Below are 915383 nucleotides of genomic sequence, written 5' to 3' on the forward strand. Positions count from 1 at the left end.
TTTGTGGAAATTGGTTGTCGGCCGCGTCCGAAGATGCATCCGGTGTTTTTTCCGCCTGTCGCTCCCTTGTTCCCGCCATGTGGGCCTGGCTGCTTGCCCGCGCGGTCCGGACAGGTTTCACGCACTGTTTCACTGCTTGCCATGGGTAGGCATACCCAGTGTTTTTTTGCCGGTGGTGCCTCCGCGCTGTGCTGCCTGAATGGCGTTTTTTGCGGCTTATACTGGCGAACCAGGCCAGTGCCAGCGAGAGGCGCTTCCCTGCCAGGGGTGGCCATCGCATCCACACAGTGAACTTGCAGGGAGTTACAGGGACATGAACGCAGCCAGCAGTATCAGCCAGATTGCCAGCCTGATGGCCGACCCCAAGCGCAGTGCCATGCTGTGGGCACTGATCGACGGCACGCCGCGGCTGGCCAACGAGCTCGCGGTAATGACAGGCCTGACCTCGTCATCTGCCTGCGCACACCTTTCATTGTTGTCGTCGGCCGGTTTGCTCCGGCATGAAGCACGGGGCCGCAAGCGTTACTTCCGGCTGGCCACCCCACAAGTCGGGGCAGCGGTGGAGGCCCTGGCCAGTGTCCAGCTGGAGAACGCCAGGGGGGAGCGGGCCAAGGCGCCGGTATCAGCGCTGCCCATGTCGATACGCAGGGCGCGTCGCTGTGGCGATCACTTGGGCGGGGAACTGGCCGGTGAGCTGTATCACCGTCTGGTGGTGGCCGGCTGGTTGGAGGGTAGTGGTCGACAGCTGATGGTAAGCGAGGAGGGGCGGACGCAGTTGGCTTTGGTCGGGGTCTACATCGATGCTTTGGCGCCAAATCAGCAACGTGGCTGTGTAATCTGCCGCTGCACCGAGTGGAACGACCAGGGGCCGCACCTGGGTGGCGTGCTGGGGCAGGCCTTGTTCCGGCTGTTCCTGCAGTCTGGCTGGATGCGCGAAGCCGAGGACTCGCGGGCATTGCATATCTCTGCGCTGGGTATCCAGCAAATCAATCGCATTGCCCGCGTGCCGACGTTGCAGGTCGGTTGACCGCGACACCGTCATGCCGGCGTCAGGTCATTCAGGCCAGCCGGGCATCCAGGCTGTTCTGGGCCAGGCGACGGGCCTGGTCTTCGGTCATGCCCAGGTGCGTGTACAGGGCGTGGAAGTTTTCGGTGACATAGCCACCGAAGTAGGCCGGGTCGTCAGAGTTGACCGTTACCTTCACGCCGCGCTCGAGCATGTCGAGGATGTTGTGCTGGTTCATGTGGTCGAACACGCACAGCTTGGTGTTCGACAGCGGGCACACCGTGAGCGGGATCTGCTCGTCGATGATGCGCTGCATCAGGCGCTCGTCCTCGATGGCGCGCACACCGTGGTCGATACGCTTGACCTTCAGCAGGTCCAGGGCTTCCCAGATGTACTCGGGCGGGCCTTCCTCGCCAGCATGGGCAACGGCGACCAGGCCTTCACTGCGGGCACGGTCGAACACGCGCTGGAACTTGCTCGGCGGGTGGCCCATTTCCGAGCTGTCCAGGCCAACGGCGATGAACGCATCGCGGAACGGCAGGGCCTGGTCGAGGGTTTTCTGCGCCTCATCTTCGCTGAGGTGGCGCAGGAAGCTGAGGATCAGGCCGCTGCTGATGCCCAATTGTTCGCGACCGTCCCTGAGCGCCTGGTTGATACCGTTGAGCACCACTTCGAAGGGGATACCGCGGTCGGTATGGGTCTGTGGGTCGAAGAACGGTTCGGTGTGGATAACGTTCTGAGCCTTGCAGCGTTGCAGGTAGGCCCAGGTCAGGTCGTAGAAGTCCTGCTCGTTACGCAGCACGTCGGCGCCCTGGTAATATAAGTCCAGGAACTCCTGCAGGTTGTTGAAGGCATAGGCACCGCGCAAGGTCTCCACATCGGCCCAGGGCAGGGCGATCTTGTTGCGCTCGGCCAGGGCGAACAGCAGCTCGGGCTCCAGCGAGCCTTCCAGGTGCAGGTGCAGTTCGGCCTTGGGCAGGGCGTTCAACCAGTCATACATGGTGGGTCATCTCGATCAGGTACGGTTGCCGCCATTCTACAGAGCCTGGCCGGGTATTGCGCCCGGCCAGGCTGCGACCTGGTGAATCACCAGACCAAGGGTTCGCCCTTGTAGTTGATGAAGCGCAGGCCGCCGTTGCCGCTTTGCGCCTTGATCTGTTCAAGCATGCCGCGGGTGCTGGTCAGCACGTCGATCTCGGCGTTTTCACCGCCCATGTCGGTTTTCACCCAACCCGGGTGCATGGCCAGCACGCACAGGTCGGGGCGTTGTTGCTCTACGACGAAGCTGTTGATCATCGAGTTCAGGGCCGCCTTGCTGGCCTTGTACAGGCAGATTTCGCCGCCATCGGGGATGGTCACGCTGCCCAGGATCGAGCTCATGAAGGCCAGCACGCCGCTGCTTTCGCGTACTTGGCCGACCAGGCGGCGGGCCACGCGGATTGGCGCCACGGCATTGGTCATGAACAGGTCGCCGATGTCCTTGTTCTGTACCGCTTCCAAGTCCTGCGGCAGGGGGCCCATGACCCCGGCGTTGACGAATATCAAGTCGAACACCTGGCCTTGCAGGCGTTGCTTCAGGCCATCGAGCTGGGCCGTGTCGTTCATTTCCAGCTGTTCGATGCGCACGCCGGGCACATTCGCCAGGGCGCCGGGCTGCTGCGGGTTGCGCACGGTGGCGGTGATGTTCCAGCCGTCTTCGTGCAGGCGTTGCACCAGGCCCAGGCCCAGCCCGCGCGAGGCCCCGATGATAAGTGCGGTTTTTGCGTTAGCCATGTGGATGCGCTCCGTGATCGGTTCGAAGAAGGGTATTGAGGATAATGCACTGTGGTGCCGGGCGCCTTGTCGTAGGTTGTACGAAAAATCACCAGTTGCGTCAGGCCCTTGTACGGCGTGGCCTTCGGCTTGTTGCCGCACGGGTTATCCACCAGCTGGTCCACAGTTATTGTGTGCAAGCGCAGATGGCTGTGCAGGGCTAGGCAGGCTGTGGGCCTGGGGATAACGTCAGGAGCATCAACGGTTTGCGGCTGTCATCAAATGGTGATCAAAATATGATCAAGGCTCTGCAGCCCTTGAGTAATGCCGCCTGCAAGCGAGTGCCCCAAGCTTATCCACAGGCCGGCCCACAGTTGTTGTGGGCAATGTTCAGCGTGCTTCGAGCAGAATACGCCCGCGGCTCAGGTCGGCCAACTGCTGCTGCAGTGGCGCCAGGTGGGCGTCACCCAGGGCAATGAGCAGGTCCACGCCATTGGCGGTGAACTGCTCATCCAGGACCAGGCCGTCAACCTCGGCCAGACGCAACTTCACAAGCGCCAGTTCGCTGAAACTGCAACTGCAGGTGAATTCGCTGCGCTGCACCAGCAGCCGCTTGGGTGCCTGTTGCAGGCACTTGTTGGCACCGCCGCCATAGGCCCTGGCCAGGCCGCCGGTGCCCAGCTGGATGCCGCCGTACCAGCGGATCACCAGCACCACCACCTGGTCGCAGTCCTGCGCTTCGATGGCTGCGAGGATTGGCCGCCCCGCGGTACCACCAGGTTCGCCGTCATCGCTGCTGCGGTACTGGGCGCCAAGTTTCCAGGCCCAGCAGTTGTGAGTGGCGGCCAGGTCGCTGTGGCGTTCGATGAAACTCATCGCGTCGGCGGCGCTGCTGATCGGCCCGGCGAGGGTGATGAAGCGGCTTTTGCGGATTTCCTCGCGGTACTCGCAGAGGTCGAGCAGGGTAGAAGGCATAAATGACGATCAGGCAGCCGGCTTGATACCGCAGCCCTTCAGAATGATGTGGATAAGATTGTTGCTCGCGTCCTCCATGTCCTGCTTGGTCAGGCGGCTGCGGCCGGTGACCTGGCAGATCTGGGTGGCGAAGTCGGCATAGTGCTGGGTGCTGCCCCACAGCAGGAAGATCAGGTGCACCGGGTCGACCGGGTCCATCTTGCCGGCTTCGATCCAGGCCTGGAACACCGCGGCCCGGCCGCGGAACCATTCGCGGTAGTCGGCACTGAAGTATTCGCTCAGGCAGGTACCGCCGCTGATCACCTCCATGGCGAAGATCCGTGAAGCTTGCGGGTTGCGCCGAGAGAACTCCATCTTGGTGCGGATGTACTGGCTCAGGGCTTCGCCCGGGTCGTCGTCGACGCTCAAGGCGTTGAAGGTGCTGTCCCACAACTCGATGATGTTGCTGAGCACGGCAATGTACAAGCCCAGCTTGTTGGTGAAGTAGTAATGCAGGTTGGCCTTGGGCAACCCCGCCTTGAGGGCGATGGTGTTCATGCTGGTGCCCTTGAAACCATGGCGGGCGAACTCGTCTTCGGCGGCCTGGATAATGGCCTGTTCGTTCTTCTGGCGGATGCGGCCCGCGGGCTTGCCCGAGGCGGAGAGGCGATGCGCAGGGACTTCTAGGGTCATGGACGATTCCGTACGGGTCAGTGGCTGCGGCTGTCGGACAAGATTACCTGCCTGTGCCGAAGTGACAAGCGTTTGCGGCACAGACTGGCATCAGCGTGTCGCAGCCAGGCTTTCGAGGAAGCTTTCCAACACCAGGTTCGGCCGCCGGCCCTTGCGCGTTACCCAGCTGAGGCTCAGGTCATAGAAGCGTTGCTGGGGCTTCAGGGCACGCAAGCGGCCTTGCTGCACCCAGAACGTGGCGTAGTGGTCTGGCAGGTAGCCGATATAGCGCCCGGTAAGGATGAGAAACGCCATTCCTTCGCGGTCCGAAGCACTGGCCGTACAGTTCAGCGCCTGGTAATGCGCCTGGATTTCGGCCGGTAGGCGGAAGGTGGGGGTGATGGCCTCCTGGCTGTTGAGGCGGTCGTCGTCGATCTGCTGGTCATCGGCATAGAATAGTGGGTGGCCGACCGCGCAATACAGCAGCGAGCGCTCGCTGTACAACGGTTGGTACTCGAGGCCCGACAATGGACTGGTCTGTGGCACCACACCGACATGCAGGCTGCCATCGAGCACGCCATGCTCGACCTGGCTGGGCGCGATCATGCGGATCTGGATGCGCACATCGGGCCCGCGGTCCTTGAGTTCGGCCAATGCATGGGTAATGCGCATGTGCGGCAAGGTAACCAGGTTGTCGGTCAGGCCAATGTTCAGCTCGCCACGCAAGTGCTGGTGAAGGCCGTTGACCTCGGTGCGGAAGCTTTCCAGGGCGCTGAGCAGTTGCAGCGCCGAATGGTAGACCTCGCGGCCTTCCTCGGTCAGCGAGAAACCGGCGCGGCCGCGCTGGCACAGGCGCAGGCCGAGGCGTTGCTCCAGGTCGTTCATCTGCTGGCTGATGGCCGAACGGCCTATGCCCAGCACGTTTTCCGCGGCGGAGAAGCCGCCGCACTCGACGACACTGCGGTAGATCTTCAGCAGGCGGATGTCGAAATCGCTGACTTGGGCAAGTGGATCGGGGCGTCGGCTCATTAGTTTAGTGAGGGCCTGTCTGAAGATTAGAAATGTTGGCTTTTTCAGACTTTATCGCCGTGCCAATTTAGCTGCAACAACATCCATCGTTGCCTAATCGTCTTCCGAGGAACCGCCGATGAACATGCCCGAAACCGCTACCGCCGGTATCGCCAGCCAGCTCAAGCTGGATGCACACTGGATGCCCTACACCGCCAACCGCAACTTCCAGCGCGACCCACGCCTGATCGTGGCGGCCGAAGGCAACTACCTGGTCGACGACAAGGGGCGCAGGATCTTCGATGCCCTGTCCGGCTTGTGGACCTGCGGCGCCGGGCATACCCGCAAGGAAATCACCGAGGCAGTGGCTCGCCAGATCGGCACCCTGGACTATTCACCGGCCTTCCAGTTCGGCCACCCGCTGTCGTTCCAGCTGGCCGAGAAGATCACCGAGCTGACCCCGGGCGACCTAAACCATGTGTTCTATACCAACTCCGGTTCCGAGTGTGCCGACACCGCGCTGAAGATGGTGCGTGCGTACTGGCGCCTGAAAGGCCAGGCGACCAAGACCAAGATCATCGGCCGGGCCCGCGGCTACCACGGCGTGAACATCGCCGGTACCAGCCTCGGTGGCGTCAACGGTAACCGCAAGCTGTTCGGTCAATTGCTGGACGTCGACCATCTGCCTCACACCGTGCTGCCGGTGAACGCCTTCTCCAAAGGCATGCCGGAAGAGGGCGGTATTGCCCTGGCTGACGAGATGCTCAAGCTGATCGAGCTGCACGATGCCTCCAACATCGCTGCCGTGATCGTCGAGCCGCTGGCAGGTTCGGCTGGTGTGCTGCCGCCGCCGAAGGGTTACCTGAAGCGCCTGCGTGAAATCTGCACCCAGCACAACATCCTGCTGATCTTCGACGAAGTGATCACCGGCTTCGGCCGCATGGGCGCGATGACCGGTTCCGAAGCCTTCGGCGTGACCCCGGACCTGATGTGCATCGCCAAGCAGGTGACCAACGGTGCCATCCCGATGGGCGCGGTGATCGCCAGCAGCGAGATCTACCAGACCTTCATGAACCAGCCGACCCCGGAGTACGCCGTGGAATTCCCCCACGGCTATACCTACTCGGCCCACCCGGTAGCCTGCGCCGCCGGTATCGCCGCGCTGGACCTGCTGCAGAAGGAAAACCTGGTGCAGGCCGCCGCCGAGCTGGCGCCGCACTTCGAGAAGCTGCTGCATGGCGTGAAGGGCACCAAGAACATCGTCGATATCCGCAACTACGGCCTGGCCGGCGCGATCCAGATCGCTGCCCGCGACGGTGATGCCATCGTGCGTCCGTACGAAGCGGCGATGAAACTGTGGAAGGCAGGCTTCTATGTACGCTTCGGTGGCGACACCCTGCAGTTCGGCCCAACCTTCAACACCACGCCGCAGGAACTGGACCGCCTGTTCGACGCAGTGGGCGAAACCCTGAACCTGATCGACTGATCTTTCCGATTCTGATGACAGGTGCGTGAACACATCGCGTGCCTGCCTCAACCTTCTTTATCTGGAGTTTTGCATGAGCATTGTTCAGCACCTGATCCACGGCGAACTGGTTACCAAGGGTGAGCGCACCGCCGATGTCTTCAACCCGTCCACCGGCCAGGCCGTGCGCAAGGTCGAGCTGGCCAGCCGCGCGACCGTGCAGGAAGCGATCGACTCTGCCAAGGCGGCCTTCCCGGCCTGGCGCAACACCCCACCGGCCAAGCGCGCCCAGGTGATGTTCCGCTTCAAGCAACTGCTGGAGCAGAACGAAGCGCGCATCTCGCAGATGATCAGCGAAGAGCATGGCAAGACCCTGGAGGATGCTGCAGGCGAACTGAAGCGTGGTATCGAGAACGTCGAGTTCGCCTGTGCCGCGCCGGAAGTGCTGAAAGGCGAGTACAGCCGCAACGTCGGCCCCAACATCGATGCCTGGTCCGACTTCCAGCCGCTGGGCGTGGTTGCCGGTATCACACCGTTCAATTTCCCGGCCATGGTGCCGCTGTGGATGTACCCACTGGCTATTGCCTGCGGCAACGCCTTCATCCTCAAGCCTTCCGAGCGCGACCCGAGCTCGACCCTGTTCATCGCCCAGCTGCTGCTGGAAGCCGGCCTGCCGAAGGGCATCCTCAACGTGGTGCACGGCGACAAGGAAGCGGTGGATGCGCTGATCGAAGCGCCGGAAGTGAAGGCCCTGAGCTTCGTCGGTTCGACTCCGATCGCCGAGTACATCTACGCTGAAGGTACCAAGCGCGGCAAGCGTGTGCAGGCCCTGGGTGGTGCGAAGAACCACGCGGTGCTGATGCCGGATGCCGACCTGGACAATGCCGTGAGCGCTCTGATGGGGGCTGCCTACGGTTCGTGCGGCGAGCGTTGCATGGCCATTTCGGTGGCGGTGTGCGTGGGTGACCAGGTGGCTGACGCCCTGATTGCCAAGCTGGAACCGCAGATCAAGGCCCTGAAGATTGGTGCCGGCACCTCGTGCGGCCTGGACATGGGGCCGCTGGTGACGGCCGCTGCCCGTGACAAGGTGGTGGGCTACATTGATGATGGTCTTGCTGCTGGCGCCAAGCTGGTGGTAGATGGCCGTGGCTTCCGTGTTGCCGGTAATGAGGATGGCTACTTCGTCGGCGGCACCCTGTTCGACAACGTGACCCCGGAGATGCGCATCTATAAGGAAGAGATCTTCGGCCCGGTGCTGTGCGTAGTGCGTGTGAACAGCCTGGAGCAGGCCATGCAACTGATCAACGATCACGAGTATGGCAACGGTACCTGTATCTTCACCCGTGACGGTGAAGCGGCGCGCCTGTTCTGCGACGAGATCGAAGTGGGCATGGTCGGTGTGAACGTACCGCTGCCGGTGCCGGTGGCCTACCACAGTTTTGGTGGCTGGAAGCGCTCGCTGTTCGGGGACCTGCATGCCTATGGCCCGGACGGTGTGCGCTTCTATACCCGTCGCAAGGCGATCACCCAGCGCTGGCCGCAACGTGCCAGCCATGAGGCTTCGCAGTTTGCCTTCCCTAGTTTGTAAGGGATGAGCAGAAGCGGGGAGGCCGATTAGGCCTCCCCGCTTTGTTTTTCAGCGATATTGAAGTTTCTTGAAATTAAGGGTTGACGCACTCTCGAATCCCATTATAATGCGCCCCACTTCCAGCGACATCGGAACGACAAACTTCTTGAAATTCAATAAGTTAGGTTGTTCGAAAGAGCTGAAAGGGCTACGATCAAAAGATCGCCAGCGGTTGAGATGATGGTTGACAGCGCTTCTGAACGCTGTATGATTCGCCTCCCGCTACGAGAGATCGCAGCGAGTCAAGTGTTTGAAGCTAAACGAGTTTCTCGCGAAAAACTTCAAAATAAACGCTTGACAGCAAATGAGGAAAGCGTAGAATGCGCGCCTCGGTTGAGACGAAACGCTCTTAACCAAACGCTCTTTAACAAATCGAATCAAGCAATTCGTGTGGGTGCTTGTGAGTACGGACTGATAGTCACAAAGATTATCAGCATCACAAGTGGCCATGCGAGAAATCACATAGTCATTTGAGATTGCTGAGCCAAGTTTAGGGTTTCTTAAAAACCCAAGCAGTATTGAACTGAAGAGTTTGATCATGGCTCAGATTGAACGCTGGCGGCAGGCCTAACACATGCAAGTCGAGCGGATGACGGGAGCTTGCTCCTTGATTCAGCGGCGGACGGGTGAGTAATGCCTAGGAATCTGCCTGGTAGTGGGGGACAACGTTTCGAAAGGAACGCTAATACCGCATACGTCCTACGGGAGAAAGCAGGGGACCTTCGGGCCTTGCGCTATCAGATGAGCCTAGGTCGGATTAGCTAGTTGGTGGGGTAATGGCTCACCAAGGCGACGATCCGTAACTGGTCTGAGAGGATGATCAGTCACACTGGAACTGAGACACGGTCCAGACTCCTACGGGAGGCAGCAGTGGGGAATATTGGACAATGGGCGAAAGCCTGATCCAGCCATGCCGCGTGTGTGAAGAAGGTCTTCGGATTGTAAAGCACTTTAAGTTGGGAGGAAGGGCAGTAAGTTAATACCTTGCTGTTTTGACGTTACCGACAGAATAAGCACCGGCTAACTCTGTGCCAGCAGCCGCGGTAATACAGAGGGTGCAAGCGTTAATCGGAATTACTGGGCGTAAAGCGCGCGTAGGTGGTTCGTTAAGTTGGATGTGAAAGCCCCGGGCTCAACCTGGGAACTGCATCCAAAACTGGCGAGCTAGAGTACGGTAGAGGGTGGTGGAATTTCCTGTGTAGCGGTGAAATGCGTAGATATAGGAAGGAACACCAGTGGCGAAGGCGACCACCTGGACTGATACTGACACTGAGGTGCGAAAGCGTGGGGAGCAAACAGGATTAGATACCCTGGTAGTCCACGCCGTAAACGATGTCAACTAGCCGTTGGAATCCTTGAGATTTTAGTGGCGCAGCTAACGCATTAAGTTGACCGCCTGGGGAGTACGGCCGCAAGGTTAAAACTCAAATGAATTGACGGGGGCCCGCACAAGCGGTGGAGCATGTGGTTTAATTCGAAGCAACGCGAAGAACCTTACCAGGCCTTGACATGCAGAGAACTTTCCAGAGATGGATTGGTGCCTTCGGGAACTCTGACACAGGTGCTGCATGGCTGTCGTCAGCTCGTGTCGTGAGATGTTGGGTTAAGTCCCGTAACGAGCGCAACCCTTGTCCTTAGTTACCAGCACGTTATGGTGGGCACTCTAAGGAGACTGCCGGTGACAAACCGGAGGAAGGTGGGGATGACGTCAAGTCATCATGGCCCTTACGGCCTGGGCTACACACGTGCTACAATGGTCGGTACAGAGGGTTGCCAAGCCGCGAGGTGGAGCTAATCTCACAAAACCGATCGTAGTCCGGATCGCAGTCTGCAACTCGACTGCGTGAAGTCGGAATCGCTAGTAATCGCGAATCAGAATGTCGCGGTGAATACGTTCCCGGGCCTTGTACACACCGCCCGTCACACCATGGGAGTGGGTTGCACCAGAAGTAGCTAGTCTAACCTTCGGGAGGACGGTTACCACGGTGTGATTCATGACTGGGGTGAAGTCGTAACAAGGTAGCCGTAGGGGAACCTGCGGCTGGATCACCTCCTTAATCGACGACATCAGCCTGCTGATGAGCTCCCACACGAATTGCTTGATTCATGGTTGAAGACGACAAGGCCCTGCAAGGGTCGAGTGTTGTTCCTGGTCAGAACTCGGAAATGAGCATTCGCTTCGAATGTTGATTTCTGGCTTTTGTCAGATCGTTCTTTAAAAATTCGGATATGTGATATATATAGACTGATGACCAGTTTCACTGCTGGTTAATCAGGCTAAGGTAAAATTTGTGAGTTCTGCTCGAAAGAGCAACATGCGAATTTTCGGCGAATGTCGTCTTCACAGTATAACCAGATTGCTTGGGGTTATATGGTCAAGTGAAGAAGCGCATACGGTGGATGCCTTGGCAGTCAGAGGCGATGAAAGACGTGGTAGCCTGCGATAAGCTTTGGGGAGTCGGCAAACAGACTGTGATCCAGAGATCTCTGAATGGGGGAACCCACTCAGCACAAGCTGAGTATCTTGTACTGAATACATAGGTGCAAGAGGCGAACCAGGGGAACTGAAACATCTAAGTACCCTGAGGAAAAGAAATCAACCGAGATTCCCTTAGTAGTGGCGAGCGAACGGGGACCAGCCCTTAAGTTGATTTGAGATTAGTGGAACGCTCTGGAAAGTGCGGCCATAGTGGGTGATAGCCCCGTACACGAAAATCTCTTGTCAATGAAATCGAGTAGGACGGAGCACGAGAAACTTTGTCTGAATATGGGGGGACCATCCTCCAAGGCTAAATACTACTGACTGACCGATAGTGAACCAGTACCGTGAGGGAAAGGCGAAAAGAACCCCGGAGAGGGGAGTGAAATAGAACCTGAAACCGTATGCGTACAAGCAGTGGGAGCCTACTTTGTTAGGTGACTGCGTACCTTTTGTATAATGGGTCAGCGACTTATATTCAGTGGCGAGCTTAACCGAATAGGGGAGGCGTAGCGAAAGCGAGTCTTAATAGGGCGTTTAGTCGCTGGGTATAGACCCGAAACCGGGCGATCTATCCATGGGCAGGTTGAAGGTTAGGTAACACTGACTGGAGGACCGAACCGACTACCGTTGAAAAGTTAGCGGATGACCTGTGGATCGGAGTGAAAGGCTAATCAAGCTCGGAGATAGCTGGTTCTCCTCGAAAGCTATTTAGGTAGCGCCTCATGTATCACTCCAGGGGGTAGAGCACTGTTTCGGCTAGGGGGTCATCCCGACTTACCAAACCGATGCAAACTCCGAATACCTGGAAGTGCCGAGCATGGGAGACACACGGCGGGTGCTAACGTCCGTCGTGAAAAGGGAAACAACCCAGACCGTCAGCTAAGGTCCCAAAGTCATGGTTAAGTGGGAAACGATGTGGGAAGGCTTAGACAGCTAGGAGGTTGGCTTAGAAGCAGCCACCCTTTAAAGAAAGCGTAATAGCTCACTAGTCGAGTCGGCCTGCGCGGAAGATGTAACGGGGCTCAAACCATGCACCGAAGCTACGGGTGTCATCTTTGATGACGCGGTAGAGGAGCGTTCTGTAAGCCTGTGAAGGTGAGTTGAGAAGCTTGCTGGAGGTATCAGAAGTGCGAATGCTGACATGAGTAACGACAATGCGAGTGAAAAACTCGCACGCCGAAAGACCAAGGTTTCCTGCGCAACGTTAATCGACGCAGGGTTAGTCGGTCCCTAAGGCGAGGCTGAAAAGCGTAGTCGATGGAAAACAGGTTAATATTCCTGTACTTCCAGTTATTGCGATGGAGGGACGGAGAAGGTTAGGCCAGCCTGGCGTTGGTTGTCCAGGTTTAAGGTGGTAGGCTGAAATCTTAGGCAAATCCGGGATTTCAAGGCCGAGAGCTGATGACGAGTTGCCTTTAGGCGACGAAGTGGTTGATACCATGCTTCCAAGAAAAGCTCCTAAGCTTCAGATAACTGGGAACCGTACCCCAAACCGACACAGGTGGTTAGGTAGAGAATACCAAGGCGCTTGAGAGAACTCGGGTGAAGGAACTAGGCAAAATGGCACCGTAACTTCGGGAGAAGGTGCGCCGGCGAGGGTGAAGGACTTGCTCCGTAAGCCCATGCCGGTCGAAGATACCAGGCCGCTGCGACTGTTTATTAAAAACACAGCACTCTGCAAACACGAAAGTGGACGTATAGGGTGTGACGCCTGCCCGGTGCCGGAAGGTTAATTGATGGGGTTAGCGCAAGCGAAGCTCTTGATCGAAGCCCCGGTAAACGGCGGCCGTAACTATAACGGTCCTAAGGTAGCGAAATTCCTTGTCGGGTAAGTTCCGACCTGCACGAATGGCGTAACGATGGCGGCGCTGTCTCCACCCGAGACTCAGTGAAATTGAAATCGCTGTGAAGATGCAGTGTATCCGCGGCTAGACGGAAAGACCCCGTGAACCTTTACTATAGCTTTGCACTGGACTTTGAATTTGCTTGTGTAGGATAGGTGGGAGGCTTTGAAGTGGGGACGCCAGTTCTCATGGAGCCATCCTTGAAATACCACCCTGGCAACTTTGAGGTTCTAACTCAGGTCCGTTATCCGGATCGAGGACAGTGTATGGTGGGTAGTTTGACTGGGGCGGTCTCCTCCCAAAGAGTAACGGAGGAGTACGAAGGTGCGCTCAGACCGGTCGGAAATCGGTCGTAGAGTATAAAGGCAAAAGCGCGCTTGACTGCGAGACAAACACGTCGAGCAGGTACGAAAGTAGGTCTTAGTGATCCGGTGGTTCTGTATGGAAGGGCCATCGCTCAACGGATAAAAGGTACTCCGGGGATAACAGGCTGATACCGCCCAAGAGTTCATATCGACGGCGGTGTTTGGCACCTCGATGTCGGCTCATCACATCCTGGGGCTGAAGCCGGTCCCAAGGGTATGGCTGTTCGCCATTTAAAGTGGTACGCGAGCTGGGTTTAGAACGTCGTGAGACAGTTCGGTCCCTATCTGCCGTGGACGTTTGAGATTTGAGAGGGGCTGCTCCTAGTACGAGAGGACCGGAGTGGACGAACCTCTGGTGTTCCGGTTGTCACGCCAGTGGCATTGCCGGGTAGCTATGTTCGGAAGAGATAACCGCTGAAAGCATCTAAGCGGGAAACTTGCCTCAAGATGAGATCTCACTGGGATCTTGAATCCCCTGAAGGGCCGTCGAAGACTACGACGTTGATAGGTTGGGTGTGTAAGCGCTGTGAGGCGTTGAGCTAACCAATACTAATTGCCCGTGAGGCTTGACCATATAACACCCAAGCAATTTGCTAGCGCAGATTGCGGTGGTGAAGACGAAAGAACCGAAAATTCGCAACATCACAAATATCGCATATCCGAATTCGCTGGGCTGTCCATCTGGACATTCTGGCAACAGAATTTCTTGACGACCATAGAGCATTGGAACCACCTGATCCCATCCCGAACTCAGTAGTGAAACGATGCATCGCCGATGGTAGTGTGGGGTTTCCCCATGTGAGAGTAGGTCATCGTCAAGATTCATTTCGCAAAACCCCTATCTGCGTATGCAGGTAGGGGTTTTGTCTTTCTGGCCTACCAATCCCAGGCCTGCACACGCCCCTCTGTGGGAGCGGGTTCACCCGCGGACACCGGCAAAGCCGGTGCCATTCACCGCGTTGCCGGTTTCGCGGCGGTTCGATGCCTCGACTTGCCCGCTCCCATAACTCCCACAATTCGAGCCAGAACACTAGAATAGGCCCACGCACCTATTCAGAAGCGCTATATGCCCAATCCTGTCGAACCTGAAACCTTGGCCCAGTTGCCGCTGGACCAGCTTGTCGCCTGCCATGAATGCGACTTGCTGCTGCGCAAGCCTGTGCTCCAGCATGATGAGAAGGCCCAATGCCCGCGCTGCGGCTACGAGCTCTACGCCCATCGGCACAATGTGGTCAACCGCAGCCTGGCCCTGGTACTCACCGCCTTGCTGCTGTTTGTGCCTGCCAATTTCCTGCCGATCATGCAGCTGCACCTGCTTGGCCAGACATCGGACGATACCGTCTGGAGCGGCGTGCTGGGCCTGTACAACTCGGAAATGCGCGGCGTAGCTGTGGTGGTGTTCCTGTGCAGCATGGCCATCCCTCTGGCAAAACTGCTTTGTCAGCTGCTCGTGCTCCTGAGCATCCGCCTGAACGTGGGGCGTAGTTTCGGCCTGCTGTTCTACCGCATCTATCACCACTTGCGTGACTGGGGCATGCTCGAGGTCTATTTCATGGGCGTGCTGGTGGCCATCGTCAAGCTGGTGGACCTGGCCGAGCTGACTGTGGGCCTGGGGCTGTTCTGCTTCATCAGCCTGTTATTGATCCAGGTGTGGCTCGAGGTGGTGATGTCACCGCACCAGATCTGGAGTGCGCTATCGGGGGAGGACCTGCATGCGGGCGATTGATGCAGGCATTCTTGTCTGCAATGAGTGTCACGAGCTGAACAGGCAACAGCCAGGCAGCACTTCACAAACCTGTACACGCTGCGGTGCCATCGTGCATGCCCGTCGGCCGAACAGCATCGCGCGTACTTGGGCGCTGCTGATTGCCGCGTCGATCCTGTATATCCCGGCCAACATGCTGCCGATCATGACTGTGAGCACCCTGGGCCAAGGCAGCCCCGACACGATCATGTCCGGCGTCATCACCTTGCTCAAGCATGGCATGGTGCCCATTGCTGCGGTGGTGTTCATTGCCAGTATCCTGGTGCCTACGTTCAAGCTGGTGGGCATCGGCTTGCTATTGTACTCAGTTCAGCGCCGGCAGCCGCTTTCGGCGCGGCAACGGATATTGATGTACCGCTTCATCGAATTCATTGGGCGCTGGTCCATGCTCGATATCTTTGTCATCGCCATCCTGGTGGCGGTGGTGAATTTCGGCCGAATAGCCAGTGTCGAAGCCAACCTGGGCGCTGTCGCCTTTGCAACTGTGGTGATCCTGACAATGCTTGCCGCTTTAACTTTCGATCCCCGACTGATTTGGGATAACACGGAGTCGGATGACGACCATGAGTGACCTGCCAACGGCTAAAACCCGCCCAGCCTCGAACTGGTCGGCCATATGGATCCTGCCTTTGATCGCCTTGATGATCGGTGGCTGGCTTGCATGGCAGGCTTATCGTGATGCCGGTGTGGAAATTGAAGTCCGCTTCGAGTCAGGCGAGGGTATCGTCGCCAACAAGACCGAGGTGATCTACAAGGGCATGCCTGTTGGCAAGGTCAAAAGCCTGGTGCTCGACGCCAAGGGTGATAACCAGGGGGTGATCGCCACCATCGAGATGAACAAGGCTGCCGAGCCTCACCTGACCAAAGGTACGCGTTTCTGGCTGGTAAAGCCGAGCGTCAGCCTGGCCGGTATTTCCGGCCTTGAAACACTGGTGTCAGGCAACTACATCGCCGTCAGCCCGGGCGAGGGGGAACGTACCAAGCGTTTTACCGCGTTGAAGGTGGCGCCGCCGCTGTCGGATACTGAGCCGGGCCTGCACCTTACCCTCAAGGCCGAGCGGCTGGGGTCGCTCAACCGTGACAGCCCGGTGTTCTACAAGCAGATCCAGGTTGGCCGGGTGAAAAGCTACCGCCTGTCCGAGGACCAGAGCACTGTCGAAATCAAAGTCTTCATCGAGCCGGCATATGCCAGCCTGGTGCGCAAGCACACGCGTTTCTGGAATGCCAGCGGCGTCAGCATCGATGCCTCGCTCTCGGGCGTGAAAGTGCGTAGCGAATCGCTGTCGAGCATTGTTGCCGGTGGTATCGCCTTTGCCACGCCGGAACACCGCAAGGACAGCCCACCTACCGACTCGAACCTGCCGTTCCGTCTGTATGAGGACTTTGATGCGGCCCAGGCCGGTATCCGGGTAAAGGTGAAATTGAGCGATTACGAGGGCCTGCAGGCGGGCCGTACACCGGTCATGTACAAGGGCATCCAGGTGGGCTCGCTCAAAGCCCTGACAATGGCAGACAACCTGGCCAGCGCATCGGCCGAGCTTACGCTGGACCCGTTGGCCGAGGATTATCTGGTCGAGGGCACGCAGTTCTGGGTGGTCAAACCGTCGATTTCCCTGGCGGGTATCACCGGCCTGGAGGCGCTGGTCAAGGGTAACTACATCGCCATTCGCCCAGGTGACAAGGGGGCGCGGCCAGAGCGTGAGTTCGAAGCCCGCGCCAAGGCGCCGCCGCTCGACCTCAAGGCGCCAGGCCTGCACATGGTGCTGTTCGCCGACACCCTGGGTTCGCTGGAAGTCGGTAGCCCGGTCATGTACCGCCAAGTGAAGGTGGGTAGCGTGCAAAGCTACCAGTTTGCCCGCAACAGCAATCGCATCCTGATCGGTGTGCATATCGAGAAGGAATACGAAAAGCTGGTCAACGGTTCGTCGCGCTTCTGGAACGTCAGTGGTATCACCCTTACGGGCGGTCTGTCGGGTATCAAGATCAAGAGTGAATCACTGCAGACCTTGATGGCTGGTGGTATCGCGTTCGACACGCCACGGCCCGATGTTCCGCTCAAGCGCCACATCCCACGCTTCCGCCTGCATGACAGCCAGGACGCGGTCAACCGCGCAGGTACGTTGATCACCATTCGTGTGGACCGTGCCGACGGCCTCAAGCCAGGTACGGCAATTCGCTTCCGCGGCCTGGATGTGGGCAGCATCGAGAGCGTCGACCTGACCGATGACTTGCAGGCGGTGCTGCTGCGGGCGCGCATTACCGAAGCGGCGGATCGAATCGCCCGCGTCGGTACGCAGTTCTGGGTGGTCAAGCCCGCCTTCGGCCTGGTGCGCACGCAGAACCTCGACACCTTGGTGGGCGGGCAGTATCTGGAGGTGCAGCCGGCTGCCAAGGACCGTGGCCCGCAGCGCGATTTCATCGCCTTGGCCGACGCCCCGCAGGTGGCAGGGCCTGAAGTCGGCCTGCCGTTGACGCTGAGCGCCCCGCGCCGTGGCTCGATCAAGCCGGGCGTGCCGGTGACCTACCGTGAGGTTGCGGTGGGCAAGGTTACGGGCTTCGAGTTGGGCCAGAGCGCTGACCGCGTGTTGATCCATATCCTGATCGAACCGCGCTATGCGGCCCTGGTGCGCAGCGGTAGCCGCTTCTGGAACAGCAGCGGCTTCGGTTTCGACTGGGGGCTGTTCAAGGGGGCTACGGTGCGTACCGAGTCGGTGGAGACCATGATCGACGGCGGTATCGCCTTTGCCACGCCGGATGGTGAGCAGATGGGCAACCCGGCACGGCCGCAGCAGACGTTCGCCTTGTTCGACAAGGCCGAGGATGAATGGCTGCAGTGGGCGCCGAAGATTCAGATAGCCAAGTGATGTGGAGGCAGGGCTGCCAAATGCAGCCTTGCGCTTTTCCGTAGGAGCAGCCTTGTGCTGCGAATGGGCTGCGTAGCAGCCCCGACAATGTCCGCTGTCAGCTGAAGCCTGGGGCTACTATGCAGCTCATTCGCAGCACAAGGCTGCTCCTACAAAAAGCCGATCGTAATCAACTGGGCGGGATGCTTGCACAAATCGCAGGCAACAAAAAGCCGACCCTGGGGTCGGCTTTTCGACTAGCACGTCGCTTAGGCAGCTGCAGCTTCTTTCAGCGCCTTGATGTGGCCATTCAGACGGCCTTTGTGACGAGCAGCCTTGTTCTTGTGGATGATGCCCTTGTCGGCCATACGGTCGATTACAGGCACAGCCAGAACGTAAGCGGCTTGCGCTTTTTCGGCGTCTTTTGCGTCGATGGCTTTAACTACATTCTTGATGTAGGTGCGGACCATGGAACGCAGGCTGGCGTTGTGGCTGCGACGCTTCTCAGCCTGTTTTGCACGTTTCTTGGCGGAAGGTGTGTTGGCCACCGTCGAGCTCCTCGAAAGACTTTAGGTAAATAGCAAACAAAATAGGCCGCGAATCATGCCGATCAGTCGAACGGATGTCAAGGCCACCTGCAAGGTTCCGCCGAGCGGTGCGCCAACAAGAGGGAAATATTCCTTTCTGCTGCGCGACCTGTAAACTCGGGAATTTTTGGCTCCCCTGCGAAGGCGCGGGAGTATCGCACATTCGGACGCTGTCTGGCAGCGTCCTCTGCCCTTGGCGTGAATCTTTTCGATGAACCTGCTCAAATCCCTGGCTGCGGTAAGCTCGATCACCATGATTTCGCGGGTGCTGGGCTTTGTCCGCGACACCATCCTGGCGCGTGTTTTCGGTGCCGGCATCGCCACCGATGCCTTCTTCATCGCCTTCAAGCTGCCCAACCTGCTGCGGCGCATCTTCGCCGAGGGCGCGTTTTCCCAGGCCTTCGTGCCAATCCTGGCCGAATACAAGACCCAGCAAGGCGAGGAGGCGACCCGCACCTTCGTCGCCTATGTCAGCGGCCTGCTGACCCTGGTTCTGGCGCTGGTGACCGCCATCGGCATCCTGGCGGCGCCGTGGGTGGTGTGGGCGACCGCACCAGGTTTTGTCGACAGCGCCGAGAAATACGAGCTGACCACCGCCCTGTTGCGCGTGACTTTTCCTTATATATTGCTGATCTCGCTGTCGTCCCTGGCCGGAGCGATCCTCAATACCTGGAACCGTTTCTCGGTGCCGGCCTTTACCCCGACCCTGCTGAACGTGGCGATGATCGCCTTCGCCGTGCTGCTCACGCCGTATTTCGACCCGCCGATCATGGCCTTGGCGTGGGGCGTGCTGGCGGGCGGCCTTGCGCAGTTGCTGTACCAGCTGCCAGCGCTGAAGAAGATCGGCATGCTCGTCCTGCCACGCCTGAACTTGCGTGATGCCGGTGTGTGGCGGGTGCTCAAGCAGATGCTGCCGGCGATCCTCGGGGTGTCGGTGAGCCAGATCTCGCTGATCATCAACACCATCTTCGCCTCCTTCCTGGTGGCCGGTTCGGTGTCGTGGATGTACTACGCCGACCGCCTCATGGAGCTGCCTTCCGGCGTGCTGGGCGTGGCCCTGGGCACCATTCTGCTGCCTACCCTGGCCAAGACCTACGCCAACAAGGACCGCGAGGAGTACTCGCGTATCCTCGACTGGGGCCTGCGCCTGTGCTTCCTGCTGGTGCTGCCCTGCACCCTGGCCCTGGCCATCCTCGCCGAGCCACTGACGGTGGCGCTGTTCCAGTACGGCAAGTTCACTGCCGTCGACGCAGCCATGACCCAGAAAGCGCTGATTGCCTACTCCGTGGGCTTGCTGGCGATCATTCTGGTCAAGGTACTGGCACCCGGCTTCTATGCACAGCAGAATATCCGTACACCAGTGAAGATCGCGGTATTCACCCTGGTCTGCACCCAACTGTTCAACCTGGCCCTGATCGGCCCGCTTGCGCATGCCGGCCTGGCCTTGGCGATCAGCCTGGGGGCCTGCCTGAACGCCGGCCTGCTGTTCTGGAAGCTGCGCAGCCAGCAGCTGTTCCAGCCGCAGCCAGGCTGGGCGATGTTCCTGCTCAAGCTTGTGCTGGCGGTGGGGCTGATGTCGGCGGTGTTGCTGGCCGGCATGCATTACCTGCCGGCCTGGGAACAGGGCAACATGCTCGAGCGCCTGTTGCGCCTTGGGGTTCTGGTACTTGCGGGCGTCGTGACCTATTTCGGCTGCCTGTACCTGTGCGGCTTCCGGCCTCGGCATTTCGCCCGCAAGGCTTTGCACTAAGGCATCGGGCGGGTCAGGCGTCGGTTTTTCGCATTCCACGCCGCCCTTGGGCGCTGCTGCCTGTCACCGGCGCCCGGGTGTGGTTATAATCGGCCACTTTATGAGCAAGAAGCGCGTTATGCAGCTGGTTCGAGGTCTTCACAACCTGCGCCCCGAGCACCGGGGCTGTGTCGCCACCATTGGCAACTTCGACGGGGTTCACCGCGGCCACCAGGCGATCCTGGCGCGCCTGCGCGAGCGCGGCCAGGCCTTGGGCCTGCCGACCTGCGTGGTGATCTTCGAACCGCAACCACGCGAGTACTTCGCCCCCGATACCGCGCCGGCCCGCCTGGCGCGCCTGCGCGACAAGATCGAGCTGCTGGCGGCCGAGGGTATCGACCGGGTGCTGTGCCTGGCATTCAATCAGCGCCTGAGCAAGCTCAGTGCAGATGCCTTCGTCAAGGCCATCCTGGTCGACGGCCTGGGTGTGCGTCACCTCGAAGTGGGCGATGACTTCCGCTTCGGCTGCGACCGCGCCGGCGACTTCGCCTTTCTGGTCGAGGCCGGCGAGCAGTACGGCTTCACCGTCGAGGCTGCCAACACTGTGATCCAGGACGGCCTGCGGGTCAGCAGCACCGAAGTGCGCAATGCCCTGTCCGAAGGCAACTTCGAGCTGGCCGAGCACCTGTTGGGCCGCCCATACCGCATCACCGGCCGCGTGCTGCATGGCCAGAAGCTGGCCCGCCAGCTCGGCACACCTACCGCCAACATCCAACTCAAGCGCCGCCGCGTGCCGCTGTCCGGGGTCTACCTGGCCAGCATCGAAATCGACGGCAAGGCTTGGCCGGGTGTCGGCAACATCGGCGTGCGCCCCACCGTTGCCGGTGACGGGCGCCCGCACCTTGAGATTCATCTGCTGGACTATGCCGGCGATCTTTACGGCCGGCGCCTGACGGTGGAGTTCCACCACAAGCTGCGTGAAGAGCAGCGATTCGCCTCCCTGGAGGCGCTGAAGTCGGCGATCGATGCGGATATCGCCGCCGCACGTGCACATTGGCACGCTCAACCGCTAACGAAGAGCCTGAAATGACCGACTACAAAGCCACGCTTAACCTTCCGGACACCGCCTTCCCCATGAAGGCCGGCCTGCCTCAGCGCGAACCGCAGATCCTGCAGCGCTGGGACAGCATTGGCCTGTACCAGAAGCTGCGCGAAATTGGCAAGGATCGTCCAAAGTTCGTCCTGCACGACGGCCCGCCCTATGCCAACGGCAAGATTCACATCGGTCATGCGCTGAACAAGATCCTCAAGGACATGATCGTCCGTTCCAAGACCCTGGCCGGCTTCGATGCGCCGTATGTACCGGGCTGGGACTGCCATGGCCTGCCGATCGAGCACAAGGTCGAGGTCACTCACGGCAAGCACCTGTCCGCCGACCGTACACGCGAGCTGTGCCGCGAGTACGCCGCCGAGCAGATCGAAGGGCAGAAGACCGAGTTCATCCGCCTGGGCGTGCTGGGTGACTGGGACAACCCGTACAAGACCATGAACTTTGCCAACGAGGCCGGCGAAATCCGCGCCCTGGCCGAGATGGTCAAGCAAGGCTTCGTGTTCAAGGGCCTGAAACCGGTGAACTGGTGCTTCGATTGCGGCTCGGCCCTGGCCGAGGCGGAAGTCGAGTACGCCGACAAGAAATCGCAGACCATCGACGTTGCCTTCCCGGTAGCCGACGAGGCCAAGCTGGCTGCTGCCTTCGGCCTTGCGTCGCTGGCCAAGCCGGCCGCCATCGTGATCTGGACCACCACCCCGTGGACCATCCCGGCCAACCAGGCGCTGAACATCCATCCGGAGTTCAAGTACGCCCTGGTCGACACCGGCGAGCGCCTGCTGGTTCTGGCCGAAGAACTGGTCGAGTCGTGCCTCAAGCGCTACAGCCTGGAAGGCTCGGTCATCGCTACCGCCCAGGGTTCGGCACTGGAACTGATCAACTTCCGCCACCCGTTCTACGACCGCCTGTCGCCAGTCTACCTGGCTGACTATGTCGAACTGGGTGCCGGTACCGGCGTGGTGCACTCCTCGCCAGCCTACGGTGAAGACGACTTCGTTACCTGCAAGCGCTACGGCATGGTCAACGACGACATCCTTACCCCGGTGCAGAGCAACGGCGTGTACATCGACTCGCTGCCATTCTTCGGCGGCCAGTTCATCTGGAAGGCCAACCCGGCCATCGTCGAGAAACTGAGCGAAGTCGGTGCGCTTATGCACACCGAAACCATCAGCCACAGCTACATGCACTGCTGGCGCCACAAGACCCCACTGATCTACCGCGCCACCGCGCAGTGGTTCGTGGGTATGGACAAGCAGCCGACCACCGGCGAGCCGCTGCGTGAGCGAGCACTGAAAGCCATCGAGGACACCAAGTTCGTCCCGGCCTGGGGTCAGGCGCGCCTGCATTCGATGATCGCCAACCGCCCGGACTGGTGCATCTCGCGTCAGCGCAACTGGGGTGTACCGATCCCGTTCTTCCTGCACAAGCAGACCGGCGAGCTGCACCCGCGCACCGTCGAGCTGATGGAGGCGGTGGCCAAGCGTGTCGAACAGGAAGGCATCGAGGCTTGGTTCAAGCTGGACGCCGCCGAACTTCTGGGCGCTGAAGCCGAGCAGTACGACAAGATCACCGACACCCTGGACGTGTGGTTCGACTCGGGTACCACCCACTGGCACGTGCTGCGTGGTTCGCACGACATCGGCCACGCCACCGGCCCGCGTGCCGACCTGTACCTGGAAGGTTCCGACCAGCACCGCGGCTGGTTCCACTCGTCCTTGCTGACCGGTTGCGCCATCGACGGCCACGCGCCGTACCGCGAGCTGCTGACCCACGGCTTCACCGTCGACGAGAACGGCCGCAAGATGTCCAAGTCGCTGGGCAACACCATCGAGCCGGAGAAGGTCAACAACACCCTGGGTGCAGATATTCTGCGCCTGTGGGTTGCCGCTACCGACTATTCCGGTGAAATGGCCGTTTCCGAGCAGATCCTGCAGCGCAGCGCCGACGCCTACCGCCGTATCCGCAATACCGCACGCTTCCTGCTGTCCAACCTGTCCGGCTTCGACCCGGCCCGCGACCTGCTGGCCCCGGAAGACATGCTGGCGCTGGACCGCTGGGCCGTAGACCGCACCCTGCTGCTGCAACGCGAGCTGGAAGAGCACTACAGCGAGTACCGTTTCTGGAACGTCTACTCCAAGGTGCACAACTTCTGCGTACAGGAACTGGGCGGCTTCTACCTCGACATCATCAAGGACCGCCAGTACACCACCGGCGCCAACAGCGTCGCCCGCCGTTCGTGCCAGACCGCGCTGTACCACATCAGCGAGGCGCTGGTGCGCTGGATCGCGCCGATCCTGGCGTTCACCGCCGACGAAATCTGGCAGTACCTGCCAGGCGAGCGCAACGAGTCGGTAATGCTCAACGGCTGGTACCAAGGCCTGAGCGAGCTGCCGGAAGGCACCGAACTGGACCGCGCCTACTGGGACCGCGTGATGGCCGTCAAGGCATCGGTCAACAAGGAGCTGGAAAACCAGCGTACCGCCAAGGTCATCGGTGGCAACCTGCAGGCCGAAGTCACCCTGTACGCCGACGAAGGCCTGAGCGCCGACCTGGGCAAGCTGGGCGATGAACTGCGCTTCGTGCTGATCACCTCGGCCGCCAGCGTGGTGCCGTTCGCGCAGGCGCCGGCCGAAGCAGTGGCCACCGAAGTCGAAGGCCTCAAGCTGCAGGTCGTCAAGTCCGGCCACGCCAAGTGCGGCCGTTGCTGGCACTTCCGCGCAGACGTCGGCAGCCACCCGGAGCACCCGGAAATCTGCGGACGTTGCGTCGACAACCTGAGCGGCTCGGGCGAGGTGCGTCACTATGCCTAACCCTGCAGCGGGGCGCTTCGGGCGCCTTGCATGGCTTTGGCTGAGCCTGGTGGTACTGGTCCTCGACCAGGCCACCAAGCTGTATTTCAACAATGCCCTGACCATGTACCAGCAGGTTGTAGTCATCCCTGACTACTTCAGCTGGACCCTGGCCTACAACACCGGCGCGGCGTTCAGCTTCCTGGCGGAAAGCTCCGGCTGGCAGCGCTGGCTGTTCGCCCTGATCGCCGTGGTGGTCAGTGCCGTGCTGGTGGTGTGGCTCAAGCGCCTGGGGCGCAACGAGACCTGGCTGGCCGTGGCGCTGGCGCTGGTGCTGGGTGGCGCGATCGGCAACCTGTACGACCGCGTCGTGCTCGGCCATGTGGTCGACTTCATCCTGGTGCACTGGCAGAACCGCCATTACTTCCCGGCCTTCAACCTGGCCGACAGCGCCATCACCGTTGGTGCGGTGATGCTGGCGCTGGATATGTTCAAGAGCAAGAAGTCCGAGGATCCGGTCCATGACTGACACCCGTATCGGCCAGAACACCGAAGTCACCCTGCACTTCGCGCTGCACCTGGAAAACGGCGACACCGTCGACAGCACGTTCGACAAGGCCCCGGCCACCTTCAAGGTTGGCGATGGCAACCTGTTGCCAGGTTTCGAGAACGCCCTGTTCGGCTTCAAGGGCGGTGACAAGCGTACCGTGGTGGTGGCCCCGGAAAACGCCTTCGGCCAGCCCAACCCGCAGAACGTACAAGTCATGCCGCGGTCCCAGTTCGAGGGCATGGAGTTGTCCGAAGGGCTGTTGATCATCTTCAACGACGCCGCCAACACCGAGCTGCCGGGTGTGGTCAAAGCGTTCGATGAAGACCAGGTGACAATCGACTTCAATCACCCATTGGCTGGCAAGACCCTGACCTTCGAGGTGGAGATCCTCGAGGTGAAGGCCCTGTAAGCCTGGAGCCGAGCATGCAAATCAAACTCGCCAACCCTCGCGGCTTCTGCGCGGGGGTCGACCGGGCGATCGAGATCGTCAACCGCGCGCTGGAAGTCTTCGGCCCGCCGATCTATGTACGTCACGAAGTGGTGCACAACAAGTTCGTGGTGGAAGACCTGCGCAACCGCGGTGCCATCTTCGTCGAAGAGCTGGACCAGGTACCGGACGATGTCATCGTCATCTTCAGTGCCCACGGGGTTTCCCAGGCCGTGCGCCAGGAAGCTGCTGGCCGTGGCCTGAAAGTGTTCGATGCCACCTGCCCGCTGGTGACCAAGGTGCACATCGAAGTGGCCAAGTACAGCCGCGACGGCCGTGAGTGCATCCTCATCGGCCACGAAGGGCACCCGGAAGTCGAAGGTACCATGGGCCAGTACGACGCCAGCAACGGTGGCGCCATCTACCTCGTCGAAGACGAGGAGGATGTTGCCAACCTGCAGGTGAAGGACCCGGACCACCTGGCGTTCGTCACTCAGACCACGCTGTCGATGGACGACACCAGCCGCGTCATCGACGCCCTGCGTGCGCGCTTCCCGAACATTGGCGGCCCGCGCAAGGACGACATCTGCTACGCCACCCAGAACCGCCAGGACGCAGTCAAGCAACTGGCGGACGAGTGCGACGTGGTACTGGTGGTCGGCAGCCCGAACAGCTCCAACTCCAACCGCCTGCGCGAGCTGGCCGAGCGCATGGGCACCCCGGCCTACCTGATCGACGGTGCCGAGGACCTGCAGCGTGGCTGGTTCGACCAGACGGCGCGGGTCGGCATCACTGCCGGTGCGTCGGCCCCTGAGGTTCTGGTGCGTGGCGTGATCGAGCAGCTCAAGGCCTGGGGCGCTACCGGTGCTGAAGAGCTGGATGGGCGGGAAGAGAACATCACCTTCTCCATGCCCAAGGAGCTGCGGGTTCGGTCGCTGATCTGACCGCAGTTTGCGCGATCCCACTGTAGGAGCGGCCTTGTGTCGCGAGCAGGCTGCAAAGCAGCCCCAGGATTTCAGCGTTAGAGCTGATATTGCCGGGGCCGCTTTGCGGCCCGTTCGCGACACAAGGCCGCTCCTACGTTGACCGCGCTGATCTGCTAGTGGTGTCTTTGCATCGGGATTTTTTTGGCTCTCCCATCTGTACGTTGACCCTGCCAGTCGATGCCATCACCACTTGATACTGGCTAGTTGCGGTCAAGCGCTCGCAAATCTCCATCGTTGAAGCTAACCAATTACCGGTTGCCCCAAGCGGAACCCCCTGCGCACTGAATTTCAGTTGCTCGCCGCGGTTGCTCGTGATCTTCAGTGGCCGTGAAAGGCGCTGCTCACGCAGCACCTGCTGGTTATGCTCCAGCATCACCCGCCAACCATTTCCCCAATTACCGTCCAATGCCTGCACCAGCACCGGCTGGTTTTGCAACATGGCATGGCTGCGCGCACTGCGCAGCGCCTGCGCCAGGTCTCGTGCGGCTGCCGCCCTGTGTAGGTCGTCGCTCAATCTGGCGTAGGCCGGCATGCCAAGCTGTGTCAGCAATACGGCCACGCCCAGGGCCGACAACATTTGAATCAGTGTTACACCTCGTTGCTTCACCGTGCATTCCTCCCTGGAAGTGCTTGGCTGTAGCTTCACGGTCGTTGGACTGGCGGTCCAGTCGCCCGGGTTCAATGCAATTGCAGGAAAAGTCGCAGGAGGTGCAGGGATGCACGCAAGACAACGAGGCATGACGCTTCTGGAAGTGTTGTTGGCGGTGGGTGTGGTGGCCGTGGGCATGTTCGCAGCGGCAGGCCTGCAACTGCAGGCATTGCAGGCTGCGGAGGACGCGCGCCGCGATGGGCAGGCGGCAATGGCGGCGCACAGTGAGCATGAAAGGGCGCGACCATGAGCCGCGCCCAACGTGGTTTCGGCTTGCTTGAGCTGATGCTGGCGCTGACCATCGGGTTGCTGCTGTTGGCGGCGGCCAGCCAGCTATTTACCTCGGCCCACCATACCTGGCGGCTGCAAAGCACGGCAGTGCGCATGCAGGATGAGGCTCGCCTGGCATTGCTGCGAATGGCCCAGGATATCCGCATGACCGGGATGTTCGGCTGCTTGCGACTGCAGCCAAAGCACTTCGGCAGTTCGAGCGCAAAGCACGCATTCGCCCGGCCTATGGAGGTCGAAGCAACCACCCTCAGCCTGGTCGTTGCGGAGTTACCTGGGCAAGCCGGGGGGCCGCAGTGGTTCCTGCACACGGACTGTACTAGCAAAGTGTCTGTGGACGATGAGTTGAAGGAGGGCTACCCACAGGTTTACCCCATCAGCAGATATGTCTACCAACTCAAGGGCAATACGCTGAGATTCAAACGCAACGACAGCAATTTCCAGCCGCTGGTTGAAAATGTGCGGTCAATGCGTTTGCAGCGTGTGCAAATGGCACAAGGTGAGGGGGTGGATATTGCCCTGACGCTTTACGAACCCACGCTCGAACTCGAACAGCACCATGAACTGAGCGTCGCAATCCGCAACCCGGTGCCGGCCTCATGAGTCGTCAGCGTGGCATTGTCCTGTTGTTGGCCTTGGTCCTGAGCCTGCTGCTGGGGCTGCTTGCGGCATCCGCCCTGCGCGATGCGCTGGCGCAAACGCGGATGACCGGCTATCTGAGCGAAGGCCTGCTGGCGCTGGAGCAGGCCGAGGCCACGTTGCTGGCAGGGGCTGGGGAGCTCGAACGGGCTCCCCCCGACCCTTGTGAAGCGTGCCCACCACCAACTCGACCGCATGACCTGAAGGGGCAGTGGCAGCGCACACCAACCGGCTACTTCCATTTGCAGAATCTGGGTACCAGCGAATACGCCGCGCATATGCCGGAAGGGCAGCAGGTCACCCTGTATCGCGTCACCGCCGTAAGCCTGCAAACCCAGTCACGGCATGTGCTGGAAGCGGTCTATGCCATGGGCGAGGACACGACCCGGCGCATTGCCTGGCGCCAGAGATTGCGAGGAGACTGACATGCAGCAAGGCTTGAGCCTGATCGAGCTGTTGATTGTGCTGGCCGTGACCGGCATTCTGGCAGCCATTGCCTACCCCAGTTACAGCGACCAGCTACGGCGAGCCGCGCGCAGCGAAGTGGTTGGCCTGCTGCATGACGCCGCCCTGCGCCTGGAGCGCCACCGCGTACGCACTGGCCAATACGCCGAGGGCGACCCTGCCTTGCCTGGCGGTACCCGCTATTACAGCCTGCAGGCCCAGCGCGACAGCGACACCTTCACGCTGCGCGCCCGGCGGCTGCCGAGCGGGCTGATGGCGCAGGACCGCTGTGGCGATTTCCAGCTCGACCAGGCCGGCGTGCAGCGCAATCCGGGTGCCGTCGAAGACAGTGTGCACTGCTGGGGAAGCTGAAGATTGAATGATGCCCGGCGCATCGCGGATTTACTTCAGGTGTTGGATCGACAGATGAGCAAGCAAGTAGTGGTGGTCGGTGGCGGGGTGATTGGCCTGCTGACGGCATTCAACCTGGCGGCGAAGGTCGGGCAGGTGGTGGTGTGTGATCAGGGGGAAGTCGGCCGCGAGTCGTCCTGGGCCGGCGGTGGCATCGTCTCGCCGCTGTACCCGTGGCGCTACAGCCCGGCCGTGACCGCCTTGGCACACTGGTCGCAAGACTTTTATCCACAGCTGGGCGAGCGTTTGTTCGCCAGCACAGGCGTTGATCCCGAGGTGCACACCACCGGCTTGTACTGGCTCGACCTGGACGACGAAGCCGAAGCGCTGGCCTGGGCCGAGCGTGAGCAGCGGCCGCTGAGTGCCGTGGATATCTCGGCGGCCTATGACGCGGTGCCGGTGCTGGGCCCGGGCTTCAAGCGTGCCATCTACATGGCCGGCGTGGCCAACGTGCGCAACCCGCGCCTGGTGAAGTCGCTCAAGGCTGCGTTGCTGGCGTTGCCCAACGTGACCTTGCGAGAGCACTGCCAGATTACCGGTTTCGCCGAGCAAGGCGGCCGCGTGACCGGTGTGCAGACGGCAGACGGCGTGCTTGCGGCGGATGAGGTGGTGCTCAGTGCTGGCGCCTGGAGTGGCGACCTGCTGCGTACGCTCGGCCTGGAGCTGCCAGTGGAGCCGGTGAAGGGCCAGATGATTTTGTTCAAATGTGCCGAAGACTTCCTGCCGAGCATGGTGCTGGCCAAGGGGCGGTATGCGATCCCTCGGCGGGATGGGCATATTCTGGTAGGTAGCACGCTTGAGTATGCCGGGTATGACAAGACCCCGACCGAGGAGGCGTTGGAGAGCCTGAGGGCCTCGGCGGTGGAGTTGTTGCCTGAGCTCGAGGGGGCCACGGTGGTGGCGCACTGGGCCGGGCTGCGGCCGGGGTCGCCGGAAGGTATTCCGTATATCGGGCCGGTGCCGGGGCATGCGGGGTTGTGGTTGAACTGCGGGCATTACCGCAACGGGCTGGTGCTGGCGCCGGCTTCGTGTCAGCTGTTTACCGACCTGTTGACCGGGGCAGAGCCGATCATTGACCCGGCGCCGTATGCGCCAGCCGGGCGATTGAACTGAGGGCCTCTTCGCGGGTAAACCCGCTCCCACAGGTACATCACAGGTTTCGAAAACTGTGCGATCCCTGTGGGAGCGGGTTTACCCGCGAAAGGGCCGGAGAGGCAAGTAGACATTTCAGCCGGTAATCGGTGCCTGCAAGTGCCGGCTAGGGTAATGCTGCTCATAGACCTTGCACACCCGCAGCACCTGCTCATCGGCAAAGCGCCCGGCCACCACCTGCAGCCCCACCGGCAACCCCTCGCGGGTGAACCCGCACGGCACCGAAGCCGCCGGCTGCTGAGTCAGGTTGAAGGGATAGCTGAACGGCGTCCATTCCATCCACTGCGTCATCCTCGACCCAGGCGGCACATTGTGCCCGGCCTCGAATGCCACCAGCGGTAGCATCGGCGATACCAGTACGTCATGACGCTGGTGGAAGGCATTCATTTTTGCGATCAAATCTGCCCGTGCCTCCAGGGCCTGGGTGTATTCGCCAAGGCTGATTCGCGCTCCCTGTTCGGCAATCCGGCGCAGCCCTGGGTCAAGCAGCGCTCGCTGTTCATCGCTGAACGCACCGGCCAACCGCGCCGCCCCGGCAAACCACAGGGTATTGAACGTCTCCAGCGGGTCACCGAACCCTGGGTCGACTTCCTCAACCTGTGCGCCCAGCCGTGCCAGGCGCTGCACGGCCTGGGCCACCAGTGCCTGGACCTGCGGGTCGACCTGCACGTAACCGAAGTTGGCACTGTAGGCGATGCGCAGGCCGCTCAGGTCCTGTTCCTGGCCCAGCCACGGCGCCTGCCTGGGGGCGCCGGCCAACCCGTCACGCGCATCGGGGCGGGCTACACAGTCGAGCACCAGTACCGAATCGTCGACGGTGCGCGTCATCGGCCCCAGGTGCGACAGCACGGTCATGGCACTGGCCGGCCATTGCGGTACGTAGCCGAAGGTCGGCTTGATGCCGAAGGTGCCGGTAAAGGCGCAAGGGATTCGAATAGAGCCGCCGGCATCGCTGCCCTGGTGCAGCACGCCCAGGTTCAGCGCGGCTGCCGCCGCGGCGCCACCAGACGAGCCGCCGGCGGTCAGCCGGGTATCCCACGGGTTGCGGGTGATGCCGTACAGCGGGTTGTCGGTCACCCCCTTCCAACCGAACTCCGGCGTGGTGGTCTTGCCCACCAACACGGCGCCGGCTTCGCGCATGAAGGCCGTGAAGGGCGCATCGACTTCCCACGGGCCGGCGCCCGAGGTGGTGCGCGAGCCCTTGCGTGTGGGCATGCCACGGGTCAGGGTAAGGTCCTTGATCGAGGCGGGTACGCCATCCAGCCGGCCGCAGGGCTCGCCACGCTGCCAGCGCTGTTCGCTGGCGCGGGCGGCGACGCGGGCACCTTCGCCGTCGACATGGCAATAGGCGTTGACTGCCGGGTTGTGCAGGTCGATGCGCGCCAACACATCGTCGATCACCTCGACCGGTGACAGTTGGCGGCGCTGGTACAATTCGAGCAGTTCGACGGCGGTGAACTCGCCAATCGCGGTTTTCTGGGTCATCTCAATGGGCTCCCTGGGTGGCGGCCTGGAACATGGCGCGCAGCAGCACGTCGCAGCCATCGGCCAGGTCCTGTGGCGCGGCATTTTCGATTTCGTTGTGGCTGATGCCGCCCTCGCAGGGCACGAAGATCATCCCGGCCGGGCCCAGTTCGGCGAGGAAGATCGCGTCGTGGCCGGCGCCGCTGACGATATCCATGTGGCTCAGGCCCAGCTCCCGCGCGCCTTGGCGCACGGCGTCCACGCACTGCTCGGCGAAATACAGCGGCGGGAAGTCGGCGGTTGGCGTCAGCTCGTAACTCAACCCGTGCCTTGTCGTGCTGGTTTCAATGGCCGCGCGTACTTCGCTGACCATGGTGGCGAGGTGCTCGGGGTCGAGGTGGCGCAGGTCGATGGTCATCTGCACCCGGCCGGGGATGACATTGCGCGAGCCCGGGTGCAGGTTCAGACAGCCGACGGTGCCGCAGGCATGCGGCTGGTGGGCATGGGCCACGCGGTTGACCGCAGCCACCACCTCGGCGGCGCCGACGAGGGCATCCTTGCGCAGGTGCATCGGGGTGGGGCCGGCATGGGCCTCGACGCCGGTCAGTACCAGGTCGAACCATTTCTGTCCCAGGCAGCCTTGGACCACGCCAATGGTGGTGCGCTGGTCTTCCAGCACCGGACCTTGTTCGATATGCGCCTCGAAGTAGGCACCGACCGCATGCCCGGTGGGCACGCGTGGGCCTGCGTAACCGATGCGCTGGAGCTCCGCGCCTACCGACAGGCCTTGGTCGTCGACCTTGGCCAAGGTCTCCTGCAGGCCGAACTTACCGGCGAACACCCCCGAGCCCATCATGCACGGCGGGAAACGCGAGCCTTCCTCGTTGGTCCATACCACCACTTCCAGCGGGGCCTCGGTGGTCAGGTCCAGGTCGTTCAGGGTGCGCAGCACCTCGAGGCCGGCCATCACCCCGTAGCAACCGTCGAACTTGCCACCGGTGGGTTGGGTGTCGATGTGGCTGCCGGTCATGACTGGCGGCAGGGCCGGGTTGCGCCCCGGGCGGCGGGCGAAGATGTTGCCGATGGCGTCGATGCTGACCGTGCAGCCGGCGTCTTCGCACCAGCGCACGAACAGGTCGCGGGCCTGGCGGTCGAGGTCGGTCAGGGCCAGGCGGCATACTCCACCCTTGGCGGTGGCGCCGAGCTGTGCCAGGTCCATCAGCGATTGCCAGAGGCGTTCGCGGTTGACCAGCGGGCCCTGGCCGAGCAGGTGCTGCGAGGGAACGATGCGGGTGTTCATGGTTCATCTCTCCTGAAATGACTGGGTTGCTTGTACTGGCCTTTTCGCGGGCGAACCCGCTCCCACAGGGACATCACTGCCTTCAGGTGTGGGAGCGGGTTTACCCGCGAAGAGGCCAGTACAGGTAAACGAGGCCTGTATCAGGCACTCAGGGCCAGGTAACGGTTCTTGATGCTCGGGTCCTCGCGGAACTGCGCCGCACTGCCCTGGTAGGCGACGCGGCCCTGCTCCAGCACGTAGTGGCGGTCGGCGAGGGCATCGCAGACCATCAGGTTCTGCTCCACCAGCAGGATCGACAGGCCTTCGTCCTTGATCCGCCGCAGAATCCTCACCAGTTCGTCGACGATCACCGGGGCCAGGCCTTCGGTGGGCTCGTCGAGGATCAGCAGCTTGGGCCCGTTGAGCAGGGCGCGGGCGATGGCCAGCATCTGCTGCTCGCCGCCGGACAGGGCGAAACCGCCGTTGCGTCGCCGTTCCTTCAGCCGCGGGAACATGCTGTACACGTCTTCCAGCTGCCAGCGGCTGTCCTTGCGAACGGCAATCCTCAGGTTCTCCTCCACGCTGAGCTGGCGAAAGATGCCGCGGTGCTCCGGCACCAGGGCAATGCCAAGCCGGGCGATATCGAAGATTTCGCGGCCGACCAACTGCTGGCCGTCGAAGCTGATCTGCCCCTGCCGTGGGCGGACGATGCCGAGGATGCTGCGCAGGGTAGTGGTCTTGCCGGCGCCGTTGCGCCCCAGCAGGGTCACCAGTTCGCCAGCTTCCACTTTGAGCGAGACGCCTTCGAGCACATGGCTCTTGTCGTAGTAGGAATGGATCGAATCGACGTTGAGCATCAGGCGGCCTCTCCAAGGTAGGCGGTGCGGACACGCTCGTCGTTGCGCACCTGTTCAGGGGTACCCTCGACCAGGATCTGGCCGTGGCTCATCACCGTGATGCGCTGGCTGATCGACATGACGATGCTCATGTTGTGCTCGATCAGCAGCACGGTGTGGTCGCGGCCGAGGTCGCTGATCAAGTCGGTCATCACCGGGATGTCATCGATGCCCATGCCCGAAGTGGGTTCGTCGAGCATCAGCAGGGTGGGTTTGGCGCAGATCGACATGCCCACCTCCAGCACCCGTTGCTGGCCGTGCGACAGCTCGCCGGCCAGGGTCTCGGCGCGGGCGGTGAGCTTCAGGCGCTCCAGCACTTGGTCGGCGGTGTCCCAGTGGCTGCGCTTGTGCTCGACGCTGCGCCAGAAGTTCAGCGCACCCAGGCCATCGCGGCCCTGGGCGGCCAGGCGCAGGTTCTCGCGTACCGACAGGTTCTGGAACAGGCTGGTGAGCTGGAACGAACGGGCCATGCCCAGCGCCACGCGCCCGTGGGAAGGCTTGCGGATGATGTCCTGGCCGTTGAACAGTATCTTGCCCGCGGTGGCCTGGCGCTCGCCGGTCAGGCAGTGGAACAGGCTGGTCTTGCCGGCGCCGTTGGGGCCGATGATGGTGTGGATGGAGCCGGCGCGAACCTTTAGGTCGACGCCCGCAACTGCCTTGAAAGGCCCGTAGGCCAGTTCCAGCTGGCGGGTTTCCAGGAGGTAGTCGCTCATCACAGGGTCTCCTTGGTCTTGGCCTGGGGTTTGTCATTGGCATTGCGGTTAGCCAGCAGGCGCTTGCCCAGTTCGGCCAGGCCGCCCCACAGGCCGCCACGCATGAACACCACCACCAGGATCAGGATCACCCCCAGCAGCATCAGCCAGCGCGGCCACAGCTCCGACAGCACATCGCCCAGCAGCACGATGGCGCCGGCCCCCAGCAGCGAACCGAACAGCGAGCCCGTGCCGCCGACGATGGTCATGATCAGGATGTTCTCGCTCATCATCAGGTCGATGTTCGACAGCGGCGCAAAGTGCAGCAGCATGGCGTACAGCGCCCCGGCGATACCGGTAATGGCGCCCGACAGCATGAACACCAGTATCTTGAAGTGGCGGGTGTCGTAGCCGATTGCTGCAGCGCGGGTCTCGTTTTCGCGGATGGCCAGCAGGGTGCTGCCGAATGGCGAGCGGATCACCCGCAGGGCGCCGGCAAAGATCAGCAGGAACAGTACCGCGACGAACACATAGAAGTGCCGTGGGTCGGCCAGGTCGACCAGCACATGGCTGGCGATTTCGATGTTGGGCCGGGGCACATCGAGCAGGCCGTTGTCACCGCCGGTCCAGCCGCTGAGGGTGTAGGCCAGAAAATAGGCCATCTGGCTGAAGGCCAGGGTCAGCATGACGAAGTAGATACCCGTGCGGCGGATCGCCAGGGCGCCTACCAGCAGCGCCAGGAAGGCACCGAACACGGCTGCGCCAAGCAGCGCGGCGAACATGCCCCACTGCAGGTGGATCATCAGCAGCGCCGCGCCATAGGCGCCTACGCCAAAGAAGATGCCCTGGCCGAACGACAGCAGGCCGGTGTAGCCGAGCAGCAGGTTGCAGGCCAGCGCCGCCAGCGCAAAGATCAGGATCTCGGTGGCCAGGGTGGCCGATGGCAGCAGCAGCGGCAGTGCCACCAGGCTGGCGACCACCAGCAACAGCAGGGCCGGGGCGCGGCCCTTGGCGACCGGCAAAGGGTTTTTCTCGCTCATCTCAGGCTCTCCCGAACAGGCCATAGGGACGGACCAGGATCAATGCGGCCATGGCGCCGTAGATCATCAGGCTGGCGCCTTGCGGCCAGAGGCTGGTCATCATGCTTTGCACCACACCCACCAGCAGGCCGCCGATCAGGGCACCGCCGAACGAGCCCATGCCGCCGATCACCACCACCACGAAGGCGATGCCGAGGATTTCCGGGCCGACGAAGGGCTGGGCGCCACGCAGCGGTGCGAACAGCACGCCCGCCACGCCGGCCAGGCCCACGCCCAGGGCGAAGGTCAGGGAGAACAGGCGGAAGATGTTGGTGCCCAGCAGCGACACGGTTTCGGTGCTTTCGCTGCCGGCCCGCACCAGGGCGCCGAAGCGGGTGCGCTCCAGCAGCAGCCACAGGCCAAGGCCGATCAGCGCGGCGAAACCGATCAGGAACAGCCGGTAGTAGGGGTAGATGAAGTCACCGACGATCAGCACCCCGCGCAATTCCGGTGGCACGGCGATGTTCTTGCCCACCGGGCCCCAGATCAGTACCGAGGCTTCCTGGATGATCAGAGCGATACCGAGGGTGACGAGGATCTGGAAGGTGTGCGGCAGGTGGTAGATGCGCTTGATCAACAGGCGCTCGACCGCCCAGGCCAGCGCCGCCACCACCAGTGGTGCGATCAGCAGGGCCAGCCAGAAGTTGCCGGTAATGGCCACGGCGGTGTAGCACAGGTATGCGCCCAGCAAGAAGAACGCGCCGTGGGCGAAATTGACGAAGTTGAGCAGGCCGAAAATGATCGTCAGGCCCCCGGCGATGAGGAAGTAGATCATCCCCAGGCCCAGGCCGTTGAGCAGTTGGAACAGGTACAAATCGAGCATGAGCGTGCCCTCGACAGCGCGCGGTGCGGCTGCCTGTACGAGTGTTTGTGACTGACGCCGCGGCTTCAGGCCAGGGCGCAACCGGTGTGGTCGACTTCGACGAACGAGCGGCCCGAGCTGATGACTTCGGCCAGGTCGTCCTCGTCGCGCATCTGCCCCTGGGGCTTGCCGCGCAGCAGGTAGTAATCCTTGAGCACCTGGTGGTCGCCCGGGCGGATCAGTTCTTCGCCGGTAGGGCCCTGAAAGCGCATGCCCTGCAACGCCGCGGACACGGCGGCGCCATCCAGGCTGCCGGCCTTGATGATGGCTTCGAGCATGACCTTGGTGCCAATGTAGTCGGCTGCCAGCGGGTAGTTGGGGTTGATGCCATAGGCCTTGCGGGTGGCTGCGACCAGCTGCTTGTTCAGTGGTGTATCGACCTGGTGCCAATACTGCGCGCCCAGGTACACGCCTTCGAGCACGTCGCTGCCCAGCTCCTGGAACTGGTCGAGGCCGGCGGACCACACAATCAGCACTTTCATGCGCTCCTTGATGCCGAAGTTCACTGCCTGGCGCAGGGCGTTGGACGCCTGGCTGCCGAAGTTGAGCAGCACCAGCACGTCAGGCCTGGCGGCGATGGCGTTGGTCAGGTAGCCGGAAAACTCCTGCTCCTGCAGCGAGTGGTAGCTGTTGCCGATGTGTTCCACGCCGAGCTCGGCGAACACCTTGCGGGCGTTGTCCAGCAGGGCATCGCCGAACACGTATTGCGGGGTGATGGTGTACCAGCGCCTGGCCTGTGGCAGCTGTCGGATCATCGGCACCAGTGTTTCGCGGATGGCGCCGTAGGTGGGCACCGACCAGCGGAAGGTCGAGGCATTGCAGTCCTTGCCGGTGATTTCGTCGGCGCCGACCGGGGTCATGAACACGCCGCCGGCCTTGTGGATTTCCTTCGACACCGCCAGAGCCGAGGACGACAGCGTGCAGCCCTGGAAGAAGCGGGCGCCATCCTGGCCGATGGCTTCCTGCACCTTGCGCACTGCCTTGCCGGCGTTGCCTTCGGTGTCGATGACCTTGTACTTGAGCGGGTGGCCGAGCAGTTGCGGGTACTCGGCGATGGCCAGGCGCGAACCCATGTCGGCGTACTTGCCGTAGCTGGCGAAGGCCCCAGACATGGACTTGAGCCCATAGAAGGTCAATGGTTGGTCGGCGAATGCCCGGTGCGCCCCCAGGGGGAGGCTCCCTAAGGCACCCAGGGCAAGGCCTGCCTTGAGCAGGGTACGTCTTTGCATGAGTAACTCCTTGGTTGTGGTTATTAGGCAGGAGTGGCAATGACAAAGCGGGTACGGCCGGGCCTGTGTGCAGGCCTCTTTCCAGGCGGATCAGTGGTTGTGTTCGAACTCCAGCAGGAAGTTGCGGGCAACCTCGCCTTCCAGCGCGGTCATGTGGTGTTCGGCGTCGCACATGTGTTCGTGCATCAGCCGGCGTACGGCGGGCTCGTCGCTGGCGCGCAGGGCGATGAGCAATTGCTTGTGGTAGGCGATGTTGGCAGCGGCGAACTGCTGGCGTTTGGGCAGGTAGGCCTTTTTCAGCACCACCAGGTCGCGCAGCAGGTCGTTGAGGAACACCGCCATGAAACGCAGCAACGGGTTGGGGCAGCGGTCGGCCAGCAGGGTGTGGAATTCCAGCTCCGCCAGGCGCTGTTCGCGCTGGCCTTCCTCGCTGTCTTCCGGGGCGCTGCAGAAATCGATGTTGGCCTGCAGCGCGGTGTAGTCGGCTTCGCTCAGCTTGCCCATTACCGATACCGCCAGCTCAACTTCGATGACCTTGCGCAGCTGGTAGACCTGTTCGCCGTCCAGGTGCTGGAAATGCAGGTAGTTGCGCAGCGCGCGGCTGGCAGGTTCGGTCCCCACTTCATTCAGGTAGGCGCCGCCGCTCGGGCCGGTGCGGGTGCTGACCAGGCCTTCCACCTCCAAGGCCTTGAGCGCTTCGCGGGCGGTACCCTTGGAGCACTCGAAATGCTCCATCAGCTCACGCTCGGTGGGCAGGCGGTCGCCGGGGTGCAGCGCTTCGGTGACGATCGAGCGTTTTACCGATTCGACGATCACATCGGACAGCTTCTGGCGTTTGAGTTTGGGTTTGAGCATTTCGCTATTTTTCATATTTATGCGGATAAATAGGATTTAGCGAGTTTTGCCGGGGTGGGTCAATGCTGGCGGCGGGGGTGGGGTCGCAAATGGTGCGAAAGGGTCGGGGAGGGATAAGTGGTGTTGGATTCACTGGCCTCTTCGCGGGCACGCCCGCTCCCACAGGTACTGCAAAAGGCTCAAGGCCTGCAGGGTTCCTGTGGGAGCGGGCGTGCCCGCGAAGGGGTTCAGGTGATTCAGGTTCAGTTCTGGCGGCCTGGGCCTTGCTGCAGGTGCGCCTGGCTGCAATACCACTCGTTGCCCTGCTGCAGCGCCCGGTCATTGGGCAGGTGCACGCCGCAATGGGCGCAGCGCACCATCTTCAGCGGCGCGTCCAGCTTGGCCTCGGGGTGCGACTGTTGGCTGGCTTTGAACTTGCGCCACAGCCAGAACGCGGCGGCGATCAGGGCGATCCAGAAAAGTAGGCGAACCATGGTGTCCAGCTTGTCGGTTGAAGAAGCCGACAGTCTAGGACGCGGCCAATAAAAAAGGGAGGCCTTGGGCCTCCCTTTCATGTACCGCTGCGTATCAGTCGAACAGACCAAAGGTCATGTAGCTGAACCAGGAGCGGTCCTTCTCGGCTTCCTTCGGCCCTTCCGGCACGATCGGGTCGCCGTTCTCGTCAGTCGGCAGCAACTCACGTGGCATCTCGTCACGTGCGTCCTGGAACTGCTTGACCACGTCCTGGTTGGCGCGGGTTTCGCCCGGCGGCAGCGGGGTGTCGGTTTCGATCAGGCCCAGGGTCGCCTTGGACAGCCAGCCGCGGCCATCAGACTCGGTCTGCTTTGGCTGGAACTCGCCATCTACCAGGCTCGGGTGGTCCGGGTAGTTGAGCTTGAGGGTTTCCAGGCTGGTGGCGGCCAGTTCGTCCAGGTGCATCTTCTGGTACGCCTCGACCATCACTGCCAGGCCGTCGCCGACCGATGGGGTTTCCTGGAAGTTCTCCACCACGTAGCGGCCACGGTTGGCAGCGGCTACATAGGCCTGGCGGCTCAGGTAGTAGTCGGCCACATGGATTTCGTACGAGGCCAGCAGGTTGCGCAGATAGATCATGCGCTGCTTGGCGTCTGGCGCGTAGCGGCTGTTGGGGAAGCGGCTGGTCAGCTGGGCGAACTCGTTGTACGAGTCGCGGGCAGCGCCCGGGTCACGCTTGGTCATGTCCAGCGGCAGGAAGCGCGCCACCAGGCCACGGTCCTGGTCGAACGAGGTCAGGCCCTTGAGGTAGTAGGCGTAGTCGACGTTCGGGTGCTGCGGGTGCAGGCGGATGAAGCGCTCGGCAGCCGACTTGGCAGCCTCGGGCTCGGAGTTCTTGTAGTTGGCGTAGATCAGTTCGAGCTGCGCCTGGTCGGCATAGCGGCCGAACGGGTAGCGCGACTCCAGGGCCTTGAGCTTGTTCACGGCGCTGGTGTAGCTGGAGTTGTCCAGGTCAGCTTGTGCCTGCTGGTACAGCTCGGCCTCGCTGAGGTTCTCGTCAATCACTTCTTTATTGGAGGAACAGGCCGCGGTGAGCCCGAGGATGGCGATCAGCAGCAGGTGTTTCACTTGCATGGCGGCTTGCGTCCCTTTGACGGCCGCTGTCTTGGGCGGTGCCGTCCTGTTATGATGAGCGCCCCGGCCAACCCCGGGACAAAAGAAGTCGTATTTAACCACAAGCTCGCAGCCGAAACCAAAGGCTGTGCGCCCGCCGAATCGAGCATGTCCGAGATCATTCAACTTAGCGCAGAGGTGCCGTCCGAACTGGGCGGTCAACGCCTCGACCAGGTCGCCGCCCAATTGTTCGCCGAGTACTCGCGTTCCCGGCTGACTTCGTGGATCAAAGAAGGCCGCCTGACGGTCGATGGCGCCGTGGTGCGCCCTCGAGACCTCGTCCATGGTGGCTCGCAACTTGTCCTGGAGGCCGAGCAAGAGGCCCAGGGCGAGTGGGTCGCCGAAGATATCGAGCTGGATATCGTCTACGAAGACGACCATATCATGGTGATCAACAAGCCTGCCGGGCTGGTTGTGCACCCGGCCGCCGGGCATGCCAGCGGGACTTTGCTCAATGCACTGCTGCACCACGTGCCTGACATCGTCAACGTACCACGCGCCGGTATCGTCCACCGCCTGGACAAGGACACCACCGGCCTGATGGTGGTGGCCAAGACCTTGCAGGCGCAGACCCGGCTGGTCGAGCAGATGCAGGCGCGCAAGGTCAGCCGCATCTACGAGTGCATCGTGATTGGCGTGGTCACCGCCGGCGGCAAGATCGACGCCCCGATCGGGCGCCACGGCGGCATGCGCCAGCGCATGGCGGTCACCGACGGCGGAAAGCCGGCAGTCAGCCACTACCGTGTGCTCAAGCGCTTCCGCTCGCACACCCATGTGCGGGTCAAGCTGGAAACCGGCCGTACCCACCAGATTCGCGTGCACATGGCTCACGTTGGCTTCCCGCTGGTCGGCGACCAGACCTACGGCGGGCGCTTCCGCATTCCGCCGGCAGCCAGCCCGACCATGGTCGAGGCGGTGAAAACCTTCCCGCGCCAGGCACTGCATGCGCGCTTCCTGGCATTGGCCCACCCGATTACCGGTGAAGTCATGAAGTGGGAATCGCCGCTGCCGGATGACTTCGTCTGGTTGCTGTCGCTGCTGAACCAGGACCGCGAGAGCTTTGTCGGATGAGTGGCCTGACGCAGTCGCTGCTGCTCCCCGACTGGCCGGCCCCGGCCTCGGTGCGCGCCTGTGTCACCACCCGTCAGGGCGGCATCAGCCTGCCGCCCTATGAAACCTTCAACCTTGGCGACCATGTAGGGGACGACCCTGCCGCGGTGGCTGAGAATCGTCGGCGCCTGAGCGACGAATTCGCCATCCAGCCGGCCTGGCTCAAGCAGGTGCATGGGCTGGTAGTGGCGGATGCTGACCCGGCCGTGGTGGCCGAGGCCGACGCCAGCTGGACCGACCAGCCTGGTATTGCCTGCACCGTTATGACTGCCGATTGCCTGCCTGCGCTGTTCTGCGACCGGGCCGGTACCCGTGTGGCCGCGGCGCATGCTGGCTGGCGCGGGCTTGCCGGTGGTGTGCTGGAGGCCACCCTGGATCGCCTGGCACTGCCGCCCGAAGAGGTGCTGGTGTGGTTGGGGCCGGCCATTGGCCCGCAGGCGTTCGAAGTGGGGCTTGAGGTGCGCGATGCCTTCACGGCGGTGCACCCGGAAGCGGCCAGGGCCTTTGTCGATGGTGCCCGGCCGGGCAAGTTGATGGCCGACATCTATGAGCTGGCGCGTATCCGTTTGGCGGCGCGTGGGGTGACTGCTGTTTACGGCGGTGGCTTGTGCACAGTCAGCGATGAGCGGTTCTTCTCCTATCGCCGTACCCCGCAGGGTGGGCGTTTTGCTTCCCTGGTGTGGCTGGAGCCGCGCTAGCCTGCACTGGCCTCTTCGCGGGCACGCCCGCTCCCACAGGTACACCACAGGTTTAAAAGGTTGCGGATTCCCTGTGGGAGCGGGCATGCCCGCGAATGGCCCAGCACTAATCCAACAGGTTGACCCCGGTCAACCCCGCTACGCTTGAATCTTCCAGAATCAGCCTTATCTATAAGGTCATCTCAGGCAGGTTTCTTCACAAACAGGCGCTGTCCATCGCTCCGACCTGCCCTTTAAAGGAAGGTACCCCCATGCGAATAGACCGTTTGACCAGCAAGCTGCAGCTTGCAATATCCGATGCCCAATCCCTGGCCGTTGGCATGGATCACCCTGCCATCGAGCCCGTGCACCTGTTGCAGGCACTGCTCGAGCAGCAGGGCGGCTCGATCAAGCCGCTGCTGATGCAGGTAGGCTTCGACATCAACAGCCTGCGCCAGGCACTGGTGAAAGAACTCGACCAGTTGCCGAAAATCCAGAACCCCACCGGCGACGTGAACATGTCGCAGGACCTTGCGCGCCTGCTCAATCAGGCTGACCGCCTGGCACAGCAGAAGGGTGACCAGTTCATTTCGAGCGAGCTGGTGCTGCTGGCCGCCATGGACGAGAACAGCAAGCTCGGCAAGCTGTTGTTGAGCCAGGGCGTGACCAAGAAGGCCTTGGAAAATGCCATCAACAACCTGCGCGGCGGCGCGGCCGTCAACGACGCCAACGCCGAGGAATCGCGCCAGGCGCTGGACAAATACACCGTCGACCTGACCAAGCGTGCCGAAGAAGGCAAGCTGGACCCGGTGATCGGCCGTGACGACGAAATCCGCCGTACCGTGCAGGTACTGCAACGTCGTACCAAGAACAACCCGGTGCTGATCGGTGAGCCAGGCGTAGGTAAAACCGCCATCGCCGAAGGCCTGGCCCAGCGCATCATCAATGGTGAAGTGCCCGACGGCCTCAAGGGCAAGCGCCTGTTGGCGCTGGATATGGGCGCGCTGATTGCCGGTGCCAAGTACCGCGGCGAGTTCGAAGAGCGCCTCAAAGGCCTGCTGAACGAGCTGTCCAAGCAGGAAGGCCAGATCATCCTGTTCATCGACGAGCTGCACACCATGGTCGGCGCCGGCAAAGGCGAGGGCGCAATGGATGCCGGCAACATGCTCAAGCCGGCCTTGGCCCGTGGCGAGCTGCACTGCGTTGGCGCCACCACGCTGAACGAGTACCGCCAGTTCATCGAGAAGGACGCGGCCCTGGAGCGCCGCTTCCAGAAGGTGCTGGTCGAGGAGCCGAGCGAGGAAGACACCATCGCCATCCTGCGTGGCCTGAAGGAGCGCTATGAAGTGCACCACAAGGTGGCCATCACCGACGGCGCCATCATTGCCGCGGCCAAGCTCAGCCACCGCTACATCACCGACCGCCAGCTGCCGGACAAGGCCATCGACCTGATCGACGAAGCGGCCAGCCGTATCCGCATGGAGATCGACTCCAAGCCGGAAGTGCTGGACCGCCTCGACCGTCGCCTGATTCAGCTGAAGGTGGAATCGCAGGCGCTGAAGAAGGAAGAAGACGAAGCGGCGAAAAAACGCCTGGAGAAGCTGACCGAGGAAATCGACCGGTTGGAGCGTGAGTACGCCGACCTGGAAGAAATCTGGGCCTCCGAGAAGGCCGAGGTGCAGGGCTCGGCGCAGATCCAGCAAAAGATCGAGCAGGCCCGCCAGGAGCTGGAGACCGCCCGTCGCAAAGGCGACCTGAGCCGCATGGCCGAGCTGCAGTACGGGGTGATCCCGGACCTGGAGCGCAGCCTGCAGATGGTCGACCAGCACGGCAAGACCGAAAACCAGTTGCTGCGCAACAAGGTCACCGAGGAAGAAATTGCCGAAGTGGTGTCGAAGTGGACCGGTATCCCGGTAGCCAAGATGCTCGAAGGCGAGCGTGAAAAGCTGCTGAAGATGGAAGAGCTGCTGCACCAGCGCGTGATCGGCCAGGGCGAGGCGGTAACCGCGGTGGCCAACGCCGTGCGTCGTTCGCGTGCCGGGCTGTCCGACCCGAACCGGCCGAGTGGCTCGTTCATGTTCCTTGGCCCGACCGGCGTGGGCAAGACCGAGCTGTGCAAGGCGCTGGCCGAGTTCCTGTTCGACACCGAAGAGGCGATGGTGCGCATCGACATGTCCGAGTTCATGGAGAAGCATTCCGTGGCTCGCCTGATCGGCGCCCCGCCAGGCTATGTCGGGTATGAAGAGGGCGGTTACCTGACCGAGGCGGTACGGCGCAAGCCATACTCGGTGGTGCTGCTGGACGAGGTGGAGAAGGCCCACCCGGATGTGTTCAACGTGCTGCTGCAGGTGCTGGAAGACGGCCGCCTGACCGACAGCCACGGGCGCACCGTGGACTTCCGCAACACCGTGATCGTGATGACCTCCAACCTGGGCTCGGCGCAGATCCAGGAACTGGTGGGTGACCGCGAGGCACAGCGTGCGGCGGTGATGGATGCGGTGGGTTCGCACTTCCGTCCGGAGTTCATCAACCGTATCGACGAAGTGGTGGTGTTCGAGCCGCTGGGCCGCGAGCAGATTGCCGGCATTACCGAAATCCAGCTGGGCCGCCTGCGCAGCCGCCTGCTGGAGCGCGAACTGTCGCTGAGCCTGAGCCCGGAGGCGTTGGACAAGCTGATTGCCGTGGGTTACGACCCGGTGTACGGCGCTCGGCCGCTGAAGCGGGCCATCCAGCGCTGGATCGAAAACCCGTTGGCGCAGTTGATCCTGGCAGGCAAGTTCATGCCGGGGACGGCGATTACCGCCAAGGTGGAAGGCGACGAAATCGTCTTCGCTTGATCTGTTTCACCATGAGCCCCGCATCTGCGGGGCTTTTTTTACCTGTGCAATACCTGTGGGAGCGGGTTCACCCGCGAAGAGGCCCTCACAGCCCCAGCAAATCCGGGCCTTTCCGGCTTCCTGGATAACTTGCTGAAATTTTTGAAATTTTTTCTTGCATCTAAAAACGAGTGCCCCTAATATACGCCGCGTTGTCAGGCACTAAGCGAATCACCAGCAACATCGGTGACCGCAAAACACTTACAAATCAGTAAGTTGAATGAAAAAAAGTGGTTGACAAGCAAAACGAAGAATGTAGAATAGCCGGCCTCAGCAGCTGCAACGCGAAAGCGGATAGCCGAAGAGACCGAAGCTAACACAAGCTTCGAAGCTGTAAAGATGTGCCGAAGTTCAGTTCCGCGATAGCTCAGTCGGTAGAGCAAATGACTGTTAATCATTGGGTCCCTGGTTCGAGTCCAGGTCGCGGAGCCAATCTCGGGGTGTAGCGCAGTCCGGTAGCGCGCCTGCTTTGGGAGCAGGATGTCAGGAGTTCGAATCCCCTCACCCCGACCATTTTCCGGGTCGTTAGCTCAGTTGGTAGAGCAGTTGGCTTTTAACCAATTGGTCGTAGGTTCGAATCCTACACGACCCACCATGTAAAAAGGGCATCTCAAGCGAGATGCCCTTTTTCTTTAAGTATCACGGGGTGTAGCGCAGTCCGGTAGCGCGCCTGCTTTGGGAGCAGGATGTCAGGAGTTCGAATCCCCTCACCCCGACCATTTCCGGGTCGTTAGCTCAGTTGGTAGAGCAGTTGGCTTTTAACCAATTGGTCGTAGGTTCGAATCCTACACGACCCACCATGAAAAAAAGGGCATCTCGCATGAGATGCCCTTTTTTTGCGTTGAATTTATCCCACAAGAATGCGCTCTTGGGCCCACACAGTCCTGTGTGGGAGCGGGTTCACCCGCGAATGCGGCAGCAGGTTCACCATCGCATTCGCGGGTAAACCCGCTCCCACAGGGCATGCTGGTGTCGGTCAGTGCAGTTTCAGGCGCGGCTCGGTACCCCGGCCAATCTTGCTACCCAGCATCATCAACGCCGTACGGAAGAACCCGTACAACGCCATCTGGTGCATCCGGTACAGCGACACATAGAACATCCGCGCCAGCCACCCTTCAAGCTTCACGCTGCCCATCAGGTTACCCATCAGGTTGCCCACCGCCGAGAAGCGTGACAGCGACACAAGCGAACCGTAGTCCTTGTACTCATAGGTCGGCAGCGCCTTGTTCTCCAGCCGCGCCTTCAAACTCTGCGCCAGCATCGAAGCCTGCTGGTGCGCCGCCTGGGCACGTGGCGGAACGTTGCGGTCGCTACCCGGTTGCGGGCAGGCGGCACAGTCACCGAAGGCAAAGATGTTGTCGTCGCGGGTGGTCTGCAGGGTAGGGCGTACCACCAGCTGGTTGATGCGGTTGGTTTCCAGGCCATCGATGTCCTTGAGGAAACCCGGTGCACGGATACCGGCCGCCCACACCTTCAGGCTGGCCTGGATCACTTCACCGTCCTTGGTTTTCAGGCCATCCTCGGTCACTTCACTGACGGCGGCGTTGGTCATCACCTTCACCCCGAGCTTTTCCAGGGTCTTGTGCACCGGCACGCTGATGCGCTCTGGCAGCGCCGGCAAAACGCGCGGGCCCGCCTCGATAAGGGTGATGTGCATGTCCTTGGGCTGGATGCGGTCCAGGCCATAGGCCGCCAGTTCGTGCGCCGCGTGGTGCAGCTCGGCTGCCAGCTCCACACCGGTGGCACCGGCGCCGACGATGGCCACGCTGATTTTTTCGCTGGCCACATCACCGGCATGGGCACGCAGGTAGTGGTTGAGCAACTGCTGGTGGAAACGCTCGGCCTGCTTGCGGGTGTCGAGGAACAGGCAATGCTGCGCAGCGCCCAGGGTGCCGAAGTCGTTGGTGTTGGAACCCACGGCAATGACCAGGGTGTCATAGCCCAGGGTGCGCGCAGGCAGCAGCTCGCGCCCCTCTTCGTCGAGGGTGGCGGCCAGTTGAATCTGTTTGCCTTCACGGTCCAGGCCGCTCATGCGCCCCAGCTGGAAGTTGAAGTGGTTCCACTTGGCCTGGGCCACGTAGTTCAGTTCGTCTTCCGAGGAGTTCAGCGAGCCGGCGGCTACTTCGTGCAGCAGCGGTTTCCAGATGTGCGTGAGGTTGGCGTCGACCAGGGTGATTTCGGCCTGCTTGCGCTTGCCCAGGCTTTTACCCAGGCGGGTCGCCAGTTCCAGGCCGCCGGCGCCGCCGCCGACAATCACGATGCGATGAGTCATGGGGATATCTCATAAGGTTTACGGAATTCGTGGCCCCGGGGGCCGGCCGCAAACTGCACGAGGGGAGGGCGAGCGCAAAGCAGCTCATAGCACCAGTCCACTGAGCAGGCGGCTGATGAGACCCAACCCGATGGTCACGGCCACCACCAGCACAAGGAGCAGCCACGGCCGGAAGGGCCTGCGCTCTACTTGGTGCTGGGGGGCTCGCAGATACTCATCGACACGACGCTGATCTTCCGGATTCAGGCGGCTGGTCATGGTAGGGCCTCGTCAGGTAGACGTTTGTGACTGCGTAAACGCTACAGTGTTCACGCAAGCGCTTGAAACAAATGATAATGCTTTCTATATCTGGCGCCGAGTGTACGCCATCGCAAACATTCGCTGCACTGGATCAAAGACTGATGCCCACGTCGAAGACAATGCTGCGGCCCAGGTTGCCGCGCAGGAAGTCCGGCGCGTCGGGATGGGCAAACAGCACCCGGGCAAACGTCGGCCCGACCAGTGACAGTGAGCGCCAGCCCTGACGCAGGTATTCGGTAGGCGGCGGGAAGTGGGTGTTGAGGTCCAGCACTTCGCGCTTGAGGCTGGCGAAGGCAATGATGTCCAGTTCGTTCAGCTCCAGCCCGCGTTCCCGGTAGTTGTGCGCTTTCTTGCGCAAGGTCGGCGCCAGCCGCCCCAGCAGCTCGGTGGCACTGATGCGCCGTGGGCGCGCCTCGCGGCGTACAAGCTGCGCCAGGGAGAATGCACTGCGCCGGCGCTGCAGTTCTTCGCGCCATTCATCGTTCAGCCGGCGGCCCTCGTCGAGCACGAAAAACACCTCGAACGCCGCGTCGCGGAACAGTACGTCTGGCGGCTCCTGCCCGGCCGGGGTGAAGTCCTCGCTGCGGTAGGGGATGTTCAGCCCCTGCAACAGGCGTTGGCACACCCAACGCTCCCGCTCCCACTTGCGGGCGTTGGAGAGAAAGGCATTGGCTTGTTCCGCCTGGATGGTAAGCAGGCGCAGGTAGTCTGAGTCATCCATGCAGACAAGCTTAGCCGCTAATCGATGACGATAAGATGCTGTTTGTGCGCAGAAATCAGCCCGGTACCGGCGCACTGTTGCGCTAGCCCCGCCAGATGAAACGCAGAATGGGTGTAGACTCGGCGTTATCCACATGGCTGCAAGGGGCATTCGTCAGGTGATCAGCGCGCAGGTGTTGTCCGGCACCACCCTTACGCTTGGCTGGCTGGGATATGTGCCGTTGCTGATCTGGGCGGTCAGCCAGGTGCGCTGGGTTGAGCTGTTCACTGACCGACGCCGCCAGCATCTGCTGTTTGGTACGGTGTTCTGCCTGCTTGCCTTATGGTTGGTGCGGCGCGATTTCGATACCGGTGTGTCGTACCACTTCATAGGCATGACGGCGGTCACGCTGTTGCTGGACTGGCCGCTGGCGGTGCTGGGTGGGTTCATGGCCCAGCTCGGATTGCTGGCGCTGGGGCGTCAGGACCTGGCGGCGCTAGGGGTGAATGGCTTGTTGCTGGTTGGCCTGCCGGTACTGATAGCCGAGGCGTGCGCGATAGGCGTCGAGCGTGCCCAGCCGCGGAACCTGTTTGTGTATATCTTCTGTTCAGGGTTCTTCCCGGCGGCACTGACCGTGCTGGCCTGCCTGTCGACCGCGCTGGGGCTGTTGTGGCTTGACGAGCGCTTCGCCATGCCGGAGTGGCTCAGCGATTTTGTCGGCTACTTGTGGCTGATGATGTTCCCCGAAGCGTTCATCAATGGCACGGTAATCAGCGCGCTGGTGGTGTTTTGCCCGGAGTGGCTGGAAACCTTCAACCGCACGCGGTATCTGCAGGCACCGTGGAAGGAGGGTGAGCGGTGATTGTGTGGGAGATTACCCAGCCCTTCGGGCTGCGCTGTCGCACAGGGAACAATGTTCAAGAGCGTTCACTGTCCCTTGTGGGAGCGGGCGTGCCCGCGAACACCGGCGGAGCCGGTGCCATACACCGCGTTGGCCGTTTCGCGGGCATGCCCGCTCCCACAGAACCCTGCAAAATCAATGATTCATGTGTTGTTCTATGGGGGCGGGTATGCCCGCGAAGAGGCCCGCAAAGACACCTTGCTATCGGCTCAATGCCGCGGCTCCAGGTCCCCCGAATACAGTTCATCCTCGGAGTCTTCTGCCCCCGGAATCTTGTGCTCCTCCGCCGCCCAGGCCCCCAGGTCGATCAGCTTGCAACGGTCCGAACAGAACGGCCGGAACGGGCTTTTCTCGTTCCATTCCACAGGTGCGCCACAGGTCGGGCAATCGACGGTCAATGGCTGGCTCATGGCTGGCCTCCTCGTAAAGTCAGGTAAAAGTGGTGCAGGCGGTCAATCTGCTCATGCAGCGCGGCCAGGTCGCCGTTATTGACCACCACATCATCGGCATGGCGCAGGCGCTCCTCACGGGCCAGCTGGGCCTTGAGAATGGCCTGCACCTGCTCGGCGCTAGTGTTGTCACGCGCCAGGGTACGTGCCACCTGCAGTTCCTGCGGCGCATCGATCACCAGCACCCGCTGGGTCTTCTGGTACTGGCCAGACTCGATCAGCAGCGGTGACACATACACCGCATACGGCGATTCCGCCTTGGCCAGGTAGCTGAAAATCTCCTGCCCGATCAGCGGGTGCAGCAATTGCTCCAGCCATTTGCGCTGCGCCGTGTCGGCGAAGATCAGCTGGCGCAGGGCCGCACGATCGAGTTGACCGTCCGCCTGCAGCACACCGGCGCCAAAGCGCTCGACGATGCTGGCCAGGGCAGGGCGGCCAGGCTCGACAACCCAACGCGCCGCCTGGTCTGCATCGACCAGGTGCACGCCAAGCTCGACGAAGCGCTCGGCAGCGGCGCTCTTGCCGCTACCAATGCCGCCGGTCAGGCCGAGAATCCAGGGGGTAAAGGCCGCAGTGGTCATTAGAATCCAAGCAGTTGTGTGTATGAAACGTATATTTCATCACCCCAGAGCACAGCAATCCACCCCGCAATCGCCAGATAAGGGCCGAACGGGATCGCCGTGCCCATTGCATGCCGGCGCAGACGCAGCAGGCACAGCCCCGCCAGCGCCCCCACCACCGACGACAGCAGCAGGGTCAACGGCAACACCTGCCAGCCACCCCAGGCCCCGATCAGCGCCATCAGCTTGAAGTCGCCATAGCCCATGCCTTCCTTGCCAGTGACCAGCTTGAACAGCCAATACACCGTCCAAAGGCTGAGGTACCCAGCCACCGCACCCCACAGCGCGCTGGTCAGCGGGATGTAGAGGCCAAAGGCGTTGACGATCAGCCCCAGCCACAGCATCGGCAGCACCAGGGCATCCGGCAGCAACTGGTGCTCGGCATCGATCAGGCTCAGGGCCAGCAGGCACCAGGTCAGCGGCAGCGCCAGCAAGGCCTCGGGCGAAGCACCAAAGCGCCAGGCCACCACCAGCGACAGCAGCGCGCTGGCCACCTCCACCAACGGGTAGCGCGGGCTGATGCGGGTTTTGCAGGCTGAACAACGCCCGCGCAAGGCCAGGTAGCTGATGACCGGAATGTTCTCCCACGCGCGAATCCGATGCGCACAATGCGGGCAGCGCGAGGCAGGTAGCCACAGGTCGAAACGCTCGTGTGGCGTGATCGGCAATTCCAGCATTTCCTGCGCCTCACGCTGCCATTGCCGCTCCAGCATGATAGGCAGGCGGTACACCAGCACATTGAGAAAACTGCCCACTAGCAGGCCGAGCACCGTGGTCAGGGTGAGAAAGTACGCTGGCTGCTCAGCCAGCAAAGTCCATAAAGTCATGTTCAGATCAAGCTACCCAACTGGAAGATCGGCAGGTACATCGCCACCACCAGGCCGCCCACCAGCAGGCCCAGGACCAGCACGATGGCCGGCTCCAGCAGGCTGGTCAACTGGTCCAGCGCCTGGCTGACCTGTTCCTCGTAATGGCTGGCGGCTTTTTCCAGCATCTGGTCCAGCGTGCCACTGGACTCCCCGATGGCCGTCAGTTGCACCAGCAGCGGCGGAAACAGCGGCTCAGCGGCCATCGCCTGGTGCAGCCCCTGCCCATTGGCCATGCCCTGGCGCAGCCGCAACACCGCCTGTTCATGCAGGTCGCCGCCACTGACCCTGGCCACCGTGCCCAGCGCATCCAGCAACGGCACCCCGGCGGAGTAGGACGTTGCCAGGCTACGCGCAAACCGCGCCAGCGCCGCCTGCCCCAGCAGCGAGCCGAACACCGGCAAGCCCAGCACCCGGTGAGATATCCACAGGCGCGCTGGCGCGTGCTGCCGGTAGACCTTGCGCATGGCAAAGCCCAGGACCAAGCCCATCAGCAGCAACAACGGCGCAAACCGGCTCAGCCCTGTGGACAAGTCGATCACCCATTGGGTAAATGCCGGCAACGCCACGCCCATGCCTGAGAACATGCTCTCGAATTTCGGTATCACCTCCAGCAACAGGATCGCCGACACCCCCAGCCCCGTCAGCAACAGCAGCAACGGGTAGATCATCGCCTTGCGCACCTTCTTGTGCAGCACCCGACGCTGCTCCAGCATGCCTGCCAGCTGGTCCAGCTGCCTGTCGAGCGTGCCGGACTGCTCCCCCACCCGCACCAGGTTGCAGTACAACGCATCGAACCACCCCGGGTGGCGCTGCAACGCATCCGCCAGGCCCAGGCCCGAGGCCACATCCTGTTTCAACCTATCCAGCAATGCCGCCTGCGCCGCATCACAGCCACTGCGCCCCATCACCTCGAACGCCTGCAGCAGCGGCACCCCGGCCTTGAGCAAGGTCGCCAGCTGCCGGCTGAACCCCGCCGGGTCGGCCTTTGCCCGCCGTTTCGGCAAACTGAACGTCAGCCCACCGGCAGGCCGCAAACTGGCCACCTTGATGCCCTGGCGGATAAGCCCGGCACGCACATAGGCCGGGCTGCGCCCGGACGTTTGCCCGCTGACCGGCGCGCCGTTGGCGTCGGTGCCGTGCCAGGTGTAGAGGAGTGTGGATTGGGTCATGCAAAGGTCCTTTTTCTGCCCGTGCGACAAGCCTGGAAACAGCTTGCCGCGCCCATGCAAGGGCGTGCGTCCGAGATGCTCACTAGAGTAGTTCAGCGAAGACGACGCCCAAGCGGGCAGGGGTGACAAAAGGTGTCTGTTCAGGCCTACTGCGCCGCTGCCAGCCGGGGTCGAGCCTGACCTCAACGAGTACGCGTATCAAAAAGGAAAACGTTCATGAAAGGGCAACGCGGTATCACCCTGATCGAACTGATGATCGTCGTCGCGATCATCGGCATTCTGGCGACCATCGCCTTACCGATGTACACCAACCACCAGTCACGCTCCAAGGCCGCGGCCGGATTGCTGGAGATCAGCGCGCTGAAGACGGCGATGGACCTGCGGTTGAATGACGGGAAGGATGTGGCGGATGTGGCCGCGTTGGGTGGCCAGCCGGCGACGGCACACTGTGCGATCACGGCTAGCGGCAAGGCGGCGGATGGCAGCGGGAGCATCGTTTGCACGCTGGTGGATGCGCCGGCTACTGTGCTGGGCAAGGCACTGACCCTGACGCGTTCGGCTAGCGGGTGGGTGTGCACTACCGACATTGAAGAAGACCTGGCGCCGAAGGGGTGCAAGGCGCCTTGAGGGTGGGGCAATAAACTAGCGGAAACAGGGGTTTGCGTAACGGGTGCGAGCAGTGGTACGTTGCGCTACACGCCGGTGTAGCTCAGTCGGTAGAGCAGCGCACTCGTAACGCGAAGGTCGCAGGTTCGATTCCTGTCTCCGGCACCACATCCAGCTCCACTGCATTCCGCTGAATGCTTTGTAAGCCCTCTAAACCGGCCTTCTGGCCGGTTTTTCTTTTCCACGGCCCTCCGTCGGGAACCAACAAAATCCCCAATAGCCGGGGGTATTTTTGGGGTAAAGCGTCTTTCCTGAATGGAGAACGTACCCCTATGCCACGCCTAGCCACTCCGCTCAGCGACCTCAAATGGCGCACGGCCAAACCGCGTGATCGCGCCTACAAACTGTTCGATGGCGGGGGCATGTACCTGTACGTCAGCCCAGTGGCTCGAAGACTTGGCGGCTGCGGTATTTCAAACCCAACGGCAAGGAAGGCACGCTAATTATCGGCAAGTACCCCATCGTCTCGTTGGCCGTCGCAAGGACCAAGCGCGATGAGGCCAAGGCTCTGTTGCTAGACAATCTTGATCCGATGGAAGAAAAGCAGAAGGCCAAGATCGCAGCCCAGCGGGCGAGCCTTCTCTTTGAAAACGTTGTCCTGGAGTGGCACGTCGAAATGTCCCGGCGCTGGACCGAGGGCCACGCCAAGACGGTGCTGAGCAGGTTGCGCACCCATGTGTTTCCACTGATTGGCCAGCGGCCCATCGCCGAACTCGACACCCACGATCTGCTTGAGGTTACCCAGCGAATCAAGGATCGCGGCACCATGGATGTTGCGCTGCGTGTGCAGAACTACCTATCCACGATTATGCGGGGTGCGAAGCGGGCGCGGCAGATCACTCAAAACCCGGCGCTCGATCTGGTTGGCTCGATTCAAGCGCCGCGCACCGTGCACCGTCCTGCACTCTCGCTAAACCGCCTTCCTGAACTGTTGGATCGAATCGACAACTACACCGGTCGCGAACTGACCCGGCTCGCAGTGCTGCTGACGCTGCATGTATTCGTGCGGTCCAGCGAGCTGCGCTTTGCACGGTGGGATGAATTCGACCTGCAACGGGCGATGTGGGAGATCCCCGATACCCGTAAGCCGATTGAAGGCGCCCGCTATTCCACACGCGGGACCAAGATGAGTGGTGACATTCAGATAGTGCCGCTGTCGCCTCAAGTCATCGAAGATCCTTGAACGGCTGCGCAGCTTGAATCGCTTCTCTGAACTGGTTTTGCCCGGTGATCACAGGTACTGGAAGCCCTTGTCGGAGAACACGGTTAACCAAGTGCTGCGCAATATGGGGTACGACACCACCAAGGACGTCTGCGGGCATGGTTTCAGGACCATGGCTTGTAGCGCCTTGCTCGAATCAGGGCTGTGGACGGATGCGGCGATTGAGCGGCAGATGAGTCATCAGGAACGTAACCGCGTGCGCGCTGCGTACATCCATAAGGCACAATTTTTGGAGCAGCGCCGGTTGATCATGGCTTGGTGGAGTAACTACATCGATGCCAACAGATCGGGCCATGTCACCCCGCATGAGTTTGCCCACCCGGTAGGCGACAACGTCACCGCCTTGCCGAATGGCCATGGCGCATTCAATAGCGGGTGAGCCTGCAAGATTGGCGCTGGCTGCTCTTTCACGCGGGTCCATCCAAACAGGGCTGCAAAGCCGCCCTGTTTGGATGGACCTCACTTTGAAAAGCTAAAAGCCACGACGTTGTCCGGGGTTTACCACGGAATCCCACCGGTGGATAACCGCTTTTCCGATCCTCAACAGCCCGGAATTTCGACCCTTGACCGGGTTTATCCACAGGCGTAGAACTGGACGTGCAAGCGCTGTCGCAACCCAGGTGACCCGGACCTTGAAGGTCACGCCGCTCTCGCGGTGGTTCTCCCCCAAATGGCGATTCGCATCCGGCAGCTCGCCCGGTCACCTCCCGGTGATGGATGCCTACTTCAGATCATGGTCCTCGTGCGCCAGACAACACCTCCTACTTCGCTGCCCTGCAGCAACCTATTCGCTTGGCCGAATCTTGCGCCAACCTGCGCCCCTCTCTTTCTCCTGGAAAGAGACGGGCGCTCCTGACACTGCTGCAGCCCTGATCGCATATGGCTCAGCGGCACTTCCCTTCGTGACAATTGGCGTGACAAACGCCGATTTCACCAGCAACAGCCATGCAGATGATGGTGCCGCAGACCAGGGAGTGGACTGCACCTGACTGACAGTCAGGCATGCCCCGGTCATCGCAGTGCTGCTTCCACCCGGCTCAGGATCTCGCGGCGCTGGCCTCGTCCGCCAGTACAGCCTCCACTCGCCCACCGGTAACGGTGCTCAGGAGGTCAGATCATGAGATGCCCTTGCTCCCGGTCGTAAGGAGCCGCCAGTCCCGCGTAGAGGACATTCCCCACTGGTCGCAGGGGCCTTGATCCCTGATAACACTCAGCATTCTTGGCGGGATGACGTGGGGCGAGGATCGGAGAGCGAACGATGAGGAGACCAACATGGCATTGGTGGGCAGACGCGATGGCCGCAATTTCGGTTACGGCAGGCAACTGCGCTATGCAGGGCCGCAGGCGTTGAAAGACATGTTCGGCAGCGACCACTACGGCACGGTGAAGGCACACTGTGATCGGTGGCAGGCATTCGTAAAGTGGTGCCGCTCCGAACAGGGGCCTGGTATCAATGATGCGCGGCAGATTGATCGGAAGGTATTGGCGGACTATGCGGCGTATCTGCGCGAAGTGGTCGGGCGCGGTGATCTTGCCGTCAGCACCGCGCAAAATCGGCTTTCCAGCGTTAACAGAACCATGGCCGCACTTCGCGGCGATCAGTGCGTGAAATTACCAAGCCCGAGCAAGGCGCTGGGTATGCAGCGCAGCGGGGTTCGCCAGTCGGTGCCGCAGGGCCAAGACCGCGAACAGGTTAAGCAAATCGTTGATACGCTTTGCCGCCACCATCAGCTTCGAGCCGCCGCGATCGTTCTGCTGGTGAGAGCTACCGGTATGCGCCTGCGCGAGGCCATCTTGGCTGACTTGCCACGGCTCAGCCTCGAGGCGAAAGACTTCGGCAAGATCAACATCCAGGACGGCACCAAAGGCGGTCGTGGCGGTGCATCTGCCCCACGTTGGATTACGGTGGATGACCACATTCAGAGCGCGCTTGGATTTGCAGAGCAGGTATCGCCTGCGTGTGGCCGTAACCTGATTGCTCCTAACGAAAGCTACCGGAGCGTTTTGCAGGAAATCGTCCGCCCCGCGCGGGACATCCTACATGCAAACAACCTCAAAGGTTTCCATGAGCTGCGGGCGGCGTATGCATGTGAGCGCTACGAGCAAATCACCCAACACCGCGTACCTATCAACGGCGGCCAATGTTGCCAGATGGGTCGGTCCCTTGATCGTGAGGCCCGAAGGCAAATCAGCTATGAGCTTGGGCACGGTCGGATCGACGTGGTCGCGGCCTACATTGGAGGACGGACATGAGCAAGCCATTCGATATGGAGTTGTTTTTAGCGGCCGTGCTGACCGGCTCGCACGCGACTCGGCGACGCCATGTGCGGCAGGCAACGCTTATCCAAGCTGAAATTGCAGAGCGCTGGCAGCGAGAGACACTTTGGGCCTGGCAGAGAAAACATGTGATTTGGTTTCTTGAGCATCGCTTGGATCGACGTAGCGAGGTGACGCGATATTACTATCTTCTGACTGCGCGGCTGCTCGCTCGTCGTTTACAAAAAACATGGATGTTCAACTTCTGAGCGAGAATCTGATTTTGATAGGCACGACTGATAGCAATCGATCCCAAGCTGTCCTTGGCGGTGGGCAGCTAACGGCCAAAAGCAGAAAATGGACAGGCTGCTGATCTGTCAGTAAATCATTCAAATTCGTGTCGCACTTTTGGGTCGAAACTCAAGTCTAACAATACTAGGTGTATTGTCAAACTACTTTTATTGGACTTTGTGTTCTGATTTGAAGTGGTTGATTGTGGTAGTGATAAAAATTATAAGTGATAGTCCGTCAGAGTTCTGGTCAACGATTTTTCTTGGTATTAATTTTATATGCGGATTGTGTCTTTTTTTTCTTTTCAGGTGCGATATTTTAACGCTTTCGTAGGTTTTTGGTGAGAGGCCTGTTTTTGAGTTTTCTAGCATGTTAATTAGGGTGCTTCTAACTGCTTCGAGGTTTTCAATATCATCCGGTAGTATGTGTGATATGTATGCACTTAGAATGAGCGACTCAATTACCGCCTTCTCGCGAGCTAATTTCTGGTGCTTGCTTTGGGCAAAAGAAATGAATTTTTCAAAGTAACTAGATCTGAGGTTTTCTTGTGAAAAGTTAAAGGCTTTATTGATTTGAGTAGGTGCAGGCTCATAGGGGGGGAGTTGTTTGTCTCCCTTGTTTTTACCATTCTGCAATAGTTTTTTATTATTGGTGGGCTTGATAAACTCCTTGGCTGCATTGGAAAGTATTTGCAAGAGAAGATAATCTTTATTGCTTCTGCAGCCTCGGAATTCAGGTGAGTCTAAATGGCTGAACTCACTGGCGGACTTGTAGAAAAATGGATAGGAAATAAATTGCCTAGTGTTTTCCTTTAGATACTTATCCATATTGGTTTTGTTATGCTGGATTAGTTGGTTTTTATGATTTCGGATTGCATAGATTGCCTCGTCCCCGATCGTATACTCGGTGTTGCAAGAGGCTTGATAGACATCAATATCAATGTTTTCGATTTTTTCAAAATCACTGATCTGCTCTTGCTCATCAATGATCTGGAGATAGAGGGATTCGCCTTGCTTGAATACTGGGGTCGAGAAAGATGGCGAATTTTCTGTAGGCGTGGAGAAGCCAAGTAAAATAAAGATTTTGCTCACTGGATTACACCGTTGTTTAGGTAGAAATCTCTTACTTTAGCGATAACTAATGGTGTTAGTTGGCTGGGTGCAACCCTTGTGGTTGTGTAAGTGATAGCTTCTATTTCATTGTCGTACAAAAAAGATGCAAGTACTTCATCTGCAGCAATTGAGTCTGGTATGACAATTGCACGTAAGGATTTTCCATCTATTTGTGTTGAGGCGCTTGATTGGATTTCGATGGTGTAGCAGCGATCGTCGAATTGCTCGCCATTCGGAGTATTTATAAGGGAGTAAATGCTCTCAAGTTCGTAGGCGCAGGGCTGTATTTCATTTCGCTGAATTGTTGTTTTGCCATCAAAATAATTGCTATTTGAGTTGTAAAAAAACTTTACAAATTTCTGGATAAATTCGTAGTTTGTCTCGAATTGATAGTCTTCTTTTTTTGCTTTTTTATGTATATGTTTTTCATATAGTCCCGCTGCATACGCGCCGCTATCGAACGGAAAAATACGGGTAAGGACATTCACTTCAGTGGGGTCAATAATGAAGCATGCAGGATAAACGCTAGAAGTGTTAAATGCCAAGCCTTTGTCGCCAAGTCGATAAGATGGTCTGCCGTAGAAATAGTAAACAAGATTTTCGTTGAATACAGGGCAGAGACTTGGCTCTAAAAGTTTTGAATTGACTATGTTTCTAAGCGTGAAGCAATCACAGGTGTGAACCAATGGCATTACGGGGGGAGCTTCATCGACCGACGCGATCATCATTTTGAAGTACTTATCATTCACGTTGTTAGAGCTTTCTGACGCTGAAAGCTCGGTGTCGGTGTTAAGCATCGTTTCATCCTGATTCATACGCTTTATGTATTGCTCCGCATATCCTAGCCAAAAATGATGCTTCTTTGCCATTATTTTTGATGCGGGGGGCTAAGTTTTTCAACCGCCAGTTTATGGCTGGTTGTTTTTTAACCAAATATTCACGTGCCCTACGCCTTCAGCGCTGTTCATAAAGCATTGTTGACCCAGTTCTCTGTGCGTCCGCTCAGTCGGATGAGCTGCGGGGTGCTGTCAGCCCAGCCTGGTAGGAAAATTGTCCGCTACCACGGTGTCCCGCTCAAATCTCCCTCTTTTGCATAAGACTTTTCGCAATAACTATCTTGCCCTATTTTTAAAGGCTGGCGCGATCCCTGTAGGAGCGAGGCCGCCCGTAAGGCTATTTCAAGTCATATGCAGCAGGATAGATCTGCTTCTGCCTGAGCGAGCTGCTGAGCGGCATTTTTAACGATAGGCATATGGTGTCGAACTGCATTCTCTTGCCGCGTCGGGAACTGTTGAAGTTCCGTCAGGCCTTTACGCAGTTGCTCTTCGATCTCCCGGGTACGATTCTGAATATTTCGCCTAACATTGTTGATGTCGTTCTGAGTGACTGCCTCTGTGGGGTTGAACTTGAAGCCCCGTTCAAGCCCCTTTCTCCAATCTACTAGTGTGCGCGTAAGTACCTCGCCAAAACCTTTTATCCGACGAACACGGTTCCACTCTACGTCAGCCGCGGTTTCTATACCGAAGCTACTGAGGGCTGCCCGCTTGGCTGGGCCTATGCCGGATAGATTCGCCCGATCAATGAAAAAGGCCTCTAAGTAACGTTGCCGCTGCCGCCTCTCCATGTTCTGACTTAAAGCTCTGATGTCATTTTGCTCACGCGTTGGGAGAGAGTCGAACTCGGTTTTGAGTTTCGCTAGTGCGTCTCGTTTCTGGTGGAAGTAGTGAGGATCCGTCTCTCGCTTAATCGACTCGACTGCATTGTTCCACTGCTTCAGGGCAGTGTTACGAGCGTCTGAACGAGTCTTGCGTTCGTTTTTGAGCTCGGCTGCTCCGTAATTCCAAAGACCAAGAATGAGCAGTCCAGCGATGATGATGTATGGCAGCGGTGGTCCTTGGAGGGCTTTGAAGCTAATAAATGCCGTAGCGACGATGCCAAGTATTCCGAACTTGCGGAGCGGGCTGCTAATAATTCCTGCTGGAAGTGGTCTGCCTTTTACGCTCCCCTTGAACTGATTAGCGTTAGGTATGGCAACGTCCGCCGGTGATGAGATCTTGGATATGGCGAGCCAAATGTCTGCAACTTTGACCGGCGCATGGCCTGACGCTGAAGCGGTGAAAACTGATGCCGAAAGGAAATACACCACACCCGATGCCTCAAGTGCGCACCAAGGGCAAGCATTCAGATGGTTTGAAAAGACGTGCATACTGTTCGAGCATTTCCGCAGAGAATTGCGAAGCTTGTCAAGCTCGTCAAGCCATTGTCTTGCCGTCGGACGCCTCCCGCTCCTGCCTTCTTCGGTGAAGGCGGACTCAAACATGCTTGATAGGGCAGGGGGAACTAAAGACAACGGTAAGGAGTTTGGTGGTGCTGTCAGGTGTCGCTGACTTGCTGTCTTGGAGTAGGCAAAGCGCAGATGCTTGATGTTGTCCTCTAGTGAGTCCCCCACATTGTCCTTCTGCGGCACACCTGCATAGGGATGTCTTCCACCAAATAGTAGGTGAAAGATTAGGAGCGCGAGGCCGAAGGCGTCGTGGTTCGTGGTTCGAGTGAGACCATTGAACGACATTCCTTGTAGCTCAGGGGGGGTAAAGTGGGAGACTCCGACTTCACAAAGGTGCACGAGACTTCCCTGAGTTAGCTGGTATGAGTCGGTGTCGATCAGGGTTACAGCGGCGTTTTGGCCAACATACGCATTCCCGTGATTTACATCCCCCAAAATTGTTCCATGCTGATGTAACGTGGTGAAGGCAGCTGCTGTATTCCTGGCCACAAAAAGTAGGAAGTCCCAGGCACGTTGGGGATACTCCTGCTTGCGATGGGCAGGGCTATAGACGGTTTGAATTGGCGTCATACCGTCTACCTTAGCCATCACGAAGCCCACTACCGACCCGCCGACTTTGGCGTGAAGAGTGTCCTGTGGCCACGCGGTGTACTTGAGCAGTTGTTCATCCCGCTGATGGGCCATATGACGGAGCTTGGATTGCTTCGCACTGTCTTGCGGTTTGTGGTAGACCTTCGCTACCAGATGTTTCACACCCTCAATGGTATAGACGGACCCTTCGCCACCTTTACCTATCTCTTTCAAGAGCTTCAGCCGCTGTCCGGCCGCGTTGTAGAGCAACATGGACATCAGCGCCCCCTTAACCCCTGAGAACGGCTAGGGCGATAGACTTATCATCGTCGGTCCGTTCATTTACTTTTTCGCTTCCCAGAAAAGCGGCGAGTGCGCTAGACATTTGCTTTCGCGCATCTGGCTTCAATGTCCCAAGGACGTTAAAGAACGGCTGGAAGAAAGGCTCATGGGGACTTCCGGTAGGTAGGTCAATCGCCAGATGCTGAAGGCCGTCTGAAAATGCTGCTGCGCGCAGTACGATGCTTTGGAATTGCTTGGTGACCAGTGTATCCAGCGCATCCGGATCGGTGACAAAGTGCGTCATATTGGCGTATTCACCAGACATGGGCTGAAAAGCTAGTTCCAGTCCGCTGCCTACATCGAAGACGATACCACCGTCCCCGATCTGCAGAACTAGAGTGCCTAGTTCAGAAGACACCAGGCCGAGGAAGGTACAGGCATAATCACGGGCGGCGTGGCCCGAACCTTCGGCTCGGCTGTAGATGACCTCGCGGATCTGCTTCACAAGTTCGACAGCTAGCGAGTCGTCAAGTGCAAACTCGGGCTGCTGCATGAGGGTGCTTATAACCTCGTTAGCAGTATCAACTGCCAGCTGAGCACCGACATCGGCAAAACTCGCACTGCCTGCGCCATCGGCCACGAACATCGATAGCCACGGGCGAACGCCTTGAAGAGTAATGGCCGCGCTACATCGGTCCTCGCAGACACCGTTGCGCTCAAGGTGAGAGGTGCCGACGACAGCGGCGCTCGCATACTCCCAGGTTAAACCTCTGCCCATCCGGTGGGTGCCTCCAGCTTCACTGCTGTCCCTGGGGTAGACTGTGACACACTCTTCATCGATGCCGACAGCCACTGGAAAAGCTCGCGAAACTTCAGCCCTTGGAGTTTCAATGGCTCGCGAACGCTCAGTTGTGAGAGCACATCAAAGTTTGCACCTTCAACACCTACGGCGAAGAATGCGAACTTCTTGGCAGCCTCACCCTCTCTAATCGCGGCGGCAGCAGCTCGCCACTCATCTGTGGGACCACCATCAGTGATGAGGAAAATCCACGGTCTGAAAAGCGAAACCCCTGCGGCTCGTATTTGCGCTTTACGGCTCTCGAGCATGTCCAAGCCAATGGTAATGGCTTGACCCATTGGGGTGTCGCCTTGCTCCACTAGGTTCGGAGGGTAAAAACCATCGACAGTGGTGAATGGCGTCTCCACTTTTGCTGGTCCGAACGTGACAATGCCAACCTCCACGCGTTGCATTGCGAGCGAATCGGCAGCGAGTTCGTCCTTGAGTTGCTGTAGACCAGCGTTCAGTTCAGTGAGCGGACGGCCGCGCATGCTTACCGACACGTCCAGAAGGAGAAGGCAGGGGACCCTTGGCTCAGGGTTGTCGGCGAATGAAACGTCGTTGAACAGTATTTGGTCTGTCATGTGAGCTCTCTATTGAAGGGGGAACTCACGCATACGACCCGTGAAATCCCTTTCCGGCTAAGCAAGTGGGTTCTAGTCTTTCAGTAATAAGAGATAAGGGCAATATGCTAGCTCAGCAGCGGATGAGGTACTCGCCCCAGGCCATAGCCGGGGTCTGGCTCAAATCGAATGCGGGTGCTTACCAATCAGGATCAGAATAATTTTTGACCAGTCTTCGGTCATGGAAATTAGGGCACATTTCGAGAACATCATTCCGCCGAGTGGGGTAGCTCAGCGGTGACGTATTCGGCGGGGATGACCATGCAGGAGCGGAGCCGCAAAGCTGACTGATCTAGGGTGGCCACGGCTTATTTTGGTTGGATGATGGTGATTACGTGGTGTTTTTTGCCGTTCCCCACCTAGCATTTGAAGCGGGTGGTCGTAGGCCTCAATGGAGCCAAAAATTCCCAATTCGATTCCAGTGAAAGCCATAACTAGCTGATTTGTTTATAGATACCTTATGAGGCACATCAAAAAATCCACCAAATCCGGTCCCGCGAAAACCGGGCCCTCACGGCCAACAACCGTCCGTCTGTCTCCGCACCAGAGTTCGATGGTTTGATGCAGGTTTTCCTGCGTTCGGCCCCTCCCAAAATGCCTGCCTTGTGTGGGCATTTTTGTTTCTTCCGTTTTCTGCTTTTGGCCGATCAGGCCACCTTCCGCCCAGCTTCTCGGCCGAGTGAACAGTCAGCGGTTTTTCACTTCCAGTTGTACGGGTTTCAAGATAATGGGTGACCGACATTTAGCTTTCGCCCCGTGTTTTCGGGGTGTTTGGCGAGATTCTTTAAGATAGTGCTTTAATCGGTTATAGATAATTTCAGATGGCCGAGCTTTCCATCAGTACCTCCAGCGGCTGGTCCCGCCCGCTCATCACCCAACCCGCAGAGCAAACTGCTTTGTTTCCTCTGACACGACAAGAGAAACGCCATGACTGTTGAAAAACACGATGATCGCCCTGTTTACCAGGCAGCCTGCCATTGTGGAACGGTGCGTTTTTCACTTCGCTTGACCGATGGTGTGCGCACAGCGCGCCGGTGCAACTGCTCGCTCTGCCGTATGCGAGGAGCAGTGGTGGTATCAGTCAACCTGGGCGACATCACCATCATCCAAGGGCATGAGGCACTCACCCTTTATCAGTTCAACACACATGTTGCAAAGCACTACTTCTGCTCGAAATGCGGCATCTACACCTTCCACCAGCGCCGCTCCTCACCGGATCAATACGGGGTCAACGTTGCCTGTATCGAAGGCATGAGCCCATTTGATTTCCCGGAAGTCCCTGTCAGTGAAGGGCGGATTCATCCAAAAGACCGGGTAGGTGGAGGCTCAGTGACTGCTGGATGGCTGCGATACGAAAGCAACCATGATTGATTCCGATTCTACGTGGACATCGCGCCGAGAGCTGGGTGGATACCCTACATCCCAAGCCCTGTTTCCAACGTCGCCGTTAGCCATGGCATCAACGCTAACCTAACTCGCAAATGCATGAACGTCGGGCCAGACATCATCGTTGCGGCTGGCCCGCTGCTAAAGGCCCCTGATGGCCGTCTTCCTACGAAACGCATAGTCTTTTCCTACTCTTGGAAACTTGCGAAAACAGCCACTCGGGAATAAAGTCCTCCCGTCGCCGAAGCATCGGTGATGCGACCTTGGCCGGTCGGAATCGAAAGGCGCATCAGCGCCCAGTCTTAATCGCAGGCGCTTTTTTTGTGCCCGCGATGTCGTGTTATGGCGGTGGTGCGCGGGACACCTTCGGGTGTGCCGGGCTCCTTTCGTCCCGGTCGGCCAACCCGCGTACTGCTGCCACCTTAACTTGCTTGGCCGCGAGCGGTGGCAGTTCCATCACGAAAGGAACTCATGCATGACCACCGTAAATCCGCTAAAGATCCTCGTATCCGTTCTCCACCGTCGTACCTCGGCGGACCTCAACGATCTCACCTCCAGTCAATCTCGCTCTGTCTCTGCAACAAGGGAGGCACGCCATGACTGACCAAGAACGCCTATCCACCATCCAAAGCTACGCCTGGACCCTCGAACTGCTAGGCGAAGCCCTGGTCCAGCACGACGAAATGCTGGAGTGCGAACACAACCCACACCTGAGTTTTCGCAACACGGCCGGTATCCATCAGGCGATCCGGATCATCAGCCGTTTGGCCAGTGAGCAGTGTGGGAAGGTGATGGAGCGAAACGGCCAGGACCCTGTTAGTTAGGCAGGATCATTGATGAGTAGCGGGCCAGATATCACCCTTGCGGCTGGCCCTCTGCTCAAGGTCGGTTGGTGGTTTATTCCTGTCGGGGTAGGGTTATGGGGCTGCTGTGCAGCCCATCGCAGGCAAGCCAGCTCCTACACCGACCGCGCAGCTCCTGGGTGATGTGTCGAACTTGTGGCAGTGGGGTGGTAGGGCGCAATTACCGACAGCGCAACATCAATCGAGCGCTCTGAACGAGATCCGCCGCTTCATACATGAAGCAACCCCAGCGCCCCGATCAAGGCAGGCGGCATTACCAGCGCCCCCAGGCGCAGGAAGTCCAAGGCACCGACGTGTTCGCCTTCACGGCGAACGGCAACCAGCCAGAGCAAAGTGGCCAGGGAGCCGGTAATCGACAAGTTCGGCCCGAGGTCGACGCCAATCAGCAGCGCCGCAGTGGTTCTCGCGGGTAAATCGACAATATGGCCAACGGAGCCTGCGATCAGGCCGGTCGGCAGGTTGTTCATCAGGTTGCCGGCGATAGCCGCGACCACGCCGGCGCCCCAGCTCGCCTGGGTCTCGGAGCTGCGCGCCAGCGCGGCCAAGCCATGGGCCAGGTGCTCGATCACACCCGTCTGTGCCACCGCTTCCACCAGCACGAACAGGCCCGCCACCAACGGCAATACGCCCCATGCCACGCCTTTGAGCACCGGCATCGGGTTGCGCCGCTGGCGCAGGTGAATCAGCCCGGCCGTGGCGATGCCGGCGCAGAAGGTGGGTAAGCCAAGCTGCCGGTCCAGGGCGGAGGTCAGCAGCAACAGTACACCTGTCAGCACGATACCCAGTGCGCACAAGCGTGCACCGCTGGACAGCGGTTGCACGTCGATGGCCGTCGCCAGGGGCTGGCGGATCTGCCTGCCCTGGGCCAGCCGCAGCACCAGGTAGGTCAGGCCGATGGCGGCCAGCGATGGCAAGGTGAATTGCCGCAGCCACTCCAGCAACGGCGGCATCTGGCTGCCGAACACTACCAGGTTGGCCGGGTTGGAAATGGGCAGCACAAAACTGGCGGCGTTGGCGATGAAGGCACAGATGAACAGATAGGGCAGCGGCTCGGCCTTGGCCGCCCTGCAGGCGGCGTACACCGCTGGGGTCAGCACCACCGCCGTGGCATCGTTGGAGAGGAACACCGTTACCAGTACCCCCACCAGGAATACCAGGTCGAACAGGCGCTGGCCGGAGCCCCGGGCATGCTGCACCGCGTACATGGCCAGCCAGTCGAACAGCCCTTCCTGGCGTGCCAGTTCGGCCAGCACCATCATACCGATCAGAAACAAGTACACATCGCCACCCTCGGCGACAGCGGCGAGGGCTGTGTGCATTGGCACCAGGCCAAACACGGTCAGCAATACAGCGGCGCCGACTGCCCAGACATATTCCGGCACCCGCCAGGGGCGCAGGATTACCCCGCCGGTCGCCACGGCGGCGACGGTCCAGATGAGCGAGGATGGATCAAATACGGGCATGCAGTTTACTCAGGTGAATGAATGACTTGGCGCGGCATGGCCGTGCCGGCCTTTGGGGGGTGTGCAGCACGCTATATCTTGTCAAAGTGATTGGGCTGAGCTGACTGTTGCCGACTTGGATGTCCCTTGCGAAGGCCTGTCTGATAGGTGAGCAGTCCGAGTGCAGCCACGATACCCAGAACGACGAAGGCTGCGCCATAGCCGAAATGTTGCGCGATCCAGCCGGCGAGTGCGTGGCTCATCGCCGCGCCTATCCCCTGGATCGTCATCACTGCACCAAGCCCTGCATTGACGTGCCCGGTGCCGCGCAGGATGCAAGCGACAAGCCCAGGCAAGGCGACCCCCAGTAGACCCGCCCCGATGCCGTCAAGGGCCTGTACCGGAATCAGTGCCCACGGCGACGCCCAGAAACCAGCGATCAGCCCTCGCAAGGGCAAGGCCAGCAGGGCGGTAATGATCAGTGCCCGATAGCCGTACCGAGAGGCATACCACCCGGCCCCAAGTGCCACAGGAATCATCACCAGCTGCGCCACGATGACGGTCGATGCCGTGAAGACGCTGGGGTCGGCCAGGCCGCGCGTGACGACCGACTGCGCCAGCAAGGGCAGCATCGCGGCATTGCCCAGGTGGAACAGCAGCATGGTGACCGCGAGCAGGCACAGCTCGCGCGAGTCCGTCAAAACCCGCACCAGGGAGGGCGAGGGGCTGCTGCCTTGCGCAGGCAGGTTGCCGGTGAGGTCACCACCGCGGGCCCGCTCATGGTTGATGTCCTGTGGGTTGATCTTGCGCAAGCATGCAAGGGCTGCGCATGCCATCAGGGCCATCAGCACGAAGACGGCTGACAGCCCCCAGCGGTAGCCTGCCAGCCCGACCAATGCAGCCGCGACCACGTTGCCGGCATGGTTCCAGGCCTCGTTGATGCCGAGCTGCCGAGACAAGTCTCTCTGATCAACGATGCCCAAGGTGATGCCCATGATGCCGGCGCCCATCAACGCGCCCACAGCACCCGTTACCACCTGGGAGGCGACGACGACGCCGAACGATGGCGCCGTCCATAGCGCTGCCGTGGCGAGAATGAGTGCAAGGGTGCCGCTTGCCAGAACAAGTCGCTTGTGGCGCGAAGCGTCGATCCAGGCGCCCATCGGCGTGGTCGCCAGCATGCCTGCGATGCCGCCGGCGGCCATCACGTAGCCGATGTCATCGGCGCGCCAGCCCTGGTTGGCCAGAAACACGCCGAGGAAGGGGCCCAGGCCATCACGGACGTCGGCCAGGAAGAAGTTGAGGCCGGACAGCCAGCGCCGTGAGCTGGCATGCGCCGGGGGTATGGAAGGTGTTGCCGGGTGCATAGAGGCATTCCCTTATGGCGCGCGGTCGTAGAGCGGCTGCAGGGTGGATAACGTGGTGCCCATGCTGACCGCTTCCAAAGCGGTACCAAACGCATTGCGCGTGCCCAGCCCGGAGGCCGCGAACGGTGCCCCCGCCTGCACGGAAAGACGCAGGCTCTCTGGCGGGAAACGAACGATGCTGCCATCGCTCAGGATGACGCCGTTGGCCTCGCCACGGGGGCCAGTGAGCACGGTGTCCACATGGCCTTCCACCTGCTGGGGCTGCAGACGCTGGGCGCGCAGGTGTGGCGGCAGCACTCGGCCTTGGCCAACCGGCGGCGGTTGGTCGTACACGGTGCGCCCGCTGTCGGCATGGATGATGGCGTCGGCCTTGACCGTGCCTCGCGTTTCCGCCCGTCCGATGATGCGAACGGCGTCCCCCACCTTGACCGTGGCCGTGAGCGCATCGGCCATGTGCGGTGGAAACTTGGCAATGGTGCCGTCGCTCAGGCGCAGGCCGTCGACCTCACCGTAGGGATTGATGAGCATCCGTTGCACTTGGCCTTCCACCGTGTACTGGCCCGTCAGGCCGGGGGCGTCGACCCCTTGATGTGGTGTTGCCGGCAGAGGGTAGGGCGGATCGGCGGGCGCGGCCTGTGCGCTGAGGCTACACAGGCCGAATGCCAGCGCAACAGACGTGGCGATGAAATACCTGGACATTGGAGAAGCTCCTTGGTCGGGAAAAGCACCCAACCTGCAGGGCAAGCGCCATGCCAAATAATATTTTCATTAAAATCAAATAGTTATGAAATTTACAGGCGATGTGCCGTCCGATCTCGGGACGCCAGGGTGTCACGGAATCGGACACCGGTTTGCGTGCGAAGGGGTTAGTCCAGATTGAACTCGGCCAGCTTGCGATAGAGCTGCTGGCGAGACAGGCCGAGACGCCGCGCCGCCTCTGCGCGGTTGCCTGCCGTCGCAGCCAGGGCGCGAACGATCATTTCGCGCTCCAGGCGGGCAACGGCCTGTGCCATGGGGCCTTCCCAGTCGATGTCCAGGCCCGGGGGGAGCGCAGCCGCTGGCTGCAACCCGATGTGTTCGACATCGATGACTGGGCCGTGGCTGAGGATGGCCGCGCGCTCCATGGCATTGCGCAGTTCGCGCACGTTGCCAGGCCAGGGATGGGCCAGCAGTAAGCGGGCTGCTGCTGCGCTCAAGCGCTTCGGCGAGTCGCCGCCCAGCAGGCGTAGAAAGTGTTCGGCCAGCAGCAGCACGTCGCCCAGGCGCTCACGCAGCGGCGGCAGCCAAAGGGGCACTACCTGCAGGCGGTACCACAAGTCTTCGCGGAAGCGCCCCTCTTTGACCGCGCTGGGCAGGTCTCGGTGGGTGGCCACGATGATGCGCACGTTCACCGGCTGGACACGGTTGGCGCCCACGGGGGTGATCTCGCGTTCCTGCAGCACCCGCAGGATCTTCGCCTGGGTGGCCAGCGGCATATCGCCTATTTCGTCGAGGAACAGGGTGCCGCCATCGGCCTCACGAAAGCGCCCGGTGCGGTCATTGACGGCACCGGTGAACGCGCCTTTGACATGCCCGAACAGCTCGCTTTCCATCAGGTCGGCCGGGATCGCGGCGCAGTTCACTGCAACGAAGGGGCCGCTGGCTCTGCCGCTGTTGCGATGCAGGGCGCGCGCCACCAGTTCCTTGCCGGTGCCCGTCTCGCCGAGGATCAAGGCGGTGGCATCGGAGTTCGCGGCCAGCCCGATGCGCTTGAAGACCTGGCGCATGGCCTCGCTGCTGCTGACCAGTTCGGTTTCATCCACGGGTTCTCTTGCGGCAGCTGAGGCCCCGGCCGCCTGGGGCCTGTCCGGGGTGTGGGCTGCTCGCCGCAGGGCCCGTTCGAGCGTTTCGAGCAGGGCGGCCCTGGTCACGGGCTTGGTCAGATGGTCGAACGCGCCCAGGCTCATCGCCTCGATGGTGTTGCCGCCGCTCGCATAGGCGGTGAGCATGATGCAGGGCACCTGCGAGATGCGCGCCGCGCGGCGCAGGAACACCAGGCCATCCTCGCCCGGCAGGCGCAGATCGACGATGGCCGCATCCACGGCCTCGGTGCGCAGTCGGTGCAGGCCTGCATCGGTGGTTTCAGCCTGCAGCACCGCATGCCCCAGGTCTTGCAGCATTTCTGCAAGGCTGTCGCGGAACGCGGCGTCATCGTCGACGATCAGGATTCGGGCCACGGTAGCTCCATTTCTATACGCGTTCCCTTGGTCGACCTGGCGAGACCGACCCGCCCGCCGTGCCCCTGCACGATCTCGCGCACCAGCGCCAGTCCCAGGCCGGTACCTCCAGCGCGGGTGGTGGCGAACGGTTCGAACAGTGTATCGCGCAAGTCGGCCGGAATGCCGCAGCCGTCGTCCGCCACCCACAACAGCAATGCGCCACGGCGTGTGCGATGCGCACCGAGTTCGATTTCACCGTGTTCTCCCGTGTGCGCCAGCGCATTGAGCAGCAGGTTGTCAAAGACCCGCGCCATTTGTGCTGGGTCGAACAGCGCAACTTCCTTCGCGCTGGCGGTCAGCCCCGGTTCAACCGCCAGAGTGATTCGTACGCCTTTCTTTTGCGCTGCTTCGGCGTGTGCATTGCGCCGCTCCTCCAGCCATGCCAGCAGGTCAACCGCCTGGCGCTCGGCGTGGAACGGTTGCGTCAATGCCAACAGGCTCGACACCAGTGTCTCCAGGCGTGCCGTTTGCGACAGTACTGCCTCCAGGGCGCCAGCCACACGTGCTTCGCGCCGGTCGGCCGGGGCAGCTATCGCGTTTTCCACCTTCATGCGCATCGTGCCCAAAGGGTTGCGGATTTCGTGCGCGAGCCCGGCGGAAACACGCCCCAACGTGGCCAGGCGTTCGGACTGGGCCAGTTGCTTGCGCAGATGGGCGGACTGGCGTCGCCAACGCGAAATCATCCAGCCCAGCCATGCGCCGGAGACCACGACCAGCGCCAGCAGCAGGCTCACCGCGAGGATCAAGGTGTTGACTGTTTCCGTGGCCAAAAGCGGCACGCGCATCAGGGTCCAGGCGATCAGCTGCCGGTCTGCGCTCTCCACCGGGCATGCGGCGAAAGCCACGGCTTCGCGTAAACCCGGTCGCACGTCTGCCACGAGGCTTGCGGAATCCTGTGCGCGTTGGGCCGTGGAGGCAATGCGCTCCAACTCGGCACTCGGTGGATCACGCTTGATTCCCGTGCCGTCGTAGGTTGGGAACGCGTAGGCCACCACGCCCGCATCCGCTCGCCAGAAGCCGCCCTCCATGCCCGGCTGGTCGCGCAGTGCCAGATCAAGCACCGCCTGCGCTGCGGCTGGGGTCATGAGATAGGGTTGATCTGCCGCAGACGGGAGTTGCTCGCGAACGCGTGCTGCACCTGCCTGCAGCGCCTGGCAACTGGTCGAGGTGAGTTGGCGCGCCTGCGCAATCTGCGGGCCGGCGCCTTGGCGGCTGATGACCAGCAGCAGCCATCCCAGCACCAGCGCAACGGCGGCAATGGAAAGCCACAGAATCAGCAGATCGCGTCGTACGGAGGGTTGCAGCGACAGGTCCGGTTTCCTTTGATGTGGCGCACCGCTGGTCAATCGGTGGGCGTTCTGATGGCAACCTTGCCAGATGGGAAATCGCCGTGCAAGGACAGGGTCGGTTGAATTAGCGGGGACTCTGTGGAAGCGGCTTTAGCCGCGAACACCGGCGCAGCCGGTGCCAGGCAACGCGTTGCATTCTTCGCGACTAAAGCCGCTCCCACAGGGTACGCGTACCGCTTGCATTTGCCTTTGTGTGGTCTTTTCGCCTCAGCAGGCGATACTTCTCTGTATTGCAGGCGTGTTCCTGGTGGCGCGCGCCGCTGGGAGGTGTCACGTGAACAAACTGACAATCGTGGGTGCCGGCATGGTCGGCGAGGCGGCGGCGCAGATCATCGCCCGGGATGAGTTGTGCCGTGAGCTGGTGTTGATGGATGTGCAGGGCGAGATGGCACAAGGCAAGGCGCTGGACGTGTGGCAGGCGGCAGTCGAGTCGGGGTCCGATACCCGGGTTTACGGCGGGGCCAAGGCTGAAATGCTGCAGGGCTCCGAGCTGGTGGTCATCACCGCCGGCGTGCCGCGCAAGCCTGGGCAGTCGCGGCAGGATGTACTGAGTATCAACCTGCCCATCCTCGACGGCATCATGGCCGACATCAAGCAGCATGCACCCACCGCGACCGTGCTGGTGGTGTCCAACCCGGTCGACGTGCTCACCTATCGCGCCTGGAGCCTGAGCGGGCAGGGGCGCAACAAGGTTTTCGGCCAGGCGGGCGTGCTGGATACCGCACGCATGAAGTGCTTCATCGCCGAGCAGACCGGGTTTTCCGCCCGGGATATCACGGCGCTGGTACTGGGCGGGCATGGCGACAGCATGGTGCCGCTGATGCGCTACTGCCAGATCGGTTCGGTGCCGCTGTCACACTTCCTGTCCAGTGAGCAGATCGAGCAGATCGTGGAGCGCACGCGCAAGGGTGGTGGCGAGATATTGGGGCTGAAGAAACTGGGCAGCGCCTGCGATGCGCCGGGGGTGGCGATTGCGCAGATGGTCGATGCGATCGCCAACGGGCGAAACCGCATCTTGCCGGCGGTGGCGATTCTGCAGGGCGAATACGGGCGCACGGATATTGCCATGGGTGTGCCCTGCGTCCTGGCCGAGGAGGGGCTGGCGCGGGTGATCGAGTTGCCGCTGGATGCGCAGGAGCAGGCAATGTTCGACCAATCGGCTGATCAGGTGGCGCGGGATATTGCTGAAATGAAGGCGCTGTAACGCTGTGGGATTGGCTTTAGCCGCGAAGAGCTCAACGCGGTGCATGGCACCGGCTGCGCCGGTGTTCGCGGCTAAAGCCGCCCCCACAGTGTCCCAGCCAACCCAGCCTGGCCCCTAGCGCTGATAAGCCTTGCCAAAATGCCGCTCCAGCCGCGCCTGCACCAGCTCCAGCAAGATCGACAGTACCCAGTAGATCACCGCCGCCGTGGTCAGCATCTCCAGGTACCGATAGCTCGACCGCCCGTACGACTGCGCCAGGAACATCACCTCCCACACCCCCATCACCGATATCAGCGATGAGTCCTTCAGCATCGAGATGAACTGGTTGGCGGTAGGCGGAATGATCACCCGCATGGCCTGCGGCAGGACGATATGCCAGAAAATCTGCGGCGTGCGCATGCCCAGCGCCAGCGCTGCTTCACGCTGCCCGCGCGCGACGCCGAGAATGCCGGCCCGGAAGATTTCGCTCAGGTAGGCCCCATAGTTCAGCGACAAGGCGATGATACCGGCGCTGATGGCGCCCGGTACCAGGCCCAGCTGCGGCAGCCCCAGGTAGATCAGCAGAATCTGGATCAGCAGCGGCGTGCCGCGGAAGAACGAGGTGTAGAAGCTGGCGACACCCACCAGCACCGCGCTGTTCGACAACCGCGCCAGGGCGGCGGCAAAGCCGAACAGCACCGATACCAGCATCGAGCACAGGCACAGGAACAGGGTCAGCGCCGCGCCTTGCAGAAAGCCGTTGGGCCCCAGCTTGAAACCGGCGAGGTTGGGAAACTTCTCCAGAATGATCGAGAACTTCAGGTCGAAGCTGAGGAAAAACGCGACGAACAGGCCGAACAGCGCCAGCCAGGTCAGCAGCAGCCGGGTGCGAAAGCCGAACACGCCGGCGCCCGTGGGCTTGACCACGGGCTTGGGGGACGATGGGAAGGTGCTCATTTGCTGATATCGGCGCCAATCCATTTCTGCGACAGCTTGGCCAGGGTGCCATCGGCCTTCAACTCGGCAAACACCTGGCGCACCTTGGCATCCCACTCAGGGTCGCCTTTCTCGATGGCCACCGAGTTCGGCTCTTCATACAGCGGGGCGCCGGCCAGCTTGAAGCGTTTGTCCCGGTCCAGGCGCGGCTGCGCTGTCACCAGGTTGGTAAGGATGGCATCCAGGCGTACGCCGGCGCCCAGGCCCAGGTCCTGGAAGGCAACGTTGTCGGTGTCGTAAGGCGCGATCTGCACGAAGTCGAAGGGGTATTCGAGCTTCTTGTCTTCGTTGCCTTCGATCACCAGGTTCTTGTTCAGGTAGCTCTCGTAGCTCGAGGCACTGGTCAAACCCACCTTGCGGCCTTCCAGGTCCTTGGCGCCATGGATGCGTTCATCCTTGGCGTTGACCACGATCACCGCAGGCGATGCGTAGTACTCCACCGGGAAGTCGAACACTTCGGCGCGGGCCTTGCTCGGGGTCATCGAGCAGATGCAGATGTCGTAGCGGCCGCTCCAGCGGCCAGCGGCGATCACGTCCCACGAAGGGGTTTCCAGGCGCAGCTTGACGCCCAGCTTGTCCGCCACGGCCTTGGCCACATCCACGTCGAAACCGTCCAGCTGGTTCTGGTCATTGAGGAAGGAAAACGGCGGGTAGCTTTCCATCAGGACGTTGACCAGTTCCTTGCGCGATTCAACCCGCTCCAGCGTGGCACCGGCAAAGGCCTGGGAAGCAGTTGCGAGCAGCACAAGGCCCGCACCGAGCACAGTAGAAAATCGCATGGACATACCTGAAATGTTGGCCAATTATAGAAAGCTGTATTTAATAGTTATAAGTGTCACCCACATAATGAATTTTATTCATAAGTACCTTTAGAGTAGTTATATGAAACAGCGAGCGATGGTAATTCTCGACGGTGGCATGGGCCGTGAGCTGCAGCGCAGCGGGGCGCCGTTTCGTCAGCCCGAGTGGTCGGCGCTGGCGCTGAGCGAGGCGCCGGAAGCGGTGGTTGGCGTGCACGCAGCGTTTATCGCTGCCGGTGCCCAGGTCATTACCAGCAACAGCTATGCGGTAGTGCCGTTCCACATCGGCGAAGAGCGTTTTGCCAAGGAAGGGCGACAACTGGCCAATATCGCCGGCCAGCTGGCGCGGCATGCCGCCGATGCCGGTGCGCACCCGGTCAGGGTGGCAGGCTCGCTGCCGCCGCTGTTCGGCTCGTATCGTCCGGACCTGTTCCAGCCCGAGCGCGTCGAGGAGGTGCTGACCCCGTTGCTGCAGGGCCTGGCCCCGCATGTTGACCTGTGGCTGGCGGAAACCCAGAGCTCGGTTGCCGAGGTGCGGGCCATCCACGGCCACTTGCCGGCAGATGGCAGGCCGTTCTGGGTGTCGTTCACCTTGCAGGACGAAGAGGTCGACGAGGTGCCACGCCTGCGTTCCGGCGAGCCGGTGGCCGATGCCATCGAAGCCGTGGTGGGTCTGGGGGCGGCGGCCGTGCTGTTCAACTGCAGCCAGCCCGAGGTCATTGGCGCTGCACTGGAGGTAGCGCGCTCGGTCATCGAGCGACATAACGCCGACATCGCCATCGGCGCCTATGCCAACGCCTTCCCGCCGCAACCGAAGGAAGCCACCGCCAACGACGGCCTGGATGAGTTGCGCGAAGACCTGGACCCGCCGGGTTACCTGGCATGGGCCAACGACTGGCGCGCGCGGGGTGCCAGCATGATCGGCGGCTGCTGTGGCATCGGCCCGGAGCATATTGCCGAGCTGAAACGCAACCTGGCGTGAAGCCGGCAGGGTGCCGGGCGGCTTCCGCGCCCGCTCGGCATCCAGCCATTAAAAAAAACGTTACTCAGACCCGGATTCCATCGTTTTTCAGTCCCCCCGCCATGCCCCTATAGTCCGCTGAAAGCCGATGCCGAATCGGTGTACACAACTCAGCGGTGCGGGAACCGGATATGAACAACAACGAAAAAATCGAGGGCAATGCAGCGGCCGGTATCGGTACGCGAGTGGTGTGGAGCGGGGAACAGGTCCAGCACCCGTACAACGCTACCCAGACCCCGATCGTGGTCAGTGCCGCCTACGGCTACAACGACATCGATGCCTGGTACGACGTGGCGCAGGGCAAGTTGCCGGGCTACATCTACAGCCGCATGAGCAACCCGACAGTCGCCACGCTGGAAGCGAAGCTGTGCGAGCTGGAGCAGTCCGAGTCGGCGGTGGCATTCAGCAGCGGCATGGCTGCCATCAGTGCCGTGCTGCACACGTTCCTCTCAAGCGGCAAGCGAGTGGTATCGACCCGCGACAGTTACGGCGGCACCAACAAGATTTTCGAAGAGTTCCTGCCGCGCATGGGCGTGCAGGTCTGCCTGTGTGACACCCTCGACACCGAGGCGCTGGAGCGCGAGATCGCCGCAGGTTGCGACCTGCTGTATCTGGAAACCCCAACCAACCCCACCCTTAAGGTACTGGACATCCAGCGCCTGAGCGCTGCCGCCCGGCAGGCCGGCGCCGTGGTAGTGGCCGACAACACCTTCGCTACCCCGCTGAACCAGAACCCGCTGGCTCTGGGCGTGGACGTGGTAGTGCACAGCGCGACCAAGTTCCTGTCCGGGCACGGTGACGTGCTGGGCGGGGTGGTGTGCGGTGCCGAGCCGTTGATGGCGCAGGTACGCCACTACCGCGAGATCAACGGTGCGGCGCTGGACCCGTTTTCCGCCTACCTGATCATCCGCGGTATCAAGACCCTGGCCCTGCGTGTGCGTCAGCAGCAGGCCAGCGCCCAGGCGCTGGCGCATTACCTGACCACCGAACCGCTGGTCGAAGCGGTCAACTACCCCGGGTTGCCCCAGCACGCCGGCCATGCGATCGCCAAGGCGCAGATGCGTGGCTTCGGCGCCATCGTCAGCTTCGTGCTCAAGGGCGGCATGCCCACCGTGGCGCGGCTGTTGCCGCGCCTGAAGTACGCCCATCGGGCGGGCAACCTGGGCGCGGTAGAAACCATCTACGGCCCGGCGCGCACCACCAGCCATGTGGAAAACACCCTCGAAGAACGGCTGGCCCTTGGTATTTCCGAAGGGCTGGTGCGCATTTCGGTGGGCATCGAGGAAACCGAGGACCTGCTGGCAGACCTGGCACAGGCCTGTGCATCGGTGCGTCAGGAGATGGCCGCAGCAAAGGAACTGCACGGTGACGAAGACGCCTGCCTGGCCGAAGCACAGGCCTGAGGCCGGCGCGTAGCACCCGCTCCTTGCAGTGGGTGCCACTTCATGAAGTCGAACAAAAACAATATGCAAGGCAATTCGCTTCGCTCTGCCAAGACGAGGTCGTTGCAACGTCCTTGCCCGCCAACTTTCATGAGTAAACCACAATGTCCCTGCAGACAACGACAACGAGAAATGCTTCGGCGCACAGCTTCAAGCAGGATATGCAAACCCGCCATATCGTCATGCTGGCGCTGGGCGGTGTCATCGGTACCGGCCTGTTCCTGACGTCGGGCTATACCGTCAACCAGGCGGGCCCGCTGGGGGCGGTCATCGCCTATGTGCTCGGCGCCATCATGGTCTACCTGGTGATGATGTGCCTGGGCGAACTGGCGGTACACATGCCGGAAGTCGGCTCGTTCAGCAGTTACGCCACCCGGTACCTCGGGCCGGGTACAGGCTACATGGTGGCCTGGATGTACTGGTTGACCTGGACCGTGGCCATCGGCTCGGAATTCACCGCCGCCGGCATCCTGATGGTGCGCTGGTTCCCCGATACACCGGTGTGGATATGGAGTGCGCTGTTCGGGTTTGCGGTGTTCATCAGCAATATCATTTCGGTGCGGTCGTTTGCCGAAACCGAATTCTGGCTGTCACTGATCAAGGTGCTGGCGGTGATTGCCTTCCTGGTGGTGGGCGGCGGCGCGATCCTGGGCGTTTTCGAAATTACCCAGGCGCACAGTGTCGGGCTGGGCAACTTCACCCGCGAAGGGCTGTTCCCTACGGGCTTCTGGTCGATCGCCATGACCCTGCTGGCGGTGGCCTTCGCGTTCTCGGGCACCGAGTTGATCGGCATCGCCGCCGGCGAAACCCGTGACCCGGAAAAGAACGTACCCAAGGCCATCCGCACCACGGTCCTGCGCCTGGCGCTGTTCTTCGTCGGCACCATCTTTGTATTGGCTACCTTGTTGCCGCGTGAACAGGCCGGTGTGGTTGAAAGCCCGTTCGTGATGGTCTTTGCCATGATCGGTATCCCCTATGCAGCGGACATCATGAACTTCGTCATCATCACTGCGCTGCTGTCGGCGGCCAACTCCGGGCTTTATGCTGCGGCGCGCATGCTGTGGACCCTCAGCGACCAAGGCAACATGCCCCGCCGGTATGCGGCACTGTCGCGTCGTGGCACGCCGTTCAATGCCATCGTCCTGAGCATGGCGGGTGGCATGGCTTCGCTGCTCAGCAGTGTGTTTGCCCCCGACACCATCTACCTGGCGCTGGTGTCCATTTCCGGATTGGCGGTGGTGGTGGTGTGGATCAGCATCGCGGCCAGCCAGATGGCTTTTCGTCGCCATTACATCGCCAATGGCGGCAAGCTCGAAGAGCTGAAGTTCAGGGTGCGCGGCTACCCGTTCGTCCCGCTGGCCGCCATCTTCTGCTGCGTGCTGGCCTGCGTCGGCATTGCCTTCGACCCCGCCCAGCGCGTTGCCCTGTACTTCGGCTTGCCCTTCATTGCCTGGTGCTACCTGGCCGATTGGCTGACGTGCAAGTTCCGCCGCCGCCAAGCAGTCCCGCTGGAAGTCGTCGCGCCAGGTTCCGAGGCCGCCAGAGCAGGGTGATACTAGGCCTCCGGAACGTTGCCACGAGAAACCGCCGATGACCCAGAAAACCCTGCCCCCCTTGAACTGGCTCAGAGCCTTCGAAGTGTCGGCGCGTTACCTGAACTTCACCCATGCAGCCGAGGAACTGCACCTCACCCAGGGGGCCGTGAGCCAGCAGATCCGCCACCTGGAGAGCCAGTTGGGGGTGGCGCTGTTCAAGCGCCTGCCCCGGGGGCTGGGGTTGACTGAAGAGGGCCAGTCCTACCTGCCGGTGGTGCAGGATGCGATAAGCCGGCTGGCGGTAGGCACCAATGAAATTTTCGGGCAACGCCAGCGTCGGCCCCTGAAAGTGCGCGGCAGCCTGTCGTTCCTGCACTTCTGGCTGGCACCCCGACTGGCCGATTTTCGCCGTTCGCACCCGCAGGTGGACATCCGCTACATCAGCAACCTTTGGGTCAAGGAACTGGATGCCGAGGATGACCTGGAAATCCGCTGGGGCAGCGGCCAGTGGGCGGGAGTGGAAGCGCAGCGCCTGACCCGCGACGTGCTGGTGCCGGTCTGCTCGCCTGCGCTGATTGCCGGCTCCCCGCTACGCGAGCCGCGCGACCTGGCCCGCGTCCCGTTGCTGCATGTGCTGGGTTACGAGGAGGGGTGGGGTTATTGGCTGGAGCGGGTTGGCGCCGATCAGGTCGACTCCTCCAGCGGCCTGCAGTTCGACACCCTGGTGGCGACCTTGCGCATGGCGGAACTGGGGCTTGGGGTGGCGCTGGCGCGCTCGTCGCTGGTGGAGGACTTGCTGCAGGAGGGGCGGCTGGTGGCGCCTTTTGCCCAGCGCATCGAGGCGAGCGAGTCGTTTTACCTGGTACGTGGCCTGGGTGAGGCATTGTCCACGGATGCCCAGGCCTTCAGCCACTGGTTGGTGGCGATGGCCCACCGTTAATCAAATAGTTACCTGGAGCACCGATGCAGTACACATCCACGCGCGGAAACGAGATACGGGTTGATTTTCGCACGGCGCTGCTTTCCGGGCTGGCCGACGATGGCGGGCTATACGTGCCTGCCGCGGTGCCGACCTTCAGCCAGCAAGAGATTGCCAGCTGGTCGTGGTTGCCGTTCGACGAACTGGCCTGGCGGGTGATGGCACCGTTTGTCGGCGACACGCTCGACGAGCCGACCCTGAGGGCGCTGGTCAGCGACAGCTATCGCGGCTTCAAGCACCGTGGCATCGCGCCGTTGCAGCAGATTGGCCACAACGAATGGATCCTGCAGCTGTTTCACGGGCCCACCCGGTCCTCCAAGGATTTCGCCGCGCAGTTGCAGGCGCGGCTCATCCGCCATTTCCTGGGGGCCGATTGCGAACGGGTCATGCTGGTCGGTGCCAGCAACGGCGATACGGCGGTGGCCGCTATCGAAGCCTTGCGGCATTGCCCTACGGCACGCTTGCTGGCGCTGTACCCCAGTGCAGGGACACCGGCCGACCGGGCGGCGGTGATGCGCAGTGCCGCTTCCGACAGCGTCAGCTGCGTGGCCGTGGACGGCAGCTTCGATGACTGCCAGTCGCTGGTGTCGGCGTTGCTGCGTGCATGGCCATGCCCCGGGCTGATACCCGTGAGCTTCAACTCGACCAACTGGGTCGGCGTGCTGGCGCAGATCGTGTTCTATTTCCACGCGGCGCTTCAGCTGGGTGGGGGCAATCGGCCTGTGGGTTTCAGCATCCCCACGGCCAGTTTTGCCGAGATCTACGCAGGGTTCATTGCCCAGAAAATGGGCCTGCCGATCAACCAGATCATTGTCTCCACCAACCGCAACGATGCCTTGCACCGGTTCATTCACTGCAATCGCTACAGCCGCGGCTCGACCAGCCAGACCTTGTCGCCGGTCATGGACTTCTCGCTGTTCTCCAACCTGGAGCGCTTCGTCTGGGAGCTGTATGACCGCGATGGCGAAGCGACCCGGGCGCTGATGGAGCACTTCGAGGAGTGTGGCGAGTTGAGCATCGGCAACCGCCAGTGGTTGCATGCGCGCATGCTGTTCGACTCCTATGCCGTGGATGACGCGCTGATCCGCGAAGAAATCGTCACTTTGTTCCACGAAACCGGCAGCGCAGTAGACCCACACGCTGCCACCGGGGCATTCGCCGGGCGTCTGCACCGGCGCAACATTGGCGCGCCCATCGTCACGCTGGGGCAGTTTGCCCCGGAAAAGTCCGCCGGGTTGCTGGCGGAGCTGGGGGCATGGCATGGCGAAGTACCGGCCAGTGTCGTGGATGCTGCAGGCGGCGGGCCGCTGCTGGCACCCGACGACCTGGCGGGGGTTCATGAATTACTGGCCAGGTTGCAGGCAGGACGATGAAGCGCATCCTCGACCCCCTGGACGAGCGTATCCTCGCCGAGCTCACCGCCAATGCACGCATTGCCCATGCCGAGCTGGGGCTGAAGGTGAACCTGTCGCGTAATGCGGTACGCCAGCGCATCGAGCGCCTGGAGCGTGACGGGGCCATCCAGGGCTACACCTTGCGCATCGGTGAGGGGCGACGACCGACCTCGTTGATCAACGCGGTCATCTTCGTCTACCGCTATGACCGCATGCGCGGAGAAGCTGTGCTCGAGGCGTTGCGCCAGATCCCCGAGGTGATCCAGTGTGAAGTGCTCAGCGGCGAGTTCGACCTGCTGCTGCGCGTCGAGGCTTCCAGCCCGGAACGGGTGCACCATGTATGGAAGGAGATTGCCGCCATGCCAGGGGTCGAGAACACCGTGACATCGTTCGTGTTGGCCACGGTGATCTGAGCCGCGCACTCGCGTTTGGTAACCCTCGCTACAACAACGCCGCCCGGGCTTGCGCCCTGGCGGCGTTGTGCATTCTGGCGGCACTCGGGCGTGCATCGGGCACTGGTCAGATTGGCCAGTAAATACAGCGGATTGCCATATTCAACTGGCATTGCCCGGCTCTTAGGCTTGTCCTCATCGACCAATCGCCTGGAAAGGACAGCAAACCATGACCGAATACAAGATCGCACTCGTTGGCTTTGGCGGCGTGAACCGTGCCCTGGCCCAACTGATCGCCGAACGCAATGCGCGCTGGCAGAAAGAGCTGGGCTTTGGCCTGAAGATCGTTGGCGTCACCGACCTGTTCCTGGGTTCGGCAATCGACCGCAATGGCCTGGACGCGGCCACGCTGGCTGCTCTGCCCGCTCAGAAGGGCGCGCTGGCGCAGATCCCTCAGGGTTCGGCAGAGGCGTTCAACGAGTCGGTGATCAAGCAGTCCGGTGCCGACATCATCGCCGAGGCCACCTTCACCAACCCCAAGGACGGTGAACCGGCGGCAACCTTCTGCCGCTGGGCGCTGGAAGCGGGCAAGCATGTGGTCACTACCAACAAGGGGCCGATCGCCTTGCATGCCCAGGCGCTGAAGGCCTTGGCCAAGGCCAATGGCGTGTCGTTCGAATACGAAGGCGCTGTGATGAGCGGTACGCCGGTGCTGCGCATGGCGCGCCAGACGCTGGCCGGCGCAGGCCTGGTGGGTTTCGAGGGCATCCTCAACGGCACTTCGAACTATGTGCTGACGCGTATGGAAGAGGGGCTTGGCTTTGCCGATGCGGTGGCCCAGGCGCAAGCACTTGGCTACGCCGAGGCAGACCCGAGCGCCGATGTGGAGGGGTATGACGTGCGCCTGAAAGTGGTGATTCTCGCCAACGAGCTGCTCGGTGCTTGCTTGCAGGTGAACGATGTCACCTGCAGCGGTATCAGCAGCCTCGACAGCGCGGCTATCCAGCAAGCGCAGGCGGCGGGCCAGCGCTGGAAACTGATCGGCAGTGCCAGCCGTGAAACCGATGGCTCGGTGCGTGCCAGCGTCGAAGCGCGCCTGCTGCCCGGCAACCACCCCCTGGCGGGTATTTCCGGTGCCACCAATGCGGTCGCATTCAACACCGAATTGCTGGGCGCTGTGACCGTGTCCGGCCCGGGTGCGGGGCGTGTCGAAACGGCATTCGCCCTGCTGTCGGATATCGTCGCCATCCACAACGCTGGCCGCTCGGCCTGAGGAGCAACCTTCATGAGCCTGACTTCCGTGTCCCGGGTAGCCGCCCAGCAACCCACCTTGATCGATGTGTACAGCCCCTTCGACGGTAGCCTGGTCGGCAGCGTCGCCAACCTTGCTGCCGATGCCGTGCCAGGCCTGCTCGTCCGTGCCCGCCAGGGCGTGCGCGAAAGTGCCGCGCTGCCCCGGCACCGTCGCGCCAGCATTCTGGAGCAGGCCGCCCGGCTCATCGAACGTGACGCAGCAGACTTTGCCGGCCTGATTGTCGACGAAGCGGGCAAGACCCTGCGTCAGGCCGAGAAGGAGGTGAAACGCTGCATCAACACGCTCAAGCTGTCTGCCGAGGAAGCGCGGCGCAACGCCGGCGAGGTGGTGCCTTTCGATGCCTATGAAGGCTCCGAGTCACGCCAGGGCTGGTTCACCCGCGAGCCGTTGGGGCTGATCCTGGCCATTACCCCGTACAACGACCCGCTCAACCTGGTGGCGCACAAGCTGGGGCCAGCGATTGCCGGAGGCAATGCGGTCATTCTGAAGCCTTCGGAGCTGGCCCCGCTGTCTGCCTTGAAGCTGGTGCAGTACCTCGTTGATGCAGGGCTGCCGGAGGCTGTCGTCACCGTGGCCACTGGCGGTGCCGAACTGGGCAAGGCCCTGGTGGCCGTGCGTGAAGTGCGGATGATTTCCTTCACCGGCGGTTTCGCCACGGGTGAACAGATTGCCCGGGGGGCGGGCCTGAAGAAACTTGCCATGGACCTGGGCGGTAACGCCCCGGTGCTGGTACTGAAGGACTGCGACCTCGAGGCTACTGTCGAGTCTTGTGTGTCAGGCGCATTCTGGGCGGCCGGGCAGAACTGCATCGGCACCCAGCGCATCCTGGTGGACGCTTCGATCTATGAGGCGTTTCGCCAGCGCTTCGTTGCCTTGACCCAGGCGATGGTGGTGGGTGATCCAGGCCTGCGCGAAACCGACATGGGGCCGATGATTACCGAAGGCTCGGCCCGGCAGATTGAAGAGCGCGTGAGCCAGGCCCTTCAGGGCGGCGCTCGCCTGCTCTGCGGCCACAAGCGGCAAGGGGCTACCTATGTGCCGACGGTGCTGGAAGGCGTTGACCACGGCAGCCGGCTGTGGCGTGAAGAGGTATTCGCACCGGTGGTGATGCTGGCGCCTTTCGAAGATATCGAGCAGGCGATTGCGTTGGCCAACGCCCCGGAGTACAGCTTGCACGCCGGTGTGTTTACCCGCGATCTGTCCTTGGCGTTGAGCCTGGCGCGGCGTATCGAGGCGGGCGGCGTGATGATCAACGACTCGTCCGACTACCGCTTCGATGCCATGCCATTCGGTGGCTCCAAATATGGGAGCCTTGGGCGCGAGGGGGTGCGGTTCGCCTACGAGGACATGACCCAGCCCAAAGTCGTCTGCCTCAACCAGATGGGCTAAGAGGAGGAATCTTGATGATCGAACGGTATGGCCAAGGCGAACGGATGTCGCTGGCGGTGAGCTACAGGGGCCTGTTCGAAACGGCAGGCGTGGTCCCGGACGACCTGCGGCAGGGTGTGCAGGGGCAGTTGCGCCAGGCGTTGAGTACGATCGATGGGCTGATGGCTGAGGCCAACGTCGGCAAGGAACATTTGACCCGGGTTCAGTTATGGATTGCCGACTACAGCCACTTCGACCTGGTCAATGAAGTGTACGACGCCTGGTTGCAGGGTTGTCCGAAACCAGTACGGGCTTGCGTAGGCGCAGACCTGGGAGAGGGTTACCTGGTCGAGGTACAGGTGTTTGCCGTGTGCCCTGAGCGCTCCTGACCGTGAGTGACCGAGGCCCCGGGTCAGCGCACGACTCGGGGTACCGCCCTGATATAGACCAGTTCACCTGCCAGCTCCACCAATGTTTGTGTAATCACAGCTGCCGCCGCCAAACCGCGCATGTCCTCCGGTAACGCCAGCGCCAGCGGCAGTACGACCAGCGAGTTGCGCGTGGCGGCGCTGAAGGTTACCGAGCGTGCTTCGGTGGCCGGCAAGCGCAGCAGCCTCGCCGATAATAAGCCCAGCGCGGGCGCCAGCAGCATGAAGCCGATGTACACCGGAATCACCGGCAGCAAGCGGTCGAAATCACGCAGCACCACGCCGATCTGCGAGGCGATCACTACCACCAGCACCAAGGCCATGGCCGGTACCGGCATCCACGCCCAGGCGTCGTTCCAGGTCGAGACCGTGCGCAAGCGACGGGCGCCGGCGCTGGTGAGCACGGCAAGGACCATCGGCAGCACGATCAGCAGCACGAAGGCTTCCACGAACGGGGTGACGGAAATGGCCACGTTACTGCTGTCACCCAGCATCAGGGCCAGGTAAAGCGGCAGCAGCGCCAGTTGCACCAACAGCAGCACGGGGGTAGCGGCCAGGGTCTGGCGGGCGTCGCCTTTGCCGATGTGAGTGAACACCACCACATAGTCGATGCACGGCGTCAGCAGCACCAGCAGCGCACCCATGAGGATTGCCGGGTGTTCGACCAACCCGCGGGTGACGGCCCAGGCCAGTAGCGGCACGAGGACGAAGTTGGCCAGCAGCAGGGCAGCGATGAAGCGCCGGTTGCTCAGGCCTCGGCGCAGGCCGAGGAAAGGGATCTGCAGGAACATCGCGTACATCAGCACGGCGATGGCGGGGGTGACCAGGACTTCCAGATGGCGCGCAGTATCGCTGGTCAGCACGCCGAAGGCGACGGCGGCCAGCACGGCGGCAAAGTAGATCGGGATCTGCTGGGTTTCGAGCTGTTCTCTTGTCAAGGTAGGCCCTGTGTCCGTTGGTGGAAAGGGACACAGGTTAATACGCTTCGCCCCTTGAGGGCGCGCCTTCAATTACTTGCCCAGGCCTCTCAACCTGCGCTTAACCAGTCCACCTCCCGCTCCTGAATGATCAAGGTCACATCCCCTTGATGAGCGGCAGGATAAGAAGCCAGGAAGGCGCCGACGGGATAAAGGAAATGGGCCTCGACTGGGTGCCCTTCGGCGCTTGCCATCTGGACATCGAACTCAGAACCCTCGCACCGTGCAAGGTCGAATGGCCGACCACTTTGGATATCGATCAACTTCCACAGGCCAGGATCACGGTCTTTTATGGGCTGAGTCGTTATCAAGCCGTTGGCGTTGCTGAAAATGCCTTCACCAAAATGTTTGCCGCTGCGCACATATAGCCTGTAGCCGTTATCGAAATGGCGAAAATACAGTAGCAGCGGTAATGCGTCGGGGCCTTTGTCAAAAGTGATCAGCCCAGTCTCTTTGCCCAGTTCCCAGTCTTCATCCGTGCAATCAAGCATGCCCAGAGCGCGGCTACCATCGAGGCCGGGGCCAAGGCCATTGGTGGGGCTTGTGAGGATAATGGGACCTTTGCAGATACTGTCGAGTGTATTGAGTGGGCAGCCGGCTATCTGCAGGAATGCGGTGAATGACAGTGATTTATGATCGGTCATGGCGTATTTCCGAAGGGGGGACAAGAAGCGGCAAGTTATCCCTGTCGTGGTAATGCACCCATTCGGAACCGGTTCCGCGCAGCGGCGGTAAACGAAAAAGCCCGGCACTAGGCCGGGCTTTTTCCTGTCAGGCAATTGCCAATCAGTTGCCGTAAACCGGCAGCTTCTTGCAGATGGCCTTGACCTTCTCACGCACGGCATCGATCACCGCTTCGTTGTTCAGGTCAGCCAGGATGTCGCAGATCCAGCCAGCCAGCTCGCGGCACTCGGCTTCCTTGAAACCACGGGTGGTAACGGCCGGGGTGCCGAAACGCAGGCCCGAGGTGACGAACGGGGAGCGTGGGTCGTTCGGTACCGAGTTCTTGTTGACGGTGATGAAGGCTTTGCCCAGGGCGGCGTCAGCGTCTTTACCGGAGATTTCCTGCTTGATCAGCGACAGCAGGAACAGGTGGTTCTGGGTGCCACCGGAAACCACGTCGAAACCACGCTCGATGAACACGCTGGCCATGGCCTGGGCGTTCTTCACTACCTGCTGCTGGTAAGCCTTGAACTCAGGCTGCAGGGCTTCCTTGAAGCAGATGGCCTTGGCAGCGATGACGTGCTCCAGCGGGCCACCCTGGGCGCCAGGGAAGACGGCGGAGTTCAGCTTCTTCTCGATCTCTTCGTTCTTGCGAGCGAGGATCAGGCCGCCGCGCGGGCCGCGCAGGGTCTTGTGAGTGGTGGTGGTGACCACGTCGGCGAACGGAACAGGGTTCGGGTACACGCCAGCGGCAACCAGGCCGGCAACGTGGGCCATGTCGACGAACAGGTAGGCACCGACCTTGTCGGCGATGGCGCGGAAGCGGGCGAAGTCCAGCACCTGCGAGTAGGCCGAGAAGCCGGCAACGATCATCTTCGGCTTGTGCTCTACAGCCAGGCGCTCGACTTCGTCGTAGTCGATCAGGCCGTTGCTGTCGATGCCGTACTGGATGGCGTTGTACAGCTTGCCCGAGGAGCTTACCGAAGCACCGTGGGTCAGGTGGCCGCCGTGGGCCAGGCTCATGCCCAGGATGGTGTCACCGGCCGACAGCAGGGCCAGGTAGACGGCGGCGTTGGCCTGGGAGCCGGCGTGCGGCTGAACGTTGGCGTAGTCGGCGCCGAACAGTTCCTTGGCACGGTCGATGGCCAGCTGTTCGACGACGTCGACGTACTCGCAACCACCGTAGTAGCGCTTGCCCGGGTAGCCTTCGGCGTACTTGTTGGTCAGGACCGAGCCCTGGGCCTCCATGACTGCCGGGCTGGTGTAGTTTTCCGAAGCGATCAGCTCGATATGCTCTTCCTGGCGCAGAGCTTCTTGCTGCATGGCTTCGAAGAGCTCGGCGTCGTACTTGGCAATGGTCAAATCACGGCTGAACATGGCGGTCCTCAAGGATCGGGGTGAATTGGGGGGGCATTCTAACCGATTGATTCGCGGCTGGCATATGAAGTGGCATCAAGTCGCGGACCAATGGGCTTCATGTTGCATCCCGCGCCGTGTCTGGGCTGGGCGGGGGTTGGAGTTGACTCGCAGGTCCGTTTTTACAGGCGCGCTTCTCTGCCAGAGCGCGGTCCCTGTAGGAGCGGCCTTGTGTCGCGAAAGGGGCGCGCAGCGGCCCCACGATTGCAGCCTTGCCGCCGAAATCGTCGGGACCGCGTTGCGGTCCTTTCGCGACACAAGGCCGCTCCTACAATTGTCCGCGCGCGCCAGGAGGCGTCGGGGTCAATGGAACATGAACAGCTTCTCGTTGGCGAACTGCGCCTCGAACTGGTTCGCCGGCATCGGCCGCCCGAACAGGTAGCCCTGCACCTCGTCGCAACCATGCTCGCGCAGGAACTCCAGCTGTTCGTGGGTTTCCACCCCTTCGGCAATTACCGCCAGGTTGAGACTGTGGGCCATGGCGATGATCGCCCGGGCAATCTGCGCATCCTGCTCGCCTTCAGGCAGGCCGTCGACGAAGGTGCGGTCGATCTTCAACACGTCGATCGGGAACTGCTTGAGGTAGTTCAGCGACGAGTAGCCGGTGCCGAAGTCGTCCACCGCGATGCTCAGGCCGAGGTTTTTCAGGCTGGCGAGAATCTGCATGGCTTCGTTCACTTCGCGCATCAGGATGCTTTCGGTCAGCTCCAGCTCCAGGCACGCGGGTGGCAGGCCGGTTTCTTCCAGTATGGTTGCGATGCGCGTACCCAGCTGGCCGTCGGAGAACTGCCGCGCCGAGATGTTCACCGACACCTTGGGTACGCGCACCTTGGCCTTGTGCCAGGCCTTGAGCTGGCGGCTGGCCTCGCGCAGCACCCAGTCGCCCACGTCCACCACCAGGCCCAGCTCTTCGATCACCGGGATGAAATCGCCCGGCGGCACCAGGCCGCGGGTCGGGTGCCGCCAGCGCAGCAGGGCTTCGGCACCGGTCAGGCGCTTGCCGTCGCCGCTGAACTGCGGCTGGTAGTAGAGGATGAACTCGTTCTGCTCCATGGCATGGCGCAGGTCGCTCTCCAGCTCCAGGCGCTCCAGGGCACTGGCGTTCATCTCCGCCTGGTAGAACTGGAAGTTGTTCTTGCCACGCTCCTTGGCGTGGTACATGGCGGTGTCGGCGTTCTTCATCAGCTGGCTCAGCTCGCTGCCATCCTGCGGGCTGAGGGCGATGCCGATACTGGCGGTAACGAAGAACTCCCGGTTTTCCAGTACGAACGGCCGCACCAGGCTGCCGAGGATGTTCTCGGCCACGTGGATGGCGCGGTTGAGTGCCATCTCACGGGTAGCGCGCGGTTGCAGCAGCAGGGTGAACTCGTCGCCGCCCATGCGCGCCACGGTGTCGTCGTTGTCCACGCAGGCCAGCAGGCGCTGGGCCATGTCCTTTAGCATGCGGTCGCCGGCAGCATGGCCGAGGGAATCGTTGATCGGCTTGAAACGGTCCAGGTCCAGGAACATCAGCACCACCCAGGCCTTTTGCCGCTCGGCCTGCTGCAGGGCGTTGTACAGGCGGTCCTGGAACAACGTGCGGTTGGGCAGGTGGGTGAGGGCGTCGTAGTAGGCCAGGCGATGGATGCGCTGTTCGCTGGCCTTGCGTTCGCTGATGTCGGTGAAGAAGCACACGTAGCTGGCCAGGTCGCCTTCATCGTCCAGCACCGCGGTAATGCCGACCCAGGCCGGGTAGTGATCGCCGTCGCGGCGCTTGAGCCACACCTCGCCCTCCCAGCTGCCGCGCTGGTAAAGCTGCTTGACCACGTAGCGCAGGTGGCCCTCCTGCTGTTCGTCGACGGTAAGCATGCCCGGCAACTGGTCGAGCACCTCGCTGACGGCGTAGCCACTGACGCGGCTGAACGCTTCGTTGGCCTGGACGATATAGCCGGCCGGGTCGGTGATGAGGATGGCCGAGGTGGAGTGCTCGAATACCGTCGCGGCCATGCGCAGGTCTTTTTCGGCGCGGCGTTGCTGGCTGATGTCGCGGCCTACCCCGAGCACGCCTTCGAAGCGCTCTTCATCGTCCCATACCAGCACCAGGCGCAGTTCGATGGGGATCTTGCGGCCATCGGCGCGCAGGCAGTCGAACAGGAACAGCTGGGTGGGCAGCTGGCTGCGCAGCTGGGCCAGCTGGGCCGGGTCGCCCATGGCCTTGCTGACGCGCTCCATCAGGCTGTAGATACCGGTGAGCTGCGACGGGTTGGCGACGATCGACTGCCAGCCATTGGCAAAGATCCAGTCGGCCTGGTAGCCCAGCACGCCCTTCACCGAGGGGCTGACGTAGTTGAGCTGGAGCAGCCTGTCGGTAGAGAAGATCACGTCGCTTATGCTTTCGGCGAGCATGCGGTAGCGCTGTTCGCTGTCGCGCAGCGACTGGCTGGCCTCGATCTGCACCGTCACGTCCTTGCCCACGCCGATGATGCGCGTCACCAGGCCATCGGCGTCACGGGTCAGCACTTGCTCGCGGATGTCATAGCAGCGCCAGCCGCCATCTCGGTGGCGGAAGCGCAGCTGGCAGTGCAAGGGCTGGTCATGGCCGCTGTCGCGCTGTTGCTGGCGCAGTGCCTGGTAGTGCGCGGCGTCCTCGGGGTGCAGCAGCAGCTCCCAGAAGCGGTCGCCCATCTGCGCCAGCTCGGTACGGTCGTAGCCCAGCGTCTGGCCGAGGTGGCGGTTGCTGAAGATCATGCGCTGGCTGAGCACGTCCTGCACGTACAGCTGGTCGGGCACGGTGCGCACCACGTCCGACCAGAAGCTTTCGCGCTCCAGCAGCGACAGCTCCACCTGCTTGCGGCTGGTGATGTCGCTGATGCTGAGGATTACCGCCTGGTAGTCACGGCGCTGCTGCGGCAGGCGGGCCATCAGCCACAGGTGCAGCTCACCCCCCAGCGGCGCCGGCAGGCGCGCTTCCAGCTCCAGCAGCGGGCGCTGCTCGATCAGCGCGTCGATCAGTTGCATGCCGATGCTGTCGCGGCCATCGCCAGTGCCGTCGATCAGGCGCTGCCAGGCACCTTCGTGGCAGTCGATGTTCAACAACTGGCGGGCCACCTGGTTGATCTCGGTGATCTTCAGCTCCAGCAGCAGCGAGCGGCGCAGGTTGGGGTCCAGGGCCAGGCTTTGCTTTAGCGCGGCACGGTTGCGCAGGTGGTACCGGTCGAGTTGGCCGGGCAGGCTGGACAGGTCGAGCACGCACAAGGCCACGCCGGTGCCTTCGAAGATTTCCTGGTAGCGCCGGCGGTCCTCCTGCAGCGCCCGTTGGCGGCGACGCATGTTGATCAGGGCCAGCACTGGCAGCAGGGCGCAGAACAGCACCAGCAGGCATTTGACGAGCAGCGCCGGCAGCAGCTTCTGCTGGGCCAGCTTGGCGTCGAACAGGCCGCGCAACTGCCAGGTACTGTTGTCGATGAAGGCCAGCATTACGCTTTGCAGCGGCTCGTTGCTGGTATCGGCTGGGGCATGGCTTTGCAGTACCTCGCCGTTGCGGCTGTTTTCCAGCAACCAAAGCGGGTGGCCGGCACCATCCAGGTGGAAGGTGAGGGTGCGGTAGTAGTCTGGCGACAGGCGCAGCAGCCAGTAGCCGCGGCCTTGCTCGGTGGCCTGGCGTAGCAGCAGGTAGAGGGTGCTGTTGTCTGCCGAATTGGTGAAGAAGTACGGGCTGCCCTGGTTCAGCCTGAGCAGCTCGTCAAGCAAATGGCGGTCGGGGCTGCCGGCCAGGCTGTCGGCCTGCACCTGCCCGGTAGCGTCCAGCCAGGCCATGCTTTGCAGGGCCGGCAGGCGCTCGCGCAGGGTACCCAGCAGGCTGGGCAGGGCCGAGGGCGTCGGCGCCTTGACGTAGGGCTGCACCACATTCATGGCCTGCTGGGCCTTGAAGGCCATGTTCAGGCTCAGGTGGTCTGCCAGTTCGGCGGTGGCATCCAGGCTCTGTTTGCGCAGGTCGGCCTGGGTATGGTTGAACTGGGCGAACAGCTGCCACAGCAGCAGGCCCAGCAGTATCAGGGCCAGCAGCGCCAGCGCACCCTTTATCGACCCGCGCAGCGACGCGACGGGCGCCTGTGGCGCGGAACGCAATGACGACGGATGAGTAAGATTGGTCAAGCGTTGATCCTGCGATTGAGCTGGCGATGGCAGGTATGGATCATGCACGGTGTGTACCGGTGTCTGGTTGCCAGACCGCGGTGGCGCACTATAAGGCCGGACACCCCAAACGAGCTAGCATGCCTAGGATTATGGCAAAGTGCCAGCCAATATGACCGGTGGTGCCTGCCCGGTGGTTCGGCAAGCCCCTGCAACCTGTGCGAGAATAGCGCCCGCTTCAAATGACAACGCATCGGAGATGTTCGGTTTTGGTTACTCACTTTTCCTCCAATGGCCTCGATTCCGCCTGCGGGCGCAGCAGTCAGACCCTTGTCAGCACTGCCGTGACCGAGGACGTATCCTGCAAGTCCTGCCAGCGTTCGCTGAGCAAACCCGAGGCGGCAGCTGTCGCCAAGAGCAAGAGCCCATCGCTGGCTGAACTGCGCAAGACCGCCAAGGCGGCAGCAGAGCCGGCAGTTACCGTGGCCGAGGTCAAGCCGGCGGCCAAGGTCGTCAGCAGTGTGCCTGCGGCAGCCAAACCGGCCAAAGCTGCCGAGCAGCAGCCGGCTCGTAGCGGTGGCTTCAGCGTGAAGTCCGCCTGGGCCGCGCGCCTGGCCGAGCAGGGCGAGCGCTGCCGGTTGCCGCGCGGCAAGGCCAGGCAGCGTCACGTCTGAGCCATCTCAAGACCTGTGCGGTCCCTGTGTGGGGCTTCAGCCGCGAAAGAGGCCGGCACAGGTCATGAGTTTTCCAATCATTCAATCGATCCTGCCTCCACCTTCAACCCTTGCTTACCCTACCGTGCGTCGATGGCTTATTGATGCCATGGGAATGCCCGAATAAACTCGTCGGCTTTTCGCTCTACCGCTCTATTTCGAAGGATCGAACATGTTTTTCCCCTCCCTGGTTCAGCGCGGCATGGGCTGGCTTGCATGCGCGTTTCTTGCCACTTTGGCAAATGTTGCCTCCGCTGCGCCGATGGGTACGCCCGGCGACCAGGAGCTGATTCGTGACCGTCAGAACCGCCTGCTTGAAGAGCAGCAGCGGCGTCTGGAACAGTTGCAGGAGCTACCTGGCCGGGGCGCCGAGCCGGTCGCGCCGGTCGAACCCGATGACAGCCGCTGTTTTCCGATCAGCGATATCGTGCTGGAGGGTGCTGATGCGCTCTCCACGTCGGAACGCGAGCGCCTGCTCAAACCCTATCTTGGCCAGTGCCTGGGCGTCACGCAGCTGAACGCGCTGCTCAAGAGCGTTACCGATCTTTATATTCAGAAAGGCCTGGTCACCAGCCGTGCCTACCTGCCCCAGCAGGACCTGTCCAACGGCCGCCTGAAGGTCATCGTGGTGGAGGGCCGTCTCGAAGGCCTGAAGCCGGCAGAAGGCAGCAAGCTTTCCCCTCGTGAGCTGGCCATGAGCTTTCCGGGCGGCACCGGCGAGCTGCTGAACCTGCGCCAGATCGAACAGATGGTCGATCAGCTCAACCGCCTGCCATCGAACCAGGCACAAATGGAACTGACCCCGGGCAAGGCGGTGGGCGGCAGCGAAGTGGTGGTGCGCAACGCCCCACAAAAGCCATGGCGCGTGGGCCTGTCGCGAAGCAACGATGGCCAGCGCAGCACCGGCGAGCAGCAATGGGGCAGCAGCCTGGAATGGGACAGCCCGTTTGGCCTGGCCGACCAACTGGTTTTGCGTGGCAGCCACGATGCCATCAGCGACCACCAGAAGACCTCGCGCAGCGCCATGCTCTACTACAACCTGCCATTCGGCTGGTGGAACCTCAGCTACAGCTACAGCCAGAGCGAGTACCGTTCGCTGGGCGAGGCTTCAGGCTTCAATTTCAAGCAGGACGGTGACAGCCAGAACCACCAGCTGCGGCTGGAACGGGTGATACACCGCGATGCAATGAGCAAGACTTCGCTCAACACCGGCCTGAGCTACTTGCGCACCAACAACTTCATCGAAGACAGCAAGCTGGACACCAGCAGCAACCGCTTGAGTGAAGCGCAGTTCGGCATCAACCACGGGCGGCGGGTCGGCAATGCGTTCGTCAACATCGACCTGGGCATGCAGAACGGCATCGGTGCCTTCGATGCCCAGGGCGAAGACCAGCGCAGCAGCACCGGCAAGCGCCTGCCCAACGCTCGGTACCGCAAGTACACCGCTACGGTCAGCTACCTCCAGCCGTTCAAGCTGTGGGGTGAGTCGCTGGTGTTCAGCAGCCTGGTCACTGGCCAGCGCAGTGAAGACCTGCTGTTCAGCTCGCAACGCATGAGCCTGGGCAGCCAGTCCTCGATCCGTGGCTACAAGGACCAGAGCCTGAACGGAGACAGTGGCTATTACTGGCGCAACGATGTGCGCTGGAGCCGGCCGGTGGCCTGGGACTGGCTGCAACCCGTGCTGGCCGAATACGGCCTGGGGCTGGCCTACGACGTCGGCGCGATTCGCCATGATCGCTACAACAGCGGGCAAAGTGGCCGGCTGTCCAGCGATGCGGTCGAGCTGTTCGCTCGCGGCAAGCACCTGTCCGCCAGCGTGACCTTTGCCCACTCCCTCGAGCGGCCCGCCGCAATCGAAGCACGCGAGGCACCGGTTTATTTCCGCCTGGACATCTTCCTTTAACAGCGCTTTTCCCGAGTACCGACATGGACGTTCGTCAATTCGCCTTCCTGGCCCGTCAGCCTTCGGCTGCCCTGCAAACACGCCGCACCTTCTGGGGCCTGTCCAAGCGTGGGCTGGCTTTCATGCTGGCCAACATGATGTTCTGGCAGCCGCTGGTGGCCATGGCCGACGGCATCGTGGTCAACGGCAGTGGCACCAGCCTCGGCCAGGCAGGCAACGGCGTGCCCATCGTCAATATCGCTGCACCCAGCGGCGCCGGGCTGTCGCACAACAAGTTCAGTGACTACAACGTCGGCCAGCAAGGCGTAATCCTCAACAACGCCACTGGCCGCACCCAGGCCACCCAGCTGGGCGGCATCGTTCTCGGCAACAGCAACCTGGGCGGCCGTGCGGCCAGCACCATCCTCAACGAGGTCAATGGTGGTAATCCGAGCCAGCTCAAGGGTTACACCGAGGTGGCCGGGCAGTCGGCGCATGTCATCGTCGCCAACCCCTATGGCGTAACCTGCAACGGTTGCGGTTTCATCAATACGCCCAGGGCCACGCTGACGACCGGCAAGCCAGTAGTCGAAAATGGGCAACTGCAGCGCTATCAGGTGGAGCAAGGCACTGTCGCCATCGAAGGCGCCGGGCTCAATGCCAGCAACATCGACCAGTTCGAGATCATCACCCGCAGCGCCAAAATCAACGCCCAGATCCAGGCCCGCCAGTTGGCGGTGGTCGCCGGCAGCAACGACGTCGATGCGCAGAGCCTGGCCGCCACCGCACGTGCCGCCGACTCGGCCCAGGCGCCGCAGTTGGCCATCGATTCCTCGGCACTGGGCGGCATGTACGCCAACACCATCAAGCTGGTAGGTACCGAAGCCGGCGTGGGGGTGAAGCTCGACGGCAAGCTGATTGCCAGCGGCGGCGATATCCAACTCGACGCCAACGGCCAGCTGCGCATGGCCGAGGCCACCGCAGCCAAGGGCTCGGTGGCGATCACGGCCAGCCAGCTCGATGCCCAGGGCGGGGTATATGCCGGCAACGAACTGAAAGTGCGCACCCAGGGCGACCTGAACAATCGCCAGTCGCTCGCTGCCGGGCAACGCATCAGTCTGGACAGCGCTGGGCGGCTGAGCAACCAAGGCATCATCGAAGCGGGCGTCAACGCCGACAACAGCCGCAACACCACCGGCGACGCACGCCTGAACGCCAGGCACATCGATAACCATGGCAACACCGTGGTGGCCAGCCGCGATCTGAGCGTCACGGCGCAGCAAAGCCTGAACAACCAGGGCGGTACGCTCGGCGCCCGGTCTCGCCTCAGCGCAAGCGCCGATACCCTCGACAATCGCAACGCCGGCAGGCTGCTCAGCAGCGGCCAGGCGGACCTCACAGCCTCACGCCTGAACAATGCCCAAGGCGGGCTGATCGACGGCGCCAGCGTGAACGCCAAGGTTGGCCAGCTGGACAACGCCGCCGGTAGCGTGCGCGCGGGCCAGCACCTGGCTCTGACAGCCAGCGGCGCGGTGGATAACCGTGGTGGCCAGCTGACCAGTCTGCAGACCCTGAACCTCAACGCTGGCCAGGTAAACAATAGCGACAGCGGGCGCATTGCCAGCAACCAGGCACTAAGCGCCAGTGTCACGGGCCTCGACCAGCACAACGGCGGCAGCCTGACCAGCGTCAGCGAGCTGAGCCTGAACCTGAACAAAGGCCACCTGAACAATCAGGGTGGCCTGATCAATGCGCCACGCCTGACCCTGAACAACCTCTACACGGTGGATAACCACAAGGGCGAAATCTCCAGCGCCCAAGCGTTTGCGCTGGTGGCGCGCAGTCTCGACAACAGCCTTGGCAAGCTGCTCGGCAACCAGAACCTGAGCCTGCATCTGGACCAGGCACTGAACAACGACGGCGGGCTGGTTTCCGCTAACGGCATCAATGTGCGTGCCGCCAGCCTGGATAACCATGCGGGCACCCTGACCAGCCGTGCCGACCTGGCGCTGCAAGTGACCGGTAACAGCAACAACCAGTCAGGCGAGATTTCCAGCGTCGGTACCACCACCCTCAAAGGTGGCAGCCTCGACAACCGCGGTGGCCAGGTCACCGGCGATGCGGCCTTGCAGGTAGCGCTGGGCGACGCCCTGGACAATCGCCGAGGCCTGCTCGGATCGGCCGGGGGCGTCCACCTGCATGCCGCCAGCCTGGACAACCGCGAGGCCGGCAACCTGGTCAGCGACGCGGGCCTGAGCGCCGAGGTCACCCGCTTGCTGGACAACCAGCAAGGCGAGATCAGCGCCAAAGGCAACATCGACCTGCGCGCGGCCAAACTCGACAACCGTGGCGGCAAACTGCGCGCCGGCCAGCAGGCGAGCCTGAATGTCGAGCAACTGGACAACCGCCAGCAAGGGCTGCTGAACAGCCTGGCCGCACTCAGCTACAAGGGTTTGCAACTGGACAACCGTGGTGGCCTGCTAAGCGCCGCCGGGCCGGTGCGCCTGCAAGCCGGCAGCCTGGACAATAGCGGCGGTCGTATTTCCAGCCAGCGCACACTGCTGGCCCAGTTCGGGCAAATGATCAACCAAGGTGGCGAGCTGGTTGCCCAGGGCGACCTGTTGCTGGCCGGCAGCTACCTGGACAACCGCGCCAAAGGCTTGATCGGTGGCACCAGCGCGTTACGGCTGAATGTTGCCGAAATCGACAACCGGGGCGGGGAAATCTCCACCACCAAGGCGTTAGCCATGCAAGGCACCCGCCTGGACAACAGCGACAGCGGCAAGGTCCTGGCCGGCAGCGCCCTGCAACTGCAGATGACCGAGGTGCTCAACCGCAACCTGGGCCTGCTGTCGGCCACCGGGCCGCTGACCCTAAGCGGCCAGCAGCTGGACAACGGCCAAGGGCGTCTGGTCAGTGGTGGCGACCTTGACGTTGGCCTGGTTGGCGGGTTAACCAACCAGCAGGGACTGATCAGTGCCGAAGGGCGCCTGGGCGTTACCGTCGGCAAGCTGGACAACAGCAGCGGCAAGCTCTCCAGCGCTGCCGGCCTTTCGCTGACCAGCGCCGGCACGCTGCTCAACCGCAACGGCTCGATCACTACCGACGCCGGTCTGGCGCTGACCAGCCAAAGCCTCGACAACGGCCAGGCCGGCTTGCTCAGCAGCAAAGGCGCGGCCAAGGTCGCTACCGGCACCTTCGACAACGGCGAGGGCGCGCAACTGGTCAGTGGCGACCGCCTCGACCTTGAGGCCGGCCAGCTCAATAACGGCCAGGGCAGCCGCATCGCCAGTGAAAAGGCGCTGGTCGCCAGCGTCACCGGCCTCGCTCAGGACGGTGGCCAACTGTTCAGCAAAACTGCGCTGACCCTCGACCTGAACCACGGCCAGCTGCGCAACCGACAGGGGCTGATCAACGCGCCGCTGCTGGTGCTTAACAACCTTGCCAAGGTGGATAACCAGCAAGGCGAAATCTCCAGTGCCCAAGCATTCACCCTGGCAGCACGCAGCCTGGACAACAGCAACGGCCGGCTGATCGGCCAGCAAGGCCTGACCCTGCGCATCGACCAGGCACTTAACAACCTCAAGGGCCTGGTAGCGGCCAATGGCCTGGACCTGCGCAGCGCCAGCCTGGACAACAACCTGGGCCTGATCAGCAGCCGCGACGGCCTGGACCTGGCCGTCGACGGCGAACTGCGCAATCAGGGTGGTACGCTGATCGCAGATGATCGCCTGCACATGCAGGCCGGCAGCCTGCTGAACCAGCAGGGGCAGGTTTCCGCTGCGGGCGAGTTGCAAGCGCGAATTGGCACCCTCGATAACCAGGCCGGTGTGCTGGTTGCCTCTGGGTACCTGAAACTGTCCGGTGACCAGCTCGACAACCGCCAGGGTGGCCTGATCGGTTCGAGCCAGGGCCTGGACTTGCAGGTGGCGGCGGTAGACAACCGCGCCGGGGAGCTGTCGAGCAAGGCGGACGTCATCCTCGGCGGTACCCGCCTGGACAACAGTGACGGCGGCAAGGTGCTGGCCGACGGCAAGCTGCAAGTCGCCGTCGCCGAGGTGATCAACCGTAGCAAAGGCATGCTCTCGGGCAAGGCCGGCCTGGGCTTGACCGGTAACAGCCTGGACAACGTCGGCGGCCTGCTGCTCAGCCAGCACGCCATCGATGCCACGCTACAAGGCACACTCGACAACCGTCAGGGCCTGATCAGTGCCGAAGGTAGCTTGGGCCTGGCGAGCAACGCACTCGACAACCGCGGCGGCAGTGTTTCCAGCGCGGGGGCGATGACCCTCAAGCACACCGGCAACGTCCTCAACCAGGGCGGGGAATTGGTCACCGATGCAGCGCTGCAACTGAGCGCGGGCCAGGTCACCAACACCGACCAGGGAACCATCAGCGCCAAGGGACCGGCCAGCATCGACGCCGGCAGTCTCGACAACAGCCGCAAAGGCCGGATCGAAAGCGGCGCCAGCCTGGGCCTGATCACCGGCCAGCTGAGCAACCGCGATGGCGGCCGAATTGCCAGCGACGACGCCCTGTTGGTCAACGCCAGCGGCCTTGACCAGCAAGGTGGACAGCTGTTCAGCAACAGCGCATTGACCCTGGACCTCAACCATGGCCAGCTGGATAACCGCCACGGGCTGATCAACGCCCCGATGCTGGTACTGAAGAACCTCGATGGGGTGAACAACCAGGGCGGCGAGATCTCCTCGGCCCAGGCCTTCACCCTGGCTGCTCGCAGCCTGGACAACAGCAGCGGCAAGGTGCTGAGCAATCAGGCGCTGAACCTGCGCATCGCCCAGGCCTTGCACAACATCAAAGGCCTGGTCGCTGCCGAAACCCTGCATGCCCGTGCTGCAAGCCTGGACAATACCGGTGGCACGCTGACCAGCCGTGGTGGCCTCGACCTGCAGTTGGCCGACAGCCTGAACAACAGCCAGCAAGGCCTGATCAACGCCGCTGGCCTGCTGGACATTGCAGCCCGCGCTGTCGACAACCAGGCAGGCTCGCTGTTGGGCAACGCCATTCGCATCGATTTCGGCAGTGCCACTGGCGACCTGAACAACGATGGTGGCCTGATCACCACCGATGGCCCGCTGGCCCTCGACCGCCTGCGCGACCTGAGCAACCGCGGCGGTGAAATTTCCTCGCGGCAGGACCTTGCCCTGGCCGGCCGTGCCCTGGACAACAGCGCTGGCAAGCTGATCAGCAGCGGCCAGCTGAATGTCACCGCCCAGCGCCTGCTGAACCAGGGTGGACTGGTCTCGGGCTGGCGGGGCCTGGGCGTAAATCTGGGCAGCCTCGACAACCGCAACCAGGGCACCCTGTCCAGCCGCGATGGCGCGTTGGACGCCGCAGTCAGCGGCGACCTGCAGAACAGCGCTGGTGGTGCGCTGGTCAGCCAGCAAACCCTGAACGTGGCAGCGGCGAACCTCGACAACAGTGGTGCCGGCATCCTGTCCAGTGGCGGCGCGCAGCGCCTGACCATCAGCGGGCTGCTGAACAACGGCCAGGGTGGCCTGATCGACAGCGGCGCGGCGCTGGCCCTCAACGCCATGGCGCTGGGCAACGGCGCCGGCAGCATCAGCGCCCGTCAGGCACTCGATGTGAATGCCGGTAGCCTGGACAACAGCGCCGGCAGCCTGATTGGCAATGCGGTCGTCACCCTCAAGCTGCTCGGCACCCTTGCCAACAACAACGGCAAGCTTGCAAGCGCCGGCCCCCTGCGCATCGACAATGCCACGCAAATCGACAACCAGGGTGGCCAGATCGCCAGTCAGGGCCTGCTGAGCCTGTTCGCCAGCAGCCTGGACAACCGCAATCGCGGTACCGTGGCGGCTAGCCAGCAACTGACCCTGGCCGTTGACGGCCAGCTGCTCAACAGCGCCGACGGCCTGATCTACAGCCAGAACGGCGGCGCCGATGTGCGTGCCGCCAGCTTTGGCAACACCAAGGGCACTTTGCAGAGCCAGGGTGCCTTGCAACTGGTGACCGGTGATGTCGACAACCAGAGTGGCCGTATTCTGGCCGACGCTGGCAACCTCGACGTCACGGCCGGCAACCTGGACAACCGTGGCGGCGTGCTTTCCAGCCTGCAAGGCAAGTTGGTCGCCGACCTGCGCGGTGTGCTGAACAACGGTTATGACCTGAACAACAACCGCCAGGGTGGCGTCACGCAGGCCCAGGCCCTCGACCTCAAGGTACTGGGTGGCATCGACAACTATGGCGGGCGAATTGCTGCACAAGCTGGCGATGCCTTGGTCAGCACCGCCGATTTCGATAACCGCAACGGCGGCCTTTATGCCCAAGGGCTGGTCAAGGTCACAGGTGGCAACTTCGACAACAGCGGCGACAACGATGGCCAAATCGCCGGCCAACGCATCGACCTAGGCCTCAGCGGTGCGCTGAACAACCGCCTGGGCATCATTGAAAGCGACAGTACCCTGGCCATCAAGGCGGCCAGCCTCGACAACCAGACCGGCCAGTTGCGTGCCTTGGGCACAAGCGGCGCTACCCGCCTGCAGATCGGCGGCCCGTTCGACAACCGCAACGGCATTCTGGAAACCGCCAACAGCGACCTCAGCCTCGGCGTCGGCAGTTTCCTCAACGCTGGCGGCAGCCTGCTGCACGTGGGCAGCGGCAATTTCGACATCAGCACAGCCAATGTCACGGGCGCCGGCGGTAGTATCGTCACCCGGGGCGGCCTCACCCTCAACGCTGGCAGCTGGAGCAACAGCAACGTTATCCAGGCCGGGCGCCTGACGCTCAATGTCGGCAACTTCAGCCAGACCGCCAACGGCCAGTTGCTGGCCAGCGAAGCGCTGGTCGGCAGCGGCAGCGACTGGAGCAACGACGGCCTGATCGCCAGTGACGGCAGCCTCAGCCTCGATCTGGCTGGCACCTACGCCGGCAACGGCCGCCTCAGCAGCCGTGGCGACCTTGGCCTGAGCGCCGCACAGGTCAACCTGAGCAACACCGGCAGCATCGCCAGCGGTGGCACCACCAGCCTCTCGGTAGTCGGGCAGTTGAACAATGCCGGCCGCCTGACGTCTGCTACCGGCCTTTCCCTCGTGGCAGGCGGCGTCAACAACCAAGGCACGCTGGGTGCCGGCGAAGCGCTGAGCGTGACCACCAGCGCCCTGGTCAACAGCGACCAGGGCCTGATTTTCAGCGGCAGGGATATGGGCCTGCGGGTCGCCAGCCTGACCAACAGCTATGCCGACGTCTACAGCCTGGGCGCCCTGACCATCGACCGGGATGGCCTGGGCGGCTTGGCCAACAGCATCGTGAACCGTTCCGGCTCGCTGCAGAGCGACCTGTCGATGAGCCTGGCAGCGAGCACCATTCAGAACGTGCGGGCGGTGCTGCAGACCGACAACAAGGGCCTCTACACCGCCCGCGTTGGCGAGGTGGCCTGCATCGAGGGCTACAACGCCGGCGACTGCGGCGGCAAGCGCAACCACGTCTGGGAGATCGTCCAGCGTGACAAGTTCGAGGTGACCGACGCCAGTGCCGCCTCCAGCATCACCACCGGCGGCAACCTGACCATCCGGGGCGGCGACCTGCTCAACAGCAGCAGCACCATCGCCGCTGCCGGTAACCTGGTGGCCAGCGTTGACAACCTGACCAACAGCGGTGTGGAAACCGGCGAGACCGAAACCACCCGCATCTTCCGTTCCGAACGTACCCGCAACGCCGGGGCCTGGTACCAGCTGGCCAGCTCGATCACCAGCAAGTACTGGTACGAGAGCGCTGGTTACGACCCTGCCAACCTGGGTGGCTTGCAAGCTGACCTGGCCAGGTTCATCGGCATGACCGAAGCGGAGCTGGTGAGCCTTGGCAGCACCCGCAAACTGGCGGCAGGCGACCAAAGCTATGCCGCCATCATGCAGGCCAATGGCGCGGTGAACATCACCGCCGGCAACGGCATCGACAACAGCGTCGTGCGCCCGGGTTACGCCTACATCGGTAGCGGCGCGCGTACCGATACCACCGCACCCGGTACGGCGTTCTCCACCCGCATCACACTCAACCAGCAGCTGCCGCCGGACCTCGCCCAACAACAGGTCAACCCGCTGGCGCTGCCCGGCTTCAGCCTGCCCACTGGGCAGAACGGCTTGTTCCGCCTGAGCAGCGAGGCCGGCAGCACGACCGCCAGCGGCCCGCAAAGCTGGAGCATGGGCGGCGCCAGCCTGAGCGTCGCGCAGCGCCAGCAACCCTTGCCGCTGGCCCAGGGGCGCACGGTCAGCATCCGCGGTGCCGACCAAGCGGCAGGCAGCAGCACCACGCTGAATACGGCCGACCGCACCCAGGCGAACGTCGCCGGTAGTGCCAGCGCCGTCGACACCAGCCTGCCCGGGAACGCCGGTAGCCCCGCGCTGCCCGGCCGCTCGGCGGTGGACGACCGCATCAGCCAGGCCTCCACGCTCAACGGCCAAGGCCCGCTCACCATCGAGCGCGTGCAAGGCCTGCCCGACAGCAGCGTGCGCAGTAACCCGCACAAGTATCTGATCGAAACCAACCCGGTGCTCACCGACCTCAAGCAGTTCATGAGCTCCGACTACCTGCTGGCGAACCTTGGCTACGACCCGGATGAAAGTGCCAAGCGCCTGGGCGATGGCTTCTACGAGCAGAAGCTGATCCAGCAGGCCGTGGTCGCCCGCACCGGGCAACGCTTTATCGATGGCCAGAACAGTGACGAACAGCTGTTCAAGTACCTGATGGACAATGCCATCCAGAGCAAGCAACAGCTCAACCTGGCAGTGGGCGTGAGCCTCACCTCCGAACAGGTGGCGGCGCTGACCCATGACATCGTCTGGCTGGAAACCGCCGAGGTGAATGGCGAGCAGGTGCTGGTGCCAGTGCTTTATCTGGCGCACGGCAACAACCGTCTGGCCCCCAACGGCGCTCTGATCGCCGGCAACGACGTCAACCTGATCGCCGGCCAGAACCTTGACAACGTCGGCACCCTGCGCGCCAGCAACAACCTGTCGGCCAAGGCCGGCAACAACATGGTGAACAGCGGCCTGGTCGAGGCTGGCAACCGCCTCGACCTGCTGGCTGGCAACGATCTGGTGAACAAGGCCGGCGGCATCATCGCCGGGCGCGACGTCAGCCTCGCCGCCGTGCGTGACGTGATCAACGAACGCACTTTGACTTCGCACCAGAGCAGCAACGGCAGCTACGCCCAGCAGCGCGACTTTGTCGATAACGCCGCCCGGGTGGAAGCCGCGAACAACCTGGCGATCAACGCCGGGCGCGACCTGAGCAACAACGGCGGCGTGCTCAGCAGCGCTGCCGACACCAGCCTGAAGGCCGGCCGCGATGTGAAGCTGACCTCGGTCGAGCAAGTGGTGGTAAACGACCGCGGCGTGCGCCACACCGACAGCAGCGTGACCCAGAACGGCTCGAGCGTGCAGGCCGGGCGTGACCTGAGCGTCAGCGCCGGGCGCGATATCAGCGCGGTGGCCAGTGCGATCGAGGCCAAGCGGGATGTGGCCATGGCGGCGACGGGCGATCTGCAGCTGGCAGCGGCCGCCAACGAGCAGCACTCGGCGAGCAAGACCCGGAAAGTCACCAGCCAGGAGGACCATGTCCAGCAGGTGGGCAGCACCGTGGTGGCTGGCGGCAATGTGGCATTGAAGGCTGGCGACGACCTAGCCCTGAGCGCCAGCCGCGTGACGGCGGGCGATGAGGCCTACCTTTACGCCGGTGGCGATGTACAGCTGGTCGCTGAGGAGAACAGCGACTACAGCTACTACCGCAAGACCAAGACCAGCCACTCCGGGCTATCCAGCAGCCAGAAGACCCGGATCGACAGTTCGAAGGCCATCACTCAGCAGGGCTCGTCGGTCAGTGGTGACACGGTGGTCGTTCGCGCCGGGCAGGATATCGGCGTGTCGGGCAGCAGCATCGTGTCGACCAACGACACCAGCCTGCTGGCGGGCCGTAACGTGCAGATCGATAGCGCGACCGAAACGTTCGAGCAAAGCCACTCGAGCTCGAAGAAGAAATCGGGCCTGCTCAGCAGTGGAGGCATCGGCTTCACGTTGGGCTCGACCAGCCTGGAAAAAACCTCGACCAGCACCAGTGAGAACGCCAGGGCCAGCACCATTGGCAGCGTGCTGGGCAATGTCACCATCGAGGCGGGCAAGGACCTGGGTATCAAGGGGTCGGAGGTTGTCGCCGGCAAGGACATCACCCTGGTCGGGCAGAACGTCGAGATCGTTGCTGCTGAAAACCACAACACCAGCGAGCAGACGTCCAAGAGCAAGAGCAGCGGCTTGACCCTGGCGCTGTCCGGTACGGTTGGCAGTGCCATCGACACCGCTTACCAGACTACCAAGCAAGCGACCCGGGAAGAGGACAGCCGGCTTTCTGCACTCCAAGGTATCAAGGCCGGGCTGACCGGTGTTCAGGCCTGGCAGGCTGCCCAGCAGAGCGGTGGCATGACGGCGGATAATGCTGGCCAGTTCGTAGGTATCGCCTTATCGCTGGGCGGGCAGAAGTCGAGCTCGCGGCAGACCCAGGAACAAACCGTCAGCCAGGGCAGCAGCCTGACCAGTGGCAACGACCTGAGCATTGTGGCCACCGGCAACGGGGCCGGCAGCGGCGGGGATATCCGGGTACAAGGCAGTCAACTCAAGGCCGGCAATGACCTGCTGTTGTCCGCCGAACGCGACATCCAGCTTGAGGCTGCTGCCAATACGCAAAAGCTCGATGGCAAGAACAGCAGCAGTGGCGGCGCCATCGGCGCCAGCATTGGTGTAGGTTCCGAAGGTGCCGGTCTCAGCATCTTCGCCAATGCCAACAAGGGTGCCGGCAACGAGAAAGGCAACGGCACGACCTGGACCGAAACCACACTGGACGCCGGCAATGAGGCGACCCTGCTCAGCGGGCGGGACACGGCGCTCAAAGGGGCCCAGGTCAACGCCGCGAAAATCACCGCCGACGTAGGGCGCGACCTGACGCTGCAAAGCCTGCAGGACACCGACAACTACAAGTCCAAACAGGCAAATGTCAGCGGTGGGTTGAGCGTCACCATCATCGGCGCGGGCGGGGCAAGCGGCAGTCTCAGCGTCAGCAAGACCAAGCTCGACTCCAACTACCAGAGCGTGCAGGAGCAGACCGGTCTGTTCGCCGGCAAGGGCGGTTATCAGGTCGATGTGGGCAAGCACACCCAGCTTGACGGCAGCGTCATTGCCAGTTCTGCCGACGCCGACAAGAACCGCCTGAGCACCGGCACCCTGGGCTGGAGCGATATCGCCAACAAGGCCGAGTTCAAGAGCCAGTTGGCCAGCGCCAGCATCAGCGGTGGCAACGGTGGTGCTGACACCTTCACCAGCAACATGCCAAGCGGCACGTTGATCGCCTACAACCACAGCGGCAGCGCCAGCGGCACCACATCTTCGGCCATTTCCGAAGGCACGCTGGAAATCCGAGACCCGGGCCGGCAGCAGCAGGATGTGACCAGCCTCAGTCACGACGTCGAGCATGCCAACGACAGCATCAGCCCGATCTTCGACAAGGAGAAGGAACAGCGGCGCCTGCAGCAGGTTCAGCTTATTGGCGAAATCGGCACACAGGTATCGGACATCGTCCGCACCCAAGGGCAGCTGAAGGCTGACCAGGAGGCGCGTGCGGAACTTGAAGCACACGGCATCGTGGCGCCGGGTGAAGGGGCAAGCAAGGAGGCGGTGAAGGCTTACCAGGAACAACTGGTCGCCACCGAGGCTTACCAGCGAATCATGGGTAAGTACGGCACCAGTGGTGATTACCAGCGCGTGACCCAGGCCGTGACAGCGGCACTGCAAGGGTTGGCGGGTGGTGATATCGGTTCTGCGTTGGCAGGCGCATCGGCACCATACCTCGCGCAGGTAATCAAGAAATCCACTGGCGACAATGCTGCACTCAACGTCATGGCCCACGCAGTGTTGGGTGCCGTTGTCGCCCAAGCGCAGGGCAACTCGGCGGCAGCCGGGGCAGCGGGTGCGGCCGGCGGCGAACTGGTTGCCCGCCTGATCACTCAGCAGTTGTATGGCACCAGCGACAGCAACTCGCTCAGTGAAGAGCAGAAACAGACCGTTTCGGCGCTGTCGACGCTAGCGGCCGGGCTTTCGGGCGGTCTGGTGGAAGGTAATAGCGCTGGGGCTGTCGCGGGTGCCGGTGCGGGCCGTAACGCGGTTGAAAACAACCTGCTGGCGAACAAATACGGCGTTGAACGGCTGGATGCCGCCAGCCGTGCGTTGTATGAGAAGCTCAAGGCCGCCGGTATTGGCAGTATTGATGAGTTGCACGAGCGGTATAAAGCCTGTGGTGGAAATGGCGGCTGCGAGGTTGGTATTCGTGATGAGTACCGGCAGCAGGAGAAGCAGGCTGGGGAAAAGCTGGTTGAGCTGTACCAGAGCGGCAGGCTGAGCAAAGCGGAATATGACCTTCTGGTAACGGATTACGCCCTTGCGATGATGAGGGGGGTAGTGGACGCGCAGAAGAGCGACGCGGACGCGAGCTTCCTTGATGTCTACGCGCTGTCGGGCAGCGATTGGTCGCCAATGGGCGTTGTTGCGAATCCGTATGTGAACGCGATCAGAGCGAGTGAGCTGATTGCGGAATGGAGACGGCAAGGGTTAACTGAAGAGGCAATCAATGAACGGGCACGTCAGGACGGCTTGCTCGGCTCGACCTTGGCGCCGGTGGATGTGCCAGGGATTATTAGCCTTGTCGATAAAGGTGCTACGCGGGATGATGTAGTAAAATTAGCGGCGGTAGTGATACTAGGCAAAGCTACCAGCGGTGCAAAAGACCCCACCCGCTTTATTGATGGAGTGAAGGTCGTTGATCAAAAGACCGGAAATGTTTTACAAGGCACTGTTGATCTCGGCCCGACCATAGAGCGGATAAAATCAGGTGGTTCGTTCCCTCATCGAAACGATGGGTCTATATTTCAGAATCGTGGCGGGGATTTGCCGCAAAAACCTGCTGGCTACTATACAGAGTACGTACATCCTACCCCAGGTGTTTCAGGGCCAGGGCCTCAGCGGATAGTTGTTGGGAAGGGTGGTGAGATGTACTACACTGCAGATCATTACAAAACATTTATCCCAGTCAATAAATAAAACAAGGAGTGGAAATGCTGCCATTCAAGTACTCCGATCTCACGCCTTCATTCGACGCTGCGGAAGTCTTTTATGTCCGTATTGATCCGAAAATTTCTCTCTCGGAAGAGCTGCTGAGCGCGCTATATTACCAGCTATGGCTTCCAGGGTATTTTGGATTCAATTGGGATGCACTCTACGACTGTTTGAGAGATCTTGAATGGATTCCATGCCGCAAGGTGGTTCTTGTGCATGAAGTTACTCCAAACGTGCCAGTAGATGACCTGAAGGTTTATCTGGAGGTGTTGCGCGACGCGGCTCTTGACTGGGGGCGAGATGAGGCGCATCAATTGGAGGTTTTCTTCCGGTCGACTGACCGAAGTGCCGTGGAGGCACTTTTAATGAGCTAATTCAAGTGGTGCAAAAGGAATAGGGAACGCTACAGAGGCGGGCTCTGTTTTTACTCAGTAACGTAATTTTTGGTCAAAAGATCCTATTCAGTTTAGTGGGAATAAGTTCTATCAGCGGAATGATTTATTTGATCCTAGTTTGCAAACTGGTTGGCGTGAAGGTGGCAAAGTCATAACAGGTAGTAATGTTGAGGGTATGGCCTCTGGTCGAGCGCCCATAGGTGTAGATGGCAAGTCGGTGAACCTGCACCATATGACGCAAACACAGTCAGGGCCTATTGCAGAAAAGACGCAAAGTTTTCACCAAGCCAATAGCGCAACTATTCACATTAACCCTAATACAATTCCTTCTGGTATTGATAGGGCAGCTTTTGATAAGTGGGAGGTGCAATGCTGGAGGCAACGATCTGCAGACTTTAGGAATTGAGAATGAGCCAAGTTACGACGCATCAAATTGAGGATTTAGTATCACTGCATCCTGATATCGTGTGCTTTGGTAGCCAGGCCGATTGCGTGGGTGATGACTGGATTGAGAAGGCCGAGCAGCAGCTAGGGCTTGAACTGCCAGGGTCGTACAAGTGGTTTTTAAAGACGTATGCGGGTGGCGAGATTGGTACTGAAGAAATTTACAGTATCTATGGCGTGGACTTTGAGGGTATCAATGGAGGGGATATTGTCTATCAGCATATTGTGGGCATAAAAAATAATCTGGTAGATGGCAAAAAGCTTGTGATTAGCGAAACTGATATGGGGGAAGTCTTTTTCTTTGACTATTCAAAATTTAAAGATGGTGAGTGTCCCGTGAATCTTCGACTTCCGTCTGGTGAAGATGTTAATTACGCTTCAGATTTTTATGAGTTTTTATATAAACGAATTTCTGCTCATATTTGATAGGTGTCCTCATTCTGTACCGGCCATGCGCCGGTGTTGTTTTATCTGCTTACTGCAAAATCTCCTTTCCTTCGCTGCTTGCTTTGGTCGTGGCCTGAGCGATCAGGGCATCGAGCATCTGCGCAACGAATTTCTGTTGGCTTTTAGATAGCTGCTCGATGGCTTCCAGTTGCTGTTGCCATTTTGGAGCAGGCCCACGTTTACGCACAGTGGTTTCCTTCTGCTGACCAAACAGCTCTTCGAATGTGGTCGAAAGCAGCCTGGCCAGCTCCGGCAACGCCGCTACCTGGATACGCCGCTTGCCGGACTCATAGGCTTGGATGGTCTGCTGGGACACGCCCAGCCGTTCAGCCAGTTGGGTTTGGCTGCTGGCCGACGCCGTAAAACAGGCGATTACGCGCCTGCATCAGAATGCCCAGCGGCTGATCAAAACCGTGGCGTTCGCCGATCAATTGACCTTTCTTTCGGACAAAACCCGTACCCGGCGCGACCACATGAAATACCTGACGCTGATTCGCTGCATTGCCTTGCTGCATCAGCATCAACGCCCGGTCAAACACATTGAGCACCGAGGCAAGTCGTTGGCTTACATCGAGGTCACGAAGGGCGACATCGTGTTGGCCAATCGGCTGGCCCACGACATTCTTGGGCGCACCCTGGACGAACTGCCGCCGCAAACGCGGCGTTTGCTGGAGTTATTGCAGGGCTGGGTCGAAGCCCGAAGCCAGGCGCAGGGGCTTAAAAAGAATGAGTTTCGGTTTGGTCGCAAGGACGTGCGCGAGGCCACCGGTTGGGGGAATACCCAGTTAAAAATCCATTTGGGCCGACTGACCGAACTGGAATACCTGCTGCCGCACCGCAAGGGGTTAGCGCATGAATACACCCTCACGTATGACGGCAAAAGCGGTCATCAACCGCATTTGATGGGCCTGATCGATGCCGACCAACTCGACAACACATCCGCTCGGTCGGGGGATTCAGAAAAACGATCGGACTCAGGTCGGGCCATGGTCGGTACTCAGTCGGACACCCTCAACCATGCGCAAAGCCACGCCATTTCTGGCGTTGAGGCCGAAGCGGTCGGTCTGAACGAAAAACCACTGATCCAGCATCCACAAAACAACCACTCCGCGTTGTCCAGCGCCGTCTAAGTCGAGGTGGTTATGCCGAAAAAAAAGACGAGAGCAAAAAACAGCGTGTTTCGGAACAAATCATTGGCCCACTAGGCGATCCCGGCAGCCTGTATTTTCAGATGAAACAGTTTCTGCAATACCAGCGTGAGCGTGGTTATTCCGAGCGCACCGTGGGCAACCGCGAAAGCCTGTTGATTGCGTTTATCCATTGGTGTGACGAACGCGGTTTGACCCGGCCCCAGGAAATCACCCGACCCATTTTAGAGCGCTATCAGCGTCATCTTTTTTTGTATCGAAAAGCCGATGGCGAACCGCTGTCGACCCGCAGCCAAACGGTGCGCATCACGCCGATTCGGGTCTGGTTCAAGTGGCTGACCAAGACCAATCGCATCTTGTACAACCCGGCTTCACCTGAGATTGAATGAGCAAGGCTTGATTGATCTGCAAACCTGGATGATCGACTCAACCGCAGTACGTGCAACCCGAGCCTCATCTGGCGCTCGGAAAAAAGGGGGCCTGACGAACCTGCCGATCACGCTCTAGGCCGCAGTCGCGGTGGCCTGACAACTAAGATTCACATGCTCTGCGACGCCAACGGGACACCGTTGCGCTTCCTCCTCTCTGGCGGTCAAGCCAGTGACATCAGCTACGCACAACCACTGCTGGACGAAGTCAGCATTCCATCAAACCAACCTGGCCGCCCGCGCAAGCGCTGCAAATGGTTGCTCGCCGACAAGGGCTACGACGCCGAAACGCTGCGCCGATACTGCGACCAGTACCGTATGCAACCCGTCATCCCGATGCGCTCTATGAAGCGCAAACCCAAGCCTGGCTTACCCAGACTGTTTGATGGGCCCAAATACTGACAGCGCAACATCATTGAACGCATTTTTGGCTGGCTGAAAGAGAATCGCCGCATCGTCACACGCTTCGACAAGCTCGCGAAAAGCTATGCCGCCATGGTCTCACTGGCTTGTTCCATGCGGTGTTTGCGACATCTCTTTTCGTACGGAGCCTAGTATATTCAACGGACCTGGGGAGAGGTTGAACCTCCTTCCCATGAATGGGAGCTTGAATAAAGGTACTTGGAAATCTATGGGGGATACATGGGCGTCCGCACTCAAGGAGGGAAAGCAAGTTAACGTAAAGATTGAGACTATTTATTCTGGCAATAGTGTTCGGCCAGAAAGCTTTAATGTGCAGTATTCAATAGGTATTGCTCGTCCAAAAGAAATTGTATTTAAAAATTCACCGGGTGGAAATTGATGCGTAGTGATGATGATATCTACAATGACATTGGGGGTATTCTGTTTGAGATTGCTCCCGATGGAGCCTGTAAACTTATTATGCGTGCACAACTATCCCAGGAGCTAGATAGCTGTGAGTATGAGTATGACTACATTGATGTACAAGGTAACGTTGCCTGGTTTACGGCAGGCGGGCGAGTCAATACAGATATTTTAGATCTTTTAATAGAGTTGCGTCGTTGGTATGTTGAGAATAAACTGACAGGAGGACTGCCAGCGTGGAGTGGCTGTGAGGTGGCCTTGGACTTGATTAAATTTAAAATTTGCATCGACTTTATTTATCCTTGAGAATTAAGTGGCAAGTTTAGATGTAGAGGCTTAGGCTGAATGTGGTGTGCTTTTGGGAAGTGTCAGCCTTTTTGTGTGCGAGCCGGTAACGGCCTGCCGTCTGGCAGGCCCTGATTTTCACTGGGTCGGCCTGATGAACCGATCTCCGTACAAATCGCGAATTTGATTCATCGCACTTTTCCAATCCTGCGCCGCTGAGCCCCAGTTCGCCGTCATGTTTCGCAGGCCCAGCCAGATCAGCAGAGGCAATCAATGAACGGGCACGTCAGGACGGCTTGCTCGGCTCGACCTTGGCGCCGGTGGATGTGCCAGGAATCATTAATCTTGTCGATAAAGGTGCTACGCGGGATGATGTAGTCAAGTTAGCGGCGGTGGTGATACTAGGCAAAGCTACCAGCGGTGCAAAAGGTACTGCAACAGATCCGAAGGTCACCATCAAAGATCACTATGATAATCACTTGAATATGGTGGATGACATAAAGGATTAACTTTCGTCTCAAGGGTTCAGAGTCAGCGAAAAGGAAATGTCATTCGGTAGCTCCTGCGGAACTGGTCGTTGTAGGCCAGATATCGTGGCCGAAGCACCTGATGGGACCTTGAGAATTATTGAGGTTAAGACAGGTGGCGCGGACTTGAGTATTCGTCAGTTAGAATTTTTCCCTCAAATAAAAGATGGGGCTTCAATTCCAAGAGGGAAAGTTTCCGAAAGTTTTGGCCTCACGCCAGGCGTACCACTAAAGGATCAAGGTTATCCTAACGGTATCCCTATTGAGATAATGAATTTTCCTGGTGCTAAGTGATGAAGGAAAAAGATGTGGCTTCAATTTTGACGGAGCAGGGCTGGGTTTGTAGCAAGGATGAAGTCGGGGATTATTTTTGCGTGACAGATGTTGATGGGGTTAAAGTTCAAGTAATCCCGTCTGTGAAGAAGCGCTCGGATCATTTTCGGGTGTCACTTATGCCATCGGTTTCGACCAAAGAATTCTCGGAAACTGTTGCGTTTGTGTGGGGGGAGGGGAGCGGATATTCGCCGGTAATAGTTAGTAATGAGCCTCCGGAGAAGTTGCCTGAATTTTCTAGTGATGATGTTCTCAGGATGTCTGAGAAAGCCATGTCTTGGGCACGCTCTCAAAATATTGAGTCCGGCCTGATGGTTTATAGAAGTCTGCCGACTGACAGTAAAGGCGCGATGCCCCTTCGGCACTTGGCTGCATTGGCAATAGCTGGTGACGTTGAACGATTGAACGGTTACAAGAAGAGCTTTGAGATGGGAGACAGGCTTGGTTTTGTACCCTGCATTACTGATGGCATGATTGATCGGGCAGTCTTGAAAGCCAAACTTGCAAAATAGATTTTTTCTTGAGCGCTACACGCTGAAGCGTCGCGGCTAATCAATGAGGTAAATTTTATGTTTGCAGATCGTATTATTGAATTCGGGAAGAAATTCGACGGCCGATTGGAAGCTGGCCTGCTCCAAGGGGCTTTGGACTATGTCGCGTACAATGAGGAAGGCCTAGCCTTTGAGATACTATGCGATCACATTTGTGAATTTGATATTTCTATTGCGGACGACGAGTACCAGGAGGCAGTTAGACTTATCACAGATCTAGGGTTTGATTTAGATGAGGGACCGTTTAAGCACTTGGTGGGATTGAAGAAATAAAAACCTAGGGGTCGGTTGGTGCAAAAGACGCAGGTGAGGTTGCCTCTATTGGCGGAAAGACCTGTGTTTATAACTGCGTTGTTGATGGCGTGACGAGATTAATTTAATTGGTCATGAAATGAAGTTTGGCATTGAATTTGTATATAGTAATTAGATTAAGTTCATATTCATCCAGGCACCGGCCTCGACCAAAGCCAGCAGCGAAGGAAGGGAGGCCTGGCTTGAGCGATCAGGGCATCGAGCATCTGCGCAACAGAGTGTGGGTGATGCCGTGTTCTTTGCGCAGGCGGGCAATTCGCTCGCCCACGGCAATGAAAAATTCACGTTTTTCGCTGGTTATGCTCAGTCCACAGGCCAAGCCCCGTCTTGGTCTATACCAGAGGGTCGTACTCCGCTTTGCTCAGCCTCCCTTTATCCAATGATGAACATGACTACCTTTCTGCCACCCAGCAGGCGAACAGTTGAGCGTGTCGCACGTAGTTGAGATGATAGCCAGCTTGGCAGCGGCGACGACTGCCGCAGGCGCTACAGGAGCGAGCAGCGTGCCGGCTCTGAGCGTCATGGCGAGGTCGATTTTTGTAGCGAGAACATGAGGTAGGGCGGAAAAAGGCTGCTTCACTGCGTTGCACCACCCAGCGACGGCATCCAGACCCCCGGCCAATCCTCGCCAGCTGCGCAACGGATCATTTTCATGGCGAGAAGGCTGTTTACGCGTTTTTGCAGCCCAAATTAACAGCGCGACGCCAGACAACGAATTTTTTGGCAATGGCAGCCCGGTCAAATTCACGTGGGCTGCCCGGTATTTCTTAACCTTTAGACTGGGGTATCCAGAATGGCTCAATACGTCTACACCATGCATCGGCTGAGCAAGGTCGTGCCGCCGAAGCGGGAAATTCTCAAGAACATTTCCCTGTCGTTCTTCCCGGGCGCCAAGATCGGCGTGCTCGGCCTGAACGGCGCTGGTAAATCGACCTTGCTGCGGATCATGGCCGGCGTCGACAAGGAATTCGACGGCGAAGCCCGTCCGATGCCCGACATCAACGTTGGCTACCTGCCGCAGGAACCGCAACTGGACCCGAACAAGTCGGTGCGCGAAGTGGTCGAGGAAGCGGTCAGCGTGATCAAGGACGCCCAGGCGCGCCTGGACGAGGTCTATGCTGCCTACGCCGAACCGGATGCCGACTTCGACAAGCTGGCCGCCGAGCAGGCCAAGCTGGAAGCCATCCTGCAGGCCGCTGACGGCCACAACCTTGAGCGCCAGCTGGACGTTGCCGCCGACGCCCTGCGCCTGCCGGCCTGGGACGCACGCATCGAGCACCTGTCCGGTGGTGAGAAGCGCCGCGTGGCCCTGTGCCGCCTGCTGCTGTCGGCCCCCGACATGCTGCTGCTGGACGAACCGACCAACCACCTGGACGCCGACTCGGTGGCCTGGCTGGAGCGCTTCCTGCACGACTTCCCGGGCACCGTGGTAGCCATTACCCACGACCGTTACTTCCTCGACAACGTCGCTGGCTGGATCCTGGAACTGGACCGCGGCGCCGGCATCCCGTACGAAGGCAACTACTCGGGCTGGCTGGAAGCCAAGTCCGAGCGCCTGGCGCAGGAATCCAAGCAGCAGAGCGCCCACGAGAAGGCCATGAAAGAGGAACTGGAATGGGTGCGCAAAGGCGCCAAGGCCCGCCAGTCCAAGTCCAAGGCCCGTCTGCAGCGCTTTGAAGAAATGCAGTCGCAGGAGTTCCAGAAGCGCAGCGAAACCAACGAGATCTACATCCCGGCCGGCCCGCGCCTGGGCGACAAGGTCATCGAGTTCAAGAATGTCACCAAGGGCTACGGCGACCGCGTGCTGATCGACAACCTGTCGTTCTCCATGCCTAAAGGCGCCATCGTCGGTGTGATCGGTGGTAACGGTGCCGGTAAGTCGACCCTGTTCCGCATGCTGATGGGCAAGGAACAGCCGGACTCGGGCAGCATCGAGATCGGTGAAACCGTGCAGCTGGCCTGCGTCGACCAGAGCCGCGAGGACCTGGACGGCGGCAAGACCGTGTTCCAGCAGGTTTCCGACGGCTCCGACATGATCCGCATCGGCAACTACGAGATCCCGTCGCGTACTTATGTAGGCCGCTTCAACTTCAAGGGTGGCGACCAGCAGAAGTTCGTCAAGGACCTGTCCGGTGGTGAGCGTGGCCGCCTGCACCTGGCCCTGACCCTGAAGGAGGGCGGTAACGTCCTGCTGCTCGACGAACCGTCCAACGACCTCGACGTCGAAACCCTGCGTTCGCTGGAAGAAGCCCTGCTGGACTTCCCGGGCGCGGCGATCGTGATCTCCCACGACCGTTGGTTCCTGGACCGTGTGGCTACCCACATCCTGGCGTACGAAGACGACTCGAACGTGGTGTTCTTCGAGGGTAACTACACCGAGTACGAGGCAGACCGCAAGAAGCGCCTGGGTGATGCTGCTGCCCAGCCGCACCGTGTACGGCACAAGAAGCTGGCCCAGTAAGCCGGTGTTCTGATGCACAAGAATGGGGCCATTTGAGGCCCCATTTTTGTGCCTGGCTGGAAAGTGGTGCTGGCTTCATTCGCGGGCATGCCCGCTCCCACAGGAGCCCTTGGAACCCAGGCCTGTGATGAACCTGTGGGAGCGGGCGAGCCCGCGAATGAAGCCGCCGCCAACCCCGGTTTTGTATACACTTATAGAAAACGCACCAAATAATTTCAAAAAAACGACATCTCGCCCTATTCCGGTGCGATTGCTTCTTGGTACATTCGTGAAAAAAACCAATAAGTCCAATCCTCTTGGTGAGATGTCTACCATGATCGAATCTGTCGACAATTTCCTCGCGCGCCTGAAGCAACGCGATCCGGCCCAACCTGAATTCCACCAGGCTGTGGAAGAAGTGCTGCGCAGCCTGTGGCCATTCCTCGAGGCCAACCCGCATTACCTGCAGGCCGGCATTCTGGAGCGCATGGTCGAGCCCGAGCGCGCCGTGCTGTTCCGCGTGTCCTGGGTCGATGACCATGGCAAGGTGCAGGTCAACCGCGGCTACCGCATCCAGATGAGCAGCGCCATCGGCCCGTACAAGGGCGGCCTGCGCTTCCACCCGTCGGTCAACCTGGGCGTGCTCAAGTTCCTGGCCTTCGAGCAGGTGTTCAAGAACTCCCTCACTTCGCTGCCCATGGGCGGCGGCAAAGGCGGCTCGGACTTCGACCCCAAAGGCAAGAGCGACGCCGAAGTCATGCGCTTCTGCCAGGCGTTCATGAGCGAGCTGTACCGCCACATTGGCGCTGACCTGGACGTCCCGGCCGGTGACATCGGCGTGGGTGCCCGCGAAATCGGCTTCATGTTCGGCCAGTACAAGCGCCTGGCCAACCAGTTCACTTCGGTGCTGACCGGCAAGGGCATGACCTACGGCGGCAGCCTGATACGCCCAGAAGCCACCGGCTACGGCTGCGTGTACTTCGCCGAGGAAATGCTCAAGCGCCAGGACAAACGTATCGATGGCTGCCGCGTGGCGATTTCTGGTTCGGGTAACGTGGCCCAGTATGCTGCGCGCAAGGTCATGGACCTGGGCGGCAAGGTGATTTCGCTGTCCGACTCCGAAGGCACCCTGTACGCCGAAGCCGGCCTGACCGATGCCCAGTGGGATGCGGTGATGGAGCTGAAGAACGTCAAGCGCGGCCGCATCAGCGAACTGGCCGCGCAGTTCGGCCTGGAGTTCCGCAAGGGCCAGACCCCGTGGAGCCTGCCGTGCGACATCGCCCTGCCGTGTGCCACGCAGAACGAGCTGGACGCCGAAGACGCCCGCACCTTGCTGCGCAATGGCTGCATCTGCGTGGCCGAAGGCGCCAACATGCCGACCACCCTGGAGGCTGTGGATATCTTCCTGGAAGCGGGCATCCTGTACGCCCCGGGCAAGGCCTCCAACGCCGGCGGCGTGGCCGTGTCGGGCCTGGAGATGTCGCAGAACGCCATGCGCCTGCTGTGGACTGCCGGTGAGGTGGACAGCAAGCTGCACAACATCATGCAGTCGATTCACCATGCTTGCGTGCATTTCGGTGAAGAGGCGGATGGCAGCATCAACTACGTCAAAGGTGCGAACATCGCAGGCTTCGTGAAAGTGGCTGATGCGATGCTGGCGCAGGGCGTCGTTTGATCTGAGGCTGTTGGGGCCGCTTTGCGGCCCTTTCGCGACACAAGGCCGCTCCTACAGCTATCGCGCATGTTCAGAAATGGCGCGGCCCTTGTAGGAGCGGCCTTGTGTCGCGATGGGCTGCAAAGCAGCCCCAGGTCCCTCAACCTTCACCAAAAACCTCAACCACTTCGATCACCTGCTCCCCCACCGGCCGCCGCCAGACCACCTCATCTCCTGGCCCCGCCCCGAGCAAAGCCCGCCCCAGCGGCGACCCCCAGTTGATCAACCCCCGCCCGGCATCCGCCTCGTCCTCGCCCACCAGCCTTACCACTTGCTCCTGGTCCTGCGCATCGACAAACCGCACCCGGCTACCAATCTGCACCTTGCTCCGCGACGTCGCCGTCGGCACCACCTGGGCACTCTGCACCCGCGCGCTGAAGTAGCGCAGGTCCCGTTCGGTATCCGCCAGGCGCTGCTTGTCGCCACGGTCGCCCTGTGCCTGCAGTTCGCTGCGCAGGGCGTTCAGTTCGGCCACGCGCTCCTGCAGCTGGCGCAGGCCACTGGCGGTCACGTAGTTGGGTTGTTCGCTGACCCGTCGCTCGACTGGCTGATCAGCCTGGGCGGCGGCCTGGTCTTCGTTGACGAATGCTCGGCTCATGCGTGGCCTCCTTGTGCAGGAGACCATCATCGCAGGCCGCCGGTTTCAAGGGATGTCCGTTTGCGACTCAGTTGTGGCGATAGGCGCGTGCGGCGTCGCGGTCCTTTTCCTGCTCCCAGTCGTGCTCGCGCTGGTCCCAGAAGCGCTCGTGGTACTGGCGCTGTTCTTCGCTGTCCTGCATGGCGTGGCACTGGCGAAAGCCGTCGTCCCAGCCGCTTTCGTACTGGCGCTCGTGCAGGTAGCGCGGCACGTCCTTGCGAAAGCCGCCGACCATCAGCCCTGCCGCCTGGCGGCCGCTGCTGCAGCCGTCCTGGAAGCCATCGGCATAGGCGGGGGGATAGCCCTGGTTGACCATCTGCTCGTGGGTGGTTTCGCAACCAGACAGCATCAACGCCATGCACACGCCAAACCAGTACCGCGACATAACCCCAAAACCCTCCGGTTGATACTGGAAAGTCTAGGTGGCGGTTTGTCGGGGGGCCGTCAAAACAGTGTCAAAGACTCGGTTGGTTCACACTGCTCTGCTGACCTCACTGGCCCATTCGCGGGCACGCCCGCTCCCACAGGATCACCCCAGAATTCGAGGCCAGTGCAGTACCTGTGGGAGCGGGCATGCCCGCGAAAGGCCGCAAGGCGGCCTCAGTAGTGATACCACTTCAACTCCAGCATCACCTCGTTCTGCGCCGTGGCCAGGTGGCTGAACTCTCGCGAAGCACTCAACCGCAGGCCCAGGTTCTGGCTGATCTCCCACTGCTGGTTCAGGCTCACACTGCGCCGCACCTCGCCATTGGTGAAGTAGTCGCCCTTGGCCTCCAGCGTCATGTTGCCCATCCCGTTGCGCCACAGCAGCCCGCCATTGAAGCCCGCCGCCGGGGCGATGAACTGGGCAAAATCATTGTGGTGCTCGACCCGCACCGTGCCCAGGGCAAAGCCCAGCAACCCGTCGGCCAGTTGCCAGGTGCCGCCGGCCCCGCCATTCACATGGCTCACCAGCACTTCGTCATCATGCTTGCCCGGCACCCGCTCCAGCCCGCCGGCCACCTGCCACGACCAAGGCTTGAGCAGCTCGTTGCGCGGCGTCAGCGAGCGGATGGTGGCCAGGTCCAGGCGCTGCACCTGCCAGTCATTGCCTTCGTACTGGCGCAGCTTCAGCTGCAGGATCTCGATCTGCGCCCCCAGCGGGAAGCCATAGGCGTTGTCATTCAGGTCGTGGTAGGCCATGCGCAGGCCGTATTCGGCGTAGGCGCGGTCTTCGCGGGTGCCCACGCCCAACTGCCAGGTGCGCGAGTCGTGGCCGTCCTCGGGCAGGCCCGGGCGCTCGATCTGCTGGGGCGGTGGCGGGTTGCTGTTGATCGCCCGCAGCAGTTCGAAACTGCGCTTGGCCTGCCCAGGGTCGCGCTCCTGGCCATTGGCGCGGTAACGCTCCAGGCGGTACGCGGCATCCTGCACCAGCGCCTGGCGCTGGCGGGGCAGGGCCTTGAACTCGAGGCTCTGCAGGTGCGAGGTATCGGCGCTTGCAGCCAGCACCTGGCGCTTTTCGTCGTGATCGAGCGGCTCGGCCCGGGCCAGCAGTTCGCGTTCGCGAGAGGGGCGGTACGTCTCGCTGGCGACCAGGCCGGACTGCTTCACGGCCTTCACCGTGTCGGTCGGGATGGCGGTCAGCGGGAACTGCGAGGTCAGGTCCAGGCTTGGTCGGGCCACCTGCAGCAGTTCCAGCAGGCGGTACGAGCAGTTTTCGTCGAAGAAGAAGTAGTCGAACTGGATCTGCTTCAACTCCCACACATGCTCGACCATGCGCCCGGTTTCTTCCGGGGTCAGGTCCAACTGGTACTCCCAGAGGTCGCGGTTTTCCAGGCTGCGGTATTCGGACAGTTTTTCCTGGTAGGGCATCAGCGCGAACAGGCCAGGGTAGCCGCCCATCAGGCCCTTCCAGGCGTACAGGATACTGTTGTCGCTGCCTTCGATATAGGCGCCGAAGTTGATCGCGTAGCTCAGCAGCGTGGTGTCGTCGCTGCGGGTGTTGGACTGGTCGATGCGCAGCAAGGTGTGGCCGAACATCGATGACGGGCTGTTCAGGTAGGCCGCCGGGAAGATCAGCGCCGCACTGTGCGGGTCGATCGATTGGTACCAGGTGGTGAATTCCTGACAGTCCGGTTGCGGCAGGTTCTGAAGCTCGAGCTGTTCGCGCAGCCAGCGGGTGCGTGCCGGGAACACGCACTGGGCATGCTTGTCGCCGAGGCTGGCCGGGGCGTACAGCGCTTCGACCGTGGCTTGCAGCTCCTGGTCGGGGTGGTGCGCGCCATCCTCGGCAAGGAAGAACGCATCATCGTCCACATAGCTGCGCCAGCCACCCAGCTTGGCGGTTTCGTAATGGCCCAGGGCAATCCAGTAAGGGGTGTTGGCCAGTTGCTGGACACGGCCTTGGTCCAGCACGGGCGCGGCATGAACAGGGGCGCAGGCACACAGCGCCAGGGATACGAAGCGTTTGAGCATGTCGGGCAACTACTTCTTAACGATGCCGAAAAAAGGCGAAACCCGCCCCGGGGTCGGGGCGGGAGCAGCTGCACTCAGGCCTCGGTTGCGTATTTGGCCAGGCGTGGGTCGTTCTTCAGAACAGCCAGAGTGTTGCTGTGGACGGTTTCGGCAGTGACGTCGGCGCTGCTGAAGATCTGGTTGAAGTGCTGGTGAGTGACCGATGCGAAGTAGCCACGGTCTTCCGGAGCCACGCCCAGAACCACGGCATAGGTGGTCAGCGCTTCGCCCTGGCCCATGGCCATGTCTTCGGACAGTTCGTTCATCATGCCGTTCATGGCGAACCAGGACTTGCCGCCGTAGGTCAGCGACGCTTTGGTCGAGCAGCCGTTGGTGCCGGAGGTCATGCCGAAGGTGGCGTTACCGGAGGTGCCGTTGGTGGTAGAAGCCAGGAAGTGTGCCGGAGTGCCGCGCTGGCCTTCGAACAGCATGTTGCCCCAGCCGCAGTTCGGGCCGCCTGGCGCTTCGGCCATGGCATTGATCGAGACCACGGTGAACAGAGTACCCAGAAGAATCCGTTTCATAGCATTTGTTCTCTATTTGACTTAACCAAGGGTCAGGGTTTCTGGCAACTCGGTTGCCAGGTCGGGAAAGCTTTTCACCCACCCGCGCAGCTTGGAGTTTAGGCACGATCTAAGAGTTGCGTTGTTGATTGCGAAAAATTTGCTGTTACATGACCCGCATCGGCTGCGACATAAAGTCCCGTGGAGCCTTGCAAGGCGCGCGCGGGCAGCGCCAGAATGCTGCGTATCTGCCCCGCCGAAGTAAGGAAACCCAATGCCCGATCCTGTCGCTGCGCGCCTGCGTCTCGCGCCTGAAGCCCTGACCCGGCGTTTCTCCCCCGAGCAGTTTGCCTTTACCAATACCGACGATCTGGAGCCGTTTCGCGGAGTCCTGGGCCAGGAGCGTGCTGTCGAGGCCCTGCAGTTCGGCGTGGCCATGCCGCGCCCTGGTTACAATGTGTACGTGATGGGCGAGCCTGGTACCGGCCGCTTCTCGTTCGTCAAGCGCTACCTCAAGGCCGAGGGCAAGCGCCAGCAGACCCCGGCCGACTGGGTTTACGTCAACCACTTCGATGACACCCGTGAACCCCGCGCGCTGGAGTTGCCGTCCGGCAGCGCCGGGGCGTTCATCGCGGACATGAACGGGCTGATCGACAACCTGTTGTCGACCTTCCCGGCGGTGTTCGAGCACCCGTCGTACCAGCAGAAGAAGGGCGCCATCGACCGCGCCTTCAACCAGCGTTACGACCGCGCCCTGGATGTGATCGAGCGCGCCTCGCTGGAAAAGGACGTGGCCTTGTACCGTGACGCCAGCAACGTCGCCTTCACGCCGATGGCCGACGGCAAGGCGTTGGACGAAGCCGAATTCGCCCAGTTGCCAGAGGAGGTGCGCGAGCAGTTCCACGAGGATATCGCCCTGCTCGAGGAACGCCTGAACGAAGAGCTGGCCAGCCTGCCGCAATGGAAACGCGAGTCGAACAACCAACTGCGCCAGCTCAACGAAGAAACCATCACCCTGGCCCTGCAACCGTTGCTGGCGCCGCTGTCGGAGAAGTACGCCGAGAACGCCGCGGTTTGCGCCTACCTGCAGTCGGTGCAGTTGAACCTGCTGCGTACCGTGGTCGAGCAACTGGTCGATGACAGCAAGACCGACGCGGCCGCGCGCAAGCTGCTGGAAGAGCAGTACGCCCCAAGCCTGGTGGTCGGCCACCACGCCGACGGCGGTGCGCCGGTGGTGTTCGAGCCGCACCCGACTTACGACAACCTGTTTGGCCGTATCGAATACAGCACCGACCAGGGTGCGCTGTACACCTCGTACCGCCAGCTGCGCCCTGGTGCGCTGCACCGCGCCAACGGCGGCTTCCTGATTCTGGAAGCCGAGAAGATGCTGGGCGAGCCGTTCGTCTGGGACGCGCTCAAGCGTGCGCTGCAGTCGCGCAAGTTGAAGATGGAGTCGCCACTGGGCGAGCTGGGCCGGGTGGCCACCGTCAGCCTGACGCCGCAGATGATCCCGCTGAACATCAAGCTGGTCATCATCGGCTCGCGGCAGCTGTATTACGCGCTGCAGGACCACGACCCGGACTTCCAGGAGATGTTCCGGGTGCTGGTGGACTTCGACGAAGACATGCCCATGGTCGACGAGAACCTGGAGCAGTTTGCCCAGTTGTTGCGTACCCGCACCAACGAAGAAGGCATGGCGCCACTGACCAGTGACGCGGTGGCGCGTCTGGCTACCTACAGCGCCCGCCTGGCGGAAAACCAGTCGCGCCTGTCGGCGCGTATCGGCGACCTGTTCCAGTTGGTCAGCGAAGCCGATTTCATCCGCCAGCTGGCCAGTGACGAAATGACCGACGCCGGGCACATCGAGCGTGCGCTCAAGGCCAAGGCCACCCGCACCGGGCGTGTTTCGCAGCGGGTGCTGGACGACATGCTCGCCGGCATCATCCTGATCGACACCGAAGGCGCGGCCATCGGCAAGTGCAACGGCCTGACCGTGCTCGAAGTGGGCGATTCGGCGTTCGGCATGCCGGCGCGTATCTCCGCCACCGTGTACCCGGGTGGCAGCGGTATCGTCGACATCGAGCGTGAGGTCAACCTAGGCCAGCCGATCCACTCCAAGGGGGTGATGATCCTCACCGGCTACCTGGGCAGCCGCTATGCCCAGGAGTTCCCGCTGGCGATCTCGGCGAGCATCGCCCTGGAACAGTCCTACGGCTATGTGGACGGTGACAGCGCCTCGCTGGGTGAAGCCTGCACGCTGATTTCGGCATTGTCGCGCACGCCGCTCAAGCAGTGCTTCGCCATCACTGGCTCGATCAACCAGTTTGGTGAAGTGCAGGCAGTGGGTGGGGTCAACGAGAAGATCGAGGGCTTCTTCCGCCTGTGCGAGGCGCGTGGCCTGACCGGTGAGCAGGGGGTGATCATCCCGCGTGCCAACGTTGCCACGCTGATGCTCGACGAGCGCGTGCTTCAGGCGGTGGAGAATGGCATGTTCCACGTGTACGCGGTCAGCCAGGCCGACGAGGCGTTGAGCCTGCTGGTGGGCGAGGAGGCCGGTGTGCTGGATGACAAGGGTCAGTTCACCGAAGGCAGCGTCAACGCCCGGGTGGTGGAGCGCCTGCGCGAGATCGCCGAGATGATTGGCGAGGAAGAAATCGAGAAGGCGGAGAAAGAACGCCTGGAAGAGGTGATTGCCCAGGCCAAGCCTGCCTGAGTCAATAAACCGGCGCTGGCGGCGATGTGCTACCGTTCAGCGCCGGTTTTCCATCTTTCTTTACCGTTCTTCTATGCTGGAACTTAAGGACGGTATCAGCGTTCAGGATGGAGACAGCCTGAATTTCAGGCTGAACAAGGCTTATTGGAGGGGGCGCGGCCATGCGCAATCTCAGCCTCACTCGCCAGTGCCTGGGCCTGGTGACCCGCATCGAATGCAGCATCCGTCCGCTGGCCGGGGACAACGGCATGTGGACGCTGCTGTTTGCCGCCGGCATGGCCGGCGAACAACCGTCCGCGATCAAGGCACAAGGGCCGTTCCATGGGCCGCTGGTGGCCGAATCGGTGCTCAATGCCATTGTCGACAGCCTGACCTTGCATGGGTACCAGGTGGCCGAGGATCCGCAGATCTGGTGTTTGCATTTGCAGGCGCAGTTGCGGCGGATCAATGGTGAGCGGTGTCGGAACCTGGGGGATTACCAGTTTCATCCTGAGACCTGAGTAACTTTTACTGGCCTCATCGCCGGCAAGCCAGCTCCCACAGGTAAAGCAATGGCCACAGGTCGGTGATCAACCTGTGGGAGCTGGCTTGCCGGCGATTGGGCTGCAAAGCAGCCCCGATTCACCGGGCTTTTGCTGTAACAGGTGGCTGGCTATACTCGCCGTCGCTTTTTTAGTCACCTGATGAGTCCCGACACTCCATGGAACGTATCCTCGAAAACGCGATGTATGCCTCGCGCTGGCTGCTCGCCCCCATCTACTTCGGCCTGTCCCTCGGCCTGCTGGCCCTGGCGCTGAAATTCTTCCAGGAAGTGGTCCACGTCCTGCCCAACGTCTTCGCCCTCAGCGAAGCCGACCTGATCCTGGTGATCCTGTCGCTGATCGACATGTCGCTGGTGGGTGGCCTGCTGGTGATGGTGATGATCTCCGGCTACGAGAACTTCGTTTCGCAACTGGACATCGACGAGAGCAAGGAAAAGCTCAACTGGCTGGGCAAGATGGACTCTTCGTCGCTGAAGATGAAGGTTGCCGCGTCGATCGTGGCCATTTCGTCCATCCACCTGCTGCGGGTGTTCATGGACGCACAGAACATCTCCACCGATTACCTGATGTGGTACGTGATCATCCACATGACCTTCGTGGTCTCGGCATTCTGCATGGGCTACCTGGACAAGCTGACCAAGCACTGAGCCTTTCAGGCCTCTTCGCAATCCCTGTGGAAGCGGGCAAGCCCGCGAAGAGGTCGGCACGGTCCACCTGACGAGCGGCGTCGGTCATGCCTTGTGCATTCGCCCTTTCTGTACAAAAAATGAGCTCTCATGCGTGGTTCCCATCGCGAGGTGCTCTCATGAACCTGCATCAGCTCAACACCGAGGCCAGGGCTGGCCATGTCGACGAACTGAACCTGATCGCCATCGAAGGCGGGGACTACCTGCTAGAGGCCCGGATCAAAGGCCACCCCCACCCCCTGTCCGATGCCCGTGGTGAACGCTTGCGCGTGCATTCGGTGGAGGATGCGCGCAAGTTGCTGCAAACCATCCCCATGGTCTCGATGAACCTGGTGCACTGGTCGGTACAGGACGAAATGTGCGGCATGGGCACGCACCCGGAAGAAGACTTGAAGGTGCCGATTTCCCAGCGCTCGGCCTGGTAGCTGCTCGCAGCGCCCCAGTGTGCTAGGCTGCTCGCCCTTTTCATCAAGGGCGCGGCTTCACTGCGCCCTGCAGTGGAGCACGACAATGTCCGAACTCAACCTGTCCACCGACGAAACTCGCGTCAGCTACGGCATCGGCCGTCAGCTGGGCGGCCAACTGCGCGACAACCCGCCACCAGGCGTCAGCCTGGAAGCCATCCTGGCCGGCCTGACCGACGCCTTCAATGGCGCCGACAGCCGCGTCAGCGAAGCCGACCTGTCGGCCAGCTTCAAGGTCATCCGCGACGTGATGCAAGCCGAAGCAGCTGCCAAGGCTGAAGCCGCTGCTGCCGCTGGCAAGGCATTCCTGGTCGAGAACGCCAAGCGTGACGGCATCACCACCCTGGCTTCGGGCCTGCAGTTCGAAGTACTGACCGCAGGTGAAGGCGCCAAGCCGACCCGCGAAGACAACGTGCGCACCCACTACCACGGCACCCTGATCGACGGCACTGTGTTCGACAGCTCCTACGACCGTGGTCAGCCGGCTGAATTCCCGGTAGGTGGTGTGATCGCTGGCTGGACCGAAGCCCTGCAGCTGATGAACGCTGGCAGCAAATGGCGCCTTTACGTGCCGAGCGAGCTGGCCTACGGCGCCCAAGGCGTTGGCAGCATCCCGCCGCACAGCGTGCTGGTGTTCGACGTCGAGCTGCTCGACGTTCTGTAATGCCGCTGGGGCCGCTTTGCGGCCCATTCGCGACACAAGGCCGCTCCTACAGGGGAACGCATGCACCTGTAGGAGCGGCCTTGTGTCGCGATCGAGGGCGAAGCCCTCGCCAGGTCCGTTAGTTCCAGTCTGTCCCCCCGGGGCGCAACGCCCGCGCATAGCAGAACAGAAACAGATTCCGCACCAGCTCCTTGAGCACCCCCGGTTCACTCGAGTTAAGCCCGCTCATGTCCAGGTCTCCCTGGTCACGCAGCTCGTCGAGCGCTTCTTCTTCAAGCACCGCGCACACTTCGCCGGTTTCCCGATGAAGAATGCGCAGGTAGGGGTGAGGGCGGTCCAGCCAGGCGTCGATCAGATAAGTCATGGCTATTCTCCTTGGAAAGCAGTTCCAATGAGAATAATTCTTATTATCTTAATAGCAAGCGCCAATTGGCGGTTTTATGGAAAATCAGACCTTGCGCACGAACTCGGACTTCAGCTTCATGGCGCCGATGCCGTCGATCTTGCAGTCGATGTCGTGATCGCCGTCGCACAGGCGGATGTTCTTGACCTTGGTGCCGACCTTGACCACCAGGGACGAGCCCTTGACCTTGAGGTCCTTGATCACGGTGACGGTGTCGCCGTCCTGCAGGATGTTGCCGACCGAGTCCTTCTTCACCACCTCGTCGCTGGCCGCTTCGGCGTCGCCGCTGGCCGACCACTCGTGGGCACATTCAGGGCAGATCAGCTGAGTGCCATCCTCATAGGTGTATTCGGAGTTGCATTTCGGGCAGGGTGGCAGAGTGCTCACTTCGGTTCCTCAAACAAACAGACGGGCGGTTAAAAACCCGAATTGTATAAGGTATTTTTTCAGAAGTGATTATGTCCGGACAAAAGCATTAGCGGGCTTGCCCGCTCCCACAGGGTCTGCGCTACCTTTGAGGCTTGCGCGGTCCCTGTGGGAGCGGGCAAGCCCGCGAAGAATACGACTCGGTCTATCAGTGAGTACGCGCGACCGCAAACTCGCTCAGCTCGACCAGCGCATCACGATATTCGCTGGTCGGCAGCACTTCCAGGCACTGGATCGCACGCTTCACATAGTCACGCGCCAGCTCCGCCGTGTACTTCAGTGCACCCGACTCTTCTACCGCCACGCGAATCTGCTCCAGGTCTTCCAGGCCGCCCTTCTGGATCGCCTGGCGCACCAGCGCAGCCTGTTCGGCAGTGCCTTCGCGCATGGTGTAGATCAGCGGCAGGGTAGGCTTGCCTTCGGCCAGGTCGTCACCGACGTTCTTGCCCAGGGTCTGCGAATCGCCCTTGTAGTCCAGCAGGTCGTCGACCAGCTGGAACGCCACGCCCAGGTGGTCACCGAAGGTACGCAGGGCCTCGCGCTGTTCGTCGGTGGCTTCGGCCAGCGCGGCGGCGCTGTGGGTCGAAGCCTCGAACAGCATTGCGGTCTTGCCGCGGATGACCTCCATGTAGACTTCCTCGGTGGTGCTGGCGTCGCGTACCCGCGACAGTTGCAGCACTTCACCTTCTGCAATCACGCGGGTGGCCTTGGACAGAATCTGCATGACCGGCATCGAGCCCAGTTCGACCATCATCTCGAACGAACGCGAATAGAGGAAGTCGCCCACCAGCACGCTTGGTGCGTTGCCCCACAGGGCATTGGCGGTGGAGCGGCCACGGCGCATGCCAGACATGTCGACCACGTCGTCGTGCAGCAGGGTAGCGGTGTGCAGGAATTCGATGGTGGCAGCCAGCAGGCGCAGGTCGTCGCCTTCGCGGCCCAGGGCCTTGCCACACAGCAGCACCAGCAGGGGGCGCAGGCGCTTGCCACCGGCGGACGTGATATAGTCGCCGATCTTCGATACCAGCGGCACGCGCGAGGTCAGCTGCTTCTTGATGATCTCGTCGACGGCGCTGAAATCATCAGCCACCGCGCGGTAGAAGGATTGGGGTTGCATCGGCTGCTCCAGTGAGGTTGCGCGGCATGCTAGGTCGCGGGTCCCGGTGTGTCAAGGCGCGGTGCCAGCGCCCCGGGGGCGGTACTTGCAAGCAAAACCGCGGTTGCGTACAATCGCGCACCCTAACTTCCTGGGCAGCACCTGCCTTACGCAATTGCGCCGGGCCGTTCCAGCCCTGTGCAGCCATGCCAGCCAATACTCATCATATAAAGCGCTGGGTGAGCAGGATTATCGGAGAAATACCATGTCTTACGCAGTAATCGTTACCGGCGGCAAGCAGTACAAAGTCGCTGAAGGTGAATTCCTCAAGATCGAAAAACTGGAAGTCGCCACTGGCGAATCCGTGACCTTCGATCGCGTCCTGCTGGTCGCCAACGGGGAAGAAGTCACCATCGGTGCTCCAGTTGTTGCTGGCGCTAAAGTAGTGGCCGAAGTCGTTTCGCAAGGCCGCCACGACAAGGTTCGCATCATCAAGTTCCGTCGTCGTAAGCACCACATGAAGCGTATGGGCCACCGCCAGTGGTTCACCGAGATCAAAATCACCGGTATCCAGGCTTAATCCCCTAGATCCCCTGAATTTATTTGGAGAATTGAACCATGGCTCACAAGAAGGCTGGTGGTAGTACTCGTAACGGTCGCGACTCAGAATCGAAACGCCTTGGCGTGAAGATGTATGGCGGCCAGGCTATCAAGCCAGGCAACATCATCGTCCGTCAGCGCGGCACCGAATTCCACGCTGGCTACGGCGTTGGCATGGGCAAGGATCACACCTTGTTCGCCAAGATCGAAGGCGTGATCAAGTTCGAGAAGAAAGGCGAGTTCATGCGCCGTTACGTGAGCATCGTCGCCGCTTAATCGCGACGTCGCTCCAGAAGCCCCGTCATGCGACGGGGCTTTTTCGTTTGTGGTGAGCCTCTTGCAAAGCTGTTTGTATGGGCTGCCGGCGTGGGTTTCTACGGTCGTACGGGGCCGCCGCGCTCATTTTTGCAAGAGCCTCAGGTTTTTCAGGTATTCAACTCGCCAACAGGCGAGAGGCGGTTTTGAATGAAGTTTGTTGACGAAGTATCCATTCGGGTCAAGGCCGGTGACGGTGGCAACGGTTGCATGAGCTTCCGTCGCGAGAAGTTCATCGAAAACGGTGGCCCCAACGGTGGTGACGGTGGCGACGGTGGTTCGGTGTACATGATCGCCGACGAAAACCTCAACACCCTGGTCGACTATCGCTACACCCGTCATCACGAGGCCCAGCGTGGCGCCAACGGCGGCAGCACCGACTGCACCGGCAAGAAAGGCGACGACCTGTTCCTGCGTGTGCCGGTCGGTACCACCGTGATCGACGCCTCCACACAGGAAGTGATCGGTGACCTGGTCACCCCGGGCCAGAAGCTGATGGTCGCCCAAGGCGGCTGGCACGGCCTGGGCAACACCCGTTTCAAGTCCAGCACCAACCGTGCGCCGCGCCAGACCACCCCGGGCAAGCCGGGTGAGCAGCGCGACCTGAAGATGGAAATGAAAGTGCTGGCCGACGTCGGCCTGCTGGGCCTGCCGAATGCTGGCAAGAGCACCTTCATTCGTTCGGTTTCGGCCGCCAAGCCGAAAGTGGCCGACTACCCGTTCACCACCCTGGTGCCCAACCTGGGCGTGGTCAGCGTCGACCGCTGGAAGAGCTTCGTCATCGCCGACATTCCCGGCCTGATCGAAGGTGCTTCCGAAGGCGCCGGCCTGGGTATCCGCTTCCTCAAGCACCTGGCGCGTACCCGCGTGCTGCTGCATCTGGTGGACATGGCGCCGCTGGATGAAAGCAGCCCGGCCGATGCCGCCGAGGTCATCGTCAACGAGCTGACCCGCTTCAGCCCGTCGCTGGCCGAGCGTGAACGCTGGCTGGTGCTTAACAAGGCCGACATGGTCATGGACGACGAGCGCGACGAGCGGGTCAAGGAAGTGGTCGAGCGCCTGCAGTGGGAAGGCCCGGTCTACGTGATCTCGGCCATCTCCAAGCAGGGCACCGAAAAGCTCAGCCACGACCTGATGCGCTACCTCGAAGACCGCGCCGACCGCCTGGCCAACGACCCGGCCTACGCCGAAGAGTTGGCCGACCTCGACCAGCGCATCGAAGACGAAGCCCGTGCCCAGCTGCAGGCCCTGGACGATGCCCGTACCCTGCGCCGTACCGGCGTCAAGAGCGTGCACGACATCGGCGACGATGACGGTTGGGACGATGATTTCGAGGACGACGAAGACGGCCCGGAAATCATTTACGTGCGCGACTGACCGGTTGCAGTACACTAAACGCCGCTCTTTGGAGCGGCGTTTTTGTATCCACGGTATCTACAGATTCGACATAGGTTGGAAGAAGATGCGAAGCAAGGTGACGGGCGCCAAGCGCTGGGTCGTGAAGATTGGCAGTGCTCTGCTGACCGCCGATGGCAAAGGCCTCGACCGCGGTGCCATGGCCGTTTGGGTCGAGCAGATGGTCGCGCTGCGTGAGGCAGGCGTGGAGTTGGTACTGGTCTCCTCCGGGGCCGTGGCTGCCGGCATGAGCCAGCTGGGCTGGACGTCGCGACCGAGTGCGATGAACGAGCTGCAGGCGGCTGCCTCGATCGGCCAGATGCGCCTGGTGCAGGCCTGGGAGTCGAGCTTCGGCGAGCACGGCAAGCACACCGCGCAGATCCTGCTGACCCATGACGACCTGTCCGACCGCAAGCGCTACCTGAACGCCCGCAGCACCCTGCGCACGCTGGTCGACCTGGGCGTGGTGCCGGTGATCAACGAAAACGATACCGTGGTTACCGACGAGATCCGCTTCGGCGACAACGACACCCTGGCGGCGCTGGTGGCCAACCTGGTCGAGGCCGACCTGTTGGTGATCCTCACCGACCGCGATGGCATGTTCGACGCCGACCCACGCAACAACCCCGAAGCCCAGCTGATCTACGAGGCCCGCGCCGACGACCCGGCACTGGACGCGGTGGCCGGCGGTACCGGTGGCGCTCTGGGCCGTGGCGGCATGCAGACCAAGCTGCGCGCCGCGCGCCTGGCAGCCCGTTCCGGTGCCCATACCATCATCATCGGTGGCCGCATCGAGCGCGTGCTGGATCGCCTCAAGGCTGGCGAACGCCTGGGTACCTTGCTGTCGCCCGAGCGCGGCATGCTTGCGGCACGCAAGCAGTGGCTCGCCGGTCACCTGCAGACCCGTGGCACCCTGGTGCTGGATGCCGGTGCCGTGCAGGCGCTGCGCCAGGCCAACAAGAGCCTGCTGCCGGTTGGCGTGAAAACCGTGCAGGGCAGCTTCCGTCGTGGCGAGATGGTGGTGTGCGTGGGCCCGGACGGCCTGGAAGTGGCCCGCGGGCTGGCCAACTACAGCGCCCTGGAAGCGCAGAAGATCATCGGCCAGCCGTCGGATGCCATCGAAGGCCTGCTGGGCTACAGCGCAGAACCGGAGTTGGTGCACCGCGACAACCTGGTGCTGGTATGAGCCTGCTGAAGCGGGTAATCGGTGTGGCGGCATTGGTGCTGCCAATGCTGGCCGGGGCCGAGGAAATTGGCCAGGTATCCACCGTGTTCAAGTTCCTCGGGCCGAATGACCGCATTGTGGTCGAGGCGTTCGACGACCCCAAGGTCGAGGGCGTGACCTGCTACCTGTCACGGGCCAAGACTGGTGGCGTGAAGGGTGGGTTGGGCCTGGCGGAAGATCGGGCGGAGGCATCGATTGCCTGTCGTCAGGTCGGGCCGATCAGCTTCAAGGGTGAGCTGAAGGATGGCGAGGAAGTGTTTAAGGAACGCACCTCGCTGGTGTTCAAGACCATGCAGGTGGTGCGCTTCCTGGACAAGAAGCGCAATACGCTGGTGTACCTGGTGTATAGCGACCGGATAGTCGAAGGTAGCCCGCAGAATGCGGTGACAGCGATTCCGATTCTGCCTTGGGCGCATTGATAGCCTGACAGATCGCCGGGAGGCCTTTGGCCTCCATCGCCGGCAAGCCAGCTCCCACAGGTACAGTGCAGGCCTCGGGGCTTGTGCAATACCTGTGGGAGCTGGCTTGCCGGCGAAAGGGCCGCAAAGCGGCCCCAATTACCTCAGGCCAATTCCTCGGCCTGATGATCCTCACGCACAACCGCCTTCACCTCATCCCGACGGCTGATGAACTTCCAGTCCGCCTCGTCGATGTAGATGCCATTCGGCCCGCTGCCACCTTCCAGGTCGATCGCCACGCGCGCAGACACCTGCGGCTTCACGCTCGCCAGGATCGGGACGAAGCCCAGCTGCAGGCTGGTTTCCAGCAGCGCAGCCTGGTTGCGTTCGTCGATGTCCGCCGCTTCGTCCAGGTAGTACGGCAGGCGGATGCGCCCGGCCAGGTCGCGGTCCATCAGGTGCAGCAACAGGTACATGTTGGTCAGCGCCTTGATGGTCATGGTGGTGCCGTTGGATGCCGCGCCGTCAATGTCGGCGTGGATCACCGGCTGGCCGTTGACCTTGGTGATCTCGAACGCCAGCTCGAACAGGTCCTTCAGGCCCAGCTGGTTGTGGTTGGCCGCCACCAGCCGTGCCAGGTATTCCTTGGCCTCTTCGTTCTTGTTGTCCTGCTCGGCGCTCTGGGTCAGGTCGAATACCGACAGGGTTTCGCCTTCTTCGTATTGACCGGCGCTGTGGATGATCTGGTCGATGTGCTTGAGCGCTTCCTTGTTCGGCGCCAGCACCACGCGGAAGCTCTCCAGGTTGGATACCTGGCGCCTGTTGATCTCGCGGTTGAACAGGGCCAGCTGGTGCTCGAGGCTGTCGTAGTCGCTGCGGATGTTGCGCAAGGTCCGGGCGATGTCGGTGACCGCGGCGCGGCGGGCCTTGGCCAAGGTCAGGGCTTCGTCGGTGCGGTGCGCATAGGCGTTCACCAGCAGCTGCAGGCGGCGTTCCATGTCGTCTTCGCTGTCGAACTTGGCCACGCCTTTCAGGCGCACCTGGGCGTACAGCGCCTCGATCTGGTTGTCCACCCGCTGCAGGCTCTGCCAGCTGTCCTGGTAGTCGTTGAGCAGCGGCAGCAGGTTGTCCATCGAGTCGTCGATGGCTTCCATGTACGGCGTGCCATAGGGCAGGTCGGCCGGCAGCAGCTGGCGACGGCGCAGGGCGTCTTCCAAGGTGCGCTGCTTGGCCTCGAGGTCGCCGATCTGTCGGCCGACCAGTTGCAGCTTGGCCGACAGTTGCTGGACTCGTTCGGTGAAGGCGTCGCTGGAGCGCTTGAGTTCATCCTGGGCGGCTTCGAGCTGCGACAGCTGTTCCAGTTTCTCGGGTTCTTCGGCGGCCAGGGTTTCGCTGCGGCGGAAGTCTTCCAGCGCCTTCTGCGCGTCCAGTACTTCCTGGTACAGGGCTTCGGTCTGCGCCTTGGAGGCGGAGCGGTCGGCGGCTACGGCTTGCTGGGTCTTGAGCTGCTTCAGCTCTTTTTCCAGGCGCTCTTTCTGGTCACGCAGGGCGGCGCGGTCGGCCAGGGCCTGCAGTGCCGGTGGGTCGATGTGCGAAAGGTCGATGGACAGGCCCGGGGCTTCGAAGCGTTCGCCCTTGAAGCCATCGAGCACCGCTTCCAGCGATTTTACCCACAGGTCGCTGTCGTCCAGTTCGATACCGCGGTCACCCAGCGGCAGGCTGAACAGTGCGCCGTTGAACAGGCGCATCAGGCGGTCGACGTCCTGCTGCGAGAACTCTTCGCGCAGGCGGGCATAGCTGTTGTTGTCGGCGTGGTCGAGCTGTTGCTTGACCTGCTTAAGGCGCTTTTCCAGGTCGCGGACGCGTTCGTCCAGGTCTTCGGCGCTGAACTGCCGCGACTGGGCGAGGGCGCCAGCCAGTTCGTCGTGGGCGTCCTTGGCTGCCAGCAGTTGCTGCTCCAGCACCTTGACGTCATCGACCAGGGCGAAGCGGTGCTTGAGCACCGACAGCTCGCCCAGCCAGCGCTGGATGCCGGTGATTTCACGCTCCAGGCGCATCAGCTCCTGGGTGCCGCCGCGCTGGTCGTTCTGCAGGCGGTCCTGCTCGCCACGGTAGTGTTCGGCCTGGATCACCAGCTCTTCCTTGCGAGCCATGGCGTATTCCTGCCAAGTGCCCAGCAGGGTGTCGAGCACTGGCGAAATGCGGTGCAGCTTGCCGCGCAGGATGTCGCGCTGGGCCACACCACCGGCCAGGGCCTCGACCAGCGGGCCGGCGGCGACCAGGGCGTTGTAGTCCTGTTCCATGCGGCGCACGTCGCGGAAGGCTTCCTCACAGGCGGCGATGTAGTCGACGCTGCCGGAGCGCAGGCTGTGCTCGAAGGCGTCGAGGAACAGCTGCTTGAGCTTGGCGGCGGTGATTTCGCGCATGTGCAGCAGGTTGATGAACAACGCGCGGAAGGTTTTCAGGCTTTGTTCGCTGGTCGAGCGCAGCGGGATCATGGTCAGGTCCAGCGGCACCGAGGTGTGGCCACCAACCAGCAGACGACGCAGTTCGTCCGGCTTCAGCTCGTAGGCCTTGATACCCAGGCGCTCGAGGTTGGTGAACAGCTCTTTCTGGCGCAGGCAGGTGTCGTTCTTCTGATAGTGGGCCAGGTCCAGTTCGCCCTTGTAGGCAAAGAACTGGTGGCCGAAGCCGCCGCCCGGGCCGCGGCCGACAACGCCGATGACGTGCGGGCCGTGGGGCAGGCTCAGTTCGCAGAGAATGTACGAGGTGTCGCTGGCGAAGTAGAAGCGGCGCGACTGCTCGAGGCTGTACTTGCCGAAGCTCATGTCCGACATGCGCGCCAGGATCGGGAACTGCAGGGCGTTGATCGACGCCGATTTACCCAGGTTGTTGGCACCGTAGACCGACAGCGGCTGTTCCAGCGGGAAAAGGCCAAGGCTGTAGCCGGCGGTGTTGAGCAGTGCGAAGCGGCGGATGCCGTAGCGTTCCTGGCTCATGCGTCAATCTCCTGTTGCTCTTCGCGGATGGCCCGGGCCAGGGCTTCCTCTTCGCTTTCTTCGCCCTCGAACGGGCTGAGGTCGAGCGGGTCGTCGGTGCGGTTGAGTTCTTCGGGGCTTTCTTCCTCGACCAGTACCGGGGTCGGCAGCGGCAGGTCGCTGTGCAGGGTGGCTGCCAGGTCGCGGTCCTGCTGCACGGCCAGGCACACGTCGAGGAAGCGATGCATAGGCGGCAGGAAGCGGTAGATGCCGCCTTCCTCGAAGGCGAAGCCGAGCTGTGTCATGCGGCGCAGGATTTTTTCTTCCAGCTCGTCCACGGTTTGCACTTCGGCCTGCAAGAACAGGTCGCGGTACTTGTCCAGCAGCGATGGCAGTTCGTCACGGCCGATGCTGCCGCCATCGAGCACGGCCATCGGGTCGCGGCCCTGGTCGGCCAGGTGTTCGACCAGGATGAAGGTGAACAGCGACAGGCGCTGCGCGGTCTTGTTGACCTGCGCGGCGGTCATGTCCGGCACGAAGTAGTAGAAGCCACGGGTGTCGCACACCAGTTCGAAGCCCAGGGCCTTGAACAGGGTGCGGTACTGGTCCTGGAAGTTCGACAGCTGGGCGTACAGCTCGGGGTCGCGGCGGCTGACGTGGAAGCCTTTGAACAGCTCGCGGAAGATCGGCGCGAGCTGGGACAGTTCGGAAAGATCAAGATGCATGGGCTGGGCTCGCGTTGGATTCGGTAGGCGCGCTGGCGGCGTCTTCGCGGCTGGAAGTCAGGGCGAACGAGCGCAGGCTGACCAGGTGTTCCTGGGTGATGTACTCGCGGCGGTCGAGGCGTTCGCGCTTGAAGCGCTTTTCCCGCGACAGGCGCGAGAACCAGTACAGCAGCTCGTCGGTGGCGCCTTCGGGCTCCTGCTCCAGCAGCCAGACCATCAGGTCGGGCAGCGGCAGGGCCTGTTCGCAGCGTTCGGCCATTTCCTTGACCGTGCGCGGTGCACGGGGCAGGGCGCCGGACTGGGTCTTGTGGGCCTTGGGGAAGCGCGCCGGCTTGGGCTCGAAGCGGGCCAGGGCGTAGACATAGGCCTCGACCTGGCTGGCGCTGCCGAGGAAAGTGCTTTGCGGGCGGGTGAACATCGGCATGGCCGCTTGCGGTACGGCGTCGATGCCCTTGCGCCGGATCACCGACAGGGCCAGTGCGGCGCCACGGGTCACGGCGTTGTGCCGGCGGGCTTCCTCACGCAGAGGCAGCAGCAGTTCGCGGGCGTGGCGCAGGGTCAGCTGGGCGCTGGTCTGCATTTCCAGGATGCGCGCGTGGGTGCGCAACAGCATGTCGTCGTCGACCAGGTGGCCCAGGCGCGCCTGTTCGCCCAGCAGCTTCAGCAGCACGGTCTCGACCTTGCGCACGCCCTGTTCGAAGGCGCCATCGGCGTTGACCAGCTGGATCATCGGCTCGACGTACTCGTCCCAGGTCGCCAGTACTTCGGCATAGCGCTGGCGCAGCGGGATCTGGCGGTTGCTGGTCTTGGCCCGCTCGGCCACGGCTACCAGTGCCTGCTCGTCGTTGTCGAGCTTCTTCAGTACATCGCGCACGCGCATGTCGAGCAGGCGCAGCTGGCGCGCCAGGTCGTCGCTGTCGCGGTTGTCGAAGGCGTCCTGGATATGCCCGGCCAGGCGCTCCAGATGGCGCAGGTAGGCTTCGATCTCCAGACACAGGCCCAGCCGGTGTTCGCGGCGCAGGTAGGCGAGGAAATCGTGGATCTGCGCGTTGAGCTCGAAACGGTTCGGGCTCTTGGCCACCGGGACCAGGATATCCAGGCGGATCCACACGTCGAGCAGCTGGGTGATGTCCTGCGGGGTGCTCTCGACCTGCTGGCGTGCCACGTGCTGACGCAATTCGACCAGGCTCAGGGTGCCCTGGTCGAAACGCTCGCACAGCGGCTCGATCAGGGCCCAGTGTTCGGCTAGGGCGCGCAGGACGCGCTTGGGTTCGATCATTGGCTTCGACTCGTTGCCAAGAAAAAGGGGGCGATTGTACTGCATCCGAGGGGGAGGTTTTCACCCCTTGGTCTGTAATGGGGGATAACCTTATGGCGTAAGTGGGTTTGGTTTGATTTTTGTAGTGGCATTCAGACCGAGCGCCGCCCGCGCGGCGCTCGGTCTGATAGGCGCTGCAAAAAACACGGTGTACACGTTAGAATCCCCTATTGCCTTCACCCCTCGGAAACCCGCCCCTTGCTCACCGAACCCCGTCGCCGCGCCTACCTTTCCGCCATGCAAGTGGTGCACTGGCTGCCGCGCGCCGAACTGCCGTTCGCCGCACCGTCGCGGCCCGAGCTGCTGCTGCCGGTGGCGCCGGTCGAGGACCTCGATTTCGACGTAAGGCCGGCACCGGCTGCCAACGAGGCGCCGGCCACTCCCCAGGCCCGCTCTGGCGAGCGGCCCAAAATCGAGATTCCGCGCCCGGGCAGTGCGCCCAAGCCGGCCGCCAAGCCTGCCGAGGCCGAGGAGCAGGCCGCGCCACCGCGCCCGGCCCCGGTGCCACCCCCGCGCTTCTCGTTGCAGTTGCTGCGTGCCGGCAGCTGCCTGCTGCTGGTGGAGTTGGCTACCGGCCAGCCGTTCCAGAGCCGCGACCCGTCGTACCTGCTGCTCAAGGACATGCTGCGCGCCGCCGACCTGCCCGACGCTCCGCAGATCATCGGCGAGCCGGTGCGCTGGCCGCTGCTGGTGCGCGGCAACATGGACCAGGGCCCGGAGGCGGCGCGCGATTTCGTCCAGGGCTTTGTCCAGGCGCGCCTGGAGGACGCCCCGTGCACTTGCCTGTGGCTGGTCGGCCTGCCGGCGCTGCGCTTTGCCGCCAATGTCGACGGCGAAGCCTATTACCAACCCCTGAAGCTCGAGGGCCTGGGCGAAGCCTGGGCCTTGCCGGGCCTTGAACTGTTGATGGACGAGCCGCAGCGCAAGGCGGACGTCTGGAAAGCCATGCGCCAGCTGATGGCGCGCTGGAAGAGCGTTGAATGAGTGACTCGATCAGTTTCCGCCCTATGACCGAGGCGGATCTGGATGCCGTACTTAAGATCGAATATGCCGCGTTCAGTCATCCCTGGACGCGCGGGATTTTTCAGGATGCGCTCAAGTCGTACGAAGTCTGGCTGATGTTCGACGGCCAGCAGCAGGTGGGCCACGGCGTGATCAACGTGATCATCGACGAGGCGCACCTGCTCAACATCACCGTCAAGCCGGAAAATCAGGGCCGCGGCCTGGGCCTGCGCCTGCTCGAGCACCTGATGGCCCGGGCCTACCAGCTCAATGGCCGCGAGTGCTTCCTGGAAGTGCGCGCCAGCAACCAGTCGGCCTATCGTTTGTACGAGCGCTACGGGTTCAACGAAATCGGCCGCCGCCGCGACTATTACCCGGTTGCCGGCGGCCGTGAAGACGCGCTGGTGATGGCCTGCACCCTGCTCGAAGATTGAGCAGGGCGGGCTTCATTCACAGGTCCTGTGGCTGGGCCTCCATCGGCTTGGCCAGGTCGCGCAGGCTTCTGGTCACGCTGCCGGTATTGCATTTGGCTGCGGCCTGCTCTGGCGTGTACTTGCGCACGGTGCGGAAGAACAGTTCGCAGGTCTGTTTCTTCTGCGTCACCTGCCACTTGTTCGAGCAGGCATCCAGCGTCAGCTTGGCGTCGGCCCGCTGATTGCGCCCCATCCCCGCCTGCCAGCAGGCGGCCGTCAGGTCCTGCCCCATCATCTTCAAACCAGCAGCATCGGCTGCATCCTGGTCGCCACCATGGCTGTCCTTGTTAGAGGCATACCAGATGGCACTAGGGTGGTTGGCACCCAGCACCGGCACCTTGGCACCTGGCTGCGGGCTGATGCTGACCAGGCCCAGCACATCTACCTGTGGCCCGTACTGCTGCTGGATCCAGCTGCGTACCGGCGCGCCGAAGGCCACCATCGGCAGGGGCCTGGCGGGGTTTTGCAGAGTCATCTCGCTGACCATGCGCACCTGGTAGTCCTTGAAGTAGCTGTAGGTTTCCTTCAGCGTTTCACCCGCGCTGGCGGGGGCGGCGATGGGAGCGATATCGATGATGGTCTGGTAGGCCGGGGTCTGGCTGGCGTCGACGCCGTTGAATGTCAACAGCTCGGCCCAGCGGTCGGTGGTATTGGAGCGCAGGTAGTCCTGGGCCTGGGTCAGCGAGTAGTCCGGCGGGAAGTGCAGCAGTTCGATGCTGCGGCGATTCTGCAGGGCCATGCCCAGTGGCAGGAACAGATACCAGTCATAGGACCATTTGCCTTCCTCGTTCAGCCGAGTGGCTGCCTGATAGGCAAGATCACCGCTGTCGAGCAGCTTGCGCAGGGGTTTTGCATAGTTGGCGGGTACGCCACTGATGGTTGCGTGCAGGCGATCGTTGTCGCGGCTTACATGTACCTGGGCAGCGGCATGGCCGTCGCGGCGAACGCTTTGGGTCAGATAGTGTTCTACGGTTTGCTCCAGGGTCCAGTCGCGATAACAGATCACGTGGCAGTTGTTGGGGAAGGCGAAAAGGCGGGTGACGCGCTGGGCGTCGCCCAGGTCGATTCGCGCATCGGCGGCTGCAAGGCCGCTGAAGGCCAGGGCGGCAAGGCTCGGTATTGCCATCTTGTGCATGCTTAACTCCTTGTTGGGCGCAGCCGTATTCGGCAGCGTGGCACATACTGTGGCAAGGGGTGCAGGGATGAAAAGAGCTGGATGGCTGCCGCTGGTGCTGGCCATGTTGTGTGCGGTGGCGAAGGCTGATGAGCGTGATGTCTGGTTGTTCGCTCAATGGGCCGGCGACCATCAGACACGGCCATTTCGCGAGATGCTTGTGGATGCCCGCCTTTACGGCATGGTGCCTATCCATCAACTGCTGCGTTCGGCTTCGGACTGGAAGCTGTGCCACGCGTCCCCCTTCGCCGTGCCGCCCACCAGCAACTGGCCCGCGGTGCGATCGACGCTCTCGCTGATCAAGACGCTCCATGACCAGGGCATCCTGCGCCAGTTCGAGGTGGTTTCGGCCTATCGAGACCCACGCCTGAACGTCTGCGCCGGCGGGGCGGCCAACAGCGCCCATACCCGGGCGTTCGCCGTCGATATCCTGCTACCCGACTGGGCGGACCCCAACCCCCTGTGCCGTTTCTGGCAGCAGTATGGCCAGGCCTGGAACATGGGCCTGGGGCGCTATCCGTCCGGGCGTATTCATGTGGATACCGCGGGTTATCGCACCTGGGGTGGCGACGGCCGTGCAGGTTCGTCGTTCTGTATCAAGCCCAGATGAGCCAGGCAGCTCCTGCATTCGCCCGTCACCCACGTGGCGAAGCGCTGGCGCTTGCCATCGTCTTCTAGCGGCTTGGGGCTGAGCAGGTGGTATGCCGAGCCATCACGCACAAAGCCGAACGGCGCCTGTAATTGGCCGCTGTCTAGTTCGTCGCGCACCATGAGGGCTGAGGCCATGGCCAGGCCCAGGCCGGCGCTGGCGGCCTGAATCGACAGGTAGAAGTGCTCGTAGTCGCCGCGCTCGGTATGTCGGGCCTGCTGGCCGCTCAGGCGCAGCCAGTTGGGCCAGGCGCCGGGGCGGGTGGCGCTGTGCAGCAGGCGTTGGCCTCCAAGTTGGGTGGGGGCGGCGGGATGGCAGACCGGGCCGATCCATTCGTCGCAGATCTTCTGGTTGTGCAGCTGCTTGTCCCAGTGAAAATCATCGCGGCGAATTGCCAGGTCGACCCCGGTGCGGGCGAAGTCAAGTGGCCCGCCTGCGGCCACCAGGTGCAACTGCAGGTCGGGATTGGCGGCATGGAAGCGGGGCAGGCGCGGGATCAGCCAGCGCATGGCTATGGTCGGCTCGCACGACAACACCAGCACGTTGTCGCGGGCCTGTTGCTGCAAGCGCTGCACGGCGCCTTCGAGGTGCTCGAAGATCGCCTGGGTAGTGCCTTGCAAGGCACGGCCAGCAGGGGTAAGGAAAATGGCCCGGTTGCGGCGCTCGAACAACTCCACACCAAGGCTTTCTTCAAGCAGGCGCACCTGGCGGCTGACTGCACCATGGGTGACGTGCAGGTGCTCGGCGGCGCGCACGAAGCTCTCGGTTTCGGCGGCGATGTCGAAGTAGCGGAAGGCGTTGAGTGGCGGTAGTTTCATGGCATTTGTGTTGCCAGTACCGGTCTCTTCGCGGGCTTGCCCGCTCCCACAGGGTTTCACACCAACTGAGAGATGTGGGTTACCTGTGGGAGCGGGCGAGCCCGCGAATAGGCCGGCACCGGCACTACACCTCTGTGAAAAAAACTATCAGATTTGCTTCACTATAAATCGATTTTTCCTGGTCTATAAGCTCTCGATAATTACCTGGTCTGTGCATTTCCATCGCCTATCGAGAGCCACCAGCATGACCGAACTCATCGCCGTCGCACTGTTCACCCTGCTTGCCGTCATCAGCCCCGGTGCCGACTTTGCCATGGTCACCCGAAGCAGTTATGCACAGGGCCGCAAGGCCGGGCTGGCGGCTGCCGTGGGCATTGCCCTGGGAGTGCAGGTGCATGTCCTGTACACGGTACTGGGCATTGCGGTGATCATCAGCCAGAGCCCGACCCTGTTTATGGGCATGAAAGTGCTGGGCGCGGGTTACCTGGTCTACCTGGGCTACCAGTCGCTGACCAACACCCGGCGCCTAACCCTCGACGGGGCTGCCGCATTCGCCGCCAGCGTAATGCAGGCCCTGCGCACGGGCTTTCTGACCAACGCTCTCAACCCCAAGACCATGCTGTTCGTCATCAGTGCCTTCACTCAGGTGGTACAGCCTGGCAGCTCGCTGGCGCTGGATTTTGCCTACGGCGCTTTCATGTCCGTTGCCCACTGGCTGTGGTTCAGTCTGGTGGCGGTGTTCTTCTCCAGCGCGGCATTGCGCAAGGCGATGATCGAGCGACAGAGGCTGGTGGACAGGGTAATCGGCCTGGCGCTGATCGGGTTGGGCCTGGCTGTGGCGGTGACCGGCATGCGTTGAGGTGGCGATTGCATGTCCAGTAGGGGGCATTTTTTGCAGGCAAAGAAAAAGGGCTTACCTTGCGGTAAGCCCTTCGTCTTGTTTGGTGGCTACACAGGGACTTGAACCCCGGACCCCAGCATTATGAATGCTATGCTCTAACCAACTGAGCTATGTAGCCGATGGCGCGCATTATTCTCTTGAACGGCCCCTCTGTCAACACTCATTTCAAAAAAAATTTGCACGCTTTCAAAAACTTAGCGGCCAGGCCCGCGTTCTGCCGTGTCCAACGGCATGCCGCCGGCTTTCTACTGCCCGATGCGCCAGCCATCGGTGGCCTTGAGGTCGGCTTTCAGTACCGGGCCGATACTTGCGCCATCGAAGGTTACCCGCTCGCCCGCCGACACCATGCGCTGTTCGCCGCGCTGGATGACCATGGCTTTGCCGTTGAGCACCACCAGTTCGTCATGACCAGCATGGCGGGCGACCTGCAGGCGGGTACCAAACACCTGGACGCGCGCATCGCCCACAGTCACTTCCATGGCTCGGCCGTCGAGCATCACTTCAAGGTATACCCGGCCCTGCACCAGCTGCAGCTGGCGCGTGCGGCCGCGCAGGTCGGCGTTAATCGCGCTGGCGCTGCCCAGGTGCAGGGTGGTGCCGTCGGCCAGGCGGATGCTGCGGCGCTCACCTGCATCGGTGTGCAATTCGCTGCCCAGGCGCTGCATCAGCGGCCAGTACAGATAGGCTGCAGCGCCCAGCCCCAGCAGGAATAGCAGTGCCAGCCATCTGCCCAATGGGCTGTGGCGCGTGTTGATCTGCCGTGGGCGGGGGCGGGCAGGCTGCAACTGCTCGGCGGGCGTCGGGCTCATGGGTTCGATCTGCTCGCGTTAGGGGCCGTTTCGCCCAACGATGACGGGGGTATGGGCCAAGGATGCTAATTATATTGATAACCATTTTCAAGTGAGTCGCGACAGAGAGAGAAAAAAGGTAGCTATGTATCTATTTGTTTTCCGATAATCGGATCCCAAACTGCCGACGGAGATTCAGGCACATGGCTATCAGTAGCGCCTCCACGGCGCCCACCAGTGCGGCGGCAAGCCAAGCCACCCCGCTGGTGATGCGCATTATCGGTTTCTGCGCCCTGGCGCACCTGATCAATGACCTGATCCAGTCGGTGCTGCCGGCGATCTACCCGATGCTCAAGGCCAACTACGACCTGAGTTTCGCCCAGATCGGCATGATTACCCTGACGTTCCAGATCACCGCCTCGCTGCTGCAACCTTGGGTCGGCTTCTTCACCGATCGCCGACCGGCGCCGAACCTGCTGCCGCTGGGTACCCTGTGTACCTTGGTGGGTATCGTGATGCTGGCCTTCGTCGGCAGCTTCCCCATGATCCTGCTGGCCTCGGCACTGGTGGGGATCGGCTCGTCGACCTTCCACCCGGAAACCTCGCGTATTGCGCGCCTGGCCTCGGGCGGGCGCTTCGGCCTGGCCCAGTCGACCTTCCAGGTCGGCGGCAACACCGGCTCTGCGCTGGGCCCGCTGCTGGCAGCGGCCATTGTCATTCCGTTCGGCCAGAGCCACGTGGCCTGGTTCGGCCTGGCTGCGCTGTTCTTCCTCGGCGTCACCCTGATGCTGCGTGGCTGGTACAAGGAGCACCTCAACCAGGCCAAGGCGCGCAAGGCAGTGCAGGCGACCCACGGCATTTCCCGCGGGCGGGTGGTCACGGCGCTGATCGTGCTGGGCCTGCTGGTGTTCTCCAAGTACTTCTACATGGCCAGCTTCACCAGCTACTTCACCTTCTACCTGATCGAGAAGTTCGAGGTGTCGGTGGCCAGCTCGCAACTGCACCTGTTCCTGTTCCTCGGTGCGGTGGCGGCAGGAACCTTCTTTGGCGGGCCGATCGGTGACCGCATCGGGCGCAAGGCGGTGATCTGGTTCTCGATCCTCGGTGTGGCGCCGTTCACCCTGGTGCTGCCGTATGCCGACCTGTTCTGGACCACCGTGTTGAGCGTGATGATCGGCTTTATCCTGGCTTCGGCATTTTCCGCGATCGTGGTGTATGCGCAGGAGCTGGTGCCGGGCAGCGTAGGCATGATTGCGGGGATCTTCTTCGGGCTGATGTTCGGCTTTGGTGGCATCGGTGCGGCCTTGCTGGGGTATGTGGCGGACCTGCGTGGCATCGAGTATGTGTACGAGGTGTGTTCGTTCCTGCCGTTGTTCGGGTTGTTGGCGGTGTTCTTGCCAAGTACCGGCAAGCGCTGAAAGCATGCACAGAACCTGTAGGAGCAGCCTTGTGCTGCGAAGCGGCCATTACTGGCGAAGACAATTTGTTGTCTTGCCGGCCTCTTCGCAGCACAAGGCTGCTCCTGCAACGGCCCGCGCAGGTCTGGAGGCCATGCAAGGCGGTTGCTCCCCGAAATTTGACGACTTGACCACCCTTGACCTAGAGTCCGCCCTTTCTTCAACCACCTGCGTAGTAGTCAAAGCAATGTGCCGTCCCCAGTCCCTGCCAAACGCCCGCCAGCCTGCCTTCCAGGCCCTGCGTCGCGCGTGGCCGAGCGACACGGTGCTCAAGCGTCGCCGCAGCGTGCTGTTTGCCTTCACCTTCTCGCCACACCTCGCCTGAACTGATCTGCGCTTTCGCGTCGCTCGCCGCCCTGGCGTGCGCGCCTGTGTCTGCACGTCTTTTCGGTTTGCAAGGAGTGGTACATGAACATGCGTTTGCTGGCGGGCTTGTTGTTCGCCGTTTCGGTCGTGGGTTTCAGTTTGGGGGCCAGCCTGCCGCTGGTGTCGTTGCGCCTGCATGAAGCCGGTGCGAGCACTCTTGAAATCGGCATCATCTCGGCCATACCCGCTGCGGGCATGATGCTCTCGGCGTTCCTGGTCGACGCCTGCTGTCGCCACCTCACCCGGCGCACCATTTACCTGCTGTGCTTCAGCCTGTGCACGCTCAGCATTGCCTTGCTCGAGTCGGCATTCGGCTCGCTGTGGCTGCTGGCGCTGCTGCGCCTGGGCCTGGGGCTGGGCATGGGTATCGCCATCATCCTCGGCGAGTCGTGGGTCAACGAACTGTGTCCGGAGCACAACCGGGGCAAGATCATGGCCCTTTACGCTACCAGCTTCACCGGTTTCCAGGTGCTCGGCCCGGCCATGCTGGCGGTACTGGGCGCGGACAGCCCGTGGATCACCGGTGTGGTCACCGTCTGCTATGGCCTGGCGCTGCTGTGCATCGTGCTGACCGTGCCCCACGACCATGTGGAACATGAAGAGGGTGAAAAGAGCTTCGGTCTGGCCGGCTTCTTCCGCGTGGCGCCGGCGTTGTGCGTGGCGGTGCTGTTCTTCTCGTTCTTCGATGCCGTGGTGCTGTCGCTGCTGCCGGTGTATGCCACCAGCCATGGCTTCGCCGTTGGCGTGGCGGCGCTGATGGTGACAGTGGTGTTTGCCGGTGACATGTTGTTCCAGTTGCCGCTTGGCTGGTTGGCCGACCGGGTGGAGCGCACCGGGCTGCACCTGGTATGCGGGTTGCTGGCGATGGCGATCGGTATCGGCTTGCCCTGGTTGCTGAACCTGACCTGGCTGCTGTGGCCGCTGCTGGTGCTGCTGGGTGCCGTGGCAGGGGGCATCTATACCCTGGCGCTGGTACTGATCGGGCAGCGCTTCAAGGGGCAGGACCTGGTTACCGCCAACGCCAGCGTGGGCTTGCTCTGGGGTGTGGGTAGCCTGGTCGGGCCGCTGGTCAGCGGTGCGGCGATGGATGTGGCGCCGCATGGTCTGCCCATCGCGCTGGCGCTGATGGCCGGGTTGTTCGTGTGCTTTGCCCGGCAGTCGTACCGGCGCACGGGGCGCTTGCGGGCGGTGGCGGACTGAGGTCCTCCAGGGCTGCGCAATACCTGTGGGAGCGGCCTTGTGTCGCGAAAGGGCCGCAAAGCGGCCCCAGCAATCTGTCCGGCGCAGTTGAAACCCTGGGGCCGCTTCGCGGCCCTTTCGCGACACAAGGCCGCTCCCACAAGGCGACCGTGTTGCCCCGTCAGAAATTCCCGCGCAAGGTCACCGACACATTGCGCGGCTCCCCCCAGTAGTAACCCGTCGCCGTGGTACCGATCTGCCGGTAGTACTTCTTGTCGAAGATGTTGTTGGCGTTCAGTTGCACTGAGTAGTTGTCGTTGATGCGATAACCGAGCATGCCGTTGTACACCGTATACCCTGCCTGGGTCGCCTTGGCCGTGCCGCTTTCGGAATAGATGTCGCTCTGCGCCTGCACGCCGCCACCAATGGTCCAGGCATCCAGTGTGCCTGGCAGGCGGTAGCTGGTGAACAGCCGCAGCATGTGCTCCGGGTCGGTGGTGCGGATCGCGTTGCCATTGGTGGCTGCCGTGTTCTTCAGGTACTCGGTGGTGTTGTAGGTGTAGCCACCGGTGACCTGCCAGCCCGGCAGCACTTCGCCGGAAATCTCCAGGTCGATGCCCTCGCTGCGGCTCTTGCCCGAGGCGATCTTGCAGCGGCTGGTGGTGCCGTTGCAGCCGATTTCCGTGGACATGTCATCCACCGGCGTTCCCACCTGGTTGATACGGAAAAACGCCAGGCTGGTGTTCAACCGGCCATCATAGAACTCGCCCTTGATGCCCGTTTCGTAGGCTTCGCCGATGATCGGGTCGAGCACCGAGTTGTTCTTGTCCACCACTGTCTGCGGGCTGAATATCTCGGTGTAGCTGGCGTATACGCTGAAGTTGTCATTCAGGTCGTAGATCAGCGCCGCGTACGGCACGATCTTCTCGTCGACGCTGAACTTGCCGTTGGCTCCGGTGTTGTTTTCCTGCTCGTTGTCATACCAGTTGGCTCGCGCGCCGATGATCGCGGTCAGCGGTTCGGCCAGCGAAATGCGCCAGGTGGCATGTGCGGCTTGCTGGGTGGTACGGGTGCGCACCGGGTGTGCGGTGATGTCGATTTCCGGCTCGGGCAGGCTGGTTTTCGGGTCCCAGTAGCGGATGTCGTACAGCCCGGAAATTACCCGGTTGGTGGCCGACGCGTAGGAATCGTTGCGAATCCGTTCGACGCCGACCATCAGCTCGTGGGTGCGGCCAAACAGGTCGAACGGGCCGTTGAGGGTGGCGCTCAAGTTGTTCTGCAGGCTCTCGCCGCCGTCGCCTTCGGTAACCTGGTATCGCATCAGGTACGGGTTGCCGGTGGGGTTCAGGTTGGCCGGTGCGCGCTCCATGTAGGTTTGCTTGAAACCATGGTCGTCCAGCTCGAAGTGGGTACGCAGAGCCATCAGCTTCAGGGTCCAGTCGTTGTCGAAGCGGTGTTCCAGTTCGGCAAAGGTGTTCAGGTTGCTGCGGTCCCAGCGGTTCCAGTCGGCGCCCAGGTAGGTGCTGCGGCCGAAGGGCAGGGGGGCGCCGCTGGCGTCGGCGGGCAGGTTGCCCCAGGCGCCGGTGGCGTCGAGCTTGGTCCACTCGACACCGGTGGTCAGCGTGGTGCTGTCGTCCAGGTCGAAGGCCAGCGAGCCGCCGAACGCCTCTTTGCGTTCCATGCGCGAGTCCTGGAACAGGTCGCGGTCGTCATGCACGGCGATTACCCGCCCGCGTACGTTGCCGGTTTCGGTCAACGGGCCGGAGATATCGGCCACATAGCGTTGGGCATTCCACGAACCCAGGGTCACGCTGCCCGTAGCCTGGAAGTCATGGGTCGGGCGCTTGCGTACCAGGTTCACCGTGCCCGACGGGTTGCCGGCGCCACGCAGCATGCCGGTGGCTCCGCGCAGCACTTCGGCGCGGTCGATGAACGCCGAGTCGGTCTGGATGAATGAACCACCGCCGCTGCTTTGCACCACGGTGGCGCCGTCGTACTGAATGGCGTCGATGGCAAAGCCGCGCGAGTAATACTGCACCCGCTCGCTGTCGGTGTAGTTGACCACCACGCCGGGTGTCTGCTCCAACAGGTTGGTCAGGTTGGTAATGTTCTGGTCGTCGATGCGCTGGCGGGTTATCACGCTGACCGATTGCGGGGTATGGCGCAGGGTTTGCGGCATCTTGCCGATGGTCACTTCGCCGGTTGTGTAGGAGCCGGTGTGCTCGGTGGTTTCGCCCAGGCGGTCGCTGGAAATGCTGGTCGCGCCCAGCTCAAGGGCGTTTCCCACATCCAGTGCCGGGATCAGCAGGAAGCTGGTTGCGCTTTCCTGTTGGACCTGGACGTTGCTGCCCTGCAACAGGATCGATAGCGCCCGCGCACTGTCATGCCGGCCCTGCACACCGTGGGTGGTCTTGCCCTGCAGGCTGTTCGCGTCGAACGACAGGCTCAGGCCGCCCTGGCGTGCCAACTGGTCCAGCGCCGGGGCCAGTGGGCCGGCCGGGATGTTCCAGTTGGTCTGCTGGCTCTGGCTGGCAATTGCAGCCTGGGCCATGGCCGGGTAGGCACCGCCAGCAGCCAGGCCAAGGCCGAACACGGCCGCGCGTACAGCACGGCGCAGCCTGTCGTTGCGAGGGGAACACGGGGCAATCATGAAGCGCTCCTGAAGGTCGTGAAGACCACTTTTCGGGTTTTGTTCCTTCAGGCCGGACGAGAATGAGATTCCACCTCATTTATTTTCGGAAATTTTTCAGGCCGTACCGATGCTCACCCAATAACGCGTGCGGTAATCGACCCGCACCGGCAGGCTGCGGGTGAGCAGCTGCAGGATTTGCCCGGTGTCGGCCAGCTGGTAGGTACCGGACACCTTCAGGGCTGCCACTTCCGGGGCACAGCGCAGCAGGCCCGGGCGGTAGCGCGCCAGCTCGGCGATGAACTCGCCCAGCGGCATCTGCTGCACGCTGAGCACGCCGTCGGTCCAGCCCCAGGGGTCGCTGTGCAGCGTCACCGCCTGGAAGCTGCCGCTGGCCCACACCTGCAAGGTTTCGCCTGGTAGCACCCGACGTGGCGAGGCCGAGGTGGGGAACAGTGTGACGTCGCCCCGGCGTACGGCCAGCAACAGCCCCTGGTCGTTCTCGCGCAGCAGCAGTTGGCCGTCGAGGGTGGCTAGTTGGCCAACGCGGGTGTCGATGCGAAACGGGCGGTTGTCGTTGGGGTTGCTGTCCAGGCTCACCTCGCCACGCACCAGTTGCATCCGGCGCTGCTCGGCGCTGTAACGCAGGTCGATGGCACTGGCGGTATTGAGTTGTATGCGGCTGCCATCGCTGCCTTGCAGCTGGCGACGCTCGCCTGTGGCCGTGCTGCTGTCGGCCAGTAGCTGGGGTATGCCCAGCGGTTCGCGCGCAGCCCAGCCCAGGCTGCCGCCCACGGCCAGCACGGCCAGCAGCTTGAGGTGGTCGCGGCGGTTGATGCGATGGCGCTGGCTACCATCCAGCGTGCGCCGGCTCAGGCCCTTGGGTAGCCCTGCCAGTTCGTCACTGAGGTGGCTGACCCGCTGCCAGGCCAAGGGGTTGTGCGGATGGCTGGCCAGCCAGTGCTGGAACTGCTGCTCGGTATGCGGGCTTGGGCTGTCGAAGCGCAACTTCACCAACCAGTCGATGGCCTGGTCGACGTGCGCCTGTGTGGGCGCGCTATCAGGCGTCGGCATAGCGCAACCGGTAGCAAACGCCCAGAGCCTTGGCCAGGTCCCGCTCGACGGTGGCTCGCGACACACCCAGGCGCAGGGCAACCTGCACAATGCTCAAACCGTCGAGCTGAGCCAGCAGGAATGCCTGGCGGGCACGCGGTTTCAGCTGGTGCAGGGCACGATCGAGGCGCGCCAGGGTATCAAGGATGACCAGTCGATCTTCTTCGCTTGGCACTTCGGCTTCGGGCAGGTGAGCCAGGCTTTCCTGGTAGGCCCGTTCCAGCGCGCGGCGGCGGAACTGGTCGATCATCAGGCCACGGGCAATGCTGCTGAGGTAGGCACGTGGTTCCTTCAGCGGCGACAGCTGGCGAGCCCGCAACAGCCGCACGAAGGTATCCTGGGCCAGGTCGGCGGCGTGCTCGCTGCAACCTACCCGGCTGCGCAGCCAGCCGCTAAGCCAGCTGTGGTGGGCCTGGTAGAGCAGAGCAACCTCGGTCGGCTTGAGCGTTTCGTTGATCTGCATCTTGGCGAAGGCCCGGTCCTGTGAACACATGCGATTGTGAATGGTTCTCAATTCTATGCGGGGACGATAGCGCGGAGCAATGGCATGCCAGGAATTAGCCGCGCAAGAACCGGCGTTTGCCCGATGAACGGCTGCGCTAAGCTGGACCTGCAATCGACTTGATGGAGGTGCCATGATCCTGGCCGACCTTTCGCCTGACGCGTACCGCGAGGCCACCGAATACCTGGCGGCGCTCGACCCGGACTGGTCGCGGCATATCGCAGCGACCGGGCCATGCCTGCACCAGGCCACGCCGGGGCGGGAGCCTTATGAGGTGTTGGTGCGGGCGATTGCCTACCAGCAACTGCATGCCCGTGCTGCCGAGGCAATTCTTGGGCGCTTGCTGGCGCTGTTTCCAGAAGCTGCGTTCCCAACGCCGGAGCAGTTGTTGGCAGTTACACCGGAAATCATGCGCGCCTGCGGTTTTTCCGCGAGCAAGATGGCGACGATCCAGGGTATTGCCCAAGGCCGGCTGGATGGCCTGGTGCCGAGCCGGGAGGAGGCACTGGCCCTGGCTGACGAGGCGTTGATCGAACGACTGGTGGCATTGCGTGGGGTAGGGCGGTGGACGGTGGAGATGCTGCTGATCTACAGCCTGGCGCGTTCGGACGTTCTGCCGGTCGACGATTTTGGCGTGCGCGAGGGGTATCGGCGGATGAAGGGGCTGGACAAGGCGCCGACGCCTGCGCAAATGCGTTCGCTGGGCGGAGGCTGGCGACCGTACCGCACCGTGGCGGCCTGGTACCTGTGGCGTGCCTGAAGTTTTGCACTGCCTGTGCCGGCCTCTTCGCGGGTAAACCCGCTCCCACAGGGATTTCCACAGCCTGGAAGGTCTATGCAGTACCTGTGGGAGCGGGTTCACCCGCGAAAGGGCCGGCACAGGCGACAACCAATCTGGACATTTACTAATGAACCCCTACACCACCCCCGACCAACGCTGGCAAGCCGTAGAATCCCGCGAAACCGCCGCCAGCGGCCACTTCGTCTACGCCGTGCGCACCACCGGGATCTACTGCCAGCCCGGCTGCAAATCACGCCTTGCCAAGCGAACCAACGTCGAGTTCTACGACACCCCAGCCGCCGCCGAAGCCGCCGGCTACCGCGCCTGCAAACGTTGCACCGCCACCTGCAACGCCAGCGCCACTCGTCACAGCCAGCTGGTCACCCGCGCCTGCCGCCTGATCGAAGCCAGCGATCCCGCGCCCAGCCTAGATCAACTCAGCGCGCAACTGGCCGTCAGCCCTTTCCACCTGCATCGCCTGTTCAAGGCCGAAACCGGCCTCACCCCCAAGGCCTACGCCACCGCTTCCCGTGCCCGGCGCCTGCGCGAGCACCTGGAAGATGGCCAACGCTCTGTCACCGATGCCATCTATGACGCCGGCTACAACTCCAACAGCCGTTTCTACGAAAGCGCCGACCAGCGCCTGGGCATGCGCCCGCGGCAATACCGTGCCGGCGGCGCCGGGGCAACCATCCACTTCGCCCTCGGCCAGTGCTCCTTGGGCGCGATCCTGGTCGCCCAGAGCGAGAAGGGCATTTGCGCGATCCTGCTGGGCGATGACCCCGAAGCCCTGCTGCGCGACCTGCAGGACCAGTTCCCCAAGGCTCACCTGGTCGGCGGCGATAGTGCCTACGAACGGTTGGTCGCCGAGGTGGTGGGCTTCGTCGAAGCCCCGGCGTTGGGCCTGGCCTTGCCACTGGATGTGCAAGGCACTGCGTTCCAGGAGCGGGTGTGGCAGGCCCTGCGCGAGGTGCCGGCCGGCAGCCGGGTCAGCTACACCGACATCGCCGAGCGCATTGGTGCGCCCAAGGCAGTACGTGCCGTGGCCATGGCCTGCGCGGCCAACCACATAGCCGTAGCCATCCCTTGCCATCGGGTGGTCCGCCGCGACGGCGACATCAGCGGCTACCGCTGGGGCGTCGAGCGCAAACAGCAACTGCTCAAACGAGAAACGGCACTCTCCTGATCGCGTGAAGCCGCGTAGAATCCCCCGCCAAATCGAATTGTAAAGAGGAATATTCGATGAGGCGTGTCAGCCTTGCCCGTTATTGCCCAGGCCTGATGGTTTTCCTGGCCCTGATGCTGGCCATTGCCAGCCCGGCCTGGTCGGCCCCGGCCACGCCCTTGTCCAATCTGGCGGTTGCCGAAGCGAACGTGCTGGATGAAAACGCCAGCATCGAGCAGTTGAGTGATCGGCTGGACCAGATCCGCCAGGGTGTCACCAGCGAGGCCAACGATGATCTGCTTTCGCAATTGCGCCTGGGCGCCATGCAGGTCCAGCGCCAGGCCGATGCGTTAAGTGCTTTGCGCACCACGGATGTGGAAAAAGTCGACGACAAACTCAAGGTCATCGGCCCGGTCCAGCAGGACGAGGCCGCCACACTGACCCAGCAGCGCAAGGAGCTTGAGGCCGAGAAAAAGGCCTTGGTAGCTCAGCGGGACCAGGCGACCAAGCTGACCCAGTCGGCCCGCGACCTGTCCACGCAAATCGTCAACCTGCGCCGCAGCCAGTTCAACTCGCAGATCACCAGCCGCGCAGCCTCACCGCTGAGCCCGGCGTTCTGGCAGAGCATCATTCGCCCCACCCAGGACGATGTGGCACGCCTGCGTGACCTGCGTGGTGAGACGGCTGATGCCATCAGTAGTGCCTTCAGTGCTGAAAATCGCTGGTTGTTCATTACCAGCCTGGTGGCGGCAATCCTGGTCTGGACCTTGGTGCGCCGCGTGCTCGAGCGCCTTCTCGCCGGCGCCATGGTCAGCTGGCTGCCCGAAGGCCGCCTGCGCCGCAGTGCGCTGGCGCTGGGTGTCAGCCTGGCAACCTTGGGCACCATCGCCGGCTCGGTCTCGCTGCTGCGTTGGGGGCTGGAGAGCAGCGCCGAGTTGGGCGCCGATATCACCAGCCTGGCCAATCATGTGCTCGCGCTGGTGGTGTTCAGCGCCTTCATCACCGGCCTGGGCCGCGCCATGCTGATGCTGCAGCGCCCGTCCTGGCGCCTGCCGCCTATTCACGATGAAGTGGCCAGCGCCCTGGGCTGGTTCCCCAAGGTGCTGGCGTTGGCGCTGATGGTCATGATGACCATGGAGCGCATCAACAGCGTGATCGGTGCCAGCCTGGCGCTGACCGTGGCGGTCAACGGCCTGACCGCGCTGGTAGTGGCGTTCACCTTCGCCGGTGCGCTGCTGCGTTACCGCCGCACCCTGCGCAAGCATGACCTGGAGCGCCCCACAGGCCTGGCCGGGCTGATCCCGTTCGTGATGGTGATCTGGCTTACGTTGATCCTGCTGGCCTTGCTCGCCGGTTACCTGACACTCGCCTACTTCCTCACCGCCAAGCTGCTGTGGGTCAGCCTGGTGATTACCTGTGCCTACCTGCTGACCACGTTCTTTGGCGACCTCTGCGAAACCCTGCTGTCGCCCCGCCAGCCCGGCGGCCTGGCGCTGGCCTCGACCCTGGGCCTGGCGCCACGTCACCAGGCCCAGGCCAGCACCATCCTGGCCGGCATTGGCCGCACCGTGGTGCTGTTCCTGGCGCTGTTGCTGGCACTGATGCCATCGGGCACCAGCCCCAGCGAACTGCTGCTGAGCCTGGGTGATTGGGACGAGACCGGCGGCAAGCTGCTGGGCAACATGAACATTGTCCCCCAGGACATTCTGTTGGCAGTGGTGATGTTCCTCGGCGGCCTGTTCGCCATCCGCGTGGTCAAGCGCTGGCTGAGCGATCGCCTGCTGCCGGAAACCGACATGGACGCCGGCATGCGTGCCTCGCTGGTGACTCTGGTGGGTTACCTGGGCTTCATCTTCCTGGCCATGCTGGTGATGTCGACCCTGCGCATCAACCTCACCAGCCTGACCTGGGTGGTCAGTGCCCTGTCGGTGGGTATCGGTTTCGGTCTGCAGCAGATCGTGCAGAACTTCATCTCCGGTCTGATCCTGCTTACCGAGCGGCCGGTCAAGGTGGGCGACTGGGTCAGCCTGGCTGGCGTCGAGGGTGACATTCGCCGTATCAATGTGCGCGCCACCGAGATCCAGATGTCCGACCGCTCTACGGTCATCGTGCCCAACTCGCAGTTCATCTCGCAGAACGTGCGCAACGTGACCATGGGCAATGCCTTGGGTGTGGTCGGCATCACGCTCACGCTGCCGCTGGAGACCGACGCCAACCGTGTGCGCGAATTGCTGCTGGCAGCGTACCAGGAGCACGAGGCGATTCTGGATGCACCGGCCACTTCGGTGTCGTTCAAGGACCTGACCAGCAGCGGGATGGTGATTGGTGTGAGCGGTTACGTGGCGGGGCCGCGGCAGGTGTCCGGCACGCGCAGTGACCTGTTGTTCACCATCCTTGGGCGTCTGCGTGACGAGGGCATCGCCCTGTCGTCGCCGCAGAGCATGGTGTTGCTGCAGGAGGGTGCTCGCCCGGCTGAAGAGTCGGTGTAAAGCCGATCGCCGGCAAGCCAGCTCCCACAAGGACCGCGTCGACTTCAAGCCGTACGCAATACCTTTGGGATCTGGCTTGCCGGCGATTGGGCTGCAAAGCAGCCCCAGCCTCAATGTTGCTTGGCCCGCCTGATTCTCAGCAAGATCACCAGCAACACCAACAGCACAGGCGGCGCCATGGCCAACAGCCCATCCCGCGCCGTCAGCCCCAACCCCAGCACATTCAGCCCGCCATACAGCAGCTTGAACAAGTTCAGCAGGTAGTAGGTGATGGCAATGATCGACAGCCCCTCCACCGCCCGTTGAATCTTCACTTGGGCATCGGCCCGGGCATTGAGGCTGCGCAGGATCTCGGCGTTCTGTTCTTCCATCTCCACCTGTACCCGTGCCTGCAACAGGTCGCCCAGGTTGGCCACATTCTTTGCCAACTGCTCCAGGCGCTGTTCGGTGGCCGCGCAGTAGCGCACGGTCGGTTTGAACCGGCGTTCGATGAACACCCCCAGGCGCTGGCAGTCGCCCACATGGCTTTCCCGCAGCTCGCCCAGGCGCTCGAACACCAGTTGCGCATAGGCTTGCGTGGCGCCGAAGCGGTGGCGGGTTTTCACCGTGCGGCTGACCACCTGGCGTGACAGGTGGGCAATGGCCTCCAACAACCCTTTGGAATCATGGCCATCGACCCCGGCACTGCGCTCCGAGAGGCTGACCAGGGTCTTGTCGAAGGCATCCAGCTCCTGGCTCAGGTCCTTGGCGGTGGTCAGGGTCAGCGAGGCCATCATGCGGTAGGTCTCGATCTCCAGCAGACGGCGGATCATGCGGCCCTGACGGTAGGCATTGAGGCGACGGTTGATGAACAGGAAGCGGTTGGTGCCGTCCTCGGTCAGGCGAAAATCGCTCCACACCACCGCATCGCCACCGCCGACGCAGGAGCCGCACGGGTCCTTGAAACCGTAGTGGGGCAGGTCCAGTTCGTGTTCGTCACGGACCAGCACCTGCACCGCGTTGATCACCTGCGCCGCTTGCGGGGCGATAGCCTCGGCCAGCACCGGCGGCAGCGTTTGCCACTCGGTGTCGGCGGCCGTGCAAGGCACCACCAGGGTCAGGGTGAAGAACTCGGTGTGCCGTTCCCACTTGAACGGATGACCATCGAGGCGGGTGATGCCTTGGGCGGCTGCGGTGTCCAGGCCATCCGGGCAGCAGCGTTGCAGCAGTGCCGCACAGGCAGCATCGCCGCCGAGCAAGGCCAGGTGGAAGACATGCGCCGGGCCGTCGAAATACAGCGACGGGCGGGCGTGCAGTTCGTTGTGCAAGGCGGTGCGTTGAGGGTGCATGGGTGGTCCGGCCTGGTGTTGTGATTGTGGGGGGTACCAGGAAGTGGGACTTTGCGCGGGGAGGGGAAAGTCACGCGGGCGCAGAGTTTCGTGTCGCCTGTACCGGCCTCTTCGCGGGCAAGCCCGCTCCCACAGGTACGGTGCTGCCCTTCAGGCCTGCGCTATCCCTGTGGGAGCGGGTTTACCCGCGAAGAGGCCGGTAAGCCCGGCTCATACGCGGTTCTTGTAGGAGCGGCCTTGTGTCGCGAAAGGGCCGTAAAGCGGCCCCGGAAATCTCAACCCAGACAGCGCGTCACATGCTTGACCGATTGGTAGGCCGACAACCCCCAAGGCCCCAGCTCACGCCCGATCCCGCTACCCTTGGTGCCACCCCACGAGGTCTCGACGAACACTGCCTGCACCGAGTTGATCCACACATGGCCAACCTCCAGCGCATCGGCTACCCGCTCGGCACGGTCCAGATCGGCAGAGCACACCGTCGCCACCAGCCCGAAGCGGCTATCGTTGGTCTCGGCAATCGCCTGTTCCTCGGTCGCAAAGCGACGCGCGCACAGCACCGGGCCAAAGATTTCCTCGGTCCACAGGCGGCTGTCTTTCGGCACATCGGCATACAGCGTCGGGCTGACGAACCAGCCATCCCGGTCCAGCGCCTTGCCACCTACCAGGCACTGCAAGCCTTCTTCCCGCGCCGTGGCAAAGTAGCCGGCCACTTTCAGCCACTGCGCCTGGCTGGTCAGCGGCCCCATGTCGACCTCCTCGGTCAACGGATTACCGACCCGCAGGTTTTCCAGTGCCTCCTGCAAGCGCGGCAGCAGTGCCTCGGCAATGCCGTCCTGCACCAGCAGCCGCGAAGTGGCCGAGCACATCTGCCCGGCGTTCCAGGTGATGCCGGCGACGATCCATTCCACCGCCTGGCCCACATCGCAATCATCGAACACCACGATCGCCGACTTGCCACCCAGCTCCAGCGTAACCGGCCGGCACTGCGCCGAAGCGCTGCGCATTACCTGGCTGCCAACACTATTGCTGCCGGTGAACGACAGCTTGTCCAGGCCATTGTGATTGCTCAGTGCAGCGCCGGTTTCGGCCTTGCCGTTGATGATGTTCAACACCCCGGCCGGCAGCCCCAGGGCATCGGCGATCTGGCCGTAGGCCTGTTCGATCAGCGGGGTGACTTCCGACGGCTTGAGCACCACGGTGCAACCGGCGGCCAGGGCCGGGGCGAGCTTCCAGGCGCTGGTCACCAGCGGGAAGTTCCACGGCACGATCAGGCCGACCACGCCCACCGGTTCCAGGCGGGTGCGAGCGCTGAAGCCCGGTGCAGCCAACGGCACGTCACGGTTCTTCGATGGCAGTTGCTCGGCCAGTTCGGCGTAGTAGCCGAAGGTGGCGATGGCGTCGTTCAGGTCGATTTCCGCCTCGTGACGTGGCTTGCCATTGTTGCGCATCTGCAAGGTGATCAACGCTTCACGGCGCTGCCCGAGTTGTTCGGCAAAGCCGCGCAGGTAGGCGGCGCGTTCGCTGGCGCTGGTGCTTTTCCAGGCGTGCAGGGCGCCACGGGCAGCGGTCACGGCCTGGTCTACCTGGCCGACGCTGGCGGCCATCAGTTCGGCAAACGGTTGCCCAAGGGCCGGGTCATTGACGCTGATGCAGTCGCTGCCCTGGCCTTCGACCCAGCGGCCGGCAATGTAGTGGGAAGTGGTCATGGTCGGTTTCCAGTCAGGCCATTTCGGCGGTGGTTACCGGGGTGTGCGCGGTGCTTTTGCAACGCACCCAACGCGGGCCTTGGGGGCCATACACGCCGGCAGGTTCGGGGAAAAGGTTGAGCAGCAGCAGGTACAGCACACCTGCCAGCCCCAGGGTGACCGGCAGGCTCAGGTCGATGCCGCCGGCCAGGTCGCCCAGTGGGCCGACGAACTGCCCTGGCAGGTTGACGAAGCACAGGCCCACCGCCGCGCTGGGGATCCACGCCCCCATGCCGCGCCAGTTCCAGCCATGCAGGAACCAGTAGTGGCCGCCACGCTGGCCGCGGGTGAATACCTGCAGGTCGTCGGCATGGTAGAAGCCGCGGCGAGTGATCAGGCCAAGGATCATGATCACCATCCACGGGCTGGTGCAGGTGATGATCAGCACGGCGAAGGTCGAAACGCTCTGCACCAGGTTGAAAGTGAAGCGGCCGACGAAGATGAAGCCGATCGCCAGCACGCCGATCAGCAGCGTGGCGCCGGCACGGCTGAGCAGGCGTGGGAACACGCTGGACATGTCCAGGCCGGTGCCGTACAGCGCCGTTGTGCCGGTGGACATGCCGCCGATCACCGCAATCAGGCACACCGGCAGGAAGAACCAGCTTGGCGCCACCGCCAGCAGGCCACCGACGTAGTTGTTGGCAGCGATGTAGTCCGGCGCCTGGGTGGCCACCAGGGTGGCGGTGCACAGGCCGAACAGGAACGGGATCAGTGTCGCGCCCTGGGCCGCGATCACCGCCAGCATGATGCGCGCCTTGGGCGTTTCACGCGGGATGTAGCGCGACCAGTCGCCGAGGAACGCACCGAACGACACCGGGTTGCTCATGGCCAGGATTGCCGCACCGACGAATGCCGCCCAGAAGCCCGCCTGGCCGAGGTTGACGCTACCCGCGTAACCGGCATCGAACGGCCCGGCAAAGGCAACGATGCCCAGCAGGAACAGCAGGCTCGAGGCCCAGACGGCAATCTTGTTGACCCACAGCATGAAGCGGAAGCCGAAGATGCACACCACCAGCACCAGTACCGCGAACAGGCCGTAAGCCAGGCCCAGGGTCAGGTCGGTTTCCGGCAGGCCGGCCAGGCGCTTGGCGCCGCCGACCAGGGCATCGCCCGAGCTCCAGACCGACAGCGAAAAGAATGCCACTGCGGTGAGCAGCGACAGGAACGAACCGACGATGCGACCGTGCACGCCAAAGTGCGCACCCGACGACACCGCGTTGTTGGTGCCGTTGAGCGCGCCGAACAGGCCCATGGGCGCGAGGATCAGCGCACCCACGCCGACGCCGAGCAGGATCGCCCACACACCGGCCTGGAACGACAGCCCGAACAGCACCGGGAAGCTGCCCAGCACGGCTGTGGCGAAGGTATTGGCGCCGCCGAAGATCAGGCGGAACAGGTCCAGCGGGGAGGCGTCGCGTTGATCGTCGGGGATCTGTTCGACGCCGTTGGTCTCGATACCGGTCGAGTGGCTCATGGTGATGCTCCAGCGCGGTTGTTGTGGGCCGGCGCAGTACGCGGGCCTTATTGTGGGTGCGATGGCAGGGCGGCAGGGCCGCGTAAATGGATGATCAGGCCGGCGATACGACCGACAGGTGCTCGTGGCAGGCCAGCCACCGTTCGCCGTGGCGGCGGAAGACAATGGTTTCGCGCTCGCTCAACTGGTGTTCTTCGCCGGCGATGCGGATGTGCGTGGCCACATCATGCATGAAGATCGCCACGTCACCTTGCAGGCTCACCTGGGCATTGCCCGATTCGCAGGCGAGCACGGCAAACCCGTCGGCCTGCCACTGGGCCCAGAGTTGCTCGTAGGCATGGCGCGACAGCAGCGGTTGCGGCAGGGTGTGGAAAAGGAAGGTGGCGTCTTCGCTGAAGCAGGCGAAATAGCGAGCAGTGTCGTTGCTGGCGAACGCCGCAACGAGGTCGGCGGCGGCTTGCCGTACCTGGAGTGTCTGGTCCACGGGAGTGGCCTCACGGTTCTTGTGATTGTGGTGAAGCGATTCTGGTGGCGGTTTGCGAGGGGAAAAATCGCTGCGGGCAAATAATCAGTTCAGGAATTTGTGAAGTGATGGCTGCGCTTTCTCAGGTTTCGCGCCGCACACCCTGTGGGAGCGGGCGTGCCCGTTCTCATAAGGCTGCACATAACGCATTGAATTAGCAGGGCCCCCTGTGGGAGCGGCTTCAGCCGCGAACACCGGCGCAGCCGGTGCCACGCACCACGCTGGATTCTTCGCGGCTAAAGCCGCTCCCACAGGGTCTCTACGCGACAGCGCAGCCCAAAGGGCTTTCAGCTATCCAGCTGTCATCTGACTGCAACGAATATTCAGCAACCTTTCTGCCATCTCCCGTGCCTCATTGCGAGTTCGAATGGGCCATCCCGCGCTGCATCTGCCACAGGACCACGACCTGTTCGGCCTGCTCTACGCCTTCGCCTTCCGCCCTGGCCAGCCGGGGCGCGAAATTGATTCGGCGCAGTTGTTGCGCATGCTCGGCCAGCCGCTGGAACCTGGCGAGTTTCTGTGGGTGCACCTGAACCTGGCCCACGCTGCCTGCGAACGCTGGTTGCGCACCCACCTGCAGCTGCCCGAAGCCTTCTTCGAAACCCTGCGCGAAGGTTCGCGCTCGACCCGTCTCGAACACGCCGACGCGGCACTGCTGGCGGTGGTCAACGATGTGGTGTTCAACTTCGGCCTGGTGACCTCGGACATTTCCACGCTGTGGGCCTGCGCCAGCAGCCAGCTGCTGGTGAGCGCCCGGTTGCAGCCGTTGCATTCGGTGGACAAGTTGCGCTCGTCGGTCAAGCGTGGCGAGCGCTTTCATTCGTCCATCGAGTTGCTGGTCCATCTGCTGCGCGACCAGGGCGATGTGCTGACCCAGATCGTGCGTGAAACCACCACCAGCGTCGACCGCATCGAAGACCAGTTGCTGTCCCAGCGTCTGAGCGACAACCGCGCCGAACTGGGCAGCATGCGCCGGGTGCTGGTGCGCCTGCAGCGCCTGCTGGCGCTGGAGCCAGGGGCGCTGCTGCGGCTGCTGAACCGGCCGCCCGACTGGCTGCAGGAACAGGACATACGCCAGCTGCGCGCGGCCACAGAAGAGTTCACCCTGGTGATCAGCGACCTCACCGCCCTCGGTGAGCGGATCAAACTGCTGCAGGAAGAAATCGCCGCCAAGCTCAACGAACAGACCAACCGCACCCTGTTCACCCTGACTGTGGTGACTGTGCTGGCCCTGCCCATCAACATCATCGCCGGCTTCTTCGGCATGAACGTCGGGGGTGTGCCGCTGGCGGAAAACCCCCATGGTTTCTGGGTACTGGTGGCCCTGGTGGCGACCTTCACCGTGCTGGTGGGGCGCTGGGCTTTTCGCAAGCGGCGCGAGTACTGACGCGACGATCGCCGGTCAGTTCGCCTCCCGCACTGCACTCAGGAACGCCCGGGTCCGCTCCTGTTGCGGGTTTTCGTAGATCTGTGCCGGCGTCCCCTGTTCGTGGATCTGCCCCTTGTAGAAAAAGCACACCCGATCCGCGAACTCCCGGGCAAAGCCCATCTGATGCGTCACCATCAGCATGGTCAGGTTGTGCTCGCTGCCCAACCGGCGGATCACGTTCAGCACCTCGCCACACAGTTCCGGGTCCAGCGCCGAGGTCACTTCGTCGAACAGCATCACCTTGGGCCGCATCGCCAGCGCCCGGGCAATCGCCACGCGCTGTTGCTGGCCACCGGACAATTGCGATGGGTAGTGCTCGAACTTGTTGCCCAGGCCAACCATCTCCAGCAACTCGGCAGCCCGTTCACGCGCCTCGGCCGGCTTCACGCCCAACACCTGGACCGGGGCCTCGATCACGTTCTGCAAGGCACTCATGTGCGGGAACAGGTTGAAACTCTGGAACACCATGCCGATCTTCGCCCGCACTTTGCGTACATGTCGCTCGTTGGCGATGAGCTGCGTGCCGTTGCGCCCAGGCATGTGGGTGAGCGATTCGCCATCGACTTCGATCATGCCCTGGTCGATGCCCTCAAGTGTCATCAGTACCCGCAGCAATGTCGACTTGCCCGAGCCACTGGGGCCGATGATCGCCACCTTTTCGCCAGGGGCGACATCGAGGTTGAGGCCGTCGAGTACGGTGAAGCTGCCGTAGCGTTTGGTCACGTCCTTGAAACTGACGATCGGTTGGGCAATGGCCGGTGTGGGCATGTGGGTGTCCAGCGGCTGGGTGGCTGTGGCGGTGGCACTGGCGAAGTGGGTCACAGGGGCGATCATCAGCGGAGCTCCAGGCGCACTTCAAGGCGCCGAACGAGGTAGGCCAGAGCGACGCTCAAGGCCAGGAAGAACAGACCGACCAGGGTGATCGGCTCGAGGTAGCGGAAGCTTTCGGAGCCGACATTCTTGGCCTGCTGCATGATTTCCACCACGGTGATGGCCGACAGCACCGGGGTGTCCTTGAGCATGGCGATCAGGTAGTTGCCCAACGGCGGCAGGATCGGCCGAATCGCCTGGGGCAGGATGACTGCCCGGTAGGCGGTCCATGGCGCGAAGTTGAGGGCGACCACCGCTTCCCACTGGCTGCGCGCCACCGAGTCGAGGCCGCCGCGGTAAACCTCGGCCAGGTAACAGGCGTAGTGCACGCCGATACCGATGATGCCGGCCTGCATGGCGGTCATGTTGACCCCGTAGTTGGGCAGCACGTAATAGAGGAAATACACCTGGATCAGCAGCGGCGTACTGCGGATGAACTCGATCAGCAATGCCACCGGCCATGACAGCCAGGCCTGGCGGCTGCGTCGGGCGATGGCCAGGAACAGGCCCAGCACCACTGCAATCAGGAAGCCAACCACGGTGATGCCCAGGGTTTTCAGCGACGCCTGCAGCAAGTCGGGCAGGATTTGCGCGACGTAGTTCCAGTCCCAGAAATTCATGACAGGCTCCCCCGCAGGCGACCGCGGCTCAGGCGCCGTTCGACCCGACGCATGAGGAAGTTGATGACCTGCGCCAGGACGAAGTAGAGCAGCAGGGTGAGGCTGAAGATTTCCAGGGTCTGGAAAGTCGCCTGGTCCAGCTGACGGGCGCGGAAGCTAAGGTCCGACAGGGTGATCAGCGACACCAGCGATGTGTTTTTCAGCAGTTCGATCAGCAGGTTGGTGCCAGGTGCGATGGCCGCCAGCAATGCCTGCGGCAGGATGATCCGCCGGAAGCGGATGGTGGCGGGCATGTTCAGCGCGGTGCAGGCTTCGTACTGCCCTTTGGCCACCGAGCTGATCGCCCCGCGCATCACTTCGGCACCGTAGGCACCGATATGCAGCCCGAGGCCGACGATCGCCACGGTGTAGGCGCTGAGTTCGAGGTTGAACGGTGGCAGCGGCAATACGAAGAACAACCAGAACAACTGCACCAGCAACGAGGTGCCGCGGAACAGCTCGATGTAGGCCACGCAAAGCCAGCTCAATGGCCGCCATGACGAACGCCGGCCAAGGGCGGCGAGGATCGCGGCGACGATGGCCAGCAGCGAGCCGAAGAAGGTGACCTGGATGGTGACCCAGGCGCCTTGCAGTAACAACGGTATCAATTCACCCATGGTTCGACCTGAATAATCGGATTACACAGGGAATGGCACGGCAAGCGCCATGCCACCTCGATTCACTGCTGGGCACAGAGCTCGGCGGCGGTCTTGTCTGTCACGTTGCTGCGGTCGAAGCCGAACGGCGCGACGGTCTTGAGATGCTCCTCACTGCCCAGCCACTTTTTCATCTCGGCGTTGACCGCGTCGCGCAGGGCCTTGTCCTCGGGGCGGAAGGCCAGGGCACCGTAGCCGGTGTGGGCCGGGTCATCCGTGAAGTCGCTGATCGCCTCTACCTTGTCGCCACCCTTTTTCGCCAGGCCCTTCATGGTCAGCTGGGTGCCCACGGCAGCATCGGCGCGGCCGGCGCGCACGGCCTGCAACTGGGCGGTGGTGTCCGGCACCTGAAGGATCTGCGCATCCGTGATGCCGGATTCGCGGGCATAGGCGAGGTTGACCGTGCCCGCCATGATCGCCAGTTTCACGTCCGGGCTCCTGGCGATGTCGGCGTAGCTGTGCAGGTTCTTCGGATTGCCCTGTGCAACCAGCAGGGTGTCGGGCAGGGCGTACTGCGGGTCGGTGAAGATCACCTGCTTGCAGCGTGCCGGGGTGATGTACATGCCGGCGGCAATCACATCGAAGCGCCCGGCGCGCAAGCCCGGGATCAACGAACCCCACTCTGTGAGCACGCCATCGACCTGCTTGATGCCCATCTTCTCGAAGATGATCTTGGCGATTTCCGGTGACTCCCCGGTTACCCGGCCATCGGTCTCGGTAAAGGCGAACGGGGTTTCGTTGGCGTAGCCGATGCGGATGTGGCTGGTTTCCTTGATTTCGTCCAGGCTGGCAGCCTGGGCGCTGGCAAGCACACCGAAGGCGGCACAGGCCATCAGCAGGTGCTGGAAGGGGCGTGGAACGTTGAAAGGCTGGCTCATCAATGAAGCTCCTGTTTGTTATAAAAACCGTCATCGACGGCTCTGTGTTAGGAGGCAGTGGAGCAAAACAGCGAATGCAGGGTGGGTCGTTTGTTCGAGGCTGCCAGGCAGCGGGAGTTCGACCTTGGGCCGAGCATACAAAAGCTGAAACGGCGATGGCATTGCACTAGGACAATTGCCCGAAGCACCTGTACGGGGGATGCTGTGACCCTGGCCCCGGCAAGTGAAGCGAACATCATGATGCACAGTTGGAAGGCAGCCCTGGACACCGCCCGCATCGGCGAGTCCAAATACAAGATTCTGGTCCAGGCGGTCACCGGCGAAATCGAGCGCGGCGTATTGGTACATGACCAGCGCCTGCCACCGCAGCGGCAGGTAGCCGATGCCTTGGGCATCAGCGTGCAGACCGTGACCAATGCCTACAAGGAACTGGAGCGCCAAGGCCTGGTGCGTTGCGAGATTGGCCGAGGCAGTTTCGTCAGCCGGCGCATGAGCGACCGTGTGTCGGATGACATCATCGACCTGCCCGAGCGTACCCTGGTCGACTTCTCCATCACTCGCATTCTGCACACCCAGGTGCATGAGCGTATCTGGCGCGACACCTGCGCCGAGCTGGCCGTGGAAGAGGAGCAGCCGTGGATTCATGCCTACCGGCCCATCGCCGGCTTCGAGAGCCACCGCGAGGCCGCAGTGCGCTGGCTGGCCGGCCTGGGCATGCAGGTCGAGCGTGACGATGTGCTGGTCACCAATGGCGCCGCCCACGCCATCTTCCTGGCCCTGGCCTCGCTGGCCGGGCCGGATGATGTGGTGCTGTGCGAGGGGTTGACCGACCATGGCGTGATCGGCAATTCACAGGTGCTCGGTTTCACCCTCAAAGGCCTGGAGATGGACCGCGAGGGCATCAACCCGGAGCATTTCGAGGACATCTGCAGCAACGAGCGTGTGACCGCGCTGGTGTGCACACCCAACCTCAACAACCCTACCGTCAGCCTGATGCCCGACAGCCGGCGCCAGGAGATTGCCGAAATTGCCCGGCGCTTTGGCGTGCATATCATCGAAGATGACGTTTACGGGCCGCTGCTGGGTGGCAGCCATGCCAGGCCGCTCAGCTCCTATGCGCCGGAACTGTCGTTCTACTGCACCAGCATGACCAAGTCCGTGCTTACCGGCCTGCGCGTGGGCTACCTGGCCATGCCCAAGCGCCTGGCGCTGCGCACCGAGAGCATCTTGCGGGTCAACAGCTGGATGGCCACGCCCCTGGTGGCGGAGATTGCATCGCGCTGGATCAACGATGGGCGCGCGGCGCAGCTGGTGGCGCTGCAGCGCACCTTGCTGGGCGAGCGTCAGGCGTTGTTGCGTGAGTACCTGGGGGATTATGTGCGTGGTCAGCACGCCCATGCCTTAGGGGCGTGGCTGAACATTCCCGAGCGGTGGGAAGTGGACAGCCTGGTGCGTGCCCTGCGCCGCCGGCAGATTGCGGTAACGCCGCCGGAGCCGTTCCTGGTGCGCGGTACACCGCGGCCACGGGCCGTGCGCTTGTGCGTGGGCGCCGAGTGTTCCGAGGCGAAGCTGCGGCAGGCCTTTGGCGATATGCGGGAGTTGTTCGGGCAGTATCCGCAGATCCACGAGCTTTGAGCGGTCTGTACCGGGCTCTTCGCGGGTAAACCCGCTCCCACAGGTTCCGTGCGGGGTTACGGAAATACGCGATACCTGTGGGAGCGGGCGTGCCCGCGAAGAGGCCGCTGCAGGCAAAAACAAATTCCCCGGCAAATTGCCCTAGTACATTCATCACGACAATTTTCGCCTCATACACTCCGCCCAACATCAGCTCACTTGTTGGGTCCCGGTCATGTCAGCGCTCTCGCTTCACGATCTCTACCTCGCCCGCCAGCGTATCCACGGCCTGGTGCGCAGCACGCCGCTGGAACTTTCCCCCAGCCTGTCACGGCACCTGGGCACGCCGGTCTACCTGAAGCTCGAAGCCCTGCAGACCACCGGCAGCTTCAAGCTGCGTGGCGCCAGCAATGCCATCGCAGCACTGAACGCGGAACAACGCGCATGCGGCGTGGTTACGGCTTCCACCGGTAATCACGGCCGGGCGGTGGCCCACGCTGCTGCGCAACTGGGTGTGAAGGCAACCGTGTTTCTTTCGCAACTGGTGCCAGCCAACAAGGTCCAGGCCATCCGCGATCTGGGCGCCGAAGTGTGCATCGTCGGCCACTCCCAGGACGACGCCCAGCAGGCCGCGCACCAACATGCCGAGCAACAGGGCGCAACGCTGATTCCACCTTTCGATCACCCCCAGGTCATCGCTGGCCAGGGCACGCTGGGCCTGGAAATCATCGAGCAGTTGCCCGAGGTGGAGCAGGTGCTGATTCCGCTCTCCGGTGGTGGCCTGTTCGCGGGTGTGGCGTTGGCCATGAAAAGCATCAAGCCGGCGCTCACCACCCATGGCGTCAGCATGCAGCGTGGCGCGGCGATGTACGCCAGCCTGCAGGCCGGCTGCCCGGTCGAAGTCGAGGAGCTGCCAACCCTGGCCGACTCGCTTGGCGGCGGTATCGGCCTGGACAACCAGCACACCCTGAGCATGACCCAGCGTCTGCTCGACCAACTCCACCTGCTGCCGGAAGCGTCGATCGCCAACGGCATGCGCCACGCCTATCAGCACGAACGGCTGGTACTCGAAGGTGCCGGCGCAGTCGGCATCGCCGCGCTGCTCGACGGCCTGGTGACGGCCCGCGGCCCGGTCGTGGTGGTGGTCAGCGGGCGCAACGTCGACAGCGCACAGCATCAGCGCGTCATCAACGGCGGCGACGCCTGAAATTCAAGTTTCCTTCACTGGAGGTATTCGAATGCCGGCCATCACCTTGCTCAGCGAAGCCGACCTGCGTAGCTGCATCACCCTCGATCGCAACGCGATCGATGCCATCGAGCAGGCCTTTGCCCTGCTTGCCACGGCAAAGGTGGCGATGCCGCCGATCCTGCGCCTGGATGTGCCCGAGCACAACGGCGAGGTAGACGTGAAAACCGCCTACCTGCCAGGGCTGGAGCGTTTCGCGATCAAGGTCAGCCCTGGCTTTTTCGACAACCCCAAGCTTGGCCTGCCCAGCCTCAACGGCATGATGATGCTGCTGTCGGCCCGCACTGGCCTGCTCGATGCCTTGCTCCTCGACAATGGCTACCTCACCGCCGTGCGCACCGCTGCAGCCGGTGCGGTAGCTGCACGCTGGCTGTCGCGGCAGGACAGCCGCAGCGTGGCCTTGATCGGCAGTGGCGAACAGGCACGCCTGCAGCTGCAGGCACTGCGCCTGGTGCGGCCGATCGAACAGGTCAAGGTGTGGGGGCGCGATGCGCAGAGAACCGCAGCGTTATGCGATGACCTGGGGCGCGATGGGCAACTGCAGGTACAGGCTTGCGACACTGTCGACCAGGCCATGCAGTCGGTCGATATCGCCATCACCTGCACCCCCAGCCGCGAGCCGCTGATCCAGCCGCATCACCTGCAACCGGGGCTGCACATCACTGCCATGGGCTCGGATGCCGAGCACAAGAACGAGATCGCGCCCACGGCCCTGGCCCGGCTCGACCGCTATGTCGCCGACCGCCTGAGCCAGACCCGCGTGCTGGGCGAACTGCACCATGCCTTGCGCGCTGGCGCGGTCAGCGAGCAGGCCGTTCATTCCGAGCTGGGCCAGATCATCGCCGGGCTGTACCCGGGCCGGGTACAGGCCGATGAGGTCACCCTGTGCGACCTGACCGGCACCGGGGCCCAGGACACCGCAATCGCCAACCTTGCCTTCGAACGCGCAATCGCCGCCGACAAAGGCCTGGCGTTTCACAGCTGACAGCTTTCGCAACCCACTCACAAGAAGGGCATCCGCATGTCACAAACAGTGGTCAACCTGCCGTTCGGTCGGCAGGAGTACGCCCAGCGCCTGGCCAAGACCCGCGCTGCCATGCAGGCACAGGGCCTGGAGCTTTTACTGGTTACCGATCCCTCTAACATGGCCTGGCTCACCGGCTATGACGGCTGGTCGTTCTACGTGCACCAGTGCGTGCTGCTGGCGCTCGATGGCGAGCCGATCTGGTTTGGCCGCGGCCAGGACGCCAATGGTGCACGGCGTACGGTGTTCATGCAGCACGACAACATCGTCGGCTACCCGGACATCTATGTGCAGTCACGCGAGCGTCACCCGATGGACTACCTGTGCCAGGAGGTGATTCTGGCCAAGGGCTGGGGCGGCCTGAGCATCGGCGTGGAGATGGACAACTACTACTTCAGCGCGGCGGCCTACCAGGCGCTGTGCAAGCACCTGCCACAGGCGCGTTTCAGCGATGCCGCCGGGCTGGTCAACTGGCAGCGGGCCGTCAAGTCGCCGCAGGAAATCGAATACATGCGTATCGCCGCGCGCATCGTCGAGCAGATGCACGGCTGCATCCTCGAACGCATCGAGCCCGGCATGCGCAAGAACGAGCTGGTGGCCGAGATCTACCGCAGCGGCATCCTCGGTGTCGATGGCCATGGCGGCGACTACCCGGCCATCGTGCCGTTGTTGCCGACCGGCGCGGATGCCAGCGCGCCGCACCTGACCTGGGACGATTCACCGTTCACCCGCGGCGCCGGCACGTTCTTCGAGATTGCCGGCTGCTACAAGCGCTACCACTGCCCGCTGTCGCGCACCGTGTACCTGGGCAAGCCGCCGCAACACTTTCTCGATGGCGAAAAGGCGGTGGTCGAAGGTATCGCGGCCGGCCTTGATGCCGCGCGGCCGGGTAACACCACCGGTGACATCGCCAGGGCGTTCTTCCGCGTACTGGAGAAGTTCGGCATCCACAAGGACAGCCGTTGTGGTTACCCGATCGGTATCAGCTACCCACCAGATTGGGGTGAGCGCACCATGAGCCTGCGCCCGAGCGACACCAGCGTGCTGCAACCGGGCATGACCTTCCACTTCATGCCGGGGCTGTGGATGGACGACTGGGGCCTGGAGATCACCGAAAGCATCCTCATCACCGAGACCGGGGTAGAGACCCTGTGCAACGTGCCGCGCCAGCTGTTCGTGAAGGATTGACCCATGAATGCGATTGCACAGGCCGCCGCCACGGTGGCCAACCCCATCACCTGTACCTTGGATTTCGAGCAGGACGGCGTGCAGCACGGCTTCCTCAAGCTGCCGTACTCGCGTGACGACTCGGCCTGGGGTGCGGTGATGATTCCGCTGACGGTGGTCAGGAACGGCGATGGCCCGACAGCCTTGCTCACTGGTGGCAATCACGGTGACGAATACGAAGGCCCGGTAGCGCTGAGCAAGCTGGCCCAGCAGCTGCAGGCCGGGCAGATAAGCGGGCGGGTGATCATCGTGCCGTTCATGAACACACCGGCGTTCCAGGCGGGCACCCGCACCTCGCCGATCGACCGGGGCAACCTCAACCGCAGCTTCCCTGGCCGGCCCGATGGCAGCGTGACGGAAAAGATCGCCGACTATTTCCGCTGCACCCTGCTGCCGTTGGCCGATATCGTCCTGGACATCCACTCCGGTGGTCGCACCCTCGACTTCCTGCCGTTCGCTGCATGCCATGTGCTGCCCGACAAGGCCCAGCAGGCCCGTTGTGAAGCTGGCATGCAGGCCTTCGCCGCGCCCTACAGCATGCGCATGCTCGAGCTGGATGCGCAGGCGATGTACGACACCGCGGCAGAAGAGCAGGGCAAGGTGTTCATCACCACCGAACTGGGCGGTGGTGGCACCTCCACGGCGAAAAGCGTGGCCCTGGCGGAGCGCGGCGTGCGCAATGTGCTGATTCACGCCGGCATCCTCGCCGGCGAACTGGAGCAGGGCGAGACAACCCTGCTGGACATGCCCGATGGCGATTGCTTCATCGCCAGCGAGCACGACGGATTGCTGGAGATGTGCCGCGACCTGGGCGAAACGGTCAGCCAGGGTGAGGTGATCGCCCGTATCCATGACATCCGCCGCACCGGCAGCGCCCCGGTCGAGTACCGCGCCCGACGCAATGGCTTGCTCGCAGCCCGGCACTTTCCCGGCCTGGTGCAGTGCGGCGACACCCTGGCGGTAATCGCTGACGTATTGGCCTGAACCTGGCGCCACGACAACGAGGTATGGAGAACAGTCATGTCACACCACTACCCATTCAACAGCCTGTGCCACGTCGATGGCCAATGGCTGCACAGCCACAGCGGCAACAGCATCGCCGTGCATGACCCGGCCAACCGCCAGGTCATCGGCCATGTGCCTCTGCTCGACCATGAGCAGATCGTTGCCGCGGTGGATGCCGCCCAGCGGGCTTTCCCGGCCTGGCGCCAGCAGAGCCTGGACAGCCGCGCTGCGCTGTTGCGGCGTTGGGCCGAATTGATGCTCGAGCACCAGGAGGCTCTGGCGCGCATTCTCAGCGAGGAGCAGGGCAAGCCGCTGGCCGAAGCACGCGGTGAAATCGCCTATGCGGCAAGCTTCATCCCCTGGTTTGCCGAGGAGGCCCGGCGCCTCAACGGGCAGACCATCCCCAGCCATATTCCGGGTGCCCAGCTGAGTACGCTGAAGGAGCCCGTCGGGGTCTGCGCGCTGCTCACCCCATGGAACTTCCCCAGCGCCATGATCACCCGCAAGGCGGCTGCGGCATTGGCGGCCGGCTGCACGGTGGTGGTCAAGCCGGCCCACGAAACACCGTTCTCGGCGCTGGCCCTGGCCCAGCTGGCAGAGGACGCCGGCTTCCCGCCGGGGGTATTCAACGTGGTGATCGGCGAGCCGCAAATGGCCATGGAAACCCTGGTGCGCGACAGCCGCGTGCGGGCGGTCAGCTTCACCGGCTCGACCCGGGTGGGCAAGCTGGTGCTGCAAGCCGCGGCTCAGGAAGTGAAGAAAGTTGCGCTGGAGCTGGGCGGCAATGCGCCGTTCATCGTCTGCGCCGATGCCGACCTGGAGCTGGCCGTGCGGGTGGCCGTGGCAGCCAAGTTCCAGACGTCTGGCCAGGACTGCTGCGCGGCCAACCGGATCATGGTGCAGCGGCCGTTGTACGAAACATTCCTGGCGCGTTTTGCCGAAGCGGTGCGGGCGCTGAAGGTTGGCCCGGCGATGGTCGATGGCGAGGAGACAGCCACGGAGGTCGGCCCGCTGATGCACCAGGCCGCCTTCGATGCCACCCAGGCGCGGGTCGAGGACGCCCTGCAGCGTGGCGCCCGGCGCCTGGTCGGTGGCGAGGGCCATGCGCTGGGGGGCTGGTTCTTCCAGCCGACGGTGCTCGCCGATGTGACGCCGGCGATGCGCATCTACCAGGAAGAAAACTTCGCGCCGATTGCCGGGGTCATGCCATTCGACACGCTGGAGCAGGCCATCGCCATGGCCAACGACACTGAATACGGCCTGGCTGCCTACATCGTCGGCAACCGCCTCGATGTCGTGCACCCGCTGGTGCGCCGGCTCGACCACGCGATGGTGGCGATCAACGGCGTCAAGTTCACCGGCCACCCTATCCCGTTCGGCGGCATGAAGGCCTCGGGCCTGGGCCGCGAAGGCGGCAGCGAGGGCTTCGAACCCTTCGTCGAAACCAAATACGTTTGCTTGCACCACCACGGTCAGTTCTAAGGAGTGTTTGCCATGAGCCAAGAATTCAGCCAGCTGTTCGAACAGGACCGCGCCCACTTCATGCACCCCTCGACCCACGCCCATGACCACGCCAGCGGCGCGCTCAAGGGCCGGATCATCATCGGTGCCGAGGGCATCCGCCTGCGTGACCATGAAGGCCGCGAACTGATCGATGCCTTCGCCGGCCTTTACTGCGTGAACATCGGTTACGGGCGTACCGAGGTCGCTGACGCCATCCATCGCCAGGCCAAGGAGCTGGCGTATTACCACACCTACGTCGGCCACTCGACCGAGGCGATCATCGAGCTTTCCAGCCGCATCATCGACTGGGCGCCGGCCGGGATGAAAAAGGTCTATTACGGCCTGTCGGGTTCCGATGCCAACGAGACCCAGGTCAAGCTGGTGCGCTACTACAACAACATCCTCGGCCGCCCACTCAAGAAGAAGATCATCTCTCGCGACCGCGGCTATCACGGCTCGGGCATCATGACCGGCAGCCTTACCGGCCTGCCCAGCTTCCATCAGCATTTCGACCTGCCGGTGGAAGGCGTCAAGCATACGGTCTGCCCGCACTGGTACCGCAAGGCACCGGCCGGCATGGATGAGCAGGCCTTCGTGCGCTATTGCGCCGACGAACTGGAGCAACTGATCCTGGCCGAAGGGCCCGATACCGTCGCCGCGTTCATTGGCGAGCCGCTGATGGGCACCGGTGGCATCATCGTGCCGCCCAAGGGCTACTGGAAGGCTATCCAGGCCGTGCTCGAGCGCTACGACGTGCTGTTGATCGCCGACGAAGTGGTGTGCGCCTTCGGCCGCCTGGGCTCGAAGATGGGCAGCCAGCGCTACGACATTCGCCCGGACCTGATCACCACGGCCAAGGGCCTGACCAGCGCCTATGCGCCCCTGTCGGCCGTGATCGTTGGCGAGAAGGTGTGGAACGTGATCGAAGAAGGCTCGCAGAAGGCCGGCCCCATGGGCCACGGTTGGACCTACTCCGGGCACCCGATCTGCGCGGCGGCGGCGCTGGCCAACCTGGATATTCTCGAGCGCGAGAACCTGACCGAGAACGCCGAAGTGGTGGGGGCTTACCTGAACCGGCGCATGCGCGAAACCTTCGAAGGCCACCCGCTGGTGGGTGAAGTACGGGGTGACGGCATGCTTTGCGCAGTCGAGTTCATGGCCGATCGCGAGGCGCGCACGGCGTTCGACCCGGCGTTGAAAGTCGGGCCACAGGTGTCGGCAGCGTGCCTTGAGCGCGGGATGATCGCCCGGGCCATGCCGCATGGTGACATTCTCGGCTTTGCACCGCCGTTGGTGCTGAACCAGGAGGATGCCGAGAAGATCGTCGCCATCACCAAGGCGGCGGTCGATGAGGTGGCTGGCAAGGTGCTCGGCTGAGTATTGCAGGGGCCGCCATGCGGCCCCATCGCCGGCCTCGGCAGGCGAACCGACTGACGGTCCCATCCACCTTTCATCCTTGCCTACGCTGATATTCCCAACCCGCTGAAGCAAGGAGAACCGTCATGGCCTTTCAATACAAGCGTCTGGACAAGAACAACGCCGCCGTGCTGCTGGTCGATCACCAGACCGGCCTGCTCTCGCTGGTAAGGGACATAGACCCCGACCGCTTCAAGAACAACGTCCTGGCCCTGTCGGACCTGGCCAAGTACTTCAAGCTGCCGACCATTCTCACCACCAGTTTCGAGACGGGCCCCAACGGCCCGCTGGTGCCCGAACTGAAAGAGCAGTTCCCCGACGCCCCGTACATCGCCCGGCCTGGCAACATCAACGCCTGGGACAACGAGGACTTCGTCAAGGCCGTCAAGGCCACCGGCAAGAAGCAGTTGCTGATCGCCGGCGTGGTGACCGAAGTGTGCGTGGCCTTCCCGGCACTGTCGGCGCTGGAGGAGGGCTTCGAGGTATTCGTCGTCACCGATGCCTCCGGCACCTTCAACGAACTGACTCGTGACTCGGCCTGGCGGCGCATGGAGGCCGCCGGGGCGCAACTGATGACCTGGTTCGGCGTGGCCTGCGAGCTGCATCGTGACTGGCGCAACGATATCGAAGGGCTGGGAACCCTTTTCTCCAACCATATTCCGGACTACCGCAACCTGATGACCAGCTACAACAAACTGGCCAAGTAATCTGGCCACGAAGGCATCGCATACCCTGTGGGAGCGGGTTCACCCGCGAATGCGTCGGTAGCTTCAATGACGCATTCGCGGGTAAACCCGCTCCCACACCCTCCCCGGAACACCCATAAGCACCCGCAGAATCAATGAGATAGAAGCAAGCCAGCGAAATCCACAAGCGAAGCGGCAAACTGCCATGGATCGACCATACTGACTCTTCATTCGCCCTCAGGAGAGTGCCATGTCGAAGTCGTCCAGGAAGAAAGACCCCAAGGACCAGCCGGAGAAACTGGGCGGCAAGGCGTACGAGAAGGAACTCAAGCAGCTGCATGTGGAACTGGTGAAGCTGCAGGAGTGGGTGGTGGCCAAGGGCCTGAAGGTGTGCATTGTCTTCGAGGGCCGCGATGGCGCCGGCAAGGGCGGTACCATCAAGGCCATTACCGAGCGCGTCAGCCCGCGAGTATTCCGCGTGGTGGCGCTGCCGGCACCGACCGAGCGGGAAAAGACCCAGATGTATGTGCAACGCTACCTGGGCCACCTGCCTGCCGCAGGCGAGGTAGTGATCTTCGACCGCAGCTGGTACAACCGCGCCGGTGTCGAGCGGGTGATGGGCTTCTGCAGCGAAGAACAGAGCAGCAAGTTTCTCACCGTGGTGCCGCTGTTCGAAAAGATGATGGTCGAGTCGGGGATCATCCTCATCAAGTACTGGCTGGAGGTCAGCGCCGAAGAGCAGACCCGCCGCCTGCAGGACCGCATCAACGATGGCCGCAAGCTGTGGAAGCTGTCGCCGATGGACCTCAAGTCGTACACCCGCTGGGATGAATACACCCGGGCCCGCGACGACATGTTCGCCGCCTCCGATTCGTCCTGGGCGCCGTGGTTCATGGCCCATTCCAACGACAAGCGCCGTGCCCGGCTGAATATCATCAGCCATCTGCTGACGCGCATCCCCTACAAGGACATCACCAGCGACGGGCAGGTGAAATTGCCCAAGCGCGGCAAGATCGGCAAATACAAGGCGGTCAACTACCCATTCAAAGTCGTCGAAGAGCGTTTCTGATCTTTCCCCGCGGGGATCAGCGAGGGTGCGAGCCTATGCCACATGACGGCAGCCTGTTGCAGGCGACGGTGGTGTTCCTGCTGGCCGTGGTGCTTCTTGTACCGCTGGCGCAGCGTTTGAAAATGGGGGCGGTGCCCGGCTACCTGCTGGCGGGCATCCTGATAGGGCCATCGGTATTTGGCTTGCTGAACAACCCGGATAACGTGGCACGCCTGTCGGAGATGGGTGTGGTGATGCTGCTGTTCGTCATCGGCCTGGAGCTGTCGCCACGGCGTTTGTGGAGCATGCGCCGGGCGCTGTTTGGCGTCGGCTCGCTACAAGTGGGCCTGAGCGCTGCGGTGCTTGGCCTGCTGGCGTACTGGCTGTTCGGCCAGTCGAAGCCGGCTGCCATCGTGCTGGGCCTGGGCCTCGCGCTGTCGTCCACCGCGTTTGGCCTGCAGGTACTGGCCGAGCGCAAGGACCTGGGCAAGCCACACGGCCGCCTGGCCGTGGCGATCCTGCTGTTCCAGGACATTGCCGCGATCCCGTTGATTGCCGTGGTGCCGCTGCTCGGCGGTGATGTCAGCACCGCCGACGAAGGTGCCTGGCCGGTGCTGGCGGTGGTGGTTGGCATAGGTGTGCTGATCATCTTTGGCCGCTACCTGTTGACTCCTGTCTTCAAGTGGACAGTCGGTTCGGGCCTGCCCGAGCTGTCGACCGCTACCGCCTTGCTGGTGGTGCTGGGCACCGCCTGGGTGATGGAGCACGTGGGTGTGTCGATGGCGCTGGGGGCATTTCTGGCGGGTGTATTGATGGCCGAGTCGCCTTTCCGCCACGAACTGGAAACCCAGATCGAGCCCATCAAGGGTTTGCTGCTGGGGCTGTTCTTCGTTGGCGTGGGGATGAGCGCCGACCTGCGCCTGCTGTTTGGCATGCCGTTGGTGGTGCTGGGGCTGACCCTGCTGCTGGTGGTCATCAAGTTGCCGCTGCTATATGGCCTGGGCCGCATGGCGGGTGGGCTCAACCAGGCCCAGGCGTTGTGCCTGGGTGTGGTGCTGGCGTCTGGTGGCGAGTTTGCCTTCGTGGTGTTCAAGCTGGCGCTGGACCATCAGGTGCTGGCGCAGCAGGTGCATGACCTGCTGGTGCTGGCCATCACCTTGTCGATGGCGGTAGTGCCATTGGTAATGATGGCGCTGGCGCGGCAGTTGCGTGACGACAGCCCCTCGCAGGCAACCCCTGAAGCGGGCCACTGAATCGCGCCACATGGCGCACCTGGAGTTCGGAGGTGAAGCATGCAACCGGGTATCAAGCTGGACAGCCGCCTGTCGCGGGGCTTGCTCGATGTGCTCATCAAAGCCGGCCTGGTGGCTGCGCTGGTGGTTTTCGCCTTCCAGACGTTCCAGCCGTTTCTGGAGCTGATGCTGTGGTCGGTGATCCTGGCGGTGACCTTGTACCCGTTATATTGCCGCATCCAGCGCCGCACAGGGCTCAAGGACGGGCTTTCGGCGACGCTGGTCGTTCTGCTGGTACTGGTCGTGCTGCTGGTGCCGATCTACCTGGTTGTGATGTCCATCGGCGAGTCGGTAGACAGCCTGGTGACGCTGCTCAAGAGCGGGGCCTGGACCGTGCCCGCACCTCCCGATTCGGTGGCTGCCTGGCCGCTGATCGGGCCGAAGGTGCATGCCCTGTGGCTGGCAGCCTCGGAAAACATGGCCGGTGTGCTGAACCAGTGGATGCCCCAGCTCAAGGGTGCCGGGCGCACGGTGCTGGGGGCGGCGGCCAGCGCAGGCGGCGCGTTCCTGTTGTTCATTGCGGCGATCATCGTCTCGGGCATCATCATGGCGTTCGGTGACCGCGGCGAAATCGCGGCGCAGCGTATAGCCATGCGGGTGTCGGGCGAGGAGCGCGGCAAGCCACTGGCCAAACTGTGCACCGCCACCATTCGCGCGGTGGCTCAGGGTGTGATCGGCATCGCATTCATCCAGATGCTGCTGATCGGTGTCGGCTTCGTCATCAAAGGGGTGCCGGGGGCCGGGATGCTGGCCATCGTCATCCTCATGCTGGGGATTGCCCAGGCACCGGCCACGTTGATCACGGTGCCGGTGATAATCTACGTATTCAATGTCGAAGGTTTTACCGTGGCGACCATCATCTTCGCCATCTATACCTTCGTCGCCGGGCTTGCCGACAACGTGCTCAAGCCGCTGCTGCTGGGGCGCGGGGTGGACGTGCCGATGCCGGTGGTGCTGATCGGGGCGCTGGGCGGCATGGTGGTCAAAGGCATCATCGGCCTGTTCCTCGGCCCGGTTATCCTTGGCGTTACCTATGTACTGTTCTGGCAATGGGTGGCGCTGCAGGTGCCGGAAAACCCCGTCGAGCCGTCGGCGTGAGCCAGGGCCTGCCATGCCCGGACGCCTCTGTGGTTGTGCACTGAGCCTGGCTGCCACGTTGGTGGGCTGTACCCAGGTCGGTCCCGATTTCCAGCCGCCCCAAGACCCGTGGCTGAGCACCTGGAACACCCCGCTGCTGGAGCAGGCCGGGCAGCAGGCCGCGGCGCCCGACCTGCGCCAGTGGTGGGCCGTGTTCGCCGACTCGGCCCTGGACGCCTTGATCACCGAGGCCGATGCCAACAACAGCAACCTGCGCGTGGCCGGCTTGCGCATTGCCGAAGCCCGCGCCCAGTTGGCCATCGTGCAGACCGGGCGTTATCCACAGCTGCAGCAGCTGCGCGCCCAGAGCCTGTACCTGAAACAGGACCAGTCCGGCACTTCCACCGCCCGCGATTCGGTGTTCTGGCAATCCAGCGCGGGCTTCGACATCGGCTGGGAAATCGACTTCTGGGGGCGCTTCAGCCGCGCCATCGAAAGCGCCGACGCCGCCTACTTCGCCTCACAGGCCAATTACGCCGATGCCATGCTGCTGTTGCGTGCGCAGGTGGCTGACACCTACTTTGCCCTGCGCACCGCCGAGGCGCGGCTGGATATCGCCGAAGAAAACGCCCGCCGCCAGGCGCGTAGCCTGGAGATAACCGAGCGGCTGTTCCGTCATGGCGAAAACGACGAACTCGACTGGCAACAGGCGCGCACCCAGTACCTGGCTACTCAGGCCACCATCCCCGAGTTCCAGAACCAGCTCAATGCCCTGCGCAATGTGCTGTGCTCGCTATTGGGCCGGCCGCCCGGGCCGCTGCCACAGCTGGATGCCGGCCACGGCCAGTTGCCGTTGCCGGACCGTGCCGTGCTGCAGGGCGTGCCCGCCAGCCTGCTGCAGCGTCGCCCGGACATCCGCGCCGCCGAGCAGGCGGTGGCGGCGCAGTCGGCGCTGGTCGGGGTGGCCGAGGCCGACCTTTATCCACAGCTGAGCCTGCTGGGCAGCATCGGCTGGAGCTTCGTCACGGCCAATCACCTGCCCGACACCTTCGACATCGCCGCCGGGCCCAGCCTGATCTGGAACCCGTTCGACTACGGCCGGCGCAAGAACGCCGTGCGCGTGGAAGATGCCCGCTTGCAGCAGCTGATCGAGCTGTATCACCAGGGCGTGCGCGAAGCCGCCCGCGAGGCCGACGATGCCGCCAGCGGGCTGGTGCGTTCGTTGCAGAGCGCAAGCATCCGCGACCAGGCCTCGCAGGCCGCGCAGCGCTCGCTGAACCTGGCCAGCTCGCAGTACCGCGAAGGCTTTGCCGACTTCCAGCGCGTGCTCGACGCCCAGCAACTGCTGTTGCAGCAACAGGACGGCTACCTGGTCAGCCGGGGCAATGCCGTCAGCAGCCTGGTGACGTTGTACAAGGCGCTCGGCGGCGGCTGGGACGCCAGTCGCGCACCGATCGACCCGGCCACCCGCAAGCAGATGCAGCAACGCACCGACTGGGGCGAACTGCTCGACGAGCCACCCCCCAGCGCACATGCACAAGGTGAAACGAAATGAGCGACGCCATGCCGACGCCCCCCCCGCCAGCCGCCGATCGCGGCATGCGCTGGGTGCTGCTGCTGATTGCCGTGAGCCTGCTGTGGTACCTGCTGGCCGACCGTTTCACGCCTTATACCCAGCAGGCCCGCCTGCAGGCTTACGTGGTGCCGGTGAGTGCCGAGGTGGCCGGGCAGGTGAAGCGTGTGGCGGTAGGCAACAACCAGGAAGTACGCAAGGGCGATGTGCTGTTCGAACTGGACCAGGAACAGTACCGCATCGCCCTGGCCCGCGCCGAAGCCGACCTGGACGCGGTACGCCGGCAGATCGGCGCCCACACCGCTGGCATCGACTCGGCCCAGGCGGCGCTGGTGGCGGCCCAGGCCAACGAGCGCAAGGCGCGGCAGGACGCCGAGCGGCTCAAGCGCCTGATCGATGAGGACCCGGGCACGGTTTCGGTGCGCCGCCTTGAGGGCGCCCAGGCCAGCCGCGACCAGGCCATCAGCCAGGTGGCGGCAGCCCGTGCCGAAGTGGAGCGGGCCCGTGAGCAGCAGGGCGGGGCGCAGGACGACAACGCCCAACTGCGCAGTGCGGCGGCCAATGTGGAAAAAGCCCGGCTGGACCTGGCGCGCACCATTGTACGCGCCGATGCAAACGGGCTGATCACGGACCTGCGCACTGACGTTGGCCACTACGTCGGCGCCGGCAGCCCGATGATGACCCTGATCGCCATCCATGACGTGTGGATAAGTGCCGACATGACCGAGAACAACCTCGGTCGGCTGCGCCCTGAAACCCCGGTGCTGGTAGTGCTCGATGCGCTGCCCGGCACGGTGTTGAAGGGGCGCATTCGCAGCATCGGCTACGGCGTGAGTGTGGGCCAGAGTACCCCGCCGGGCACGTTGCCGACAGTGCAGAACAGCCGCGAGTGGCTGCGCTCTGCGCAGCGCTTCCCGGTGATCGTCGAACTGGAGCGTGACCAGTTGCAGGACAAGAGCGGATTGCGGGTCGGCGGCCAGGCCGAAGTCATGGCCCTGCCAAGCGAGGGCAACCCATTGAACCTGCTGGGCCGGCTGTTCATGTGGCTGATGAGCTGGCTGTCGTATGCCTATTGAGTTGCGCCGCCTGCGCGCCCTGCGCCTGGCCTGGGGCGTGGCGCTGTGCGTGGCGGTGAGTTTCGGCATCGGCCTGCCGGTGCCGATTCTGGCGCCGGTGTTCGCGGTGCTGTTGCTGGCCATGCGCAGCCAGCCTTTGCCCCTGCGTGCGGCACCGGCTCTGGCGGTGCTGGTGCTGCTTGCTTGCGGCAGCGGGCTGCTGCTGATTCCGCTGCTGCGCCATGCCCCGGTGAGTGGAGTGTTGCTGGTAGGGGTAGGGGTCTTCCTGACCTTGCGTTATGCGCTGAAAGGGGGCAACGGCCTGCTGGCCAATTTGCTGGTGATCGGCCTGACCATGATCGCTGCCGCCGGCACCAGCGACTTCAGCCTGGCACTGTCTGTGGTCGAAGCGCTGGCCAAAGGCATGCTGCTGGCGGTGCTGGGTACCGCGGCAGCGCATGTGCTGTTTCCAGAGCCGGCTGATGCGCCGGCGCAACCGGCACCGCCTCTGCTCGACAGTGATCAGGTGAGCTGGGTCGCCTTGCGTGCCACGCTGATCGTCATGCCGGCCTTCTTGCTGGCGCTGATTGCCCCGGACCAGTACATGCCGCTGATCATGAAGGCAGTGAGCCTGGGGCAGCAGGCCGGCGAGACCCGCGCGCGGCATGCCAGCCGCGAGCTGATCGGCTCGACCTTGCTGGCCGGGTTGCTGGCGATACTGACGTGGGGCGCGTTGAGCCTGTTCGTGCACCTGTGGATGTTTTTCCTGTGGGTGCTGCTTTTCGTCCTTTGGCAGGGGCGCAAGCTCTACCGTGCGGTTGATACCAGGCAAAGCCCGGCTTACTGGGTGAGTTGCCTGACGACCATGCTGATCTTGCTGGGGCAGTCGGTGCAGGACAGCGCGGGCGGGCAGGATGTGTACCGCGCCTTTGCCGTGCGCATGGCGCTGTTTCTGGCGGTGTCGGTGTACGCTAGCGCCATGCTCATATGGATTGATCGGCGGCGGGTTCGGACTGTTTAGCTCTTCTGTACTGGCCTCTTCGCGGGCACGCCCGCTCCCACAGGGATCGCACAAACTTCAAGGTTGTCGTTGTACCTGTGGGAGCGGGCGTGCCCGCGAAGAGGCCAGCAGGGAAAACCTAGGGCTTCCAGTCAACCCCACTCTCTTCCAGGTAGGCATCCACCGCTGCCCCAACAGTGGGATGAAACGCCGACTCTCCCATATGCTCGAACAACTCGAACTGCCGCATCTTGTCCTTTACCGGGTCCTTCATCTCGGCAAACTGCAACTCCACCCCCCGGGCCTCCAGTGCCCGGTCCAGTTCGGCGAGCATGTCCGCCGAGGTGATATCGATGCTGGTCACCGGCTCTGCCGCGATCACCAGCCGTTGTACCGGGGTAGGCGATGCATCTACCGCCGCCATCACCGTGCCCTGGAACTGCTCGGCATTGGCAAAGAACAGCGGCGCATCCCAACGCAGCAGCACCAGCCCCGGAATGCGTCGGGCCTGTGGATAACGCTGCACATCATGGTAACCGCGGGTGCCATCTACCCGCCCCAGCACTGCATGATGCGGCCGCCAGCCGTCCCACAGGAACTCGATCACCGATATCGCCACGGCAATGCAGATACCGGGAATGGCCCCGAATACCGCCACACCGACGAAGCAGGTGAACGACAGCCAGAACTCCCATTGCTGCATGCGGAAGATGCGCTTGAGGTCGGCGAACTCGAACAGGCCCAACGCTGCGGCAATCACCACTGCCGCCAGGGCGCTGTTGGGCAGGTGTTGCATCAGGTTGGGCGTCACCAGCAGCAACAGCGTCACCGCCAGCGCGCCGATGATGCCGGTGAGCTGGGTCTGCGAGCCGGCCGCTTCGGCCACGGGAGTGCGTGACGAGCTGCTGCTGATGGGGATGCCCTGGAACAGCCCCGAGGCCAGGTTGGCCACGCCCAGGCCGAACATTTCCTGATTGGGGTTGACCGGGGTCTTCATGCGCGCGGCGTAGGAACGTGACAGCACGCTGGTATCGGCGAACGACACCAGTGCCACCGCGATGCCGCCGAGCAGCACCTCCACCAGGTCGATATCGCTGACCCAGGGGAACACGAAGCTGGGCAGCCCCTGGGGCAGTTCGCCGAGTACTTTAACGCCTTGCTGGTCGAGCCCCAGCAGGCTCACCGCCAGCGTGGCCAGCACCACAGCAATGAGAATGCCCGGCAGGCGCTTGAACGGCTTGAGCAGCAGAATCAGCGCCAGGCTACCGCCGCCGACCACGAAGCTTGGCCAATGGCCCTGGCCGGCGAGCAAGGCCTGGATCAGGTTCCAGGTATCTCGCAGCGGGCCCTGGCTGTCGACCGACAGGCCGAACAGTTTGGGCAACTGGCTGATCAGCACCGTGAGGGCGATGCCGTTCATGTAGCCATAGCGGATCGGCTTGGACAGCAACTCTGTGATGAAGCCCAGGCGCAGCAAACCGGCGATCACGCAGAACGCCCCGGCCACCAGGGCCATCATGCTGGCGATGGCGATTGCCCGTTGCGGGTCGCTGGCGGCGTACTGCACCACCACCGCCAGGATCGGCGCGGCCAGCGCCGAATCCGGGCCTAGCACCAGGATGCGGCTGGGGCCGAACAGTGCATAGGCCAGCAGCGGGATGATGGTGGCGTACAGGCCGTAGATGCCGGGTACGCCAGACGCTTCGGCATAGGCGATGCCCACCGGCACCAGCATGGTGGTGAGCACCAGGCCTGCGGCGATGTCTTTGGGCAGCCAGGCGGGTTGGTAATGAAGCAGGGTGACCAGGCCGGGTAACCAGCGTTGCCAGTCGAGGCGAGGTTTTTCAGGCATGGGCGTGCGTCCAGGGGAGGGTGCTGAATCACAGCTTAGATGCTGAATTTCGGGGCCGCTTTGCGGCCCTATCGCGACACAAGGCCGCTCCTGCAGGTTTGATGCGATGTCCAGAAAATGCGCGGTACCTGTAGGAGCGGGCATGCCCGCGAACACCGGCGCAGCCGGTGCCATCCACTGCGTTGGATTCTTCGCGGCTAAAGCCGCCCCCACAGGGGGCGCGTGCCGCTTGCCAGATGCCAGAAAAAACAAAACCCCTTGAGGCGTTGGCCTCAAGGGGTTTGCGGGTACTGCAGTCTGGCGCTTAGACGTTGAAGCGGAAGTGCATCACGTCACCGTCCTTGACGATGTAGTCCTTGCCTTCCAAACGCCATTTACCGGCTTCCTTGGCACCGCTCTCACCCTTGAACTGGATGAAGTCGTCATAGGCCACCACTTCAGCGCGGATGAAGCCTTTTTCGAAGTCGGTGTGGATCACGCCAGCGGCTTGTGGTGCAGTGGCACCGACGCGCACGGTCCAGGCGCGTACTTCCTGCACGCCGGCAGTGAAGTAGGTCTGCAGGTTCAGCAGCTCGTAACCCGCGCGGATAACGCGGTTCAGGCCAGGCTCTTCCAGGCCCAGGGCCTCGAGGAACATGTCCTTCTCTTCGCCATCTTCCAGCTCGGCGATTTCCGCTTCGATCTTGTTGCACACCGGCACAACCACCGCGCCTTCTTCCTCGGCGATGGCCTTGACCACGTCCAGGTGCGGGTTGTTGTCGAAGCCGTCTTCGGCCACGTTGGCGATGTACATGACCGGCTTGCTGGTCAGCAGGTGGAAGCCGCGGATGACCGCCTTGTCTTCGGCGCTCATGTTCTTCATCAGGCTGCGCGCAGGCTTGCCTTCGGTGAAATGCGGGATCAATTGCTCGAGGATGGCCTTCTGCGCCAGGGCTTCCTTGTCGCCGCCCTTGGCGTTGCGGGCAACCTTCTGCAGCTGCTTCTCGCAGCTGTCGAGGTCAGCGAAGATCAGTTCGAGGTCGATGATCTCGATGTCACGCTTGGGGTCGACGCTGTTGGAAACGTGGATCACGTTCTCGTCTTCGAAGCAGCGCACCACGTGGGCAATGGCGTCGGTCTCGCGGATGTTGGCGAGGAACTTGTTGCCCAGGCCTTCGCCTTTCGAGGCACCAGCCACCAGGCCGGCGATGTCGACGAACTCCATGGTGGTCGGCAAGATGCGGTTTGGCTTGACGATCTCAGCCAGTGCATTCAAGCGCGCATCGGGCATCGGCACGATGCCGCTGTTAGGCTCGATGGTGCAGAAGGGGAAGTTCTCCGCCGCGATGCCAGACTTGGTCAGGGCGTTGAACAGGGTGGACTTGCCGACGTTGGGCAGGCCGACGATGCCGCAATTGAAACCCATGGGTATTCCCCTCTCTAAAGGAAATCAGGCCTTCTGGCTGTGCAGCTCGCGCATCGCCTTGGCGAAGTCGCCGGCAAGCACGTCCGGCAGCACGCCGAGGGCAAAATCGATGCTGGCGTCGAGCTTCTCCTGCTCGGCGCGCGGCGCGCGGCCCAGGACGAAGTTGGAGACCAGTTTGGCGTCGCCCGGGTGGCCGATGCCAAGCCGCAGGCGGTGGAAGTCGTTCTGGTTGCCGAGCTGCGCGATGATGTCGCGCAGGCCGTTGTGCCCACCATGGCCACCGCCGCGCTTGAGCTTGGCGACGCCTGGGGGCAGGTCGAGTTCGTCATGCGCCACCAGGATCGCTTCCGGCTTGATGCGGAAGAAATTGGCCAAGGCCGCCACGGACTGGCCGCTACGGTTCATGTAGGTGGTGGGGATGAGCAGACGAACGTCGTTGCCCTGATGGCTGAACTTAGCCGTCAGGCCGAAATACTTGCGGTCAGCGGTCAACGAGACGCGCTGGGCGCTGGCAATGCGTTCAACGAAAAGAGCCCCTGCGTTATGCCGGGTCTGTTCGTATTCGGGGCCGGGGTTACCCAGGCCGACGATCAACTGGATGGCGGTCACGTCAGGGGCTCTTCCTTGGAGTTGGTGGGTTACAGGGCGCGCGGCACTGTAACCCGATCAACGCCGGCGTGCGAGTGGATTACTCGGCAGCGCCTTCTGCTTCTGGAGCAACGCGTGGAGCGTGAACGTTGGCAACAGCTTTGTCATCACCGTGGGCCAGAGCTACGAACTCTACGCCTTTCGGAGCTTTCAGGTCCGACAGGTGGATGATGGTGCCGATTTCAGCGTTGGCCAGGTCGACTTCGATGAACTCAGGCAGGTCTTTGGCTTCGCAGGAAACTTCGATCTCGGCTTCTACGTGGGAGATCTCGCCGCCTTTCTTGACCGGGGCTTCTTCGTTGATGAAGTGAACCGGTACCTTGGCGGTCAGTTTCTGGCCAGCAACGACGCGAACGAAGTCGGCGTGCATGATGAAACCTTTTGCCGGGTGGCGCTGCAGAGCCTTGACCACGACGTTTTGCTTGGCGCCGTCGACGTTCAGTTCCAGAACGTGGCTGAAGGCAGCCTCGTTTTCGAACAGTTTGGTGATTTCCTTGGCCAGGATGGTCAGGGACTGGGCGTCCTGGTTACCACCGTAGACAACGGCTGGGATGTTCGCGGAGTGACGCAGGCGGCGGCTCGCACCTTTCCCCAGGTCAGTACGCGCTTGGGCGTTCAGAGTGAATTCGGTCATTTTGTTTCTCCAAAATAGCCCCCCGAGGGCGTTTGCGACCAGCGCCAACGGGGATGGCAAAAAAGCCCCGCCCCAACAACCAGTGTTGGGGCGGGGCGCTTTTCGTCAGCGTGTGTTCCGCTTAGCGGAACATCGCGCTGATCGATTCTTCGTTGCTGATGCGGCGGACCGCTTCAGCGACAACCGGTGCGATATCCAGCTGGCGGATACGGTCACAGGCTTGAGCAGCGGCGGACAGCGGAACGGTGTTGGTCACCACCAGCTCGTCCAGAACCGACTTCTCGATGTTCTCGATCGCGCGGCCCGACAGGACAGGGTGCGTGCAGTAGGCGTAAACCTTTGCAGCGCCGTGTTCTTTCAGGGCTTTGGCCGCGTGGCACAGGGTGCCGGCGGTGTCGACCATGTCGTCTACCAGGATGCAGGTGCGCCCTTCGACGTCGCCGATGATATGCATGACCTCGGAGTGGTTAGCCTTCTCGCGGCGCTTGTCGATGATACCCAGGTCGACGCCCAGGGACTTGGCGACGGCACGTGCGCGCACGACACCACCGATGTCCGGGGAGACGATCATCAGGTTCTCGAAACGCTGGTCCTCGATATCGTCGACCAGTACGGGCGAGCCGTAGATGTTGTCGACTGGGATATCGAAGAAACCCTGGATCTGGTCAGCGTGCAGGTCGACGGTGAGTACACGGTCGATACCTACGACAGTGAGCATGTCAGCGACGACTTTGGCGCTGATGGCTACACGTGCCGAACGCGGACGGCGGTCCTGGCGGGCGTATCCGAAGTAAGGAATCACGGCGGTGATTCGGGATGCTGAGGAGCGGCGGAAGGCGTCGGCCATCACTACCAGTTCCATCAGGTTATCGTTGGTCGGGGCGCAGGTCGGCTGAATAATGAAGACGTCTTTACCGCGGACATTCTCATTGATCTCAGTGCTGATCTCGCCGTCGGAGAATTTACCGACAGAGACGTCACCGAGAGGGATATGCAGCTGACGTACGACACGCCGAGCCAGATCGGGGTTGGCATTCCCCGTAAAGACCATCATCTTGGACACGCGCAGTACCTGAAGGCTGAGGGTAACCTGGATGAGTATAAGGAAAATGGCAGGGGCGGCTGGATTCGAACCAACGCATGGCAGGATCAAAACCTGCTGCCTTACCGCTTGGCGACGCCCCTGTATCTGTTGCTGCGAACGCTTATGCGCTCGACTTCTTGACCAGACTTTGCAGCTTGCGATGCAACATCGAAACGTTGCTTCCTTTCGCCACAAACCCTGTTTGGGTCGCTGAAAGAAGGGCCAGAACTTTATCAGCTTCGGCTTTGCTTGGGAAGGCCCCAAACACACAACTTCCAGTACCGGTCAGTCGAGCCTCAGTGAATTTACCCAGTGAATTCAACGCATTGCGAACTTCCGGGTAACTCTGCTCTACCACCGGTTGGCAGTCATTTCGACTGTTTCCCTCGGGAACGGGGCGCATCTTAAGGGGGAGTGAATCACGTGTCAACTGTGGATGTGAAAAAATTTCTACTGTGCTGACAGACACTTGCGGCACCAGCACGACATACCACGGCTCGTCCGGGTCGACCGGGGTCAGTTGTTCACCCACGCCCTGGGCGAACGCCGCGTGGCCGCGCACGAATACCGGTACGTCGGCGCCCAGGCTCAGGCCCAGTGTGGCCAGGCGGTCTTCGTCCCAGTCCAGTTGCCACAGGTGGGCGAGGGCCAACAGGGTAGTGGCGGCATCCGAGCTGCCACCGCCGATGCCGCCGCCCATGGGTAGCACCTTGCTCAGCCAGATGTCGGCGCCCATCGTCGTGCCGGATTGTTCCTGCAGTTTGCGCGCGGCACGCACGATCAGGTTGCTGTCGTGCGGCACCGCCTCGACCTCGGTATGCAGGCGGATCACACCGTCGTCACGCACGGCAAAGCTCAGTTCGTCGCCGTGATCGAGAAACTGGAACACGGTTTCCAGCTCGTGATAGCCGTCCGCGCGGCGGCCGATGATGTGCAGCCACAGGTTGAGCTTGGCCGGGGCGGGCAGGGTAAGGGTTTGCATGTATCAGTGCCCCAGCTGGCGCGGCTGCCAGTCCTTGACCACCAGGGTCACGTCGAGGTCCTTGCCGTGCAGCTTCAGCCGCTCGGGCAGCCAGTAGCCGTTCTGTTCGGTGTAGCTCAGGTACTGCACCTGCCAGCCATCCTGGTCGAGGCTGGCCAGGCGGCTATCGCCGTCCAGGGTCAGCTTGCTCTTGCTGTCGGGGGCGGGCAGGCCGCGTACCCACCAGACCAGGTGCGAGACCGGCAACTGCCAGCCCAGCTGTTCTTCCAGCAGTGCTTCGGGGCTGGGGGCCTCGTAGCGGCCCTGGTTGGCCACTTCCAGTACCACGCCGCCGGGGCGGCCGGTCAGGCGTGCGGCGCCACGGCCCAACGGGCCGGCCAGGCGAATGTCGTAGTAGTCCTGGCGTTGCAGCCAGAACAGTGTGCCGCTGCCGGAGTCGCGCGGGGCGCGGATACCGACCTTGCCGTTGATCTGCCAGCCATCGAGGCTGCTCAGCTGCTCTTTATGGGCGCGCCACTGCTGCGGGTCGCCGTGGCCTTGCAGGGCCTCGCGGCTACCGAAGCCGGCGCAGCCGGCCAGCAGGGCGATCAGTGTGAAGGTAATGCAATGGCGCAGGAACATGGCGTTAGAGAGTCTCGGATCCGGTCAGGCGCAGGATGGTCTTGCGCAGGATGGGGCTGTCGGCCTGGGCTTCGAAGCCCTTGGCCCAGACCTGGCGGGCTTCGCGGCGCTTGCCGTTGGCCCATAGCACTTCGCCCAGATGGGCGGCTACTTCGTGGTCGGGGAAGCTGGCAAAGGCCTTGCGCAGGTAGGTTTCAGCCTCGTCGAGCTTGCCCAGGCGGTAATTGACCCAGCCCATGCTGTCGAGCACCGCCGGGTCGTCCGGAGTCAGCTGATGGGCCTTTTCGATCAGCGCCCTGGCTTCGCTGTAACGGGTGGTGCGGTCGGCCAGGGTGTAGCCGAGCGCGTTCAGGGCCATGGCGTTTTCCGGTTCGCGGGCGATGATGGCACGCAGGTCTTTTTCCATCTGCGGCAGGTCATCACGCTTTTCGGCCAGCATGGCGCGGGTGTACAGCAAGTTGAGGTCGTCCGGGTAGCGCTGTATGGCTTGCTGCAGCACCTGGCTGGCCTGGGCGTCCTTGTTGTTGTTGCTGTAGCTTTCCGATTCGATCAGGAATAGCTGGATGGCGTAGTCCGGCTGGGCTTCGCGGGCATCGGCGAGCAGGCGTGAGGCTTCGGTACCACGGCCGTTGGCGATCAGGATGTCGGCCTGGCGCAGTTGCGCCGGCAGGTAGTCGGGGCCCGGGCCGACCAGGGCGTATTCACGCAGGGCGCCTGCGGGGTCGTGGCGCTCCTCGCGGATGCGGCCCAGGTTCAGGTGTGCGGCGTCGACGTTGCTGTCGCGTTCGATCAGCTCCTGCAGGTAGCCCTCGGCTTCATCCCAGTCCTTGTTTTCGAGGCACACCAAGGCCAGCGAATAGCGCAGTTCGTCGTCCTCGGGGTATTGCTGGACCAGGCTGAGGAACTCGCCCTTGGCATCGGCGATGCGGTCCTGTTCGACCAGGGTGCGGGCGTAGGTCAGACGCAGGCGCTTGTCGTCCGGGTTGTCGCGAATCGCCCCGCGCAGCAGTGGAAGGGCCTCCGGGCCACGGTTCAGGGCTTGCAGCAGGCGCGCGCGCAGCAGGATCGGGGCGACTTCGCCGTTTTGTGGCGGGTGCGACTCGAGCAGTTCCAAGGCTTCTTCGGCCTTGCCGTCCTGGTTCAGCAGCAGGGCCTTGCCGAACACCAGCTGGTTGTTGTCCGGGTACTTCACCAGCAGGCGTTCGAAGCTTTGGAGCAGGCCGTCGCGGGTGCTCTGGTCGGTTTCGGCGGCGGACAGGGCGAGGAAATCGAAATGGGTGTCGCCCTGGCCCTGCAGTACCTTTTCCATGTATGTCATGGAGTCGTCATAGCGGCCGGCACGGGCAAGCTGGATGGCGGCGGCGCGCTGGGCGTCGAGGTTCTGCGGGTCGTTGCGGGCCCAGACCAGGGCATTGTCCAGTGCCGGTTCGTCGGCACCGAGGTATTCGGCAATGCGGTAGGCGCGTTCGGAAACCCCCGGGTCCTGGGTTTTCGCAGCCTGGTCGGTGTAGTTGGCCAAGGCGATGTCGAAGCGGTTGCGCTGGCCGGCCAGCTCCGCCACCAGCAGGCTATAGAGCGTGTCCTGCTTGAACGAGCCATACACCACGGGCTTTTCCGCCTCGCTCTTGCCGGCCTCGGCGACGGGAGGCTCGGCCTTTTGCGGGGCCAGGCTCTGGCAGCCCTGGAGCAGGGCGAAGGCAAGCAGCAATGCGTATGGTTTGTTCATAGAAGGCTTTAAGAGGACTCACCGGCGGTCGGAGCATGATGACACAAGCGCGTGGGCAAACCCACCTGCGAAGGTATGAAGCTGCGCTTCGCTTATGCAGACCGCGCTGTGCCCGCGCGGTTCGCCGCAGAGCCTGCCACGGCGCCGATAACACAGAATTATTGCTCTTGCTCTTGCTCTTGCTCTTGCTCTTGCTTCTAAGCGCGCGAAGATCAAGATCAAAAGCCAGATCAAAAGCGGGAGTGTGAGCTGAAGTTGCCGCTGATGCTGGCCTGGAGCCGGCGATAGCCGCACGACTATCAGCGCAATAGCGAACGGTGGTTGTCCTGAAACCTGCGAAAGAGGACAATTATCGGCTTCCCGTCACAACCAGCGACCTTGCATGGCCTTTCTTGCACTTGGTATCAACCATAAGACTGCCTCGGTAGACGTACGCGAGCGCGTGGCGTTTACCCCAGAGCAGCTGGTAGACGCCCTGCAGCAGCTCTGCCGACTGACATCCAGCCGCGAAGCGGCGATTCTGTCGACCTGCAACCGTAGCGAGCTCTACATCGAGCAGGACCACCTGTCCGCCGATGTCGTGCTGCAATGGCTCGCCGACTACCACCGCCTCAGCCTGGACGAGCTGCGCGCGAGCGCCTACGTGCACGAAGAGCACGAGGCCGTGAAGCACATGATGCGGGTGGCCTCGGGCCTGGACTCGCTTGTGCTCGGCGAGCCGCAGATCCTCGGCCAGATGAAGTCCGCCTACGCTGTGGCGCGTGAGGCTGGCACCGTCGGCCCATTGCTCGGGCGCCTGTTCCAGGCCACTTTCAGCGCCGCCAAGCAGGTGCGCACCGACACGGCCATCGGTGAAAACCCGGTGTCGGTGGCGTTTGCCGCAGTCAGCCTGGCCAAGCAGATCTTCAGCGACCTGGGCCGCAGCCAGGCCCTGCTGATCGGTGCCGGCGAAACCATCACCCTGGTCGCGCGCCACCTGCATGAGCAGGGCGTGCGCCGCATCGTCGTGGCCAACCGTACCCTGGAGCGGGCCAGCATCCTGGCCGAGCAGTTCGGTGCGCACGCCGTTCTGCTGGCCGACATCCCTCAGGAACTGGCCAACAGCGACATCGTCATCAGCTCCACCGCCAGCCAGTTGCCTATCCTTGGCAAGGGGGCGGTCGAGAGTGCGCTGAAGCAGCGCCGGCACAAGCCGATTTTCATGGTCGACATTGCCGTACCGCGCGATATCGAAACCGAAGTCGGCGAACTGGACGATGTCTACCTGTACACTGTCGATGACCTGCACGACGTGGTGGCGGAAAACCTCAAAAGTCGCCAGGGCGCGGCCCAGGCCGCCGAAGAGCTGGTGTCGGTGGGGGCTGAAGACTTCATGCTGCGCCTGCGCGAACTGGCCGCGGTGGATGTGCTCAAGGCCTATCGCCAGCAAAGCGAGCGCCTGCGCGACGAAGAACTGCAAAAGGCTCAGCGACTGCTGGCCAACGGCGGCAACCCCGAAGACGTACTGGCCCAACTGGCCCGGGGGCTGACCAACAAACTCCTGCACGCGCCCAGCGTGCAATTGAAAAGGCTCTCGGCCGAGGGCCGCCTCGATGCGCTGGCCATGGCCCAGGAACTCTTTGCCCTCAACGAGGGCTCGACGGACAAATCCCCGCAATGAAAGCGTCGCTGCTGAACAAACTGGAAATCCTCCAGGACCGCTTCGAAGAACTCACCGCACTGCTCGGTGATGCCGAGGTCATTTCCGACCAGACGCGCTTTCGCGCCTATTCCCGTGAATACGCGGAAGTCGAGCCGGTCTACGCTGCTTATAAAGAGTGGCGCAAAGTCCAGGACGACCTCGAAGGTGCCCAGGCGCTGCTCAAGGATAGTGACCCGGACCTTCGTGAAATGGCCGTGGAAGAAGTGCGTGAAGCCAAGGAACAACTGCTGACGCTGGAGTCGCAACTGCAACGCATGCTGTTGCCCAAGGACCCCAACGACGGCCGCAACGTGTTCCTCGAAATCCGTGCCGGCACCGGTGGCGACGAGGCGGCAATCTTCTCCGGCGACCTGTTTCGCATGTATTCGCGCTACGCCGAAAAGCGTGGCTGGCGCCTGGAAATTCTATCCGAGAACGAAGGCGAGCACGGCGGCTACAAGGAAATCATCGCCCGCGTCGAAGGTGAGAGCGTGTACGGCAAGCTCAAGTTCGAGTCCGGCGCGCACCGCGTACAGCGCGTGCCCGAGACCGAATCCCAGGGCCGTATCCACACCTCCGCGTGCACCGTGGCAGTACTGCCCGAGCCGGACGAACAGGCGGCCATCGAGATCAACCCTGCCGACCTGCGCGTGGACACTTACCGCGCATCCGGTGCTGGCGGCCAGCACGTCAACAAGACCGATTCGGCGATCCGTATCACCCACTTGCCCACCGGTATCGTGGTCGAGTGCCAGGAAGAGCGCTCGCAGCACAAGAACCGTGCCCGCGCCATGTCCTGGCTGTCGGCCAAGCTCAACGACATGCAGACCAGCGCCGCGCAGAACGCCATCGCCACCGAGCGCAAGCTGCTGGTCGGCTCGGGTGACCGTTCCGAGCGTATCCGTACGTACAATTATCCACAGGGCCGGGTGACCGACCACCGCATCAACCTGACCCTGTACTCGCTGGACGACATCCTCGCCGGCGGCGTGGAGGCGGTGATCGAACCGCTGCTGGCCGAATACCAGGCCGATCAACTGGCCGCCCTGGGGGACTGATGACCATCATCGCCAGCCTGCTGCGCAACGCGCAGTTGCCAGAATCGCCCACCGAACGGCTGGATGCCGAGCTGCTGTTGGCTGCGGCCATCGGCAAGTCGCGCAGCTACCTGCACACCTGGCCCGAGCGAATCGTCAGCAGCGAAGATGCCGAGACCTATGCCGGCTACCTGCAGCGCCGCCGTGGCGGCGAACCGGTTGCCTACATTCTCGGGCTGCAGGGCTTCTGGAAGATCGACCTGGAGGTGGCGCCGCATACCCTGATCCCGCGGCCGGATACCGAGCTGCTGGTCGAAGCCGCGCTTGAACTGCAACCTGCCACACCGGCCAAGATCCTTGACCTGGGCACCGGCACCGGCGCGATTGCCCTGGCCCTGGCCAGCGATCGCCCGGCCTGGCAGGTAACCGCAGTGGACCGTGTGGAGGAGGCCGCCGCCCTGGCCGAGCGCAACCGCCAGCGCCTGGGCCTGGCGAACGCCCAGGTACGGCTCAGCCACTGGTTCGACAGCCTGGCCGGCGAGCGCTTCGACTTGATTGTCAGCAATCCGCCCTACATCGCCGCCGCAGACCCGCACCTGGTCGCCGGTGATGTACGTTTCGAACCCAGCAGCGCGCTGGTGGCCGGTGCCGATGGCCTGGACGACCTGCGGGTAATCGCTGCCCAGGCCCCGGAGCACCTGGTGCCGGGCGGCTGGTTACTGCTGGAACACGGCTACGATCAGGCAGCGGCGGTGCGTGCCTTGCTGGCTGAACAAGGCTTCATCGAGGTCGCCAGCCGCACGGACCTGGGCGGCCATGAACGCATTACCCTGGGGCGCCTGCCATGCTGAGTGATCAGGAACTGCTGCGGTACAGCCGGCAGGTATTGCTGGCCCAGATCGACATCGATGGCCAGTTGCGGCTCAAGCAGAGCAAGGCGCTCATCGTCGGGCTCGGTGGCCTTGGCTCGCCAGTCGCCTTGTACCTGGCCGCTGCCGGGGTGGGTGAGCTGCACCTGGCCGACTTCGACACCGTCGACCTGACCAACCTGCAACGCCAGGTGATCCACGACAGTTCCAGCGTCGGCATGAGCAAGGTCGATTCGGCCTTGCAGCGCTTGCAGGCGATCAACCCGGAAATCAGCCTGGTTGCACATCGCCAGGCTCTGGACGAGGACTCGCTGGCGGCCGCTGTGGCAGCGGTCGACCTGGTGCTGGACTGCTCTGACAATTTTGGTACCCGCGAGGCGGTCAATGCCGCCTGTGTCGCGGCTGGCAAGCCGCTGGTCAGCGGTGCGGCGATCCGCCTGGAAGGGCAGTTGTCAGTATTCGACCCGCGGCGTGATTACAGCCCTTGCTACCACTGCCTGTACGGCCATGGCAGCGAAGCCGAACTGACCTGCAGCGAAGCCGGCGTGATCGGCCCGCTGGTGGGCCTGGTGGGCAGCCTGCAGGCGCTGGAGGCGATGAAGCTGCTGGCCGGGTTCGGCGAGCCACTGGTTGGCCGCCTGCTGCTGATCGATGCTTTGGGCACTCGTATCCGCGAACTGCGGGTCAAGCGCGACCCGGCCTGTGCGGTCTGTGGCAAGCGCGATGGCTGAGCGTTCGGCGCCGGTCGGCGTGATGGACTCCGGGGTCGGCGGCTTGTCGGTACTCGCCGAGATTCAGCGCCTGCTGCCCAACGAGACGCTGCTTTACGTGGCCGATTGCGGCCACATACCTTACGGCGAAAAGTCGCCAGACTATATCCGTGAGCGTCTCCGACGCATTGCTGCGTTCTTCCATGAACAGGGCGCAAAGGCCATGGTACTGGCCTGCAATACCGCTACAGTGGCGGCGGTGGCCGACCTGCGCGAGTTGTACCCGACCTGGCCGCTGGTGGGCATGGAGCCGGCAGTAAAACCCGCTGCCGCCGCCACGCGCTCGGGCGTGGTCGGTGTGCTGGCCACCACCGGTACCCTGCAGAGCGCCAAGTTCGCCGCCTTGCTCGACCGCTTTGCCAATGACGTGCAGGTCATCACCCAACCTTGCCCGGGGCTGGTCGAGCTGATCGAGACCGGCGACCTTACCAGCCCGGCGCTGCGCCAGTTGCTGCAAGGTTATGTGCAGCCGTTGCTGGCCGCTGGCTGCGACACGCTGATCCTTGGATGCACCCATTACCCCTTCCTGCGCCCGTTACTGGCCGAAATGGTGCCAGCCGATGTTGCCATCATCGACACCGGTGCCGCAGTGGCGCGCCAACTGCAGCGGCTGCTGGGCGCGGATGACCTGCTGGCCGATGGGCCGGCCCGGGAGACCCGCTTCTGGACCAGTGCCGATCCGCAATCTCTTAGAAAGATCCTACCTTTGCTGTGGCATAAGTCGGACAGTGTGCATAGCTTTTCATTGTGAAAAAAACGTGAAAAGAAGCTGAACTATCGTACCACTGCCGTTTTCTATCGCTTTGCCTGACATGAGGCGGATACCAAAAACAGCAAAGAAGGATGTTGCTCATGAAGAAGCTGCTCGGCTTGGCGGCGGTTGCCGTCTTCACCCTGGGGCACTCACTGGCGGCGCAGGCTGCCGACGTTTCGTTTTCGGTGGGGCAGACCGGGGACTCGACCATGGTCTACCGGTTGGGGCTGCAATCGAATTGGGACGCGAGCTGGTGGCAAACCAGCGTCGGTCGCCTGACAGGGTACTGGGATGGGGCCTACACCTATTGGGATGGGGACGAGACTGCGAGCAACCATAGCCTGTCGTTCGCGCCGGTGTTCGTCTACGAGTTTGCCGGAGAATCGGTGAAACCATACATTGAGGCGGGGATTGGCGTGGCGGCGTTTTCCAGCACCGAGTTGGAAGACAACGAATTGGGTTCGGCATTCCAGTTCGAGGACCGTATCGGCTTTGGATTGCGCTTTGCCGGTGGCCACGAGATTGGCGTGCGGGCGATTCACTATTCCAACGCAGGTATCAAGCAGCCCAACGATGGGGTGGAGAGCTATACCCTGCATTATCGCATGGCGCTCTGAGCTCTCCTGTGCGGCCTCTTCGCGGGTGAATCCGCTCCCCCACAGGGGGGCTTACATAGCTTGAGATCTATGAGGTACCTGGGGGAGCAACTGTCTTGCTCCGTTACTCAGGCTACCTCGTCACCTTCTAGGAGCAGCCTTGTGCTGCGAAGAAGCCATTACTGCAGAAGAACACCGCTGCCTACTGTCCTCTTCGCAGCACAAGGCTGCTCCTACAGGTTATGCGCATGACTTCAAGCCGATGCGCTCGAGGTGGGAGCCGGCTTGCCGGCGATAGCGCCGGTACGGTCACCACATCAATTACTTGTGTGCCAAAGGCCACAGGCCATTGAGATCCAGAGCTTCCAGTACAAGCTCGGGCTCCCTCTGCGGCCACCGCCGCAGCAGCTCTTCTGCCGCACTCTGCGGCGTCCATGCCTCCGGTATCGCGTGCGCCGATGTTACAGGTGTTTTCAACGACTGCGGTCCCACCACGGTCAGCTCAACCCCTTGCGCCTTCAACGCCTGACGCTGCTCGCGCATCCATTGCGGCATGTTGTTCCAGCCTGCAGGCACCTGCGTCGGTGCATGCAATTGCAGCGCCGAATAACGGTTGAATACCGCCATCACCTGCGGCGAGTCACCCTTCGCCAGCAAAGGCAGCGCACTGGCCAGGCAATGCTCGCCTGCCAATTGGTTGTCAGTGACGATAGCCTCGAACAACTCGCTGTCCGCCACATCGTCCGCCAGGTAATCGCTGGTACCCGCATTGATGATCAAGCCGTCCAGTGCGCACCAGGCATGGCATATCTGCTGGCCGGCCTGGGCCGCCTGATGCTCTTCGTGCAGCTGCCACGGCACGCGCAGCAGCTGGCTGCCATAGCGCTCAGCCAAGGCATCCAGTGCCTCACCATGCTTGGCGCTTGCAGCTACCCGATGTCCTTGCTCGAGCAACTCTTCCACTAACGCCAGGCCTAGTCCATTGCCTGCTCCCGTCACCCAGATACTGCGTGCGTTGTTCAAGATGCTGCCCTCTGATACTGCCGGCGCGGGAGGTTCTTGAATGCCTCCAGTGCGCGCTGACGACTTCTGTCGAGATCGACAATTGGACTGTGGTAGGAATATCTAGCAAAAAGATCGGCCGACTTCATGGGGAAATGAATGGCTTTTTCATCCAGCCCCTGCAATTCCGGTAGCCAGTGCCGAATGAAACGCCCCTGCGGGTCGAAACGCTGCGACTGTGAAACCGGGTTGAAGATGCGGAAGTAGGGCACTGCGTCGGTGCCTGTGGATGCGCTCCACTGCCAGCCGCCGTTGTTGGCGGCCAGGTCGCCGTCTATCAGGTGGCGCATGAAATGCCGCTCGCCCTTGCGCCAGTCGATCAACAGGTTCTTGCTGAGGAACATGGCCACGATCATGCGCAGGCGGTTGTGCATCCACCCTGTATCCAGCATTTGGCGCATGGCGGCGTCGATGATCGGGAAGCCGGTTCGGCCCTGTTCCCAGGCTTCGAGGTCGTCCGGTGCGTCGCGCCAGGGCAGCGCTTCGGTCTGGGCGCGGAAGGCGCGGTGACGCGAGACCTGTGGATAACCAGTCAGTATATGTTTGTAGAATTCACGCCAGAGCAGTTCGTTGATCCAGGTTTGCACACCGCTGCTGCCGCTGTCGAACTCGCCGCGGTTGCTGGCCAGGGCACCGTGCAGGCACTGGCGCGGCGAGATCACGCCTGCGGCGAGGTAGGCCGAGAGCTGGCTGGTGCCTGGCTTGGCAGGCAAGTCACGCAGCTGTTGGTAGTCGTCGATGGTTTCGTCGAGAAAACTGGTCAGCCGCGCCTGCGCTTCGGCTTCGCCGGCCGGCCAGTGGTCGCGCAGTGCTTGCGCAGGTTTTTCGAAGCCGTCCACATGCTGAGGGATCGGGTCGCTGCTGACCTGCAACGGTGCCTGACGTTTCACCCGGTGAGCCAAGGCGGGGAGGCTGTGGTGCAGGTGCTCCAGGCAGTTCTTCCTGAACTGGCTGAACACCTGGAAATAGTCGCCGCTGCGGGTAAGGATGGTGCCAGGGCGGAACAACAGCTGGTCGAGGTGGCTGTGGGCCTGGATGGACGACTTTTCCAGCAGCATGCGGGTGGCGTCGTCGCGACGTTGCTCGTTGATGCCGTACTCTTCGTTCCAGTGCACGCTTTGCACCTGATGTTGGCGACAGACATCGAGTACGGCCTGTGGCGCCTGGTCCCAGGTGTCGATCTTGCGGATCAGCAGGGGGATGTTCAGTCGCTCCAGCGACTGGCGTAGGTCGCGCAGGTTTCGCAGCCAGAAGTCGACTTTGCAGGCGGCGTCGTCGTGGGCCAGCCATTGCCCGGGGCTCACCAGCCACAGGGCTAGGGTCGGGCCGCGTTCGCTGGCGGCGCTGAGCGCGGTGTTGTCATCGATGCGCAGGTCGCTGCGCAGCCAGGTCAGGTGCATGGTGCGATCATCTCTCCAGGCTGGCGGTCGTGGGCTTGCAGCAAACGCAATGCCGCCTGTGGGGTATCGAACAGGGCAAGGTTGGGTAGCCTGAGGGCACGCAGGCGGGCTTCATGCAGTGCCAGCGTCGGTCCGCCGACCAAGGTCGGCACGAGCAGGTTGGACAGGGTACGTTGCAGCGCCTTGTCATCGATGCGTGGCCCCAGGTGCAGCAGCACGGCTCGCGGCTTGAGCATGGTGACGGCGCGTTGCAGATGCGCGCCGGTGATGGTGTGTTCCAGCACTTCGACCGGCAGGCCGTTGCTGGTGAACAGCCAGGCGCACAACCACAAATCGGGGCTGAAGGTGTGTTCGCTGTCTTCGGCCAGCAAGATGGCAGGGCCTTGCAGCAACTGGTTGTCGTGGTAGACCCGGGCGCCCAGCTTGCTGCGCAGCCAGCTGTGGAAAAACACCTGCTCCAGCCGTGCATTGAAATAGTTGCGCCAGCGCAGGTCGAGGAGATCGAGCAGTGGCAACAGCAATTGTTCGCACAGGGTGACGGCCGGGTACAGGGCCATGGCCTGGTTGAGCTGCTGGTCGAGGGCGCGCTGCGACAGCGTTGCGATGGCTTCGATCAGCTGGAGCTGCCGGGCTTGCCAGTCGCCTTTCGGTGGCGAGCTGGCCGGCTTGTCGAGCAGCTCGCGTACCTGGCCGACGGAGGCGCCGCGTTGCAGCCAGGCCAGGATCGCCTCGACGCGTTCGACCTGCTCCAGCGGATACAGGCGATGGCCCTTGGCGGTACGCTGGGGCTTGAGCAGGCCGTAGCGGCGCTCCCAGGCGCGCAGGGTGACGGGATTGACGCCGGTGCGGCGAGCCAGTTCGCCGATGGGCAACAGGATTTCAGACGGCATTGCGCAAGCCCAGGCGCTCGGGATGCGGCTGCAGGTAGGCCTGCTGCTGCAGATACGGATCGGGGTGCTTGCGCAAATGGTGCTTGAGCAGGGTCAACGGCACTATCAGAGGCACAACGCCTTGCTGGTACTGGCCGATGATGGCTTGCAGCTCGGCTTTGTCCTGCTGTGTGAGGGTATCTTTGAAGTAGCCGCTCAGATGCTGCAGCACGTTGCAATGAGTGCCACGGCTGGCACAGCGACGCAGAGCTTGCATCAACTGGCTGAAATAGCGCGGGCCGAAGCTTTGCGGGTCATCGTCCTTGCTCATGCTGCCGAGCATGCGCCCGAGGCTGCGGTAGGCCTGCGGGTTGTTAGCCATCAGCAGGTACTTGTAGCGCGAATGGAACCGTACCAGGGCGCCACGGCTCAGGCCTTCGGCCAGCAGGCGCTGCCAGTCGGCGTAGGCGTATACGCGGCTGATGAAGTTCTCGCGCAGCACAGGGTCGTGCAGGCGGCCTTCTTCTTCCACCGGCAGGTCCGGGCGCCGTGCGCAGAACGCCTGGGCGTATACGCCCCGCCCACCGTGCAAGGCCGGGTGGCCATTTTCCTGGTACACCTTGACCCGTTCCAGGCCACAGGAAGGCGATTTCTGCATGAAGATGTAGCCGCAGATATCGTCGAGTTCGACTGCCATTTGCTCGCCGTAGCTGCGCAGAGGGCCGGTCAGGTCCATGCCGGGGTTGCGGGTACCTACCACTTCCGGCCGGTCGGGGTTGCCGACCAGGCGGATCGGGTCGCGCGGTACGCCCAGGCCGATGGCCACCTCCGGGCACACCGGTAACCAGTCGAAATGTTCCTCGAGTTGCATACGGCACAGGTCGGAGGCCTTGTGGCCGCCGTTATAGCGCACGCTGTGCCCGGTCAGGCAGGCGCTGATGGCGATGCGCGGCTTGCTGTGGGCGGATGGGTCGTGCATGGGCTGTCTCCAAGAAACCTGTACGAGACTAAAAATTTGTACAGGTTCATTCCAGCACAGCCCGGAAGTTATGCAAACCAGTTTTTTTGTATAACCCTACATCACTCGAGGTGTTCGAGCAGCCGACGCGCTGCTTCCTGGCCGCTGAGCCAGGCGCCTTCGACACGGCCGGACAGGCACCAGTCGCCGCACGCGTACAAGCCCTGGTCAGCATCGGCCAGCGCGCCCCATTCATGGTTGCTGCTCGGGCGGGCATACAGCCAGCGGTGGGCCAAGGCAAACGTAGGGGCCGGCACCACGCAGCCAACCAGTTCGGCGAACTCTCCCCACAGCTGTTCGATCACTTCTTCCTTGGGCAGGTCGATGTGTTGCCGGCTCCAGTCCGGGGTGGCGTGCAGTACCCAGGTGTCGAGGTGCTCGTCGCGCCCGGGCTTGCTGCGGTTGCGCGCCAGCCAGTCGAGCGGGTTGTCCTGCACGAAGCAGCCTTGCATCGGGGTGTCCAGCGGGGTCTGGAAGGCCAGGGCGACGGCCCAGGTGGGTTCCATCTGCACGCCGGCGGCAACCGCAGCGAGCTTCGGGGTAGAGGCCAGCAGCGGCGTGGCCTGCGGTGCCGGCACGGCGATCACCACGCGGCTGTAGGGGCCGTGGCTGCAGCCTTCGGTGTCCTGCAGGTGCCAGTACTGCTTGCCGCGGAACACTTCGGCGATGCGGCAGCCGAAGTTGACCGTCACGTCCTTGAGAAGGCCGCGGGTGATTGCACTCATGCGCGGCACCCCCACCCAGCGCGTCTGCTCGTCGGGGGAGGGGCTGAGTTCACCATCGCGGTAATTGTACAGCTGTGGCTTCCATTGCTCGGCCCAACCAGCGGCAACCCACTGCTGTACCTGCTCGACAAAGCGCCGGTCACGGGCGGTGAAATACTGGGCGCCGAGGTCCAGCGCGCCAGCTTCGCTGCGCTTGCTGGCCATGCGCCCGCCACTGCCGTGGCCTTTGTCGAACAAATGCACGGATTGCCCGGCCTTCTGCAAGGCCTGGGCGGCTGACAGACCGGCGATACCGGCCCCGATGATGGCAATAGGTACTGTCATGATGGCCTCTTCAAACCTTGCTGTAAGCAGACTACGCTGTCAGGCAAACCTGTACAATGCTCAAATGTTGTATAAGGTTATTCCGTGTTGCAGGCAGGTTGGCCTATGTTTATCCGAGAGCGTCGGGTCAAAAAAGTGCCTTGATGTTAAAAATAGACCACCGCCGCATTCTGCGAGGACACAGCCATGCATATATTGCTGACAGGCGGCACCGGGTTGATTGGCAAGCACCTGTGCCAGTACTGGCTCGGCCAGGGTCATCGCCTGACGGTATGGAGCCGGCGACCCGAGCAGGTACCGAAAATCTGTGGGGCCGGCGTGCGTGGCATTGCCCGCCTTGAGGAACTGGAGGCGGATGATCACCTGGACGCAGTGATCAACCTGGCCGGTGCGCCGATTGCCGATCGGCCTTGGACGGCGGCCCGGCGCAACCTGCTGTGGGCCAGCCGCGTCACCCTCACCGAGCAGCTGCTGGCCTGGCTGGGCAGCCGCGAACAGCGCCCGGAAGTGCTGATCTCCGGCTCTGCGGTGGGCTGGTACGGAGACGGTGGCGAACGCGAGCTGACCGAGGCTTCGCCGCCGGTGCGCGAAGATTTTGCCAGCCAGCTGTGCATCGCCTGGGAAGAGACGGCGCTGCGTTCCCAGGCCCAGGGCATTCGCGTGGTGCTGGTGCGTACCGGCTTGGTGCTGGCCAGTGACGGCGGCTTTTTGTCGCGCCTGCGGCTGCCCTTCAAACTGGGGCTGGGCGGGCCTTTGGGCGACGGGCGGCAGTGGATGCCTTGGGTCCATATAGAAGACCAGGTCGCCCTGATTGATTTTCTCTTGCAGCACAAGGATGCCAGCGGTCCTTATAATGCCTGCGCCCCGGAGCCGGTGCGCAACCGCGAGTTTGCCAGGCGCCTGGGCCGCACCTTGCACCGGCCGGCGTTGCTGCCAGTGCCGGCACTGCTGCTCAGGGCCGGGCTGGGTGAACTGTCGACCCTGCTGCTCGGCGGCCAGCGCGCCCGCCCGGTACGCTTGCTGGCGGCAGGCTTCAACTTCCGCTTCAACGATTTGCAATCGGCCCTGGACAACCTGTCCAGCCGCCTCTGACATAGGATGCTGCATGACCGATCACGCCCTGCTGCTGGTCAACCTGGGTTCCCCGGCCTCCACCTCGGTGGCTGATGTGCGCCACTACCTCAACCAGTTCCTCATGGACCCGTACGTGATCGACCTGCCTTGGCCGGTGCGGCGCCTGCTGGTGTCGCTGATCCTGATCAAGCGCCCTGAGCAATCGGCCCACGCCTATGGCTCGATCTGGTGGGAGGAGGGCTCGCCGCTTGTGGTGCTGACCCGTCGCCTGCAGGCGGCAATGGTCGAGCACTGGCCCCATGGCCCGGTGGAGATTGCCATGCGCTATGGCCAGCCGGCCTTGCCCGAGGTGCTGGAGCGTCTGGTCGCACAGGGGGTGCGCAAGGTGACCCTGGCACCGCTTTACCCACAGTTCGCCGACAGCACGGTGACCACTGTGGTGGAGCTGGCCAGGCAGACGGTCAGTGAACGCCAGTTGCCGTTGCAACTGCGCGTGCTGCAGCCGTTCTACGAGCACCCGGACTACATCGAGGCACTGGCGGCCAGCGCCAGGCCTTATCTGGAGCAGGATTATGACCACCTGTTGCTGAGCTTCCATGGTTTGCCGGAGCGGCACCTGAAGAAGCTCTACCCGGCCGGCAAGCATGACCTGCGCGCGGCGGATTGTTGCGAAGGTGCCAGTGCCGAGGTGCGTGCGGTGTGTTATCGCGGGCAGTGTCTGGCCACGGCCAAGGCTTTTGCGCAGAAGCTGGGCATACCGGACGGCAAGTGGTCGGTATCGTTCCAGTCGCGGCTCGGGCGCGACAAGTGGATCGAGCCCTACACCGAAACCCGGCTGGATGAACTGGCCAAGGCTGGGGTGAAGCGCTTGTTGGTGATGTGCCCCGCGTTCGTTGCCGATTGCATCGAGACGCTGGAGGAGATCGGCATGCGCGGCAGCGAGCAGTTCGTCGAGGCCGGTGGGCGGGAGCTGGTGCTGGTGCCGTGCCTGAATGAACACCCGGAGTGGGTGAAAGCGCTGGCGGGGTTGTGCGAAAAAGCCTGACTTCCAGGTTGCCTGTACCGGCCCTATCGCCGGCAAGCCAGCTCCCACAGGATGCTCACAGTTCTCCAAACCTGTGGGATACCTTTGGGAGCTGGCTTGCCGGCGATAGGGCCAGATCAGGCTAAAGCCGGATCAAGGCAACTGATCATCCAGCTTCTTGTGCTTCCACCCATCATTGCCCGGCAAGATCAGGTTCAGGGCGATAGCCACGATGGCGCACAGGGCGATGCCTTTCAGGCCCCAGTCATCCGGGCCGTCACCGCTGCCGATCAGCACGCCGCCGATACCGAACACCAGGGTCACCGACACGATCACCAGGTTGCGTGCTTCGGCCAGGTCGATCTTGTGGCGGATCATGGTATTCATGCCCACCGCCGCGATCGAGCCGAACAGCAGGCACAGGATGCCACCCATCACCGGTACCGGGATGCTTTGCAGCAGGGCGCCGAACTTACCGATGAAGGCCAGGGTGATGGCGAACACCGCCGCCCAGGTCATGATTTTCGGGTTGTAGTTCTTGGTCAGCATCACCGCGCCAGTCACTTCGGCATAGGTGGTGTTGGGCGGGCCGCCGAACAGGCCGGCTGCGGTGGTGGCCAGGCCGTCACCCAGCAGGGTGCGGTGCAGGCCGGGCTTCTTCAGGTAGTCGCGGCCGGTCACGCTGCCGACTGCGATCACCCCGCCGATGTGCTCGATCGCCGGTGCCAGGGCAACCGGGACGATGAACAGGATGGCCTGCCAGTTGAACGCTGGCGCGGTGAAGTTGGGCAGCTCCAGCCACGGTGCGGCGGCGATCCTGGCAGTGTCGACCACGCCAAAGGCGAACGACAGGGCAAAGCCTACCAGCACGCCGGCAATGATCGGCACCAGACGGAAGATGCCCTTGCCGAACACGGCGACGATCAGCGTTGTCAGCAGGGCCGGCATCGAGATCATCATGGCGGTCTTGTAGGGCAGCAGCACGCTGCCGTCACCGGCCTTGCCCATCGCCATGTTGGCGGCGATCGGCGCCATGGCCAGGCCGATGGAGATGATCACCGGGCCGATCACCACCGGTGGCAGCATGCGGTCGATGAAACCGGTGCCTTTGATTTTCACCATCAGGCCCATGAAGGTGTACACGAAGCCTGCGGCCATCACGCCGCCCATGGTCTCGGCCAGGCCGAACTGGCCCTTGGCGAGGATGATCGGGGTGATGAAGGCAAAGCTCGAGGCCAGGAACACGGGTACCTGGCGGCCGGTGACCAGCTGGAACAGCAGGGTGCCGATACCGGCGGTGAACAGCGCGACGTTCGGATCGAGGCCAGTGATCAGTGGCATCAGCACCAGCGCGCCGAATGCCACGAAGAGCATCTGCGCGCCTGAAACGACCTGGCGCCAGAGCGGGTCGTTGAAGCCGTCCTGCATGGTCAGGCGTCCTTTTGCTTGGTGCCGAAGATCTTGTCACCTGCATCGCCCAGGCCCGGCACGATGTAGCCGTGTTCGTTCAGGCGCTGGTCGATCGAGGCGGTGTAGATCTGCACATCCGGGTGGGCTTTTTCCACCACTTCGATGCCTTCAGGCGCGGCGACCAGGACCATGGCGCGGATCTCTTTGCAGCCGGCTTTCTTCAGCAGGTCGATGGTGGCGACCATCGAACCGCCGGTGGCCAGCATCGGGTCGATGATCAGGGCCAGGCGCTGGTTGATGTCGGGAGCGAGCTTTTCCAGGTAGGTGTGGGCTTCGAGGGTTTCCTCGTTGCGGGCAACGCCGACGGCGCTGACCTTGGCACCCGGGATCAGGCTGAGCACGCCGTCGAGCATGCCGATGCCGGCACGCAGGATCGGTACCACGGTAATCTTCTTGCCGGCGATTTTTTCAACTTGTACCTTACCGCACCAGCCATCGATCTCGTAGGTTTCGAGCGGCAGGTCCTGGGTGGCTTCGTAGGTCAGGAGCGCGCCGACTTCCTGGGCAAGTTCGCGAAAATTCTTGGTGCTGATATCGGCACGGCGCATCAGGCCGAGCTTGTGGCGGATCAGCGGATGGCGGATCTCACGAGTGGGCATAGGAGGGCTCCGAAAGGCGGGCAAAAAAACCGCGCTAGATTAATCTATTCAGCCTGTGCTGTCGTCTGGTCATTCTGGACGTTAGTCCATAAATGCTTGATCTGTGACGAGCGGATGCGTACCTTTGCCCGCTTTTCCAAAATGCACCCCCCGGAGAGCGCCATGTCCGCCGATCTCGAGCATATCCGTCAAGTCATGCGTGAAGCTGACTGCCTGTACACCGAAGCCGAAGTCGAAGCGGCCATCGCCAAAGTCGGCGAGCAGATCTGCAAGGACCTGCACGACAAGAACCCGGTGGTGTTCTGCGTGATGAACGGCGGCCTGATCTTCTCCGGCAAACTGCTGACCCACCTGCAGTTCCCGCTGGAAGCCAGCTACCTGCACGCCACCCGCTACCGCAACCAGACCAGCGGCGGCGAGCTGTTCTGGAAGGCCAAGCCCGAAGTGTCGTTCATCGACCGTGACGTATTGATCGTCGACGACATTCTCGATGAAGGCCACACTCTCAGCGCCATCATCGAGTTCTGCAAGCATGCCGGTGCGCGCTCGGTGCACACGGCGGTACTGATCGACAAGGACCATGACCGCAAGGCCAGCCCGGATCTCAAGGCCAACTACGTGGGCCTACCCTGTGTCGACCGCTACATTTTCGGTTACGGCATGGACTACAAAGGCTACTGGCGCAACGCCAACGGCATCTTCGCCGTCAAGGGGTTGTGATCATGCGCCAGCCTGCGTTCATCGACCAATCGCTGTTCGCCGGGCTGGCTGCACAGGCTGCCGCCAACCCGCGCGGGCGGCAGCATCACACCTTCCATGAGATGGAGGACCCCTGCCATCGCATGGCGGTCGGGCTGCAACCGAGCACCTATATCCCGCCGCATCGCCACCTGAGCGCCGACAAGGCTGAAACGCTGATTGCGCTCAAGGGGCGCTTCGGCCTGTTGCTCTTCGATGAGCAAGGGGCGGTGACCGACAAGCGAGTGCTGCAGGCGGGCGGCGACTGCCTGGGTGTGGATCTGGCTCCAGGTATTTACCATGGGCTGGTGGTGCTGGAGCCGGACAGCATCCTGTTCGAGTGCAAGGCCGGGCCGTATCGGCCAGTGGGTGAAGGCGAACATGCGCACTGGGCGCCGCGCGAAGGTGAAGAAGGCGTGGCCGAGTACCAGGCCTGGATGCGCGCGCAGTTCGATTGATGTTGCCTGCACCGGCTCCTACAGGGCGATAGGGTCATACGCCCCAGGCACTACATGCTAGAGTGCTCCTTCATTCAAGGAGCCTCACATGCGTGCGTTTCTTCCCCTCCTGCTGGCGGTCAGCCTGCCACTCGCCGCCGCACCGCTGCACAGCCAGTTCCTGCCACCTGACGACCAGTCCCTGCGCCAGGAAGCGCCGACCGGCCAGCAATTGCTGCAAGTGACCGACTACTCGGTGGTAGTGGGTACCCAGCGCCAGTCCGACCAGCAGCCGATCCCGATCACTTCGTCGTTGCAGGTGCGCCTCAAGGGCAAGCCGCTGAGCAAGGGCGCCACCATCGCCCAGGTGCTGCTGACCTTTGACGGTGAAGCGGCCAAGAGCCTGAAGAAACCCGTGTACGACGACAAGACCCGCACCCTGAGCCTGAATTACCCGCTCAGCGACTACCGCGTGATCATGGACCTGCTGCGCAACGAGACGCTGTATGTGCAGTTTCTAACGTATGGTAACGGACACGTCTGGGCCGACCTGCACACCGGTACCGTACGTACGCGTTGAGGCGCCCGGCCTGCGGGGGGTACACTGCCGGCCTTCGAAATTTCGTGATGGTCCAGTTGGAGTCGGCAATGCGTAAAGACAAGAAACAGGTAATCGGTGACGAGATCAGCGACGACTACATCAAGACGTTCCTTCAGTTCGAACCGGCCGATGGCGTGACTTCGCCGTCGCTGCACAAGCTGGTCAAGGCCTACCGCGGCCTGCGCATCGACGATTTCGAGCGTTTTGTCGGCTTCTTCGTCGACGCTGGGCTGGACCTGGATGGCAAGGACGAGCACGGCAAGACCTTTGTCGAGCAGATTGCCGACCAGCGCAATGCGTCGGATTACATCGAGATCATTGCCAAGGCCCGTGGCTGATTTTTAACCTGTGACGGCCCTTTCGCGGGCACGCCCGCTCCCACAGGGATGGTGCAGAGCCTGAGGGCGACGCCAAAACCTGTGGGAGCGGGCATGCCCGCGAAGAGGCCGGCACAGGTCAATGAGCAACCAGGCACAAAAAAACGCCCCGAGGGGCGTTTTTCGCTACCGGTCGAATCAGGCGTAATGCTTGGCCGCCGGGCTGCTTTCCACCAGGTCCAGCGCCACATCGTTGTCGGCACTGATCTTGTGGTACAGGGCAGCATCGGTCGCCAGAGTCTTCTCGCGAGCCGGGAAGATCTCCTTGAGCTTGGCAGCCCAGGCTCCCTTGGCCTGCTCGGGGAAGCAGCGCTCGATCAGTTCCAGCATGATCGACACGGTCACCGAGGCACCCGGCGATGCGCCGAGCAGTGCAGCCAGGCTGCCGTCCTGCGCCGAGACAAGCTCGGTACCGAACTGCAGCACACCGCCTTTCTTCGGGTCTTTCTTGATGATCTGCACGCGCTGACCAGCCACTTCCAGGCGCCAGTCTTCGGCCTTGGCCTGAGGATAGAAGCGACGCAGGGCTTCCAGGCGCTGTTCCATCGACTGCATCACTTCGCTGACCAGGTACTTGGTCAGGTCCATGTTGTCACGGGCCACTGCCAGCATCGGGCCGATGTTGCCCATGCGCACCGACAGCGGCAGGTCCATCAGCGAACCGTGCTTGAGGAACTTGGTGGTGAAGCCGGCATAGGGGCCGAACAGCAGCGATTTCTTGCCATCGACCACGCGGGTATCCAGGTGCGGTACCGACATCGGCGGGGCGCCGACTGCGGCCTGGCTGTAGACCTTGGCCTGGTGCTGCTTGACGATTTCCGGGTTGTCGCAACGCAGCCACTGGCCGCTGACCGGGAAGCCGCCGAAGCCTTTGCTTTCCGGAATGCCCGACAGCTGCAGCAACGGCAGGGCCGCGCCACCGGCGCCGAGGAAGACGAAGCGGGCGTCCACTTCACGGCTGCCGCCGCTGTTGACGTCCTTGATGCTCACGGTCCAGCCCTTGCCGTTACGGCGCAGGCCGACGACTTTCTTGCTGTACTTCACCTGCGCGTCCTGCGAGTCGCCGAGCAGCTTCAGCAGCTTGTTGGTCAGGGCGCCGAAGTTGACGTCGGTACCCTTGAGTACGCGGGTGGCGGCGATGTGCTGGTCGGCCGGGCGGCCTGGCATCATCAGCGGCATCCAGTCGTTCATCACGGCCTTGTCTTCGGTGTATTCCATTTCCGCGAAGGCATGGTGCTGCTTGAGCAACTCATAGCGCTTCTTGAGGAAGGAAACACCCTTGTCACCCTCGACGTAGCTCAGGTGCGGAACAGGGTTGATGAATGCACGCGCCGAGCCGAAGTTGCCCTTCTTGCTCAGGTAGGCCCAGAACTGGCGCGAAACCTCGAACTGGGTGTTGATGTGCACGGCCTTCTTGATGTCGATGCTGCCATCGGCGGCCTGGGGCGTGTAGTTAAGCTCGCACAGGCCGGCGTGGCCGGTGCCTGCGTTGTTCCAGGGGTTGGAGCTTTCCGCGGCTCCGGAGTCCATCGCCTCCACGACCTCAAGCTTCAGGGTCGGGTCGAGCTCCTTGAGCAGTACGGCCAGGGTGGCACTCATGATGCCCGCGCCTACCAGTACCACATCAACCGATTCGTTCTGCGCCATTTAACGCGTCTCCACAATCTACAGCTACCTAATTGACAGCACAGGACCTGGGTTTGCCAGGGTCGCCATGTCCGACTTTTCGCAGTTCTTGCAACTTCCGCGGACACCGCCAATCAGTCTTCGGGTTCGAGTATTGAACGCGGTTTGCCACGGGTGCGGCAATTCGACTTATGGTCAAGGTGTCGTGCGTGCGTTATGGAACGGCTCAGACACTCATACGGGATGAGCGCATTTGCCGCCTGTTCAGGGCTGTTCGGGACACATCTGCCGCTTTTGCACATGCCAGACTGTTCATTTGCTCGCCACACTCTTGTGAAGTTGTGAAAACCGTTTTTTCACGCTCTTTTGGAGACGTGAACCTCAAAAGGGGACTGCGCGATGGCAACCCGCAGGTTCATGCAGTGTGAAGGGCCGGAAAAGCAGGCACGACAGCCGATGCAAGACCTGAGTGGAAGGCTCTCTGTGGGCGAAGCGTTGAAGTTGCCGGGGTCAATCGGCGAGTGCGGGGCCCGATCAGGAGACGTCCTTATAATCGGGGGGAGATTATAGCGATGTCGCGGGCAGAAATGTCGCCATTCGTGGTTTTTATTGCAGCGTTTGTCAGGCCGCGAGGGTGCGCTGGCGCCAGCGGCGGCTTGCGCGGGCGCAAATCCGGGCGCCGGCGGGCAGCTCACGGCCCAGCCAGGCAAGCTGGATTTCGCCGACCTGGACCCAGCCGCTGTCGCTGGGCGCCTGGCTGCATTGCTTGAAGGCCAGGCATTTGCCGTTGGCGTCAAGGCGGGCATAGGCATTGTGGCGCGGGCGTTGGAAGAGCAGGGTCCAGAGCGAGGCCATGTCGACGAGTCCTTTGCGTTAGGGCTTGGCGCAAGGATAAGGGCGTGGTGATGAAACGATTGTGACAAGCGGGCCGGACCGATGACTGGCCGATGCGTGGCTGGGTATACTGTGGGCCTTCGCCGCTTTTTCTGGAGTAACGCGCATGTTGCAACGTCTGTTGTTCGGTTTGATCGCCGTGGCCAGCCTCAGCCTGGTCGGTTGTGCCCACAGCCCGCAACAACTCAACCCGCAACCCACGCTCAAGGCCCAGCTTGCCCCGGTCGGCCATGGCCAGCCGGTCGTGGTCCGGGTGGTTGACGGCCGGGCCTCGCAGTCCCTGGGCACTCGTGGTGGCATGTACCCCGAGACCAGCACCATCAGCGTCAGCGGTAACGACATCGTGCCCAAGCTGCAGGCCCAGGCCGAAGCCGCCGTGCGCCTGCTCGGCTTCACCCCGACGCCGAACGCCTACAACGCACCGCAGCTGACCGTGACCCTGGCCGAGCTGAAGTACCAGTCGCCGAAAGACAACCTGTACGTGACCGAGGCTACCATCGGCGCCACCTTCCGTGCCGACGTGTCCAATGGCGGCCGCCGCTACAGTGGTCGTTATGGCGCTTCGCTGGACCAGCGTTTCGGCATGGCGCCGAACCAGGAAACCAACACCCAGCTGGTGGGCGATGTGCTGAGCGATGCCCTGACCCGCATGTTCAAGGACCCGACCATCGGTCAGGTGCTGGGACAGTAAGCCTTCATCAGGTAAAACTAGACCCGCTGCCTGTGTTCCGGGCAGCGGGTTTTTTGTTGTCTGTGCCCGCGAAGAGGCCGGCCAATCCTCATGCCATGCCAGATGAAACTTGATGACACTTTGTCGCCTGGCCCGGGCGCCAGGGAACGACTTGGGTAAAATGTCGGCCTTTGCCGTCGCTCACACCGAGGTTGCGTGATGTCCTTGCAAGTACTCTGGGGGTTCCTGGCCACCCACCCGATCAAGCTGATCAATCTGCTGGCGCTGCTGCTGACTTGCCCGGGCGGGTTGCTGCTGCACAGTGCGCGGCGGCGCGAGGCCGAGACCCGCGAATACATGGCAATGGACGAGGGGGTAGTGGACGCGTTCGACCTTCGGGTGCCGCGCTATTTCTACATTCTCGGTTTTTCGTGCCTGGCGATGGCGTTGCTGTTGTCCTGGTTCAGTACCTGGATTTGAGATTTCAGGGCTGCAAAGCAGCCCTGGGATCGATCAGGCAACCGGTGCCTGCTGCCTGACCTGGTACTGGTTACGCACCGGCGTCGCATACTGCAGCACCAGGTACGGTCGCTGCTCCTCCGGGCAGGCATCCAGGCGGCGTTGCCATTCCTCTCTGGCCCGGGCCAGCTCATCAGCCGGGAACACCTTCTCGGCGCTGGGTACCTGCAGCGCCTCATCCTTGCCATCCCACATCGCATAGGCCAGGTAGTGCACCGGGAACAGACGGTAGCCACCGAGGATCTGCCGGTCGATTTCCGCTGCCAGCTGCTTGGTGTCCTCGTGGTACTCGGTCACCGGCGGGGCGAAGTTGATGTGCACCCGGCCCTTGTAGCCGGTAATGCCCTTGGCGATGCTGTTGTCGTCCTCGCCCGGCGCCTTCTTGTAGGTGCCGGTGGTGGCTCGGATGTACAGCTCGCGGGCCTTGGCCTGGTCGCACGGGTCGTATTCATAGCTGATCGACACCGGGGTCAGGTTCAGGCTCTGGATCACCGCGCCGAACGGCTCGTCCTTGCGGCTCATGTGGAACATCTTGAGGATTGCCGAATCGGTGCGGTCGTCACCGTCCTTGGCCCGGCCTTCGGCCTGGGCGATCCAGATCGACGTGGCGTCGTTGCGGATCGAGTGGTTGATGTAGGCCGAGAGCAACTGGTAGGCCGCCAGCTTCTCGCGGCGCCCACTGATCGAGCGGTGCACGATGAAGCTCTTGTTCAGGCGCATCATGTCGCTGACAAACGGCTTTTGCAGCAGGTTGTCACCAATGGCGATGCGTGGCGTGGGCAGGCCGGCGTGGTATACGGCGTAGTTGACGAAGGCCGGGTCCATGACGATGTCACGGTGGTTGGCCAGGAACAGGTAGGCGGTGCCGGCCTTGAGCTGCTCCACGCCCGAGTAGGTGACGCCGTCGGTGGCGCGGTCGATGGTCTGGTCGACGTAGTACTCGACTTTGTCCTGCAAGGTCGAGACACAGGTGACGCCGGCGAATTCCTTGCGCAGGCGGCGGGCGATCAGCGGTTTGAGCAACCAGCCGAGAGCACCGGCCGCACGCGGGAAGCGGAAGTGGGTGAGGATATCGAGGAATGCCGGGTCGCTGAGCAGGCGTGCCAGAACGGCAGGGACCTCAGCGTCGTCGTATGGTCGGATGGCATCGAATTCGCCCATCATGCTCTCTTGTTGGAAACGGCTAGGGTAATAAGGTAGGGACGGGATCCGAAAAACGGCTCGGACACACACAGGCCCTGTAAACAGACCGGCAATTATACGCATAAGTCACCCCGGAGGCCGCGATGCTGGAAACTGCTATCTACGATTGCCCTTATTGTGGCGAAGAAGTCGAAACCACGGTGGACCTGTCCGGTGGCGATCAGGAGTACATCGAGGACTGTCAGGTGTGCTGCAAGCCTATCCGCTTCGTGCTGCAAGTTCATGGCGAGGAGTGGATGCTGGATGTATTCGGTGAGAATGACTGATGCAGCGCATCTACGAACCGGAAAGCCTGCTCGAGGCTGAAATGCTGGCGGGGATGCTCGCCAGCGAAGGGATCGAGGCGCACCTGGTTGGCCGTGACCTGGTGGGTGCTGCCGGTGAACTGCCGATGCAGGGTTTGCTGGGGCTGGCCGTGGCAGATGAGCAGGCCGAGTACGCACGGCAGCTGATCGATGCGTACAATGGTGCCCAGCCATTGGTTGGCGACGAACCGGAGAGTTTCCCCGGTACCTTGATCTGCTAGGTTTTGAATTCGCCCATGTGTGGACGTTACGCCCTGTTTCGATGGCCCCAGGCTCTTGCCGGTCTGCCGGGCTTTCCCGTTGGCCAGCCAGCCCAATGGAACATTTCGCCCGGGGCTTCGGTGCTGATCCAGCGCCAGCTCGACGGCCAGCTGCAACTGGCCAGGGCGCGCTGGGGGTTGACTCCGGCCTGGCTCACCGACCTGTCCCGTACCCCCGCCCATGCACGCGCCGAAACCCTGGCCGAGCAGCCGATGTTTCGCGACGCGTTTCGCCAGCGCCGCTGCCTGATGCCAGCCAACGGCTTCTACGAATGGCGCGGTAGCGTGCGCAAGCGCCCCTACTGGCTGACCCCAGGGGAGGGCGCGTCTCTGTATTTCGCGGCTGTGTGGGAGGCTTACCCGGTGCAGGACCAGGTTTGGCTGAGTTGTGCGGTAGTGACCCAGGCGGCGATGAGTCAGCGTCGGCCACTGATAATGGACGATGCGGGGCAGGCGGCCTGGCTTGACCCGGGCACGCCGCTGGCCCGCCTGCATGAGTTGCTGGCCAGCCCGCCGGCGACCTTGCGCGAGCGGGCCCTGGCGCATTTTGTCAATGACCCGAAGCTGGATGCGCCGGAGTGCCTGACCCCGGCCTGATGTATGCCTGTGCCGGCCTCTTCGCCGGTGAAGCCACTCCTGCAACGATCGCATTGTCCCTGTAGGAACGGGTTCACCCGCGAAGGGGCCGGCACAGGCGACGAAAATCTTCCCTGCGGCTATAGCGGCCCCAAGCGACTCGGCCTACGATACGGCGCATGTAAAAAGGGAGTGTTTTCATGCGTAAGTCTTTTGTCGTCAGCCTGTTGAGTGCTGGCATCCTGCTAGCCGGCTGCCAGGCGGTGAATACCACCAGTGGCGGTGCTGTCGGCGTCGAGCGCCAGCAGTACATGTTCAGCATGCTCTCGACCGATGAGGTCAACCAGATGTACGCCCAGTCGTACCAGCAGACCCTGGGTGAAGCATCGAGCAAAGGCGTGCTCGACAAGTCCAGCGCTGTTGCCAAGCGTGTGCAGGTAATTGCCAACCGCCTGATCGCCCAGACCCCCAAGTTCCGCCCGGATGCCGCGCAATGGAACTGGGAAGTGAACGTGATCAAGAGCGACGAGCTCAACGCCAACTGCGGCCCGGGCGGCAAGATCATCGTCTACACCGGGCTGATCGATCAGCTCAAGCTCAACGATGCGGAAATTGCTGCGGTGGTGGGTCACGAGATCGCCCACGCTCTGCGTGAGCACAGCCGCGAGGCGATGTCCAAGGCGTACGGTGTGGAAATGGCGCGCCAGGGCGCCGGCGCCCTCTTTGGCCTCGGCCAGGGTAGCATGGCCATGGCCGATACCGTGGTGAACTATGCCATGACCCTGCCCAACAGCCGGGCCAACGAGAACGAAGCCGACCTGATCGGCCTGGAGCTCTCGGCGCGTGCCGGTTACGACCCGAATGCCGCGATCACCTTGTGGAACAAGATGAGCCAGGCTTCCGAAGGCGCCCCGCCTGAGTTCATGAGCACTCACCCGGCGTCCCAGAGCCGCATTGCTTCGTTGCAGGCGGCCATTCCGAAGGTGATGCCGCTGTATCAGGCGGCCAAGAAGTAAGCCTCGACTTCCAGATGCTTACCCCTTGTAGGAGCGGCCTTGTGCTGCGAAAGGGCCAGTAAGAGCACCACATTTCCTGGTGCCTGTACCGGCCTCTTCGCAGCGCGAGGCTGCCCCTACAGGTTCGGCGTCAGCCTGTCGCCTTTCGGGTTAGCCCACCCAGCCACTGGCTTTCATCGCCGTGTACACGGCCACGATCGCCAGCACGAAGAACGCCGTGGCCGCCAGGCGACGGATCAGCGTCAGCGGCAGTTTGTCCGCTGCGAAGTTACCCGCCAGTACCACCGGCACGTTGGCAATCAGCATGCCCAGGGTGGTACCGATAATGACCATGACCAGGTGCGGATACTGTGCTGCCAGCATCACCGTGGCGACCTGGGTCTTGTCACCGATTTCAGCCAGGAAGAACGCGATCAGCGTGGTCAGGAACGGCCCGAAGCGGCGCGCCGGGTTCTCGTCGTCATCCATCTTGTCCGGAACCAGGGTCCACAGGGCAGTAGCGGTGAAGCTTGCAGCCAGGATCCAGTGCAGTGCCGAGTCGCTGAAGAAGCTGCCGACCCACGCGCCCACGGCCCCAGCCGCGGCATGGTTTGCCAGAGTGGCGGCGATGATGCCGGCGATGATCGGCCAGGGCTTGCGGAAGCGGGCGGCGAGTATGAGCGCGAGCAGTTGCGTCTTGTCGCCGATTTCGGCGAGCGCAACGATGGCGGTGGGGACCAGCAGAGATTCCAGCATCAGGATTCCTACGGGGGCGGGTCGACACGGCTATGACACGTACAGCCTCCCCGCCCCGGGTAAGGTGTGCGTGTCATAGGTCTTGTCAAACCCTGGATCCGTCTATGCGGATCTCGCCATGCAGGCTGGCATGGTGGGTCGCACGCGCCATGGTCTGTGGACCAAGTATGTTGACGCGTACCGGGCGAGCTGGGCGCTCGCGGGAGACTACTCCCCTAGGACGGTGCGGATTCTGCCTAGGCAAAACGCTTTCGGCAAGCGCTGTTTTTATCCGTGTGTTGCCCGGTAGATGCGGAAACCGTCCGCCTCGTCGCGTATCTGGCAGTTGCCCAGTGCCCCTTCGATCAGTGGCTGGTAGCGCAGGAAGCTGTTGGCAACCAGGCGCATTTCGCCACCTTTTCGCAGATGAACGGCTGATTTTTTCAGCAAGTTTTCCGATGCCTGGTAGTTGGTGTGTACCCCGGTGTGGAACGGCGGGTTGCTCAGGATCAGGCTCAGCTCGGTCGGCGCCGCGTCGATGCCGTCGCCGCTGATCACCTCGCCTTCCAGACCATTGGCGGCCAAGGTCAGGCGGCTGGCGGCCACGGCGAAGGCATCCACGTCCAGCAGGGTTACACGGCTTTGTGGATAACGGCGTTTGACTGTGGCGCCCAGCACCCCGGCACCGCAGCCGAAGTCCAGCACATGCCCGCTCGGCAGGCCGTCGAGGTGCTTGAGCAGCAGGGCGGTACCGCGATCGAGGCGGCCATGGCTGAACACGCCGGGCAGGCTGACCACTTGCAGTGGGCCGTCTTCCAGGCTGAGTTCGAAGCGTTCGGCCAGGCTTTCCAGGGGCTTGGCTTCTGGCGCGCGCTCGATGGTCACCTGCCACAGCTGGCAATGGCGGGCGCTGTCGAGCTTGCGTGGCTTGCCAAAGGCCTGCAGCTGCTTGGCCGCGCCCTCGATGCCACCGCGTTTCTCGCCGACCAGGTACAGCTCGCGGCCAGCCAGGCGCGAGGCCAGGGCGTTGAGCAGGTAGGCAGCCAGTTCGCGGGACTTGGGCAGGAACAGCACGGCGTTGTCGAAAGCCACTTCCGGTGGCTCGACCCCATAGTGGCTGCGCCCGGCGAAGCTGCTTTCGAGCATGGCATGATCGCCCGCATGCCAGGTCCAGCCCCGGGCCTGGGGCAACTGGCCGAGCAGGCCGTCGGCGGGGGCGCCGGCGAGCAGCAGCGGGCCCTGGAACAGCTCTGCCTGGCGGAGCAACACTTCACTGCGCGGGTCCATGGACGACGCCTCCTGGAAAAAGTGGCGCAGTTTATCAGAGCTGGGCGCCGCGCTCAGCTGACCACGCGGCGTGGCTGACCGGCGAAGAAGGCCTGGGCATTCTCGCTGAGCTGGCCGACGATGCGCTGGCGCGATTCCACCGCGCCCCAGGCGCTGTGCGGGGTGATGATCAGGCGCGGGATGCCGGGTTCGAGCAGCGGGTTGCCATTGACCGGCGGCTCCACGCTCAGCACGTCGGTGGCAGCGCCACCCAGGTGGCCATTGCGCAGGGCGTCGGCCAGCGCTTGTTCGTCGATCAGGCCGCCACGGGCGGTGTTGACCACCAGCGCGTTGGGCTTGAGCAGGGCCAGTTCGCGGGCCCCGAGCATGTGTCGGGTGTGCTCGTTCAGCGGGCAGTGCAGGGTCAGGGCGTCGACTTGCGGCAGCAACTCGTCCAGTGGCAAGCGGTCGGCGCGTTCCGGACGACCGGGGATCTGCCCGCTGAGCACGCGCATGCCGAAGGCTTCGGCCAACCTCGCCACCGCACCGCCCAGTTCGCCGTGGCCGAGCAGGCCAAGGGTCTTGCCCTCCAGTTCGACGATGGGGAAGTCCAGCAGGCAGAACTGGCTGGCCTTCGCCCACTGGCCGTCGGCTACCGCCTGGTTGTAATCGCACAGGCGGGTGGCCAGGGCCAGCAGCAGGGCGAGGGTGTGCTGGGCGACGGACGGTGTGCCGTAGCCTTGGCAGTTGCACACGGTGATGCCTTGGGCGCGCGCGGCCGCCAGGTCGACATTGTTGGTGCCGGTGGCGGCCACCAGGATCAGCTTCAGTTGCGGGTTGGCTGCCAGGGTCGCGGCGTCGAGCATGACCTTGTTGCTGACTACCGCCACCGCGCCCTGCAGGCGTTCGGCGACCTGCTCCGGGCGGGTGGCGGCGAACAATTCGAACTCGTCGAACTGCTGCTTCAGGGGTGAGAGGTCGAGATCGCCCAGGTCCAGGGACTGGTGATCGAGAAACACGGCGCGACGCGGGCTGGGCATGAAGTTCTCCGAGGCTGGGCGGGATTTCGGTGTCGTGGCCATTTGCGGGTATTGCACCATTGAGAAGGCTGATGCAGTACCTGTGGGAGCGGGTTTACCCGCGAACAGGCCCTCAGCTTCACCACATGACCTGAAGCTGCCGCCGCAGTGTCTAGCTCAACCTTGCTGCCCGTCAACGCCCGCCACTCATACCCTCATCATGCAAATCATTCCTTCGGCTGATTTAGCCGTCACATTGGCGAACTACAGTAGTTCCCAGACTTGTCCGGCCCGCTTTTCAGAAAAGGGATACCCATGTTGCAGACCCGCATCATCAAGCCCGCCGAGGGCGCCTACGCCTACCCCCTGCTCATCAAGCGCCTGCTGATGTCTGGCAGCCGCTATGAAAAGACCCGCGAAATCGTCTACCGCGACCAGTTGCGGCTGACCTACCCACAACTGAACGAGCGCATCGCGCGCTTGGCCAACGTGCTGACCGAAGCCGGAGTAAAGGCCGGTGACACCGTGGCGGTGATGGATTGGGACAGCCACCGCTACCTGGAGTGCATGTTCGCCATCCCGATGATCGGCGCGGTGGTGCACACCATCAACGTACGCCTGTCGCCCGAGCAGATTCTGTACACCATGAACCACGCCGAAGACCGCGTGGTGCTGGTCAACAGCGACTTCGTCGGCCTGTACCAGGCCATCGCGGGGCAACTGACTACCGTCGACAAGACCCTTCTGCTGACTGACGGCCCAGACAAGACAGCCGAGCTGCCCAACCTGGTGGGTGAGTACGAGCAACTGCTGGCCGCTGCCAGCCCGCACTACGACTTCCCGGACTTCGACGAGAACTCGGTGGCCACTACCTTCTACACCACCGGCACCACCGGCAACCCCAAGGGGGTGTACTTCACCCACCGGCAGCTGGTGCTGCATACCCTGGCTGAAGCTTCGGTGACCGGTAGCATCGACAGCGTGCGCCTGCTGGGCAGCAACGATGTGTACATGCCCATCACGCCGATGTTCCACGTGCACGCCTGGGGCATTCCCTACGCAGCCACCATGCTCGGCATGAAACAGGTGTATCCGGGGCGCTATGAGCCGGACATGCTGATCAAGCTGTGGCGCGAAGAGAAAGTCACCTTCTCCCATTGCGTGCCGACCATCCTGCAGATGCTGCTCAACTGCCCAAACTCTCAAGGCCAGGACTTCGGCGGCTGGAAGATCATTATCGGCGGCAGCGCACTCAACCGCTCGTTGTACCAGGCCGCCCTGGCACGCGGCATACAGCTGACCGCCGCGTATGGCATGTCCGAGACCTGCCCGCTGATTTCCGCCGCCCACCTGAACGATGAGCTGCAGGCCGGCAGCGAGGATGAGCGCGTCACCTACCGCATCAAGGCCGGCGTGCCGGTGCCGCTGGTCGAGGCAGCCATCGTCGACGGCGACGGCAACTTCCTGCCCGCCGATGGTGAAACCCAGGGCGAGCTGGTGCTACGGGCGCCGTGGCTGACCATGGGCTACTTCAAGGAGGCGCAGAAGAGCGAGGAGCTGTGGCAGGGCGGCTGGTTGCACACCGGTGATGTCGCCACGCTTGATGGCATGGGCTACATCGACATCCGCGACCGCATCAAGGATGTGATCAAGACTGGTGGCGAGTGGATTTCCTCGCTCGACCTCGAAGACCTGATCAGCCGCCACCCGGCTGTGCGCGAAGTGGCAGTGGTGGGGGTGGCCGACCCGCAGTGGGGTGAACGCCCGTTTGCCCTGCTGGTGGTGCGCGAAGACCAGGTCATTGACGCCAAGGCGCTGAAGGAGCACCTCAAGCCCTTTGTCGAGCAAGGGCACATCAACAAGTGGGCGATTCCAAGCCAGATCGCCGTTGTTACTGAAATTCCCAAGACCAGTGTCGGCAAGCTCGACAAGAAACGCATCCGCCAGGACATCGTCCAGTGGCAGGCCAGCAACAGCGCGTTCCTCTCCACGCTGTAACCGCCATGCGGGTCGCGTATCGCAGCACGCGACCCGCATGCTAGAGGGGTGGAACCTTGCCAAACGGCAGAAATACGCCATCCTTTAGCACTGCCAGCACGCAGCCGGGACAACATGGCAGCGAGTTGGCCGCACGGAGCGCAAATCACACTTTAGAGGGATCAAGCGCCTGTGCCTTGCTGGCTATAGTCGGGGCCAGGGGATTTTCAGGAATGGGGGAGGCGACATGCGCAAGCCGTGTCGCCACAGGCGCAAGCCTGCAAACCGGTCGCTCGGGCCGTTCTTGAAAGGACTCACTGCCATAACAAAAAAAGTACATGGAGTAGCGTCGATGAAATCTGCAAACCTGTTCTGGCGCCGGGCCAAGTTGCCCCTGGCCGTCAGCCTTGCTTCCACGCTCGCAAGTCCTGCTTTCGCTGTCAGTTTCAACATTGGTGAAATCGAAGGCCAGTTCGACTCGTCGCTCTCCATCGGCGCCAGCTGGTCGACGGCCAACCCCAACAAGAACCTGATCGGGGTGAACAACGGCGGCAAGGGCCTGTCGCAGACATCCGACGATGGCCACCTGAACTTCAAGAAGGGCGAAACCTTCTCCAAGATCTTCAAGGGCATCCATGACCTGGAGCTCAAGTACGGCGACACCGGCGTGTTTGTCCGCGGCAAGTACTGGTACGACTTCGAACTGAAGGACGAAGGCCGCGAGTTCAAGGACATCAGCGACTCCAACCGCAAGGAAGGCGCCAAATCGTCCGGTGCCGAGCTGCTCGACGCTTTCGTCTACCACAACTACTCCATCGGCGATCAGCCAGGCTCGGTGCGCCTGGGCAAGCAGGTGGTGAGCTGGGGTGAAAGTACCTTCATCGGTGGCGGCATCAACTCGATCAACCCTATCGACGTGTCGGCGTTTCGCCGCCCGGGGGCCGAGATCAAGGAAGGCCTGATCCCGGTCAACATGTTCTACATCTCGCAAAGCCTGACCGACAACCTGTCGGCCGAGGCCTTCTATCAGATCGAATGGGACCAGACGGTCGTCGACAACTGCGGCACCTTCTTCTCCCAGCCGGACATCATTGCCGACGGCTGTACCGACAACCTGCGCGTGCTCAACAGCAGTCGCACAGTGCCGGGGGCGGCGCAGCAATTCCTTGCCACCCGTGGCGTGAACATCAACGAAGAAGGGGTGATGGTGCGCCGCGGCGCCGACCGCGATGCGCGTGACAGCGGCCAGTTTGGCGTGGCAATGCGCTACATGTTCGAGCCGCTGGACACCGAGTTTGGCGCCTACTTCATGAACTACCACAGCCGTGCGCCAATCTTCAGTGCCACCGGGGCCGCGCCTTCAGTGTTCGCCGGGCTGAGCGCCCTGCCTGCACAGCTGCGCGCATTGGCACCGCTGATCGTGGCAGGTAACTCCGAATACTTCGTCGAATACCCCGAGGACATCCGCCTCTATGGCTTGAGCTTCTCTACCACGTTGCCCACCGGGACCGCCTGGAGCGGCGAACTCAGCTACCGCCCCAACGCACCGGTGCAACTGAATACCACGGATATCCTGTTCGCCGGGGTCCGCCCCATTGGCGGCGCCTTGAGCAACGCTTCGCTACTGACCGGTACGCCGGGGCAGGACTTGCACGGGTATCGCCGCAAGGAGATCACTCAGTTCCAGACCACCCTCACGCATTTCTTCGACCAGGTAATGGGCGCCAGCCGCATGACCGTGGTGGGCGAGCTGGGTGTCACCCATGTGGGCGGCCTGGAGAGTGCCCACGATACTCGCTACGGTCGCGACCCGGTGTTCGGTCCAGGCCCGCTGCCATCCACCGGTGGGGCAAACACCTGTCAGGCCCTGAATGCCAGCACCATCGCAGGCGCTGGTGCTGGTGCCTCCACCGCCAACCTGAGCCGCAACTGCGAGAACGATGGCTTTACCACCAGCACGTCCTGGGGTTACCGCGCCCGAGTCATCTGGGACTACAACGACGTCTTTGCCGGGGTCAACCTGAAGCCAAGCGTGGCCTGGTCGCATGATGTTTCCGGCTATTCGCCTGGCCCTGGCGCCAACTTCGAGGAGGGCCGCAAGGCTGTCAGCCTGGGCCTGGACGCCGAGTACCAGAACACCTACACGGCAAGCCTGTCGTACACCAACTTCTTCGATGGCGAGTACACCACCGTGGATGACCGCGACTTCGTCGCGCTCAGCTTCGGCGTGAACTTCTAAGCATTCAGATCCAGGACGACACGACATGAACAAGACCAGAAGTCTGCTGCAAGCCGGTGTGCTGGGCCTGTCCCTGCTGGCGACCAGCGTCATGGCTGCAGTATCCGCCGACGAGGCGGCCAAGCTGGGCAGTACCCTGACCCCGATGGGCGCCGAAAAGGCTGGCAACGCCGATGGCTCCATCGGGCCGTGGGAACCGCTGTCCAAGAGCGCGGGCAGCGTCGACGGCAAGGGCTTCCTGTCCGACCCGTACGGCAGTGACAAGCCGCTGTTCACCATCACCGCGCAGAACGCCGACCAGTACAAGGACAAGCTCTCGCCGGGCCAGCTGGCCATGCTCAAGCGCTATCCGGATACCTTCAAGATCCCGGTATTCAAGACCCATCGCGGTTCCACGGTGCCGGCCGATGTGTTCGCTGCCATCAAGGAAAACGCTACCAAAACCACCCTGGTCGAAGGCGGCAACGGTCTGAACAACTTCCGCACGGCTGTACCGTTCCCGATCCCGAAAAGCGGCCTGGAGGTGATCTGGAACCACATCACCCGCTACCGGGGCGGTAGCGTCAGCCGTCTGGTGACCCAGGCAACGCCGCAGCAGAACGGCTCTTTCAACCCGGTGTACTTCTCCGACCAGTTCGTCTTCCGCGAAAGAATGAAGGATTACGATCCGAGCAACCCGGGCAACATCCTGTTCTACTTCAAGCAGGAAGTGACCGCGCCTGCGCGCCTGGCCGGTACCGTGCTGCTGGTACACGAAACCCTCGACCAGGTGAAGGAACCGCGCAAGGCGTGGATCTACAACGCCGGTCAGCGCCGCGTACGCCAGGCACCACAAGTGTCGTACGACGGCCCGGGTACCGCCGCCGACGGTTTGCGCACCTCCGACAACCTGGACATGTTCAACGGTGCGCCAGACCGCTATGACTGGAAGCTGGAAGGCAAGAAGGAGATGTACATCGCGTCCAACGCCTTCAAGCTCGACGACCCCAAGCTCAAGTACACCGACATCATCAAGGCCGGGCACATCAATCAGGACCTGGCCCGTTACGAGTTGCGCCGTGTATGGCACGTGGTCGCCACCCTCAAGCCGGGCCAGCGGCACATCTATGCCAAGCGTGACTTCTACATCGACGAGGACACCTGGCAGGCTGCGGTGATTGACCAGTACGACGGCCGTGGCCAACTGTGGCGCGTGTCCGAGGCACATGCCCAGCCGTACTACAACGTGGAAGTGCCGTGGTACACCCTGGAGGCCATCTATGACCTGCAGTCTGGCCGTTACCTGGCCCTGGGCATGAAGAACGAAGAGAAGCGCGCCTACGACTTCGGCTTCAGCGCCAGCAAGGCGGACTTCCAGCCTGCGGCACTGCGCCAGTCGGGTATTCGCTAAGTATCGCGCAACCTCGGAGCGCCCCGGCTTGCCCGGGGCGTTTCATTTTCCTGTACCGGCCCCTTCGCGGGTGAACCCGCTCCCACAGGTACTGCACTGCACTTGAAACGTGCAATCCCTGTGGGGCCGGGTTCACCCGCGAAGAGGCCGGTACAGGCAATAAACCTGCTGAATACCTCCCCAAACCCCCGCCCCAGCCCCTGTCCATCAGACGTGTTGCTTTTTGTCGCAGTCTTTTCCAGGGGAATTGAGCCCATCATCTTCAAATGGGCAGCGTTACCCGCTAGTCTCGCAAGCATCCATACCGCCGTAGTCTTCCAACCAGAACGAGCCGGCCATGACAGATCTGTCCCGTACGCATGGATTCACCAGCCAGGCCCTGGGCCTGCTGGACGGGCGTTTCTTCCGGCCGCCCTTGCCGGACGGCCATGTACCGCGCCTGCGCCTGTGTCAGCGGCTGCAAGCCGGCCTCGGCGGGCGGCTGTTGCTGGTCAATGCCCCGGCGGGTTTCGGCAAAAGCTCCCTGGCCATTGAATTTTGCGAAGCGCTGCCCGAGCACTGGCGTAGCCTGTGGCTGGGCCTGAGCCAACGGGATGCCGACCCTGGCCGCTTTCTCGAACGCTTGCTCGAAGGCCTGCAACAATATTGCCCGGCACTGGGTGGCCAGGCCATGGGCCTGCTGAAAATGCGCCAGCGCCACCAGCCGTTCGCCTTCGAGGAATGGCTCGACGGCCTGCTCGACGAGCTGGCGTTGTACCTGCAAGCCGATACTCCCTTGTTGCTGGTGCTGGACGACTATCATCTGGCCCAGGGGCCAGTGCTCGATCGTTGCCTGCAGTTCTTCCTCAACCACCTGCCCCCCGGCCTGGTACTGCTGGTCACCAGCCGCCAGCGCCCGGACTGGCACCTGGCGCGCCTGCGCCTGTCGCGGCAACTGGTCGAGCTCAACGAACAGGACTTGCGCCTGACCGCCGAAGAATCGCTGGCGGTGATCGGCCGTCAACCCACCGGCCTGCGCGGCCAGGCCCTGGACAACCTGATCCAGCGCAGCGACGGTTGGGTGGCCGGGTTGCGTTTCTGGCAACTGGCTGCCAGCGAGTCCGCTGACGACCAGGCCTTGCCCCAGGCCTTGCATGGTGGTGAGGGCCTGATCCGCGACTATCTGCTGGAAGAAGTCATCGACATGCTGCCCGCCGACGTGCAGGCCTTCCTGTACGAAACGGCCTGCCAGGAGCGTTTCTGCGCTCCGTTGTGCGATGCCGTGCGCGGCCGCCACGACAGTGCCTCGATCCTGCGCTTCCTGCAGGCGCACCAGGTGTTTCTGGTGCCGCTGGACGAGCATGGCCACTGGTTCCGCTATCACCACCTGTTCTCCGACCTGCTGCGCAGCCGCCAGGCCAGCGAGCCGCTGGCCAGCCTGCAGTTGCGTGCCTGCCGCTGGTTCGAAAGCCAGGGCCTGCTGGACGAAGCGGTGGAGCAGGCGCTGCGGGCCGGTCACCTCGATGTCGCGGCCGACCTGGTGCAGAGCCTGTCCGAGGAGCAACTGCTGGCCGAACAGAACGTCGGCATGCTGCTGCGCTGGAAGATGGACCTGCCCGACAGCCTGTTGATAAGCACGCCGCGGTTGATCGTGTTGTACAGCTGGGCGTTGGGCCTGGCGTGCCAGCTGGACGCGGCCGAGGAGCTGGCGGGGTATCTCAGCCGCTTCCTGCCCGCGCCTTCGGCGACCGCGCAAAAGTCCATGCTGGCCCAGTGGCTGGCGCTCAGTGGTGTGATCGCCCGTGGCCGTGGCGACCGCGAGCGCACCCTGGCCTATTGCGGCGAAGCGCTGCAGAGCCTGCCGAGCAAGCGTTATGGCCAACGCCTGGTGTGCCTGTCGACGCTGTCCAACCTGGCGATTGCCGATGGCGACTTCTGGCGGGCCCGTGGCTGGAACCGCGAGGCCCTGGAGCTGGCCCAGCGCGTTGGCAACCCATTGTTCGAGGCCCTGGCCCATTACGACCGGGCGCGGGTGCTGCATGCCCGTGGCGAGGTGTTGCGCGCGCTGGACGAAGTGCGCGAGGGGCTTCAGCGCCTGCAAGGGCTGTCGGCACAGCGGCTGTATGCCGTGCGCGCCCGCCTGACGCTTTACGAAGGGTACCTGCTGGTATCGCGTCTGCAGCCGTCCCAGGGCCGTGCCCGGTTGCGTGCGGGATTGGGCGAGGCGCGGGCCTGCCGCGATATCAGCGTGCTCATCGGCCACTGCGTGATCGCTACGCTCGATGGCCGCGAAGGGCACTTTGCCGAGGCTTTTGCCGAACTGGCCGAGGCCGAGCGGCTGATGCACATCTGGGATGTGCCGCCGGTCTACTACCTGGCCATGATCACGCTGGTCAAATGCGAATTGTGGCTGGCACAGGGGCGCATCGACCTGGCCGAGTCCTGGTTGCTGCGCCTGGGCCAGACCTACGGTGGCGAGCAACCGGCGGCGGCCCCGGAGTTCCACCCGTTGCTGCCGTTGCACATCGCCTTGCAGCAGGCATCGCTCGAGCGTATCCAGGCGCGTAGCGGCGACGCGGCGCAACGCCTGGCCAGCCTGGTCGAGCACGGCCAGGCCAGTGGCGGCATGATGCTCAGCGTCAGTGCCCTGTGCCAGTGGCTTGGCTTGTTGCTGGGCGAAGGCCGGGAAGGGCAGGCCGCCCAGTTGTTGCCACGGTTGCTGGAGGCAGCCCAGGGCGGCGTGCTGCAACCGTTCCAGCCTCTGCTGGAGCAGCACCCGCAGTGGCTTCTCGAACAGCTGCGGGCTGTTGCCGCTTGCCCGGTGCAGGCCGAGCTGCTCAAACGCCTGCCGCAGATGCCAAGCACCAGCACCGGCAGCGGCGAAGCCCTGAGTAGCCGCGAGCTGGCCGTGCTCGAGCTGATTGCCCAGGGTTGTTCCAACCAGCAGATCAGCGAGCGGCTGTTCATTTCCCTGCACACGGTGAAAACCCACGCCAGCCATATCAACAGCAAGCTGGGGGTGGAGCGGCGTACCCAGGCGGTGGCCAAGGCCAAGTCCCTGGGGCTGTTGGCGTGATCCTGGCCCTCCAGGGCCTTGCTCGCTAAAGTGGTGGCACAAGGCTTTGGTTCGTGGCCGCCAACGCTCTACCCTCATCTTTCCCGACCAACTGCCGATACAGCTATCGGTGGCATCGCCTCGCGCGATTTTTCAATTATTCCAAGGCAGGTCGTGTTGATGCTGCAGTACGGGCAAAAGAGCTTTCTGATCGTCGACGACTTTACCGACTTTCGCACGTCGACCCGTTCCATGCTGCGCGAGCTGGGCGTACGTGACGTGGACACCGCCGACAGCGGCGAGCAGGCGCTGCGCATGTGCGCGCAAAAGCGTTATGACGTCATCCTGCAGGACTTCCACCTGGGCGACGGCAAGAAGAACGGCCAGCAGGTGCTCGAAGACCTGATCCTCGACAAGCACATCAGCCATGAGTGCATATTCATCATGGTCACGGCCGAGAGCAGCCAGGCCATTGTCCTCAGCGCCATCGAGCACGAGCCTGATGCCTACCTGACCAAACCATTCAACCGGGTTGGCCTGGCCCAGCGCGTGGAGAAGCTTTACCAGCGCAAGACCCTGCTCAAGCCGATACTGCAGGCTTTGGACCGCAATCGCCCGGCCGAAGTGCTGGCGGCCTGTGCCGAGTTGTGCAAGCGCGACCCGCGCCTGGCCCCGCTGTGCCTGCGTTATCGGGCCGATGCCTTGCGCAACCTCAACCGTTTCGAGGAGCTGGAGAAGTTCCTCAAGGCCATCCTGGCCAGCCGCCCGCAGCCGTGGGTGTACTCGGCGTTGGGCAGCCTGATGCACAAACGTGGCCAGAACGCCCAGGCCCAGGGCGTGTACGAGCAGGCGCTAAAGGCCTTTCCGATCATGCCAGGCCTGTACGATGGCATGGCCGAGGTGCTGGTGGCCCAAGGCGAAACCAGGCGTGCGCAGAACATGCTTGAAGAGGCCGTGCGCCTGTCGCCGCTATCGGTGCGCCGGCAGTCGACGCTGGGCAAGCTGGCGTTGGAAAACGAAGATTTCGAAAGTGCCTCGAAGGCGTTCCGCCATGCGGTGAACCAGGGCCAGAGCTCACGCTACAAGGACCCTGAGAACAACCTGGGGCTGGTGCAGGCGCTGATGAGCAGGAATGCCGGCTTTGGCCTGGATGCGCGCACCCGGGTCGAGATCAACAGCACGCTGAGCGAAGTGGCCAAGGAAAACCCCGAGGACCAGGGCCTGCAGGTGCGTGCCCGCATGATGAAGGCCGCCAGCCTGCAGCAGGCCGGCGACCCTGAAACGGCTGCCAAGCTGACCGAACAGGCGATCCAGCGCCTGGACAAGATGAACCAGTTCTTCTCGGTCGATTCGGCCCTGACCGTTGCCGCGCAGTTGCAGGCCATGGGGCAGGAAGCCGCTGCCATCGGTGTACTGAGGAGCTGTGTGGAAAGTTATGGCGACGACCCCAAGGTCATGGAGAGGGTCGGCAAGCTGACGGACGATCCCAGCGTGCTCAACGCCATTACCGAAGCGGTCACCCTCAATCGCCAGGGTGTGCGCAGTTACCAGGGGGGGCAGCTCGGCGAGGCGTTGCAGCTGTTCCGCAAGGCGCTGGGTTTGCAGCCGAAGAACATCAGCATTGCCCTCAACACTGCCCAGGCGCTGCTGCGCATCGGCGGAGACAGCCCTCAGCCCGCCATCATGCAGGAGTGTCGCGACGCCCTGACCAGCGTGGCCGGCATACCTGCCAGCGACAACCGCTACGACCGCTACCGCAAACTGCACATCCGAGTGTTCGGCGCATGAATCAAGATAACCAGGGGCTTGATTTTTCCACGGTGATCGCCTCCACCGTGCACGACCTTAAGAATTCCCTGTCGGCGCTGATCCAGTCCCACAACCAGTGGATGCAGCGCTTGCCCGAGGAACTGCGCGGTGGTGCCGAGCAGGGGGCGATGGAGCATGAATTTCGCCACCTCAACGGCATGCTGGTGCAGTTGCTGGGTTTGTACAAACTGGGCGTGAACCAGTTGCCGGTGTGCCCGGACTACCATGAACTGGACGATTTCATCGAAGCCCAGCTGGCCGCGCACGAGGAAGTGCTCAAGCACAAGGACATCCTTGCGACCTGGCGTATCGACACCGACAACCCGCTGGGCTTCTTCGACCGCGAGCTTGTGGCCTCGGTGATCGCCAACGTGATCACCAACGCCACCCGCTTTGCCGCGCATGCCTTGCTGATCACCATCGAAGAGGCAGACAACCAGTTGGCCATCTGCGTCAACGATGACGGCCCGGGTTATCCACAGCGCATGCTAGAGCGCCAGGAAGAATTCATCCAGGGTATCGACTCGACCAGCGGCAGTACCGGCCTGGGTCTGTATTTTGCGGCGCGGATCGCGGCACTGCATGAAAGCGGCGGGGTGCGCGGGCGGATCGAGATCTCCAATGGCGGCGCGCTTGGGGGTGGGTTGTTCAGGTTGTTCTTGCCTTAGGATGTATGGCGCTCGATCTCACAGGCGCCACACATCTCAAGACATGAACCTCGTGCACCCACCCCAATTTCCTGTCAGGCTCTCAGCAGAACTCCAGCTTTGCCATCGAGAACACCATGACCCAAGCCCCGCCTGCGCTCATCCGCGAAACCTTCCCCGTAGGCCCCCTGCAATGCAATTGCACCCTGATCGGCGACCCGCTTACCAAAAAGGCCATCGTCGTCGACCCGGGCGGTGACCCGGACAAGATCCTGGCTCGCCTGCAGGCCCACGGCCTGACGCTGGTGAGCATCATCCACACCCACGCGCACTTCGATCACTTCCTTGCCTCGGGCAAGCTCAAGGAACTGACCGGCGCGACGCTGCACCTGCACAAGGATGACCAGGCGCTGTGGGACAACCTGGAAATGCAGTGCCAGATGTTCGGCGTGCCCTACACCCCTGTGCCTGCACCCGACCGCTGGCTGGGGGATGACGAGGAGCTGGCCTGCGGTTGTGGCGTGGCCTTGCATACGCCAGGCCACACGCCGGGCTCGATGAGCTTCTGGTTTGCCGATGCCAAGCTGCTGATTGCCGGCGATACTCTGTTCCGCCGTGGCATTGGCCGTACCGATTTGTGGGGTGGCGATCAGCGGGCCATCGTCCGTTCGATCAAGGAGCGCCTGTACCGGCTGGACGAGGAGGCAATCGTGGTGACCGGCCACGGGGCGGATACCCGCTTGGGTGACGAAATGCGTGAAAACCCCTTCGTGCGTGCCTGATGGCACATGAAGGCACTTTCATGGAATTTTTCGTTGCCGATGCAATCCAAGGCTGGCATAGATCCGTTTATGATCTGCCGCATTCATGAATTCAGTAGGAGCTTGTCCATGTTCACCATGCGTCGTCTGATTATCGTCGCAACCGCCGCTGCCTTGATGACCGGCTGTGCCGGCCAGAACCCTTATGACAGCCAGGGGCAGGCGCAGGGCTCCACAGGGATGAGCAAGACCGCCAAGTACGGCGGCCTGGGCGCGCTGGCCGGTGCTATCGCCGGTGCCGCCATCGACCACAACAACCGTGGCAAGGGTGCACTGATTGGTGCTGCTGCCGTGGGTGCCGCCGCAGCCGGTTATGGCTACTACGCTGACAAGCAGGAAGCCGAGCTGCGCGCGCAGATGGCCAATACCGGCGTTGAAGTGCAGCGCCAGGGTGACCAGATCAAGCTGATCATGCCGGGCAACATCACCTTCGCCACCGACTCGGCCAACATCGCGCCAAGCTTCTACTCGCCGCTGAACAACCTGGCCGGTTCGTTCAAGCAGTTCAACCAGAACACCATCGAAGTGGTCGGCTTCACCGACAGCACTGGCAGCCGCCAGCACAACATGGACCTGTCCCAGCGCCGTGCGCAGGCGGTCAGCACCTATCTGACCTCGCAGGGTGTGGATGCCTCGCGTATTTCCGTACGTGGCATGGGCCCGGACCAGCCGATCGCCAGCAACGCCGACGCCAATGGCCGCGCGCAGAACCGCCGGGTGGAAGTGAACCTGAAGCCGATTCCGGGTCAGCAGTATGACCAGGGGCAGGTTCAGCAGTAAGGCATCAATCCTGGGGCCGCTTTGCGGCCCATCGCCGGCAAGCCAGCTCCCACAGGTACTGCACAAGGCTCAAGGGCTATGCAAATCCTGTGGGAGCTGGCTTGCCGGCGATGGGCTGCAAAGCAGCCCCAGCTTTTAGCCCGCCACGCTGGCCTGAATCGCCGTCAGGGCAATGGTATGCACGATATCGTCAACCTGAGCCCCGCGCGGCAGGTCGTTCACCGGCTTGCGCAACCCTTGCAGCATCGGTCCCAGGCTGACCCCGTCGGTGCTGCGTTGCACCGCCTTGTGGGTCGTGTTGCCGGTGTTCAGGTCAGGGAACACGAACACCGTCGCCCGCCCGGCTACCGGGCTGCCCGGTGCCAGGTCCCGTGCGATCGCCGGGTTGGCCGCCGCGTCATACTGCAACGGCCCGTCGATCAGCAGGTCTTGCGCCGCGTCCTGTGCCAGGCGAGTCGCTTCGAGCACTTTCTCGACTTCCTCGTCGCTGGCCGAATCGCTTGAGTAACTGATCATCGCCACCCGTGGCGCGATGCCGAAGGCCTGCGCCGATTCGGCACTCTGCCGGGCGATCTCGGCCAGTTCGACAGCACTTGGGTGTGGGTTCATCACGCAGTCGCCGTACACCAGCACCTGCTCGGGGAACAGCATGAAGAAAACCGACGACACCAGGCTCGAGCCCGGTGCGGTCTTGATCAACTGCAGGGCCGGGCGGATGGTGTTGGCGGTAGAATGCACCAGGCCCGAGACAAGGCCATCCACTTCGTCCAGCGCCAGCATCATGGTACCGATCACCACCGGGTCTTCCAGTTGCTGCTCGGCCATTGGTGCATTGAGGTTCTTGCTCTTGCGCAGTTCGACCATCGGCTCCACGTAGCGCCGGCGAATCACCTCGGGGTCGAGGATTTCCAGGCCAGGAGGCAAGGTGATGCCCTGGGCGCGGGCCACGGCATCGACATCCTCGGGCTTGGCCAGAAGCACGCAGCGGGCAATCCCGCGGGCCTGGCAGATAGCTGCAGCCTGCACCAGCAGCGGCTCGGCGCCTTCCGGCAGGACGATGCGCTTGTTGGCCTGCTGCGCTCGCTGGATCAGCTGATAGCGGAACACTGCCGGCGACAGGCGCAGTTCGCGCGGGGTGCCGCAACGCTGGTGCAGCCAGGCGGCGTCGAGGTGGCTGGCGACGAAGTCAGTGATGAATTCGGCGCGCTCGCGGTCGTCCACCGGGATTTCTCGGTTCAGCGAGTTGAGCTGGTTGGCGGTGTCGTACGAGCCGGTACTGACCGACAGGATCGGCAGGCCAGCCTGCAGGGCGCCACGGCACAAGCCCAGGATGCGTGGGTCTGGCTTGCCGTCACTGGTCAGCAGCAGGCCGGCCAGTGGTACGCCGTTGATCGCTGCCAGGCTGACGGCGAGGATGATGTCGTCGCGGTCGCCCGGCGTCACCACCAGGGTACCCGAGGTAAGCAGCGGCACCGTGTTGGCCACGGTGCGCGCGCAGATGATGATCTTGCTCATGCGCCGCTGTTCATAGTCGCCGGCATTGAGCACCTGGGCACCGAGCAGGTCGGCCACGTCTCGGGTGCGCGGTGCGTTCAGTTCGGGCTGGTAGGGGATGCAGCCGAGCAGCCGGAAGTCGTTGCCGCGCAGTAGCGGCGAGTGTTCGCGCAGGCGGGTGGAAAAGTCCGCCATGCTTTCGTCGGTGCGCACCTTGTTGAGGATTACACCGAGCACTTTCGGGTCGCGCGGGCCGCCGAACAACTGTGCCTGCAGTTCGACCCGGCCGGACAACTCGCTGAGCACTTCGTTTTCCGGTGCAGATACCAGTATCACCTCGGCATCCAGGCTCTTGGCCAGGTGCAGGTTGACCCGCGCCGCATAGCTGGCGTGGCGCGTGGGCACCATGCCCTCGACCACCACCACGTCGTTGCCGATGCAGGCTTGCTGGTAGAGGCGGATGATTTCTTCGAGCAACTCGTCAAGCTGGCCATCGCCGAGCATGCGCTCGACGTGGGCCAGGCTCAGCGGCACAGGGGGCTTGATGCCGTGGGTGCGGGCGACCAGCTCGGTGGAGCGCTCGGGGCCGGTATCACCCGGGTGGGGCTGGGCGATCGGCTTGAAGAAGCCGACCTTCAGGCCGGCACGCTCCAGGGTGCGCACCAGGCCCAGACTGATAGAGGTCAGGCCGACACCGAAATCGGTCGGCGCAATGAAAAATGTCTGCATGCGTGCTTCTCGAAATAAGCGGTGCAAGAAATTAACGGCCAAGGGTAGCGCTATCGGCCCCTTGTGCGCACCAGCCGCAAGCGAAAGGCTGGCCGATGCTCTGTGCGCGCTGGGCCGGGTCGAGCACCCAGGGGCGCGCCTGCCACGGCGGCTGGTGGCGCAGGTGCTGGGTGTGGCCGCAGGACAGTTCGGCCACCCAGTGGCCCTCTTCGTCCTGGTGGAAGCCGGTGATCCGACTGATGGGCCGTTGCTCGTCCGCAGTGCGTTCGCAATCGGGCGATGGCTTGGTTACACTTGTTCGCTCTACATACTTTTGCAAAAGGTCTTGCCCCATGCTGATCGCCGCCAACAAGGCTGTCTCCATCGACTATACCCTGACCAACGACGCCGGGGAGACCATCGACAGCTCCGCTGGCGGTGCACCGCTGGTTTACCTGCACGGTGCCGGCAACATCATCCCGGGCCTGGAAAAAGCCCTGGAAGGCAAGCAGGCCGGTGACGAGCTGAACGTTTCCATCGAGCCGGAAGATGCTTACGGCGAATACCTGGCCGAGCTGGTCAGCACACTGAACCGCAGCCTGTTCGAAGGTGTCGACGAGCTGGAAGTGGGCATGCAGTTCCATGCTTCGGCACCGGATGGCCAGATGCAGATCGTCACCATCCGCGACATCGACGGCGACGACGTGACCGTCGACGGCAACCACCCGCTGGCCGGCCAGCGCCTGACCTTCCAGGTCAAGGTAGTCAACGTGCGTGATGCCAGCGACGAAGAAATCGCTCACCGCCACATCCACGGTGAAGGTGGCCATCACCACTGATTTTCTGCGCTAAGCTCAGATAGTCGCCAGGCGCTCGGGCAAGCCGATTTGCCTTCCTACGGGAGGTGGACGGCTTGGACGAGCGCCTTTTTAGTGGGCGGAATTCGTCTGCGCGGCAACCGGGAACCTGAGAGGGGATTCATCATGAGTGCATTTCACGACCTGAAACTGGACGCGTTGAACGGCGGGGAGCTGCCCCTCGCACCGTTCAAGGGCCAAGTGGTGCTGGTGGTCAACGTTGCCTCCAAGTGTGGTCTCACGCCGCAATACAAGGCCCTGGAGAACCTCTACCAGATTTTCAAGGAACGGGGCTTCAACGTGCTTGGCCTGCCATGCAACCAGTTTGCCGGCCAGGAGCCAGGCAGTGAAAAGGAAATCCAGGAGTTCTGCAGCCTCAACTACGGGGTGAGCTTCCCGCTGGGCGCCAAGCTGGAGGTCAACGGGCCGCAACGCCACTCTCTGTACCGCCTGCTGGCGGGTGAGGGGGCAGAGTTCCCGGGGGACATTACCTGGAACTTCGAGAAGTTTCTGGTGGGCAAGGACGGGCGGGTGCTGGCGCGTTTTTCGCCGCGCACGGCGCCGGATGATCCGGCTGTGGTACAGGCTATCGAGAAAGCCTTGGCCTGAAGCGCCTGACGCGGTCCCTCTGTAGGAGCGGCCTTGTGTCGCGATCGGGCCGCATAGCGGCCCCCGGATATCAGCATTGTCGCAACTATCGAGGGGCTGCTCTGCAGCCCGATCGCGACACAAGGCCGCTCCTACACAGATCGCGTAGCACCCAGCCTCGAAGCTGGCGAAGTCGCAGCCTGGTTCCGGGCTGCATGCAGATACCCCTCGAACTGCTCGACAATCCCTGGCCAGCCCTGGCGGCTGGCATGCCGCCGCGCATTCAGGCGCACCCGGCGCAACGTCTCCTCTTCTTCCAGCAGCCAGCAGGCAGAGTCGATGAACGCTGCCTGATCCCCCGGCATGGCCAGTGCACCGCTGTGGCCATGGCGAATATGCTGCGCAGCGGCCGCTTCGTCATACGCGACCACTGCCAACCCCGAGGCCATGGCTTCGAGCACTACATTGCCAAAGGTTTCGGTCAGGCTCGGAAACAGGAACAGGTCACCGCTGGCATAGTGTTCGGCCAGCACCTCGCCGCGCTGGGCACCGCAGAACACGGCATCCGGTACCTGCTGTTCCAGGGCGGCACGCTGAGGGCCGTCACCCACCATGATCAGGCGCAGGCGCTTGTGTGGATACGTTTTCTTCAGGGCCTCCAGGCATGGGCGCAACAAACCCAGGTTCTTTTCTGCCGCCAGCCGCCCGACATGCAGTACGGCGATGTCATCCGGGCCGAGCCCCCAGCTTTCCCGTAATGCCGGGCTGCGCCGGGCCGGGTTGAACAGGCAGGCATCGACCCCTCGGGCCAGTAGCTCCAGGCGTTCGAAACCGCGGCGTTCAAGCTCCAGGCGCTGGCTGAGGCTGGGTACCAGGGTGGTCGTCGTGCGCCGATGGAACCAGCGCAGGTAGTTGGTGAGCAGGCGCGTCAGCAGGCCCAACCCGTACTGGCCGGAATACTGCGGGAAATTGGTGTGGAAGCCGCTGACCACCGCTACTCCCAGGCGCCGGGCTGCGCGCAGTGCGCTGAGCCCAAGTGGCCCCTCGGTGGCGATGTACAGCACATCCGGCCGTTGCCGACGCCAGCGGCGCATCAGCTTGTGCATCGACACCTCGCCCCACTGCAAGCCCGGGTAGCCAGGCAGTGGCCAGCCACGGCACAGCATCAGGTTCGGGTCGTTCTGCAGCGGTGTTTCACCGGCCTGGCGCGGGCGCACCACTTCGATTTCATGGCCGCGTTGGCGCAACCCTTCGCTCAGGCGGCCAAGGGTATTGGCCACGCCGTTGATTTCGGGTGGGAAGGTTTCGCTGACCAAGGTAATGCGTAGGGCGGGTGTATTCATGACAAAAAGTGTCCGCCTGCTGGATTGCGCCAATGTGACTGTCGTGTGACGTACAGGTGACGCCTGATCGCCGACGCTTTTCGCCTTGTGAATTTTCCTTGCAAGGGTGCTCAAGAGGGAGCAACGGCAGCCGATGAAGATGCATTCGACGATGCGCTCCAGGAGAGCGGTGATGTTCAACAACAAGCTCAAGCAAGAAATCCGGCAGTTGCGCGAAGACCTGATGTCCATCGAACAGGTCAAGAGTAGCCTCGACAGCGAGATGCTGGTACTGCAACTCGACCCGCAGGGGCGGATCGAGATGGTCAACGGCAACTTCGAGAGCGAGATGCTCTACCGTGCCGAACAATTGCTTGGGCGCAACATCGAGGACATCGTCCCCGCCCATGTGAAGTCGCTGGATTTCTACCAGCGCATGAAAGGTGCGATCAGCCGCGGTGAACACCTGAACGGTGCATTCCGCCTGCTGCGCGGCAATGGCCAGGAGGCCTGGTTGCGGTCGATCCTGCAGCCGGTAAAGAACAGCGAGGGGCGCATCAAGTATTTCACGCTGCACTCCAGCGACCTTACCCGCACCATCGAAACCTCCCGCGAGCACGAAAGCCTGATCAAGGCCCTGATGCGCTCCACCGCCGTGATCGAATTCGCCCTCGATGGCACCGTGCTCACCGCCAACGAACGCTTCCTGGCCACCGTCGGTTACCGCCTGGAGCAGATCCGTGGCAAGCATCACCGCATGTTCTGCGAGCCGGAGGAGGCCAACTCGGCCGGCTACCAGGCGTTCTGGGACAAGCTGCGCCGTGGCGAGTATGTTGCCGACCGCTTCAAGCGTATCGATGCCCATGGCCGGGTGGTCTGGCTGGAGGCTTCATACAACCCCATCTTCGATGCCCATGACGTGCTGTACAAGGTGGTCAAGTTCGCCACCGTCATCACCGAGCAGGTCAACCAGGAGCAGGCGGTGGCCGATGCGGCGGATGTCGCCTACAACACCTCGCTGGGCACCGATGCCAGCGCCCGCAAGGCCACCGATGTGGTCACCCAGAGCGTCAGCGTGATGCGCGGGCTGGAAGCTTCGATGCAAGAGGCGGCAGAGGGCATCCAGGCGCTGGATACCCAGTCGCGGGTGATCGGTTCGATCATCAAGACCATCAGCGACATTGCCGGGCAGACCAACCTGCTGGCGCTGAATGCAGCCATCGAAGCGGCCCGCGCCGGCGAGCAGGGGCGCGGGTTTGCCGTGGTTGCAGATGAAGTGCGCCAGCTGGCCTCGCGCACCAGTACCGCCACCGAGGAAATCGCCCGGGTGGTGCAGCAGAACGAGCAACTGGCCCAGGCGGCAGTGGCGATCATCGACACCAGCAAGCGCCAGGCCGAGCAGGGGCTGGCGCTGGCGGACGAGACAGGGAGCGTGATTGTCGAGATCCAGGACGGGGCGAAGCGGGTGGTGGATGTGGTCGGGCAGTTTTCCAGCCGGTTGGGGCAGTAGGAGCAGGATCAGACGCGGTCTGCTTCTTGTGGGAGCGCAAGGTCCGAGAGGGATCAGTTGCGCTCCCGCACCCAGAACAAGGTGGCCCCGGCCACCGCCGCCGGCATCATCAGCACGTTGACCAGCGGAATCATCAGCGCCAGGTAGGTTATTCCGCCAAAGCCCAGCGACTGCCAGCGTTTGCTGCGTAGCCAGGCCAGCATGTCCTGCCAGCTCATCTTGTTGTTGTCCGCCGGGTAGTCGATGTACTGGATAGCCATCATCCACACCCCGAAGATCAGCCAAAGCGGCGCTGCCACCACGTTGACCACCGGGATCAGCGACAGGATGAACAGGCCGATGGCCCGCGGCAGGAAGTAGCCCAGCTTGCGCATTTCACGGCCAAAGGTACGTGGCACCATGGCCACCAGTTCGCCCCAGCTGAACGCCGGGAAGTTGTCCTGGCCACGCACCACCACCTCGACCTTTTCCGCCAGAAAGCCATTGAAAGGGGCGGCAATGATGTTGGCCACCAGGGTGAAGGTGAAGAACACCATCAACACCACCAGGGCGACGAACAGCGGCCAGAGGATGTAGGTAAGAAAGCTCAGCCAGCTTGGCAAGCTCGGCATCAGGGCGTCCACCCACAGGCTGAACTGGTGGCCGGCGAAGTAGATCAGGCCGCCGAACAGCAGCAGGTTGACGGCCAGTGGCAGCAGCACGAACAACCGCAGGTTGGGGCTCAGCACCAGTTTCAGGCCTTCGCGCAGGTACTGGGGGCCAGAGAGGACAGGGGCTTGCATCGAGATACTCCGCAGAGAAGGAAAACGCGCTGACCTTACCGAGTTTGCCGCGCCGACGGAAGGCGAGCAGCGGGCGGGAAACCGGCTGTAACAAAAGCGGCATGGCTTGGCTATCGATGAAATCGCTGAATAGACGATGCCTATGAGGTGGATTGTCGAAGGATATTTCCTTAATCTTTGCGACCTCGCTACAGTGCGCTCAACTTTCCGCTTTCAGGGCCTGCGCGTTGTAGCCTTCCCCAAGTGCTGCGTGGGTCCTTTTTAATTTTCCTGCTGGCGCAGCCGGCACACCGATGCCGGCCCAGCGGCCCGCTCGACAGGAGTTCGACATGTCTGAAGTACGTCATTCGCGCGTCATCATTCTCGGTTCCGGCCCTGCCGGTTACAGCGCCGCGGTGTATGCCGCCCGTGCCAACCTCAAGCCGCTGCTGATCACCGGCATGCAGGCCGGCGGCCAGCTGACCACCACCACCGAAGTCGACAACTGGCCGGGCGACCCCCACGGCCTGACCGGTCCTGCTCTGATGCAGCGCATGCAGGAGCACGCCGAGCGTTTCGAAACCGAAATCGTCTTCGACCACATCAACGCCGTCGACCTGGCCAACAAGCCCTTCACCCTGCAGGGTGACAGCGGCAAGTACACCTGCGACGCGCTGATCATCGCCACTGGCGCCAGCGCCCGTTACCTGGGCCTGCCGTCGGAAGAAACCTTCATGGGCAAGGGTGTGTCGGCCTGCGCCACCTGCGACGGCTTCTTCTACCGCAACAAGCCGGTTGCCGTGGTTGGTGGCGGCAACACTGCCGTGGAAGAGGCGTTGTACCTGGCCAACATCGCCAGCAAAGTGACCCTGGTACACCGTCGCGACACCTTCCGCGCCGAGAAGATCCTGGTCGACAAGCTGCACGCCCGTGTGGCCGAAGGCAAGATCGAGCTCAAACTCAACGCCACCCTGGACGAAGTGCTGGGTGACAACATGGGCGTGACCGGTGCGCGCTTGAAGAACAACGACGGCAGCAGCGACGAAATCAAGGTCGACGGCGTGTTCATTGCCATTGGCCATACCCCGAACACCTCGCTGTTCGAAGGCCAGCTGACCCTGAAGGACGGCTACCTGGTGGTCAACGGCGGCCGTGAAGGCAATGCCACCGCCACCAACGTCGAGGGCGTGTTCGCCGCCGGTGACGTGGCTGACCACGTTTACCGCCAGGCCATTACCTCGGCCGGTGCCGGCTGCATGGCGGCGCTGGATGTCGAGCGTTACCTGGATGGGCTGGCCAACGCTTCGTTCTGATCCGAGAGCGCCCCCCAAAAAAACCGGCTCAATGGCCGGTTTTTTCATGCCTGCAATCAGCTCACAGGCTCAACCGCATCGACAGGTCCACCGCCTTCACATCCTTGGTCATGGCGCCAATCGAGATGTAATCCACCCCAGTCTCGGCAATCACCCGCAAGGTCGTCTCGTTGACCCCGCCACTGGCTTCCAGTTTGGCCTTGCCCGCGGTAATGCGCACTGCTTCGCGCATCTCCTCCAGGTTCAGTTCGTCGAGCATGATGATGTCGGCACCTGCGGCCAGTGCCTGGCGCAGTTCATCGAGGCTTTCCACTTCGATTTCCACCGGCTTGCCCGGCGCAATGCGGTGCGCCGCAGCCACGGCCGCGGCCACTCCGCCACTGGCGGCGATGTGGTTTTCCTTGATGAGGAAGGCGTCGTACAGGCCGATGCGGTGGTTGTCGCAACCGCCGCAAGTCACGGCATACTTTTGCGCCAGGCGCAGGCCCGGCAGGGTCTTGCGTGTGTCCAGCAAGCGCACCTGGGTGCCTTCCACCAAGTCTGCCAGGAAGCGCGCACGGGTGGCGACACCCGACAGCATCTGGAGGAAGTTCAGTGCACTGCGCTCGCCACTGAGCAGCGAACGCGCGGGCCCTTCCAGATGGAACAGCGGCTGGTTGGCCGTGGCGCGCTCGCCATCGGCCACCTGCCAGTGCACCGCCACGCGTGGGTCGAGTTGGCGGAACACGGCGTCGACCCAGGCGGTGCCTGCGATCACGCAGTCTTCGCGGGTGATGATGGTCGCCTTGGCCAGGCGCTCCGCCGGGATCAGCTGTGCTGTGATATCGCCACTGCCGATGTCCTCCAACAGCGCGCGGCGCACGTTGGCTTCGATTTCAGCGGTCAGGTCGGCAAGGCGTAGGTTCGGCATGGTCGGCTCCACAAGCTAGATGCCGGCGATTATAGGGCAGGGGGCCGGTGTGTACAGTCGCCTCGGCGATGACCTTTGGTCGGCCGGTGTGAGCAAGCGGGGTAAATCAGGGTCATTAGCCAGCCAGTGAAACGGCGCTGGCAGCTGTGCGGGTTTTTACCGATAATGGTGACCAGTATTTGGCGTCATGACTTTGACGATCTTCAGCCCCTTTGGGCGAGACACCCTGCAAGGAGTACAGGATGCAAAAAGAAGGCAAGGTGGTGCCCTTGGCGGCAGCCATCGATCGAGGCGGGCGTGCGCCTCTCCCTTGCCTTCCGGTGTTGCTTCTGCAAGTGCGGGACAAGGCCGCCTTGCAGTTGCGTCAGGGCCTGCAGGACTTGTTCGACAACGCCGACGACACCCTCTTCGAGATGGCCGACAAGGCCTTCGACCGCAGTGACCAGAACCTGTACTTCGAGGCCATGCGTGACCTGCGCCTGAAGCGCAAGAGCATCGAGCGCGGTTTTCTCGACACCTTCTATGATGCCTTTGCCCGTATCGGCCAGGTCGACCTGCTGGCGCGCCTGGTCGAGCCGGGCAACCTGCGCAGCAAGGCCCAGGTGGAGAGGGCCGCCGCGATCGAAGGCATGGTCGCGCGGGTGCTGTCACGTGACGGCATTGCCTTGCAGCAACTGGGCCTGCGCTTGCAGCTACTGCTCGACCGCCCCCTGCACGAGCAGCACAACCCGCTGGGGCCCGCGGCGCTGTGCGGCTACTTCCTGGACGCAGGCCGTAACCTGGGGGTTGGCCTGCGGGTCAAGCTGGTCCTGCTCAAACTGTTCGAGCGCTATGTGTTGCGCGATGCCGATATGATCTATGGCGAAGCCAACCAATTGCTGGCCGCCGCCGGTGTGCTGCCCGAGTTGCCACCGGCACCGCGCCGGCGCGCCGAAGACCGGCGCATGAACGCACGGCGCGGGCCGGCGAACCTGAGGCACGAGGTGGGTGCGGACGCGGCAGGGCAGGCGTTCTTTGCCTCGTTGCAAACTCTGCTGGCCCCGGCGCGTGGGCAGTTCGCGCCTCGTTTGCAGGCGGTGGCCGCCGCCCAGCCAATCAGCACCGCCGACCTGCTGCGGCTGCTTTCGCATTTGCAGCACTATGTGCCCGCTACCCACGAGGACGATGATTTCGAGCTTGGCCAACAGCTTGAACAATTGCTGCTGCGGGTGAGCGTGCGCAGCGGCACACGGCGGCGCATCGACGTGGCCGACGAGGACATGATCAACCTGGTTGGCCTGCTGTTCGCCTTCATCCAGAGCGACGACAACCTGCCGGCCAGCCTGCGTGCGTTGATCGGGCGCTTGCATATTCCGCTGTTGAAAGTGGCCCTGCTGGACAAGGGGCTGTTCAGTCGGGCCAGCCACCCGGCCCGCCGCCTGCTCAACGAGATCGCTGGCGCGGCAATCGGTTGGGAATGCGGCAGCGACGGCATGCGCGACAGCCTGCACCTGCGGGTGGAGCGTATCGTCCAGCGCCTGCTCAATGATTTTGCCGAGGATGCCAGCCTGTTCGCCGAACTGCTCGAAGACTTCCTCGCTTTCAACCAGGACGAGCGGCGGCGCAACGAGCTGCTTGAACAGCGTACCCGCGACGCCGAAGAAGGGCGTGCCCGTGCGCTGCAGGCCAGGCAGCAGGTGCAGCATGCACTCAATCAGCGGCTGCGCGGCCGGTTATTACCGCAAGTGGTGGTACAGATGCTGGTGCAAGCCTGGAGCCAGGTACTGCTGCTGGCCTGGCTAAAGCAGGGTGAGGCATCCCAGGCCTGGCGAGACGCCTTGCAGACGATGGACACGCTGCTGGTCAGCATCACCCCGCCGCATGAACCGCATGCCTTGCTGCAGCAGGTGCCGGACCTGCTCAAGGCACTGCGCGATGGCCTGGCCAGCGTCGCCCTGGACTCGGCAAAGACCCGCGAGTTCTTCCTGCAACTGGAGCAGTTGCACCTGCGAGCCTGCGCGGGTACCGCGATGCAGCCCGGTGGAGAGGTCCAGCCGCTGAACGAGGTGCTGGTGGACGAGGACATCGTCCTGGCGATTGCCGAAGAACCCGCTTGTGCTCCGTTGCAGTTTGCCGACGGGCAGGCAGTGGCGCTGCGCCAGGTGCAGCGCCTGCGTATCGGTACCTGGGTCGAGGTGCTGGACGAGGACGAACCGTTGCGCTGCAAGCTGGTGGCTCGCATCGACAGCAGCGACCGGCTGGTGTTCGCCAACCGCACCGGCATGAAAGTGCGTGAATGGAACGGAGCCAGCCTGGCCCAGGCACTGCACCGAGGCGACGTGCGAGTGCTGGATGACGGGCTGCTGTTCGAGCGGGCGCTGGAAGCGGTGCTCGACAGCTTGCGCCGTTAGGAGCAACGGCCCTGCGCTAGGGCTGCAAGCATGCCAGCTCCCTCAGCATTACAATGATTCACATGCAAACGCCGTTGGCCACAGGGCATACTGTTGACCTGTTCACGGCGTTTTCAGGATCTGCCCCATGCAATTGGACCGTGCCACTGGCTGGTTCCACGGAATCGGAATCACCCACTGCCCCTCGCCGAACTTCAATCCCCGCCCCGAAGGCGAATCGATTTCCCTGCTGGTGATCCACAACATCAGCCTGCCGCCTGCCTGTTTCGGTACTGGCAAGGTCCAGCAATTCTTCCAGAACCGCCTGGACCCCGACGAACACCCTTACTTCGCCAGCATCAGCCACCTGACCGTGTCGGCGCACCTGTTCGTCGAGCGTGACGGTGCGGTGACCCAGTTCGTGTCGTTGCTCGACCGCGCCTGGCACGCCGGTGTGTCGTGCTTCGACGGGCGTGAAGGCTGTAACGATTTCTCCATCGGCATCGAACTGGAAGGCACCGACGACCTGCCTTATACCGATGCGCAGTACGCGGTGCTGGAGCAACTTACCCGGCACATCCGCGGTGCCTGGCCGGCCATCGACCTGGGCCGCATCCAGGGTCACAGCGACATTGCCCCGCAGCGCAAGACCGACCCCGGCCCGGCTTTCGACTGGCCGCGCTACCGACAGGCGCTGCTGCAAAACGAGGACAAGGCATGAGTTTTCTGGTGTTGTTGCTGGCGCTGTGGGTCGAGAAATTCTCGGCCCTGCGCCATCAGGTGCAGCGCGATGGGTTCTTCCTTGGCGAACTGGTGCGCCTGGAGCGCAGCGGCAAGGTGCACCCGTGGTGGACGCTGGCCATCCTGGTACTGGCACCGGTAGCGCTGCTGGTGTTGCTGCTGCATGTACTGGACCCGGTGGCGTACGGCTTGCTGGCATTGCCGGTGCACCTGCTGGTGCTGATCTACAGCTTGGGCCGCGGCGATGCCAAGGCATCGTTGGGGCCGTTCCGCGATGCCTGGCGGCGCGGTGACGACCAGGCCGCGTTACATGTGGCCGAGCGCGACCTTGGGCTGGCGGCCGACGAACCGCACAGCCTGTTGGTGCGGGTACAGGGCAACCTGCTGTGGCAGGTGTACCAGGGCTTTTTCGCGGTGATCTTCTGGTACTTCGTGCTGGGTCCGGGGGCCGCCCTGGCCTATCGCCTGCTGGCGCTGTGCGGCGAACACAGCAAGCAGCCAACGTTGAAGGCCCGTGCCGAGCAGCTGAGGCATATCATGGACTGGTTGCCGGTGCGGGTGCTGGCCTTGAGCTTTGCCCTGGTCGGCAACTTCCTCGCGGTTACCCGTGTGATGCTGCACGAGGTGCTCAACTGGCACATCAGCGCAGCGCACCTGGTGGCCCGGGTCGGGCGCATTGCCGATGACATTCCCGAGGAAGAAGACAGCCAGCGCGGGCTGGGGCGGCTGGACAGCCTGTGGGAGCTGCTGCTGCGCTGTGCGGTGCTTTGGTATGCCGGGTTTGCGCTGTGGACGGTGCTTGTCTGAACTGACACGCTGGCTTCTTCGCGGGCTTGCCCGCTCCCACAGGTACTGCGCCGGCCTACGATTTGCGCGGCCCCTGTGGGAGCGGGCAAGCCCGCGAAGAGGCCCACGCAGGTGCCAGCACTTCAGTTACCAGCCAAACAACTCGCAAGCATTGCGGGTGCTGGCTTCAGCCAGCTCCGCGACATCCACACCCATCACCTGCGCCAGCGCCCCGGCAATTTCCGGCAGGTGCTCCGGGCTGTTCCTCACCCCTGGGTACATGACCGGCGCCATGTCCGGCGCATCGGTCTCCAGCACCACGCTGTCTAGCGGCAACCGCGCCAGGGTCTTGCGCAGCCGTAGGGCCTGCGGCCAGGTACCCGCACCGCCAAGCCCAAGCCGGAACCCCAGCTTGATGTATTCGCGGGCCTCTTCGTAACTGCCGGCAAACGCATGTATCACCCCCGCCCGCGCCGGCTTGTAGCGCTTGAGCGTGGCGATCACCTGGGCATGGCTGCGGCGCACGTGGAGCAGGGCGGGCAGTTCGAAGTCGCAGGCCATCTGCAGTTGCGCTTCGAACAGCGCCTGCTGGCGGGCCTTGTCCAGGTCTTCGAGGTAATAGTCCAGGCCAAACTCGCCTACGGCACATAGCCGTGGGTCGCCGTGCAGGCGCTCCAGCCATTCGTGCAGCTGCACCAGGTGCTCCGGGCGATGCTGGTCCAGGTAGATGGGGTGCAGGCCGAGCGCGGCGAACAGTTGCTGGTCGGCACAAGCCAGGTCCCACACCCGCTGGAAATTCGCCTGGTACACCCCCAGCACCACCATCCGCTCAACCCCTCGCGACATCGCGTTGGCCAGCAAGCGCGGGCGGTCGGCGTCGAAGTCGGCGAAGTCCAGATGGGTGTGGGTGTCGATCAGGCGCATGTTCAGGCCGCTGTAATGCGTTGCTTGAACGTTCGACCGACGGCATGCACGCCAGGTTCGTAGCGTTTGTCCTCGATCGCGGCCAGTGCCAGTTCCAGGGCGGTGGCGGCAATCAGGCCATGTTGCTGGGCCATGGCATTGACTGGCAGCGGCAGGAAGTCGAGCAGCTGGTTGTCGCCAAAGGTACCCAGTTGCAGCTGGCGCGAGTCGGCAGGGCGCGCTTGCAGGGTGTCGAACACCCCTTGCAACAGCACGTAGGAGGTAGTCACCAGGGCGTCCGGCAGGCCGCCAAGGTCGTCGATCAACTGCTGCATCAGGCGCTGGCCGCACTCACGGCTGAACGCTTCGCCCTGATAGCGGCGAACTTCGCCGGCATAGCCTTGCAGTGCTTCGTCGAAGCCGCCGGCACGTGCCTGGCTGACCGACAGCTCGGGGCGTGCGCCGATCAGTGCGATGCTGCGCGGGGCGGCGTTGAGCAGGCTGGCGGCCAGCTGGCGGCTGGCATCGCGGTCGTCGCTGATCACCGAGCAGAAGTGCGCAGGGTCCAGGCGGCGGTCGATGGCGATCACCGGCAGGCCTTTGTCCTGCAGTTCGCGGTAGCTGTCGTCCTCTGGCGGCAGGCAGCTGGCGACAAACAGTGCATCGCAACGGCGGGCGCGGAACAGCTGCTGCAACTGGCGCTCGCTGTCGGGCTGGTCGTCGCTGCTGGCGATCAGCAACTGGTAGCCGCGGGCGCGGGCACCTTGTTCGAGTTGCTTGGCGATGCGGGCGTAGCTGGGGTTCTCCAGATCCGGGAGAATGAAGCCCAGGGTGCGGGTATGCCGGCTGCGCAGGCCAGCGGCCTGCGGGTTGGGGGTGAAGCCGTGGGCCTCGACCACCGCGCGTACCCGCTCGACAGTGCTGTTGCTGATGCGCTGCTGTTCGGCCTTGCCATTGATGACGTAGCTGGCAGTGGTCACGGACACACCGGCCAGACGGGCGATATCGCTGAGTTTCACCGAATTTTCCTTGTTATTACCGGGGCTGGCTGTGAGCCCTGACCGGGTATTTTGACCCGGCGAGGGCGCCACGCGCAGACGACCATTGTCGCAATTGTCCGACAGGATGGGGCTTTTTCCTCGGCAGATTATCGAGTAACGTGGCCGTCTGGTCAGATTAATCGTTTCAGCTGCCGAATTTTCTGCCTCGGCTGCCATACGTGCAAGGCTGTTGAACTGGCCGTTCATGTGAATTTCACAACAATACTCCAGTACCCGACCGGGAACTGCAAAAGGAGAAGGTCATGCTCGAGCTCGCCAAGGAGCAGATAGCCATGGGCCAGAAGGCCGCCGACAAGGCCGAGGCATTGCGCCTGCTGGCCGACCGGCTGGTCGCTGACGGCCTGGTCGCCGAGGGATACCTGCAAGGGCTGCAGGCCCGAGAGGCACAAGGCTCCACCTTCCTTGGGCAGGGCATCGCCATCCCCCATGGCACGCCACAAACCCGCGACCTGGTTTACGCCACCGGCGTGCGCCTGTTGCAGTTTCCCGAGGGCGTGGACTGGGGCGATGGCCAGATGGTCTACCTTGCCATCGGCATTGCTGCCCGTTCCGATGAGCACCTGCGCCTGCTGCAACTGCTGACCCGCGCCCTGGGCGAGACCGACTTGGCCGAAGCATTGCGCCGCGCCGGCTCCGCCGAGGCGTTGCTGAAACTGTTACAGGGCGCGCCGCAGGAACTGGCACTGGATGCACAACTGGTCGGCCTGAACCTGGCGGCCGAGGATTTCGATGAACTGGCCTGGCGCGGCGCCCGCCTGTTGCAGCGCGCCGACTGCGTCGACAGCGGTTTTGCCGCCGTGCTGCAGCAGGCCGAGCCGCTGCCGTTGGGCGAGGGCATGTGGTGGCTGCACAGCGAGCGCCAGGTGCGCCAGCCGGGCCTGGCATTCATCACCCCGCAGCAGCCCCTGCGTTACCGCGACCAGCCGCTCAACGGCTTGTTCTGCCTGGCCAGCCTCGGTGCTGCCCACCAGGCCTTGCTCGAACGCCTGTGCGAGGTGCTGATCGAAGGCCGCGGGCAGATGCTTTACCAGGCCACCAGCAGCCGCGCGGTGCTGGAGGTGCTGGGCGGTGAGGCACCGGTGGACTGGCCCAGCGCGCGCGTGGTGCTGGCCAACCCGCATGGTTTGCACGCCCGGCCGGCAAAGGTATTGGCGCAGCTGGCCAAAGGTTTCGAGGGGGAAATACGTGTACGCCTGGTCGACAGCGCGCAGCCAGCGGTGTCGGTGAAGAGCCTGAGCAAGCTGCTCAGTCTCGGTGCCCGGCGTGGCCAGGCGCTGGAACTGGTGGCTGAGCCAGGCATCGCCGCCGATGCGTTGCCGGTGCTGCTGGCTGCCATCGAGCAAGGCCTGGGCGAAGAGGTGGAGCCACTGCCACAGAGCGCGGCGACCGTAGCAGGCGCAGCCGCCGAAGTGCTGCAGGCGCCCGCAGCCGGTAGCCGCATCCACGGTGTGGGTGCGGCGCCCGGCATTGCCAGTGGCCCGGCGCATGTGTGCGTCGAGCGTGAGTTCGACTACCCCCTGCGCGGCGAGTCCTGCGTTCTGGAGCGGCAGAAGCTGCGTGAAGCCGTGGCGACTGTCAATGGCGAGTTGCAGGCCTTGGTCCAGCGCAGCGACAAGGCCATTGGCGAAATCTTCGTCACCCATCAGGAAATGCTCGCCGACCCGGCTCTGACCGATGATGTCGAGCAGCGCCTGGGCCAGGGCGAGAGCGCCGCAGCCGCCTGGATGGCGGTGATCGAGGCGGCGGCGCGCCAGCAGGAGTCGCTGCACGATGCCTTGCTCGCCGAACGTGCTGCTGACCTGCGTGACATCGGCCGCCGTGTGCTGGCGCAGTTGTGTGGTGTGCAGGCCCAGGCTGAACCCGAGCAACCCTACGTGCTGGTGATGACCGAAGTCGGCCCGTCCGATGTCGCCCGGCTGGACCCGAGCCGCGTAGCCGGTATCGTGACCGCCCAGGGTGGCGCCACCGCCCACAGCGCCATCGTCGCCCGTGCCCTGGGCATCCCGGCGGTAGTGGGCGCGGGCGCGTCGATACTGCTGTTGGACAGTGGCACGCCGTTGCTGCTCGATGGCCAGCGTGGCGTGGTCAGCGTGGCGCCGCCAGCGGATGAACTGCAACGGGCCCTGGCCGAGCGAGACCTGCGCGAGCAACGCTTGCAGGCCGCCTGGGCCAACCGCTTCGAGCCGGCGGTCACGCGTGATGGTCACGCGGTCGAGGTGTTTGCCAACATTGGCGAGAGCAACGGCATTGCCAAGGTAGTGGAGCAGGGCGCCGAAGGCGTGGGCCTGCTGCGCACCGAGCTGATTTTCATGGCTCACACCCAGGCCCCGGATGTGGCGACCCAGGAAGCCGAGTATCGCCGTGTGCTCGATGGCCTCGACGGGCGCCCGCTGGTGGTACGCACCCTTGATGTTGGCGGGGACAAGCCGCTGCCGTACTGGCCGATCGCCGCCGAGGAAAACCCGTTCCTCGGCGTGCGCGGCGTACGCCTGACCCTGCAGCGCCCGCAGGTGATGGAGGACCAGCTGCGCGCCTTGTTGCGCGCGGCCGACCAGCGCCCGTTGCGCATCATGTTCCCGATGGTCGGGCAGGTGCATGAATGGCGCGAGGCGCGCGCCATGGTCGAGCGGCTGCGTGCCGAGATCCCGGTAGCCGACCTGCAGCTGGGCATCATGGTCGAAGTGCCCTCGGCGGCGCTGCTGGCACCCCAACTGGCGCGCGAGGTGGACTTCTTCAGCATTGGCACCAACGACCTGACCCAGTACACCCTGGCCATCGACCGTGGCCACCCCAGCCTCTCGGCCCAGGCCGACGGCCTGCACCCGGCGGTGCTCAGCCTGATCGACATGACCGTGCGCGCCGCCCATGCCCATGGCAAGTGGGTGGGCGTGTGCGGCGAACTGGCGGCCGACCCGCAGGCAGTGGCCGTGCTGCTGGGCCTGGACGTGGACGAACTCAGCGTCGCCGCGCGCAGCATTGCCGAAGTCAAGGCCCTGGTCCGCCAGGCCGATCACCAGACGGCCCGCGCCTTGGCGCGCGAGGCCCTGCAACAGGACAGCGCCGCAGCGGTTCGCGCGCTGGTGGAGCGTTACTGAATGGCCAAGATCCTCACCCTCACCCTGAACCCGGCGCTGGATATCACCATCGGCCTGGATACCCTGCGCCCGGGGCTGGTCAACCGCAGCCATGAGCAGCACAGCCACGCCGCGGGCAAGGGGCTGAACGTTGCCCAGGTACTGGCCGACCTGGGGCACAGCGTCACCGTTGGCGGCTTCCTCGGGCGTGACAACCTGCAGCCCTTCGAGGCGCTGATCGACTGGCGCGGCTTCGTCGACTGCTTTGTCCGCGTGCCGGGCGAAACCCGCAGCAACATCAAGCTGGTCGAGGATGATGGCCGTGTCACCGACATCAACGGCCAAGGCCCGGAAGTCGACGAAGCGGCACGTAGTGCATTGCTGCGGCGCCTGACGCAGATTGCCCCAGGCCACGACGCGGTGGTGGTGGCTGGCAGCCTGCCGCGCGGGATCAGTGCCGAGTGGTTCCGCCAGTTGCTCGAACAGCTCAAGGCGCAAGGCCTCAAGGTGGCCCTGGACAGCAGCGGCGAAGCCCTGCGTGCCGGCCTGCAGAGCTCGCCCTGGCTGGTCAAGCCCAATACCGAAGAGCTGGGCGAGGTGCTTGGCCTGGCTGTGGATGACCCGGCGCAGCAGCGCGCTGCTGCCGAGCGCCTGCTGGCCAGTGGCGTCGAACACGTGGTGGTGTCGGCGGGTGAGCAGGGCGTCAGCTGGTTTACCAATCGCCATGTCGTACATGCTTGCCCGCCCAAGGTGCAGGTTGCCAGCACGGTGGGCGCAGGTGATTCGCTGGTGGCAGGCATGGTCCACGGCTTGCTGCAGGGCGAAGCTCCGGCAAAGACCTTGACCCGCGCCACCGCGATCGCTGCACAGGCTGTTACCCAGGTTGGTTTCGGTATCCGTGACCGCGAGCAACTGGCGCGTCTTGAAGCCGCCGTGCAACTGACAGAACAACAAGAGGGTTGCCGATGAACATTGCCATTGTCACTGCCTGCCCCAACGGCCAGGTGTCGAGCCTGCTGAGCGCGCGCTTGCTGTCCGCCGCTGCACAGCGGCGCGGCTGGAGCACCAGCGTCGAAGTGCAGGATGCCGGCCACCCCGAGCGGCAACTGAGCGCCGCGCAGATCGCCGAGGCCGACTGGGTGCTGGTAGTCAGCACAGGCCCGGTGGACCTGGAGCGTTTCGTCGGCAAGCGTGTGTACCAGAGCACGCCGTCCCAGGCTTTGGCCGACCGCGAAGGCTTCCTCGATGAGGCGGCTTCCAAAGCCTGTCTGCTGGCCACGGTGCCAGGCCTTCTGGCCGAAACTGGCAGCGCTGGCGCACGCATCGTTGCCGTCACGGCCTGCCCGACTGGCGTTGCGCATACATTTATGGCTGCGGAAGCCTTGCAGCAGGCCGCGCAGCAACTCGGCTACCAGCTCACCGTCGAGACTCAGGGCTCGGTCGGTGCGCGCAACCCCTTGTCCGCCGAAGCCATCGCCGCAGCCGATGTAGTGCTGCTGGCCGCCGACATCGAAGTGCCCACCGCGCGTTTCGCCGGCAAGCGCATCTACCGTTGTGGCACCGGTATCGCCCTAAAGCAGGCCCGTGCCACCTTGGACAAGGCCTTGGCCGAAGCCAAGGTGGAAAACAGCAGCGATGCTGCAGCGGCGAGCACGCCAGCGAAGGGCGAGAAGACCGGGGTATACAAGCACCTGCTCACCGGCGTGTCGTTCATGCTGCCGATGGTGGTGGCTGGCGGCCTGCTGATTGCCCTGTCGTTCGTGTTCGGTATCGAGGCCTATAAAGAACCGGGCACCTTGCCGGCGGCGTTGATGCAGATCGGCGGTGAGGCTGCGTTCAAGCTGATGGTGCCGCTGCTGGCAGGCTATATCGCCTGGTCCATTGCCGACCGCCCGGGGCTGGCGCCCGGCATGATCGGTGGCCTGCTGGCCAGCACCCTGGGTGCCGGTTTCATCGGTGGTATCGTCGCCGGCTTCCTCGCCGGCTACAGCGCCAAGGCCATTGCCCGCTGGGCACGCCTGCCCAGCAGCCTGGAGGCACTCAAGCCGATCCTGATCATTCCGCTGCTGGCCAGCCTGTTCACCGGCCTGGTGATGATCTATGTGGTCGGCCAGCCGGTGGCGGCGATGCTGGAAGGGCTTACGCATTTTCTCGACAGCATGGGTACCACCAATGCCATCCTGTTGGGCCTGTTGCTGGGTGGCATGATGTGCGTCGACCTGGGCGGACCGATCAACAAGGCGGCTTATGCCTTCTCGGTGGGGCTGCTGGCCTCGTCGAGCTATGCGCCGATGGCGGCGACCATGGCCGCCGGCATGGTGCCACCAATTGGCCTGGGTATCGCCAGCTTCCTGGCCCGACGCAAGTTCGCCCAGAGCGAGCGTGAAGCGGGCAAGGCTGCCCTGGCGCTGGGGCTGTGCTTCATCTCCGAAGGGGCTATCCCGTTTGCCGCCAAAGACCCGCTGCGGGTGATCCCGGCCAGCGTGGCCGGCGGGGCATTGACCGGGGCTTTGTCGATGTACTTCGGCTGCAAGCTGATGGCGCCGCATGGCGGCCTGTTCGTGCTGCTGATCCCCAATGCGATCAACCATGCGCTGCTGTACTTGTTGGCGATCGTGGCGGGTAGCCTGCTGACGGCGGTGGTGTATGCGGTGATCAAGAAGAGCGAGCGGGTGGAGTTGGCGGTAGCGCCGGTGAAGGGTTAGAGATTTCAGCGGGCCTTACTGGCCTCTTCGCGGGCACGCCCGCTCCCACAGGGTCACTGCAAGCTTCAGGATCATGCAGTACCTGTGGGAGCGGGCGTGCCCGCGAAGAGGCCGGAACAGGTCACCGCCGATGCTTCTGCCGCAACGGCACCAGCAGCTCACCCAGCCCGTTGTGATCGATCTCGTGCATCAACGCCAGCAACCCACCCAATTCCCCCGCCGGGAAACCCTTGCGCGCAAACCAGGCCAGGTAATCCCCCGGCAGGTCGGCAATGATTCGTCCCTGGTACTTGCCAAACGGCATGGTGCGGGTCACCAGCAGTTCGAGGGTTTCCGGCTTCATCATCGGCGGACCTGGCTGTCGAAAAGCGCCGACCATACTGCAATCTGCACGAAGGCCCAAGCGGCAATCATGCAGAACGCCGTGTTCAACCTTTACCGGTATATTTATATCTAGTTGATTTTAAAAGATTTTATAGATGGGGCTCGCTTGGCACGAAGGCTGCTCCCTTACAGATGACTATCACCTGCCAAGGAGTTTGTGCCATGAGCAATCCCAACAAAGACGTTATCGACGTGCTCAACGACCTGATCGAGTACAGCAAGGATGGCGAGAAAGGCTTCAAGGCCTCGGCCGATGATGTGAAGAACCCAGAACTGAAAGCGTTCTTCGTTCAACGTGCCGGTGAGTGTGCCAATGCGGCCGGCGAACTGCAGAGCGAGGTGCGTCGCCTGGGTGGTGACCCGGAAACCTCTACCAGCATCAGCGGTGACCTGCATCGGGGTTGGGTCAACCTCAAGGCGATGGTCACCGGCAAGGATGAGGAAGCGGTGCTGAACGAGGTGGAGCGGGGCGAAGACCATGCCCTGAAGGCCTATAAGGAAGCCCGCGAAAAACTGGTGAAGTTGGGCCGCACCGCCAGCGACCAGACCTACAACCTGGTGGAAAAACAGTTGCAAGGTGTGCAGCGCAACCATGACCAGGTCAGGGCTTTGCGCAACGCCGCACGCGCTCGTAGCTAGTCGGCAGGCCCCTCTACCCGGTTGCGGCCCTTGGCCTTGGCCCGGTAGAGCGCTTCGTCCGCAGCACCCAGCACTCTCGCCAGATCGTGCTGGGTGCCTGACAGGCCGATACCGATGCTCACCGTTACCGAGTGGGCATCATCGGCAAACGGCGCCAGCGCCTCGACACTGGTACGAATGCGCTCGGCCAGCAACTGCGCACCTGCCAGGTCAGTTTCCGGCAGCACCACTTGAAATTCCTCCCCACCGTAACGCGCAGCCAGATCGGCCGGGCGGCGTATGCACGCCTCGATGGTCTTTGCCACCTCGCGCAGGGCATGGTCGCCCCCGGCATGGCCATGGCGCTGGTTGAACGCCTTGAAATGGTCCACATCCACCATCAGCACCGCCAGCGGCTTGCGGTTGCGCTGGGCACGTGCCCATTCCTGGCGCAGTACCTGATCCAGGTGACGGCGGTTGGCCAGGCCGGTCAGGCTGTCGGTGGCGGCCAGGGTCGCCAGGCCCTGTTCGGCTTCGTGGCGGCGGCGTAGTTCGCGGCCCAGCAGCAGGGTCAGCCAGAGGATGCCCACACACAACACACCGGTGGCGACGCTGACCAGGGTTGCAGTGCGGCGCCAGGATTCGAACACGTCTTCGGCCGAATGCACGACCAGTACGATCAGCGGCAACTGCGCGACCCGGGCGAAGGTGTACATGCGCGGTTTGCCGTTGCGGCTGGAGCGGGCGGTGAAACTGCCGCTCTGCTCGCTGAGAATGCGTTTGAAATTGGGCCGCTCGGCATAGTTGCTGCCAATCCGCGGGTCTTGTGCGCGGCTGGGCTGGCGAGCCAGCAGTTGGCCGTCAGTGTTGAGCAGGTTGATGCTGCTGTCTTCTCCAATGTCCAGGCGCTGAAACAGCTCACTGAAGTACGACAGGCGCAGTGCACCCGCTGCCAGGCCGGTGAACTCGCCATTGGCGCCGGAGATACGCCGGCTGAAACTGATGCACCAGCCCAGGTCGCCGAGCCCGGCCTTGAACGGCGGGCCCACCAGCAGGCCGAGGTTGGCATTGTGCAGGTGCGCCTGGAATATCCCTGTGTCGCTGAAGTTGGCCTTGCGTGGCACGCTGCTGGTGGAATCGCCCACCACATTGCCTTGCTTGTCCAGCCACAGCACATCACCGCGCTTGCGGTCGACGAAGGCTTCATTGAACAGCAGGCGTTGGCGAACCGGGCCGGGGATTTCCGGCAATTCCTTGCGCCCGACCGCCCAGATCAGGCCCTGCAGCGACTGGTCGTAGAGTTCGACGTTGCGCAGGATGTCGCTTTCGATCAGCTGGACGATATTGTTGGACGAGCGAATTGCCGACAGCTCGACATTGTCGCGCTCGCGCGCCAGCAGATAACTGACGATGGCCACGATGGCGAGCACGGCAAGGCAACTGCCCAGGTTGAGGATCAGCTCGGGGTGCGACCTGTAGAGTGCGAAACGCGGTAATCGGGTGGTCATGCTCGCTACTGCGTGGGCAGGGCCATTCGCGGCGGCGACATTCTAGGGAAGCGGGGATTGTCGGACAAGATTTGTCCGACGGAATCACGCCGGGGCTGTTGCGCAGCCCATCGCCGGCAAGCCAGCTCCCACAAGTACCGCACAAGGCTTGAGGTCTATGCGGTCGATGTGGGAGCTGGCTTGCCGGCGAAACGAGGGCGAAGCCCTCGCATCCGGTCCTGGATCAGAACACGTTCAACGGGTAATCCACGATCACGCGAAGTTCATCGTTGTCGCTGTTGCTGTCGATCGATGCATAGCCCTGGCTGCCACGGTGGGTGGCATAGCGCACCAGCACCGACAGGTCCTTCAGATCACCCTCCTGGAACACATACTTCACGTCCAGGTCGCGCTCCCAGTGCATGGCATTCTTGCCATCGGCGCGATAGTAGTCGTAGTGGGTGGTGTCCTGGACGGCTTTGGTCAGGTCGGCCTCACCGCGCGAGTACGACAGCACCGTGGTCAGGCCAGGGATGCCCACGCCAGCGAAGTCATAGTTGTACTGCAGCTTCCATGAGCGCTCGTTCGGAGCGTTGAAGTCCGAGTACATGCGCGAGTTGTCCAGGTAGATGCTGTCGCCCAGGTTGATGTAATCGAACGGCGTGTTGCCATTGACCCGCTGGTAGGCGGCGGTGACGCTGTGGAACCCGGCGTTGACGGTGAAATGCACGCTGTAGGTGTTGTTGTCGATCTTGCCCAGCAAGGCCTGGCCGGTGTCCTGGGTGTGGTAGAAGTGCACGCCCGGGTTCAGGCTTACCAGGTCGTTGACCGCATAGGTGTAGTCGAAATCGGCGTAGTACTGGTTCCAGATGTCCTTCAGCTCGGCCGCATACAGGTTGGCGGTGATGTCAGGGGTACCGCTCCACGAAGCGCCGGCCCAGTTCAGGTGCTTGCTCTTGTCATGCTCGCCCAGCGAACCGTAATAGGTGTCGATGCGGCGGTGGCCACTCTGGTTGTACGGCTTGGTGAAGCTCACCTGGCCGCCTTCGAGCAGCAGGCCGTCGATGCTGGTGTTGGTCAGGCTTACACCACGGAAGGTCTGCGGCAGCATGCGGGTTTCGCCGCCAGCGATCACTGGGTTGGTGAGGAACAGGTCACCGGCTTTGAGCTCGGTGTCGAACGCCTTGAGCTTGACTGCGGCACCGGCGGTGGAGAACGAGTGCGGGGCAGCACCCAGTTCGTCTTCGTTCTTTTGGTGAGTAGGCAGGATGCTGGTGCCAGCATGGCCGCCGCCACCGTCGAGCTTCAGGCCCAGCATGGCGTGGGCGTCCAGGCCAAAGCCGACCACACCTGGGGTGTAGCCCGACTCGAAGCGTGCAACCGCGCCCTGGCCCCACTCGCGGGTGTCGCGCACGCCGGCGTTGTGGTTGTCGCGGTTGAAGTAGGCATTACGGAAATGCAGGTTGAAGGACGAGCCTTCGATGAAGCCATCAGCCTTGTCTTCATCTGCCTGGGCGGCGAAAGGGATCGTTGCAGTCAACGCAATGAACAGCGGGGTAAAACGAAACGCGGAAGGCACCGTTACTAGCTCCTTGGGTCTGGCGGTGGGGCAGTTTTTATTTTCGAATGTGCGTCTTTTTTTAAATGGACGTTACAGCTCGGCTGATAGTTGAAGCACATAAAAAAAGCCGCTGATCGGCAGCGGCTTTAAAAGGCTAACATATCGGCACCGGTGGTGCCCATGGCGTAGCCAAGGGAAAACGGGAGCAGCGAGAGCGCTTTATCAGCTGTCGGCATTGGCATCGACAGAGATCTTGGAAGCTGTCTGTTTTGCGTCTTTCGCGGTGTCTGCCTGTTGCGCGGCTACGGTTTCGCGGGCCTCTTGGTGGACCGCGGCGAACTCGGCATTACGGGTGACGAAAGCCTTGGATTCTTCAGCCATGGCCAGGGGCGACAACAACAGGGAAGACAGGATGAAAACGCTGGCAATACCCATACTGTTGGACATTTGAAACTACCTTCTTGCGGTGCAAGTGCTAATGAGGACGGGGGTAAAGTTAGTCCTTTCATAGCTCTTGAAACAGAGTGAAGCGCGATAAGCACTGTTGCGCAAAAGGTAATTATCTTCGAAAAAGCAATTGGACTTTCGCCGAAAACCAGCAGCCTAGAGCACTTCCGCAGCCCTTTGTAGGAGCGGCCTTGTGTCGCGATGGGGCGCGAAGCGGCCCCAGGTTTTGTGCCAAAGCAACAATTGCCGGGGGCTGCTACGCAGCCCGTTCGCGACACAAGGCCGCTCCTACAGAGACCGCCCAGGCCTCAGAACGGGCAACTGGATGCCGAATGTATTGAACCCAGCGGCACTACGCACGAACACTTCCCCACCATGCATCAGCGCAATCGCCTTGACGATCGCCAACCCCAACCCATGGTTACCCCCACCACTGTTGCTACGTGCCGCATCCACCCGGTAGAAGCGTTCGAACAGCAACGGTAGATGCTCATCGTCGATCGCCGGCCCCGGGTTGCTCACGGCGATGCTGACCTGCTCCGGCCCGGCATCGATCTGCACCTTGATCACCTGGTGCGGTGCGGTGTGTTGCACGGCGTTGTTCAGCAGGTTGATCAGCGCCCGGCGCAGTTGGGCCTTTTCGATGGGCGCCTGGGCATCGCCGCTCACGCTCACGCCGACCTGCGCGTCTTCGAGAATGTAGTCCAGGTAATCGAGGGTGGTCGCCACTTCCTCGGCCAGCGAGGCTTGGGTCAGGGCCGTGGCCTTGCTGCCTTGGTCGGCACTGGCCAGGAACAACATGTCGTTGATGATGCTGCGCAGGCGCTCCAGCTCCTCAAGGTTCGATTGCAGCACTTCGAAGTAGTGCTCGGCGCTGCGTCCGCGTGTCAGCGCCACCTGGGTCTGGCCGATCAGGTTGGTCAGCGGTGAGCGCAATTCGTGGGCGACGTCGGCGTTGAAGGCTTCGAGCCGTGTATAGGCCTGGCTGACTCGGTCCAGTGCGGCATTGAAGGCGCCGGCGAATTGGGCCAGCTCCGGTGCCAGGCTCTCAGTCTGCAGGCGCCCGTCCAGGCGCGGTGGCGCCAGCGCCTGGGCCTCAACGGACAACGCCAGCAGCGGGCGCAGGCCGATGCGCGCCACCCAGTAGCCCAGCAGCGAGGCCAGCAGCACGCCGAGCACCGCCAGCCCGACAATCGCTACCAGCAGGCTGTGCTGGGCCTGCCAGAAAGTTTCGGTGTCTATGCCGATCAGAAAGCGCAGCGGCGGCCGCTCGCCCAGGGCCGGCAATTCGCTGACCAGCACCTTGTAAGGGTAGGGCCGGTCGGGCAGGCGCAGGTCGCGCATGCCCTGCGCACCTTCGGCGAAGGCGCGGACCAGCTCGCTGGGGTGCCCGTATTCGTAGGCCGGGTTGCTGCTGACCACCCAGAAGCGAATACGCTTGTCCTCTTCACTGAGCAGGTTGAGCTTGTTGTTGATCTTGACCCAGTGCTCCGGTGTGCCGAAGCGGTTGAGGGTGGACTCGAGCACGCTGAAGCGCGCATCCAGCTCGGCCTGCGGCAACAGGTCGAGGCTGCGGTCGACCTGGCGGTACAGCGCCGAACCGATCAGCAGGAACACGCCCAGCGCAACCAGGATGAACAGCGCCGACAGGCGCAGTGCGATGGAATTACCCCGCACGGTTTTCCAGGACATAGCCCATGCCTCGGATGGTGTGCAGCAACTTGTTGTCGAAAGGCCCGTCGAGCTTGGCGCGCAGGCGCTTGATCGCCACTTCGACGACGTTGGCATCGCTGTCGAAATTGATGTCCCAGACCAGCTCGGCAATCGCCGTCTTCGACAGGATTTCACCTTGCCTGCGGGCCAGCACGCTGAGCAGCGAGAACTCCTTGGCCGTCAGCTCCAGGCGCTGGCCGGCGCGTGTGGCCTTGCGCGCCATCAGGTCTATCCACAGGTCACCTACCTGCACCTGCAGTGGTTCATGGTTGCTGCTACGGCGGGTCAGGGCTTGCAGGCGGGCGACCAGTTCGAGGAAGGAAAACGGCTTGCCCAGATAGTCGTCGGCACCCTCGCGCAGGCCATGGATACGGTCTTCGACCCGTTCACGGGCTGTCAGCATGATTACCGGTGTCTGCTTGCGCGCGCGCAGGGCGCGCAGCACGCCATAACCGTCCAGGCCTGGCAGCATCACATCCAGCACGATCACCGCGTAGTCACCTTCCAGGGCCAGGTGAAGGCCGTCGATGCCGTCCCGCGCAAGGTCGACGGTAAACCCCTGCTCGCTGAGGCCGCGATGCAGGTAGTCGGCGGTTTTTTCTTCGTCTTCGATGATCAGCACACGCATGGTCTTGTCCTAACTGGCACTGGGCGCCGCCGCACGGGCGGCCCGGCGGCGGTGGAACAGGCGCTCCAGGGCCAAGTATATGACCGGGGTGGTGAACAGCGTCAGCGCCTGGCTCACCAGCAGGCCGCCAACCACGGCGATGCCCAGTGGCTGGCGCAGTTCGGCGCCGGTGCCGAAGCCGAACATCAGCGGCACCGCGCCGAGCAAGGCGGCCAGGGTGGTCATGATGATCGGCCGGAAGCGCGTCAGGCAGGCCTGGTGGATCGCCTGCTCCGGGGTCAAGCCCTGGCGGCGTTGGGCTTCGAGGGCGAAGTCGATCAGCAGGATGCCGTTTTTCTTGACGATGCCGATCAGCAGCACCACGCCGATCAGCCCCATGATGCTGAAGTCCTGGCCCATGGCCCACAACAGGATCAGTGCGCCGAGGCCGGCCGAGGGCAGGGTGGAGATGATCGTCAGCGGGTGGACGAAGCTTTCGTACAGCACGCCGAGGATGATGTACACCGCCACCAGCGCTGCCAGGATCAGCCACGGCTGGCTCGACAGCGAGCTCTGGAAGGCCTGGGCCGCGCCCTGGAAGTTGCCGCTGATGGAGTCGGGCATGCCCAGCTCGCGCTGGGTGCGCTCGAGGATGGTCACGGCATCGCCCAAGGCCACGCCCGGGGCCAGGTTGAACGACAGGTTGGCCGCCGGGAACAGCCCGTCGTGGCTGATCGACAGCGGCCCGGTGCTGGGCGGTGCCACGTGGGCCACTGCCGACAGCGGCACCATCTCGTTGGTCAGCGGCGAGCGCAGGTAGAAGTAGTTGAGGCTTTCGGCCTTGCCGCGCTGGCGGGCATCCAGTTCGAGGATCACCTTGTACTGGTTGGTCTCGGTCTGGAATTCACTGATCTGCCGCTGGCCGAAGGCGTCGTACAACGCCTGGTCGACGTCGGTGGTGGTCAGGCCGAAACGTGCCGCGGCCTGGCGGTCGATATCGATGCGGGTGACGCTGGCACCCAATTGCAGGTCATTGGACAGGTCGCGAAACGCCGGGTTTTCCCGCAGGCGCTCGGTCAGGCGCTGGGTCCACAGGTTCAGTGCCATGCCGTCGTTGCTCTTGAGCACATACTGGTACTGGGTGCGCGACGGGCCGGAGCTTAGGTTGATGTCCTGGCCGGCACGCATGTACAGGACGATGCCCGGTACCTGGGCCAGCTTGGGCCGCAGCCGGTCGATCAGTTCGCTGGCCGATACATCGCGTTCGCCACGCGGCTTCAGGGCGATCCAGAAGCGGCCGTTGGCGATGGTCTGGTTGCTGCCGGTGACGCCCACCGAGTGGGAGAACGCGCGCACCGCCGGGTCGGCCTCGATGATTTTGGCCAGCGCCTGGTGCTTCTCGATCATCGACGGGTACGACACATCCGCCGCCGCCTCGCTGGTGCCGAGGATGAAGCCGGTGTCCTGCAGCGGGAAAAAGCCTTTTGGGATACCCACGTAACCGCCCACCGCCAGGGCCAGGGTCAGGCCGAACACGCCGAGGGTCAGGCGCTGGTGGGCGAGGGCGTGGTCCAGGCCCTTTTCGTACCACCCGACCAGCCGCTCCCCAAAGCCACCCTTGTGCTCTCCGGGCGGGCGACGCATGAACAGTGCGCACAGGGTTGGCGCCAGGGTCAGCGAAACCACCACCGAAATCAGGATGGTGGCGGTGGCGGTAAGGGCGAACTCCTTGAACAGCCGGCCGACCACGCCGCCCATGAATAGCAGGGGGATGAACGCGGCGATCAGCGAAAAACTGATCGACACCACGGTGAAGCCGATTTCCCCGGCGCCCTTGAGCGCCGCTGTGCGGCTGTCGTCGCCGGCCTCCAGGTGGCGGTGGATGTTCTCCACCACGACGATGGCATCGTCGACCACGAAGCCCACCGAGATGACGATGGCTACCAGCGTCAGGTTGTTCAGGCTGAAGCCGAAGATGTACATCAGCGCGCAACTGGCGATCAGCGATACGCCGAGCACGCTGGACACCACCAGGGTCGCAGACCACTGGCGCAGGAACAGCGCCATTACCCCGATCACCAGGGCCACGGCGATCATCAGGGTCAGCTCCACTTCATGCAGCGAGGCGCGGATGGTCTGGGTTCGGTCCTGCAGCACTGACACTTCGACCGAGGCCGGCAGCATCTCCTGCAGTTTGGGCAGGGCAGCCAGAACCCGGTCCACGGTATCGACGATGTTGGCGCCAGGCTGGCGGAAAATCACCAGGTTCAGCCCGGGTTGGTCGCCGGACCAGGCTTTGACGTAGGCGTTCTCGGCGCCATTGATCACCTTGGCCACGTCCTTCAGATGCACCGGTGCACCGTCACGGTAGGAGACGATCAGCTGGGCGTAGTCGTCGGGGTGGAACAACTGGTCGTTGGCGGCGATGGTCGACACGCTGTGTTCGCCGTACAGCGCGCCCTTGGCCAGGTTCAGGCTGGTCTGTTGGATGGCTTGGCGCAGGTCGGCCAGTGTCAGGCCGATGGCGGCCAGTTTCTCGGGTTGCGCCTGCACGCGGATCGCCGGGCGTTGTTGCCCGGTGATGTTGATCAGGCCGACCCCGTCAATCTGGCTCAGTTGGCGCGCGAGCAGGGTTTCTGCGTAGTCGCTGAGGTCGTTGCCAGGCATCTGGCTGGAGCTGACCGTCAGCACCAGTACCGGGCTGTCGGCCGGGTTGACCTTGCGCCAGGTCGGCGGGTTGGGCAGGTCTTGCGGCAGGCGCGCAGTGGCGGTGTTGATGGCCGCCTGCACTTCCTGGGCGGCGGTGTCGATGTTCTTGTCGAGCGTGAACTGCAGGATCAGGTTGGTTGAGCCCAGTGCGCTGCTGCTGGTCATCTGGGTCATGCCGGGGATTGCGCTGAACTGCACTTCCAGCGGCGTGGCCACCGACGAGGCCATGGTTTCCGGGCTGGCGCCTGGCAGCTGGGCGGTGACCTGGATGGTCGGGAAGTCGGCTTCCGGCAGCGGTGCAACCGGCAAGCGCGGGAAGGCGATGGCCCCCAGCAGCACCAGGGCGAAGGTCAGCAGCAGGGTGGCGATGGGGTGATCGATGCACCAGGCCGAAACACCGTTGCGCGTGTTCATGGCTGGCTCCGGCGGTCGGCTATTTCTGACGGCGCGGGGGCGTCGGGGGCCACCTCGACCCGCGAACCGGGCTTGAGCCGCGACTGGCCATCGAGCACCAGGCGCTCGCCCGGCTTGACCCCGGCGATGACATTAAGCCCGCTGTCCTGGTACAACACCTTGACCGGCACACTGGTGACCTTGTCACCGTCCAGGCGGTAGACGAAATGCCCATCGACGCCGCGCTGTACCACTGGCGGTGGCACTACCAGGGCGTTTTCCTCCACGGCGGTGCGCAGGCGGATGGTGACCAACTGGCCCGGCCACAGGCGGCCGTCCTTGTTGTCGAACTCGGCTTTTACCCGCACGGTGCCGGTGGTGGCGGAGATCTGGTTGTCAATCAGTGCCAGGTGGCCTTCACCGAGCAGGCTGCGTTCGCCGTCGGCATCCATGTAGGCCTGAACCAGTGCCGGGGTGGGCGCCTTAAGCAGGCTTTGCAGGGTTGGCAGCATCTGCTGCGGCAGGGAGAATTCGACGGCGATCGGATCGATCTGGGTGACGCTGAACAGGCTGCGGGTATCGCTGGTACGCACCAGGTTGCCGGGGTCGACGTTGCGAATACCCACCCGGCCGGTCACTGGCGAGCGGATCTGCGTGTACGACAATTGCACCTCGGCATTGGTGATGGCCGCCCGGTTGCCCTTGACCGTGGCTTGCAGGCGGTTGACCAAGGCCTGCTGCTGGTCGAGGGTCTGCTTCGACACGCCGTCGTCGGTACTCAACAGGCGGTAGCGCTGCAGGTCGACGTCAGCTACCTGGATCTGCGCCTGGCTCTGGCCGAGTTCGGCGCGGGCCTGGTCGAGGCTGGCCCGGATGGCTCGGTCGTCGAGGGTGGCCAGCAGGTCGCCTTTCTTCACCCACTGGCCTTCCTTGACCAGCACCTGGGTCAGTACCCCCTCCACTTGCGGCCGCACTTCGACGCTGTGCAGCGACAGCACCGAGCCGATGGCGCTGGCGTAGCGCGGCACGTTCTGCTGCACGACACTGACCACGCGCACCGGGATGGCGGTTTGTGCACGGGCGGCAGGTACTGGCTGGCGCTGGCCGAACCAGATACCCGCTACCGCCAGGACCAGGAGCGCCAGGGCGGCGAGGATGACAGGGCGGGACGGACGTCGCATCGGCGCGGGCACCTTGGCCAGAGGGGATGGGAATGGTTGTCTGTATTCAAACTTATAGCCCCCGAACCGGGTCGGCAGCGTGACCGCTGGCTGACAGCGCTGTCAGTTTTGCCTGCACCACCATCACACATCTGGCATGCGAACTGCGACCCCTGTGGGAGCGGGCATGCCCGCGAAGAATACAACGCGGTGGATGGCACCGGCTGCGCCGGTGTTCGCGGGCACGCCCGCTCCCACAGGGACCACGGCAGGCTTTGGTTCTTGAGCAAGGCAGTTGCCCTGCAAGGGCATAGCTAGAAGCTGATGAAGGCGTAATACACCGGGGGCTCGTTGGTGGTGCGCAAACCATGTTCCCGCAAACTCGCCACCAGCGCCGCGTCCTCCACATGCAGCGCCCACTGTGCCCGACCAACCTCCGGTACCTGGGCCAGGGCCGCACTGAACGCGCCCATGTCTGGCAGATAGGCAGTAAACCCGTTGCCCTTGAGCGCACTGGTGGTCATGCCCAGCGCCTGGCACACCGCCACCTTGGCGGCGATGTCATCGCGGTCGGCCTGGCGCGAGGCCTGCACCAGCGCCTCCAGCCCGGCATCGACCAGTTGCGTGCCGTGAATCAGCTCCGGCCCCTGTTGCCAGGCTTCCGGCGGGCAGTCCTTGCTGCCTGGCCGCAGCGGGATATGCGGGTTTATTTCCACCGGGTAGATGCGACAGACCAGCGGGCGCTGGTCATAGATAGTGCACAGGTCGTTGTCGTCGAGGTTGCGGCAGCGCCCGGGGTTGAAGGCGGCAAAGGTCACCGATACGCGCGCCTCGCCTTCGCCACAGGGCACGGGGTGGGAACGACGCAGCACATGATCACGCTGTTCTACCGGCATGCCGGGGCCGTCTGCCACGAAAGCTTCGATCAGCACCACCACCTGGCCGTCGTTGTCCGCCCAGCGGCGCGCTTCCGCCAGGGTCAAGGGCACGTGGTGGCCGGTACAGCACTTGCCGCAGCCGGTACAGGCGAAACGCAGGCTGTCGGTCACTTGACCTCCGGGCTCCACTCGCTGACAAAGGCGCGCTGGTGCTGGCGGTCGTACAGGCACAGCTCGGTGCCGGTGCGCTGCTGCATGTGCTTCTGGGGGTAGACACCTTCGATCAGCAGGGCGCTCATGCCAATCTGGTCATCGAACTCGGCGGGCTTGCTTCGGGCGTGGGCATCCTTGAACTGGCTGGCGGCCAGGCAAGCCTTGAGCATCTGCTGGCGCTGCTCGTTCCAGGCCTGGCTGCTGGAGGCTTGGGCGATACCGCTGAAGAGGGCGCAACTGATCAGGATAGAGCTAAGAAACTTCATACGCGATTCCGGCAAGTTACTTGCGAGGGGCGCGAATTATGCCCGACTCGACCCCGGCGGTAAGCCGGGGAGTTTGTCTCCGAATATATCAACGCTCGGCGAACACCACAGCGCGCGCCGCCACCACCAGACAATCGGTCAGCTCCGGCGAGGAGAATTTGGTGAGGATGGCATTGGCCCCGGCCTGGGTCGCCTTTTCGCTGCTCATGGCGCTGTCCAGAGAGGTGTGCAGCAGTATGTAAAGGTGCTGGAAGTCGGGGGTTTCGCGCAGGGTGCGAGTGAAGGCGTAGCCGTCCATTTCGCTCATTTCGATGTCGGAGACGATCACGTTGATTTCCTGCGCGGTGCCTTGCAGTTCAAGCAACACGTTGATGGCGTCCTTGGCGCTGCGCGCGGTGTGGCATTCGATGCCGAGGTTGCGCAGGGTGTGCACCGACTGCTGCAGGGCCACCTGGCTGTCGTCCACCACCAGGATGTTGGCGGCGGCCAGCAGGCTGGCGTCTTCCTCGCTCAAGTTGCCGTGAGGCTGCTCGGGCACCGGCGGGGCGATGGCGTGGATGACTTTTTCGATGTCCAGCACCTGCACCAGGGTGTTGTCGACCCGGGTCACGCCGGTGATGAACGAGCGGCTACCCGAGCCGTAGGGTGGCGGTTTGATGTCGGTGCTCAGGCAATGCACGATGCGGCTGACCGCTTGTACATGCAGGCCCTGGCGTGAGCGGCTGATCTCGGTGACGATCAGGCAGCCGCCGTCCGGGTCGGCCAGCGGCCGTTCGCCAATGGCCCGGGACAGGTCGATGACCGACAGCGAATTGCCGCGCAGGGTCGCCACGCCTTTCACGTGGGGATGCGATTCGGGCAGTTTGGTCAGCGGCGGGCAGGGGATTATCTCGCTGACCTTTAGCAGGTTGATTGCCATCAACTTGCCGCTGCGCAGGGTGAACAGCAGCAGGGACAGCGAATCCGCGCGGGCATTTTGCGTGGCCATGGTGACCTTCGTGGGGAACAGGGGATAACCGGTTATCGGCCTGTTCGGGCTTGGCTTTAGTCATTTTGCACCGAGCCAGGGAATGCTCCGGACCCTGTGGGCTTTAGCCGCGAACACCGGCGCAGCCGGTTCCATGCACCGCTTGGATTCTTCGCGGCTAAAGCCGCTCCCACAGGTATCAATCAGCGCAGACCCAGCCGACGAGCCAGGCGACTAAGGTTGGCGCGGTCCAGGCCGAGTTCCCGGGCAGCCGCTGCCCAGTTTTCTCCGTGCCGCTGCAGGCAGGCCTCGATCACCTGGCGCTGGTAGTTGTCGACAGCTTCACGCAGCCCCCCCTCGGGTTGCGGCGCTGCTGGCGAGGGCGCGGCAGGGGAGGGCGGGGTGCCGGGCGTTGCCGTTGCGCGCAGGTCCAGGTCGATGGCTTCCAGGGTGAGGATGCGTGGCCTGTCGGAATGTTGGCCCAGCGCCTTGAGCGCCGAGCGGCCGATCAGGTGTTCCAGTTCACGCACGTTGCCTGGCCAGTCGTAGGCCAGCAGCGCGGCCTGGGCCTCGCTGCTCAGGCGCAGGCTGTTCAGGCCCAGGCGCGATCGGTTCTGTTCGAGGAAATAGCCGGCCAGTAGCAGCACATCGCGCCCACGTTCGCGCAACGGCGGCACATGCAGCGGATATACGCTGAGGCGGTGGTAGAAGTCGGCGCGGAAATTGCCATTGCGTACTTCTGCTGCCAGGTCGCGGTTGGTGGCTGCTATCAGGCGCACATCCACCCGGTGTTCGCGGTCCGAGCCCAGGCGCTGCAACTGGCCGCTCTGCAGCACGCGCAACAGCTTGGCTTGCACCGTCAATGGCAGCTCACCGACTTCGTCGAGGAACAAGGTGCCGCCATTGGCCAGTTCGAACTTGCCGCGGCGCTCGCCATGGGCACCGGTGAAGGCACCGCGCACATGGCCGAACAGTTCGCTTTCCACCAGGGTATCGGGCAGGGCGGCACAGTTGAGGCTGACCAGCGGTTTGTCGGCGCGGTTGCTGGCCTGGTGCAGGGCCTGGGCCACCAACTCCTTGCCGACACCGGTTTCACCGGTGATAAGCACGGTCAGGTCGCTGCCACCGACCAGGCGGATTTCCTCCACCAGGCGCTTGTGCGCGGGGCTCTGACCAATCAGCTCTTTGTCCTGGCCGCTGGCCTGGCGGTAGATCTCCGCGCGGTGGTGTTCGTCTTCCGCGCGCAGGGCCAGGTGCTCGATGCGCTCGGCCACGGTGACCGTGGCGGCGGCCAGGCTGGCGAAGGCCTGCAGGGCACCCAGCTCCAGGCTCTGGAATTGCCCGGGGGTGAGGGCATCGAGGGTAACCAGGCCCCAAGGGCGCTCATCGACCATCAACGGGCAGCCCATGCAGTCATGTACTTCCAGGTTGGCATCGGGGGCGTTGACCAGGCCGTCGTAAGGGTCGGGCAGCTCCGAGTCGCTGGCGAAGCGGGTTGGTTCCGCGCTGCTGAGCAGTATCTGGAAGCGTGGGTGCTCGCTGACCCGGAAGCGCCGGCCCAGGGTATCGGGGCTCAGGCCGTCCACTGCCAGCGGCACCAGCCACTCGCCGTCCAGGCGCAGCAAAGCGGCGGCATCGCAGGGCAGTAGCCCACGCATGGCCTGCAACAGGCGGCGATAGCGCTCCTGGTCGGGCAGGTCGCGGGAAAGGTCGCTAACCAGGGGCAGCAGGGTGGTGAGCAGAGGCTTCGTGGTCATATGGACTCCTGTGAGTCGATATGACTATACGTCGAAGTGGGTCGTTTTGACATGGCCTGCGTCAACCCACTGATTTTGCTGGAGATAAATGTTGGCACGATTGATGTAACAGCTCGAGCAGTCATTTGAAGCCACAGGCTCAGGAGTTGTTGCAATGCTCAATGCCGAACAACGTGCAATCATCAAGGCCACTGTCCCCCTGCTGGAAAGCGGTGGCGAAGCGCTGACCACTCACTTCTACAAGATGATGCTCAGCGAGTACCCGCAAGTGCGCCCGCTGTTCAATCAGGCCCACCAGGCCAGCGGTGACCAACCGCGCGCCCTGGCCAACGGCGTGCTGATGTATGCCCGCCACATCGACCAGCTGGAGCAGCTTGGCGGCCTTGTCGGCCAGATCATCAACAAGCACGTTGCCCTGCAGATTCTGCCGGAGCACTACCCGATCGTCGGCAGCTGCCTGCTGCGCGCCATCGAAGAAGTGCTGGGCAAGGAGATCGCCACCCCTGCGGTGATCGACGCCTGGGGCGCGGCCTATGGCCAGCTGGCCGATATCCTGATCGGCGCGGAAGAGAACCTCTATAAGCAGAAGGAAGAAGCCGAAGGCGGCTGGCGCGGTACCCGCGAATTCCGCCTGGTGCGCCGTGAGCAGGAAAGCAGCGAGATCGTTTCGTTCTACTTTGCCCCGGTGGATGGCGAGCCGGTGCTAAAGGCCGAGCCTGGCCAGTACATCGGCCTGAAGCTGGACATCGACGGCGCCGAGCAGCGCCGCAACTACTCCCTGTCTGCACTGTGCGACGGCAAGGAATACCGCATCAGCGTCAAGCGCGAGGCGGGTGGCAAGGTCTCCAACTACCTGCACGATGTGCTGGCGGTGGGCGATACCCTGCAGCTGTTCCCGCCGGCTGGCGATTTCACCCTGGTAGCGAGCGACAAGCCGCTGGTGCTGATCAGCGGTGGCGTGGGTATTACCCCGACCCTGCCAATGCTGCAGGCGGCACTGCAAACCCAGCGTGAGGTGCATTTCATTCACTGCGCCCGTAACGGCGCCGTGCATGCCTTCCGCGACTGGATCGACGAGCTGGCCAAGCGTCACCCGCAGCTCAAGCGCTTCTACTGCTATGCAGAGCCGCAGGGTGGTGCCGCCGCTGATGCCGTGGGCCTGCTGAGTGAGGACCTGCTCGGCGAATGGCTGCCGCAAGAGCGAGACGTGGATGCCTATTTCCTCGGGCCCAAGGGCTTCATGGCGGCGGTCAAGCGCCAGCTGAAAGGCCTGGGTGTGCCAGAGCAGCAGAGCCGCTACGAGTTCTTCGGGCCGGCGGCTGCGCTGGAGTGATGTAGTGCCTGCACCGGTCTCTTCGCGGGCCTGCCCCCGAAGAGACCGGTGCAGGCTTGCAGAATAGTTATCCCGGCCGCTGGGCCGCACCTCAACTATCTCCCTATATATAAAGGAGAGATGAAAGCGGCTGTGCAGCTTTCATCTTTAATCTTCCTTTAATCACGGTATCCTTCACTCCCGGGTGTCGAGGGGCTTGCCCCTGCGCGGCACCCGGGCAGCCGCTTTTTTTGCCGCCCGGCGTTGAACCGACGTCGTTGCGACCGGTCTCAGCCACACCGGATAGCCCTGCGCAGCGCTATCACGCCGCTTCCTCGGCACGCTCAAAGGCCCTGCCCAGCGTGTAGACTTGCGCCAGGCAGGCGGATCACGCTGCCACTATCCATCGAAGGAACCGGCAATGAACGAACAAACATCGCGCCTGAATCGGGAACGGCGCTTTCTGGTACTGTTGGGCCTGATCTGCATTTCGCTGATCGGCGGCGCCCTCTACATGCAGATAGTCCTGGGCGAGGCACCATGCCCGCTGTGCATCCTGCAACGTTATGCGCTGTTGTTCATCGCCGTGTTCGCCTTCATCGCCGCGGCGATGCCCGGGCGCCGTAGCCTGACCTTCTTCGAGGCCCTGGTGGTACTCAGCGCCATTGGCGGAATCGTTGCGGCCGGCAACCATGTGTATATACTCGCCAACCCAATGGTCAGTTGCGGCATCGACACCCTGCAGCCGATCGTGGACGACCTGCCGCTGGCCAAGCTCTGGCCGCTGGTGTTCCAGGTCGACGGCTTCTGCAGCACGCCGTACCCGCCGATCCTCGGCCTGTCGCTGGCGCAATGGGCGCTGGTGGCGTTCGTCCTGACGGCCGTCCTGGTTCCGCTCGGCATCTACCGCAACCGACGCCAGGCTTAGACAAAAGTCCCGAATGGCATGGGGTCTTTTACGCCGCATGAGAAGAGGGAAAATTCGCCCACCGCTTGATTCAGATCAACCCGAAGGCCTTGCAGAATGCGGCTTTGGGGCCTATCAAGCGGGGTGCGACAAACTGTCGCGAAGTTGAATTTTTGAGCAGTATTGTTGCAGATTCTGTAAAGGACTGTTGCTCAATAAGTCATAGTCAAGGGTTGGCGACCTATCTACAATCGCCCCCAATTTCCGTTCGGCACTGCTTGCAAGTCGCAGGATTGAAGGAAGCCCCAGCGCTCCTTTTTGCTGACTTCGTCAAGTTTCGCCCAACGGCGATACCGGGCGGACCCCCCTCCGCGTTTTCCCGCACCAAATGGACTTGGTCTGAAGTACAGGCCTGTTGCCTACGAAACCATAAGCACCGCTAACCCGCTTGACGCCAAGGTCCTTCAGTCGGACCCCGGGCAGGAGCGAGTACGGGCGCGAAATGCCGCACTTGGCAGGACGAAGTGTTGGCTACCAAAACACAAATTGCATTGAAGCAAGCTGATCTAGAGGTCGTGAGATGAGTAAAAAGCGTTACCCCAGACTGTTTGGCATATTGCCCTTTTTAGGCATGCTTTTACTCAGTGGGTGCAACTGGACCCTGCTCGACCCGAAAGGTCAGGTCGGCATTGAGCAAAAGAACCTGATCCTGATCGCTACCGGCCTGATGCTGCTGGTGGTGATTCCTGTCATTATCATGACCGTGGTTTTCGCCTGGAAGTACCGTGCTTCCAACAAGGCTGCCACCTACACCCCTGACTGGTCGCACTCGACCAAGATCGAAGCCGCGGTGTGGATCATCCCGATCCTGATCATCATCGCCCTGGGCTACTTCACCTACCACTCCACCCACAAGCTGGACCCGTACCGTCCGCTGGATTCCGATGTGAAGCCGGTGCAGATCGACGTGGTCGCGCTGGACTGGAAGTGGCTGTTCATCTACCCGGAGCAGGGCATTGCCACGGTCAACAAGATCGTCTTCCCGGCTAACACTCCGGTCAACTTCCGCGTCACTTCCGACGCCGTGATGAACTCGTTCTTCATCCCGGGCCTGGGCGGCCAGATCTACGCCATGGCCGGCATGACCACCAAGCTGCACCTGATCGCCAACGAAAACGGCGAGTTCGACGGTATCAGCGCCAACTACAGCGGTGCTGGCTTCACCGGCATGAAATTCAAGGCTACTGCCACCTCTCAGGAAGACTTCGACAAGTGGGTCGCCGAGGTCAAGCAGTCGCCGAAGAAGCTGGACAAGGCCGAATACGAAGCCTTGGCCAAACCAAGCGAAAACAACCCAGTCGCGCTGTATAGCGAGGCTTCGCCTGACCAGTTCCAGCTGATCGTCGACAAGTACGAAGGCATGAACCGCGGTCGTCCGAGCCACGAAGAAGCAGGCAGCAAAGATCTGGCCACTACCAAGGGTGTGGAATCGAGTATGCAACCAGCTGCCGGTGCAGAGGAGTAAGAGATGTTCGGTAAACTAAGCCTGGAGGCGATACCCTATCACGAGCCGATAGTCATGGTGACGCTTGCCATGATCGCGCTCGGTGGTATCGCTGTCGTCGGTGCTATCACCTACTTCCGCAAGTGGACCTACTTGTGGAGCGAGTGGTTGACGACTGTCGATCACAAGAAAATCGGGGTGATGTACATCATCGTCGCGATGGTCATGCTGCTGCGCGGCTTTGCCGACGCCATCATGATGCGTACCCAGCTGGCTGCCGCTACCGGTGGCTCCGAAGGCTACCTGCCGCCTGAACACTATGACCAGATCTTCACCGCTCACGGTGTGATCATGATCATCTTCATGGCGATGCCGTTCTTCACCGGCCTGATGAACCTGGCGGTTCCTCTGCAGATCGGTGCACGTGACGTTGCCTTCCCGTTCCTGAACTCCCTGAGCTTCTACCTGCTGCTGGCAGGCGTGCTGCTGGTCAACATCTCGCTGGGCGTTGGTGAATTCGCCAAGACCGGCTGGGTTGCCTATCCGCCGCTCGCGGGCATTCAGTACAGCCCTGGGGTGGGTGTCGACTACTACATCTGGGCGCTACAGCTCTCAGGCCTGGGTACGACGCTTACCGGCGTGAACTTCCTCGTCACCGTGATGAAGATGCGCGCACCTGGCATGAAGCTGATGGACATGCCGATCTTCACCTGGACCTGCACCTGGGCCAACGTGCTGATCGTGGCTTCCTTCCCGATCCTGACCGCTGCACTCGCTCTGCTGACTGTTGACCGTTATCTGGACTTCCACATCTTCACCAACGAGCTTGGTGGGAACCCGATGATGTACGTCAACCTGTTCTGGGCGTGGGGTCACCCTGAGGTGTACATCCTGATCCTGCCGGCCTTCGGTGTGTTCTCGGAAGTTACCTCCACCTTCGCAGGCAAGCGTCTGTTCGGCCACCACTCGATGATCTACGCATCGGGCGCCATCGCCGTGCTGGGCTTCGCCGTATGGCTGCACCACTTCTTCACCATGGGTGCCGGCGCCAGCGTCAACACCTTCTTCGGCCTGGCGACGATGCTGATCTCCATTCCGACCGGTGTGAAGCTGTTCAACTGGCTGTTCACCATCTACCAGGGCCGTCTGCGCTTCACCGCGCCGATCATGTGGACCCTGGGCTTCATGATCACCTTCTCCATCGGTGGCATGACTGGTGTTCTGCTGGCTGTTCCAGGTGCTGACTTCGTGCTGCACAACAGCCTGTTCGTAATTGCTCACTTCCACAACGTGATCATCGGTGGTGCGGTATTCGGCTACATCGCCGGCTTCGCCTACTGGTTCCCGAAAGCCTTCGGTTTCACCCTGAACGAGAAGTGGGGCAAGGCTGCCTTCTGGTTCTGGATCTCGGGCTTCTACGTAGCGTTCATGCCGCTGTACGCCCTGGGCTTCATGGGCATGACCCGTCGTCTGAACCACTCCGACAACCCACTGTGGGAACCCTACCTGTACGTAGCCGTTGTCGGCGCTGTGCTGATCCTGTTCGGTATCGCCTGCCAGCTGATCCAGCTGTACGTATCGGTTCGCGACCGCAACCAGAACCTGGACGTGACCGGCGACCCATGGGGCGGCCGTACCCTGGAATGGTCGACTTCGTCGCCACCTCCGTTCTACAACTTCGCCCACATGCCTGAGAAGGTTGGCCTGGATGCCTGGCACGAAGCCAAGGAAGCCGGCGTCGCCTACAAGCCTGCAGCCAAGTACGAAGCGATCCACATGCCGAGCAACACCTCCACCGGTTTGTTCATGGGCCTGTTCCTGACCGTCTTCGGCTTCGCCTTCATCTGGCACATCTGGTGGCTGGTTGGCGCGAGCCTGGTTGCAACCATCGCTGTCTTCGTTCGCCACGCTGCGCGTGACGACCAGGGCTACATGGTTCCGGCCGAAGAAGTGGCGCGCATCGAAGGCGAGCGCATGAAAGCGCTGGCCAAAGCAGGTGCTCTGCCTGCCGGCGCACGTGTCGAATCGTTTGAGCGGGTGTAATCAATGTCCAGTCAAGTAATGCACGGTGCTGCTCATGGTCACGACCATGGGCATGACGACCACCACCACGACTCGGGCCAGATGACCGTACTCGGTTTCTGGCTGTACCTGATGACCGACTGCATCCTGTTTGCGTCGCTCTTCGCCACCTACGCGGTGCTGTCCGGCAGTTTTGCCGGCGGCCCGTCGGGTCATGACATCTTCCAGCTCGATTTCGTAGCTGTTGAAACGCTGTTCCTGCTGCTGTCCTCGATCACCTTCGGCTTCGCCATGCTGAAGATGTTCGATGGCAAGAAAGCTGGCGTACTGGGCTGGTTGGCTGTGACCTTCCTGTTCGGTGCAGGCTTCATCGCGATGGAAATCTACGAATTCCATCACCTGATCGCCGAAGGCTTCGGCCCGCAGCGCAGTGGCTTCCTGTCGGGCTTCTTCGCCCTGGTAGGTACCCACGGTCTGCACGTGACCGCCGGCCTGATCTGGATGGCGATCATGATGTACCAGATCAACAAGCACGGCATCACGCCGACCGCCAAGACCCGCATGAGCTGCCTGAGCCTGTTCTGGCACTTCCTGGACGTGGTCTGGATCTGCGTATTCACCGTCGTCTACCTGCTGGGAGTTCTGTAATGGCTAACGCACACGACACTCATCACGAAGGTAACCACGGCAGCGTCAAGTCGTACATGATCGGCTTCATCCTGTCGATCATCCTGACTGCGATCCCGTTCGGCCTGGCCATGTCGCCAAGCCTGCCGAAGAACCTGACCGTTCTGATCATTGTTGCCATGGCCGTGATCCAGGTAGTAGTACACCTCGTGTACTTCCTGCACATGGACCGCTCGAAAGAGCAACGCAACAACGTTTCGACGTTCCTGTTCACCACTCTGGTGATCGCTCTGCTTGTCGGCCTGTCGCTGTGGATCATGTTCAGCATCCACTTCGAAATGTTGGCCAAGTGAGGTAAGACTGCATGTCCGTTAAGCACTTTATCCAAATCACCAAACCGGGGATCATTTTCGGTAACGTGCTTTCCGTGGCAGGCGGTTTCTTCCTTGCCTCGAAGGGCCATGTGGATTTCGCCCTGTTCCTGGCGGTGGTGATCGGTACTTCGCTGGTGGTCGCGTCCGGATGCGTGTTCAACAACTGCATCGACCGTGACATCGACCACAAGATGGAGCGCACCAAGAACCGCGTCATGGTCCAGGGCGGCATGTCGCTGCCCCTCGCGCTGATCTACGCCACCCTGCTCGGGGTGGCGGGTTTCAGCCTGCTGTATGTCCAGGCCAACCCGCTGTCGGCGTTCTGTGCGCTGATCGGTTTCATCGTCTATGTCGGTTTCTACAGCCTTTGGCTGAAGCGTAAATCGGTGCACGGCACCTTGGTCGGCAGCCTGTCTGGTGCCATGCCTCCGGTGATCGGCTATTGCGCCGTGAGCAACAGCTTCGACCTGGCTGCGGTTACCCTGCTGGTGATGTTCAGCCTGTGGCAGATGCCGCACAGCTTTGCCATCGCGATCTTCCGCTTCAAGGATTACAGCGCAGCCAACATTCCGGTCCTGCCGGTGGCACGTGGCATCCTCGCGGCGAAGAAGCAGATCGTGCTGTACGTGCTGGCCTTCGTGCTCGCGACCCTGATGCTTACCCTCGGCGGTTACGCCGGCCTCGGCTACCTGGCCGTGGCAGCAGCCATGGGCCTGTACTGGCTGTACATGGCCTGGGGTGGCTACAAGGCCGAGGACGACAGCAAGTGGGCCCGCAAGGTGTTCGGCTTCTCCATCCTCACCGTCACTGCCCTGAGCGTGATGATGGGTGTGGACAGCCAGACCGCTGCGGATGTGCTGATGACATACGCACGCTGATACTGCTGCCTGTTTCACGAAAACCCCGGCCACTGTGCCGGGGTTTTTTTATGGTGTTTTCCTGGGTTCTGAGCGTAGTACGCTCACTGTGGGAGCAGGGTAACTCGCGAAGAAGCCGGCCCTGAAAACATAAAATTCATATTTTCAAAAAATACATCTGAAAAATTCTAAAAAAACAGGAAATTGTCATTTACATGGCTCCTGTCTCGGCATTATCTTCTGATCCAGGCCGCTACATCGGCCAGCGTCGCTCGGACGGTTCCGGGCGCTTACGTACTCAGAGGAAGCCATGGCCAACCCAGGTTCGCCGCGCCGCTTTGCGCGCATCGATCGTCTCCCCCCTTACGTCTTCAATATCACTGCCGAACTCAAGATGGCTGCCCGCCGCCGTGGCGAGGACATCATCGACCTGAGCATGGGCAACCCCGACGGCGCCACCCCGCCGCACATCGTCGAAAAGCTGGTGCAGGTCGCCCAACGTGAAGATACCCACGGCTACTCCACCTCTCGTGGCATCCCGCGCCTGCGTAGGGCCATCTCCAACTGGTACAAGGAACGCTACGAGGTCGAGATCGACCCGGAAAGTGAAGCCATCGTCACCATCGGCTCGAAGGAAGGCCTGGCGCACCTGATGCTGGCTACCCTCGACCAGGGCGACACGGTGCTGGTGCCCAACCCCAGCTACCCGATCCATATCTACGGGGCGGTGATCGCCGGAGCCCAGGTGCGTTCGGTGCCATTGGTGCCGGGAGTGGACTTCTTCAACGAACTCGAGCGGGCCATCCGCGAATCGATCCCCAAGCCGAAGATGATGATCCTCGGGTTCCCGTCCAACCCCACCGCGCAGTGCGTGGAGCTGGACTTCTTCGAGCGCGTGGTGGCCCTGGCCAAGCAGTATGGCGTGCTGGTGGTGCATGACCTGGCCTATGCCGACATCGTCTACGACGGCTGGAAAGCCCCGTCGATCATGCAGGTGCCGGGGGCCAAGGACATCGCGGTGGAGTTTTTCACCTTGTCCAAGAGCTACAACATGGCTGGCTGGCGGATCGGCTTCATGGTCGGCAACCCCGAGTTGGTCAGTGCCCTGGCGCGGATCAAGAGCTACCACGACTACGGCACCTTCACCCCGCTGCAGGTAGCTGCCATTGCAGCACTGGAAGGCGACCAGCAATGTGTGCGGGACATCGCCGAGCAATACCGCCAGCGCCGCAACCTGTTGGTGAAGGGGCTGCACGAGCTGGGTTGGATGGTCGAGAACCCCAAGGCCTCGATGTACGTGTGGGCGAAGATCCCGCCGGAGTATGCGCACCTGGGTTCGCTGGAGTTTGCCAAGAAGCTGCTGGCCGAGGCCAAGGTATGCGTATCGCCGGGGATCGGCTTTGGTGATTATGGTGATGACCATGTGCGCTTTGCCCTGATCGAGAACCAGGACCGTATTCGCCAGGCGATTCGCGGGATCCGGCAGATGTTCCGGGCTGATGGGGTGGCCCGCAAATAGGCTGTTGGGGCCGCTTTGCGGCCCTTTCGCGACACAAGGCCGCTCCTACAGGGACCGCGCAGTTTTCGAATCCTGCGCGGTCCCTGTAGGAGCGGCCTTGTGTCGCGATGGGCTGCAAAGCAGCCCCGACTGACTCAAAGGCGATTTTTCCACCTGCATCCCACCGATTGATCTACCTATTTTTCTGCACTCATTTCTCACCACAGAGACCCACAAATGAGTGTTTTCACCGCCTACTTTTGCGGTACCGGTTCCCACCGCTTCGACGACGCCAACCCCAACTTCTGGAATGGCGAGCTGGTCTCGACCCTGGCCAGCAATGACCAGGGCCGCGAGTTTGCACACTGGATAGCCGTTGACGGCCCCGGCAGCGGCAACCTTCAGGACGACAACCTTTTCGTCGAGCCTGGCGGTTACTTCAACTGGACCGGCCAGTTGTTCGGTCGCGGCTGGGAAGAGAACGTCAACCATGTGCTGCAGGTGATAAAAGGCGAGAGCAACTGGCAGCGCACCAAATTGAGCGAAGAAGAATACGAGCGACTGAAGAGCGCCGGCGTACCTATTCCGGATGCGTCCTCCACGGCTTCGTGGTTCTGGCGCACCTATGACTACGGTGACAGACACCCGACTCCACAGGAGCTGCAGGAGCGCATCATCAAGCTGTTCCGCAAGTCGCGCTTGCCGACCCAGGTGAATCTGGTGGGCTGGAGCAGGGGAGGGATCAGCTGCCACATGCTGGCCAACGCAATGATGCAGGACCCAGTATTGCGCCGGATACCGGTGAACATCTTTGCCATCGACCCGGTGCCAGGGATCGGCAATGTGCAAGTCGAGCGCGTGACACTGGCTGATAACGTCAAGGAGTATGTCGGCTTCTATTCGCGGGACGAGCGCTCCAAAGGTTTTGCCTGCGTGATTCCTTCCGTCGCGAAGGCGACGCGAATCTGCGTCTACCCGATGCCAGGCCGGCATGCCACGCTGGTGGGCAATGCCTCGGCGGATGGTGCGGGCAAGGGCAAGGTGCTGGCAGAGCCGGGACTGATCGTCCGACATTTTGCCGAAGTCTGCCTGACCCGCTGGGGCGTGCAGCTAGACAAGCGGCTGACCTTGGGCGATAGCCAGTTGATGGAGTATCACCAGCTCATGGCGGCGGCTGACAAGCAGTATCAGGCCATGCGCAGTAAGTCCTACACCGTACTCACCGAAGGTGAAAAGAACGATCGGCTGGTGCATTGCGGCGAAGCGCGTACGTACTTCAGCAAGGTGCAGGGCGACGACTACGATCCGAGCGCCGGCCTGGCTTTACAGCGTTGGGATGCTGCGACTTACAAGTCCATCTGTTAGCACTTGCGGGCGGCCGGATCAGCGGCACATTTTTTTGTATTGCCCCTCTATCCAGCCGCCCCCTCTTGGATTGAAAATGGCGCCGCGGGCCAGCCCCGATAACAACAACCTTCCCTCCGTGCCATCATGTCCGAATACAACCCTTGCCTTGACTGCGGCGCCTGCTGCGGGTACTTCCGTGTGTCCTTTTTCTGGGGCGAATGCCAGTCTGCCGGGGGCCTAGTGCCGGATGACCTGGTGGTGCAGATCAACCCCACGCGCGTTGCCATGATCGGCACCGATGCCAAGCCTTGCCGCTGTGTCAGCCTGCAGGGCGAAATCGGCCGAGAGGTGGCTTGCACCATCTACGCCAACCGTTCCAGCCCCTGCCGCGAGTTCGAGGCGTCGTGGGTGGGTGGGGTGCATAACCCCAGCTGCGACGATGCACGTGCCGCGTATGGCCTGCCACCGCTGACCCCGCCGGGGGCCAACGAGCCGCATTGGCCGGATGATGGGGCTGAGGTGGCCTGAACGTATTTCGTTAGCCTCTACCGGCCCTTTCGCGGGTGAACCCGCTCCCACAGGGATCGCGCCGCGCTCAAGGCTGGTGCAATGCCTGTAGATGCCACTGGCACAAAACTTCTCTCAAGGCTGGTGCAGTACCTGTGGGAGCGGGTTCACCCGCGAAAGGGCCATTAGCTGCAAGAAGATTGCGGACCTGAAACCAAATGCTTCTGGTTTCTTGGGATTGGGGGTTAACCTGCGAAATTGGCTAAGACACTGGTCAATGACAATGGTAGTGGGATTGAACCGCGGAGATTGAGTAATGGCCCGATCTGCCTGGCGGGCTGGCCAGTAGCGACTGACAGATGCATGCCGAAAGGTTTGTGGTGGTTTTGAGATCGGGCGCCGCGCGGGCGGCACTCGATTTCCGCACCACCACCCACCCCACATGAAGTTAAACTGTCATCTCCCCAGCAATGGACAGGAGATCCGGCGTGACCCCACCCCGCAGTTTCCCCAGTGACCTCTGCCTCGACAGCCCGCGTCTGCAATTGCGCCCCATGCGCCATGCCGATGCCGCGCAGTGGCTGGCTATCATGGCCGACCCCGAGGTCATGCGTTATTGGCACCATGCCCCCTGGCAAGACCTTGCCGAAGCCGAAAGCGCCCTGGCCGCCGACCGCGAAGCCTATGCCAATGGCGACCAGCTCAAGCTTGGCATGTACCGCCGTGACAACGGCGAACTGATCGGTATGGTCCAGCTGTTCAACATCGACGATGTATCCCGCCGTGGTGAAATCGGCTACTGCCTGGCCAGCGCGGTGCAGGGCAGAGGCTACATGGACGAAGCACTGACCTGCTTCATCGACTACCTCGCCCATACCCTGCACATGCGGCGCCTGGAAGGCGAGATCGATCCGCGTAACCAAGGTTCGGCACGTACTCTTGAGCGCCAGGGCTTCGTGCTGGAGGGCACATTGCGTGCGCGCTGGTGCGTTGCCGGCGAGTTGTCCGATTCGGGTATATATGGCCTTCTGCTAGAGCCCCCGGTTGCCTAGGAAGTAAATCTCTTGCCCGTTTTCTACCTGAGTTTCAGCTTGCTGCTGTACCTGCTCGCACTGTTCTTCGATGGCGCGCTAATGAGTGGCGACCGGCACATGCCCGCCCTGCAGATGCTGTTGTACGGGCCCTGGGGCATGCCCTTCGGTTTGTACCAGTGGTTTGCCAACCCGCTGTTGGCCCTGGCGGTCCTTGCCCATCGGCGCTTTCGCCGGATGGCATTGCTGGTCGGGCTTGTGGCTGTGTATCTGGCGGCCAGCAGCTTTGGAATTGACCGCCTGCCAGACAATCAGAGCTATGAGTTTCATGACCTGGCCGGTTTCGGTGCCGGTTTCTACCTGTGGCTGGCGGCGATGGTGGTGTTTTGCGTGGGCCAGGCCTGGCATTGCTGGAGGGCACGCAATACCGACGACATGCCGGGCTGGAGCTGGCTGGATGTGGTGTTGATCGCGGCGCTTGGCCTGGCGCTGTATGCGGCGACGCAGATGCCGTCGCTGCGCTTCGAGCCGGGCAAGGTGCTGATGCCGCCGGAACAGCCGCAGGCGCTGTGATACCCACAAGGAGGGGTTGATGACCAAGCATTACCTGACGGGCCTGGCATTGGCCTGTGTGCTGCCGCTGGCCTTGGCGGATGATTTCACGCCGGGATACGGGCAGTGTATGGACAAGGCGTCCAGTACCGTGGCCATGAGCGAGTGCATTCGGGCCGAGACGCAGTTGCAGGACCAGCGATTGAACCGGGTGTACAAGCAATTGATGGGCAAGCTGGATGCCGGGCAGCAGAAGAGCCTGCGTGATGTGCAGCGCAAGTGGCTTGCCTACCGCGATGGCAATTGCCGGTTCCATGTGCAGGCCAGTGGCGGGACCATGGCGCAGCTGGAAGGGGGGAGCTGTGTGATGGGCATGACCCGCGACCGGGCGGCGGAGCTGGAACGGGTGCTCAGCCCTGGGCAGTGAGGTTGTCTGTACTGGCCCTATCGCCGGCAAGCCAGCTCCCACAGGGAACGCATGCCCTGTCAGGCAGTGCAATACCTGTGGGAGCCGACTTGCCGGCGATGGGGCGCGAAGCGGCCCCGTTTTTACTTGCGCGGTTCGCGTAGCGCCCGGGCCTTGAGGTACTCGCGCACTTCAACGGCATCCCCGGCAAATTCGATACGTTCAGCCTTGGCTGCGCGCTGGTAGGCATACATCGGGTCGTAATACTCGCTCAGCAAGCTTTCGATGAAGACACGGTGCAACTCCACCGAACCACTGCGCTGCTGTTCTTCCAGCGCCTGGCGCAGGATTTCCGACAGCCGCTGATGGCGCTCGCCGCCGAGGCGCTTGTGAATCCTGCCCATGCTCTGCAGAAGCGTTTCGGCAAACAGTCGAAGGCCATCTTCTTCACCATGCAGGCTGACGAACTCGGCGCTCAGGTCGATCACGTAGTCGCGCAGGATACGCTCCACGCGGTTGGCCAAACTGTCTTCCAGCCACACCAGTGGGTATTGCTGCATGCCCTGGTACAACTCCAGCGGTACGGTGCAGCTGCCCACGATTCGGCCTTCGTCTTCCAGCACGAACTGCTCGATACCCCGGGCGCGTTTTTTCAACACGTCTATGGCCAACCTGTTCTCGAAGTCGATCTGCGCTGGCTGTGCGGTGGCGCGCTTGCCAAAGCTGGAACCTCGATGGTTGGCGTAGCCCTCCAGGTCCAGCTCGTTGTCCAGCAGGTGCAGCACGTCGGTCTTGCCGGTGCCGGTCAAGCCGCCCACGAGCACGAAATCACATTGCGCGACCGCCTGTTGGGTAGTCTCCAGCAGGAAGTGGCGCATGGCCTTGTAGCCGCCCTCGACGAGGGGGTAGTGGATGCCCTTCTCATCGCGCAGCACTTTCTGCACAAGATGCGAGCGCAGGCCGCCACGGAAGCAGTACAGGTAGCCTTCCGGGTGATCTTCGGCGAACTTTGCCCAGGCCTCCAGACGTGCCTGCTTGATCTCACCGCTGACCAGCTTGTGGCCCAGAACGATGGCTTCAGCCTGGCCTTTCTGCTTGTAGCAAGTGCCGACCTTTTGCCGCTCCTGGTCATTCATCAGCGGCAGGTTTACGGCACCGGGGAAGGCGCCCTTGGCAAATTCGACAGGTGCACGCATGTCCATCATCGGCACATCGTCGAGGAACAACTGGCGGAAGTCGGTGCAGTCGGGGCGCATCAGATCACCTCGACCGCGTGGCTCTGTCGCTCGACCAGCTTGCCGATTGGTGCCAGCTGCAGGCCCAGTTCGGCGGCCACCTTCAGGAACTCGGCTTCACCTTCCGGGGTAACCGCCACCAGCAGGCCGCCGCTGGTCTGCGGGTCGCACAGCAGGTGCTTCTGGTCGTCGCTCAGGGCGCCAATCTTGTGGCCGTAGCTGTCGAAGTTGCGCAGGGTACCGCCGGGGATGCAGCCCTCGGCCAGGTAGTGGTCGACGCTGGGCAGGCGCGGGACGGCTGCATAGTCCAGGTGAGCGGTAAGGCCACTGCCTTCGGCCAGTTCCACCAGGTGGCCCAACAGGCCGAAACCGGTGACGTCGGTCATGGCCTTGACCCCGTCAAGCTTGCCGAAGCGGCTGCCGGGGGTATTGAGGGTGCACATCCAGTCGCGGGCCAGGCCCTGGTCCTGGGTGCGCAGCTTGGCCTTTTTCTCGGCGGTGGTGAGGATACCGATACCCAGTGGCTTGGTCAGGTACAGGCGGCAGCCTGCGCTGGCGGTGTCGTTGCGCTTTAGGTGGCGCTTGCTGACCACGCCGGTGACGGCCAGGCCGAAGATCGGCTCGGGGGCGTCGATGGAGTGGCCGCCGGCCAGCGGGATGCCGGCTTCGGCGCATACCGCGCGGCCACCGCGGATCACTTCGCGGGCCACTTCCGGGGGCAGCACGTTGACCGGCCAGCCGAGGATGGCAATGGCCATCAGCGGGTCGCCGCCCATGGCGTAGATGTCGCTGATGGCGTTGGTGGCGGCGATGCGGCCGAAGTCGTACGGGTCATCGACAATCGGCATGAAGAAGTCGGTGGTCGAGACCACGCCGCGCTCGTCATCCAGCGCGTACACGGCGGCGTCGTCGCGCGAGGCGTTGCCCACCCACAGTTTCGGGTCCAGGGCCTGGGTGCCGCTTTCAGCGAGGATCACATCCAGCACCTTGGGGGATATCTTGCAGCCACAGCCGGCACCATGGCTGTACTGGGTCAGGCGAATCGGCTCGCTCATGTGCACCTCAGGGGGTCAATTTAATGCGCGATTGTAGCAAAGCTGGCCTTTGCGCCTGCGCCTCTTATAATTCCCGTCGTCGGCGCATAGGCCGACCTTTCCCCGCTATTGAACCGGAGAACACCCATGCTCAAACGCCCTCTGGCGCTCGCCGCCGGCCTCGTGCTGTCTTGCTGTGCCGTTGTCGCCCAGGCTGCCGACACCCTGCGGGTCAGCGCCATCCCTGACGAAGCACCGACCGAACTGCAGCGCAAGTTCAAGCCTTTGGGCGAGTACCTGGCCAAACAGCTGGGCATGGAGGTGAAGTTCGTGCCCGTGGCCGATTACCCGGCGGTAGTCGAGTCGCTGGCTTCAAACCGCCTGGACCTGGCCTGGCTGGGGGGCTTCACCTTCGTACAGGTGCACCTGAAGGACCCTGCCGCCACGCCGCTGGTGCAGCGTGAACAGGATGCGCAGTTCACTTCCAAGTTCATTACCGCCAACCCCGATGTGAAGAGCCTGGCCGATCTCAAGGGCAAGTCGTTTGCCTTCGGTTCCATCTCGTCCACCTCGGGCAGCCTGATGCCGCGTTACTTCATGCTCAAGCAGGAAAACATCAAGCCCGAAGACTACTTCGGCCGCGTTGCCTACTCCGGCGCCCACGATGCCACCGTGGCCTGGGTACAGGCTGGCAAGGTCGATGGCGGCGTGCTCAACGCCAGCGTGTGGCAAAAGCTGGTGGATGCGGGCAAGGTCGATACCGCCAAGGTGAAGGTGTTCGCCACCACCCCGACCTACTTCGACTACAACTGGACCGTGCGCGGCAACATGGACCCGGCGCTGAAAGAGAAGATCAAGAAAGCCTTCCTCGACCTCGACCCGGCCAACCCGGAGCACAAGGCGATCCTCGACCTGCAGGCGGCCAGCCGCTTCATCGAGACCAAACCTGAGAATTACGTGGGCACCGAGCAGGCTGCGCGCGAGGCCGGCCTGCTCAAGTGACATCGACAGTGGCTTCCAACGTGGCTATCCAACTGCACGGGGCCGGGCTGCGCCATGGCCAGGTGCGTGCGCTTGATGCCGTGAGCCTGAGCATCGGTCAGGGCGAGCGTGTCGCCATCATCGGGCCTTCGGGGGCGGGCAAGTCCAGCTTGCTGCACCTGATGGCGACCGCCGTCCAACCCAGCAGCGGGCGCCTGGAACTGCTCGGCGAACAGCCCTGGGCGCTGTCCGCCAGGGCCCGCCAGCGTCTGCGTGCGCGGGTCGGCCTGGTGCACCAGGCACCACCCTTGCCACCGCGCCAGCGGGTAGTGACGGCGGTGCTGGCCGGCCGACTGGGGCAGTGGGGTGTGCTGCGCGGCCTGCTCAACCTGCTGTACCCCAGTGATGTGCCGGGGGCGCGCCAAGCGCTGGCCGAGCTGGGCTTGGCGGACAAGCTGTTCGTGCAGTGCGGGCAGTTGTCCGGTGGCCAGTTGCAGCGGGTGGGTATTGCCCGGGCGCTGTACCAGCGGCCGCAGGTGTTGCTGACCGACGAGCCGGTGTCGGCCATGGACCCGGTGCTGGCTGACCACAGCCTGGCCGTGCTCAACCGCCATGCACAGGCCAATGGCGTGACCCTGGTGGCGAGCCTGCATGCCGTGGACCTGGCGCTGGCGCATTTCCCGCGGGTGATTGGTATCCGCGAAGGGCAGGTGGCGTTCGACTGCCCGGCGCAAGCGGTGACCGAGCAGTTGCTGGATGCGCTGTACGCCAACGAACAACTGGCCTCACCGCCAAGCCAGGGGCCGACGTTGACCGTGCAGATTCCGAGATGCTGAAGCTTGATGCCCGCGACCCGGCGCTGCTGCCACGGTTGCTGCTGGCTCTGCTGGCGGTGGCGGTGCTATGGCCTGGCATCCGCTTGAGCGAACTGAACCCCGAGGTACTGCTGCAGGCAGAAAACCGCCAGCAGATCGCCAGTTTCACCAGTGCCTTCTGGCCACCGGCACACGATGCCGGTTTCCTGTCGCTGCTGTATGAAGCCACCCTGCAGACCCTGGCCGTGGCCACGGCCGGCATGGCGCTGGCGTTGCTGCTGGCGGTCCCTGCCGGGTTGCTGGCAAGCCGCGCCCTGTCGCTGCGCGCCGCCTCCCGTGGGGGCCGGGCCGGCTTGTGGTCGCGCCTGCTGCGCCTGCCGGTGCGCTGGTTGCTGATATTCCTGCGCAGCGTGCCGGAAATCGTCTGGGCGTTGCTGTTCGTGCGGGCCGTGGGGCTGGGGCCGACGGCGGGCGTACTGGCCATTGCCATCACCTACAGTGGCATGCTCGGCAAGGTCTACGCCGAGATCTTCGAGTCGGTCGACCAGCGCCCGGCCCATGCCTTGCTGCAGGCGGGTAGTGGCCGCCTGGCTGCGTTTCTCTACGGCATATTGCCAAGTGCGGTGTCCGAAGTGGTGTCCTACACCGTGTACCGCTGGGAGTGCGCGGTACGGGCCTCGGTGGTGATGGGCTTTGTCGGTGCTGGCGGGCTGGGGCAGCAGATCGACCTGTCGATGCGGATGTTCGCTGGGGCGGAAGTGGCCAGCATGCTGCTGACGTTCCTGGTCCTGGTGATGCTGGCAGACTTGCTCAGCCGCTTCCTGCGTTGGAGGCTGGCATGAGCCGGGTCATCAATTTGCTGGTGCTAGGCGCCATCGTGGCTGCGGTGATGGCCTCGTTCGCATACCTGGAGCTGGACTTGCAGGCGCTGGTCGGCAACGGCGGGCTGGGGCAGATGGGCGAATATGCCGGGCGTTTCCTGCACCCGGACTTGTCTGCGGGGCAACTGCGCGCGGTTGCGCACGGGGCGCTGGAGACCCTGGCCATGTCGGGTCTTGGCACCTTGTTGGCCATGCTGCTGGGCATGCTGTTGGCGCTGCCGGCCGCTGGCCGGTTCGGTTGGCCGCTGCAGGCCTGTGCGCGGTTGTTGCTGAATGCCCTGCGGGCCATCCCGGAACTGGTGTGGGCCGCGCTGACGGTGCTGGCGGCCGGGCTTGGGCCGAATGCCGGTACCCTGGCCTTGGCGCTGCATACCGCTGGCGTGCTGGGGCGGCTGTTTGCCGAGGCGCTTGAGAATGCACCGCCGGAGCCGGCGGCGGCCATCCGCTTGCAGGGTGGTAGCCAGGTGGCGGCATTCTGCTTTGGCACGTTGCCCAATCTGTGGCCGCAGTTGCTGGCTTATAGCCTGTATCGGTGGGAGAACAATATCCGCATGGCCAGCGTGCTGGGGTTTGTCGGTGCGGGTGGGTTGGGGCAGATGCTGTACACCACCTTGAGCCTGTTCCAGGAGGCCCAAGCCAGTACCGTGATCATCGGGATGCTGGTACTGGTCTTACTGGTGGATGCATTGAGTGATGTGTTGCGTCAGCGCTATGTGCGGGCCTGATCGATAGCCGGGGCTGCAAAGCAGCCCCGGCTATCGATCAGGCACCACCAACTTCGGCACACTGCGCTTCCCGCTGCATCGACTCCAGGTTGCGTTCGATCGTCTCGCAAATGCTGTCCATCTGGATCTGGTGTTCACTGAGTCTGAACGGGCTCTGCAAATCCGTCCCGATCCGCTCGATGGCCAGCAGCATGAAGCCCACCACCGTCGAAGCCAGCGGCGTGAACCAGCCCAGCGATTCCACCAGCCCCACCGGTACGATCAGGCAGAACAGAGTGATGAACAGCCGCGGAAAGTACACGTAAGGGTAGGGCAGCGGCGTATTGGCGATCCGTTCCATGCCACCCTGGGCATTGGACAGGTCCACCAGCGTCGATTCCAGCCTTGCCAGGCGAATGCTGTCCAGCCGCCCGGCCTGGTACTCACGCGCCAGCAATGCCGCCGAACCACTCAAAATGTCGTTGGCGAAATTGTTCGAGCGGTTGCGCCGCTCGAATTCCGCAGGCGGGATGAACGCCATCAGTTCATCCGGGCAGCGCTCACCCTTCAAGTGTGCCGCCAGGCAGTTCACATAGGCGATATGCCTGCGCAGCAGGGTAGCCTTGACCGGGTTCAGGCCATCTTCCGGGTCATCGATCAGGGTCAGCGCCTGCCGTGCGAAGCTGCGCGAACTGTTCACCAACGCCCCCCACAAGGTGCGCGCTTCCCACCAGCGGTTGTAGGCGCTGCTGTTGCGAAAGCTCACCAGCACCACCAGCGCCGAGCCCAGCAAGGTCAGCGGAATCAGCGGCAGGGTGAACTTGCTGTTGAAGAACAGCATGAAATCGATGGTGACCAGCACATCCCAGATCAACAGCCAGAACAGCGACCAGCCGATGTAGCCGACGGTCTTCACGACCAGGCGGTACTTGCGGGTGATGATGTCTTTCACGCGGGGTACCTCGAAGCGCGGGTGATGCAGGATCGGACGTCGAGGGATGGGCATGGTTCGGTGTGGTTCGTCAGGGGTTGTTACCAGACGTGTTCACAGAAAGCCCGAGCGTGCGGCGCTCACCCAGTAGCGACGTCTGGCAGTGACGCTTGCAGGTCACTGCCGCCGTGATCCATACGGAGGTGGACGCCGAGCAGAAACTATTGCACCGGATCACTCACCGGCTTGGCAAAGATGGCCTTGAGTTCGCTGGTCATCGGGAACTCCAGGTTCAGGCCTTTAGGCGGAATCGGCTGTTCGAACCAGCGCTGGTAGATCCCGTTGATTTCCCCTGAGCTGTACAGCTCGCCCAGCGACGCGTTCACCAGCGCGAGGAACTGCGGGTCATCCTTGCGCACCATGCAGCTGTAGATTTCCCGTGACTGCTCTTCCCCGACCACCACCCAATTGTGCGGGTCGCGGGCCTTGGCGCGTTCGCCGTAGAGCAATGCATCGTCCATGTAGAACGCCGCCGCCCGACCGGACTGCAACATCTGGAAGGCCTCACCATGGTCCTTGGCGCTGATCACGTACATGTTCATCTTGTTATCGACGTTGTAGCTTTTCAGGTAGCGTTCGTTGGTGGTGCCTGCGGTAGTCACCACATTCTTGCCGCGCAGGTCGGCGAAACTCTTGATCCCGCTGTCCTTGGCCGTCAGCAACTGGCCTTTGACATAGATGAACCCATAGGAAAACGCCACCTGTTTCTGGCGCTCTGCGGTGACGCCGGTCGAGCCGCACTCCAGATCAACGGTACCGTTCTGCACCAGCGGAATGCGGGTTTGCGATGTCACCAGGTTGTATTTCACCCTGAGCTGGGGCAATGCCAGCTTCTGCTTTACCCGCTCGACGATCTTGTTGGCCAGGTCTACCGAGTAGCCCATGGGTTGTCCCGAGTGGTCGCCCACATAAGAGAACGGTACTGAAGCATCGCGATAGCCCAGGGTGATGCTGTTGGCTCTGGCAATCTTGCCCAGGGTAGGCCCCAGCGCTGCTTCGTCAGCATGGGCCTGGGTGCCTAGCAACAGGCCAAGGGTGCAGCCGATCAACGTGATTTTTCGCATTGTTATTCTCCGTTGTAGATGAGGGGATCAGAAACATGCTGCAGTACGGTTATTTCCACCAGCCGCACGGGCGGTGAAACCCTGCAGGTCGATGGAGGGGCGGCGTTGGCCGATCAGTTCACTCAGCAGACGTGCGCTGGCGCAGGCCAGGGTAAAGCCCAGAGCACCATGGCCAAGGTTCAGCCACAGGTTGCGATACGCCGTTGCGCCCAGCAGCGGCACGCCGCTAGGCGTGGCCGGACGCATGCCGGCCCATTCGATGGCGTAGTCATAATTACCGGCATTGGCGAAGGTCTCGCGGGCTTGGCGCCTGAGCAAGGCCAGGCGCTTGGGGTCCAGCGTCGGATCGAAACCGACAATGTCGACCATCGCCGCCACCCGCAACTGTTCACCGATCCGGGCGTAGACGATCTTGCGGTCGTAGTCGGTGATGCTCAGGTCCGGCGCCCGGTGCTGGGCGCCGATCGGTACTGTCAGGCTATAACCCTTGAGCGGATACAGCGGCAGGTCGATGCCTGGCAGTGCCAGCAACGCACTGCGATGGCCGGCCGCAACCACCAGGTGCTCCACCGGCAGCACTTCGTCGTCCAGTTCAATCGCATTCACCATGCCATGCGCATGGCGAATTCCGGACACCGCCTGGCCCAGACGGAACTTGCAGCGTCCCGACGCCTGCAAGCGCGCCGCCAGCTGCTGGCAAAAGCTGTAGCAATCGCCGACCTCTTCATCCGGGGTATAGATGGCGCCTACAAAGGGCGCCTCCATCAGCGCTGGGTCCAGACGGGCACAGTCGGCGTGCGATAGCACCTGTTGTTGCTGGGGCACGGCAAGGTTCTTGCGCGCATGCTCGAAGCTGCTGGCCTTGCGGAAGGTGACCAGCTTGCCGTTGCGCCGCCAGTTGAAACCGCCCAGGCCGTCCTCCTCACGCCAGGCTTGCAAGGTCGACTGGCTCAGCAGGGCGAGGCGCAGCAGATGGCCGGCGTTGGCGCGGTTGACCGAGGAGCGGCAAGCCCCAAGGAATGCTGCCATCCAGCGCCACTGCGCACGATCGAAGCGCGGGCGCAATCGCAGCGGCGATTCACCGCGCAGCATCCAGCCAATGGCCTGCAATGGCACGCCGGCGTCGGCCAGGGGCGCCACGTAGCGATAGGACAGCTGGCCGCCGTTGGCGAAGCTGGTTTCACTGCCCAACGAATCGCGAGCCTCGATCAGCGTCACGTCAAAGCCGTCGCGTACCAGTGCGTAAGCGGTTGACAAGCCAATGACGCCACCGCCGATGATGCATACTTGCTGAGCCATGTCAGTCCTTGGTCGTGGTTGGAACGAGGCTGAGGTTAGGGCCAGGTGACAGGTGGCGAAAAATGAATAAAGATCGCTGAGCCATAAACAAAGGTTATGGACTTGCCATGCGCCTTCGCCATATCGAGATTTTCCAGGCCATCCGCCAGACCGGCTCGGTCAGCGGTGCCGCACAGTTGCTGCACGTTTCCCAGCCTGCCGTGACCAAGGTTCTGCAGCACGCCGAGCAGCAACTGGGCTTTCCGTTGTTCCTGCGGGTGCGCGGCAAGCTTCAGCCCACGCCCGAGGCGCTGGAGCTGGAGCGTGAGGTCGACAAGGTAACGGAGAGTCTGCAAGGGGTGCGACGCCTGGCGCAAAGCCTGCGTCGCGCGCCGGGCCACAGCCTGCGGATCGGTGCGACCCCGGCACTGGCCCTGTCGCTGCTGCCGCCGGCCATTCATGAATGGACCCAGCGGTACCCGGAAATCGCCTGCGAGCTGTCCAGCGCCCACAGTCGCGAACTGGTGCAGAACCTGTTGATGCGGGAGATCGACGTCGCCCTGACCCTGCAGCAGCCAGATCACCCTGCGCTCAAGGCTCAGGCACTGGCCAGCGGGGTGTTGGTAGCGTTGGCGCCGGCAGGTTATTGGCCACAGGAAGATGAAGGCAAGCCGCTGTCGTTGATGGCATTGGCCGATGCTCCCTTGATCGGGCTGTCCAGCGCCGACCCGCTGTCGGTGCGCCTCGACAGCTACCTCAAGGCGGTGGAGCCGCCGCCACGGGTGAGCATTGCGGTGCAGACCTATTCACTGGCCAGGGCGATGGTCGAATCCGGTGCTGGGCTGGCCGTCATCGACCCCTTCACCGCCCTTGGCGCGGCGCCTGGGGTGACCGCTATTCGTCCGCTGGCCCCGGCGTTGCCGATCACCTTGTATGCGGTGACCCGCGTTGCCGAACCGTCAGCGCATACACTGAGCGAGCTGCTGACGATTTTCAGCAGCCGTGCCCAGGGGCAGCTGGATCGCTGGCGCTGATTGCAGATATGCCCGGAAAGCGCATCAATGTCAGCCCGGACTCTCATGGAACTGCACATAATTAATTGAATTAGCAGGGACACCGTGGGAGCGGGCGTGCCCGCGAACACCGGCGGAGCCGGTGCCATACACCGCGTTGGGCGTTTCGCGGGCTCGCCCGCTCCCACAAGGGAATATGACACGCTCTCGAACATTGTTCCCTGTGCGACAGCGCAGCCCAGATCGCAGGCGAAAAAAAACCGACCATAAGGTCGGTTTTTTTCGGATCTTGGTGCCCCGAGGGAGACTCGAACTCCCACTCCTTTCGAAAACGGATTTTGAATCCGCCGCGTCTACCAATTCCGCCATCAGGGCATGTGGCGCGCAGTATAGAGAGCCGCCGCTGGTCGGTCAATCGGCTTTCATGGTCAATTTTCACACATTGGGCTAAACTTCCCGGCCCTGCCGAACCGAACATTATCATGCGCGTCGCCGATTTTTCCTTCGAACTCCCCGATTCCCTGATCGCCCGCCACCCGTTGGCCGAGCGCCATGGCAGCCGTCTGCTGGTGCTCGATGGGCCAACCGGCGCGCTGGCGCACCGGCAATTCCCCGACCTGCTCGAGTACCTGCGCCCGGGTGACCTGATGGTGTTCAACAACACCCGGGTGATTCCGGCGCGCCTGTTCGGCCAGAAAGCTTCCGGCGGCAAGCTGGAAGTGCTGGTCGAGCGCGTCCTCGACAGCCACCGGGTGCTGGCCCATGTGCGCGCCAGCAAGGCGCCGAAGGAAGGCGCGGTGATCCTCATCGATGGCGGCGGCGAGGCCGAAATGGTCGCGCGCCATGACACGCTCTTCGAGCTGCGCTTCACCGAAGAAGTGCTGCCACTGCTCGACCGCGTCGGCCACATGCCGCTGCCGCCCTACATCGACCGCCCGGACGAGGGCGCTGACCGTGAGCGCTACCAGACCGTGTATGCCAAACGTGCCGGTGCGGTCGCCGCGCCCACCGCAGGCCTGCACTTCGACGAAGCGCTGCTGGAAAAGATCGCCGCCAAGGGCGTCGAGCGGGCTTTCGTCACCTTGCACGTGGGCGCGGGCACCTTCCAGCCGGTGCGGGTCGACAAGATCGAAGACCACCACATGCATAAAGAGTGGCTCGAAGTGGGCCAGGATGTGGTCGATGCCATCGAGGCCTGCCGCGCCCGTGGCGGCCGGGTGGTCGCGGTCGGCACCACCAGCGTGCGTTCGCTGGAGAGCGCCGCGCGCGATGGCGTGCTCAAGGCCTTCAGCGGCGACACCGACATCTTCATCTACCCGGGCCGGCCGTTCCATGTGGTCGACGCGCTGGTCACCAATTTCCACCTGCCGGAGTCCACGCTGCTGATGCTGGTCTCGGCCTTCGCCGGCTACCCCGAGACCATGGCCGCCTACGCGGCGGCGGTCGAGCAGGGGTACCGCTTCTTCAGTTACGGTGATGCCATGTTCATCACCCGCAATCCGGCGCCACTCGGGCCCGAGGATCAAGCATGAGTCGCACCTGTCGAATGTCCTTCGAACTGCTGGCCACCGACGGCAAGGCCCGTCGTGGCCGCATCACCTTCCCACGGGGCACCGTGGAAACCCCGGCGTTCATGCCGGTGGGCACCTATGGCACGGTCAAGGGCATGCTGCCGCGCGACATCGAGGCCATCGGCGCCGAGATGATCCTGGGCAACACCTTCCACCTGTGGCTGCGTCCGGGCACCGAGGTGATCAAGAAGCACAACGGCCTGCACGACTTCATGCAGTGGAAAGGCCCGATCCTCACCGACTCCGGTGGCTTCCAGGTGTTCAGCCTGGGCGCCATGCGCAAGATCAAGGAAGAGGGCGTGACCTTCGCCTCGCCGGTCGATGGCGCCAAGGTGTTCATGGGCCCGGAAGAGTCGATGCAGGTTCAGCGTGACCTGGGCTCGGACGTGGTGATGATCTTCGATGAGTGCACCCCGTACCCGGCGGAGCACGACGTGGCGCGCGCGTCCATGGAGCTGTCGCTGCGCTGGGCCCAGCGCTCGAAGAACGCCCACGCCGACAACACCGCGGCGCTGTTCGGTATCGTCCAGGGCGGCATGTACCAGGACCTGCGCATGCGCTCGCTGGAGGGCCTGGAAAACATCGGCTTCGATGGCCTGGCCATCGGCGGCCTGTCGGTAGGCGAACCCAAGCATGAAATGATCAAGGTGCTGGATTATCTGCCAGGCCAGATGCCTGCTGACAAACCTCGTTACCTTATGGGGGTAGGCAAACCGGAAGATCTCGTTGAGGGTGTGCGCCGCGGCGTCGACATGTTCGACTGCGTGATGCCGACGCGTAACGCGCGCAACGGTCATCTGTTCGTCGATACAGGGGTGATCAAGATCCGCAATGCGTTCCATCGCCACGATGATTCGCCGCTGGATCCGACCTGTGACTGCTACACCTGCACCAACTTCTCCCGCGCCTATCTCCATCACCTGGACAAGTGCGGCGAAATGCTGAGCAGCATGCTGAATACCATCCACAACTTGCGCCATTACCAGCGCTTGATGGCCGGTTTACGCGAGGCTATTCAACAGGGTAAATTGGCCGCCTTTGTCGACGCCTTCTACGCCAAGCGCGGGCTTCCTGTGCCGCCTTTGGACTGACTGTCCGCATCCATTATTAGAAAATTACATTAGGAGTGCCCAATGAGCTTCTTGATCCCCGCCGCATACGCGGACGCCGCAGCACCTGCCGCCGGCCCAGCCGGTACCGGCTTCGAGTGGATTTTCCTGGTCGGTTTCCTGGTCATCTTCTACCTGATGATCTGGCGCCCGCAGGCCAAGCGTGCAAAAGAGCAGAAGAACCTGCTGAGCAACTTGCAGAAGGGTGACGAAGTTGTCACCAACGGCGGCATCGCCGGCAAGATCGTCAAGGTTTCCGATGATTTCGTGGTACTGGAAGTTTCCGACAACGTCGAGCTGAAGTTCCAGAAGGGTGCCATCGCGGCCACCCTGCCAAAAGGTACGCTCAAGGCTATCTGAGTTACCGGTTTCATTTTTCCAGTCGGGGCGCGCAAAGCGCCCCGCGTCTTGAACGGGCGGCGTGATGCTGAACAAATACCCTCTGTGGAAATACGCACTGATCGTGCTGGTACTGGCGATCGGTTTTATTTATTCCGCTCCCAACCTCTACCCGGATGATCCGGCGGTACAGATCAGTGGTGCCAGTTCGGCGCTGCAGGTGAACCAGGCTGACCTCGACCGCGTCAGCAAGGCGCTGGGCGATGCCAAGATCGCCGTGAAGGGCGCTAGCCTGGGTGAGAAGGGCAGCGGGCTGATCCGCCTGACCAATCAGGAAGACCAGCTGCCAGCCAAGGATGTAGTGCGCAAGGCACTGGGCGATGATTACGTCGTGGCCCTGAACCTGGCCCAGACTACGCCGCAATGGCTGCGCAACCTGGGCGCAAGCCCGATGAAGCTGGGCCTGGACCTGTCCGGTGGTGTGCACTTCCTGCTGGAAGTGGACATGGACAAGGCCATGAACGCCCGCATGAAAGTCTACGAAGGCGAGGTCAAGACCTTGCTGCGCAAAGAGCGCATCCGCTACCGCAGCCTGCCTCAGCAGGATGGCGGTATCATGCTGGGCTTCGCTGACGATGCTACCCGCGAACAGGCCCGTGCCCTGATCCGCAAGAATTTCAACGACTTCGACCTGACCACCACCGAGCGCAACGAGCTCGCCGTGCTGCGTCTGGCGCTGACCCAGGCGAAAGTCGCCGAGATCCGCGAATACTCGATCAAGCAGAACCTCACTACCGTCCGCAACCGGGTCAACGAGCTGGGTGTAGCCGAGCCGCTGGTACAGCGCCAGGGCGCCAACCGCATCGTGGTCGAGCTGCCAGGCGTGCAGGACACTGCCGAAGCCAAGCGTATCCTGGGTAAAACCGCCAACCTGGAGTTCCGTTTCGGTGCAGAGCCGGGCGCGTCCAAGGCCACTACCGAGGTGTTCGAGTTCCGTGAAGGCGGCCGTTCCGCCGCGGTCGAGCGCGGCCTGATCATCACCGGTGACCAGGTAACCGACGCCCAGGCCAGCTTCGACGAGCAAGGTCGCCCGCAGGTGAACATCCGCCTCGATGGCCACGGTGGCGAGCTGATGACTCGCGCTACCCGCAGCAACGTCGGTCGCAGCATGGCGGTGATCTTCATCGAGCAGAAGCCGGTCACCCGCTACGTCAAGCAGACCGTCGACGGCGTCGAGAAGGACGTTGCCGTACAGAGCTTCCAGGAAGAGAAGAAGATCATCAGCCTGGCGACCATCCAGTCGCCGCTGGGCAGCCAGTTCCGCATCACCGGCCTGAACGGCCAGGGCGAATCGTCCGAACTGGCCCTGCTGCTGCGTGCCGGTGGCCTGGCTGCGCCAATGTACTTTGCTGAAGAACGCACCATCGGCCCAAGCCTGGGTGCTGACAACATCACCAAGGGCATCGATGCGTCGCTGTGGGGCATGCTGTTCGTCTCGCTGTTCATCATCGCCATCTATCGCGCCTTCGGTGTGATCGCCACCATTGCCCTTGCAGGCAACATGGTCCTGCTGCTGGCGCTGATGTCGCTGCTGGGCGCAACCCTGACCCTTCCGGGTATTGCCGGTATCGTGTTGACCATGGGTATGGCGGTGGACGCCAACGTGCTGATCTTCTCGCGTATCCGCGAAGAGCTGAACGCTGGCATGTCGGTGCAGCGCGCCATTCACGAAGGCTTCAATCGCGCCTATACCGCGATCATCGACGCCAACCTGACCAGCCTGCTGGTCGGCGGCATCCTGTTCGCCATGGGTACCGGCCCGGTCAAAGGCTTTGCGGTCACCATGTCCCTCGGGATTTTCACCTCGATGTTCACCGCCGTCATGGTGACCCGTGCAATGGTCAACCTGACCTGCGGCGGGCGTGACATCAAGAAGCTGTGGGTTTGAGGGAGCTGCGATGAAAACCATCAACTTCATGGGCGTGCGCAATGTCGCGTTCGCCGTTACCGTGCTCCTCACCGTGCTGGCGCTGTTCAGCTGGTGGCAGAAGGGCCTTAACTTCGGCCTGGACTTCACCGGCGGTACGCTGATCGAGCTGACCTACGAGCGCCCGGCCGATCTCAAGGCGGTGCGTGCCGAGCTGGTCAATTCCGGCTTCAACGAGGCGGTGGTGCAGAGCTTCGGCGCCACCACCGACCTGCTGGTGCGCATGCCGGGCGATGACCCGCAGCTGGGCAACAAGGTTGCCGAGGCCCTGCAGAAGGCTGGCGGCGACAACCCGGCCAAGGTCAAGCGTGTCGAGTTCGTTGGCCCGCAGGTGGGTGAAGAGCTGCGTGACCAGGGCGGCATGGGTATGCTCCTGGCCTTGGGCGGCATCCTCATCTACCTGGCATTCCGCTTCCAGTGGAAGTTCGCCGTGGGTGCGATCGTCTCGCTGATCCACGACGTGGTGGTGACCCTGGGTATCCTGTCGTTCTTCCAGATCACCTTCGACCTGACGGTACTGGCGGCGGTGCTGGCGATCATTGGCTACTCGCTGAACGACACCATCGTCGTGTTTGACCGGGTGCGCGAGAACTTCCGCGTCATGCGCAAGGCCTCGCTGATCGAGAACATCAACGTTTCCACCACCCAGACCCTGCTGCGTACCATCGCCACTTCGGTTTCCACCTTGTTGGCCATTGCCGCGCTGCTGTTCTTCGGTGGCGACAACCTGTTCGGCTTCTCGCTGGCCCTGTTCATCGGCGTCATGGCCGGTACCTATTCGTCGATCTATATCGCCAACGTGGTGCTGATCTGGCTGAACCTGAGCAGTGAAGACCTGATCCCGCCGGCCAAGACCGACGGTGTGGACGACCGTCCGTAAGGCGTACTCCATGCCGTTTGGCGGCCCAAAAGGCGTGAGTGTTGAACTCGCGCCTTTTTTTTTACTCCAAGGCTGGGAGAAGGCGGGTCGGACCCGCGGGTTATGATCAGGAGGTTCATGTGAACAAATCAATGCTTGTGGGTGCGGTACTGGGTGCTGTCGGTGTGACTGCCGGAGGTGCTGTCGCGACCTACAGCTTGGTCAACAAGGGGCCTGAATATGCACAGGTCACCGACGTGCAACCGATCAAACAACAGGTAAAAACCCCCCGTGAGGTCTGCAAGGACGTCGCCGTGACACGGCAGGCGCCGGTCAAGGACCAGCACCAGATCGCCGGTACCGTGGTGGGCGCCATTGCCGGTGGCCTGCTGGGTAACCAGATCGGTGGTGGTAGCGGCAAGAAGATCGCCACCGTGGCCGGTGCGGTCGGTGGTGGTTATGCCGGTAACAAGGTGCAGGAGGGCATGCAGGAGCGTGACACCTACACTACCACGCAAACCCGCTGCAATACGGTCAACGACATCAGCGAGAAAGTGGTGGGCTACAACGTGAAGTACACCATTGGCGACAAGGTGGGGCAGGTGAAGATGGATCACGAGCCCGGGTCGACCATTCCGCTGGACAAGAATGGCAAGCTGATCCTCAGCGAAGCCGGGCAGTAATTTGAGTTGCCTGTACCGGCCTCTTCGCGGGTGAACCCGCTCCCACAGTGATCGCACAACCCTGTGGGAGCGGGTTCACCCGCGAAGAGGCCGGCACAGGCAATGCAAAACTGTCAGGCACAAAAAAAGCACCCCTAGGGGTGCTTTTTTGTTTGCCGGCAATCCGCGCTTAGCGCTTCATGTTCTCTGGCAGGTGCGGCTGGATAGCAGTCAGCACGGCCTTGAAGCACTTGATGTTGCCCGCAACGATATGGCCCTTGTCGAGGAAGTCATGGCCACCGTTGAAGTCGCTCACCAGGCCGCCCGCTTCCTGGATCAACAGCACGCCGGCTGCCATGTCCCATTCGGACAGGCCCGACTCCCAGAAGGCGTCGAAACGGCCGGCGGCCACATAGGCCAGGTCCAGGCTGGCGGAGCCCGCGCGGCGGATGCCAGCGGTCTGGCCAGTCAGGGCGCGGAACATGCCCAGATAGTTGTCCAGGTCAGCCATCTGGCTGTCACGGAACGGGAAGCCGGTGCCCAGCAGGGCGCCTTCCAGGCTGGTGCGCGAGCTGACACGCAGGCGGCGGCCGTTGAGCTGGGCGCCACGGCCACGGCTGGCGGTGAACTCTTCCTGGCGAACCGGGTCGACGATCACGGCGTGCTCAAGGCGGCCACGGTATTTGCAGGCGATGCTGACCGCGAAGTGCGGGATGCCACGCAGGAAGTTGGTGGTGCCATCCAGCGGGTCGATGATCCACAGGTAATCCTTGCCTTCTTCGCCGCTACCCGCGTGCAGGCCGGTTTCCTCGCCCTGGATGGAGTGGTTCGGGTAGGCCTTGCGCAGGGCGTTGACGATGCTCTGCTCGGCGGCGCGATCGACTTCGGAGACGTAATCCTTGGCCTCTTTCTCATCGACCTTGATGCTATCCAGGCGTTCGATGGAGCGGAAAATCAGTTCACTGGCGCTGCGAGCGGCGCGCAGGGCGATATTCAGCATAGGCTGCATGGGCGGGTCACCTGGAGATGTTAAAGAAGAAAGCCGATCATTCTAGCAGAAAACTTTGGCGGCAGAAGTGTCACATTTGCTTTCGTGGCGTTACGTCTGTCGGTTCTGTAAGATCGAAGGCCCTGATTCCTGCATCTGTGAGCACAACACCTTGCTGCAAAATATTCGTGTTGTTCTGGTCAATACCAGCCACCCCGGCAACATCGGCGGCGCTGCACGTGCCATGAAAAACATGGGCTTGTCGCGTCTGGTGCTGGTGCAGCCGAAAGAATTCCCCGCCGTGGATGCCAGTGCCCGAGCCTCGGGTGCCGACGATGTGCTGGACAACGCCCAGGTGGTCGACAGCCTCGAGCAGGCGCTGGTCGGCTGTAACCTGGTGATGGGCACCAGCGCCCGTGAGCGGAGCATCCCCTGGCCGCTGATCGGCCCGCGCGAGTGCGGTGCCAAGGCGGTGGAGCACGCCAACGGTGGCGAGGAAATCGCCCTGGTGTTCGGGCGTGAACACGCCGGCCTGACCAACGAAGAACTGCAGCGATGTCACTTCCACGTGCACATTCCCTCCAACCCCGACTTCAGCTCGCTGAACCTGGCCGCCGCTGTCCAGGTGCTCTCCTACGAGGTGCGCATGGCCTGGCTTGCCGCTGGTGCGGTGCCGGGCAAGGTCGAGAAGGTTGACGCCAGCGAGCTGGCGACCATGGACGAAATGGAGCTGTTCTACGACCACCTGGAGAAGACCTTGGTCGGTATCGGCTTTCTCGACCCCGAAAAGCCCAAGCACCTGATGCCGCGCCTGCGTCGGCTGTATGGGCGGGTGGCGGTCGAACGTTCGGAAATGAGCATTTTGCGCGGCATCCTCACCGAGACCCAGAAAGTGGTCCGGGGCGAGCCGCATAAACGGAAGGACTGACAGATGTTCGAACGCCTGCGTGAAGATATTCAAAGCGTATTCCACCGTGACCCTGCTGCGCGCAACGCCTTCGAGGTGCTGACCTGCTACCCGGGCATGCACGCCATCTGGCTGCACCGGCTGGGCAATGCCCTCTGGAAGCGTGATTTCAAGTGGCTGGCCCGCCTGGTGTCCAACTTCGGTCGCTGGCTGACCGGTATCGAGATCCACCCCGGCGCCACCATCGGCCGGCGCTTCTTCATCGACCACGGCATGGGCATCGTAATCGGCGAAACCGCCGAAATCGGCGACGATGTCACCCTTTACCAGGGCGTGACCCTGGGTGGTACCAGCTGGAACAAAGGCAAGCGCCACCCCACCCTGGAAAACGGCGTGGTGGTAGGGGCGGGGGCCAAGGTGCTGGGCCCGTTCACCGTCGGTGCCGGAGCCAAGATCGGTTCCAATGCGGTGGTGACCAAGGCAGTGCCGGCTGGCGCCACTGCGGTCGGCATCCCGGGGCGAATCATCGTCAAGAGCGAAGACAATGAGGTCGAGGCCAAGCGCAAGGCCATGGCCGAGAAGATCGGTTTCGACGCCTATGGTGTCAGTGGCGACATGCCCGACCCGGTGGCTCGTGCCATCGGCCAGATGCTCGACCACCTGCAGGCAGTCGACGAGCGGCTGGAGGGCATGTGCGGCGCCCTGACCAAGATGGGCAGCGATTACTGCGCCAAGGAGCTGCCAGCCCTGCCGGAAGATGACTTCACGGAAGTTGCCCAGGTGGCTCAGCGCGACACTCAATCGCATTGATTGCGCCGCGCTGAAATCACGGTGACATACGGGGCGTGTGCTCACGCCCCCCTGTCTGCTACAATCGCGCCCGCCTCCCTGATGCAAACCCGACTAAAGCACTAGGTCTAATAGTTGACTTAAATGCTCGGGAATTGCATACTCGCTCACATCCTGTAACTCCCGTGGTACCCAATAGCCATGCGACTGACTACCAAAGGCCGATACGCCGTGACCGCCATGCTCGACCTGGCGTTGCACGCGCAGCATGGGCCGGTGTCTTTGGCCGACATTTCCGAGCGCCAGGGCATTTCCCTCTCTTATCTGGAACAGCTGTTCGCCAAGCTGCGCCGCAGCAGCCTGGTCTCCAGCGTGCGTGGTCCAGGCGGTGGCTACCAGCTGTCGCGAGGCATGGAAACCATCCAGGTGGCCCAGGTCATCGACGCGGTCAACGAATCGGTCGATGCCACCCGTTGCCAGGGCCTCGGGGACTGCCATGCCGGTGACACCTGCCTGACCCACCACCTGTGGTGCGACCTCAGCCAGCAGATCCATGAATTCCTCAGCGGTATAAGCCTGGCCGACCTCGTCATGCGCCGTGAGGTGCAGGAAGTCGCCCAGCGCCAGGACCTGCGTCGTGTCGCAGGCCGAACCGCCCAGCTGGACAAGATTGAGACGTCCGCCGTCGATTGATCCCACCGGGACGACGAGCGACGCCACCGCCTGATAGGAGAGACAAATGAAGTTGCCGATCTACCTCGATTACTCCGCGACCACCCCGGTCGATCCACGCGTGGCCCAGAAGATGGCCGACTGCCTGCTGGTCGACGGGAACTTCGGTAACCCGGCTTCGCGCTCCCACGTCTTTGGCTGGAAAGCCGAGGAAGCGGTGGAGAACGGTCGTCGCCAGGTTGCCGAGCTGATCAACGCCGATCCGCGCGAAATCGTCTGGACCAGTGGTGCCACCGAGTCCGACAACCTCGCACTCAAGGGCGTCGCGCACTTCTATCAGACCAAGGGCAAGCACATCATCACCTCCAAGATCGAGCACAAGGCGGTCTTGGATACCGCTCGCCAGCTGGAGCGTGAAGGTTTCGAAGTCACCTACCTCGAGCCAGGCGAAGACGGCATCGTCACTCCGGCCATGGTCGAGGCGGCGCTGCGCGACGACACCATCCTGGTATCGCTGATGCACGTGAACAACGAAGTCGGCTCGATCAACGATATCGCCGCCATCGGTGAAATGACCCGCTCGCGCGGCGTGCTGTTCCACGTTGACGCCGCGCAGTCGGCCGGCAAGGTCGAAATCGACCTGCAGAAGCTGAAGGTCGACCTGATGTCGTTCTCGGCGCACAAGGTCTACGGCCCGAAAGGAATCGGCGCGCTGTACGTCAGCCGTAAGCCGCGTGTACGCCTGGAAGCCATCATTCACGGTGGTGGCCATGAACGCGGCATGCGTTCGGGCACCCTGCCGACCCACCAGATCGTCGGCATGGGCGAAGCCTTCGCTATCGCCAAGCAGGAAATGGCCGCAGAAAACGTGCGCATCAAGGCCCTGAGCGACCGCTTCTTCAAGCAGGTTTCGGACCTCGAAGAGCTGTACGTCAACGGCAGCAAGACTGCCCGCGTACCACACAACCTGAACCTGAGCTTCAACTACGTCGAAGGCGAATCTCTGCTGATGTCTCTGAAGGACATCGCCGTATCGTCCGGTTCGGCCTGCACCTCCGCGTCGCTCGAGCCGTCCTACGTACTGCGCGCCCTGGGCCGCAACGACGAGCTGGCGCACAGCTCGATCCGCTTCTCTTTCGGCCGCTTCACCACCGAAGAAGAAGTCGACTACGCCGCGCAGAAAGTCTGCGAGGCCGTCAACAAACTGCGTGAGCTGTCGCCGCTGTGGGACATGTACAAAGACGGCGTTGACATCTCCAAGATCGAGTGGGCCGCCCACTAAGCAGTCGCCGGCAAGAGCGGCTCCCTGATGAGGAAGGAATTGCACCATGGCATACAGTGAAAAGGTCATCGACCACTACGAAAACCCGCGCAACGTCGGCAAGATGAACGCCGAAGACCCGGACGTCGGTACCGGCATGGTCGGCGCCCCGGCCTGCGGTGATGTGATGCGCCTGCAAATCAAGGTCAACGAGCAGGGCGTGATCGAAGACGCCAAGTTCAAGACCTACGGCTGCGGTTCGGCCATTGCTTCCAGCTCCCTCGCCACCGAGTGGATGAAGGGCAAGACCCTGGACGAAGCCGAGACCATCAAGAACACCCAGCTGGCCGAAGAACTGGCGTTGCCGCCGGTCAAGATCCACTGCTCGGTACTCGCCGAAGACGCCATCAAGGCAGCCGTACGCGATTACAAGCAGAAGAAAGGCTTGATCTAAGTCGCCTGTTGCGAGGTAAGGAGTCCTGATGGCTATCAGCATGACAGAAGCCGCCGCCAACCACGTGCGGCGTTCCCTGGAAGGGCGCGGCAAGGGCGAAGGTATTCGCCTGGGCGTGCGCACCACCGGTTGCTCGGGCCTGGCCTACGTGCTGGAGTTCGTCGACGAGCTGGCGGACGAAGACCAGGTGTTCGAGAACCATGGCGTCAAGGTGATCATCGATCCCAAGAGCCTGGTCTACCTCGATGGCACCGAACTGGACTTCGTCAAGGAAGGGTTGAACGAAGGCTTCAAGTTCAACAACCCCAACGTGCGCGGTGAGTGTGGCTGCGGCGAAAGCTTCAACGTTTGAGGCTGGCTGTGGGTACTCCTTGTCATTTCGCATTGTTTGACCTCCAGCCAAGTTTCCGCCTGGATCTCGACAAGCTGGCCACTCGCTATCGCGAGCTGGCCCGCGAAGTCCATCCCGACCGCTTTGCCGACGCTTCCGAGCGCGAGCAGCGCGTGGCGCTGGAAAAATCCGCGGCCCTCAACGACGCCTACCAGACACTGCGCAGTGCGCCGCGTCGCGCCCGCTACCTGCTGGCCATCGGCGGCCACGAAGTGCCTCAGGAGGTCACGGTCCACGACCCTGACTTCCTGTTGCAGCAGATGCAATGGCGTGAAGAGCTCGAAGAACTGCAGGACGAAGCTGACCTCGATGGCGTGGCTGTGTTCAAGAAGCGTCTGAAAGCCGCTCAGGACACGCTGAACGAGGACTTCGCCGCCTGCTGGGACGCCCCTGGCGAGCGTGACAAGGCCGAGCGCCTGATGCGCCGCATGCAGTTCCTCGACAAGCTCGCTCAAGAAGTGCGCCAACTGGAAGAGCGCCTCGACGATTAACCCGGTGCTGCCCGTGATGGCACCTAAGGTATTCAGATAAGCATGGCCCTACTGCAGATTGCCGAACCCGGTCAAAGCCCTCAGCCGCATCAGCGCCGCCTGGCGGTGGGGATCGACCTGGGTACCACCAACTCCCTGGTCGCCGCACTGCGCAGCGGCCGTAGCGAGCCCCTGCCCGACGCACAGGGCAACGTCATTCTGCCGTCCGCGGTGCGCTACCTCGAAGGGCGCAGCGAAGTGGGGCAGGCTGCGCGGGATGCCGCTTCCAGCGACCCGCTGAACACAGTGCTGTCGGTCAAGCGCCTGATGGGGCGCGGCCTGGCCGACGTCAAGCAACTGGGCGAGCAGCTGCCGTACCGCTTCGTTGGCGGTGAGTCGCACATGCCGTTCATCGACACCGTACAGGGGCCTAAGAGCCCGGTGGAAGTGTCCGCCGACATCCTCAAGGTGCTGCGCGAGCGTGCCGAAGCCACCCTGGGTGGTGAACTCGTCGGTGCCGTGATCACCGTGCCGGCCTATTTCGACGATGCCCAGCGCCAGGCCACCAAGGACGCTGCGCGCCTGGCCGGCCTGAACGTGCTGCGCCTGCTCAACGAGCCGACCGCCGCAGCCGTGGCCTATGGCCTGGACCAGAATGCCGAAGGTGTGGTGGCCATCTATGACCTGGGCGGCGGTACCTTCGACATTTCCATCCTGCGCCTGACTGCCGGCGTATTCGAAGTGCTGGCCACCGGTGGCGATACCGCCCTGGGTGGTGACGACTTCGACCACGCCATTGCTGGCTGGATCATCGAGCAGGCCGGGCTGTCGTCCGACCTGGACCCGGCCACCCAGCGCGCGCTGTTGCAGACTGCCTGCGCTGCCAAGGAAGCCCTGACCGACGCCGACGTGGTCAGCGTCAGCCATGGCACCTGGCAGGGCGAGCTGAGCCGCGCCGGTTTCGAAGCCATGATCGAGCCCATGGTCGCCCGCAGTCTCAAGGCCTGCCGCCGCGCCGTGCGTGACAGCGGTATCGAGCTGGAAGAAGTCAGCGCCGTGGTCATGGTCGGTGGTTCGACCCGCGTACCGCGTGTGCGTGAAGCTGTCGGCGCACTGTTCGGCCGCACTCCGCTGACCTCGATCGACCCCGACCAGGTGGTGGCCATCGGTGCCGCCATCCAGGCCGATACCTTGGCCGGCAACCGCCGCGAAGGTGGCGAACTGCTGCTGTTGGATGTCATCCCGCTGTCGCTTGGCCTTGAGACCATGGGCGGGCTGATGGAGAAGGTGATCCCGCGCAACACCACCATCCCGGTGGCGCGTGCTCAGGAGTTCACCACCTATAAAGATGGCCAGTCGGCCATGATGATCCACGTGCTGCAGGGCGAGCGCGAGCTGATCAGCGACTGCCGCTCGCTGGCGCGCTTCGAGCTGCGTGGCATCCCGGCCATGGTCGCCGGTGCGGCGAAAATCCGCGTCACCTTCCAGGTCGACGCCGACGGCCTGCTCAGCGTCGCCGCCCGCGAGCTGGGCTCGGGCGTGGAAGCCAGCATTCAGGTCAAGCCATCCTACGGCCTGACCGACGGCGAAATCGCCCGCATGCTCAAGGATTCCTTCGAACACGCAGGTTCCGACAAGCAGGCCCGCCAGCTGCGCGAGCACCAGGTGGACGGCGAGCGCCTGCTCGAAGCGGTACAGGGCGCCCTGGACGCCGACGGTGAGCGCCTGCTCAGCAGTGACGAGCGCGACGCCATCGAATTCCAGATGCAAGAACTACGTGATTTGCTGGCCGGCACCGATGGCGCAGCCATCGAGCAACAGACCAAGCGTCTGTCGCAGGTGACCGACGCATTTGCCGCCCGTCGCCTTGATTCGACGGTCAAAGCCGCACTGGCCGGGCGCAACCTGAATGAGATCGAGGAGTAACCGATGCCGCTGGTGACATTCCTGCCGCATGAGAAGTTCTGCCCCGAAGGGCTGACCGTGGAAGTCGAGACCGGGACCAACATCCTGGAGCTGGCCCACGACCATCACATCGAGATGGAAAGCGCCTGCGGCGGCGTCAAGGCCTGCACCACTTGCCACTGCATCGTGCGCAAGGGCTTCGACTCGCTCGAAGAGGCCGACGAACTGGAAGAGGACATGCTGGACAAGGCCTGGGGCCTGGAGGCTCAATCGCGCCTCGGCTGCCAGGTGGTCGTCGCTGACCAGGACCTGGTCATCGAGATCCCCAAGTATTCGCTCAACCACGCCGCCGAAGCGCCGCACTGAGGTTTGCCCCATGAGCCTGAAATGGATTGATGTACTTGAGATCGCCATCCAGCTTGCAGAAAGCAAGCCGGAAGTCGATCCTCGTTATGTGAATTTCGTCGATCTGCACCGCTGGGTGCTGGCTTTGCCAGAATTCAGCGACGATCCGTCACGCGGCGGTGAGAAAGTGCTCGAGGCCATCCAGGCGGCCTGGATCGAAGAAGCCGACTGAACGCGTCCTGCAGGTTAGGCAATCCCCTGGAACCCGCGTATAATTCGCGGGTTTAATTTTTCGCAACACTCATATTTCTGGAGTTTTCCATGGCTGTTCAACGTACTTTCTCCATCATCAAGCCTGACGCCGTTGCCAAGAACGTCATCGGCGAGATCACCACTCGTTTCGAGAAAGCCGGCCTGCGCGTCGTCGCTTCGAAAATGAAGCAACTGTCCAAAGCCGAAGCCGAAGGCTTCTACGCCGAGCACAAAGAGCGCGGCTTCTTCGCTGACCTGGTTGCCTTCATGACTTCCGGCCCGGTCATCGTTCAGGTTCTGGAAGGCGAAAACGCCGTTCTGGCCAACCGCGAGCTGATGGGCGCCACCAACCCGAAAGAAGCTGCTGCCGGCACCATCCGTGCTGACTTCGCCGTTTCCATCGACGAAAACGCTGTTCACGGTTCCGACTCGGAAGCTTCGGCTGCCCGCGAAATCGCTTACTTCTTCTCCGCTACCGAGCTGTGCGACCGCATTCGCTAAGCGAAGCAGGTCTTGGGTGATTCCATGAGTGACATGACTGGCAAGATCAACCTGTTGGGCCTGACCCTGCAGGAAATGGAAAAATTCTTCGAGTCGATCGGAGAGAAGCGTTTTCGTGCCGGTCAGGTCATGAAATGGATTCACCACTTTGGCGTCGACGATTTCGCCGCCATGACCAATGTCGGCAAGGCCTTGCGCGAAAAGCTCGAGGCCGTTGCCGAGATTCGGGGCCCGGAAGTGGTCAGTGAAGACATTTCCGCCGACGGTACCCGCAAGTGGGTGGTCCGCGTTGCCTCCGGCAGCTGCGTCGAGACCGTCTACATCCCCACCGACGATCGCGGCACCCTGTGCGTGTCGTCGCAAGCCGGCTGTGCCCTGGACTGCAGCTTCTGCTCCACCGGCAAGCAAGGCTTCAACAGCAACCTCACCGCCGCCGAAGTGATCGGCCAGGTGTGGCTTGCCAACAAATCCTTCGGGACCGTTCCGGCCAAGATCGACCGCGCCATTACCAACGTGGTCATGATGGGCATGGGCGAACCCCTGCTGAATTTCGATAATGTCATCGCCGCCATGAAGATCATGATGGAAGATCTGGGCTATGGCATTTCCAAGCGTCGCGTCACACTGTCCACCTCGGGCGTGGTGCCGATGATCGACGAGCTGGCAAAGCACATCGACGTGTCGCTGGCCCTGTCGCTGCACGCACCGAACGACGAACTGCGCAACAAGCTGGTACCGATCAACAAGAAGTACCCGCTGAAGATGCTGCTGGAATCGTGCATGGGCTACATGTCCACCCTGGGTGGCAAGCGCGTGCTGACCATCGAGTACACCCTGCTCAAGGACGTAAACGATCAGCCTGAGCATGCTGCGCAAATGATCGAGCTGCTGCGCGACGTACCATGCAAGATCAACCTGATCCCGTTCAACCCGTTCCCGCACTCCGGCTACGAGCGGCCAAGCAACAACGCCATCCGCCGTTTCCAGGACCTGTTGCACCACGGTGGCTTCAACGTCACTACCCGCACCACCCGTGGTGATGACATCGACGCTGCCTGTGGTCAGCTGGTCGGCCAGGTCAACGACCGCACCCGCCGCAGCGAGCGCTACATCGCTGTGCGCCAGCTGTCCGCGGACGCCGAGCTGCAAGACAGCCCCGCCAGCCACTGACCGGGACCTTGCCCATGAGCCTGCGCGCCGCGCTGTCGATCCTTGCGCTTTCGCTGCTGGCCGGCTGCGTGTCGGGCGGTGCGAGCGACCCCCTGGCCAGCCGCCAGGGCAGGGCAGAGGCGGGGCGGGCCTATGTGCAGCTTGGGCTGGGTTATTTGCAACAGGGTTTGACCGAGCAGGCCAAGGCGCCGCTGGGCAAGGCCCTGGCCCTGGATGGCGGAGATGCCGACGCGCACGCCGCCCTGGCGCTGGTCTTCCAGGCCGAAGGCGAGCCGGCGCTGGCCGAAGCTCACTTTCGCAAGGCGCTGCACGCACGCACGGGCGACACGCGAATTCGCAACAATTACGGCAGTTTCCTTTATGCTCAGGGGCGATTTGCCGAGGCCGAGCAGATGTTTCGCCTTGCCAGCGCCGATACCCTGTATCCTGAGCGCTCACGCGTGTACGAGAACCTGGGCCTGACCGCTCTGAAGCTCGAGCGCCGCGACCAGGCCCATGCGTATCTGCTGAAAGCTTTGCAACTCAACCAGCGGCAGCCGAAAGCCTTGCTGGAAATGGCTGAGTTGTCCTACGAAAACAGGCATTATGTGCCGGCCCGGGAATACTACGATCGTTTCAGCCAGTTGAGCGACCACGATGCCCGTAGCCTGCTGCTAGGCAGTCGCCTTGCCAGGGTATTCGACGAGCAGGGCACACTGGCCGAGCTGGGCCAGCAATTACAACGACTTTATCCCGGTACGCCGGAATATCAGCAATACCTGTCGGAGCAACGATGAAAGCCGCGCATCCCGAAGTAGCAGTAGCGCCTGGCCAGAACCCCGGTGAGCTTTTGCGTCAGGCCCGTGAGAACCGGGACTGGTCACAAGCCGAGGTGGCCCGCAAGCTCAACCTCACTGTCAGTTCGTTGAACCACGTGGAAACCGGCGCCTTCGACAAGCTGCCGGGGCATACCTTCGCCCGTGGTTATATCCGCGCCTATGCCAAGCTGATGGACCTGGACCAGGCTGCCTTGGTGGAGGCCTTCGACCGTTACACCGGTACCCACGCCAAAGGCAGCGACGTGCATTCGCTGGGCCGTATCGAAGAGCCGGTGCGGCTGTCTCACAATATCCTGCGCGGCGTCAGCCTGCTGCTGCTGGTGGCCGTGGTCGGTGGCGGCTTTGTCTGGTGGCAGGACCAGGGCAGCCTGCGTGGCAAGGACCTGGCCAAGATCGCCCTGGAGCACGTCGAAGTCGAAAGCGCCGACGGTACCACCCAGATTCACCCGCTCGATGAGCCTGAAGACCAGGCTGTCTCCGCTGGGCAGCAGCCCGAGAGCGCGCCGCTGCCGCTGGAGCAGGGCGCTGCCGAGCAGCCTGCCGCCGCCGAACAGGCACCGGCAAGCCCGGCACCTGCTGCTACCGCTGCCGCGGTGCCAAATCCAGCCCAGCAGGCGCCTGTGCCACCGGTCGCCAGCGCCCCTGCTGCAGCGCCTGCGCCGGTAGCACCGGTTGCCCCGGCTCCGGCCCCGGCGGCTGTTGCACCTGCTACGCCCGTAGCGGCCGTGGCCGCTGCCGAGCCTGCTGCCCCTGCCGTGGTGCCGGCTGGCAGCGCCAAGGTCGCCATCCAGTTCGTCGCCGATTGCTGGACCCAGGTCACCGACGGCAACGGCAAGGTGCTGTTCAGCGCCATCAAGCGCAAGGGGGACAACCTCGAGCTGACCGGCAAGCCGCCGTTCTCGGTACGCCTGGGCTTTGCCCGTGGCGCCCAGGTCAGCTACAACGGCCAGGCCGTCGATGTTGCCCCGTTCACCAGTGGCGAGACAGCTCGCCTGAAGTTGGGACAGTAATCATGCACGGCGAATCTCCGATCAAACGTCGCGAATCCCGCAAAATCTGGGTCGGCAATGTACCGGTGGGTGGTGATGCCCCCATCGCGGTGCAGAGCATGACCAACACCGACACCAACGATGTTGCCGCCACCGTGGCGCAAATCCAGCGTCTGGTCGATGCCGGCGTGGACATCGTGCGCGTCTCGGTACCGGACATGGACGCCGCCGAGGCGTTCGGCCGCATCAAGCAGCAGGTCAGCGTGCCGCTGGTTGCCGATATCCACTTCGACTACAAGATCGCCCTGCGCGTGGCCGAACTGGGCGTCGACTGCCTGCGTATCAACCCGGGCAACATCGGCCGTGAAGACCGTGTGCGTGCGGTGGTCGATGCCGCCCGTGACCGGGGTATCCCGATTCGTATCGGCGTCAACGCCGGCTCGCTTGAAAAGGACCTGCAGAAGAAGTACGGCGAACCGACCCCGGCGGCGCTGGTCGAGTCGGCCCTGCGCCACGTCGAGCACCTCGACCGCCTGGACTTCCAGGACTTCAAGGTCAGCGTCAAGGCCTCCGATGTGTTCATGGCCGTCGAAGCCTACCGCCTGCTGGCCAAGCAGATCGTGCAGCCGCTGCACCTGGGCATCACCGAAGCCGGTGGCCTGCGTTCGGGGACGGTGAAATCCGCTGTCGGCCTCGGTATGCTGCTGGCCGAAGGCATTGGCGATACCATCCGTATCTCGCTGGCGGCCGACCCGGTCGAGGAAGTGAAAGTCGGCTACGACATCCTCAAATCGCTGCACCTGCGCTCGCGTGGCATCAACTTCATCGCCTGCCCGAGCTGCTCGCGGCAGAACTTCGATGTGGTCAAGACCATGAACGAGCTGGAAGGGCGCCTGGAAGACCTGCTGGTGCCGCTGGACGTGGCGGTGATCGGTTGCGTGGTCAACGGCCCGGGCGAAGCCAAGGAGTCCCATGTGGGGCTGACCGGCGGCACGCCGAACCTGGTCTATATCGACGGCAAGCCGGCACAGAAGCTGACCAACGACAACCTGGTCGATGAACTGGAAAAGCTCATCCGCCAGAAAGCGGCCGAAAAGGCCGAAGCCGACGCGGCGCTGATCGTCCGTGGCTGACACACAGAATTCGTAAGGACTTTTCGTGAGCAAATCGCTGCAAGCCATCCGTGGCATGAACGACATCCTGCCAGAACAGTCGCCACTGTGGCGCTACTTCGAAGGCACCGTGGCCGGCCTGCTGGACACCTACGGGTACAGCCAGATCCGCACGCCGATCGTCGAGTTCACCGAGCTGTTCAAGCGCTCCATCGGTGAAGTGACCGACATCGTCGAAAAAGAGATGTACACCTTCGAAGACCGCAACGGCGATTCGCTGACCCTGCGCCCCGAAGGCACCGCTGCCTGCGTGCGTGCCGTGCTCGAGCATGGCATCACCGGCAACGGCCAGGTGCAGAAGCTGTGGTACATCGGCCAGATGTTCCGCCACGAGCGCCCGCAGAAGGGCCGCTACCGCCAGTTCCACCAGATTGGCGTGGAAGTGTTCAACCTGGACGGCCCGGACATCGACGCAGAGCTGATCATGCTGACCTGGCGCTTGTGGGGCCTGCTGGGCATCCAGGACGCAGTCAAGCTGGAGCTCAACAGCCTGGGCACCAGCGAAGCCCGTGCACGCTACCGTGATGCGCTGGTCGAGTTCCTCTCGGCGCGCCTGGAGCAACTGGACGAAGACAGCCAGCGCCGCCTGAAGAGCAACCCGCTGCGCATTCTCGACAGCAAGGACCAGAACACCCAGGCGGTGCTGGTCGGCGCGCCGAAGCTGGAAGACTACCTGGACGAAGAGTCGCGCGTGCACTTCGAGGGCCTCAAGGCCCGCCTGGACGCTGCCGGCATTCCGTTCGTGATCAATACCAAGCTGGTGCGTGGCCTGGACTACTACAGCAAGACCGTGTTCGAGTGGGTCACCGACAAGCTCGGCGCCCAGGGCACCGTCTGCGCCGGCGGCCGTTACGACGGCCTGGTCGAACAGATGGGCGGCAAGCCGACCTCGGGCGTCGGTTTCGCCATGGGCATCGAGCGCCTGATCCTGCTGCTCGAAACCCTGGGCAAGGTGCCCGAGTCCATCAGCCGCCAGATCGACGTCTACCTGTGCGCCTTTGGTGAACAGGCGGAACTGGCCGGCCTGCGCCTGTCCGAAGGCCTGCGCGACCGCCTGCCGGGCCTGCGCCTGGCTGTCAACGCCGGCGGTGGCAGCTTCAAGAGCCAGTTCAAGAAAGCCGACAAGAGCGGCGCGCTGTTCGCGCTGATCCTCGGCGACGACGAACTGGCCAAGCAAGAGATCGGCTTCAAGCCCCTGCGTGGTCAGGGCGAACAACAGAACATTGCCTGGGATGCTCTGGCTGAGCACCTGGAAACCGCGATCGTGCAGGCGTAACGCGGTTCAACAAGCGAATAGGCGAAAAGGAGTATTGGGGTGTCGAGTACCGATGATGAACTGGCAGGGGTCAAGGACTGGTGGAACCGCAACGGCAAGCCGCTGCTGACCGGTGCCCTGCTGGCTGGCGTGGTGGTGTTGGGCTGGAATACCTGGCACAAGTACCAGAACAATCAGTCGCAAGGTGCCTCGCAGCTGTACCAGGCCTTGCTGGAGACCAGCCTGACGCCGACTGGCCAGCCTGACGCGACCAAGGTCGCGGAGCTGGCCGGCAAGCTCAAGAGCGAGTTCGGCGGTACCGCCTACGCCCAGTACGGCAGCCTGTTCGTGGCCAAGGTCGCGGTCGAGACCGGCAAGCTTGACGATGCTGCTGCCGAGTTGAAGAGCGTGCTGGACAAGCCGGCCGATGCCACCCTGGGCGAAATTTCGCGTCAGCGCCTGGCCCGTGTGCTGGCTGCCCAGAACAAGGCCGAGGACGCCCTCAAGCTGCTCGACGGCGACGCCGACAAAGCCTTCCTGGCCAGCCGCGAAGAGTTGAAAGGTGACCTGCTGGTGCAACTGGGTCGCGCCGACGACGCGCACAGCGCTTACGAAAAAGCCAAGGCTGCGTTGTCCGATGAGGCGGCGGTCGGTGGCCTGCAATTGAAGCTGGATGACTTGGCCAAAGGGGACGCGTAAGTGATCGGTTGGAAACATGCAGCAGTGCTGACCCTGGCCGTACTGGCCGCAGGTTGCAGCAGCAACAGCAAGAAGGAACTGCCTCCGGCCGAGCTGACCAAGTTCACCGAGGAAGTGGTGCTGAAGAAGCAGTGGAGCCGTTCGATCGGTGATGGCCAGGGTGAGACCTACAACACCCTGGTACCTGCCATCGAGAACGACCGTATCTACGCCTCCGACGTCAACGGCGAAGTCTTTGCTCTCGACCGCATCACCGGCGACGTGGTGTGGAAGAAGGACCTCGAGCTGCCGGTATCCGGCGCTGTCGGCGTGGGCTACGGCCTGGTCATGATCGGTACCCTCAAGGGTGAAGTCATCGCCCTGGACTCCAGCACCGGTGAGGAGCGCTGGCGCTCCCGCGTGACCAGCGAAGTGCTGGCCCCGCCTGCCAACAACGGTGAGGTGGTGGTGGTGCAGACCCAGGACGATCGCCTGATCGGCCTGGATGCCGCCACTGGCGACCGTCGCTGGATCTACGAAAACACCCCGGCCGTGCTGACCCTGCGTGGCACCGGCGCGCCGATCGCCACCAACCGCCTGGCCGTCGCCGGCCTGTCCACCGGCAAGGTGGTGGCGGTGGATATCAACAACGGCGTGCCGGTTTGGGAGAGCCGCGTGGCGATTCCGCAGGGCCGTTCCGAGCTGGACCGAGTGGTCGATATCGACGGTGGCCTGCTGCTGTCGGGTGGTACCCTGTACGTCAGCACCTACCAGGGCCGCGTTGCGGGCCTGGACCTGGAAAGCGGCCGGGTGCTTTGGCAGCGCGATGCCTCCAGCTATGTGGGTGTCGCCCAAGGCTTCGGCAACGTCTACGTCAGCGAAGCTTCGGGTACTGTCGAAAGCGTCGACGAGCGCTCGTCCAGCGCCCTGTGGACCAACGACACTATGGCTCGCCGCCAGCTGACCGCTCCTGAAGTGTTCTCCAGCTACGTGGCGGTGGGCGACTTCGAGGGTTACCTGCACCTGCTGAGCCAGGTCGATGGCCGCTTCGTCGGCCGTGAGCGTATCGACAGTGATGGCCTGCGTGCCCGCCCACTTGTGGTCGGCGACACCATCTACGTCTTCGGCAACAGCGGCAAGCTCGAGGCACTGACCATCCGCTGAAGCTATGCTTGAAGCCTTGGCGGGCTTCAAGCCGCGGCGTAGGACACGCCGCCCGAACTCCGGCCGCTGCCTTGCAGCGGCCTTTGCATTTTCAAGAATTCAAGAGTGGAGAGCCGAATGGTTCCCGTAATCGCCCTGGTGGGCCGCCCGAACGTCGGCAAATCCACCATGTTCAACCGCCTGACCAAAACCCGCGATGCCATCGTCGGTGACCTGTCGGGCCTGACCCGTGACCGCCAGTATGGTGATGCCAGCTGGCAGGGTCGTTCCTTCATCCTGATCGACACCGGCGGTATCACCGGTGACGAAGTGGGCATGGACGAGAAAATGGCCGAGCAGTCGCTCATGGCCATTGAAGAAGCCGACTATGTGCTGTTCCTGGTCGATGCCCGGGCCGGCATGACCGCTGCCGACCAGATGATCGCCGAGCACCTGCGCAAGCGGAACAAGGAAGCGATCCTGGTTGCCAACAAGATCGACAACATCGATGCCGATGTGGCTCGCGCCGAGTTCTCGCCGCTGGGCATGGGCAACGCCATCCCGGTGGCCGGCTCCCAGGGCCGCGGCATCAACGCGCTGATGGAGGCTGTGCTCGGCCACCTGCCACGCGACCAGGTCGAAGAAGCGCTGGACGCCGAAGTCGCCGAAGGCGAAGAGGCGGTGCGCATCCCTGGCCCGAGCGAGAAGGATGGTATCAAGATCGCCATCATCGGCCGCCCCAACGTCGGCAAGTCGACCCTGGTCAACCGCATGCTCGGCGAGGAGCGCGTGGTGGTGTACGACCAGCCGGGCACCACCCGCGACAGTATCTACATCCCGTTCGAGCGCGATGACGAGAAGTACACCTTCATCGACACCGCCGGCGTGCGCAAGCGCGGCAAGATCCACGAGGAAGTCGAGAAGTTCTCGGTGGTGAAGACGCTGCAGGCGATCAAGGACGCCAACGTGGTTATCTTCGTCATGGACGCCCGCGAAGGCGTGGTGGACCACGACCTGAACCTGCTGGGCTTCGCCCTGGAAGCCGGCCGCGCCATCGTCATCGCCCTGAACAAGTGGGACGGCATGGAGCCGGGCGAGCGTGACTACGTGAAGACCGAGCTGGAGCGCCGGCTGTTCTTCGTCGATTTCGCCGACATCCACTTCATTTCCGCCCTGCACGGCACCGGCGTGGGCCACCTGTACAAGTCGGTGCAGGCCGCGTTCAAGTCGGCGGTGACCCGCTGGCCGACCAGCCGCCTGACGCAGATCCTCGAAGATGCCGTGAGCGAGCACCAGCCACCACTGGTCAATGGCCGCCGCATCAAGCTGCGCTATGCCCACCTTGGTGGTGCCAACCCGCCGCTGATCGTGATCCACGGCAACCAGACCGACAAGATTCCCAAGTCGTACTCGCGTTACCTGGAGAATACCTACCGCCGCGTGCTGAAGCTGGTCGGTACGCCTATCCGCATCGAGTACAAGGGCGGTGAGAACCCGTACGAGGGCAAGAAGAACACCCTCACCGACCGCCAGGTCAACAAGAAGCGCCGCCTGATGTCGCACCACAAGAAGGCTGAGAAGAAGCGCCGCGACAAGCGCTGATTCCGCGCCAGCTTCTTCGCGGGTAAACCCGCTCCCAGGTCCCAGACAGTTTTCGAATTCTGTGCAGTACCTGTGGGAGCGGGTTTACCCGCGAAGGGGCCCTTTGATCCAGCGCAATCCCCCTATTGTTTCAACCTTTTTCCTGACCGCTCGATCCGCTATGCTCGGACTCCACCCCGTGCCGGATACACCCCAGGAAAGAGGGCTCCATGATCCGCAGCAAACTGCCGAACGTCGGCACGACCATCTTCACCACCATGTCCCAGCTCGCCGTGCAGACGGGCGCGCTCAACCTGTCGCAAGGTTTCCCCGACTTCAATGGCCCGCAGGCACTGCTCGATGCAGTCGGCCGGCATGTGGCCGCCGGGCATAACCAGTATTCGCCGATGACCGGCTTGCCGGCCCTGCGCCAGCAGGTGGCGGCCAAGGTCGCGCGTCTGTATGGCGAGCAGGTGGATGCCGACCAGGAAGTGACCATCACCCCTGGCGCCACCGAGGCGATATTCTGCGCCATCCAGGCGGTGGTGCATGCTGGTGACGAGGTGATTGTCTTCGACCCTTGCTACGACAGCTACGAGCCGTCCGTGGAACTGGCCGGTGGCCGCTGCGTGCATGTACAGCTGAGCGACGGCGATTTCCGCATCGACTGGCAGAAGTTCAGCAGTGCCCTCAGCCCGCGCACGCGCATGGTCATCCTCAATTCGCCGCACAACCCAAGCGGTGCGCTGATCACTCGCGATGACCTCGACCAGCTGGCGCGGCTGATCGCTGACCGCGATATCTACCTGGTCAGCGATGAAGTATACGAACACCTGGTCTACGACGGTGTGCGCCATGCCAGCGTGCTGGCCCACGAGCAACTGTACCAACGCGCCTTCGTGGTCAGCTCGTTCGGCAAGACTTATCACGTTACCGGCTGGAAGACCGGCTACGTTATCGCCCCGCCAGCACTGAGCGCCGAGCTGCGAAAGGTGCACCAGTACGTCAACTTCTGCGGGGTGACCCCGCTGCAGTGCGCCCTGGCCGATTTCATGGCCGAGCACCCCGAGCATATCGATGAACTGCCGGCCTTCTACCAGGCCAAGCGAGACTTGTTCTGCGGCTTGCTGGAAGGCTCGCGGTTCCGTTTCACCCGCACGGCGGGTACCTATTTCCAGCTGGTGGACTATTCGCAGATCCGCCCGGACCTGAACGATGTCGACATGTCGCTGTGGCTGACCCGTGAGCACGGCGTGGCGACCATCCCGGTGTCGGTGTTCTACCAGCAACCCATCCCCGAGCAACGCCTAGTCCGCCTGTGCTTTGCCAAACGAGAGGAGACGCTGCGTCAGGCAGCGGAAAAACTATGCGCGATCTGAGCACACTGCCGAATCTGAAAGTCGCCCTGGTGCAGACCACCCTGGCCTGGCACGACCGCGAGGCCAACTATGCGCACTTCGAGGTGCTGCTGGAGCAGGTGGGCGAGGTGGACCTGGTGATCTTGCCGGAAATGTTCACTACCGGTTTTTCCATGCAATCGGAAAGCCTGTGCGAGCCGGAAAACGGCCCGACCTACAAATGGCTGAAGGCCCAGGCGAAGAAGTACAACACGGTGATTACCGGCAGCGTGATCATCCAGGCCGCTGATGGCAGCCACCGCAACCGCCTGCTGTGGGCCCGGCCGGATGGCGAGATACTGCACTACGACAAGCGCCACCTGTTCCGCATGGCCGGTGAGCACAAGCATTACACCCCGGGCGAACGCCAGGTGCAGTTCGAGCTCAAGGGCTGGCGGATTCGCCCGCTGATCTGCTACGACCTGCGCTTCCCGGTGTGGAGCCGTGATGCCCAGGACACCGACCTGTTGCTGTACACCGCAAACTGGCCGGCTGCGCGCCGCCAGCACTGGAACCGGCTGTTGCCGGCGCGGGGTATCGAGAACCTGTGTTATGTGGCTGCGGTGAACCGGGTGGGCACCGACGGCAAGGGCTTTGCCTATTCTGGTGACAGCCAGGTGCTGGACTTCCAGGGCGAGAGCCTGCTCAGTGCCGGGGAGGCGGACGGGGTGTTTACCGCGGTGTTGAGTGCGGCGGAACTGGCGGCCTATCGGGCCAAGTTCCCGGCCAATCTGGATGCTGACACCTTCGAGCTGCACTAGGCCGGAATTGAATGGCTTGAATTGGCCCGCTGTAGGAGCGGCCTTGTGTCGCGAAAGGGCCGCAGAGCGGCCCCAGGATCCTGGCAGCGATGCATGAACTGCCGGGGCTGCTACGCAGCCCTTTCGCGACACAAGGCCGCTCCTACAGGTACTGCGTTGCTAGCTCAGGCCAGTATCAGTAAACATCCCGCCGATACCGCCCATCCTCGATCAGCTGTTGCACAACCGCTTCCCCGAGGATACCGTTGAGCGCCGCATCCACCCCGGCAGCCATGCCTTGAAGGCTGCCGCAGACATACACACAAGCGCCATCCGCCACCCAGCGCTTGAACTCTTCAGCCTGCTGCAGCAACACATCCTGCACATACACCTTCTCGGCCTGATCCCGCGAAAATGCCAAGTCCAGGCGTGCCAGGTCGCCGCTTTCCAGCCAGCCTTGCAGCTCGTCACCACACAGCAGGTCATGCGCCCGGTTACGTTCGCCGAACAGTAGCCAGTTGCGCTGCTCGCCGGCATTCACCCGTGCGCGGAGCAGGCTGCGCAGGCCGGCCAGGCCAGCGCCGTTGCCGATCAACACCAGCGGTGCAGCAGTTTCCGGCAGGTGGAAGCTGCTGTTGCGCCGCAAACGCATGCTCAGCGTACCGTCAAGCGGCAGGTACTCGGTCAGCCAGCCGGAACCCAGGCCCAGGTTGCCATCGGCATGGCGTTCCTGGCGCACGATCAGCTCCAGCACGCCATCACTGGCGATCGAGGCAATCGAGTACTCGCGGCTGCCGATCGGTACCAGTGCGTCGACCAGAGCTTGCGGCTGAAGGCCGATCAGGTGATCGCGACGGGTCGGCAACTGGCGGCCGGCCAGGGCCTGGGCGAGGGTTTCGCCCAGGCCATTCACTTGCACCTTGGCCCCGGTGTCCAGCGCCATGCCATCGAGGAAGGCGTCGATCCTCGGCTGGCCATTGAGCGGCAGGATCTCCACCAGGTCACCGGCTTCCCAGCTGGCAGGCTGTTCCGGTCGCAGGCCCAGCAGGTACACCGGCTGGCCTTGGCTGCCCGGGTTGAGCAGTTCACGGCGCACCAGCGACCAGCTGCCGAAACTCGGCGGCTGCCAGGCAGCCACTGGCTGGGCGCCAGTCAGTTGCGCCAGCTCCTGCTGCCACTGCTGCAGCGCGGCCTGGTCGGCGTTGTCCACTTCCACCGGGCTGAATGCACTGGTGGCACCGCGTTCACCCAGCCATGCCTGCAGGCGGCGGGCGAAGCCGCAGAAGTGCGGATACTGGCGGTCACCGAGGGCGAGCAGGGCATAGCTGAGGTTCTCCAGCGCCCAAGGTTGGCCGAGCACCTTGCGTTCGAAAGCGCGGGCGCTGTCGGGGGCTTCGCCGTCGCCGAAGGTGCTGACCACGAACAGTGCACGGCGGGCCTGGCGCAGGTCGCTTTCATCCAGTTCTGCCAGGGCGCGTACCTGCACTGGCAGGCCGGCGGCCTGAAGCTGCCCGGCGCTCTGCCAGGCCAGTTGTTCGGCAAGCCCGCTCTGGCTGGCAAAGCTGATCAGCCAGCTATCGCCGCTGGTAGTATTGCTGGTGACGTTGCCACGGGCGGCACGCACCTGGCGCTTCTTGCGCCGGCGGTCGAGGTACAGCAACCAGCCGGTGACGAAGAACAGCGGCATGGTCAGGCTGGCGATGGTGACGATGATGCGCCCCGGCAGCCCGAAGTATTCGCCCACGTGCAGGGCGTAGACGCTCTGCAGCAATTGGGCCTTGAAGGACTTGTCGGTATAGCGGTCATGTCTTTTCACTTGGCCGCTGGCCGGGTCCAGCACCAGCGTGTTGAAGGCACGTGGGTGGTCGGCGTTGTCCAGCAGGTAGAACAGGTTGGCCGGCTGGCCGCCTACGGGTGGCAGGCGCAGGTTGTACATCGCCAGGCCCGGGCCGGCCGCGTCCTTGAGATTGGCCCATATCGCGTCGTAGTCGACCACCAGTGGTGGGGCGTTCTTGTCGATCTTCTGCGGCCCGTGGCGGCCACGGCCTTCGCCGCGCTTTTGCTGCTGGCCGGCGGCCGGCGCGTCGGCCAGCAGCTTGTTCAGGCCTTCGCGGTACCACTCGTAGGACCAGAACAGCCCGGTCAGGGCGAACAGCAGGTAGAACAGCAGGCACCAGGTGCCGGCCACCGCGTGCAGGTCCCAGTTGAAGGCGCGGCCTTTCTTGGCCCAGTCGAAGGTCAGCCAGGTGCGCCAGTCCAGCGCCTTGCGCGGCCAGCGCAGGTACAGGCCGGAGAGGCAGAAGAACACCAGCATCAAGGTGCAGGCACCGGTGATCTGCCGGCCGCTGTCGCCCATGGCCAGGAAACGGTGCAGGTTGAGCATGAGGTTGAAGAAGCCTTGCCCGGCCACTTCTCCCTTGAGTTCGCCGGTGTATGGGTCTGCGTAGCGCAGCGGGCCACGGCGCTCGCCTGGTGGCGGGGTGAAGGAGACGCGTGCGGCGTTGCTTTCGCGCACATCGACCCACAGCATCGCCACCTTGTCGTGCTGCTGGGCCTCGACCCGCCGGACCAGTTCGGCCGGTGGCAGCACGCCCTCCGGGCGCACCTGGACCTTCAGAACATCGGCATTCAGCGCGCGCAGCAGCTCTTCCTGAAACGAGTACAAGGCCCCGGTGATACCCATCAAGGCCAGCACCAGGCCAGCGGTGATGCCAAAGAACCAGTGCAATTGGAACAGCGTCTTCTTCACCACATGATCACCTTGTGTTTCTGCCGCACACCGCGCGGCGTGCATTATGCCTTGATACGCAAAAGCCCCGCTCACGGGAATGAACGGGGCAGGGTGGGCTAGTCAGTCAGGCTTGTTGGCTGTACCGGCCTCTTCGCGGGTGAACCCGCTCCCACAGGTACTGCACTGACCTCAGGTCCAGGGATATCTCTGTGGGAGCGGGGGCCGGCACAGGCGCAGCCCATTCAACAGATCAACCCAATCCCGACATCAGAAATGGACGCTGGTAGTCAACAGAGCCGTCCGCCCCGCCGCCTGGTTGGCGAAGTGGGTGGAAAAGGCCTTGTCGTAGTACACCTCGTTGGTCAGGTTCTGCACGTTCAGCTGCAGGTCGACGTTCTTGGTCAGCTTGTAGGCGGCCATGGCGTCATAGCGCACGTAGCTGTCGACCATTGTGGTGTTGGCCACGCTGCCGTACACGTCATCCACGTAGAAGGCACCACCCCCCACGGTCAGCTTCGGTGTAATGGAGTAGGTGGTCCACAGGCTGGCGCTGTTGTTTGGCGTGTTCGGCAATTGGTTACCGTCGTTGGCCTTGTTCACTGCGCCGCCGTCGATCTGGCGGGCTTCCATGTAGGTATAACCGGCAAATACCTGCCACTTGTCGGTGATCTTGCCGCTGGCTGACAGTTCGATGCCCTGCACACGGGTTTCGCCGACGTTTTCGTAGGTGGTGGTGTCAACCTGAACGCGGGCGTTTTCTTTCTCGGTGCGGAACAGCGCGGCGGCCAGGGACAGGCGCTGATCGAGCAGGTCCCATTTGGTGCCGATTTCGTAGTTCGTGGTCTCTTCCGGCTCCAGATCACTGCTCAGCAAGTTGCCGGCGCGATCGGTGGTGTTGCCCAGCGGGTTGCCTTCAGTACCTTCGCCCAGCATCGCCCCGGGTGGCGTTGCGGAGGTGGCGTAGGAAACATAGATGCTGCCATTCTCGGCCGGCTTCCACACCAGGCCCAGCTGGCCGGTGACGAATTCGCTTGTATCCTTGCCTTTGGAAACAACGCCCTTGCTGTTCACCACGGTGGCTCCTGTGGCGTCGTAGGTGCGGTACTGGGTGTCGAAGTGGTCGTAACGCAGGCCCATGTTCAACAGCCACTCGGGCGTCAGCTCGAGCGTGTCGAAGACATAGATTGCGCGGGTGTTGCTCTTGGTATCGGTGCCCGCGTAGTTGCGTGCGATGCTGCCGTTCCATGGATCGTCCGGGTTCGGGTTGCTCAGCGAGGTGCAGTTGTAACCGCTGGTGGCGCCGATCATGCCGGGGGTGCAGTTGGTATTGGCGGTGCCGCCCGGGACGGTGTCGGTATCGACGGTATAGCTCGAGCGCTTGCTCTCTTCACGGCTCAGTTCTATACCGGTCGAGAAGCTGTTCTTCATGCCAGCCAGGTAGAACTCGCCGAACAGGTCGGTCTGGTTGGTGGTGGTGGCAGTGTTGCCCACACGGGTGTTGGCGCGGCGCCAGACGCTGCCGTTGTTGACGTTACCCTTACTGTCGTCAGGCTGGGTCAGGATGTAGTCCTGCATGCTGTTGCCGTGGCGCAGGGTGTTCTTGATGGTCAGCGAGTCGGTCAAGTCGTGTTCGATGGCGAAGGTGGCGATGTCCACGCGGCTTTTGCGGAAGTCACGACCGGTCAGGCCATAGAAGTTGTCGCTGTCACCGCCGTCGTACGGTTTGCTCGGGTGTGCCGAGGTTCGGGCAGTACTACCAGCGGTCGGAATGGTGTACGGAATGCCCGAGTCCGGCAGGTCGTCGCTTTCCAGGTGGTAGTAGTCGAGGTTGACCCGGGTCGGGGTGCCCAGACCGAAGGCCAGAGACGGGGCGATACCCCAACGGTCGTAGTTGACCTTGTCGCGGCCGGCGACGTTGCTTTCGTGGGTCATCAGGTTCAGACGCCCGGCAACGGTGTCGCTGAACTGGTAATTGCCATCGAAGGTATAGCGCTGGGTCTGGTCGCTGCCCCAGGTCCAGGCGCCGTCAAGCGAGTTGCCCAGGTGGGCGCGCTTGCTCACCAGGTTGATGCTGCCGCCGGCGGCGCCACGGCCGCCGATGGCCGAGTTCGGGCCCTTGGCCACTTCCACCGATTCGATGGCGAAGATTTCACGGGTTTGCGCACCTGTGTCACGCACCCCGTCCAGGTAGGTGTCGCCCTGGGCGTCAAAGCCGCGTATGAACGGGCGGTCGCCTTGCGGGTTGCCGCCTTCGCCGGCACCAAAGGTGATGCCGGGTACGGTGCGCAGTGCATCCTGCAACGATAGAGCGTTGGTGTCCTTGATTACCTGCTGCGGGATCACGGTGACCGAGCGCGGGGTATCTACCAGCGGTGCGGTGTACTTCTGCGAGGAGGCCTTGTCGACCTTGTAATCGGTGCTGGCCTGTTCAGCCTTGCCGTTGACGCTGGTGGCGTCGAGGGTGATCGCGTTGCTGGCGGCGGGGTCGGCGGCGTAGGCCGACGAGGCGCTGAGGGCGACGCCGATGGCAGACACGATCAGGCGTGGTGAACTCACTGCAGATGGTACGGACTGGCGCATTGCTTAGGACCTTCCCCAAGGTGTTAAGGCCGCGGATCTTAATGTAAGCAATTGTGACTCACAATTGAGAGTAGTTACCATTCGTGAATAATTTACAATCTTTACAATTTCCCTTTACGGTTTCATCAAGCTGAAACGTCTTAAGCGGCGAATGGGGCTTGTGAAGCGCAAAAGGGAATCAATATCATTGACGCCTTTACATTTTCCAACGGTGCTGCCGCCATGCTGCTTCACATCCCCGGCCTGTTCGACGCCGATGAACTGGCCCGTATCCGCGAGGCGCTGGAGCAGGCCGACTGGGCCGACGGCAAGATCACGGCCGGCTACCAGTCGGCCAAGGCCAAGCACAACCTGCAGCTGCCGGAAGGGCACCCGCTGGCCAAGGAGATCGGCAGTGCGCTGATCGACCGCTTGTGGAAGAACCCACGCTTCATGTCTGCAGCCCTGCCGCACAAGGTGTTCCCGCCGCTGATCAACTGCTACCGCGAAGGTGGCAATTTCGGCTTCCACATCGACAATGCCCTGCGCCAGCCCAAGGGCAGCCCGGAGCGGGTGCGTACCGACCTGTCTTCCACGCTGTTCCTCAGTGATCCGGACAGCTACGACGGCGGTGAGCTGGTGATCCAGGACACCTATGGCGTGCAGCAGGTCAAGCTGGCCGCCGGTGACCTGGTGCTGTACCCCGGCACCAGCCTGCACAAGGTCAACCCGGTGACCCGTGGTCAGCGTTACGCCGCGTTCTTCTGGACCCAGAGCCTGGTGCGCGAGGACAGCCAGCGGGCGTTGCTGTTCGAGATGGACAATGCCATCCAGCAACTGACTGCCGATGTGCCGGACCATCCATCACTGCTGCAGCTGACCGGCACCTACCACAACCTCCTGCGCCGCTGGGCCGAGGTCTGAGCTGTGTCCTATCAGTTGCGGCGTGAGGAAGTGATGGATGTGGCCCGTTTGCGGGCCATGCTGGAGGAAAGCCCAGGCAAGGCCGCCCAGGCGATTCTGGCGGCGGCCGGGCAGGGTGCGGTCGAGGCACAGTTGCTGCTGGGACAGATCCTGCTCGACGGGCGCGGTATTCAGGCGGATGCTGCCGTGGCCCGGCGCTGGTTCGGCATCGCCGCGCAGGGCGGCAGTGCCATGGCGCACAACATGCTGGGGCGTTGCCTGGAGCATGGCTGGGGCGGTGAACCAAGCCTGGCGCAGGCGGCCGTTCACTATGCGCGTGCGGCCGATGCCGGGCTGGACTGGGGGTTGTACAACCTGGGCAACCTGCTGGCCACCGGGCGCGGCGTACCGGCCAACCAGGCGCAGGCGCTGATGTGCTACGAGAAGGCGGCGCACATGGGGCATGCCAAGTCGATGAACCTGTACGGGCGTTACCTGGAGCAAGGCATCGCCACGGCGCCCAACCCGACACGGGCGTTGCGTTGGTATCGGCGTTCGGCCGAAGCGGGGGACTTTCGCGGGATGTTCAGCCTGGGGCTGGTGCTGGTCGAGCGTGGGCAGGTGGCGGAAGCCGGGCCTTGGCTTGAGCGGGCGCGGGGCGAGGGGAACATGAATTTCCTGCGCAGTGCGTTGGTGACCTTGCAGCGCGCGGGGCCGGTGTTGATGGCCTTTGCGGCGCGGTATGCCGAGGAGATCGAACGGCGCGGAGCTTGAGGTCGCCTGTGCTGGCCCTTTCGCGGGTAAACCCGCTCCCATAGGGTCCTCACAGGTTTTGAAACCTGTGGAATACCTGTGGGAGCGGGTTTACCCGCGAAGAGGTCGGAACTGACAGCACACACATGAAAACGGGGCCTTGCGGCCCCGTTCTGCATTACAGGTAGTAAGCCTTCAGCGGCGGGAAGCCGTTGAACTCCACTGCGCTGTAGCTGGTGGTATAGGCACCGGTCGACAGCCAGTACAGGCGGTCGCCGATGGCCAGGTTCAAGGGCAGGCCATACTTGTAGTGCTCGTACATGATGTCGGCGCTGTCGCAGGTAGGGCCGGCGATGACCACTTCTTCGGTCTCGCCTTTCTTCTCGGTCCAGATCGGGAACTTGATGGATTCGTCCATGGTTTCGATCAGGCCAGAGAACTTGCCCACGTCGGTGTAGATCCAGCGCTCGACGGCGGTGCGCGACTTGCGTGCAACCAGGACCACTTCGCTGACCAGGATACCGGCGTTGGCAATCAGCGAACGGCCCGGCTCGAGGATGATTTCCGGCAGGTCGTCACCGAAGTCTTCCTTCAGGAAGCGGATGATCTCTTCGGCGTAGGTTTCCAGGCTGTTGGTGCGGGTGATGTAGTTGGCCGGGAAGCCGCCACCCATGTTGATAAGCTTCAGCTCGATGCCGTCTTCTTCCTTCAGGCGCTCGAAGATCACCTTTACCTTGGCGATGGCAGCATCCCACACGCTGATGTCGCGCTGCTGCGAGCCGACATGGAAGGAAATGCCGTAAGGCACCAGGCCCAGGTCGCGGGCGAGGATCAGCAGGTCCATGGCCATGTCGGTCTGGCAGCCGAACTTGCGCGACAGCGGCCAGTCGGCAGTGGTCGAGCCTTCGGTGAGGATACGCACGTACACCTTCGAACCCGGTGCGGCCTTGGCGATGTTGCGCAGGTCGGCTTCCGAGTCGGTGGCATACAGGCGTACGCCCTTCTCGTAGAAGTAGCGGATGTCCTTGGACTTCTTGATGGTGTTGCCGTAGCTGATACGGTCAGCGCTGACGCCGCGGCCCAGCACCTTGTCCAGTTCGTAGATCGAGGCGATGTCGAAGCTCGAACCTTTCTCTTTGAGCAGGTCGATGATTTCCACGGCCGGGTTGGCCTTGACCGCGTAGTACACCTTGGCGAATTCGAAACCAGCACGCAGGTCGTCGTAGGCCTGGCTGATCATCTGGGTATCGATGAGTACGAACGGGGTTTCCTGCTTGTCGGCGAACGCCTTCATTTTCTGGAAGGTGTCACGCGCGAAATAGTCTTCGACCTGGATCGACATGCTCAGGGACTCCATGGGCAAACTGAAAATTTAAGTGGCTGCAAACTGAACGTCCTCCGTATCCCCACTTTGGTTCGCCTACTCAGTACTTGAGCCGGATGGATCGTTTCCAGCATGGACGTTCGGCGCGCACTTTAGGGCGTGAAGAATGCAGAATCAACAGGCAATCCGGGCGTGATCGACGCGGATCGACGACCTGCCATTTGAATAACCGACCCATGTGACCGGCTGATGTTCCCGGCGAGGTTTCAAGCGTAAAAAATTGTGGAATGGGTGGTGTTGCGGCCGTCGCGGGTAAACCCGCTCCCACAGGGTTTCCCCTATTGCCGCGGCAGCGGGTTTGCCCGCCAAAGGGCCTCAGGTGTTCATATTTATGGCCACATTTTCCTGGCACCGCCGTGCATGAAAAAGACGATAAATTTTTTGTTACCGACTGGCGGAATTGCCGTGTTGGATGAGAAACATTACTATTCGCACCCTTGTCTGCCTCCCTGATGACCCCGACCGTGTCCGGACCCAAAGGCTTCCTCGACCACTACCACGAGCTGATCGGCACCTGGACGCGCAAGTTGCGCAGTCGACAGCAGGCCGAGGACCTCACCCACGATGCCTTTGTCCGGGTACTGGAAAACCCGCGCGAGCAGGTCGAGCAGCCACGCGCCTACCTGCACCAGACCGCACGCAACATTGCCGTGGATGGTTTCCGGCGTGAGGACCGCCGCCAGGCCCTGGAGCTGCAAACCTTCGACGAAGGCGTGGCCGGCAGTGACGACCCCGAAGCCTACGTGCATGCGCTGGAGCTGGCCGACAGTGTCGAGCGGGCGCTGGCCGAACTGCCGCTCAATTGCCGGCAGGTGTTCATCTGGCAGAAGCTCGAAGGCCTGACCCAGGCCGAGATCGCCGAGCGCATGGGGTTGAGCAAGAACATGGTCGAAAAGTATATGATCCGCACGCTCCGGCATCTGCGTGAGCACCTGGATGTGTCGGCATGATGAGTCAGGAGACCTTTTCGATGAAACAGCACGGTACCGATACCGTCCGCGAACAGGCGGCGGCGTGGTTCGCCCGGGTGCAGGATGCGCCGCGCGATGCCGGGCTGCAGGCGCAGCTGCATGCCTGGCTGGAAGGCGATGCACGGCACCGTGATGAGTACCAGCAGCTCGCCCGCCTGTGGCAGGCCGCCGACTTCATCCCGCGCCAGCGCCTTGAAGCGCTGTGTCAGCCGGCCCCGGTACGCCAGTTGCCACGTCGGCGCTTCGCGCGCCAGGCCTTGGCCGCCAGCCTGGCCGCACTGGCGTTGGGCCTGGGCTGGGGCGGCTGGCATTACCAGCAACTAAATCATCAGGGCAGCTTGCAGACCGCCTTCAACGAACGCCGCCAGGTCGAACTGCCGGATGGTTCGCACCTTGAGCTCAATGGGAGCACGCGAGTGCAGGTCGCTTTCAGCGCCGGCCAGCGGCATGTCCGGCTGATGGCGGGTGAAGTGATGTTCACCGTCGCCCATGACAGTGGCAGGCCGTTCGTGGTTGACACCGCGCAGGGTAGCGTGACTGTCACCGGTACCCGTTTCGACGTCCGTCTGGACCCAGCCAGCACCCGTGTGGCGGTGGAGCAGGGCTCGGTGAGTGTGCAGGGCAAGGGCGCCTCGCTGGCGCAGCTCACGGCGGGCCAGGGCTCGCATATAGATGCACAAGGCCAGGTGGCCGCGCCCTATGCGGTGAATACCGGCGCCCTGACTGCCTGGCGCCAAGGCCGGCTGGTGTTCGACAACGCCACCCTGGCCGAGGTGGTGGCCGAAGCTTCGCGCTACCGCAGCCAGCCGCTGCGGGTCGCCCCCGGCAAAGTCGCGCAGTTGCGGCTGTCCAGCACCTTCAGCACCGATGACACCGACGCGCTGCTGCGTGCCCTGCCGAGCATCCTGCCGGTGGCCGTCAAGGCCAACGAAGATGGCTCGCGCGAAATAATCGCGAAATAGATTCAGGTTTTTTTCCGCTCGTTCGTCTTCCCCGCCAGCTGCAACTGCCAAGCATTTCCATTTGCATGCAGTTGGCGTTTATTCCGTACTCCAGGAAGTCTCGACGACGTGAACAACAACAAGCCCTTCCCACGCTTCCGCGCCCTGGCGCTGGCCCTGGCGGTCAGCGCCGTGGCCGTCAACAGCCAGGCCGCAGAGGCCGGCAGCACTATCCAGATTCAAGCCCAACCCTTGGCATCGGCGCTGAACCAACTGGGCCAGCAGACCAACCTGCAGCTGTTCTTCAGCCCCGAGCTGGTGGCCGGCAAGCAGGCCCCGGCGGTTTCCGGCCAGCTGGCGCCCGAGCAGGCGCTGCAGCAGTTGTTGCAAGGCAGCGGCCTGACCTACGAGATGTCCCAGGGCACCGTGGTGGTGAAGCCGGCTCAGGCCGATGGCATCCTCACCACCGGCAGCCTGGAGCTGGCGCCCACCGACATCAAGGTGGTGGGTGACTGGCTGGGAGACGCCCAGCAGAGCGTGGTGCAGAACCACCCCGGCGCGCGCACCGTGGTACGCCGCGAGGCGATGGTGGAGAAGGGCGCAATGAACGTGCGCGACGTGCTGCGCGGCATCCCGGGTGTGCAGGTGCAGGATTCCAACGGCACCGGCGGCAGCGACCTGTCGCTGAACGTGGGTGTTCGCGGCCTCACTTCGCGCCTGTCGCCACGCTCCACGGTGCTGATCGACGGCATCCCGGCCGCCTTCGCGCCCTATGGGCAGCCGCAGTTGTCGATGGCGCCGATTTCCTCGGGCAATCTCGACAGCATCGACGTGGTGCGTGGCGCCGGTTCCGTGCGTTATGGCCCGCAGAACGTCGGTGGGGTGATCAACTTCGTTACCCGGGCGATCCCGGAGAAGGCCTCGGCGGAGCTGTCCACCACCCTGGAAACCTCCCAGCACGGAGGCTGGAAGCATACCGAGTCGGCCTTCGTCGGCGGCACGGCGGACAACGGCATGGGCGTGGCGCTGCTGTACACCGGGGTGAATGGCAACGGCTACCGTGAAAGCAACAACGGCAACGACATCGACGACGTCATCCTCAAGACCCACTGGGCGCCGACCGACGTTGACGAGTTCTGGCTCAACTTCCACTACTACGACGGCCGCGCCGACATGCCTGGCGGTCTGACCCAGGCGCAGTACGACAGCAACCCGTACCAGTCGCTGCGCGACTACGACTACTTCGCCGGTCGGCGCAAGGACGTGTCGTTCAAGTGGCAGCGCCAGCTCGACGACGCCACCCAGTTCGAAGTGCTGACCTACTACACCGACAGCTTCCGCGGCAGCGCCATTGCCTCGCGCGACATGAAGACCCTGTCGTCGTACCCGCGCAACTACCACACCTTCGCCATCGAACCGCGGCTGTCGCGGATCTTCTTCGCCGGCCCGACCACCCAGGAAGTCAGCGTGGGCTACCGCTACCTGAAGGAAGCGATGCGTGAACAGTCGACCCGCCTGGCGCTGATCGACAACGTGCCGACGCCAACCCCGACCTCCGACGGCCATGTATTCCAGGACCGCAGTGGCGGTACCGAGGCGAGTGCCTACTACATCGACGACAAGATCGACGTGGGTAACTGGACCATCACCCCGGGTATCCGTTTCGAGCACATCAACACCGATTGGCGCGACCGCCCGGTGCTCGGTGCCAACGGCCAGCCGGTGCCGGAGAAGAAACGCAGCATCACCAGCAACGAGCCGCTACCGGCCCTGAGCGTGATGTACCACCTCTCCGATGCGTGGAAGTTGTTCGCCAACTACGAGACCTCGTTCGGCAGCCTGCAGTACTTCCAGCTGGGCCAGGGTGGTACTGGCAACAGCACGGCCAATGGCCTGGAGCCGGAAAAGGCCAAGACCTACGAGCTCGGTACCCGCTATGACAATGGTGGCTTTGCCGGTGAGCTGACGGCGTTCTACATCGACTTCGACGACGAACTGCAGTACATCAGCAACGATGTGGGTTGGACCAACCTCGGCGCGACCAAGCACCAGGGTATCGAGGCTTCGGTGCGCTATGACCTGGACGGGCTGGACCCGCGCCTGGAAGGGCTGTCGGTGAGCGGTGGCTACACCTATACCCGCGCTACTTATGAAGGTGACATTCCTGGCTTCAAGGGCCGTGACCTGCCGTTCTATTCACGCCAGGTGGCCACTGCCGGGGTGCGTTACGCAGTCAACCACTGGACCTGGAACCTGGATGCCTACGCCCAATCCAAGCAGCGCGCGCCGGGTACCGGGATCAATGCCGATGGCAGCTTCAACGGCGACTACATCACCGAGCCGAGTGCGGACGGGCAGTACGGCGATATTCCGGGTTACGTGACCTGGCATGCCCGTGGCGGCTATGAGTTCGGGCCCCAGATGTCCAACCTGAAGCTGGCGGCGGGGGTGAAGAACCTGTTCGACAAGCAGTACTTCACCCGTTCCAGTGACAACAATGCCGGCATCTATGTGGGTGAACCGCGCACCTTCTATGTGCAGGCCAGTGTAGGGTTCTGAGCCGAGATCGCCGGGGCCGCTGTGCGGCCCATCGCGACACAAGGCCGCTCCCACAGGTACCGCGTCAAGCCCGAGGCTGATGCTGTACTTGTGGGAGCGGCCTTGTGTCGCGAAAGGGGCGCACAGCGCCCCCAGGGATTAAGAAACCACCGCCTCGGCCGGCGAGACAATGCAGGTCTTTGCTCCGCGCGAACGCCCCGAACTCAGGTAAGCCGCAATCGACTCCTGGGTCACTTCACCCAGGAACACCTGCTCGGCATCCAGCACCGGCAGCCACGCCCGGTTGAACTCGTACATCCGCGACAACAGGATGCGCAAATGTTCATCATGCGACGCCGTGGCATTGAACGGCCGCAGGAAGTCGCCACAAGTCCCTTGCTGGCGATGCATATCACGGCGGCGCACGTAACCCAGCGCCTTGTTCTGTGCATCGGTCACCACCACGTACCGGCGGTCGTGCTCGTCCAGTAGCTCCAGCGCATCGCTCACCGGCGTCTGCGGGCTTACCGACGGCGCATTGTCTGCCGCATCCTCCGCACGCACCAGCAGCAGGCGTTTCAGGGTGCTGTCCTGGCCGACGAAGTTGCTGACAAATTCATCCGCCGGGTGCGCCAGCAAGGTGTCCGGGTGGTCCAGCTGCAACAACTTGCCGGCGCGGAAGATGGCAATCTTGTCGCCCAACTTGATCGCTTCGTCAATGTCGTGGCTGACCATGATCACGGTCTTGTTCAACGCCCGCTGCATCTCGAAGAACTCGTTCTGGATCATCTCGCGGTTGATCGGGTCGACCGCGCCGAACGGCTCGTCCATCAGCAGCACCGGCGCTTCCGCCGCCAAGGCGCGGATCACGCCGATACGCTGCTGCTGGCCGCCGGACAGCTCGCGCGGGTAGCGCTGCAGGTACTGCTTGGGCTCCAGCTTGATCATGTGCATCAGCTCGCGGGCGCGTTCATGGCACTTCTGTTTGTCCCAGCCGAGCAGGCGCGGCACCACGGTGATGTTCTCCTCGATGGTCATGTTGGGGAACAGGCCGATCTGCTGGATGACATAGCCGATGTGCCGGCGCAGGGTGACCTCGTCCAGCCCGGTGGTGTCTTCGCCATTGATGAACACCTGGCCGGAAGTGGGCGTGATCAGGCGGTTGATCATTTTCAAGGTAGTGCTCTTGCCGCAGCCCGAGGGGCCGAGGAACACGCAGATTTCCCCTTCGTTGACGGTGAGGCTTACCGAGTCGACGGCTTTGACGTCCTTGCCGTTGACGTTGAAGGTTTTGCTGAGGTTCTTCAGTTCGATCATGAGCGCAGTCCTTCTGGAGTCAGGGCACGTTGCAGGGTTTGCAGGAGCAGGTCGGCGATGATCGCCAGCAGGCTGACCAGCACGGCGCCGACCAGCAGCATCGACATGTCGCTGCGGCTGATGGAGGTGAGGATGAGTACGCCAAGGCCGCCAGCGCCGATGGTGGCGGCGATGGTCATGACGCCGATGTTCATCACCACGGCGGTGCGCACGCCGGCAAGGATTACCGGCACGGCGATGGGCAGTTCGACCATGCGCAGGCGCTGGCCGAAGGTCATGCCGATGCCGCGTGCGGCTTCACGGATGCCGGGCTCGACGTTGGTCAGGGCCAGGTAGGTGTTGCGCATGATCGGTAACAACGAATACAGGAACACCGCGGTAATCGCCGGTAGCGGTCCGAGGCCCTGGCCGAACCTGGAGTAGAACGGCAGCAGCAGGCCGAACAGGGCGATGGAAGGGATGGTCAGCAGCACGGTGGCGCTGGCCTGCAGCGGGCCGGCAAAGGCCGGGAAGCGGGTCATGAGGATGCCCAGCGGCACCCCGACCAGAATCGCCAGGCCCACGGCGACGCCGACCAGCATGATGTGCTGCCAGGTCAGTTGCAGCACCTGGGCCCAGTCGAGGTGGGCAAACGTGTCGAGCAGGCTCATGGCTGTACCTCGCTAGGCATTGGGTGCTCACGCAGGAAAGCGGCGGCGACCGTGGTCGGGTTCTGGTGTTCGACGTCGACCTTGGCATTGAGCTGGCGCATGGTTTCGTCATCCAGTTGCTCCGCCAGTGGCTTGAGCAGGCTGGCCAGTTTTGGGTTGGCGTCGAGTACCTGTTTGCGCACCACCGGCGCCGCGGTGTAGTCGGGGAAGTAGTGCTTGTCGTCTTCCAGGAGCTTGAGGTTGAACGCGTTCAGGCGACCATCGGTGGTGTACACAAGGCCTGCGAACACCTGGTTGTTGTGCATGGCGGTGTAGACCAGGCCGGCATCCATCTGGCGGATGTTGGCGCGCCCCACTTGCAGGTCGTACATCTGTTTCAGGCCTACCAGGCCGTCCGGGCGGTTGGCGAACTCGGTGTCCAGTGCCACCAGGTGGTTGCGATGGCTTTCGTCGCGCAGTACCTGGTTGAGGTCACTGATCGAATTTATCTGCGGATAAGCCTCGGCGACCTGCTTGGGCAGGCCCAGCGCGTAGGTGTTGCTGAACTTCGACGGGTTCAGCCAGATCAGGTCCTTCTTCGCGTCCAGTGCCTTGACCTTGGCGTAGGTCGCCTCGGCACTGGGCATGCGCTCGTCGATATGGTTGTACGACACCAGCGATACGCCGGTGTATTCCCACATCAGGTCGAGCTGGCCGGTTTCCTGGGCCTGGCGCGCGATATTGCTGCCAAGGCCGGTGGTCACGCGCACGTCATAGCCGTTGGCGCGCAAGTATTGCGCGGTGATTTCGGCGAGCACGGTCTGTTCGGTGAATACCCGCGCGCCGATGCGGATCAGCGGTTTGTCTGCCGCCTGGGCAAATCCTGCGAACAGCACGGCGGCGCCAAGCAGCAAGGCGATTTTCTTGTTCATACGTTCCCTATCCTTATTGGGCCAGGCCACGTTCCAGCCAGCGCTTGCTGGAGAAACTCACCGCCGCGTCCAGCGCCAGCGCCAGCAATGCGGTGCAGGCAGCCCCCAGCAGGAGCTGTGGCTGGTTGTTCAGGGCGATGCCGGGGAAGATCAGGCTGCCCAGGCTGTTGGCGCCAATCAGGAACGCCAGCGGTGCGGTGCCGACGTTCAGCGCCAGGGCCACGCGCACACCGCCAACGATGATCGGCACGGCGTTGGGCAGCTCCACCTGCCACAGTTGCTGGCGCGGGGTCATGCCGATGCCGGTGGCGGCTTCCTTGAGCGAGGTGGGGACGTTTTTCAGGCCCTCGTAGGTGTTGCGCACGATCGGCAGGAGGGAGGCGAGGAACAGCGCGAAGATCGCGGGCCCGGCGCCGATGCCGAGGATACTCAGGGCGATGGCCAGAACGGCCAGGGGAGGGATGGTATTGCCAACGTTGAAGAACTGCATGAAGCGCTCGGCTTTGTCGACCCGGTGCGGTCGACTTAACGCAATGCCGGCGGGGATGCCCACGGCCAGCGCCGCCGCCATCGAAGCCAGCACCAGTACCAGGTGCGCTTGCAGGTAGAACCCAAGATCGTCGCGATAACGCGCGATCGTGTCGATGCCGATCCAGTGGACCAGCAGGGCCAGGATGACGAGCACGGCGGCCCATCCCAACAGCCCTTTTCCGTAGCGTTTAGCCACAGGCGGACTCCTTGTGTTGTCGGCGAGCACACTTCTTGGTTGCCGGCCAGTCCTGGCGGCGGGTGGTGTGTTCGCGAGTAGCAGCGTGACGCACGCCGAAGGCTGCGATCAGGCCATGAGCCGAACCCCGTCGGGCCCGAAAATGCTGATGAAACCAGCTCCCCAACCGAAGCGGGTTGCAGGGGAGTGGACGTCTCCGTGGGCGTAAAGGTTCCCATCTGGGGCGGCATTTGGCCAGTGTTAATCACTGGGTGATCATAAACTGGACGAGAAAAAGCAGCGGGTTGGTGCGCTGTAGGCGTTGAAATAACTGACCTTTGGCCATTTGTCGTGATAAAGCGGGTGGTTGTTGAATTTGTAATGGCAGTGCCGGCCTCTTCGCGGGCACGCCCGCTCCCACAGGGATCTCCACTGCTGTGCAGGCCTGTGCAGTACCTGTGGGAGCGGGCGTGCCCGCGAAAGGGCCGGAACAGGCACCGCCGGTTCATCAAGTTTTGGTCCCGGCCCAACTTCAGGTATGATATCGCCCCTTTTTAATCCCCCAGTCAGGCGATTTCCCATGACCAACCAGGCCGCCGAAGTCGCGAAGCGCCGCACTTTCGCAATCATTTCCCACCCCGACGCCGGTAAGACCACCATCACCGAGAAGCTGCTGCTGATGGGCAAGGCCATTGCCGTCGCCGGTACCGTGAAGTCGCGCAAGTCCGACCGCCACGCCACCTCCGACTGGATGGAAATGGAGAAGCAGCGCGGCATCTCCATCACCACCTCGGTGATGCAGTTCCCGTACCGCGAGCACATGATCAACCTGCTCGACACCCCCGGCCACGAAGACTTCTCGGAAGACACCTACCGCACCCTGACCGCGGTGGACTCGGCGCTGATGGTGCTCGACGGCGGTAAAGGTGTAGAGCCACGTACCATCGCCCTGATGGACGTGTGCCGCCTGCGCGACACGCCGATCGTCAGCTTCATCAACAAACTCGACCGTGACATCCGCGACCCGATCGAGCTGCTGGACGAGATCGAAGCCGTGCTGAAGATCAAGGCCGCGCCGATCACCTGGCCGATCGGTTGCTACCGCGACTTCAAGGGCGTGTACCACCTGACCGGTGACTACATCGTGGTGTACACCCCGGGCCACGGCCACGAGCGCACCGAAGCCAAGATCATCCAGAAGCTGGACTCGGACGAAGCCCGTGCCCACCTGGGCGACCAGTACGACTCGTTCGTCGAACAGCTGGAGCTGGTGCAGGGCGCCTGCCACGAATTCAACCAGGAAGAGTTCATCAACGGCCAGCTGACACCGGTGTTCTTCGGTACCGCGCTGGGCAATTTCGGTGTCGACCATGTGCTTGACGCCGTCGTCGACTGGGCGCCGCGCCCGCTGGGTCGGGTTGCCCACGAGCGCACCGTGGAGCCTGTGGAAGAGAAGTTCACCGGTTTCGTGTTCAAGATCCAGGCAAACATGGACCCGAAACACCGCGACCGCATCGCTTTCATGCGCATCTGCTCGGGCAAGTACGAGAAGGGCATGAAGATGCGCCACGTGCGGATCAACAAGGACCTGCGTATCGGCGATGCGCTGACTTTCTTCTCCTCCGAGCGCGAGCAGCTGGAAGAGGCCTATGCCGGCGACATCATCGGGCTGCACAACCACGGCACCATCCAGATCGGCGACACCTTCACCGAAGGCGAGGCGCTGGGCTTCACCGGTATCCCGCACTTCGCCCCTGAGCTGTTCCGCCGGGTGCGCCTGAAGGACCCGCTGAAATCCAAGCAGCTGCGCCAGGGCCTGCAACAGCTGGCCGAAGAGGGTGCTACCCAGGTGTTCTTCCCTGAGCGCAGCAACGACATCATCCTCGGCGCAGTCGGTGTGCTGCAGTTCGACGTGGTCGCCAGTCGCCTGAAGGAAGAGTACAAGGTCGAGTGCGCCTACGAGCCGATCACCGTATGGTCGGCCCGCTGGATCGGCTGTGACGACAAGAAGAAGCTCGAGGAATTCCAGAACAAGGCCATGGAGAACCTGGCCATCGACGGTGGCGGGCATCTGACCTACCTGGCGCCGACCCGGGTCAACCTGTCGCTGATGGAAGAACGCTGGCCGGACATCAAGTTCCGCGCTACCCGCGAGCACCACTGATTTCGAGAGCTTGCTCCTGATTTTCAGGGCCTGCTCCTGCCCCTTGTGGGAGCGGGTTTACCCGCGAATGCGTCGGTAAACTCAACATCGCATTCGCGGGTGAACCCGCTCCCACAGGGACCGTGTCAAGGTCGAAATCAATTCCCGGCCTTGATACTGGTCCAGATCCGCGTGCGAATACGGTCGATCTTGGCCGGCATCGCCTCCAGCGCATACAGCTTGCCCATCACTTCCTCGCTCGGGTAAATCATCGTGTTGCCCTTCATCGCAGGCTCCACCAGCCCGTCCGCCGCGAGGTTGCCATTGGCGTACTGCACATGGTTGCTGATGTTGGCCATCACCTCCGGCTGCAGCAGGTAGTTCATGTAGGCATACCCGGCCTTTTCATCCGGTGCATCGGCCGGCATGGCGACCATGTCGAACCACATCGGTGCACCTTCTTTGGGTATCGAGTAGCCCACCTTCACCCCGTTCTTCGCCTCCTCGGCACGATTCTTCGCCTGCAGCACATCCCCGGAAAAACCCACCACCACGCAGATATCGCCGTTGGCCAGGTCGCCGGTGTACTTCGATGAATGGAAGTAGCTGATGTAGGGCCGCACCTGCATCAGCAGCGCCTTGGCCTTGTCGTAGTCCGCCGGGTTCTGGCTGTGGTGCGGCAGGCCCAGGTAGTGCAGGGCGATCGGTAACAGCTCGGGGCCGTTGTCCAGCACCGCGACGCCGCAGCTTTTCAGCTTGCTCATGTACTCGGGCTTGAAGATCAGGTCCCAGGAGTCCACCGGGACATTGTCGCCGAGCACCGCCTTGACCTTGTCGATGTTGTAGCCAATGCCGGTGCTGCCCCACAGGTACGGGAAGCCGTATTGGTTACCCGGGTCATTTACCTCCAGTGCCTTGAGCAACACCGGGTTGAGGTTGTGCCAGTTGGGCAGCTGCGACTTGTCCAGCTGCTTCAGGGCCTTGCCCTGGATTTGCCGGGCCATGAAGTGGTTGGACGGGAACACCACGTCGTAGCCGGAGTTGCCGGTCATCAGCTTGCCGTCGAGGGTTTCGTTGCTGTCGTAAACGTCGTAGGTGGGCACGATACCGCTGGCTTGCTGGAAGTTCTTCAGTGTGTCGGGGGCAACGTAGCTGGACCAGTTGTAGATCTTCACCGTTTCGGCGGCGCCGGCCACGCTGGCGGCCAGCATCAGGGGGGCGAGAAGGAGCGTGCGCATGTCGGGGTTACCTTGCTTTGTCTGTTGTTATCGAAGGCAGGCGATCAGCGGATCAGAAAATCAGAACGTAAGTCTTGCGAACGGTCTCCTGGATATCCCAGGTGCCCGTACTGTTGGCCGGTAGCATCAGTGCGTCTCCGGCTTCTATGAACAAGGGCTCTCCACCGTCAGGGGTGAAGGTGCAGCGGCCCTTGGTGAAATGGCAGAACTCCTGCTGCACGATCTGCCGCCGCCAGCGCCCGGGGGTGCACTCCCAGATGCCGGTTTCGACGCCGTCGCTGCGCTCCACGCAGGTGATCGACGCTACCGCCACGGGCTCGCCAAGCGGTACCGCAACGGGGCTGGAGTTATCAAGCACGACGCTGTCGGTGTTCTTGAAATGGGTGATGCTCATGACCGGTAAATCCTGTGTCGGGGAAAGGGAAGTCAGTGCATGAAGCCTTCCATGAAGTCCGCAAGATTGCTGGCAAGGCGCCGCCTCCACGGCGCGCTGGCGGGGTTGGCGAGGGTCCGGTCCTCGTGGACGAAGCTCTGGATGATTGCGTTGTAGCCCAGCCAGCGGCAGGGCTCGGGTGGCCAACTGGCCAGGCTTGAAAGCGGGCGGTTGTCGAGCACCCAGGGTTGCGCGGTCAGTTCGTTGTGCTGGTCGAGGATCAGCGCCGCCAGGGTTCGCCCGCCCAGGTTGGTGGCACCGACGCCTTCGCCGCCGTAGCCGCCGGCCAGGGCGATGCCGCGCTGGCGGTCGCAGAGCATGTGTGGGCGGAAGCGCCGTGCCATGCCCAGGTTGCCGCCCCAGGAGTGGGTGATGCGCACGTGCTTCAGCTGCGGGAACAGTTCGCCGAACAGGTAGCGGCGCAGCTCGATTTCCTGTTCAGTGAGGTTGAAGTTTTCGCGCAGGCGGCCGCCGAAGCGGTAGCCGCCACGGGCGCCGAATACCAGGCGGTTGTCGGCCGTGCGCTGGCCGTAGGTGACCTGGCGGCTGCTCTCGCTGAAGGCCTGGCCCTGCTTCAGGCCGATCTGTTCCCAGGTGGCTTCCGGCAGGGGCTCGGTGGCTACCAGCAGGCTCTGTACCGGCAGCTGATGCTTGCCCAGTGGCGGCAGGCTGACGGCGTAGCCTTCCACGGCGGGTACCAGCCATTGGCAGCGAATGCGCGCCAGCGGGGTGCGCACCTCACCCGGCTGCCAGGCGATGGCTGGGGTGTTCTCGTAGATGGGTACGCCCAGCGCTTCTACCGCCCGGGCCAGACCACGCGCCAGTTTGGCGGGTTGGATGGTCGCGGTGTGCGGGCTGTAGATCGCGCCATAGGCATTGCTGACCCGCAACTGGGCGTCAAGCTGATCGGGGCGCAGCCAGCGGTAGTCGTCCTCGGTCATGCCCTGGCGATAAAGGTTGTCGAGGTAGGTGCGCAGGCTGCGCTCCTGTTCCGGGTAGCGTGCGGCGCAGTACAGCACGCCGCCTTTGCGGTAGTCGCAGTCGATGCCTTCGCGTTGCAGCACGCCATGTACTTCATCGGGGATGGCATGCAGCAAGTCGATGCTGGCGCGGCGCTGCTGCGGCGACAGGGCGGCCAGCAGGCGGTCTTCGCCGAGCAGGTTGCCCATCAGCCACCCGCCGTTGCGCCCCGAGGCGCCATAACCGGCGATGTAGGCGTCGATTACTGCAATGTTCAGCTGCGGCGCCTGGCGCTTGAGGTAGTAGGCGGTCCACAGGCCAGTGTAGCCAGCGCCGATAATGCATACGTCCGCGTCCAGGTCCTCGCGCAGGGCCGGGCGGGCGCACAACGGCTCGTCTAGCTGGTCCATCCACAGGCTGAGCGTGCGCAGGGGTTGCATCGGGTTCGGCTCCACATCCGTCAGGTCTGTGGGCGATCCTAGTGGTGTCTACGGGCGGCTGTCTTACGTGCGTGCACGCAGGGAAATTTGCTTCAGGTATGCCTTGGGCGTAAGCCCGGTGTGCTCGCGGAAACACTTGTAGAACGCCGACAGGGAGTTGAAGCCGGCATTGAAGGCCAGCTCGTCGATCGTGGCCTCGATGCTGTCGTCATCGAGGCTGGCCATCAGGTGCTGCAGGCGGGCCTGGTTGACGTAGCGGTAGAAGCTTTGCCCGAGCACCTGGTTGAGCAGGTAGGAGATCTGGTTGCGGCTGTAGCCGCTGGCGTGTGCCACCTGCTGCAGGTCCAGCTCCGGGTCCAGGTAGGGGCGCTGGCGCTGGAAGTAGTGTTCCAGGTCCTGGGCCATGGTCGACAGTTGACGGGGCGACAGGCCCAGGCGGCTGGTGGCCGGGCGCGGGCCGTTAGTGGCATGGCCACTGCCGTTCCGGCGGACCAGCGTGGCGTATTCGTTGACCCGCCAGATCAGGCCGTCCTTGACGGTAATCGCCTCGCTGGACTGGAACGCAACCAGGCCGTCGCCGCCTTGGACCGTGACCTGGTACTGAATGAATGCTGTGCAGCCGTCCACGCGGATGCGGTCGCTGTGCACGATATCTTCGCCAGCTTCGTGAGGCAGGCAGGCGCGCACGTAGTCACGCAGTTCCTGATAGCCGAGCACGCGGTTCTGGAAGAAGTCGTGGTACTGAATGTCCGGGTGGTAGAGCGCAATGACACCGTCGAGATCGCGGTGCTTCCAGCACAGGTGGTAGCGAAGCACGGTGTCGGCGGTAAGCGGGGTCTGCTCGGGGCCGTCAGGGAGGGTGTGGGCGGTCATGAGCCTGATAGTGCATTGCAGAACACCCAGCTGCAAGGGTGCGGATCCGGCATATTGCACGGTTTTGCCAAGCGGCTTGGGGAGTAAACCGTTGATTCGGTTGAGTATGATTTTTTGACCGGGGTGGCATGGCGCGTGCACCTGTCTGTTCAACATCGAACAAGGAGAAAGGCCATGCGCTCGATACTGCTCTGGATGATTGGGGTGCCGATTCCGGTGATTATTCTGATCTGGTTCTTCATGCATTGAGGATTTTAGGGGCCGCTTTGCGGCCCATCGCGACACAAGGCCGCTCCTACAGGAGATCGCGGTCCCTTGTAGGAGCGGCCTTGTGTCGCGATGGGCTGCAAAGCAGCCCCGGCTATCTAGAGGCTAAAGAAACTGCTCGGCATAGTGGCAAGCCACCTGCCGGGTACTCACCTGCCTGAGCGCTGGCACCTCCTTGGCACACCGCTCGGTCGCATACGGGCAGCGCTTGTGAAACGCACAACCATCCGGCGGGTTCAGCGGGTTGGGCAACTCCCCGGCAATGCGGATCTTCGGCTTCAAAGGGTCTGGGTGAATCGCCGGCGTCGCCGACAGCAGCGCCTGGGTATAAGGGTGCAACGGCCTTTCATAGATATCTTCTTTCGGCCCCATCTCCGCCGGCCGCCCCAGGTACATCACCAGTACCTGATCGGCTACATGCCGCACCACCGCCAGGTTGTGCGAGATGAACACATAGGCAGTGTTGAATTCCTTCTGCAAATCCATGAACAGGTTCAGTACCTGAGCCTGGATCGATACGTCCAGCGCCGAGGTCGGCTCGTCCGCCACCAGCACCTTGGGTTGCAGCATCATTGCCCGGGCCAGGGCGATACGCTGGCGCTGGCCACCGGAGAACATGTGCGGGTAGCGCTGGTAATGCTCGGGGCGCAGGCCGACCTGTTCCATCATCTTCTGCACTTTTTCTCGCCGCTCGGCCTTGCTCAGCGAAGTATTGATCAGCAGCGGCTCGGCCAGCTGGTCACCAATCTTCTGCCGTGGGTTGAGCGAGGCGTAGGGGCTCTGGAACACCATCTGCACGTCGCGGCGCAGTTGTTTGCGCTCGCTCTTGCTGGCGCCTTTCACTTCGGTGCCGGCAATTTGCAGCGAACCGGACGACGGCTCTTCGATCAGGGTCAGCGCGCGGGCCAGGGTCGACTTGCCGCAGCCGGACTCGCCGACCACGGCCAAGGTCTTGCCGGCCTCCAGTTCGAACGACACGCCATTCAGCGCGCGGACCAGGGCGTGGCCCTTGAACAGCCCGCGGGAGACTTCGTAATGCCGGGTCAGCTCCCGGGCGGATAGAACGACGGCCATCACGCCACCTCCTGGTTCAACGGGTAGTAGCAACGCACCAGGCTATGGGCCTGGGGATCGAGGGGCGGGCGCTGGTGCCGGCAGTTGTCCTGCACGTACGGGCAGCGCGGTGACAGCAGGCAACCTACGGGGCGGTCGTAGCGACCGGGGACGATGCCGGGCAGGGTGGCAAGGCGTTCGGCACCGATGCTGTGCTCGGGGATCGCCGCCAGCAACGCTTCGCTGTAAGGGTGGGCGGGCACATCGAACAGCTCCGGCACCTGGCCCACTTCCACGGCCTGGCCGGCATACATCACGCACACCCGCCTGGCAGTTTCGGCGACCACGGCGAGGTCGTGGGTGATCAGGATGAGCGCCATGTTGCGCTCCTTCTGCAGGTTGACCAGCAGCTCCATGATCTGCGCCTGGATGGTCACGTCCAGCGCAGTGGTGGGTTCGTCGGCGATCAGCAGCTTGGGCTCGCCGGCAATCGCCATGGCAATCGCCACGCGCTGGCTCATGCCGCCGGACAGCTGGTGCGGGTAGGCGTCCAGGCGGCTTTCCGCAGCCGGGATCTCGACCTTTTTCAGCAGTTCCAGGGCACGCTGGCGCGCGGCCTTGCCCTTCAGGCCCAGGTGCTGGCGCAGCACTTCCTCGATCTGGTAACCCACGGTGTAGCTGGGGTTGAGCGCGGTCATCGGGTCCTGGAAGACCATGGCGATGTCCTTGCCCACCACCTTGCGTCGCTGGCGACCGCTGAGCTTGAGCATGTCGGTGCCATCGAACGTGAGCGAGTCCGCGGTGATGCGCCCGGGGGCGTCGATCAGGCCCATCAGGGCCATCATGGTCACGGACTTGCCCGAGCCGGATTCGCCGACGATGGCCAGGATCTCGCCGGCTTCCACCGTCAGGTCCAGGCCATCGACCACCGGTACTGCATTGGCGTCGCCGAAGCGCACGTTCAGGTTGTTGATCTGCAACAGTGACATGGCGTTCTCCTCAGGCGGCGTTCTTGAGTTTCGGGTCCAGCGCATCGCGCAGGCCGTCGCCCATCAGGTTGATTGCCAGCACACTGAGCAGAATGGTCAGGCCGGGCAGGCTCACCACCCACCAGGCGCGCTCGATGTAGTCACGGGCCGAAGCCAGCATGGTGCCCCACTCCGGGGTCGGCGGCTGTACACCAAGGCCGAGGAAGCCCAGGGCGGCGGCGTCAAGGATGGCCGAGGAGAAGCTGAGGGTGGCCTGCACGATCAGCGGCGCCATGCAGTTGGGCAGCACGGTGACGAACATCAGCCGTGGCAGCCCTGCACCAGCCAGGCGTGCGGCGGTAACGTAGTCGCGGTTCAGCTCACCCATCACGGCGGCGCGGGTCAGGCGCACGTAGGATGGCAACGACACGATGGCGATGGCGATCACGGTGTTGATCAGGCCTGGCCCGAGGATGGCGACGATGGCCACCGCCAGCAGCAGCGAGGGCAGGGCCAGCATCACGTCCATCAGGCGCATGATCGACGGGCCGAGCAGTTGCGGGAAGAAACCGGCCAGCAGGCCCAGCAGGATGCCAGGGATCAGCGACATCACCACCGACGACAGGCCGATCAGCAGCGACAGCCGCGCGCCCTGGATCAGCCGTGAGAGCAGATCGCGGCCCAGTTCGTCGGTACCGAGAATGAACTGCCAGCTGCCACCTTCGAGCCACACCGGGGGGGTCAGCAGGAATTCGCGATATTGCTCGCTCGGGTCGTGCGGGGCGACCCACGGCGCGAACAGCGCGCAGAACACCACCAGGCACATGAAGGCCAGGCCCATCACCGCGCCTTTGTTGCGGGCGAAGGCTTGCCAGAATTCTTTGTATGGCGAGGGGTAGAGCAGGCTCTGGTCCACCGGGCTGACCGGTGTGACGGATTTCGGAATCGGGCTAGTCATGGCGAAGGCCTCAGCGCTGATGACGGATGCGTGGGTTGGCCAGGCCGTAGAGGATATCCACGACGAAGTTGACCAGGATCACCAGGCAGGCGATCAACAGGATGCCGTTCTGGACCACGGGGTAGTCACGGGCACCGATGGCTTCGATCAGCCACTTGCCGATGCCCGGCCAGGAAAAGATGGTTTCGGTCAGCACCGCACCGGCCAGCAACGTGCCGACCTGCAGGCCGAATACGGTCAGTACCGGGATCAGCGCGTTGCGCAGGCCGTGCACGAACACCACGCGGGCCGGCGACAGGCCTTTGGCGCGGGCGGTGCGGATGTAATCCTCGCGCAGCACTTCGAGCATCGACGAGCGGGTCATGCGGGCAATCACCGCCAGCGGGATGGTGCCAAGCACGATGGCCGGCAAAATCAGGTGCATCACCGCGTCCTTGAACGCACCTTCCTCGTCGCTGAGCAGGGTGTCGATGAGCATGAAGCCGGTCTTCGGCTCGATGTCGTAGAGCAGGTCGATGCGCCCGGAAACCGGGGTCCAGCCCAGGCTTACCGAGAAGAACATGATCAGGATCAGGCCCCACCAGAAGATCGGCATGGAGTAACCGGCCAGGGAAATACCCATCACCCCGTGGTCGAACAGCGATCCGCGCTTGAGCGCAGCGATCACGCCGGCCAGCAGGCCGACGATGCCGGCGAACAACAGGGCGGCGAAGGCCAGTTCGAGGGTGGCCGGGAACAGGGTGAGGAACTCGCTCCACACGCTCTCGCGGGTGCGCAGCGATTCACCGAGGTCACCCTGGGCCAGCTTGCCGACGTAGTCCAGGTACTGGACCGGCAGCGGCTTGTTCAGGCCCAGGCGCTCCATGGCCTGGGCATGCATTTCGGGGTCGACCCTGCGCTCGCCCATCATCACTTCCACCGGGTCGCCGGGGATCAGGCGTATGAGCGCGAAGGTCAGCAAGGTGATACCGAAAAAGGTCGGTATCAGCAGGCCAAGGCGCCGGGCAATAAAGCTCAACATTGTCGGGGTTACCTCATCAGGCCGTGGGGCGATCAGCCCGCTACGGTGGTGCCGCCGGTTCCCGTGTGGGTTGCCGGCGGTCGTTGTTGTTCTACTTCACCTTGGTGGTGGCGAAGTTGTTGTTGGTCAGAGGGTTGATCACGTAGCCCTCCACGTTGTCACGCATGGCGGTGAACATCTTTGGATGGGCCATGCTGATCCAGGGTTGGTCGTCATCGTACACTTTCAATGCCTCGTTATAGAGCCTTGCACGCTCGTCGTTGTCGATCACTTCGCGGGCGCGGCTGATCAACTCCTGGAACTTAGGGTTGCACCAGCGCGCATAGTTCTCGCCGCTTTTGGCGGCATCGCAACTGAGCAGCGGGCTGAGGAAGTTGTCCGGGTCGCCGTTGTCGCCGGCCCAGCCGGTGGACACCAGGTCGGCCTCGCCTTTCTTGGCCCGGCGCAGCATTTCGGCCCACTCCATCACGCGGATGTCCAGCTTCAGGCCGATCTGTTTGAGGTCGGCCTGCAGCATCTCGGCAGACAAACGCGGGTTGGGGTTGGTCGGGCCGCCGCCGTTGCGCGTGAACAGGGTGATTACCGTACCTTCGGGCACGCCCGCCTGCTTGAGCAGATCGCGCGCCTTGGCCAGGTCGCGGGGCGGGTTTCTGTTCTCGTTGTTGTAGCCGATCATGGTCGGCGGGTACGGATTCACGCCGACCAGTGCATTGCCTTTGCCGAACAATTGGTCGACATGGGTCTGGCGGTCGAAGGCCATGTTGATGGCTTTGCGCACGCGAACGTCGCTCAGGTATTTGTGTTCGGTGTTCATCGAGATGTAACCGGTGACCAAGGCCTCGATCTCCTCGACCTTGAGTTTCGGGTCCTGCTTGATCGACGGTACATCATCGGGCTTGGGATAGAGTGCCACCTGGCATTCGTTGGCGCGCAGTTTCTGCAGGCGCACGTTGCTGTCGGTAGCGATAGCGAAGACCAGCGCATCGGCAGGCGGCTTGCCGCGGAAATAGTCCGGGTTGGGCTTGAAGCGAACCTGGGCATCCTTGTTGTAGCGCTGGAAGATGAACGGGCCGGTGCCGATTGGCTTGCTGTTCAACTCGGCAGCCTTGCCGGCCTTGAGCAGCTGGTCGCCGTACTCGGCGGAGTAGATCGAGGTGAAGCCCATGGCCATGTCGCGCAGGAATGGCGCTTCCGGTCGGTTAAGGGTAATCACCACGGTGTGCTCGTCGGCTTTGCTGACCGACTTGAGCAGGTCCTTGAAGCCCATGCTCTCGAAGTACGGGTACCCGACGCTGGTCTTGTCATGCCATGGATGGTTCGGATCGAGCTGGCGATTGAGGCTCCACAGGACGTCATCGGCGTTGAAGTCGCGGGTGGGCTTGAAGTAGTCAGTAGTGTGGAACTTCACGCCCTGGCGCAGGTGGAAGGTGTAGGTCAGACCGTCTGCTGAAATGTCCCAGCGCTCGGCCAAGGCCGGCTGGACTTCGGTGGTACCGGGCTTGAAGTCGACAAGGCGGTTGAATACCGTCTCGGCCGAGGCATCGGCGGTAACCGCAGTGGTGTACTGGACGATGTCGAACCCTTCAGGGCTGGCTTCGGTGCACACCACCAGCGGTTTGGCCGCCAGTTGCGTGGCGCTGCCCAGGACCAGCGCTGCCAGGGCTAGGCGCAGCGGCAGCGATTTCATGAAAGCTTTCTGCATGGGTTGAAACTCCCTGCTTGCATTGATTCCAGCGTAGCCGCCACGGCCCGCAGCGAAGCAGGCCGTGGTGCCGGCGGTCAGAGAATGTTGAATGGAATGGTGGTCACCACCCGGAACTCATCCAGGCTGCCATCGCCCTGGGCCTTGCTGGCGCGGTGCGCGGTGTAGGTAGCACGGATGCTGGTATCCTTCAGCGGCCCGCTCTGTACCGCGTAGCTGGTGCCGAAGCCCCACTCGTAGTGGGTTTCGCCATCCAGGCCGTTCACGTCATAGGCGGTACCGCGGTAATGGGTACCATCGATGCCCCAGCCGCGGGCGTTGTACAGGTTGAACTTCAGGCCCGGCACGCCGTACGGCGCCATGTTCAGCACGTAGGAGATCTGCAGCGATTTCTCGTTGGGGCCGTTGAAGTCCGACAGCAGCGAGTTGGCCAGGTAGATGCCGTTGGTTTCGTGCAGGTAGTCGAAGTACTCGTTGCCGTTGACCTGCTGCCAGGAGGCGCTGAGGGTGTGGGCCTGGTGGGTCAGGCCGAGCGACAGGCTGTAGGTGTCGTTGTCGATCTCGCCCATCTTCTTGCTGCCGGCGTCGACGGTCTTGTAGTAGTTCAGGCCAGTGCTCAGGCTGAGTACTGCACTGTCGCCGAGCACGTGGTTGGCGCCGAAGTAGTACTGGTTCCAGAAGTCGTCGACCTTGGTGGCGTACAGGCTGGTGCTAAGGCTCTTGAACGGCTGGTAGTTGATGCCGGCGGTGCTGGCGCGGTCGGTTTCAACGCCAGTGGCACTGTATTCGCTGCGGAACTTGCTGAGGCTTTGTTCGGTACGCGGCGAGACGCGGTCGAAGGTGCCAAGATCGAAGCTCAGGTTGTCGAATTCGGCACTGTGCAAAAACGCGCCCTGGAAGCTCGAGGGCAGGGCACGGTTGCCGATGTAGGCGATCATCGGCGTGTCCACCGATTGGCGGCCGACGGTGAGGGTGGTGTTGGACACCCGCGCCTTCACGTTGGCCAGGCCCATCTTGCTCCACTGGCCAACCGGGTCGCCGTCGCTGTGGGTCAGGGTGCGGTTGTTGGGGCCGGCGACGTCCTCGCGGTTCTGTTGCAGGGCGATGGCATTGTAGCCGGCGGCTTCGACGGCGAAGCCGACGGTGCCCTGGGTGAAGCCGGAGCTGTAGTTGAGGATGGTGCCCTGCACCCAGTTCTCGCGGCTGTGAGTGTCGTGGCGGGTGCCGTCGCTCTTGTAGTACTTCCACAGCGGGGCGCGTGCGGCGCGCTCGCGGGCATACCAGTTGCGGGTGCTGCCGGACAGGCTCTGGCCATCGACGAAGCCGCTGGCCTGTTCCTGCTCGCTGCTGCCTTTGAGGGTGATGGGCACGTATTCCTGGCTTTGCGGGTCGGCCTGGGCCACGGTGGATAAGGCACTGATGGATAACGCCAGTGCGGTCAAGGTGAATAGTCTCAAGGTTAAAGCTCCCTTTCTGTTCTTCTAGTTATTGCCTGGCCTTGTGGGCCGGGCTTCTTGCTGCGGTGTTGCCAGGTTTGCCCGGGGTCACCGGGCTGAATCGGGGAGTTGTGTTGGCTGTGCCGGCCCTTTCGCGGGTAAACCCGCTCCCACAGGGGCACCACAGGTTTCGGCATGTGCGCCGTACCTGTGGGAGCGGGTTTCCCCGCGAAGAGGCCCATGAGGGATAAAGATCAATCAACACTCACACCGGAAAAAACGTTGCGCCCGAAAGGGCTGACCTTGAATTCGGAAACCTTGATGCTGAGCGGTTGGTTGACCGTGGAGTGCGCCACCGGGGTAATCGGCACCTGTTGCTTGAGCCGCTGCTGGGCCTGTTGGTACAGGGCGGTGCGCTGCGCGCGGTCGGTGACCTGCTTGGCCTGCTTGACCAGGCTGTCGTACTGCGGATCGCACCACTGCGAGTAGTTGTTGCTGCCGATGGCATCGCAGTTGTAGAGGGTGCCCAGCCAGTTGTCCGGGTCGCCGTTGTCTCCGGTCCAGCCGATCAGAGCGATATCGTGCTCGCCGCTTTTCATGCGCTTGAGGTACTCGCCCCATTCGTAGCTGACAATGCGCACCTTGAAGCCGAGCTTGCTCCAGTCGGCCTGGAGCATCTCCGCCATCAGCTTGGCGTTGGGGTTGTACGGGCGCTGCACCGGCATGGCCCACAGGGTGATCTCGGTGCCTGGCTTGACCCCGGCCTGCTGCAGTAGCTGCTTGGCCTTTTCAGGGTCGAAGGGCGCGTCCTTGAGGCTGTCGTCATAGGACCACTGGGTTGGTGGCATGGCGTTGACTGCCAACTGGCCGGAGTCCTGGTACACGGCCTGGATGATCGCCTGCTTGTTCACTGCCATGTCCATCGCCTGGCGCACTTCCAGGCGGTCGAACGGTGGGTGCTGGGTGTTGTAGGCGATGTAGCCGAGGTTGAAGCCAGGTTGCTGCAGCACTTGCAGTTTGTTGTCGGCCTTGAGTGCGGGCAGGTCGGCGGGGCGCGGGTGCAGGGTGACCTGGCATTCGTTGCGGCGCAGCTTCTGGATGCGCACCGAAGGGTCGATGTTGATCGAGAACACCAGGTTGTCGATCTTCACGTCCTGCGGTGACCAATAGGCCTTGTTGCCCTTGTAGCGGATCTGCGAATCCTTCTGATAACGCTGGAAAACGAACGGGCCGGTGCCGATCGGTTGCTGGTTGATGTCGCTGGGGCGACCGCTGGCCATCAGCTGTTCGGCGTATTCGGCAGAGAGGATGGAAGCAAAGCTCATGGCCAGGTTCTGAATGAACGCGGCATCGACGCTGTTCAGGGTGAACACCACGGTCTGTGGATCGGTCTTCTCGACACGGGCGATGTTCTTGTCCAGGCCCATGCTGATGAAATAGGGGAACTCGGTCGGGTAGGCCAGGCGGAATGGGTGGTTCTTGTCGAGCATGCGGTTGAAGGTGAACAGCACATCGTCGGCGTTGAAGTCGCGGCTCGGCTTGAAGGTCTTGTTGCTGTGGAATTTCACCCCTTCGCGCAGATGGAAGGTATAGCGCAGGCCATCCTCGGACACCTCCCAGCGGGTCGCCAGGGCAGGGTGCACGGCAGTGCCCCCGCGTTCGAACTCGACCAGGCGGTTGTAGATCGGTTCGGCTGCATCGTTGTCGGTGGCGCTGGTGTACTGGGCAGTGTCGAAGCCGGCGGGGCTGCCTTCGGAACAGAACACCAGGTTGTTGGCCAGCAGGGCCGGTGATTGGCTGATCAGGCCCAGGGCCAGCAGGGCGGAAACTCGGGTGGTATGGCGCATGGCAAGTCCTTTTACGTCTGTTTGCGCCGCCTCGGGGTACGAATGGCGGCAACAGGTCGCCGACCCCGCTGCGGATGGCGGCGGGACGACATGAAGAGGTGGCAAGGTTGGCGGGCACCCGCCGCTCAGCGGGTGCCGTAGCTAGGCTATTTGTCCACGCTGACGCCGTAGAAGGAGTTCAGTCCGAATGGGCTGATCTTGAAGTCCTTCACCTTGGCGCTCATGGGCTGGTACACGGTGGAGTGGGCGATCGGGGTGATCGGCACCTGCTCCTTGAGGATGTGCTGCGCCTTTTGATACAGCTCGGTGCGCTTGGCCTGGTCGGAAGTGGCCTTGGCCTGCTTGATCAGGTCGTCGTAGGGCTTGTAGCACCACTTGGAGAAGTTGTTGCCGTTCATGGCATCGCAGCCGTACAGGGTGCCCAGCCAGTTGTCCGGGTCACCGTTGTCACCGCTCCAGCCGATCAGCATGGCGCCCTGTTCGCCGCCTTTGGAGCGCTTGATGTACTCGCCCCATTCATAGCTGACGATCTTCGCCTTGATGCCGACCTTGGCCCAGTCGGATTGCAGCATCTCGGCCATCAGCTTGGCATTGGGGTTGTACGGACGTTGCACGGGCATCGCCCACAAGGTGATTTCGGTGCCTTCCTTGATGCCAGCTTCCTTGAGCAGTTGCTTGGCTTTTTCAGGGTCGAATGGCGCGTCCTTGATGCTGTCGTCATAGGACCACTGAGTCGGGGGCATGGCGTTGACCGCCAGTTGGCCGGCGCCTTGGTAGACCGACTCGATGATCTTTTTCTTGTCCACGGCCATGTCCAGCGCCTCGCGGACTTTCAGCTGGGCCAGCGGGTTGGCCTCGTTGCTGCCCTTGACCTTGTCCATCACGTTGTAGGCGATGTAGCCGAGGTTGAAGCCGGCTTGCTGCGGCATCTGCAGCTTGGGGTCCTGTTTCAGCGGCTGGATGTCGGCGGGGCGAGGGAACAGAGTGACCTGGCACTCGTTCTTCTTCAGTTTCTGCATGCGCACCGACGCATCGGTGGTGATAGCGAAGATCAGGTTGTCGATCTTCACGTCATCGGGTTGCCAGTAGTCCTTGTTGCCCTTGAAGCGGATCTGCGCGTCCTTCTGGTACTTGCTGAACACGAACGGGCCAGTGCCGATCGGCTTCTGGTTGATGTCGGCGGCCTTGCCGTCCTTGAGCAACTGGTCGGCGTATTCGGCGGACTGGATCGAGGCGAAGCTCATGGCCAGGTTCTGGATGAATGCGGCGTCGACTTCGTTGAGGGTGAACTTGACAGTTTGTTCGTCGAGCTTCTCCAGTTTGGCGATGTTCTTGTCCATGCCCATGTCGGTGAAGTACGGGAACTCGGTGGGGTAGGCCTTGCGGAACGGGTGGTCCTTGTCGAGCATGCGGTTGAAGGTGAACAGCACGTCGTCGGCGTTGAAGTTGCGGGTGGGCTTGAAGTAGTCGGTGGTGTGGAACTTGACCCCTTCGCGCAGGTGGAAGGTGTAGGTCTTTCCGTCGTCGGAGACTTCCCACTTGGTTGCCAGACCCGGGATGACGGCAGTACCGCCACGTTCAAACTGGGTCAGGCGGTTGAACACGGTCTCAGCCGAGGCGTCGAAGTCAGTCCCGGTGGTGTATTGCCCCGGGTCGAAGCCGGCCGGGCTGCCTTCGGAGCAGAACACCAGGTTGGACGCGGCGAGGGCCGACGGTGCGCCGGATAGCAAGCCTGCGCCTAGCAGGAACGGAATGACTGCGTGTTTGAGCATGGTGGCCTCATTGTTGTCATTTTTCGATTGAGGTGGCCTCGTGAGCCGACCTGCGGATACTTATGCAGGGGCTGTTCCCAATGCAATATGCCGAGGGATAGTTGACGCCAGAAAAGTGGTACGGTCGTACATGGATGTCGCATTGATATAACTTTCAGCGAAGTTAAACGTTTGCGGGGGCAAAATGATGGCTTTTTGCGGGATGTTGCGGGGGCGGGATTAGTGTAGGAAGCACCTAATTGGTGCGTAGGAAATGTCTGAATCTGCGTTTTTTCGACTGACCTCATCGCCAGCAAGCCAGCTCCCAGAGGTACAACACAAGGGCTGAAACCTGTGGTGTATCTGTGGGCGCTGGCTTGCCGGCGATAGGGGCGCAATGCGCCCCGGCGAACTCAAGGCATCTGCACTTCGATCAGGCCATCGGCATTCATGCTCACTTCACTGGTCCCGGCCTCGATGTCCGGCGCCGGTGCCGACTCATCAGCTCCCATGGCCTTCATCGCCATCGGCGCACTTCGCAGGTAAGGGCGTGGGTAACCGCTGCTGTTGAGGTTCAGGCTGACCACTTTATAGCCCTTGCCCCCCAGCGCCTCGGTAGCCAGCTGCGCACGCGCCTTGAAGGCATCCACCGCATCCTTGAGCAGTGCATCCTCGCTGGCCTTGCGCGTGGCCGGGGCGATGGAGAAGTCCATGCCACCCATTTTCAGCTCTTGCAGCAGGTCGGCGGTCAGCTGCGACAGGGCCGGGAAGTTGGCGCTTTCCAGGCGCAACTCGGCGCGCTCGCGCCAGCCGGTGATCTTCTGGCCCTTGCTGTCATATACCGGATAGCTGTTGCGGCTCCCCTGGCTGATCTTCACATCCTTGACCTGGCGCGACTGCTGTACTGCCTTGTTCATGGTTTCGGTGATCTGCTTGGCAAGCTTGCCCGGGTCGGTGTTCTGCGCTTCGCTGTACAGGGTAACGACCATCAGGTCACGCGCCACTTCCTTGCTGACCTCGGCACGCAGCGAGACCTGGTTGTAGCGCGGCTCATCGGCAGCCAGCGCCGGCAGACTGGCGAGCAGGCCGCAGGACAGGATCAGGGCGGTGCCGCGACGTGGGATTTGCATGTGGTACTCCTTGGCAATATAAGGCGTGGGTTGTTGTCATCCATTCCACGCATGGCCCATCAGACCGGCAACAGTGTAGTGGGTTCAAAAGTGCCATCATCAACCTGTGACAAAGTGTGGCGCTTTGCCGCATCGCTGCAGCGAGGCGCCCGGCTTCGGTATACTCCAGCCGATTTTTCTGGAGCACTCATCAGGAGAGCTCATGCTCGCCGCCGTACAACCGCTGTCCGCTACCCGCCAGAACCTCTGGCGCCTGACCGTCATTCGGGTCCTGGTCCTGGCTGCCCAGGCCGGCTCCGTGGGCGTCGCCTACTGGACCGAACTGCTGCCCTTGCCCTGGTTGTCGCTGGCCGGCACCTTGGCCTTGTCTTCGCTGCTGTGCGCCTTCACGGCCCTGCGCCTGCGCCTTTCGTTGCCGGTCACCGAGCTGGAGTACGCCCTGCAACTGGCCTGCGACCTGCTGATCCACAGTGCCTTGCTGTATTACTCCGGCGGCTCGACCAACCCGTTCGTGTCGTATTACCTGGTGCCACTGGCGATTGCCGCAGTCACCTTGCCGTGGCTGTATTCGCTGATCCTTTCCGGCATCGCACTGACCGCCTACAGTCTGCTTTTGGTGCAGTTCTACCCGCTTGAAGGCCTGCCGATGGCGCGGGACAAGATGCAGGTGTACGGCATGTGGCTGAGCATTGCCCTGGCAGCGGCAGTGATTACCTTCTTTGCCGCGCGCATGGCCGAAGAGCTGCGCCGCCAGGAGCAGCTGCGTTCAGAGCGGCGTGAAGAAAGCCTGCGTGACGAGCAACTGCTGGCCGTGGCCACCCAGGCCGCCGGTGCCGCCCATGAACTGGGCACGCCGTTGGCGACCATGAGCGTGCTGCTGAACGAGATGCGCCAGGACCACGCCGACCCGCTGCTGCAGGAGGACCTGCAGATCCTTCAGGACCAGGTGAAGCTGTGCAAGGAAACCCTGCAACAGCTGGTGCGCGCCGCCGAAGCCAACCGTCGCCTGGCCGTGGTGGAGCAGGACGTCACGGCCTGGCTGGACGAGGCGCTCAACCGTTGGCACCTGATGCGCCCGGAAGCCAGCTACCGCTTCCAGCGCCTGCGCGACGGCCAAGTGCCACGCCTGACCCCGCCGCCGGACCTGACCCAGGCCCTGTTGAACCTGTTGAACAATGCCGCCGACGCCTGCCCCGATGACCTTGAAGTGCGCCTGGACTGGGACGCCCATGACATCGTCATCAGCATCCGCGACCATGGCCCCGGCGTGCCGCCGGCCATCGCCGAAGCCATCGGCAAACCCTTCATTACCACCAAAGGCAAAGGCTTCGGCCTGGGCCTTTTCTTGAGCAAGGCCAGCGTGACCCGTGCGGGCGGTTCGGTGAAACTCTATAGTCATGAACAGGGTGGCACCCTGACCGAACTGCGCCTGCCTTACGGCAAGCGAGGAGATGAATGATGAGCGAAGAAAACCAGGTCGAAGGCGAAGAGCTGCCGCACCTGCTGCTGGTGGATGACGATGCCACCTTTACCCGGGTCATGGCCCGTGCCATGAGCCGCCGCGGTTTCCGCGTGAGCACCGCCAGCTCTGCCGAGGAAGGGTTGATCCTGGCCCAGCAGGACCTGCCGGACTACGCCACGCTGGACCTGAAGATGGACGGCGACTCCGGGCTGGTGCTGCTGCCAAAGCTGCTGGAGCTGGACCCGGAGATGCGTGTGGTGATCCTGACCGGTTACTCGAGCATTGCCACCGCGGTGGAAGCGGTCAAGCGTGGTGCCTGCAACTACCTGTGCAAGCCGGCGGATGCCGATGATGTGCTGGCGGCGTTGCTGTCGGAGCACACCGACCTGGACACCTTGGTGCCGGAAAACCCGATGTCGGTCGACCGCCTGCAGTGGGAACACATCCAGCGTGTGCTGAACGAGCACGAAGGCAATATCTCGGCCACCGCGCGGGCGCTGGGCATGCACCGGCGGACCTTGCAGCGCAAACTGCAGAAGCGCCCGGTTCGGCGCTGATTCCTGCTGGGCTTGTACCGGCCCTTTCGCGGGCTTGCCCGCTCCCACAGGTACTGCACAGGCCTTGCGGCTTGTGTAATACCTGTGGGAGCGGGCAAGCCCGCGAACAGGCCGGTACTGACAGAAATTTCTCTGTGATACCCCGCGATCCCCGCAAGTCCCGGCCGTTGGCGTATCATTAGCCCCCTAACGGCAACCCCCTCCAGGATCGCTTGCGCATGCTCGCCCTTCTTATCCAGACACTGAACATCACGGCCCCGGTCTTCGCCATGCTGTTCATGGGCGTGCTGCTCAAACGTATCCGCCTGATCGACGACAATTTCAACCGCGTCGCCTCACAGTTGGTGTTCAACGTGTGCATGCCGGCGCTGCTGTTCCTCGGCATCTATCACGCCGACCTGGCCACGGCGGTCAAACCCGGCGTCCTTCTTTATTTCATCGTCGCCACCCTGGCCGGCTTCGCCATAGCCTGGGGCCTGGCCATCTGGCGCAGCCCGCTGGCCGACCGGGGCATCTATACCCAGGGTGCGTTCCGTGGCAACAACGGCGTGATCGGCCTGGCCCTGGCCGCCAGTCTCTACGGCGACTACGGCATCTCCCTGGGTGCGGTGCTCGCCGGCCTGGTCATCCTCATGTACAACTCGCTGTCGGCAGTGGTGCTGGCGGTGTACAGCCCGGACCTGAAGTCCGACCCGTGGAGCATCTGCAAAAGCATCCTCAGCAACCCGCTGATCATCAGTGTGCTGGTGGCCACGCCCATGGCGTACGGCCAGGTGCCGCTGCCCAACTGGCTGCTCACCTCGGGCGACTACCTGGCGCAGATGACCCTGCCGCTGGCGCTGATCTGCATCGGTGGCACGCTGTCGATGGCGGCGCTGCGCGACAGTGGCAGGCTGGCCATCGACGCCAGCCTGGTGAAGATGGTCTGGCTACCGCTGCTCGGTACCCTCGGCGCCTGGCTATGCGGCTTCCGCGGCGCCGAGCTGGGCATCCTGTTCCTGTACATCGGCAGCCCGACCGCAGCGGCCAGCTACGTCATGGCGCGGGCGGCCAACGGCAACCATGAGCTGGCGGCGTCGATCATCGTGATTACCACGCTAATGGCGGCGATCACCACCAACATTGGTATTTTCATCTTGCAGTGGGGCGGATGGATCTAGATCCTTGACTGCAAACAACACAAAAAACACAGCCTCACTGAGATAAAGGACACTTCATGCAAGACCAGAGCACGCCCGAGCGGTTACAGCGCGGGCTGAAGAATCGCCATATCCAGCTGATCGCGCTGGGTGGGGCCATCGGTACCGGGTTGTTCCTGGGCATTGCCCAGACCATCCAGCTGGCCGGCCCCTCCGTCCTGCTGGGCTACGCCATTGCCGGCCTGATGGCCTTCCTGATCATGCGCCAGCTCGGTGAGATGGTGGTGGAAGAGCCGGTGGCCGGCAGCTTCAGCCACTTCGCCCACCAGTACTGGAGCGAGTTCGCCGGCTTCGTCTCGGGCTGGAACTATTGGGTGGTGTACGTACTGGTCGGCATGGCCGAGCTGACAGCGGTGGGTATCTACGTGCAGTACTGGTGGCCCGGCTTCCCCACCTGGGCCACGGCGGCGATCTTCTTCGTGGTGATCAACCTGATCAACCTGACCCAGGTGAAGGTCTACGGCGAGATGGAGTTCTGGTTCGCTCTGGTCAAGGTAGTGGCCATCGTCAGCATGATCGGCTTCGGCGCCTGGCTGCTGGCCAGCGGCCATGGCGGCCCGGACGCCAGCGTGGCAAACCTCTGGCAGTACGGTGGTTTCTTCCCCAACGGCGTCAGCGGCCTGGTGATGGCACTGGCAGTGATCATGTTCTCGTTCGGTGGCCTGGAACTGGTGGGCATCACCGCCGCCGAGGCCGACAACCCGCGTCAGAGCATCCCCAAAGCCACCAACCAGGTGGTGTACCGCATCCTCATCTTCTACATCGGTGCCCTGGCGGTGCTGCTTTCGCTGTACCCGTGGCAGAAGGTGGTGCAGGGTGGCAGCCCGTTCGTGATGATCTTCCACGAACTGGACAGTGACCTGGTGGCGACCATCCTCAATATCGTGGTGCTGACGGCCGCGCTGTCGGTATACAACAGCTGCGTGTACGCCAACAGCCGCATGCTGTTCGGCCTGGCCAGCCAGGGCGACGCACCGCGTCAGTTGCTGAAGGTAAGCCGTAGCGGCGTGCCGCTGACCGCGCTGGGTGTGTCGGCTTTCGCCACCGGGCTGTGCGTGCTGATCAACTACCTGATGCCGGGTGAAGCCTTTGGTTTGCTGATGGCCCTGGCAGTGTCGGCGCTGGTGATCAACTGGGCGAGCATCAGCATCACCCATCTGAAGTTCCGCAAGGCCAAGCTGGCGGCCGGGATTACCCCGTTCTACAAAAGCTGGGGGCATCCGGTCACCAACTACCTGTGCCTGGCGTTCATCGTGCTGATCCTGGTGGTGATGTACCTGACCCCGCCGATTCGCATCTCGGTGATGCTGATTCCGGGGTGGATCCTGGTGCTGTGGGTGGCCTTCAAGATGAAGAAGGCTCGCCAGGCCAGGTAGGTAACACAGTACCGGCCTCTTCGCGGGCACGCCCGCTCCCACAGGTACTGCACAGGTCTCAGAGCCTGTAGGGTCCCTGTGGGAGCGGGCGTGCCCGCGAAGAGGCCGGTACAGGCTACCTATTGATAACTGTCGATCACTTCCTGTGCCGCACGGAACGCATCAATCGCCGCCGGCACCCCCGCATACACCGCGCAATGCAGCAGCGCTTCGCGAATCTCCTCCACCGTACAGCCATTGTTCAACGCACCGCGCACATGCCCCTTGAGCTCCTGCGGGCACTTGAGTGCGGTCAGCGTAGCCAGGGTAATCAGGCTGCGGGTTTTCAGCGGCAGCCCGTCGCGGGCCCACACGCTGCCCCAGGCATGTTCGTTGACGAAGTCCTGCAGCGGTTGGGTAAAGTCGGTGGCATTGCCCAAGGCGCGGTCGACGAACGCATCGCCCATGACCTGGCGCCGAATCTGTTCGCCGGTTTTCTTGCTGTCAGCCATGTTGTTTTCCTTAGTGTTGGCGGCGCCAGGCTCGTGCGGTGGTGTACAGCAACACCATGGCGAGCACCGGCAGTACGTAGAACAGCATCAACCGCTCCAGGCGGCCGGCCAGTGGCATGCCCATGGTGAACGCCGCCACGTGCAGCCCATAGGCCAGGTACAGGCAAAGGAACACCAGGCCTTCGGCGCGGGTGATGCGGTAACCGGAATAGAACACCGGCAGGCTCAGCGCAGCAACACCCAGCATTACCGGCAGGTCGAAGGCCAAGGCGTTGGGCGAGATCGACAGCGGCTCGGGAGCGACCAGTGCGGTCAGGCCCAGCACCGCCAGCAGGTTCAACAGGTTGCTGCCTATCACTGTTCCCACGGCGATTTCTCGTTCACCGCGCAGGGCGGCGATCAGCGCAGCAGCCAGTTCCGGCAGCGAAGTGCAGATGGCAACGACGGTAAGGCCGATGATGCGCTCTGACAGCCCCAGGTCGGTGGCCACCTCCACGGCGGCTTCAAGCAACAAGTGACCCGCCAGGCTCAGCAGACCCAGGCCGGCCAGCACCTGCAGCAGCGTGCCTGACCAGAAGCGCCCGGTGCTGCTGGTGACAGTGGCCGGTGCGGGGTAGGTGCGGGCGTAGTGGCGCGACTGGTGCCAAAGCATTGCCAGGTAGCCGGCCAGGCCGATCAGCAGCAACACCCCTTCGGCCCGGCCCAGGTGGCCGTTGGCGGATAACGCGTAGACCAGGCCGCTGGCGACGATCATCAGTGGAATGTCCAGGCGCACCAGTTGCCGCGACACGCGCAGCGGGATGATCAGTGCGGCCAGGCCGAGGATGACCAGTACGTTGAAAATGTTGCTGCCGATAACGCTGCCCACCGCCACATCTGGCGCGCCCTGGTAGGCGGCCTGCAGGCTCACGGTCATCTGCGGGGCAGTGCTGCCGAAAGCCACCAGGCTCAGGCCGATGATCAGAGGGCGTACGTGCAGGCGCTGGGCCAGGCGCAGCGCTGCGCGTACCAGCAGTTCGGCGCCGCCGATCAGCAACAGCAGGGCGATGCCCAGTTGCAGGAGGCTGAAGGTGGGAAGGATAGCCAGGTCGAAAATGGTCGGACTCCTGTCGCGTCAGTCGCTAAGCCCTTGTACTCGCACGCGCGCGGTTCCGCTACGGATCATGCCGATTTTTTCTGCGGCGGCACGTGAAAGATCGATCAGGCGGCCGCGGGTATGCGGGCCACGGTCGTTGATACGCACCACGACGCTGCGCTGGTTGGCCAGGTTGGTCACCCGTACCCGTGTGCCGAAGGGCAGGCTGCGGTGGGCGGCGGTGAGCCCGTGCTGGTTGAATGGTTCGCCGCTGGCGGTGCGTTTGCCGTGGTGACGCGCGCCGTAATAGGAAGCGGTGCCGGTCTTGTCGTAACCGTCGGGGTCGATGTCCTGGCTGGCGCAGCCGGCCAGCAGGGAGAAGAGGGCGAGGGTGCTCAGGGATCGCTTTAGCAATTCGAATGCTCCGGTGCGGCCATCCGCGGCTAAAGCCGCTCCCACAGGTACGGCGCTGTACCTGTGGGAGCTGCTTCAGCCGCGAACGAGGGCGAAGCCCTCGCAGGACTACAGGGGTAAAACAATCACCCTTCGAGCTTGGCCTTGAGCAATTGGTTCACTTGCCCCGGGTTGGCTTTGCCTTTGGAGGCTTTCATCGCCTGGCCGACGAAGAAACCGAACATCTTGCCACGCTTGGCCTCGTCGGCTGCGCGGTACTGTTGGACCTGCTCGGCGTTGGCCGCCAGCACTTCGTCGAGCATCTTGTCGATCGCACCGGTATCGGTGACCTGCTTCAGGCCTTTGCTTTCGATGATGCTGTCGGCATCGCCTTCACCGGCGGCCATGGCCTCGAACACGGTCTTGGCGATCTTGCCGCTGATGGTGTTGTCGCGGATGCGCAACAGCATGCCGCCCAGCTGTGCGGCGCTGACCGGCGCCTGGTCGATCTCGATGCCCAGCTTGTTCAGCAGGCTGCCCAGCTCGACCATGACCCAGTTGGCAGCCAGCTTGGCATCGCCACCGATCTTCACCACTTCTTCGAAGTAGTCCGCCTGTTCGCGGCTGGAAGCCAGCACGTTGGCGTCGTAGGCCGACAGGCCGTACTGGTTCTGGAAGCGCTCGACCTTCTGCGTCGGCAGTTCCGGCAAGCCGGCGCGGACGGTTTCGAGGAAGCTGTCCTCGATCACCACTGGCAGCAGGTCCGGGTCGGGGAAGTAACGGTAGTCGTTGGCTTCCTCCTTGCTGCGCATGGAGCGGGTCTCGTCCTTGTTCGGGTCGTACAGGCGGGTTTCCTGTACCACCTTGCCGCCGTCCTCGATCAGGTCGATCTGGCGCTGGATCTCGCTGTTGATCGCGCGCTCGATGAAGCGGAACGAGTTGACGTTCTTGATCTCGCAGCGGGTGCCGAACTCGGCCTGGCCTTTCGGGCGAATCGACACGTTGCAGTCGCAACGCAGCGAGCCTTCGGCCATGTTGCCGTCGCAGATGCCCAGGTAACGCACCAGCGCGTGGATCGCCTTGACGTAGGCCACGGCTTCCTTGGCACTGCGCATGTCAGGCTCGGAGACGATTTCCAGCAGCGGGGTGCCTGCGCGGTTCAGGTCGATGCCGGTGGAGCCGCTGAAGTCTTCGTGCAGGCTCTTGCCGGCGTCTTCTTCCAGGTGCGCGCGGGTTACCCCGATGCGCTTGATGGTGCCGTCTTCCAGGGCGATGTCCAGGTGGCCCTTGCCGACGATCGGCAGGTCCATCTGGCTGATCTGGTAGCCTTTGGGCAGGTCCGGGTAGAAGTAGTTCTTGCGCGCGAACACGTTGCGCTTGCCGATCTCGGCATCGATGGCCAGGCCGAACATGCACGCCATGCGCACGGCTTCCTGGTTCAGTACTGGCAGTACGCCAGGCATGCCCAGGTCAACCAGGCTGGCCTGGGTGTTCGGCTCGGAACCGAAGGTGGTGGCGCTGCCGGAGAAAATCTTCGACTGGGTGGCGAGCTGAGTGTGGATTTCCAGCCCGATCACAACTTCCCATTGCATGTGTGAATTCCTCAGAAGCCGTTGGGGGCGCGGGTGTGCCAGTCGGTCACTTGCTGGTAGCGGTGCGCGACGTTGAGCAGGCGGCCTTCCTGGAAGTATGGCGCCAGCAGCTGCACGCCGACCGGCAGGCCATCGACGAAGCCGGCCGGCATCGACAGGCCCGGCAGGCCCGCCAGGTTGGCGGTGATGGTGTAGACGTCTTCCAGGTACGCGGCGACCGGGTCGCTGCTCTTGGCACCGAGCTTCCAGGCCGGGTTTGGCGTGGTCGGGCCGAGGATCAGGTCGACGTCGTTGAAGGCGGCCATGAAGTCGTTCTTGATCAGGCGGCGGATCTGCTGCGCCTTCACGTAGTAGGCGTCGTAGTAGCCGGCCGACAGGGCGTAGGTGCCGACCATGATGCGGCGCTGCACTTCGACACCGAAGCCTTCGCCACGCGAACGCTTGTACAGGTCGGTGAGGTCTTTCGGGTTTTCACAGCGGTAGCCGAAGCGCACGCCGTCGAAACGCGACAGGTTTGACGAGGCTTCAGCAGGGGCGATCACGTAGTAGGCCGGGATGGCGTGCTGCATGTTCGGCAGGCTGATTTCCTTGACCACCGCGCCGAGCTTTTCCAGCTCCTTGACGCTGGCCTGGACCAGGTCGGCGATGCGTGGGTCGAGGCCGGCACCGAAGTACTCCTTCGGCAGGCCGATGCGCAGGCCCTGCAGCGAAGCATTCAGGTTGGCGCTGTAGTCAGGCACAGGCTCTTCGATGCTGGTGGAGTCCTTGGCGTCGAAACCGGCCATGCCTTGCAGCAGCAGGGCGCAGTCTTCGGCAGTACGGGCCAGCGGGCCACCCTGGTCGAGGCTGGAGGCGTAGGCGATCATGCCCCAGCGCGACACGCGGCCGTAGGTCGGTTTGAGGCCGGTGAGGTTGGTCAGTGCCGCCGGTTGGCGGATCGAACCGCCGGTGTCGGTGCCGGTGGTGGCTGGCAGCAGGCGTGCAGCCACTGCCGCGGCCGAACCGCCCGACGAGCCGCCCGGGACGTGCTCGAGGTTCCATGGATTCTTCACCGCGCCGTAGTGGCTGGATTCGTTGGCCGAACCCATGGCGAATTCGTCCATGTTGGTCTTGCCCAGGGTGACCATGCCGGCTTCCGCCAGCTTGGCAACCACGGTGGCGTCATACGGCGCCTTGAAGTTGTCGAGCATCTTCGAGCCGCAGCTGGTGCGTACGCCGTTGGTGCAGAACAGGTCCTTGTGGGCGATCGGTGCACCGAGCAGCGCCCCGGTTTCGCCAGCGGCGCGACGGGCGTCGGCTGCACGCGCCTGGCCCAGGGCCAGATCTTCGGTGACACTGATGAAGCTGTTGATCTGCGGGTCGAGCTGCTTGATGCGCGCCAGCAGGGCGCCGGTCAGCTCTTCGGAGGAAAACGACTTGTCGGCGAGTCCGCGGGCGATCTCGGCCAGGGTCAATTGATGCATGGCAGGCTCTATCCCTTACTCGATGACTTTGGGAACCAGGTACAGACCGCTTTCGGTCGACGGCGCGATGGCCTGGTAGGCGTCGCGTTGGTTGCTCTCGGTGACCTGGTCGGGACGCAGGCGCTGGCTGGCCTCCAGGGGGTGGGCCAGTGGCTCGATGCCGGTAGTGTCGACCGCTTGCATCTGGTCGACCAGCCCGAGAATGCTGTTCAGTGCGTCAGTAATGCGTGGCAGTTCGCCATCATTCAGGCCCAGACGGGCCAGATGGGCGATCTTTTCCACGTCGCAGCGTTCAAGCGCCATGGGGATCTCCAGGGGAAACAAAGACCGGAATTTGGGTCCGCAGTGAGGAACATGTCAGCTTTCTGGCGGTCTAACGGCCGCGAAATTCTGCTGGCGTGCTCGGAAAAACAGCCAATTTAACATATTGGCTCCTTGCCCAAAATCCCTGCCATTGTTAGAGTTTGCCGCACTTTTTTACCCACGCTTTCCCCAGGGTCACTTTCCCATGTTCAAGAAACTGCGTGGCATGTTTTCCAGCGATCTGTCCATCGACCTGGGTACTGCCAACACCCTTATTTACGTGCGTGAGCGCGGTATCGTCCTGAATGAGCCCTCGGTTGTTGCCATCCGTACCCATGGCAACCAGAAAAGCGTCGTCGCCGTCGGTACCGAAGCCAAGCGCATGCTGGGCCGCACGCCTGGCAACATTGCTGCCATTCGTCCGATGAAGGACGGCGTCATCGCCGACTTCAGCGTCTGCGAAAAAATGTTGCAATATTTTATCAACAAGGTTCACGAGAACAGCTTCCTGCAGCCGAGCCCGCGCGTGCTGATCTGCGTGCCGTGCAAGTCCACCCAGGTAGAGCGCCGCGCCATCCGCGAGTCGGCCTTGGGTGCCGGTGCCCGCGAAGTGTTCCTGATCGAAGAGCCTATGGCTGCCGCCATCGGTGCCGGCCTGCCGGTCGAGGAAGCCCGCGGTTCGATGGTCGTCGATATCGGTGGTGGTACCACTGAAATCGCGCTCATCTCCCTGAACGGCGTGGTCTATGCGGAATCCGTGCGCGTTGGCGGCGACCGCTTCGACGAAGCTATCGTCACCTACGTGCGCCGCAACTACGGCAGCCTGATCGGCGAGTCCACCGCCGAGCGCATCAAGCAGGAGATCGGTACCGCCTACCCGGGTGGCGAAGTGCGTGAAGTCGACGTGCGCGGCCGCAACCTGGCCGAGGGCGTACCGCGTGCCTTCACCCTGAACTCCAACGAAGTGCTCGAAGCGCTGCAGGAATCCCTGGCGACCATCGTCCAGGCGGTCAAGAGTGCGCTGGAGCAATCGCCGCCCGAGCTGGCCTCGGACATCGCCGAGCGTGGCCTGGTGCTGACCGGTGGTGGCGCACTGCTGCGTGACCTGGACAAGCTGCTGGCCCAGGAAACCGGCCTGCCGGTGATCGTCGCCGAAGACCCGCTGACCTGCGTCGCCCGTGGCGGTGGTCGCGCCCTGGAGATGATGGACAAGCACGCGATGGACCTGCTCTCCAGCGAGTGATCCCGCTCGCTGTTCACGAGCGTCCGGTTTACAGGTAGTACGCACAGTGCTACCTGTATGTGCTGGGCTGGCGCCCGTTCGGGGCGCCGTATCCATCAACCCGCAACCAGGCTGGTGCGTTGTCCCATGTCCAATGACCTCCTGAGTCGTCCACGAGGAACGGCCCATTAAACCGCTTTTCTCCAAGGGCCCTTCGCTGGGCGTTCGCCTGCTCGTCCTGGTGGTGATGTCGGTCGCGTTGATGGTTGTCGACGCGCGCTTCGACGTGCTCAAGCCCGTGCGCAGCCAGATGGGCCTGGTACTCATGGAGTCGTACTGGATCACCGACCTGCCGCAACGTGCGTGGCAAGGTGTGGCCGGCCAGTTCGGCAGCCGCACCGAACTGATTGCCGAAAACGAAAAGCTCAAGACCGAAGCCCTGCTGCTGCAGGGGCGCCTGCAGAAGCTGGCGGCCCTGACCGAGCAGAACGTGCGCTTGCGCGAATTGCTCAACTCCTCGGCGCTGGTCAACGAAAAAGTCGAAGTGGCCGAGCTGATCGGTGTCGACCCCAACCCGTTCACCCACCGCATCCTGATCAACAAGGGCGAGCGTGATGGCGTGTTCCTTGGCCAGCCGGTGCTCGATGCCCGTGGCCTGATGGGCCAGGTGGTCGAGCTGATGCCATACACCTCGCGGGTACTGTTGCTGACCGATACCACCCATAGCATCCCGGTGCAGGTCAACCGCAACGGCCTGCGCGCCATCGCCAGCGGCACCGGCAACCCGGAGCGCCTGGAACTGCGCCATGTGGCCGATACCGCCGACATCAAGGAAGGCGACCTGCTGGTCAGTTCCGGCATGGGTCAACGGTTCCCGGCCGGTTACCCGGTGGCCACGGTCAATGAAGTGATCCACGATTCCGGCCAGCCGTTCGCCATCGTTCGTGCCATCCCCACCGCCGCGCTCAACCGCAGCCGCTACATGCTGTTGGTGTTCAGCGACCGGCGCAGCCCGGAACAGCGCGCCACCGATGCCGCCATCGCCCAGGAAGAGGCTGACCGCAAGGGGACCTCGGCTGCAGGCCAGCCGGCTGCGACGGTCGAGCAAGGCGCACCAGCTGGCAGCGCACCTGCCACGCCGGCTACACCAGCGGCCCCGGCAGCCCCGGCAGCGCAACCTGCAGCCCCGGCTGCTGCACCTGCCACGCCGGCTACCGCGCCTGCCGCACCCGCTCACACCCGGAGGCAATGATGGCTGCATCACGCCGCAACAACGGCTGGGTCATCTGGCTGACTTTCGCCATCGGCCTGCTGCTCAGCGTCTCGCCCATGCCGCAGTTCATGGAAGTGTTCCGGCCCATGTGGCTGGCCTTGCTGGTGTCGTTCTGGACCCTCGCCGTACCGAACAAGGTCGGCATGACCACCGCGTTCGTGCTGGGCCTGGCCGAGGACGTGCTGTACGGAACCCTGCTGGGGCAGAACGCGCTGATCCTCACCCTCATCACCTTCCTGGTGCTGTCGTTGCAGCAGCGCCTGCGCATGTTCCCCATGTGGCAGCAGAGCCTGGTGATCCTGGTGATCTTCGGCATCGCCCAGCTGATCCAGCTGTGGCTCAGCGCGCTGACCGGCAACCGCCTGCCCACCCTGGCACTGGTCTGGTCGGCGGTGATCAGCGCCTTGCTCTGGCCGTGGATCAGTTTCGCCCTGCGCGATCTGCGCCGACGCTTGCATATCAACTGACGGCGCCGCCGCGACTGACAGGGAGATGTCTGCATGACCCCGCTATACCTGGCCTCAGGCTCGCCTCGTCGTCGTGAATTGCTGACCCAGATCGGGGTGCCGTTCAGCGTCGTCAGCGCCCCCATCGATGAAACTCCGCTGCCCGATGAAAGCGCCCCGGCCTACGTCGAGCGCCTGGCCCGGGCCAAGGCCGCCGCCGGCCTGGCCTGCATCGAAGGCCAGGCTGTGGTGCTGGGCGCAGACACTGCCGTGGTGCTCGATGGTCGTATTCTTGGCAAACCGGAAAACCGCGAAGATGCTCTGGCCATGCTGGCCGACCTTTCGGGCCGCGAGCACCACGTACTGACTGCGGTCGCCCTGAGTGATGGACCGCGCGTGCAAAGCCTGTGCGTCACCAGCAAGGTGCGCTTCCGTGCGATCAGCGCCGAGGAAGCGCAACGCTACTGGGCCAGCGGCGAGCCCGCGGACAAGGCCGGCGGCTATGCCATCCAGGGCTTGGGAGCGGTGTTCGTCACCGGCCTTTCCGGCAGCTACTCGGCGGTGGTCGGCTTGCCCCTCAGTGAAACGGCCGAACTGCTTGGCCAATTCGGCATTGCCTGCTGGCAATCGCCCGCGCATACGCCAGAGGTAACAAACCAGCGGTAGCCAGCACTGCATACGCCATCCATCATTACCAAAGACCTTTGACGAGAGCCTGCCATGAGTGAAGAGATCCTGATCAACATCACCCCGATGGAGTCGCGCGTGGCGGTGGTGGAAAACGGGGTGCTGCAGGAAGTGCATGTCGAGCGCACCCAGCGCCGGGGCATCGTCGGCAATATCTACAAAGGCAAGGTGGTGCGCGTGCTGCCGGGCATGCAGGCGGCTTTCGTCGATATCGGCCTGGAGCGCGCGGCATTCATCCATGCCTCGGAAATATCCCAGCGCGAAGGCTCTGCGGTAGAAAACATTACCGCCCTGGTGCACGAGGGGCAGGCCTTGGTGGTGCAGGTGACCAAGGACCCGATCGGCACCAAGGGCGCGCGTCTGACTACCCAGCTGTCGATCCCGTCGCGCTACCTGGTGTACATGCCCCGCAGCAGCCATGTCGGCATTTCGCTGAAGATCGAGGACGAAGCCGAGCGCGAGCGCCTCAAGCAGGTGGTCAGCGACTGCATGGAAAGCGAGAACATCAAGGACGCCGGTGGCTTCATCCTGCGTACCGCTGCCGAAGGCGCACGCGCTGAAGAGATCCTGCAGGATATTCGCTACCTGCGCCGCCTGTGGGAGCAGATTGGCACCCAGATCAAGACCTGCGGCGCGCCCACGGTCATCTACGAGGACCTGGGCCTGGCCCTGCGCACCCTGCGCGACCTGGTCAACCCGAAGATCGAGAAGATCCGCATCGACTCGCGGGAAACCTTCCAGAAGACCACGCAGTTCGTTGGCGAGCTGATGCCGGAAATTGCCGATCGCCTCGAGCACTACCCGGGCGAACGGCCGATTTTCGACCTGTACGGCGTCGAGGACGAGATCCAGCGTGCGCTGGAACGCAAGGTGCCGCTGAAATCCGGTGGCTACCTGGTGGTCGACCCGGCTGAAGCGATGACCACCATCGATGTGAATACCGGCGCCTTCGTCGGCCATCGGAACCTTGAAGAGACCATCTTCAAGACCAACCTCGAGGCCGCCACCGCCATCGCCCGGCAGCTGCGCCTGCGCAACATCGGCGGCATCATCATCATCGACTTCATCGACATGGAAGACGAAGAGCACCAGCGCCAGGTGCTGCGCACTCTGGAAAAGCAGCTGGAGCGCGATCACGCCAAGACCAACATCATCGGCATCACCGAGCTGGGCCTGGTGCAGATGACCCGCAAGCGCACGCGGGAAAGCCTGGAACAGGTGCTGTGCGAGCCCTGCCTGGCCTGTCAGGGCCGTGGCAAGCTGAAAACCCCCGAGACTATCTGTTACGAAATCTTCCGCGAGATCCTGCGCGAGGCCCGCGCGTACCAGGCCGAAGGCTACCGCGTGCTGGCCAACCAGAAGGTGGTCGACCGGTTGCTGGATGAAGAGTCCGGTAACGTCGCGGAGCTTGAGGCCTTCATCGGCCGAACCATTCGTTTCCAGGTGGAGTCGATGTATTCGCAGGAACAATACGATGTGGTGCTGCTCTGAGGCCTTCTGAAACGCGCCGCAGGTGGGCCGGGCTGGCAAAACCGGCACGACGGGCCATCATGGATAAACGACCTGGAGGGCCATGGCCATGGGACGTCTGACCCGCGTTCTTGTCGCCTTGACCCGCTGGGGGCTGGGCTTTTGCGCCCTGCTGGCGGTGTTGGTGGCGCTGTATGTCAGCCTCGGCCGCGAACTGGTGCCGTTGGTGGCCGAGTACCGCGCCGATGTGGAGAGCAAGGCCGAACAGTCTTTGGGCCTGCCTGTGCACGTTGGTGCCCTGGAAGGCCGCTGGAGCGGCCTGGCACCGGTACTGAGGGTGCGCGACCTGCAACTGGGCGAGGGGGCCACGGCCCTGCGCCTGGACGACGTCAAGGTAGTACCCGATGTCTGGGCCAGCATCACCGCCCGCGAGGTACGCCTTGCACGCATTCAGTTGGGCGGCCTGCAACTGATCCTGCGCGAGAACGAACAGGGCGCCTGGAGCCTCGAAGGCCTGCCGAAGAAAGATGATTCGCCGCTCGATCCTGCCGAGTTGTTGCAGCGCCTGCGCCAGTTGGGCCGTATCGATGTGTTCGACAGCCAGGTCACCCTGCACCCCTGGCAGCGCGACCCGTTGACCCTGACTTATGTGAGCGTCGGGCTGCAAGCCGGGGCTTCGCGCCATGCTCTGGACCTGCGCGCGACTCTGCCCGATGGCCAACCCCTGTCGCTGAACCTGCGCGGCCGGGCCACGGCCAACACCTGGCGCGACGGCCAGGTCGAAGCCTACCTGAGCCTGCCACAGAGTGACTGGGCGCGTTGGCTGCCGCCTCGCCTGCTGGGCCAGTGGCATGCCGACGCCCTGCGGGCCGGCGGCGAGTTCTGGGTCGATTGGCGCAAGGGGCAGTTGCAGCAGGCCGTCGTACGCCTCAATGCACCGGAGCTGCAGGGCGCCTATGTCGGGCGAAAGGCGGCCAAGCTGACCAACCTGGCGCTGGGTGCCTGGTTCCAGCGACGGGAGCAAGGCTTCGATGTGGTGGTCGACTCCCTGGCCATGGACGTTGGCAAGACCCGTTGGGAGTCGCACCTGCAGTTGCAGCAGCGTGCAGGCGAGGACGCTGCCACGGAAAGCTGGCAAGTGCAGGCCGACCGCCTTGACCTCACGCCGTTGACCCCGCTGATCGATGCTCTCGCGCCGCTGCCGGACAAGGTCATGGCCGTGATCGATGGCCTGAAAGTGACCGGCGCGCTGCGCAATGTGCGCCTGGAGGCGCGGCCCAAGGCCGAAGGTGACCAGCGTCTGCAATTCGAAGCCAATCTGGAGAAGGTCGGTTTCGATGCCTATCACAATGCCCCGGCAGCCGGTAATGTCAGCGGCAGCATCAGCGGTGACCTCGGCCACGGCGAACTGCGCCTTGATACCGATGCGTTCATGCTGCACCTTTACCCGATCTTCGCCAAACCCTGGCACTACCAGAAGGCCAATGCGCGCCTGACCTGGGCCTTGGACAAGGAAGGTTTCACCCTGGTCGCGCCTTACCTCAAGGTACTCGGCGAGGAGGGCAAGATCGCCGGTGACTTCCTCATTCGCCTGTTGTTCGAGGAGGGCCGCGAGGATTACATGGACCTGCGCGTCGGCCTGACCGAAGGCGATGGCCGCTACACCGCCAAGTACCTGCCCGAGGTGCTCAGCCCCGCCCTCGACGAATGGCTGCGCAGTGCGATCGTCAAAGGCACGGTGGACGAAGGCTACTTCCAGTATCAGGGCTCGCTGAACCATGGCGTCGCGCCGGAAGCGCGCAGCATCAGCCTGTTCTTCAAGGTGCGTGATGCCGCCCTGGACTTCCAGCCGGGCTGGCCGCAGGTGCAGCACGTGGATGGCGATGTGTTCATCGAGGACAGTGGCGTGCGCGTCAAGGCCGAGCGGGGCGTATTGCTCGACACCAAAGTCAGCGATGTGAGCGTCGACATCCCGCATGTCGACGAGGGCCAGCAAAGCCACCTGTACCTCGATGGCAACTTCGACGGCAGTCTGGGCGATGGCCTGAAGATTCTCAAGGAAGCGCCAATCGGCACTGGTGAGATATTCGCAGGCTGGGAGGGCGAGGGACCGCTCAAGGGCAAGGTCAAGCTCGACATTCCGCTGGCCCACGGGCAGCGGCCGAAAGTGCAGGTGGACTTTGCCACCGACGATGCGCGGCTGAAGTTGGCACCGCCGAATCTGGAGTTGAGCCGCCTGAAGGGCGACTTCAGTTTCGATTTCGACAAGGGCCTGAGCGGCAAGGGCATCAGCCTGCAGGCCTTCGGCAAGCCGGTGACGGCGCAAATCACGGCCGAAGGCCAGCCAGGGCAGATGCAGACCCGCATCAACGCCAATGGCCAGGTCTCGCTCAAGGCGCTGACCGACTGGCTGCAGTTCAAGCAGGCCTTGCCGGTTTCGGGCGACCTGCCCTACCAGTTGCAGGTCAGCCTGGGTAGTCGAGACAACCGACTACGTGTCGACTCCAGTCTCAAGGGCTTGGCCATCGACCTGCCGGCACCGTTCGGCAAGGCTGCGGCGGATGCCCGTGATAGCCGTTTCAGCATGAGCCTGCAAGGCCCTGAGCGGCGCTTCGACGCGGCCTATGGCGACCTTGCCCGCTTTGCCTACGCCGCTCCGGCCGACAAACTGGCCCAGGGCCGTGGCGAGTTGTTGCTGGGCGCAGGTGACGCCCAGCTACCTGCCGGGCAGGGCCTGCGAGTACGCGGCCGCCTGCAGGCACTGGACCTGGCGCCCTGGCAAGAACGGGCGGCGCAATTGGTGGGTGGCGATCCGGGTGGCAGCGCGCGGCAGAACCTGCAAGGAGTCGACCTGAGCATTGGCCAACTGAAAGCCTTCGGCATGGATCTGAACCAGGCCGTGGTGCGTCTTGCCCGTGGTGGCGCTGCCTGGGATCTGCGCCTCGATAGCAGGGAGGTTATCGGCAACGCACGGGTGCCGGATGCCAAGGGCGCGCCCATGGTCGTGCGCATGCAGACCCTGCGCCTGCCCGCTGCCACCGATGCTGAAAAGCAGGCCGAGGAGGGCCCGGACCCATTGGCTTCATTCGACCCGCGCAAGGTGCCGGCGCTGGACCTGAGCATCGACAAGCTCTATCGCGGTGACGACCTGTACGGCAGTGCGTCGCTCAAGTTGCGGCCGACCGCGCGTGGCGTGACCGCCAGCGACATCGACCTCGACTTCAAGGGCCTGCGTATCGATGGTGGCGGCGGCTGGGAAGGCGAGCCGGGCAGCACCAGCAGCTGGTACAAAGGGCGCCTGGACGGCAAGAACCTGGCGGATGTGCTCAAGGCCTGGGGCTTTGCCCCGACCGTGACCAGCCGCGACTTCCGTCTGGATGTGGATGGCCGCTGGCCGGGTTCGCCGGCCTCGGTGAGCCTCAAGCGCTTCTCCGGCAGCATGGATGCAGCGCTGCGCACCGGTCAGTTCGTCGAGGTCGAAGGCAGTGCCCAGGCGCTGCGGGTGTTCGGCCTGCTGAACTTCAACTCCATTGGCCGGCGCTTGCGCCTGGACTTCTCCGACCTGTTCGACAAGGGCTTGGCCTACGACCGGGTCAAAGGCTTGCTGGTGGCCAGTGACGGTGTCTACGTGACCCGCGAGCCAATCGCCGTGACCGGCCCATCGAGCAACTTTGAGCTGGACGGTACCCTGGACCTGGTAAGCGACCGGGTCGATGCCAACCTGCAGGTGAGCCTGCCAGTGACCAACAACCTGCCGCTGGCGGCCCTGATTGTCGGCGCGCCGGCCGTGGGCGGGGCGCTGTTCCTGGTCGACCGGCTGATCGGCGACCGCGTGTCGCGCTTCGCCAGCGTGCACTACCGTGTCGAAGGTCCTGTGAAAGAGCCTAGAATCACATTTGTGAAACCTTTCGAGAAATCCCGCTAGGAGTGCCCATGAAGGCAGCTGTCATACAGATGGTCAGCCAGGACGATGTGCTGGCCAACCTGCAGCGCGCCGGTGCCCTGCTGGAGCAGGCCGCCATTGGCGGTGCAAGGCTGGCTGTGCTGCCGGAAAACTTCGCCGCCATGGGCCGCAAGGACGCCGCTGCCATCGGCCGCGCCGAAGCGTTGGGTGAAGGTCCGATCCTGCCATGGTTGAAACGCACCGCCCGCGACCTCAAGTTATGGATTGTCGCAGGTACCTTGCCATTGCCACCGGTCGGCCAGCCCGAAGCCAAGGCCCATGCCTGCTCGCTGTTGATCGACGAACACGGTGAAGTGGCGGCACGCTATGACAAGTTGCACCTGTTCGATGTGGACGTTGCTGACAACCGTGGCCGCTACCGCGAGTCCGACGACTACGCCCACGGCGCCCAGGTGGTGGTGGCCGATACGCCGGTGGGGCGGCTGGGGCTGAGCGTGTGCTACGACCTGCGCTTCCCCGAACTGTACAGCGCACTGCGCGCCGCCGGCGCGGAACTGATCACTGCGCCGGCCGCTTTCACTGCGGTAACGGGCGCGGCGCACTGGGAAGTACTGGTGCGTGCTCGGGCCATCGAGACCCAGTGCTACCTGCTGGCTGCGGCACAAGGCGGAACTCACCCGGGGCCACGGGAAACCCATGGCCATGCGGCGATCGTCGACCCCTGGGGGCGCATCGTCGCGGAACAGGCGCAAGGTGAAGCGGTACTGCTCGCCGAGCGCGACATTGACGAACAAGCGTCCATCCGGGCGCGCATGCCGGTGGTATCGCACCGGCGCTTTTTCTCGCAGGGCGCGTTGCGGCCTGCGCACACCTCGGAGTGACTATGAGCCAGATGTTATCCACCGTCAGCGAGCAGCTCCTGGCCCCAGGCGGCTTGACCCTGGACAGCCTGCAGAGCGTGCTGGGTGAGTTGGCCGGCCCCGGCATCGATGCCGCCGACCTGTATTTCCAGGGTCAGATCTCGGAAACCTGGGCGCTGGAAGACGGCATCGTCAAAGAGGGCAGTTTCAACCTCGACCAAGGCGTGGGCGTGCGTGCCCAGTCCGGTGAAAAGACCGGCTTTGCCTACAGCAACGCAATCAACCTCGAAGCGCTGACCTCGGCAGCCCGTGCCGCCCGTTCAATCTCCCGTGCCGGGCAGAACGGCAAGGTACAGGCCTTCCGCAGCCAGGACGTGACCGCCCTTTATCCGGCGGACAACCCGCTGGATGTGCTCAGTCGTGCCGAGAAGGTCGAGCTGCTCAAGCGTGTCGACGCCGCCACCCGCGCCCTGGACCCGCGTATCCAGCAGGTCAGTGTGAGCATGGCCGGGGTCTGGGAGCGCATCCTGATCGCTGCGGCCGATGGCAGCCTGGCCGCCGACGTGCGCCCGCTGGTGCGCTTCAACGTCAGCGTCATCGTCGAGCAGAATGGCCGCCGCGAGCGTGGCGGGCAAGGCGGTGGCGGGCGTACCGACTACCGCTTCTTCACCGAAGAGCGGGTCATGGGCTATGCCCGCGAAGCGCTGCGCCAGGCCCTGGTGAACCTGGAGGCGATCCCGGCACCGGCTGGTACCCTGCCGGTGGTGCTGGGTTCGGGCTGGTCGGGCGTGCTGCTGCACGAGGCCGTCGGCCATGGTCTGGAAGGTGACTTCAACCGCAAGGGTAGTTCGGCGTTCAGCGGCCGCATTGGCGAGAAGGTGGCATCGAGCCTGTGCACCATCGTCGACGACGGCACTCTCGAGGGCCGCCGCGGCTCGCTGAGCGTGGATGACGAAGGCACCCCGACCGAGTGCACCACGCTGATCGAGAACGGTGTGCTCAAGGGCTACATGCAGGACAAACTGAACGCGCGCCTGATGGGCATGGCGGTCACCGGTAACGGCCGCCGCGAATCCTACGCGCACCTGCCGATGCCGCGCATGACCAACACCTACATGCGTGCCGGCGAAAGCGACCCGCAGGAAATCATCGCTTCGGTGAAGAAGGGCATCTACTGCGCCAACCTCGGCGGTGGCCAGGTGGACATCACCAGCGGTAAGTTCGTGTTCTCGACCAGTGAGGCCTACCTGATCGAAGACGGCAAGATTACCGCGCCGGTGAAAGGAGCGACCCTGATCGGCAATGGCCCGGAAGCGATGAGCCGGGTGTCGATGGTCGGTAACGACCTGGCGCTGGATAGCGGGGTAGGGACTTGCGGCAAGGACGGGCAGTCGGTGCCGGTGGGGGTCGGGCAGCCGACCTTGAAGCTGGATGCGATTACCGTGGGCGGTACAGGGGCGTGATGTCTTCGGGGACCGCTTTGCGGTCCATTCGCAGCACAAGGCTGCTCCTACAGGGATCGCGTATTTCTGTAGGAGCAGCCTTGTGCTGCGAATGGGCCGAAAAGCGGCCCCAGGGTGATCAGCGCAACCCGCGCTGCAGCTCGTCGAGATCGCGGATGTACTTGAACACTTTGCGCGCGGCGGCAGGCGGTTTGTTCCGCGCCTTCTCGTGCTGGGCATGGCGCACCAGCGAGCGCAGTTGCTGGCGGTCGGTGTCGGGGTATTCGTTGACGAAGCGCTCGAGGTCTTCGTCGTTACCGTCGATCAACCGGTCACGCCAGCGCTCCAGGCTGTGGAAGCGTTCGTTGTACTGGCGTGTCGAGCTGTCCATCTGTTCGAGCAAGGCGTGGATGGCATCCAGGTCCTGTACGCGCATCAGCTTGCCGACAAACGACATGTGGCGTTTGCGGGCACCGTGAGCGGTGTGCTTGCTGGCTTCGGCCAGGGCCTTGCGCAGCTCGTCGGTCAACGGCAGGCGAGCCAGGGTATCGGCCTTGAGCGTGGTAAGGCGCTCGCCGAGTTCGACCAGCGCATGCAGCTCGCGCTTGATCTGGGTTTTGCTTTTTTCGCCGTCGAAGGCGTCGTCGTTTGAATCAACCATGGTGGCAGTCCGCTAGAAATCGCCGCCATGATAACCAGTCGGGGGCCGCTTGTCCGGCCCGGTCGTAGAATGACCCTCGCCGAACGCAGAATTTGAGTGGAGAGAACCATGAGTGCAGTCCAGAGCGTAGGTCCGAAAGACCTGCCAGCATTGCAGGAGCAGGTCGAGGCGATCATCGCCGAAGCGCGCCGCCAGGGGGCCAGTGCCTGCGAAGTGGCGGTGTCGCTGGAGCAGGGCCTGTCCACCACGGTACGCCAGCGAGAGGTCGAGACGGTCGAGTTCAACCGCGACCAGGGCTTCGGCATCACCCTGTATGTGGGCCAGCGCAAAGGCTCGGCCAGCACTTCGGCCAGTGGCCCGGAAGCAATCCGCGAAACCGTCGCCGCCGCTTTGGCGATTGCCAAGCATACCTCCGAAGATGAATGTTCCGGCCTGGCCGACGCGGCGCTGATGGCTCGCGAGATCCCGGACCTGGACCTGTACCACGACTGGAACCTCGAGCCGGAGAAGGCCATCGAGATGGCCCTGGCCTGCGAGGCGGCGGCATTCGACGCCGACCCGCGTATCCTCAATGCCGACGGCACCACCCTCAATACCCACCAGGGCTGCCGCGTGTATGGCAACAGCCATGGTTTCATCGGCGGCTACGCCTCGACCCGGCACAGCCTGAGCTGCGTGATGATCGCCGAAGGCGACGGCCAGATGCAGCGTGACTACTGGTACGACGTGAACCGCCAGGGTAACTTGCTGGCCGACCCGCGTAGCATCGGCGTGCGCGCTGCCCAGCGGGCCGCCAGCCGCCTGGGGGCGCGGCCGGTGCCGACCTGTGAGGTGCCGGTGCTGTTCTCGGCCGAGCTGGCCGGTGGCCTGTTCGGCAGCTTCCTGTCGGCCATTTCCGGCGGCAACCTGTACCGTAAATCCTCGTTCCTGGAGGGGACCATTGGTCAGCGCCTGTTCCCTGGCTGGCTGACCCTCGACGAGCGCCCGCACATTCCGCGGGCACTTGGCAGTGCCGCGTTCGACGGCGATGGTTTGGCTACCTATGCCAAGCCGTTCGTCGACAAGGGTGAGTTGGTGTCGTACCTGCTGGGTACCTATTCCGGGCGCAAGCTGGGTTTGCCAAGCACGGCCAACGCTGGTGGTGTGCACAACCTGTTCGTCAGCCATGGTGTCGAAGACCAGGCGGCGCTGATCCGGCGCATGGGCCGAGGGTTGCTGGTGACCGAGTTGATGGGGCATGGCCTGAACATGGTGACGGGGGATTATTCCCGTGGCGCGGCGGGGTTCTGGGTCGAGAATGGCGAGATTCAGCACGCGGTGCAGGAAGTGACCATTGCCGGGAACATGAAAGACATGTTCCAGCAGATTGTCGCGATTGGCAGCGATCTTGAGACCCGCAGCAACATTCACACCGGATCGGTGCTTATCGAACGGATGACCGTTGCTGGTAGCTGATCCATAGCCTGTACCGGCCTCTTCGCGGGTAAACCCGCTCCCACAAGTATTGCGCAGTCTTCAGGTGTGGCGCGGTCCCTGTGGGAGCGGGTTTACCCGCGAAGAGGCCGGTGCAGGCAGTAGAGATCTCTCAATGCAACAAAAGAGACCCGGCCCCCACGCCGGGTTTTTGTTTCATCACTTCCCACTTGAAGTGATTTTGTTTATCAATTAATAATGAATATCATTATCCAGTAACCCGGCGATGATGTTCATGAAACCCGTCCTCCGCGAACTGCCCTACCTGGAAAACTGGCGCTGGCTCAGCCGACGCATCCGCTGTGCGCTCGAGCCCGACGAACCGCGCCTGATCGAGCATTACCTGGCCGAAGGCCGTTACCTGGTGTGCTGCACCGAAACCTCGCCATGGACGGTGGCGCTGACCTCCTTCCGCCTGCTGCTGGATACCGCCTGCGACCGCATGCTGCCCTGGCATTGGCGCTGCCTCTGCCTGGACCAGGCCTGGCGCCCGCTGCTGGACCTGCGCAACCTCGATCGCGAGGCACAGAACCAGCGCTGGCAGCCCTTCGCCCTGCAGTTGGCCAATTGCCGCCTGCTGCCGTCGATTTCTCCCGATGAACTGATGCAAGGATTTGATGATGAGTGATACCCGTATCGAGCGTGACAGCATGGGCGAGCTGCAGGTGCCGGCCCAGGCGCTGTACGGTGCCCAGACCCAGCGCGCGGTCGACAATTTCCCGATCAGCGGCCAGCGCATGCCGGCCCAGTTCATTCGTGCACTGCTGCTGGCCAAGGCTGCCGCAGCCAAGGCCAACGTCGAACTGGAACAGCTGTCGACCGCGCAGGGCCAAGCCATCGTAACGGCAGTTGAGCAGCTGCTGGCGGGGGACTTCATCCAGCATTTCCCTGTGGATGTGTTCCAGACCGGTTCCGGCACCAGTTCGAACATGAACGCCAACGAGGTTATCGCCACTCTGGCCAGCCGCGTGCTGGGTGAGGCCGTCAACGCCAACGACCACGTCAACTGCGGCCAGAGCAGCAACGACATCATCCCGACCACCATTCACGTCAGCGCCGCGCTGGCCCTGCACGAGCAGCTGCTGCCAGCCCTGGCGCACCTGGTGCAGGTGATCGAGGCCAAGTCGGCGCAGGTGCATCAGTACGTGAAGACCGGCCGCACCCACCTGATGGATGCCATGCCAGTGCGCATGAGCCAGGTGCTGGATGGCTGGGCGGCGCAGATCAATGGCGCCAAGGCTCACATCGAAGCGACCCTGCCAAACCTGCAGGCGCTGGCCCAGGGTGGCACCGCCGTGGGTACCGGCATCAACGCCCACCCGCAGTTCGCTGCCGGTTTTGCCCGCCAGCTCAGCAGCCTGACCCAGGTCGAGTTCACCCCCGGGCAGAACCTGTTCGCCCTGATCGGCTCGCAGGACACCGCCGTGGCCCTGTCTGGCCAGCTCAAGACTGCCGCCGTGGCGCTGATGAAGATCGCCAATGACCTGCGCTGGATGAACTCCGGCCCGCTGGCCGGGCTGGGCGAAATCGAGCTGCAAGGCCTGCAGCCGGGCTCTTCGATCATGCCGGGCAAGGTCAATCCGGTGATTCCGGAAGCCACTGCCATGGTCGCCGCCCAAGTGATCGGCAATGACGCCACCATCGCCATCGCTGGCCAGTCCGGCAACTTCGAGCTGAACGTGATGCTGCCGGTGATCGCCCGCAACCTGCTGGAAAGCATCGAGCTGATGGCCAACGTCAGCCGCCTGCTGGCCGACAAGGCCATCGCCAGCTTCAAGGTCAACGAAAGCAAGCTCAAGGAAGCCCTGGCGCGCAACCCGATCCTGGTCACGGCGCTGAACCCGATCATCGGCTACCTGAAGGCCGCCGAAATCGCCAAGACCGCCTACAAGCAGGGTCGCCCGATCATCGACGTGGCGCTGGAGCACACCGACCTGTCGCGTGACCAGCTGGAAGCGTTGCTGAACCCGGAAAAACTCACCGCCGGAGGTATCTGACCCCGAGTCACGGCCCAAGCGCCAGCGGTGACCGCGTTGGTCATCGCTTACTCCATGTCTACGGAATTCAACGATATGCCCCATACCTTGCCTGCACTGCCTTACGCCTACGCTGCGCTGGAACCGCACATCGACGCGCAGACCATGGAAATCCATCACACCAAGCATCACCAGACCTACGTCAATGGCCTCAACGCCGCCATCGAAGGCACCGAGTGGGCTGAGTGGCCGGTGGAGAAACTGCTCGGCGCGGTCGGACAATTACCGGAACTCCTGCGTGGTGCGGTGACCAACCATGGCGGCGGGCACGCCAACCACAGCCTGTTCTGGACCGTGATGTCACCGCAGGGTGGGGGAGAGCCGCAGGGCGCTCTGGCGCAGGCCATCGAGGAACAGCTGGGCGGCTTCGATGCCTTCAAGGAGGCCTTCACCAAGGCTGCGCTGACCCGCTTCGGTAGTGGCTGGGCCTGGCTCAGCGTGACCCCGCAGAAAACCCTCGTAGTGGAAAGCAGCGGCAATCAGGACAGCCCGTTGATGCACGGCAACACGCCAATCCTCGGCCTGGATGTGTGGGAGCATGCGTACTACCTGAAGTACCAGAACCGTCGCCCGGAATACATCGGTGCCTTCTACAACGTCATTGACTGGTCGGAAGTGGAGCGCCGCTACCTCGACAGCCTGAAGTGAGCCTTTCCGGTATGCGCTCCAAGGTGATGACTGTCAGCCGTGTGCGCCTGTTTCGGCTGGCGCTTGGGACTTTGCTGTTGCTGGCAGGCACTGCGCTGCTATTGGCGCGCGGCTTCGCCTGGTTGGACCTTGCCTGGCCAGCTTGGGGCTGTGTATCGGCTTGCGCCGTATGATGATGTTTTCACCGGCTTCGCTGTGGGGAGCGGCACATAACTCATTGAATCAGCGGGGACTTTGTGGGAGCGGCTTTAGCCGCGAACACCGGCGAAGTCGGTGCCATGCACCGCGTTGGATTCTTCGCGGCTAAAGCCGCTCCCACACGGGTACGCGTACCGCTTGCACAGGCGATTTGTGCTGAAAAGCTGTTCCCACACGGACCGTGCAGGCCTGCAAAATTCATTCGCCTTCGTCGAAATAATTGTTGATCAGCTCGACCAGCGCTGCCATCGCATCGTCGTCCTGCTCACCTTCGGTATGAAGGTGCACCTGCGTACCTTTGCCGGCCGCCAGCATCATTACCGCCATGATGCTTTTGCCATCCACTAGCTTGTCCGGCGCACGGCCAACCCTGACCTGGCAGGGGAAGCGGCCGGCAACGCCGACGAACTTGGCTGCCGCCCGGGCATGCAGGCCCAACTTGTTGATGATGGTTATTTCACGGGCGGGCATCGTGGGGCGGATCCTTGGGCTAGAGGTCGCGGTGGCGGACCTGGACGTTTTTCAGGGATTGCTGCAGCAGCTGGCCAAGGCGTTCGGTGATGTACACCGAGCGGTGGTGACCGCCGGTGCAGCCAATGGCAATGGTGACGTAGGCACGGTTGCTGGCGGCGAAGCGGGGAAGCCACTTGAGCAGGTAACTGGAAATGTCGTTGAACATCTCTTCGACATCCGGCTGTGCGGCCAGGTAGTCGATCACCGGTTGGTCGAGGCCGGAGTGCTCACGCAGCTCGGGCTTCCAGTAGGGGTTGGGCAGGCAGCGCACATCGAACACCAGGTCTGCATCGACCGGCATTCCGCGCTTGAAACCGAACGACTCGACCAGGAACGCGGTGCCAGGCTCGGGCTGGTTGAGCAGGCGCAGCTTGATCGAATCACGCAACTGGTACAGGTTCAGGCTGGTGGTGTCGATCTTCAGGTCGGCCAGGTCTGCAATTGGCCCCAGCAATTCGCTTTCCACCCGAATCGCTTCCGCGAGCGAGCGGTTGGCGTTGGTCAACGGGTGGCGCCGGCGGGTTTCCGAGAAGCGCTTGAGCAGCATGTCTTCGTCGGCATCCAGATACAGCACGTCGCACTGGATATGCCGAGCGCGGGCTTCTTCGAGCAACTCGGGGAAACGCGTCAGGTGGCTGGGCAGGTTGCGCGCGTCGATCGACACGGCGACCTTGGGTTGCAGCAACTCGGTATTGATCAGCGCATTTTCCGCCAGTTGTGGCAGCAGCCCGGCGGGCAGGTTGTCAATGCAGTAGAAACCGTTGTCTTCCAGGACATCGAGGGCGGTGCTCTTGCCGGAGCCGGACCGGCCGCTGACGATGATCAGGCGCATGTTCAGTGCTCGTTCTGTACGTCCAGGACAACCTGGAACAGGGCCTCGCTGCTGGTGGCCGCACGCAGGCGATCACGGACCTCCTTGCGATCGAGCATGCTGGCAATCTGGCGCAGCAGTTCCAGATGGGCATCGGTGGCGGCTTCTGGCACCAGCAGGACGAACAGCAGGTCCACCGGCGCGCCATCGATGGCGTCGTAGTCGATAGGGGCTTCCAGATGCAGCAGGGCGCTGACCGGAGCGGAACATCCTTCAAGCCGGCAGTGCGGGATGGCGATGCCGTTGCCGAAACCGGTCGAGCCGAGTTTTTCCCGGGCGATCAGTTTTTCGAAGACGTCTTGCATCTCCAGTTCGGGCACTTGATCGGCGATGACGGTGGCGACCTTTTCCAGGGCGCGCTTCTTGCTGCCGCCCGGCACGTTCACGAGGGAACGGCCGGGGGTCAGGATGGTTTCAAGTCGGATCATGGATGAGGGGGATCAGCGGGCAGCTGCACCTTGCAGCAGGCTTTGCTGTTTTTCCTTGTGTTTTTTCAGTTGGCGGTCGAGCTTGTCTGCCAAGGCGTCGATCGCTGCATACATGTCTTCGTGTTCGGCGTTGGCAACCACTTCGCCGCCGGGAATCTGCAAGGTCGCCTCGACCTTCTGCTGCAGCTTCTCGACTTTCATGATGACCTGCACGTTGGTGATCTTGTCGAAGTGACTTTCCACGCGAGCGAGCTTTTCAAGCACGTAATCGCGCAGTGGCTGGGTGACTTCTACATGCTGTCCACTGATATTGACTTGCATACAGCTTCTCCTTTGTTGCCCGTGCATAAAGAGGCAGATCTTGCACCTGCCCCACAAACGCTGTGGCACATCTCAGGGGCTACATCAGTCGCTTGCGCTCGCTCGACGGTGCGATGCCGAGGGACTCGCGGTACTTGGCGACGGTGCGACGGGCTACCTGGATGCCTTGTGCCTCCAGTAAACCAGCGATCTTGCTGTCACTCAATGGCTTTTTCTGATTTTCCGCCGCAACCAGTTTCTTGATGATCGCGCGGATCGCCGTAGACGAGCATTCTCCGCCTTCGGAGGTGCTGACGTGGCTGGAGAAAAAGTATTTCAGTTCGTAGATGCCACGCGGCGTGTGCATGTATTTCTGCGTGGTTACCCGCGAAATGGTCGACTCGTGCATGCCCACCGCTTCGGCGATGTCATGCAGCACCAATGGCTTCATCGCTTCGTCGCCGTGATCGAGGAAGCCGCGCTGGTGCTCGACGATCTGCGTGGCCACCTTCATCAGGGTTTCGTTGCGGCTTTGCAGGCTCTTGATGAACCAGCGCGCTTCCTGCAACTGGTTGCGCATGAAGGTGTTGTCGGCGCTGGTGTCGGCCCGGCGCACAAAACCGGCATATTGCGGGTTGACGCGCAGGCGCGGAATGGCCTCCTGGTTCAGCTCCACCAGCCAGCGGTCGCTGTCCTTGCGCACGATGACGTCGGGCACCACGTACTCAGGCTCGCTGGACTCGATCTGCGAGCCGGGGCGCGGGTTGAGGCTTTGTACCAGCTCGATGACCTGGCGTAGCTCGTCTTCCTTGATTTTCATGCGACGCATCAGCTGGCTGTAATCACGGCTGCCGAGCAGGTCGATGAAGTCGGTGACCAGGCGCTTGGCTTCGGCCATCCACGGCGTGCTGGCGGGCAGCTGGCGCAGTTGCAGCAACAGGCATTCGCCCAGGGTGCGGGCGGCAACACCGGCTGGTTCGAACTGCTGGATGCGGTGCAGTACCGCTTCGACCTCGTCCAGCTCGATATCCAGCTCCGGGTCGAAACCGGCGCAGATTTCCTCGAGGGTATCTTCCAGGTAACCCTGGCCGTTGATGCTGTCGATCAGGGTGACGGCGATCAGGCGGTCGGTGTCGGACATCGGAGCCAGGTTCAGTTGCCACAGCAGGTGGCTTTGCAGGCTTTCGCCGGCCGATGTGCGGGTGGTGAAGTCCCACTCGTCGTCGTCGTTGCTCGGCAGGCTGCTGGCGCTGGTCTGGTAGATGTCTTCCCAGGCGGTGTCGACCGGCAGTTCGTTGGGGATGCGCTCGCTCCACTCACCGTCTTCCAGGGTGTCGGCACTGGTAGTGCTTTCCTGGAAGCTGTTGTCCTGGACTTCGGCGGCCGGCTTGTTCTCGGCGTTGTCCGCCATCGGGTCGCTATTGTCGAAGTCGTCGCCGTCTTCCTGACGTTCGAGCATCGGGTTCGACTCCAGCGCTTCCTGGATTTCCTGTTGGAGGTCCAGGGTGGAGAGCTGGAGCAGGCGGATGGCCTGTTGCAACTGCGGTGTCATCGTCAGTTGCTGGCCCATTTTTAGGACGAGCGATGGTTTCATGGCTGGGGCTTAATACCTTGTTCGCCGGCGCGCATGCGCCATCCACTACACGAGGGCGCCGGGGCGCCAGATCAAGCAAGTTTTATGCCTTAAATTGTAGCGTTTGCCTAGAGCACTGTAACAACTTTACCCCGGCCTTCAGGGCGATTTGCCAGTACTCCAGGCGCGTGCCGGGGTCAGAGCCGGAACTCGTGGCCCAGGTAAACCTCTTTGACCAGGTCGTTGGCCAGGATGGTTTCGGAGTCGCCTTCAGCGATCAGCCGGCCATCGTTGACGATATAGGCGGTTTCGCAGATATCCAGGGTCTCACGCACGTTGTGGTCGGTGATCAGTACACCGATACCCTTGGCCTTGAGGTGATGGATGATCTGCTTGATGTCGCCGACCGAGATCGGGTCGACACCGGCAAACGGTTCGTCCAGCAGGATGAACTTGGGTGCGGTCGCCAGCGCGCGGGCAATTTCCACGCGGCGGCGCTCACCACCGGACAGGCTCATGCCGAGGTTGTCGCGAATGTGGCTGATGTGGAACTCCTGCAGCAGGCTTTCCAGTTCTTTGCGCCGGCCGTCGCGGTCGAGGTCCTTGCGGGTCTCGAGGATGGCCATGATGTTGTCGGCCACCGACAGCTTGCGGAAGATCGAGGCTTCCTGCGGCAGGTAGCCGATGCCGGCGCGGGCGCGACCGTGCATGGGCTGGTGGCTGACATCGAGGTTGTCGATCAGCACGCGCCCCTGATCGGCCTGGACCAGGCCGACGATCATGTAGAAGCAGGTGGTCTTGCCGGCGCCGTTGGGGCCGAGCAGACCGACGATCTGGCCGCTGTCGATCGACAGGCTGACGTCGCGTACGACCTGCCGCCCCTTGTAGCTCTTGGCCAGGTGCTGGGCTTTGAGGGTTGCCATTTACTCGGCCTTCTTCTTGGGCTGGATCACCATGTCGATGCGCTGACGCGGCGAGGTCACGTTGCCACCGCGACCGGCGGTTGCCACCTGGGTCTGGGTGTTGTAGACGATCTTCTCGCCTTCGGTGGTGTTGCCTTCGTTCTCGACCTTGGCGCGGTCGGTGAGGATCACCATGTCCTTCTGCGACTGGTACTGGATGGTCACCGCCCAGCCTTTCATCTTGTCCGGTTTGGCTGCGCTCTGCTGCTGCTCGAAGTAGGCCAGGTTGCCCACCGAGGTCACCACGTCGATGTCGCCGGAGGCGGAGCGGGTGATGGTCACGGTGTTGCCTTTGATCATCATCGAACCCTGGGTGATGATCACGTCGCCGGTGTAGGTGGCCACGCCCTGCTTGTCGTCCAGGTGGGCGTTGTCGGCCTGGATGCGGATAGGCTGGTCACGGTCGTTCGGCAGGGCGAGGGCGCTCGCGCTTCCCAGTGCTGCGCTCAGGCTGAGCAAAAGGGGGAGGGTTTTAACGAGCCTCATACTGTCCTCTTACGTTAGAGAGCAAGTCCATCTTGCCTTCTTTCAAATACGCTTTCATTCCTTTGCCCGTAGTTGTGCCACCGGCGCCGTCGATTCTAACGGCTTGCTCGGTCTGCGCATATTGCTTCTGCGGGAACACGGTCATGCGTGAGCTGGTAATGATCATTTCGCGCTGCTTTTCGTCGGTGCGGGCGACCCGTACGTTGTCGATCAGTTCGACTTCGCTGCCGTCCGGGTTGACTTCGGCGCGAGTGCTCTGTACGTGCCAGGGGTATTCGGTACCGCGGTAAAGGTGCAGGTCCGGCGTGGTCAGCAGGGTGATTTCGCTGGCCTTGAGGTGTTCGACCTTGTCGGCAGTCATTTCGTACTGCAGCTTGCCATCGGGCAGGAACTGCAGGCTGTGAGCGTTGACCGCGTAGTAGTCGATGGCGCTTTCGTCGACCTGGGCCACCGGCTTGTCGAGGAAGCTTTCCGGGCTGACATTCCAGTAGCCGATCGCCACCAGCAGGGCGGCGATTACCGCGAGCAGCGCAATGTTGCGGGCTTTCTTGCTGAACATGGGCAGCCTTACAGGTAGTTGGCGTTGGCAGCGTCCAGGGTGCCCTGGGCCTGCATGATCAGTTCGCAGAATTCACGGGCCGCGCCTTCGCCGCCACGTGCCTGGGTCACGCCATGGGCGTGTTGGCGCACGAACGGCGCGGCGTTGGCGACCGCCATGCCCAGGGCCACGCGGCGGATTACCGGCAGGTCGGGCAGGTCGTCGCCAAGGTAGGCCACTTGAGCATAGCTCAGGCCCAGTTCGGCGAGCAGGCCGTCCAGCACCACCAGTTTGTCCTCGCGGCCCTGGTACAGGTGCGGGATACCGAGGTTCTTCGCCCGGCGCTCGACCACCGGGGTCTTGCGCCCGCTGATGATCGCGGTGGTCACGCCCGAGGCCATGAGCATCTTGATGCCCTGGCCGTCGAGGGTATTGAACGTCTTGAACTCGCTGCCGTCCTCTAGGAAGTACAGGCGCCCGTCGGTGAGCACGCCGTCCACGTCGAACACTGCCAGCTTGATGTTCTTGCCGCGTTGCATGAGGTCCTGGTTCATTCCATCGCTCCTTTACATCACGCCGGCGCGCAGCAGGTCGTGCATGTTCAGGGCGCCGGTGGGGCGGTCCTCGCGGTCCACCACCACCAAGGCGCCGATCTTGTGGTCTTCCATGATCTTCAGGGCCTCGGCCGCGAGCATTTCGGCGCGGGCCGTCTTGCCGTGCACGGTCATTACCTGGTCGATCAGGGTGGTGTGGACATCGATGTTGCGGTCCAGGCTGCGGCGCAGGTCGCCGTCGGTGAAGATCCCCGCCAGCTTGCCATCGGCTTCGACGATCACGGTCATGCCCAGGCCTTTGCGGGACATTTCAAGGAGTGCGTCCTTGAGCAGGGTGCCGCGGGGCACCTGGGGCAGTTCGTCGCCGGCGTGCATCACGTTCTCCACCTTGAGCAGCAGGCGGCGGCCCAGAGCACCACCCGGGTGCGAGAAGGCAAAGTCTTCCGCGGTGAAGCCGCGAGCTTCGAGCAGGGCAATGGCCAGCGCGTCGCCCAGCACCAGCGATGCGGTGGTGGAGGAGGTGGGTGCCAGGTTCAGCGGGCAGGCCTCTTGCTCGACGCGGGCGTCGAGGTTGACCTCGGCAGCCTGGGCCAGGGGCGAGTCCGGGTTGCCGGTCAGGCTGATCAGCTTGATGCCCAGGCGCTTGATCAGCGGCAGCAGGGTGACGATTTCGGCGGTGCTGCCGGAGTTCGACAGGGCAAGGATGACATCATCGCGGGTGATCATGCCCATGTCGCCATGGCTGGCTTCGGCCGGGTGCACGAAAAACGCCGGCGTGCCGGTGCTGGCCAGGGTGGCGGCGATCTTGTTGCCGATGTGCCCGGACTTGCCCATGCCGACCACGACGACCCGGCCCTTGCTGGCCAGGATCAGTTCGCAGGCCTTGACGAAATTGTCGTCGATGCGCGCCAGCAGGGCCTCTACGGCCTCGAGTTCCAGGCGCAGGGTGCGTTGGGCGGATTGGATCAGCTCGCTGGATTGGCTCATGTCGAAAAAGCAATGCCTGATGAAAAGGCGGCGATTATAGCTGCAATGAAAGAAACCCTCACGCTTTCGATTGCCGTGGTGAATGTCTGGTCAGCCTGTCGCAGGGCTGAACGACTCGTTAGCCGGCCTTGGGGCGGTGCTGTCAGCGGTGCTATAGTTCGCCGCTATTCGGCCTGCCTGGGGCGCTTGTGCCTTCCAGATGGAGGCCGACGTCCATTAGGACGAGGCTGCACTAGCAAGGAGTCTAGATGAGTGTGGATAGCGCCTACGCGGTCGAGTTGAAGGGGGTTACCTTCAAACGCGGTTCGCGCAGCATTTTCAGCAATGTCGACATTCGCATCCCGCGCGGCAAGGTCACCGGTATCATGGGACCATCGGGTTGCGGCAAGACCACATTGCTCCGCCTGATGGGCGCGCAGCTGCGCCCCTCCAGCGGTGAGGTCTGGGTTGCCGGGCAGAACCTGCCGACGCTGTCGCGCAGCGACCTGTTCGACGCCCGCAAGCAAATGGGGGTGCTGTTCCAGAGCGGCGCGCTGTTCACCGATCTCGATGTGTTCGAGAACGTCGCGTTCCCGCTGCGCGTGCACACCCAGCTGTCGGACGAGATGATCCGCGATATCGTGTTGATGAAGCTGCAGGCCGTGGGGCTGCGCGGTGCCATCGACCTGATGCCCGACGAGCTGTCCGGTGGCATGAAGCGCCGTGTGGCGTTGGCCCGGGCGATTGCGCTGGACCCGCAGATCCTCATGTACGACGAACCGTTCGTCGGCCAGGACCCGATCGCCATGGGTGTATTGGTGCGTCTGATCCGCCTGCTCAACGACGCCCTGGGTATTACCAGCATCGTCGTTTCCCACGACCTGGCGGAAACCGCCAGCATTGCCGACTACATCTATGTCGTAGGTGATGGCCAGGTGCTGGGCCAGGGGACGCCTGACGAGCTGATGGGCTCGGACAACCCGCGCATTCGCCAGTTCATGAAGGGCGACCCGGACGGCCCGGTGCCTTTCCATTTCCCTGCGCCTGACTACCGCGCCGACCTGCTGGGAGCGCGTTGATGCGCAGAAAATCCTTACTCGAACGTGTCCGCCTGCTGGGGCGCTCGGCCATTGACGTGCTGGCGGTGCTGGGGCGCTCCTGCCTGTTCCTGTTCCATGCACTGATCGGCCGTGGCGGCATCGGTGGCGGCTTCCAGCTGCTGACCAAGCAGCTGTACTCGGTGGGCGTGCTGTCGCTGGCGATCATCGTCGTGTCCGGCGTGTTCATCGGCATGGTGCTGGCGCTGCAGGGCTTCAGCATCCTGACCAAGTACGGCTCGGAGCAGGCGGTGGGGCAGATGGTCGCCCTGACCCTGCTGCGTGAGCTCGGCCCGGTGGTGACGGCATTGCTGTTCGCTGGCCGTGCCGGTTCGGCGCTCACCGCGGAAATCGGCAACATGAAGTCCACCGAGCAGCTGTCGAGCCTTGAAATGATCGGCGTCGACCCTCTCAAGTACATCGTCGCGCCGCGGCTGTGGGCCGGTTTCATTTCGCTGCCGTTGCTGGCGCTGATTTTCAGCGTGGTCGGCATCTGGGGTGGCTCGTGGGTCGCGGTGGACTGGCTGGGCGTCTACGAGGGCTCGTTCTGGGCCAACATGCAGAACAGTGTTTCGTTCACCGACGACGTGCTCAACGGGCTGATCAAGAGCCTGGTATTTGCCTTCGTCACGACCTGGATCGCCGTATTCCAGGGGTACGACTGTGAGCCCACCTCAGAAGGGATCAGCCGTGCCACCACCAAGACCGTGGTCTATGCCTCGTTGGCAGTGCTGGGTCTGGACTTTATTCTGACCGCCTTGATGTTTGGAGATTTCTGATGCAAAACCGCACCCTGGAAATCGGTGTCGGCCTGTTCCTCCTGGCCGGGATCCTGGCGCTGCTGCTGCTCGCCCTGCGTGTCAGCGGGCTGTCGGCCAGCCCGAGCAGCGATACCTATAAAGTTTATGCCTACTTCGACAATATCGCTGGTTTGACGGTCAGAGCTAAAGTGACCATGGCCGGTGTGACCATCGGCAAGGTTACCGCCATCGATCTGGACCGTGATTCCTACACCGGTCGGGTGACGCTGCAACTGGACAAGTCGGTGGACAACCTGCCGACCGACTCCACGGCCTCGATCCTGACGGCCGGGTTGCTTGGCGAGAAGTACATCGGCATCAGCGTGGGCGGTGAGGACCAAGTGCTCAAGGACGGCGGGACCATCCATGACACCCAGTCGGCGCTGGTGCTGGAAGATCTGATTGGCAAGTTCCTGCTCAACTCCGTTGGCAAGGAACCGAAAGAAGCGCAACCGGCTAATTAAGGAGTTTCCATGATTTCGATCCTGCGACGTGGCTTGCTGGTCCTGCTGGCGGCCTTCCCCCTGATGGCGCTGGCCGCGCAGTCTCCGCATGACGTGGTGCAGAGCACCACCACAGAGCTGCTGGGTGAGCTCAAGGCCAACAAGGAGCAGTACAAGTCCAACCCGCAAGCGTTCTACGACGCCCTTGACCGTATCCTCACGCCCGTGGTCGATGCCGACGGTATTTCCAGAAGCATCATGACCGTCAAGTACTCGCGCAAGGCCACGCCCGAGCAGATGCAGCGCTTCCAGGAAAACTTCAAGCGCAGTCTGTTCCAGTTCTACGGTAACGCCCTGCTGGAGTACAACAACCAGGGGATCGTCGTGGACCCGGCCAAGGCCGATGACGGCAAGCGTGCCTCCGTAGGCATGAAGGTCACCGGCAACAATGGCGCCGTGTACCCGGTTCAGTACACTCTGGAAAACCTGGGTGGCGAATGGAAGGTGCGTAACGTGATCGTCAACGGCATCAACATCGGCAAGCTGTTCCGCGACCAGTTCGCCGATGCCATGCAGCGCAATGGCAACGACCTGGACAAGACCATCGACGGCTGGGCCGGCGAAGTGGCCAAGGCCAAGCAGGCCGCCGACAACTCGCCAGAGAAGACCGTCAAATGAGTGAGGCCGGCGTAAGCATGGCCGAGCCGGGCGTGCTGCGCCTGGCCGGCGTGCTGGACTACCGCAGCGGGCCCGCCCTGCGCAAGCAGGGCAGGGCGCTGATCGCGGGCTGCCGCGAGGCGCAGTTGGTGCTCGATTGCTCGGCTGTACAGCGCTCCACCAGTGTTGGCCTGTCGTTGCTGCTGGCCTTCATGCGCGATGCCCAGGCCACCGGCAAGGGTTGCCAGGTGCGCGGTATGCCCGACGACATGCGGGAAATTGCCGAGGTCTATGACCTCGATGAAGTGCTGGCAACCTGATGTTCCGGCACGGATGATGGCCCCTCGGTCAGCGAAGCCCTCGTTGGGCTTCGCAGGCGAGGGGCTTTTTTGTATGATGGCCGACCCGTGCGCATCGGGCGCCGATTGAGGTTGAGCATGCAGGCCGTAGAAGTTAAAAGCTTCCTTGAAGAGAAATTGCCGGGTTCCCGGGTCGAAGTTGAAGGCGAAGGCTGCAACTTCCAGTTGAACGTGATCAGCGACGAGTTGGCTGGCCTGAGCCCGGTCAAACGCCAGCAGGCGATCTATGCTCACCTGAATCCGTGGATCGCCAATGGCAGCATCCATGCGGTAACCATGAAATTTTTCAGCAGCGCAGCCTGGGCTGAGCGCACCTGAGCCAACGTGGCGGCGAGATTCCAATGGACAAACTGATTATTACTGGCGGCGCTCGCCTTGATGGCGAGATCCGCATTTCGGGCGCGAAGAACGCAGCCCTGCCGATTCTGGCGGCGACCCTGCTGGCCGACGGCCCGGTCACCGTGGGCAACCTGCCGCACCTGCACGACATCACAACCATGATCGAGCTGTTCGGCCGCATGGGCATCGAGCCGGTGATCGACGAAAAGCTGGCGGTCGAGATCGACCCACGCACCATCAAGACCCTGGTCGCGCCTTACGAGCTGGTCAAGACCATGCGCGCCTCGATCCTGGTGTTGGGCCCGATGGTCGCCCGTTTCGGCGAGGCCGAAGTGGCCCTGCCTGGCGGTTGCGCCATTGGTTCGCGCCCGGTCGACCTGCACATCCGTGGCCTCGAGGCCATGGGCGCGAAGATCGAAGTCGAAGGCGGCTACATCAAGGCCAAGGCGCCTGAGGGTGGCCTGCGCGGTGCGCACTTCTTCTTCGACACCGTCAGCGTGACCGGTACCGAGAACATCATGATGGCCGCTGCCCTGGCCAAGGGCCGCAGCGTGCTGCAGAACGCCGCGCGCGAGCCGGAAGTGGTCGACCTGGCCAACTTCATCAACGCCATGGGCGGTAATGTCCAGGGCGCCGGTACCGACACCATCGTCATCGACGGCGTCGAGCGTCTGGGCTCGGCCAACTACCGCGTGATGCCGGACCGTATCGAGACCGGCACCTACCTGGTTGCCGCTGCCGTGACCGGTGGTCGCGTCAAGGTCAAGGACACCGACCCGACCATCCTTGAAGCAGTACTGGAAAAACTCAAGGAAGCCGGCGCCGACATCAATACCGGCGACGACTGGATCGAGCTGGACATGCACGGCAAGCGGCCGAAAGCCGTCAACCTGCGTACCGCCCCGTACCCTGCTTTCCCGACCGACATGCAGGCGCAGTTCATCTCGCTCAACGCCATTGCCGAAGGCACCGGTGCAGTGATCGAGACAATCTTCGAGAACCGCTTCATGCACGTCTATGAAATGCACCGCATGGGCGCGCAGATCCAGGTCGAAGGCAACACTGCCATCGTCACAGGCGTCAAGGCGCTGAAGGGTGCCCCGGTAATGGCCACCGACCTGCGTGCTTCCGCCAGCCTGGTGCTGTCGGCGCTGGTAGCCGAAGGCGATACCCTGATCGATCGCATCTACCACATCGACCGTGGTTACGAGTGCATCGAAGAAAAACTGCAGATGCTGGGCGCGAAGATCCGTCGCGTGCCGGGCTAATCGTCTGCCTGGTGCATCCTGTGGGAGTGCGGTTTGCCCGCTTTCGCAGGATGTGCCTAACGAATTGAATGCGGTCGGGCTCTACGCCCGGCCGGCAGTAGCCGCTTAAGGACCGACGTTCCAATGTTGACCATCGCGCTTTCCAAAGGCCGTATTCTCGACGATACCCTGCCATTGCTGGCCGAGGCCGGTATCGTGCCGACCGAGAACCCGGACAAGAGCCGCAAACTGATCATCCCCACCACGCAGGACGATGTGCGCCTGCTGATCGTGCGTGCCACCGACGTGCCGACCTATGTCGAGCATGGTGCCGCCGACCTGGGTGTGGCCGGCAAGGATGTGCTGATGGAGTACGGCGGCCAAGGCCTGTACGAGCCCCTGGACCTACAGATTGCCCGCTGCAAGCTGATGACCGCCGGTGTGGTCGGTGCACCTGAGCCCAAGGGCCGTCTGCGCGTGGCTACCAAGTTCGTCAACGTAGCCAAGCGCTACTACGCCGAGCAGGGCCGCCAGGTCGACATCATCAAGCTGTACGGCTCGATGGAGCTGGCACCGCTGATCAATCTCGCTGACAAGATCATCGACGTGGTCGACACCGGCAACACCCTGCGTGCCAACGGCCTGGAGCCCCAGGAACTGATCGCCACGATCAGCTCGCGCCTGGTGGTCAACAAGGCCTCCATGAAAATGCAGCACGCCCGTATCCAGAGCCTGATCGACACGCTGCGCGAAGCGGTCGAATCGCGACACCGCGGTTGATTCCTGCGCGCGACCTTCGCTGTCGCGCCCATCTATCCGCGTCATAGCCATTTTTCTCGGGTGCCCGCGCGGATGGACTGGTAGCTTAGGGCGCCTGAGCATTCGCCAATAATCGAGGCCCTCGCCATGACCGTGTCCACTGCAATTGCCCGTCTCAACGCTGCTGATCCGGATTTCGCCCGACATCTGGATCATCTGCTGAGCTGGGAAAGTGTGTCCGATGACGCGGTCAACCAGCGCGTGCTCGACATCATCAAGGCCGTGCGCGAGCGTGGCGATGCGGCGTTGGTGGAATTCACCCAGCGTTTCGATGGTGTCGATGCCAAGTCGATTGACGACCTGATCCTCAATCGCGAGCGCCTGGAACTGGCCCTGACCCGCATTACCCCGGCCCAGCGCGAAGCCCTGGAAAAGGCCGCCAACCGCGTGCGCATGTACCACGAGCGGCAGAAACAGGACTCCTGGCAGTACACCGAAGCCGACGGCACCGTGCTCGGCCAGAAGGTCACCCCACTGGACCGCGCCGGCCTGTATGTGCCGGGTGGCAAGGCGTCGTACCCGTCGTCGGTGCTGATGAACGCCATCCCGGCCAAGGTTGCCGGCGTGGCCGAAGTGGTGATGGTGGTACCGACCCCGCGTGGCGAGGTCAACGAACTGGTGCTGGCGGCTGCCTGCATCGCCGGTGTCGACCGTGTGTTCACCGTCGGCGGTGCCCAGGCTGTCGCCGCCCTGGCGTACGGTACCGAAAGCGTGCCGCAGGTGGACAAGATCGTCGGCCCGGGCAACATCTACGTTGCCACCGCCAAGCGCCACGTGTTCGGCCAGGTGGGTATCGACATGATCGCCGGCCCGTCGGAAATCCTCGTGGTGTGCGATGGTCAGACCGACCCGGACTGGATCGCCATGGACCTGTTCTCCCAGGCCGAGCACGACGAAGATGCCCAGGCCATCCTGGTGAGCCCGGACGCCTCCTTCCTCGACCGCGTTGCTGCCGGCATCGACAAGCTGCTGCCGACCATGGAACGTGCCGAGATCATCGAGAAGTCGATCAATGGCCGCGGTGCGCTGATCCAGGTACGTGACATGCAACAGGCCATGGAAGTGGCCAACCGCATTGCACCCGAGCATCTGGAGCTGTCGGTGGCCGACCCGCAGGCCTGGCTGCCGCACATCCGCCACGCTGGCGCGATCTTCATGGGCCGCCACACCAGCGAAGCGCTGGGCGACTACTGCGCCGGCCCCAACCACGTGCTGCCGACTTCCGGCACCGCGCGTTTCTCGTCGCCGCTGGGGGTGTACGACTTCCAGAAGCGCTCGTCGATCATTTTCTGCTCCGAGCAGGGCGCGTCCGAACTGGGCCACACCGCCTCGGTCCTGGCCCGTGGCGAGTCGCTGACTGCCCACGCCCGCAGCGCTGAATACCGCATCCTGACCCAAGAGAAGGGGAACTGAGCATGAGTCGATTCTGGAGCCCCTTCGTCAAGGACCTGGTGCCTTACGTGCCGGGCGAGCAGCCCAAGCTGGCCCGCCTGGTCAAGCTGAACACCAACGAAAACCCCTACGGCCCTTCGCCCAAGGCGCTGGAGGCCATGCGCGGCGAGCTGAACGACAACCTGCGCCTGTACCCGGACCCGAACGGTGACCGGCTGAAGCAGGCGGTGGCCGAATACTATGGCGTGACCCCGGCACAAGTATTCGTCGGCAACGGCTCGGACGAGGTGCTGGCGCACATCTTCCACGGCCTGTTCCAGCATGACGCACCGCTGCTGTTCCCGGACATCAGCTACAGCTTCTACCCGGTCTACTGCGGCTTGTACGGTATTGCCTTCGAGCAGGTGGCGCTGGACGAGCAGTTCCAGATTCGCATCGAGGACTACGACAAGCCCAACGCCGGCATCATCTTCCCCAACCCCAACGCGCCGACCGGTTGCCTGATGCCGCTGCAGGTGGTGGAGCAGTTGCTGCAGGCCAACCGTGATTCGGTGGTGGTGGTTGATGAAGCCTACATCGACTTCGGTGGCGAAACCGCAATCAGCCTGGTGGACCGCTATGACAATCTGCTGGTCACTCAGACCCTGTCGAAGTCGCGTTCGCTGGCCGGGTTGCGGGTTGGGCTGGCGGTGGGGCACCCGGACTTGATCGAGGCGCTGGAGCGGATAAAGAACAGCTTCAACTCCTACCCGCTGGACCGTGCCGCGATCGTTGGCGCGGCGGTGGCGTTCGAGGACCGCGAATACTTCGAGGAAACCTGCCGCAAGGTGATCGACAGTCGCGAGGTGTTGGTCGGGCAGCTGCAGGCCAAGGGCTTCGAAGTGTTGCCGTCGGCAGCCAACTTCATCTTCGCTCGCCATCCGCAACGAGATGCCGGTGAGCTGGCTGCGCGACTGCGCGAACAGGGCGTGATCGTGCGCCACTTCAAGCAGCCGCGCATTGCCCAGTTCCTGCGCATCACCATTGGTACGCCAGAGATGAACCAGGCGCTGCTCGATGCGTTGAGCTGACGCCATCCACTGCCCTGCGCGGTCCTTGTAGGAGCGGCCTTGTGTCGCGAAAGGGCGCTCCTACAAAAAATCGCGCCAGGTTTTTAATCGCTGCTCTCTTCAATGACAAACACTTTGCCCACCGGTATGCTGCGCCAATTCATCGGATGATTGGTTGAGTTGAATGAGTAGCGAATTGACCAAGCGTTCACTGGTCGAACTGGCCGTCGAGCGCATGCGCGAACGCATCGTGCTGGGCGACTGGCAGGTTGGCCAGCGTTTGCCGACCGAGCCGGAGCTTGCCCTGCAGTTGGGCATAAGCCGCAATACCGTACGCGAGGCCATGCGTGTGCTGGCGTTCAGTGGCCTGGTGGAGATCCGCCAGGGCGACGGCAGCTACCTGCGTACCGCCCAGGACCCGCTGCAGGCGGTGCAGGCGATGTCACGCTGCACGCCCGAGCAGGCCCGCGAAACCCGGCATATCCTCGAAGCCGAGGCCATTGGCCTGGCCGCACTGCGCCGAACCGACGCCGACCTGCAGGCGCTGCGTGAAGCCCTGGCCAATAGCGCCGGGCATTTTCACGGTGATATCGATGCTTATGTGGCCTGCGACCTGGTGTTTCACCAGCGGCTGGTCGATGCCGCCCATAACCCGGCCTTGAGTGAGCTGTACCGGTACTTTTCCGGGGTGGTGGCTGCCGCGCTGCAGCACAACATGGCGACCGTGCCGCGCTGTCAAGCCACGTTCGACTTACATGGGCAGATACTTGCCGCCATCGAGCAACGCGATGCGGAGCAGGCCAAGCGCCTGAGCCGTACCCTTATCGCATCCTGACTCCGAGAAGGCCATGGCTGATTCCATCACCCGTAACACCCCACCGAGCGAGCGGGACCTCGAAGAATTGCTGATCGACGCCGAGGCTGACGACGAGCAGGTCCAACAGCAGCCGGTACCGATACAGCGGCCTTGGCTGTTGTTGCTCGGCCTGGTGCTGGTGGCATTGAACCTGCGCCCGGCATTGTCGAGCATGGCGCCGGTGCTGGGCCAGGTGTCCGAAGGCCTGGGGCTGAACGCCTCGCAGGCCGGTTTGCTGACCACCTTGCCAGTGCTGTGCCTGGGGCTGTTCGCCCCTTTGGCGCCGGTGCTGGCGCGGCGCTTTGGCAGCGAGCGGGTGATCCTCGGCATTCTCGCCACCCTGGCGCTTGGCATAGTCGTGCGCAGTAGCCTGGGGGCCACCGGGGTGTTCCTCGGCAGCCTCATGGCGGGTGCCAGCATCGGCATCATTGGCGTGCTGTTGCCGGGCATCGTCAAGCGCGATTTCCCGCAGCACGCTGGCACGCTGACCGGCGTGTACACCATGGCGTTGTGCCTGGGCGCCGCCATGGCGGCTGGCGCCACGGTGCCCCTGGCCCAGCACTTCAACGACAGCTGGGCGCTGGGCCTCGGCTTCTGGATGCTGCCGGCCCTGCTGGCCATGCTGGTGTGGCTGCCGCAGGCCCGCCAGGGCCATGGCCTGCACAAGGTAGCTTATCGCGTGCGTGGGTTGTGGCGTGACCCGCTGGCCTGGCAGGTAACCCTGTACATGGGCCTGCAGTCGTCACTGGCCTACATCGTATTTGGCTGGTTGCCATCGATTCTGATCGGTCGCGGCCTGAGCCCGACCGAGGCGGGGCTGGTGCTGTCGGGGTCGGTGATCGTGCAGCTGGTCAGCTCGCTCAGTGCGCCCTGGCTGGCCACTCGCGGCAAGGACCAGCGCCTGGCGATCCTGCTGGTCATGCTGATTACCCTGACCGGCCTGTTCGGGTGCCTGTATGCGCCGCTGTCCGGGCTGTGGGCGTGGGCGGTTGTGCTGGGCCTGGGGCAGGGCGGTACCTTTGCCCTGGCGCTGACCTTGATCGTGCTGCGCTCGAAGGATGCCCATGTGGCGGCAAACCTGTCGAGCATGGCGCAGGGGGTGGGCTATACCTTGGCGTCGATGGGGCCGTTTGCGGTGGGGCTGGTGCATGACCTGACCGGGGGCTGGGCGGCAGTGGGGTGGATCTTTGCCGTGCTGGGGCTGGGTGCCATCGTGTTCGGCCTGGGGGCCGGGCGGGCTTTGCATGTGCAGGTGAGCAGCGAGAAAGTCTGACGTTGATGTTGGCAGTGCCGGCCCTTTCGCGGGTAAACCCGCGAAGGGGCCGGTACTGGCATAAGCAACCGGGGCAGATTATCGTGCTGCTTTCATCCCCAGGACGGACCAGCCCCCATGAGCGACGCCAACCGCGACCTGATCACCCGCTTCTACCAGGCCTTCCAGCGCCTGGATGCCGAGGCCATGGTCGCCTGCTACAGCGACGATATCGCCTTCAGCGACCCGGTCTTTGGCACCTTGCGTGGCAAGGATGCAGGCGACATGTGGCGAATGCTCACCAGCCGGGCCAAGGACTTTACCCTGACCTTCGACAACGTCCGCGCCGATGAATGCACGGGCGCCGCACATTGGGTGGCCACCTACCTGTTCAGCCAGACCGGCCGCACCGTTGTCAACGATATCCAGGCGCGTTTCGTGGTCCGTGACGGGCTGATCTGCCAGCACGATGACCAATTCGACTTGTGGCGCTGGTCGCGGCAGGCGCTGGGTGTGCCTGGCATGCTGCTGGGCTGGTCGCCGCTGGTGCAGAACAAGGTGCGCCAGCAGGCGTTCAAAGGCCTGCGGGCGTACCAGCATGCTCAAGGCAGCGCTACCGCCTGATCACTCTTGTGATAGCTGAAGGTGGCGCGTTCATCGAGGTCGTTCGGTAGACGGATGCGAATGACAGGTATGAATGTGCCATTGGTCCTGTGCCAATCCCGTTGATCGGCCTGAGCTTGTTGCAATGCGCCATAAGCGCCTTCGATATGGAAAAACGACTGGATTGGCAGCCTGCTGGACTGCTCTTCGTCCCACGCACCGATCACCACCTCGTTCCACGGGAACGGTAGTTCAGGCGCAAACAACTGCTTGGCGCGTATGCTCTGGTAGAAGGCTTCAGCCCGCTCGGGAACCCGCGCCCGGCGGATATCGAATGCGCATTGGGCCTTGTAGTCGCCGCTTTGCCGGAACCGCTCCATCCACTGCTCGGCAGTGAGTACTCCCTGTTCATGGCAGGCCGCTTCGGTTGCGGCCGTTTGCCGATTGTCGCCGCAACCGCGTTTGTCACGCTCCCAGGTATCACCGTCAGTGGGCCAGGCGCATAGCATTTCGTAGCGCAAGCTGTCTTTTGGGCGTTGCAGCAGCGGGTACAGGGTAAAGCCGCTACGGCCGTCGGCAGCCAGCTGCGTGGTGGGAATGTCGCTGCGCAGGTATGAAAACGATACGCCGCCCTTGTCCTTGCTGTTCTGGCTATGATGCCAGGAATGATAATGCGGTGAAGGTTTGGTTGACCTTAGCAAGACGCCCGAACAGGCATGGGCAGGTACCGCGTTGCCTGGGCAATGCGCGGGCGTGGAATCGTAGTTTTTCTGCAACTGCTCGGCGGTCCGGGCGCCGATGGAGGCCTGGGCGGCGGATGCGCCGGCCAACAGGGCAGCGGCAAGCAAGGTGCGGGATACTGAAGTGAGCATGATGAAGCCCTTTTGGGGTGGGCTCACCAAATTAATGATGGAAAGAGCAGGCGTCGTGAGTGAAAAAGTGCCGGATCAGGCAGTAAAACCCTGGTATGTCTACTTGGTAAGGGCTGCCAATGGATCGCTGTATTGCGGTATCAGCGATGACCCGCAACGGCGTTTTCTGGCGCACCAGAAAGGGCAGGGCGCGCGTTACTTCAAGACCAGCCCGGCCCAGGCGCTGGTGTATGTGGAGCAATGGCCGGACAAGGGCGAAGCATTGCGCCAGGAGCGGCTGGTGAAGCGGCTGCGCAAGGCGGCGAAGGAGGCGCTGGTGGCCTCCTATGAGGCTGAGTCTTCCGCTATTTAGGGCCGCTTCGCGCCCCAGGGCCCTCAGTCCTTGCGCCGCTTCAACTGATCCACCAAGGTGGTCGGAAGCCCCTTGATGATCAAGGTCCCTGCCGCTTCGTCATACTCGACCTTGTCCCCCAGCAGGTGCGCTTCGAAGCTGATCGACAATCCCTCGGCACGCCCGGTGAAACGGCGGAACTGGTTGAGGGTGCGCTTGTCCGCGGGGATTTCAGGCGACAGGCCGTAGTCCTTGTTGCGGATGTGATCGTAGAACGCCTTGGGCCGGTCCTCGTCGATCAGGCTGGACAGTTCTTCCAGCGTGACCGGCTCGCCCAGCTTGGTCTGGGTAGTGGCGTACTCGACCAGGGTCTGGGTTTTTTCGCGAGCGGACTCTTCCGGCAGGTCTTCGCTCTCGACGAAGTCGCTGAAGGCCTTGAGCAGGGTGCGGGTTTCGCCCGGGCCGTCGACGCCCTCCTGGCAGCCGATGAAGTCGCGGAAGTAGTCCGAGACCTTCTTGCCGTTCTTGCCCTTGATGAACGAAATGTACTGTTTGGAATTCTGGTTGTTCTTCCACTCCGACAGGTTGATGCGCGCCGCCAGATGCAGCTGGCCAAGGTCGAGGTGGCGCGAAGGCATCACATCAAGCTCGGCGTTCACCGCCACGCCTTCGCTGTGGTGCAGCAGGGCGATCGCCAGGTATTCGGTCATGCCTTGCTGGTAGTGGGCAAACAGGATATGGCCGCCGGTGGACAGGTTGGACTCCTCCATCAGCTTCTGCAGGTGCTCCACGGCCACGCGGCTGAAGGCGGTAAAGTCCTTTTCTTCGTCCAGGTACTGCTTCAGCCAGCCGCTCAGCGGGTAGGCCCCGGACTCGCCGTGGAAAAAGCCCCAGGCCTTGCCTTGCTTGGCGTTGTAGCTGTCATTGAGGTCGGCCAGCAGGTTTTCGATGGCGTCGGAAGCGGCCAGTTCGGAATCGCGGGCATGCAGTACGGCGGGGCTGCCATCGGGCTTTTTGTCGATCAGGTGAACGATGCAATGACGGATTGGCATGGAATTCTCGGGGAGCTGCAAAAGTTGTCCAGTTTACCCTAGACACCAGGTGGTGCAGTGGCCGGATGTTGGCAGAAATGGCGGTTGTTCGTTTTTTGTTCAAATTTGTGCGTTTTAGGCTAAAACCCCCGAAAAACCTGCATTAAATCGAAGCGCGCAGCGGATATTTATCCGTTCCTGTGGTAGCTTTGCGCGGTCTTGCGCCCCTTGTGTGGCGCATTGCTGGCAGCGTGCTGTCGTCGTGTCGAACCAAACGTCGATTTGCGTATCTACATACGCGATTGGCGCGGCCCTCCACTTTCAGGGGCTGGCCCGATAACGTCGTAGTGCGCTGCATAACCAACGAATTTGATAGGGAAGGAACACCACCATGGCATTGACCAAAGACCAACTGATTGCCGACATCGCCGAATCGATCGCCGCGCCAAAAGCCACCGCCAAGAACGCTCTGGAGCAACTGGGCCAGATCGTTGCCGACCAGCTGGAAAACGGCGCTGAAATCACTCTGCCAGGCATCGGCAAGCTGAAAGTCGCTGAGCGTCCTGCCCGTACCGGCCGCAACCCTTCGACTGGCGCTGCCATCGAAATCGCTGCCAAGAAAGTCGTCAAGTTCGTTCCAGCCAAAGTGCTGACCGACGCCATCAACAAGTAATTGTTGAAGCTTTGACGAAACCGCGCCCGGCTTGCCCGGGCGCGGTTTTTTCATGCCCGGTTTTTACGCCCGGCGTGCCAGGCCTGGCGCGCGGCGTCGTCGTGGAAGCTCCAGGCGACCATGCGGCTTTGCTTCTGTCCCTGGCCCATTTCACTGATGCGCACGGCCTTGACGCCCGTTTTCCTGAGCGCGGCCTCGATCCCCGGCAGGTTGCTGGCCTTGGACACCAGGCTGGTGAACCACAGCACTCGCTCGGCGTACTGCACGCTTTCACTGACCAGTTGGGTGACAAAGCGGATTTCGCCACCTTCACACCACAGTTCGTTGTTCTGGCCACCGAAGTTGAGCACCGGCAGCTTGCGCTTGGGGTCCTGCTTGCCGAGGTTCTTCCACTTGCGCTGGCTGCCACGGGTGGCTTCGTCGCGTGAGGAATGGAAGGGCGGGTTGCACAGGGTCAGGTCGAAGCGTTCGCCCTCCTGCAGCAGGCCGCTGAGGATGTGCGCACGGTTGGCCTGCTGGCGCAGGGTGATGGCCTTGCCCAGGCCGTTGGCCTGGACGATGGCCTTAGCCGAAGCCAGGGCCACGGGGTCGATGTCCGAGCCGAGGAAGCGCCAGCGGTAGTCGCTATGGCCCAGCAGCGGGTAGATGCAGTTGGCACCTACGCCGATGTCCAGCGCATGCACCTGGGCGCCCTTGGGGATCTCGCCGGCATTGTCGTCGGCCAGCAGGTCGGCGGCCACGTGGATGTAGTCGGCGCGGCCGGGAATCGGCGGGCACAGGTAGTCGGTGGGGATATCCCAGTGCTGGATGCCGTACTGGGCCTTCAGCAAGGCACGGTTGAACACCCGCACAGCCTCGGGGTTGGCGAAGTCGATGCTGGGCTTGCCGTGGGGGTTGGTGATGGTGAAGCGCGCCAGGTCAGGGTGGGCCTTGATCAGGCTGGGGAAGTCGTAGCGGCCCTGGTGGCGGTTGCGCGGGTGCAGGGTGGGTTTGCGGGTCATGGTCGGGTCCTGAAAAGCATCGCCGGCAAGCCAGCTCCCACAGGTATGGTGCTTTCCTGTGGGAGCTGGCTTGCCGGCGATGGGCTGCGAAGCAGCCCGCTATGGCTTCACTTTTGATTAAAGCGCTGCAATCCGCGCATGCTGCTCTGTGAAGTTGGCCAGGGCCTGTTCGGACTCGGCCAGCTTGGCGCGTTCCTTCTCGATCACGGCAGGCGGTGCCTTGTCGACGAAGGCAGCGTTGGACAGCTTGCCACCCACGCGTGCCACTTCACCCTGCAGGCGCTGGATTTCCTTGTTCAGGCGCGCCAGCTCGGCATCCTTGTCGATCAGGCCGGCCATTGGCACCAGCACTTGCAGGTCACCGACCAGCGCGGTGGCCGACAGCGGCGCTTCGTCGGCGTCGCCCAGCACGGTAAACGATTCGACTTTGGCCAGCTTCTTCAGCAGGGCTTCGTTTTCCTGCAGGCGACGCTGGTCGTCGGCGTTGGCATTCTTGAGGAACAGCGGCAGCGGCTTGCCCGGGCCGATGTTCATTTCGGCGCGGATGTTGCGCAGGCCGACCATCAGCTCCTTGAGCCACTCGATGTCGCCTTCGGCGGCGGCGTCGATGCGGCTTTCATTGGCCACCGGCCATGGCTGCAGCATGATGGTCTTGCCTTCGATGCCGGCCAGCGGCGCGATGCGCTGCCAGATTTCTTCGGTGATGAACGGCATGAACGGGTGCGCCAGGCGCAGCGCAACTTCCAGCACGCGCACCAGGGTGCGGCGGGTACCACGGGCGCGCTCTACTGGGGCGTTCTCGTCCCACAGCACCGGCTTGGACAGCTCCAGGTACCAGTCGCAGTACTGGTTCCAGATGAACTCGTACAGCGCCTGGCTGGCCAGGTCGAAGCGGAACTGCTCCAGCTGGCGGGTCACTTCGGCTTCGGTGCGCTGCAGCTGCGAGATGATCCAGCGGTCGGCCAGCGACAGCTCGTAGGCTTCGCCGTTCTGGCCGCAGTCCTCGCCCTTGTCCAGCACGTAGCGGGCGGCGTTCCAGATCTTGTTGCAGAAGTTGCGGTAGCCTTCGACGCGGCCCATGTCGAACTTGATGTCGCGGCCAGTGGAGGCCAGCGAGCAGAAGGTGAAGCGCAGGGCGTCGGTGCCGTAGCTGGCGATACCTTCGGGGAACTCGGCCTTGGTCTGCTTGGCGATCTTCTCGGCAAGCTTGGGCTGCATCATGCCGCTGGTGCGTTTTTCCAGCAGGGCGTCGAGGGTGATGCCGTCGACGATGTCCAGCGGGTCGAGCACGTTGCCCTTGGACTTGGACATCTTCTGGCCCTGGCCGTCACGTACCAGGCCATGCACGTACACGGTCTTGAACGGTACCTGCGGGGTGCCATCCTCGTTCTTGATCAGGTGCATGGTCAGCATGATCATGCGCGCAACCCAGAAGAAGATGATGTCGAAGCCGGTCACCAGCACATCGGTGGAGTGGAATTTCTTGAGGAATTCGGTCTGTTCCGGCCAGCCCAGGGTGGAGAAGGTCCACAGGCCCGAACTGAACCAGGTGTCGAGTACGTCGTCGTCCTGGCGCAGGACCACGTCGGCACCCAGGTTGTGCTTGGCGCGCACTTCTTCCTCGTTGCGGCCGACATAGACCTGGCCGGCCTCGTCGTACCATGCCGGGATGCGGTGGCCCCACCACAGCTGGCGGCTGATGCACCAGTCCTGGATGTCACGCATCCAGGAGAAGTACATGTTCTCGTACTGCTTGGGCACGAACTGGATGCGGCCATCTTCCACGGCGGCGATGGCAGGTTCTGCCAGCGGTTTGGTGGAAACGTACCACTGGTCGGTCAGCCACGGCTCGATGACAGTGCCCGAACGGTCGCCTTTCGGCACTTTCAGGGCGTGGTCGTCGATGCTAACCAGCAAGCCCTGGGCATCCAGGTCGGCGACGATCTGCTTGCGTGCGACGAAGCGGTCGAGGTTGGCGTACTGGGCCGGCAGGCGGGTGTCCACCTGCTCGTTGACGCTGCCGTCGAGGTTGAAGGCCTGCGCGCTGGCCAGCACGAAGGCGTTCTTGTCGAAGATGTTCAGCAGCGGCAGGTTGTGTCGCTTGCCGACTTCGTAGTCGTTGAAGTCGTGGGCCGGGGTGATCTTCACGCAGCCGGTACCGAACTCGGGGTCGCAGTAGTCGTCGGCGATGATCGGGATGCGGCGGCCAACCAGCGGCAGTTCGACGTACTTGCCGATCAGTGCCTGGTAGCGCTCGTCGTTCGGGTTGACCGCCACGGCGGCGTCACCCAGCAGGGTTTCCGGACGGGTGGTGGCGACTACCAGGTAGTCCTTGCCTTCGGCGGTCTTGGCGCCGTCGGCCAGCGGGTAGCGCAGGTTCCACAGGTGGCCCTTCTCGTCGTGGTTTTCCACTTCGAGGTCGGAGATGGCCGTGTGCAGCTTGGTGTCCCAGTTGACCAGGCGCTTGCCGCGGTAGATCAGGCCGTCTTCATGCAGGCGCACGAAGGCTTCCTTGACCGCTTCGGACAGGCCGTCATCCATGGTGAAGCGCTCGCGGCTCCAGTCGACCGACGAACCCAGGCGGCGGATCTGACGGCTGATGTTGCCACCGGACTGATCCTTCCATTCCCAGACCTTTTCCAGGAACTTTTCGCGGCCCAGATCATGCCGGTTCTGGCCCTTGGCCTCGAGCTGGCGCTCGACCAGCATCTGGGTTGCGATACCGGCGTGGTCGGTACCTGGCTGCCACAGGGTGTCGCGGCCTTGCATGCGGCGGAAACGGATCAGGGCGTCCATGATCGCGTTGTTGAACCCGTGGCCCATGTGCAGGCTGCCGGTGACGTTCGGCGGCGGGATCATGATGGTGTAGGACTCGCCTGCACCTTGTGGGGCGAAATAGTTCTCGGACTCCCAGGTGTTGTACCAGGAAGTTTCGATGGCGTGCGGCTGGTAGGTCTTATCCATGCGCGGCGGGACCCTGTGCATTTATTCGGGAAAGCCGGGAAGTATAACCAAGCTGGGGGCCGCAGGCGACAAGCTGCTGCTATCTGGCATGGCAGGGATGGCCTCTTCGCGGGTTTACCCGCGAAGAAGGCACCGCCGGATTTCAGTTTTACTCCGAACGCTTGATCAACCGCTCGATCCGCGCATCCAGCCGGCGCTTGATCTCGTTCTCGATGTGCGGGGTGAAGTCTTTGATCACGTCCTGCATGATCATCTGCGCCGCCGCGCGCAGTTCGCTTTCCAGGTGCAGCAGGGTGTCCTGGCGGCGGGTCTGCGGGTCGTCTTCGGGCTCGGCCTCAACCGGTTCGGCCGCAGGAACATGGTTGCCGGGCGCTTCTTCCAGCAGCAACGGGATCTGCTCCACCGTCTCTGTCAGCAGCGGTGGTTGCAGGTCGGCGTCGCCAAGCAGCTGGCGTATCGACTCGAGGTCATCGAGCAGATGGGCGGAATCGGGCAGGGGGGAGGGTTTGTCCATCGTCGTCAGAGTCGCTGTAAGCGGTGGTCTTGCAGAGCATAGCCCTGTTCACGGTAGAAACGGAATCGTTCACGGGCAGATTGGCGGATGCCAGGCTCTTCAACGACGATCTCGGCAACCCGTTCGAACTGGCCGACAAAGCCCGGTACGTCGGCGCCCAGGTTGATCAACAGGTCGTGGTGGTCGCCTGCACTGTCGGCGGCCAGGCCCAATGCCACGCAGGCATCGGCATGCACCTCTGCGAGGTCGTGGGGCACGAAGGCCTCGCCCTTGAAGCGCCACAGACGTTGGTCCAGCTCGCTGCGCTGCTCGGCGTCCTGGCAATGCAGGTAGACCCGGTGGCCGAGGCGCCAGGCCTTTTCGCACAGCTTGCAGGCGAAATCGAGCCGCGCCGACAGCGAGTCGGTGGGCAGGATGTAGAAATCGACTTTGCTCATGGTGGTATCGCCGGCCGGCGGCGCGCAGTGCGCCACCGGCTTCACGGCGTCAGGCGCCAGCGCGGTCCAGCAGGTACTGGGTCAGCAGGGGCACAGGGCGGCCAGTGGCGCCCTTGTCCTTGCCACCGCTGACCCAGGCGGTGCCGGCGATGTCCATGTGAGCCCAGTCGTAGGCCTTGGCAAAGCGCGACAGGAAGCAGCCGGCGGTGATGGTGCCGGCCTTCGGCCCGCCGATGTTGCCCATGTCGGCGAACGGGCTGTCCAGCTGCTCCTGGTACTCATCGAACAGCGGCAGCTGCCAGGCACGGTCGTCGGCGCGCTTGCCGGCGTCGAGCAACTGGCCGACCAGGTTGTCGTTGTTGCCCATCAGGCCGGTGGTGTGGCTGCCCAGGGCGACGATGCAGGCGCCGGTCAGGGTGGCGATGTCGATGACTGCCTGCGGCTTGAAGCGCTCGGCGTAGGTCAGGGTGTCGCACAGCACCAGGCGGCCTTCGGCGTCGGTGTTGAGGATTTCCACGGTCTGCCCGCTCATGGTGGTGACGATGTCACCCGGGCGGGTGGCGCCGCCGCTCGGCATGTTCTCGGCGCAGGCCAGCAGGCACACCAGGTTGACCGGCAGCTGCAGCTCGAGCACCGCACGCAGGGTGCCGAGCACGCTGGCGGCACCGCACATGTCGTACTTCATTTCGTCCATGCCGGCACCAGGCTTGAGGCTGATGCCGCCGGTGTCGAAGGTAATGCCCTTGCCCACCAGCACGTACGGCTTGTCCGCCTTCTTGCCGCCCTGGTAGTTGAGCACGATCAGGCGTGGCGGCTGGTCGCTGCCCTGGCCGACGGCGTAGAACGCGCCCATGCCCAGTTCCTTGATCTTCTTCTCGTCCAGCACTTCGACTTTCAGCGCCTTGTGCGCCTTGCCCAGGTCCTTGGCCTGTTCGGCCAGGAAGCTTGGGTGGCACAGGTTGGGCGGCAGGTTGCCCAGGTCGCGGGTGAAAGCCATGCCGGTGGCGATGGCGCTGGCATGCTTGACGGCACGCTCGACCTCGGCCTGGCCGGCCTTGTCGGCCAGCAGGGTGACCTTCTTCAGGGCGCGCGGCTCGGCCTTCTGGCTCTTGAAGCGATCGAACACGTACTCGCCGTCGAGCAGGGTCTCGGCCAGCAGGCGGTACTTGCCGTAGTGGGCATCGCGGTTGCTGACCGCGATGTCGTCCAGGGCCAGCACTGCGTCAGCGCCATTCAGGCCCTTGAGCACGCCGGCCACACTCGCGACCAGTTTGCGCCAGGCGCGGTCGCCCAGGGCTTCGTCCTTGCCGCTGCCCACCAGCAGCACGCGCTCGGCCTTCAGACCCGCGAGGTTCTGCAAAAGCAAGGTCTGGCCCGGCTTGCCGGCCAGGTCGCCACGCTTGAGCACGGCACTGATGGCGCCCTCGCTGGCCTGGTCGACGGCCTTGGCCACGGCGCCGAGCTTGCGGTTTTCACCTACCGGGAGGACCAGGGTGGCGGTTTTTACGGATGCAGCAGCTACGCTTTTTACAACCAGTTCCATGTCAGGATCCCCGAATGATCGATACAGTCGGCGCTGTGTGTTCCAGCGCTCTGGACGGGCCTGGCCGCGTCGTCGCGCGCCGGCGGAAAAGCTGCCAGTTTGAGCCTGCGGCAAGCGTGCTGACAACCCCGTTATGCGCCTTCATGCGCGGCGAAGTGACAGGGGCGGTCAATCACAGGATAATGCGCGCACTTTACATGGAGGTTCGCCTTTGGCGAACCGGCATTGGTCTTGGCTGTACTAAGTCATTGTCTGGCGCCATTGATTGGCAGTCCGCCCTGACAACCCAGGAGTGTCTGGTTTGATCGTCTTTCGTTATCTGTCCCGCGAGGTCCTGGTGACCTTGAGCGCCGTCAGCGCCGTGCTGCTGGTGATCATCATGAGTGGGCGCTTCATCAAGTACCTGGCCCAGGCTGCCCAGGGTGTGCTCGACCCGAGCGTGCTGTTCCTGATCATGGGCTTCCGCCTGCCGGGCTTCCTGCAACTGATCCTGCCTCTGGGGCTGTTCCTCGGCATTCTCCTGGCGTACGGGCGCTTGTACCTGGAAAGCGAGATGACCGTGTTGTCGGCCACCGGCATGAGCCAGCAGCGCCTGCTGGGCCTGACCATGGCGCCGGCCGCCCTGGTCGCCCTGCTGGTAGCGTGGCTGAGTTTGAGCCTGGCACCGCTGGGCGTGGCCCAGGTGCAGCAGATCATTGCCCAGCAGGATGCCCTGACCGAGTTCGACACCTTGGTGCCGGGCCGCTTCCAGACCCTGCGCGACGGCTCGCGGGTGACCTACACCGAAGAGCTGTCGGACGACCGCATCAACCTGGCTGGGGTGTTCATCTCCGAGAAGCGCTTCAACCAGGACAAGACCAAGGACCGCGCCCCGTCGGTGCTGGTTGCCGAAAAAGGCCACCAGGAAATCCAGGCTGACGGCAACCGCTACCTGGTGCTGGAAAACGGTTACCGCTACGACGGCAACCCGGGCCAGGCCGATTACCGTGCAATCAAGTACGACACCTACGGGGTGCTGCTGCCCAAGCCGGAAGTCGCCGAGGAAGTGACCGATCGCGAAGCCATTCCCACTTCCGAGCTGATCGGCAAGAAGGGCCTGCGTGAGCGTGCCGAGCTGCAGTGGCGGCTGTCGCTGCCCATCCTGGTATTCATCGTCACCATGCTGGCGGTGCCGCTGGCCCGGGTCAACCCGCGCCAGGGCCGCTTCCTCAAGCTGCTGCCGGCAATTCTTCTGTACATGGCCTACCTGACAATGCTGATTTCCGTACGCGGCGCCCTCGAAAAGGGCAAACTGCCGATCGCCCTGGGCATGTGGTGGGTCCACGGCCTGTTCCTGCTGATCGGCCTGGGCCTGATGTACTGGGAGCCGCTGCGCCTCAAACGCGCCGCCCGTCGTGCGGAGGTGGCCCATGGGTAAGCTCGACCGCTACATCGGCCAGAGCGTGCTGCTGGCAATCCTCGCCGTGCTGGGGATCATCCTCGGCCTGGCGTCGCTGTTTGCCTTCATCGACGAGATGAGCGACCTGAGTGACACCTACACGGTGATGGAGGCGGGCAACTTCGTCCTGCTGACCGCACCACGGCGCCTGTACGAAATGCTGCCGATGGCTGCTTTGATCGGCTGCCTGATCGGCCTGGGTAGCCTGGCCAGCAGCAGCGAACTGACCATCATGCGTGCTGCCGGGGTTTCCATCGGGCGCATCGTGTGGGCGGTGATGAAGCCGATGCTGGTACTGATGCTGGTCGGCCTGCTGATTGGCGAGTACGTGGCGCCGGTGACCGAGAACAAGGCCCAGGCCGACCGTTCCCTGGCCCAGGGTGGCGGTGATGCGCAAAGCTCCAAGCGCGGCATGTGGCACCGCCAGGGCGAGGAGTACGTGCACATCAACGCCGTGCAGCCTAACGGCCTGCTGCTGGGTGTGACCCGTTACCGCTTCGACAGCGAGCGCAAGATCGTCACCTCGAGCTTTGCCCGCCGTGCACAGTACCAGGACGACCACTGGATGCTCAGCGACGTGCGCACCACCTTCTTCCGGGGCGACCACACCGAAGTGGTGACCGCGCCGCAGGAGCGCTGGGACGTTTCGCTCACGCCGCAATTGCTCAATACCGTGATCCTGGCGCCGGAGTCGCTGTCCATCACCGGGCTTTGGGACTACATCCATTACCTGTCCGACCAGGGCCTGAACAATGCTCGATACTGGCTGGCGTTCTGGACCAAGGTGTTGCAGCCGATGGTGACCGCGGCGCTGGTGCTGATGGCCATTTCGTTCATCTTCGGCCCGCTGCGTTCGGTAACCCTCGGCCAGCGCGTGTTCACCGGTGTACTGGTGGGCTTCGTGTTCCGCATCGCTCAGGACCTGCTTGGGCCTTCGAGCCAGGTGTTCGGCTTCCCGCCGCTGCTGGCGGTGGTGATTCCGGCAGGCATCTGTGCGCTGGCCGGCGTGTGGCTGTTGCGCCGGGCAGGTTGATGGCCTGAGCTGTACAAGAAAGCCGACCTCAGGGTCGGCTTTTTCATGGGTGTTCGCCTGTGCTGGCCTCTTAGCGGGTTTACCCGCGAAGGCACAGGCAATACAGGTCTCAGTTCATTTCTTCTGCTTAGGCACCCGCACCAGCTGGCTTTCCGAATAGATGTCATGCCAGCCCCGCTTGCGCTTGTCGATCAACACCCAGAAAAACCCCAGCCCCAGGCATAGCCACGAGGCAATCGACACCACGAAGCGCAGCAGCGCCTGCCACAGGCTGATGGCCGTGCCATCGGCATTCTGCACCCGCACACCCCATACCTGCATGCCCAGGGTCTGCCCGCCATGGGTCCAGAACTTGGCAAAGAAACCGAACAGGACGAACAGCAGCACCGTCGACAGCAGCGGGTCGCCGTCCAGTGCGCCAGCCTCGGTCAGCTCACGCATCCGGGCTTCGCCGATGATCGCCATCTGGATCATCTTGTAGGCGCCAGCGGTCACGATCAGCAGCGCCGTGCACAGCAGGAAGTCGTAGAACATCGCCGCCAGGCGCCGGCCCAGGCCGACCGGCGGAAAATCACCCTGGGGTGTGAGCAGAGGCTTGGACATGCAAAACGGCTCCAGAAAACGAAGCCGCTATTCTACGGGCAAAAAAAAACCCCTGCACTTGGCAGGGGCTTTTCTCGAAGTCGGGTTCGGCTTAGCCGGCGACCTGAACTTTGTCAGCCTGCATGCCTTTCTGGCCCTGGACTGCTTCGAAGGTGACCTTCTGGCCTTCTTTCAGGCTCTTGAAGCCGTTACCTTCGATAGCGCGGAAGTGCACGAACAGATCCGGACCGCTTTCTGGGGTGATGAAGCCGTAACCTTTTTCGTCATTGAACCACTTGACGGTACCGTTCTGACGCTCAGCCATTGTCTTATTTCCTATGAAGCTTGAATTTTGATGACAGTTTCTTTTGCATTAAAGGAAGCAAAAGATTACTGGGCTGGGTTGCAGGAAAGTAAGAGACGTCAAACGGGTTGTAGCAGATTGCGGCTACTGGCCCAGGTCACGAACTGTTGCGACCCATGCAAACACAGTGCAGTGACTCTACGCCAACTCCCGAGCGAAAAACAAGCCCTTGGTCGTATGGAAAATCGGCCGCTTGCCGATAACCGACCGATTTGTCGGAAACGGCATGGCGCCTGGCCTGGCGCCATGTTCAAAAGTTATTGGACAGGTTCGAAAACGAATATGTCGAACCTGCCCGCAACCTTCACAAAGCGGCTTCAGCCCCGGTAGTAACGTTGTGCCACGAAAGGCATTTTGCTGACTTTCAAGGCAACCTTCTTGCCACGTACCAACGCAAACAGCGGGGTGTCGATAGCAGCATGTTCACTATCGATATAACCCATTGCTACAGGTGCGCCGAGTGTCGGACCAAAGCCACCACTGCACACTTTGCCTACAGGTTTATCGTTTGCATCGACAATATCCGCGCCTTCACGTACCGGGGTACGTTCCTGCGGCAACAGGCCCACACGTTTGCGCGCCACACCATCGCGCTGGTGGGCGAAGATGGCATCGGCACCCGGGAAGCCGGCGGCACGCGCGCCATCGGCACGGCGAACCTTGGAAATGGCCCACAGCAGGCTGGCTTCCACCGGCGTGGTCTCGGTGTTCATGTCGTGGCCATACAGGCACAGGCCGGCTTCCAGGCGCAGCGAGTCGCGCGCACCCAGGCCGATCGGCTGTACTTCGGGCTCTGCCAGCAGGCGGCGGGCCAGGGCTTCGGCTGCATGTACCGGTACCGAGATTTCGTAGCCGTCTTCACCGGTGTAGCCCGAGCGGCTGACGAAGCAGTCTTCGCCCAGCAGTTTCACCGGGCGGAACTGCATGAAGGTCATGCCGGCCACTTCCGGGGCCAGGCGCTCCAGCACCTTGACCGCCGCCGGGCCTTGCAGGGCCAGCAGGGCGCGCTGCTCGAACAGCGGCTGCACCTCGCAACGGCTGCCGATGTGTGCTTGCAGGTGGGCCAGGTCCTGGTCCTTGCAGGCGGCGTTGACCACCAGGAACAGGGTGTCGTCGCCCAGGTTGGCGACCATCAGGTCGTCGAGGATGCCGCCTTGCTCGTTGGTGAACATGGCATAGCGCTGCATGCCCACCGGCAGGTCGATGATATCCACCGGCACCAGGCTCTCCAGGGCCTTGGCGGCATCGCTGCCGCGCAGGGTGATCTGGCCCATGTGCGAGACATCGAACAGGCCGGCCTGCTCGCGGGTGTGCAGGTGTTCCTTGAGCACGCCCAACGGATACTGCACCGGCATGTCATAGCCGGCGAACGGCACCATGCGCGCACCCAGTTCCAGATGCAGGGCGTGCAGTGGGGTCTTGAGCAGTGTTTCGGACATCTGTGACTCCTTGCTGTTGTTGTCGGGTCAACATTCGATGATGTTGACGGCCAGGCCGCCACGGGCGGTCTCTTTGTATTTGCTTTTCATGTCGGCGCCGGTCTGGCGCATGGTGCGGATGACCTTGTCGAGCGACACGTAGTGCTGCCCATCGCCGCGCAAGGCCATGCGCACCGCGTTGATCGCCTTCACCGAGCCCATGGCGTTGCGCTCGATGCAAGGCACCTGGACCAGCCCGCCGATCGGGTCGCAGGTCAGGCCCAGGTTGTGTTCCATGCCGATTTCGGCAGCGTTTTCCACCTGTTGCACGGTGCCACCCATCACCTCGCACAGCGCACCAGCAGCCATCGAGCAGGCCACGCCGACCTCGCCCTGGCAGCCTACTTCGGCGCCGGAGATGGAAGCGTTTTCCTTGTACAGGATGCCGATGGCCGCGGCGGTGAGCAGAAACCGCACCACCCCGTCCTCGTTGGCACCCGGTACGAAGCGCATGTAGTAATGCAGCACCGCCGGGACAATGCCCGCGGCGCCGTTGGTCGGCGCGGTGACCACGCGCCCGCCGTAGGCGTTTTCCTCGTTCACTGCCAGGGCATAGAGGTTGACCCAGTCGAGTACCGACAGGGCATCGCGCAGGCTGGCCTCCGGGTTGCGGCTCAGCTGGCGGTACAACGCCGGCGCTCGGCGCTTGACCTTGAGCCCGCCCGGCAGGATGCCTTCATGCTGGCAGCCGGCTTCGACGCAATCCTGCATCACCTGCCAGATGCGCAGCAGCCCGGCACGGGTTTCCGCTTCGGGGCGCCAGGCCGCCTCGTTGGCCAGCATTACCTGGCTGATCGACAGGTTTTGCCCGGTGCAGTGGCCGAGCAACTCCTTGGCGGTCTTGAACGGGTAGATCAGCGGTGTGCTGTCCTCGACGATGCGGTCGTGGCCGGCGGCGTCCTGGTCGACCACGAAACCGCCGCCCACCGAATAGTACTCGCGGCTGCGGATTTGCAAGCCGGCCTCGTCGAAGGCGCGGAAGATCATGCCGTTGGGGTGGAAGTCCAGCGGCTTGCGGATCATCGCCAGGTGCTGCTTTTCGATGAACGCGATGCTGTGCTCGCCGAGCAGTTTCAGCCGACCGCTGTCGCGGATGGCCTGCAGGCGGGCAGGGATGGTGTCGGTGTCGATGACATCGGGGTGTTCCCCTTCAAGGCCCAGCAGCACGGCTTTGTCACTGCCATGGCCCTTGCCGGTGGCGCCGAGCGAGCCATACAGCTCTGCCTTGACGCTGACGGTGCGGGCAAGCAGGTCATCACGGCGCAGCCCTTCGGCGAAACGCGCGGCGGCGCGCATCGGGCCGACCGTGTGCGAGCTGGAGGGGCCGATGCCGATCTTGAACAGGTCGAAGACGCTCAAAGACATTGCTCATTCCCTCCGGTAGGTAAGGCGAGTGCTGCGCACTCGATCGCCGGCAAGCCAGCTCCCACAGGTACTGCACCAGCCTTGGAAAACAGGTGAGCCCTTAAGGGCTGGCAAGCCAGCTCCCACAGGTACTGCACCAGCCATGGAAAACAGGTGAGCCCTTAAGGGCTGGCAAGCCAGCTCTCACAGATATTGCACCAGCCTTGGGTGCGGTGAGGCCCCTGTGGGAGCTGGCTTGCCGGCGATGAGGCCAGAGCGCCTGGTCAGGCGTCCTGATAGCTCTCGATCGATGGGCAGGCGCAGACCAGGTTGCGATCGCCGAACACGTTGTCGACCCGGCCGACCGGCGGCCAGTACTTGCCTTCCACCAGGCTCGGCAGCGGGTACACCGCCTGCTCGCGGCTGTAGCCATGGGCCCATTCGCCAACCAGCTCGGCCGCAGTGTGCGGGGCGTTCTTCAGCGGGTTGTCGTCCTTGTCCAGGCTACCGTTCTCGACCGCGCGAATTTCTTCGCGGATCTGGATCATCGCGTCGCAGAAGCGGTCCAGTTCTTCCTTGGACTCGCTTTCGGTCGGTTCGATCATCAGCGTGCCTGCAACCGGGAAGGACATGGTCGGGGCGTGGAAGCCGAAGTCGATCAGGCGCTTGGCCACGTCGTCGACGCTGATGCCGCTGGTGTCCTTCAGCGGGCGCAGGTCGAGGATGCACTCGTGGGCCACCAGGCCATTGCCGCCGGTATACAGAACAGGATAGTGCTCTTCCAGGCGACGGGCGATGTAGTTGGCGTTGAGGATCGCCATCTGCGAGGCACGCTTGAGGCCGGCACCGCCCATCATGCGGATGTACATCCAGGTGATCGGCAGGATGCTGGCGCTGCCGAACGGCGCGGCGCAAACCGCGCCCTCGGTGTTTTCCAGCTGTGCGTGGCCAGGCAGGAACGGCGCCAGGTGCGACTTGACGCCGATCGGGCCGACGCCCGGGCCGCCGCCGCCGTGCGGGATGCAGAATGTCTTGTGCAGGTTCAGGTGGGAAACGTCGCCGCCGAACTTGCCCGGGGCGCACAGGCCGACCATGGCGTTCATGTTGGCGCCGTCGATGTACACCTGGCCACCGTTGTCGTGGATGATCGCGCAGATTTCGCCGATCGCTTCCTCGAACACGCCGTGGGTCGACGGGTAGGTGATCATGATCGCGGCCAGGCGCTCGCGGTGCTCGATGGCCTTGGCGCGCAGGTCCTCGACGTCGACGTTGCCGCGGGCATCACAGGCGGTGACCACTACACGCATGCCGGCCATGTGAGCGGTTGCCGGGTTGGTGCCGTGGGCCGACGACGGGATCAGGCAGATGTCGCGGTGGCCTTCGCCACGGCTGCGGTGGTAGGCACGGATAGCCAGCAGGCCTGCGTACTCGCCCTGGGAACCGGCGTTGGGTTGCAGCGACACGGCGTCGTAGCCGGTGGCGGCGCAAAGCATGGCTTCCAGCTCGGTGGTCATCTGCAGGTAGCCCTGGCTCTGCTCGGCCGGGGCAAACGGGTGCAGGTTGCCGAACTCGGCCCAGGTGACCGGGATCATTTCGCTGGCGGCGTTCAGCTTCATTGTGCACGAGCCCAGCGGGATCATGCTGCGGTCCAGCGCCAGGTCCTTGTCGGCCAGGCGGCGCAGGTAACGCATCAGCTCGGTTTCGCTGTGGTAGCGGTTGAACACCGGGTGCTGCAGGATGGCCGACTGGCGCAGCAGGGCGGCAGGCAGCAGCGAGCCGGTGCTGGCGGCCAGAGCGTTGAAGTCTGGCTGGGCCTGGTCGCCACCGATCAATTGCCACAGGGCCTCGACATCGGCCTGGCTGCTGGTTTCGTCCAGCGACAGGCCCACGTGGGCAGCGTCGATCTGGCGCAGGTTGATGCCTTGGGCGCGCGCCTTGTCATGCAGGCTGGCAGTGGCACTGCCGGTGGCCAGGGTCAGGGTATCGAAGGCGCTGGCGCCCACTACCTGCACGCCCAGCGTCTTCAGGCCGGCGGCCAGGATCGCGGTCAGGGCATGGGTGCGTTCGGCGATGCGCTTGAGGCCGGCCGGGCCGTGGTACACGGCGAACATGCTGGCGATGTTGGCCAGCAGCACCTGAGCGGTGCAGATGTTGCTGGTGGCCTTTTCGCGGCGGATGTGCTGCTCGCGGGTCTGCATGGCCAGGCGCAGGGCTGTCTTGCCGAAGCGGTCGATCGACACGCCGACCAGGCGGCCCGGCATGTCGCGTTTGAACGCATCACGGGTGGAGAAGTAGGCCGCGTGCGGGCCACCGAAGCCCAGCGGCACGCCGAAGCGCTGGGCGCTGCCGATGGCCACGTCGGCGCCGAACTCGCCCGGCGGGGTCAACAGGGTCAGGGCCAGCAGATCGGCGGCCACGGCGACCAGGGCGTTGGCGGCGTGGAAGCGCTCGACCACTTCACGGTAGTCGAACACTTCACCGTTGCTGGCCGGGTACTGCAGCAGGGCGCCGAAGAAGGCGCTGACATCGCCCAGCTCGCGCTCGTCGCCGACCACGATTTCGATGCCCAGTGGCTCGGCGCGGGTGCGCAGCACGTCCAGGGTTTGCGGGTGGCAGTGCACGGAGGCGAAGAAGGCGTGGCTGGCCTTGTTCTTGGACAGGCGCTTGCAGAAGGTCATGGCCTCGGCCGCAGCGGTGGCTTCGTCGAGCAGGGAGGCGTTGGCGATCGGCAGGCCGGTCAGGTCGCTGATCAGGGTCTGGAAGTTCAGCAGCGCTTCCAGGCGGCCCTGGGATATTTCTGGCTGGTACGGGGTATAGGCGGTGTACCAGGCCGGGTTTTCCAGCAGGTTGCGCAGGATAGGCGCTGGGGTATGGGTGTTGTAGTAGCCCTGCCCGATGTAGCTCTTGAACAGCTGGTTCTTGCCGGCGATGGCCTTGAGCGCGGCGAGCGCGTCGGCTTCGCTCTGGCCATCGTGCGAGCCGAGCACGCTGGTACCTTTGATACTGTCGGGAATGACCGCGGCGGTCATGGCTTCCAGCGAGTCGAAGCCGAGGGCGGCCAGCATGGCCTGCTCGTCAGCGGCGCGCGGGCCGATATGGCGGGCGATGAATTCGTTGGCGGTGCCGAGGTTGATGGTCATGGCAGGGTTCCTCAGGCGTCGTCGTTGGCTTTGATCAGGCGGTCGTAGGCGTCCTGGTCAAGCAGGGCGGCCACGGCGCTGACGTCGGCGGGAATGAAGCGGAAGAACCAGCCTTCGCCCATCGGGTCTTCGTTGACCAGCTCCGGGCTGTCTTCAAGTTGGTCGTTGATCTGGACCACTTCGCCGGTAAGGGGCATGTACACACCGCTGGCGGCCTTGACCGACTCGACGGTGGACGCTTCGCTGCCTTTCTCATACTGCTGCAACTCTGGCAGTTGCACGAAAACCACATCGCCAAGGGCGTTCTGGGCGTAGGCGGTGATGCCCACGGTGACGCTGCCATCGGCTTCGACGCGCAGCCATTCGTGATCTTCAGTGAAACGCAACTCGCTCATGGGGAATCCTCGGGAAGCAGGGCGTTAGGCGCAGTGGCTCCGCGCTCTTGGGGTTGGGATTCCCTTAGCAAAAATGCGGCCAATAGTTAAAAAATGTTATTAATCAATAAGTTATCTATTTAGCGTGATTATTTTATCAAAATGATGGAATGAAAACGCTACAGCAGGAGGGTGATGGAAAAGGGTTTGGGGATCAAACCCTTGCACAGTCGTATCCGAATGGATGTGTATTGATTTCAATACGGCGTATTGAAATCAATACATGGTGTTGAGGACGCGATGCTCGGCCACGACACTTGCGCCGCTCGTGAAATACGCCCTGGAACATGGCCTGACTTCGATCTAGGCAAACCAGGGCAATGCCAGATACAGCTTGATGACGATGACATTGATGATGTCGATGAAGAACGCCCCCACCATCGGCACCACCAGGAAGGCAATGCGCGAGGCTCCGTAGCGCTGGGTCACCGCTTGCATGTTGGCGATTGCCGTTGGGGTTGCGCCCAAGCCGAAGCCACAGTGCCCGGCAGCCAGTACCGCTGCATCATAGTTGCGACCCATGACCCGGAACGTGACGAATATCGCGAACAGTGCCATGACCAATGTCTGTGCGGCGAGCAATGCAAAGAACGGTAAAGCCAGCGCTGAAAGATCCCACAACTTGAGCGACATCAAGGCAATGGCCAAGAACAACGACAAGCTCACATTGCCCAATACCGAGACTTCCCGCTCGAATACTTGATAAAAGCCGAGCGCCGAAAGGCCGTTTCGCAACACCACGCCCACGAACAGCACGCAAACGAACGTTGGCAGTTCAAGCGCCGTGCCTTTCAGCAAACCGTTAAGTAACGAACCCACGAGCAAACTGACAGCGATAAGCGCAAGTGTCTCGATAAATGAAAACGGCGTAATCAGGCGTTCTTTGTCCGGTTGTTCGAAACCTTTGGGCAGTTGTGGCGCTGCTTCTTCGATACCAGGCGTCGCTACTCGCTTGATCAGCAACCGGGCGACCGGGCCACCAATCAGGCCACCCAGTACCAGGCCGAAGGTAGCTGATGCCATTGCCAATTCGGAGGCCGAGGCCAGGCCAAACTTTTCGGTGAATGTGGCCCCCCACGCAGCGCCTGTGCCGTGGCCGCCCGACAATGTGATGGAGCCGGCCAGCAGCCCCATCAGTGGGTCGAGCCCCAGTGCCGTTGCCAGGCCGATGCCCATGGCGTTCTGGACCAGCAGCAAGCCGGTTACCACCAGCAGGAACACGGTAACCACGCGGCCACCTTTCTTCAGACTGGCGAAGTCTGCACCCAAACCAATGGTGGCGAAGAATGCCAGCATCAGAGGGGTTTGCAGTGAAGTATCGAATTGCACGTGGATATCGAAGCTGCGCAACGCCAGGAACGCCAAGGCGACTACCAAGCCGCCAGCGACAGGTTCCGGAATATTGTAAGTGCGCAAGAAACCAATACGCGCAACCAGGCCGCGTCCCAATAGCAGTACCAAAGAGGCGGCTACAAGCGTCCCGTAAAAATCGAGTTCAAACATCAGGTGTTCTCGTTATATCCAGTAGCGGACCACTTCCCGCTATGGGGCGGACAAGTGGGGTGACAGGTGGGAATACACTGTCATCATTCTACGAGGCATCCGTTGGAGAGTATCTTTCACTGGCGTAGGAAAAGCCTGAATAACAACCGGATTATTACAATAACTATCAGGGGCCTCTTTGCGGCCCATTGCAGGCAAGCCAGCTCCCACAGGTCTCGCGCACAATTCAGGACGTGTGCGATACCTGTGGGAGCTGGCTTGCCTGCGATGGGCTGCGTAGCAGCCCCCGTTGACGCTATCTGGCAGGTATCAGGCTTTGCCTGGTATTCCATATTTGCGCAGGCGCTGCGCAATGGCGGTATGTGAAGTTTGCAAGCGCCCGGCCAGTTGCCGCGTCGATGGGTAGCTTGCGTACAGGCGTTGCAGCAACTCGCGTTCGAAATCGCCTACGGCCTGTTCCAGGCTGGCCACTTCGCCGTCCTGGCCACGGGCCACCGAGGTGCCGGCGATGTCCAGGTCACCGATATCCACCAGGTTGCCCTCGCAAATGGCTGCGGCGCGGAATATCACGTTCTGCAGCTGGCGCACATTGCCCGGCCAAGGGTTGGCCAGCAGTGCCGAATGGGTGGCCGGGGTCAGCCGGCAGGGTGGGCGCTGGATCTGCGTGCAGGCCTGCTGCATGAAGAAATGCGCCAGCATCAGGATGTCCTGGCCACGGTCGCGCAGCGGCGGCACTTGCAGGTTGAGCACGTTAAGGCGGTAGAACAGGTCTTCGCGGAAGCTGCCTTCGGCGACCATGCGCTCCAGGTCGCGGTGGGTGGCGCTGATGATGCGTACATCCACCTTCACTTCGCGGTCGCCACCCACCCGGCGGAAGCTGCCATCGCTGAGAAAACGCAGCAGCTTGGCCTGCAGGTATGGCGACATCTCGCCGATTTCATCGAGAAATACCGTGCCCTGGTTAGCCAGTTCCATCAACCCGGGTTTGCCGCCCCGTTGCGCGCCGGTGAAGGCGCCTGGGGCGTAGCCGAACAATTCGCTCTCGGCCAGGCTCTCGGGCAGCGCAGCGCAGTTCAGGGCCAGGAATGGCGCTGCGTGGCGGCTGCTGATGGCGTGGCAGGCACGGGCTACCAGTTCTTTGCCGGTGCCGGTTTCGCCATGCACCAGCAGTGGTGCATCGAGTGCCGCCACGCGCAGGGCGCGGGCCTTGAGAGTGCGGATTGCCGGTGATTCGCCGAGCAAGGCATCGAAGCCTTCGGCATGGTCGTGGTGCAGGGCCGAAAGGCGTTCGCCCATGCGTGTGGGGGGGTATAGCGTCAGCAGGCCACCGGCGTTGGTGATCGGCATGGCGTCCAGCAGCAAGCTCTGGCCGTTGAGCTGCATCTCGCGCATGGGCAGGTGGAAGTTGTTGTCCAGCAGGGCCTGCAGCAGCGCCGGGTCACCGAACAGTTCACCCACTGAGCGCCCGGCCGATTCGCGGCCGCACAGTTCGATCAGCGCCGGGTTGGCCAGCAGCACCTTGCCGGCACTGTCCACGGCCAGCACCGGGTCGCTCATCGCCGCCAGCAGGGCATCGAGCTGCAGGTGCCGGCGTTGGCCTGGGAGGATGTCGACCACGTCCACCGATTGCACGCCCTGTACCTCGAACAGCGCGTCGTGCAGTTCTTCGAGCACGGCAGGGCTGAGGGTAGGGGCGTCGATGTAGACGTTCGGCGGGACCATCTCCACGGCGTCCAGGTTGAGGTTGCGGGCACCGAGCAGGGCGAGGACTTCCTGGGTGATGCCGACGCGGTCGATGAAGCTGACGTGGATGCGCATGGGGGACAGTGAAGTGGTGGCCGGGGAGTGCGGTAGTATGCCTCAACATCGCCGGGGCCGCTTTGCGGCCCTATCGCGACGCAAGGCCGCTCCTACAGGTCCCGACAGTGACGCGATCCCTGTAGGAGCGGCCTTGCGTCGCGATGGGCTGCAAAGCAGCCCCCGGATCCTGAAATCACTCCAGATGTTCAGGCTTGATCGGATCGCCCGATTTCACATCCAGCTTTTCGCGAATGTCCGCGAACATATGGTCATAAAGCTTGTGCGGCGAACTCAGGTTCTCGAATTTCTTCGGTGACGGCAGGTACGACTGCGCCCTTCGGCTCAGCTGCATGAGGAAGCTGGGCAACACTTGGTCCTTGGCCAGGAAGAACTTTTCTTCCACTGGCTTGCCTTCGATGCTGCCATGCATCTTGAACTGGATGCCTCTGCCTTCCTTGGGGTCCGACACTGCCTCGTATTCGATGTTCAGGTCATAGCTGTGGTCGTTCTGGTTCAGCGCAGTGCGCTCGATGTGTACATGACCGGGCTGGTACTGGGCCATGGCAAGCTCCTTTGGAAGGTCGAAAATGGCGGGCGCTGACGCCCGCCCACTGCATTCAACGGTAGCTGATCCCCGGCTTGGCGGTGGAAACCCGCGTGCCGGCGGTGCCTTTGACGATGTCTTCGATGTTCTCCAGCGAACTGATCACTGCCACTTTGCCGGTGTTGCGGGCAAAGTCGCAGGCTGCCTGCACCTTCGGCCCCATGGAACCGGCGGCGAAGCCGAGGCGTTCGAGTTCGTCGGGGTGGGCCTGGGCAATGGCCTTTTGCGTGGGCTTGCCCCAGTCAACATAGGCGGCATCGACGTCGGTGGCGATTATCAGAAGGTCGGCGTCCAGCTGCTCTGCCAGCAGGGCCGAGCACAGGTCCTTGTCGATCACCGCCTCGATGCCCTTCAGCTTGCGGTTCTCATCGTACATGGTGGGGATGCCGCCGCCGCCGGCGCAGATCACGATGCTGCTCTTTTCCAGCAGCCACTTGATCGGGCGGATCTCGAAGATGCGCTTGGGTTTCGGGCTGGCCACCACACGGCGGTACTTGTCGCCGTCGGCCTTGACCACCCAACCCTTTTCCTTGGCCAGGCGCTCGGCCTCTTCCTTGCCATAGACCGGGCCGATGAACTTGGTCGGGTCCTTGAAGGCGGGGTCGTTGGCGTCCACTTCGACCTGGGTCAGCAGGGTGGCGAACGGCACCTCGAATGCCAGCAGGTTGCCCAGTTCCTGTTCGATCATGTAGCCGATCATACCCTCGGTCTCGGCACCCAGCACGTCCAGCGGGTAGGCCTCGTCGGGCTTGTAGGACAGGCCTTGCAGCGACAGCAGGCCGACTTGCGGGCCGTTGCCGTGGGCGATGACCAGTTCGTTGCCTGGGTGGATCTTGGCGATCTGTTCGGTGGCGGTGCGGATATTGGCGCGCTGGTTGTCAGCGGTCATGGGCTCGCCGCGACGCAGCAGGGCGTTGCCGCCCAATGCAACAACGATACGCATGGGGAATGTCCTTTGCGGATATAGGGTGAGCGCCTCAATCCAATGTGGGAGCTGGCTTGCCGGCGATCACCGGCGAAGCCGGTGCCATGCACCGAGGTGCCTGTATCGCCGGCAAGCCAGCTCCCACAGGATCGAGGCGGTTGTCAGAGGTCAGCCAGTGTCGACACCAGGATCGCCTTGATCGTGTGCATGCGGTTTTCCGCCTGCTCGAAGGCGATGCAGGCCGGCGACTCGAAGACGTCGTCGGTCACTTCGATACCGTTGGCCAGGTCCGGGTACTGTTCGGCGATCTGCTTGCCTACCTTGGTTTCAGAGTTGTGGAACGCCGGCAGGCAGTGCATGAACTTGGTCCGCGGGTTGCCGGTGGACTTCATCAGCTGTGCATTCACCTGATACGGCTTGAGCAGCTTGATGCGCTCACCCCAGGCTTCGATCGGCTCACCCATCGATACCCACACGTCGGTGTGCACGAAGTCCACACCCTTGACCGCGGCAACCGGGTCTTCGGTGAGGGTGATGCGCGCGCCGCTTTCCTCGGCGTACTTGCGGCAACGCTCGACCAGGTCATCATGCGGCCACAGCGCCTTGGGCGCGGCGATGCGCACATCCATGCCGAGCTTGGCACCGATGAGCAGCAGCGAGTTGCCCATGTTGTTGCGGGCGTCGCCCAGGTAGGCGTAGCTGATGTCGTGCAGCGGTTTGTCGCTGTGCTCACGCATGGTCAGCACGTCGGCGATCATCTGGGTGGGGTGGTATTCGTCGGTCAGGCCGTTGAACACCGGTACGCCGGCGAACTTGGCCAGTTCTTCGACGATTTCCTGCTTGAAGCCACGGTACTCGATGGCGTCGTACATGCGCCCGAGCACGCGGGCGGTGTCCTTCATGCTTTCCTTGTGGCCAATCTGCGAGGAGGTCGGGTCGATGTAGGTGACATTGGCGCCCTGGTCATAGGCGGCCACTTCGAAGGCGCAGCGGGTACGGGTAGAGGTTTTTTCGAAGATCAGCGCGATGTTGTTGCCTTTCAGGTGCTGTTGCTCGGTGCCGGTGTACTTGGCGCGCTTGAGGTCGCGGGACAGGTCCAGCAGGTAGCGCAGCTCGCGGGTGGTGTGGTGTTCCAGGCTGAGCAGGTTGCGGTTGTGAATATTGAACGCCATGACAGCTTCTCCTTGGATTCGGTAGTGTCCCGGCCGGTGCGTTGTGGGCCCGGCCGGGTGCAATGGTCGTTAGTAGTCGATCGGGTCGCGCACGATCGGGCAGGTCATGCAGTGGCCGCCGCCCCGGCCCCGGCCCAGTTCGCCGGCACTGATGGTGATGACTTCGACACCTGCCTTGCGCAGCAAGGTATTGGTGTAGGTATTGCGGTCGTAGCCAATGACCACGCCCGGCTCGATGGCCACCACGTTGTTGCCGTCATCCCACTGTTCGCGCTCGGCGGCAAAGCTGTTGCCTCCGGTTTCGACCACGCGCAGCTTGACGCCCAGTTGTTCGCCCACCACTTCGATGAACGACTTGTTGATGCGGCGCACGTCCATGCCGTAGGGCTTGCTTTCATCCGGGCGAATGATGAACGGCACGATCTCTTTAACCACTTCCGGGAAGACCGTGACCAGGTCGCGGTCGCAGAAGCTGAACACGGTATCCAGGTGCATGGCGGCGCGCGATTTTGGTAGGCCCGCGACGATCACTTCCTTGACGGCGCCCTTGGCGAACAGGTTCTGCGCCAGTTGGCCGATGGCCTGGCGCGAGGTGCGCTCGCCCATGCCAATCAGCACGATGCCCTTGCCGATCGGCATGACATCGCCGCCTTCTAGGGTGGACTGGCCGTGGTCCTTGTCCGGGTCACCGTACCAGACCTGGAAGTCGGCGTTGGTGAACTGGGGGTGGAACTTGTAGATGGCGGTGGTCAGCAGGGTTTCCTGGCGTCGCGCTGGCCAGTACATCGGGTTGAGCGTGACGCCGCCGTAGATCCAGCAGGTAGTGTCACGGGTGAACTGGGTATTGGGCAGCGGTGGCAGGATGAAGCTGGAGTGGCCCAGGTAGTCGTTGTACATCTTGACCACTTCGGCACCCTCGCTCTGCGGCAGATCCTGCCCGGCAACGCCGCCAATCAGGAACTCGGCGAGGTGGCGTGGCTCGAGGCCTTCGAGCCAGCTGCGCACTTCGTTGGTCAGGCCCACGCCGACGGTGTCCGGGGTGATCTTGCGATCGAGGATCCACTTGAGTGCCTCGGGTTGCTGGACGATGTCGGTCAGCAGGTTGTGCATCTCCAGCACATCCACGCCACGCTCGCGCATCTTGGTGACAAAGTCGAAATGGTCACGCTTGGCCTGGTCGACCCAGATCACGTCGTCGAACAGCAGCTCGTCACAGTTGCTCGGCGTCAGGCGCTTGTGCGCCAGGCCCGGCGAGCAAACCATCACTTTGCGCAGTTTGCCGGCTTCGGAGTGGACACCGTACTTCTGTTTTTCAGCGGACATGATTTCATTCCTCCAGTTGAACGAAGACGTGGGTCAAAGAGTCAGGAAGCCGTCGTACAGGCCAAAGGCTGCCACCAGGGCGCCGATGACCACGGCTGCGAAGATCAGTTTTTCCACGTTGGTGAAGACAGGTTGGCCAACCTCACGCTTGGCCTTGGCGAACAGAATCGCGCCAGGTGCGTAGAGCAGGGCCGAGAGCAGCAGGTATTTCACGCCGCCGGCGTACAGCAGCCAGATGGCGTACAACAGGGCGATACCACCGATCACCAGGTCCTTCTGCCGTTCGGCCAAGGCCTGTTCGTAGGTTTCGCTACGCACTGCCAGCAGCACGGCATAGGCTGCCGACCACAGGTAGGGCACCAGGATCATCGATGTGGCCAGGTAGATCAGCGACAGGTAGGTGCTGTTGGAGAACAGCGTGATCACCAGGAAGATCTGTACCATGGCGTTGGTCAGCCACAGGGCGTTCGCCGGTACCTGGTTGGCGTTCTCGCGGCGCAGGAATTCCGGCATGGTGTGGTCCTTGGCGGCGGCGAACATGATCTCGGCGCACAGCAGCACCCACGACAGCAGTGCCCCGAGCAGCGAAATGATCAGGCCGACGCTGATCAGCACCGCGCCCCAGTGGCCGACCACATGCTCCAGCACGGCAGCCATCGACGGGTTCTGCAGCTTGGCCAGTTCCGGTTGGGTCATGATGCCCAGCGACAGTACGTTGACCAGCACCAGGAACAGCAGCACGGTGACGAAGCCGATGACCGTGGCCTTACCCACGTCAGAGCGTTTTTCCGCCCGCGACGAGAAGATGCTCGCGCCCTCGATGCCGATGAACACCCAAACGGTGACCAGCATCATGTTGCGCACCTGGTTCATCACACTGCCAAGCTCTGGCGTGCCAACCGCCCAGATGTCAGCAGTGAAGATGTCGAGCTTGAAGGCGAACAGGCAGATCAGGGCGAACAGCAGCAGCGGCACCACCTTGGCCACAGTGGTGACCAGGTTGATGAACGCCGCTTCCTTGATGCCGCGCAGCACCAGGAAGTGCACTGCCCACAGCAGCACCGACGCGCCGATGATGGCGGCCGGGGTGTTGCCTTCGCCGAAGATCGGGAAGAAGTAACCCAAGGTACTGAACAACAGCACGAAGTAGCCGACGTTGCCCAGCCAGGCACTGATCCAGTAGCCCCAGGCCGAGGAGAAGCCCATGTAGTCGCCGAAACCGGCCTTGGCGTAGGCATACACCCCGCCATCCAGGTCAGGCTTGCGGTTGGCCAGGGTCTGGAACACGAACGCCAGGGTCAGCATGCCGACCGCGGTGATCGCCCAACCGATCAGCACAGCGCCAACCCCTGCGCTGGCAGCCATGTTTTGCGGCAGCGAGAAGATCCCGCCACCAATCATCGAACCGACGACAAGTGCAACTAACGCGCCGAGCTTTAGTTTTCCGGATGAATCAGACATTTAACAACTCCTGCCAGGAGAAAGTTGACGACAGCGTAAATCCGACGCCGCTGCCATTCGCTGACTTGGGTCAGTTCATGGCGACGTGAAGTAGGAAAATTCCTTCACGGAGCTCCCGGAGAGTGCCGACAACTTTTGCTGCAGGCCTTGCACGCTGGCACCTCCATGTCCTTCTAGAGCAAACGCTCTGTTCAGCCTGCGAAGCTTGAAGCTAGCCTCTTTTGCCGCTTTCGCAAATTTTTCACAAGAATTTCGAGCTTTATCGGGCCCTTCTCTAGTTGCTCGCGAGCTGCTAGTTTTTACTGGAAGCGGGCATAGACAAAGCAGTTATTAGTGCTATAGCTTCATTGGTCCGGATCATTATAAGTAACGCCATCTATATGGACGGCATGGCTGTTTCAAACCCATGACAGCGCGTTAAAAAAGGAAAGCTCATGAGCGAACCGGGACAAAAGCTGCGCCTGGGTGCGCTGATCGCGTTGGTGGTCGGCTCGATGATTGGTGGCGGGATATTCTCTTTGCCGCAAAACATGGCGGCGCGTGCCGATGTGGGGGCAGTGCTGATCGGTTGGGGTATCACCGCAATCGGCATGCTGGCCCTGGCTTTTGTGTTCCAGACCCTGGCCAACCGCAAGCCTGAGCTGGACTCGGGGGTGTACGCCTACGCCAAGGCCGGCTTTGGCGAGTACATGGGTTTTTCCTCGGCCTGGGGCTACTGGATCAGTGCCTGGCTGGGCAACGTCGGCTATTTCGTGCTGCTGTTCAGCACCTTGGGGTTCTACTTCCCGGTGTTTGGCGAGGGCAACACGCCAATTGCCATCGGTTGCGCGTCGCTGCTGCTGTGGGCGGTGCATTTCCTGGTGCTGCGCGGCATCAAGGAGGCGGCGTTCATCAACCAGGTGACCACCGTTGCCAAGGTGGTGCCATTGCTGATCTTCGTGGTGATAGCGGCATTCGCCTTTCGCGCCGATATCTTCACCCGTGACATCTGGGGTCTGAGCAACCCGCAGTTCGGCAGCGTGCTGGAGCAGGTGCGCAACATGATGCTGGTGACTGTGTTCGTGTTCATCGGCATCGAGGGTGCCAGTGTGTATTCCGGGCGCGCCCAGCGCCGCTCGGATGTCGGCAAGGCCACGGTGATCGGTTTCCTGGGGGTGCTGGCGCTGCTGGTGCTGGTCAATGTGCTGTCGCTGGGGGTGATGACCCAGCCGGAACTGGCCGGGCTGCAGAACCCGTCACTGGCTTCGGTGCTGGAGCATATCGTCGGGCCCTGGGGCGCCTTGCTGATCAGTATCGGCCTGGCGGTTTCGCTGCTTGGCGCGCTGCTGTCCTGGGCGTTGCTGTGCGCCGAGATCCTCTTTGCAACGGCACGGGACAAGACCATGCCGCGCTTCCTGGCCCAGGAAAACGCCAACCATGTGCCGGCCAACGCCCTGTGGCTGACCAACTGCATGATCCAGGGCTTCCTGCTGATCACGCTGTTTTCCGCCGGTACCTATACCAGCCTGATCTACCTGGCGTCGTCGATGATCCTGGTGCCCTACCTGTGGTCGGCGGCCTACGCCGTGCTGTTGGCGGTACGTGCAGAAACCTACGACGGGCAGCCGGCCTTGCGCCGCAAGGACCTGCTGGTAGCGCTGATTGCCCTGGTATATGCGGTGTGGCTCTTGTACGCCGGCGGGCTCAAGTACCTGTTGCTGTCGGCGCTGCTGTACGCGCCGGGCGTTATCCTGTTCGCCCTGGCCAAGCATGAGCAGGGAAAGGCCTTGTTCACTGCCTGGGAAAAGCTGATTTTCGCCGCCGTGCTGGCCGGCGCCGCCCTGGCGGCCTATGCCCTGTACTCAGGGCTGCTGAGCTTGTGACCGGGCAGGGCAGGGGGCGTGCTCCGGGCGGGACCAGATCCACAGGTTGCCCAGGGCCATGCCGGCAATGGCCAGAAACACCGGCCAACGGTGTTCCAGGAACGTCAGCATCAGGCCCGCGCACAGCAGCATGCTGAGGGTCGCGCTGACCTTGGCCCGGCGCTGGATAACCTTGCCATTGCGCCAGTTGTGCAGGATCGGCCCGAACAGCCGGTGGTTCTCCAGCCAGGCAGACAGGCGCGGTGAACTGCGCGTGGCCGCCCAGGCGGCCAGCAGGATGAATTCGGTGGTCGGCAGGCCGGGGATGACGATCGCGACCAGGCCAACGCCCAGGCTCACGTAAGCCAGGAGTGCATACAGCAGGCGGGCAAGTTTCGAGCGGGCGGGTCGGGTCATGGTCTCATTGCATAAAGCGGTTCGGCCACCGGTAGGGTGGCCGGATACGGTGTGTCAAACCAGCGCGGCATCCGCAGCGTAGGCGTGCTTGAGCAGTTCGGTGAAGCGCTCGAAGGCAGCAACTGCGCCGCGTTCGGCAGCGGTGTCCTCTTCGGTGGACAGGGCCAGGCCATCCAGAATGCGGGTGAACTGCTTCCAGCCTTCAGCACGGCCGCCGGCCGGTTCACCCAGGTGTCGAGCACCGAAGTTGTCGGACAGTCCCAGGGCCACGGCACGCTTGATCAGAAACGCAGCGCCCAGTTTGGAGCCTTCGGAGACGAAGATCCAGCCCATTGCCTCGCCCAGGCTCGGGTTGCGCAGGGCCCCCGGCACGGCTGGCGGTACTGCGGTGTCGAGGTCGGCGAGGTCCAGGCGGGCCTGTTCGGCACGGCAGCGCTCGGCCAGGTCGGGGACGATGGCGATCAGTTGCGGGTCGTTGTACAGAGCCTGCAGCTCGGCCTGGAACAGGTACTGGGCGGCCACGAAGCGGGCGAAGCTTTCGCGGCTGTCGAAAGGGGCGTGGGAACTGACCAGTGCATCCAGTTCGGCATGAGGGGTGTGGGTGATCTGTTTCAGGCGCTGGGAGCGCAGGGCTGGGCGGTCGGTCATAGGGCATTCCTTGGAAAAAAGGGCGTCTAGAGACAAGACGAAGCAGCGGGGATGGAACAGTAAAAAAAGCTGGCATTTGTGCTGGTAGTGATGGCCTCTTCGCGGGTGAAACCGCTCCCACAGGTATTGCGCAAACCTCGGGCCTGCGATGCCCCTGTGGGAGCGGGTTTACCCGCGAAGAGGCCGGCACTGACGAAACAAGCCTGTCAGCGATAATTCAGGTCAGATATCCCAGACCACATTGATGCCGAAGTTGCGCCCCGGCATGGTCAGGCGGTCGATGTTGGCCGGCTGGGTCACGGCCGCTTCACCCTGGCCGTCGTAGCTGCGTACCGAATCCCACTGCCAGTACTTCTTGTCGGTGAGATTGTACAGGCCGGCGTTGATGGTCACATCGTCGGTAACCTTGTAGTAACCGGTCAGGTCCAGCACCCCGTAGCCTGGGGTGCGGAACTTGGAGCTCGAGCCGTCGGGCGAGTAGAAGGTACTGTCGTCGACGCGGGTCTTGCGCTTGACCAGTGTCCAGCTCAGCAGGCCGCCGTAGTGCTGTTGTTCGTAACCCAGGCCGAACACGCCCTTGAGCGGGTTGACGCTGTTCAGTGGCTCGCCGGTGTCATCGTTACGGCCATAGGTGTAGGCGATCGAGCCCTGGGTATACAGGCCCTGCGGCGCACCGAAGTGGTTTAGGTTCAGGCGGCCCTTGACCTCGGCACCCTTGATGGTGGCGTGCTTGATGTTGTTGGCCTTGAAGGTCTGCTCCAGGTTGGCGCTTTGTACGGCATCTTCGTCGATGAAGTCGCGGTACTTGTTGTAGAACACCGCCACGTCGAAATTACCTGCGTCGAAGTTGCCACGCAGGCCGGTTTCATAGCTTTTGCTCTTTTCGGGTTCGAGGCCCGGGTTGCCTTCTACGCGGTAGCCTTGCTCGATGTTCTCGAACTTCCCGTACATGGCTTTGGCGGTCGGGGTGCGGAAACCTTCGGCGTACTGGCCATACCAGGTGTAGTTGTCGTTGAAGGCGTAGGTCAGGCCGAACTTGGGCGAGATACGGTGCCACTTCTTGTCCGAATCGTCCTGGGAGGTGGGCACGGTACCGGAGGACTCCAGGCCACGCAGGAATGCCTCGGTGAACCTGGGCTTCATGCGCGTGTAGTCGTAACGAGCGCCAGGCAGGAAGGTCCAGTTGTTCCAGCGGATTTCATCCTGTACGAACAGGCTGTAGGTGTTCACGGTCGGGTCCGGGAAGTCACTGACCAGCGCCTGGCCGTCTGCCGGGCGCTCGGCGCCAGCGGCGGAACAACCTGAACCAACGGCCAGGCAGGTGCCGGTGCCGCTGCGCGAACCGGTGACTTTCTCGTGCTTGAGGGTGGTGCCGTAGGTCAGCAGGTGGTCGGTGGCGCCGAGGCTGAAAGCCTTGTCCAGCTGGGCATCGAATACCCATTGGCGGTCCTTGTAGAGGGTGTCGCGGGTACGCAGTACCTGACGGCCAGGTGGTGCGTAGACCTCCTCGGTGTGCTGGTCGGTCTTGGCGATCTGGTAGTTCAGGCTCCACTTCACATGGTCGGCGACCAGCGAATCCAGGCCGAACTCATGGTTGATGCCAAAGCGTTCGCGGGTGATGGTGTCGTTGCCATTACGCGCCTTGTAGTAACCCGAGGCACCCAGGCCAGGAATGAAGGGCCCGCCCACCGCACTGAGGATGTTCTGGTCGCGGTCATCCTTGTAGTGTTCGTAGGTGAAGCCCAGGCGCGCGTCGTCGGCGTAGTTCCAGCCCAGCTTGGCCAGTACGTTGGTGGTGCGCACATCCATCGGATTGGCTTCGGTACGGGCCAGGCCGTCACCGCTGTGGCCACCGTGGGTCTCGGTTTCGTGGCCGTTGCGCTGGCTCAGGTGCAACAGGCTGTCGAAGTCGCCCTGGCGGCCGGCGACGGTGGCGGAGGTCAGCCAGCTCTCGTCGGCCGAGCTATAGCCAGTCTTCAGGCGGGCGCCTGCGTCCTTGCCCGGCTTGATGATGTCGTCCGGGTCGAGGGTGAAGTAGCTCACTGCCCCGCCGATGGCGTTGCTGCCGTACAGCACCGAAGCCGGGCCGCGGAGGATTTCCACACGCTTGACGATCTCCGGGTCCACGTAGTTGCGCTGGGTCTGGGCGTAGGGGCCGAAGAAGAAGCTGTCGGGGATCGACACGCCATCGACCTGGGTGAGGATGCGCTCGCCGTCGATGCCACGGATGTTGTAGCCGTTCAGGCCGCTGCGCTGGCCGGTGCCAGCTACCGACACGCCCGGTTCGTAGCGCACCAGGTCCTGGATGTTGTTGACGTTCTGCCGGTCGAGTTGCTCGCGTGTCTGCACGTTGACGGTGCTCGGCACCTGGCTGACGTCCTGGGCGCTGCGGGTGGCGCTGACGGTCATTTGTTGCAGGGCAATCACGTTGGCGCTGGCCTGGCGTTCGAGTACCACATTGCCACTGCTGATCTTGCGAAAGCCCAGGCCGGTGCCGTGTAGCAGGCGCTTGAGCGCGGCTTCCGGCGGTAGCGAACCCTGCACCCCTGGCGATGCCACGCCGTCGGCCAGTTCGGCGCTGAAGCCGACCTGCCAGCCGGTGACCTGGCTGAAAGCATTGATGGCCGAAACCAGCGGCTGCTGGCCGATGCTGAAGCGGTAGTCGCCCATGCGCGGGCTGCTGGCCTGTGCCGTTTCGGCGGCCAGTGCCGGCAGGCTTATGGCACCGCTGGCGAGCAGGGCAAGGTTCAGTAGGGAAAGGCTCAGGAGGGACAGTTGCCCTCTGTGGCGAGCAAGGGTGGAGGGGCGGGTAGGACCTGTGGACATCGGAAGCGCTCCCTGACGCGCGGGCTGTTATAGGTGATGGCTGTACTCGTTTTAAAACGAGAATCAGTTGCATTGGCTATAACGAGACGGGCGGGGTAGCGTGACTGCGTAAAAAAAGTTGGATTGCGGTCTGGCGATCTGTATCGCGATTTCTATGGGAGCGTGTCGAGTTTCAGATTTGCGGATCAGTTCAGGATGACCAGCGCCGGGTACTCATGCAGCTGTGCCGAGGTGATGTGGGCCAGCGCGCGCAGGGTTTGCAGCGGCTGGTCGAGGCGGTAGTTGCCGGTGACTGCCATGTCTTCCAGCTGCGCATTGCGGTTGATGATCCAGCCTGGGTAGTAGCGCTGCACCTCGGCCAGCACCTGGCTCAGCGGGCAATTCTCGAACACCAGGCGGCCGTCGACCCAGGCCAGGTCCTTGTGCATGTCGGGGCGCTGGCGCTGGCCGAACCCCTGGGGGCCGACGCTGATGCTGTCGCCGGCGCTCAGGCGAATGCGCTGGTCGCGGGCCCCCTGCAGGTCGACATCGCCGCGCTGCACCCGCACCTGTGCCTCGCCGTCGAGGTAGCGCACGGCAAAGTCGGTGTCGCGCACCTGCGCGCGCAACGGCCCGGCCTGCACTTCCAGTGGCAGCAGCGCGCCCTCGGGGACCTGGAAATAAGCCTCGCCCTGTAGCAGGCGGGCGATCTGGTGGCCGTCACGCTGCTCGCTGGCAAATGCCGAATTGGTGTTGAGCAGCACTTTCACGCCGTCTTCCAGCTGCAGGCGCTGGCGCTCGCCCACCACCGTCAAGTGGTCGGCCTGCAGGCGCATGGGCAAGTTGCCCAGGGTGAACAGCCCGACCAGCAGCAGCGCCGCCGTGGCCAGGGGTTTCCAGTGGCTGCGCAGGCGCCCGCGCCACGAGCGGCGCTGTTGCTGATGCATCTGCACGGCCGCCTGGTGCAGCGGTGCGCCGTTCCACAGGGCTTCTGCCTCGACATAGGCCTCGGCATTTTCCGGCGCTGCGCTCAGCCAGGCTTCGAAGGCCTGGGTGTCCTTGGCGTCGGCGCATTGCAGGCGTACCAGCCAGTCCAGCGCCTCGTCCATGGCACGAGCACGAGCACTGGGCCCGGCGGGTGACGGGCGAGGGGGGCTGTCGGTCACGGTGAATCCTTGAATGGTTTTTGCGAATGATCAAGGCTGAGGCGGGGCGTGGCAAGGGCTTTGCGTTGCCTCACTTGAGGCGGTCGGCGACCCCCATGCAGATCGCCATGATCAGTTTCAGTTCCTTCTGTACCGTGCTGGGCGAAACATTCAGTTGTTCGGCGATTTCCAGGTAGGTGGCGCCATGCAGGCGGCTGAGGATGAAGATGCGCTGCTGGCGTTCGCTCAGCTGGTTGAGGCTGATGCTCAGGTGCTTGAGTAGCTGCTCGGCATGGGCCGCATCCTCGCTGCTGGTGGCCGGCGCGGCCACGCTGTGCAGGACCTCGTCGGGCACGTCGTCGACCAGCATGCGCGATTGCACTCGGCGCGCGCGCAGGTGGTCGAGGGCCAGGTTGCGTGCGGTCTGGAACACGAACGGTTCGATGTGTTCGATGGGCCGTTCACCGAGGGCGCGGGACACCCGCAGGTAGGTTTCCTGCAAAAGGTCCTCGGCCGTGTTGGGGTTGCCCACCATGCGCTGCAAGGTGCGCAGCAGGGTAAGGCGCTGGACGAGGAAGACAGAGTTGAACCGGGACTGACTCACGGGGGGACCTGGCCGACGAAAGGTTAATGATAATGCTTATCATCCTCCACGAAGGTCAAGCCTGGAAATGTTAGGAAAGGGTAAAGATTGTGAGTATTGGGCGCAGAGGCGCTCGCTGCGGCATTATCAGCGCCTGAGAGATCGAGCGCCGCGCGGGCGGCGCTCGATCTCTCAGGCGGTAGAAATGCCGTGTCATGCTCAGCCGGCGCGGCACAACGCCAGGCAGTTATCCAGCATGCGGTTGGAGAACCCCCACTCGTTGTCATACCAGGCCAGCACCTTGAGCATGCGCCCGTTGGCCCGGGTATGGTTGGCATCGAAGATCGACGACAGCGGGTTGTGGTTGAAATCGCAGGAAACCAGCGGCAAGGCGTTGTAGCCCAATACCCTGGAATGCTTGCTGGCCTCGAGGAACAACTGGTTGACCTGCTCGGCCGTGGCCTCGCGCTTGAGGTTGACTGTGAGGTCAACCAGCGACACGTTGATCACCGGTACCCTTACTGCCATGCCGGTCAGCTTGCCGGCCAGCTCCGGCAGCACCAGGCCCACGGCCTCGGCGGCGCCGGTCTTGCTCGGGATCATCGACTGGGTCGCCGAGCGCGCACGGAACGGGTCGCCGTGGTACACATCGGTCAGCACCTGGTCGTTGGTGTAGGCATGGATGGTGGTCATCAGTCCCTGTTCGATGCCGAACTCGCGGTGCAGCACCTGGGCAATCGGTGCCAGGCAGTTGGTGGTGCACGAGGCATTGGAAATGATCTGGTGCGAGGCCCGCAGGATGTCGTGGTTGACCCCGTACACCACGGTGGCATCGGCGCCTTTGGCCGGTGCCGAGACGATCACCTTGCCAGCCCCCGCAGCCAGGTGCGCGGCGGCCTTGGCGCGCTCGGTGAACAGCCCGGTGCATTCGAACACCACGTCGATCGCTTCGGCCTTCCAGGGCAGTTCGGCCGGGTTGCGGATGGCGCTGACCGCGATGCGGTCACCATTGACCGTGAGGCTTTCGTGGTCGGCCTCGACGCTGGCGTCGAAGGTGCCGTGCACGCTGTCGTACTTGAGCAGGTGGGCATTCATGGCGCTGTCGCCCAGGTCGTTGATGGCGACGACCTGCAGGTCCTGGCGGTAGCCTTGGGTATACAGTGCGCGCAGGACGTTGCGCCCGATGCGGCCGAATCCATTGATGGCGATGCGTAGGGTCATGGCAGTACCTCTGGCAGTCCGAGTGAAACCTGTGGCACAAAGGAGCTTCACTGAAACGGTTTTGTTGTTGGAATTACAAGATTATTCACCTGCCGATAGAAAACAAGCCTTTTTAGTGGCAGTATTTTGTTTAAACATACAACGAGTGGTTGGGCGACGTGCCTCCACCGATGCAGCGGGCTCCTCTACCTTGAGCCTAGGCCGCAATCGTTTGGAGGGGAAATGCCCGGTAAACCGCCCTTACAATTAGCCTGGAGTCCAGTACATGCATCCGCGCATCCTTGAGGTCACCCAGCGGCTGGTCGAACGTAGCCGTGCCACCCGCGAACGCTACCTGCAACTGATTCGCGGCGCGGCCAGTGACGGCCCCATGCGTGCCAGCCTGCAGTGCGCCAACTTCGCCCATGGCGTGGCTGGTTGCGGCAGCGACGACAAGCAGACCCTGCGCCTGATGAACGCGGCCAACGTGGCCATCGTCTCGGCCTACAACGACATGCTTTCGGCGCACCAGCCCTACCAGCACTTCCCCGAGCAGATCAAGCAGGCCCTGCGCGATGTCGGTTCGGTCGGCCAGTTCGCCGGTGGCGTGCCGGCCATGTGCGATGGCGTGACTCAGGGCGAGCCGGGCATGGAGCTGGCCATCGCCAGCCGCGAAGTGATCGCCATGTCCACCGCCGTGGCCCTGTCGCACAACATGTTCGACGCCGCGCTGATGCTGGGCATCTGCGACAAGATCGTCCCCGGCCTGATGATGGGGGCGCTGCGCTTCGGGCATCTGCCGACCATCTTCGTTCCGGGCGGGCCGATGGTCTCTGGCATTTCCAACAAGCAGAAGGCCGACGTGCGCCAGCGTTATGCCGAAGGCAAGGCCAGCCGCGAAGAGCTGCTGGATTCGGAGATGAAGTCCTACCACAGCCCTGGCACCTGTACCTTCTACGGCACTGCCAACACCAACCAGCTGGTGATGGAAGTGATGGGCCTGCACCTTCCGGGCGCCTCGTTCGTCAACCCGTACACACCGCTGCGCGACGCGCTCACCGCCGAGGCCGCGCAGCAGGTCACGCGCATGACCAAAGCCAGCGGCAACTTCATGCCGCTGGGTGAAATCGTCGACGAGAAGGCGCTGGTCAACTCCATCGTCGCCCTGCACGCCACCGGCGGCTCGACCAACCATACCCTGCACATCCCGGCGATTGCCCAGGCCGCCGGTATCCAGCTGACCTGGCAGGACATGGCCGACCTGTCCGAGGTGGTGCCGACCTTGTCCCACGTCTACCCCAACGGCAAGGCCGACATCAATCACTTCCAGGCCGCGGGCGGCATGGCCTTCCTTATCCGCGAGCTGCTCGATGCCGGGCTGCTGCACGAAGATGTCAACACAGTGGCCGGCCATGGCCTGCGCCGCTACACCCAGGAGCCGTTCCTCGACAACGGCAAGCTGGTGTGGCGCGAAGGGCCGCAGCACAGCCTGGACGAAAGCATCCTGCGCCCGGTCGCGCGGCCGTTCTCGGCCGAAGGCGGCCTGCGGGTGATGGAGGGCAACCTCGGCCGCGGCGTGATGAAGGTGTCCGCTGTCGCCCCTGAGCACCAGGTGGTCGAGGCGCCAGCGCGAGTGTTCCAAGATCAGCAGTCGCTGGCCGATGCGTTCAAGGCAGGCGAGCTGGAGCGTGACTTCGTCGCCGTGGTGCGCTTCCAGGGCCCGCGCTGCAACGGCATGCCGGAGCTGCACAAGCTCACACCGTTCCTCGGCGTGCTGCAGGACCGTGGCTTCAAGGTGGCGCTGGTTACCGACGGACGCATGTCCGGTGCTTCGGGCAAGATCCCGGCGGCCATTCATGTTTGCCCCGAGGCTTATGACGGCGGCCCGCTGGCACGAGTGCGCGATGGTGATATTGTGCGGGTCGATGGTGTCGAAGGCACGCTGCGGGTAATGGTGTCGGCCGAAGAACTGGCCAGCCGCGATCTGCCGCCAGCGCCACAGGGCAACGACCTGGGCTGCGGGCGCGAGCTGTTCGGCTTCATGCGCATGGCGTTCAGCCCGGCAGAGCAGGGCGCCAGTGCCTTCACCTCGGCCCTGGAGAACCTCAAATGAAGGACCTGCTGGTTGGCGACATCGGCGGCACCAATGCCCGTTTTGCGTTGTGGCGTGACAACCAGCTGCATGAAGTGAAGGTCTTCGCCACCGAGGACTACACCAGCCCGGAACAGGCCATCGAGGCTTACCTTGAAGGCCTGGGCATTCCCCGCGGCGGCGTGACTGCTGCCTGCCTGGCGGTGGCCGGGCCGGTCAATGGCGACGAGTTCCGTTTCACCAACAACCATTGGCGCCTGAGCCGTCTGGCATTCTGCCAGCGACTGCAGATCGAGCAGCTGCTGCTGATCAATGACTTCACCGCCATGGCGCTGGGCATGACCCGCCTGCGCGATGGCGAGTTTCGCGAAGTGTGTCCAGGCCAGGCCGATCTTGCGCGTCCGGCGTTGGTCATCGGTCCGGGTACCGGTTTGGGTGTCGGCTCCCTCTTGCGAGTGGGGGAACGTTGGTGTGCCTTGCCGGGCGAGGGCGGGCACGTCGACCTGCCGGTGGGTAATGCCCGCGAAGCAGCGATTCACCAACAGATTCACGCCCAGATCGGCCACGTCAGCGCCGAAACCGTGCTCAGTGGCGGTGGTCTGCTGCGCCTGTACCAAGCAATCTGTGAACTGGACGCTGACATACCCCGACACAAGACCCCGGCGCAAATCACCGATGCTGCGCTGGCCGGCGAACCACGGGCGCTGGCGGTGATCGAACAGTTCTGCCGTTTCCTTGGCCGAGTGGCGGGTAACAATGTTCTGACGCTGGGCGCGCGGGGAGGGGTCTATATTGTCGGCGGCGTGATCCCGCGGTTTGCCGAGCTGTTCCTGCGCAGCGGGTTCGCCGCGAGTTTTTCCGACAAGGGCTGCATGAGTGGTTATTTCGCTGGCGTACCGGTTTGGCTGGTGACGGCGGAGTTTTCCGGGTTGCTGGGGGCCGGGGTGGCTTTGCAGCAGGCGCTGGATCACGGATAGGTAGGCCACTGCGCGACCCAATCGCCGGCAAGCCAGCTCCCATACCGATCGCTTCAAGCCTAGGGCTGTGCAATAACTGTGGGAGCCTGGCTTGCCGGCGATGGGTTGCGAAGCAGCCCCAGAAAGCAACACCCGACAGCAGGCAAAAAGACCTGCAATCAACAAGAGGAAGGACTACCTTGAGCACTGCCGGCAAATCGATCCTGATGGTCGACGACGACCAGGAAATCCGCGAGCTGCTGCAAACCTACCTGAGCCGCTCCGGCTTCCAGGTGCATGCCGAAGCCGACGGCAAGGGCTTTCGCCGCGCGCTGGAATCCACCCCCTGCGACCTGGTCATCCTCGATGTCATGCTGCCCGATGAAGACGGCTTCAGCCTGTGCCGCTGGGTACGCCAGCACCCGCGCCAGGCACGGGTACCGATTATCATGCTCACCGCCAGCTCCGACGAAACCGACCGGGTCATCGGCCTGGAGTTGGGCGCCGACGACTACCTGGGCAAGCCGTTCAGCCCCCGCGAACTGCAAGCGCGGATCAAGGCCCTGCTGCGTCGCGCCGAGTTCGGCCAGGCGGCGCCGGGCGGTGCGGTGCTGGCCTTCGACGACTGGCGCCTGGACACGGTCAGCCACCGCCTGTTCCATCGCGACGGTGAGGAAGTGATTCTCTCTGGCGCCGACTTCGCCCTGCTCAAGCTGTTCCTCGACCACCCACAGCAGATCCTCGACCGCGATACCATCGGCAACGCCACTCGTGGTCGCGAGCCGATGCCGCTGGACCGCATCGTCGACATGGCGGTCAGCCGCCTGCGCCAGCGCCTGCGCGATACCGACAAACCACCCCGGCTGATCCGCACCGTACGCGGCAGCGGCTACCTGTTGGCTGCCCATGTCTGCAATGCGCCCTGAGCGGCGCTGGCGACTGCTGCCGCGCTCGCTACTGGGGCGCATGCTGTTGCTGACCCTGCTGGTGGTGCTGCTTGCCCAGGGTTTGTCGAGCGTCATCTGGGTTGCCCAACTGCGCGCCAGTCAGTTGCAGGGCCTGCGTGCCAGCGCCAGCAGCCTGGCTCATTCGATGAGTGCCAGCGTCAGCTACTTCCGCTCGTTGCCAGTGGCCTATCGGCCGATGGTCCTCGACCAGTTGCGCAGCATGGGCGGTACACGCTTTTTCGTGTCGCTCAACGCCAAGCCGCTGGACATGCCGCTACTGCCCGTTACCCCGCGCAAGCAGGCGGTGATCGATGTGTTCCAGCAGGTGCTGCATGAGCGCCTGGGTTCGCAGATGGAAATTTCCGTCGAGTTCGTCGGGCCCGACGACCTGCGTATCTTCAACAGCGGCCTGAAGCTCGACGAACTGCCACGCTCCTGGGCGCATTACTCGCTGACACTCGAGCCACTCAACCCGCCGGTGCTGGTAACCCAGATCCGCCTGGGTGAGGGTGAGTGGCTGTACATCGCCTCGCTGCTGCCCGAGCCCTACACCAGCCTGGAGGCCGAGCGCCTGCCGCGCCAGCAGATTGGCTTCATCGTGTTGACCACGGTCCTGCTGCTGCTGTTCATCGGCTTGCTGGTGCACTGGCAAAGCTGGCCGCTCAAGCGCCTGGCGCGGGCTGCCCGAGAGATGTCACTGGGCGCCGATGTGGCACCGGTGGCCGAAGGTGGTGGCAGCGAGGTGGTCGAGGTGGGGCGTGCATTCAACAGCATGCGCGAGCGCATCAGCCGCTACCTGACCGAGCGTAGCCAGCTGTTCAGTGCCATCTCCCACGACCTGCGCACGCCGATCACCCGCTTGCGCCTGCGCGTCGAGCTGCTGGAGGACGAGCGCCTGCAGGCCAAGTTCAGCCAGGACCTAGACGAGCTGGAGCTACTTGTCAAAGGTGCATTGCAGTGCGTGAAGGACACCGACATCCACGAGAACATCGAGCCGGTCGACCTCAACCAGGTGCTGGAAATCCTGGCCGAGCCGTACCTGGGCGATGGCCGCATCACGCTAGAAGGCCGGGCGCTGGCGCCATACCCGGGCAAACCGCTGGCGTTGCGGCGCTGCATCGGCAACCTGATCGACAACGCCATCAAGTACGGCGAGCGAGCGCGGCTGCGCATCATCGACAGTGCCGAGGGGTTTGTCCTGCAAGTGGATGACCAGGGGCCGGGGGTGCCGCAGCAGCAGCTGGAGCAGGTATTCGAGCCGCACTTCCGTCTGGCGGGGCAACAGCAGGGGTACGGGCTGGGGTTGGGGATTGCGCGCAACATTGCCCATAGCCATGGCGGGGAGGTGAGCTTGCTGAACCTGCGTGAGGGCGGGTTGCGGGTGACCTTGTACCTGCCGCGGGGCATGGACTGAAGGGTTGTATTGCCTGTACCGGCCCCTTCGCGGGTAAACCCGCTCCCACAAAGACCTCACAGGTCCATACAGGCTCCGAGGCTAATGCAAAAACTTGTGGGGGCGGGTTTACCCGCGAAGGGGTCGGCACAGGCAGCACAAATGTCACTTACTGGTGACAAATCCACCTTCCTTGGTGACATTCCCATCCAGGCCCGCTCACTAGAATTCGCAGACGACTGGCAAGGATCTAGCTGGCCCATGAACACCTACAACCTGCCTTCCACCCGCTGGCTCGACGCCCCGGCCCACACCGCCTGGCGCATGGCCGAAGGGCAGCGCCTGCTGGCCTTCGCCACGGCTTCGAAACTGCCCGATGGCTTCGGTAGCCTCGACGCCGCAGGCCTGCTTGCCCCCGGTGCCCGCGCCGAAACCCTGATCACCGCCCGCATGACTCACTGTTTCGCCCTGGCCCACCTGCAGGGCCTGCCTGGCTACCTGCCCTATGCCGAACACGGTGTTGCCGCCCTGCTTGGCGCGCTGCAGGATGCCACCTACGGCGGCTGGTTCGCCCACCCCGGAGGCCATGACGACAGCGGCAAGGCGGCTTACCTGCATGCCTTTGTCGCCCTGGCCGCCAGCTCGGCGGTGATGGCAGGTGCTTGCGGTGCACCAGCCTTGCTGGCAGGCGCGGTGCAGGTGCTCGAAGCGCATTTCTGGAGCGAAGAGGAGGGTGCCCTGCGGGAAGCCTTCTCCCGCGCCTGGCAGTTGCCCGAGCAGTACCGTGGTGCCAACAGCAACATGCATGCGGTCGAGGCCTTTCTGGCCCTGGCAGACGTAACTGGTGACAACCTGTGGCTGCAACGCGCCTTGCGCATCGCCGAACGCATCATCCATACCCATGCCGCCGCCAACGGCTACCGGGTCATCGAGCATTTCGACGCCCTCTGGCAGCCGCTGCCGCACTACAACCAGGCGTACCCGGCAGACCACTTCCGGCCTTATGGCTCCACCCCCGGGCATGCCTTGGAGTGGGCGCGGTTGCTGTTGCATCTGGAAGCCAGCCTGGAACAGGCCGGCCTGCATGCCCCGCAGTGGCTGCCAGACTGTGCCCGTGCATTGTTCGATACAGCCTGCCAGCAGGCCTGGAACGTCGATGGCGCGCCCGGTTTTGTCTACACCCTGGACTGGGCCGATCGCCCGGTGGTGCGCGCACGCCTGCACTGGGTGCATGCCGAAGCCTGCGCCGCCGCCGCGGCCCTGTTGCAGCGCACGGGCGAGGCGCACTACGAGCAGTGGTACCGCCGTTGCTGGGACTTCATCGTCAACCATTTCATCGACCATGGCGCTGGCAGCTGGCACCACGAACTCGATACGCGCAACCAGCCGGCCGCGACCATCTGGCCAGGCAAGCCCGACCTCTACCATGCCTACCAGGCGCTGCTGCTGCCGGGCTTGCCACTGGCACCCAGCCTGGCCAGCAGCTTGGCCGGCAATGTAACCAAACGATGACATTCACGCATCGCTTCGTTACCTGGCGAGGCGAGCACGCTGTTTAGACTTCATGCAACGCAAGCGATCGACTTGCACGGCATAACAACAAGAAAGGTGCTTCGATGAATTCCACGCTCCGTCTCGCTGCCGCCATCTCCCTGGCCTCCTTGCTTCCATTCAATGCCCTGGCTGCCGAATCCAAAGGCAGTGTCGAGGTGGTGCACTGGTGGACCTCTGGTGGTGAAAAAGCGGCGGTCGATGTGCTCAAGGCCCAGGTCGAAAAAGATGGTTTCACCTGGAAGGACGGTGCCGTTGCCGGTGGTGGTGGTGCCACCGCCATGACCGTGCTCAAGAGCCGCGCCGTTGCCGGCAACCCGCCGGGTGTCGCGCAGATCAAGGGCCCGGACATCCAGGACTGGGCGGCCACCGGCCTGCTCGACGCCGATGTACTCAAGGATGTGGCCAAGAAAGAAAAGTGGGACTCACTGCTCGACAAGAAAGTCGCCGATACCGTCAAGTATGACGGTGACTATGTCGCCGTACCGGTGAACATCCACCGTATCAACTGGCTGTGGATCAACCCCGAAGTCTTCAAGAAGGCCGGCGTCGACAAGGCGCCAGCCACCCTCGACGAATTCTACGCCGCTGCCGACAAGCTCAAGGCCGCCGGCTTCATCCCGCTCGCCCACGGCGGCCAGCCGTGGCAGGACAGCACCGTGTTCGAAAGCGTGGTGCTGGCGGTGATGGGGGCCGATGGCTACAAGAAGGCCCTGGTCGACCTTGACAGCACAGCCCTGACCGGCCCGCAGATGGTCAAGGCGCTGACCGAACTGAAAAAGGTCGCCAGCTACATGGACCCGGATGGCAAAGGCCAGGATTGGAACCTGGAAGCGGCCAAGGTCATAAACGGCAAGGCCGGCATGCAGATCATGGGCGACTGGGCCAAGAGCGAATGGACCCTGGCGAAGAAAACCGCCGGCAAGGACTACCAGTGCGTGCCATTCCCCGGCACCGACAAGGCGTTCCTGTACAACATCGACTCGCTGGTGGTGTTCAAGCAGAACGACGCCGGCACGTCTGCCGGGCAGCAGGATATTGCCCGCAAGGTGCTGGGCGAGGACTTCCAGAAGGTCTTCAGCAGCAACAAGGGGTCGATCCCGGTGCGCAACGACATGCTTGCCGACATGGGCAAGTATGACTTCGACGTCTGCGCGCAGACCTCCGCCAAGGACTTCCTGGCCGATGCCAAAAATGGCGGCCTGCAGCCGAGCATGGCGCACAACATGGCCACCACGCTGGCCGTGCAGGGCGCGTTCTTCGATGTGGTGACCAACTACATCAACGACCCCAAGGCCGACCCGGCCGATGCGGCGAAGAAGCTGGCGGCGGCGATCAAGGCTGCCCAGTAAGGCTGACGCGAATCCGTTGTAGGAGCGGCCTTGTGTCGCGATGGGCTGCGCAGCAGCCCCATAACCTGCGCACTCGATCTTTCAGGTAGGTATCGACCTTGAGTCCGTTGGGGCTGCTGCGCAGCCCATCGCGACACAAGGCCGCTCCTGCAGGGGAGTGCGGCGCCTTTGAGGTGAACCATGACCACAGCAACCGCCCAACTGCGGGCCTCACCCCTGGACGCGTTACAGCGCTGGCTGCCCAAGCTGGTGCTGGCGCCGAGCATGTTCATCGTTCTGGTGGGCTTCTACGGCTACATCCTCTGGACTTTCGTCCTGTCCTTCACCACCTCGACCTTCCTGCCGACCTACAAATGGGCCGGCCTGGCGCAGTACGCCCGGCTGTTCGACAACGATCGCTGGTGGGTGGCAAGCAAGAACCTGCTGCTGTTCGGCGGCCTGTTCATCGCCATCAGCCTGGTCATCGGTGTAGTGCTGGCGGTCCTGCTGGACCAGCGCATCCGTCGCGAAGGTTTCATCCGCACCATCTACCTGTACCCCATGGCGCTGTCGATGATCGTCACCGGCACCGCCTGGAAGTGGCTGCTCAACCCCGGCATGGGCCTGGACAAGCTGCTGCGTGACTGGGGCTGGGAGGGCTTTCGCCTTGACTGGCTGATCGATCCAGACCGGGTGGTGTACTGCCTGGTGATCGCCGCCGTGTGGCAGGCCTCGGGCTTCATCATGGCGATGTTCCTTGCCGGCCTGCGTGGCGTCGACCCGTCGATCATCCGTGCCGCTCAGATCGACGGTGCCAGCCTGCCGCGAATCTACTGGCGCGTGGTGCTGCCCAGCCTGCGCCCGGTGTTCTTCAGTTCGCTGATGATCCTCGCGCACATTGCCATCAAGAGCTTCGACCTGGTGGCGGCCATGACTGCCGGTGGCCCAGGCTACTCGTCCGACCTGCCCGCGATGTTCATGTATTCATTCACCTTCAGCCGCGGCCAGATGGGCATGGGCTCGGCCAGCGCCATCCTGATGCTCGGGGCGATCCTGGCGATCCTCGTGCCTTACCTGTACTCGGAGTTGCGGAGCAAACGCCATGCATAGCCCTCTCGACAAAGCAGTGCCGAGCCCGAGCCGCATCGCCATCCACGCGGTGCTGTTACTGGCGGTGCTGCTGTACCTGGTGCCGCTGGTGGTGATGCTGCTGACCAGCTTCAAGACCCCGGAAGACATCAGCACCGGCAACCTGCTGAGCTGGCCGGCGGTAATTACCGGCATCGGTTGGGTCAAGGCCTGGGGCACGGTCAGCGGTTATTTCTGGAACTCGATCATGATCACCGTGCCAGCGGTGCTCATCTCCACCGCCATCGGCGCGCTGAACGGCTATGTGCTGTCGATGTGGCGCTTCCGCGGTTCGCAGCTGTTCTTCGGCCTGCTGCTGTTCGGCTGCTTCCTGCCGTTCCAGACCGTACTGCTGCCGGCCTCGTTCACCCTCGGCAAGCTTGGCCTGGCCAGCACCACCACCGGCCTGGTACTGGTGCACGTGGTCTACGGCCTGGCCTTCACAACGCTGTTCTTCCGCAACTTCTACGTGAGCATCCCCGATGCGCTGGTCAAGGCTGCGCGCCTGGACGGTGCCGGGTTCTTCACCATTTTCCGCCGCATCATCCTGCCGATGTCCACGCCAATCATCATGGTCTGCCTGATCTGGCAGTTCACCCAGATATGGAACGACTTTCTGTTCGGCGTGGTGTTCTCCAGCGGCGATTCGCAACCGATTACCGTGGCCCTGAACAACCTGGTCAACACCAGCACCGGGGCCAAGGAATACAACGTCGACATGGCAGCGGCGATGATCGCCGGCCTGCCAACCCTGCTGGTCTACGTGGTGGCAGGCAAATATTTCGTCCGCGGGCTGACTGCTGGCGCGGTAAAGGGGTAAGTCATGGCAACGCTCGAACTTCGCAATGTGAACAAGACCTACGGCAGCGGCTTGCCGGACACCCTCAAGGACATCCAGCTGTCGATCAAGGATGGCGAGTTCCTGATCCTGGTCGGCCCGTCGGGCTGCGGCAAGTCGACCTTGATGAACTGCATCGCCGGGCTGGAGCAGATCACCGGCGGTGCGATTCTCATCGACCAGCAGGACGTCAGCGGCATGAGCCCCAAGGACCGCGACATCGCCATGGTGTTCCAGTCCTACGCGCTGTACCCGACCATGAGCGTGCGCGAGAACATCGAGTTCGGCCTGAAGATCCGCAAGCTGCCCCAGGCCGCCATCGACGAAGAAGTGGCGAGGGTGGCCAAGCTGTTGCAGATCGAGCACTTGCTGGCGCGCAAGCCGGCGCAGCTGTCCGGTGGCCAGCAGCAGCGCGTGGCCATGGGCCGGGCGCTGGCGCGGCGGCCGAAGATCTACCTGTTCGATGAACCGCTGTCCAACCTCGATGCCAAGCTGCGCGTCGAGATGCGTACCGAAATGAAATTGATGCACCAGCGCCTCAAGACCACCACCGTGTACGTCACCCATGACCAGATCGAGGCCATGACCCTGGGCGACAAGGTGGCGGTGATGAAGGACGGCATCATCCAGCAGTTCGGCACCCCGCAGCAGATCTACAACGATCCGGCCAACCAGTTCGTCGCCAGCTTCATCGGTTCGCCACCGATGAACTTCATCCCGGTGCGCCTCACGCATCAGGACGGGCGCCTGCTGGCCTTGCTCGACAGCGGCCAGGCGCGTTGCGAACTGCCTCTGGGGGTAGCCGCTGACGAGCTGAATGGCCGCGAGATCATCCTGGGCATCCGCCCCGAGCAGATTGCCCTGGGTGCAGCCGAGGGCAATGGCCTGCCCGGCATTCGCGCCGAGGTGCAGGTGACCGAGCCCACCGGGCCGGACCTGCTGGTGTTCGTCACCCTGAACCAGACCAAGGTCTGCTGCCGCCTGGCGCCGGATGTGGCGTGCCGGGTCGGCGACAGCCTGAACCTGCAATTCGACCCGGCCCGGGTGCTGCTGTTCGACGCTGCCAGCGGCGAGCGCCTGCACCTGGCCACTACTGCCACGGCCATGAAGGACAATGTGGCGCTCTTCAAAGGCCGATAACTCGTCTACACCGTCAAATAAGAACAAGAGGACGCAAAGGGATGGAACAGCGCAAACGCATCAGGACATTAGGTTCGCTCGCCTTGCTCGCACCGCTGGCGATGGCCGCTGGCAGCGGCGCGCAGGCTGCCGAGGCTTTTTCCAGCGAATCGAAGTGGATGACCGGCGACTGGGGCGGCACCCGCACCGAGCTGCTGGAAAAGGGCTATGACTTCACCCTTGATTATGTCGGTGAGGCGGCTGGCAACTTGCACGGCGGCTACAACGACGACAAGACCGCGCGCTATAGCGACCAGTTTGCCCTCGGTGCGCACCTGGACCTGCAGAAAATCTTCGGCTGGCACGACGCCGAGTTCAAGCTGGCGATCACCGAGCGCAGCGGCCGCAACCTGTCCAACGACCGTATCAGCGATCCGCGCGCCGGGCAGTTCAGCTCGGTGCAGGAAGTGTGGGGCCGTGGCCAGACCTGGCGGCTGACCCAGATGTGGATCAAGCAGAAGTACTTCGACGGCGCACTGGACGTCAAATTTGGCCGCTTCGGCGAGGGCGAGGACTTCAACAGCTTCCCCTGCGACTTCCAGAACCTGGCTTTCTGCGGCTCGCAGGTGGGCAACTGGGTCGGCGGCATCTGGTACAACTGGCCGGTCAGCCAGTGGGCGCTGCGGGTGAAATACAACATCACCCCGGAATTCTTCGTCCAGGTCGGCGCCTTCGAGCAGAACCCTTCCAACCTGGAAACCGGAAACGGCTTCAAGCTCAGCGGCAGCGGTACGAAGGGTGCGATCCTGCCGGTGGAAGCGGTGTGGTCACCCAAGGTCAACGGCCTGCCGGGCGAGTACCGCCTGGGTTACTACTACAGCACGGCCAAGGCCGACGATGTGTTCGATGACGTCAACGGCAACCCGCAGGCGCTGACGGGCGAAGCCTTCAAGTCGCACTCAAGCAAGCATGGCTGGTGGGTGGTGGCGCAGCAGCAGGTCACCGCCCATGGCGGCGACGTGAACCGTGGCCTGAGCCTGTTCGCCAACTTCACCGTGCACGACCAGGCCACCAACGTGGTCGACAACTACCAGCAGCTGGGGTTGGTCTACAAAGGCGCCTTCGACGCCCGGCCCAAGGACGACATCGGCTTCGGCGTGGCGCGCATTCATGTGAACGACGACGTGAAGAAACGCGCCGAACTGCTCAACGCCCAGAGCGGCATCAGCGATTACGACAACCCAGGCTTCGTGCCGCTGCAGCGTACCGAGTACAACGCCGAGCTCTACTACGGCTTCCACGTCACCAACTGGCTGACCGTGCGGCCCAACCTGCAGTACATCAAGAGCCCCGGCGGGGTCGATGAGGTGGACAACGCGCTGGTCGCGGGATTGAAGATTCAGTCGTCATTCTGAGAGCAATTGTTGTAAATTTACGCCAATCCACTTCGGTACCCGGCACCCACTGGCCTCCAGTGGTTGTCGGGGATAGGCCGAGACAGCGCTATCTCAAACAACAAGAGCTCTGAACCATGCCCGAACATCCGCTCCATCGCTTCTTTACCTCGCAGCGGCCCCGGCCGACATTCGAGTGGGAGCGTTACCAGCAGCGCGATGTGCTGATCATCGACCATCCCCGTTGCCAGGCGGTGTTCAGCCGCCAGGGTGCGCAACTGCTGCATTTTCAACCAGCGGGTGAACGGCCCTGGCTGTGGTGCGCCGAGCAGTGGCCCCAGGTGGGGGCGATCCGCGGTGGTGTGCCGGTGTGCTGGCCATGGTATGGCCGCCACCCCAGCGAGGACTTGTGGCCGGCCCATGGCTGGGCGCGGCTGCTCGACTGGAAGCTGGTGGACAGCCGCGAGGACGAGGAGGGGGTAACCCTGAAATGGCGGCTGGACCTGTGCGACTGGCAGGTCGACCTGCATGCCCGGCTGGGTAGCCGCATGGAGCTGAGCCTTAGCACCGAGCACCAGGACAGCGAACCATGCCAGCTGAGCCATGCCCTGCTGGCCTACTGGCGCATCAGTGACGTGTCCGAGATAGCGCTGTCCGGGCTCGAGGATATCGAAGGCTACGACCGCCTGAACCGTCAGGCCTGCCGTGAAGATGGCGCGCTGAAACTCAAGGGCGGCTGCCAGAAGGTCTACCCCGGCACGCCGCGGGTGCAATTGCAGGACCCGGCCTGGCAGCGCGAACTTTGCATCGATACCGGTGACAGCGACGACACGGTGGTCTGGCACCCAGGCAATCGCCCGTTGATGGGCGTGACCGGGCGCGAATGCCAGCGTTTCATCTGTGTCGAGGCCGCCAGCGGCAGCGGCGAGGGCTTGAGCCTGGCGCCGGGGCAGCGTGCCCACCTGCGCCTGCAGGCGCACCGGCTCAGTTGAGCTCGTCGTCCTCGATCGGATAGCGGCTGGCGTTGAGGCTTTCCTTGATCTTGCGCAGGTGCGGCTGGAAATCCACGCCGCGCCGCAGGGTCATGCCGGTAGCCAGCACATCGAGCACGGTCAGCTGGATGATCCGTGAGGTCATCGGCATGTAGATGTCGGTGTCTTCCGGCAGCGGAATGTGCAGGCTAAGGCTGCAGGCATTGGCCAGTGGCGAACCGGCAGCGGTCAGGCCCAGCACCGAGGCGCCGTTTTCCCGGGCCAGGCGGGCCACCTCGACCAGTTCGCGGGTTCGTCCGGTGTAGGAAATGATCACGAACAGGTCGCCGGTGTGCGCCACCGAGGCCAGCATGCGCTGCATCAGCACGTCGGCGTGGGCCGACACTGCCAGGTTGAAGCGGAAGAACTTGTGCTGGGCGTCCAGCGCCACCGGGGCCGAGGCGCCCAGGCCGAAGAAGTGGATCTGCCGGGCCTGGATCATCATGTCCACGGCACGGCTGACCTGCTGCGGGTCGAGCTGCTGGCAGGCGCTGTCGAGCGAGGCGATGGCACTGGCGAAGATCTTCTGGGTGTAGGCGGCCGGGTCATCGTCAGCCTCCACCGCGCGGCTGACGTAGGCGGCGCCGCTGGCCAAGCTCTGCGCCAGCTGCAGCTTGAGCTCGGGGTAGCCGCTGACGCCGAACGAGCGGCAGAAGCGGTTGACGGTAGGTTCGCTGACCTTGGCCGCCTGAGCCAGCGCAGCGATGCTGAAACGGGTTGCTTGTTGCGGGTTGAGCAGGATGACTTCGGCGACTTTGCGTTCGGCCTTGTTCAGCTCGTCGAGGCGGCCCTGGATTTGTTCCAGGAGGTTTCGCACGCGGTCCATGGGTGTGTCCTTGGGTCGGGAAGACAGCCGGCTGTGGGAGCAGCAGGCTTTTTGCACGGTCGTCTATCGTACTGTCGGCGCGGTTGACGTACCACTTGTCTGTAACACTTGCGTGTAATGTTGTGGTTTTTACTACATTATCCCTTGAAAACCGTATGTGAAAGCGGTATTCCTAGACCAACTTTAGGAAAGAACCAACATCATGGCTGCGATCAGTGTCGAACCTTGCACCTTTGCCCTGTTTGGCGCCCTCGGCGACCTGGCATTGCGCAAGCTGTTTCCTGCGCTCTACCAGCTCGACCGGGCCAACCTGTTGCACCCGGAAACCCGCCTGCTGGCGCTGGCCCGCGAGGCCGGTAGCGCGCAGGGCCACCTGGACAGCATCGAAGCGCACCTGCGCCGGCATGTACCCGAGGCCGATATCGAGCCCGCCGCGCTGGGCCGCTTCCTCGCCAGGCTGAGTTACCAGCACCTGGACTTTCTCCAGCCCGAGGGCTACCAGGCCTTGGCTGAGCAATTGCCGGCCGAGCTGCCGCTGATCGCCTACTTCGCCACCGCTGCGGCGGTGTATGGGGCCATCTGCGAAAACCTCGACAAGGTCGGGCTGGCCGCACGCACCCGAGTGGTGCTGGAGAAGCCCATTGGCCACGACCTGGAGTCGTCGCGCCGGGTCAACGATGCCGTGGCGCGGTTCTTCCCTGAGAGCCGGGTCTATCGCATCGACCACTATCTGGGCAAGGAAACGGTGCAGAACCTGATCGCCCTGCGTTTCGCCAACAGCCTGTTCGAAACCCAGTGGAACCAGAATTCCATCTCCCATGTGGAGATCACGGTCGCCGAGAAGGTTGGTATCGAAGGCCGCTGGGGCTACTTCGACAAGGCCGGCCAGCTGCGCGACATGATCCAGAACCACCTGCTGCAGCTGCTGTGCCTGATCGCCATGGACCCGCCCAGCGAACTGTCGGCCGATGCCATCCGTGACGAGAAGGTCAAGGTACTCAAGGCCCTGGCACCGATCACGGGCGAAGGGCTGAGCACCCGTGTGGTGCGCGGCCAGTACATCGCCGGCTACAGCGATGGCAAGCCGGTGCCCGGTTATCTTGAAGAAGACAACGCCAACGCCCAGAGCGACACCGAAACCTTCGTCGCCCTGCGTGCCGACATCCGCAACTGGCGCTGGTCGGGGGTGCCGTTCTACCTGCGTACCGGCAAGCGCATGCCGCAGAAGCTGTCGCAGATCGTCATCCACTTCAAGGAAACGCCGCACTACATCTTCGCCCCGGAACAGCGTTTGCAGATCGGTAACAAGCTGATCATCCGCCTGCAACCGGACGAAGGCATCTCTTTGCGGGTAATGACCAAGGAGCAGGGCCTGGACAAAGGCATGCAACTGCGCAGCGGCCCGTTGCAGCTGAATTTCTCCGATACCTGGCGCAGTGCAAGGATTCCGGATGCCTACGAGCGGCTGTTGCTCGAAGTGATGCGCGGTAACCAGAACCTGTTCGTGCGCAAGGACGAAATCGAGTATGCCTGGAAGTGGTGCGACCAGCTGATCGCCGGCTGGCGTAACGCGGGCGATGCGCCCAAGCCATACGCGGCAGGCTCCTGGGGGCCGATGAGCTCGATTGCACTGATCACACGCGATGGGAGGGCGTGGTATGGGGATATCTGAACTGAAACTGCCAGCGGCTGTGAAGGTACACGAGCTGGCGGATGCCAAGGCTCTGGCCGCAACCCAGGCCCATGACGTGGCCGAGCGCCTGCGCGCGGCCATTGCTGCCAAGGGCCAGGCCTGCGTGGTGCTGTCCGGCGGCCGCAGCCCGGTGCCGTTCCTCGAGAAGCTGGCCAGCGAAAACCTCGACTGGGCCAAGGTCACCGTCAGCCTGGCCGACGAGCGCTGGGTGCCGGTGGAGCACGCCGACAGCAACGCCGGCCTGCTGGCCCGCCACTTGTTCAAGGGCGCGGCGGCCAAGGCCCGCTTCGTTGGCCTTTACCAGCAGGCAGAGAACCTTGATGCCGCCGCGGGCAGGGCCGATGAGGTCCTGGCCGAGCTGCCGCCGATCGACGTGCTGGTGCTGGGCATGGGGGATGATGGCCATACCGCTTCGCTTTTCCCCGCCAGCCCCAACCTGGAGGCCGGCCTCGACCTGGCCAACCCTCGCCGCTGCCTGCCCTTGCTGGCACCGAGCGTACCGCACCAGCGCCTGTCGATGACCCGTTCGCTGCTGGCCAGCTCCGCCTTTACCGCGCTGTCCATACAAGGGCAGGGCAAACTCGCTACCCTGCGCGCCGCGCTGGCTGGCAACGACCTTACCGAAATGCCGATTCGCGCTTTTCTTCACGACCCCCTGGACATCTACTGGTGCCCATGAGCCAAGGATCCACAGTCATGACCACCCTCGAACGCCCACAGCCCAAGCTCTCGATGGCCGACAAAGCCGCACGGATCGACGCCATTTGCGAAAAGGCGCGCATTCTACCGGTGATCACCATCGCCCGTGAGGAAGACATCCTGCCCCTGGCTGATGCCCTGGCCGCCGGCGGTATCCGTACCCTGGAAGTGACCTTGCGCTCGCAATATGGCCTGAAGGCCATCCAGGTGTTGCGCGAGCAGCGCCCGGAGCTTTGTGTCGGTGCCGGCACCGTGCTCGATCGCGGCATGTTCGCCGCCGTTGAAGCTGCGGGTGCGCAGTTCGTCGTTACGCCAGGCATTACCCAGGACATTCTCGAAGCTGGTGTGGACAGCGAGATCCCGCTGCTGCCAGGCATCAGCACGCCGTCAGAAATCATGATGGGCTACGCCCTGGGCTACCGCCGCTTCAAGCTGTTCCCGGCGGAGATCAGCGGCGGCGTGGCGGCGATCAAGGCCTTTGGCGGCCCGTTCGGCGATATTCGTTTCTGCCCAACGGGCGGTGTGAACCCGGCCAACGTGCGCAACTACATGGCGCTGCCCAATGTGATGTGCGTGGGTGGCACCTGGATGCTCGACAGCAGCTGGATCAAGAACGGCGACTGGGCGCGGATCGAAGCGTGCAGTGCGGAAGCGATGGCGCTGCTGGACGCCAACTGAATTTGTTGTGTGCTTTACGGCTTGTGGGGCGCTTGGTCGGCGCCCCTTTTTTTTGCCTGGAGATCTTGCAGCGCCTGTACCGGCCCTTTCGCGGGCTTGCCCGCTCCCACAGGATTGCGCCGCTCTCGGGAGCTGTGCAGTACCTGTGGGAGCGGGCAAGCCCGCGAAGAGGCCGGCACAGGCCAACAAAAAAGCCCGCATCAAACGATGCGGGCTCTCTCATTCATTGCGGTACGGCTCAGGCCGCCTTGGCTTCCTGCAGGCTCAGCGAGCGGTTCAGCGCACTGAACAGTGCCTTGAAGCTGGCCGTGGTGATGTTTTCATCGATACCCACACCATGTACCGGGCGGCCGCCGGCCACGCGCAGTTCGATGTAGGCCGCAGCCTTGGCATTGGTGCCGGCGCCAATGGCATGCTCGTTGTAGTCCATGATCTCCACGGCAATCGGCAGGCCGGCCACCAGCGCCTCCAGAGCGCCGTTGCCTTTGCCGCGCCAGTGCAGGGTGGTTTCGCCTTCACCGGCGACTTCCACTTCCACGGCGCTGTGGCCGTTCTCTTCCTGCAGGCGGTGGCTGACCAGCGCGTACGGGGCGTTGGCCTGGAGGTATTCCTTGTGCAGCAGGCTGTAGATCTGCTGGGCGGTCATTTCCAGGCCCAGGCGGTCGGTTTCACCCTGTACTACCTGGCTGAACTCGATCTGCATGCGGCGCGGCAGGCTGATGCCGTATTCCTGCTCGAGCAGGTAGGTGATGCCGCCTTTGCCCGACTGGCTGTTGACGCGGATTACCGCCTCGTAGCTGCGGCCGATGTCGGCCGGGTCGATCGGCAAGTAAGGCACTTCCCACAGCTCGCCTTCCTGCTGCTTGGCGAAGCCTTTGCGGATGGCGTCCTGGTGCGAGCCGGAGAACGCGGTGTGGACCAGGTCGCCCACGTATGGGTGGCGTGGGTGCACCGGCAGCTGGTTGCACTCTTCGACCACCTTGCGCACGCCGTCGATGTCGGAGAAGTCCAGCAGCGGGTCGATACCCTGGGTGTAGAGGTTCAGTGCCAGGGTCACCAGGTCGACGTTACCGGTACGCTCGCCGTTGCCGAACAGGCAGCCTTCAGCGCGATCGGCGCCGGCCATCAGGCCCAGTTCGGTGGCGGCAATGCCGGTGCCGCGGTCGTTGTGGCAGTGCAGGCTGATGATCACGCTGTCGCGACGGCTGACATTACGGCAGAACCACTCGATCTGGTCGGCGTAGATGTTCGGGGTGGACACTTCCACGGTGGCCGGCAGATTGAGGATGATCTTGTGCTCGGGGGTCGGGTTCCACACCTCGATGACCGCGTCGCAGACTTCCTTGGCGAATTCCAGCTCGGTGGCGCTGAAGGTTTCCGGCGAGTACTGGAAGGTCCACTGGGTTTCCGGCTGCTGGGCGGCGTACTTGACGAACAGCTTGGCCGCGTTCACCGCGATGTCCTTGACGCCTTGCTTGTCCTGGTTGAAGACGATGCGGCGGAACGACGGGCTGGTGGCGTTATACAGGTGGACGATGGCCTTCTTCGCCCCGCGCAGCGACTCGAAGGTGCGGGCGATGAGGTCTTCACGGGCCTGGGTGAGCACCTGGATGGTGGTGTCATCCGGGATGTGGCCGTCTTCGATCAGCATGCGCACGAAGTCGAAATCGGTCTGCGAAGCGGACGGGAACGAGGCTTCGATTTCCTTCACGCCAACCTGCACCAGGGTCTTCCAGAAGCGCAGTTTCTTCTCCGAATCCATCGGCTCGATCAGCGACTGGTTGCCATCACGCAGGTCGGAGCTGCACCAGATTGGCGCGGCGGTGATGGTCTTCGACGGCCAGGTACGGTCAGGCAGGTCGATGGTCGGGAAAGCGCGGTACTTCTTCGAAGGGTCTTTGAGCATGGTCATGGAAGCAATCCTTTTGTGTGCGGCCGAGATCGGGCCTGCCGAGCGATAACGAGATGAAAGGCGAGGCGACGCGATTCAGCCTGGTAGTCGGGCGCTGACCAGGCAGAGGCTGCGATGTTGTCGGAGCAGGATGAGGGTGCTGAAGGTTTTCATGCCTTCAACCCTAACCAGTGGGGTGGGGGATGGCAAGCGCTCAGGAAAAATTGAGAGGAATGCTCAAAAAAAGCCTAAAGGCGAGATTTTATCGCTGTAATTGTCAGAGTTCTTCTCTATTTTTGCGCAGTATTTTTCGATGGCGCAACACCTTGGAAGCGAGTTGACCTGCTCTGGCCTTATCGCCGGCAAGCCAGCTCCCACAGGACTCGAATCCTGCGCGGGACCTGTGGGAGCTGGCTTGCCGGCGATGCAGGCGCCGCAATCTCAGGGCTGGAACGCGCCAATGAAAATCGCCGGATCCACCCGTGCATCATTCAGGCTGACGTTCCAATGCATGTGCGGCCCTGTAGCCCGCCCGGTCGAGCCCACACGGCCGACCACCTCGCCCCGGCGCAACTGCTGCCCCACCTGCACATCGATCTTCGACATATGGCAGAACATGCTGATAAAGCCCTGCCCGTGGTCGACGAACACCGTACGGCCATTGAAGAAGTAATCACCCACCAGAATCACCTTGCCATTGGCCGGGGTCTTGATCGGCGTGCCGGCCGGCACCGCGAAGTCCAGCCCCGCATGTGGGTTGCGTTCTTCACCGTTGAAGAAACGGCGCACGCCGAACTTGCTCGAGAGCGGGCCACTGACCGGCTTGTCGAGGATCAGGTTGCTCGGCAGGGTCGGGCTGAAGCTGCGGTATGCCTTGATCTGCTCGGCCAGCTCACGGTCGATGCGCTTGAGGTCGGCCGGGTTCGGGTTGACCTGGCGGGTGTTCTTCAGGGTGATGCGCTGTTCGGGATACTTCTTGCTGCCGACCGTGAAGGGCAGGGTACGGCTGCCCTGGCTAAGCACCGCGGTGCCGGGCTTCTGGGTCAGCGGGATGCCAACGATGGCCAGCCAGTTGTCCTGCTCTTTCACCACCAGCACCGGCTTGCCGTCGAAGCGAGCGCTGGGTGCACTGGCGGCGGGGCCGAGGTCGACCACTGCCACGCCGCCGGGTACCGGCTTGTTCAGCGTGCGGGTGATGTAGCTGGCCTGGGCGCCGCCGGCCAGCAGCAGGAGGGAAAGGGCAAGCAGGGGCGCGAGCAGGCGGGGCATGTGTCAGTCCAGAAGTGAGAGAGTGACCGGGGTCAGGTGGTTGTCTTCGACCCGCACCAACAGCTCGCCTTCATTCAGGCGGGCGGTCAGGCGCTGGCCATTGCGGGTCTGTTCGGCGCTGCGGATGGCCTGGCCCTGTTCGTCCAGCAGGATACTGTAGCCGCGGGCGAGGGTGGCCAGCGGGCTGACCACCTGCAGCGTCTGCAACTGGGCCTGGAAGCGCTGGCGGCGGTCCTTGAGCACCTCGCGCATGGCCCGTGGCAGGCGCTCGGCCAGGCTGTCCAGGCGTTGCCCCAGCAGTTTCAGGGTGCGCCCCGGGTGTTGCGCGGCGAGGCGGGTGTCCAGGCGTGCCAGGCGCTCGTGTCGCTGGTTGAGGTTGAGCATGAATGCACGGCGCAGGCGCATGTCCAGGTCGTCCAGGCGCTGGGCCTGTTGGCGCAGGCGCTCGCCCGGATGGCGCAGGCGCCGGGTCAGCGACTCCAGGCGCAGGCGGTCGTGGGTCAGGCGGTTCTGCATGCGCAACAGCAGGCGCCGTTGCAGGCCATCCAGGCGTTGCTGCAGGCCACTGTTGTCGGGGGCCAGCAGCTCGGCAGCGGCAGAGGGTGTGGGCGCGCGCACGTCGGCGACAAAGTCGCTGATCGAGACATCGGTCTCATGGCCCACGGCGCTGACAATCGGCGTGGCACAGGCGGCCACGGCCCGCGCCACGGCTTCTTCGTTGAAGCACCACAGGTCTTCCAGCGAGCCGCCGCCCCGGGCCAGGATCAGCGCATCGAACCCGAGGCTGTCGGCCAGGCGGATGGCGCGCACGATCTGTGCAATGGCTTCTCGGCCCTGCACTGCGGTGGGGATCAGGTTGAGTTCCACCTGCGGGGCGCGGCGACCGAACACACTGATGATGTCGCGGATCACTGCACCGGTAGGCGACGTAATGATGCCGATGCGCTGCGGGTGGGCCGGCAGCGGCTGCTTGCGTTCGGCGCTGAACAGCCCCTCGGCACCGAGCTTTTCCTTCAGTGCTTCGAATGCCAGGCGCAGGGCGCCATCACCAGCCGGCTCGACGGTGTCGAGAATCAGCTGGTAGTCGCCACGCCCTTCGAACAGCGAAACCTTGCCGCGTACCCGCACCGCCAGGCCGTCGCGCAGTGCCTGGCGCACCCGCGTGGCGTTTTGCCGGAACAGTGCGCAACGTACCTGTGCGCCGCTGTCCTTGAGGGTAAAGTACATGTGGCCGGACGCAGGGCGGGCGAGGTTGGAAATCTCGCCTTCCACCCACACGCTGCGGAACACGTCTTCCAGCAGCACGCGGGCGCGGCCGTTGAGTTGGCTGACGGTAAGAACCTCGCGGTCCAGGCCGAGTCGTTCGAAAGGGTCTCTGATCATGGCGGGCATCATAAAGGACATCGGCCCCGGTTGTCTGTCCCGGCCCTATCGCCGGCAAGCCGGCTCCCACAGGTATCGCGCTGGCTTGGGCCTCATGCTGTCCCTGTGGGAGCCGGCTTGCCGGCGATGGGGCCTTTCAGGCCTGCATCGCCGTCACGAACTGGCGCACCATCGAACCTGCATCACGCCTGCAAGCCATCGCCACAGTACTCTCACACCCCCCCTCCAGCGCCACGAAACTGACCGACGCCGGGGCAATCTCGCGCATGCATTCGGGTAACAACGCCACCCCGAACCCCGCCTGAATCAACTGCAACTGGGTGGTCTTGCGCGACAGAACCTGCGCCGCACGCGGGAAAAAGCCCGCCTCCATGCACATCGAGGCCGACAGGTAGCTCAGCCCGCCACGATCCCGATGCGGAATCGATATGAAGCGCTCTTCCCGCAGTTGTTCCAGTTTCACCCTTGATGCGCTGGCCAAAGGATGCCCGGCGGCGACCGCCAGCAGCAGGGGTTCGCTGAACACTTCATGCAGCACCACGCCTTCATGCTGGCGCAGCACCGGCAAGCGCAGCAGGCCGATATCCAACCGCCCGGCAGCGATATCCTCCAGCTGCGCCTCCGACGACTGCTGGGCAATTTCCAGCGAAACCCCTGGGTTGTCGCGCAAGTAGTCGCCCAGGCGAGCCAGCAACGGGCCGGTCAGCGGTACGGTACTGGAGTGGTTCAGGCGCAGGCTGCCCTGCAGCCCTTCGCCAATGTCACGGGTAACCCTCTCGGCCTGCGCCAGGTCGGCCAGCAAGCGCCGCGCCCGTTCCAGAAAGGCCTGGCCAGCCAATGTCAGGCGCGGCAGGCGCGCGGTGCGTTCGAACAGCGGCGTGCCCAATTGCTGCTCCAGTTCCTTGATCTGCCGGCTCAGCGCCGACTGGGCGATGTACAGCCGCTCGGCGGCAGCGCTGAAGCTGCCGCATTCGGCGATTTCCACGAAGTAACGCAATTGGCGGATCGACGTCATGTCATGCCTTTTCGAGATGAGTGTGGCAATAAAGGCATATTAGTCGGCATGGCTCATGGCTGGCTAACCTTTGCCTGTCTTCCCAGGAACTGCTGCCATGCTCGCCCAACTGTCGTTTTCCGGCCTTGACTGGCTACCCATCCTGCTTGGTGTCGGCGCTGCCTACATCGTCTTTGGCATCGCCGGTTTCGGCACCGCGCTGGTGGCCGGGCCAGTGCTGATCCACTTCATGCCGCTGTCGCGGATCATTCCGTTGCTGGTGCTGCTGGACTTCGTCGCCGCCTTCGGCAACCTGCTGCCCTCGCGCCGGGATGTCGTGCGCGGCGAGTTGCTGCGGCTGCTGCCGTTCATGGCCATTGGCTGCACGCTGGGTGTGGTATTCCTGCTACAGCTGAAGTCCGACCTGCTGCTGCTGCTGATGATGGGCCTGTTCGTCACAGCCTATGCTCTGTACGGGCTGGCGGTGAAGGTGCGACCGGCCAGTCTGTCGGGTTTCTGGGCAATGCCGATGGGCACGGCAGGCGGGCTGTTTGGCGCCTTGTTCGGTAGCGGCGGCTTCCTTTATGCCCTGTACCTGAGCGCGCGGCTGGGGGTGAAGGAACAGGTGCGCGCTACCCAGAGCGCGCTGATCAGTTGCAGCACGGTGGTGCGTCTGACACTGTTTCTGATCGCAGGCGTCTATGCCGACCAGAACCTGCTGCTGCTCGCCGCCTGCCTGTTGCCGGTGATGCTCGTCGGCCTGTGGATAGGGCGCAGGCTGACCCACCGGCTGTCCCGCGAAGCCTTCGTGCGTCTGGTCACCTGGCTGGTGCTGGCCAGCGGCCTGGCGCTGATCGGTCGCTACCTGAGCGCCTGAGCAGGCGGTAGAATTGCGCCATTACCGCAGTTTTTTCAGGCTTGTCCCGTTCATGAACACCCAGAGCATCATCGTTCCCAAGCTGTCTACCGTCCCGGTGCACGAAGCCCGTGCCCGCGCCATCCTGCGCTGGCTGGTGCGCGAGAAAGTCGTCGAGGAACAGTTGACCACCTGTGGCCGCACCGGCAACCGCATGGGCCATGCCCTGGCCGAAGGTGCCCGCAAAGTGGCCCTGTATCCGGAGAAACTGCCTTTCGGCGAACAGGTCAACGGCCTGGAGGTGATGCTCAAGCGCTGCATCTATACCCCTACCGAAGGTTTCCTCGAAGAGGCCGGTTGCCCCGAATGCCGGCGCGAGGTGGGTGAGCCGCTGTTCGAAAGCCTGGAAGAATGGATGCCGGCGGTGAGCGACAACTTCACCTGCCCGTTGTGCGGCTTCGAAGACGACATCAATGGCTTCATTTACCTGCAGCCATGTGCCTTTTCCAACCTGGGGTTCATCTTCAACAACTGGGGCGAGGCCGGGTTCACCCAGGCCTTTCTCGACAGCTTCGCCGATTGGCTCGACCAGCCGGTGGCCGTGGTACAGGTGAAACTGCCACAAGGCTGACCGAAGGCCCTTATTTTGCATTGAGCGGCGCGCCGTGCATGAGTATAATGGCGCGCTTCCATTTTTCCCGCCCGGGAGCCCCCGCGATGCTGCGTATCAGCCAAGAAGCCCTGACCTTCGACGATATCCTCCTTGTACCTGGCTATTCCGAGGTACTGCCCAATGAAGTCAGTCTCAAGACCCGTTTGACCCGCGGCATCGAGCTGAACATTCCGCTGGTTTCCGCCGCCATGGATACCGTGACCGAAGCGCGCCTGGCCATTGCCATGGCCCAGGAAGGCGGCATCGGCATCATCCACAAGAACATGACCATCGAACAGCAGGCCAGCGAAGTCCGCAAGGTCAAGAAGTTCGAGGCTGGCGTGGTCAAGGACCCGATCACCATCGACGCCGACGCCACCGTGCGCGACCTGTTCGACCTGACCCGCCTGAACAACATCTCCGGTGTTCCGGTGCTGGCGAACGGTGACCTGGTCGGCATCGTCACCTCCCGTGACGTGCGCTTCGAAAGCCGCCTGGACGCCAAGGTCCGCGAGGTGATGACCCCGAAAGAGCGTCTGGTCACCGTCCGCGAAGGCGCCGACAAGAACGAAGTTCGCGAGCTGCTGCACAAGCACCGCCTGGAAAAAGTCCTGATCGTCGACGACAAGTTCAACCTCAAGGGCATGATGACCGTCAAGGACATCGAAAAGGCCAAGGCCTACCCGTTGGCCAGCAAGGACGACCAAGGCCGCCTGCGCGTCGGCGCCGCGGTCGGCACCGGCAAGGACACCGGCGAGCGCGTTGCCGCCCTGGTAGCTGCTGGCGTTGACGTGGTGGTGGTCGACACCGCCCACGGTCACTCCAAAGGCGTGATCGACCGCGTTCGCTGGGTCAAGGAAACCTACCCGCAAGTGCAGGTGATCGGCGGCAACATCGCCACCGGCGCTGCCGCCAAGGCTCTGGCCGAGGCTGGCGCTGACGCGGTCAAGGTCGGTATTGGCCCAGGCTCGATCTGCACCACCCGTATCGTTGCCGGCGTCGGCGTGCCGCAAATCAGCGCCATCGCCAACGTTGCCGCTGCACTGGAAGGCACTGGCGTGCCGCTGATCGCCGACGGCGGCATCCGCTTCTCGGGTGACCTGTCCAAGGCCATCGTTGCCGGTGCTTCCTGCGTGATGATGGGTTCGATGTTCGCCGGTACCGAAGAGGCTCCGGGTGAAGTCGAACTGTTCCAGGGCCGTTCCTACAAGGCCTACCGTGGCATGGGCTCCCTGGGTGCCATGGCACAGGCGCAAGGCTCGTCCGACCGCTACTTCCAGGACTCCTCGGCCGGCGCCGAGAAGCTGGTACCGGAAGGCATCGAAGGCCGTGTTCCCTACAAGGGCGCCCTGGCCGCGATCATCCACCAGCTGATGGGCGGCCTGCGTTCGTCCATGGGCTACACCGGCAGCGCAACCATCGAAGAGATGCGCACCAAGCCGGAATTCGTGCGCATCACCGGTGCCGGCATGGCCGAGTCCCACGTGCATGACGTGCAGATCACCAAAGAAGCCCCTAACTACCGCGTAGGCTGAGGCTTCAAGCAATACAAGCATGCGGGGCTGTCATGACAGCCCCGCGTCGTTTCCGATTTCCACTGACGAGATTGAGTCATGGCCCTCGACATTCACGCTCACCGCATCCTGATCCTCGATTTCGGTTCCCAGTACACCCAGCTGATCGCCCGCCGCGTGCGCGAAATCGGCGTGTACTGCGAGCTGCACCCGTTCGACATGGACGATGAAGCGATCCGCGAATTCAACCCGCGCGGCATCATCCTCGCCGGCGGCCCCGAGTCGGTCCACGAAGCCAACAGCCCGCGCGCCCCGCAGGCAGTGTTCGACCTGAACGTACCAGTGCTGGGCATCTGCTACGGCATGCAGACCATGGCCGAGCAGATGGGCGGCAAGGTCGAAGGTTCCGACCTGCGTGAATTCGGTTATGCCCGCGTGGACGTGGTCGGCAAGAGCCGCCTGCTCGACGGCATCGAAGACCACATCGACGCCGACGGCGTGCTGGGCCTGGACGTGTGGATGAGCCACGGCGACAAGGTCACCCAGATGCCGGGCAACTTCCACGTGCTGGCCAGCACCCCGAGCTGCCCGATCGCCGGCATGTTCGACGACGCGCGCGGCTACTACGGCGTGCAGTTCCACCCGGAAGTGACCCACACCAAGCAGGGCGGTCGCATCCTGTCCCGCTTCGTGCAGGACATCTGCGGCTGTGAAGCCCTGTGGACTCCGTCCAACATCGTCGAAGACGCCATTGCCCAGGTGCGTGAGCAGGTCGGTTCGGCCAACGTTTTGCTGGGCCTGTCCGGCGGTGTCGACAGCTCCGTCGTCGCCGCACTGCTGCACCGCGCCATCGGCGACCAGCTGACCTGCGTATTCGTCGACAACGGCCTGCTGCGCCTGCACGAAGGCGACCAGGTGATGGCCATGTTCAAGGAGAACATGGGCGTCAAGGTCATCCGCGCCGACGCTGAAAAGCAGTTCCTCGACAACCTGGCCGGCGAAGCCGACCCGGAGAAGAAGCGCAAGATCATCGGCCGCACCTTCATCGACGTGTTCGATGCCGAAGCCAGCAAGCTGGAAAATATCCAGTTCCTCGCCCAAGGCACCATTTACCCGGACGTGATCGAATCGGCCGGTGCGAAAAGCGGCAAGGCCCACGTGATCAAGTCGCACCACAACGTCGGTGGCCTGCCGGAGGAAATGAACCTCAAGCTGGTCGAGCCGCTGCGTGAACTGTTCAAGGACGAAGTGCGCAAGATCGGCCTGGAGCTGGGCCTGCCGTACGACATGGTCTACCGCCACCCCTTCCCGGGCCCGGGCCTGGGCGTGCGTATCCTCGGTGAAGTGAAGAAGGAATACGCCGACATCCTGCGTCGCGCCGACCACATCTTCATCGAAGAGCTGCGCAAGGCCGACTGGTACCACAAGACCAGCCAGGCATTCGTGGTGTTCCAGCCGGTCAAGTCGGTTGGCGTTGTTGGCGACGGCCGTCGCTACGCCTGGGTCGTGGCACTGCGTGCCGTCGAGACCGTGGACTTCATGACCGCGCGATGGGCGCACCTGCCGTACGAACTGCTGGAAACCGTCAGCGGCCGTATCATCAACGAAATCGACGGTATCTCGCGCGTTACCTACGACGTGTCGAGCAAGCCGCCAGCGACCATCGAGTGGGAATGATCCCGCCTCGCGGTTAATGAAACGGGCCTGCATTGCAGGCCCGTTTTTTTTGGCCAAGCCCTACTCGGCCCCGGGAGAATGGCCGAAATACGCCTTGTAGGCATGGCAGAAGTTGGCAGGGTTGGCGTAGCCAACATGGTAGGCAACCTGCGATACCTGCCATCGACGCTCCAGCAGAAGGGCGCGGGCCAGTTCCATTCTTTGTTGCCGAACGTATTGCAGGAGCGACCGGCCGTACTCGTGGCTGAATGCGCGGCGCATGGTGGTTTCGCTCACCCCCAATTGGCGAGCGAGGGCTGCAGCAGTGGGCGGGGCGTTCAGGTTTTCGTCGAGCTGGCGGCGCGTTTCAACGGCCAGATCGCGGCGCCCCCGGTCCTGAATCTTCTCGACAGACCTGTGCCCGATCAGGTGGCTGGCCAGCTCCAGCACGATGGCCAGGCTCAGGCTCTCGCAATGCAGGCGCCTGAGCCCGCCGGTGTAGGGCGACAGATAGAGCTGCTGGAACAGGCGGCTCACCGCTGGGCACTGCGGCAACTGGTCGAAGCGCATGCCATCGGCGACCAGCGCCAGCAGAGGCTTCAACTGCGCGTCATCCCGGGCCAGCTCGTGCAGGTAATCGCCAGCAATACGTACCCCGGCCATGCGGGCGTGACTGTTGGCGGGCAATTGGTCCTGCGCTTCCAGGCTTTCACCAAGGCCCAGCATGTGCAATTGGCCTGGGGCATAACTGTTGAGCCTTCCGTCCACCGTGTGCTGCCACGCCCCGTCGAACACCTGCACGATGCACAGGCTTTGCGGCAGCACCTTGTCGATTCTCAGCGGCTCCGGAAATTGCAGGTTGCAATCGAAGTACTGCAACCCGTCGTGTACCGTCTGCGCCCGATAGTGGCCGGACGCGCTGCCCATCACCCGCGCGCTGCTCGCGTCCAGTACACCGGCCTCGGCGAGTGACCCGGGGCTATCGAATGAAAAGTCGGTGTCGAGGTAGGGGCTGATCGATCGCATGTGCGCTAGGCATCCTTGGCTGAGGGCGGCATGGCCGGAAATGGTAACGCGTGCACATTTTCAGCGACAGCCATTGTGCGCACGGTGCTGTCTGTTGTGCGAACCGGTCAGCGGGGTTGGCTAGACGGGCCAGGCTTATTTCAATGGGCGTTTGTTCCGATTCAGGATGGAAAAGACATGCTCGCTTATCGCAAATGGACTGCCCTTCTGGTGGCTGCGCTCAGCCTGTGGCTGGGCCAGGTTCACGCTGAAGAACGGCCGGAAGTGGCTGACCAGGTAGTTGCCTACATGGGGGCGCAAGGTGCCAAGGTGTGGACGCTGCGCATCGGTGAACGCGCCGCCAACGAAGCGCTGGTACAAATCGAGGGCGTCGATCACGACTGGAACATGCGCATCCAGAAAATGCAGGTGGAGAAAACCAGCAGGGATACCCGTTACTCCACCACCGTGGATGGCAAGAAATACGTTGTGCTGATCATCCAGGGCAACTGGGGCGGCGAACTGTATCTGCCGGGTGAGGCTCAGGCAATGCAGGTCGGCTATTCGGAAGGGCTGTCGCATCAGGGCAATGCCCAGGCATTCCTTACCGATTACCTGGCAGCACAAAACACGGAGGCGCAATGACCATGGGCGATTTCAACGACCCGCTGTCCGAACTGTCTGGCTCGCTCGGTCAGGACTACGAGCAAAGCCGTGCGGCCCAGCGCGACCGAGTGATCGCTGAGCTCAAGCAAGTGATCGAGCGCGTGCCCGAGCAGAGCGAGTTCACCAACTCCCGGCGTTACCGGGTCTGGGGGCCAGTATTGTTGCTGGGTTCACTGATCATCACGGCCGTGACATTCAACCCTGAACGCTTGGGGGCGGTTGCAGCCGGTGTCTTCATAACCTTGATTGCAGCGGCGGTGACCTGGCAACACCGTAATGCCGGTACCCAGGTATTCATGCGCCTGACCCGTCGGCAGTTGTTCGTCGATACGCTGGATGCACCGGTAGACCTGGCGGAAGTGGAAGACGTTTCGGTCAAGGATGAAGGGCTGGTCATGGTGCAGACGCTGGAAATGAGCAGCGAAGCCGTCCTACCAAAGCATCATGTGGTGAAACTGCAGTTCTTCGGTAACCAGGCCATGGTGTTGAAGAAACCGCGACCGCAGATCCGCATCATGTCCGCAGGCCTGGCCAGCAACGGACGCAAGCTGGGGAACGAGGAAGTGCTCGCGCTGCTGGCAGCCTACCGCGATGCGGCACATGCGCAACGGCAACTGGATCTGTTGCAGAACGATGGATAACGGCGAACGCGAAGCCCACCTCGCGTACCTGCAGGCTCAGGCTGATGGCCCCACCGACAGCTTCGTACTGCTGGAGCATTCGCTCGGCAAGGCGCTGGCATGTGCTGTGATTGGCCTGTTGTTCGGCGCGCTGGGCATATGGCTGACCGCTCTGGCGGTGCGGTTCAGTCACAGTGCCAGCAGCGGTGTCATCTGGCTGATGTCTGGTTTCGGCCTCGGCCTGGCCGGCGTCGGGGTGGTGGGGCTGGCCTGTGCCGTCGTGCTATACCGCCGGCACGGCAAGCGGGTGCTGAGCGTGACACCAGATACCCTGTGCTTCGCCAACGCGCAGGCGCCGACCCCACTGCACGCCTTCGACGGCTTCGAGGTCGAGCAGGGTTACTTCACTACCCGGCTGATCTTTACCGTGTCGGCGTTCAGCCATGCACCAGTGCTGGCACCGGCCTGTTTCAGGGCGCTGGCCTCGCCTGACGCGGTGGTCGTCGCGGGCGGCTTGCGCGTCAGGCTTTGGTTTTGCACGCCCGTCGTGGCCGGGCGCCGCCTTGGCCTGCAGGAACTGGTGGATCTGCTTTATGCCTATGTGCAAGCGGCCCAGGCCAGGCGTACGTTGGCGCAGCTGTTTCCGGGTGTGGCGCGCCTGGGTGAAGCGGCCAGATGAGCCTGATCGTGACCATTGGCGCTCTGGGGCAATGAAGCGCTTCGGTTGGGGCCTGATCCTGCTGCTGTTGCCTCTTGTGCTGTTTGGCTGGGGTAAAGTGCAGTACTGGCGGGCTGACACGGCGCAGGATCAGGCCCGGACCATACGGCAATGGCTTGCTGCCCCCAGTGAGACGTTGCTACGGCAATTGCCGTGGGAAGCCCGCAAGGAGCTTGCAAGGCATGTCGATACGCGGCAGGCCCTGCAGCGCCAACTGGACCTGCTCGATGCGGATCGCCACTGGGTAAGCGTACGCAAGGTGATGGCCAGTGTGAGCTGCTGGCTGGCAGTGGCCGCTTTGCTGGCAGGCCTCTGGGCCTGGCTCAAGCTGAAGTTGGACGCCTGGCGGGCGTTGCGCTCTGCGGCCTACCTGTATGAACGCATGATGGCCAACTGGCAGGCCCTGGGCTGTTGCTTGAGTCTCTACATGGTCATGCTTGCCGGTTCGCTGTGCCTGTTGCTGCTCTATGAGGCCAGTTCCGGAGCAAGCCGCGCAGCGCAGGGCGGCATGACGGTGCTGGTCGTGGTGCTGCCGCTGGCCTCAGTCCTGGTTGTGTGTGTTCGCCAGGTCTGGCGAATGCGTCGGCACTGGCCGCTGATGCAGTCTCCGACCGCCAGTTTTCTCGCCCGCCCGCTAGGCAGGCAGGCGACGCCAGCGGTGTGGCAGTGGATCGAGACCTTGGCAACACAACTGCACGCGCCTGTCCCGGACCATATCGTGGTCGGCCTTGACCAAGGTTTTTTCGTCACCAGCGTTCCGATCCTGCTGCAGCCCGGTGGGCAGGTCCTCAGGGGGCGCACGTTGTATCTGCCTCTACCTTGCCTGGCCGCCTTGAGCCAGGCCGAGGCGGCCTCGATCATCGGTCACGAACTGGGCCATTTCAGGCGACGTGATACGGAGCGGGGCAGCGAAACCAGTGCGCGTTTCAGCCTGATGTGCGCGCATTATTCGGCCATGGTCGGCGACGAGGATGCTCCGCGCTGGGTGGTTCGGCCCACCTTGTGGCTGGCCGGGCAGTTCTTGCACCATTTCCAGCTTGCGGTTCATCACTGGGGGCGTGCACAGGAATTGCTGGCTGATCGGGCAGGTGCCGAGGTCGCTGGCCCGAAGCTGTTCGTACAGGCGCTGTTACGGGTGATTGCCCTGGGTCGGGTGATCGACGGCTTGTTGGTCGCACACGGTGGCAGCAACCTTTTGCAGGCGCTGGCAGCGCACCTGCAAGGCACGCCGTTGCAACTGGGCGAGGAAGTGCTGGGGCTGGCCACTACCCATCCGTTCGATACGCACCCCGACCTCGCCACGCGCCTGAGCAACCTGGACATCCTGCTCGACCCGCAATTGCTGCAGGCCGCCTTGCGCGTGCCGTCCGCTGGTGACCAGCAGTGGTTTAATGACCTTTGTCTGGCTCCAGGCAGCACTTGCGATAGCAAGGCTGCGGGCAGCATCCAAAGAGACTTCACTTAATATTTCCCATTTGCAGGTGTATCGTATTCGCCCTTCATCGCCAGCCATGCTGGCAGCTTGATTGCGCAGAACACGAGGTACCCGCACCGATGTCCTTCACCCGTCGACAAATGCTCAAGGGCCTGACCGGCCTGGTTGTGGTTGGCCTGGGCGCCGGTGGCGCGGCGCGTTACTGGCTGGGCAAGGTCGAAGACGACAATGCCGGCCACGACTACGAGCTGATCGCAGCGCCACTGGACGTCGAACTGGTGCCCGGGCACAAGACCGAGGCCTGGGCCTTTGGCCCGTCGGCACCGGGTACCGAGTTGCGCGTGCGCCAGGGTACCTGGCTGCGGGTGCGTTTCATCAACCACCTTCCGGTCGAAACCACCATCCACTGGCACGGTATCCGCCTGCCGCTGGAAATGGACGGTGTGCCCTATGTGTCTCAACTGCCGGTCAAGCCGGGCGAGTACTTCGACTACAAGTTCCGTGTGCCGGACGCCGGCAGCTACTGGTATCACCCGCATGTCAGCAGTTCCGAGGAGCTGGGCCGTGGCCTGGTCGGCCCGCTGATCGTCGAGGAACGCGAGCCGACCGGGTTCAAGCATGAGCGCACGCTCAGCCTGAAGAACTGGCACGTGGACGAGCACGGCGCCTGGTTGCCGTTCAGCATCCCGCGTGAGGCGGCGCGCAACGGCACCGCCGGGCGTCTGATCACCATCAATGGCCAGGCCGATTCGGTCACCGAGCTGCCGGCCGGCCAGGTGGTGCGTGTGCGTCTGTTGAACCTCGACAACACCTGGACCTACCGCATCAATCTCAAGGGCAACTGCGAAGCAAGAATCTATGCCCTGGACGGCAACCCGGTAACCCCGCGCCCATTGGACGATGACTACTGGCTCGGTCCAGGCATGCGTATCTGCCTGGCTATCCGTATTCCCGAAGTGGGGGAGGAGATCTCCCTGCGCGACGGTTTCGTGCGCCTGGGCACCCTGCGTTCGGTGGCCAGCAGCGACGCGCCGAGCGACTGGCCGCCGGCGCTACCGCCCAACCCGATCGCCGAGCCTGACCTGGAGAATGCCGAAAAGCTCAACTTCAATTTCGAGTGGGCGGCGAAAGTCTCGGTCACTACGGACCAGGACAGGCCGTCGAGCATGTGGCAGATCAACGGCCAAGCCTGGGATATCACCGACAAGACCTGCGCCGAGCGGCCGATTGCCACGCTGAAGAAGGGCAAGAGCTACATCTTCGAGCTAAAGAACATGACCCAGTACCAGCACCCGATCCACCTGCACGGCATGAGCTTCAAGGTGATCGGTTCCAACCGCCATGACATCAAGGAGCCGTGGTTCACCGATACCTACCTGCTGGGCAAGAACGAGCGCGCCCAGGTGGCGCTGGTGGCGGATAACCCGGGCACCTGGATGTTCCACTGCCATGTCATCGACCACATGGAAACCGGCCTGATGGCCGCGATCGCGGTGGTCTGATGCGCCCGCAGATCATCGATCGCAGTCGCGATCAGGAATTCATGCGCCTGGCCCTGGCCCTGGCTGCCCAAGGCGCGGCCATGGGCGAGGTGCCGGTGGGCGCGGTACTGGTGCAGCATGGGCAGGTGATCGGGCAGGGCTTCAACCGGCCGATCATCGACAGTGACCCCAGTGCGCACGCCGAGATGGTGGCCATTCGCGCGGCGGCGAAATCCGCCAGCAACTACCGGCTACCCGGCAGCACCCTGTATGTGACCCTGGAACCGTGCAGCATGTGTGCGGGGTTGATCGTGCATTCGCGGGTGATGCGGGTGGTGTATGGCGCGCTGGAGCCCAAGGCGGGGATCGTGCAGAGCCAGGGGCAATTCTTCGGGCAGGGCTTCCTGAACCATCGGGTGATGGTGGAGGGCGGGGTGCTGGCGGAGGAGTGCGGGCAGATCCTCAGTGACTTCTTCAAGGCCCGCCGGGCCAAGTCTTGACCTGTTCCGGCCACTTCGCGGGTTTGCCCGCGAAGAGGCCGGTGCAGGCTTACATCGGCGGCGACTGCTCCGCCGGCTTGTCCTTGTTCACCCCGGGCACATGCAGGCTGCCCTCGGCCACCTGGCCTTCGAGCTGCGGCTGGGTCACCCAGGTGAGGATGTCGTAGTAGCGACGGATGTTGGCCACGAAATGCACCGGCTCGCCGCCACGTGCATAGCCGTATTTGGTCTGGCGATACCACTGCTTCTGCGAAAGCCGCGGTAGCATCTTCTTCACGTCCAGCCACTTGTTCGGGTTGAGCTTCTCGCGCTTGGCCAAAGTGCGGGCGTCCTCCAGGTGACCGGTGCCGACGTTGTAGGCGGCCAGGGCGAACCAGGTGCGGTCCGGTTCCTGGATACTGTCGTCGAGCTCTTCCTTGATCTTCATGAAGTACTTGGCGCCGCCCTGGATGCTCTGCTTCGGGTCCAGGCGGTTGGACACGCCCATGGCCTGGGCGGTGCGCTGGGTCAACATCATCAGGCCGCGCACGCCAGTCTTGGAGGTGACCTCGGGCTGCCACATCGATTCCTGGTAACCGATGGCGGCCAGCAGGCGCCAGTCCACCTGCTCGACCTTGGCGTAGCTCTTGAAGTGCTTTTCGTACTTGGGCAGGCGCTGCTGCAGGTGTTGGGCGAAGGTGTAGGCCCCCACATAGCCCAGTACGTCGACATGGCCGTAGTAGCGGTCCTTCAGGCGTTGCAGGGTGCCGTTCTTCTGTGCCTTGTCGAGGAACTCGTTGACTTCGTTGAGCAGGCTGTTGTCTTCACCGGCCGCCACCGCCCAGCGCTGGTCGCGGGTGTCGCCCAGGTCGAAGGCAACCCGCACGTTGGGGAAGTACACCTGGTTCATCGCCAGCTCGTTGGAGTCGACCAGGGTCAGGTCGATCTGGCCTTCGTCGACCATGCGCAGCAGGTCGACCACCTCGACGGCGTCGGACTCTTCGTATTCCAGGCCGGGGTACTGCTTTTTCAGCTCGGCCAACTGGTCGGCGTGGCTGCTGCCCTTGAGCACCATGATCTTCTTGCCCACCAGGCCCTTGGCATTGGTGGGGCGCGTGCGGCCGTTGCGGTAGATGACCTGTGGGGTCACTTCCAGGTAAGGGTGGGAGTACCTGACCTGGGCCTTGCGCCGTTCGCTGGTGACCAGGCCGGCCGCTGCCAGCACCGGGCCGGAGGGCTTGCCAAGGCTGTCGTATAGCTCGTCGAGGTTGTCGGCGGTCTCGATCTGCAGCTTCACGCCCAGATCTTCGGCGAAATGCTGGACCAGCTCGTACTCGAAGCCGGTTTCGCCGTTGCGGTCCTGGAAGTAGGTGGCCGGGCTGTTGCGGGTGATCACGCGCAGCACGCCATCCTCCTTCACGCGCTCGAGGGTGCTGGGTTTTTCAACGCAGGCACCGAGCAGCAGAAAGAGTCCGGTTGCGAAAAGCCATCTGGCGCAACGCTGGCGCAAAGCAGTGTGGGCGAACATAGGTTGCAGTATACGCAAAGGACTGGCCCAACCATATCTCGACAACTGTTAGCTTGTCTGGTAGCAGGTTCTGTGCTTTACCGGCCCTATCGCCGGCAAGCCGGCTCCCACAGGTACAATGCAGGCCTTGAGGGTGGTGGTATACCTGTGGGAGCCGGCTTGCCGGCGATAGGGCCGGAGCAGGCAACACAAGGCAATTTTTTTTGACCCGCAAGTCCGGTTCCGCCGCCCGGCAGCCATGGCTTAGAGCGGGTGCCGAAACCCTTCGAATTAGGCTAGAATGCACGGCCTCTAAGCACACCCCTTCCTGAGGCTGTCCCGACGATGTTGATCCTGCGCGGCGCTCCTGCCCTTTCTGCCTTTCGCCACGGTAAATTACTCGAGCAACTGAGCCAGAAAGTCCCCGCTGTTACTGGTTTGTATGCCGAATTTGCCCACTTCGCCGATGTCGACGGCGAGCTGACCGCCGACCAGCAGCAGGTGCTGGGCCGTCTGCTCAAGTACGGCCCGAGCGTGCCGGTACAGGAGCCGAGCGGCCGCCTGTTTTTGGTCGTGCCGCGCCTGGGCACCATTTCGCCGTGGGCCAGCAAGGCCAGCGACATCGCTCACAACTGCGGCCTGCAGTCGATCCAGCGCCTGGAACGCGGTATCGCCTACTACGTTGCCGGCAACCTGAGCGAAGCCGACGCCGAACTGATTGCCGCCGAGCTGCACGACCGCATGACCCAGCGCGTGCTCGGCCAGCTGGAGCAGGCCGCTGACCTGTTCAGCCATGCCCAGCCCAAGCCGATGACCTCGGTGGACATCCTTGGCGGTGGCCGTGACGCCCTGGCCAAGGCCAACATCGACCTGGGCCTGGCCCTGGCCGAAGACGAAATCGACTACCTGGTAAACGCCTTCCAGGGCCTCAAGCGCAACCCGAACGACATCGAACTGATGATGTTCGCCCAGGCCAACTCCGAGCACTGCCGCCACAAGATCTTCAACGCCAGTTGGGACATCGACGGCCAGGCTCAGGAAAAGAGCCTGTTCGGCATGATCAAGAACACCTACCAGATGCACAACGAAGGTGTGCTGTCTGCGTACAAGGACAACGCCTCGGTGATCGTCGGCAACGTTGCCGGCCGTTTCTTCCCGAACCCTGAAACCCGCCAGTACGGCGCGGTGCAGGAGCCGGTGCACATCCTGATGAAGGTCGAGACGCACAACCACCCGACCGCCATCGCCCCGTTCTCTGGCGCCTCCACCGGCTCCGGCGGTGAAATCCGCGACGAAGGCGCGACCGGCCGTGGCGCCAAGCCCAAGGCTGGCCTGACCGGCTTCACCGTGTCCAACCTGCGTATCCCTGGCTTCGAACAGCCGTGGGAGCAGGCCTACGGCAAGCCTGAGCGCATCGTCGACGCCCTCGACATCATGATCGAAGGCCCTCTGGGTGGCGCTGCGTTCAACAACGAGTTCGGCCGCCCGGCCCTGACCGGCTACTTCCGTACCTTCGAGCAGGCCATCAACACCCCGCACGGTGAAGAAGTGCGCGGCTACCACAAGCCGATCATGCTGGCCGGTGGCATGGGCAACATCCGTGAAGACCACGTGCAGAAAGGCGAGATCACTGTCGGCGCCAAGCTGATCGTGCTCGGTGGCCCGGCCATGCTGATCGGCCTGGGCGGCGGCGCCGCTTCGTCGGTGGCTACCGGTGCCAGCTCGGCTGACCTGGACTTCGCCTCCGTACAGCGCGAAAACCCGGAAATGGAGCGCCGTTGCCAGGAGGTCATCGACCGCTGCTGGCAGCTGGGCGACAACAACCCGATCGCTTTCATCCATGACGTTGGCGCCGGCGGTATCTCCAACGCCTTCCCAGAGCTGGTAAACGACGGTGGCCGTGGTGGCCGCTTCGAACTGCGCAACGTGCCCAACGACGAGCCGGGCATGGCCCCGCACGAAATCTGGAGCAACGAATCGCAGGAGCGTTACGTGCTTGCGGTCAGCGCCGTCGACTTCGAGCGTTTCAAGGCAATCTGCGAGCGTGAGCGTTGCCCGTTTGCCGTAGTGGGTGAAGCGACTGAAGAAAAACACCTGACCGTAAGCGACAGCCACTTCGGCAACACGCCAGTAGACATGCCGCTCGACGTACTGCTGGGCAAGCCGCCACGCATGCACCGTTCGGTTACCCGCGAAGCCGAGCTGGGCGATGACTTCGACCCAAGCACGCTGGACCTGGACAACGCCGTTCAGCGCGTCCTCAGCCACCCGGCCGTGGCCAGCAAGAGCTTCCTGATCACCATCGGCGACCGCACCATCACCGGCCTGGTAGCTCGTGACCAGATGGTCGGCCCGTGGCAGGTACCGGTTGCCGACTGCGCCGTCACCGCCACCAGCTTCGACGTCTACACCGGCGAAGCCATGGCCATGGGCGAGCGTACCCCGCTGGCTCTGCTGGATGCCCCGGCGTCCGGCCGCATGGCAATTGGCGAGACACTGACCAACCTGGCTGCCTCGCGCATCGAGAAGCTGTCCGACATCAAACTGTCGGCCAACTGGATGTCTGCCGCCGGCCACCCAGGTGAAGACGCCCGCCTGTACGACACCGTCAAGGCTGTCGGCATGGAGCTGTGCCCGGAGCTGGGCATTACCATTCCGGTCGGCAAAGACTCGATGTCGATGAAGACCAAGTGGAGCGACGCGGGCGTCGAGAAGAGCGTTACATCGCCAATGTCGCTGATCATCACCGGCTTCGCCCCGGTCACCGACATCCGCAAGACCCTGACCCCGCAACTGCGCATGGACAAGGGCGAGACCGACCTGATCCTGATCGACCTTGGCCGCGGCAAGAACCGCATGGGCGCCTCGATCCTGGCACAGACCTACGGCAAGATCGCCGCCCAGGCACCGGACGTCGATGACGCCGAAGACCTGAAGGCGTTCTTCGCCGTGATCCAGGGCCTGAACGAAGATGGCCACCTGCTGGCCTACCACGACCGCTCCGACGGCGGCCTGGTCACCACCGTGCTGGAAATGGCCTTCGCCGGCCACTGCGGCCTCGACCTGCACCTCGACCCGCTGACCGACAGCAAGGGCGACGTACCGGCCATCCTCTTCAACGAAGAGCTGGGCGCGGTCATCCAGGTTCGCCAGGATGCTACCCCCGACGTACTGGCACAGTTCAGCGCCGCTGGCCTGGGTGAAGGTTGCGTCGCGGTGATCGGCAAGCCGGTCAATAACGGTGAAGTGTCCATCAGCCTGAACGGTGAAGTGCTGTTCGACGACGACCGCCGCATGCTGCAGCGCCAGTGGGCCGAGACCAGCTACCAGATCCAGCGCCTGCGCGACAACGCCGACTGCGCCGACCAGGAATTCGACCTGCTGCTGGAGGAAGACAACCCTGGCCTGTCGGTCAAGCTGGGCTTCGATGTCAACGACGACATCGCCGCGCCGTACATCAAGAAGGGCGTGCGCCCGCAAGTGGCCATCCTGCGCGAGCAGGGCGTCAACGGCCAGGTCGAGATGGCAGCCGCCTTCGACCGTGCCGGCTTCGCCGCCATCGACGTGCACATGAGCGACATCCTCGCTGGCCGTGTCGACTTCGAAGCCTTCAAGGGCCTGGTCGCCTGCGGTGGCTTCTCCTACGGCGACGTGCTGGGTGCTGGTGAAGGCTGGGCCAAGTCTGCGCTGTTCAACAGCCGCGCCCGTGACGCCTTCCAGGCCTTCTTCGAGCGTACCGACAGCTTCGCCCTGGGCGTGTGCAACGGTTGCCAGATGATGTCCAACCTGCATGAACTGATCCCCGGCACCGAGCACTGGCCGCACTTCGTGCGTAACCGTTCGGAGCAGTTCGAAGCGCGTGTGGCCATGGTCGAAGTGCAGAAGTCCAACTCGATCTTCCTGCAGGGCATGGCCGGTTCGCGCATGCCGATCGCCATCGCCCACGGCGAAGGCCATGCCGAGTTCGCCAGCGAAGAAGCACTGCTGGCAGCCGACCTGTCCGGTTGTGTGGCCCTGCGCTACGTCGACAACCACGGCAAGGTCACCGAAGCCTACCCGGCCAACCCGAACGGCTCGCCGCGTGGCATTACCGGTCTCACCAGCCGCGACGGCCGCGTGACCATCATGATGCCGCACCCGGAGCGTGTGTTCCGTGCCGTGCAGAACTCCTGGCGCCCGGATGAGTGGCAGGAAGATGCCGCGCTGATGCGTATGTTCCGTAACGCACGGGTGTGGGTGAACTAAGGCGTGTACAAGCTCGCCTTCTTCGTCCCCGCCAGCCACGTCGAAGTGGTCAAGGCCGCTGTGTTCGCCGCGGGTGGCGGGCGCATCGGTGACTATGACCACTGCGCCTGGCAGACGCTGGGCCAGGGCCAGTTCCGCCCGCTGGACGGCAGCCAGCCGTTCCTCGGGCAAACCGGCCAGGTCGAGGTGGTGGAAGAGTGGAAGGTGGAGCTGGTGGTGGCTGACGAGCTGATTGCCCAGGTCGTCGCTGCACTCAAGCAGAGCCACCCGTACGAAACGCCAGCCTACGAAGTCTGGCAGCTCGCCGAGTTCTAGACCGCATCAAGGCTATTCGCGGGTAAACCCGCTCCCACAGGGATCGCACAACTCTCGGATATTGTGCGATCCCTGTGGGAGCGGGTTTACCCGCGAAGAGGCCCTACAATCCAGCCCCAATCTCCTTGCCCTGCCCGGGCCGCTTCAACCACCCACAAGCCAGCAACCCTACCTCGAACAGCACCCACATTGGCACCGCCAGCATCGTCTGCGAAAACACATCCGGCGGCGTCAGGATCATCCCCACCACAAAGCAGCCGACGATCACGTAGGGCCTGCTGCGCCGCAACGTGGCCACATCGGCCAACCCCACCCAGACCACGATAAACGTCGCCACCGGTATCTCGAACGCCAGCCCGAACGCCAGAAACAGCGCCAGGATAAAGTCCAGGTACTGGCTGATATCGGTCATCATCGCCACGCCCTCCGGTGTAACGCTGGCAAAGAAGCCGAACATCATCGGAAACACCAGGAAGAAGGCGAAGGCCATGCCGGCGTAGAACAGCACGATGCTCGACACCAGCAGCGGCAGGGCAATACGCCGTTCACGGCGGTACAGCCCCGGCGCCAGAAAGCCCCAGGCCTGGTGCAGCAGCAGTGGCATGGCGACGAACACTGCGCACATCGCGGTCAGCTTGAACGGTGTCAGGAACGGCGAAGTGACGCTGGTGGCGATCATGCTCGCGCCTTCCGGCAAGAAGCGCCGCAGCGGTTCGGAAATCAGCGTGTACAGCGTCTGGGCAAAGGGGAACAGGCCGGCGAACACCAGTGCCACCAGCGCCAGGCAGCGCACCAGACGCTTGCGCAGGTCGCGCAGGTGTTCGGTCAGCGGCATGCTCGCCGCCGGGTCCATGGCAATACTCATGAAGCGTTTTCCTTGAGAGAAGCGACCGTGGCCGCATCATTGGCCGGCTCCGCTTTCAGGCTGATGCCTTGGCGGATCTCCTGTTCCAGGCGCTGCAAAGGCGCACTGTCGAGATCGGGTAGCTCGACAGGGCGCAGTTCGATCTCCCGCTCTACCTGCGTGCGCAGGGCGTGCATGGCCCTGCGTGCCTGGCCCAGGCCGCGCCCGAGGGTGCGTGCCGCCACCGGCAGGCGCTCCGGGCCTAGAACCAACAGCGCGACGATGCCGACCAGCAGCAACTCGCTGAAGCCTACCTCGAACATCAGGGTTGACGGTCCGCTTGCGGTTGCTGCGTACCCTGACCGGTCAGCGGGCACTGTTGCTGCACCTGTGTTTGCGCTGCGGAAGTCGCGTCAGTGTCACCGCCCATGGACTTGCGAAAACCCTGGATCGCCTCGCCAACATCGCTGCCCAGGCCCTTGAGGCGCTTGGTACCAAACAGCAGGAATACGATCAGCAGTACGATCACCAGTTGCCAGATTCCAATGCCACCCATTGCGACCACTCCTGTAAGGTCATGAAAAGGAAAGACAATCCTGCCTCGCGCAGATGACGTACACATGACGAACGGTCACTGCCATCTACCTGCAACACCGGGCGTGTTGACTGGCGTCTTTATTCGGCGACAGAGGCAGGCAAGGATGGGTGGCAGGCAACAGCAGGGCGCGGCCCTGCTGATGGTGATGGTGGTGCTGGCGATGTTGGCGGCGGGCATGGCCTGGCTGCTGGAAGATGGCCGGCGCCAGGTCGATGGGGTGCGCCTGTTGCACCAGCGGGTGCAGGCGCGAGCGATGGAGCAGGCCGGCCTGGCCTATGCCGAACAGGCCCTGCGTGACCCCAGCTGGCGGCTTAGCCCGCTGTTCTGGCAGGCCTTGCGCGGGCAGCCGTTGAACTACGATTTTGGCGCTGGCCAGGCGCAGTTGCGGGTGCTCGACCAGCACACCTGTTTCAACGTCAATGCGCTGCTTGGCGCTGACGGCGAGCGAGCTGCGCGCCAGTTGCGGTACCTGCTGGGCGATGACATGGCTGCCGAGCGCTTGGTCGATGCCCTGGGCGACTGGCTGGATGCCGACAGCGATGCCCGCCTGCAGGGCGCCGAGAGCGCCCAATACCTGCGCCAGCAACTACCGCGCCTGGCAGCCAACCAGCCGATGCTCGATACCAGCGAGCTGAACTTGCTACTGGAGCCGGACGCCAGCCGCCAGAGCCGTTACCCGATGCTGTGCGCCTTGCCTCAGACCACCGGCTGGCGGCTGAATGCCAATGCCCTGGGGCTGGAGCATCTGCCATTGCTGGAGGCGCTGTATGAAGGGCGCTATCCGCGCTCGTTGCTCAGCCGCATCATCAGCGGTCGCCCGGCGTCGGGTTATGTGGATGCAACTGCGCTACGCCAGGCCCTGGGGGCGGTGGATGACGAAACCTTCGAACGGTTGAGCGAAGGGCTGCTGCTGAACAGCGGGTATTTCCTGTTGCAGCTGTCGTTCGCGGAGGAGGGGCGGGTGATACGCAGCGAGTTCCAGGTGGAGGCGCTGGGGGTGGTGCAATGGCATGCCCGGGTGCCGGCGCAGCAGGTGCGGGTGCGCAGCCGGGAGCCGATGGTGTGGTAGGGCTTGAGATTGCCGGGGCTGCTTTGCAGCCCTATCGCGACACAAGGCCGCTCCTACAGGGGAATGCGATCCCTTGTAGGAGCGGCCTTGTGTCGCGATAGGGCCGCAAAGCGGCCCCCGTGCACAAATCGATCAGGCGGTGCCGATCTCCCCGCCATCGATACGCTGGATCACCACCGTCGCAGCCCGCGGCCTTACCGTGGCACCTGCCGGGGTGGCATCGGTGGCCTTGTCGGTATATGGCCAGTTCTCCGGGTGCTGGATATTGACGAACAGCGTCTTGTTGTCCGGGGTAAAGGTAATCCCGGTTACCTCGCAGCCATTTGGCCCGACGAAGAAGCGGCGCAGGTCCACCTGGTTCTGTGCGTTCACCGGCACCTGCTTGCCGCTGGCATCCACCAGGTTGGTGGGGATCACTGCCAGCAGCTGGTCGTTGGTGTAGTCCGTCACGGTGCTCTCGCCGTTGTCGGTCTCGAACCACAGCACGCCACGGCTATCGAAACTCATGCCGTCCGGGCTGGCGAACTGGTTCAGTTCGGTCAGGCCGGAGCGGTTGATGTCGGCGGTGCCGGCGGCGTTGGCGCCGAACACGAAGATGTCCCAGGTGAAGCTCAGCTGGTCGTCGCTGTCGTGCCAACGGATGATGTGGCCGTGACGGTTCGGGCCGCGCGGGTTGGCTGCATCGACCTTTTCCGGGGTACGCGCGCTGTTGTTGGTCAGGGTCAGGTATACGTCGCCGTTGAGCGGGTTGACCGTGGTCCATTCCGGGCGGTCCATCGGCGTTGCGCCCACGGCATCGGCAGCACCACGGGTGTTGAGGATGATGCCCGGCAGGTCGCCATACAGTGCGCCCAGGGTACTGCCGCCAGTGGTGGCGGTGCCTACGTCCAGCAGCAGCCATACTCCGGTGCCATCGGCATTGAAGCGGGCGACGTACAACTTGCCCTGGTCGAGGTACTTGGCACCGGTGGCCAGGCGGTCGGCCGGGTTGGCATCGGCTGCGTCCCACACCGCGGTCGACACCCACTTGTACAGGTACTCGTTGTTCGAGTCGTCACCCATGTACCACACCAGCGGCTTGCCGGCGACCGGCAGGCCCGGGGCACAGCCTTCGTGGCGGAAGCGGCCCAGCGCGGTGCGCTTGGTGGCCAGGGTGTTGCTGTTGTACGGGTCGATTTCGACGATGTAGCCGTAGGTGCTGGCTTCATTGCGGTAGTCGTCGGTTGCGCTGGCGCCTTTGATGGTGACATCGAAACGGGCGAATTCGTCGTCCACTTCGCTGCTATCACCGGCTGCGGTTTCCCACTTGTACTGGCCACTTGAGGTGCCCACGCCAATGCGGCGCTGGTCTTCGGGGCGGGTGCCCTTGTTGACGAAAATGCCTGGCCAGTTCTCTTCACAGGTCAGGTAGGTGCCCCACGGGGTGTAGCCGTTGCCGCAGTTGTTGTTGGTGCCGCGGCAATGGGTGCCGGCGGTGGAGTACTTGGTCTTGACGTGGTCGGTTCCCCGCAGCGGGCCGGTGATTTCCATGCGCGAGGCAGTAGTGAAGCGGCGGTTGAGCGGGTCGTTGTCGACCACCTGCCAGCGGCCGCCGATTTTCTGCAGGCGCACCACGCCGGCACCGTGTGCGTTGATTTCCTTGCGTACTTCCTCCACCGGGCGCTTGCCGTTCACATCGGTAGTCGGGCCGGCCGGGTGCAGGGCGGCAGTGTCGATGTACTCGAAGTTGATCGCCAGCAGGCCGTCTTCGGAGCTGCCGTTGATGGGGAAGAAGTGCATGCCGTCATGGTGCATGCCCATGGCGTTGGCCTGGTCGGTCGAGGTGTTGCTGCCGTCGGACTTCCACGGGTTGCCATTGCTGTTTATCGGCGTGCCCCAGGGCGCCAGCACATAGGCGCTGTAGCCGGCGGCAACCACGCAGGCGTCGGTGCGCGAGCCCGGGATGGACTGGAAGCCCAGTGCCAGTTTCGGCACTTCCGGCTCAGTCACGGGTGGCTCGGTGACCGGATCATCGTGATCGGAACCACCACCGTCGAAGCAGCCTGTCAGGCCGGTACCGGCAATCATGGCGATGGCGGCGCCCAGGCTGCCGCGCATCACGCTGCGGCGGCTCAGGTAGGCGTCCATGACGTTGGCCATCGGCAGGTTGCCGCTTTGGTTCCGGTCCAGGTTGTCGCCGGTATCTCGACTCATCAGGGTGTCCTTATGTTGGCTGAGTTAGAGGGAACCGCGACTTTAGTGCGCAAATGTGATGATTCATTGGCAGAAATGTTAAGGGGGTTTTAAAACAACCCGCTCTTACAAGCGTGCTCTACAGATCACTTTGGAATGGCTGTCGGATTTCTGCCATCAAACTGTAATGCCAACGCCGCAACATCCGGGGCCCTGGATGAACATGGATAAGGATGGCGGGTTCGATGGCAAGCAGTGTGCACAGGCGCGAAGTGATCGGCTGGATGGGTATCGGTGCCTTGGCACCGTTGCTCGGCGCCTGCTCCGCCCTTCCTGGGCAGCAGGGAGGCAACGCCAGCCTCGACCTGCTGTACGTGGCCGACACCCTCGATGCCCGCCAGCCTGGCCAGGCGGTGGTGCCGGCCACTCGCCTGGGGCCGGTCAGCCACCTGGGCCGCGCCCCATGGATGACCGGCAGCAGTGCCAGCATCGCCTACCCGCAACTGGCGCCCCTGCTCGATGCCAGCCAGGCTGCATCTGCCCAGCTGGGCGGCTATGCGGTGCTGGCGGCATTGCTCGAGCAACTGCGCGGCGAGGCTGGGGCTGGCAACAGCCTGACCCTGGAAAACGGCCAGTGCTGGAATGGCAGTGGCCTGGCCTACCTGACCCAGGGCGAAAGCGGCCTGCAGGGCAGCCAGCTGCTGGGCAGTGAAGCGCGGGTCAGTAGCGACGAGCGCGTGTTGTGGCCACAGCGCAGCCCGGCGCTATATCGCCAGGCTGGCACCGTTACCCTGGGCGCCGGGCTGGCAGACACGCAGCGCCGGGCTTTGGGCCTGGAAGCCTTGCACGTCTTCGAACGCGGCGGTGCACGTATTGCCGTGATCGGCGTGACCGACCCCTATGCCCAGGACCAGAAAGCCTCCCTCAAACAGTGGTACCAGTCATTGCAGCCGGTGTTCGAACAGGCCCGACGCGAGGCTGACCTGGTGGTGGCCCTGGCCGATGTCGGTACCGGGCCGGGCTTGTGGCTGGCCGAGCGGGTGCCGCAGATCGATGTGCTGCTGTGCGCCCGCGGCCAGGACCTGTGGCCGGCGCCGGTCGAGGCCAGCCAGGCCAGCGGCCGCCGCGTGCCGGTGCTGTTCGCCGGTTGCCGGGGCAGCGGTGCCTTCCGCCTGCGCTGCCAGCGCGTGGCCGGGCAGTGGCAGTTCGAGGGGCGTTTCTTCCCGGCCTTTGAGCAACAGCTGGCGCCCGCCGCTCAGCAGCGTGTCGGGGCATTGCAGGCAGAACTGCGCCAGCAGCGCGCCGGCCACGCGGCCTGGCTCGATCAACCGCTGGCCCGCGCGCCCCAGGCGCTGTGGCGCCGCGACACCCGAGGCGGCAGCTGGGACCGGCTGCTGCATCAGGCCCTGGCCGACGACAGCAGCATGCCGGTGCTGCTGCCGGGCCTGCGTTATGACTACCCTCTGCCTGCAGGGGCGGCCATTACCCGAGAACACCTGATCAGCCTCACCGGTGGCTACCCGGCACCGGTGGTCGAAGCACCCGCCCGGCAGGTCGAGCAAGTGCTGGAAAACGCCGCGGAGCAACTGTTCGGCGACCCGCTGTTGCTGGACAACAGCCAGGACCTGCCGCGCTGGCAGGGCCAGGCCTGGCGTGTCAGCTACAGCCCGCAAGGCAAGCGCATCAGTGGCCTGGAACCGGTGCAGGGCCTGTGCCGCACCTTTGGCCTGCAATTCGAAACCCAGGCCGGCGAGCCGCTGTGGCAACGGATCGAAGCCTGGCTCGCCCGCCAGGCGAGCGACTGGCAACTGGCGCCGCTGCAGCTGCCCGAATTGCGCTACGTGCAGGGGCACCCGGGCTGGCACCCAAGGCAGTTGGCATCGTGACGCTCGCCTCGCGCTTGCTGACGGGCGCTGGCCTGACCCTGGCCGGCTGGCTGGCGGCCCAGTGCGTGCTGCAACTGGGTCGCCAGCCGCAACCGGCCACTGCGCCCGCAGCGCCCGACAAGCCGCTGCCTGGCTTGATGGTCGGCCATTGGCAGGTACCCGTCGACGACGGTGCCATCGCAATCACGCGCCTGCCGCTGCAATACCTGGGCGGCCTCAAGGCGCAGCCGCTGGCCTCCAGCGTGGTGGTGCTGCGCTATGGCGAGCAGGTGCGCACCTTGGCCCGCGGCCAGCGCCTGGCGCCAGGGATCGTGCTGCAGGACATCGACAGCGATGGCCTGATTTTCAACAACCAGGGGCGGCGTGAACGCCTGCCCTGGCCGCCACGCCCTGTCGTGACCGGCTTCAAGCGGCAAGGATGAACGATGCCTGTCAGATATTGCGTGGCGGCCGCGCTGAGCCTGGCCCTCTCCATGGCCTGTGCTGAAGAGCCGGTGTTCGATGACAACGGCACGCCTATGTACGAGGTGAACTTCGTCGACACCGAACTGGGCGAGTTCATCGACAGCGTGTCACGCATCACCGGCACCACCTTCATCGTCGACCCCCGGGTCAAGGGCAAGGTCACCGTACGCACCGTCGACCTGCACGACGCCGATGCCATCTACGACATCTTCCTGGCCCAGCTGCGCGCCCAGGGCTTCGCCACTGTCGACCTGCCCAACGGCAGCGTGAAGATCGTTCCCGACCAGGCTGCTCGCCTGGAGCCTGTGCCGGTGGAGGCGGGAGGGCAGCAGGGGGAAGGCAGCGACAGCGTGGCTACGCGGGTATTCAACGTGCGCAATGCCGCCAGCGAGCAGGTGCTGGGCATTCTCAAGCCCCTGATCGACCCACGGGTCGGTGTGATCACACCTTATCCGGCGGCGCACCAGTTGGTCGTTACCGACTGGCGCAGCAACCTGGAACGTATCGCCAGCTTGCTGCGCCAGCTCGACCGCCCCCAGGACGCACCAGGCACCGGCAGTACCCAGGTCATCTACCTGCGCCATGCCAATGCGGGCGAAGTGGTAAAGGTGTTGCGCGGGCTCAGCCAGGAAGGCATGACGCCCTCTGAAGGTGCGGGCGATGCAGAGGGCAAGGACAGGCCTGTAGTACCCGCCGCCGGCGGCTCGAGCATCCGCCTGGAATACGAAGAGGGCACCAACGCCGTGGTCATGGTCGGCCCCGACAGCGAGCTGGCCGCCTACCGCGCCATCGTCGAGCAGTTGGACATCCGCCGTGCCCAGGTAGTTGTGGAGGCGATCATAGCCGAGGTGTCCGACAGCAGCGCCCAGGAGCTGGGCGTGCAGTGGCTGTTCGCTGACGAGAAGTTCGGTGCCGGCATCGTCAATTTCGGCAGCAACGGGGTGAATATCGCCAGCATCGCCGGGGCCGCCGCCAGTGGCGACAACGAGGCCCTTGGCGATTTGCTGTCCAGCACCACCGGCGCCATGGCGGGTATCGGCCATTTCGGCGGCGGTTTCAACTTCGCCATGCTGGTCAACGCGCTGAAAGGCAAGAGCGGCTTCAACCTGCTGTCCACGCCAACCCTGCTGACCCTGGACAACGCCGAGGCGTCGATCCTGGTCGGCCAGGAAGTGCCCTTCGTCACCGGATCGGTAACGCAGAACAACGCCAACCCGTACCAGACCATCGAGCGCAAGGAAGTCGGGGTGAAGCTGCGCATCAAGCCGCAGATCAACATCGACAACAGCGTGCGCCTGGACATCGTCCAGGAAGTGTCGTCGATTGCCGACACCACGGCTGCCAGCGACGTGATCACCAACAAGCGCGAGATCAAGACCAAGGTCATGGTCGAGGACAACGGCCTGGTGATCCTCGGCGGCCTGATCAGCGACGAACTGAGCACCAGCGACCAGCGTGTGCCGCTGCTTGGCGACATCCCTTACCTGGGCCGGCTGTTCCGCTCCGACGCCACCAAGAACACCAAGCAGAACCTGATGGTGTTCATCCGCCCGCGCATCCTGCGTGACGGGCCGAGCCTGGCCGGGCTCAGCGAAGACAAGTACCGCACCTTGCAGCAGACCACGCCGCTGCAGTTGCCCGCCCTGGCGGATGGGCAAAACGCTACGCCGTTGCTGCAAGTGTTCCCCTCCAGCCGCGCACGGCTGGAAGGCGGTGACTGGTGATGCTGCCTTATCGCCAGGCACGGCAGAGCGGGGTAGCCATGGCCCCGGCGGAGCAGGGCTGGCAGCTGTGGCTGCGGCCTGATGCCGACAGCGCCCAATTGCAGGAGCTGCTGCGCGTGCACGGCCAGCCCAGCCTGCTCGAATACCTGGAGCCTGCACTGTTCGACGAACGCCTCGGCCAGCTGTACCAGGCCGGCGATGCTGCCACCGAGGCGCTGATCGAAGGCATTGGCGACCAGGTCGACCTGGATAGCCTGATGAGCGAAATGCCGCGCATCGAGGACCTGCTGGAAAGCGACGACGAAGCCCCTGTGATCCGCCTGATCAACGGCCTGTTCGGCCAGGCCCTGCGCCTGCGCGCTTCGGACATTCATATAGAAACCTTCGAGCAGAGCCTGGTGGTGCGCCTGCGGGTCGATGGCCACCTGCGCGAAGTGTTGCGCCCACCGCGTGCGCTGTCGGCCATGCTGGTGTCGCGGATCAAGGTCATGGCCCGTCTGGACATTGCCGAAAAGCGTCAGCCCCAGGATGGCCGCATCACCCTGCGTGCGGCGGGGCGCGAAGTGGATGTGCGGGTCTCGACCCTGCCCGGCATCCACGGTGAACGGGTGGTGATGCGCGTGCTCGACAAGCAGGCCAGCCTGCTGGCGCTGGGCAACCTGGGCATGCCGGCGGCGGTGTTGCAGGGCCTGCGCAGTTGCCTGGCACGGCCCAACGGCATCGTGCTGTCCACGGGGCCCACCGGTTCGGGCAAGACCACTACCCTGTATGCCAGCCTCAACAGCCTCAACGACGGCAGCCGCAACATCCTCACTGTCGAGGACCCGGTGGAATACGCTATCGCCGGCATCGGCCAGACTGCCATCAACCCGCGTGCCGGGCTGACTTTTGCCAGCGGCCTGCGCGCTATCCTGCGCCAGGACCCGGACGTGATCATGCTCGGCGAAATCCGTGACCAGGAGACCGCGCAGATCGCCGTGCAGGCCAGCCTCACCGGCCACCTGGTGTTGTCCACGCTGCACACCAACAGTGCGGTGGGCGCGGTGACCCGCCTGCGCGACATGGGCATCGAACCGTTCCTGATCGCCTCGTGCCTGCGCGGCGTACTGGCCCAGCGCCTGGTGCGGCGCTTGTGCAGTTGCGCCGTGGCGCACCCGCTGCAGCCGGCGGAACGCGACCTGTGGCCCGAGCTGGCGGCGCTGGGCAGCAGCTACCACGCGGTTGGCTGCGAGCAGTGCCAGGGCAGCGGGTATGTCGGGCGCCTGGGCCTGTATGAATTCATCGAGCTGGATGCCGGGCTGATCGGCCTGTTGTACGACGGCGCCAGTGAACTGGTCATGCAGGACTACCTGGCCGGACGCCGGCAGAGCCTGGTGGCGATGGCCAGCGACTGCCTGGCCCGTGGCGAGACCAGCCTGGCCGAAGTACTGCGCGTGGTGCAGAGCTGAGCCATGCCGACCTATCGCTACCAGGCCGTCGACCTCGCCGGCAAGACCCACAAGGCCAGCTTGCAGGCCGACAGCGAACGTCATGCCCGCCAGTTGTTGCGTGAGCAGGGCCTGTTCGCACGCCGCTTGCAGCGTCACCAAGCTGGCACCCGACAACCCCGGCGCCAGCGCCTGAGCCGCGCTCAGCTGTGCGAACTGACTCGTCAGCTGGCCACCCTGACCGGTGCCGGAATCCCTCTGGTCGACGCCCTGGCTACCCTGGAACGGCAACTGCGCCAGCCCGCCCTGCACAGTGTGCTGGTGGCATTGCGCGGCTCGTTGGCCGAAGGCCTGGGCCTGGCCCGCAGCCTGGCGCGTCAGGGGGCACCGTTTACCGGCCTGTACTGCGCGCTGGTCGAGGCCGGCGAGCGGTCCGGCCGCCTGGCCCAGGTGCTGACCCGCCTCGCCGACCACCTGGAGCAGGTACAACGACAACAACACAAGGCACGTACTGCGCTGATCTACCCCACCGTGTTGATGGGGGTGTCGCTTGCCGTGGTAGTAGGCCTGATGACCTTCGTCGTACCCAAGCTCACCGAGCAGTTCGCCCATGCCGGGCAGAGCCTGCCGTTCATTACATCGCTGCTGATCGGCCTGAGCCAAGGGCTGGTGCAGGCCGGGCCCTGGCTTTTGGGGCTGGCCCTGTTGCTCGGCGCGCTCGGCGGCTGGTTGCTGCGCAAGCCGCACTGGTGCCTGCGCCGCGACCAGCTGCTGCTACGCCTGCCACATATCGGCAGCCTGCTGCAGGTGCTGGAGAGCGCGCGCCTGGCCCGCAGCCTGGCAATCCTCAGCGGCAGCGGCGTGGCCCTGCTCGAAGCCCTGCAAGTGGCCACCGAAACCGTCGGCAACCGGCGTATCCGCCTGGCCATGGAGCAGGTGCACCAGCAGGTGCAGGGCGGCACCAGCCTGCATCGCGCACTGGATGCCAGCCAGCAGTTTCCGCCGCTGCTGGTGAACATGGTCGGCAGCGGCGAGGCCAGCGGCACGTTGGCCGACATGCTCGAGCGCGTGGCCGACGACCAGGAGCGCGGCTTCGCCCGCCAGGTCGATACCGCCATGGCGCTGTTCGAACCCCTGATGATCCTGGTGATGGGCGCCGTGGTGCTGTTCATCGTGCTGGCGGTGCTGTTGCCGATCATGCAACTCAACCAGGGCCTGCAACTGTGACGACAAGGAGTACTGCCATGCAGCATCGACGTAACCGCCAGCGCGGTTTCACCCTCATGGAAATCATGGTGGTGATATTCATCATCGGCCTGCTGATCGCGGTGGTCGCGCCCAGCGTGCTGGGCAACCAGGACAAGGCCATGAAGCAGAAGGTCATGGCCGACCTGGCCACCCTGGAGCAGGCGCTGGACATGTACCGCCTGGACAACCTGCGCTTCCCCAGTAGCGAGCAGGGCCTGGCCGCGCTGGTGAAAAAGCCGGCCCAGGAACCGCTGCCAAGGGCCTGGCGCAGCGACGGCTACGTGCGCCGCCTGCCGGAAGACCCGTGGGGCACCCCGTACCAGTACCGCATGCCAGGCGAACATGGCCGGGTCGACGTGTACTCGCTGGGCGCTGACGGCCTGCCGGGCGGCGAAGGACAGGATGCCGACCTGGGTAACTGGGAGCTGTAACGAGTGCGCCGTCAGCAGGGCTTCAGCCTGATCGAGCTGCTGGTGGTGCTGGCCATCGCCGGGCTGATGACCGGATTGGCGGTGGCCGGGTTCGGCAACAGCCAGGCCAGTATCGACCAGGCGCTGCAACGGCTGGCAAGCGAGACCCGGGCGCAGGCCGCGCTGGCCAGGCATGCCGGGCAGCTGCGCGGGCTGCGCTGGAATGGCCAGCGCCCGGAGTTCGTCCGGCGCGAGGGTAATGGCTGGGAGGTCGAAGCTGTCGCCCTTGGTGACTGGCCCAAGGGGCTGCGCCCGGACTGGCCGGCCGGCCCGCAGCCGCGCCTGTTGTTCACCCCGCATGGCTGGGCGCAACCGGGCAACGTGCGCTGGCGCTGGGCCGATGGCAGCCAGCAATGGGCCTGGAGCCGCGATGGCCGCTTGCAGGTGGTGGTCGCCCCATGAAGCGGCATCAGCGTGGCTTTACCCTGCTGGAGGTGACCGTAGCCCTGGCGATCGCCGCGGTGCTGGCGGTGATCACCAGCCAGGTTTTGCGCCAACGTCTGGCGGTACAGGACAACCTGCAGCAACACCGCCTTGGCCTGCTATGCGCGCGAGAACTGCAAACCCGCTTTGCCGTCGAGCAGTACTGGCCGGCGGAAAACCAGGTTGGCGGTGAGCTGAGCCAGGGCGGCCAGCGCTGCCACTGGCAACTGCAACTACGCCGCACCGGCGTACGCGACCTGCGCCGCGGCGACCTGCTGTTGTTCGCCGACCGCGACCAGCGCCTGCCGCTAGGCCAGTACACCGTGTTTCTGGAGCGGCCATGAGGTACAGAAACCGTGAAGCTTGCGCGGCCCCTGTGGGAGCGGGCATGCCCGCGAAGCAGGCGACTCTGTGTATGGCACCGGCTTCGCCGGTGTTCGCGGGCGCGCCCGCTCCCACAGAGACCCAGTTCCACCCCGCGCCGGTGCCTGCCCCTGGATCCGCCATGAGTTACAGAGATCGTGAAGCTTGTGCTGCCCCTGTGGGAGCGGGCATGCCTGCGAAGCCGGCGACTCGGTGTATGGCACCGGCTTCGCCGGTGTTCGCGGGTGAACCCGCTCCCACAGAGGCCCGGTTCCACCCCGCGCAGGTGCCTGCCCCTGGATCAGCCGTGAGTGACAGAGATCGTGAAGCTTGTGCTGCCCCTGTGGGAGCGGGTTTACCCGCGAAGCAGGCGACTCGGTGTATGGCACCGGCTTCGCCGGTGTTCGCGGGCGCGCCCGCTCCCACAGAGAGGGCGCATACCCGTCGGCCTTGGACCCAGCCGAGCAAGCACCGCCAGGCCGGCCTTACCCTGATCGAGCTGATGGTCGCCCTGGCACTTACTGTTGTGCTCGGCATCATGCTCGCCGCCCTGTTCAACGGCTGGCTCAAGGTTCGCGAGCGCCTGCAGGTCACCACGCAGGAAACCTCGGTGCTGGACTTCTGCCTGGCCCTGGAGCGTCGCGTCGACAGCCCGGTAATGCGCCGTCTATACGACCAGCGCCTGCCCTTGGCAAGCCGCTGGCTGGACTGGCAACCGGCAAGCAACCAGTTGCTCTGGGTCGCCATTACCGGCATGCCGGAAGCCGAAGGCGGTTCGCGCCTGCAGCGCCAGCGCCTGCGCTTCGAGGCGCGTGAGCAGCGCCTGCTGCTGGAAAGCTCGGCCGACCTCTATGCCGCAGCCGCCCCCCGCTGGGTCCAGCGCGAGCGGCTCGACCGGGTCAGCGCCATGAATGTTCTCTATTACCAGGGCGGCCGCTGGCAGGCCTGGCCTTCCGACCAACCTGCGCACCCCGGCCGTGGCGTGCGTCTTGAACTGCAGCGTGATGGAGCACCCTATGTCTGCACCTTCGCACTCCCGTGGGGGCGCTCATGAAGTTTGAATGGGGACGGCGCAACCCGGCCCGGACGTGGCTGTTGCTGCGACCGGGCGCTGTCTGGCACTGGGTGCTGGTCGAGGGCGGCCTCGTGCAACGCCATGGGCAGGGCGAGCCCCCGGCAAATCTGCAGGCCAGTGTGGCGTTGATCCTGCCCGCCGAGGCCTGCAGCTATTTCCGCGTGCCGGCACCGCCCGGGCTCAAGCGTGAAGAATGGCCGCTATTGCTCGAAGACCGTTTGCTGCAGGCCGTCGACGAAGTGACATGTGCCTGCCTGGCTCGTGAGCCCGGCCACCTTCGGTTGCTGGTGGTAGCCCGTCAGCAACTGGACGACTGGCGCGGGCAGAGCGCCGAATGGGGCTTGCAGGTGGCACGGTGCTGGGCCGAACTACAGCTGCTGCCGCCCCCCGAGGTGGGACATGCCTGGCAATGGCAGCGCACACCCGACATGTATTTGTACAAAGGGCTGGCCGAAAACAGGCAGGAGCACTGGCTGGCCTGGCCGGATGCATTGGGCGAGGTGCCACAGCAACCGTGGGCGGAGCTGCAAAAGGTTTCGCTGAGCGGCGACTGGCCCAGTACGCTGGCACCGCTCGATACACTGCCCGGCCTGTTCGAGCGTACCCGCAAGGTGCGCTCGCTACCGGTGGTGTCCCGGCCGCAGCAACGGCTGCTCGCTGCCTGCCTGGTACTGGCTGCCGTCTGGGGCGGGCTGTGGTTGAGCAAGCAATGGGCCCAGGCGCAACTCTGGCGCAGCCAGGTCATCGCAGTGACCGGTGAGCAGGCCAGCCCCCGGCACGCTGCGCAGGCCCTCAAGCGCCTGCGCGAAAGTGAACTGCAGCAGCAACTGCACACGCGCCAGCTCGAAGGCCTGCAGACGGCGTTGCAGGCCTGGCTGCGTGATCATCCCGGCTGGCGTCTGCAAGCGGTGCGCTTCGATGGCCAGCGCTGGCACCTGCGGCTGGAGGGCGAGGGTAGTACACCGCCATGGAGCGATATGGCGACAGCTGCCGGGGCCTCGGTCAAGGTGCAGGACGGTCAAGTGGTGTTCGACCTGGGAGCAGCTTCATGAACCGGGACTGGATACAGCGTCATCGTTTGAAGTTCGCCTGGGCATTGATTGCGCTTTTGCTGGCGTTCCTGGCCGTGCGTGCAGGCTTTGCGCAATGGCGCGAGCTCAGCCAGTGGCGGGGGCTGGCCGAACAGGCCGCAGGCCTGCAAGGCGGCCCGGGGTTGAACCTGGAGCGGCTGCGCCAGTCGGCCCAGGCGCGGCAGATCGAACTGGCTGAGGTCGATGCGCAGGGCGAGGCCTGGCAACTGCGTGGGCAGGTGGCCGACGAGCGAGTGCTGCAAGGCTGGTTGCAAAGCCTGCGTGCAGAAGGTGCTCAGCCACTGCAATGGGGGCTGGAACAGCATGAAAAGGGTTTGCACTTCGACCTGGTGGTGCGGCCATGAGCCGAATAAGTGGCGCGTGGGTGATGTCGGTTTTCGCCGTGACATTGCTGGTGGAGCTGCCGGCCAGTTGGGTGGTGCGCGGGATAGGCCTGCCAGCGCGTGAGGTCAGCGGCAGCCTGTGGCAGGGCCAGGCGCAGCAGCTGGGGCCGGTCGGGCCATTGCGTTGGGCGGTGCAGCCTTGGCGCTTGCAGGCGAACGCGCAGCTGGGCTTCCAGGGCCAGGCCTGGCAGTTGCGCGCCGAAGGCTGGCCATGGCGCTGGCGGCTGGAGGCAACGGCCATGGGGGCCCAGGCGACGGTGGCGACGGACTACCGCTTGGCCGGCCAGTGGCAGGGCACGTTGCGGATGCAGGGGGCAGGGCGGCAATGCCGTGCCAGCGAAGGCCGCATGACGGTAACCGACCTCGCCTTGAGCGAGCCCTGGTCACTGGGCTTGGGGCAGGGCTGGCTGGAAATGGACTGCCGCAGCGGCTGGCACCTGCGCGGGCAGTTGGTGCAGCAGGGGCAGCATGAATTGGCCGTGGATGCCGACCTGCCAGCGCGCCGGGCGCAGGTGATGGTCAAGTTGCAGCCGGAGGCGGCGCTGACGCCTTTGCTGCGTGGTGTGCAGTGGCTTGGGCCGCAGGCGCTGGCAGGGCAGCGGGACTTGCGCTGGTAAACAGATTTTGTCGCCGGCAAGCTGGCTCCTTCAACCAATCAACTGTCTGGCCCAAATGCTGAAAGGGCACGAAGCCCGTGCCCTCCAGCGTGGCGCCTGCTTCAGTTTTTCTTGCCCTGCACACTCGAAGCCCACTGCTCACTGCGATTGTGCCCACTGGTCCTCAACAACCCCAGGTCCAGTGCATTTTCCCCATCCGCCGCACCCTTGCCCTTGGCCAGCTCGGCCACTGCCGTGCCCAGGTCCACCGGTGAGTTCGACGCATCGATCGACACATCCCGACGATAGTCGTTACCGCTAAGTGTTTCCCGGGTAACCGAGTTGGCGTCGATCATCACATCGCCCTTGGCCGACTGCAGGCGTGCACCCACCAGGTGGGCATTGCCGCCGACCTGCAGGTCGATACTGTCGCTACCTTTGAGCGTGGCCTGCTGGCCTACGCTGTCGCGCTGTGCGTGCGACACGTCGAGGCGGAAGGTGGGCGAAAGCCCCGGGTCTGCCTTGCTCAGCACGGAGCCAGCTTTCTTCTCAACCTTGCTCCCCAGCGGCCCTGCCACCGAAGTGGCCGCGTTGACGTAGCCCCGCGGGTTTTTCTCCTGGCTCAGCCGGGCATCGCCTTTCACGCTCAAGGTATTAACGTTGTCCTTGCGGCTGGCGATGCGCAGGTCGCCGTCGATCACTCCCTTGATACGCCCCGTTTCCAGGGTGACGCCTTCGAGGCGGGTATCGCCACGGCTTTGCAGGTCGATGCGCTCGGCGCGCAGGTCGCTGGCATTCCAGGTGAGGTTGTCGCGCTTGTCGAGATCCACCTTGAGGCGGCCATGCAGACCGCGGGTGTCCAGCGCGCCCTCGGCCATGTCGAAGCCGGCCCCGGCGGTGATGTCGAGGTTGTCACGCCGCTCCTGGCTGGACGATGCTTCCACCAGCATGCCGCCATTCGATGCGTCGAGGGCTATCTGTTCGGCCGAGGCCTGCAGGCCCTCAAGGTGCAGGGCGATATCCTCGCGGGCGCTGCTGCCCAGCTTCAGTGTGCCGTTGCTGGCGAACGCGGCATTCACCGCCTGGCGTGCCTCTTCGTCCTGCTTGCCATGGCTGAAGTGGCCGCCGATGGCGCCGCCCGTGATGTTGCCAGCCTTGACCGCCAGCTCCGCGCCGCCGCCCATCTTGGCGCCGGTAGCGTTCTGGGTATCGCTGGCCGCCTTGACCTGCAGCCGACCGCCACTTTGCAGTTGAATGTCGCCGGTCTTGGCCTCGCGGCTGCCAATGCGGGTGCCTTCGAGCACAAGGTCGCCGCCACTGCTCAGCTTTACCTGGCCCTTGGCGTCGATCTGCGCCACCTGAGCCTTGCGCTGTGTACTCTGGCTCTGGCCATGGTCGAGGTAGCCCCGGCCATCGACGCCGGTGCTGCCCGGGCGGTTGCCGACCTTGGCCCAGGCATTGCCGTCGAGCTGGCGTGATTGCTGTTCGGTCTGGTCGTTTGCCTGTGGCAATGTCAGCGAACCGGCACTGCTGATGACCACGCTGCCTTCACCGCCATCGATGCGTGTCCCTTCATAACGACCAGAGCTGCCCAGTTGCACCTGGATGCCCTGTTGCCCATACAGGCTGCCGGGTACGGCGCTGCTGGTGCTGTCCTTTTTGTCCAGCGAGCCGCCTTTGCCAGCGGCGCGTGCATTCAGGTCTTCGCCGGTGCTGGTGTCCAGGCGCACATCGCCGCCGTAGGCCAGGCGTTGCACAGTAGTTTCCTGGGTGTTCTCGGTCGCCTGCATCTGGTGTTGCCGGGCCTCGATCTGCAGCTTGCCGGCGTTGGCGCGCCAGGCGGTGCCCTGGTCGGTGATGGTGTCGGCCTTGACTTCGACCTTGGCCCCGGACAACTCGCTCGCCTGGGCAAAGCCGCGGCGCTGGTTTTCCAGGCGCTTGAGGTGGTCCACGGTCATGTCGGCGCCAACGCTGGGCGGCGCCATGGCGTCTTCAGGGGAGGCTTGCTGGAAGCGCGCGGCTTCTTCGCCCACCACCAGGCGTTCGATGGGGCGGGTAAGGTCGCGGTACTCGACACTGGCGCCGAGGCTGCCCGACCAGTCGTCACGGCTTTGTTCACGTTCCTCGGTATCCTGCACCGCGCGGTTGTCGATGCGTTTGGCCGTTACCTGCAGGGTGTTGCCAGCCTTGACGCGTGCGGCCTCTGTGACCAGTTCATCGCCATTCAGCTTCAGGTCGCCGCTGGCCTGCAATGTGCTGCGTTGCACCTTGCTGTCGCGTTCGGTCTGCACCTGGCGGTTGTGATGGCCTTCGAACAAGCTGCCCAGCCGGTCGATGCCGCCAGTCACCGTCAGGCCGCCGCCACTGTGGGTGGTGCTGGTGGTTTTGTCGCGGTCATTGCGGGTTGCCCCCAGGGTCACCTTTTGGGCCTGCACATCGAGGTCGCCTGCGGCGGCCTTCACCGTGGAACCGTTGACTTGCAGGTGAGCCCCGCTGCCAAGGCTCACCGAGGCGCCTTCGAGCTCACTGGCGGCCTGGCTAGTGGTGCGTTGCTTGCTGCTGGTGGTGGCGACGTCATAGGCAATGCCGGCCGAATACTGGCGGGACTCGGGCTTGCCATCCTCGGCTTCCTGGGTTTGCTTGGCGCTGGTGCTGAAACCACGTTGCTGGTTGCGGGTTTCGTGCTCGTCAACCGCTTGCGCGCTGGTAATCAGCAGGTCGCCCTTGGCCTCTACCTGCAGGTGCCCGCCCGCTGCGACCTTGGCGCCCTGGATGCGCATTTCCTCGGCGCTGGCCAGGCGCAGATTGGTGGCCGAGCCGACGTCGCTGGTCAGTACCTGCTGTGTACGGTCGGTGCTCTCGTGGTCGCTGCCAATCAGGCCGAACAGCTTGCTGTCGCTGGTACGGTCGGTGGAGGTGGTGCGGCCATGGTCGGCTTCGATGGCCAGTGCACCTTTTGTGCTGTAGAGCAGCGCGTCCTCCTTGCCGTGCACGGTACTGCCCTTGATGGCCACCTGGTCAGCTGTCACGGCCAGCTTGCCGTCCGTCGTGACACTGCTGCCGGCAACGGCCTGGCCTTCGCTGTCGTTACCCTTGCGGTCGCCAAAGAAGGTGCCGGATACAAGGTCGCCGCGATAGTCGCGTCGGGTTCCCCGCTCCTGCAGGGCTGTGGTACCAATGTTTGCCTCATTGGCTTCGATTGCCATGTCGCCGCGGCTGTGCAGGCTGCTGCCCTTCACATCGACGGTATTCTTGGCCTTGAGCGTCATGCGCTGGGCCTGGAGTGCACTGCCTTGCGCGGTTTCCTTGTACTGGTCGGTATCGCTGTCACCGCGCCACAAGTCCTTGCGGTGGCGAACCTGCTCTTCGGTGTGCTGGCTGTCGATGCCGGCAGCGATGGCCAGGTTGGTGCCGCTGTCGAGTGTCAGCTCATTGCCAGCATCCACCTTGGCAGCCATCAGGCGCATGTCGTCAGCGGATTGCAGCAGCACGCCGTCCTTGCCTTGCAAGCTGCTGCCCTGTTGCTGCTGCTGGGTCGTGGTGGTTTCGCGGTTGTAGGTTTCGCGGGTGACGAACAGGAACTTCTTGTTCCAGCTGTCGCTGTCGCGCTCGATGTTCTCGCGGGTTGTGGCGTCCAGCGTGAGCTTCTTGCCGGCCTTGGCCTCGATTCGCCGAGCTTGCCCATCGACGGTTTCAAGGGTCAGGTCATCGGCAGCGGTCAGCCGCAGATCGCCCTGTTCGCTGTACAGTTCGACGGGGTTGTCGGCCTTGCCGCTGACCTGCAGGGCGCCGGCCGACTGGATGTCGACCCCGTCGATACCCAGCAGCTGCGATGCCCCCACACGCACACCGGCACCTTCTGCGGTGCTCACCACGCGAATGCGCCCGGCGCGCATGGCACCGAACAGGCTGGCATCGATGCTGGACGGAGTGCCCGGCAGGTGTTCGAGAAATTCGCCGCTGGTGCTGTCGATGCGGTTGCGACCGACGGTGATATCGATTGAGTTGCGCGCCATCAGCAGCCCTTTGCTGTCTACGCGTGGGGCAATAAGTTCGAGGGCGCCGTTGGGGTTGCGCTGGCCGCCCTCGAGCACTTGCAGGGTACCGCTGGCGTTGATCGTGTCGAGGTACTTCAGTCGCTGGCCCTCGAACTCGGGGGTGCCCACCACGAAACCGGCGCGTGTGGTGTTGATGAAACTGCCGCCGTTGAGGGTGATGCCATTGGGGTTGGCCAGGATGTAGTCGGCCGGGCGGCCGAAGATTTCCTGCGGCCCTTCGATCAGCGAGGCGTTGCGGCTGACCACCTCGTTGAGAATGGTCGAGGCCGCCTGGCCCTGGAATTGCGGGTTGGCCGCCAGGGCACCGGCCAATTCCGACTGCCCGGCCTGGGTGGCATTGTTTAGAACCACCCCGGAGCGATCCACGTTGTAGTCGAGGAACTGGTTATGCGACAGTCCGTTGGCGTTTGGCGCGACAATATTGATGACCGGGACGCCATGCCCATCGTTGATGACCGGTGTGCCGCCGGGGCCGCTGGTTGCTGTAAGGCCGCCCTGGGCCAGAGCGGTGCCGGGCCCGAGCAGGGCGAGGAAGATGGCCCAGCGCAAGGTGTCCGGGCGGGTAGACGGTGACTGCGAGAGTGTTTGCATGTTCTCGTTCTCTTTGTTGTGGGTGAATCAGATGTTCAGGGCCAGTTCCACCACCCAGAAGCCAGGCTCCAGCAGCGGGCGGGGCAGGTCGCTGGCGTACAGCGCGCGTTGGTAGCCCAGGCGCAGGTGGCTGCCGGGCAGGCTCAGTTCGGCGCCGGCGGTGGCCCCGGCAAGGCGTTGTGAAGGCTTGCCTTCGGCGTTGCGGGTCCAGCCAAGGTCCAGGCCGATGTAGGGGCGTACTTGCAGGGGAGCGGTCCAGCCTTCCGATAGCGGCTGACTGACGGTGTTGCGCCAGACGGCGCTGCTGGCACCGGAGTAGGTACGCAGGCGAAACCCGCGCACGGCCGAATCGTCGCTGACCAGCAACTGCTCGACAGCGGGTAACGGGTCACTGCTGTATTGCAGAGCCAGTTCGCTCTGCCAGCGCCATGGCTGGCTGGCCGGGCCCTGGCGCAGGTGCAGCAGGTTGGCGCGGTACTTGCGAAAATCCGGGCGCAGGCGTTCTGCTCCCAACGGCGAGCGGTCGGCACCAAAGGCGTCGATTCCCTGAGCGACACCGAGGTAGCCATTCCACAGGCCTGTTTCCAGCCACAGCAGGTTGATACCCGCTTCCACGGAGACCAGGGTGGGGCTCTGCTGGACGATCACCGCGCTGGCGCTGCGGTTGACCATTTGCTTGCGGTCCAGCCGGGCGCTGGCGCTGAGCATGCCTTGCTGGTTGCGCCACAGCACCCGCTCGACGCTCAGGCCCTGGTAGCTGCTGCTGCCGTCTGCTACCTGGCGGCTGTGGGGGAGCGGCGCCTCGTAACGCAGCTCGCTGGCGCTGAGCGCGAAGGCCCAGGCGCCGTAGGGGATGCTGTAGTACAGCGAGACGCCTTGGCTTTGCCCAGGCGCGTCGAGCACCGTGCCGTTCAGCGACAGGCGCAGGTCATCATTGAGGCCCAGCGGGCTGTCCAGACCGAAGCCGAGGTTCAGGCGATGACGCCCGGTCAGGTCGCTGCCGCGGTTGTCGAAGCGGCTGTCCAGGTGCCCGCGCGAGGCCACCTTGCGCGGCTGCACGACAACTCGGGTGCCGCCCTGCAGTTCGCCGGGCAGCAAGGCTGCGGACAGGTCATAAGCGCGCAGGCGGTTGAGCTGGTCGAGGCCTTGTTCCAGGTCTGGCAGGTACAGTGGCTGCCCGAGCAGGCCGGGAAAGGCGCCTGAGAGGGACAGGGGCAAATCGGGGCCCGCCAGTTCGATGGACTCGACGAACCCCTCGACGATGACCAGGTCCAGCGGTGCGCCGTCTTGTGGTGGTTGCTGCAGGTAAGGCCGGCTGGTCGGGTAACCGGCCTGCACATAGCGCTGGGTGATGGCTTTAAGCAGCCCGTTGATTTCCGCGATGTCCATGCACGGGGTGACGAACCGGCGAAGGGTTGGCGTCAGCGCCGAGTCGGAAAGCTTGCGGTTGCCGGCCACGCGTACGCCGCTGATGGCCCAGCAGCGCTGGTCGTGCGGGAGGGGGGCGGTAGTGTCGGTTTTTTTTGCCGGGGCGGGCTGACGCTGCCAGCGTTCCAGCCGCTGTTGCTGTTCCAGCTGTTGCAGACCGCGCTGCTGATCGCGCAGTTGCTGGCTGGCGGGGTCGTTGGCCAGCACCTGGGGCGCGGCCAGCAAACCGGACAGGCAGCAGGTGAGTGCCCAGCAGGTGGCGCGGTGAATGTGGAACGGCATTGAAGCACCCCGCAAATGATGTACGGATCTCGTACTCGTCTGCGTGGATGCTAAAAATTAAGGGGTTCGCCTGGATGCAGTACCCAGCCTAAGCGCTTGTAAGGCGCGTTCTTGCCTGATGGTGGGAAGCTTCCTACAGCATCAGTTGAAAGGCCCGCTATCAGGGCCGAATTTCGATCAACGTGCCATCCCGCACCAGGTCCCACACTTCCTGCATGTCGCGGTTGCGCATGGCAATACACCCATCCGTCCAGTCCAGGGTGTGGAAGTACCACTCCGGATACTCGTCGTTGATCGGCGTACCATGGATCATGATCATGCTGCCGGCACTCACCCCTTCACGGGAGGCACGGGCGGCATCGGTGATATTCGGGTAATTGATGTGCATGGCCAGGTTGAAGCGGTCGCTCTGCTTGCGCCAGTCCAGCCAGTACAGGCCCTCGGGGGTTTTCTTGTCGCCTTCGCGCTCCTTGGCGCCCTTGGGCTGCTTGCCCAGCGAGATGCGGTAGGTTTTCAGCGGCTCGCCACGGCTGATCAACTGCAGGCGACGCTCGGACTTGATCACCAGTACCTTGTCGATCAGCGGTTGCATGGCCTGCTGCGAAGGCGAAGGTGTTTGCGCTGCCGGCTGGGGCTTGCGGATGATGGTCTCGGTGAAGGCCGCCTGGGACACCGAGGTAACGCAAAGGCAGAAAAGGGCAAACAACCAGCGCATGTAACGGTATCCCTGAAGGCTTCTAGGTAATGGGCGAGACGTTCATCGGCGGCAGGTATTCATGGCCTATGGGGTAGTGCTGCCCGATGCGGTCGCGATAGTAGCATTCTAGTGTGCGAGTGACGGTGCGGAAAGCCAGCTCGCCCCACGGTATCTCATGTTCCTCGAACAGCCGCACCTCCAGGCTTTCGACACCGACCGCGAAATCAAGGTCCGCCAGTTCGGCGCGGAAGAACACATGCACCTGGTTGATGTGTGGCAGGTCGAACAGCTGGTACAGGCTCATGCTGCCGACCCGGGCGCAGGCCTCCTCGACGGTTTCGCGACGGGCGGCCTGGTCCAGGGTTTCGCCGTTCTCCATGAAACCGGCAGGCAAGGTCCAGAAGCCGCGGCGTGGCTCGATGGCGCGCCGGCACAGCAGCACCTGGCTGCCCCAGGTCGGCAACACGCCGGCTACGATGTTGGGGTTCTGGTAATGGATGGTCTGGCAAAACTCGCAGACATACCGCAGGCGGCTGTCGCCCTCGGGGATCTGCTGAGTGACCGGCTGGCCGCACGCGCTGCAGAATTTCATGTGTCGTTCCTTTTGCTCTGGGCTATCTTGGCGCGCCGGCCGTGCTGCCGCAAGCGCACGGGGCTTGGGTGCTTCGCGCCTTTGGTGCATCATGCAAGGCAGGCCTTGGATACGAGCGTGCGCAATGCTGGACGAGCTACTTCGCCGAATGAGCAACCACCAACCCGCATCACTGGAAACCGACCGGCGGTTCCCCGAAGCGGCGGTCCTCTTGCCCATTACCCGCAGCGAAGCGCCCGAACTGGTCCTGACCCTGCGCGCCAAGGGCCTGTCCACCCACGGCGGAGAAGTGGCCTTTCCCGGTGGCCGCCGCGACCCGGAAGACCCGGACCTGGTGTTCACCGCGTTGCGTGAAGCGGAAGAAGAAATCGGCCTGCCGCCAGGCCTTGTGGAAGTGATCGGCCCACTCAGCCCGCTGATTTCGCTGCACGGCCTGAAAGTGACACCATTCGTCGGCCTCATCCCTGATTTTGTCGAATACCGTGCCAATGATGCCGAGATCGCGGCAGTATTCACCGTGCCGCTGGAATTCTTTCGCCAGGACCCGCGCGACCATACCCACCGTATCGATTATCAGGGGCGCAGCTGGTATGTGCCCAGCTATCGCTATGGCGAATACAAGATCTGGGGGTTGTCGGCGATCATGATCGTCGAACTGGTCAACCTGCTGTTCGATGCCGGCATCAGCCTGCACCAGCCCCCTGAGCGTTACATCGAAAACTGAGCGGGGCCAACCCCGTCGTCTGCGTTGCAGCCTGAGGAGCAAGCATGAAATACCGCCTGGGCGACCTGCGGGTCGAGAGTCACCCCACCAGTTGGGCCGCACCCAACGCCACGCTGATCGGCAAGGTGCGCCTGCAGGCCGATGCCAGCGTGTGGTTTGGCGCGGTGCTGCGCGGGGACAACGAGCTGATCGACATTGGCGAGGGCAGCAACGTGCAGGATGGCACGGTGATGCACACCGACATGGGCTCGCCGCTGACCCTGGGCAAAGGCGTGACCGTTGGCCACAACGCCATGCTGCATGGTTGCACGGTGGGCGACTACAGCCTGGTAGGCATCAATGCGGTGATACTCAATGGCGCGCGCATCGGCAAGCATTGCATCATCGGCGCCAATGCGCTGATTGCAGAAGGCAAGGAGATCCCCGACGGTTCGCTGGTGATGGGCTCGCCGGGCAAGGTGGTGCGCGAGCTGACCGAACAGCAGAAGCGCATGCTCGAAGCCAGTGCCGCGCATTACGTGCACAATGCCCAGCGCTATGCGCGAGAGTTGGTGGTTGAAGATGAGTGATGTCGTGGAGCGGCCGGTGGCCTCGCCGTGCGTGAGTATCTGTGCGCTGGACGAGCAGGATATCTGCACCGGTTGCCAGCGAACCGTGGCGGAAATCAGCCGTTGGGGGCGAATGGACAACGACGAGCGCCGGGCGGTGCTGAAGCTGTGCCATGAAAGGGCAGTAGCTGCCGGCCTGATTATTGGATGCTAGACACCTTGTCGGCTTCATCGCCGACCTTGTAGGAGCGGCCTTGTGTCGCGATGGGCTGCAAAGCAGCCCCAGTAATTTGTGCATCAGCGCTGAAATCCAGGGACTGCTTTGCAGCCCATCGCGACACAAGGCCGCTCCTACAGGAAGTACCGTTGCCTGCCGATGAAGCCAGCGGTAATCTGTGCGGCTTGCCCACAGACTACCCGCCATGTTCTATCTGATTGCCTACATCAGCAGCGTAGTGCTGATCAACTACGCCTTCTCCAGCGCGCCACACCTGGACATCATCTGGTCTGCCTGGGGCGGCCTGGTTTTCATCCTGCGCGACATGGTGCAGACCCGCTTCGGCCATGGCGCCCTGGTCGCCATGCTGGCGGCGCTGGTGCTGTCCTATGTCACTTCGGAGCCGGCCATCGCCCTGGCCAGCGCCACCGCGTTCTTCATTTCCGAACTGATCGACTGGCTGGTGTTCAGCATCACCCGCCGGCCGTTGCGCGACCGCCTGTGGCTGAGTTCGGCGCTGAGCATCCCGGTGGACACCTTCATCTTCTTTGGCATGATCGGCGCCCTGACCCCAGCCGTGATCGGCACCGCCATGGCCTCGAAATTCGCCGGTGTCACCGCCGTGTGGCTGGCCATGGCATTTCGCGCCCGGCGGGCCGCCGTGGCGGGTTGATGGTGTAGAATAGCGGTCCTTTTTCAGCGGGCGGCGCCAAGTCTGGTGCGGCCCCGGATGCCTTCGAGGACCTGAAATGACCCGTATCGGAACCCCATTGTCGCCCACTGCGACCCGTGTACTGCTCTGCGGCTGTGGCGAGCTGGGCAAGGAAGTGGTGATCGAGCTGCAGCGCCTGGGCGTCGAAGTGATCGCCGTCGACCGCTACGCCAATGCCCCGGCAATGCAGGTGGCGCACCGCAGCCACGTGGTCAACATGCTCGATGGCGTGGCCCTGCGCGCGGTAATCGAGGCCGAGAAGCCGCACTACATCGTCCCTGAAATCGAAGCCATCGCCACCGCCACCTTGGTCGAGCTGGAAAACGAAGGTTTCAACGTGGTGCCGACCGCTCGCGCCACCCAGCTCACCATGAACCGCGAAGGCATCCGCCGCCTGGCCGCCGAAGAGCTGGACCTGCCTACCTCGCCGTACCACTTCGCCGACACCTATGAAGACTACGCCAAGGCCGTGGCCGATGTCGGCTACCCGTGCGTGGTCAAGCCGGTGATGAGCTCGTCGGGCAAGGGCCAGAGCCTGCTGCGCAGCGATGCCGACCTGCAGAAGTCGTGGGACTACGCCCAGGAAGGTGGCCGCGCCGGCAAAGGCCGGGTCATCGTCGAGGGCTTCATCGACTTCGAATACGAAATTACCCTGCTGACCGTGCGACACGTCGGCGGCACCACCTTCCTCGAGCCTGTCGGCCACCGCCAGGAGAAGGGCGACTATCAGGAATCGTGGCAGCCGCAGGCCATGAGCCCCAAGGCCCTGGCCGAGTCGCAGCGGGTGGCCAAGGCGGTCACCGATGCCCTGGGCGGTCGTGGCCTGTTTGGCGTGGAACTGTTCGTGAAGGGCGACCAGGTGTGGTTCAGCGAAGTCTCGCCACGCCCGCATGACACTGGCCTGGTGACCCTGATTTCCCAGGACCTGTCGCAGTTTGCCCTGCATGCCCGCGCCATTCTTGGCCTGCCGATTCCGGTAGTGCGCCAGTTCGGCCCTTCGGCTTCGGCGGTGATCCTGCCCGAGGGGCAGTCGCAGCAGACCAGCTTTGCCAACCTGGGTGCGGCGCTGAGTGAGCCGGATACTGCCATTCGCCTGTTCGGCAAGCCGGAAATCAACGGTACCCGCCGCATGGGCGTGTGCCTGGCGCGTGATGAGTCGGTCGAAGCGGCGCGTGCCAAGGCGACCCGTGCTTCGCAGGCGGTCAAGGTCGAGTTCTGATCCGGGATCGTAAGGGGCCGCGTTGCGGCCCTTTCGCCGGCAAGCCAGCTCCCACAGGGACTCCACAAGGCTTGAGGGCTGTGGAGGCTTTGTGGGAGCTGGCTTGCCGGCGATGGGCTGCAAAGCAGCCCCTGCTTTCTCACAGTTCGGTATTGCGGGTTTCTTTCAGGCACAGCACGGCAATCAAGCTGATCACCGCCGCCACCGACACATAACCCCCCACCCAGCTCAACCCACCCATGCTCACCAGCTTCTGGGCAAAGAACGGTGCCGCCGAGGCCCCGACGATGCCGCCCAGGTTGTATGCCGCCGAAGCGCCGGTATAACGCACGTGGGTCGGGAACAGTTCAGGCAGCAATGCTCCCATCGGTGCAAAGGTCACCCCCATCAGGAACAGCTCGATGGCCAGGAACAGCGCCACGCCTGCGGTCGACCCCGAAGTCAGCAGCGGCTCCATGGTAAAGCCCGAGGCCACTGCCAGCAGGCCGCCGACGATCAACACCGGTTTGCGCCCGTAACGGTCGCTGAGCCAGGCCGACAGCGGTGTGGCCAGGGCCATGAACACCACCGCGAAGCACAGCAGGCCAAGGAACATCTCGCGGCTGTAGCCCAGCGTGGTCACGCCATAGCTCAGCGAGAACACCGTGGAGATGTAGAACAGCGCGTAACAGACCACCATTGCCGCTGCGCCCAGCAGGGTCGGCAGCCAGTATCTGGAAAAAAGGTCGACCACTGGCATTTTCACCCGCTCGTGGCGGGCGACGGCCTTGGCGAACACCGGGCTTTCTTCCAACTTCAGGCGCACATACAGGCCCACCAGTACCAGCGCGGCGCTGAGCAGGAACGGAATGCGCCAGCCCCACTCGCGGAACTGCTCGTCGCTGAGCACCAGGGCCAGGGTCAGGAACAGGCCGTTGGCGGCCAAAAAGCCGATCGATGGGCCCAGCTGCGGGAACATGCCGAACCAGGCGCGCTTGCCTTCCGGCGCGTTCTCGGTGGCCAGCAAGGCCGCGCCACCCCATTCGCCACCCAGGCCCAGGCCTTGTCCAAAGCGCAGCAGGCAGAGGATGATCGGTGCCCATACACCAATGCTGTCATAGCCCGGCAGCACGCCGATGGCCGTGGTGGATACGCCCATCAGCAGCAGCGAGGCGACCAGGGTCGACTTGCGGCCGATACGGTCGCCAAAGTGGCCGAACAGTGCCGAGCCCAGCGGGCGCGCCAGGAAGGCGATACCGAAGGTGAGGAAGGCCGCCAGCATCTGCGCGGTACCCGACCCGGACGGGAAGAACACCGGGCCGATCACCAGGGCGGCGGCAGTGGCGTAGACGTAGAAATCGTAGAACTCGATGGCGGTACCGATGAAGCTGGCGGTGGCTACCCGCGCGGGCGAGTTGGCCGGTGCGGCAGGCGCTTCGGCATAGGTGCTGCTGGTTGTCATTGAATAGGTCCCTGACAGTCTGGTCCGGCTCCATGGGGATAAGCCCCGCGGCGTGCGATGCCAAAAGGCAGGCACGGTGGCGCGGGCGCCGGAGCGTTTTGTTGTTGTGTGCGCCCGACTGACGATAGCCCAAGGGGGATAGGGGCGGGGGCGGATACTGTTCGGGGTGTGAAGCAGGACCGCAGGGCGTGTCAGTGGAGCGGACTGGCCGTGGAGCGCCGGTTGCGGGTAGCAGGCGGGACGGCGGGGCTGGGTAAGCGTGACCCGAGTATAGCTATCGGGTCACGGTCCACACCAGTACCTTGCTGGCACAATTGTCCTCTGTTTCGAGGATTTCCAGGCGATAGCGGCCGATCTTCAGGCAAACGGCGCTTTCCGGGATGCTTTCCAGCGCTTCGGTGACCAGCCCGTTGAGGGTTTTCGGCCCTCCGTCGCAGGGCAGGTGCCAGCCCAGGCTGCGGTTGATCTCGCGCAGCGAAGCAGTGCCGTCGATGACGAAGGTGCCATCGGGCTGCGGGTGCACGTGGGGGTTGTCCAGGCTGTGTTCATCCTCGAACTCGCCAACGATCTCTTCGAGGATGTCTTCCAGGGTGACGATGCCCAGCACTTCGCCGTACTCGTCCACCACCACGCCCAGGCGGCGCTGCTGCTTGTGGAAGTTCAGCAGTTGCATCTGCAGGGGCGTGCTCTCGGGCACGAAATAGGGCTCGTAGCAGGCGCCGAGCAACATCTCCAGGGTCAGCTCGGCCTTGGGCAGCAGGTGGCTGATCAACTTGGTGTTGAGGATTGCTTCAACCTGGTTGATGTCGCTGTGGTACACCGGCAGGCGGGTGTGGCGGCTGACGATCAGTTGCTCGATGATGCGCTCGATCGGCTCGTCGAGGCTGATGCCGTCCACTTCGTTGCGCGGTACCAGGATGTCGTTGACGGTGATCTTGTTCAGTGACTGCAGGCCGTCCAGCAGGCCATGGCGCGGCGCTTCGTGTTCCTCATCCTCGTCGAATTCGTCGGCTTCCTGCGGATGCAGGGCCACGGCCGTGGGTTGCACCCGGAACGGACGCAGGATCAGCTTGGCAATCCCATCCAGCATCCAGGCCAGCGGTTGCAGCAAGGTGAGGGGTACTTTAAGCAGGCTGGCGCCGAGGCTGACGAACGCCTGCGGGTTGCGCCGGGCCAGGCGCCGCGGCAGGTATTCGGCAAACACCAGCAGGACGAGGGTGGCGGCCAACCCGGCCAGCCAGAAGCCGTGCTCGCCGCTATGGCGCTGGCCAACCAGGCAGGCCAGGCCCAGCACCAGCAGCTTGCCCAGGCTGGCGCACAGCACCAGGGCCTGGGCCGGCAGCACGGGCTGGCCATCCTCGCCGGTGCGCAGCGCGCCATTGAGTTGCAGGCGGGCGGCATCCACCGCGGTGAACAGCGCCGACCACAACAGCGCCAGTGCCAAGGTGCCGAATAGCGGTGCGTACGGCAGGGTATCCATGGGCGGCCGTCAGATATGCAGGATGAATTCGCGAACCAGCTTGCTGCCGAAATAGGCCAGCATCAGCAGGCAGAAACCGGCCAGCGTCCAGCGGATGGCCTTGTGGCCACGCCAGCCCAGGCGGGTGCGGCCCCACAGCAGCACGCTGAACACCACCCACGCGACACAGGCCAGCAGGGTCTTGTGTGCCAGGTGTTGGGCGAACAGGTTGTCGAGGAACAGCCAGCCGGAGATCAGCGAAAGCGACAGCAGGCACCAGCCGGCCCAGAGGAAGCCGAACAGCAGGCTTTCCATGGTTTGCAGCGGCGGGAAGTTGCGGATCAGCCCGGACGGGTGCTTGTTCTTCAGCTGGCGGTCCTGCAGCAGCAACAGCAGTGCCTGAAACACTGCGATGGTGAACAGCCCGTAGGCCAGGATCGACAGCAGGATATGCGCGAGGATGCCCGGCTCTTCGTTTACCAGCGGCACCGTGCCGGGGGGCGCGAACTGCGCCAGCAGCGCGGTCACCGCGCCCAGCGGGAACAGCAGCACCAGCAGGTTTTCCACGGGTATGCGCAAGCAGGCCAGCAGGGTCAGGGCGATGACCGCCACGGCGATCAGGCTGGCGGCACTGAAGAAGTCCAGGCTCAGGCCCAGCGGGGTGATCAGCTGGAAAAACAGCGCACCGGCCTGGGCGAGTACCGCGAAGGCACCCAGCAGGGCAAGCAGGCGCTTGTCGGCCTTGCGGTTCTGGGCAAGGTAAGAGCCCTGGTAGATTGCCGCGGCTATATATAGGCCGGCGGCTATCAGGTTGGGGATGAGGCTGGGTGAGGAGAACATAAGTCCTGGTTGGCGAGCCTTAAAGAGACGGAGTTTGGCATAGATCGCGCTGGTCTAGGAAGACTGGCAGACCGCGGTGCGGCCGGTTTTGAATGTGGTGCAGACCCTGTGGGAGCGGGTTCACCCATGAAGTGGCCGGCACAGCCACCGAATATCTATCAGGCCGCCAGCAAGGTGTGCGCCGCCGCCGCACTTCGCTATAATCGCCGCCTTGCTGTGCCCGGCGGGTATGCATTCCCCCCTGGGCGCCTGACAAACCTCGGCTTTTACTGGGCCTGAAAGGATCACCATGTTCGAAAACCTGACCGACCGCCTGTCACAGACGCTGCGCCATGTCACCGGCAAGGCCAAGCTGACCGAAGACAACATCAAGGACACGCTGCGCGAAGTGCGCATGGCCCTGCTCGAGGCCGACGTTGCCCTGCCGGTGGTCAAGGATTTCGTCAACAGCGTCAAGGACCGTGCAGTCGGCACCGAAGTATCGCGCAGCCTGACCCCGGGCCAGGCGTTCGTGAAGATCGTCCAGGCCGAACTGGAAAGCCTGATGGGCGCGGCCAACGAAGACCTCGCACTGAACGCCGCCCCGCCCGCCGTGGTGCTGATGGCCGGCCTGCAGGGTGCCGGTAAGACCACCACCGCCGGCAAGCTGGCGCGCTTCCTCAAGGAGCGCAAGAAAAAGAGCGTGATGGTGGTGTCCGCCGACGTCTACCGCCCGGCGGCGATCAAGCAGCTGGAAACCCTGGCCAACGACATCGGCGTCACCTTCTTCCCGTCCGACATCAGCCAGAAGCCGGTGGCCATCGCCGAAGCGGCCATCCGCGAAGCCAAGCTGAAGTTCATCGACGTGGTCATCGTCGACACCGCCGGCCGTCTGCACATCGACGCCGACATGATGGACGAGATCAAGGCGCTGCATGCCGCGGTCAAGCCGATCGAGACCCTGTTCGTGGTCGACGCCATGACCGGCCAGGACGCCGCCAACACCGCCAAGGCCTTTGGCGAGGCGCTTCCGCTGACCGGCGTGGTGCTGACCAAGGTCGACGGCGACGCTCGTGGCGGTGCCGCGCTGTCGGTGCGTGCCATCACCGGCAAGCCGATCAAGTTCATCGGTATGGGCGAGAAGACCGAAGCCCTCGAACCGTTCCACCCCGACCGCGTCGCCTCGCGCATCCTCGGCATGGGTGACGTGCTCAGCCTGATCGAGCAGGCCGAGCAGAACATCGACAAGGCCAAGGCCGACAAGCTGGCCAAGAAGCTGAAGAAGGGCAAGGGCTTCGACCTCGAAGACTTCCGCGACCAGCTGCAACAGATGAAGAACATGGGCGGCCTCGGCGGCCTGATGGACAAGCTGCCGAGCATCGGCGGGGTCAACCTGTCGCAGATGGGCAATGCCCAGGGCGCCGCCGAGAAGCAGTTCAAGCAGATGGAAGCGATCATCAACTCCATGACCCCGGCCGAGCGCCGTGATCCGGAGCTGATCAGCGGCTCGCGCAAGCGCCGTATCGCCATCGGTTCCGGCACCCAGGTGCAGGACGTCGGCCGCCTGATCAAGCAGCACAAGCAAATGCAGAAGATGATGAAGAAATTCTCCGCCAAGGGCGGCATGGCCAAGATGATGCGCGGCCTGGGCGGGATGCTGCCGGGCGGCGGCATGCCGAAGCTGTAACCCCTATTCCGGGGGCCTGCCGTTTGTCCGGCAGGTACCCAGAACCCCCGCTGTGGCGGGGCAATGGCCGCGGATTTCGCGGCTCAACCGGCAGATCTGGACGGCAGGGCAGGGCCTTGCCGAAAAAGTCATTTGCAAATGTCCGTGTATTCCCCGAGAATATGCGGCCTTTTGGGCACCCGTGTGCCTATTTGGCATTCAGATTTGCAGTACCAGCTGCTGTATCAACTGCAGCACCGACTATAGGAACGATGTTCACATGGTAACCATTCGTCTGGCCCGTGGCGGCTCGAAAAAGCGCCCATTCTACCACCTGACCGTGACCAACTCGCGTAACGCCCGTGACGGCCGTTTCGTTGAGCGCGTAGGTTTCTTCAACCCGATCGCTGCTGGCGCCGAAGTCAAGCTGTCGGTCAACCAAGAGCGCGTCAACTACTGGCTGAGCCAGGGTGCACAGCCGTCTGAGCGCGTTGCTCAGCTGCTGAAGGACGCTGCCAAGGCTGCTGCCTGAGTAGTATGAACGCGACGCCAGAAAAGGCTGACGACCTCATCGTCGTTGGCAAGATTTTTTCGGTTCACGGCGTTCGCGGCGAGGTGAAGGTGTATTCCTTTACCGATCCGATTGAAAACCTGTTGGATTATCCGCGCTGGACGCTTCGGCACGAAGGCAAGGTAAAGCAGGTCGAGCTGGTCAACGGTCGTGGCTCCCAGAAGGGCCTGGTCGTGAAACTGAAAGGCCTCGATGATCGTGATGAAGCCCGTCTTCTGAGCGGTTACGAAATCTGCATTCCGCGGAGCCTTTTGCCCAACCTGGCTGCTGACGAGTACTACTGGTACCAGTTGGTGGGCCTGAAGGTCATCAACCAGGACGAACAACTGTTCGGCAAGGTCGATCACCTGTTGGAGACCGGTGCGAACGATGTAATGGTGGTCAAGCCCTGCGCAGGCAGCCTGGATGATCGCGAGCGTCTGTTGCCCTATACGGCGCAATGCGTGCTCGACGTCGACCTGGAAGCAGGCGTGATGCGGGTTGAATGGGACGCGGACTTCTAAACGATGGGTAACCTTCGCGTAGATGTCATCACGTTGTTCCCCGAGATGTTCTCGGCCATCACGGAGTACGGCATTACCAGCCGCGCGGTGAAACAGGGGTTGCTTCAAGTGACTTGCTGGAACCCGCGGGACTACACCACAGATCGTCACCACACGGTGGATGATCGGCCGTTTGGCGGTGGTCCGGGCATGGTGATGAAAATCAAGCCTCTGGAAGACGCCCTGGTTAGCGCCAGGCAAGCGACCGGAGCAGCGGCGAAGGTGATCTACCTTTCGCCACAAGGCCGCAAGCTGACTCAGCAGGCGGTCAAAGGCCTGGCCGAACAGGAATCGTTGATCCTGATCGCCGGTCGTTATGAAGGCATCGACGAGCGCTTTATCGAGGCTCATGTCGATGAGGAGTGGTCGATTGGCGACTATGTGCTTTCCGGTGGCGAGCTGCCGGCCATGGTACTGATCGATGCGGTTACACGGCTGCTGCCCGGAGCTTTAGGGCATGTGGATTCGGCGGAAGAAGATTCCTTCACCGACGGTCTGCTCGATTGCCCGCACTACACCCGGCCTGAGGTGTATGCGGATCAGCGTGTTCCCGACGTGTTGCTAAGTGGCAACCATGCACACATCCGGCGTTGGAGAATGAAGCAGTCCCTTGGTAGGACCTTCGAACGACGCGCCGATCTTCTGGAAAGTCGCTCGCTTTCTGGAGAAGAGAAGAAGCTGCTCGAGGAATATCTCCGCGAGCGGGACGATAGTTAAACGTATCGATGGTGGATCACGTATCCATCTTAGGAGCACAGCATGACCAACAAGATCATCCAGCAGCTCGAAGCCGAGCAGATGAGCAAGGAAATCCCGACCTTCGCACCAGGCGACACCGTTGTCGTTCAGGTTAAAGTGAAGGAAGGTGAGCGTTCCCGTCTGCAGGCGTTCGAAGGCGTCGTTATCGCCAAGCGTAACCGCGGTCTGAACAGCGCCTTCACCGTGCGCAAGATCTCCAGCGGCGTTGGTGTAGAGCGTACCTTCCAGACCTACAGCCCGCAAATCGACAGCCTGGCCGTGAAACGTCGTGGTGACGTGCGTAAAGCCAAGCTGTACTACCTGCGCGACCTGTCCGGCAAAGCCGCTCGCATCAAGGAAAAACTGTCCTGAGTGCAGTTTGCCCGGTGGCCAAGGCCGCCTAGCGAGAAAAAAGCAGCCTTCGGGCTGCTTTTTTGCGTTTTGACCCCCCGAAGATGTGATTGCCATGACTACCCGAGACCAGGAAATCCTGCGCCGCACCGAGCTGTCGGTGACCCGCGTGACCAAGGCGGTGTTCCCCAATACCACCAACCACCACAACACCCTGTTCGGCGGAACCGCCCTGGCCTGGATGGACGAAGTGTCGTTCATCGCCGCCACGCGCTTCTGCCGCCTGCCGCTGGTGACTGTGTCCACTGACCGCATCGACTTCAAGCACCCGATCCCGGCGGGCTCGATCGTCGAGTTGGTGGGGTCGGTCATCAAGGTGGGTAATACCAGCTTGCAGGTGCAGGTGGATGTGTTCGTCGAGAACATGTACCTGGATGGGCGCGAGCGGGCCATTCATGGGGTGTTCAGCTTCGTCGCCATCGACGAGGACAAGCGCCCGGTGCCGGTTTTGCCCCAGGCCTGAGCCCATCCTGGGCCTGACGCGGTCCCTGTAGGAGTGGCCTTGTGTCGCGATGGGCTGCGCAGCAGCCCCAGGATTTCAGCAGGGCTGTACCATCTTGGGGCTGCTGCGCAGCCCATCGCGACACAAGGCCGCTCCTACAAGGCCCGCGTCAGCTGCCCAAGCCCCTGATTGGGCACGACAACTTGTCAGCTGCTGTGAAACACTAGCCCCACCTCCAACACCCAGCAGCCCCGAATGCCCGCCCTAGACCACCCCCTGATCGACCAGTTCCTCGACGCCCTGTGGCTTGAAAAGGGCCTGTCCGACAACACCCGCATGTCCTACCGCAGCGACCTCGCCCTGTTCAACGGCTGGCTGCAGGAACACGGCGTCAGTTTGCCCGACGCCGGTCGCGACCTGATTCTCGACCACCTGGCCTGGCGCCTCGACCAAGGCTACAAGCCACGCTCCACGGCACGCTTCCTGTCCGGCCTGCGCGGCTTCTTCCGCTACCTGCTGCGGGAAAAACTGGTGGCCATCGACCCGACCCTGCAAGTCGACATGCCGCAACTGGGCAAGCCGCTGCCCAAGTCATTGTCCGAGGCCGACGTCGAAGCCTTGCTGCAGGCTCCGGACCTGGGCGAAGCCATCGGCCAGCGTGACCGCGCCATGCTGGAAGTGCTGTACGCCTGCGGCCTGCGGGTCACAGAGCTGGTCAGCCTGGCGCTCGACCAGGTCAACCTGCGCCAGGGCGTGCTGCGGGTGATGGGCAAGGGCAGCAAGGAGCGCCTGGTGCCCATGGGCGAAGAAGCGGTGGTGTGGTTGCAACGCTACCTGCGCGATGGCCGAGCCGAATTGCTCAATGGCCGCCCCAGCGATGTCCTGTTCCCCAGCCAGCGTGGCGAGCAGATGACCCGCCAGACCTTCTGGCATCGCATCAAGCACCATGCCCGGGTTGCCGGTATCGACAAACCGCTGTCGCCGCACACCCTGCGTCATGCCTTCGCCACCCATCTGCTCAACCATGGTGCCGATCTGCGCGTGGTACAGATGCTGCTGGGCCACAGTGACTTGTCGACCACGCAGATCTACACCCATGTCGCCAAGGCCCGTCTGCAGCAACTGCATGCCCAGCACCACCCGCGTGGATGAATGTTTTTCATGTTCCGCCGACCGGTCCTTGCAAGGCCCTTCACCGGCGGTGTGATGTGGTAGGCTTGGACGGTTTGCACCAAGGGCCGCACGGTCACCGCGTATTTTCCGCAGGTGACGCCCTCCGGCCCCTGTCCGCCTTCAGGAGTTCCCATGCGCGTGACCCAGTTTTTCGCCGCCGCCGCGTTGGCGCTGGCCAGTACCTTTGCCGTTGCTGCGGCAACCGACAGCAATGCCGCTGCCGAGCAAGCCATCCGTAAGTCGTTGCAGAACCTCGAGCTGGAAGTGCCCGTCGAAAGCGTGGCCAGCAGCCCGGTCAGTGGCCTTTATGAAGTCAAGCTGCAGGGTGGCCGCGTGCTGTATGCCAGCGGCGACGGCCAGTTCGTGATGCAGGGCTACCTGTTCCAGATCCAGGACGGCAAGCCGGTCAACCTCACCGAGAAGACCGAGCGCCTGGGCATTGCCAAGCTCATCAACGGCATTCCAGCCGCCGAGATGGTGGTTTATCCTGCCAAGGGCGAGACCAAGTCGCACATCACCGTGTTTACCGATACCACCTGCCCGTACTGCCACAAGCTGCACGCCGAGGTGCCCGAACTCAACCGCCGCGGTATCGAAGTGCGCTATGTCGCCTTCCCGCGCCAGGGGCTCGGTTCGCCGGGTGACCAGCAGTTGCAGGCCGTCTGGTGTTCCAGCGACCGCCGTGCGGCGATGGACAAGATGGTCGAGGGCGAAGAAATCAAGGCCGCCAAGTGCGCCAACCCGGTCAGCAAGCAGTTCCAGCTGGGCCAGTCGATCGGCGTCAACGGTACGCCGGCGATCGTCCTTGAAAGCGGGCAGGTCATTCCGGGCTACCAGCCGGCACCGCAGGTCGCCAAGCTGGCACTGGCCAAGTAATCCAATTCAGTACGCCGTCGTCATGGGGTGACGGCATGTTTCACGGTCGGCATAGGTGTCGGCCGTTCAATGGGGAGTTCACAGTGAAACCGGTCAAAGTAGGCATCTGTGGGTTGGGGACCGTCGGTGGCGGAACCTTCAATGTACTTCAGCGCAACGCCGAGGAGATCGCCCGCCGTGCCGGGCGCGGTATTGAAGTGGCACAGATTGCCATGCGCTCGCAGAACCCGAACTGCCAGATTACCGGTACCCCCATTACCGCTGATGTGTTCGAAGTTGCGAGCAACCCGGAGATCGACATTGTCATCGAGCTGATCGGTGGCTACACCGTGGCCCGCGAACTGGTGCTCAAGGCCATCGAAAACGGCAAGCACGTGGTCACCGCCAACAAGGCGCTGATTGCCGTGCATGGCAATGAAATCTTCGCCAAGGCCCGCGAGAAGGGCGTGATCGTCGCCTTCGAAGCGGCCGTGGCTGGTGGCATCCCGGTGATCAAGGCCATCCGCGAAGGCCTGTCGGCCAACCACATCAACTGGCTGGCCGGCATCATCAACGGCACGGGCAACTTCATCCTCACCGAAATGCGTGAGAAGGGCCGTGCCTTCCCGGATGTGCTGGCCGAAGCCCAGGCGCTGGGTTACGCCGAAGCCGACCCGACCTTCGACGTTGAAGGTATCGATGCCGCGCACAAGCTGACCATCCTGGCTTCGATCGCTTTCGGCATCCCGCTGCAATTCGACAAGGCCTACACCGAAGGCATTACACAGCTGACCACTGCTGACGTGAATTATGCCGAGGCCCTGGGCTACCGCATCAAGCACCTGGGTGTGGCCCGCCGCACTGCCGAAGGTATCGAGCTGCGCGTACACCCGACGCTGATCCCGGCCGACCGCCTGATCGCCAACGTCAACGGCGTGATGAACGCTGTCATGGTCAACGGTGATGCCGCCGGTTCCACCCTGTACTACGGCGCCGGTGCCGGCATGGAGCCTACCGCTTCGTCGGTGGTCGGCGATCTGGTCGATGTGGTCCGTGCCATGACCTCCGACCCGGAAAACCGCGTGCCGCACCTGGCCTTCCAGCCGGATTCGCTGTCGGCCCACCCGATCCTGCCGATCGAAGCCTGCGAAAGCGCCTACTACCTGCGCATCCAGGCCAAGGATCACCCGGGCGTACTGGCCCAGGTGGCCAGCATCCTCTCGGAGCGTGGCATCAACATCGAGTCGATCATGCAGAAGGAAGCCGAGGAACAGGACGGCCTGGTGCCGATGATCCTGCTGACTCATCGCGTGGTCGAGCAGCGTATCAACGACGCCATTGTCGCCCTGGAAGCCCTGCAGGACGTGGTCGGCAAGGTCGTGCGCATTCGCGTCGAACAGCTCAACTAACAATAGTGCCGGCGGGCCGCCAGTGCGGCCCCGGCCCCAGCATCGAAGGTTTGCACCCATGCGCTATATCAGTACCCGCGGCCAGGCTCCGGCCCTCAATTTCGAAGACGTCCTGCTGGCTGGCCTGGCCAGCGACGGCGGCCTGTACGTCCCGGAAAACCTGCCACGCTTCACCCAGGAAGAAATCGCCTCGTGGGCCGGCCTGCCGTACCACGAACTTGCCTTCCGGGTGATGCGCCCGTTCGTCGAAGGCAGCATCGCCGATGCCGACTTCAAGAAGATTCTCGAAGAAACCTACGGCGAGTTCGCCCACGCCGCGGTTGCTCCGCTGCGCCAACTGAACAGCAATGAGTGGGTGCTGGAGCTGTTCCACGGCCCGACCCTGGCGTTCAAGGACTTCGCCCTGCAATTGCTCGGCCGCCTGCTGGACCACGTGCTGGCCAAGCGCAACGAGCGCGTGGTGATCATCGGCGCCACCAGCGGTGACACCGGTTCCGCCGCCATCGAAGGTTGCCGCCGTTGCGACAACGTCGACATCTTCATCCTGCACCCGCACCAGCGCGTGTCCGAAGTGCAGCGCCGGCAGATGACCACCATCTTCGGCGACAACATCCACAACATTGCCATCGAAGGCAACTTCGACGACTGCCAGGAAATGGTCAAGGCCAGCTTCGCCGACCAGTCGTTCCTCAAGGGCACTCGCCTGGTTGCGGTCAACTCGATCAACTGGGCGCGGATCATGGCCCAGATCGTCTACTACTTCCACGCTGCCCTGCAGCTGGGTGGCCCGGCGCGTTCCGTGGCGTTCTCGGTGCCGACCGGCAACTTCGGCGACATCTTCGCTGGCTACCTGGCACGTAACATGGGCCTGCCGGTCAGCCAGCTGATCGTCGCCACCAACCGCAACGACATCCTGCACCGCTTCATGAGCGGCAACCAGTACGTCAAGGAAACCCTGCACGCGACCCTGTCGCCGTCGATGGACATCATGGTCTCGTCCAACTTCGAGCGCCTGCTGTTCGACCTGCACGGCCGCAACGGTGGCGCCATTGCCGAGCTGATGGCCAACTTCAAGCAGGGTGGCGGCTTCAGCGTCGAGCAAGACCGCTGGACTGAAGCGCGCAAGCTGTTCGACTCGCTGGCTGTAAGCGACGAGCAGACCTGCGAAACCATCGCCGAAGTGTTCGCCGCCACTGGTGAAGTGCTCGACCCGCACACCGCTATCGGCGTCAAGGCCGCCCGCGAGTGCCGCCGCAGCCTGGACACGCCGATGGTGGTGCTGGGAACCGCGCACCCGGTCAAATTCCCGGAAGCGGTGGAGAAGGCCGGTGTTGGCAAGGCGCTGGAGTTGCCGGCGCACCTCAGCGACCTGTTCAGCCGTGAAGAGCGTTGCACGGTGCTGGCCAATGACCTGAAGGCTGTGCAGGGCTTTGTCAGCCAGCATGGCAACCGCGGCAAACCTCTGTAACGGCGTTGCTTTCCGGGGCTGCTACGCAGCCCTTTCGCGACACAAGGCCGCTCCCACAGGAGAATCGCGCCCCCTGTAGGAGCGGCCTTGTGTCGCGATGGGCCGCAAAGCGGCCCCAAAAATCTAAGCCTTTTCCCATACCTCTATCAGAAACATCCTATTCGGCCCGCCCAGCGCAAAGCCTAAATTAGCCGGTCCTCCCACCAGGAGCGGCTCATGTACCAGCCCTATGTGTTGATCCACCAGGCTCGCCCATCCCACCAGATCCTCCTGCACCAGGCCCTCAACGCCCAGGGCATGTTCCACGTGCGCATCAGCGAAACCAGCGCAGACCTTGACGCCTGCCTGAGCGCGGATCGAAGCCCCGACCTGCTGGTCCTTGACCACGCCATGCCAACCCGGGCCGGTCTTGCCGTGCTCGATCAGCAGCAGCGAACACGTGCTTTGCTGTTCGTCGGCCAGGCTACTCCCAAGCGCCGCAACCTCGCCCAAGAGGCCAGAAACCGGGGCCTGTGGGTGCTCGCCGAACTGCCCTGGCCGCTGTCGATGCCAAGCCTGCAGCGTGCCCTGCAAGCACTGCAGGTGCGCCCATGGCGACGTATTCAAACTGTCACCTGCGCCCCGCATGCTCACTGAAACAGTCGCGGTGTAACGAACTTTCCGCTGCGTCTGTTGGTCAGTTCCTCTATATCCCACCACGCAGCGAGTGATCCGGATGGAAAGAATCTGCAGACTGCTCAACGAAGCCCTGACCCCCTATCAGATCCACCTCGGCGTCGCCGATGCCCAGGGTAATCGTCAACTGACCATTCATGACCGCCTCGCCGGCATCACCCTGCGGCGCTCGGTCAGCGAGCGCCAATTGCAGGAACAAAGCCTGTTGATCGACCTGGTGGATGGCCTACACCGCGACCTGCAGATCGCCGAAGGGCGTTTGCAGCCATGTGTGATCGCGGCATTGCAGCAGCGCCAGCAACCCCATGGAACCTTTGCCTGAGTGGTTTATCAGAAACTGTAGGGGCAGCCTGGCCAGTGCTTTGCTCCGGCGCTGGCAAGGCTGTCACGGGAAGCCCCAAGGGCTTTCGCTTGGCCCCGGGCGTGTTTCCCCAGCGCCCGGGGTTTCTTTTTTTGGGGGGACAGGCACATATCCTTGTAGGAGCGGCCTTGTGTCGCGACGGGCCGCAAAGCGGCACCGGCAATCTTCGCGGCGAAGCTGAAAATGTGGGGCCGCTACGCGCCCCATCGCGACACAAGGCCGCTCCTACAGGGGCCGATCGGGCAGCTAGTGGCCTTCGAAGAAGCGCTTGCTCTCTTCCATGTAGTCTTCCTGCAACGCCGGGTCCAGCCAGCGTGCATACAACCCCGGCAACACATCCCGACGCAAGGCAGGCAGCAGCTGGTCGATGTGCGCTATGGCTTCACGCCCCAGTTCGCTGTTCGAACAGCCCACATGCAGAAACTGGTAGCGGTTTACCCCTTTCACAGGATGAAACTTGTAGTCAGCCAGAGCCCCGGCTTGCAGCTCGACCAGGTAGCGCACTTCGGGCCAGTAGCCGAGCACCATGCGCAGGCGCCCGAGCTGTTGCATCTGCAGCAGGTTGGCGGTGGCGTCGTTGCCGTAGTGGCGGCTGAACGCGGTGTCGGGCAACTGGTGCAGGATGGCGTCGATCTGCGTGCCATAGCTGCGTTCGGCAACAACCCCCAGCTTCAGCGGGGTGTTGCTCAGCAGGCCATGCAGGTCTACCTCCTGGCCGTCGAGGTAAGGTGCCACCAGCGCCTCGCTGTCCTTGCGCAGCACCAAACCTCCACTGAGCACGCCCAGGGAGGGCACGGAAAACCGCACATATTCTGCGCGGTCGGGTGTCCACAGCAGGGTTGGATCGCAGGTGAAGCTCTTCGGGTCCTGCAGCATCTGGATGCCGCGGGCGCGGTTGACCCGCACGATGCTATGGTCGTACTCGGGCATCTGCCTGATCAGCAGGGGCAGCAATTGGTCGATCACCCCTTGGCCTTTTTCCGGCCCTTCGAAAATGGTGAAAGGCGGTAGGTCGCGCACCAGCCAGAAGATGCGCTCCTTGGCGCTGGCTGGCTGCAGCATCAATGTAGGCAGCAGCCCGCAAAGCAGGACCAGGTGGCGTAAGCAACGGGCAGCGCACATGGACAAGGGCCGTGCCGGGGTCAGACCGTGCCTGCTGCGCGCAGGCTGGCGATGGCCGCGGTGTCGTAGCCCAGGCTGCCGAGCAGTGCCTCGGTGTGTTCACCCAGCGCCGGGCCAACCCACTCGGTGGAGCCGGGGGTGTCCGACAGCTTGGGCACGATGCCCGGCATGCGGAACGGCTTGCCGTCCGGCAGTTTGGCCTGCAGGAACATTTCGCGTGCCAGGTACTGCGGGTCGTTGAACATGTCCTCGGCCGAATAGATGCGGCTGGCCGGTACTTCGGCGTTGTTCAGTGCTTGCATCAGCTGCTCCAGCGGCAGGCTGTTGGCCCAGCGGTCGATTACCCCGTACAGCTCGTCACGGCGCAGGTCGCGGCCATCGTTGGTGGCCAAGGTCGGGTCGTCGGCCAGGTCGTTGCGGCCGATGGCTTGCATGAAGCGCTTGAAGATTGCATCGCCGTTGGCGCCGATCTGCACATGCTTGCCGTCTGCGCTGGTGTGGATGGAGGAGGGCGTGATGCCCGGCATGATGTTGCCGGTACGTTCGCGGATAAAACCGAACACATCGAACTCCGGGACCATGCTTTCCATCATGGCGAAGATCGCTTCGTACAGGGCCACATCCACCACCTGGCCCTGGCCGCCGTTGACTTCCCGGTGCCGCAGCGCCATCAATGCGCCGATCACCCCCCACAGGGCAGCAATCGAGTCACCGATGGAAATGCCCGTGCGCACTGGTGGGCGGTCGTCGAAGCCGGTGATGTAGCGCAGGCCGCCCATCGACTCGCCCACGGCGCCGAAGCCTGGCTGGTCTTTCATCGGCCCGGTCTGACCAAAGCCCGACAGGCGCACCATTACCAGGCGCGGGTTGAGTGCGTGCAGCACGTCCCAGCCCAGGCCGAGTTTTTCCAGCACGCCCGGGCGGAAGTTCTCGATCAGGATGTCGGCCTCGGCCAGCAGGCGCTTGAGAATCTCGCGGCCCTCGGGGTGCTTGAGGTTGAGGGTGAGCGATTGCTTGTTGCGAGCCTGCACGAACCACCACAGCGAGGTGCCCTCGTACAGCTTGCGCCATTTGCGCAACGGGTCGCCGCCATCGGGCGATTCGACCTTGACTACCTCGGCGCCGAATTCGGCGCAGATGCGCGAGGCGAACGGGCCAGCGATGAGAGTGCCGAGTTCGACAACTTTGAGACCGGCGAGGGGTTTGCTGGGCGTAGTCATGGGGCATCCGTGGCAGCTGGGCAGATGCGTGGTTTTATCATAGGTCCGAAGCGGCAGATACTGCTGCGGGGCAACGAAGGGCAGTATCGGTTAGACTGTGTCACTTTTTCTCTGCGCAAGAAGCCCGTCGACCATGGCCCAGCCGTCTACCACCTACAAATTCGAACTGAACCTGACCGACCTCGACCGCGGCGTGTACGAAAACGTCCGTCAGACCATTGCACGCCACCCTTCGGAAACCGAAGAACGCATGGCCGTGCGCCTGCTGGCCTACGCCCTGTGGTACAACGAAAACCTGTCGTTCGGCCGTGGTTTGTCTGATGTGGACGAGGCGGCGCTGTGGGAAAAGAGCCTGGACGATCGCATCCTGCACTGGATCGAAGTGGGCCAGCCGGACGCCGACCGACTGACCTGGTGCTCACGTCGCACCGAGCGCACCAGCCTGCTGGCCTACGGCAGCCTGCGCGTATGGCAGAACAAAGTGGTAGACGCGGTCAAGGGCCTGAAGAACCTGAGCATCGCCGCCGTGCCGCAGGAGGTGCTGGAAACCCTTGCCACCGACATGCCCCGTACCATCAAGTGGGACGTGATGATCAGTGAAGGCACCTTGTTCGTCACCGACGACCGTGGCCAGCACGAAGTGCAGCTGGAGTGGCTGCTTGGTGAGCGCGGCTGAAGCACCCCATGCGTATCGAACCTCGCCCGCTGCCGCCGACCCTTCCATTCCTGGGTAATCTGCCACCCTTGCTGACCCGCCTGTACGCCGCGCGCGGCGTGCAGAGCGAGGCCGAGCTGGACAAAAGCCTCGCGCGCCTGCTGCCGTATCAGCAGCTCAAGGGCATCGAGGCCGGCGTGGACCTGCTGGTCGAGGCTATCGACCAGCGCCAGCGCATCCTCATCGTCGGCGACTTCGATGCCGACGGCGCCACTGCCAGTACTGTCGGCGTGCTGGGCCTGCGCCTGCTGGGCGCGGCCCACGTCGACTACCTTGTGCCCAACCGCTTCGAATACGGTTACGGGCTGACCCCGGAAATCGTCGAAGTGGCGCTGCAACGCCAGCCGCAACTGCTGATCACCGTGGACAACGGCATTTCCAGCGTCGACGGTGTGGCTGCCGCCAAGGCCGCCGGGCTCAAGGTGCTGGTCACCGACCACCACCTGCCGGGCGCGGAGTTGCCCGACGCCGACGCCATCATCAACCCCAATCAGCCGGGTTGCAGTTTCCCGAGCAAGGCACTGGCCGGGGTAGGGGTGATCTTCTATGTGCTGATGGCCCTGCGTGCGCGCCTGCGCAGCCTGGGGCGCTACGAAACGCAGCCGCAGCCGAACATCGGCGAATTGCTCGACCTGGTTGCCCTGGGCAGCGTCGCAGACGTGGTGCCATTGGATGCCAACAACCGCATCCTGGTGCACCAGGGTCTTGAGCGCATTCGTGCCGGCCGCGCCCGGCCGGGGCTCAAGGCCATTCTTGAAGTGGCCCGTCGCGATCACCGGCGCATCACCTCGACCGACCTCGGCTTCATCCTGGGCCCGCGGCTGAACGCTGCCGGGCGCCTGGACGACATGAGCCTGGGCATCGAATGCCTGCTGTGCGAAGACGCGGCCCTGGCCCAGGACATGGCCCAGCAGCTGGATGACCTGAACCAGGACCGCAAGTCCATCGAACAGGGCATGCAGCGCGAGGCCCTGGCCCAGCTAAAGGACCTGCCTGTCGAGTCGATGCCATATGGCCTGTGCCTGTTCGATGCCGACTGGCACCAGGGGGTTATCGGTATTCTGGCTTCGCGCCTGAAGGAGCGTTACCACCGGCCGACCATCGCTTTCGCCGACGCTGGCGAGGGCATGCTCAAAGGGTCGGCGCGTTCGGTGCCGGGTTTCCATATTCGCGATGCGCTGGATGCCGTGGCGGCGCGCCACCCGCAACTGATCAGCAAGTTCGGCGGCCACGCGATGGCGGCGGGATTGTCGTTGCCTGAGGCCAATTTCCCTGCATTTGCCGAGGCGTTCGACGAAGAAGTACGACGCCAGCTGCGCGAAGAGGACCTGACCGGTCGGCTGTTGTCCGACGGCAGCCTGGCGGTGGAGGAGTTCCACCTCGACCTGGCCAAGGCCCTGCGCCATGCCGGGCCCTGGGGGCAGCACTTCCCCGAGCCGCTGTTCCATGGCGTGTTCCAGTTGGTGGAGCAGCGCGTGGTGGGCGAGCGGCACCTGAAGGTGGTACTCAAGAGCGAGTGCGGCTCGGTGCGGCTGGACGGCATTGCCTTTGGCATTGACCGCGAAGTGTGGCCGAACCCGACGGTGCGTTGGGTCGAGTTGGCGTACAAGCTAGATGTGAACGAGTTCCGTGGTAATGAAAGTGTGCAGTTGATGATTGCCCACATGGAACCGCGCTGACGGTAGATACCGCCGCTGCTGACGGCCTGGCGCTGGCCCGTTGTGGGAGCGGGTTCACCCGCGAACACCGGCGAAGCCGGTGCCATCCACCGAGTCGCTGCTTCGCGGGCATGCCCGCTCCCACAGGGCCTGCACCGGGCTTGAGGCTTGCACTGTACCTGTGGGAGCTGGCTTGCCGGCGATCACCGGCGAAGCCGGTGCCATCCACCGCGTCGTCTGCTTCGCGGGTAAACCGCTCCCACAAGGCTCTGCGGTGGGCTTGCGAAATTGCTCTCCGTACGACCGATGATCACATCAAACTCAGCGCGCCATACCTAACTCGGCATCATCCATCAGTGCCTTGGCCATCGCACTGAGATAGTGCGCAGCCCAGATCATCATGGGCTTCTCATCCATCAGCCCGACGATGGTCAACTCCCGCACATAGCCCATCAATTCCGAAGCTTGATCACGGGCGTCTCGGCACGGAATGCCCGCTTCGATGCGAAATAATGGGTGGGTCTGGTTTTCACCCTGAAAGAAAGTGGTCTTGCCTACGGTGAACTGGGTGTCTTCTGTGTTCATTGATCCCTCTCCTGATCATTCTGAGCGTTTTGTCGAAGGAGAAGAAATGAGGGGGATCAGGGACTGTCATTTTCATATCAATCACTCGTATGGTTGCTGATTGACCGCCTCTCCGACTCCACACGAAGGGTGGCAGTTGTACGCGGTGTGGAATCCAGGCTACGAGTAAACCCGGTAGGCTTTGCGGCCTTCCGCGCACAACTGCCATGACGACAGCTACTCGATAATTGATCGGGATTCCACCCCCGGCCGCTGAATGCCAGCGACCAGCAAAGGCTAGAGAGTCAGGATTCCAGTAACAATCAGACGCGAGTCGACAGGGCTTGTAGGGTATTTCCTCAGCTTAGGCTTCACCAGATCGGGATCGTAGGGATTATCTGAAATGCCTGTCAGAGTGCCTGCCTGTAGCGGCGGTCAGGGCTGCCAGGTGCCTGCCTTGAGAGTGATGTTGCCTAGGAGATCGAGCGCCGCGCGGGCGGCGCTCGATCTCATAGGCGCCACCACTCTCGATCCAACCCCCCCCCTTGCACACCCACCCGACATCCCATGGAACCTCCCCCCCAACCATTCTGGTCTAGTCTGAAGTTATGACCGGACCTGGGCCAGGGACGTGCAATTGAGTGTCCGGGCCGGATCACCATTGGAGTCCTTGGGAGGTGCCCTCATGAGCCTGCTGCTCGAGCCTTACACCCTGCGTCAGCTGACCCTGCCCAACCGCATCGCCGTTTCGCCGATGTGCCAGTATTCCGCCGTCGATGGTCTGGCCAACGACTGGCACCTCGTCCATTTAGGCAGCCGCGCCGTGGGTGGCGCTGGCCTGGTAATCACTGAAGCCGTGGCGGTGACCGCCGATGGCCGCATCACCGCTGAAGACCTCGGCCTGTGGAACGACGCTCAGATCGCCCCGCTGCAACGCATCACCCGTTTCATCACCGCCCAGGGGAGCGTGCCCGGCATCCAGCTGGCTCACGCGGGGCGCAAGGCCAGCACCTATCGCCCATGGCTGGGCAAGCAAGGCAGCGTCAAGCTCGAGGAGGGCGGCTGGCAACCGGTGGGCCCGTCGAAAATCGCCTTCGACCCGCAACACACGACGCCGCACGAGTTGAACCACAATGAGATTCAGGCTGTGATCGACGCCTTTGTCGCCTCGACCGAGCGTGCCCTGAAGGCCGGTTTCAAAGTGGTCGAGATCCACGCCGCCCACGGCTACCTGTTGCACCAGTTCCTGTCGCCGCTGAGCAACCAGCGTCGCGACGAATATGGCAGTTGCTTCGAAAACCGTATCCGCCTGACCCTGCAGGTGGTCGAGGCCGTGCGCAAGGTCTGGCCTGCCGAGTTACCGCTGTTCGTGCGGGTATCGGCGACCGACTGGGTGGAGGACGGCTGGAACCCGGATGAAACCGTCGAACTGGCCCGCCGCCTGCGTGGCTTGGGTGTCGACCTGATCGACGTGTCCTCCGGCGGCACCTCGGTCAATGCCGAAATCCCCACAGGGCCCGGCTACCAGACGCGCTTCGCCGAGCGTGTGCGCAAGGAATCGGAAATTGCCACCGGCACCGTGGGCATGATCACCGAGCCGGCCCAGGCCGAGCACATCCTGCGCACCGGCCAGGCCGACATTATCTTCCTCGCCCGCGAGCTGCTGCGCGACCCGTACTGGCCGCTACACGCCGACGACGACCTGGGCGGCAACAAGGCCACCTGGCCAGCGCAATACCAGCGCGCCACCAGCCGGGCCAACCCGATTCACGAGTCGGATTTGCGCGACTAGGGTCTACCTGTACTGGCCTCTTCGCGGGTGAACCCGCTCCCACAGGTACATCACTAACCTCAAGGGCTGTGATGTACCTGTGGGAGCGGGCAAGCCCGCGAAGAAGGCGGCTCGGTGTTTGGCACCGGCTTCGCCGGTGTTCGCGGCGGTTCGACGCCTCGATGACCCCGCCCCTACAACGACCGCGTTGGCTTCTCAACTCAGCTATAGGCGGCTTTGCTGAGGATATCGCTTACCCACTGGTTGATACTCTTCTCTGCCAACTCGGCCTTGGCGGCCACGCTGGCATGAAGGGTAGGTTCGAGTCGCAGGCTAAGCTTGCCAGAGTAGGTCTTCTGCGGCTCGCGGCCCAGGCGTTCGCAAGTCTCAAGATAATCGTCCACGGCTTCTTCGAATGCCTGGCGCAACTCACTGATGGATTCGCCGTGAAAACCGATCACATCGCGAATACCCGCAACGTGGCCGATCAGCAACTGGTCTTCGTCGCTGTATTCGATACGAGCGGCATAGCCGCGGTAAGTCATGACATTCATGGTATTACTCCTGCCTGCTCAAGGAACTGGCGGGCGTCTCGTAGTTGGTAGGGCTTTGCGTGCCTGTCCGGGTGAGGGCGGTGGAAGGTTGCCACTGCTCCATTGAGTTCAAAGCGAACCCGTGACCCTCGTCCTTCAATCACTCGGGCACCCAGGGATACCAACAGTGATTCCACTCGCGCCCACTCCAGCGTCCTGGGAACCGGCCTTTTCAGTACTGCTTCAAGTGTGGCTTGCTGATGATTATTCATGGTATCAGATTATGATACCAGCAAGCATGGCTCAATGGATGAGCAGTAGGAGGGAGTAGATCAAGCTTGAAGGAAATGTCTGAGATGTTAACCGAGGGGCAAAGCCCCTCGGTTAACGGTTCGGTCAATGTTTGATCATCACATGCCGCACACAGGTGTAGTCTTCCAGCCCATACATCGACATGTCCTTGCCATACCCCGAGTGCTTCTGCCCGCCATGGGGCATTTCGCTGACCAGCATGAAGTGGGTGTTCACCCACGTGCAGCCATACTGCAGGCGCGCCGCCAGGCGGTGAGCGCGGCCGGTGTCGCGGGTCCATACCGATGAGGCCAGGCCGTAGTTGGAATCGTTGGCCCATTCCAGCGCCTGCGTTTCGTTGCTGAAGCGGGTCACCGACACCACCGGGCCGAACACTTCGTTGCGCACGATTTCGTCGTCCTGAAGGGCGTCGGCCAGCACGGTCGGTTCGAAGAAGAAACCGTCGCCATCAATGGCCTTGCCACCGGTCACCAGACGAATGTGCGGCTGGGCGATGGCCCGTTGCACCAGCCCTGCGACCTTGTCGCGGTGCTGGGCACTGATCAGTGGCCCCAGTTCGGTGTCCTCGGCTTCCTGCGGGCCCGGCTTGAGGCTGGCCACTGCGGCCCCCAGGCGTTCGACGAAACGCTCGTAGATGCCATCCTGCACATACAACCGACAGGCCGCGGTGCAGTCCTGGCCGGCGTTGTAGAAGCCGAAGGTACGGATGCCGTCGATGGCGGCATCGATGTCGGCATCGTCGAACACCAGCACCGGGGCCTTGCCACCCAGTTCCATGTGCATGCGTTTCACGCTGTCGGCGGTGGCGCTGATGATGTGCGCGCCGGTGGGGATCGAGCCGGTCAGCGACACCATGCGCACCTTGGGGTGGTTGACCAGCGGGTTGCCGACTGTCTGACCGCGGCCGAAGAGGATGTTCAGCACCCCCGGTGGCAGCAGGTCCTGGGCCAGTTCGCCGAGGCGCAGGGCGGTCAGCGGGGTCAGCTCGGAGGGCTTGATCACCACCGTGTTGCCGGCAGCCAGGGCCGGGGCGATCTTCCACGCCAGCATCATCAACGGGTAGTTCCACGGCGCGATCGAGGCCACCACGCCCAGCGGGTCGCGGCGGATCATCGACGTATGGCCCGGCAGGTACTCGCCGGCTGCCGAGCCGCCCAGGCAGCGCGCCGCACCAGCGAAGTAGCGGAACACGTCGGCAATTGCCGGGATCTCGTCATTCAGCGCGGCGCTCAGCGGCTTGCCGCAGTTCTGCGATTCCAGCCGGGCCAGTTCATCGCCATGGGCTTCGATAGCGTCGGCCAGCGCCAGCAAGGCCTGCGAGCGTTCCTTGGGGCTGGTTTGCGACCAGCTGTCGAAAGCCTGGTCGGCGGCGCGCACGGCGCTGTCCACCTGGGCCTCGCTGGCTTCGTTGATCTGCGCCAGGGCACTGCCCAGCGCCGGGTTGAGCACGGTCCAGGCCGGGCCTTGGCCAGCGACCAGCTGGCCATTGATCAGCATCTGCGTTTGCATCGGGGACTCCTCCAGGGTCATTTGCCGCTGCCCGCGACGCTTTCGCCGCCACGGGTCAGGTAATAGGCGCCAAGGATTGGCAGCATGGTCACCAGCATCACCAGCATGGCGACCACGTTGGTCACCGGCACGTCGCGCGGGCGGCTGAGCTGGTTGAGCAGCCAGATCGGCAGGGTGCGTTCGTGGCCGGCAGTGAAGGTGGTGACGATGATTTCGTCGAACGACAGGGCAAAGGCCAGCATGCCACCGGCCAGCAGTGCCGAGCCTAGGTTGGGCAGGATGATGTAGCGGAAGGTCTGCCAGCCGTCGGCGCCGAGGTCCATCGAGGCTTCGATCAGGCTCTGCGAAGTACGCCGCAGGCGAGCGATCACGTTGTTGTAGACGATCACCACGCAGAACGTGGCGTGGCCGACCACGATGGTGGACACCCCGGGCTCGATCCCCAAGGTCTTGAACGCCGAGAGCAGGGCGATGCCGGTGATGATGCCGGGCAGGGCGATGGGCAGTATCAGCATCAGCGAAATGCTCTCCTTGCCGAAAAAGCTGCGCCGGTACAGCGCCGCCGAGGCCAGCGTGCCGAGCACCAGGGCGATCAGCGTGGCCAGGCAGGCCACCTGCAGTGACAGTTTGATCGCTTCCAGCACATCGGGCCGGGCGAAGGCCACGGCGAACCACTTAAGGGTAAAGCCCTTGGGCGGGAAGCTGAATGCCGCGTCTTCGGTGTTGAACGCGTACAGGAAGATGATCAGGATCGGGAAGTGCAGGAACAGCAACCCGCCCCAGGCGGCCAGGCGCAGCCCGGCCGAGGCTTTTTCAGAGTGCATCGAAGGCCCCCAGTCGCTTGACGATGGACAGGTACACCGCAATCAGCACGATCGGCACCAGGGTGAACGCAGCGGCCATCGGCATGTTGCCGATCGCCCCTTGCTGGGCATAGACCATACTGCCGATGAAGTAGCCGGGCGGGCCGATCAGCTGCGGTACGATGAAGTCGCCCAAGGTCAGCGAGAAGGTGAAAATCGAGCCGGCGGCAATGCCCGGAATCGACAGCGGCAGTATCACCTGCACGAAGGTTTGCCCAGGCCGGGCGCCGAGGTCTGCCGAGGCTTGTAGCAGTGACGGCGGCAAGCGTTCCAGCGAGGCCTGGATCGGCAGGATCATGAACGGCAGCCAGATATACACGAACACCATGAAGCGCCCCAGGTGCGAAGTCGACAGCGTGCTGCCGCCCACGCCCGGCACCGCCAGCACCGTTTGCAGCAGGGCATTCAGATGCAGCTGCTGGACGAACCACTGGGCCACGCCGCCCTTGGCCAGCAGCAGGGTCCAGGCGTAAGTCTTGACGATGTAGCTGGCCCACATCGGCATCATCACCGCTATATAGAAAAACGCCTTGGTCTTGCCGCTGGTGTAGCGCGCCATGTAGTAGGCGATGGGGAACGCCAGCACCGCACTGGCCAGCGACACCGCCAGCGCCATGCCCAAGGTGCGCAGGATGATGTCGAAGTTCGACGGATTGAACAGCGCGGCGAAATTGCCCAGGGTCAGGTCCGGCGTCACCGCCATGGTGAAGTCGTCGAAGGTATAGAAGCCTTGCCACAGCAGGTTCAGCAGCGAGCCCAGGTAGATCGCGCCGAACCAGGTCAGCGGTGGGATCAGCAGCAAGGCCAGGTACAGGTTGGGGCGCCGGTACAGCAGGTTGGACAGGCCGCGCAGTGTGCTCATGTCAGCGGCCCTCGGTTTCCTGCAGCACCGTCATGGCTTCGCGGGGCCAGTGCGCTCGGACCCGTTGCCCGGGTTGCCAGTCCTGTGCCTGCGCCTGCCAGCGGTCGTTGGCCTGGCTCACCGCCAGCAGCTGGCCGCTGTCCAGTTGCAGCTCGTAGCGGGTGGCACTGCCCTTGTACTGGATATCGCGCAGCTGGCCGCTGACCTGGACGTGCTGGCCGGCTGTGGCCGGGTCGCCGAGGCGGATGTGTTCGGGGCGGATGGAGAAGGGCGCGGGGCTGCCATTGAGCGCCGTGGCCAATTCGCCACGCACCACATTGGAGGTGCCGACGAATTCGGCAACAAAGGTGGTGGCCGGTTGCATGTAAAGGTTGCGCGGGGTGTCGACCTGCTCGATACGGCCGCGGTTGAACACTGCGACGCGATCGGACATCGACAGCGCCTCGGTCTGGTCGTGGGTGACGAAGATGAAAGTGATGCCCAGCTGGCGCTGCAGCTTTTTCAACTCGCCCTGCATCTGTTCGCGCAACTTCAGGTCCAGCGCGCCAAGCGGCTCGTCCAGCAGCAGTACCCGTGGCCGGTTGACCAGAGCGCGGGCCAGGGCCACGCGTTGGCGCTGGCCACCGGACAACTGCGCTGGCTTGCGCGCGCCGTAGCCGGCCAGGGCCACCATCGCCAGGGCTTCTTCGGCGCGGCTGTGGCGTTCGGCCTTGGCCACGCCTTTTACCTTCAGGCCGTAGGCAATGTTGTCCAGTACGTTCATGTGCGGGAACAGGGCGTAGTCCTGGAATACGGTGTTGACGTCGCGCTGGTAGGGCGGGACGCCCGCAGCCTCGACACCGTGGATGCGGATCGAACCGCTGGTGGGTTGCTCGAAGCCTGCGATCAGGCGCAGGCAGGTGGTCTTGCCCGAGCCAGAGGGGCCGAGCATGGAGAAGAATTCGCCATCGATAATGTCGATGCTGACCTGGTCGACGGCCTTGACCTCGCCGAAGGTGCGGGAAACCTGGGTGAACTGGACGGCTAGGGGCATGCATAGGCTCCGGACAACTGACTTAACCCTGCGCTGGCCTCTTCGCGGGTGAACCCACTCCTACAGGTTCATCACCGCCTGTAAGGGTGGCGCTTTACCTGTGGGAGCGGGTTCACCCGCGAAGAGGCCGGCACAGGCATTCAGGCAACCTCAGCGCCCACCCATGATCGCAATGTAATCCTGGGTCCAGCGGCTATACGGCACGAACTTGCCGCCCTGGGCTTGCGGGGTTTTCCAGAAGGCGATCTTGTCGAAGTTGTCGAAACCATTGGTCTTGCAGCCCTCGGCCCCCAGCAGCTCGCTGCCGGTGCAGGCCGCCGGCACCGCCGGCAACGAACCGAACCAGGCTGCCACGTCTCCCTGTACCTTCGGCTGTAGCGACCAGTCCATCCATTTGTAGGCACAGTTGGGGTGCTTGGCTTCGCTGTGCAGCATGGTGGTGTCGGCCCAGCCGGTCGCGCCTTCCTTGGGAATGGTCGAGGCCACGGGCTGCTTCTCGGCCTTCAGGCCGTTGACCATGTAGCCCCAGGAACTGGAGGCGACCACGCCTTCGTTCTTCACGTCGCTCATCTGCACCGTGGCGTCATGCCAGTAGCGGTGGATCAGCGGTTGCTGCTGGCGCAGCAGCTCCAGCACGGCCTTGTACTGCGCTTCGCTCAGCTCGTATGGGTCCTGGATGCCCAGCTCCGGCTTGGCCGTCTTCAGGTACAACGCCGCATCGGCGATATAGATCGGCCCATCATAGGCCTGCACGCGGCCCTTGTTCGGCTTGCCGTCGGGCAGGTTCTGCGGCTCGAACAGCACGCCCCAGCTGGTGGGCGCCTGCTTGAACACGTCGGTGTTGTACAGCAGCACGTTCGGCCCCCATTGGTACGGGGTGCCGTAGACCTGCTTGTCGACCACGTACCAGCCACCGTCCTGCAGCCGTGGGTCGATGTTCTTCCAGTTGGGGATCAAGGCGGTATTGATTGGCTGCACCCGCTTGCCCGCGATGAGCCGCAGCGAGGCATCGCCCGAGGCGGTGACCAGGTCGTAGCCGCCCTTGGTCATCAGGCTGACCATCTCGTCCGAGGTGGCGGCGGTCTTGACGCTGACCTTGCAGCCGGTTTCCTTCTCGAAGCCGGTCACCCAGTCGTAGGCCTTGTCGCTTTCACCGCGTTCGATGTAGCCGGGCCAGGCGACGATGTCCAGGCGGCCCTCGCCGGGGCCCAGGGCCTTGGGCGGTTCGGCAGCCTGCAGGCTGGCGCTGGCCAGCACGGCGCAGGCGGTTGCGCCGAGCAATGCGGTCTTGTGCACTGACATGGTGTTCCCTCTTATTGGAGATTTTGGTCGGGGCAGTCATCAAGCAAGCAGTGAAGCGATAGTCATGAACGTGGTGCGGTTATGCGCGGTATTGGCGATATCGAGTCTAGTTGGCTTTTTGCCAGCCAATGCAACATCCGGAAGCAAATCCCCCCGTGGCGATCGGGCGGGCAGGGCTTAACCTGACGGCTCCCTTGGCCAATGTGGAGACCGTTTGATGAATACCCGGGGATTGCTCGACCAGTTGCTCAAGTCAGGCCAGGACTTGCTTGCCAGCCAGGCTGGCAAGGGCAGCTCTGGCAAGCCAGGTACCAGTGCCGGCGGCCTTGGCAGCCTGCTTTCAGGTGCCGGTGGTGGCGCCCTGGCGGCGGGCGCCATGGGTTTGCTGCTAGGCAACAAGAAAGCCCGCAAATATGGCGGAAAGGCCCTCACCTACGGCGGCCTGGCCGCGCTCGGTGTGCTGGCCTACAAGGCCTACGGCAACTGGCAGGCGAGCCAGCAGGTGGCCGCCGCCGAGCCACAGACCGTAGACCGACTGCCGCCTGCCCAGGCCGAGCTGCACAGCCAGGCGGTACTTCGGGCGCTGGTTGCGGCGGCCAAGTCCGATGGCCATATCGACGAACGCGAGCGTGCGCTGATCGAGGGCGAGTTCACCCGCCTGGACAACGACCGCGAGTTGCAGCACTGGCTGCATGCCGAGCTGAACAAGCCGCTGGACCCGGCCGAAGTGGCCCGTGCCGCGCAAACCCCGGAAATGGCTGCCGAGATGTACCTGGCCAGCGTGATGATGGTCGACCAGGAAAACTTCATGGAACGCGCCTACCTGGACGAACTGGCCCGCCAGCTGCGCCTGGACCCGGCCCTGCGCCAGGAACTGGAAAGCCAGGCAAGGCTTGCCGCCGGCCAGTGATGGGGGCTGCGTTGCAGCCCATCGCCGGCAAGCCGGCTCCCACAGGGATCGCACATGCCCCGAGCTCATGCGGTCGAGGTGGGAGCCTGGCGTGCCGGCGATGGGCCGCACAGCGGCCCCAATGGCGTTGGGCACAAATGACCGGTCTGTCGGCAAGGTTACCTGGTTACCCCACATTTCAGCCGCATGAGCGCTGGGCGCCTGGGCTATACTTCGGCGATTTTTCCCGCTCGTTGTGATTTCCTGAGGGCTGAATGTGAAGAACTGGACCTTGCGCCAACGGATCCTGGCAAGCTTTGCCGTGATCATCGCCATCATGCTGCTGATGATCGTGGCCGCCTACTCGCGGTTGGTGACCATCGCATCCGCCGAGCAGGCAGTGGGGACCGACAGCATTCCCGGCCTCTACTACAGTTCGATGATCCGCAGTGCCTGGGTCGACAGTTACGTCACCAGCCAGCAGCTGGTGGGGCTGTCCAACCACCGCGAATTCACCTCGGCCGACACGGAGCTGTTCAAGAGCTTCCAGGACCGCCTGAAACAGCACATGGACAGCTACCAGGGCACCATTCAGGATGATGACGACCAGGCGCGCTTCGACACCTTCATCCAGATGAAAGATGCCTACCTCAAGATTGTCGACCAGGTGCTGGAAGCCTATCGACAGCGCAACTACGCCGAAGCCCAGCGGTTGATCACCGATGTGCTGACCCCGGCCTGGATCGAAGGCCGCAAGCACCTGAACGAAGTGATCGAGCACAACCGCGCCTCCGCCGACGCCGACACCAACGAGATTGTCGGCGCCGTGAGCACGGCCAAGGGCAGCATGATGGTTTCGCTGCTGCTGGCGATCATCGCCGCCGGTATCTGCGGCCTGTTGCTGATGCGCGCCATCACCGCGCCCATGCAGCGTATTGTCCATGCCCTCGACAAACTGCGCTCAGGTGACCTGAGCATGCGCCTGAGCCTGGACCGCAAGGACGAGTTCGGCGCCATCGAAAGCGGCTTCAACGAAATGGCCGAGGCCCTGGCCAACCTGGTGGCCCAGGCCCAGCGTTCGTCGGTGCAGGTGACCACCTCGGTGACCGAAATCGCTGCAACCTCCAAGCAGCAGCAAGCCACCGCTACTGAAACGGCTGCCACCACCACCGAAATCGGCGCCACCTCACGGGAAATCGCCGCCACCTCGCGTGACCTTGTGCGCACCATGACCGAAGTCACCTCGGCCGCCGATCAGGCCTCCAGCCTGGCCGGTTCCGGACAGCAGGGCCTGGCACGCATGGAAGAAACCATGCACCAGGTGATGGGCGCCGCCGACCTGGTCAACGCCAAGCTTGGCATCCTCAACGAAAAGGCCAGCAACATCACCCAGATGGTGGTGACCATCGTCAAGGTTGCCGACCAGACCAACCTGCTGTCGCTCAACGCTGCCATCGAAGCGGAAAAGGCCGGCGAGTATGGCCGCGGCTTTGCCGTGGTGGCCACCGAAGTGCGCCGCCTGGCCGACCAGACCGCCGTGGCAACCTATGATATCGAGCAGATGGTGCGCGAGATCCAGTCGGCGGTGTCGGCCGGGGTCATGGGCATGGACAAGTTCTCCGAAGAAGTGCGCCGCGGCATGTTCGAGGTGCAGCAGGTGGGCGAGCAGCTCAGCCAGATCATCCACCAGGTGCAGGCGTTGGCGCCGCGCGTGCTGATGGTCAACGAAGGCATGCAGGCCCAGGCCACCGGTGCCGAGCAGATCAACCAGGCGCTGGCCCAGCTCAGCGATGCCAGCACCCAGACGGTCGAATCACTGCGCCAGGCCAGTTTCGCCATCGATGAGCTGAGCCAGGTGGCCGCTGGCCTGCGTGGCGGCGTTTCGCGCTTCAAAGTCTGACTGCGATGAACGACTTGCAACCGCGTGCCGCGCGGGCGGTCAACGCCAAGGGGGTGTTGTACCTGCAGTTTCGCATCCGGGAGCAACGCTTTGCCCTGAGCGTGCACGAGGTGATCGAGGTGCTGCCGCGCCAGCCGCTCAAGCCGATTGCCAAGGCGCCTGCCTGGGTCGCAGGCATACTTGCACACCGGGGCTTGCTGGTACCGGTGGTTGACCTGGCGGCATTGAGCTTCGGCCAGCCTGCAGCGCAGCGCACCAGTACCCGCCTGGTGCTGGTGCACTACCGAGGCGGCCTGCAGCTTGGCCTGATCCTGGAACAGGCCACCGAAACCCTGCGTTGTCACCCCAACGAGTTTCAGCCCTATGGCGTGGACAGCGCCGAGGCCCCGTACCTGGGCCCGGTGCGTCAGGATGAGCAGGGCTTGCTGCAGCGCATTGAAGTCAACGACCTGCTGCCCGATGCCGTGCACGAGTTGCTGTACGCGGATGATCCGACAGGGATGCCGACATGAACGAACAGCATTTCTTCCGCTTCTTGCGCGAACGTATCGGCCTGGATGTGGAGTCGGTGGGCGCGCCCATGGTCGAGCGTGCGCTGCGCCAGCGCTGCGTGGCCGTGAACGCTGCGGACCTGGATGATTACTGGCTGCACCTGCAACAGTCGATGGATGAGCAACAGGCACTGATCGAAGCGGTCATCGTCCCGGAAACCTGGTTCTTCCGTTACCCAGAGTCCTTCACGGCCTTGGCCAGCCTGGCGCACAAGCGCCTGACCGAGCTGGCCGGGGTGCGCCCGCTGCGTTTGCTCAGCCTGCCTTGCTCGACCGGCGAGGAACCCTATTCGCTAGCCATGGCCTTGCTCGATGCCGGCATTGCGCTGGGGGCGTTCATGATCGACGGCATGGACATCAGCCCCAGTTCCGTGGCCAAGGCCGGGCAGGGCGTGTACGGCCGCAATGCCTTCCGTGGCAGCAACCTGGGCTTTCGCGAGCGTTACTTCGATGCTTTGGAGGAAGGCCACCTCCTGCATGAACGGGTGCGCGAGCAAGTCAGCCTGCAGGTGGGCAATGTGCTCGACCCGGCGCTGGCCAGCCGCGATGGCCTTTACGATTTCGTGTTCTGCCGCAACCTGCTGATCTATTTCGACGTGCCGACCCAACAACGGGTGTTCGAAGTGCTCAAGCGCTTGTTGCACCCTCAGGGTGTGCTGTTCATCGGTCCGGCCGAAGGCAGCTTGCTGGCGCGATTGGGCATGCGCCCGCTGGGGATTGCCCAATCGTTCGCCTACGTGCGCCAAGAGGAGGGCGGCGCCGCGCTGGCTACCCCCCCGGTCCAGCCCTTGCGGCGCACGCCGTCCGCACTGGCCAAGCCAGGCTATCCGTTACCGAGCCCAGCGTCGTCGCGCCCACTGCGGGTGCTGCCTGTGGCTGCCAAGCCAGCGCCAGCGCCAGCGCGCGAGCACAAGCGCGAGGCGGCAAGCGAGTTGCTGGCCAGCATTGCCCGGCTTGCCAATGCCGGTGCCAGCGACCAGGCCCGTGCCGAATGCCAGCGCTACCTGGACCAGTTCGCGCCTTCGGCACAGGTTTACTACTGGCTGGGGCTGCTCAGCGATACCGAAGGCGATGCCCAGCAGGCACTGACCCACTATCGTAAAGCCCTGTACCTGGAGCCGCAGCACCCCGAGGCGCTGGTACACCTGGCGGCGTTGTTGGCGGCCCAGGGTGACTTGGCCGGCGCTCGGCGCCTTCAGGAGCGCGCCGCGCGGGTTGGCCGGGAGTCTGAACGATGAAGGAATCCGCGATGCAGTTGCTCGCCGAGGATGACGCGCACATCGACGATTGCTGGAACCGCATTGGCGTACACGGCGACAAGCAGTGCCCACTGCTGGAACGTCACGTTCACTGCCGCAACTGCGAGGTATATGCCGCAGCGGCCACACGCCTGCTCGACCGCTACGCGCTGATGCAGGACCATCAGGCTGCCGTGGTGTCGCCAGTCGAGGAAAGCACCGGCCGCTCCATGCTGCTGTTCCGCCTGGGCGAAGAGTGGCTGGCGCTGGCCACCGCCTGCCTGGCCGAAATTGCCCCGCTACAGGCGGTGCATTCGCTACCGCACCAGCGCTCGCGGGTATTGCAGGGGGTGGCAAACGTGCGCGGTGCGCTGGTGCCGTGCCTGTCACTGGCCGACCTGCTGGGTGTACAGGCCCGCGCTGCCGAGCAACGTGGCGGCCGGGCGGTGCCACGCATGCTGATCCTGGCTGCGGAGGGTGGCCCGGTAGTGATGGCGGTCGAGGAAATCGATGGCATTCACCGGCTCGACCCGAAGCTTCTGGGCAGCGGCCAGGATGCCTCCCGCTTCACCGCAGCGGTGCTGCAATGGCGTGGCCGCAGCGTGCGGGTGCTGGACGATCAACACTTACTGTCTGCCGTGCAGCGGAGCCTGTCATGACCCCAGAGCAAATGCGCGACGCATCGTTGCTCGAACTCTTCAGCTTGGAGGCCGAGGCGCAGACCCAGGTGCTCAGCGCCGGCCTGATGGCGCTGGAGCGTAATCCCACGCAGGCCGACCAGCTCGAGGCTTGCATGCGTGCGGCCCACTCGCTGAAGGGCGCGGCGCGGATCGTCGGGGTGGACGCTGGCGTCAGCGTCGCCCATGTCATGGAGGACTGCCTGGTGGCCGCCCAGGAGGGTCGCCTGCGGCTGAGCGCCGAGCATATCGACGCCCTGCTGCAGGGCACTGACCTGTTGATGCGCATCGCCACGCCTGGCGATGCCGGTGCGCAGGCGACTCTGCCGGTGTTCCTTGCGCAAATGGCCAACCTGCTCGACCCGGGGGCGGCAGCCGTGCCCCCCGCGCCGCCAGCCGTGCCAGCGCAGCCGGAAGCGCCGGGGCAAACCGCACAAGAGGAACCTGTGCCGCTGCCTGTCGAACCCTTGGAGCCTGAGCCCGAGCCGGCCCCACGTCGCAAGGCCGGCAAGCGCACCGGCGAAGGGACGGAGCGGGTGCTGCGAGTGACCGCCGACCGCCTCAACAGCCTGCTCGACCTTTCCAGCAAGTCGCTGGTGGAAACCCAGCGGCTCAAGCCTTACCTGGCGACCTTGCAGCGTCTCAAGCGCATGCATGGCCAGGGCATGCAGGCGCTTGACGGCCTTCGCATGCAGCTGGAGGACAGTGGCCAGAGCAGCGAGGTGCTCGAAGCCCTGGCACAGACCCAGCGCCTGCTGGCGGAAACCCAGCAGATCCTGCAGCAGCAAGCTGGCGACCTGGACGAGTTCGGCTGGCAGGCCAGCCAGCGCGCACAACTGCTGTACGACACCGCGCTGGCCTGCCGGATGCGGCCGTTTGCCGATGTGCTGACCGGCCAGAGCCGCATGGTGCGCGACCTTGGCCGTTCGCTGGGCAAGCCGGTGCGGCTGCTGGTAGAGGGGGACAAGACCCAGGTCGACCGTGACGTGCTGGAAAAGCTCGAAGCACCGCTGACCCACCTGTTGCGTAACGCGGTCGATCACGGCATCGAGCTGCCCGAACGGCGGCTGCTGGCGGGCAAGGCGGAGGAGGGGGTGATCCGCCTGCGGGCCTCGCACCAGGCCGGTATGCTCAGCCTGGAATTGATCGACGACGGTGCTGGCATCGACCTCGAGCGCTTGCGCAGCAGCATTGTCGAGCGTGCCCTGTCGCCCGCCGACACGGTGGCGCGGATGAGCGAGGAAGAGTTGCTGACGTTCCTGTTCCTGCCCGGTTTCAGCCTGCGCGACAAGGTCACCGAAGTGTCCGGTCGCGGCGTGGGCCTGGATGCGGTGCAGCACATGATCCGTGAGCTGCGCGGTTCGATCGAACTGACCCAGTTGGCCGGGCAGGGTTGCCGTTTCCACCTGCAGGTGCCATTGACCCTGTCGGTGGTGCGCAGCCTGGTGGTCGAGGTGGGCGGCGAGGCCTATGCATTCCCGCTCGCTCATATCGAACGCACGCTCGAAGTGAGCGCCGAAGAGATCGTGCAGATCGAAGGCCGCCAGCACTTCTGGCACGAAGGCCGGCACATCGGCCTGGTCGCGGCCAGCCAACTGCTCAACCGCCCGGCCGGGCAAACGCAGGAGAACAGCCTGCGGGTGGTGGTGATTCGCGAGCGCGAGCAACTGTACGGCGTGGCCGTGGAGCGCCTGGTGGGCGAGCGGGTGCTGGTGGTGATGCCGCTCGACCCACGGCTGGGCAAGGTGCAGGACATTTCTTCCGGTGCCTTGCTCGACGATGGTTCGGTGGTGCTGATCATCGATGTCGAGGACCTGCTGCGTTCGGTGGAGAAACTGCTCAGCACCGGCAGCCTGGAACGCATCGAACGCGGCAGCAGCGGAGCCCGTGGCGTGGCGCGCCAGCGTATCCTGGTGGTCGACGATTCGCTTACCGTGCGTGAACTGCAGCGCAAGCTGCTCGGCAACCGCGGTTACGACGTGGCCGTGGCGGTGGATGGCATGGACGGCTGGAACGCCTTGCGTGGCGAGGACTTCGACCTGCTTATCACCGACATCGACATGCCGCGCATGGACGGCATCGAACTGGTCACCCTGGTGCGCCGCGACCAGCGCCTGCAGTCGCTGCCGGTGATGGTGGTGTCCTACAAGGACCGTGAGGAAGACCGACGGCGTGGCCTGGATGCCGGCGCCGACTACTATTTGGCAAAGGCCAGCTTCCATGACGACGCGTTGCTGGATGCTGTGGTTGAGCTGATCGGAGGTGCTCAGGGATGAAGATCGCCATCGTCAACGACATGCCCATGGCCGTCGAGGCGCTGCGCCGGGCAGTCGCCTTGGAACCGGCGCACCAGGTGGTGTGGGTGGCCAGCAATGGTGCCGAGGCGGTGCAGCGCTGCACCGAGCAGCAGCCAGACCTGATTCTCATGGACCTGATCATGCCGGTCATGGATGGTGTCGAGGCCACCCGGCGGATCATGGCCGAAACCCCATGCGCCATCGTAATCGTCACGGTCGACCGCAAGCAGAACGTGCACCGAGTGTTCGAGGCCATGGGCTACGGCGCCCTCGACGTGGTAGACACCCCGGCGCTGGGCGCGGGCGACCCCCGTGAAGCGGCGGCGCCACTGCTGCGCAAGATCCTCAATATCGGTTGGCTGATCGGCCAGCAGCGGGCGCCCGCCGCTCGCCCGGTGGCCACGCCGCTGCGCGAGGCTTCCCAGCGCCGTGGCCTGGTGGCGATCGGCTCTTCGGCGGGTGGCCCGGCGGCGCTGGAAGTTTTGCTTCAGGGCCTGCCGGCGGCGTTTCCGGCGGCCATCGTGCTGGTCCAGCATGTGGACCAGGTGTTTGCCGCAGGAATGGCCGAATGGCTCAGCAGCGCCGCCGGGCTGCCGGTGCGTCTGGCCCGTGAAGGCGAGCCGCCGCAGCCGGGGCAGGTGTTGCTGGCCGGCACCAATCACCACATTCGCCTGCTACAGAACGGCCAACTGGCCTACACTGCCGAACCTGTCAATGAAATTTACCGACCCTCGATCGATGTCTTCTTCGAGAGTGTGGCGCGCTATTGGGCCGGCGATGCGGTGGGCGTGTTGCTTACCGGCATGGGCCGCGATGGTGCCCAGGGCCTGAAGCTGATGCGCCAGCAAGGCTTCCTGACCATTGCCCAGGACCAGGCCAGCAGTGCGGTGTACGGGATGCCCAAGGCTGCCGCGGCTATCGATGCCGCGGTAGAAATCCGCCCGCTGGAACGCATAGCCGGGCGCTTGATGGAATTTTTCGCAAAATGACGAAGTGTATTGAATCACGCCGCCAGGCCGGTAGTGATCGGGTGAACAGGTATGAATGATTTACCGATCGAAGGTTTCACGACCCCCAACGAGAACTCGGCGATGGTGCTGCTGGTCGACGACCAGGCCATGATCGGCGAGGCGGTGCGGCGTGGCCTGGCCAACGAAGAGAACATCGACTTCCACTTCTGCGCCGACCCGCACCAGGCGGTGGCCCAGGCTGTGCGCATCAAGCCTACGGTTATCCTGCAGGACCTCATCATGCCTGGCCTGGACGGGCTGACCCTGGTGCGTGAATACCGCAACAATCCGGCGACCCAGGACATCCCGATCATCGTTCTGTCGACCAAGGAAGACCCGTTGGTCAAGAGCGCAGCCTTTGCTGCCGGGGCCAACGATTACCTGGTCAAGTTGCCGGATACCATCGAGCTGGTGGCGCGCATCCGCTATCACTCGCGCTCCTACCTCACCCTGCTGCAGCGCGACGAGGCCTACCGTGCCTTGCGCGTAAGCCAGCAGCAACTGCTCGATACCAACCTGATGCTGCAGCGGCTGATGAACTCCGATGGCCTGACCGGGTTGTCCAATCGCCGCCACTTCGACGAGTACCTGGAACTGGAATGGCGCCGGGCCATGCGTGAGCAGCAGCAGTTGTCGCTGCTGATGATCGACGTCGACTACTTCAAGGCCTACAACGACAGTTTTGGCCACCTGGCCGGTGACGAGGCCCTGCGCCAGGTGGCCGAGGCAATCCGCGGCTCTTGCTCGCGGCCGACCGACCTGCCGGCGCGCTATGGCGGCGAGGAATTCGTCCTGGTATTGCCCAACACCTCGCCGGGTGGGGCACGCCTGATGGCCGAGAAGCTGCGCCAGACCGTGCTCGGCCTCGGCATCCCGCACACCGCGCCGGTCCCCGACTCGTATCTGACAGTCAGCATTGGTCTGGCCACCCAGACTCCGTCCATCGGCAGCCATAGCCGGCAGCTGATCTCGGCTGCCGACAAAGGCCTGTACCAGGCCAAGAATGGCGGGCGCAACCAGGTTGGCATCGCCTGAGCCCCTGAAAACTGCACGGCCCCTGTGGGAGCGGGCATGCCCGCGAACAAGGCGACGCAGTGGATGGCACCGGCTTTGCCGGTGTTCGCGGGCATGCCCGCTCCCACAAGGTCCGCGTGATTTCTCAATGTCGCATGCTACCGCCCGGCGGGTCTGCCGCCCTGCAGCGGACTCGGTTATACTCGCAGGCTTTTCACCGAATTCGCACGAGAGCTGCCCGCCCATGGAAATCCAACCGATCCTGAACACCATCAAGGACCTCACCGAGCGTTCCCAGTCCATTCGGGGGTATCTTTGACTACGATCACAAGCATGACCGCCTGATCGAAGTCAACCGCGAACTGGAAGACCCTAACGTCTGGAACAAGCCCGAGTACGCCCAGGCCCTGGGCCGCGAGCGTGCCATGCTGGCACAGGTCGTCGAGACCCTGGACAAGCTGTCCGGCGGCCTGGCGGACTGCCAGGACCTGCTCGACATGGCCGTCGAGGAGAATGACGAAGGCGCCGTCGGCGACGTCGTGACCGAACTGGAAGGCCTGGAAGAAAAACTGGCCCAGCTCGAGTTCCGTCGCATGTTCAGCGGCGAGATGGACATGAACAACGCCTACCTGGACATCCAGGCCGGCTCCGGTGGTACCGAGGCGCAGGACTGGGCCAACATCCTGCTGCGCATGTACCTGCGCTGGGCCGACAAGCGTGGTTTCGATGCCACCATCATCGAGCTTTCCGAAGGTGAAGTCGCCGGCATCAAGGGCGCTACCGTGCATATCAAGGGCGAGTACGCCTTCGGTTGGCTGCGCACCGAGATCGGCGTGCACCGCCTGGTGCGCAAGAGCCCGTTCGACTCCGGTGCCCGTCGCCACACCTCGTTCTCGGCGGTGTTCGTGTCGCCCGAGATCGACGACAAGGTCGAGATCGAGATCAACCCGGCCGACCTGCGTATCGACACCTACCGTTCCTCCGGTGCCGGTGGTCAGCACGTGAATACCACCGACTCGGCGGTGCGTATTACCCACGTACCGACCAACACCGTGGTGGCCTGCCAGAACGAACGCTCCCAGCACGCCAACAAGGACACCGCCATGAAAATGCTGCGGGCCAAGTTGTACGAGCTGGAAATGCAGAAGCGCAACGCCGCCTCGCAGGCGCTGGAAGACAGCAAGTCGGACATCGGCTGGGGCCACCAGATCCGCTCCTATGTGCTGGATGACTCGCGTATCAAGGACCTGCGTACCGGTGTCGAGCGCAGCGACTGCCAGAAGGTGCTGGACGGCGACCTCGACCAGTACCTGGAAGCGAGCCTCAAGCAGGGGCTGTAAACCGCATACAACCGCCGCGGTACCTGGCCTGGGCCGGTATCGCGTGCCCTGCCCGAAAGGGGCACCGAACACCTGATGGAAAGAATGACGAAATGAGCGACCTCAAGACCGAAGCGCAAGACCTGCAACAGGAAGAAAACGCCCTGATCGCCCTGCGCAAGGAAAAGCTTGCCGCCGAGCGCGCCAAGGGCAATGCCTTCCCCAATGACTTCCGTCGCGACAGCTACTGCAACGACCTGCAGAAGCAGTATGCGGACAAGACCAAGGAAGAACTGGAAGCTGCAGCGATTCCGGTCAAGGTTGCCGGCCGCATCATGCTCAACCGCGGCTCGTTCATGGTCATTCAGGACATGACCGGCCGTATCCAGGTCTACGTCAACCGCAAGACCCTGTCGGAAGAGACCCTGGCCGCGGTCAAGACCTGGGACCTGGGCGACATCATCAGCGCCGAAGGTACTCTGGCCCGTTCCGGCAAGGGCGACCTGTACGTCGAAATGACCAATGTGCGCTTGCTGACCAAGTCGCTGCGCCCGTTGCCCGACAAGCACCACGGCCTGACCGACACCGAGCAGCGCTACCGCCAGCGTTACGTCGACCTGATGGTCAATGAAGAAACCCGCCACACCTTCCGCGTGCGTTCGCAGGTGATCTCGCACATTCGCAAGTTCCTCATCGAGCGCGACTTCCTCGAAGTCGAGACGCCGATGCTGCAAACCATCCCGGGTGGTGCCGCGGCCAAGCCGTTCGAAACCCATCACAACGCCCTGGACATGGCCATGTTCCTGCGTATTGCGCCGGAGCTGTACCTCAAGCGCCTGGTAGTTGGTGGCTTCGAGAAGGTGTTCGAGATCAACCGCAACTTCCGTAACGAAGGCGTTTCGACTCGTCACAACCCTGAATTCACCATGCTCGAGTTCTACCAGGCCTACGCCGACTACCGCGACAACATGGACCTCACCGAGGAACTGTTCCGCGAGCTGGCGCAGCTGGTACTGGGCACTACCGATGTGCCGTACGGCGACAAGGTGTTCCACTTCGGCGAGCCGTTCGCCCGCCTGTCGGTATTCGACTCGATCCTCAAGTACAACCCGGAGCTGACCGCTGCCGACCTGCAGGACGTCGACCGCGCCCGCGACATCGCCAAAAAGGCCGGGGCCAAGGTGCTGGGCCACGAAGGCCTGGGCAAGCTGCAGGTGATGATTTTCGAAGAGCTGGTCGAGCACAAGCTGGAGCAACCGCATTTCATCACCGAGTACCCGTTCGAAGTGTCGCCGCTGGCCCGTCGCAACGACGACAACCCGGCTGTTACCGACCGTTTCGAGCTGTTCATCGGTGGCCGCGAGATTGCCAACGCCTACTCCGAGCTCAACGATGCCGAAGACCAGGCCGAGCGCTTCCTTGCCCAGGTGGCCGAGAAGGATGCCGGTGACGACGAAGCCATGCACTACGACGCCGACTTCGTCCGCGCCCTGGAGTACGGCATGCCACCGACTGCTGGTGAAGGCATCGGCATCGACCGCCTGGTGATGCTGCTGACCAACTCGCCGTCGATCCGCGACGTGATCCTGTTCCCGCACATGCGTCCGCAGGCCTGAGTGAATTGAACGAGCCGCCTTTCGAGGCGGCTTTTTCTTGCCTGAAGCTTTATGTTGTCAGTACCGGCCTCTTCGCGGGCACGCCCGCTCCCACAGGGACCCCACAGGTCCTTGCAGGTGTGGTTTCCCTCGGGAGCTGTTTTGCCAGCCATCATAGGCCTGCACAGGTCCTGAATGTGGTGAGGTCCCTGTGGGAGCGGGCGTGCCCGCGAAGAGGCCGGCACTGACAAAACACTGTCCATGAGGTACCCCCCCGTGACACCCGCAATGCCTCACCAGGGCGCCGCCGGCATCGCCACCGCCGTCGCCGAAAGCGTGCAATACCAAGGCCGCAAGACTGCCCGCCAAGGCAGCGAGCAGCGTCGTCAACAGATCCTCGACGCCGCCATGCGCATTGTCGTGCGCGATGGCGTGCGCGGTGTGCGCCATCGCGCCGTCGCCGCCGAGGCCGGTGTGCCACTGTCGGCCACCACCTACTACTTCAAGGATATCGAGGACCTGCTCACCGATACCTTCGCCCAGTACGTCGAACGCAGCGCCGCCTACATGGCCAAGCTGTGGGCCAATACCGAGGTGGTGTTGCGCCAGTTGCTGGCCCAGGGTGACGGCAGCCCGCAGGCGCGGGCACGCCTGGCTGACGAGGTCGCGCGCATGACTGCCGACTACGTGCAGCGGCAACTGCTGAACCGCCGCGACTTCCTGATGGCCGAACAGGCCTTCCGCCAGGAGGCGCTGCTTTGCCCGCGCCTTGCTCAACTGGTGTGCGCCCATGAACAGATTCTGCTGCATGGCACCCGCCAATTGCTGCAGGTGGTGGGTTCGCAGCAACCGGAACAGGATGCCCAAATGTTGACGGCGATTATCGAGCAGATGGAATATCAGGGCCTGCTCAAGGATGCGAATGCGCAAGCCGATGGGCAGATGCTCGCTATGCTTAGCCGATACCTGCAGCTGGTGCTGGCATCGGCCTGAGCCGAGACCGACTTTTCAAGGAGAACCTGATGAAAGCCTGGCGTGTGGTGTTGTTGACTTTGTCATTCCTGCTGCTGGGCGGTTGTCTGGTGACCTTCCACGAGCCCTTGCCGAGCAACCAGGCAGCGCCCAAGGCCCTGCTCGGCAAGTGGAGCAGCAAGGACGCCTGGGGAGAGCCGCTGAAGCTGGTGATTAGCCGTAGCGGCGGCGATGCCTACAAGGCGGTGGCCACGGCCAAGGGCAAGGCCCCCGAGGAATACGTGTTCACCGTGTCGCGCCACGGCAACCGCTGGTACCTGTCGGCTGGCGTGCCAAAACGCCTGGGTGGCAACTTCCTGATCGGCGGTTTCGATATCGTCGATGGCAAGGAACTGGTGGTCTACAACCTGGATGTGGAGCAGGTGCAGCAGGCGGTGGACAAGAAGGAGCTGACCGGGCGCAGCACCGAAGTGCCGGAAGACAACGGCGACGGCGTGCTGATCGACAGCCCGTCGGCGCGGGTGCTGGCTTACCTGGACGACCCGGCCAACTCCGACCTGTTCGTTGAAGTGGCGCGGTTCCAGCGGTCCGGCAAATGACCGTGCTGGCTTCTTCGCGGCTGAAGCCGCTCCCACAGGGACCGCACCGGTTTCGAGCCTGATGCAGTACCAGTGGGAGCGGCTTTAGCCGCGAAGAGGCCGGTACAGGTTTCTTGTACTAGAAAGGAGTCCCCGGTGGACGAATACCAGCAAACCATCCGTGCCCTGTCTGACCGCATTGTTGCGGCACAGACCCCGATCCGGGTCCTGGACGCGGTGAAGTGGGATGACAACATCCGCCAGGGCTTCCTCAAGACCAAGGGCAAGGAGCCGCCGGCCGTCGACCGTGCCTACTACCAGTCGCGCCCGCTGGCGTTCGATTCCAGCGCGGTCAAGGCCGAGTTCCAGGGCATCGAGCGCGACATCATTCGCCAGCTCGGCCAGTTCAACCCGGTCGGGCAGATCATGAAGCGCATGTGTCGCGAATACCGCATGGTGGTGCGCATGCTCGAAGCGCGCGGCACCGAGGATTTCGGCCTGATCTCCCAGGAACTGTACGGCGCTGCTTCGGATGCCTTCCACGCCGGTGACCCGACCCTGGCCGACCTCGGCCTGATGCTGTCGGACTACCTGAACAACATCGATGGCCGTGGCGACCTCAAGGACGAACCGAAGAACCTCACCGCCAAGGAGGCCGTGGAAATCCTCCAGCACCGGTTGAACAAGGTGTTCGGCGAGGCCGAGGAAACCATTCGTGTGTTCGAGTCCGACGGTATCGTCGCCGATGCTGCGGCCGGGGCTGACTACATCAAGGTGCGTGCCGACGCCATGTTCAACTCCCGTGACGTGCGCGCCCTGGAGGTGCACGAAGGGCTGGTGCATGTCGGTACCACGCTCAACGGCCTGAACCAGCCGATCTGTACTTTCCTGGCCAAGGGCCCGCCCTCGTCGACGGTAACGCAGGAAGGCCTGGCCATACTCATGGAGGTGATCGCCTTCGCCTCCTACCCCAGCCGCCTGCGCAAGCTCACCAATCGCACCCGCGCCATCCACATGGTCGAGGAGGGTGCAGATTTCATGCAGGTCTACAACTTCTTCCGCGAGCAGGGGTTCGAGATGGCGCAGAGCTACAGCAACGCCAGCCGGGTGTTCCGTGGGTCGGTGCCCAATGGCCTGCCATTTACCAAGGACTTGTCCTACCTCAAGGGCTTCATCATGGTTTACAACTACATTCAGTTGGCCGTGAAGAAGGGCAAGCTCGAACAGATCCCGTTGCTGTTCTGTGGCAAGACCACCCTGGAAGACATGCGTACCCTGCGACAGTTGGTCGAGGAAGGCCTGGTCGAGCCTCCCAAGTACCTGCCCGAGCAGTTCCGCGACCTCAACGCGCTGTCGGCCTGGATGTGCTTCTCCAACTTCCTCAACCACCTGAGCCTGGATCGCATTGAAGCCGATTACGCGAACATTCTCTGAGTGCTGCCGCCTGCTGGCCCTGGGTTTGATCCTGCTGGGCCTGGGCGGTTGCAGCAGCCTGCTGTTCTACCCCGAGCGTGGCCAGGCGTTCACGCCAGAGCGGGCCAGGCTCGAATACCGCGATGTCACCCTGACCACTGCTGATGGTATCCGCCTGCACGGCTGGTGGTTGCCGGCCAAGGCCGGGGTCCAGGTCAAGGGCACGGTGCTGCACCTGCACGGCAATGGCGGCAACCTGCCTGGGCACCTGGGCGGCAGCTACTGGCTGCCGGAGCAGGGCTACCAGGTATTGATGATCGATTACCGCGGCTACGGCCTGTCGCAGGGCGAGCCGAGCCTGCCTGAGGTGTACCAGGACATCGCGGCGGCCATGGCCTGGCTGGAACAGGCGCCCGAGGTAAAGGGCAAGCCGCTGGTATTGCTGGGGCAGAGCCTCGGCGGGGCCATGGCCATTCACTACCTGGCGGCCCACCCGGAGCAGCGCCAACGTTTCAGTGCCCTGGTGTTCGACGGTGTGCCGGCCAGTTACCGTGCGGTCGGGCGTTTTGCCCTCAGCACCTCGTGGATGACCTGGCCGCTGCAGGTGCCGCTGTCGTGGCTGGTGCCGGACGGCGACAGCGCCATCCGCTCGATCGCGCAACTGAGCAGCCCGCCCAAGCTGTTCTTCCACAGCATCGACGACACCCTGGTGCCGATGGACAACGGCATCCGCCTGTACCAGCACGCGTCTGCGCCACGGGTGCTGCAACTGACCCGTGGCGGCCACGTGCAGACCTTCGCCGACCCGACCTGGCGCCAGGTGATGCTGCGTTTTCTTGACGACCCCAGCCATTTCAACGGCCTGCGGCGGCTGGCCGAAGTACCCAATTACCCTGACGAGAAGAACAAGCAATGAGTGAAGAACGCAACGCCATCCCGCTGATCCTGACCGGTGTCGGCAGCATCATCGTGACGGTGGGGGCCTTGTGGTACTACGGTTACCTGCATTTCGCCAAGCCCGAGGATGCCCTGTTGCTGCAGGACTTCACCATGCTCAAGACCATCCCAGGCGAGGACTACAAGGTCTCGCTCGACCCGGCGCCACAAGTGGCCCAATGCGTCGATGGCGTGCTGGTGTTGTTCGATACCCAGCAGAAAGGCCTGACAGGGGTGCTGGTGGACAACCGCAAGCGCGCGGTGCGTTGCATGGGCGAGGAAACCCCGCAGCAGGTGCAGTGAGCCATTATCTCTGCTGCCTGTGCTGCCCCTTTCGCGGCTGAAGCCGCTCCCACAGGGACTGTGCAAAACTCAAGATATCTGCTGCCTGAACTGGCCTCTTCGCGGGCACGCCCGCTCCCACAGGTACGGCGCCAGTTTCGAGCTTTGCGCGATCCCTGTGGGAGCGGGCGTGCCCGCGAAGAGGCCGGAACAGGCAAAAGAAAGCCCCGCGTCGAGCGCGGGGCTTGTCAGTTCAGCTAGCAAGCCTTACTGCTGTACCTGGCTCACAGAGCGCGGCGCCACCGGCTGGTTGTCGTTGGAGATGGTCACCTCCACCCGACGGTTCTGCGCACGCCCCGAATTGCTCGAGTTGTCCGCTACCGGGTACTCCTTGCCATAGCCCTGGGCGACGATGCGCGCCGGGTCGACGCCAGCACGTACCAGTGCCATGCGCACGCTGTTGGCGCGGCGCTCCGACAGGCCCTGGTTGTAGTTGGCAGAGCCTACGCTGTCGGTGTAACCCTCGACAATCACCTTGCGTTCCGGGTTTTCCTGAAGGAACTGCGCCAGCTTGGTGACGTTCGGGTAGGCGTTGCTCTTGAGTTCGGCCTTGTTGAAGTCGAACAGCACGTCACCGAAGGTGACCAGCGTGCCGCGATCGGTCTGCTTGGCGTTGAGGCTGTCCTGCAGCTTGGCGATCTGTGCGTCGCGGGCGTCCAGCTTGGCCTGGGCGCGCTGGGCCGAGGCGTTCTTCAGTTCGCTTTCGGCGGTGCGCAGGGCAATGGTCTGCTTGGCCACCTCGACGCGCTGGTTGGTCAGGTAGGCCAACTGGTCGACCTTCTTCTCGTCTTCACGGTCCATGTAGGCCTTGTCGGCCTTGTTCAGCCAGTCCTGGGCGTCCTTGGTCTCCAGCGCGGCAACCTTGCTCGATTGCGGGTCGCTCTGCAGCGAAGAGAAGTTGGTGCGGGCCGATTCGAGGTTGGCGTTAGGGTCGTGCGAGCAGGCAGCAAGACCGACGCTCAGGGCCAGCAGGGCGGGAATCATGACGTAGTTGCGCATAGTGTTCATCCTTTGATCGTGTGCGAAGGCCGAGGGGGGCGCGGCAGGGCTCACTGAGCGCTGCGCAGGCCTTCCTCACGTACGTCCTGAACGCCCTGGCGGGCATCCTGCACGGCCTTCTGGGCCTTGGCCGCCTGGGCCTTGCGTTCGGCGAGGCGGGCGTCCCATTCGGCCTGTTCGGCCAGGCGCCTAGCGTCGTCGTACTTCTTGTCATGCATGGCGATCTCGGCCTGCTTGAACTTGTCCTGCGCCGCTTTCATTTCCACGGCGGCGAACTCGGTGCCGCCAGCGCTGACGGCGGAGTTCACGGCGGACTGGGTGACTGCATACTGCTCGGTGGGCGGGTTGCCCGCACAGCCGGCCAGAACGAGGCTGCTGCCCAGGGCCAGCGCTGCCAGCTTCAACCCGCGCACATGAGTGGATGAGGGTTTGTAGATGCGGGTGTTCTTGGTGGTCAGTTCCATTGGATCACTCCTGTTTACGACGTTGTCCGTAGCAGTCCATCGCTCGTTCCCTGACACGTGCACGCGCTTCAGCTCAACGGTGCACAACGGCAGGTGTGCAGGGTTTTAGCGTGATGGCTATTGGCTGTGACTGACGCGTTTTTCGGATAGTTCAGAAAAAATCATCCTGAGCGGATAACTATTTCTGACTAATCGGTCAGTGCGATTCGCCCGGAACTTTCGCGGGGCGTAGCGGTATTCCGGGCCTTTGCCAGGCCCGGAGCGGGGGCGGCGGGTTACTTCTGGCTGTCGGCTGCTGGGTTGCTCAGGGCGTGCAGATGCTGTCGCGAAAGCGACAGAAAGCGCGGAGTAGGGCCGATGTCCTCGTACAGCGGGTCGCCTTCCTCGTCGGTGGCGATGACCTGGCGGCCTTGCACATAGGGGAAGCTGGCTTCCAGTTCCTCGAGGGCTGCCGCGACCAGCTCACCGAGAAGTTCCTCGGCGGTGCGCTTGGGGTACATGTCGATCAGCGCGGCCAGGCGCGCTTCGGACTCAAGGTCCAGGTGCAGGACATGGCCCGTGGGGCTGAGGGTACCGGCGGCATTCTGTTCCCAGTGCCTGGCGAGTTCACGGATTTTCATGATGACCTCTGTTGACGCCTGAAAGGGCTGCATTGCATGGGAGTGTCGTGCTTTCACTTTAGTTTGCTTTGGCCGATCACGGCTTGCCATCGGCGCCGGGCTGTGGGCACTCTTGGTGCGAATACCGCGCACCCTTGTGGGAGCGGGTAAAGGCTGAAAAGGGATGCAATGCGCCAGAGCCGCGCCGGAGAGAGGGCCAATGACCGATATCGATGTGCGTTTGCGTGAAGATGTCCATGTGTTGGGTGAGCTGCTCGGCGATACCATTCGCCAGCAGCATGGCGAGGCGTTCCTGCAGAAGATCGAGGACATCCGCCACAGTGCCAAGGCCGACCGCCGCAGCGCTGGCGAGCAACTGAGCTCGACCCTGGCGGACTTGGCCGATGAAGACTTGCTACCCGTGGCCAGGGCCTTCAACCAGTTCCTCAACCTGGCCAACATGGCCGAGCAGTATCAGCTGATCCGCCGCCGAGACGCCGACCAGCCCGAGCCGTTCGAGGCCCGTGTGCTGCCCGAGCTGCTGGCGCGCCTGAAGCAGGCCGGGCACAGCAATGATGCCCTGGCACGGCAATTGGCCAAGCTCGACATCCAGCTGGTGCTCACCGCTCACCCCACCGAGGTGGCCCGCCGCACCCTGATCCAGAAGTACGACGCCATCGCCGGCCAACTGGCTACCCAGGACCACCGCGATCTGACTCCGGCCGAACGCGAGCAGGTGCGCGAGCGCCTGCGCCGGTTGATCGCCGAGGCCTGGCACACCGAAGAAATCCGCCGCACCCGACCGACGCCGGTGGACGAAGCCAAGTGGGGCTTTGCGGTGATCGAGCATTCGCTGTGGCACGCCATCCCCAGCCACTTGCGCAAGGTCGACAAGGCCTTGCTGGAAGCTACCGGCCTGCGCCTGCCGCTGGAGGCGGCGCCGATCCGCTTCGCCTCGTGGATGGGCGGTGACCGTGATGGCAACCCCAACGTGACCGCAGCTGTCACCCGCGAAGTTCTGCTGCTGGCGCGCTGGATGGCTGCCGACCTGTTCCTGCGCGACATCGATGCGCTGGCCTCCGAATTGTCCATGCAGCAGGCCGACGATGCCCTGCGCGAGCGGGTCGGTGACAGTGCAGAACCCTACCGTTCCCTGCTCAAGCAACTGCGCGATCGCCTGCGGGCAACGCGCGCCTGGGCGCATTCGGCATTGACCAGCAGCCAGCCGGCCAGCGCCGAGGTGCTGGTGGACAACCGCGACCTGATCGCGCCGCTGGAGCTGTGCTACCAGTCACTGCACGCCTGCGGCATGGGTGTGATCGCCGAAGGCCCGTTGCTCGATTGCCTGCGCCGCGCCGTGACCTTCGGCCTGTTCCTGGGCCGCCTGGATGTGCGCCAGGACGCCGCCCGCCACCGTGATGCGTTGAGTGAGATTACCGACTACCTGGGCTTGGGGCGTTATGCCGACTGGGATGAAGAGCAGCGCATCGAGTTTCTCCAGGCCGAGCTGAAAAACCGCCGGCCACTGCTGCCCGCGCACTTCAAGCCGCAGGCCGATACCGCCGAGGTACTGGCCACCTGCCGGGAAATTGCCGCCGCGCCGGCCGCCTCGCTGGGCTCTTACGTCATCTCCATGGCCGGTGCTGCCTCGGATGTGCTGGCGGTGCAGCTGCTGCTGAAGGAGGCCGGCCTGACTCGGCCCATGCGGGTGGTGCCGCTATTCGAGACCCTGGCCGATCTCGACAATGCCGGCCCGGTGATGCAGCGCCTGCTCGGCCTGCCAGGCTACCGCGCCAACCTGCGCGGTCCGCAGGAGGTGATGATCGGTTACTCCGACTCGGCCAAGGACGCTGGTACCACGGCAGCGGCCTGGGCGCAGTACCGGGCCCAGGAAGACCTGGTGCGTATCTGCGCCGAGCACCAGGTCGAGCTGCTGCTGTTCCACGGCCGTGGCGGCACGGTAGGCCGCGGCGGCGGCCCGGCCCACGCTGCAATCCTGTCGCAGCCACCGGGTTCGGTGGCGGGGCGGTTCCGTACAACCGAGCAGGGCGAGATGATCCGTTTCAAGTTCGGCTTGCCGGGCATCGCCGAGCAGAACCTGAACCTGTACCTGGCCGCCGTGCTCGAAGCTACCCTGTTACCACCGCCACCACCGCAGCCGGCCTGGCGCGAGGTGATGGACCAGCTGGCCGCCGATGGGGTCAAGGCCTACCGCAGCGTGGTGCGGGAGAACCCCGATTTTGTCGAGTACTTCCGCCAGTCCACCCCGGAGCAGGAGCTGGGGCGCCTGCCGCTGGGCAGCCGCCCGGCCAAGCGCCGAGCCGGTGGCATCGAAAGCCTGCGGGCCATCCCGTGGATCTTCGGCTGGACCCAGACCCGCCTGATGCTGCCAGCCTGGCTTGGCTGGGAAACGGCATTGAACAATGCCCTGGCCCGTGGCCAGGGTGAACTGCTGGCGCAGATGCGCGAGCAATGGCCGTTCTTCCGCACCCGCATTGACATGCTCGAGATGGTGCTGGCCAAGGCCGATGCACAGATCGCCGAGGCCTACGACGAACGTCTAGTGCAACCGCACCTGCTGCCATTGGGTGCGCACCTGCGCGACCTATTGTCGCAGTCGTGCAAGGTGGTACTTGGCCTTACCGGGCAGCCGGTGCTACTGGCGCACAGCCCCGAGACGCTGGAATTCATCAGCCTGCGCAACACCTACCTGGACCCGTTGCACCGCCTGCAGGCCGAGTTGCTGGCCCGCTCGCGCAGCCGCGAAGCCGCTCTGGACAGCCCGTTGGAGCAGGCCTTGCTGGTGACTGTGGCGGGTATTGCAGCCGGCCTGCGCAACACCGGCTGAGTGCAGGCCCGGGGCGTCCTGGGCAGGTGCTGCGCAGGGCATGCAAGCGGGCGAAGAGGGTGGTTGCGCCGGGCGCAACCGCCTGCCAGGCCAGCCGTAGGTGGCGCATTCCTGCAACTTTGGGACGCTTGTCTGGCTGCCGAGCGCTGTGTATCTTGAGCAGCCTTCTGACCGATTTATGGTCATACCCGATTTTCCGGACTTGGCCCTGGTCGCCGAATCCATTGAATTTCATAAAAAAATTTGAGGAGCACGAGATGCGCGTAATTCTGCTGGGAGCTCCCGGGGCCGGTAAAGGTACTCAGGCAAAGTTCATCACCGAAAAGTTCGGTATTCCCCAGATTTCCACCGGTGACATGCTGCGTGCCGCCGTCAAGGCCGGTACCCCGCTGGGCCTGGAACTGAAGAAAGTCATGGATGCCGGCCAGCTGGTCTCCGACGAGTTGATCATCAGCCTGGTAAAGGAGCGCATCGCCCAGCCTGATTGCGCCAAGGGCTGCCTGTTCGACGGCTTCCCACGTACCATTCCGCAAGCAGAAGCCATGGTCGCTGCCGGTGTCGACATCGACGCCGTCGTGGAAATTGCCGTGGACGACGAGGAAATCGTCGGCCGCATGGCTGGCCGCCGCGTGCACCTGGCCTCGGGCCGCACCTACCACATTCAGTACAACCCGCCGAAAGTGGAAGGCAAGGACGACGAGACTGGTGAAGACCTGATCCAGCGCGATGACGACAAGGAAGAAACAGTTCGCCATCGCCTGTCGGTGTACCACAGCCAGACCAAGCCGCTGGTGGACTTCTACCAGAAGCTGTCGGCCGCCAATGGCGGCAAGCCGAAGTACAGCCACATCGAAGGCGTCGGCTCGGTCGAAGCCATCACCGCCAAGGTCCTGGCAGCCCTGAGCTGATCCAGAGCCCGACGCACCTCGACAACGGCCCGCTTGCGGGCCGTTATCGTTTGTGGGGCTGCTTAAGCAGCCCATCGCCGGCAAGCCGGCTCCCACAGGACCGCGCCGATTCTGAAGGCTGTGCAGTACCTGTGGGAGCTGGCTTGCCGGCGATGGGCCGCACAGCGGCCCCTTGCGGACACAACGCCGCTGCTGTTCTATACTGCCGCTCTTTTTCCCCTAGTACCTGGATACCCGTTCGATGACCACCCTGCTGGCCCTGGATACCGCTACCGAAGCCTGTTCCGTCGCACTACTGCATGGCGGCAAGGTAACCAGCCATTACGAGGTGATCCCGCGCATGCATGCTCAGAAGCTGCTGCCGATGATCAAGCAGCTGCTGGCCGAGTCCGGTGTGGCGCTGAATGCGCTGGATGCCATCGCCTTTGGCCGTGGCCCGGGCGCGTTCACTGGCGTGCGTATTGCCATCGGTGTGGTCCAGGGCTTGGCCTTTGCCCTGGAGCGCCCGGTTTTGCCGGTGTCCAACCTGGCCGCACTGGCCCAGGGCGCGCTGCGCGAACAGGGTGTGCAGCAAGTGGCGGCCGCCATTGATGCGCGCATGGATGAAGTGTATTGGGGCTGCTACCAGGCCACCGAAGGTGAAATGCGCCTGGTCGGCCAGGAGGCTGTGCTGCCGCCCGAGCAGGTGGCGCTGCCGGCGGGCAGCGCTGGCGAGTGGTTCGGCGCCGGTACCGGTTGGGGTTATGCCGAGCGCCTGGCAGTGCAAGTGGCCGCCACCAATGCCAGTGCCTTGCCCAACGCGCTGGACATCCTCAGCCTGGCCAGCTTTGCCTGGGCGCGCGGCGAGGCGATCGCTGCCGAACAGGCGCAACCGGTCTACTTGCGCGATAATGTAGCGACACCCAAGAAACGCTGAGTGTTGTTCGTCGGTTATCGCCGATGACACTAAAACCTTTTGCGCGATCTCTGGTCCAGTTATCACTCGAGCATTAGCGATGGAATCCTGATGCTGCTAAATTGCCATCATTGGTTCTGAGTGCTCATGCCATGCGTATCGACGGTTTCTCACCGCAGTCCTACCCGATCAAGCGCACTCCGCGAAAAGCAGCGGTGCGTGACGAGGCCATCGATGATGCCGAGGTGATCGAGGAGGTCGATACCGCCCCTCAGGAAGCCGCCGCCCGCCGTCGCAGCGGTGGCCTGCCAGCCCGCCAGCAGGACATGATTTTCCCCCGCGCACGTGACCGGCGCACGGCTACCGCATTGGCCAGCTACCTGAGCACCGCCGGTTTTACCGACTGGGACATGGAAGTACTGGGGCTTGACCTGTACATTTAGTGGATGAGTCCATCACCACTGCCTTATTTTCTCGGTTGTCCGTCATGGAGTGAAAACGCCTGGCGCGACTACCTGTATCCCGCCGATGCCAACAGCAATGAAATGCTCGGCTATTACAGCCAGGTGTTCAACGCCGTCGAGGGCAATACCACTTTCTATGCACGTCCTGCACCCGGCACCATTGTGCGCTGGGCGCAGATCATGCCCGAACACTTTCGCTTCACTGCCAAGTTCCCCCGGGACATCAGCCATGAAGGCGACCTGCGCGATCAGCTGGAACCGGCCTTTGACTTCACCCGCCTGATGGCCCCGCTTGGTCAGCGCGTAGCGCCGTACTGGCTGCAGTTGCCGGCCCAGTTCAGCCCCGCACGGCTGGGCGAACTCTGCCACTTCCTTGACGAAGTCGGAGTGCCGGTGGCCGTGGAGGTGCGCAACCAGGCCTTCTTCGCCAAGGGTGAAGAAGAACGGTTGCTCAACCGCCTGCTGCATGAGCGAGGCGTGGAACGTATCTGCCTCGACCCGCGCGCCTTGTTCAGCTGCACCTCTCGTGACCCCGCCGTGCTGCATGCGCAGGCGAAGAAGCCCAAGGTACCGCCACGCCCGGCAGCCTTCAGCCAGCACCCCCAGGTGCGCTTCATCGGCCACCCGCAACTGGAGGCCAATGAGGCTTTTCTTGCCCCTTGGGTGGACAAGATCGCCGCCTGGATCGAGGAAGGCCGCAACCCCTACATCTTCCTGCACACCTCGGACAACCGCCTGGCCGCGGCACTGGCCCAGCGCTTTCACCAACGCCTGATGCAGCGCCTGCCGGGCCTTGCCGCGTTGCCGGAATTGCCGCGCACCCCCGAGGTCGAACAACTGGGGCTACTCTGACCTTTCCCTGACTGCCGGAGGTTGAACCATGGATGTGCAAACCCTGCGAGCCGAAGCCTTCAAGGCCTTGCACGAGCGTGACAGCGCCTTCGTCATCCCCAACCCGTGGGATGCCGGCTCGGCCAAGTTGCTGGCCAGCCTGGGCTTCGAGGCGCTGGCCACCACCAGTGCCGGCCTGGCTTTCAGCCTGGGCCGTCCGGACGCCGAAGGCGCCTTGAGCCTGGACGATACCCTCGATAATGCTGGCGAGATCGTCGACGCCACCCCGTTGCCGGTGGCCGCTGACCTGGAGAACGGCTTTGGCGACCTGCCCGAGGATTGCGGCCAGACCATTCTGCGGGCTGCCGAAGTTGGCTTGGTGGGTGGCTCTATGGAGGATGCCAGTGGTCGCAGCGATACGCCGATCTATGATTTCGGGCTGGCAGTAGAGCGTGTGCGCGCAGCAGTTCAGGCGGCACGCAGCCTGCCGTTCCCGTTCACCCTTTGCGCCCGGGCAGAGAACCTGCTGCACGGGCGCATGGACCTGGACGACACCATCCTGCGTCTGCAGGCCTATGCCGAGGCCGGTGCCGATGTGCTCTACGCTCCCGGGCTGCGTACTGTCGAGGAAATCCGCGCGGTGGTGCAGGCCGTCGCGCCACGGCCGGTGAATGTGCTGATGGGCATGGCGGGCGTGCCGCTGAGCGTCAACCAGTTGCAGGACCTGGGTGTACGTCGCATCAGCGTCGGCTCATCGCTTGCCCGTGCCGCGTTGGGGGCCTTCCACCGGGCTGCGCTGGAGATTCGCGATGAGGGCACCTTCGGCTACGGTGAGCAGGCGCTGCCGTTCGCCCAACTCAACGAGCTGTTCCACCGCCGATGAGGGCGGTGCTGGCGTTGCTGGTCTGCCTGTCGTTGTTTGCGGGGCTGGCCTGGCACCTGGGTTGGCGTCTGCCCGCCGCATGGAGCCCTTGGGCGCCGCTGGATGTGCGTCAGCCACCCAACCTGTTGACTCCCTACAAACTGTCCCGCCTTCGCGATGACCCGGCACTCTGTCGCCTGGCGCTTCAAACCAGCCAGCTGCGCTACCGGGCACAAGCCGACAGCTCGGCTGCTGCCAACTGCCCATTGCGGAACGTATGGCGTATCGAAGGTGGTCAGGCGCGGCTCGGCGGCAGCTTTCTGGCCAGTTGTCCGTTGGCGGTGGCGTACGCACTGTTCGAAAAACATGGTCTGCAGCCTGCGGCGCAACGGGTGTTTGGGCAGCCGGTGGCACAGGTCGACCATCTGGGCAGTTTTGCCTGCCGCAATGTCTACCACCGCAAGCAGGGCAGGCTGAGCCAGCACGCCACGGCCGATGCCTTGGACATCAGTGGCTTTCGCCTGCGAGACGGCCAGCGCATTGTCCTTGCGCGGGACTGGCAGGCGGGTGGGCAGAAAGCGGAATTCCTTCGTCAGGTGCGGCAGGCGGCCTGTGACAGCTTCAGCACGGTACTGGGGCCGGACTACAACGCTGCACACCACAACCACTTTCATGTGGACATGGGCCGCTGGCAGATCTGTCGCTGAGCGTGGGCACGTTCAGGCGTGGGCGCGCACGTTGTTCAGCACCACCGGGCGTGCCCAGTGGATGTCGAACTCCAGATCGGTCTGCTGCTTGGCCAGGGTGGCGTCATCGAACGGCTCTGGGGCCGGGTCCAGCAGATTGGTCTCGAACTCGGCGATCGGCAGGAACAGCGAACGCGGGATAGGGCCGGGGCCGGGTTCGGCAATGGGGTGACCTTGGTTCATCACCACCGGGCGTAGCCAGCTGTTGCTGATATCGAGCTGACGCTGCTGCTCGATCAGCTCGGCTGCGCTGAACGGCTCGGGGGCAGGCGGCAGCAGATTGGCTTCGAGCTCTGCCTTGGGCAGAAACAGTGGCTCGGGCGGTGCCACCTCGGTGTCGTGTACCGGGCAGGCACGCTGGGCGTCGATCAGGGCCAGTGCACGGGCGCCGCCGATCGGCTCGCCGCTGCTCTGGTCGTATTGCACGAACGACTGGCTGACGCTGTCTACGGGCTCTTCCTGCTGCTCGGCCATGGCCCGGGCAAAGAAATCCTGCCAAAGGTGGCTGACGCCCCCCAGTGCCTGGGTGTTGTGCTGACTGTAGTTGCCGACAGGCGACAGGTAGGTCAAGCCGATGGGAAGAGTATCTGACATGGCAGTCGCGCGCGTTGTGCTCTGGCAGAATAGCGGGATATTGCCTGTATCGGCCGAAGTAGCCGATACATTAACGGCTGGGTTCAATTTCTAGGTGTGAATGATGGAAGAGCAGGGCACAGGTATCCGGGTCGAGGCGCTGTCGGCTGAATTCGAGGCGCAAGCCGCTGCGTGGGCGCAGCGCCTGGGGTTGCCGCTGCAGGACGATGCTGCCGGGTTTGCCGTGCAGGTTGGTGTCGATGGCTTGCAGATCCAGCAATTGGGCCCGCAGGCCCCGGGGCCGGTGCGGGTGGACTTTGTCGAAGGCCAGGCCGCGCACCGGCGCCTGTTCGGTGGTGGCAACGGGCAGATGATCGCCAAGGCGGTGGGCATTGCCCAAGGCGTGCGTCCGCAGGTGCTGGATGCCACTGCCGGGCTGGGCAAGGACGCGTTCGTGCTGGCCAGCCTGGGCTGCCAGATGACCCTGATCGAACGCCAGCCGCTGATTGCCGCGTTGCTGGAGGATGGCCTGGCACGGGCGCGGTCGGATGAAGAGGTGGGGCCGATCGTCGGGCGCATGCGCCTGCTTGCCGGCAACGCCATCGAGCGCATGCGCGCCTGGGAGGGCGAGGCACCCCAGGTGATCTACCTCGATCCGATGTTCCCGCACCGGGACAAGAGTGCGCTGGTGAAGAAGGAAATGCGTGTGTTCCGGCCCTTGGTGGGGGATGACCTGGATGCCCCGGCCCTGCTCGAAGCCGCCCTGGCGCTGGCCAGCCACCGGGTGGTGGTGAAGCGGCCGCGCAAGGCGCCGATCATCGACGGGCCGAAGCCGAGCCATAGCCTGGAGGGCAAGTCGAGCCGGTATGACATTTACCCGAAGAAGGCCCTCAAGGCCTGAGCTGAGAGCTTCGGTATCCTGTAGGAGCGGCCTTGTGTCGCGAAAGGGCCGCAAAGCGGCCCCGGCAATTTATGCATCTGCGCTGAAACCCTGGGGCTGCTTTGCAGCCCTTTCGCGACACAAGGCCGCTCCTACAAAGGCCCGCATAGGCTTCAGGGGCGGAACGCCCGCAGGAACACCCCAACCACCTCGCGCACATGCGCCTCGGCCTCATCCCCCTCCAGCGGCCCCGCGCATCCCAGCAGCAACCGGTAATCCGGTGCGCCCTTGACCAGGCAGAAGAAGTGCTCCGCCGCACGCAGCGGGTTGTCGATGCGCAACAGCCCGCGCTCATGCGCCCTGCGCAGCAATGCCTCCATCCCCGCCAGCACGCGCTTGGGCCCGGCTTCGTAGAAGTACTCGCCAAAGCTCGGGTCGAGGCTGCCCTGGGCCATGATCAGGCGGCTGAGCTTGACCGCTTCATCGCTGCTGATCAGCGCCTGGAAGCCACGGGCAATGGTCAGCAGCACCTCTTCCACCGGTGCCCCTTCGGGGTACTCGAACAGCAGGTCGGGCAACTGGATCTGGCAGGTTGCCATGACCGCCGAGCAGAACAGCGTCTGCTTGTCGGTGAAGTGGCTGTATACGGTGAGCTTTGAAACACCTGCCGCCGCAGCGACCGCATCCATGCTGGTGTTGGCGTAGCCAAGGCTGAGGAACAGGGCCTTGGCTGCTTCGAGAATCGCCTCGCGCTTGGCCAGATCCTTGGGCCGGCCCGGGCCGATGGGGGCGTCGTTGGACATCGTGGTCTGCATCTGGTTGAAGATTCGCTCATCTTACCGGCTCAGACGCCATTCGGGTGAAACCGCTCCCACAACGCTCAACCACTGCTCTGCAAAAAACGGTACATACCCTTCCCGGCACCCACTGCCTCATTTAATATACTTGTCAGTATAAATATTCGATGTGCTCTCTGGGAAAGGATTCATCATGTTGCGCCATGCCTTGTCCATCGCTCTGTCCGCCGCTGCCGTGCTGTTGCTGGCGGCGTGCGGCCAGGAAGCCGCCCCACCTGCTGCGCCGCGCCCGGCGTTGGTAGTGCAGCCGCAGCCGGCCGAAGCCGCTGCCGACAGTTACCCCGGCGAAGTACGGGCGCGCTTCGAGCCGGAACTGGCTTTCCGCATTGGCGGCAAGGTCAGCAAACGCCTGGTCGAGGAAGGGCAGCGGGTCAAGGCCGACCAGCCGCTGGCCGAGCTGGACCCGCAGGATGTGCGCCTGCAAATGGAAGCCAACCGTGCCCAGCTGGCCGCCGCCGAGGCCAACCTGTCGCTGGTGCGCGCCGAGCGCGATCGCTACCAGAAGCTGCTGGACCGGCAGATGGTCAGCCATTCCCAGTTCGATAACGCCGAAAACCTCTACCGCGCCGGCCTGGCCCGGCTGAAACAGGCCAAGGCCGAGTTCGACGTGGCTGGCAACCAGGCTGAATATGCTGTGCTGCGCGCACCCCAGGCCGGAGTGATCGCCAAGCGCCAGGTGGAAGTGGGCCAGGTGGTCGCCGCGGGGCAGACTGTGTTCACCCTGGCCGCCGATGGCGAACGGGAAGTGGCTATCGGCCTGCCGGAGCAGCAGTTCGCCCGCTTCGCCGTGGGCCAGCCGGTGAGCGTCGAGTTGTGGTCGCACCCGCAAGAGCGCTTCCAGGGGCGCATCCGCGAGTTGTCACCGGCCGCCGACCCGCGTTCGCGCACCTTCGCTGCCCGCATCGCCTTTACCACGGCTGCCACGCCGGCAGAGCTGGGCCAGAGCGCCCGGGTGTTCATCGCCCACGAAGGGCAGATCCCGCTGGCGGTGCCGCTGTCGGCAGTCACTGCGGAAAACGGCCAGGCCTACGTCTGGCGGGTCAACAAGGAAAGCCGCCTGGAGCGGGCCGTAGTGCGCCTGGGGCCCTACGGCGCCGACAGCGTACCCGTGCTTGAAGGCCTCGCCCCCGACGACTGGGTTGTCGCCGCAGGTGGCCATGTATTGCGCGAGGGCCAGGAGATACGCCCCGTGGACCGTACCAATCGCGTAGTGAACCTGACGGCCAAGGAGTAAGTCCCGATGGGTTTCAACCTTTCTGCCTGGGCGCTGCGCAACCGCCAGATCGTCCTGTTCCTGATGATCCTGCTGGCGGCCATTGGCGCCATGTCCTACACCAAGCTCGGCCAGAGCGAGGACCCGCCGTTCACCTTCAAGGCCATGGTCATCCGTACCCTGTGGCCCGGTGCCACCGCTGAGGAAGTGTCCCGCCAGGTCACCGAGCGCATCGAAAAGAAGCTGATGGAAACCGGCGAGTACGAGCGAATCGTCTCGTTCTCCCGCCCGGGCGAATCGCAGGTCACCTTCATGGCCCGCGACTCGCTGCATTCCAAGGACATTCCCGAGCTGTGGTACCAGATCCGCAAGAAGGTCGCCGACATCCGCCACACCTTGCCGCCGGAGATCCAGGGCCCGTTTTTCAATGACGAGTTCGGCACCACCTTCGGCAATATCTATGCGCTGACGGGGGAGGGCTTCGACTACGCGGTGCTCAAGGACTATGCCGACCGTATCCAGATCCAGTTGCAGCGGGTCAAGGATGTGGGCAAGGTCGAGCTGATCGGCCTGCAGGACGAGAAAATCTGGATCGAGCTGTCCAACCTCAAGCTGGCCACCCTCGGCGTGCAGCTGGAGGCCGTGCAGCAGGCCCTGCAGGAGCAGAATGCGGTCAGCACCGCTGGCTTCTTCGAAATGCCCAGCGAGCGCCTGCAACTGCGGGTGAGCGGGCGCTTCGACAGCGTCGAGCAGATTCGCCAGTTCCCCATCCGCGTGGGTGACCGCACCTTCCGTATCGGCGATGTGGCCGAGGTGCACCGCGGCTTCAACGACCCGCCCGCACCGCGCATGCGCTTCATGGGCGAGGATGCCATTGGCCTGGCGGTTTCGATGAAGGATGGCGGCGACATCCTGGTGCTGGGCAAGGCATTGGAAAGCGAGTTCGAGCGCCTGGCGCGCAGCCTGCCAGCCGGCATGGAGCTGCGCAAGGTCTCGGACCAGCCGGCAGCGGTCAAGGCTGGTGTGGGCGAGTTTGTCCAGGTGCTGGTCGAGGCGCTGGTCATCGTGCTGCTGGTGAGCTTCTTCTCGCTGGGCCTGCGCACGGGGCTGGTGGTGGCGCTGGCCATCCCGCTGGTGCTGGCCATGACCTTCGCCGCCATGCACTACTTCGGCATCGGCCTGCACAAGATCTCCCTTGGCGCGCTGGTGCTGGCCCTGGGCTTGTTGGTCGATGACGCGATCATTGCCGTGGAAATGATGGCGATCAAGATGGAGCAGGGCTACGACCGCCTCAAGGCGGCCAGCTACGCCTGGAGCAGCACCGCCTTCCCGATGCTCACCGGCACCCTGATCACGGCGGCGGGGTTCCTGCCCATTGCCACAGCAGCCTCCAGTACGGGCGAATACACCCGTTCGATCTTCCAGGTAGTGACCATTGCCTTGCTGACCTCCTGGGTGGCTGCCGTGGTATTCGTGCCTTACCTGGGTGAGCGCCTGCTGCCGGACCTGGCCAAGCTGCATGGCGCGCGCCATGGCAAGGATGGCCACGCGCCAGACCCTTACGCCACACCGTTCTACCAGCGTGTACGGCGGGTGGTCGAATGGTGCGTGCGGCGGCGCAAGACGGTGATCCTGCTGACCGTTGCCGCCTTTGTCGGCAGTATCCTGTTGTTCCGCTTCGTGCCCCAGCAGTTTTTCCCGGCCTCCGGGCGCCCGGAACTGATGGTCGACCTGAAACTGGCCGAGGGTGCCTCGCTGGCCAACACCGCCGAGCGGGTCAAGCAACTTGAGGTGTTGCTCAAGCAGCAGGAGGGTATCGACAACTACGTGGCCTACGTGGGCACCGGTTCCCCGCGTTTCTACCTGCCGCTGGACCAGCAGCTGCCGGCGGCCAGCTTCGCCCAGTTCGTGGTACTGGCCAAGTCGATGGAAGACCGCGAGCGCCTGCGCAGCTGGCTGATCAGCACCGTGGACCAGCAGTTCCCCGACCTGCGTGCCCGGGTCACCCGCCTGGAAAACGGCCCGCCCGTGGGGTATCCGGTGCAGTTCCGGGTGACTGGCGAGCACATCGAGAAGGCGCGTGCGCTGGCCCGCGAAGTGGCCGACAAGGTGCGCCAGAACCCGCATGTGGTGAACGTGCACCTGGACTGGGAAGAGCCGAGCAAGGCGGTGTTCCTCGAGATCGATCAGGACCGCGCCCGCGCCCTGGGCGTGAGCACCGCTCACCTGTCGAGCTTCCTGCAAAGCTCGCTGACCGGCACCACGGTCAGCCAGTACCGCGAGGACAACGAGCTGATCGAGATCCTGCTGCGCGGCACCCGGCAGGAACGCAGCGAGCTGGGCAACCTCGGCAGCCTGGCGCTGCCGACTGACAATGGCCAGAGCGTGGCGCTGTCGCAGGTTGCGACCCTGGAGTACGGTTTCGAAGAAGGCATCATCTGGCACCGTAACCGTTTGCCGACGGTGACCGTGCGCGCCGATATCTACGACAAGGAGCAGCCGGCGACGCTGGTGAAACAGATAGAACCGACCCTGCGTGACATTCGTGCCAAGCTGCCGGATGGTTATTTGCTGGAAGTGGGCGGCACGGTCGAGGACTCCGAGCGTGGGCAGAAGTCGGTGAATGCCGGCATGCCGCTGTTCGTGGTGGTGGTGCTGAGCTTGCTGATGATCCAGCTGCGCAGCTTCTCGCGCACGGTGATGGTGTTCCTCACTGCGCCGCTGGGGCTGATTGGCGTGACCTTGTTCTTGCTGGTATTCCGCCAGCCGTTCGGCTTTGTCGCCATGCTTGGCACCATTGCCCTGGCGGGGATGATCATGCGCAACTCGGTGATTCTGGTGGACCAGATCGAGCAGGACATCGCGGCGGGGCTGGAGCGCTGGCAGGCTATCATCGAAGCCACGGTGCGGCGCTTCCGCCCGATCGTGCTGACCGCACTGGCAGCGGTGCTGGCGATGATTCCGTTGTCGCGCAGTGTGTTCTACGGGCCGATGGCGGTGGCGATCATGGGCGGGTTGATCGTGGCCACCGTGCTGACCCTGCTGTTCCTGCCGGCGTTGTATGCGGCGTGGTTCAGGGTGAAGAAGGGCTGAAGACCGCAGGGGAGGGCTTTGCCCTCCTATCGCGACACAAGGCCGCTCCTACAAAGGTCCTGCATTCGCCGATCAATGTAGGAGCGGCCTTGTGTCGCGATGGGCTGCAAAGCAGCCCCCAGGGCCCTCAGAGGGCGCCGAAGACCTTCTTGGCCAGGCTGGTTGCCGCTTCAGCCGGGTTCTGGCGAATGCTCTGCTCCTGCTTGGCAATCATCTCGAACAGGCCATCCAGTGCCTTTTCAGTCACGTAGTTCTCGATGCTGGCGCTCTTGGCATCGACCACACCCAACGCCACGGCCTGCCCGGCAAAGTTGTTGTACTGCTGAGCCAGGCCAACCTTGTCGGTAGCCTGCTTGACGATTGGCAGGAACTTTGCGCGGATCTGCTCGCGGCTGCTCTTGTTCAGGTACTGGGTAGCCGAGTCGTCACCGCCGGCGAGGATGCCTTTGGCATCGGTCACACTCATGTTCTTCACGGCATCCACCAGAATCGCCTGGGCCTGCGGCACGGCAGCCTCGGCGGCCTTGTTCATGCTGGTTTCCAGGGCTTCGACCTGTTCACCCTTGCCGAACATCTTCATCGCCTTGGCGGCCTTGCCCAGGTTGCCTGGCAGTTCGATACGCACGTCAGGGTTGTTGCTGAACCCACCCGGGGTGCTCAGCTGCTTGACGGCCAGTTGTGCGCCTTGGGTCAGGGCATCCTTCAGGCCGCCGGTGGCGTCCTTTTGGGTCAGGTCGCCCAGCGACAGGGCCAGGGCACTGGCCGACAGCAGCAGGCCGGCACACAGGGTGGTGAAACGCAGGGAAGTGCGGATCATGAAGCTTTCCTTGTAAACAGATGAATACGGGTATCAGCGGACTGGGTCGACCTTGATCCGCACGGGCTGTGGGTCACTGCCGTCAAGCATGACGCCGTGGTGTTCGGTGTTGATGAACAGCAGCTTGCCGTCCAGCTCGATGCGCGCGCTTACCGCATAGCGGTGGCCGGGCTTGACCTGGGCCGGGTCGTAGGTGAGGTGGAATGGCAGCGGTACATTGCCTTTGACCGGGCCGGCCTGGCGGGCCAGGGTAACCGCCGGGGCGTCCATCAGCGAGACGTCCTGCAGCTCCACGCTGAGGGTGGCGGCAGGTGGCAGGGCGCTGCGCTGCAGGTAGAAGACTTCGCCATCCAGGCTGGCCTGGTTGGACGGCGTGTGGCTGGAACAGGCTGCGAGCAAGGATGCGCAACACAGCATAAAGAGCTTTTTCATGGTATCTCCGAAGTCCTTGGCGTTGGCTTGTGGCCAACCCCAGGGACTCTAGCGGATTTTCCCGGCTGATAAAGCCTCAGATGGTGGAAGTTTCCAGCCCGTCTTCACGGTGCAATGCCACCTGGCGGATCGACAGGCGCAGCTCCGCTGACAGCACGCGCTTGGCCACGCCTTCGGCCAGCTCGCCGAGCTTGGCGTGATAACCCAGCTTGCCCTGGGCATCTGCATGCAGCACACCTTGCTCGACCAGGGTCTGGATGAAGTGGCGGAACAGGGTCTTGTCGAAGAACTCCGGGGCGTTCAGGCCGTGCAGGATCGACAGGCGCTGGGCCATCATCACGCACAGGTCTTCCAGTTCTTCGGCGCTGAGGCTGTTCTGCCCGCTGTTCAGCAGCAGCGAGGTGGCCATGTAGAAACGCTGCAGGGTCTGGGTGATGGTGCGGGCGAGCAGGGTCAGCAACACGAACTGCCGCGAACTGGGTGCCGGGCGAATGTAGGTGTCGTTGTCCTGGCGCAGCAGCCCTTGCTCGACCAGCGCGGCCAGCCACTGGTCAATCACCTCATCCAGTTGCTCCGGCGACCAGCGCAGGAACAGTTCGGCCTGCAGGTAAGGGTACAGCGCGTGCACATACTGGCCCAGCAGTTCGCGGCTCATGCGCGAGCTGCTGAGGAAGAAGCTCGCCAGCAGCGCCGGCAGGGCGAAGATGTGCAGCACGTTGTTACGGTAATAGGTCATCAGTACCGCGTTGCCTTCATCCAGGTACAGGATGCGACCCAAGGCGTCCTTCTGCTCGGCCACCAGGTTCATCCCGCGCACGTGTTCGATCAGCGCCTGGCCGTCGCCATCCGGCAGGGTGGTGTGCGGCGAGTAGGGCACCTGGCGCAGCAAGGTCAGGTACAGGTCGAGCACGCGGGTCAAGGCGCGCTCGTCCAGGGCCAGGCGGCTGGTGGACAGCAGAGCCAGGGCCACCAGGTTGACCGGGTTGATCGCGGCCGCCTCGTTGAGGTGACGGGCCACGGTTTCGCCCAGGCGGGCGGTGGTTGCATTGAGCCAGGCCGGGCGGTACTGCGGGCCGTGATCCTGTTCACGCCAGCCGGGCTGTTGCTGGTCGAGGAAGCCGGCCAGGCGGATCGGCTCGCCGAAGTTCACGTATACCTGGCCAAAACGCTGCTTTAGCGCGCCGAATACCTTGAAGATATCGAAGATCGACTCTTTCTTCTTGCTGGCACCGCGCAGTTCGCCCAGATAGGTGCGGCCTTCGAGCACGCGCTCGTAGCCGATGTACACCGGCACGAACACGATCGGCGTGCGCGACGAACGCAGGAAGCTGCGCAGGGTAATGGCCAGCATCCCGGTGCGCGGCTGCAGCATGCGCCCGGTGCGCGAGCGGCCGCCTTCGACGAAGTACTCCACCGGGAAGCCCTTGGTGTACAGGGTATGCAGGTACTCGTTGAACACCGCGGTGTACAGCGGGTTGCCCTTGAACGTGCGGCGCATGAAGAAGGCACCGCCACGACGCAACAGGTTACCCACCAGTGGCATGTTGAGGTTGATGCCCGCGGCCACGTGCGGTGGTGTCAGGCCGTTGCGGAACAGCAGGTACGACAGCAGCAGGTAGTCGATATGGCTGCGGTGGCACGGCACATAGATTACTTCGTGGCCGGGTGCGATGCCTTGCACCTGCTCGATATGGTTGACCTTGATGCCGTCGTAGATCTTGTTCCAGAACCAGCTCAGCACCACTTCGAGGAAGCGGATCGCGGTGTAGGTGTAGTCCGAGGCAATCTCGTTGCCATAGCGCAGGGCCTGGGCTTCGGCCTTGGCCAGCGGCAGGTTTTCGCGCTGCGCCTCATCGACGATGGCCTGGCGCACCTGGGGCGCGTGGATCAGGCCTTTGACCAGGTTGCGACGGTGCGAGATGTCCGGGCCGATGACGGCGGTCTTCAGGTTGCGAAAGTGCACGCGCATCAGGCGCTGGGCCATACGTACGGTGCGTTCGTGGCCCTTGTTGTGCTGTACCAGTTCGCGCAGGTGGATGGGCGCGGAGAACTGCACCCGGGTCTTGCGCCCGAGGATCAGCACGGTCAGCAGCCGGCGCAGGCGCCCGGTAACCGCCCAGCTGTCGGCGAACAGCAATTTCCACGGGCTGGATTCACTTGCCGGGGTCTGGCCCCAGAACACACTGACCGGAATGATCTGCGCATCCTCTTCGGCATGCTGGCTGACGGCGGCGACCAGGCGCTCCAGGGTAGGCGGGGCACCGCGCTTGTCGTGGCGGCCGAGCCAGTCCGGGTCCGGGGTCAGGTAGAAGAATGCCGCCGGCTCCTGCAGCGGGCCGACCGCCACCGGTAGCACCGGGCGCGGCAGACCTGCCTTGGTGCATTCGTGGTCGAGCACGGCCAGGTCGGTGAGCGCGGGCGAGGGCAGGGCATAGAACACCGGGCGGCTGCGGTCGAGCTTGAGGGTGAGGGAGGACTGGTTGATGGTCTCGGAGCGCACCCACAGGTACAACAGGCGACGCAGGGCGCCGAAGATCAGGCGGCGCAGGGGGGAACGGGTCATGGGGTGTGTGCCCTGGGAGTGATTTTCAGGTGGGTATCCAGCCAATTAGTCTGCCGTATCCGCGCAAGTTCAGCAAAAATCGCCGAACGGCGCGACGGTCATCAAATTTTTTTGTTCTGTGTCATATACTCGGCCTGCCACTTGCAAGATATTTGCGCAAGCGGCGTCGACACAGGGAGGGACTCTGTGTCTGCAAGGCGATCTTCACAATAAAAATCCGGAGTAGTTCAGATGTCGTCTCGTGAGACTGGGAATGTAAAGTGGTTCAACGATGCCAAGGGTTATGGCTTCATTCAGCGCGAAGGTGGTGCGGATGTATTCGTCCACTATCGGGCGATCCGCGGTGAGGGGCATCGTACCCTGGTCGAAGGTCAGCGGGTGGAATACGCCTGCGTGCAGGGCCAGAAAGGCCTGCAAGCCGAGGACGTAGTGGGCCTCTGAGCCTCATGCTGTAAGGCTTGTTGTGGGAGCTGGCTTGCCGGCGATCACCGGCGAAGCCGATGCCAGGCACCGTGTTGCCTGCATCGCCGGCAAGCCGGGCTCCCGCAACGAATGCAGTGCATTCATGTACGCCAGGTGATTTCCTCTTCACCGTCGGCGCTGATGCGGACCCAACGGTCGGCATCTTCTTCCCCATCTTCCTCCACCCAGCCACCTGGCGCGCAGCGCACTTCCACGCCCAGTGCGGCAAATGCGGCGCGGGCGCAGGCGACATCATCGGCCCACGGCGTCTGGTCGCTTTCCAGGTACAGGCTGTTCCATTTCCCTACAGCCTTGGGTAGCCAGGTGACCGGAATGTTACCGGCCTGGCATTTGAAGGTATGGCCTTTCTGCTTCCATTCGCTGCATGGGCCGATTGCCTGGGCGAGCCACTCGGCAATCTGTTTGTGGTCGACGTCGGCGTCCTTCAGGTAGATCTCGATATCAGGTTGGCGCATAAGGGCTCCGGGTGTGCTCAGTCTTGGCGCACGAAATAGTCATAACGCATGGAAACCGTGACCTCGAACGGCTCGGGCTGGTCGATTACCCGGGCACGTTTTTCGGCACTGGCACGCCAGCCGTGCGGGGTCATGGCCAGCAGGTCGGCGCGGGCCTTGGGCGCGGCCAGGCTCAGGCGGAACTCCAGGGTTTCGCTGTGGGCATGGGCCATGCCTTCGGGCACCAGGGCCAAGTGTTTGTCGTCGGCGTAAGGGCGTACTTCATCGTAGAGCACTTCGCGCAGTTCCATCAGGTGGCCGCTGGTGGGGCCGACCCGCATCAGGCCGCCGCCGGGGCTGAGCAGGCGCTTGGCCTCGGCCCAGTCCAGCGGGCTGAACACGCTGGCGATGAACTGGCAGCTGGCGTCGGCAAGCGGCACGCGGGCCATGCTGGCGACCATCCAGGTAACTTCGGGTGCGCGGCGGCAGGCACGCTTGACTGCCTCACGGGAGATGTCCAGGGCGTAGCCGTCGGCAGCTGGCAGGGCTTGGGCGATTTGCGCAGTGTAGTAACCCTCGCCACAGCCGATGTCCAGCCAGGCTCCGGGCTGGCGCTCGGCGGCCAGTTCGGCCAGGCGGCGCGCCACCGGCGCATAGTGGCCGGCGTCGAGGAAATCGCGGCGGGCTTCGACCATGGCCTGGTTGTCACCCGGGTCGCGGCTGTTCTTGTGCTGCACCGGCAGCAGGTTCAGGTAACCCTGGCGGGCCCGGTCGAAGCGGTGGCCGGCCGGGCACACCACACCGTTGTCGAGCCGGCTCAGTGGTGCCTGGCAAAGAGGGCAGGCGAGCATCAGGCGAGCAACCGGACCAGGGTCTGGTAATAGATTTCGGTCAGCAGATCAAGGTCGCTTGCCAGGATCCGTTCATCCACCTGGTGGATGGTGGCGTTGACCGGGCCGAGCTCGACCACCTGGGTGCCCATGGTGGCGATGAAGCGGCCATCGGAGGTACCGCCGCTGGTCGACGGCTGGGTGTCACGGCCGGTGACGCCCTTGATGCTGGCCGAGACGGCGTCCAGCAATTCGCCCGGCTCGGTGAGGAACGGCAGGCCCGACAGCGCCCAGTCGATCGACCAGTCCAGTTCATGCTTGTCGAGGATCGCCGACACCCGCGCCTGCAGGCCTTCGACGGTGGACTCGGTGGAGAAGCGGAAGTTGAACAGTGCGGTCAGCTCGCCTGGGACCACGTTGGTGGCGCCGGTGCCGGAGTTGAGGTTGGAGATCTGGAAGCTGGTCGGCGGGAAGAACGCATTGCCTTCATCCCAGTGCTCGGCCGCCAGTTCCGCCAGGGCCGGTGCTGCCAGGTGGATCGGATTGCGCGCCAGGTGCGGGTAGGCCACATGGCCCTGCTTGCCGCGTACGGTCAACTTGGCGCCCAGCGAGCCACGGCGGCCGTTCTTGACCACGTCACCCAGCAGGGTGGTGCTGGAGGGTTCACCGACGATGCACCAGTCCAGGCGCTCGTTGCGTGCTTTCAGGCGCTCGACCACGGCCTTGGTGCCATGGTGGGCCGGGCCTTCCTCGTCGCTGGTGATCAGGAACGCGACCTTGCCGCGGTGCCCCGGGTAGTCCTGCACGAAGCGCTCGCTGGCAATAACCATGGAGGCCAGGCTGCCTTTCATGTCGGCGGCGCCACGGCCGCAGAGCATGCCATCGGCGTCGATCAGCGCTTCGAACGGCTCATGCTGCCATTGCTGCACCGGGCCGGTGGGGACCACGTCGGTGTGGCCGGCAAAGCACAGCACCGGGCCATCCTGGCTGCCGTGGGTGGCCCAGAAGTTGTCGACGTCCTCGAAGCGCATCGGCTCGAGCTGGAAGCCCACGGCGCCCAGGCGGTTCATCATCTGCGCCTGGCAGTCGGCGTCGACGGGGGTGACCGAGGGGCGGCGGATCAGGTCGCAGGCCAGTTGAAGGGTAGGCGAGAGCTCGGTAGGGGCCGTCATGGGGGACTCCGGGGCAAGGCAAGGCGGGGAAATCTGAGAGGCGTTATCTTATATCAAATGGATGTAAAAGGTACGACCGGATTGGCCTAGGTGATGGCGCAACGTTTTCGGTGGCATGTGCAACGTTTGTTATTGGCTAAACACCCTTCACCCAGTTGCATATGAATGGCGCCATGTGCGGGTATCAGAAAGGCTTGTTTTTACCTGTGACAGCGGCAGTTATCCTGCTGATAACTGCCGCTGTTTCTTTAGAGTTGGTTAATGCCGAGGCTGGTAATCGTAATGTTCCTGCCGCCACTGTCGGCATTTTCTGCCCACATATTTACATAGGTTGTTTCATCATTGATTTTTTCGCGAGCCATTAGCATGAGAGGTACCAGCACTTCACTGATTTCAGTTTCGTAGGTTGTTTCGTTCGTATTTATCGTGCACCGAAGGCTGTCTTTTCGTTGATTCAAGTAGCTAAAGCTGATGCGGGTTGGTTCAATTTTGAAAGAGTTTTCTGTTGGACGCTGCTGGCACATCATTGTTCACTCCTGGTAATTAACTTAGAGCGTTCAGCGTAGGAGTTCCCCTGTTTGTCAACAACTATCAGAATTGCCAGGTACGTGGGCGCGTGAATGCCTCTGGTGGACGCGGTCTGCCCGGGTTTTTATTAGGAACCGCACCGAATGCCATGCCTGCGACGCTGGGGTCATTGAAGTTCCAGCTAAACGGAACTTCAATTTTGCATAGCGCGCGTCAGCACGTGGTGGCCTCGGCGGGCACTTGAGAGAAGAGGCCCAGAACGCTGGTCGGCGTCGAACAGCGTCTGGAATGGCTCAAACGGCCATTTTCCCGCCTGGCCGTGGGGCCGGTTCGCGGTCACTTCTGAATATCAGGCCGTTCCAGCACCCCTCAAGCCTGTTGCGGTTCGGCAGCCTTTTCCCCGGGCTTGGGCAGCGAAGACAGGAACGCCATCACCAGCGCCGCCACATAAGGCAACGACTGCACCAGCAACATTGCCACCCAGAAGCGCATGTCCGAGCTCGGCAGCCCCTGTACCAGGTAGATGCCCAGCGCTGCGCCCCACAGCAGCAACATGATGAACAGCTCTTCCCGCGCCTCGGAAATCGCCACCAGCAGCCCGTGGCTGTCGGCGTTCTTCGGTGTGCGGAAGAACGGCATGCTGCTGGTGAAGAACCCGTACAGCACCGCCTTGGCGATGGTATGCGACAGCGCCAGCCCCGCCAGCGCCGCAGCAAAGGCATCCTTCAGGTTCACCCCTACCGCGCGGCGGTAGAGGAAGATGATCTTGCCGACCTTGAAGAAGAACAGTGCCAGCGGCGGAATGGCAAAGATCATCAGCGGCGGGTCGACCCGGTGCGGCACGATGATCATCGCCGCCGACCACAGCAGCGCGCCGATGGTGAAGAAGATGTTCATGCCATCGGCGATCCACGGCAGCCAGCCGGCCAGGAAGTGGTAGCGCTGGCCGCGGGTCAGCTCGCTGTCCTTGCCGCGCAGCAGGGCGCTGGCGTGGTGCTTGATGATCTGAATGGCGCCGTAGGCCCAGCGGAAGCGTTGCTTCTTGAAGTCGATGAAGGTATCGGGCATCAGGCCCTTGCCGTAGCTGTTGTGGGCATAGGCGGCCGACAGGCCCTTCTCGAATACCCGCAAGCCCAGTTCGGCGTCCTCGCAGATGCACCACTCGGCCCAGCCCAGCTCTTCCAGCACACTGCGCCGGGTCATGGTCATGGTGCCGTGCTGGATGATCGCGTCACGGTCGTTGCGGGTGACCATGCCGATGTGGAAGAAGCCCTTGTATTCGCTGTAGCACAGCTTCTTGAAAGCGCTTTCGTGCTGGTCGCGGTAGTCCTGCGGCGACTGCACCACGGCAATCTTTGGGTCGGCGAAGTGCGGCACCATGTGCTTGAGCCAGTTGCGGTCGACGCAGTAGTCCGAGTCGATCACCGCGATCACCTCGGCGTCCTTGGCGGTGTGCGGGATCAGGTAGTTCAGCGCGCCGCCCTTGAAACCGGCCAGGGGCGCGACATGGAAGAATTTGAAGCGCTCGCCGAGTTTCTCGCAATGGGCCTTGAGCGGCTCCCACACGGCCGGGTCCTTGGTGTTGTTGTCGATCACCAGCACTTCGTAGTCGGGGTAATCCAGCGCTGCCAGTGCGTCAAGGGTCTGTTTTACCATCTCCGGCGGCTCGTTGTAGCACGGTACGTGCACCGACACCTTGGGCCGGTAGGCGCTGTCGGCCTGCACCGGCAGGAATTCGCGCCGGCGCTTGTGTATCCATACCGCCTCGGCCAGTTCGTGGGCCTCGGTCAGCAGCACGATGAACACGCCCAGCGCGCCGAGGGCCAGCAGCACGCCCACGGTCAGGCTGAACCAGGTGCTGTATTGCTGGCTGTAGTCGTAGGCGATCCATACCAGCACCGAACCGCACAGGAAGGTGATGAAGGTGAGGAAGGTACGGCCACGCTGGCGCAGGGCCGAACCGTCGATGAACAGCACCATCAGGGCGATCATTGCCAGCACCACCGAGGCCACCGCCAGGGCGCGCCATTGGGGGATCGCCACCACCGGGCCGTCGAAGTTGAATTTTTGCTGGCGCTCGGCGTTGTACACGCCCCAGTAGGCGCCCACCGAGCCTTCGTCACTGGCCTTCCACGGCTGGTCGTAGGCCTCGATCACGAAGTAATTGTAACCGCGGCGGTTGAGGGTGTTGACCAAGGTACGCAGGTAGATGGCCTGGTCGGCCTGGGTAGCATCGGCGCCGCCGCGCATGCGGCCGTTGCTCGGCCAGCCGACTTCCGACAGCAGCAGGGGTTTGCGCGGGAACTGGTGCTTCAGCTCGCGGGCGCGGTCGAGCACGAACTCCACCGAATCCTTCATCGGCACGAACTCCCAGTACGGCAGGATGTGCGCGGCAATCAGGTCGACGTGCTTGGCCAACTGCGGGTTTTCCTTCCAGATGTGCCACTGCTCACTGGTGGTCACCGGTACCTTGACCGCTGCGCGTACCCGGTCCAGGTACTTGATCAGGTTTTCCGTGGTGACTTCTTCGCGGAACAGTGCCTCGTTGCCGACCACAACCCGCACCACGCTGCGCGAGGTGTTGGCCAGCTGGATGGCCGTGGCGATTTCGCGTTCGTTGCGCTCCAGGTCCGGGCTGATCCAGATGCCCAGCGTCACCCGCAGGCCGAATTCCTCGGCCAGGCGCGGGATATCCGCCTGGGTGCCCTCCACGGTGTAGATCCGGATGCTGTCGGTCAGTTTGCTCAACTGCTCCAGGTCCTGGCGCATCTCGTCGTCACTGGGGTACTGGCCCTTCTGCGGGCTTTCGCCCAGGCGGAACGGTGAATACGAGAAGCCGGATATCTGTTCTGGCCAGGCGGGGGCGGATACCGGGCGGTTGATCAGCGCCCAGAACCCGGTGAACAACGCGGCGATGGCCAGGACCACGACCAGGTTCAGGCCGAATTTACGTGAAGACATTGTCGTCCATATGTGTCGAAGTGATAGGACATTAAAGCAGGGTTGGTAGTCTCTTTCCTAACGATGCAGGCCATGGGCCCCCTGGCATATAATGCGCGCCGGTTTTTTGGGGTATGAACATGAGCACAGAAGATCCACGCTTCGCCGGTGTCGCCCGGCTTTATGGCGACCAGGGGTTGCACCGTCTGGGCCAGGCCCATGTGGCCGTGGTCGGTATTGGCGGGGTAGGCTCGTGGGCGGCGGAAGCGCTGGCCCGCAGTGGCGTGGGCGAGATCACCCTGTTCGACCTCGACGATGTGTGCGTCAGCAACACCAACCGCCAGGCCCATGCGCTGGAAGGGCAGGTGGGGCGGCCCAAGGTCGAGGTCATGGCCGAGCGCCTGCGGGCGATCAACCCGGCGTGCACGGTGCATGCTGTGGCCGACTTCGTCACCCGCGACACCATGATCGAGTACATTACCGAGAACCTCGACTGTGTGATCGACTGCATCGACAGTGTAATGGCCAAGGCGGCGCTGATCGCCTGGTGCCGGCGGCGCAAGATCGCCATCGTCACCACCGGTGGCGCCGGTGGGCAGATCGACCCGACACAGATCCAGATCGCCGACCTGAACAAGACCTTCAATGACCCGCTGGCCTCGCGGGTGCGCTCCACCCTGCGCCGCGATTACAACTTCTCGCGCAATGTCAGCCGCAACTATGGCGTGCCATGCGTGTTCTCCAGCGAACAGCTGCGCTACCCCAAGGGCGATGGCAGCGTTTGCCTGCAGAAAAGCTTTGTGGGCGAGGGCGTGCGGTTGGACTGCTCGGGTGGCTTTGGCGCGGTGATGATGGTGACCGCGACCTTTGGCATGGTGGCGGCGAGCAAGGCGGTGGAAAAACTGGTAGCGGGGGCGCGGCGGCCTTCGGAGCGGGTCAAGCCTGAATAACTGCTTCTGGCCCACTCGGTCCTTGTAGGAGCGGCCTCGTGTCGCGAAAGGGGCGCGTAGCGGCCCCAGGTTCCCAGTTCCACCACAGAAATTGACGGGGCCGCTTTGCGGCCCTTTCGCGACACAAGGCCGCTCCTACAGGTAAAGCGCCAGCCAAAACGCCACGCGATACCTGTGGGAGCGGGCGAGCCCGCGAAGAGGCCAGCGCCGATTCAACGGTTGGACGCCAGCTCCGCCATCCGCTGCAACACCGCGTGCAGCCCATTGCTGCGCGACGGCGAAAGCTGGCGCTCCAGGCCCAGCTGAGTGAACCACTCACGCAGATCGAGCCCGGCGAGTTCTTCACTGGCCAACCCCTGCACCCGCACCAGCAACAACGCCAGCAGCCCACGCAACAGGCGTGCATCGCTGCTGGCCTTGAACCGCCACAAGCCCTCGACCTGCTCGGCCACCAGCCATACCAGGCTTTCGCAGCCATGCACCCGGTTGGCCTCGGTCTTTTCAGATTCATCCAGCGGTTCCAGCCGGTCGCCCCACTGCATCAGCAGCCGCGCGCGCTGTTCCCAGCCCTTGCCCTGCTCGAAAGCTTCCAGCGCCTGGCGCGCCTGGTCCGGCAAGCTCATCGCAATAGCTCCAGGCCTTGATCGAGCGCCTCGAAGAAACGCTGCAAGTCATCGCTGTCGTTATACAGCCCCAAAGAGACGCGGATCGCGCCCTCCAGGCCTAAGTCCCTCAGCAGCGGCATGGCACAGTGGTGCCCGGCACGCACGGCAATGCCTTGCTCGGTCAGCAGATGGGCGATATCGGCGTTATGCACGCCTTCGATGACGAAACTGGCAAGGGCCGCCTGTGGCTTGCCGAGGATGCGCACGCCATCGCGGTCCCTCAGGCCGCGCAGCAGGTGCAGGTGCAGGCTGGTTTCATGAGCTTCGAGTGCCTGGGCATCGAGGCTTGCCAGGTAGTCCAGGGTCGCACCCAGGCCGATCACCCCGGCGATCGGCGGCGTGCCTGCCTCGAACCCCAGTGGTGCCGGACGGAAGCTGGCGCTCTGGTATTCGGCCAGTTGCACCATCTCACCGCCGAACTGCCAGTGGTGCAGCCGTTCCAGCGCCTGGCTGCGGCCGTACAGCACACCGACGCCTTCCGGGCCGTATAGCTTGTGGCTGGAGAACACATAGAAGTCGCAGCCAAGCTGCTGCACATCATGGCGGCCATGCACCACGCCCTGGGCACCGTCGACCACGGTCAGCGCGCCTTGCGCACGGGCATGGGCCAGCAGTGCCGGCAGCGGCTGCCAGGTGCCCAGCACGTTGGACAGCTGGCTCACCGCCATCACCCGAGTGCGCGGGCCGATCAGTTGCAGCGCCTGGTCCAGGTCGATGCGGCCATCGGCATCCAGCGGCAGCACTACAAGGCGCAGGTTGCGCCGGCGCGCCAGCTGTTGCCAAGGTAGCAGGTTGGCATGGTGCTCCAGAGCGCTGACGGCAATTTCGTCACCCGCCTCGAAGCGGTGTTCCAGGCCGTAGGCCAACAGGTTCAGCGCCGAAGTGGCCCCATGGGTGAAGATGATCTGCCGCGAGTCTGCCGCATTGAGCCAGGCGGCAACCTTGTCGCGGCTGGTTTCGAAGGCCTGGGTCGCCAGTGCGCCGGGCAAGTGCTGGGCACGGTGCACGTTGGCCGCGCCATGGCCGTAGTAATGGCTCAGGGCATCGAGCAGGGCTTGCGGCTTCTGGGTAGTGGCGGCGCTGTCCAGGTAGGTCTGGTGCTGCCGTTGCAGGGCGGCGATGGCGGGAAAATCGGCACGCCAGGGGGAGGGCTGAAACATGGTCGCGGGGCCTGGAATGAAAATCGGGTCTGGCGTGGTGCCAGACCCGATCTTAACATTTCAAACGCTGAGAATCCGCTGTTCGCGAGCAAGCTCGCTCCGGCAGCGGTTGAAGGGTTCTCAGTTGTGCGCGTGCAGCGCCTCGTTCAGCTCGATGGCCGACTTGTGGGTCTTGCACTCCACCGCGCCGTTCAGCGAGTTGCGGCGGAACAGCAGGTCGGTCTGGCCGGCCAGGTCGCGGGCCTTGACCACTTTGACCAGTTGGTTGTTCTCGTCCAGCAGGTTCACCTTGGTACCGGCAGTGATGTACAGGCCGGCTTCGACGGTGTTGCGGTCGCCCAGCGGAATGCCGATACCGGCGTTGGCGCCGATCAGGCAGCCTTCGCCAACCTTGATGACGATGTTGCCGCCACCGGACAGGGTGCCCATGGTCGAGCAGCCGCCGCCCAGGTCCGAGCCCTTGCCGACGAATACGCCAGCGGAAACGCGGCCTTCGATCATGCCCGGGCCTTCGGTGCCAGCGTTAAAGTTGACGAAGCCTTCGTGCATGATGGTGGTGCCTTCGCCGATGTAGGCACCCAGGCGCACGCGGGCGGTGTCGGCGATACGTACGCCGGCCGGGACCACGTAGTCGGTCATTTTCGGGAACTTGTCCACCGAGAATACTTCCAGCAGCTCGCCCTTCAGGCGCGCTTCCAGTTGCAGTTCGGCGAGTTCGGCCAGGTCGACCGCGCCCTGGTTGGTCCAGGCCACGTTCGGCAGCAGCGGGAAGATGCCGGCCAGGCTCACGCCGTGCGGCTTGACCAGGCGGTGGGACAGCAGGTGCAGCTTGAGGTAGGCCTCTGGGGTCGAGGTCAGCGCGGCATCTTCGGCCAGCAGCGTGGCGACCAGCGGCTTGTGGCTTTCGGCCAGGCGGGTCAGCAAGGCGGCCTGGGCGGCATCCACGCCTTTCACGGCTTCGGCCAGTTGCGCGGCCTGGGCGTTGCTGAAGGCGATGGCCTGGTTGCCACCTTGGTAACCGAGAACAGGGGCTACTGCAGCGACCAGTTCGGCGCTCGGGTTGAGCAGCGGTTGCGCATAGAACACTTCCAGCCAGGCGCCCTGGCGGTTCTGGGAGCCGACACCGAAGGCCAGGCTGAACAGGGTATTGGACATGTGATTACCTCGTGCGAAATAGGGTAGGGGCTCAGGCCAAGGCAGCGGCGTACAGGTCGGGCTTGAAGCCGACCAGGGTACGCGCGCCAAGGTCGAGCACCGGGCGCTTGATCATCGACGGCTGGGCCAGCATCAGCTCGACGGCCTTGGCCTGGTCGAGGTCGGCCTTGCTGGCGTCGTCCAGCTTGCGGAAGGTGGTGCCGGCACGGTTGAGGATGACTTCCCAGCCGTGTTCGTCGCACCAGCGGTTCAGGCTGTCACGGTCGATGCCTTGGGTCTTGTAGTCGTGGAATTCGTAGGCGATGGCCTGGTCTTCGAGCCAGGTACGTGCCTTTTTCATGGTGTCACAGGCTTTTATGCCGTAGAGCGTGTAGGTCATTGTGTGCATTGGGGATCACAGGCGGCCCCAACCTCTCCGTTTACCGATTTCAGTCGCGGGATTATGCGGGAACGATCCTGTGAGCGCCACGGGTGTGCATGTCTTGCATCTCACAGGCACTGCAAGACTCAAGGCATGCATCTGCTAAGCGACAAGAGGTCAAACCTGCGCCACCGACAAACCGAAGTATCATCATGTTACATATTCATCCGCCACCTGCGACTATCGTGCAGCGGCCCTGAATCGCCCATCGCCGCTAACATATTGTTTCAATGGCGATGTTTCGCCCTGTTGTCGTTTCTGGTTCACAAAGGAAGCTTTCCCGGATGCAGTCCGCCTACACCGTCCTCATCCTGCTGACGCTGGTCAGCGTGTCGAAGCTGGTCGGCCGCATGATTCCGCTGCCCTTGCCGTTGGTACAGATCGCTGCCGGCGCCTTGCTTGCGTGGCCGACACTGGGCCTGCATGTGGCACTGGACCCCGAGCTGTTCCTGTTCCTGTTCCTGCCGCCGTTGCTGTTCGCCGACGGCTGGCGTATTCCCAAGCGCGAGTTGTGGCGCATTCGTGGGCCGGTGGTGGCGCTGGCCGTGGGTCTAGTGCTGTTTACCGTGGTCGGGGCGGGTTACTTCATTCACTGGCTGCTGCCGAGCATCCCGCTGCCCGTGGCCTTCGCCCTGGCCGCAGTGTTGTCGCCAACCGACGCCGTGGCGGTTTCGGCCATTACCCAGGACCGCCTGCCCACCCCGCTGATGCACATGCTCCAGGGCGAGGCCCTGATGAACGATGCCTCGGGCCTGGTGACCTTCAAGTTCGCCCTGGCGGCGGCAATCACCGGGGTGTTCTCGTTGACCGACGCAAGCTTCAGCTTCGTACTGGTCGCCCTGGGCGGCCTGGCGGTGGGCGTGGCCCTGAGCTGGCTGATCGGCCGCCTGCGTGCCTGGATGATTGCCCGCGGCTGGGACGACCCGGCCACCCACGTGGTGTTCATGTTGCTGCTGCCGTTCGCCGCCTACGTGCTGGCCGAGCGCCTGGGCGTGTCGGGCATCCTTTCGGCGGTGGCGGCCGGCATGATGCAGAGCTGGCTCGACCTGCTGCCACGGCAGACCAGCACGCGCCTGCTCAACCGCAGCGTGTGGTCGCTGCTGGAGTTCGCCTTCAACGGCCTGATCTTCCTGCTACTGGGCCTGCAACTGCCGGATATCATCAAGGCCGTGGTCAGCCATGAACCCACCGTCTGGCCGACCCTGGCCTGGCGCTGCCTGGACGTGGTGGCGATCTTTGTGGCGCTGATCTTGCTGCGGTTCATCTGGGTCCAGAGCATCTGGCGCTCGATCGGCGTGGTACGCCGCTGGCGCGGTAAGCCGGCGCTGGTGCTGATGCCCACGGCGCGTTCTTGCTGGTTGCTGACCCTGGGTGGGGTGCGCGGTGCGGTCACTCTGGCCGGCGTGATGTCGATTCCGTTGTTGATGGGTGCAGGCAAGGCCTTCCCGGAGCGTGACCTGCTGATCTTCATTGCGGCTGGGGTGATCCTGCTGTCGTTGATCAGTGCCTGTATCGCGCTGCCGCTGTTGCTGCGCGGGGTGACCAAGAGCCCGGACGAGCGCTTGCACCAGGAAGTGCAGGAGGCCTGGCGACGTACGGCCGAGGCGGCGATCCATGCGCTGGAGGCAGAGGAAGTGATCGACAGCAATGCGCCGCAGGATGCCGCGCAGGCGACCCTGGCGACCGAGTTGAAGGCGCGCTTGATGGCGGAATACCGCGATGAGCTGGACAGCTACAACGACAGCGCCGAAGCCAAGGCGCTGGCCGAGCAGATGGACCTGCTGGAGCGGCGTTTGCGCTTGCGGGCGCTGCGGGCGCAGCGGCTGGAGCTGTATGAGCTGCATCGCCAACATCTGGTGGGGGATGAAGTGGTACGTCAGGTGCTGGGTGAGCTGGATATGAGTGAAGCGAACCTAGGGGCGGTCAGGTAGACCGCAGGGGCCGCTTTGCGGCCCTTTCGCCGGCAAGCCAGCTCCCACAGGTAATGCACAGGGCCTGAGGTTGATGCGGTCAGAGTGGGAGCTGGCTTGCTGGCGAAAGGGGCGCAAAGCGCCCCCCTTGAGCGAATCAGCGGTTCTGCAGAAATGCGCGAATCCGCTCTGCCGCCTCGATGCACTCGGCCAGCGGCGCAACCAGCGCCATGCGCACACGCCCGGCGCCCGGGTTCACGCCATCCACTTCGCGCGACAGGTACGACCCCGGCACCACTGTCACATGCTGGGCCTCGAACAGGTCGCGGGTGAACTCGGCATCGTCGCCTGGCACCTTGGCCCACAGGTAGAAGCTGCCATCCGGCCGCTGCACATCCAGCACCGGTTGCAGGATATCCAGCACGGCATCGTACTTGGCGCGGTACTGATCGCGGTTCTCGCGCACATGCGTCTCGTCCTGCCAGGCTGCGATGCTGGCCAGCTGGGTTTGTACCGGCATGGCGCAGCCGTGGTAGGTACGGTACAGCAGGAACGGCTTGATGATCTCGGCGTCACCGGCGACGAAGCCCGAGCGCAGGCCAGGCAGGTTGGAGCGCTTGGACAGGCTGTGGAATACCACGCAGCGCTTGAAGTCGCTGCGGCCCAGTTCCGCACAGGCAGTCAGCAGGCCTGGTGGCGGGGCATCCTCGTCGAAGTACAGCTCGCTGTAGCATTCATCGGCAGCAATCACGAAGTCGTGCTCGTCGGCCAGGGCAATCAGCTTCTTCAGGGTGCCCATCGGCACCAGTGCGCCGGTGGGGTTGCCCGGCGAACACAGGAACAGGATCTGGCAACGCTTCCACACTTCAGCCGGCACGGCGTCGAAGTCGGGGTTGAACCCGTTGCTCTCCAGGCACGGCAGGTAGTGCGGGGTAGCACCGGCCAGCAGCGCTGCGCCTTCGTAGATCTGGTAGAACGGGTTGGGGCTGACCACCAGGCCGTCATCGGCGCGGTTGACCACGGCCTGGGTGAAGGCGAACAGTGCTTCACGGGTGCCGTTGACCGGCAGGATGTGGCGGTCGGCATCCAGCCAGCCGGCCGGTACGCCGAAGCGCCGCTCGCACCACTGGCCGATGGCCTGGCGCAGGGCCGGCAGGCCGATGGTGCTTGGGTACACTGCCAGCTTGTCGAGGTTGTCGGCCATGGCCTGGGCGACGAACGCCGGCGATTCGTGCTTCGGCTCACCGATCGACAGGGCGATGGCGCGCTTGTCCGCCGCAGGCGCAACGCTGCCCAGCAGGGCGCGGAGTTTTTCGAACGGGTAGGGCTGAAGCTGGGTCAAGGCATGGTTCATCGGCGCAAGGTCTCGTCAATCGTCTAATCGTTAAAAGGTCACGCGGGTAGGGCTGGCATCGCTGGCCTGGCCGGCCTGCAACTGCTGGACGATGGCCTCCTGCAGTCGGCTGCACAGCTGTGGGTCGGACAGCGGCTGGTTGTCGGCATCGGTGATGAAGAAAACGTCTTCCACCCGCTCGCCAAGGGTGGCGATCTTGGCGTTCTGCAGCGACAGGTCGAACTCCAGGAAGATGCGCCCCAGCCGGGCCAGCAGGCCTGGGCGGTCGGGCGCGGTGATTTCGAGGATGGTCACCGGACGCTGGGCATCGTTGAGGATGGTCACCTGTGGCGGGAAGTCGAAGTGCTTGAGCTGGCGCGGTACCCGGCGCTGGATGATGGTCGGGTAGTCCTCGGGGTTGCGCAGCGCTTCGGTCAGGCCGTCGCGGATCTGCTTGACCCGCTGCGGGTTGTCGCCGATCGAGCCGCCGTCGTTGTCCAGCACGATGTAGGTGTCGAGGGTGAACTGGCTGCTCGAGGTGATGATCCGCGCGTCATGAATGTTCAGGTTCAGCTGCGACATCGCCGCCACCGTCACGGCGAAGAAGTCGTGCTGGTCGGGGGCATAGATGAAGATCTGCGTGCCACCCTCGAACTCGCGCTGGGTGGTTTCCTTGATCAGCACCAGCGGCCCGCCATCGGCCGGCTGCTGGAGGATCGCGTCACTGTGCCAGGCCACATCGGCGGCGGTGTGCTTGAGGAAGTAGTCATCGCCCAGCTGCGACCACAGCTGCTCGACGTCGTCCGGGTCTGTGCCTTCGCGCACCAGGATATCCAGCGCCGCCGTTTGGGTCTGGCGAATCTGCTCCTCGCGGTCCAGCGGGTTTTCCAGGCCACGGCGCAGGGCGCGCTTGGTCTCGGTGTACAACTGGCGCAGCAGGCTGGCCCGCCACGAGTTCCACAGGCTGGGGTTGGTTGCGTTGATATCGGCCACGGTCAGCACGTACAGGTAGTCCAGGCGCGTCTCGTCACCCACGTGCAGGGCAAAATCGTTGATCACCTGAGGGTCGGACAGGTCTTTGCGCTGGGCGGTGGTCGACATCACCAGATGGTTCTGCACCAGCCAGACGATCAGTCGGCTGTCCCAGGCGGGCAACTGGTGGCGTTCGCAGAACTTCTTCGCATCCACCGCACCCAGCTCGGAATGGTCGCCCTGGCGGCCCTTGCCGATGTCGTGGTACAGGCCGGCCAGGTAGATCAGCTCGGGCTTGGGCAGGCGGCCCATGAGCTTGCTGGCCAGCGGGAATTTCTCGGACACCGGCGTGTATTGCAGCTTGCGCAGGTGCTTGATGAGGTTGAGGGTGTGCGCATCGACCGTATAGATGTGGAACAGGTCGTGCTGCATCTGCCCGACGATCAGGCCGAACTCCGGCAGGTAGCGTCCAAGGATGCCGTAGCGGTTCATCCGCCGCAGGTTGCGGTGGATGCCGATTTCGCACTTGAACAGCTCGATGAACAGGCTGGTGTTGCGGATATCGGTGCGGAAGGTATCGTCGATCAGGTGCCTGTGTTCGCGCAGCAGCCGCACGGTATCGGCGCGTACGCCCTTGATCTCGGGGTGCTGGGCCATCAGCACGAAGATTTCCAGCATGGCGAACGGCGTGCGTTTGAACACGTTCGGCCTGGCCGCTTCTATATAACCGTCATGCAGGCGGAAGCGCGCATTCAGCGGCTGGGTGGTGCCGCTGTCGTCATCGGCGAGGATGACCTCCTCGAAGTGCTGGATGATCAGGTCGCACAGCTGGCTGATGCTCATCACCACCCGGTAGTACTGTTGCATGAACTGCTCGATCGCCCGCTTGGGGTTGTCGTCGCTGTAGCCCAGCAGTGCGGCGATGCTGCGCTGGTGGTCGAACAGCAGGCGGTCCTCGGCGCGCCCGGCCAGCATGTGCAAGGCGTAGCGCACCTTCCACAGGAAGTCCTGGGACGAGGCCAGCAGCTCGTTCTCGCTTTCCAGCAGGAAACCTTCGCCGGCCAGCGCGTGCAGGTTGAGGGTGCCGTACTGGCGCCGGGCCACCCACAGCACCGTCTGGATGTCCCGCAGGCCACCTGGCGAGCCTTTCACATTGGGTTCGAGGTTGTACTCGGTGTCGTTGTACTTGTGGTGACGGGCCTTGAGTTCGGCCCGCTTGGCCAGGAAGAAATCCTTGCTCGGCCACATGTGCGCAGTACTGGTCACCTCCAGCATGCGCTGGCGCAGGGCTTCGGGGCCGGCAACGGTGCGGCTTTCCATCAGGTTGGTGATGACCGTCAGGTCGGCGCGGGCCTGCTCGGCGCACTCGTCGACGGTACGCACGCTCTGGCCAACTTCCAGGCCGATGTCCCACAGCAGGGTGAGAAAACGCTCGATGGCGTCGCGGTACTGCTCGTGTTCGGCAGCACCCAGCAGGATCAGCAGGTCGATGTCCGAATGCGGGTGCAGCTCACCGCGGCCGTAGCCACCCACCGCGACCAGGGCGATGCCGCTCTGGTCGCCCCAGTCGAACTGGTTCCAGGCCTGTTGCAGGATGTTGTCGACGAGCCAGGCGCGGGCCTCGATCAGTGGGCGGATGTCGCTGCCACTGCGGAAACGCTTGTCGAGCACCTCGCCGGCCTGGCGGATGGCTTTCTTGAAGGCGGCGATGGGGCTCGCCTTGAGGGCCAGTTCCGCCTGGAACTGGCCGCGGTCGAACAGCTCGGGATCCACCTGGGGCATCGCGTCACGTTCCTGTCGTGGGGGTGGCCTGTCGGAGTGCGGTCAGGCCGAGGTGCGCGGGATGGTGTCGTCCTTGCGCAGGGTGAAGATCTCGTAGCCGGTCGCAGTCACTACCAGGGTATGCTCCCACTGGGCCGAGAGCTTGCGGTCCTTGGTGATGGCGGTCCAGCCGTCGCCCAGCACCTTGGTGTCGGCCTTGCCCTGGTTGATCATCGGCTCGATGGTGAAGGTCATGCCTTCCTTCAGCTCCATGCCAGTGCCAGCGCGGCCGTAGTGCAGGATCTGCGGCTCCTCGTGGAACACCTTGCCGATGCCGTGGCCGCAGAACTCGCGCACTACCGAGAAGCCGTTCTTTTCAGCGTGCTTCTGGATCACTTCGCCGATGTCGCCCAGGCGGCAGCCCGGCTTGACCAGTTCGATGGCCTTGTACATGCACTCCTGGGTGACCTTGGACAGGCGCTCCGCCCATACCGGCACGGTGCCGACGTGGAACATGCGGCTGGTGTCGCCGTGGTAGCCGTCCTTGATCACGGTGACGTCGATGTTCAGCGTGTCACCGTCCTTGAGTGGCTTGTCGTTGGGGATGCCGTGGCAGACCACATGGTTGATCGAGGTGCAGATCGACTTCGGGTAGCCCTTGTAGTTGAGCGGCGCCGGGATGGCCTGCTGGACGTTGACGATGTAGTCGTGGCAGAGGCGGTCCAGCTCTTCGGTGGTGACACCGGGCTTGACGTGTTCCTCGATCATTTCCAGCACCTCGGCGGCCAGGCGGCCGGCGATGCGCATCTTCTCGATGTCTTCTGCGGTCTTGATGGTGACGGTCATTACAGGCTCTCTACAGCGCCGTGCACGGCGCGAACAAACGGGAAAGGCCGGATTCTAGCAGAGCAGGGCGCCGATCGGTCGGGATAAAGGCGGCCATGCTGCTGTCTATAGCTGGCATTCTGGCGCGAAAGCCGGGGTGCTGCAAAAGCCGCTGACGGACGCAACAGCATTCGGGTTCCGTTCGGCCGCGGTCTGTGGTATAAAATGCGCCGCTTTCGGGGACGACCCCGTCAGCACTTAACCCACACACGTGTCGACACGATGACCTGGGTGCCCCGAGTTGCAGAATTCGCGGGTTGGTCATTGGGATACGTGGAGGCCCAACCCGACTTATCAAGGAACTATCATGTCCCAAGTCAACATGCGCGATATGCTGAAGGCCGGTGTGCACTTCGGCCACCAGACCCGTTACTGGAACCCGAAAATGGGCAAGTACATTTTCGGCGCGCGTAACAAGATCCACATCGTCAACCTGGAAAAAACCCTGCCGATGTTCAACGACGCTCTGGCGTTCGTAGAGCGCCTGGCCCAGGGCAAGAACAAGATCCTGTTCGTCGGCACCAAGCGTTCCGCCGGCAAGATCGTCGCCGAGCAAGCTGCTCGTTGCGGTTCGCCGTACGTTGACCACCGTTGGTTGGGCGGCATGCTGACCAACTACAAGACCATCCGCGCTTCGATCAAGCGTCTGCGCGACCTGGAAACCCAGGCCGAAGACGGCACTTTCGCCAAGCTGACCAAGAAAGAAGCCCTGATGCGCTCCCGCGACCTGGAAAAACTGGATCGCAGCCTGGGCGGCATCAAGGACATGGGCGGTCTGCCAGACGCACTGTTCGTTATCGACGTTGATCACGAGCGCATCGCGATCACCGAAGCCAACAAGCTGGGCATCCCGGTTATCGGCGTTGTCGATACCAACAGCAGCCCGGAAGGTGTTGACTACATCATCCCAGGTAACGATGACGCCATCCGCGCTATCGAGCTGTACATGACTTCGATGGCTGACGCAGTCATCCGCGGCCGTAACAACGTTGCCGGCGGCACCGAAGTTTACGCTGAAGAAGCGGCTGCACCTGCTGCCGAGTAATTAGACGCTAGCGTCGACTTGGCACGCAAAAAGGGGGCTCTGCCCCCTTTTTGCCACCTTGAAATCCTGCTGTCAGCATCGGCCCCGCATCATGGGCTCGCTGAGATAAATACAGCGGATTTGCAGAATTGAACGCCCGTGACGAGCGGGTGGAATGGTTGAAAAACTTTCCAAGAGGATTTTGAAATGGCAGCAATTACTGCAGCGCTGGTCAAAGAACTGCGCGAGCGTACCGGCGAAGGCATGATGGATTGCAAGAAGGCCCTGGAAAAGGCCGGCGGCGACATCGAAAAAGCCATTGACGACATGCGTGCCTCGGGCGCCATCAAGGCCGCCAAAAAGGCTGGCAACGTCGCTGCTGAAGGCGCTATCGCCGTCAAGACCGACGGTAAATCCGCCGTCCTGCTGGAAGTGAACTCGCAGACCGACTTCCTGGCCCTGCAAGACGACTTCAAGAACTTCGTTGCCGACAGCATCGAAGAAGCCTTCGCCCAGAAGCTGACCGACGCCGCCCCGCTGATCGCATCGCGTGAAGCTGCTCGTGAAGCCCTGGTTGCCAAGTGCGGCGAGAACGTCAACATCCGTCGCCTGGTGCGCGTCGAAGGTGACGTTGTCGGTGCCTACCTGCACGGCAACAAGATCGGCGCTGCCGTTGTCCTGAAAGGCGGCGACATCGAGCTGGCGAAGAACATCGCCATGCACGTTGCGGCTTCGAACCCTGAGTTCCTGGATTCGTCGGAAATCTCCGCTGAAGCCATCGAGCGCGAGAAGAACGTCTTCCTGCAGCTGAACGCCGACAAGATCGCTGGCAAGCCGGAAAACATCGTTGAGAACATGATCAACGGCCGTATCACCAAGTTCAAGGCCGAAGCCTCGCTGAAAGAGCAAGCCTTCGTAATGAACCCGGAAGTCAAGGTTGGCGAGCTGGCCAAGAAAGCCGGTGCTGAAATCGTTTCCTTCACCTACTTCAAGGTCGGTGAAGGCATCGAGAAGCCAGTCGACGACTTCGCTGCTGAAGTTGCCGCTCAGGTAGCTGCTGCCAAGCAGTAAGACAGCCCCGTCTGTCGCCCCGAAGAGGCTGCCCGCTCACGCGCGCAGCCTCTTTGTCAAAACGGCGAAGGGTTTATAAAACCTGCCGCCGCTGGCACCAAGACGGTGCCACGCTACAGTTAGCAGGCTGCAAACAGCCCGCACGAATTTTCTAAAAGTACGCCGCAGGAGAGACTCGCAATGGCTCAGCAGGTGAGTGGTCGCCAACCTCGCTATAAACGCATTTTGCTCAAACTTAGCGGCGAGGCCCTGATGGGCTCGGAAGACTTCGGGATCGACCCGAAAGTGCTGGATCGCATGGCCCTGGAAGTTGGCCAGCTGGTAGGGATCGGTGTCCAGGTCGGCCTGGTGATCGGTGGTGGCAACCTGTTCCGCGGCGCCGCGCTCAGCGCAGCCGGCATGGACCGCGTCACCGGTGACCACATGGGCATGCTGGCCACCGTGATGAACGGCCTGGCCATGCGCGACGCGCTGGAGCGTTCGAACATCCCGGCCCTGGTCATGTCGGCCATTTCCATGGTCGGTGTCACCGATCATTACGATCGTCGCAAAGCTATTCGCCACCTCAACTCCGGGGATGTGGTAATTTTCTCCGCCGGTACCGGCAACCCGTTCTTCACCACCGACTCCGCGGCCTGTCTGCGCGCTATCGAAATCGATGCCGATGTGGTGCTGAAGGCGACCAAGGTCGATGGTGTGTACACTGCCGATCCATTCAAGGACCCGCATGCCGAGAAGTTCGATCACCTGACCTACGACGAGGTCCTGGATCGCAAGCTGGGTGTGATGGACCTGACCGCAATCTGCCTGTGCCGTGACCACAAGATGCCATTGCGGGTATTCAACATGAACAAGCCTGGCGCCCTGCTGAACATCGTGGTGGGTGGCGCTGAAGGTACTCTGATCGAGGAAGGCCAAGCATGATCAACGACATCAAGAAAGACGCGCAGGAGCGCATGACCAAGTCCCTCGAGGCCCTGGCCCGCAACCTGGCGGCAATCCGCACCGGTCGCGCCCACCCGAGCATTCTGGACAGCGTCAAGGTCCCGGCCTGGGGTAGCGAGATGCCGCTGAACCAGGTGGCCGCGATCACCGTCGAAGATGCCCGCACCCTGAAGATCGTCGCCCACGACAAGAACCTCAGCGCTGCCATCGAGAAGGCCATCCTCACCTCCGATCTGGGCCTGAACCCGTCCAGCGCCGGTACCACCATCCGTGTGCCGATGCCGGCCCTGACCGAGGAAACCCGCAAGGGCTACACCAAGCAGGCCAGCGGCGTTGCCGAGGATGCCAAGGTAGCCGTGCGCAACGTGCGCCGTGACGCCCTGGCCGACCTTAAGAAACTGACCAAGGACAAGGAAATCAGCGAAGACGAAGAGCGTCGTGCCGCTGACGAGATCCAGAAGCTCACCGACAAGTACGTTGCCGAAGTCGATGCTGCCTTCAAAGCCAAGGAAAAGGACCTGATGGCCGTCTAAGGCCGGGGTTTTTTAATGGAAAAGACCAAGCCAGCGGCGCCGTCCTCGGTGCCGCGTCATGTCGCGATCATCATGGATGGCAACAACCGCTGGGCGAAAAAGCGCCTGTTGCCCGGCGTTGCCGGGCACAAGGCGGGTGTCGACGCCGTTCGCGCGGTCATCGAAGTCTGTGCCGAGTCCGGGGTCGAGGTACTGACCCTGTTCGCCTTCTCCAGCGAGAACTGGCAGCGCCCCGCCGAAGAGGTCGGTGCGTTGATGGAGCTGTTCTTCTCGGCCCTGCGCCGCGAGGCCAAGCGCCTGAACGAGAACAACATCAGCCTGCGTATCATCGGTGACCGTTCGCGTTTCCATCCCGAGCTGCAGGCCGCCATGCGCGAGGCCGAGGCGCTGACCGCCGGCAACAACCGCTTCATCCTGCAGATCGCGGCCAACTACGGTGGCCAGTGGGACATCGCCCAGGCCGCACAGCGGTTGGCGCGGGAGGTGCAAGCCGGGCACCTGCGTCCGGAAGACATCACCCCGGGTCTGCTGCAGACCTGCCTGGCAACCGGCGAGCTGCCGCTGCCGGACCTGTGCATCCGCACGGGTGGCGAGCACCGCATCAGCAACTTCCTGTTGTGGCAGCTGGCCTACGCCGAGCTGTACTTCTCCGACCTCTACTGGCCGGACTTCAAACACGAGGCCATGCGCAACGCCCTGGCCGATTTCGCTTCGCGCCAGCGCCGCTTCGGTAAGACCAGCGAGCAGGTCGAGGCTGGAGCTCGTGCTTAATGCTTAAACAACGCATCATTACCGCGCTGATCCTGCTGCCGATCGCGCTGGGTGGCTTCTTCCTGCTCAACGGTGGGGATTTCGCCCTGTTCATCGGCTTCGTGGTGACCCTCGGTGCCTGGGAGTGGGCGCGCCTGGCCGGGCTCATGGCCCAACCGCTGCGCATCGCCTATGCCGTGGTCGTCGCCGGAGCGCTGATGTTGCTGTACATCCTTCCGGAGCTGGCGCCCTGGGTGCTGGGCGCCGCGGTGATCTGGTGGGGGTTGGCCACCTGGCTGGTGCTTACCTATCCGCGCAGCAGTGAACTGTGGGCCAGTGCCGCCTGTCGGTTGCTGATCGGCCTGCTGGTATTGCTGCCGGCCTGGCAGGGGCTGGTGCTGCTCAAGCACTGGCCGCTGGGTAACTGGCTGATCCTGTCGGTCATGGTGTTGGTGTGGGCTGCCGATATTGGCGCGTACTTCTCCGGCCGTGCCTTCGGCAAGCGCAAGCTGGCGCCTCAGGTCAGCCCTGGCAAGAGCTGGGAAGGCGTGTATGGCGGCCTGGCGGTCAGTCTGGTGATCACCCTGGTGGTCGGTATAAGCCGCGACTGGGGCTTCGGGCAGATCCTGCTGGGCCTGCTGAGTGCCGCGCTGGTGGTCATGTCTTCGGTGGTCGGTGACCTGACCGAAAGCATGTTCAAGCGCCGTTCGGGCATCAAGGACAGCAGCAACCTGCTGCCTGGCCATGGTGGGGTGCTCGACCGCATCGACAGCCTGACCGCGGCGATCCCGGTTTTCGCCGTGCTGCTGTGGGCCGCCGAATGGGGTGTGATGTGAGCCGTCCGCAGCGTATTACCGTGCTCGGGGCCACCGGCTCCATCGGCCTGAGCACGCTGGATGTCATCGCGCGCCATCCCGACCGTTACCAGGTGTTCGCCCTGAGTGGCTATTCGCGTATCGACGAATTGCAGGCCCTGTGCGTGCGCCACCGCCCGGCATTCGCCGTGGTGCCGAGCGCCGAGGCGGCCGCGCGACTGCGCGACAGCCTGGCTGCGGCGGGGTGCGTCACCGAGGTGCTGGAAGGCGAGGCCGGGTTGTGTCAGGTGGCGGCTGCGTCGGAAGTGGACGCGGTGATGGCGGCCATCGTCGGCGCCGCTGGCCTGCGCCCCACCCTGGCGGCGGTCGAGGCGGGCAAGAAGGTGTTGCTGGCCAACAAGGAGGCGCTGGTCATGTCCGGCGCGCTGTTCATGGAGGCGGTGCGGCGCAGTGGCGCCGTGCTGCTGCCGATCGACAGCGAGCACAATGCGATCTTCCAGTGCATGCCCGGCGACTACGCGCGCGGCCTGAGTGCAGTCGGCGTGCGCCGGATCCTGCTCACCGCATCCGGCGGCCCGTTCCGCGAGACGCCTGTAGAGGCGCTGCTGGACGTCACCCCGGAACAGGCCTGTGCGCACCCCAACTGGTCCATGGGGCGCAAGATTTCAGTGGATTCGGCCAGCATGATGAACAAGGGCCTGGAACTGATCGAGGCTTGCTGGTTGTTCGATGCCGCACCGGCCAGGGTCGAGGTGGTGGTGCACCCGCAGAGCGTGATCCACTCCCTGGTGGATTATGTCGACGGTTCGGTGCTGGCGCAGCTGGGTAACCCGGACATGCGCACACCCATCGCCAACGCCCTGGCCTGGCCCGAGCGGATCGATTCCGGGGTGGCGCCGCTGGACCTGTTCGCCATCGCCCGTCTGGATTTCCAGGCGCCCGACGAGCAGCGCTTCCCTTGCCTGCGCCTTGCGCGGCAGGCTGCCGAGGCTGGCAACAGCGCACCGGCCGTGCTCAATGCGGCCAACGAGGTTGCGGTCGATGCATTTCTCCAGCGGCGTATCCGCTTTCCGGAGATCGCGGGTATGATCGAACAGGTGCTCGATCAGGAGCCCGTCGTACCGCTGCCGTCGCTGGACGCGGTGTTCGCCGCCGATCAGCGTGCCCGGGAGCTTTCCCGTGAGTGGCTGAGGCGTCACGGTCGCTGATGCAGGCCCACCATGGTTCACGAGGGGGCTGGGCATGATGCCAGCCCGCTGAACATCATTCGGAGATGGATATGACAGCGCTCTACATGATTATCGGCACCCTCGTAGCCTTGGGTGTACTGGTCACTTTCCATGAATTCGGCCACTTCTGGGTGGCGCGCCGCTGCGGTGTCAAGGTGCTGCGCTTCTCGGTGGGCTTCGGCACGCCATTGCTGCGCTGGCATGACCGCCATGGCACCGAGTTCGTGATCGCTGCGATCCCGCTGGGTGGTTACGTCAAGATGCTCGACGAGCGCGAGGGTGACGTGCCGCCGGCGCTGATCGAGCAGTCGTTCAATCGCAAGTCCGTGCGCCAGCGCATCGCGATCGTCGCGGCGGGCCCGGTTGCCAACTTCCTGCTGGCCATCCTGTTCTTCTGGGTGCTGGCGATGCTGGGTACCCAGCAAATCCGCCCGGTGATCGGTGCGGTCGATGCTGGCAGCCTGGCAGCATCGGCAGGCCTGACCGCAGGTCAGGAAATCGTCTCCATCGACGGCAAACCGACCAATGGTTGGTCTGCGGTCAACCTGCAGCTGGTTCGTCGTCTGGGCGAGAGTGGCACCCTGCAGGTTGGCGTGCGTGAAGAGGGCGCCAGCGCCGAGCGCCAGCTACAGGTGAAGCTGGACAGCTGGCTCAAGGGCGCCGACGAGCCGGACCCGATCCAATCCCTTGGGCTGCACCCTTGGCGCCCGGCCATTGTGCCGGTGTTGGCAGAGATCGATCCCAAGGGGCCAGCTGCCGCAGCGGGCCTGAAAACCGGTGACAAGCTGCTGGCCCTCGATGGTGTAGCAGTGGGCGAATGGCAGCAGGTGGTCGATGCTGTGCGGGCTCGACCGCAAGCCAAGGTAGTGGTGCGGGTCGAGCGCGACGGTACTGCGCTGGACGTCCCTGTTACCCTGGCGCGCAAGGGCGAGGGCAAGGCGGCTGGCGGGTATCTTGGCGCAGGGGTAAAGGGTGGCGAATGGCCTGCAAACATGCTCCGCGAAGTCAGCTACGGCCCGCTGGATGCAGTGGGGGAGGGCTTGTCACGTACCTGGAACATGAGCGTCCTGACCCTTGAATCGCTGAAGAAAATGCTGTTCGGGGAGCTCTCGGTAAAAAACTTGAGCGGACCGATAACCATTGCTAAAGTGGCGGGCGCTTCAGCCCAGTCCGGCGTGGGGGATTTCCTGAATTTCCTGGCCTACCTGAGCATAAGCCTGGGGGTTCTTAACCTGCTGCCCATCCCGGTTCTGGATGGGGGGCATTTGCTGTTTTACCTGGTCGAGTGGGCGCGCGGTCGTCCTCTGTCGGATCGGGTGCAAGGTTGGGGGGTCCAGATCGGTATCAGTTTGGTCATAGGGGTGATGTTGCTCGCTCTGATCAACGATCTGGGTCGACTATAAAGCTTCGCTCAATTGCGAAACCTGCCGTCTTGTCGCGGCGGGCTGTTTATTGCCAGTTGGAATAAAAGGACTTCATGAAACGTCTGCTGCTAACTGCGGTCATGTCCGCACTGATGATCGCTGAAGTTCACGCCGAGTCCTTCACCATCTCCGATATCCGCGTCAACGGCCTGCAGCGGGTTTCCGCCGGCAGTGTCTTCGGTGCCTTGCCGCTGAACGTCGGCGACCAGGCCGATGACCGCCGACTGGTGGAGTCGACCCGTTCCCTGTTCAAGACCGGCTTCTTCCAGGACATTCAGCTGAACCGCGATGGCAATGTCCTGATCATCAACGTGGTCGAGCGCCCGTCGGTGTCGAGCATCGAGATCGAAGGCAACAAGGCCATCAGCACCGAAGACCTGATGAAGGGCCTCAAGCAATCGGGCTTGGCCGAAGGCGAGATCTTCCAGCGTGCCACCCTCGAAGGTGTGCGTAACGAGCTGCAGCGCCAGTACGTGGCCCAGGGCCGCTACTCGGCCGAGGTCGACGCCGAGGTGGTGCCGCAGCCGCGCAACCGTGTGGCGCTGAAGATCAAGATCAACGAAGGCACCGTCGCCGCCATCCAGCACATCAACATCGTTGGCAACAACGTGTTCGACGACGAGACCCTGGCGCAGCTGTTCGAGCTGAAGACCACCAACTGGCTGTCGTTCTTCAAGAACGACGACAAGTACGCCCGCGAAAAGCTCTCCGGTGACCTGGAGCGCCTGCGCTCCTACTACCTGGACCGCGGCTACATCAACATGGACATCGCCTCCACCCAGGTGTCCATCACGCCGGACAAGAAACACGTCTACATCACCGTCAACATCAACGAAGGCGAGAAGTACACCGTCCGCGACGTGAAGCTGTCCGGTGACCTGAAGGTGCCGGAAGACCAGGTCAAGTCGCTGCTGCTGGTGCAGCCCGGCCAGGTGTTCTCGCGCAAGGTGATGACCAGCACCTCCGAGCTGATCACCCGCCGCCTGGGTAACGAAGGCTACACCTTCGCCAACGTCAACGGCGTGCCGCAGCCGAACGATGAAGACCACACCGTCGACATCATGTTCGTGGTCGACCCGGGCAAGCGTGCCTACGTCAACCGCATCAACTACCGCGGCAACACCAAGACCGAAGACGAAGTGCTGCGTCGCGAAATGCGCCAGATGGAAGGCGGCTGGGCCTCGACCTACCTGATCGACCAGTCCAAGACCCGCCTGGAGCGCCTGGGCTTCTTCAAGGAAGTGAACGTCGAGACCCCACCGGTGCCGGGCACCGACGACCAGGTCGACGTCAACTACAGCGTCGAGGAGCAGGCCTCCGGCTCGATCACCGCCAGCGTCGGTTTTGCCCAGAGCGCCGGCCTGATCCTCGGTGGTTCGATCAGCCAGAGCAACTTCCTCGGTACCGGTAACAAGGTGTCGATCGGCCTGACCCGTTCGGAATACCAGACCCGCTACAACTTCGGCTTCGTTGACCCCTACTTCACTGCCGATGGCGTGAGCCTGGGCTACAACGCCTTCTACCGCAGTACCGACTACGACGACCTCGACGTCGACGTGGCCAGCTACGCGGTGGACAGCTACGGTGCGGGCGTCAGCCTCGGCTACCCGATCAGCGAGACCTCGCGCCTGACCTATGGCCTGAGCGTGCAGCAGGACAAGATCAAGACTGGCAAGTACACCGTTGACGAGATCTTCGACTTCCTCGAAGAGGAAGGCGACAACTTCCTGAACTTCAAAGCCTCGATCGGCTGGTCGGAATCGACCCTAAACAAAGGTGTACTGGCGACCCGCGGTCATTCGCAAAGCGTAACCTTGGAATCCACCATTCCGGGCAGCGACCTGTCGTTCTTCAAGCTCGACTACCGCGGCCAGCTGTTCAAGCCGATCACCAACGACTACACCCTGCGTCTGCATACCGAGCTGGGTTATGGTGATGGTTATGGCAGCACCTCGGGCCTGCCGTTCTACGAGAACTACTTCGCGGGTGGTTTCAACTCTGTCCGTGGCTTCAAGGACAGCAGCCTGGGCCCACGCAGTACCCCAAGCCGCGGCGAGGCCAACGGTGGCAAGCCAGGCACCATCGCCGACCCGGACCAGGATCCGTTGCCGTTTGGTGGCAACGTACTGGTACAAGGTGGTGTCGAGCTGCTGTTCCCGCTGCCGTTCGTCAAGGACCAGCGTTCGCTGCGCACCTCCGTGTTCTGGGACGTGGGTAACGTCTTCGATACCAATTGCGGCAACCAGCCTGATTGCGAGAAGGTCGGTTTCTCGGGCATGGCCAGTTCGGTCGGCCTGGGCGTGACCTGGATCACCGCACTGGGCCCGCTGAGTTTCAGCCTGGCAATGCCGGTCAAGAAGCCGGACGATGCCGACACCCAGGTGTTCCAATTCTCTCTGGGCCAGACCTTCTGAGGTCGGCCCTTGCTTAACGACAACGGTTTATCCAGGAGTGCATCGTGCGTAAGTTGACCCAACTGGCCGTAGTGGCCGCGGCGCTGGTCGCCACCCCGGCTTTCGCCGAAATGAAGGTTGCCGTCCTGAACTATCAGATGGCCCTGCTGGAGTCGGATGCCGCCAAGAAGTACGCGGTAGATGCCGAGAAGAAGTTCGGCCCGCAACTGACCAAGCTGAAAAGCCTGGAAAGCAGCGCCAAGGGCATCCAGGACCGTCTGATCAAGGGCGGCGACAAGATGCAGCAGCAGGAGCGCGAGCGCCTGGAGCTCGAGTTCAAGCAGAAGGCGCGTGACTTCCAGTTCCAGTCCAAGGAGCTGAACGAAGCCAAGGCTGTTGCTGACCGCGACATGCTCAAGCAACTGAAGCCGAAGCTGGATGGCGCTGTCGAGGAAGTGATCAAGAAAGGTGGTTACGACCTGGTCCTCGAGCGTGGTGCGGTCATCGATGTCAAGCCTCAGTACGACATCACCCGCCAGGTCATCGAGCGCATGAACCAAGCCCGTTGATATGACCGTGACCATGACGCTAGGCCAGTTGGCCGAGGCCCTCGGCGCCACCCTCAAGGGGCCCGAGGCGCTGCAGATTACCGGGCTGGCCACCTTGCAGGAGGCTGGCCCAGGTCAGTTGAGCTTCCTCGCCAACCCGCAGTACCGCAAATTCCTGGATAGCAGCCAGGCGGCCGCGGTGCTGCTGAAGGCGGCGGACGCCGAAGGCTTTGCCGGCAATGCGCTGATCGTCGCCGATCCGTACCTGGCCTATGCACGCATTTCCCATCTGTTCGACCCCAAACCCAAGGCTGTGGCGGGTATTCATCCCAGCGCCGTGGTGGCTGAGGACGCGCAGGTGGATGCCAGCGCCAGCATCGGGCCGTTTGCGGTCATCGAAAGCGGTGCGCGCATCGCGGCCAATGTCAGTGTGGGTGCACACTGCGTGGTCGGCGCCCGTTGCGTGATCGGAGAGGGCGGCTGGCTGGCTCCACGGGTCACCCTGTACCATGATGTGACCATCGGCAAGCGTGTGGTCATCCAGTCGGGTGCGGTGATCGGCGGTGAAGGCTTCGGCTTTGCCAACGAGAAGGGCGTGTGGCGCAAGATCGCCCAGATCGGTGGCGTGACCATCGGCGACGACGTGGAAATCGGTGTCAACACTGCGGTCGATCGTGGTGCGCTGTCGGATACGCGGATCGCTGACGGGGTCAAGCTCGACAACCAGATCCAGATCGCCCACAACGTGCAGATCGGTGAGCACACGGCCATGGCCGCCTGCGTCGGAATTTCCGGCAGCACGCGCATCGGCAAGCATTGCACCATTGCCGGAGGTGTTGGCATGGTGGGTCATATCGATGTCTGTGATAACGTTTTCGTGTCCGGGATGACCATGGTGACCCGTTCGATCACCGAACCGGGTGCCTATTCTTCCGGCACTGCCATGCAGCCACTGGCTGAATGGCGCAAGAGCGCCGCGCGTATCCGCCACCTGGACGACATGGCCAAGCGTCTCCAGCAGCTGGAAAAACGCGTCGATACCGTGACCTCAGGTGGCCAGCCGACATCAGAAGGCTGATACCATTCCCTGAGCAAGAGTGAACAGTCGCTAGCTGGCTCCTCTTTGGACTGCAAAAGGAGCGTGTGGTCAGCACCTGCGCTCCCTATTCTTATTACAGGCTTCCCCCCCGAAATGATGGACATCAACGAGATTCGCGAATACCTGCCTCACCGTTACCCGTTCCTGCTGGTGGACCGCGTGACGGAGCTGGACTACGAGGCCCAGAGCATTCGTGCCTACAAGAATGTCAGCATCAACGAGCCGTTCTTCAACGGCCATTTCCCGGCGCATCCGATCATGCCGGGCGTCCTGATCATCGAAGCCATGGCACAGGCCGCGGGTATCCTCGGTTTCAAGATGCTCGACGCCAAGCCGGCCGATGGCACCCTGTACTACTTCGTCGGTTCCGACAAGCTGCGTTTCCGTCAGCCGGTACTGCCGGGTGACCAGTTGGTGCTGGAAGCCAAGTTCCTCAGCCGCAAGAGCATGATCTGGAAATTCGAGTGCCGCGCCCTGGTCGACGGCAAGCCGGTTTGCTCGGCAGAAATCACCTGTGCGGAACGCTCCCTATGAATTCGATTGATCCTCGGGCCATTATCGACCCCTCGGCCAAGCTGGCCGAGGGTGTCGAGGTCGGCCCCTGGTCGATCGTTGGCCCCGATGTAGAAATCGGGGAGGGCACCGTCATCGGCCCACATGTTGTGCTCAAAGGGCCGACCCGCATCGGCAAGCACAACCGTATCTTTCAGTTTTCCTCGATCGGCGAAGACACCCCGGACCTCAAGTACAAGGGTGAACCGACGCGCTTGGTGATCGGCGATCACAACGTGATCCGCGAAGGGGTGACCATTCACCGCGGCACCGTCCAGGACCGTGCGGAAACCACAGTGGGGGACCACAACCTGATCATGGCCTATGCCCACATCGGCCACGACAGCGTCATCGGCAACCACTGCATCCTGGTCAACAACACGGCCCTGGCCGGCCATGTGCACGTTGGGGACTGGGCGATCCTGTCCGGCTACACCCTGGTGCACCAGTACTGCCATATCGGTGCCCACGCGTTTTCCGGCATGGGTACGGCGATTGGCAAGGATGTCCCGGCCTTCGTCACCGTGTTCGGCAGCCCAGCCGAAGCCCGCAGCATGAACTTCGAAGGCATGCGCCGCCGGGGTTTCAGCGACGAGGTGATCCATGTGCTGCGCCGTTGCTACAAGATCGTCTATCGCCAGGGCCTGACCGTCGAAGACGCGCTCAAGGAACTGGACGAACTGGCTGCGAAGCACCCTGAGGTCGATCTGTTCCGTCAGTCGATCGTGAACTCCGCTCGCGGCATCACCCGCTGACATGGCCCAGCTTTGCGTAGCCTTGGTCGCGGGTGAGGCCAGCGGTGATATCCTCGGTTCAGGCTTGATGCGTGCCATCAAGGCACGCCGCCCGGACGTAAGGTTCATCGGCGTTGGCGGCCCCTTGATGGAAGCCGAAGGCCTGCAGTCCTATTTCCCCATGGAACGCCTGGCCGTCATGGGCCTGGTCGAAGTGCTGGGGCGCCTGCGCGAGCTGCTCAAGCGCCGCAAGCTGCTGATCGAGACCCTGATCGGTGAAAAGCCCGATGTGTTCATCGGCATCGATGCCCCCGATTTCACCCTCAACATCGAACTGAAACTGCGTCAGGCCGGGATCAAGACCGTGCACTACGTCAGCCCGTCTGTCTGGGCCTGGCGGCAGAAGCGTGTGCTGAAGATTCGCGAAGGCTGCGACCTGATGCTGACGCTGTTGCCGTTCGAGGCGCGGTTCTATGAAGAGCAGGGCGTGCCTGTACGTTTCGTCGGCCACCCGTTGGCCGACACCATCCCGTTTGAAGCCGACCGCCCTGCCGCACGTGCCGCGCTGGGCCTGGGCGAAGGGCCGGTAGTGGCGTTGATGCCGGGCAGCCGGGGCGGCGAAGTAGGGCGCCTGGGGGCTCTGTTCCTGGATGCTGCCGAGCGCCTGCGCCAGCAGGTACCGGGCGTGCGTTTCGTGCTGCCCTGCGCCAATGCCGCGCGTCGCGCCCAGGTCGAGCAGATGCTCGAAGGGCGCCAGCTGCCGCTGACCCTGCTCGATGGCCAGTCGCACCAGGCCCTGGCGGCCTGTGACGCGGTGCTGATCGCCTCGGGCACCGCCACCCTCGAAGCGCTGTTGTACAAACGGCCCATGGTTGTGGCCTATCGCCTGGCGCCCCTGACCTACTGGATCCTCAAGCGCCTGGTAAAGAGCCCATACGTGTCGTTGCCGAACTTGCTGGCCCAGCGTGCGCTGGTTCCCGAGCTGCTGCAAGATGACGCCACCAGCGAAGCCCTTGCCAACACCCTGGCGCCCCTGGTAGCCGATGGCAGCCAGCAGACCGAAAGTTTCGACGAAATTCATCGCACCCTGCGCCGTGACGCCTCCAACCAGGCAGCCGAGGCGGTACTGGCGTTGCTCAAGGACCGCTGACATGCAGATGGGACTGGATTTCAACCTGGTCGAAGACTTGGTCGCCGGCGTCGACGAAGTGGGCCGTGGCCCGTTGTGCGGCGCGGTGGTGACCGCAGCGGTGATCCTCGACCCGGCGCGCCCGATCCTCGGCCTGAACGATTCGAAGAAACTCACCGAAGCCAAGCGCGAAGCGCTGTTCGACGAGATCTGCGAAAAGGCCCTGAGCTTTTGCATCGCCCGCGCCGAGGTCGAGGAAATCGACCGCCTGAACATTCTGCATGCGACCATGCTGGCCATGCAGCGCGCGGTGGAAGGGCTGCACATTACACCGAAGCTGGCCCTGATCGACGGTAACCGCTGCCCGAAACTGGCCGTACCGGCATCGCCGGTGGTCAAGGGTGATAGCCAGGTGCCGGCCATCGCGGCGGCGTCGATCCTGGCCAAGGTGACCCGTGACCGGGAGATGAGCGCATTCGAGTTGATCTACCCGGGGTATGGCATTGGCGGGCACAAGGGCTACCCGACCCCGGTGCACCTCGAGGCGCTGGCACGGTTGGGGCCAACGCCCATTCATCGGCGTTCCTTTGCCCCGGTGCGGGCAGCTTGGGAAGCGCGTGCCGGTGTTCTCGATTCCCTGATCTGAACCCCCGGGGGGCCGCTTTGCGGCCCATCGCCGGCAAGCCAGCTCCCACACGGAACGTACAGCCCCTGACAGCTACGCGGTCCCCGTGGGAGCTGGCTTGCCGGCGATGGGCTGCAAAGCAGCCCCAAAAAAAAACCTCAATTAAGCTACAATCCCGCCCTTGTCGTTCAGCACTGCTACAGGATCTTCCATGTCGGTTCCCTTCGTTCACCTGCGCGTCCACTCCGAATTCTCGCTGGTCGACGGCCTGGTGCGGATCAAACCGCTGGCCAAGGCGCTGGCCGGGATGAACATGCCGGCGGTGGCAATCACCGACCAGAGCAACATGTGCTCGCTGGTCAAGTTCTACAAGACCGCCATGGGCGCCGGCATCAAGCCGATCTGCGGCGCCGACCTGTGGCTGGCCGCTGCCGACCCGGAAGCACCGCTGTCGCGTATCTGCTTCCTGGCCATGAACCCCAAGGGCTACCGCAACCTCACCGAGCTGATCTCGCGCGGTTGGACCGAGGGCCAGCGCAATGGCCTGGTCATCCTCCAGCGTGAATGGATCGCCCCTGCCAGCGAGGGCCTGATCGCCCTTTCCGCAGGCAAGGAAGGCGATATCGGCATGGCCTTGCTGGCAGGCAAGGACGATGAAGCCGAGGCCCTGCTGCAAGACTGGATGGGCATGTTCCCCGAGCGCTTCTACGTCGAGGTGCAGCGTACCAACCGCGCTCGCGACGAAGAGTACGTGCACGCCGCCGTGGCGTTGGCTGACAAGTTCGGCGCTCCGCTGGTGGCAACCAACGACGTGCGTTTCATCAAGCAGTCGGACTTCGATGCACACGAAACCCGCGTATGCATCGGTGAGGGCTGGACCCTCGACGACCCGCGCCGGCCAAGGATGTACAGCGACCAGCAGTACCTGAAGTCGGCCGAGGAAATGGCCGAGCTGTTCAGCGACCTTCCCGACGCCATCGCCAACACTGTCGAGATTGCCAAGCGCTGCAATATCCAGGTGCAGTTGGGCAAGTACTTCCTGCCCGACTTCCCCACGCCCAACGGCATGGGCATCGATGACTACCTGCGGCATGTGTCCCACGAAGGCCTGGAAGAGCGCCTGGCGGTGCTGTGGCCGAAAGAGACCACGCCCAATTACGAAGAGAAGCGCCAGGTCTATCTGGACCGCCTGAAGTTCGAACTGGACATCATCATCCAGATGGGCTTCCCCGGTTACTTCCTGATCGTGATGGACTTCATCAAGTGGGCCAAGAACAACGGCGTGCCGGTGGGCCCGGGCCGGGGGTCGGGTGCCGGCTCGCTGGTGGCCTACGTGCTGAAGATCACCGACCTCGACCCGCTGGCCTACGACCTGCTGTTCGAGCGCTTCCTCAACCCTGAACGTATTTCCATGCCCGACTTCGACGTCGACTTCTGCATGGATGGCCGTGACCGGGTGATTGACTACGTGGCCGAAGCCTATGGCCGCAACGCGGTCAGCCAGATCATCACCTTCGGTACCATGGCGGCGAAGGCGGTAGTGCGAGATGTAGCGCGGGTGCAGGGCAAGTCCTACGGCCTGGCCGATCGCCTGTCGAAGATGATCCCCTTCGAAGTGGGCATGACCCTGGAGAAGGCCTACGAGCAGGAAGAGATCCTGCGCGACTTCCTCAAGGGCGACGAAGACGCCCGCGAGATCTGGGACATGGCGCTGAAGCTCGAGGGCGTGACCCGCGGTACCGGCAAGCACGCCGGTGGTGTGGTCATTGCCCCGACCAAGCTCACCGACTTCTCGCCGATCGCCTGTGACGAAGAGGGCGGCGGCCTGGTAACCCAGTTCGACAAGGATGACGTCGAGGCGGCCGGCCTGGTGAAGTTCGACTTCCTTGGTCTGCGGACCCTGACCATCATCAAGTGGGCGATGGAGATCATCAACCGCGAGCAGGCCAAGAAGAACCTGCCCGACGTCAACATCGACTTCATCCCGCTGGACGACCGCAAGACCTACGAGCTGTTGCAGAAGGCCGAAACCACGGCGGTGTTCCAGCTTGAATCGCGGGGCATGAAGGAGCTGATCAAGAAGCTCAAGCCCGACTGCCTGGAAGACCTCATCGCACTGGTGGCGCTGTTCCGCCCAGGCCCGCTGCAATCGGGCATGGTGGACGACTTCATCAACCGCAAGCACGGCCGCGCCGAGCTGGCCTACCCCCATCCGGACTACCAGTACGAAGGCCTGAAGCCGGTGCTGGCACCGACCTACGGCATCATCCTGTATCAGGAACAGGTGATGCAGATCGCCCAGGTGATGGCTGGGTATACCCTCGGCGGCGCCGACATGCTGCGCCGTGCGATGGGTAAGAAAAAGCCCGAGGAGATGGCCAAGCAGCGCGGTGGTTTCATCGAAGGTTGTGCCAACAACAATATCGATGCAGACCTGGCCGGCAACATCTTCGACCTGGTGGAAAAGTTCGCCGGCTATGGCTTCAACAAATCCCACTCCGCCGCCTATGGCCTGGTGTCGTACCAGACCGCCTGGCTGAAAACCCACTACCCGGCGCCGTTCATGGCTGCGGTGTTGTCGGCGGACATGCACAACACCGACAAGGTGGTGGTGCTGGTCGAGGAAGTGCGCAGCATGAAGCTGCGCCTCGACGCGCCGGACGTGAACTTCTCGGACTTCAAGTTCACCGTCAACAATGACGGGCGCATCGTCTACGGCCTGGGCGCCATCAAGGGTGTCGGTGAAGGACCGGTGGAGGCGATCGTCGAGGCCCGCGCCCAGGGTGGCCCGTTCAAGGACCTGTTCGACTTCTGTGAGCGCATCGACCTCAAGCGGGTCAACAAGCGTACCCTCGACGCATTGATCCGCAGCGGTGCGCTGGACCGCCTGGGCCCGCACTTCCATGACGAGATCAAGGCCTACCACGCCAACATCGACATCAATCGTGCAACCTTGCTTTCGGCGCTGGGCGAAGCCATCAAGGCTGCCGAGCAAGCCGCCCACACCGCTGACAGTGGCCATGTCGACCTGTTCGGCGGCATGTTCGAAGCGGCGGATGCCGACGTCTACGCCAACCACCGCAAGGTGCGCGAACTGACCCTCAAGGAACGCCTGAAGGGCGAGAAGGACACTCTTGGCCTGTACCTCACCGGCCATCCGATCGACGAGTACGAGACCGAGATCCGCCGCTTCGCTCGCCAGCGCATCATCGACCTCAAGCCGTCACGCGATACCCAGACCATTGCCGGCATGATCATTGCCCTGCGGGTGATGAAGAACAAGAAGGGTGACAAGATGGGCTTCGTCACCCTGGATGACCGCTCCGGCCGCATCGAGGCATCGCTGTTTGCCGACGCCTTCATGGCGGCACAGTCCTTGCTGCAGACCGATGCCATGGTGGTGGTCGAAGGCGAGGTCAGTAACGACGACTTCTCCGGTGGCCTGCGCCTGCGGGTGAAGCAGGTGATGACCATGGAGGATGCGCGCACCAAGCTGGCCGAGAGCCTGCGCCTGAAGGTGGCACACGAAGCGCTCAAGGGCGACCGGCTGAAGTGGCTGGGCGAGCTGATCACCCGCCATCGCGGCGCTTGCCCGATCACCCTCGAGTACACCGGCAGCGACGCCAAGGCCATGCTGCAGTTTGGCGAACAGTGGGCTATCGACCCGGCCGATGGGCTGATTCAGGCGCTGCGTGACCAGTTCGGGCGTGAGAACGTCTTCCTGCAATATCGTTGAACCGACAAAAATTTAATCTCGACCTGAATGCGCCTGATCCCTTAAGGTAGGGCGCCAAACGGATCAACCGGCCGGCCGCCTGGCCGTAGACCCTAGACGGATGACTATGAACCCGAATTTTCTCGATTTCGAACAGCCGATTGCCGACCTGCAAGCCAAGATCGAAGGCCTGCGCCTGGTAGGCAACGACAACTCGCTGAACATCAGCGATGAAATTGCCCGTCTGCAAGACAAGAGCAACACCCTGACCGAAAGCATCTTCGGCAACCTGACCAGCTGGCAGATCGCCCGCCTGGCCCGTCATCCGCGTCGTCCTTACACCCTGGACTACCTGGAGCACATCTTCACCGAGTTCGAAGAGCTGCACGGCGACCGCCACTTCGCCGACGACGCTGCCATCGTCGGTGGTACCGCGCGCCTGGACGGCAAGCCGGTCATGGTCATCGGCCACCAGAAGGGCCGTGAAGTGCGTGAGAAGGTACGCCGCAACTTCGGCATGCCGCGCCCTGAGGGCTACCGCAAGGCCTGCCGCCTGATGGAAATGGCCGAGCGCTTCAAGATGCCGATCCTGACCTTCATCGACACCCCTGGTGCCTACCCAGGCATCGACGCCGAAGAGCGCAACCAGAGCGAGGCCATCGCCTGGAACCTGCGCGTGATGGCGCGCCTGAAAACCCCGATCATCGCCACCGTGATCGGCGAGGGTGGTTCGGGCGGTGCGCTGGCCATCGGCGTGTGTGACCAGTTGAACATGCTGCAGTACTCCACCTACTCGGTGATTTCGCCGGAAGGCTGCGCCTCGATCCTGTGGAAGACTGCCGACAAGGCAGCTGATGCAGCCGAAGCCATGGGCATCACTGCCGAGCGCCTGAAGAGCCTGAACATCGTCGACAAGGTCATCCAGGAGCCGCTGGGCGGCGCTCACCGTGACCCGGCGAAGATGTCGGAAAGCATCCGTGCCGACCTGGTGCAGCAGTTGGACATGCTCGGCAAGCTCGACCATGACGCGCTGCTGGCCCGCCGTTACGATCGCTTGATGAGCTACGGTCTCTGATAGCGAGATGAATGGCACCGGCTTCGCCGGTGTGCGCGGGTGAACCCGCTCCCGCAGGTATTGCGCAGCCCTCTGAAACGGCGCGATCCCTGTGGGAGCGGGTTCACCCGCGACTGCATACTCGAATTGAGTGCGGGTTCGATGATCAACCTCACACCTTGGCTCAACGCCCCCACCTGGTACATCGCCTTCTCCGGCGGCCTCGATTCCACCGTCCTCCTGCACCTGCTGGCTGACTACGCCCGCAATCACGCATCACCTCCACTGCGCGCCATCCACATCCATCACGGCCTGCAAACCGCCGCCGATGCCTGGCCCGCCCACTGCCAAACCGTCTGCGACAATCTCGGCATCGAACTCCAGGTCATCCACGTCCAGGTCACCCCCGGCGCCAGCCTCGAACAGGCCGCCCGCGACGCCCGCTATGCTGCCTTCAGGCAAGCCCTCGGCCCGGGTGACATCCTGTTCACCGGCCAGCACCGCGAAGACCAGGCCGAAACCCTGCTGTTCCGCCTGCTGCGCGGCGCAGGCCTGCGTGGCCTGGCTGCAATGCCGGGGCAGCGCGCACTAGGGCAGGGCAGCCTGGTCAGGCCATTGCTGGGCTGTTCCCGTCAGCAGCTGCAGGACCACGCCGAGGCCAATGGGCTGGACTGGATCGATGATCCATCGAACGCTGACACACAATTTGCCCGCAACTACCTGCGCAGCGAAGTGTTTCCGCTACTTCGGCAACGTTGGCCACAAGCCAGCCAGAACCTGGCCCGCGCCGCCGAGCACCTGGGCGAAGCCCTGGGCCTGCTGGACGAACTGGCGCAGGACGACCTGGCGCTCGCCGGGGAGGGCGCGCCGGTGGCCTGGCCGGGGCTGGACTCCCTCGACCTGGCCACCCTGCTGGCGCTGTCGCCGGCCCGTCAGCGCAATGCCCTGCAATACTGGCTGAGCCGCCGTACCCGCCTGCCTGACACCCGGCACTGGGCCGGCTGGGCGGACCTGTGCGATGCCGCCGCCGATGCCCAGCCCGTCTGGCGCCTTGCCGATGGGCAGCTGCTGCGCGGTCATGGGCGCATCTGGTGGTTGAGCGGTGACTGGCTGCAACTGCCCGTCGGCGAACTGGCCTGGGCCGATCCCGCCGAGTCTTTGCCGTTGCCGGGTAACGGCAGGGTGCGTCTTGCTGGCGCAGCGCCGCTGCACGGCTTGCGCATTGCCTACCGCCAGGGCGGTGAAGTGCTGGATGTCCCCGGCCGTGGCCGACGCGACCTGAAGCGCTTGCTCAACGAGTTGCAGGTGCCGCTCTTCCTGCGCCCGCGCCTGCCATTGCTGTACCAGGGCGAGCGGTTGCTGGCGGTGGCCAACCTGCCCGGGCTGGTGCAGGCGGATTGCCAGCTGTATTGGCAATTGCCGACGAACGCGCAAGGTTTGAGCTGAAGGGTACATTCGGGTAGACTACCCTCCCTTCTTGATACAGCTTCTGTGGGTTCCGCGAAAACACAGGAGTTGCCGATTACCAAGCAGTTTTTTGCTGGGCTGATTCTTAAAATGACGAGCGAGCTCCATGCCGGGATATTCCTGGTCTGTACAGACGCGGCAGTTTTTCGAGATGCACTGTGATTGACGCAGGTGATCGGGGGCTTCGGCCTTCCTTCGCTTTCTCCGGCGGCGCTGGCCGCCTTAACGCAGACTTCTAGGGTTTTTCATGACGCGCTACATATTCGTCACGGGCGGTGTTGTTTCTTCATTGGGGAAAGGCATTGCCTCGGCTTCCCTGGCGGCCATCCTGGAAGCGCGGGGCCTGAAGGTCACCATGCTCAAGCTGGATCCGTACATCAACGTCGATCCGGGTACCATGAGCCCGTTCCAGCACGGTGAAGTGTTCGTCACCCACGATGGCGCCGAGACCGACCTCGACCTGGGCCATTACGAGCGGTTCATCCGCACCACCATGACCCAGAACAACAACTTCACCACTGGCCGCATCTACGAGCACGTACTGCGCAAGGAGCGTCGTGGTGATTACCTGGGCGCGACCATCCAGGTCATCCCGCACATCACCGACGAAATCAAGCGTCGCATCATCAAGGGCGCCGGCGATGCCGACGTGGCCCTGGTGGAAATCGGCGGTACCGTGGGTGACATCGAGTCGCAGCCGTTCCTCGAGGCCATCCGCCAGCTGCGCGTCGAAGTGGGCTCCAAGCGCGCCATGCTGATGCACCTGACCCTGGTCCCGTACATCGCCACCGCTGGCGAGACCAAGACCAAGCCGACCCAGCACTCGGTGAAGGAGCTGCGCTCCATCGGCCTGCAGCCTGACGTGCTGATCTGCCGCTCCGACCACCCGGTCGATGCCTCGTCGCGTCGCAAGATCGCGTTGTTCACCAACGTTGAAGAGCGCGCGGTGATTTCGCTGGAAGACGTCGACACCATCTACAAGATCCCGGGCGTGCTGCACGCACAGGGCCTGGACGACTTCGTCGTCGAGCGCTTCGGCCTGCAGTGCAATGGCGCCGACCTGTCCGAGTGGGACAAGGTGGTCGATGCCAAGCTCAACCCTGAGCACGAAGTGACCATCGCCATGGTCGGCAAGTACATGGAACTGCTGGATGCGTACAAGTCGCTGATCGAAGCGATGAGCCACGCCGGCATCACCAACCGCACCAAGGTCAACCTGCGCTACATCGACTCGGAAGACATCGAGAACCAGGGCACCAGCCTGCTCGAAGGCGCCGATGCCATCCTGGTGCCGGGCGGTTTCGGCCTGCGCGGCGTGGAAGGCAAGATCACCGCGGTGCAATACGCCCGTGAGAACAAGGTGCCGTACCTGGGTATCTGCCTGGGCATGCAGGTGGCCGTGATCGAATTCGCCCGTAACGTGATGGGCTGGAAAGACGCCAACTCCACCGAGTTCGACCGCAACAGCGGCCACCCGGTAGTCGGCCTGATCACCGAGTGGGCCGATGCCACCGGTGCCGTCGAAACCCGCAGCGAAGCCTCCGACCTGGGCGGCACCATGCGCCTGGGCGCACAGGACTGCCAGCTGGCCGCCGGTTCCAAGGTGCACGACTGCTACGGCAAGGACGTGATCACCGAGCGTCACCGTCACCGCTACGAAGTGAACAACAACCTGCTGCCGCAACTGGTCGATGCCGGCCTGGTGGTTTCCGGCCGTTCCGAAGACGGTGCGCTGGTGGAAGTGGTCGAGTCCAAGGACCACCCATGGTTCGTCGCCTGCCAGTTCCACCCGGAATTCACTTCGACTCCGCGTGACGGCCACCCGCTGTTCAGCGGCTTCGTCAAGGCAGCCCTGGCTCAGAAGAACAAGGCCTGATCAATGACCCAGAAGATCATTCGCGTCGGTAACATCGAGATCGCCAACGACAAGCCGTTCGTCCTGTTCGGCGGCATGAACGTCCTGGAGTCCCGTGACCTGGCAATGAAGGTCTGCGAGGAGTACGTGCGGGTGACCGAGAAGCTCGGTATCCCGTACGTGTTCAAGGCCAGCTTCGACAAGGCCAACCGTTCGTCGGTAACCTCGTACCGTGGCCCGGGCATGGAAGAGGGGCTGAAGATCTTCGAGGAGATCAAGCGCACCTTCAACGTGCCGGTCATCACCGACGTGCACGAGCCTTATCAGGCCGAGCCTGTAGCCAAGGTATGCGACATCATCCAGCTGCCGGCCTTCCTGTCTCGGCAGACCGACCTAGTGGTGGCCATGGCCAAGACCGGCGCAGTGATCAACATCAAGAAGGCGCAGTTCCTCGCACCCCAGGAAATGAAACACATCCTGACCAAGTGCGAAGAGGCCGGTAATGACCAGTTGATCCTCTGCGAACGTGGTTCGAGCTTCGGCTACAACAACCTGGTGGTGGACATGCTCGGCTTCGGCATCATGAAGCAGTTCGAGTACCCGGTGTTCTTCGACGTGACCCACGCTCTGCAGATGCCGGGTGGTCGCGCCGATTCCGCCGGTGGTCGCCGCGCCCAGGTCACCGACCTGGCCAAGGCCGGCATGAGCCAAGGCCTGGCCGGGCTGTTCCTGGAAGCCCACCCCGATCCGGACAACGCCAAGTGCGATGGCCCATGTGCCCTGCGCCTGGACAAACTGGAGCCGTTCCTGGCCCAGCTCAAGCAACTGGACGACCTGGTGAAAAGTTTTCCGACGGTAGAAACCGCGTAAAGCTCGATTCTCGGGTAAAGTACCGTCCGATCCACCCCTGACCAGTCGGTCAGGGGTTCCCTTCACCCGGCCTGCCCACTGCAAGTCTGCCCGGTGAACGGCAAGAATTTCCTAAGCTAAGTTGTTTTCGTCAATTCTGGAGTGCTTACAACAATGGCAAAAATCGTCGACATCAAAGGTCGTGAAGTTCTCGATTCGCGTGGCAACCCCACCGTGGAAGCCGATGTACTGCTCGACAACGGCATCATCGGCAGCGCCTGCGCGCCGTCCGGTGCTTCCACTGGCTCGCGCGAAGCGCTGGAGCTGCGTGATGGCGACAAGAGCCGTTACCTGGGCAAGGGCGTGCTGAAGGCCGTCGCCAACATCAACGGTCCGATCCGTGACCTGCTGCTGGGCAAGGACCCTGCCGACCAGAAGGCCCTGGACCGCGCCATGATCGAACTGGACGGTACCGAAAACAAGGCCAAGCTGGGCGCCAACGCCATCCTGGCTGTTTCCCTGGCTGCCGCCAAGGCCGCTGCCCAGGACCAGGACCTGCCGCTGTACGCGCACATCGCCAACCTGAACGGCACCCCGGGTCAGTACTCGATGCCGGTACCGATGATGAACATCATCAACGGTGGCGAGCACGCCGACAACAACGTCGACATTCAGGAGTTCATGGTTCAGCCGGTTGGCGCCAAGACCTTCTCCGACGGCTTGCGCATGGGTACCGAGATCTTCCACCACCTCAAAGCCGTGCTGAAGGCCCGTGGCCTGAACACTGCCGTTGGTGACGAAGGTGGTTTCGCCCCTAACCTGGCTTCCAACGAAGACGCCCTGGGCGCCATCGCCGAAGCCGTCGAGAAAGCCGGCTACAAGCTGGGCACCGACGTGACCCTGGCGCTGGACTGCGCGGCTTCCGAGTTCTACGAAGACGGCAAGTACAACCTGTCCGGCGAAGGCAAGTCGTTCGACGCCGAAGGCTTTGCCGAGTACCTCAAAGGCCTGACCGAGCGCTTCCCGATCATCTCGATCGAAGACGGCCTGGACGAGTCCGACTGGGCAGGCTGGAAAATCCTCACCGACAAGATTGGCGCCAAGGTGCAACTGGTAGGTGACGACCTGTTCGTGACCAATACCAAGATCCTCAAGGAAGGCATCGAGAAGGGCATCGGTAACTCGATCCTGATCAAGTTCAACCAGATCGGCTCGCTGACCGAAACCCTGGAAGCCATCCAGATGGCCAAGGCTGCTGGCTACACCGCGGTGATTTCGCACCGTTCCGGTGAAACCGAAGACTCGACCATTGCCGACCTGGCCGTGGGTACCGCTGCTGGCCAGATCAAGACTGGTTCGCTGTGCCGTTCCGACCGCGTTTCCAAGTACAACCAGCTGCTGCGCATCGAAGAGCAGCTGGGTGCCAAAGCGGTTTACCGCGGTCGTGCCGAGTTTCGCGGCTAAGCAAGAGATGGTAAAAAGACAGCAGCCGGAGTTGTAGGAACGTTCGTACTGTTCTTTCCTACATTCCAACGGGTTTCTGTCGACGAAGCCTGGCCTCGGCCAGGCTTCGTGCTATTCGAGGCCCCGAAGTAAATAATACCCGGCAGCCTTTTTAACCTGGATAACGTGATGCGCAGTCCCTATTGGTTGTTCCTCGTCCTGCTCCTGCTGCTGGGTGGCCTGCAGTACCGCCTTTGGGTGGGTAATGGCAGCCTGGCGCAAGTGACCGAGCTGAAGCAGCAGATTGCCGAGCAGCATGCCGAAAACGAGCGCTTGCTCGAGCGCAACCGCGTGCTCGATGCCGAAGTGCTGGAGCTGAAAAAAGGCATGGAGACCGTTGAAGAGCGGGCTCGCCACGAATTGGGGATGGTCAAAGAGGGCGAAACCCTCTTCCAGTTGCCACAGAAATGATCGAAACCTTACCGGCCTTTTGGGCCGTGATTCCTGCTGCGGGCATAGGTGCCCGCATGGCTGCCGACCGCCCCAAGCAGTACCTGGAGCTGGCCGGGCAGACCATTCTCGAGCACAGCCTCGACTGTTTTCTTGGCCACCCGATGCTCAAGGGCGTGGTGGTCAGCATTGCCGAAGATGACCCGTACTGGCCTGGCCTGCGCTGCGCCAGTGACCCGCGCATCCAACGCGCGGCGGGCGGACGCGAGCGTGCCGACTCGGTACTCAATGCCTTGCTGATGCTGCATGCCCAAGGGGCGGCGGACAGCGACTGGGTGCTGGTGCATGATGCCGCGCGCCCGAACCTGGCGCGCAGCGATCTGGACAAGCTGTTGTCGGACCTGGCGGATGACCCGGTGGGTGGCCTGCTGGCGGTACCGGCGCGCGATACCCTCAAGCGGGCCGATGCCGATGGCCGGGTGGGTGCTACTGTCGACCGTAGCACCATCTGGCAGGCCTATACGCCGCAGATGTTCCGCCTGGGGGCATTGCATCGGGCGCTGGCGGAGTGCCTGGTGTCGGATGTGCTGGTAACCGACGAGTCGTCCGCAATCGAGTGGTCCGGCCAGGCACCGCGGCTGGTCGAAGGGCGCAGCGACAACATCAAGGTGACCCGGCCGGAAGACCTGGAGTGGTTGCGCCAGCGTTGGGCAGGGCGCCGCTGAATTTCTTGTTCCTGTACCGGCCTTTTCGCGGGTAACCCCCCTCCCACAGGTATCGCACATCCCTTCAGGCTGGCGCTGTACCTGTGGGAGCGGGTTTACCCGCGAAGAGGCCAGAGCAGCCAGCACAAGGTTTCAGTTCAAGCGATACTCCGGCAACCCCGCCAATCCTTCCTTCAGGTAATCCACCAACCGCCGCACCTTCGGCGACAGGTGCCGCTGCTGCGGATACAGCGCCCACACCGCCGTGTTCGGCGGCTGGTGCGCCTCCAGCAACGACACCAGCGCGCCACTGTTCAGGTGCTCCAGCACATAGTAATCCGGCAGTTGGCACAACCCCATTCCCAGAAGCGCCGCGTCAAGCACCGCCTGCCCGCTGTTGCAGCGCCAGTTGCCCTGGACGCGCTGGCTGATCTCGCGGCCGTCCTGCTGCAGCGCCCACAAGTCCGAACTGCCCACCAGGCAATTGTGCCGCGCCAGTTCCGACAGGCTGTGTGGCCGACCATATCGTTCCAGGTAGGCCGGCGAGGCGCACAGGTACATGCGCCGGGGCGCCAGGCGGGTTGCCACCAGTCGCGAGTCGGCCAGCCGGCCCAGGCGAATGGCCAGGTCCATGCCTTCATGCAACAGGTCAAGGGTGTGGTTGCTCAGTTCCACATCCACCCGCAGCTGCGGGTACAGCGCCATGAACCGCGTCACCAGCGGCACGATGAAGCGCTCACCATAGGCCACCGCGCAGGTCATGCGCAGCAACCCCTTGGGCTCGCTGGCCAGGTCGCCCATGGCGCGCAGGGCTTCCTCGCGGCCATCCTGCAGGCGCTGGCAGTGCTGCAGGAATGTCTGCCCGGCCTCGCTCAGGGTCACCCGGCGGGTACTGCGGTACAGCAGGCGCGTTTGCAGTCGTTCCTCCAGCCGGGCGATCTGCCGGCTGATGTGCGATGAGGAAACCCCCAGGCGCTCGGCGGCCGCGGTGAACTGGCCCGACTCGGCCACCGCGACGAATTCGTCGATACCTTCCCAGCGGCTGCTCATGGATTATCCCTGTATGGCAATAATGTTTTGTCTTTGTCCGGATTATTCATCAAAAGGCGGTGAATTACACTGCCAGACTGAATCGACCCTCTGTCTGGAGACCTTTGATGATCAAGTCCCGTGCTGCGGTAGCCTTCGAAGCCAAGAAACCCCTGGAAATCGTCGAAGTCGACGTGGCCATGCCCAAGGCCGGTGAAGTGCTGCTGCGCGTGGTCGCCAGCGGTGTCTGCCACACCGATGCCTACACCCTGTCCGGCGCCGACCCGGAGGGTATCTTCCCGTCGATCCTCGGCCACGAAGGTGGCGCGATCGTCGAAGCGGTAGGCGAGGGCGTTACCTCGGTCGCCGTTGGTGACCACGTCATTCCGCTGTACACCCCGGAATGCGGCAAGTGCAAGTTCTGCCTCTCGGGCAAGACCAACCTGTGCCAGGCCATCCGCGCCACCCAGGGCAAGGGCCTGATGCCGGACGGCACCACGCGCTTCTCCTACAAGGGCCAGCAGCTGTTCCACTACATGGGTACCTCGACCTTCTCCGAGTACACCGTGCTGCCGGAAATCTCCGTGGCCAAGATCCAGAAAGAAGCGCCGCTGGAAAAGGTCTGCCTGCTGGGTTGTGGCGTCACCACCGGTATTGGCGCGGTGCTCAACACCGCCAAGGTCAAGCCGGGTGACACCGTGGCCATCTTCGGCCTGGGCGGCATCGGCCTGTCGGCAGTGATCGGTGCGGTCAAGGCCAAGGCGTCGCGCATCATTGCCATCGACATCAACCCGGCCAAGTTCGAAATCGCCCGCCAGCTGGGTGCCACCGACTGCATCAACCCGAAAGACTACGACCGCCCGATCCAGGAAGTGATCGTCGACCTCACCGACGGCGGCGTGGACTTCTCCTTCGAGTGCATCGGCAACGTGCAACTGATGCGTGCTGCGCTGGAATGCTGCCACAAGGGCTGGGGCGAGTCGGTGATCATCGGCGTGGCCGGCGCAGGCCAGGAAATCGCCACTCGTCCGTTCCAACTGGTCACCGGCCGCGTATGGCGTGGTTCGGCATTCGGCGGCGTGCGTGGTCGCAGCGAGCTGCCAAGCTACGTGGAAATGTCCGAGAAGGGCGAGATCCCGCTGGATACCTTCATCACCCACACCATGGGGCTGGAAGACATCAACAAGGCTTTCGACCTGATGCACGAAGGCAAGAGCATCCGCAGCGTGATCCACTTCTGAGGTTTGCCATGAGCCTGGATAACATCTCCTGCCAGAAGAGCTTCGGCGGCTGGCACAAGCGTTACCGGCATCACTCCAAGGTGCTGGGTTGCGACATGGTGTTCGCCGTCTACCTGCCACCGCAGGCCGAACAGGGCGAGAAGCTGCCGGTGCTGTACTGGCTCAGCGGCCTCACCTGCACCGACGAGAACTTCATGCAGAAGGCCGGCGCCCAGCGCCTGGCCGCGGAGCTTGGGTTGATCATTGTCGCCCCCGACACCAGCCCGCGTGGCGAGCAGGTGCCGGGCGACCCGGACGGTGCCTGGGACTTCGGCCTGGGTGCCGGCTTCTATCTCAATGCCACTCAGCAGCCGTGGGCCCAGCACTACCGCATGCACGACTATGTGGTGGAGGAGTTGCCTGCGTTGATCGAGGCGCACTTCCCGGCCTCGGGTGAGCGCAGCATCAGTGGCCACTCCATGGGGGGGCATGGTGCGCTGGTGTGCGCTTTGCGCAACCCGGGGCGCTACCGTTCGGTGTCGGCGTTCTCGCCAATCAGCAACCCGATGGATTGCCCGTGGGGCGAGAAAGCCTTCAGCCGCTATCTGGGTGAAGACCGTGCGCGCTGGCGTGAGTGGGATGCCAGCGTGCTGCTTGCCGAGACCCCGGCCGGCGAATGCCCGCCGTTGCTGGTGGACCAGGGCGACCGCGACGACTTCCTCGAGAAGCAGCTCAAGCCTGAAGCGCTGGAGCAGGCGGCACGCAAAGGCGGGCATGAACTGACTCTGCGCCTGCAGCCTGGCTACGACCACAGCTACTACTTCATCGCCAGCTTCATCGAGGAGCACCTGCGTCATCATGCGGTGGCGCTGGGGCGGGTCTAAGGCGTAGCTGGTGTTTGCTTGATCGCCTGCAGGAGCAGCCTTGTGCTGCGAATGGGCTGCGAAGCAGACCTGGGTCTGACGCTATCGCCGATATTGCCGGGGCCGCTTTGCGGCCCATTCGCAGCACAAGGCTGCTCCTACAACGACGGCCCCAATACCGGCTAAAGCAGGTAGAATCACGCCCTGACTCATTCAGGGCGTTTTTCTATGCGTATTGGCCACGGCTACGATGTGCACCGTTTCTGCGACGGTGATTTCATTACCCTGGGCGGGGTGCGTATCCCCCACAAATACGGCCTCCTGGCCCATTCCGATGGCGACGTGCTGCTGCACGCCCTGAGCGATGCCTTGCTTGGCGCGGCTGCGCTGGGTGATATCGGCAAACACTTCCCCGACACCGATCCGCAGTTCAAGGGCGCCGACAGCCGCGTTCTGCTGCGCCATGTGGTCGCCATCGTGCAGGGCAAGGGCTGGAAGGTTGCCAACATCGACGCCACCATTGTCGCCCAGGCGCCGAAGATGGCCCCGCACATCGAGACCATGCGCAAGCTGATCGCCGAAGACCTGCAGATCGAACTCGACCAGGTCAACGTCAAGGCTACCACCACCGAGAAGCTCGGCTTCACCGGCCGCGAGGAGGGCATCGCCGTGCATTCGGTAGCCCTGCTGCTGCCAGCATGACCGAACTGGAACTGCTGGGCCCGCGCGCATCGGGCGAACCACTGGGTACCGCCGTCCTCAAGGCGGTGGCCGAAGATTTCCAGGTCGACGAAGTACTGGACATCCCCCTGTCGGGCCAGGGCGAGCACCTTTGGCTGTGGGTCGAGAAGCGTGACCTGAACACCGAGGAGGCCGCTCGCCGCCTGGCGCGTGCCGCCGGCGTGCCGGTGCGTACGATCAGCTATGCCGGCCTCAAGGACCGCCAGGCCTTGACCCGCCAGTGGTTCAGCCTGCATCTGCCAGGCAAGGCCGACCCGGACCTGTCGCGTGCCGAGGATGCCAGCCTGCGTGTGCTCAAACAGGTGCGCCATCAGCGCAAGCTACAGCGCGGTGCACATTCGGCCAACGGTTTCACGCTGCGCCTGACGGGCCTGGCTGCCGATCACAAGGCTTTGGATGCGCGCCTGGAACAACTCAAGCAGCACGGTGTGCCGAATTATTTCGGCACCCAGCGCTTCGGCCACGGTGGTGGCAACGTTCATGACGCCCTCGATTGGGCCGCACGCAAGGCCCTGCCCGAACAGCGCAACGTGCGTTCGCGGTTGCTTTCTGCCGGGCGCAGCTACCTGTTCAACCAAGTGTTGGCAGCCCGTGTTGCCGACGGCAGCTGGGCGCGTGCGCAGGTGGGCGACCTGTTGGCGTTCACCACGAGTCGTAGCTTCTTTCCTGCTGGAGAGTCGGAATGTTCTGATCCTCGGCTGGCGATCCTTGACCTGCATCCGACCGGCCCGCTGTGGGGGGCCGGCGATTCGCCAGCTACCGGAGGTACCGCGCAACAAGAGGATGCGATCGCCGCACGGCAGCCGGCACTTTGCCAGTGGCTGGCCTTGGCGGGCATGGATCACGAACGACGCATTCTGCGGCTCCCTATTGGCGGTCTTACGTGGCATTATCCCGAGCCTGATATCCTGCAACTGGAATTCGTCCTTCCGGCCGGATGCTTCGCCACCGTGGTGGTGCGCGAAGTCGTGGATCTGGTGTCGGCGGGGCAGACGGACAGCTCATGCGTATTCTGATTTCGAACGACGACGGTGTTACCGCACCCGGCATCGCCGCGCTGCACGCTGCGCTGGCGGATTACGCCGAGTGCGTGGTTATTGCCCCGGATCAAGACAAGAGCGGCGCCAGCAGTTCGCTGACGCTGGACCGGCCACTGCACCCGCAGACCTTGGCCAATGGCTTCATCAGCCTCAACGGCACGCCGACCGACTGTGTGCACCTGGGGCTCAATGGGCTGTTGCCACAGGCGCCGGACATGGTGGTGTCGGGGATCAACCTCGGTGCCAACCTGGGTGACGATGTGCTCTATTCGGGCACGGTCGCAGCCGCGTTGGAAGGTCGCTTCCTTGGCGGTACCTCCCTGGCGTTTTCGCTGTTGTCGCGCCTGCCGGACAACCTGCCGACCGCGGCCCATATCGCCCGCCGCCTGGTCGAGGCGCAGTCGCGCCTGGTATTGCCGCCGCGTACCGTGCTCAACGTCAACATCCCAAACCTGCCGCTGGAGCACATTCGTGGCATCCAGCTCACTCGCCTCGGTCACCGGGCGCGGGCGGCGGCGCCGACCAAGGTGGTCAACCCGCGCGGCAAGGAAGGCTACTGGATCGCTGTGGCCGGGGACGCCGAGGACGGTGGCCCGGGTACCGACTTCCATGCAGTGATGCAAGGCTATGTATCGATCACTCCACTGCAGCTCGATCGCACCTTCAGTGACGCCTTCGAGCAGCTCGACGGTTGGCTGGAGGGCCTGCTCTGATGCGTGAGGACGATATGCTGCGGCGTGGCATCGGCATGACCTCCCAGCGTACCCGGGAGCGGCTGATCCAACGCCTGTGCGAGGAGGGCGTTTCGAACACCAAGGTGCTCGACGTGATCCGTCGTACCCCGCGCCACCTGTTCGTCGACGAGGCGCTGGCGCATCGCGCCTATGAAGATACCGCGCTGCCGATCGGTCACAACCAGACCATTTCGCAACCGTTCATGGTTGCCCACATGAGCGAGCTGCTGCTCGAGGCCGGCCCGCTGGACAAGGTGCTGGAAATCGGTACCGGCTCTGGCTACCAGACGGCAATCCTGGCCCAGCTGGTCGAGCGGGTGTTCTCGGTAGAACGCATCAAGGTGTTGCAGGACCGGGCCAAGGAGCGCCTGGTAGAACTGAACCTGCGCAACGTGGTGTTCCGCTGGGGTGACGGTTGCGAAGGCTGGCCGGCGCTGGCGCCGTACAATGGCATTATCGTCACCGCTGTGGCGCCTGAAGTGCCGCAGGCACTGCTCGACCAGCTGGCGCCCGGTGGTCGTATGGTGATCCCTGTGGGGGCCGCCGGCGAAACCCAGCAGCTGATGCTGATCGTGCGCGAGGAGCATGGATTCTCCCGCCGCGTGCTGGGGGCAGTGCGCTTCGTACCGCTGCTCAACGGCCCGCTGGCCTGAACACTGCTGGTTCGAGCCGCGCGATATTTTTACGCCAGCACCGAATTCTTGCAGCAGCGCCCTGTCTATCTGGCGGGGTGGAGCGCTAGCGTACAGCGTGTGCCATGGCTTTGCAGCAGTCTTTCACCAACCCTGCCAATGCGGGCGGGCTTGGTTATAATTGCAATAATATTGCATTTCTTGTCTTCATATCGTTTTCGGCACCATGAGGGGAGCGCGGGTGGGTCACACAGTCATTCGGCAGCGCAAGGACGGTTCGGGTTTCACGCTTCTGGTGATTGCACTGGCCATGGGCGCGCTACTGGTGGGTTGCTCGAGCACCAGCAGCAACAGTGCACGGGTGGTCGACCGCAATAACACCGTGCCCAAGCGCCCGGCGGTAACTACCGGGCAGTACATCGTCAAACCTGGTGATACGCTGTTCTCCATCGCCTTCCGTTATGGCTGGGACTACAAGGAACTGGCTGCGCGCAACGGCATCGCGGCACCCTATACCATTCGCCCGGGGCAAGCGATTCGTTTCAGCAGTGGCTCTACCGGCAGCACCACGGTGGTATCCAGCCCATCGTCGTCGAGTAAGACCACGGTTATCCGGCGGCCTGTGGGAAGCACCGGCACACCCCCTGCCAGCACCAGCAAACCGGCCACGCCGGCAGCCTCCAGCAGCGCCCCGGTGGTCGCTACGGTGCCTGCCGCGGAGCGTGCGGTAGGCGGCTGGACCTGGCCTGCCAACGGTGTGCTGATTGGAAAATTCGCTTCAAACGGTAGTTTGAATAAAGGCATTGATATCGCCGGTGATTTGGGACAGCCTGTTTTTGCTGCGTCTGATGGTACGGTGGTGTACGCCGGGAGTGGCTTGAGGGGCTACGGCGAACTGATCATCATCAAGCACAGCGATACCTACGTCAGTGCCTACGGCCATAACCGCAGGCTGTTGGTTCGGGAGGGGCAGCAGGTCAAGGCAGGGCAGTCGATTGCTGAAATGGGGTCCACGGGCACAGATCGGGTGAAGCTGCATTTCGAGATTCGCCGCCAGGGCAAACCCGTCGATCCGCTCCAGTTCCTGCCACGTCGTTGACCGTTGTACCCGGCCTGTTCCTGTGATGTAGAGGGGACAGGCTCCAGCGCTGCCAGGGAGACAGGTGCCGCTCGAGTCTGAGTTCGAACTCAGCAAAGGACTATAACAATGGCTCTCAGTAAAGAAGTGCCGGAGTTTGACATCGACGATGACCTGCTTCTGATGGAGACGGGGATCGTTTTGGAAACGGATGTGGTGTCAGACGAACCTGCTGTATCTTCGGTTCGGACGAGGGCCAAGTCAGGCTCTTCGCTCAAGCAACACAAGTATATCGATTACAGCCGGGCGCTCGATGCCACCCAGTTGTATCTCAACGAGATCGGATTCTCGCCTCTGCTTTCGCCGGAAGAGGAAGTGCACTTTGCGCGCCTGTCGCAAAAGGGCGACCCTGCCGGCCGCAAGCGCATGATCGAAAGCAACCTGCGCCTGGTTGTAAAAATTGCCCGTCGTTACGTCAATCGCGGCCTTTCGCTGCTCGACCTGATCGAGGAGGGCAACCTGGGGCTGATCCGTGCGGTCGAGAAGTTCGACCCGGAGCGTGGTTTCCGGTTCTCGACCTACGCGACCTGGTGGATTCGCCAGACCATCGAGCGGGCGATCATGAACCAGACCCGCACCATTCGCCTGCCTATCCACGTGGTCAAGGAACTGAACGTCTACCTGCGCGCTGCGCGCGAGCTGACGCAGAAACTGGACCACGAACCCTCGCCAGAAGAAATCGCCACGCTGCTGGAGAAGCCGGTCGCCGAGGTCAAGCGCATGCTGGGCCTGAACGAGCGGGTGTCTTCGGTGGATGTGTCGCTCGGCCCGGACTCGGACAAGACCCTGCTCGATACCTTGACCGACGACCGCCCGACCGACCCGTGCGAACTGCTGCAGGATGACGACCTGTCGCAGAGCATCGACCAATGGCTGGGCGAGTTGACAGACAAGCAGCGTGAAGTGGTGGTGCGTCGCTTTGGCCTGCGCGGGCATGAAAGCAGCACCCTGGAGGATGTTGGCCTGGAGATCGGCCTGACCCGTGAGCGGGTGCGGCAGATCCAGGTCGAGGGGCTCAAGCGTTTGCGTGAGATCCTCGAGAAGAACGGCCTGTCCAGTGAGTCGTTGTTCCAGTAGCGGAAGCCTGCAACACAAAGCGCCCCGATGATTTCGGGGCGTTTTTGTATGTTTCGATCAGAGGTGCCCCATTCAAAATTGCCAGGGGCGCTTTGCGCCCCTTTCGCGACACAAGGCCGCTCCCACAGGTATTTCATCGCCTTCGAATGCGCCACTATCCTGTGGGAGCGGCCTTGTGTCGCGAAAGGGCTGCAAAGCAGCCCCAAAACATTATGTACTGCGCTACCCCAGTAACATCGCGTGTAAGCCTTTGCTTACTTGTTCTGTAAGCCTTCTATGTACGCTTCAGTAAATCATTGTCGTATCCAGCACCTGCGTTTTCCCAACTCATTGAAAATCCTGGTTTATTCGGCTGTGAGGAAATGTGTCACCTGCAACACTCTGTGAGGTTTCGCGGTTGCCCGACCGGCTCAAGTCGCTAGTATTCGAACTGTGCACAGGGACATGCACAGGCTTTCAGGATGGAAGCCAGAGACGTCGCAAGAAGCGATTTCATCAGGATGATGTTTGGGACAAGCAGGGACTACGGAAAAAATGTGGGCGGGTCAAACCGCCCCTTTTTTTGCCCGCAGAAAACAAAAAAGGCCCCAAGGGGCCTTTTTCGTGTCCGGACGCTATCAGCGCTCCAGGTCTGCAATCTTGCCAGTCTTGCCATCCCACTCTTCAGCGTCCGGCAGGGCATCCTTACGCTCGGTGATGTTCGGCCAGATTTCCGCCAGTTCGGCGTTCAGCTCGATGAAGTTCTCCATGCCTGCAGGCACTTCGTCTTCCGAGAAGATGGCTTGCGCTGGGCATTCCGGCTCGCACAGGGCGCAGTCGATGCACTCGTCCGGGTGGATGACCAGGAAGTTCGGGCCTTCGTAGAAGCAGTCCACCGGGCAGACTTCCACGCAGTCGGTGTATTTGCATTTGATGCAGTTGTCGGTGACGACGAAGGTCATTTCTAATTCTCTCCTCAGGCGACGGCGGCGGCCCTTCCTCTCAGGGCCGCGCGGTTTGCGGGCATGTGGCTGCAGGCCAGGCTAATAACCTGCAGCACCAGCAAACCGCGGCGGATTCTACCAGCTTGTAGTGGGCGCCGTTATAACAGGTTCTTTAGTTGATATAGCATTTCGATAGCTTGACGCGGGGTCATGTCGTCCAGCTGCAGCTTGCCCAGCTTCTCGATGGCCGGGTGTGGCAGGCTGGCGAACAGGTCGCTCTGGTGCGGGACCTGTGGCACGTCCTTGGCCTTATGGGCCGGGGGCTGTTCATGCGGCAGGCTGGTGGTTTCCAGCCTTGCCAGGTGTTCACGGGCACGCTGGATGACGGCCGTCGGCACGCCGGCCAGCTGCGCCACGGCCAGGCCGTAGCTCTGGCTGGCAGGGCCAGGCAGCACGTGGTGCAGGAACACGATGCGTTCGTTGTGCTCGGTGGCGTTCAGGTGCACGTTGGCTACCAGCGGCTCGCTTTCCGGCAGCACGGTGAGCTCGAAGTAGTGGGTGGCGAACAGCGTGTAGGCACGCAGCTGGGCCAGGCGCTCGGCGGCGGCCCAGGCCAGCGACAGGCCGTCGAAGGTACTGGTGCCACGGCCCACTTCGTCCATCAGCACCAGGCTGCGGTCGGTGGCGTTGTGCAGGATGTTGGCGGTTTCGCTCATCTCGACCATGAAGGTCGAGCGGCCGCCGGCCAGGTCGTCGCTGGAGCCGATGCGGGTGAAGATGCGGTCGACCAGCGACAGCTCGCAGCTGGCAGCCGGCACGAAGCTACCGATATGCGCCAGCAGCACGATCAGGGCGGTCTGGCGCATGTAGGTGGACTTACCGCCCATGTTCGGGCCGGTGATGATCAGCATGCGTGTGCTGTTGTCCAGGCCCAGGTCGTTGGCCACGAACGGTGTGGTCAATACCTGTTCCACCACTGGGTGGCGGCCCTGCTCGATGCGCAGGCACGGCTCGTCGACGAAGCGTGGGCAGTTCAGGTCCAGATTAAGTGCACGTTCGGCCAGGTTGCTGAGCACGTCCAGCTCGGCCAGGGCGGCGGCGCTGTCCTGCAGCGGTGCCAGGTGGCTGATCAAGGTTTCCAGCAGGGCGTCGTAGAGCATCTTTTCGCGGGCCAGGGCGCGACTCTTGGCCGACAGGGCCTTGTCCTCGAACGCCTTCAGCTCCGGGGTGATGAAGCGCTCGGCGCCTTTCAGAGTCTGGCGGCGGATGTAGTCGCCCGGGGCCTGCTCGGCCTGCTTGGTCGGCAGCTCGATGAAGTAGCCATGCACCCGATTGTAGCCGACCTTGAGGTTGGCCAGGCCGGTGCGGGCCTTTTCCCGGGCTTCCAGGTCGATCAGGAACTGGCCGGCGTTCTCGCTGATCGCCAGCAGCTCGTCCAGTTCGTTGTCATAGCCGGCCTTGAGCACGCCTCCATCGCGGATCACCGCCGGCGGGTTGTCGATGATCGCCCGCTCCAGCAGGCTGGCCAGTTCAGGGTAGGTGCCGGTAATGGCGGCCAGGCGTGCCAGGTGCGGCGCCTCCAGCTCGGCCATGGCGTTCTGCAGCTCGGGCAGCGCGCCCAGGGCATCGCGCAGGCGTGCCAGGTCGCGTGGGCGGGCGTTGCGCAGGCCGATACGGGCGAGAATCCGCTCGATATCGCCAATTTCCTTGAGCTGCGGCTGCAGCTTCTCGAAGCGGTAGCTGTCGAGCAGGCAACGGATAGAATCCTGGCGTGCCTGCAGTACCTTGAGGTCGCGCAACGGGCGGTTCAACCAGCGGCTCAGCAATCGGCTGGCCATGGCGGTCTGGCAGCGGTCGATCACTGACTGCAGGGTGTTGTCACGGCCGCCGGCCAGGTTGATGTCCAGCTCCAGGTTGCGGCGGCTGGCGCCGTCGAGGATGACTGTGTCGTCCAGGCGTTCGTGGCGCAGGCTGCGCAGGTGCGGCAGGGCGGTGCGCTGGGTTTCCTTGGCGTAGATCAGCAGGCAACCGGCGGCGCCGATGGCGAGGGTCAGCTTGTCGCAGCCAAAGCCCTTGAGGTCCTTGGTCGCGAACTGCTGGCACAGGGCCTTGCGCGCCGAGTCGCGGTCGAAGTCCCATGGCGCCCGGCGACGGGCGCCCGGGCGTTTCTCGGCAGGCAGGTCGCGCGGCCAGTCGTCGGGGATCAGCAGCTCGACCGGGTTCAGGCGCTCGAGCTCGGCCAGCAGGTTTTCCCAGCCCTTGATCTCCTGCACGCTGAAGTTGCCACTGGTGATGTCCAGTACGGCCAGGCCGAACAGACGCTCGTCACCGAGCAGCGCGGCAATCAGGTTGTCGCGACGCTCGTCGAGCAGGGCCTCGTCGCTGACCGTGCCCGGGGTGATGATGCGCACTACCTGACGTTCCACCGGGCCCTTGCTGGTGGCGGGGTCGCCAATCTGCTCGCAGATCACCACCGATTCGCCGAGCTTGACCAGCTTGGCCAGGTAGCCTTCCAGCGAATGGAACGGAATCCCGCACATGGGGATGGACTGGCCGGCCGACTGACCGCGCGCGGTCAGGGTGATGTCCAGCAGCTTTGCGGCTTTTTTCGCATCTTCGTAGAAGATCTCGTAGAAGTCGCCCATGCGGTAGAACATCAGCTGGTCCGGGTGCTGGTTCTTCAGCTTCCAGTACTGCTGCATCATCGGGGTGTGTGCGGAGAAATCGGAAATTGCTTTATTCATCAAGGGCTTAGAAAGTAGGTCTCAATATTGTGGGGCAAATTGGGGCGTTCTGTGTTGCATGCGCGACGCCGAGACCCACCGGATTTTCAAGCCGCATAGGTTAACACGGCTACCCGGCAGGCTGTACCTGCAAGTCCGGCGAGTGCACAGGGATGCGCTGAAGGCAGGTTGACATCATGGTGCCTCCGTGGAGAATTGCCTGCCTTCGCCTATCAGGGATGGCTTGCCTGACGCATTTGCGGTGGCCTGCGGCCCAGTAAAAAATTATTGCAACAGGTTGATCAGTGCAGTGAGCACAATTCGTTTTGATGTAGATGCGGTTTTTTGTATTTCCCTCGATACCCGCGCTGACCGGCGCACGCTGTTCAGCGAAACCATTGGGCGACAGCTCGACAACGAAGTGCACTTTCATGTTGTCGAGAAAAACAGCGACCCCAAGCGCGGTTGCTACGAGTCCCATCAGCAACTGGCCCGGCATGCGCTGGACAATGGCCTCGATCGAATCCTGATCTTTGAAGACGATGCCAAGGCCTATGAGTTCAAGCCTTCGCAAGTGCGCTGGGTGAACCGCTTCATGCAGAAACGGCCCTTCGAGGTCTTGCACCTGGGCTATTCCATGGGGCGAACCTGGCTGACCTGGTTCCCGTTCATCGCCCGCGGGCGGGTGGTGGCGCTGCATGCTTATGTACTGTCGCGCGAGGGCTGCCGGATCCTGGCAGAGACGCCCTACGATGGCACCCCGGTGGATGTGGTGGTCAAGCACCGGATACGCCAGCACTGCGTGTTCCCCATGATGTTCCGCCAGCACGCCGCCGCAGTGGCTGGTAGCGACCTGGAACAGGTGGTGCGCAACGAGGATGAGTGGTGGGAGCGCAACTGGGCCAAGCATCGTCGTTCACCGATGAAGAACATCTGGCGGACTGTGCTTCGGCTGAATTTCTGATCGGTGTGGCCTTCAGGTGCATGCCTTGAGAGGTTTGCCGCTTGCGAGATCGAGCGCCAAATCCAGTGGCGAACTTCTCATCCCTGAAATGCTAGGGTAGAGGGCAGCCCTCAAGGAGCCCGACATGGACCCGATCACCACGCTTGCCACCCGCCTGGGTGAACATCTGCGCCGCTTCAACGCGCAGGTGACCACCGCCGAATCCTGCACCGGTGGCGGCATCGCCGAGGCCATCACCCGTGTGCCCGGCAGCTCGGCCTGGTTCGAGGCTGGGTACGTGACCTATTCCAACGCCCAGAAAACCCGTCAGCTGGGAGTGCCCGCGGCATTGTTCGGCCAGGTTGGCGCGGTCAGCCAGGAAGTGGTCGAAGCGATGGCCCGTGGTGCCCAGGCCGCCAGCGGCGCGCGCTTTGCCGTGGCGGTGAGCGGCGTGGCCGGGCCGGACGGTGGTTCGCCGGCCAAACCGGTGGGCACCGTGTGGCTGGCCTGGGCCGACGGCAACCACGTGTTCAGCGAGCGGCGCCAGTTCGACGGCGACCGCGAGGCGGTGCGCCGACAGACGGTGATCGCCGCGTTAGACGGCTTGTTACAGCTTGGTGCCGAGTAAATCGAAGACAGGGGTTTGCGCGGACGCTTGCCTGTGGAATAATACTGGCTACTTATACAGGTATTCCGGCCGTCAGGGCCAAGTCGAACACGTGAGGATTTCAATGGACGACAACAAGAAGCGCGCCTTGGCTGCGGCCCTGGGTCAGATCGAACGCCAATTCGGCAAGGGCGCCGTCATGCGCATGGGCGACCACGAGCGCCAGGCTATCCCTGCCATCTCCACCGGCTCGCTGGGCCTGGACATTGCCCTGGGCATCGGCGGCCTGCCAAAAGGCCGTATCGTCGAGATCTACGGCCCGGAATCGTCGGGTAAGACCACGCTGACCTTGTCGGTCATCGCCGAAGCCCAGAAAAACGGCGCCACCTGCGCCTTCGTCGACGCCGAACACGCCCTCGACCCGGAGTACGCCGGCAAGCTGGGCGTCAACGTCGACGACCTGCTGGTTTCGCAGCCGGACACCGGCGAACAGGCCCTGGAAATCACCGACATGCTGGTGCGTTCCAACGCTGTTGATGTGATCATCGTCGACTCCGTGGCTGCTCTGGTACCTAAGGCCGAGATCGAAGGCGAGATGGGTGACATGCACGTGGGCCTGCAGGCGCGCCTGATGTCCCAGGCGCTACGCAAGATCACCGGTAACATCAAGAACGCCAACTGCCTGGTCATCTTCATCAACCAGATCCGTATGAAGATCGGCGTGATGTTCGGTAGCCCGGAAACCACCACCGGTGGTAACGCTCTGAAGTTCTACGCCTCGGTGCGTCTGGATATTCGCCGTACCGGCGCGGTCAAGGAAGGCGACGAGGTGGTCGGTAGCGAAACCCGCGTCAAGATCGTCAAGAACAAGGTTTCGCCGCCATTCCGTCAGGCCGAGTTCCAGATCCTTTACGGCAAGGGTATCTACCGTAACGGCGAGATCATCGACCTGGGTGTTTCCCAAGGCCTGGTCGAGAAGTCCGGTGCCTGGTACGCCTACCAGGGCAACAAGATCGGTCAAGGCAAGGCAAACGCTGCCAAGTACCTGGCTGAAAACCCGGCTATTGGTGCCGAGATCGAGAAGCAGATTCGCGAGAAGCTGCTGACCTCGGGGGCTGTTGCGGCTGCTGGTAAGGCTGCTGCTGCCGAAGCCGATGCCGATGATATGGCCGACGCTGACGCCGGTTATTGATTGCGCGGTAGATAGCCAAACATGTCCGCCGTACTCGACACCCCCGTCGCCATCCGGCGGACAGCCATGGACCTGCTCGCGCGACGTGAGCACGGTCGCGTCGAGCTGACGCGCAAATTGCGTCAGCGCGGCGCTTCGGACGAGCTTATCGAGCCTGAACTCGACCGGCTCGCCGAAGAAGGGCTGCTTAGCGAAGCCCGCTACCTGGAAAGTTTCATCCGGTACCGTTCCAGCTCCGGTTACGGCCCTGCGCGTATTCGCGAAGAGCTAGGCCAGCGCGGTTTGGCGCGTGCTGATATCGAGCAGGCGCTTCGCGAGAGCGAGGTGGACTGGGGCGAGCGCATGCGTGACGTATGGCAGCGCAAGTTTGCCGGGCAGCGCCCGCAGGATCCGCGCAGCCGTGCCCAGCAGACCCGGTTTCTGGCTTACCGGGGTTTCCCCATGGACATGATCGGCCGCCTGCTCAGTGGGCGTGATCTTGACGATTACTGAAGGCACGGATTCTGTGGGAGCGGGTTTACCCGCGAACACCGGCGTAGCCGGTGCCATGCACCACGCCGGATTCTTCGCGGCGGTTCGACGCCTCGATGAACCCGCTCCCACAGGGTGAATTGCGCCCCTGACGTTGGACACGGAGTCAACTGACCTTCAACGCCTCCCTGGCCCGCTGTGTGGTATGCATGGGTTGCGGCTTGGCCCAGTTCTCCGGCAGGTTGATGAAGTCCACCAGCTCGCGCAGCCTGCCCTGGTCCCGACCATTGAAGGCAAATGACAAACGGGTCAGGTGGCTGAAATTGCCCACTTCGTGCTCGGCGCTGCTATCAGGTTGCTGGTGATACTTGCCACTCAGGCGCAAGTCGGCAAATCCTTCCTGGATGTCATACAGCGCCGCCTCGCTGAGCGGGTGATGCATGCGGATCACGAACTGGCTCTTCAGCCAGCGGCTGGAGTGGTAGTTGCTGTAGAACTGGTTGATTTCTTCCACTGCCTCATCAGCGCTGTGCACCAGGCGCAGCAGTTTCAGGTCGCTGGGCAGGATGTAGCGGTTTTCCTCAAGTTGGCGGCTGATGAAGTCCAGGCAATCGCGCCAGAAGCTGCCACCTGGCGAATCCAGCAGCACCACCGGTACCAGCGGGCTCTTGCCGGTCTGTATCAGGGTCAGCACCTCCAGCGCTTCATCCAGAGTGCCGAAACCACCCGGGCACAGCACCAGGGCATCGGCCTCCTTTACGAAGAACAGCTTGCGGATGAAGAAGAAATGGAACGGCAGCAGCTTGTCGGTGCCATCCACCGTGGGGTTGGCGTGTTGTTCGAAGGGCAGGGTGATGTTGAACCCCAGGCTGTGGTCGCTGCCGGCGCCTTCGTGGGCAGCTGCCATGATGCCGCCGCCGGCACCGGTGATGACCATCAGGTCGGAGCGTGCCAGGGTTGCGCCCAGTTCGCGTGCCAGGGCGTACATCGGGTGTTCCAGCGGGGTGCGCGCCGAGCCGAACACGGTCACCTTGCGCCGTCCCTTGTAGCGTTCCAGGGTGCGGAACGAATGGTCCAGTTCGCGCAGGGCCTGCAGGGTGATCTTGGCGCTCCAGCGGTCGGTGTCGTCATGGGCCATGCGCAGGATGGTCAGCATCATGTCGCGGTACAGCGGCAGGTTGGGGCTGTTCGGTGCTACCAGTTGCAGTTGTGCGTCGATGTTGCTCAGGTCGATGTTGTTGTCGCGGAAGTGGCTGAACAGCAGTTCACTCGATTGGTAAGGCATGCAACGTCTCCTTCTGCACCAATACCTCTGACCTCAATCTAGACCCTTGCGCTCAATTGTGCCGAGGGTCTTCGGTACAGCCGCCCGTCGGCATGCGGCCACGGGGGATGTGGGTTTGGTTAACTGGGTAAAGCGAAACGTGTCGATGCAGGAGGTGGCGGTATGCATCGCTTGATCATCGAAGTGGACCGGCAGCTTTACCAGCAGCTGGAGAATGCGGCCCAGGTGCATCACCTGAGCCTGGAAGCCGAGTGCCGGCGCAGGCTGTCGGGGCTGGAATGCCAGTCGCGCTACCTGCAGGCGCTGCTGGCAGATATGCGCGCCGATGCCGCTGAAGGGCGTTGGTGCGCCCGTGAAGATGAGAAGGCGTAGCTATCGAAGTGGGTTACTTCTTCTTGTTGCCGGCCACGCAGCTGGCATTGTCGAAAGCCTGGTCCATGATCGGCTGGTTGGTCTTGTAGACCGTGAAGCGGTAGACCATGACCGCGCCTTTGGACATCAGGTTGCGGAAACCGCTGTTGCGGCAGACGCTGTCACCCAGCTGGCTGCGTACTTGTTCGGGGTTGGCCTGCATGCGCGCGGCATGGTTCTGGCGCACGCTCAGGTGGTTGACCAGTGCCTTGCCTTCCACGGTGTAACCCTGGTCGAGGATGTCCTCGTTGATGGCTCGCGGGGTGCCGACACTGCTCTCTTTGGCAACCTTCTGCAGCATGTTGTTCAGGTCGTATTCCTGCTTGGAAGCCGCCTGGGATGCCAGAGGCAGGGCGAGCAACAGGCTCAGGGCGGGGACGATACGGCGCAGCATGAATCTCTCCTGGTTCGATGACTGGCGCTTTGACATGCGCGGGTCGACGGCGTTCCCTGAAATCGCGCAGGCGCGAGGCCGGGGTACGGTAAAAACAGCGATTATAGGGACCGCGCCGCCACCTGCACAGCAATTGCCCCCTGTTCTGATAGACTGGCGCCCTTAGTTTTTTCCGAGTCATCCTTGTGTCCATTCCCAACCTGTCCAGAGGCCTGCCGGCATGAGCCATGCGGTAGCGCGCCTGCGTGCCGAACGGCTGGCCCGCAGCAACAAGCCCTTCATCGCTCGTGGTTCGCGTGCCGAACGCTGCCCCGATTGCCGGGTCATCGCCACTCATTGCCTGTGCGCCTGGAAGCCCCGGGTGCAGGCCGATTCCGGGGTGTGCCTGCTGATGCATGACACCGAGCCGCTGAAGCCCACCAATACTGGTTGGCTGATCGCCGACCTGATAGAGGACACCTCGGCTTTCGGCTGGCTGCGCACTTCTGTCGACGAACGCTTGCTGGCATTGCTGGACGACCCGCGTTGGCAGCCCTACATCGTCTTCCCCGGCGAGTTCGTTGCCCAGGAGCGGGTGGTCAGCGAGGTAGTGCGCGAGCCGGGCAAGCGCCCGCTGTTCATCTTGCTGGATGCCACCTGGACCGAAGCGCGCAAGATGTTCCGCAAAAGCCCGTACCTTGACCGCTTCCCGGTGTTGAGCCTGCAGGCCGAGCAGATGTCCCGCTACCGCCTGCGCCGCTCCAAGCGCGACGATCACTTCTGCACCGCGGAAGTCGCCGCCATGTGCCTGGACCTGGCCGGCGATACCCAGGCCTCGCAAGCGCTGGACGCCTACCTGGATGTGTTCAGCCTGCATTACCTGAGCGGCAAGCGGCGCCTGCCGCTGGACGAGCAGGACGACACCCACCAGCGTTTGCATACCTTCCTATAGTCCAAGGGGCACAACCCCTGCTTTGGTTCATAATGACCCTTACCCGAGTGCCCGACACAGAACAGGATCCCCAGATCGATGGCCACTTACGAAATCCTGATTGCCGATGACCACCCGCTGTTCCGTGGCGCCTTGCGCCAGGCCGTTACCCTCGGCCTGGGCCCGGATGTACGCCTGGTTGAAGTCGCCAGCATTGCCGAACTGGAAACCCGTCTGAGCGAAAAAGCCGACTGGGACCTGGTGTTGCTGGACTTGAACATGCCGGGTGCCTACGGTTTTTCCGGGCTGGTGCTGCTGCGCGGGCAATACCCGCAGATCCCCGTGGTGATGGTATCGGCGCAGGAAGAGGCCGCAGTGGTGGTCAAGTCCCGCGAGTTTGGCGCCAGTGGCTTCATTCCCAAGTCCAGCACCCTGGAAGTGATCCAGGATGCGGTGCGCAAGGTGCTCGACGGCGAGGTCTGGTGGCCGCCGCAGGCGTTCGAAAAGGTCGATGTCTCGGCCGAGGCCAAGGCCGCCAGCGAAGGCCTTGCCAGCCTCACGCCGCAGCAGTTCCGCGTGCTGACCATGGTCTGCGAAGGCTTGCTGAACAAGCAGATCGCCTATGAGCTGAACGTGTCGGAAGCGACCATCAAGGCCCACGTGACCGCGATCTTCCGCAAGCTGGGTGTGCGTACCCGCACCCAGGCGGCGTTGCTGCTGCAACAACTTGAATCGGTTGCCAGCAGCTGAGTGCGCGTGGCTTCACGCTTTTTTGACCCGAGCCGGTCTAGTCTGCCGGCCTTTCCGTTGTGAAGTGACTCACATGACATCGCCATTCAAGGGCCAGACCGGCCTCAAACGTATCTTCAACGCCGCCGGCTATTCGCTGGACGGCCTGCGCGCCGCCTTCAAGGGCGAGGCCGCGTTCCGCCAGTTGGTGCTGCTCAATGTGCTGCTGGTCCCGATCACCTTCTGGTTGCCGGTCAGCCGTGCGGAGCGGGCGATCATGATCGCCGTGTGTCTGTTGGGCTTGATCGTCGAATTGTTCAACTCGGCGGTGGAAGCTGCCATCGACCGCATTTCGCTGGAGCGCCACCCGCTGTCGAAAAACGCCAAGGACATGGGCAGCGCCGCGCAACTGGTGGCACTGACCATGGTGGCGCTGGTGTGGGGTGTGATCCTGCTTTAAGCGATCGGTGGCAACACGATCTCGTCACTGCGGGTGAAGCCCGCGGTGAAGTTGCGGCACAGTTCGAGAAATTCGCGCATCGCCGAGGTCTGGTACTTCTGTTTGTGCCAGATGAAGTAGAACTGGCGCATCAGGTCCAGCTCAGGGGTTTCCACCGCTACCAGGCTGCCGCGGCGGAAGGCGTCACGCAGGGCCAGGCGCGAGATGCAGCCGATGCCCAGGCCTGATTCCACCGCGCGCTTGATCGCTTCGGTGTGTTCCAGTTCCAGGCGGATATTGAGGTTGGTGCGGTGGTGGCGCATGGCCTGGTCGAAGGTCAGGCGCGTGCCCGAGCCCTGTTCACGCAGGATCCACGCTTCCTGGGACAAGGTCTGTACATCGGCGCGGCCCATCTTGGCCAGCGGGTGCTGCGGCGCGCAGAAGACCACCAGCTCGTCCTCGACCCAGGGCTGCACTTCCAGGTCCGGATGGTTGCAATCGCCTTCGATCAGACCCAGATCAATTTCGTAATGCGCCACCTGTTGCACGATATGCGCAGTGTTCTGCACATGCAGCTTCACCTGGCTTTCCGGGTGCACCTGCATGAAGCTGCCGATCAGCAAGGTGGCCAGGTAGTTGCCGATGGTCAACGTGGCGCCGACTGCGAGCGAGCCGAAACCGGACTTGCCGTTGAGCAGGTCTTCTATTTCCTTGGCCTGGTCGAGCAGGGCCACGGCCTGCGGCAACAGTTGCTGGCCCAGGGCGTTGAGGCTCAGGCGCTTGCCGGCGCGGTCGAACAGCTGGCAGCTGGACTGGCGCTCAAGCTCGGTGATCGAGGTGCTGGCGGCCGACTGCGACAAGGCCAGCACACTGGCGGCGCGCGAAACGCTCTGGTGCTGGGCCACGGCAACGAAGACTTGCAGCTGACGAAGTGTAAATCGCATATCGATATAACCGATAACACATATCTTGATAATCCAGTTAACAGATATTGTCGCTGCCCCTAAACTATCGCGCAACTGCGCGTCTTGCGCGCGCCGCGTCTTTCTTCAGGAGCCCCATTAAATGAGCAACATGAACCACGAACGTGTCCTCAGTGTGCACCACTGGAACGACACTCTGTTCAGCTTCAAGTGCACTCGCGACCCGGGCCTGCGCTTCGAGAACGGTCAGTTCGTGATGATCGGCCTGCAACAAGAAAGCGGCCGTCCGCTCATGCGCGCCTATTCCATCGCTTCGCCGAACTGGGAAGAGCACCTGGAGTTCTTCAGCATCAAGGTGCCGGACGGTCCGCTGACCTCCCAGCTGCAGCACCTGAAGGAAGGCGACGAGATCATCATCAGCAAGAAGCCTACCGGTACCTTGGTACTCGACGACCTGAACCCGGGCAAGCACCTGTACCTGCTGAGCACCGGCACTGGCCTGGCACCGTTCATGAGTGTCATCCAGGACCCTGAAACCTACGAGCGCTTCGAGAAGGTGATCCTGGTTCATGGCGTGCGCTACGTGAACGAAGTGGCCTACCGAGAGTTCATCACCGAGCACCTGCCGCAGAACGAATTCTTCGGTGAAGCGGTTCGCGACAAGCTGATCTACTACCCGACCGTGACCCGTGAGCCGTTCGAGAACCAGGGCCGTCTGACCGACCTCATGCGCAGCGGCAAGCTGTTCAGCGACATCGGCCTGCCACCGATCAACCCGCAGGACGACCGCGCAATGATCTGCGGCAGCCCGAGCATGCTCGACGAGACCAGCGAAGTGCTGGACAGCTTCGGCCTGAAGATCTCCCCGCGCATGCGCGAGCCGGGTGATTACCTGATCGAGCGTGCCTTCGTCGAGAAGTAAGGCACAGGCTGAGGCAAAGAAGGCGACCCTTGGGTCGCCTTTCTTGTGCCTGTGAATCATGTATCGCCAGCACCGGCCTCTTCGCGGGTAAACCCGCTCCCACAGGGATATCTCAAGCCCTGAGGTCAGTGGTACCCCTGTGGGAGCGGGTTTACCCGCGAAGAGGCCGGAACAGGCAAGGCACAATCTACTCGACGCGCGTCTCGCCGCTATACACCAATATCTCCCGACACCGCTTGCACAGGTAGCGCCGCCCCTGGCGCACCAGCTTGTGCCGCTGCGCGGTAAACGGAAAGTCGCTCTGCGGGCACGGGCACCGGTAGATGTAGCGGGTCACCACGCGCCGTTGCACTTCGTAGTTGTGGCAACGGTTGGGCGGCAGTTCATACACCCCGCGCATGATCAGCTGCCACTCCTCGCCATGGGCCTGGATACGGTCGCCGAACAGCTGGTGTGCCACCAGGTGCGCCACTTCATGGGCCACGGTCTGGCGCAGGAAGTCTTCCTGGTTTTCGCGGTAAAGCTGCAGGTTGAAGCGCAGCAGGTTTTCGTGCAGGTGGGCGACACCGGCTTTTTGCCCGCGCAGCTTGAAGCTGACTTCCGGGCGCGGGAAGGGGCGTTTGAAGAAGGTTTCAGCTTGCTGGTAACAGGTTTCAACGCGTTGTCTGAGCAGCTCGGGCATGGCGGGGTGGTTCTCCTGACCGGGCATTATGCCGCAACCCCGGGCAGCCTGCCGAGCCACCGGTCAGCGCACAGCCAGAGGCCGCCTTGCGGCGGCCCCAGGTTTGATGCCCCAGTGTTGGTCGAGTCTGTTCTAGTTGGTGTAGACGGGCCCCACGCCCAGTCCCCAGATGATCACAGTGGCGGCCATGATCGCCACCAGTACCACAAGGCCTACCGCCAGCACCGAGCTGGAGAACAGGAAGCCTTCGTCGGATGGTATGTTCATGAACGTCGGCAAACCGACGTACAACAGGTACACCGTGTAGCAGATGGCGGCGGTGCCGATCAGCATGCCCAGCCACAGGTGTGGGTACAGCGCCGCCAGGCCGCCGATGAACAGCGGTGTGGCGGTATAGGTTGCAAAGGCGATGCACTGTGCCATGGACGGGTTGGCATCGTAGGTGCGGGCCATCCAATGGATGAACGCCCCCATTACCGCCACCCCGGCAAGCATCGCCAGGTACGACATGATGCTCATCCAGATGGCGCTTTCCATGGTCAGCATCACCGCTGGCCGGTCGCCGATCACCCAGCCGACCTGGGTGGTACCGATGAACGCCGAAACGGCGGGGATCGCAGCCAGGATCAGGGTATGCGTCAGGTACATGTGGCTGATGGTTTCTTCTTCGCCACGAATTTCCCGCCATTCCTGGTCGGGATGGGTAAACAGCCCCACAACGTGATGAATCATGCCGATCACTCCTCTCAATGTTGCCAAACGCCCCCCAGATGGAGCGCAAGCGGCCCGAGGCCCGAACACCTAAGCAAGCGGTAATGTGGCCTTATGTCGCAGTATAGGAAGCCGTTACCCGCATAAACCGCGCTTTTTAGAGCAAATTGCGCTGTAACGCGCGCTGTTGATTACAATGAAGTCTTTATCGGAATGCCTACAGCACCGCCGCGTTTGTGCGTAAAATAGCCCGCTTTTGTCACACCTCGCGGATCCAAGCGCTATGGGCACCCTCTCGGTCAACCAGAACAAACTGCAAAAACGCCTGCGTCGTCTCGCCGGCGAAGCCATCACCGACTACAACATGATCGAGGATGGCGACAAGGTCATGGTCTGCCTGTCCGGCGGCAAGGACAGCTACACCATGCTCGACGTTCTGTTGCACCTGCAGAAGGTGGCACCGATCAAGTTCGAGATCGTGGCGGTGAACATGGACCAGAAGCAGCCGGGGTTCCCCGAGCACGTGCTGCCGGCCTACCTCAAGGAACTGGGCGTCGAGTATCACATCGTCGAGAAGGACACCTACTCGGTGGTCAAGGAGCTGGTCCCCGAGGGCAAGACCACCTGCTCGCTGTGTTCGCGCCTGCGCCGTGGCACCCTCTACACCTTCGCCGACGAGATCGGCGCGACCAAGATGGCGCTGGGACACCACCGCGACGATATCGTCGAAACCTTCTTCCTCAACATGTTCTTCAACGGCGCGCTCAAGGGCATGCCGCCGAAGCTGCGTGCCGACGATGGCCGCAACGTGGTGATCCGTCCGCTGGCCTACTGCAGCGAGAAGGATATCCAGGCCTATTCGGACATGAAGGAATTCCCGATCATCCCGTGCAACCTGTGCGGTTCGCAGGAAAACCTGCAGCGCCAGGTGGTCAAGGACATGCTGGTGGAATGGGAGCGCAAGCACCCGGGCCGTACCGAGAGCATCTTCCGCGCCCTGCAGAACGTGGCACCGTCGCAGCTGGCCGACCGCAACCTGTTCGACTTCACCAGCCTGAAGATCGACGAAAACGCCACCCCGCGTTTTCTTGACGTGCTGAACATCTGAGCCCATGCGCGATTACCAGTGGTTGCACGAGTACTGCCTGAACCGCTTCGGCTCGGGCCAGGCCCTGGAGGCCTTCCTGCCGCAGCCGCGCACACCGGCGCAGCTGCGTGATATCAGCGACGACCGCTACCTGTCGACCTTGGCCCTGCGCGTGTTCCGCGCCGGGCTCAAGCACAGCCTGGTGGATGCCAAGTGGCCGGCGTTCGAGCAGGTGTTCTTCGGCTTCGACCCGGAGAAGGTGGTATTGATGGGCGCCGAGCACCTCGAGCGGCTGATGCACGACGAGCGCATCATCCGCCACCTGGGCAAGCTCAAGAGCGTGCCGCGCAATGCGCAGATGGTTCTTGACGTGGCCAAGGAGAAGGGTAGTTTCGGCGCCTTCATCGCCGACTGGCCGGTGACCGACATCGTCGGTTTGTGGAAGTACCTGGCCAAGCACGGCAACCAGCTGGGCGGGTTGTCGGCACCGCGCTTCTTGCGCATGGTCGGCAAGGATACGTTCATTCCTACCGATGACATGGCTGCGGCGTTGATTGCGCAGAAGGTGATCGACAAACCGCCGACCAGCCAGCGGGACCTGGCCTTGGTGCAGCAGGCGTTCAACCAGTGGCATGCCGAGAGTGGGCGGCCGCTGTGCCAGTTGTCGGTGATGCTCGCGCATACCGTCAACCATTGAAATTGCTGGGGCCGCTAAGCGGCCCCGGGATATCAACTGCCTTCGCCCGCCATGCGCCGCTCATGCTGGAACTTCCAGCGCACATACAGCAGCCCGGTAATGAACAGCCCCAGGCTCACCAGCACTTCTACCCAGCCAAATACCGCCCGTGCCGGGTCGAACGCCGCCAGCACGCCCTTGATGAAATAGATATTCACCACGAAGCAGGTCCAGGCATGTGCCCGGGCGCTGCCTGTCAGCATGCCCGGCAGCAACAGCAGCAACGGCACCAGTTCGATCGCCAGGATCACCTCGACCCGCGCCCCGTGCAGGTTGGCGAACCACAGGTTGTTCACCACCAGCAGGGCGATCAGGCCGAAGAAGAACGCCAGGCTCAAGGCCCGCGTCAGGCGCAGACGCGGTGCCAGCCATTCCAGCGCCGGCAATACCTTGGGCTTCTTAGCCACGTGCGGCCTCCAGTGCCTTGGCAGTGGTCGCCAGGCGTTGGCCAAGTGCGCGGCACAGGGCTATCTCGTGCTGGTCGAGCTCGCGCTTGCCATCGGCGCCAGCATGATGGCTGGCGCCATACGGGGTGCCGCCGCCACGGGTCTCGAGCAATGCCGATTCGCTGTACGGCAAGCCCATTACCAGCATGCCGTGGTGCATCAGCGGCAGCATCATCGACAGCAGGGTGGTTTCCTGCCCGCCGTGCAGGCTGGCGGTAGAGGTGAAAACACCCGCCGGCTTGCCGACCAGTTCACCGCCCAACCACAGGCTGCTGGTGCCATCCAGGAAGTACTTGAGCGGCGCCGCCATGTTGCCGAAGCGGGTCGGGCTACCCAATACCAGGCCGGCGCAGTGGCGCAAGTCGTCCAAGGTGGCGTACAGCGCGCCACTGGCCGGGATGTCCGGGGCCACTGCTTCGCACTCGGTGGAAATCGCCGGCACCGTGCGCAGGCGGGCCTCCATGCCGGCCAGCTCGATGCCGCGGGCGATGTGCCGGGCCATCTCGCTGGTCGAACCATGGCGGCTGTAATACAGCACCAAGATGTAGGGCTGGCTCACGGTAGAATCTCCAGTACTTTCTCGGGCGGTCGTCCGACCACGGCCTTGTCACCGGCGACCAGGATCGGCCGCTCGATCAGCTTGGGGTGCCGGGCCATGGCCTCGATCAGTTGTGCGTCGGTCAGCGCCGGGTCGGCCAGATTCAGCTCCTTGTACTCGTCCTCGCCGGTACGCAGCAGCTGGCGCGGGGCGATGCCCAGCTTGCCGAGCAGGGCCTTCAGGGTAGCAGCGTCGGGCGGTGTCTCGAGGTAGCGCACGATGGTCGGCGCCAGGCCGCGAGCTTCGAGCAGTTCCAGGGCACCGCGGGATTTCGAGCAGCGCGGGTTATGATAGAGCGTAAGGTCGGTCATGTCGGGTCGCATCCAGCAGGTTGTGGCGGCTATTCTAACCGCAGCGACTGACCAATTTGCTTTAAAACTCGAGAAGGATTGACCCATGGCAAGGCGTCTGGCAGCAGTACTGGCAATCACCGCGAGCCTGTTGCTCGGTGGTTGTGGTGCCGATTATGGCGTGGACCAACACGGTAATACGGTTAAGGCCGAACAGATTGATGGGCACTGGCTGGTGCTCAACTACTGGGCCGAATGGTGCGGTCCGTGCCGTACCGAAATCCCTGAACTGAACGCGGCAGCCAAGCAATGGGCGGCCGATGGTATCAAGGTGGTGGGGGTGAACTTCGATGGCTTGCAGGGGCAGGAACTGAAGCAGGCTGCCGAAACCCTGGGCATTGCTTTCACCGTATTGGCACAGGACCCGGCCGAGCGCTATGACCTGCCACGCAGCGAGGCATTGCCGGTGACCTACATCATCGATGACAAGGGCAAGGTGCGGGAACAGTTGATGGGCGAGCAGACCCTGGAAGGGCTGCAGGCCAAGATCAAGGCTCTGAAGGGCGCCTGATGCATTTGGGGGCTGCTTTGCAGCCCATCGCGACACAAGGCCGCTCCTACAGGAGATCGCATCCCCCTGTAGGAGCGGCCTTGTGTCGCGATGGGCCGCAAAGCGGCCTCGGCAATATTCAGCCTTCTTCAGGCCAGAAGCGCAGCGGCTTGCCTTCGGCCGGCCAGAAACGCATCTGCTCTATAGGCGACACATCCCAGCGCTGCACTGTTTCCAGCGCCTGCAGGAAGCGCTTTTCCTGCTCCATCAACGCCGGTGCGCAGAGCTTGCGGGTTTTGCCGACCTTGCCGAAGCTCAGATTCTCGCCGTCCAGTGTGTACGGCGCAAACCAATGGTTGCAGCCGCCGTTGCCATAGGCACGGCCATCGCTGGCCAGGGTCAGGGTGAGGTGGCTGTAATCGATCAGCGGCCGCTCGCCAATCCACTCCAGCACGTAGCTGCGCTCCTGCTGCAGTTTCGAAGGTTCAGCGGCGCAGCCGAGCAGGGCGGTGGCAACCAGCACGCCGGTCAGCAGGTTCTTCACTCGGCACTCTCCTGGCAACGCGGGCACAGGTGTTTTTCGCCACGGCTGGCCCAGCCCAGCTCGGCAACACGCGCGTTGGCGGCAGGCTGGCGGGCTTTCTTGCCCAGCTTGGCGTCCACCGCGAACTCGAAGTCCAGCACGGCGTCGCAGCTGTCGCACGCAACCTGCCAGGTGAGGATTTCCAGCTCGTGGAACACCGGGCCGCTGGCCACGGCAACCCACTGGCCGCGCGGGTTGATCAAGTGACGCACGCTCTCCACTGTCAGTCGCATGGACAAGTCCTTGCTGCCTTTGAGGGTAACCAGCAGGGTGTCGCCTTTGTGCATCGAGCCGCCGTTGCCGGTGACCTGGTAGCGGCCAGGCACCAGTGCGCGGCACTCGATCAGGGTGTGTTGCGGGTTGAAAAGGGTGTAGCGGAAATCGTGCTCGACCATGGGTCCTCCAGAAATGCCGCGTATCCTAGCACTAACCCGTCACCAGATTCTGTGGATCGCCTGCCGCCCAGCGGTTGATGTTGTCCAGCGTGGTGGCGGCGATGGCATCCAGCGCCTCGCGGGTAAGGAACGCCTGGTGGGCGGTGATGATCACGTTTGGGAAGGTCAGCAGGCGGGCCAGTACGTCGTCCTGCAGCGGCAGGTCGGAGCGGTCTTCGAAGAACAGCTGGGCTTCTTCTTCGTAGACGTCCAGGCCCAGGTAGCCGAGCTGGCCGCTCTTCAGCGCGTCGATCAGCGCCGGGGTGTCGACCAGCGCGCCGCGGCCGGTGTTGATCAGCATGGCGCCGGGCTGCAATTGGGCCAGGCTTTGTGCATTGATCAGGTGCCGGGTGTGTTCGGTCAGCGGGCAGTGCAGGCTGATGATGCGGGCTTCGCGCAGCAACTCGGGCAATGGCAGGTAGCGCGCGCCCAAGGCCAGCAGCTCGGGGTTGGGGTAAGGGTCATAGGCCAGCAACTGGCAGCCGAAACCGGCCATGATACGGGCAAAGGCGGTGCCGATCTGGCCGGTACCGACCACGCCGACGGTCTTGCCGTGCAGGTCGAAGCCGGTCAGCCCGTGCAGGGTGAAGTCACCCTCGCGAGTGCGGTTGTAGGCCCGGTGCAGGCGCCGGTTCAGGGCCAGGATCAGCGCCACGGCATGTTCGGCCACGGCGTGCGGCGAGTAGGCCGGCACTCGCACTACGGTCAGGCCCAGGCGCTGGGCGGCGGCCAGATCGACGTGGTTGTAGCCGGCCGAACGCAGGGCGACCAGGCGTGTGCCGCCCGCGGCCAGGCGTTGCAGCACCTGGGCGTCGAGTTCGTCGTTGATGAATGCGCAGACCACCTCGTAGCCATCGGCCAGGGCAGCGGTTTCGAGGGTCAGTCGGGCGGGCTGGAAGTGCAGGTCCAGGGTGGTGCCGCTGGCGGCCCGGGTGAAGCTTTCCTGGTCGTAGTGCTGGCTGCTGAACAACAGGGCGCGCATGGTGGGGCTTCCTATGCAGTGGTCTGGGGATTGTAGCCAGCGATGTTTGCCCGATATTGATCCATGCCGGCCAGGTAATTTCTTTGTAGGAGCAGCCTTGTGCTGCGAAGAGGTCGGTGGAGGCGGCCGTTAATGTATCGCCTGTACTGGCCTCTTCGCAGCACAACGCTGCTCCTACAAAGAATGTACTCGGGCTTCAGGCGCTCAATCTGGCCTGCGCCGCCAAGCGGTTGATTGCCGCATCCAGTTCGTCCAGTGCCTGCTGAGCCAGCGGGTTTTCCTGCTTGAGCAAGGTTTCGCTGCGCTGACACGCGGCCCGCAACTGCGGTACTCCGCAATAACGCGAGGCGCCATTCAGGCGGTGCACCTGTTCGATAAGGCCGTTGCGGTCGTTGGCCTCGCGGGCAGCGCGTATGGCTTCGCGGTCGGCTTCCAGCGATGTCAGCAGCATGCTCAGCATATCCGCCGCCAGGTCCGCCTTGCCGGCGGCCAGGCGCAGGCCTTCCTCGGGGTCCAGCACCTTCAGGTCATCACCATTGGCCAGTTGCTCGGCCAGGCGTTCCTGCTGCGGCGCGCCCAGGCTCAGGCCGGTCCATTTCATCACCACCTGGGCCAACTGCCGTTCACTGATCGGCTTGGTCAGGTAGTCGTCCATGCCACCGTGCAGCAACGCGCGCTTCTCGTTGGCCATGGCGTGGGCGGTGAGGGCGACGATCGGCAGCGGGTTGCCGCTTTGGGTGTTTTCCCACAGGCGGATCTGCTCGGTGCAGGCGCGGCCGTCCATGCCGGGCATCTGCACATCCATAAGCACCAGATCGAACGGCTCGTCCTGCACCGCCTGCACAGCCGCATAGCCGTTGTCGACGGCCAGCACCTCGGCGCCCAGGTCTTCCAGCAGGGTCTGGACCAGCAGCAGGTTGGCGGGGTTGTCGTCGACGCAGAGGATCTTCGGCTGGCGCTGGCCGTTGACGCTGTTCACCTCGCCCTGCGGACGGCGTGGTTGCACCAGCTCCAGCAACAGGCGGCGCAGTTTGCGCGTGCAGGTCGGCTTGGACAGCAACTGGCCATGGCCGTTGGGCAGGTGCGGGTGGTACAGCGCTTGCTCGGTGGTCGGGCACAGCACCACGCACTGGCAATGGTAGCGCTCGAGCTGCTGGTGGTAATGGCCCAGCTGCTCGGGCGACAGGTTGCCAAGGTTGGCCCCGAGCACGGCGAACTCGAACGGCAGGCCGGCCTGGTTGGCGGCCTGCACGCCCTGCAGCAGCTGGTCGTAGGAGGCGAACAGGCTGACGCTGAGGCCGCAGTCTTCCAACTGGTGTTCCAACGCCTGGCGCGCCAGTTCGTGGCCATCGACGATGGCTGCGCGGCGGCCCAGCAGCGGTTGCAGCGGTAGTTCCTCGACACCGTCGTCGGCCTTGGGCAGGTTGAGGCTGATCCAGAACTGCGAACCCTCGCCCGGGGTGCTGTCGACGCCGATTTCGCCGCCCATCTGCTCGATCAGGCGCTTGGAAATCACCAGCCCCAGGCCTGTGCCTCCCGGCTGTCGGGCCAGCGAATTGTCGGCCTGGCTGAAGGCCTGGAACAGTGTCCGCACATCCTGCGGCGACAGACCGATGCCGGTGTCCTGTACGCTGATGCGCAGCTGCGCACTGTCTTCGTGCTCGTCTTCGAGCATGGCGCGTACGACGATGGTGCCTTCGCGGGTGAACTTGATGGCGTTGCTGACCAGGTTGGTAAGGATCTGCTTGAGGCGCAACGGGTCGCCGATCAGCGACGATGGAGTATCGCGGTAGATCAGGCTGAGCAGCTCCAGCTGCTTGGCGTGGGCAGCCGGGGCGAGGATGGTCAGGGTGTCCTGGATCAGATCGCGCAGGTTGAACGGGATGCTGTCGAGCACCAGCTTGCCGGCCTCGATCTTGGAGAAGTCGAGAATCTCGTTGATGATCCCCAGCAGGTTGTCGGCGGACTTCTCGATGGTGCTCAGGTAGTCCAGCTGGCGCGGTGTCAGCTCGCTTTTCTGCAGCAGGTGGGTGAAACCGAGGATGCCGTTGAGCGGGGTGCGGATTTCGTGGCTCATGTTGGCCAGGAATTCCGACTTGATGCGGCTGGCCTCTAGGGCTTCCTTGCGCGCCATGTCCAGCTCGATGTTCTGGATCTCGATGGTTTCCAGGTTCTGGCGCACGTCCTCGGTGGCCTGGTCGATGCTGTGCTGCAGCTCTTCGTGGGCATTGTGCAGGGTTTCGGCCATGCGGTTGATGCCGCGCGCCAGTTCGTCCAGCTCATGGCTGCCCATGGCGGGCAGGCGTTCCTCGAGGTGGCCGTCCTTTAGCTGGTTGACTGCGTGCTTGATGCGCTTGATCGGGTCGTTGATGGTGCGGCTCATGCGCAGTGCCAGCAGGCCGCTGAGCACCAGGCAGGCGAGGATCAGCAGCAGGCTGGTGAACAGGTTGCGATAGCCGCGCAGCAGGGTGCCGTCGTGGGACAGCTCGATTTCGACCCAGCCCAGCAGGCGTTCGGCTTCGGCCGGCACGGCATCGGTGGCCAGGTCGCGATGGTGGCCGAACACCGGCATCAGGTAGCGGGTGGCGTCATTGCCGCTGCGTTGCAGCAGCTGGGTGCCGGTACCGCCGCTGGGCGGCTGGTTGAGCATGCTCGGGCCGGCGTGGGCCAGGCGCGTGCGGTCCGGGGCCAGGAAGGCGACTGCGCGCACATCGGCCTGCTCCAGGGTTTGTGCGGCAATGCGCTCAAGTTGCGCCGGTGCCAGCTTGGCCATGGCGGGCGCGGCCAGCGGCGCCAGTTGCTCGGCGATCATCTTGCCGCGTTGCAGCAGCTGGGTGCGCAGGTCGTTCTGTTGCAGCCAGGTAAAGTAACTACCCAGCACCAGGGCCATCAGGCCGGCCGGCAGCAGGGCCAGCAGCAGGACCCGGCTGCGAATTCCCAAGCGATCGAGCACACTCGCCTCCTGTGATGTGCCTGGACGCCGTCAAGCGATGACGGCCAAGCCGGGAAGTTACTCCGCCTGCCGCGCTATTGCACCTCTTTAGTACGTGTTTTGCGCCCTCGCAGGGGCATTGGTCGCAGGGCGGTTGCCTGGCAGGCGCTGGATACTCAATAATTGCGCAATTGAGAATGCATGGCAGTTGCCAATGAATCCTGTAGCTATTCACAACTCCAATATTCTTGCCATCGAGGATGACCCGGTCCTGGGTGCCTACCTGCACGAAGAGCTGCAGCGCGGCGGTTTCCAGGTGACCTGGTGCCGCAATGGCCTGGAGGGCCTGGAAACGGCGGGGCGCCAGGCTTTCGACGTGGTGCTCATGGACATCCTGCTGCCAGGGCTCAACGGTCTGGATGCCCTCGCGCAGTTGCGCAAGCGCAGCGCCACGCCGGTGATCCTGATGTCGGCGCTGGGCGCCGAGGCCGACCGCATCAGCGGTTTCCAGCGCGGCGCCGACGACTACCTGCCCAAGCCGTTCAGCATGGCCGAGCTGCAGGTACGCATCGAGGCCATCCTGCGCCGCGTGGCCCTCGAGCGGCGCCATCAAACCCCGCAGGTGCGTGCCGGCAGCGGCGAATTGCAATACGACGAGGCACTGTACGATGTGCGCCTGGAGGGTCGCCTGGCCGGCCTGACTCCCAGTGAATACCGCCTGCTCGACATCCTCAATCGCAACCTCGACGAAGTGCTGAGCAAGCCGTTCCTCTACCAGCAAGTGCTGCAGCGAGGCTATTCGCGGCACGACCGCAGCCTGGACATGCACGTCAGCCAGATCCGCCGCAAGCTCAAGGGCATCGGCTATCACGAACGGCAGATCCGCACCGTGTGGGGCAAGGGCTACGTACTCAGCGCCAGCGAGGCGGAGTGACCCATGCTCGACCGCCATTCGCTGTTCTGGAAGCTGGCGATCCTGTTGGTGGGCTTCTGCCTGCTGATGATCGGCCTCAGCTACACCTGGGGCCGCCACATGGAAACCCAGAACGCCTTCCTCTCGGAACCGGCGCGGCAGGCCTTGCGTGGCTATGCTGCCGAGGCCGAGCAGGCCTGGCGCAGTGGTGGGCGGGCAGGGCTGGACCGTTGGGTGGCGGCGATGCACCAGCGCGAACGCGGCTGGGTTGGCGTGCTCGACCTCAACCTGCGGCCGCTGGACAGCGCCAGCCTCGACCCGCAGACCATGCAGCGGCTGACCCGCCTGCGCGGTGTCGACTGGCCGATGAGCCGGCGCAGCGTCGAGCAGCCGTGGCTGCGCATACCGTTTCCGGGGGCTCCGGAGCAGGGCATGCTGGTGATCGAACTGCCGCAGCGCTTCAACCCCGGCCAGTACCGCATGCTGTGGCGCATCGTCACCAACGGCATCATCCCCGGCCTGTTCACCCTGCTGTTGTGCGTGGGCCTTTACCGCATGCTGATCGTGCCGTTGAACCAGTTGCGCGAGCAGGCAAATGCCTGGCGCGCCGACCAGTTGTCGGCTCGCCTCGACCCACGCACCATCGCCCGGCATGACGAGCTGGGTGAACTTGCCCGAGCCTTCGACCAGATGGCCGAGCGGCTGCAGGGCACGGTAGCCATGCAGCAGCAGTTGCTGCGTGACCTGTCCCACGAAATGCGTACGCCACTCAGCCGGCTGCGGGTGGCCTGCGATGGCGAAACCGACCTGCAGCGCCTGCGTGAACGCCTGACGCGGGAGGTGGACTGCATGCAGCAGCTGGTCGAGGACACCCTGCAACTGGCCTGGCAGGACGCCGAACGTGCGCCGATGAACCTGGAGCCGATCGAGGTGCAGGCGCTGTGGGAGCTGCTGGCCGAGAATGCCAGCTACGAAAGCGGCTGGTCGCTGGCGCGGCTGCGCTGCGAAGTGCCGACCGACTGTTGGGTGCAGGGCAACCTGAACCACCTGGCCCAGGCGCTGGAGAACCTGTTACGCAATGCCATTCGTCATTCGCCGGCCGATGGTGTGGTGCGCCTCGGTGGGCAGCGTGACGGCGGGTACTGGCGGTTGTGGCTGGAAGACGAAGGCGGTGGCGTGGCTGAAGAAGACCTGGAGCGGATCTTCGCACCGTTCTCGCGGCTGGACGGTTCGCGGCCCGGGGACGGCGGGTTCGGGCTGGGACTGAGCATCGCCCGCAGTGCCATCCAGCGCCAGGGGGGCACCTTGTGGGCGCAGAATGGCAAACGCGGGCTGCGGTTGTGGATGCGCTTGCCATTACATGTGCCGGCCCCTTCGCGGGTGAACCCGCTCCCACAGGTTCATCACTACTCTTGAGGCCAGTGAAGTCCTTGTGGGAACAGGTTCACCCGCGAAGGGCCGTACAGGCTATTGATATAGCTTGTAGCTATATCCACCACAGATTGCGTGATATGGCCGGGAAGGGTTTGCCGGTATGATAGGCACCCCTGCCGTCCGGATTGTGAAATACGCCATGACCTTGCAGTACCCAACCATCGCCGATTGCGTCGGCAATACGCCCCTGGTTCGCCTGCAGCGTATCGCTGGCGAAACCAGCAATACCCTTCTGCTCAAGCTCGAAGGTAACAATCCCGCCGGCTCGGTGAAGGACCGCCCGGCACTGTCGATGATCACCCGCGCCGAACTGCGCGGCCAGATCAAGCCCGGCGACACCCTGATCGAAGCCACCTCCGGCAACACCGGCATCGCCCTGGCGATGGCTGCGGCGATCAAGGGCTACAAGATGATCCTGATCATGCCCGACAACTCCACCGCCGAGCGCAAGGCCGCCATGACCGCCTACGGTGCCGAGCTGATCCTGGTGACCAAGGAAGAGGGCATGGAAGGTGCCCGTGACCTGGCCGAGAAGCTGCAGGCCGAAGGCCGCGGCCTGGTGCTGGACCAGTTTGCCAACGGCGACAACCCCATCGCCCATTACAACAGTACCGGCCCCGAAATCTGGCAGCAGACCCAGGGCACCATCACCCATTTCGTCAGCTCCATGGGTACCACCGGTACCATCATGGGCTGCTCGCAGTACCTCAAGGAACAGAACCCGGCGGTGCAGATCATCGGCCTGCAACCCATGGAAGGCTCGGCCATTCCGGGCATCCGCCGCTGGCCGGAGGAATACCTGCCGAAAATCTTCGACGCCAGCCGTGTCGACCGCGTGGTCGACATGTCGCAGCAGGAAGCCGAGGAAACCACCCGCCGCCTTGCCCGTGAAGAGGGCATTTTCTGCGGCGTGTCTTCCGGTGGTGCAGTCGCGGCCATGCTGCGCCTGTCCCGTGAGGTGGAAAATGCCACGATGGTCGCGATCATCTGCGACCGCGGCGACCGTTACCTGTCCACCGGCCTGTTCGACCCGAGCTAAATGTCCAAGAAGAAAAGCAACAGCGGCCTGCGCTTCCAGCCGGCCGGCGGCAACCGCAGCCCCCAGGTCCCGGTCGGCAAGAAGCAGCGCCTGGAAATCGAGCGCCTGGCCGGTGACGGGCGGGGCATTGCCTTCCACGAAGGGCGCACCTGGTTCGTCAGTGGCGCCCTGGCCGGCGAGGCCGTGGAAGCGCGGGTGCTCAATGCCCGTGGCAAAGTGGTCGAGGCTCGCCTGGAGCGCCTGCTGCAGGCCAGCCCCGAGCGCCGTCAGGCACCGTGCCGGTATTACGAGCGCTGCGGTGGCTGCAACCTGCAGCACCTGCCGCACGAAGCGCAGCTGGCGCTCAAGCAGCGCACCCTGGCCGAGCAACTGCAGCGGGTGGCCGGCGTGCAGCCCGAGGAATGGGCTGCACCGCTGAGCGGGCCGGAGTTCGGCTACCGGCGCCGTGCCCGCGTGGCCGTGCGCTGGGACGCCAAGGCGCGTCAGCTGGAGGTCGGCTTCCGTGCCGAAGCCAGCCAGGACATCATTGCCATCGACGATTGCGCGGTGCTGGTACAGCCCTTGCAATCGATTCTGCGCCACTTGCCGACCGTGCTGCGCTCGCTGAGCAAGCCGCAGGCGCTGGGCCATGTGGAGCTGTTCAGCGGCACTGCCGAAGCGCTGCTGGTGCGCCATGTTGCGCCGTTGCCGGCTGAAGACCAGGCCAGGCTCCAGGCGTTCTGCCAGCAAGCCAATGCCCAGCTGTGGCTGCAGGGCGAAGGTGAGCCGGCACCAGTGGACCCGGCCGCGCAACTGGGCTTTGCCCTGGCGCCCTGGCAGCTGGAACTGGCCTGGCGCCCAGGTGACTTCGTGCAGGTAAATGCCCAGGTCAACACGGCGATGATCGAGCAGGCCCTGGCCTGGCTCGCACCTCAGGCCGATGAGCGCGTGCTGGACCTGTTCTGCGGCCTGGGCAACTTCGCCCTGCCCCTGGCCCGGCAGGCGCGTGAGGTGGTTGCAGTCGAAGGTGTGCAGGCCATGGTCGATCGGGCCGCAGCCAATGCCCGGAACAACAATGTGCATAACGCACGGTTTTTTCAGGCCGATTTATCGCAGCCTTTGGCGGGCGCCGGATGGGCCGCCGAGGGCTTTTCTGCGGTACTCTTGGATCCACCGCGCGACGGTGCTTTCGAGGTGGTGCAAGGCATCGCCCGCCTCAAGGCCAGAAGACTGGTCTATGTATCGTGCAACCCGGCCACGCTGGCGCGAGACGCCCAGGTGCTGGTCGGCCAGGGGTACCGGTTAAAAAGGGCCGGGATTCTCGACATGTTTCCTCAGACGGCGCATGTCGAGGCCATGGCGTTATTCGAAGCGGGCTAGCTGACTGGCCCCTTGGTGCGGCTTTCACGGAAGGGTGGCCGCACGGTGATCGCCAGCGCACCCGCGTGGTGCGCTGTATGGAAAGGTAAAACAAAGATGGTACAGGTGAGAGTGCACCAGCCGGTCAATACCGACGGCAGTATCAATCTCGAAGCATGGTTGGACCATGTGGTAAGCGTCGATTCGGCACTGGATCGCGCAGCGCTGAAAGAGGCCTGCGAGTTTGCCCATGAAGTCGAGAAAAAGGGCAACCCGGCCAAGCATTCCTGGGCGGACGGTACGTCCAGCTTCCAGGCGGGCCTGGAGATCGCCGAAATCCTCGCCGACCTCAAGCTCGACCAGGATTCCCTGGTGGCGGCGGTCATCTACCGCTCGGTGCGCGAGGGCAAGGTGACCCTGGCCGAGGTCAGCCAGCGCTTCGGCCCGGTGGTGTCCAAGCTGATCGACGGTGTGCTGCGCATGGCTGCGATCAGCGCCAGCCTCAGCCCGCGCCAATCGCTGGTGCTGGGTTCGCAGGCGCAGGTCGAGAACCTGCGCAAGATGCTCGTGGCCATGGTCGACGACGTGCGCGTGGCGCTGATCAAGTTGGCCGAGCGCACCTGCGCGATCCGTGCGGTCAAGGCCGCCGACGACGAGAAACGCCTGCGCGTCGCGCGCGAAGTGTTCGACATCTATGCGCCACTGGCCCACCGCCTGGGTATCGGCCACATCAAGTGGGAGCTGGAAGACCTGTCCTTCCGCTACCTTGAGCCCGACCAGTACAAACAGATTGCCAAGCTGCTGCACGAGCGCCGGCTGGACCGCGAGCGCTTCATCAGCGAGGTGATGAACCAGCTGCAGAACGAGTTGCTGGCCACTGGCGTCAAGGCCGACATCAGCGGCCGGGCGAAACATATCTATTCGATCTGGCGCAAGATGCAGCGCAAAGGCCTGGAATTCAGCCAGATCTACGATGTGCGCGCGGTACGCGTGCTGGTGCCGGAAATCCGCGACTGCTACACCGCGCTGGGCATCGTGCACACCCTGTGGCGGCATATCCCCAAGGAGTTCGACGACTACATCGCCAACCCCAAGGAGAACGGCTATCGCTCGCTGCACACCGCGGTGATCGGCCCCGAGGGCAAGGTGCTGGAAGTGCAGATCCGTACCCACGGCATGCACGAGGAAGCCGAGCTGGGTGTTTGCGCCCACTGGCGCTACAAGGGCACCGACGTCAAGTCCAGTTCCAACCATTACGAAGAGAAGATTTCCTGGCTGCGCCAGGTGCTGGAGTGGCACGAAGAGCTGGGCGACATCGGTGGCCTGGCCGAGCAGTTGCGAGTCGACATCGAGCCGGACCGGGTCTACGTGTTCACCCCGGACGGCCATGCCATCGACCTGCCTAAGGGTGCCACGCCGCTGGACTTCGCCTACCGCGTGCACACCGAAATCGGCCACAACTGCCGCGGCGCCAAGATCAACGGGCGCATCGTGCCCCTCAACTACAGCCTGCAGACCGGCGAGCAGGTCGAAATCATCACCAGCAAGCACGGCAACCCCAGCCGTGACTGGTTGAACTCCAACCTGGGCTATGTCACCACCTCGCGGGCGCGGGCCAAGATCGTGCACTGGTTCAAGCTGCAGGCACGCGACCAGAACGTCGCTGCCGGCAAGACCTTGCTCGAACGCGAGCTCAGTCGCCTGGGCCTGCCGCAGGTGGATTTCGAGCGCTTGGCCGAGAAGACCAACGTCAAGACCGCGGAAGACATGTTCGCCTCGCTCGGTGCCGGCGACCTGCGCCTGGCGCACCTGGTCAACGCCGCCCAGCAGCTGCTTGAGCCCGAGCGCATCGAGCAGATCGAACTGGTACCACGCAAGCCTACCGGGCCGCGTACCGGCAAGCGTGGTGACATCCAGATCCAGGGTGTCGGCAACCTGCTGACGCAGATGGCCGGCTGCTGCCAGCCGCTGCCGGGTGACGCCATCGTCGGCTACATCACCCAGGGCCGCGGCGTGAGCATCCACCGCCAGGACTGCGCCTCGGTGCTGCAGTTGGCGGGCAAGGAGCCGGAGCGCATGATCCAGGTCAGCTGGGGGCCGATCCCGGTGCAGACCTACCCGGTCGACATCGTCATCCGTGCCTACGACCGCCCGGGTTTGCTGCGCGATGTATCGCAGGTGCTGCTGAACGAGAAGATCAACGTGCTGGCGGTGAACACCCGCTCCAACAAGGAAGACAATACCGCGCTGATGTCGCTGACCATCGAGATTCCAGGCCTGGATGCGCTGGGGCGCCTGCTGGGGCGGATCTCGCAGTTGCCGAACATCATCGAGACGCGGCGTAATCGTACCCCTTGATAAACTGGATTGGGGCCGCTGTGCGGCCCATCGCCGGCAAGCCAGCTCCTACAGGTACCCCGCAGGTCTCAAGTCCTGTGCAATACCTGTGGGAGCTGGCTTGCCGGCGATCGGGGGCAAAGCCCCCGCCAAGGAATAGCTGACCATGACCTACACCCTCGAAGACCTGCTGCACCTCATGGCCCGACTGCGTGACCCGCAGTACGGCTGCCCGTGGGACCTGAAGCAGAACTACGCGAGCATCGTCCCTCACACCATCGAAGAGGCCTACGAGGTTGCCGACACCATCGAGCGTGGTGACTTCGAGCACCTGCAAGGCGAGCTGGGCGACCTGCTGTTTCAGGTGGTCTACTACAGCCAGCTGGCACGTGAGGAAGGGCGTTTCGAGTTCGACGGCGTGGTCGACAGCATCACCCGCAAGCTCATTCGCCGTCACCCGCATGTGTTCCCCACCGGCGAGCTGTATGCGCCGGTGGACACTCCCAGCCTGAGCGAGGCCCAGGTCAAGTCGCGCTGGGAAGAGATCAAGGCCGAAGAACGCGCGGAAAAGAGCCAGCCCGAACAGCTCTCGTTGCTCGACGACGTACCGGCGGCATTGCCGGCATTGTCGCGGGCAGCCAAACTGCAAAAGCGCGCAGCCACGGTCGGTTTCGACTGGCCTGCGGCTTTGCCGGTGCTGGACAAGGTCCGCGAAGAGCTGGACGAAGTGCTGCAGGCCATGGCCGACGGCGATGCCGATGCGCTCGAGGATGAAATCGGCGACCTGCTGTTTACCGCCGTGAACCTGGCCCGCCACCTCAAGCATGACCCAGAACACGCCCTGCGCCGTGCCAACCGCAAGTTCGAGCGGCGTTTCCGCTTCATCGAACAGGCATTGCGCGACAGTGGCCGACCCATCGAAGATTGTAACCTTGACGAACTGGATGCCCTTTGGGGTGAAGCCAAACGTCAGGAAAAGAACCTGCCCAGCTGCGGCTGAGCTGTTGCATAAGTGAGTGAACATTCATGAGCCTTTCCCTTCGCGACCAACTGCTCAAAGCCGGTCTGGTCAACCAGAAACAGGTTTCCCAGGCCAACAAGGCCGAGAAGAAACAGAAACGCCTGGAGCACAAAGGCCAGGTCGAGGTGGACGACAGCCAGCAGCGCATGGCCAAGGAAGCCATGGCCGAGAAAGCCAAGCGTGACCAGGAACTGAACCGCCAGCAGCAGGAAAAAGCCGAGCAGAAGGCCCGCGCCGCGCAGATCAAGCAGTTGATCGAAGCGACTCGCCTGCCGAAGTTGAACACCGAGGACTACTACAACTTCGTCGACGACAAGAAGGTCAAGCGCATTGCTGTCAATGCCCTGATGCGGACCAAGCTGAGCAATGGCGCGCTGGCCGTGGTGTCGTTTGGCGGCGGTTACGAGGTGATCCCTCGTGAGGCGGCGGTAAAGATCCAGGAGCGCGATCCCAGCCGTATCCTGTTGCTGAATACCCATGTCGAGGAAGCGGACGAGGACGACCCGTATGCGGCCTACAAGATCCCTGATGATCTGATGTGGTAAGCACGAAAAACCCCGCCTTGGCGGGGTTTTTCATTTGAAGGTGGGTCATTGCGAGGCGCGCTGGTTTTCCAGGTTTTCCAGCTCTGTACGGTACTGGTGCGCTTCATGTTCATTGTGGAACATCCCCACCAGCTGGCCCTGTTGGTGCACATCCCAGATCCGCACACCAGCGGCCAGGCCTTCGTGGGACATTTTCGATTCGTCGCGTTCGGTTACTTGGACTGTCATCGTCAAACTCCACTGCTTCAGTTGGCTGCGACACTGTGTCGCACAACCTCTTTATAGAGTTTGTTAGCAGGCTAAGTAAATAAAACGGGCATGAAACAAGTTTCATGAAGCTGGAAGGTGTATTGCCTGGGCTTGCCGGCGATAGGACCGGTACAGACTGGACAGAAACGTCAGGCAGAAAAAAGCCCCGCACAAGGCGGGGCTTCGGGTACTGCTGGCAGCGCTGGCTCAGTTGCCCTTCACCGGCTTGCCATCGACCGTGCCATCCTGCAACACGATCACGTATTCCTTGCCATCGGTCTCGACCTGGCGCAGTTGCACCAGCAGGTAGTCCCAGTTCTTGGCGAACCACAGCTCGGTGATGCGCTTGCTCTGGCTTGGGTCGCGCACGCGCTCGACCTTCACCGCATCGACCTGGCCGGTCTTGGTAGTGACCCTTTCGGTGCCCAGCACCCGGAAGTCGTAGGTGTCGATCTCGTCACCGTCGACCACCTGATAAGTCATGCTCTTCTTGCCGGCGGCCACGTCATGCTGCAGGGCCAGCTGGTAGGACGACTTGTCCAGCACGCCGCGGTTCAGCGGCAGGCTGATGGCATCGCCACGGTCGCTGCCGGTGACCTTCTTGCTGTTCCAGTCGAAGCTCAGGTCGACTTTCTTGGCCTTGCCCAGGCCGCCACGCTCGAAGTGGTATTTCTGCGGCAGCAGGGTGTCGTTGTCCAGACGCAGGGTGCTTTGCTCGGTCAGGCTGGCGATCATCATGGAAGCCTTGAAGTTAAGGTCCCAGGTACCGTTGGCATTCTTGACCAGGCTGCGCTCGGCGGTGCCGCTCATGGGCAGTTGCTTCCAGTCTGCGGTATAGCTGGCCGAGAAAGGCTTCAGATCAGCTGCCTGGAGGGGCAGGGCGAGCACGGCGAGAGCCAAGAGCAGGGCGCGACGCATAAGTTCTCCTAGGATCGAATCAAGTGACCGCTGGCCGCCAGGGGCTGGCCATCCAGTAATGCACCCTGTTCGCCAAGGCGCAAGCGCCCTTCGGCGAACCAGCGCACCGCCAGCGGGTAAATCAGGTGTTCCTGGCGGTGTACCCGCTGGGCCAGGCTTTCAACGGTGTCGTCTGGCGCCACCGGTACCACAGCCTGTACGACCAGTGGGCCGCCATCGAGTTCCTCAGTAACGAAGTGTACGCTGCAGCCGTGCTCGGCGTCGCCTGCCTCCAGCGCCCGGCGGTGGGTATGCAGGCCCTTGTATTTGGGCAGCAGCGACGGGTGGATGTTGAGCAGGCGGCCCTGGTAGTGGCGCACGAAGTCGCCACTTAGGATGCGCATGAAACCGGCCAGCACCACCAGGTCCGGGGCGAAAGCGTCGATGCGCGCCATCAGCGCGGCATCGAAGGCTTCACGCCCGTCGAACTGGGTGTGCTCGAGCACGACGCTGTCGATGCCGGCCGCCGCGGCGCGTTGCAGGCCGTAGGCATCGGCGCGGTTGGAAACCACCGCACGGATGCGCACCGGGCTTTCCTGGCCTTGGCAACTGTCGATCAGGGCTTGCAGGTTGCTGCCGGAGCCCGACAGCAGTACCACTACATTGCAGGTATTGCTTGGCATCAGTGTGCCTTGAGGTTCTGCAGGTCGACCTGGGCGGCGCCCTCGGCGGCTTCGGCGATGTGGCCGATCACCCATGGCTGCTCGCCAGCGGCGCGCAGTTCGTTCAGGGCAGCTTCTACCTGATCCTGGGCCACGCAGATGACCATACCGACGCCGCAGTTCAGCACGCGGTGCATTTCATGCTCGTCGACGTTGCCTTTTTCCTGCAGGAAGTCGAACACCGCCGGACGCTGCCAGCTGGCCACGTCGATGACCGCCTGGGCGTTGGCCGGCAGTACGCGCGGGATGTTGTCCAGCAGGCCGCCGCCAGTGATGTGGGCCATGGCCTTGACCGCGCCGGTGTTCTTGATCAGCTGCAGCAGCGGCTTGACGTAGATGCGGGTCGGCGCCATCAGCAGGTCGGTCAGCGGCTTGCCGTCCAGCTGGGTGTTCTCGATGTCGGTGGCGGACACTTCGAGGATCTTGCGGATCAGCGAGTAGCCGTTGGAATGCGGGCCAGAGGACGGCAGGGCGATCAGTGCGTCACCAGTGGCAACCTTGGAGCCGTCGATGATCTCGGCCTTTTCCACCACGCCGACGCAGAAGCCGGCCAGGTCGTAGTCTTCGCCTTCGTACATGCCAGGCATTTCGGCGGTTTCACCGCCGACCAGCGAGCAGCCGGCCAGTTCGCAACCGGCACCGATGCCGGTAACCACGGTGGCGGCCACGTCGACGTTCAGTTTGCCGGTGGCATAGTAGTCGAGGAAGAACAGCGGCTCGGCGCCGCACACTACCAGGTCGTTGACGCACATGGCGACCAGGTCCTGGCCGATGCTGTCGTGCTTGTTCAGGTTCAGTGCCAGGCGCAGCTTGGTGCCGACGCCGTCGGTGCCGGAGACCAGCACCGGCTGCTTGTAGCCGGCCGGGATCTCGCAGAGGGCGCCGAAGCCGCCCAGGCCACCCATGACTTCAGGGCGTGCGGTGCGTTTTGCCACGCCCTTGATGCGTTCGACCAGTGCTTCGCCGGCGTCGATGTCTACACCGGCGTCCTTGTAGCTCAGGGAGGGTTGCTTGCTCATTGATCCAGGCCTTTAGGAGGGAGGGATTCTTAAAAACGACCATGACGGCCAAGGCCGGCTGGTAAGCGGCGGCTGCCTGAAACGTCAGTGGTCTGTGAAGGCGCGCGATTTTATCAGGGTTGCCGGGCAGCGGCCATCCTCAGGCCGACGGGCAGGGCATGAAAATAGGTAAAAAGTCGGAGGTGTACGCCACAAGGGCTGCGCCATGCACGCGCAGGTGCTGAACCTGTTGCGGCGAACACCTGTCAGACCCAGCACATCTCCCCGGCAATTTCCGCAACCAATCTTTCATGCTCGCGACTGGTTACCTTGCGCCCCCATGTATAAGGTATAGGCATTGCGGTAAGTGGACAGGAATCCTCCATGCGTCTCTTCAATATTCTGGCAGTCGGTTGCCTGGCCATGATCTCGGCCACTGCCCAGGCTGAAAGCGTCTCCGGCCTGTACCAGGTGCGGGAACCGGTATCCGGGCAGGGCGCCGAAGCCCGTGCCGCGGCTACCGCCCAGGCCCTAGATACCCTGGTAACGCGCCTTACCGGCGACCCCAAGGCAGCGCAAAGCCCGGCATTGGCCGGGCTGCGCAAGGACCCGCAGCAAATCATCAACCGGGTCGCCAGCGAAGCCGGGCCACCCGAGTCGGTGCTGGTCGAGTTCGACCCTGGCAGTACCGAACGGGCCTTGCGCAAGGCCGGCCTGGCCTTGTGGGGCAGCAACCGCCCCTCGATCCTTGGCTGGTGGCTGAACGACAGTGTCGAAGGCAGCAACCTGGTCGGTGACGGCCAGGCCAGTGCCCAACCCCTGCGCCGTGCCGCCCAGCACCGCGGCCTGCCGTTGCGCCTGCCGCTGGCCGACCTGCAGGAGCAACTGGTGGCCAATGCCGAGCAGATCGAAGGCAGCGACCCTGCGGCGCTGCGTGAAGCCTCAGGGCGCTACGGCGCGGATGCCTTGCTGGCAGTGCATGCCCGGGAAGCCGACGGCAAGTGGCAAGGCAAATGGCAGCTGTGGCTGGGCGACCAGCGTGAACAAGGTACTGCCGAGGGTGCCGACCCGGCAGCGTTGGCCGACGCCGTGATGCTGGCGCTCAGCAGCCGCCTGGCCCCGCGCTACGTCACCCGCCCGGGCGCCAGCAGCCAGTTGCAGGTGCAAGTGCAAGGGATGAACCTGCAGCGCTACGCCGAACTGGCCCGCGTGCTCGAACCCTTTGGCCCGCGCCTGCAAGTCGCTGAAGGCAGCACCTTGACCTACGGCGTGACCGCCAACCGCGAGCAGCTGCGCGCCCAGCTTGGCCTGGCCAAGCTGCAGGAAGTGTCGGTAGAGCAGGCGCCCGCTGTGCAGCCCCCTCCAGCTCCGGCAGACGCTGCCGGCGCCGGGCAACCAGTGCCGGCCCAGCCAGCACCCAAGCCGTTCGACGGTTTGCGTTTTCGCTGGTAAGGGGAGCACACCGTGACCGACGTACGTCGTTGGATCTGGCTGGGCGTTGCCCTGCTGGTCGCTGTGCTGCTTTACAGCCTGCACAACATTCTTACCCCGTTCCTGGTCGGCATCCTGCTGGCCTACCTGGCCGACCCGCTGGTCGACCGCCTGGAGCGCCTGGGGCTGTCGCGCACCTGGGGCGTGGTGGTGGTTTTCGGCCTGTTCACCTTGCTGTTGCTGGCGTTGCTGCTGGTGTTGGTGCCGCTGCTGGCAAAGCAGCTGGTGCGCCTGTACGAACTGGCGCCGCAGATGCTCGACTGGCTCGAGCACGTGGCGCTGCCCTGGGTGCAGAGCCGCCTGGGCCTGGCTGAGGGTTTCTGGAAGTTCGACAAGATCAAGGCCGCGATCGGCACGCACATGGGCCAGACCACCGATATCGTCGGCGTGCTGTTGTCCCATGCCACCGCCTCGGGCCTGGCGCTGATGGCCTGGCTGGCCAACATGGTGCTGATCCCGGTGGTGGGTTTCTATCTGCTGCGCGATTGGGACCTGATGATGGCCAAGCTGCGCGGCCTGCTGCCGCGCCAGCGTGAGCCGCAAGTGATGGGCCTGGCGGGCGAATGTCATGAGGTGCTGGGGGCGTTCGTGCGCGGGCAATTGATGGTGATGGTGGCCCTGGGCATCATCTATTCGGCCGGGCTGATGCTGGTGGGACTGGAACTGGGGCTGCTGATCGGCATGCTCGCCGGGTTGGCTGCCATCGTGCCGTACATGGGCTTCATCATCGGCATCGGTGCTGCCTTGGTGGCTGGCCTGTTCCAGTTCGGCGGCGACCTGTACCCGATGCTGGGCATCGTCGCGGTGTTCATGGTCGGGCAGGCGCTGGAAGGCATGGTGCTGACCCCGCTGCTGGTCGGCGACCGTATCGGCCTTCACCCGGTGGCGGTGATTTTCGCGATCCTGGCTGGCGGTGAGCTGTTCGGCTTTACCGGGGTGTTGCTGGCGTTACCGGTGGCGGCGGTGATCATGGTGCTGCTGCGGCATGTGCATGACCTGTACAAGGAATCGGACATGTATGCCGGGGATATCGACCCGGAGTTGTGATCCTGGGGGCTGCAACGCAGCCCCATAATGGCGCAACCTGTTGATTTTACTTGTGCTATCCGCAGCCGTGATTGTGCACCCCGCGCTGCGGGTATAGACTTTGCACATTGTTCACCAAAGGCCCCCTGCGGTCCTGTCGACCGCCCGCGAGCATGAAACCACCGATCCAGTTGCCCCTGGGTGTGCGCCTGCGCGATGACGCCACCTTCATCAACTACTATCCGGGCGCCAATGCCGCGGCGTTGGGCTACGTCGAGCGGCTATGCGAAGCCGACGCCGGCTGGACCGAGAGCCTTATCTACCTGTGGGGCAAGCAAGGTGTTGGCCGTACCCACCTGCTACAGGCCGCTACCCACCGCTTCCAGCAACGCGGCGAGCCAGCCGTCTACCTGCCGCTGGCGCAATTGCTCGATCGTGGCGTAGGGCTGCTCGACTACCTGGCCCAGTACGAACTGGTGTGCATCGACGACCTGCACGTGATCGCCGGCAAGGCTGACTGGGAAGAGGCCATGTTCCACCTGTTCAACCGCCTGCGTGACAGCGGCAGGCGCCTGCTGCTGGCTGCCTCGGCATCGCCGCGCGAACTGCCGATCAAGCTACCCGACCTGAAGTCGCGGCTGACCCTGGCCCTGGTGTTCCAGATGCGTGGCCTGTCCGACGAAGACAAGCTGCGAGCCCTGCAACTGCGTGCTTCGCGCCGCGGCCTGCACCTTACCGACGAAGTCGGCCACTTCATCCTCACCCGCGGTGCGCGCAGCATGAGTGCGTTGTTCGACCTGCTCGAACGCCTCGATCAGGCCTCGTTGCAGGCACAACGCAAGCTCACCATCCCTTTCCTCAAGGAAACCCTGGGCTGGTAACCCCGAAAACGCTGGGCCAGAGCGGCAAAACAAAAAAGTCACATCTTTTTCGATAAAATTTGCAAATGGCCATGATAGAGGGCATAGTTTCACCCTTCTAAAGGATTACAGACACGGTCGTGCCCATGCTGAAGCGCTTCGCACCCCTCGTGCCACTCGCACTCGTGACCCTGCTTTTTGGCTGCGCGGCCCAAGGCCCAGCTTCTAATCCAGAGGCGCAGTCCCAGGATCACACCCCGATCGCCGCACAATCGGCGTTCAAGGCCAAAGCCTCTTCCTCGTCGGTATTCGGCGAGCCGGAAGAACTGGCCACCGAAGATGACCTGGAGGCCTTCTCCAGCAGCAAGCCTTACCAACTGCCAGCGCTGGCTGACAGCATTCTCGAGCGCGGCATGTCGCTTATCGGTACCCGCTACCGCTTCGGTGGTACCTCGGAGAAGTCCGGCTTCGACTGCAGTGGTTTCATCGGCTACCTGTTCCGCGAAGAGGCGGGCGTTACCCTGCCGCGTTCCACGCGTGAAATGATCAACGTCGATGCCCCGAAGGTGGCCCGCAACAAGCTCAAGCCGGGTGACCTGCTGTTCTTCAGCACCAACGGGCGCGGCCGCGTCAGCCATGCCGGTATCTACCTGGGTGACAACCAGTTCATCCACTCCAGCAGCCGCCGCAGTGGTGGCGTGCGTATCGACAGCCTCGGTGACCGCTACTGGAGCAAGACCTTCATCGAAGCCAAGCGTGCCTTGGCCATGGCGCCGACCACCAATATCGCGCGCAACTGATAGCAAAATGATATATCCTGCCGCGGCGGCGATGCTTTGAAAAAAGCTCGCCGCCGTGCGCATTTATAGAAAGCGTCTAATCTAAATTCTCAATTCTTTTCGGCTGCGGCCCAGCGGACTCAGACAGGATGTTCTGGCCATGGTAAAGATGGCGCGCTTCGCATTTCTCTCCTTGGCAGCCTTGCTGGCTGCCTGCTCCAGCCGTGCGCCTGCGCCGGCCCCTGTGGTACAGCCGCAGGTAACCTATAGCCAGCCCAGCCCTTCGCCGATTGCCGATGACGTGCTGATGCGTGCTATCGGCCTGGTGGGTACGCCTTATCGCTGGGGCGGCAACACGCCGGATTCCGGTTTCGATTGCAGTGGCTTGATCAAGTACGTCTACCGTGATGCTGCGGGCATAAGCCTGCCGCGTTCTACGCGTGAGATGATCGTCATGCGCGCGCCAACCGTGGATGCCAAGTCGCTGCAGTCCGGCGACCTGGTGTTCTTCGCCACCAATGGCGGCTCGCAGGTCAGCCATGCCGGCATATATGTGGGGGAGGGGCGCTTCGTGCATGCACCTTCCAGCGGTGGCACGGTGCGCCTGGACTACCTGTCCAACAGCTACTGGGCCAAGGCTTACCTGCAGGCCAAGCGCGTCATTCCGCAAGGGCATCTGGCGCAGAACCCCTGAGGACAGGCGGGGCTTTGCTCACTCGCCAGACCACATTGCCGACATCATCGGCCACCAGCACGCCGCCACGCCCGTCGGTGATTACGCCGACCGGGCGCCCTTGGGCCTTGCCATGCTCATCAAGAAACCCGGTAAGCAGGTCCACCGGCTTGCCCGAGGGTTTTCCTGACCGGTCGAACGGCACGAAAATCACCTTGTAGCCACTGTGTGGCTTGCGGTTCCACGACCCGTGCTGGCCCACGAATGCCCCTTGTTCGAAGGGCGGTGGTAGCCCGTTCGGTTCGGCGAATGCCAGCCCCAGCGATGCCGTGTGTGGACCCACTGCGTAGTCGGGCACCAGCGCCTGGGCCACTTTTTCAGGCGCTGGCGGTTGCACTCGCTCGTCCACGTGGCTGCCATAGTAGCTGTAGGGCCAGCCATAGAAACCGCCGTCCTTGACGGAAGTGATGTAATCCGGTACCAGATCGCTGCCGATCTCGTCACGCTCGTTGACTGCCGTCCACAACGCACCGCTGTGCGGCTCCCAGGCCAGGCCGTTAGGGTTGCGCAGGCCGGTGGCGAACAGGCGGTGCTGGCCGCTGGCGGGGTCCACTTCCCAGATCGCGGCGCGTCCCTGTTCCTTGTCCATACCGTTTTCGCCTACGTTGCTGTTGGAGCCTACTGTCACGAAAAGCTTCCTGCCATCAGGGCTGGCGATCACGTTCTTGGTCCAGTGGTGATTGAGCGGCCCGCCTGGCAACTCGACCACCGGTTGGCCTTCATTGCGAATTTGCATGGCACCGGGCTCATAGTGAAAACGCAGCAACCTGTCGGTATTGGCGACGTAGAGGTCCTTGCCGACCAGGGCCATGCCGAACGGTGAGTTGAGCTCTTCGATGAAGGTCGTTCGGATTTCGGCGACGCCGTCGTGGTCGGCATCACGCAGCAGGATAATGCGGTTGGCGCTGGGCACGCCTGCACCTGCCCGCTTCATCACCTTCTTCATTACCCAACCGCGCAGGCCCTTGCCATCTTCGGGCTTGGGCGGGGCATTGGTTTCGGCCACCAGCACGTCGCCGTTGGGTAGCAGGTATAGCCAGCGAGGGTGGTCGAGCCCGCTGGCGAACGCTTTCACCTCAGTGCCTGGTGCTGCTTCGGGCTTGACGTCCTTGGGCCAGCCCACTGCTGGGGCGATATTCACCGTGGGGAGGGTGGTCTTGACCGGAGCAGGCAACTGGGGCGTTGGACCACTGCCGTCGAGTACATTCAGCAGGGCGGTTTCGCCGCAGGCCGTCAGGCTGGCGGCCAATAACCAAGGCGTCAGGTGTTTCATGGGCGGCGACCTCCTAACAGGGCCTATGAATTGAGAGGTCGGTGACATTCGCCAGGTTCCCGGAACCATCCAACTGTCTTGTCTTGCCTTGCCTTGCCTTGCCGTTGCTTTTGCTTTTGCTTTTAAGCGCGCAATAGTTCAGGCGCCGCCGATTGCGACTTCAGGAGGCCGAGCGGAGGGACTGCGGAGGGAGGTGACGGGCATGGATGCCCGTCAAGCGCTGAGGCCCCATGGATGGGGCCTGCAGCGCGTACTCCCGGGAGCAGGCCCGTAGCGAGGGGACCCCGGAGCGCAGCGTAGGGGCCGGATGATAGGAGCCAGCGTTTTTTGGTTACTTTTTGTCGCGTTTGACAAAAAGTGACCCGCCGTAAGGGCGGAAAGGTGATTAAGCGCCACCTTCGAAAATGAATGTTGACCCTGTTGTTGATGCCCACGCTTGAAAGCGAAGAGCGAAGAGCGGAAAAGTGCTGGTTTTGATCTCGCGCATAGTCCATTTACGATGGCGACGCTTACTCACCTTTTCGCCCTTACGGCGAGTCACTTTTTGTCAAACGCGACAAAAAGTAACCAAAAAACGCTGCGCTCCCATCATCCGGCCCCTCCGCTGCGCTCCGGGGTTCCCTCGCGCCGGTCTTGCTCCCGGGAGTACGCGCTGCAGGCCCCATCCATGGGGCCTCAGCGCTTGACGGGCATCCATGCCCGTCACCTCCCTCCGCAAGACCTCTGCTCGGCCTCCTGAAGTCGCGAAGATCAAGATCAAGATCAAGATCAAGATCAAGATCAAGAGCAAGAGCAAGAGCAAGAGCAAGAGCAAGAGCAAGAGCAAGAGCAAGAGCAAAAGCAAAAATCGTCAGAAACCGCAGCCGTGTAATACCAGTAATCGGGATTGACTCCTCATGATGGCTGTGCGTGGGGCACCTGCGGTGGCTCGCTTCACTACGACAGGAAACTTAAATGGGGCTCTGTGGGAGCGGGCGCGCCCGCGAACACCGGCGCAGCCGGTGCCAGCCACCGCGCTGGATTCTTCGCGGGCACGCCCGCTCCCACAGAAGCCACGTCGCCCGGCCCGAGCCGGAGTTGATTCAAGCCTGCTTGAGCAACAACGCCACCCCCGGGAAATACTGCCCCAGCTCGTTGTGCAACTTGCGATAGGCATACGGGAAGTACCAGGCGATGGCACAGGCGGTATGTTTCTGCAGATCGTCGACCAGGTCCTGCAGTTCCTCGGGGCTGGCATGCTGGCCAGCCTTCCACGGGCTGATGAACAGCGCCCCGGCCTTCAACTGGCTGGGGTAGGCCACCTGGCGCGCGAGGGCAGCGGTCTGCTGCAGGGCTTCGGCCATGTCAAGCCGGGCGATTTTTGGCCAGCGCTGGCTGACACTGAGGTACAGCGCTTCATCGGCACTGCTGATCGACAGGTCGCAGCGCCCTTCGTGTTCGCCTTCGTCGCGCTGCTTCTTGCCGGCAAACTGCTGCAGCGCCGCCAGTTCAGCCTGCCACGCCGCTGCGGCAAGCAGCCCGGTATTGGCGGCGGCGCCATGCCAGTAAGGTGCTTCCGCATCGCCAGCAAACCGGTTGAAGCGGTCGATGCAGTCGCCCCAGCGCTCCAGCACCGGGGCGAGAAACTCCAGGCGCGGGTTGTTGATGATCTGGCCTCGCATGCTGCGCTCTCCTGTTATCGTTGTAATCGCGTTCAGCCGAAAATGATGGCTATGTGATATCACTGCCTCCAGTGTGGCACAACCAGGTAAATTGGCCATTACCCAGGCCGTGCCTGTTCGACTGCAAAGCGGCCTGCTTCGATTGACGCTCCCGGTGCAACCCTCTAACCTTCGCGCGTGTTTCAGGTGCCCTGCCAGCCCCGACTGGGCAGGGTGAAACTGGGAAGCCGGTGGGTGCCAGCATGGCGCGATTCCGGCGCTGCCCCCGCAACGGTAGGTGAGTCGCGGCCGCGCAGGGCCACTGGGTGTCAGCACCCGGGAAGGCGCGCAGGCTTGGGCCAAGACCCGCTCACAAGCCCGGAGACCGGCCTGATACTGCCAACGGCATCACGGAGGGTGATGCGCGGTGCACCGTGGCGTACGGCCACGGCCCCTGCGCGTTCTCCGTGTGCCCGCCTTTTACCTGTCGCTGCGCGTTGCCGTGGTGCCAGCCAGCGGAGAACCCTGATGAGCGAATCCACCGAACGCGACGAACGCCACCTGGCGCGCATGCAGCGCAAGAAGGCGATCATCGACGAACGCATCGCCAATTCCCCAAACGAATGCGGCCTGCTGCTGGTGCTGACCGGCAATGGCAAGGGCAAGAGCAGCTCGGCTTTCGGTATGCTCGCACGCGCCCTGGGCCATGGCATGCAGTGCGGTGTGGTGCAGTTCATCAAAGGCCGCAACAGCACCGGCGAGGAGCTGTTCTTCCGCCGCTTCCCCGAGCAGGTGCGCTACCACGTGATGGGCGAGGGCTTTACCTGGGAAACCCAGGACCGCCAGCGCGACATCGCTGCCGCCGAAGCTGCCTGGGCCGTGTCGCGCCAGTTGCTGCAAGACCCGAGCGTGCAGTTCGTGGTGCTCGATGAACTGAACATCGCCCTCAAGCACGGCTACCTCGACCTTGACCAGGTGCTGTCGGACATCCAGGCCCGCCCACCAATGCAGCATGTGATCGTCACTGGCCGTGCCGCGAAACCCGAGATGATCGAACTGGCCGACACCGTGACCGAGATGGGCATGCTCAAGCACGCGTTCCAGGCTGGCATCCGTGCACAGAAGGGCGTGGAACTGTGAGCCAGCGCCATTGCCCCGCCGTGCTGATCGCGGCACCGGCCTCTGGCCAGGGCAAGACCACCGTCACCGCCGCCCTGGCCCGCCTGCACCGCAACCTCGGGCGCAAGGTGCGGGTGTTCAAGTGCGGGCCCGACTTTCTTGACCCGATGATCCTCGAGCGGGCCAGCGGCGCGCCGGTGTACCAGCTCGACCTGTGGATGATCGGCGCCGAGGAAAGCCGCCGCCTGCTGTGGGAAGCCGCCGGCGAGGCCGACCTGATCCTGATCGAAGGGGTGATGGGGCTGTTCGACGGCACGCCGTCCAGCGCCGACCTGGCGCGCCACTTCGGGGTGCCGGTGCTGGCGGTGATCGACGGCACGGCCATGGCCCAGACATTCGGCGCCCTGGCCCTGGGCCTGGCACGTTACCAGGCTGACCTGCCGTTTGCCGGTGTGCTGGCCAACCGGGTGGGTAGCCTGCGCCACGCGCAACTGCTGGAAGGTAGCCTGACCGAGGGCCTGCGCTGGTACGGCGGCTTGTCCCGCGAGCGTGGTATAGAGCTGCCCAGCCGCCACCTGGGGCTGGTCCAGGCCAGCGAGCTGAACGACCTGGACATGCGCCTGGATGCCGCTGCCGAGGCGCTTGGCGCCAGTTGCGATGCTGCCTTGCCGCCGCCAGTGAGCTTTGCCGAACCCGAGCCGCAAGCCAGTACTGCCTCGTTGGCCGGTGTGCGCATTGGCGTGGCGCGGGACGAGGCCTTCGCCTTCACCTATGGCGCCAACCTCGACCTGCTGCGCAACCTGGGCGCACAGCTCGAGTTCTTCTCGCCGCTGCACGACCGCGAACTGCCGGCAGTGGACAGCCTGTATCTGCCGGGCGGTTATCCCGAGCTGCACCACCACGCCCTGGCCGCCAATGCGCCGATGAGCGAGGCTATACGCGCCCACCACGCCCAGGGCAAACCGTTGCTGGCCGAGTGCGGCGGCATGTTGTACCTGCTCGATGCCCTGACCGACGTGGCCGGCGAGCGTGCCGAACTGCTTGGCCTGCTGCCTGGCGAGGCAACCATGCAGAAGCGCCTGGCTGCCTTGGCCCTGCAGGCGGTGGAGCTGCCGGAAGGCACCTTGCGCGGGCACACCTATCACCATTCGCTGACCAATACCGCACTGCAGCCGATTGCGCGTGGCCTGAGCCCCAACGGCGGGCGTGGCAACGAAGCGGTTTACCGCCTGGGTCGGCTGACGGCGTCCTACGTGCACTTCTACTTCCCCTCCAACCCGGACGCGGCGGCGGCGCTATTGCGACCATGAGCGAACACGCCTACAGCGACGCCGAGCGCGCCGCGATCTACCGGGCCATCGGCGAACGCCGTGACATGCGCCATTTCGCCGGTGGCGAAGTGGCCCCGGAAGTGCTGGGCCGCCTGTTGGCTGCCGCGCACCAGGCGCCCAGCGTCGGGTTGATGCAGCCCTGGCGTTTCATCCGCATCACCCGGCGCGACCTGCGTGCGCGCATCCAGGCCTTGGTGGAAGCAGAGCGGGTGCTTACCGCCGAAGCTTTGGGCGAACGTTCCGACGCCTTCATGAAGCTGAAGGTGGAAGGCATCAACGACTGCGCCGAGCTGCTGGTGGCCGCCCTGATGGACAACCGCGAGCCGCATATCTTCGGCCGCCGCACCCTGCCGGAAATGGACCTGGCCTCGCTGGCCTGCGCCATCCAGAACCTGTGGCTGGCAGCCCGTGGCGAAGGCCTGGGCATGGGCTGGGTGTCGCTGTTCGACCCGCAGGCGCTGGGGGCGCTGCTGGGCATGCCGGCCGGGGCCAAGCCGGTCGCAGTGCTGTGCCTGGGGCCGGTGACCGAGTTCTACCCGGCACCGATGCTGGTGCTGGAAAACTGGGCCGAGGAACGGCCCTTGAGTGAAATGCTCTTTGAGAACCAATGGGGAGAGCTCCAATGAGCGTGGCCTTGCTGACCGTGGCTGGGGTGGCCCTGGATGCCCTGCTGGGCGAACCGCAGCGGCGCCACCCGCTGGTGGCCTTCGGCAACATGGCCGGTAACCTCGAGCGCCGCCTGAATGCCGGAGGGCGCGGCTGGCGCAGCCACGGGGTAAGCGCATGGTTCCTGGCCGTGGTGCCGCTTACCCTGGTGGCGCTGATCCTCTCTTGGCTGCCGTACATCGGCTGGTTGGTCGACGTGCTGGCGCTGTACTGCGCCGTCGGGCTGCGCAGCCTGGGCGAGCACGTGTTGCCGGTGGCCAGTGCCTTGCGCCAGGGTGACCTGCAAGAAGCACGGCGCCGTGTGGGCTACCTGGTCAGCCGCGAAACCCGCGAACTGGACGAATCTGCGGTGGCCCGGGCGGCCACCGAATCGGTGCTGGAGAATGGCAGCGATGCGGTATTCGCCGCGCTGTTCTGGTTCGTGGTCGCAGGCGCGCCGGGCGTGGTGCTGTACCGCCTGAGCAACACCCTGGATGCCATGTGGGGCTATCGCAACGAGCGCTTCGAGCGCTTTGGCTGGTGCGCAGCGCGTGTCGACGATTTGCTCAACTATATTCCTGCCAGGCTGGTTGCGTTGACCTACGCGCTGCTGGGCAAGACCCGGCTGGCCCTGGCCTGCTGGCGCAAGCAAGGCCCGCTGTGGGACAGCCCCAATGCCGGGCCGGTGATGGCCGCCGGTGCTGGTGCGTTAGGTGTGGAACTCGGTGGCCCGGCGGTGTACCACGGCGAGCTGCATGAGCGGCCACGCCTGGGTGACGGGCCAATGGCCGACGCCGACGCCATCGAACGCGGTTGGGGCCTGGTGCAGCGCGGCGTATGGCTGTGGCTGCTGGTGATCTGCCTGGGGGCCTATATCAATGCTTGAACACGGAGGCCGCCTGCTGCGGGCGGTACGGCAATACGGCATCGCTCGCGAGCAGTGGCTCGACCTGTCCAGCGGCATTGCGCCATGGCCTTTCCCGATTCCACCGATTCCCATGGAGGCCTGGGCGCGCCTGCCGGAGACCGAGGACGGCCTGGAGGACGCCGCGCGTGCGTATTACGGCGCACGTCAATTGCTGGCAGTGGCCGGTTCCCAGGCCGCGATCCAGGCCTTGCCGCTGTTGCGCGCAGCCGGCCGGGTAGGGGTGTTGACACCTTGCTATGCCGAGCACCCATACGCCTGGCAACGGGCGGGGCATCAGTTGCTGGAGCTGGACGAAGCGCAGGTCGAGGCGACGCTCGACAGCCTCGACGTACTGGTGCTGGTCAACCCCAACAACCCCACCGGCCGCCGGGTGCCGCGTGAACGCCTGCTGGATTGGCACGCCCGCCTGGCAGCCCGCGGTGGTTGGCTGCTGGTCGACGAAGCGTTCATGGACAACACCCCGGCGCAAAGCGTGGTCGATTGTGCCGAGCGCCCGGGGCTGATAGTGCTGCGCTCGTTCGGCAAGTTCTTCGGCCTGGCCGGCGTGCGCCTGGGGTTCGTTGCCGCCGAACGCAGCCTGCTGCTGCACCTGGCCGAGTTGCTTGGGCCGTGGACCGTCAATGGCCCGACCCGAGTGCTGGCCCAGGCCAGCCTGGCCGACCACGACGCCCAGCGTGTGCAGGTCGAACGCTGCGCTGCAGCCAGCCGGCGGCTGGCGGTGCTGTTGCGTAGCGCCGGCCTGGCGCCCAGCGGCGGTTGTGACCTGTTCCAGTACGTGTGCAGCGAGCAGGCTGCGCAACTGCATGACTTTCTCGCCCGCCACGGCATCCTGGTGCGGCTGTTCGAGCACCCGCCGGCAATACGCCTGGGGCTGCCAGCCTGTGCGGCCGACGAACAGCGCCTGGCCCAGGCCCTGGCGGCCTATCAGAAGGAAATGGCATGACCACCCTCATGGTGCAAGGCACCACCTCCGACGCCGGCAAAAGCACGCTGGTGACCGCGCTGTGCCGCTGGCTGTTGCGCCAGGGCGTTGGCGTGGTGCCGTTCAAGCCGCAGAACATGGCGCTGAACAGCGCGGTGACCGCCGACGGCGGTGAAATCGGCCGGGCCCAGGCAGTGCAGGCCCAGGCCTGCCGCCTGCAACCGCATACCGACATGAACCCGGTGCTGCTCAAGCCCAACAGCGATACCGGCGCCCAGGTGATCATCCATGGCCGCGCCGTCACCAGCATGAACGCGGTGGCCTACCACGACTACAAGGCTATCGCCATGCAGGCGGTGCTGGCTTCCCACCAGCGCCTGAGTGCTGCCTGGCCGGTGGTCATGGTCGAAGGTGCGGGCTCGCCAGCGGAGATCAACCTGCGTGCCGGGGACATTGCCAACATGGGCTTTGCCGAAGCGGTGGACTGCCCGGTGATCCTGGTTGCCGACATCAATCGTGGTGGTGTTTTCGCCCATCTGGTCGGCACTCTGGAACTGCTGTCACCCAGTGAGCAGGCGCGGGTAAAGGGCTTTGTCATCAACCGCTTCCGCGGCGACATCGCCTTGCTGCAGCCGGGGCTGGACTGGCTGGAGCAGCGCACCGGCAAGCCGGTACTGGGCGTGCTGCCGTATGTTAACGACCTGCATCTGGAAGCCGAAGACGGCATCGACGCACGCCAGGGGGCAAAGGCCGAGCGCGTGCTCAAGGTGATCGTCCCGGTGCTGCCGCGTATCAGCAACCATACCGACTTCGACCCACTGCGCCTGCACCCCCAGGTGGACCTGCAGTTCATTGGCCCGGGTCAGCCGATACCGGCCGCCGACCTGATCATCCTGCCCGGGTCCAAGAGTGTGCGCGGCGACTTGGCGCAACTGCGTGAGCGCGGTTGGGACAAGGCCATCGACCGGCACCTGCGCTATGGCGGCAAGCTGATCGGGATCTGCGGTGGCCTGCAGATGCTGGGCCGCGAAGTACATGACCCGCTTGGTCTCGAAGGGGCCGCCGGCTTCAGCCCGGGGCTTGGCCTGCTTGATTACGCCACGGTGCTCGAAGCCGAGAAGCAACTGCGCAACGTTGCCGGCACGCTGAACCTGGAAGCAGCCCCGGTTGCAGGGTATGAAATTCATGCCGGCGTCACCACCGGGCCTGCCCTGGAGCAGCCAGCCGTGCAACTTGCCGATGGCCGTTGCGATGGTGCTGTCAGCGCTGATGGCCAGATACTTGCTACCTACCTGCACGGCCTGTTCGAAGGCAGCCAGTCGTGTGCGGCGCTGCTGCGCTGGGCGGGTCTGGAGGATGTGCAGGCCGTCGATTACCAGGCCCTGCGCGAACGCGATATCGAGCGCCTGGCCGACCTGGTGGAAAAGCACCTGGACACCGCGCGCCTGCGCCAGCTCTGTGGGGTGGCCTGACATGCTCAACCTGATCCTCGGCGGCGCCCGCTCGGGCAAGAGCCGCCTAGCCGAACAGTTGGCCAGCGCCAGTGGCCTGCCGGTGACCTACATCGCCACCAGCCAGCCGCTGGATGGTGAAATGAACGAACGCGTGCTGCTGCACCGCCAGCGTCGCCCCGATGACTGGGGGTTGATCGAAGAACCTCTGGCCCTGGCCGCGGCACTGCGCGCCGAAGCGGCCGAAGGGCACTGCCTTCTGGTGGATTGCCTGACCCTGTGGCTTACCAACCTGCTGATGCTCGAAGACGACCAGCGCCTGGCCGAGGAGCGCGATGCGCTGCTGGCCTGCCTGGAACAGTTGCCGGGCACGGTCATTCTGGTCAGTAACGAAACCGGCCTGGGCGTCGTGCCCATGGGCGAGCTGACCCGGCGCTATGTCGACCTGGCTGGCTGGCTGCACCAGGCCGTGGCTGAACGCTGTCAGCGTGTGGTGCTGACCGTGGCCGGCCTGCCCCTAATGCTCAAAGGACCTGCACTATGACCCAAGCCTGGTGGCGTGACGCCTGCCAACCCCTCGACAACGCCGCCATGGACCAGGCCCGCGCCCGTCAGCAGCAGCTGACCAAACCTGCCGGTTCGCTCGGCCAGCTTGAAGGTTTGGCCATACAACTGGCCGGCCTGCAGGGGTGTGAACGGCCGACCTTGGATCACGCCGCAATCAGCATCTTTGCCGGTGACCACGGTGTGGTCGAGGAAGGTATTTCGGCCTACCCGCAAGCGGTGACCGGGCAGATGCTGCGCAACTTCGTCGGTGGTGGCGCGGCCATCAGCGTGCTGGCGCGCCAACTGCAGGCAAGCCTGGAAGTGGTCGACCTGGGCACCATCGACCCGCACCTGGAACTGCCTGGCGTGCGCCATCTGCGCCTGGGTGCCGGTACCGCCAACTTCGCCCGCCAGCCAGCGATGACCGAGGGCCAGCTGCAGGCTGCCCTGCAGGCTGGCCGCGACAGTGCCCTGCGCGCCGCCGAACAGGGCGCGCAGCTGTTCATCGGTGGCGAGATGGGTATTGGCAACACCACGGCTGCCGCTGCCCTGGCCAGCGTCTTGCTGGGTTGCCCGCCGGCTGAGTTGAGTGGCCCGGGTACCGGCCTGGACCACGCCGGGGTGCGGCACAAGGCCGAGGTCATCGAACGGGCGCTGAGCCTGCATGGCCTGAACGCCAACGATCCATTGCAGGCACTGGGCTGTGTCGGTGGTTTCGAGATCGCGGCCCTTGCCGGTGCCTACATTGGTTGTGCGCAGGCGGGTGTCGCGGTGCTGGTGGACGGCTTCATTTGCAGCGTCGCCGCGCTGCTGGCGGTGCGCCTCAACCCGCAGTGCCGGGCCTGGCTGCTGTTCGCCCACCAAGGCGCAGAGCCTGGGCACAAAGCTGTGCTCGACACGTTGCAGGCCGAGCCGTTGCTGGCCCTGGGCCTGCGTCTGGGCGAGGGCAGTGGGGCTGCCCTGGCCGTACCGCTGTTGCGCCTGGCCTGTGCGTTGCATGGGCAGATGGCGACCTTCGCCGAGGCTGCAGTGGCGGACCGCCCGGCATGATCCTCGACTTGCTGCGCCATGGCGAAACGGAACAGGGCGGCTTGCGTGGCAGCCTTGATGATGCCTTGACCGACAAGGGCTGGGCGCAGATGCGTGGCGCCGTGGCCGAGGCCGGGCCTTGGGAGGTGTTGGTCAGTTCTCCGCTGCAGCGCTGCGCACGTTTTGCCGAGGAGCTGGGCGAGCGGCTGAACCTGCCGGTACAGCGCGAAGCGGCGTTGCAGGAGCTGCATTTTGGCGACTGGGAGGGCCGCAGCGCGGCGCAGATCATGGAAGACCAGGCGGACGCGCTGGGGCGCTTCTGGGCGGACCCTTACGCGTTTACACCGCCCAATGGCGAGCCGGTCGAGGCGTTCGCCGAACGTGTACTGGCGGCAGTCGAGCGCCTGAGCCGTCAGCATGCTGGCAAGCGTGTGCTGCTGGTCACCCATGGCGGCGTGATGCGGCTGTTACTGGCCCGTGCTCGTGGCTTGCCCAGGGCACAGTTGCTGCAGGTCGAAGTCGGCCACGCTGCGCTGATGCGATTGGTTTCGGGTGACGACGGCCAGTTGGTCGAGGGGCGCTGAAATGTTGCCGTTGTGGATTGCCTTGCAGTTTCTCAGCAGCCTGCCGGTGAGTCTGCCGGGCATGCCGGCGCCGCGTGAGGTGGGGCGCTCGCTGCTCTGCTACCCGCTGGTCGGGCTGCTGTTCGGCCTGTTGCTGTGGCTGGCCAGCCACCTGCTGCAGGGCACACCGACGCCGCTGCACGCGGCCCTGCTGCTGACGTTGTGGGTGTTGCTCAGTGGCGCGTTGCATCTGGATGGCCTGGCGGACAGCGCCGACGCCTGGCTGGGTGGTTTCGGTGACCGCGAACGCACCCTGCTGATCATGAAGGACCCGCGTAGCGGGCCGATTGCCGTGGTTACGCTGGTGCTGGTGCTGTTGCTGAAGTTCTGCGCGTTGTGGGTGCTGGTCGAGCAGGGCACTGGCGCGCAGTTGCTACTGGCACCGTTGATCGGGCGGGCGGCGATGCTTGGGTTGTTCCTGAGTACGCCTTATGTACGGCAGGGGGGTTTGGGGCAAGCGCTGGCCGAGCACCTGCCCCGGCATGCGGCCGGCTGGGTGCTGCTGGGCTGTGTGCTTTTTTGTCTGGTCCTGGGCGGGTGGGTCGTGGTGCTGGCGTTGGCGGTGTTTGCCTGGTTGCGACAACTGATGTGCCGGCGCCTGGGCGGGACTACCGGCGATACCGCTGGTGCAATGCTGGAGTTGCTCGAACTGGCCGTGGTGCTGGGGTTGGCGTTGGGCCTCTGAGCCTTGCTCCTGCAAGTAACCGCGCAAGCAGGATGTTTCTGTAGGGCGTTTCTGAGCCTAACGTGTCGGTAAATTCCTGAAAAAATCAGCAAGAACCGGCATCTTTTCACTGGCGTATGCTTGCCCCTCCCGCAAACTGTCGAGGAGTGTCGGCACCATGCGTCATGTCATTCTCGCTGCGTTTTTGTTGGCGATGGGGTCTGCTGCCATGGCAGCCGATCTCATGGCTTTCTGGAACACCCCCCGCCACGGTGGCAACAGCTTCAACCGGCTGCCGCCTGATCAAGCCTACTTCGACGCCTTGAGCGGTTATGGCGCAACCTGGGTGCGGCTGTCCTACGACAAATGGCAGCCGGCGGAACGCGACTTCCTCCTCGGCGATGCCGACGCCTTTCAAGGCCTGTCTGCGGCCGACCTGGCCACGCTGCGAGCCACCCTCGATCGCGCCCATCAGGCCGGCCTCAAGGTGGTCATCGCACCGCTCTCGCTACCCGGCATGCGCTGGTCGCAAAACAACCAGGGCCAGTTCGACGACCGCCTTTGGCAGGACAAACGTTACTGGTTGCAGGCTGCGGCCTTCTGGCGGGATCTGGCCCGTGAGCTGAAAGATCACCCGGCTATCGCCGCCTACAACCTGGTCAACGAGCCCGCCCCGGAGAAGCAAGGTGGCCTGGCCGAGCATGCCGACCCAGGGCAAATGCAGCAGTGGTATGCACGGCGGCAGGGCAGTGCGCGTGATCTGCCAGCCCTGTATCGGCAGTTGATAGCGGCCATTCGTGAAGAGGACGCGGATACGCCGGTCATGCTCGATGCCGGCTGGTTCGCCGCCGCCGACGCCTTCGGTTACTGGCCGGCACCTCTGGAAGACCTGCGGGTGCTGTACAGCGTGCACATGTACGAGCCCTATCTGGTGACCAGTGCACCGAACATGACGCGCAAGCAACCCATCGCCTATCCCGGCCCGGCACCGTTCGCGGGGCAGACGCAGCAGTGGGATGGCCAGCGTGTGGCGCAATACCTGCGCCATCCGCTGAACTGGGCCGAGTCCATGAACGTGCCCCGCTCGCGGTTGGTGGTGGGCGAGTTCGGCTGTATGCGCAGGCTGCCGGGCTGCCGGCAATACCTGGAAGACGTGCTCAGCGTGCTGGATCGCCACCGGTTGCACTGGGCCTTCTACAGCTTCCGAGAAGATAACTGGGACGGCATGGACTACGAACTGGGCTCGGCCAAGGTGCCGTGGCGCTACTGGCAGGCAATCGAGCAGGGCGCTCCAGACCCGCTGGCGCGCAAGGCTACAGTAGAGTTCGAGCCTATTCGCCGTCGCTTGAACCTGGTTGAGTAATTGGGGCCGCTTTACGGCCCATCGCCGGCAAGCCAGCTCCCACAGGTAGAGCGACAACCTCGAGAGCAACGCTTTACCTTTGGGAGCTGGCTTGCCGGCGATGGGCTGCGTAGCAGCCCCATTAATGCGATGTGGCAGGCATTAGGGCAGAGGGACATAGTGAAATCTCTTGCAACACACATGACGCGGGTATATACACGTATTCATGTTGACCAGTGAATGCATCTGCACCCATCTGCGTCGTGCCGCCCGTGGGGTGAGCCGGCATTACGACGAGGCCCTTGCCGGCTTCGGGGTCAATGTCGCCCAGTTTTCCCTGTTGCGTCATTTGCAGCGGCTCGATCGCCCTAGTATCACCACGTTGGCAGAGGCCATGGGCCTGGAGCGTAGTACCCTGGGCCGCAACCTGCGGGTGCTGGAGGCTGAAGGGCTGGTGGCCTTGGCCGATGGTGACGATCAGCGCAACCGTGTGGTGCTGCTGACCGAGGCCGGTACCCAGCTGCTGCACGCTGCCCATCCAGCCTGGGAACAGGCACAGGCCGAACTGGTGGAGCGGCTGGGGGCAGGGCAGCGGGATGAACTGGTGCGTTTGCTGAACCAGCTGGCTTGAATTGATACGACTATAAGCGGGTATATACCCGTAAAACCTTGCGATGTGCTGGAGATAACGACAATGACTTCGGTGTGGCGAACCAGCGGGTGGGTATTGGTGGGGGCAGCGCTGATTCTGGCACTATCCCTGGGTGTACGGCACGGCTTTGGCCTGTTCCTGGCGCCGATGAGCGCGGACTTCGGCTGGGGGCGTGAGGTGTTCGCCTTCGCCATTGCCTTGCAGAACTTGATCTGGGGGCTTGCGCAGCCGTTCGCCGGCGCCCTGGCCGACCGCATGGGCGCGGCGCGGGTGGTGATCATTGGCGGTATTCTCTACGCTGCCGGGTTGGTGCTGATGGGCATGGCCGACTCGGCCTGGTCGTTGTCGCTGAGTGCCGGCTTGCTGATCGGCATCGGTCTGTCCGGCACCTCGTTCTCGGTCATCCTCGGTGTGGTTGGGCGTGCCGTGCCGGCTGAAAAGCGCAGCATGGCCATGGGCATTGCCAGCGCTGCCGGTTCTTTCGGCCAGTTCGCCATGTTGCCGGGCACCCTCGGCCTGATCCAGTGGCTGGGCTGGTCCGCTGCGTTGCTGGTGTTGGGCCTGATGGTGGCGCTGATCGTGCCCTTCGTCGGCCTGCTGCGCGACCGGCCGCTGCCCACTCACGGTGCCGAACAGACCCTGGGCCAGGCCTTGCGCGAGGCGTGCTCGCACTCCGGCTTCTGGTTACTGGCGCTGGGCTTTTTCGTTTGTGGTTTTCAGGTTGTGTTCATTGGCGTGCACCTGCCAGCCTACCTGGTCGACCAACACTTGGCCGCGACCACCGGCACAACAGTGCTGGCGCTGGTAGGCCTGTTCAATATCGTCGGTACCTTCACCGCTGGCTGGCTGGGCGGGCGCATGTCCAAGCCGCGCCTGCTGACCGGATTGTACCTGCTGCGTGCGGTAGTGATCGTGCTGTTCCTCTGGGCGCCGGTGACTGAAGTCAGCGCTTACCTGTTCGGCATCGCCATGGGCCTGCTGTGGTTGTCCACGGTGCCATTGACCAACGGCACGGTGGCCAGCGTGTTCGGCGTGCGCAACCTGTCCATGCTTGGCGGTATCGTCTTCCTGTTCCACCAGTTGGGCGCCTTCCTGGGCGGCTGGTTGGGCGGAGTGGTGTATGACCGCACCGGCAGCTACGACCTGGTCTGGCAGATTTCCATCCTGCTCAGCCTGCTGGCTGCCGCCCTCAACTGGCCCGTGCGCGAACGCCCGGTCGCCCGGCTTCAGGCTCAGGCTGCATGAACCGCTACGTGGCGCGTGGTCTACTGGCCGTTGCCGCCCTGTTGCTGCTGGCGCTGGTTTGGTGGGGTTGGCACAAGGGCGGGATGGCGTTGATGCAACTGGGCATGAGTGTTTGTTAGACGCTACCCTGCAAGTTCAGGAATTGTCTTGCGGGAGAAACGAGTCATGCGTGCACATTGGTTGACGGTGCCGGTGCTGGCCCTGCTTGCCAGCGCATCGAGCTGGGCTGCCGATTGCCCGGCGTTGTTGCAGGGTAGCCTTCCAGAGTTGCGGGGCAAGGGGCAGGTGGACCTGTGCGAGCGCTTTGCCGGCAAGCCGCTGGTGGTGGTCAACACGGCCAGTTACTGCGGTTTTGCGCCGCAGTTCGAGGGGCTTGAGGCGACGTACAAGGAATATCACGAGCAAGGCCTGGAAATGCTTGGTGTGCCGTCCAATGACTTCAAGCAGGAGGACGCCGACAGCGAAAAGACTGCCAAGGTCTGTTATGCCAACTATGGCGTGACCTTTACCATGACGAAGACACAGGCGGTTCGGGGCGCGGATGCGATACCGCTGTTCGCGGAACTGGCCAGCCAGAGCAGTGCGCCGAAGTGGAATTTCTACAAGTACGTGGTAGACCGCAAGGGCAAGGTAATTGGTAACTTTTCCAGCCTGACCAAACCGGATGATCCAGCGTTCCGGGCTGCCATTGAAAAGGCCATTGCCTCCCAGCCATAACCTGGCTGCTCTTGCTCTTGCTCTTGCTCTTGCTCTTGCTTTTCAGCGCGCAATAGTTCAGGCGCCGCCGATTGCGACTTCAGGAGGCCGAGCGGAGGGACTGCGGAGGGAGGTGACGGGCATGGATGCCCGTCAAGCGCTGAGGCCCCATGGATGGGGCCTGCAGCGCGTACTCCCGGGAGCAGGCCCGTAGCGAGGGGACCCCGGAGCGCAGCGGAGGGGCCGGATGATAGGAGCCAGCGTTTTTTGGTTACTTTTTGTCGCGTTTGACAAAAAGTGACCCGCCGTAAGGGCGGAAAGGTGAATAAGCGCCACCTTAGAAAATGAATGTTGACCTTGTTGTTGATGCCCACGCTTGAAAGCGAAGAGCGAAGAGCAGAAAAGTACTGGTCTTGATTCCGCGCATAGTCCATTTACGATGGCGACGCATACTCACCTTTTCGCCCTTACGGCGAGTCACTTTTTGCCAAACGCGGCAAAAAGTAACCAAAAAACGCTGCGCTCCCATCATCCGGCCCCTACGCTGCGCTCCGGGGTTCCCTCGCGCCGGTCTTGCTCCCGGGAGTACGCGCTGCAGGCCCCATCCATGGGGCCTCAGCGCTTGACGGGCATCCATGCCCGTCACCTCCCTCCGCAAGCCCTCTGCTCGGCCTCCTGAAGTCGCGAAGATCAAGAGCAAGAGCAAGAGCAAGAGCAAGAGCAAGAGCAAGAGCAAGAGCAAGAGCAAGGGACTTGCCTGGGTTTCAGGTTACTCTCACTTTGAATGCACCGTAATCGTCACCAACCGCACCACCACCGGCCTGACCATCAACACACAAACGAACGCCACAGGCATCGCCAACTGGTAAGCCTTCAGCACGTTGCCAAGGTATTCAGGGTTGATCCCCCCATTCGCTGCCGTGATCACGAAACACATCAATAGCGCCATGATGGAGGACATGTAGAAGGCAAAAACATAGGGCGTGGCGCCCGGGTGCAATTTGCGTCGGCTGCGCGTCTGGGACAGGTTGCTCATGCGAACTCCTGAAAGGTAAGTAGAGGCGCAGGTTAGCAACGCATCCGGTAGCAACTGTAGACCAGCCGCATTGAGTTCTTTATAAAGAGATTCTTACGAATCCAGGGCTCAGCATGGATCTGCTCAACGCCATTCGCAGCTTCATCAAGGTGGTCGAAGCCGGCAGCATCGCCGCCGGGGCCCGCAATCTGGGCCTGAGCCCGGCCGCGGTCAGCCAGAACCTGGCGCGACTGGAAGGCCACTTGCAGGTTCGCCTGCTCAGCCGCACCACCCGCAGTATGGCGCTGACACCCGCTGGCACCCAGTATTACGAACGCGTCAGGCACATCGAGCGCGACCTGGCCTTGGCCGAACAGGCCGTCACCACCCCCGACAGTGAGCCCCAAGGGCGGCTGTGCATTGCTTCGACGTCCGCCTTCGGTCGTCACGTGCTGGCGCCATTGATACCCGCGTTCAGTGCCCGCTACCCACTGCTTTCGATAGAGTTGATAACGACTGATCGCCGGGTCAACCACGCCCGGGAGGATGTGGACGTGAGCCTGCGCATTGCTCCGCAACTCGAAGACCAATTGTTGGCCCGGCATATCGCCCGTATCCCGTTCATTTGCTGTGCCTCGCCCGGTTACCTGCAAAGCGCCGGCGTGCCGGCCACGCCCGAGGCCTTGCGTGAGCACCGCTGCCTGGTGTTCCGCTACCCGGTGGATGGGCGCTTCCTGCGTTGGGGGTTCATGCGCGACGGGCTGCGGTTCGAGGCAGAGTTCGGCAGCGTATTGATCAGCGACGACATAGACGCCCTGACCCAGATGGCACTGCACGATGGCGGCATCACCCGCCTGGCCGAGTTCATCGTACGGCCGCATTTGGCCACCGGGGCGCTGGTGCCGTTGTTCGAATACAGCGATAGCGGCCAGGCCTATGCCCAGACCGAACCGATGGATATCTACCTTTGCTTGGCCGACCGCTTCGCCATGACCGCAAAAGTGCGTATGTTCATGGACTACCTGCGCGAATGCCTGGGTGACAGCTGGCAGGTGCAGGCATGAAAAAAAACCGCCACGAGGGCGGTTTTTCATGTAACGCGTACTGATCAGAAGCGGTAGGTAAGGGATGCACCGATACCGTGAGCACTGTTCTCGTACTTGGCCCGGTAGCTGCCCTTGGTCGCGCTGGCCAGATTCACCTTGACGTCCTCTTCCCACAGGTAGGAGTAAGCGACGTCGATGGTCATGTCGTCGTTCGGGCTCCAGCCTGCACCCAGGCTGAATATCCGGCGGTCGCCAGTCGGGATACGCGGCGAGCGGTCGTGGTTGTTGGTGGGCGCCTGGTCGACGGTGAAGCCGGTACGCAGCACCCACTCCTTGTTGACCTTGTACGATGCACCGATGGCATGAGCCCAGGTATCATGCCAGTTCTGCTCTTCGGTGATGGTCTGGAACGCCGAACCTGCCAGTGGTGCCGGAACATCGTTCTGCACGGTAATGTCTTTCAGGCGGCTCCAACGCGTCCAGGTGCTACCTGCGTACAGGGTCCACTGGTCGTCCAGTTCATGGGTAACCGAGAGGTCGACCGATTCTGGTGTCTTGATTTTCAGCGTAGCGTCGAACTTGTTGCCGTTGAACGGCCCGATCAGCGGGGTGCTGACACGGGTCTTGCCCTCGAGCTTGTAGTCGACCATCGAGTGGTAAGTCAGGCCGACGCGGGTGCGGTCGGTGGCTTGTACCAGGATACCGATGTTGTAGCCGACGGCAGTATCGTCACCCTTGATCTTCACTTCGCCGTCATTACGACCCGGGGTGAACGGGTTGATCAGGTTCGAGCCCAGTTCCCCCTCGATGCGGTTGATGGTCGGGCCAAAACCGATCGAGACCTTGTCGTTGAATGCGTAGCTGACGGTCGGCTGGAATGTGACAACCTGTACGTGGCTCTTCTTGCCCCAGTAACGTGCGGCGTCATCGCTGCCATAGTCGGTTACCAGGCCGAACGGTACGTAGACACCAAAGCCGACGCTCCAGTGGTCGTCGATCGGTTTGACGTAGTAACCCATGGGTACGCCAACGACAGGCACCATATCACCATCGGTTTCCCCCCCGAGATTGCTGCCCGGGCCCGAGATGTCGGTCTTGGCGATGACGGCTGCGCCGCCCACGGTGAACTGTTCGCGCTTGAGGCGGGACATGCCGGCCGGGTTGCCAAAAACGGTGCTGGCATCTTCGGCAGAGGAAGAACGTCCCGCGAAACCTGTCCCCATGCTGCTGATGCTCTGTTCGTTCAGCGCGAAGCCGCTCGCGAGCAGTTGGCTGGAAGCGAGTGCGACGGCTACGCCGAGGGAGGCTTTGAGCATTACTTTTTTCATTATTAGAAAACTCCTTGGGATCTCCGGGGCGAAAAGCTACCAACAATTCACGCGCCGCGCTATAGCCTCAATCGCGGGAGATAGAGCGGTTTTGTAGGACAATCCGACCAAAATTCCCTTTTTTCCGGGTGCGTTGTAGGACGCGTCCTAAGATGCCTGCGGCAATCTCTGATCTATGCAGGTATGCCAGGCGTGGGTGAAGTCGCGCAGGCGACCTTGGGGGTTGAAAATCTGCCGCCAGATCCGCGCCAGTGCGAGAAGGTCATCGGCGGCAGGCAGTGGCGTGGCCTGCTCTTCAACGAGCATCCAGGCAATTGCGGTGGAATAGCGCAGGTTTACGGTGAGTTCCAGGTGCGGGCCGCCCAGGAAGGCATGCTGGCTGGCCAAGCCGCGGACTAGGCTTGCCAGGTCGGGGTCACGGGCAAGGTAGTCGTCCCAGATCGCCTGGTGACGGTGTTCGCCGATACGGTACAGGCCATGGCCACGACGGTCGTGCAAGGCCGACCCCAGGGCCGACTGGCTGGCGGCGATGCCCAGCAACAAGGCTTCGGCGCTGGCGCAGTGACGGTTCAGGTAGACCAGGGTAGGTCGGATCACATACTGACACAATTCATTCGCCGCGATACCCATGATGCCCTCGAGCAGTTAAGGGCCGGACGGGCGCTGGAGCTTGGCAGCTGGTAAGTGATCAGGCCCGCCGGAAGCGGCAAGCACCGCTCGAGTTGAAGTGTAGTGTGATAATCGTGGTGTAAAGGGCTGTTTTTAAATCGATTGCTGCCTGACGTACCGGGCTATATGCCTTAAGGCAATTACGCCACGAACGTTCAGGCAGGCTTGCGATGGGATGATTCAGCGCTTGAATACCGCAGTATTCGCCGCTCACGCGGTGAGCGACTGGCGGGTTCGGGCGATGACCGCCTGCAGCGGTTCACTGCGGCTGTACTGTTCAGGGTACAGGCGCTCGGTGTGGCAAGCGACGCCGTGTTCGTCTACCAGGGTGAAGCTGAAGCTGCCCTTGCGTGGGGCAACGATGAGGCACTTCAACGGCGAGAAGGCCTGGGAGAGGGTGCCAATGGCAGCCTGAATCTGATGATGAGTTTGCATATTGTTGGATGTTCCTGCTTTAAACACGGGGGTTATGATCCGTGCATGATAGAAACGTTCCAGTGACGCCTTTATTAAGGGACGAACGAACCTGACTGGAACAGGGCAGCCAGAGGGAGCGCATTCAAAGGTGGGCGCATGGGCTGACTGGTAGGTACTTCGGAAGGCAGGCAGCACGCCGGGGCCAAGGTTCTAGGCCGTCGGTATGGGATCCTGATCAATCTGTCACGTGATTCGTGCTTGAGCAGCGCGTGGCTTGCGAGTGAATCATCGAATGGGCCGGTCCTGGTTTCAGCAGCGCCACCCTTGGGAGGAGCGGTTCTGCAAGGACGCTTCAGGCCAGAATTGACTTTCAGCTTGGTACTAACGAGACGCACCTTAGCGGAAATACCGGTGCTTGGCAAGCATTTCATGTTTGTTCAGCTGAGCCGGGCAGTATGGCGCGTATTTGCCCTGCTGGGAAGAGGGAGCAAAAGGCCCGCATCCAGACTGATGTACCGATTTCGTGCACTCAAATGAAGGTTTATGGTGCACTTGTTCACATTCGGAGCATTGCTTGCAACTGCCTCGCAGCACGCTGCGGCAGCCTCGCCAATGCCTTGACTGGGCGGTTAAGTCAATGAAAAAAAACACTATTTTTAGCTGGTGAAAAAATCGTCAGTTTGAGCGAAAGCCCCAGTTCATAGGGGTTTGCGGGGGATGGGAGGGGGTTGTCCACCGAGTTATCCACAGGAACTGTGGATTGTCCCCGGCGCTTGCTCTAGGACGGGCGTGCCAGCACTACATTGTACTGTCCGACAATCGACGTGCTCCGAAAGACCTGTTGGTCATCCTCTTGAAAACGTCAAGAAAAGATCATTGAAAATTTTTTCAATCCTCCGGAAATAGAAAGGCCAAGGCGCAAGAAAAAGGGTAGAGTGGCGCGCCTTTCGAGTTGCCAAACCTGTTGCTCATGAAGTTTCGCGGTAAACCCCTCGCCAGCCCCGCTGCATCGATGCCTGCGCCTCCCCCCAAACGGTTCTCCCTCAAAGTGGCTTTGTGGCTGCTCGATAACCCGCGCCTGGGTGACAAGCCGCAGGTCAAGCACCTTGCCGGGCGCCTGTTGAAACAGCCGGCGCGTCAGGGCGTGGTCGTGGCGCAAAGCCGCCTGGGGCAGATGTTGTGCCGCGATTGCGGCAATGCCCGTGACCGGCGTATTGGCCATGAACTGCTGCGCCAGGCCGCCCGTGCTGGTGACCGGCGTGCGCAGCTGGAGTTTGCGCGGCTGTGCCAGCACAGCGAGCCGGAGCAGGCTAGGTACTGGCTGGAGCTGGCGGCGGGACAGGGGTCGCAGGAGGCGCGGCGGCTTTTGAGGCAGTGGTTCCATGCCTGAGGTGTATTGCCAGCAGTGGCCTCTTCGTGGGTGAACCCGCGAAAAGGCCGGAGCAGGCAACACACCGCTCAGGCTGATAAGCTGCGATGCATTCATCCAGGATCATTCGGGGTAAGCATGACAGTGGATCTGGCCAGCATTCTGCTGGGCTTGGTGGCAGGTGCAGTACCTTGCCTGGGTTGGGTCATGCAGGTGCAGCGCCGCCAGGGCGCGCGGCAAGGCGAGCAGGCCTTGCTCGAAGAGCGCCTCAATGCTGCCCAACTGGCCCTGGCCGGCCTGCAGGCGCAACTGGACGCCAGCCGCGACGAGGTCAGCGACCTCAGCGAAGCCAACACCGTCAAGCAGACCCAGCTGGCCGCCCTGGGCCGTGAGCTGGAACTGCTGCAGATCGACCGCGACAACGCCCGTGACGCCGCCCACGCCTGGAACCTCGAGCGTGCCAACCGCGAAGCCGAACTGCGCCGCCTGGAGGCCCAGACCGCACGCCTGGACGCCGAACTGCGCGAGCAGCAGGAAAGCCACCAACAGCGTCTGGAAGACCTGCAGGAAGCCCGCGACACACTGCGCGCTCAATTCGCCGACATGGCTACCAAGATCTTCGACGAGCGCGAGCAGCGCTTCGCCCAGACCAGCCAGCAGCACCTCGGCCAGTTGCTCGACCCGCTCAAGGAGCGCATCCAGGCCTTCGAAAAACGTGTGGAGGAAAGCTACCAGCAGGAAGCCCGCGAGCGCTTCTCGCTGGGCAAGGAGCTGGAGCGCCTGCAGCAACTCAACCTGCGCCTGTCCGACGAAGCTACCAACCTGACCCAGGCGCTGAAGGGCCAGAAAACCCAGGGCAACTGGGGGGAGCTGATCCTGGAGCGGGTACTGGAGCATGCCGGCCTGGAAAAGGGCCGCGAATACCAGACCCAGGTCAGCCTCAAGAGCGCCGATGGCGAGCGCTTCCAGCCTGATGTGCTGATCATGCTGCCCGGCGACAAGCAGGTAGTGGTGGATGCCAAGGTCAGCCTCACCGCCTACCAGCAGTTCGTCGCCGGCAACGACGAGGCCGCGCTCAAGCAGCATGTGCAGTCACTGCGCAGCCACGTCAAAGGCCTGTCGAGCAAGGACTACAACCGCCTCGAGGGCCTGCACAGCCTGGATTTCGTGCTGCTGTTCGTGCCGATCGAGGCCGCCTTCTCGGCAGCCCTGCAGGCGGAGCCGAACCTGTTCCAGGAAGCCTTCGACCGGCAGATAGTGATCGTCAGCCCGACCACCTTGCTAGCCACCTTGCGGGTGATCGACAGCCTGTGGAAGCAGGAACGTCAGGGCCAGAACGCCCGCGAGATCGCCGAGCGCGCCGGCTGGCTGTACGACAAGTTCGTGCTGTTCATCCAGGATCTGGACGAGTTGGGCAGCCGCCTGCAGCAGGTGGACAAGGCCTATGCCGCCGCGCGCAACAAGCTGTGTGAAGGGCGCGGCAACCTGGTCAGCCGCAGCGAACAGCTGAAGCTGCTGGGCGCCCGCGCCAGCAAGAGCCTGCCGGCCGACCTGCTGGAGCGGGCGCTTTCCGACGAGGTGTTGCCGGACGAAGCGCTTACTGAACCAGGCTCAGATGGCGATTGAGCATGGCGCGCAGGGCCGCCGGCTTGACCGGCTTGGCCAGGTAGTCCAGGCCAGAGGCATGCACCATGGCGATGGTTTCCTTGCTGCCGTCGGCACTGATTACCACGCCCGGCACCGGCTCACCCAGGCGCGCGCGTAGCCAGCCCATCAGCCCTGTACCGGTCTCGCCGTCGTCCAGGTGGTAGTCCACCAGTGCAAGGTGCGGGCGCATGCCCTTGGTCAGCAGGGCTTCGCATTCGGCACGGTTGCGCGCGGTCCACACCTGGCAACCCCAGCGGCTGAGCAGGCTGTTCATGCCGATCAGGATGCTGTCTTCGTTGTCCACGCATAGCACCTGCAGCCCGGCAAGTGGCTGGCCGACCTGTTCCACCGGGGCGGTGGGCGCCGTGGCGGCCTGCCGGGCAATCGGTACGCTGACGCGGAACACCGTGCCCTTGCCCGGCCATGAGCGCACCTCCAGCTTGTGCCCCAGCACACGGCACAGGCCGTCGGCGATCGCCAGGCCCAGGCCCAGACCCTTCTCGGCGCGGGTCTGGTGGCTGTCCAGGCGCTTGAACTCCTGGAAGATCACCTGCAGCTTGTCGTCGGCGATGCCCGGGCCACGGTCCCACACCTCAAGCCACAACTGTTCACCCTGGCGCCGTGCGCCCAGCAGGATCGGGCTCTTGCCATAGCGCAGGGCGTTGGTCAGGAAGTTCTGCAGCACCCGGCGCAGCAGTTTCATGTCGCTGTCCACCCGCAGGCGGCTGCCGCGCAGGCGGAACTCAAGGCCCTTCTCGGCGGCCAGCACCTTGAATTCGGCGCCCAGGGTGTCGAACAGTTCGTTGAGGGCAAAGGGCTTGGTATCCGGGGTGATCTTGCCGTTTTCCAGGCGCGAGATATCCAGCAGGTCGCTGATCAGCTCTTCAGCCGAGCGCAGCGAGCTGTCCATGTGCTGCACCAGTTGCCGGGCCTCTTCATTCATGCCCTCGGCCTGCTGCGACAAGGCAGCGGAGAACAGCCGGGCGGCGTTCAGCGGCTGCATCAGGTCATGGCTTACCGCAGCCAGGAAACGGGTCTTGGACTGGCTCACCGCTTCGGCACGGCTCTTGGCTTCGGACAACGCCTGGTTTAGCTGCGACAGCTCTTGAGTGCGTTCCGCCACCCGTTGTTCCAAGCTTTCGTTGGCATCGCGCAGGGCCTGCTCGGCCTCGCGGAACGGGGTGATGTCGGTGAAGCTCATGACGAAACCGCCGCCCGGCATCGGGTTGCCGATCAGTTCGATCACCCGGCCATTGGGGAACAAGCGCTCGGAAGAGTGCGCACGGCCCTGGCGCATCCAGTGCAGGCGCCGCGCCACATGCACCTGCGCCTCGCCCGGGCCGCACAGGCCACGCTCGGCGTTGTAGCGGATGATGTCGGCGATCGGCCGGCCCACGCTGATCAGCCCGTCGGGGTAGTTGAACAGTTCCAGGTAACGGCGGTTCCAGGCCACCAGGTGCAGGTTCTGGTCGACCACGCTGATGCCCTGGTTGATGTTCTCGATGGCCCCTTGCAGCAGGGCGCGGTTGAACTGCAGCACCTCGCTGGCTTCGTCGGCAATACGCACCACGTCTTCCAGCTGCATGTCGCGGCCTTCGATGGCGGCCTTGACCACGGCGCGGGTCGACGAGGTGCCGAGCACGCCGGCCAGCAGGCGTTCGGTGTGTTCGATCCAGTCGCCATCGGCGTTCTGGTTGGGGTTGAAGCCCTTGCCCTGGCGGTAGGCGAAGCGGATGAAGCTCTGTCGGGCGCGTTCTTCGCCGACAAAGCGCGAGGCCAGGGTCAGCAGGTCGTCGATCTGCACCGCCAGCAGCGGCTTGCTGCTGGGCCTGGCGCTGGTCTGCTGGCCGATGAAGCGGCCGGCCTGCCAATGCTCGGACACCCGCGTGCGCGACAGCACCGAAACCCAGGCGAACAGGGTGAAGTTGCCCGCCAGCGACAGCACCACGCCCTGGGTAAGCGGGCTGATCGGCAGGTTCAGCGGGTTGCCGTGCAGCCACGCCAACCCTGGGAACAGCTGCAGCGACCAGCCCACGCTGTGCGCGGCAATCGGCAGCACCAAGGTGTAGAACCACAGGAAAATACCTGCGGCCAGGCCGGCGAACACACCGCGGCGGTTGGCCTGTTTCCAGTACAGTGCACCGAGCATGGCCGGGGTCAGCTGGGTCACGGCGGCAAAGGCGATCTGGCCGATGGTCGCCAGGCTGGCGGTGGAGCCCAGCAGACGATAGCTGACATACGCCAGCAGCAGGATCACCACGATGGTCACTCGGCGTACCGAGAGCATCCAGTGGCGGAACGCCTCGAACGGCCGCTCGGCGTTGGTACGGCGTAGCAGCCAGGGCAGCAGCATGTCGTTGGAGACCATGGTCGACAGCGCCACGGCCTCGACGATGACCATGCCGGTGGCCGCCGAGGCACCACCGATGAATGCCAGCAGGGCCAGGCTCGGGTGTGCCTCGGCCAGCGGCAGGCTGATAACGAACGAATCGGAGATTACCGTGCCCGGCAGCAGCATCTGCCCGGCCAGCGCGATCGGCACCACGAACAGCGCGGCGAGCGCCAGGTACATCGGGAATACCCAGCGTGCCAGGCGCATGTCCTGGGGTTCGATGTTTTCCACCACGGTGACGTGGAATTGCCGTGGCAGGCAGATGATCGCCATCATCGCCACGGCGGTCTGCACCACCATCGACGGCCAGTTGATGGTTTCCTGCCAATAGTCCTGCAGGTGGATCGACTGGCGGGCCTGGCTGAACAGGTCGTCGAAGCCGTCATACAGGTTGAAGACGATGAAGATGCCTACGGCGAGGAAGGCCAGCAGCTTGATCAGCGATTCGAAGGCAATCGCCAGGACCATGCCACGGTGGTGTTCGGTCACGTCCAGGCTACGGGTACCGAAGACGATGGCGAACAGTGCCAGTACCAGCGACACCACCAGCGCGGTGTCCTGCACGCGGGTGCCGGTAGCGTCGGCATTGGCGCCGATCAGCAGGTTAACGCCCAGCACGATCCCCTTGAGCTGCAAAGCGATGTACGGCAGCACACCGATCAGGCAGATCAGCGCCACGACCACTGCCAGGGACTGTGACTTGCCGTAGCGCGCGGCGATGAAGTCGGCGATCGAGGTGATGTTCTGCTGCTTGCTGATCAGCACCATCTTCTGCAGCACCCAGGGCGCGAAGATCAGCAGCAGCACCGGGCCAAGGTAGATCGGCAGGAATGCCCAGAGCTGTTCGGCGGCCTGGCCGACCGCGCCGAAGAAGGTCCAGCTGGTGCAGTACACGGCCAGCGACAGGCTGTACACCCAGGCACGCAGCTTCGGCGGCAACGGCGTGCTGCGGCGGTCGCCGTAGAAGGCGATGGCGAACATGATGGCCATATAGGCCAGGGCGACCACGGCGATCAGCCCGCTGGACAACGACATGAATACTCCGAAGCAAAAAGATAACGCGGTCCCGATCAATCAGTCTGGCACGCAGGTGCCGCTTCGTCAGCGCAGACGATGGTCGCAGTGGCAGGTGGTCGCAGGGTTCTCTTTAACCTGTGCCGGCCCTTTCGCGGGTGAACCCGCGAAGAGGCCAGCAGAGCAGACATCATCCTTTGCGGGTACCCAGCCAATAAAACACCCCCGCCAGTATCACCGACAACACCAGCAGGTAGAAGATCGCCCCTGGCCACAGATGCACCAGGGCAAACCCCACCATCACCGGCCCCAGTGCCGCGCCGAGGTTGGACAGGTTCTGCGCACCGTAATACACCCCACGCAAGTGCTCCGGCGCGATCAGGTCGATGAACATGTACTCGGCCGGGATCACGATGATCTCGCCCAGGGTGAACACCAGCATCGCCAGGCACCACGCCAGCGCCGAACCGGCCAGGGCAAAGCCCAGCAGCCCGGCGATGAACAGGCCCATGCCGGCCAGCAACCAGGGGATCAGGCGCTGGCGGCTGATGCGGCGACCGATCAGGTACTGCAGGGCAATCACCGTCACTGCGTTGGTGGTCACCAGGTAACCGATCAGACGCGCCGCCTCGGCCGGGCTGCTGGTCACCACCAGGTACTGCGACAGGTAGGCAGTGAACTGGCCGAATACCACCGCGCTCAGCACCCCGCCCAGGGTGAAGCATACCAGCCGCCGGTCACGGGCCAGCCCCAGCGCCACCTGGCCAAAGCCGGCCCCGGGCTTGTCCGGCGCATTGGCTTGCAGGCTGCGGTCACCCAGGCGCCAGTAGGCCAGGCACATAGCCAGGCCGAGCAGGGCGGAGGCGATGAACGGCATATGGTCGTTCAGCTCCAGCATGGCCACGCCCAGCAGCGGGCCGGCGGCGTAGCCGACGTTGCTGAGGGTGTACTTGATGGCGAACACCTCGGCCCGTTCCTCCACCGGCAGCAAGGCGCAGAAGCCCGCCTTGGCGGCGATGTCGACCACTGCCAGGGCCAGGTTGATCAGTACCAGGCAGAGAAAGAACAGCAGCGCCGAATTGCTGACGACCGCGCCGATGAAGGCCGCGGCAAACAGCAGGGTGCTGGCGCTGACCAGCGTGTGGTTGCGCAAGGTATCCACCAGGTGGCCGCCATACAGGCTCAGCAGCGAGGCGATGATCAGCGCACCACCGATCAGCAGGCCGATCTGGCTGATTGGCAGCTGGAAGTTGTCGGCCAGGTACACCACCAGGTAGGGCAGGGTAAGGGCGCGGGCGACGGTAAGGGTGAAGGTGGTGGTGAGCAGCAGGCGTACGGTGTGCGGGTAGCGTTTTATGGCGGCGAGCATGACCACATCCTTGTTGTTCTGTTTTGCCGGGCGCCAGCATATGCCAACAGAGGCTTGCTGCGCAGGCCTTTCGCGGGCACGCCCGCTCCCACAGGTGCGGCGATGTGATATCCGTGTGGGAGCGGGCGTGCCCGCGAAAGAGCCGGTACAGTCCTGCAAACTCCTTGAGCGCTTGCCAGCCAGCGCATTTCCCATGCAGATTTGTGGCTTGTCGCGCCCGGCGCGCCTCCAATTGAAAAGCCCTCAGGACCAAGGACGATGAGTCACTCCTCGCAATTCACCTTGCTCGGCAAGCGGCGTTTCCTGCCGTTTTTCATCACCCAGTCGCTGGGTGCCTTCAACGACAACCTGTTCAAGCAGTCGCTGATCCTGGCGATCCTGTTCAAGCTCAGCCTGGGCGAGGGTGACCGTTCGATCTGGGTCAACCTGTGCGCCCTGCTGTTCATCCTGCCGTTCTTCCTGTTCTCTGCGCTCGGCGGGCAGTTTGGCGAGAAGTTCGCCAAGGATGCGCTGATCCGGGCCATCAAGCTGGCCGAGATCGCGATCATGGCAGTAGGCGCGCTCGGCTTCATCACCAACCACCTGGCGCTGATGCTGGTGGCGCTGTTCGGCATGGGGACCCACTCGGCGCTGTTCGGCCCGGTGAAGTACTCGATCCTGCCGCAGGCACTGCGCGAGGAAGAACTGGTCGGCGGCAACGGGCTGGTGGAAACCGGTACCTTCCTGGCCATCCTTGCCGGCACCATCGGTGCCGGGGTGATGATGTCGGCCGACAGCTATGCCACCGTGGTGGCCGGTGGCGTGGTCGGCACCGCCGTGCTCGGCTACCTGGCCAGCCGCTGGATCCCGCGGGCCGCTGCCGCTTCGCCGCAAATGTCGCTGGACTGGAACATCTTCAGGCAGTCGTGGGCGATCCTGCGCATGGGCCTTGGGCAGCCGCCGGCGGTGTCGCGCTCGATCGTCGGCAACTCGTGGTTCTGGTTCGTCGGTGCCATCTACCTCACGCAGATCCCTGCCTATGCCAAGGACTGGCTGCACGGTGATGGCACCGTGGTGACCCTGGTGCTGACCCTGTTCTCTGTGGGGATCGCCCTGGGTTCGCTGCTGTGCGAGCGCCTGAGTGGGCGCAAGGTGGAAATCGGCCTGGTGCCGTTCGGCTCGTTCGGGCTGAGCCTGTTCGGCCTGCTTTGGTGGTGGCACTCCGGCGATGTGCCGGCTGCGGCGGCACCGCATGACTGGCTGGCGCTGTTGGGCATGGGCCAGGCCTGGTGGATCCTTCTGTCGATCGTCGGCCTTGGAGTGTTCGGCGGCTTCTACATCGTTCCGCTGTACGCACTCATCCAGGCCCGCACCGCCGAAGACCAGCGCGCCCGGGTGATCGCTGCCAACAACATCCTCAACGCCCTGTTCATGGTGGTGTCGGCAGTGCTCACCATCATCCTGCTGGGCCTGGCCGAGCTGACCATCCCGCAACTGTTCCTGGTGGTGTCGCTGCTCAACATCGCGGTCAACGCCTATATCTTCAGGATTGTGCCCGAGTTCACCATGCGCTTCCTGATCTGGCTGCTCAGCCATTCGATGTACCGGGTTCAGCACCGCGACCTCGAACGCATCCCCGACGAAGGCGCGGCGCTGCTGGTGTGCAACCACGTGTCGTTTGTCGATGCGCTGCTGCTGGGCGGGGCGATCCGCCGGCCGATCCGCTTCGTCATGTACTACAAGATCTACAACCTGCCGGTACTCAACTTCGTGTTCCGCACCGCAGGCGCCATCCCGATTGCCGGGCGCAACGAAGACCTGGCCATCTACGAACGTGCTTTCGCGCGTATTGCCGAGTACCTGGCCGATGGCGAGCTGGTATGCATCTTCCCTGAAGGCAAGCTGACCGGGGATGGCGAGATCGATGTGTTCAAGGGCGGCGTCAACCGCATCCTCGAAGAAACCCCGGTGCCGGTCATTCCGTTGGCCTTGCAGGGTTTGTGGGGCAGCTTCTTCAGTCGTGACCCGGCCAAGGGCTTTTTCAAGCGCCTGTGGTCGCGGGTGACCATCGTGGCAGGCGCCGCCATCCCGGTGGAGGCGGCGCAGCCAGAAGCCTTGCGTGAGCAGGTCAGCCGCCTGCGCGGCAACCTGCGCTAAGGGGAGGTTAGCTGGCGCTGACTTTCAGGCCGACCAGGCCGGTAACGATCAGCGCCACGCTGACCAGGCGTACCAGGGCCATGGACTCGCCGAACAGGATGATGCCGGCGATCACCGTGCCGACAGCGCCAACACCGGTCCAGATGGCATAGGCGGTACCCAGCGGCAACTCTTTCATGGCCAGGCCCAGCAGGCCCAGGCTGATGGCCATGGCGGCGACGGTGAGGACGGTGGGCAGTGGCTTGCTGAAGCCATCGGTGTATTTCAGGCCGACGGCCCAGCCGACCTCGAACAGGCCGGCGAAGAACAGGATGACCCAGGACATTGTGTATCTCCATCGTTGTGAATGATGGGGCCGTCCCCGGAATGGTCACGCGGTGCGTCGTGAGGTCGTCCTCACAGTGGATACATGGTGCACACCTGCAGCCCTAGGGGCAAGCCTGTGCCGGTCCTTTCGCGGGCGCGCCCGCTCCCACAGGTACTGCACAGGTCTGAAGATTGTGTAGATCTCTGTGGGAGCGGGCGTGCCCGCGAAAGTGCCAGTGCAGGCAACATCAATGCCTGGCCGGCTCCCCACCTTCAGCTTCTGCCACAGGTTCCCCCATGCGCCGGAACCAGGTCGACAGCAGCGCCCCGGAAATATTGTGCCAAACGCTGAACAACGCACTCGGTACCGCAGCCAGCGGCGAAAAATGCGCCGCCGCCAGTGCCGCGCCCAGCCCGGAATTCTGCATGCCCACCTCCAGCGCCAGCGATTTGCGCTGTGCCAATGGCAGCTTGCACAGCTTGCCGGTCAGGTACCCCAGCAAGTAGCCGAAGCTGTTGTGCAATATCACCACCGCCATTATCAGCAGCCCCGACTCGGCGATTTTCGCCTGGCTGGCCGCCACCACCGCGCACACGATCATCACGATACTCACCACCGACACCAGCGGCAGCACCTGCACCGCCGCCTGCACCCGCGCGCCAAGCAGCCGCTGGGCCAGTACGCCGAGCACGATCGGCAGCATCACCAGTTGCAGGATCGACCAGAACATGTCCATGAAGGACACCGGTAGCCAGGCCGAGGCCAGGAACCAGATCAGCGCAGGGGTCAGCAGCGGCGCGAGCAGGGTGGTCACCGCGGCAATTGCCACCGCCAGCGCCAGGTCGCCGCGGGACAGCCAGACCATCACATTCGACGCTGTCCCGCTCGGGCAGCAGCCAACCAGAATCACGCCCACGGCAATTTCCGGCGGCAGGTGGAACAGCTGGCACAACAGCCAGGCCATGCCCGGCATGATCACGAAGTGCGCGACCACCCCCAGCATCACTCGCCAGGGCTGGCGGGCGAGGGCGGCGAAGTCATCGAGCTTGAGGGTGAGGCCCATGCCGAACATCACCAGGCCCAGCAGCGGCACGATGGCCACCTTCAAGGCGATGAACCATTGCGGTTGCAGGAAGGCCAGTACGGCGAACACCAGCACCCACAGGGCGAAGGTATTGCCGACGAAGCGGCTGAGGGCGGCGAGGGCACGCATGGGGGCAATTCCTTTTCTGTTTTCATAGCTTCAAGAATTTCACTGGCCTCTTCGCGGGCTTGCCCGCTCCCACAGGTACACCACAGTACTCAGAAACTGTGGTGTACCTGTGGGAGCGGGCAAGCCCGCGAAGAGGCCAGTACTGTCTGAGGATATATCCCAGGCCAGCACCGGCATTTCAAAACCAGTCAGACCCCTTGCGGAATCTCTTCCCCACCCAGCGCCTCGAACAGCACCGGCAGGAATTCGGCAAAGGTCATCATCATGAGCTGGAAGCTGGCATCGAACTGCTGGGCAGCCTCATCGCCACCATCCTGTTCGGCCTGCTCCTGCAGCAGCTCTTCGAACTTCAGGCGCTTGATCACCATCTTGTCATCCAGAATGAACGACAGCTTGTCCTGCCAGGCCAGGGCCAGCTGGGTAACCACCTTGCCGGTGCTCAAGTGCAGCTGGATTTCCTCGCCGGTCAGGTCCTGGCGCTTGCAGCGCACGATACCGCCATCTTCGGCGGTGTCGCGCAGTTCGCATTCGTCCAGCACATAGAAGCCTTCGGCAGCTTCCTGCGACTTGACCCACTCGGTCATGGTGGCAACCGGTGCGATTTTCACGGTGGCCGGGCGCACCGGCAGCGAGCCCATCACTTCACGCAGGGTCGACAACAGGTCTTCGGCACGCTTGGCGCTGGCCGAGTTGACCAGAATCACGCCCAGGCGCGGGGCAATGGCGGCGAAGATCATCGAGCGGCGGATGAACGCGCGCGGCAGGAAGGCCTGGATGATCTCGTCCTTGATCTGGTCGCGTTCCTTTTTATAGACCTTGCGCATCTGCTCGGTCTCGATCTCTTCCACCTTTTCCTTCACCGCGTCGTTGACCACGCTGCTGGGCAGGATGCGTTCTTCCTTGCGCGCGGCAATCAGCAGGTACTCGCCGCTGACATGCACCAGGGGAGCGTCTTCGCCCTTGCCGAATGGCGCGACGAAACCATAGGTGGTCAGCTCCTGGCTGGCGCAGGGGCGGGCCGGCTTGCTGGCCAGGGCCGCTTCCAGCGCTTCAGGCTCGAACGGGACTTCCTGGGTCAGGCGGTAGGTCAGCAGGTTCTTGAACCACATGAGGGGCAATCTCTCCTTAATGCATAAGGCGGGCATTATTCTCCGAGCGGTGCTCTCAGGCCAACCCTGTCGGAGTGCCAGTAGCTGTGGCTGGATGTAAAGATGCACGTGGCAACGCTAGGTCTTTGAAAGACCTGAGGTTTTTTTTGAAAAAAGTTTAAAAAGTGCTTGCCAGGGGACGGGGCCGTCCGTAGAATGCGCGCCACACCGAGACGAAGGGTGATTAGCTCAGCCGGGAGAGCATCTGCCTTACAAGCAGAGGGTCGGCGGTTCGATCCCGTCATCACCCACCACTCGATGTTTAGCGCAGCGGTAGTTCAGTCGGTTAGAATACCGGCCTGTCACGCCGGGGGTCGCGGGTTCGAGTCCCGTCCGCTGCGCCATATTCCACTTCCAGGGCCTACTGAACACCCGGAAGTAACAGAGAAAGCGACCTCAGGGTCGCTTTTTTTGTGCCTGTGATTTGGTGTTTTCGAGAAATTTGCAAAAAGTTTGATAAGTGCTTGCCAGAGCGGAAAGTCGCCCGTAGAATGCGCGCCACACCGAGAGACATGGGTGATTAGCTCAGCCGGGAGAGCATCTGCCTTACAAGCAGAGGGTCGGCGGTTCGATCCCGTCATCACCCACCACTCGATGTTTAGCGCAGCGGTAGTTCAGTCGGTTAGAATACCGGCCTGTCACGCCGGGGGTCGCGGGTTCGAGTCCCGTCCGCTGCGCCATATTCCACTTCCAGGGCCTACTGAACACCCGGAAGTAACAGAGAAAGCGACCTTAGGGTCGCTTTTTTTGTTTCTGCATTGAGCAAAAAACCAACAGGCGCTGCCTGGCCCCTGTGGGAGCGGGTTTACCCACGAAGAATGCGACACGGTGCATGGCACCGGCTTTGCCGGTGTTCGCGGGTGAACCCGCTCCCACAGAGGATCTGTAGCAATTTCAGCGGCGACGCTCTTCTTCCCGTAAGGTCAGCACCTCGACCCCATCCTCGGTCACCGCCACGGTATGCTCCCACTGCGCCGACAAGCTGTGGTCGCGGGTAATCACCGTCCAGCCATCCTTCAGCGTGCGCGTCCCGCGTCCGCCCTGGTTGATCATCGGTTCGATGGTAAACACCATCCCCGGCTTCAACTTCAGGCCCATCCCGCGCTGGCCAATGTGCAGCACCTCGGGCCCTTCATGCATCTGCTGGCCAATGCCATGCCCGCAATACTCACGCACGACGCTGTAGCCCGCCGCTTCGGCATGGGTCTGGATGGCATGGCCGATATCACCCAGCGTAGCCCCGGGGCGTACCTGTTCGATGCCTTTCCATAGCGCGCCATAGGTGGTGTCGATCAGGCGCTGCGCCTCATCGCTGATCGGCCCGATGCTGTACATCTTCGACGAGTCAGCGATATAGCCGCCTTGTTCCAGGGTGATGTCGACGTTGATGATCGAGCCTTCTTTCAGCACTTCACCGACCTTGGGCATTCCATGGCACACCACATGGTCCACCGAGGTGTTGAGCGAATAGGGGAAGCCATACTGGCCCTTGCTCGCCGGGCGAGCCTTGAGCGTGCCGACGATGAACGCCTCGGCGCGGTCGTTGATCTGCATGGTTGTCACGCCGGGGCGGATGAAGCTGTCGAGGTCGGCGAACACCTGGGCAAGCAGCTGGCCGGCGCGGCGCATCAGGTCGAGTTGGGCGGGGGTCTTGATAATCACCTGGGACATGGGGGGAGGGCAGTGGCTCGTGCTGGAATGTGCCCCAGCATAGCGCCATGGGGTGTGGGGTTGCCATTGCATGGTGCATAGCCTGTACCGGCCTCTTCGCGGGCACGCCCGCTCCCATAGGTGCAGCACCGCTCTCAGGCCTTGCGATATCCCTGTGGGAGCGGGCATGCCCGCGAAAGGGGCGCACAGCTGGCCCATAAATTGCTGTTTCACCTCCATCCAGGGCTATCAACGTCGACAGCCCACAAAACTTCACGACAAAGGCGCCGTGTTGCCCCGCTTGCCTAGCAAGCAGGGCAGCCGGCGCCTTTTTTCGTTCCCTACAGGAGCCCGCCCATGGCCAACAGCGAAGTGCGCAGCGTCTGCCCCTACTGCGGCGTCGGTTGCGGCATTGTCATGAGCGTTGCCGATGGCAAGGTTGGCAAGATCAGCGGCGACAAGCAGCACCCCAGCAATTTCGGCCGCCTGTGCACCAAAGGCCTCACCGCACACCTGCCGCTGACCGCCGCCGGGCGCATGAATGATGCCTATGTGCGCCAGCAGCGCAGCCAGCAGCCAGCGCGTACCGGCATCGACCAGGCCATCGCCGCCGCCGCTGCGCGCTTGCGCGGCATCATCGATCAGCACGGCCCCGACGCCGTGGCGCTCTACGTGTCCGGGCAGATGTCGCTGGAGGCCCAGTACCTGGCCAACAAGCTGGCCAAGGGCTTTATCCGCACCCGCCACATCGAGTCCAACTCGCGCCTGTGCATGGCCAGTGCCGGCAGCGGCTACAAGCTGTCGCTCGGTGCCGATGGCCCGCCCGGCAGCTACCAGGACTTCGAGCACGCCGACGTATTTCTGGTGATTGGCGCCAACATGGCCGACTGTCACCCGATCCTGTTCCTGCGCCTGCTCGACCGGGTCAAGGCGGGGGCCAAGCTGATCGTCGTCGACCCGCGGCGCAGCGCCACCGCCGACAAGGCCGACCTGTTTCTGCAGGTGCGCCCCGGCAGCGACATGGCCTTGCTCAACGGCCTGCTGCACCTGCTGCTGCGTAACGGCCACACCGACCCCGACTTCATCGCCCGCCACACCGAAGGCTGGGACGAACTGCCGGCCTTTCTCGATGACTACACCCCTGACCGGGTGGCCGCAATAACCGGGCTGGCCGAGGCCGACATCATCAGGGCAGCCGAATGGATCGGCAGCGCCAGCAACTGGATGAGCTGCTGGACCATGGGCCTGAACCAGAGCATCCACGGCACCTGGCACACCAATGCGATCTGCAACCTGCACCTGGCCACTGGCGCCATCTGCCGCCCCGGCAGCGGGCCGTTTTCGCTGACCGGCCAACCCAATGCCATGGGGGGCCGCGAGATGGGCTACATGGGCCCTGGCCTGCCTGGCCAGCGCTCGGCGCTGGTGGCGCAAGACCGCGCCTTCGTCGAGCAGCAGTGGCAACTGCCTCCGGGCAGCCTGCGCAGCGAAGGCGGCGATGGCACGGTGGCGCTGTTCGAGCAGATGAAAAGCGGTGCGGTAAAGGCCTGCTGGGTCATCTGCAGCAACCCGGTGGCCAGTGTCGCCAACCGGCAGCAGGTGATCGACGGCCTGCGTCAGGCCGAACTGGTGATTACCCAGGATGCCTTCCTCGACACCGAGACCAACCGCTACGCCGACATCCTGCTACCGGCTGCGCTGTGGGCCGAAGGCGAGGGCGTGATGATCAACAGCGAGCGCAACCTCACTCTCATGCCGCGCGCCGTCGAGCCGCCCGGGCAGAGCCTGCCAGACTGGCAGATCATCGCCCGGGTCGCCTGTGCCATGGGCTACGCCGACGCCTTCGACTACCCCGATGCGGAAGCTGTGTACGAGGAGATTCGCCGCTTTCACAACCCAACCACCGGCTACGACCTACGTGGCATCGGCTATGCCGAACTGCGCGAGCAGCCGCGCCAGTGGCCCTGCGCCCCGGGCCGTGACAACCCGCGCAGCCCGCTGCGCTATCGCAACGACGGCAGCAGCCAGACGCTGTTGCACCATGCCCAGGGCGAGTGCCCGGTGTTGGCCTTCCCGACCGCCAGCGGCAAGGCCCGCTTCTTGGCCCGGCCCTGGTTGCCAGCAGCGGAACTGCCGGATGCCGATTACCCCATGGTGCTGAATACAGGCCGCGTGCAGCACCAGTGGCACACCCTGACCAAGACCGGCAAGGTACCGGCGCTGAACAAGCTGGAGCCCGGCCCCTTCGTGGAAATCCACCGCGAAGATGCTGCCCGGCTAGGCATCGCCGAAAAGGACCAGGTGGCCATTCGCTCGCGCCGCGGGCAGGCCGTGCTACCCGCGCGGATCAGCGACCGGGTCATGCCTGGCAACTGCTTTGCCCCGTTCCACTGGAACGACCTGGTCGGCGAGCAACTGGCGATCAACGCCGTGACCTGCGATGCGGTCGACCCGCTGTCGTTGCAGCCGGCGTTCAAGCATTGTGCCGTGACCCTGGAGCGGGTTGCCGGTGAGCGCATCGAAGCCCTTGATCTGAACACTGCCAATCCGGAGCCTGCCCGCATGCCGACCGCCACCCTGTCCCGTCTGCTTGGCCTGGACACCCTGCCAGCCCCGGTGCTGGCCGAGGAAGAGCGCCATTATCTGCAAGGCTTCCTGCTAGGCCTGGACCAGGCGCGCGCCGAGGGCGTGCCCTGCCTGCCGGCCAGTGCGCCGCTGGCCGCCAACCGCCGGCTGTTCATCGATGGCTTGCTGGCCGGGCTGTTCGCCCAGCCGGCGGTGCTGCCCGATGCAGCGTTGATAGCACCACGGCACCAGGTGCTGTGGGCTTCGCAAACCGGCAACGGCGAGCTGTTGGCCGAACGCTGTGCCGAGCGCCTGCGCGGTGCCGGCCTCGACGTGCAGCTCAGTTGCATGGAAGCGGTCAGCCCGCGCCAACTGCAGGGCGCCGCCAGCGTGGTGCTGATCGCCAGCACCTTTGGCGATGGCGACGCGCCCGACAGCGCAGCGGCGTTCTGGCAAGCCTTGCAGGGCGAGGAGGGCGCCCACTGCGCCGAACTGCCTTTTGCCGTGCTGGCCCTGGGCGACTCCAGTTACGACCAGTTCTGCGGCTTTGGCCGCAAGCTCGACCAACGCCTGGCCGAGCTGGGCGGGCGGCGCCTGCTGCAGCGGGTGGACTGCGAGCCGGACTTCGACGACGCCTTCGCCGCCTGGCTGGATGCGCTGCTGCCTACGCTAGGCAGCGCTGCTGCACTGCAAGCGGTCACCGAGCCTGCGCCCGTGGCGACCTATGGCAAGCAGCAACCCTGGGCTGCCACCTTGCTGGAAAACCGCCTGCTCAACGGCCCGGGTGCCAGCAAGGAAACCCGTCAACTGGTGTTCGACCTGAGCGGCAGCGGTTTTACCTATGCCGCCGGTGATGCCTTGGGCGTGTGGCCGCGCAACTGTCCGGCCCTGGTCGACGAACTGCTGGTGTTGATGCAGCTCGATGGCCAGACCATGGTTCAGCTGAAAGGCCAACCCGCCATGCCGCTGACCGAAGCCCTGCAAGCGCACCTGGAGATTGCCAGGGTCACCACGCAGCAGCTGCTGGCCTTCGCCGGCAATGCCCCGGACCTGCAGCGCCTGCTGCAGCCCGAGTGCAAGGCCGAGCTGCAGGACTGGTTGTGGGGGCGGCAACTGGTCGATGTGCTGCGCGCCTTCCCCCAAAAGCTGCCGCTGGCCAGCTGGCTGGAGCTGCTCAAACCGTTGCAGCCGCGCCTGTATTCGATCAGCTCCAGCCCGCTGGCACACCCGCAGCAGGTGCACCTGACCGTTTCCACGGTGCGCTATGGAGCGCGAAAAGGGGTGTGTTCAAGCTTCCTTGCCGACCGTGCGCAGGCGCTGAAAGTGGCCATTTTCCCGCAAGTGTCGAAGCACTTTCGCCTGCCCGAGGATGACAGCGTGCCGGTGATCATGGTTGGCCCCGGCACCGGCATTGCGCCGTTCAGGGCCTTTCTCGAAGAGCGAGAGGCACGTGGGGCGAAAGGGGCCAACTGGCTGTTCTTCGGCGAGCAGTACGCGGCCACCGATTTCTATTACCAGGAGCAGCTGCAGGCCTGGCAGGCTGCAGGGCACCTGCGTCTGGACACGGCGTTTTCACGCGACCAGGCCGAGAAGGTCTATGTGCAGCAGCGCATGCTCGAACAGGGCGCGCAGTTGTGGCAGTGGCTGGAGGCGGGGGCGTACTTCTACGTGTGTGGCGATGCGCAGCGCATGGCCAAGGATGTGGATGCGGCGTTGCGGGCGATCGTCGCCGAGCATGGCGGCATGGATGCAGGGGCTGCTGCGGCTTATGTCGAAGCGCTGGGCAGGGCCAAGCGGTATCGGCGGGATGTGTATTGATGTGCACCGGGATGGGGTGTTGTGCACTGTGAATGTGCATGACCTGTGCCGGCCTCTTCGCGGGTGAACCCGCTCCCACAGGCACTGCACAGGTCTGAAAGATGTTGAGATCCCCTGTGGGAGCGGGTTCACCCGCGAGGAGGCCGGCACAGGCAACCCAGTTGGCACACTCCCTGCTTTATCCCAGTTACAACAAAGCCCACTGATCAACGGCGATCAACCCGGGCCCCTTCCGTGATGAATACAGGCAAAGGCGCCTGGAGCTTCGGCTCCAGGCGCTTTTTTTTTTGATCGAGGATCGGCTTATGAAGGCAACAGCGAGCAGCGGGCAACGAGAGCGACTGGTCATCGTCGGCAACGGCATGGTCGGCCACCATTGTGTCGAACAACTGGTCAGCCGCGGCGCCCTGCAGCGCTTCGAAGTGCATGTGTTCGGCGAAGAGCGCCAACGCGCCTATGACCGCGTGCACCTGTCCGAGTATTTCGGCGGCAGCTGTGCCGAAACCCTGGCCCTGTGCGGGCAGGACTTTTACGGCAGCAACGGGGTGCACCTGCACCTCGGCGAAGCGGTGCTGGAAATCGACCGTGAGTGCGGCGAAGTGGTCACCGCCGAGGGCCGCTACGGCTACGACCAACTGGTGCTGGCCACAGGTTCCTACCCCTTCGTGCCGCCGATCGAAGGTTCCAGCGGCAATGCCCGCCTTGTCTACCGCACCCTCGACGACCTCGACGCCATCCGCGCTGCCGCAGCCAGTGCCCGCCGTGGCGTGGTAGTGGGTGGTGGCCTGCTTGGCCTGGAAGCAGCCAACGCCCTCAAGTCGCTGGGCCTGGAAGCCCACGTGGTGGAGTTCGCCCCACGGTTGATGCCGGTGCAGCTGGACGGCGAGGGCGGTGCCGCGCTCAAGGCACAGATCGAAGCGCTGGGTGTTGGCGTGCATCTGTCGCGTGCCACCCAGTCGATCAGTGCGGGTGAAGACTACCGCTACCGCATGAACTTCGATGGCGGCGAGCACCTGGAAACCGACCTGATCGTGTTCTCCGCGGGTATCCGCCCGCAGGATGCCCTGGGCCGTGCCTGTGGCCTGGACATCGCCGCGCGTGGTGGCGTGGTGATCGACAACCATTGCCGCAGCAGCGACCCACGCATCTTTGCCATCGGCGAGTGCGCCTCGTGGAACGGCAGCGTGTTCGGTCTGGTCGCCCCGGGCTACAGCATGGCGCGCAACCTGGCGGCATTGCTGATGGGGGAAAGCACTGGCGAATTCACCGGTGCCGACATGTCTACCAAGCTCAAGTTGCTGGGCGTGGATGTCGGCTCCATCGGCGATGCCCATGGCGCTACCCCTGGCGCACGCAGCTACCGCTTCATCGACGAAGCCAACAGCGCCTACCGCCGGCTGGTGGTGGATGCCAGCGGCAAGCACGTGCTCGGTGCGGTGCTGGTCGGCGACAACAGCTACTACGACACCCTGCTGCAATACGCCCAGAACGGTATCGCCCTGCCAGCCGACCCCGCGGCACTGATCCTGCCGCAAGGCGGTGGTGCACCGGCCCTGGGCGCCGATGCGCTGCCCGACAGTGCGACCATCTGCTCGTGCCACAACGTCAGCAAGGGCGCGGTGTGCGCCGCCATCGACAGCGGCTGCGGCGACCTTGCCGCAGTCAAGGGCTGCACGAAAGCAGCTACCGGTTGTGGTGGTTGCGCGGCACTGCTCAAGCAGGTGTTCGAGCATGAGCTGACCGCCCGCGGCGTGGCGGTGGACAAGAGCCTGTGCGAGCACTTCGCCTACACTCGCCAGGAACTGTACGGTCTGGTACGGGTGGAGGGTATCCGCACCTTCAACGAACTGCTCGAACGCCACGGCAAGGGCCACGTTGGCTGCGACATCTGCAAGCCGGCGGTGGGCAGTATCCTCGCCTCGTGCTGGAACCAGCCGATCATGGACCCGGCGCTGGTGCCGCTGCAGGACACCAACGACACCTTCATGGCCAACATGCAGAAGAACGGCACCTACTCGGTGGTGCCGCGCATCCCCGGTGGTGAAATCACCCCCGACAAGCTCATCGTGATCGGCCAGGTGGCGAAAAAGTACGACCTGTACACCAAGATCACCGGCGGCCAGCGCATCGACTTGTTCGGCGCCCAGTTGCACGAGCTGCCGCTGATCTGGGGCGAGCTGATCGAGGCCGGCTTCGAAACCGGCCATGCCTACGGCAAGTCGACCCGCACGGTGAAATCGTGCGTTGGCAGCACCTGGTGCCGTTACGGCGTGCAGGACAGCGTCGACATGGCCCTGCGCCTGGAAGACCGCTACAAAGGCCTGCGCAGCCCGCACAAGCTCAAGTTCGCGGTGTCCGGTTGCACTCGCGAATGCGCCGAGGCACAGAGCAAGGACATCGGCGTGATCGCCACCGACAAGGGCTGGAACCTGTACGTGTGCGGCAATGGCGGCATGCGCCCGCGGCACGCCGAGCTGTTCGCCACCGACCTCGACGACGAGACCCTGGTGCGCCTGATCGACCGCGTGCTGATGTTCTATATCCGCACCGCCGACAAACTGCAGCGCACCTCGGTGTGGCGCGAGAATCTGGAAGGTGGGCTGGACTACCTGAAGCAGGTGATCATCGACGACAGCCTGGGCTTGGCCAGCGAGCTGGAAGCGCAGATGCAGCATGTGGTCGACCAGTATGAATGCGAGTGGGCCAACGCCCTCAACGACCCCGAGAAGCTCAAGCGCTTCCGTACGTTCGTCAACGACCGCCGCGCCGACCCGGACGTGCATTTCGTGCGCGAACGCGAACAGCGCCGGCCTGCTGCGCCGCTGCACCTGATCCCAACCGTCGAGGAGGCTGTCTGATGAAGCTGTCCAATGCTGCTGTAAAGACCCACGAGAACTGGCAGGCGGTGTGCCAGGCGGATGACCTGGTGGCCGATTCCGGGGTGGTGGTTTGGCTCGACGGGGCCCAGGTGGCGTTGTTCTACCTGCCGGGGCAGGCGCAGCCGCTGTACGCGGTGGACAACCGCGACCCGCGGTCCGGCGCCAACATCATCGGCCGCGGGCTGGTCGGTAGCTTGCAGGGGGAGTTGGTGGTGGCGGCACCATTGTACAAGCAGCACTTCAGCCTGGAGAGCGGGGAGTGCCTGGAGGATAGCGGGCAGCGCCTGCGGGTGTGGCCGGTGCGGTTGAATGGGGAGGCGGTGGAGTTGGCTGTGGCTTGATGCTCATCAGCCTGTACGGCCCTTTCGCGGGTTTACCCGCGAAAGGGCCGTACAGGTCATCTGCATGCGGTAAGCTTGAGCCCATGAACCTCGACACCCGCATCAAGTACCGCCACCTACTGTGCTTCCTGGAGATTGCCCGGCAGGGCAGCCTGGCCAGGGCTGCCGACATCCTGGCAATCAGTCAGCCGGCCATCTCCAAGACCCTCAAGGAACTCGAAGACCTGCTGGAAACGCGCCTGTTCGCGCGCAGCCGCCAGGGCGTCGAGCTGACCCCGGCCGGCACGCGTTTCATGCGCTATGCCGGGCCCAGCGTGCAGGCCCTGCGCGATGGCGTAAGCAGCCTGCGTGGCGAGGCGCGGGTGCCATCGCAGGTACGCATCGGGGTGCTGTCCACGGTCGAAGGCCTGCTCATGCCCGAAGTGCTGTGTCGCCTGCACCAGCGGCATGAGGCGCTGGTGATCAGCGTGGTCACCGGGGTCAGCGCGCAACTGCTCGGGCAGTTGCGCCTGGGCGAACTGGAGCTGGTGGTCGGGCGCATGACCGACAGCCCACAGATCCAGGGGCTGTCGTTCGAGCACCTGTACAGCGAGTCGATGAGCCTGGTGGTACGGCCCGGCCACCCGCTGCTGGCCGGCACGCCGGTGGAGCGGGCGCAGGTGGGCCGTTACCCGTTGGTATTGCCGCCTGCTGGCACCACCATCCGCCAGCATGCCGACAGCCTGTTCGTGCAATGTGGCATCCAGATGCCGGCCCAGCGCCTGGAAACCCTGTCACTGGCCCTGAGCCGACGCTACCTGCTGGGCAGTGATGCGCTGTGGGTGGCACCACGCGATGCCGTGCTGCTGGACCTTCGCCGTGGCGAGTTGGTCGAACTCGACCTGGGCGTGCGCGAGCCCGGCGGCTCGGTCGGTATCTGCCGCAATGCCGCCTTGCCACAGAGCCTGCCTGGGCAGTGGGTATGCGAGGTACTGCGCGAGGTGGCAGGGCAGTACCGAGAGGGTGCCTACCCTTGAACCCGCTCCGTCAACAGGGCACTGAGGGCCTTGAGGCTGTCGTCGCTCAGGCTGCCGCTGGCCGCCATCAGGCGTAACTGTGCCTGCAGGATGGCATAGCGCTGTCGGGCCAGTTGCAGGCGCGTGCGAGTCAACTGCTGCTCGGCATCCAGCACATCGTTGCTTATCCGTGCGCCGGCCTCGTAGGCGTGCGTGGTAATGCGCAGATCGCTCTGGCTGGAACGCAAGGCCTGTTGCAGGGCCTGGTACTGGCTGATGCCACCGGTGAGGTTGAGGTAGGCCTGACGGGCCATGAAATCTGCCTCGCGTCGCGCATCTTCCAGCTCGCTCTCGGCGGCGCCCTGCAGGGCACGTGCCTCGCGCGTGCGGCTTTGGGTGCCGCCACCGGCGTACAGGGGAACGCTGAGCTGCACACCGACCACGGTCTGGGTGTACTTCTCCTCGGGTACGGTCACGTCGTACAGGCTGCCTCCCACGGAGGCAAAGCGGCCGTGCGCGGCCACCAGGTCGAGGGTTGGCAGATGGCCGGCCCGTTGTTTGTCCACTTCCTGTTCGGCGATCAGTTGGCGTACTTCGGCTGCCTGCACCTTCAGATTGTGCTGGCGGGCCTGGTCGGTCCAGGCATCCAGCCGGGCCGGTTGCGGGCCACTGAAGGAGACCAGGTCATCAGGCCTGGCCAGCTCGCCCGGCATACTGCCAGTCAGCCTGGCCAGCGCCTGCTGGTTGAGGCGCAGGGCATTGTCGGCGGCAATCTGCTCGGCCTGCGCGAGGTCGTAACGGGCCTGGATGCGCTGCACCTCGTTCTCGGTACCCGAGCCTTCGCGGCGCAAGCGCTGTGCCTTGTCCAGTTGCTGGCCGAGGGTGTGCACCTGCTGGCGGCTGGTAGCCAACTGGTCTTCGGCCAGCAACAGTTCGAAGTAGGCGTCGGCCACGCGCAGCATCAGGTCCTGGCGCGCAGCGAGCAGGTCGATTTCACCGGCGGTGGCCAAGGCCTTGCCCTGTTCATGGCCGACGACGTTCTGCCAGCGCAGCAGGGGCTGTATCAATACCAGCGCGTAGGCATTGGAGTTGTCGCGGTTGCGGTGTGCAGGGCCGCTGTGTTCGCGGTCGACCCAGGCTGCGCCGCTTTCCAGGGACAGGTGCGGCAGCAATTTAGCCAGCGCCTGTGGTGCCTTCTGCGCCGCTGCCTGTTGACGTTGCTGCGCCGCAGCGTAGGCCATGTCATGCCCCAGGGCTTGCTGGTAGGTCTGGTACAGGTCGCTGGCCTGGACCGTGCTGGCGCAAGCCAGTGCCAGCGCCAGCACGGCTAGGCAGGTTCGTGTGCTTTGTCCGAACACGTCACGGACTCCTTTGCAAGTGAGGGCTTGGGTAGGCGGGAGTTGCGCATCAGCAGCACCATGGGCACGCCGATCAGCATCACCGCACCGAGCAGGCCGAAGAGCATGCTGAAACCGAGCATCTGTGCCTGCTCCCGGGCCTGCATGAAGGCCAGTACGGCGTTGGCCTGGTCTGCACCGAGCAGGTCGGTGGAGAGCCGTCGCGGGTCGAGGTTGGCCAGGTCCCAGCCGCTGGCAAGCAGGCTGTTTTCGTCGACGTGCTCGGATAGTTGCCGGTAGCGTGCCCAGGAGAAACGCGTGAGCAGGGTGGCGGCGATGGCGATGCCCACGCTGCCGCCCAACTGGCGCATCAGGTTGAGCACGCCGGAGCCCACCGAGATCAGCTGCGCCGGCAGTTGGCGCATGGCCAGGTTGGTCAGTGGCACGAAGATCATGCCCAGCCCGAAGCCACGGATGATCAATGGCCAGTACAGGGTGTCGGGGTTGCTTTGCAGGGTGAACTGGGTATGCAGGTACATGGCGTAGCCGTAGACCAGGATGCCCACGCAGATGAAGTAGCGCTCATCGATGCGGTTTTCCTGCGACAGCTTGCCGATCACCAGGGTACTGACCGCACTGGCCAGGGCACCGGGGAAGATCACAAGGCCACTTTGGTAGGCGCTTTGCTCGAGCAGCGTCTGCAGCAGCAGAGGCACCATGAACAGCGTGCTGTACAGGCCGAAACCGACGCAGAAGGCGCAGATCGATCCCAGAAGAAACTCGCGGTTGCTGAACAGCGCGAGGTTGACGATCGGGTTGGCCACCCGCCGCTCCCAGTAGCAGAACCCGATCAGGCCGAGCAGCGCCAGTGCCAGGCACAGCAGGCTGAGGTCTGACTCAAGCCAGTCCCAGTGTTCGCCACGCTCCAGCAGGATCTGCAAGCTGCCGACGCCGATTGCGAGCAGCACGAAGCCCGGATAGTCGATGCTTTGCGGGCGTCGCTCGTTGGGTGAATCGCCTACGCACAGCCATGCCAGCAGCAGGGCCAGCGCGCCGATCGGCAGGTTGATCAGGAAGATCCAGTGCCAAGAGAACTCGTCGATCAGGTAGCCGCCGACCGAGGGGCCGAGGGTTGGCCCCATCATCACCCCGACGCCGTACAAGGCCAGGCCGGCGCTGACCTTTTCCTTGGGGAACACGTCGTAGATGATCGCCTGCGAGATGCCCAGCAAGCCGCCCCCGGCCAGGCCCTGCACCACTCGCCACAGCACCATCTGCCACAGCTCCTGCGACAGCGCGCAACCGAGCGAGGCCAGCACGAACAGCGCCGATGACACCAGGTAGTAGCGGCGCCGGCCAAACCAGGCAGACAGCCAGCCGCTGGCCGGCAGGATCACCACGTTGGCGACGATGTAGCCGGTCGAAACCCACGAAATTTCGTCCACCGACGCCCCGAAACCGCCCATCAGGCTGGGGATGGCGACGTTGACGATGGTGACGTCGAGCAGCTCCATCATCGAGATCAGGGTGACTGTCACGGCCACCAGCCACGGCGACTTCATAGCGGCTGCCCGCTGTCGCGGGTATCGACCTCGACGAACACGCTCATGCCCTGGCTGAGCGCCTGTTGCATGTCTTTGGGCAGCTGGCGGAACTCGATGCGCGCCTGGATGCGTTGCACCACCTTGGTGAAGTTGCCGCTGGCGTTCTCCTGTGGCAGCAGCGAGAAACGCGCGCCAGTGGCCGGCACCAGGCTATGTACCACGCCCTCCAGCTGCTGCCCCGGAAAGGCATCGACGCTGATGCGTGCAGGTTGGCCGACACGAACCCTGCCGATCTGGGTTTCCTTGAAGTTGGCCACTACCCACATGTGTTCTGTACTGACCAGGCTCAAGAGTTTTTGACCGGCCACCACGAATTGCCCGGGCTGCACATCCTTGTGCACGATCACCCCACCCTGCGGGGATGCCTGCCGGGTGTCCTGCAGTTCGATGCGGGCCAGTGCCAGGGCCGACTCAGCGGCCTTGATCCGGTACTCTTCAACTTTCAGCGCGGCCTGGTTGGCCAGGGTACCTTCGCGGGCTGCGGTGGAGTTGTCGCGGGCCGCCTGCAGCTGGTGGCTCAGGGCGCTGAAGCGTGCGCGGGCGGCTTCCAGGTCCTGGGTACTTACAACGCCCTGGTCGGCCAGGCGCCGGGTGCGTTGATAGTCGCTGCGGGCCTGTTCGACATTGGCCGCCAACTGACCGATGGTGGCCTGTGCTGCCTGACTGCGCGCAGCTGCACTGCGGACCTGGCTGTCCACCAGGCCGGGCATGCCGCCTTGCCCGGTGGCCACCAGCGCGCTCAGGTAATTGGCCCGCGCCTGTTCAACCCGCTGCTGATATTCGTCATCGCGCACCTGGAACAGCAGGTCCCCTTTGTTCACGCGCGTGTTTTCGTGCACAGGCACGTCCACCACCACGCCGCTCAGCCGCGCCCTGATAGGGATGATCACGCCTTCCACTTCGGCATTGTCGGTGCTGACGTACTGCCGTGCGTATTGCCAGCGCTGCAGCCCGAGTGCTGCCAGGCCTGCGATGACCAGCACCGATACTGCCAACTTGGCGTACTTGCCTTTCACCATGTCACACGCTCTCGTCCATGTCGTTGGGGGCCAGAACCCCTTGCCTGCGTCGGGCGCAGGCAAGGGATGATGCTCAGCTGGTTGCTGGCGCGCACGTGGCCTGTGCTGCCGCGCGCTGATGCAGTTGCTCCAGCACGCCATCCCACAGCACGGTGCGGGCTACCAGCGCGTCGGCGGCGCTTTTCGCCAGGGTCTGCTGTTGCGCCGGTTCGCTGACGATCTCGGCGATGATGCGTTTGGCTGCCGGGCCGTGATCGTCGCCGTCCATTTCGATGTGGCGCTTGAGGTAGTAGGTCAGCATCGGCACGCTGGCTTCATCGATGGCCCAGCGTTGCAGCAGGCCGCCGAACATGTCCGGGATGATGTCTTCGCGGCCGAAGAAGAAATACGCCAGCACCTGCTCGGTCGAGCCGTGCAGGGCAACTTCCAGGGTCTTGCTGACGAACACCTTGGCCGGCAGCGGAATGTCGACATTGGTCAACGCCTGGGCAAGGGGCACGCCTGCTTGCAGCAGTGCCTGGAACTGGCGGAACGGGCCGGTATCGGCGCCGATCTCGTCCATTGCGCCAAGGTACAGCTCCAGATGGCTGATGAAGCCGCCGTCGGGGTGTTCGTCGGTTTCCTCGCCGGTGACGATCTCGTTGATCAGCCGCGCGGCAAGGATATGCCTGGGTGGCAGCCAGGGCAGGGAGACGCAGGTCAGGTCGCGCTGGATGCGCTTGAGCAGCGTCATGAAGTCCCACACGGCAAAGACGTGGTTCTCCATCAGCAGGCGTACATCATCCAGAGTGCTGATGCGGGCGAACAGTGGGTGTGCCAGCAGGGTGCGGCGTTCGTTTTCAATCAGTTCATCGACGTCAAAAGACATACTCGGCTCCTTGAGTTTTGGGGCTCGCCAGGCGTACATCACAGCCCGGGGCTACCTGGCGGTGGCATCGTCTGCCAGGCGCCGGCATAGGGGAAACGTGCCTTGCAGTAGCGCAAGGCTCCGAAGAAACGCGGTTCGATCAGCGCCTGTCGGCCTTCGTACCAACCGCTGGCGAGCAGTTGGCGGTGCAGGCGAGGCAGGCGCCAGCACGGCACGCGCGGATACAGGTGGTGCTCCAGGTGGTAGTTGGAGCCCAGGTGCAGCAGGGTGCTCAGTGCTGCGGTACGCGAGCGGGCCACCGGCAGCGCTACATCGGTTTCGAAGGCATGCTCCTGGTAGGCGTTCAGGGCAGAAATCAACAAGGCCAGCAGCAGGCAGCCCGCCACGGCAGGCAGCAGCGGTGGCCACTTTGCCGCCAGCAGCAGCCACAGTGCCGGCCACAGCAGCTGGCAGGCCAGGTTGGCTCTGGCCAGCAAACGGATCTGCCGGTCGGGCAGTGGCAATGTGCCGCTGACCTGGGCGCCGGGCAGGGCCAGGCGCACGGTTTGCAGCAGATACCAGGCGGTGGCATGCAGGCGTGACACCAGCAACCGGGTGGCGGCCAGGCGATAGCGCCGCAACAGGCGCCAGTCCGGGTCCTGGGGGCTACCGTTGTAGCGATGGTGCTGCCAGTGGTCGACGAAGTAGCCGGTGACGCAGAAGCCCGTGAGCATCGAGCTCAGCGCCACCGCCAGCATGCAGCTGTACAGGCGGTTGTCGCTGAGGTTGAAGTGGAAACCCTCGTGGCCCAGGATGCCCTGCAGAAACAGGCCGTAGCCCGCCAGCAGCAGCAATGGCAAAGCCAGCGGCCATGCCTGGGGGGCGCGGTCGACGATGGCCACAAGCAGTGCCAGCGGTGCGGCGAACAGCAGCAACGCGTAGCCGATCACCAGGGTGGTTTCCAGCGCTGACGGCGTCAGCAGGCTTCGCTCAGGGCGCAGCAGGGGCTTGTCCAGTGCCAGTTGCGTCATCGGCCTGGCCTCAGTCGATCAGTTCGGGTTTGAGCGACAGCTGCCCGGCCTTGCTCAGGCTGCGCAAGCGCAGGCCGATGAAGGCATCCACCAGGCTTGGCAGCCAGCGTGCGGTGTACATGGCCACGCTGCCGAGGAAGGTCAGGCCGCGGTTGCGCAGGCCGTGGCGGGTGCAGGCACGCACCAGGCCATTGCTGGCGTCATCGAGTTTTTCCTCAAGCGACAGCAGCACGCGTTCGCCGCGCTTGAAGCTGACCAGGCGCTTCACCGACAGACCGACCCGTTCGGCCGGGTCGTGAATGGCCGTGTCGATGAACCCGGGGAACACCGTGACCACATCCAGTTGCCCGGGGTACTGCATGCGCAGCACATCCGAATAGGCGCTCAAGGCTCGCTTGCTGGTGGCGTAGGCGGCCACGTACGGGGCGTTGACCAGCGCGAACAGCGAAGACACGTTGACCACCTTGCCACGCTTGCGCAGCAATGCCGGCAAGAACCGCGAGGTCAGTTGCCACGGAGCCAGCAGGTTGACTTCCAGTGCGCGACGCACATCATCGTTTACCCCTGTTTCGCCCCGTTCCAGGGTCAGCACCCCGGCATTGTTGATCAGGATGTCGATGTCGCCGAAGCGCTCCAGGATGGAGGCAGCAGCTTCGTCCAGGCGTTCGCGGTCGCACAGGTCGAGCAGGTAGTAGGCATCGAAGTTCAGTGCCCCATGCGGCTCGAGCCGGTCGATGCCGATAACGGTTGCCCCTTGATGCTTGAGTTTGCGTGCGGTTTCCAGGCCCAGGCCGCGTGCCGCGCCGGTAATGACGACGATCTTGTTGTGCAGTTTCACGGGGTGACTCCATTGGCAATGCTGAAGGTGGCGCCTTGCAGGTAGCGGTCGAGGTTGGCCGTCATGCTGAAGCGTCCGGGCGGGTGGAACTGCAGGCCGCGGGTACTGGCCAGCCAGTCGCAGCCCTGGTTCGAACGGATGAACGACAGGCCGCCGAGCATCTGGTGGGCCAGGTCGGACGCGCTGGCCAGTTGCTGTTCGATGCCGTAGCGGGTCAGCAGCAGGCGCGCCAGCAGGTCGTCGGCGTCGCCTTGCAGGTGTTCCACCTCGTGCGCCAGGCCTTCCAGCGCACTCATGCACAGTTGCAGCTGGCAGGCCAGCTGCACGCGCTGCTGGTCGCTCCAGCGGCGCTCGTCGATCGCCCGCTCGACCAGGCCCATGCAGGCGCCCAGGTAGCTGGCGCTGATCAACAGCTCGAACCAGATGAAACCGATGGTCTGCACATCGCCAAGCTGCGATTTCAGCCCGGCGGAGAAGATCATCTTGTCGCTGACGTAGACGTCCTCCAGGCGCAGCTCCTGGCTCTGTGCGGCGGCCAGCGCGCTGTTGCCCCAGAACGGGTGGCGGCTGATGCCGGGGGCGGAGGCGGGGATGAGTGCGATCATCAGCTCCTCGCCGTCCTCGCTGGTGCGGCTGTAGCTGGCAGTCAGCAGGTCCATCGAGCTGCTCAGGCTGCACGGTTGCTTGCTGCCGCTCAGGCGGACTCCGTCAGCCAGCTGCACGGCTTCCATGCCGGCATCCAGGATGCCGCCTCCCGGTACGCCTTCGGCGAAGCCAGAGGCCAGCAGCAGACGCTGCTTGGCAATGGCCGACAACAGCAGGCCTTCGGCACCTGCGCCCCGGGCGGCGACGGCAACCAGGCTGGCCACGGAAAACTGATGCATGGTGCTGGCCACGGCCAGTGAAGGTGACAACGCACCGAGGGCCAGCTGCACCTGCAGCGCCTCGCATGCGCTGGCGCCCAGGCCACCACCAGCCTTCGGCACCAGCAAGGCAACCGGGCCGGTATGCTTGAACCAGTCCACAACCGGGCTGTCAGCGGCTTCGCGCTGTTCGAAGGGCAACTCCGTCAGCAGTTTGGCAAAGTCCGGGGCAAAGCGTTGCAAGGTCTGCCTGGCGTTGTGCAGGAGTGACAGGGGCATGGCTCAATCCTTGATCTGGCTGTTCGGGAACAGGCCATGGATGATGGCGCTGATGTTGTCGCGGATCGCTTGCCGGGCGACCGGGTCAAGCATGTCGGCCAGCATCGGCAGACCCAGGTCGAAGTTCGAACGGAAGGCAATGCTGGCGCCTTCGGCGGTTTCGCTGACTTGCCACGAGCCGGAAAAGTGGTCGATATCACCAGCGGTCTGGCGGAAATGGATATGCAGGTTGGCCGGGTCGAACACATCACGCTCCTGCCATTTGAGGATGCCGCTGTGGAAGTTCACCTCCCAGTTGCTCAGCACCTCATGTTCATGCACGGCTTCGATTTCGATGTTGCGCACCGACTCGCAAAACTGTGGATAGGCGCTGAAGTTACTGATGGCGGCGTAGACCTGTTCGGCGCTCTGGCTGGGTACATGGGCGTTCAGGCTGACTTCGTTCATTTCGGTGTCCTATTCAAAGGTACGGGCAAGGGCGCGGGCGAAACCGCCGAGCAGCCATTCAACGTCGCTGTCGCTGTACAGGGCAGGCGGCGTCAGGCGGATCACCCGGTGATCGTTGAGGGAGTGGTTGACCACGATGCGTTGGTCGATCAGGTGCATGACCATGTTGGCCGCCAGGCCGGCATCGGCGAACTCGACCCCCAGCAACAGCCCGGTGCTACGCAGTTGCACCTGGTTGCCGCAAGGGTGTTGCCGCAGCACGTTCTGCAGGCCCTGGCGCAGGCGTTGCCCCAAGGCTTCGGCACGGGGTACCAGCTGTTCGTGCTGCATCACCTGCAAGGTCGCCATTACCGCAGCCATGGCCAGCGGGTTGGCGCCGAAGGTGGAGGTGTGCATCAGCGGGTTGCGATTGAGCGGTGCCTGCATGTCGGCAGTGCAAACCATGGCACTTACTGGCACGCAGCCGCCGGAGAGGCTTTTGCCGACCAGCAGGATGTCCGGTACCACGCCCTCGTGCTCGCAGGCCCACCAGCGCCCGGTACGGCCCATGCCCGACTGGATCTCGTCGGCAATCAGCACAGCGCCGTACTGGTCGCAGAGTTGGCGCACCTGCTGCAGGTAGCCGGCTGGAGGTACTATCACCCCGGCCTCGGCCTGTACCGGCTCGAGGATGACGCAGGCGCGTTCGGGCTGCGCCTGCAACTGCTGGCGCAGGGCATCGGCATCACCGAATGGTACGAAGTGGCTGTCGCCCAGGCGGTCGGCAAAGGGTGAGCGATACAGCGTCCGGCCAGTGACCGCCAGCGAACCCAGGGTCTTGCCGTGGTATCCACCCTGGGTCGAGATCACCTGTTGGCAACCGTTTAGCCAGGCCAGTTTCAGCGCCGCCTCGGTGGCTTCGGTACCGGAGTTGCAGAAGTACACATACTGCAGGGGCGCCGGGCATACCGCGGCCAAGGCCGCAGCGGCCTGGGCCTGGAACGGGTTGAGCATGAGCTTGCTGGCCATCGGGTGGCTGTGCAGCTGGTGGCTGACCTTTTCAACCACCTGCGGGTGCGAATGCCCGAGCAGGAACACGCCGTAGCCGCCGGCATCCAGATAGCGGTTGCCGTCCATGTCGAACAGGTAGACGCCTTCGCCGGCTACCTCGATCGGCAGGTTCATCATCGACGCAAGGCGGGCATAGCCGGCATTGACATGGTCACGGTACTGGGCGCGTACCTGCTCGGCGTCCAGCCCTTCAGGCAGGGGAGTGAAGCTGTTCATCGTCTCAGGCCTCCATGGCCAGTTCGCCGTGGCGCTCACCTGAGGCCGGTGTTCTCAGCATGCGTTGCATGGCCGAAAGCTTGGGGGACAGGCGGGCCAGCGTCAGTGCCAGCTCCTGGCGCGGCGAACGCATGGCCAGGCGCCGGGCTGGCAACAGCTGCTCCAGCGAGCTTGGCAATGGCTGCAGCAGGCTGGCGTAGCGGCACAGCTGGGTGGCGCGGCCGAGGGCTGCGCGGATGTTCTCCTCCAGGGCTGGCAGGAACACCGGGCGCACCAGGCGTTCGTAGATATCCGGGTTCATGCAGCGCGGGCGCTGGAACGGCTTGCCCTGGTCCTGCATTTCCGCGCACATCAGGTCGAGCAGGGTGCGGATATCGAGCGCCTGCGGGCCGTTGCTGAGGAAGTAGTCGTCGCCGATCAGGCGCTGGTCCAGTGCGCTGGCGATGCCGGCCGCGGCAACATCACGGGCGATCACATCGACTCGTCCGTTCTCCGGGCACGGGATGATCGGCAGGTAGCCGGACATCATCAGCCCCATGGTCAGGTGAAAACCCTGAAGCATGGGCATGTGGCCACTGTGGCTGTCGCCGATGATGATCGACGGGCGGAAAATCGACACCGGCACGCCTGCATCGCGAACCAGGCTCTCGGCCTGGCGCTTGACCACTTCGTACGGGGTCGAAGGCATCACGCCGGGGTGATAGTCGCACGGGTGGGTGAAAGCGGTGCTGATGTGGTACAGCGGCACATCGGCGTCGCGGACAAACTCCAGCACTTGTTCGGTGCCTTGGTAGTTGACCGAGAACACCGCTTCGGCGTGGCCATCCAGGCGGGTGATAGCTGCGCAATGGATGACCCAGTCGACGCGCCTGGTCAGTGCCAGGTAGTCCGCGCCGGACAGGCCCAGGCGCGGTTGGCAGATATCACCGCGCAGGGTTTCTACCCCTGGATGGCGGATGCTGCTGCGACGGGTCAGGCAGACCAGGTGATAGCGCTCGGCCAGTTGGCCGATCAGGGTATCACCCAGTACGCCGGCACCGCCGGTAAGGAAAACGGTCAGCCGCGAGGGTCCTGACATGGGCTAGCACTCCTTGCTCGCTAGGTTGATGAACTGGCATGTGCCATGGCGCCCGTCTGCCTGGCCGCCGCAAGGGGGCCAAGGAACCGGAACGATTAAAAAAGCCGACCTGTGATCACATGGCCGGCAAGTGGCCCTGCGCCTGATGGTGGAGACCCCGGTTGGCGCGGGCTGGAGGGGATGATGGCGATTTAGAACTGTGGATTCTTGAATGAATCGCTTGTATTGCGCAGCACCATGGCGACGCGGCTGGGCGACATGCCGACCATCCGTCGCATCGTGCGGGTGAGGTGGGCCTGGTCAGCGAAGCCGCCGGCGACAGCGGCATCGCTGAGGCTGGCTTCATGGGCAAGGGCGTGGCAGGCGCGTTCGAGTTTGCGCCAGATGATCCATTGCGACAGGGGCACGCCCATCTGTCGCGTGGCGAAAAAGCGCAGGCGTGGGCTGGAAAGGCCCACCGCGCTGGCTGCACGCGAGACCGCACCAATGCCGGCCCAGTCCTGGCGCAGCAGGTTCAGGGCATTGGACAGGCGTGGGTCGAAGCTTTCGGGGGGGACCAGTTTGAGCTCCAGGGCTGCCACCACCTCGTGGAAGTTGGCGGCCAGGCGCACGCAATCGACGATATCCTGGCTGACAGCCGCCTTGCCGCTGTCGTCGAGCAGGGCTTTGAGCGCGCGGCCAAGTGGCGCATCCGGATACAAGTAGAGGAAGGCGACGCGGTCCGGGTTGGGCAGTGAACGGTGGTCGACCGATGGCCCTATCAGAACCCCGGGCGCGGTGAGGACCTGCTTGCCGAACTCCACGGTGATGTCGTAGCGCAGGCCGATGCACAGCTGGATGGCGACATGGGCATGGGCTTCGGTCTGGTCGCTTTTGCCGGTGTAGCCCAACCAGTAGTCACCGAAGGTTACTGCTCCGTCCCATCTCATTGTGCATCCCTGAAGCCTGTTCTAGATAGCTTGGCCACATCCGGGCCAGTATCCTGAAAGCGGCAGATGATAGCGTTATGGTATATCTTGGTCGACACAAAGCGTAACGAATGATCTGTCGTTGCAATTATGGCTTTTCTGCCGAGTGCAAGGTTATGGAACTAATCCGGCTTTACTGGCTCTTATGCCGGTAGCCATGGGTTGGGGGCGCCTGATAAGCTCGCGGCTTCTACCCTGATTGCCCTTATGGCGCATGAACAAGGAAATTACATGAAACAGCATCGTTTGGCGGCTGCGGTTGCCCTGGTTGGCCTGGTACTGGCTGGCTGTGATCAACAGACCAGCAGCCCCGAGCTGAAGACTCCGGCACAGAAAGCCTCCTACGGTATCGGCCTGAACATGGGCAAGAGCCTGGCTCAGGAAGGCATGGAAGACCTTGATTCGAAAGCAGTAGCCCTCGGCATCGAAGACGCCGTTGGCAAGAAGGAACAGCGCATCAAGGATGAAGAGCTGGTAGAGGCCTTCACCGCGCTGCAGAAGCGTGCCGAAGAGCGCCTGGCCAAGGCCAGCGAAGAAGCCGCCTCCGCCGGCAAGAAGTTCCTCGAGGAAAACGCCAAGAAGCCAGGCGTGGTCACCACTGCCTCGGGCCTGCAGTACGAAGTGGTCAAGAAGGCCGACGGCCCGCAGCCCAAGGCGACCGACGTGGTTACCGTCCACTACGAAGGCAAGCTGATCGATGGCAAGGTGTTCGACAGCTCCGTCGAGCGCGGCAGCCCGATCGACCTGCCTGTCAGCGGCGTGATCCCGGGTTGGGTCGAAGGCCTGCAGCTGATGCACGTCGGCGAGAAGTACAAGCTGTTCATCCCGGCTGAACTGGCCTACGGTGCGCAGAGCCCTAGCCCGCTGATCCCGGCCAACTCGGTACTGGTATTCGACCTGGAACTGATCGCCATCAAGGATCCGGCCCAGCTGCAAGGCGCCGAGCCGGAAGCGGAAGCTCCTGCCGAGGCCCCGGCCGAAGCGCCTGCCAAGTAACACTGGCTGGCCCACGCAAAACGCCCCGTCCTGACGGGGCGTTTTCGTTTGTGCCGGGTGGTTGGACGAACCTGCAACTGCTGATACTGTCCGAGGAAATGCAGCGTCAGGAAGCAGGATGCTTTTGGCGCAAACCGTTTGCGGCGTACGCACCCCACGGTATGAAATGACTGTGTAAAAAACGCCCGATCTGACCGGGGCCCTTGCCTGGCAGGCACCTGGGGTCGGAAACGTCGCCCTGTTCACAAGGTTATCCACAATAAATGTGGATAACCTTTTCCTCTTGGAGGCTCCATGAGCGCACCCTGGAATTTCGCCCGTTTCCTGCCCTTGGCCGAGCGCCTGCTCAGCCGTGGCCGGTTGCCGGCCTTGCTGTTTGCGGTCGCCCGCAAAGGCCCGCGCATTGGCCAGTTGCGTGAAGATGTGAAGCTGCTGCAGTCGCTATGCCTGGCCTGGTGGCGCGGCGAGTACCGCGCCATCAGCCCCAAGGCGCTGCTCACTGTCGTCGCTGGGCTGCTGTATTTCGTCAGCCCCATCGACGCTATCCCAGACTGGCTGCTGGGCGTGGGTTTCCTCGACGACATCGCGGTGCTGGGTTGGGTGCTGAAGACCGTGGCCGACGAACTGGCACGCTTCAAGGCCTGGCGTGACTCCCAGGCGCCCGAACGGCTGCGCGTGGTCGAGCGCCTGCCGGCCACCCCTGAAGCCCTGCGGTTGGAACGCAACACCCAGTGAAACCGGCCGCAACCGCAGCGCAACTGCACAGACCCCAGAGTTGGTAATATAATTGGCATAAGGGTTATGCCTACGGATTACATGCTGTAATCCTTTTTAAAGGGGTTTGTAATGGGTATTCAGGTCATCAGCCGGGACGGTCAACCCGAGTACGCCGTCGTTCCCTGGGAACAGTACCAGGCACTGCTCAAGGCCGCTGGGCAGGCACCAGCCGAGGTGCTTGCCAGTGAAGCGCAGGGCGATGTGGCCAGTGCGCCATTGCCGGCCTTCAGCGAAGTGGCACAGATTCGCCAGGCCAAGGGCATTGCCCCTGAGCAACTGGCGCGCAATGTCGGGGTAAGCCCGGCGTACCTGGCCATGATCGAATCGGGCGAACGCCAGCCAGATGCTGCTATCCGCCGTGCTCTGGCGTGGCATCTGGGGGTGGCTGGCTGGAGCGAGCCATCATGAGCCAGGTCAGGATCAGCCGTCAGCACTGGGATAACCTGCTGGGCGAGCTTGACCTGGCCCGTCGTCAACGTCACTTGCTGACGTATCGAGCGCTGATCGAGCGCTTGCAGTTGCCCAGCCCGGCCATGCAGACGCTCACAGCCGCGCTGGAGTACCTGGCGGTGCTGGATGCCCGCGCCGAGCAGCCATTGCGCAGCTCGCTGGTAATCAGCCAAGGTGCCAGCCGTTTGCCGCGTACCGGTTTTTTCGAGTGCGTGGAGCGCCTGGGGCGTTTCTCCGGGCCCGTGGATGGTATGGAGGCGGCGTCGTGGCATGCCTCCGAAGTCGTCCGGGTGTTCGAGTACAGCTACCCTGAAACAGCCTGATTCGTTGCCTGTTCCGGCCTCTTCGCGGGTAAACCCGCTCCCACAGGTTCACCACAGGTCTTGAGCCTTGTGTTCTACCTGTGGGTTTACCCGCAAAGAGGCCGGAACAACGGGCAAAGCATCCCTGTGGATCAGCCCGCAAGCCCTGCCATCGGCATCCACCACCTCCAATACCTCCAGGTGCCGGTGCCGGCCAAACAACTCCAGCAACTGCCCAATCGTGGCATTGAGCCGCACCGTCGGCTGTTCGGCTTGCGGAGCGTTCATCAGCGCCGGTAGTGGCCGGCTTTCGCGCGCCCCCAGCTCCTGCGGCCGCCCAAGCAGGTAGCCCTGCACCAGGTCCACGCCCATCTCCAGCAATACCGCCAGCTCTTCCACCAGCTCGATACCTTCGGCAATCACCTGCGCCTTCGACGCTCGCGCAATCTGCAATATCGAACCGACGAATTCACGCTTGAGCGGGTCGCGATGGATGCCGTCGATGAAATGGCGGTCGATCTTCACGTATTCGGGGCGCAGCTCCGACCACAGGCGCAGGCTCGAATAACCGGCCCCCAGATCGTCGATGGCAATCGAGAAGCCCATGTCCCGGTAGTGGTGCAGGGCATTGGACAGCAGCTGGAAGTCGTCGGTCGGGGTATGTTCGGTCAGCTCGATCACCACCCGGCTGGGCGGCAGGCCGACCTGTTCGAGCAGTTTAAGGGTTTGTCCGGAGGGGTAGTGCGGCTCGAGCAGCGATTCCGGCGAGATGTTGAGAAACAGCTTGCCCTGCAACTGCTGTTCACTGAAACGCCGGCAGGCGCTTTCCCGGCAGGCAGCCTCCAGCTCAGTCAGGCGGCCGGCCTGGCGGGCGATGGTAAACAGGTTCAGCGGTGCGTGCAGCGGACTGTTGGACGGCCCGCGACTCAATGCTTCATGGCCGAAAACCCGTTGCTCGCTCAGGCACATGATCGGCTGGAACAGGCTGTGAATACTGCGTTGAGCCAGGATGGCACTCAAGGCACTGAGCTGTTCGGCGACGGTCATGACGTATTCCTGAAAATGAAAGGGCCGGGCGTTTCCACGCCCGGCCCCTCTATTTCACGACAGCGCGATGACTGTTTGATGACATGTGTGACTAATTTGCCATCATTGCCACAGTGCCTTACTTCTTGGCCACCTTGGTGCTTGCACTCAGGTAGTCGATCAGGATGCGGCCGGTTTCCGACAGATAGGCATCGTCCTCTGGCTTGGTGTTTTCATCCTCGGTCGGCAGCGCGTCCTCGTCCTCTTTCTTCAGTTCCTTCAGTGGCTCTTCACCCTTGGCCTTGCGGCGAATGTTCTCCAGCGCCAGTTGCTTGGCCTCGATTTCGTCGTGGCGTGCACGGCGGTCCTGTTCGTTGAGGCTGACGGTCTTCTCGTTCATCAGCTTTTGGGTCAGGGCCAGGCGGTCGCGGATGTAGGTGAATTCCGCATCCTTGTCGCTGCGTGCTTCATGCTGCGCCTTGAGCTGGGCCAGGAACGGCTTGAACGGGTCGGCTGCGGGCTTGACCACTGGGCGAATGGTGTCCCATGGCATGGCCTCGGGCAGGGCGCTTTCGCCGATTTCCTTGGTGTCGATGATCGACGGGTAATCGATGTCCGGCAGTACGCCTTGGTGCTGGGTGCTCTGCCCGGAAACCCGGTAGAACTTGGCCAGGGTAAGCTTCAGCTCGCCATGGTTGAGTGGCTGGATGGTCTGCACGGTGCCTTTGCCGAAGGTCTGGCCACCGATGATCAGCGCACGGTGGTAGTCCTGCATGGCACCAGCGAAAATCTCCGAAGCCGAGGCCGACAGGCGGTTGACCAGCAGCGCCAGCGGGCCCTTGTAGAATGCCCCCGGGTTTTCGTCTTCCAGCACGTCGACACGGCCGTCGCTGTTGCGCACCAGCACGGTCGGGCCTTTCTCGATGAACAGGCTGGTCAGCTCGGTAGCTTCCTGCAGCGAGCCGCCGCCGTTGTTGCGCAGGTCGATGACCACGCCGTCGACTTTTTCCTTCTGCAGTTCGGTGAGCAGCTTCTTCACGTCGCGCGTGGTGCTCTTGTACTCCGGGTCACCGGCGCGATAGGCCTTGAAGTCGAGGTAGAAGGCCGGGATTTCGATGATGCCCAGCTTGTAGTCACGCCCGTCCTGCTTGAGCTTGAGCACCGACTTCTTCGCTGCCTGCTCTTCGAGCTTCACCGCCTCGCGGGTTATCGACACGATCTTGCTGGTCTGGTCGCTAGGGGCGTTGCTGGCCGGGATGATCTCCAGGCGCACCACCGAGCCTTTCGGGCCGCGAATCAGTTTCACCACTTCGTCCAGGCGCCAGCCGACCACGTCGACCATTTCCTTGTTGCCCTGGGCCACACCGATGATCTTGTCGGCCGGTGCCACCTGCTTGGTCTTGGCCGCCGGGCCTGCCGGCACCAGGCGCACGATCTTGACCTGGTCGTTGTCGCTTTGCAGCACTGCGCCGATACCTTCCAGCGACAGGCTCATGTTGATGTCGAAGTTTTCTGCGTTATCCGGCGACAGATAGTTGGTGTGCGGGTCGTAGGACTGGGCGAAGGTGTTGATGTAGGCTTGGAAGATGTCCTCGGCACGGGTCTGGTCCAGGCGCGACAGCTGGTTCTTGTAGCGCTTGGTCAGGGTTTCCTGGATCTGCTTGGGTTCCTTGCCGGCGATCTTCTGGCGCAGCACTTCATCCTTGACGCGTTTGCGCCACAAATCGTCGAGCTCGGCCTGGTTCTTCATCCACGGGGCGTCCTTGCGGTCGATCAGCAAGGTTTCCTTGGCGTTGAAGTCGATCTTGTCCACGCCCTTGTTCAGCTCGGCCAAGGCGAAGTCCAGACGTTGCTTTACACGGTCCAGATAGCGTTTGTAGATGGTGAAGCCCGGGTCCAGGTTACCGCTCTTGAGGAAATCGTCGAATTGCGTTTTCCATTTGTCGAATTCGGCGATGTCGGCGGCGGTGAAGTAGCTGCGCGCCGGGTCCAGCAGCTTGATGTAGCTGTCATAGATGATGACCGAACGGGCGTCGTCCAGCGGCGGCTTGCTGTAGTGGTGGCGCTTGAGCAATTCCACCACGTTGAGGCTGGCTACGATCTCGTCGCGGTCCGGCTGCAGGCTGTCCCACTTGTTGGCGGCCGCCGCATTGCCGCCGAGCGTGAGGCTGCCCAGGCCGACCATCAGCGCCAGGGCGGTGCTTGGGAGGAAATGCTTCATGCTGATTCGACGTGGAGACAATTGATCACGCATAGTAGGCCGTCTTTTCTGTTCACCGGTTGCAAAAAACCGGATGCATACTGCAAAAAGCCTGGGGACTTGGCGTTCCCAGGCTCGGTCATATGATTCAACTATGGAGGCACTGTGAAGGCATTGCAAGGCGTTGACGGACATGTGGCCTGGGTCGAGGCCGAACGCCCGACCTGTGACGCGGGCCAAGTGCGCATTCGCGTGGCTGCTGCGGGGCTGAACCGCGCCGATCTGCTGCAGATGAAAGGTTTGTACCCACCACCGCCAGGCGCCAGCCCATACATGGGCCTGGAGTGTTCCGGCGTGATCGAAGAAGTGGGCGCCGGTGCCGACTGGCGGGTGGGTGACCGTGTTTGCGCGCTGCTGGCCAGCGGCGCCATGGCCGAGGAAGTGGTGGTGGATGCCCGCCACGTGCTGCCTGTGCCCGAAGGCCTGAGCCTGCACGAGGCGGCGGGGTTGCCGGAGGTGTACGCCACTGCCTGGCTAAACATCTTCCAGCTCGGTGGCGTGAAAGCTGGCGAGAAGGTGCTGGTACATGCTGGCGCCAGCGGCGTTGGCTCGGCCGCCATCCAGCTGTGCAAGGCATTCGGTAGCCCTGTGTGGGTCAGCGTCGGTTCGCAGGACCGCCTGGCCTACTGCGAGGCGCTGGGCGCCGCCGGTGGTGTGGTACGTAACGAAAACCTGGAAGCGCTGGAAGGTTTCGGCCCGTTCGATGTGATTCTCGACCCGGTGGGTGCCAGTTACGGCGAGCTCAACCTCAAGTTGCTGGCGCGTGACGGGCGCTGGGTGATCATCGGCCTGATGGGCGGGCGCAAGTTCGAGCTGGACCTGGCACAGGTACTGGGCAAGCGCCTGGAGATTACCGGCTCTACGCTGCGCAACCGCGATGACGGCTTCAAGGCCGAGCTGCTGCGCGATTTGCAGCTGCAGGTGTGGCCGCTGTTTGCCGAAGGGCGCCTGTCGCCGCAGCTGGTGGATACCTACCCGGTGGAGTTCGCCCAGGCGGCGTATGCCGAGCTTGAGACCAACCAGGTGTCGGGCAAGCTGGTGATGGTGATCGACCCAGGCCTGGCTTGAGATTGCCGGGGCTGCTTTGCAGCCCATCGCGACACAAGGCCGCTCCTACAAGGTAATGCGATCTCCTGTAGGAGCGGCCTTGTGTCGCGAAAGGGGCGCAAAGCGCCCCTATGGCCCTCAAGTCCAGCTCAGGATCGGCCACTTGTTGATCTCGGCATGCTCCCGCAACACCGCATCGGGGTTCACCACATGCGGATGATCCACCTTCAGCAACAACGGCAAATCGTTCCGCGAATCAGAATAGAAACTCGCCCCCTCCAGGTTCTCCTGCTCCTGGTCAAGCCACTCCAGCAACCGCGTGATCTTCCCTTCGCGATAGGTCAGCACCCCATGGGTCTTGCCGGTATAAACCCCGTTCACCGCCTCCAGTTCGATCGCCAGGTACTCGTCCACTCCCAGCCGCGCCGCAATCGGCCCGACCAGGTGCGTACCCGACGCCGAAATGATCAGGATGCGATCCCCACGCTTGCGGTGCTCGGCAATGCAGCGGCAGGCGTCGCCGTAGATGATCGGCTCGATCACCTCTTCGACCCACGGCTCCACCAGGTGCTCGACCTCTTCCAGGGTACGCCCGGCAATCGGCTCCAGGCTGAAGGCCATGTACTCCTCCATCCGCAGGTGGCCCTTGCCATAGGCCTCCATCAACTCATGGTCGCGGCGCAGGAAGTCCTTGCCGTCGACCCAGCCCAGCCGGGCCATCTGCTCGCTCCACAGCGACGCGCAGTCGCCGTTGATCAGGGTTTCGTCCAGATCGAAAATTGCCAGTGCCATGGTGTTGATTCTCCTTAGGCCACTTCCCGTAGCGCCGTGGGGTCGATCGACAAGCTTACCCGTTGCCCGTCTGCGTGCAGGTCGGACGGTGAGCGGTTGAGCACGTCGACCACCAGTTCCACCTCGCGCACCCGCACGCGGTAGCGGATCACGTTGCCCAGCAGGCTGTGGCTGCGCACCTCGGCGTCCAGTTCGCCGTTGGTGCCCAATGTGATCGACTCGGGGCGGATTGCCAGGCGGCTGGCCACCGGGCGCTGCAGCAGGCGGCTGGCGCTGTCGGCGTCGAGCAGGTTGTAGTTGCCGATGAAGCCGGCGGCAAACAGGTCCACCGGCGCGGTGTAGAGGGTTTCGGCATCGCCGCTCTGGACGATGCGCCCCTGGTTCATCAGGAAGATGCGGTCGGACATGGTCAGCGCCTCTTCCTGGTCGTGGGTGACGAAGATGGTGGTCAGCCCCAGCTCGCGCTGGATGGCGCGGATCTGCTCGCGCAGGTGCTTGCGGATACGCGCATCCAGCGCCGACAGCGGCTCGTCGAGCAGCAGCAGGCGCGGGCGGGTGACCAGGGAGCGGGCCAGGGCCACGCGCTGGCACTGGCCGCCGGACAACTGGTGCGGGTAGCGCCCGGCGAAGTTGCCCAGCTCCACCAGCTCCAGCGCCTCGCGCACCCGGGCCTGGCTTTCGTCAGCCTTCACCTTCTGCATGCGCAGGCCGAAGGCGACGTTCTGCTCCACGGTCATGTTGGGGAAAAGTGCATAGCTCTGGAACACCATGCCAATGCCACGCTTTTGCGGGCTCAACGGCACGATGTCGTGGCCGTCGAGCAGGATCTGACCGCTGTCCACCGGGGTCAGCCCGGCGATGCAGCGCAGCAGCGTGGATTTGCCGCAACCGGACGGGCCAAGCAAGGTAACGAACTCGCCGCGTTCGATACGGCAGTCGATGTTCTCGAACACCGGGCTGCCGGCGTAGCTTTTTTGCAGTTTCTGTACGCTGACGAAGCTCATGTCAGGTCTTGTCCTTGTTCAGGCGGTTGGCGACCCAGGTCAGTACCAGCACGAAGGCGAAGTACGAGATCACCAGCGCGCTGTTGAAGTGGCCGCTGCTGTTGCGCATGTTGTTCAGGTACACCTGCAGGGTCTCGTAGCGGGTGCCGACCAGCAGGTTGGCGAACACGAACTCGCCGAACAGGAACGAGAACGACAGCAGCAGTGCCACCATCAGGCCCTTGCGCAGGTTCGGCAGCACCACCAGCAGCGCCGCCTGCCAGGTGCTGGCGCCCAGCAGCTGGGCGGCATCCATCAGGTCGCGCAGGTTGATCGCCTGCAGGTTGTTGGTGATGGCCCGGTACATGAAGGGCAGGGCGATGGTGAAGTAGCAGCCGATCAGGATCCACGGCGTGCCGACCATGGCCATGGGCCCGCTGCCATAAAGCTGCAGCAGCCCCACCGACGACACCACCGGCGGCACCGCGAAGGGCAGCAGGATGAGGATGTTCATCAGCGCGTCGAGCCTTGGAAAGTGGTAGTGCACCACAAACAGCAGCGGCAGGATCAGCACCACCGACAGCAGCAGTGCGCCCACGCACACCAGCAGCGACTGGCCGAAGGCAGCCAGGAAACGCGGCTCGCTCCACAGCGCGATGTACCACTTGAAGGTCAGGCCGCTGGGCAACAGGCTGGCCGACCAGCTGGTGGCCAGCGAGTAGAGCAGGGTGCCGGCCAGCGGCAGCAGCAGGATGAGGAACAGCAGGTAGACCACGGCGCGGTGGTACCAGCCGCCGGAACGGGCGTCAGCGCGCATGGTAGCTCCTTTTCAGCAACCATTGATGCACCACCGTGACCAGCGTCATCAGCCCCACCAGTACCATCGCCAGGGCGCTGGCCAGGTTGGGATCGAGGCTGATGTCACCGGCCACCAGGCCGGCGATGCGGATCGGCAGTACGTTGAAGTTGCCGGTGGTCAGCGCGTACACGGTGGCATAGGCACCGAGGGCGTTGGCCAACAGGATGACGAAGGTGCCCAGCAGGGCCGGGGTCAGCACCGGCAGGCCGATGTGCCGCCAGAATTGCCAGTGGTTGGCGCCCAGCAATGCGGCCGACTCGCGCCAGTCTTCACGCAGGGCGTCGAACGCGGGGTACAGCAGCAACACGCCAAGCGGGATCTGGAAGTAGGTGTACACCAGGATCAGCCCGCTCTTGGAATAGATGCTGAAGTCCTCCAGCAGGCCGACCTGCTTCAGCAGCAGGGTCAGCGCGCCGTTGAAACCGAGCAGGATGATGAAGGCGAAGGCCAGCGGCACCCCGGCGAAGTTGCTGGTCATGTTGGCGAAGGCGCTGACGAAGTCGCGCAGCTTCGAGTCCACCTGGCGTAGCGAATAGGCGCCGAGGGTGGCGATGACGATGCCGAACAGGCTCGACCAGAAGCTGATCTCCAGGCTGCGTTGCAGGGCCTGCAGGTAGAACTTCGAGGCAAATACCTTGCTGAAATTGTCCACGCCCCAACCTGCTTCCGATTGCAGGCTGTTGATCGCCACCCAAGCCAGCGGGGCGATCTGGAAGATGACGAAGAACACGGCGAACGGTAGCAGGCAGAGCAGGGCCAGGTAGCGGCCGCGGGCGCTGCTGCTCTTGGGTGTGGTCACTTCAGCAACTCCCGGCAGACGCTCTTGTCATGCGCTGCGCCGAGCAGCTCGCAGATGGTCCCGCACAACTCGGTCTGCAGCGGTTTGGCCGCAGGGTCGAGGCTGAAGGCATCGCCGAAGACGAACAGCGGCACTTCGCGCTCCTCGGTCAGCAGGCCATTGTGCGAGCGATCGTTGTTCATGCCGTGGTCGGCAGTGACCAGTACCTGGTAGCCCTCTTCAAGCCAGCCCGGCAGGTAATCGGCCAGCAGGATGTCGGCGCTGCGCGCGGCGTTGCGGTACTGGCTGCTGTCCAGGCCGTGGTGGTGGCCGACATCGTCGATGCTCATCGGGTGCACCAGCAGGAAGTTGGGTGCATGGCGGCGACGCAGGTATTCGCCATCGGCCAGCAGGTGCGAATCGGGGTAACGGTCGTCCCAGTAGAACAGCCCGTGCTGGATCGGCAGCTTCGGTGCGTGGGTATGGCGGTCGCGCTGCGGGTCGAAGGGCGAGCGGTTGTACAGCTCGCTCATCCAGTGATAGGCCGCCGCCGCAGTGCCCAGGTTGGCCTCGCGAGCGTAGTGGAACACGCTGCGCTGGTTGGACAGGCGGTTGACGTTGTTGTGCACGATGCCGCTGTCGATCGGCGGCACACCGGTGAGGATGCACTCGTACAGCGGCCGCGACAGCGACGGCAGTTCGCATTCCACGCGGTACAGCGCGGCACGGTCGGCCTCGACGTAGGCGTGCAGGTGGCCCATGGCGTGGTGGGCGACCTGGTAGTTGAGGCCGTCGAGCAGGACCAGGATGACGTTGTGTTGCATGGTGGCTCCAGTCATAAACCGCGTTGGCTTCTTCGCGGGCTCGCCCGCTCCCACAGGGACTCCACAAGGCTTGAGTCCTGTGGCGATCCTGTGGGAGCTGGCTTGCCGGCGATGACGCCTGTTCAGGCGCTACAGAGATAGCCCCTTACTCCATCTCGATGATCACCTGCTCCTGCCACATCTGCGGCAGTTTCTTCGAGCTCGCTTCCCAGGCCTCGGCATTCTTGATCGGCAGTGCAGCCTTGTACTGTTCGTTGGGCAGCAACTTGGCCTGCACATCGGCCGGCAGCTTCAGGTGCTCGGCACGGATCGGCCGCGCATGCCCTTTGGCCAGGTTGATCTGCCCGGCGTCGCTGAAGATGTATTCACGCGTCAGCTTGGCCGCATTCGGGTGCTTGGCGTACTTGTTGATGATGGTGGTATAGCCGGAGATCACCGAGCCATCCGACGGGATCAGCACTTCGAAACGCTTGGGGTCGATCTGTTCACGGTAGCTCAGGCCGTTGAAGTCCCACACCACGCCCACCTCTACCTCGCCCTTTTCCAGGGTCTGGATGGTCGGGTTGGCCAGCGACAGGCGCTTCTGCTGGGCCAGCTTGGTGAACAGTTGCAGGCCCGGTGCCAGGTTGCTCTCGTCACCCTTGTAGGCGATAGCCGCTGCCAGCACGCCGTTGGCGGCCTGGGCAGCGGTGCCGACGTCACCGATGGCAACCTTGTACTTGCCTTTTTCCAGGTCGTGCCAGGTCGTTGGCCGCTCGCCTTCCTTGACCAGGTCCTTGTTGATGATGAAGGCGATGGTGCCGGTATAGGCCAGCGCCCAGTGGCCGTCCTTGTCTTTGGCCCATTCCGGTACCTGATCCCAGGTGCTCGGCTTGTACGGCTGGCTCACACCCTTGCTCACGGCGATCGGGCCGAAGGCGGCACCCACGTCGCCGATGTCGGCGCTGGCGTTGTCCTTCTCGGCTTCGAACTTGGCGATTTCCTGGGCCGAGCTCATGTCGGTGTCGCTGTGCTTGAGGCCGTACTTGCTGGCCAGGTCTTCCCAGGTGCCTTTCCAGTTGGCCCAGGCATCTGGCATGCCCACGCTGTTGACGTTGCCTTCCTTGCGGGCGGCTTCTTCCAGGGCCTTGAGGTCGGTGTCGGCGGCCATGGCCGTGGTACACAGAGCGATGGCCGAACCGAGCAGTGACGCCATGAACAACTTTTTCATCCGAAGCTCCTTGGGTGGGTGCCTTTAGCGATGGTTGTTATGAGTGAAGCCGTTGACTGGTGACCGTTGGTCTAGGTCAGCAAACCTTGAGCCAAGGTAGGCTGCTTGCGTGACAGTTTGATGTAAGGAAGGGCCGGTGAAGGCCCTGAAGCTACAGCGTAGACCACGGAGCCGCCCCGGTTCTGCTGGCTTGGCGCGTTTCTGGCAGTGTCTGGCGAAAGCCTTTGTCACAGGATGTTCATCAGCCCTGCCTAGGCTTGCACTATTCTCCAAGTGCCCTGTTCTGGGGCTGGACTAGTCCAGATAGGTAACCTTTGATGCAGTCGATGCCACCGCGTGCGGTAACAGCCATCTGTCACGCCCTGCAGGAGCAGATCGAGCACGGCCTGCTGGCGCCGGGCGGCAAGCTGCCGGCCGAGCGCAAGCTCAGCGATGTGTTCGATACCACGCGCATTACCCTGCGTGAGGCGCTGGTGCAGCTGGAAGCGCAGGGGCTGATCTACCGCGAAGAGCGTCGCGGCTGGTTCGTCGCGCCCGAACGGTTGACCTACGACCTGATCGAGCGCAGCCACTTCCATGCCATGGTCCGCGACCAGGGGCGGGTGCCCAGTACCGAACTGTTGTCGGCGCGGCTGCAGCCGGCCTCGGCGGCCATCTGTGCGCGCTTGCAGTTGCCTGCGTTGTCCAGCGTGGTACGTATCTGCCGGTTACGGCGGATCGATGGGCGGGCGGTGCTGTATGCCGAGCACTACCTCAACCCCCGGTACTTCCCGGAGATACTCGAACAGGACCTGGCCCAGTCGCTGACCGAGATTTATGGACGGGTGTATGGCATCCAGTATGGGCAGGTGTGCTTCGAGATCTTGCCGACGGCGTTGCCGGTGGAGGCGGCCAGTGCCTTGAAGGTGTCGACGGGAAGCCCGGGGTTGCATATCACCCGTGTCAACAGTGACCAGCATGGGCACCTGATCGACTGTGACCTGGAGTATTGGCGGCATGATGCCATCCGCATCCGCGCCCAGGCTGGATGAAATGTTGGCTTCTTCGCGGGTAAACCCGCTCCCACAGGGACCGCACAGGTTTCAGCCTTTGCATAGTACTTGTGGGAGCGGGTTCACCCGCGAAGAGGCCCTAACTGGAGGAACTGGCAGTCACTACCTGCACTGACAACCGCGGCGTCGCCAAATCCAGCCCGGCCTCATCCAGCTGCCGCTTCAGCGCCAGGTTGAACGCCCGCGACACTTCCCACTGCTTGATCGGCGCAGTCTTGAACCGCGCCCGCAAGATCGCCGACCCCGACTCGAAGCTCTCCACCCCCTGCAGCTCCAGCGGCGACCAGATGTTGCGGCGCATCAGCGGGTCGTTGCGCAGCTTCTGCCCCACTTCGCGAATCAGCGTGATCGCCTGGTCGATGTTCATGCTGTGCGGGATCGCCACGCGGAAGATCGCGTAGCCGAACTCTCGGGAGTAGTTCTTGATGCTCTTGATTTCGCTGAACGGGATGGTATGCACGATGCCGTCGATGTCACGCAGGCGCACGGTACGGATGGTCAGCCCCTCCACCGTGCCCAGGTGCCCGCCCACATCCACGTAGTCGTCGATGGCCAGCGAGTCTTCGATGATGATGAACAACCCGGTGATCAGGTCGGCCACCAGTGACTGTGCACCAAAACCGATGGCCAGGCCTATCACACCGGCGCCCGCCAGCAGTGGGGTGACGTTCATGCCCATGTTGGCCAGGGCGACGATCACCGCGATGATGAAGATGACCACGAACATCACGTTGCGGATCAGCGGCATCATGGTTTGCGCGCGGGCGTTGGCCAGGCCCCGGCGCGAACGCACCAGTGCGTGGTGCACGGCGGTGTCGGCAAGGATCCACACCAGCCAGGCGACGATCAGCGTACCGGCCAGGCCCAGCAGGCGCACGCTTATGTCGTGGCCTTCGCCTTCGGCGAAGCTGATCATCGACAGGCCCCACACGCGCAGCCCCAGCTCGATGAATACCAGCCAGATGAACAGGTGCACCAGCAGGTAACCGAAGTTGCGCAGGCGCTCGGCGTACACAGCCTGGCGCTTGTTGGCGCGCTTGGGGTTGGCGGCGTGACGGCGTACCAGGCCATTGAGCACCATGCAAACCACCACCAGCACCGTGCACATCAGCGACTGGCGCAGGGCGGTGCTGGTGTCGCCGGCCGAGATGAAGGTAGCGAACAGCGAAATCGCCACCAGGATCAGTGCTGGCACGAACCAGAAGCTGCCGAGGATCTCGATGGTGTCGCTGAGGGTGCGCCGGGTCAGGCGCCGTGACAGCGGCTGGTTGCGGATCAGGTGGGCGATCGGGCGGCGGAAGCGCAGGATGAACAGCCCGGTGCACAGCGCTGCAATCACGTTGGCCAGGGTGGCCAGGGCGTGGGCCAGGTGGGTGCCGAGGGCAACCATCAGGCGCGGGTCGCTCATCGCTTCGCCAAACGCGGCGAAGCTGCCGATCAGCCACAGCGGGCGGAACGCCTGGTGGCGCAGGATGTACAGGGCGCGGTGGCGGTGGGGGCCGTCGAGCAGCGAGAAGGCGATCACGCAGATGGCCGAGAAGCAGGTGCCGACCACCAGTGCGTAGGCCAGCACCATGGCCAGGGACTTGCCCAGCGATGGCGGTAGCACGAAGCTCAGGTACACGGTGAACACCAGCGCCACCAGCCACGGGCCCAGCTTGCGCAGGGCAAAGCGCACCAGGTCCCAGGTGCGCGGGTGTTGCGGCAGTTCTTCGCTCAGGCCAAAGCGCAGGCGTACCCGGTGGCCGACCCAGTTGAAGGCGTAGGCCAGCACGCTCCAGACGGCAATGACGGCGGCAAAGCCGAACAGAATGGCCGGCCACTGGTGCACTGGCACCATCAACTCGGTCAATTCGGCCTGGGCCTGTTCGATTTCCGCGGCCCAGCGATGGAACGGGCTGGCATCGCCGCTGAACTGTTTTTCGAAGTCATGCAGGGCGCCACCGATCAGGCCGAGCACGCCCTGCTCGACGGTGGGCTGCGATTGCCTGGTGGCGTCGCGCAGCTTTTTCAGGTCGGCCAGCAGCTTGGCGCGCTGCTGGTCGTTTTCCAGGTTCTTGATCACCTCGTCCAGCGACTTGCCCAGCGGTTCGCTGGCCTCTGGCTGCGCGGGCGCGCTGCCACCAAGCAGGCCTGGCAGGCCCGCAGCCTGTAGCGGGGTGACAAACAGAAACAGCAGCAGGAGCAGGCAACGCAGGAGGGCAGGCACTGGCAAAACTACCTCAGGTCAAACGATTGGCCGAGTGTAGAGGTTCACGACGGCAGTTGCTCCAGGATTTTCCAGCAGGTGAGGCCAAAGATACCCAGTGTGCCGACCCACATCATCACAACGCCGATATTGCGTTCGCGCAGGCTGAAACCGATGGTCAGCAGCATCAGGAACAGGAACACCGGCACGAACAGGGACAGGAACGGGGACATGGACAGCAATCCTTTTGCAGTGGGGCCATGTAACAAGCATAGCGGGTAGCAGGCGAAGCGGGATTGACCTTGAGCAGGCCCGGCCTCTTCGCGGGCATGCCCGCTCCCACAGTTACTGCACAGACCTTGAATGCTGTGATGATCTTGTGGGAGCGGGCGAGCCCGCGAAGAGGCCAGGCCTGCTTGCATCAAGGCATCAAGGCAACTCGCGGCAACGGTAGAAGGCGCTCAGCACCTTCACCAGGTGCGCCAGGTCATGGCTGCCGCACAGCTCGCGAATCGAATGCATGGCAAAGGTCGGCAAGCCGATATCCACCGTACGCACGCCCAGGTGGCTGGCCGCGATCGGCCCGATGGTCGAGCCACAGCCCATGTCGCTGCGTACCACGAAGCTCTGCACCGGCACTTCCTCGGCCATGCACAGGTGGCGGAAGAACCCGGCGGTTTCGCTGTTGGTAGCGTAGCGCTGGTTGTTGTTCACCTTGATTACCGGCCCGGCGTTGAGCTTGGGCCCGTGGTTGCCGTCGTGCTTGTCAGCGTAGTTGGGGTGCACGCCGTGGGCGTTGTCGGCCGACACCATCAGCGAGCGCTGGATGGTGCGCACGTAGGCGTCGCCATCCGGCAGCAGGCGTTGCAGGGTCTGCTCCAGCATCGGGCCGTCGGCGCCACAGGCCGAGCAGCTGCCGACTTCTTCATGGTCGTTGCACACCAGAACGCAGGTTTCGTCGCTGTCGGCGGCCAGCAGGGCCTGCAGGCCGGCGTAGCACGACAACAGGTTGTCCAGGCGCGCACCGGCGATGAAGTCGCCGTTCAGGCCGACCAGCGCGGCGTCCTGGGTGTCGTAGAAGCTCAACTCGTAATCCAGCACCACATCGGCGATCAGCTCGTGCTCGCGGGCCAGTTGCTCGGTGAGCAGGGCGCGGAAGTCGATGCGCTCGTCACCCGCTACCTGGGCCAGGATAGGCGGCAGCTCGTTCTGCGGGTTGATCGCCCAGCCTTCGTTGGCGGTGCGGTTGAGATGGATTGCCAGGTTGGGGATGACTGCGATCGGCAGCTTGAAGTCGATCAGCTGGCTTTCGACCTTGCCGTCACGGCGGTAGGTGACCCGGCCGGCCAGCGACAGGTCGCGGTCGAACCAGGGCGCCAGCAGGGCGCCGCCATACACTTCGACGCCCAGTTGCAGGAAGCCCTGGCGCTGCAGCTCGGGCTGCGGCTTGACCCGCAGGCACGGGCTGTCGGTGTGGGCGCCGACCATGCGGATACCGTTCAGCAACGGTGCCTGCTTGCCCAGCTTGATGGCGATGATCGACGAGTCGTTACGGGTGACGTAGTAGCGACCGCCAGGCACTGTGGCCCAGCTGTCGCGCTCGTCCAGGCGCTGGTAGCCGGCAGCTTCCAGGCGCTGGGCCAGGCTGGCGGTGGCGTGGAAGGGCGTGGGGGAGGCCTTGAGGAAGTCGATAAGGCCAGAATTCAGTGCGTCGCGCATAGCTCACTCCAGACAGCAGTGGCGCGAGTTTAGCGTATTAGGTCGACAAATTGTGTCTGCCTCTTCGCAGGCTCGCCCGCGAAGAGGCCGGTACAGGCTGTACAAATTCAGAAAGGCGCAGGGCACTCGAACTTCATCCGCTCCCCGGACACCGGGTGGGTAAAGCTCAGCATCGAGGCATGCAGACACAGCCGCTCGTGGGCAGCCAATGCCTCGGGGTTGGCATACAGCCGGTCGCCCAGCAGCGGGTGCCCGATCGACAGCATGTGCACGCGCAACTGGTGCGAACGCCCGGTAATCGGTGTCAGCTCTACCCGGCAGTAGTCACCGCAGCGCTCGACGATGCGCCAGAAGGTCAGCGCATGCTTGCCCTGCTCGTGGTCCACCACATGCCGTGGCTTGGTCGGCGGGTCGTAGCGCAGCGGCAGGTCGATGCTGCCGCTGTCCAGCGCCGGCTGGCCCCAGCACAGCGCGGTGTAGGCCTTTTCGGTTTCGCGGTCGTGGAACTGGCGCGAAAGCTCGCGATGGCTGTCGGCATCCCGGGCCAGCAGGATGATGCCGGAAGTTTCCCAGTCCAGGCGGTGCACGATCAAGGCGTCGGGGTAGCCGTTTTCCTGCAGGCGGGTGATCAGGCAGTCCTTGTTGTCCTCGGCGCGGCCGGGTACCGACAGCAACAGGGTCGGTTTGTTGATCACCAGGATGGCGGCGTCTTCGTGCAGGATCTGGATGTTGGACAGCGGCATTGCTTGGTCTCGGTTATATCGGGGAAAACACTGGGGCCGCTTTGCGGCCCATCGCCGGCAAGCCAGCTCCCACAGGTACAGCGCGAACCCTGTGGGAGCTGGCTTGCCGGCGATGGGCTGCAAAGCAGCCCCAATGATCCAGGCCTGGTCGCGAAATCAGCGATCCGGCAAGGTGATGTTCAGCTCCAGAATCGAGCAGCTACCCTGGTTTTCCAGCTCGATATGCACATCATCGTTGCCGATGTTCACATACTTGCGGATCACTTCCAGCAGTTCTTTCTGCAGCGCTGGCAGGTAGTCCGGTTCGCTGCGTTGGCCGCGCTCGTGCGCCACGATGATCTGTAGACGCTCTTTCGCTACCGACGCGCTGGTAGTTTTCTGTCTGCCACGAAAGAAGTCAAAAAGGTTCATGGTTTACTTGCCTCCAAACAGGCGCGCGAAGAATCCTTGCTTCGGCACTTCGATGAACCGCAGGGGCTTTTCTTTGCCCAGCAGACGGTCGACGGTATCGCTATAGGCCTGGCCGGCATCGCTCTGGTCGTCGAGGATGACCGGGATACCCTGGTTGGAAGCCTTGAGCACTGCCTGGCTCTCGGGGATCACACCCTTGAGCTTGATCGCCAGGATCTCTTCGACGTCGGCGATGCTCAGCATTTCGCCCTTTTCCACGCGCTCCGGGTGGTAGCGGGTGATCAGCAGGTGTTCCTTGATCGGCTCTTCGCCGTTCTCGGAGCGGCGCGACTTGCTCGACAGGATGCCCAGCATGCGGTCGGAGTCACGTACCGAGGATACCTCGGGGTTGGTGACCACGACGGCTTCGTCGGCAAAGTACATGGCCAGGTGTGCGCCTTTCTCGATACCGGCTGGCGAGTCGCAGATGACGAAATCGAAGTCTTTCTTCAGCTCCATCAGGACCTTTTCCACGCCTTCCTGGGTCAGCGCGTCCTTGTCACGGGTCTGGCTGGCGGCCAGCACGTACAAGTTCTCGAGACGCTTGTCCTTGATCAGGGCCTGTTGCAGGTTGGCTTCGCCATTGACCACGTTGACGAAGTCGTACACCACGCGGCGTTCGCAGCCCATGATCAGGTCGAGGTTACGCAGGCCCACGTCGAAGTCGACGATGACGGTCTTGTGGCCACGCAGTGCGAGGCCGGTACCAATGGCGGCGCTGGTGGTGGTCTTGCCCACACCCCCCTTGCCGGAAGTAACCACGATAATCTTGGCCAAGGTGTTTCACCCCTAAAATAATCGGGACACAAGTCCCTGCAAAAATACAAATAAATGGCAACGGTAGGAAAAGTTGCACTAAAAATGCTGGCAAGTATCCGTTAAAGACGGGTGATGTTCAACACGTCGCCAGACAGGCTGACTTGCACGCCGGTGCCCCAAAGCGGGTCGCGGCGCAGGTCTTCGCATACCTTGTACTGGCCGGCGATGGAAACCATTTCGGCGGTCATCTGCTGGCAGAAGATACGTGCCTTGGTATTGCCTTTGATACCGGCCAAAGCGCGGCCGCGCATGGCGCCGTACACATGGATGTTGCCATCGGCCAGAAGTTCCGCCCCCGGGCTGACCGAACCGGTCACCACCAGATCGCCGCCCTGGGCGTAGATCTGCTGGCCGCCACGTACTGGCGAAGTGATGATGCGGGTCGGGCGCACCTCGGGTTCGAGGATTGGCGGCGGGACAGGGGCCGGCTCGGGCTTCTTCACCTCAGGTTCGGGCTCCAGCGGCCGTTCGCGCGCTCCGGATGGCGGCAGCACCGGCAGGTCGATGGCGATGGCGGCGGCGATGTCCTCGATGCGGTTGGCGCGGATGGCCAGGGTACGCAGGCCGTGGTGGCGGCAGATCCGCATCAAGCCGGGCAGGTCGATTGCCCCCTCGTCGGCCGGCAGCTTGTCCAGCGCCAGCACCAGCGGCGTGTTGCTGAAGAAGTTCGGTGCCTGGGCGACTTTGGCCGCCAGTTGGCGGTCGAGGGCTTCAAGGTCATTGCGCGCCAGTTCCAGCACTGTAATGGCGAGCATGCTGCCCTTGAGCTGGAACACGGAGGCGGTGTCGGGTGTGTGGTTTGGGCTCATGGTCTGCATAGACGGCTTGTTGCGAAAAAAGTGCCCTGACTTATAACGATAAGACCGGTTGCCCGCAACATGCGCTGATCCGTTGTAGAATGCGCGGCCTTTGTCTTTCCGGAAGCTTCAATGGAACGCCCGCGTTTTCGTCCCTATTTCCTTCACCCACGTTTCTGGGGCCTGTGGCTGGGCCTGGGCCTGCTGTGGCTGGTGGTCCAGTTGCCGTACCGGGTCCTGTTGAAAGTCGGTGCCGCGCTGGGAGCGGTGATGTACCGCTTTGCCGGTGAGCGGCGGCGCATCGCCGCGCGCAACCTGGAGCTGTGCTTCCCGGAGCTGTCGGTCGACGAACGGCAGCGCCTGCTCAAGGCCAACTTTGCCTCCACCGGTATCGCCTTCTTCGAAATGGCCATGAGCTGGTGGTGGCCCAGGGCCCGGCTGGCGCGCCTGGCCCATGTCGAGGGGCTGGAGCACCTGCAGGCCGCCCAGCAGGCGGGGCAGGGGGCCATCCTGATGGCGGTGCACTTCACCACCCTGGAAATCGGCGCCGCGCTGCTGGGCCAGCAGCACACCATCGATGGCATGTACCGCGAGCACGGCAACCCGCTGTTCGACTTCATCCAGCGCAGCGGCCGCGAGCGGCATAACCTCGACTCGCTGGCGGTGGAGCGCGAGGACGTGCGCGGCATGCTCAAGCTGTTGCGTTCGGGCCGGGCGATCTGGTACGCACCGGACCAGGACTACGGCGCCAAGCAGAGCCTGTTCGTGCCGCTGTTCGGCATCCCGGCGGCGACGGTGACTGCCACTACCAAGTTTGCTCGGTTGGGCAAGGCGCAGGTAATTCCGTTCACCCAGAAGCGCCTGGAGGATGGCAGCGGCTATCGCCTGGTGATCCACCCGCCGCTGGCAAACTTCCCCGGGGAGAGCGAAGAGGCTGACTGCCTGCGCATCAACCAGTGGGTGGAAAGCGTGTTGCGCGAATGCCCCGAGCAGTACCTTTGGGCGCACCGCCGGTTCAAGTCGCGGCCCGAAGGGGAGCCGCGGCTGTATGACAAGAAGAAGCGCTGAGCCTTGCTTTGCCTGTGCCGGCCTATTCGCGGGCGCGCCCGCTCCTACAGGTTCCCCACAGGGCCGGGCATTGTGCGGTCCTGTGGGAGCGGGCAAGCCCGCGTATAGGCCGGGCCTGAAAGCACACCAACCCCAGGAAGGACTCCTATGGCCCCACCCGCGGTAACCGGTCTTATCCTTTCTGGCGGCGGCGCCCGCGCTGCCTACCAGGTCGGCGTGCTGGCCGGCATCGCCGAGCTGCTGCCCGCTGGCGCGCACAACCCGTTCCCGGTCATCGTCGGCACTTCCGCCGGTGCCATCAACGCTGTCACCCTGGCCAGTGGCGCCACCCATTTCAGCGACGCCGTACAACGGCTCACCGCCTTCTGGCAGAACTTCCGCAGCCACCTGGTCATCCGTAGCGACTGGCCGGGTGTGGTCCGCCAGGCCAGCCGCTTCGTCGCCCATAACCTGCTGGGCGTGGGCGGCCCGGCGCCAGTGGCACTGCTGGACAGCAGCCCATTGCGCGGCTTGCTGCAGGCGCACCTGAACCTGGACGGCATCGCCCGCTCCCTGGCCGCCGAGCAACTGCGCGCCGTCGCGGTGACCGCCTTTGGCTACGAATCCGGCCAGGCGGTGACCTTCTACCAGGGGCGCGGCACCATCGAAGCCTGGTTGCGCCACCGCCGCATCGGCATGCCCACGCCGTTGACCATCGACCACCTGCTGGCCAGCGCGGCCATCCCGCTGCTGTTCGCCCCGGTGCGGCTGGGGGACGAGTATTTCGGTGATGGCGCGGTACGCCAGTCGGCACCGATCAGCCCGGCCCTGCACCTGGGTGCCAGCCGTGTACTGGTAGTCGGGGTCAGTGGCAACCCTCAGCGGCCGGCGCCACCATTGCCGACCCAGCGGGTGTTCAGCGGGCAGCAGCCGAGCCTGGCGCAGATCGGCGGGCACATGCTCAACAGCACGTTCATTGACAGCCTCGAAGACGACATCGAGCTACTGCAGCGCCTCAACCACCTGAGCCACCTGTTGCCAGCACACCTGGATGCCCGGCGCCTGGGCCTGGCGCCAATCGACGTGCTGGTGGTGGCGCCCAGTCAGCCGCTGGACGAGATTGCCGCGCGGCATCGGCGCGAGTTGCCGGCGGCCTTGCGCATGTTCCTGCGCGGGCCGGGGGCGACACGTACCAGCGGGGCGGGGGTGTTGAGCTATTTGCTGTTCGAGGCCAGTTATTGCAGCGAGCTGATCGAGCTGGGGCGAAAGGATGCCTTGGCCAAGAAGCGGGAGCTTTGCCTGTTCCTGGGGATTTGAGGTTGCCTGTCATGGCCCTATCGCCGGCAAGCCAGCTCCCACAGGACCACCGAAGGCCCGGGCATTGGGAGGACCTGTGGGAGCTGGCTTGCCGGCGATAGGGCCGGATCGGCTTACTCGGCTATCTGCAACTTGCGCGCCTGGGTATACACGTACCGCACCTTCTCGTACTCGAACGGCGAGTTGAGCTGGCCATAGCGGAATTTGGTGCTGTAGCGCTTGTCCACCACGCGCAGTACGGAAATTTCCGGGTGGTCGCTGCTGGCTTCGGCCACGTTCAGGTAGTTGATCGCCTGTTCGCCTGCATAATCCACCACCAGCCCGGTGGTATCGCGCAGGTTCGACGGCCCCAGCACCGGCAGCATCAGGTATGGCCCGTCCGGTACGCCATAGAAGCCCAAGGTCTGGCCAAAGTCTTCACTTTGCCGCGGCAGGCCCATCTTGGTCGCCGGGTCCCACAGCCCACCCACGCCGATGATGGTGTTGAACATCAGCCGCGCGGTGATCTCCGCCGAACGCTTGGCCTTCAACTGCAACACGCTGTTGAACAGGTTCGGCACGTCGCCCAGGTTGTTGAAGAAGTTGGTCACCCCGGTGCGCACGAAGCGCGGGGTGACGTACTGGTAGCCGCTTACCATCGGCAGCAGCACCCATTGGTCCAGGCGGTAGTTGAAGTGATAGACGCGCCGGTTGATCGACTCCAGCGGGTCGTACACGTTCAGCGCTTGCAGTGTGGAGCGCTCGAACTCGCGCTGGTCCAGCCCCGGGTTGAATTTCAGCTCTCGCAGCGGGTCGACGAAACCATCGGCCTCGGGTGCCAGTGGTGCTTCGGTGACTTGCGGGTCGGCTTCGATCACGCTGGCCCGAGGGGCGGTTTCGGCGGCCAGGGCCTGGCCGGCGGCGAACAGGGCAGTGGCGAAGAGGAGTTTGTTAACCACGGAAGAACTCCAGCATGGCGTCACTGTTGACGCGGTAATTGAGGTTGCCGCAATGGCCGCCATGGGGGTAAAGGGTCAGGCGCTCACCGAACACCTTGCGCAGGAAGCCGATGTCGCCAGGGCCGAGGATGACGTCGTCGGCGTTGTGCATCACGGCGATCTTGTCGCTGCTGCTCAGGTAGTCCTCCAGCGCATACAGGCTGACCTGGTTGACCAGTTGCAGGATGCTGTTGCCGTCGGTGCGGGCACGCCACATGGGGATGACCTGCTCGGTCATGTAGCAGTCGAAGTCGCACTGCAAGGCACGCTTGAAGAACGGCGTGAGGCTGCTGCCCTCGGTGATAGGGAACTTCGGCGGAATGATCAGGCCGCGGCGGTTGATCAGGTCGGAGGTAAAGGCAATGTCGGCCGCCGAGAAGCGGAACGAGGTGCCGATCAGCATGGCCATCTGCTCGTTGGACAGGTGCTGGCGCGACTGCTGGAAGTCGTACAGCAGGGCTTCATTGAGGTCGATGTAGCCCTTTTCCTGGAAGTAGCGAGTCAGCTTGGCCAGCATCAACTCGTAGAAGGTGGTGCTGCGGTCAATGCCCTTGACCTGGGTCTGCACCAGCTTGTCCAGGTTGTTGATCGAGGTGTACAGGTTGACCGGAGGGTTCAGCAGCAGCACGCGCTTGAAGTTGAAGCTGCGGCGGGTTTCGTCCAGGTGGCTGACAAAGGCAGCGTCGAGTGCGCCCAGACTGTAGCCGGTGAGGTAGAACTCGCTGATAGGCAGGCGTGGGTGCTGGGCGCGTACGGCCTGCATTACCCGGTACATGTCTTCGGCATCCTCCTGGCTGACGCCTGGGGTGGCGAAGCGCGAAGCGGCGCTCATGAAGTCGTAGCTGGTGGGCGAGGACAGCTGCACCACGTGGAAGCCGGCCTGGTAGAACAGCTTTTTCAGGTATTCGTTGATGCTGCTGGTGTAGGGCGCACCGGTGCCGGCGATGATGAAGATCAGCGGCGCCTCGTGGTCCTGGCGAGCCAGGCGGTACTTGAGCTTCTTCACTGCCCAGAAGTTGTCGGGCAGGGTGAACTCACGGTCCGGGCGCAGGTTGAGGCTGTAATCGGACTGGCTGATTTCGTCGTCGTCGGGCAGCGTGGGGCGCTGGTCCGGCGGAGTGGTGGCGATGGTTGCCTCGAACGGGTTGGTCAAGGGGTAGCCATAACTTGCGGCGTCGATATCCCGCGCCGAAGCGGCCACAGCCATGAGCAGGCCGCCGAGCAAAGCAGCGAGGCGCAAAGATCGAAGCATGTAATCCCCCAAAAGAACGCAAGGTCGAGCGGTGTGCAGGCTAGGACCACAACGGGACGGGCAAAGTTGCCAGGCGCGGTGGTCTTTGGTGTGCTTGTTATCTGCAACATAGCTGCAGGGCTGTGATTTTGCCTTACAACTGTGCATAAGCGATCATGGATGCTTTCGATTTCCGCTATTGGAGAACTGGATGTCTCGTTCGCTGCCGGCTGCGCTGCTTGTGCTGTTTCTGGGGCTTTGGCTTGCTGCCAGTTATGGCGTGCGCTACGGGCTGATGGAGGACGGGCAGTGGGTGGGGCTGTGCACGGCGCCGGCGACGTACTGGCAGTGTGAGGTACGGTCGTTGCTGGGACTGGGCATTCATCATCAGGTGATGGCCTGGGGCGGGCTGGGGCTGGCGCTGCTGGCGCAGGTAGTTGCCGGGCGTGGCGGCTGGTGGCTGGCAGTGGTTGCGTTGGTGTTCGCGGTGCCGGCACTGGTGCTGTATACCGCCAGCATTGCCGTGTTCGCGCTGGTGCTGGCGGGGTTGCGGTTGGTCAGGTCGCCGGAGTAAGGCTGAAAGGGGCCGCTTTGCGGCCCATCGCAGGCAAGCCAGCTCCCACAGGGACCGCGCCGATTTCATAGGCAACATAACTCCTGTGGGAGCTGGCTTGCCTGCGATGGAGCGCGAAGCGGTCCCAAGGATATCAGGCCGGGCGCAGGCGCAAGCTCCGCCACAAGGCCGCGGTCATCAGCACACTGACTACTGCCCACCCCCAGGCCTGCTGGTTCTCCAGCCCCTCCACAAACAACTGCGGCGCCACCCCGGCACCGACGATGAACGCCAGCAACGCCACCTCCGCCCGCCGTGCACGCACCGGCCACAGTGCAAACACCAGCGCCGGCAACGCCAACGCTGCGCTGGGGAAGCTGCGATAGCGTGGGTCGAACACCATCGCCAGCATGCTCACCGCCGCGGCAAAACCCGCCGCCAGCAACAGCCAACCGGCTCGCGCCTGCAGCCAGGCGTACAGGCGCTCGCGCCAGCCCGTGCGCCGTGCCAGGGCCAGCACGGCATGGGCCAGCACCAGAAGGTTCAGCCCCGCCAGCAGCACCGCCCACAGCCATTCCCCGGCAAAGCGCGCATGGGTACGCATCAGCTCGCCCCAAAGCCCCAGACAGCCTGCCCCAAACGCCGCCAGCAACGGCAGCAGCATGGCCGCCGTCGGGGTGGCGGGGCGCCCGGCAAGCATCAGCATCAGCACCATCAGCATGGCACTGGCCAGCAACCACTGCGGCCAGTAAGGCAGGTTGCTCACCGGCCCTTCGAGCACGCCCTTGTCCTGCCGGTCGGCATCGTATAGCCCCCAGTAACCGCCGACCGCCCCTTCATTGGCGCGCTTCCATGGCTGGTCGAACGCCTCGATCAGGTTGTAGTGCCAACCGTTGCTTTCGGCCATGGCCACGAACCCGCGAATGAAGCGCGCCTCATTGACCCGGCTGGGCTCCGCGGTTTCGCGCTGTCGGCCTTCGCTGGGCCAGCCGGTTTCGCCGATAAGGACGTCCTTCGGCGCGAAGCGCGTGCCGAACACCCGGCGCACATCGGCAACGTGGGCCAGGGCTTCGTCGATGCCACGCGGGTCGTCTTCCCAGTAAGGCAGCAGGTGGATAGTCAGAAAATCCACCGCAGGCGCCACTTGCGGGTGCTGCAACCAGAATTCCCACACATCGGCGTAGGTCACCGGCACCTTGACCTGGTTTTTCACCCGGGCGATCAGCGTGGCCAGGTGCGCGCCGGTCACTTCCTTGCGCAGCAGCGTCTCGTTGCCGACGATCACCGCGCTGACCACGTCGGGGTTGGCATTGGCGGTGGCGATCAGCAGCTCGATTTCTTTCTCTGTGTCGGCCGGGTGGGCGTTGACCCAGGCACCCAGCATCACCTTCAGGCCATGCTTGCGCGCCAGCGCCGGGATTGCCTCAAGACCGGTCTGGGAATAGGTACGGATGCACTGGAAACGCTCGGCCAGCAATGCCAGGTCGGCGTCCATGCGGGCCGGACGCAGGCGCAACGGCTGGTCGTAGGGCGATTGGTCCTTGTCGAACGGGGTGTACGAGGCGCACTGCAGCTTGTGCGTCGGGCTGGCCGCGTCGGGCAGGTGCACCGGCTTGCCAAGCCCGTACCACAGGCCTCCGAGGCCGAGTATGGAGAGCAGGCATGCAAGCAGGTACAACGGCAGCAGCAGGCGGGTAGAGCTGGGCATCGGGCGGTCCATCGTCAGGCGCAAAAGGGTAGATAGTAGCCCGGCGCCAAACCTTTGGCATGCAAGGATCGCGCAGGTCGGCGCAGGCTGATGGCGCTAATGGCATAGTGCTGTCGCATATGGGGCTGCTACAGGTCGTAGCTGGAGCAGGTCGACTATTGTTGCAGGACGATGATGCAAATTCCGAGACCTGACGAGGGGATGCTTTGATGGCTGCTATTACAAGAATGCGACGTTTCCTGGGTGTGGGCACCGCCATGGTACTGGCCATGAGTGCGGCACAGGCAATGGCCAAAGAAGTCAGCATTGGCTACGTGGACGGTTGGGCTGACAGCGTTGCGACCACCAACGTGGCCGCCGAAGTGATCAAGCAGAAGCTCGGCTACGACGTGAAGTTGCAGGCCGTGGCCACCGGGATCATGTGGCAGGGCGTGGCAACCGGCAAGCTCGATGCCATGTTGTCGGCCTGGTTGCCGGTGACCCATGGCGAGTACTGGGCCAAGAACAAGGATAACGTGGTCGACTACGGCCCGAACTTCAAGGACGCCAAGATCGGCCTCATCGTCCCCGAGTACGTCAAGGCAGTGAGCATCGCCGACCTTAAGACCGACGACACCTTCAAGCAGAAAATCGTCGGCATCGACGCAGGCTCCGGCGTGATGCTCAAGACCGACCAGGCCATCAAGGACTACGACCTGACCGGTTACAAGCTGCAGGCCAGCTCTGGCGCGGCGATGACTGCGGAACTGGGCCGTGCCTATGCCAAGCAGCAGTCGATCGCGGTGACCGGCTGGGTACCGCACTGGATGTTCGCCAAGTGGAAACTGAAGTTCCTCGAAGACCCGAAAGGCGTGTATGGCGCCGCGGAAACCGTGAACAGCATCGGCAGCAAGGAACTGGCGACCAAGGCGCCGGAAGTGGCGGAGTTCCTGAAGAAATTCAGCTGGCAGTCGAAGGACGAGATCGGCGAAGTGATGCTGGCTATCCAGGAAGGCGCCAAGCCTGAAGCGGCGGCCAAGGACTGGGTGGCCAAGCACCCTGACCGCGTGAAGGAGTGGACTGGCAAGTAACAACCTGTCAGGGCCAGTTTTGCTGTTTCGCGGGCACGCCCGCTCCCACAGGATTTTCGCTGCCCTTGAAGCTGGTGCAGTTCCTGTGGGAGCGGGCGTGCCCGCGAATGGGCCATCACTTTGTTACGCAATCGGTAAAACACCGTTGCATCTAAGACTAAGGTCGTCTGGTTGGCGTCCGATAGCCGCATAAAGTAAGGGTCGTGGGTTCCACCCCTATCTGTGCTGCTAGGACAAAAACAATGAACGACAGCATTTACCTCTCGATACAAAACAGCCCCCGCTTCAAGGAGCTGGTCACCAAACGCGAACGGTTCGCCTGGATTCTCTCGGCGATCATGCTCGGCCTGTACTGCGCCTTCATCCTCCTGATCGCCTACGGTCCTCAGGTCCTGGGCACCAAGCTCAGCCCTGAGTCATCGATTACCTGGGGCATTCCCCTGGGCGTCGGTCTGATCGTCTCGGCATTCGTCCTGACCGCCATCTACGTCCGCCGCGCCAACGGCGAATTCGATGAGCTGAACAAGGCCATCCTGAAGGAGGCGCAACAATGATTCGCCACGCCAAAGCCCTGGCCGTACTGGCCTGCGGAGCCTTCGCACCCGCCGTGTGGGCCGCCGATGCCCTGACCGGCGAGGTGCAGAAGCAACCGCTGAACATTTCCGCGATCGCCATGTTCGTGGCCTTCGTCGCTTTCACCCTCGGTATCACCTACTGGGCCTCCAAGCGCAACAAGTCGGCGTCGGACTACTACGCCGCCGGTGGCAAGATCACCGGCTTCCAGAACGGCCTGGCAATTGCCGGTGACTACATGTCGGCCGCCTCGTTCCTGGGTATTTCCGCACTCGTGTTCACCTCTGGCTACGACGGCCTGATCTACTCGATCGGCTTCCTGGTCGGCTGGCCGATCATCCTTTTCCTGATCGCCGAACGTCTGCGCAACCTGGGCAAGTACACCTTCGCCGACGTGGCCTCGTACCGCCTCGGGCAGAAGGAAATCCGCACCCTGTCGGCCTCCGGCTCGCTGGTGGTGGTGGCGTTCTACCTGATCGCGCAGATGGTCGGTGCCGGCAAGCTGATCGAGCTGCTGTTCGGCCTGGACTACCACGTGGCCGTGATCCTGGTGGGTATCCTGATGTGCCTGTACGTGCTGTTCGGCGGCATGCTGGCCACCACTTGGGTACAGATCATCAAGGCCGTGCTGCTGTTGTCCGGTGCCAGCTTCATGGCGCTGATGGTGATGAAGCACGTGGGCTTCGACTTCAACACCCTGTTCTCCGAAGCGATCAAGGTGCACGCCAAGGGCGAGGCGATCATGAGCCCGGGCGGCCTGGTCAAGGACCCGATCTCGGCGTTCTCGCTGGGCCTGGCGCTGATGTTCGGTACTGCCGGCCTGCCGCACATCCTGATGCGCTTCTTCACCGTCAGTGACGCCAAGGAAGCGCGCAAGAGCGTGCTGTATGCCACCGGCTTCATCGGCTACTTCTACATCCTCACCTTCATCATCGGCTTTGGCGCCATCCTGCTGGTCAGCACCAACCCGGACTTCAAGGACGCCGCTGGCGCCCTGCTGGGTGGCAACAACATGGCAGCAGTACACCTGGCCAACGCCGTGGGTGGCAGCGTGTTCCTCGGCTTCATCTCGGCTGTTGCCTTCGCCACCATCCTGGCGGTGGTTGCCGGCCTGACCCTGGCTGGTGCCTCAGCGGTGTCCCACGACCTGTACGCCAGTGTATGGCGCAAGGGCAAGGCCAACGACAAGGACGAGATCCGCGTGTCGAAGATCACCACCGTCGCCCTGGGCGTACTGGCGATCGGCCTGGGCATCCTGTTCGAGAAGCAGAACATCGCCTTCATGGTCGGCCTGGCGTTCTCCATCGCGGCCAGCTGCAACTTCCCGGTACTGCTGCTCTCGATGTACTGGAAGAAGCTGACCACTCGCGGTGCCATGATTGGCGGCTGGCTGGGCCTGGTGAGCGCGGTGACGCTGATGATCCTCGGCCCGACCATCTGGGTGCAGATCCTCGGCCACGAGAAGCCGATCTACCCGTACGAGTACCCGGCGCTGTTCTCGATGCTGATCGCCTTCGTGGGTATCTGGTTCTTCTCGGTCACCGACAAGTCCAAGGCTGCCGAAGACGAACGTGCGCTGTTCTTCCCGCAGTTCGTGCGTTCGCAGACTGGCCTGGGCGCTTCGGGTGCTGTTTCGCACTGATCCTTCAGGCAATGAAAAAAAACCGCGCTTCGGCGCGGTTTTTTTGTGTTTTCGCCGCTAGATCATGCCTAATAGCAACAAAACCAGCAGAACTACCAGCACCACGCCGATGATGCCGGACGGGCCATAGCCCCAGCTGCGCGAGTGCGGGAAGACCGGTAAGCCACCAATCAGCAGAAGGATCAGGATGATGATGAGGATCGTGGTCATGACGGAGTCCTTGCGTGGTTGAGGGTCAAGGGCCTCGGACTGCTGGCCTCTTGTAAGTAAGGACTGGTGGTGAGTGTCAAAGATTCCATTTGCGTGTTGCCTGTACCGGCCCCGTCGCGGGCAAGCCCGCGAAGGGGCCGGTACAGGCTATCCACACAGTCATGCCCTTCCATTCACTACCCTGATAAACCCTGCTGCTACCCGGCCCCTTGTTTAGACTCCTTTCACCAGTCAGCAGAACAAGGCCAGCCACCATGCAAGACCGCATCATGATCACCGGCGCCGGATCCGGCCTCGGTCGCGAGATCGCCCTGCGCTGGGCGCGTGAGGGCTGGCGCCTGGCGCTGGCCGATGTCAACGAAACCGGCCTGCGCGAAACCCTGGAGCTGGCCCGCGCAGCCGGCGGCGATGGCTTTGTCCAGCGTTGCGACGTGCGTGACTACAGCCAGCTCACCGCCCTGGCCCAGGCCTGCACCGAGCAGTTCGGTGGTATCGACGTGATCGTCAACAATGCCGGCGTCGCTTCAGGCGGGTTCTTCGCCGAACTGTCGCTGGAGGACTGGGACTGGCAGATCGCGGTCAACCTGATGGGCGTGGTCAAGGGCTGCAAGGCCTTCCTGCCGCTGCTGGAGCGCAGCAAGGGGCGGATCATCAACATCGCCTCGATGGCCGCGCTGATGCAGGGCCCGGGCATGAGCAACTACAACGTGGCCAAGGCCGGCGTGCTGGCCCTGTCGGAAAGCCTGCTGGTCGAGCTACGGCAACTGGAGGTGGCGGTGCATGTGGTGTGCCCGTCGTTCTTCCAGACCAACCTGCTGGACTCGTTCCGCGGACCGAACCCTGCGATGAAAGCCCAGGTTGGGAAGCTGCTGGAAGGCTCGCCAATCAACGCGGCGGACATCGCCGAGCACATCCACCGGCAGGTAGCCGCCGGCGAGTTCCTGATACTGCCCCATGAGGCCGGGCGCCAGGCCTGGCAACTGAAGCGCCAGGCCCCTGAGCGGCTTTACGACGAGATGGCTGAGATGGCGGTGAAAATGCGGGCCAAGGCTCAGTCGCGATGATTCGTCTGTAAGGAAAGTTACTAGGAAATGTAGGGCGCTTCTGAATCACGGCAGAACTATTGAGTAGCCCTATGCCGTCAAGGCAGGCTCCGGTTTTCCCTTTCGTTGGAGGATCGGAGCATGCTGGTAATAGGGCGCGAAGTGGGAGAGATCATCATGATTGGTGATGACATTCGGATCATGGTCGTGGAAACGCGGGACGGGGTGGTGCGCTTTGGCGTGGATGCACCGCGGCAGGTGTCGGTGCATCGGGCCGAGGTGTACAAGCGCATCAAGGAAGGGCAGAAAGACAAAACCCATGCAATCTGATGTTGCCTGTGCCGGCCTCTTCGCGGGCACGCCCGCGAAAAGGCCATACCTGCTAGTCGAGCAGCTCCCTGGGCACATCATGCTTGGCCAGCAACTGGCACTGCTGGCTTTCCAGGTCGAACAGGATGAACGCCTGGCCCTTGGCCAATGCCTGACGCACCCGTAGCACGCGGGTTTCCAGCGGGGTGTCGTCACCGTTGTCGGTACCGTCGCGGGTGACGAAGTCCTCGATCAGGCGGGTCAGGGTTTCGGCTTGCAGTTGGTCGTAGGGGATCAGCATGGTGGGCGTTGCCTAGGGTGTTGGTGGGGGCATGCTACGCGAAACATCTGGCATTTTGGGGCCGCTTTGCGGACCAATCGCCGGCAAGCCAGCTCCCACAGAATCACTACAGGCTCAAGCTTTCTGCAGTCCATGTGGGAGCTGGCTTGCCGGCGATTGGGCTGCAACGCAGCCCCCAGGGCCTCAAGCCTTGTTTCCGACAAGGCTATCCACCGCCGGCACCCGCGTATCGCTCTCCATTTGCGCATCATGTTCCAGCTGATGGCTGAAGCGCTCCAACGACGCATTGGCCGGCTGCGAATCACTGGCAAACACCGGCGGGCTCAGCAGGTACGCCGACAGCAAGCGGCTCAACGCCGCCAGGCTGTCGATGTGCGTTCGCTCGTAGCCATGCGTGGCATCGCAACCAAAGGCCACCAGCGCGGTACGAATATCGTGCCCCGCCGTCACTGCCGAATGGGCATCGCTGAAGTAGTAGCGGAACAGATCGCGCCGCACCGGCAGGTCGTGGTCACCGGCCAGTTTCAGCAGGTGCCGGGACAAGTGGTAGTCGTAAGGCCCCGACGAGTCCTGCATGGCCACGCTCACCGCATGCTCGCTGGAGGCCTGCCCGGGCGCCACCGGGGCGATGTCGATGCCGACGAACTCGCTGACATCCCAGGGCAGGGCGCCAGCTGCTCCCGAACCGGTCTCTTCGGTGATGGTGAACAGCGGGTGGCAGTCGATCAACGGTTGGCGGCCGCTTTCCACCACGGCTTTCAGCGCCGCCAGCAGCGCTGCCACGCCGGCCTTGTCGTCCAGGTGGCGGGCGCTGATGTGGCCGCTTTCGGTGAATTCGGGCAGCGGGTCGAAGGCAACGAAATCACCGATGCTTACACCCAGCGCTTCGCAGTCGGCGCGGGTGGCGCAGTAGGCGTCCAGGCGCACCTCAACGTGCTCCCAGCTGATCGGCATCTGGTCGATGGCAGTGTTGAAGGCATGCCCGCTGGCCATCAGTGGCAGCACGCTGCCCCGGTACACGCCGGTGTCGGTGAACACGCTGACCCGGCTGCCTTCGGCGAAGCGACTGGACCAGCAACCGACCGGCGCCAGGGCCAGGCGGCCGTTGTCCTGCAACTGGCGCACGCTGGCGCCGATGGTGTCCAGGTGAGCGGACACGGCGCGGTCGGGCGAGGTCTGGCGGCCCTTGAGGGTGGCGCGGATGGTGCCGCGGCGGGTCAGTTCGAAGGGGATGCCCAGTTCATCCAGGCGTTCGGCCACGTAGCGCACGATGGTGTCGGTGAAACCGGTGGGGCTGGGGATGGCGAGCATCTCCAGCAGCACGCGCTTGAGGTAGTCGAGATCGGGTTCGGGATGTCGGTCGGACATGGTTGAGGGACTCCTTTACTCCTGTGCCTGCCTGCTCGCGGGTAAACCCGCTCCCACAGGAAACCCACAGAGTTCAGCGCCTGTGGGGTACCTGTGGGAGCTGGCTTGCCGGCGATAGGGCCAGCAGCGGTTACGCCAAAGGCCGGCTATGCGGAAACAGCAAGTCGATAAAACGCTCGGCGGTCGGTTGCGGTTCGTGGTTGGCCAACCCGGCACGCTCGTTGGCCTCGATGATCACGTACTCCGGTTGCCCGGCATCCCGCACCATGAAGTCCAGCCCCACTACCGGAATCTCCAGCGCCCGTGCTGCGCGCACCGCAGCGTCGGCCAGCACCGGGTGCAGGCGTTCGGTCACGTCTTCCAGGGTGCCGCCGGTGTGCAGGTTGGCGGTGCGTCGCACGGCCAGGCGCTGGCCTGCAGGCAACACGTCGTCATAGCCAAAGCCCGCCGCGCGCAGGGTGCGCTCGGTTTCGTCGTCCAGCGGAATGCGGCTTTCGCCACCGGTTGCGGCCTGGCGCCGACGGCTCTGGGCGTCGATCAGCTGGCGGATGCTGTGTTTGCCATCGCCCAACACCTGCGCCGGGTGGCGGATGGCTGCCGCTACCACTTCATAGCCGATCACCACGATGCGCAGGTCATGCCCGGCATGGAAGCTTTCCAGCAACACGCGGCTGTCGAACTGGCGGGCCTGCGCCACGGCGTGGGTGATGTCGTCGATACAGGTGAGGTTCACCGCCACTCCCTGGCCTTGCTCGCCATCGACCGGCTTGACCACCACCGCGCCATGCTCGTCGAGAAACGCCAGGTTTTCGTCGGCATTGCCGGCCAACTGCTGCGCCGGCACCTTCAGCCCGGCATTGTGCAGGGCATGCTGGGTCAGGCGCTTGTCCTGGCACAGGGTCATGGTCACGGCGCTGGTCAGGTCGCTGAGCGACTCACGGCAGCGAATGCGGCGCCCGCCCAGGCTGAGGGTGAACAGGCCGCCAGCGGCATCGTCCACTTGGACTTCGATGCCTCGACGCAGCGCTTCGTCGACGATGATGCGTGCGTACGGGTTGAGGTCGGCTTGAGGGCCAGGCCCCAGAAACAGTTGTTCGTTGATGCCGTTCTTGCGCTTGACCGCGAAGGTCGGCAGGTTGCGAAAACCCAGCTTCTGGTACAGGCGCTTGGCCTGGCGGTTGTCGTGCAGCACCGACAGGTCCAGGTAGGCCAGGCCGCGGCTCATGAAGTGTTCGACCAGATGGCGCACCAGCACTTCACCCACGCCAGGACGGGTGCACTGCGGGTCTACAGCCAGGCACCAAAGGCTGCTGCCGTGCTCGGGGTCGTCGAATGCCTTGGCGTGGTTCAGGCCCATGACGCTGCCGATCACCGCGCCGGTGTCTTCGTCCTCGGCCAGCCAGTATACCGGGCCGCCCAGATGCAGAGGGGTAAGCAGCTCGGGGTCGACCGGCAGCATGCCGCGCGCCTGGTACAGGGTATTGATCGCCTGCCAGTCGCCCGGGTTCTGCGCCCGGCGCACGCGGAAGCCGCGGAACACCCGTTGCGCCGGGCGATAGTCGGTAAACCACAGGCGCAGGGTGTCGGACGGGTCGAGAAACAGTTGCTGCGGGGCCTGGGCCAGCAGCTGCTGCGGCGCGGCCACGTAAAGGGCGATGTCGCGCTCGCCGGGGCGTTCTTCCAGCAGGTCGGCGGCCAGGTCGGCCGGGTTGGGGTAGGTGTGGCCGATCAGCAGCCGGCCCCAGCCGCAATGCACGGCGCGTGGCTGGGCGTGGGGCTGGCTGCCGTCGCCGGCCAGGCGCGCCTGCAGGCGTTCATAGGACGGCGCCTGGCCGCGCAGCAGGCGCTGACCGTAAGCAATTTCGTGGGCTTTCATCGGTCAGATTCCTTGTTCGCTCAGCCACAGGTTCAGCGCTGCCAGCTGCCACAGTTTGGAGCCACGTAGCGGTGTCAGCTGGCCGTGCGGGTTGCTCAGCAGGCGGTCGAGCATGGCCGGGTTGAACAGCCCGCGGTCCTGGCTGGGGTCGGTCAGCAGCTCACGCACCCAGCCGAGGGTGGCACCTTCCAGGTGCTTCAGGCCCGGGACCGGGAAGTAGCCCTTCTTGCGGTCGATCACCTCGTGCGGGATCACCCGCCGCGCCGCCTGCTTGAGCACCTGCTTGCCGCCGTCGGGCAGCTTGTAACGTGCCGGAATGCGTGCCGACAGCTCCACCAGTCGGTAGTCGAGGAACGGCGTGCGCGCCTCCAGGCCCCAGGCCATGGTCATGTTGTCGACCCTTTTGACCGGGTCGTCGACCAGCATCACCGTGCTGTCCAGGCGCAGCGCCTTGTCTACGGCATCGGGGGCACCGGGGCGGGCGAAGTGTTCACGAACGAAATCGCCGGCCGCGTCGGTTTCCAGCAACCAGGGTGCCTGCACGGTGTCGCGGTACTCGGCGTGGCTGCGATCGAAGAAGGCCTCGCGGTAGGCGGCAAAGGCATCCTCGGCACCGTCCACCTGTGGGTACCAGTGGTAGCCGGCGAACAGCTCGTCGGCGCCCTGGCCGCTTTGCACGCCCTTGCAGTGCCTGGCCACTTCCCGCGACAGCAGGTAGAAGGCGATACAGTCGTGGCTGACCATCGGCTCGCTCATGGCGCGGAAGGCGGCTGGCAATTGCTCGATGATCTCGTGCTCGGCGATGCGCAGCTGGTGGTGACGGGTGCCGTAGTGTTTGGCGATCAGGTCGGAATACTGGAACTCGTCGCCGCGTTCGCCACCGGCATCCTCGAAACCGATGGAGAAGGTCGACAGGTCGTCCACACCCACTTCGCGCAGCAGGCCGACCAGCAGGCTGGAATCGACCCCACCAGACAGCAGTACACCAACGTCCACCGCTGCCCGTTGGCGAATGGCCACGGCTTCGCGGGTGGCGTCGAGCACGCGGGTGGTCCAGCCTTCCAGGTCCAGCTCGCGTTCATCGGGGTTGGCGCCGTAGTGCAGCTGCCACCAGGTCTGGCGTTCCACTTCGCCATGGCGGTCGATGCGCATCCAGGTGCCGGGTTCCAGCTTTTGCACGTTGGCCAGCAGGGTGCGTGGCGCGGGCACCACGGCGTGGAAATTCAGGTAGTGGTTGAGTGCCACCGGGTCGAGCATCGGGTCGATGTCGCCACCTTTGAGCAGCGCCGGCAGGGTCGAGGCGAAGCGCAGGCGCTCGCCGTTGCGCGACAGGTATAAGGGTTTGACACCCAGGCGGTCGCGGGCGAGGAACAGGCGCTGGTTGTCGCGCTCCCAGATGGCCAGGGCGAACATGCCATTGAGCTTGGGCAACAGGGCCGCGCCCCAGGCGTGGTAGCCCTTGAGCAGCACCTCGGTGTCGCCGTCGGACCAGAAGCTGTAGCCCAGGGCCTCTAGCTCCTGGCGCAGTTCGGGGAAGTTGTAGATGGCGCCGTTGAAGGCCAGCGACAGGCCCAGGGTGTTGTCGACCATCGGCTGGGCAGAGCCGTCGGACAAGTCCATGATTTTCAGGCGCCTGTGGCCGAGGGCGATCGGGCCTTGGCTATGGAAGCCCCAGGCATCCGGGCCGCGGGGCGCCAGGTGGTGGGTTATGCGCTCTACCGCAGCCAGGTCGGCTGGGCGAGGGGCTTGGTCGATGGGGGTGAAACGCAACTCTCCTGCTAATCCGCACATAGGTCCTTACCGGTTTTTCCGTTGGGGAGGGGGTGCCCCGGATTAGGGCACCTTAAGGAACTGACCCATGTGGTTTGTGAGAGTTTTAGATCGATCTGTTATATGGGGCTGCTGCGCAGCCCTTCGCGGGCTCGCCCGCTCCCACAGGTTCACCACAGGCCTGGGGACTTGCGCGGTCCCTGTGGGAGCTGGCTTGCCGGCGATTGGGCTGCGCAGCAGCCCCCGGCCGATCACTTGCCGCGAATCAACCTGCGCAAGGCAAACCGGTTCGGGTGGCACGCCTCCGCCACCGCCCGTGGCAACGGCAGCGGTTCCCCGCACACCCAGGCCGCCACCAGTTCGCCGCTCAACGGCGCCGTGATCAACCCGCGCGAGCCATGCCCGCTGTTCACATACAACCCATCCAGCCAGGGGCAGGCTACATCCGGCACCTGTCGCGCATCCCGGCCCAGCACTGCATAGGCCTGGGCGAACGCCTGCGCGTCCGCCACCGGCCCGACTATCGGCAGGTAATCCGGGCTGGTGCAACGGAACGCCGCGCGCCCCTGCAATTGCCCGGGGTTAAGTTCGGCGGTGCCCAGACGCTGGGCCAGGTCGAGCGAAATCTCGTCCAGCAATGCCAGGTTGCCCTGGTGCTCTGCCACCGTCGGCGCCAGGTCTGTGCTATGGAAGTCGAAGCTCGCGCCCAAGGTATGTTCATCCCCGCGCGGCGGCGCCACATAGCCTTCCGCACACACCACGGTGCGCAGCGCGCGGCTGCTGGTGGTGGCCGGCAGGCGGGTGATCTGCCCGCGGATGCGCTTGAGCGGCAGGTGCGCGCATGGCTCGAAGCGCAATACGTCGGCGGCACCGGCCAGGACCACCACCGGCGCGTTGGCCAGCAATCGTTCGCCCGCCCAGGCTTGCCATTGCCCGTCGACATGGCGCAGTTCGAGCACCTCGTGGTGCATCAGCAGGCGAATACCTGGGTGCTGCAACTGCTGCTGGCACAGCGCCGGGGGGTGCACCCAGCCACCTTCGGGATAGAACAGCCCACCAGCCGGCAAGGCCACCCCGGCGATGGCTTCGGCCTCTGCACGTTCCAGCGAGTGCAACAGGCCAGGTTCGAAGGCGCCAGCCAGTTTGCCCTGGCGTTCGGCTTCCTTGCTGTCGAAGGCCAGTTGCAGCACGCCACAGGCATCCCAGTCGCGGCCACGTTGCAGGCGCTGAAGCTGGCGCCGGGTGTAACCGAAACCGGCCAGGATCATCTGCGACAGCGCCGTGCCATGGGCGGACAGCTTGAGGTACAGCACCCCTTGCGGGTTACCCGAAGCTTCCTGTGCCGGGGTGTCGTGGCGTTCCAGCACGGTAACCTGCCAGCCACGCCGGGCCAGGCTGGCGGCGGTTGTGCTGCCGGCGAGCCCGGCGCCTATCACCAGCGCTTCACGCTGCCCCGCTGCGGCAGCCGGGCGCGCGTACCATGGCGCGCCGGGGCTTGGCAAAGGGCCGACATAGGCGCCGCTCATCACTTCCCATTTCTTGCCGATACCCGGCACCTTCTTCATGGCGAAGCCGGCGTCCACCAGGCTGCGGCGTACCCAGCCGGTGGTGGTGAAGGTGCCCAGCACGGTGCCCGGGTGTGACAGCCGTGCCAGTTGCGCGAAGAGCTCCGGGGTCCACATGTCGGGATTCTTGGCCGGGGCGAAGCCGTCGAGGAACCACACGTCGATCTGGGCATCGAGTTGCGGCAGCTGTTCCAGTACGTCGCCTATCAACAGGGTGAGGGTGACCCGGCCGTTGTCGAAGGTGAACTGCTGGAAGCCAGGGTGCACTGCCACGTACTGCTCCAGCAGGGGCTGGCTGTAGGCCGCCAGTTCCGGCCACAGGCGTATGGCGCGGGCCATGTCTTCGCGACCGAGCGGGTACTTTTCGACGCTGACGAAATGCAGGCGAGCCTCGGCGTGGGCGTGTTGCTCGAACAGTTGCCAGGCGCAGTAGAAGTTCATGCCAGTGCCGAACCCGGTTTCGCCGATCACCAGGCAGGCGTGCGGGGCGAGGTTGGCAAAGCGCTCGGCCAGGCGGGTTTGCCCGAGAAACACGTGTTTGGTTTCTTCGATGCCTTCGTTGACTGCGAAATAGACGTCGTCGTATTGCCGCGAATGTGGGCGGCCTTGGTCGTCCCAGTCGATCTGGGCATGCTGGAGGAGGGTGGACATGGTTGGCTCGGTTGCAGCGGATGGGCGGATTTTATGCCATCTGATGATTTTGCGCTGGCCGTACCGGCCCTATCGCCGGCAAGCCGGCTCCCACAGTTGGTGATCCTGTGGGAGCTGGCTTGCCGGCGATAGGGCCCATACAGGCGATACATAAATCCGCTAGTCTTGCTTATCCATTGAAGGAGCCAGTGCATGTTCGAATCCGCAGAAATCGGCCACAGCATCGACAAGGAGGCTTACGACGCCGAGGTACCCGCTTTGCGCGAGGCCCTGCTCGAAGCCCAGTACGAACTCAAGCAGCAGGCACGCTTCCCGGTGATCGTGCTGATCAACGGTATCGAAGGCGCCGGCAAGGGCGAGACGGTCAAGCTGCTCAACGAGTGGATGGACCCGCGCATGATCGATGTGCTCACCTTCGACCAGCAGACCGACGAAGAACTGGCCCGCCCGCCGGCCTGGCGCTACTGGCGGGCCCTGCCACCGAAGGGGCGGATGGGCGTGTTCTTCGGCAACTGGTACAGCCAGATGCTGCAGGGGCGGGTGCACGGGGTGTTCAAGGATGCCGTGCTCGACCAGGCCATCACCGGCGCCGAACGGCTGGAGGAGATGCTCTGCGACGAAGGTGCACTGATCATCAAGTTCTGGTTCCACTTGTCCAAGAAGCAGATGAAGGCGCGGCTGAAGTCGCTCAAGGACGACCCGCTGCACAGCTGGAAGATCAGCCCGCTGGACTGGCAGCAGTCAAAAACCTACGACCGTTTCGTGCGCTTTGGTGAGCGCGTGCTGCGCCGCACCAGCCGCGATTACGCGCCGTGGCATGTCATCGAGGGCGTCGACCCGAACTACCGCAGCCTGGCAGTAGGGCGCATCCTGCTGGAAAGCCTGCAGGCGGCACTGGACAACAACCCCAAAGGCAAGCACCGAGGCAATGTCGCCCCGCTGGGCCGCAGCATCGACCAGCGCAGCCTGCTCGGCGCGCTGGACATGACCCTGCGCCTGGACAAGCCCGACTACCAGGAGCAACTGGTCACCGAGCAGGCCCGCCTGGCCGGCCTGCTGCGCGACAAGCACATGCGCCGGCATGCCCTGGTGGCGGTGTTCGAAGGCAACGACGCTGCCGGCAAGGGCGGTGCCATCCGCCGCGTGGCCGCCGCGCTGGACCCGCGCCAGTACCGCATCGTGCCGATTGCCGCGCCCACTGAAGAAGAACGCGCGCAGCCTTACCTGTGGCGGTTCTGGCGGCACATTCCGGCGCGTGGCAAGTTCACCATCTTTGACCGTTCCTGGTATGGCCGGGTGCTGGTGGAGCGGGTGGAAGGCTTCTGCAGCCCGGCCGACTGGATGCGTGCCTACAGCGAGATCAACGATTTCGAGGAGCAGCTGGTGAATGCCGGCACGGTGGTGGTCAAGTTCTGGCTGGCGATCGACCAGCAGACCCAGCTGGAGCGTTTCGAAGAGCGCGAGCAGATCCCGTTCAAGCGCTACAAGATCACCGAGGACGACTGGCGCAACCGCGACAAGTGGGACGACTATGTCCAGGCGGTGGGCGACATGGTCGACCGCACCAGTACCGAGATTGCGCCGTGGACGCTGGTGGAGGCCAACGACAAGCGCTGGGCGCGGGTGAAGGTGTTGCGCACCATCAACCAGGCGCTTGAGGCGGCGTTTGCCAAGGACAAGAAATAATCGAAGTTCCTGTTTGCCTGTGCCGGCCTCTTCGCGGGTGAATCCGCTCCCACAGGAATACCACAGGGCTGAATGTTATGTGATCCCTGTGGGAGCGGGTTTACCCGCGAAGAGGCCAGAACAGGCAGCACACCCGCCAAGCCATGCCGCAGAAGAATGACCTGATGAATTCTTTTCTCGGCACTTGCCACCGTCCCCGTCCTCCAAGCCCGTAGAATTCAACTACCCCCACCACGGGCTTGATCGAGGATTTTATGCACACCATTACCGGCCGCTGGGGCTATGGGCTGTTCCTGGCACTTCTGACTGCGCTGCTCTGGGGCATCCTGCCGATCAAGCTCAAGCAGGTGCTGCAGGTGGTCGACCCGGTCACCGTCACCTGGTACCGCCTGCTGGTTTCCGGTGGCCTGCTGTTCGCCTGGCTGGCCGCCAAGCGCAGGTTGCCTTCCTTCAGCAAACTGGCGCCCAGGGGCAAAGGCCTGGTGGTAGTGGCCGTGTTCGGCCTGATGGGCAACTACGTGCTGTACCTGATCGGCCTGAACCTGCTAAGCCCGGGCACCGCGCAACTGGTCGTGCAGATCGGCCCGGTGCTGTTGCTGGTGGCCAGCGTGTTCGTGTTCCGCGAGCGTTTCAGCCTGGGGCAGGGCGTGGGCCTGCTGATCCTGCTGACGGGGTTCGGGCTGTTTTTCAACCAGCGCCTGGAAGAGCTGCTGACCTCGCTCGGTACCTACACCACCGGCGTGCTGACCATCCTGCTGGCTACCAGTGTCTGGGTGTTCTATGCGCTCAGCCAGAAGCAACTGCTGACTGTATGGCATTCGCAGCAGGTAATGATGGTGATCTACCTCAGCTGCGCCGCGCTGCTGACGCCTTGGGCCCACCCCTTGGAGGCGTTGCAGCTGACCCCGGTGCAAGGCTGGCTGTTGCTGGCCTGTTGCCTGAACACCCTGGTGGCCTACGGCGCGTTCGCCGAGGCGCTGGCGCACTGGGAGGCGTCGCGGGTGAGTGCCACGCTGGCGCTGACCCCGCTGGTGACCTTCGTCGCCGTGGCGCTGGCGGCGTTGGTGTGGCCTGAGTACGTGCACGCCGAGGACATCAATGCCCTGGGCTATGTGGGGGCGGTGACCGTGGTGCTCGGCTCGGCGCTGGTGGCGCTGGGGCCTTCGCTTGTGGCCGGGTGGCGAGCCCGCAAGTTCAAGAGGATTGCGCGCTCTGTGTAGGAGCGGCCTTGTGTCGCGATGGGCTGCGCAGCAGCCCCAGAAATCTCGGCAGCGACATAGATTTTTTGGGGCTGCTGCGCAGCCCATCGCGACACAAGGCCGCTCCTACAGGGGAGCGCGGTCTCTGAGCTGTCAGCCCTTGCCCCCCGGAGCCAGCATGTTCTCCGGCCTCACCCACTGGTCGAACTGCTCATTGGTCAGGTACTTCAACTCCAGTGCCGCTTCGCGCAAGGTCTTGCCTTCGCCATAGGCCTTCTTGGCAATTTCCGCCGCCTTGTCGTAGCCAATATGCGGGTTCAGCGCCGTCACCAGCATCAGCCCACGTTCCAGGTGCGCCTTCATCTGCTCGGCATCCGGCTCGATGCCCGCCACGCAGTGCTGCTGGAAGTTGCGGCAGCCGTCAGCCAGCAACTCGATCGACTGCAGCAGGTTGTGGATGATCACCGGCTTGAACACGTTCAGTTGCAAATGCCCCTGGCTGGCGGCAAAGCCGATCGCCGCGTCGTTGCCCAGCACCTGGCAGGCCAGCATCGACAGCGCTTCGCACTGGGTCGGGTTGACCTTGCCTGGCATGATCGAGCTGCCCGGCTCGTTGGCCGGCAGGCGTACCTCGGCCAGCCCGGCGCGCGGGCCGGAACCCAGCAGGCGCAAATCGTTGGCGATTTTCATCAGGGCCACGGCCAGGGTCTTCAGGGCACCGGCCAGGCTGGTCAGCGGCTCGTGGCCGGCGAGGGCAGCGAACTTGTTCGGCGCAGTGACGAACGGCAGGCCGGACAGCGCCGCCAGCTCGGCGGCGATGGCTTCGGCAAAACCATGCGGGGCGTTGAGGCCGGTACCCACGGCAGTGCCGCCCTGGGCCAGTTCGCACACCGCCGGCAGGGTGGCGCGGATGGCACGCTGGGCGTAGTCGAGCTGGGCGACGAAGGCCGACACTTCCTGGCCGAAGGTGATCGGCGTGGCGTCCATCATGTGCGTGCGGCCGGTCTTTACCAGCTTGTGGTGGCGTGCCGACAGCTCGGCCAGCCCCGAGGACAGCTCGGCGATGGCCGGCAGAAGCTTGTCGTGCACCGCGTGCGCCGCAGCGATGTGCATGGCGGTGGGGAAGCAGTCGTTGGAACTCTGTGAGCGGTTGACGTGGTCGTTGGGGTGCACGGGCGCCTTGCCGCCACGGCCCTTGCCGGCCAGTTCGTTGGCCCGCCCGGCGATCACTTCGTTGACGTTCATGTTGCTCTGGGTGCCGCTGCCGGTCTGCCAGACCACCAGCGGGAACTGGTCGTCATGCTGGCCGCCCAGCACTTCGTCGGCGGCCTGTTCGATCAGCCGGGCGATGTCGGCTGGCAAGTCGCCGTTACGGTCGTTTACGCGTGCTGCGGCCTTCTTGATCAGCGCCAGGGCGTGCAGCACCGCGATGGGCATGCGTTCCTTGCCAATGGCGAAGTTGATCAGCGAACGCTGGGTCTGCGCACCCCAGTAGGCGTCCTCAGGAACTTCGACCGGGCCCAGGCTGTCTGTCTCGATACGGCTCATTCTGTACTCACTCCTGTGTAGTTCGAAATCGCAGTTTAGGCCCTGATTCGACCGAGCGGTTCCGTCGCTCGTCGTGCCACTTGAGCACATCGCCACCACGGCGCAGAATGCTCTACTCTGAGGTACCCGCCTCCCTCTCTTCTGAAGGAAATGCAATGACCCGTCTCCGTGTCCTTTGTGCCGCCGTAGCCCTGGCTTGCGCCAGCGGCCAGGTACTCGCTGCCACCGCCAGCCACAACGCTGCTGCCGAGAAATTCCTGACCCTGGCCAACGCCGACAAGCTGGGCACCCCGGTGTACATGCAGGTCCAGCAGATGTTCGCCCAGCGTTTCGCCCAGACCAAGGCCCCGGCCTCCAAGCAGCCGGTGCTGGAAAGCTACCAGGCCAAGGCCAACGCCGCGCTGGACAACGCCATCGGCTGGAACAAGCTGAAGCCGAAGATGGTCGACCTTTACACCCAGACCTTCACCGAGCAGGAGCTCAAGGACCTGGTCAAGTTCTACGAATCGCCGCTGGGCAAGAAAGTGCTGCGCGAAATGCCCAAGGTCACCCAGCAGTCGGCCCAGCTGACCCAGCAGAGCCTGGAGCCAGCGGTACCGGTGGTGAACAAGCTGCTGGACGACATGACCAAGGAACTGGACCCGAACGCTGGCAAGGCCGCCGCCCCGGCGAAGAAGTGAGTACGCCGCGATGACCATGCAACAGCGTATCGAACAGCAGCTGGCCGCCCTGGCGCCGCAACACCTGCAAGTGCTCAATGAAAGCCACATGCACAGTCGTGGTCAGGAGACCCACTACAAGGCAGTGATCGTCAGCGAGCAGTTTGCCGGGTTGAACAGCGTCAAGCGCCACCAGAAGGTGTACGCCACCATGGGTGAGCTGATGGGCGAGATTCATGCCCTGGCCATCCACACCTACACCGCCGAAGAGTGGGCCAAAGTCGGCGTGGCACCGGCCTCGCCGGTGTGCGCGGGCGGCGGGCACTGAAACCTTGCTGTTGTTCTGGTAGAATCCTGCAAAATCCGGGGGCCGCTTTGCGGCCCTTTCGCGACACAAGGCCGCTCCTACAGGGGATCGCAACAGCCATCGGGTTGTGCATTCCCTTGTAGGAGTGGCCTTGTGTCGCGAAAGGGGCGCAAAGCGCCCCCAAGCTTTTTCTACACTGTCAAACCCGGTCCGCCCCTTACGAGGGCAACTACTGGAGATCCTGCTTCATGTCCCAAACCATCGTCGTCGCGGCGCTGTACAAGTTCGTCACCCTGGAAGACTACGTCGAGCTGCGCGAGCCGCTGCTCCAGACCATGCTCGACAACAACGTCAAGGGCACCCTGCTGCTGGCTCACGAGGGCATCAACGGCACCGTGTCGGCCACCCGCGAAGGCATCGACGGCCTGCTGGCCTGGCTGCGCAACGACCCGCGTCTGGCCGATGTCGACCACAAGGAATCGTACTGCGACGAACAGCCGTTCTATCGCACCAAGGTCAAGCTCAAGAAAGAGATCGTCACCCTCGGTGTACCGGGCGTGGACCCGAACAAGGCAGTCGGCACCTACGTCGAGCCCAAGGACTGGAACGCGCTGATCAGCGACCCGGAAGTGCTGCTGATCGACACCCGCAACGACTACGAAGTGGCCATCGGTACCTTCAAGGGCGCCATCGACCCGAAGACCGAAACCTTCCGCGAGTTCCCCGATTACATCAAGGCCAACTTCGACCCCAGCAAGCACAAAAAGGTTGCCATGTTCTGCACCGGCGGTATCCGTTGCGAAAAAGCCTCCAGCTACATGCTCGGTGAAGGCTTCGAGGCGGTCTATCATCTTAAGGGCGGCATCCTGAAATACTTCGAGGAAGTGCCTCAGGAAGAAAGCCTGTGGGACGGCGACTGCTTCGTCTTCGACAACCGAGTCACGGTGCGTCATGACCTGAGCGAAGGCGAGTACGACCAGTGCCACGCCTGCCGCCACCCGATCAATGCAGAGGAGCGCGCGTCCGAGCACTATTCGCCAGGTGTCAGCTGCCCGCATTGCTGGGACACCCTGAGCGAAAAGACCCGGCGTAGCGCCATCGACCGGCAGAAGCAGATCGAGCTGGCCAAGGCCCGCAACCTGCCGCACCCGATCGGTTACAACTACAAAGCCGAGGCTTGATGCATGTCTGCACGCCTGATCTATGTGATGGACCCGATGTGCTCCTGGTGCTGGGGTTTCGCACCCGTGGCAGCGGCCCTGATCGCCCAGGCGCGTGATGCAGGTGTGCCCACCCACCTGGTGCCGGGCGGGCTGCGTACCGGCGGCAGTGCCCTGGACAGCTCTACCCGCAAGTACATCCTCGAGCACTGGCAGGCGGTGGCCGATGCCACCGGCCAGCCGTTCCGCTTCGAGGGGGCCATGCCCGACGGCTTCGTCTACGACACCGAGCCGGCCTGCCGTGCCCTGGTCAGCGCCCGCGAACTGGACGCCGAGCGCGTCTGGCCGCTGCTGGCGCTGATCCAGCGTTCGTTCTACGAGCAGGGCGTGGACGTGACCGTTGCACCGCACTTGGTCGACCTGGCCGAACAGGCGGGCTTCGACCGCCCCGTGTTCGCCGAGGCCTTCGCCTGTGCCGACACCCGCGCCGCCACTGCAGCCGATTTCAGCTGGGCCCAGGACCTGGGCATCGCCGGTTTCCCGACCTTGCTTGCCGAACGTAATGGCCAGCTGGCCCTGCTGACCAACGGCTACCAGCCGCTGGAGCGCCTGCAACCCTTGCTCGGCCGCTGGCTGCAGCAGGCCGCCTGTGCTTGATGTGCCTGGGTCACCCGACCCGGTGCCGGGCAAGCCTCACACTGCGGCCGATCGACTGAGCTGGGCGGAAATCCGCCGCCTGGCCCTGCATCACAAGAAAAACCTCTGGTCCGCCAACCTCATCGCCGTATTGGCGGCCTGCTGCAGCGTGCCTATCCCGCTGCTGCTGCCGCTGCTGGTGGACGAAGTGCTGCTGGGCCATGGCGATGCCGCGCTGAAGTGGATGAACCACCTGCTGCCGTCCAACTGGCAGGTGGCGGCAGGTTACATCGGCCTGATGTTGCTGCTGACCCTGTGCCTGCGCCTGGCCGCCCTGGCATTCAACGTGCTCCAGGCCAAGCTGTTCGCCGGCCTGGCCAAGGACATCGTCTACCGCCTGCGCATTCGCCTGATCGAGCGGCTCAAGCGCATCTCGCTGAAGGAATACGAAAGCCTGGGCAGTGGTACGGTGACCACCCATCTGGTCACCGACCTGGACACCCTCGACAAGTTTGTCGGCGAAACCCTGAGCCGCTTCCTGGTGGCCATGCTGACCCTGACCGGCACGGCGGCCATCCTGATCTGGATGCACTGGCAGCTGGCATTGCTGATATTGCTGTTCAACCCGCTGGTTATCTACTTCACGGTGCAGTTGGGCAAGCGCGTCAAACACCTGAAAAAGCTCGAGAACGACAGCACCGCACGCTTTACCCAGGCGCTGGCGGAAACCCTCGACGCCATTCAGGAGATCCGCGCCGGCAACCGCCAGGGCTATTTCCTCGGTCGCCTTGGCCTGCGCGCCCGCGAAGTGCGTGACTACGCAGTGGATTCGCAATGGAAGAGCGACGCCAGCGGCCGCGCCAGTGGCCTGCTGTTCCAGTTCGGCATCGATATCTTCCGCGCCGCGGCCATGCTTACCGTGCTGTTCTCCGACCTGTCGATCGGCCAGATGCTGGCGGTGTTCAGCTACCTGTGGTTCATGATCGGCCCGGTGGAGCAGCTGCTCAACCTGCAATATGCCTATTACGCCGCCGGTGGTGCGCTGAGCCGCCTCAACGAACTGTTGGCACGCGACGACGAGCCGCAGTACCCGGCTGCCAGCGATCCGTTCGCCGGCCGTGAGACGGTGGGCATCGAAGTGCGCGACCTGCGCTTTGCCTATGCCGAAGAGCCGGTGCTCGAGCACCTCGACCTGTCCATCGCCCCGGGCGAGAAGGTGGCGATCGTCGGCGCCAGCGGTGGTGGCAAGAGCACCCTGGTGCAGCTGCTTCTGGGCCTTTATAGCGCCCAGGCCGGCACCATCCGCTTTGGCGGTGCCAGCCTGCAGGAAATCGGCCTGGAAACCCTGCGTGAAAACGTCGCGGTAGTGTTGCAGCACCCGTCGTTGTTCAACGACACCGTGCGCGCCAACCTGACCATGGGCCGTGACTGCAGCGACGAGGCCTGCTGGCAGGCGCTGCGCATTGCCCAGCTTGATGCGACCATCGCCGCCCTGCCGCAGGGCCTGGACAGTGTGGTGGGGCGCTCCGGCGTGCGCTTGTCCGGTGGCCAGCGGCAGCGCCTGGCCATTGCCCGCATGGTGCTGGCCGAACCTAAGGTGGTGATCCTCGACGAGGCCACCTCGGCCCTGGATGCTGCCACCGAATACAACCTGCACCAGGCCCTGGCGCGCTTCCTCAGCGGCCGCACCACACTGATCATCGCCCACCGCCTGTCGGCGGTGAAACAGGCCGACCGGGTGCTGGTGTTCGATGGCGGGCATGTGGCCGAGGATGGTGACCACCAGCAGCTGATTGCCGAGGGTGGGTTGTATGCCAAGTTGTATGGGCACCTGCAGCAGAGCTGAGTTTGTGGGGGCCCTATCGCCGGCAAGCCAGCTCCTAAAGGATTACCACATGCCTGAGCATTGTGGGGTACCTGTGGGAGCTGGCTTGCCGGCGATAGGGCCGGGAAGGCCGTGCAGGCCCCTGGGTTCCCTGTCATAAAAAACCCATCCGCGAGGATGGCAAATGGCCTACGCTGTGCTTTGTCTGGGTTGATTTGCGCCTTATCTGCTCTGTGACAGGGACTCCATGAAGGGACATCGCACTCTAGAAGCGCCAAAGTTGCTCGGCATCACCTGGCCCTTCATCGCTGTTGTGGTCTTCCAGGTAGCCTTGGGCAGCCTCAGCCTTTATACGCTCTCGGCCGTGCGTGCCTATGTCGCGGGCGAAAGCCTGTGGTCCAAGGCGCAGAAAGACGCCATCTACTACCTCACCCTGTACGGCGAAACCCGCGACGACAGCACCTACCATCGTTATCGCCAGGCCATCACCGTGCCCCAGGGCGACCACCAGTTGCGCGAAGTGCTGGACCAGCCCAGCCCCGACCTGGACGCCGCGCGCCAGGCCGTGCTGCAAGGCGGCAACCACCCCGACGATGTCGAGCGGATCATCTGGTTCTACCGCAACTTTCGCAACGTCAGCTACATGCAGACGGCCATCGACTACTGGGATATCGGCGACGACTACCTGGGCAAGCTGGATATGCTGGCCATGGAAATGCGCAGCAGCTTTGCTGCTGGCCCGGTCGACGCCCGCACGCTCAGCGACTGGAAGGCGCGCATCGTCACCATCAACGAAGGGGTAACCCCGGCCGCCAAGGCGTTCAGCGATGCCTTGGGCGAGGGCTCGCGCATGTTGCTGCGGGTGCTGCTGATCACCAACCTGCTGACCGCGATGTTCCTGATTGCCATTGCCTGGCGCCGCTCCAGCAAGCTGCTGGCCCAGCGCCAGGCCTTTGCCAGCGCCCTGCAGGAAGAAAAGGAGCGGGCGCAGATCACCCTGCAGGCCATTGGCGATGCGGTGATTACCGCCGATGTGGAGGGCAGTATCGGCTACATGAACCCGGCCGCCGAGCAACTGACCCACTGGCAGGCCGGCCAGGCCCAGGGCCTGCCGCTGTCGGCGCTGTTCAGCCTGGTGGACGAGCAGGCCGAGGAAGATGGCCGCAGCCTGGTCGAACAGGTGCTCAGCGGCAGCCTCAAGGGTGGCGCCGAGCATGCCCGGCTGATCCAGCGCCTGGACGGTAGCACCGTGTCGGTCAACCTGGTCGGCTCGCCGATCGTCAATGACGGCCAGGTCAGCGGCATCGTGCTGGTGCTGCACGACATGACCCAGGAGCGCCAGTACATCGCCAACCTGTCCTGGCAGGCGACCCACGACGCCCTGACCGGCCTGGCCAACCGCCGCGAGTTCGAATACCGCCTGGAGCAGGCACTCAATGACCTGGCGCGCCAGGCCGGGCGGCATTCGCTGATGTTCCTCGACCTCGACCAGTTCAAACTGGTCAACGATACCTGCGGGCATGCCGCTGGCGACGAGCTGCTGCGGCACATCTGCGCCGTGCTGCAGTCCGGCCTGCGCGAAGGCGACACCCTGGCTCGGCTGGGTGGGGATGAATTTGGCGTGCTGCTGGAAAACTGCCCGCCCGACCAGGCCGAGCGCATTGCCGAGCAGCTGCGCCAGCTGGTGCAAAGCCTGCATTTCGTGTGGAAAGGGCGGCCGTTCGTCACCACCGTCAGCGTCGGCCTGGTGCACATGGCCCAGTCCCCCGGTACCCTCGAGACCTCGCTGCGCGCCGCCGACATGGCTTGCTACATGGCCAAGGAAAAGGGCCGCAACCGCGTGCAGGTGTACCATGCCGACGACAGCGAACTGTCCATGCGCTTTGGTGAAATGGCCTGGATCCAGCGCTTGCACGTGGCCCTGGAAGAAAACCGCTTCTGCCTGTACGCCCAGGAAATCGCCCCACTGAAAACCTTCGAGGGCCCCGGGCATATCGAAATCCTGCTGCGCCTGCACGACGAGAGCGGGCGTACCATCCTGCCCAGCAGCTTCATCCCGGCGGCCGAGCGCTACGGCCTGATGACCGCGCTGGACCGCTGGGTGGTGCGCAATGTGTTCCTGGTTATCCGCCAATGCCTGGACGAAGGGCGCGAGGGGCCGTTGTCGATCTGCGCAATCAACCTGTCGGGGTCGAGCATTGGCGATGACAAGTTCCTCGAGTACCTGCAGCGCCTGTTCGTCGAATACGCCATTCCGCCACGGATGATCTGTTTCGAAATCACCGAAACCAGCGCCATAGCCAACCTTGGCAGCGCCATCCGCTTCATCAACGAATTGAAGGGGCTCGGTTGTCGCTTCTCGCTCGATGATTTCTGCGCCGGCATGTCGTCGTTCGCCTATCTCAAGCATTTGCCTGTGGACTACCTGAAGATCGACGGGAGTTTCGTCAAGGACATGCTCGACGACCCGGTCAACCGGGCCATGGTCGAGGTCATCAACCATATCGGTCATGTAATGGGCAAGCGCACCATCGCCGAATTCGTCGAAACACCCTTGATCGAGCAGGCCTTGCAGGAAATTGGCGTGGATTACGCCCAGGGCTATCTCATCGAACGCCCTCAGGTGTTCACCTGTGACAGTCTGCAGCGCCAACGGATCGCCGCCCGGCCTCTGTTGCAGCGGGCACCTGGCACGTTTCGCTAGCTAGAAATCACAAGGATCAAGGAGCTGAAAGTGATTGACGCATTCGTTCGTATCGGGCCTTTGATGGACCCCGCCAGCTACCCCCAATGGGCCCAGCAACTGATTGAAGACTGCCGCGAGAGCAAGCGCCGGGTAGTGGAGCATGAGTTCTACGCGCGCCTGCGCGATGGCCAGCTGAAGCAATCGACCATTCGCCAGTACCTGATAGGTGGCTGGCCGGTGGTGGAGCAGTTTTCGCTGTACATGGCCCACAACCTGACCAAGACCCGCTATGGCCGCCATCAGGGCGAAGACATGGCGCGGCGCTGGCTGATGCGCAACATTCGTGTCGAGCTCAACCACGCTGACTACTGGGTGAACTGGTGCCAGGCGCATGGCGTGCACCTGCACGAGCTGCAGGCCCAGGATGTGCCGCCAGAGCTGAACGGCCTGAATGACTGGTGCTGGCGCGTGTGCGCCACCGAGAACCTGGCCATTTCCATGGCGGCGACCAATTACGCCATCGAAGGTGCGACCGGTGAATGGTCGGCGGTGGTGTGCTCCACCGACACCTATGCGCAGGGCTTCCCGGAGGACCAGCGCAAGCGGGCGATGAAGTGGCTGAAGATGCATGCCCAGTATGACGATGCGCACCCGTGGGAGGCGCTGGAGATCATCTGCACCCTGGCCGGCGAGAACCCGACCCAGGGGCTGCGCAATGAACTGCGCAAGGCGATTTGCAAGAGTTATGACTGCATGTACCTGTTCCTGGAACGGTGCATGCAGCTGGAAGGGCGCCAACAGGGGCGCATGCGCCCGGTGTTGGCAGCGGGCTGATCGCTCTCCTGTCCCGGCCTCTTCGCGGGCATGCCCGCTCCCACAGGTATGGCGCAGTCCTCAAGGGCTGTGGTGATCCTGTGGGAGCGGGCGTGCCCGCGAAGAGGCCGGTGCAGGCCTACTGGGCGTTGAACGCCTGCCCATTCACCCCTTTGCTGTCCGGCCCCATCAGGTACAGGTATACCGGCATGATCTCTTCCGGCAGCGGGTTGTTCTGCGGGTTTTCGCTGGGGTAGGCCTGTGCCCGCATCGCCGTGCGCGTGGCACCCGGGTTGATGCTGTTGGCGCGCACCGGTGCCACGCCTTCCAGTTCATCGGCCAGGGTTTGCATCAGGCCCTCGGTGGCGAACTTGGACACGCCGTAGGCGCCCCAGTAGGCCCGGCCCTTGCGCCCGACGCTGCTGCTGGTGAACACCACCGAAGCGTCTTCCGACAGCTTCAGCAGCGGCAGCAGGGTGCTGGTGAGCATGAAGGTGGCATTGACGTTGATGTGCATCACGCGCATGAAGTTGTCACCCGACAGCTGCTCCAGCGGCGTGCGCGGGCCGATGATCGAAGCGTTGTTCAGCAGGCCGTCGAGGCGGCCGAACTGGTCCTCGATCATCACCGCCAGTTCGTCGTACTGGTGGGGCAGGGCGGTTTCCAGGTTGAACGGGATCACCACCGGTTGCGGGTGCCCGGCGGCTTCGATCTGGTCGTAGATCTCGTTGAGGTTGGCCTCGGTCTTGCCCAGCAGCAGCACGGTGGCGCCCAGCGCAGCGTAGGCCTTGGCAGCAGCGGCGCCGATGCCGCGGCCGGCACCGGTAACCAGGATGACCCGACCTTGCAGCAGGTCGGGGCGGGCGGTGTAGTCGAACATGGTAGGTCCTTCGAGTTCGTTGGCGCGGCACCCTCCCCGTGGGAGCGGGTTTGCCCGCGAATGCGTACTATCAGGCGCCGGTGTCGCCTGGGCTGGCGCATTCGCGGGTGAACCCGCTCCCACAGGGGCTGTGCTGCGGTCTAGACGGGGTTCAGCAGCCGCACAGCGCGCTGTCGATCACCTTGCGCAGTTCCAGCGGGTGGTCCACCACCACGTCGGCGCCCCAGTTGTTGGGGTTGTCCTCTGGATGAATATAGCCGTAGCGCACCGCCGCTGTGCGGGTGCCGGCGTCGCGGCCAGACTCGATGTCGCGCAGGTCGTCGCCGACGAACAGCACGCTGGCCGGCTCCAGGCCCAGGGTCTTGCAGGCGAGGATCAGCGGCTCGGGGTCGGGCTTGCTGTTCTTGACATGGTCCGGGCAGATCAGCAGCGCCGACCGCTCGGCCAGGCCCAGTTGCTGCATGATCGGCTCGGCGAAGCGCACCGGCTTGTTGGTGACCACGCCCCACAGCAGGTTGCCTTTCTCGATGTCGGCCAGCAGCTCGGCCATGCCGTCGAACAGCTTGCTGTGCACCGCACAGTCACGCTGGTAGCGCTCGAGGAACTCCAGGCGCAGCGCCTCGAAGCCCTCGGCCTCCGGGCTCATGGCGAAGGTCGCGGCGACCATTGCCCGGGCACCGCCCGAGATCACGTCGCGGATCAACTTGTCATCGACGGCCGGCAGGCCGCGCTCGGCGAGCATGGCCTGGCAGATGGCGATGAAGTCCGGCGCCGTGTCGAGCAAGGTGCCGTCCATGTCGAAGAGTACTGCTTGCAAACGCATGCTCATTCCTCGCGCAGGGTCTGGATCATGTAGTTGACGTCAACGTCGCTGCTGAGCTTGTAGTGCTTGGTCAGCGGGTTGTAGGTCAGGCCGATGATGTCTTTCACCTGCAGGCCGGCAACACGGCTCCAGGCGCCCAGCTCGGACGGGCGGATGAACTTCTTGAAGTCGTGGGTACCGCGCGGCAGCATCTTCAGGATGTACTCGGCGCCGACGATGGCCAGCAGGTAAGCCTTGGGGTTGCGGTTGATGGTGGAGAAGAACACCTGGCCGCCCGGCTTTACCATGCGGTAGCAGGCGCGGATGACCGAAGACGGGTCGGGCACGTGCTCGAGCATTTCCAGGCAGGTGACCACGTCGAACTGTTCAGGCATTTCCTCGGCCAGGGCTTCGGCGGTGATCTGCCGGTATTCCACCTGCACGCCCGACTCCAGCTGGTGCAGCTGGGCCACCGCCAGTGGCGCCTCGCCCATGTCGATGCCGGTGACCGTGGCGCCGCGCAGGGCCATCGCCTCGCTGAGGATGCCGCCGCCGCAACCCACGTCCAGCACTTTCTTGCCGGCGAGGCTGGCGCGCTCGTCGATCCAGTTGACGCGCAGCGGGTTGATTTCGTGCAGCGGCTTGAACTCGCTTTCGCGGTCCCACCAGCGGTGGGCCAGCGCTTCGAACTTGGCGATTTCGGCGCGGTCGACGTTGCTCATTAGAACAGTCCTCTGAAACTTCGCAAAATTGCGCCGGAGTATACCCGAGCGCTCGGCCCCGAGGGTCGCTATAATCGCCGGCTTTTGATATCCGAACGACGGGGAGAGGCGATGCGCGAGCGACTTTTGGCGGCGGAGAAGGTGACTGGGATCCGCTGGCAGGGCGGCGTCTTGCACCTGCTCGACCAGCGCCTGCTGCCGTCGGAAGAACGCTGGCTGGCCTGCGACAATGTCGCGCAGGTGGCAGTGGCGATCCGCGACATGGCCGTGCGCGGCGCCTCGGCCATCGGCATTGCCGCGGCCTATGGCCTGGTGCTGGCCCTGGAAGAGCGGCTGGCCGAGGGCGGCGACTGGGAAATGGACCTGGAAGAAGACTTCCTCGTCCTGGCTGAAGCGCGCCCTACCGCCGCCAACCTGTTCTGGGCGCTGAACCGCATGCGTGAGCGCCTGCAGCGGCTGCGTCCGGACGAAGGCGTGCTGGCGGCGCTGGAGGCCGAAGCGGTGGCCATCCACGAAAGTGACCGCGAAGCCAACCTGACCATGGCCCAGCACGGTATCGAGCTGATCCGCCGCCACCAGGGCAACGCCCAGGCCCTGCTCACATACGGTAATGCCGGCGCCCTTGCCTGTGGTGGCTTCGGTACCGCCCTGGGGGTGATCCGCGCCGGTTACCTGGAGGGCATGGTCGAGCGGGTGTATGCCGGCGAGACCCGCCCCTGGCTGCATGGTTCGCGCCTGACTGCCTGGGAACTGGCCAACGAAGGCATCCCGGTGACCCTGTGCGCCGACTCGGCGCTGGCCCACCTGATGAAGATGAAGGGCATTACCTGGGTGGTGGTGGGGGCGGACTGCATCGCCGCCAACGGCGACGTGGCCGGCAAGATCGGTACCTACCAGCTGGCGGTCAGCGCCATGCACCACGGCGTGCGATTCATGGTGGTGGCGCCGAGCACCAGCATTGACCTGAACCTGGCCACGGGCGAGGACATCCCGCTGGAAGAACGCGCTGCCGACGAGTTGCTGGACATTGGCGGCACCCGGGTGGCGCCGGATGTGGAGGTGTTCAACCCGGTATTCGATGTGACCCCGGCCGACCTGATCGATGTGATCGTGACCGAGCGCGGTATCGTCGAGCGGCCGGATGCCGCCAAGCTGGCACAATTGGTCTGCCGCAAGCGCCTGCACTGATCGGAAACCTCGCTGGCCTCTTCGCGGGCACGCCCGCTCCCACAGGGACACCACCACTCTCGAGTGTTGCGATATCCCTGTGGGAGCGGGCGTGCCCGCGAAGAAGCCAGTGAAAATCCGAAGATTCAACCTCGTGTGAGGCCACCTGCCACATCTCCCCACCGCCCCTGCCTTTGTGATAACATCCGGCAGTTTCCAAGACCGCCCACCACGGCGGCCTTCATTGCGCAGATCCATGGCACAACTCATTGATTTGTCGTAAGTCGTCGCACCCTTATGCGTTGCGGCGGCGAGCTTCGTTCGGCCCTTGATGGAGCTGCGAAGTTTCACCAGAAAAAGGAATCAGGCTTCTCATGGGCGAACTGGCCAAAGAAATCCTCCCGGTCAATATCGAAGACGAACTGAGACAGTCCTACCTCGACTACGCGATGAGCGTGATTGTCGGGCGAGCGCTGCCCGATGCGCGTGACGGCTTGAAGCCCGTGCATCGTCGCGTTCTCTATGCGATGAGCGAACTGGGCAACGACTGGAACAAGCCGTACAAGAAATCCGCCCGTGTGGTCGGTGACGTGATCGGTAAATACCACCCGCACGGCGACACCGCGGTCTACGACACCATCGTGCGTATGGCCCAGCCGTTCTCGCTGCGCTACCTGCTGGTCGACGGCCAGGGCAACTTCGGTTCGGTGGACGGCGACAACGCCGCCGCCATGCGATACACCGAAGTGCGCATGGCCAAGCTGGCCCACGAGCTGCTGGCCGACCTGCACAAGGAGACCGTCGACTGGGTGCCCAACTATGACGGCACCGAGCAGATCCCGGCGGTCATGCCGACCCGTATTCCCAACCTGCTGGTCAACGGCTCCAGCGGTATCGCCGTGGGCATGGCGACCAACATCCCGCCGCACAACCTCGGCGAGGTCATCGATGGCTGCCTGGCGCTCATCGACAACCCCGAAGTCACCATCGATGAGCTGATGCAGCACATCCCTGGCCCGGACTTCCCGACTGCAGGCCTGATCAACGGCCGTCAGGGCATCATCGAGGCCTATCGTACCGGCCGGGGTCGCATCTACATGCGTGCCCGCTCCGAGGTCGAAGACATCGACAAGGTCGGTGGCCGCCAGCAGATCGTGGTTACCGAGCTGCCGTACCAGCTGAACAAGGCTCGCCTGATCGAGAAGATCGCCGAGCTGGTCAAAGAGAAGAAGATCGAAGGCATCACCGAGCTGCGCGACGAGTCCGACAAGGACGGCATGCGCATCGTCATCGAGCTGCGCCGTGGCGAGGTGCCGGAGGTGGTGCTCAACAACCTCTACCAGCAAACCCAGCTGCAGAGCGTATTCGGCATCAACGTGGTGGCCCTGGTCGACGGCCGTCCGCGCCTGCTCAACCTCAAGGACCTGCTCGAAGCGTTCGTGCGTCACCGCCGTGAAGTGGTGACCCGCCGTACCGTGTTCGAGCTGCGCAAGGCCCGCGAACGCGGCCATATCCTTGAAGGCCAGGCGGTCGCGCTGTCCAACATCGACCCGGTCATCGCCCTGATCAAGGCCTCGCCGACCCCGTCCGAAGCCAAGGAAGCCCTGGTTTCCACTGCCTGGGAATCCAGTGCCGTGCAGGTCATGGTCGAGCGTGCCGGCGCCGATTCCTGCCGCCCCGAGGACCTGCCGGAGCAGTACGGCCTGCGTGAAGGCAAGTACTACCTGTCGCCGGAACAGGCCCAGGCCATTCTCGACCTGCGCCTGCACCGCCTGACCGGCCTGGAGCACGAGAAGCTGCTGGCCGAGTACCAGGAAATCCTCGAGCAGATCGGCGAACTGATCCGCATCCTCAGCAGCGCCGAGCGCCTGATGGAAGTGATCCGCGAAGAGCTGGAAGCTATCCGCGCCGAATATGGCGATGCCCGCCGTACCGAAATCCTCGATGCGCGCCACGACCTCAACTACGGCGACATGATCCCGGAAGAAGAGCGCGTGGTGACCATCTCCCACGGCGGCTACGCCAAGACCCAGCCGCTGTCCGCCTACCAGGCCCAGCGCCGGGGCGGCAAAGGCAAGTCGGCTACCGGGGTGAAGGACGAGGACTACGTCGAGCACCTGCTGGTTGCCAACAGCCACGCCACCCTGCTGCTGTTCTCCAGCAAGGGCAAGGTTTACTGGCTGAAGACCTACGACATCCCTGAAGCGTCCCGCGCCGCCCGCGGTCGCCCGCTGGTCAACCTGTTGCCGCTGGAGGAAGGTGAGCGCATCACCGCCATGCTGCAGATCGACCTCGAGGCCCTGCAGCAGAATGCTGACGCCGACGAAGAGCTGGAGGACGCGGAAGACACCGTGCTCGAAGGCGAAGTGGTCGAGGCCGAGGAAGTGGACGAGGAAGACGGCGATACCCCTGAGTGGGTGGCCGAGCCGACCGGCGCCTACATCTTCATGGCCACCGCTTCGGGTACCGTGAAGAAGACCCCGCTGGTGCAGTTCGCCCGTCCGCGCTCCAACGGCTTGATCGCCCTGAAGCTGAAGGAAGGTGACACCCTGATCGCTGCGGCCATCACCGACGGTGCCAAGGAAGTCATGATGTTCTCCGACGCTGGCAAGGTGATCCGCTTCGCTGAAAGCGTGGTGCGCGAGATGGGCCGTAACGCCCGTGGCGTGCGCGGCATGAAGCTGGGCAAGGGCCAGCAGATCATCTCCATGCTGATCCCGGAATCCGGCGCGCAGATCCTCACTGCCTCCGAGCGTGGCTTTGGCAAGCGCACCCCGCTGTCCAAGTTCCCGCGTCGCGGCCGTGGTGGCCAGGGCGTGATAGCCATGGGCACCAAGGGGCGCAATGGCCTGCTGATCGGCGCCATCCAGGTGCAGGAAGGCGAAGAGATCATGCTGATTTCCGACCAGGGCACGCTGGTGCGTACCCGCGTTGGTGAAGTGTCCAGCCTGGGCCGTAACACCCAGGGCGTGACCTTGATCAAGCTGGCTGCCGACGAGACGCTGGTGGGCCTGGAGCGTATCCAGGAGCCTTCCGAGGACGAACTCGATGATGTGATCGAGGCGGACGAAGAGGGCGTCGAGGCTGAAGCGCCAGACAACGAAGAAGCTGCTGGCGCCGAAGAGGCCCCGCAGGAGTAAGCAAGCGTAAAACCCGAACGGGGCGACCAAGGTCGCCCCGTTTGACTGATCAGGCCAGGTCATTGGGGCCGCTGTGCGGCCCATCGCCGGCAAGCCGGGCTCCCACAGGTCCGGCGCGAGCTTTGAGGTTTGTGCGGTCCCTGTGGGAGCTGGCTTGCCGGCGATGGCCTGCAAAGCAGGCCCATGGCAGGCGACACAGTCTTGACGGGTCGGCACCGAATTAAGATTTTGTACCATTTGGCAGAGCGAGAGTGGATGTGAGCAAACGAGCCTTTAACTTCTGCGCAGGCCCTGCTGCGCTTCCTGACGCTGTTCTGCAGCGCGCTCAGGCCGAGATGCTGGACTGGCGTGGCAAGGGCTTGTCGGTGATGGAAATGAGCCATCGCAGCGACGACTACGTGGCCATCGCCGAAAAGGCCGAGCAGGACCTGCGTGACCTGCTGTCCGTCCCCTCCAACTACAAGGTGCTGTTCCTGCAGGGGGGCGCCAGCCAGCAGTTCGCCGAAATCCCGCTGAACCTGCTGCCGGAAAACGGCACTGCCGACTACATCGAGACCGGCATCTGGTCGAAAAAGGCCATCGAGGAAGGGCGCCGCTTCGGCAACGTCAACGTCGCCGCCAGCGCCAAGCCCTACGACTACCTGGCCATCCCGGGCCAGAACGAGTGGAAGCTGACCAAGAACGCCGCCTACGTGCACTATGCGTCCAACGAGACCATCGGTGGCCTGCAGTTCGACTGGGTGCCGGAAACCGGTGACGTGCCGCTGGTGGTCGACATGTCGTCCGACATCCTCTCGCGCCCGATCGACGTGTCGCAGTACGGCCTGATCTACGCCGGCGCGCAGAAGAACATCGGCCCGAGCGGCCTGGTAGTGGTGATCGTGCGCGAAGACCTGCTGGGCCGCGCCCGCAGCAGCTGCCCGACCATGCTCGACTACAAGGTCTCGGCCGACAACGGCTCGATGTACAACACCCCGGCCACCTACTCCTGGTACCTCTCGGGCCTGGTGTTTGAATGGCTGAAAGAGCAGGGTGGCGTCGATGCCATGGAGCAGCGCAACCGCGCCAAGAAAGACCGCCTGTACGGTTTCATCGACAGCAGCGAGTTCTACACCAACCCGATCAGCCACAACGCCCGTTCGTGGATGAACGTGCCGTTCCGCCTGGCTGACGAGCGCCTGGACAAGGCCTTCCTCGCCGGCGCCGACGCCCGTGGCCTGCTCAACCTCAAGGGCCATCGTTCGGTAGGCGGCATGCGCGCCTCCATCTACAACGCCCTGGGCCTTGAAGCAGTCGAAGCCCTGGTGGCCTACATGGCCGAATTCGAGAAGGAGCACGGCTGATGTCCGAGCACGAACTGAAGGCGCTGCGCGTTCGCATCGACAGCCTCGACGAGAAGATCCTCGAGCTGATCAGCGAGCGCGCCCGCTGCGCCCAGGAAGTGGCCAAGGTCAAGACCGCCTCGCTGGCGGAAGGCGAAAAGCCGGTGTTCTACCGCCCCGAGCGTGAAGCCGCCGTGCTCAAGCGCGTGATGGAGCGCAACAAGGGCCCGCTGGACAACGAAGAGATGGCGCGGCTGTTCCGCGAAATCATGTCGTCGTGCCTGGCCCTGGAAGAGCCTCTGAAAATCGCCTACCTCGGCCCTGAAGGCACCTTCACCCAGGCCGCGGCCATGAAGCACTTCGGCCACGCGGTGATCAGCCGGCCGATGGCGGCCATCGACGAAGTGTTCCGCGAAGTGGCGGCCGGTGCCGTCAACTTTGGCGTGGTGCCGGTGGAAAACTCCACCGAAGGCGCGGTCAGCCACACCCTGGACAGCTTCCTCGAGCACGACATGGTGATTTGCGGCGAGGTCGAGTTGCGCATCCACCACCACCTGCTGGTGGGCGAGAACACCAAGACCGACAGCATCACCCGCATCTACTCCCACGCCCAGTCGCTGGCCCAGTGCCGCAAGTGGCTGGATGCGCATTACCCGAATGTGGAGCGCGTGGCAGTATCGAGCAATGCCGAGGCGGCCAAGCGGGTCAAGGGCGAGTGGAATTCGGCGGCGATCGCCGGTGACATGGCGGCCAACCTGTACGGGTTGACTCGCCTGGCCGAAAAGATCGAAGACCGCCCGGACAACTCCACGCGCTTCCTGATGATCGGCAACCAGGAAGTGCCGCCGACCGGCGACGACAAGACCTCGATCATCGTATCGATGAGCAACAAGCCGGGTGCCTTGCACGAGCTGCTGGTACCGTTCCACCAGAACGGCATCGACCTGACTCGCATCGAGACCCGCCCGTCGCGCAGCGGCAAGTGGACCTACGTGTTCTTCATCGACTTCGTCGGCCACCACCGCGACCCGCTGATCAAGGCGGTGCTCGAGCAGATCAGCCAGGAGGCTGTGGCGCTGAAGGTGCTGGGTTCGTATCCGAAGGCGGTGCTTTGATTTGAGATGGTTGGGGCCGCTTCGCGCCCCATCGCGACACGAGGCCGCTCCTACAGGTATTGTGCAGGCCTCGAAACTGTACTGGCCCCTGTAGGAGCGGCCTTGTGTCGCGATGGGCTGCAACGCAGCCCCAATGGCCCTCACAGGCTGTCTAGATTTCTGAACAGGGTTCGCACCAGTGGTAAAAGCAGTAACAACCAAACCCGCGCCAATCATCAACCGCCTGGTTGTGGTCGGCCTTGGCCTGATCGGTGGCTCGTTCGCCAAGGGCCTGCGTGAAAGCGGCCTGTGCCGCGAAGTGGTCGGTGTCGATCTGGATGCCCCTTCGCGCAAGCAGGCCGTGGCCCTGGGCGTGGTCGATCGCTGCGAGCAAGACCTTGCCGCCGCCTGTGTCGGTGCCGATGTCATCCAGTTGGCCGTGCCTATCCTGGCCATGGAAAAAGTCCTGGCCCGCCTGGCCATGCTCGACCTTGGCGATGCCGTCATCACCGACGTCGGCAGCGCCAAGGGCAATGTCGTGCGTGAGGCGCGCGCCGTCTTTGGAGAGCGCCTGCCACGCTTCGTCCCCGGCCACCCCATCGCCGGCTCCGAGCAGAGCGGGGTAGAGGCCTCCAATGCCACCCTGTTCCGTCGGCACAAGGTCATCCTCACGCCGCTGGCCGAAACCGACCCGGCCGCCCTGGCCCTGGTCGACCGCCTGTGGCGCGAGCTGGGCGCCGATGTGGAGCACATGTCGGTCGAACGCCACGACGAAGTGCTTGCCGCCACCAGCCACCTGCCGCACCTGCTGGCCTTCGGCCTGGTCGATTCACTGGCCAAGCGCAATGAAAACCTCGAGATCTTCCGGTACGCTGCGGGAGGCTTCCGCGATTTCACGAGAATCGCCGGCAGCGACCCGACCATGTGGCACGACATCTTTCTCGCCAACCGCGATGCTGTCCTGCGCACGCTTGATACATATCGCAGCGATCTCGACGCCTTGCGCGACGCGATCGCTGAAGGGGACGGGCATCAGCTGCTGGGTGTATTCACCCGCGCACGCGTTGCCCGCGAGCATTTCAGTAAAATCCTGGCCCGCCGGGCCTATGTGGACGCTATGAACGCCAACGATCTGATTTTCCTGGCCCAACCGGGTGGCCGCCTGTCCGGGCGAATCCGCGTACCGGGCGACAAGTCGATTTCCCACCGCTCGATCATGCTCGGCTCGCTGGCCGAAGGCACCACCGAGGTCGAAGGCTTCCTCGAGGGTGAGGACGCGCTGGCGACCCTGCAGGCATTCCGTGACATGGGCGTGGTCATCGAAGGCCCCAACCACGGTCGCGTGACCATTCACGGCGTCGGCCTGCACGGCCTCAAGCCGCCACCCGGGCCGCTGTATGTGGGCAACTCGGGTACCTCGATGCGTCTGCTGTCGGGCCTGCTGGCCGGCCAGCCATTCGACGTGACCATGACCGGCGACGCTTCGCTGTCCAAGCGCCCGATGAACCGTGTGGCCAACCCGCTGCGCGAGATGGGTGCCGTGGTCGAGACCGGCCCTGAAGGCCGCCCGCCGCTGACCATCCGCGGTGGCCACAAGCTCAAGGCGCTGACCTACACGCTGCCGATGGCCAGTGCCCAGGTCAAATCCTGCCTGCTGCTGGCCGGCCTGTACGCCGAAGGCAAGACCACCGTCACCGAGCCTGCACCAACCCGTGACCACACCGAGCGCATGCTGCGCGGCTTCGGCTACAGCGTCGACAGCAACGGCCCGGTGGCCTCGCTGCAGTCCGGCGGCAAGCTCACTGCCACCCGTATCGAAGTACCGGCCGACATTTCCTCGGCGGCGTTCTTCCTGGTGGCGGCGTCCATCGCCGAAGGCTCCGAACTGGTGCTGGAGCACGTTGGCATCAACCCGACCCGTACCGGCGTGATCGACATCCTGCGCCTGATGGGCGGTGACATCACCCTGGAAAACCAGCGTGAAGTCGGGGGCGAGCCGGTGGCCGACCTGCGTGTGCGCGGTGCCAAGCTGAAGGGGATCGACATCCCTGAAGAGCTGGTGCCACTGGCCATCGACGAATTCCCGGTACTGTTCGTCGCCGCTGCCTGCGCCGAAGGGCGTACCGTGCTGCGTGGTGCCGAAGAGCTGCGGGTGAAGGAATCCGACCGTATCCAGGTCATGGCCGACGGCCTGATCACCCTGGGCATCAAGTGCGAGCCGACCCCGGACGGCATCATCATCGACGGCGGCCAGTTGGGTGGCGGCGAAGTGCATGGCCACGGTGACCACCGTATCGCCATGGCCTTCAGCGTTGCCTCGCTGCGCGCCAGCGCACCGATCCGCATCCACGATTGCGCCAACGTCGCCACCTCGTTCCCCAACTTCCTGGCGCTGTGCGCCGAAGTGGGCATCCGCGTGGCGGAAGAGGGCAAGTCGTGAGTGCCCTGGCGCCGGTCATCACCATCGACGGCCCAAGCGGTTCGGGCAAGGGCACAGTCGCCGGGCTGCTGGCCCGCGAGCTGGGCTGGAGGTTGCTGGACTCTGGCGCGCTGTACCGTCTGCTGGCGTTCAACGCCAACAACCACGGCGTCGACCTGACCAACGAAGAGCTGCTGACCAAGCTTGCCGCCCATCTGGATGTGCAGTTCATCGCCGCCGAGCCCGGTAAGCTGCAACAGATCATCCTCGAGGGTGAAGACGTCAGCAACGTCATCCGCACCGAAACCGTAGGTGCCGGTGCCTCGATGGTTGCTTCGCTGCCGGCAGTGCGTGAAGCGCTGCTGGTGCGCCAGCGCGCATTTCGCGAGGCGCCGGGCCTGATTGCCGACGGCCGCGACATGGGCACTGTGGTGTTCCCGGACGCGCCGCTGAAAGTCTTCCTCACCGCCAGCGCGGAGGAGCGGGCGCGTCGCCGCTACCTGCAGTTGAAGGGCAAGGGTGAAGATGTTAGTCTGTCGAGTCTGCTGGATGAGATTCGTGCGCGTGATGAACGCGACACCCAACGTGCAGTGGCCCCGCTGAAGCCAGCGGTCGATGCCATTCAGTTGGACTCTACCGAGTTGTCCATCGAGCAGGTGTTGCAACGTATCAGGAGCGAGATCGCACTGCGCGACCTTCTCTGATAGCTAGGAAAGCAGGCAGGGGCACCAGTCAACGTCCTGCCGGCTTTCCTTTACTTAAAACAAACCCACATTGTCTGGAATGTGGCTATGGGCGTCTGTTTCGCCCGAATCTACAGGAATTAAAATGAGCGAAAGCTTTGCAGAACTCTTTGAAGAAAGCCTGAAAACCCTCAATCTTCAGCCGGGTGCCATCATCACCGGTATCGTTGTCGACATCGACGGCGACTGGGTTACCGTACACGCTGGCCTGAAGTCCGAGGGCGTCATCCCGCTCGAGCAGTTCTACAACGAAGCTGGCGAGCTGACCATCAAGGTCGGTGACGAAGTTCACGTTGCGCTGGACGCGGTCGAAGACGGCTTTGGCGAAACCAAACTGTCCCGTGAAAAAGCCAAGCGCGCCGAGTGCTGGATTGTTCTGGAAGCAGCTTTCGCCGCCGAAGAAGTGGTCAAGGGCGTTATCAACGGTAAGGTTAAGGGCGGCTTCACTGTCGACGTTAACGGCATCCGTGCGTTCCTGCCGGGCTCCCTGGTTGATGTCCGCCCTGTGCGCGACACCACCCACCTGGAAGGCAAAGAGCTGGAATTCAAGGTCATCAAGCTGGACCAGAAGCGCAACAACGTTGTCGTTTCCCGTCGCAGCGTGCTGGAAGCCGAGAACAGCGCCGAGCGCGAAGCCCTGCTGGAAACCCTGCAGGAAGGCCAACAGGTCAAGGGTATCGTCAAGAACCTCACCGACTACGGCGCCTTCGTGGACCTGGGCGGTATCGACGGCCTGCTGCACATCACCGACATGGCTTGGAAGCGCATCAAGCACCCATCGGAAATCGTTAACGTTGGCGACGAAGTCGACGTACGCGTTCTGAAGTTCGACCGTGAGCGCAACCGCGTTTCGCTGGGTCTGAAGCAGATGGGCGAAGATCCGTGGGTAGCTATCACTGCCCGTTACCCAGAAGGTACTCGCGTACAGGCTCGCGTTACCAACCTGACCGACTACGGCTGCTTCGCTGAGCTGGAAGAAGGCGTTGAAGGTCTGGTACACGTTTCCGAAATGGACTGGACCAACAAGAACATCCACCCGTCGAAAGTCGTTCAGGTTGGCGACGAAGTGGAAGTCATGGTTCTGGACATCGACGAAGAGCGTCGTCGTATCTCCCTGGGCATCAAGCAGTGCAAGTCCAACCCATGGGAAGACTTCTCCGGCCAGTTCAACAAGGGTGACAAGATCACCGGTACCATCAAGTCGATCACCGACTTCGGTATCTTCATCGGCCTGGACGGCGGCATCGACGGTCTGGTTCACCTGTCCGACATCTCCTGGAACGAAACCGGCGAAGAAGCCGTACGTCGTTTCAAGAAGGGCGACGAGCTGGAAACCGTCATCCTGTCGGTCGACCCAGAGCGCGAGCGCATCTCCCTGGGCATCAAGCAGCTGGAAGACGATCCGTTCTCCAACTTCGTTGCTGTCAATGACAAGGGCGCTATCGTCAAGGGCATCGTGAAAGAAGTTGACGCCAAAGGCGCCATCGTCACTCTGGCCGACGATATCGAAGCTACTCTGAAAGCTTCCGAAATCAGCCGTGACCGCGTTGAAGACGCGCGTAACGTCCTGAAGGAAGGCGAAGAGATCGAAGCCAAGATCATCAGCGTTGACCGCAAGTCCCGCGTTATCAGCCTGTCCATCAAGTCGAAGGACGATGCTGAAGAGCGCGAAGCCATCCAGAGCCTGAAAAACGCTCCGGAAGCGGCTGCCGACACCACCATGGCTGCGCTGCTGCGCGAAGCAATGGCCAAGCAGAACTGAGTTCTGTTTGATCGGTAAAAAAAGGCGACCTTCGGGTCGCCTTTTTTTTATGCTGAAAGAAGGCCGTGTCGGGGGGTTGTGCGATGTTGAGTTTTGGCGACGTCATGGAAGGTCGCGGGCGCGATAACAATTTCCTGATTATTAGGCTGCTGGCAGCAACTGCCGTAGTGGTGGGGCATTCCTTTGCGCTCTCCTATCTGGAGTGCCTGAGTTGCACCGACCCTGGCCTGCTGCTGGGCATGCCGGTGCCCGTTCATAGCCTGGGCGTGGAAGTATTCTTCATGGTCAGCGGTTTTCTGATCGCGGCCAGTGGAGAAAAGAATAGTGCCCGGGATTTCTACCTGGCCCGCGCATTGCGGATCTTGCCTGGCTTGCTCGTATGCCTGCTGCTCATGGCCTTTGTGCTAGGGCCTGTCATTACCTCGCTGCCGCTTGATGAGTATCTTTCCCAGCGCCAGGTTTACAGGTATGTCTATAGCCCATTGCTGGTTTTCAAGGATGCCCAGTTTCTCTTGCCAGGGGTGAGCTTTACCCCGCGGTACTATGGGGCTTCGGTCAATGGCAGCCTGTGGACCATCCCCTTGGAAATGCGCATGTACGTGGTGCTGTGGCTATTGGTGCTGGTGGCCAAGGTTTGCCGGTGGCCGATGATGGGGTTGGCGCTTGCCGCGTTGGTGATCGCACTGGGGTTGCATACCCTGCATCCAGCCTTTGCGGAGTACCCGTTCAAGCTGGTGGTGTGCTTCCTGGCAGGGGCGGCGTTCTATTCGTGTCGGGCGGTGATCCCGTATACCAGGTGGCTGTTGCTTGCCTGCGTTGCTTTGTTCATCTTGGCCAAGGGTGGGCGCCTTGAGGTTTTTGCATTTGCCGTTCTGACGATGTACTGCACGTTGTACGTAGCTTATTGCCCGCAGTTGAAGCTTCCCTCATTTGTGGAGGATTACTCGTATGGCATCTACCTGTATGCATTTCCGATCCAGCAATTGTTGGCGTGGGCGATGCCATGGGCCGGGCCTTACTGGCTGATGTTGGCGGCCGTGCCAGCGTCCTGGCTGGCGGGGTATGTGTCGTGGGGGCTGGTAGAGAAGCCTGCCTTGGCGATGCGCAAACGCTTTTCCCGAGCGGGTTCCCGGCAGCAATTGGCATAGGCGTCTGGCTTCCAGCAGCTGGCGTATTCGCCCCTTCTCAGTGGGATAATGGTGTGTCCACCTCTCCGGAAACTGGCGCAATCCCCTGTGGGAGCGGGCGACGCGATGGGTGGTACCGGCTATGCCGGTGTTCGCGGGCGTGCCCGCTCCCACATGGGCTGTGCTGGCCTCAAGGCAGGTGATGTCCATGCGGGGGGGGCAGTGGTGCGGTCCATGTTCCCAATACTTGCACGATCCCCTTGTGAAGCGGCCCTGTGTTGCGAAAAGTCTGCTCTCAACAGGCCGGTACCTGGCTTCGAAGCAGGCAGCATCTCTACAGGGCCAGCGACCCAAGCCCGATTTCCAAAAGCCTGCATGATCCCTGTGGGAGCTGGCTTGCCGGCGATGAGGCCGGGCCTGCCAGGCGCCACCGGCTAGACCATTCCTGTAAAACTTCAATCTTGAATTTTTTTATTAAGTCAAGAACCACCCTGTTCAAATCCCTCCCAGCGTGCTACAAACTGGTTAAGCAATGATCTAGCTGCTTGATAACGAAGGGAAAAATATGACGAAGTCGGAGCTGATCGAACGTATTGTCACCCATCAGGGGCTGCTCTCGTCCAAGGACGTGGAGCTGGCCATCAAGACCATGCTTGAACAGATGTCACAATGCCTTGCCACCGGCGATCGCATCGAGATCCGCGGTTTTGGCAGCTTCTCGCTGCACTATCGCGCCCCTCGCGTAGGCCGTAACCCGAAGACCGGCCAGTCGGTCAGCCTCGAAGGCAAGTTCGTGCCGCATTTCAAGCCCGGCAAAGAGTTGCGCGACCGGGTCAATGAAGAAGAGCATGAGGCCCACACCTGATTCCACAAGGAGCAATCTGATGCGTAACCTCAAGCGCGCCCTGGCGGCGGTGTTCGTGCTGCTGTTGGCGGCTGTGGTGCTGTTCTTCGTGCTGGAGAACCAGCAAACCGTCTCGTTGGTCCTGTTCGGTTGGGCTGCCCCGGCCATGCCGGTCGCCGTGCTGGTTCTGGCCGCCCTGGTCATTGGCCTGGCAGTCGGTCCGCTGCTGGGTGCCTACGGCGTGCAGCGCAGCAAGCGCAAGATCAAGGCTTCTGCCCGTCAGGCAGCATTGAGCGGTAACTAAGGGTATTTCCTACAACCGTTTGGGAAATTGTCACCTATGCCAGCGCCGGCCGTCATGGAGTAATAACGCACTTCATTTTCGGCCCAGGCGAGTGTGCGCAGCATGGAATATCCCGTTCTTTCCCATCATGGTGGCACCCGCGGCGTCACGGGCTCCTGCCATCAACTGCACCTCGACCCGTTCACCAGCCTGCTGATCGATTGCGGCCTGGAGCAGGGCGCCGATGCCGCGCCAGGCGCACCATCGGCGCCACTCGGTTTCGACGTGCAGGGCATCCAGGCCCTGGTCATCACCCATGTGCATCTCGACCACGTAGGTCGCATTCCGGCACTGCTGGCTGCCGGCTACCGTGGTCCCATCCTGTGCAGCGAGCCGTCCGCCCGGCTGCTGCCACTGGTGCTGGAAGACGCCTACAAGCTAAGCATCAGCAGCGAGCCCGCCCAGGTGGCAAGGTACCTGGCGTTCATCCGCGACCTGATCGTGCCTCTGCCGTTCGAACAGTGGCACACCCTGGTCGAGCAAACAGGGCTCAACTGTCGCATTCGCCTGCAGCGCGCCGGGCATCTGCTGGGTTCGGCCTATGTCGAATGCGATGTGCAGCACGCGCAGGCCGGCACCCGCTACGTGTTCTCCGGCGACCTCGGCGCCTGTGGCAACCCCTTGCTGCGCCCAGTACAACCCCCGGAGCGAGCCGATGTACTGGTACTGGAAAGCACCTACGGCGACCGTCTGCACCCGCCTGCGGGCGACCGTCAGCAGCGGTTGGAAGCGGCCATCGACCGCGCCCTGGCCGACCAGGGCACGCTGCTCATTCCGGCCTTCAGCCTCGGCCGTACCCAGGAGTTGCTGTACGAGCTCGAAGGCATTCTTCATCGCAAGGCCTTGCTGAACAAGGGCGGACCGGCCCCCGATGACGACCCGCTTGACTGGTCGCAGTTGCCCATCATTCTCGACTCGCCCCTGGCTCAGCGCATCACCAGCGTATATCGGGAACTGCACGACTACTGGAATGCCGAGGCCCGGGCGCGCCTTGCCGAAGGGCGCGACCCGTTGGGTTTCAGCCAGCTTGTCAGCGTGGACACCCACGCTCGACACCAGCAGGTGGTCAATTACCTGAAGAGCACCGGGCGGCCGGCGATCGTGATTGCCGGCAATGGCATGTGCTCGGGTGGGCGCATCGTCAATTACCTGAAGGCCATGCTGGGGGACCCGCGACATGAGGTGATGTTTGTCGGCTACCAGGCCAAGGGTACGCCGGGCGCGGTGATACAGGCGAGTGAGGGGGCGGAAGGGTTTGTGCAGATTGATCTGGATGGGCAGATGTATGAGGTGCGGGCCAAAGTCATGACGTTGCCGGGATATTCCGGGCATGCGGACCAGCAGGGGCTGGCGCGGTTTGCCTTGAGTGGCCAGGTGCGGCCCGCGAAGGTAGTGCTGGTACATGGCGAAATGGGCGCCAAAAAGTCCCTGCAAGGGGCGTTGCGCCAGCAGGCTGAACAGGCGGGTGCCTGCCTGGAGGTCTCGATACCCTGAACCCTTGGTCTGACAATGCATGCTGGCCGACACCACGCGGGAACTAATCCCGCCAGGGTTTATCTACTGCGGCTAACCCCCGACGCTGGACTGGCTAGGTATTGGCATATTGCCGCTACACTGGAGATGGAGCGCGTGTCGCCAGTTTCCATGCAGTCGCTCGTGTTGTTTTGGTATGCCAGAAACCGTGCACAGTCAGACCCAAGGAAAAAACCAAGAAATGCGCAATGACGTCGAGCACCGCAGTAGCAATAGTGAAGAAGTAGATTTGTTGGAGTTTCTGGAGGGGGTATGGCGGCAAAAGCTGTTCATCTTTCTGGTGACGATTGCTGTCACTGCGGTTGCACTGGCTTATGCGCTGTTGGCCAAGCCGGTTTATGAGGCGAAAGTTTTTCTGGCAGCACCTTCGTCCAGCGATATTGCCGATCTGAACTATGGGCGCACCAGTCAGACTGGGCTCGAGCCTTTCACTTCGCGGAAGGTCTTTGACATCTTCGTCGAACATTTGAACGGTGAGACCCTGCGCCGGCAGTTTTTCAAGGAAGTGTACTTGCCCTCCATGCCGCCGGGGCAGGGCGCGCAAGGCGCATTGTATGCTGCGTTCAATGGCTCCTTTGACGTGGTGCAACTGGCCGGTGAGCCGGCGCGGGCCTATGTGGCCTTCCGAGGTCGTGACCCTGCCGTGGCGTCCGAGTGGGCTGCCGCTTATATCGACAAGGCTGGCGCGGCCGCCAAGGCCGAACTGTTGCACGATGCGACCAAGGAGGCAGAGGTCCGCGCCAGTGCGCTGCAACTGGAGCTCGACAACCTGCGGAAAAACGGTGAGCGGCAACGTGAAGACAAGATTACTCGCTTGCAAGAGGCGCTGCGCATTGCAACTGCCATTGGCCTGGAAAATCCACCGCTGATAGACGGTGAAGTTTCCAAGGCGTTGTCCTCGAAAATGGATGGCGAGTTGACTTACATGCGCGGGAGCAAGGCGCTGGCTGCGGAAATCAGTAATTTGCAACAGCGTAAAAGTGAAGATCCGTTCATTATCGAACTCCGCGATCTACAAACAAGACAGCAGTTTTACGAAGGGCTCGTGGCAGCAAAGCGCGATGTTAGTGTCTATCAGCTTGACGGCACGATAGAGCAACCAGACGTACCAGTTAAACCCAAGCGCAACTTGATAATTGCGCTAGGTGTGATTGTCGGACTAGGTCTCGGTTGCCTGATTGCAACGCTCAGATATACCTTGCAAAATCTGCAAAGACGCCGGGCCTGACCCGGAACATGAACATCAGCGCGCACGCTACATTTAGAGCGAGACATTTGCCGTGCAAACGGTGAAACTGCCGTAATAAAGGGGGCCAGCCTGGCTGGCCCCAACAAAAATTCATGCCAAAGGTTTGCCGATGAAGCTTGTTCAAACGAACATTCCCGATGTAGTCATAGTGGAACCCGCCGTGTACGAGGATGATCGCGGGTGGTTCACGGAAACCTTCAATGAAACCCGTTTTCATGGTGCATTGCTCGAGCTTGGCCTGAGCAAGCCCCGTGCGTTCGTTCAGGACAACCACTCCATGTCCCACCGCGGCGTCTTGCGTGGGCTGCATTTCCAGCGCTCTCCAAACGCCCAGGGCAAGCTGGTGCGTGTGGTGCGTGGTGCGGTCTACGACGTGGCCGTCGATATCCGTCCGGGCTCTCCGACCTTCGGGCAATGGGTAGGGGTGGAGTTGAGCGAGCGCAACAACCGCATGTTGTGGATCCCCGAAGGTTTTGCGCACGGTTTTGTCGCACTCGAGGACGAGACACACTTCCTGTACAAAACCACGGATGTGTACAACAAGGAAGCAGAAGGCAGTATCCACTGGGATGACCCCGACCTCGCGATTGACTGGCCGATGCGCGATGGCCTCATCGTCAGCGAAAAGGACAACCAGGCCCCATCGTTCCGGCATCACTTGAGTTCCGCCGATGAAGGCACCCTGGCCCAGGTCGAGCTTTTCAAGGTGCTGGGCGATCACCGCGGCCAGTTGGTGGCTCTGCAAGCCCTGGACAATGTGCCCTTTGCCATCCAGCGAGTGTACTACCTGACCGAGACGCTGCCCGGGGTTTCCCGCGGCTTCCATGCCCACAAGGAGCTCAACCAGTTGGCCATCTGCGTGTCCGGGCGCTGCCGGATGGTGATGGATGACGGTACCACCCGCACCGACCATTGGCTGGACGCGTTCAACAAAGGCATCCTGATTCCGCCCATGGTCTGGCATGAAATGCATGATTTCAGCCCGGATTGCGTGCTGCTGGTGCTGGCCGATGCGCACTACGACGAGGCCGACTACATTCGTGACTACACCACGTTCAAGGAGCTGAAACGCGATGCCTAGCATTCATCAACTGGCCGATGTGAAAAGCGATGCCATAGGTGAAGGCACCCGGGTCTGGCAATTTGTCGTGATCATGAAAGGTGCGCAGATCGGGCGTAATTGCAACATCTGCGCGCATACCCTGATTGAAGGCGATGTAGTGCTGGGCGATAACGTCACGGTCAAGTCCGGCGTTTACCTCTGGGATGGCACCCGCATAGCCGATGACGTATTCATCGGCCCCAATGCCACCTTTACCAACGATGCGATGCCACGTTCCAAGGTTTATCCGGAACAGTTCAACGGCATTACCCTGGAGCGCGGAGCCAGCATTGGCGCCAATGCCACCTTGCTGCCAGGTGTTGTCGTAGGCGAGTACGCCATGGTGGGAGCAGGGGCGGTGGTGACCAAAGACGTCCCGCCTTATGCCGTTGTCGTAGGGAATCCAGCAAAAATTATCAGGGTGATAGACCGCAATGGTTAAGTTTCTCGATCTACAGGGTGTGAATGCGCAATACCGTCAGGCATTGATTGATGCCTGCACCGAGGTCATCGACTCGGGCTGGTACATCATGGGCGAGAAGCTCAAGCAGTTCGAAGCCCAGTTCGCCAGCTACTGCGGGGTGAAGCACTGCATTGGCGTGGCCAATGGCCTGGATGCGCTGATACTGACCTTGCGTGCCTGGAAACAACTCGGCCGTATCGCCGAGGGCGACGAGGTGCTGGTGCCTGCCAACACCTATATCGCCACCATCCTCGCGATTACCGAGAACAAGCTGGTGCCGGTGCTGGTAGAGCCCGACGAGGCCAGCTTCAACCTGGGTGCACACAACCTCGCGCAAGCGCTGACCCCGCGTACCCGGGTGATCATGCCGGTGCACCTTTACGGGCGCCTGGCCGACATGCCGGCTATCAACGCATTCGCCAGGCAGCATGGCCTGCTGGTGCTGGAGGACTCTGCCCAGTCCCACGCTGCCGAACTGGATGGGCGCCGCGCGGGTGCCTGGGGTGATGCTTCGGGCTTCAGCTTTTACCCGGGCAAGAACCTGGGGGCGCTGGGTGACGCCGGTGCGGTCACCACAAATGACGATGCGCTGGCCGAGACACTGAAATCGCTGCGCAACTATGGCTCGCACGTGAAGTACATGAATATGTATCAGGGCGTGAACAGCCGCCTGGACGAATTGCAGGCTGCGCTGCTGAGCGTGAAGCTGCCGTACCTGGACGAAGAAACACGCTTGCGCCAGCAGGTTGCGCAGCGGTACCTGGCCGGCATCGACAACCCGGCCATCCAGTTACCTGACCCGGGCGTTGCCGGCCAGCATGCCTGGCACCTGTTCGTGGTGCGCAGCGAATGCCGTGAACAGTTGCAGCAGCACCTGGCCCAGCAAGGTGTACAGACCCTGGTGCATTATCCGATTCCACCGCACCGGCAGCAGGCCTATCCGCAACTGGCCGACCTGTCGTTGCCGCTGACCGAGCGGCTGCATGAGCAGGTGCTGAGCCTGCCCATGGATCCGACCTTGACCGAGTCCTCAATCCAGCACGTCATTGACGCCTGCAACAGCTTTTCGCGTCCTTGAGTGCCAGGTATGACCCTGATCAGAACTAGCCTGCTCAATGCCATAGCCGTTGCAGTAAAGATGGCCACCTTGCTTGGCCTCAACAAGGTGCTGGCCCTGTACGTAGGGCCGGCCGGGTATGCGGCCATCGGCCAGCTGCAGAATGCAGTGACCATGTTCACTACCCTGGCCAGCGGTGCCGTCAGCACGGGTGTGACCAAGTACACGGCGGAGTTTGCCGAACAGCCCGAAGAGCAACGCAAGGTGTGGAAAACCGCCGGCACATTGTCGGTACTGGTTTCGCTGCTGCTTGCGGTGCTGATCATCGTGCTGCGTAAACCTTTGGCCAGTTGGTTCTTCAATGATGAATCGCTGGCTTCGGTGCTGCTGTGGTTTGCCACCACCCTGGTGTTCTTTGCCTTCAACTCATTGTTGTTGGGGGTACTCAATGGCAAGAAGGATGTGCCCCGTTATGTGCTGGCCAACATCCTGGGCAGCTTGATTTCGCTGGTCGTAACCTGCGCGCTGACCATCCAGCTAGGGCTGTACGGTGCGCTGGTAGCCTTGGCCGTGTACCAGTCGTTGAGCTTTGTGGCCACCTTGCTGATCTGCATGCGCACGCCCTGGTTCCACCTGGCGGACTTTTTTGGTGGCCTGGACCGGCAGGCCCTGGGCCGGCTGTCGAAGTTCGCGCTGATGGCTGTGGTCACGGCCTGCTCCCTGCCGGTTTGCCATGTGTTCCTGCGGGACTACCTGGGCAACACCTTCGGCTGGGAGCAAGCCGGCTACTGGGAGGCCATGTGGCGCCTGAGTTCGGCGTACCTGATGCTGATCACCACCACCCTGGCGGTTTACTACCTGCCGCGGCTGTCCGAACTGGCAGATGCCGGCGAGCTGCGCCGGGAGATCCTGCAGGGCTACAAGCTGATCCTGCCCATGACCATTCTCGCTGGGCTGGTGATCTACCTGCTGCGCGACTTCATCATCCAGGTACTGTTCTCTGAATCGTTCCTGCCAATGCGCGAGCTGTTCGCCTGGCAGATGGTCGGCGACAGCCTGAAGATCGCCAGTTGGCTGATGGCCTACCTGATGCTGGGCAAGGCCCTGACGCGGCTGTACCTGGTGACGGAAATCCTCGCCACCCTGTCGCTGTACGGCTTGACGGTGTACCTCACGCAGCTTTGGGGTTACGAGAAGGTCACGCTGGCCTATGCAGTCAATTACCTGTTGTACGCGATTGTCATGTACTTCACGGTTTTCCGGCGTTTGCCGTCGATTGTCGCTGATTCGGCACGGAGCTGAGCAATGAAGCAAGTGGTGGAGCAGCTGCAGGCTCGGATACTGACGGCAGCGCCGGGACCGGCTTTGACCCAGGCGCAAGTCTATGGCGCGCTGCTCTGGGCCGTGGACCTGGACATCTACGAGGCTGCCGCGCTGGAGCGCCACCTGGTGGCCCGGTGCGCCAGCCAGGTCACGCTGCCGGCTGCCAGCAACGTATCGCGCGGCTGCCTGCATGTGGTCAGCGAACCCTATATGCAAGGCGGGCATACCCGGCTGATGGAGCGCCTGGCGCACATGCACGAGGGGCCTGTGGACCTGCTGGTCGCGCGCAGCGCCAAGCCCCAGGTGCTCGAACGCCTGGCAGGCTATTTCGCCCATATCGAGGTGGCGCGCGGCGATGACCCGTGCGCCCGCCTGCAGTCCATCGTCGACACCCTGGCCCAGTACGACAAGGTGGTGTTGCACATTCACCCGGACGACATCATCACCACCGTCGCCTGCGGCCTGCTGAAGCAACAACGTGGCGCCGCGCTGACAGTGTATTTCGTCAACCATGCCGACCACGTGTTCAGTTTTGGCGCGTCGGTGGCCGACGTGTATTTCGAGATCAGCGCCTACGGGCACCATCTGGACAAGAAAAAGCACCTCACCTGCCAGAAGAGCTTCCTGGCGATCCCGATCGAGACCAGCGGCGCCAAAGTGCCGGATGCCGTGCCAACCCACGAGCGGATCAAGGTGTTCAGCGCTGCCTCGGCGGCCAAGTACAAGCCCCACGGCGGCCTGGACATGCGTCCGTCGATCACGGCGATTCTTCAGCGTTTCCCCAATGCCGAGTGCTGGATCATCGGTGCCAACCCCCTGACCAACACCTGGTGGTGGACAGTGAAGCTGCGCTACCCCAAGCGCTTCTTCATCCGCCGTCACCTGCCGTACAAGGACTACCTGGCCTTTGCGGAAAAAGCCGACTTCTACCTGGACAGCTACCCTATACCCGGTGGCACGGCGTTCGCCGAGCAATTGCTCAAGGGCCGGCGTTGCGTGGGGCTGGTGGCGCCGATTCAGGGCTATTCCCCGGCAGACGGCCTGAAGGTGGCTAGCATCGACCAGCTGCTGGCCAGCATCGAACAACCCCGGCCCAGTGCCTCGGTGGTGGAAGCGGTGCAGCGGGTCAACTCGCTGGAGTCGGTGAAAGCGCGTTACCTGGCTTGCATCGAGCGGGGCGAATTCAGCGAGAACGAACTGGCAGCCATGTTGCCGTGGACGGGCAACCTCGATTTCATGAAACCGACAGGTAAGGTCACTAGCATGATCCCTGCGGATGTCTTCGATGCCCTGTGCCGCATAGACACGAACCTGGCGTTGCGAACGCTGTTTGCCTACGCCTGGGTGCCGAGAATCAAGCTCTTGATCAAGGTAACGCTGTTCCGGCTGGCCAGGCTGACCAGAGCGCGAGGGTGAGTGTGATCAAGATCTTTATCGGCGTGCTGTTCTGCCTGCTGTTCTTCAGCGACTTCGTCGTGTTGACGTTGGGGCTGGGCAGTGTGTTTGCCGGTTGGCGAGAAATGATCAGCCTGCTGATGATCATGTGGCTGCTGCTGCGGGTGCTGGCCAGTGTCTCGGCACGTGGCATGGTCAGCCTCGAAGTCGCACGGTGGTTGCTCGTCGTGCTGTTCTTCGTCTTCCTGTATTTGCTGTTCGGCGACCTTAGCGCGTCGTCGGTGCGCATGTTCCGCGCACTGGCCGTGCCGGTGTTCGTCGGCATGGCGGTGGCTATCTGGTCCCAAGCGGTGCCGGCCGAAAAGAAGCTGCGCCATGTGTACTGGTCGGTGCTGGCAATGAGCGTACTCACCGGCGTGTATGCGTTGTACCAGTACCTGACCATCGCCTCGGCCGAGCAGTTCTGGTACTGGCCGCTGCTTACCGCCAAAGGCTATGAGTTGCAACCCTACAACTCGATGCGTGACGGGCTGCCGCGGGTTTCGGGCTTCTTTACCGGCACGCTGGAATTTTCTGCAGTTATCCTCAATACCGCCGCCATGACCCTGGCCGTGTTGCTCAGCGGGCGCAACTGGTCATTGACCCGGCGGCTGCTGCTGAGTGTTGCCTTCCTGCTGCTGTGCGGGCTGATTGTGATCGGTTCGGTACGTACGGCCATGATCGGCCTGGTGTGCATCTGCTCGATGCTGGTGGTAGCCCGGGTGCTGCGCACGGCCTGGCTGATCTCGCTGCTGGGCTATCTGCAGTTCGTGGGTCTGACCGTGGCGATTTTCGCCTACCTGTCGATGGGCTACACCGAGGACTTGTCGGCACTGGACCGTGAGCGGCAGTGGCTGCACATGTTTGAGGTGCTTGGCGCGCACCCCATGGGCTATGGCTTTGGCGCGGTGGGCCCGGGCCAGCCGCATTGGTTCGATTCTTTCTGGCTCAACCTGCTGGCCACCTGCGGTCTGGTCGGCCTGCTGATCATGGCGGGGTTGATCCTTTGGTATCACAAGCTGGTGACGATCATCGTCCGGGACAGGCCTCGCGCCAGCTTCTGGAAAAACGGCCTGGGCAACTTCGTGATTGCCAGCTACCCGTTCTTCCTGAGCTCGTTCTTCTTCCAGTCCTATACGAACAGTGTTGTCCTCTATATTTTCGCGATCGTGGTGATGGTGATCATTGGTGAAAACAGAAGAACAAAAGTTGAGCTTGGCAGTCCTGATCGTTCTGTATCGGAAAGCTAGCCAGGACTCGATTGCCCTGCAGTCGTTGCTCGCGCAGCAGGCGTTGCTGCGTGACGAGGGTATCGACCTGCGGCTGTACGTCTGGAACAACTCCCCCGGCGTGGCACAGCCGTGCCTGGGCGTACGTTGGTACGAGGCGGACAACCAGCGGCTGTCGGTGGTCTACAACCAGGTGGCCGAACAGGCGTTTGCCGCCGGCGTCGACCTGTTCATGATCTCGGACGACGACACCAACTACTCGAACATCCGCCTGTCTAGTTGCCTTGCGCAAATCGGCCAGGTATGCCGCGCGCCAGGTGGCGAACAGGTGGGCGTATTCATGCCCAGGCTGGTCAGCCATGGGCAACTGGTCAGCCCCGGCAAGCGCTGGCTGTTCATGGGCCGCCTCACACCCAACGTGGCCGCTGGGTTGGTTGACTCGAAAAACCTGCTGGGCATCAACAGTGGCCTGATCTTCACTCGTGAGTGCTTCCAGCGCATGAAGCCTTTCTATGACGAACGGCTGCGCTTCTATGCCACCGATACCGACTTTTTCATCCGCTACGAGGAGTATTTCCCAAAGGCGTGCGTGCTGGATGTGGAGATTGCCCACGACTTGTCCGAGCACAGTGCCGATACCCCCGAGCGTGCCTTGTTCCGTTTCGAGGAAATGATCCACGGGCTGCGAATCAGCTTCCATTCCCACAGCCTGCTGGAGCGCGGCCTGCTTGACCTGTACCTGGTCTATGCGGCCATTCGCAAAGCGGTGGCCTACCGCCGTCCGGCCTTCGTCAAGGCCTTGTTTACCCAGGTGAGGGCCGTGAAATGATGCATGCCTTGCTCGAAAAACTGGTGCTGCTGGTTAAAAAGCGTCCATTGGTTGTCGATCGGCGCATTTCGTCGGGCTACCTGCTGGGGCTGTTCGTGACCAAGCTGCTTATGGCCTGCCGCGGCGTGATCCGCCTGCGCCGGCGGCGCCTGGCGTTTATTGGCTCGGGGGTAACCCTGAAGGAAGTGGGCAAGATCGAGTACGGCCCGGGGCTTGTCATCGACCAGGGTTGTTTCGTCGATGCCTTGTCAAATGACGGCATCCGCTTCGGTACCGCCGTGTCGCTGAACAAGCACATCATCATCGAATGCACCGGCAGCCTGGCCAACATCGGCAAGGGCCTGGTGATTGGCGACAACGTCGGCCTGGGTGCTGGCTGCTTCCTGGGCTGCGCCGGTGGCATCGAAATTGGCAGCGACACCATCATCGGCAACTTCGTCAGCTTCCATTCGGAAAACCACAACTTCGAAGACCCGCTGCAACCCATCCGCCTGCAGGGTGTGACCCGCCAAGGCATCAAGGTAGGCCGCAACTGCTGGATCGGTGCCAAGGTGACCGTACTCGATGGCGCTGTGATCGAAGACGGCTGCGTGTTCGCCGCAGGGGCGGTGGTGGCCGCGGGCGTGTACCGCAAGAATTCGATCTATGGCGGTGTGCCGGCCAAGTTCATCAAGGCGCGCGTAGAGGAAGAAGGGGTGGCATGAAAACGTTGCACTTTGTCCATCTGCTGAATGACTACAGCGGCAGCCCCCGAGTGTTGAACCAGACCATCACCGCGCTACAGCAACATGGTGCCGAATGCACCTTGCATGTGGGCCGCAGCGGCCACGGTGTACTCGATGAGCTGCAGGTACGCACCTGCAGGTTTGCCTACAAGCGCTTCGACAACCGCTGGCTCACCTTGCTGGCGTATGCAGGCTCGCAGGTGGCGCTGTTCTTCAGCCTGTTGCACCAGGTGCGGCCGGGGTCGATCGTGCTGGTTAACACCATGCTGCCCTTTGGTGCCGCCCTGGCCGCCCGTTTGCGCGGTGCCAAGGTGGTCTACCACGTGCACGAAACCTCCATCCGGCCTGCGCTGCTCAAGGCGTTCCTGCGCCGGGTGATTGCCGGCTGTGCCAGCAAGGTGGTCTACGTGTCGAAGTACCTGCAGGTACAAGAGGGCGTGGCCGGCGTGCCAGCGGTGACCGTTTACAATGGCCTGGCCGAGGGCTTCCAGCAACAGGCGATGGCCACGCCGTACCAGCACTTGCACGACGGCCGCTTCAACGTACTGATGCTGGCGTCGTTGAAGGGCTACAAGGGGGTGGACGAGTTCGTCGCTCTGGCCACGGCACTGGCTGCGGACTCTGTGCTGAAGTTCACCTTGGTGCTCAATGCCAGCCCGCAGGAAGTGGACGCCTACTTCGCCGGCAAGGCACTGCCGCAAAACCTCATGCTCAGCCCGGCCAGTTCCGAGGTGGCGAAGTTCTACCGCAAAGCCAGCCTGGTGCTGAACCTGTCCCACGTGGACGGCTGGGTCGAAACCTTTGGCCTGACCATTCTCGAGGCGATGGCTTTCGGCATTCCGACCATCGTGCCCCCGGTAGGCGGCCCGGTCGAACTGGTCAGCGATGGGGTAGAAGGCTACCAGATCGATTCGAGGAACCATGAACAACTGGTGCGTACCGTTGCGCGCCTGTCGCAGGACCCACAGGTGTGCCAGGCATTGTCCGAGCGCGCACGCAGGAAAGCGAGTGAGTTTTCCACTGCCAACTTCCAGAAAAATATCGTGATGGTGTTTGATGACCTATAAGATTGCAGTGATTGGTACGGTAGGTTTGCCCGCTCAATACGGTGGTTGGGAAACACTGACCGAACAATTGGTGCGCAACCTGCCGGGTGACTGCGCACTCACCGTATATTGCAGTGCGCCCCATTACCCCCAGCGCCCGAAGTTTTTCGAACGTGCCCGCCTGGTCTACCTGAACCTCAAGGCCAATGGCGTGCAAAGCATTCCGTACGATGTGCTGAGCATGCTGCACGCCTACCGCAAACATGACCTGATGCTGATTCTGGGTGTATCCGGCTGCATTGCCCTGCCATTCATGCGCCTGCTGACCCGCAAGCCGATCGTTGTAAACATCGACGGCTATGAATGGAAGCGTGCCAAGTGGTCCAACTTCGCCCGCTGGTTCCTGAAGTTGTCCGAAGCGGTGGCCGTGCGTTTTGCCCACGCGGTCATCACAGACAACAAGGTGTTGCAGGAATACGTGACCTCCGAATACAACAAACCCAGCGAACTGATTGCCTACGGTGGCGACCAGGCCCGGGCCGGTGAGCCAGGCGAGCAAGCCCGCCAGGCTTATTCTTTCCTGAATGCGTCCTATGCCTTTACGGTGTGCCGCATCGAGCCGGAGAACAACATTCATGTCATTCTCGAAGCCTTCGCCGGCTCTGGCATGCCGCTGGCAATCATCGGCAACTGGAACCACAGCGAATACGGCGTGCAACTGCGCAAGCAATACGAAGGGGTGAGCAACATTCACCTGCTGGATCCGATCTACGACGTGGAGCAACTGAGCCCGCTGCGCAGCAATGCCACGGTGTACCTGCATGGCCACAGCGCCGGCGGCACCAACCCGTCGCTTGTCGAAGCCATGTGGCTCGGCCTGCCGGTGGTGGCCTTCGATGTGTCGTTCAACCGCGCCACCACCGAAGATCAGGCGCTGTACTTTGCCGATAGCAGCTCGCTGCGCAACCACGCCCAAGCCCTATTTGCCGATGAGGACGCCCGTGCGCAGCTATCGGCGCGCCTGCATGAAATTGCCAACCGCCGATACCGATGGTCGGTGGTGGCAGAGCAGTACCGTAGCGTGTTCACCCGCCTGCTGGGCCGGGCGGGGAGAGGCTGATGGCCGAGCAAGGTAACGGGCAACGGCCAGGTATCCTGGCCACTGGCGGTAGCGGTTTTGTCGGCAAGGTGTTGCTGCAGCGGCTTGCTGCAGACACTCGCTGGGCGCCGCGCGCGCTGGTACGGCAGGCGCCCGGCCAGCGGCTGGCGGGCGTCGACTACCGGCCATTCAGCGAACTGGCAGCGGTGGATGTTGCGTCCGGGCATTTCGAGCAGGTCGACACCATAATCCACCTGGCCTCCCGTGTGCACGTAATGCAGGAAACCGCCGCCGATCCGCTGGCCGAGTTCCGCCGGGTAAACGTGGAGGGTACCCTGAGCCTGGCCCGAGCCGCCGCCCAGGCCGGTGTGCGGCGCTTCATTTTTGTAAGTTCGGTGAAGGTGAACGGCGAAACTACCAACGGCCGCCAGCCGTTCACCGCCGACGAACCCCCCGCGCCGTCGGATCCGTACGGCATCTCCAAGCGCGAAGCCGAAGACGGCCTGCGCCAACTGGCGGCTGAAACCGGGCTGGAGGTGGTGATCGTGCGCCCGGTGCTGGTGTATGGTCCAGGCGTGAAAGCCAACTTCCGCAGCATGATGAACTGGCTGAGCAAAGGCGTGCCGCTGCCGTTTGGCGCCATCCACAACAAACGCAGCCTGGTGGCGCTGGACAACCTGGTGGACCTGCTGGTGACCTGCATCGACCACCCGGCCGCCGCCAACCAGACTTTTCTGGCCAGCGACGGCCACGATCTGTCCACCACCGAACTGCTGCAACTGCTGGGCAAGGCGCTGGGCAAGCCAGCCAGGTTGTTGCCCGTGCCCGCCGCCTGGTTGAAAGGCGCGGCCACCTTGGCCGGCAAGGCCGGGCTGGCCCAGCGCCTGTGCGGCTCGCTGCAGGTAGACATTGGCAAAACACGTGAATTGCTGGGCTGGCAGCCCCCGCTGGATGTCGACCAGGCACTGCGGGCCACGGCACTAAACTTTCTGAAAGAGCAAGACAAATGATGGCATGGTGGCTTATCCCCCTGGTCGCAGGGGCATCCCTGCTTTTGACCGCATTGCTGCGGCGCTACGCCCTGAACAAGCAGATCATCGACGTGCCCAACGCGCGCAGTTCGCACACCGTGCCCACCCCACGGGGTGGCGGTGTGGCTATTGTGCTGAGCTTTCTTGGCTGCCTGCCGCTACTGGGCCTGGCGGGCGCAGTGCCGCTGCCGGCACTGGTTGCCATCGGCGGGGCAGGGGCACTGATCGCGGTAATCGGCTTCATGGACGACCACGGCCACATCGCTGCCCGCTGGCGCCTGCTTGGCCACTTCGCCGCGGCCGCCTGGATGCTGTACTGGCTGGGTGGCCTGGCGCCGCTGCAAGTGTTCGGCTTTACCCTGGACCTGCAGTGGTTCGGCTACATCCTGGCCGCGTTCTACAGCGTGTGGATGCTCAACCTGTATAACTTCATGGATGGTATCGACGGCATCGCCAGCGTCGAAGCGGTGACCGCCTGCCTGGGCATGGTGCTGCTCTCGGCCCTGGCCGGTATGCCACAGTTGATGGCGCTGCCACTGTTGCTGGCCGCGGCCACGCTGGGCTTCCTGTTCTGGAACTTCCCGCCGGCCAGGATCTTCATGGGTGACGCCGGCAGTGGCTTCCTTGGTATCGTGCTGGCAGGCTTGTCGCTGCAGGCGGCCTGGGCCGCGCCGCAGCTTTTCTGGTGCTGGCTGATCCTGTTGGGCGTGTTCGTGGTCGACGCTACCTTCACCCTGATCCGCCGCCTGCTGCGCGGCGACAAGGTCTACGAAGCGCACCGCAGCCATGCCTACCAGTTCGCCTCGCGCCACTACGGCAAGCACTTGCCGGTGACGCTTGCAGTGGCCGGGCTCAACCTGTTCTGGCTCCTGCCGGTGGCCCTGTGTGTGCTGTTGCTGGGCCTGGACGGCGTGTTGGGCGTGATCATCGCCTACCTGCCATTGGCGTTTCTGGCCGTGCGCTGGCGCGCCGGTGAACTCGAACACTAGCTAGAGTGATAGAAAGAAGACGCTAGACATGTCACTTTGCAACACTCTCAGAGGTTCTATGGATAAGCTGCGCTCAAGACTGCTTGGACTACCTCGACGCCACAAACGGCTGATCCAGGTAGCGACCGATGTAATTCTGGTCTGGTTCGCGCTGTGGCTGGCGTTTGTCGTGCGCCTGGGCATCGATGACCTGGCCAACCCTGTCCGTGATCACACCTGGCTGTTCATAACGGCGCCGATCATCTCGATCCCGTTGTTCATCCGCTTTGGTCTTTACCGGGCGGTGATGCGCTATTTCGGCAATGACGCACTGATCGCCATCATCAAGGCGGTCACCCTGTCGGCGCTGATCCTCGGTTTCATCATCTACTGGGCCAGCAACCACCAGAACGTGGTACCGCGCTCGATCACCTTCAACTACTGGTGGCTGAGCCTGATCATGGTCGGCGGCCTGCGCCTGGCCATGCGCCAGTACTTCCTCGGCGACTGGTTTGCCACAGCCGTACAGCACGTGCCCTTCGCCAACCGCGACGACGGCCTGCCACGGGTGGCCGTCTACGGCGCCGGCTCGGCCGGTAACCAGCTGGTGGCGGCGCTGCGCATGGGCAAGGCCATGCGCCCGGTAGCGTTCATCGACGACGATGTCAGCATCACCGACCGTGTGATCGCTGGCCTTCAGGTGTATCAGCCGGAACAGCTGCAACGTATGATCGACGATACCGGCGCCGAAGAAATCCTGCTGGCGCTGCCCTCGGTCAGCCGCAGCCGTCGTCGTGAAATCCTCAACCTGCTGGAAGGTTACCCACTGCACGTGCGCAGTGTGCCCGGCTTCATGGACCTGGCCAGCGGCCGGGTCAAGGTGGACGACATCCAGGAGGTGGACATTGCCGACCTGCTTGGCCGCGACGCGGTGCCTGCCCAAGGCGACCTGCTACAGCACTGCATCATCGACCAGACGGTCATGGTGACCGGGGCCGGCGGCTCGATCGGCTCCGAGCTGTGCCGCCAGATCCTCGGGCAGACACCGCGCACCCTGCTGTTGTTCGATCACAGCGAATTCAACCTGTACACCATTGCCGGCGAACTGGAGCAGCGCATCATTCGCGAAGGCCTGGCCGTGCAGCTGATCCCCATCCTCGGCTCGGTCCGCGACCAGGCCAAGATGCTCGATGTGATGCGCGCCTGGCAAGTGGACACCGTGTACCACGCCGCGGCCTACAAGCACGTACCGATCGTCGAGCACAACATTGCCGAAGGCCTGTCGAACAACGTGTTCGGCACCCTGTACACCGCTCAGGCCGCGCTGCAGGCCGGCGTTGCCAACTTTGTGCTGATTTCCACCGACAAGGCCGTGCGCCCCACCAACGTGATGGGCAGTACCAAGCGCCTGGCCGAAATGGTGCTGCAGGCCCTTAGCCGCGAGCTGGCGCCAGTACTGATGGGCGACACCGGCAACGTCTCGCAGGTGAACAAGACCCGCTTCACCATGGTGCGTTTCGGCAACGTGCTGGGTTCGTCGGGCTCGGTCATTCCGCTGTTCCACAAGCAGATCAAGGCGGGTGGGCCGTTGACCGTGACCCACCCGAAAATCACCCGCTACTTCATGACCATCCCCGAGGCCGCGCAACTGGTGATCCAGGCCGGTTCCATGGGGCAAGGCGGTGACGTGTTCGTGCTGGACATGGGCGAACCAGTGAAGATCGTGGAGCTGGCGGAAAAGATGATTCACCTGTCCGGCTTCAGCATCCGCTCCGAGCGCAATCCGCTGGGTGACATTGCCATCAACTTCACCGGCCTGCGCCCGGGCGAGAAGTTGTACGAAGAGCTACTGATCGGCGACAACGTGATTGCCACCCGCCACCCCATGATCATGAGCGCAAACGAGGACTACCTGCCCTGGGATGTGCTGAAGCAGCGCCTTGACGCCCTGCGCGCGGCGACTGCGGAAGATGACTTTGCCACCGTGCGACAGCTGCTGCGTGACACCGTAAGCGGCTACGTGCCTGGCGGCGACATTGTGGATTGGTTGTACCAGCGCCGACGCATGGAGCCCTGAACGCTGTACTTACAAAATGAACGGCGGTGCCGATACAGGAACGCCTACATGAACTTCAAACGCTGTGAAGTTTGAACGCGGGAATTGGGAAGAACTGAACGATGACTATTCTGGTAACTGGTGGTGCGGGCTTCATTGGCGCGAACTTCGTGCTGGACTGGCTGGCCGGCAATGATGAGCCCGTGGTCAACCTCGACAAACTCACCTATGCAGGCAACCTGCAGACACTGAGCAGCCTGCAGGGTGACGCGCGGCATATTTTCGTGCATGGCGACATTGGTGATTCCGCGCTGGTGGACCAGCTGCTGAAAACCCACCAGCCACGCGCCATCGTCAACTTTGCCGCCGAGTCCCACGTCGACCGTTCGATCCACGGCCCGGAAGACTTCATCGAAACCAACATCGTCGGCACCTTCCGCCTGCTGGAAGCAGTACGCGCCTACTGGGGCGGCCTGGATGACCAGGCGCGCCAGGCGTTCCGTTTCCTGCATGTGTCCACCGATGAAGTTTACGGTTCGCTGGCCGCCGACGAACCTGCCTTCACCGAAACGCACCAGTACCAGCCCAACAGCCCGTACTCGGCCAGCAAGGCCGCCAGCGACCACCTGGTGCGCTCGTACCACCACACCTACGGCCTGCCGGTGCTAACCACCAATTGCTCGAACAACTACGGCCCTTATCACTTCCCGGAAAAGCTCATCCCGCTGATGATCGTCAACGCCCTGGCCGGCAAACCGCTGCCGGTATACGGCGACGGCCAGCAGATTCGCGATTGGCTGTACGTCAAGGACCACTGCAGCGCCATCCGCCGTGTGCTGGAAGCTGGCAAGACCGGCGAGGTGTACAACGTGGGCGGCTGGAACGAAAAGCCCAACCTGGAGATCGTCAACCGCGTGTGCGCTCTGCTGGACGAACTGCGCCCCCGCGCCGACGGCAAGCCCTACGCCGAGCAGATCACTTACGTGACCGACCGCCCAGGCCATGACCGTCGATACGCCATCGACGCCCGCAAGCTTGAGCGCGAACTGGGTTGGAAGCCTGCCGAAACCTTCGAAACCGGCATTCGCAAGACCGTGGCCTGGTACCTCGACAACCAGGAGTGGGTGCAGAACGTACAGTCTGGAAGCTACCGCGACTGGGTAGAGAAGAACTACGCAGGGCGCTCGGCATGAAGATTCTGCTACTGGGCAAGGACGGCCAGGTAGGTTGGGAGCTGCAACGCAGCCTGGCCCCGCTGGGCCAGGTGCTGGCGCTCAATTCCCGCAGCAAGGCACACTGCGGCGACCTGGCCAATCTGCCGGGTCTGGCTGAAACCGTGCGCGCCTACGCCCCCGATGTAATCGTCAACGCCGCCGCCTACACCGCCGTTGACAAGGCGGAGAGCGACCGCGAGCAAGTCTTCAAGGTTAATGCCGAAGCCGTCGGCGTGCTGGCCCGCGCCGCTGCCGACTGCGGAGCACTGCTGGTGCATTACTCTACCGATTACGTGTTCCCGGGGCAGGGCACTCAAGCCTGGCGCGAAGACGACAGCGTCGGCCCACTGAATGCCTATGGCGAAAGCAAGCTGGCCGGCGAACAGGCCATCCAGGCTGCCGGTTGCCAGCACCTGATCTTCCGCACCTGCTGGGTGTATGCCGCTCGCGGCAACAATTTCGCCAAGACCATGCTGCGCCTGGCTGCGGAACGCGACAGCCTGGGCGTTATCGACGACCAGCATGGCGCCCCGACCGGTGCTGAACTGATCGCCGACATCACCGCCCACGCCATCACCGCCACCCGTCGCGACCCGGCCCTGGCCGGCCTGTACCACCTGGCGGCGGCCGGCGAAACCACCTGGTGCGGCTACGCTCGTTATGTGCTGGAGCAGGCAGTGGCCCTGGGTGTGCCATTGAAAGCCCACGCCGAACAGGTCAACCCATTGACCACCGACGCCTACCCGACCCCGGCCAAGCGGCCGGCCAATTCGCGTCTGGACACCCATAAACTGCAGCAAGCCTTTGCCCTGACCCTGCCAGACTGGCGCTTGGGTGTGGCTCGCATGCTTTCGGAAATACACGAGAAATGACCACTATGAAGCGTAAAGGCATCATTCTGGCGGGCGGGTCGGGTACCCGTCTGCACCCCGCGACCCTGGCTATTTCCAAGCAGCTGCTGCCGGTGTACGACAAGCCGATGATCTACTACCCGCTGACCACCCTGATGCTGGCGGGTATCCAGGACATCCTGATCATCTCCACCCCGCAGGACACCCCGCGTTTCGAGCAACTGCTGGGCGACGGCCACCAGTGGGGCATCAACATCAGCTACGCCGTGCAGGCCTCGCCAGACGGCCTGGCACAGGCCTTCCTGATCGGTGAGGAATTCATCGGCAACGACCTGTCGGCGCTGGTGCTGGGCGACAACATCTATTACGGCCACGACTTCCAGCAACTGCTGCGCAACGCCATGGATCGCGACGAAGGCGCCAGTGTGTTCGCCTACCACGTGCACGACCCCGAGCGTTACGGCGTGGTCGAGTTCGATGAGAAGGGCAAGGCAATCAGCCTGGAGGAAAAGCCGACCAAGCCGAAGTCCAGTTATGCCGTGACCGGGTTGTACTTCTACGACAAGGACGTGGTCGAGATTGCCAAAGGGATCAAGCCGTCTGCGCGGGGTGAACTGGAGATTACCGATTTGAACCGGGTGTACCTGGAGCAGAACCGGTTGTCGGTGGAGATCATGGGGCGCGGGTATGCCTGGCTGGATACCGGGACGCATGATTCTTTGCTCGAGGCTAGTGGGTATATCGCGACCATTGAGCGGCGGCAGGGGTTGAAGGTGGCTTGTCCGGAAGAGGTGGCGTACAGGCAGGGGTGGATTGGGGCGGAACAGTTGTTGAAGCTGGCGGAGCCGTTGGCTAAGAATGGGTATGGGCAGTATTTGAAGAGGTTGGTGGGGGATAGGGTTTATTGAGAGGTGCTGGGGCTCGCCCCTTGAGAGTGAGGTCTTGAGGGGGCGTGCCTTATAATCAAAGCTTGATTGGGAGAGGGCGCCTTTTGTCGCCCATGCAGAGGCTATTCCGTGAGGTCGTTCAAGGGCTTTACGATACATTTACAAGAGACTCTTTCGCCTAGAGAGTCTTGGTAGAAGGCCATTATGCTCAATTCTCCAGATATATCAGGAATAGGGAAATGAACGCTCTGTGACGCTTCGTACCAGCGAATGTCATGTTTTTTTCCGTCCACTAGCAAGTAAAATGCGAAGATCCCGCTCTCGTGCATTCTTCCATTCATTATAAGTGAGCAATGCGCAAAGATGCCTTGCTCTGACTTTTTGGCAGTTACGGTAATCGTTGCTCCTTCAGAAATAAGCAGTGAGTCCTTCGGCGTAGATTCGGGCACTGATTCAAAGGAACTATTCGCAAATGCGATTGACTTCAGCTGTGTGAGAGCTTCTTTATAGTATTGCTCGCAATAGTGGAAGGGAGACACGCCCCAGCGGTGATGTTCATCTGACGAAAAAAGCTGGGGTGGGAAGTGCAAAAATTGATTTTTTTCCAACTTCCTGGCCAGTTCGTCATACATCCAGTCCAGTTCGCGGTTGGCTTTTTCAATTGTCGCTAAAGAAACTGGGAAGTTTGTGTTGCTGGTGTTTTCAAAGCGTGAGGCCCAATGCACTTTGTTAACTACGACGCAATGAAGTTTGTTTTGTTGTGCTATGGCTTCGATAAACTTGTGCATTCCTTGAAGCCATAGCGCGCGGTGCTCAGATGATCCAGACTTGATTAGTCTGAAACGATCGACGCTGCCGTCCGTCAGTAGGCCGCTTTCAACTAATTCGCTTGATTTCGTAATAATTTGTCCGGATGGCAGAGCCACAAGATCGAAACGTTCATCAATTAGATCGATCAGTATTATATCAGCGGCTTGAATCGCTTCCGTCTGAGTGAGGATTTGCTTGGAAAAATCGTATGCAACCATCCGTCTTCTGAATGCGGATGGGATACGATTTAGCGCTTTCTCATTTTCGTATGATGCACTGCATAGTGAAGCCATTGAAGATCTTGCGAAATATTCAGTTAACTTAAATGCTCGGCTATCCTCTAGATTGAATATATCTCTAGATACGCAGCTGCCGTAAATCATCAAGTTTTTGATCACTATCTTCTTCAGCCTTTTTTCTTGCTTTATGGAGGCCTGTTCCGTCAGGCCTATCACCTAATTTCAGGTCGCTCCATGCCCAGTGTTGATGACAACTCGGCAATATCCAAGATGTCGCGTAACGGTAGCAGGGATCTCATTATCCATAAGCGGCTTAGGAATGCAACGCATGCTCTGTGATCTGCTGACCATTTTCTACGAGGGCGGGCAGGCTCAAGCAGACACTAGATCAATGCTGACCTAGTTGAAGATAATTTGAACTAATTGCCCTCGAAGCGGTCGCTTTGCTTGACGCTATCATTGTGCAGGCACGTTGCTGCGAAAGAGCAACTCAGTCGAAAGCGTCGCCAGTGGACGCTTATGAAGCTCTTCCGCTGCGTACGTGCACACCTCAATTGCATAGCTAAGCGCTCCGACCATTTGGGGTTCGTGGAGCGCTCGTCCTCACTATTGGATTCAGGCTTGCGTCGGCTGTTGTTCGGATAAGACTTTCGGAGATTTGGATTTCTGATCCAGTAAAAGAGAGGAAAATTTGTTTGCTAAAGCAATAGCGGGCAAGTCAACTTTTAAATAGAAGAAATAGGAGGCTAAAAGGGTCAGGGCTATTGTTGTGACTAATGTCAGTGTCATGGCGGCAAAACTCATTCCGAGATGCTTGCAGAAGAATTGAGCCACCACAACTAGGATAAAGGTATGTAGCAGATAAAGAGAGAATGAGAGCTTGCCGAGCCACTTCATAGGCGCGCTGTCCAAAATAGCGAATGCGCGTTGTGCGTTCAGTACGCTTAGCAAAATAATCAAACCTCCGAATGCAGGTATGATCAATAGCCAGGAAGGCTGATAGCCGGTTATGGCTGACAGGGAACGGGTCATATTGCCGAGAATTGCGTAAGAAGCGCTTGCAGAATGAAAGCCAGCCAAGTACAGCCCAACGAACAAGCCGATCAAACATATTGCAGTTCGCGTGGCGCTGATTTTTTCCTCATCGAATCTAAACGTGATTAGCATCGAGCCGAGAAAAAAGAGCGATGTGTACATGGCCGTTTTGTTTGTGGACGCAGATAGTGCGAGGAACGCGGCGATACAGAAAATACGGTAGACCAAAGCATTGCCACCAAAAAGTGCGAATGCGGCAAAGATGGCGAAAGATCCTATTAGTTCTATCTGGATGGTCCAAAGTACATAGTTGTAGCGGCTGTCGCCCAAAGCCAAAGCGCCATAAATAGCGTCACGAATGGCGCCGTTCCATGTGGCATTGAACAGATATGGCGTTGAAAGAACCGGGGTCGGGCTGATATTCGGAGCTTCATAAACGCCAAGCTTCATCAGGATGCATCCGATAAGGACAGACGCAGCGACAGGCACGCCTAAGCGGATATAGCGTTTAACTGATGCTTTGCGAATTGAATCAAGCACGTCGGTGTGCCGTGAAATACTATAGGTAAGTACTAATCCGCTTAGAATGAAAAACATTGATACGGAGAAACCACCACGATAGAAGAAAGAAAACGGGCTATCAAACCATTCGATTCCGTCTAGCGGGCGGCCTTTGGTACGTACGCCCAGATGCATTGCCGGGTAGTACCAGAACAGCGCATGAGAAAAAATCACGATCACTGCGGCAAGACCGCGGATCCCATCCAACTTGGACAGACTCATTTTATGAAGTCCGCTTGTCATTTTTATTTCAATCCTATGGTTGTGCTTGGATAGCAATCAATTTAGATGCGCTGGGAATGAAATCGATAGCGATACTCTTATGCCAGCGGTTGCCAGAAATCAGTCATTCTCGGGCAAAGTACTCAGGTTCGTGCATGATGACCGAGAAAGGTATTTGGGAGAGATTTGCAGAACATCTTGCGCCATTTTTTTCTTGATCGAGCGACGTGAGAATTGTTGCACGAAATCAAGGCGAGATGTCTTCTTTATCTCCAACCGCTGCAATGCCTGGATTGCCGCCTCGACATCGCAGGGCGGGAACAATGCCACATTCGTGATCCTTTTCTGCGCGAATCGGCCTGCGTAGCCTGACAATCCACCCCAAATTGGCTTATCAGTTGCGGCATACTCGAAAAGCTTGGAAGGCAATACACGTCGGAAGGCCTTGAGGTTATTGAGGTGTAAAAATAGAACGTCAGCTTGATGATAAACCCGCAGCAGTTGATCGCGCTTCATCGGCGGCGATATGCGCACGTTTTCTACCTCTGCATGTTCAAGCGCCTTTTTCAAGGTCTCTAAGGCACCGCCGGCGCCTATCAGATGAAATTCAACTTTATCAGTCAAGCGTATGGCCAATTCTGGGAGAATCTGATGTAGCCCTTGCCCTGTGCCGATATTTCCAGCATAGACCACCTGTAACCGCTGCGGGCTCTTTTCGGGTGAGGGTAGCTGGGACGCCTGCGAGTGCTCAATGAATAGATCATCTACACCATTGGTATAAAGCGTGAACTTACGTCCAGGATAACGAGTTGTAAAATATGGTAAAAAGCCTGGGGAGATTAGGTTGATCCTCGTCGCTTGCTTGACTGTCCATCGCTCTATTGGAGAAAAGATGGACGCCGCCAACTTGCCCCAACGTGACGGCAATAGTTCGCGCAAAGTGTCGACAAAGATGTCCCGAATATCGAGATAGAGCCCACATCCGTTGCGTTTTGCGATCATGGCGCCCAGAAAAGCTGTCATCAACCTAGAAGAGGTAGCAAAAACAAGGTCGTACTTCTTATGACGGGTAATCTTAAGGGCATTGATCGCGAAGCTTGCAAATGATTGCGCTTGGTCCCTGATACCACTGCGATGTGCAGGCACATCAATCCGTCTGATGGTCAGTAGCGGCAGGCGCTCAATGCTGACCGCGTTTGCAGTGAAAGAGTGGTACCGGTTCGGTTGAGTGGTAACAACTTCAATTTCTATAAGGTCACCAAGTTCGGCACGAAGCGCATTGACAAGCGCTTCGGCACGAAATGAGCCCGCAGAAAGGTCCGGCGGATAGTAAAAACTCAGCAGGAGGATCCGCGTGGTCATGATCTTGCCTGGGATGAGTGTGGTGCAGCAGAGAGAACCTTTTGATACAAATCCACCAAGCGCGACTCCTGCTCCTCCCAGTTTAAAGTGCCAGCAGTCGAGCGTGCGTTTTGCGCATAGGCCTCACGCAATTTGGCATCCGAGACCAATACGTTAAGAGCATGTGCAAGGCCAGTTGGATCATCAGATGCAACGAGGACACCTACATCATGTCTGCGCACGATCCGACGGATTTCCGGGAAGTCCGTTGCCACTACGGGTAAGCCGGCGATGATGTACTCGAATAATTTATTCGAGTCTGTGGTGTAGTGGTTAAGGCAGGTGTTCTCAATGGGTTGTACGCCGATATCAGCGGAGGCCGTGTAGCTCGGGAGTTCTGCCAGCGGGACCGTGGGTATGATGCGTACTCGGTCATGCAACTCAAGGTCTTCAATGAGCAGGCTCAGATTGTGGGTCAGGCGTCCCCCTCCGATAAGCACGAAATAGGCATCTGGTACGTTAACTGCGGTACGAATAAGCTTCTCGAGTCCGCGACCTTGTTGCAGGCCACCTTGATAGATAATGATCGGCCATTGCTCAGTAAGCCCAAGCTCTTCACGAATCCGATTTGTGGGAGGGCTGCGCGTCAACCGTGGCCGGTTCTGCAATACCGTCGGGCGTATGACGTGATATGCCCGGGCAAAATACTTGGCGCGAGCATCCGTGGTAGTGATAGTACCATCTGCTGTGGGCATAAGGTGTTTCTCAACTATCCCCACCAAGCGGCGGAAGCTATCGTAACCTTCTCGGCTTGTGCTTATTTCATGTGCATCATAGACCAAGCGGGCACGGCTGATACGAGAGACCAACCATGCAGTTGGTAGTGTGTTTACGTCGTGAGAGTGCACCACGCTTGCGCCATAACGGACCATGTGTACGAGCAGGGCTGTGTGAGTCCAGGCTCGGGCAATGAGACGCAATATTTGATGCTTGATGCCCAATTTGCTAATCGGCCCTTGAGTTTTAATGGCCTGAGAGGAGGGCGCGGACACGATTTTGTTTTTGCGCAATCGCCACAGCGGGCTGCGCGCCACGCGGAAGACTTCAATTCCGTCTTCGAGGCGCTCTTGCTGCGGTGTGATGCCGGGCGTGTGCAAGGCGAAAACACGGACCTGATATCCTGCGTGCTGTAATGTCTGAGCTTCCTTGAGCACTCGAGCGTCATTAAGAAACTCATTCCAGACGATCATAGCGATTTTTTTCATTGAGCGGACTCCTGCCTGAGTTCTAGTGGTTTTTCTGCCTCAGTTGCGGCAAGAATGTCATCCAGCAACTTGAAAGCAGCTGGATAGTCCTTTCTTAGCAGGAACCTTTCAAAGCTGTACATGAATGCCGACAGTACAATGTCAGCGGTAGTTGTATTTACTAAGCTCGGACGGCTGCTGCGCGCAATTTCGATTGCCTTGTAAAAACGCTCTTTTTCAATCACGGGCCAGTTACTTCCTACTGCTTCGATGCGCCAGTTGCTCCAATGGCTCAGATGGTATTGTTGCGAGGCAGAAATGAGTAGGGCCTCTGAAGTGATATCGAGTGAGACGATCTGCCGAGGTAAGGCGCAAAGTTTTTTTATAATGAGCTCGAAAGAGTCGAGAAGACGCTCTACCTTTTCTGCTTCTTCCGGAGTCGAACATACGAAACGTAGGGGCTCTATCATGCCCCTATCAAGTCGTTGCTCCAAGTAGGGACGGGTACGGCTGAAGCGCAATATCAGTTCGCTTGCTGGCTCGCAGTAGAGGAGCTGCTCGCTGATTGCGACAACGCCATCGCCAATCTGACGACGGATAAGCTTCTTGTGGCCATCCAGGCGGAAGAGGTGGCAATCGATCCCCTGCAGTAGGTAATGCCCTAGCCACTCGAGTGATGGCAAGTGTGGTTGGTACTGAAAGAGCAAACGCTCCTGCTCGGCCAAAGTGGCGATATTATTGCCGAACAGCTTGGCCAAGTATTCTTGAGGTTTCTCGTTACCTAGAATGGTGATGTGAAATGCATAGACATCAACTGCATCAATCTGGTGCCAACTGATTTTCAGACCATTCTGAGTATCGATACCCGCTTGGTCCATCAGCTTTTCTACCCAAGCCTCGCGGCTTGATGGGCTAAGCAGACATTCGAGTTGATGGTTATTCTGACGTTGCTCGAGCAAAGGTTGGGACTGGAAAAACATGGCATTGATCTGGCGATGTTGCATACGCAAGCTGACTACGTCTTGCACCATGCCGGTCAGGCGTTGTAAGGCTTGGCGCATGACGAGAACCGCAATGACTGCATGAAAGATGCGTTGATGCGGGAAGTACAGGAAGTCGGCAACCAGACAGAAAAAACTCAGCAGAAAACCAGTGGCCGACAGTGCGTTGAGTATGTTGCCGTGGTTTCGTTGAAACTGTACTTGAATAACAGGGCTGAGGTTATAAGTAATTACGCATAGGAGCGTAATTAGAGCTGTATATCCGAGTATAATGGCAAGTAATTTTGGATAAATTATTAGGAGGACGACAGCGCTAATGGAGAAAAACAGAGCTCCCGCCATGGCGCGAGTAAACCTGGAGTATGCATAGGCTGCGATTTTCTCCTGGTTCTCAATTATATTTAACTTGGCGCTACGCAATAGCAACGTTCGCGCGCCTTGGCGACAGCAGTATGCGATCAACAGCTCGCTAAGCAGGTAGAGTACATAGCAGACTGCTGCAGCCACACTAAGTGACACAATCAGGTGGTTTTTTTTCAGTGCTTGAAAGGCACTGGGAAAGTAATTCGGTATTTTTTCGGAGCCTAATAAGATTATTACCTTAAGAGGCAGGAAAAAGGCGAGCAGAAGAAAAATCTGGCTCGCCAGGGTTGTAATCTGCACGGTAATAGTCGTGAAGGGTACTACCCGCAACAGTTTTATACCTATCGACAGGCACCAGCCTAGCGTCGACTTAATATGGTGTTGAAGCTTCATCGGCGAATGTTTCGTTCAATGGGCTTAATCGACGCTTGCTGGATCATTTTTCTTGCCAGTAAAGAGTTGCGATGGTGGCAATGTTTTTATTGTTAACAGTGGTGTAGATGCCGCCAATTACCGGCAGGTCCTTTTTGTAGTACTGGACTTTGAACTGGCTACTGTCGTTGCTGATTACTTTTCGAGTAAAACCTGCATTTTGCAATTGCATGTACACGTCGTTTTCCGCCAGCTTGTCAGCGGTAGTGTAGCTGTACTCATGCATGCTTAATTTCCCTGCGCTATTGGGCTTTGCGTAGGATTTCATGTGCTCTGCACTCAGCAGCAGAATCGAGCCATCAGCAAGGTTTAGTTCGGCTTTAGGCTGTGAAGGCCGCACTGCCTCTGCTGCCTGATTATCAGCTTTGTTGGACTCACCCGATAGTTGGTCGCAGCCGGATATTACGAGAGCGAGCAGGGAGAGCAAAGCAGCAGTTTTGATTTTCATGTTTCCATTGTTCCTTCGGATTAACTCATGATTCGTGCAAGCAGTTGCTTGGCAACAGTTTTGTAGTAGGTACTGTCATAGTGATAGGGGCAGAAAGCCCACTTGTGGTCGCCGCCCGCGACCAGCCCGGCTTCCAGACCACCGATCTGCTCGACAGCCGTTGCCGAGTCTTCAAGCGTTGCGAGCAGAGGGTCGATGACTGAGTTGTTCAATTCGATCAGCTTCTCAAACTCACCACCCTTGAAACTTTCAAGGCCTGATTCCGTTTTGTATTGGTATGCCCATACTGCTCTGTGAACGAAGATGTTCGGGCAAATATTAGCGACTCGCTCAAGGAAGGCAGGCAGTGCCCACTCTCGCAGTTGTTTTATTTCCGGACTCCAAGGGCGCTTGATCTCATGAGGGATGCTTTTGCGTTCCAACGCTTTGAGCAACGGCCCACTGGCGGACATGAGAGAGCTCAGGTGTTGAACAATCCCAATCCGTTCATCAATGAAATCAATGATCACGATGTCAGGACGGGATTGCTCGAGAAGCTGCCAATGCAGTTTGTGCTGGTCCCAGTGAGAGCGCTTGCCTTCGAATGAGCTTGCGTCTATAGCAAGTTTTGGATCGAAGCACGGCGGTGCCATCCAGGAAACGACGGATGAGCGAGCCATATAGAAACAGATTTCAAACGCTCCGAGCGCGCTCTTCTGGAACTCGAACAGATCTCGAGTGACACAGGATCCCAAGATTGCAACTCGGATTTTCTCTTTAAGTGGCCCTGCCGGGTTCGGTCGAACAGCTTTGCGTTCAAGTTTTGCCTTCCGTGCCATGAGGGCGTCGAGGCATTCATTGGGCTGGTCAGTGTCCTTGTTGAGCTCGACTTTGATCTGATTGCGCACGTTGCCAAGTTTTTCAAGATACTTATGCGGCATACCTATCGGCGATTGTTTGAGGAGCGCGGACAGGAAATCCAGGCGCTGCTGATTCAAACCGAATGAGCGCAGTTGCGATTCTTTCAATCCTTTAGTTTTGTTTGTGTCGCCGAGAATCCGTGCGCGTGCACCGAAGAAGTACGAGTCACTCAAAGGATGTTTGGTATAGGTGTAAAGTGGTTGCTTTGATTTCAGCAGGATGTGCTTGGCGTTGATTTCTTGCTGTTTAAGCGTATCTACCACCAAGTGGTGGGCATACTGAGTGATGCTCCGGGTCTTGGTTCCGCAAGTTTTGTCAACGAGCGTCAACGCCAAGGCCAGAGTGTCATAGGTGACGGCGCGATAGCACTCATCAGACGGCAAGAACTCCAAACCGTTGTGCAGCGAAATCAGTAACATCTCTTCGGAGTGCTCGTTCGAGCGCGCATGCTGTTGAATCGTGGCGATTACATCTTCATGAATGCAGTCGTCATCATCAATTCGCGAAGTAAGCACAATATCTTCGTGAGTTTTTGCTAGAAGCCTGGACACCTCTTTGCTGGTTAGCGAATAGTCGCTTACCTTCAGCGTCTTGGCGTTCAAGCCGGATGCAATGATTGCAGCCTCCAGGCGTGCTTGATGCAGGATAGGGAGAGCTTCGTCAATGAAGATGGTCCACTCAAAGTCTCTGTTGCTTTGGTTGGCGAGGGATGGAAAGACCGTATTAGTGAAAATCTCCAGTCGATACGACAGCCACAGTTCGTCCTTGATTCCGATGCCAAAGTTGGTGAAAACATAATGTTTCAAAGACTTGCTCATATTTACTTCAAACGTCTCGGAATGTGTTCAGTTCAAGGGCGGCCATCTTTTTCCAGTCGCTTTGGCCGCGCACGCGCTCCGCGGCTTGGCGCGACAGGGTAGAGAACAGCGCTTGATCCATGTATAAGCGTTCAAGAGCCTCGGCCAGTTGCACCGCGCTTTCTGGCTCGACGACAAAACCACTTTCCTTGTCCACGAACTCAGGGATTGCCGCCACACCGGTAGTGACAGGGACAAGCCCGGAGGCCATGGCTTCGTCTCGGGATACGCCTTGGGTATCCATACGGCTCGGGCACAGGAATACTCCGTGCTCTTTATGCAGCGCGGCGATTTCCCCGTGATTGAGGAAGCGGCGCTCGATGTGCACATTTGAGTAAGAACGCAGCGGTGCGAGAGTCTCTTCAAACAACGGCCCGTCGCCCACAAGTCGGAACGTCATGTCCTTGAACCATGGTTTTTCGGCCAAAAGCTCAATGGCTTTGACGGTCAGATCATTCGCATATGTCCGCGACGTATACGGGCGGATAGATAGTACGTTTTTGCGCTGTTCTATTGTTTTCTGAACGTAGTTAAAATTTTCGGTATTGATGGGGTTGTGGATAATCTCGTACTGGCCTTCTGGTAGGCGGAAGCCGAGGTCCTCCATGACTTCTTCTGCAAAATAGCGGGAAACGAAAACCAGCTTCAGATTCTTATGCATTGGCTGCAGTATTTCACGCCAGAAGCTCATGCGTTTGTCGCTGGCGAGCTTGCCCAACTGCAGTTGTTCGTCGGTACTGAAATTGTATTCGCGGCGCCACCATGGTTGGATTTCAGCACCATGGACCCATACAGTGATCTGGGTGGAATTCAGATGCGGGTGCAGCACACTCCACATATTTTCGTCCAAGAAATGAACGAGAATTGATTTGTAGTTGTTCTTTTCAAGCATTTTTGCCAAGGTCGAGCGGCAACCGGTCACCACATCGATGTTCTGGAACTCGTGATAGCTCACGGTCTCGTTGTCACGCAGGCGGAAAACATCTACTTCGACGCCTTGTTGCTGATAAGCCGACACTCGACTATGTACAAATTTGTTGCGGTACAGGTCTGCGTAAGCTGGGTAGTGGTTGGTCAGCAGCAAGTGCTCTCCACGGCCCATCATCTCAGATGGCTGTAGGTTGCGGTGTCCCAAGACCAGTGCCTTCAGTTCGGTGCTACCCGCAGAGTAGGCACGCAGACCGAAGCGAATGTAGGCAGCTTCCGGTGGAATATCGGAAGTTTGATTACGATTGGCAGGTTGCATCACGTGGCTGATGCGCTGCTTGTCGGCATCCAGGAACAGCACGACCAACTGCAGGTTCAGGCCAGGCGTGCAGTCGACAAACAGCTTGAGGCGGCCATCTTCACAGCCCAGTTCATCTACACGGACTTCCTGCTGTGCGTAGATGTACTCATGCTTGCCATCTGCCAGCTTGGATTGCACGCGCCAGGTATCGCCATCAACGACCAGGTCAACGAACTTGTTGCGGATGATTCCAAACATCTCAGCCAAACCGCGCCCCGTGATTTCCGGCGCGTCATGGTTGATCTCTAGCGGGGGAATGGATTGTGCGCGCGCTTGCAGTTGATCGATAGTCATGCCGAGATTCAGCTCAAGGTCGTTAACCTTGGCGCTGATGCTCTCCGGGTGTGCAGCACCGTTCTCACAATAGTTGAACGGGTCGATGGCCAAGCCTTGCTCATGAGTGTATTGCAGTGTCGGCAGACTCTTCAGCCAGCTACGCAGTTGCTGGTTGGCAACGATCCCGCTCGCAACCAGCGAGCGGCGAGCGTTCAGTGTCTGGGTTGGGCGGTAGGCTTGTTCATTTGAAAGCAGTTCAGCACTTTGGCCTGTGCAGGTAAAGTGGGCCGCTTTACCGACAACTTGGGCGCGGCTGTAGCGGGTTGCTAGCGCCAGATCCAGCAGGTAGTTCGGGCCGTAGTAATCGCCAGGCACAAAAGCGGCGATCCAAGGTGCATTACCAACCAGTTCACCCAGCGAGGTTTTTTTCAGTTGGCCAGGCTTAAGCACCTGGATGCGTGGATCATCGCCGACGATGCTGCTCTGGTAGGTATCGCTGATGACGATCATTCGTACTTGGCTATAAGTCTGGCGGTCCAGGTTGGCACGCAACAAATCGAACTGCTCGCGGTCTTGCGCTTCGCCGATGACCACAATCTCCGGCAGGCGCTGGGCCTTTGCGGTACCGGTGACCTTGCTCATCACGTAATCCAGGCGCTGAGTGTAGGTATGCTCCTGCATTACTTTGCGCAGGGCAGCCAGCCGCAGTTTGTCAGCGTTCAGCGGGTCTTCCGCCAGCAGTTGCAGGCGGCGGAGCATTTCTTCGCCGTTGTCGGTGGTAACAACCAGGTCACCGAACAGCAGGCGTACGCCGCGAGAGAAGTTGCTCACGGTGAGGGTGTTGCAGCCGAGCAATTCGAAGACGCGACGGGCAAACATCGATTGAGATTGCTTGATCGAGTTCAGGTTGATCGCGTAGCGATAGCCCTTGTAAGCCGTGTCGATTTTCTCGAAGGGCAGGGTACCGACGATGTACGGTTGGTATTCCGCAGGGAACTGGTAATTGACGTCGTTCTTGCCGAAGTTGCGATCGAAGATTTCCAGCGGACGGAACTTCGGCAACTCGCAGACGAAATTACCCAGGTCGCGGGTACGCTCCGGGTAACGCGCGTAGTAGGCGCCAGCGAAGCAGAAGGCGTCTTTGCGCTCGTACAACTCGATCGGGTTATGCAGCGCTGGCTGGCAGGCGAACGGCAACAGGTAGACGCGGTCGTGACCGAGCGCACCTTTATAACGGTGAATGCAGTCGATATCGGTGGTGAATACGTGGTCGAATTGCTTGGCAGTGGTCAGGAAGGTTTCGAAGTGAACCGGGTCTTCCTTGTTCCAGAAAACGGTCGGTACCTTGTTCTGACGGCACCAGGCCAGAATGTCCTGCAGTTCCTGGCCGTTATGGCCAACTTTGCTGCCCCACAGGTCATCCTTCCCGCGCCAGGCGGACTCGATGAACAGCAGTTCTGGACCAAACGCTTCGATTTCTGCTTTCCAGTTGGCTGGCGTTAGCGGCATCAGGTCGCATTCATAGCGGTAGGAACCGAAAGTGAACTCATCCATCACGCACGCCACTTTCAGGCGACTGACAGGCTGATCAGCCTGGCGCAACAGAGTAGTGCGGCTGTGCTCGCTGGTCGGCAGGGCCGCCGGCAGTTTCAAGTAGTTCTCGTCCTGTACCACAGGTGCCGGCGGCAGCAGTGCCTTGCGTGGTTCGTTGGCCAGCAGCTTCTGCTCGTTTTGCTGGCGTTGCTGGCTGGCTTTTCGGTACAGGCGCAGCAGGCGTACGGGCAGCTTGACCAGGCCGCCCAGTGAGGTGGCGCTGTTCTTGATCTGGTAGCCAAGCTGATAGGTCATGCTTGCGCGGGTTTTCACCAGGCGCTGCTCTGCCAGGTTGCGCTGGGCGTTAGCGCGACCGAGGTTTTCATTGAGTTCGTCGATCTTACGTTGCTGAGCGGCGCTGCGTTCCAGCAATTGACTGATGCTGGCCTTCAACTGCGGGATTTGTTCGCCTGTCAGGGCGCGATACTTCATGTTTGCCGCGCCAAGGCCTGCCTTGGACGAGTTGATCTCAGATTCAAGTTGTTGGCGCAGACTCTGCCATTGTTCGTTGGTGGCAGCGAGGCTGGCCTCGGCTGCCTGGCGGCTGGTGCTTTCAAGCAACAGCTGCTCTTCAAGCATGTCTTTGGCCTGGCCAAGCGACTCAACGGTTTCTGCCAGAGCCGCTCGCGCTTCTTCAGATTCATTTTTGGCGAGTGTCAGCTTATGCAACTGGTCTTCCAACTGGGAACGTTGTTCAACCAAGGCATTGATTGAGCTTGCCTGAGCGCTATGCTCACGCTGGCTTTGTGCTTGAGCGTCGTTCATTAACTGCAACTGGTCTTCCAACTGGGAACGTTGTTCAACCAAGGCATTGATTGAGCTTGCCTGGGCGCTATGCTCACGCAGGCTCTGCGCTTGCGCGTCGTTCATCAACTGCAGTTGAGCTTCCAATGCAGCTTGATGAGCGCGCAAGTCGGTGATGGTGGCGATATGGCTATCAATGACTTCCCGCGCCTGAGCCAACTGATCGTTTGCAGCCTTGAACTGCTTTTCCTGCGCCAGTAGCTTCTCTGCGGCCCCCCGCAGTTCCTCGGAAGCCTCCGTCAATTGCCTTTGTGTTTCGGCGTGCTGATTCTGGAGCTTCTCGTATCGCTGTTCCGCGTCTGCGAGGCTTTTTGTGTGAGCCTCCTCAACCGCCACGAATTTCTGTTCCAGCAGGCCATATTGTTCGGTAGCTAAACGATACTTTTTGTTGGCTTCCACCAGCCGCTGCTTGACCTCATCAAGCTCATGAGCAATCTGAGCCTTGGTGTCGAGGCATTCCTGGTTGGTTTTTTGCAATGTGGCAATGTCTGCTTCACGGTTTTGCAACTGTTTGGCAAGCGCATCAGCCTTTTGGGCTTCCGGTTTGAGCTGGGCGATCTGCTCAGTAGCGCTGCGGTACTTCTTGTTCGCTTCATCCAGACGCTTGCTGATGGCCCCGAGATTTCCACGCAACGTGCGCTCGATGGCTTCGAATGCTTTTTCCAGATCACGAACCCGATCAACAGTCAGCGAGTCGATTACACCTGGTTTATGCGTTTCGCTTTTCACCGCTACGATGCCCAGCCACTTGCCGAGCACCTTGACTTCGACAATCTGCAAGTGCTCGGCCAGCAACCGGAACGGTTCCATCAGGTAGAACGTGTGCTTGTGGTCAATGAAGTCATTGACCCCGAACGGTACGGTAATCACCAGGCGGCCACCCTGCTTGAGCAGGTCGTGGGCCTTTTCGACGAACAGCTCCGGTCGCACCAGGTGTTCGAGCACTTCGCTGATGACAATGGTTTCCGGCTCAACCTCGAGCGTGTCCAGCGCGAGGAAGTCTGAATTTATATACGTGACGTTCTGCTGGATGTGGGCCGGTTCCGCAGACAGGTAGCCCTTGGCCTCTGATATGGCCTGCGGGCTGGTATCCACACCGGTGACCTGGCAGCCTTCACGTGCCAGCAGCAGGGGCACGATGCCCTGCGAGCAGCCGACATCCAGGATCCGGCGCCCTTTGACCTGGGCGCAGATCCAATGGATGCGGGACTGCGTTTCCCGCATGAACTGCTCCCCCAGCTTGCCGTAATAGGCTTCCATCACACGGTCATGAATATCGGCCAGAGGTGAAGGCAGCTCTGTGTTCACGGTAGGTTTCTCAAGCGTGGGGTTGTTCATGCGCTTTGCTCCATCAAGCCTGGGTAACGCCGGCGGCGTCGATCACGAATGCCGCGTCGCGCACGTTGAAGGTGCCGCGGAATTCGCGGTGCTTCACTAGCAGTACGTGGATGTCGGCGCTGTCCTGGGCAAAGTCGAAGTCCACGTGCTCGTGGCGCGCCAGGCGCTGTGGCAGGGCTTCGATGTTCGGCTCGACCAGTTGCAAGGTGGCTTCCAGCTCGTTGCCCAGGCGCTCGGCAATGCTCAGGGCAGGGCTTTCGCGCAGGTCGTCGATGTCGGCCTTGAAGGCCAGGCCGTAGCAGGCGATTTTTACTTGCTGGGCCGACTTGCCCGGGTTCTTGATCAGGAAGTTGGCCAGGGCCATCTTGACCTTGTCGATCACCCACTCAGGCTTGCTGTCGTTGACCACGCGGGCGGTGCGGATCAGGCGCGCCTGCTCTGGGGTCTGGCTGACGATGAACCATGGGTCGACGGCAATGCAGTGGCCGCCCACGCCTGGGCCTGGCTGCAGAATGTTGACGCGCGGGTGGTGGTTGGCCAGGCGAATCAGCTCCCACACGTCGATGTCCAGCTTGTCGCAGATGATCGACAGTTCGTTGGCGAAGGCAATGTTCACGTCGCGGAAGCTGTTTTCGGTCAGCTTGCACATTTCCGCGGTGCGGGCGTTGGTGACGATGCACTCGCCTTCAACGAAGGTCCGGTACAGGCGTACGGCCGCTTCAGAGCACTTCCTGGTCATGCCGCCGATGATGCGGTCGTTTTCCACCAGCTCGCGCAACACGTGGCCTGGCAGCACGCGCTCAGGGCAGTGGGCAACGCGGATATCGGAGTCTTCACCGTGGGTTTGCGGGAAGGTCAGGTCCGGGCGGGCCTGGGCCAGCCAGAAGGCCATCTGCTCGGTAGCGCCGACAGGGGAGGTGGATTCCAGGATGACCAGGTCACCCTTTTTCAGCACGGGCGCGATGGCCTTGCTGGCGGACTCGATGTAGCTCAGGTCCGGCTGGTGGTCATCCATGAACGGGGTTGGCACGGCGATCAGGAAGGCATCGGCAGCTTCCGGAACGGTGGAGGCGCGCAGGAAGCCCTCGGTCACGGCAGCGTGTACCACCATGTCCAGCTCAGGCTCGACGATGTGGATTTCACCACGATTGATGGTATCGACTGCGTGCTGGTTTACATCGATGCCGATCACGTGCTTCTTGCGAGCGGCGAAAACGGCGGCGGTTGGCAGCCCGATATAGCCCAGGCCTACGACGGAAATCTTGTTGAAGCTCATGCTACTTCCTTGGAACGGGAGAAGTTGGAAAGTGCGTCGAGGATTCGCGCGCACGCTTTTCCATCGCCGTAGGGGTTGTGGGCAAAGCTCATCTCGCGATAGGTCGCATCGTCGGTCAGAAGTTTCGCCAGGTTTTCGGTGATCGATTCCACGTCGGTGCCCACCAGCTTGACGGTACCGGCGGCCACGGCTTCCGGGCGCTCGGTGGTGTCACGCATGACCAGTACCGGCTTGCCCAGCGCTGGGGCTTCTTCCTGGATGCCGCCGGAGTCGGTCAGGATCAGGTAGGAGCGGGTCATCAGGTAAACGAACGGCAGGTAATCCAGCGGCTCGATCAGGTGAATGTTGTTGACGTCGGCCAGCAGACGGTTGACAGGTTCGCGCACGTTCGGGTTGAGGTGTACCGGATAGACGATGTCCACGTCAGGGAATTGACGCGCGGTTTGCACCAGCGCCTGGCAGATGCGCTCGAAACCGCCACCAAAGTTTTCGCGGCGGTGGCCGGTGACCAGCACCATGCGGCGCTCAGGGTTCAGGAAGCTGAACTGGTTTTCGAACTGGGTTTTCAGCTCGGGGCTTTCCAGCTTGCGGACCACTTCCAGCAGCGCGTCGATTACGGTGTTGCCGGTGGTGTAGATGGTCGCGGCGTCTGTACCTTCACGCAGCAGGTTGTCCTGAGAGGTGGAGGTGGGCGCGAAGTGCAGGGCGGCCAGCGCGCCGGTCAGGCGGCGGTTGCCTTCTTCCGGCCATGGCGAATACAGGTTGCCAGTGCGCAGGCCGGCTTCCACGTGGGCAATCGGAATCTGCTGGTAGTACGCGGCCAGGCTGGTGGCCAGGGTTGTTGCGGTGTCGCCGTGCACCAGTACCACGTCGGGCTTGAACTCGGCCAGCACAGGCTTGAGACCCTGCAGGATGGCTGTGGTCACATCGGTCAGGTCCTGGCCGGGCTTCATGATGTTCAAGTCATAGTCGGGCGTGATCTCGAACAGCTCCAGTACCTGGTCGAGCATCTGGCGGTGCTGGCCAGTTACGCAAACACGCGACTCGAAACGGTCGTCTTGGGCAAGGTTGAGGGCCAGGGGGGCCATTTTGATGGCCTCTGGGCGGGTGCCAAATACGGTGAGGGTCTTGAGGGACACGGCGACGGTCTTCTGTGTATTGAGTAAAGGCGATTGGATCTGGTGTTTACGGGGTGCAGATCACAGGTATTGCGCAAATCGGCCGGGGGGAGTGGCCTAGGGGGCTCCACACACGCAAGCGCGAACGGGGGGCTTTGAAGGTGGTGAAGAAAAATTCATGTGGCTCGGATCCTTCAAGCGTAGCGGTTGTCCAATGCCCGCAAATTTATCATTTCGTCATCAAGATGACATCCCGTGTGGCACGTTTTTTTCCGCTGATCGTCCGAATTTGCCCCTATCTATCGGGGGATTGGATCCTATTTTTGAAAGTTGCATCAAAAAAAACGATTGTTTGATGTTATTCAGGCATCATGCCAATAAAGTCAATACAACCGAGACATACGACGAATGGGCTGGGGCCTTGTCCGGCAAGGCTTGTGGGAAAAACAACAGCTTTTGGTCTGAATGAAACCTAGGTTAAACGGGAATTTACCTAGCGGCGATTTGCTATCGCCTTTGTTTCATGAACTTATCCTGAAATATGGCGTAATGCCATTGCTTTTTGGGTGGGCGAAGTTGCTTTTTTTAATGTTGGATTCGGTAACGATTAACCGGGTCAAGAGCCTTTTTGCAAAATGGCAGAGCCGCTAGGGTTGATTGCGCAGCCGAAGGAAACCGGCTGCTGGAAAATGACCAACCCAGGAGTGTTCACCATGCGTAACAACGTTCTGTCGTACCTGCTGCTGCCGCTGTTCGCCAGCCTGTCCTTTTCCCTTAGCGCTGCCCCGGCCAGCACCACGGCGGTGGCCGAGCCGGTGCCGGTGGTAACCCAGCAGCAGGCCCAGCAGCCGCAGCGGCTGGACCTGAACACGGCTGATGCGCTTACTTTGCAGAAGGAGCTGAACGGGATAGGGAAGGCCAAGGCTGAGGCCATAGTGGCCTACCGGGAGGCCAATGGGCCGTTTGCTTCGGTGGATGAGCTGCTGGAGATCAAGGGGATTGGCAATGCGTTGCTGGAGCGTAACCGGGACAAGGTGATGGTGGAATAAGGGGGAGGGGCTGGGGTTTACGTCCTGGCCCTGACTTTCATGAAGATTCAATTGAGAGAACTGAATTCGATAGCGGTCCGCGTACCCTGTGGGAGCGGCTTTAGCCGCGAAGAACCAAACGCGGTGCATGGCTCCGGCTGCGCCGGTATTCGCGGCTAAAGCCGCTCTCACAGGGACCCTGCTGATTCAATGAGTTATGTATCAGCCGGTCAGACCGTGCCAGCGCCGACAGGCAGGCTAGCGGTCCTGCGCATCCTTGGCATCCGCTTCGGCATTGCGCTCATGCACCTTGCGCAGCTGTTCTTCGGTCAGTGGCAGTTTTTTTGCCGTGTCGCGCAGCAGCATCAGCCCGCCGACGATCGAGCCGAGGGCTATGATGAGTATCAGCCAGGCATACCAGGGCATTGTCGTTCTCCTTTGCTGGTGATGGGCAGCGCTTGTACAAATGTTGAGCAATTGCCCGTTCCGTTGGTTCAATTATAGGAGCCAGCCACTGTCGGGCCAATTCCGTGACCCGCGGGCCCCAAAGCCTGCGCCACTTCGTTTACAATGCGCGCCGTTTTCGACTTGCCAAGAGACCCTGCCCATGTCCGCCTGCCAGACGCCCCTGATCGTCGCCCTGGATTTCCCTACCCGTGAGGCCGCCCTGAAGCTGGCTGACCAGCTTGACCCTGCGCTGTGCCGGGTGAAGGTTGGCAAGGAGCTGTTCACAAGCAGCGCTTCGGGCATTGTCGAAACCCTGTGCGACAAGGGCTTCGAAGTGTTCCTGGACCTCAAGTTCCACGACATCCCCAACACCACCGCCATGGCGGTGAAGGCTGCGGCCGAGATGGGCGTATGGATGGTGAACGTGCATTGCTCCGGTGGCCTGCGCATGATGGCGGCCTGCCGTGAAGAGCTGGCCAAGCGCAGCGGCCCGCAACCGTTGCTGATTGGTGTGACCGTGCTGACCAGCATGGAGCGTGAAGACCTGGCCGGTATCGGCCTGGATGTCGACCCGCAAGAGCAGGTGCTGCGCCTGGCGGCGCTGGCCGAGAAGGCTGGCATGGACGGTTTGGTGTGCTCGGCGCTGGAGGCCCCGGCGCTGAAGGCGGCGCACCCGTCGCTGCAGCTGGTTACCCCGGGCATTCGCCCGGCAGGCAGTGCGCAGGATGACCAGCGCCGTATCCTCACCCCGCGCCAGGCACTGGATGCAGGTTCGGACTACCTGGTGATCGGCCGCCCGATCAGCCAGGCTGCCGACCCGGCGCAGGCGTTGGCTGCGGTTGTGGCGGAGATTCGTGGGTAGGTAGCCCGCGTTGTGAAAAAAGGCCAGCACGAGAGTGCTGGCCTTTTTTATTTGGCTTGTTACATGGCACCGCCTTCGACGGCGATCGCCGGCAAGCCGGCTCCCAAGGTACAGCGTCGGGCTCAAGGGGTGGCGCTGTACCTGTAGGAGCTTTCGGCGATGACGCCAGTGTTGGCTACCTCAGTCTCAAACCTTGAGCACCAACTTGCCAAAGTTCTCCCCACTGAACAGCTTCAGCAAGGTCTCGGGGAAGGTCTCCAGCCCTTCGACCACATCCTCCTTGCTCTTCACCTGCCCACTGGCCAGCCACCCGGCAATCTCCAGCGCGGCCTTGCCGTAGTCCTTGGTGTAATCCATCACCACAAAGCCTTCCATGCGCGCGCGGTTTACCAGCAGCGACAGGTAGTTGGCCGGGCCTTTCACCGCTTCCTTGTTGTTGTACTGGCTGATCGCGCCGCAAATCACGATGCGTGCCTTGAAGTTGATGCGGGTCAGCACGGCGTCGAGGATGTCGCCGCCGACGTTGTCGAAGTACACATCCACGCCTTTGGGGCATTCGCGCTTCAGGCCGGCCAGCACGTCTTCGGCTTTGTAGTCGATCACCCCGTCAAAGCCCAGTTCGTCCTTCAGGTACTGGCACTTCTCGGCACCACCTGCAATGCCGACCACTCGGCAGCCTTTGATCTTGGCAATTTGCCCGACAATGCTGCCCACCGCGCCGGCCGCGCCGGAAATGACCACGGTGTCACCGGCCTTGGGCTGGCCGACGTCCAGCAGTGCGAAGTAGGCGGTCATGCCGGTCATGCCCAGTGCCGACAGATAGCGGGGCAGGGGCGCCAGGCTGGGGTCGATCTTGTGCAGGCCCTGGGGTTCGCCAGTGAAATAGTCCTGCACGCCAAGGGCGCCGCTTACATGGTCGCCCGGCTTGTAATTGGGGTGGTTGGAGGCAACCACTTCGCCAACGCCCAGCGCGCGCATCACCTGGCCCAGGGCCACGGGCGGGATGTAGGACTTGCCTTCGTTCATCCAGCCGCGCATGGCCGGGTCCAGCGACAGGTACAGGTTGCGCACCAGCACCTGGCCTTCGCCGGGTTGTTCGGCGGGCACGGTCTCGAAGCTGAAGTCGTCACGGCGCACGGCGCCGACCGGGCGTTTGGCGAGCAGGAAGCGGCGGTTGGTGTTGGTCATGGCGGGTCCTCGTAGGCATTGAAGGGGGAGGCGTCAAATCTACCCTGTTGATGTAGGCAGGTCCGTAACATCACTGACAAGCATGGTAGCCCAACCGGTGGGGTGATGATGCTGCCCGTGCGGGTGGTGGCTGACTATGCTCTGAACCCCACCAAGCACGCTTTGGAGCACGCGATGAGCATGACCTTTTCCGGCCAGGTAGCCCTGGTCACCGGCGGCGCCGCCGGCATCGGCCGGGCAACTGCCCTGGCTTTCGCCCGGGAGGGCCTGAAGGTGGTGGTGGCCGACCTTGACCCTGTCGGTGGCGAGGCCACTGTGGCCCTGATCCACGCGTCGGGCGGGGAGGCGCTGTTCATTGCCTGCGACGTTACCCGTGAAGCCGAGGTGCGCCAACTGCACGAGCGCCTGATCGCTGCCTATGGGCGGCTGGACTATGCCTACAACAACGCAGGTATCGAGATAGAGCAGGGCCGCCTGGCCGAGGGCAGCGAGGCGGAGTTCGATGCCATCATGGGCGTCAACGTGAAGGGTGTGTGGCTGTGCATGAAGTACCAGCTGCCGTTGCTGATGGCCCAGGGCGGTGGGGCCATCGTCAATACCGCTTCGGTGGCCGGTTTGGGCGCGGCGCCGAAGATGAGCATCTACAGCGCCTCCAAGCACGCGGTGATCGGCCTGACCAAGTCGGCGGCCATCGAGTACGCCAAGAAGGGTATCCGGGTGAATGCGGTGTGCCCGGCGGTGATTGACACCGACATGTTCCGCCGCGCCTATGAGGCCGACCCACGCAAGGCCGAGTTTGCCGCTGCCATGCATCCGGTGGGGCGCATTGGCAAGGTCGAGGAAATTGCCAGTGCCGTGCTGTACCTGTGCAGTGATGGCGCGGCGTTTACCACAGGGCATTGCCTGACGGTGGATGGTGGGGCTACGGCGATCTGAGCCGAAACCGCGTGGCCTTCTTCGCGGGCTCGCCCGCTCCTACAGGTACCCTGCTGGCCTCAGGGTTGGTGATATTCCTGTGGGAGCGGGTTTACCCGCGAAGAGGCCCTGGCAGGCCACCACAATGCCAGCCCTACAGCCACACACCCCACCATCAACATCCCACCAAACACCAGCAACGCCAACCGTGACCCTAACCGGTCGCTCAGCAGCCCGGTAAAGATCACCGGCAGGCTGAACCCCAGGTACGCCAGCAGGAAGAACCCAGCGCTGGCCCGTGTCTTCTCGCTGCCGGCCAACTGGTTCACCGCTGCCAGCCCACCCAGGTAGATAAACCCGTAGCACGCACTGCTGGCCGCCACCGCACCCAGCAATACCGCGCCTAGCTGGCCGCTGTCCGCCCCCCAGGCCAGCACGGCATAGCTGCACGGCAATATCACCAGCCCCAGCAATGTGGCTGTACGGCTGCTGAGGCGCCGTGCCATGGGCTGGAACAACAACCCGCAGCTGATCACGCAAAAGGTCGAGAACCCCGACCAGGCGCTAAGCCCATGCTGGCGCAGGATGCCCGGCAGCAGGGCGATCACCAGCCCCACGCAGGCCCACGCCAGCAGAATGGCCAGGCCATAGGCCACGCTGCCACGTGGGTAGCAGGGCAGGCGCAGCATGGGGTTGCGTTGTGCCGGGCGTGGGTCCGGCAGGCGCCAAACCAGCAGCATGGCCAGCGCCGCCAGCAGCAGTTGCAGGTGGAAGCTGCCTGGGGTCAGGCTGGGGCCGCGCAGCAGGAACAGGCTGGTCAGCGCCGCGCCCAGGCCAAAGCCCAGCGAGGTGCTGGCGGTAACCCAATTGGCGGCGCGGGTGTTGTCCGCGCCGCCCATCAACTCACCCATGTAGGCGGTGGCCGTTGCCGACGCCAGGCCAGTGCCCAGGCCGAGGAATAGCCGCGCCAGCCCCAGAGTGTGCAGGTTGGGGGCCGCCAGCATCAGCACGGTGGCGACCATCGACAGGGCCAGTGCGGCAAGCACCAATGGCCGGCGCCCGACCCGGTCGGCCAGCCCGCCCAGGGCCAGCAGCACGGGTAGTACGCCGAGCACATAGCCGGAGAAGGCTACTGCGGTGGCGGCGGCGCCTTGGCCGGAAAGGTCGGCGTAGGTGATGTACAGCGGGGCCTGCAGGTTGACGGCCAGGGTGATCAGGCAGAGAGCGAAGGCCAGGCGGGCCGGGGCGGAGGGCATGGGTAGGATCCTGGTTCTGTAGTGGCTGTACCGGCCCTTTCGCGGGTGAACCCGCTCCCACAGGTACTGCACCGCTCTCGGGTTGGGTGCGATCGCTGTTGGAGCGGGTTCACCCGCGAAAGGGCCGGGCCTGTTCACTTTGATGCCAGCCCATTCCCATCACCAGACACACCAGCAACCCTTTTATGCTTAACTGTTCGCTCAAAACCAGCGAACACTTGCCCCATGCACTTGCCCCTCGACCGCACCAGCCCCACCCCGCTGGTGCAGCAACTCACCGACCACCTGCAAACCTGGATCGGCCAGCAGCGCCTGCGCCCCGGAGCGCGCCTGCCATCGATCCGGGCTTTGGCCCGCAGCCAGGCGGTCAGTGCATCGTGTGTGATCGAAGCCTACGACCGCCTGGTCGCCAGCGGCTGGCTGGAGGCCCGCCACGGTACCGGCTTTTTCGTCGCCGAACGCAAAGCCGGCCTGGCCATGGAAGACGCCCAACCCTGGGGCGAGGCCGGCGATGGTAGCTGGCGGCAGTTTCGCGAGGGCCATGACGAGTTGCTCAAGTTGGGCTGCGGCTGGCTACCCAGCAGCTGGCGCGCCGCCACCGAACTGGCCCAGGCAGTGCGCCAGGTCAGCCGCGGCAACCCACAGGACCTGTTCGACTACTGCCCGCCCCTGGGCTTGGCCAGCCTTCGCCAGCAGTTGCACAAGCGCCTGGCGCAGCTGGGCATCGCCGCCGGGCCCGAACGTATCCTCACTACCCACGGCGCCAGCCACGGCCTCGACCTGCTGGTGCGCACCCTGCTGCGCCCGGGTGACACGGTACTGGTGGAAAACCCCGGCTACTACAACTTGTACAACCTGCTGCGCCAGCACCAGGTACACATGCTGCCGGTGCCACGCACCGCCGAAGGCCCGGACCTGGCCACCCTCGAAGTCCTGCTGATGGCGCACAAGCCGCGCTGCCTTTTCACCAACAGCCTGTACCAGAACCCCACCGGCACCAGTCTGACGCCCAAGGTGGCCTACCGCCTGCTGGAGTTGGCCCGCGAGCACGACCTGCGCATCATCGAGGACGATATCTACGCAGACTTCCAGGAAGGCCCGGCAACCCGCCTGGCCACCCTCGACAGCGAGCAGCGGGTAATCTACATGGCCAGCTTCTCGAAAACCCTCAGCAGCTCGCTGCGGGTCGGCTACCTGGTCGCCGACCCGGCATTGCTGGCGCGTCTGGCTGAGTTGAAGATGGTCAGCGGCATCGGCACCTCGCGTTTTGCCGAGCAGGTGGTGGGGCAGATGCTGGCCAACGGCAGCTACCGCAAGAGCGTGCAGCGCCTGCGTGTGCGCCTTGGGCAACACATGGCCAGGCTGCTCGGCCAGCTGGAGCAGGCGGGCTGGCAGGTGTTCTGCGAGCCCTACGGCGGCATGTTCGTCTGGGCCTGCGTGCCGGGCCGGGATTTCGCCAGCCTGGAACGCCTGGCGCTGGAACACGATGTGCTGCTCACCCCCGGCAGCGCCTTCGATTACCAGGGCGCGGCCAGCGCCTGGCTGCGCATCAATGTCGCCTACGGGCAGGACTCCCGCGCCCAGACCTTCCTTCAGCACGCAGGGCGACCTCTGGCAAGCTGATAGCGACATGCTCATAGCTATTTGACACTATTCTGACGTCAGGCCCTTGTTCATCGGCTGGCAACGTTGCCACCCTTGGCCTTCGGGATAACCTCGCACGCAGAAGGGGAATCGGCATGGGCGCGAGCAAGCACGGTGTGCTGGCCAACCTGGGCATGGCCCGCAAACTCGGCCTGGGCTTTGCCTTGGTGCTGGTGCTGACCCTGGCGGTGGCGGCCATTGGCATTGCCGCGCTGCACAGTGTTGGCCAGCGCTTCGACAGCTTGCGCCAACTGGCCCAGTTCAATACCGACCTGCTGCGCTTGCGCCAGCACGAGCAGGCCTTTGCCCTGCGCTCCGACCTCAAGCAGGCCGAGGCCTTGCGCAGCGGCCTGCAGGGCTTGGCCGAACGCGCCCGTGGCCTGCCGGCGCTGGCGGCGGCGGAAACTGACCTGACGGCCTATGGCCAGGCATTCGAGGCCTTTGTCGAAGCGGTGCAGGCCAAGGAGCTGGCGCTGGACATGGCCAGTTGGTCGGTATCCAGCGTGGCCAACAATCTCGATGTGTTGCAGGCCGGCCTGGCTGATGACGGCGTGTACACCCTCAAGCAGTCCCAGGGCCAGGAGGGCGGCGCGTTCCTCGAGCAGGCCGGGCAGGTGGCGCAGGTGTCGCGGCTGATGCTGCAGGCCATGGACGAAGCGCGGGTACGCCTGGAAAAAAGCCGCAAGGGCGAAGAGGGCGTCAGCCAGGACCGCATCGCCCAGACTGTCGAGGCCGCCAGCCTGGTCAGCCAGTTGCAGGGCGCCGTCAGCGATGCCGGCTACCAGAGTGTGCTGGGCGAAGTGGCGGGGCACATCGGCAGCTTCTCGGAAAAACTCAACGAATACACTGACCAGTTGGCCCGCGAGCAGGGCTTGAAGGCGCAATTGCAAGCCAGTGCCGAGCAAGTCACCAGTCGGGTCGACCAGGCCTATGTGGGGCAGGAGCAGGCCCTGCAGGGCGAACTGCAACGCAATGCCGTGGCCATCGGCCTGGCCACGGCATTGGCGCTGCTGGTGGGTGTGCTGGCCGCTTGGCTGATCACCCGCGCCGTGGTTGGCCCGCTCAAGCATGTGATTGCACGCGCCCAGCGCATCGCTGCCGGTGAACTGAGCTTTGACGCCCTGGAGCCGCGCCGTGACGAAGTAGGGCAGCTGATGCAGGCCATGCAGCAGATGGCGGCGGGCCTGTCTGGGATTGTCAGCGGTTTGCAGCAGGGCATCGAGCAACTGGCTGGCAATGCGCAGGCGCTGTCGGCGGTGACCGAGCAGACCAACCGCGAGGTGGGCAGCCAGAAGGAAGAGACCGAGCAGGTGGCCACCGCCATGCAACAGATGACCGCCACCGTGCACGATGTGGCGCGTAATGCTGAAGAAGCGGCGCAGGCGGCCCAGGCTGCTGATGAGAAGGTGGATTCCGGGCAACAGGTGGTGCGCCAGAGCATGCAGCGCATCGAGCAACTGGCGGCGGCGGCGGAGACGGCCAGCGCTGGTATCGACAGCCTCAGTGCCGAGATCCACACCATTGGCGACGTGCTGGAAGTGATCAAGAGCGTGGCTGAGCAGACCAACCTGCTGGCGTTGAATGCTGCTATCGAAGCCGCCCGCGCGGGCGAGCAGGGGCGTGGTTTTGCCGTGGTCGCTGATGAGGTGCGTGCGCTGGCGCGGCGTACCCGGCAGTCTACCGAGCAGATCGAGACCTTGGTCGCCAGCCTGCGCGGCAATGCCCAGCAGTCGGTGGCGCAGATTCGCGGCAGTACCGAGCTGGTACGTTTGGCGGTGGCCGATGCGCTGCAGACCGAAAGCGCACTGGGCAGCATTGCGGCGGCGGTTTCATTGATCCAGCAGATGAACCAGCAGATTGCCGCGGCGGCCGAGCAGCAGAGCTCTGTGGCGGAAGAGATCAGCCGCAGCGTCACACAGATCCGCGGCAGTGCCGATCAGGCGGCGTTGGCGATGCAGGACAATGCCCGGTCGAGTATCGAGCTGGCGCAGTTGGGTACTGACCTGAAGGGGATGGTGGGGCATTTCAGGTTGTGATCTGGGCCTGGGCTTTGTGTTGCCTGTACCGGCCTCTTCGCGGGCACGCCCGCTCCCACAGGGATATCACTGGACCTGAGGGCAATGATATCCCTGTGGGAGCGGGCGTGCCCGCGAAGAGGCCAGTACAGGCAACAAAAACCTTCAGCCCCTGCGCGGGTTGAGGATCATCAAGGCCAGCACCCCCGCCACGATCCCCCAGAACGCCGACCCAATCGAGAACAAGGTCAGCCCCGAAGCGGTCACCATGAAGGTAATCACCGCCGCCTCCCGCTCCCGTGCTTCGCTCATGGCCACGGTCAGCCCGTTCATGATCGAGCCGAACAGTGCCAGTGCTGCAATCGATAGCACCAGCTCTTTCGGCAGCGCCGCAAACAGCGCCGCCAAGGTCGCGCCGAACACCCCGGCAATGCCATAGAAAATCCCGCACCACACCGCCGCGGTATAACGCTTGGCCGGGTCTTCATGGGCATGCGGCCCGGTGCAGATCGCCGCGCTGATCGCCGCCAGGTTGACCCCGTGCGAGCCAAACGGTGCCAGCAGCAGCGAGGCAAAGCCGGTGGCCGAGATCAGCGGCGAGGCCGGCACCTGGTAGCCGTCCGCGCGCAGCACGGCCACACCCGGCATGTTCTGCGAAGTCATCGCCACCACGAACAGCGGGATGCCAATGCTAATGGTCGCCGCCAGCGAGAAGCTTGGCGTGGTCCACACCGGCGTGGCTGCTTCCAGGCGGAAGCCGCTGAAGTCCAGCAGGCCCAGGGCGCCGGACAGCGCGGTGCCCACCAGCAATGCGGCCAGAACGCAGTAGCGCGGCGACAGGCGCTTGACCAGCAGGTAGCTGAAGAACATGCCCAGTACCAGCAAGGTGCGGTGCTGGGCGGCAACGAAGATTTCGCTGCCGATCTTGAACAGAATGCCCGCCAGCAGCGCCGAGGCCAGCGAGGCCGGGATGCGCTTGACCAGGCGCTCGAAGCTGCCGGTCAGGCCACAGATCAGCACCAGCACAGCACAAGTGATGTAGGCGCCGATCGCCTCGCCATAGCTGACCCCGCCCAGGCTGGTGATCAGCAAGGCGGCGCCGGGGGTGGACCAGGCCACGGTGATCGGTGTGCGGTAACGCAGCGACAGGCCGATGCTGCACACCGCCATGCCGATCGACAACGCCCAGATCCATGACGAAATCTGCGCGCTGGTCAGCCCGGCAGCCTGGCCGGCCTGGAACATCAGCACCAGCGAGCTGGTATAGCCGGTGAGCATGGCGATGAAGCCGGCGACCACCGCCGACGGGGAGCTGTCTGCCAAGGGCCGCAGGCGTGCGGAAGTGGCATCGTTCATGAACAAAGTCCTTGTAAAGGTGTAAGCAGTTTTTTCAGACTACAGCGAGCAAGGTTGATTCTTGCCATACAGCGGCCATTGCTTTTAGCCGTACAGTCGCCAACTATTGGGCGCAAATGCAGAACTGCTTGGCAGTGGAGGGGCGATGTACAAGGTCTATGGCGACTACCAGTCGGGCAACTGTTACAAGATCAAGCTGATGTTGAGCCTGCTCGGCCGACCATACGAATGGCACCCTGTGGACATCCTCAAGGGCGAGACCGAAACACCGGAGTTCCTGGCGATGAACCCCAACGGCAAGGTGCCGGTGCTGGAGCTCGAGGACGGCAGCTACCTGTGGGAATCCAATGCCATTCTCAACTACCTGGCCGATGGCAGCGAGTTCCTGCCCACCGAGCCACGCCTGCGCACCCAGGTGTTGCAGTGGCAGTTCTTCGAGCAGTACAGCCATGAGCCGTATATTGCCGTGGCGCGTTTCATCCAGTTCTACCTGGGGTTGCCGGACGAGCGCCTGGAGGAGTACCGCAAGCTTCACAAGGGCGGTTACAAGGCACTGAGGGTGATGGAGCGGCAGCTGCAGATGACGCCGTACCTGGTCGGCGAGCAGTATTCGATTGCCGATGTGGCGTTGTATGCATACACCCATGTGGCGCATCAGGGCGGGTTCGATCTGGCCGATTACCCGGCAGTGAGGGCCTGGCTGGAGCGGGTCAGCAGCCACCCGCGGCATGTGCCGATGGTGGGCTGACCTTTAGCCTGTACTGGCGCTATCGCCGGCAAGCCAGCTCCCACAGGTTCACCACAGGGCTGAATATTGTGGGATCCCTGTGGGAGCTGGCTTGCCGGCGATAGGGCCGGTACAGGAAACCTGCAAACCGTCAGGCCGAAGCGAACCGCTCATCCAGGTAGGCAATGATCGCCTTGGACTCATACATCCAGGTCACCTTACCTGCTTCTTCAATGCGCAGGCACGGCACTTTCACCCGGCCGCCACCTTCCTGCAGGGCCTGGCGGTGCACCGGGTCGTTCTTGGCATCGCGCAGCGCCACCGGCACGTTCAAACGGTGCAGGGTGCGGCGTGTCTTGACGCAGAACGGGCAGGCGTGGAACTGGTACAGCGCCAGGCCCTGGGCCGCTTGCTCGACGCGGGCCTGGGCGGCGGCGTCGCGCTTGCGCTTGGCCGGGCGGCTGATCCAGTCGCCGAACACGATGAGCTGGCCGAGGCCAACCCGCAGGGCTTTGACGATCATGGGCAACTCCTGAAATGAAAAAGCCGACCCGGCAGGGTCGGCTCGGGGTCAGCAGCCAATCACTTGATCAGGCTGAGGAACTCGCTGCGGGTAGCCGCGTTTTCGCGGAACTCACCCAGCATCACCGAGGTGATCATGGTCGAGTTCTGCTTCTCGACACCGCGCATCATCATGCACATGTGCTTGGCTTCGATGACCACGGCAACGCCGGCGGCACCGGTTACCTTCTGCACGGCCTCGGCAACCTGGCGGCTGAGGTTTTCCTGGATCTGCAGGCGGCGAGCGTACATGTCGACGATGCGCGCCACCTTCGACAGGCCAAGTACCTTGCCCTTGGGCAGGTAGGCCACGTGCGCCTTGCCGATGAACGGCAGCATGTGGTGTTCGCACATCGAATACAGCTCGATGTCCCGGACCAGCACCATTTCGCTGTTGTCAGAGCTGAACAGCGCGTTGTTGGTGACTTCTTCCAGTGTTTGCTCATAACCGCGGCAAAGGTACTTCATCGCCTTTGCAGCCCGCTTGGGCGTGTCGAGCAGGCCCTCACGGGAGACGTCCTCGCCAATCTGGCTGAGGATCTCGGTGTAGTTCTGTTCCAGGGACATGGATCTACCTGTGGGAAAAAATCGCAAAAACGAAGGGTACGGCGGCGAGGGCGGCGCTGCAAGCGCGGCGTTACTCGTCGCGGCCTTCGAGCATGGTTCGCTTGAGCATCACATACACCGCGCCGGTGCCGCCGTGGCGGGCGTTGCACGAGGCAAAACCGAGCACCTGCGGGTGCTGGCGCAGCCAGGTGTTGACGTGGCTCTTGATCATCGGGCGCTTGCCGTCCAGGCGCGCGGCCTTGCCGTGGGTAACCCGCACGCAGCGCACTTCCAGCTTGGTGGCTTCGGCGATGAAGTCCCACAGGGTTTCGCGGGCCTTTTCCACGGTCATGCCATGCAGGTCGAGGCTGCCCTCGAACGGAATCTGCCCCAGCTTCAGCTTGCGCAGCTGGCCTTCCTGCACGCCATCGCGGCGCCACAGCAGCTCGTCTTCGGCGCCAACGTCGATGACGAACTGGTCGGACATGCCGTCGATCACCAATGCCTTGTCACTGCGCACGGTCGCCGCCTGGCGCAGGCCGGCCAGCTTCTGGCGGTCGGCCTTTGGCTTGCCGACTTCGGCGCGGTCGTGCGTGATCGGTTTGACACCGCGCACTTCGGCCTTGAACAGGGAAAAATCGTCGTCTTGCATGATGCCTCCACGTGGGCGGCGTAGTTTACGCGACTGTGGGGCCTTGTGCAGCCTGTGCGGGCCCTATCGCCGGCAAGCCGGCTCCCACAGGGATATCACAGCGGCTGAAGGGAGCGGGGTACCTGTGGGAGCGGGCGTGCCCGCGAAGAGGCCGATACAGGTAATACAAACCCATCAGTCATGCTTCTTCATCAGGTGCGGCGACAGGTTCAGCTCGCGCCCGCGGCGCAGGCGAATGCGGCTGCGCCGCCAGAAGCGCACGCCCAGCCACAGCAGCAGCAAACCGGCCACGGTGAGGATGCCGGCCAGCGGTTTGTTGGCGTTGAGCTCCGCCAGCGCAGGGTAGTTGCCCAGCAGGCCGGCGACACCGGCCATCGCCAGCAGCACGCCAAGGGTCGCCAGCATGGCCGACAGGCCGGCCGCCAGGCGGGCGCCCCAGTTACGCGGTTCGCGCGGGCGCAGGCGCTTGGCGTCGAAACTGCCTTTGAGCTTCATTCCGCTCTCCTCTGTGGATATCCGGAATTCGACCTGGAGCCGCCCATCGGGTTCCGCCCGGCTGCCGGGCGGTTGTACCCAGCCGATCAGATCAGGCTGGCGGTAGGGGCCACGCAAGCGAAGTTGTCGGCCATCACGGCCATTTCGCACTGGTGGATTTGCGCGGCCGGGATCACCCCATCCTTGAATGCCAGGTCGCGTGTCGCCGAAGCGTCTTCCACCAGGGTGCAGCGGTAACCATAGTCCTTGGCGCGGCGTACCGTGGTGCTGACGCTGGAGTGGCTCATGAAGCCGCAGACGATCAGGTCCAGGTGGCCCAGCGCCTGCAGGGTCTCATGCAGCTGAGTATTCTTGAATGCATTGGGCATGCGTTTTTCGATGACGATTTCGCCTTCCAGCGGCTCCAGCCCCGGAATGAACTGGCCGGCCGGCCCTTGTGGGTCGAAACGGCCACCGACAGTGCCCAGGTGGCGAACGTGGATGATCGGACGGCCGCTCTTGCGCGCGGCGTCGAGCAACCTGGCGATGTTGGCCACGGCCTCGTCCATGCCCGACAGCGCCAGGGGCCCGCTGAGGTACTCCTTTTGCGCATCGATGATGATCAGGCTGGCGTGGCTCAGCTTGGCCGGCGGATAGTCGCGGCCAGTGAGGCGAAACATCGTGGTTGGAACGGACATCAAGGGCTCCTTGGATAGGGCTTTTGTATACCTATTGTCCCCTGCCTTGGCGCCAATGGGAATGGTTGACAACGCAAGCGGCATGGTTACTGGCTTGTGGCTAGCCATTGGGCAAGGCAAAGGAACAAATGTGCGGGTTGGGCTGTTAGACTTTTGTCCGGTCTGAATTAGGAGTACCCCGTGATCACATCCCGCCTGCGCACGCTGCGCGACTATATCCGCTGGGCGGTCAGCCGCTTCCATGAGCACGATCTGTTCTTCGGCCACGGCGCCGACAACGCCTGGGACGAGGCCCGCCTGCTGGTGCTGGGGGCGGTGCACCTGCCGTGGGAGGTGGCCGACAGCTACCTGGACTGCATGCTCGAGGACGACGAGCGGGTACGCCTGCAGCACCTGCTCAAGCGCCGTATCGAAGAACGCGTGCCGGCTGCCTACCTGCTGGGCGAGGCCTGGTTCTGCGGCATGTCGTTCATCGTCGACGAGCGCGTGCTGGTGCCGCGTTCGCCGATTGGCGAGCTGATCGAGAAACGCTTCGAGCCGTGGCTGGCGAGCGAGCCGGCGCGCATTCTCGACCTGTGCACCGGTTCTGGCTGCATCGGCATCGTTGCCGCCGACGTGTTCCCCGAGGCCGAGGTAGTGCTGGCCGACCTGTCGTTCGAAGCGCTCGAAGTGGCCAACCAGAATATCGAACGCCACGGCCTGGATGGGCGCGTGTACACCGTGCAGGGCGACGGTTTTGGCGGTTTGCCGGGGCAGCGTTTCGACCTGATCCTGTCCAACCCGCCGTATGTCGATGCCGAGGACTTCGAGGACATGCCGGCCGAGTATCACCACGAGCCCGAGTTGGGCCTGGCCTGCGGCAACGATGGCCTCGACCTGGTGCGGCGCATGCTGGCCGAAGCGGCGGACCACCTGACCGACAAGGGCTTGCTGATTGTCGAAGTGGGCAACAGCCAGGTGCATGTCGAGGCGCTGTACCCCGAAGTGGACTTTGCCTGGCTGGAATTCGAGCGCGGCGGGCATGGGGTGTTCATGCTGACCGCCGAGCAGTGCCGCCAGCATCAGGAGCTGTTCAAGGCCCGGGTCTGATTCCATGGCCTCTTCGCGGGTAAACCCGCTCCCACAGGAATTGCGCAAAGCCTGAGGACAGCGCTGTACCTGTGGGAGCGGGCAAGCCCGCGAAGCAGGCGACGCGGTCTCAGCGCGTGGCAATCCAGATCAGCAACCCCGCCTGGAACACCGCAAACGCCACCAGGCAGGTGATGGTAAAGCGCAACCCGCTATCTTCACGCTGGTACTTGGCAACCCGTTCATCCCGCTCACGCAGTTGCCCTTCCTTCTCCTGCAACTGCTGGTCAGCCTGCTGCAGCAGGCCGGCAGCATCCAGTATCCCCACTCGCTGCAAGCGCTCGCTGTTCCACGCGCCCTTGAGCTGGCCCACGGTCATTTCCACGGTACGGCCCTTCAGGTGCTGGCTGTCCTCGTACTCCACCTCGATACCCACCCCGCGCAGGCAGTGGTCACGACGCAGGCGTGAGTCTTCGTTCAGCGCATCCTTGCTCGGCAGCGCCATGCCCTCGATCCGGTAGTGCGACCACTTGCGCTGCAGCCATTGCGCGGCCTGAGCCAGCAGGAAGCGGCCGATGCCACGGTTCAGCGGCTCCAGTTGCAGGCCATGTTCATTGCCGATGCGCACCAGGCGCTCGGTGTGGTCGACGCGAATGTCCAGGCGGTTCTGTTCCTTGTGCACTTTCTGCCCAGGCAGCTGGATTTCCATGCGCAACAGGCTGTGGGCCTTGTCGTGGCGTTCGGCATAGCCGAACTGCACAAAGCGCAGTGGCCGTGCGCCGGTGTTGCGGTCGGTAGGCAGGGCGGCCAGGCGCAACAGCTGGAAATGTTCGGCGGCCAGGTCGGCCCAGGGCAGGGCGGTGCTTTCCTCGGGCTCTTCGGCCGGCTCTACGGCGGTAGGGGCGGTTGTCATCAGGGCTTGTCCTTGGGTACGGGCATGCGGCAGGGGCTGCTGCGCAGCCCATCGCCGGCAAGCCAGCTCCCACAGGGACCGCAGGGCATTCAGGCCTGTTGTGTTCCTGTGGGAGCTGGCTTGCCGGCGATGGGGCGCGCCAGCGGCCCCAAAGTTCCGCTAATACTGAAATATCGGCCGTACCGGCAAAGACCTGAGGGTCAGGCAGATGGCAAATGCTGGATAAACGTCACAATCTGCTCGCCCAGCTCCCTTGCCAGCGGCAGTTCAGGGTTGAGGTAGCTGTCGCGCTGCTGGCTCATCGCCTTGGGGCTGATGCGCAGCATGTGGTTCATGCCATCGATCAGCACCAGTCGGGCATCCGGCTTGGCCGCCTTCAGCCGTTCGGCGTCGACCACCCCCACTTGCACATCGTTGCGCCCCTGCACGATCAGCGCGGGCATTGGCAGGCGGGCAAAGGCCGCCGCCGGGTTCTGCTGGAACAGCGAAATCAGATAGGGCTGCACGCTGGGGCGGAACACCTGGCGCAGCGGCGCCGGCACCTCCAGGCTGGTCTGCCCGGCCTGCAGGCGGTCGAGCAGGGCGCTGCCACCGGCCAGTTGTGCCGGCGGCAGGCGCTGGGCCAGCTGTTCGCGCAGCACCTCGGCCAGCGGCCGGCCGCTGCCGGCCAGGGTAATCACCGCGCTGGCACCGGCCTGCTCGGCGGCCAGGCTGGCGATCAGCGCGCCCTCGCTGTGCCCGATCAGGATCAACGGGCCGAAGCGCGGGTCGGCCTTGAGCTTGTGGCTCCAGGCGACCACATCGGCCACGTAGCGCTCCACGCTCAAGTCACGCTCGTCGGGCGTGGCCGGCTGGCTGGCGGCCACCCCGCGCTTGTCGTAGCGCACGCTGGCGATGTGCTCGTTGGCCAGCAACAGGGCCAGGCGCTTGAGGTTGTCGACCCGGCCTGACGCCGGGTTGTTGCCGTCACGGTCAGTGGGGCCGGAGCCGGCGATGATCAGCACCACCGGTGGTGGGGTGGCCTGTTGCGGCAGCAGCAGGCTGCCGTGCAGCACGCCCTGGCCGGTGTCGAGGTCGATCGGGCGTTGCAGCACGGTGGGGGCGGCGGCTTGGGCCAGGCCGGTGCACAGCAGGAAGAACAGGGCGACGAGGCGCGACATCATGCGGTACTACATGGGGAGATGAGGATTTGACCCAGTGTTTGCGGGAAGGTTCTCGGGCCTTGCCTGGCAGGTTCGGCCTCTTCGCGGGCTCGCCCGCTCCCACAGGTTTACCACAGACCTGCGTCGTGGGGGTACCTGTGGGAGCGGACGAGCCCGCGAAGAGGCCAGCACAGGCGATCAATCCATCTGTATACTGCCGCTTTCGTTCACTTCAGGCAGATCTCGCGGAGCGTCCATGTCCGGCAATACCTACGGCAAGCTGTTCACTGTCACCACCGCTGGCGAGAGCCATGGCCCGGCGTTGGTCGCCATTGTCGATGGATGCCCACCGGGCCTGGAAATTTCCCTCGCCGACCTGCAGCACGACCTCGACCGGCGCAAGCCCGGCACCAGCCGGCACACTACCCAACGCCAGGAAGCCGACGAGGTGGAAATCCTCTCCGGCGTGTTCGAAGGCCGCACCACCGGCTGCTCGATCGGCCTACTGATCCGCAACACCGACCAGAAGTCCAAGGACTACTCGGCGATCAAGGACCTGTTCCGCCCGGCCCACGCCGACTACACCTACCACCACAAGTACGGCATCCGCGACTACCGTGGCGGTGGCCGCAGCTCGGCCCGCGAAACCGCCATGCGCGTGGCCGCCGGCGCCATTGCCAAGAAATACCTGGCCTCCCAGGGCATCACCGTGCGCGGCTACATGAGCCAGCTGGGCCCGATCGAAATCCCGTTCAAGACCTGGGAGTCGGTGGAGCAGAACGCCTTCTTCAGCCCTGACCCGAGCAAAGTGCCCGAGCTGGAGGCCTACATGGACCAGCTGCGCCGTGACCAGGACTCGGTGGGCGCCAAGATCACCGTGGTCGCCGAAGGCGTCATGCCGGGCTTGGGCGAGCCTATCTTCGACCGCCTCGACGCCGAACTGGCCCACGCGCTGATGAGCATCAACGCGGTCAAGGGCGTGGAAATCGGCGCCGGCTTCGCCAGCGTGGCCCAACGCGGCACCGAGCACCGTGACGAACTGACCCGGGAAGGTTTCCTCAGCAACAATGCTGGCGGCATCCTCGGGGGTATTTCCTCGGGCCAGCCGATCGTTGCCCACCTGGCACTGAAGCCTACCTCCAGCATCACCACCCCGGGCCGTTCCATCGACATTGACGGCAACCCGGTGGATGTCATCACCAAAGGCCGCCACGACCCGTGCGTGGGCATCCGCGCCACGCCCATCGCCGAGGCGATGATGGCCATCGTGTTGATGGACCACCTGCTGCGCCACCGCGCGCAGAATGCCGATGTGAAGGTGAATACCCCGGTGCTGGGCCAGCTCTGATTCGCTTGCACTGGCCCTATCGCCGGCAAGCCAGCACCCACAGGATTACCACAAGCCTGAACATTGTGGGGTACCTGTGGGAGCTGGCTTGCCGGCGATAGGGCCAGTACCGGCAACCCCATAGGCGACCCCATGCAACCAATCCCCTACTGGCGCCTGTCCAGCTTCTATCTGTTCTACTTCGCCCTGCTCGGTTCCACCGCCCCGTTCCTGGCGCTGTACTTCGACCACCTGGGCTTCTCTCCGGCACGCATCGGCGAGCTGGTGGCCATCCCCATGCTCATGCGCTGTATCGCCCCCAACCTGTGGGGCTGGTTGGGTGACCGCACCGGCCAGCGCCTGCTGATCGTGCGCCTGGGCGCATTGTCGACCCTGGCCACCTTCGCTCTTATCTTCCTTGGCAAAAGCTACGCCTGGCTGGCGCTGGTCATGGCACTGCACGCATTCTTCTGGCATGCGGTGCTGCCGCAGTTCGAGGTCATTACCCTGGCCCACCTGCACGGGCAAACCGCGCGCTACAGCCAGGTGCGCCTGTGGGGCTCGATCGGCTTCATCCTCACCGTGGTCGGCCTGGGCCGGCTGTTCGAGTGGCTGAGCCTGGATATCTACCCGGTGGCGCTGGTCACGATCATGGCCGGTATCGTCGCCGCCAGCCTGTGGGTACCCAATGCCCAGCCGGTGGAGCAGGGCGAGCGCACCGGCGCGGGCGGCTTCCTGCAGCAGCTGCGGGCGCCCGGGGTGATCGCGTTCTACGCCTGCGTGGCACTGATGCAACTCAGCCACGGGCCGTACTACACCTTCCTCACCCTGCACCTGGAACACCTGGGCTATGCCCGGGGTGCCATCGGTCTGCTGTGGGCACTGGGGGTGGTGGCCGAAGTACTGGTGTTCATGGCCATGAGCCGCATCTTCGCGCGCTTTTCGGTGCAACGGGTGTTGCTGGCCAGCTTCGTGCTGGCGTCGCTGCGCTGGCTGTTGCTGGGCAACCTGGCCGGTGAGCCGGCGGTGCTGGTGTTCGCCCAGGTGCTGCATGCTGCAACCTTCGGCTGTTTCCATGCCGCCAGCATCGCTTTCGTCCAGGCCAGCTTCGGCGCCCGCCAGCAGGGCCAGGGCCAGGCGCTGTATGCGGCGTTGTCGGGCACTGGCGGTGCGCTGGGGGCGTTGTATTCGGGCTACAGCTGGAAACTGCTGGGCCCCACCTTCACCTTTGGTATGGCCAGTGCCGCAGCTTTGGCTGCAGCCGTTATCATTGCCCTTTGTTCGCAACCGACCAGGACCCGCCCCTGATGAGCATTCTCAGCGTTTTCCATCTCTCCAGCCCGGAACTGCCGAACAAGGTGCTGACCCACCACGACGACATCACCGCCACCCTGGCCGAGCAGGGCGTGCGCTTTGCCCATGCCGCGCATGGCCTGCGGGTGCGCCCGGGCACGGCCCAGGACGAGGTGCTGGAAGCCTGTCGCGATCACCTGGACCAGTTGATGACGGCGCACGGCAGCAAGGCCTTCGTGGTGCTCAACCGTGACGGTGAGGCCCCTGCGCAGGTAGATGTACGCGATGAGCATGTGCATGACGCCGAGGAGGTGTTTGCCGTGGTCAGCGGGCGGGCGCAGGTTGGCCTGCGTTTGGGGGATTGGGTGTATTCGGTGCTGTGCGAGAAGGGCGACCAGCTGGTGGTGCCGGCGGGGACCCGGCGCTGGGTCGAGCTGGGCGATGTACCATTTTGCCTGGCGTTGCGGTTGTATGGCAGCGAGCAGGGGATACAGCCGAGGTTTACCGGAGATGTGACTGCGCGGGCGTTTCTTGGCATCGATGAGTTGTGATGGTTTTGCCGGCCTCTTCGCAGCACAAGGCTGCTTCTACAGGTAAAACGCGAAGCCTGAGGCCGGCGCGGGCCCTGTAGGGGCAGCCTCGTGCTGCGAAGAGGCCAGATCCACCAAAACCAAACTCAGCGATAGGTCGGCAGGGCAAACCGCTGCTGGCTCTGCAGCATCGAAATCACCGGCAACTCGCTGGCCTGCTCGGCCAAATCCCGGCGGATGGCGCTGATCGCCCACGAAAGCTGCTCGGCGCTGTGCAATTGTGAATAGGTCAATACTCGGCGGGTGACCTTGCCATCAGCAGCGCGCAGGGTCAGCAGCACACCACCGTCGGGGCGGGCCTGAGTGTTCACCTGATAGGCCGAAAATACCGAAACGAACTTTTCCTGGATGAGGTCCATATCAACTCCTGGCTGTTGTGTGACAGACGTGAGTCGATCGTTGCAGTGTCCGTGCCAGGAACTTTTCTTTGAAAATTTCCTTTAATTTCAGGAGGTTACGCACTTTTTTCTTAAGCGCTTCCGTGCAACCTGCACGGTCGTGCATTTTGCACAGTGCATATTGCACGACAGGCGGCCAGCTATCGGCCCGATAGAATCTGAACCTTTGACCCGGCAGCCTTGCCTGACAAAGACTTGGGCAACGATTTCTGCCAGGAGGTTCCAAATGTCCAGCCAACCCACGCCTGCAACCATGACCGACGACGAAACCGCCGCCTTCGCCGAGCAGGTGTTCGAACGTGCCCGCCAGGGTGATGCCGAGATGCTCGGGCGCCTGCTAACCAGTGGCCTGCCGGCCAACCTGCGCAACCACAAGGGTGACACCCTGCTGATGCTGGCCAGCTACCACGGCCATCATGACGCAGTGCGCGTGCTGCTGGCGCATGGCGCCGACCCGCTGATTGCCAACGATAACGGCCAGCTGCCCATCGCCGGTGCCGCGTTCAAGGGCGACCTGGCCATGATCCGCCTGCTGCTGGAACACGGCGTTCCGGTGGACGCCGCCGCGCAGGATGGCCGCACCGCGCTGATGCTGGCGGCCATGTTCAACCGCAGCGAGATCCTCGAATACCTGCTGGCCCAAGGAGCCGACCCGGCCCGCCAGGATGCCCGTGGCAGCACCGCGCTGATGGCAGCGCAAACCATGGGGGCCGTGGACGCCGCAGCGCGCCTGCAAGTGCTGGCCGGCTAACCGCAAGGGGGCATTTGCGGCTATCCTTGGCGACTTTTCACCCGTCGCAGGCCCCCTTTCATGAAAACTCAGTTGCTCGAATTCATAAGCCTCATTGGCGCTGGCTGCATGCGCGAGGAAGACATCGAGCGCATCGCCGACGAGGCCGCCCAGGCCTACGCCGACCCCGCCGCTTTCCTGGCCGCCAACCCCGACATCAACTACGACGACAGCTTCCCCATCCCGCTTGGCGAATGGGTGGTGCTGGGCAGCCTGCCGGACACCGTGGTGTTCCAGGCCGACAGCTACCAGGAGCTGTTCCAGCAGATCAGCGATTCGTTCGACCAGAGCGTGCCGTTTACCCTCAAGCCCAAGCAACTGGCCCGCACCGAGCCGCTGACCGCGCTCAACCGTATCCAGGTGCAGATGGGGGCGTTGAACAAAGAGGCGGGTGGATATGTGCTACTCAACTTCAGCCAGTTGCTGGATGACGAGCTGCAGATGGTGATGGTGGGGCAGAACGACCTGGCGCGGGTGCTGGAGCTGGGGGCAGAGGTGGGGATCAAGGTCGAGCCGGCCCTGGAGGCCTTGAAGGTCGCCGTGCACGTCTGATTTCCGCGGTTGCTTCTTCGCGGGCATGCCCGCTCCCACAGGATAATCACTGGGCCCGAGGGCAGTGGAGTCCTGTGGGAGCGGGCAAGCCCGCGAAGAGGCCGGTTCAGGCAACCTGAATAGTCAGCCCAGTGCGGTATCCAGGAACATCATCACCGCAAACCCACCCATCAACCCCAGGGTCGCCGCTGTCTGGTGCCCATTGCGGTGGGTTTCGGGAATCACCTCGTGGCTCACCACAAAGATCATCGCCCCTGCCGCCAGCCCCATGCTCACCGGGTAGGCCAGGGCAAAGCCGGTAGAAATCCCCAGGCCGATCACCGCGCCCAGCGGCTCCATCAGCCCCGATCCGATCGCCACGAGCGCAGCCTTCAGGTTCGACAACCCGGTAGCGCGCAAGGCCAATGCCACCGCCAGCCCCTCGGGGATGTCCTGGATGGCGATGGCGCTGGTCAGCGGCAGGCCGATGTTCATGTCGCCATTGGCAAAGCTCACGCCAATGGCCATGCCCTCAGGCAGGTTGTGCAAGGTAATCGCCAGCACGAACAACCACACCCGGCTGATGCGCTCGGCCTCCGGGCCGCAAGGGCCGGTGCTTTCGTGTTCATGCGGGGTGAAGCGGTCCAGGCCCAGCATCAGCAGCACGCCCAGGCCCATGCCCAGCACCACGGTAAAGGCCGCGGCCGGGCCGTTGCCGGTAATTTCGCGGGCGGCATCCAGGCCCGGCAGAATCAGTGAAAACGAACTGGCCGCCAGCATCATGCCGGCGGCAAAACCCAGCATCACATCCTGCGTGCGCGCCCTGACATCGCGCAGCACCACCGCCAGCACCGCGCCCAGTGCCGTGGCACCAAAGCCGGACAACCCGCCCAGTGCGGCCAGGTGCAGGTTTTCAGCGTGGTCGCCGTTCACCGCGTTCCACAGGCTTGCCCCGAGCAGTACCAGTACCACCAGCAGGCTAAGGGCCAGGCCAGCACCTATCCATGGGTTGTCGTGCATCTGTTGGCGCCAGGCGCTGACGGGCGATGGCAGGGCAACGGGGTGGGTATTAGCGGGGGGCATGGCAACCTCGAAATCGATGGATACAGAAGTTTAAGCAGTGACCCGCGCAAACGGCCAAGGATTCCCTTCTATCGACGTGATAGCTGGCTATGCTGTGCAGCAAAAGCTTTTGACAGGAGTTTTGGCATGGGGTCGACGTTCAACAGCCTGGTCGGGCTGATCATTCTGGCGCTGGATATCTGGGCCATCCTCAATGTGATCAAGAGTGGCAGCGAAGTGGGCATCAAGGTGTTGTGGATCCTGCTAATCGCCTTGCTGCCGGTGGTGGGGCTGGTGATATGGGCGATCGCCGGGCCGCGGGGGAATGTGAGGATCTGAATGGCTGTGCCGGCGATAGGGCCGGAACAGACAAAACCCGCAACACCCCCGTGACAAAATTTTCACATTGGTTTAAACAGAATCCGCACCCGCACAATGCTGCGTTGGTATACACCTGCGCCATCTCCGCAAACCCGCAATCCTAGGACCTTCCCATTCATGGCTAACCCGGACGCCTTGAAGCAACGGGGCGCGCGAGCGTCGTTCTCGCCCACCCTGAAATCCCACCTGGCCTACACGCTGCTCAGCGGCCTGGTGATCATGCTGATGCTCAGCCTCGTGCGCCTGGCGCTGCTGGTCTACAACAGCGACATGATCGGCGATACCCCCAATGCGACCGTCGCCGAAGGCTTCCTCAACGGCTTGCGCTTCGACCTGCGGGTGGTGGTGTACATCAGCATTCCGCTGCTGCTGGCCATCCTCAGCCCCTGGGCCATGGCCCGGCGTGGCCTGTTCCGTTTCTGGCTGACCATCACCTCGAGCGTGGTGATGTTCCTCGGCCTGATGGAGATGGACTTCTATCGCGAGTTCCACCAGCGCCTCAACGGCCTGGTGTTCCAGTACATCAAGGAAGACCCGAAGACCGTGCTGAGCATGCTCTGGTACGGCTTCCCGGTGGTGCGCTACCTGCTGGCCTGGCTGTTCGGCACCTGGCTGCTGAGCCTGCTGTTCAAGGGCATCGACCGCATGACCCGTGGCAATGGCGACGGCGAGGTCACCCTTCAGCGCCGCGCGGCCCCGTGGTACAACCGCCTGGCGGTGTTCATGGTCATCCTGCTGGTGGCCGTGGTCGCCGCCCGTGGCACCTTGCGCCAGGGCCCGCCGATGCGCTGGGGTGATGCTTTCACCACCGATTCCAACTTCGTCAACCAGTTGGGCCTGAACGGCACCCTGACCCTGATCGATGCTGCCAAGAGCCGCTTCGGCGAAGACCGCGCCAACATCTGGAAGCCGGTGCTGGAGCAGGACGTGGCCACACAGAGCGTGCGCGAGCAATTGCTGACCGCCAACGACACTCTGGTCGATGCCGACGAGGCAGCCATCCGCCGCGACTTCTTGCCGCCGGCTGAACGCACCCTGCCGATCAAGAACGTGGTGGTGATCCTGATGGAAAGCTTCGCCGGCCACTCTGTGGGCGCGCTGGGCAGCCCCAACAACATCACCCCGTACTTCGACAAGCTGGCCAAAGAGGGCCTGCTGTTCGACCGCTTCTTCTCCAACGGCACCCATACCCACCAGGGCATGTTCGCCACCATGGCCTGCTTCCCCAACCTGCCAGGCTTCGAATACCTGATGCAGACCCCGGAAGGTGGCCACAAGCTGTCCGGCCTGCCAGCCTTGCTCAGCGCCCGCGATTACGACGACGTGTACGTCTACAACGGCGATTTTGCCTGGGACAACCAGTCCGGGTTCTTCGGCAACCAGGGCATGACCACCTTCATTGGCCGTAACGACTTCGTCAACCCGGTGTTCTCCGACCCGACCTGGGGCGTGTCCGACCAGGACATGTTCGACCGCGGCGCCGAAGAGCTGGCCAAGCATGATGGCAAGAAGCCTATCTACGCGCTGCTGCAGACCCTGTCCAACCACACCCCGTACGCGCTGCCCAAGGACCTGCCGGTAGAGCCGGTAACCGGCCAGGGGCGCCTGGACGAGCACCTGACCGCCATGCGCTATTCGGACTGGGCGCTGGGGCAGTTCTTCGAAAAGGCGCGCAAGGAGCCGTACTTCAAGGAAACCCTCTTCGTCATCGTTGGCGACCATGGTTTTGGCAACCACCAGCAGGTCACCGAGCTGGACCTGGGCCGCTTCAACGTGCCGCTGCTGCTGATTGCCCCGGGCATCCAGGAAAAGTTCGGTGCGGTCAACCACACCGTGGGTACCCAGGTCGACATCGTGCCGACCATCATGGGCCGCCTGGGTGGCCAGGCGCGTCACCAGTGCTGGGGCCGCGACTTGCTCAACCTGCCTGAGGGCGACCAGGGCATGGGCATGATCAAGCCATCGGGCAGCGAGCAGATCGTTGGCCTGGTGCAGGGCGACCGCATCCTGATCGAGTCCAAGGACATGACCCCGCGCATGTACCGCTACCAGCTGGGCAGCGAGTTCAAGGCCGAGCTCATCGAAAGCCCGGACCAGCCAGAGATGCTGAAAAAGCTGGAAGCGTATATCCAGACCGCGACCAAGAGCTTGCTGGATAACACTGCCGGTGTAGTGCACGGCACGCCGAAGTAGATCGGGCCGTTTCACGTCCCATTCGCGGGCACGCCCGCTCCCACTGGTACTGCACAGGTTTCGGACCTTGTGGTGGCGCTGTGGGAGCGGGCGTGCCCGCGAATGGGCCCAACATAAATCCCTTAGACTGAACATTCTCCCCACCTAAAGGTCACTTGTTTCAGGCATCACACACCCGGTGTTCGTTGACTGAGAGGGGTCGTTCGATGAAAGAGTGGGAAGTCATTTTTGCCGACCAGAAAGGCGTGCTCACCACCCTGACGCTGCGCGCCGAGCAGTGCCCCAGCGAGGAGGATGCCGCGCGGGCCATCCGTTCGCACCTGTTTCCGGTGATGGACGAACTGGACCTCAACGACTTCCAGGACCGCGCCATTTCCCCCACTGCACGCTGGCTCAAGGAGCAGAGTGGCGTGACCATCACCAGTATCCACGAAACGCCCTGAACCACACGTTTGCGTGGTGCCCTGGCAGGCACTACGCTGCAAGAAGGTGCCGGTCTATTCTGCGGGGCGGTACCGCATCCCTTCGCGTCTTGCATCAGCTCGAACTGCCCGGCCGCTGCCGGCAGGTGCGTAGTGCACGGAAAGTCTATCCATCGCATTATTCAGGAGGACGTTTCATGAGCAGCCAGAACGACGATATCAGCAGCAACGTCCTGCGCCAGATGAAGGCAGGCGGTTTCGACTTCACCCAGATCCACCCCATCGAGTTCTACGCCATATTCCCCGACGAAGCAGGGGCCCGCCGTGCGGCCGGGCAGTTTCGCGGTGAATCGCTGAATGCCCAGGTGAAGGAGCTGGGCGACGGTGCCTGGCATCTGGAACTGAGCAAGGTCATGTATGCCACCCATGGCGGGATTGGCGACTTTGAAGAGGCCTTCGAGCAGCTGGTGACACCTTATGGCGGTGAGGTGGAAGGTTGGGGGGTCAAGCAGGAGCGGCCCATAGCCTGAGATTTTGGGAATTTGGGGCCGCTTTGCGGCCCATCGCGACACTAGGCCGCTCCTACAGGCGTGCGCTTACCCTTGTAGGGGCGGCCTTGTGTCGCGAAAGGGGCGCAAAGCGCCCCCAGGTTCTCAAGGCCTGCGCCTAGCCATATGCCTCAAATAGGCCAGCAATTCATCCAGCTCCGGTTCACTCAAGACACTTTCTGCAAAACCCGGCATCTTCGCCTGCGGCCACTGCCGCAAACTCTGCGGGTCACGAATCAGCTGGCGTAGATATTCGGGCCGAAAATACTCGGTCGGGTTATGCGGCACATTTAGGTCCGGCCCCACCTGTGCATCCCCCGCGCCGTTCAGCCGGTGACACGCCAGGCAGTTCTGCTGGAACAAGGCAAAGCCCCGGCGCACCGGGCTTTCGGCCGGCAGCTTCGGGTCGGGCAGCAGCGCCGGAAAACGCACCTCGACAGAAGCCAGCTTGCGAATGGTGGAAATCTGGAACGGCCACTGTTCCGGGCGGATGCCGCTGGCCTGTGGTGCAGTCCACACCAGGTAGAACGGCCCCGCACTCGGCTTGCCCTGGCCCAGTGGTGGCCACGGCCGGCACGGTTCTTCCACCGCCAGCCACGCCTGTGCCGGCCCGTGCTGCAACAGCGGCGCTGCCGGCATTTCGGCGGCAAAGCCGTCCAGCGCCACCGCTTGCAGATGGTCGCTGGCGCTCACGCCATCCAGCAGCGCGGCCAGCGGCACCGCCCTGTAACGCATGGGCTGCTTGTAGGAAACGTCCTGGTCGATGCTGATGTCCCGGGCCTGCGGGTGATCGAGCAGGTCTGCACTGCTCCACTCGCGCGTCGTGGCGCCCAGTTCAAGGTGCAGCTGCGCCGCCGACAGCGGCAGGCTCAGGAACAACACTAACAGTGCAAGGCAGTGGCGCATGGGTAATCTCCGACCATCAAGGCCAGCAGGTTACCTGTGCGTTGCCTGTTGGCGCCACAGCAGCGGTCAGCCGAACAAACGTGTGAGGTTCGGCAGGATCAGCAGCAAAGTCGTGGCGAAGAGAATGAGCCCAGCTTGGCGAATTTTCGATTGTCTGAACATGGCGGACCGCCTTCTTGTTGTTATTCCTGAATACCCGTTGGCTTCCTTGTCGTGCTTCGGGTCGATCGCAGTGGCGTTGCGTGACGCCTGAACTGCCTGCCTCTTGAAAGTGGATATACAACCAACAGTAGGGTGTGCGTCATCCATGTTTGAGAACCCTTTGTTCTAATGCTGTTGATCGTTGATTTCTTCTGGCTATGAGGCCAAATGCCAGCTGGCTGGCATGCTCTCGCTAGACGGTGGCGCAAGTGCCAGCAGGGCTCCGACGAAATGTGACCGTTCGTCAGTGCGGCCTACTTGCTTGTACGTGCCTTTCGCGTCAGTCTCTACAGCAGATTCCCACCCATGTCGTTCAGGACTATCCCTATGTCGTTACGCATCTGCATCCTTGAAACCGATGTCCTGCGACCGGAGTTGACCGCGCAGTACCAGGGCTACGGCAGGATGTTCGAGCAGCTCTTCTCGCGTCAGCCGATCGCCGCCGAATTTCGTGTGTACAACGTGATGAACGGCGATTACCCCGCCGACAACGAGGTGTTCGATGCCTACCTGGTGACGGGCAGCAAGGCCGACTCGTTTGGTACCGACCCGTGGATCCAGACGCTCAAGGCCTACCTGTTGAAGCTGTACGAGCGTGGCGAGAAGCTGCTGGGTGTGTGTTTCGGCCACCAGTTGCTGGCGTTGACCCTGGGTGGCAAGGCCGAGCGTGCCGAGCAGGGCTGGGGCGTGGGTATCCATCGCTATTCGCTGGCAGCCCATGCGCCCTGGATGGACCCGGAGGTATCGGAGCTGACCTTGCTGATCAGCCACCAGGACCAGGTGACCGAGCTGCCGGAAGGCGCCACGGTGATCGCCTCCAGCGACTTCTGCCCGAACGCGGCGTACCACATTCGTGACCAGGTGCTGTGCTTCCAGGGGCACCCGGAGTTCGTGCACGACTACTCCCGCGCACTGCTCGATGCGCGCCAGGAGTATCTGGGTGATGAGGTGTACCACAAGGCCGTGGCCAGCCTGGCCACCGAGCACCAGGGCGACCTGGTGGGGGAGTGGATGTTGCGGTTTATCCAGCAGCCGGTGAGCAAGCACGACGCGGCGTGAGGGCCCCGGGGCCGCAAAGCGGCCCCGACAATCTCAAAGCCAGCCAGACTTCTTGAAGCTGGCATACAACGCGGTACAGCCCAGCCCGATCACCCCCAGCACCCCGAAATACCCATAGTGCCACCCCAGCTCCGGCATGTTCTGGAAGTTCATCCCGTAAATGCCGGCAATTGCGGTGGGGAACGCCAGGATCGCCGCCCAGGCTGCAAACTTGCGCTGCACGATGCTCTGCCGTGACGACTCCAGCAGCATGCCGATCTCGATGGTCTGGCTGGCGATGTCGCGGATGCCAGCCAGGTCTTCCATCTGCCGTGTCACGTGGATCTGCACATCACGGAAGTACGGGCGCATGTTCTTGTCGATGAACGGGAAGCTCAGGCGCTGCAGTTCCTCGCTCACTTCCACCATCGGTGCCACGTAGCGGCGCAGGCGCAGGATGTCGCGGCGCAGGCTGTGCAGGCGGCGGATATCGTCCTCTTGCAGCGAACCGCCAAGCACGCTCTGCTCCAGCTCTTCGATCTCGCCATGAATGGCCTCGCTGACCGGCTGGTAGTTCTCGGTGACGAAGTCGAGCAGGGCGTACAGCACGAAGTCTTCGCCGTGCTCCAGCAGCAACGGCCGCGCCTCGCAGCGCTGGCGTACCAGGGCATAGGATTTGGAGTGGCCGTTGCGGCAGGTGATGATGTAGCCGTTGCCGGCGAAGATGTGGGTTTCGATGAACTCCAGCTTGCCTTCGTGGCGTACCGGCGAGTAGGTGACGATGAACAGGGCGTCGCCAAAGGTTTCCAGCTTGGGCCGGCTGTGCTTTTCCAGGGCGTCTTCGATGGCCAGCTCGTGCAGGTTGAACTGGCACTGCAGGTTGGCCAGTTCCTCTGCGTTAGGCTCTTCCAGGCCGATCCATACAAAGTGCCCTGGCTTGCGCGCCCATTCGCTGCCTTCATCGATGCTGATGTTGGTGACCTTTCTGCCGGCGCTGTACACCGCCGATGCCACGACTCGACCCATGGTTGTTCGCTTATTCCGGTTGGACACGGGTTACAGCTTGGGCTGTAGTGGGCGCAAGAGCAACCTAGCGCTTGGCCAGTTCCCCTTCCATGCGGTCGATGCATTGCTGCATCTGCCCCCGGCATTGTTCGATCAGCGCTGGCAGGTCCTGCAGGGTCATGCCCGCCGTGGCGATCGGTGGCAGCGAGCGTACGATCACCGTGCGCTGGCGCCAGCTGTTCAGGCTCAGGCGCCCGGCATAGCGGCTGACGCATACTGGCACGATCGGCACACCGGCCTCGATGGCCATGTGAAACGCGCCTTTCTTGAAGGCCAGCAGGTGCTCGCCGGGGTTGCGCGTGCCCTCGGGGAAAATCCAGATCGAGGTGTCGTCCTGAAGGACCCGGGTGGTCTTCTGCATGGCCTTGCGTGCCTGGTAGGCGTTCTTGCGGTCGACCAGCACGTTGCCACCCAGCCAGAACAACTGGCCGAACAGCGGGATCCAGCCCAGGCTTTTCTTGCCGATGGCGACGGTGCGCTGCGGCACCACCTGGCCCAGCACGAACAGGTCGAAGTTGGACTGGTGGTTGGCGACGATCACGCAGCCTGGCGGCTGGTCCCACAGCGGGCCGACTTCGGCCTTGACCCTGATACGCATCAGCCAGGTGGCCGGCAGGCTGTAGAGGCGTGCGAACACGCGGCTGTTATCGGGGTTGAAGGGGCGGCACAGGCCGATGACCAGGCCCAAGGTGCCAACGGCAAGGAAATGCAGCGCCAGCAGGAACATGCGCAATGAATAAAGCATGGTACGACTCACACCAGACAGTCGCCGGGCAGTGTACGGCTGTGCACTGGTTGGGGCAAACCCGAGGTGTGAACCTGTGATGGCCCTTTCGCGGGTGAACCCCCTCCCACAGGATCACCACACCTTCAAGGTTGGGAGTTCCCTGTGGTAGCGGGTTCACCCGCGAAGAGGCCGGCAAGGTCAACCCATATGCTGCTGGTCCAGCTCGATCGCCTTGTCCAACGCTTCCAGCAACCCTTTGCGCACCTTCAGCTTGGTGTTCTTGTGCGCCAGCATGTTCAGCTTCTTCAGCTCCCGAGCCGCCGCCAGTGCCGCATCCTGCAACTGCTCGGCCGGCACCACCTTGTCGAGGAAGCCAGCGTCCACCGCGCCCTGCGGGTCAAACACCTCGGCATTGATCACCGACCGGTGGAAGGCCGAGCGGCGCAGGCGGTCGCGGGCCAGTTCGATGCCGGCATGGTGCATGGTCATGCCGATCTGCACTTCGTTCAGGCACACCTTGTACGGCCCTTCGACACCAATGCGATAGTCGCCCGAGAGCAGCAGGAAGGCGCCCTTGGCCACGGCATTGCCCGGGCAGGCGACCACCACGGGGAACGGGTGCGACAGCAGGCGGCGGGCGAGGGTGGAGCCGGCGGTGACCAGGCTTATCGCCTCCTTGGGGCCGCTGGTCATCACCTTGAGGTCGTAGCCGCCAGACAGAATGCCGGGCTGCCCGGTGATGATCACCACCGCGCGTTCTTCCGTGGCGCGGTCGAGCGCGGCGTTGAAGGCGGCGATAACGTCGGGCGAGATGGCGTTGACCTTGCCGTTGTTCAGGGTCAGGGTAACGATGCCGTCTTCGGCGTGGTAGGTAATCAGCTCGCTCATGGCAGAGTCCTTTTGTTGGCGTGGCGACGACGTTACCCAGCGCCAGGGGCGAGGTAAAGCAGTAAGGCTGACTGGTCGGTCAGCGTTCGCCGGGGCTCAAATGCAAATGCATGAAAAAATTGAAAAAAATGCTTGCCAAAGGGAAGCTCTTTCACTAAATTAGCGCAACTCGACAGGCTGCAAGGCTTGAAGAGCAACGGTGAAGTGTCCGAGTGGTCGAAGGAGCACGCCTGGAAAGTGTGTATACGAGAAATCGTATCAAGGGTTCAAATCCCTTCTTCACCGCCACATTCTACGAAGAGCCCCTGAGCTGAGAAGCCGGGGGCTTTTTGTTTTTGGGGCCTTTGGGGGCCGCTTTGCGGCCCTTTCGCGACACAAGGCCGCTCCTACAAGCGTGCGCGGTCCCCTGTAGGAGCGGCCTTGTGTCGCGAAAGGGCTGCAAAGCAGCCCCAAAAAATCTAGAAGGTGACCGAAGCCGAAAGCCGAGCCGTCCGCGGCGCCCCCTGGAACAGGTAGTTATCCCCCAGGTAATCCCCCACATCGCGCCAATAACGCTTGTCGAACACGTTATCCACAGTCAGCCGCAGCACCGTGTCATACCCACCAATGCGCGTGCGGTAGCGGCTACCCACATCGAACACCGTATACCCACCAACTTCCACATTCCCCGCCTGGCTCGCATACTTGCTGGCGCTGTAGCGCGCCCCGCCCAGCAGTGCCAAGCCCGGTACCGGCAGGGTGTATTCTGCCTGCAGCGCCGCCCGGAACCTGGGCACGTTGATTGCCTGGTGGCCTTCATAGGCATCGGTGTCGCTGTTCTGCACCCGCGCCCGAATCACAGCAGCGCTGGCCTGCACCTGCAGGTTAGAGGTCACCCAGCCGCTGGCGCCCAGCTCCAGGCCGGTGTTCTTTTGCTGACCTTGTTGCACATAGGTGAAAGTGCCGGCGCCGTCCGGGCGCGCGTATTGGTATGCCTGGCGTATCTGGAACAGTGCGGCGCTGAAGCTCAGGCCTTGCCAGTCGTGCTTGAGGCCCAGTTCCAGTTGGTGCGAGGTCGTCGGAGCGAGGATTTCGAATCTGTTCTGGGCGAACCACGGTGCGGTACCGCCTGCCGACAGGCCTTTGGAGTAGCTGGCATATACCGTGGTATCCGGCTGCGGCTTGTAGATAAGCGCAGCGTTGGGCAGCAACTTGTACTGTCGGGTATGGCGGCCGGCAACGCCGTCCTCATTCCAGGTTTTCTCGTCCAGGCGTACTTCGCGGGCACCCAGTAGGGTCTGCCATTGCTCGTTGAAGCTGATGCGGTCGCTCACGAACAGCCCGTACTGGCGGCTGTCCAGGCGTCGTTCGCTAGACCCGATGGGTTTGTCGGATGGGTCAAAGCCTGGCGCACCGGTGTGGATGTTGCCTGTACCTACCCATTCCATATAGCTGGGGCGCTGGTCCAGCGTGCGCCGCTGTGCACTGGTGCCCACGCTCAGCTCATGCCCTACGCCCAGCGCATCGAAACGCCCGTTGAGCACGGCCTGCGCCTCGTCGGTACGGCGGGTGTCGTCGGGGCTGCGGAAGTCGTAGATGTCGTAGTCGCCGTTTCTGCCGAAGAACGCGCCGTCGCTCGAGCCCCAGGCAAACGAGCTGTAGTCATCTATCACCACTTTGCTGCGCGAGGCACTCAAGGTCCCGGTCCAGGCTTCGTTGAAACGATACTCGAAGCGCCCACCCAGGTTCAGCGAGTCATTCTGCACCGGCTTGGCCCAGTGCTGGTAGGCCAGGCGGTCGTCGGGGTCGATGCCATGGGGTACTTCGCTGCCACCGAGCAACTGGTAACCCGGCACCGAGCGCTGTTCGCGGTGCTGGTATTCGGCATCCAGCTGCAGGGTGGCATCCGGGTTGATCTGCCAGTCGAAGGCCAGCGAGGCGAAGTCGCGCTTGCCGTCGGCGTGGTCGACGTAGGAGCGGATGTCTTCATGGGCCAGGTTGGCCCGTAGGCCGAACTGCCGCTCGCTGCCGAACCAGCCGCCCAGGTCGGTGGCCAGGTAGCGCTCGCCTTGTTCGTTGGTCGACACCGTGACGCTGCGCACGTCTTCGGCGCGCTTGGTCACGTAGTTGACCAGGCCTCCCGGCTCCGACACGCCGCTCTGCAGCCCGGACAAACCCTTGAGCAGCTCCACCTGCTGCTTGTTCTCCAGAGCCACGTTCTGCTCGCCGGCGATGGTCTGGCCATTGATGCGGTAGCTGCTGGCGGCATTCAGCTCGAAGCCGCGCACGTTGAAGTTTTCGTAGTAGCCGATGGGAGCGTAGCTTTCACCCACCGAGGCGTCGCTTTGCAGCACCTCGCTGAGCTGGCGTACCTGGCGGTCTTCCAGCAGTTGCTGGCTGAACACGCTGATCGAGGCCGGGGTGTCGAGCAGGGGCGCGGGCTGGAAGCCGCCTACTGCTGCCTGGCGTACCTGATAGCCGTCGTTGGTGTAGGTGTCGGACACCTGCAGCGGGGCCAATAGCACGCTGTCTTCGGCAAGCACATGGGGGCAATGCAGGGCCAGGCCCAGGCTGAGCAGGCTCAGGGGCAGGCAGGGATGACGCGGGGGCATGCGGTGGGGCTCCTGGATGCGCGACACCTTAGCGGGCCTCTTCGCGGGTAAACCCGCTCCCACAAGAAAATCACTATCCTCAGGTGCAGTGATATCCCTGTGGGAGCGGGTTCACCCGCGAAGGGGCCGGCACAGGACATGAAAAAGGCGGCATCTTACAGCCGCCTTCAACATAAAACGATCCGGGCCCAGCGATATCCTGTCAGCCTCTGCGGGCCGGCCGCCTGTGCTGCCGCCAGTTGTCATCGATCTTCGACCAGGTCTTGCCATCGGTAATTGCCATGAGCTTGCGCCCGTCCTTGAAAGTAGCCAAGAAGGTGGCTTCCTCTTCCTTGCCACCCAGCCACAGCCCAGCCAGCAACCCCACCGGCCCGGCCACCAGGGCCCCGGCCACGCCCCAACCCAGGGCACTGCCCAGGCTACGGCTGGATTCCAGGCTGGCCAGCCGCAGGTCGCTGATGCGTGCCAGGGAAATCCGCTCGCCCGGGGAGGGGCTGCGCGGGGTCTTGAGTGTGAGCGATCCGTTGCGATACTCGCCTTCGCCTTGCAAGAAATCGCCGGATTGCACCGTGAGTCTTGTCATAACGTCGTCCTGTCAGGAAAAGGGCATTGACCAGCGCCTACTGAGCGCTGCCCGGGCAGCCAAGTCAACGGCCATGCGACAGAGGGTCGTGCGGTGCATTGTCGCCATGGCTGATGGCCTCTTCGCGGGCACGCCCGCTCCCACAGGTACATCACATGCTTCATGCCAGTGACAAACCTGTGGGAGCGGGCGCGCCCGCGAAGAATCCAACAAAAATTTTTCAGGCCGCTTGCAAAGCGTTCCTGCGCTTGCGCTCGGCCAACCCCCACGCCAGCAACGCCAGCCCGCCAATCACCAACCCGGCTACCACGATCCCCATCCAGCCCTGGCGCTGGAACAGCTGCGTGCCCAGCAACGACCCCAAGGCCCCGCCAATGAAGTAGCAAGTGATATACCCGGCATTCAGCCGCGTGCGCGCCTCGGGCCGCAGGGCAATCACCGCGTTCTGGTTGCTCACGTGCACCAGTTGCACTGCCAGATCGAGCATCAGCACACCCATCAGCAGGGCCAGTAACGATTGCTCGGCAAAGCCCAGCGGCACCCACGACAGCAGCAGTACCACCAGGCCCACGGTGGTACCCAGCGAACCCTTGCCACGGTCGGCCAGGCGCCCTGCCCAGTTGGCCGACAGCGCACCCGCTGCACCGGCCAGGCCGAACAGCCCTATCACCGCGTCCGAATAGTGGTATGGGCCTTTCGCCAGCAGGAACGCCAGTGGCGTCCAGAACAGGGCGAACAGGTTGAATGCCAGCAGGCCGAGCAGCGAGCGCAGGCGCAGCACCGGTTCTTCGACGAACAGGCGGAACACCGAGCCGATCAGCGCGGGGTATTTCAGCCCGGCATGGCTGTGGTGTTGCGGCAGGCTGCGGTATAGCGCCACGGCAGTGATGGCCATCAGCACTGCAGCCAGCACGTAGATGCTGCGCCAGCCACCCAGTTCGGCCATGAAACCGGCGGCGGTACGCGCCAGCAGGATGCCCAGCAGCAACCCGCTCATCAAGGTGCCGACCGCACGCCCGCGCTGGTGTGGCTCGCTGAGGGTCGCGGCCATGGGCACGAGGATCTGCGCTACCACCGAGAACAGCCCGGTCAGCGCCGTACCAAGGATCAGCCAGGGCAGGCTCGGTGCGCAGGCACTGATGACCAGGCCCAGGGTGGAAATGGCGGTCATCACGGTGATCAGCCGGCGCTGCTCGAACAGGTCGCCCAGCGGCGCCAGCAGCAACAGGCCGGCGCCATAGCTCAGTTGCGCGGCAATGACGATGCTGCCGGCACTGGCGGTGCTCAGGCCGAACTGCTGGGCGATGCTGTGCAGCAGTGGTTGCGCGTAGTAGTTGCTTGCCACGGCCAGGCCGGTGGCGGTGGCCATCAGCAGGATCAGGGCGCGGCTGAGCGTGGGGGTATTCATGGGGTTCTCGTGGCAGACGGGAGGTAGGAGCGGGGTCAACCTGTGCCGGCCCCTTCGCGGGCTTGCCCGCTCCCACAGGATTATCACAGGGTTTGAGGCCGGCGGGATACCTGTGGGAGCGGGCGCGCCCGCGAAGAGGCCGGAACAGGCAACCCTTCAATCAGGCAGCAAACCCGCCATCGACCGTCAGGCTGGCCCCTGTGACATACCCTGCCTCAGGCCCCGCCAGGTAAGCCACGAAGCTGGCAATCTCATCCGCCTCGCCATAGCGCCCGATCGCCATCAGCGGGATCAGGCTGTCAGCGAACTCGCCGCTGGCCGGGTTCATGTCGGTGTCCACCGGCCCTGGCTGCACGTTGTTCACGGTAATGCCTTTCGGCCCCAGGTCACGTGCCATGCCGCGGGTCAGGCCGACCAGCGCGGATTTGCTCATGGCATAGGGGGCGCCACCGGCAAACGGCATGCGCTCGGCATTGGTGCTGCCAATGTTGATGATGCGCCCGCCTTCGCCCATGTAGCGTGCCGCAGCCTGGCTGGCGACGAATACGCTGCGCACGTTCACCGCCAGCATGTGGTCGAAGTCGGCCAGGTCGAATTCGGTCACCGGCGCTACCGCCAGCACACCGGCGTTGTTGACCAGGATATCCAACCGGCCGAAGGCCTTCACGGTGTCATCCACGGCCAGTTGCACGGCCGCTGCGTCGGCGCTGTCGGCCCGCAGGGCCAGGGCCTTGCCGCCGTTTCCGGTAATTTCCTGAGCCAGCGACTGCGCCGGGCCGGCGGAACTGACATAGGTGAAGGCCACCTGTGCACCTTCACGGGCCAGGCGTCGCACGATGGCTGCGCCAATGCCGCGGGAACCGCCCTGTACCAGAGCTACTTTGCCTTCGAGAGTGTGTTGCTTGGACATGCTGATCTCCTGCTGGAAGCCAGGCCGGAATGCCTTGGATGGGCGCAGTATCGGCGCTTGATTACCTGCTGATAAGATGGCAATCACTATCAGCAGAGTAAACCTTTGGTTGCCAATCATGGCCATGGAATCGTTCAACGCGTTGGAGTGCTTCATCCGCAGTGCCGAAGTGGGCAGCTTTGCCGAAGCCGCCAGGCGCCTAAGCATTACCCCGGCTGCCGTGGGCAAGCATGTTGCCCAGCTGGAAGCGCGCCTGGGGGTGCGGTTGTTCCAGCGTAGTACCCGCAAGCTGACCCTGACGGAGGCAGGGCAGCGATTTTTGGGCGAGGTCAGTGACAGCTTCCGCACCATCCAGTACGCCGTGGCCAACCTGGCCAGCAGCGAAGGCCAGCCGGCCGGGTTGTTGCGGGTGAGCATGGGCACGGTGTTCGGGCGCTTGTATGTGTTGCCATTGCTGGGCGAGTTCTTGCGTCGCTACCCGGCCATTACCCCGGACTGGCATTTCGACAACCGCCAGGTCGACCTGATTGGCCAGGGCTTCGATGCGGCGATTGGTGGAGGCTTCGATTTGCCACCAGGGGTGGTGGCGCGCAAGCTGACCCCGGCGCACAGGGTGCTGGTGGCATCGCCGGCATATTTGGGCCGGTATGCGCCGATTGACGACCCGCAGGTATTGCAACGGCATGACGGTATCCTGATTCGCTCGCCGCAGACCGGGCGGGTGCGTTCATGGCCGCTGACCAGCCGTCGGCAGGTGCAGCAGCCATTGCAGTTGCGCCAGACGATGACCATGAGCGATTCGGATGCGGCTTGCGCGGTGGCCGAGCAGGGCCTAGGGATTGCCCTGGTGAGCTTGCCCTTTGCCGTGCCGTACCTGGAGGGTGGGCGGCTGCAGCGGGTGCTGCCGGACTGGTATGTGGACGATGGGCATATCAGCCTGTATTTCGCCGAGCACAAACTGTTGCCGGGCAAGACCCGGGCGTTTGTCGACTTCGTGGCGGAGCAATTCGAGGAGCAGGGGTTGGCGCGGCGGTTCGATGCCTTGTAAACCCTTTAGAAGTGTATTGCCTGAACCGGCCCTATCGCCGGCAAGCCAGCTCCCACGGGTGCAGCGTTGATCTCGGGGTTGTCGCTGTCCCTGTGGGAGCTGGCTTGCCGGCGATAGGGCCGGTTCAGACAACATCGACTATGAACAATGCCTGTGCCGCCAGGCTCACCTCATCATCAACCTTCCTGCCGACCAGCTGCTGCCCCAGCGGCGAGCGCGGTGTAATCACCGTCACCAGCCCATCCCCCTCGCCAATCTTCAACCCCGCAGCCTCCGGCCCGAGGAACAGTCGGCGCTGCCCGCCATCTTCATCCTCGAGCGTCACCAGGTTGCTCACCTGCACCCCGCGTGCCGGGTCATAATCGCGCAGCAGCAGTTGCTGGTAGGTCACCAGCGCCTTGCGGATCTCGGCGCTGCGGCGGGCCTGGCCGGTGGCCAGGTACGAGGCTTCCAGGCCCAGGGTGTCGTACTTGTTCTCGGCGATGTTTTCTTCTGCAGTGGCGGCTTCGTACGCGGTTTGCGCCGCGCGGGTCAGCACATCCAGGTCATGCTCGAGGGTGGCGACGATCTGCGCCAGCAGGCTGGGCTTGTCCATGGTCAGTAACAGAACTCCAGCACGTTGGCCTGGCTTTTGTCGGTGGGCGCGGTGCGGTTCTGCTGCAGCCAGAACTGGCATTTGGGGCTGTTGAGGTTGCGCGGGTTGCCCTGGGCAGCGTCGGCGGCCTGTTGCAGCTCCTGCTTGTGCAGGATGTCCTTGTAGCGTTCGAACATTTCCGCCTGGGCATCCGCTGCAGGGGCTGGCGCTGGCGGCGCGGCGGGCCGGTACGCGGCGGGGGCCACGGCCTGGGCCAGAGGCTGTATCTGCTGTGGCCACAATTGCAGGGCCAGCCATAGGCTGGCGGCGATGGCCACGGCGCCCAGCCACAGGCCAAAGGCAACGCACACGATCAATGGCAACGGCTTGAGGGTGATCTTCAGTTCACGGTGGCGCGGCATGGCAGCCTCCTGGCAGGGTGTTCGGGGTGCATTGTCGCATGCGCCTGGGCATTTTTCCGCGCAGGCGCTTTTGTCAGCGACAATTTATGCGCAGAATGCGCGGTTTTTCCGCTGGGCGAGGGCAGGGCACATGAAAGCCACCTGGGATATCTTCTGCAGCGTCGTCGACAACTACGGCGATATAGGCGTGACCTGGCGCCTGGCCCGGCAGCTGGTGGCAGAGCACGGCCTGGCAGTGCGGCTGTGGGTGGATGACCTGAATGCGTTCACGCCCATGTGCCCCGGGGCCGATGCCACCGCCGCGCAGCAGTGGCAGCACGGTGTGGATGTACGCCAGTGGCCGGTGACCTGGTTGTCAGTGGCGCCGGCCGATGTGGTGATCGGTGCCTTCGCCTGCCAGTTGCCAGCAGCTTATGTAGAGGCAATGCGTGCTCGCGCCACGCCGCCGCTGTGGTTGAACCTCGAATACCTCAGCGCCGAGGACTGGGTGGAGGGTTGCCATGGCTTGCCTTCGCCGCAGCCCAACGGCTTGCGCAAGGTATTTTTCTTTCCCGGCTTTACCGAAAAAACCGGTGGCCTGCTGCGCGAGGGCTCGCTGCTGGCGCGGCGTGATGCGTTCCAGCAAGGCGCACGGCAGGCGTTCTTGCAGGGGCTTGGCGTAAACCCTGAAGCGGGAAGTTTGCTGATTTCCCTGTTCGCCTACGAAAACCCCCAACTGGGCAACTGGCTTGATGCTCTGGCCTCGGGCGAGCAACCTTGCCACCTGCTGGTGCCGCAAGGGCGCGTTGTCGCGGGGCTTGGCCAGTGGCTTGGCGAGGCGGCGCTGCAAGTGGGCAGCGTGCGCAAGCGAGGGGCGCTGACCGTGCAGGTGCTGCCTTTCGTCAGCCAGGACGACTACGACCGGTTGCTGTGGAGCTGCGATTTCAATGCCGTGCGCGGCGAAGACTCGTTCGTGCGCGCGCAGTGGGCCGGGCAGCCGATGCTGTGGCACATCTACGTGCAGGACGAGAATGCCCATTGGGAAAAGCTCGAAGCGTTTTTGGCGCATTATCGACACGGGCTGTCAGACGATGCCGATGCCGCCCTGCTTGGCTTGTGGCGTGCCTGGAACATGGACCGCGACATGGGCCAGGCCTGGCAGGCGGCCCGCCAGCACTGGCCGGAACTGCAGCAGCATGCCCGGCTTTGGGCAGCGCGACAGGCCGCTCAGCCGGACCTTGCCACAGCGCTAGTACACTTTTACCGAAATTCGCTATGATACGCGGCCTCGATTTTTATAAATCCATCCAGATTCGGATACTTCGTAATGAAAACTGGTAAAGAACTGAAACCCGGTACCGTCCTGCGGATCGACAACGACCCGTGGCTGGTTCAAAAAGCTGAGTTCACCAAGTCGGGCCGTAACAGCGCGATCATGAAGACCAAGCTGAAGAACCTGCTGACCGGCTACAAGACCGAAACCGTCTACGGTGCAGACGACAAGCTGGACGACGTGATCCTGGATCGCAAAGAAGCGACCCTGTCGTTCATCAACGGTGATGAATACACCTTCATGGACACCACCGACTACACCATGTACGAACTGAACGCCGAGGACATCGAAGCCGTTCTGCCGTACATCGAAGAAGGCATGGAAGACGTCTGCGAAGCCGTGTTCTTCGAAGGCCGCCTGGTATCGGTTGAACTGCCGACCACCATCAGCCGCCAGGTTGTCTACACCGAGAACGCTGCTCGCGGCGACACCTCGGGCAAGGTCATGAAGCCTGCCAAGCTGAAGAACGGTACCGAGATCTCGGTTGCCGACTTCATCCAGATCGACGAGTGGATCGATATCGACACTCGCGACAACAGCTTCAAAGGCCGTTCCAAGAAGTAATCCTTCTTGTGAAACGCAAAAAACCCGGCCTTGGCCGGGTTTTTTTATGCCTGCAAACTTCCAGGCCTCCTGCATCAGGGGCTGCAAGCCTTACACGGTCACGTGCAGGCGCACATCCACATTGCCGCGGGTGGCGTTGGAGTACGGGCACACCTTGTGCGCTTTTTCCACCAGCGCTTCGGCATCGGCCTGGGCCAGGCCCGGCAGGTTGATGTGCAGGTCGATGTCCAGGCCGAAACCACCCGGAATCTGGCCGATGCCCACCTTCGCGGTGATCGAGGAGTCCGCCGGCAGGGCTTTTTTCTCCTGCCCAGCCACGAACTTTAGCGCACCGATGAAGCACGCCGAGTAACCGGCGGCGAACATCTGCTCGGGGTTGGTGCCGTCACCGCCTGCGCCGCCCAGTTCCTTGGGGGTGCTCAGGCTGACCACCAGCTTGCCGTCACTGGAGCGGGATTTGCCATCGCGCCCACCGGTGGAGGTAGCTTCTGCGATGTAAAGCGGAGTGACCTTTTGCATCTTGAGCCTCGCTAATGTGCTGTGCGCTCGCCGTGTGGAGGAGGGCGCGGGTTGGTGTGGGATTTAAATTAGCGCGCAATTAGTTAGTGCGCAAGATAAATCTTCACCGCTCGTCCGAACGGCCATTGCACAGCATAGCTGTCAGAGGGTTTTCTGCAGGTTCTCGCGCAGCGCCAGCAGGTCGGCCTGCAGCTGTTGCAGCTGTTCCAGGCTGCGTCCGCTGGCCTTGAGGATGCACTGCGGCACTTCCTTGGCCTGCTGCTGCAAGGCGCGGCCCTTGTCGGTCAGCTGCACCAGTACTACCCGTTCATCTTCGCGGCTGCGGTTGCGCTGCAGCAGGCCTTCGCTTTCCAGACGCTTGAGCAACGGCGTCAGCGAGCCGGGGTCGGTGAGCAGGTGCTGGCTGATCTCGCCTACGGTCAGGCCGTCGTGCTCCCACAGCACCAGCATGGCCAGGTATTGCGGGTAGGTCAGGCCCAGGGCCTGCAGCAGCGGTTTGTAGACCTTGGTCATCAGCAACGAGGTGGAGTGCAGGGCGAAACAGACCTGGTTGTCCAGCAGCAGCTCGTCACAGGAGGCTTGGTTGTTGGCGTTCATGCAGGTCCTTGAAGGTAATCAATGGGAAAGTCTGGCACGCGAATCGTCAGTGCGCGCTTTATTCGCGCAGTTCACTGCGCAAGGCCAGGTCCCAGGGTGGAATCGGGCTGAAGCGGCTCTTGAGAAATTCGAGCAGCAAACGGCTGCGAGAGTTCGTTTCATGTTCCAGGCGAAGCGCATAGATACCGCTGGTCTCCGCTTCGGGCAAGCCACCGTCGCAAAACAAAGGTATCAACTCGCCACGCAGCAGGTATTCGCTGATCAGCCAAGTAGGCAGGTGGGCTATGCCTAAGCCGGCGAGGGCGCCGAACAGAAGGGTTTCGGCGTTGTTGGCGGCCATCCGCATGCGTGAGGGGCGGTACAGGCGGGTTTGCCCGGCCACGTTGAAACGCCAGGCAAATGGCGGCGCCAGGCCATCCCAGTCCAGGCCGTCGTGCCCGGGCAGTTCGCTGGGGCAGATAGGCATGCCGCGGCTGGCCAGGTAGGCTGGGCTGGCGCAGGCAATGCGCACCATGTAGGCCAGTGGCGTGGCGACCAGCCGGGTGTCGGCCAGGGGGCCGGCGCGCAGCACCAGGTCGACCTCGCCAAGGTGGCTGCCATGCAGGTCGACGAAGCTGTCGATCAGGCGCAGTTGCACATCCAGGCCTGGGTAGGCGACCAGGAAATCGGCAATGGCCGGGGCCAGGTGGCGGCGGCCGAATGCCGCCGGGGCGTCGATGCGGATCAGACCTTCGGGTGCATTGCTCAGCGACACCGCTTCGGCGCGGGCCAGGCGCAGTTCCTCAATGATGCGCCTGGCCCGTTCGGCAAAGGCGTTGCCGGCAGGCGTGGCGCGCACGGCGTGTGTGCTGCGGGTGAACAGGCGGCTGCCCACGGCGCTTTCCAGGTTGTCGATGCGCCGGGCCACGGCCGATGGGGTCAGCGGGTGCCGGCGGGCGGCGGCAGAAAAGCTGCCGGTTTCCAGCACATCGAGGAACAGGCTTAGCTGGTCGGTCAGGGTATCGGGGTTCATGGCTGCCTTGCTTTTGCGAAAAACGCATAGCCATTGTGCGCTGCTATGCGTTTCCCCGCCAGCCCGCACTCGTTAGCATGCTCGCATTATGTGTACAGGCGGATGAGGCCCTGATGATTGAATGGTTGTTGTATATCGTGCTGGGCGCAGCCCTGGGGACCATGGGTGGCTTGTTCGGCATTGGCGGTGGGCTGATTGCGATTCCGGCGCTGGGCGTGCTGTTTGGCCTGGACCAGCAACTGGCGCAAGGCACGGCGCTGGTGATGGTAGTGCCCAATGTGCTGCTGGCGCTGTGGCGTTATCACCAGCGTAACCGCATCGAGTTGCGCCATGCGGTGCCGCTGTCGCTGTGCAGCTTCGTGTTCGCCTGGCTGGGGTCGATCTGGGCGGTGGGGCTGGATGCGCAATCCATGCGCCTGGGCTTTGTCGGCTTCCTGGTGGCCCTGGCGGTGTGGAACGTGGCGCGGATGTTCATGAAAGTGTCGCCGCCCAGCGCCGAGCTGCGGTATGCCTGGCCGTGGCTGGGTGTACTGGGCAGCTTTGCCGGGACCATGGGCGGCTTGTTCGGGGTGGGCGGGGCCGTTGTGGCCACGCCCATCCTGACCAGTGTGTTCGGTACCACCCAGGTGGTAGCGCAGGGGCTGTCGCTGGCCCTGGCGGCGCCGAGTACCTTGGTAACCCTGGTGACTTACGGGGTGCACCACAGTGTTGACTGGGGGGTGGGGATCCCCTTGGCGGTGGGCGGCCTGCTGAGTATCAGCTGGGGGGTGAAGTTGGCCCATGCATTGCCGGAGAAGGTGTTGCGGGTGATGTTCTGTGTGTTTTTGGTGGGTTGTGCGGTGATGCTCGGGTTCGAGCTTTGAGATTTTGGGGCCGCTTTGCGGCCCCAAGTTATTTGAACCCTTCGACAATGTAGTCGGCCATGCAGTCGGTAATCGGCGAAGGGTTCTGGGTACTGCGCACCAGCATCACATTGGCCACCGGCAACTGCGGCAACCCTTCGCTCTCGCCCAGAATGCGGATATTCCCGCCAATCAGGCTCTGCAACTGTGCGGTCACCGCCAACCCTGCGGTGACGATGGCAAAGATCGCTGCCAGGCTCGGGCTGGTATAGGCGATGCGGTAGTCGATGCCCTGGGCCTCCAGGGCATTGCAGGTCCAGGCCCGGCAGAAGCAGTCAGTGTTGAACAGGGCTACCGGCATGGGGCGTTGCTCGTGCGGGCAGAAGCCTTCCGCGGCGGCCCAGACCAGGCGTTCCTGGCGCAGCAGTTGGCCAATCTCGTTGCCCGGCTCACGGGTGACGATAGTCAGGTCCAGGTCCTGGCGCAGCATCAGTTGTTTGGAAGAGTCGCAATGCACCTCCACCTGCACCAGTGGGTAGGCCTGAGCAAAGCTCGACAGGATGGTCGGCAGGAAGCGCATGGCATAGTCGTCCGGCGTGCCGATGCGTACTACCCCGACCATGTGCGGCATGCGCAGGGTGTTGAACACTTCCCCATGCAACTTGAGGATGCGCCGCGCATAGCCCAGCAGCACCTGGCCCTCGGCGGTCAGGCGCACCTGGCGGCCATCGCGCTCGAACAGTTGGCGCTGGAGGATGTCCTCTTCCAGGCGTTTCATTTGCATGCTCACCGCCGACTGGGTGCGTTTGACCACCTCGCCGGCGCGGGTGAAGCCGCCCTGCTCGGCGATGGCCACGAAAGTGCGCAGTACGTCCGCATCGAGGCTCTGGTACTGGGACATTGCATCAATCTCCGAGATGCATGGCATCAGAAACATTCGTTGGATTGATCTTATGCCTGGCAGGAGACTGAAGCCATCAACACGGAGGGCTTCACGATGAAAGGTCATGTCAGCAGCATCCAGCAATCTGCCTTTTCCCTGAACCACCTGTGGCATGCCGCCCTGCAGCGCCCGGCACGCTGGCTGCAGCTGTACCGCCAGCGCCAGGAACTGGCCAGCCTCAGTGACGCAACCTTGCACGACCTGGGGTTGAGCCGAGCGGATATCCAGCAAGAGGCCGAGCGGCATTTCTGGGATGACCCGCTGCGCAAATAGGCTAAGTTTGTCGGTGGAATCACTGGCCTCTTCGCGGGTGAACCCGCTCCCACAGGAACTCCACATTGCCCGAGGCCAGCGGTATCCCTGTGGGAGCGGGTTCACCCGCGAAAGGGCCAGTGCAGACACCACAAGGAGTTCAGGCTTGCCCCTCAAGCTGTCCATCAACCAGGCCCGCCGGCTGGCCCTTTCTGCCCAAGGTTTCGGCAAGCAGCCAGAATCGGTGCCGACGCTGCCGGCACTCAAACGCATGCTGCAACGCCTGGGCGTGTTGCAGATCGATTCGGTCAACGCCCTGGTCCGCTCCCACTACCTGCCGCTGTTCTCACGCCTGGGCCACTACTCGCCTGCCGCCCTCGACCAGCTCGCCTGGGGGCGTGGCCGCCAGCGCCTGATGTTCGAATACTGGGGCCACGAAGCCTCGTTGCTGCCGCTGAGCCTGTACCCACTGCTGCGCTGGCGCATGGCCCATGCCGCCGATGGTCGTGGCATCTATCGCCAGCTCGCGCAGTTTGGCCGCGAACGCCAGGACGTGATTGCCCGGGTACTGGCCGCCGTCCGCGAACAGGGCGCCCTCGGCGCAGGCAGCCTGTCCACCCGCGAGGAGCGGGCCGGCCCCTGGTGGGACTGGAGCGAGGAAAAGCACGCACTGGAGTGGCTGTTCGCCGCAGGGCAAGTGACGGTCGCTGGCCGGCGCGGTTTCGAGCGGCTTTACGATGTGCCGGAAAAGGTCCTGCCGAAGGCGATCCTCGACCAACCTTTGCCCAGCGAGACCGAGGCGCATCAGGGCTTGATGCTGCACGCCGCCACGGCCCTGGGCGTAGCCACCGAGCGTGACCTGCGCGACTACTTCCGCCTGGATCCGGGGCAGGGCAGGGCTGCGCTGGCCGAACTGTTGGCTGACGGCCGCCTGCAAGCGGTCGAGGTGCAAGGCTGGAAGCAGCTCGCCTACTGCGCCGGCGCACCGCGTATCCCCCGGCGCATAGAGGCCAGCGCGCTGTTGTCGCCTTTCGATTCACTGGTCTGGGAACGCAACCGTACCGAGCGCTTGTTCGACTTCCGCTACCGCCTGGAAATCTACACCCCGGCGCACAAGCGGGTGTACGGCTACTACGTGCTGCCGTTCCTGTACCACGAACGCATCGGCGCACGGGTGGACTTGCGCGCCGAGCGCGCCCAGGGGCAACTGGCAGTGCATGCCGTGCATGTGGAGGCCGCAGGCCTGGACGAGGAAGGTTACCAGGCCCTGGCCGGCAACCTCCTGCGCCTGGCCAGTTGGCTGGGCCTGGAGAAGGTGCAACTTAACTGCCCGCGCAAGGAGGGCAGCCAGTTGCGCCAGGCGCTGCTCAGCGCCGCACCTGCTTGAGGGTTTCGGCAATCAGGAATGCCAGCTCCAGCGACTGGTCGGCGTTCATGCGCGGGTCGCAGTGGGTGTGATACCGGTCGGACAGCGCATCCTCGGTGATCGGCCGGGCGCCGCCGATGCATTCGGTGACGTTCTGCCCTGTCATCTCGATGTGGATACCGCCGGCATGGCTGCCCTCGGCCTGGTGCACCTGGAAGAACTGCTTCACCTCATCCAGGATCTGCGCGAAGTCACGGGTCTTGTAACCGCTGCTGGCCTTGATGGTGTTGCCATGCATCGGGTCGGAGCTCCACAGCACCTTGCGCCCTTCGCGCTCGACAGTGCGGATCAGCCCCGGCAGGTGTTCGCCAACCTTGCCGGCGCCCATGCGCACGATCAGGTTCAGGCGCCCGGGATCGTTGGCCGGGTTCAGCGTGTCGATCAGGCGGATCAGCTCCTCGGGGTTCATGCTTGGGCCAACCTTGACCCCGATCGGGTTGTGCACACCGCGCAAAAACTCCACATGAGCACCGTCCAGCTGGCGGGTGCGGTCGCCGATCCAAAGCATGTGCGCCGAGCAGTCGTAGTAGTCGCCGGTCAGGCTGTCCTGGCGTACGAAGGCTTCTTCATAGTTCAGTAGCAGTGCTTCGTGGGCGGTGAAGAAGCTGGTTTCGCGCAGCTGCGGCGCGCTGTCCAGGCCGCAGGCGCGCATGAATGCCAGGGTTTCGTCGATGCGGTTGGCCAGCTGGTGGTACTTGTCGGCCAGGGCCGAATTGGCGATGAAGTCCAGGTTCCACTTATGCACCTGGTGCAGGTCGGCAAACCCGCCCTGGGCGAAGGCGCGCAGCAGGTTGAGGCTGGCGGTGGCCTGGTGGTAGGCCTGCAGCAGGCGCTCCGGGTCGGGGATGCGGCTTTTCGCGTCGAAGCCGATACCGTTGACGATGTCGCCACGGTAGGCGGGCAGGGTGATGTCGCCGATGGTTTCATCGCCCGATGAGCGCGGCTTGGCGAACTGCCCGGCCATGCGCCCTACCTTGACCACCGGGCAGCCGGCGGCGAAGGTCATGACAATGGCCATCTGCAGCAGCACCTTGAAGGTGTCGCGGATTTTCGCCGCCGAGAACTCGGCGAAGCTCTCGGCGCAGTCGCCACCCTGCAGCAGGAAGGCGCGGCCTTCGGTGACCTCGGCGAACTGCCGGCGCAGCTCGCGTGCCTCGCCCGCGAACACCAGCGGCGGGTAGCTGGCCAGGGTCTGTTCGACCTTCAGCAGGTGCGCGGCATCGGGGTAGGTCGGTTGCTGCTGGATTGGCAGGGCACGCCAGCTGTCGGGGCTCCACGGTTGGTTCATCTCGGGCTCGGTCTTGTCGGTTGTAGGCTATGGGCCATGGTAACAGTTGGCGCTGCGCTTGTTGCATCAAGGGTGTTGGCGGACAATGCGCGTTTTTGCGCGGGTGGGTGGTGAGCATGGCGGCGGAACGGGAAGAGCGGCTACTGGCACGGGTGGAGGACGCCTTTGGTGTCATCAGCGTGTATGAAGTCGACGACTACCGCTTTCTGGAATTCGGCGATGCGATCGAGCAGAGCTGCGTGTTCACGGCCGACCCAAGCTGGCTGGAATACGACTATACCCGCGCCATGCTGGTGGGGGCGTTGTGCCACGAGCAGCCGGAGAGCGCGCTGTTTCTCGGCCTGGGGGCCGGCACGCTGACCCAGGCCTGCATGAAGTTCCTGCCGCTGGACGACATCGAGGCCATCGAACTGCGCCCGGACGTACCGCGCCTGGCCATGGAGTACCTGGGCTTGGACGATGACCCGCGGCTGTATGTACGCATCGGCGATGCCCTGGAGCTTTTGCCCACGGCGGAGAAGGCCGACCTGCTTTTCGTCGACCTGTACACCGACCATGGGCCGGGGGTGGGGCACCTGGCGTGGAACTTCCTGGAGAACTGCCAGCAGCAGCTGAACCCGGGTGGGTGGCTGGTGATCAACCAGTGGGCCACCGACGACGGCAAGCCGCTGGGCGCGGCGTTGCTGCGCGGGTTGTACCACCGGCATTACTGGGAGCTGCCGGTGAAGGAGGGCAATGTGATCCTGCTGGTACCGGCGGACCTGGAGCAGACGCTGGACCTGGATGGGCTGAGGGCCCGGGCCGAGGCGTTGGCGCCGCGCCTGGGGTACAGCCTCGAAGGGCTGATCCGCGAGATTCGGCCGGCTACCTGATGAATCTGTGTCGAGGCTGCTGGCCCTATCGCCGGCAAGCCAGCTCCCACACCGACCGCGTTGGCTGTCCCTGTGGGAGCTGGCTTGCCGGCGATGGGGCCGATACAGGCAATAAAGAATTATCGATTCAGTTCCTGGTGGTTGATGGCCCGACACTGGTCAGGCACCCTGAAAATATTCCTCACGTCTGCGCACGATTTCGGGTATAGTACGCGCCGGTCTTTTAGCGGACCGCAAAATCAGGTGGTGTAAACCCTCCGAGTCCAGCTTCGGCTGCACGTCCGCTAGGCGGACTTTCCCACGTTTATCTTTTTCAATCGTTTTCGCAAATCCCCGCCGCCAAAGCTGCCTGGGTGACCTGTCGGTCTTTCATGGCTTGTGCAGCTTTGGAGCATGGGTCTTTGCGGATGCACCTAGAGGCAGACCCATGACCCAGGAAACCGGCGGCTTCGCCGCTCTCGATCTCAATCCGAATATTGTTGCTGCCGTTCTGGCGACCGGCTACGAAGAGCCGTCCGCCATTCAGCAACAATCGATCCCGATCATCCTCGCCGGTCACGACATGATCGGCCAGGCGCAGACTGGCACCGGCAAGACCGCTGCCTTCGCCCTGCCGATCCTCAACAAGATCGATGTGAGCAAGCGCGAACCGCAAGCCCTGATCCTGGCGCCAACCCGTGAGTTGGCGCTGCAAGTTGCTACCGCTTTCGAAACCTACGCCAAGCAGATGCCGGGCGTGAACGTGGTCGCCGTCTACGGTGGTGCCCCGATGGGCCCACAGCTGCGTGCGATCCGCAACGGCGCGCAAATCGTCGTGGCCACCCCGGGCCGTCTGTGCGACCACCTGCGTCGTGACGAAAAAGTCCTGTCGACCGTGCAGTACCTGGTACTGGACGAAGCCGACGAGATGCTCAAGCTGGGCTTCATGGATGACCTCGAAGTGATCTTCGATGCCATCCCTGCCAGCCGCCAGACCGTGCTGTTCTCCGCCACTCTGCCGTCGTCGATCCGCTCGATCGCCGAACGTCACCTGCGCGAGCCCAAGCACGTCAAGATCCAGAGCAAGACCCAGACCGTTACCGCGATCGAGCAGGCCCACCTGATGGTCCACGCTGACCAGAAGATCCCGGCTGTGCTGCGTCTGCTGGAAGTGGAAGAGTTCGATGCGCTGATCGCCTTCGTGCGTACCAAGCAAGCCACCCTGGACCTGGCCTCCGCGCTGGAAGCCAAGGGCTACAAGGCTGCCGCGCTGAATGGCGACATCGCCCAGAACCAGCGTGAGCGTGTGATCGACTCGCTCAAGGATGGCCGCCTGGACATCGTTGTCGCTACCGACGTCGCTGCCCGTGGCCTGGACGTACCGCGCATCACTCACGTGTTCAACGTCGACATGCCGTACGACCCGGAGTCCTACGTACACCGTATCGGCCGTACCGGCCGTGCCGGTCGCGATGGCCGTGCACTGCTGCTGGTCACCCCGCGTGAGCGCCGCATGCTGCAGGTGATCGAGCGCGTAACCGGGCAGAAAGTTGCCGAAGCCCGCCTGCCGAATGCCCAGGCCGTGCTGGACGCCCGCATCAAGAAGCTGACCTCGAGCCTGGCGCCGCTGGTTGCCGAAGCGGAAGCCACCCACGGCGAGCTGTTCGACCGCCTGACCGCCGACCTGGGTTGCAGCGCGCGTGCCCTGGCTGCTGCCCTGCTGCGCAAGGCCACCAATGGCCAGGCGCTGGACCTGGCTGCGGTAGAGCGTGAGCAGCCGCTGGTGCCGAGCTTCGCCCCGCGTGGTGAGCGTACCGAACGTGGTGAGCGTGGCGAGCGCCCGGAGCGTGGTGACCGCGAGCGCCGTGCACCGATGCCGCTGGCCGAAGGCCGTGTGCGTTGCCGCACTGCCCTGGGTGCCCGTGACGGCATCGCTGCCAAGAACCTGTTGGGCGCGATCCTCAACGAGGGTGGCCTGGCCCGTGACGCCATCGGCCGTATCCAGGTGCGCGACAGCTTCAGCCTGGTCGAGTTGCCGGAAGATGGCCTGGAGAAGCTGCTGTCCAAGCTCAAGGACACCCGCGTGGCTGGCAAGCAGCTGAAGCTGCGTCGCTACCGCGAGGATTGATCCTGGCGCAATGAAAAAATCCCCGGCTTTGGCTGGGGATTTTTTTTGCCTGTGCCGGCCCTTTCGCGGGTAAACCCGCTCCCACAGGTACAGCACAAGCCTTGAAATCTGTGGAGACCCTGTGGGAGCGGGTTCACCCGCGAAGAGGCCCTTCAGCCAAACCGATAAATGTCCATCCCCAACGCCCCCAGGGTAAACCCTTGGTGCACCACCCCGAATTTGCCCCCAGCCCCCAGGGCAAAGAACAGCGGCAGGAAATGCTCGTCACTGGGATGGTTGCGCACCGCAAACGGCGCCTGCTGCCGATAATTCAGCAACGCTTGCTGATCATCCGCCCGAAGCTTTTCCACCACCCAATCCCTGAACGCCAGTGCCCATGGCTCGATCACATCCGGCCCGGCATGCCAGTCCAGTTCGCCCAGGTTGTGGGTAATGCTGCCCGAGCCGATCAACAGCATGCCCTGACCGCGCAAACCCGCCAGCGCCTGGCCTACCTTGACCTGCAGCGCCGGCCCCATGTGGCTGGGCAGGGAAACTTGCACCACCGGAATATTCGCCTCCGGGTACATCAGCGACAGAGGTACCCAGGCGCCGTGGTCGAATGGCCGCTGCGCATCCAGCCGGGCTGGCAGCCCGGTAGCCTGCAGCAGTTCACTGACCTGGCCGGCAAGGGTGGGGTCACCCGGCGCCGGGTATTGCACCGCATATAGCGCTGGTGGGAAGCCGTAGAAGTCATGCCAGGTCTCGGGCTGTGCGCTGCCGGTAACCAGCAGTTCGCGGCTTTCCCAGTGTGCCGACACCACCACGATCGCTTTCGGACGGGGCAGGGCGTTGGCCAGCCCGGCCAGCGCCGGCCCGCTGGCGCCGGGTTGCAGGGCAAGCATGGGGGAGCCGTGGGAAATGAACAGGCTGGGCAGCATGGCGGGTTCCTGACGGTTAAGATGCACACATCTTCGATCAACTACAGATCGAAATCCAAACCAACTTTTACCGACAAACCATCTAAAAATCGGGAGTGATCATGGAGCCAGCGTTCTGGCAGCAGCGGTGGGCCGACAACCAGATCGGCTTTCACCAGGCGCAGGTGAACCCCTATCTGCAGAAGTATTGGCCAACGCTTGGCCTTGCGCCGGGCAGCCGCGTGCTGGTGCCGTTGTGCGGCAAGAGCCTGGACCTGGCCTGGTTGGCCGGGCAGGGGTATCGCGTGTTGGGCGTAGAGCTGTCGCGGCGGGCGGTGGAGGCATTCTTCCGCGAGCATGGGCTGCAGGCCGAGGTACAGCAGCGTGGGGCTTTCGAGGTTTGGCGCAGTGGTGACGTCGAGCTCTGGTGTGGGGATTTCTTTGCGTTGCAGGCAGAGGATGTCGGCGACTGCGCGGGGCTGTATGACCGGGCGGCGTTGATTGCCTTGCCCTCGCAGATGCGTGTGGCTTACATGCGGTTGTTGTCGCGCTTGCTGCCGACGGGTTGCCAAGGGTTGGTGGTGACTCTGGATTATGACCAATCCTTGCTGGGCGGGCCGCCGTTTTCGGTAGGAGATGAAGAGCTGCGACAAGGGTTTGCCGGGTGGCAGCTGGATGAGCTGGAGGCTGTGGAGGTGATTGAAGAAAGCCCGAAGTTTTTGCAGGCCGGGGTATCGAGCTTGTTGGAGCGGGTTTGCCGGGTCAGCCGCTGACAGGTGTGTAGCCTGTCTTGGCCCTTTCGCGGGTGAACCCGCTCCCACAGGTACTGCACAATCCTCAAGGTAAGTGGTGAACCTGTGGGAGCGGGTTTACCCGCGAAGAGGCCGGCACAGGTGTACAAAAAAGGGCGACCGAAGTCGCCCTTTGTTTCTACCGGTTGGATCAACCGCGACGGCGCAGTGCCTCGATACGGTCTTCCAGCGGCGGGTGGCTCATCAGCAGCCCGGCCAGGCCGTGCTTCAGGCCACCATTGATGCCGAAGGCCTTCATGGTGTCGGGCATGTGCACCGGCAGGCCTTGCTCCACGCGCAGGCGCTGCAGGGCGCCGATCATCGCCGCGGTACCGGCAAGCTGAGCACCGGCTTCGTCGGCGCGGTATTCGCGGCGGCGCGAGAACCACATCACGATCATGCTGGCCAGAATGCCCAGGATCAGCTCGGCAACGATGGTCGCCACGTAGTAGGCAATGCCCTGGCCTTCTTCGTTCTTGAAGATCACCTTGTCGACGAAGTTGCCGATGATGCGCGCGAAGAACATCACGAAGGTGTTCACAACGCCTTGCACCAGCGCCAGGGTGACCATGTCGCCGTTGGCCACGTGGCCGATCTCGTGGGCCAGCACTGCGCGCACTTCATCGGGCGAGAAGCGCTCCAGCAGGCCCTGGGACACGGCGACCAGAGCGTCGTTGCGGTTCCAGCCGGTGGCGAAGGCGTTGGCCTCGTATGCCGGGAAGATACCCACCTCGGGCATCTTGATGCCCGCTTCACGGGACAGCTCTTCCACCGTTTGCAGCAGCCACTGTTCGTGGCGGGTGCGCGGCTGGCTGATGATCTGGGTGCCGGTGGTCATCTTCGCCATCCACTTGGAGATGAACAGCGAGACGAGGGAGCCAGCAAAGCCGAACACGGCGCAGAACACCAGCAGGCTGCTGAGATTCAGGTCGACCCCGTTGGCGGCCATGAACCCGTTGAAACCGAACAGGCTCAGGGTAATGCTTGCAACCAGCACCACCGCGAGGTTGGTGGCTACAAACAACAGAATGCGCATCATGGTTGTTACGTTCTCCTGACGGATGAGTTGTCGCTTACTGCGGGGTATATAAGGGGCCGGCCGTGCCGATTCAATCGGGCGACTATTTCAAACTGTGTACGGCGGAGTATGGCAGAGGATGGCGCGGGGGCTGTGGGATAGAGCGTTGCAGGATGTAAGAAAGATCCTGTGGGGTTTTGGAACTGCTTTGCAGCCCATCGCCGGCAAGCCAGCTCCCACAGGGACCCCACAATCTTCAGGCCTGTGGAGATCCTGTGGGAGCTGGCTTGCCGGCGATGAGGCCGGTACTTACTGCGAATAAGTCCGCAGGAAGTTGCCGATCCGGCCAATCGCCGCCTCCAGGTCATCCACTCGCGGCAGGGTGACCACGCGGAAGTGGTCCGGCCACGGCCAGTTGAACGCCGTACCCTGAACGATAAGCAGCTTCTCCGACAGCAGCAGGTCGAGCACGAACTTTTCGTCGTTGTGAATCGGGCAAACCTTCGGGTCGATCTTCGGGAATGCATACAGCGCACCCATCGGCTTCACGCAGCTCACGCCCGGGATGTCGTTCAGCAGCTCGTAGGTGCGGTTGCGCTGCTCCAGCAGGCGGCCCGGCGGCAACACCAGGTCGTTGATGCTCTGGTAGCCGCCCAACGCGGTCTGGATGGCATGCTGGGCAGGCACGTTGGCGCACAGGCGCATGTTGGCCAGCATGTCGATGCCTTCGATGTAGCTTTGCGCGTGGTGCTTGGGCCCGGAGATGATCAGCCAGCCGGAACGGAAGCCCGCCACCCGGTACGACTTGGACAGGCCGTTGAAGGTCAGGCACAGCAGGTCGGGGGCCAGCGAGGCGGTGCTGATGTGCACGGCTTCGTCGTACAGGATCTTGTCGTAGATCTCGTCGGAGAACACCACCAGGTTGTGCTGGCGGGCCAGTTCCAGCATGCCCAGCAGCAGCTCTTTGGAGTACACCGCGCCGGTCGGGTTGTTCGGGTTGATGATCACCAGGGCCTTGGTGTTCGGGGTGATCTTGGCCTTGATGTCCTCAAGGTCGGGGAACCAGTCGGCCTGCTCGTCGCACAGGTAGTGCACCGGCTTGCCGCCGGCCAGGCTCACGGCGGCGGTCCACAGCGGGTAGTCGGGGGCCGGGATCAGCACTTCGTCGCCGTTGTTGAGCAGTGCCTGCATGGACATGACGATCAGCTCGGACACACCATTACCCAGGTAGATGTCTTCGATGCCAACGCCCTCGATCTGCTTCTGCTGGCAGTACTGCATCACCGCCTTGCGCGCGCTGAACAGGCCCTTGGAGTCACTGTAGCCCTGGGCGGTGGGCAGGTTGCGGATCACATCCTGGAGAATTTCGTCAGGCGCCTCGAAGCCAAACGGCGCCGGGTTGCCGATGTTCAGCTTGAGGATGCGGTGGCCTTCCTCTTCCAGGCGCTTGGCGTGCTTGAGCACTGGGCCGCGAATGTCGTAGCAGACATTGGCGAGCTTGTTCGATTTGCTGAACTGCATGATGGGATCCCGATTGAGAAAACGCGCTACGCCCCGCCGAAAGGTTTGAAAGGGCAGGAAGCGGGTGCCAGACTGAACGCCTGGCACACGAAGCCAACTAATATACGTGCCACCCGCGCCCCGGAAAAGACGGTGCGCAGTGAAATTCAGCCTGCCGAGGTCCCTACATGCAAAAGATCGAGAAAACCCTGGAACAATGGCGGTCGATGCTCGACCCCGAGCAGTACCAGGTGTGCCGCCTGAAGGGCACCGAGCGGCCGTTCAGCGGCAAGTACAACAGCGAGCGCCGTGACGGCATCTACCACTGCATCTGCTGCGGCCTGCCACTGTTCGATGCGCAGACCAAGTTCGATTCCGGCTGCGGCTGGCCGAGCTTCTACGCCCCCATCGAAGAAAGCGCGATGATCGAGATCCGCGACACCTCCCACGGCATGATCCGCACCGAAGTCACCTGTGCCCGCTGCGATGCGCACCTGGGCCACGTGTTCCCCGACGGCCCGCCACCGACCGGCCTGCGCTACTGCATCAACTCGGTGTGCATCGACCTGCGCCCGCGCGACTGACCGGAGCCCGACCATGGCTGGATCGATACTGGACATCCCCTGCGTGACCCTGGGCGGCGAGCACAAGAAGCTCGGCGACTTCCCCGGCAAGGCGCTGCTGGTGGTCAATACCGCCAGCCAGTGCGGCTTTACCCCGCAGTACAAGGGCCTGGAACAACTGTGGCAGGCCTATCGCGCGCGTGGTCTGGTGGTGCTGGGCTTTCCCTGCAACCAGTTCGGCAAGCAGGAGCCGGGCGATGCACGGGAAATCGCCCAGTTCTGCGAGCGCAATTTTGGTGTGAGCTTCCCGCTGTTCCGCAAGGTCGAGGTCAACGGGCCCGGCAGTCACCCGCTGTTCGTCGAACTCAAGCAGCGCGCCCCGGGCATTCTGGGTAGCCAGAAGATCAAGTGGAACTTCACCAAGTTCCTGGTCGACCCGGCCTCTGGCCAGGTAACGCGCTACGCCCCCACCACCAAGCCGCAGGCCCTGGAAGCGGATATCGAGCGACTGCTCAGCCGTTGACAGGCACCCAGTGGTCGACCAGCGCCAGCAGCTCTTCACGGCGGAACGGCTTGGCCAGGTAGTCGTTCATGCCCGCTGCGCGGCAGCGCTCGCGTTCTTCGGGCATGGCGTTGGCGGTGAGGGCAACGATCGGCAGATCGGGCCAGCGGCCGCTCTGGCGGATGCGCCGGCTGGCCTCGTAGCCGTCCATCACCGGCATGTTGCAGTCCATCAGCACGAGGTCGAACTCGTCCTGTTCCAGTAGCTCCAGGGCCTCGGCGCCCTGGGTGGCCAGCTGTACCTGGCAGCCGAGCTTGGCCAGCATGCCCTTGGCCACCAGCTGGTTCACCGGGTTGTCTTCCACCAGCAGGATGCGCGCACGGCCTTGTTCCAGGGTAATGGCCGGGGTGGCCAGTGGGTGTTCGGGCTCGTGGCCCTGCAAGGTGCGGCGCAAGGTCTGGTACAGGGCGTTGCGCGCCAGCGGCCGGGCCAGCTGGTGCAGGGGGGCGAGGGTGACCGACTGTTCGCTGGGCAGGAAGTTGCCGTAGGCGGTCACCAGCAAGATCGGTGTCTTCAGCGCCGGGCGCAGTTCGAACAGCTGGTCGAGACTGTCGGTGATCAACAGGTCTATGGCCGTGGCGTCCAACTCCGCGCTGCTGTCATGGCGCTGATAATCAAGGCCCCAGGCGGGCAAAAGGTCCTGCAGCAGTTCATCGAGCCCGCTGCCGGCCGCGCTCAGCGCAGCCACGCGCCCGTGCAATGGGGATGGCGGAATGGCCTCGGTGTGCACGGCCAGCGGCAGCTCGGCGGTGAAGCGGCTGCCGAAGCCCGGGTCGGATTTGATATGCAGGTGGCCCTGCATGGCCTTGCACAGGTTGCGCGTCAGCGCCAGGCCTAGGCCGGTGCCGCCAAACTGGCGGGTGATGCCGGCGCCCGCCTGGGTGAACGGCTGGAAGATCCGCGCCTGGGCTTCTTCGGGGATGCCGATACCGGTGTCGCGCACTTCCAGGCGCACACCGCCGACAATGGTCGCCAGGCGCACATCCACGCGGCCGAAGCGGGTGAACTTGAGGGCGTTGGACAGCAGGTTGCTGACGATCTGCCTTACCCGCGTGGGGTCGCCAAGCACGCTGCTGGGGAAGTCCCGGGCGATCAGGCAGGTCAGCTCCACGCTTTGCGCGGTGTTCTGCGACAGCAGGTTGGCGGTGTCCTCGACCATCGAGCCCATGTCGAACGGAATGCGCTCCAGCTCCAGCTGGCCGGCATCGAACTTGGACAGGTCGAGAATATCGTTGAGCAATTCCACCAGCACCTTGCCGGAGTCATGGGCTATCGCCAGTTGCTGGCGTTGCTCGCTGGGTAGCGGGCTGTCCAGGGCAAGGGCGATCATGCCGAGCATGCCGTTGAGCGGGGTACGGATTTCGTGGCTCATGTTGGCGAGAAAGGCGGCGCGTGCCTGGGCCATGTCCAGCGCCCGGCGTCGGGCTTCTTCCAGCTCCTGGTTGGACAGGCTCAGGCTGTTGTTGCTGGCTTTCAGCTCGTTGGTGCGTGCCGAGACGATATCTTCCAGCTCGTTGAGGTACTGGGTAAGGCGGTTTTCCGCTGTGCGCCGCTGCTCGATCTCGGTGGCCATGCTGACGAACTGCTGGTTTGCGACTTTCACCAGTACGCCGATCTCGTCGTTTTCGTGGCCGTGCGGGCAGGCCAGGCGGGTTTGTCGGGGCTTGCGCGGGTCGCTGCCGCTGAGCGCGCCGATGACTGTCACCAGCGGTTTGGTCAGCATCATGTAGAACAGCGCCAGCAAGATGCCGGTCAACACCAGGCTGCGGGCGAAGCCGTTGAGCAGGGTTATGCCGGCGCGGTCGAGGAAGCGGCTGCCGAAGGCGTAGGTATCCACCTCCAGGTACAGCGTGCCGAGGTCCTCGTCGGGCATATGGGTGAGGTACAGGCGCTCCTTGAACTGGCGTTGCTCGCCGAACAGGAAGTCGCTGAGCGGTCGGTAGCGGTCCTGCAGGCGCGGCCTCTCGACATCGGCCAGCACCGTTTCGTTGTTGTCGCTCAGCCGCGCGCGGATGATTGCCGGCGACTCCAGCAAGCCGCGAGTCAGCTCCAGCGCCAGTTCCGAATCGATGTTGTAGGCAATGCGCGAGGCCGGGTTGTGGCTGATTTGCAGCAAGGCGCGCACTTCGCGGTTGATGGACGCGTCTTCGCTGGCATAATCGATGCCTATCTGGATGAGACTGAGCAATGTTCCCAGGATGAAGCCGACCAGGACTGTCAACCGGGCTTGCTTGTATGACAGGCGATTGGTGAACTTGATATCCATGTGTCCCGAGCCGGTTTCACGTCCCTTGCGCTGCGCAAGCATAGCCGATCAACCCCGGCTGCTGGTGGGTCTGTCTGTTCATTTCAGTTGATCGCCAAGCGGGGGCCGCTTTGCGCCCCTTCGCGGGCTTGCCCGCTCCCACAGGTATATCACTGCCCTCGAGATTTGCAGTGTACCTGTGGGAGCGGGCAAGCCCGCGAAGGGGCGCGCAGCGGCCCCAAAAAACTGAAATTCGTAGGAGTCGTCATGGACGCTCGCTTGATTGCTTTCCTGGACCGTGCCGAATCGGTACTGGCCCGCCTCGAACCTCTGTTGCCGGCCCAGCGCCCGGACATCGACTGGGCCACCACCCTGGCCGCGCGCTGGCAGCGCGATGGCCGCAGCGGCTACCTGCTGCCGCTGGAAGTAAGCCTGGACATTCGCCTCAGCGACCTGATTGGCGTCGACCATCAGCGTGACCAGCTGGGCCGCAACACCCATCAGTTCATCAACGGCATGCCGGCCAACCATGCATTGCTGTGGGGCTCGCGCGGCACCGGCAAGTCGTCGCTGGTACGTGCCCTGCTGGCCGAGCACGCCGGTGCCGGCCTGCGCCTGATCGAAATCGAACGCGACCACCTGGCCGACCTGCCACGGGTGGTCGAGCAACTGCAGAAACTGCCGCAGCGCTTCATCCTGTTCTGCGACGACCTGTCGTTCGAAGCCGGGGAGGGCGACTACCGGGTGCTCAAGAGCGTGCTCGACGGCTCACTCGAGCAGGCTCCGGACAACGTGCTGCTGTACGCCACTTCCAATCGCCGCCACCTGGTACCGGAGAAGGAAAGCGACAACGAGAACTGGAAGCGCGTGGACGGCGAGCTGCACCCCAGTGAAGCGGTAGAAGACAAGATTGCCCTGTCCGACCGTTTTGGCCTGTGGCTGTCGTTCTACCCCTTCACCCAGGAACACTTCCTGAACGTGGTCGAGCACTGGATCGGCCAGCTCGCACAAACTGCCGGCCTGGCCTGGCAGCGCAGCGAAGAACTCGACATCCTCGCCGTGCGCTGGGCCACCGGCCGCGGTAACCGTAATGGCCGTTGTGCCTATCAGTTCGCCCGCTACTGGGTCGGGCTGCAATTGCTGGAGCAAAAGTAAATGATCGACCTCAATGCCAGTGGCGCCGGCCTCGACGGCTACAACCTGCTGGCGGCGCAAGTGCAGGCGCTGTTTGCCGACGAGCGTGACTTCATCGCCAATGCCGCGCAGTTTTCGGCATTCCTCTATAACCAGGTGGACGACCTCAACTGGGCGGGCTTCTACCTCAACCGCAACGAAGAACTGGTGCTGGGCCCGTTCCAGGGCCAGGTGGCGTGCGTGCGCATCCCGTTCAGCAAGGGTGTGTGCGGAGCGGCAGCGGCCACTCGGCAGACCCAGCGGGTAGAGGACGTGCATGCGTTCCCGGGGCACATTGCCTGTGACAGCGCGTCCAACAGCGAGCTGGTGATCCCGCTGGTGAAGGAGGGCAGGTTGATTGGTGTGCTGGACCTGGACAGCCCGAAGCTTGGGCGCTTCAGTGAGGCGGATCAGGTGGGGCTGGAGCGGTTGGCGGCGATCTTCCTGGAGCTGACCGACTGCTGATGGTCGTTGCCTGTACCGGCCTCTTCGCGATTAAAGCCGCTCCCACAAGGATGGCATCAAGCCTGAGGGCGAGGCGGTCCCCGTGGGAGCGGCTTTAGCCGCGAAGAGGCCGGTAAAGGTTAAAGCATCAGTCGTACATCACCTTCTTCTTCCAGGTCTCTTCCTCATCGGTCTTGAGCCCCTGGGTCAGTTCATTCTGCTCGTCCTCCGCCGGAGCCATGCGGTCCAGCACCTGGGCGTTGGCCCGGGCCAGCAGCTTCTCCAGGTACGTAAGCTGCTCCTCATAAACCTTTGGTTCCGGCTGTTTGCGCAGGTACTGCACGCCGCGCTCGAACGCAAGTCGCGCCTGGCCTGGCTGGTTCTGCTGGAGGGCCTGCTGGCCTAGGTTGTTGAAGAACTCGATATGCAACAGCACCAGAATATGGCGGATTTCCTTGACCCATTGCTTTGCCTCGGGCGTGGGCAGGAAGCCCTCCTGGGCGGCGCGGGTCACCTGGTTGTGCAACGCCTCCAGCAGGAAGCGCACATCCTTGGCCTTGATCTCGGTCTGGATCGGGTTGGGCGGGTTGTTCACCGGTATCTGCCCGCCCTGGGCAATCAGCCTCTCCAGTTCGGCGATGCGCGCCTTGATTTCGGCATTGTGCTTGTCCATCGCCAGTTGACGCTGGTTGAGGTTGAGCTCCAGGCGGGTCAGCAGCAACTTCAGCGCCGGTGTCATGAACTGGCCTGGGAAGGTCTCGGTGATTTCGCCACAGCGGCGCAGGCGGTCGGCCAGCTCGACCTTCATCCGGGCGCGCTCGAGCTTGCCGTTCTCGACCACATTGTTTAGGTAGCCGATCACGATCAGCAACGCGATACCCGCCACGATGAGCAGGGTGATCAGAAGTGGTGTCACCGTTAATGCCTCATTGAAGAAGAATTACACCCTTGAGTGTAGTGAGTTCGTCTGGGGACGAACAGCGGCTATATACCTGTACCGGCCTATTCGCGGCTAAAGCCGCTCCCACAGGGATCGCACCGCCCTCAGGCTTCGTGCGGTCCTTGTGGGAGCGGCTTTAGCCACGAAGAGGGCGGTGCAGGTACCCCTCTCTCTATATCGACAACCCGGCCCGCAACTGCACCCCTACCTACCCGGAAGTCATTGATTTAAATAAATTTCTACAAAGGGGTTGACGCCTGTCCGAACCATCCATAGAATGCGCGCCACTTGCAGCGTAAAGCACACAGCGAAACGCGGCAGGGAGTGAAAGCAGGCAGTAATGCCAGCAGCGTGTCCCCTTCGTCTAGTGGCCTAGGACACCGCCCTTTCACGGCGGTAACAGGGGTTCGAGTCCCCTAGGGGACGCCAAATTGCGGGAATAGCTCAGTTGGTAGAGCACGACCTTGCCAAGGTCGGGGTCGCGAGTTCGAGTCTCGTTTCCCGCTCCAGTTTCTCCGGCAGCGCCTAATGGTGGGGCAGGAAAAGAAAATCCAGGCTGAATCGTGAGGTTCAAACCTGGTGCACTGAAAAGTGTCGTGTGTCCCCTTCGTCTAGTGGCCTAGGACACCGCCCTTTCACGGCGGTAACAGGGGTTCGAGTCCCCTAGGGGACGCCATTTGCGGGAATAGCTCAGTTGGTAGAGCACGACCTTGCCAAGGTCGGGGTCGCGAGTTCGAGTCTCGTTTCCCGCTCCAGTTCAATACTGTGGCGTCTATGCGGTGCAGTGGTGGTGAAGGTCTTCAAGGCGCTTCACGCCGATAGTGGTACAGCTTCACAATGCGGGAATAGCTCAGTTGGTAGAGCACGACCTTGCCAAGGTCGGGGTCGCGAGTTCGAGTCTCGTTTCCCGCTCCAAATCGAAGAACGAAGAAAGGGACGCAAGTCCCTTTCTTCGTTTTCGCCTTGCTGAAATTGGCCTGCCAAGGCGCCCTGTCGCAAGGCGCCTTTGGTTTGCTCACTTGTAGCTGATGGTGAATTTCAACGAGGCCTTTGCTTCGCCATCCTTCACCTTACGGTCGAGCTGGAAGTAGCGTGCCTTGAAGTCCAGAACGGTATCGCCGACGTTCAGTTGTTTCACCTCGACGGCTTTCTGCAGCGGCAGTGGCCGCCCGTCACCGTGCATGATCTGGATACCGAAGCCGTCTGCCGTGGAACCCGTGCCCAGGCTGAAGACCCCCTGATCGGCGTCTACCACCGATGAGCCGTTGGTGCCGTCCAGTTCGATATGGGCGAAGGCCGTGGGCGCGGTACTGTCGTCATCGCAGTCGCTGAGGCGGATGTTGAACGCCACCTCGGTGCCCACTGGCCCAGGGCCGGTAAAATCAGCGAGCGTGTGGTCTGCAAACCTGACCGGGTCGGCGCTGACTGGGTTGCCCAGCAACTTGCATTGCGCTTGCCTGATCTTGCCACGTACGCTGAAGTCCATGACCTTGCCTTTGTCATTGGTAAGCCCGTGGAACAATTCTCTGTTCAGGTCGTATTCGCCTGCAGGTATCGGGCCGGTCTTGATCAGTTGCAAGGTGCCTCTGAAGTTGGCCACTCTCGCAGCGAATCCTGTATCCGTGCGCATGGTGCCCTTGTAAGGAATGGTCAGTTTGTTGTCGTCGGGTGTGAACGAATTGTACGCCGCACCTGTGAAGGGTGGGCCCACGGTGACGATGGCACCGATACCGTCGATGTTGGTGAGTAGCACTCTGTCGGCAAAACGCTGACCCTGAACAGGCACACCCAAGGCCATGGCCGTTGAGGCGGGCATGCTGAAGGTCGTAGGGGGCGAGGCCTCATAAAAACAGTGCAGTGCCGCCCTCGAGTCGTTCGGAACATTCAATGGGATGCTGGCAATCTCGCTCCCGATTGGGGCGTCCCGTGGTACCCAGCGGGTGCCCACGTCAAGATTGAAGCTCATGTAGGTAGCGCCCGTTTGCCAATCGCATTTGGCCTGTGCCTCGCTGCAGAGCAGCCCCAATGCCAAGGCGCAGGCAGCGGTGACGGCAGGGCGCGGTGCCGTGCATCGAAATGTGCTCATGAGGTGTGTTCCTGGTGATTCATGTCGGTTTGGGTTGAAGACGGTGCATGCCGGGGTTGGCACGTTAACGTTTTCAGGCGGTAGCCATTGACCTGGGGAATTTCGCCGGGGTTGACCGTCACCTGGCATTCGCGGGTGGCTTGGTCTGCCCACCGCGCGTGCAATTGCTGGAGCCCCGGTACATCGCTGGCGACCAGCGCCTGGCCGGCCTGGCCGACCACCGCCAAGACATTGCCCTGGGCATCGCTTATCTGTGTGCCGAATGGCAATGGGCGCCCGTCCGCCTGCTGCAGGGTCAGGACCATGCGCATCACCTGGCGGCTGGGGAAGCTGGCTTTGACGATGGCGCCCCGGCGTGGCACAACCTGTTGCGTGGCATTGTCGATGATGGTCTCCGGCGAAAGCTCGTCGGTATCCAGCAACAGCGAATTCAGCCGGTAAGGGCGCAGGTTCGATGCCAGCAGGTAGCCCTGGCGGTTGGCCTGGCTCGACGGCGTGTTTGCCAGGGTGATGCCGGCAACGTCAGGCACGTGCACCAGGGCGCCGGTCTCGCCCATGTAGGGGCCCAATACGATGCCAGAACCGTGGGCCAGCAGAGCACCGCTGGCGTTGAGCGACACACTGCGGTAGTCGGCACCCTGGGTGTAGCCGCCCCCGTAGCTGACGTTGGTCCCTTGATGGGCCAGGGACAGTGCGCCGCTGGTGTTGTTTTGCTGGTCGTTGCTCAGCGATACCTGGTAGCCGAGCTGGTTGTTCATCATCCCGCCGCTGAGGCTGGCACGCTCGCTGTAGCGGCCGTCATAGCGTTGCAGGTCGAAACTGGCGGTATGGCGGCGGCCAAAATCCAGGGGCAGCGACAGGCTCAGGCCGAACATGCGGTTATCGCCGGTGTTGTCGGTCAGGGCCTGGGAGGCGAACAGGTTGATGCTCACGTCACGCCAGCGCGTGTTGTACTGCACCTGGTACTGACGGCGTTGGGCAGTGCTGCCCCAGTAATCATCCTGCGAGAACGTAAGGCTCAGCGAGCCATTGCCGACATTCTGGTAGACCGAAGCTTCCAGTCGGCTACGGCGGTTGCCCAGGTAATGCGCGGACTGGTTGCGTTCCCGGACGGCCTCGACAAAATCGCGGTAGCCTTCGGTCGAATAACGGTAGCCGGCGAAGCGCAGATTGGTACCGGTTGCGAAGCTCTTGCCATAACGCGTGGTAAAGCTCTGCCCTTGCACCTGGCCTTTCAAGCTGTCGAGGTCGGTGTTTGCGTGGGTGACGTCGAACGACAGCGCACCCAGATCGGCGAAGTCACGGGCGACACCCAAGGCGCCGGCGCGGTAGTAATCGCTGGTGAACACACCGCCATACAGCGTGCTGTCCCAGACTCCGCCCCGGGCCAGCGTGCCCTCCCAGAACCGTGGCCGGTCCAGCTCCTCGGCCCCGTTGTAGCGACCCACGGTTGCGCTGTAGCGCCATACACCCTCGCGCAGCAGGTTGCCCAGTGACGAATAGGGTTGGGTGAAACGGCGTACCTGCCCATCGGCTTCTGTAAGGATCACCTCCAGTTCACCATGGCTGGCACCGACACTGAGGTCATCGATGGCGTATGGCCCGGGTGCCACGTAGGTGGAGTAGATCGGGTAGCCGTTGTGCAGCACCTCCAGTTTCGCGCGGGTCTGGGCTACCCCGCGGATCACCGGGGCGTACTGTTGTTCGGTGTCGGAGTACATGTCCAGGTCCGAAGCCAGCCGTGCGCCGACGAAGGGCACGCTGCGAAACACTTCGTCGCCAGTGGAGGTTTCGCCCAGGGTGATGTTGGCCCGCAGCCCCGGCACATCGCTTTGCGCATAAGTGTCGCTGTGGCGACTGTCGAACTGGCCATCGGTGCTGTCACGAAGCGCCTGGGTGCTGCGCAGGCGCCAGCCGGCGACATTGATGCCGCTGTTCAGGTACAGGTCCTGGCTGCTGCGGCGGCGGCCGCTGTCGCTGCTGTAGTGCTGTGCCGATGCCTGGTAGTTGACGAACGCGGCAGTGATGCCGGCATCCCAGCTCGCTTCGGGTACTGACCCCGCGGTGTGTCGGCGCAGGGCGATCTGGGGGATGGACAATGCCAGGTGCAGGCGTTGTGGGTCGAAGTCGGCCTGTGCCTGGGGCACCATGACGGCCAGGTCCACGCAGCTGTCATCGGTGGGCAATGGCGTATCGAGGGCTTCTTCGCGCAGGTCGAAGGCGCGCAGCAGTTCGCCGGTCAGGCAGGCCTGCAGGCCTTGCCCGTCGTTATTGTGAATGTCGATCTCGCGCGTGTAGGGCGTGGTGTCATTGACCACGACCTGCACGCGGTAGCGCCCGGCTGCCAGAGGGGTTTGCTCGGCCAGCGCTTGCAGGGCAAAGGCGCCGGCCTCGCTGGCCTGGCCTGCGGCCTGGTGCATGAACTCGGCCTGGAAGCGCGGCGTGGCGGCGAAGGTTGGCGTGATCAACAGCAGTAGTAATGAACTGCCCACCAACGCGGGCAGTGGAGGTGTCAAGGCAGGCCTGCGGCAGTGAAGCTTGGGCATGGAAGGTCCCTAGGGCACCCTTGGCTCCGGGGCTGAGACAGGAGCTGGGGCTTGGCTGTATGCAGAAGGCGGCATGCATCAGGGGAGGCTGACGGCGCCGGGTTCGGGACCGACAGGGTAGGGAGGGAGGTCTGAGGCGGATGTAGGAACAGTCTTGCGCGCTGTAGAGAGATATGGACAGGGGAGGGGTGGTGACTCCCGGCGAATATTGCTGCCGGGAGCGCCGTCTGATTGAAAACCTATGCGTCTTGGAATGTGAGGGCGGTGAAGCGTGTCGGGTCGGGTTTGAGGATCAAGGCCAAGGCCGGACCGTCGGTTTATTTACGTAAACGGGCGGCCTTACATATCGATAGTCTCCTTGACTACCAGAATTAGACGTTGACAACGATGAAGCGGATATCGGTGAAGATGAAGGCGGTGTTTGCAGCGCCGGGGTGTTTCCGGACGATAGGGGAGTCAACTCGATGGCTTCAGCGTAAGTTGGCGGCGGTAATTCGTCGTAAGACGGAGGTGGTGCATTCAATCTAGTTGCCAGTGAACGGTTGTCCGCTGCTGAAAGACGGCTCTGCATGTTTGATGCGTGGTTTGTTGATATAGGATTGCGGTTCGCTTGAGTAGGGTAGGATACCCTCCTTGGGAAACGTGAGGGTCTAGGACGATATAGTCCAGGTCTGGCCGAGCCCAATAAAGTAACCCCAATGCCAATGGTGCTGATTACCGCACCTACAATAGTGAGTGTTTTTGAAACATTAGGATTTTTCTTTATAAGTATTGTTCCCGCGATCTGTATGCCCAAGCCGAGAGCTTGCGTAGTCATACCGGCCCAGGTTATGGGAGATACGGCTGCCAAAGGGACACCATATAGTGAGAGGATGGCTGATCCAAGGAGCATGACGCCAAACAAACCCACCAGAGTCCATTTCACGCCGCTCTCCGCCCCCCCCTCGTCATCTTCGTACTCAGCCACGCCAATGTCAGCGAGCGGCTGCACCTTATGCCCCGTAGGGTCCCCCCACTTGACCGGGTTGCCCAGGGCATACAGGTAGGGGTTGATCCCGACCTCTTCCGGTGGCATCGAGTCGAGGCTGTTGAAGCCGTATTCCGGGGTGTAGGCGCGGTAACCGCTGCCCAGCAGGTAGCAGCCCGTGGCCTCCTCGCGAAGCTCGCCGTTGAACGCCAGCAGGCAGTGCATGCCGTTGTCGTCCTGGCGTTCGCCATAGGCGGTGTAGCTGGCGTGGCGGGAGCCTTCGGCGTCCACCTCGGTGACGATGCTGCCGGCATTGTCGGTCAGCAGCAGCAGCGGGTCGGTGGGGGCGTCCGAGCGCTGCACCGCCAGGGCATGGGTGTCACCCAGCAGGTACTGGGTCAGCAGGCTGCCTTCCCGGGTGGCCTCCAGCCGATGGTCCTGGTAGCGCCGCTGCACCTTGCGGGCCCCGTCACCATGCACGCTGGCCAGCAACTGGTCATGGCCGTCGTACAGGTAATGCACCCGTTCACTGCCGTCGGTCTCGCGCACACGCTCCAGGCGGCCTCGCAGGTCGTACTCCAGCGGGCGCCCTTGCTCGTCGTTGAGCCTGTTGCCGCGCGCATCGTAGGTGAAGGCCTGTGTGGCCGGGTAGTCTTCGAGCAGGGTGTGGGTCACCTCGGTCAACTGGAAGCTGTCATCGCTTGCATAGCTGAACTTCGCAGTGTCCTTGCTGCCATCGGCAAACCGCGTCAGGCAGCGCTCGAGGTTGTCCATGGCATCGAAGGCGTAGGTCTTGGCGCAGATGGCGCGGCCCTTGGCGTTGCGCGGCAAGGCCTGCCAGCGTTCGCTCGTTTCGTCCTCTTCGTCCCAGTCGCCCAGGTAATCCTGGATCACCAGGCGGTTGAGTGCGTCATATTCGAACATTTCCTGGCGCAGGCACTCGTGTTCGTCCGCATCGGTGAGGTTGTAGAGGGTGCGTGACTTCAACGTGGTGCCGTCCAGCCATTGCAGCTCCAGCATTTGCGTCTGGTCGGGGGTTTGCAGCGTGCGCCGGTGCTCACGGCCCAGGTCGTCGTAGGTCTGGGTGGTGCGCACATAGCGGTTTTCCGGGTCGCGGGTGTCACGGGTGGTAAGGGTGTGCAGCCGGCCCATGCTGTCGTAGGCGAGCACGGCCTGCAGGTGGCCCTGGGTGACGCTGGTCAGCCGCGCCAGTGGGTCATGCTCGTACAGGCAGGCGTCGCCGTCACTGTGCTTGCGATAGAGCAGGCGGCCTTGCAGGGAGTGACGGTTGTCGATGGTGTACTGCTGCGCATCGGTGCCGTTCCATTCTTCCCGGGCCAGGTACCCCTGGTCGGTGTAGGCGTAGACGCGGGCCCCCTGCTCGTTGCCGGCGCTGACCACTTCGGCACTGCTGGGGCGGTAGGCGAACGTGGCTTCGTTGGCGGCCTGTGGCCCTTGCGCGTCTTCCAGGGTGGTGCTGATCAGGGTGGGCTCGGGGGTCAGTGCCGGCTTGTAGTCGTAGCGCTCGACCTGTTTGGGCTTGTCTTTGTGGGCCGGGTCGGTGTTGCTGAAGGTGCGGGTGTCCACCAGGTCGGTCTGGCCGCGGTACTGGTAGGTTTCCACACGCGGGCCAACCGTTACGCTGGTCAGGCGTTCGAGCCCGTCGAAGCTGCGTTTGCACACCGGTCGCGGTGCTGCGCCGCTGTGCGCGCGGATTTCCAGCAGGGTGGTGAGTTCTGCGGTACTGCGTTCGTCAAAGGTGCGCGTCAGCACGCTGCCATTGGGGCGCACGGTTTCGAAGTGGCGTTTCCAGGCGTCATACCGGTATTCGGTGACGCGCGGCTTGATGTTGTGCTCGGGCGCGAAGCTCAGGGTTTCCTTCACGGCCTGGCCCAGGCCATCGTAGAGGTAGTCGGTGCGGTCGACTTCCACCGGCTTGGCGCCTGCTTCGGCGTCGACGGGCAGGTGCAGGCTGTATTCGTAGACCGGTTTGTCGAAGCGGTTGTACTCCACCACGCGGTGGTTCTGCCTGATGCCCGGCTGGTCGCGGCTTTCCTGCCACTGCTCGATGTGGTTGCCGTCGGTGCCGAAGGGCGAGAACAGGGTGACGAGCTTGACCCCATCCGTTCTTTGCTCCTCGCATCGATTCCCCCAGGCGTCGTAGCGGTAGTGCGAGGTCAGCGCGATGACCTGCTCGTCGGCGTTGTCGCTGCCGGGCGCGGCGGGCACGTAGTCGAACCGGGTCTCGCTGTCGACACGGCCGCGGGTGTCGTAGGTTTTTTCCCAGACCTTGCGGGTGATCCGGGTGCTGGACTGCGGGTCGTCCAGCGCGACCAGGGTGCGCTCTTCGCGCACCGGGCGGTTGAGCCCGTCATGGTAGGTGCGGGTGACCACCTTGTTGACGTCGGTGGTCTCGGCATACCACAGCGTGCGCTGGTTTTCCGTGGCCCTGCCATAGCGATAGGTGCGGCTGGCGGTGTCGGTGTCGCCGGGCGCCACGGTCTCGATGCTCGGCCGGTTGACGATGTCGTAGCCGTAGCGGGTTTGCACGCCGTTGGTGTCTTGCGTTTCGACGGGTTGGTCGCGCAAGGCACTTTGCAGGCTGCTGATGGTTCTTTCCAGCGTGCCACCATGGGGCTTGAAGGTGGTGGTGGTGCGTACCCGGGTCGGCTTGCCGTTGTCATCGTTGCTCTGCTGATGGCGCCATTCGGTGCGCGACCAGGTCTTGCCCAGCTCGGTGGTCTTGAAGTCGATGCGCCCATGCAGGAACGCATTGGCGGGCATGTTCAGGTGGGTGATGTCCTCGCGGCGCAGCAGTTTTTCGCCGCCGTCTACGACTTCCAGCTCCTGTACGCTGTCGACCACCAGCCAGCCGTCGGTGGCCAGCCAGCTGTCGGCCTGCCGGGGTGCCTGCGCGGTGGCCAGCCTGGGCAGCGAGCGGTAGGTGTAGCGTGTGCGCAGGACCTTGGCCGGTTCGCCCTCGGCCGGGTAGACGGTGAGGCTCTTGAGGTTGCGCTTGAAGCCATCGGGGTCGGGCGGGCACCCCTTGGCGCCACTGGCGGGGTAGAACTCGCGCAGCATGATCATGCCGTTGGCGAGGGTTTCCCGCACAAGGTTGCCGTCGGTGTCGTAATCGGTTTCGACCCATTCCTTGCGGTGCAACTGGGTGTCTCGCTGGGTCCAGGTCTTGGTCACCTTTTTCGGCAACTGCACCCGCACGTCCTGGGACTCGAAGCTGCCCGCCTTGTCGTGGTACTCGGTGCTGACGGTGAGGATGCAGCCGGCTTCGTCGGTGACCTGCTCGGTCATCAGGTGGAAGCGGTTGAAGGTGTGCCTGACGGTTTTCGACACCTTGCCATCCAGGTAGTGGCTGACCGTGGTGTGGTAGTTGTAGCTGTTGCCGACGAAGCGGTAGAGCTGGTCGCGGTTGGACTCCTTGTCCCAGACCAGGCCGGATGCGCCGTTGCCCAGGAAGTTTTCGCCGCTGTACTGGTAGGTGGTCTTGATCGCGTGGGCTTCGTCCAGCGGGTCGGGGATTTCCAGGTGCTCGATCACATGGGGCAGGTACTCGTCGATGCCGGGGTACTGGTGGCCGCGTTCCTTGTAGCGGATGCGCTCTTCGCCGCCGAAGGGCCGGGTGAGGCGCTGCAGGAAAGGCATGCCGGCCATGCGGTCGTAGTGGAACGTCCAGTCGAGCTGGTCGCTGGCGGGCATCATCAGGGAGCGCAACTCTTCACCGTCGAACTTCAGGGTGAACTGCTGGTGGGCTTCAGTGCCGGGGTGCACGTGCAATTGCACCTGGCTGTTGCCCTCGAATTCGAGGGTGAGCAGCGATTGATCGAAGTCGTCCGTGATGGACACCAGCCGGCCGAGGTCGTCGTAGCGCAAGTTGATGCCGAGGCCGGCGAGGGTCTCGACCCGTGTCGGCAGGAATATCGAGTCATCGGCGCGGAGGGGCTCGAGGATTTCGCGCAGGTGGTGGGTGTGTGTGACGAGGAAGCGCGGGGTATCGTGGCTGCCGATGTGCTCGAAGGTGAAGGCCTTGAACTTCTGCTCGTGGATCACGGCCGGTTGGCCCGGGCCCTGGTCGGAGACGGCGAAGCTTTCGCCGGTGTACAGGCTGAGCCTATGGGTGCTCAGGTCGTAGCGGCTGAACTTGAAGTCCCAGCCGATGCCGTATCCGGCGTTGAAGGTGTTCAGCGGGTTGAAGGTCAGGTCAACGGGCAGCTTGGGGCCCTGCAGGAAGTTGGCATTGAGCGGTGGCACTTCCAGGGTGAAGCCGTACAGCCCGGTACGCACATCGACGCTGCCATGGGTGTAGCTGGCGAAGTTGGTTGCGTTGCTTTGCAGGGTCATGGTTGTTCTCCATGGACGGGCGCAGCGACAGGAGCGGTTGCATTGGGCTCTCGACGTGGGGCTGAAACCTTGACGATTATTTCGCCGAGTGTGTCTCTGTCTGCAGCATTTTCAGATTTGTCAACGACCAGAATGCCGAGCGCGGTGCGTACGAAGCTGTTCTTTGCGTTGCGAGTGACATACTGATCAATGTCGTTCTTTTCCAGCGATGAAGGCGAATGGGTGGTTTTGAACGTCACCCACCATTTCGGTTTACCGTCCACTCGATCTTTCGATTCCCAGGTAATGGTAGCGGCCGAGGGAATGCCGATCATATGGATCTGCCGTGCTTTAAAGCCGTCTAGCGAAAAGCGAACAGTCTGGTCACTGCCTTCGGCAGGAACTTCGTATGCTCGGTGGTCATTATTCGTGGTGTAAACCGTAATGGTTCCAGCGGTCTTGGCTGTGTCGGGCTGTGTCGGGTTCATGGGGCAGTCCTTTCAGGGCTTTTAAATTGACAGGCACGCCTGTTGCAGGTGCAGAGTAGAAAATCTGGCGTGCGCCGACACCTGGCAAATTTGATAGGTGGATGCACGAGGCCTATGCCTGCGGATGCTGTCCGCGGCGCGAGCACCTGTTATTTCTGCTAGTTGTGAGGCTGGAACATAGCCTCTATAACTTCCTCGCATTCGATTGATTTGACCGCTGCTGCAGGCAGTTGGTCAGCCCGGGTGCGAGAGCGAGGAAGCAGTTATGAGTAAAAAGCTTGACGGGCTGGAAGAGCCTTTCATCCGTTTGCGAAATGACAGGAAAGAGATCGATCTTGAGAAGTTGGGTACGGACAAACTGGAAACTGTCATCAAGTACGACGGCATGGACACGACACATGTAGTTTCTACCGATTGGTGGGGCGTAAACGCTTCCGGCGAGTCTTTTGATGACAAGGGTGACCATTTCCCTTCGGAGGATGACGTAAAGAATGGGCTTAAGGTATTCATCAGAAATGATATTGTTAAGGCGGCCAAAGACGGCGAGTCACTTTATTCCTATACCGTGGACACCGGGACCGAGATCCTGAAGTCACGTCGGGTGTTCTCTTTCATTGGGGTAAGGGCAGCGGAAAATCCCGAGGGCTTGCCTGTCGCTCTCGCGCTTGAATCGCACAAACTGTACATACAACCCGATGATCTGGATGCGGCAGGGGTGACATTTGTCGTGCCTTCTTATCAAACGCAGACAATAGGTGACATCATCAAGTTCACCTTGATGGGGTTCGATGAGGATGGCAATCCGCAAACGCCTATCACCGATCAATTGGAGGTGACTAAAGAGCATCTGGATAACAAGGCCCTGACCTTCACCGTCGGCAAGAATGTGTTTCGGTTTATCGACCCAGGTCGTGCTGAAGTCGATTATGAAATTGATTTCGTTAATGGGAAAACAGCCAAGTCACCCAAGCAGATATTCGAAATCGACTCTGGCGCACCCTTGCCTGGTTACTTGCCTAAACCCATTATCGAAGGCCATGTTCCGGGTGACGAACTGCACCCTGAACACTTCAGGAATGGTTTGACGATCGTCGTGAAGGGTTACCCCGACATGGCGATCGCGGATCGGGTCACGTTGAGCTGGCGTAGCCCTGTGCGCGATTTCCTGCAGACCATTCGCGTGGATGCCAGTACTGAAGTCGTAGGTGATGTCTCTTTTCATATCCCGTTCGATTACCTGGCCGAGAACCAGGGAGCGACCGTCAGGCTTTCCTACCATTATGGCCGTGAAGGCGCCGGGCAGCGTTCACTCGAGCTGTCGGTCAAGATAGGCATCATGCGCGTACTGTCTGCTCCGGCCGTCATCAAGGCAACCGCGGACGGAAAGGACCGCGGCACACTGGATGCCAACGATGGGCTCAGCGGGGTTTGGGTGAAACTCCCGGACGGCGTGCTGTTGTCGGGCGAACGGGCGGAAGTCGAATGGCGCGGCTGGCCTGAGTACGGCGAGTACACCGCCAAAACGCCCGATGTCGACAATCCGCTTCGCTTCCACATCCCGGCCGAATACGTGCCAGCCAACATGGGCCGGGGCCCGACCGATGAGGGCCGGCGTTTCGAAGTGGTGTACCTGGTATACGGCGATGGCGAACCGAGCGAGTCTGATCCCTATCACCTGCGTATCAAACCCTTGCTGATAGGTGAATATCCGCAAATTGAAATTGCATATCCGCCGGTGACTGCCCGTGACTTGCACTTGTCAGAAGTGCCTGAAGAGGGCGCCGATCTTGAATTGGATAATTGGGCATTTGCTCGCGAAGGCGATTTGATCGAGTTGTCAGTAACCGGTGTAACACTGCCTGATAAACCGGGCGAAGAGGACGGCGAGCTGAAAGAGATTATCCGTGATGCGTCTGAGCCTGTTACCGGGGAGGAGGCAGAAAATGGTATCAAGGCAAAATTGGACAAGCAAAAAATATTGAAAAGGCTGAAATTCGACATGCCCTTTACGTTGCATGTTCGGTTGAGCCTTGACGGTGGGGCTCATTACATCAATTTGAAGAGTTTGTCGCCTACTTTGAAACCTTGAGTTTCTTCAAGCCCAGTCGGGGGCAGGGGCAGCATGAGCCCGAAGGCCTGCACTGGGTGTTCATTATCGGAGGATACAGTAATGGCGCGACCCACGAGAGCACAGTTTCGTAAGTATATGGATCAGGGTCCATGCACGTTTGGATGGCATGCAGTGTTGATTTTGGACCGCTGGAGAACCAATGCGATACTGGCGCAGGAACATCTGGAATTTCTCATCGGCGGAGAATGGCTGCCTTTGATCAGTCTGAAAACCGACGTTGAGAATGGTGCTTGGCGTGAAATAGAGAACATGCAGTTGGATCGACCTGTTCTTTCCTTCGCAAACGCTGATCTTGCAACGTCAAAGGCCCGTTTGAGCATGAATGTGCTGGGTGGTCTTATCAAAGAGTATCGGCAATCTCCTGGTAGTGCTCAGCCGGAATTGATCAACTACTCCTTTATGGACCCCTTGACCGCACCCACGGTCCGCATGGATATATGGCTCAAGGAAACCGGTGACGGTTTGGTCAGTGAAGAGGGGGTTGTAATACTCGATCTATCGAATGGTATGGGATACACATTCGAGGCCACCGGCTGGGAAGAGATGAACCAGAAGCTGGGGGCGGCGATTCATAAATATTTTAAAGAAAAATGGCCGAAAGACAAGCAGGTATGGGAACTGAACGTTCTCAAACCTGTTGAGGGTGAGCTCAATCCTGCCAGGTTCCGGGTGCGCACGCACCCGCTGAAGGGGGCGAAGGAACTAAGTCAGGTCAGTGAGGAGGAAGTCCCTGAAGGGGCGATTTACGTGGGGATTTCTTTTTCGCCCTCCGTAGTTGGGAACTTTCCGGACAATAACAGTGATATTCCTTACTATCTGTTCGAGCCTGAAAATTCTAGTGATGCCCCCTACTCGATGGGTATCATATTGTCCAATGAAGCTTGGGTGCAGCAGGTCTTGGTCAAGCGAATCACGGCGATGCCGGAGTTTTCGGGGCTTGAGTACAAGCTGGAGCCTGATGTATTAGGTTTTTATCGGGAGATGACGTTTGATGCCTCTATTTTCAATATTCCCACCGAGGACATCGACTATGGAAAGGAACCAGGCTATACGGAAGGAGGGTGGACTTACAGTAAACAATATCATTCGGGGCTTAGTTTTAATGATGTGAAAATTTATATCAAATTTGGCGATGGTATGATTTCAATGGGTGTTGAGGTTGACACCCCTGTGCACTTTAAATGCACCTTTCTCAGTTGGGGCAGTGTGTGGACTGAAGCTGACCGCCCGGGCAGAGTAAAAATAAATTTCAAAAAATATTATCCGGTCAAGCTTCTGGATAATGGCTCGTTGAGAGTCGAAAGTGGGGCCGTTGTAGAGGAGGCGGATATTACAACGGATGTTGGGGTTGGCTTCAATATGGGGGCCAAATATTATGTGCTGACAAAATGTAAAAACGCATTCATTGACCCTATCCTAACTACGTTCAGAAGTATGACCAGCGCTCTGGATAATGCGGGTATAGAGGTGGATGTATTCCGCCTCAATGGTCTGATCTTCAGAAGCGAGGATGTTGCCACGCCTCGTGATGGCGAGTTCGCCGATGATTTCGCGCTGATGGGAGATCTGACCCCGAAATACGCTTTGGCATTGACTCCATTTGAAAAAACGATTGTATCAGGTGACACCTTCAAGTATGACGATTTGCCAGAAGACCTCGGCGAAGTGGTTTGGACGCTCAGGGCATTACCGAATGAGTCGTCCGAGAAACTTGGCACGATTGTAAAAGGGCTTTACACCCCACCATCGGCGAGTGAGATCGAGGGTGCCTACAAGCGAGTGATTGTTACGGCTACTGCTGGAGATAAACAGAGCAGCGCATTGGTGACCGTCGTGCCGGCCAGCATTTCCATATATCCATATTTCTTGGTTGCGCAGTTCGACCCGGATAAAGAAGACGTGCCGACCCCACGCTATCTTCTGGTAGGTGGTGACATCAAGAACGATCTGACCTGGTCCATGGCCGCCGGCAGCAAGGGTACCCAACGTGAGCCCATGGATGGCGACGGTCTGGATATTCCCGAGGGCAAGAATGTACGCGTTTATCTGTCCCCTAAAAGGGCGCCGGGGGAGCCTGGCGAGGTGGAGGCGCTTGTTCATCTTGACCGGGTGGAGGTTTCGGCCGGTGGGCTGAAACAGAGCATCGATATCATCTTACCTTGGAGTACCGCGTCGGGTTCTATCAAGGCCGTACAGGCTGAACACGGAGGCAAAAGGATCGTTAAGCTGGAACTCTGGTACTTCGATGCGGAGTATGGCGAGGAAGTTTCACTTGAACCTGCGGAAACAAAATGGGCCGTGCTGCGGGGAGAAGGCACCATCGATTCCAGTACGGGTTATTATGAGATACAAGACTCCGAGGGCCCTTATATCATTGTTGCGTCCCGAGAAAGGGTTAATGCACGTAACCCTATCTGGTCATACTCGGTCATAGTGTTGACCAACACCGCCAAGCGCGCCATTGCCGTTGAATCTAATGAGGAGAGGTCTGATCATGGCCGTTAATACTAAATCAGCATTGCTCTCTGAACTTGGCAAGGGGCCGATGAATTACGATTGGGGAGCGGTCCTTGCGCTTGGGCGTGATACGCTCACGGTATTACTGCAGAACACGTTTTCTGACCGCTTGAGCCAAAACGATTTCATTCCTCCCATTGCTGGGTCTTATTATCTTGATGAGCGTCGATATGACCAGTTGATTTTCGAAGGCCTGATGTTCGGCCCGCCGTCCTTGTCCTTTGAACAAGCCTCAGGCCAGACCAACAAGGTCGTTGTGCAGATGGAGCTGATTGCAGGGCGATGCGAGAACTGGTCGGTGGCTCCAGGTACGGTGAAACACCTGCGTAGGATTCATCGGCTGGTACCAGGCCTCGGCCAGCGGCTGGAGTTCCTGGCCAATCTGGTGATATTGCCGGTGGAGGCGCCGGGCGAGAGACAACTCCAGTTCGCACTCGATTTAGGCAGTGCAACGAATCCGAGCTGTAAGCTTTCGTCGGAAGCGGCAGAGCCGATGGGGGAATTCATGCTGAAGCAGCTGATGGCTCAATCAGCGTTCAAACAGCCGTTTGTGTTCTTGACCTCAATGCCGCACTTCAAGGATGCCTTCAGCGTTGTTGATATTACCCCTATTACCCAAAGGGCTCCGGAGGGTGCTGGCACCGGAAGTTCACCAGAGAGTGATGGGGCCGCCCTGTTCCTGATGCAAATGTCGGGTACAAGGGAAAGAGGCTTTATCCCTGGTGCGATGCCGTACCTGTTGCCGCGCAAGGTCGACAGCGTGGCTGAAAACGTGGGCGCTGCTTTGCTGGTTAGCAAGCTCAGGGCCCAGATTGCAACGGAGCAAAGCCGCCGGATCTGCTCGCAACTTGTTCTGCCTGGCGGGCAGACCCTGGATGTCTCCGAAGAGTATCGCCCTTACGACCTGATCGGTTTTGGTGATCTGAAGGCAAATGCCAGGATGGCTTGGCTTTCACCGGGCCTGAGCAGCATCGCAGCGGGCGAGCGTGTCACGTTCACGACCAACGGCGCCCAGATGTATGACTGGCAGGCGCGGGACATCTCTTTCCCCCGAGCTGCAGGGTCAGCTACCGACAAGGCCTACCAAGCCAGGCCCGTCGAGGAGAGTGGCAGCGCTCAGCGTGTAACGGTAGTGACGGCCAAGGTGTCGGGGGAGGCTGATGCTGCAGCGCGGTCAGCGTTGGTGATCGAGTCTGTGGAACCGCTGACGATTTCACCGCGCGTGACCACCTGGTATCCCAACTATTCGGACGAGATTGTCCTGCGTGCAACTGGCGGCAGCGGCCTCAATTGGAAATTGCTGGGGACTGAGTTCGGTACCATCGCGTATGACCGCAATGACCCTCGGGAAGCAACCTTCAAGCCAACAAGGTTGGATAAGCCACCCTTCGTCCGTGTGCAGCGTCTCGAAGTCAGCGAAGGCGACAAAACGGGCCATGCCACCATCGTACTGTTTGGGGTTGGCCACGTGCTCGACGTCGAGCCGTACCCTGTCCCGCGCATAGTGCCGGGCGCTATCCAGAGGTTCCGCCTGCCGGGGGATGCACCAGCTGATTGGCGCGTGTTTGGTCCCGGCGAAATCAGTGCCACAGGGGATTACACAGCACCGGCTTCAACCGACGAGGAAGCGAGTGTCGTCGTGGCATTTGACGGGCCTTCCGCCGGCGCGGTCATCATCGAGCACCAAACCCCTGCTCCGGCACAAGCGTTGGCGCTGAGCGAACGGTGGAAAACCCTCAAAGAGTTCAGCCTGCGGCTCAACAATAACAGTAGAAACCAAGTGTACGCCAACAGGCTTGGACAGGTTGGCATAGATGTTATTCTGCAAACTCAGTCGTTCAATGACGACTATGGCAACGAGGTGTGGGACCCGGTGGATGAAACGGAGCTCAATACACTGGTACTCCTGGATGAGGCTAACAACCCGGTGCCTTACTTGACGGGAGATCAACTAGGTATTCCGGAAGACAGCCCGAACAAGTGGATGTTCACCAGGCGGCGTCAGGACAGGTATGACTATATCCCAGTCAAGCCTGGACATGAGGTGGAGCCCAAGGACGAAGGCGTGGAGCGCATTCCGGGGGAAGATGAAGGTAGACGTGTCGTCACGTTCTATGTGCACTCACGCGTCGCGGAAACGGCGTATTTCAGGGCGAGATTCCAGGCGCATACCAAGAAAACGCATTACTCGATCGATACTCCGGTAGGTTTCGGTGAAATTCAGTTGGAGGGCATCAAGCCACTCGAAACAAGCCTGGAGTTGTTCAGTTTTCCAGAACTGGGCAAGCGCGTGGCGAGTGGGCCCGGTGAGGACATCAAGGACGATCGCTTCAATTATTACCACACGACCACCGATTACTGGGAGTTGACCGGTAGAGGGATTCGCTTCGTCGATGTCAAATTTGACACCTATTCGATGATCAAGTGGGAGTCGGAGCAACTCGATGAGACCTTCGTCAGTTTTACTGGCTGTGCGTTCAAACCATGGCGGCCTTATGATACAGCGGAGATACCACCAGGCGTGAATTACCAGGCTGAACTGCAACTGCTGGCTGCGGAGCCAACTGTCAACTTCAAGGGGCTTGATTATGACTTCAAAGGCCAGGAGGAGGTGACATCCGGTGCGCTGCTGTTTAGCTTGGAGCGCACTTCGAACCTGATCTATTGGGACGACTACCACGGTACTGAATACCGCAAGGTGTTGCAGGACGCCGTGAAGTTTACCGTAACGGACAATTATGGCAATCAACACAAGCTCAGGCTTCTGTTTTCAGGTTATGTAGACCCGCGAAATTACCTTGAGCTGAAAATGCAATAGTTACCCGTTGGCGCAAGCAGGCCTGCTGGTTTGCTTGTTCAGCGTGGCGCGGGCAGAGGGGCTGCATGGCAGCCCCTTTTTTATTGCGCAGGCAGGGGCATGCCTGCTTCGGTACCTGGTAAAAATGCTAGTTGTCACAGGTAGGGCAAGCACTTAGTTTTCTCGTCGAGCAGGTTCGGTTTCAGCTTTCCAACGAAGAGAGAAAATCATGAGCAGCTCCACAAAGAAACACTCGCCATCCGAATGGCTTCGTATCCAGTCTCGGCGTGCAATTGCGGCATGGCAACGTGATCGTCTTCCAGGGCTGCAAGGCGGTCTGGGTGACCTGATCATTGCTGATGCCTTGCTGGCCCATAAAGACAGCGGTCTGGTACGCAGTGAATACTTGAAGGATGACGCGCACGATTTTATCTTGAGCGTGCCCAAGTGGATTTTTTCCGAAAAGGACACGCTGCGTATCGAACATTCGCGCGATGAGCGAGTCTGGACGACGCTTTATGAGGAAGTGAAAGATTTCTACAATAACCCCGTCCCTAATCCTTATCCTATAAAGCTGGATAAAAACCATGATCAGATGCGCTTGGAGGGCACTCATTATTTTAGAACGTGGATCAAGAACGACTTTGACGATATTTCGACTTCGGATTCGCTGGTCTTGATTTTTGATACGGTACCGCCTTACAAGCATCTGGCACCCACTCCATTCGCCCCTGTTCCGGCGGTGACTGATGCGTCCTTGGCGGCTGCCGGTGGCAAAGTGATCCTTCAGTTGCCCGAGCATAAAGATTGGGAAGAAAGGGATACCGCCTATGTGTACTGGATGAACCGTATTCCCGATAAGTTCGAGGATTTTGACCCGCCCGTTACGCAGCTTGTAACAACCGGCAAAGGGCAGCCCGTAGAGATCGATGCGAGTGTTGTTCAAGCGGTGGGCGATGGTGGTGTGTTCACGGCATATGTTCTGGTTGACCAGGCTGGCAACGTCAGTCTCCCTTCCATCTACCAGAGCGTGGCAGTGGCACTTGGCACGCTACCCACGGTTTTTGAAGATCCCATTGTACCGCTTGCCAAGGCGGAAGACGGTTACCTGATCGACCAGCTTGACGCCGAAGCAGGTGTTGAAGTCTGGGTCAAGGCGGATGTCGCTTTGAAAAGCACCGATCTCGTTGTAGTCAAATGGCAGGGAGCGGAACTGCCGGCCGAAATGGTTGGCTCTGCACCAGGAGAGTACATTCGGATCAGGGTGCCCGATGATGTCTTGTTGAAAGAGTACGGCTCGGGCCCAGGCGAGGTGGCTACCAAGGTCAGTTATACACTGCTGCGGGGTACCCACCCGATGGGCGGTGCCGATACCGATATCTTTGTCAATTTCGAAACCCTGTATCCGGGAGCCCCTGATCCGGAGTGGCCGCTGCCTATTCATCCAGATGCGACAAAGCCAGTTGTTACCGGTCCGAAGAGTGGCCTGCGTGATGAACTGGATGACAAGGATACTGGCGAGGATGCTTTGCTGGAGTTTGAGCTTTTCAGTTTTGCCAAACCAGATGACGAACTATTTTTTTACTGGGGTGGAGAAGAGGCCGTCACCTATAAGGTAAAAGATACAGATAATCCCGGCGACTCAATCAAGGTGCCTAATGTGCCTTGGGATACTATTCTCAAGGTGGGCAATCACCCCGCTGTTCCTGTGTACTATGAGGTCTGGCGATCCGGTGTGCCTAATCCCGTGCGGTCTGCTGTTACCGAGGTCAAGGTCGATGCGATTGTCATTAAGGCGCCAGACGCAAAATTTGATCACCTGAACAGTGGTGCGGTCACCTGTGCCAGTATTCAGGCAACGAAAGATCACCCTGACGGGGCTGCGGTCGAAGTGCTGATTCCGGATCTCAGCGAATACCTGGATTACGGTAACTTCACCAAAATAAGAGTTCATTGGTGGGTTTATCGCGGTCGCACGCCTGTTGATCCTGAGGAGATCATTGAAAAAGTGACGATTGAAGAAGAGGTTGATATCGATGAGGATCATCCTGTTACTGGTTTCACCTACCGTATTCCTTATGCTACAAACGTGCTTCCCACTTACGAAGGATCAGAAGACCCGGAATACACAAGGTCGAGGGCGAATTTCGAATATACGATTCTAACGGATAAAGAGATCCCATCAGGAGTGACCAAGGTCCTGCTTGCTTTCATTCCATCATCGGGCGTTTGCGATATCAGTCGCTGATCCGTTACTGGGTGGGTCGCGCATTGTGCATGAAGCGCTGTGCGCGATGTCAGTCTTTTCTCTGGTATTTGTAGGATTTTTCCTATGCATCGGTGTTTTTCTTCCCTGTAGCTTGGCTGAGGTTGGTACTTGCCTGTGGGTTCCCTGTGTTCGCCAAGGTTGTGCCTGAACTTGAGCCGCATGAGAGCTTTGATATGAAGAGCACGTTTAGTGTGCAGAGGTTTTACCGAAGCGTGGCCTGTTGCGTAACAGTGCTGCCCTTTGGTTTGTACGGTGCCAATCTACTGGCAGCCCAGCAGATCATCGAGCGTGACACGGTCATTGACGCTTCCAGTCCCCTGGTTGGCTATCAGGTGTTGGATGGGGCGAAGCTGACCGGAAATGGCGCATCTACCCAGCACATTTTCTTGCGTGAGGGAAGTGAACTGGAGTTCAACGGCAGTTCGATCGTTGCAGCGGACGATGGTGTGTTGATGGAGGGGGGCTCGCTAGCCCGGATCAATGGCAGCACCATCGCCAGCGAGGGTACCGGCCTGGCCTTGGCGCGCAGCAGTGCTGGCGGTTCGGCGGCCTGGCTGAGCGGCAGCACCGTCACTGGCAAGCTGAGGGGCGCGCAGGTCGCCAGCACGTCGGAGCTGCACCTCGCTGGCAGCAGGGTGCAGGGCATGGGCCCGGGCAGTGCCGGCGTGCGGATGTTCAATGGCTGGCTCGACGTGCAGGGTAGTCAGGTCATCGGTGCCCAGGAAGGCATTCTGGTCAATGCCGACGGCACTACGGGGCAGGCTCGCATTGACCTGGACGGGTCGCAGGTCGTCGGGCAGGATGGGGCCGCCATCGTTGTGGAAGGCGGCAGGCTGGGCGCGGCGACCGCGAAGATCACGGTCAGCAACGGCTCGCAACTGAGCGGTAGCAATGGCAGCCTGCTTGAAGTGCGTAACCAGTCGAATGCCGAGCTGGTTGTCGAGAACAGCAACCTCGAGGGCAACGTTCGCGCTGAACAAGGCTCCAGCGCTACCGTCACGCTCGACAAGCAGGCCACCCTCACCGGGCAGTTGGAAAATGTCGGGAAGCTGACCATTGGCAATCAGTCACGCTGGACAATGGTCGATGACGCCGCCGTGGGTGACCTGGCCCTCGATGGCGGCACGGTGCAGTTCGGCAAACCCACCGAGTACCAGCGCCTGACACTCGGCAGCCTGCGGGGAAATGGCATTTTTGCCATGGATGCGGACTTTGCCAGCGGAAAAACCGACTTTCTCGATATCACGGGCACATCCAGCGGCAACCATGGTTTGTTGATTGGCAGCAGCGGGGAAGAGCCACAGCAGGAAGGCAAGTTGAAAGTGGTGCAGACGGCAGATGGTGGCGCCTCGTTTTCGTTGATCAACGGGCCGGTGGATCTGGGGGCGTTTTCCTACGAGCTGACCAAGCAGGGCAACGATTGGTGGCTGGATGGCTCGCGCAAGATCATCAGCCCGGGCACCCGTTCGGTGCTGGCTTTGTTCAACACTGCGCCCACTGTCTGGTATGGCGAGCTGACCAGCCTGCGCAGCCGCATGGGGGAATTGCGCCTGGATGATGGCAAGGCTGGTGGCTGGATGCGTGCGTACGGCAACAAGTATGACGTGGCCGCCAGCTCGGGCGTTGCTTACAAGCAAACCCAGCAAGGCTTCTCGCTGGGGGCCGATGCACCGCTGCCCATTGGGGACGGGCAATGGCTGCTCGGTATGCTGGCTGGCCATAGCCGCTCGGACCTGGACCTGAGCGGTGGCACCAGTGGCGAGATCGACAGCTACTACGTGGGGCTGTACAGCACCTGGCTGGACCGTAGCAGCGGCTATTACTTCGATGGTGTGCTGAAATTCAACCGCTTCGATAATGATTCGAAAGTGGCGCTGAGTGACGGCACACGCACCAAGGGGCATTACAACAACCATGGTGTTGGCGTGTCGGCCGAATTCGGGCGCCATATCGAATGGGAGCACGGCTATTTCTTCGAGCCATTCACCCAGTGGGCCACCGCCTACATACAAGGCAAGAACTATCAGCTGGATAACGACCTGCAGGCCGAGGGTGATGCCGTACGCTCGCTGCTGGGCAAGGCGGGGGCAACGTTCGGCCGCAACTTCGAAATGCAGCAGGGACGTGTCATTCAGCCCTACCTGCGGGCGGCCTACGCCCATGAGTTCATCAACAACAACGATGTGAAGGTCAACCAGAACCGTTTTGCCAATGACCTGTCGGGGTCGCGCCTGGAACTGGGGGCGGGGCTGGCGGTAACGGTTGCAGAGCGCCTGCAGATGCACGTCGACCTCGACCACAGCCGTGGCGAGCACGTCGACCAACCCTGGGGTGTGAACCTGGGCGTGCGTTACAGCTGGTAAACACCAACCGTGGGGGCCGTCGAGGCCTCCACTTCGGGAGAGCGAAGCCGATGAGTACCCTGCCAAGCGAGCCTGGGGCGTTGCTGGAGCCTGTAGATGTCCCGGCGCTGCTCGAAGATATCGACGGCGGCGAGAAAAACCTGCTGCCGGTCACCGCAACGCAGCAGCCCCTGCGCGTCATCGTGCCCATGTGGCCGATATCCGATCCGCGACCTGGAGAGCCCGAATGGCTTACGCTGTTCTGGGATGAGTTCCCGGTTGTGAAAGACAAGAAGTGGGAAACCCCGGTACAGCCCGAGGACCTCATACTGAGCGTTCCAAAAGAACGACTTGTCGCTGGGCCCCATCAATTGCGTTATGAGGTGACCAACGCCTTTTGTGATATGAGCCCATCGGATACGCTGACCGTGTTTATTGACCTTACCCCGCCTGCACTGGGCGCGAACCAGGGCATGCTGACGGTGTTGGAAGACCCGGACGAGATCGAGCGTGACGGCCTCACCGAGCGCTACCTGAGAAACCACGGCCAGCGCTTGCGCACCGAGGTAGCCCGCTACACAACGCCTGCTGTCGGTGACAGGATCATCTACTACTGGGATACCGAGCCTTTTGAAGAGAACGATGTCGGTGAATTCGTCATTGACGACACTGACGGGCCGTTCTACATCGATTTCGACGGTGAAATGATTGTCCGGTTCGGCGATGGGGACCGTTACCTGTACTATGCGATCAAGGATAGGGCAGGCAACCTCAGTGCGTTTTCCAAGCCTCTAAAGTTGCGGGTCTCGGCCGCCACGCGAACCTTTCCGCTAGCGAGCATTCCCCAGGCGGAGGGAAGAGACGATGATCTGCGCCTTGCGCTCGATGACCTGGAGCCCCCACTTCTGGTCGTGGTGCCGGCTTCGGCTGTGGTCTACCCGGATGAGCGGCTGCGGGTGGAGTGGGGGAAACCCGGCGATCCTGGTTACTACTCAGCCACGACTGGTTATCAGGGGCGGGAGCGTGAGTTCGAGATTCCGCTGCCAAACGTCCTGGCTCAAGGGGGGCTCAGCCTTGAAGTAAGATTTGTTGCGTCTGGCGACAAGCGTCTCGATTACCCATCGCCACCGGTCAATCTGTACATTTCGCGCGTAAGCGAAGGGTTGCCCAGAGTCGAGTTGGAAGGCGTCAGCGATAAGAGCCTGGAACTTTCCAAGGCGCCAGCCCATATTCCGGTAAAGGTGGGGACCTGGCGATTTATGCTTGAAGGGCAGTTGGTCGACATATGGGTGACTGGGGTCTTGGCTGACGATAACCAGGCAGAGCCATTCCAGGTGCTCAAAGACTACGTAGTCAAGACCGCTGATCTATCCGAAGGCATAGGTACAGGTAACGACGTCGTCCTGCACAGGTCCTTCCTGGAGACGCTGAAAGTCGACTTGCCATTCACCTTGCACGTCGAGGTCAGGTTTGCCGTACAAGGCGTTCCGGTGTCGTTCCCGAAGTTGAGCCCGAAATTGTTACCCTGAACCGAAATACTTTTCACAGGCCGGAAACCGGCGCTGTCACTTCTCTCGTGGTGCCGCCGTAATCGTTGATGGTTGTGAAGAATACCTGCATGCCTGGGGCCAATGCCGACGTTGGCAGGTCGTAGGCCTGGGTGCTTTGGGGGGCTACCATCTCTCGTGCCTGGATGCTTTTGCGCGCAGTGGATTGGCCCACCTGGAGGTTCCTGAAGGTGTAGTGGTAGGGCGAGGGGTTGTGCACGGCCAGCTGTGCCTTGCCGTCGTTGTGTTGTACCGACCATTGCAGGGCGTTCAAACCGTCCTGCACAGAACCCTGCAGGCCCACAGGGCGGTAGAACAGCTTGATCCGGGTGCGCAGTGCAATGGTCAGGGTGTTCGCCTGTTCATCCTGCACCTGGGGGATTTCCTGCACATTGAAGAAGAACAACGACTCTCTGTCATCTGGCAGGTCATTGGGCAGGCGATTGATCTGTACGGTCTGTTCTTTGCCCGGGTCAAGTCGGAACAAGGCGGGTGAGGCTATCAATGGAACGGCGATGCTACCGTCGTCCACGTCGGTATTCACCCAGCTTTGCACTGCGAACGCCTGGGTGCTGGGGTTGGCAACGGTGATCGAACTGCTTTGCTTGTCGCTTGCCTGCACGATGCGTGTGGCGCTGATGGTGAGCGCCGCCTGGGCCGAGGAGATGAATGCGCTAGTGACGGCTGTGGCAAGGACAATCTGACGCAATGGGGAAGTAGGCATGAAAAGTGATCTGACAAAGGCATGGAAACAAGCGCAGCGAGCCGCGCTTGTCGTGTTCGGGTTTAAGGAATGGCAACCGTGAAGCTCACGCTGGAAGCGATTGTTCCCTCGGTCACTTTCTTTGTAGTGTGGAGATTGGTGTTGAAATTCATTTCAGTGGGTTTTGCAGGGTCCAGAGTGTAACTGGCAGACGGGGTGCCAGGATCGAGCTGAGCGCCGCTCGCGTCGTAGATGGCAATCGCAAAGCCCTCACTGTAGCCGACGCCCGTTTGCAGGCCATACAGCTTGCCCGATGGGTCGGGATAGTTGGCATTGAAGGTGACGGTCGTGTCGGGCGGTATGCTGGCGCAAGTAGCAGGGTCGATACTCAGCACGAACCGTTTCTTCGCCGTTTGTAGGCCGGCGCTAGCGTAGTCCTTGGCCTGGAAGTCGCCAAAGTTGATCATCGGCAGGGGAGAGCCGCCTGGGTTGACGATGCTGATTGGGCAGGTGCCGCCATCCGTCACGGTGCCTTCGAAGTTGATGACGCCAGTATTGGCCGTGGCCGAACTGCAGGCCAGGCCAAGCGTGCAAAGTGCAAGGATACGTTTCATGGTGCGATCCAGATAGGGAGTTGACGTGTTGGTGTATGTCGAGCCGGCGTCCAGGGGCTGGAAGTCGGCTCGGCATGCGTAAGCCTATCGTCGATCGCAAAAGGCAAGCTGTAAGGGAAGTCGCATTGCTGCGTGGAGAACGCGCCGCGACAGGTGTCGTAAGGGGTAGAGAGGGTATTACCGGGCCGCCGACATCAGCTGTTTTTGTACATTCCAGTCGAAGGATTCGCCGTTCTGCTCGGCTTCATGGCGCCGCTCTTCAAGTTGCTGATAGAGGTTCAACTCTTCATCGGGCATGAAGTGCAGGCAATCACCGCCAAAGAACCAGAGCAGGTCGCGCGGTACAAGGTGGGCGATTTGCGGATAGCGCTGGATGACCTGGCAAAGCAGGTCCTGCCCCAGGTACTGGCTATGCAGTGGATCCTGAGGCAGCAGGTTCAGCAGTTCGTCGAAGCGCTCGAGGAACAATGCATGGCTTTCTTCTGGTACCTGCTCGGCCTCGGCCACAGCCACCAGAATGGTGCGCAGATGCTGCAGCAACTGCAGGTGATATTGCAGGTGGGGGGTGGCCATGATGCGGTCCTCGACTAGCTCAAAAGTACGAGTATACCCCAATGAGGTTCGCCTACCTGGACAGCGTGCAGTTGGTTTGCGTGCTCGGAGGCCTGTCATTTTTGCCAGTGGAAAGAAATAGGCGAAGCGATTTCAAATGGTGCCAGGTCATCTGGCCTGAACTGGAGAGCATCATGTATCGCGCAAATTATCTGGTACCGAATGCGGCGTTTCCCATTGCCTATGGTCAGGTGTGGTACACCCTGCTGAACGATTGCTGGAAGGCATATTACGCAAAGCATGAGTTTACGCCGGGCGAAGCACTCCTGCTCGACAGGCAGGCCGATGCCCATGTGCATAAAGTGGCGTCCGTGGTTTTTGGCCATCCGCAACTGGCATGGTCGGACAACTTCGTCGTAATGAAAAAACGGCTGCTGAGCGAGCGTGAGGTTGCGTTTCGCCTGGAGCCGGGGCGCAGTGTCGGGTGGTTGAGTGAAATCAGGGATAACGGCTATGACGGCAGCCAGGTCCTGACGATCAAGGCCGACACGCCTGGCAGCTCTGTCGCTTATCGCGCTGATGGCTCTGTTCGCCTGGGGTGGGGAGTAGAACCGGATTTTTCGTTTACCGGCGAAGACACGCTGCGGTTGAAACTGAAGCGGGGTTATCAAACCAAGCGCGGTGTCGACCTTTATTCCTTTGAGCAGCCTATAAAAAACACCTTGCGTGAGTTGAGTGTTTTCTTCCAGCCGTACAATCAGGGAACGGCAATGGCCTTCCAGTATTTCACCCCAGGTTTGCTGGCTGGGCAGGAACCGGGCCCGCTGCCTTTGTCCGAAACCGTGCTCGTGGATAACGTCGTGGTGTTCCTGTTCAGCGAGCAAGCATTTCCTGAAGTGAAGCAGGGCAAGGCTCCTGAAGATGAAACCTGGCTTCCCACTCTGGTTTTCCCGCCTCCCCGGCTCAGGAGGAAAGATGGTTCCTACGAATCCTCATTAGGTGCCTATGGCACGGAATACCATTCCCCCCGGGAGCAATTCTCTCAGGGTGAAGGCGTTCGGCCACAAAAGCTTGCATTGACGCTCGACCCCTTGGTGCGTGTCGTTGCGATTGGCGAAGATAAACAGGCTGTGCTGTTACAGCCAGGTCCCGATACGGCGGCCTGGGTTCTGGAAGGCGAGCGGCTGGGGCGCCTGGAGACAGAAGGTAGCACCCGGTACTATTACCCTCCTGCTGGTCCTGGATCTGGTGCGGTTCAGAGTACGAAAAACAAGACCGGTCGCCCGGCCGCTGTTATTTCCAGCGTCCCTAAATGGTTCACGGTTGATATGGTCAAAGCCACGCAAAATGGCGAAAGCGCATACTCGACATTTGCTACATATCATGCGCCGCAAACGCATTATTTGAAGGCTTCCCTGGAAAACGGCAAGTTCAAACTTGAACTCTGGTACTACGACGTTGAGGAGCGCAAAGACCTGCCGGTCCCGGAAGGTGATACCGAGTGGGGTGTCGTTTCGGGTAATGGCACTTTATCGCCTTCGGGTGTGTTCAACCCGGCCGCCAGCAATCCATCCTCCTTCTCTGTCGTCTGGGCGCGGGACACGAGCGACCCCCGCCTTCTGTTATGGGCGTTCACCGTTATCCCCATGCCGCTCTACTCGCCCGAGGAGGCTGTAGCGCTATATAACGGTTGATACTTTGTTCCTGCTTGCAACATCTCGACAGAGCCGTTTTGCGGCTCTGTCGGCACTCTGACTTTCTGCCTAAGCTCAGCGAATGCATCCTGGTTTGGGGTTCAGCTGATCTTTGTCGAAGGCGTCCACATCGATTACTTTCCGGCGCGCCTGTTCAGCTTCCATCAGGTGTTGCCCCTCAGCCGGCTGCAGAAGGCCCACTTCGATGGCGGCTTCGACCGTGGCCTGACCATGGCCTGGCGTGAACTTGCCGTCCTTGATGGCCTGATGCAGCCTTTTTTGCACAGGGGCGGTTTCGTCCAGCAAATCACTGGCCCGCTGCAACGCCGCAACCGGGTCGCCTTCGGCCTGTGGCCTGAAGCATCCCGCTAACAGCTCCTCCAGTGCCGGGTCGCCTTTGCTGCGGCCGATCAGTGCGGCGACTTCGGCATCCAGTTCATCGCTCGGCCCGGTATGGCGGCGGCCGAAGGGGAATACCAGCACGCGCAGGGCACAGCCGACGAAGCGGTTGGGGAAGTTGTCCAGCAGGCGGTCCAGGGCGTTTTCCGCCTGGCCCAGGCTTTCTTCCACGGCCCAGCGCAACAGTGGCTGCATGTGCTCCGGTGAACCCAGGTCGTGATAGCGCTTGAGGGCGGCGCTGGACAGGTACAGGTAGCTGAGCACGTCACCCAGCCGTGCGCTCAGGCGTTCGCGGCGCTTGAGCGCACCGCCCAGCAGCATCATCGACAGGTCAGCCAGCAGGGCGAAGGCCGCGGCCTGGCGGTTGAGCGCCCGGAAGTAACCTTGGCTCAAGGCATCGCCTGGTACGCTTTCCAGGCGGCCCAGGCCGAGGTTCAACACCAGCGTGCTGGCCGCGTTGCTCGCGGCGAACATGATGTGTTTCATCAACAGGTCGTCGAATTCCCTCAATGCCTGATCGCGGTCCTCGCGCCCGGCCAGGGCCATTTCCTTGAGCACGAACGGGTGACAGCGGATGGCACCCTGGCCGAAGATCATCAGGTTGCGCGAAAGAATGTTGGCGCCTTCGACGGTGATGAAGATCGGCGCCCCTTGCCAGTTGCGCCCCAGATAGTTGTTTGGCCCCATGATGATGGCCTTGCCGCCGTGCACGTCCATGGCGTGCTTGATGCACTCGCGGCCACGCTCGGTGAGGTGGTACTTGAGGATCGCCGACAGCACCGAAGGCTTCTCGCCCAGGTCCACGGCCTTGGCGGTCAGCAGCCGTGCGCTGTCCATCAGCCAGGCATTGCCGCCGATGCGTGCCAGCGACTCCTGGATACCTTCGAAGGCAGCCAGGGGAACATTGAACTGTTCGCGTATGTTGGCGTACTGGCCAGTGACCAGGCTGGTGTACTTGGCAGCGCCGGTACCCACTGCGGGCAGGGAGATGGAGCGGCCGACCGACAGGCAGTTCATCAGCATCATCCAGCCCTTGCCGAGCATGGCCTGGCCACCGATGAGGAAATCCAGCGGCACGAATACGTCCTTGCCGCTGTTGGGGCCGTTCATGAACGCGGCGCCCAGTGGCAGGTGGCGTTTGCCGATTTCGACGCCGGGCGTGTCGGTAGGGATCAGCGCCAGGCTGATACCCAGTTCTTCCTGCTCGCCCAACAGGTGGTCCGGGTCGTAGGCCTTGAACGCCAGGCCCAGCAGGGTGGCGACGGGCCCGAGGGTGATATAGCGCTTTTCCCAATTCAGGCGCAGGCCGATGACCTCTTCGCCGTTCCATTGCCCCTTGCAGACCACCCCGGTGTCAGGCATGGCGCCAGCATCGGAGCCGGCCAGCGGGCCAGTGAGGGCGAAGCAGGGGATTTCATCTCCACGCGCCAGGCGTGGCAGGTAGTGGTTGCGTTGTTCGTCAGTGCCGTAATGCAACAGCAGTTCGGCCGGGCCGAGCGAGTTGGGCACCATCACGGTGGAGGCCAGGTCGCCGCTGCGGGTGGCCAGTTTCATCGCCACCTGGGAGTGTGCGTAGGCTGAAAAGCCCTTGCCGCCGTATTCCTTGGGGATGATCAGGGCGAAGAAGCCATGCTGCTTGATATGTGCCCAGGCTTCGGCCGGCAGGTCCATGTCCTGGCCGATCTGCCAGTCGCTGACCATGGCGCACAGCTGTTCGGTCGGGCCATCGATGAAGGCCTGTTCTTCTTCGGTCAGCTTCGGCGCCGGGTATTCGAGCAAGGTGCGCCAATCGGGGCGGCCGCTGAACAGTTCGCCGTCCCACCATACGGTGCCGGCGTCGATCGCCTCGCGCTCGGTTTGTGACATCGGCGGCAGGGTGCGCTGGAACCACTTGAACACGGGGCCTGTGAATACCTTGCGGCGCCATTCCGGCAGCGCCACCAGGGCGACCTTCAGTGCCAGCACTATCCAGAGCAGGGTCAGCAGCCAGCCAGGAGCGCTGCTGAAAATGCCCATCAGCAGTACATAGCCCGCCATGATGCCGAGAATCTGCAAGGGCGCCAGGCGCCGGTGCGTGAGGTACGCCGCGCCGATCACCAGCACTACCAACCACAACAGCAACATAATCGGTCCTCCTTGGAACCAGGGGGGGCTTGAGCCGTCTCAGACAGCTTAGACGCAACGCTGTGAACGGCAGGGTCAGAACAGTGACAGGGTGTAGCGGTGGGAGTTTCCGATGTTTGCCTGTACCGGCCTCTTCGCGGGTAAACCCGCTCCCACAGGTACTGCACCGCTCTGAGATCGGGTGGGATCCTTGTGGGAGCGGGTTTACCCGCGAGGAGGCCGGTACAGGCGATAAAACTCTGGAGTAGACTGTGCCTCCTCCGCATTCATAAGGACGTTGCCATGCTGAAGATCTGGGGCCGCAAGAATTCGAGCAATGTACGCAAGGCGCTGTGGATCGCCCACGAACTGGGCCTGGACTTCGAATCCATCGACGCCGGCGGCGCCTTCGGCGTGGTCAACGAGCCACACTACCGTGCCCGCAACCCCAACGGCCTGGTGCCGATGCTGGAAGACGGCGACCTGACCCTGTGGGAGTCCAATACCATCGTCCGCTACCTGTGCGCCGAATACGGTGCGGAGCAGGGCTGGTACCTGGACGACCCGCGTCAGCGCGCCCTGGCGGACAAGTGGATGGACTGGACCACCTCGTCCTTCGCCACGCCGTTCCGCCCACTGTTCTGGGGCCTGTTGCGCACCCCGGAAGACCAGCGCGACTGGGTGGCGATCAACGCTGCGCACAAGCAATGCGCCCAGCTGCTGGCCATTGCCGACGAAGCCCTGGCCAAACAACCGTACCTTTCCGGTGACCAGATCGGCATGGGCGACATCCCACTGGGTAGCTTCATCTATGCCTGGTTCGAAATGCCCATCGAGCGCCCGGCGATGCATAACCTGGAGGCCTGGTACGAGCGCCTGAAAGCCCGCCCTGCATACCAGGCAGCGGTAATGACTGCGCTGACCTGATCGAACACCACGGCTACTTCGATAGTCATTATCAATACACATGACTGTACTTGTGCGGCCAGGCCAAGCACCATTGGCCGCACTCACTGCGCCAGTGCCTTTACCTGGCGTGTCCTGCACCTTTTTCTCGGTAAGTGACCCGCTATGAGTTCCGCCCTGTCCATCCGACAGCTGACCAAGACCTACGGCAACGGCTTCCAGGCCCTCAAGGGTATCGACCTGGATGTTGCCGAAGGCGACTTCTTCGCCTTGCTCGGCCCCAACGGCGCGGGCAAGTCCACCACCATCGGCATCCTCTCCACCCTGGTCAACAAGACCAGCGGCACGGTCAACGTGTTCGGCCACGACCTGGACCGCGAGCCGTCGGCGCTAAAACGCTGCCTGGGCGTGGTGCCGCAGGAGTTCAACTTCAACCAGTTCGAGAAAACCTTCGACATCGTCGTGACCCAGGCCGGTTACTACGGCATCCCGCCCAAGGTGGCCAAGGAGCGTGCCGAGCAGTACCTGACCCAGCTCGGCCTGTGGGACAAGCGTGACGTGCAGTCGCGTTCGCTGTCGGGGGGCATGAAGCGCCGCCTGATGATTGCCCGCGCGCTGATCCACGAACCGCGCCTGCTGATTCTCGACGAGCCCACAGCCGGTGTGGACATCGAACTGCGCCGTTCGATGTGGAGCTTCCTCACCGAGCTGAACCAGAAGGGCATCACCATCATCCTCACCACCCACTACCTGGAAGAGGCCGAGCAGCTGTGCCGTAACATCGGCATCATCGACCACGGCACCATCGTCGAGAACACCAGCATGCGCCAGTTGCTGGGCAAGCTGCATGTCGAAACCTTCGTCCTCGACATCAAGCAGGACCTGGCCACTGCACCGGTGCTGCAGGGCTACCCGTGCCGGCTGCTGACCCCGCACACCCTGGAAGTGCAGGTGGACAAGGACATTGGCATCACGGCGTTGTTCGGCCAGCTGGCGCTGCAGAACATCGAGGTACAGAGCCTGCGCAACAAGACCAACCGACTCGAGGAGCTGTTCGTGTCCCTGGTGGAAAAAAACCTGTCGAAGGTGGCCGTATGAGTGTGGAACTGCGCACCAACTGGGTCGCCCTGAACACCATCGTCTACCGCGAAGTGCGGCGCTTCCTGCGTATCTGGCCGCAGACCCTGCTGCCGCCGGCGATCACCATGGTTCTGTACTTCGTCATCTTCGGTAACCTGATCGGCCGGCAGATCGGCGACATGGGTGGCTTCACCTACATGGAATACATCGTGCCGGGGCTGATCATGATGTCGGTGATCACCAACTCCTACGGCAACGTGGTGTCGAGCTTCTTCGGCAGCAAGTTCCAGCGCTCCATCGAAGAGCTGATGGTGTCGCCGGTTTCGCCACACACCATCCTCGTCGGTTACGTGCTGGGTGGCGTGCTGCGTGGCCTGGCGGTGGGCGTGATCGTGACCTTCCTGTCGCTGTTCTTTACCCACCTGCAGGTGCACCACCTGGGCGTGACCGTGGTCGTGGTGCTGCTGACCGCCACCATCTTCTCGCTGCTGGGCTTCGTCAATGCGGTGTTCGCGCGCAACTTCGACGACATTTCGATCATCCCTACCTTCGTGCTGACGCCGCTAACCTATCTGGGCGGGGTGTTCTACTCGATCAACCTGCTGCCGCCGTTCTGGCAGACCGTGTCGCTGGCCAACCCTGTGCTGCACATGGTCAACTCGTTCCGCTACGGCATCCTAGGGGTGTCGGATATCAGCATTGGCACGGCGATTACCTTCATGCTGGTCGCTACCGCTGTGCTCTACGTGGTGTGCGTTCGCCTGCTGGTCAGCGGCCGCGGCATGCGTGCCTGAAGCCTTGCACCGGCATTGGCGCAGACGCCACTGCCGGCCCACCCACCAGCGCCAGTAGAGCATGGTGGTGAAGTAGCCAAGGATGCCCAGCACCACCCCGCACACCACTGAGCCGAGCAGGAAGGGTTGCCACAGCGTCGACAGCTGGTCGGTGATCCATTGGAAAGTCAGCTCGTCGGGCAGGGTGCGCGGCGGCACCTGCATCAGCCAGGCGCCGGTCATGTAGGTGACGAAGAACACTGGCGGCATGGTCAGCGGGTTGGTCAGCCAAACCAGGCTGACCGCGATCGGCAGGTTGCCGCGCAGCGGAATGGCCAGTGCGGCGGCCAGCAGCATCTGCGCTGGCATCGGGATCAGCGCCGCGAACAGGCCAACGCCCATGGCCCTCGCCACCGAATGGCGGTTCAGGTGCCAGAGGTTCGGGTCATGCAGCAACTTGCCGAAAAAGCGTAAGGACTTGTGTTCCCGAATACTGGTCGGGTCCGGCATGTAGCGTTTGAAAAGTCGGCGCGGCATGTAGGCTCCCGGAGCGTTGACCTGGGCAGTATGCCCTGATTCCCGTTCAGCCTCGTTTAGAGTTTGTGACAATTGTTGAGCAAGCGCTGCCGGCAATTGGGCTATGCCTCAGAAGGTGATTTCGCTTCTGGAGCTCTACTTCTATGCGCACAGGGATGCTTGCGCTCGCGCTCGGGCTGTTGTGCCTGGGCTTTCTCCCCGCATTGCCATCGGTCGGATGGCTGGTGCTGCTGGCTATAGCCGGTGGCGTCGGCCTTTTCACCCGGCTGTGGCCGTTGGGCTGTTTTCTGTTGGGTTTGTGTTGGGCCTGCTGGTCCGCGCAGCAGGCGCTGGATGACCGCCTGGCCGCCGGGCTGGATGGCCGCACCCTGTGGCTTGAAGGCCAGGTGGTCGGCCTGCCGACCCGGACTGCGCAAGGTGTGCGCTTCGAGCTGGATGCGCCCCGCTCGCGGCGGGCAGAACTGCCGCAGCGCCTGCAACTGAGCTGGTTCGACGGGCCGTCGCTGCGGGCGGGCGAGCAGTGGCGGCTGGCGGTGACCTTGCAGCGCCCGGCCGGGCTGCTCAATCCGTATGGGTCAGACCGGGAGGCGCAACTGCTGGCGCGCCGGGTTGGGGCCACCGGCACGGTCAAAGCCGGGCAGTTGCTGGCGCCTGCAACCGGCGGTTGGCGCGATGCGCTGCGCCAGCGCCTGCTGGCAGTCGAGGCCCATGGCCAGCAGGCAGCGTTGGTAGCGCTGGTTATTGGCGACGGGGCGGGTCTGGCCCGGGAGGACTGGCAAACGTTGCAGGCCACCGGCACGGTGCACCTGCTAGTGATTTCGGGCCAGCACATCGGCCTGGTTGCCGGCTTGCTGTATGGCCTGGTTGCCGGGCTGGCGCGTTGGGGGCTGTGGCCCGCTCGGCTGCCCTGGCTGCCCTGGGCGTGCGGCCTGGCCATGGCTGCGGCACTGGCCTACGGTTGGTTGGCTGGTGGCGGTGTACCGGTGCAGCGTGCCTGCCTGATGCTGGCCGTGGTGTTGCTCTGGCGCCTGCGTTTTCGCCACCTTGGTGCGGCCTTGCCGTTGCTGCTGGCGCTGGTTGCCGTGCTACTGGTGGAGCCGTTGGCCGCGCTGCTGCCCGGGTTCTGGCTGTCGTTCGCGGCCGTGGCCACGCTTGGTTATTGCTTCAGTGCACGCCTGGGCGGCTGGCGGCCCTGGCAGGCCTGGACGCGGGCGCAATGGGGGATTGCCATCGGTTTGCTGCCGGTGCTGCTGGCTACGGGCTTGCCGGTGAGCGTAAGTGCGCCGCTGGCCAACCTTGTTGCGGTGCCGTGGGTCAGCCTGGCGGTGCTGCCGTTGGCATTGCTGGGGGCCTTGCTGCTGCCGCTGGGCGAGGTAGGGGAGGTGCTGTTGTGGCTGGCGGGTGGTTTGCTCGACGTGCTTTTCCGGCTGCTGGAGTTGGTGGCCCAACAGCAGTCGGCGTGGCTGCCAGCCGTTCTGCCATTGTGGGCCTGGCTGCTGGTGTGCCTGGGTACGCTGCTGGTTTTGATGCCCCGTGGCGTGCCACTGCGCGGGTTGGGGGGCGTGATGCTGCTGGCGCTATGGGTACCCCGGGAGACGCTGCCGTTCGGCCAGGTCGAGGTCTGGCATCTGGATGTCGGTCAGGGGCTGGCGGTACTGTTGCGCACCCGGCATCACAACATGCTGTACGACGCAGGGCCGGCCAGGGGAGAGAGCGACCTGGGCGAGCGGGTGGTGTTGCCGACCTTGCGCAAGCTGGGGGTGGGTAGCCTGGACCTGATGCTGGTCAGCCACGCCCATGCCGACCACGCCGGTGGTGCTGGCGCAATCCTGCGTGGCTTGCCGGTCAAACGGGTGATCGGCGGCGAAGTGCTGGATGACATGCAACTGCAACCTTGTGCCAGTGGCGAGCAATGGATGTGGGATGGCGTGCGCTTTTCGCTATGGCGCTGGGCTGATGGGCAGAGCAGCAATGACCGCTCCTGTGTGTTGCTGGTCGAGGCACAAGGTGAGCGATTGTTGCTGGCGGGTGATATGGAAGCCGGTGCCGAACGGGCCTGGCTGGCGGCCACAGAAGCGCCGTGGATCGACTGGTTGCAGTCGCCGCACCATGGCAGCCGCAGTTCATCCAGCGAGGCCTTCATCCGCGCCACGGCGCCGCGCGGGGTACTGATTTCGCGCGGGCGCAACAACAGCTTCGGGCACCCGCACGCGCAGGTGGTCGAACGTTATCGGCGGCATGGGGTGGTGATGCATGACACGGCGGAGCAGGGGGCGTTGCGGTTGGTGCTGGGGAGGCTGGGGGAGGTCGAGAGTGTGCGCCGACAGAGGCGTTTCTGGAGGGATGCGGTCGGTGGCTGAGCTGGCCCTTTCGCGGGTAAACCCGCTCCCACAGGTACTGCACCGAACCGGAGGATGGTACAAAACCTGTGGGAGCGGGTTTACCCGCGAAAGGGCCAGTTCAGCCACCCGACAGCTCAAGGTAGAAACCGGGTAGGGGAATTCCCTGACCTCCGGCAGATGAGCCCCCGACGTGCCTATGGTAGAGTGTCGGCCTTTTTCCGAAGGGGCGTTTACTGTGTGGGAATTGGTCAAGTCCGGTGGTTGGATGATGCTGCCGATCATTCTGAGCTCCATCGCTGCCATGGCTATCGTCGTCGAGCGCCTGTGGACCCTGCGCGTCAGTCGCGTCACCCCGCCGCACCTGCTCGGCCAGGTGTGGATATGGATCAAGGACAAGCAACTGACCAGTGACAAGCTCAAGGCCCTGCGCGCCGATTCGCCACTGGGCGAAATCCTTGCCGCCGGCCTGGCCAACTCGCGCCATGGCCGTGAAATCATGAAGGAATGCATCGAGGAGGCCGCTTCGCGCGTCATCCACGAACTGGAACGCTACATCAGCACCCTCGGCACCATCGCCGCCATGGCCCCGCTGCTGGGCCTGCTGGGTACCGTGCTGGGCATGATCGACATCTTCAGCGCCTTCATGGGCTCGCAGATGACCGCCAACGCCGCAGTGCTGGCCGGTGGTATCTCCAAGGCCCTGGTCACCACCGCGGCCGGCCTGATGGTCGGTATTCCGGCGGTGTTCTTCCACCGCTTCCTGCTCCGCCGCATCGATGAGCTGGTGGTGGGCATGGAGCAGGAGGCGATCAAGCTGGTAGAAGTGATCCAGGGCGACCGTGAAGTGGAAGTGGCCGGAGGCAAGGCGTGAAGTTCCGGCGCAATCGCCAGCGGGAGAACGTCGATATCAACCTGGCGTCGCTGATCGACGTGGTGTTCGTCCTGCTGTTGTTCTTCGTGGTCACCACCACCTTCACCCGCGAGACCCAGCTGCGTGTCGAGCTGCCCGAAGCAGCCAGCGCCGAACAGGCGCCGCCCGACCAGGGCAAGCTGGTGGAAATCACCATCAGCGCAGAAGGCGTGTACTCGGTGAACAACCACCTGCTGCCCAAGAGCGACCTGGCCACCCTGAGCGAAGCGATCGAGCGTGAATCGGGCGGCGACAACAAGCTGCCGCTGGCCATCAGCGCCGACGGCAAGACTCCGCACCAGGCTGTGGTCACCGCGATGGATGCCGCCGGCAAGCTCGGTTTCAGCCAGTTGCGCATGACCACCGTCGAGGCGGCCCAGGGCACGCCTTGATGGCCTTCGCCGACCGTCTGCTCGCCGCCTGGTACGCCGGGCACCCGGCCCTGGCGCTGCTGCGCCCGCTGGAGGCGCTGTATCGCCGCGTGGTCACGCGCAAGCGGGCGCGTTTTCTCAGTGGCGAAAGTGCCAGCTACCGGGCCCCGGTGCCGGTCATCGTGGTGGGTAACATCACTGTGGGCGGTACCGGCAAGACGCCGATGATCCTCTGGCTGATCGAGCACTGCCGTCAGCAGGGGCTGAAGGTGGGCGTGGTCAGCCGTGGCTATGGCGCCAAGCCGCCGCAATTACCCTGGCGCGTGCAGGCCGACCAGGCTGCCGGGCAGGCCGGTGATGAACCACTGCTGATCGTGCAGCGCACCGGTGTGCCGCTGATGATCGACCCCGACCGCTCCCGCGCCGTGCAGGCGCTCCTGGCCAGCGAACCCCTCGACCTGATCCTGTGTGACGACGGCATGCAGCACTATCGCCTGGCCCGCGACCTGGAGCTGGTGCTGATCGATGCCGCTCGCGGCCTGGGCAATGGCCGCTGCCTGCCGGCGGGGCCGTTGCGTGAGCCGGCCGAGCGCCTGCACGAGGCTGACGCGGTACTGTTCAATGGTGCCAACGCGGACCGTGCCGATGGCTTCGGCTTCCGCCTGCAGCCGTCCGCCCTTGTCAACCTGCGCAGTGGCGAGCGCCGCGCGCTTGACCATTTCCCCGCAGGCCAACGCCTGCACGCGGTGGCCGGTATCGGCAACCCGCAACGTTTCTTCAATACCCTGCTGGGGCTAAACTGGCAGCCGGTGCCGCATCCCTTTGCCGACCATGCGCAGTTCAGCGCCCAGAGCCTGGCCTTCAGCCCGCCGCTGCCGCTGGTCATGACCGAGAAGGATGCGGTGAAATGCCGGGCCTTCGCCGCTGACGACTGGTGGTACCTGGCCGTCGAGGCGCAGCCCACGCCGGCTTTCAGCGCCTGGTTCGACAACCAGTTGCAACACTTGCTGCGCAAGCCCTGAGCCCTTTTTCAATTCCCGGCCACCTGGCCTAAAGGAAGCCTCCAATGGACACCAAACTGCTCGATATCCTGGCCTGCCCGATCACCAAGGGCCCGCTCAAGCTCAGTGCCGACAAGACCGAGCTGATCAGCAAGGGCGCCGGCCTGGCCTACCCGATCCGCGACGGCATCCCGGTCATGCTGGAAAGCGAGGCGCGTACCCTGACTGACGACGAGCGTCTGGACAAATGAGCCTGGATTTCACCGTGGTGATCCCCGCCCGGCTGCGCTCCACGCGCCTGCCGGGCAAGCCATTGCTGCCGATCGCCGGCAAGCCGATGGTGCAGCATGTGTGGGAACAGGCCCGCAAGAGCGGCGCCAGCCGTGTGGTCATAGCCACCGACGACACCAGCATTCTAGAGGCCTGCCAGGCCTTCGGCGCCGAAGTGCTGATGACTCGTGCCGACCATGAGTCCGGCACCGATCGCCTGGCCGAAGTGGCCACGCACCTCGGCCTGCCCGCTGATGCCATCGTGGTCAACGTACAGGGCGACGAACCGCTGATTCCGCCGGTGATCATCGACCAGGTGGCAGCAAACCTGGCAGCGCATCCGGAAGCCGGCATCGCCACGCTGGCCGAACCGATCCATGAGCCGGAAACCGTGTTCAACCCCAACGCGGTCAAGGTAGTCAGCGACAAGAACGGCCTGGCCCTGACCTTCAGCCGTGCCCCGCTGCCCTGGGCTCGCGATGCATTCGCCAAGGACCGCAACCTGCTGCCAGAGGGTGTGCCTTATCGTCGCCACATCGGCATGTACGCCTACCGCGTCGGCTTCCTGCAGGGCTTCGTCAGCTGGGGCCCGTGCTGGCTCGAGCAGACCGAAGCGCTGGAGCAGCTGCGGGCCCTGTGGCATGGCGTACGCATCCACGTCGAAGACGCCATCGAGGCGCCTGCCGTGGGCGTGGATACCCCTGAAGACCTGGAGCGCGTACGGCGCTTGTTGGAGGCCTGATGCGCGTCCTGTTCGTCTGCCTCGGCAATATCTGTCGCTCGCCCACCGCCGAAGGCGTGCTGCGCCATCAATTGCAGGCTGCCGGGCTTGCCGACCGCGTGCATGTCGCCTCGGCCGGCACTGGCGACTGGCATGTCGGCAAGGCGCCTGACAGCCGCACCTGCAAGGCAGCGCTGGCGCGTGGCTATGACCTGTCGCAGCAACGCGCCCAGCAGGTCACGGCGGCGCACTTTGCCGAATATGACCTCATCCTGGCGATGGACGAGAGCAATCTTGGCCATTTGCGTGCGATGCGCCCGCATACGGCAGTGGGGGAGCTCGACCTGTTCCTGCGCCGTTATGGCGCAGCGCTGGATGAAGTGCCAGACCCGTACTACGGCGGCGCCGATGGCTTCGAGCAGGTGCTCGACCTGGTCGAAGCGGCGTGCCAGGCACTGGTCCTGGAAATCAAGGGGCGGTTATGACAGTGCAGTGGCAGGAGCAGGTATCGCTCAAGCCGTACAACACCTTTGGTATCGACGTGAAAGCGCGGTATTTCAGCCAGGCACATGATGATCAGGAGGTGCGCCAGGCGCTGGCCCAGGCCCAGCAAGGCGGCGTGCCAGTGCTGGTGATTGGCGGAGGCAGCAACCTGTTGCTGACCCGCGATATCGATGCGCTGGTGCTGCACATGGCCAGCCGTGGCCGGCGCGTGCTCAGCGACGATGGCGAACGTATCGTGGTCGAGGCCGAGGCCGGTGAGCCATGGCACCCGTTCGTGCAGTGGACATTGGCGCAGGGGTATTGCGGGCTGGAGAACCTCAGCCTGATCCCCGGCACCGTGGGCGCCGCGCCGATGCAGAACGTGGGCGCTTATGGCGTGGAGATCAAGGACGTGTTTGTAGCCCTTACCGCCCTGGACCGCGAGACAGGCGAGCTGCGTGACTTCGGCCTGGCGGAATGTGCGTTCGGGTATCGCGACAGCCTGTTCAAACGCAACCCCGGACATTGGTTGATCCTGCGGGTGCGCTTTGCCTTGAGCCGTACGCTGCGGGCTCACCTGGATTACGGTCCGGTGCGCCAGCGCCTGGCAGAGCAGGGGGTGACCGAGCCGACCGCGCAGGCGATCAGCGAGGCGATCTGCAGCATTCGCCGCGAGAAGCTGCCAGACCCGGCAGAGCTGGGTAATGCCGGGAGCTTCTTCAAGAACCCGGTGGTCTCGGCGGAACAGGTCGAGCGAATCCGTGCGCAGTACCCGGGGGTGGTGGCTTATCCGCAAGCCGATGGCCAGGTGAAGCTGGCGGCAGGCTGGTTGATCGAGCAGGCAGGCTGGAAGGGCCATCGCGAAGGGGATGCCGGGGTGCATCGTTTGCAGTCGCTGGTGCTGGTCAACTACGGCCAGGCGAGCGGGGCGCAGATGCATGCGCTGGCGCGACGGATCCAGGCCGATATCCTCGAGCGGTTCGGGGTCGAGCTGGAGATGGAGCCTAACCTCTACTGATTCAGTGCCTGGGCTGGCCCTTTCGCGGGTAAACCCGCTCCCACAGGGACCTCGCAGGGCCTGAGGGTAGTGGGGCCCCTGTGGGAGCGGGTTTACCCGCGAAGAGGTCGGTACAGAAAAAACGCCCAGCCAAGAAAAAGCCCCGCCAGTTCGCACTGGCGGGGCTTTTTCATTCAGCCTTGGCTATCAACCGTGATGAGGCTTTTGCTCATCGGTGGCTTCCAGGGCTGGCTCCTCGGTGGCTGCAGCAGCTTCCTGTGCGGCTTTGGCGGCAGCCTCGGCCTCACGCTTGCGGCGACGCACTTCACGCGGGTCGTTCGGCGCACGGCCGTTGGCCAGGATAACAGTGGCAGGTTCCACCGCCGCAGGGGCTT

816 protein-coding genes, 19 tRNA genes, 3 rRNA genes, 6 pseudogenes and 2 riboswitches (1 of these 846 only partly in view) are annotated in these 915383 nt (G+C 62.9%); of the genes and pseudogenes, 495 read left to right on the top strand and 349 right to left on the bottom strand.

What is annotated here, in order from left to right; genetic code table 11:
* Positions 1-313: 313 nt before the first annotated feature.
* Entirely contained in the window at positions 314-1027 is a 714-nt protein-coding gene (locus V3314_RS06810; RefSeq protein ID WP_046616862.1) for a helix-turn-helix transcriptional regulator, read from the top strand.
* A gap of 31 nt (positions 1028-1058) precedes the next feature.
* On the opposite strand, the gene V3314_RS06815 is transcribed toward V3314_RS06810, so the two are convergent.
* The 5 genes from V3314_RS06815 to V3314_RS06835 form a co-directional block, all read right to left on the bottom strand.
* Positions 1059-2006, bottom strand: coding sequence for an adenosine deaminase (locus V3314_RS06815; protein WP_046616863.1), 948 nt, complete (start codon positions 2004-2006; stop codon positions 1059-1061).
* 86 nt (positions 2007-2092) lie between these two features.
* On the bottom strand, positions 2093-2779 hold the full coding sequence (locus tag V3314_RS06820; RefSeq protein ID WP_046616864.1) for an SDR family oxidoreductase: 687 nt from the start codon (positions 2777-2779) through the stop codon (positions 2093-2095).
* 369 nt (positions 2780-3148) lie between these two features.
* Entirely contained in the window at positions 3149-3733 is a 585-nt protein-coding gene (locus V3314_RS06825) for a YigZ family protein (protein WP_016484768.1), read from the bottom strand.
* A gap of 9 nt (positions 3734-3742) precedes the next feature.
* Entirely contained in the window at positions 3743-4405 is a 663-nt protein-coding gene (locus V3314_RS06830) for a TetR/AcrR family transcriptional regulator (RefSeq protein WP_003257076.1), read from the bottom strand.
* A gap of 90 nt (positions 4406-4495) precedes the next feature.
* Positions 4496-5413: a LysR family transcriptional regulator gene (locus V3314_RS06835; protein ID WP_046616867.1), complete on the bottom strand. Its 918-nt coding sequence runs from the start codon at positions 5411-5413 to the stop codon at positions 4496-4498.
* A gap of 118 nt (positions 5414-5531) precedes the next feature.
* Here V3314_RS06835 and V3314_RS06840 point away from each other — a divergent pair, with 118 nt between their 5' ends.
* The 8 genes from V3314_RS06840 (at position 5532) to V3314_RS06875 (ending at position 17804) form a co-directional block, all read left to right on the top strand.
* Complete coding sequence (locus V3314_RS06840) at positions 5532-6878, top strand: aspartate aminotransferase family protein (RefSeq protein WP_046616868.1); 1347 nt, start codon at positions 5532-5534, stop codon at positions 6876-6878.
* A 73-nt stretch (positions 6879-6951) separates the two neighbouring features.
* Positions 6952-8445, top strand: coding sequence for a CoA-acylating methylmalonate-semialdehyde dehydrogenase (locus tag V3314_RS06845; protein WP_046616869.1), 1494 nt, complete (start codon positions 6952-6954; stop codon positions 8443-8445).
* A 559-nt stretch (positions 8446-9004) separates the two neighbouring features.
* Positions 9005-10541: ribosomal RNA gene (locus tag V3314_RS06850) — 16S ribosomal RNA — on the top strand.
* Positions 10542-10857: 316 nt separating this feature from the next.
* Positions 10858-13749 (top strand): 23S ribosomal RNA (locus V3314_RS06855).
* Between the two features lie 131 nt (positions 13750-13880).
* Positions 13881-13996: ribosomal RNA gene (gene rrf, locus V3314_RS06860) — 5S ribosomal RNA — on the top strand.
* Together the 16S, 23S and 5S rRNA genes form the textbook arrangement of a ribosomal RNA operon.
* A gap of 245 nt (positions 13997-14241) precedes the next feature.
* Positions 14242-14901 carry a paraquat-inducible protein A gene (locus V3314_RS06865; protein ID WP_085601765.1) on the top strand — a complete coding sequence of 220 codons (660 nt, stop codon included), beginning with the start codon at positions 14242-14244 and terminating at the stop codon, positions 14899-14901.
* On the top strand, positions 14888-15511 hold the full coding sequence (locus V3314_RS06870) for a paraquat-inducible protein A (protein WP_046617005.1): 624 nt from the start codon (positions 14888-14890) through the stop codon (positions 15509-15511). Before V3314_RS06865 ends, V3314_RS06870 begins: the two co-directional genes overlap by 14 nt.
* Entirely contained in the window at positions 15504-17804 is a 2301-nt protein-coding gene (locus tag V3314_RS06875; protein WP_046617006.1) for an MlaD family protein, read from the top strand. Before V3314_RS06870 ends, V3314_RS06875 begins: the two co-directional genes overlap by 8 nt.
* Before the next feature lie 248 nt (positions 17805-18052).
* Here the strand turns inward: V3314_RS06875 and rpsT are convergent, their stop codons facing one another.
* Positions 18053-18331, bottom strand: a complete 279-nt coding sequence (gene rpsT, locus V3314_RS06880; protein ID WP_003247625.1) for a 30S ribosomal protein S20 — start codon at positions 18329-18331, stop codon at positions 18053-18055.
* A gap of 250 nt (positions 18332-18581) precedes the next feature.
* Here rpsT and murJ point away from each other — a divergent pair, with 250 nt between their 5' ends.
* From murJ to ispH, 6 genes are all read left to right on the top strand, one after another.
* On the top strand, positions 18582-20120 hold the full coding sequence (murJ, locus tag V3314_RS06885) for a murein biosynthesis integral membrane protein MurJ (protein ID WP_046617007.1): 1539 nt from the start codon (positions 18582-18584) through the stop codon (positions 20118-20120).
* 118 nt (positions 20121-20238) lie between these two features.
* Complete coding sequence (ribF, locus tag V3314_RS06890) at positions 20239-21189, top strand: bifunctional riboflavin kinase/FAD synthetase (RefSeq protein WP_046617008.1); 951 nt, start codon at positions 20239-20241, stop codon at positions 21187-21189.
* The gene (gene ileS, locus V3314_RS06895) at positions 21186-24017 is read left to right on the top strand and encodes an isoleucine--tRNA ligase (RefSeq protein ID WP_046617009.1); all 2832 of its coding nucleotides are present in this window, start codon (positions 21186-21188) and stop codon (positions 24015-24017) included. The genes ribF and ileS overlap by 4 nt, the downstream gene beginning before the upstream one ends.
* Entirely contained in the window at positions 24010-24525 is a 516-nt protein-coding gene (gene lspA / locus V3314_RS06900) for a signal peptidase II (RefSeq protein WP_025337596.1), read from the top strand. The genes ileS and lspA overlap by 8 nt, the downstream gene beginning before the upstream one ends.
* Positions 24518-24955, top strand: coding sequence for an FKBP-type peptidyl-prolyl cis-trans isomerase (gene fkpB / locus V3314_RS06905; RefSeq protein ID WP_046617010.1), 438 nt, complete (start codon positions 24518-24520; stop codon positions 24953-24955). The genes lspA and fkpB overlap by 8 nt, the downstream gene beginning before the upstream one ends.
* Positions 24956-24969: 14 nt before the next feature.
* On the top strand, positions 24970-25917 hold the full coding sequence (gene ispH, locus V3314_RS06910) for a 4-hydroxy-3-methylbut-2-enyl diphosphate reductase (RefSeq protein WP_013970753.1): 948 nt from the start codon (positions 24970-24972) through the stop codon (positions 25915-25917).
* A gap of 133 nt (positions 25918-26050) precedes the next feature.
* Here the strand turns inward: ispH and V3314_RS06915 are convergent, their stop codons facing one another.
* Positions 26051-26566, bottom strand: coding sequence for a GspH/FimT family pseudopilin (locus V3314_RS06915; protein WP_046617011.1), 516 nt, complete (start codon positions 26564-26566; stop codon positions 26051-26053).
* Between the two features lie 109 nt (positions 26567-26675).
* Here V3314_RS06915 and V3314_RS06920 point away from each other — a divergent pair, with 109 nt between their 5' ends.
* Genes V3314_RS06920 through thiO form a run of 5 tightly spaced genes read left to right on the top strand, consistent with a single transcriptional unit; the run spans position 26676 to position 29503 of the window.
* The gene (locus tag V3314_RS06920; protein ID WP_046617012.1) at positions 26676-26858 is read left to right on the top strand and encodes a prepilin-type N-terminal cleavage/methylation domain-containing protein; all 183 of its coding nucleotides are present in this window, start codon (positions 26676-26678) and stop codon (positions 26856-26858) included.
* Positions 26855-27499, top strand: a complete 645-nt coding sequence (locus V3314_RS06925) for a prepilin-type N-terminal cleavage/methylation domain-containing protein (protein WP_046617013.1) — start codon at positions 26855-26857, stop codon at positions 27497-27499. Before V3314_RS06920 ends, V3314_RS06925 begins: the two co-directional genes overlap by 4 nt.
* Positions 27496-27960 (top strand): hypothetical protein, encoded by a 465-nt coding sequence (locus tag V3314_RS06930; protein ID WP_046617014.1) that lies wholly within the window; start codon positions 27496-27498, stop codon positions 27958-27960. Before V3314_RS06925 ends, V3314_RS06930 begins: the two co-directional genes overlap by 4 nt.
* A gap of 1 nt (position 27961) precedes the next feature.
* Complete coding sequence (locus V3314_RS06935; protein ID WP_046617015.1) at positions 27962-28351, top strand: type IV pilin protein; 390 nt, start codon at positions 27962-27964, stop codon at positions 28349-28351.
* A gap of 54 nt (positions 28352-28405) precedes the next feature.
* Entirely contained in the window at positions 28406-29503 is a 1098-nt protein-coding gene (thiO, locus tag V3314_RS06940) for a glycine oxidase ThiO (RefSeq protein ID WP_046617016.1), read from the top strand.
* A gap of 114 nt (positions 29504-29617) precedes the next feature.
* Here the strand turns inward: thiO and V3314_RS06945 are convergent, their stop codons facing one another.
* The 10 genes from V3314_RS06945 to V3314_RS06990 all read right to left on the bottom strand — a co-directional run bounded on the left by V3314_RS06945 (position 29618) and on the right by V3314_RS06990 (position 39485).
* Positions 29618-31027, bottom strand: a complete 1410-nt coding sequence (locus V3314_RS06945) for an amidase (RefSeq protein WP_338460053.1) — start codon at positions 31025-31027, stop codon at positions 29618-29620.
* 1 nt (position 31028) lies between these two features.
* The gene (locus V3314_RS06950; RefSeq protein ID WP_338460054.1) at positions 31029-32306 is read right to left on the bottom strand and encodes a Zn-dependent hydrolase; all 1278 of its coding nucleotides are present in this window, start codon (positions 32304-32306) and stop codon (positions 31029-31031) included.
* A gap of 140 nt (positions 32307-32446) precedes the next feature.
* Positions 32447-33142: an ABC transporter ATP-binding protein gene (locus V3314_RS06955; RefSeq protein WP_046617019.1), complete on the bottom strand. Its 696-nt coding sequence runs from the start codon at positions 33140-33142 to the stop codon at positions 32447-32449.
* Complete coding sequence (locus V3314_RS06960) at positions 33142-33894, bottom strand: ABC transporter ATP-binding protein (RefSeq protein ID WP_046617020.1); 753 nt, start codon at positions 33892-33894, stop codon at positions 33142-33144. Before V3314_RS06960 ends, V3314_RS06955 begins: the two co-directional genes overlap by 1 nt.
* Positions 33894-34913 (bottom strand): branched-chain amino acid ABC transporter permease, encoded by a 1020-nt coding sequence (locus tag V3314_RS06965; protein ID WP_338460055.1) that lies wholly within the window; start codon positions 34911-34913, stop codon positions 33894-33896. The genes V3314_RS06960 and V3314_RS06965 overlap by 1 nt, the downstream gene beginning before the upstream one ends.
* Before the next feature lies 1 nt (position 34914).
* Positions 34915-35775 carry a branched-chain amino acid ABC transporter permease gene (locus tag V3314_RS06970; RefSeq protein ID WP_338460056.1) on the bottom strand — a complete coding sequence of 287 codons (861 nt, stop codon included), beginning with the start codon at positions 35773-35775 and terminating at the stop codon, positions 34915-34917.
* Positions 35776-35840: 65 nt separating this feature from the next.
* Entirely contained in the window at positions 35841-37043 is a 1203-nt protein-coding gene (locus V3314_RS06975; RefSeq protein WP_046617022.1) for an ABC transporter substrate-binding protein, read from the bottom strand.
* 90 nt (positions 37044-37133) lie between these two features.
* On the bottom strand, positions 37134-37898 hold the full coding sequence (locus V3314_RS06980; protein ID WP_338460057.1) for an FCD domain-containing protein: 765 nt from the start codon (positions 37896-37898) through the stop codon (positions 37134-37136).
* Between the two features lie 242 nt (positions 37899-38140).
* Complete coding sequence (locus V3314_RS06985; protein WP_046617024.1) at positions 38141-38371, bottom strand: PP0621 family protein; 231 nt, start codon at positions 38369-38371, stop codon at positions 38141-38143.
* Between the two features lie 94 nt (positions 38372-38465).
* On the bottom strand, positions 38466-39485 hold the full coding sequence (locus V3314_RS06990) for an outer membrane protein assembly factor BamD (RefSeq protein ID WP_015268855.1): 1020 nt from the start codon (positions 39483-39485) through the stop codon (positions 38466-38468).
* 147 nt (positions 39486-39632) lie between these two features.
* Between V3314_RS06990 and rluD the strand changes: the two genes are divergently transcribed.
* The 8 genes from rluD (at position 39633) to V3314_RS07030 (ending at position 44987) form a co-directional block, all read left to right on the top strand.
* Entirely contained in the window at positions 39633-40595 is a 963-nt protein-coding gene (gene rluD / locus V3314_RS06995) for a 23S rRNA pseudouridine(1911/1915/1917) synthase RluD (protein WP_046617027.1), read from the top strand.
* Positions 40592-41332: a peptidoglycan editing factor PgeF gene (gene pgeF / locus V3314_RS07000; RefSeq protein WP_046617025.1), complete on the top strand. Its 741-nt coding sequence runs from the start codon at positions 40592-40594 to the stop codon at positions 41330-41332. Before rluD ends, pgeF begins: the two co-directional genes overlap by 4 nt.
* 251 nt (positions 41333-41583) lie before the next feature.
* Positions 41584-44148: an ATP-dependent chaperone ClpB gene (gene clpB, locus V3314_RS07005; RefSeq protein ID WP_085601752.1), complete on the top strand. Its 2565-nt coding sequence runs from the start codon at positions 41584-41586 to the stop codon at positions 44146-44148.
* Positions 44149-44543: 395 nt separating this feature from the next.
* Positions 44544-44619, top strand: a tRNA-Asn gene (locus V3314_RS07010).
* A gap of 4 nt (positions 44620-44623) precedes the next feature.
* Positions 44624-44700: transfer RNA gene (locus tag V3314_RS07015), tRNA-Pro, on the top strand.
* Between the two features lie 6 nt (positions 44701-44706).
* A tRNA-Lys gene (locus V3314_RS07020) sits at positions 44707-44782 on the top strand.
* Positions 44783-44829: 47 nt separating this feature from the next.
* Positions 44830-44906: transfer RNA gene (locus V3314_RS07025), tRNA-Pro, on the top strand.
* Between the two features lie 5 nt (positions 44907-44911).
* Positions 44912-44987: transfer RNA gene (locus tag V3314_RS07030), tRNA-Lys, on the top strand.
* A gap of 176 nt (positions 44988-45163) precedes the next feature.
* Here the strand turns inward: V3314_RS07030 and V3314_RS07035 are convergent.
* From V3314_RS07035 to V3314_RS07045, 3 genes are all read right to left on the bottom strand, one after another.
* The gene (locus V3314_RS07035) at positions 45164-46459 is read right to left on the bottom strand and encodes an NAD(P)/FAD-dependent oxidoreductase (RefSeq protein ID WP_085626727.1); all 1296 of its coding nucleotides are present in this window, start codon (positions 46457-46459) and stop codon (positions 45164-45166) included.
* Positions 46460-46543: 84 nt separating this feature from the next.
* On the bottom strand, positions 46544-46717 hold the full coding sequence (locus V3314_RS07040) for a DUF3094 family protein (RefSeq protein WP_013970765.1): 174 nt from the start codon (positions 46715-46717) through the stop codon (positions 46544-46546).
* A 133-nt stretch (positions 46718-46850) separates the two neighbouring features.
* Entirely contained in the window at positions 46851-47480 is a 630-nt protein-coding gene (locus V3314_RS07045; protein ID WP_013970766.1) for a DUF1780 domain-containing protein, read from the bottom strand.
* Between the two features lie 133 nt (positions 47481-47613).
* Between V3314_RS07045 and V3314_RS07050 the strand changes: the two genes are divergently transcribed.
* The gene (locus V3314_RS07050) at positions 47614-48321 is read left to right on the top strand and encodes an energy-coupling factor ABC transporter permease (RefSeq protein ID WP_338460060.1); all 708 of its coding nucleotides are present in this window, start codon (positions 47614-47616) and stop codon (positions 48319-48321) included.
* Positions 48322-48569: 248 nt separating this feature from the next.
* On the opposite strand, the gene yacG is transcribed toward V3314_RS07050, so the two are convergent.
* From yacG to V3314_RS07070, 4 genes are read right to left on the bottom strand one after another with little or no spacing between them, the layout of a single operon-like run.
* The gene (yacG, locus tag V3314_RS07055; protein ID WP_046616199.1) at positions 48570-48770 is read right to left on the bottom strand and encodes a DNA gyrase inhibitor YacG; all 201 of its coding nucleotides are present in this window, start codon (positions 48768-48770) and stop codon (positions 48570-48572) included.
* A complete protein-coding gene (coaE, locus tag V3314_RS07060) occupies positions 48767-49390 on the bottom strand; it encodes a dephospho-CoA kinase (RefSeq protein ID WP_338460061.1) in 624 nt (207 codons plus the stop codon). The genes yacG and coaE overlap by 4 nt, the downstream gene beginning before the upstream one ends.
* Entirely contained in the window at positions 49390-50256 is an 867-nt protein-coding gene (locus V3314_RS07065; RefSeq protein WP_338460062.1) for an A24 family peptidase, read from the bottom strand. The genes coaE and V3314_RS07065 overlap by 1 nt, the downstream gene beginning before the upstream one ends.
* A gap of 2 nt (positions 50257-50258) precedes the next feature.
* On the bottom strand, positions 50259-51467 hold the full coding sequence (locus V3314_RS07070; RefSeq protein WP_046616196.1) for a type II secretion system F family protein: 1209 nt from the start codon (positions 51465-51467) through the stop codon (positions 50259-50261).
* Positions 51468-51683: 216 nt separating this feature from the next.
* Here V3314_RS07070 and V3314_RS07075 point away from each other — a divergent pair, with 216 nt between their 5' ends.
* The 5 genes and pseudogenes from V3314_RS07075 (at position 51684) to V3314_RS07095 (ending at position 55880) form a co-directional block, all read left to right on the top strand.
* Positions 51684-52094 carry a pilin gene (locus tag V3314_RS07075; RefSeq protein ID WP_322493345.1) on the top strand — a complete coding sequence of 137 codons (411 nt, stop codon included), beginning with the start codon at positions 51684-51686 and terminating at the stop codon, positions 52092-52094.
* 71 nt (positions 52095-52165) lie between these two features.
* Positions 52166-52241: transfer RNA gene (locus tag V3314_RS07080), tRNA-Thr, on the top strand.
* A gap of 164 nt (positions 52242-52405) precedes the next feature.
* Positions 52406-53734: pseudogene (locus tag V3314_RS07085) on the top strand (integrase arm-type DNA-binding domain-containing protein).
* Between the two features lie 893 nt (positions 53735-54627).
* Complete coding sequence (locus tag V3314_RS07090) at positions 54628-55608, top strand: integrase domain-containing protein (RefSeq protein ID WP_338460063.1); 981 nt, start codon at positions 54628-54630, stop codon at positions 55606-55608.
* Positions 55605-55880 (top strand): hypothetical protein, encoded by a 276-nt coding sequence (locus V3314_RS07095; RefSeq protein ID WP_338460064.1) that lies wholly within the window; start codon positions 55605-55607, stop codon positions 55878-55880. Before V3314_RS07090 ends, V3314_RS07095 begins: the two co-directional genes overlap by 4 nt.
* 189 nt (positions 55881-56069) lie before the next feature.
* Here the strand turns inward: V3314_RS07095 and V3314_RS07100 are convergent, their stop codons facing one another.
* The 5 genes from V3314_RS07100 to V3314_RS07120 form a co-directional block, all read right to left on the bottom strand.
* A complete protein-coding gene (locus tag V3314_RS07100) occupies positions 56070-56993 on the bottom strand; it encodes a hypothetical protein (RefSeq protein ID WP_338460065.1) in 924 nt (307 codons plus the stop codon).
* Positions 56990-57811, bottom strand: coding sequence for a hypothetical protein (locus V3314_RS07105; RefSeq protein WP_338460066.1), 822 nt, complete (start codon positions 57809-57811; stop codon positions 56990-56992). Before V3314_RS07105 ends, V3314_RS07100 begins: the two co-directional genes overlap by 4 nt.
* Before the next feature lie 386 nt (positions 57812-58197).
* A complete protein-coding gene (locus tag V3314_RS07110; protein WP_338460067.1) occupies positions 58198-60147 on the bottom strand; it encodes a hypothetical protein in 1950 nt (649 codons plus the stop codon).
* A 10-nt stretch (positions 60148-60157) separates the two neighbouring features.
* Positions 60158-60928 carry a PP2C family serine/threonine-protein phosphatase gene (locus V3314_RS07115; protein ID WP_338460068.1) on the bottom strand — a complete coding sequence of 257 codons (771 nt, stop codon included), beginning with the start codon at positions 60926-60928 and terminating at the stop codon, positions 60158-60160.
* On the bottom strand, positions 60913-61572 hold the full coding sequence (locus V3314_RS07120) for a VWA domain-containing protein (RefSeq protein ID WP_054886127.1): 660 nt from the start codon (positions 61570-61572) through the stop codon (positions 60913-60915). The genes V3314_RS07115 and V3314_RS07120 overlap by 16 nt, the downstream gene beginning before the upstream one ends.
* 966 nt (positions 61573-62538) lie before the next feature.
* Between V3314_RS07120 and V3314_RS07125 the strand changes: the two genes are divergently transcribed.
* Together V3314_RS07125 and V3314_RS07130 are read left to right on the top strand one after the other, a co-directional pair.
* A complete protein-coding gene (locus V3314_RS07125) occupies positions 62539-62982 on the top strand; it encodes a GFA family protein (protein ID WP_338460069.1) in 444 nt (147 codons plus the stop codon).
* Positions 62983-63593: 611 nt separating this feature from the next.
* Entirely contained in the window at positions 63594-63821 is a 228-nt protein-coding gene (locus tag V3314_RS07130) for a hypothetical protein (protein ID WP_015268870.1), read from the top strand.
* Between the two features lie 248 nt (positions 63822-64069).
* Here V3314_RS07130 and V3314_RS07135 read toward each other — a convergent pair whose 3' ends face one another.
* The 5 genes from V3314_RS07135 to V3314_RS07155 all read right to left on the bottom strand — a co-directional run bounded on the left by V3314_RS07135 (position 64070) and on the right by V3314_RS07155 (position 70273).
* A complete protein-coding gene (locus tag V3314_RS07135) occupies positions 64070-65323 on the bottom strand; it encodes an arsenic transporter (protein ID WP_338460070.1) in 1254 nt (417 codons plus the stop codon).
* 71 nt (positions 65324-65394) lie between these two features.
* Entirely contained in the window at positions 65395-66669 is a 1275-nt protein-coding gene (locus V3314_RS07140) for an MFS transporter (protein ID WP_338460071.1), read from the bottom strand.
* Positions 66670-66681: 12 nt separating this feature from the next.
* The gene (locus V3314_RS07145; RefSeq protein ID WP_338460072.1) at positions 66682-67368 is read right to left on the bottom strand and encodes a hypothetical protein; all 687 of its coding nucleotides are present in this window, start codon (positions 67366-67368) and stop codon (positions 66682-66684) included.
* A gap of 167 nt (positions 67369-67535) precedes the next feature.
* Positions 67536-68885 (bottom strand): sigma-54 dependent transcriptional regulator, encoded by a 1350-nt coding sequence (locus V3314_RS07150; protein ID WP_338460073.1) that lies wholly within the window; start codon positions 68883-68885, stop codon positions 67536-67538.
* The gene (locus V3314_RS07155) at positions 68870-70273 is read right to left on the bottom strand and encodes an ATP-binding protein (protein ID WP_338460074.1); all 1404 of its coding nucleotides are present in this window, start codon (positions 70271-70273) and stop codon (positions 68870-68872) included. Before V3314_RS07155 ends, V3314_RS07150 begins: the two co-directional genes overlap by 16 nt.
* Positions 70274-70550: 277 nt before the next feature.
* Between V3314_RS07155 and V3314_RS07160 the strand changes: the two genes are divergently transcribed.
* The gene (locus tag V3314_RS07160) at positions 70551-71480 is read left to right on the top strand and encodes a malate dehydrogenase (protein ID WP_338460075.1); all 930 of its coding nucleotides are present in this window, start codon (positions 70551-70553) and stop codon (positions 71478-71480) included.
* Between the two features lie 114 nt (positions 71481-71594).
* On the opposite strand, the gene V3314_RS07165 is transcribed toward V3314_RS07160, so the two are convergent.
* Together V3314_RS07165 and V3314_RS07170 are read right to left on the bottom strand one after the other, a co-directional pair.
* The gene (locus tag V3314_RS07165) at positions 71595-72416 is read right to left on the bottom strand and encodes an amino acid ABC transporter permease (RefSeq protein WP_108480483.1); all 822 of its coding nucleotides are present in this window, start codon (positions 72414-72416) and stop codon (positions 71595-71597) included.
* The gene (locus V3314_RS07170) at positions 72413-73234 is read right to left on the bottom strand and encodes an ABC transporter substrate-binding protein (protein WP_108480484.1); all 822 of its coding nucleotides are present in this window, start codon (positions 73232-73234) and stop codon (positions 72413-72415) included. The genes V3314_RS07165 and V3314_RS07170 overlap by 4 nt, the downstream gene beginning before the upstream one ends.
* A gap of 118 nt (positions 73235-73352) precedes the next feature.
* Between V3314_RS07170 and V3314_RS07175 the strand changes: the two genes are divergently transcribed.
* The 9 genes from V3314_RS07175 to V3314_RS07215 all read left to right on the top strand — a co-directional run bounded on the left by V3314_RS07175 (position 73353) and on the right by V3314_RS07215 (position 83090).
* Positions 73353-74237 carry a homocysteine S-methyltransferase family protein gene (locus tag V3314_RS07175; protein WP_178081814.1) on the top strand — a complete coding sequence of 295 codons (885 nt, stop codon included), beginning with the start codon at positions 73353-73355 and terminating at the stop codon, positions 74235-74237.
* Between the two features lie 170 nt (positions 74238-74407).
* Positions 74408-75679, top strand: coding sequence for a cystathionine gamma-synthase family protein (locus V3314_RS07180; protein WP_046616175.1), 1272 nt, complete (start codon positions 74408-74410; stop codon positions 75677-75679).
* Between the two features lie 143 nt (positions 75680-75822).
* Positions 75823-77271, top strand: a complete 1449-nt coding sequence (locus tag V3314_RS07185) for an amino acid permease (protein WP_338460077.1) — start codon at positions 75823-75825, stop codon at positions 77269-77271.
* 37 nt (positions 77272-77308) lie between these two features.
* Positions 77309-78193 (top strand): LysR substrate-binding domain-containing protein, encoded by an 885-nt coding sequence (locus V3314_RS07190; RefSeq protein WP_063911173.1) that lies wholly within the window; start codon positions 77309-77311, stop codon positions 78191-78193.
* 23 nt (positions 78194-78216) lie between these two features.
* Entirely contained in the window at positions 78217-79605 is a 1389-nt protein-coding gene (locus tag V3314_RS07195) for a threonine synthase (protein ID WP_046616172.1), read from the top strand.
* Positions 79602-80039 (top strand): Lrp/AsnC family transcriptional regulator, encoded by a 438-nt coding sequence (locus V3314_RS07200; protein ID WP_046616171.1) that lies wholly within the window; start codon positions 79602-79604, stop codon positions 80037-80039. Before V3314_RS07195 ends, V3314_RS07200 begins: the two co-directional genes overlap by 4 nt.
* A 208-nt stretch (positions 80040-80247) precedes the next feature.
* Positions 80248-81291 carry a homoserine dehydrogenase gene (locus V3314_RS07205; RefSeq protein ID WP_338460078.1) on the top strand — a complete coding sequence of 348 codons (1044 nt, stop codon included), beginning with the start codon at positions 80248-80250 and terminating at the stop codon, positions 81289-81291.
* Positions 81292-81303: 12 nt separating this feature from the next.
* Complete coding sequence (locus V3314_RS07210) at positions 81304-82722, top strand: aldehyde dehydrogenase family protein (protein ID WP_207835656.1); 1419 nt, start codon at positions 81304-81306, stop codon at positions 82720-82722.
* Between the two features lie 44 nt (positions 82723-82766).
* The gene (locus V3314_RS07215) at positions 82767-83090 is read left to right on the top strand and encodes a RidA family protein (RefSeq protein ID WP_338460309.1); all 324 of its coding nucleotides are present in this window, start codon (positions 82767-82769) and stop codon (positions 83088-83090) included.
* Between the two features lie 23 nt (positions 83091-83113).
* Here the strand turns inward: V3314_RS07215 and V3314_RS07220 are convergent, their stop codons facing one another.
* The 4 genes from V3314_RS07220 to V3314_RS07235 form a co-directional block, all read right to left on the bottom strand.
* Entirely contained in the window at positions 83114-84067 is a 954-nt protein-coding gene (locus V3314_RS07220) for an arsenic resistance protein (RefSeq protein ID WP_338460079.1), read from the bottom strand.
* A gap of 89 nt (positions 84068-84156) precedes the next feature.
* Positions 84157-84750 carry a hypothetical protein gene (locus tag V3314_RS07225; RefSeq protein ID WP_085601704.1) on the bottom strand — a complete coding sequence of 198 codons (594 nt, stop codon included), beginning with the start codon at positions 84748-84750 and terminating at the stop codon, positions 84157-84159.
* Between the two features lie 142 nt (positions 84751-84892).
* Positions 84893-86146 (bottom strand): serine hydroxymethyltransferase, encoded by a 1254-nt coding sequence (gene glyA / locus V3314_RS07230; RefSeq protein ID WP_003256308.1) that lies wholly within the window; start codon positions 86144-86146, stop codon positions 84893-84895.
* A 342-nt stretch (positions 86147-86488) separates the two neighbouring features.
* Complete coding sequence (locus V3314_RS07235; RefSeq protein WP_338460081.1) at positions 86489-90319, bottom strand: EAL domain-containing protein; 3831 nt, start codon at positions 90317-90319, stop codon at positions 86489-86491.
* Positions 90320-90567: 248 nt separating this feature from the next.
* Between V3314_RS07235 and V3314_RS07240 the strand changes: the two genes are divergently transcribed.
* The 6 genes from V3314_RS07240 (at position 90568) to V3314_RS07265 (ending at position 107288) form a co-directional block, all read left to right on the top strand.
* Complete coding sequence (locus V3314_RS07240; RefSeq protein ID WP_108480492.1) at positions 90568-90972, top strand: hypothetical protein; 405 nt, start codon at positions 90568-90570, stop codon at positions 90970-90972.
* 241 nt (positions 90973-91213) lie between these two features.
* Positions 91214-92914 (top strand): ShlB/FhaC/HecB family hemolysin secretion/activation protein, encoded by a 1701-nt coding sequence (locus V3314_RS07245; protein ID WP_230386372.1) that lies wholly within the window; start codon positions 91214-91216, stop codon positions 92912-92914.
* Positions 92915-92937: 23 nt separating this feature from the next.
* Positions 92938-106008 (top strand): hemagglutinin repeat-containing protein, encoded by a 13071-nt coding sequence (locus V3314_RS07250; RefSeq protein ID WP_338460083.1) that lies wholly within the window; start codon positions 92938-92940, stop codon positions 106006-106008.
* Between the two features lie 14 nt (positions 106009-106022).
* Positions 106023-106397 (top strand): barstar family protein, encoded by a 375-nt coding sequence (locus tag V3314_RS07255; protein WP_025337627.1) that lies wholly within the window; start codon positions 106023-106025, stop codon positions 106395-106397.
* A gap of 196 nt (positions 106398-106593) precedes the next feature.
* Positions 106594-106824 (top strand): HNH/ENDO VII family nuclease, encoded by a 231-nt coding sequence (locus V3314_RS07260; RefSeq protein WP_230384921.1) that lies wholly within the window; start codon positions 106594-106596, stop codon positions 106822-106824.
* A gap of 2 nt (positions 106825-106826) precedes the next feature.
* On the top strand, positions 106827-107288 hold the full coding sequence (locus V3314_RS07265; protein ID WP_046616161.1) for an SMI1/KNR4 family protein: 462 nt from the start codon (positions 106827-106829) through the stop codon (positions 107286-107288).
* 49 nt (positions 107289-107337) lie between these two features.
* Here the strand turns inward: V3314_RS07265 and V3314_RS07270 are convergent, their stop codons facing one another.
* On the bottom strand, positions 107338-107625 hold the full coding sequence (locus V3314_RS07270) for a helix-turn-helix transcriptional regulator (protein WP_200900017.1): 288 nt from the start codon (positions 107623-107625) through the stop codon (positions 107338-107340).
* On the opposite strand from V3314_RS07270, the gene V3314_RS07275 reads away from it, so the two are divergent.
* The 10 genes and pseudogenes from V3314_RS07275 (at position 107609) to gdhA (ending at position 115833) form a co-directional block, all read left to right on the top strand.
* A complete protein-coding gene (locus V3314_RS07275; RefSeq protein WP_046616159.1) occupies positions 107609-108439 on the top strand; it encodes a hypothetical protein in 831 nt (276 codons plus the stop codon). The genes V3314_RS07270 and V3314_RS07275 overlap by 17 nt on opposite strands.
* Positions 108440-108540: 101 nt before the next feature.
* A complete protein-coding gene (locus V3314_RS07280; RefSeq protein WP_046616158.1) occupies positions 108541-108846 on the top strand; it encodes a phage integrase N-terminal SAM-like domain-containing protein in 306 nt (101 codons plus the stop codon).
* Positions 108824-109440: pseudogene (locus tag V3314_RS07285) on the top strand (IS5 family transposase); the annotation flags it as partial. The gene V3314_RS07280 and the pseudogene V3314_RS07285, both read left to right, overlap by 23 nt.
* A gap of 246 nt (positions 109441-109686) precedes the next feature.
* A complete protein-coding gene (locus tag V3314_RS07290) occupies positions 109687-110016 on the top strand; it encodes a hypothetical protein (RefSeq protein WP_080958504.1) in 330 nt (109 codons plus the stop codon).
* Positions 110017-110291: 275 nt separating this feature from the next.
* The gene (locus tag V3314_RS07295; protein WP_143493505.1) at positions 110292-110504 is read left to right on the top strand and encodes a hypothetical protein; all 213 of its coding nucleotides are present in this window, start codon (positions 110292-110294) and stop codon (positions 110502-110504) included.
* 84 nt (positions 110505-110588) lie between these two features.
* Positions 110589-110816 carry a hypothetical protein gene (locus tag V3314_RS07300; RefSeq protein WP_152666453.1) on the top strand — a complete coding sequence of 76 codons (228 nt, stop codon included), beginning with the start codon at positions 110589-110591 and terminating at the stop codon, positions 110814-110816.
* Entirely contained in the window at positions 110816-111367 is a 552-nt protein-coding gene (locus V3314_RS07305; protein ID WP_085618659.1) for a hypothetical protein, read from the top strand. Before V3314_RS07300 ends, V3314_RS07305 begins: the two co-directional genes overlap by 1 nt.
* A 57-nt stretch (positions 111368-111424) precedes the next feature.
* On the top strand, positions 111425-111679 hold the full coding sequence (locus V3314_RS07310; RefSeq protein WP_046616156.1) for a MafI family immunity protein: 255 nt from the start codon (positions 111425-111427) through the stop codon (positions 111677-111679).
* Between the two features lie 832 nt (positions 111680-112511).
* Positions 112512-114179: an energy-dependent translational throttle protein EttA gene (gene ettA, locus V3314_RS07315; protein WP_015268893.1), complete on the top strand. Its 1668-nt coding sequence runs from the start codon at positions 112512-112514 to the stop codon at positions 114177-114179.
* 313 nt (positions 114180-114492) lie between these two features.
* Positions 114493-115833 (top strand): NADP-specific glutamate dehydrogenase, encoded by a 1341-nt coding sequence (gene gdhA / locus V3314_RS07320; RefSeq protein WP_338460085.1) that lies wholly within the window; start codon positions 114493-114495, stop codon positions 115831-115833.
* 139 nt (positions 115834-115972) lie between these two features.
* On the opposite strand, the gene V3314_RS07325 is transcribed toward gdhA, so the two are convergent.
* The 4 genes from V3314_RS07325 to V3314_RS07340 form a co-directional block, all read right to left on the bottom strand.
* A complete protein-coding gene (locus V3314_RS07325) occupies positions 115973-116470 on the bottom strand; it encodes a GreA/GreB family elongation factor (RefSeq protein ID WP_338460086.1) in 498 nt (165 codons plus the stop codon).
* Between the two features lie 67 nt (positions 116471-116537).
* Entirely contained in the window at positions 116538-116894 is a 357-nt protein-coding gene (locus V3314_RS07330) for a hypothetical protein (RefSeq protein ID WP_135002766.1), read from the bottom strand.
* Positions 116895-117109: 215 nt separating this feature from the next.
* Positions 117110-118963, bottom strand: coding sequence for a DUF4105 domain-containing protein (locus V3314_RS07335; protein ID WP_338460087.1), 1854 nt, complete (start codon positions 118961-118963; stop codon positions 117110-117112).
* Between the two features lie 74 nt (positions 118964-119037).
* Positions 119038-119526, bottom strand: a complete 489-nt coding sequence (locus V3314_RS07340; RefSeq protein WP_003256313.1) for a DUF3015 domain-containing protein — start codon at positions 119524-119526, stop codon at positions 119038-119040.
* 253 nt (positions 119527-119779) lie between these two features.
* Here V3314_RS07340 and V3314_RS07345 point away from each other — a divergent pair, with 253 nt between their 5' ends.
* The 5 genes from V3314_RS07345 to V3314_RS07365 all read left to right on the top strand — a co-directional run bounded on the left by V3314_RS07345 (position 119780) and on the right by V3314_RS07365 (position 124574).
* On the top strand, positions 119780-122218 hold the full coding sequence (locus V3314_RS07345) for an ATP-binding protein (protein WP_046616150.1): 2439 nt from the start codon (positions 119780-119782) through the stop codon (positions 122216-122218).
* Positions 122219-122379: 161 nt separating this feature from the next.
* Positions 122380-122718: a hypothetical protein gene (locus V3314_RS07350; protein ID WP_003247487.1), complete on the top strand. Its 339-nt coding sequence runs from the start codon at positions 122380-122382 to the stop codon at positions 122716-122718.
* Positions 122719-122918: 200 nt separating this feature from the next.
* Positions 122919-123407, top strand: coding sequence for a TIGR00645 family protein (locus V3314_RS07355; RefSeq protein WP_003247486.1), 489 nt, complete (start codon positions 122919-122921; stop codon positions 123405-123407).
* A 158-nt stretch (positions 123408-123565) separates the two neighbouring features.
* A complete protein-coding gene (locus tag V3314_RS07360) occupies positions 123566-123871 on the top strand; it encodes a DUF6482 family protein (RefSeq protein WP_015268897.1) in 306 nt (101 codons plus the stop codon).
* An 85-nt stretch (positions 123872-123956) separates the two neighbouring features.
* Positions 123957-124574, top strand: coding sequence for an FKBP-type peptidyl-prolyl cis-trans isomerase (locus tag V3314_RS07365; RefSeq protein WP_025337633.1), 618 nt, complete (start codon positions 123957-123959; stop codon positions 124572-124574).
* Between the two features lie 118 nt (positions 124575-124692).
* Here the strand turns inward: V3314_RS07365 and V3314_RS07370 are convergent, their stop codons facing one another.
* The 3 genes from V3314_RS07370 to V3314_RS07380 form a co-directional block, all read right to left on the bottom strand.
* Positions 124693-124938, bottom strand: coding sequence for a hypothetical protein (locus V3314_RS07370; protein ID WP_003256316.1), 246 nt, complete (start codon positions 124936-124938; stop codon positions 124693-124695).
* Positions 124939-125022: 84 nt separating this feature from the next.
* Positions 125023-125364: a zinc ribbon domain-containing protein YjdM gene (locus tag V3314_RS07375; RefSeq protein WP_009686103.1), complete on the bottom strand. Its 342-nt coding sequence runs from the start codon at positions 125362-125364 to the stop codon at positions 125023-125025.
* A 187-nt stretch (positions 125365-125551) separates the two neighbouring features.
* The gene (locus V3314_RS07380; protein WP_338460089.1) at positions 125552-126520 is read right to left on the bottom strand and encodes a polyprenyl synthetase family protein; all 969 of its coding nucleotides are present in this window, start codon (positions 126518-126520) and stop codon (positions 125552-125554) included.
* Between the two features lie 244 nt (positions 126521-126764).
* Between V3314_RS07380 and rplU the strand changes: the two genes are divergently transcribed.
* The 5 genes from rplU to V3314_RS07405 all read left to right on the top strand — a co-directional run bounded on the left by rplU (position 126765) and on the right by V3314_RS07405 (position 130453).
* Positions 126765-127079 (top strand): 50S ribosomal protein L21, encoded by a 315-nt coding sequence (rplU, locus tag V3314_RS07385; protein ID WP_003247466.1) that lies wholly within the window; start codon positions 126765-126767, stop codon positions 127077-127079.
* A gap of 38 nt (positions 127080-127117) precedes the next feature.
* Positions 127118-127375 carry a 50S ribosomal protein L27 gene (gene rpmA / locus V3314_RS07390; protein ID WP_046616804.1) on the top strand — a complete coding sequence of 86 codons (258 nt, stop codon included), beginning with the start codon at positions 127118-127120 and terminating at the stop codon, positions 127373-127375.
* A gap of 189 nt (positions 127376-127564) precedes the next feature.
* Positions 127565-128791, top strand: coding sequence for an Obg family GTPase CgtA (gene cgtA / locus V3314_RS07395; protein ID WP_046616802.1), 1227 nt, complete (start codon positions 127565-127567; stop codon positions 128789-128791).
* Between the two features lie 85 nt (positions 128792-128876).
* The gene (gene proB / locus V3314_RS07400) at positions 128877-129995 is read left to right on the top strand and encodes a glutamate 5-kinase (RefSeq protein WP_046616800.1); all 1119 of its coding nucleotides are present in this window, start codon (positions 128877-128879) and stop codon (positions 129993-129995) included.
* A 5-nt stretch (positions 129996-130000) separates the two neighbouring features.
* Entirely contained in the window at positions 130001-130453 is a 453-nt protein-coding gene (locus V3314_RS07405; RefSeq protein ID WP_161797641.1) for a CreA family protein, read from the top strand.
* Positions 130454-130596: 143 nt separating this feature from the next.
* Here the strand turns inward: V3314_RS07405 and mksF are convergent, their stop codons facing one another.
* The 3 genes from mksF to mksB are packed head-to-tail and all read right to left on the bottom strand — an operon-like array spanning position 130597 to position 135414.
* Positions 130597-133431, bottom strand: coding sequence for an Mks condensin complex protein MksF (gene mksF, locus V3314_RS07410; protein ID WP_046616798.1), 2835 nt, complete (start codon positions 133429-133431; stop codon positions 130597-130599).
* Positions 133428-134135, bottom strand: coding sequence for an Mks condensin complex protein MksE (gene mksE, locus V3314_RS07415; protein WP_013970824.1), 708 nt, complete (start codon positions 134133-134135; stop codon positions 133428-133430). Before mksE ends, mksF begins: the two co-directional genes overlap by 4 nt.
* The gene (gene mksB / locus V3314_RS07420) at positions 134125-135414 is read right to left on the bottom strand and encodes an Mks condensin complex protein MksB (RefSeq protein ID WP_024086237.1); all 1290 of its coding nucleotides are present in this window, start codon (positions 135412-135414) and stop codon (positions 134125-134127) included. The genes mksE and mksB overlap by 11 nt, the downstream gene beginning before the upstream one ends.
* Before the next feature lie 237 nt (positions 135415-135651).
* On the opposite strand from mksB, the gene V3314_RS07425 reads away from it, so the two are divergent.
* Positions 135652-136437: an energy transducer TonB gene (locus tag V3314_RS07425; RefSeq protein ID WP_196173274.1), complete on the top strand. Its 786-nt coding sequence runs from the start codon at positions 135652-135654 to the stop codon at positions 136435-136437.
* A complete protein-coding gene (gene rimI, locus V3314_RS07430) occupies positions 136434-136889 on the top strand; it encodes a ribosomal protein S18-alanine N-acetyltransferase (RefSeq protein ID WP_046616794.1) in 456 nt (151 codons plus the stop codon). The genes V3314_RS07425 and rimI overlap by 4 nt, the downstream gene beginning before the upstream one ends.
* Before the next feature lie 16 nt (positions 136890-136905).
* Here rimI and V3314_RS07435 read toward each other — a convergent pair whose 3' ends face one another.
* Positions 136906-138063: a hypothetical protein gene (locus tag V3314_RS07435; protein ID WP_046616793.1), complete on the bottom strand. Its 1158-nt coding sequence runs from the start codon at positions 138061-138063 to the stop codon at positions 136906-136908.
* A gap of 67 nt (positions 138064-138130) precedes the next feature.
* Here V3314_RS07435 and V3314_RS07440 point away from each other — a divergent pair, with 67 nt between their 5' ends.
* Positions 138131-138712, top strand: coding sequence for a D-Ala-D-Ala carboxypeptidase family metallohydrolase (locus tag V3314_RS07440; protein WP_284385791.1), 582 nt, complete (start codon positions 138131-138133; stop codon positions 138710-138712).
* Here V3314_RS07440 and V3314_RS07445 read toward each other — a convergent pair.
* Positions 138652-139569 (bottom strand): LysR substrate-binding domain-containing protein, encoded by a 918-nt coding sequence (locus V3314_RS07445; protein ID WP_338460091.1) that lies wholly within the window; start codon positions 139567-139569, stop codon positions 138652-138654. The two genes, V3314_RS07440 and V3314_RS07445, sit on opposite strands and share 61 nt — an antisense overlap.
* Positions 139570-139813: 244 nt before the next feature.
* On the opposite strand from V3314_RS07445, the gene V3314_RS07450 reads away from it, so the two are divergent.
* Positions 139814-140428, top strand: coding sequence for a LysE family transporter (locus V3314_RS07450; protein ID WP_338460092.1), 615 nt, complete (start codon positions 139814-139816; stop codon positions 140426-140428).
* 83 nt (positions 140429-140511) lie between these two features.
* Here the strand turns inward: V3314_RS07450 and V3314_RS07455 are convergent.
* Positions 140512-140588 (bottom strand) — tRNA-Met (locus V3314_RS07455).
* Between the two features lie 130 nt (positions 140589-140718).
* Positions 140719-141258 (bottom strand): annotated as a pseudogene (locus V3314_RS07460) (FecR domain-containing protein); the annotation flags it as partial.
* A 203-nt stretch (positions 141259-141461) separates the two neighbouring features.
* Between V3314_RS07460 and V3314_RS07465 the strand changes: the two are divergent.
* The 3 genes from V3314_RS07465 to V3314_RS07475 all read left to right on the top strand — a co-directional run bounded on the left by V3314_RS07465 (position 141462) and on the right by V3314_RS07475 (position 144281).
* A complete protein-coding gene (locus V3314_RS07465) occupies positions 141462-142676 on the top strand; it encodes an MFS transporter (protein ID WP_338460093.1) in 1215 nt (404 codons plus the stop codon).
* Positions 142677-142902: 226 nt separating this feature from the next.
* Entirely contained in the window at positions 142903-143040 is a 138-nt protein-coding gene (locus tag V3314_RS07470) for a hypothetical protein (protein ID WP_173015086.1), read from the top strand.
* A gap of 83 nt (positions 143041-143123) precedes the next feature.
* Entirely contained in the window at positions 143124-144281 is a 1158-nt protein-coding gene (locus tag V3314_RS07475; RefSeq protein WP_046616784.1) for an MFS transporter, read from the top strand.
* Between the two features lie 160 nt (positions 144282-144441).
* On the opposite strand, the gene V3314_RS07480 is transcribed toward V3314_RS07475, so the two are convergent.
* From V3314_RS07480 to V3314_RS07490, 3 genes are all read right to left on the bottom strand, one after another.
* Positions 144442-146910, bottom strand: a complete 2469-nt coding sequence (locus tag V3314_RS07480; protein ID WP_338460094.1) for a TonB-dependent siderophore receptor — start codon at positions 146908-146910, stop codon at positions 144442-144444.
* A gap of 96 nt (positions 146911-147006) precedes the next feature.
* A complete protein-coding gene (locus V3314_RS07485; protein WP_338460095.1) occupies positions 147007-147963 on the bottom strand; it encodes a FecR domain-containing protein in 957 nt (318 codons plus the stop codon).
* Positions 147950-148465 carry a sigma-70 family RNA polymerase sigma factor gene (locus V3314_RS07490; protein WP_046616809.1) on the bottom strand — a complete coding sequence of 172 codons (516 nt, stop codon included), beginning with the start codon at positions 148463-148465 and terminating at the stop codon, positions 147950-147952. Before V3314_RS07490 ends, V3314_RS07485 begins: the two co-directional genes overlap by 14 nt.
* A gap of 172 nt (positions 148466-148637) precedes the next feature.
* Between V3314_RS07490 and V3314_RS07495 the strand changes: the two genes are divergently transcribed.
* The 3 genes from V3314_RS07495 to V3314_RS07505 all read left to right on the top strand — a co-directional run bounded on the left by V3314_RS07495 (position 148638) and on the right by V3314_RS07505 (position 152939).
* Positions 148638-149264, top strand: coding sequence for a DNA-3-methyladenine glycosylase (locus tag V3314_RS07495; protein WP_196173259.1), 627 nt, complete (start codon positions 148638-148640; stop codon positions 149262-149264).
* Positions 149265-149412: 148 nt separating this feature from the next.
* Complete coding sequence (gene ada / locus V3314_RS07500; protein WP_322493324.1) at positions 149413-150471, top strand: bifunctional DNA-binding transcriptional regulator/O6-methylguanine-DNA methyltransferase Ada; 1059 nt, start codon at positions 149413-149415, stop codon at positions 150469-150471.
* 56 nt (positions 150472-150527) lie between these two features.
* Positions 150528-152939: a DUF3772 domain-containing protein gene (locus V3314_RS07505; protein ID WP_338460096.1), complete on the top strand. Its 2412-nt coding sequence runs from the start codon at positions 150528-150530 to the stop codon at positions 152937-152939.
* 110 nt (positions 152940-153049) lie between these two features.
* Here the strand turns inward: V3314_RS07505 and V3314_RS07510 are convergent, their stop codons facing one another.
* The 4 genes from V3314_RS07510 to V3314_RS07525 all read right to left on the bottom strand — a co-directional run bounded on the left by V3314_RS07510 (position 153050) and on the right by V3314_RS07525 (position 157970).
* Positions 153050-154267: a DUF3422 domain-containing protein gene (locus V3314_RS07510; RefSeq protein ID WP_338460097.1), complete on the bottom strand. Its 1218-nt coding sequence runs from the start codon at positions 154265-154267 to the stop codon at positions 153050-153052.
* Between the two features lie 275 nt (positions 154268-154542).
* Positions 154543-155973 (bottom strand): aldehyde dehydrogenase family protein, encoded by a 1431-nt coding sequence (locus tag V3314_RS07515; RefSeq protein WP_338460098.1) that lies wholly within the window; start codon positions 155971-155973, stop codon positions 154543-154545.
* Positions 155974-155986: 13 nt separating this feature from the next.
* Positions 155987-157486 (bottom strand): cytosine permease, encoded by a 1500-nt coding sequence (locus tag V3314_RS07520; RefSeq protein WP_046616768.1) that lies wholly within the window; start codon positions 157484-157486, stop codon positions 155987-155989.
* Between the two features lie 94 nt (positions 157487-157580).
* Entirely contained in the window at positions 157581-157970 is a 390-nt protein-coding gene (locus tag V3314_RS07525; protein ID WP_015268917.1) for a nuclear transport factor 2 family protein, read from the bottom strand.
* A gap of 406 nt (positions 157971-158376) precedes the next feature.
* Between V3314_RS07525 and V3314_RS07530 the strand changes: the two genes are divergently transcribed.
* On the top strand, positions 158377-159396 hold the full coding sequence (locus tag V3314_RS07530) for a transporter (protein WP_196173250.1): 1020 nt from the start codon (positions 158377-158379) through the stop codon (positions 159394-159396).
* A gap of 15 nt (positions 159397-159411) precedes the next feature.
* Here V3314_RS07530 and ehuA read toward each other — a convergent pair whose 3' ends face one another.
* The 4 genes from ehuA to ehuB all read right to left on the bottom strand — a co-directional run bounded on the left by ehuA (position 159412) and on the right by ehuB (position 162456).
* A complete protein-coding gene (gene ehuA, locus V3314_RS07535; protein WP_178081818.1) occupies positions 159412-160206 on the bottom strand; it encodes an ectoine/hydroxyectoine ABC transporter ATP-binding protein EhuA in 795 nt (264 codons plus the stop codon).
* Positions 160207-160271: 65 nt separating this feature from the next.
* Positions 160272-160928: an ectoine/hydroxyectoine ABC transporter permease subunit EhuD gene (gene ehuD / locus V3314_RS07540; protein ID WP_046616766.1), complete on the bottom strand. Its 657-nt coding sequence runs from the start codon at positions 160926-160928 to the stop codon at positions 160272-160274.
* The gene (gene ehuC / locus V3314_RS07545; protein ID WP_046616765.1) at positions 160925-161584 is read right to left on the bottom strand and encodes an ectoine/hydroxyectoine ABC transporter permease subunit EhuC; all 660 of its coding nucleotides are present in this window, start codon (positions 161582-161584) and stop codon (positions 160925-160927) included. The genes ehuD and ehuC overlap by 4 nt, the downstream gene beginning before the upstream one ends.
* A gap of 62 nt (positions 161585-161646) precedes the next feature.
* Entirely contained in the window at positions 161647-162456 is an 810-nt protein-coding gene (ehuB, locus tag V3314_RS07550) for an ectoine/hydroxyectoine ABC transporter substrate-binding protein EhuB (protein ID WP_108480159.1), read from the bottom strand.
* A 285-nt stretch (positions 162457-162741) separates the two neighbouring features.
* Here ehuB and V3314_RS07555 point away from each other — a divergent pair, with 285 nt between their 5' ends.
* The 14 genes from V3314_RS07555 (at position 162742) to V3314_RS07620 (ending at position 179288) form a co-directional block, all read left to right on the top strand.
* The gene (locus V3314_RS07555; protein ID WP_338460310.1) at positions 162742-164136 is read left to right on the top strand and encodes a PLP-dependent aminotransferase family protein; all 1395 of its coding nucleotides are present in this window, start codon (positions 162742-162744) and stop codon (positions 164134-164136) included.
* 214 nt (positions 164137-164350) lie between these two features.
* A complete protein-coding gene (gene eutB / locus V3314_RS07560) occupies positions 164351-165322 on the top strand; it encodes a hydroxyectoine utilization dehydratase EutB (RefSeq protein ID WP_338460099.1) in 972 nt (323 codons plus the stop codon).
* A gap of 31 nt (positions 165323-165353) precedes the next feature.
* Positions 165354-166346: an ectoine utilization protein EutC gene (eutC, locus tag V3314_RS07565; RefSeq protein WP_046616761.1), complete on the top strand. Its 993-nt coding sequence runs from the start codon at positions 165354-165356 to the stop codon at positions 166344-166346.
* A gap of 36 nt (positions 166347-166382) precedes the next feature.
* Complete coding sequence (gene doeA, locus V3314_RS07570) at positions 166383-167573, top strand: ectoine hydrolase DoeA (RefSeq protein ID WP_085601899.1); 1191 nt, start codon at positions 166383-166385, stop codon at positions 167571-167573.
* A gap of 3 nt (positions 167574-167576) precedes the next feature.
* Positions 167577-168596 carry a N(2)-acetyl-L-2,4-diaminobutanoate deacetylase DoeB gene (doeB, locus tag V3314_RS07575; protein ID WP_338460100.1) on the top strand — a complete coding sequence of 340 codons (1020 nt, stop codon included), beginning with the start codon at positions 167577-167579 and terminating at the stop codon, positions 168594-168596.
* A gap of 36 nt (positions 168597-168632) precedes the next feature.
* Positions 168633-170099, top strand: coding sequence for an NAD-dependent succinate-semialdehyde dehydrogenase (locus V3314_RS07580; RefSeq protein WP_338460101.1), 1467 nt, complete (start codon positions 168633-168635; stop codon positions 170097-170099).
* Positions 170100-170111: 12 nt separating this feature from the next.
* Positions 170112-171497, top strand: coding sequence for an aspartate aminotransferase family protein (locus V3314_RS07585; RefSeq protein ID WP_338460102.1), 1386 nt, complete (start codon positions 170112-170114; stop codon positions 171495-171497).
* 125 nt (positions 171498-171622) lie between these two features.
* Positions 171623-172243 (top strand): isochorismate family cysteine hydrolase YcaC, encoded by a 621-nt coding sequence (gene ycaC, locus V3314_RS07590; protein WP_010951959.1) that lies wholly within the window; start codon positions 171623-171625, stop codon positions 172241-172243.
* 229 nt (positions 172244-172472) lie between these two features.
* A complete protein-coding gene (gene ppk2, locus V3314_RS07595) occupies positions 172473-173291 on the top strand; it encodes a polyphosphate kinase 2 (RefSeq protein WP_046616002.1) in 819 nt (272 codons plus the stop codon).
* A 35-nt stretch (positions 173292-173326) separates the two neighbouring features.
* Positions 173327-174523: a monovalent cation:proton antiporter-2 (CPA2) family protein gene (locus V3314_RS07600; RefSeq protein ID WP_046616003.1), complete on the top strand. Its 1197-nt coding sequence runs from the start codon at positions 173327-173329 to the stop codon at positions 174521-174523.
* Between the two features lie 39 nt (positions 174524-174562).
* The gene (locus tag V3314_RS07605) at positions 174563-175660 is read left to right on the top strand and encodes an AI-2E family transporter (RefSeq protein ID WP_046616004.1); all 1098 of its coding nucleotides are present in this window, start codon (positions 174563-174565) and stop codon (positions 175658-175660) included.
* A 13-nt stretch (positions 175661-175673) separates the two neighbouring features.
* Positions 175674-177194, top strand: coding sequence for a TolC family protein (locus V3314_RS07610; RefSeq protein WP_338460103.1), 1521 nt, complete (start codon positions 175674-175676; stop codon positions 177192-177194).
* Positions 177191-178288 carry an HlyD family secretion protein gene (locus V3314_RS07615; protein ID WP_338460104.1) on the top strand — a complete coding sequence of 366 codons (1098 nt, stop codon included), beginning with the start codon at positions 177191-177193 and terminating at the stop codon, positions 178286-178288. The genes V3314_RS07610 and V3314_RS07615 overlap by 4 nt, the downstream gene beginning before the upstream one ends.
* Complete coding sequence (locus V3314_RS07620) at positions 178278-179288, top strand: DUF2955 domain-containing protein (RefSeq protein ID WP_284385779.1); 1011 nt, start codon at positions 178278-178280, stop codon at positions 179286-179288. Before V3314_RS07615 ends, V3314_RS07620 begins: the two co-directional genes overlap by 11 nt.
* 118 nt (positions 179289-179406) lie before the next feature.
* Here V3314_RS07620 and sulP read toward each other — a convergent pair whose 3' ends face one another.
* The 9 genes from sulP to V3314_RS07665 all read right to left on the bottom strand — a co-directional run bounded on the left by sulP (position 179407) and on the right by V3314_RS07665 (position 188219).
* Positions 179407-181119, bottom strand: a complete 1713-nt coding sequence (gene sulP / locus V3314_RS07625; RefSeq protein WP_338460105.1) for a sulfate permease — start codon at positions 181117-181119, stop codon at positions 179407-179409.
* Between the two features lie 304 nt (positions 181120-181423).
* Entirely contained in the window at positions 181424-182524 is a 1101-nt protein-coding gene (ychF, locus tag V3314_RS07630) for a redox-regulated ATPase YchF (protein WP_013970895.1), read from the bottom strand.
* Positions 182525-182548: 24 nt separating this feature from the next.
* Complete coding sequence (gene pth, locus V3314_RS07635) at positions 182549-183133, bottom strand: aminoacyl-tRNA hydrolase (RefSeq protein WP_008099045.1); 585 nt, start codon at positions 183131-183133, stop codon at positions 182549-182551.
* Positions 183134-183212: 79 nt separating this feature from the next.
* Positions 183213-183806 carry a 50S ribosomal protein L25/general stress protein Ctc gene (locus V3314_RS07640; RefSeq protein WP_013970896.1) on the bottom strand — a complete coding sequence of 198 codons (594 nt, stop codon included), beginning with the start codon at positions 183804-183806 and terminating at the stop codon, positions 183213-183215.
* A 121-nt stretch (positions 183807-183927) separates the two neighbouring features.
* Positions 183928-184869 (bottom strand): ribose-phosphate pyrophosphokinase, encoded by a 942-nt coding sequence (locus tag V3314_RS07645; protein WP_003247410.1) that lies wholly within the window; start codon positions 184867-184869, stop codon positions 183928-183930.
* A gap of 47 nt (positions 184870-184916) precedes the next feature.
* Positions 184917-184991, bottom strand: a tRNA-Gln gene (locus tag V3314_RS07650).
* A gap of 20 nt (positions 184992-185011) precedes the next feature.
* The gene (gene ispE / locus V3314_RS07655) at positions 185012-185872 is read right to left on the bottom strand and encodes a 4-(cytidine 5'-diphospho)-2-C-methyl-D-erythritol kinase (RefSeq protein ID WP_085601909.1); all 861 of its coding nucleotides are present in this window, start codon (positions 185870-185872) and stop codon (positions 185012-185014) included.
* Positions 185873-185875: 3 nt separating this feature from the next.
* A complete protein-coding gene (lolB, locus tag V3314_RS07660) occupies positions 185876-186493 on the bottom strand; it encodes a lipoprotein insertase outer membrane protein LolB (RefSeq protein WP_046616010.1) in 618 nt (205 codons plus the stop codon).
* A 4-nt stretch (positions 186494-186497) separates the two neighbouring features.
* Positions 186498-188219 (bottom strand): tetratricopeptide repeat protein, encoded by a 1722-nt coding sequence (locus tag V3314_RS07665; protein WP_108480144.1) that lies wholly within the window; start codon positions 188217-188219, stop codon positions 186498-186500.
* Positions 188220-188601: 382 nt separating this feature from the next.
* On the opposite strand from V3314_RS07665, the gene hemA reads away from it, so the two are divergent.
* The 6 genes from hemA (at position 188602) to V3314_RS07695 (ending at position 193947) form a co-directional block, all read left to right on the top strand.
* Positions 188602-189879 carry a glutamyl-tRNA reductase gene (gene hemA, locus V3314_RS07670; protein ID WP_025337683.1) on the top strand — a complete coding sequence of 426 codons (1278 nt, stop codon included), beginning with the start codon at positions 188602-188604 and terminating at the stop codon, positions 189877-189879.
* On the top strand, positions 189876-190958 hold the full coding sequence (gene prfA / locus V3314_RS07675; protein WP_013970909.1) for a peptide chain release factor 1: 1083 nt from the start codon (positions 189876-189878) through the stop codon (positions 190956-190958). Before hemA ends, prfA begins: the two co-directional genes overlap by 4 nt.
* Positions 190958-191788 carry a peptide chain release factor N(5)-glutamine methyltransferase gene (gene prmC / locus V3314_RS07680; RefSeq protein ID WP_085601912.1) on the top strand — a complete coding sequence of 277 codons (831 nt, stop codon included), beginning with the start codon at positions 190958-190960 and terminating at the stop codon, positions 191786-191788. Before prfA ends, prmC begins: the two co-directional genes overlap by 1 nt.
* On the top strand, positions 191782-192537 hold the full coding sequence (locus V3314_RS07685; protein WP_085601913.1) for a molybdopterin-synthase adenylyltransferase MoeB: 756 nt from the start codon (positions 191782-191784) through the stop codon (positions 192535-192537). Before prmC ends, V3314_RS07685 begins: the two co-directional genes overlap by 7 nt.
* Positions 192530-193327, top strand: a complete 798-nt coding sequence (gene murI, locus V3314_RS07690) for a glutamate racemase (RefSeq protein ID WP_046616014.1) — start codon at positions 192530-192532, stop codon at positions 193325-193327. The genes V3314_RS07685 and murI overlap by 8 nt, the downstream gene beginning before the upstream one ends.
* 101 nt (positions 193328-193428) lie before the next feature.
* A complete protein-coding gene (locus V3314_RS07695; RefSeq protein WP_046616015.1) occupies positions 193429-193947 on the top strand; it encodes an acyloxyacyl hydrolase in 519 nt (172 codons plus the stop codon).
* A 300-nt stretch (positions 193948-194247) separates the two neighbouring features.
* On the opposite strand, the gene V3314_RS07700 is transcribed toward V3314_RS07695, so the two are convergent.
* The 5 genes from V3314_RS07700 to V3314_RS07720 form a co-directional block, all read right to left on the bottom strand.
* Positions 194248-194949, bottom strand: coding sequence for an SDR family NAD(P)-dependent oxidoreductase (locus tag V3314_RS07700; protein ID WP_135002622.1), 702 nt, complete (start codon positions 194947-194949; stop codon positions 194248-194250).
* Entirely contained in the window at positions 194946-196388 is a 1443-nt protein-coding gene (gene phrB, locus V3314_RS07705; protein WP_338460106.1) for a deoxyribodipyrimidine photo-lyase, read from the bottom strand. The genes V3314_RS07700 and phrB overlap by 4 nt, the downstream gene beginning before the upstream one ends.
* Positions 196379-197278, bottom strand: a complete 900-nt coding sequence (locus V3314_RS07710) for a MerR family transcriptional regulator (protein WP_196182853.1) — start codon at positions 197276-197278, stop codon at positions 196379-196381. Before V3314_RS07710 ends, phrB begins: the two co-directional genes overlap by 10 nt.
* Positions 197268-198236 carry a DUF523 and DUF1722 domain-containing protein gene (locus tag V3314_RS07715; protein WP_085601916.1) on the bottom strand — a complete coding sequence of 323 codons (969 nt, stop codon included), beginning with the start codon at positions 198234-198236 and terminating at the stop codon, positions 197268-197270. The genes V3314_RS07710 and V3314_RS07715 overlap by 11 nt, the downstream gene beginning before the upstream one ends.
* 101 nt (positions 198237-198337) lie before the next feature.
* Positions 198338-199324 (bottom strand): NAD(P)/FAD-dependent oxidoreductase, encoded by a 987-nt coding sequence (locus V3314_RS07720; RefSeq protein ID WP_046616020.1) that lies wholly within the window; start codon positions 199322-199324, stop codon positions 198338-198340.
* A gap of 186 nt (positions 199325-199510) precedes the next feature.
* Between V3314_RS07720 and V3314_RS07725 the strand changes: the two genes are divergently transcribed.
* Positions 199511-200416: a TIGR01777 family oxidoreductase gene (locus V3314_RS07725; protein WP_085601917.1), complete on the top strand. Its 906-nt coding sequence runs from the start codon at positions 199511-199513 to the stop codon at positions 200414-200416.
* Between the two features lie 13 nt (positions 200417-200429).
* Positions 200430-201443 (top strand): ferrochelatase, encoded by a 1014-nt coding sequence (hemH, locus tag V3314_RS07730; RefSeq protein ID WP_338460107.1) that lies wholly within the window; start codon positions 200430-200432, stop codon positions 201441-201443.
* 132 nt (positions 201444-201575) lie between these two features.
* Here the strand turns inward: hemH and V3314_RS07735 are convergent, their stop codons facing one another.
* Both V3314_RS07735 and upp read right to left on the bottom strand, forming a co-directional pair.
* Positions 201576-202850 carry a uracil-xanthine permease family protein gene (locus V3314_RS07735; RefSeq protein WP_046616023.1) on the bottom strand — a complete coding sequence of 425 codons (1275 nt, stop codon included), beginning with the start codon at positions 202848-202850 and terminating at the stop codon, positions 201576-201578.
* Positions 202851-202852: 2 nt separating this feature from the next.
* Positions 202853-203491: a uracil phosphoribosyltransferase gene (gene upp / locus V3314_RS07740; RefSeq protein WP_011532223.1), complete on the bottom strand. Its 639-nt coding sequence runs from the start codon at positions 203489-203491 to the stop codon at positions 202853-202855.
* 162 nt (positions 203492-203653) lie between these two features.
* On the opposite strand from upp, the gene V3314_RS07745 reads away from it, so the two are divergent.
* The 4 genes from V3314_RS07745 (at position 203654) to V3314_RS07760 (ending at position 205605) form a co-directional block, all read left to right on the top strand.
* A complete protein-coding gene (locus V3314_RS07745) occupies positions 203654-204211 on the top strand; it encodes a hypoxanthine-guanine phosphoribosyltransferase (protein ID WP_016501490.1) in 558 nt (185 codons plus the stop codon).
* Positions 204212-204213: 2 nt separating this feature from the next.
* Positions 204214-204687 carry a WbuC family cupin fold metalloprotein gene (locus tag V3314_RS07750; RefSeq protein ID WP_046616024.1) on the top strand — a complete coding sequence of 158 codons (474 nt, stop codon included), beginning with the start codon at positions 204214-204216 and terminating at the stop codon, positions 204685-204687.
* 88 nt (positions 204688-204775) lie between these two features.
* Positions 204776-205246 (top strand): hypothetical protein, encoded by a 471-nt coding sequence (locus V3314_RS07755; RefSeq protein WP_025337696.1) that lies wholly within the window; start codon positions 204776-204778, stop codon positions 205244-205246.
* A gap of 68 nt (positions 205247-205314) precedes the next feature.
* On the top strand, positions 205315-205605 hold the full coding sequence (locus tag V3314_RS07760; RefSeq protein ID WP_046616025.1) for a PA4642 family protein: 291 nt from the start codon (positions 205315-205317) through the stop codon (positions 205603-205605).
* Positions 205606-205782: 177 nt separating this feature from the next.
* Here V3314_RS07760 and mqo read toward each other — a convergent pair whose 3' ends face one another.
* Both mqo and V3314_RS07770 read right to left on the bottom strand, forming a co-directional pair.
* Positions 205783-207291, bottom strand: a complete 1509-nt coding sequence (gene mqo / locus V3314_RS07765; RefSeq protein ID WP_338460108.1) for a malate dehydrogenase (quinone) — start codon at positions 207289-207291, stop codon at positions 205783-205785.
* 600 nt (positions 207292-207891) lie between these two features.
* The gene (locus V3314_RS07770) at positions 207892-208125 is read right to left on the bottom strand and encodes a hypothetical protein (protein ID WP_338460109.1); all 234 of its coding nucleotides are present in this window, start codon (positions 208123-208125) and stop codon (positions 207892-207894) included.
* Between the two features lie 145 nt (positions 208126-208270).
* Here V3314_RS07770 and V3314_RS07775 point away from each other — a divergent pair, with 145 nt between their 5' ends.
* Entirely contained in the window at positions 208271-208855 is a 585-nt protein-coding gene (locus tag V3314_RS07775) for a YajG family lipoprotein (protein WP_013970929.1), read from the top strand.
* 198 nt (positions 208856-209053) lie between these two features.
* Positions 209054-209314, top strand: a complete 261-nt coding sequence (locus tag V3314_RS07780; RefSeq protein ID WP_338460110.1) for a hypothetical protein — start codon at positions 209054-209056, stop codon at positions 209312-209314.
* A 33-nt stretch (positions 209315-209347) separates the two neighbouring features.
* Here V3314_RS07780 and V3314_RS07785 read toward each other — a convergent pair whose 3' ends face one another.
* Entirely contained in the window at positions 209348-210517 is a 1170-nt protein-coding gene (locus V3314_RS07785) for a 1-acyl-sn-glycerol-3-phosphate acyltransferase (RefSeq protein WP_338460111.1), read from the bottom strand.
* Between the two features lie 122 nt (positions 210518-210639).
* Between V3314_RS07785 and V3314_RS07790 the strand changes: the two genes are divergently transcribed.
* The 4 genes from V3314_RS07790 to V3314_RS07805 all read left to right on the top strand — a co-directional run bounded on the left by V3314_RS07790 (position 210640) and on the right by V3314_RS07805 (position 212713).
* Entirely contained in the window at positions 210640-210822 is a 183-nt protein-coding gene (locus V3314_RS07790) for a CPXCG motif-containing cysteine-rich protein (protein WP_012270508.1), read from the top strand.
* The gene (locus V3314_RS07795; protein WP_046616029.1) at positions 210822-211082 is read left to right on the top strand and encodes a DUF2007 domain-containing protein; all 261 of its coding nucleotides are present in this window, start codon (positions 210822-210824) and stop codon (positions 211080-211082) included. The genes V3314_RS07790 and V3314_RS07795 overlap by 1 nt, the downstream gene beginning before the upstream one ends.
* Before the next feature lie 15 nt (positions 211083-211097).
* Positions 211098-211718 carry an SOS response-associated peptidase gene (locus V3314_RS07800; protein ID WP_085601919.1) on the top strand — a complete coding sequence of 207 codons (621 nt, stop codon included), beginning with the start codon at positions 211098-211100 and terminating at the stop codon, positions 211716-211718.
* 179 nt (positions 211719-211897) lie between these two features.
* Positions 211898-212713 (top strand): M48 family metallopeptidase, encoded by an 816-nt coding sequence (locus V3314_RS07805; RefSeq protein ID WP_046616031.1) that lies wholly within the window; start codon positions 211898-211900, stop codon positions 212711-212713.
* A 150-nt stretch (positions 212714-212863) separates the two neighbouring features.
* Here V3314_RS07805 and V3314_RS07810 read toward each other — a convergent pair whose 3' ends face one another.
* The 3 genes from V3314_RS07810 to V3314_RS07820 form a co-directional block, all read right to left on the bottom strand.
* Complete coding sequence (locus V3314_RS07810) at positions 212864-213448, bottom strand: TMEM165/GDT1 family protein (RefSeq protein ID WP_153670671.1); 585 nt, start codon at positions 213446-213448, stop codon at positions 212864-212866.
* Positions 213449-213536: 88 nt separating this feature from the next.
* A riboswitch (yybP-ykoY riboswitch) is annotated at positions 213537-213676 on the bottom strand.
* Between the two features lie 39 nt (positions 213677-213715).
* Positions 213716-214714: a class I SAM-dependent methyltransferase gene (locus tag V3314_RS07815; RefSeq protein WP_046616033.1), complete on the bottom strand. Its 999-nt coding sequence runs from the start codon at positions 214712-214714 to the stop codon at positions 213716-213718.
* 53 nt (positions 214715-214767) lie between these two features.
* Positions 214768-215733 (bottom strand): 2-hydroxyacid dehydrogenase, encoded by a 966-nt coding sequence (locus V3314_RS07820; protein ID WP_046616034.1) that lies wholly within the window; start codon positions 215731-215733, stop codon positions 214768-214770.
* A 294-nt stretch (positions 215734-216027) separates the two neighbouring features.
* Between V3314_RS07820 and V3314_RS07825 the strand changes: the two genes are divergently transcribed.
* The 8 genes from V3314_RS07825 (at position 216028) to V3314_RS07860 (ending at position 228409) form a co-directional block, all read left to right on the top strand.
* On the top strand, positions 216028-217710 hold the full coding sequence (locus tag V3314_RS07825) for a fatty acid--CoA ligase (RefSeq protein ID WP_135002845.1): 1683 nt from the start codon (positions 216028-216030) through the stop codon (positions 217708-217710).
* Positions 217711-218041: 331 nt separating this feature from the next.
* Positions 218042-219928: a DUF1302 domain-containing protein gene (locus V3314_RS07830; protein ID WP_046616036.1), complete on the top strand. Its 1887-nt coding sequence runs from the start codon at positions 218042-218044 to the stop codon at positions 219926-219928.
* Between the two features lie 25 nt (positions 219929-219953).
* Positions 219954-221318, top strand: a complete 1365-nt coding sequence (locus V3314_RS07835; RefSeq protein WP_338460112.1) for a DUF1329 domain-containing protein — start codon at positions 219954-219956, stop codon at positions 221316-221318.
* Positions 221319-221655: 337 nt separating this feature from the next.
* Complete coding sequence (locus V3314_RS07840; RefSeq protein WP_338460113.1) at positions 221656-224373, top strand: LuxR C-terminal-related transcriptional regulator; 2718 nt, start codon at positions 221656-221658, stop codon at positions 224371-224373.
* A gap of 159 nt (positions 224374-224532) precedes the next feature.
* On the top strand, positions 224533-226140 hold the full coding sequence (locus V3314_RS07845; RefSeq protein ID WP_025337710.1) for a response regulator: 1608 nt from the start codon (positions 224533-224535) through the stop codon (positions 226138-226140).
* A complete protein-coding gene (locus V3314_RS07850) occupies positions 226137-226829 on the top strand; it encodes a HAMP domain-containing sensor histidine kinase (RefSeq protein WP_046616040.1) in 693 nt (230 codons plus the stop codon). Before V3314_RS07845 ends, V3314_RS07850 begins: the two co-directional genes overlap by 4 nt.
* A 116-nt stretch (positions 226830-226945) precedes the next feature.
* Positions 226946-227590: an MBL fold metallo-hydrolase gene (locus tag V3314_RS07855; protein ID WP_196182860.1), complete on the top strand. Its 645-nt coding sequence runs from the start codon at positions 226946-226948 to the stop codon at positions 227588-227590.
* 108 nt (positions 227591-227698) lie between these two features.
* Positions 227699-228409: an OmpA family protein gene (locus V3314_RS07860; protein ID WP_046616042.1), complete on the top strand. Its 711-nt coding sequence runs from the start codon at positions 227699-227701 to the stop codon at positions 228407-228409.
* 135 nt (positions 228410-228544) lie between these two features.
* Here the strand turns inward: V3314_RS07860 and pta are convergent, their stop codons facing one another.
* Both pta and V3314_RS07870 read right to left on the bottom strand, forming a co-directional pair.
* The gene (pta, locus tag V3314_RS07865; protein WP_046616043.1) at positions 228545-230632 is read right to left on the bottom strand and encodes a phosphate acetyltransferase; all 2088 of its coding nucleotides are present in this window, start codon (positions 230630-230632) and stop codon (positions 228545-228547) included.
* 31 nt (positions 230633-230663) lie between these two features.
* Positions 230664-230966, bottom strand: coding sequence for a DUF3565 domain-containing protein (locus tag V3314_RS07870; protein WP_108480137.1), 303 nt, complete (start codon positions 230964-230966; stop codon positions 230664-230666).
* Here V3314_RS07870 and V3314_RS07875 point away from each other — a divergent pair.
* Together V3314_RS07875 and V3314_RS07880 are read left to right on the top strand one after the other, a co-directional pair.
* The gene (locus V3314_RS07875) at positions 230965-231450 is read left to right on the top strand and encodes a peptidylprolyl isomerase (protein ID WP_003259610.1); all 486 of its coding nucleotides are present in this window, start codon (positions 230965-230967) and stop codon (positions 231448-231450) included. The two genes, V3314_RS07870 and V3314_RS07875, sit on opposite strands and share 2 nt — an antisense overlap.
* Before the next feature lie 144 nt (positions 231451-231594).
* Positions 231595-232077 carry a glutathione peroxidase gene (locus tag V3314_RS07880; protein WP_046616045.1) on the top strand — a complete coding sequence of 161 codons (483 nt, stop codon included), beginning with the start codon at positions 231595-231597 and terminating at the stop codon, positions 232075-232077.
* A 131-nt stretch (positions 232078-232208) separates the two neighbouring features.
* Here the strand turns inward: V3314_RS07880 and V3314_RS07885 are convergent, their stop codons facing one another.
* Positions 232209-233399, bottom strand: a complete 1191-nt coding sequence (locus V3314_RS07885) for a glycosyltransferase family 1 protein (protein ID WP_338460114.1) — start codon at positions 233397-233399, stop codon at positions 232209-232211.
* Between the two features lie 172 nt (positions 233400-233571).
* On the opposite strand from V3314_RS07885, the gene V3314_RS07890 reads away from it, so the two are divergent.
* On the top strand, positions 233572-234888 hold the full coding sequence (locus tag V3314_RS07890) for a PAS domain-containing methyl-accepting chemotaxis protein (RefSeq protein WP_046616047.1): 1317 nt from the start codon (positions 233572-233574) through the stop codon (positions 234886-234888).
* Between the two features lie 53 nt (positions 234889-234941).
* Here the strand turns inward: V3314_RS07890 and cysZ are convergent, their stop codons facing one another.
* On the bottom strand, positions 234942-235670 hold the full coding sequence (gene cysZ, locus V3314_RS07895; RefSeq protein WP_085600724.1) for a sulfate transporter CysZ: 729 nt from the start codon (positions 235668-235670) through the stop codon (positions 234942-234944).
* 329 nt (positions 235671-235999) lie between these two features.
* Between cysZ and trxB the strand changes: the two genes are divergently transcribed.
* Entirely contained in the window at positions 236000-236962 is a 963-nt protein-coding gene (trxB, locus tag V3314_RS07900) for a thioredoxin-disulfide reductase (RefSeq protein ID WP_025337720.1), read from the top strand.
* Positions 236963-237023: 61 nt separating this feature from the next.
* Here trxB and nadC read toward each other — a convergent pair whose 3' ends face one another.
* Complete coding sequence (gene nadC / locus V3314_RS07905; protein WP_046616049.1) at positions 237024-237872, bottom strand: carboxylating nicotinate-nucleotide diphosphorylase; 849 nt, start codon at positions 237870-237872, stop codon at positions 237024-237026.
* A 242-nt stretch (positions 237873-238114) separates the two neighbouring features.
* On the opposite strand from nadC, the gene V3314_RS07910 reads away from it, so the two are divergent.
* The 3 genes from V3314_RS07910 (at position 238115) to ampE (ending at position 241789) form a co-directional block, all read left to right on the top strand.
* Positions 238115-240262, top strand: a complete 2148-nt coding sequence (locus tag V3314_RS07910; protein WP_338460115.1) for a DUF1631 domain-containing protein — start codon at positions 238115-238117, stop codon at positions 240260-240262.
* Between the two features lie 127 nt (positions 240263-240389).
* Complete coding sequence (gene ampD, locus V3314_RS07915; protein WP_196188802.1) at positions 240390-240962, top strand: 1,6-anhydro-N-acetylmuramyl-L-alanine amidase AmpD; 573 nt, start codon at positions 240390-240392, stop codon at positions 240960-240962.
* Positions 240959-241789: a regulatory signaling modulator protein AmpE gene (gene ampE, locus V3314_RS07920; RefSeq protein ID WP_025337724.1), complete on the top strand. Its 831-nt coding sequence runs from the start codon at positions 240959-240961 to the stop codon at positions 241787-241789. Before ampD ends, ampE begins: the two co-directional genes overlap by 4 nt.
* A 126-nt stretch (positions 241790-241915) precedes the next feature.
* Here ampE and V3314_RS07925 read toward each other — a convergent pair whose 3' ends face one another.
* Positions 241916-242692 (bottom strand): TatD family hydrolase, encoded by a 777-nt coding sequence (locus tag V3314_RS07925; protein ID WP_046616052.1) that lies wholly within the window; start codon positions 242690-242692, stop codon positions 241916-241918.
* A 2-nt stretch (positions 242693-242694) separates the two neighbouring features.
* Positions 242695-243690: a catabolite repressor/activator gene (gene cra / locus V3314_RS07930; RefSeq protein ID WP_046616053.1), complete on the bottom strand. Its 996-nt coding sequence runs from the start codon at positions 243688-243690 to the stop codon at positions 242695-242697.
* A gap of 284 nt (positions 243691-243974) precedes the next feature.
* Between cra and ptsP the strand changes: the two genes are divergently transcribed.
* Genes ptsP through V3314_RS07945 form a run of 3 tightly spaced genes read left to right on the top strand, consistent with a single transcriptional unit; the run spans position 243975 to position 249511 of the window.
* Positions 243975-246827, top strand: a complete 2853-nt coding sequence (gene ptsP, locus V3314_RS07935) for a phosphoenolpyruvate--protein phosphotransferase (RefSeq protein ID WP_338460116.1) — start codon at positions 243975-243977, stop codon at positions 246825-246827.
* Positions 246828-247775 (top strand): 1-phosphofructokinase, encoded by a 948-nt coding sequence (pfkB, locus tag V3314_RS07940; RefSeq protein ID WP_153670677.1) that lies wholly within the window; start codon positions 246828-246830, stop codon positions 247773-247775. It abuts the gene before it with no gap.
* On the top strand, positions 247772-249511 hold the full coding sequence (locus tag V3314_RS07945) for a PTS fructose-like transporter subunit IIB (protein ID WP_046616056.1): 1740 nt from the start codon (positions 247772-247774) through the stop codon (positions 249509-249511). Before pfkB ends, V3314_RS07945 begins: the two co-directional genes overlap by 4 nt.
* 121 nt (positions 249512-249632) lie before the next feature.
* On the opposite strand, the gene V3314_RS07950 is transcribed toward V3314_RS07945, so the two are convergent.
* Positions 249633-249854, bottom strand: a complete 222-nt coding sequence (locus V3314_RS07950; RefSeq protein WP_046616074.1) for a DUF3820 family protein — start codon at positions 249852-249854, stop codon at positions 249633-249635.
* A gap of 203 nt (positions 249855-250057) precedes the next feature.
* Here V3314_RS07950 and V3314_RS07955 point away from each other — a divergent pair, with 203 nt between their 5' ends.
* Positions 250058-250534 (top strand): PA2169 family four-helix-bundle protein, encoded by a 477-nt coding sequence (locus V3314_RS07955; RefSeq protein WP_046616057.1) that lies wholly within the window; start codon positions 250058-250060, stop codon positions 250532-250534.
* On the opposite strand, the gene V3314_RS07960 is transcribed toward V3314_RS07955, so the two are convergent.
* The 11 genes from V3314_RS07960 to norR form a co-directional block, all read right to left on the bottom strand.
* Positions 250531-252021, bottom strand: coding sequence for a sensor domain-containing diguanylate cyclase (locus V3314_RS07960; RefSeq protein ID WP_046616058.1), 1491 nt, complete (start codon positions 252019-252021; stop codon positions 250531-250533). The two genes, V3314_RS07955 and V3314_RS07960, sit on opposite strands and share 4 nt — an antisense overlap.
* A 223-nt stretch (positions 252022-252244) precedes the next feature.
* A complete protein-coding gene (locus V3314_RS07965) occupies positions 252245-253579 on the bottom strand; it encodes an OprD family porin (RefSeq protein WP_046616059.1) in 1335 nt (444 codons plus the stop codon).
* A gap of 204 nt (positions 253580-253783) precedes the next feature.
* Complete coding sequence (locus tag V3314_RS07970; protein ID WP_046616060.1) at positions 253784-254008, bottom strand: hypothetical protein; 225 nt, start codon at positions 254006-254008, stop codon at positions 253784-253786.
* A 288-nt stretch (positions 254009-254296) separates the two neighbouring features.
* Complete coding sequence (locus V3314_RS07975) at positions 254297-255700, bottom strand: heavy metal sensor histidine kinase (protein ID WP_046616061.1); 1404 nt, start codon at positions 255698-255700, stop codon at positions 254297-254299.
* Positions 255675-256349 carry a heavy metal response regulator transcription factor gene (locus tag V3314_RS07980; protein WP_025337735.1) on the bottom strand — a complete coding sequence of 225 codons (675 nt, stop codon included), beginning with the start codon at positions 256347-256349 and terminating at the stop codon, positions 255675-255677. The genes V3314_RS07975 and V3314_RS07980 overlap by 26 nt, the downstream gene beginning before the upstream one ends.
* Positions 256350-256358: 9 nt before the next feature.
* Positions 256359-259451: a multidrug efflux RND transporter permease subunit gene (locus tag V3314_RS07985; protein WP_338460117.1), complete on the bottom strand. Its 3093-nt coding sequence runs from the start codon at positions 259449-259451 to the stop codon at positions 256359-256361.
* Positions 259448-260611, bottom strand: a complete 1164-nt coding sequence (locus V3314_RS07990; RefSeq protein ID WP_338460119.1) for an efflux RND transporter periplasmic adaptor subunit — start codon at positions 260609-260611, stop codon at positions 259448-259450. Before V3314_RS07990 ends, V3314_RS07985 begins: the two co-directional genes overlap by 4 nt.
* 293 nt (positions 260612-260904) lie before the next feature.
* The gene (locus V3314_RS07995) at positions 260905-261639 is read right to left on the bottom strand and encodes a YkgJ family cysteine cluster protein (RefSeq protein WP_338460121.1); all 735 of its coding nucleotides are present in this window, start codon (positions 261637-261639) and stop codon (positions 260905-260907) included.
* Positions 261636-261947: a hypothetical protein gene (locus tag V3314_RS08000; protein WP_046616065.1), complete on the bottom strand. Its 312-nt coding sequence runs from the start codon at positions 261945-261947 to the stop codon at positions 261636-261638. Before V3314_RS08000 ends, V3314_RS07995 begins: the two co-directional genes overlap by 4 nt.
* Positions 261948-262035: 88 nt before the next feature.
* Positions 262036-262935, bottom strand: coding sequence for a chemotaxis protein (locus V3314_RS08005; protein ID WP_046616066.1), 900 nt, complete (start codon positions 262933-262935; stop codon positions 262036-262038).
* A 182-nt stretch (positions 262936-263117) separates the two neighbouring features.
* Positions 263118-264671 carry a nitric oxide reductase transcriptional regulator NorR gene (gene norR, locus V3314_RS08010; RefSeq protein ID WP_338460122.1) on the bottom strand — a complete coding sequence of 518 codons (1554 nt, stop codon included), beginning with the start codon at positions 264669-264671 and terminating at the stop codon, positions 263118-263120.
* Positions 264672-264825: 154 nt separating this feature from the next.
* On the opposite strand from norR, the gene hmpA reads away from it, so the two are divergent.
* From hmpA to V3314_RS08075, 13 genes are all read left to right on the top strand, one after another.
* Positions 264826-266004 carry an NO-inducible flavohemoprotein gene (hmpA, locus tag V3314_RS08015; RefSeq protein ID WP_046616068.1) on the top strand — a complete coding sequence of 393 codons (1179 nt, stop codon included), beginning with the start codon at positions 264826-264828 and terminating at the stop codon, positions 266002-266004.
* A 400-nt stretch (positions 266005-266404) separates the two neighbouring features.
* Positions 266405-266911 carry a disulfide bond formation protein B gene (locus V3314_RS08020; RefSeq protein ID WP_039613829.1) on the top strand — a complete coding sequence of 169 codons (507 nt, stop codon included), beginning with the start codon at positions 266405-266407 and terminating at the stop codon, positions 266909-266911.
* Positions 266912-267470: 559 nt separating this feature from the next.
* Positions 267471-268415: a ubiquinol oxidase subunit II gene (gene cyoA / locus V3314_RS08025; protein ID WP_046616069.1), complete on the top strand. Its 945-nt coding sequence runs from the start codon at positions 267471-267473 to the stop codon at positions 268413-268415.
* A gap of 3 nt (positions 268416-268418) precedes the next feature.
* Positions 268419-270437: a cytochrome o ubiquinol oxidase subunit I gene (cyoB, locus tag V3314_RS08030; protein ID WP_013970980.1), complete on the top strand. Its 2019-nt coding sequence runs from the start codon at positions 268419-268421 to the stop codon at positions 270435-270437.
* 3 nt (positions 270438-270440) lie between these two features.
* A complete protein-coding gene (gene cyoC, locus V3314_RS08035; RefSeq protein ID WP_025337745.1) occupies positions 270441-271064 on the top strand; it encodes a cytochrome o ubiquinol oxidase subunit III in 624 nt (207 codons plus the stop codon).
* Entirely contained in the window at positions 271064-271396 is a 333-nt protein-coding gene (gene cyoD, locus V3314_RS08040) for a cytochrome o ubiquinol oxidase subunit IV (RefSeq protein WP_003259128.1), read from the top strand. The genes cyoC and cyoD overlap by 1 nt, the downstream gene beginning before the upstream one ends.
* An 11-nt stretch (positions 271397-271407) precedes the next feature.
* Positions 271408-272295, top strand: coding sequence for a heme o synthase (gene cyoE, locus V3314_RS08045; protein ID WP_025337747.1), 888 nt, complete (start codon positions 271408-271410; stop codon positions 272293-272295).
* 289 nt (positions 272296-272584) lie between these two features.
* Entirely contained in the window at positions 272585-273793 is a 1209-nt protein-coding gene (gene alaC / locus V3314_RS08050; RefSeq protein ID WP_046616071.1) for an alanine transaminase, read from the top strand.
* Between the two features lie 216 nt (positions 273794-274009).
* Entirely contained in the window at positions 274010-275137 is a 1128-nt protein-coding gene (locus V3314_RS08055; RefSeq protein WP_338460123.1) for a hypothetical protein, read from the top strand.
* Positions 275138-275263: 126 nt separating this feature from the next.
* Positions 275264-275647, top strand: a complete 384-nt coding sequence (locus tag V3314_RS08060) for a YkgJ family cysteine cluster protein (protein ID WP_046616073.1) — start codon at positions 275264-275266, stop codon at positions 275645-275647.
* A gap of 467 nt (positions 275648-276114) precedes the next feature.
* Positions 276115-276678, top strand: coding sequence for a GNAT family N-acetyltransferase (locus tag V3314_RS08065; protein WP_012270565.1), 564 nt, complete (start codon positions 276115-276117; stop codon positions 276676-276678).
* Positions 276679-276690: 12 nt separating this feature from the next.
* Positions 276691-277230 carry a hypothetical protein gene (locus V3314_RS08070; protein WP_196174622.1) on the top strand — a complete coding sequence of 180 codons (540 nt, stop codon included), beginning with the start codon at positions 276691-276693 and terminating at the stop codon, positions 277228-277230.
* A gap of 19 nt (positions 277231-277249) precedes the next feature.
* Complete coding sequence (locus V3314_RS08075; protein ID WP_046615826.1) at positions 277250-277636, top strand: lysozyme inhibitor LprI family protein; 387 nt, start codon at positions 277250-277252, stop codon at positions 277634-277636.
* A 122-nt stretch (positions 277637-277758) separates the two neighbouring features.
* On the opposite strand, the gene mnmH is transcribed toward V3314_RS08075, so the two are convergent.
* Together mnmH and selD are read right to left on the bottom strand one after the other, a co-directional pair.
* Complete coding sequence (mnmH, locus tag V3314_RS08080) at positions 277759-278871, bottom strand: tRNA 2-selenouridine(34) synthase MnmH (RefSeq protein WP_046615825.1); 1113 nt, start codon at positions 278869-278871, stop codon at positions 277759-277761.
* Complete coding sequence (gene selD, locus V3314_RS08085; protein WP_046615824.1) at positions 278871-279905, bottom strand: selenide, water dikinase SelD; 1035 nt, start codon at positions 279903-279905, stop codon at positions 278871-278873. Before selD ends, mnmH begins: the two co-directional genes overlap by 1 nt.
* A gap of 126 nt (positions 279906-280031) precedes the next feature.
* On the opposite strand from selD, the gene V3314_RS08090 reads away from it, so the two are divergent.
* From V3314_RS08090 to phnE, 4 genes are read left to right on the top strand one after another with little or no spacing between them, the layout of a single operon-like run.
* Positions 280032-280886, top strand: coding sequence for a putative selenate ABC transporter substrate-binding protein (locus V3314_RS08090; RefSeq protein ID WP_196183857.1), 855 nt, complete (start codon positions 280032-280034; stop codon positions 280884-280886).
* Between the two features lie 20 nt (positions 280887-280906).
* A complete protein-coding gene (locus tag V3314_RS08095; protein WP_196174624.1) occupies positions 280907-281701 on the top strand; it encodes an ATP-binding cassette domain-containing protein in 795 nt (264 codons plus the stop codon).
* Complete coding sequence (locus V3314_RS08100) at positions 281695-282522, top strand: ABC transporter permease (protein WP_046615822.1); 828 nt, start codon at positions 281695-281697, stop codon at positions 282520-282522. The genes V3314_RS08095 and V3314_RS08100 overlap by 7 nt, the downstream gene beginning before the upstream one ends.
* Complete coding sequence (gene phnE / locus V3314_RS08105; RefSeq protein ID WP_338460124.1) at positions 282519-283286, top strand: phosphonate ABC transporter, permease protein PhnE; 768 nt, start codon at positions 282519-282521, stop codon at positions 283284-283286. Before V3314_RS08100 ends, phnE begins: the two co-directional genes overlap by 4 nt.
* A 37-nt stretch (positions 283287-283323) precedes the next feature.
* On the opposite strand, the gene V3314_RS08110 is transcribed toward phnE, so the two are convergent.
* From V3314_RS08110 to V3314_RS08120, 3 genes are all read right to left on the bottom strand, one after another.
* The gene (locus V3314_RS08110) at positions 283324-284217 is read right to left on the bottom strand and encodes a bestrophin family ion channel (protein WP_085600677.1); all 894 of its coding nucleotides are present in this window, start codon (positions 284215-284217) and stop codon (positions 283324-283326) included.
* 200 nt (positions 284218-284417) lie between these two features.
* Positions 284418-285320, bottom strand: coding sequence for a transporter substrate-binding domain-containing protein (locus V3314_RS08115; protein ID WP_085600675.1), 903 nt, complete (start codon positions 285318-285320; stop codon positions 284418-284420).
* A 27-nt stretch (positions 285321-285347) separates the two neighbouring features.
* A complete protein-coding gene (locus tag V3314_RS08120; RefSeq protein WP_322493300.1) occupies positions 285348-286619 on the bottom strand; it encodes a D-amino acid dehydrogenase in 1272 nt (423 codons plus the stop codon).
* 107 nt (positions 286620-286726) lie between these two features.
* Here V3314_RS08120 and V3314_RS08125 point away from each other — a divergent pair, with 107 nt between their 5' ends.
* Positions 286727-287632: a LysR substrate-binding domain-containing protein gene (locus tag V3314_RS08125; protein WP_196183030.1), complete on the top strand. Its 906-nt coding sequence runs from the start codon at positions 286727-286729 to the stop codon at positions 287630-287632.
* Between the two features lie 269 nt (positions 287633-287901).
* On the opposite strand, the gene V3314_RS08130 is transcribed toward V3314_RS08125, so the two are convergent.
* A tRNA-Leu gene (locus V3314_RS08130) sits at positions 287902-287986 on the bottom strand.
* A 107-nt stretch (positions 287987-288093) separates the two neighbouring features.
* On the opposite strand from V3314_RS08130, the gene queA reads away from it, so the two are divergent.
* From queA to V3314_RS08160, 6 genes are all read left to right on the top strand, one after another.
* On the top strand, positions 288094-289143 hold the full coding sequence (gene queA / locus V3314_RS08135) for a tRNA preQ1(34) S-adenosylmethionine ribosyltransferase-isomerase QueA (RefSeq protein WP_046615816.1): 1050 nt from the start codon (positions 288094-288096) through the stop codon (positions 289141-289143).
* Positions 289144-289157: 14 nt separating this feature from the next.
* On the top strand, positions 289158-290273 hold the full coding sequence (gene tgt, locus V3314_RS08140) for a tRNA guanosine(34) transglycosylase Tgt (RefSeq protein WP_013971009.1): 1116 nt from the start codon (positions 289158-289160) through the stop codon (positions 290271-290273).
* A gap of 42 nt (positions 290274-290315) precedes the next feature.
* The gene (gene yajC / locus V3314_RS08145; RefSeq protein WP_003259111.1) at positions 290316-290651 is read left to right on the top strand and encodes a preprotein translocase subunit YajC; all 336 of its coding nucleotides are present in this window, start codon (positions 290316-290318) and stop codon (positions 290649-290651) included.
* A 64-nt stretch (positions 290652-290715) separates the two neighbouring features.
* Positions 290716-292578, top strand: coding sequence for a protein translocase subunit SecD (gene secD, locus V3314_RS08150; RefSeq protein WP_046615815.1), 1863 nt, complete (start codon positions 290716-290718; stop codon positions 292576-292578).
* A 10-nt stretch (positions 292579-292588) separates the two neighbouring features.
* The gene (gene secF / locus V3314_RS08155) at positions 292589-293497 is read left to right on the top strand and encodes a protein translocase subunit SecF (protein ID WP_046615814.1); all 909 of its coding nucleotides are present in this window, start codon (positions 292589-292591) and stop codon (positions 293495-293497) included.
* Positions 293498-293616: 119 nt separating this feature from the next.
* Positions 293617-294159: a glycine zipper 2TM domain-containing protein gene (locus V3314_RS08160; RefSeq protein WP_013971012.1), complete on the top strand. Its 543-nt coding sequence runs from the start codon at positions 293617-293619 to the stop codon at positions 294157-294159.
* Positions 294160-294328: 169 nt separating this feature from the next.
* Here V3314_RS08160 and suhB read toward each other — a convergent pair whose 3' ends face one another.
* Positions 294329-295147, bottom strand: a complete 819-nt coding sequence (suhB, locus tag V3314_RS08165; protein WP_025337769.1) for an inositol-phosphate phosphatase — start codon at positions 295145-295147, stop codon at positions 294329-294331.
* A gap of 151 nt (positions 295148-295298) precedes the next feature.
* Between suhB and trmJ the strand changes: the two genes are divergently transcribed.
* From trmJ to V3314_RS08270, 21 genes are all read left to right on the top strand, one after another.
* The gene (trmJ, locus tag V3314_RS08170) at positions 295299-296054 is read left to right on the top strand and encodes a tRNA (cytosine(32)/uridine(32)-2'-O)-methyltransferase TrmJ (protein WP_015269011.1); all 756 of its coding nucleotides are present in this window, start codon (positions 295299-295301) and stop codon (positions 296052-296054) included.
* Positions 296055-296057: 3 nt separating this feature from the next.
* Positions 296058-296843 carry a serine O-acetyltransferase gene (cysE, locus tag V3314_RS08175; RefSeq protein ID WP_046615813.1) on the top strand — a complete coding sequence of 262 codons (786 nt, stop codon included), beginning with the start codon at positions 296058-296060 and terminating at the stop codon, positions 296841-296843.
* A 180-nt stretch (positions 296844-297023) separates the two neighbouring features.
* Positions 297024-297515: a Fe-S cluster assembly transcriptional regulator IscR gene (gene iscR, locus V3314_RS08180; protein WP_008092572.1), complete on the top strand. Its 492-nt coding sequence runs from the start codon at positions 297024-297026 to the stop codon at positions 297513-297515.
* A 46-nt stretch (positions 297516-297561) separates the two neighbouring features.
* Positions 297562-298776 (top strand): IscS subfamily cysteine desulfurase, encoded by a 1215-nt coding sequence (locus tag V3314_RS08185; protein ID WP_338460126.1) that lies wholly within the window; start codon positions 297562-297564, stop codon positions 298774-298776.
* A gap of 46 nt (positions 298777-298822) precedes the next feature.
* Positions 298823-299209, top strand: coding sequence for a Fe-S cluster assembly scaffold IscU (gene iscU / locus V3314_RS08190; RefSeq protein WP_003248539.1), 387 nt, complete (start codon positions 298823-298825; stop codon positions 299207-299209).
* A 28-nt stretch (positions 299210-299237) separates the two neighbouring features.
* A complete protein-coding gene (gene iscA / locus V3314_RS08195; RefSeq protein ID WP_003257854.1) occupies positions 299238-299561 on the top strand; it encodes an iron-sulfur cluster assembly protein IscA in 324 nt (107 codons plus the stop codon).
* Positions 299562-299569: 8 nt separating this feature from the next.
* Entirely contained in the window at positions 299570-300091 is a 522-nt protein-coding gene (gene hscB, locus V3314_RS08200; RefSeq protein ID WP_046615812.1) for a co-chaperone HscB, read from the top strand.
* Positions 300092-300133: 42 nt separating this feature from the next.
* Positions 300134-301996 (top strand): Fe-S protein assembly chaperone HscA, encoded by a 1863-nt coding sequence (gene hscA, locus V3314_RS08205; protein ID WP_046615811.1) that lies wholly within the window; start codon positions 300134-300136, stop codon positions 301994-301996.
* 3 nt (positions 301997-301999) lie between these two features.
* A complete protein-coding gene (gene fdx / locus V3314_RS08210; protein ID WP_013971020.1) occupies positions 302000-302341 on the top strand; it encodes an ISC system 2Fe-2S type ferredoxin in 342 nt (113 codons plus the stop codon).
* A 10-nt stretch (positions 302342-302351) separates the two neighbouring features.
* On the top strand, positions 302352-302552 hold the full coding sequence (gene iscX / locus V3314_RS08215; protein ID WP_003257859.1) for a Fe-S cluster assembly protein IscX: 201 nt from the start codon (positions 302352-302354) through the stop codon (positions 302550-302552).
* Positions 302553-302641: 89 nt separating this feature from the next.
* Complete coding sequence (gene ndk / locus V3314_RS08220; protein WP_023382208.1) at positions 302642-303073, top strand: nucleoside-diphosphate kinase; 432 nt, start codon at positions 302642-302644, stop codon at positions 303071-303073.
* Positions 303074-303097: 24 nt separating this feature from the next.
* Positions 303098-304243, top strand: coding sequence for a 23S rRNA (adenine(2503)-C(2))-methyltransferase RlmN (rlmN, locus tag V3314_RS08225; protein WP_046615810.1), 1146 nt, complete (start codon positions 303098-303100; stop codon positions 304241-304243).
* A 14-nt stretch (positions 304244-304257) separates the two neighbouring features.
* Positions 304258-305019, top strand: a complete 762-nt coding sequence (gene pilW / locus V3314_RS08230) for a type IV pilus biogenesis/stability protein PilW (protein WP_046615809.1) — start codon at positions 304258-304260, stop codon at positions 305017-305019.
* Complete coding sequence (locus V3314_RS08235; RefSeq protein WP_046615808.1) at positions 305016-306071, top strand: RodZ domain-containing protein; 1056 nt, start codon at positions 305016-305018, stop codon at positions 306069-306071. The genes pilW and V3314_RS08235 overlap by 4 nt, the downstream gene beginning before the upstream one ends.
* Positions 306072-306073: 2 nt before the next feature.
* Positions 306074-307183 carry a flavodoxin-dependent (E)-4-hydroxy-3-methylbut-2-enyl-diphosphate synthase gene (gene ispG / locus V3314_RS08240; protein WP_038408727.1) on the top strand — a complete coding sequence of 370 codons (1110 nt, stop codon included), beginning with the start codon at positions 306074-306076 and terminating at the stop codon, positions 307181-307183.
* Between the two features lie 25 nt (positions 307184-307208).
* On the top strand, positions 307209-308498 hold the full coding sequence (hisS, locus tag V3314_RS08245; protein WP_108480925.1) for a histidine--tRNA ligase: 1290 nt from the start codon (positions 307209-307211) through the stop codon (positions 308496-308498).
* Between the two features lie 39 nt (positions 308499-308537).
* A complete protein-coding gene (locus V3314_RS08250) occupies positions 308538-309176 on the top strand; it encodes a tetratricopeptide repeat protein (RefSeq protein ID WP_015269019.1) in 639 nt (212 codons plus the stop codon).
* Positions 309177-310319 (top strand): outer membrane protein assembly factor BamB, encoded by a 1143-nt coding sequence (bamB, locus tag V3314_RS08255; RefSeq protein ID WP_108480927.1) that lies wholly within the window; start codon positions 309177-309179, stop codon positions 310317-310319.
* Between the two features lie 117 nt (positions 310320-310436).
* Positions 310437-311900, top strand: coding sequence for a ribosome biogenesis GTPase Der (gene der / locus V3314_RS08260; RefSeq protein ID WP_025337780.1), 1464 nt, complete (start codon positions 310437-310439; stop codon positions 311898-311900).
* A 209-nt stretch (positions 311901-312109) separates the two neighbouring features.
* Complete coding sequence (locus V3314_RS08265; RefSeq protein ID WP_135002136.1) at positions 312110-313258, top strand: pyridoxal phosphate-dependent aminotransferase; 1149 nt, start codon at positions 312110-312112, stop codon at positions 313256-313258.
* On the top strand, positions 313246-314037 hold the full coding sequence (locus tag V3314_RS08270) for an amidohydrolase (RefSeq protein ID WP_015269022.1): 792 nt from the start codon (positions 313246-313248) through the stop codon (positions 314035-314037). The genes V3314_RS08265 and V3314_RS08270 overlap by 13 nt, the downstream gene beginning before the upstream one ends.
* A gap of 175 nt (positions 314038-314212) precedes the next feature.
* Here the strand turns inward: V3314_RS08270 and V3314_RS08275 are convergent, their stop codons facing one another.
* Both V3314_RS08275 and V3314_RS08280 read right to left on the bottom strand, forming a co-directional pair.
* Positions 314213-316768, bottom strand: a complete 2556-nt coding sequence (locus V3314_RS08275; RefSeq protein WP_338460127.1) for a sulfite reductase flavoprotein subunit alpha — start codon at positions 316766-316768, stop codon at positions 314213-314215.
* Positions 316769-317014: 246 nt separating this feature from the next.
* Positions 317015-319327 carry a TonB-dependent siderophore receptor gene (locus V3314_RS08280; protein ID WP_338460128.1) on the bottom strand — a complete coding sequence of 771 codons (2313 nt, stop codon included), beginning with the start codon at positions 319325-319327 and terminating at the stop codon, positions 317015-317017.
* Between the two features lie 222 nt (positions 319328-319549).
* On the opposite strand from V3314_RS08280, the gene V3314_RS08285 reads away from it, so the two are divergent.
* Positions 319550-320230, top strand: coding sequence for a Fe2+-dependent dioxygenase (locus V3314_RS08285; protein WP_046615801.1), 681 nt, complete (start codon positions 319550-319552; stop codon positions 320228-320230).
* A gap of 3 nt (positions 320231-320233) precedes the next feature.
* Positions 320234-320983 (top strand): tetratricopeptide repeat protein, encoded by a 750-nt coding sequence (locus tag V3314_RS08290; RefSeq protein WP_046615800.1) that lies wholly within the window; start codon positions 320234-320236, stop codon positions 320981-320983.
* A 157-nt stretch (positions 320984-321140) separates the two neighbouring features.
* Here the strand turns inward: V3314_RS08290 and V3314_RS08295 are convergent, their stop codons facing one another.
* A complete protein-coding gene (locus tag V3314_RS08295; protein WP_015269027.1) occupies positions 321141-322304 on the bottom strand; it encodes a type III PLP-dependent enzyme in 1164 nt (387 codons plus the stop codon).
* A gap of 494 nt (positions 322305-322798) precedes the next feature.
* Between V3314_RS08295 and V3314_RS08300 the strand changes: the two genes are divergently transcribed.
* The 3 genes from V3314_RS08300 to V3314_RS08310 all read left to right on the top strand — a co-directional run bounded on the left by V3314_RS08300 (position 322799) and on the right by V3314_RS08310 (position 326817).
* A complete protein-coding gene (locus tag V3314_RS08300; RefSeq protein WP_046615799.1) occupies positions 322799-323296 on the top strand; it encodes a sigma-70 family RNA polymerase sigma factor in 498 nt (165 codons plus the stop codon).
* A gap of 20 nt (positions 323297-323316) precedes the next feature.
* On the top strand, positions 323317-324279 hold the full coding sequence (locus V3314_RS08305) for a FecR family protein (RefSeq protein WP_338460129.1): 963 nt from the start codon (positions 323317-323319) through the stop codon (positions 324277-324279).
* A 108-nt stretch (positions 324280-324387) separates the two neighbouring features.
* Entirely contained in the window at positions 324388-326817 is a 2430-nt protein-coding gene (locus V3314_RS08310; protein ID WP_046615797.1) for a TonB-dependent siderophore receptor, read from the top strand.
* 138 nt (positions 326818-326955) lie between these two features.
* Here the strand turns inward: V3314_RS08310 and V3314_RS08315 are convergent, their stop codons facing one another.
* Genes V3314_RS08315 through V3314_RS08330 form a run of 4 tightly spaced genes read right to left on the bottom strand, consistent with a single transcriptional unit; the run spans position 326956 to position 330401 of the window.
* Positions 326956-328113 (bottom strand): ABC transporter ATP-binding protein, encoded by a 1158-nt coding sequence (locus V3314_RS08315; protein WP_085600644.1) that lies wholly within the window; start codon positions 328111-328113, stop codon positions 326956-326958.
* A complete protein-coding gene (locus V3314_RS08320) occupies positions 328110-328763 on the bottom strand; it encodes an ABC transporter permease (RefSeq protein WP_046615795.1) in 654 nt (217 codons plus the stop codon). The genes V3314_RS08315 and V3314_RS08320 overlap by 4 nt, the downstream gene beginning before the upstream one ends.
* Complete coding sequence (locus V3314_RS08325; protein ID WP_338460130.1) at positions 328760-329674, bottom strand: glycine betaine ABC transporter substrate-binding protein; 915 nt, start codon at positions 329672-329674, stop codon at positions 328760-328762. Before V3314_RS08325 ends, V3314_RS08320 begins: the two co-directional genes overlap by 4 nt.
* Positions 329675-329687: 13 nt before the next feature.
* Entirely contained in the window at positions 329688-330401 is a 714-nt protein-coding gene (locus V3314_RS08330) for an ABC transporter permease (protein WP_046615793.1), read from the bottom strand.
* A 559-nt stretch (positions 330402-330960) separates the two neighbouring features.
* Here V3314_RS08330 and V3314_RS08335 point away from each other — a divergent pair.
* Entirely contained in the window at positions 330961-332544 is a 1584-nt protein-coding gene (locus tag V3314_RS08335; protein ID WP_003257876.1) for a peptide chain release factor 3, read from the top strand.
* Positions 332545-332681: 137 nt separating this feature from the next.
* Here V3314_RS08335 and V3314_RS08340 read toward each other — a convergent pair whose 3' ends face one another.
* The 13 genes from V3314_RS08340 to V3314_RS08400 all read right to left on the bottom strand — a co-directional run bounded on the left by V3314_RS08340 (position 332682) and on the right by V3314_RS08400 (position 348600).
* Positions 332682-333761 carry a polyamine ABC transporter substrate-binding protein gene (locus V3314_RS08340; protein WP_046615792.1) on the bottom strand — a complete coding sequence of 360 codons (1080 nt, stop codon included), beginning with the start codon at positions 333759-333761 and terminating at the stop codon, positions 332682-332684.
* A 52-nt stretch (positions 333762-333813) separates the two neighbouring features.
* On the bottom strand, positions 333814-334155 hold the full coding sequence (locus V3314_RS08345) for a cupin domain-containing protein (RefSeq protein ID WP_046615791.1): 342 nt from the start codon (positions 334153-334155) through the stop codon (positions 333814-333816).
* Between the two features lie 32 nt (positions 334156-334187).
* A complete protein-coding gene (locus V3314_RS08350; protein ID WP_338460131.1) occupies positions 334188-335594 on the bottom strand; it encodes an FAD-binding oxidoreductase in 1407 nt (468 codons plus the stop codon).
* 63 nt (positions 335595-335657) lie between these two features.
* On the bottom strand, positions 335658-336467 hold the full coding sequence (locus V3314_RS08355; protein WP_046615789.1) for a nuclear transport factor 2 family protein: 810 nt from the start codon (positions 336465-336467) through the stop codon (positions 335658-335660).
* A 372-nt stretch (positions 336468-336839) separates the two neighbouring features.
* On the bottom strand, positions 336840-337808 hold the full coding sequence (locus tag V3314_RS08360) for a peptide ABC transporter ATP-binding protein (RefSeq protein WP_024086321.1): 969 nt from the start codon (positions 337806-337808) through the stop codon (positions 336840-336842).
* Complete coding sequence (locus tag V3314_RS08365; protein ID WP_046615788.1) at positions 337808-338776, bottom strand: ABC transporter ATP-binding protein; 969 nt, start codon at positions 338774-338776, stop codon at positions 337808-337810. The genes V3314_RS08360 and V3314_RS08365 overlap by 1 nt, the downstream gene beginning before the upstream one ends.
* Positions 338777-338786: 10 nt before the next feature.
* Complete coding sequence (locus tag V3314_RS08370; RefSeq protein WP_025337799.1) at positions 338787-339713, bottom strand: ABC transporter permease subunit; 927 nt, start codon at positions 339711-339713, stop codon at positions 338787-338789.
* Between the two features lie 10 nt (positions 339714-339723).
* Positions 339724-340734, bottom strand: a complete 1011-nt coding sequence (locus V3314_RS08375) for an ABC transporter permease subunit (protein ID WP_012316108.1) — start codon at positions 340732-340734, stop codon at positions 339724-339726.
* A gap of 91 nt (positions 340735-340825) precedes the next feature.
* Positions 340826-342436 carry an ABC transporter substrate-binding protein gene (locus tag V3314_RS08380; RefSeq protein WP_172827466.1) on the bottom strand — a complete coding sequence of 537 codons (1611 nt, stop codon included), beginning with the start codon at positions 342434-342436 and terminating at the stop codon, positions 340826-340828.
* A gap of 77 nt (positions 342437-342513) precedes the next feature.
* Positions 342514-343893, bottom strand: a complete 1380-nt coding sequence (locus V3314_RS08385) for an OprD family porin (RefSeq protein WP_338460132.1) — start codon at positions 343891-343893, stop codon at positions 342514-342516.
* 233 nt (positions 343894-344126) lie between these two features.
* Positions 344127-345719, bottom strand: coding sequence for an ABC transporter substrate-binding protein (locus V3314_RS08390; protein ID WP_196188535.1), 1593 nt, complete (start codon positions 345717-345719; stop codon positions 344127-344129).
* A gap of 146 nt (positions 345720-345865) precedes the next feature.
* Positions 345866-347491: an ABC transporter substrate-binding protein gene (locus V3314_RS08395; protein ID WP_085600632.1), complete on the bottom strand. Its 1626-nt coding sequence runs from the start codon at positions 347489-347491 to the stop codon at positions 345866-345868.
* Between the two features lie 392 nt (positions 347492-347883).
* On the bottom strand, positions 347884-348600 hold the full coding sequence (locus V3314_RS08400) for an SIMPL domain-containing protein (protein WP_015269044.1): 717 nt from the start codon (positions 348598-348600) through the stop codon (positions 347884-347886).
* Between the two features lie 202 nt (positions 348601-348802).
* Between V3314_RS08400 and V3314_RS08405 the strand changes: the two genes are divergently transcribed.
* The 4 genes from V3314_RS08405 (at position 348803) to V3314_RS08420 (ending at position 353194) form a co-directional block, all read left to right on the top strand.
* Positions 348803-350059 (top strand): ATP-binding protein, encoded by a 1257-nt coding sequence (locus tag V3314_RS08405; RefSeq protein ID WP_025337805.1) that lies wholly within the window; start codon positions 348803-348805, stop codon positions 350057-350059.
* The gene (locus V3314_RS08410; protein WP_025337806.1) at positions 350059-350619 is read left to right on the top strand and encodes a response regulator transcription factor; all 561 of its coding nucleotides are present in this window, start codon (positions 350059-350061) and stop codon (positions 350617-350619) included. The genes V3314_RS08405 and V3314_RS08410 overlap by 1 nt, the downstream gene beginning before the upstream one ends.
* 218 nt (positions 350620-350837) lie before the next feature.
* A complete protein-coding gene (locus V3314_RS08415; RefSeq protein WP_046615784.1) occupies positions 350838-351779 on the top strand; it encodes an AEC family transporter in 942 nt (313 codons plus the stop codon).
* Positions 351780-351835: 56 nt separating this feature from the next.
* Positions 351836-353194, top strand: coding sequence for an amino acid permease (locus V3314_RS08420; RefSeq protein WP_046615783.1), 1359 nt, complete (start codon positions 351836-351838; stop codon positions 353192-353194).
* A 119-nt stretch (positions 353195-353313) separates the two neighbouring features.
* Here V3314_RS08420 and V3314_RS08425 read toward each other — a convergent pair whose 3' ends face one another.
* The 6 genes from V3314_RS08425 to gatC form a co-directional block, all read right to left on the bottom strand.
* Complete coding sequence (locus V3314_RS08425; protein WP_046615782.1) at positions 353314-353685, bottom strand: carboxymuconolactone decarboxylase family protein; 372 nt, start codon at positions 353683-353685, stop codon at positions 353314-353316.
* A 10-nt stretch (positions 353686-353695) separates the two neighbouring features.
* Positions 353696-354739: a calcium/sodium antiporter gene (locus tag V3314_RS08430; protein ID WP_046615781.1), complete on the bottom strand. Its 1044-nt coding sequence runs from the start codon at positions 354737-354739 to the stop codon at positions 353696-353698.
* 60 nt (positions 354740-354799) lie between these two features.
* Positions 354800-355174 carry a septal ring lytic transglycosylase RlpA family protein gene (locus V3314_RS08435; RefSeq protein ID WP_046615780.1) on the bottom strand — a complete coding sequence of 125 codons (375 nt, stop codon included), beginning with the start codon at positions 355172-355174 and terminating at the stop codon, positions 354800-354802.
* Positions 355175-355299: 125 nt separating this feature from the next.
* The gene (gene gatB / locus V3314_RS08440) at positions 355300-356745 is read right to left on the bottom strand and encodes an Asp-tRNA(Asn)/Glu-tRNA(Gln) amidotransferase subunit GatB (protein WP_046615779.1); all 1446 of its coding nucleotides are present in this window, start codon (positions 356743-356745) and stop codon (positions 355300-355302) included.
* Positions 356746-356756: 11 nt separating this feature from the next.
* A complete protein-coding gene (gene gatA, locus V3314_RS08445) occupies positions 356757-358208 on the bottom strand; it encodes an Asp-tRNA(Asn)/Glu-tRNA(Gln) amidotransferase subunit GatA (RefSeq protein WP_024086328.1) in 1452 nt (483 codons plus the stop codon).
* A 15-nt stretch (positions 358209-358223) separates the two neighbouring features.
* The gene (gene gatC / locus V3314_RS08450) at positions 358224-358511 is read right to left on the bottom strand and encodes an Asp-tRNA(Asn)/Glu-tRNA(Gln) amidotransferase subunit GatC (protein WP_003255165.1); all 288 of its coding nucleotides are present in this window, start codon (positions 358509-358511) and stop codon (positions 358224-358226) included.
* 205 nt (positions 358512-358716) lie between these two features.
* Here gatC and mreB point away from each other — a divergent pair, with 205 nt between their 5' ends.
* The 8 genes from mreB (at position 358717) to tldD (ending at position 369836) form a co-directional block, all read left to right on the top strand.
* Positions 358717-359754, top strand: a complete 1038-nt coding sequence (gene mreB, locus V3314_RS08455; RefSeq protein WP_003255163.1) for a rod shape-determining protein MreB — start codon at positions 358717-358719, stop codon at positions 359752-359754.
* A gap of 166 nt (positions 359755-359920) precedes the next feature.
* Positions 359921-360985 (top strand): rod shape-determining protein MreC, encoded by a 1065-nt coding sequence (gene mreC, locus V3314_RS08460; RefSeq protein ID WP_080958491.1) that lies wholly within the window; start codon positions 359921-359923, stop codon positions 360983-360985.
* Positions 360985-361473 (top strand): rod shape-determining protein MreD, encoded by a 489-nt coding sequence (mreD, locus tag V3314_RS08465; RefSeq protein ID WP_015269051.1) that lies wholly within the window; start codon positions 360985-360987, stop codon positions 361471-361473. Before mreC ends, mreD begins: the two co-directional genes overlap by 1 nt.
* A 33-nt stretch (positions 361474-361506) precedes the next feature.
* A complete protein-coding gene (locus V3314_RS08470) occupies positions 361507-362118 on the top strand; it encodes a Maf family protein (RefSeq protein WP_046615777.1) in 612 nt (203 codons plus the stop codon).
* A gap of 54 nt (positions 362119-362172) precedes the next feature.
* A complete protein-coding gene (rng, locus tag V3314_RS08475) occupies positions 362173-363630 on the top strand; it encodes a ribonuclease G (protein WP_013971067.1) in 1458 nt (485 codons plus the stop codon).
* Between the two features lie 82 nt (positions 363631-363712).
* Positions 363713-367534: a YhdP family protein gene (locus V3314_RS08480; protein ID WP_196188641.1), complete on the top strand. Its 3822-nt coding sequence runs from the start codon at positions 363713-363715 to the stop codon at positions 367532-367534.
* Positions 367535-367542: 8 nt separating this feature from the next.
* Positions 367543-368394 (top strand): carbon-nitrogen hydrolase family protein, encoded by an 852-nt coding sequence (locus tag V3314_RS08485; protein ID WP_085600624.1) that lies wholly within the window; start codon positions 367543-367545, stop codon positions 368392-368394.
* Positions 368395-368396: 2 nt separating this feature from the next.
* Positions 368397-369836, top strand: a complete 1440-nt coding sequence (gene tldD / locus V3314_RS08490) for a metalloprotease TldD (protein ID WP_024086333.1) — start codon at positions 368397-368399, stop codon at positions 369834-369836.
* 118 nt (positions 369837-369954) lie between these two features.
* Here tldD and yjgA read toward each other — a convergent pair whose 3' ends face one another.
* Complete coding sequence (gene yjgA, locus V3314_RS08495) at positions 369955-370476, bottom strand: ribosome biogenesis factor YjgA (protein ID WP_003255152.1); 522 nt, start codon at positions 370474-370476, stop codon at positions 369955-369957.
* Positions 370477-370584: 108 nt separating this feature from the next.
* Between yjgA and pmbA the strand changes: the two genes are divergently transcribed.
* From pmbA to V3314_RS08520, 5 genes and pseudogenes are all read left to right on the top strand, one after another.
* A complete protein-coding gene (gene pmbA / locus V3314_RS08500) occupies positions 370585-371931 on the top strand; it encodes a metalloprotease PmbA (RefSeq protein ID WP_046615774.1) in 1347 nt (448 codons plus the stop codon).
* 244 nt (positions 371932-372175) lie between these two features.
* Positions 372176-372577: a FagA protein gene (locus V3314_RS08505; RefSeq protein ID WP_196188643.1), complete on the top strand. Its 402-nt coding sequence runs from the start codon at positions 372176-372178 to the stop codon at positions 372575-372577.
* Positions 372570-373946, top strand: a complete 1377-nt coding sequence (locus tag V3314_RS08510; RefSeq protein WP_135001614.1) for a class II fumarate hydratase — start codon at positions 372570-372572, stop codon at positions 373944-373946. Before V3314_RS08505 ends, V3314_RS08510 begins: the two co-directional genes overlap by 8 nt.
* Before the next feature lie 75 nt (positions 373947-374021).
* The gene (locus tag V3314_RS08515; protein WP_085600619.1) at positions 374022-374633 is read left to right on the top strand and encodes a superoxide dismutase; all 612 of its coding nucleotides are present in this window, start codon (positions 374022-374024) and stop codon (positions 374631-374633) included.
* An 11-nt stretch (positions 374634-374644) separates the two neighbouring features.
* Positions 374645-374764 (top strand): annotated as a pseudogene (locus tag V3314_RS08520) (ZIP family metal transporter); the annotation flags it as partial.
* Between the two features lie 265 nt (positions 374765-375029).
* Here the strand turns inward: V3314_RS08520 and V3314_RS08525 are convergent.
* The 10 genes from V3314_RS08525 to V3314_RS08570 form a co-directional block, all read right to left on the bottom strand.
* Positions 375030-375302, bottom strand: coding sequence for an HPr family phosphocarrier protein (locus tag V3314_RS08525; protein ID WP_013971075.1), 273 nt, complete (start codon positions 375300-375302; stop codon positions 375030-375032).
* Between the two features lie 19 nt (positions 375303-375321).
* The gene (rapZ, locus tag V3314_RS08530) at positions 375322-376176 is read right to left on the bottom strand and encodes an RNase adapter RapZ (RefSeq protein ID WP_085587488.1); all 855 of its coding nucleotides are present in this window, start codon (positions 376174-376176) and stop codon (positions 375322-375324) included.
* Between the two features lie 2 nt (positions 376177-376178).
* Positions 376179-376643, bottom strand: a complete 465-nt coding sequence (gene ptsN / locus V3314_RS08535) for a PTS IIA-like nitrogen regulatory protein PtsN (protein WP_046615769.1) — start codon at positions 376641-376643, stop codon at positions 376179-376181.
* A 12-nt stretch (positions 376644-376655) separates the two neighbouring features.
* Complete coding sequence (gene raiA / locus V3314_RS08540; RefSeq protein ID WP_003255135.1) at positions 376656-376964, bottom strand: ribosome-associated translation inhibitor RaiA; 309 nt, start codon at positions 376962-376964, stop codon at positions 376656-376658.
* Between the two features lie 79 nt (positions 376965-377043).
* Entirely contained in the window at positions 377044-378537 is a 1494-nt protein-coding gene (locus tag V3314_RS08545) for an RNA polymerase factor sigma-54 (protein ID WP_015269061.1), read from the bottom strand.
* Between the two features lie 176 nt (positions 378538-378713).
* Positions 378714-379439, bottom strand: coding sequence for an LPS export ABC transporter ATP-binding protein (gene lptB, locus V3314_RS08550; RefSeq protein WP_046615767.1), 726 nt, complete (start codon positions 379437-379439; stop codon positions 378714-378716).
* Positions 379440-379964: a lipopolysaccharide transport periplasmic protein LptA gene (gene lptA, locus V3314_RS08555; RefSeq protein WP_015269063.1), complete on the bottom strand. Its 525-nt coding sequence runs from the start codon at positions 379962-379964 to the stop codon at positions 379440-379442.
* Complete coding sequence (gene lptC, locus V3314_RS08560) at positions 379951-380523, bottom strand: LPS export ABC transporter periplasmic protein LptC (protein WP_046615766.1); 573 nt, start codon at positions 380521-380523, stop codon at positions 379951-379953. The genes lptA and lptC overlap by 14 nt, the downstream gene beginning before the upstream one ends.
* An 8-nt stretch (positions 380524-380531) precedes the next feature.
* A complete protein-coding gene (locus V3314_RS08565) occupies positions 380532-381056 on the bottom strand; it encodes an HAD family hydrolase (RefSeq protein ID WP_024086339.1) in 525 nt (174 codons plus the stop codon).
* A gap of 12 nt (positions 381057-381068) precedes the next feature.
* Complete coding sequence (locus V3314_RS08570) at positions 381069-382043, bottom strand: KpsF/GutQ family sugar-phosphate isomerase (RefSeq protein ID WP_003257920.1); 975 nt, start codon at positions 382041-382043, stop codon at positions 381069-381071.
* A 248-nt stretch (positions 382044-382291) separates the two neighbouring features.
* Here V3314_RS08570 and V3314_RS08575 point away from each other — a divergent pair, with 248 nt between their 5' ends.
* From V3314_RS08575 to V3314_RS08635, 13 genes are all read left to right on the top strand, one after another.
* A complete protein-coding gene (locus tag V3314_RS08575) occupies positions 382292-383101 on the top strand; it encodes an ATP-binding cassette domain-containing protein (RefSeq protein WP_012270662.1) in 810 nt (269 codons plus the stop codon).
* Positions 383101-383898 (top strand): lipid asymmetry maintenance ABC transporter permease subunit MlaE, encoded by a 798-nt coding sequence (gene mlaE / locus V3314_RS08580; RefSeq protein WP_013971083.1) that lies wholly within the window; start codon positions 383101-383103, stop codon positions 383896-383898. Before V3314_RS08575 ends, mlaE begins: the two co-directional genes overlap by 1 nt.
* Positions 383898-384383: an outer membrane lipid asymmetry maintenance protein MlaD gene (gene mlaD / locus V3314_RS08585; RefSeq protein WP_003257921.1), complete on the top strand. Its 486-nt coding sequence runs from the start codon at positions 383898-383900 to the stop codon at positions 384381-384383. The genes mlaE and mlaD overlap by 1 nt, the downstream gene beginning before the upstream one ends.
* 9 nt (positions 384384-384392) lie before the next feature.
* Entirely contained in the window at positions 384393-385040 is a 648-nt protein-coding gene (locus V3314_RS08590; protein ID WP_046615765.1) for an ABC transporter substrate-binding protein, read from the top strand.
* A complete protein-coding gene (locus tag V3314_RS08595; RefSeq protein WP_046615764.1) occupies positions 385037-385339 on the top strand; it encodes an STAS domain-containing protein in 303 nt (100 codons plus the stop codon). Before V3314_RS08590 ends, V3314_RS08595 begins: the two co-directional genes overlap by 4 nt.
* Before the next feature lie 117 nt (positions 385340-385456).
* Positions 385457-385696 carry a BolA family protein gene (locus V3314_RS08600; RefSeq protein ID WP_003255121.1) on the top strand — a complete coding sequence of 80 codons (240 nt, stop codon included), beginning with the start codon at positions 385457-385459 and terminating at the stop codon, positions 385694-385696.
* 23 nt (positions 385697-385719) lie between these two features.
* Complete coding sequence (gene murA, locus V3314_RS08605) at positions 385720-386985, top strand: UDP-N-acetylglucosamine 1-carboxyvinyltransferase (RefSeq protein WP_046615763.1); 1266 nt, start codon at positions 385720-385722, stop codon at positions 386983-386985.
* Positions 386986-387108: 123 nt separating this feature from the next.
* Positions 387109-387744: an ATP phosphoribosyltransferase gene (gene hisG / locus V3314_RS08610; RefSeq protein WP_046615762.1), complete on the top strand. Its 636-nt coding sequence runs from the start codon at positions 387109-387111 to the stop codon at positions 387742-387744.
* Between the two features lie 126 nt (positions 387745-387870).
* Positions 387871-389196: a histidinol dehydrogenase gene (gene hisD / locus V3314_RS08615; RefSeq protein WP_338460134.1), complete on the top strand. Its 1326-nt coding sequence runs from the start codon at positions 387871-387873 to the stop codon at positions 389194-389196.
* 2 nt (positions 389197-389198) lie between these two features.
* On the top strand, positions 389199-390245 hold the full coding sequence (hisC, locus tag V3314_RS08620) for a histidinol-phosphate transaminase (RefSeq protein ID WP_135001613.1): 1047 nt from the start codon (positions 389199-389201) through the stop codon (positions 390243-390245).
* Between the two features lie 163 nt (positions 390246-390408).
* Positions 390409-391059 carry a FadR/GntR family transcriptional regulator gene (locus tag V3314_RS08625; RefSeq protein WP_085600617.1) on the top strand — a complete coding sequence of 217 codons (651 nt, stop codon included), beginning with the start codon at positions 390409-390411 and terminating at the stop codon, positions 391057-391059.
* A gap of 13 nt (positions 391060-391072) precedes the next feature.
* Positions 391073-392353, top strand: a complete 1281-nt coding sequence (locus V3314_RS08630) for a CynX/NimT family MFS transporter (protein ID WP_196183016.1) — start codon at positions 391073-391075, stop codon at positions 392351-392353.
* A 117-nt stretch (positions 392354-392470) separates the two neighbouring features.
* Complete coding sequence (locus V3314_RS08635) at positions 392471-392956, top strand: nuclear transport factor 2 family protein (RefSeq protein WP_046615757.1); 486 nt, start codon at positions 392471-392473, stop codon at positions 392954-392956.
* Here the strand turns inward: V3314_RS08635 and V3314_RS08640 are convergent.
* Positions 392935-393783, bottom strand: a complete 849-nt coding sequence (locus V3314_RS08640; RefSeq protein WP_338460135.1) for a hypothetical protein — start codon at positions 393781-393783, stop codon at positions 392935-392937. The two genes, V3314_RS08635 and V3314_RS08640, sit on opposite strands and share 22 nt — an antisense overlap.
* A gap of 61 nt (positions 393784-393844) precedes the next feature.
* Here V3314_RS08640 and V3314_RS08645 point away from each other — a divergent pair, with 61 nt between their 5' ends.
* The gene (locus V3314_RS08645) at positions 393845-394159 is read left to right on the top strand and encodes a GIY-YIG nuclease family protein (RefSeq protein WP_108480963.1); all 315 of its coding nucleotides are present in this window, start codon (positions 393845-393847) and stop codon (positions 394157-394159) included.
* A 23-nt stretch (positions 394160-394182) separates the two neighbouring features.
* On the opposite strand, the gene yejK is transcribed toward V3314_RS08645, so the two are convergent.
* A complete protein-coding gene (yejK, locus tag V3314_RS08650) occupies positions 394183-395190 on the bottom strand; it encodes a nucleoid-associated protein YejK (RefSeq protein WP_046615754.1) in 1008 nt (335 codons plus the stop codon).
* 370 nt (positions 395191-395560) lie between these two features.
* Between yejK and V3314_RS08655 the strand changes: the two genes are divergently transcribed.
* On the top strand, positions 395561-395842 hold the full coding sequence (locus V3314_RS08655; RefSeq protein WP_003257928.1) for an HU family DNA-binding protein: 282 nt from the start codon (positions 395561-395563) through the stop codon (positions 395840-395842).
* Between the two features lie 50 nt (positions 395843-395892).
* On the opposite strand, the gene rlmF is transcribed toward V3314_RS08655, so the two are convergent.
* From rlmF to V3314_RS08680, 5 genes are all read right to left on the bottom strand, one after another.
* Positions 395893-396843: a 23S rRNA (adenine(1618)-N(6))-methyltransferase RlmF gene (rlmF, locus tag V3314_RS08660; protein WP_085600611.1), complete on the bottom strand. Its 951-nt coding sequence runs from the start codon at positions 396841-396843 to the stop codon at positions 395893-395895.
* Between the two features lie 117 nt (positions 396844-396960).
* A complete protein-coding gene (locus tag V3314_RS08665) occupies positions 396961-399807 on the bottom strand; it encodes a valine--tRNA ligase (RefSeq protein WP_046615752.1) in 2847 nt (948 codons plus the stop codon).
* A 148-nt stretch (positions 399808-399955) separates the two neighbouring features.
* Positions 399956-400321, bottom strand: coding sequence for a hypothetical protein (locus V3314_RS08670; RefSeq protein WP_046616981.1), 366 nt, complete (start codon positions 400319-400321; stop codon positions 399956-399958).
* A 5-nt stretch (positions 400322-400326) separates the two neighbouring features.
* Positions 400327-400758 (bottom strand): DNA polymerase III subunit chi, encoded by a 432-nt coding sequence (locus V3314_RS08675; protein ID WP_046616982.1) that lies wholly within the window; start codon positions 400756-400758, stop codon positions 400327-400329.
* Positions 400759-400807: 49 nt separating this feature from the next.
* Positions 400808-402301, bottom strand: a complete 1494-nt coding sequence (locus V3314_RS08680) for a leucyl aminopeptidase (protein ID WP_108480952.1) — start codon at positions 402299-402301, stop codon at positions 400808-400810.
* 301 nt (positions 402302-402602) lie between these two features.
* On the opposite strand from V3314_RS08680, the gene lptF reads away from it, so the two are divergent.
* Together lptF and lptG are read left to right on the top strand one after the other, a co-directional pair.
* Entirely contained in the window at positions 402603-403718 is a 1116-nt protein-coding gene (lptF, locus tag V3314_RS08685; protein WP_085600604.1) for an LPS export ABC transporter permease LptF, read from the top strand.
* Positions 403711-404772, top strand: a complete 1062-nt coding sequence (gene lptG, locus V3314_RS08690; protein ID WP_025337842.1) for an LPS export ABC transporter permease LptG — start codon at positions 403711-403713, stop codon at positions 404770-404772. Before lptF ends, lptG begins: the two co-directional genes overlap by 8 nt.
* Before the next feature lie 114 nt (positions 404773-404886).
* On the opposite strand, the gene V3314_RS08695 is transcribed toward lptG, so the two are convergent.
* From V3314_RS08695 to arcD (V3314_RS08755), 13 genes are all read right to left on the bottom strand, one after another.
* On the bottom strand, positions 404887-405375 hold the full coding sequence (locus V3314_RS08695) for an RDD family protein (protein ID WP_046616978.1): 489 nt from the start codon (positions 405373-405375) through the stop codon (positions 404887-404889).
* A 91-nt stretch (positions 405376-405466) separates the two neighbouring features.
* On the bottom strand, positions 405467-405679 hold the full coding sequence (locus V3314_RS08700) for a cold-shock protein (protein WP_003257941.1): 213 nt from the start codon (positions 405677-405679) through the stop codon (positions 405467-405469).
* Positions 405680-406035: 356 nt separating this feature from the next.
* Positions 406036-407157, bottom strand: a complete 1122-nt coding sequence (gene gcvT / locus V3314_RS08705) for a glycine cleavage system aminomethyltransferase GcvT (protein WP_046616977.1) — start codon at positions 407155-407157, stop codon at positions 406036-406038.
* Positions 407158-407184: 27 nt separating this feature from the next.
* Positions 407185-408561: an L-serine ammonia-lyase gene (locus V3314_RS08710; RefSeq protein WP_046616976.1), complete on the bottom strand. Its 1377-nt coding sequence runs from the start codon at positions 408559-408561 to the stop codon at positions 407185-407187.
* Between the two features lie 263 nt (positions 408562-408824).
* On the bottom strand, positions 408825-411680 hold the full coding sequence (gene gcvP, locus V3314_RS08715; RefSeq protein WP_322493283.1) for an aminomethyl-transferring glycine dehydrogenase: 2856 nt from the start codon (positions 411678-411680) through the stop codon (positions 408825-408827).
* A gap of 11 nt (positions 411681-411691) precedes the next feature.
* Positions 411692-412075, bottom strand: coding sequence for a glycine cleavage system protein GcvH (gene gcvH, locus V3314_RS08720; protein WP_046616974.1), 384 nt, complete (start codon positions 412073-412075; stop codon positions 411692-411694).
* Positions 412076-412417: 342 nt separating this feature from the next.
* Positions 412418-413617, bottom strand: a complete 1200-nt coding sequence (gene gltS, locus V3314_RS08725; protein ID WP_046616973.1) for a sodium/glutamate symporter — start codon at positions 413615-413617, stop codon at positions 412418-412420.
* A 309-nt stretch (positions 413618-413926) separates the two neighbouring features.
* On the bottom strand, positions 413927-415435 hold the full coding sequence (locus tag V3314_RS08730; protein ID WP_046616972.1) for a sigma-54-dependent transcriptional regulator: 1509 nt from the start codon (positions 415433-415435) through the stop codon (positions 413927-413929).
* A 175-nt stretch (positions 415436-415610) separates the two neighbouring features.
* Positions 415611-415979: a DUF5064 family protein gene (locus tag V3314_RS08735; RefSeq protein ID WP_046616971.1), complete on the bottom strand. Its 369-nt coding sequence runs from the start codon at positions 415977-415979 to the stop codon at positions 415611-415613.
* A 55-nt stretch (positions 415980-416034) separates the two neighbouring features.
* The gene (arcC, locus tag V3314_RS08740) at positions 416035-416964 is read right to left on the bottom strand and encodes a carbamate kinase (RefSeq protein WP_003257953.1); all 930 of its coding nucleotides are present in this window, start codon (positions 416962-416964) and stop codon (positions 416035-416037) included.
* Positions 416965-417107: 143 nt separating this feature from the next.
* On the bottom strand, positions 417108-418118 hold the full coding sequence (locus V3314_RS08745) for an ornithine carbamoyltransferase (RefSeq protein WP_046616970.1): 1011 nt from the start codon (positions 418116-418118) through the stop codon (positions 417108-417110).
* 69 nt (positions 418119-418187) lie between these two features.
* On the bottom strand, positions 418188-419441 hold the full coding sequence (arcA, locus tag V3314_RS08750) for an arginine deiminase (RefSeq protein ID WP_046616969.1): 1254 nt from the start codon (positions 419439-419441) through the stop codon (positions 418188-418190).
* 33 nt (positions 419442-419474) lie between these two features.
* Complete coding sequence (gene arcD, locus V3314_RS08755) at positions 419475-420902, bottom strand: arginine-ornithine antiporter (protein ID WP_046616968.1); 1428 nt, start codon at positions 420900-420902, stop codon at positions 419475-419477.
* 434 nt (positions 420903-421336) lie between these two features.
* On the opposite strand from arcD (V3314_RS08755), the gene arcD (V3314_RS08760) reads away from it, so the two are divergent.
* Positions 421337-422764: an arginine-ornithine antiporter gene (gene arcD / locus V3314_RS08760; protein ID WP_338460136.1), complete on the top strand. Its 1428-nt coding sequence runs from the start codon at positions 421337-421339 to the stop codon at positions 422762-422764.
* On the opposite strand, the gene V3314_RS08765 is transcribed toward arcD (V3314_RS08760), so the two are convergent.
* The 6 genes from V3314_RS08765 to gap all read right to left on the bottom strand — a co-directional run bounded on the left by V3314_RS08765 (position 422744) and on the right by gap (position 429562).
* Positions 422744-423160, bottom strand: a complete 417-nt coding sequence (locus V3314_RS08765) for a YbaN family protein (protein WP_135001604.1) — start codon at positions 423158-423160, stop codon at positions 422744-422746. The two genes, arcD (V3314_RS08760) and V3314_RS08765, sit on opposite strands and share 21 nt — an antisense overlap.
* A 54-nt stretch (positions 423161-423214) precedes the next feature.
* Positions 423215-423808 (bottom strand): biliverdin-producing heme oxygenase, encoded by a 594-nt coding sequence (locus tag V3314_RS08770; protein WP_046616964.1) that lies wholly within the window; start codon positions 423806-423808, stop codon positions 423215-423217.
* A gap of 222 nt (positions 423809-424030) precedes the next feature.
* Positions 424031-426634: a TonB-dependent receptor gene (locus V3314_RS08775; protein ID WP_338460137.1), complete on the bottom strand. Its 2604-nt coding sequence runs from the start codon at positions 426632-426634 to the stop codon at positions 424031-424033.
* A 185-nt stretch (positions 426635-426819) separates the two neighbouring features.
* Complete coding sequence (locus V3314_RS08780; RefSeq protein ID WP_196183118.1) at positions 426820-427779, bottom strand: FecR domain-containing protein; 960 nt, start codon at positions 427777-427779, stop codon at positions 426820-426822.
* A 70-nt stretch (positions 427780-427849) separates the two neighbouring features.
* Positions 427850-428362 (bottom strand): sigma-70 family RNA polymerase sigma factor, encoded by a 513-nt coding sequence (locus V3314_RS08785; RefSeq protein ID WP_025337861.1) that lies wholly within the window; start codon positions 428360-428362, stop codon positions 427850-427852.
* A gap of 198 nt (positions 428363-428560) precedes the next feature.
* The gene (gene gap, locus V3314_RS08790) at positions 428561-429562 is read right to left on the bottom strand and encodes a type I glyceraldehyde-3-phosphate dehydrogenase (RefSeq protein ID WP_338460138.1); all 1002 of its coding nucleotides are present in this window, start codon (positions 429560-429562) and stop codon (positions 428561-428563) included.
* 265 nt (positions 429563-429827) lie between these two features.
* Between gap and edd the strand changes: the two genes are divergently transcribed.
* From edd to V3314_RS08845, 11 genes are all read left to right on the top strand, one after another.
* The gene (gene edd / locus V3314_RS08795) at positions 429828-431654 is read left to right on the top strand and encodes a phosphogluconate dehydratase (RefSeq protein ID WP_046616960.1); all 1827 of its coding nucleotides are present in this window, start codon (positions 429828-429830) and stop codon (positions 431652-431654) included.
* Complete coding sequence (locus V3314_RS08800) at positions 431651-432610, top strand: glucokinase (protein WP_085600585.1); 960 nt, start codon at positions 431651-431653, stop codon at positions 432608-432610. The genes edd and V3314_RS08800 overlap by 4 nt, the downstream gene beginning before the upstream one ends.
* 179 nt (positions 432611-432789) lie before the next feature.
* Positions 432790-433515, top strand: coding sequence for a two-component system response regulator GltR (gene gltR, locus V3314_RS08805; protein WP_108480958.1), 726 nt, complete (start codon positions 432790-432792; stop codon positions 433513-433515).
* On the top strand, positions 433496-434950 hold the full coding sequence (locus tag V3314_RS08810; RefSeq protein WP_108480959.1) for an ATP-binding protein: 1455 nt from the start codon (positions 433496-433498) through the stop codon (positions 434948-434950). The genes gltR and V3314_RS08810 overlap by 20 nt, the downstream gene beginning before the upstream one ends.
* A gap of 240 nt (positions 434951-435190) precedes the next feature.
* Positions 435191-436441 carry an AGE family epimerase/isomerase gene (locus V3314_RS08815; protein WP_085600582.1) on the top strand — a complete coding sequence of 417 codons (1251 nt, stop codon included), beginning with the start codon at positions 435191-435193 and terminating at the stop codon, positions 436439-436441.
* A 104-nt stretch (positions 436442-436545) separates the two neighbouring features.
* Positions 436546-437832, top strand: a complete 1287-nt coding sequence (locus V3314_RS08820; protein WP_046617130.1) for an ABC transporter substrate-binding protein — start codon at positions 436546-436548, stop codon at positions 437830-437832.
* 180 nt (positions 437833-438012) lie between these two features.
* Entirely contained in the window at positions 438013-438921 is a 909-nt protein-coding gene (locus V3314_RS08825; RefSeq protein WP_025337868.1) for a sugar ABC transporter permease, read from the top strand.
* Positions 438914-439759, top strand: coding sequence for a carbohydrate ABC transporter permease (locus tag V3314_RS08830; RefSeq protein ID WP_046617128.1), 846 nt, complete (start codon positions 438914-438916; stop codon positions 439757-439759). Before V3314_RS08825 ends, V3314_RS08830 begins: the two co-directional genes overlap by 8 nt.
* A gap of 3 nt (positions 439760-439762) precedes the next feature.
* Positions 439763-440917: a sn-glycerol-3-phosphate ABC transporter ATP-binding protein UgpC gene (ugpC, locus tag V3314_RS08835; RefSeq protein ID WP_338460139.1), complete on the top strand. Its 1155-nt coding sequence runs from the start codon at positions 439763-439765 to the stop codon at positions 440915-440917.
* A gap of 101 nt (positions 440918-441018) precedes the next feature.
* Positions 441019-442311 (top strand): carbohydrate porin, encoded by a 1293-nt coding sequence (locus V3314_RS08840; RefSeq protein WP_230385668.1) that lies wholly within the window; start codon positions 441019-441021, stop codon positions 442309-442311.
* Between the two features lie 116 nt (positions 442312-442427).
* On the top strand, positions 442428-443282 hold the full coding sequence (locus tag V3314_RS08845) for a D-hexose-6-phosphate mutarotase (RefSeq protein WP_046617125.1): 855 nt from the start codon (positions 442428-442430) through the stop codon (positions 443280-443282).
* Here V3314_RS08845 and hexR read toward each other — a convergent pair.
* Positions 443275-444138, bottom strand: a complete 864-nt coding sequence (hexR, locus tag V3314_RS08850) for a DNA-binding transcriptional regulator HexR (RefSeq protein WP_169774905.1) — start codon at positions 444136-444138, stop codon at positions 443275-443277. The genes V3314_RS08845 and hexR overlap by 8 nt on opposite strands.
* A gap of 211 nt (positions 444139-444349) precedes the next feature.
* Here hexR and zwf point away from each other — a divergent pair, with 211 nt between their 5' ends.
* Genes zwf through V3314_RS08865 form a run of 3 tightly spaced genes read left to right on the top strand, consistent with a single transcriptional unit; the run spans position 444350 to position 447217 of the window.
* On the top strand, positions 444350-445819 hold the full coding sequence (zwf, locus tag V3314_RS08855) for a glucose-6-phosphate dehydrogenase (RefSeq protein ID WP_046617124.1): 1470 nt from the start codon (positions 444350-444352) through the stop codon (positions 445817-445819).
* Positions 445806-446519, top strand: a complete 714-nt coding sequence (gene pgl, locus V3314_RS08860; RefSeq protein WP_046617123.1) for a 6-phosphogluconolactonase — start codon at positions 445806-445808, stop codon at positions 446517-446519. Before zwf ends, pgl begins: the two co-directional genes overlap by 14 nt.
* A 17-nt stretch (positions 446520-446536) precedes the next feature.
* Entirely contained in the window at positions 446537-447217 is a 681-nt protein-coding gene (locus tag V3314_RS08865) for a bifunctional 4-hydroxy-2-oxoglutarate aldolase/2-dehydro-3-deoxy-phosphogluconate aldolase (protein ID WP_025337874.1), read from the top strand.
* A 238-nt stretch (positions 447218-447455) separates the two neighbouring features.
* Here V3314_RS08865 and leuA read toward each other — a convergent pair whose 3' ends face one another.
* The 4 genes from leuA to V3314_RS08885 all read right to left on the bottom strand — a co-directional run bounded on the left by leuA (position 447456) and on the right by V3314_RS08885 (position 452775).
* The gene (gene leuA, locus V3314_RS08870) at positions 447456-449129 is read right to left on the bottom strand and encodes a 2-isopropylmalate synthase (RefSeq protein ID WP_025337875.1); all 1674 of its coding nucleotides are present in this window, start codon (positions 449127-449129) and stop codon (positions 447456-447458) included.
* Positions 449130-449549: 420 nt separating this feature from the next.
* On the bottom strand, positions 449550-450377 hold the full coding sequence (locus tag V3314_RS08875) for a peptidoglycan DD-metalloendopeptidase family protein (protein ID WP_338460140.1): 828 nt from the start codon (positions 450375-450377) through the stop codon (positions 449550-449552).
* A gap of 3 nt (positions 450378-450380) precedes the next feature.
* A complete protein-coding gene (gene xseA / locus V3314_RS08880) occupies positions 450381-451760 on the bottom strand; it encodes an exodeoxyribonuclease VII large subunit (RefSeq protein ID WP_085600570.1) in 1380 nt (459 codons plus the stop codon).
* A 136-nt stretch (positions 451761-451896) separates the two neighbouring features.
* Positions 451897-452775, bottom strand: a complete 879-nt coding sequence (locus V3314_RS08885) for a LysR substrate-binding domain-containing protein (protein WP_196174120.1) — start codon at positions 452773-452775, stop codon at positions 451897-451899.
* A 97-nt stretch (positions 452776-452872) separates the two neighbouring features.
* On the opposite strand from V3314_RS08885, the gene V3314_RS08890 reads away from it, so the two are divergent.
* The 4 genes from V3314_RS08890 (at position 452873) to guaA (ending at position 457453) form a co-directional block, all read left to right on the top strand.
* The gene (locus tag V3314_RS08890; RefSeq protein ID WP_338460142.1) at positions 452873-453631 is read left to right on the top strand and encodes a sulfite exporter TauE/SafE family protein; all 759 of its coding nucleotides are present in this window, start codon (positions 452873-452875) and stop codon (positions 453629-453631) included.
* A 52-nt stretch (positions 453632-453683) separates the two neighbouring features.
* Positions 453684-454241 carry a sugar ABC transporter ATPase gene (locus tag V3314_RS08895; RefSeq protein ID WP_338460143.1) on the top strand — a complete coding sequence of 186 codons (558 nt, stop codon included), beginning with the start codon at positions 453684-453686 and terminating at the stop codon, positions 454239-454241.
* A gap of 86 nt (positions 454242-454327) precedes the next feature.
* The gene (guaB, locus tag V3314_RS08900; RefSeq protein ID WP_046617114.1) at positions 454328-455797 is read left to right on the top strand and encodes an IMP dehydrogenase; all 1470 of its coding nucleotides are present in this window, start codon (positions 454328-454330) and stop codon (positions 455795-455797) included.
* A gap of 78 nt (positions 455798-455875) precedes the next feature.
* The gene (guaA, locus tag V3314_RS08905) at positions 455876-457453 is read left to right on the top strand and encodes a glutamine-hydrolyzing GMP synthase (protein ID WP_013971139.1); all 1578 of its coding nucleotides are present in this window, start codon (positions 455876-455878) and stop codon (positions 457451-457453) included.
* A gap of 60 nt (positions 457454-457513) precedes the next feature.
* On the opposite strand, the gene V3314_RS08910 is transcribed toward guaA, so the two are convergent.
* Positions 457514-458458 (bottom strand): AraC family transcriptional regulator, encoded by a 945-nt coding sequence (locus V3314_RS08910; protein ID WP_046617113.1) that lies wholly within the window; start codon positions 458456-458458, stop codon positions 457514-457516.
* Positions 458459-458635: 177 nt separating this feature from the next.
* Here V3314_RS08910 and V3314_RS08915 point away from each other — a divergent pair, with 177 nt between their 5' ends.
* From V3314_RS08915 to tadA, 6 genes are all read left to right on the top strand, one after another.
* Positions 458636-459082, top strand: coding sequence for a hypothetical protein (locus tag V3314_RS08915; RefSeq protein WP_046617112.1), 447 nt, complete (start codon positions 458636-458638; stop codon positions 459080-459082).
* Positions 459079-459744 carry a hypothetical protein gene (locus V3314_RS08920; protein WP_286195487.1) on the top strand — a complete coding sequence of 222 codons (666 nt, stop codon included), beginning with the start codon at positions 459079-459081 and terminating at the stop codon, positions 459742-459744. Before V3314_RS08915 ends, V3314_RS08920 begins: the two co-directional genes overlap by 4 nt.
* A complete protein-coding gene (locus tag V3314_RS08925; protein WP_046617119.1) occupies positions 459704-460402 on the top strand; it encodes a hypothetical protein in 699 nt (232 codons plus the stop codon). Before V3314_RS08920 ends, V3314_RS08925 begins: the two co-directional genes overlap by 41 nt.
* Positions 460403-460433: 31 nt before the next feature.
* Positions 460434-461906, top strand: coding sequence for a M48 family metallopeptidase (locus tag V3314_RS08930; protein WP_108480196.1), 1473 nt, complete (start codon positions 460434-460436; stop codon positions 461904-461906).
* Positions 461907-461995: 89 nt separating this feature from the next.
* Entirely contained in the window at positions 461996-463378 is a 1383-nt protein-coding gene (locus V3314_RS08935) for a multicopper oxidase family protein (RefSeq protein ID WP_338460144.1), read from the top strand.
* A complete protein-coding gene (gene tadA / locus V3314_RS08940) occupies positions 463378-463857 on the top strand; it encodes a tRNA adenosine(34) deaminase TadA (RefSeq protein WP_046617108.1) in 480 nt (159 codons plus the stop codon). Before V3314_RS08935 ends, tadA begins: the two co-directional genes overlap by 1 nt.
* Positions 463858-463906: 49 nt before the next feature.
* Here tadA and mltF read toward each other — a convergent pair whose 3' ends face one another.
* The gene (mltF, locus tag V3314_RS08945) at positions 463907-465364 is read right to left on the bottom strand and encodes a membrane-bound lytic murein transglycosylase MltF (RefSeq protein WP_013971158.1); all 1458 of its coding nucleotides are present in this window, start codon (positions 465362-465364) and stop codon (positions 463907-463909) included.
* A gap of 324 nt (positions 465365-465688) precedes the next feature.
* On the opposite strand from mltF, the gene purL reads away from it, so the two are divergent.
* The gene (purL, locus tag V3314_RS08950) at positions 465689-469588 is read left to right on the top strand and encodes a phosphoribosylformylglycinamidine synthase (protein ID WP_322493274.1); all 3900 of its coding nucleotides are present in this window, start codon (positions 465689-465691) and stop codon (positions 469586-469588) included.
* A 3-nt stretch (positions 469589-469591) separates the two neighbouring features.
* Positions 469592-469903 carry an NGG1p interacting factor 3 protein, NIF3 gene (locus tag V3314_RS08955; protein ID WP_046617105.1) on the top strand — a complete coding sequence of 104 codons (312 nt, stop codon included), beginning with the start codon at positions 469592-469594 and terminating at the stop codon, positions 469901-469903.
* A gap of 103 nt (positions 469904-470006) precedes the next feature.
* On the opposite strand, the gene tatC is transcribed toward V3314_RS08955, so the two are convergent.
* The 3 genes from tatC to tatA are packed head-to-tail and all read right to left on the bottom strand — an operon-like array spanning position 470007 to position 471303.
* A complete protein-coding gene (gene tatC / locus V3314_RS08960) occupies positions 470007-470768 on the bottom strand; it encodes a twin-arginine translocase subunit TatC (RefSeq protein WP_338460145.1) in 762 nt (253 codons plus the stop codon).
* The gene (gene tatB / locus V3314_RS08965) at positions 470765-471070 is read right to left on the bottom strand and encodes a Sec-independent protein translocase protein TatB (protein WP_196183112.1); all 306 of its coding nucleotides are present in this window, start codon (positions 471068-471070) and stop codon (positions 470765-470767) included. Before tatB ends, tatC begins: the two co-directional genes overlap by 4 nt.
* The gene (gene tatA, locus V3314_RS08970) at positions 471070-471303 is read right to left on the bottom strand and encodes a twin-arginine translocase TatA/TatE family subunit (protein WP_085600553.1); all 234 of its coding nucleotides are present in this window, start codon (positions 471301-471303) and stop codon (positions 471070-471072) included. Before tatA ends, tatB begins: the two co-directional genes overlap by 1 nt.
* A gap of 145 nt (positions 471304-471448) precedes the next feature.
* Between tatA and gspK the strand changes: the two genes are divergently transcribed.
* Positions 471449-472414, top strand: coding sequence for a type II secretion system minor pseudopilin GspK (gene gspK, locus V3314_RS08975; protein ID WP_338460146.1), 966 nt, complete (start codon positions 471449-471451; stop codon positions 472412-472414).
* Between the two features lie 132 nt (positions 472415-472546).
* Here gspK and V3314_RS08980 read toward each other — a convergent pair whose 3' ends face one another.
* Positions 472547-474607: a PhoX family phosphatase gene (locus tag V3314_RS08980; RefSeq protein ID WP_046617211.1), complete on the bottom strand. Its 2061-nt coding sequence runs from the start codon at positions 474605-474607 to the stop codon at positions 472547-472549.
* A 224-nt stretch (positions 474608-474831) separates the two neighbouring features.
* Between V3314_RS08980 and V3314_RS08985 the strand changes: the two genes are divergently transcribed.
* The 12 genes from V3314_RS08985 (at position 474832) to V3314_RS09040 (ending at position 485758) form a co-directional block, all read left to right on the top strand.
* Positions 474832-476472 (top strand): lipoprotein UxpA, encoded by a 1641-nt coding sequence (locus V3314_RS08985; RefSeq protein ID WP_338460148.1) that lies wholly within the window; start codon positions 474832-474834, stop codon positions 476470-476472.
* Positions 476469-476894, top strand: coding sequence for a pilus assembly protein PilZ (locus tag V3314_RS08990; protein ID WP_046617213.1), 426 nt, complete (start codon positions 476469-476471; stop codon positions 476892-476894). The genes V3314_RS08985 and V3314_RS08990 overlap by 4 nt, the downstream gene beginning before the upstream one ends.
* A 3-nt stretch (positions 476895-476897) precedes the next feature.
* Complete coding sequence (gene gspD / locus V3314_RS08995; RefSeq protein ID WP_338460149.1) at positions 476898-478661, top strand: type II secretion system secretin GspD; 1764 nt, start codon at positions 476898-476900, stop codon at positions 478659-478661.
* Positions 478661-480109, top strand: coding sequence for an ATPase, T2SS/T4P/T4SS family (locus tag V3314_RS09000; protein WP_135001701.1), 1449 nt, complete (start codon positions 478661-478663; stop codon positions 480107-480109). Before gspD ends, V3314_RS09000 begins: the two co-directional genes overlap by 1 nt.
* A 3-nt stretch (positions 480110-480112) precedes the next feature.
* Positions 480113-481315, top strand: coding sequence for a type II secretion system inner membrane protein GspF (gene gspF / locus V3314_RS09005; protein WP_196174508.1), 1203 nt, complete (start codon positions 480113-480115; stop codon positions 481313-481315).
* 17 nt (positions 481316-481332) lie between these two features.
* Positions 481333-481767 (top strand): type II secretion system major pseudopilin GspG, encoded by a 435-nt coding sequence (gene gspG, locus V3314_RS09010; RefSeq protein ID WP_013971171.1) that lies wholly within the window; start codon positions 481333-481335, stop codon positions 481765-481767.
* A gap of 3 nt (positions 481768-481770) precedes the next feature.
* Positions 481771-482208: a type II secretion system minor pseudopilin GspH gene (gene gspH, locus V3314_RS09015; protein WP_046617217.1), complete on the top strand. Its 438-nt coding sequence runs from the start codon at positions 481771-481773 to the stop codon at positions 482206-482208.
* Entirely contained in the window at positions 482205-482573 is a 369-nt protein-coding gene (locus V3314_RS09020; protein ID WP_046617218.1) for a type II secretion system protein GspI, read from the top strand. Before gspH ends, V3314_RS09020 begins: the two co-directional genes overlap by 4 nt.
* A 401-nt stretch (positions 482574-482974) precedes the next feature.
* Positions 482975-483646 carry a prepilin-type N-terminal cleavage/methylation domain-containing protein gene (locus tag V3314_RS09025; protein WP_080958501.1) on the top strand — a complete coding sequence of 224 codons (672 nt, stop codon included), beginning with the start codon at positions 482975-482977 and terminating at the stop codon, positions 483644-483646.
* Complete coding sequence (gene gspL, locus V3314_RS09030) at positions 483643-484719, top strand: type II secretion system protein GspL (RefSeq protein WP_338460150.1); 1077 nt, start codon at positions 483643-483645, stop codon at positions 484717-484719. Before V3314_RS09025 ends, gspL begins: the two co-directional genes overlap by 4 nt.
* Complete coding sequence (gene gspM, locus V3314_RS09035) at positions 484716-485102, top strand: type II secretion system protein GspM (RefSeq protein WP_046616075.1); 387 nt, start codon at positions 484716-484718, stop codon at positions 485100-485102. The genes gspL and gspM overlap by 4 nt, the downstream gene beginning before the upstream one ends.
* Entirely contained in the window at positions 485099-485758 is a 660-nt protein-coding gene (locus V3314_RS09040; RefSeq protein ID WP_085600540.1) for a general secretion pathway protein GspN, read from the top strand. Before gspM ends, V3314_RS09040 begins: the two co-directional genes overlap by 4 nt.
* A 101-nt stretch (positions 485759-485859) precedes the next feature.
* On the opposite strand, the gene V3314_RS09045 is transcribed toward V3314_RS09040, so the two are convergent.
* From V3314_RS09045 to V3314_RS09060, 4 genes are all read right to left on the bottom strand, one after another.
* On the bottom strand, positions 485860-490386 hold the full coding sequence (locus tag V3314_RS09045) for a hemagglutinin repeat-containing protein (protein WP_338460151.1): 4527 nt from the start codon (positions 490384-490386) through the stop codon (positions 485860-485862).
* A gap of 27 nt (positions 490387-490413) precedes the next feature.
* Positions 490414-492096, bottom strand: a complete 1683-nt coding sequence (locus V3314_RS09050; protein ID WP_338460152.1) for a ShlB/FhaC/HecB family hemolysin secretion/activation protein — start codon at positions 492094-492096, stop codon at positions 490414-490416.
* Between the two features lie 160 nt (positions 492097-492256).
* Positions 492257-492811 carry a L,D-transpeptidase family protein gene (locus V3314_RS09055; RefSeq protein ID WP_085600534.1) on the bottom strand — a complete coding sequence of 185 codons (555 nt, stop codon included), beginning with the start codon at positions 492809-492811 and terminating at the stop codon, positions 492257-492259.
* Positions 492812-492833: 22 nt separating this feature from the next.
* A complete protein-coding gene (locus tag V3314_RS09060) occupies positions 492834-493385 on the bottom strand; it encodes an NUDIX hydrolase (protein ID WP_338460153.1) in 552 nt (183 codons plus the stop codon).
* 124 nt (positions 493386-493509) lie between these two features.
* Between V3314_RS09060 and V3314_RS09065 the strand changes: the two genes are divergently transcribed.
* From V3314_RS09065 to purT, 5 genes are all read left to right on the top strand, one after another.
* Positions 493510-494109, top strand: a complete 600-nt coding sequence (locus V3314_RS09065) for a CoA pyrophosphatase (protein ID WP_003252125.1) — start codon at positions 493510-493512, stop codon at positions 494107-494109.
* 44 nt (positions 494110-494153) lie between these two features.
* Entirely contained in the window at positions 494154-494678 is a 525-nt protein-coding gene (locus tag V3314_RS09070; protein ID WP_108479783.1) for a gamma carbonic anhydrase family protein, read from the top strand.
* A complete protein-coding gene (locus tag V3314_RS09075) occupies positions 494671-494871 on the top strand; it encodes a DUF1289 domain-containing protein (protein ID WP_085600530.1) in 201 nt (66 codons plus the stop codon). The genes V3314_RS09070 and V3314_RS09075 overlap by 8 nt, the downstream gene beginning before the upstream one ends.
* A 208-nt stretch (positions 494872-495079) precedes the next feature.
* Positions 495080-495547 carry a VUT family protein gene (locus V3314_RS09080; RefSeq protein WP_003252131.1) on the top strand — a complete coding sequence of 156 codons (468 nt, stop codon included), beginning with the start codon at positions 495080-495082 and terminating at the stop codon, positions 495545-495547.
* A gap of 76 nt (positions 495548-495623) precedes the next feature.
* On the top strand, positions 495624-496805 hold the full coding sequence (gene purT, locus V3314_RS09085) for a formate-dependent phosphoribosylglycinamide formyltransferase (RefSeq protein WP_025337909.1): 1182 nt from the start codon (positions 495624-495626) through the stop codon (positions 496803-496805).
* Between the two features lie 139 nt (positions 496806-496944).
* Here purT and V3314_RS09090 read toward each other — a convergent pair whose 3' ends face one another.
* The 3 genes from V3314_RS09090 to V3314_RS09100 all read right to left on the bottom strand — a co-directional run bounded on the left by V3314_RS09090 (position 496945) and on the right by V3314_RS09100 (position 500545).
* Complete coding sequence (locus V3314_RS09090) at positions 496945-498246, bottom strand: MFS transporter (RefSeq protein ID WP_196187908.1); 1302 nt, start codon at positions 498244-498246, stop codon at positions 496945-496947.
* 274 nt (positions 498247-498520) lie between these two features.
* Positions 498521-499726 (bottom strand): transporter associated domain-containing protein, encoded by a 1206-nt coding sequence (locus V3314_RS09095; RefSeq protein ID WP_338460154.1) that lies wholly within the window; start codon positions 499724-499726, stop codon positions 498521-498523.
* 9 nt (positions 499727-499735) lie between these two features.
* Positions 499736-500545 carry an inner membrane protein YpjD gene (locus tag V3314_RS09100; protein WP_025337912.1) on the bottom strand — a complete coding sequence of 270 codons (810 nt, stop codon included), beginning with the start codon at positions 500543-500545 and terminating at the stop codon, positions 499736-499738.
* Positions 500546-500834: 289 nt separating this feature from the next.
* Here V3314_RS09100 and ffh point away from each other — a divergent pair, with 289 nt between their 5' ends.
* The 12 genes from ffh to V3314_RS09160 all read left to right on the top strand — a co-directional run bounded on the left by ffh (position 500835) and on the right by V3314_RS09160 (position 510796).
* On the top strand, positions 500835-502211 hold the full coding sequence (gene ffh, locus V3314_RS09105) for a signal recognition particle protein (RefSeq protein WP_013971189.1): 1377 nt from the start codon (positions 500835-500837) through the stop codon (positions 502209-502211).
* A gap of 259 nt (positions 502212-502470) precedes the next feature.
* Positions 502471-502722 carry a 30S ribosomal protein S16 gene (gene rpsP, locus V3314_RS09110; RefSeq protein WP_003259424.1) on the top strand — a complete coding sequence of 84 codons (252 nt, stop codon included), beginning with the start codon at positions 502471-502473 and terminating at the stop codon, positions 502720-502722.
* A gap of 5 nt (positions 502723-502727) precedes the next feature.
* Entirely contained in the window at positions 502728-503264 is a 537-nt protein-coding gene (rimM, locus tag V3314_RS09115) for a ribosome maturation factor RimM (RefSeq protein WP_013971190.1), read from the top strand.
* A 3-nt stretch (positions 503265-503267) separates the two neighbouring features.
* Positions 503268-504020, top strand: a complete 753-nt coding sequence (gene trmD / locus V3314_RS09120) for a tRNA (guanosine(37)-N1)-methyltransferase TrmD (protein WP_003252146.1) — start codon at positions 503268-503270, stop codon at positions 504018-504020.
* A 42-nt stretch (positions 504021-504062) separates the two neighbouring features.
* Positions 504063-504413 carry a 50S ribosomal protein L19 gene (rplS, locus tag V3314_RS09125; RefSeq protein ID WP_003252148.1) on the top strand — a complete coding sequence of 117 codons (351 nt, stop codon included), beginning with the start codon at positions 504063-504065 and terminating at the stop codon, positions 504411-504413.
* 94 nt (positions 504414-504507) lie between these two features.
* The gene (locus V3314_RS09130; protein ID WP_025337914.1) at positions 504508-504915 is read left to right on the top strand and encodes an acyl-CoA thioesterase; all 408 of its coding nucleotides are present in this window, start codon (positions 504508-504510) and stop codon (positions 504913-504915) included.
* Between the two features lie 234 nt (positions 504916-505149).
* Entirely contained in the window at positions 505150-506046 is an 897-nt protein-coding gene (xerD, locus tag V3314_RS09135) for a site-specific tyrosine recombinase XerD (protein ID WP_046616083.1), read from the top strand.
* 153 nt (positions 506047-506199) lie between these two features.
* Complete coding sequence (locus tag V3314_RS09140) at positions 506200-506943, top strand: DsbC family protein (RefSeq protein WP_046616084.1); 744 nt, start codon at positions 506200-506202, stop codon at positions 506941-506943.
* A gap of 83 nt (positions 506944-507026) precedes the next feature.
* Positions 507027-508331 carry a homoserine dehydrogenase gene (locus tag V3314_RS09145; RefSeq protein ID WP_046616085.1) on the top strand — a complete coding sequence of 435 codons (1305 nt, stop codon included), beginning with the start codon at positions 507027-507029 and terminating at the stop codon, positions 508329-508331.
* A 58-nt stretch (positions 508332-508389) separates the two neighbouring features.
* Entirely contained in the window at positions 508390-509799 is a 1410-nt protein-coding gene (gene thrC / locus V3314_RS09150) for a threonine synthase (RefSeq protein WP_010952565.1), read from the top strand.
* A gap of 216 nt (positions 509800-510015) precedes the next feature.
* Positions 510016-510435: a histidine kinase gene (locus V3314_RS09155; RefSeq protein ID WP_046616086.1), complete on the top strand. Its 420-nt coding sequence runs from the start codon at positions 510016-510018 to the stop codon at positions 510433-510435.
* Positions 510436-510514: 79 nt separating this feature from the next.
* The gene (locus V3314_RS09160) at positions 510515-510796 is read left to right on the top strand and encodes a DUF3509 domain-containing protein (RefSeq protein ID WP_046616087.1); all 282 of its coding nucleotides are present in this window, start codon (positions 510515-510517) and stop codon (positions 510794-510796) included.
* Positions 510797-511081: 285 nt separating this feature from the next.
* Here the strand turns inward: V3314_RS09160 and V3314_RS09165 are convergent, their stop codons facing one another.
* Positions 511082-511957 carry a TIGR02285 family protein gene (locus tag V3314_RS09165; protein ID WP_338460155.1) on the bottom strand — a complete coding sequence of 292 codons (876 nt, stop codon included), beginning with the start codon at positions 511955-511957 and terminating at the stop codon, positions 511082-511084.
* 20 nt (positions 511958-511977) lie between these two features.
* Complete coding sequence (locus V3314_RS09170; RefSeq protein WP_196182976.1) at positions 511978-513177, bottom strand: CaiB/BaiF CoA-transferase family protein; 1200 nt, start codon at positions 513175-513177, stop codon at positions 511978-511980.
* A 133-nt stretch (positions 513178-513310) separates the two neighbouring features.
* On the opposite strand from V3314_RS09170, the gene V3314_RS09175 reads away from it, so the two are divergent.
* The gene (locus V3314_RS09175) at positions 513311-513853 is read left to right on the top strand and encodes a YaeQ family protein (protein ID WP_013971198.1); all 543 of its coding nucleotides are present in this window, start codon (positions 513311-513313) and stop codon (positions 513851-513853) included.
* A gap of 8 nt (positions 513854-513861) precedes the next feature.
* Entirely contained in the window at positions 513862-515571 is a 1710-nt protein-coding gene (recJ, locus tag V3314_RS09180; protein ID WP_085601932.1) for a single-stranded-DNA-specific exonuclease RecJ, read from the top strand.
* Positions 515572-515871: 300 nt separating this feature from the next.
* Here the strand turns inward: recJ and V3314_RS09185 are convergent, their stop codons facing one another.
* Positions 515872-516135: a DUF3077 domain-containing protein gene (locus V3314_RS09185; RefSeq protein WP_338460156.1), complete on the bottom strand. Its 264-nt coding sequence runs from the start codon at positions 516133-516135 to the stop codon at positions 515872-515874.
* Positions 516136-516799: 664 nt separating this feature from the next.
* Between V3314_RS09185 and V3314_RS09190 the strand changes: the two genes are divergently transcribed.
* Positions 516800-517906: an NADH:flavin oxidoreductase/NADH oxidase gene (locus tag V3314_RS09190; RefSeq protein ID WP_046616093.1), complete on the top strand. Its 1107-nt coding sequence runs from the start codon at positions 516800-516802 to the stop codon at positions 517904-517906.
* A gap of 200 nt (positions 517907-518106) precedes the next feature.
* Here the strand turns inward: V3314_RS09190 and V3314_RS09195 are convergent, their stop codons facing one another.
* From V3314_RS09195 to ydcS, 7 genes are all read right to left on the bottom strand, one after another.
* Positions 518107-518439 carry a type II toxin-antitoxin system HicB family antitoxin gene (locus V3314_RS09195; RefSeq protein WP_003252175.1) on the bottom strand — a complete coding sequence of 111 codons (333 nt, stop codon included), beginning with the start codon at positions 518437-518439 and terminating at the stop codon, positions 518107-518109.
* A complete protein-coding gene (locus tag V3314_RS09200; RefSeq protein WP_087502647.1) occupies positions 518436-518690 on the bottom strand; it encodes a type II toxin-antitoxin system HicA family toxin in 255 nt (84 codons plus the stop codon). The genes V3314_RS09195 and V3314_RS09200 overlap by 4 nt, the downstream gene beginning before the upstream one ends.
* A gap of 124 nt (positions 518691-518814) precedes the next feature.
* Positions 518815-520239 carry a gamma-aminobutyraldehyde dehydrogenase gene (locus V3314_RS09205; protein ID WP_046616094.1) on the bottom strand — a complete coding sequence of 475 codons (1425 nt, stop codon included), beginning with the start codon at positions 520237-520239 and terminating at the stop codon, positions 518815-518817.
* 17 nt (positions 520240-520256) lie between these two features.
* Entirely contained in the window at positions 520257-521063 is an 807-nt protein-coding gene (locus tag V3314_RS09210) for an ABC transporter permease (protein WP_338460157.1), read from the bottom strand.
* Entirely contained in the window at positions 521053-521964 is a 912-nt protein-coding gene (locus V3314_RS09215) for an ABC transporter permease (RefSeq protein WP_338460158.1), read from the bottom strand. Before V3314_RS09215 ends, V3314_RS09210 begins: the two co-directional genes overlap by 11 nt.
* A 1-nt stretch (position 521965) precedes the next feature.
* Positions 521966-522997 carry an ABC transporter ATP-binding protein gene (locus V3314_RS09220; protein WP_046616097.1) on the bottom strand — a complete coding sequence of 344 codons (1032 nt, stop codon included), beginning with the start codon at positions 522995-522997 and terminating at the stop codon, positions 521966-521968.
* A gap of 150 nt (positions 522998-523147) precedes the next feature.
* Positions 523148-524299 (bottom strand): putative ABC transporter substrate-binding protein YdcS, encoded by a 1152-nt coding sequence (ydcS, locus tag V3314_RS09225; protein WP_046616098.1) that lies wholly within the window; start codon positions 524297-524299, stop codon positions 523148-523150.
* 217 nt (positions 524300-524516) lie between these two features.
* Here ydcS and V3314_RS09230 point away from each other — a divergent pair, with 217 nt between their 5' ends.
* From V3314_RS09230 to V3314_RS09300, 15 genes are all read left to right on the top strand, one after another.
* Complete coding sequence (locus V3314_RS09230) at positions 524517-525209, top strand: tellurite resistance TerB family protein (protein ID WP_085601940.1); 693 nt, start codon at positions 524517-524519, stop codon at positions 525207-525209.
* A 256-nt stretch (positions 525210-525465) separates the two neighbouring features.
* The gene (locus V3314_RS09235; RefSeq protein ID WP_046616100.1) at positions 525466-527088 is read left to right on the top strand and encodes a methyl-accepting chemotaxis protein; all 1623 of its coding nucleotides are present in this window, start codon (positions 525466-525468) and stop codon (positions 527086-527088) included.
* 5 nt (positions 527089-527093) lie between these two features.
* Positions 527094-527600: a chemotaxis protein CheW gene (locus V3314_RS09240; RefSeq protein ID WP_135001692.1), complete on the top strand. Its 507-nt coding sequence runs from the start codon at positions 527094-527096 to the stop codon at positions 527598-527600.
* Positions 527597-528877 (top strand): CheR family methyltransferase, encoded by a 1281-nt coding sequence (locus tag V3314_RS09245; RefSeq protein WP_338460159.1) that lies wholly within the window; start codon positions 527597-527599, stop codon positions 528875-528877. Before V3314_RS09240 ends, V3314_RS09245 begins: the two co-directional genes overlap by 4 nt.
* Positions 528874-529536 carry a chemotaxis protein CheW gene (locus tag V3314_RS09250; RefSeq protein ID WP_085601943.1) on the top strand — a complete coding sequence of 221 codons (663 nt, stop codon included), beginning with the start codon at positions 528874-528876 and terminating at the stop codon, positions 529534-529536. Before V3314_RS09245 ends, V3314_RS09250 begins: the two co-directional genes overlap by 4 nt.
* Positions 529533-531830 (top strand): hybrid sensor histidine kinase/response regulator, encoded by a 2298-nt coding sequence (locus V3314_RS09255; RefSeq protein WP_338460160.1) that lies wholly within the window; start codon positions 529533-529535, stop codon positions 531828-531830. The genes V3314_RS09250 and V3314_RS09255 overlap by 4 nt, the downstream gene beginning before the upstream one ends.
* Positions 531827-532840, top strand: coding sequence for a Wsp signal transduction system protein-glutamate methylesterase WspF (gene wspF / locus V3314_RS09260; protein WP_046616105.1), 1014 nt, complete (start codon positions 531827-531829; stop codon positions 532838-532840). Before V3314_RS09255 ends, wspF begins: the two co-directional genes overlap by 4 nt.
* Positions 532841-532891: 51 nt before the next feature.
* Complete coding sequence (gene wspR / locus V3314_RS09265; protein ID WP_046616106.1) at positions 532892-533896, top strand: Wsp signal transduction system regulator diguanylate cyclase WspR; 1005 nt, start codon at positions 532892-532894, stop codon at positions 533894-533896.
* 223 nt (positions 533897-534119) lie between these two features.
* Positions 534120-535215, top strand: a protein-coding gene (gene prfB, locus V3314_RS09270) for a peptide chain release factor 2 (RefSeq protein ID WP_108480361.1) whose coding sequence is annotated in 2 segments (ribosomal slippage) — positions 534120-534191 and positions 534193-535215 — 1095 coding nt in all. Because the reading frame shifts where the segments join, the coding sequence is not laid out codon by codon here.
* Between the two features lie 92 nt (positions 535216-535307).
* Positions 535308-536810 carry a lysine--tRNA ligase gene (lysS, locus tag V3314_RS09275; RefSeq protein WP_046616107.1) on the top strand — a complete coding sequence of 501 codons (1503 nt, stop codon included), beginning with the start codon at positions 535308-535310 and terminating at the stop codon, positions 536808-536810.
* Positions 536811-537077: 267 nt separating this feature from the next.
* On the top strand, positions 537078-537782 hold the full coding sequence (locus V3314_RS09280) for a TetR family transcriptional regulator (RefSeq protein ID WP_046616108.1): 705 nt from the start codon (positions 537078-537080) through the stop codon (positions 537780-537782).
* A 29-nt stretch (positions 537783-537811) separates the two neighbouring features.
* Positions 537812-538360 carry a hypothetical protein gene (locus tag V3314_RS09285; protein ID WP_003258915.1) on the top strand — a complete coding sequence of 183 codons (549 nt, stop codon included), beginning with the start codon at positions 537812-537814 and terminating at the stop codon, positions 538358-538360.
* A gap of 135 nt (positions 538361-538495) precedes the next feature.
* A complete protein-coding gene (locus V3314_RS09290; RefSeq protein WP_046616109.1) occupies positions 538496-539773 on the top strand; it encodes a flavohemoglobin expression-modulating QEGLA motif protein in 1278 nt (425 codons plus the stop codon).
* Positions 539745-540668: an alpha/beta hydrolase gene (locus V3314_RS09295; RefSeq protein ID WP_338460161.1), complete on the top strand. Its 924-nt coding sequence runs from the start codon at positions 539745-539747 to the stop codon at positions 540666-540668. Before V3314_RS09290 ends, V3314_RS09295 begins: the two co-directional genes overlap by 29 nt.
* On the top strand, positions 540665-540991 hold the full coding sequence (locus tag V3314_RS09300; protein ID WP_003252219.1) for a hypothetical protein: 327 nt from the start codon (positions 540665-540667) through the stop codon (positions 540989-540991). Before V3314_RS09295 ends, V3314_RS09300 begins: the two co-directional genes overlap by 4 nt.
* A gap of 246 nt (positions 540992-541237) precedes the next feature.
* On the opposite strand, the gene V3314_RS09305 is transcribed toward V3314_RS09300, so the two are convergent.
* The 3 genes from V3314_RS09305 to V3314_RS09315 form a co-directional block, all read right to left on the bottom strand.
* Positions 541238-542029 carry an OmpA family protein gene (locus V3314_RS09305; RefSeq protein WP_015269164.1) on the bottom strand — a complete coding sequence of 264 codons (792 nt, stop codon included), beginning with the start codon at positions 542027-542029 and terminating at the stop codon, positions 541238-541240.
* 50 nt (positions 542030-542079) lie between these two features.
* On the bottom strand, positions 542080-542493 hold the full coding sequence (locus V3314_RS09310) for a DUF4398 domain-containing protein (protein WP_085601948.1): 414 nt from the start codon (positions 542491-542493) through the stop codon (positions 542080-542082).
* 275 nt (positions 542494-542768) lie between these two features.
* Positions 542769-543113: a pilin assembly protein gene (locus tag V3314_RS09315; protein WP_046616113.1), complete on the bottom strand. Its 345-nt coding sequence runs from the start codon at positions 543111-543113 to the stop codon at positions 542769-542771.
* 199 nt (positions 543114-543312) lie between these two features.
* Between V3314_RS09315 and ppc the strand changes: the two genes are divergently transcribed.
* From ppc to V3314_RS09350, 7 genes are all read left to right on the top strand, one after another.
* On the top strand, positions 543313-545940 hold the full coding sequence (ppc, locus tag V3314_RS09320) for a phosphoenolpyruvate carboxylase (RefSeq protein ID WP_046616114.1): 2628 nt from the start codon (positions 543313-543315) through the stop codon (positions 545938-545940).
* A 257-nt stretch (positions 545941-546197) separates the two neighbouring features.
* Complete coding sequence (gene adk, locus V3314_RS09325) at positions 546198-546848, top strand: adenylate kinase (protein WP_046616115.1); 651 nt, start codon at positions 546198-546200, stop codon at positions 546846-546848.
* A gap of 241 nt (positions 546849-547089) precedes the next feature.
* The gene (tsaB, locus tag V3314_RS09330) at positions 547090-547764 is read left to right on the top strand and encodes a tRNA (adenosine(37)-N6)-threonylcarbamoyltransferase complex dimerization subunit type 1 TsaB (RefSeq protein WP_196187916.1); all 675 of its coding nucleotides are present in this window, start codon (positions 547090-547092) and stop codon (positions 547762-547764) included.
* 131 nt (positions 547765-547895) lie between these two features.
* Positions 547896-548186, top strand: coding sequence for a hypothetical protein (locus tag V3314_RS09335; RefSeq protein ID WP_046616117.1), 291 nt, complete (start codon positions 547896-547898; stop codon positions 548184-548186).
* A 3-nt stretch (positions 548187-548189) separates the two neighbouring features.
* Positions 548190-549059 (top strand): DUF72 domain-containing protein, encoded by an 870-nt coding sequence (locus V3314_RS09340; protein ID WP_046616118.1) that lies wholly within the window; start codon positions 548190-548192, stop codon positions 549057-549059.
* Between the two features lie 28 nt (positions 549060-549087).
* Positions 549088-549921: an isocitrate lyase/phosphoenolpyruvate mutase family protein gene (locus V3314_RS09345; RefSeq protein WP_338460162.1), complete on the top strand. Its 834-nt coding sequence runs from the start codon at positions 549088-549090 to the stop codon at positions 549919-549921.
* Positions 549918-550607 carry an extensin family protein gene (locus V3314_RS09350; protein ID WP_338460163.1) on the top strand — a complete coding sequence of 230 codons (690 nt, stop codon included), beginning with the start codon at positions 549918-549920 and terminating at the stop codon, positions 550605-550607. The genes V3314_RS09345 and V3314_RS09350 overlap by 4 nt, the downstream gene beginning before the upstream one ends.
* Positions 550608-550619: 12 nt before the next feature.
* Here the strand turns inward: V3314_RS09350 and V3314_RS09355 are convergent, their stop codons facing one another.
* Complete coding sequence (locus V3314_RS09355) at positions 550620-551240, bottom strand: energy transducer TonB (RefSeq protein WP_338460164.1); 621 nt, start codon at positions 551238-551240, stop codon at positions 550620-550622.
* A 103-nt stretch (positions 551241-551343) separates the two neighbouring features.
* On the opposite strand from V3314_RS09355, the gene V3314_RS09360 reads away from it, so the two are divergent.
* Positions 551344-552120, top strand: coding sequence for a class I SAM-dependent methyltransferase (locus V3314_RS09360; protein WP_046616122.1), 777 nt, complete (start codon positions 551344-551346; stop codon positions 552118-552120).
* 152 nt (positions 552121-552272) lie between these two features.
* Here V3314_RS09360 and V3314_RS09365 read toward each other — a convergent pair whose 3' ends face one another.
* Positions 552273-552914 (bottom strand): TetR/AcrR family transcriptional regulator, encoded by a 642-nt coding sequence (locus V3314_RS09365; protein ID WP_338460165.1) that lies wholly within the window; start codon positions 552912-552914, stop codon positions 552273-552275.
* 175 nt (positions 552915-553089) lie between these two features.
* Between V3314_RS09365 and V3314_RS09370 the strand changes: the two genes are divergently transcribed.
* Positions 553090-554190, top strand: a complete 1101-nt coding sequence (locus tag V3314_RS09370) for an efflux RND transporter periplasmic adaptor subunit (protein WP_322493257.1) — start codon at positions 553090-553092, stop codon at positions 554188-554190.
* A gap of 6 nt (positions 554191-554196) precedes the next feature.
* Positions 554197-557262 (top strand): efflux RND transporter permease subunit, encoded by a 3066-nt coding sequence (locus V3314_RS09375; RefSeq protein ID WP_338460166.1) that lies wholly within the window; start codon positions 554197-554199, stop codon positions 557260-557262.
* A 127-nt stretch (positions 557263-557389) separates the two neighbouring features.
* Here V3314_RS09375 and V3314_RS09380 read toward each other — a convergent pair whose 3' ends face one another.
* From V3314_RS09380 to plsB, 3 genes are all read right to left on the bottom strand, one after another.
* On the bottom strand, positions 557390-558079 hold the full coding sequence (locus V3314_RS09380) for a DUF4197 domain-containing protein (RefSeq protein ID WP_046616127.1): 690 nt from the start codon (positions 558077-558079) through the stop codon (positions 557390-557392).
* A gap of 33 nt (positions 558080-558112) precedes the next feature.
* Positions 558113-558511: a YbaY family lipoprotein gene (locus V3314_RS09385; protein WP_046616128.1), complete on the bottom strand. Its 399-nt coding sequence runs from the start codon at positions 558509-558511 to the stop codon at positions 558113-558115.
* 76 nt (positions 558512-558587) lie between these two features.
* A complete protein-coding gene (gene plsB / locus V3314_RS09390) occupies positions 558588-561074 on the bottom strand; it encodes a glycerol-3-phosphate 1-O-acyltransferase PlsB (RefSeq protein ID WP_046616129.1) in 2487 nt (828 codons plus the stop codon).
* A 231-nt stretch (positions 561075-561305) separates the two neighbouring features.
* Between plsB and V3314_RS09395 the strand changes: the two genes are divergently transcribed.
* Positions 561306-561515, top strand: a complete 210-nt coding sequence (locus tag V3314_RS09395; RefSeq protein ID WP_003252255.1) for a cold-shock protein — start codon at positions 561306-561308, stop codon at positions 561513-561515.
* Between the two features lie 122 nt (positions 561516-561637).
* Here the strand turns inward: V3314_RS09395 and V3314_RS09400 are convergent, their stop codons facing one another.
* From V3314_RS09400 to V3314_RS09420, 5 genes are all read right to left on the bottom strand, one after another.
* The gene (locus V3314_RS09400) at positions 561638-562012 is read right to left on the bottom strand and encodes a hypothetical protein (RefSeq protein ID WP_003257701.1); all 375 of its coding nucleotides are present in this window, start codon (positions 562010-562012) and stop codon (positions 561638-561640) included.
* A gap of 17 nt (positions 562013-562029) precedes the next feature.
* Entirely contained in the window at positions 562030-562842 is an 813-nt protein-coding gene (locus V3314_RS09405; protein WP_025337963.1) for a putative RNA methyltransferase, read from the bottom strand.
* A complete protein-coding gene (gene dapE, locus V3314_RS09410; protein ID WP_085601964.1) occupies positions 562842-563993 on the bottom strand; it encodes a succinyl-diaminopimelate desuccinylase in 1152 nt (383 codons plus the stop codon). Before dapE ends, V3314_RS09405 begins: the two co-directional genes overlap by 1 nt.
* Positions 563994-564241: 248 nt before the next feature.
* Positions 564242-564520, bottom strand: coding sequence for a hypothetical protein (locus tag V3314_RS09415; protein WP_046616131.1), 279 nt, complete (start codon positions 564518-564520; stop codon positions 564242-564244).
* A gap of 370 nt (positions 564521-564890) precedes the next feature.
* Positions 564891-567482, bottom strand: coding sequence for a glycosyltransferase (locus tag V3314_RS09420; protein WP_338460167.1), 2592 nt, complete (start codon positions 567480-567482; stop codon positions 564891-564893).
* 119 nt (positions 567483-567601) lie between these two features.
* On the opposite strand from V3314_RS09420, the gene tcdA reads away from it, so the two are divergent.
* On the top strand, positions 567602-568411 hold the full coding sequence (tcdA, locus tag V3314_RS09425) for a tRNA cyclic N6-threonylcarbamoyladenosine(37) synthase TcdA (protein WP_338460169.1): 810 nt from the start codon (positions 567602-567604) through the stop codon (positions 568409-568411).
* 212 nt (positions 568412-568623) lie between these two features.
* On the opposite strand, the gene V3314_RS09430 is transcribed toward tcdA, so the two are convergent.
* The 4 genes from V3314_RS09430 to V3314_RS09445 form a co-directional block, all read right to left on the bottom strand.
* On the bottom strand, positions 568624-569034 hold the full coding sequence (locus tag V3314_RS09430) for a SufE family protein (RefSeq protein WP_046616134.1): 411 nt from the start codon (positions 569032-569034) through the stop codon (positions 568624-568626).
* On the bottom strand, positions 569031-570236 hold the full coding sequence (locus V3314_RS09435) for a cysteine desulfurase (RefSeq protein WP_046616135.1): 1206 nt from the start codon (positions 570234-570236) through the stop codon (positions 569031-569033). Before V3314_RS09435 ends, V3314_RS09430 begins: the two co-directional genes overlap by 4 nt.
* A gap of 120 nt (positions 570237-570356) precedes the next feature.
* Complete coding sequence (gene dapD, locus V3314_RS09440) at positions 570357-571391, bottom strand: 2,3,4,5-tetrahydropyridine-2,6-dicarboxylate N-succinyltransferase (RefSeq protein WP_025337969.1); 1035 nt, start codon at positions 571389-571391, stop codon at positions 570357-570359.
* A 31-nt stretch (positions 571392-571422) separates the two neighbouring features.
* Complete coding sequence (locus V3314_RS09445) at positions 571423-571770, bottom strand: ArsC family reductase (RefSeq protein ID WP_075043977.1); 348 nt, start codon at positions 571768-571770, stop codon at positions 571423-571425.
* A 326-nt stretch (positions 571771-572096) separates the two neighbouring features.
* Between V3314_RS09445 and V3314_RS09450 the strand changes: the two genes are divergently transcribed.
* Positions 572097-573743 (top strand): Na+/H+ antiporter, encoded by a 1647-nt coding sequence (locus tag V3314_RS09450; protein ID WP_046616136.1) that lies wholly within the window; start codon positions 572097-572099, stop codon positions 573741-573743.
* Between the two features lie 136 nt (positions 573744-573879).
* Here the strand turns inward: V3314_RS09450 and dapC are convergent, their stop codons facing one another.
* From dapC to map (V3314_RS09465), 3 genes are read right to left on the bottom strand one after another with little or no spacing between them, the layout of a single operon-like run.
* Positions 573880-575076 carry a succinyldiaminopimelate transaminase gene (dapC, locus tag V3314_RS09455; RefSeq protein WP_046616137.1) on the bottom strand — a complete coding sequence of 399 codons (1197 nt, stop codon included), beginning with the start codon at positions 575074-575076 and terminating at the stop codon, positions 573880-573882.
* Positions 575077-575106: 30 nt separating this feature from the next.
* A complete protein-coding gene (locus V3314_RS09460; RefSeq protein WP_046616138.1) occupies positions 575107-577809 on the bottom strand; it encodes a [protein-PII] uridylyltransferase in 2703 nt (900 codons plus the stop codon).
* Between the two features lie 42 nt (positions 577810-577851).
* Positions 577852-578634, bottom strand: coding sequence for a type I methionyl aminopeptidase (gene map / locus V3314_RS09465; protein ID WP_004375406.1), 783 nt, complete (start codon positions 578632-578634; stop codon positions 577852-577854).
* A 346-nt stretch (positions 578635-578980) separates the two neighbouring features.
* Here map (V3314_RS09465) and rpsB point away from each other — a divergent pair, with 346 nt between their 5' ends.
* The 23 genes from rpsB (at position 578981) to ispD (ending at position 605102) form a co-directional block, all read left to right on the top strand.
* A complete protein-coding gene (gene rpsB, locus V3314_RS09470) occupies positions 578981-579718 on the top strand; it encodes a 30S ribosomal protein S2 (protein ID WP_046616139.1) in 738 nt (245 codons plus the stop codon).
* A gap of 186 nt (positions 579719-579904) precedes the next feature.
* On the top strand, positions 579905-580768 hold the full coding sequence (tsf, locus tag V3314_RS09475; RefSeq protein WP_046616140.1) for a translation elongation factor Ts: 864 nt from the start codon (positions 579905-579907) through the stop codon (positions 580766-580768).
* A 180-nt stretch (positions 580769-580948) separates the two neighbouring features.
* Positions 580949-581692 carry a UMP kinase gene (gene pyrH / locus V3314_RS09480; RefSeq protein WP_003252294.1) on the top strand — a complete coding sequence of 248 codons (744 nt, stop codon included), beginning with the start codon at positions 580949-580951 and terminating at the stop codon, positions 581690-581692.
* Positions 581689-582246: a ribosome recycling factor gene (frr, locus tag V3314_RS09485; RefSeq protein ID WP_025337974.1), complete on the top strand. Its 558-nt coding sequence runs from the start codon at positions 581689-581691 to the stop codon at positions 582244-582246. Before pyrH ends, frr begins: the two co-directional genes overlap by 4 nt.
* 15 nt (positions 582247-582261) lie before the next feature.
* A complete protein-coding gene (gene uppS / locus V3314_RS09490) occupies positions 582262-583017 on the top strand; it encodes a polyprenyl diphosphate synthase (RefSeq protein WP_015269194.1) in 756 nt (251 codons plus the stop codon).
* Positions 583017-583832, top strand: a complete 816-nt coding sequence (locus tag V3314_RS09495; protein WP_046616141.1) for a phosphatidate cytidylyltransferase — start codon at positions 583017-583019, stop codon at positions 583830-583832. The genes uppS and V3314_RS09495 overlap by 1 nt, the downstream gene beginning before the upstream one ends.
* Positions 583829-585019: a 1-deoxy-D-xylulose-5-phosphate reductoisomerase gene (ispC, locus tag V3314_RS09500; protein WP_085601971.1), complete on the top strand. Its 1191-nt coding sequence runs from the start codon at positions 583829-583831 to the stop codon at positions 585017-585019. Before V3314_RS09495 ends, ispC begins: the two co-directional genes overlap by 4 nt.
* Positions 585020-585090: 71 nt before the next feature.
* Positions 585091-586443, top strand: a complete 1353-nt coding sequence (gene rseP, locus V3314_RS09505) for an RIP metalloprotease RseP (RefSeq protein ID WP_046616146.1) — start codon at positions 585091-585093, stop codon at positions 586441-586443.
* 74 nt (positions 586444-586517) lie between these two features.
* A complete protein-coding gene (bamA, locus tag V3314_RS09510) occupies positions 586518-588878 on the top strand; it encodes an outer membrane protein assembly factor BamA (protein WP_196173941.1) in 2361 nt (786 codons plus the stop codon).
* A gap of 44 nt (positions 588879-588922) precedes the next feature.
* Positions 588923-589426: an OmpH family outer membrane protein gene (locus V3314_RS09515; protein ID WP_015269197.1), complete on the top strand. Its 504-nt coding sequence runs from the start codon at positions 588923-588925 to the stop codon at positions 589424-589426.
* Between the two features lies 1 nt (position 589427).
* Positions 589428-590483: a UDP-3-O-(3-hydroxymyristoyl)glucosamine N-acyltransferase gene (gene lpxD / locus V3314_RS09520; protein WP_013971258.1), complete on the top strand. Its 1056-nt coding sequence runs from the start codon at positions 589428-589430 to the stop codon at positions 590481-590483.
* 114 nt (positions 590484-590597) lie between these two features.
* A complete protein-coding gene (fabZ, locus tag V3314_RS09525) occupies positions 590598-591038 on the top strand; it encodes a 3-hydroxyacyl-ACP dehydratase FabZ (RefSeq protein ID WP_004375427.1) in 441 nt (146 codons plus the stop codon).
* The gene (gene lpxA, locus V3314_RS09530) at positions 591035-591811 is read left to right on the top strand and encodes an acyl-ACP--UDP-N-acetylglucosamine O-acyltransferase (RefSeq protein ID WP_046616623.1); all 777 of its coding nucleotides are present in this window, start codon (positions 591035-591037) and stop codon (positions 591809-591811) included. The genes fabZ and lpxA overlap by 4 nt, the downstream gene beginning before the upstream one ends.
* A gap of 1 nt (position 591812) precedes the next feature.
* Entirely contained in the window at positions 591813-592940 is a 1128-nt protein-coding gene (gene lpxB / locus V3314_RS09535; RefSeq protein WP_135003063.1) for a lipid-A-disaccharide synthase, read from the top strand.
* A gap of 1 nt (position 592941) precedes the next feature.
* Positions 592942-593565, top strand: a complete 624-nt coding sequence (gene rnhB, locus V3314_RS09540; RefSeq protein WP_046616625.1) for a ribonuclease HII — start codon at positions 592942-592944, stop codon at positions 593563-593565.
* 190 nt (positions 593566-593755) lie between these two features.
* Positions 593756-597280 carry a DNA polymerase III subunit alpha gene (gene dnaE / locus V3314_RS09545; protein WP_046616626.1) on the top strand — a complete coding sequence of 1175 codons (3525 nt, stop codon included), beginning with the start codon at positions 593756-593758 and terminating at the stop codon, positions 597278-597280.
* A 106-nt stretch (positions 597281-597386) separates the two neighbouring features.
* Positions 597387-598334: an acetyl-CoA carboxylase carboxyl transferase subunit alpha gene (gene accA, locus V3314_RS09550; protein WP_046616627.1), complete on the top strand. Its 948-nt coding sequence runs from the start codon at positions 597387-597389 to the stop codon at positions 598332-598334.
* 141 nt (positions 598335-598475) lie between these two features.
* Complete coding sequence (gene tilS, locus V3314_RS09555) at positions 598476-599759, top strand: tRNA lysidine(34) synthetase TilS (protein WP_085602081.1); 1284 nt, start codon at positions 598476-598478, stop codon at positions 599757-599759.
* A 268-nt stretch (positions 599760-600027) separates the two neighbouring features.
* Positions 600028-601656 carry a CTP synthase gene (locus tag V3314_RS09560; RefSeq protein WP_025337984.1) on the top strand — a complete coding sequence of 543 codons (1629 nt, stop codon included), beginning with the start codon at positions 600028-600030 and terminating at the stop codon, positions 601654-601656.
* Positions 601657-601659: 3 nt separating this feature from the next.
* A complete protein-coding gene (gene kdsA / locus V3314_RS09565; RefSeq protein ID WP_025337985.1) occupies positions 601660-602505 on the top strand; it encodes a 3-deoxy-8-phosphooctulonate synthase in 846 nt (281 codons plus the stop codon).
* A 153-nt stretch (positions 602506-602658) separates the two neighbouring features.
* Entirely contained in the window at positions 602659-603948 is a 1290-nt protein-coding gene (gene eno, locus V3314_RS09570) for a phosphopyruvate hydratase (protein WP_013971266.1), read from the top strand.
* 168 nt (positions 603949-604116) lie between these two features.
* Positions 604117-604398, top strand: coding sequence for a cell division protein FtsB (ftsB, locus tag V3314_RS09575; protein ID WP_004375443.1), 282 nt, complete (start codon positions 604117-604119; stop codon positions 604396-604398).
* The gene (gene ispD, locus V3314_RS09580) at positions 604395-605102 is read left to right on the top strand and encodes a 2-C-methyl-D-erythritol 4-phosphate cytidylyltransferase (protein ID WP_046616629.1); all 708 of its coding nucleotides are present in this window, start codon (positions 604395-604397) and stop codon (positions 605100-605102) included. The genes ftsB and ispD overlap by 4 nt, the downstream gene beginning before the upstream one ends.
* 132 nt (positions 605103-605234) lie before the next feature.
* Here the strand turns inward: ispD and V3314_RS09585 are convergent, their stop codons facing one another.
* Positions 605235-606131: a LysR substrate-binding domain-containing protein gene (locus V3314_RS09585; RefSeq protein WP_046616630.1), complete on the bottom strand. Its 897-nt coding sequence runs from the start codon at positions 606129-606131 to the stop codon at positions 605235-605237.
* 107 nt (positions 606132-606238) lie between these two features.
* Between V3314_RS09585 and V3314_RS09590 the strand changes: the two genes are divergently transcribed.
* The 8 genes from V3314_RS09590 to rpoS all read left to right on the top strand — a co-directional run bounded on the left by V3314_RS09590 (position 606239) and on the right by rpoS (position 613555).
* Complete coding sequence (locus V3314_RS09590) at positions 606239-607351, top strand: S-(hydroxymethyl)glutathione dehydrogenase/class III alcohol dehydrogenase (RefSeq protein WP_016712915.1); 1113 nt, start codon at positions 606239-606241, stop codon at positions 607349-607351.
* An 8-nt stretch (positions 607352-607359) separates the two neighbouring features.
* A complete protein-coding gene (gene fghA, locus V3314_RS09595) occupies positions 607360-608214 on the top strand; it encodes an S-formylglutathione hydrolase (protein WP_025337989.1) in 855 nt (284 codons plus the stop codon).
* A gap of 207 nt (positions 608215-608421) precedes the next feature.
* Positions 608422-608895, top strand: a complete 474-nt coding sequence (gene ispF, locus V3314_RS09600) for a 2-C-methyl-D-erythritol 2,4-cyclodiphosphate synthase (protein ID WP_046616632.1) — start codon at positions 608422-608424, stop codon at positions 608893-608895.
* Entirely contained in the window at positions 608892-609950 is a 1059-nt protein-coding gene (gene truD, locus V3314_RS09605; RefSeq protein ID WP_338460170.1) for a tRNA pseudouridine(13) synthase TruD, read from the top strand. The genes ispF and truD overlap by 4 nt, the downstream gene beginning before the upstream one ends.
* Positions 609938-610687, top strand: coding sequence for a 5'/3'-nucleotidase SurE (gene surE / locus V3314_RS09610; RefSeq protein ID WP_046616634.1), 750 nt, complete (start codon positions 609938-609940; stop codon positions 610685-610687). Before truD ends, surE begins: the two co-directional genes overlap by 13 nt.
* A gap of 35 nt (positions 610688-610722) precedes the next feature.
* Positions 610723-611361 carry a protein-L-isoaspartate(D-aspartate) O-methyltransferase gene (locus V3314_RS09615; RefSeq protein WP_338460311.1) on the top strand — a complete coding sequence of 213 codons (639 nt, stop codon included), beginning with the start codon at positions 610723-610725 and terminating at the stop codon, positions 611359-611361.
* A 220-nt stretch (positions 611362-611581) separates the two neighbouring features.
* The gene (locus V3314_RS09620) at positions 611582-612439 is read left to right on the top strand and encodes a peptidoglycan DD-metalloendopeptidase family protein (protein ID WP_046616636.1); all 858 of its coding nucleotides are present in this window, start codon (positions 611582-611584) and stop codon (positions 612437-612439) included.
* Positions 612440-612547: 108 nt separating this feature from the next.
* The gene (rpoS, locus tag V3314_RS09625; protein WP_013971277.1) at positions 612548-613555 is read left to right on the top strand and encodes an RNA polymerase sigma factor RpoS; all 1008 of its coding nucleotides are present in this window, start codon (positions 612548-612550) and stop codon (positions 613553-613555) included.
* Between the two features lie 617 nt (positions 613556-614172).
* Here the strand turns inward: rpoS and fdxA are convergent.
* Together fdxA and mutS are read right to left on the bottom strand one after the other, a co-directional pair.
* Positions 614173-614496, bottom strand: a complete 324-nt coding sequence (gene fdxA, locus V3314_RS09630) for a ferredoxin FdxA (protein WP_004375459.1) — start codon at positions 614494-614496, stop codon at positions 614173-614175.
* Between the two features lie 140 nt (positions 614497-614636).
* Positions 614637-617210 carry a DNA mismatch repair protein MutS gene (mutS, locus tag V3314_RS09635; protein WP_046616667.1) on the bottom strand — a complete coding sequence of 858 codons (2574 nt, stop codon included), beginning with the start codon at positions 617208-617210 and terminating at the stop codon, positions 614637-614639.
* Positions 617211-617511: 301 nt separating this feature from the next.
* Here mutS and V3314_RS09640 point away from each other — a divergent pair, with 301 nt between their 5' ends.
* The 4 genes from V3314_RS09640 to recX all read left to right on the top strand — a co-directional run bounded on the left by V3314_RS09640 (position 617512) and on the right by recX (position 620435).
* Entirely contained in the window at positions 617512-618165 is a 654-nt protein-coding gene (locus tag V3314_RS09640; protein WP_322493247.1) for a hypothetical protein, read from the top strand.
* Between the two features lie 124 nt (positions 618166-618289).
* Complete coding sequence (locus V3314_RS09645) at positions 618290-618772, top strand: CinA family protein (protein ID WP_046616638.1); 483 nt, start codon at positions 618290-618292, stop codon at positions 618770-618772.
* A 103-nt stretch (positions 618773-618875) separates the two neighbouring features.
* Entirely contained in the window at positions 618876-619943 is a 1068-nt protein-coding gene (gene recA, locus V3314_RS09650) for a recombinase RecA (RefSeq protein ID WP_015269214.1), read from the top strand.
* Between the two features lie 21 nt (positions 619944-619964).
* A complete protein-coding gene (gene recX, locus V3314_RS09655; RefSeq protein ID WP_046616639.1) occupies positions 619965-620435 on the top strand; it encodes a recombination regulator RecX in 471 nt (156 codons plus the stop codon).
* A 145-nt stretch (positions 620436-620580) separates the two neighbouring features.
* On the opposite strand, the gene V3314_RS09660 is transcribed toward recX, so the two are convergent.
* Entirely contained in the window at positions 620581-621699 is a 1119-nt protein-coding gene (locus tag V3314_RS09660; RefSeq protein WP_025337997.1) for an LOG family protein, read from the bottom strand.
* A 162-nt stretch (positions 621700-621861) separates the two neighbouring features.
* Between V3314_RS09660 and V3314_RS09665 the strand changes: the two genes are divergently transcribed.
* Complete coding sequence (locus V3314_RS09665; protein ID WP_046616640.1) at positions 621862-622071, top strand: hypothetical protein; 210 nt, start codon at positions 621862-621864, stop codon at positions 622069-622071.
* 13 nt (positions 622072-622084) lie between these two features.
* On the opposite strand, the gene V3314_RS09670 is transcribed toward V3314_RS09665, so the two are convergent.
* Positions 622085-622504: a quorum-sensing-regulated virulence factor family protein gene (locus tag V3314_RS09670; protein WP_338460171.1), complete on the bottom strand. Its 420-nt coding sequence runs from the start codon at positions 622502-622504 to the stop codon at positions 622085-622087.
* 220 nt (positions 622505-622724) lie between these two features.
* Between V3314_RS09670 and V3314_RS09675 the strand changes: the two genes are divergently transcribed.
* The 3 genes from V3314_RS09675 to V3314_RS09685 all read left to right on the top strand — a co-directional run bounded on the left by V3314_RS09675 (position 622725) and on the right by V3314_RS09685 (position 624603).
* Positions 622725-623435: a tRNA-uridine aminocarboxypropyltransferase gene (locus V3314_RS09675; protein ID WP_085602073.1), complete on the top strand. Its 711-nt coding sequence runs from the start codon at positions 622725-622727 to the stop codon at positions 623433-623435.
* A gap of 78 nt (positions 623436-623513) precedes the next feature.
* On the top strand, positions 623514-624164 hold the full coding sequence (gene erdR / locus V3314_RS09680; protein ID WP_025338000.1) for a response regulator transcription factor ErdR: 651 nt from the start codon (positions 623514-623516) through the stop codon (positions 624162-624164).
* Positions 624165-624237: 73 nt separating this feature from the next.
* A complete protein-coding gene (locus V3314_RS09685; protein ID WP_046616644.1) occupies positions 624238-624603 on the top strand; it encodes a diacylglycerol kinase in 366 nt (121 codons plus the stop codon).
* On the opposite strand, the gene finR is transcribed toward V3314_RS09685, so the two are convergent.
* Positions 624600-625526, bottom strand: a complete 927-nt coding sequence (finR, locus tag V3314_RS09690) for a LysR family transcriptional regulator FinR (RefSeq protein ID WP_046616645.1) — start codon at positions 625524-625526, stop codon at positions 624600-624602. The two genes, V3314_RS09685 and finR, sit on opposite strands and share 4 nt — an antisense overlap.
* A gap of 121 nt (positions 625527-625647) precedes the next feature.
* On the opposite strand from finR, the gene fpr reads away from it, so the two are divergent.
* Complete coding sequence (fpr, locus tag V3314_RS09695) at positions 625648-626427, top strand: ferredoxin-NADP reductase (RefSeq protein WP_046616646.1); 780 nt, start codon at positions 625648-625650, stop codon at positions 626425-626427.
* Between the two features lie 187 nt (positions 626428-626614).
* On the opposite strand, the gene V3314_RS09700 is transcribed toward fpr, so the two are convergent.
* Together V3314_RS09700 and V3314_RS09705 are read right to left on the bottom strand one after the other, a co-directional pair.
* The gene (locus V3314_RS09700) at positions 626615-627109 is read right to left on the bottom strand and encodes a SprT family zinc-dependent metalloprotease (protein WP_025338002.1); all 495 of its coding nucleotides are present in this window, start codon (positions 627107-627109) and stop codon (positions 626615-626617) included.
* A gap of 132 nt (positions 627110-627241) precedes the next feature.
* A complete protein-coding gene (locus V3314_RS09705) occupies positions 627242-627841 on the bottom strand; it encodes a Yip1 family protein (protein WP_003252385.1) in 600 nt (199 codons plus the stop codon).
* 262 nt (positions 627842-628103) lie between these two features.
* Between V3314_RS09705 and ttcA the strand changes: the two genes are divergently transcribed.
* Together ttcA and V3314_RS09715 are read left to right on the top strand one after the other, a co-directional pair.
* Positions 628104-628928 (top strand): tRNA 2-thiocytidine(32) synthetase TtcA, encoded by an 825-nt coding sequence (ttcA, locus tag V3314_RS09710; RefSeq protein ID WP_012270926.1) that lies wholly within the window; start codon positions 628104-628106, stop codon positions 628926-628928.
* Between the two features lie 4 nt (positions 628929-628932).
* Complete coding sequence (locus tag V3314_RS09715; RefSeq protein ID WP_085602070.1) at positions 628933-629604, top strand: DNA-3-methyladenine glycosylase I; 672 nt, start codon at positions 628933-628935, stop codon at positions 629602-629604.
* Positions 629605-629636: 32 nt separating this feature from the next.
* Here V3314_RS09715 and V3314_RS09720 read toward each other — a convergent pair whose 3' ends face one another.
* Genes V3314_RS09720 through arsC form a run of 3 tightly spaced genes read right to left on the bottom strand, consistent with a single transcriptional unit; the run spans position 629637 to position 630998 of the window.
* The gene (locus tag V3314_RS09720; protein ID WP_046616648.1) at positions 629637-630050 is read right to left on the bottom strand and encodes a DUF2069 domain-containing protein; all 414 of its coding nucleotides are present in this window, start codon (positions 630048-630050) and stop codon (positions 629637-629639) included.
* On the bottom strand, positions 630043-630648 hold the full coding sequence (gene wrbA / locus V3314_RS09725) for an NAD(P)H:quinone oxidoreductase (protein WP_025338005.1): 606 nt from the start codon (positions 630646-630648) through the stop codon (positions 630043-630045). Before wrbA ends, V3314_RS09720 begins: the two co-directional genes overlap by 8 nt.
* The gene (gene arsC, locus V3314_RS09730; protein ID WP_061551299.1) at positions 630645-630998 is read right to left on the bottom strand and encodes an arsenate reductase (glutaredoxin); all 354 of its coding nucleotides are present in this window, start codon (positions 630996-630998) and stop codon (positions 630645-630647) included. Before arsC ends, wrbA begins: the two co-directional genes overlap by 4 nt.
* 85 nt (positions 630999-631083) lie before the next feature.
* Here arsC and V3314_RS09735 point away from each other — a divergent pair, with 85 nt between their 5' ends.
* Positions 631084-631548, top strand: a complete 465-nt coding sequence (locus V3314_RS09735; RefSeq protein WP_015269224.1) for a TlpA disulfide reductase family protein — start codon at positions 631084-631086, stop codon at positions 631546-631548.
* A gap of 118 nt (positions 631549-631666) precedes the next feature.
* Here the strand turns inward: V3314_RS09735 and V3314_RS09740 are convergent, their stop codons facing one another.
* The 4 genes from V3314_RS09740 to V3314_RS09755 all read right to left on the bottom strand — a co-directional run bounded on the left by V3314_RS09740 (position 631667) and on the right by V3314_RS09755 (position 636479).
* Complete coding sequence (locus V3314_RS09740; RefSeq protein ID WP_046616650.1) at positions 631667-632071, bottom strand: META domain-containing protein; 405 nt, start codon at positions 632069-632071, stop codon at positions 631667-631669.
* Positions 632068-632505 (bottom strand): hypothetical protein, encoded by a 438-nt coding sequence (locus V3314_RS09745; RefSeq protein ID WP_046616651.1) that lies wholly within the window; start codon positions 632503-632505, stop codon positions 632068-632070. Before V3314_RS09745 ends, V3314_RS09740 begins: the two co-directional genes overlap by 4 nt.
* A 31-nt stretch (positions 632506-632536) precedes the next feature.
* Positions 632537-633526 carry a 2-hydroxyacid dehydrogenase gene (locus V3314_RS09750; protein ID WP_046616652.1) on the bottom strand — a complete coding sequence of 330 codons (990 nt, stop codon included), beginning with the start codon at positions 633524-633526 and terminating at the stop codon, positions 632537-632539.
* 196 nt (positions 633527-633722) lie between these two features.
* Complete coding sequence (locus V3314_RS09755; RefSeq protein WP_046616653.1) at positions 633723-636479, bottom strand: response regulator; 2757 nt, start codon at positions 636477-636479, stop codon at positions 633723-633725.
* A 193-nt stretch (positions 636480-636672) separates the two neighbouring features.
* Between V3314_RS09755 and V3314_RS09760 the strand changes: the two genes are divergently transcribed.
* The 7 genes from V3314_RS09760 (at position 636673) to V3314_RS09790 (ending at position 645085) form a co-directional block, all read left to right on the top strand.
* Positions 636673-637392 (top strand): response regulator transcription factor, encoded by a 720-nt coding sequence (locus tag V3314_RS09760; RefSeq protein WP_046616654.1) that lies wholly within the window; start codon positions 636673-636675, stop codon positions 637390-637392.
* 3 nt (positions 637393-637395) lie between these two features.
* Complete coding sequence (locus V3314_RS09765; RefSeq protein ID WP_338460172.1) at positions 637396-638787, top strand: sensor histidine kinase; 1392 nt, start codon at positions 637396-637398, stop codon at positions 638785-638787.
* Positions 638788-638944: 157 nt separating this feature from the next.
* Entirely contained in the window at positions 638945-639844 is a 900-nt protein-coding gene (gene cysM, locus V3314_RS09770) for a cysteine synthase CysM (protein ID WP_023662461.1), read from the top strand.
* Positions 639845-641203 (top strand): 23S rRNA (uracil(1939)-C(5))-methyltransferase RlmD, encoded by a 1359-nt coding sequence (gene rlmD / locus V3314_RS09775; RefSeq protein ID WP_046616656.1) that lies wholly within the window; start codon positions 639845-639847, stop codon positions 641201-641203.
* Positions 641204-641299: 96 nt separating this feature from the next.
* Complete coding sequence (gene relA, locus V3314_RS09780; RefSeq protein WP_015269231.1) at positions 641300-643540, top strand: GTP diphosphokinase; 2241 nt, start codon at positions 641300-641302, stop codon at positions 643538-643540.
* 145 nt (positions 643541-643685) lie between these two features.
* Positions 643686-644519 carry a nucleoside triphosphate pyrophosphohydrolase gene (gene mazG, locus V3314_RS09785; RefSeq protein WP_338460173.1) on the top strand — a complete coding sequence of 278 codons (834 nt, stop codon included), beginning with the start codon at positions 643686-643688 and terminating at the stop codon, positions 644517-644519.
* 26 nt (positions 644520-644545) lie between these two features.
* Positions 644546-645085, top strand: a complete 540-nt coding sequence (locus V3314_RS09790) for a DUF2058 domain-containing protein (protein ID WP_046616657.1) — start codon at positions 644546-644548, stop codon at positions 645083-645085.
* A gap of 45 nt (positions 645086-645130) precedes the next feature.
* Here the strand turns inward: V3314_RS09790 and V3314_RS09795 are convergent, their stop codons facing one another.
* From V3314_RS09795 to purM, 4 genes are all read right to left on the bottom strand, one after another.
* Positions 645131-645313: a hypothetical protein gene (locus tag V3314_RS09795; RefSeq protein WP_046616658.1), complete on the bottom strand. Its 183-nt coding sequence runs from the start codon at positions 645311-645313 to the stop codon at positions 645131-645133.
* Between the two features lie 228 nt (positions 645314-645541).
* Positions 645542-646252, bottom strand: coding sequence for a DUF3108 domain-containing protein (locus tag V3314_RS09800; RefSeq protein WP_338460174.1), 711 nt, complete (start codon positions 646250-646252; stop codon positions 645542-645544).
* An 8-nt stretch (positions 646253-646260) separates the two neighbouring features.
* Positions 646261-646914, bottom strand: coding sequence for a phosphoribosylglycinamide formyltransferase (gene purN, locus V3314_RS09805; RefSeq protein ID WP_046616660.1), 654 nt, complete (start codon positions 646912-646914; stop codon positions 646261-646263).
* Positions 646914-647972 carry a phosphoribosylformylglycinamidine cyclo-ligase gene (gene purM, locus V3314_RS09810; protein WP_046616661.1) on the bottom strand — a complete coding sequence of 353 codons (1059 nt, stop codon included), beginning with the start codon at positions 647970-647972 and terminating at the stop codon, positions 646914-646916. Before purM ends, purN begins: the two co-directional genes overlap by 1 nt.
* Before the next feature lie 363 nt (positions 647973-648335).
* On the opposite strand from purM, the gene V3314_RS09815 reads away from it, so the two are divergent.
* From V3314_RS09815 to V3314_RS09835, 5 genes are all read left to right on the top strand, one after another.
* The gene (locus tag V3314_RS09815; protein WP_338460175.1) at positions 648336-649403 is read left to right on the top strand and encodes a DUF2066 domain-containing protein; all 1068 of its coding nucleotides are present in this window, start codon (positions 648336-648338) and stop codon (positions 649401-649403) included.
* 12 nt (positions 649404-649415) lie between these two features.
* Positions 649416-650489: an AI-2E family transporter gene (locus tag V3314_RS09820; protein WP_338460176.1), complete on the top strand. Its 1074-nt coding sequence runs from the start codon at positions 649416-649418 to the stop codon at positions 650487-650489.
* A gap of 152 nt (positions 650490-650641) precedes the next feature.
* Positions 650642-651349: a DnaA regulatory inactivator Hda gene (gene hda / locus V3314_RS09825; RefSeq protein WP_013971369.1), complete on the top strand. Its 708-nt coding sequence runs from the start codon at positions 650642-650644 to the stop codon at positions 651347-651349.
* A gap of 125 nt (positions 651350-651474) precedes the next feature.
* The gene (locus V3314_RS09830) at positions 651475-652128 is read left to right on the top strand and encodes an NlpC/P60 family protein (protein WP_085602061.1); all 654 of its coding nucleotides are present in this window, start codon (positions 651475-651477) and stop codon (positions 652126-652128) included.
* Positions 652129-652267: 139 nt separating this feature from the next.
* On the top strand, positions 652268-652801 hold the full coding sequence (locus V3314_RS09835; protein ID WP_046616665.1) for a C40 family peptidase: 534 nt from the start codon (positions 652268-652270) through the stop codon (positions 652799-652801).
* Here V3314_RS09835 and V3314_RS09840 read toward each other — a convergent pair.
* Positions 652767-654113, bottom strand: coding sequence for a sorbosone dehydrogenase family protein (locus tag V3314_RS09840; protein ID WP_046616666.1), 1347 nt, complete (start codon positions 654111-654113; stop codon positions 652767-652769). The two genes, V3314_RS09835 and V3314_RS09840, sit on opposite strands and share 35 nt — an antisense overlap.
* A 695-nt stretch (positions 654114-654808) precedes the next feature.
* Between V3314_RS09840 and V3314_RS09845 the strand changes: the two genes are divergently transcribed.
* Entirely contained in the window at positions 654809-655003 is a 195-nt protein-coding gene (locus V3314_RS09845) for a hypothetical protein (protein ID WP_338460177.1), read from the top strand.
* 192 nt (positions 655004-655195) lie between these two features.
* Here the strand turns inward: V3314_RS09845 and V3314_RS09850 are convergent, their stop codons facing one another.
* Positions 655196-655774, bottom strand: a complete 579-nt coding sequence (locus tag V3314_RS09850; RefSeq protein ID WP_085602056.1) for a hypothetical protein — start codon at positions 655772-655774, stop codon at positions 655196-655198.
* A gap of 167 nt (positions 655775-655941) precedes the next feature.
* A riboswitch (cobalamin riboswitch) is annotated at positions 655942-656162 on the top strand.
* 119 nt (positions 656163-656281) lie between these two features.
* On the opposite strand from V3314_RS09850, the gene cobO reads away from it, so the two are divergent.
* The 15 genes from cobO to V3314_RS09925 all read left to right on the top strand — a co-directional run bounded on the left by cobO (position 656282) and on the right by V3314_RS09925 (position 668967).
* Positions 656282-656893: a cob(I)yrinic acid a,c-diamide adenosyltransferase gene (cobO, locus tag V3314_RS09855; protein ID WP_013971375.1), complete on the top strand. Its 612-nt coding sequence runs from the start codon at positions 656282-656284 to the stop codon at positions 656891-656893.
* Positions 656890-658182, top strand: a complete 1293-nt coding sequence (locus V3314_RS09860) for a cobyrinate a,c-diamide synthase (protein WP_085602055.1) — start codon at positions 656890-656892, stop codon at positions 658180-658182. The genes cobO and V3314_RS09860 overlap by 4 nt, the downstream gene beginning before the upstream one ends.
* On the top strand, positions 658179-658829 hold the full coding sequence (bluB, locus tag V3314_RS09865; protein WP_046617178.1) for a 5,6-dimethylbenzimidazole synthase: 651 nt from the start codon (positions 658179-658181) through the stop codon (positions 658827-658829). Before V3314_RS09860 ends, bluB begins: the two co-directional genes overlap by 4 nt.
* A complete protein-coding gene (gene cbiB, locus V3314_RS09870) occupies positions 658826-659734 on the top strand; it encodes an adenosylcobinamide-phosphate synthase CbiB (RefSeq protein ID WP_338460178.1) in 909 nt (302 codons plus the stop codon). The genes bluB and cbiB overlap by 4 nt, the downstream gene beginning before the upstream one ends.
* Positions 659727-660719 carry a threonine-phosphate decarboxylase CobD gene (gene cobD, locus V3314_RS09875; RefSeq protein WP_338460179.1) on the top strand — a complete coding sequence of 331 codons (993 nt, stop codon included), beginning with the start codon at positions 659727-659729 and terminating at the stop codon, positions 660717-660719. The genes cbiB and cobD overlap by 8 nt, the downstream gene beginning before the upstream one ends.
* Entirely contained in the window at positions 660716-662170 is a 1455-nt protein-coding gene (locus V3314_RS09880) for a cobyric acid synthase (protein WP_046617181.1), read from the top strand. The genes cobD and V3314_RS09880 overlap by 4 nt, the downstream gene beginning before the upstream one ends.
* A gap of 1 nt (position 662171) precedes the next feature.
* A complete protein-coding gene (cobU, locus tag V3314_RS09885; protein WP_046617182.1) occupies positions 662172-662693 on the top strand; it encodes a bifunctional adenosylcobinamide kinase/adenosylcobinamide-phosphate guanylyltransferase in 522 nt (173 codons plus the stop codon).
* Positions 662690-663745 (top strand): nicotinate-nucleotide--dimethylbenzimidazole phosphoribosyltransferase, encoded by a 1056-nt coding sequence (gene cobT, locus V3314_RS09890; protein ID WP_046617183.1) that lies wholly within the window; start codon positions 662690-662692, stop codon positions 663743-663745. The genes cobU and cobT overlap by 4 nt, the downstream gene beginning before the upstream one ends.
* Positions 663742-664308 carry an alpha-ribazole phosphatase family protein gene (gene cobC / locus V3314_RS09895; protein ID WP_046617184.1) on the top strand — a complete coding sequence of 189 codons (567 nt, stop codon included), beginning with the start codon at positions 663742-663744 and terminating at the stop codon, positions 664306-664308. Before cobT ends, cobC begins: the two co-directional genes overlap by 4 nt.
* 1 nt (position 664309) lies before the next feature.
* Positions 664310-665032 (top strand): adenosylcobinamide-GDP ribazoletransferase, encoded by a 723-nt coding sequence (locus tag V3314_RS09900; RefSeq protein WP_046617185.1) that lies wholly within the window; start codon positions 664310-664312, stop codon positions 665030-665032.
* Between the two features lie 223 nt (positions 665033-665255).
* A complete protein-coding gene (locus tag V3314_RS09905) occupies positions 665256-666374 on the top strand; it encodes a cellulase family glycosylhydrolase (protein ID WP_200900023.1) in 1119 nt (372 codons plus the stop codon).
* Positions 666375-666579: 205 nt separating this feature from the next.
* Positions 666580-666984, top strand: coding sequence for a MarR family winged helix-turn-helix transcriptional regulator (locus tag V3314_RS09910; RefSeq protein ID WP_046617187.1), 405 nt, complete (start codon positions 666580-666582; stop codon positions 666982-666984).
* Positions 666985-667056: 72 nt separating this feature from the next.
* Positions 667057-668250: an MFS transporter gene (locus V3314_RS09915; RefSeq protein ID WP_181381671.1), complete on the top strand. Its 1194-nt coding sequence runs from the start codon at positions 667057-667059 to the stop codon at positions 668248-668250.
* A complete protein-coding gene (locus V3314_RS09920; RefSeq protein ID WP_256573786.1) occupies positions 668247-668369 on the top strand; it encodes a hypothetical protein in 123 nt (40 codons plus the stop codon). Before V3314_RS09915 ends, V3314_RS09920 begins: the two co-directional genes overlap by 4 nt.
* Positions 668370-668415: 46 nt before the next feature.
* Positions 668416-668967 (top strand): hypothetical protein, encoded by a 552-nt coding sequence (locus V3314_RS09925; RefSeq protein ID WP_085602047.1) that lies wholly within the window; start codon positions 668416-668418, stop codon positions 668965-668967.
* Positions 668968-669721: 754 nt separating this feature from the next.
* Here V3314_RS09925 and V3314_RS09930 read toward each other — a convergent pair.
* Complete coding sequence (locus tag V3314_RS09930; RefSeq protein WP_046617164.1) at positions 669722-669982, bottom strand: DUF2798 domain-containing protein; 261 nt, start codon at positions 669980-669982, stop codon at positions 669722-669724.
* Between the two features lie 113 nt (positions 669983-670095).
* On the opposite strand from V3314_RS09930, the gene V3314_RS09935 reads away from it, so the two are divergent.
* Positions 670096-671025, top strand: coding sequence for a LysR family transcriptional regulator (locus tag V3314_RS09935; protein ID WP_322493231.1), 930 nt, complete (start codon positions 670096-670098; stop codon positions 671023-671025).
* 44 nt (positions 671026-671069) lie between these two features.
* Here the strand turns inward: V3314_RS09935 and V3314_RS09940 are convergent, their stop codons facing one another.
* From V3314_RS09940 to V3314_RS09950, 3 genes are all read right to left on the bottom strand, one after another.
* Positions 671070-672335, bottom strand: a complete 1266-nt coding sequence (locus tag V3314_RS09940) for an outer membrane protein transport protein (RefSeq protein ID WP_046617166.1) — start codon at positions 672333-672335, stop codon at positions 671070-671072.
* A 147-nt stretch (positions 672336-672482) separates the two neighbouring features.
* Positions 672483-672965, bottom strand: coding sequence for a hypothetical protein (locus V3314_RS09945; RefSeq protein WP_025338041.1), 483 nt, complete (start codon positions 672963-672965; stop codon positions 672483-672485).
* Between the two features lie 249 nt (positions 672966-673214).
* On the bottom strand, positions 673215-673439 hold the full coding sequence (locus tag V3314_RS09950; RefSeq protein ID WP_003257337.1) for a hypothetical protein: 225 nt from the start codon (positions 673437-673439) through the stop codon (positions 673215-673217).
* A 952-nt stretch (positions 673440-674391) separates the two neighbouring features.
* On the opposite strand from V3314_RS09950, the gene V3314_RS09955 reads away from it, so the two are divergent.
* Both V3314_RS09955 and rmuC read left to right on the top strand, forming a co-directional pair.
* Positions 674392-674811, top strand: a complete 420-nt coding sequence (locus V3314_RS09955) for an SEL1-like repeat protein (protein WP_046617173.1) — start codon at positions 674392-674394, stop codon at positions 674809-674811.
* Positions 674812-675042: 231 nt separating this feature from the next.
* The gene (gene rmuC, locus V3314_RS09960; protein WP_338460312.1) at positions 675043-676416 is read left to right on the top strand and encodes a DNA recombination protein RmuC; all 1374 of its coding nucleotides are present in this window, start codon (positions 675043-675045) and stop codon (positions 676414-676416) included.
* Here rmuC and V3314_RS09965 read toward each other — a convergent pair.
* The gene (locus V3314_RS09965; protein WP_046617168.1) at positions 676388-679864 is read right to left on the bottom strand and encodes a hybrid sensor histidine kinase/response regulator; all 3477 of its coding nucleotides are present in this window, start codon (positions 679862-679864) and stop codon (positions 676388-676390) included. The two genes, rmuC and V3314_RS09965, sit on opposite strands and share 29 nt — an antisense overlap.
* A 169-nt stretch (positions 679865-680033) precedes the next feature.
* Positions 680034-681212, bottom strand: coding sequence for an MFS transporter (locus V3314_RS09970; RefSeq protein WP_046617169.1), 1179 nt, complete (start codon positions 681210-681212; stop codon positions 680034-680036).
* Positions 681213-681470: 258 nt separating this feature from the next.
* Between V3314_RS09970 and V3314_RS09975 the strand changes: the two genes are divergently transcribed.
* Positions 681471-683348, top strand: coding sequence for an MFS transporter (locus V3314_RS09975; protein WP_046617170.1), 1878 nt, complete (start codon positions 681471-681473; stop codon positions 683346-683348).
* Between the two features lie 7 nt (positions 683349-683355).
* Here V3314_RS09975 and sugE read toward each other — a convergent pair whose 3' ends face one another.
* The 3 genes from sugE to rdgC all read right to left on the bottom strand — a co-directional run bounded on the left by sugE (position 683356) and on the right by rdgC (position 685977).
* On the bottom strand, positions 683356-683673 hold the full coding sequence (gene sugE / locus V3314_RS09980; protein ID WP_046617171.1) for a quaternary ammonium compound efflux SMR transporter SugE: 318 nt from the start codon (positions 683671-683673) through the stop codon (positions 683356-683358).
* A 229-nt stretch (positions 683674-683902) separates the two neighbouring features.
* Positions 683903-684868 carry a bile acid:sodium symporter family protein gene (locus V3314_RS09985; protein WP_108481211.1) on the bottom strand — a complete coding sequence of 322 codons (966 nt, stop codon included), beginning with the start codon at positions 684866-684868 and terminating at the stop codon, positions 683903-683905.
* 188 nt (positions 684869-685056) lie between these two features.
* Positions 685057-685977, bottom strand: coding sequence for a recombination-associated protein RdgC (rdgC, locus tag V3314_RS09990; protein WP_013971401.1), 921 nt, complete (start codon positions 685975-685977; stop codon positions 685057-685059).
* 217 nt (positions 685978-686194) lie between these two features.
* On the opposite strand from rdgC, the gene V3314_RS09995 reads away from it, so the two are divergent.
* The 4 genes from V3314_RS09995 (at position 686195) to V3314_RS10010 (ending at position 686696) form a co-directional block, all read left to right on the top strand.
* A tRNA-Val gene (locus tag V3314_RS09995) sits at positions 686195-686270 on the top strand.
* 13 nt (positions 686271-686283) lie between these two features.
* Positions 686284-686360: transfer RNA gene (locus tag V3314_RS10000), tRNA-Asp, on the top strand.
* Positions 686361-686530: 170 nt separating this feature from the next.
* Positions 686531-686606 (top strand) — tRNA-Val (locus tag V3314_RS10005).
* 13 nt (positions 686607-686619) lie between these two features.
* Positions 686620-686696: transfer RNA gene (locus V3314_RS10010), tRNA-Asp, on the top strand.
* A 214-nt stretch (positions 686697-686910) separates the two neighbouring features.
* Here V3314_RS10010 and map (V3314_RS10015) read toward each other — a convergent pair.
* Entirely contained in the window at positions 686911-687759 is an 849-nt protein-coding gene (gene map / locus V3314_RS10015) for a type I methionyl aminopeptidase (RefSeq protein WP_135001706.1), read from the bottom strand.
* Between the two features lie 264 nt (positions 687760-688023).
* On the opposite strand from map (V3314_RS10015), the gene V3314_RS10020 reads away from it, so the two are divergent.
* From V3314_RS10020 to pcaQ, 4 genes are all read left to right on the top strand, one after another.
* On the top strand, positions 688024-692049 hold the full coding sequence (locus V3314_RS10020) for a bifunctional nitrate reductase/sulfite reductase flavoprotein subunit alpha (RefSeq protein ID WP_338460180.1): 4026 nt from the start codon (positions 688024-688026) through the stop codon (positions 692047-692049).
* A 305-nt stretch (positions 692050-692354) separates the two neighbouring features.
* Positions 692355-694907 (top strand): nitrite reductase large subunit NirB, encoded by a 2553-nt coding sequence (gene nirB, locus V3314_RS10025; protein WP_108481215.1) that lies wholly within the window; start codon positions 692355-692357, stop codon positions 694905-694907.
* Complete coding sequence (gene nirD, locus V3314_RS10030; protein WP_085601806.1) at positions 694907-695269, top strand: nitrite reductase small subunit NirD; 363 nt, start codon at positions 694907-694909, stop codon at positions 695267-695269. Before nirB ends, nirD begins: the two co-directional genes overlap by 1 nt.
* Positions 695270-695352: 83 nt before the next feature.
* On the top strand, positions 695353-696285 hold the full coding sequence (pcaQ, locus tag V3314_RS10035) for a pca operon transcription factor PcaQ (RefSeq protein ID WP_108481216.1): 933 nt from the start codon (positions 695353-695355) through the stop codon (positions 696283-696285).
* Here the strand turns inward: pcaQ and V3314_RS10040 are convergent.
* The 11 genes from V3314_RS10040 to V3314_RS10090 form a co-directional block, all read right to left on the bottom strand.
* On the bottom strand, positions 696276-697622 hold the full coding sequence (locus V3314_RS10040) for a TolC family outer membrane protein (RefSeq protein ID WP_338460181.1): 1347 nt from the start codon (positions 697620-697622) through the stop codon (positions 696276-696278). The two genes, pcaQ and V3314_RS10040, sit on opposite strands and share 10 nt — an antisense overlap.
* A complete protein-coding gene (locus V3314_RS10045; protein ID WP_108481218.1) occupies positions 697592-699163 on the bottom strand; it encodes a DHA2 family efflux MFS transporter permease subunit in 1572 nt (523 codons plus the stop codon). The genes V3314_RS10040 and V3314_RS10045 overlap by 31 nt, the downstream gene beginning before the upstream one ends.
* Positions 699160-700224 carry an HlyD family secretion protein gene (locus V3314_RS10050; protein ID WP_046616743.1) on the bottom strand — a complete coding sequence of 355 codons (1065 nt, stop codon included), beginning with the start codon at positions 700222-700224 and terminating at the stop codon, positions 699160-699162. The genes V3314_RS10045 and V3314_RS10050 overlap by 4 nt, the downstream gene beginning before the upstream one ends.
* A gap of 73 nt (positions 700225-700297) precedes the next feature.
* The gene (locus V3314_RS10055; protein WP_046616742.1) at positions 700298-701092 is read right to left on the bottom strand and encodes a DUF3050 domain-containing protein; all 795 of its coding nucleotides are present in this window, start codon (positions 701090-701092) and stop codon (positions 700298-700300) included.
* Between the two features lie 38 nt (positions 701093-701130).
* Positions 701131-702102: a fatty acid desaturase gene (locus V3314_RS10060; protein ID WP_135001709.1), complete on the bottom strand. Its 972-nt coding sequence runs from the start codon at positions 702100-702102 to the stop codon at positions 701131-701133.
* Between the two features lie 10 nt (positions 702103-702112).
* Complete coding sequence (locus tag V3314_RS10065) at positions 702113-702940, bottom strand: SDR family NAD(P)-dependent oxidoreductase (RefSeq protein WP_196183629.1); 828 nt, start codon at positions 702938-702940, stop codon at positions 702113-702115.
* Positions 702937-704082 (bottom strand): acyl-CoA dehydrogenase family protein, encoded by a 1146-nt coding sequence (locus V3314_RS10070; protein ID WP_135001711.1) that lies wholly within the window; start codon positions 704080-704082, stop codon positions 702937-702939. The genes V3314_RS10065 and V3314_RS10070 overlap by 4 nt, the downstream gene beginning before the upstream one ends.
* 3 nt (positions 704083-704085) lie before the next feature.
* Entirely contained in the window at positions 704086-704529 is a 444-nt protein-coding gene (locus V3314_RS10075; protein WP_046616739.1) for an SRPBCC family protein, read from the bottom strand.
* A 9-nt stretch (positions 704530-704538) separates the two neighbouring features.
* Positions 704539-705795, bottom strand: coding sequence for an aminotransferase class III-fold pyridoxal phosphate-dependent enzyme (locus tag V3314_RS10080; protein WP_322493225.1), 1257 nt, complete (start codon positions 705793-705795; stop codon positions 704539-704541).
* Between the two features lie 4 nt (positions 705796-705799).
* A complete protein-coding gene (locus V3314_RS10085) occupies positions 705800-706873 on the bottom strand; it encodes an SDR family oxidoreductase (RefSeq protein WP_085601797.1) in 1074 nt (357 codons plus the stop codon).
* Between the two features lie 191 nt (positions 706874-707064).
* Positions 707065-707802, bottom strand: coding sequence for an AraC family transcriptional regulator (locus V3314_RS10090; RefSeq protein WP_135001712.1), 738 nt, complete (start codon positions 707800-707802; stop codon positions 707065-707067).
* Between the two features lie 270 nt (positions 707803-708072).
* Between V3314_RS10090 and V3314_RS10095 the strand changes: the two genes are divergently transcribed.
* The 4 genes from V3314_RS10095 (at position 708073) to V3314_RS10110 (ending at position 710387) form a co-directional block, all read left to right on the top strand.
* A complete protein-coding gene (locus V3314_RS10095; RefSeq protein ID WP_003257347.1) occupies positions 708073-708837 on the top strand; it encodes an FKBP-type peptidyl-prolyl cis-trans isomerase in 765 nt (254 codons plus the stop codon).
* A 294-nt stretch (positions 708838-709131) separates the two neighbouring features.
* Positions 709132-709572 (top strand): YkvA family protein, encoded by a 441-nt coding sequence (locus V3314_RS10100; protein ID WP_046616735.1) that lies wholly within the window; start codon positions 709132-709134, stop codon positions 709570-709572.
* 111 nt (positions 709573-709683) lie between these two features.
* Positions 709684-710022 (top strand): helix-turn-helix transcriptional regulator, encoded by a 339-nt coding sequence (locus V3314_RS10105; RefSeq protein ID WP_003257349.1) that lies wholly within the window; start codon positions 709684-709686, stop codon positions 710020-710022.
* Positions 710019-710387, top strand: a complete 369-nt coding sequence (locus V3314_RS10110) for a hypothetical protein (RefSeq protein WP_013971408.1) — start codon at positions 710019-710021, stop codon at positions 710385-710387. The genes V3314_RS10105 and V3314_RS10110 overlap by 4 nt, the downstream gene beginning before the upstream one ends.
* Positions 710388-710435: 48 nt before the next feature.
* On the opposite strand, the gene V3314_RS10115 is transcribed toward V3314_RS10110, so the two are convergent.
* Positions 710436-711413: an EAL domain-containing protein gene (locus V3314_RS10115; protein ID WP_108481222.1), complete on the bottom strand. Its 978-nt coding sequence runs from the start codon at positions 711411-711413 to the stop codon at positions 710436-710438.
* A gap of 118 nt (positions 711414-711531) precedes the next feature.
* A complete protein-coding gene (locus V3314_RS10120) occupies positions 711532-713613 on the bottom strand; it encodes a carboxy terminal-processing peptidase (protein WP_161797640.1) in 2082 nt (693 codons plus the stop codon).
* A gap of 144 nt (positions 713614-713757) precedes the next feature.
* On the opposite strand from V3314_RS10120, the gene V3314_RS10125 reads away from it, so the two are divergent.
* Entirely contained in the window at positions 713758-714720 is a 963-nt protein-coding gene (locus tag V3314_RS10125) for an NAD(P)H-quinone oxidoreductase (protein ID WP_046616730.1), read from the top strand.
* A 117-nt stretch (positions 714721-714837) separates the two neighbouring features.
* Here V3314_RS10125 and V3314_RS10130 read toward each other — a convergent pair whose 3' ends face one another.
* From V3314_RS10130 to V3314_RS10155, 6 genes are all read right to left on the bottom strand, one after another.
* Positions 714838-715491 (bottom strand): HAD family hydrolase, encoded by a 654-nt coding sequence (locus V3314_RS10130; protein ID WP_046616728.1) that lies wholly within the window; start codon positions 715489-715491, stop codon positions 714838-714840.
* Positions 715492-715505: 14 nt separating this feature from the next.
* On the bottom strand, positions 715506-716495 hold the full coding sequence (locus V3314_RS10135; protein ID WP_046616727.1) for an ABC transporter ATP-binding protein: 990 nt from the start codon (positions 716493-716495) through the stop codon (positions 715506-715508).
* Between the two features lies 1 nt (position 716496).
* Positions 716497-717291: an ABC transporter permease gene (locus tag V3314_RS10140; protein WP_013971414.1), complete on the bottom strand. Its 795-nt coding sequence runs from the start codon at positions 717289-717291 to the stop codon at positions 716497-716499.
* Positions 717281-718132 (bottom strand): ABC transporter permease subunit, encoded by an 852-nt coding sequence (locus V3314_RS10145; protein ID WP_046616725.1) that lies wholly within the window; start codon positions 718130-718132, stop codon positions 717281-717283. Before V3314_RS10145 ends, V3314_RS10140 begins: the two co-directional genes overlap by 11 nt.
* Positions 718129-718935: an alkaline phosphatase family protein gene (locus V3314_RS10150; RefSeq protein WP_085601816.1), complete on the bottom strand. Its 807-nt coding sequence runs from the start codon at positions 718933-718935 to the stop codon at positions 718129-718131. Before V3314_RS10150 ends, V3314_RS10145 begins: the two co-directional genes overlap by 4 nt.
* A 145-nt stretch (positions 718936-719080) precedes the next feature.
* Positions 719081-720145 (bottom strand): extracellular solute-binding protein, encoded by a 1065-nt coding sequence (locus V3314_RS10155; protein ID WP_085601793.1) that lies wholly within the window; start codon positions 720143-720145, stop codon positions 719081-719083.
* Positions 720146-720462: 317 nt separating this feature from the next.
* On the opposite strand from V3314_RS10155, the gene V3314_RS10160 reads away from it, so the two are divergent.
* Complete coding sequence (locus V3314_RS10160) at positions 720463-721176, top strand: UTRA domain-containing protein (protein WP_135001715.1); 714 nt, start codon at positions 720463-720465, stop codon at positions 721174-721176.
* A gap of 100 nt (positions 721177-721276) precedes the next feature.
* On the opposite strand, the gene V3314_RS10165 is transcribed toward V3314_RS10160, so the two are convergent.
* The 7 genes from V3314_RS10165 to minC all read right to left on the bottom strand — a co-directional run bounded on the left by V3314_RS10165 (position 721277) and on the right by minC (position 727934).
* Entirely contained in the window at positions 721277-723406 is a 2130-nt protein-coding gene (locus tag V3314_RS10165; RefSeq protein WP_046616755.1) for a mechanosensitive ion channel domain-containing protein, read from the bottom strand.
* 44 nt (positions 723407-723450) lie between these two features.
* A complete protein-coding gene (locus V3314_RS10170) occupies positions 723451-723618 on the bottom strand; it encodes a hypothetical protein (protein ID WP_173015136.1) in 168 nt (55 codons plus the stop codon).
* Between the two features lie 196 nt (positions 723619-723814).
* Entirely contained in the window at positions 723815-725104 is a 1290-nt protein-coding gene (locus V3314_RS10175) for a M18 family aminopeptidase (protein WP_039614573.1), read from the bottom strand.
* 107 nt (positions 725105-725211) lie between these two features.
* Positions 725212-725847 (bottom strand): RluA family pseudouridine synthase, encoded by a 636-nt coding sequence (locus V3314_RS10180; RefSeq protein WP_085601790.1) that lies wholly within the window; start codon positions 725845-725847, stop codon positions 725212-725214.
* 156 nt (positions 725848-726003) lie between these two features.
* On the bottom strand, positions 726004-726258 hold the full coding sequence (gene minE / locus V3314_RS10185) for a cell division topological specificity factor MinE (protein ID WP_025338068.1): 255 nt from the start codon (positions 726256-726258) through the stop codon (positions 726004-726006).
* Positions 726259-726261: 3 nt separating this feature from the next.
* A complete protein-coding gene (minD, locus tag V3314_RS10190) occupies positions 726262-727074 on the bottom strand; it encodes a septum site-determining protein MinD (protein WP_013971423.1) in 813 nt (270 codons plus the stop codon).
* A gap of 101 nt (positions 727075-727175) precedes the next feature.
* On the bottom strand, positions 727176-727934 hold the full coding sequence (gene minC, locus V3314_RS10195) for a septum site-determining protein MinC (RefSeq protein WP_025338069.1): 759 nt from the start codon (positions 727932-727934) through the stop codon (positions 727176-727178).
* Positions 727935-728045: 111 nt separating this feature from the next.
* Here minC and V3314_RS10200 point away from each other — a divergent pair, with 111 nt between their 5' ends.
* Positions 728046-728981, top strand: coding sequence for a lipid A biosynthesis lauroyl acyltransferase (locus V3314_RS10200; protein WP_046616720.1), 936 nt, complete (start codon positions 728046-728048; stop codon positions 728979-728981).
* A 147-nt stretch (positions 728982-729128) separates the two neighbouring features.
* A complete protein-coding gene (locus V3314_RS10205) occupies positions 729129-730277 on the top strand; it encodes a patatin-like phospholipase family protein (protein ID WP_338460182.1) in 1149 nt (382 codons plus the stop codon).
* 113 nt (positions 730278-730390) lie between these two features.
* Here V3314_RS10205 and V3314_RS10210 read toward each other — a convergent pair whose 3' ends face one another.
* Positions 730391-731215 (bottom strand): VacJ family lipoprotein, encoded by an 825-nt coding sequence (locus tag V3314_RS10210; protein WP_080958529.1) that lies wholly within the window; start codon positions 731213-731215, stop codon positions 730391-730393.
* Positions 731208-732506: a serine/threonine protein kinase gene (locus tag V3314_RS10215; RefSeq protein ID WP_046616718.1), complete on the bottom strand. Its 1299-nt coding sequence runs from the start codon at positions 732504-732506 to the stop codon at positions 731208-731210. The genes V3314_RS10210 and V3314_RS10215 overlap by 8 nt, the downstream gene beginning before the upstream one ends.
* A gap of 190 nt (positions 732507-732696) precedes the next feature.
* Here V3314_RS10215 and V3314_RS10220 point away from each other — a divergent pair, with 190 nt between their 5' ends.
* A complete protein-coding gene (locus tag V3314_RS10220; RefSeq protein WP_046616717.1) occupies positions 732697-733059 on the top strand; it encodes a hypothetical protein in 363 nt (120 codons plus the stop codon).
* A gap of 133 nt (positions 733060-733192) precedes the next feature.
* Here V3314_RS10220 and V3314_RS10225 read toward each other — a convergent pair whose 3' ends face one another.
* On the bottom strand, positions 733193-734758 hold the full coding sequence (locus V3314_RS10225; RefSeq protein WP_085601815.1) for a beta (1-6) glucans synthase: 1566 nt from the start codon (positions 734756-734758) through the stop codon (positions 733193-733195).
* A gap of 197 nt (positions 734759-734955) precedes the next feature.
* Between V3314_RS10225 and V3314_RS10230 the strand changes: the two genes are divergently transcribed.
* The 3 genes from V3314_RS10230 (at position 734956) to V3314_RS10240 (ending at position 738031) form a co-directional block, all read left to right on the top strand.
* The gene (locus V3314_RS10230; protein WP_046616715.1) at positions 734956-735816 is read left to right on the top strand and encodes a glycine betaine ABC transporter substrate-binding protein; all 861 of its coding nucleotides are present in this window, start codon (positions 734956-734958) and stop codon (positions 735814-735816) included.
* Positions 735817-736058: 242 nt separating this feature from the next.
* A complete protein-coding gene (locus tag V3314_RS10235; protein ID WP_046615562.1) occupies positions 736059-736370 on the top strand; it encodes a DUF485 domain-containing protein in 312 nt (103 codons plus the stop codon).
* Entirely contained in the window at positions 736367-738031 is a 1665-nt protein-coding gene (locus V3314_RS10240) for a cation acetate symporter (RefSeq protein ID WP_135001717.1), read from the top strand. The genes V3314_RS10235 and V3314_RS10240 overlap by 4 nt, the downstream gene beginning before the upstream one ends.
* Positions 738032-738088: 57 nt before the next feature.
* On the opposite strand, the gene V3314_RS10245 is transcribed toward V3314_RS10240, so the two are convergent.
* Positions 738089-738241: a DUF3309 family protein gene (locus V3314_RS10245; RefSeq protein ID WP_013971433.1), complete on the bottom strand. Its 153-nt coding sequence runs from the start codon at positions 738239-738241 to the stop codon at positions 738089-738091.
* Positions 738242-738495: 254 nt separating this feature from the next.
* Between V3314_RS10245 and V3314_RS10250 the strand changes: the two genes are divergently transcribed.
* Both V3314_RS10250 and csrA read left to right on the top strand, forming a co-directional pair.
* Positions 738496-739305: an SDR family oxidoreductase gene (locus V3314_RS10250; protein WP_338460183.1), complete on the top strand. Its 810-nt coding sequence runs from the start codon at positions 738496-738498 to the stop codon at positions 739303-739305.
* Between the two features lie 120 nt (positions 739306-739425).
* The gene (gene csrA / locus V3314_RS10255; protein ID WP_046615560.1) at positions 739426-739614 is read left to right on the top strand and encodes a carbon storage regulator CsrA; all 189 of its coding nucleotides are present in this window, start codon (positions 739426-739428) and stop codon (positions 739612-739614) included.
* Positions 739615-739666: 52 nt separating this feature from the next.
* Here csrA and V3314_RS10260 read toward each other — a convergent pair whose 3' ends face one another.
* From V3314_RS10260 to mnmC, 5 genes are all read right to left on the bottom strand, one after another.
* Positions 739667-739894, bottom strand: coding sequence for a YheU family protein (locus V3314_RS10260; RefSeq protein WP_003252629.1), 228 nt, complete (start codon positions 739892-739894; stop codon positions 739667-739669).
* A 183-nt stretch (positions 739895-740077) separates the two neighbouring features.
* The gene (locus V3314_RS10265) at positions 740078-741262 is read right to left on the bottom strand and encodes an osmoprotectant NAGGN system M42 family peptidase (RefSeq protein ID WP_046615559.1); all 1185 of its coding nucleotides are present in this window, start codon (positions 741260-741262) and stop codon (positions 740078-740080) included.
* A gap of 130 nt (positions 741263-741392) precedes the next feature.
* Complete coding sequence (gene ngg / locus V3314_RS10270) at positions 741393-743138, bottom strand: N-acetylglutaminylglutamine synthetase (protein ID WP_046615558.1); 1746 nt, start codon at positions 743136-743138, stop codon at positions 741393-741395.
* A 3-nt stretch (positions 743139-743141) separates the two neighbouring features.
* A complete protein-coding gene (locus V3314_RS10275) occupies positions 743142-744929 on the bottom strand; it encodes an N-acetylglutaminylglutamine amidotransferase (protein WP_085601018.1) in 1788 nt (595 codons plus the stop codon).
* 230 nt (positions 744930-745159) lie between these two features.
* Positions 745160-747124 (bottom strand): bifunctional tRNA (5-methylaminomethyl-2-thiouridine)(34)-methyltransferase MnmD/FAD-dependent 5-carboxymethylaminomethyl-2-thiouridine(34) oxidoreductase MnmC, encoded by a 1965-nt coding sequence (gene mnmC / locus V3314_RS10280; RefSeq protein WP_046615556.1) that lies wholly within the window; start codon positions 747122-747124, stop codon positions 745160-745162.
* A 192-nt stretch (positions 747125-747316) separates the two neighbouring features.
* On the opposite strand from mnmC, the gene pap reads away from it, so the two are divergent.
* Positions 747317-748810 carry a polyphosphate:AMP phosphotransferase gene (gene pap / locus V3314_RS10285; RefSeq protein WP_046615555.1) on the top strand — a complete coding sequence of 498 codons (1494 nt, stop codon included), beginning with the start codon at positions 747317-747319 and terminating at the stop codon, positions 748808-748810.
* A gap of 254 nt (positions 748811-749064) precedes the next feature.
* Positions 749065-750030 carry a DMT family transporter gene (locus tag V3314_RS10290; RefSeq protein WP_046615554.1) on the top strand — a complete coding sequence of 322 codons (966 nt, stop codon included), beginning with the start codon at positions 749065-749067 and terminating at the stop codon, positions 750028-750030.
* A gap of 132 nt (positions 750031-750162) precedes the next feature.
* On the opposite strand, the gene V3314_RS10295 is transcribed toward V3314_RS10290, so the two are convergent.
* Positions 750163-751557, bottom strand: coding sequence for a class II fumarate hydratase (locus V3314_RS10295; RefSeq protein ID WP_046615553.1), 1395 nt, complete (start codon positions 751555-751557; stop codon positions 750163-750165).
* Positions 751558-751712: 155 nt separating this feature from the next.
* Between V3314_RS10295 and V3314_RS10300 the strand changes: the two genes are divergently transcribed.
* The 7 genes from V3314_RS10300 (at position 751713) to V3314_RS10330 (ending at position 759664) form a co-directional block, all read left to right on the top strand.
* Positions 751713-752237: a DUF2059 domain-containing protein gene (locus V3314_RS10300; RefSeq protein WP_046615552.1), complete on the top strand. Its 525-nt coding sequence runs from the start codon at positions 751713-751715 to the stop codon at positions 752235-752237.
* A 10-nt stretch (positions 752238-752247) separates the two neighbouring features.
* Positions 752248-752544 carry a BolA family protein gene (locus tag V3314_RS10305; protein WP_003252644.1) on the top strand — a complete coding sequence of 99 codons (297 nt, stop codon included), beginning with the start codon at positions 752248-752250 and terminating at the stop codon, positions 752542-752544.
* A gap of 227 nt (positions 752545-752771) precedes the next feature.
* The gene (locus V3314_RS10310) at positions 752772-753704 is read left to right on the top strand and encodes a rhodanese-related sulfurtransferase (protein ID WP_046615551.1); all 933 of its coding nucleotides are present in this window, start codon (positions 752772-752774) and stop codon (positions 753702-753704) included.
* A gap of 3 nt (positions 753705-753707) precedes the next feature.
* On the top strand, positions 753708-754340 hold the full coding sequence (locus tag V3314_RS10315; RefSeq protein ID WP_046615550.1) for a DsbA family protein: 633 nt from the start codon (positions 753708-753710) through the stop codon (positions 754338-754340).
* A complete protein-coding gene (locus tag V3314_RS10320; protein ID WP_046615549.1) occupies positions 754333-756165 on the top strand; it encodes an ABC transporter ATP-binding protein in 1833 nt (610 codons plus the stop codon). The genes V3314_RS10315 and V3314_RS10320 overlap by 8 nt, the downstream gene beginning before the upstream one ends.
* Positions 756166-756391: 226 nt before the next feature.
* The gene (locus tag V3314_RS10325; protein WP_046615548.1) at positions 756392-758848 is read left to right on the top strand and encodes an EAL domain-containing protein; all 2457 of its coding nucleotides are present in this window, start codon (positions 756392-756394) and stop codon (positions 758846-758848) included.
* 30 nt (positions 758849-758878) lie between these two features.
* A complete protein-coding gene (locus V3314_RS10330) occupies positions 758879-759664 on the top strand; it encodes an iron-containing redox enzyme family protein (protein ID WP_085601023.1) in 786 nt (261 codons plus the stop codon).
* Positions 759665-759782: 118 nt separating this feature from the next.
* On the opposite strand, the gene V3314_RS10335 is transcribed toward V3314_RS10330, so the two are convergent.
* From V3314_RS10335 to ubiG, 3 genes are all read right to left on the bottom strand, one after another.
* Positions 759783-760523 carry a YciK family oxidoreductase gene (locus V3314_RS10335; protein WP_108480529.1) on the bottom strand — a complete coding sequence of 247 codons (741 nt, stop codon included), beginning with the start codon at positions 760521-760523 and terminating at the stop codon, positions 759783-759785.
* 151 nt (positions 760524-760674) lie between these two features.
* A complete protein-coding gene (gene mupP / locus V3314_RS10340; protein WP_108480530.1) occupies positions 760675-761346 on the bottom strand; it encodes an N-acetylmuramic acid 6-phosphate phosphatase MupP in 672 nt (223 codons plus the stop codon).
* Positions 761347-761348: 2 nt separating this feature from the next.
* Positions 761349-762047 carry a bifunctional 2-polyprenyl-6-hydroxyphenol methylase/3-demethylubiquinol 3-O-methyltransferase UbiG gene (ubiG, locus tag V3314_RS10345; protein WP_025338098.1) on the bottom strand — a complete coding sequence of 233 codons (699 nt, stop codon included), beginning with the start codon at positions 762045-762047 and terminating at the stop codon, positions 761349-761351.
* Between the two features lie 111 nt (positions 762048-762158).
* Between ubiG and mtnA the strand changes: the two genes are divergently transcribed.
* The 28 genes from mtnA to rfbA all read left to right on the top strand — a co-directional run bounded on the left by mtnA (position 762159) and on the right by rfbA (position 796125).
* Positions 762159-763235, top strand: a complete 1077-nt coding sequence (gene mtnA / locus V3314_RS10350; protein ID WP_085601024.1) for an S-methyl-5-thioribose-1-phosphate isomerase — start codon at positions 762159-762161, stop codon at positions 763233-763235.
* A gap of 353 nt (positions 763236-763588) precedes the next feature.
* On the top strand, positions 763589-766354 hold the full coding sequence (gene gyrA, locus V3314_RS10355) for a DNA gyrase subunit A (RefSeq protein WP_085601025.1): 2766 nt from the start codon (positions 763589-763591) through the stop codon (positions 766352-766354).
* A 257-nt stretch (positions 766355-766611) separates the two neighbouring features.
* Complete coding sequence (serC, locus tag V3314_RS10360) at positions 766612-767697, top strand: 3-phosphoserine/phosphohydroxythreonine transaminase (protein WP_015269304.1); 1086 nt, start codon at positions 766612-766614, stop codon at positions 767695-767697.
* A complete protein-coding gene (pheA, locus tag V3314_RS10365; protein ID WP_013971453.1) occupies positions 767697-768791 on the top strand; it encodes a prephenate dehydratase in 1095 nt (364 codons plus the stop codon). The genes serC and pheA overlap by 1 nt, the downstream gene beginning before the upstream one ends.
* 211 nt (positions 768792-769002) lie before the next feature.
* Positions 769003-771210, top strand: coding sequence for a bifunctional prephenate dehydrogenase/3-phosphoshikimate 1-carboxyvinyltransferase (locus tag V3314_RS10370; RefSeq protein ID WP_258229923.1), 2208 nt, complete (start codon positions 769003-769005; stop codon positions 771208-771210).
* On the top strand, positions 771207-771893 hold the full coding sequence (gene cmk, locus V3314_RS10375) for a (d)CMP kinase (protein WP_046615542.1): 687 nt from the start codon (positions 771207-771209) through the stop codon (positions 771891-771893). The genes V3314_RS10370 and cmk overlap by 4 nt, the downstream gene beginning before the upstream one ends.
* A 124-nt stretch (positions 771894-772017) precedes the next feature.
* Positions 772018-773694, top strand: a complete 1677-nt coding sequence (gene rpsA, locus V3314_RS10380; protein ID WP_003252673.1) for a 30S ribosomal protein S1 — start codon at positions 772018-772020, stop codon at positions 773692-773694.
* Positions 773695-773777: 83 nt separating this feature from the next.
* Positions 773778-774842 carry an acyltransferase gene (locus tag V3314_RS10385; RefSeq protein ID WP_196182689.1) on the top strand — a complete coding sequence of 355 codons (1065 nt, stop codon included), beginning with the start codon at positions 773778-773780 and terminating at the stop codon, positions 774840-774842.
* A 544-nt stretch (positions 774843-775386) separates the two neighbouring features.
* Complete coding sequence (gene ihfB / locus V3314_RS10390; protein WP_013971456.1) at positions 775387-775686, top strand: integration host factor subunit beta; 300 nt, start codon at positions 775387-775389, stop codon at positions 775684-775686.
* Between the two features lie 19 nt (positions 775687-775705).
* Entirely contained in the window at positions 775706-775969 is a 264-nt protein-coding gene (locus V3314_RS10395) for a lipopolysaccharide assembly protein LapA domain-containing protein (protein WP_046615541.1), read from the top strand.
* Positions 775970-776071: 102 nt separating this feature from the next.
* Positions 776072-777502 carry an MBL fold metallo-hydrolase gene (locus V3314_RS10400; protein WP_046615566.1) on the top strand — a complete coding sequence of 477 codons (1431 nt, stop codon included), beginning with the start codon at positions 776072-776074 and terminating at the stop codon, positions 777500-777502.
* 220 nt (positions 777503-777722) lie between these two features.
* On the top strand, positions 777723-778769 hold the full coding sequence (locus tag V3314_RS10405; protein ID WP_046615540.1) for a Wzz/FepE/Etk N-terminal domain-containing protein: 1047 nt from the start codon (positions 777723-777725) through the stop codon (positions 778767-778769).
* Positions 778770-778899: 130 nt separating this feature from the next.
* A complete protein-coding gene (rfbC, locus tag V3314_RS10410) occupies positions 778900-779871 on the top strand; it encodes a dTDP-4-dehydrorhamnose 3,5-epimerase (protein WP_046615539.1) in 972 nt (323 codons plus the stop codon).
* The gene (locus V3314_RS10415) at positions 779864-780334 is read left to right on the top strand and encodes an acyltransferase (RefSeq protein ID WP_046615538.1); all 471 of its coding nucleotides are present in this window, start codon (positions 779864-779866) and stop codon (positions 780332-780334) included. Before rfbC ends, V3314_RS10415 begins: the two co-directional genes overlap by 8 nt.
* Positions 780327-781433 carry a DegT/DnrJ/EryC1/StrS family aminotransferase gene (locus V3314_RS10420; RefSeq protein WP_046615537.1) on the top strand — a complete coding sequence of 369 codons (1107 nt, stop codon included), beginning with the start codon at positions 780327-780329 and terminating at the stop codon, positions 781431-781433. The genes V3314_RS10415 and V3314_RS10420 overlap by 8 nt, the downstream gene beginning before the upstream one ends.
* A gap of 9 nt (positions 781434-781442) precedes the next feature.
* The gene (locus V3314_RS10425) at positions 781443-782714 is read left to right on the top strand and encodes an O-antigen translocase (RefSeq protein ID WP_046615536.1); all 1272 of its coding nucleotides are present in this window, start codon (positions 781443-781445) and stop codon (positions 782712-782714) included.
* Between the two features lie 3 nt (positions 782715-782717).
* Complete coding sequence (locus V3314_RS10430) at positions 782718-784151, top strand: hypothetical protein (RefSeq protein ID WP_046615535.1); 1434 nt, start codon at positions 782718-782720, stop codon at positions 784149-784151.
* A gap of 2 nt (positions 784152-784153) precedes the next feature.
* Positions 784154-785419, top strand: coding sequence for a hypothetical protein (locus V3314_RS10435; protein ID WP_338460187.1), 1266 nt, complete (start codon positions 784154-784156; stop codon positions 785417-785419).
* Complete coding sequence (locus tag V3314_RS10440) at positions 785379-786227, top strand: hypothetical protein (protein WP_338460188.1); 849 nt, start codon at positions 785379-785381, stop codon at positions 786225-786227. Before V3314_RS10435 ends, V3314_RS10440 begins: the two co-directional genes overlap by 41 nt.
* Positions 786224-786931, top strand: coding sequence for an acyltransferase (locus tag V3314_RS10445; RefSeq protein WP_338460189.1), 708 nt, complete (start codon positions 786224-786226; stop codon positions 786929-786931). The genes V3314_RS10440 and V3314_RS10445 overlap by 4 nt, the downstream gene beginning before the upstream one ends.
* The gene (locus V3314_RS10450; RefSeq protein ID WP_284385402.1) at positions 786928-788019 is read left to right on the top strand and encodes a glycosyltransferase family 4 protein; all 1092 of its coding nucleotides are present in this window, start codon (positions 786928-786930) and stop codon (positions 788017-788019) included. The genes V3314_RS10445 and V3314_RS10450 overlap by 4 nt, the downstream gene beginning before the upstream one ends.
* Positions 788009-789118, top strand: a complete 1110-nt coding sequence (locus V3314_RS10455) for a DUF1972 domain-containing protein (protein WP_046615530.1) — start codon at positions 788009-788011, stop codon at positions 789116-789118. Before V3314_RS10450 ends, V3314_RS10455 begins: the two co-directional genes overlap by 11 nt.
* Positions 789118-790107 (top strand): SDR family oxidoreductase, encoded by a 990-nt coding sequence (locus V3314_RS10460; RefSeq protein WP_046615529.1) that lies wholly within the window; start codon positions 789118-789120, stop codon positions 790105-790107. Before V3314_RS10455 ends, V3314_RS10460 begins: the two co-directional genes overlap by 1 nt.
* On the top strand, positions 790104-791117 hold the full coding sequence (locus tag V3314_RS10465) for a glycosyltransferase family 4 protein (protein ID WP_284385401.1): 1014 nt from the start codon (positions 790104-790106) through the stop codon (positions 791115-791117). The genes V3314_RS10460 and V3314_RS10465 overlap by 4 nt, the downstream gene beginning before the upstream one ends.
* A 58-nt stretch (positions 791118-791175) precedes the next feature.
* Positions 791176-793173: a nucleoside-diphosphate sugar epimerase/dehydratase gene (locus V3314_RS10470; protein ID WP_196182693.1), complete on the top strand. Its 1998-nt coding sequence runs from the start codon at positions 791176-791178 to the stop codon at positions 793171-793173.
* A gap of 101 nt (positions 793174-793274) precedes the next feature.
* The gene (gene rfbB / locus V3314_RS10475) at positions 793275-794345 is read left to right on the top strand and encodes a dTDP-glucose 4,6-dehydratase (protein WP_085601039.1); all 1071 of its coding nucleotides are present in this window, start codon (positions 793275-793277) and stop codon (positions 794343-794345) included.
* The gene (gene rfbD / locus V3314_RS10480; RefSeq protein ID WP_196174057.1) at positions 794342-795238 is read left to right on the top strand and encodes a dTDP-4-dehydrorhamnose reductase; all 897 of its coding nucleotides are present in this window, start codon (positions 794342-794344) and stop codon (positions 795236-795238) included. The genes rfbB and rfbD overlap by 4 nt, the downstream gene beginning before the upstream one ends.
* Positions 795239-795243: 5 nt before the next feature.
* Positions 795244-796125, top strand: a complete 882-nt coding sequence (gene rfbA / locus V3314_RS10485) for a glucose-1-phosphate thymidylyltransferase RfbA (protein WP_046615523.1) — start codon at positions 795244-795246, stop codon at positions 796123-796125.
* A 101-nt stretch (positions 796126-796226) separates the two neighbouring features.
* Here rfbA and V3314_RS10490 read toward each other — a convergent pair whose 3' ends face one another.
* The 10 genes from V3314_RS10490 to wecB form a co-directional block, all read right to left on the bottom strand.
* Positions 796227-797369: a DUF6270 domain-containing protein gene (locus V3314_RS10490; RefSeq protein WP_322493216.1), complete on the bottom strand. Its 1143-nt coding sequence runs from the start codon at positions 797367-797369 to the stop codon at positions 796227-796229.
* Between the two features lie 399 nt (positions 797370-797768).
* Positions 797769-798971, bottom strand: coding sequence for an acyltransferase (locus V3314_RS10495; protein WP_178081786.1), 1203 nt, complete (start codon positions 798969-798971; stop codon positions 797769-797771).
* A gap of 120 nt (positions 798972-799091) precedes the next feature.
* On the bottom strand, positions 799092-800333 hold the full coding sequence (locus V3314_RS10500) for a glycosyltransferase family 4 protein (protein ID WP_085601042.1): 1242 nt from the start codon (positions 800331-800333) through the stop codon (positions 799092-799094).
* Positions 800330-801577: a glycosyltransferase family 4 protein gene (locus V3314_RS10505; protein WP_196174059.1), complete on the bottom strand. Its 1248-nt coding sequence runs from the start codon at positions 801575-801577 to the stop codon at positions 800330-800332. The genes V3314_RS10500 and V3314_RS10505 overlap by 4 nt, the downstream gene beginning before the upstream one ends.
* On the bottom strand, positions 801574-803313 hold the full coding sequence (locus V3314_RS10510; RefSeq protein ID WP_085601044.1) for a hypothetical protein: 1740 nt from the start codon (positions 803311-803313) through the stop codon (positions 801574-801576). Before V3314_RS10510 ends, V3314_RS10505 begins: the two co-directional genes overlap by 4 nt.
* Before the next feature lie 43 nt (positions 803314-803356).
* Positions 803357-803800 (bottom strand): hypothetical protein, encoded by a 444-nt coding sequence (locus V3314_RS10515; RefSeq protein ID WP_196174060.1) that lies wholly within the window; start codon positions 803798-803800, stop codon positions 803357-803359.
* 20 nt (positions 803801-803820) lie between these two features.
* Positions 803821-805518: a DUF6270 domain-containing protein gene (locus tag V3314_RS10520; protein ID WP_108480545.1), complete on the bottom strand. Its 1698-nt coding sequence runs from the start codon at positions 805516-805518 to the stop codon at positions 803821-803823.
* 7 nt (positions 805519-805525) lie between these two features.
* Entirely contained in the window at positions 805526-810856 is a 5331-nt protein-coding gene (locus tag V3314_RS10525; RefSeq protein ID WP_322493214.1) for a glycosyltransferase, read from the bottom strand.
* Positions 810857-810869: 13 nt separating this feature from the next.
* Positions 810870-812132 carry a UDP-N-acetyl-D-mannosamine dehydrogenase gene (gene wecC / locus V3314_RS10530; protein ID WP_153671208.1) on the bottom strand — a complete coding sequence of 421 codons (1263 nt, stop codon included), beginning with the start codon at positions 812130-812132 and terminating at the stop codon, positions 810870-810872.
* Entirely contained in the window at positions 812129-813271 is a 1143-nt protein-coding gene (gene wecB / locus V3314_RS10535) for a UDP-N-acetylglucosamine 2-epimerase (non-hydrolyzing) (protein ID WP_085601049.1), read from the bottom strand. Before wecB ends, wecC begins: the two co-directional genes overlap by 4 nt.
* Positions 813272-813963: 692 nt before the next feature.
* Between wecB and V3314_RS10540 the strand changes: the two genes are divergently transcribed.
* Entirely contained in the window at positions 813964-814299 is a 336-nt protein-coding gene (locus V3314_RS10540) for a ComEA family DNA-binding protein (protein WP_024086485.1), read from the top strand.
* Positions 814300-814536: 237 nt separating this feature from the next.
* On the opposite strand, the gene V3314_RS10545 is transcribed toward V3314_RS10540, so the two are convergent.
* Positions 814537-814704 carry a DUF2897 family protein gene (locus V3314_RS10545; protein WP_010952850.1) on the bottom strand — a complete coding sequence of 56 codons (168 nt, stop codon included), beginning with the start codon at positions 814702-814704 and terminating at the stop codon, positions 814537-814539.
* A 181-nt stretch (positions 814705-814885) separates the two neighbouring features.
* On the opposite strand from V3314_RS10545, the gene pyrF reads away from it, so the two are divergent.
* Positions 814886-815587: an orotidine-5'-phosphate decarboxylase gene (gene pyrF, locus V3314_RS10550; RefSeq protein WP_010952851.1), complete on the top strand. Its 702-nt coding sequence runs from the start codon at positions 814886-814888 to the stop codon at positions 815585-815587.
* A 186-nt stretch (positions 815588-815773) separates the two neighbouring features.
* Here pyrF and V3314_RS10555 read toward each other — a convergent pair whose 3' ends face one another.
* A complete protein-coding gene (locus tag V3314_RS10555) occupies positions 815774-816775 on the bottom strand; it encodes an NADP-dependent oxidoreductase (RefSeq protein ID WP_046615513.1) in 1002 nt (333 codons plus the stop codon).
* A gap of 174 nt (positions 816776-816949) precedes the next feature.
* Between V3314_RS10555 and V3314_RS10560 the strand changes: the two genes are divergently transcribed.
* The gene (locus V3314_RS10560; RefSeq protein WP_108480562.1) at positions 816950-817711 is read left to right on the top strand and encodes an SDR family oxidoreductase; all 762 of its coding nucleotides are present in this window, start codon (positions 816950-816952) and stop codon (positions 817709-817711) included.
* 59 nt (positions 817712-817770) lie between these two features.
* Here V3314_RS10560 and V3314_RS10565 read toward each other — a convergent pair whose 3' ends face one another.
* Positions 817771-818946, bottom strand: coding sequence for an MFS transporter (locus V3314_RS10565; RefSeq protein ID WP_338460191.1), 1176 nt, complete (start codon positions 818944-818946; stop codon positions 817771-817773).
* Between the two features lie 225 nt (positions 818947-819171).
* Between V3314_RS10565 and V3314_RS10570 the strand changes: the two genes are divergently transcribed.
* Complete coding sequence (locus V3314_RS10570) at positions 819172-820569, top strand: PLP-dependent aminotransferase family protein (protein ID WP_338460192.1); 1398 nt, start codon at positions 819172-819174, stop codon at positions 820567-820569.
* Between the two features lie 116 nt (positions 820570-820685).
* Positions 820686-822626: a methyl-accepting chemotaxis protein gene (locus V3314_RS10575; RefSeq protein WP_196174062.1), complete on the top strand. Its 1941-nt coding sequence runs from the start codon at positions 820686-820688 to the stop codon at positions 822624-822626.
* Between the two features lie 144 nt (positions 822627-822770).
* Here V3314_RS10575 and V3314_RS10580 read toward each other — a convergent pair whose 3' ends face one another.
* Positions 822771-823961: a benzoate/H(+) symporter BenE family transporter gene (locus V3314_RS10580; RefSeq protein WP_024086496.1), complete on the bottom strand. Its 1191-nt coding sequence runs from the start codon at positions 823959-823961 to the stop codon at positions 822771-822773.
* A 145-nt stretch (positions 823962-824106) separates the two neighbouring features.
* Here V3314_RS10580 and V3314_RS10585 point away from each other — a divergent pair, with 145 nt between their 5' ends.
* Positions 824107-824709: a glutathione S-transferase family protein gene (locus tag V3314_RS10585; RefSeq protein ID WP_046615509.1), complete on the top strand. Its 603-nt coding sequence runs from the start codon at positions 824107-824109 to the stop codon at positions 824707-824709.
* Positions 824710-824839: 130 nt separating this feature from the next.
* Here the strand turns inward: V3314_RS10585 and V3314_RS10590 are convergent, their stop codons facing one another.
* The 5 genes from V3314_RS10590 to V3314_RS10610 all read right to left on the bottom strand — a co-directional run bounded on the left by V3314_RS10590 (position 824840) and on the right by V3314_RS10610 (position 827619).
* Positions 824840-825211 (bottom strand): glutaredoxin, encoded by a 372-nt coding sequence (locus V3314_RS10590; RefSeq protein WP_003260822.1) that lies wholly within the window; start codon positions 825209-825211, stop codon positions 824840-824842.
* 59 nt (positions 825212-825270) lie between these two features.
* Positions 825271-825816 carry a GTP cyclohydrolase I FolE gene (gene folE / locus V3314_RS10595; RefSeq protein ID WP_024086498.1) on the bottom strand — a complete coding sequence of 182 codons (546 nt, stop codon included), beginning with the start codon at positions 825814-825816 and terminating at the stop codon, positions 825271-825273.
* 70 nt (positions 825817-825886) lie between these two features.
* Complete coding sequence (locus V3314_RS10600; RefSeq protein ID WP_024086499.1) at positions 825887-826447, bottom strand: Smr/MutS family protein; 561 nt, start codon at positions 826445-826447, stop codon at positions 825887-825889.
* A 174-nt stretch (positions 826448-826621) separates the two neighbouring features.
* Positions 826622-826942: a hypothetical protein gene (locus tag V3314_RS10605; RefSeq protein WP_024086500.1), complete on the bottom strand. Its 321-nt coding sequence runs from the start codon at positions 826940-826942 to the stop codon at positions 826622-826624.
* A gap of 86 nt (positions 826943-827028) precedes the next feature.
* Complete coding sequence (locus V3314_RS10610; RefSeq protein ID WP_025338152.1) at positions 827029-827619, bottom strand: cysteine hydrolase family protein; 591 nt, start codon at positions 827617-827619, stop codon at positions 827029-827031.
* Between the two features lie 180 nt (positions 827620-827799).
* Here V3314_RS10610 and prmB point away from each other — a divergent pair, with 180 nt between their 5' ends.
* Positions 827800-828708 (top strand): 50S ribosomal protein L3 N(5)-glutamine methyltransferase, encoded by a 909-nt coding sequence (gene prmB / locus V3314_RS10615; protein ID WP_085602228.1) that lies wholly within the window; start codon positions 827800-827802, stop codon positions 828706-828708.
* A 109-nt stretch (positions 828709-828817) separates the two neighbouring features.
* On the opposite strand, the gene V3314_RS10620 is transcribed toward prmB, so the two are convergent.
* Entirely contained in the window at positions 828818-829600 is a 783-nt protein-coding gene (locus V3314_RS10620; RefSeq protein ID WP_085602227.1) for a hypothetical protein, read from the bottom strand.
* 200 nt (positions 829601-829800) lie between these two features.
* A complete protein-coding gene (locus V3314_RS10625) occupies positions 829801-830763 on the bottom strand; it encodes an alpha/beta fold hydrolase (protein ID WP_046615506.1) in 963 nt (320 codons plus the stop codon).
* A 235-nt stretch (positions 830764-830998) separates the two neighbouring features.
* Between V3314_RS10625 and aroC the strand changes: the two genes are divergently transcribed.
* The 3 genes from aroC (at position 830999) to V3314_RS10640 (ending at position 833913) form a co-directional block, all read left to right on the top strand.
* Complete coding sequence (gene aroC / locus V3314_RS10630) at positions 830999-832090, top strand: chorismate synthase (RefSeq protein ID WP_338460193.1); 1092 nt, start codon at positions 830999-831001, stop codon at positions 832088-832090.
* A gap of 132 nt (positions 832091-832222) precedes the next feature.
* Entirely contained in the window at positions 832223-833377 is a 1155-nt protein-coding gene (locus tag V3314_RS10635) for an MFS transporter (protein ID WP_046615504.1), read from the top strand.
* Positions 833377-833913, top strand: a complete 537-nt coding sequence (locus V3314_RS10640) for an oxidase (protein ID WP_135001888.1) — start codon at positions 833377-833379, stop codon at positions 833911-833913. Before V3314_RS10635 ends, V3314_RS10640 begins: the two co-directional genes overlap by 1 nt.
* 125 nt (positions 833914-834038) lie before the next feature.
* Here V3314_RS10640 and V3314_RS10645 read toward each other — a convergent pair whose 3' ends face one another.
* A complete protein-coding gene (locus V3314_RS10645; protein ID WP_046615502.1) occupies positions 834039-834311 on the bottom strand; it encodes a DUF3509 domain-containing protein in 273 nt (90 codons plus the stop codon).
* A 265-nt stretch (positions 834312-834576) separates the two neighbouring features.
* Here V3314_RS10645 and V3314_RS10650 point away from each other — a divergent pair, with 265 nt between their 5' ends.
* Both V3314_RS10650 and V3314_RS10655 read left to right on the top strand, forming a co-directional pair.
* Entirely contained in the window at positions 834577-835101 is a 525-nt protein-coding gene (locus tag V3314_RS10650) for an ankyrin repeat domain-containing protein (RefSeq protein WP_046615501.1), read from the top strand.
* Positions 835102-835161: 60 nt separating this feature from the next.
* Positions 835162-835692 carry a hypothetical protein gene (locus V3314_RS10655; protein ID WP_046615500.1) on the top strand — a complete coding sequence of 177 codons (531 nt, stop codon included), beginning with the start codon at positions 835162-835164 and terminating at the stop codon, positions 835690-835692.
* A gap of 123 nt (positions 835693-835815) precedes the next feature.
* Here V3314_RS10655 and V3314_RS10660 read toward each other — a convergent pair whose 3' ends face one another.
* Positions 835816-836754, bottom strand: coding sequence for a ZIP family metal transporter (locus V3314_RS10660; RefSeq protein ID WP_046615499.1), 939 nt, complete (start codon positions 836752-836754; stop codon positions 835816-835818).
* A gap of 126 nt (positions 836755-836880) precedes the next feature.
* Between V3314_RS10660 and V3314_RS10665 the strand changes: the two genes are divergently transcribed.
* The 4 genes from V3314_RS10665 to V3314_RS10680 all read left to right on the top strand — a co-directional run bounded on the left by V3314_RS10665 (position 836881) and on the right by V3314_RS10680 (position 840259).
* A complete protein-coding gene (locus tag V3314_RS10665; RefSeq protein WP_012271091.1) occupies positions 836881-837072 on the top strand; it encodes a PLDc N-terminal domain-containing protein in 192 nt (63 codons plus the stop codon).
* A gap of 159 nt (positions 837073-837231) precedes the next feature.
* The gene (locus V3314_RS10670) at positions 837232-839307 is read left to right on the top strand and encodes an LTA synthase family protein (protein WP_046615498.1); all 2076 of its coding nucleotides are present in this window, start codon (positions 837232-837234) and stop codon (positions 839305-839307) included.
* 206 nt (positions 839308-839513) lie between these two features.
* Complete coding sequence (locus tag V3314_RS10675; protein ID WP_046615497.1) at positions 839514-839750, top strand: hypothetical protein; 237 nt, start codon at positions 839514-839516, stop codon at positions 839748-839750.
* Positions 839751-839926: 176 nt separating this feature from the next.
* Positions 839927-840259 carry a ribonuclease E inhibitor RraB gene (locus V3314_RS10680; RefSeq protein WP_003260395.1) on the top strand — a complete coding sequence of 111 codons (333 nt, stop codon included), beginning with the start codon at positions 839927-839929 and terminating at the stop codon, positions 840257-840259.
* A gap of 123 nt (positions 840260-840382) precedes the next feature.
* On the opposite strand, the gene V3314_RS10685 is transcribed toward V3314_RS10680, so the two are convergent.
* Both V3314_RS10685 and V3314_RS10690 read right to left on the bottom strand, forming a co-directional pair.
* Entirely contained in the window at positions 840383-841183 is an 801-nt protein-coding gene (locus tag V3314_RS10685; RefSeq protein WP_338460194.1) for a cytochrome c, read from the bottom strand.
* A 66-nt stretch (positions 841184-841249) separates the two neighbouring features.
* Positions 841250-841492 (bottom strand): hypothetical protein, encoded by a 243-nt coding sequence (locus tag V3314_RS10690; protein WP_338460335.1) that lies wholly within the window; start codon positions 841490-841492, stop codon positions 841250-841252.
* A gap of 219 nt (positions 841493-841711) precedes the next feature.
* On the opposite strand from V3314_RS10690, the gene V3314_RS10695 reads away from it, so the two are divergent.
* Entirely contained in the window at positions 841712-842443 is a 732-nt protein-coding gene (locus tag V3314_RS10695) for an amidotransferase (RefSeq protein ID WP_038409106.1), read from the top strand.
* Positions 842444-842476: 33 nt separating this feature from the next.
* Here V3314_RS10695 and V3314_RS10700 read toward each other — a convergent pair whose 3' ends face one another.
* The 3 genes from V3314_RS10700 to V3314_RS10710 form a co-directional block, all read right to left on the bottom strand.
* Entirely contained in the window at positions 842477-843448 is a 972-nt protein-coding gene (locus V3314_RS10700; protein WP_046615495.1) for a magnesium and cobalt transport protein CorA, read from the bottom strand.
* Positions 843449-843512: 64 nt separating this feature from the next.
* Complete coding sequence (locus V3314_RS10705; RefSeq protein ID WP_046615494.1) at positions 843513-844232, bottom strand: 1-acylglycerol-3-phosphate O-acyltransferase; 720 nt, start codon at positions 844230-844232, stop codon at positions 843513-843515.
* A gap of 180 nt (positions 844233-844412) precedes the next feature.
* Positions 844413-845102: a crotonase/enoyl-CoA hydratase family protein gene (locus tag V3314_RS10710; RefSeq protein ID WP_015269365.1), complete on the bottom strand. Its 690-nt coding sequence runs from the start codon at positions 845100-845102 to the stop codon at positions 844413-844415.
* 198 nt (positions 845103-845300) lie between these two features.
* On the opposite strand from V3314_RS10710, the gene V3314_RS10715 reads away from it, so the two are divergent.
* A tRNA-Ser gene (locus tag V3314_RS10715) sits at positions 845301-845390 on the top strand.
* Between the two features lie 170 nt (positions 845391-845560).
* Here V3314_RS10715 and V3314_RS10720 read toward each other — a convergent pair.
* The 4 genes from V3314_RS10720 to V3314_RS10735 all read right to left on the bottom strand — a co-directional run bounded on the left by V3314_RS10720 (position 845561) and on the right by V3314_RS10735 (position 850594).
* Complete coding sequence (locus V3314_RS10720; RefSeq protein WP_338460195.1) at positions 845561-847693, bottom strand: TonB-dependent siderophore receptor; 2133 nt, start codon at positions 847691-847693, stop codon at positions 845561-845563.
* 202 nt (positions 847694-847895) lie between these two features.
* Positions 847896-848276, bottom strand: coding sequence for a hypothetical protein (locus tag V3314_RS10725; RefSeq protein ID WP_046615492.1), 381 nt, complete (start codon positions 848274-848276; stop codon positions 847896-847898).
* A 220-nt stretch (positions 848277-848496) separates the two neighbouring features.
* Positions 848497-849684 (bottom strand): MFS transporter, encoded by a 1188-nt coding sequence (locus tag V3314_RS10730; protein WP_046615491.1) that lies wholly within the window; start codon positions 849682-849684, stop codon positions 848497-848499.
* A 160-nt stretch (positions 849685-849844) separates the two neighbouring features.
* Positions 849845-850594 carry a 3-oxoacyl-ACP reductase family protein gene (locus V3314_RS10735; protein WP_046615490.1) on the bottom strand — a complete coding sequence of 250 codons (750 nt, stop codon included), beginning with the start codon at positions 850592-850594 and terminating at the stop codon, positions 849845-849847.
* A gap of 118 nt (positions 850595-850712) precedes the next feature.
* On the opposite strand from V3314_RS10735, the gene V3314_RS10740 reads away from it, so the two are divergent.
* Positions 850713-851642, top strand: a complete 930-nt coding sequence (locus V3314_RS10740; protein WP_338460196.1) for a LysR family transcriptional regulator — start codon at positions 850713-850715, stop codon at positions 851640-851642.
* A 124-nt stretch (positions 851643-851766) separates the two neighbouring features.
* Here the strand turns inward: V3314_RS10740 and V3314_RS10745 are convergent, their stop codons facing one another.
* Complete coding sequence (locus tag V3314_RS10745) at positions 851767-852237, bottom strand: GreA/GreB family elongation factor (protein ID WP_046615488.1); 471 nt, start codon at positions 852235-852237, stop codon at positions 851767-851769.
* A gap of 2 nt (positions 852238-852239) precedes the next feature.
* Entirely contained in the window at positions 852240-852638 is a 399-nt protein-coding gene (locus tag V3314_RS10750) for a hypothetical protein (protein ID WP_046615487.1), read from the bottom strand.
* A 130-nt stretch (positions 852639-852768) separates the two neighbouring features.
* Here V3314_RS10750 and earP point away from each other — a divergent pair, with 130 nt between their 5' ends.
* Together earP and efp are read left to right on the top strand one after the other, a co-directional pair.
* Entirely contained in the window at positions 852769-853896 is a 1128-nt protein-coding gene (gene earP, locus V3314_RS10755; protein ID WP_338460197.1) for an elongation factor P maturation arginine rhamnosyltransferase EarP, read from the top strand.
* Positions 853897-853944: 48 nt separating this feature from the next.
* Positions 853945-854514, top strand: coding sequence for an elongation factor P (gene efp / locus V3314_RS10760; protein WP_013971530.1), 570 nt, complete (start codon positions 853945-853947; stop codon positions 854512-854514).
* Positions 854515-854604: 90 nt separating this feature from the next.
* On the opposite strand, the gene V3314_RS10765 is transcribed toward efp, so the two are convergent.
* The 3 genes from V3314_RS10765 to V3314_RS10775 form a co-directional block, all read right to left on the bottom strand.
* Positions 854605-855033: an organic hydroperoxide resistance protein gene (locus tag V3314_RS10765; protein ID WP_046615485.1), complete on the bottom strand. Its 429-nt coding sequence runs from the start codon at positions 855031-855033 to the stop codon at positions 854605-854607.
* 141 nt (positions 855034-855174) lie between these two features.
* Positions 855175-855630, bottom strand: a complete 456-nt coding sequence (locus V3314_RS10770) for a MarR family transcriptional regulator (RefSeq protein WP_046615484.1) — start codon at positions 855628-855630, stop codon at positions 855175-855177.
* A 58-nt stretch (positions 855631-855688) separates the two neighbouring features.
* The gene (locus tag V3314_RS10775; RefSeq protein ID WP_046615483.1) at positions 855689-856642 is read right to left on the bottom strand and encodes a LysR family transcriptional regulator; all 954 of its coding nucleotides are present in this window, start codon (positions 856640-856642) and stop codon (positions 855689-855691) included.
* Positions 856643-856755: 113 nt separating this feature from the next.
* Between V3314_RS10775 and V3314_RS10780 the strand changes: the two genes are divergently transcribed.
* Positions 856756-857505, top strand: a complete 750-nt coding sequence (locus V3314_RS10780; RefSeq protein WP_153671218.1) for a sulfite exporter TauE/SafE family protein — start codon at positions 856756-856758, stop codon at positions 857503-857505.
* Positions 857506-857533: 28 nt separating this feature from the next.
* Here V3314_RS10780 and V3314_RS10785 read toward each other — a convergent pair whose 3' ends face one another.
* On the bottom strand, positions 857534-858385 hold the full coding sequence (locus V3314_RS10785; RefSeq protein ID WP_338460198.1) for a LysR substrate-binding domain-containing protein: 852 nt from the start codon (positions 858383-858385) through the stop codon (positions 857534-857536).
* 96 nt (positions 858386-858481) lie between these two features.
* Between V3314_RS10785 and V3314_RS10790 the strand changes: the two genes are divergently transcribed.
* Together V3314_RS10790 and V3314_RS10795 are read left to right on the top strand one after the other, a co-directional pair.
* Entirely contained in the window at positions 858482-858700 is a 219-nt protein-coding gene (locus tag V3314_RS10790; protein ID WP_046615481.1) for a DUF1127 domain-containing protein, read from the top strand.
* A gap of 145 nt (positions 858701-858845) precedes the next feature.
* Complete coding sequence (locus tag V3314_RS10795) at positions 858846-860066, top strand: crosslink repair DNA glycosylase YcaQ family protein (protein ID WP_135001897.1); 1221 nt, start codon at positions 858846-858848, stop codon at positions 860064-860066.
* Here the strand turns inward: V3314_RS10795 and V3314_RS10800 are convergent.
* Positions 860047-861393 carry a 3-deoxy-7-phosphoheptulonate synthase class II gene (locus tag V3314_RS10800; protein ID WP_046615479.1) on the bottom strand — a complete coding sequence of 449 codons (1347 nt, stop codon included), beginning with the start codon at positions 861391-861393 and terminating at the stop codon, positions 860047-860049. The two genes, V3314_RS10795 and V3314_RS10800, sit on opposite strands and share 20 nt — an antisense overlap.
* 116 nt (positions 861394-861509) lie before the next feature.
* Here V3314_RS10800 and V3314_RS10805 point away from each other — a divergent pair, with 116 nt between their 5' ends.
* Positions 861510-862265 (top strand): spermidine synthase, encoded by a 756-nt coding sequence (locus tag V3314_RS10805; protein WP_046615478.1) that lies wholly within the window; start codon positions 861510-861512, stop codon positions 862263-862265.
* 393 nt (positions 862266-862658) lie between these two features.
* Positions 862659-864372 (top strand): annotated as a pseudogene (locus V3314_RS10810) (DEAD/DEAH box helicase).
* Between the two features lie 152 nt (positions 864373-864524).
* Here V3314_RS10810 and V3314_RS10815 read toward each other — a convergent pair.
* Positions 864525-865292 carry a class III extradiol ring-cleavage dioxygenase gene (locus V3314_RS10815; protein ID WP_046615477.1) on the bottom strand — a complete coding sequence of 256 codons (768 nt, stop codon included), beginning with the start codon at positions 865290-865292 and terminating at the stop codon, positions 864525-864527.
* A 101-nt stretch (positions 865293-865393) separates the two neighbouring features.
* Here V3314_RS10815 and V3314_RS10820 point away from each other — a divergent pair, with 101 nt between their 5' ends.
* The gene (locus tag V3314_RS10820) at positions 865394-866044 is read left to right on the top strand and encodes a thiopurine S-methyltransferase (RefSeq protein ID WP_108479835.1); all 651 of its coding nucleotides are present in this window, start codon (positions 865394-865396) and stop codon (positions 866042-866044) included.
* 169 nt (positions 866045-866213) lie between these two features.
* Here the strand turns inward: V3314_RS10820 and htpX are convergent, their stop codons facing one another.
* Positions 866214-867101 (bottom strand): protease HtpX, encoded by an 888-nt coding sequence (gene htpX / locus V3314_RS10825; RefSeq protein ID WP_003259721.1) that lies wholly within the window; start codon positions 867099-867101, stop codon positions 866214-866216.
* A 288-nt stretch (positions 867102-867389) separates the two neighbouring features.
* Positions 867390-868601 (bottom strand): pyridoxal phosphate-dependent aminotransferase, encoded by a 1212-nt coding sequence (locus V3314_RS10830; RefSeq protein WP_023661072.1) that lies wholly within the window; start codon positions 868599-868601, stop codon positions 867390-867392.
* 167 nt (positions 868602-868768) lie between these two features.
* Here V3314_RS10830 and msrB point away from each other — a divergent pair, with 167 nt between their 5' ends.
* Together msrB and V3314_RS10840 are read left to right on the top strand one after the other, a co-directional pair.
* Positions 868769-869164, top strand: coding sequence for a peptide-methionine (R)-S-oxide reductase MsrB (msrB, locus tag V3314_RS10835; RefSeq protein ID WP_015269381.1), 396 nt, complete (start codon positions 868769-868771; stop codon positions 869162-869164).
* Positions 869165-869177: 13 nt separating this feature from the next.
* Positions 869178-869666, top strand: a complete 489-nt coding sequence (locus V3314_RS10840) for a glutathione peroxidase (RefSeq protein WP_015269382.1) — start codon at positions 869178-869180, stop codon at positions 869664-869666.
* On the opposite strand, the gene V3314_RS10845 is transcribed toward V3314_RS10840, so the two are convergent.
* On the bottom strand, positions 869656-872013 hold the full coding sequence (locus tag V3314_RS10845; protein ID WP_046615475.1) for a response regulator: 2358 nt from the start codon (positions 872011-872013) through the stop codon (positions 869656-869658). The genes V3314_RS10840 and V3314_RS10845 overlap by 11 nt on opposite strands.
* A 204-nt stretch (positions 872014-872217) precedes the next feature.
* On the opposite strand from V3314_RS10845, the gene V3314_RS10850 reads away from it, so the two are divergent.
* Positions 872218-873105, top strand: coding sequence for an ATP-binding protein (locus tag V3314_RS10850; protein ID WP_338460199.1), 888 nt, complete (start codon positions 872218-872220; stop codon positions 873103-873105).
* Positions 873106-873588, top strand: coding sequence for a GAF domain-containing protein (locus tag V3314_RS10855; RefSeq protein WP_003260813.1), 483 nt, complete (start codon positions 873106-873108; stop codon positions 873586-873588).
* 127 nt (positions 873589-873715) lie between these two features.
* Here the strand turns inward: V3314_RS10855 and V3314_RS10860 are convergent, their stop codons facing one another.
* Complete coding sequence (locus V3314_RS10860) at positions 873716-874483, bottom strand: hypothetical protein (RefSeq protein WP_046617062.1); 768 nt, start codon at positions 874481-874483, stop codon at positions 873716-873718.
* Positions 874484-874860: 377 nt separating this feature from the next.
* Between V3314_RS10860 and V3314_RS10865 the strand changes: the two genes are divergently transcribed.
* The 5 genes from V3314_RS10865 (at position 874861) to V3314_RS10885 (ending at position 875422) form a co-directional block, all read left to right on the top strand.
* Positions 874861-874936 (top strand) — tRNA-Glu (locus V3314_RS10865).
* A gap of 4 nt (positions 874937-874940) precedes the next feature.
* Positions 874941-875016 (top strand) — tRNA-Gly (locus V3314_RS10870).
* A 91-nt stretch (positions 875017-875107) separates the two neighbouring features.
* Positions 875108-875183 (top strand) — tRNA-Glu (locus V3314_RS10875).
* A 3-nt stretch (positions 875184-875186) separates the two neighbouring features.
* A tRNA-Gly gene (locus tag V3314_RS10880) sits at positions 875187-875262 on the top strand.
* Positions 875263-875346: 84 nt separating this feature from the next.
* Positions 875347-875422 (top strand) — tRNA-Gly (locus V3314_RS10885).
* A gap of 100 nt (positions 875423-875522) precedes the next feature.
* Here the strand turns inward: V3314_RS10885 and V3314_RS10890 are convergent.
* The 4 genes from V3314_RS10890 to V3314_RS10905 form a co-directional block, all read right to left on the bottom strand.
* Positions 875523-876473, bottom strand: coding sequence for a fimbrial protein (locus V3314_RS10890; protein ID WP_338460200.1), 951 nt, complete (start codon positions 876471-876473; stop codon positions 875523-875525).
* A 116-nt stretch (positions 876474-876589) separates the two neighbouring features.
* On the bottom strand, positions 876590-879139 hold the full coding sequence (locus V3314_RS10895; protein ID WP_338460201.1) for a fimbria/pilus outer membrane usher protein: 2550 nt from the start codon (positions 879137-879139) through the stop codon (positions 876590-876592).
* 292 nt (positions 879140-879431) lie between these two features.
* The gene (locus V3314_RS10900; protein WP_338460202.1) at positions 879432-884462 is read right to left on the bottom strand and encodes an RHS repeat-associated core domain-containing protein; all 5031 of its coding nucleotides are present in this window, start codon (positions 884460-884462) and stop codon (positions 879432-879434) included.
* On the bottom strand, positions 884459-884929 hold the full coding sequence (locus tag V3314_RS10905; RefSeq protein WP_338460203.1) for a hypothetical protein: 471 nt from the start codon (positions 884927-884929) through the stop codon (positions 884459-884461). Before V3314_RS10905 ends, V3314_RS10900 begins: the two co-directional genes overlap by 4 nt.
* 265 nt (positions 884930-885194) lie before the next feature.
* On the opposite strand from V3314_RS10905, the gene V3314_RS10910 reads away from it, so the two are divergent.
* From V3314_RS10910 to V3314_RS10935, 6 genes are all read left to right on the top strand, one after another.
* Positions 885195-887018 (top strand): hypothetical protein, encoded by a 1824-nt coding sequence (locus V3314_RS10910; RefSeq protein WP_338460204.1) that lies wholly within the window; start codon positions 885195-885197, stop codon positions 887016-887018.
* A 153-nt stretch (positions 887019-887171) separates the two neighbouring features.
* Positions 887172-889565, top strand: coding sequence for a hypothetical protein (locus V3314_RS10915; protein ID WP_338460205.1), 2394 nt, complete (start codon positions 887172-887174; stop codon positions 889563-889565).
* Complete coding sequence (locus V3314_RS10920) at positions 889555-892395, top strand: hypothetical protein (RefSeq protein ID WP_338460206.1); 2841 nt, start codon at positions 889555-889557, stop codon at positions 892393-892395. Before V3314_RS10915 ends, V3314_RS10920 begins: the two co-directional genes overlap by 11 nt.
* 208 nt (positions 892396-892603) lie before the next feature.
* Positions 892604-894622 carry a hypothetical protein gene (locus V3314_RS10925; RefSeq protein ID WP_338460207.1) on the top strand — a complete coding sequence of 673 codons (2019 nt, stop codon included), beginning with the start codon at positions 892604-892606 and terminating at the stop codon, positions 894620-894622.
* 407 nt (positions 894623-895029) lie between these two features.
* Positions 895030-897006 (top strand): autotransporter outer membrane beta-barrel domain-containing protein, encoded by a 1977-nt coding sequence (locus V3314_RS10930; RefSeq protein WP_338460208.1) that lies wholly within the window; start codon positions 895030-895032, stop codon positions 897004-897006.
* 50 nt (positions 897007-897056) lie between these two features.
* A complete protein-coding gene (locus V3314_RS10935) occupies positions 897057-898514 on the top strand; it encodes a hypothetical protein (RefSeq protein ID WP_338460209.1) in 1458 nt (485 codons plus the stop codon).
* A gap of 13 nt (positions 898515-898527) precedes the next feature.
* Here V3314_RS10935 and V3314_RS10940 read toward each other — a convergent pair whose 3' ends face one another.
* The 3 genes from V3314_RS10940 to V3314_RS10950 all read right to left on the bottom strand — a co-directional run bounded on the left by V3314_RS10940 (position 898528) and on the right by V3314_RS10950 (position 900422).
* The gene (locus V3314_RS10940) at positions 898528-899256 is read right to left on the bottom strand and encodes a molecular chaperone (RefSeq protein ID WP_338460210.1); all 729 of its coding nucleotides are present in this window, start codon (positions 899254-899256) and stop codon (positions 898528-898530) included.
* Between the two features lie 62 nt (positions 899257-899318).
* Positions 899319-899849 (bottom strand): fimbrial protein, encoded by a 531-nt coding sequence (locus V3314_RS10945; RefSeq protein WP_046617064.1) that lies wholly within the window; start codon positions 899847-899849, stop codon positions 899319-899321.
* A 177-nt stretch (positions 899850-900026) separates the two neighbouring features.
* The gene (locus tag V3314_RS10950) at positions 900027-900422 is read right to left on the bottom strand and encodes a PA2817 family protein (RefSeq protein WP_046617065.1); all 396 of its coding nucleotides are present in this window, start codon (positions 900420-900422) and stop codon (positions 900027-900029) included.
* Between the two features lie 41 nt (positions 900423-900463).
* On the opposite strand from V3314_RS10950, the gene V3314_RS10955 reads away from it, so the two are divergent.
* Complete coding sequence (locus V3314_RS10955) at positions 900464-902095, top strand: hypothetical protein (protein WP_046617066.1); 1632 nt, start codon at positions 900464-900466, stop codon at positions 902093-902095.
* 75 nt (positions 902096-902170) lie between these two features.
* On the opposite strand, the gene V3314_RS10960 is transcribed toward V3314_RS10955, so the two are convergent.
* On the bottom strand, positions 902171-904618 hold the full coding sequence (locus tag V3314_RS10960; RefSeq protein ID WP_046617067.1) for an acyl-CoA dehydrogenase: 2448 nt from the start codon (positions 904616-904618) through the stop codon (positions 902171-902173).
* Between the two features lie 282 nt (positions 904619-904900).
* Here V3314_RS10960 and V3314_RS10965 point away from each other — a divergent pair, with 282 nt between their 5' ends.
* The 3 genes from V3314_RS10965 to V3314_RS10975 all read left to right on the top strand — a co-directional run bounded on the left by V3314_RS10965 (position 904901) and on the right by V3314_RS10975 (position 907377).
* Entirely contained in the window at positions 904901-905524 is a 624-nt protein-coding gene (locus tag V3314_RS10965; RefSeq protein ID WP_046617068.1) for a glutathione S-transferase, read from the top strand.
* 144 nt (positions 905525-905668) lie between these two features.
* On the top strand, positions 905669-906601 hold the full coding sequence (locus tag V3314_RS10970) for an ABC transporter ATP-binding protein (protein ID WP_046617069.1): 933 nt from the start codon (positions 905669-905671) through the stop codon (positions 906599-906601).
* Positions 906598-907377: an ABC transporter permease gene (locus V3314_RS10975; protein ID WP_046617070.1), complete on the top strand. Its 780-nt coding sequence runs from the start codon at positions 906598-906600 to the stop codon at positions 907375-907377. Before V3314_RS10970 ends, V3314_RS10975 begins: the two co-directional genes overlap by 4 nt.
* A gap of 9 nt (positions 907378-907386) precedes the next feature.
* Here V3314_RS10975 and V3314_RS10980 read toward each other — a convergent pair.
* Positions 907387-907893 (bottom strand): annotated as a pseudogene (locus tag V3314_RS10980) (DUF2062 domain-containing protein); the annotation flags it as partial.
* 143 nt (positions 907894-908036) lie between these two features.
* Between V3314_RS10980 and V3314_RS10985 the strand changes: the two are divergent.
* From V3314_RS10985 to murB, 8 genes are all read left to right on the top strand, one after another.
* A complete protein-coding gene (locus tag V3314_RS10985) occupies positions 908037-910253 on the top strand; it encodes a DNA internalization-related competence protein ComEC/Rec2 (RefSeq protein ID WP_338460211.1) in 2217 nt (738 codons plus the stop codon).
* Between the two features lie 217 nt (positions 910254-910470).
* Entirely contained in the window at positions 910471-911106 is a 636-nt protein-coding gene (locus V3314_RS10990; protein ID WP_003259970.1) for a MotA/TolQ/ExbB proton channel family protein, read from the top strand.
* Complete coding sequence (locus V3314_RS10995) at positions 911103-911537, top strand: biopolymer transporter ExbD (protein WP_046617071.1); 435 nt, start codon at positions 911103-911105, stop codon at positions 911535-911537. Before V3314_RS10990 ends, V3314_RS10995 begins: the two co-directional genes overlap by 4 nt.
* On the top strand, positions 911537-912538 hold the full coding sequence (lpxK, locus tag V3314_RS11000; protein ID WP_046617072.1) for a tetraacyldisaccharide 4'-kinase: 1002 nt from the start codon (positions 911537-911539) through the stop codon (positions 912536-912538). The genes V3314_RS10995 and lpxK overlap by 1 nt, the downstream gene beginning before the upstream one ends.
* 44 nt (positions 912539-912582) lie before the next feature.
* On the top strand, positions 912583-912768 hold the full coding sequence (locus tag V3314_RS11005; protein WP_003247142.1) for a Trm112 family protein: 186 nt from the start codon (positions 912583-912585) through the stop codon (positions 912766-912768).
* Positions 912765-913529 (top strand): 3-deoxy-manno-octulosonate cytidylyltransferase, encoded by a 765-nt coding sequence (kdsB, locus tag V3314_RS11010; protein WP_085602149.1) that lies wholly within the window; start codon positions 912765-912767, stop codon positions 913527-913529. Before V3314_RS11005 ends, kdsB begins: the two co-directional genes overlap by 4 nt.
* Positions 913529-913993, top strand: a complete 465-nt coding sequence (locus V3314_RS11015; protein ID WP_085602150.1) for a low molecular weight protein-tyrosine-phosphatase — start codon at positions 913529-913531, stop codon at positions 913991-913993. Before kdsB ends, V3314_RS11015 begins: the two co-directional genes overlap by 1 nt.
* The gene (murB, locus tag V3314_RS11020; RefSeq protein WP_338460212.1) at positions 913990-915009 is read left to right on the top strand and encodes a UDP-N-acetylmuramate dehydrogenase; all 1020 of its coding nucleotides are present in this window, start codon (positions 913990-913992) and stop codon (positions 915007-915009) included. Before V3314_RS11015 ends, murB begins: the two co-directional genes overlap by 4 nt.
* A gap of 186 nt (positions 915010-915195) precedes the next feature.
* Here murB and rne read toward each other — a convergent pair whose 3' ends face one another.
* Positions 915196-915383, bottom strand: the 3' portion of a protein-coding gene (gene rne / locus V3314_RS11025) for a ribonuclease E (protein WP_338460214.1). It continues 3109 nt past the right edge of the window; the window shows 188 of its 3297 coding nt (coding positions 3110-3297); its start codon lies beyond the right edge, outside the window; it ends in the stop codon at positions 915196-915198.

The sequence above is a fragment of the Pseudomonas sp. TE3-3-F2023 genome (assembly GCF_036784815.1).
Lineage (GTDB): Bacteria > Pseudomonadota > Gammaproteobacteria > Pseudomonadales > Pseudomonadaceae > Aquipseudomonas > Aquipseudomonas pudica.

Excerpts from the sequence above, each read along its gene's own strand:
- V3314_RS06810 (WP_046616862.1), top strand. The coding sequence starts at position 314 with ATGAACGCAGCCAGCAGTATCAGCCAGATTGCCAGCCTGATGGCCGAC.
- V3314_RS06815 (WP_046616863.1), bottom strand. The coding sequence starts at position 2,006 with ATGTATGACTGGTTGAACGCCCTGCCCAAGGCCGAACTGCACCTGCAC.
- V3314_RS06820 (WP_046616864.1), bottom strand. The coding sequence starts at position 2,779 with ATGGCTAACGCAAAAACCGCACTTATCATCGGGGCCTCGCGCGGGCTG.
- V3314_RS06825 (WP_016484768.1), bottom strand. The coding sequence starts at position 3,733 with ATGCCTTCTACCCTGCTCGACCTCTGCGAGTACCGCGAGGAAATCCGC.
- V3314_RS06830 (WP_003257076.1), bottom strand. The coding sequence starts at position 4,405 with ATGACCCTAGAAGTCCCTGCGCATCGCCTCTCCGCCTCGGGCAAGCCC.
- V3314_RS06835 (WP_046616867.1), bottom strand. The coding sequence starts at position 5,413 with ATGAGCCGACGCCCCGATCCACTTGCCCAAGTCAGCGATTTCGACATC.
- V3314_RS06840 (WP_046616868.1), top strand. The coding sequence starts at position 5,532 with ATGAACATGCCCGAAACCGCTACCGCCGGTATCGCCAGCCAGCTCAAG.
- V3314_RS06845 (WP_046616869.1), top strand. The coding sequence starts at position 6,952 with ATGAGCATTGTTCAGCACCTGATCCACGGCGAACTGGTTACCAAGGGT.
- V3314_RS06865 (WP_085601765.1), top strand. The coding sequence starts at position 14,242 with ATGCCCAATCCTGTCGAACCTGAAACCTTGGCCCAGTTGCCGCTGGAC.
- V3314_RS06870 (WP_046617005.1), top strand. The coding sequence starts at position 14,888 with ATGCGGGCGATTGATGCAGGCATTCTTGTCTGCAATGAGTGTCACGAG.
- V3314_RS06875 (WP_046617006.1), top strand. The coding sequence starts at position 15,504 with ATGAGTGACCTGCCAACGGCTAAAACCCGCCCAGCCTCGAACTGGTCG.
- murJ (WP_046617007.1), top strand. The coding sequence starts at position 18,582 with ATGAACCTGCTCAAATCCCTGGCTGCGGTAAGCTCGATCACCATGATT.
- ribF (WP_046617008.1), top strand. The coding sequence starts at position 20,239 with ATGCAGCTGGTTCGAGGTCTTCACAACCTGCGCCCCGAGCACCGGGGC.
- ileS (WP_046617009.1), top strand. The coding sequence starts at position 21,186 with ATGACCGACTACAAAGCCACGCTTAACCTTCCGGACACCGCCTTCCCC.
- lspA (WP_025337596.1), top strand. The coding sequence starts at position 24,010 with ATGCCTAACCCTGCAGCGGGGCGCTTCGGGCGCCTTGCATGGCTTTGG.
- fkpB (WP_046617010.1), top strand. The coding sequence starts at position 24,518 with ATGACTGACACCCGTATCGGCCAGAACACCGAAGTCACCCTGCACTTC.
- ispH (WP_013970753.1), top strand. The coding sequence starts at position 24,970 with ATGCAAATCAAACTCGCCAACCCTCGCGGCTTCTGCGCGGGGGTCGAC.
- V3314_RS06920 (WP_046617012.1), top strand. The coding sequence starts at position 26,676 with ATGCACGCAAGACAACGAGGCATGACGCTTCTGGAAGTGTTGTTGGCG.
- V3314_RS06925 (WP_046617013.1), top strand. The coding sequence starts at position 26,855 with ATGAGCCGCGCCCAACGTGGTTTCGGCTTGCTTGAGCTGATGCTGGCG.
- V3314_RS06930 (WP_046617014.1), top strand. The coding sequence starts at position 27,496 with ATGAGTCGTCAGCGTGGCATTGTCCTGTTGTTGGCCTTGGTCCTGAGC.
- V3314_RS06935 (WP_046617015.1), top strand. The coding sequence starts at position 27,962 with ATGCAGCAAGGCTTGAGCCTGATCGAGCTGTTGATTGTGCTGGCCGTG.
- thiO (WP_046617016.1), top strand. The coding sequence starts at position 28,406 with ATGAGCAAGCAAGTAGTGGTGGTCGGTGGCGGGGTGATTGGCCTGCTG.
- V3314_RS06945 (WP_338460053.1), bottom strand. The coding sequence starts at position 31,027 with ATGACCCAGAAAACCGCGATTGGCGAGTTCACCGCCGTCGAACTGCTC.
- V3314_RS06950 (WP_338460054.1), bottom strand. The coding sequence starts at position 32,306 with ATGAACACCCGCATCGTTCCCTCGCAGCACCTGCTCGGCCAGGGCCCG.
- V3314_RS06955 (WP_046617019.1), bottom strand. The coding sequence starts at position 33,142 with ATGCTCAACGTCGATTCGATCCATTCCTACTACGACAAGAGCCATGTG.
- V3314_RS06960 (WP_046617020.1), bottom strand. The coding sequence starts at position 33,894 with ATGAGCGACTACCTCCTGGAAACCCGCCAGCTGGAACTGGCCTACGGG.
- V3314_RS06965 (WP_338460055.1), bottom strand. The coding sequence starts at position 34,913 with ATGAGCGAGAAAAACCCTTTGCCGGTCGCCAAGGGCCGCGCCCCGGCC.
- V3314_RS06970 (WP_338460056.1), bottom strand. The coding sequence starts at position 35,775 with ATGCTCGATTTGTACCTGTTCCAACTGCTCAACGGCCTGGGCCTGGGG.
- V3314_RS06975 (WP_046617022.1), bottom strand. The coding sequence starts at position 37,043 with ATGCAAAGACGTACCCTGCTCAAGGCAGGCCTTGCCCTGGGTGCCTTA.
- V3314_RS06980 (WP_338460057.1), bottom strand. The coding sequence starts at position 37,898 with ATGCTCAAACCCAAACTCAAACGCCAGAAGCTGTCCGATGTGATCGTC.
- V3314_RS06985 (WP_046617024.1), bottom strand. The coding sequence starts at position 38,371 with ATGGTTCGCCTACTTTTCTGGATCGCCCTGATCGCCGCCGCGTTCTGG.
- V3314_RS06990 (WP_015268855.1), bottom strand. The coding sequence starts at position 39,485 with ATGCAAGTGAAACACCTGCTGCTGATCGCCATCCTCGGGCTCACCGCG.
- rluD (WP_046617027.1), top strand. The coding sequence starts at position 39,633 with ATGTCCGAGATCATTCAACTTAGCGCAGAGGTGCCGTCCGAACTGGGC.
- pgeF (WP_046617025.1), top strand. The coding sequence starts at position 40,592 with ATGAGTGGCCTGACGCAGTCGCTGCTGCTCCCCGACTGGCCGGCCCCG.
- clpB (WP_085601752.1), top strand. The coding sequence starts at position 41,584 with ATGCGAATAGACCGTTTGACCAGCAAGCTGCAGCTTGCAATATCCGAT.
- V3314_RS07035 (WP_085626727.1), bottom strand. The coding sequence starts at position 46,459 with ATGACTCATCGCATCGTGATTGTCGGCGGCGGCGCCGGCGGCCTGGAA.
- V3314_RS07040 (WP_013970765.1), bottom strand. The coding sequence starts at position 46,717 with ATGACCAGCCGCCTGAATCCGGAAGATCAGCGTCGTGTCGATGAGTAT.
- V3314_RS07045 (WP_013970766.1), bottom strand. The coding sequence starts at position 47,480 with ATGGATGACTCAGACTACCTGCGCCTGCTTACCATCCAGGCGGAACAA.
- V3314_RS07050 (WP_338460060.1), top strand. The coding sequence starts at position 47,614 with ATGGCTGCAAGGGGCATTCGTCAGGTGATCAGCGCGCAGGTGTTGTCC.
- yacG (WP_046616199.1), bottom strand. The coding sequence starts at position 48,770 with ATGAGCCAGCCATTGACCGTCGATTGCCCGACCTGTGGCGCACCTGTG.
- coaE (WP_338460061.1), bottom strand. The coding sequence starts at position 49,390 with ATGACCACTGCGGCCTTTACCCCCTGGATTCTCGGCCTGACCGGCGGC.
- V3314_RS07065 (WP_338460062.1), bottom strand. The coding sequence starts at position 50,256 with ATGACTTTATGGACTTTGCTGGCTGAGCAGCCAGCGTACTTTCTCACC.
- V3314_RS07070 (WP_046616196.1), bottom strand. The coding sequence starts at position 51,467 with ATGACCCAATCCACACTCCTCTACACCTGGCACGGCACCGACGCCAAC.
- V3314_RS07075 (WP_322493345.1), top strand. The coding sequence starts at position 51,684 with ATGAAAGGGCAACGCGGTATCACCCTGATCGAACTGATGATCGTCGTC.
- V3314_RS07090 (WP_338460063.1), top strand. The coding sequence starts at position 54,628 with ATGGCATTGGTGGGCAGACGCGATGGCCGCAATTTCGGTTACGGCAGG.
- V3314_RS07095 (WP_338460064.1), top strand. The coding sequence starts at position 55,605 with ATGAGCAAGCCATTCGATATGGAGTTGTTTTTAGCGGCCGTGCTGACC.
- V3314_RS07105 (WP_338460066.1), bottom strand. The coding sequence starts at position 57,811 with ATGCTTAACACCGACACCGAGCTTTCAGCGTCAGAAAGCTCTAACAAC.
- V3314_RS07110 (WP_338460067.1), bottom strand. The coding sequence starts at position 60,147 with ATGTCCATGTTGCTCTACAACGCGGCCGGACAGCGGCTGAAGCTCTTG.
- V3314_RS07115 (WP_338460068.1), bottom strand. The coding sequence starts at position 60,928 with ATGGGCAGAGGTTTAACCTGGGAGTATGCGAGCGCCGCTGTCGTCGGC.
- V3314_RS07120 (WP_054886127.1), bottom strand. The coding sequence starts at position 61,572 with ATGACAGACCAAATACTGTTCAACGACGTTTCATTCGCCGACAACCCT.
- V3314_RS07125 (WP_338460069.1), top strand. The coding sequence starts at position 62,539 with ATGACTGTTGAAAAACACGATGATCGCCCTGTTTACCAGGCAGCCTGC.
- V3314_RS07130 (WP_015268870.1), top strand. The coding sequence starts at position 63,594 with ATGACTGACCAAGAACGCCTATCCACCATCCAAAGCTACGCCTGGACC.
- V3314_RS07135 (WP_338460070.1), bottom strand. The coding sequence starts at position 65,323 with ATGCCCGTATTTGATCCATCCTCGCTCATCTGGACCGTCGCCGCCGTG.
- V3314_RS07140 (WP_338460071.1), bottom strand. The coding sequence starts at position 66,669 with ATGCACCCGGCAACACCTTCCATACCCCCGGCGCATGCCAGCTCACGG.
- V3314_RS07145 (WP_338460072.1), bottom strand. The coding sequence starts at position 67,368 with ATGTCCAGGTATTTCATCGCCACGTCTGTTGCGCTGGCATTCGGCCTG.
- V3314_RS07165 (WP_108480483.1), bottom strand. The coding sequence starts at position 72,416 with ATGAGCACCTTCCCATCGTCCCCCAAGCCCGTGGTCAAGCCCACGGGC.
- V3314_RS07170 (WP_108480484.1), bottom strand. The coding sequence starts at position 73,234 with ATGCGATTTTCTACTGTGCTCGGTGCGGGCCTTGTGCTGCTCGCAACT.
- V3314_RS07175 (WP_178081814.1), top strand. The coding sequence starts at position 73,353 with ATGGTAATTCTCGACGGTGGCATGGGCCGTGAGCTGCAGCGCAGCGGG.
- V3314_RS07180 (WP_046616175.1), top strand. The coding sequence starts at position 74,408 with ATGAACAACAACGAAAAAATCGAGGGCAATGCAGCGGCCGGTATCGGT.
- V3314_RS07185 (WP_338460077.1), top strand. The coding sequence starts at position 75,823 with ATGTCCCTGCAGACAACGACAACGAGAAATGCTTCGGCGCACAGCTTC.
- V3314_RS07190 (WP_063911173.1), top strand. The coding sequence starts at position 77,309 with ATGACCCAGAAAACCCTGCCCCCCTTGAACTGGCTCAGAGCCTTCGAA.
- V3314_RS07195 (WP_046616172.1), top strand. The coding sequence starts at position 78,217 with ATGCAGTACACATCCACGCGCGGAAACGAGATACGGGTTGATTTTCGC.
- V3314_RS07200 (WP_046616171.1), top strand. The coding sequence starts at position 79,602 with ATGAAGCGCATCCTCGACCCCCTGGACGAGCGTATCCTCGCCGAGCTC.
- V3314_RS07205 (WP_338460078.1), top strand. The coding sequence starts at position 80,248 with ATGACCGAATACAAGATCGCACTCGTTGGCTTTGGCGGCGTGAACCGT.
- V3314_RS07210 (WP_207835656.1), top strand. The coding sequence starts at position 81,304 with ATGAGCCTGACTTCCGTGTCCCGGGTAGCCGCCCAGCAACCCACCTTG.
- V3314_RS07215 (WP_338460309.1), top strand. The coding sequence starts at position 82,767 with ATGTCGCTGGCGGTGAGCTACAGGGGCCTGTTCGAAACGGCAGGCGTG.
- V3314_RS07225 (WP_085601704.1), bottom strand. The coding sequence starts at position 84,750 with ATGACCGATCATAAATCACTGTCATTCACCGCATTCCTGCAGATAGCC.
- glyA (WP_003256308.1), bottom strand. The coding sequence starts at position 86,146 with ATGTTCAGCCGTGATTTGACCATTGCCAAGTACGACGCCGAGCTCTTC.
- V3314_RS07245 (WP_230386372.1), top strand. The coding sequence starts at position 91,214 with ATGGGCTGGCTTGCATGCGCGTTTCTTGCCACTTTGGCAAATGTTGCC.
- V3314_RS07250 (WP_338460083.1), top strand. The coding sequence starts at position 92,938 with ATGGACGTTCGTCAATTCGCCTTCCTGGCCCGTCAGCCTTCGGCTGCC.
- V3314_RS07255 (WP_025337627.1), top strand. The coding sequence starts at position 106,023 with ATGCTGCCATTCAAGTACTCCGATCTCACGCCTTCATTCGACGCTGCG.
- V3314_RS07260 (WP_230384921.1), top strand. The coding sequence starts at position 106,594 with ATGGCCTCTGGTCGAGCGCCCATAGGTGTAGATGGCAAGTCGGTGAAC.
- V3314_RS07265 (WP_046616161.1), top strand. The coding sequence starts at position 106,827 with ATGAGCCAAGTTACGACGCATCAAATTGAGGATTTAGTATCACTGCAT.
- V3314_RS07275 (WP_046616159.1), top strand. The coding sequence starts at position 107,609 with ATGGTCTGCTGGGACACGCCCAGCCGTTCAGCCAGTTGGGTTTGGCTG.
- V3314_RS07280 (WP_046616158.1), top strand. The coding sequence starts at position 108,541 with ATGAAACAGTTTCTGCAATACCAGCGTGAGCGTGGTTATTCCGAGCGC.
- V3314_RS07290 (WP_080958504.1), top strand. The coding sequence starts at position 109,687 with ATGCGTAGTGATGATGATATCTACAATGACATTGGGGGTATTCTGTTT.
- V3314_RS07305 (WP_085618659.1), top strand. The coding sequence starts at position 110,816 with ATGAAGGAAAAAGATGTGGCTTCAATTTTGACGGAGCAGGGCTGGGTT.
- V3314_RS07310 (WP_046616156.1), top strand. The coding sequence starts at position 111,425 with ATGTTTGCAGATCGTATTATTGAATTCGGGAAGAAATTCGACGGCCGA.
- ettA (WP_015268893.1), top strand. The coding sequence starts at position 112,512 with ATGGCTCAATACGTCTACACCATGCATCGGCTGAGCAAGGTCGTGCCG.
- gdhA (WP_338460085.1), top strand. The coding sequence starts at position 114,493 with ATGATCGAATCTGTCGACAATTTCCTCGCGCGCCTGAAGCAACGCGAT.
- V3314_RS07325 (WP_338460086.1), bottom strand. The coding sequence starts at position 116,470 with ATGAGCCGAGCATTCGTCAACGAAGACCAGGCCGCCGCCCAGGCTGAT.
- V3314_RS07330 (WP_135002766.1), bottom strand. The coding sequence starts at position 116,894 with ATGTCGCGGTACTGGTTTGGCGTGTGCATGGCGTTGATGCTGTCTGGT.
- V3314_RS07335 (WP_338460087.1), bottom strand. The coding sequence starts at position 118,963 with ATGCTCAAACGCTTCGTATCCCTGGCGCTGTGTGCCTGCGCCCCTGTT.
- V3314_RS07340 (WP_003256313.1), bottom strand. The coding sequence starts at position 119,526 with ATGAAACGGATTCTTCTGGGTACTCTGTTCACCGTGGTCTCGATCAAT.
- V3314_RS07345 (WP_046616150.1), top strand. The coding sequence starts at position 119,780 with ATGCCCGATCCTGTCGCTGCGCGCCTGCGTCTCGCGCCTGAAGCCCTG.
- V3314_RS07350 (WP_003247487.1), top strand. The coding sequence starts at position 122,380 with ATGCGCAATCTCAGCCTCACTCGCCAGTGCCTGGGCCTGGTGACCCGC.
- V3314_RS07355 (WP_003247486.1), top strand. The coding sequence starts at position 122,919 with ATGGAACGTATCCTCGAAAACGCGATGTATGCCTCGCGCTGGCTGCTC.
- V3314_RS07360 (WP_015268897.1), top strand. The coding sequence starts at position 123,566 with ATGAACCTGCATCAGCTCAACACCGAGGCCAGGGCTGGCCATGTCGAC.
- V3314_RS07365 (WP_025337633.1), top strand. The coding sequence starts at position 123,957 with ATGTCCGAACTCAACCTGTCCACCGACGAAACTCGCGTCAGCTACGGC.
- V3314_RS07370 (WP_003256316.1), bottom strand. The coding sequence starts at position 124,938 with ATGACTTATCTGATCGACGCCTGGCTGGACCGCCCTCACCCCTACCTG.
- V3314_RS07380 (WP_338460089.1), bottom strand. The coding sequence starts at position 126,520 with ATGCAACCCCAATCCTTCTACCGCGCGGTGGCTGATGATTTCAGCGCC.
- rplU (WP_003247466.1), top strand. The coding sequence starts at position 126,765 with ATGTCTTACGCAGTAATCGTTACCGGCGGCAAGCAGTACAAAGTCGCT.
- rpmA (WP_046616804.1), top strand. The coding sequence starts at position 127,118 with ATGGCTCACAAGAAGGCTGGTGGTAGTACTCGTAACGGTCGCGACTCA.
- cgtA (WP_046616802.1), top strand. The coding sequence starts at position 127,565 with ATGAAGTTTGTTGACGAAGTATCCATTCGGGTCAAGGCCGGTGACGGT.
- proB (WP_046616800.1), top strand. The coding sequence starts at position 128,877 with ATGCGAAGCAAGGTGACGGGCGCCAAGCGCTGGGTCGTGAAGATTGGC.
- mksF (WP_046616798.1), bottom strand. The coding sequence starts at position 133,431 with ATGAGCCAGGAACGCTACGGCATCCGCCGCTTCGCACTGCTCAACACC.
- mksE (WP_013970824.1), bottom strand. The coding sequence starts at position 134,135 with ATGCATCTTGATCTTTCCGAACTGTCCCAGCTCGCGCCGATCTTCCGC.
- mksB (WP_024086237.1), bottom strand. The coding sequence starts at position 135,414 with ATGATCGAACCCAAGCGCGTCCTGCGCGCCCTAGCCGAACACTGGGCC.
- rimI (WP_046616794.1), top strand. The coding sequence starts at position 136,434 with ATGAGTGACTCGATCAGTTTCCGCCCTATGACCGAGGCGGATCTGGAT.
- V3314_RS07435 (WP_046616793.1), bottom strand. The coding sequence starts at position 138,063 with ATGCACAAGATGGCAATACCGAGCCTTGCCGCCCTGGCCTTCAGCGGC.
- V3314_RS07440 (WP_284385791.1), top strand. The coding sequence starts at position 138,131 with ATGAAAAGAGCTGGATGGCTGCCGCTGGTGCTGGCCATGTTGTGTGCG.
- V3314_RS07445 (WP_338460091.1), bottom strand. The coding sequence starts at position 139,569 with ATGAAACTACCGCCACTCAACGCCTTCCGCTACTTCGACATCGCCGCC.
- V3314_RS07450 (WP_338460092.1), top strand. The coding sequence starts at position 139,814 with ATGACCGAACTCATCGCCGTCGCACTGTTCACCCTGCTTGCCGTCATC.
- V3314_RS07465 (WP_338460093.1), top strand. The coding sequence starts at position 141,462 with ATGGCTATCAGTAGCGCCTCCACGGCGCCCACCAGTGCGGCGGCAAGC.
- V3314_RS07470 (WP_173015086.1), top strand. The coding sequence starts at position 142,903 with ATGTGCCGTCCCCAGTCCCTGCCAAACGCCCGCCAGCCTGCCTTCCAG.
- V3314_RS07475 (WP_046616784.1), top strand. The coding sequence starts at position 143,124 with ATGAACATGCGTTTGCTGGCGGGCTTGTTGTTCGCCGTTTCGGTCGTG.
- V3314_RS07480 (WP_338460094.1), bottom strand. The coding sequence starts at position 146,910 with ATGATTGCCCCGTGTTCCCCTCGCAACGACAGGCTGCGCCGTGCTGTA.
- V3314_RS07485 (WP_338460095.1), bottom strand. The coding sequence starts at position 147,963 with ATGCCGACGCCTGATAGCGCGCCCACACAGGCGCACGTCGACCAGGCC.
- V3314_RS07490 (WP_046616809.1), bottom strand. The coding sequence starts at position 148,465 with ATGCAGATCAACGAAACGCTCAAGCCGACCGAGGTTGCTCTGCTCTAC.
- V3314_RS07495 (WP_196173259.1), top strand. The coding sequence starts at position 148,638 with ATGATCCTGGCCGACCTTTCGCCTGACGCGTACCGCGAGGCCACCGAA.
- ada (WP_322493324.1), top strand. The coding sequence starts at position 149,413 with ATGAACCCCTACACCACCCCCGACCAACGCTGGCAAGCCGTAGAATCC.
- V3314_RS07505 (WP_338460096.1), top strand. The coding sequence starts at position 150,528 with ATGAGGCGTGTCAGCCTTGCCCGTTATTGCCCAGGCCTGATGGTTTTC.
- V3314_RS07510 (WP_338460097.1), bottom strand. The coding sequence starts at position 154,267 with ATGCACCCTCAACGCACCGCCTTGCACAACGAACTGCACGCCCGCCCG.
- V3314_RS07515 (WP_338460098.1), bottom strand. The coding sequence starts at position 155,973 with ATGACCACTTCCCACTACATTGCCGGCCGCTGGGTCGAAGGCCAGGGC.
- V3314_RS07520 (WP_046616768.1), bottom strand. The coding sequence starts at position 157,486 with ATGAGCCACTCGACCGGTATCGAGACCAACGGCGTCGAACAGATCCCC.
- V3314_RS07530 (WP_196173250.1), top strand. The coding sequence starts at position 158,377 with ATGGGCCATCCCGCGCTGCATCTGCCACAGGACCACGACCTGTTCGGC.
- ehuA (WP_178081818.1), bottom strand. The coding sequence starts at position 160,206 with ATGCCCACACCGGCCATTGCCCAACCGATCGTCAGTTTCAAGGACGTG.
- ehuD (WP_046616766.1), bottom strand. The coding sequence starts at position 160,928 with ATGAATTTCTGGGACTGGAACTACGTCGCGCAAATCCTGCCCGACTTG.
- ehuC (WP_046616765.1), bottom strand. The coding sequence starts at position 161,584 with ATGGGTGAATTGATACCGTTGTTACTGCAAGGCGCCTGGGTCACCATC.
- ehuB (WP_108480159.1), bottom strand. The coding sequence starts at position 162,456 with ATGGCCTGTGCCGCCTTCGGTGTGCTTGCCAGCGCCCAGGCTGCCAGC.
- V3314_RS07555 (WP_338460310.1), top strand. The coding sequence starts at position 162,742 with ATGCACAGTTGGAAGGCAGCCCTGGACACCGCCCGCATCGGCGAGTCC.
- eutB (WP_338460099.1), top strand. The coding sequence starts at position 164,351 with ATGTCAGCGCTCTCGCTTCACGATCTCTACCTCGCCCGCCAGCGTATC.
- eutC (WP_046616761.1), top strand. The coding sequence starts at position 165,354 with ATGCCGGCCATCACCTTGCTCAGCGAAGCCGACCTGCGTAGCTGCATC.
- doeA (WP_085601899.1), top strand. The coding sequence starts at position 166,383 with ATGTCACAAACAGTGGTCAACCTGCCGTTCGGTCGGCAGGAGTACGCC.
- doeB (WP_338460100.1), top strand. The coding sequence starts at position 167,577 with ATGAATGCGATTGCACAGGCCGCCGCCACGGTGGCCAACCCCATCACC.
- V3314_RS07580 (WP_338460101.1), top strand. The coding sequence starts at position 168,633 with ATGTCACACCACTACCCATTCAACAGCCTGTGCCACGTCGATGGCCAA.
- V3314_RS07585 (WP_338460102.1), top strand. The coding sequence starts at position 170,112 with ATGAGCCAAGAATTCAGCCAGCTGTTCGAACAGGACCGCGCCCACTTC.
- ycaC (WP_010951959.1), top strand. The coding sequence starts at position 171,623 with ATGGCCTTTCAATACAAGCGTCTGGACAAGAACAACGCCGCCGTGCTG.
- ppk2 (WP_046616002.1), top strand. The coding sequence starts at position 172,473 with ATGTCGAAGTCGTCCAGGAAGAAAGACCCCAAGGACCAGCCGGAGAAA.
- V3314_RS07600 (WP_046616003.1), top strand. The coding sequence starts at position 173,327 with ATGCCACATGACGGCAGCCTGTTGCAGGCGACGGTGGTGTTCCTGCTG.
- V3314_RS07605 (WP_046616004.1), top strand. The coding sequence starts at position 174,563 with ATGCAACCGGGTATCAAGCTGGACAGCCGCCTGTCGCGGGGCTTGCTC.
- V3314_RS07610 (WP_338460103.1), top strand. The coding sequence starts at position 175,674 with ATGCCCGGACGCCTCTGTGGTTGTGCACTGAGCCTGGCTGCCACGTTG.
- V3314_RS07615 (WP_338460104.1), top strand. The coding sequence starts at position 177,191 with ATGAGCGACGCCATGCCGACGCCCCCCCCGCCAGCCGCCGATCGCGGC.
- V3314_RS07620 (WP_284385779.1), top strand. The coding sequence starts at position 178,278 with ATGCCTATTGAGTTGCGCCGCCTGCGCGCCCTGCGCCTGGCCTGGGGC.
- sulP (WP_338460105.1), bottom strand. The coding sequence starts at position 181,119 with ATGCCTGAAAAACCTCGCCTCGACTGGCAACGCTGGTTACCCGGCCTG.
- ychF (WP_013970895.1), bottom strand. The coding sequence starts at position 182,524 with ATGGGTTTCAATTGCGGCATCGTCGGCCTGCCCAACGTCGGCAAGTCC.
- V3314_RS07640 (WP_013970896.1), bottom strand. The coding sequence starts at position 183,806 with ATGACCGAATTCACTCTGAACGCCCAAGCGCGTACTGACCTGGGGAAA.
- ispE (WP_085601909.1), bottom strand. The coding sequence starts at position 185,872 with ATGCAAACCCTTACCCTGCCCGCCCCGGCCAAGCTCAACCTGTGGCTG.
- lolB (WP_046616010.1), bottom strand. The coding sequence starts at position 186,493 with ATGTTCCTGCGCCATTGCATTACCTTCACACTGATCGCCCTGCTGGCC.
- V3314_RS07665 (WP_108480144.1), bottom strand. The coding sequence starts at position 188,219 with ATGAACAAACCATACGCATTGCTGCTTGCCTTCGCCCTGCTCCAGGGC.
- hemA (WP_025337683.1), top strand. The coding sequence starts at position 188,602 with ATGGCCTTTCTTGCACTTGGTATCAACCATAAGACTGCCTCGGTAGAC.
- prfA (WP_013970909.1), top strand. The coding sequence starts at position 189,876 with ATGAAAGCGTCGCTGCTGAACAAACTGGAAATCCTCCAGGACCGCTTC.
- prmC (WP_085601912.1), top strand. The coding sequence starts at position 190,958 with ATGACCATCATCGCCAGCCTGCTGCGCAACGCGCAGTTGCCAGAATCG.
- V3314_RS07685 (WP_085601913.1), top strand. The coding sequence starts at position 191,782 with ATGCTGAGTGATCAGGAACTGCTGCGGTACAGCCGGCAGGTATTGCTG.
- murI (WP_046616014.1), top strand. The coding sequence starts at position 192,530 with ATGGCTGAGCGTTCGGCGCCGGTCGGCGTGATGGACTCCGGGGTCGGC.
- V3314_RS07695 (WP_046616015.1), top strand. The coding sequence starts at position 193,429 with ATGAAGAAGCTGCTCGGCTTGGCGGCGGTTGCCGTCTTCACCCTGGGG.
- phrB (WP_338460106.1), bottom strand. The coding sequence starts at position 196,388 with ATGCACCTGACCTGGCTGCGCAGCGACCTGCGCATCGATGACAACACC.
- V3314_RS07710 (WP_196182853.1), bottom strand. The coding sequence starts at position 197,278 with ATGCCGTCTGAAATCCTGTTGCCCATCGGCGAACTGGCTCGCCGCACC.
- V3314_RS07715 (WP_085601916.1), bottom strand. The coding sequence starts at position 198,236 with ATGCACGACCCATCCGCCCACAGCAAGCCGCGCATCGCCATCAGCGCC.
- V3314_RS07720 (WP_046616020.1), bottom strand. The coding sequence starts at position 199,324 with ATGACAGTACCTATTGCCATCATCGGGGCCGGTATCGCCGGTCTGTCA.
- V3314_RS07725 (WP_085601917.1), top strand. The coding sequence starts at position 199,511 with ATGCATATATTGCTGACAGGCGGCACCGGGTTGATTGGCAAGCACCTG.
- hemH (WP_338460107.1), top strand. The coding sequence starts at position 200,430 with ATGACCGATCACGCCCTGCTGCTGGTCAACCTGGGTTCCCCGGCCTCC.
- V3314_RS07735 (WP_046616023.1), bottom strand. The coding sequence starts at position 202,850 with ATGCAGGACGGCTTCAACGACCCGCTCTGGCGCCAGGTCGTTTCAGGC.
- upp (WP_011532223.1), bottom strand. The coding sequence starts at position 203,491 with ATGCCCACTCGTGAGATCCGCCATCCGCTGATCCGCCACAAGCTCGGC.
- V3314_RS07745 (WP_016501490.1), top strand. The coding sequence starts at position 203,654 with ATGTCCGCCGATCTCGAGCATATCCGTCAAGTCATGCGTGAAGCTGAC.
- V3314_RS07750 (WP_046616024.1), top strand. The coding sequence starts at position 204,214 with ATGCGCCAGCCTGCGTTCATCGACCAATCGCTGTTCGCCGGGCTGGCT.
- V3314_RS07755 (WP_025337696.1), top strand. The coding sequence starts at position 204,776 with ATGCGTGCGTTTCTTCCCCTCCTGCTGGCGGTCAGCCTGCCACTCGCC.
- V3314_RS07760 (WP_046616025.1), top strand. The coding sequence starts at position 205,315 with ATGCGTAAAGACAAGAAACAGGTAATCGGTGACGAGATCAGCGACGAC.
- mqo (WP_338460108.1), bottom strand. The coding sequence starts at position 207,291 with ATGGCGCAGAACGAATCGGTTGATGTGGTACTGGTAGGCGCGGGCATC.
- V3314_RS07770 (WP_338460109.1), bottom strand. The coding sequence starts at position 208,125 with ATGGCCTCGCTCTGGACCCTGCTCTTCCAACGCCCGCGCCACAATGCC.
- V3314_RS07775 (WP_013970929.1), top strand. The coding sequence starts at position 208,271 with ATGTTGCAACGTCTGTTGTTCGGTTTGATCGCCGTGGCCAGCCTCAGC.
- V3314_RS07780 (WP_338460110.1), top strand. The coding sequence starts at position 209,054 with ATGTCCTTGCAAGTACTCTGGGGGTTCCTGGCCACCCACCCGATCAAG.
- V3314_RS07785 (WP_338460111.1), bottom strand. The coding sequence starts at position 210,517 with ATGATGGGCGAATTCGATGCCATCCGACCATACGACGACGCTGAGGTC.
- V3314_RS07790 (WP_012270508.1), top strand. The coding sequence starts at position 210,640 with ATGCTGGAAACTGCTATCTACGATTGCCCTTATTGTGGCGAAGAAGTC.
- V3314_RS07795 (WP_046616029.1), top strand. The coding sequence starts at position 210,822 with ATGCAGCGCATCTACGAACCGGAAAGCCTGCTCGAGGCTGAAATGCTG.
- V3314_RS07800 (WP_085601919.1), top strand. The coding sequence starts at position 211,098 with ATGTGTGGACGTTACGCCCTGTTTCGATGGCCCCAGGCTCTTGCCGGT.
- V3314_RS07805 (WP_046616031.1), top strand. The coding sequence starts at position 211,898 with ATGCGTAAGTCTTTTGTCGTCAGCCTGTTGAGTGCTGGCATCCTGCTA.
- V3314_RS07810 (WP_153670671.1), bottom strand. The coding sequence starts at position 213,448 with ATGCTGGAATCTCTGCTGGTCCCCACCGCCATCGTTGCGCTCGCCGAA.
- V3314_RS07815 (WP_046616033.1), bottom strand. The coding sequence starts at position 214,714 with ATGGACCCGCGCAGTGAAGTGTTGCTCCGCCAGGCAGAGCTGTTCCAG.
- V3314_RS07820 (WP_046616034.1), bottom strand. The coding sequence starts at position 215,733 with ATGCCCAGCCCGCGTCGCGCCGTGTTTCTCGATCACCAGTCCCTGGAC.
- V3314_RS07825 (WP_135002845.1), top strand. The coding sequence starts at position 216,028 with ATGTTGCAGACCCGCATCATCAAGCCCGCCGAGGGCGCCTACGCCTAC.
- V3314_RS07830 (WP_046616036.1), top strand. The coding sequence starts at position 218,042 with ATGAAATCTGCAAACCTGTTCTGGCGCCGGGCCAAGTTGCCCCTGGCC.
- V3314_RS07835 (WP_338460112.1), top strand. The coding sequence starts at position 219,954 with ATGAACAAGACCAGAAGTCTGCTGCAAGCCGGTGTGCTGGGCCTGTCC.
- V3314_RS07840 (WP_338460113.1), top strand. The coding sequence starts at position 221,656 with ATGACAGATCTGTCCCGTACGCATGGATTCACCAGCCAGGCCCTGGGC.
- V3314_RS07845 (WP_025337710.1), top strand. The coding sequence starts at position 224,533 with ATGCTGCAGTACGGGCAAAAGAGCTTTCTGATCGTCGACGACTTTACC.
- V3314_RS07850 (WP_046616040.1), top strand. The coding sequence starts at position 226,137 with ATGAATCAAGATAACCAGGGGCTTGATTTTTCCACGGTGATCGCCTCC.
- V3314_RS07855 (WP_196182860.1), top strand. The coding sequence starts at position 226,946 with ATGACCCAAGCCCCGCCTGCGCTCATCCGCGAAACCTTCCCCGTAGGC.
- V3314_RS07860 (WP_046616042.1), top strand. The coding sequence starts at position 227,699 with ATGTTCACCATGCGTCGTCTGATTATCGTCGCAACCGCCGCTGCCTTG.
- pta (WP_046616043.1), bottom strand. The coding sequence starts at position 230,632 with ATGCAGACATTTTTCATTGCGCCGACCGATTTCGGTGTCGGCCTGACC.
- V3314_RS07875 (WP_003259610.1), top strand. The coding sequence starts at position 230,965 with ATGCTGATCGCCGCCAACAAGGCTGTCTCCATCGACTATACCCTGACC.
- V3314_RS07870 (WP_108480137.1), bottom strand. The coding sequence starts at position 230,966 with ATGGGGCAAGACCTTTTGCAAAAGTATGTAGAGCGAACAAGTGTAACC.
- V3314_RS07880 (WP_046616045.1), top strand. The coding sequence starts at position 231,595 with ATGAGTGCATTTCACGACCTGAAACTGGACGCGTTGAACGGCGGGGAG.
- V3314_RS07885 (WP_338460114.1), bottom strand. The coding sequence starts at position 233,399 with ATGAATACACCCGCCCTACGCATTACCTTGGTCAGCGAAACCTTCCCA.
- V3314_RS07890 (WP_046616047.1), top strand. The coding sequence starts at position 233,572 with ATGTTCAACAACAAGCTCAAGCAAGAAATCCGGCAGTTGCGCGAAGAC.
- cysZ (WP_085600724.1), bottom strand. The coding sequence starts at position 235,670 with ATGCAAGCCCCTGTCCTCTCTGGCCCCCAGTACCTGCGCGAAGGCCTG.
- trxB (WP_025337720.1), top strand. The coding sequence starts at position 236,000 with ATGTCTGAAGTACGTCATTCGCGCGTCATCATTCTCGGTTCCGGCCCT.
- nadC (WP_046616049.1), bottom strand. The coding sequence starts at position 237,872 with ATGCCGAACCTACGCCTTGCCGACCTGACCGCTGAAATCGAAGCCAAC.
- V3314_RS07910 (WP_338460115.1), top strand. The coding sequence starts at position 238,115 with ATGCAAAAAGAAGGCAAGGTGGTGCCCTTGGCGGCAGCCATCGATCGA.
- ampD (WP_196188802.1), top strand. The coding sequence starts at position 240,390 with ATGCAATTGGACCGTGCCACTGGCTGGTTCCACGGAATCGGAATCACC.
- ampE (WP_025337724.1), top strand. The coding sequence starts at position 240,959 with ATGAGTTTTCTGGTGTTGTTGCTGGCGCTGTGGGTCGAGAAATTCTCG.
- V3314_RS07925 (WP_046616052.1), bottom strand. The coding sequence starts at position 242,692 with ATGCGCCTGATCGACACCCACACCCATCTGGACTTCGCCGACTTCGAC.
- ptsP (WP_338460116.1), top strand. The coding sequence starts at position 243,975 with ATGCTCGAGCTCGCCAAGGAGCAGATAGCCATGGGCCAGAAGGCCGCC.
- pfkB (WP_153670677.1), top strand. The coding sequence starts at position 246,828 with ATGGCCAAGATCCTCACCCTCACCCTGAACCCGGCGCTGGATATCACC.
- V3314_RS07945 (WP_046616056.1), top strand. The coding sequence starts at position 247,772 with ATGAACATTGCCATTGTCACTGCCTGCCCCAACGGCCAGGTGTCGAGC.
- V3314_RS07950 (WP_046616074.1), bottom strand. The coding sequence starts at position 249,854 with ATGAAGCCGGAAACCCTCGAACTGCTGGTGACCCGCACCATGCCGTTT.
- V3314_RS07955 (WP_046616057.1), top strand. The coding sequence starts at position 250,058 with ATGAGCAATCCCAACAAAGACGTTATCGACGTGCTCAACGACCTGATC.
- V3314_RS07960 (WP_046616058.1), bottom strand. The coding sequence starts at position 252,021 with ATGACCACCCGATTACCGCGTTTCGCACTCTACAGGTCGCACCCCGAG.
- V3314_RS07970 (WP_046616060.1), bottom strand. The coding sequence starts at position 254,008 with ATGTCCAACAGTATGGGTATTGCCAGCGTTTTCATCCTGTCTTCCCTG.
- V3314_RS07975 (WP_046616061.1), bottom strand. The coding sequence starts at position 255,700 with ATGTCCTGGAAAACCGTGCGGGGTAATTCCATCGCACTGCGCCTGTCG.
- V3314_RS07980 (WP_025337735.1), bottom strand. The coding sequence starts at position 256,349 with ATGCGTGTGCTGATCATCGAAGACGAAGAAAAAACCGCCGACTACCTG.
- V3314_RS07985 (WP_338460117.1), bottom strand. The coding sequence starts at position 259,451 with ATGAACACGCGCAACGGTGTTTCGGCCTGGTGCATCGATCACCCCATC.
- V3314_RS07990 (WP_338460119.1), bottom strand. The coding sequence starts at position 260,611 with ATGCGACGTCCGTCCCGCCCTGTCATCCTCGCCGCCCTGGCGCTCCTG.
- V3314_RS08000 (WP_046616065.1), bottom strand. The coding sequence starts at position 261,947 with ATGAAGTTTCTTAGCTCTATCCTGATCAGTTGCGCCCTCTTCAGCGGT.
- V3314_RS08005 (WP_046616066.1), bottom strand. The coding sequence starts at position 262,935 with ATGGCCACGCAAAATGCCCGCGCGGATTCGCTGTCCCTGCTGCTGTTC.
- norR (WP_338460122.1), bottom strand. The coding sequence starts at position 264,671 with ATGACCACGAAGCCTCTGCTCACCACCCTGCTGCCCCTGGTTAGCGAC.
- hmpA (WP_046616068.1), top strand. The coding sequence starts at position 264,826 with ATGCTCAATGCCGAACAACGTGCAATCATCAAGGCCACTGTCCCCCTG.
- V3314_RS08020 (WP_039613829.1), top strand. The coding sequence starts at position 266,405 with ATGAACGAACAAACATCGCGCCTGAATCGGGAACGGCGCTTTCTGGTA.
- cyoA (WP_046616069.1), top strand. The coding sequence starts at position 267,471 with ATGAGTAAAAAGCGTTACCCCAGACTGTTTGGCATATTGCCCTTTTTA.
- cyoB (WP_013970980.1), top strand. The coding sequence starts at position 268,419 with ATGTTCGGTAAACTAAGCCTGGAGGCGATACCCTATCACGAGCCGATA.
- cyoC (WP_025337745.1), top strand. The coding sequence starts at position 270,441 with ATGTCCAGTCAAGTAATGCACGGTGCTGCTCATGGTCACGACCATGGG.
- cyoD (WP_003259128.1), top strand. The coding sequence starts at position 271,064 with ATGGCTAACGCACACGACACTCATCACGAAGGTAACCACGGCAGCGTC.
- cyoE (WP_025337747.1), top strand. The coding sequence starts at position 271,408 with ATGTCCGTTAAGCACTTTATCCAAATCACCAAACCGGGGATCATTTTC.
- alaC (WP_046616071.1), top strand. The coding sequence starts at position 272,585 with ATGGCCAACCCAGGTTCGCCGCGCCGCTTTGCGCGCATCGATCGTCTC.
- V3314_RS08055 (WP_338460123.1), top strand. The coding sequence starts at position 274,010 with ATGAGTGTTTTCACCGCCTACTTTTGCGGTACCGGTTCCCACCGCTTC.
- V3314_RS08060 (WP_046616073.1), top strand. The coding sequence starts at position 275,264 with ATGTCCGAATACAACCCTTGCCTTGACTGCGGCGCCTGCTGCGGGTAC.
- V3314_RS08075 (WP_046615826.1), top strand. The coding sequence starts at position 277,250 with ATGACCAAGCATTACCTGACGGGCCTGGCATTGGCCTGTGTGCTGCCG.
- mnmH (WP_046615825.1), bottom strand. The coding sequence starts at position 278,871 with ATGCGCCCCGACTGCACCGACTTCCGCCAGTTGTTCCTCGACGATGTG.
- selD (WP_046615824.1), bottom strand. The coding sequence starts at position 279,905 with ATGAGCGAGCCGATTCGCCTGACCCAGTACAGCCATGGTGCCGGCTGT.
- V3314_RS08090 (WP_196183857.1), top strand. The coding sequence starts at position 280,032 with ATGCTCAAACGCCCTCTGGCGCTCGCCGCCGGCCTCGTGCTGTCTTGC.
- V3314_RS08100 (WP_046615822.1), top strand. The coding sequence starts at position 281,695 with ATGCTGAAGCTTGATGCCCGCGACCCGGCGCTGCTGCCACGGTTGCTG.
- phnE (WP_338460124.1), top strand. The coding sequence starts at position 282,519 with ATGAGCCGGGTCATCAATTTGCTGGTGCTAGGCGCCATCGTGGCTGCG.
- V3314_RS08115 (WP_085600675.1), bottom strand. The coding sequence starts at position 285,320 with ATGCGAAAAATCACGTTGATCGGCTGCACCCTTGGCCTGTTGCTAGGC.
- V3314_RS08120 (WP_322493300.1), bottom strand. The coding sequence starts at position 286,619 with ATGGCTCAGCAAGTATGCATCATCGGCGGTGGCGTCATTGGCTTGTCA.
- V3314_RS08125 (WP_196183030.1), top strand. The coding sequence starts at position 286,727 with ATGCGCCTTCGCCATATCGAGATTTTCCAGGCCATCCGCCAGACCGGC.
- queA (WP_046615816.1), top strand. The coding sequence starts at position 288,094 with ATGCGCGTCGCCGATTTTTCCTTCGAACTCCCCGATTCCCTGATCGCC.
- tgt (WP_013971009.1), top strand. The coding sequence starts at position 289,158 with ATGTCCTTCGAACTGCTGGCCACCGACGGCAAGGCCCGTCGTGGCCGC.
- yajC (WP_003259111.1), top strand. The coding sequence starts at position 290,316 with ATGAGCTTCTTGATCCCCGCCGCATACGCGGACGCCGCAGCACCTGCC.
- secD (WP_046615815.1), top strand. The coding sequence starts at position 290,716 with ATGCTGAACAAATACCCTCTGTGGAAATACGCACTGATCGTGCTGGTA.
- secF (WP_046615814.1), top strand. The coding sequence starts at position 292,589 with ATGAAAACCATCAACTTCATGGGCGTGCGCAATGTCGCGTTCGCCGTT.
- suhB (WP_025337769.1), bottom strand. The coding sequence starts at position 295,147 with ATGCAGCCTATGCTGAATATCGCCCTGCGCGCCGCTCGCAGCGCCAGT.
- cysE (WP_046615813.1), top strand. The coding sequence starts at position 296,058 with ATGTTCGAACGCCTGCGTGAAGATATTCAAAGCGTATTCCACCGTGAC.
- iscR (WP_008092572.1), top strand. The coding sequence starts at position 297,024 with ATGCGACTGACTACCAAAGGCCGATACGCCGTGACCGCCATGCTCGAC.
- V3314_RS08185 (WP_338460126.1), top strand. The coding sequence starts at position 297,562 with ATGAAGTTGCCGATCTACCTCGATTACTCCGCGACCACCCCGGTCGAT.
- iscU (WP_003248539.1), top strand. The coding sequence starts at position 298,823 with ATGGCATACAGTGAAAAGGTCATCGACCACTACGAAAACCCGCGCAAC.
- iscA (WP_003257854.1), top strand. The coding sequence starts at position 299,238 with ATGGCTATCAGCATGACAGAAGCCGCCGCCAACCACGTGCGGCGTTCC.
- hscA (WP_046615811.1), top strand. The coding sequence starts at position 300,134 with ATGGCCCTACTGCAGATTGCCGAACCCGGTCAAAGCCCTCAGCCGCAT.
- fdx (WP_013971020.1), top strand. The coding sequence starts at position 302,000 with ATGCCGCTGGTGACATTCCTGCCGCATGAGAAGTTCTGCCCCGAAGGG.
- iscX (WP_003257859.1), top strand. The coding sequence starts at position 302,352 with ATGAGCCTGAAATGGATTGATGTACTTGAGATCGCCATCCAGCTTGCA.
- ndk (WP_023382208.1), top strand. The coding sequence starts at position 302,642 with ATGGCTGTTCAACGTACTTTCTCCATCATCAAGCCTGACGCCGTTGCC.
- rlmN (WP_046615810.1), top strand. The coding sequence starts at position 303,098 with ATGAGTGACATGACTGGCAAGATCAACCTGTTGGGCCTGACCCTGCAG.
- pilW (WP_046615809.1), top strand. The coding sequence starts at position 304,258 with ATGAGCCTGCGCGCCGCGCTGTCGATCCTTGCGCTTTCGCTGCTGGCC.
- V3314_RS08235 (WP_046615808.1), top strand. The coding sequence starts at position 305,016 with ATGAAAGCCGCGCATCCCGAAGTAGCAGTAGCGCCTGGCCAGAACCCC.
- ispG (WP_038408727.1), top strand. The coding sequence starts at position 306,074 with ATGCACGGCGAATCTCCGATCAAACGTCGCGAATCCCGCAAAATCTGG.
- der (WP_025337780.1), top strand. The coding sequence starts at position 310,437 with ATGGTTCCCGTAATCGCCCTGGTGGGCCGCCCGAACGTCGGCAAATCC.
- V3314_RS08265 (WP_135002136.1), top strand. The coding sequence starts at position 312,110 with ATGATCCGCAGCAAACTGCCGAACGTCGGCACGACCATCTTCACCACC.
- V3314_RS08270 (WP_015269022.1), top strand. The coding sequence starts at position 313,246 with ATGCGCGATCTGAGCACACTGCCGAATCTGAAAGTCGCCCTGGTGCAG.
- V3314_RS08280 (WP_338460128.1), bottom strand. The coding sequence starts at position 319,327 with ATGCGCCAGTCCGTACCATCTGCAGTGAGTTCACCACGCCTGATCGTG.
- V3314_RS08285 (WP_046615801.1), top strand. The coding sequence starts at position 319,550 with ATGCTGCTTCACATCCCCGGCCTGTTCGACGCCGATGAACTGGCCCGT.
- V3314_RS08295 (WP_015269027.1), bottom strand. The coding sequence starts at position 322,304 with ATGTCGATCCAGGTCGAAGACTATTTCGCGCGTGACACCTTCCAGAAA.
- V3314_RS08300 (WP_046615799.1), top strand. The coding sequence starts at position 322,799 with ATGACCCCGACCGTGTCCGGACCCAAAGGCTTCCTCGACCACTACCAC.
- V3314_RS08305 (WP_338460129.1), top strand. The coding sequence starts at position 323,317 with ATGAAACAGCACGGTACCGATACCGTCCGCGAACAGGCGGCGGCGTGG.
- V3314_RS08315 (WP_085600644.1), bottom strand. The coding sequence starts at position 328,113 with ATGATCGAACTGAAGAACCTCAGCAAAACCTTCAACGTCAACGGCAAG.
- V3314_RS08320 (WP_046615795.1), bottom strand. The coding sequence starts at position 328,763 with ATGAGCCTGCTCGACACGTTTGCCCACCTCGACTGGGCCCAGGTGCTG.
- V3314_RS08325 (WP_338460130.1), bottom strand. The coding sequence starts at position 329,674 with ATGAACAAGAAAATCGCCTTGCTGCTTGGCGCCGCCGTGCTGTTCGCA.
- V3314_RS08335 (WP_003257876.1), top strand. The coding sequence starts at position 330,961 with ATGACCAACCAGGCCGCCGAAGTCGCGAAGCGCCGCACTTTCGCAATC.
- V3314_RS08340 (WP_046615792.1), bottom strand. The coding sequence starts at position 333,761 with ATGCGCACGCTCCTTCTCGCCCCCCTGATGCTGGCCGCCAGCGTGGCC.
- V3314_RS08345 (WP_046615791.1), bottom strand. The coding sequence starts at position 334,155 with ATGAGCATCACCCATTTCAAGAACACCGACAGCGTCGTGCTTGATAAC.
- V3314_RS08350 (WP_338460131.1), bottom strand. The coding sequence starts at position 335,594 with ATGCAACCCCTGCGCACGCTCAGCCTGTGGATGGACCAGCTAGACGAG.
- V3314_RS08355 (WP_046615789.1), bottom strand. The coding sequence starts at position 336,467 with ATGACCGCCCACACCCTCCCTGACGGCCCCGAGCAGACCCCGCTTACC.
- V3314_RS08360 (WP_024086321.1), bottom strand. The coding sequence starts at position 337,808 with ATGGCCGTCGTTCTATCCGCCCGGGAGCTGACCCGGCATTACGAAGTC.
- V3314_RS08365 (WP_046615788.1), bottom strand. The coding sequence starts at position 338,776 with ATGTCACTGTTGCAGATCAACAACCTGAACGTGCGCTTCGGCGACGCC.
- V3314_RS08370 (WP_025337799.1), bottom strand. The coding sequence starts at position 339,713 with ATGACTAGCCCGATTCCGAAATCCGTCACACCGGTCAGCCCGGTGGAC.
- V3314_RS08375 (WP_012316108.1), bottom strand. The coding sequence starts at position 340,734 with ATGTTGAGCTTTATTGCCCGGCGCCTTGGCCTGCTGATACCGACCTTT.
- V3314_RS08380 (WP_172827466.1), bottom strand. The coding sequence starts at position 342,436 with ATGCAGAAAGCTTTCATGAAATCGCTGCCGCTGCGCCTAGCCCTGGCA.
- V3314_RS08390 (WP_196188535.1), bottom strand. The coding sequence starts at position 345,719 with ATGCGCCATACCACCCGAGTTTCCGCCCTGCTGGCCCTGGGCCTGATC.
- V3314_RS08395 (WP_085600632.1), bottom strand. The coding sequence starts at position 347,491 with ATGCTCAAACACGCAGTCATTCCGTTCCTGCTAGGCGCAGGCTTGCTA.
- V3314_RS08400 (WP_015269044.1), bottom strand. The coding sequence starts at position 348,600 with ATGCAAATCCCACGTCGCGGCACCGCCCTGATCCTGTCCTGCGGCCTG.
- V3314_RS08405 (WP_025337805.1), top strand. The coding sequence starts at position 348,803 with ATGCTCGCCGCCGTACAACCGCTGTCCGCTACCCGCCAGAACCTCTGG.
- V3314_RS08410 (WP_025337806.1), top strand. The coding sequence starts at position 350,059 with ATGAGCGAAGAAAACCAGGTCGAAGGCGAAGAGCTGCCGCACCTGCTG.
- V3314_RS08415 (WP_046615784.1), top strand. The coding sequence starts at position 350,838 with ATGCTCGCCCTTCTTATCCAGACACTGAACATCACGGCCCCGGTCTTC.
- V3314_RS08420 (WP_046615783.1), top strand. The coding sequence starts at position 351,836 with ATGCAAGACCAGAGCACGCCCGAGCGGTTACAGCGCGGGCTGAAGAAT.
- V3314_RS08425 (WP_046615782.1), bottom strand. The coding sequence starts at position 353,685 with ATGGCTGACAGCAAGAAAACCGGCGAACAGATTCGGCGCCAGGTCATG.
- gatB (WP_046615779.1), bottom strand. The coding sequence starts at position 356,745 with ATGCAATGGGAAGTTGTGATCGGGCTGGAAATCCACACTCAGCTCGCC.
- gatA (WP_024086328.1), bottom strand. The coding sequence starts at position 358,208 with ATGCATCAATTGACCCTGGCCGAGATCGCCCGCGGACTCGCCGACAAG.
- gatC (WP_003255165.1), bottom strand. The coding sequence starts at position 358,511 with ATGGCGCTTGAACGCTGCGACGTGGAAAAGATCGCCCATCTGGCCCGT.
- mreB (WP_003255163.1), top strand. The coding sequence starts at position 358,717 with ATGTTCAAGAAACTGCGTGGCATGTTTTCCAGCGATCTGTCCATCGAC.
- mreD (WP_015269051.1), top strand. The coding sequence starts at position 360,985 with ATGGCTGCATCACGCCGCAACAACGGCTGGGTCATCTGGCTGACTTTC.
- V3314_RS08470 (WP_046615777.1), top strand. The coding sequence starts at position 361,507 with ATGACCCCGCTATACCTGGCCTCAGGCTCGCCTCGTCGTCGTGAATTG.
- rng (WP_013971067.1), top strand. The coding sequence starts at position 362,173 with ATGAGTGAAGAGATCCTGATCAACATCACCCCGATGGAGTCGCGCGTG.
- V3314_RS08480 (WP_196188641.1), top strand. The coding sequence starts at position 363,713 with ATGGCCATGGGACGTCTGACCCGCGTTCTTGTCGCCTTGACCCGCTGG.
- V3314_RS08485 (WP_085600624.1), top strand. The coding sequence starts at position 367,543 with ATGAAGGCAGCTGTCATACAGATGGTCAGCCAGGACGATGTGCTGGCC.
- tldD (WP_024086333.1), top strand. The coding sequence starts at position 368,397 with ATGAGCCAGATGTTATCCACCGTCAGCGAGCAGCTCCTGGCCCCAGGC.
- yjgA (WP_003255152.1), bottom strand. The coding sequence starts at position 370,476 with ATGGTTGATTCAAACGACGACGCCTTCGACGGCGAAAAAAGCAAAACC.
- pmbA (WP_046615774.1), top strand. The coding sequence starts at position 370,585 with ATGAGTGCAGTCCAGAGCGTAGGTCCGAAAGACCTGCCAGCATTGCAG.
- V3314_RS08505 (WP_196188643.1), top strand. The coding sequence starts at position 372,176 with ATGATGTTCATGAAACCCGTCCTCCGCGAACTGCCCTACCTGGAAAAC.
- V3314_RS08510 (WP_135001614.1), top strand. The coding sequence starts at position 372,570 with ATGAGTGATACCCGTATCGAGCGTGACAGCATGGGCGAGCTGCAGGTG.
- V3314_RS08515 (WP_085600619.1), top strand. The coding sequence starts at position 374,022 with ATGCCCCATACCTTGCCTGCACTGCCTTACGCCTACGCTGCGCTGGAA.
- V3314_RS08525 (WP_013971075.1), bottom strand. The coding sequence starts at position 375,302 with ATGCCCGCCCGTGAAATAACCATCATCAACAAGTTGGGCCTGCATGCC.
- rapZ (WP_085587488.1), bottom strand. The coding sequence starts at position 376,176 with ATGCGCCTGATCATCGTCAGCGGCCGGTCCGGCTCCGGCAAGAGCACC.
- ptsN (WP_046615769.1), bottom strand. The coding sequence starts at position 376,643 with ATGATCCGACTTGAAACCATCCTGACCCCCGGCCGTTCCCTCGTGAAC.
- raiA (WP_003255135.1), bottom strand. The coding sequence starts at position 376,964 with ATGCAAGTCAATATCAGTGGACAGCATGTAGAAGTCACCCAGCCACTG.
- V3314_RS08545 (WP_015269061.1), bottom strand. The coding sequence starts at position 378,537 with ATGAAACCATCGCTCGTCCTAAAAATGGGCCAGCAACTGACGATGACA.
- lptB (WP_046615767.1), bottom strand. The coding sequence starts at position 379,439 with ATGGCAACCCTCAAAGCCCAGCACCTGGCCAAGAGCTACAAGGGGCGG.
- lptA (WP_015269063.1), bottom strand. The coding sequence starts at position 379,964 with ATGAGGCTCGTTAAAACCCTCCCCCTTTTGCTCAGCCTGAGCGCAGCA.
- lptC (WP_046615766.1), bottom strand. The coding sequence starts at position 380,523 with ATGTTCAGCAAGAAAGCCCGCAACATTGCGCTGCTCGCGGTAATCGCC.
- V3314_RS08565 (WP_024086339.1), bottom strand. The coding sequence starts at position 381,056 with ATGAACCAGGACCTCATGCAACGCGGCAAGAACATCAAGCTGGCAGTG.
- V3314_RS08570 (WP_003257920.1), bottom strand. The coding sequence starts at position 382,043 with ATGAGCCAATCCAGCGAGCTGATCCAATCCGCCCAACGCACCCTGCGC.
- V3314_RS08575 (WP_012270662.1), top strand. The coding sequence starts at position 382,292 with ATGAGTGTGGATAGCGCCTACGCGGTCGAGTTGAAGGGGGTTACCTTC.
- mlaE (WP_013971083.1), top strand. The coding sequence starts at position 383,101 with ATGCGCAGAAAATCCTTACTCGAACGTGTCCGCCTGCTGGGGCGCTCG.
- mlaD (WP_003257921.1), top strand. The coding sequence starts at position 383,898 with ATGCAAAACCGCACCCTGGAAATCGGTGTCGGCCTGTTCCTCCTGGCC.
- V3314_RS08590 (WP_046615765.1), top strand. The coding sequence starts at position 384,393 with ATGATTTCGATCCTGCGACGTGGCTTGCTGGTCCTGCTGGCGGCCTTC.
- V3314_RS08595 (WP_046615764.1), top strand. The coding sequence starts at position 385,037 with ATGAGTGAGGCCGGCGTAAGCATGGCCGAGCCGGGCGTGCTGCGCCTG.
- V3314_RS08600 (WP_003255121.1), top strand. The coding sequence starts at position 385,457 with ATGCAGGCCGTAGAAGTTAAAAGCTTCCTTGAAGAGAAATTGCCGGGT.
- murA (WP_046615763.1), top strand. The coding sequence starts at position 385,720 with ATGGACAAACTGATTATTACTGGCGGCGCTCGCCTTGATGGCGAGATC.
- hisG (WP_046615762.1), top strand. The coding sequence starts at position 387,109 with ATGTTGACCATCGCGCTTTCCAAAGGCCGTATTCTCGACGATACCCTG.
- hisD (WP_338460134.1), top strand. The coding sequence starts at position 387,871 with ATGACCGTGTCCACTGCAATTGCCCGTCTCAACGCTGCTGATCCGGAT.
- hisC (WP_135001613.1), top strand. The coding sequence starts at position 389,199 with ATGAGTCGATTCTGGAGCCCCTTCGTCAAGGACCTGGTGCCTTACGTG.
- V3314_RS08625 (WP_085600617.1), top strand. The coding sequence starts at position 390,409 with ATGAGTAGCGAATTGACCAAGCGTTCACTGGTCGAACTGGCCGTCGAG.
- V3314_RS08630 (WP_196183016.1), top strand. The coding sequence starts at position 391,073 with ATGGCTGATTCCATCACCCGTAACACCCCACCGAGCGAGCGGGACCTC.
- V3314_RS08635 (WP_046615757.1), top strand. The coding sequence starts at position 392,471 with ATGAGCGACGCCAACCGCGACCTGATCACCCGCTTCTACCAGGCCTTC.
- V3314_RS08645 (WP_108480963.1), top strand. The coding sequence starts at position 393,845 with ATGGAAAGAGCAGGCGTCGTGAGTGAAAAAGTGCCGGATCAGGCAGTA.
- yejK (WP_046615754.1), bottom strand. The coding sequence starts at position 395,190 with ATGCCAATCCGTCATTGCATCGTTCACCTGATCGACAAAAAGCCCGAT.
- V3314_RS08655 (WP_003257928.1), top strand. The coding sequence starts at position 395,561 with ATGGCATTGACCAAAGACCAACTGATTGCCGACATCGCCGAATCGATC.
- rlmF (WP_085600611.1), bottom strand. The coding sequence starts at position 396,843 with ATGACCCGCAAACCCACCCTGCACCCGCGCAACCGCCACCAGGGCCGC.
- V3314_RS08665 (WP_046615752.1), bottom strand. The coding sequence starts at position 399,807 with ATGGATAAGACCTACCAGCCGCACGCCATCGAAACTTCCTGGTACAAC.
- V3314_RS08670 (WP_046616981.1), bottom strand. The coding sequence starts at position 400,321 with ATGGACAAACCCTCCCCCCTGCCCGATTCCGCCCATCTGCTCGATGAC.
- V3314_RS08675 (WP_046616982.1), bottom strand. The coding sequence starts at position 400,758 with ATGAGCAAAGTCGATTTCTACATCCTGCCCACCGACTCGCTGTCGGCG.
- V3314_RS08680 (WP_108480952.1), bottom strand. The coding sequence starts at position 402,301 with ATGGAACTGGTTGTAAAAAGCGTAGCTGCTGCATCCGTAAAAACCGCC.
- lptG (WP_025337842.1), top strand. The coding sequence starts at position 403,711 with ATGGGTAAGCTCGACCGCTACATCGGCCAGAGCGTGCTGCTGGCAATC.
- V3314_RS08695 (WP_046616978.1), bottom strand. The coding sequence starts at position 405,375 with ATGTCCAAGCCTCTGCTCACACCCCAGGGTGATTTTCCGCCGGTCGGC.
- V3314_RS08700 (WP_003257941.1), bottom strand. The coding sequence starts at position 405,679 with ATGGCTGAGCGTCAGAACGGTACCGTCAAGTGGTTCAATGACGAAAAA.
- gcvT (WP_046616977.1), bottom strand. The coding sequence starts at position 407,157 with ATGTCCGAAACACTGCTCAAGACCCCACTGCACGCCCTGCATCTGGAA.
- V3314_RS08710 (WP_046616976.1), bottom strand. The coding sequence starts at position 408,561 with ATGTCTTTGAGCGTCTTCGACCTGTTCAAGATCGGCATCGGCCCCTCC.
- gcvP (WP_322493283.1), bottom strand. The coding sequence starts at position 411,680 with ATGACCATCAACCTCGGCACCGCCAACGAATTCATCGCCCGCCATATC.
- gcvH (WP_046616974.1), bottom strand. The coding sequence starts at position 412,075 with ATGAGCGAGTTGCGTTTCACTGAAGATCACGAATGGCTGCGCGTCGAA.
- gltS (WP_046616973.1), bottom strand. The coding sequence starts at position 413,617 with ATGTTTGAACTCGATTTTTACGGGACGCTTGTAGCCGCCTCTTTGGTA.
- V3314_RS08730 (WP_046616972.1), bottom strand. The coding sequence starts at position 415,435 with ATGCGCATCCACGTCAGCTTCATCGACCGCGTCGGCATCACCCAGGAA.
- V3314_RS08735 (WP_046616971.1), bottom strand. The coding sequence starts at position 415,979 with ATGGCCCAGTACCAGCCCGGTCATGTACACATCGAGCGCACTGCGCTG.
- arcC (WP_003257953.1), bottom strand. The coding sequence starts at position 416,964 with ATGCGTATCGTTGTTGCATTGGGCGGCAACGCCCTGCTGCGTCGCGGC.
- V3314_RS08745 (WP_046616970.1), bottom strand. The coding sequence starts at position 418,118 with ATGGCGTTCAATATTCACAACCGCAACCTGCTCAGCCTGGAACACCAC.
- arcA (WP_046616969.1), bottom strand. The coding sequence starts at position 419,441 with ATGTCCGCTGAAAAACAGAAGTACGGTGTCCACTCCGAAGCCGGCAAA.
- arcD (WP_046616968.1), bottom strand. The coding sequence starts at position 420,902 with ATGTCTGATTCATCCGGAAAACTAAAGCTCGGCGCGTTAGTTGCACTT.
- arcD (WP_338460136.1), top strand. The coding sequence starts at position 421,337 with ATGAGCGAACCGGGACAAAAGCTGCGCCTGGGTGCGCTGATCGCGTTG.
- V3314_RS08765 (WP_135001604.1), bottom strand. The coding sequence starts at position 423,160 with ATGACCCGACCCGCCCGCTCGAAACTTGCCCGCCTGCTGTATGCACTC.
- V3314_RS08770 (WP_046616964.1), bottom strand. The coding sequence starts at position 423,808 with ATGACCGACCGCCCAGCCCTGCGCTCCCAGCGCCTGAAACAGATCACC.
- V3314_RS08775 (WP_338460137.1), bottom strand. The coding sequence starts at position 426,634 with ATGTCCACAGGTCCTACCCGCCCCTCCACCCTTGCTCGCCACAGAGGG.
- gap (WP_338460138.1), bottom strand. The coding sequence starts at position 429,562 with ATGACCCTACGCATCGCCATCAATGGATTCGGCCGCATCGGGCGCAAC.
- edd (WP_046616960.1), top strand. The coding sequence starts at position 429,828 with ATGCATCCGCGCATCCTTGAGGTCACCCAGCGGCTGGTCGAACGTAGC.
- V3314_RS08800 (WP_085600585.1), top strand. The coding sequence starts at position 431,651 with ATGAAGGACCTGCTGGTTGGCGACATCGGCGGCACCAATGCCCGTTTT.
- V3314_RS08810 (WP_108480959.1), top strand. The coding sequence starts at position 433,496 with ATGTCTGCAATGCGCCCTGAGCGGCGCTGGCGACTGCTGCCGCGCTCG.
- V3314_RS08815 (WP_085600582.1), top strand. The coding sequence starts at position 435,191 with ATGAACACCTACAACCTGCCTTCCACCCGCTGGCTCGACGCCCCGGCC.
- V3314_RS08820 (WP_046617130.1), top strand. The coding sequence starts at position 436,546 with ATGAATTCCACGCTCCGTCTCGCTGCCGCCATCTCCCTGGCCTCCTTG.
- V3314_RS08825 (WP_025337868.1), top strand. The coding sequence starts at position 438,013 with ATGACCACAGCAACCGCCCAACTGCGGGCCTCACCCCTGGACGCGTTA.
- V3314_RS08830 (WP_046617128.1), top strand. The coding sequence starts at position 438,914 with ATGCATAGCCCTCTCGACAAAGCAGTGCCGAGCCCGAGCCGCATCGCC.
- ugpC (WP_338460139.1), top strand. The coding sequence starts at position 439,763 with ATGGCAACGCTCGAACTTCGCAATGTGAACAAGACCTACGGCAGCGGC.
- V3314_RS08840 (WP_230385668.1), top strand. The coding sequence starts at position 441,019 with ATGGCCGCTGGCAGCGGCGCGCAGGCTGCCGAGGCTTTTTCCAGCGAA.
- V3314_RS08845 (WP_046617125.1), top strand. The coding sequence starts at position 442,428 with ATGCCCGAACATCCGCTCCATCGCTTCTTTACCTCGCAGCGGCCCCGG.
- zwf (WP_046617124.1), top strand. The coding sequence starts at position 444,350 with ATGGCTGCGATCAGTGTCGAACCTTGCACCTTTGCCCTGTTTGGCGCC.
- pgl (WP_046617123.1), top strand. The coding sequence starts at position 445,806 with ATGGGGATATCTGAACTGAAACTGCCAGCGGCTGTGAAGGTACACGAG.
- V3314_RS08865 (WP_025337874.1), top strand. The coding sequence starts at position 446,537 with ATGACCACCCTCGAACGCCCACAGCCCAAGCTCTCGATGGCCGACAAA.
- leuA (WP_025337875.1), bottom strand. The coding sequence starts at position 449,129 with ATGACCATGCTCAAAGACCCTTCGAAGAAGTACCGCGCTTTCCCGACC.
- V3314_RS08875 (WP_338460140.1), bottom strand. The coding sequence starts at position 450,377 with ATGCCCCGCCTGCTCGCGCCCCTGCTTGCCCTTTCCCTCCTGCTGCTG.
- xseA (WP_085600570.1), bottom strand. The coding sequence starts at position 451,760 with ATGATCAGAGACCCTTTCGAACGACTCGGCCTGGACCGCGAGGTTCTT.
- V3314_RS08885 (WP_196174120.1), bottom strand. The coding sequence starts at position 452,775 with ATGACGTCGATCCGCCAATTGCGTTACTTCGTGGAAATCGCCGAATGC.
- V3314_RS08890 (WP_338460142.1), top strand. The coding sequence starts at position 452,873 with ATGCTCGCCCAACTGTCGTTTTCCGGCCTTGACTGGCTACCCATCCTG.
- V3314_RS08895 (WP_338460143.1), top strand. The coding sequence starts at position 453,684 with ATGAACACCCAGAGCATCATCGTTCCCAAGCTGTCTACCGTCCCGGTG.
- guaB (WP_046617114.1), top strand. The coding sequence starts at position 454,328 with ATGCTGCGTATCAGCCAAGAAGCCCTGACCTTCGACGATATCCTCCTT.
- guaA (WP_013971139.1), top strand. The coding sequence starts at position 455,876 with ATGGCCCTCGACATTCACGCTCACCGCATCCTGATCCTCGATTTCGGT.
- V3314_RS08910 (WP_046617113.1), bottom strand. The coding sequence starts at position 458,458 with ATGCGATCGATCAGCCCCTACCTCGACACCGACTTTTCATTCGATAGC.
- V3314_RS08915 (WP_046617112.1), top strand. The coding sequence starts at position 458,636 with ATGCTCGCTTATCGCAAATGGACTGCCCTTCTGGTGGCTGCGCTCAGC.
- V3314_RS08920 (WP_286195487.1), top strand. The coding sequence starts at position 459,079 with ATGACCATGGGCGATTTCAACGACCCGCTGTCCGAACTGTCTGGCTCG.
- V3314_RS08925 (WP_046617119.1), top strand. The coding sequence starts at position 459,704 with ATGCGCAACGGCAACTGGATCTGTTGCAGAACGATGGATAACGGCGAA.
- V3314_RS08930 (WP_108480196.1), top strand. The coding sequence starts at position 460,434 with ATGAAGCGCTTCGGTTGGGGCCTGATCCTGCTGCTGTTGCCTCTTGTG.
- V3314_RS08935 (WP_338460144.1), top strand. The coding sequence starts at position 461,996 with ATGTCCTTCACCCGTCGACAAATGCTCAAGGGCCTGACCGGCCTGGTT.
- tadA (WP_046617108.1), top strand. The coding sequence starts at position 463,378 with ATGCGCCCGCAGATCATCGATCGCAGTCGCGATCAGGAATTCATGCGC.
- mltF (WP_013971158.1), bottom strand. The coding sequence starts at position 465,364 with ATGTTCGCCCACACTGCTTTGCGCCAGCGTTGCGCCAGATGGCTTTTC.
- purL (WP_322493274.1), top strand. The coding sequence starts at position 465,689 with ATGTTGATCCTGCGCGGCGCTCCTGCCCTTTCTGCCTTTCGCCACGGT.
- tatC (WP_338460145.1), bottom strand. The coding sequence starts at position 470,768 with ATGAGTATTGCCATGGACCCGGCGGCGAGCATGCCGCTGACCGAACAC.
- tatB (WP_196183112.1), bottom strand. The coding sequence starts at position 471,070 with ATGTTCGAGGTAGGCTTCAGCGAGTTGCTGCTGGTCGGCATCGTCGCG.
- tatA (WP_085600553.1), bottom strand. The coding sequence starts at position 471,303 with ATGGGTGGCATTGGAATCTGGCAACTGGTGATCGTACTGCTGATCGTA.
- gspK (WP_338460146.1), top strand. The coding sequence starts at position 471,449 with ATGGGTGGCAGGCAACAGCAGGGCGCGGCCCTGCTGATGGTGATGGTG.
- V3314_RS08980 (WP_046617211.1), bottom strand. The coding sequence starts at position 474,607 with ATGAGTCGAGATACCGGCGACAACCTGGACCGGAACCAAAGCGGCAAC.
- V3314_RS08985 (WP_338460148.1), top strand. The coding sequence starts at position 474,832 with ATGGCAAGCAGTGTGCACAGGCGCGAAGTGATCGGCTGGATGGGTATC.
- gspD (WP_338460149.1), top strand. The coding sequence starts at position 476,898 with ATGCCTGTCAGATATTGCGTGGCGGCCGCGCTGAGCCTGGCCCTCTCC.
- V3314_RS09000 (WP_135001701.1), top strand. The coding sequence starts at position 478,661 with ATGCTGCCTTATCGCCAGGCACGGCAGAGCGGGGTAGCCATGGCCCCG.
- gspF (WP_196174508.1), top strand. The coding sequence starts at position 480,113 with ATGCCGACCTATCGCTACCAGGCCGTCGACCTCGCCGGCAAGACCCAC.
- gspG (WP_013971171.1), top strand. The coding sequence starts at position 481,333 with ATGCAGCATCGACGTAACCGCCAGCGCGGTTTCACCCTCATGGAAATC.
- V3314_RS09020 (WP_046617218.1), top strand. The coding sequence starts at position 482,205 with ATGAAGCGGCATCAGCGTGGCTTTACCCTGCTGGAGGTGACCGTAGCC.
- V3314_RS09025 (WP_080958501.1), top strand. The coding sequence starts at position 482,975 with ATGGCACCGGCTTCGCCGGTGTTCGCGGGCGCGCCCGCTCCCACAGAG.
- gspL (WP_338460150.1), top strand. The coding sequence starts at position 483,643 with ATGAAGTTTGAATGGGGACGGCGCAACCCGGCCCGGACGTGGCTGTTG.
- gspM (WP_046616075.1), top strand. The coding sequence starts at position 484,716 with ATGAACCGGGACTGGATACAGCGTCATCGTTTGAAGTTCGCCTGGGCA.
- V3314_RS09040 (WP_085600540.1), top strand. The coding sequence starts at position 485,099 with ATGAGCCGAATAAGTGGCGCGTGGGTGATGTCGGTTTTCGCCGTGACA.
- V3314_RS09045 (WP_338460151.1), bottom strand. The coding sequence starts at position 490,386 with ATGCAAACACTCTCGCAGTCACCGTCTACCCGCCCGGACACCTTGCGC.
- V3314_RS09050 (WP_338460152.1), bottom strand. The coding sequence starts at position 492,096 with ATGCCGTTCCACATTCACCGCGCCACCTGCTGGGCACTCACCTGCTGC.
- V3314_RS09055 (WP_085600534.1), bottom strand. The coding sequence starts at position 492,811 with ATGCGCTGGTTGTTTGCCCTTTTCTGCCTTTGCGTTACCTCGGTGTCC.
- V3314_RS09060 (WP_338460153.1), bottom strand. The coding sequence starts at position 493,385 with ATGAAATTCTGCAGCGCGTGCGGCCAGCCGGTCACTCAGCAGATCCCC.
- V3314_RS09065 (WP_003252125.1), top strand. The coding sequence starts at position 493,510 with ATGCTGGACGAGCTACTTCGCCGAATGAGCAACCACCAACCCGCATCA.
- V3314_RS09070 (WP_108479783.1), top strand. The coding sequence starts at position 494,154 with ATGAAATACCGCCTGGGCGACCTGCGGGTCGAGAGTCACCCCACCAGT.
- V3314_RS09075 (WP_085600530.1), top strand. The coding sequence starts at position 494,671 with ATGAGTGATGTCGTGGAGCGGCCGGTGGCCTCGCCGTGCGTGAGTATC.
- V3314_RS09080 (WP_003252131.1), top strand. The coding sequence starts at position 495,080 with ATGTTCTATCTGATTGCCTACATCAGCAGCGTAGTGCTGATCAACTAC.
- purT (WP_025337909.1), top strand. The coding sequence starts at position 495,624 with ATGACCCGTATCGGAACCCCATTGTCGCCCACTGCGACCCGTGTACTG.
- V3314_RS09090 (WP_196187908.1), bottom strand. The coding sequence starts at position 498,246 with ATGACAACCAGCAGCACCTATGCCGAAGCGCCTGCCGCACCGGCCAAC.
- V3314_RS09095 (WP_338460154.1), bottom strand. The coding sequence starts at position 499,726 with ATGGATACCCTGCCGTACGCACCGCTATTCGGCACCTTGGCACTGGCG.
- V3314_RS09100 (WP_025337912.1), bottom strand. The coding sequence starts at position 500,545 with ATGTTCTCCTCACCCAGCCTCATCCCCAACCTGATAGCCGCCGGCCTA.
- ffh (WP_013971189.1), top strand. The coding sequence starts at position 500,835 with ATGTTCGAAAACCTGACCGACCGCCTGTCACAGACGCTGCGCCATGTC.
- rpsP (WP_003259424.1), top strand. The coding sequence starts at position 502,471 with ATGGTAACCATTCGTCTGGCCCGTGGCGGCTCGAAAAAGCGCCCATTC.
- rimM (WP_013971190.1), top strand. The coding sequence starts at position 502,728 with ATGAACGCGACGCCAGAAAAGGCTGACGACCTCATCGTCGTTGGCAAG.
- trmD (WP_003252146.1), top strand. The coding sequence starts at position 503,268 with ATGGGTAACCTTCGCGTAGATGTCATCACGTTGTTCCCCGAGATGTTC.
- rplS (WP_003252148.1), top strand. The coding sequence starts at position 504,063 with ATGACCAACAAGATCATCCAGCAGCTCGAAGCCGAGCAGATGAGCAAG.
- V3314_RS09130 (WP_025337914.1), top strand. The coding sequence starts at position 504,508 with ATGACTACCCGAGACCAGGAAATCCTGCGCCGCACCGAGCTGTCGGTG.
- xerD (WP_046616083.1), top strand. The coding sequence starts at position 505,150 with ATGCCCGCCCTAGACCACCCCCTGATCGACCAGTTCCTCGACGCCCTG.
- V3314_RS09140 (WP_046616084.1), top strand. The coding sequence starts at position 506,200 with ATGCGCGTGACCCAGTTTTTCGCCGCCGCCGCGTTGGCGCTGGCCAGT.
- thrC (WP_010952565.1), top strand. The coding sequence starts at position 508,390 with ATGCGCTATATCAGTACCCGCGGCCAGGCTCCGGCCCTCAATTTCGAA.
- V3314_RS09155 (WP_046616086.1), top strand. The coding sequence starts at position 510,016 with ATGTACCAGCCCTATGTGTTGATCCACCAGGCTCGCCCATCCCACCAG.
- V3314_RS09160 (WP_046616087.1), top strand. The coding sequence starts at position 510,515 with ATGGAAAGAATCTGCAGACTGCTCAACGAAGCCCTGACCCCCTATCAG.
- V3314_RS09165 (WP_338460155.1), bottom strand. The coding sequence starts at position 511,957 with ATGTGCGCTGCCCGTTGCTTACGCCACCTGGTCCTGCTTTGCGGGCTG.
- V3314_RS09170 (WP_196182976.1), bottom strand. The coding sequence starts at position 513,177 with ATGACTACGCCCAGCAAACCCCTCGCCGGTCTCAAAGTTGTCGAACTC.
- V3314_RS09175 (WP_013971198.1), top strand. The coding sequence starts at position 513,311 with ATGGCCCAGCCGTCTACCACCTACAAATTCGAACTGAACCTGACCGAC.
- recJ (WP_085601932.1), top strand. The coding sequence starts at position 513,862 with ATGCGTATCGAACCTCGCCCGCTGCCGCCGACCCTTCCATTCCTGGGT.
- V3314_RS09185 (WP_338460156.1), bottom strand. The coding sequence starts at position 516,135 with ATGAACACAGAAGACACCCAGTTCACCGTAGGCAAGACCACTTTCTTT.
- V3314_RS09190 (WP_046616093.1), top strand. The coding sequence starts at position 516,800 with ATGAGCCTGCTGCTCGAGCCTTACACCCTGCGTCAGCTGACCCTGCCC.
- V3314_RS09195 (WP_003252175.1), bottom strand. The coding sequence starts at position 518,439 with ATGAATGTCATGACTTACCGCGGCTATGCCGCTCGTATCGAATACAGC.
- V3314_RS09200 (WP_087502647.1), bottom strand. The coding sequence starts at position 518,690 with ATGAATAATCATCAGCAAGCCACACTTGAAGCAGTACTGAAAAGGCCG.
- V3314_RS09205 (WP_046616094.1), bottom strand. The coding sequence starts at position 520,239 with ATGCAAACGCAGATGCTGATCAATGGCCAGCTGGTCGCTGGCCAAGGC.
- V3314_RS09210 (WP_338460157.1), bottom strand. The coding sequence starts at position 521,063 with ATGCACTCTGAAAAAGCCTCGGCCGGGCTGCGCCTGGCCGCCTGGGGC.
- V3314_RS09215 (WP_338460158.1), bottom strand. The coding sequence starts at position 521,964 with ATGAGCACACTGCGCGGCCTGTCCAACCTGCTGTACCGGCGCCCCAAC.
- V3314_RS09220 (WP_046616097.1), bottom strand. The coding sequence starts at position 522,997 with ATGCCCCTAGCCGTCCAGTTCACCCAGGTTTCCCGCACCTTCGGCGAG.
- ydcS (WP_046616098.1), bottom strand. The coding sequence starts at position 524,299 with ATGTCAGTGCACAAGACCGCATTGCTCGGCGCAACCGCCTGCGCCGTG.
- V3314_RS09230 (WP_085601940.1), top strand. The coding sequence starts at position 524,517 with ATGAATACCCGGGGATTGCTCGACCAGTTGCTCAAGTCAGGCCAGGAC.
- V3314_RS09240 (WP_135001692.1), top strand. The coding sequence starts at position 527,094 with ATGAACGACTTGCAACCGCGTGCCGCGCGGGCGGTCAACGCCAAGGGG.
- V3314_RS09245 (WP_338460159.1), top strand. The coding sequence starts at position 527,597 with ATGAACGAACAGCATTTCTTCCGCTTCTTGCGCGAACGTATCGGCCTG.
- V3314_RS09250 (WP_085601943.1), top strand. The coding sequence starts at position 528,874 with ATGAAGGAATCCGCGATGCAGTTGCTCGCCGAGGATGACGCGCACATC.
- V3314_RS09255 (WP_338460160.1), top strand. The coding sequence starts at position 529,533 with ATGACCCCAGAGCAAATGCGCGACGCATCGTTGCTCGAACTCTTCAGC.
- wspF (WP_046616105.1), top strand. The coding sequence starts at position 531,827 with ATGAAGATCGCCATCGTCAACGACATGCCCATGGCCGTCGAGGCGCTG.
- wspR (WP_046616106.1), top strand. The coding sequence starts at position 532,892 with ATGAATGATTTACCGATCGAAGGTTTCACGACCCCCAACGAGAACTCG.
- lysS (WP_046616107.1), top strand. The coding sequence starts at position 535,308 with ATGAGCGACCTCAAGACCGAAGCGCAAGACCTGCAACAGGAAGAAAAC.
- V3314_RS09280 (WP_046616108.1), top strand. The coding sequence starts at position 537,078 with ATGCCTCACCAGGGCGCCGCCGGCATCGCCACCGCCGTCGCCGAAAGC.
- V3314_RS09285 (WP_003258915.1), top strand. The coding sequence starts at position 537,812 with ATGAAAGCCTGGCGTGTGGTGTTGTTGACTTTGTCATTCCTGCTGCTG.
- V3314_RS09300 (WP_003252219.1), top strand. The coding sequence starts at position 540,665 with ATGAGTGAAGAACGCAACGCCATCCCGCTGATCCTGACCGGTGTCGGC.
- V3314_RS09305 (WP_015269164.1), bottom strand. The coding sequence starts at position 542,029 with ATGCGCAACTACGTCATGATTCCCGCCCTGCTGGCCCTGAGCGTCGGT.
- V3314_RS09310 (WP_085601948.1), bottom strand. The coding sequence starts at position 542,493 with ATGGAACTGACCACCAAGAACACCCGCATCTACAAACCCTCATCCACT.
- V3314_RS09315 (WP_046616113.1), bottom strand. The coding sequence starts at position 543,113 with ATGAAAATCCGTGAACTCGCCAGGCACTGGGAACAGAATGCCGCCGGT.
- ppc (WP_046616114.1), top strand. The coding sequence starts at position 543,313 with ATGACCGATATCGATGTGCGTTTGCGTGAAGATGTCCATGTGTTGGGT.
- adk (WP_046616115.1), top strand. The coding sequence starts at position 546,198 with ATGCGCGTAATTCTGCTGGGAGCTCCCGGGGCCGGTAAAGGTACTCAG.
- tsaB (WP_196187916.1), top strand. The coding sequence starts at position 547,090 with ATGACCACCCTGCTGGCCCTGGATACCGCTACCGAAGCCTGTTCCGTC.
- V3314_RS09335 (WP_046616117.1), top strand. The coding sequence starts at position 547,896 with ATGCGTATCGACGGTTTCTCACCGCAGTCCTACCCGATCAAGCGCACT.
- V3314_RS09340 (WP_046616118.1), top strand. The coding sequence starts at position 548,190 with ATGAGTCCATCACCACTGCCTTATTTTCTCGGTTGTCCGTCATGGAGT.
- V3314_RS09345 (WP_338460162.1), top strand. The coding sequence starts at position 549,088 with ATGGATGTGCAAACCCTGCGAGCCGAAGCCTTCAAGGCCTTGCACGAG.
- V3314_RS09350 (WP_338460163.1), top strand. The coding sequence starts at position 549,918 with ATGAGGGCGGTGCTGGCGTTGCTGGTCTGCCTGTCGTTGTTTGCGGGG.
- V3314_RS09355 (WP_338460164.1), bottom strand. The coding sequence starts at position 551,240 with ATGTCAGATACTCTTCCCATCGGCTTGACCTACCTGTCGCCTGTCGGC.
- V3314_RS09360 (WP_046616122.1), top strand. The coding sequence starts at position 551,344 with ATGGAAGAGCAGGGCACAGGTATCCGGGTCGAGGCGCTGTCGGCTGAA.
- V3314_RS09365 (WP_338460165.1), bottom strand. The coding sequence starts at position 552,914 with ATGCAGACCACGATGTCCAACGACGCCCCCATCGGCCCGGGCCGGCCC.
- V3314_RS09370 (WP_322493257.1), top strand. The coding sequence starts at position 553,090 with ATGTTGCGCCATGCCTTGTCCATCGCTCTGTCCGCCGCTGCCGTGCTG.
- V3314_RS09375 (WP_338460166.1), top strand. The coding sequence starts at position 554,197 with ATGGGTTTCAACCTTTCTGCCTGGGCGCTGCGCAACCGCCAGATCGTC.
- V3314_RS09380 (WP_046616127.1), bottom strand. The coding sequence starts at position 558,079 with ATGATCCGCACTTCCCTGCGTTTCACCACCCTGTGTGCCGGCCTGCTG.
- V3314_RS09385 (WP_046616128.1), bottom strand. The coding sequence starts at position 558,511 with ATGAAAAAGCTCTTTATGCTGTGTTGCGCATCCTTGCTCGCAGCCTGT.
- plsB (WP_046616129.1), bottom strand. The coding sequence starts at position 561,074 with ATGACCCGTTCCCCCCTGCGCCGCCTGATCTTCGGCGCCCTGCGTCGC.
- V3314_RS09395 (WP_003252255.1), top strand. The coding sequence starts at position 561,306 with ATGTCGTCTCGTGAGACTGGGAATGTAAAGTGGTTCAACGATGCCAAG.
- V3314_RS09400 (WP_003257701.1), bottom strand. The coding sequence starts at position 562,012 with ATGCGCCAACCTGATATCGAGATCTACCTGAAGGACGCCGACGTCGAC.
- V3314_RS09405 (WP_025337963.1), bottom strand. The coding sequence starts at position 562,842 with ATGCTCGCCTGCCCTCTTTGCCAGGCACCACTGAGCCGGCTCGACAAC.
- dapE (WP_085601964.1), bottom strand. The coding sequence starts at position 563,993 with ATGACGGCCCCTACCGAGCTCTCGCCTACCCTTCAACTGGCCTGCGAC.
- V3314_RS09415 (WP_046616131.1), bottom strand. The coding sequence starts at position 564,520 with ATGATGTGCCAGCAGCGTCCAACAGAAAACTCTTTCAAAATTGAACCA.
- V3314_RS09420 (WP_338460167.1), bottom strand. The coding sequence starts at position 567,482 with ATGTCTTCACGTAAATTCGGCCTGAACCTGGTCGTGGTCCTGGCCATC.
- tcdA (WP_338460169.1), top strand. The coding sequence starts at position 567,602 with ATGAGCACAGAAGATCCACGCTTCGCCGGTGTCGCCCGGCTTTATGGC.
- V3314_RS09430 (WP_046616134.1), bottom strand. The coding sequence starts at position 569,034 with ATGAGCTTGCCGGACCAGGCGCGCCAGGCGCTGGAAGCTTTCGAGCAG.
- V3314_RS09435 (WP_046616135.1), bottom strand. The coding sequence starts at position 570,236 with ATGTTTCAGCCCTCCCCCTGGCGTGCCGATTTTCCCGCCATCGCCGCC.
- dapD (WP_025337969.1), bottom strand. The coding sequence starts at position 571,391 with ATGTCCAATACCCTGTTCAGCCTGGCCTTCGGTGTCGGCTCCCAGAAC.
- V3314_RS09445 (WP_075043977.1), bottom strand. The coding sequence starts at position 571,770 with ATGACCTACACGCTCTACGGCATAAAAGCCTGTGACACCATGAAAAAG.
- V3314_RS09450 (WP_046616136.1), top strand. The coding sequence starts at position 572,097 with ATGCAGTCCGCCTACACCGTCCTCATCCTGCTGACGCTGGTCAGCGTG.
- dapC (WP_046616137.1), bottom strand. The coding sequence starts at position 575,076 with ATGAACCATGCCTTGACCCAGCTTCAGCCCTACCCGTTCGAAAAACTC.
- V3314_RS09460 (WP_046616138.1), bottom strand. The coding sequence starts at position 577,809 with ATGCCCCAGGTGGATCCCGAGCTGTTCGACCGCGGCCAGTTCCAGGCG.
- map (WP_004375406.1), bottom strand. The coding sequence starts at position 578,634 with ATGACCGTCACCATCAAGACCGCAGAAGACATCGAGAAGATGCGCATC.
- rpsB (WP_046616139.1), top strand. The coding sequence starts at position 578,981 with ATGTCCCAAGTCAACATGCGCGATATGCTGAAGGCCGGTGTGCACTTC.
- tsf (WP_046616140.1), top strand. The coding sequence starts at position 579,905 with ATGGCAGCAATTACTGCAGCGCTGGTCAAAGAACTGCGCGAGCGTACC.
- pyrH (WP_003252294.1), top strand. The coding sequence starts at position 580,949 with ATGGCTCAGCAGGTGAGTGGTCGCCAACCTCGCTATAAACGCATTTTG.
- frr (WP_025337974.1), top strand. The coding sequence starts at position 581,689 with ATGATCAACGACATCAAGAAAGACGCGCAGGAGCGCATGACCAAGTCC.
- uppS (WP_015269194.1), top strand. The coding sequence starts at position 582,262 with ATGGAAAAGACCAAGCCAGCGGCGCCGTCCTCGGTGCCGCGTCATGTC.
- V3314_RS09495 (WP_046616141.1), top strand. The coding sequence starts at position 583,017 with ATGCTTAAACAACGCATCATTACCGCGCTGATCCTGCTGCCGATCGCG.
- rseP (WP_046616146.1), top strand. The coding sequence starts at position 585,091 with ATGACAGCGCTCTACATGATTATCGGCACCCTCGTAGCCTTGGGTGTA.
- bamA (WP_196173941.1), top strand. The coding sequence starts at position 586,518 with ATGAAACGTCTGCTGCTAACTGCGGTCATGTCCGCACTGATGATCGCT.
- lpxD (WP_013971258.1), top strand. The coding sequence starts at position 589,428 with ATGACCGTGACCATGACGCTAGGCCAGTTGGCCGAGGCCCTCGGCGCC.
- fabZ (WP_004375427.1), top strand. The coding sequence starts at position 590,598 with ATGATGGACATCAACGAGATTCGCGAATACCTGCCTCACCGTTACCCG.
- lpxA (WP_046616623.1), top strand. The coding sequence starts at position 591,035 with ATGAATTCGATTGATCCTCGGGCCATTATCGACCCCTCGGCCAAGCTG.
- lpxB (WP_135003063.1), top strand. The coding sequence starts at position 591,813 with ATGGCCCAGCTTTGCGTAGCCTTGGTCGCGGGTGAGGCCAGCGGTGAT.
- rnhB (WP_046616625.1), top strand. The coding sequence starts at position 592,942 with ATGCAGATGGGACTGGATTTCAACCTGGTCGAAGACTTGGTCGCCGGC.
- dnaE (WP_046616626.1), top strand. The coding sequence starts at position 593,756 with ATGTCGGTTCCCTTCGTTCACCTGCGCGTCCACTCCGAATTCTCGCTG.
- accA (WP_046616627.1), top strand. The coding sequence starts at position 597,387 with ATGAACCCGAATTTTCTCGATTTCGAACAGCCGATTGCCGACCTGCAA.
- tilS (WP_085602081.1), top strand. The coding sequence starts at position 598,476 with ATGATCAACCTCACACCTTGGCTCAACGCCCCCACCTGGTACATCGCC.
- V3314_RS09560 (WP_025337984.1), top strand. The coding sequence starts at position 600,028 with ATGACGCGCTACATATTCGTCACGGGCGGTGTTGTTTCTTCATTGGGG.
- kdsA (WP_025337985.1), top strand. The coding sequence starts at position 601,660 with ATGACCCAGAAGATCATTCGCGTCGGTAACATCGAGATCGCCAACGAC.
- eno (WP_013971266.1), top strand. The coding sequence starts at position 602,659 with ATGGCAAAAATCGTCGACATCAAAGGTCGTGAAGTTCTCGATTCGCGT.
- ftsB (WP_004375443.1), top strand. The coding sequence starts at position 604,117 with ATGCGCAGTCCCTATTGGTTGTTCCTCGTCCTGCTCCTGCTGCTGGGT.
- ispD (WP_046616629.1), top strand. The coding sequence starts at position 604,395 with ATGATCGAAACCTTACCGGCCTTTTGGGCCGTGATTCCTGCTGCGGGC.
- V3314_RS09585 (WP_046616630.1), bottom strand. The coding sequence starts at position 606,131 with ATGAGCAGCCGCTGGGAAGGTATCGACGAATTCGTCGCGGTGGCCGAG.
- V3314_RS09590 (WP_016712915.1), top strand. The coding sequence starts at position 606,239 with ATGATCAAGTCCCGTGCTGCGGTAGCCTTCGAAGCCAAGAAACCCCTG.
- fghA (WP_025337989.1), top strand. The coding sequence starts at position 607,360 with ATGAGCCTGGATAACATCTCCTGCCAGAAGAGCTTCGGCGGCTGGCAC.
- ispF (WP_046616632.1), top strand. The coding sequence starts at position 608,422 with ATGCGTATTGGCCACGGCTACGATGTGCACCGTTTCTGCGACGGTGAT.
- truD (WP_338460170.1), top strand. The coding sequence starts at position 608,892 with ATGACCGAACTGGAACTGCTGGGCCCGCGCGCATCGGGCGAACCACTG.
- surE (WP_046616634.1), top strand. The coding sequence starts at position 609,938 with ATGCGTATTCTGATTTCGAACGACGACGGTGTTACCGCACCCGGCATC.
- V3314_RS09615 (WP_338460311.1), top strand. The coding sequence starts at position 610,723 with ATGACCTCCCAGCGTACCCGGGAGCGGCTGATCCAACGCCTGTGCGAG.
- rpoS (WP_013971277.1), top strand. The coding sequence starts at position 612,548 with ATGGCTCTCAGTAAAGAAGTGCCGGAGTTTGACATCGACGATGACCTG.
- fdxA (WP_004375459.1), bottom strand. The coding sequence starts at position 614,496 with ATGACCTTCGTCGTCACCGACAACTGCATCAAATGCAAATACACCGAC.
- V3314_RS09645 (WP_046616638.1), top strand. The coding sequence starts at position 618,290 with ATGGACCCGATCACCACGCTTGCCACCCGCCTGGGTGAACATCTGCGC.
- recA (WP_015269214.1), top strand. The coding sequence starts at position 618,876 with ATGGACGACAACAAGAAGCGCGCCTTGGCTGCGGCCCTGGGTCAGATC.
- recX (WP_046616639.1), top strand. The coding sequence starts at position 619,965 with ATGTCCGCCGTACTCGACACCCCCGTCGCCATCCGGCGGACAGCCATG.
- V3314_RS09660 (WP_025337997.1), bottom strand. The coding sequence starts at position 621,699 with ATGCCTTACCAATCGAGTGAACTGCTGTTCAGCCACTTCCGCGACAAC.
- V3314_RS09665 (WP_046616640.1), top strand. The coding sequence starts at position 621,862 with ATGCATCGCTTGATCATCGAAGTGGACCGGCAGCTTTACCAGCAGCTG.
- V3314_RS09670 (WP_338460171.1), bottom strand. The coding sequence starts at position 622,504 with ATGCTGCGCCGTATCGTCCCCGCCCTGAGCCTGTTGCTCGCCCTGCCT.
- V3314_RS09675 (WP_085602073.1), top strand. The coding sequence starts at position 622,725 with ATGAGCCATGCGGTAGCGCGCCTGCGTGCCGAACGGCTGGCCCGCAGC.
- erdR (WP_025338000.1), top strand. The coding sequence starts at position 623,514 with ATGGCCACTTACGAAATCCTGATTGCCGATGACCACCCGCTGTTCCGT.
- V3314_RS09685 (WP_046616644.1), top strand. The coding sequence starts at position 624,238 with ATGACATCGCCATTCAAGGGCCAGACCGGCCTCAAACGTATCTTCAAC.
- finR (WP_046616645.1), bottom strand. The coding sequence starts at position 625,526 with ATGCGATTTACACTTCGTCAGCTGCAAGTCTTCGTTGCCGTGGCCCAG.
- fpr (WP_046616646.1), top strand. The coding sequence starts at position 625,648 with ATGAGCAACATGAACCACGAACGTGTCCTCAGTGTGCACCACTGGAAC.
- V3314_RS09700 (WP_025338002.1), bottom strand. The coding sequence starts at position 627,109 with ATGCCCGAGCTGCTCAGACAACGCGTTGAAACCTGTTACCAGCAAGCT.
- V3314_RS09705 (WP_003252385.1), bottom strand. The coding sequence starts at position 627,841 with ATGATTCATCACGTTGTGGGGCTGTTTACCCATCCCGACCAGGAATGG.
- ttcA (WP_012270926.1), top strand. The coding sequence starts at position 628,104 with ATGGGCACCCTCTCGGTCAACCAGAACAAACTGCAAAAACGCCTGCGT.
- V3314_RS09715 (WP_085602070.1), top strand. The coding sequence starts at position 628,933 with ATGCGCGATTACCAGTGGTTGCACGAGTACTGCCTGAACCGCTTCGGC.
- arsC (WP_061551299.1), bottom strand. The coding sequence starts at position 630,998 with ATGACCGACCTTACGCTCTATCATAACCCGCGCTGCTCGAAATCCCGC.
- V3314_RS09735 (WP_015269224.1), top strand. The coding sequence starts at position 631,084 with ATGGCAAGGCGTCTGGCAGCAGTACTGGCAATCACCGCGAGCCTGTTG.
- V3314_RS09745 (WP_046616651.1), bottom strand. The coding sequence starts at position 632,505 with ATGGTCGAGCACGATTTCCGCTACACCCTTTTCAACCCGCAACACACC.
- V3314_RS09750 (WP_046616652.1), bottom strand. The coding sequence starts at position 633,526 with ATGCGCGCCCTGTTGTTCAGCAGCCAGCACTACGACCAGGAAAGCTTC.
- V3314_RS09760 (WP_046616654.1), top strand. The coding sequence starts at position 636,673 with ATGAATCCTGTAGCTATTCACAACTCCAATATTCTTGCCATCGAGGAT.
- V3314_RS09765 (WP_338460172.1), top strand. The coding sequence starts at position 637,396 with ATGCTCGACCGCCATTCGCTGTTCTGGAAGCTGGCGATCCTGTTGGTG.
- cysM (WP_023662461.1), top strand. The coding sequence starts at position 638,945 with ATGACCTTGCAGTACCCAACCATCGCCGATTGCGTCGGCAATACGCCC.
- rlmD (WP_046616656.1), top strand. The coding sequence starts at position 639,845 with ATGTCCAAGAAGAAAAGCAACAGCGGCCTGCGCTTCCAGCCGGCCGGC.
- relA (WP_015269231.1), top strand. The coding sequence starts at position 641,300 with ATGGTACAGGTGAGAGTGCACCAGCCGGTCAATACCGACGGCAGTATC.
- mazG (WP_338460173.1), top strand. The coding sequence starts at position 643,686 with ATGACCTACACCCTCGAAGACCTGCTGCACCTCATGGCCCGACTGCGT.
- V3314_RS09790 (WP_046616657.1), top strand. The coding sequence starts at position 644,546 with ATGAGCCTTTCCCTTCGCGACCAACTGCTCAAAGCCGGTCTGGTCAAC.
- V3314_RS09795 (WP_046616658.1), bottom strand. The coding sequence starts at position 645,313 with ATGACAGTCCAAGTAACCGAACGCGACGAATCGAAAATGTCCCACGAA.
- V3314_RS09800 (WP_338460174.1), bottom strand. The coding sequence starts at position 646,252 with ATGCGTCGCGCCCTGCTCTTGGCTCTCGCCGTGCTCGCCCTGCCCCTC.
- purN (WP_046616660.1), bottom strand. The coding sequence starts at position 646,914 with ATGCCAAGCAATACCTGCAATGTAGTGGTACTGCTGTCGGGCTCCGGC.
- purM (WP_046616661.1), bottom strand. The coding sequence starts at position 647,972 with ATGAGCAAGCAACCCTCCCTGAGCTACAAGGACGCCGGTGTAGACATC.
- V3314_RS09815 (WP_338460175.1), top strand. The coding sequence starts at position 648,336 with ATGCGTCTCTTCAATATTCTGGCAGTCGGTTGCCTGGCCATGATCTCG.
- hda (WP_013971369.1), top strand. The coding sequence starts at position 650,642 with ATGAAACCACCGATCCAGTTGCCCCTGGGTGTGCGCCTGCGCGATGAC.
- V3314_RS09830 (WP_085602061.1), top strand. The coding sequence starts at position 651,475 with ATGCTGAAGCGCTTCGCACCCCTCGTGCCACTCGCACTCGTGACCCTG.
- V3314_RS09835 (WP_046616665.1), top strand. The coding sequence starts at position 652,268 with ATGGTAAAGATGGCGCGCTTCGCATTTCTCTCCTTGGCAGCCTTGCTG.
- V3314_RS09840 (WP_046616666.1), bottom strand. The coding sequence starts at position 654,113 with ATGAAACACCTGACGCCTTGGTTATTGGCCGCCAGCCTGACGGCCTGC.
- V3314_RS09845 (WP_338460177.1), top strand. The coding sequence starts at position 654,809 with ATGCCCGTCACCTCCCTCCGCAAGACCTCTGCTCGGCCTCCTGAAGTC.
- V3314_RS09850 (WP_085602056.1), bottom strand. The coding sequence starts at position 655,774 with ATGCGAGGCCAGATCATCAACAACCCGCGCCTGGAGTTTCTCGCCCCG.
- cobO (WP_013971375.1), top strand. The coding sequence starts at position 656,282 with ATGAGCGAATCCACCGAACGCGACGAACGCCACCTGGCGCGCATGCAG.
- bluB (WP_046617178.1), top strand. The coding sequence starts at position 658,179 with ATGAGCGAACACGCCTACAGCGACGCCGAGCGCGCCGCGATCTACCGG.
- cbiB (WP_338460178.1), top strand. The coding sequence starts at position 658,826 with ATGAGCGTGGCCTTGCTGACCGTGGCTGGGGTGGCCCTGGATGCCCTG.
- cobD (WP_338460179.1), top strand. The coding sequence starts at position 659,727 with ATGCTTGAACACGGAGGCCGCCTGCTGCGGGCGGTACGGCAATACGGC.
- V3314_RS09880 (WP_046617181.1), top strand. The coding sequence starts at position 660,716 with ATGACCACCCTCATGGTGCAAGGCACCACCTCCGACGCCGGCAAAAGC.
- cobU (WP_046617182.1), top strand. The coding sequence starts at position 662,172 with ATGCTCAACCTGATCCTCGGCGGCGCCCGCTCGGGCAAGAGCCGCCTA.
- cobT (WP_046617183.1), top strand. The coding sequence starts at position 662,690 with ATGACCCAAGCCTGGTGGCGTGACGCCTGCCAACCCCTCGACAACGCC.
- cobC (WP_046617184.1), top strand. The coding sequence starts at position 663,742 with ATGATCCTCGACTTGCTGCGCCATGGCGAAACGGAACAGGGCGGCTTG.
- V3314_RS09900 (WP_046617185.1), top strand. The coding sequence starts at position 664,310 with ATGTTGCCGTTGTGGATTGCCTTGCAGTTTCTCAGCAGCCTGCCGGTG.
- V3314_RS09905 (WP_200900023.1), top strand. The coding sequence starts at position 665,256 with ATGGCTTTCTGGAACACCCCCCGCCACGGTGGCAACAGCTTCAACCGG.
- V3314_RS09910 (WP_046617187.1), top strand. The coding sequence starts at position 666,580 with ATGTTGACCAGTGAATGCATCTGCACCCATCTGCGTCGTGCCGCCCGT.
- V3314_RS09920 (WP_256573786.1), top strand. The coding sequence starts at position 668,247 with ATGAACCGCTACGTGGCGCGTGGTCTACTGGCCGTTGCCGCCCTGTTG.
- V3314_RS09925 (WP_085602047.1), top strand. The coding sequence starts at position 668,416 with ATGCGTGCACATTGGTTGACGGTGCCGGTGCTGGCCCTGCTTGCCAGC.
- V3314_RS09930 (WP_046617164.1), bottom strand. The coding sequence starts at position 669,982 with ATGAGCAACCTGTCCCAGACGCGCAGCCGACGCAAATTGCACCCGGGC.
- V3314_RS09935 (WP_322493231.1), top strand. The coding sequence starts at position 670,096 with ATGGATCTGCTCAACGCCATTCGCAGCTTCATCAAGGTGGTCGAAGCC.
- V3314_RS09940 (WP_046617166.1), bottom strand. The coding sequence starts at position 672,335 with ATGAAAAAAGTAATGCTCAAAGCCTCCCTCGGCGTAGCCGTCGCACTC.
- V3314_RS09945 (WP_025338041.1), bottom strand. The coding sequence starts at position 672,965 with ATGGGTATCGCGGCGAATGAATTGTGTCAGTATGTGATCCGACCTACC.
- V3314_RS09950 (WP_003257337.1), bottom strand. The coding sequence starts at position 673,439 with ATGCAAACTCATCATCAGATTCAGGCTGCCATTGGCACCCTCTCCCAG.
- V3314_RS09955 (WP_046617173.1), top strand. The coding sequence starts at position 674,392 with ATGAAGTTTCGCGGTAAACCCCTCGCCAGCCCCGCTGCATCGATGCCT.
- V3314_RS09965 (WP_046617168.1), bottom strand. The coding sequence starts at position 679,864 with ATGTCGTTGTCCAGCGGGCTGATCGCCGTGGTCGCCCTGGCCTATATG.
- V3314_RS09970 (WP_046617169.1), bottom strand. The coding sequence starts at position 681,212 with ATGCTCGCCGCCATAAAACGCTACCCGCACACCGTACGCCTGCTGCTC.
- V3314_RS09975 (WP_046617170.1), top strand. The coding sequence starts at position 681,471 with ATGAGTCACTCCTCGCAATTCACCTTGCTCGGCAAGCGGCGTTTCCTG.
- sugE (WP_046617171.1), bottom strand. The coding sequence starts at position 683,673 with ATGTCCTGGGTCATCCTGTTCTTCGCCGGCCTGTTCGAGGTCGGCTGG.
- V3314_RS09985 (WP_108481211.1), bottom strand. The coding sequence starts at position 684,868 with ATGCGTGCCCTCGCCGCCCTCAGCCGCTTCGTCGGCAATACCTTCGCC.
- rdgC (WP_013971401.1), bottom strand. The coding sequence starts at position 685,977 with ATGTGGTTCAAGAACCTGCTGACCTACCGCCTGACCCAGGAAGTCCCG.
- map (WP_135001706.1), bottom strand. The coding sequence starts at position 687,759 with ATGCAATGGCAACCCCACACCCCATGGCGCTATGCTGGGGCACATTCC.
- V3314_RS10020 (WP_338460180.1), top strand. The coding sequence starts at position 688,024 with ATGGCCAACAGCGAAGTGCGCAGCGTCTGCCCCTACTGCGGCGTCGGT.
- nirB (WP_108481215.1), top strand. The coding sequence starts at position 692,355 with ATGAAGGCAACAGCGAGCAGCGGGCAACGAGAGCGACTGGTCATCGTC.
- nirD (WP_085601806.1), top strand. The coding sequence starts at position 694,907 with ATGAAGCTGTCCAATGCTGCTGTAAAGACCCACGAGAACTGGCAGGCG.
- pcaQ (WP_108481216.1), top strand. The coding sequence starts at position 695,353 with ATGAACCTCGACACCCGCATCAAGTACCGCCACCTACTGTGCTTCCTG.
- V3314_RS10045 (WP_108481218.1), bottom strand. The coding sequence starts at position 699,163 with ATGAAGTCGCCGTGGCTGGTGGCCGTGACAGTCACCCTGATCTCGATG.
- V3314_RS10050 (WP_046616743.1), bottom strand. The coding sequence starts at position 700,224 with ATGGTGAAAGGCAAGTACGCCAAGTTGGCAGTATCGGTGCTGGTCATC.
- V3314_RS10055 (WP_046616742.1), bottom strand. The coding sequence starts at position 701,092 with ATGTCTTTTGACGTCGATGAACTGATTGAAAACGAACGCCGCACCCTG.
- V3314_RS10060 (WP_135001709.1), bottom strand. The coding sequence starts at position 702,102 with ATGACGCAACTGGCACTGGACAAGCCCCTGCTGCGCCCTGAGCGAAGC.
- V3314_RS10070 (WP_135001711.1), bottom strand. The coding sequence starts at position 704,082 with ATGCCCCTGTCACTCCTGCACAACGCCAGGCAGACCTTGCAACGCTTT.
- V3314_RS10075 (WP_046616739.1), bottom strand. The coding sequence starts at position 704,529 with ATGAACGAAGTCAGCCTGAACGCCCATGTACCCAGCCAGAGCGCCGAA.
- V3314_RS10080 (WP_322493225.1), bottom strand. The coding sequence starts at position 705,795 with ATGAACAGCTTCACTCCCCTGCCTGAAGGGCTGGACGCCGAGCAGGTA.
- V3314_RS10085 (WP_085601797.1), bottom strand. The coding sequence starts at position 706,873 with ATGTCAGGACCCTCGCGGCTGACCGTTTTCCTTACCGGCGGTGCCGGC.
- V3314_RS10090 (WP_135001712.1), bottom strand. The coding sequence starts at position 707,802 with ATGAGATGGGACGGAGCAGTAACCTTCGGTGACTACTGGTTGGGCTAC.
- V3314_RS10095 (WP_003257347.1), top strand. The coding sequence starts at position 708,073 with ATGAAACAGCATCGTTTGGCGGCTGCGGTTGCCCTGGTTGGCCTGGTA.
- V3314_RS10100 (WP_046616735.1), top strand. The coding sequence starts at position 709,132 with ATGAGCGCACCCTGGAATTTCGCCCGTTTCCTGCCCTTGGCCGAGCGC.
- V3314_RS10105 (WP_003257349.1), top strand. The coding sequence starts at position 709,684 with ATGGGTATTCAGGTCATCAGCCGGGACGGTCAACCCGAGTACGCCGTC.
- V3314_RS10110 (WP_013971408.1), top strand. The coding sequence starts at position 710,019 with ATGAGCCAGGTCAGGATCAGCCGTCAGCACTGGGATAACCTGCTGGGC.
- V3314_RS10115 (WP_108481222.1), bottom strand. The coding sequence starts at position 711,413 with ATGACCGTCGCCGAACAGCTCAGTGCCTTGAGTGCCATCCTGGCTCAA.
- V3314_RS10120 (WP_161797640.1), bottom strand. The coding sequence starts at position 713,613 with ATGAAGCATTTCCTCCCAAGCACCGCCCTGGCGCTGATGGTCGGCCTG.
- V3314_RS10130 (WP_046616728.1), bottom strand. The coding sequence starts at position 715,491 with ATGGCACTGGCAATTTTCGATCTGGACGAAACCCTGATCAACGGCGAC.
- V3314_RS10135 (WP_046616727.1), bottom strand. The coding sequence starts at position 716,495 with ATGAGCTTCGTCAGCGTACAGAAACTGCAAAAAAGCTACGCCGGCAGC.
- V3314_RS10140 (WP_013971414.1), bottom strand. The coding sequence starts at position 717,291 with ATGCGCGCTGACGCCCGTTCCGGCGGCTGGTACCACCGCGCCGTGGTC.
- V3314_RS10150 (WP_085601816.1), bottom strand. The coding sequence starts at position 718,935 with ATGCAACACAACGTCATCCTGGTCCTGCTCGACGGCCTCAACTACCAG.
- V3314_RS10155 (WP_085601793.1), bottom strand. The coding sequence starts at position 720,145 with ATGAAAAAGTTGTTCATGGCGTCACTGCTCGGTTCGGCCATCGCTCTG.
- V3314_RS10160 (WP_135001715.1), top strand. The coding sequence starts at position 720,463 with ATGCAGTCGATGCCACCGCGTGCGGTAACAGCCATCTGTCACGCCCTG.
- V3314_RS10170 (WP_173015136.1), bottom strand. The coding sequence starts at position 723,618 with ATGTCCCCGTTCCTGTCCCTGTTCGTGCCGGTGTTCCTGTTCCTGATG.
- V3314_RS10175 (WP_039614573.1), bottom strand. The coding sequence starts at position 725,104 with ATGCGCGACGCACTGAATTCTGGCCTTATCGACTTCCTCAAGGCCTCC.
- V3314_RS10180 (WP_085601790.1), bottom strand. The coding sequence starts at position 725,847 with ATGCCGCTGTCCAACATCCAGATCCTGCACGAAGACGCCGCCATCCTG.
- minE (WP_025338068.1), bottom strand. The coding sequence starts at position 726,258 with ATGAACCTTTTTGACTTCTTTCGTGGCAGACAGAAAACTACCAGCGCG.
- minC (WP_025338069.1), bottom strand. The coding sequence starts at position 727,934 with ATGCAGACCATGAGCCCAAACCACACACCCGACACCGCCTCCGTGTTC.
- V3314_RS10200 (WP_046616720.1), top strand. The coding sequence starts at position 728,046 with ATGGAACGCCCGCGTTTTCGTCCCTATTTCCTTCACCCACGTTTCTGG.
- V3314_RS10205 (WP_338460182.1), top strand. The coding sequence starts at position 729,129 with ATGGCCCCACCCGCGGTAACCGGTCTTATCCTTTCTGGCGGCGGCGCC.
- V3314_RS10215 (WP_046616718.1), bottom strand. The coding sequence starts at position 732,506 with ATGCTTCGATCTTTGCGCCTCGCTGCTTTGCTCGGCGGCCTGCTCATG.
- V3314_RS10220 (WP_046616717.1), top strand. The coding sequence starts at position 732,697 with ATGTCTCGTTCGCTGCCGGCTGCGCTGCTTGTGCTGTTTCTGGGGCTT.
- V3314_RS10225 (WP_085601815.1), bottom strand. The coding sequence starts at position 734,758 with ATGGACCGCCCGATGCCCAGCTCTACCCGCCTGCTGCTGCCGTTGTAC.
- V3314_RS10230 (WP_046616715.1), top strand. The coding sequence starts at position 734,956 with ATGGCTGCTATTACAAGAATGCGACGTTTCCTGGGTGTGGGCACCGCC.
- V3314_RS10235 (WP_046615562.1), top strand. The coding sequence starts at position 736,059 with ATGAACGACAGCATTTACCTCTCGATACAAAACAGCCCCCGCTTCAAG.
- V3314_RS10240 (WP_135001717.1), top strand. The coding sequence starts at position 736,367 with ATGATTCGCCACGCCAAAGCCCTGGCCGTACTGGCCTGCGGAGCCTTC.
- V3314_RS10245 (WP_013971433.1), bottom strand. The coding sequence starts at position 738,241 with ATGACCACGATCCTCATCATCATCCTGATCCTTCTGCTGATTGGTGGC.
- V3314_RS10250 (WP_338460183.1), top strand. The coding sequence starts at position 738,496 with ATGCAAGACCGCATCATGATCACCGGCGCCGGATCCGGCCTCGGTCGC.
- csrA (WP_046615560.1), top strand. The coding sequence starts at position 739,426 with ATGCTGGTAATAGGGCGCGAAGTGGGAGAGATCATCATGATTGGTGAT.
- V3314_RS10260 (WP_003252629.1), bottom strand. The coding sequence starts at position 739,894 with ATGCTGATCCCCTACGACCAACTGCAAGCCGAAACCCTGACCCGCCTG.
- V3314_RS10265 (WP_046615559.1), bottom strand. The coding sequence starts at position 741,262 with ATGTCCGACCGACATCCCGAACCCGATCTCGACTACCTCAAGCGCGTG.
- ngg (WP_046615558.1), bottom strand. The coding sequence starts at position 743,138 with ATGAAAGCCCACGAAATTGCTTACGGTCAGCGCCTGCTGCGCGGCCAG.
- V3314_RS10275 (WP_085601018.1), bottom strand. The coding sequence starts at position 744,929 with ATGTGCGGATTAGCAGGAGAGTTGCGTTTCACCCCCATCGACCAAGCC.
- mnmC (WP_046615556.1), bottom strand. The coding sequence starts at position 747,124 with ATGTCCACCCTCCTCCAGCATGCCCAGATCGACTGGGACGACCAAGGC.
- pap (WP_046615555.1), top strand. The coding sequence starts at position 747,317 with ATGTTCGAATCCGCAGAAATCGGCCACAGCATCGACAAGGAGGCTTAC.
- V3314_RS10290 (WP_046615554.1), top strand. The coding sequence starts at position 749,065 with ATGCACACCATTACCGGCCGCTGGGGCTATGGGCTGTTCCTGGCACTT.
- V3314_RS10295 (WP_046615553.1), bottom strand. The coding sequence starts at position 751,557 with ATGAGCCGTATCGAGACAGACAGCCTGGGCCCGGTCGAAGTTCCTGAG.
- V3314_RS10300 (WP_046615552.1), top strand. The coding sequence starts at position 751,713 with ATGACCCGTCTCCGTGTCCTTTGTGCCGCCGTAGCCCTGGCTTGCGCC.
- V3314_RS10305 (WP_003252644.1), top strand. The coding sequence starts at position 752,248 with ATGACCATGCAACAGCGTATCGAACAGCAGCTGGCCGCCCTGGCGCCG.
- V3314_RS10310 (WP_046615551.1), top strand. The coding sequence starts at position 752,772 with ATGTCCCAAACCATCGTCGTCGCGGCGCTGTACAAGTTCGTCACCCTG.
- V3314_RS10315 (WP_046615550.1), top strand. The coding sequence starts at position 753,708 with ATGTCTGCACGCCTGATCTATGTGATGGACCCGATGTGCTCCTGGTGC.
- V3314_RS10325 (WP_046615548.1), top strand. The coding sequence starts at position 756,392 with ATGAAGGGACATCGCACTCTAGAAGCGCCAAAGTTGCTCGGCATCACC.
- V3314_RS10335 (WP_108480529.1), bottom strand. The coding sequence starts at position 760,523 with ATGTTCGACTACACCGCCCGCCCCGACCTGCTGCAAGGTCGGGTCATC.
- mupP (WP_108480530.1), bottom strand. The coding sequence starts at position 761,346 with ATGCGTTTGCAAGCAGTACTCTTCGACATGGACGGCACCTTGCTCGAC.
- ubiG (WP_025338098.1), bottom strand. The coding sequence starts at position 762,047 with ATGAGCAACGTCGACCGCGCCGAAATCGCCAAGTTCGAAGCGCTGGCC.
- mtnA (WP_085601024.1), top strand. The coding sequence starts at position 762,159 with ATGCGCGAGCGACTTTTGGCGGCGGAGAAGGTGACTGGGATCCGCTGG.
- gyrA (WP_085601025.1), top strand. The coding sequence starts at position 763,589 with ATGGGCGAACTGGCCAAAGAAATCCTCCCGGTCAATATCGAAGACGAA.
- pheA (WP_013971453.1), top strand. The coding sequence starts at position 767,697 with ATGTCCGAGCACGAACTGAAGGCGCTGCGCGTTCGCATCGACAGCCTC.
- rpsA (WP_003252673.1), top strand. The coding sequence starts at position 772,018 with ATGAGCGAAAGCTTTGCAGAACTCTTTGAAGAAAGCCTGAAAACCCTC.
- V3314_RS10385 (WP_196182689.1), top strand. The coding sequence starts at position 773,778 with ATGTTGAGTTTTGGCGACGTCATGGAAGGTCGCGGGCGCGATAACAAT.
- ihfB (WP_013971456.1), top strand. The coding sequence starts at position 775,387 with ATGACGAAGTCGGAGCTGATCGAACGTATTGTCACCCATCAGGGGCTG.
- V3314_RS10395 (WP_046615541.1), top strand. The coding sequence starts at position 775,706 with ATGCGTAACCTCAAGCGCGCCCTGGCGGCGGTGTTCGTGCTGCTGTTG.
- V3314_RS10400 (WP_046615566.1), top strand. The coding sequence starts at position 776,072 with ATGGAATATCCCGTTCTTTCCCATCATGGTGGCACCCGCGGCGTCACG.
- V3314_RS10405 (WP_046615540.1), top strand. The coding sequence starts at position 777,723 with ATGCGCAATGACGTCGAGCACCGCAGTAGCAATAGTGAAGAAGTAGAT.
- rfbC (WP_046615539.1), top strand. The coding sequence starts at position 778,900 with ATGAAGCTTGTTCAAACGAACATTCCCGATGTAGTCATAGTGGAACCC.
- V3314_RS10415 (WP_046615538.1), top strand. The coding sequence starts at position 779,864 with ATGCCTAGCATTCATCAACTGGCCGATGTGAAAAGCGATGCCATAGGT.
- V3314_RS10420 (WP_046615537.1), top strand. The coding sequence starts at position 780,327 with ATGGTTAAGTTTCTCGATCTACAGGGTGTGAATGCGCAATACCGTCAG.
- V3314_RS10425 (WP_046615536.1), top strand. The coding sequence starts at position 781,443 with ATGACCCTGATCAGAACTAGCCTGCTCAATGCCATAGCCGTTGCAGTA.
- V3314_RS10430 (WP_046615535.1), top strand. The coding sequence starts at position 782,718 with ATGAAGCAAGTGGTGGAGCAGCTGCAGGCTCGGATACTGACGGCAGCG.
- V3314_RS10445 (WP_338460189.1), top strand. The coding sequence starts at position 786,224 with ATGATGCATGCCTTGCTCGAAAAACTGGTGCTGCTGGTTAAAAAGCGT.
- V3314_RS10450 (WP_284385402.1), top strand. The coding sequence starts at position 786,928 with ATGAAAACGTTGCACTTTGTCCATCTGCTGAATGACTACAGCGGCAGC.
- V3314_RS10455 (WP_046615530.1), top strand. The coding sequence starts at position 788,009 with ATGACCTATAAGATTGCAGTGATTGGTACGGTAGGTTTGCCCGCTCAA.
- V3314_RS10460 (WP_046615529.1), top strand. The coding sequence starts at position 789,118 with ATGGCCGAGCAAGGTAACGGGCAACGGCCAGGTATCCTGGCCACTGGC.
- V3314_RS10465 (WP_284385401.1), top strand. The coding sequence starts at position 790,104 with ATGATGGCATGGTGGCTTATCCCCCTGGTCGCAGGGGCATCCCTGCTT.
- V3314_RS10470 (WP_196182693.1), top strand. The coding sequence starts at position 791,176 with ATGGATAAGCTGCGCTCAAGACTGCTTGGACTACCTCGACGCCACAAA.
- rfbB (WP_085601039.1), top strand. The coding sequence starts at position 793,275 with ATGACTATTCTGGTAACTGGTGGTGCGGGCTTCATTGGCGCGAACTTC.
- rfbD (WP_196174057.1), top strand. The coding sequence starts at position 794,342 with ATGAAGATTCTGCTACTGGGCAAGGACGGCCAGGTAGGTTGGGAGCTG.
- rfbA (WP_046615523.1), top strand. The coding sequence starts at position 795,244 with ATGAAGCGTAAAGGCATCATTCTGGCGGGCGGGTCGGGTACCCGTCTG.
- V3314_RS10495 (WP_178081786.1), bottom strand. The coding sequence starts at position 798,971 with ATGAGTCTGTCCAAGTTGGATGGGATCCGCGGTCTTGCCGCAGTGATC.
- V3314_RS10500 (WP_085601042.1), bottom strand. The coding sequence starts at position 800,333 with ATGACCACGCGGATCCTCCTGCTGAGTTTTTACTATCCGCCGGACCTT.
- V3314_RS10505 (WP_196174059.1), bottom strand. The coding sequence starts at position 801,577 with ATGAAAAAAATCGCTATGATCGTCTGGAATGAGTTTCTTAATGACGCT.
- V3314_RS10510 (WP_085601044.1), bottom strand. The coding sequence starts at position 803,313 with ATGAAGCTTCAACACCATATTAAGTCGACGCTAGGCTGGTGCCTGTCG.
- V3314_RS10515 (WP_196174060.1), bottom strand. The coding sequence starts at position 803,800 with ATGAAAATCAAAACTGCTGCTTTGCTCTCCCTGCTCGCTCTCGTAATA.
- V3314_RS10520 (WP_108480545.1), bottom strand. The coding sequence starts at position 805,518 with ATGAGCAAGTCTTTGAAACATTATGTTTTCACCAACTTTGGCATCGGA.
- V3314_RS10525 (WP_322493214.1), bottom strand. The coding sequence starts at position 810,856 with ATGAACAACCCCACGCTTGAGAAACCTACCGTGAACACAGAGCTGCCT.
- wecC (WP_153671208.1), bottom strand. The coding sequence starts at position 812,132 with ATGAGCTTCAACAAGATTTCCGTCGTAGGCCTGGGCTATATCGGGCTG.
- V3314_RS10540 (WP_024086485.1), top strand. The coding sequence starts at position 813,964 with ATGCGTAACAACGTTCTGTCGTACCTGCTGCTGCCGCTGTTCGCCAGC.
- V3314_RS10545 (WP_010952850.1), bottom strand. The coding sequence starts at position 814,704 with ATGCCCTGGTATGCCTGGCTGATACTCATCATAGCCCTCGGCTCGATC.
- pyrF (WP_010952851.1), top strand. The coding sequence starts at position 814,886 with ATGTCCGCCTGCCAGACGCCCCTGATCGTCGCCCTGGATTTCCCTACC.
- V3314_RS10555 (WP_046615513.1), bottom strand. The coding sequence starts at position 816,775 with ATGACCAACACCAACCGCCGCTTCCTGCTCGCCAAACGCCCGGTCGGC.
- V3314_RS10560 (WP_108480562.1), top strand. The coding sequence starts at position 816,950 with ATGAGCATGACCTTTTCCGGCCAGGTAGCCCTGGTCACCGGCGGCGCC.
- V3314_RS10565 (WP_338460191.1), bottom strand. The coding sequence starts at position 818,946 with ATGCCCTCCGCCCCGGCCCGCCTGGCCTTCGCTCTCTGCCTGATCACC.
- V3314_RS10570 (WP_338460192.1), top strand. The coding sequence starts at position 819,172 with ATGCACTTGCCCCTCGACCGCACCAGCCCCACCCCGCTGGTGCAGCAA.
- V3314_RS10575 (WP_196174062.1), top strand. The coding sequence starts at position 820,686 with ATGGGCGCGAGCAAGCACGGTGTGCTGGCCAACCTGGGCATGGCCCGC.
- V3314_RS10580 (WP_024086496.1), bottom strand. The coding sequence starts at position 823,961 with ATGAACGATGCCACTTCCGCACGCCTGCGGCCCTTGGCAGACAGCTCC.
- V3314_RS10585 (WP_046615509.1), top strand. The coding sequence starts at position 824,107 with ATGTACAAGGTCTATGGCGACTACCAGTCGGGCAACTGTTACAAGATC.
- V3314_RS10590 (WP_003260822.1), bottom strand. The coding sequence starts at position 825,211 with ATGATCGTCAAAGCCCTGCGGGTTGGCCTCGGCCAGCTCATCGTGTTC.
- folE (WP_024086498.1), bottom strand. The coding sequence starts at position 825,816 with ATGTCCCTGGAACAGAACTACACCGAGATCCTCAGCCAGATTGGCGAG.
- V3314_RS10600 (WP_024086499.1), bottom strand. The coding sequence starts at position 826,447 with ATGCAAGACGACGATTTTTCCCTGTTCAAGGCCGAAGTGCGCGGTGTC.
- V3314_RS10605 (WP_024086500.1), bottom strand. The coding sequence starts at position 826,942 with ATGAAGCTCAAAGGCAGTTTCGACGCCAAGCGCCTGCGCCCGCGCGAA.
- V3314_RS10610 (WP_025338152.1), bottom strand. The coding sequence starts at position 827,619 with ATGTCCGTTCCAACCACGATGTTTCGCCTCACTGGCCGCGACTATCCG.
- V3314_RS10620 (WP_085602227.1), bottom strand. The coding sequence starts at position 829,600 with ATGACAACCGCCCCTACCGCCGTAGAGCCGGCCGAAGAGCCCGAGGAA.
- V3314_RS10625 (WP_046615506.1), bottom strand. The coding sequence starts at position 830,763 with ATGATGTCGCGCCTCGTCGCCCTGTTCTTCCTGCTGTGCACCGGCCTG.
- aroC (WP_338460193.1), top strand. The coding sequence starts at position 830,999 with ATGTCCGGCAATACCTACGGCAAGCTGTTCACTGTCACCACCGCTGGC.
- V3314_RS10635 (WP_046615504.1), top strand. The coding sequence starts at position 832,223 with ATGCAACCAATCCCCTACTGGCGCCTGTCCAGCTTCTATCTGTTCTAC.
- V3314_RS10640 (WP_135001888.1), top strand. The coding sequence starts at position 833,377 with ATGAGCATTCTCAGCGTTTTCCATCTCTCCAGCCCGGAACTGCCGAAC.
- V3314_RS10645 (WP_046615502.1), bottom strand. The coding sequence starts at position 834,311 with ATGGACCTCATCCAGGAAAAGTTCGTTTCGGTATTTTCGGCCTATCAG.
- V3314_RS10650 (WP_046615501.1), top strand. The coding sequence starts at position 834,577 with ATGTCCAGCCAACCCACGCCTGCAACCATGACCGACGACGAAACCGCC.
- V3314_RS10655 (WP_046615500.1), top strand. The coding sequence starts at position 835,162 with ATGAAAACTCAGTTGCTCGAATTCATAAGCCTCATTGGCGCTGGCTGC.
- V3314_RS10660 (WP_046615499.1), bottom strand. The coding sequence starts at position 836,754 with ATGCCCCCCGCTAATACCCACCCCGTTGCCCTGCCATCGCCCGTCAGC.
- V3314_RS10665 (WP_012271091.1), top strand. The coding sequence starts at position 836,881 with ATGGGGTCGACGTTCAACAGCCTGGTCGGGCTGATCATTCTGGCGCTG.
- V3314_RS10670 (WP_046615498.1), top strand. The coding sequence starts at position 837,232 with ATGGCTAACCCGGACGCCTTGAAGCAACGGGGCGCGCGAGCGTCGTTC.
- V3314_RS10675 (WP_046615497.1), top strand. The coding sequence starts at position 839,514 with ATGAAAGAGTGGGAAGTCATTTTTGCCGACCAGAAAGGCGTGCTCACC.
- V3314_RS10680 (WP_003260395.1), top strand. The coding sequence starts at position 839,927 with ATGAGCAGCCAGAACGACGATATCAGCAGCAACGTCCTGCGCCAGATG.
- V3314_RS10685 (WP_338460194.1), bottom strand. The coding sequence starts at position 841,183 with ATGCGCCACTGCCTTGCACTGTTAGTGTTGTTCCTGAGCCTGCCGCTG.
- V3314_RS10690 (WP_338460335.1), bottom strand. The coding sequence starts at position 841,492 with ATGGATGACGCACACCCTACTGTTGGTTGTATATCCACTTTCAAGAGG.
- V3314_RS10695 (WP_038409106.1), top strand. The coding sequence starts at position 841,712 with ATGTCGTTACGCATCTGCATCCTTGAAACCGATGTCCTGCGACCGGAG.
- V3314_RS10700 (WP_046615495.1), bottom strand. The coding sequence starts at position 843,448 with ATGGGTCGAGTCGTGGCATCGGCGGTGTACAGCGCCGGCAGAAAGGTC.
- V3314_RS10705 (WP_046615494.1), bottom strand. The coding sequence starts at position 844,232 with ATGCTTTATTCATTGCGCATGTTCCTGCTGGCGCTGCATTTCCTTGCC.
- V3314_RS10710 (WP_015269365.1), bottom strand. The coding sequence starts at position 845,102 with ATGAGCGAGCTGATTACCTACCACGCCGAAGACGGCATCGTTACCCTG.
- V3314_RS10720 (WP_338460195.1), bottom strand. The coding sequence starts at position 847,693 with ATGCCCCCGCGTCATCCCTGCCTGCCCCTGAGCCTGCTCAGCCTGGGC.
- V3314_RS10725 (WP_046615492.1), bottom strand. The coding sequence starts at position 848,276 with ATGACAAGACTCACGGTGCAATCCGGCGATTTCTTGCAAGGCGAAGGC.
- V3314_RS10730 (WP_046615491.1), bottom strand. The coding sequence starts at position 849,684 with ATGAATACCCCCACGCTCAGCCGCGCCCTGATCCTGCTGATGGCCACC.
- V3314_RS10735 (WP_046615490.1), bottom strand. The coding sequence starts at position 850,594 with ATGTCCAAGCAACACACTCTCGAAGGCAAAGTAGCTCTGGTACAGGGC.
- V3314_RS10740 (WP_338460196.1), top strand. The coding sequence starts at position 850,713 with ATGGCCATGGAATCGTTCAACGCGTTGGAGTGCTTCATCCGCAGTGCC.
- V3314_RS10745 (WP_046615488.1), bottom strand. The coding sequence starts at position 852,237 with ATGGACAAGCCCAGCCTGCTGGCGCAGATCGTCGCCACCCTCGAGCAT.
- V3314_RS10750 (WP_046615487.1), bottom strand. The coding sequence starts at position 852,638 with ATGCCGCGCCACCGTGAACTGAAGATCACCCTCAAGCCGTTGCCATTG.
- earP (WP_338460197.1), top strand. The coding sequence starts at position 852,769 with ATGAAAGCCACCTGGGATATCTTCTGCAGCGTCGTCGACAACTACGGC.
- efp (WP_013971530.1), top strand. The coding sequence starts at position 853,945 with ATGAAAACTGGTAAAGAACTGAAACCCGGTACCGTCCTGCGGATCGAC.
- V3314_RS10765 (WP_046615485.1), bottom strand. The coding sequence starts at position 855,033 with ATGCAAAAGGTCACTCCGCTTTACATCGCAGAAGCTACCTCCACCGGT.
- V3314_RS10770 (WP_046615484.1), bottom strand. The coding sequence starts at position 855,630 with ATGAACGCCAACAACCAAGCCTCCTGTGACGAGCTGCTGCTGGACAAC.
- V3314_RS10775 (WP_046615483.1), bottom strand. The coding sequence starts at position 856,642 with ATGAACCCCGATACCCTGACCGACCAGCTAAGCCTGTTCCTCGATGTG.
- V3314_RS10780 (WP_153671218.1), top strand. The coding sequence starts at position 856,756 with ATGATTGAATGGTTGTTGTATATCGTGCTGGGCGCAGCCCTGGGGACC.
- V3314_RS10785 (WP_338460198.1), bottom strand. The coding sequence starts at position 858,385 with ATGTCCCAGTACCAGAGCCTCGATGCGGACGTACTGCGCACTTTCGTG.
- V3314_RS10790 (WP_046615481.1), top strand. The coding sequence starts at position 858,482 with ATGAAAGGTCATGTCAGCAGCATCCAGCAATCTGCCTTTTCCCTGAAC.
- V3314_RS10800 (WP_046615479.1), bottom strand. The coding sequence starts at position 861,393 with ATGAACCAACCGTGGAGCCCCGACAGCTGGCGTGCCCTGCCAATCCAG.
- V3314_RS10805 (WP_046615478.1), top strand. The coding sequence starts at position 861,510 with ATGGCGGCGGAACGGGAAGAGCGGCTACTGGCACGGGTGGAGGACGCC.
- V3314_RS10815 (WP_046615477.1), bottom strand. The coding sequence starts at position 865,292 with ATGCTGCCCAGCCTGTTCATTTCCCACGGCTCCCCCATGCTTGCCCTG.
- V3314_RS10820 (WP_108479835.1), top strand. The coding sequence starts at position 865,394 with ATGGAGCCAGCGTTCTGGCAGCAGCGGTGGGCCGACAACCAGATCGGC.
- htpX (WP_003259721.1), bottom strand. The coding sequence starts at position 867,101 with ATGATGCGCATTCTGTTGTTTGTAGCCACCAACCTCGCGGTGGTGCTG.
- V3314_RS10830 (WP_023661072.1), bottom strand. The coding sequence starts at position 868,601 with ATGCAGTTCAGCAAATCGAACAAGCTCGCCAATGTCTGCTACGACATT.
- msrB (WP_015269381.1), top strand. The coding sequence starts at position 868,769 with ATGCAAAAGATCGAGAAAACCCTGGAACAATGGCGGTCGATGCTCGAC.
- V3314_RS10840 (WP_015269382.1), top strand. The coding sequence starts at position 869,178 with ATGGCTGGATCGATACTGGACATCCCCTGCGTGACCCTGGGCGGCGAG.
- V3314_RS10845 (WP_046615475.1), bottom strand. The coding sequence starts at position 872,013 with ATGCTTGCGCAGCGCAAGGGACGTGAAACCGGCTCGGGACACATGGAT.
- V3314_RS10850 (WP_338460199.1), top strand. The coding sequence starts at position 872,218 with ATGGACGCTCGCTTGATTGCTTTCCTGGACCGTGCCGAATCGGTACTG.
- V3314_RS10855 (WP_003260813.1), top strand. The coding sequence starts at position 873,106 with ATGATCGACCTCAATGCCAGTGGCGCCGGCCTCGACGGCTACAACCTG.
- V3314_RS10890 (WP_338460200.1), bottom strand. The coding sequence starts at position 876,473 with ATGAGCTTCAATCTTGACGTGGGCACCCGCTGGGTACCACGGGACGCC.
- V3314_RS10895 (WP_338460201.1), bottom strand. The coding sequence starts at position 879,139 with ATGCCCAAGCTTCACTGCCGCAGGCCTGCCTTGACACCTCCACTGCCC.
- V3314_RS10900 (WP_338460202.1), bottom strand. The coding sequence starts at position 884,462 with ATGACCCTGCAAAGCAACGCAACCAACTTCGCCAGCTACACCCATGGC.
- V3314_RS10905 (WP_338460203.1), bottom strand. The coding sequence starts at position 884,929 with ATGAACCCGACACAGCCCGACACAGCCAAGACCGCTGGAACCATTACG.
- V3314_RS10910 (WP_338460204.1), top strand. The coding sequence starts at position 885,195 with ATGAGTAAAAAGCTTGACGGGCTGGAAGAGCCTTTCATCCGTTTGCGA.
- V3314_RS10920 (WP_338460206.1), top strand. The coding sequence starts at position 889,555 with ATGGCCGTTAATACTAAATCAGCATTGCTCTCTGAACTTGGCAAGGGG.
- V3314_RS10925 (WP_338460207.1), top strand. The coding sequence starts at position 892,604 with ATGAGCAGCTCCACAAAGAAACACTCGCCATCCGAATGGCTTCGTATC.
- V3314_RS10935 (WP_338460209.1), top strand. The coding sequence starts at position 897,057 with ATGAGTACCCTGCCAAGCGAGCCTGGGGCGTTGCTGGAGCCTGTAGAT.
- V3314_RS10940 (WP_338460210.1), bottom strand. The coding sequence starts at position 899,256 with ATGCCTACTTCCCCATTGCGTCAGATTGTCCTTGCCACAGCCGTCACT.
- V3314_RS10945 (WP_046617064.1), bottom strand. The coding sequence starts at position 899,849 with ATGAAACGTATCCTTGCACTTTGCACGCTTGGCCTGGCCTGCAGTTCG.
- V3314_RS10950 (WP_046617065.1), bottom strand. The coding sequence starts at position 900,422 with ATGGCCACCCCCCACCTGCAATATCACCTGCAGTTGCTGCAGCATCTG.
- V3314_RS10955 (WP_046617066.1), top strand. The coding sequence starts at position 900,464 with ATGAGGTTCGCCTACCTGGACAGCGTGCAGTTGGTTTGCGTGCTCGGA.
- V3314_RS10960 (WP_046617067.1), bottom strand. The coding sequence starts at position 904,618 with ATGTTGCTGTTGTGGTTGGTAGTGCTGGTGATCGGCGCGGCGTACCTC.
- V3314_RS10965 (WP_046617068.1), top strand. The coding sequence starts at position 904,901 with ATGCTGAAGATCTGGGGCCGCAAGAATTCGAGCAATGTACGCAAGGCG.
- V3314_RS10970 (WP_046617069.1), top strand. The coding sequence starts at position 905,669 with ATGAGTTCCGCCCTGTCCATCCGACAGCTGACCAAGACCTACGGCAAC.
- V3314_RS10975 (WP_046617070.1), top strand. The coding sequence starts at position 906,598 with ATGAGTGTGGAACTGCGCACCAACTGGGTCGCCCTGAACACCATCGTC.
- V3314_RS10985 (WP_338460211.1), top strand. The coding sequence starts at position 908,037 with ATGCGCACAGGGATGCTTGCGCTCGCGCTCGGGCTGTTGTGCCTGGGC.
- lpxK (WP_046617072.1), top strand. The coding sequence starts at position 911,537 with ATGGCCTTCGCCGACCGTCTGCTCGCCGCCTGGTACGCCGGGCACCCG.
- V3314_RS11005 (WP_003247142.1), top strand. The coding sequence starts at position 912,583 with ATGGACACCAAACTGCTCGATATCCTGGCCTGCCCGATCACCAAGGGC.
- kdsB (WP_085602149.1), top strand. The coding sequence starts at position 912,765 with ATGAGCCTGGATTTCACCGTGGTGATCCCCGCCCGGCTGCGCTCCACG.
- V3314_RS11015 (WP_085602150.1), top strand. The coding sequence starts at position 913,529 with ATGCGCGTCCTGTTCGTCTGCCTCGGCAATATCTGTCGCTCGCCCACC.
- murB (WP_338460212.1), top strand. The coding sequence starts at position 913,990 with ATGACAGTGCAGTGGCAGGAGCAGGTATCGCTCAAGCCGTACAACACC.